The organism is Streptomyces liliiviolaceus (genome assembly GCF_018070025.1).
Lineage (GTDB): Bacteria > Actinomycetota > Actinomycetes > Streptomycetales > Streptomycetaceae > Streptomyces > Streptomyces liliiviolaceus.
Window position 1 is genome coordinate 6,346,338 of sequence record NZ_JAGPYQ010000001.1, and the last position, 922,746, is coordinate 7,269,083.

The 922,746-nt window shown below is 71.6% G+C and carries 669 protein-coding genes, 4 tRNA genes, 6 pseudogenes and 2 riboswitches (2 of these 681 running past the window's edge); of the genes and pseudogenes, 274 read left to right on the forward strand and 405 right to left on the reverse strand.

The window, feature by feature from the left end; all coding sequences use genetic code 11:
• The 5 genes from J8N05_RS27660 to J8N05_RS27680 form a co-directional block, all read right to left on the reverse strand.
• On the reverse strand, positions 1–531 hold the 5' portion of the coding sequence (locus J8N05_RS27660) for a MurR/RpiR family transcriptional regulator (protein ID WP_210887361.1). Its footprint begins 354 nt before the window's first position; only the first 531 of its 885 coding nucleotides appear in the window; its start codon is at positions 529–531; its stop codon lies off the left edge, out of view.
• Positions 532–547: 16 nt separating this feature from the next.
• Entirely contained in the window at positions 548–1,489 is a 942-nt protein-coding gene (locus tag J8N05_RS27665) for an ABC transporter substrate-binding protein (RefSeq protein ID WP_210887364.1), read from the reverse strand.
• A 125-nt stretch (positions 1,490–1,614) separates the two neighbouring features.
• Positions 1,615–2,304, reverse strand: a complete 690-nt coding sequence (locus J8N05_RS27670; RefSeq protein WP_210887367.1) for an ABC transporter permease — start codon at positions 2,302–2,304, stop codon at positions 1,615–1,617.
• Entirely contained in the window at positions 2,301–2,966 is a 666-nt protein-coding gene (locus J8N05_RS27675; protein ID WP_210887370.1) for an ABC transporter permease, read from the reverse strand. Before J8N05_RS27675 ends, J8N05_RS27670 begins: the two co-directional genes overlap by 4 nt.
• Positions 2,963–4,270: an ABC transporter ATP-binding protein gene (locus J8N05_RS27680; protein WP_210887373.1), complete on the reverse strand. Its 1,308-nt coding sequence runs from the start codon at positions 4,268–4,270 to the stop codon at positions 2,963–2,965. Before J8N05_RS27680 ends, J8N05_RS27675 begins: the two co-directional genes overlap by 4 nt.
• Positions 4,271–4,389: 119 nt before the next feature.
• On the opposite strand from J8N05_RS27680, the gene J8N05_RS27685 reads away from it, so the two are divergent.
• From J8N05_RS27685 to J8N05_RS27695, 3 genes are all read left to right on the forward strand, one after another.
• Positions 4,390–5,400: an ornithine cyclodeaminase family protein gene (locus J8N05_RS27685; RefSeq protein ID WP_210887375.1), complete on the forward strand. Its 1,011-nt coding sequence runs from the start codon at positions 4,390–4,392 to the stop codon at positions 5,398–5,400.
• A gap of 89 nt (positions 5,401–5,489) precedes the next feature.
• Entirely contained in the window at positions 5,490–7,019 is a 1,530-nt protein-coding gene (locus tag J8N05_RS27690) for an HAL/PAL/TAL family ammonia-lyase (RefSeq protein ID WP_247706519.1), read from the forward strand.
• Positions 7,016–7,921 carry an amidohydrolase family protein gene (locus J8N05_RS27695; protein ID WP_210887379.1) on the forward strand — a complete coding sequence of 302 codons (906 nt, stop codon included), beginning with the start codon at positions 7,016–7,018 and terminating at the stop codon, positions 7,919–7,921. The genes J8N05_RS27690 and J8N05_RS27695 overlap by 4 nt, the downstream gene beginning before the upstream one ends.
• A 168-nt stretch (positions 7,922–8,089) precedes the next feature.
• On the opposite strand, the gene J8N05_RS27700 is transcribed toward J8N05_RS27695, so the two are convergent.
• From J8N05_RS27700 to J8N05_RS27715, 4 genes are all read right to left on the reverse strand, one after another.
• Complete coding sequence (locus J8N05_RS27700; RefSeq protein WP_210887383.1) at positions 8,090–9,007, reverse strand: YceI family protein; 918 nt, start codon at positions 9,005–9,007, stop codon at positions 8,090–8,092.
• Between the two features lie 177 nt (positions 9,008–9,184).
• Positions 9,185–10,657: a glycoside hydrolase gene (locus J8N05_RS27705; protein WP_210887386.1), complete on the reverse strand. Its 1,473-nt coding sequence runs from the start codon at positions 10,655–10,657 to the stop codon at positions 9,185–9,187.
• Between the two features lie 158 nt (positions 10,658–10,815).
• The gene (locus tag J8N05_RS27710) at positions 10,816–11,871 is read right to left on the reverse strand and encodes a maleylacetate reductase (RefSeq protein WP_210890432.1); all 1,056 of its coding nucleotides are present in this window, start codon (positions 11,869–11,871) and stop codon (positions 10,816–10,818) included.
• A 23-nt stretch (positions 11,872–11,894) separates the two neighbouring features.
• A complete protein-coding gene (locus J8N05_RS27715) occupies positions 11,895–12,770 on the reverse strand; it encodes a dioxygenase family protein (protein ID WP_210887389.1) in 876 nt (291 codons plus the stop codon).
• A gap of 373 nt (positions 12,771–13,143) precedes the next feature.
• Between J8N05_RS27715 and J8N05_RS27720 the strand changes: the two genes are divergently transcribed.
• Positions 13,144–14,970 carry a helix-turn-helix domain-containing protein gene (locus J8N05_RS27720; protein WP_210887392.1) on the forward strand — a complete coding sequence of 609 codons (1,827 nt, stop codon included), beginning with the start codon at positions 13,144–13,146 and terminating at the stop codon, positions 14,968–14,970.
• 205 nt (positions 14,971–15,175) lie between these two features.
• Complete coding sequence (locus J8N05_RS27725) at positions 15,176–15,937, forward strand: AfsR/SARP family transcriptional regulator (RefSeq protein ID WP_210887395.1); 762 nt, start codon at positions 15,176–15,178, stop codon at positions 15,935–15,937.
• An 81-nt stretch (positions 15,938–16,018) separates the two neighbouring features.
• Here the strand turns inward: J8N05_RS27725 and J8N05_RS27730 are convergent, their stop codons facing one another.
• Entirely contained in the window at positions 16,019–17,017 is a 999-nt protein-coding gene (locus J8N05_RS27730; RefSeq protein ID WP_210887398.1) for a DUF2156 domain-containing protein, read from the reverse strand.
• A gap of 199 nt (positions 17,018–17,216) precedes the next feature.
• Here J8N05_RS27730 and J8N05_RS27735 point away from each other — a divergent pair, with 199 nt between their 5' ends.
• The 7 genes from J8N05_RS27735 to J8N05_RS27765 all read left to right on the forward strand — a co-directional run bounded on the left by J8N05_RS27735 (position 17,217) and on the right by J8N05_RS27765 (position 23,857).
• Positions 17,217–18,860: an aldehyde dehydrogenase family protein gene (locus J8N05_RS27735; protein WP_210887401.1), complete on the forward strand. Its 1,644-nt coding sequence runs from the start codon at positions 17,217–17,219 to the stop codon at positions 18,858–18,860.
• Positions 18,861–18,954: 94 nt separating this feature from the next.
• On the forward strand, positions 18,955–20,103 hold the full coding sequence (locus J8N05_RS27740) for an acyl-CoA dehydrogenase family protein (protein ID WP_210887404.1): 1,149 nt from the start codon (positions 18,955–18,957) through the stop codon (positions 20,101–20,103).
• A gap of 13 nt (positions 20,104–20,116) precedes the next feature.
• Positions 20,117–21,376: an aspartate aminotransferase family protein gene (locus tag J8N05_RS27745; protein ID WP_210887407.1), complete on the forward strand. Its 1,260-nt coding sequence runs from the start codon at positions 20,117–20,119 to the stop codon at positions 21,374–21,376.
• Positions 21,377–21,385: 9 nt separating this feature from the next.
• The gene (locus J8N05_RS27750; RefSeq protein ID WP_210887410.1) at positions 21,386–21,883 is read left to right on the forward strand and encodes a type II toxin-antitoxin system RatA family toxin; all 498 of its coding nucleotides are present in this window, start codon (positions 21,386–21,388) and stop codon (positions 21,881–21,883) included.
• Complete coding sequence (locus J8N05_RS27755; RefSeq protein ID WP_247706521.1) at positions 21,883–22,395, forward strand: hypothetical protein; 513 nt, start codon at positions 21,883–21,885, stop codon at positions 22,393–22,395. Before J8N05_RS27750 ends, J8N05_RS27755 begins: the two co-directional genes overlap by 1 nt.
• Positions 22,392–22,895 (forward strand): flavin reductase family protein, encoded by a 504-nt coding sequence (locus J8N05_RS27760; RefSeq protein WP_210887414.1) that lies wholly within the window; start codon positions 22,392–22,394, stop codon positions 22,893–22,895. Before J8N05_RS27755 ends, J8N05_RS27760 begins: the two co-directional genes overlap by 4 nt.
• Positions 22,892–23,857, forward strand: a complete 966-nt coding sequence (locus tag J8N05_RS27765) for a ferritin family protein (RefSeq protein ID WP_210887417.1) — start codon at positions 22,892–22,894, stop codon at positions 23,855–23,857. Before J8N05_RS27760 ends, J8N05_RS27765 begins: the two co-directional genes overlap by 4 nt.
• Before the next feature lie 15 nt (positions 23,858–23,872).
• Here the strand turns inward: J8N05_RS27765 and J8N05_RS27770 are convergent, their stop codons facing one another.
• Genes J8N05_RS27770 through J8N05_RS27780 form a run of 3 tightly spaced genes read right to left on the reverse strand, consistent with a single transcriptional unit; the run spans position 23,873 to position 28,198 of the window.
• Positions 23,873–24,598: an SGNH/GDSL hydrolase family protein gene (locus J8N05_RS27770; RefSeq protein ID WP_210887420.1), complete on the reverse strand. Its 726-nt coding sequence runs from the start codon at positions 24,596–24,598 to the stop codon at positions 23,873–23,875.
• Positions 24,588–26,564: an MmgE/PrpD family protein gene (locus tag J8N05_RS27775; protein ID WP_210887423.1), complete on the reverse strand. Its 1,977-nt coding sequence runs from the start codon at positions 26,562–26,564 to the stop codon at positions 24,588–24,590. The genes J8N05_RS27770 and J8N05_RS27775 overlap by 11 nt, the downstream gene beginning before the upstream one ends.
• Positions 26,561–28,198, reverse strand: a complete 1,638-nt coding sequence (locus J8N05_RS27780) for a DHA2 family efflux MFS transporter permease subunit (RefSeq protein ID WP_210887426.1) — start codon at positions 28,196–28,198, stop codon at positions 26,561–26,563. Before J8N05_RS27780 ends, J8N05_RS27775 begins: the two co-directional genes overlap by 4 nt.
• Positions 28,199–28,320: 122 nt before the next feature.
• Here J8N05_RS27780 and J8N05_RS27785 point away from each other — a divergent pair, with 122 nt between their 5' ends.
• The 4 genes and pseudogenes from J8N05_RS27785 to J8N05_RS27800 all read left to right on the forward strand — a co-directional run.
• The gene (locus J8N05_RS27785) at positions 28,321–28,977 is read left to right on the forward strand and encodes a TetR/AcrR family transcriptional regulator (protein ID WP_210887429.1); all 657 of its coding nucleotides are present in this window, start codon (positions 28,321–28,323) and stop codon (positions 28,975–28,977) included.
• An 84-nt stretch (positions 28,978–29,061) separates the two neighbouring features.
• Positions 29,062–29,151 (forward strand) — tRNA-OTHER (locus tag J8N05_RS27790).
• Positions 29,152–29,240: 89 nt separating this feature from the next.
• On the forward strand, positions 29,241–30,167 hold the full coding sequence (locus J8N05_RS27795; RefSeq protein ID WP_210887432.1) for a diacylglycerol/lipid kinase family protein: 927 nt from the start codon (positions 29,241–29,243) through the stop codon (positions 30,165–30,167).
• Positions 30,168–30,461: 294 nt separating this feature from the next.
• Positions 30,462–31,508 (forward strand): annotated as a pseudogene (locus J8N05_RS27800) (RNA polymerase sigma factor); the annotation flags it as partial.
• A gap of 100 nt (positions 31,509–31,608) precedes the next feature.
• Here J8N05_RS27800 and J8N05_RS27805 read toward each other — a convergent pair.
• The 5 genes from J8N05_RS27805 to J8N05_RS47995 all read right to left on the reverse strand — a co-directional run bounded on the left by J8N05_RS27805 (position 31,609) and on the right by J8N05_RS47995 (position 36,743).
• Positions 31,609–32,736 (reverse strand): LLM class flavin-dependent oxidoreductase, encoded by a 1,128-nt coding sequence (locus J8N05_RS27805; protein WP_210887438.1) that lies wholly within the window; start codon positions 32,734–32,736, stop codon positions 31,609–31,611.
• A gap of 15 nt (positions 32,737–32,751) precedes the next feature.
• The gene (locus J8N05_RS27810) at positions 32,752–33,843 is read right to left on the reverse strand and encodes an LLM class flavin-dependent oxidoreductase (protein WP_210887441.1); all 1,092 of its coding nucleotides are present in this window, start codon (positions 33,841–33,843) and stop codon (positions 32,752–32,754) included.
• Positions 33,840–35,240, reverse strand: a complete 1,401-nt coding sequence (locus J8N05_RS27815) for an NtaA/DmoA family FMN-dependent monooxygenase (RefSeq protein ID WP_210887444.1) — start codon at positions 35,238–35,240, stop codon at positions 33,840–33,842. Before J8N05_RS27815 ends, J8N05_RS27810 begins: the two co-directional genes overlap by 4 nt.
• 19 nt (positions 35,241–35,259) lie before the next feature.
• Positions 35,260–36,543 carry an LLM class flavin-dependent oxidoreductase gene (locus tag J8N05_RS27820; RefSeq protein ID WP_247706522.1) on the reverse strand — a complete coding sequence of 428 codons (1,284 nt, stop codon included), beginning with the start codon at positions 36,541–36,543 and terminating at the stop codon, positions 35,260–35,262.
• A gap of 77 nt (positions 36,544–36,620) precedes the next feature.
• Positions 36,621–36,743, reverse strand: coding sequence for a putative leader peptide (locus J8N05_RS47995; RefSeq protein WP_282108171.1), 123 nt, complete (start codon positions 36,741–36,743; stop codon positions 36,621–36,623).
• A 316-nt stretch (positions 36,744–37,059) separates the two neighbouring features.
• A riboswitch (SAM riboswitch) is annotated at positions 37,060–37,204 on the forward strand.
• A 256-nt stretch (positions 37,205–37,460) separates the two neighbouring features.
• Here J8N05_RS47995 and J8N05_RS27825 point away from each other — a divergent pair.
• On the forward strand, positions 37,461–38,249 hold the full coding sequence (locus J8N05_RS27825; protein WP_210887447.1) for a glutathione S-transferase family protein: 789 nt from the start codon (positions 37,461–37,463) through the stop codon (positions 38,247–38,249).
• Entirely contained in the window at positions 38,250–38,762 is a 513-nt protein-coding gene (locus J8N05_RS27830) for a GNAT family N-acetyltransferase (RefSeq protein ID WP_210887449.1), read from the forward strand.
• An 8-nt stretch (positions 38,763–38,770) separates the two neighbouring features.
• Here the strand turns inward: J8N05_RS27830 and J8N05_RS47580 are convergent, their stop codons facing one another.
• The 13 genes from J8N05_RS47580 to J8N05_RS27895 all read right to left on the reverse strand — a co-directional run bounded on the left by J8N05_RS47580 (position 38,771) and on the right by J8N05_RS27895 (position 54,480).
• Positions 38,771–40,315 carry a C40 family peptidase gene (locus J8N05_RS47580; RefSeq protein ID WP_247706523.1) on the reverse strand — a complete coding sequence of 515 codons (1,545 nt, stop codon included), beginning with the start codon at positions 40,313–40,315 and terminating at the stop codon, positions 38,771–38,773.
• Between the two features lie 396 nt (positions 40,316–40,711).
• Complete coding sequence (locus J8N05_RS27840) at positions 40,712–41,713, reverse strand: sugar kinase (protein WP_210887452.1); 1,002 nt, start codon at positions 41,711–41,713, stop codon at positions 40,712–40,714.
• Positions 41,710–42,636, reverse strand: coding sequence for an SMP-30/gluconolactonase/LRE family protein (locus J8N05_RS27845; protein ID WP_210887455.1), 927 nt, complete (start codon positions 42,634–42,636; stop codon positions 41,710–41,712). The genes J8N05_RS27840 and J8N05_RS27845 overlap by 4 nt, the downstream gene beginning before the upstream one ends.
• A complete protein-coding gene (locus J8N05_RS27850; protein ID WP_210890435.1) occupies positions 42,633–43,265 on the reverse strand; it encodes a bifunctional 4-hydroxy-2-oxoglutarate aldolase/2-dehydro-3-deoxy-phosphogluconate aldolase in 633 nt (210 codons plus the stop codon). The genes J8N05_RS27845 and J8N05_RS27850 overlap by 4 nt, the downstream gene beginning before the upstream one ends.
• A gap of 35 nt (positions 43,266–43,300) precedes the next feature.
• Complete coding sequence (locus J8N05_RS27855) at positions 43,301–44,140, reverse strand: hypothetical protein (protein WP_210887458.1); 840 nt, start codon at positions 44,138–44,140, stop codon at positions 43,301–43,303.
• On the reverse strand, positions 44,137–45,282 hold the full coding sequence (gene dgoD, locus J8N05_RS27860; protein WP_210887460.1) for a galactonate dehydratase: 1,146 nt from the start codon (positions 45,280–45,282) through the stop codon (positions 44,137–44,139). Before dgoD ends, J8N05_RS27855 begins: the two co-directional genes overlap by 4 nt.
• On the reverse strand, positions 45,279–46,061 hold the full coding sequence (locus tag J8N05_RS27865) for a FadR/GntR family transcriptional regulator (protein WP_210887463.1): 783 nt from the start codon (positions 46,059–46,061) through the stop codon (positions 45,279–45,281). The genes dgoD and J8N05_RS27865 overlap by 4 nt, the downstream gene beginning before the upstream one ends.
• Before the next feature lie 58 nt (positions 46,062–46,119).
• Positions 46,120–46,893: an SDR family NAD(P)-dependent oxidoreductase gene (locus J8N05_RS27870; RefSeq protein WP_210887466.1), complete on the reverse strand. Its 774-nt coding sequence runs from the start codon at positions 46,891–46,893 to the stop codon at positions 46,120–46,122.
• A 67-nt stretch (positions 46,894–46,960) separates the two neighbouring features.
• Positions 46,961–49,090 (reverse strand): alpha-galactosidase, encoded by a 2,130-nt coding sequence (locus J8N05_RS27875; protein ID WP_210887469.1) that lies wholly within the window; start codon positions 49,088–49,090, stop codon positions 46,961–46,963.
• Complete coding sequence (locus J8N05_RS27880; RefSeq protein WP_210887472.1) at positions 49,087–49,980, reverse strand: carbohydrate ABC transporter permease; 894 nt, start codon at positions 49,978–49,980, stop codon at positions 49,087–49,089. The genes J8N05_RS27875 and J8N05_RS27880 overlap by 4 nt, the downstream gene beginning before the upstream one ends.
• Positions 49,980–50,924: a carbohydrate ABC transporter permease gene (locus J8N05_RS27885; protein WP_210887475.1), complete on the reverse strand. Its 945-nt coding sequence runs from the start codon at positions 50,922–50,924 to the stop codon at positions 49,980–49,982. Before J8N05_RS27885 ends, J8N05_RS27880 begins: the two co-directional genes overlap by 1 nt.
• A 1-nt stretch (position 50,925) precedes the next feature.
• Positions 50,926–52,212: an ABC transporter substrate-binding protein gene (locus J8N05_RS27890; RefSeq protein WP_210887478.1), complete on the reverse strand. Its 1,287-nt coding sequence runs from the start codon at positions 52,210–52,212 to the stop codon at positions 50,926–50,928.
• A gap of 72 nt (positions 52,213–52,284) precedes the next feature.
• Positions 52,285–54,480: a glycoside hydrolase family 27 protein gene (locus J8N05_RS27895; protein ID WP_210887481.1), complete on the reverse strand. Its 2,196-nt coding sequence runs from the start codon at positions 54,478–54,480 to the stop codon at positions 52,285–52,287.
• Between the two features lie 286 nt (positions 54,481–54,766).
• Between J8N05_RS27895 and J8N05_RS27900 the strand changes: the two genes are divergently transcribed.
• Positions 54,767–58,876 (forward strand): discoidin domain-containing protein, encoded by a 4,110-nt coding sequence (locus tag J8N05_RS27900; protein ID WP_210887484.1) that lies wholly within the window; start codon positions 54,767–54,769, stop codon positions 58,874–58,876.
• Positions 58,877–58,890: 14 nt separating this feature from the next.
• On the opposite strand, the gene J8N05_RS27905 is transcribed toward J8N05_RS27900, so the two are convergent.
• The 3 genes from J8N05_RS27905 to J8N05_RS27915 form a co-directional block, all read right to left on the reverse strand.
• Complete coding sequence (locus tag J8N05_RS27905) at positions 58,891–60,801, reverse strand: LamG-like jellyroll fold domain-containing protein (protein ID WP_210887487.1); 1,911 nt, start codon at positions 60,799–60,801, stop codon at positions 58,891–58,893.
• Positions 60,802–60,942: 141 nt separating this feature from the next.
• Positions 60,943–61,137, reverse strand: coding sequence for an acyl-CoA carboxylase subunit epsilon (locus tag J8N05_RS27910; protein ID WP_210887490.1), 195 nt, complete (start codon positions 61,135–61,137; stop codon positions 60,943–60,945).
• 14 nt (positions 61,138–61,151) lie between these two features.
• Positions 61,152–62,786, reverse strand: coding sequence for an acyl-CoA carboxylase subunit beta (locus J8N05_RS27915; protein ID WP_407699936.1), 1,635 nt, complete (start codon positions 62,784–62,786; stop codon positions 61,152–61,154).
• Between the two features lie 194 nt (positions 62,787–62,980).
• Between J8N05_RS27915 and J8N05_RS27920 the strand changes: the two genes are divergently transcribed.
• Together J8N05_RS27920 and J8N05_RS27925 are read left to right on the forward strand one after the other, a co-directional pair.
• Positions 62,981–63,757: a thioesterase II family protein gene (locus J8N05_RS27920; protein WP_210890437.1), complete on the forward strand. Its 777-nt coding sequence runs from the start codon at positions 62,981–62,983 to the stop codon at positions 63,755–63,757.
• Positions 63,754–69,486, forward strand: a pseudogene (locus J8N05_RS27925) (type I polyketide synthase); the annotation flags it as partial. The gene J8N05_RS27920 and the pseudogene J8N05_RS27925, both read left to right, overlap by 4 nt.
• Here the strand turns inward: J8N05_RS27925 and thiO are convergent.
• The 6 genes from thiO to J8N05_RS27955 all read right to left on the reverse strand — a co-directional run bounded on the left by thiO (position 69,469) and on the right by J8N05_RS27955 (position 87,363).
• Entirely contained in the window at positions 69,469–70,593 is a 1,125-nt protein-coding gene (thiO, locus tag J8N05_RS27930; RefSeq protein ID WP_210887496.1) for a glycine oxidase ThiO, read from the reverse strand. The pseudogene J8N05_RS27925 and the gene thiO overlap by 18 nt on opposite strands.
• 30 nt (positions 70,594–70,623) lie before the next feature.
• Entirely contained in the window at positions 70,624–72,753 is a 2,130-nt protein-coding gene (locus J8N05_RS27935) for a type I polyketide synthase (RefSeq protein ID WP_210887499.1), read from the reverse strand.
• Positions 72,754–72,772: 19 nt separating this feature from the next.
• Positions 72,773–73,348: an FcoT family thioesterase gene (locus J8N05_RS27940; protein WP_247706524.1), complete on the reverse strand. Its 576-nt coding sequence runs from the start codon at positions 73,346–73,348 to the stop codon at positions 72,773–72,775.
• 59 nt (positions 73,349–73,407) lie between these two features.
• A complete protein-coding gene (locus tag J8N05_RS27945; protein WP_407699937.1) occupies positions 73,408–84,675 on the reverse strand; it encodes a type I polyketide synthase in 11,268 nt (3,755 codons plus the stop codon).
• A 37-nt stretch (positions 84,676–84,712) separates the two neighbouring features.
• Positions 84,713–85,576, reverse strand: a complete 864-nt coding sequence (locus J8N05_RS27950) for an SDR family oxidoreductase (RefSeq protein WP_210887506.1) — start codon at positions 85,574–85,576, stop codon at positions 84,713–84,715.
• Positions 85,577–85,752: 176 nt separating this feature from the next.
• On the reverse strand, positions 85,753–87,363 hold the full coding sequence (locus J8N05_RS27955; RefSeq protein WP_247706525.1) for an AMP-binding protein: 1,611 nt from the start codon (positions 87,361–87,363) through the stop codon (positions 85,753–85,755).
• A gap of 206 nt (positions 87,364–87,569) precedes the next feature.
• Between J8N05_RS27955 and J8N05_RS27960 the strand changes: the two genes are divergently transcribed.
• Positions 87,570–88,517 carry an ACP S-malonyltransferase gene (locus J8N05_RS27960; RefSeq protein ID WP_247706526.1) on the forward strand — a complete coding sequence of 316 codons (948 nt, stop codon included), beginning with the start codon at positions 87,570–87,572 and terminating at the stop codon, positions 88,515–88,517.
• 62 nt (positions 88,518–88,579) lie between these two features.
• Here J8N05_RS27960 and J8N05_RS27965 read toward each other — a convergent pair whose 3' ends face one another.
• Positions 88,580–88,828 carry an acyl carrier protein gene (locus tag J8N05_RS27965; RefSeq protein ID WP_210887509.1) on the reverse strand — a complete coding sequence of 83 codons (249 nt, stop codon included), beginning with the start codon at positions 88,826–88,828 and terminating at the stop codon, positions 88,580–88,582.
• A gap of 123 nt (positions 88,829–88,951) precedes the next feature.
• Between J8N05_RS27965 and J8N05_RS27970 the strand changes: the two genes are divergently transcribed.
• Complete coding sequence (locus tag J8N05_RS27970) at positions 88,952–90,592, forward strand: AMP-binding protein (protein ID WP_210887512.1); 1,641 nt, start codon at positions 88,952–88,954, stop codon at positions 90,590–90,592.
• Between the two features lie 66 nt (positions 90,593–90,658).
• Positions 90,659–92,302, forward strand: coding sequence for an MFS transporter (locus tag J8N05_RS27975; RefSeq protein WP_210887515.1), 1,644 nt, complete (start codon positions 90,659–90,661; stop codon positions 92,300–92,302).
• A 226-nt stretch (positions 92,303–92,528) separates the two neighbouring features.
• On the opposite strand, the gene J8N05_RS27980 is transcribed toward J8N05_RS27975, so the two are convergent.
• The 6 genes from J8N05_RS27980 to J8N05_RS28035 all read right to left on the reverse strand — a co-directional run bounded on the left by J8N05_RS27980 (position 92,529) and on the right by J8N05_RS28035 (position 163,332).
• Entirely contained in the window at positions 92,529–98,144 is a 5,616-nt protein-coding gene (locus J8N05_RS27980; protein WP_247706527.1) for a type I polyketide synthase, read from the reverse strand.
• A gap of 10 nt (positions 98,145–98,154) precedes the next feature.
• Entirely contained in the window at positions 98,155–118,905 is a 20,751-nt protein-coding gene (locus tag J8N05_RS47585) for a type I polyketide synthase (protein WP_247706528.1), read from the reverse strand.
• Between the two features lie 40 nt (positions 118,906–118,945).
• Positions 118,946–129,841 (reverse strand): type I polyketide synthase, encoded by a 10,896-nt coding sequence (locus J8N05_RS28020; protein WP_407699938.1) that lies wholly within the window; start codon positions 129,839–129,841, stop codon positions 118,946–118,948.
• Positions 129,742–130,644: a proline iminopeptidase-family hydrolase gene (locus tag J8N05_RS28025; protein ID WP_210887520.1), complete on the reverse strand. Its 903-nt coding sequence runs from the start codon at positions 130,642–130,644 to the stop codon at positions 129,742–129,744. The genes J8N05_RS28020 and J8N05_RS28025 overlap by 100 nt, the downstream gene beginning before the upstream one ends.
• Before the next feature lie 258 nt (positions 130,645–130,902).
• Positions 130,903–147,501, reverse strand: coding sequence for a type I polyketide synthase (locus tag J8N05_RS28030; protein WP_210887523.1), 16,599 nt, complete (start codon positions 147,499–147,501; stop codon positions 130,903–130,905).
• Positions 147,502–147,507: 6 nt separating this feature from the next.
• The gene (locus J8N05_RS28035) at positions 147,508–163,332 is read right to left on the reverse strand and encodes a type I polyketide synthase (RefSeq protein ID WP_210887526.1); all 15,825 of its coding nucleotides are present in this window, start codon (positions 163,330–163,332) and stop codon (positions 147,508–147,510) included.
• Positions 163,333–163,638: 306 nt separating this feature from the next.
• On the opposite strand from J8N05_RS28035, the gene J8N05_RS28040 reads away from it, so the two are divergent.
• Together J8N05_RS28040 and J8N05_RS28045 are read left to right on the forward strand one after the other, a co-directional pair.
• Entirely contained in the window at positions 163,639–166,299 is a 2,661-nt protein-coding gene (locus tag J8N05_RS28040; protein ID WP_210887529.1) for an AAA family ATPase, read from the forward strand.
• 604 nt (positions 166,300–166,903) lie between these two features.
• Entirely contained in the window at positions 166,904–167,932 is a 1,029-nt protein-coding gene (locus J8N05_RS28045; protein ID WP_210887531.1) for a helix-turn-helix transcriptional regulator, read from the forward strand.
• Here J8N05_RS28045 and J8N05_RS28050 read toward each other — a convergent pair.
• Both J8N05_RS28050 and J8N05_RS28055 read right to left on the reverse strand, forming a co-directional pair.
• A complete protein-coding gene (locus tag J8N05_RS28050; protein ID WP_210887533.1) occupies positions 167,886–168,728 on the reverse strand; it encodes a 4'-phosphopantetheinyl transferase family protein in 843 nt (280 codons plus the stop codon). The genes J8N05_RS28045 and J8N05_RS28050 overlap by 47 nt on opposite strands.
• Before the next feature lie 488 nt (positions 168,729–169,216).
• Positions 169,217–169,290: transfer RNA gene (locus tag J8N05_RS28055), tRNA-Pro, on the reverse strand.
• A gap of 100 nt (positions 169,291–169,390) precedes the next feature.
• Here J8N05_RS28055 and J8N05_RS28060 point away from each other — a divergent pair.
• The 3 genes from J8N05_RS28060 (at position 169,391) to J8N05_RS28070 (ending at position 173,063) form a co-directional block, all read left to right on the forward strand.
• Positions 169,391–169,927, forward strand: a complete 537-nt coding sequence (locus J8N05_RS28060) for a DUF309 domain-containing protein (protein WP_210887536.1) — start codon at positions 169,391–169,393, stop codon at positions 169,925–169,927.
• 58 nt (positions 169,928–169,985) lie between these two features.
• A complete protein-coding gene (cobF, locus tag J8N05_RS28065; RefSeq protein WP_210887540.1) occupies positions 169,986–170,840 on the forward strand; it encodes a precorrin-6A synthase (deacetylating) in 855 nt (284 codons plus the stop codon).
• A gap of 72 nt (positions 170,841–170,912) precedes the next feature.
• Complete coding sequence (locus J8N05_RS28070; protein ID WP_210887542.1) at positions 170,913–173,063, forward strand: MDR family MFS transporter; 2,151 nt, start codon at positions 170,913–170,915, stop codon at positions 173,061–173,063.
• 165 nt (positions 173,064–173,228) lie between these two features.
• Here the strand turns inward: J8N05_RS28070 and J8N05_RS28075 are convergent, their stop codons facing one another.
• Together J8N05_RS28075 and J8N05_RS28080 are read right to left on the reverse strand one after the other, a co-directional pair.
• Positions 173,229–175,106 (reverse strand): glycoside hydrolase family 15 protein, encoded by a 1,878-nt coding sequence (locus J8N05_RS28075; protein WP_210887545.1) that lies wholly within the window; start codon positions 175,104–175,106, stop codon positions 173,229–173,231.
• Between the two features lie 99 nt (positions 175,107–175,205).
• Entirely contained in the window at positions 175,206–175,994 is a 789-nt protein-coding gene (locus J8N05_RS28080) for a sulfite exporter TauE/SafE family protein (RefSeq protein WP_210887548.1), read from the reverse strand.
• A gap of 179 nt (positions 175,995–176,173) precedes the next feature.
• Here J8N05_RS28080 and J8N05_RS28085 point away from each other — a divergent pair, with 179 nt between their 5' ends.
• Together J8N05_RS28085 and J8N05_RS28090 are read left to right on the forward strand one after the other, a co-directional pair.
• On the forward strand, positions 176,174–176,980 hold the full coding sequence (locus J8N05_RS28085; protein ID WP_210887551.1) for an alpha/beta hydrolase: 807 nt from the start codon (positions 176,174–176,176) through the stop codon (positions 176,978–176,980).
• 84 nt (positions 176,981–177,064) lie between these two features.
• Positions 177,065–177,415 (forward strand): DUF3140 domain-containing protein, encoded by a 351-nt coding sequence (locus J8N05_RS28090; RefSeq protein WP_210887554.1) that lies wholly within the window; start codon positions 177,065–177,067, stop codon positions 177,413–177,415.
• Positions 177,416–177,436: 21 nt separating this feature from the next.
• Here J8N05_RS28090 and J8N05_RS28095 read toward each other — a convergent pair whose 3' ends face one another.
• The 8 genes from J8N05_RS28095 to J8N05_RS28130 all read right to left on the reverse strand — a co-directional run bounded on the left by J8N05_RS28095 (position 177,437) and on the right by J8N05_RS28130 (position 186,669).
• On the reverse strand, positions 177,437–178,126 hold the full coding sequence (locus J8N05_RS28095) for an SDR family NAD(P)-dependent oxidoreductase (protein WP_210887557.1): 690 nt from the start codon (positions 178,124–178,126) through the stop codon (positions 177,437–177,439).
• Complete coding sequence (locus J8N05_RS28100; protein ID WP_210887560.1) at positions 178,123–179,028, reverse strand: cupin domain-containing protein; 906 nt, start codon at positions 179,026–179,028, stop codon at positions 178,123–178,125. The genes J8N05_RS28095 and J8N05_RS28100 overlap by 4 nt, the downstream gene beginning before the upstream one ends.
• Positions 179,025–180,383, reverse strand: coding sequence for an amidohydrolase family protein (locus J8N05_RS28105; protein ID WP_210887563.1), 1,359 nt, complete (start codon positions 180,381–180,383; stop codon positions 179,025–179,027). Before J8N05_RS28105 ends, J8N05_RS28100 begins: the two co-directional genes overlap by 4 nt.
• Positions 180,384–180,467: 84 nt before the next feature.
• On the reverse strand, positions 180,468–181,448 hold the full coding sequence (locus tag J8N05_RS28110) for an alpha-ketoacid dehydrogenase subunit beta (RefSeq protein ID WP_210887566.1): 981 nt from the start codon (positions 181,446–181,448) through the stop codon (positions 180,468–180,470).
• On the reverse strand, positions 181,436–182,443 hold the full coding sequence (locus J8N05_RS28115; protein WP_210887568.1) for a thiamine pyrophosphate-dependent dehydrogenase E1 component subunit alpha: 1,008 nt from the start codon (positions 182,441–182,443) through the stop codon (positions 181,436–181,438). The genes J8N05_RS28110 and J8N05_RS28115 overlap by 13 nt, the downstream gene beginning before the upstream one ends.
• A complete protein-coding gene (locus tag J8N05_RS28120) occupies positions 182,440–183,780 on the reverse strand; it encodes a M24 family metallopeptidase (RefSeq protein WP_210887572.1) in 1,341 nt (446 codons plus the stop codon). Before J8N05_RS28120 ends, J8N05_RS28115 begins: the two co-directional genes overlap by 4 nt.
• Before the next feature lie 47 nt (positions 183,781–183,827).
• The gene (locus J8N05_RS28125; protein ID WP_210887574.1) at positions 183,828–184,532 is read right to left on the reverse strand and encodes a helix-turn-helix domain-containing protein; all 705 of its coding nucleotides are present in this window, start codon (positions 184,530–184,532) and stop codon (positions 183,828–183,830) included.
• Positions 184,533–184,599: 67 nt separating this feature from the next.
• Entirely contained in the window at positions 184,600–186,669 is a 2,070-nt protein-coding gene (locus tag J8N05_RS28130) for a penicillin acylase family protein (RefSeq protein ID WP_210887577.1), read from the reverse strand.
• Positions 186,670–186,839: 170 nt separating this feature from the next.
• Between J8N05_RS28130 and J8N05_RS28135 the strand changes: the two genes are divergently transcribed.
• The gene (locus tag J8N05_RS28135; protein ID WP_210887580.1) at positions 186,840–187,499 is read left to right on the forward strand and encodes an isochorismatase family protein; all 660 of its coding nucleotides are present in this window, start codon (positions 186,840–186,842) and stop codon (positions 187,497–187,499) included.
• A gap of 83 nt (positions 187,500–187,582) precedes the next feature.
• On the opposite strand, the gene J8N05_RS28140 is transcribed toward J8N05_RS28135, so the two are convergent.
• Genes J8N05_RS28140 through J8N05_RS28155 form a run of 4 tightly spaced genes read right to left on the reverse strand, consistent with a single transcriptional unit; the run spans position 187,583 to position 209,022 of the window.
• A complete protein-coding gene (locus J8N05_RS28140; RefSeq protein WP_210887582.1) occupies positions 187,583–187,813 on the reverse strand; it encodes a hypothetical protein in 231 nt (76 codons plus the stop codon).
• On the reverse strand, positions 187,810–189,384 hold the full coding sequence (locus J8N05_RS28145; RefSeq protein ID WP_210887585.1) for an amidohydrolase: 1,575 nt from the start codon (positions 189,382–189,384) through the stop codon (positions 187,810–187,812). Before J8N05_RS28145 ends, J8N05_RS28140 begins: the two co-directional genes overlap by 4 nt.
• A 9-nt stretch (positions 189,385–189,393) precedes the next feature.
• Positions 189,394–189,618: an MbtH family protein gene (locus J8N05_RS28150; RefSeq protein ID WP_210887588.1), complete on the reverse strand. Its 225-nt coding sequence runs from the start codon at positions 189,616–189,618 to the stop codon at positions 189,394–189,396.
• A gap of 60 nt (positions 189,619–189,678) precedes the next feature.
• The gene (locus J8N05_RS28155) at positions 189,679–209,022 is read right to left on the reverse strand and encodes a non-ribosomal peptide synthetase (protein WP_247706529.1); all 19,344 of its coding nucleotides are present in this window, start codon (positions 209,020–209,022) and stop codon (positions 189,679–189,681) included.
• 188 nt (positions 209,023–209,210) lie between these two features.
• On the opposite strand from J8N05_RS28155, the gene J8N05_RS28160 reads away from it, so the two are divergent.
• From J8N05_RS28160 to J8N05_RS28175, 4 genes are all read left to right on the forward strand, one after another.
• A complete protein-coding gene (locus J8N05_RS28160) occupies positions 209,211–210,233 on the forward strand; it encodes a FecCD family ABC transporter permease (protein WP_383935747.1) in 1,023 nt (340 codons plus the stop codon).
• 101 nt (positions 210,234–210,334) lie between these two features.
• Positions 210,335–211,354, forward strand: coding sequence for a FecCD family ABC transporter permease (locus J8N05_RS28165; protein WP_247706777.1), 1,020 nt, complete (start codon positions 210,335–210,337; stop codon positions 211,352–211,354).
• Positions 211,355–211,358: 4 nt separating this feature from the next.
• On the forward strand, positions 211,359–212,219 hold the full coding sequence (locus J8N05_RS28170) for an ABC transporter ATP-binding protein (protein WP_247706530.1): 861 nt from the start codon (positions 211,359–211,361) through the stop codon (positions 212,217–212,219).
• 196 nt (positions 212,220–212,415) lie between these two features.
• Positions 212,416–213,276 (forward strand): glycoside hydrolase family 16 protein, encoded by an 861-nt coding sequence (locus J8N05_RS28175; RefSeq protein WP_210887600.1) that lies wholly within the window; start codon positions 212,416–212,418, stop codon positions 213,274–213,276.
• Positions 213,277–213,407: 131 nt separating this feature from the next.
• Here the strand turns inward: J8N05_RS28175 and argB are convergent, their stop codons facing one another.
• Together argB and J8N05_RS28185 are read right to left on the reverse strand one after the other, a co-directional pair.
• The gene (gene argB / locus J8N05_RS28180; protein WP_407699981.1) at positions 213,408–214,385 is read right to left on the reverse strand and encodes an acetylglutamate kinase; all 978 of its coding nucleotides are present in this window, start codon (positions 214,383–214,385) and stop codon (positions 213,408–213,410) included.
• Positions 214,386–214,468: 83 nt separating this feature from the next.
• Positions 214,469–215,416 (reverse strand): methionyl-tRNA formyltransferase, encoded by a 948-nt coding sequence (locus J8N05_RS28185; RefSeq protein ID WP_210887603.1) that lies wholly within the window; start codon positions 215,414–215,416, stop codon positions 214,469–214,471.
• A gap of 86 nt (positions 215,417–215,502) precedes the next feature.
• On the opposite strand from J8N05_RS28185, the gene J8N05_RS28190 reads away from it, so the two are divergent.
• The 5 genes from J8N05_RS28190 (at position 215,503) to J8N05_RS28210 (ending at position 222,334) form a co-directional block, all read left to right on the forward strand.
• Positions 215,503–216,855, forward strand: a complete 1,353-nt coding sequence (locus J8N05_RS28190) for a lysine N(6)-hydroxylase/L-ornithine N(5)-oxygenase family protein (RefSeq protein WP_210887605.1) — start codon at positions 215,503–215,505, stop codon at positions 216,853–216,855.
• Between the two features lie 150 nt (positions 216,856–217,005).
• Positions 217,006–218,700 carry an ABC transporter ATP-binding protein gene (locus J8N05_RS28195; protein WP_210887607.1) on the forward strand — a complete coding sequence of 565 codons (1,695 nt, stop codon included), beginning with the start codon at positions 217,006–217,008 and terminating at the stop codon, positions 218,698–218,700.
• A complete protein-coding gene (locus tag J8N05_RS28200; protein ID WP_210887610.1) occupies positions 218,697–220,601 on the forward strand; it encodes an ABC transporter ATP-binding protein in 1,905 nt (634 codons plus the stop codon). Before J8N05_RS28195 ends, J8N05_RS28200 begins: the two co-directional genes overlap by 4 nt.
• Positions 220,601–221,668, forward strand: coding sequence for an iron-siderophore ABC transporter substrate-binding protein (locus tag J8N05_RS28205; protein WP_210887614.1), 1,068 nt, complete (start codon positions 220,601–220,603; stop codon positions 221,666–221,668). Before J8N05_RS28200 ends, J8N05_RS28205 begins: the two co-directional genes overlap by 1 nt.
• Before the next feature lie 138 nt (positions 221,669–221,806).
• On the forward strand, positions 221,807–222,334 hold the full coding sequence (locus J8N05_RS28210) for an NUDIX hydrolase family protein (RefSeq protein WP_210890444.1): 528 nt from the start codon (positions 221,807–221,809) through the stop codon (positions 222,332–222,334).
• A 159-nt stretch (positions 222,335–222,493) separates the two neighbouring features.
• Here the strand turns inward: J8N05_RS28210 and J8N05_RS28215 are convergent, their stop codons facing one another.
• Positions 222,494–223,018, reverse strand: coding sequence for a GbsR/MarR family transcriptional regulator (locus J8N05_RS28215; RefSeq protein ID WP_247706531.1), 525 nt, complete (start codon positions 223,016–223,018; stop codon positions 222,494–222,496).
• A 121-nt stretch (positions 223,019–223,139) separates the two neighbouring features.
• On the opposite strand from J8N05_RS28215, the gene J8N05_RS28220 reads away from it, so the two are divergent.
• The 3 genes from J8N05_RS28220 to J8N05_RS28230 are packed head-to-tail and all read left to right on the forward strand — an operon-like array spanning position 223,140 to position 227,388.
• On the forward strand, positions 223,140–224,705 hold the full coding sequence (locus J8N05_RS28220) for a GMC family oxidoreductase (RefSeq protein WP_210887617.1): 1,566 nt from the start codon (positions 223,140–223,142) through the stop codon (positions 224,703–224,705).
• 59 nt (positions 224,706–224,764) lie between these two features.
• Complete coding sequence (locus J8N05_RS28225; RefSeq protein ID WP_210887619.1) at positions 224,765–226,258, forward strand: aldehyde dehydrogenase family protein; 1,494 nt, start codon at positions 224,765–224,767, stop codon at positions 226,256–226,258.
• Positions 226,255–227,388, forward strand: coding sequence for a M20 family metallopeptidase (locus tag J8N05_RS28230; protein WP_210887622.1), 1,134 nt, complete (start codon positions 226,255–226,257; stop codon positions 227,386–227,388). The genes J8N05_RS28225 and J8N05_RS28230 overlap by 4 nt, the downstream gene beginning before the upstream one ends.
• 185 nt (positions 227,389–227,573) lie before the next feature.
• Here the strand turns inward: J8N05_RS28230 and J8N05_RS28235 are convergent, their stop codons facing one another.
• From J8N05_RS28235 to J8N05_RS28250, 4 genes are all read right to left on the reverse strand, one after another.
• Entirely contained in the window at positions 227,574–228,587 is a 1,014-nt protein-coding gene (locus J8N05_RS28235; protein ID WP_308286891.1) for an STM4015 family protein, read from the reverse strand.
• Positions 228,588–229,077: 490 nt separating this feature from the next.
• A complete protein-coding gene (locus J8N05_RS28240) occupies positions 229,078–229,803 on the reverse strand; it encodes a VOC family protein (RefSeq protein ID WP_210887623.1) in 726 nt (241 codons plus the stop codon).
• Between the two features lie 47 nt (positions 229,804–229,850).
• Complete coding sequence (locus J8N05_RS28245; RefSeq protein ID WP_210887626.1) at positions 229,851–230,453, reverse strand: PadR family transcriptional regulator; 603 nt, start codon at positions 230,451–230,453, stop codon at positions 229,851–229,853.
• A gap of 211 nt (positions 230,454–230,664) precedes the next feature.
• Positions 230,665–230,738 (reverse strand) — tRNA-Pro (locus J8N05_RS28250).
• 152 nt (positions 230,739–230,890) lie between these two features.
• On the opposite strand from J8N05_RS28250, the gene J8N05_RS28255 reads away from it, so the two are divergent.
• Both J8N05_RS28255 and J8N05_RS28260 read left to right on the forward strand, forming a co-directional pair.
• A complete protein-coding gene (locus tag J8N05_RS28255) occupies positions 230,891–231,622 on the forward strand; it encodes a transketolase (RefSeq protein ID WP_407699939.1) in 732 nt (243 codons plus the stop codon).
• A 53-nt stretch (positions 231,623–231,675) separates the two neighbouring features.
• Positions 231,676–232,587, forward strand: a complete 912-nt coding sequence (locus J8N05_RS28260; RefSeq protein ID WP_210887629.1) for a transketolase family protein — start codon at positions 231,676–231,678, stop codon at positions 232,585–232,587.
• Between the two features lie 131 nt (positions 232,588–232,718).
• Here J8N05_RS28260 and J8N05_RS28265 read toward each other — a convergent pair whose 3' ends face one another.
• Positions 232,719–233,078 carry an MmcQ/YjbR family DNA-binding protein gene (locus J8N05_RS28265; protein WP_189772358.1) on the reverse strand — a complete coding sequence of 120 codons (360 nt, stop codon included), beginning with the start codon at positions 233,076–233,078 and terminating at the stop codon, positions 232,719–232,721.
• 227 nt (positions 233,079–233,305) lie between these two features.
• Between J8N05_RS28265 and J8N05_RS28270 the strand changes: the two genes are divergently transcribed.
• A complete protein-coding gene (locus tag J8N05_RS28270; protein WP_210887632.1) occupies positions 233,306–234,619 on the forward strand; it encodes an RICIN domain-containing protein in 1,314 nt (437 codons plus the stop codon).
• Between the two features lie 58 nt (positions 234,620–234,677).
• On the opposite strand, the gene J8N05_RS28275 is transcribed toward J8N05_RS28270, so the two are convergent.
• The 11 genes from J8N05_RS28275 to J8N05_RS28330 form a co-directional block, all read right to left on the reverse strand.
• A complete protein-coding gene (locus tag J8N05_RS28275; protein WP_210887635.1) occupies positions 234,678–235,214 on the reverse strand; it encodes a GNAT family N-acetyltransferase in 537 nt (178 codons plus the stop codon).
• Between the two features lie 5 nt (positions 235,215–235,219).
• Positions 235,220–235,822: a helix-turn-helix domain-containing protein gene (locus J8N05_RS28280; protein ID WP_247706532.1), complete on the reverse strand. Its 603-nt coding sequence runs from the start codon at positions 235,820–235,822 to the stop codon at positions 235,220–235,222.
• Positions 235,823–235,851: 29 nt separating this feature from the next.
• Positions 235,852–236,778: a LysR family transcriptional regulator gene (locus tag J8N05_RS28285; RefSeq protein WP_210887638.1), complete on the reverse strand. Its 927-nt coding sequence runs from the start codon at positions 236,776–236,778 to the stop codon at positions 235,852–235,854.
• A 31-nt stretch (positions 236,779–236,809) separates the two neighbouring features.
• On the reverse strand, positions 236,810–238,012 hold the full coding sequence (locus J8N05_RS28290; protein ID WP_210890449.1) for a glycine C-acetyltransferase: 1,203 nt from the start codon (positions 238,010–238,012) through the stop codon (positions 236,810–236,812).
• Between the two features lie 125 nt (positions 238,013–238,137).
• On the reverse strand, positions 238,138–239,166 hold the full coding sequence (gene tdh, locus J8N05_RS28295) for an L-threonine 3-dehydrogenase (RefSeq protein WP_210890450.1): 1,029 nt from the start codon (positions 239,164–239,166) through the stop codon (positions 238,138–238,140).
• 267 nt (positions 239,167–239,433) lie between these two features.
• Entirely contained in the window at positions 239,434–240,198 is a 765-nt protein-coding gene (locus J8N05_RS47590; protein WP_247706533.1) for a GAF domain-containing protein, read from the reverse strand.
• Positions 240,195–240,794: a GTP-binding protein gene (locus J8N05_RS28310; RefSeq protein WP_107019936.1), complete on the reverse strand. Its 600-nt coding sequence runs from the start codon at positions 240,792–240,794 to the stop codon at positions 240,195–240,197. Before J8N05_RS28310 ends, J8N05_RS47590 begins: the two co-directional genes overlap by 4 nt.
• Positions 240,772–241,143 (reverse strand): DUF742 domain-containing protein, encoded by a 372-nt coding sequence (locus tag J8N05_RS28315; RefSeq protein WP_107019937.1) that lies wholly within the window; start codon positions 241,141–241,143, stop codon positions 240,772–240,774. The genes J8N05_RS28310 and J8N05_RS28315 overlap by 23 nt, the downstream gene beginning before the upstream one ends.
• Positions 241,144–241,145: 2 nt before the next feature.
• Entirely contained in the window at positions 241,146–241,580 is a 435-nt protein-coding gene (locus J8N05_RS28320) for a roadblock/LC7 domain-containing protein (protein WP_189772348.1), read from the reverse strand.
• An 89-nt stretch (positions 241,581–241,669) separates the two neighbouring features.
• Positions 241,670–243,724 carry an ATP-binding protein gene (locus tag J8N05_RS28325; protein ID WP_210887641.1) on the reverse strand — a complete coding sequence of 685 codons (2,055 nt, stop codon included), beginning with the start codon at positions 243,722–243,724 and terminating at the stop codon, positions 241,670–241,672.
• Positions 243,725–244,054: 330 nt separating this feature from the next.
• Positions 244,055–245,374, reverse strand: coding sequence for an MBL fold metallo-hydrolase (locus J8N05_RS28330; RefSeq protein WP_210887644.1), 1,320 nt, complete (start codon positions 245,372–245,374; stop codon positions 244,055–244,057).
• A 328-nt stretch (positions 245,375–245,702) separates the two neighbouring features.
• Between J8N05_RS28330 and J8N05_RS28335 the strand changes: the two genes are divergently transcribed.
• Positions 245,703–246,866: a Glu/Leu/Phe/Val dehydrogenase dimerization domain-containing protein gene (locus tag J8N05_RS28335; protein ID WP_210890451.1), complete on the forward strand. Its 1,164-nt coding sequence runs from the start codon at positions 245,703–245,705 to the stop codon at positions 246,864–246,866.
• A 116-nt stretch (positions 246,867–246,982) separates the two neighbouring features.
• Entirely contained in the window at positions 246,983–247,642 is a 660-nt protein-coding gene (locus J8N05_RS28340) for a TetR/AcrR family transcriptional regulator (protein WP_247706534.1), read from the forward strand.
• 67 nt (positions 247,643–247,709) lie between these two features.
• On the opposite strand, the gene J8N05_RS28345 is transcribed toward J8N05_RS28340, so the two are convergent.
• The 5 genes from J8N05_RS28345 to J8N05_RS28365 all read right to left on the reverse strand — a co-directional run bounded on the left by J8N05_RS28345 (position 247,710) and on the right by J8N05_RS28365 (position 253,070).
• Positions 247,710–248,495: an SGNH/GDSL hydrolase family protein gene (locus tag J8N05_RS28345; RefSeq protein WP_210890452.1), complete on the reverse strand. Its 786-nt coding sequence runs from the start codon at positions 248,493–248,495 to the stop codon at positions 247,710–247,712.
• A gap of 146 nt (positions 248,496–248,641) precedes the next feature.
• Positions 248,642–249,361, reverse strand: coding sequence for a DUF6250 domain-containing protein (locus tag J8N05_RS28350; RefSeq protein ID WP_210887650.1), 720 nt, complete (start codon positions 249,359–249,361; stop codon positions 248,642–248,644).
• 242 nt (positions 249,362–249,603) lie between these two features.
• On the reverse strand, positions 249,604–250,272 hold the full coding sequence (locus J8N05_RS28355; RefSeq protein WP_210887653.1) for an O-methyltransferase: 669 nt from the start codon (positions 250,270–250,272) through the stop codon (positions 249,604–249,606).
• A gap of 260 nt (positions 250,273–250,532) precedes the next feature.
• Positions 250,533–251,426, reverse strand: a complete 894-nt coding sequence (locus J8N05_RS28360; RefSeq protein WP_210887656.1) for an SDR family oxidoreductase — start codon at positions 251,424–251,426, stop codon at positions 250,533–250,535.
• A gap of 141 nt (positions 251,427–251,567) precedes the next feature.
• Positions 251,568–253,070, reverse strand: coding sequence for an MFS transporter (locus tag J8N05_RS28365; protein ID WP_210887658.1), 1,503 nt, complete (start codon positions 253,068–253,070; stop codon positions 251,568–251,570).
• Positions 253,071–253,242: 172 nt separating this feature from the next.
• Between J8N05_RS28365 and J8N05_RS28370 the strand changes: the two genes are divergently transcribed.
• Positions 253,243–253,821, forward strand: coding sequence for a TetR/AcrR family transcriptional regulator (locus tag J8N05_RS28370; protein WP_210887661.1), 579 nt, complete (start codon positions 253,243–253,245; stop codon positions 253,819–253,821).
• Between the two features lie 139 nt (positions 253,822–253,960).
• On the opposite strand, the gene J8N05_RS28375 is transcribed toward J8N05_RS28370, so the two are convergent.
• On the reverse strand, positions 253,961–254,899 hold the full coding sequence (locus J8N05_RS28375) for a M23 family metallopeptidase (protein ID WP_210887664.1): 939 nt from the start codon (positions 254,897–254,899) through the stop codon (positions 253,961–253,963).
• 2 nt (positions 254,900–254,901) lie between these two features.
• Positions 254,902–255,068: riboswitch (cyclic di-AMP (ydaO/yuaA leader) on the reverse strand.
• 295 nt (positions 255,069–255,363) lie between these two features.
• Positions 255,364–257,472, reverse strand: coding sequence for an alpha-galactosidase (locus J8N05_RS28380; protein WP_210890453.1), 2,109 nt, complete (start codon positions 257,470–257,472; stop codon positions 255,364–255,366).
• A 168-nt stretch (positions 257,473–257,640) separates the two neighbouring features.
• Here J8N05_RS28380 and J8N05_RS28385 point away from each other — a divergent pair, with 168 nt between their 5' ends.
• Positions 257,641–258,438, forward strand: a complete 798-nt coding sequence (locus J8N05_RS28385) for a tyrosine-protein phosphatase (RefSeq protein WP_210887667.1) — start codon at positions 257,641–257,643, stop codon at positions 258,436–258,438.
• A 22-nt stretch (positions 258,439–258,460) separates the two neighbouring features.
• On the opposite strand, the gene J8N05_RS28390 is transcribed toward J8N05_RS28385, so the two are convergent.
• From J8N05_RS28390 to J8N05_RS28480, 20 genes are all read right to left on the reverse strand, one after another.
• Positions 258,461–258,586 carry a DUF6126 family protein gene (locus J8N05_RS28390; RefSeq protein ID WP_210887670.1) on the reverse strand — a complete coding sequence of 42 codons (126 nt, stop codon included), beginning with the start codon at positions 258,584–258,586 and terminating at the stop codon, positions 258,461–258,463.
• Positions 258,583–259,188: a helix-turn-helix domain-containing protein gene (locus J8N05_RS28395; protein WP_210887673.1), complete on the reverse strand. Its 606-nt coding sequence runs from the start codon at positions 259,186–259,188 to the stop codon at positions 258,583–258,585. Before J8N05_RS28395 ends, J8N05_RS28390 begins: the two co-directional genes overlap by 4 nt.
• Positions 259,189–259,402: 214 nt before the next feature.
• A complete protein-coding gene (locus J8N05_RS28400; protein ID WP_210887676.1) occupies positions 259,403–260,800 on the reverse strand; it encodes an aspartate aminotransferase family protein in 1,398 nt (465 codons plus the stop codon).
• Positions 260,797–262,770, reverse strand: coding sequence for a 1-deoxy-D-xylulose-5-phosphate synthase (dxs, locus tag J8N05_RS28405; RefSeq protein WP_247706535.1), 1,974 nt, complete (start codon positions 262,768–262,770; stop codon positions 260,797–260,799). Before dxs ends, J8N05_RS28400 begins: the two co-directional genes overlap by 4 nt.
• Positions 262,771–262,799: 29 nt before the next feature.
• Entirely contained in the window at positions 262,800–263,981 is a 1,182-nt protein-coding gene (ispG, locus tag J8N05_RS28410; protein ID WP_210887679.1) for a flavodoxin-dependent (E)-4-hydroxy-3-methylbut-2-enyl-diphosphate synthase, read from the reverse strand.
• A gap of 4 nt (positions 263,982–263,985) precedes the next feature.
• Complete coding sequence (hpnH, locus tag J8N05_RS28415) at positions 263,986–265,008, reverse strand: adenosyl-hopene transferase HpnH (protein WP_189772326.1); 1,023 nt, start codon at positions 265,006–265,008, stop codon at positions 263,986–263,988.
• Between the two features lie 5 nt (positions 265,009–265,013).
• Positions 265,014–265,658, reverse strand: a complete 645-nt coding sequence (locus J8N05_RS28420; RefSeq protein ID WP_210887682.1) for a phosphorylase family protein — start codon at positions 265,656–265,658, stop codon at positions 265,014–265,016.
• Positions 265,658–267,688, reverse strand: coding sequence for a squalene--hopene cyclase (gene shc, locus J8N05_RS28425; protein ID WP_210887685.1), 2,031 nt, complete (start codon positions 267,686–267,688; stop codon positions 265,658–265,660). Before shc ends, J8N05_RS28420 begins: the two co-directional genes overlap by 1 nt.
• Before the next feature lie 110 nt (positions 267,689–267,798).
• A complete protein-coding gene (locus J8N05_RS28430) occupies positions 267,799–268,866 on the reverse strand; it encodes a polyprenyl synthetase family protein (RefSeq protein WP_210887688.1) in 1,068 nt (355 codons plus the stop codon).
• Between the two features lie 59 nt (positions 268,867–268,925).
• A complete protein-coding gene (gene hpnE, locus J8N05_RS28435; RefSeq protein ID WP_210887691.1) occupies positions 268,926–270,350 on the reverse strand; it encodes a hydroxysqualene dehydroxylase HpnE in 1,425 nt (474 codons plus the stop codon).
• A complete protein-coding gene (locus tag J8N05_RS48205; RefSeq protein ID WP_366787885.1) occupies positions 270,347–270,487 on the reverse strand; it encodes a DUF6380 family protein in 141 nt (46 codons plus the stop codon). The genes hpnE and J8N05_RS48205 overlap by 4 nt, the downstream gene beginning before the upstream one ends.
• Complete coding sequence (gene hpnD, locus J8N05_RS28440) at positions 270,487–271,437, reverse strand: presqualene diphosphate synthase HpnD (RefSeq protein WP_210887694.1); 951 nt, start codon at positions 271,435–271,437, stop codon at positions 270,487–270,489. Before hpnD ends, J8N05_RS48205 begins: the two co-directional genes overlap by 1 nt.
• Positions 271,434–272,336: a squalene synthase HpnC gene (hpnC, locus tag J8N05_RS28445; RefSeq protein ID WP_210887697.1), complete on the reverse strand. Its 903-nt coding sequence runs from the start codon at positions 272,334–272,336 to the stop codon at positions 271,434–271,436. Before hpnC ends, hpnD begins: the two co-directional genes overlap by 4 nt.
• A 385-nt stretch (positions 272,337–272,721) precedes the next feature.
• The gene (locus J8N05_RS28450) at positions 272,722–273,501 is read right to left on the reverse strand and encodes an ABC transporter ATP-binding protein (RefSeq protein WP_210887700.1); all 780 of its coding nucleotides are present in this window, start codon (positions 273,499–273,501) and stop codon (positions 272,722–272,724) included.
• Positions 273,494–274,423: an ABC transporter permease gene (locus J8N05_RS28455; protein ID WP_210887704.1), complete on the reverse strand. Its 930-nt coding sequence runs from the start codon at positions 274,421–274,423 to the stop codon at positions 273,494–273,496. Before J8N05_RS28455 ends, J8N05_RS28450 begins: the two co-directional genes overlap by 8 nt.
• 96 nt (positions 274,424–274,519) lie before the next feature.
• A complete protein-coding gene (locus J8N05_RS28460; RefSeq protein WP_210890454.1) occupies positions 274,520–275,374 on the reverse strand; it encodes a glycosyltransferase family 2 protein in 855 nt (284 codons plus the stop codon).
• Between the two features lie 35 nt (positions 275,375–275,409).
• The gene (locus J8N05_RS28465; RefSeq protein ID WP_107019959.1) at positions 275,410–276,189 is read right to left on the reverse strand and encodes a CDP-alcohol phosphatidyltransferase family protein; all 780 of its coding nucleotides are present in this window, start codon (positions 276,187–276,189) and stop codon (positions 275,410–275,412) included.
• On the reverse strand, positions 276,167–277,228 hold the full coding sequence (locus J8N05_RS28470) for an iron-containing alcohol dehydrogenase family protein (RefSeq protein ID WP_210887707.1): 1,062 nt from the start codon (positions 277,226–277,228) through the stop codon (positions 276,167–276,169). Before J8N05_RS28470 ends, J8N05_RS28465 begins: the two co-directional genes overlap by 23 nt.
• Positions 277,216–277,968, reverse strand: coding sequence for a phosphocholine cytidylyltransferase family protein (locus tag J8N05_RS28475; RefSeq protein WP_210887711.1), 753 nt, complete (start codon positions 277,966–277,968; stop codon positions 277,216–277,218). Before J8N05_RS28475 ends, J8N05_RS28470 begins: the two co-directional genes overlap by 13 nt.
• On the reverse strand, positions 277,965–279,776 hold the full coding sequence (locus J8N05_RS28480; RefSeq protein ID WP_210890455.1) for a DUF5941 domain-containing protein: 1,812 nt from the start codon (positions 279,774–279,776) through the stop codon (positions 277,965–277,967). Before J8N05_RS28480 ends, J8N05_RS28475 begins: the two co-directional genes overlap by 4 nt.
• 309 nt (positions 279,777–280,085) lie before the next feature.
• Here J8N05_RS28480 and galE point away from each other — a divergent pair, with 309 nt between their 5' ends.
• A complete protein-coding gene (gene galE / locus J8N05_RS28485; protein ID WP_210887714.1) occupies positions 280,086–281,063 on the forward strand; it encodes a UDP-glucose 4-epimerase GalE in 978 nt (325 codons plus the stop codon).
• A gap of 343 nt (positions 281,064–281,406) precedes the next feature.
• Complete coding sequence (gene idi, locus J8N05_RS28490) at positions 281,407–282,000, forward strand: isopentenyl-diphosphate Delta-isomerase (protein ID WP_210887717.1); 594 nt, start codon at positions 281,407–281,409, stop codon at positions 281,998–282,000.
• A gap of 3 nt (positions 282,001–282,003) precedes the next feature.
• Here the strand turns inward: idi and J8N05_RS28495 are convergent, their stop codons facing one another.
• Positions 282,004–282,513, reverse strand: a complete 510-nt coding sequence (locus J8N05_RS28495) for an ATP-binding protein (RefSeq protein WP_210890456.1) — start codon at positions 282,511–282,513, stop codon at positions 282,004–282,006.
• Positions 282,514–282,757: 244 nt separating this feature from the next.
• On the opposite strand from J8N05_RS28495, the gene J8N05_RS28500 reads away from it, so the two are divergent.
• Entirely contained in the window at positions 282,758–283,525 is a 768-nt protein-coding gene (locus tag J8N05_RS28500; RefSeq protein WP_210887720.1) for an enoyl-CoA hydratase/isomerase family protein, read from the forward strand.
• On the opposite strand, the gene J8N05_RS28505 is transcribed toward J8N05_RS28500, so the two are convergent.
• Together J8N05_RS28505 and J8N05_RS28510 are read right to left on the reverse strand one after the other, a co-directional pair.
• On the reverse strand, positions 283,522–284,157 hold the full coding sequence (locus J8N05_RS28505) for a DJ-1/PfpI family protein (RefSeq protein ID WP_210887723.1): 636 nt from the start codon (positions 284,155–284,157) through the stop codon (positions 283,522–283,524). The two genes, J8N05_RS28500 and J8N05_RS28505, sit on opposite strands and share 4 nt — an antisense overlap.
• Positions 284,158–284,292: 135 nt before the next feature.
• The gene (locus tag J8N05_RS28510; RefSeq protein ID WP_210887727.1) at positions 284,293–285,264 is read right to left on the reverse strand and encodes a GlxA family transcriptional regulator; all 972 of its coding nucleotides are present in this window, start codon (positions 285,262–285,264) and stop codon (positions 284,293–284,295) included.
• A gap of 134 nt (positions 285,265–285,398) precedes the next feature.
• On the opposite strand from J8N05_RS28510, the gene J8N05_RS28515 reads away from it, so the two are divergent.
• Both J8N05_RS28515 and J8N05_RS28520 read left to right on the forward strand, forming a co-directional pair.
• Positions 285,399–286,265 (forward strand): SCO6745 family protein, encoded by an 867-nt coding sequence (locus tag J8N05_RS28515; RefSeq protein WP_210887730.1) that lies wholly within the window; start codon positions 285,399–285,401, stop codon positions 286,263–286,265.
• Positions 286,266–286,397: 132 nt separating this feature from the next.
• Positions 286,398–288,785 (forward strand): Tex family protein, encoded by a 2,388-nt coding sequence (locus tag J8N05_RS28520; RefSeq protein ID WP_210887731.1) that lies wholly within the window; start codon positions 286,398–286,400, stop codon positions 288,783–288,785.
• Positions 288,786–288,953: 168 nt separating this feature from the next.
• Here J8N05_RS28520 and J8N05_RS28525 read toward each other — a convergent pair whose 3' ends face one another.
• Positions 288,954–290,594, reverse strand: a complete 1,641-nt coding sequence (locus J8N05_RS28525; RefSeq protein ID WP_210887734.1) for an ABC-F family ATP-binding cassette domain-containing protein — start codon at positions 290,592–290,594, stop codon at positions 288,954–288,956.
• Positions 290,595–290,683: 89 nt separating this feature from the next.
• The gene (locus J8N05_RS28530) at positions 290,684–291,703 is read right to left on the reverse strand and encodes an oxidoreductase (protein WP_210887736.1); all 1,020 of its coding nucleotides are present in this window, start codon (positions 291,701–291,703) and stop codon (positions 290,684–290,686) included.
• 66 nt (positions 291,704–291,769) lie between these two features.
• On the opposite strand from J8N05_RS28530, the gene J8N05_RS28535 reads away from it, so the two are divergent.
• Positions 291,770–292,738 carry an FAD-dependent oxidoreductase gene (locus tag J8N05_RS28535; protein ID WP_210887739.1) on the forward strand — a complete coding sequence of 323 codons (969 nt, stop codon included), beginning with the start codon at positions 291,770–291,772 and terminating at the stop codon, positions 292,736–292,738.
• Between the two features lie 160 nt (positions 292,739–292,898).
• On the opposite strand, the gene J8N05_RS28540 is transcribed toward J8N05_RS28535, so the two are convergent.
• From J8N05_RS28540 to J8N05_RS28550, 3 genes are all read right to left on the reverse strand, one after another.
• Positions 292,899–294,632 (reverse strand): BCCT family transporter, encoded by a 1,734-nt coding sequence (locus tag J8N05_RS28540; RefSeq protein WP_210887742.1) that lies wholly within the window; start codon positions 294,630–294,632, stop codon positions 292,899–292,901.
• Positions 294,633–294,719: 87 nt separating this feature from the next.
• The gene (locus J8N05_RS28545; protein WP_210887745.1) at positions 294,720–296,003 is read right to left on the reverse strand and encodes a M14 family metallopeptidase; all 1,284 of its coding nucleotides are present in this window, start codon (positions 296,001–296,003) and stop codon (positions 294,720–294,722) included.
• On the reverse strand, positions 296,000–298,012 hold the full coding sequence (locus tag J8N05_RS28550) for a Xaa-Pro dipeptidyl-peptidase (RefSeq protein ID WP_247706536.1): 2,013 nt from the start codon (positions 298,010–298,012) through the stop codon (positions 296,000–296,002). Before J8N05_RS28550 ends, J8N05_RS28545 begins: the two co-directional genes overlap by 4 nt.
• 229 nt (positions 298,013–298,241) lie before the next feature.
• On the opposite strand from J8N05_RS28550, the gene J8N05_RS28555 reads away from it, so the two are divergent.
• Entirely contained in the window at positions 298,242–299,753 is a 1,512-nt protein-coding gene (locus tag J8N05_RS28555) for a M1 family metallopeptidase (protein WP_210887746.1), read from the forward strand.
• Between the two features lie 198 nt (positions 299,754–299,951).
• Here the strand turns inward: J8N05_RS28555 and J8N05_RS28560 are convergent, their stop codons facing one another.
• A complete protein-coding gene (locus J8N05_RS28560; protein WP_210887749.1) occupies positions 299,952–300,338 on the reverse strand; it encodes a hypothetical protein in 387 nt (128 codons plus the stop codon).
• A gap of 158 nt (positions 300,339–300,496) precedes the next feature.
• Between J8N05_RS28560 and J8N05_RS28565 the strand changes: the two genes are divergently transcribed.
• Positions 300,497–301,201, forward strand: coding sequence for a MerR family transcriptional regulator (locus tag J8N05_RS28565; RefSeq protein WP_210887752.1), 705 nt, complete (start codon positions 300,497–300,499; stop codon positions 301,199–301,201).
• A 21-nt stretch (positions 301,202–301,222) separates the two neighbouring features.
• Here the strand turns inward: J8N05_RS28565 and J8N05_RS28570 are convergent, their stop codons facing one another.
• Positions 301,223–301,948 (reverse strand): SDR family NAD(P)-dependent oxidoreductase, encoded by a 726-nt coding sequence (locus J8N05_RS28570; RefSeq protein WP_210887755.1) that lies wholly within the window; start codon positions 301,946–301,948, stop codon positions 301,223–301,225.
• A 191-nt stretch (positions 301,949–302,139) separates the two neighbouring features.
• Here J8N05_RS28570 and J8N05_RS28575 point away from each other — a divergent pair, with 191 nt between their 5' ends.
• The 3 genes from J8N05_RS28575 to J8N05_RS28585 are packed head-to-tail and all read left to right on the forward strand — an operon-like array spanning position 302,140 to position 305,805.
• Positions 302,140–303,207, forward strand: a complete 1,068-nt coding sequence (locus J8N05_RS28575) for an ABC transporter permease (RefSeq protein WP_210887758.1) — start codon at positions 302,140–302,142, stop codon at positions 303,205–303,207.
• Positions 303,204–304,301, forward strand: coding sequence for a sugar ABC transporter substrate-binding protein (locus J8N05_RS28580; protein WP_247706537.1), 1,098 nt, complete (start codon positions 303,204–303,206; stop codon positions 304,299–304,301). The genes J8N05_RS28575 and J8N05_RS28580 overlap by 4 nt, the downstream gene beginning before the upstream one ends.
• 1 nt (position 304,302) lies before the next feature.
• The gene (locus J8N05_RS28585) at positions 304,303–305,805 is read left to right on the forward strand and encodes a sugar ABC transporter ATP-binding protein (protein WP_210887761.1); all 1,503 of its coding nucleotides are present in this window, start codon (positions 304,303–304,305) and stop codon (positions 305,803–305,805) included.
• A gap of 12 nt (positions 305,806–305,817) precedes the next feature.
• Here the strand turns inward: J8N05_RS28585 and J8N05_RS28590 are convergent, their stop codons facing one another.
• The 6 genes from J8N05_RS28590 to J8N05_RS28615 form a co-directional block, all read right to left on the reverse strand.
• A complete protein-coding gene (locus tag J8N05_RS28590; RefSeq protein ID WP_210887764.1) occupies positions 305,818–306,552 on the reverse strand; it encodes an IclR family transcriptional regulator in 735 nt (244 codons plus the stop codon).
• 87 nt (positions 306,553–306,639) lie between these two features.
• The gene (locus J8N05_RS28595) at positions 306,640–308,265 is read right to left on the reverse strand and encodes a thiamine pyrophosphate-binding protein (protein WP_210887767.1); all 1,626 of its coding nucleotides are present in this window, start codon (positions 308,263–308,265) and stop codon (positions 306,640–306,642) included.
• A gap of 261 nt (positions 308,266–308,526) precedes the next feature.
• Positions 308,527–310,734, reverse strand: a complete 2,208-nt coding sequence (locus tag J8N05_RS28600) for a 3-hydroxyacyl-CoA dehydrogenase NAD-binding domain-containing protein (protein ID WP_210887770.1) — start codon at positions 310,732–310,734, stop codon at positions 308,527–308,529.
• 75 nt (positions 310,735–310,809) lie between these two features.
• The gene (locus tag J8N05_RS28605) at positions 310,810–312,024 is read right to left on the reverse strand and encodes an acetyl-CoA C-acetyltransferase (protein ID WP_210887773.1); all 1,215 of its coding nucleotides are present in this window, start codon (positions 312,022–312,024) and stop codon (positions 310,810–310,812) included.
• Positions 312,025–312,064: 40 nt separating this feature from the next.
• Entirely contained in the window at positions 312,065–313,207 is a 1,143-nt protein-coding gene (locus J8N05_RS28610) for an acyl-CoA dehydrogenase family protein (protein ID WP_210887776.1), read from the reverse strand.
• Complete coding sequence (locus tag J8N05_RS28615; protein ID WP_407699940.1) at positions 313,204–314,463, reverse strand: CaiB/BaiF CoA transferase family protein; 1,260 nt, start codon at positions 314,461–314,463, stop codon at positions 313,204–313,206. The genes J8N05_RS28610 and J8N05_RS28615 overlap by 4 nt, the downstream gene beginning before the upstream one ends.
• 206 nt (positions 314,464–314,669) lie before the next feature.
• Between J8N05_RS28615 and J8N05_RS28620 the strand changes: the two genes are divergently transcribed.
• Positions 314,670–315,860: a saccharopine dehydrogenase family protein gene (locus J8N05_RS28620; protein WP_210887781.1), complete on the forward strand. Its 1,191-nt coding sequence runs from the start codon at positions 314,670–314,672 to the stop codon at positions 315,858–315,860.
• A gap of 157 nt (positions 315,861–316,017) precedes the next feature.
• Here J8N05_RS28620 and mmpA read toward each other — a convergent pair whose 3' ends face one another.
• The 3 genes from mmpA to J8N05_RS28635 all read right to left on the reverse strand — a co-directional run bounded on the left by mmpA (position 316,018) and on the right by J8N05_RS28635 (position 318,120).
• Positions 316,018–316,164, reverse strand: a complete 147-nt coding sequence (mmpA, locus tag J8N05_RS28625) for a morphogenic membrane protein MmpA (RefSeq protein WP_210887784.1) — start codon at positions 316,162–316,164, stop codon at positions 316,018–316,020.
• A 74-nt stretch (positions 316,165–316,238) separates the two neighbouring features.
• Complete coding sequence (locus J8N05_RS28630; RefSeq protein WP_210887787.1) at positions 316,239–316,931, reverse strand: endonuclease V; 693 nt, start codon at positions 316,929–316,931, stop codon at positions 316,239–316,241.
• 40 nt (positions 316,932–316,971) lie between these two features.
• Positions 316,972–318,120 (reverse strand): WD40/YVTN/BNR-like repeat-containing protein, encoded by a 1,149-nt coding sequence (locus J8N05_RS28635; protein WP_210887790.1) that lies wholly within the window; start codon positions 318,118–318,120, stop codon positions 316,972–316,974.
• Between the two features lie 222 nt (positions 318,121–318,342).
• On the opposite strand from J8N05_RS28635, the gene ssgD reads away from it, so the two are divergent.
• Complete coding sequence (gene ssgD, locus J8N05_RS28640; RefSeq protein WP_210887792.1) at positions 318,343–318,759, forward strand: spore wall synthesis regulator SsgD; 417 nt, start codon at positions 318,343–318,345, stop codon at positions 318,757–318,759.
• Between the two features lie 160 nt (positions 318,760–318,919).
• Here the strand turns inward: ssgD and J8N05_RS28645 are convergent, their stop codons facing one another.
• Complete coding sequence (locus J8N05_RS28645; protein ID WP_210887795.1) at positions 318,920–319,588, reverse strand: GOLPH3/VPS74 family protein; 669 nt, start codon at positions 319,586–319,588, stop codon at positions 318,920–318,922.
• Positions 319,589–319,936: 348 nt separating this feature from the next.
• On the opposite strand from J8N05_RS28645, the gene J8N05_RS28650 reads away from it, so the two are divergent.
• The 3 genes from J8N05_RS28650 (at position 319,937) to J8N05_RS28660 (ending at position 323,930) form a co-directional block, all read left to right on the forward strand.
• On the forward strand, positions 319,937–321,565 hold the full coding sequence (locus tag J8N05_RS28650; protein ID WP_210887798.1) for an ABC-F family ATP-binding cassette domain-containing protein: 1,629 nt from the start codon (positions 319,937–319,939) through the stop codon (positions 321,563–321,565).
• Between the two features lie 394 nt (positions 321,566–321,959).
• A complete protein-coding gene (gene ddaH, locus J8N05_RS28655; RefSeq protein WP_210887801.1) occupies positions 321,960–322,736 on the forward strand; it encodes a dimethylargininase in 777 nt (258 codons plus the stop codon).
• Between the two features lie 213 nt (positions 322,737–322,949).
• A complete protein-coding gene (locus J8N05_RS28660) occupies positions 322,950–323,930 on the forward strand; it encodes an acyl-ACP desaturase (RefSeq protein WP_210887804.1) in 981 nt (326 codons plus the stop codon).
• A gap of 92 nt (positions 323,931–324,022) precedes the next feature.
• On the opposite strand, the gene J8N05_RS28665 is transcribed toward J8N05_RS28660, so the two are convergent.
• Positions 324,023–327,526: a hypothetical protein gene (locus J8N05_RS28665; RefSeq protein ID WP_210887807.1), complete on the reverse strand. Its 3,504-nt coding sequence runs from the start codon at positions 327,524–327,526 to the stop codon at positions 324,023–324,025.
• Positions 327,527–327,583: 57 nt separating this feature from the next.
• On the reverse strand, positions 327,584–327,841 hold the full coding sequence (locus tag J8N05_RS28670; protein WP_210887811.1) for a WhiB family transcriptional regulator: 258 nt from the start codon (positions 327,839–327,841) through the stop codon (positions 327,584–327,586).
• A gap of 601 nt (positions 327,842–328,442) precedes the next feature.
• On the opposite strand from J8N05_RS28670, the gene J8N05_RS28675 reads away from it, so the two are divergent.
• The 3 genes from J8N05_RS28675 to J8N05_RS28685 all read left to right on the forward strand — a co-directional run bounded on the left by J8N05_RS28675 (position 328,443) and on the right by J8N05_RS28685 (position 332,131).
• Positions 328,443–329,234 (forward strand): VOC family protein, encoded by a 792-nt coding sequence (locus J8N05_RS28675; protein ID WP_210890459.1) that lies wholly within the window; start codon positions 328,443–328,445, stop codon positions 329,232–329,234.
• A gap of 264 nt (positions 329,235–329,498) precedes the next feature.
• Positions 329,499–330,725 (forward strand): glycoside hydrolase family 64 protein, encoded by a 1,227-nt coding sequence (locus J8N05_RS28680; RefSeq protein WP_210887814.1) that lies wholly within the window; start codon positions 329,499–329,501, stop codon positions 330,723–330,725.
• A gap of 374 nt (positions 330,726–331,099) precedes the next feature.
• The gene (locus J8N05_RS28685; protein ID WP_210887817.1) at positions 331,100–332,131 is read left to right on the forward strand and encodes a LacI family DNA-binding transcriptional regulator; all 1,032 of its coding nucleotides are present in this window, start codon (positions 331,100–331,102) and stop codon (positions 332,129–332,131) included.
• 281 nt (positions 332,132–332,412) lie between these two features.
• Here J8N05_RS28685 and J8N05_RS28690 read toward each other — a convergent pair whose 3' ends face one another.
• The gene (locus tag J8N05_RS28690; protein ID WP_210890460.1) at positions 332,413–333,390 is read right to left on the reverse strand and encodes a multicopper oxidase domain-containing protein; all 978 of its coding nucleotides are present in this window, start codon (positions 333,388–333,390) and stop codon (positions 332,413–332,415) included.
• A gap of 365 nt (positions 333,391–333,755) precedes the next feature.
• Here J8N05_RS28690 and J8N05_RS28695 point away from each other — a divergent pair, with 365 nt between their 5' ends.
• Both J8N05_RS28695 and J8N05_RS28700 read left to right on the forward strand, forming a co-directional pair.
• Positions 333,756–336,185, forward strand: coding sequence for a ThuA domain-containing protein (locus tag J8N05_RS28695; RefSeq protein ID WP_247706778.1), 2,430 nt, complete (start codon positions 333,756–333,758; stop codon positions 336,183–336,185).
• Between the two features lie 68 nt (positions 336,186–336,253).
• Complete coding sequence (locus J8N05_RS28700; protein WP_247706779.1) at positions 336,254–338,422, forward strand: OmpL47-type beta-barrel domain-containing protein; 2,169 nt, start codon at positions 336,254–336,256, stop codon at positions 338,420–338,422.
• A gap of 23 nt (positions 338,423–338,445) precedes the next feature.
• Here the strand turns inward: J8N05_RS28700 and ligD (J8N05_RS28705) are convergent, their stop codons facing one another.
• Positions 338,446–339,459 (reverse strand): non-homologous end-joining DNA ligase, encoded by a 1,014-nt coding sequence (gene ligD / locus J8N05_RS28705; RefSeq protein ID WP_210887823.1) that lies wholly within the window; start codon positions 339,457–339,459, stop codon positions 338,446–338,448.
• A gap of 93 nt (positions 339,460–339,552) precedes the next feature.
• Between ligD (J8N05_RS28705) and J8N05_RS28710 the strand changes: the two genes are divergently transcribed.
• Together J8N05_RS28710 and J8N05_RS28715 are read left to right on the forward strand one after the other, a co-directional pair.
• The gene (locus J8N05_RS28710; protein ID WP_210887826.1) at positions 339,553–340,623 is read left to right on the forward strand and encodes an ATP-dependent DNA ligase; all 1,071 of its coding nucleotides are present in this window, start codon (positions 339,553–339,555) and stop codon (positions 340,621–340,623) included.
• Between the two features lie 282 nt (positions 340,624–340,905).
• Positions 340,906–341,889 (forward strand): DUF3048 domain-containing protein, encoded by a 984-nt coding sequence (locus tag J8N05_RS28715; RefSeq protein ID WP_210887829.1) that lies wholly within the window; start codon positions 340,906–340,908, stop codon positions 341,887–341,889.
• 308 nt (positions 341,890–342,197) lie between these two features.
• On the opposite strand, the gene J8N05_RS28720 is transcribed toward J8N05_RS28715, so the two are convergent.
• On the reverse strand, positions 342,198–342,683 hold the full coding sequence (locus J8N05_RS28720; protein WP_210887832.1) for a MarR family winged helix-turn-helix transcriptional regulator: 486 nt from the start codon (positions 342,681–342,683) through the stop codon (positions 342,198–342,200).
• Positions 342,684–342,906: 223 nt separating this feature from the next.
• Here J8N05_RS28720 and J8N05_RS28725 point away from each other — a divergent pair, with 223 nt between their 5' ends.
• The 7 genes from J8N05_RS28725 to pcaDC (J8N05_RS28755) all read left to right on the forward strand — a co-directional run bounded on the left by J8N05_RS28725 (position 342,907) and on the right by pcaDC (J8N05_RS28755) (position 349,455).
• Positions 342,907–343,689, forward strand: coding sequence for a CoA transferase subunit A (locus J8N05_RS28725; RefSeq protein WP_210887835.1), 783 nt, complete (start codon positions 342,907–342,909; stop codon positions 343,687–343,689).
• On the forward strand, positions 343,689–344,360 hold the full coding sequence (locus tag J8N05_RS28730; RefSeq protein ID WP_210887837.1) for a CoA transferase subunit B: 672 nt from the start codon (positions 343,689–343,691) through the stop codon (positions 344,358–344,360). The genes J8N05_RS28725 and J8N05_RS28730 overlap by 1 nt, the downstream gene beginning before the upstream one ends.
• Positions 344,357–345,559 (forward strand): thiolase family protein, encoded by a 1,203-nt coding sequence (locus J8N05_RS28735; RefSeq protein WP_210887840.1) that lies wholly within the window; start codon positions 344,357–344,359, stop codon positions 345,557–345,559. Before J8N05_RS28730 ends, J8N05_RS28735 begins: the two co-directional genes overlap by 4 nt.
• Positions 345,560–345,567: 8 nt before the next feature.
• Positions 345,568–346,338 (forward strand): protocatechuate 3,4-dioxygenase subunit beta, encoded by a 771-nt coding sequence (gene pcaH / locus J8N05_RS28740; RefSeq protein WP_210887843.1) that lies wholly within the window; start codon positions 345,568–345,570, stop codon positions 346,336–346,338.
• A gap of 2 nt (positions 346,339–346,340) precedes the next feature.
• Complete coding sequence (gene pcaG / locus J8N05_RS28745) at positions 346,341–346,922, forward strand: protocatechuate 3,4-dioxygenase subunit alpha (RefSeq protein WP_210887846.1); 582 nt, start codon at positions 346,341–346,343, stop codon at positions 346,920–346,922.
• Between the two features lie 71 nt (positions 346,923–346,993).
• A complete protein-coding gene (gene pcaB, locus J8N05_RS28750; RefSeq protein WP_247706780.1) occupies positions 346,994–348,304 on the forward strand; it encodes a 3-carboxy-cis,cis-muconate cycloisomerase in 1,311 nt (436 codons plus the stop codon).
• Positions 348,301–349,455, forward strand: coding sequence for a bifunctional 3-oxoadipate enol-lactonase/4-carboxymuconolactone decarboxylase PcaDC (gene pcaDC / locus J8N05_RS28755; RefSeq protein WP_247706539.1), 1,155 nt, complete (start codon positions 348,301–348,303; stop codon positions 349,453–349,455). Before pcaB ends, pcaDC (J8N05_RS28755) begins: the two co-directional genes overlap by 4 nt.
• A gap of 857 nt (positions 349,456–350,312) precedes the next feature.
• Here the strand turns inward: pcaDC (J8N05_RS28755) and J8N05_RS28760 are convergent.
• Positions 350,313–352,982 carry an ATP-binding protein gene (locus J8N05_RS28760; protein WP_210887851.1) on the reverse strand — a complete coding sequence of 890 codons (2,670 nt, stop codon included), beginning with the start codon at positions 352,980–352,982 and terminating at the stop codon, positions 350,313–350,315.
• A gap of 231 nt (positions 352,983–353,213) precedes the next feature.
• Between J8N05_RS28760 and J8N05_RS28765 the strand changes: the two genes are divergently transcribed.
• From J8N05_RS28765 to J8N05_RS28775, 3 genes are read left to right on the forward strand one after another with little or no spacing between them, the layout of a single operon-like run.
• The gene (locus J8N05_RS28765; RefSeq protein WP_210887853.1) at positions 353,214–354,611 is read left to right on the forward strand and encodes an MFS transporter; all 1,398 of its coding nucleotides are present in this window, start codon (positions 353,214–353,216) and stop codon (positions 354,609–354,611) included.
• 4 nt (positions 354,612–354,615) lie between these two features.
• Positions 354,616–355,875 (forward strand): anhydro-N-acetylmuramic acid kinase, encoded by a 1,260-nt coding sequence (locus J8N05_RS28770; protein WP_210887856.1) that lies wholly within the window; start codon positions 354,616–354,618, stop codon positions 355,873–355,875.
• A 54-nt stretch (positions 355,876–355,929) separates the two neighbouring features.
• Positions 355,930–356,904 (forward strand): DUF2510 domain-containing protein, encoded by a 975-nt coding sequence (locus J8N05_RS28775; RefSeq protein WP_210887859.1) that lies wholly within the window; start codon positions 355,930–355,932, stop codon positions 356,902–356,904.
• Positions 356,905–357,076: 172 nt separating this feature from the next.
• Here the strand turns inward: J8N05_RS28775 and J8N05_RS28780 are convergent, their stop codons facing one another.
• The gene (locus J8N05_RS28780) at positions 357,077–357,700 is read right to left on the reverse strand and encodes a TetR/AcrR family transcriptional regulator (RefSeq protein WP_210887862.1); all 624 of its coding nucleotides are present in this window, start codon (positions 357,698–357,700) and stop codon (positions 357,077–357,079) included.
• Between the two features lie 192 nt (positions 357,701–357,892).
• Between J8N05_RS28780 and J8N05_RS28785 the strand changes: the two genes are divergently transcribed.
• Positions 357,893–358,762 carry a phosphatase PAP2 family protein gene (locus J8N05_RS28785; RefSeq protein WP_210887865.1) on the forward strand — a complete coding sequence of 290 codons (870 nt, stop codon included), beginning with the start codon at positions 357,893–357,895 and terminating at the stop codon, positions 358,760–358,762.
• Entirely contained in the window at positions 358,759–359,733 is a 975-nt protein-coding gene (locus J8N05_RS28790) for a DMT family transporter (RefSeq protein ID WP_210887869.1), read from the forward strand. The genes J8N05_RS28785 and J8N05_RS28790 overlap by 4 nt, the downstream gene beginning before the upstream one ends.
• An 87-nt stretch (positions 359,734–359,820) precedes the next feature.
• Here J8N05_RS28790 and J8N05_RS28795 read toward each other — a convergent pair whose 3' ends face one another.
• The 6 genes from J8N05_RS28795 to J8N05_RS28820 form a co-directional block, all read right to left on the reverse strand.
• Positions 359,821–360,633 carry a phospholipid scramblase-related protein gene (locus tag J8N05_RS28795; RefSeq protein WP_210887872.1) on the reverse strand — a complete coding sequence of 271 codons (813 nt, stop codon included), beginning with the start codon at positions 360,631–360,633 and terminating at the stop codon, positions 359,821–359,823.
• 92 nt (positions 360,634–360,725) lie between these two features.
• On the reverse strand, positions 360,726–362,777 hold the full coding sequence (locus J8N05_RS28800) for a phosphocholine-specific phospholipase C (protein ID WP_210887875.1): 2,052 nt from the start codon (positions 362,775–362,777) through the stop codon (positions 360,726–360,728).
• A 208-nt stretch (positions 362,778–362,985) separates the two neighbouring features.
• Positions 362,986–365,976, reverse strand: a complete 2,991-nt coding sequence (locus J8N05_RS28805) for an AfsR/SARP family transcriptional regulator (RefSeq protein WP_247706540.1) — start codon at positions 365,974–365,976, stop codon at positions 362,986–362,988.
• A gap of 437 nt (positions 365,977–366,413) precedes the next feature.
• Complete coding sequence (locus J8N05_RS28810; RefSeq protein WP_210887883.1) at positions 366,414–366,944, reverse strand: sigma-70 family RNA polymerase sigma factor; 531 nt, start codon at positions 366,942–366,944, stop codon at positions 366,414–366,416.
• Positions 366,945–367,125: 181 nt separating this feature from the next.
• On the reverse strand, positions 367,126–368,112 hold the full coding sequence (locus J8N05_RS28815) for an SCO0930 family lipoprotein (protein ID WP_247706541.1): 987 nt from the start codon (positions 368,110–368,112) through the stop codon (positions 367,126–367,128).
• Positions 368,113–368,175: 63 nt separating this feature from the next.
• A complete protein-coding gene (locus tag J8N05_RS28820) occupies positions 368,176–369,186 on the reverse strand; it encodes a CHRD domain-containing protein (protein WP_210887885.1) in 1,011 nt (336 codons plus the stop codon).
• A 313-nt stretch (positions 369,187–369,499) separates the two neighbouring features.
• Here J8N05_RS28820 and J8N05_RS28825 point away from each other — a divergent pair, with 313 nt between their 5' ends.
• The 3 genes from J8N05_RS28825 to J8N05_RS28835 are packed head-to-tail and all read left to right on the forward strand — an operon-like array spanning position 369,500 to position 371,702.
• On the forward strand, positions 369,500–370,564 hold the full coding sequence (locus J8N05_RS28825) for an aromatic ring-hydroxylating dioxygenase subunit alpha (RefSeq protein WP_210887888.1): 1,065 nt from the start codon (positions 369,500–369,502) through the stop codon (positions 370,562–370,564).
• Positions 370,561–370,731 (forward strand): hypothetical protein, encoded by a 171-nt coding sequence (locus tag J8N05_RS28830; RefSeq protein ID WP_210887891.1) that lies wholly within the window; start codon positions 370,561–370,563, stop codon positions 370,729–370,731. The genes J8N05_RS28825 and J8N05_RS28830 overlap by 4 nt, the downstream gene beginning before the upstream one ends.
• Positions 370,728–371,702: a PDR/VanB family oxidoreductase gene (locus J8N05_RS28835; RefSeq protein WP_210887893.1), complete on the forward strand. Its 975-nt coding sequence runs from the start codon at positions 370,728–370,730 to the stop codon at positions 371,700–371,702. The genes J8N05_RS28830 and J8N05_RS28835 overlap by 4 nt, the downstream gene beginning before the upstream one ends.
• Here J8N05_RS28835 and J8N05_RS28840 read toward each other — a convergent pair.
• Positions 371,653–372,468 carry an IclR family transcriptional regulator domain-containing protein gene (locus J8N05_RS28840; protein WP_210887896.1) on the reverse strand — a complete coding sequence of 272 codons (816 nt, stop codon included), beginning with the start codon at positions 372,466–372,468 and terminating at the stop codon, positions 371,653–371,655. The genes J8N05_RS28835 and J8N05_RS28840 overlap by 50 nt on opposite strands.
• A gap of 193 nt (positions 372,469–372,661) precedes the next feature.
• Between J8N05_RS28840 and J8N05_RS28845 the strand changes: the two genes are divergently transcribed.
• From J8N05_RS28845 to J8N05_RS28860, 4 genes are read left to right on the forward strand one after another with little or no spacing between them, the layout of a single operon-like run.
• Positions 372,662–373,633, forward strand: coding sequence for an ABC transporter substrate-binding protein (locus J8N05_RS28845; RefSeq protein WP_210887899.1), 972 nt, complete (start codon positions 372,662–372,664; stop codon positions 373,631–373,633).
• Positions 373,630–374,403 carry an ABC transporter permease gene (locus tag J8N05_RS28850; protein WP_210887902.1) on the forward strand — a complete coding sequence of 258 codons (774 nt, stop codon included), beginning with the start codon at positions 373,630–373,632 and terminating at the stop codon, positions 374,401–374,403. The genes J8N05_RS28845 and J8N05_RS28850 overlap by 4 nt, the downstream gene beginning before the upstream one ends.
• 5 nt (positions 374,404–374,408) lie before the next feature.
• Complete coding sequence (locus J8N05_RS28855; protein WP_210890464.1) at positions 374,409–375,188, forward strand: ABC transporter permease; 780 nt, start codon at positions 374,409–374,411, stop codon at positions 375,186–375,188.
• Between the two features lie 20 nt (positions 375,189–375,208).
• Positions 375,209–376,033, forward strand: a complete 825-nt coding sequence (locus J8N05_RS28860) for an ABC transporter ATP-binding protein (protein WP_210887905.1) — start codon at positions 375,209–375,211, stop codon at positions 376,031–376,033.
• Positions 376,034–376,075: 42 nt separating this feature from the next.
• Here J8N05_RS28860 and J8N05_RS28865 read toward each other — a convergent pair whose 3' ends face one another.
• Positions 376,076–376,750, reverse strand: coding sequence for an MmyB family transcriptional regulator (locus J8N05_RS28865; protein ID WP_210887908.1), 675 nt, complete (start codon positions 376,748–376,750; stop codon positions 376,076–376,078).
• Between the two features lie 277 nt (positions 376,751–377,027).
• Between J8N05_RS28865 and J8N05_RS28870 the strand changes: the two genes are divergently transcribed.
• From J8N05_RS28870 to J8N05_RS28880, 3 genes are read left to right on the forward strand one after another with little or no spacing between them, the layout of a single operon-like run.
• Positions 377,028–377,687: a helix-turn-helix domain-containing protein gene (locus J8N05_RS28870; protein ID WP_210887910.1), complete on the forward strand. Its 660-nt coding sequence runs from the start codon at positions 377,028–377,030 to the stop codon at positions 377,685–377,687.
• Positions 377,688–377,719: 32 nt separating this feature from the next.
• Positions 377,720–378,250, forward strand: a complete 531-nt coding sequence (locus tag J8N05_RS28875) for a toxin-antitoxin system, toxin component (RefSeq protein ID WP_210890465.1) — start codon at positions 377,720–377,722, stop codon at positions 378,248–378,250.
• A 15-nt stretch (positions 378,251–378,265) separates the two neighbouring features.
• The gene (locus J8N05_RS28880; RefSeq protein WP_210887913.1) at positions 378,266–379,420 is read left to right on the forward strand and encodes an MAB_1171c family putative transporter; all 1,155 of its coding nucleotides are present in this window, start codon (positions 378,266–378,268) and stop codon (positions 379,418–379,420) included.
• Positions 379,421–379,597: 177 nt separating this feature from the next.
• On the opposite strand, the gene J8N05_RS28885 is transcribed toward J8N05_RS28880, so the two are convergent.
• Entirely contained in the window at positions 379,598–380,641 is a 1,044-nt protein-coding gene (locus J8N05_RS28885; protein ID WP_210887916.1) for an alpha/beta fold hydrolase, read from the reverse strand.
• Positions 380,642–380,857: 216 nt separating this feature from the next.
• Here J8N05_RS28885 and J8N05_RS28890 point away from each other — a divergent pair, with 216 nt between their 5' ends.
• A complete protein-coding gene (locus J8N05_RS28890; RefSeq protein ID WP_210887918.1) occupies positions 380,858–381,085 on the forward strand; it encodes a hypothetical protein in 228 nt (75 codons plus the stop codon).
• Positions 381,086–381,133: 48 nt separating this feature from the next.
• On the opposite strand, the gene J8N05_RS28895 is transcribed toward J8N05_RS28890, so the two are convergent.
• Both J8N05_RS28895 and J8N05_RS28900 read right to left on the reverse strand, forming a co-directional pair.
• Positions 381,134–381,841: a 4'-phosphopantetheinyl transferase family protein gene (locus J8N05_RS28895; protein WP_210887921.1), complete on the reverse strand. Its 708-nt coding sequence runs from the start codon at positions 381,839–381,841 to the stop codon at positions 381,134–381,136.
• Positions 381,789–382,694, reverse strand: coding sequence for a metallophosphoesterase family protein (locus J8N05_RS28900; RefSeq protein ID WP_210887924.1), 906 nt, complete (start codon positions 382,692–382,694; stop codon positions 381,789–381,791). Before J8N05_RS28900 ends, J8N05_RS28895 begins: the two co-directional genes overlap by 53 nt.
• Before the next feature lie 656 nt (positions 382,695–383,350).
• On the opposite strand from J8N05_RS28900, the gene J8N05_RS28905 reads away from it, so the two are divergent.
• On the forward strand, positions 383,351–384,529 hold the full coding sequence (locus tag J8N05_RS28905) for an ATP-grasp domain-containing protein (RefSeq protein WP_210887925.1): 1,179 nt from the start codon (positions 383,351–383,353) through the stop codon (positions 384,527–384,529).
• Positions 384,530–384,606: 77 nt separating this feature from the next.
• On the opposite strand, the gene J8N05_RS28910 is transcribed toward J8N05_RS28905, so the two are convergent.
• The 4 genes from J8N05_RS28910 to J8N05_RS28925 form a co-directional block, all read right to left on the reverse strand.
• Positions 384,607–385,494, reverse strand: coding sequence for a sulfotransferase family protein (locus tag J8N05_RS28910; protein WP_247706542.1), 888 nt, complete (start codon positions 385,492–385,494; stop codon positions 384,607–384,609).
• 197 nt (positions 385,495–385,691) lie between these two features.
• Positions 385,692–388,751, reverse strand: coding sequence for an alpha-mannosidase (locus tag J8N05_RS28915; protein WP_210887928.1), 3,060 nt, complete (start codon positions 388,749–388,751; stop codon positions 385,692–385,694).
• 32 nt (positions 388,752–388,783) lie between these two features.
• A complete protein-coding gene (locus J8N05_RS28920) occupies positions 388,784–390,121 on the reverse strand; it encodes a 6-phospho-beta-glucosidase (RefSeq protein WP_210887931.1) in 1,338 nt (445 codons plus the stop codon).
• Positions 390,122–390,329: 208 nt separating this feature from the next.
• Entirely contained in the window at positions 390,330–391,079 is a 750-nt protein-coding gene (locus tag J8N05_RS28925) for a DeoR/GlpR family DNA-binding transcription regulator (protein ID WP_210887934.1), read from the reverse strand.
• A 148-nt stretch (positions 391,080–391,227) separates the two neighbouring features.
• On the opposite strand from J8N05_RS28925, the gene J8N05_RS28930 reads away from it, so the two are divergent.
• From J8N05_RS28930 to J8N05_RS28955, 6 genes are all read left to right on the forward strand, one after another.
• Positions 391,228–392,301 (forward strand): carbohydrate kinase family protein, encoded by a 1,074-nt coding sequence (locus tag J8N05_RS28930; protein WP_210887937.1) that lies wholly within the window; start codon positions 391,228–391,230, stop codon positions 392,299–392,301.
• 66 nt (positions 392,302–392,367) lie between these two features.
• A complete protein-coding gene (locus J8N05_RS28935) occupies positions 392,368–393,654 on the forward strand; it encodes an extracellular solute-binding protein (protein WP_210887940.1) in 1,287 nt (428 codons plus the stop codon).
• Positions 393,654–394,616, forward strand: coding sequence for a carbohydrate ABC transporter permease (locus J8N05_RS28940; RefSeq protein WP_210887943.1), 963 nt, complete (start codon positions 393,654–393,656; stop codon positions 394,614–394,616). The genes J8N05_RS28935 and J8N05_RS28940 overlap by 1 nt, the downstream gene beginning before the upstream one ends.
• A 14-nt stretch (positions 394,617–394,630) precedes the next feature.
• Entirely contained in the window at positions 394,631–395,530 is a 900-nt protein-coding gene (locus J8N05_RS28945; RefSeq protein ID WP_210887945.1) for a carbohydrate ABC transporter permease, read from the forward strand.
• Positions 395,530–398,454: a glycoside hydrolase family 2 TIM barrel-domain containing protein gene (locus J8N05_RS28950; protein WP_210887948.1), complete on the forward strand. Its 2,925-nt coding sequence runs from the start codon at positions 395,530–395,532 to the stop codon at positions 398,452–398,454. Before J8N05_RS28945 ends, J8N05_RS28950 begins: the two co-directional genes overlap by 1 nt.
• 164 nt (positions 398,455–398,618) lie before the next feature.
• Complete coding sequence (locus J8N05_RS28955; protein ID WP_247706543.1) at positions 398,619–399,446, forward strand: PaaX family transcriptional regulator; 828 nt, start codon at positions 398,619–398,621, stop codon at positions 399,444–399,446.
• A 150-nt stretch (positions 399,447–399,596) separates the two neighbouring features.
• On the opposite strand, the gene menE is transcribed toward J8N05_RS28955, so the two are convergent.
• From menE to J8N05_RS28970, 3 genes are all read right to left on the reverse strand, one after another.
• Positions 399,597–401,114 carry an o-succinylbenzoate--CoA ligase gene (gene menE, locus J8N05_RS28960; RefSeq protein ID WP_210887951.1) on the reverse strand — a complete coding sequence of 506 codons (1,518 nt, stop codon included), beginning with the start codon at positions 401,112–401,114 and terminating at the stop codon, positions 399,597–399,599.
• Between the two features lie 88 nt (positions 401,115–401,202).
• A complete protein-coding gene (locus J8N05_RS28965; protein WP_210890468.1) occupies positions 401,203–402,078 on the reverse strand; it encodes an amidohydrolase family protein in 876 nt (291 codons plus the stop codon).
• Between the two features lie 14 nt (positions 402,079–402,092).
• Complete coding sequence (locus J8N05_RS28970; RefSeq protein WP_282108172.1) at positions 402,093–403,025, reverse strand: SDR family oxidoreductase; 933 nt, start codon at positions 403,023–403,025, stop codon at positions 402,093–402,095.
• A gap of 253 nt (positions 403,026–403,278) precedes the next feature.
• On the opposite strand from J8N05_RS28970, the gene J8N05_RS28975 reads away from it, so the two are divergent.
• From J8N05_RS28975 to J8N05_RS28995, 5 genes are all read left to right on the forward strand, one after another.
• Positions 403,279–403,713, forward strand: coding sequence for a MarR family winged helix-turn-helix transcriptional regulator (locus J8N05_RS28975; protein ID WP_210890470.1), 435 nt, complete (start codon positions 403,279–403,281; stop codon positions 403,711–403,713).
• A gap of 13 nt (positions 403,714–403,726) precedes the next feature.
• Positions 403,727–404,485 carry an IclR family transcriptional regulator gene (locus J8N05_RS28980; RefSeq protein ID WP_210887954.1) on the forward strand — a complete coding sequence of 253 codons (759 nt, stop codon included), beginning with the start codon at positions 403,727–403,729 and terminating at the stop codon, positions 404,483–404,485.
• A 97-nt stretch (positions 404,486–404,582) separates the two neighbouring features.
• A complete protein-coding gene (locus J8N05_RS28985; RefSeq protein ID WP_210887957.1) occupies positions 404,583–405,794 on the forward strand; it encodes a sensor histidine kinase in 1,212 nt (403 codons plus the stop codon).
• Positions 405,791–406,453 (forward strand): response regulator, encoded by a 663-nt coding sequence (locus J8N05_RS28990; protein WP_210887960.1) that lies wholly within the window; start codon positions 405,791–405,793, stop codon positions 406,451–406,453. The genes J8N05_RS28985 and J8N05_RS28990 overlap by 4 nt, the downstream gene beginning before the upstream one ends.
• A 585-nt stretch (positions 406,454–407,038) precedes the next feature.
• Complete coding sequence (locus J8N05_RS28995; RefSeq protein ID WP_210887963.1) at positions 407,039–409,144, forward strand: MMPL family transporter; 2,106 nt, start codon at positions 407,039–407,041, stop codon at positions 409,142–409,144.
• A gap of 75 nt (positions 409,145–409,219) precedes the next feature.
• Here J8N05_RS28995 and J8N05_RS29000 read toward each other — a convergent pair whose 3' ends face one another.
• The 6 genes from J8N05_RS29000 to J8N05_RS29025 all read right to left on the reverse strand — a co-directional run bounded on the left by J8N05_RS29000 (position 409,220) and on the right by J8N05_RS29025 (position 417,847).
• Positions 409,220–410,692 (reverse strand): class I adenylate-forming enzyme family protein, encoded by a 1,473-nt coding sequence (locus J8N05_RS29000; protein WP_210887966.1) that lies wholly within the window; start codon positions 410,690–410,692, stop codon positions 409,220–409,222.
• A complete protein-coding gene (locus tag J8N05_RS29005) occupies positions 410,685–412,229 on the reverse strand; it encodes an NAD(P)-binding domain-containing protein (RefSeq protein ID WP_210887971.1) in 1,545 nt (514 codons plus the stop codon). The genes J8N05_RS29000 and J8N05_RS29005 overlap by 8 nt, the downstream gene beginning before the upstream one ends.
• Positions 412,230–412,404: 175 nt before the next feature.
• Positions 412,405–413,754, reverse strand: a complete 1,350-nt coding sequence (locus J8N05_RS29010; RefSeq protein ID WP_210887974.1) for a cation:proton antiporter — start codon at positions 413,752–413,754, stop codon at positions 412,405–412,407.
• Between the two features lie 18 nt (positions 413,755–413,772).
• The gene (locus J8N05_RS29015; protein ID WP_210887977.1) at positions 413,773–415,173 is read right to left on the reverse strand and encodes a cytochrome P450; all 1,401 of its coding nucleotides are present in this window, start codon (positions 415,171–415,173) and stop codon (positions 413,773–413,775) included.
• Positions 415,170–416,240 (reverse strand): alpha-hydroxy acid oxidase, encoded by a 1,071-nt coding sequence (locus tag J8N05_RS29020; protein WP_210887980.1) that lies wholly within the window; start codon positions 416,238–416,240, stop codon positions 415,170–415,172. The genes J8N05_RS29015 and J8N05_RS29020 overlap by 4 nt, the downstream gene beginning before the upstream one ends.
• A complete protein-coding gene (locus J8N05_RS29025) occupies positions 416,237–417,847 on the reverse strand; it encodes an NAD(P)-binding domain-containing protein (RefSeq protein ID WP_210887985.1) in 1,611 nt (536 codons plus the stop codon). Before J8N05_RS29025 ends, J8N05_RS29020 begins: the two co-directional genes overlap by 4 nt.
• Before the next feature lie 62 nt (positions 417,848–417,909).
• Between J8N05_RS29025 and J8N05_RS29030 the strand changes: the two genes are divergently transcribed.
• Positions 417,910–419,529, forward strand: coding sequence for an aromatic amino acid ammonia-lyase (locus tag J8N05_RS29030; protein ID WP_210887988.1), 1,620 nt, complete (start codon positions 417,910–417,912; stop codon positions 419,527–419,529).
• On the opposite strand, the gene J8N05_RS29035 is transcribed toward J8N05_RS29030, so the two are convergent.
• Positions 419,510–420,733 (reverse strand): sensor histidine kinase, encoded by a 1,224-nt coding sequence (locus tag J8N05_RS29035; RefSeq protein WP_210887991.1) that lies wholly within the window; start codon positions 420,731–420,733, stop codon positions 419,510–419,512. The two genes, J8N05_RS29030 and J8N05_RS29035, sit on opposite strands and share 20 nt — an antisense overlap.
• A gap of 29 nt (positions 420,734–420,762) precedes the next feature.
• Positions 420,763–421,428 carry a response regulator transcription factor gene (locus J8N05_RS29040; protein WP_282108173.1) on the reverse strand — a complete coding sequence of 222 codons (666 nt, stop codon included), beginning with the start codon at positions 421,426–421,428 and terminating at the stop codon, positions 420,763–420,765.
• Positions 421,429–421,786: 358 nt separating this feature from the next.
• Between J8N05_RS29040 and J8N05_RS29045 the strand changes: the two genes are divergently transcribed.
• Complete coding sequence (locus J8N05_RS29045; RefSeq protein ID WP_210887997.1) at positions 421,787–423,061, forward strand: L,D-transpeptidase; 1,275 nt, start codon at positions 421,787–421,789, stop codon at positions 423,059–423,061.
• 183 nt (positions 423,062–423,244) lie between these two features.
• A complete protein-coding gene (locus J8N05_RS29050) occupies positions 423,245–424,627 on the forward strand; it encodes a glycoside hydrolase family 16 protein (protein WP_210888000.1) in 1,383 nt (460 codons plus the stop codon).
• 87 nt (positions 424,628–424,714) lie between these two features.
• Here J8N05_RS29050 and J8N05_RS29055 read toward each other — a convergent pair whose 3' ends face one another.
• The gene (locus J8N05_RS29055) at positions 424,715–425,695 is read right to left on the reverse strand and encodes a helix-turn-helix domain-containing protein (RefSeq protein ID WP_210888003.1); all 981 of its coding nucleotides are present in this window, start codon (positions 425,693–425,695) and stop codon (positions 424,715–424,717) included.
• Between the two features lie 146 nt (positions 425,696–425,841).
• Here J8N05_RS29055 and tkt point away from each other — a divergent pair, with 146 nt between their 5' ends.
• Genes tkt through J8N05_RS29090 form a run of 7 tightly spaced genes read left to right on the forward strand, consistent with a single transcriptional unit; the run spans position 425,842 to position 435,035 of the window.
• Positions 425,842–427,929: a transketolase gene (gene tkt / locus J8N05_RS29060; protein ID WP_210888006.1), complete on the forward strand. Its 2,088-nt coding sequence runs from the start codon at positions 425,842–425,844 to the stop codon at positions 427,927–427,929.
• Between the two features lie 19 nt (positions 427,930–427,948).
• A complete protein-coding gene (tal, locus tag J8N05_RS29065; protein WP_210888009.1) occupies positions 427,949–429,094 on the forward strand; it encodes a transaldolase in 1,146 nt (381 codons plus the stop codon).
• Positions 429,091–430,977, forward strand: a complete 1,887-nt coding sequence (gene zwf, locus J8N05_RS29070; RefSeq protein WP_247706544.1) for a glucose-6-phosphate dehydrogenase — start codon at positions 429,091–429,093, stop codon at positions 430,975–430,977. The genes tal and zwf overlap by 4 nt, the downstream gene beginning before the upstream one ends.
• Positions 430,974–431,906 carry a glucose-6-phosphate dehydrogenase assembly protein OpcA gene (gene opcA / locus J8N05_RS29075; protein WP_210888012.1) on the forward strand — a complete coding sequence of 311 codons (933 nt, stop codon included), beginning with the start codon at positions 430,974–430,976 and terminating at the stop codon, positions 431,904–431,906. The genes zwf and opcA overlap by 4 nt, the downstream gene beginning before the upstream one ends.
• Entirely contained in the window at positions 431,899–433,548 is a 1,650-nt protein-coding gene (gene pgi, locus J8N05_RS29080; protein WP_210888015.1) for a glucose-6-phosphate isomerase, read from the forward strand. Before opcA ends, pgi begins: the two co-directional genes overlap by 8 nt.
• A 15-nt stretch (positions 433,549–433,563) precedes the next feature.
• Entirely contained in the window at positions 433,564–434,442 is an 879-nt protein-coding gene (gene gnd / locus J8N05_RS29085; protein WP_210890471.1) for a phosphogluconate dehydrogenase (NAD(+)-dependent, decarboxylating), read from the forward strand.
• A gap of 5 nt (positions 434,443–434,447) precedes the next feature.
• Positions 434,448–435,035 carry a histidine phosphatase family protein gene (locus tag J8N05_RS29090; RefSeq protein ID WP_210888016.1) on the forward strand — a complete coding sequence of 196 codons (588 nt, stop codon included), beginning with the start codon at positions 434,448–434,450 and terminating at the stop codon, positions 435,033–435,035.
• A gap of 42 nt (positions 435,036–435,077) precedes the next feature.
• Here the strand turns inward: J8N05_RS29090 and J8N05_RS29095 are convergent, their stop codons facing one another.
• The gene (locus J8N05_RS29095; protein ID WP_210888019.1) at positions 435,078–436,376 is read right to left on the reverse strand and encodes a lipase family protein; all 1,299 of its coding nucleotides are present in this window, start codon (positions 436,374–436,376) and stop codon (positions 435,078–435,080) included.
• A 590-nt stretch (positions 436,377–436,966) separates the two neighbouring features.
• Between J8N05_RS29095 and J8N05_RS29100 the strand changes: the two genes are divergently transcribed.
• Together J8N05_RS29100 and J8N05_RS29105 are read left to right on the forward strand one after the other, a co-directional pair.
• Positions 436,967–439,867 (forward strand): peroxidase family protein, encoded by a 2,901-nt coding sequence (locus tag J8N05_RS29100; protein ID WP_210888022.1) that lies wholly within the window; start codon positions 436,967–436,969, stop codon positions 439,865–439,867.
• On the forward strand, positions 439,854–441,233 hold the full coding sequence (locus tag J8N05_RS29105) for a hypothetical protein (RefSeq protein ID WP_210888025.1): 1,380 nt from the start codon (positions 439,854–439,856) through the stop codon (positions 441,231–441,233). The genes J8N05_RS29100 and J8N05_RS29105 overlap by 14 nt, the downstream gene beginning before the upstream one ends.
• A 55-nt stretch (positions 441,234–441,288) precedes the next feature.
• Here J8N05_RS29105 and J8N05_RS29110 read toward each other — a convergent pair whose 3' ends face one another.
• The 3 genes from J8N05_RS29110 to J8N05_RS29120 form a co-directional block, all read right to left on the reverse strand.
• Complete coding sequence (locus J8N05_RS29110) at positions 441,289–442,851, reverse strand: acetolactate synthase large subunit (RefSeq protein ID WP_210888028.1); 1,563 nt, start codon at positions 442,849–442,851, stop codon at positions 441,289–441,291.
• Between the two features lie 130 nt (positions 442,852–442,981).
• Positions 442,982–444,835, reverse strand: coding sequence for a bifunctional sugar phosphate isomerase/epimerase/4-hydroxyphenylpyruvate dioxygenase family protein (locus J8N05_RS29115; RefSeq protein WP_210888030.1), 1,854 nt, complete (start codon positions 444,833–444,835; stop codon positions 442,982–442,984).
• Positions 444,836–445,035: 200 nt separating this feature from the next.
• Positions 445,036–445,914 (reverse strand): shikimate dehydrogenase, encoded by an 879-nt coding sequence (locus J8N05_RS29120; RefSeq protein ID WP_210890472.1) that lies wholly within the window; start codon positions 445,912–445,914, stop codon positions 445,036–445,038.
• A 204-nt stretch (positions 445,915–446,118) separates the two neighbouring features.
• On the opposite strand from J8N05_RS29120, the gene J8N05_RS29125 reads away from it, so the two are divergent.
• Entirely contained in the window at positions 446,119–446,784 is a 666-nt protein-coding gene (locus J8N05_RS29125; protein WP_210888033.1) for a TetR/AcrR family transcriptional regulator, read from the forward strand.
• A gap of 225 nt (positions 446,785–447,009) precedes the next feature.
• A complete protein-coding gene (locus tag J8N05_RS29130; protein WP_210888036.1) occupies positions 447,010–448,365 on the forward strand; it encodes an MFS transporter in 1,356 nt (451 codons plus the stop codon).
• A 150-nt stretch (positions 448,366–448,515) separates the two neighbouring features.
• Here J8N05_RS29130 and J8N05_RS29135 read toward each other — a convergent pair whose 3' ends face one another.
• The 5 genes from J8N05_RS29135 to J8N05_RS29155 form a co-directional block, all read right to left on the reverse strand.
• Entirely contained in the window at positions 448,516–450,375 is a 1,860-nt protein-coding gene (locus J8N05_RS29135) for a hypothetical protein (protein ID WP_210890473.1), read from the reverse strand.
• Between the two features lie 6 nt (positions 450,376–450,381).
• Positions 450,382–451,290, reverse strand: a complete 909-nt coding sequence (locus J8N05_RS29140) for a carbohydrate ABC transporter permease (protein WP_210888039.1) — start codon at positions 451,288–451,290, stop codon at positions 450,382–450,384.
• Between the two features lie 106 nt (positions 451,291–451,396).
• Positions 451,397–452,374 carry a carbohydrate ABC transporter permease gene (locus tag J8N05_RS29145; RefSeq protein WP_210888042.1) on the reverse strand — a complete coding sequence of 326 codons (978 nt, stop codon included), beginning with the start codon at positions 452,372–452,374 and terminating at the stop codon, positions 451,397–451,399.
• 213 nt (positions 452,375–452,587) lie between these two features.
• A complete protein-coding gene (locus J8N05_RS29150; RefSeq protein ID WP_210888044.1) occupies positions 452,588–453,919 on the reverse strand; it encodes an ABC transporter substrate-binding protein in 1,332 nt (443 codons plus the stop codon).
• Positions 453,920–454,294: 375 nt separating this feature from the next.
• Positions 454,295–455,416 carry an ROK family transcriptional regulator gene (locus J8N05_RS29155; RefSeq protein WP_210888047.1) on the reverse strand — a complete coding sequence of 374 codons (1,122 nt, stop codon included), beginning with the start codon at positions 455,414–455,416 and terminating at the stop codon, positions 454,295–454,297.
• Positions 455,417–456,062: 646 nt separating this feature from the next.
• On the opposite strand from J8N05_RS29155, the gene J8N05_RS29160 reads away from it, so the two are divergent.
• Positions 456,063–456,920: an N-acetylglucosamine kinase gene (locus J8N05_RS29160; RefSeq protein WP_407699982.1), complete on the forward strand. Its 858-nt coding sequence runs from the start codon at positions 456,063–456,065 to the stop codon at positions 456,918–456,920.
• A 244-nt stretch (positions 456,921–457,164) separates the two neighbouring features.
• Positions 457,165–459,090, forward strand: coding sequence for a phosphatase PAP2 family protein (locus J8N05_RS29165; RefSeq protein WP_247706545.1), 1,926 nt, complete (start codon positions 457,165–457,167; stop codon positions 459,088–459,090).
• Between the two features lie 489 nt (positions 459,091–459,579).
• Here J8N05_RS29165 and tgmB read toward each other — a convergent pair whose 3' ends face one another.
• On the reverse strand, positions 459,580–460,563 hold the full coding sequence (gene tgmB, locus J8N05_RS29170; RefSeq protein ID WP_210888056.1) for an ATP-grasp ribosomal peptide maturase: 984 nt from the start codon (positions 460,561–460,563) through the stop codon (positions 459,580–459,582).
• Between the two features lie 16 nt (positions 460,564–460,579).
• The gene (tgmA, locus tag J8N05_RS29175; RefSeq protein WP_107016910.1) at positions 460,580–460,771 is read right to left on the reverse strand and encodes a putative ATP-grasp-modified RiPP; all 192 of its coding nucleotides are present in this window, start codon (positions 460,769–460,771) and stop codon (positions 460,580–460,582) included.
• Between the two features lie 500 nt (positions 460,772–461,271).
• On the opposite strand from tgmA, the gene J8N05_RS29180 reads away from it, so the two are divergent.
• Both J8N05_RS29180 and J8N05_RS29185 read left to right on the forward strand, forming a co-directional pair.
• On the forward strand, positions 461,272–462,537 hold the full coding sequence (locus tag J8N05_RS29180; protein ID WP_210888059.1) for a serine hydrolase domain-containing protein: 1,266 nt from the start codon (positions 461,272–461,274) through the stop codon (positions 462,535–462,537).
• Positions 462,538–462,666: 129 nt separating this feature from the next.
• Positions 462,667–463,908 carry a hypothetical protein gene (locus J8N05_RS29185; RefSeq protein ID WP_210888062.1) on the forward strand — a complete coding sequence of 414 codons (1,242 nt, stop codon included), beginning with the start codon at positions 462,667–462,669 and terminating at the stop codon, positions 463,906–463,908.
• A gap of 263 nt (positions 463,909–464,171) precedes the next feature.
• Here J8N05_RS29185 and J8N05_RS29190 read toward each other — a convergent pair whose 3' ends face one another.
• Positions 464,172–466,283: a tetratricopeptide repeat protein gene (locus J8N05_RS29190; protein WP_210888065.1), complete on the reverse strand. Its 2,112-nt coding sequence runs from the start codon at positions 466,281–466,283 to the stop codon at positions 464,172–464,174.
• Positions 466,284–466,522: 239 nt separating this feature from the next.
• On the opposite strand from J8N05_RS29190, the gene J8N05_RS29195 reads away from it, so the two are divergent.
• Positions 466,523–469,693 carry an AfsR/SARP family transcriptional regulator gene (locus J8N05_RS29195; RefSeq protein ID WP_210888068.1) on the forward strand — a complete coding sequence of 1,057 codons (3,171 nt, stop codon included), beginning with the start codon at positions 466,523–466,525 and terminating at the stop codon, positions 469,691–469,693.
• 333 nt (positions 469,694–470,026) lie between these two features.
• Here the strand turns inward: J8N05_RS29195 and J8N05_RS29200 are convergent, their stop codons facing one another.
• From J8N05_RS29200 to ribA, 4 genes are all read right to left on the reverse strand, one after another.
• A complete protein-coding gene (locus tag J8N05_RS29200) occupies positions 470,027–471,214 on the reverse strand; it encodes a saccharopine dehydrogenase family protein (protein ID WP_210888071.1) in 1,188 nt (395 codons plus the stop codon).
• Entirely contained in the window at positions 471,207–472,298 is a 1,092-nt protein-coding gene (locus J8N05_RS29205) for a saccharopine dehydrogenase (protein WP_210888074.1), read from the reverse strand. Before J8N05_RS29205 ends, J8N05_RS29200 begins: the two co-directional genes overlap by 8 nt.
• Positions 472,295–473,440: an NAD(P)/FAD-dependent oxidoreductase gene (locus J8N05_RS29210; protein ID WP_282108196.1), complete on the reverse strand. Its 1,146-nt coding sequence runs from the start codon at positions 473,438–473,440 to the stop codon at positions 472,295–472,297. The genes J8N05_RS29205 and J8N05_RS29210 overlap by 4 nt, the downstream gene beginning before the upstream one ends.
• Positions 473,441–473,573: 133 nt before the next feature.
• On the reverse strand, positions 473,574–474,242 hold the full coding sequence (gene ribA, locus J8N05_RS29215; RefSeq protein WP_210888079.1) for a GTP cyclohydrolase II: 669 nt from the start codon (positions 474,240–474,242) through the stop codon (positions 473,574–473,576).
• A 39-nt stretch (positions 474,243–474,281) separates the two neighbouring features.
• Here ribA and J8N05_RS29220 point away from each other — a divergent pair, with 39 nt between their 5' ends.
• Positions 474,282–475,100, forward strand: coding sequence for a creatininase family protein (locus J8N05_RS29220; protein WP_210888082.1), 819 nt, complete (start codon positions 474,282–474,284; stop codon positions 475,098–475,100).
• Positions 475,101–475,312: 212 nt separating this feature from the next.
• Here J8N05_RS29220 and J8N05_RS29225 read toward each other — a convergent pair.
• The 5 genes and pseudogenes from J8N05_RS29225 to J8N05_RS29245 form a co-directional block, all read right to left on the reverse strand.
• Positions 475,313–476,308: pseudogene (locus J8N05_RS29225) on the reverse strand (lysylphosphatidylglycerol synthase transmembrane domain-containing protein); the annotation flags it as partial.
• Complete coding sequence (locus J8N05_RS29230; RefSeq protein WP_210888085.1) at positions 476,308–477,282, reverse strand: class I SAM-dependent methyltransferase; 975 nt, start codon at positions 477,280–477,282, stop codon at positions 476,308–476,310. The pseudogene J8N05_RS29225 and the gene J8N05_RS29230, both read right to left, overlap by 1 nt.
• Positions 477,279–478,379 carry a glycosyltransferase family 4 protein gene (locus J8N05_RS29235; RefSeq protein ID WP_210890474.1) on the reverse strand — a complete coding sequence of 367 codons (1,101 nt, stop codon included), beginning with the start codon at positions 478,377–478,379 and terminating at the stop codon, positions 477,279–477,281. The genes J8N05_RS29230 and J8N05_RS29235 overlap by 4 nt, the downstream gene beginning before the upstream one ends.
• Positions 478,380–478,402: 23 nt before the next feature.
• Positions 478,403–478,801 carry a 6-pyruvoyl trahydropterin synthase family protein gene (locus J8N05_RS29240; protein ID WP_055513514.1) on the reverse strand — a complete coding sequence of 133 codons (399 nt, stop codon included), beginning with the start codon at positions 478,799–478,801 and terminating at the stop codon, positions 478,403–478,405.
• 290 nt (positions 478,802–479,091) lie between these two features.
• Positions 479,092–480,084, reverse strand: a complete 993-nt coding sequence (locus J8N05_RS29245; protein ID WP_210888088.1) for a zinc-dependent alcohol dehydrogenase — start codon at positions 480,082–480,084, stop codon at positions 479,092–479,094.
• Between the two features lie 144 nt (positions 480,085–480,228).
• Here J8N05_RS29245 and J8N05_RS29250 point away from each other — a divergent pair, with 144 nt between their 5' ends.
• Positions 480,229–481,014 carry a CDP-alcohol phosphatidyltransferase family protein gene (locus tag J8N05_RS29250; protein WP_210888092.1) on the forward strand — a complete coding sequence of 262 codons (786 nt, stop codon included), beginning with the start codon at positions 480,229–480,231 and terminating at the stop codon, positions 481,012–481,014.
• Between the two features lie 413 nt (positions 481,015–481,427).
• Here J8N05_RS29250 and J8N05_RS29255 read toward each other — a convergent pair whose 3' ends face one another.
• On the reverse strand, positions 481,428–482,300 hold the full coding sequence (locus J8N05_RS29255) for an oxidoreductase (protein ID WP_210888094.1): 873 nt from the start codon (positions 482,298–482,300) through the stop codon (positions 481,428–481,430).
• A 153-nt stretch (positions 482,301–482,453) separates the two neighbouring features.
• Here J8N05_RS29255 and J8N05_RS29260 point away from each other — a divergent pair, with 153 nt between their 5' ends.
• Positions 482,454–483,365 (forward strand): helix-turn-helix domain-containing protein, encoded by a 912-nt coding sequence (locus tag J8N05_RS29260; RefSeq protein ID WP_210888097.1) that lies wholly within the window; start codon positions 482,454–482,456, stop codon positions 483,363–483,365.
• 25 nt (positions 483,366–483,390) lie between these two features.
• Here J8N05_RS29260 and J8N05_RS29265 read toward each other — a convergent pair whose 3' ends face one another.
• Positions 483,391–484,878 (reverse strand): MFS transporter, encoded by a 1,488-nt coding sequence (locus J8N05_RS29265; RefSeq protein WP_210888100.1) that lies wholly within the window; start codon positions 484,876–484,878, stop codon positions 483,391–483,393.
• A 356-nt stretch (positions 484,879–485,234) separates the two neighbouring features.
• Between J8N05_RS29265 and J8N05_RS29270 the strand changes: the two genes are divergently transcribed.
• The 3 genes from J8N05_RS29270 (at position 485,235) to J8N05_RS29280 (ending at position 487,945) form a co-directional block, all read left to right on the forward strand.
• Entirely contained in the window at positions 485,235–485,813 is a 579-nt protein-coding gene (locus J8N05_RS29270) for a TetR/AcrR family transcriptional regulator (RefSeq protein ID WP_210888103.1), read from the forward strand.
• Positions 485,814–485,940: 127 nt separating this feature from the next.
• Positions 485,941–487,305, forward strand: coding sequence for a sensor histidine kinase (locus tag J8N05_RS29275; protein WP_210888106.1), 1,365 nt, complete (start codon positions 485,941–485,943; stop codon positions 487,303–487,305).
• Positions 487,274–487,945, forward strand: a complete 672-nt coding sequence (locus tag J8N05_RS29280; protein ID WP_210888109.1) for a response regulator — start codon at positions 487,274–487,276, stop codon at positions 487,943–487,945. Before J8N05_RS29275 ends, J8N05_RS29280 begins: the two co-directional genes overlap by 32 nt.
• Positions 487,946–488,026: 81 nt before the next feature.
• Here J8N05_RS29280 and J8N05_RS29285 read toward each other — a convergent pair whose 3' ends face one another.
• The 3 genes from J8N05_RS29285 to J8N05_RS29295 form a co-directional block, all read right to left on the reverse strand.
• Positions 488,027–488,230 carry a cold-shock protein gene (locus J8N05_RS29285; protein WP_210888112.1) on the reverse strand — a complete coding sequence of 68 codons (204 nt, stop codon included), beginning with the start codon at positions 488,228–488,230 and terminating at the stop codon, positions 488,027–488,029.
• A gap of 129 nt (positions 488,231–488,359) precedes the next feature.
• Entirely contained in the window at positions 488,360–489,535 is a 1,176-nt protein-coding gene (locus tag J8N05_RS29290) for an LCP family protein (RefSeq protein ID WP_210888116.1), read from the reverse strand.
• Positions 489,536–489,580: 45 nt separating this feature from the next.
• Positions 489,581–491,611 (reverse strand): bifunctional polysaccharide deacetylase/glycosyltransferase family 2 protein, encoded by a 2,031-nt coding sequence (locus tag J8N05_RS29295; RefSeq protein WP_407699941.1) that lies wholly within the window; start codon positions 491,609–491,611, stop codon positions 489,581–489,583.
• Positions 491,612–492,022: 411 nt separating this feature from the next.
• Here J8N05_RS29295 and J8N05_RS29300 point away from each other — a divergent pair, with 411 nt between their 5' ends.
• From J8N05_RS29300 to J8N05_RS29325, 6 genes are all read left to right on the forward strand, one after another.
• Positions 492,023–492,751, forward strand: coding sequence for a DUF1684 domain-containing protein (locus tag J8N05_RS29300; RefSeq protein WP_210888118.1), 729 nt, complete (start codon positions 492,023–492,025; stop codon positions 492,749–492,751).
• Between the two features lie 83 nt (positions 492,752–492,834).
• A complete protein-coding gene (locus tag J8N05_RS29305; RefSeq protein WP_210888121.1) occupies positions 492,835–494,364 on the forward strand; it encodes an ABC transporter substrate-binding protein in 1,530 nt (509 codons plus the stop codon).
• Complete coding sequence (locus J8N05_RS29310; RefSeq protein ID WP_210888124.1) at positions 494,364–495,329, forward strand: ABC transporter permease; 966 nt, start codon at positions 494,364–494,366, stop codon at positions 495,327–495,329. The genes J8N05_RS29305 and J8N05_RS29310 overlap by 1 nt, the downstream gene beginning before the upstream one ends.
• Positions 495,326–496,207: an ABC transporter permease gene (locus J8N05_RS29315; protein ID WP_210888128.1), complete on the forward strand. Its 882-nt coding sequence runs from the start codon at positions 495,326–495,328 to the stop codon at positions 496,205–496,207. Before J8N05_RS29310 ends, J8N05_RS29315 begins: the two co-directional genes overlap by 4 nt.
• Positions 496,204–497,016 (forward strand): ATP-binding cassette domain-containing protein, encoded by an 813-nt coding sequence (locus J8N05_RS29320; RefSeq protein ID WP_210888131.1) that lies wholly within the window; start codon positions 496,204–496,206, stop codon positions 497,014–497,016. Before J8N05_RS29315 ends, J8N05_RS29320 begins: the two co-directional genes overlap by 4 nt.
• A complete protein-coding gene (locus J8N05_RS29325) occupies positions 497,013–497,813 on the forward strand; it encodes an ABC transporter ATP-binding protein (RefSeq protein WP_210888134.1) in 801 nt (266 codons plus the stop codon). The genes J8N05_RS29320 and J8N05_RS29325 overlap by 4 nt, the downstream gene beginning before the upstream one ends.
• A 37-nt stretch (positions 497,814–497,850) precedes the next feature.
• Here J8N05_RS29325 and J8N05_RS29330 read toward each other — a convergent pair whose 3' ends face one another.
• The 5 genes from J8N05_RS29330 to J8N05_RS29350 all read right to left on the reverse strand — a co-directional run bounded on the left by J8N05_RS29330 (position 497,851) and on the right by J8N05_RS29350 (position 502,378).
• Complete coding sequence (locus tag J8N05_RS29330) at positions 497,851–499,068, reverse strand: cytochrome P450 (protein ID WP_210888137.1); 1,218 nt, start codon at positions 499,066–499,068, stop codon at positions 497,851–497,853.
• Positions 499,065–499,682 (reverse strand): GTP-binding protein, encoded by a 618-nt coding sequence (locus tag J8N05_RS29335; protein WP_247706547.1) that lies wholly within the window; start codon positions 499,680–499,682, stop codon positions 499,065–499,067. Before J8N05_RS29335 ends, J8N05_RS29330 begins: the two co-directional genes overlap by 4 nt.
• Positions 499,663–500,028 (reverse strand): DUF742 domain-containing protein, encoded by a 366-nt coding sequence (locus J8N05_RS29340; protein ID WP_210888139.1) that lies wholly within the window; start codon positions 500,026–500,028, stop codon positions 499,663–499,665. The genes J8N05_RS29335 and J8N05_RS29340 overlap by 20 nt, the downstream gene beginning before the upstream one ends.
• Entirely contained in the window at positions 500,025–500,432 is a 408-nt protein-coding gene (locus J8N05_RS29345; protein WP_210888142.1) for a roadblock/LC7 domain-containing protein, read from the reverse strand. Before J8N05_RS29345 ends, J8N05_RS29340 begins: the two co-directional genes overlap by 4 nt.
• 92 nt (positions 500,433–500,524) lie before the next feature.
• A complete protein-coding gene (locus J8N05_RS29350) occupies positions 500,525–502,378 on the reverse strand; it encodes a sensor histidine kinase (protein WP_210888145.1) in 1,854 nt (617 codons plus the stop codon).
• 638 nt (positions 502,379–503,016) lie between these two features.
• On the opposite strand from J8N05_RS29350, the gene J8N05_RS29355 reads away from it, so the two are divergent.
• Positions 503,017–505,704, forward strand: coding sequence for a DUF6493 family protein (locus J8N05_RS29355; protein WP_210888148.1), 2,688 nt, complete (start codon positions 503,017–503,019; stop codon positions 505,702–505,704).
• 149 nt (positions 505,705–505,853) lie between these two features.
• On the opposite strand, the gene fusA is transcribed toward J8N05_RS29355, so the two are convergent.
• The 4 genes from fusA to J8N05_RS29375 all read right to left on the reverse strand — a co-directional run bounded on the left by fusA (position 505,854) and on the right by J8N05_RS29375 (position 511,709).
• The gene (gene fusA, locus J8N05_RS29360) at positions 505,854–507,998 is read right to left on the reverse strand and encodes an elongation factor G (RefSeq protein ID WP_210888151.1); all 2,145 of its coding nucleotides are present in this window, start codon (positions 507,996–507,998) and stop codon (positions 505,854–505,856) included.
• A 320-nt stretch (positions 507,999–508,318) separates the two neighbouring features.
• Entirely contained in the window at positions 508,319–509,176 is an 858-nt protein-coding gene (locus J8N05_RS29365) for a DUF429 domain-containing protein (RefSeq protein WP_210888154.1), read from the reverse strand.
• Position 509,177: 1 nt separating this feature from the next.
• Entirely contained in the window at positions 509,178–510,059 is an 882-nt protein-coding gene (locus J8N05_RS29370; protein WP_210888157.1) for an N-formylglutamate amidohydrolase, read from the reverse strand.
• Complete coding sequence (locus tag J8N05_RS29375) at positions 510,060–511,709, reverse strand: serine/threonine-protein kinase (protein ID WP_210888159.1); 1,650 nt, start codon at positions 511,707–511,709, stop codon at positions 510,060–510,062.
• Positions 511,710–512,081: 372 nt separating this feature from the next.
• Between J8N05_RS29375 and J8N05_RS29380 the strand changes: the two genes are divergently transcribed.
• Entirely contained in the window at positions 512,082–512,237 is a 156-nt protein-coding gene (locus J8N05_RS29380) for a hypothetical protein (protein WP_210888162.1), read from the forward strand.
• A gap of 105 nt (positions 512,238–512,342) precedes the next feature.
• The gene (locus tag J8N05_RS29385) at positions 512,343–513,995 is read left to right on the forward strand and encodes an aKG-HExxH-type peptide beta-hydroxylase (RefSeq protein ID WP_210888165.1); all 1,653 of its coding nucleotides are present in this window, start codon (positions 512,343–512,345) and stop codon (positions 513,993–513,995) included.
• Between the two features lie 3 nt (positions 513,996–513,998).
• Here J8N05_RS29385 and J8N05_RS29390 read toward each other — a convergent pair whose 3' ends face one another.
• The 5 genes from J8N05_RS29390 to sucC form a co-directional block, all read right to left on the reverse strand.
• On the reverse strand, positions 513,999–514,697 hold the full coding sequence (locus J8N05_RS29390; protein WP_210888168.1) for a response regulator: 699 nt from the start codon (positions 514,695–514,697) through the stop codon (positions 513,999–514,001).
• A 239-nt stretch (positions 514,698–514,936) separates the two neighbouring features.
• A tRNA-Leu gene (locus J8N05_RS29395) sits at positions 514,937–515,021 on the reverse strand.
• Between the two features lie 193 nt (positions 515,022–515,214).
• Positions 515,215–516,786, reverse strand: a complete 1,572-nt coding sequence (locus J8N05_RS29400; protein ID WP_210888171.1) for an aldehyde dehydrogenase family protein — start codon at positions 516,784–516,786, stop codon at positions 515,215–515,217.
• 268 nt (positions 516,787–517,054) lie between these two features.
• On the reverse strand, positions 517,055–517,948 hold the full coding sequence (sucD, locus tag J8N05_RS29405; protein WP_210888174.1) for a succinate--CoA ligase subunit alpha: 894 nt from the start codon (positions 517,946–517,948) through the stop codon (positions 517,055–517,057).
• An 11-nt stretch (positions 517,949–517,959) separates the two neighbouring features.
• Positions 517,960–519,090: an ADP-forming succinate--CoA ligase subunit beta gene (sucC, locus tag J8N05_RS29410; protein WP_210888177.1), complete on the reverse strand. Its 1,131-nt coding sequence runs from the start codon at positions 519,088–519,090 to the stop codon at positions 517,960–517,962.
• 187 nt (positions 519,091–519,277) lie between these two features.
• Between sucC and J8N05_RS29415 the strand changes: the two genes are divergently transcribed.
• From J8N05_RS29415 to J8N05_RS29430, 4 genes are all read left to right on the forward strand, one after another.
• Positions 519,278–520,963: a thiamine pyrophosphate-binding protein gene (locus tag J8N05_RS29415; RefSeq protein WP_210888182.1), complete on the forward strand. Its 1,686-nt coding sequence runs from the start codon at positions 519,278–519,280 to the stop codon at positions 520,961–520,963.
• Between the two features lie 10 nt (positions 520,964–520,973).
• Positions 520,974–522,248 (forward strand): formyl-CoA transferase, encoded by a 1,275-nt coding sequence (gene frc, locus J8N05_RS29420; protein WP_210888184.1) that lies wholly within the window; start codon positions 520,974–520,976, stop codon positions 522,246–522,248.
• 3 nt (positions 522,249–522,251) lie between these two features.
• Positions 522,252–524,396, forward strand: coding sequence for an acetate--CoA ligase family protein (locus J8N05_RS29425; protein ID WP_210888187.1), 2,145 nt, complete (start codon positions 522,252–522,254; stop codon positions 524,394–524,396).
• Between the two features lie 123 nt (positions 524,397–524,519).
• Complete coding sequence (locus J8N05_RS29430) at positions 524,520–525,908, forward strand: OFA family MFS transporter (RefSeq protein WP_210888190.1); 1,389 nt, start codon at positions 524,520–524,522, stop codon at positions 525,906–525,908.
• 213 nt (positions 525,909–526,121) lie between these two features.
• Here J8N05_RS29430 and J8N05_RS29435 read toward each other — a convergent pair whose 3' ends face one another.
• The 16 genes from J8N05_RS29435 to J8N05_RS29510 form a co-directional block, all read right to left on the reverse strand.
• Positions 526,122–527,297 carry a sugar phosphate isomerase/epimerase family protein gene (locus J8N05_RS29435; protein ID WP_210888193.1) on the reverse strand — a complete coding sequence of 392 codons (1,176 nt, stop codon included), beginning with the start codon at positions 527,295–527,297 and terminating at the stop codon, positions 526,122–526,124.
• A 187-nt stretch (positions 527,298–527,484) separates the two neighbouring features.
• Positions 527,485–528,837, reverse strand: coding sequence for a nucleotide pyrophosphatase/phosphodiesterase family protein (locus J8N05_RS29440; protein ID WP_210890477.1), 1,353 nt, complete (start codon positions 528,835–528,837; stop codon positions 527,485–527,487).
• A gap of 92 nt (positions 528,838–528,929) precedes the next feature.
• Positions 528,930–530,099, reverse strand: a complete 1,170-nt coding sequence (gene eboE / locus J8N05_RS29445) for a metabolite traffic protein EboE (protein WP_210888195.1) — start codon at positions 530,097–530,099, stop codon at positions 528,930–528,932.
• A gap of 3 nt (positions 530,100–530,102) precedes the next feature.
• Positions 530,103–531,032 (reverse strand): TatD family hydrolase, encoded by a 930-nt coding sequence (locus tag J8N05_RS29450; RefSeq protein WP_210888197.1) that lies wholly within the window; start codon positions 531,030–531,032, stop codon positions 530,103–530,105.
• Positions 531,032–531,769 carry an EboA domain-containing protein gene (locus J8N05_RS29455; RefSeq protein ID WP_210888201.1) on the reverse strand — a complete coding sequence of 246 codons (738 nt, stop codon included), beginning with the start codon at positions 531,767–531,769 and terminating at the stop codon, positions 531,032–531,034. Before J8N05_RS29455 ends, J8N05_RS29450 begins: the two co-directional genes overlap by 1 nt.
• Positions 531,766–532,746, reverse strand: a complete 981-nt coding sequence (locus J8N05_RS29460) for a sugar phosphate isomerase/epimerase family protein (protein ID WP_210888205.1) — start codon at positions 532,744–532,746, stop codon at positions 531,766–531,768. The genes J8N05_RS29455 and J8N05_RS29460 overlap by 4 nt, the downstream gene beginning before the upstream one ends.
• Positions 532,743–533,801 (reverse strand): SCO3242 family prenyltransferase, encoded by a 1,059-nt coding sequence (locus tag J8N05_RS29465; protein ID WP_210890478.1) that lies wholly within the window; start codon positions 533,799–533,801, stop codon positions 532,743–532,745. Before J8N05_RS29465 ends, J8N05_RS29460 begins: the two co-directional genes overlap by 4 nt.
• A gap of 326 nt (positions 533,802–534,127) precedes the next feature.
• A complete protein-coding gene (locus J8N05_RS29470; RefSeq protein WP_210888208.1) occupies positions 534,128–535,351 on the reverse strand; it encodes an inositol-3-phosphate synthase in 1,224 nt (407 codons plus the stop codon).
• Between the two features lie 123 nt (positions 535,352–535,474).
• On the reverse strand, positions 535,475–536,869 hold the full coding sequence (locus J8N05_RS29475) for a ThuA domain-containing protein (protein ID WP_210888211.1): 1,395 nt from the start codon (positions 536,867–536,869) through the stop codon (positions 535,475–535,477).
• Positions 536,870–536,912: 43 nt separating this feature from the next.
• Positions 536,913–539,459 carry a PQQ-dependent sugar dehydrogenase gene (locus J8N05_RS29480; protein WP_210888213.1) on the reverse strand — a complete coding sequence of 849 codons (2,547 nt, stop codon included), beginning with the start codon at positions 539,457–539,459 and terminating at the stop codon, positions 536,913–536,915.
• A gap of 92 nt (positions 539,460–539,551) precedes the next feature.
• Complete coding sequence (locus J8N05_RS29485) at positions 539,552–540,556, reverse strand: sugar phosphate isomerase/epimerase family protein (protein WP_210888216.1); 1,005 nt, start codon at positions 540,554–540,556, stop codon at positions 539,552–539,554.
• A gap of 15 nt (positions 540,557–540,571) precedes the next feature.
• Positions 540,572–541,804 carry a Gfo/Idh/MocA family protein gene (locus tag J8N05_RS29490; RefSeq protein WP_210888220.1) on the reverse strand — a complete coding sequence of 411 codons (1,233 nt, stop codon included), beginning with the start codon at positions 541,802–541,804 and terminating at the stop codon, positions 540,572–540,574.
• 154 nt (positions 541,805–541,958) lie between these two features.
• Positions 541,959–542,996: a substrate-binding domain-containing protein gene (locus J8N05_RS29495; RefSeq protein ID WP_210888223.1), complete on the reverse strand. Its 1,038-nt coding sequence runs from the start codon at positions 542,994–542,996 to the stop codon at positions 541,959–541,961.
• A 101-nt stretch (positions 542,997–543,097) separates the two neighbouring features.
• The gene (locus J8N05_RS29500; protein ID WP_210888226.1) at positions 543,098–544,117 is read right to left on the reverse strand and encodes an ABC transporter permease; all 1,020 of its coding nucleotides are present in this window, start codon (positions 544,115–544,117) and stop codon (positions 543,098–543,100) included.
• On the reverse strand, positions 544,114–545,631 hold the full coding sequence (locus tag J8N05_RS29505; RefSeq protein ID WP_210888229.1) for a sugar ABC transporter ATP-binding protein: 1,518 nt from the start codon (positions 545,629–545,631) through the stop codon (positions 544,114–544,116). The genes J8N05_RS29500 and J8N05_RS29505 overlap by 4 nt, the downstream gene beginning before the upstream one ends.
• A 166-nt stretch (positions 545,632–545,797) precedes the next feature.
• Complete coding sequence (locus tag J8N05_RS29510; RefSeq protein WP_107016858.1) at positions 545,798–546,979, reverse strand: ROK family transcriptional regulator; 1,182 nt, start codon at positions 546,977–546,979, stop codon at positions 545,798–545,800.
• Between the two features lie 395 nt (positions 546,980–547,374).
• On the opposite strand from J8N05_RS29510, the gene J8N05_RS29515 reads away from it, so the two are divergent.
• The 3 genes from J8N05_RS29515 (at position 547,375) to J8N05_RS29525 (ending at position 551,670) form a co-directional block, all read left to right on the forward strand.
• The gene (locus J8N05_RS29515) at positions 547,375–548,910 is read left to right on the forward strand and encodes a flavin-containing monooxygenase (RefSeq protein ID WP_210888231.1); all 1,536 of its coding nucleotides are present in this window, start codon (positions 547,375–547,377) and stop codon (positions 548,908–548,910) included.
• A 117-nt stretch (positions 548,911–549,027) separates the two neighbouring features.
• A complete protein-coding gene (locus tag J8N05_RS29520) occupies positions 549,028–549,996 on the forward strand; it encodes an AurF N-oxygenase family protein (RefSeq protein ID WP_210888234.1) in 969 nt (322 codons plus the stop codon).
• 60 nt (positions 549,997–550,056) lie between these two features.
• Positions 550,057–551,670, forward strand: coding sequence for an FAD-dependent oxidoreductase (locus J8N05_RS29525; RefSeq protein WP_210888236.1), 1,614 nt, complete (start codon positions 550,057–550,059; stop codon positions 551,668–551,670).
• Positions 551,671–551,739: 69 nt separating this feature from the next.
• Here J8N05_RS29525 and J8N05_RS29530 read toward each other — a convergent pair whose 3' ends face one another.
• The 5 genes from J8N05_RS29530 to J8N05_RS29550 form a co-directional block, all read right to left on the reverse strand.
• Positions 551,740–552,420, reverse strand: coding sequence for a TetR/AcrR family transcriptional regulator (locus J8N05_RS29530; protein ID WP_210888239.1), 681 nt, complete (start codon positions 552,418–552,420; stop codon positions 551,740–551,742).
• Between the two features lie 75 nt (positions 552,421–552,495).
• Positions 552,496–553,176 carry a GntR family transcriptional regulator gene (locus tag J8N05_RS29535; protein WP_210888242.1) on the reverse strand — a complete coding sequence of 227 codons (681 nt, stop codon included), beginning with the start codon at positions 553,174–553,176 and terminating at the stop codon, positions 552,496–552,498.
• A gap of 150 nt (positions 553,177–553,326) precedes the next feature.
• Positions 553,327–554,265, reverse strand: a complete 939-nt coding sequence (locus tag J8N05_RS29540; protein WP_210888245.1) for a beta-ketoacyl-ACP synthase III — start codon at positions 554,263–554,265, stop codon at positions 553,327–553,329.
• Positions 554,266–554,472: 207 nt separating this feature from the next.
• Entirely contained in the window at positions 554,473–554,634 is a 162-nt protein-coding gene (locus J8N05_RS29545; protein ID WP_210888248.1) for an MFS transporter small subunit, read from the reverse strand.
• Positions 554,621–555,943 (reverse strand): OFA family MFS transporter, encoded by a 1,323-nt coding sequence (locus J8N05_RS29550; protein WP_210888250.1) that lies wholly within the window; start codon positions 555,941–555,943, stop codon positions 554,621–554,623. Before J8N05_RS29550 ends, J8N05_RS29545 begins: the two co-directional genes overlap by 14 nt.
• 341 nt (positions 555,944–556,284) lie before the next feature.
• On the opposite strand from J8N05_RS29550, the gene J8N05_RS29555 reads away from it, so the two are divergent.
• The 9 genes from J8N05_RS29555 (at position 556,285) to J8N05_RS29595 (ending at position 567,635) form a co-directional block, all read left to right on the forward strand.
• A complete protein-coding gene (locus J8N05_RS29555) occupies positions 556,285–557,256 on the forward strand; it encodes a 2-dehydropantoate 2-reductase (RefSeq protein ID WP_210888252.1) in 972 nt (323 codons plus the stop codon).
• A gap of 66 nt (positions 557,257–557,322) precedes the next feature.
• Positions 557,323–559,248: a molybdopterin oxidoreductase family protein gene (locus J8N05_RS29560; protein ID WP_210888254.1), complete on the forward strand. Its 1,926-nt coding sequence runs from the start codon at positions 557,323–557,325 to the stop codon at positions 559,246–559,248.
• Between the two features lie 6 nt (positions 559,249–559,254).
• Positions 559,255–561,078, forward strand: coding sequence for an NAD(P)H-dependent oxidoreductase subunit E (locus J8N05_RS29565; RefSeq protein ID WP_210888256.1), 1,824 nt, complete (start codon positions 559,255–559,257; stop codon positions 561,076–561,078).
• Positions 561,075–561,935, forward strand: coding sequence for a 2Fe-2S iron-sulfur cluster-binding protein (locus J8N05_RS29570; RefSeq protein WP_210888258.1), 861 nt, complete (start codon positions 561,075–561,077; stop codon positions 561,933–561,935). The genes J8N05_RS29565 and J8N05_RS29570 overlap by 4 nt, the downstream gene beginning before the upstream one ends.
• A 7-nt stretch (positions 561,936–561,942) precedes the next feature.
• Positions 561,943–562,806: a formate dehydrogenase accessory sulfurtransferase FdhD gene (fdhD, locus tag J8N05_RS29575; RefSeq protein WP_210888260.1), complete on the forward strand. Its 864-nt coding sequence runs from the start codon at positions 561,943–561,945 to the stop codon at positions 562,804–562,806.
• A 235-nt stretch (positions 562,807–563,041) separates the two neighbouring features.
• Positions 563,042–563,314, forward strand: a complete 273-nt coding sequence (locus J8N05_RS29580) for a hypothetical protein (RefSeq protein ID WP_107016843.1) — start codon at positions 563,042–563,044, stop codon at positions 563,312–563,314.
• The gene (locus J8N05_RS29585) at positions 563,311–564,126 is read left to right on the forward strand and encodes a collagen-like protein (protein WP_247706548.1); all 816 of its coding nucleotides are present in this window, start codon (positions 563,311–563,313) and stop codon (positions 564,124–564,126) included. The genes J8N05_RS29580 and J8N05_RS29585 overlap by 4 nt, the downstream gene beginning before the upstream one ends.
• A 289-nt stretch (positions 564,127–564,415) precedes the next feature.
• On the forward strand, positions 564,416–566,389 hold the full coding sequence (locus J8N05_RS29590) for an exo-alpha-sialidase (RefSeq protein ID WP_210888263.1): 1,974 nt from the start codon (positions 564,416–564,418) through the stop codon (positions 566,387–566,389).
• 10 nt (positions 566,390–566,399) lie between these two features.
• The gene (locus J8N05_RS29595) at positions 566,400–567,635 is read left to right on the forward strand and encodes a DUF4185 domain-containing protein (protein ID WP_210888266.1); all 1,236 of its coding nucleotides are present in this window, start codon (positions 566,400–566,402) and stop codon (positions 567,633–567,635) included.
• Here J8N05_RS29595 and J8N05_RS29600 read toward each other — a convergent pair.
• Positions 567,574–568,635 (reverse strand): bile acid:sodium symporter family protein, encoded by a 1,062-nt coding sequence (locus tag J8N05_RS29600; RefSeq protein WP_247706549.1) that lies wholly within the window; start codon positions 568,633–568,635, stop codon positions 567,574–567,576. The two genes, J8N05_RS29595 and J8N05_RS29600, sit on opposite strands and share 62 nt — an antisense overlap.
• A gap of 169 nt (positions 568,636–568,804) precedes the next feature.
• Between J8N05_RS29600 and J8N05_RS29605 the strand changes: the two genes are divergently transcribed.
• Positions 568,805–569,671, forward strand: a complete 867-nt coding sequence (locus J8N05_RS29605) for a LysR substrate-binding domain-containing protein (RefSeq protein ID WP_210888269.1) — start codon at positions 568,805–568,807, stop codon at positions 569,669–569,671.
• 585 nt (positions 569,672–570,256) lie between these two features.
• Positions 570,257–572,083: an AMP-dependent synthetase/ligase gene (locus J8N05_RS29610; RefSeq protein ID WP_210888271.1), complete on the forward strand. Its 1,827-nt coding sequence runs from the start codon at positions 570,257–570,259 to the stop codon at positions 572,081–572,083.
• A gap of 11 nt (positions 572,084–572,094) precedes the next feature.
• Here the strand turns inward: J8N05_RS29610 and J8N05_RS29615 are convergent, their stop codons facing one another.
• Complete coding sequence (locus tag J8N05_RS29615) at positions 572,095–574,944, reverse strand: AfsR/SARP family transcriptional regulator (RefSeq protein ID WP_210888273.1); 2,850 nt, start codon at positions 574,942–574,944, stop codon at positions 572,095–572,097.
• Between the two features lie 386 nt (positions 574,945–575,330).
• On the opposite strand from J8N05_RS29615, the gene J8N05_RS29620 reads away from it, so the two are divergent.
• On the forward strand, positions 575,331–576,020 hold the full coding sequence (locus J8N05_RS29620) for an IclR family transcriptional regulator (protein ID WP_247706550.1): 690 nt from the start codon (positions 575,331–575,333) through the stop codon (positions 576,018–576,020).
• A gap of 45 nt (positions 576,021–576,065) precedes the next feature.
• Here J8N05_RS29620 and J8N05_RS29625 read toward each other — a convergent pair whose 3' ends face one another.
• Complete coding sequence (locus tag J8N05_RS29625; protein WP_282108174.1) at positions 576,066–576,710, reverse strand: LysE family translocator; 645 nt, start codon at positions 576,708–576,710, stop codon at positions 576,066–576,068.
• A gap of 102 nt (positions 576,711–576,812) precedes the next feature.
• Positions 576,813–578,489 (reverse strand): B12-binding domain-containing radical SAM protein, encoded by a 1,677-nt coding sequence (locus J8N05_RS29630; protein ID WP_210888277.1) that lies wholly within the window; start codon positions 578,487–578,489, stop codon positions 576,813–576,815.
• A gap of 343 nt (positions 578,490–578,832) precedes the next feature.
• Between J8N05_RS29630 and J8N05_RS29635 the strand changes: the two genes are divergently transcribed.
• A complete protein-coding gene (locus tag J8N05_RS29635; protein WP_210890481.1) occupies positions 578,833–579,621 on the forward strand; it encodes an aldo/keto reductase in 789 nt (262 codons plus the stop codon).
• An 83-nt stretch (positions 579,622–579,704) separates the two neighbouring features.
• On the opposite strand, the gene J8N05_RS29640 is transcribed toward J8N05_RS29635, so the two are convergent.
• The 3 genes from J8N05_RS29640 to J8N05_RS29650 form a co-directional block, all read right to left on the reverse strand.
• Positions 579,705–580,406: an SDR family oxidoreductase gene (locus J8N05_RS29640; RefSeq protein ID WP_210888279.1), complete on the reverse strand. Its 702-nt coding sequence runs from the start codon at positions 580,404–580,406 to the stop codon at positions 579,705–579,707.
• Positions 580,407–580,521: 115 nt separating this feature from the next.
• Positions 580,522–581,439, reverse strand: a complete 918-nt coding sequence (locus J8N05_RS29645) for a class I SAM-dependent methyltransferase (protein ID WP_210888282.1) — start codon at positions 581,437–581,439, stop codon at positions 580,522–580,524.
• 160 nt (positions 581,440–581,599) lie between these two features.
• Positions 581,600–583,312: a glycoside hydrolase family 6 protein gene (locus tag J8N05_RS29650; RefSeq protein ID WP_210888285.1), complete on the reverse strand. Its 1,713-nt coding sequence runs from the start codon at positions 583,310–583,312 to the stop codon at positions 581,600–581,602.
• Between the two features lie 448 nt (positions 583,313–583,760).
• Here J8N05_RS29650 and J8N05_RS29655 point away from each other — a divergent pair, with 448 nt between their 5' ends.
• The 3 genes from J8N05_RS29655 to J8N05_RS29665 all read left to right on the forward strand — a co-directional run bounded on the left by J8N05_RS29655 (position 583,761) and on the right by J8N05_RS29665 (position 590,566).
• Positions 583,761–586,673, forward strand: a complete 2,913-nt coding sequence (locus J8N05_RS29655; protein WP_210888287.1) for a glycoside hydrolase family 48 protein — start codon at positions 583,761–583,763, stop codon at positions 586,671–586,673.
• 198 nt (positions 586,674–586,871) lie between these two features.
• A complete protein-coding gene (locus J8N05_RS29660) occupies positions 586,872–589,541 on the forward strand; it encodes a cellulose binding domain-containing protein (protein WP_210888289.1) in 2,670 nt (889 codons plus the stop codon).
• Positions 589,542–589,732: 191 nt separating this feature from the next.
• Complete coding sequence (locus tag J8N05_RS29665) at positions 589,733–590,566, forward strand: PIG-L family deacetylase (RefSeq protein ID WP_210888291.1); 834 nt, start codon at positions 589,733–589,735, stop codon at positions 590,564–590,566.
• A gap of 85 nt (positions 590,567–590,651) precedes the next feature.
• On the opposite strand, the gene J8N05_RS29670 is transcribed toward J8N05_RS29665, so the two are convergent.
• Complete coding sequence (locus J8N05_RS29670; protein WP_210888293.1) at positions 590,652–592,523, reverse strand: rhamnogalacturonan lyase; 1,872 nt, start codon at positions 592,521–592,523, stop codon at positions 590,652–590,654.
• Positions 592,524–592,615: 92 nt separating this feature from the next.
• A complete protein-coding gene (locus J8N05_RS29675) occupies positions 592,616–593,566 on the reverse strand; it encodes a helix-turn-helix transcriptional regulator (RefSeq protein WP_210888294.1) in 951 nt (316 codons plus the stop codon).
• An 89-nt stretch (positions 593,567–593,655) separates the two neighbouring features.
• Between J8N05_RS29675 and J8N05_RS29680 the strand changes: the two genes are divergently transcribed.
• On the forward strand, positions 593,656–594,153 hold the full coding sequence (locus tag J8N05_RS29680) for a hypothetical protein (RefSeq protein WP_210888296.1): 498 nt from the start codon (positions 593,656–593,658) through the stop codon (positions 594,151–594,153).
• A 470-nt stretch (positions 594,154–594,623) separates the two neighbouring features.
• Here the strand turns inward: J8N05_RS29680 and J8N05_RS29685 are convergent, their stop codons facing one another.
• Together J8N05_RS29685 and J8N05_RS29690 are read right to left on the reverse strand one after the other, a co-directional pair.
• Positions 594,624–595,373 carry a class I SAM-dependent methyltransferase gene (locus J8N05_RS29685; protein WP_247706551.1) on the reverse strand — a complete coding sequence of 250 codons (750 nt, stop codon included), beginning with the start codon at positions 595,371–595,373 and terminating at the stop codon, positions 594,624–594,626.
• The gene (locus J8N05_RS29690) at positions 595,370–595,675 is read right to left on the reverse strand and encodes a 4a-hydroxytetrahydrobiopterin dehydratase (protein ID WP_210888298.1); all 306 of its coding nucleotides are present in this window, start codon (positions 595,673–595,675) and stop codon (positions 595,370–595,372) included. The genes J8N05_RS29685 and J8N05_RS29690 overlap by 4 nt, the downstream gene beginning before the upstream one ends.
• A gap of 154 nt (positions 595,676–595,829) precedes the next feature.
• On the opposite strand from J8N05_RS29690, the gene J8N05_RS29695 reads away from it, so the two are divergent.
• Both J8N05_RS29695 and J8N05_RS29700 read left to right on the forward strand, forming a co-directional pair.
• Positions 595,830–596,696 carry a helix-turn-helix domain-containing protein gene (locus tag J8N05_RS29695; RefSeq protein WP_210888301.1) on the forward strand — a complete coding sequence of 289 codons (867 nt, stop codon included), beginning with the start codon at positions 595,830–595,832 and terminating at the stop codon, positions 596,694–596,696.
• A gap of 262 nt (positions 596,697–596,958) precedes the next feature.
• Entirely contained in the window at positions 596,959–597,822 is an 864-nt protein-coding gene (locus J8N05_RS29700) for a helix-turn-helix domain-containing protein (RefSeq protein ID WP_210888304.1), read from the forward strand.
• Positions 597,823–597,936: 114 nt separating this feature from the next.
• Here the strand turns inward: J8N05_RS29700 and dnaK are convergent, their stop codons facing one another.
• The 6 genes from dnaK to J8N05_RS29730 form a co-directional block, all read right to left on the reverse strand.
• Entirely contained in the window at positions 597,937–599,829 is a 1,893-nt protein-coding gene (dnaK, locus tag J8N05_RS29705; protein WP_210888307.1) for a molecular chaperone DnaK, read from the reverse strand.
• Between the two features lie 185 nt (positions 599,830–600,014).
• Positions 600,015–600,440: an OsmC family protein gene (locus J8N05_RS29710; RefSeq protein WP_210888309.1), complete on the reverse strand. Its 426-nt coding sequence runs from the start codon at positions 600,438–600,440 to the stop codon at positions 600,015–600,017.
• Between the two features lie 74 nt (positions 600,441–600,514).
• A complete protein-coding gene (locus J8N05_RS29715; RefSeq protein ID WP_407699983.1) occupies positions 600,515–602,257 on the reverse strand; it encodes a vWA domain-containing protein in 1,743 nt (580 codons plus the stop codon).
• A 62-nt stretch (positions 602,258–602,319) separates the two neighbouring features.
• Positions 602,320–603,381, reverse strand: coding sequence for an ATP-binding protein (locus J8N05_RS29720; protein ID WP_210888313.1), 1,062 nt, complete (start codon positions 603,379–603,381; stop codon positions 602,320–602,322).
• Between the two features lie 437 nt (positions 603,382–603,818).
• Positions 603,819–605,885 carry a phage holin family protein gene (locus tag J8N05_RS29725; protein WP_407699942.1) on the reverse strand — a complete coding sequence of 689 codons (2,067 nt, stop codon included), beginning with the start codon at positions 605,883–605,885 and terminating at the stop codon, positions 603,819–603,821.
• Between the two features lie 294 nt (positions 605,886–606,179).
• Entirely contained in the window at positions 606,180–606,605 is a 426-nt protein-coding gene (locus tag J8N05_RS29730; RefSeq protein ID WP_247706552.1) for a hypothetical protein, read from the reverse strand.
• Positions 606,606–606,689: 84 nt separating this feature from the next.
• Between J8N05_RS29730 and J8N05_RS29735 the strand changes: the two are divergent.
• Both J8N05_RS29735 and J8N05_RS29740 read left to right on the forward strand, forming a co-directional pair.
• Positions 606,690–607,454 (forward strand): annotated as a pseudogene (locus J8N05_RS29735) (MBL fold metallo-hydrolase); the annotation flags it as partial.
• A gap of 71 nt (positions 607,455–607,525) precedes the next feature.
• The gene (locus J8N05_RS29740; RefSeq protein WP_210888320.1) at positions 607,526–608,155 is read left to right on the forward strand and encodes a DedA family protein; all 630 of its coding nucleotides are present in this window, start codon (positions 607,526–607,528) and stop codon (positions 608,153–608,155) included.
• Between the two features lie 474 nt (positions 608,156–608,629).
• Here the strand turns inward: J8N05_RS29740 and J8N05_RS29745 are convergent, their stop codons facing one another.
• From J8N05_RS29745 to J8N05_RS29760, 4 genes are all read right to left on the reverse strand, one after another.
• Positions 608,630–609,676 carry an MBL fold metallo-hydrolase gene (locus J8N05_RS29745; protein ID WP_210888323.1) on the reverse strand — a complete coding sequence of 349 codons (1,047 nt, stop codon included), beginning with the start codon at positions 609,674–609,676 and terminating at the stop codon, positions 608,630–608,632.
• Positions 609,673–610,914: an aminotransferase class I/II-fold pyridoxal phosphate-dependent enzyme gene (locus J8N05_RS29750; protein ID WP_210888325.1), complete on the reverse strand. Its 1,242-nt coding sequence runs from the start codon at positions 610,912–610,914 to the stop codon at positions 609,673–609,675. The genes J8N05_RS29745 and J8N05_RS29750 overlap by 4 nt, the downstream gene beginning before the upstream one ends.
• 174 nt (positions 610,915–611,088) lie before the next feature.
• Positions 611,089–611,871 (reverse strand): hypothetical protein, encoded by a 783-nt coding sequence (locus tag J8N05_RS29755; RefSeq protein WP_247706553.1) that lies wholly within the window; start codon positions 611,869–611,871, stop codon positions 611,089–611,091.
• Positions 611,872–612,077: 206 nt separating this feature from the next.
• The gene (locus tag J8N05_RS29760; RefSeq protein WP_210888327.1) at positions 612,078–612,872 is read right to left on the reverse strand and encodes an RNA polymerase sigma factor SigF; all 795 of its coding nucleotides are present in this window, start codon (positions 612,870–612,872) and stop codon (positions 612,078–612,080) included.
• Between the two features lie 276 nt (positions 612,873–613,148).
• On the opposite strand from J8N05_RS29760, the gene J8N05_RS29765 reads away from it, so the two are divergent.
• Positions 613,149–613,538, forward strand: coding sequence for a DUF2795 domain-containing protein (locus tag J8N05_RS29765; protein ID WP_210888329.1), 390 nt, complete (start codon positions 613,149–613,151; stop codon positions 613,536–613,538).
• A gap of 87 nt (positions 613,539–613,625) precedes the next feature.
• Here the strand turns inward: J8N05_RS29765 and J8N05_RS29770 are convergent, their stop codons facing one another.
• Positions 613,626–615,245, reverse strand: a complete 1,620-nt coding sequence (locus tag J8N05_RS29770; protein ID WP_210888331.1) for an ABC-F family ATP-binding cassette domain-containing protein — start codon at positions 615,243–615,245, stop codon at positions 613,626–613,628.
• 81 nt (positions 615,246–615,326) lie between these two features.
• Between J8N05_RS29770 and J8N05_RS29775 the strand changes: the two genes are divergently transcribed.
• Both J8N05_RS29775 and J8N05_RS29780 read left to right on the forward strand, forming a co-directional pair.
• The gene (locus J8N05_RS29775) at positions 615,327–616,817 is read left to right on the forward strand and encodes a bifunctional phosphatase PAP2/diacylglycerol kinase family protein (protein WP_210888333.1); all 1,491 of its coding nucleotides are present in this window, start codon (positions 615,327–615,329) and stop codon (positions 616,815–616,817) included.
• A gap of 96 nt (positions 616,818–616,913) precedes the next feature.
• On the forward strand, positions 616,914–617,786 hold the full coding sequence (locus J8N05_RS29780; protein WP_210888335.1) for a class I SAM-dependent methyltransferase: 873 nt from the start codon (positions 616,914–616,916) through the stop codon (positions 617,784–617,786).
• 217 nt (positions 617,787–618,003) lie between these two features.
• On the opposite strand, the gene J8N05_RS29785 is transcribed toward J8N05_RS29780, so the two are convergent.
• The 14 genes from J8N05_RS29785 to J8N05_RS29850 form a co-directional block, all read right to left on the reverse strand.
• Positions 618,004–618,321, reverse strand: a complete 318-nt coding sequence (locus tag J8N05_RS29785) for a gas vesicle protein K (protein ID WP_107016964.1) — start codon at positions 618,319–618,321, stop codon at positions 618,004–618,006.
• Positions 618,322–618,347: 26 nt separating this feature from the next.
• A complete protein-coding gene (locus tag J8N05_RS29790; RefSeq protein WP_107016810.1) occupies positions 618,348–618,536 on the reverse strand; it encodes a gas vesicle protein in 189 nt (62 codons plus the stop codon).
• Positions 618,533–619,315: a GvpL/GvpF family gas vesicle protein gene (locus J8N05_RS29795; RefSeq protein ID WP_210888337.1), complete on the reverse strand. Its 783-nt coding sequence runs from the start codon at positions 619,313–619,315 to the stop codon at positions 618,533–618,535. The genes J8N05_RS29790 and J8N05_RS29795 overlap by 4 nt, the downstream gene beginning before the upstream one ends.
• The gene (locus J8N05_RS29800) at positions 619,312–619,671 is read right to left on the reverse strand and encodes a gas vesicle protein (RefSeq protein WP_210888339.1); all 360 of its coding nucleotides are present in this window, start codon (positions 619,669–619,671) and stop codon (positions 619,312–619,314) included. The genes J8N05_RS29795 and J8N05_RS29800 overlap by 4 nt, the downstream gene beginning before the upstream one ends.
• Complete coding sequence (locus J8N05_RS29805; protein ID WP_210888341.1) at positions 619,668–620,843, reverse strand: SRPBCC family protein; 1,176 nt, start codon at positions 620,841–620,843, stop codon at positions 619,668–619,670. The genes J8N05_RS29800 and J8N05_RS29805 overlap by 4 nt, the downstream gene beginning before the upstream one ends.
• Complete coding sequence (locus J8N05_RS29810; protein WP_210888343.1) at positions 620,836–621,588, reverse strand: DNA primase; 753 nt, start codon at positions 621,586–621,588, stop codon at positions 620,836–620,838. The genes J8N05_RS29805 and J8N05_RS29810 overlap by 8 nt, the downstream gene beginning before the upstream one ends.
• On the reverse strand, positions 621,585–621,851 hold the full coding sequence (locus J8N05_RS29815) for a gas vesicle protein GvpG (protein ID WP_210888345.1): 267 nt from the start codon (positions 621,849–621,851) through the stop codon (positions 621,585–621,587). The genes J8N05_RS29810 and J8N05_RS29815 overlap by 4 nt, the downstream gene beginning before the upstream one ends.
• A 37-nt stretch (positions 621,852–621,888) precedes the next feature.
• Complete coding sequence (locus J8N05_RS29820; RefSeq protein WP_210888348.1) at positions 621,889–622,638, reverse strand: GvpL/GvpF family gas vesicle protein; 750 nt, start codon at positions 622,636–622,638, stop codon at positions 621,889–621,891.
• Positions 622,635–623,066 (reverse strand): gas vesicle structural protein GvpA, encoded by a 432-nt coding sequence (locus J8N05_RS29825; RefSeq protein ID WP_210888351.1) that lies wholly within the window; start codon positions 623,064–623,066, stop codon positions 622,635–622,637. The genes J8N05_RS29820 and J8N05_RS29825 overlap by 4 nt, the downstream gene beginning before the upstream one ends.
• Before the next feature lie 116 nt (positions 623,067–623,182).
• Entirely contained in the window at positions 623,183–623,548 is a 366-nt protein-coding gene (locus tag J8N05_RS29830) for a gas vesicle protein GvpO (protein ID WP_210888353.1), read from the reverse strand.
• Positions 623,549–623,607: 59 nt separating this feature from the next.
• Positions 623,608–624,528 carry a non-homologous end-joining DNA ligase gene (gene ligD, locus J8N05_RS29835; protein ID WP_210888355.1) on the reverse strand — a complete coding sequence of 307 codons (921 nt, stop codon included), beginning with the start codon at positions 624,526–624,528 and terminating at the stop codon, positions 623,608–623,610.
• Positions 624,525–626,372, reverse strand: coding sequence for a transketolase (locus J8N05_RS29840; protein WP_210888357.1), 1,848 nt, complete (start codon positions 626,370–626,372; stop codon positions 624,525–624,527). Before J8N05_RS29840 ends, ligD (J8N05_RS29835) begins: the two co-directional genes overlap by 4 nt.
• On the reverse strand, positions 626,369–627,754 hold the full coding sequence (locus J8N05_RS29845; protein WP_210890485.1) for an NAD(P)/FAD-dependent oxidoreductase: 1,386 nt from the start codon (positions 627,752–627,754) through the stop codon (positions 626,369–626,371). The genes J8N05_RS29840 and J8N05_RS29845 overlap by 4 nt, the downstream gene beginning before the upstream one ends.
• A 291-nt stretch (positions 627,755–628,045) precedes the next feature.
• Positions 628,046–628,501, reverse strand: coding sequence for a phage holin family protein (locus J8N05_RS29850; protein ID WP_210888360.1), 456 nt, complete (start codon positions 628,499–628,501; stop codon positions 628,046–628,048).
• A 121-nt stretch (positions 628,502–628,622) separates the two neighbouring features.
• Here J8N05_RS29850 and J8N05_RS29855 point away from each other — a divergent pair, with 121 nt between their 5' ends.
• On the forward strand, positions 628,623–628,976 hold the full coding sequence (locus J8N05_RS29855) for a VOC family protein (RefSeq protein ID WP_210888362.1): 354 nt from the start codon (positions 628,623–628,625) through the stop codon (positions 628,974–628,976).
• Between the two features lie 2 nt (positions 628,977–628,978).
• Here the strand turns inward: J8N05_RS29855 and J8N05_RS29860 are convergent, their stop codons facing one another.
• From J8N05_RS29860 to J8N05_RS29955, 20 genes are all read right to left on the reverse strand, one after another.
• Positions 628,979–630,955: a DUF5107 domain-containing protein gene (locus tag J8N05_RS29860; RefSeq protein WP_210888364.1), complete on the reverse strand. Its 1,977-nt coding sequence runs from the start codon at positions 630,953–630,955 to the stop codon at positions 628,979–628,981.
• 59 nt (positions 630,956–631,014) lie between these two features.
• A complete protein-coding gene (locus tag J8N05_RS29865) occupies positions 631,015–631,914 on the reverse strand; it encodes an arginase family protein (RefSeq protein WP_308286992.1) in 900 nt (299 codons plus the stop codon).
• 5 nt (positions 631,915–631,919) lie between these two features.
• Entirely contained in the window at positions 631,920–632,465 is a 546-nt protein-coding gene (locus tag J8N05_RS29870) for a GNAT family N-acetyltransferase (RefSeq protein WP_210888367.1), read from the reverse strand.
• 331 nt (positions 632,466–632,796) lie between these two features.
• Complete coding sequence (locus J8N05_RS29875) at positions 632,797–633,045, reverse strand: LapA family protein (protein WP_210888369.1); 249 nt, start codon at positions 633,043–633,045, stop codon at positions 632,797–632,799.
• Positions 633,046–633,106: 61 nt separating this feature from the next.
• The gene (locus J8N05_RS29880; protein WP_210888371.1) at positions 633,107–634,051 is read right to left on the reverse strand and encodes a S66 peptidase family protein; all 945 of its coding nucleotides are present in this window, start codon (positions 634,049–634,051) and stop codon (positions 633,107–633,109) included.
• A 7-nt stretch (positions 634,052–634,058) separates the two neighbouring features.
• Positions 634,059–636,071 (reverse strand): prolyl oligopeptidase family serine peptidase, encoded by a 2,013-nt coding sequence (locus J8N05_RS29885; protein ID WP_210888373.1) that lies wholly within the window; start codon positions 636,069–636,071, stop codon positions 634,059–634,061.
• A 53-nt stretch (positions 636,072–636,124) separates the two neighbouring features.
• Positions 636,125–637,459: a M20/M25/M40 family metallo-hydrolase gene (locus tag J8N05_RS29890; protein ID WP_407699943.1), complete on the reverse strand. Its 1,335-nt coding sequence runs from the start codon at positions 637,457–637,459 to the stop codon at positions 636,125–636,127.
• A gap of 1 nt (position 637,460) precedes the next feature.
• Positions 637,461–638,297, reverse strand: coding sequence for a M55 family metallopeptidase (locus J8N05_RS29895; RefSeq protein WP_210888377.1), 837 nt, complete (start codon positions 638,295–638,297; stop codon positions 637,461–637,463).
• Positions 638,298–638,343: 46 nt separating this feature from the next.
• A complete protein-coding gene (locus J8N05_RS29900) occupies positions 638,344–640,155 on the reverse strand; it encodes an immune inhibitor A domain-containing protein (RefSeq protein ID WP_282108175.1) in 1,812 nt (603 codons plus the stop codon).
• Positions 640,156–640,250: 95 nt separating this feature from the next.
• A complete protein-coding gene (locus tag J8N05_RS29905) occupies positions 640,251–640,928 on the reverse strand; it encodes a GntR family transcriptional regulator (protein WP_210888381.1) in 678 nt (225 codons plus the stop codon).
• A 225-nt stretch (positions 640,929–641,153) separates the two neighbouring features.
• Positions 641,154–642,155, reverse strand: a complete 1,002-nt coding sequence (locus tag J8N05_RS29910) for a proline racemase family protein (protein ID WP_210888383.1) — start codon at positions 642,153–642,155, stop codon at positions 641,154–641,156.
• A gap of 36 nt (positions 642,156–642,191) precedes the next feature.
• Positions 642,192–643,109 carry a dihydrodipicolinate synthase family protein gene (locus J8N05_RS29915; RefSeq protein ID WP_210888385.1) on the reverse strand — a complete coding sequence of 306 codons (918 nt, stop codon included), beginning with the start codon at positions 643,107–643,109 and terminating at the stop codon, positions 642,192–642,194.
• A 63-nt stretch (positions 643,110–643,172) separates the two neighbouring features.
• Complete coding sequence (locus tag J8N05_RS48000; protein ID WP_210888389.1) at positions 643,173–644,567, reverse strand: FAD-dependent oxidoreductase; 1,395 nt, start codon at positions 644,565–644,567, stop codon at positions 643,173–643,175.
• Positions 644,560–644,868 (reverse strand): (2Fe-2S)-binding protein, encoded by a 309-nt coding sequence (locus J8N05_RS29925; protein ID WP_210888392.1) that lies wholly within the window; start codon positions 644,866–644,868, stop codon positions 644,560–644,562. Before J8N05_RS29925 ends, J8N05_RS48000 begins: the two co-directional genes overlap by 8 nt.
• On the reverse strand, positions 644,865–646,100 hold the full coding sequence (locus tag J8N05_RS29930) for an NAD(P)/FAD-dependent oxidoreductase (RefSeq protein WP_210888395.1): 1,236 nt from the start codon (positions 646,098–646,100) through the stop codon (positions 644,865–644,867). Before J8N05_RS29930 ends, J8N05_RS29925 begins: the two co-directional genes overlap by 4 nt.
• Before the next feature lie 80 nt (positions 646,101–646,180).
• A complete protein-coding gene (locus J8N05_RS29935; RefSeq protein ID WP_210888398.1) occupies positions 646,181–648,040 on the reverse strand; it encodes a glycoside hydrolase family 76 protein in 1,860 nt (619 codons plus the stop codon).
• Positions 648,041–648,172: 132 nt separating this feature from the next.
• On the reverse strand, positions 648,173–648,901 hold the full coding sequence (locus J8N05_RS29940; RefSeq protein ID WP_210888401.1) for a class I SAM-dependent methyltransferase: 729 nt from the start codon (positions 648,899–648,901) through the stop codon (positions 648,173–648,175).
• 289 nt (positions 648,902–649,190) lie between these two features.
• Positions 649,191–651,635 (reverse strand): ATP-binding SpoIIE family protein phosphatase, encoded by a 2,445-nt coding sequence (locus J8N05_RS29945; protein ID WP_210888403.1) that lies wholly within the window; start codon positions 651,633–651,635, stop codon positions 649,191–649,193.
• Positions 651,636–652,211: 576 nt separating this feature from the next.
• Positions 652,212–654,614 carry an MFS transporter gene (locus J8N05_RS29950; protein WP_210888406.1) on the reverse strand — a complete coding sequence of 801 codons (2,403 nt, stop codon included), beginning with the start codon at positions 654,612–654,614 and terminating at the stop codon, positions 652,212–652,214.
• A gap of 222 nt (positions 654,615–654,836) precedes the next feature.
• Positions 654,837–655,280 (reverse strand): SRPBCC family protein, encoded by a 444-nt coding sequence (locus J8N05_RS29955; RefSeq protein WP_210888409.1) that lies wholly within the window; start codon positions 655,278–655,280, stop codon positions 654,837–654,839.
• Positions 655,281–655,430: 150 nt separating this feature from the next.
• Between J8N05_RS29955 and J8N05_RS29960 the strand changes: the two genes are divergently transcribed.
• From J8N05_RS29960 to J8N05_RS29975, 4 genes are all read left to right on the forward strand, one after another.
• A complete protein-coding gene (locus J8N05_RS29960; RefSeq protein WP_210888412.1) occupies positions 655,431–656,471 on the forward strand; it encodes an Rv2578c family radical SAM protein in 1,041 nt (346 codons plus the stop codon).
• 247 nt (positions 656,472–656,718) lie between these two features.
• The gene (locus J8N05_RS29965) at positions 656,719–658,302 is read left to right on the forward strand and encodes an alpha/beta hydrolase (RefSeq protein WP_210888417.1); all 1,584 of its coding nucleotides are present in this window, start codon (positions 656,719–656,721) and stop codon (positions 658,300–658,302) included.
• 116 nt (positions 658,303–658,418) lie between these two features.
• Positions 658,419–658,817: a RidA family protein gene (locus tag J8N05_RS29970; RefSeq protein WP_210888421.1), complete on the forward strand. Its 399-nt coding sequence runs from the start codon at positions 658,419–658,421 to the stop codon at positions 658,815–658,817.
• A complete protein-coding gene (locus J8N05_RS29975) occupies positions 658,814–659,389 on the forward strand; it encodes a GNAT family N-acetyltransferase (RefSeq protein WP_247706554.1) in 576 nt (191 codons plus the stop codon). The genes J8N05_RS29970 and J8N05_RS29975 overlap by 4 nt, the downstream gene beginning before the upstream one ends.
• Here the strand turns inward: J8N05_RS29975 and J8N05_RS29980 are convergent.
• Positions 659,370–660,368: a PAS domain-containing sensor histidine kinase gene (locus J8N05_RS29980; RefSeq protein WP_210888424.1), complete on the reverse strand. Its 999-nt coding sequence runs from the start codon at positions 660,366–660,368 to the stop codon at positions 659,370–659,372. The two genes, J8N05_RS29975 and J8N05_RS29980, sit on opposite strands and share 20 nt — an antisense overlap.
• Before the next feature lie 499 nt (positions 660,369–660,867).
• Between J8N05_RS29980 and J8N05_RS29985 the strand changes: the two genes are divergently transcribed.
• Positions 660,868–661,497: a response regulator gene (locus J8N05_RS29985; protein ID WP_210888427.1), complete on the forward strand. Its 630-nt coding sequence runs from the start codon at positions 660,868–660,870 to the stop codon at positions 661,495–661,497.
• 571 nt (positions 661,498–662,068) lie between these two features.
• Here the strand turns inward: J8N05_RS29985 and J8N05_RS29990 are convergent.
• Positions 662,069–662,686, reverse strand: coding sequence for an adenylosuccinate lyase (locus tag J8N05_RS29990; protein ID WP_210888430.1), 618 nt, complete (start codon positions 662,684–662,686; stop codon positions 662,069–662,071).
• 443 nt (positions 662,687–663,129) lie between these two features.
• Between J8N05_RS29990 and J8N05_RS29995 the strand changes: the two genes are divergently transcribed.
• The 9 genes from J8N05_RS29995 to pssA all read left to right on the forward strand — a co-directional run bounded on the left by J8N05_RS29995 (position 663,130) and on the right by pssA (position 674,138).
• On the forward strand, positions 663,130–664,944 hold the full coding sequence (locus J8N05_RS29995; RefSeq protein ID WP_210888432.1) for a 3-hydroxyacyl-CoA dehydrogenase family protein: 1,815 nt from the start codon (positions 663,130–663,132) through the stop codon (positions 664,942–664,944).
• Positions 664,945–665,137: 193 nt separating this feature from the next.
• The gene (locus J8N05_RS30000; protein ID WP_247706555.1) at positions 665,138–665,953 is read left to right on the forward strand and encodes a TetR family transcriptional regulator; all 816 of its coding nucleotides are present in this window, start codon (positions 665,138–665,140) and stop codon (positions 665,951–665,953) included.
• A gap of 425 nt (positions 665,954–666,378) precedes the next feature.
• Positions 666,379–667,716, forward strand: coding sequence for a crotonyl-CoA carboxylase/reductase (gene ccrA / locus J8N05_RS30005; RefSeq protein WP_210888435.1), 1,338 nt, complete (start codon positions 666,379–666,381; stop codon positions 667,714–667,716).
• A 9-nt stretch (positions 667,717–667,725) separates the two neighbouring features.
• Positions 667,726–669,774, forward strand: a complete 2,049-nt coding sequence (locus J8N05_RS30010) for a protein meaA (RefSeq protein ID WP_210888438.1) — start codon at positions 667,726–667,728, stop codon at positions 669,772–669,774.
• The gene (locus J8N05_RS30015) at positions 669,771–670,745 is read left to right on the forward strand and encodes an HpcH/HpaI aldolase/citrate lyase family protein (protein ID WP_210888441.1); all 975 of its coding nucleotides are present in this window, start codon (positions 669,771–669,773) and stop codon (positions 670,743–670,745) included. Before J8N05_RS30010 ends, J8N05_RS30015 begins: the two co-directional genes overlap by 4 nt.
• Positions 670,746–670,749: 4 nt before the next feature.
• On the forward strand, positions 670,750–671,262 hold the full coding sequence (locus J8N05_RS30020) for a MaoC family dehydratase (RefSeq protein ID WP_210888444.1): 513 nt from the start codon (positions 670,750–670,752) through the stop codon (positions 671,260–671,262).
• A 2-nt stretch (positions 671,263–671,264) separates the two neighbouring features.
• Positions 671,265–672,470, forward strand: a complete 1,206-nt coding sequence (locus J8N05_RS30025; RefSeq protein WP_210888446.1) for an acyl-CoA dehydrogenase family protein — start codon at positions 671,265–671,267, stop codon at positions 672,468–672,470.
• A gap of 170 nt (positions 672,471–672,640) precedes the next feature.
• The gene (locus J8N05_RS30030) at positions 672,641–673,297 is read left to right on the forward strand and encodes a phosphatidylserine decarboxylase (RefSeq protein WP_210888448.1); all 657 of its coding nucleotides are present in this window, start codon (positions 672,641–672,643) and stop codon (positions 673,295–673,297) included.
• Positions 673,298–673,319: 22 nt separating this feature from the next.
• Entirely contained in the window at positions 673,320–674,138 is an 819-nt protein-coding gene (gene pssA / locus J8N05_RS30035; RefSeq protein ID WP_107016960.1) for a CDP-diacylglycerol--serine O-phosphatidyltransferase, read from the forward strand.
• A gap of 146 nt (positions 674,139–674,284) precedes the next feature.
• On the opposite strand, the gene J8N05_RS30040 is transcribed toward pssA, so the two are convergent.
• Genes J8N05_RS30040 through J8N05_RS30060 form a run of 5 tightly spaced genes read right to left on the reverse strand, consistent with a single transcriptional unit; the run spans position 674,285 to position 679,249 of the window.
• Positions 674,285–675,559, reverse strand: a complete 1,275-nt coding sequence (locus J8N05_RS30040; RefSeq protein WP_210888450.1) for an ABC transporter substrate-binding protein — start codon at positions 675,557–675,559, stop codon at positions 674,285–674,287.
• Entirely contained in the window at positions 675,556–676,659 is a 1,104-nt protein-coding gene (locus J8N05_RS30045) for a branched-chain amino acid ABC transporter permease (protein ID WP_407699984.1), read from the reverse strand. Before J8N05_RS30045 ends, J8N05_RS30040 begins: the two co-directional genes overlap by 4 nt.
• 22 nt (positions 676,660–676,681) lie before the next feature.
• Entirely contained in the window at positions 676,682–677,572 is an 891-nt protein-coding gene (locus tag J8N05_RS30050; RefSeq protein WP_210888455.1) for a branched-chain amino acid ABC transporter permease, read from the reverse strand.
• On the reverse strand, positions 677,569–678,432 hold the full coding sequence (locus tag J8N05_RS30055) for an ABC transporter ATP-binding protein (RefSeq protein WP_247706556.1): 864 nt from the start codon (positions 678,430–678,432) through the stop codon (positions 677,569–677,571). Before J8N05_RS30055 ends, J8N05_RS30050 begins: the two co-directional genes overlap by 4 nt.
• Positions 678,433–678,442: 10 nt before the next feature.
• Positions 678,443–679,249, reverse strand: a complete 807-nt coding sequence (locus J8N05_RS30060; protein ID WP_210888457.1) for an ABC transporter ATP-binding protein — start codon at positions 679,247–679,249, stop codon at positions 678,443–678,445.
• Positions 679,250–679,487: 238 nt separating this feature from the next.
• On the opposite strand from J8N05_RS30060, the gene J8N05_RS30065 reads away from it, so the two are divergent.
• Complete coding sequence (locus J8N05_RS30065) at positions 679,488–680,684, forward strand: PucR family transcriptional regulator (RefSeq protein ID WP_210888461.1); 1,197 nt, start codon at positions 679,488–679,490, stop codon at positions 680,682–680,684.
• A 219-nt stretch (positions 680,685–680,903) separates the two neighbouring features.
• On the opposite strand, the gene J8N05_RS30070 is transcribed toward J8N05_RS30065, so the two are convergent.
• Positions 680,904–682,070, reverse strand: coding sequence for a glycerate kinase (locus J8N05_RS30070; protein ID WP_210888464.1), 1,167 nt, complete (start codon positions 682,068–682,070; stop codon positions 680,904–680,906).
• Between the two features lie 154 nt (positions 682,071–682,224).
• Positions 682,225–682,476: a hypothetical protein gene (locus J8N05_RS30075; protein WP_210888466.1), complete on the reverse strand. Its 252-nt coding sequence runs from the start codon at positions 682,474–682,476 to the stop codon at positions 682,225–682,227.
• 169 nt (positions 682,477–682,645) lie between these two features.
• On the opposite strand from J8N05_RS30075, the gene J8N05_RS30080 reads away from it, so the two are divergent.
• Both J8N05_RS30080 and J8N05_RS47615 read left to right on the forward strand, forming a co-directional pair.
• Entirely contained in the window at positions 682,646–683,137 is a 492-nt protein-coding gene (locus J8N05_RS30080) for an NUDIX domain-containing protein (protein WP_210888469.1), read from the forward strand.
• Between the two features lie 151 nt (positions 683,138–683,288).
• A pseudogene (locus J8N05_RS47615) lies at positions 683,289–683,447 on the forward strand (SIR2 family transcriptional regulator); the annotation flags it as partial.
• A gap of 41 nt (positions 683,448–683,488) precedes the next feature.
• On the opposite strand, the gene J8N05_RS30085 reads toward J8N05_RS47615, so the two are convergent.
• From J8N05_RS30085 to J8N05_RS30130, 10 genes are all read right to left on the reverse strand, one after another.
• Positions 683,489–684,049, reverse strand: a complete 561-nt coding sequence (locus J8N05_RS30085; RefSeq protein WP_210888471.1) for a methylated-DNA--[protein]-cysteine S-methyltransferase — start codon at positions 684,047–684,049, stop codon at positions 683,489–683,491.
• Complete coding sequence (locus tag J8N05_RS30090) at positions 684,046–685,572, reverse strand: AlkA N-terminal domain-containing protein (RefSeq protein ID WP_282108176.1); 1,527 nt, start codon at positions 685,570–685,572, stop codon at positions 684,046–684,048. The genes J8N05_RS30085 and J8N05_RS30090 overlap by 4 nt, the downstream gene beginning before the upstream one ends.
• A gap of 87 nt (positions 685,573–685,659) precedes the next feature.
• Positions 685,660–689,604: a glycoside hydrolase family 2 TIM barrel-domain containing protein gene (locus J8N05_RS30095; protein ID WP_210888474.1), complete on the reverse strand. Its 3,945-nt coding sequence runs from the start codon at positions 689,602–689,604 to the stop codon at positions 685,660–685,662.
• 279 nt (positions 689,605–689,883) lie between these two features.
• Positions 689,884–690,393: an O-acetyl-ADP-ribose deacetylase gene (locus J8N05_RS30100; protein ID WP_210888477.1), complete on the reverse strand. Its 510-nt coding sequence runs from the start codon at positions 690,391–690,393 to the stop codon at positions 689,884–689,886.
• Positions 690,390–691,799 carry a phytoene desaturase family protein gene (locus J8N05_RS30105; RefSeq protein ID WP_210890490.1) on the reverse strand — a complete coding sequence of 470 codons (1,410 nt, stop codon included), beginning with the start codon at positions 691,797–691,799 and terminating at the stop codon, positions 690,390–690,392. The genes J8N05_RS30100 and J8N05_RS30105 overlap by 4 nt, the downstream gene beginning before the upstream one ends.
• A gap of 143 nt (positions 691,800–691,942) precedes the next feature.
• The gene (locus tag J8N05_RS30110) at positions 691,943–692,788 is read right to left on the reverse strand and encodes an inositol monophosphatase family protein (protein WP_210888479.1); all 846 of its coding nucleotides are present in this window, start codon (positions 692,786–692,788) and stop codon (positions 691,943–691,945) included.
• A gap of 137 nt (positions 692,789–692,925) precedes the next feature.
• A complete protein-coding gene (locus tag J8N05_RS30115; RefSeq protein WP_247706557.1) occupies positions 692,926–694,803 on the reverse strand; it encodes a gamma-glutamyltransferase family protein in 1,878 nt (625 codons plus the stop codon).
• Between the two features lie 93 nt (positions 694,804–694,896).
• Complete coding sequence (locus tag J8N05_RS30120; protein ID WP_210888481.1) at positions 694,897–695,553, reverse strand: DUF4232 domain-containing protein; 657 nt, start codon at positions 695,551–695,553, stop codon at positions 694,897–694,899.
• A gap of 35 nt (positions 695,554–695,588) precedes the next feature.
• Positions 695,589–696,257: a response regulator gene (locus J8N05_RS30125; RefSeq protein WP_210888483.1), complete on the reverse strand. Its 669-nt coding sequence runs from the start codon at positions 696,255–696,257 to the stop codon at positions 695,589–695,591.
• Complete coding sequence (locus J8N05_RS30130) at positions 696,254–697,354, reverse strand: sensor histidine kinase (RefSeq protein ID WP_210888485.1); 1,101 nt, start codon at positions 697,352–697,354, stop codon at positions 696,254–696,256. The genes J8N05_RS30125 and J8N05_RS30130 overlap by 4 nt, the downstream gene beginning before the upstream one ends.
• 167 nt (positions 697,355–697,521) lie before the next feature.
• Between J8N05_RS30130 and J8N05_RS30135 the strand changes: the two genes are divergently transcribed.
• Together J8N05_RS30135 and J8N05_RS30140 are read left to right on the forward strand one after the other, a co-directional pair.
• The gene (locus J8N05_RS30135; protein ID WP_210888487.1) at positions 697,522–698,577 is read left to right on the forward strand and encodes a carboxymuconolactone decarboxylase family protein; all 1,056 of its coding nucleotides are present in this window, start codon (positions 697,522–697,524) and stop codon (positions 698,575–698,577) included.
• A 121-nt stretch (positions 698,578–698,698) separates the two neighbouring features.
• Complete coding sequence (locus tag J8N05_RS30140) at positions 698,699–699,361, forward strand: hypothetical protein (protein ID WP_210888489.1); 663 nt, start codon at positions 698,699–698,701, stop codon at positions 699,359–699,361.
• Between the two features lie 38 nt (positions 699,362–699,399).
• Here the strand turns inward: J8N05_RS30140 and J8N05_RS30145 are convergent, their stop codons facing one another.
• The 9 genes from J8N05_RS30145 to ggt all read right to left on the reverse strand — a co-directional run bounded on the left by J8N05_RS30145 (position 699,400) and on the right by ggt (position 712,194).
• A complete protein-coding gene (locus J8N05_RS30145; protein ID WP_210888492.1) occupies positions 699,400–700,968 on the reverse strand; it encodes an NCS1 family nucleobase:cation symporter-1 in 1,569 nt (522 codons plus the stop codon).
• A gap of 169 nt (positions 700,969–701,137) precedes the next feature.
• On the reverse strand, positions 701,138–702,157 hold the full coding sequence (locus J8N05_RS30150) for a TIGR03842 family LLM class F420-dependent oxidoreductase (protein WP_210888495.1): 1,020 nt from the start codon (positions 702,155–702,157) through the stop codon (positions 701,138–701,140).
• A gap of 29 nt (positions 702,158–702,186) precedes the next feature.
• Positions 702,187–703,590 (reverse strand): dihydropyrimidinase, encoded by a 1,404-nt coding sequence (gene hydA, locus J8N05_RS30155; protein ID WP_210888498.1) that lies wholly within the window; start codon positions 703,588–703,590, stop codon positions 702,187–702,189.
• 123 nt (positions 703,591–703,713) lie between these two features.
• Positions 703,714–704,556: a nitrilase-related carbon-nitrogen hydrolase gene (locus J8N05_RS30160; RefSeq protein WP_210888500.1), complete on the reverse strand. Its 843-nt coding sequence runs from the start codon at positions 704,554–704,556 to the stop codon at positions 703,714–703,716.
• 155 nt (positions 704,557–704,711) lie between these two features.
• A complete protein-coding gene (locus J8N05_RS30165; RefSeq protein WP_210888502.1) occupies positions 704,712–706,292 on the reverse strand; it encodes a PucR family transcriptional regulator in 1,581 nt (526 codons plus the stop codon).
• 57 nt (positions 706,293–706,349) lie between these two features.
• On the reverse strand, positions 706,350–707,642 hold the full coding sequence (locus J8N05_RS30170) for an aspartate aminotransferase family protein (RefSeq protein WP_210888504.1): 1,293 nt from the start codon (positions 707,640–707,642) through the stop codon (positions 706,350–706,352).
• Positions 707,639–708,481 carry a nitrilase-related carbon-nitrogen hydrolase gene (locus tag J8N05_RS30175; RefSeq protein WP_210888506.1) on the reverse strand — a complete coding sequence of 281 codons (843 nt, stop codon included), beginning with the start codon at positions 708,479–708,481 and terminating at the stop codon, positions 707,639–707,641. Before J8N05_RS30175 ends, J8N05_RS30170 begins: the two co-directional genes overlap by 4 nt.
• Before the next feature lie 167 nt (positions 708,482–708,648).
• Entirely contained in the window at positions 708,649–710,247 is a 1,599-nt protein-coding gene (locus J8N05_RS30180) for a hypothetical protein (RefSeq protein ID WP_210888508.1), read from the reverse strand.
• Positions 710,248–710,382: 135 nt separating this feature from the next.
• A complete protein-coding gene (gene ggt, locus J8N05_RS30185; RefSeq protein WP_210888510.1) occupies positions 710,383–712,194 on the reverse strand; it encodes a gamma-glutamyltransferase in 1,812 nt (603 codons plus the stop codon).
• Positions 712,195–712,298: 104 nt separating this feature from the next.
• Here ggt and J8N05_RS30190 point away from each other — a divergent pair, with 104 nt between their 5' ends.
• A complete protein-coding gene (locus J8N05_RS30190) occupies positions 712,299–713,057 on the forward strand; it encodes a hypothetical protein (protein ID WP_210888512.1) in 759 nt (252 codons plus the stop codon).
• A gap of 346 nt (positions 713,058–713,403) precedes the next feature.
• Here the strand turns inward: J8N05_RS30190 and J8N05_RS30195 are convergent, their stop codons facing one another.
• Positions 713,404–714,147, reverse strand: a complete 744-nt coding sequence (locus tag J8N05_RS30195) for an amino acid ABC transporter ATP-binding protein (RefSeq protein ID WP_210888514.1) — start codon at positions 714,145–714,147, stop codon at positions 713,404–713,406.
• A 127-nt stretch (positions 714,148–714,274) separates the two neighbouring features.
• Complete coding sequence (locus tag J8N05_RS30200; protein WP_210888516.1) at positions 714,275–714,715, reverse strand: DUF6278 family protein; 441 nt, start codon at positions 714,713–714,715, stop codon at positions 714,275–714,277.
• A 152-nt stretch (positions 714,716–714,867) separates the two neighbouring features.
• Between J8N05_RS30200 and J8N05_RS30205 the strand changes: the two genes are divergently transcribed.
• Positions 714,868–716,685 carry an SGNH/GDSL hydrolase family protein gene (locus J8N05_RS30205; RefSeq protein ID WP_210888518.1) on the forward strand — a complete coding sequence of 606 codons (1,818 nt, stop codon included), beginning with the start codon at positions 714,868–714,870 and terminating at the stop codon, positions 716,683–716,685.
• A gap of 87 nt (positions 716,686–716,772) precedes the next feature.
• Here J8N05_RS30205 and J8N05_RS30210 read toward each other — a convergent pair whose 3' ends face one another.
• From J8N05_RS30210 to J8N05_RS30290, 17 genes are all read right to left on the reverse strand, one after another.
• Positions 716,773–717,552: an exodeoxyribonuclease III gene (locus tag J8N05_RS30210; protein ID WP_210888520.1), complete on the reverse strand. Its 780-nt coding sequence runs from the start codon at positions 717,550–717,552 to the stop codon at positions 716,773–716,775.
• 75 nt (positions 717,553–717,627) lie between these two features.
• Complete coding sequence (locus tag J8N05_RS30215) at positions 717,628–718,263, reverse strand: MBL fold metallo-hydrolase (RefSeq protein WP_210888522.1); 636 nt, start codon at positions 718,261–718,263, stop codon at positions 717,628–717,630.
• 60 nt (positions 718,264–718,323) lie between these two features.
• Positions 718,324–719,622 carry a bifunctional 3-oxoadipate enol-lactonase/4-carboxymuconolactone decarboxylase PcaDC gene (pcaDC, locus tag J8N05_RS30220; protein WP_210888524.1) on the reverse strand — a complete coding sequence of 433 codons (1,299 nt, stop codon included), beginning with the start codon at positions 719,620–719,622 and terminating at the stop codon, positions 718,324–718,326.
• A 149-nt stretch (positions 719,623–719,771) separates the two neighbouring features.
• The gene (locus J8N05_RS30225; protein WP_210888526.1) at positions 719,772–720,467 is read right to left on the reverse strand and encodes an ABC transporter ATP-binding protein; all 696 of its coding nucleotides are present in this window, start codon (positions 720,465–720,467) and stop codon (positions 719,772–719,774) included.
• Positions 720,460–721,371: an ABC transporter ATP-binding protein gene (locus tag J8N05_RS30230; RefSeq protein ID WP_210890492.1), complete on the reverse strand. Its 912-nt coding sequence runs from the start codon at positions 721,369–721,371 to the stop codon at positions 720,460–720,462. The genes J8N05_RS30225 and J8N05_RS30230 overlap by 8 nt, the downstream gene beginning before the upstream one ends.
• A 38-nt stretch (positions 721,372–721,409) precedes the next feature.
• Entirely contained in the window at positions 721,410–722,288 is an 879-nt protein-coding gene (locus J8N05_RS30235) for an ABC transporter permease (protein ID WP_210888528.1), read from the reverse strand.
• A gap of 32 nt (positions 722,289–722,320) precedes the next feature.
• Entirely contained in the window at positions 722,321–723,289 is a 969-nt protein-coding gene (locus J8N05_RS30240) for an ABC transporter permease (RefSeq protein ID WP_210890493.1), read from the reverse strand.
• A gap of 20 nt (positions 723,290–723,309) precedes the next feature.
• A complete protein-coding gene (locus J8N05_RS30245; protein ID WP_210888530.1) occupies positions 723,310–724,911 on the reverse strand; it encodes an ABC transporter substrate-binding protein in 1,602 nt (533 codons plus the stop codon).
• A gap of 201 nt (positions 724,912–725,112) precedes the next feature.
• The gene (locus J8N05_RS30250) at positions 725,113–726,456 is read right to left on the reverse strand and encodes a sulfite oxidase (RefSeq protein WP_210888532.1); all 1,344 of its coding nucleotides are present in this window, start codon (positions 726,454–726,456) and stop codon (positions 725,113–725,115) included.
• Positions 726,457–726,766: 310 nt separating this feature from the next.
• Positions 726,767–729,148 carry an SWIM zinc finger family protein gene (locus J8N05_RS30255; protein WP_247706558.1) on the reverse strand — a complete coding sequence of 794 codons (2,382 nt, stop codon included), beginning with the start codon at positions 729,146–729,148 and terminating at the stop codon, positions 726,767–726,769.
• Positions 729,145–732,039 (reverse strand): DEAD/DEAH box helicase, encoded by a 2,895-nt coding sequence (locus J8N05_RS30260; RefSeq protein ID WP_210888535.1) that lies wholly within the window; start codon positions 732,037–732,039, stop codon positions 729,145–729,147. Before J8N05_RS30260 ends, J8N05_RS30255 begins: the two co-directional genes overlap by 4 nt.
• 128 nt (positions 732,040–732,167) lie before the next feature.
• Positions 732,168–732,749, reverse strand: coding sequence for a sugar kinase (locus tag J8N05_RS30265; RefSeq protein WP_210888537.1), 582 nt, complete (start codon positions 732,747–732,749; stop codon positions 732,168–732,170).
• Positions 732,749–733,933 (reverse strand): ROK family glucokinase, encoded by a 1,185-nt coding sequence (locus tag J8N05_RS30270; RefSeq protein ID WP_210888539.1) that lies wholly within the window; start codon positions 733,931–733,933, stop codon positions 732,749–732,751. Before J8N05_RS30270 ends, J8N05_RS30265 begins: the two co-directional genes overlap by 1 nt.
• Before the next feature lie 259 nt (positions 733,934–734,192).
• On the reverse strand, positions 734,193–735,005 hold the full coding sequence (locus tag J8N05_RS30275) for an ATP-binding cassette domain-containing protein (protein ID WP_210888541.1): 813 nt from the start codon (positions 735,003–735,005) through the stop codon (positions 734,193–734,195).
• On the reverse strand, positions 735,002–736,075 hold the full coding sequence (locus tag J8N05_RS30280) for an ABC transporter permease (protein WP_210888544.1): 1,074 nt from the start codon (positions 736,073–736,075) through the stop codon (positions 735,002–735,004). The genes J8N05_RS30275 and J8N05_RS30280 overlap by 4 nt, the downstream gene beginning before the upstream one ends.
• The gene (locus tag J8N05_RS30285; protein WP_210888546.1) at positions 736,072–737,076 is read right to left on the reverse strand and encodes a sugar ABC transporter substrate-binding protein; all 1,005 of its coding nucleotides are present in this window, start codon (positions 737,074–737,076) and stop codon (positions 736,072–736,074) included. Before J8N05_RS30285 ends, J8N05_RS30280 begins: the two co-directional genes overlap by 4 nt.
• Positions 737,077–737,234: 158 nt before the next feature.
• The gene (locus J8N05_RS30290; RefSeq protein ID WP_210890495.1) at positions 737,235–737,984 is read right to left on the reverse strand and encodes a GntR family transcriptional regulator; all 750 of its coding nucleotides are present in this window, start codon (positions 737,982–737,984) and stop codon (positions 737,235–737,237) included.
• 117 nt (positions 737,985–738,101) lie between these two features.
• Here J8N05_RS30290 and J8N05_RS30295 point away from each other — a divergent pair, with 117 nt between their 5' ends.
• Positions 738,102–739,115: a Gfo/Idh/MocA family protein gene (locus tag J8N05_RS30295; RefSeq protein ID WP_210888547.1), complete on the forward strand. Its 1,014-nt coding sequence runs from the start codon at positions 738,102–738,104 to the stop codon at positions 739,113–739,115.
• 307 nt (positions 739,116–739,422) lie between these two features.
• Here the strand turns inward: J8N05_RS30295 and J8N05_RS30300 are convergent, their stop codons facing one another.
• A complete protein-coding gene (locus J8N05_RS30300) occupies positions 739,423–740,097 on the reverse strand; it encodes a response regulator transcription factor (RefSeq protein ID WP_210888549.1) in 675 nt (224 codons plus the stop codon).
• Between the two features lie 20 nt (positions 740,098–740,117).
• Positions 740,118–741,374, reverse strand: a complete 1,257-nt coding sequence (locus J8N05_RS30305; protein WP_247706559.1) for a sensor histidine kinase — start codon at positions 741,372–741,374, stop codon at positions 740,118–740,120.
• A 178-nt stretch (positions 741,375–741,552) separates the two neighbouring features.
• Between J8N05_RS30305 and J8N05_RS30310 the strand changes: the two genes are divergently transcribed.
• Positions 741,553–741,759: a hypothetical protein gene (locus J8N05_RS30310; protein WP_210888554.1), complete on the forward strand. Its 207-nt coding sequence runs from the start codon at positions 741,553–741,555 to the stop codon at positions 741,757–741,759.
• A gap of 186 nt (positions 741,760–741,945) precedes the next feature.
• Here the strand turns inward: J8N05_RS30310 and alc are convergent, their stop codons facing one another.
• Together alc and allB are read right to left on the reverse strand one after the other, a co-directional pair.
• Positions 741,946–743,073 (reverse strand): allantoicase, encoded by a 1,128-nt coding sequence (alc, locus tag J8N05_RS30315; protein WP_210888556.1) that lies wholly within the window; start codon positions 743,071–743,073, stop codon positions 741,946–741,948.
• 69 nt (positions 743,074–743,142) lie between these two features.
• Positions 743,143–744,492 (reverse strand): allantoinase AllB, encoded by a 1,350-nt coding sequence (gene allB, locus J8N05_RS30320; RefSeq protein WP_210888559.1) that lies wholly within the window; start codon positions 744,490–744,492, stop codon positions 743,143–743,145.
• Positions 744,493–744,769: 277 nt separating this feature from the next.
• Between allB and J8N05_RS30325 the strand changes: the two genes are divergently transcribed.
• Positions 744,770–745,582, forward strand: a complete 813-nt coding sequence (locus J8N05_RS30325; RefSeq protein WP_107016713.1) for an IclR family transcriptional regulator — start codon at positions 744,770–744,772, stop codon at positions 745,580–745,582.
• A gap of 84 nt (positions 745,583–745,666) precedes the next feature.
• Here J8N05_RS30325 and J8N05_RS30330 read toward each other — a convergent pair whose 3' ends face one another.
• Positions 745,667–745,981, reverse strand: coding sequence for a DUF5955 family protein (locus J8N05_RS30330; protein WP_210888562.1), 315 nt, complete (start codon positions 745,979–745,981; stop codon positions 745,667–745,669).
• 194 nt (positions 745,982–746,175) lie between these two features.
• Here J8N05_RS30330 and J8N05_RS30335 point away from each other — a divergent pair, with 194 nt between their 5' ends.
• Entirely contained in the window at positions 746,176–746,778 is a 603-nt protein-coding gene (locus J8N05_RS30335) for a nucleotidyltransferase family protein (RefSeq protein ID WP_210888564.1), read from the forward strand.
• 187 nt (positions 746,779–746,965) lie between these two features.
• The gene (aceB, locus tag J8N05_RS30340; protein WP_210888565.1) at positions 746,966–748,600 is read left to right on the forward strand and encodes a malate synthase A; all 1,635 of its coding nucleotides are present in this window, start codon (positions 746,966–746,968) and stop codon (positions 748,598–748,600) included.
• 20 nt (positions 748,601–748,620) lie between these two features.
• Here aceB and J8N05_RS30345 read toward each other — a convergent pair whose 3' ends face one another.
• From J8N05_RS30345 to J8N05_RS30355, 3 genes are read right to left on the reverse strand one after another with little or no spacing between them, the layout of a single operon-like run.
• Positions 748,621–748,950, reverse strand: a complete 330-nt coding sequence (locus tag J8N05_RS30345; RefSeq protein WP_247706560.1) for a SelT/SelW/SelH family protein — start codon at positions 748,948–748,950, stop codon at positions 748,621–748,623.
• Entirely contained in the window at positions 748,947–749,876 is a 930-nt protein-coding gene (locus tag J8N05_RS30350; RefSeq protein WP_210888567.1) for a HipA family kinase, read from the reverse strand. Before J8N05_RS30350 ends, J8N05_RS30345 begins: the two co-directional genes overlap by 4 nt.
• Positions 749,877–749,931: 55 nt before the next feature.
• A complete protein-coding gene (locus tag J8N05_RS30355) occupies positions 749,932–751,593 on the reverse strand; it encodes an IucA/IucC family protein (protein WP_407699944.1) in 1,662 nt (553 codons plus the stop codon).
• Between the two features lie 65 nt (positions 751,594–751,658).
• Between J8N05_RS30355 and J8N05_RS30360 the strand changes: the two genes are divergently transcribed.
• Genes J8N05_RS30360 through J8N05_RS30370 form a run of 3 tightly spaced genes read left to right on the forward strand, consistent with a single transcriptional unit; the run spans position 751,659 to position 755,392 of the window.
• Positions 751,659–753,299, forward strand: coding sequence for an IucA/IucC family protein (locus J8N05_RS30360; RefSeq protein WP_210888571.1), 1,641 nt, complete (start codon positions 751,659–751,661; stop codon positions 753,297–753,299).
• A gap of 9 nt (positions 753,300–753,308) precedes the next feature.
• Positions 753,309–754,586, forward strand: coding sequence for a VWA domain-containing protein (locus tag J8N05_RS30365; RefSeq protein WP_210888573.1), 1,278 nt, complete (start codon positions 753,309–753,311; stop codon positions 754,584–754,586).
• Positions 754,586–755,392, forward strand: coding sequence for a hypothetical protein (locus J8N05_RS30370; protein ID WP_210888576.1), 807 nt, complete (start codon positions 754,586–754,588; stop codon positions 755,390–755,392). The genes J8N05_RS30365 and J8N05_RS30370 overlap by 1 nt, the downstream gene beginning before the upstream one ends.
• Positions 755,393–755,990: 598 nt before the next feature.
• On the opposite strand, the gene J8N05_RS30375 is transcribed toward J8N05_RS30370, so the two are convergent.
• Positions 755,991–756,629 carry a winged helix-turn-helix transcriptional regulator gene (locus tag J8N05_RS30375; protein ID WP_210888579.1) on the reverse strand — a complete coding sequence of 213 codons (639 nt, stop codon included), beginning with the start codon at positions 756,627–756,629 and terminating at the stop codon, positions 755,991–755,993.
• A gap of 86 nt (positions 756,630–756,715) precedes the next feature.
• Here J8N05_RS30375 and J8N05_RS30380 point away from each other — a divergent pair, with 86 nt between their 5' ends.
• Together J8N05_RS30380 and J8N05_RS30385 are read left to right on the forward strand one after the other, a co-directional pair.
• Positions 756,716–757,924, forward strand: a complete 1,209-nt coding sequence (locus J8N05_RS30380; RefSeq protein ID WP_210888582.1) for a pyridoxal phosphate-dependent aminotransferase — start codon at positions 756,716–756,718, stop codon at positions 757,922–757,924.
• Between the two features lie 68 nt (positions 757,925–757,992).
• Complete coding sequence (locus J8N05_RS30385; protein ID WP_210888586.1) at positions 757,993–758,643, forward strand: hypothetical protein; 651 nt, start codon at positions 757,993–757,995, stop codon at positions 758,641–758,643.
• Between the two features lie 88 nt (positions 758,644–758,731).
• On the opposite strand, the gene J8N05_RS30390 is transcribed toward J8N05_RS30385, so the two are convergent.
• Positions 758,732–759,121: a winged helix-turn-helix transcriptional regulator gene (locus tag J8N05_RS30390; protein WP_210888587.1), complete on the reverse strand. Its 390-nt coding sequence runs from the start codon at positions 759,119–759,121 to the stop codon at positions 758,732–758,734.
• A gap of 102 nt (positions 759,122–759,223) precedes the next feature.
• On the opposite strand from J8N05_RS30390, the gene J8N05_RS30395 reads away from it, so the two are divergent.
• Both J8N05_RS30395 and J8N05_RS30400 read left to right on the forward strand, forming a co-directional pair.
• Entirely contained in the window at positions 759,224–760,720 is a 1,497-nt protein-coding gene (locus J8N05_RS30395; protein ID WP_210888589.1) for an MFS transporter, read from the forward strand.
• Positions 760,721–760,985: 265 nt separating this feature from the next.
• Complete coding sequence (locus tag J8N05_RS30400) at positions 760,986–761,825, forward strand: chitosanase (RefSeq protein ID WP_384280948.1); 840 nt, start codon at positions 760,986–760,988, stop codon at positions 761,823–761,825.
• A 52-nt stretch (positions 761,826–761,877) separates the two neighbouring features.
• Here J8N05_RS30400 and J8N05_RS30405 read toward each other — a convergent pair whose 3' ends face one another.
• From J8N05_RS30405 to J8N05_RS30435, 7 genes are all read right to left on the reverse strand, one after another.
• On the reverse strand, positions 761,878–763,239 hold the full coding sequence (locus J8N05_RS30405; protein WP_210890496.1) for a nucleobase:cation symporter-2 family protein: 1,362 nt from the start codon (positions 763,237–763,239) through the stop codon (positions 761,878–761,880).
• Positions 763,240–763,630: 391 nt separating this feature from the next.
• Positions 763,631–765,010 carry an 8-oxoguanine deaminase gene (locus J8N05_RS30410; protein ID WP_210888593.1) on the reverse strand — a complete coding sequence of 460 codons (1,380 nt, stop codon included), beginning with the start codon at positions 765,008–765,010 and terminating at the stop codon, positions 763,631–763,633.
• Between the two features lie 66 nt (positions 765,011–765,076).
• Complete coding sequence (pucL, locus tag J8N05_RS30415; protein WP_210888595.1) at positions 765,077–766,024, reverse strand: factor-independent urate hydroxylase; 948 nt, start codon at positions 766,022–766,024, stop codon at positions 765,077–765,079.
• 5 nt (positions 766,025–766,029) lie between these two features.
• Positions 766,030–766,494 (reverse strand): hydroxyisourate hydrolase, encoded by a 465-nt coding sequence (locus J8N05_RS30420; RefSeq protein ID WP_210888596.1) that lies wholly within the window; start codon positions 766,492–766,494, stop codon positions 766,030–766,032.
• The gene (uraD, locus tag J8N05_RS30425; RefSeq protein WP_210888598.1) at positions 766,491–767,021 is read right to left on the reverse strand and encodes a 2-oxo-4-hydroxy-4-carboxy-5-ureidoimidazoline decarboxylase; all 531 of its coding nucleotides are present in this window, start codon (positions 767,019–767,021) and stop codon (positions 766,491–766,493) included. The genes J8N05_RS30420 and uraD overlap by 4 nt, the downstream gene beginning before the upstream one ends.
• Positions 767,022–767,208: 187 nt before the next feature.
• On the reverse strand, positions 767,209–767,520 hold the full coding sequence (locus J8N05_RS30430) for a helix-turn-helix domain-containing protein (RefSeq protein WP_210890497.1): 312 nt from the start codon (positions 767,518–767,520) through the stop codon (positions 767,209–767,211).
• Between the two features lie 53 nt (positions 767,521–767,573).
• Complete coding sequence (locus J8N05_RS30435) at positions 767,574–767,825, reverse strand: hypothetical protein (RefSeq protein ID WP_210888600.1); 252 nt, start codon at positions 767,823–767,825, stop codon at positions 767,574–767,576.
• A gap of 277 nt (positions 767,826–768,102) precedes the next feature.
• On the opposite strand from J8N05_RS30435, the gene J8N05_RS30440 reads away from it, so the two are divergent.
• Together J8N05_RS30440 and J8N05_RS30445 are read left to right on the forward strand one after the other, a co-directional pair.
• On the forward strand, positions 768,103–768,969 hold the full coding sequence (locus J8N05_RS30440; RefSeq protein ID WP_210888602.1) for a TIM barrel protein: 867 nt from the start codon (positions 768,103–768,105) through the stop codon (positions 768,967–768,969).
• Between the two features lie 98 nt (positions 768,970–769,067).
• Complete coding sequence (locus J8N05_RS30445; RefSeq protein WP_210888604.1) at positions 769,068–769,982, forward strand: 2-hydroxy-3-oxopropionate reductase; 915 nt, start codon at positions 769,068–769,070, stop codon at positions 769,980–769,982.
• 882 nt (positions 769,983–770,864) lie between these two features.
• On the opposite strand, the gene gcl is transcribed toward J8N05_RS30445, so the two are convergent.
• A complete protein-coding gene (gene gcl / locus J8N05_RS30450) occupies positions 770,865–772,649 on the reverse strand; it encodes a glyoxylate carboligase (RefSeq protein ID WP_210888606.1) in 1,785 nt (594 codons plus the stop codon).
• A gap of 895 nt (positions 772,650–773,544) precedes the next feature.
• On the opposite strand from gcl, the pseudogene J8N05_RS48210 reads away from it, so the two are divergent.
• Together J8N05_RS48210 and J8N05_RS30460 are read left to right on the forward strand one after the other, a co-directional pair.
• Positions 773,545–773,928 (forward strand): annotated as a pseudogene (locus tag J8N05_RS48210) (hypothetical protein); the annotation flags it as partial.
• A gap of 38 nt (positions 773,929–773,966) precedes the next feature.
• Complete coding sequence (locus tag J8N05_RS30460) at positions 773,967–774,494, forward strand: GNAT family N-acetyltransferase (RefSeq protein WP_247706562.1); 528 nt, start codon at positions 773,967–773,969, stop codon at positions 774,492–774,494.
• A 32-nt stretch (positions 774,495–774,526) separates the two neighbouring features.
• Here J8N05_RS30460 and J8N05_RS30465 read toward each other — a convergent pair whose 3' ends face one another.
• The 3 genes from J8N05_RS30465 to J8N05_RS30475 all read right to left on the reverse strand — a co-directional run bounded on the left by J8N05_RS30465 (position 774,527) and on the right by J8N05_RS30475 (position 781,463).
• The gene (locus J8N05_RS30465; RefSeq protein WP_210888610.1) at positions 774,527–777,592 is read right to left on the reverse strand and encodes an NACHT domain-containing protein; all 3,066 of its coding nucleotides are present in this window, start codon (positions 777,590–777,592) and stop codon (positions 774,527–774,529) included.
• A 464-nt stretch (positions 777,593–778,056) separates the two neighbouring features.
• Positions 778,057–779,697, reverse strand: a complete 1,641-nt coding sequence (locus tag J8N05_RS30470) for an AMP-binding protein (RefSeq protein ID WP_210890499.1) — start codon at positions 779,695–779,697, stop codon at positions 778,057–778,059.
• Between the two features lie 20 nt (positions 779,698–779,717).
• Positions 779,718–781,463 carry an AMP-binding protein gene (locus tag J8N05_RS30475; RefSeq protein ID WP_210888612.1) on the reverse strand — a complete coding sequence of 582 codons (1,746 nt, stop codon included), beginning with the start codon at positions 781,461–781,463 and terminating at the stop codon, positions 779,718–779,720.
• 143 nt (positions 781,464–781,606) lie between these two features.
• Between J8N05_RS30475 and J8N05_RS30480 the strand changes: the two genes are divergently transcribed.
• The 3 genes from J8N05_RS30480 (at position 781,607) to J8N05_RS30490 (ending at position 786,588) form a co-directional block, all read left to right on the forward strand.
• Positions 781,607–782,503 carry a helix-turn-helix transcriptional regulator gene (locus tag J8N05_RS30480; RefSeq protein WP_210890500.1) on the forward strand — a complete coding sequence of 299 codons (897 nt, stop codon included), beginning with the start codon at positions 781,607–781,609 and terminating at the stop codon, positions 782,501–782,503.
• A 154-nt stretch (positions 782,504–782,657) separates the two neighbouring features.
• The gene (locus tag J8N05_RS30485; RefSeq protein WP_210888614.1) at positions 782,658–785,525 is read left to right on the forward strand and encodes a helix-turn-helix transcriptional regulator; all 2,868 of its coding nucleotides are present in this window, start codon (positions 782,658–782,660) and stop codon (positions 785,523–785,525) included.
• A 271-nt stretch (positions 785,526–785,796) separates the two neighbouring features.
• Positions 785,797–786,588: a S1 family peptidase gene (locus J8N05_RS30490; protein WP_210888616.1), complete on the forward strand. Its 792-nt coding sequence runs from the start codon at positions 785,797–785,799 to the stop codon at positions 786,586–786,588.
• A gap of 130 nt (positions 786,589–786,718) precedes the next feature.
• On the opposite strand, the gene J8N05_RS30495 is transcribed toward J8N05_RS30490, so the two are convergent.
• Positions 786,719–787,882, reverse strand: a complete 1,164-nt coding sequence (locus tag J8N05_RS30495) for a winged helix DNA-binding domain-containing protein (RefSeq protein WP_210888618.1) — start codon at positions 787,880–787,882, stop codon at positions 786,719–786,721.
• Between the two features lie 159 nt (positions 787,883–788,041).
• Here J8N05_RS30495 and J8N05_RS30500 point away from each other — a divergent pair, with 159 nt between their 5' ends.
• Both J8N05_RS30500 and J8N05_RS30505 read left to right on the forward strand, forming a co-directional pair.
• Positions 788,042–789,214, forward strand: a complete 1,173-nt coding sequence (locus J8N05_RS30500) for a magnesium and cobalt transport protein CorA (RefSeq protein WP_210888619.1) — start codon at positions 788,042–788,044, stop codon at positions 789,212–789,214.
• Between the two features lie 222 nt (positions 789,215–789,436).
• Positions 789,437–789,889, forward strand: a complete 453-nt coding sequence (locus J8N05_RS30505; RefSeq protein WP_210888620.1) for a VOC family protein — start codon at positions 789,437–789,439, stop codon at positions 789,887–789,889.
• Positions 789,890–789,978: 89 nt separating this feature from the next.
• Here the strand turns inward: J8N05_RS30505 and J8N05_RS30510 are convergent, their stop codons facing one another.
• The 4 genes from J8N05_RS30510 to J8N05_RS30525 form a co-directional block, all read right to left on the reverse strand.
• Positions 789,979–790,962: an ABC transporter permease gene (locus tag J8N05_RS30510; protein ID WP_210888621.1), complete on the reverse strand. Its 984-nt coding sequence runs from the start codon at positions 790,960–790,962 to the stop codon at positions 789,979–789,981.
• A complete protein-coding gene (locus tag J8N05_RS30515) occupies positions 790,959–791,846 on the reverse strand; it encodes an ABC transporter ATP-binding protein (protein WP_210890501.1) in 888 nt (295 codons plus the stop codon). The genes J8N05_RS30510 and J8N05_RS30515 overlap by 4 nt, the downstream gene beginning before the upstream one ends.
• A gap of 46 nt (positions 791,847–791,892) precedes the next feature.
• The gene (locus J8N05_RS30520; RefSeq protein WP_210888622.1) at positions 791,893–792,330 is read right to left on the reverse strand and encodes a GntR family transcriptional regulator; all 438 of its coding nucleotides are present in this window, start codon (positions 792,328–792,330) and stop codon (positions 791,893–791,895) included.
• A 201-nt stretch (positions 792,331–792,531) separates the two neighbouring features.
• Entirely contained in the window at positions 792,532–792,996 is a 465-nt protein-coding gene (locus tag J8N05_RS30525) for a hypothetical protein (protein ID WP_210888623.1), read from the reverse strand.
• A 224-nt stretch (positions 792,997–793,220) separates the two neighbouring features.
• On the opposite strand from J8N05_RS30525, the gene J8N05_RS30530 reads away from it, so the two are divergent.
• The 6 genes from J8N05_RS30530 to J8N05_RS30555 all read left to right on the forward strand — a co-directional run bounded on the left by J8N05_RS30530 (position 793,221) and on the right by J8N05_RS30555 (position 800,551).
• On the forward strand, positions 793,221–793,415 hold the full coding sequence (locus tag J8N05_RS30530) for a hypothetical protein (RefSeq protein ID WP_210888624.1): 195 nt from the start codon (positions 793,221–793,223) through the stop codon (positions 793,413–793,415).
• Between the two features lie 102 nt (positions 793,416–793,517).
• Positions 793,518–796,325, forward strand: a complete 2,808-nt coding sequence (lanKC, locus tag J8N05_RS30535; RefSeq protein ID WP_210888625.1) for a class III lanthionine synthetase LanKC — start codon at positions 793,518–793,520, stop codon at positions 796,323–796,325.
• Positions 796,322–797,761, forward strand: coding sequence for an MFS transporter (locus J8N05_RS30540; RefSeq protein WP_210888626.1), 1,440 nt, complete (start codon positions 796,322–796,324; stop codon positions 797,759–797,761). Before lanKC ends, J8N05_RS30540 begins: the two co-directional genes overlap by 4 nt.
• On the forward strand, positions 797,758–798,864 hold the full coding sequence (locus J8N05_RS30545; protein ID WP_210888627.1) for an MsnO8 family LLM class oxidoreductase: 1,107 nt from the start codon (positions 797,758–797,760) through the stop codon (positions 798,862–798,864). Before J8N05_RS30540 ends, J8N05_RS30545 begins: the two co-directional genes overlap by 4 nt.
• Complete coding sequence (locus J8N05_RS30550) at positions 798,861–799,373, forward strand: flavin reductase family protein (RefSeq protein WP_210888628.1); 513 nt, start codon at positions 798,861–798,863, stop codon at positions 799,371–799,373. The genes J8N05_RS30545 and J8N05_RS30550 overlap by 4 nt, the downstream gene beginning before the upstream one ends.
• Positions 799,374–799,408: 35 nt before the next feature.
• Entirely contained in the window at positions 799,409–800,551 is a 1,143-nt protein-coding gene (locus J8N05_RS30555) for an MsnO8 family LLM class oxidoreductase (protein ID WP_210888630.1), read from the forward strand.
• A gap of 198 nt (positions 800,552–800,749) precedes the next feature.
• On the opposite strand, the gene J8N05_RS30560 is transcribed toward J8N05_RS30555, so the two are convergent.
• The 7 genes from J8N05_RS30560 to J8N05_RS30590 form a co-directional block, all read right to left on the reverse strand.
• Positions 800,750–801,328 carry a GAF domain-containing protein gene (locus tag J8N05_RS30560; RefSeq protein WP_210888632.1) on the reverse strand — a complete coding sequence of 193 codons (579 nt, stop codon included), beginning with the start codon at positions 801,326–801,328 and terminating at the stop codon, positions 800,750–800,752.
• Complete coding sequence (locus J8N05_RS30565) at positions 801,325–802,164, reverse strand: S8 family peptidase (protein WP_407699985.1); 840 nt, start codon at positions 802,162–802,164, stop codon at positions 801,325–801,327. Before J8N05_RS30565 ends, J8N05_RS30560 begins: the two co-directional genes overlap by 4 nt.
• Before the next feature lie 6 nt (positions 802,165–802,170).
• On the reverse strand, positions 802,171–805,728 hold the full coding sequence (locus J8N05_RS30570; protein ID WP_210888636.1) for an adenylate/guanylate cyclase domain-containing protein: 3,558 nt from the start codon (positions 805,726–805,728) through the stop codon (positions 802,171–802,173).
• Positions 805,729–805,801: 73 nt separating this feature from the next.
• Positions 805,802–806,044, reverse strand: a complete 243-nt coding sequence (locus J8N05_RS30575; protein ID WP_247706564.1) for an aroma-sacti cluster domain-containing protein — start codon at positions 806,042–806,044, stop codon at positions 805,802–805,804.
• Positions 806,041–806,787, reverse strand: coding sequence for an iron-containing redox enzyme family protein (locus J8N05_RS30580; protein WP_247706565.1), 747 nt, complete (start codon positions 806,785–806,787; stop codon positions 806,041–806,043). Before J8N05_RS30580 ends, J8N05_RS30575 begins: the two co-directional genes overlap by 4 nt.
• Entirely contained in the window at positions 806,784–807,929 is a 1,146-nt protein-coding gene (locus J8N05_RS30585) for a radical SAM protein (protein ID WP_210888639.1), read from the reverse strand. The genes J8N05_RS30580 and J8N05_RS30585 overlap by 4 nt, the downstream gene beginning before the upstream one ends.
• Before the next feature lie 184 nt (positions 807,930–808,113).
• A complete protein-coding gene (locus J8N05_RS30590; RefSeq protein WP_210888641.1) occupies positions 808,114–810,003 on the reverse strand; it encodes an AfsR/SARP family transcriptional regulator in 1,890 nt (629 codons plus the stop codon).
• A 292-nt stretch (positions 810,004–810,295) separates the two neighbouring features.
• Between J8N05_RS30590 and J8N05_RS30595 the strand changes: the two genes are divergently transcribed.
• The 3 genes from J8N05_RS30595 to J8N05_RS30605 all read left to right on the forward strand — a co-directional run bounded on the left by J8N05_RS30595 (position 810,296) and on the right by J8N05_RS30605 (position 812,703).
• Positions 810,296–810,736 carry a helix-turn-helix domain-containing protein gene (locus J8N05_RS30595; RefSeq protein WP_210888643.1) on the forward strand — a complete coding sequence of 147 codons (441 nt, stop codon included), beginning with the start codon at positions 810,296–810,298 and terminating at the stop codon, positions 810,734–810,736.
• 61 nt (positions 810,737–810,797) lie between these two features.
• A complete protein-coding gene (locus J8N05_RS30600) occupies positions 810,798–811,436 on the forward strand; it encodes a ParH-like protein (RefSeq protein ID WP_210888646.1) in 639 nt (212 codons plus the stop codon).
• Entirely contained in the window at positions 811,429–812,703 is a 1,275-nt protein-coding gene (locus J8N05_RS30605; protein ID WP_210888648.1) for an MAB_1171c family putative transporter, read from the forward strand. Before J8N05_RS30600 ends, J8N05_RS30605 begins: the two co-directional genes overlap by 8 nt.
• 210 nt (positions 812,704–812,913) lie before the next feature.
• Here the strand turns inward: J8N05_RS30605 and J8N05_RS30610 are convergent, their stop codons facing one another.
• Positions 812,914–813,774 carry an esterase/lipase family protein gene (locus J8N05_RS30610; protein WP_247706566.1) on the reverse strand — a complete coding sequence of 287 codons (861 nt, stop codon included), beginning with the start codon at positions 813,772–813,774 and terminating at the stop codon, positions 812,914–812,916.
• Positions 813,775–814,057: 283 nt separating this feature from the next.
• Between J8N05_RS30610 and J8N05_RS30615 the strand changes: the two genes are divergently transcribed.
• Genes J8N05_RS30615 through J8N05_RS30625 form a run of 3 tightly spaced genes read left to right on the forward strand, consistent with a single transcriptional unit; the run spans position 814,058 to position 817,112 of the window.
• Complete coding sequence (locus J8N05_RS30615; protein WP_210888649.1) at positions 814,058–815,272, forward strand: sensor histidine kinase; 1,215 nt, start codon at positions 814,058–814,060, stop codon at positions 815,270–815,272.
• Positions 815,269–816,462 carry a hypothetical protein gene (locus J8N05_RS30620; RefSeq protein WP_210888651.1) on the forward strand — a complete coding sequence of 398 codons (1,194 nt, stop codon included), beginning with the start codon at positions 815,269–815,271 and terminating at the stop codon, positions 816,460–816,462. Before J8N05_RS30615 ends, J8N05_RS30620 begins: the two co-directional genes overlap by 4 nt.
• Positions 816,426–817,112, forward strand: a complete 687-nt coding sequence (locus tag J8N05_RS30625) for a response regulator transcription factor (protein WP_210888652.1) — start codon at positions 816,426–816,428, stop codon at positions 817,110–817,112. The genes J8N05_RS30620 and J8N05_RS30625 overlap by 37 nt, the downstream gene beginning before the upstream one ends.
• Before the next feature lie 21 nt (positions 817,113–817,133).
• Here the strand turns inward: J8N05_RS30625 and J8N05_RS30630 are convergent, their stop codons facing one another.
• Positions 817,134–818,042 carry a hypothetical protein gene (locus J8N05_RS30630; protein ID WP_210888653.1) on the reverse strand — a complete coding sequence of 303 codons (909 nt, stop codon included), beginning with the start codon at positions 818,040–818,042 and terminating at the stop codon, positions 817,134–817,136.
• Between the two features lie 261 nt (positions 818,043–818,303).
• Between J8N05_RS30630 and J8N05_RS30635 the strand changes: the two genes are divergently transcribed.
• Together J8N05_RS30635 and J8N05_RS30640 are read left to right on the forward strand one after the other, a co-directional pair.
• Positions 818,304–818,534, forward strand: coding sequence for a hypothetical protein (locus tag J8N05_RS30635; protein WP_210888654.1), 231 nt, complete (start codon positions 818,304–818,306; stop codon positions 818,532–818,534).
• Complete coding sequence (locus J8N05_RS30640) at positions 818,492–819,502, forward strand: DUF4214 domain-containing protein (RefSeq protein ID WP_247706789.1); 1,011 nt, start codon at positions 818,492–818,494, stop codon at positions 819,500–819,502. Before J8N05_RS30635 ends, J8N05_RS30640 begins: the two co-directional genes overlap by 43 nt.
• 116 nt (positions 819,503–819,618) lie before the next feature.
• On the opposite strand, the gene J8N05_RS30645 is transcribed toward J8N05_RS30640, so the two are convergent.
• A complete protein-coding gene (locus J8N05_RS30645) occupies positions 819,619–820,497 on the reverse strand; it encodes an alpha/beta fold hydrolase (RefSeq protein ID WP_210888656.1) in 879 nt (292 codons plus the stop codon).
• A gap of 213 nt (positions 820,498–820,710) precedes the next feature.
• On the opposite strand from J8N05_RS30645, the gene J8N05_RS30650 reads away from it, so the two are divergent.
• Positions 820,711–822,696 carry an AfsR/SARP family transcriptional regulator gene (locus J8N05_RS30650; RefSeq protein WP_210888657.1) on the forward strand — a complete coding sequence of 662 codons (1,986 nt, stop codon included), beginning with the start codon at positions 820,711–820,713 and terminating at the stop codon, positions 822,694–822,696.
• A gap of 123 nt (positions 822,697–822,819) precedes the next feature.
• Here J8N05_RS30650 and J8N05_RS30655 read toward each other — a convergent pair whose 3' ends face one another.
• From J8N05_RS30655 to J8N05_RS30665, 3 genes are read right to left on the reverse strand one after another with little or no spacing between them, the layout of a single operon-like run.
• Entirely contained in the window at positions 822,820–824,274 is a 1,455-nt protein-coding gene (locus J8N05_RS30655; protein ID WP_210888658.1) for a sensor histidine kinase, read from the reverse strand.
• Entirely contained in the window at positions 824,271–824,972 is a 702-nt protein-coding gene (locus J8N05_RS30660; protein WP_210888659.1) for a response regulator transcription factor, read from the reverse strand. Before J8N05_RS30660 ends, J8N05_RS30655 begins: the two co-directional genes overlap by 4 nt.
• Entirely contained in the window at positions 824,969–827,191 is a 2,223-nt protein-coding gene (locus J8N05_RS30665; protein WP_210888660.1) for an MMPL family transporter, read from the reverse strand. The genes J8N05_RS30660 and J8N05_RS30665 overlap by 4 nt, the downstream gene beginning before the upstream one ends.
• A 499-nt stretch (positions 827,192–827,690) precedes the next feature.
• On the opposite strand from J8N05_RS30665, the gene J8N05_RS30670 reads away from it, so the two are divergent.
• Positions 827,691–828,434, forward strand: coding sequence for an LmeA family phospholipid-binding protein (locus J8N05_RS30670; RefSeq protein WP_210888661.1), 744 nt, complete (start codon positions 827,691–827,693; stop codon positions 828,432–828,434).
• Between the two features lie 24 nt (positions 828,435–828,458).
• On the opposite strand, the gene J8N05_RS30675 is transcribed toward J8N05_RS30670, so the two are convergent.
• Positions 828,459–829,133 carry a TMEM175 family protein gene (locus J8N05_RS30675; RefSeq protein ID WP_210888662.1) on the reverse strand — a complete coding sequence of 225 codons (675 nt, stop codon included), beginning with the start codon at positions 829,131–829,133 and terminating at the stop codon, positions 828,459–828,461.
• 177 nt (positions 829,134–829,310) lie between these two features.
• Here J8N05_RS30675 and J8N05_RS30680 point away from each other — a divergent pair, with 177 nt between their 5' ends.
• Both J8N05_RS30680 and J8N05_RS30685 read left to right on the forward strand, forming a co-directional pair.
• The gene (locus J8N05_RS30680) at positions 829,311–829,946 is read left to right on the forward strand and encodes a TetR/AcrR family transcriptional regulator (protein WP_210888663.1); all 636 of its coding nucleotides are present in this window, start codon (positions 829,311–829,313) and stop codon (positions 829,944–829,946) included.
• Between the two features lie 152 nt (positions 829,947–830,098).
• On the forward strand, positions 830,099–831,538 hold the full coding sequence (locus tag J8N05_RS30685) for a hydrolase (RefSeq protein WP_210888664.1): 1,440 nt from the start codon (positions 830,099–830,101) through the stop codon (positions 831,536–831,538).
• A gap of 81 nt (positions 831,539–831,619) precedes the next feature.
• Here the strand turns inward: J8N05_RS30685 and J8N05_RS30690 are convergent, their stop codons facing one another.
• From J8N05_RS30690 to J8N05_RS30715, 6 genes are all read right to left on the reverse strand, one after another.
• Positions 831,620–832,351, reverse strand: a complete 732-nt coding sequence (locus J8N05_RS30690) for a sigma-70 family RNA polymerase sigma factor (RefSeq protein ID WP_407699945.1) — start codon at positions 832,349–832,351, stop codon at positions 831,620–831,622.
• Positions 832,352–832,541: 190 nt separating this feature from the next.
• Positions 832,542–833,261: a hypothetical protein gene (locus J8N05_RS30695; protein ID WP_210888666.1), complete on the reverse strand. Its 720-nt coding sequence runs from the start codon at positions 833,259–833,261 to the stop codon at positions 832,542–832,544.
• 146 nt (positions 833,262–833,407) lie between these two features.
• Entirely contained in the window at positions 833,408–834,040 is a 633-nt protein-coding gene (locus tag J8N05_RS30700; protein ID WP_247706567.1) for a hypothetical protein, read from the reverse strand.
• 32 nt (positions 834,041–834,072) lie between these two features.
• The gene (locus tag J8N05_RS30705) at positions 834,073–834,963 is read right to left on the reverse strand and encodes a carbohydrate ABC transporter permease (RefSeq protein WP_210888667.1); all 891 of its coding nucleotides are present in this window, start codon (positions 834,961–834,963) and stop codon (positions 834,073–834,075) included.
• The gene (locus J8N05_RS30710; protein ID WP_210888668.1) at positions 834,960–835,901 is read right to left on the reverse strand and encodes a carbohydrate ABC transporter permease; all 942 of its coding nucleotides are present in this window, start codon (positions 835,899–835,901) and stop codon (positions 834,960–834,962) included. Before J8N05_RS30710 ends, J8N05_RS30705 begins: the two co-directional genes overlap by 4 nt.
• On the reverse strand, positions 835,898–837,199 hold the full coding sequence (locus tag J8N05_RS30715) for an ABC transporter substrate-binding protein (RefSeq protein ID WP_210888669.1): 1,302 nt from the start codon (positions 837,197–837,199) through the stop codon (positions 835,898–835,900). Before J8N05_RS30715 ends, J8N05_RS30710 begins: the two co-directional genes overlap by 4 nt.
• A 112-nt stretch (positions 837,200–837,311) precedes the next feature.
• Here J8N05_RS30715 and J8N05_RS30720 point away from each other — a divergent pair, with 112 nt between their 5' ends.
• Both J8N05_RS30720 and J8N05_RS30725 read left to right on the forward strand, forming a co-directional pair.
• Positions 837,312–838,718, forward strand: a complete 1,407-nt coding sequence (locus tag J8N05_RS30720; protein ID WP_247706568.1) for a Gfo/Idh/MocA family protein — start codon at positions 837,312–837,314, stop codon at positions 838,716–838,718.
• A 52-nt stretch (positions 838,719–838,770) separates the two neighbouring features.
• Positions 838,771–839,211 carry an SRPBCC family protein gene (locus tag J8N05_RS30725; protein WP_210888671.1) on the forward strand — a complete coding sequence of 147 codons (441 nt, stop codon included), beginning with the start codon at positions 838,771–838,773 and terminating at the stop codon, positions 839,209–839,211.
• A 37-nt stretch (positions 839,212–839,248) separates the two neighbouring features.
• On the opposite strand, the gene J8N05_RS30730 is transcribed toward J8N05_RS30725, so the two are convergent.
• Positions 839,249–839,848, reverse strand: a complete 600-nt coding sequence (locus J8N05_RS30730; RefSeq protein WP_210888672.1) for a TetR/AcrR family transcriptional regulator — start codon at positions 839,846–839,848, stop codon at positions 839,249–839,251.
• Positions 839,849–839,920: 72 nt separating this feature from the next.
• On the opposite strand from J8N05_RS30730, the gene J8N05_RS30735 reads away from it, so the two are divergent.
• On the forward strand, positions 839,921–841,039 hold the full coding sequence (locus tag J8N05_RS30735) for a saccharopine dehydrogenase NADP-binding domain-containing protein (RefSeq protein ID WP_247706569.1): 1,119 nt from the start codon (positions 839,921–839,923) through the stop codon (positions 841,037–841,039).
• Between the two features lie 118 nt (positions 841,040–841,157).
• The gene (locus tag J8N05_RS30740) at positions 841,158–841,817 is read left to right on the forward strand and encodes an ATP-dependent endonuclease (RefSeq protein WP_210888673.1); all 660 of its coding nucleotides are present in this window, start codon (positions 841,158–841,160) and stop codon (positions 841,815–841,817) included.
• A gap of 51 nt (positions 841,818–841,868) precedes the next feature.
• On the opposite strand, the gene J8N05_RS30745 is transcribed toward J8N05_RS30740, so the two are convergent.
• The 5 genes from J8N05_RS30745 to J8N05_RS30765 form a co-directional block, all read right to left on the reverse strand.
• Complete coding sequence (locus tag J8N05_RS30745) at positions 841,869–843,032, reverse strand: XdhC family protein (protein WP_210888675.1); 1,164 nt, start codon at positions 843,030–843,032, stop codon at positions 841,869–841,871.
• A 329-nt stretch (positions 843,033–843,361) separates the two neighbouring features.
• A complete protein-coding gene (locus J8N05_RS30750; RefSeq protein WP_210888678.1) occupies positions 843,362–844,819 on the reverse strand; it encodes an NCS2 family permease in 1,458 nt (485 codons plus the stop codon).
• 272 nt (positions 844,820–845,091) lie between these two features.
• Positions 845,092–847,515: a xanthine dehydrogenase family protein molybdopterin-binding subunit gene (locus J8N05_RS30755; RefSeq protein WP_210888679.1), complete on the reverse strand. Its 2,424-nt coding sequence runs from the start codon at positions 847,513–847,515 to the stop codon at positions 845,092–845,094.
• Positions 847,516–847,517: 2 nt separating this feature from the next.
• Positions 847,518–848,147 (reverse strand): (2Fe-2S)-binding protein, encoded by a 630-nt coding sequence (locus J8N05_RS30760; RefSeq protein ID WP_210888682.1) that lies wholly within the window; start codon positions 848,145–848,147, stop codon positions 847,518–847,520.
• Positions 848,147–849,037 (reverse strand): FAD binding domain-containing protein, encoded by an 891-nt coding sequence (locus J8N05_RS30765; protein WP_210888685.1) that lies wholly within the window; start codon positions 849,035–849,037, stop codon positions 848,147–848,149. The genes J8N05_RS30760 and J8N05_RS30765 overlap by 1 nt, the downstream gene beginning before the upstream one ends.
• A gap of 355 nt (positions 849,038–849,392) precedes the next feature.
• On the opposite strand from J8N05_RS30765, the gene J8N05_RS30770 reads away from it, so the two are divergent.
• Both J8N05_RS30770 and J8N05_RS30775 read left to right on the forward strand, forming a co-directional pair.
• The gene (locus J8N05_RS30770) at positions 849,393–851,135 is read left to right on the forward strand and encodes a PucR family transcriptional regulator (RefSeq protein WP_210888686.1); all 1,743 of its coding nucleotides are present in this window, start codon (positions 849,393–849,395) and stop codon (positions 851,133–851,135) included.
• Between the two features lie 190 nt (positions 851,136–851,325).
• Positions 851,326–852,099 (forward strand): hypothetical protein, encoded by a 774-nt coding sequence (locus tag J8N05_RS30775; RefSeq protein WP_210888688.1) that lies wholly within the window; start codon positions 851,326–851,328, stop codon positions 852,097–852,099.
• A gap of 196 nt (positions 852,100–852,295) precedes the next feature.
• On the opposite strand, the gene J8N05_RS47620 is transcribed toward J8N05_RS30775, so the two are convergent.
• Positions 852,296–853,240 (reverse strand): GntR family transcriptional regulator, encoded by a 945-nt coding sequence (locus J8N05_RS47620; RefSeq protein ID WP_407699986.1) that lies wholly within the window; start codon positions 853,238–853,240, stop codon positions 852,296–852,298.
• Positions 853,241–853,679: 439 nt separating this feature from the next.
• Between J8N05_RS47620 and J8N05_RS30785 the strand changes: the two genes are divergently transcribed.
• Together J8N05_RS30785 and J8N05_RS30790 are read left to right on the forward strand one after the other, a co-directional pair.
• Complete coding sequence (locus J8N05_RS30785) at positions 853,680–854,588, forward strand: (2Fe-2S)-binding protein (protein ID WP_210888692.1); 909 nt, start codon at positions 853,680–853,682, stop codon at positions 854,586–854,588.
• A 321-nt stretch (positions 854,589–854,909) separates the two neighbouring features.
• The gene (locus tag J8N05_RS30790; RefSeq protein ID WP_210888694.1) at positions 854,910–855,941 is read left to right on the forward strand and encodes a DUF2637 domain-containing protein; all 1,032 of its coding nucleotides are present in this window, start codon (positions 854,910–854,912) and stop codon (positions 855,939–855,941) included.
• Positions 855,942–855,993: 52 nt separating this feature from the next.
• On the opposite strand, the gene J8N05_RS30795 is transcribed toward J8N05_RS30790, so the two are convergent.
• The 3 genes from J8N05_RS30795 to J8N05_RS30805 form a co-directional block, all read right to left on the reverse strand.
• Positions 855,994–856,455, reverse strand: a complete 462-nt coding sequence (locus J8N05_RS30795) for an ATP-binding protein (RefSeq protein WP_383945673.1) — start codon at positions 856,453–856,455, stop codon at positions 855,994–855,996.
• A gap of 651 nt (positions 856,456–857,106) precedes the next feature.
• Complete coding sequence (locus J8N05_RS30800; protein ID WP_247706570.1) at positions 857,107–857,649, reverse strand: hypothetical protein; 543 nt, start codon at positions 857,647–857,649, stop codon at positions 857,107–857,109.
• A gap of 107 nt (positions 857,650–857,756) precedes the next feature.
• Positions 857,757–858,401 (reverse strand): hypothetical protein, encoded by a 645-nt coding sequence (locus J8N05_RS30805; RefSeq protein ID WP_210888697.1) that lies wholly within the window; start codon positions 858,399–858,401, stop codon positions 857,757–857,759.
• Between the two features lie 259 nt (positions 858,402–858,660).
• Between J8N05_RS30805 and J8N05_RS30810 the strand changes: the two genes are divergently transcribed.
• The gene (locus J8N05_RS30810; RefSeq protein WP_210888698.1) at positions 858,661–860,079 is read left to right on the forward strand and encodes a helix-turn-helix domain-containing protein; all 1,419 of its coding nucleotides are present in this window, start codon (positions 858,661–858,663) and stop codon (positions 860,077–860,079) included.
• 30 nt (positions 860,080–860,109) lie between these two features.
• On the opposite strand, the gene J8N05_RS30815 is transcribed toward J8N05_RS30810, so the two are convergent.
• A complete protein-coding gene (locus J8N05_RS30815) occupies positions 860,110–861,852 on the reverse strand; it encodes a pyruvate dehydrogenase (RefSeq protein ID WP_210888699.1) in 1,743 nt (580 codons plus the stop codon).
• Positions 861,853–861,955: 103 nt separating this feature from the next.
• A complete protein-coding gene (locus J8N05_RS30820; RefSeq protein WP_210888700.1) occupies positions 861,956–863,788 on the reverse strand; it encodes a protein phosphatase 2C domain-containing protein in 1,833 nt (610 codons plus the stop codon).
• Positions 863,789–864,193: 405 nt separating this feature from the next.
• Here J8N05_RS30820 and J8N05_RS30825 point away from each other — a divergent pair, with 405 nt between their 5' ends.
• On the forward strand, positions 864,194–865,243 hold the full coding sequence (locus tag J8N05_RS30825) for a helix-turn-helix transcriptional regulator (protein ID WP_210888701.1): 1,050 nt from the start codon (positions 864,194–864,196) through the stop codon (positions 865,241–865,243).
• Between the two features lie 36 nt (positions 865,244–865,279).
• Entirely contained in the window at positions 865,280–865,762 is a 483-nt protein-coding gene (locus J8N05_RS30830) for a DUF456 domain-containing protein (protein WP_210888702.1), read from the forward strand.
• 13 nt (positions 865,763–865,775) lie between these two features.
• Here J8N05_RS30830 and J8N05_RS30835 read toward each other — a convergent pair whose 3' ends face one another.
• Complete coding sequence (locus tag J8N05_RS30835; protein ID WP_210888704.1) at positions 865,776–867,035, reverse strand: SGNH/GDSL hydrolase family protein; 1,260 nt, start codon at positions 867,033–867,035, stop codon at positions 865,776–865,778.
• A gap of 113 nt (positions 867,036–867,148) precedes the next feature.
• Between J8N05_RS30835 and J8N05_RS30840 the strand changes: the two genes are divergently transcribed.
• On the forward strand, positions 867,149–867,517 hold the full coding sequence (locus J8N05_RS30840; RefSeq protein WP_210888706.1) for a PPOX class F420-dependent oxidoreductase: 369 nt from the start codon (positions 867,149–867,151) through the stop codon (positions 867,515–867,517).
• 13 nt (positions 867,518–867,530) lie between these two features.
• Here J8N05_RS30840 and J8N05_RS30845 read toward each other — a convergent pair whose 3' ends face one another.
• The 5 genes from J8N05_RS30845 to J8N05_RS30865 form a co-directional block, all read right to left on the reverse strand.
• A complete protein-coding gene (locus J8N05_RS30845; RefSeq protein ID WP_210888707.1) occupies positions 867,531–868,010 on the reverse strand; it encodes a methylated-DNA--[protein]-cysteine S-methyltransferase in 480 nt (159 codons plus the stop codon).
• Positions 868,007–869,392, reverse strand: a complete 1,386-nt coding sequence (locus J8N05_RS30850) for an AlkA N-terminal domain-containing protein (protein ID WP_210890508.1) — start codon at positions 869,390–869,392, stop codon at positions 868,007–868,009. Before J8N05_RS30850 ends, J8N05_RS30845 begins: the two co-directional genes overlap by 4 nt.
• Positions 869,393–869,501: 109 nt before the next feature.
• On the reverse strand, positions 869,502–870,626 hold the full coding sequence (gene rsgA, locus J8N05_RS30855) for a ribosome small subunit-dependent GTPase A (protein ID WP_210888708.1): 1,125 nt from the start codon (positions 870,624–870,626) through the stop codon (positions 869,502–869,504).
• A gap of 291 nt (positions 870,627–870,917) precedes the next feature.
• Positions 870,918–872,438, reverse strand: coding sequence for a cellulose-binding domain-containing protein (locus J8N05_RS30860; protein ID WP_210888709.1), 1,521 nt, complete (start codon positions 872,436–872,438; stop codon positions 870,918–870,920).
• Positions 872,439–872,682: 244 nt separating this feature from the next.
• Positions 872,683–874,038: a radical SAM protein gene (locus tag J8N05_RS30865; protein ID WP_210888710.1), complete on the reverse strand. Its 1,356-nt coding sequence runs from the start codon at positions 874,036–874,038 to the stop codon at positions 872,683–872,685.
• A 288-nt stretch (positions 874,039–874,326) separates the two neighbouring features.
• On the opposite strand from J8N05_RS30865, the gene J8N05_RS30870 reads away from it, so the two are divergent.
• The 11 genes from J8N05_RS30870 (at position 874,327) to J8N05_RS30920 (ending at position 889,432) form a co-directional block, all read left to right on the forward strand.
• Entirely contained in the window at positions 874,327–875,571 is a 1,245-nt protein-coding gene (locus J8N05_RS30870) for a D-arabinono-1,4-lactone oxidase (protein WP_210888711.1), read from the forward strand.
• A gap of 211 nt (positions 875,572–875,782) precedes the next feature.
• Positions 875,783–876,691: a polyphosphate polymerase domain-containing protein gene (locus J8N05_RS30875; protein WP_210888713.1), complete on the forward strand. Its 909-nt coding sequence runs from the start codon at positions 875,783–875,785 to the stop codon at positions 876,689–876,691.
• Positions 876,688–877,365, forward strand: coding sequence for a DUF4956 domain-containing protein (locus J8N05_RS30880; RefSeq protein ID WP_210888714.1), 678 nt, complete (start codon positions 876,688–876,690; stop codon positions 877,363–877,365). Before J8N05_RS30875 ends, J8N05_RS30880 begins: the two co-directional genes overlap by 4 nt.
• On the forward strand, positions 877,365–879,011 hold the full coding sequence (locus J8N05_RS30885; protein ID WP_210888716.1) for a CotH kinase family protein: 1,647 nt from the start codon (positions 877,365–877,367) through the stop codon (positions 879,009–879,011). Before J8N05_RS30880 ends, J8N05_RS30885 begins: the two co-directional genes overlap by 1 nt.
• 215 nt (positions 879,012–879,226) lie before the next feature.
• Positions 879,227–879,979: a response regulator transcription factor gene (locus tag J8N05_RS30890; RefSeq protein ID WP_210888718.1), complete on the forward strand. Its 753-nt coding sequence runs from the start codon at positions 879,227–879,229 to the stop codon at positions 879,977–879,979.
• On the forward strand, positions 879,976–881,607 hold the full coding sequence (locus J8N05_RS30895) for a sensor histidine kinase (protein WP_210888719.1): 1,632 nt from the start codon (positions 879,976–879,978) through the stop codon (positions 881,605–881,607). The genes J8N05_RS30890 and J8N05_RS30895 overlap by 4 nt, the downstream gene beginning before the upstream one ends.
• Before the next feature lie 211 nt (positions 881,608–881,818).
• Positions 881,819–883,057, forward strand: a complete 1,239-nt coding sequence (locus J8N05_RS30900; RefSeq protein ID WP_210888720.1) for an ROK family transcriptional regulator — start codon at positions 881,819–881,821, stop codon at positions 883,055–883,057.
• 269 nt (positions 883,058–883,326) lie between these two features.
• On the forward strand, positions 883,327–884,592 hold the full coding sequence (locus J8N05_RS30905) for an ABC transporter substrate-binding protein (protein WP_210888721.1): 1,266 nt from the start codon (positions 883,327–883,329) through the stop codon (positions 884,590–884,592).
• Between the two features lie 20 nt (positions 884,593–884,612).
• Positions 884,613–885,635, forward strand: a complete 1,023-nt coding sequence (locus J8N05_RS30910; RefSeq protein WP_210888722.1) for a carbohydrate ABC transporter permease — start codon at positions 884,613–884,615, stop codon at positions 885,633–885,635.
• Positions 885,632–886,492, forward strand: coding sequence for a carbohydrate ABC transporter permease (locus tag J8N05_RS30915; protein ID WP_247706572.1), 861 nt, complete (start codon positions 885,632–885,634; stop codon positions 886,490–886,492). Before J8N05_RS30910 ends, J8N05_RS30915 begins: the two co-directional genes overlap by 4 nt.
• 12 nt (positions 886,493–886,504) lie before the next feature.
• Positions 886,505–889,432: a glycoside hydrolase family 2 TIM barrel-domain containing protein gene (locus J8N05_RS30920; RefSeq protein ID WP_210888723.1), complete on the forward strand. Its 2,928-nt coding sequence runs from the start codon at positions 886,505–886,507 to the stop codon at positions 889,430–889,432.
• Here J8N05_RS30920 and J8N05_RS30925 read toward each other — a convergent pair.
• Positions 889,429–890,115 carry a type 1 periplasmic-binding domain-containing protein gene (locus J8N05_RS30925; RefSeq protein ID WP_210888725.1) on the reverse strand — a complete coding sequence of 229 codons (687 nt, stop codon included), beginning with the start codon at positions 890,113–890,115 and terminating at the stop codon, positions 889,429–889,431. The two genes, J8N05_RS30920 and J8N05_RS30925, sit on opposite strands and share 4 nt — an antisense overlap.
• A gap of 181 nt (positions 890,116–890,296) precedes the next feature.
• On the opposite strand from J8N05_RS30925, the gene J8N05_RS30930 reads away from it, so the two are divergent.
• The 3 genes from J8N05_RS30930 (at position 890,297) to J8N05_RS30940 (ending at position 894,903) form a co-directional block, all read left to right on the forward strand.
• Positions 890,297–891,571 (forward strand): HupE/UreJ family protein, encoded by a 1,275-nt coding sequence (locus tag J8N05_RS30930; protein WP_210888727.1) that lies wholly within the window; start codon positions 890,297–890,299, stop codon positions 891,569–891,571.
• A gap of 121 nt (positions 891,572–891,692) precedes the next feature.
• Positions 891,693–893,672 (forward strand): purple acid phosphatase family protein, encoded by a 1,980-nt coding sequence (locus tag J8N05_RS30935; RefSeq protein ID WP_210888729.1) that lies wholly within the window; start codon positions 891,693–891,695, stop codon positions 893,670–893,672.
• Positions 893,673–893,775: 103 nt separating this feature from the next.
• Positions 893,776–894,903, forward strand: coding sequence for a COG1470 family protein (locus J8N05_RS30940; RefSeq protein WP_210888731.1), 1,128 nt, complete (start codon positions 893,776–893,778; stop codon positions 894,901–894,903).
• Position 894,904: 1 nt separating this feature from the next.
• Here the strand turns inward: J8N05_RS30940 and J8N05_RS30945 are convergent, their stop codons facing one another.
• On the reverse strand, positions 894,905–896,380 hold the full coding sequence (locus J8N05_RS30945; protein WP_210888732.1) for a LuxR family transcriptional regulator: 1,476 nt from the start codon (positions 896,378–896,380) through the stop codon (positions 894,905–894,907).
• Positions 896,381–896,651: 271 nt separating this feature from the next.
• Between J8N05_RS30945 and J8N05_RS30950 the strand changes: the two genes are divergently transcribed.
• Positions 896,652–897,317, forward strand: a complete 666-nt coding sequence (locus tag J8N05_RS30950) for a cutinase family protein (RefSeq protein ID WP_210888733.1) — start codon at positions 896,652–896,654, stop codon at positions 897,315–897,317.
• Positions 897,318–897,457: 140 nt separating this feature from the next.
• Here J8N05_RS30950 and J8N05_RS30955 read toward each other — a convergent pair whose 3' ends face one another.
• Positions 897,458–898,117 carry a TetR/AcrR family transcriptional regulator gene (locus J8N05_RS30955; RefSeq protein WP_247706573.1) on the reverse strand — a complete coding sequence of 220 codons (660 nt, stop codon included), beginning with the start codon at positions 898,115–898,117 and terminating at the stop codon, positions 897,458–897,460.
• Positions 898,118–898,346: 229 nt separating this feature from the next.
• Here J8N05_RS30955 and J8N05_RS30960 point away from each other — a divergent pair, with 229 nt between their 5' ends.
• Complete coding sequence (locus J8N05_RS30960; protein WP_210888735.1) at positions 898,347–898,781, forward strand: hypothetical protein; 435 nt, start codon at positions 898,347–898,349, stop codon at positions 898,779–898,781.
• 25 nt (positions 898,782–898,806) lie between these two features.
• Here the strand turns inward: J8N05_RS30960 and J8N05_RS30965 are convergent, their stop codons facing one another.
• Positions 898,807–899,757, reverse strand: a complete 951-nt coding sequence (locus J8N05_RS30965) for an AraC family transcriptional regulator (protein ID WP_210888736.1) — start codon at positions 899,755–899,757, stop codon at positions 898,807–898,809.
• Positions 899,758–900,037: 280 nt separating this feature from the next.
• Complete coding sequence (locus tag J8N05_RS30970; RefSeq protein ID WP_210888737.1) at positions 900,038–900,613, reverse strand: hypothetical protein; 576 nt, start codon at positions 900,611–900,613, stop codon at positions 900,038–900,040.
• 165 nt (positions 900,614–900,778) lie between these two features.
• Here J8N05_RS30970 and J8N05_RS30975 point away from each other — a divergent pair, with 165 nt between their 5' ends.
• Complete coding sequence (locus J8N05_RS30975; protein ID WP_210888739.1) at positions 900,779–902,161, forward strand: PIN-like domain-containing protein; 1,383 nt, start codon at positions 900,779–900,781, stop codon at positions 902,159–902,161.
• 17 nt (positions 902,162–902,178) lie between these two features.
• On the opposite strand, the gene J8N05_RS30980 is transcribed toward J8N05_RS30975, so the two are convergent.
• Positions 902,179–902,685 carry an ATP-binding protein gene (locus J8N05_RS30980; RefSeq protein ID WP_210888740.1) on the reverse strand — a complete coding sequence of 169 codons (507 nt, stop codon included), beginning with the start codon at positions 902,683–902,685 and terminating at the stop codon, positions 902,179–902,181.
• A 113-nt stretch (positions 902,686–902,798) separates the two neighbouring features.
• On the opposite strand from J8N05_RS30980, the gene J8N05_RS30985 reads away from it, so the two are divergent.
• Together J8N05_RS30985 and J8N05_RS30990 are read left to right on the forward strand one after the other, a co-directional pair.
• Positions 902,799–903,626, forward strand: a complete 828-nt coding sequence (locus J8N05_RS30985; RefSeq protein ID WP_210888741.1) for a helix-turn-helix domain-containing protein — start codon at positions 902,799–902,801, stop codon at positions 903,624–903,626.
• Positions 903,623–903,823, forward strand: coding sequence for a DUF397 domain-containing protein (locus J8N05_RS30990; RefSeq protein WP_210888742.1), 201 nt, complete (start codon positions 903,623–903,625; stop codon positions 903,821–903,823). The genes J8N05_RS30985 and J8N05_RS30990 overlap by 4 nt, the downstream gene beginning before the upstream one ends.
• Here the strand turns inward: J8N05_RS30990 and J8N05_RS30995 are convergent.
• Entirely contained in the window at positions 903,798–904,298 is a 501-nt protein-coding gene (locus tag J8N05_RS30995) for a hypothetical protein (RefSeq protein ID WP_210888743.1), read from the reverse strand. The two genes, J8N05_RS30990 and J8N05_RS30995, sit on opposite strands and share 26 nt — an antisense overlap.
• Positions 904,295–906,037: a PHP domain-containing protein gene (locus J8N05_RS31000; protein WP_210888744.1), complete on the reverse strand. Its 1,743-nt coding sequence runs from the start codon at positions 906,035–906,037 to the stop codon at positions 904,295–904,297. The genes J8N05_RS30995 and J8N05_RS31000 overlap by 4 nt, the downstream gene beginning before the upstream one ends.
• Before the next feature lie 214 nt (positions 906,038–906,251).
• On the opposite strand from J8N05_RS31000, the gene J8N05_RS31005 reads away from it, so the two are divergent.
• From J8N05_RS31005 to J8N05_RS31020, 4 genes are all read left to right on the forward strand, one after another.
• Positions 906,252–907,592, forward strand: coding sequence for a jacalin-like lectin (locus J8N05_RS31005; protein ID WP_210888745.1), 1,341 nt, complete (start codon positions 906,252–906,254; stop codon positions 907,590–907,592).
• A gap of 350 nt (positions 907,593–907,942) precedes the next feature.
• Entirely contained in the window at positions 907,943–908,560 is a 618-nt protein-coding gene (locus J8N05_RS31010; protein WP_210888746.1) for a TetR/AcrR family transcriptional regulator, read from the forward strand.
• Positions 908,561–908,611: 51 nt separating this feature from the next.
• Complete coding sequence (locus J8N05_RS31015; protein WP_247706574.1) at positions 908,612–910,015, forward strand: prenyltransferase/squalene oxidase repeat-containing protein; 1,404 nt, start codon at positions 908,612–908,614, stop codon at positions 910,013–910,015.
• A 16-nt stretch (positions 910,016–910,031) separates the two neighbouring features.
• The gene (locus J8N05_RS31020) at positions 910,032–910,784 is read left to right on the forward strand and encodes a hypothetical protein (protein ID WP_210888747.1); all 753 of its coding nucleotides are present in this window, start codon (positions 910,032–910,034) and stop codon (positions 910,782–910,784) included.
• Here the strand turns inward: J8N05_RS31020 and J8N05_RS31025 are convergent.
• The 4 genes from J8N05_RS31025 to J8N05_RS31040 form a co-directional block, all read right to left on the reverse strand.
• On the reverse strand, positions 910,771–911,205 hold the full coding sequence (locus tag J8N05_RS31025; protein ID WP_210888748.1) for an NUDIX hydrolase: 435 nt from the start codon (positions 911,203–911,205) through the stop codon (positions 910,771–910,773). The genes J8N05_RS31020 and J8N05_RS31025 overlap by 14 nt on opposite strands.
• Before the next feature lie 61 nt (positions 911,206–911,266).
• The gene (locus J8N05_RS31030; RefSeq protein ID WP_210888749.1) at positions 911,267–912,124 is read right to left on the reverse strand and encodes an isocitrate lyase/PEP mutase family protein; all 858 of its coding nucleotides are present in this window, start codon (positions 912,122–912,124) and stop codon (positions 911,267–911,269) included.
• A 231-nt stretch (positions 912,125–912,355) separates the two neighbouring features.
• A complete protein-coding gene (locus tag J8N05_RS31035; protein WP_210888750.1) occupies positions 912,356–913,420 on the reverse strand; it encodes a rhamnogalacturonan acetylesterase in 1,065 nt (354 codons plus the stop codon).
• 6 nt (positions 913,421–913,426) lie between these two features.
• Entirely contained in the window at positions 913,427–914,839 is a 1,413-nt protein-coding gene (locus J8N05_RS31040) for an RICIN domain-containing protein (RefSeq protein ID WP_210888751.1), read from the reverse strand.
• Between the two features lie 347 nt (positions 914,840–915,186).
• On the opposite strand from J8N05_RS31040, the gene mmuM reads away from it, so the two are divergent.
• From mmuM to J8N05_RS31055, 3 genes are all read left to right on the forward strand, one after another.
• Positions 915,187–916,176: a homocysteine S-methyltransferase gene (mmuM, locus tag J8N05_RS31045; RefSeq protein ID WP_210888752.1), complete on the forward strand. Its 990-nt coding sequence runs from the start codon at positions 915,187–915,189 to the stop codon at positions 916,174–916,176.
• Between the two features lie 326 nt (positions 916,177–916,502).
• The gene (locus J8N05_RS31050; protein WP_210888753.1) at positions 916,503–919,361 is read left to right on the forward strand and encodes a PQQ-dependent sugar dehydrogenase; all 2,859 of its coding nucleotides are present in this window, start codon (positions 916,503–916,505) and stop codon (positions 919,359–919,361) included.
• Positions 919,362–919,378: 17 nt separating this feature from the next.
• Entirely contained in the window at positions 919,379–921,136 is a 1,758-nt protein-coding gene (locus J8N05_RS31055; protein WP_210888754.1) for a ThuA domain-containing protein, read from the forward strand.
• Between the two features lie 96 nt (positions 921,137–921,232).
• Here the strand turns inward: J8N05_RS31055 and J8N05_RS31060 are convergent, their stop codons facing one another.
• Positions 921,233–921,499, reverse strand: a complete 267-nt coding sequence (locus tag J8N05_RS31060) for a helix-turn-helix domain-containing protein (protein ID WP_210888755.1) — start codon at positions 921,497–921,499, stop codon at positions 921,233–921,235.
• A 94-nt stretch (positions 921,500–921,593) separates the two neighbouring features.
• On the opposite strand from J8N05_RS31060, the gene map reads away from it, so the two are divergent.
• The gene (map, locus tag J8N05_RS31065) at positions 921,594–922,430 is read left to right on the forward strand and encodes a type I methionyl aminopeptidase (protein ID WP_210888756.1); all 837 of its coding nucleotides are present in this window, start codon (positions 921,594–921,596) and stop codon (positions 922,428–922,430) included.
• A 65-nt stretch (positions 922,431–922,495) separates the two neighbouring features.
• On the opposite strand, the gene J8N05_RS31070 is transcribed toward map, so the two are convergent.
• Positions 922,496–922,746, reverse strand: partial view of a carboxylesterase/lipase family protein gene (locus tag J8N05_RS31070; protein WP_210888757.1) — the 3' end only. The gene runs 1,348 nt beyond the window's last position; only the last 251 of its 1,599 coding nucleotides appear in the window; its start codon lies off the right edge, out of view; the stop codon is at positions 922,496–922,498.

The window sequence follows — 922,746 nt, forward strand, 5'->3', positions numbered from 1 at the left end:
GCCCTCGTCGAGCAGGCGCACATCGGGGTGCACCTTCGCGGCGAAGTAGGCGAAGCCGTGCGCCTGGGCGGCGGAGGCACGCAGCCCGAGCACGGGCAGCGGCCGGGAGGCGGCGAGCAGCCGGCCCGCCTCCTCCACCGGCCCGGGGTCGGCCAGCAGCGACGCCAGCTGGAGCAGGTTGTCGACCTCGGCCCGTACCGCCTGCTGGTAGGGGTTGGCCGGCCGTGTGTCCACGGCCGGCCCGACGGGTACGACGTCGCGCAGATGTCTGCGCAGCGCCGGATACCCGTCGAAGCCGAGGGCGACCGCGAACCGGGTCACCGACGGCTGGCTCACCCCGGCCAGCCGGGCCAGCTCCACGCTCGACAGGAACGGCGCGGCGGCCGTCCGGCGGACCAGACAGTGGGCGATACGCCGTTGGGTGGGCGTCAGACGGCGTCCCTCGAAGAGCTGGTGCAGCCGCGTGGGCGTACCCGCTCCGGAGGACGTACCGCCGCCGGTGCCCGTATCCGCTCCGTCCGTCCCGCTCACCCTGTCCCCGTCCGGGTCAGCCCGCGAGACCGGCCGAGGACAGCCACTCCTTCGCGACGTCCGCGGAGTCCTCCTTGTCGTTGCTGATCTTCTTCATCATGTCCAGCAGGTCCTCGGTGGTGAGCTTGGCCGAGATGGCGTTGAGCGCCGACTTGGCCTTGTCGTTCACCGCGGACTTGTAGACGAGGGGCGTGACGTTCTGCGAGGAGAAGAGGTTCTTCGGGTCCTCCAGGACGACCAGCTTGTCCTCGACGATGGCGGGGTCGGTCGTGTACAGGTTGGCGGCCTGCACCTTGTCGTCCTTGAGCAGCTTCAGCAGGGTGCTCTGGGCGCCCGCGTCCAGCGGCTGGAACTTGCCGAACTCGACGCCGTAGACGTCCTTCAGGCCGACCCCGCCCTGGGTGCGGGTCTTGAACTCGGAACCGGCGCCGATGGTCAGGTCCTTGGCGACCGGCTTGAGGTCGGCCAGGGTCTTCAGCTTGTACTTGGCGGCGGTCTCGGCGGTGACCGTGACCGAGTCCTTGTCCTCGGCCGCCGCGGAGTCGAGTATCTCCACCGACTTCGGGAGCTTCTCCTTCAGCTCGGTGTTGATCTCCTCCGTGCCGGTGGCGGTGCTCTTCTTGTCGACCGCCGTGGACAGCAGGGCGCCGTTGTACTCGGGGAAGACGGTGATGCCTCCCTTGACGACCTGGTCGTAGTAGACCTCGCGGGCGCCGATGTCGAACTTGCGGGTCACCTTCAGGCCCTTGTCCTCCAGGGCCTGCGCGTAGATCTCGGCGAGCAGCTGGTTCTCGGGGAAGTTGGCCGAGCCGACGACGATGGCCTTGCCGCCTCCGCTGTCCCCGCTGCTGCCAGTCAGCGGATTGTCGTCGCTGTCGTCACTGCCTCCGCAGGCGGTGAGGGTCAGGGAGAGCGCGGCGACGAGACTGAAGGCAGCGGTGCGGTACGTGGCTTTCATGGGTGTTCCCTTTCTCAGGTACGGCTCGGGTCTCTGGTGGTGCTCGGGTGCGGTCCGCACGCGGTCCGGGTGCGCGTCGGGCCGGTGGGACCGGTCGTTCGAGGGGTTCCGGTGGTTCCGGTGGTTCATGACTTGGCCGCCGCGGGCCGCAGCCCCGGCGAGACGACGGCGCGCCGCAGCGCGGTGAAGGCGGCCTGGACGACGAGCGCCAGCGCCACGACGACGGCGGAGCCGCCGATGACCAGTTGGTAGTCGTTGCGGGAGAGCCCGTCGACGATGTAGCGGCCCAGACCGCCGAGACCGGGGTACGCGGCCACGGTCGCCGTCGCCACCACCTGGATGGCGGCGACGCGCAGGCCGAGCAGGATCAACGGCAGCGCCATCGGCACCTCCACCTTCAGCAGAACCTCCCAGCCGGTCATGCCCATCCCCTTCGCGGCGTCCCGGGCGTCGGGGTCGACACCGCGGACTCCTTCGAAGGTGTTGATGAGGATCGGCGGGACGGCCAGCGCCACCAGGGCGACCAGCACAGGAGCGGTGCTGAGTCCGGCGAGGGTCACCACGAGGACGACCAGGCCGAAGGTGGGGATCGCGCGTGCGAGGTTGGCGACGGTGGCGACGGCGAACGCGCCGCGGCCGGTGTGGCCGACCAGCAGGCCGAACGCCAGCCCGATCAGCGTCGCGAAGAGCAGGGACAGACCGCTGTAGGTCAGGTGCTCCGCGAGCCGGTGCGGGATGCCGTCGTCGCCGTGCCACTGCGCGGACGACGTCAGCCACTCGCCGACGAGCTGGATCTGGTTCAGGAGATCGTTCACGCCTTCGCCCCCTTGCCGCGGGCCCACGGTGTGAGCAGCCGCTGTGTCAGGACGAGCAGGGCGTCGGTGACGAGGGCCAGCAGCATGATCAGTACGGTCGCGGTGATGATCGGGGTCGGGAAGTCGAGCTGGAGGCCCCGGGTGATGTAGTAGCCGAGGCCGCCCTGGCCGATCAGCTGTCCCACGGCGACGAGGCTGATGGAGGAGACCGCGGCGACCCGTACACCGGCGACGACGACGGGCACGGCGATCGGCAGTTCGACCTGGACGACCCGGCGGACGGCGCTGAAGCCCATCGCGGTGGCCGCCTGCCGTACCGGATCGGGCACCGAGGCCAGTCCGTCCACGACGTTGGGGATGAGCACCGACAGCGTGTACAGGGTCAGCGGGATCATGACCGTGCGCTCGGTGAGCCCCGTGTAGCGGACGAAGATCATGAACAGGGCCAGCGACGGGATGGAGTACAGGACGTTGGCCGCGGTCAGGGTGGGCGGGTAGACCCACCGGTAGCGGTGGCAGAGCATGCCGAGCGGCACGGAGATGATCAGTCCGAACAGCACCGGCAGGAGGCCCAGCCGCAGATGGACCCCGGTGTAGTGGGCCAGCTCACCGACGTGGTCGCCGATCCAGACCCACCGTATGAGCGGCTCTCCGTCCCTCATCGGTCCCCACCGCCCGCACTGTCCTTCTCCACCGGGGCGTCGTCGGGACCGCCCGCGGGGACGTCCTCGCCGGCGTCGCTCTTGGTGAGCTTCGTCGCCGAGCCGGCCGGACCGACCGGTGCGGCCTCGTCGACCGCCTCGTCGACCGCGTCCTCGGCCGCCTCTTCGGCCGCTTCCTCGACCGCTTCCTCGGCCGCCGACGCGCTCGCGCGCGCCGAAGCCCCCGCTATCGCGGCCGACAGCTCGTACGCGTCCGCGACCCCCGCGACCGCGCCGTCCGCGTCCACTCCCACCGCGAGGCGGGAGGGGGACAGGAGGGCCGCGTCGAGGGCGGCCCGTGCCGAGTCGCCGGCCAGGGCGAACGTGTGGCCGAGCGGGGCGAGCGTCGCGTCCGCCAGCGTGCCGCCGGGCGGGAGGTCCGCGGTGGCCGCCCAGCCGAGCGGGCGCCGGGCGGCGTCGACGGCGAGCACCCAGGGCTCGCCCAGGGACCGGGCGTCGCCGACGGGAGCGGTCACCGGCAGCACCGGGCCCTCGCGCAGCGGCAGACCGGAGGCCTGGACGAAGGAGAGCCGGCGGATACCGCGGTCCTGTCCGACGAAGTCCGCCACGAAGTCGTCGGCGGGGTGCGCGAGCAACCGCTCCGGGGTGTCGAACTGCGCGAGCTTGCCGCCCGTGCGGAACACCGCGATGTGGTCGCCCAGCTTGATGGCCTCGTCGATGTCGTGGGTGACGAAGACGATCGTCTTGTGCAGCTCCTTCTGCAGCCGCAGGAACTCCGCCTGCAGTTCGCCGCGCACGATGGGGTCGACCGCGCTGAACGGCTCGTCCATGAGCAGTACGGGCGGATCCGCGCCCAGCGCCCTGGCGACCCCGACGCGCTGCTGCTGCCCGCCGGAGAGCTGGTACGGGTAGCGCTTGGCCATCGTGGCCGGCAGCCCCACCAGTTCCAGCAGCTCGGCCGCGCGCGAGCGGGCCTTCTTCTTGCCCCAGCCGAGCAGCAGCGGCACGGTCGCGACGTTGTCCAGGATGGTCCGGTGCGGGAAGAGCCCGGCGTGCTGGATCACGTAACCGATGCCCCTGCGCAGTTCGGGGGCGGCCACCTCCCGGATGTCCTGGCCGCGCAGGCTGACCGTGCCCGCCGACGGCTCCACCATGCGGTTGACCATGCGCAGAGTCGTGGTCTTGCCGCAGCCCGAGGGGCCGACCAGGACCGTGAGGCCGCCCTCGGCCAGCTCCAGGGACAGTGCGTCCACGGCTGTGGTGCCGTTGGGATAGTTTTTGCTCACCGCGTCGAATCTGATCAAAGCTGCCCCTTACCCGACTGCATATCGTCATGCAGAGTTGTTCGTGACTGAATTTCAGTCAATCCCCTTTTGTGAACGGGGCGTTACGTTCGTCCGAAGAAAGTGAGAGGACGCCCGGAATGACCGCTCTTGACCCCGTTTGGTTCACGTTCCTGAACGGTTCCGACATCGAACAGCTGGAACTGAGCGACACCGAAGTACTCGATGCCGTCGAACAGGGACTCCTCGCCCAGGGTCACGGCGAGACGGTTATCGAACCACGGGTGCATCTCACGCCCGACCCCGCCTTCAACGGCCACTTCAACGTCCTGCGTGGTTATGTCGCCCCGCTCGGCATGGCCGGAGTCAAGATCGTGGGCGACTACGTCGACAATTACAAGTCCGGTCTGCCCTCCGAGATGGCCCTGCTGAACCTCTTCGACCCGCGTACGGGCATGCCGCTGGCCGTGCTGGACGCGACCGCGATCACCGAGATGCGCACCGGCGCGCTCACCGCGCTGGGCGCACGGCATCTGGCGAGAAGCGACTCCAAGGTGCTCGGTCACATCGGCGCCCGCGCCACCTCGTACTGGAACGTCCGGCTGCTCGACGCGATCTTCGACCTCGACGAGATCCGCGTCCACTCGCGCCGCCCGGAGAGCCGGGAGGCCTTCGCGAAGCGGCTGGAGGACGACCTCGGCAAGGCCGTGATCGTCACCGACGACTGGAAGTCGTGCGTCGAGGGCGCGGACATCGTGGTGGAGGCGTCCCGGCTGGAGCGGCCCGAGCCCCTGCTCAAGACGGAGTGGATCGCGCCGGGCGCCTTCGTCGTCCCGTACGGGACGATGAGCGCGGTCGAGCTCTCGCTCACCGACGTCATGGACAAGGTCGTCGTCGACGACTGGGGCCAGTGCCGGTCCGGGCCCTTCGGTGCTCTGCGCGCGCACGTCGAGTCGGGCCGGCTCAGCGAGGCGACCCTGCACGGCGAACTGTGCGAGATCGTGACGGGCGACAAGCCCGGCCGGGAACGGTCCGACGAGACGATCCTGTTCTGGCACCGCGGTCTGTCCCTGTCCGACATCGCCCTGGGCGCGGCCATGCTCGCGAAGGCCGGGGAGCGCGGACTCGGACAGAAGCTGCGGTTCTCATGACGGGCCCCTACCCCGCGGAATCCGAAGCAGTGATCGAACCTGCGATCGAAGCGGGGACCGAAGCAGAGACCGGAACAGGGACCGGAACAGTGATCGTCGACGGACGCTCCCTGTCCTGCGCGGACGTGACCGCCGTCGCCCTGCACGGCGCCCGGGTCGTCCTCGCGGACGAGGTGCTCCCCCGGCTGGCGCGCGAGCGCGCGGTGGTCGACGACGTGGTCGACCGCCAGGTGCCGACGTACGGATTGACGACGGGACTCGGCAGCCGTTCGTCGTACGCCCTGCCGCGCGACGAACTCGCGCGGTTCAGCGTGCGTACGGTACGCGGCCGGGCCAACGCGGTCGGGGCCCCACTGCCCGCCTCCGTGGTACGCGCCGCCCTGGTCGCCCGTGTCAACGGTCTGGCGGGCGGCGGCAGCGGGATCAGCCCGCGCATCCTGCCCCTGCTGGTCGCCCTGCTCAACTCCCGCGTCAACCCTCTGGTCCCCGAGGTGGGGTCGATCGGTGCCTCGGACCTGTGCCAGATGGCCCATGTCGGCCTCGTCGTCATCGGCGAGGGCCGCGCCGAACTCTCCGGGGAGGTGCTCGACGGCGCGACCGCCCTGCGCCGGGCCGGGCTGACCCCCGCAGAACTGGGCCCCAAGGACGGGCACGTCCTGTGCAGCGCCAGCCCGCTGGCCGCCGGCCACGGCGCTCTCGTCCTCCAGGAGGCAGCCACCCTCCTGACCCTGGCCCAGGCGGTCACGGCACTCACCTTCGAGGGCTTCCGGGCGAACACCAGCCCCCTGGACGCCCGGGCCCTGGGCCTGCGTCCGGCCCCCGGCCAGTCCCGGGCCGCGGAGCACCTGCTCGCGCTCCTGGCGGGCGGCGACCTCACGGATCCCAAGCACGCCCGCCGGGTCCAGGACCCGATCAGCCTGCGCTGCGCGGCCCAGGTGCACGGAGCGCTGCACTCCGCGCTCGACTTCGCCGGCGCGGCGCTGGATCCCGAGCTGAACGGCTGCGGCGACAACCCGGTGGTCCTGCCCGCCACCGACGGCGTACCCGGCGAGATCCTCTCCTCCGGCAACTTCCACACCCCGGCCCTCGCCCTGGCCTTCGACACCCTCGCCCTGGCGCTGACCCAGACCGCGGCGCTCTCCGCCGAGCGCATGCGGCGGCTGCTCAACCCCGGGCTCAGCGGGCTGCCGGCCAACCTCTCGCCGCACGGCCCGGAACGTTCGGGCTTCGCGCCGCTGGCGAAGACGGCGCAGGCGCTGGTCGCGGAGATCCGTCTCCTGTCGGCCCCGGTGAGCACCGACCCCCGGCACGGCGCGGACGGTGTCGAGGACGACTCGACCAACGCGGCGCTCGGGGCGCGGCGGCTGTCGACCATGCTCGTCCGGCTGCGGCAACTGCTCGCCGTGGAGGCCGTGGCCGCCGCACAGGCGGTGGACCTGGCCGCGCCCGCGACGCTCGGACGGGGTCCCGCCCTCCTCCACCGGGCGATCCGCGAGCTGGTCCCGCCCCTGGACGAGGACCGGCCCTGCGGGGTGGACGTGGACCGCGTGAACGATGACATCCTGGGGTCCGACGAGGTGCGAAACGCCCTGCGTGCCCTGACGGAAGAAGCCTCGTGACCAACGTCGACGTACACCAGCATCTGTGGACCGGCTCGTTCGTCGCGGCCCTGCGGGCGCGCGCCGAGCCGCCGTTCCTGGACGGCTGGACGCTGCACACGGCCGGTGAGCCGCCCTACGAGGTCTCCCCCACCGACCACGACATGGCCCGTCGGACCGAACAGGCGCTTGCAGACGGCTTGGGCAGGGCGCTGATCTCGCTCTCCTCCCCGCTGGGAGTGGAGTGGCTGCCCTCCGCGGAGGCGCGCCCCCTGCTCGACGCGTACCACCGGGACGCGGCGGAGCTGCCCCGCCCGTTCGGCGCGTGGGCCGCTGCCGGGGTCCACGACATCGACGCGAGGACGACGGCCGGCTACCTCGACCAGGGCTTCGCAGGCCTCCAGCTCCCGGCGAACGCCCTCGCCGACGCGGCGGGTTACGAGCGCTGCGCCCCGCTGCTCGACCTGCTGGCGGCCCGGAACCTCCCCCTGTTCATCCACCCGGGCCCGGCCGCGGACATCGATCCGCGGCCGGGGTGGTGGCCGGCGATGGTGCCGTACGTGCAGCAGATGCACGCGGCGTGGTTCGCGTTCCGGGCGTTCGGCAGACCGCGTCATCCACGGCTGCGGGTGTGCTTCGCGCTGCTGGCCGGTCTGGCCCCCCTGCACGGCGAACGCTTCGTGGCCCGCGCCGGGGCGGAGGGCCACAGGGAGAGCGACCCGAACGTGTTCGTGGAGACCTCGTCGTACGGCCCACGCGCGGTGGACTCGATGGTCCGCGCCCTGGGCACCGACGCGATCGTCCAGGGCACGGACCGCCCGTACGCGGACCCCCCGCAAACCCCCGGCTACGGCCTGGGCGGAGCAGCGGCCTACGCCTTCCGCATCACGAACCCCCGCCGCCTACTAACGGGCAAGCCCTGACACCGCCCGCGGGTGGGCGCCCCAAAGGGGCGCGGGGAACTGCGCGGCCGACCACGACGCACCCGCAGGCAATCGGACTGACGCCGCAGGCGTCGCCCTCAAGGGGCGCGGGGAACTGCGCGACCAGCCACAACGCACCCGCAGACGAACAAACGAAGCCAGCGGCAGCTACCCCGGCGGCGTAGGCGTGTCATGCGTCCGATACATCGCCTGAACGTCCAGTTCCAACTGAACCGTCGGCCCGACGACAGCGATCCCCCGGGCCAACATGGAACGCCAGTTCAGCGTGTAGTCCTCCCGGTGCAGCTCCGCCTTCGCGAGCGCCGCACACCGCAACTCCTCGCCGTACCCCCCGTTCACCGTGCCGAGATACGTCGTGTCCAGCCCCACCGACCGGCTCACCCCGTGCATCGTCAGCGAACCGTGCACGGTCCACTTGCTGCCGCCCCGGTACGCGAACCGCGTGCTGTGGAAGTCGATGTGCGGGAACCGCTCGACGTCCAGGAAGTCCCCGGACCGCAGGTGGTCGTCGCGGGTGCGGTTGCCGGTGGTGATGCTCGACGCGTCGATACGGACGTGGAGCCGCGAGTCGGCCATGTCGTCGGCGATCTGGATGCCGCCGTCGAACCGCTCGAAGCGCCCGTGCACATGGGCCATGCCGACATGCTTGGCGATGAACCGGATCGCCGTGTGGGGCGGGTCGAAGAGCCAGGTGCCGGGCGCCGGCAGTTCCAGCCGGCGGGCGGGCTGGAGTGCGATCTGTTCCGCGGGAGCGGCGGGCCCGGCCGGCACGTCGACCGTCTCCTGGTGCGGGTGCAGCCCCTCGGCGGCGATCATCAGGCTGTACCGCCCGGGCGGCAGCGCCGCGAGGAAGTAGCCGTACGGGTCGGTGGTGCCGCGGGCCACGACCCGGTGCGTGTCGAGCGCGGTGACCGTCACGTCGGCCGCGCCCATCGGCTGGCCCACCGGGTCGACGACCTCGCGGCTGATGGCACCCGCGCCGGGCGGGAGAGGGAGCGAGACACCCGTCGCGCCGACACCGGAGCCCCGCTCCCGCCGTCGGCGCCGAAGCAGTGCGAGGGCCATGGTGTTCACCTTTCATCGGCTGCGTCGGAGCCCCGGCGAAACGGCACGCAGCTCATGACCATCCTGGACCCGGACGCACGAAGGCGGGTGTCTCACTTTGAGACACCCGCCTTCCCGGGGCGACGGCACCACCGCCCTGGTCAGTGCGTTCCGGTCAGTGCGTCCGGGCCGGGACCGTCACACGGTGACCCCGTCGATCTCGAAGGTCTGCACCGAGCCCGCGGCGAACGGCACGCTCAGGCTCTTGCCGTTCAGATAGGTGTCCGAGCGGGCGGTGTAGAGGTCGCCGCTGCCGGAGGTGAGCGTGTTCCAGCGCCGTACGAGTCCGCCCGTGCCGCCGGTGACCGCGGAGAAGCGGGACAGGTCGAAGGTGAGTGTCTGCGCCGCGCCGGAGTTGACGGCGACGACGACCAGGCGTTTCTGGGTCGCGTCGTGGGCGGCGACCGCGTAGCCGACCCCGGTGTCGATGATGGTCATGCCGGGCCGGATGTGCCGGCTGAACTGGGCCATCACGTAGTACTTGGTCTGCACGGTCGTCGGCTGCAGCGTGCTCTGGTCGTAGGCGATCATCGCCCAGCCGGTGGAGGGGTCCATCGCCTGCCAGTACACCCAGGCGGTCGGGTGCAGCCAGCGGAAGTCCAGGCACAGGTTGCTCGCCAGGGTGAGGCCGGTGCCGTCGCTGTCCCCGGTCTCGGAGTTCCAGAGCTTCTTGCCCGCCGTCGTGACGACGTCCGTGTAGAGGAGGTCGCGGCGGCCTCCTGAGCCCTGGTAGCCGTGCACGTTGACCTGTCCGACCAGGGCTTTCGTCGACGCGCCGAAGGAGTTCCAGGTCGTACGGGCCAGGTCGTAGCTCGTCTCGTCGGACGCCGAGAGCCGGACGCCGGACAGTCCGCGGGTGTCCAGCTCGCTGCGCAGGTAGGGAAGGACGGCCGCCTGGACGGTGGCGTCCATGTGGCAGCCCTCCTGCGTGCCCGTGGCGGTCCACCAGCTGGACGAGGGCTCGTTGAACGGGTCGACGGTCGCGAAGTTCACGCCCCAGTTGTTCTTCGCGTACAGGGCGACGGCGGCCAGGTGGGAGGCGTGCTGACGGTAGTTCCAGGACTGGAGGTTGTTGCCGCCGCCGGAGGCGCCCGACGGGTTGTGGTTGAGGCACATCCACCACATGGGCGAGTTGGCGAACAGCTCGGAGACCGCGCCCCGTTGGGTCGCCTTGACCAGGGCGGCGCGCTGGTTGGCGTCGGCCGTCCAGTCCCAGGCGGAGGACGTGGGGTCCTCGTTGTTCCAGTCCTGCCAGAAGCCCTCGATCTGCTTGAACGCCGGGATGTTCGGCGAGGCGACCATGCTCTCGCCGCCCACGCTGTTGGGGCTGCACGCGCCCAGGTTGTAGCGGGCGATGTTCAGTCCGAGGCCGGGCAGGGTCCGGCCGCCGTACGCCACGGACTTGGTGGTGAAGAAGATGTCGGCGAAGTCGTCACGTGCGCCGAAGACGTTGGCCCACCAGGCGAGGGAGGTGCCCCAGCCCTCCCAACGCCCGTAGCCGGTGGCGGGGTTGACCGCGATGGTCGCGTCGGCCCGTGCGGTGCCTGTCGCCAGCGCACTGCCCAGCAGCGTGCCGCCCGCCGCCGCCAGCAGCGATCTGCGCTTGATCATGGGGTCTCCTGTCAGGCTCATGCCACAACCTGTTTGAAGAATGGGGCGGCCCCAAACGGTTGTCGAGACGCATGACAGCGCTTTCTCTTTCGATAGCTTGCGGAACCTTGCGGAACCCTGTGGACGCGCGGCCCACAGGGAATCGCCGCAGCCGTAGGTCAGATCAGGGGTGAGGTCGCAGCCGCGCGAGGTGCCCGTCCCGCGAACGCCGCCTCCAGTACGGTCAGCGCGTCCTGCGCCGTGACCGGGCGCGGATTGGCGTACGCCTGCCCCGCGACCAGTTCGGCCGCCCCCTTCAGATCGGCCTCCGTCAGACCGAGCCCGGCGAGGGAACGGGGTGCGCCGAGGTCTCCCGCGAGGGCCCACAGGGCGCGCGGGGCGTCGTCGGTGCCGAGGGCACGGTTCAGCGCCTGTACGGCCGCGGGGGCGGCGGGCGCGTTGAACGCGAGGGCGTACGGGAGGACCACCGTGTGCGTCTCGGCGTGCGGCAGGCCGAACGTGCCGCCCAGCACATGGCAGAGCTTGTGGTGCAGGCCCATGGTGGTCGCGCCCAGACAGGAACCGCAGAGCCAGGCCCCGTAGAGGGCACGGCCGCGGGCCTCCGGGTCCGACGGCTCGGCGGCGATCTCCGGCAGCGCCGAGGTCATCGCCCGTACGCCTTCCTCCGCCATCAGGGCGATCAGGGGCGAGGTGTCGGGGGCGTACAGCGCCTCGACGGCGTGCGCGACGGCGTTGACTCCGCTGGTGACGGAGAGCGGTACGGGCAGGGAGAGGGTGAGGTCGGGGTCGTACACGACGCTGCGCGGGAGGACCGACGGGTCGCGGCCGGTGCGTTTGGCGCCGTGCTCGGTGAGGCCCCAGACGGGGGTCATCTCGGAGCCGGAGTAGGTCGAGGGCACGGCGATCAGCGGGAGGCCGGTGCGCAGCGCGATCGCCTTGCCGAGGCCGATCGACGAGCCGCCGCCGACCGCCACACAGCCGTCGGCGCCGCGCTCCCGCGCCACCTCGACGGCCCGGTCCGCGACCTCGGCCGGGACGTGCATACGGGCCTCGGCGTGCACTCCCGCGCAGAGGTCGCCCAGCGAGTCCGCGACCGCCCCGGCCGTGTCCGCGCCGCGCGCACCGGACACCACGAGCACCCGGCGCAGTCCGAGCCGGTCGACCTCGCCGGCCGTCGCGGTCACCGAGGCGCCGGGCCGGAGGACGACACGCATGGGCTGTGCCTCGTACGAGAAGTTCACGCGGTGCGCTCCGGGGTCAGTACGAGGTCGAAGCGGGCGTGCCTGAAGGGGTTCGGGATGCCGAACTCCCGTGCCAGGGACGGGTCGTCGGTCTCCGCGAAGTCCTGGACGAGACTGCGCTTCACCGCGAAGACGGCGTCCGAGTCGAGGTAGTCGCTGCCCGCCACGAAGATGTGCGTGGTGACCGGGATGTGGCCCTCGGCGCCGGCGATGAAGTGGATGTGCGCCGGGCGGTAGGGGTGACGGCCGGTGGCGCGGAGCAGGTCGCCGACCGGGCCGTCGGTCGGGATGGGGTACGGGCTCGGTACGCAGGTACGGAAGTGGAAGCGGCCCGCCGCGTCGGTGGTGAAGAGGCCGCGGCCGTTGCCCGCGGGCTGGACGCCGGGCTGCTGCACGTCGTAGAAGCCGTGGGCGTCGGCCTGCCACACGTCGAGGGTCGCGCCGGGCAGCGGGGTGCCGTCCTGGGACAGCACGCGGCCACTGACCACGCACGGTTCGCCGCTGCCCACGAGGTCGATGTCCGCGCCGAGTTCGCGGACCGGGGACTCCGTCATGTGGAAGGGGCCGAGGACGGTGGACTCGGTGGCGCCGGGGGCGCGGTCGGCGTTCAGGGTCTCCACGAGCATCGACAGCCCGAGCACGTCGGACAGGAGGATGAACTCCTGTCGGGTGTCGGTGCACGTCTGGCCGGTCGCCGTCAGGAAGCCGATCGCCCGTTCCCACTCCTGCTGGGTGAGCCGGGTCTCGCGGGCGAAGTCGTGCACATGCCGGACGAGCGCGCTCAGCAGCTCGCGCAACCGCGGATCGGTGTCCGCCCCGAGGCTGTGTACGGCCTCGTCGGTGACCGTGTCCCGACCGGCATCGACACTCATGACGACTCCACCCTCTCGCTCCGCGTCCCACGAACCACCAAGTATGGTCCCGCGCCCCGATCCCCCGAGGCAGCCGCGCTCACGAACGCAAACGCCCGCCCCACCCCCACCCCCCAAGGGGCGCGGGGAACTGCGCAACCAGCCACAACGCACCCGCACTGCCCCCACAACCCCGGCCACCCACCCCCCTAAGGGGCGCGGGGAACTGCGCAACCAGCCCCCACGCACCCGCACAAACCCCACAACCCAAACCACCCACCCCCAAGGGGCGCGGGGAACTGCGCGACCAGCCCCCACGCACCCGCACAGACCCCACAGCCCCAAGCCACCCCTCGTTGCCCCTTCAACAACACCCGGTACCGTGGACACCGCCGTGACCACCGCAAACGACTCCCCCGCCCTCACCCCGCTCCGCCACGCACGCGAGCGGTTCCTGACCGGGCTCCCGCTGCCCGACGACGTACCGCCCGAGATCGCCGCCGCCTGGCGCCGCGCCCGCTTCTTCGGCGTACCGCACGACCTCACGGAGCCCACCCGACCCGCACCCCCGGCGGGCTCCGCCCTGCTGACCGCCGCCCGGCCGGTGCTCGAACGGCTGGCGCCCCCGCTCTCCTCCGGGCAGTCGGCCGTGGTCCTCACCGACGAGCGCCTGCGGGTCCTGTGGTCGGGCGGGAACACCCCGCACGACGAGACGTACCCCGACCTGTCCGAGCGCGAGGTCGGGCACAACAGCGCGGCGCTGGCCCTGCGCAGCCGGAGCCGCGCCGAGGTGCACGGCCCCGAGCACTTCCTGGACCTGTGGCAGGACGTGTCGGCTGTGAGCGTTCCGGTGCTGGCGCCTGAGAACGGCCGCGTCCTCGGCACGGTGACCGTCGCGTCGGGCCTGTGCGCCGAGCGTTCGCCGCACCCCGGCGCCGCCCTCGCCGAGGCCACGGCGGCGGCCGTCGAGGCGGAACTCCTGACCCGGTCGCGCACGGCGGAACGCGTACTGCTCGACGCCTACCAGCGGGCCGCCGCCCGGCCGGGCGCGGCGGTCGTGGCACTGGACGGCCGCAACCGCCTGGTCAACGAGACGGCGGCGGGACTGCTGCCACCGTCGGCGCTGGAAGCGCTGGAGGTCCTGGAGCGAAGCACCGCCACGAACCGGCCGCACGGGACGGACGCCGCGCCCGGACCATCCGAGCCGCACACGCCGGACGACCCGCACGGACCACACAGCCCCGCCGGCCCCGCCCCGTACGTCCTGGACCTCCCCGACGCCGCCGGCACCGCGTGCGTCACCCAGGTACGCCACGAGGGCGTCGTCATCGGCGTGGTCGCCGTCGTCGAACCGCCCGTCGGGCCGCCCTCTCGGCCCGCCGGACCGCCCCGCACCGCGCCCGCCGGGCGTTCCGTCCCCTGGCGGCACGCGACGAGCCGCGCGGCGGACCTGGCCCGCTCCCGTGAGCCCCTGCTGCTCACCGGCGAGCGCGGCACCGGAAAGACCTTCCTGGCACGGGAGTTGCTGGCCGCGCACGGCGGACCGGCCCCGCTGGTCGTGGACGCGGCGAAGCAGCCGGCCGCAGCCGCGATCGACGGCTGGGCCGGACCGTCGGCCGACGGCCGGACCGCGGCGCCGGCCCCCGACCGCCCCCTCCTCCTGCGCCACGCCGAAGGACTCGCGCAGACCGACATCGCCTCGCTCGACTCCCTCCTCGAAGCCCACCCGCACGCGCCCCTCCTGGTCACGTACACGCCCGGCACTCCCCCGGGCCCCTGCCTCCAGCGACTGCTGGACGGCCTGGCCGTCCGCTCGGTCACGCTTCCGGCGCTGCGAGAACGCCCGGACGACATCAGGGAGTTGCTGGCGGAACTGACGCCGGGGCCCACGCCGGGCGAGCCGCCCCTGACCTGGACCCTGGACGCGCTGCACGCCCTGGAGCGGCACACCTGGCCCGGCAATGTCACCGAACTCGCCCAGCTGGTAAGGGCGTTGGCCGACGGGCGGCGCATCGTCGGACCCGTGCGACGGGCCGAACTGCCGGACCCTGTCCGGGAAGGACCCCCGGCACGGCCGCTGACCCCGATGGAGCACGCCGAGCGCACCGCCATCCTGGCGGCGCTGCGCAGCCACGGAGGCAACAAGGCGCGTGCGGCGGCGGCACTGGGGATCGCCCGCGCCACGCTGTACCGAAAGCTGCGCGGTTACCGGAACCGCTGACCGCCATACTGACCGCCGCCACCGGGCGGAACCGGAGAACACCATCGCGCCACCGCGAAGGGCACGGGACGCACGGGGCGGAAAAGGCCGATGACACCGCGGACAGTGGGACGCCTCACCTCTGCGACAACCGCATTGCTCCGCCCGAAAGTCGGAATTACCCTTCCCTCACGTGTTCGTACACGCTTGAACCACGGGGGAAAAATTGAAGGTTCGTCTGCTCGGGCCATTAGAACTCACGGATGGCCCCGTCACTCTGCGTCTGCCCGGCGAGAAACTCCGGGCGACTGTGGCCGCACTGGCACTCTCACCCAACAGGCCGGTGTCACGCAGTGATCTGATCGACGAGTTGTGGGGCGAGGATCTCCCGCGCAATGCGGAGAACTCCCTGCACGGTCATGTCGCCCGTCTTCGCCGCATCATTGACACGCACACCGGGAAGGACAATCTGCGTGATCTGATCCGCACATCGAGTTTCGGATACATGCTTTCTTTGCCCGAGAATGACATCGACGCCTCGCTCTTCTGCAATCTGACCCGGCAGGCGGCCACGCTCCACAGGTCCGCGCCCGGACAGGCGATCCCGCTGCTGAACCAGGCGCTCGCGCTGTGGCGGGGCCCGGCCCTGCTGGACACCGGGCAGGGCCTGATCAGCAGGATGGCGTACACCCGGCTCACCGAGACCCGACTGACGGCGTACGAGTATCTCTTCGACGCCGAGCTGCGGCTGGGCCGGCACCGGGAGATCGTCACGGAGCTGCATCCGCTGCACGCGCGCTATCCGCTGCGCGAGCGCTTCTGCGAGCAGCTCATCACCGCGCTGTACCGGTCGGGACGGCAGGCGGAGGCACTCGACGTCTACCACCGCACCCGGCGGCGGCTCGCCGACAACCTGGGTCTTGAGCCGGGGGACGCGTTGCGGGAGCAGTTCGAGAGGGTGCTGCGACGGGAACCGCTGACCGTCTGAGGAACACCCCGCACGGGGCGGTGCCGCCGCCGGGGCCCACCCGGCGACGACACCGCCCCCACCACCGTCGATCGCCGTACGTCACACCGACTTCGTCACCCGCAGCAGCCGCCACACCGCACCCGCCCGGGCCCGCCCGTGGAAGGCGAGGTACTGCGGGAGCACCAGCCCGGGCGCCCATTTCTCCTTGTACGCCAGTTGGCTCGCCGCCGGGTACACCCGCTCCCCGTGGTCGGCGAGGAACCGCAGAAAACGGCCGGTCAGCGCGCTGGCCGCGGCCGTCTCGTGCTCCTCGGACAGCCCGGTGAAGGGCGTGAACCCGAGGTGCAGCCACTGCGCGCCCTCGCTTCGGAACACCTCGATGGCCCGCAGGTTGACGGCCTCCAGGACCCCGGGCGTACTCGACGGCACCCGGCGGGTCAGATCGTGCAGCCACCCGGAGTGCCTGCCGTACGCCGGTGAGTACGAGATGTAGGCGACGGCCTTCCCCTCGATCCGCCCCACGAAGAGCCGCCGTTCGGTCTGCGCAGGTCCGCCGAGCTGTCCGACCAGGAACTCGATCTCCTTCACATGCCGCCCCTTGGCGCGCAGCCAGGGCCGGTCCACGGCCGCCAGTTCGTCGGCGACCTCGTCGAACGGCACCTCGTCCACCTCAAGGCCCGCCCGCCGGGCCCGCGAGATCTTGTTGCGGAGCTTCACGAACCGGGTGCCCTTGAGGGTGAAGTCCGGCAGCGCCAGCGCGTAGGCGCAGCCGATCTGGTTCACGGTGAACCCGGCACGGGCGTAAAGGCCGACGTCCTCGCCCTGCAGTTGTACGGCGACGACCCGCCGGCGCTGTGCGGCGGCGAAATCGAGGAAGGCGGCGAGGAGTCCGGGCCTCTCGCTCTCGGCCGCGAAAGGGCCGCCGAACTGGATCAGATAGCGGCCAGCGCGCCGGAAGACGACCACTCCCGCGCTCCCGGGCCGGGTGAAGTACTCGTTCCCGGTGTTCAGGGCGAGGAACGCGCTGGAATTCTCCGCGTACTCGCCGAGCGCGTACAGAACCCTGTCGAATGTCGCCGTCTCCCGGGTGGTTGACATATCCCGTCCCCCTGTCGTCGCATCGAATCCCCACCCTTGCGCCCCGACCTTCGATCCTCCTGAAACGCCCGTCTCAGTCCGGTGTCAGACCCTTCTCAGCCCCGGCTGGAAGTTTGTGGGAAATCAGCGGGAGATCGATCGGGGGGCCGGTGTGACCGGAATACAGGCGGGGACTCGTGAAGTGCGCGAGGGAAATGAAGTGCGTGAGGGGAACGAGGTGCGGCTGGGTCCCGGCGCGCGGAGCTACGGCTCGTACATCGGGGGGCGCGGTGTCACGGGGGACGACTGGGTGTACGTGGTCGACGCGGCGGCGCTGCTCGACGACGCCTTCTCCAACCTGACGCTCAAGCGGCGCCTCGAACGCGGCCAGGCCCCGGACGGGGAACTGCCGCCCTCGATCGTCGGCCGGGTCGCCAAGGCCGGTCCCGACGAGGTGCGGCTGGCTCTGGAGGCCGCGTCCCGGGCCGCCGTCGAGTGGGCCGCCGTGCCGCTGGAGATCCGGCTCGACCGGGTGTGCACGCTGCTGCACCGCCGGATCACCGAACGCGCCGAGGAGATCGAGGAGATCCTGGTCCAGGAGGGGCATCCGCGGGTGCTCGCCCGCTGGCAGGTCTCGGGGATGCTGGAGTGCTGGGGCCCCGAGTCCGTCGGCTTCTACCACTCGCAGCTGCACCAGGAGTTCCGGCACGGCGTACGGGAGATCTCCGTACGCCGCAGGCCGGACGGTGTGGTCTGTCTGAACCCGCCGCAGAACGCCCCGATGGCCAGCGCCCTGCTCGGGGTGCACGCGATCTTCGCGGGCAACGCCCTGGTCGTCCGCGCCCCGAGGAGCGGACCGCTCGGGGTGATGTACGCGCTGCAGGAGCTGGTGGCCCCGGTGCTGGACGAGGTCGGCGCTCCCCCCGGCACGCTCGGGGTGGTCTGCGGCGACCCCGCTCCCCTGCTGAACGCCTGGCTGGACAGCCCGCTGGTCGACGACATCATGTACTTCGGCAGCAGCGAAGCGGGCATCCGCTTCCAGGACCGGTGCGTGGCCGCGGGCAAGAAGCCGATCCTGGAGCTGGCAGGCAACGACGTGGTGACGGTCTGGAAGGACGCCGATGTCGAGCTGGCCGCCGAGGCGCTGACCGAGGGGTTCTTCGGCTCGGGCCAGCTGTGCATGATCCCCAACCAGGTCGTGGTCCATCCGGACGTCGCCGAGCCGCTGCTGGCCGAACTGGTGCGCCAGGCACGGCTCGTGAAGCCAGGTCGCGCGGGCGACGAGGACGTACTGCTCACACCGGTGCTGCGCAACGAGAAGTTCTTCGACTGCCTGGACGACGCCCTGCTGCAGGGCGCCGAGCTGGTCTGCGGCGGGCACGCGATGCTCGTCGACGGTACGCGCGACCCGGCGGGCATCTTCCTGGAGCCGACCGTCGTCCTCGTCCGCGGACTGACGGACGCCCGGCGCATGACGGCCGTCAGCCAGGAGACCTTCTTCCCGCTGCTGCCCGTGATCGTGGCCGAACCGGACGACGACGAGCGGCTGTTGGAGAAGTTCATCGACTTCGTGAACAGCACCGGCTACGGGCTGCGCAACTCCCTGTGGGCCGCCGACCGCGAGGTGGTCGACCGCTTCGTCGACCGTGTCACCGAGGGCGGCCTGCTCAAGGTCAACGACTCGCACATCGGGTTCCTGCCCTATCTGCCCTCGCACGGCGGTACGGGGCTGACCGGCGGGGTGTTCGGCGAGGCCAACTACCCGGCCCTGCGCACCACGCACGTCCAGGGCGTCAGCGTCTCCCCGGGCGGGATCCGCCCCCGGGACGCGGTCTTCGGCACCGGCGACCGACCGGCGGCCTGATCGCGCCACAGCGCCAACGCGCCAACGCGGCTGCCGCAAAAGCACGCTGACGGTCATTCACCAACACCCAGACATACGACAGTTCGAGGAACCCATGCGTTCGATGGACCACGCCCGGGAGACCTGCGAGGCCTTTCTCCCCGGCCTGCTCGACAAGCTCGACGACATCCCGCTGTCCGAACTGGAAGCGCCGGGCAGCCCCGCTCTCGACCACTTCCGGGCCTGCGGGGGTCCCGGACTGGTGATCCCTGCCAGGTATCACGGCGGCGGAGCCGACCCGCTCCAGGCGCTCGCGGTCGTCCGCGCGGTCGGCGCCCACTCACCGTCCCTCGCGGTCGCCACGACCATGCACCACTTCTCCGTGGCCACCCTGTTCACCCTCGCCGACAGCGTGCAGCGCTCCGGCATGGAGTGGGCCCTGCTCGAAGGCATCGCGGAACAGGGCCTGCTGGTGGCCTCCGGGTTCGCCGAGGGGCGGCCGGGGCAGGGCATCCTCGCCCCGACGGTCCGGGCGAAGGCGGTCGACGGCGGTTATCTGGTCAACGGCAGCAAGAAGCCGTGCAGCCTCTCCGCGTCGATGGACCTGCTGACCGCGAGCGTGGCACTGCCCACGAAGGACGGCGACGGCGGCGGTGAGGGTACGGAGCTCGCGGTGATGCTCCTGCCCCGGGCCAGCGAGGGCATCAGCGTGCACCCCTTCTGGAAGAGCTGGGCGCTGGCCGGGGCGGAGAGCGACGAGGTGCGGCTGACCGACGTCCTCGTGGACGAGCAGCTGCTCATGCGGACGGCCGCCGCCGAACCGGGCCGGCTCGACGAACTGCAGACCACCGGCTTCCTCTGGTTCGAACTGCTCATCTCCGCCTGCTACTCGGGCGCGGCCGGCGCACTGGTCGAGCGTGCCCTCGTACGCGAGCACAGCACGTCGGACCGTGCCGGCCTGGTGACGCGGCTGGAGACGGCCAATCTGCTCCTTGAGGGTGTCGCCCGGATGCTGCGGGACGGCGAGAGCGACGACGAGGCGCTCGGCAAGGCGCTGGTGGCACGGTTCGCGGCGCAGGACGCGCTGGGCGAGGCGGTGCGGCGGGCGGTCGAGATGCTCGGCGGAACGGCCTTCATCTCCTCGTCCGAGGTCGCGTACCTCGCCGCCGTCTCGCACGGGCTCGGCTTCCATCCACCGTCCCGGGCGAGCTTCGCCGCCCCCTATCTGGAGCACGTGGCGGGCAGTCCGCTGCGGCTCGCGTGAGGCGGGGACCATCATGACCGTCGCACCCGCGACGACCGCACGGGAGGAGCTGGGCCGGCTGTACCGCGCCCGGCTGAGCAAGGGCCGGGCCACCCTCGGCGAGATGTTCGGCGGCCATGTGGAGGTCGCCTCGGAGGGCGCCTGGGTGACCACGGCCGACGGCGGCAGGTTCCTCAACTGCGGCGGCTACGGCGTCTTCCTGACCGGCGCCCGGCATCCCACCGTCCTGCGGTACGTGAGCGAGCAGCTGCACTCCCACCCGGTGGCGACCCGGCTCTTCCTGGAGCCGCAGGCCGCCCTCGCCGCGGACGCGCTCGTGGCGGTGGCCCCGCCGGGCCTGGAGCGTGTGCACTTCGCGGGCTCGGGGGCGGAGGCCGTGGAGACCGCGATCAAGGTGGCCCGCACCCGGGGCAGGACCCGGCTGATCGCCATGGAGTCCTGCTACCACGGCAAGACCATGGGGGCGCTGAGCCTGACCGGCAAGGACGTCTTCCAGAACCCGTTCCGGCCGCTGCTGCCCGACGTCACGCATGTGCCGTACGGGGACACCGCCCCGCTCGGGGAGGCACTGGCTGCGGCGCCCGGCGAGGCGTGCGTGTTCGTCGAACCGGTGCAGGGCGAGGCCGGGGTCGTGATCCCGCCGCCCGGCTATCTGCGGGAGGTGCGGCGGCTGTGCGACGCACACGGGGCGCTGCTCGTCCTGGACGAGATCCAGACCGGTATGGGCCGGCTGGGCAGCTGGTGGGGAGCCGACGCCGAGGACGTCCGCCCCGATCTGATGCTGGTCGGCAAGGGGCTGAGCGGCGGGGTGGTCCCCGTGTCGGCGGTGCTCTCGACACCGGAGGCGTTCTCGGTGCTCGACCGCGACCCGTATCTGCACACCTCGACGTTCTCCGGCGCGCCCCTCGCGATGGCCGCCGCGCGCGGGGCCCTCGCGGCGATCCAGGAGGACGAACTGGTCGACCGCGCGCGGGTGCTGGGCGGCGAGATCCTCAACGTGCTGGGGCGGATCGTCCGCGCCCACTACGGGAGCGCGGTACGCGAGGTGCGCGGCCGGGGCCTGCTGCTGGGCGTGGAGTTCGCCGAGCCGGGGCCCGCGGGCGACCTCCTCATCGAGCTGATCGAGCACGGGGTCGTCGCGAACCACTCGCTCAACTCCCATCTGGTCCTGCGGCTGACACCGCCCGCCGTGCTGACCCGCGGCGACCTGGACTTCCTCTACGAAGCGCTCGACCGGGCCTGCCGTGCGCAGTCGGCCCGCTATGGAAGGTGACGTGACGACATGCGAAGCGCTCAACTGACCGTACGGACCGGGGGTGTCGGCGCCGAAGAGGCGTACCGGCGGGTCCGGGACTTCGCCCGCTATCCCGAACTGTCGCCCGTGGTGCGGTCGGTGACGGTCCGTGAAGGTCCGGATGGCGAGGAACACAGCGACTGGGCGGTGCACTTCCGCAACGGCATCCTGCGCTGGACGGAGGCCGACCGGTTCGACGAGGAACGGCTGACGATCGCCTTCCGCCAACTGCACGGCGATTTCGAGGAGTTCACCGGCAGCTGGCGGGTGCGGGTCGGCGCGGACTGCCTGATCGACTTCGCCGCCGAGTTCGACTTCGGGATCCCCAGCCTCGCGGGAATCCTCGACCCGGTGGCCGCGCGGGTGCTCAAGGAGACCATCGCGACCGTCCTGACGGGCCTGTTCCCCGACGCGACGGTGGTCGGCCCCGAGGCGGCCGGCGGGCCCGAGGCGGCCGGCGGGCCCGAACCCGCGGTGGCCGCCTGATGGACGCGCACAACCTCTTCGAGACACCGGTCACCTACCGGCTGATCCGCCTGGAGTACGGGCTCGGTCTCGTCGTCGCCACGGCGTTGTTCCTGGCCCACCTGGACGAGGTGCGATGGCTGCCGGCGCTCGCGCTGTTCGTGTACATCGACCTGATCGGCTACCTGCCGGGGGCGATCGCCCACCGGCGGGCCGGGGGCAGGCGGATCCCGCGGACGTACCACGTCCTCTACAACGTGATGCACAGCCTCGTCACCCAGGGCCTGGTGGCCCTGGCGTGGATCTGGCTGTTCGGCGCGGAGTGGGCGCTGCTGGTGCTGCCGATCCATCTCTTCGGCGACCGGGCGCTGTTCGGGAACTTCCTCAAGCCGTTCGGGCTGCGCTTCGAACCGGAGACGCATCCGGCGTACGAGCGATTTCGCGCCGAGTACGCGGCGCTGTCCCCGGACAGCGTGGACGCGGCCGACGAGGGGCGGCGGCTCGCCGACCGGTTCGACGCGAGGGCGACATGACCGGCACGGGCCTTTTGCGCGAGGGCACGGCGGTGTGGCGGTCCGTGGCCGGGGTGGCCGTCCTGACGTGCGGCCCGGCGCGACAGGCCCACGGCGTCACGGTCAGCACCCTGTGCGTCGCCTCGCTGCACCCGCCCATGGTGTCCGTCGCCCTGCGCCGGGGCAGCAGGGGGCTGGCGACCCTGCTGGGCCCGGGCCGCTTCGCGGTCAACGCGCTGTCCGACGGGCAGGCCCCGCTGGCGCATCGCTTCGCCCGTTCCGACCGGACGGACGGCTGGGACCTGCCGGACACCACCGGCCTGTGGGACGGCCGCTCGGCCTGCGGCGCCCCGCTGCTGCGCGACGCGGTGGGCTGGCTGGAGTGCCGGGTCGAGCGGACCGTGCCGGTCGGCGACCACGAACTGGTGCTGGCCCGTGTCCTGACCTCCCGGGCCGGCACCGGATCACCCCTGCTGAACACCCTGCCCACGAGTGCCACCCACGACAGGAGCAGAGCATGACCGACAGCACCGGCACGACCGCCGTTCCGGCCGAGGCCGACTGGGAGAACGCGCCCTCGCTCGTCGAGGGCGCGATGAGCCTCGAACTGACCGCCGCCGACTGCGATCTGGGGTACTGGCTGAGCGCGGTGCCCCAGGGCACCCTGCGCGGGCGGATCGCCGGACACGCACCGGACGTCGTGCCGCTCGACATCACCCGTGAGCCTGGCCCGCTGAACGCGGCGCTCACCCAGGAGCTGGCCTTCCGCTCGATCGCGGAGGAGAAGGCCACCCGGGCCATCTCGTACCTGGTCGCGCTGGCGCCGTCCCTGGAGACGATGGAGTTCTACGCCACCCAGCTGATCGACGAGGCCCGGCACTCCATGGTGTTCCGCAACCATCTCTCCGCACTCGGGGTCACGGACCTGACCGCCGACGTCGAGCGGCTCGCGGGCGCGGACCGGGACGCGGTCCTCGCCCCGCTGGAGGAACTGGGCCTGCGCGTCCTGCGGGACGAGGGCGACTTCATCGGCGGTGTGGTCGTGCTGACGATCCTCGTCGAGGGCGTGCTGGCGCCGGCCGCCGAGCTGAGCGAACGCAAGTGGCGGATCTTCGACCCGGCGGTCTCGGACATCGAGCGGGGCGCGGGCATCGACGAGATACGCCATCTCACGGTCGGCAGTTCCGTCGCCCGCGAGCATCTCCTCGCCCATCCAGAGGACCGGCCGCGGATCCTGGACCTGATCGTCCGCGGGCGGCGGCTGTGGAGCGAGCTGCCCGTCACCGACATGGTGCTGCGCCGCGAGGCCCTGTTCCAGGAAGGGCTCGACAAGCACGCCGGACTGGTCGGCGACCACGAGATCTGGCCCGGGCGGCGGCTGGTGGACACGACCGTCGAGGAGCGGGTCGGCACGGCACTGCGGTGGTCGGAGGAGATGCAGTCCCGGCGGCTCGCGTACATGGGCCTCCCGGAGGCGGTCTGACACACGCCCCCCGGCTCAGGGCTGGCGGCGCGCGAGGGCCCGTACCACGGCCGCGGCGGCCACCGCGTGCCCTCTGCTGCTGAGCCGGCCCGGCCCCGGCGCCCACAGGGTCCGCGGATCGAGTCCGCGCTGGTGGCGCATCAGGTCGACGTGCTGCGCCGCGTGGTGCAGCGTCACCAGGGCGATGCGCTGCACCAGCCGGAGCTGACGCTCGCGCACGGCGTCCGCCCGGGCGGCGGAGGCGGGGTCCGCCGGTGGTCCGCCCGCCGTGGACCGGTCGAAGGGGCTGATCACGACGGCGTGGCGGTAGGTGGCGCCCCGCAGGGAGTCCAGGATGCGGCTGAGTTCGATCTCGACGGAGTCGAGGTCGAACGCCGCCTGCCGCAACTCGGGGCCGCCGCACGAGATCAGCGCGAGGTCGCCGCGGAAGACGAGGGCGGCCAGCACCTGCCGGGAACGCATCTCGAAGAGGGACAGGTCCTTGCGGCCGCGTGCGGCACGGCAGGCGAGATCGGGGTGCGCCGCCCGGAGCGCGCCGGACACCCGGTCGCTCCAGCTCACCGCACGGTAGCCGGGTACGACGGCGGCCCGCGCCGGACGCGACTCGTACTCCCCCAGGATCACGACCCGGCGCCAGGGCGCGTCCGCGAGGGCGGCGACGGCCTCGCCGGGCCGCAGACAGCGCGGGTCGTCGTCCTCCGTGGGAGGAGTGCGGAACGGAGCGTGCGTGTCATCCGCCATGGACGTTCTCCGCACTCGTCTCCGTACTCTTCTCCACGCTCGTCTCGGCGCTTTTTGCCGCGCTCGTCTCCCCGTTCGTCTCCGCGCTCTTCGCGGCGCGCTCGACGTGGTCGCGGAGTTCCTCGACGACCCGCGACCAGAGGCTTTCGTCGCCCGCGGGCATACGGTCCAGCACGCCGAGCAGATGGGCGGCGTTGCGGCGGACCAGGTCGACGAGCACGTCCCGGGGCGCCGAGGCGAGAACCGCGTCGACGGCCGGCGCCGCCACCTCGGAGAGCACCCCCGAGACCGCCAACGCGCCCGCTTGCAGGGCGAGTTCGGCCAGTACACGGTCGGGGACGGAGTCGGCGGACCCCAGTAGACGCCCGTACGCCCCCTCCAACGCACGGGTGTCCACCGAGATGGTCCGCCGACCCCGCCTGGGGCGCCGCCGTTCGCCCCGGAGGATCTCCGCCTGCGCCTCGTCCGCCGCTCCGGACAGCGCAAGGGAGATCAGTCGTGCGACCCCGCCCGCGTCGAGGTCGGTCAGTTCCGCCACCATGTGCGGGACTTCGGGATGCCCTCCGCTGCGCAGGAACTTCTCGCGGGCCGCTGCCGCGTGCTCCCCGCCGCCCACGGCCCCGACGGCCTGCGCCCGGTGGGCGGTCAGCTCGCGCCCGTCGTGCAGCCGTACGGTCACGCGCGCGCCCAGGCGTTTGGTCGCGAAGCGGAAGTCGGTCTCGGGGGCCAGCCAGGCCGGGGGCAGCAGGTCGGCGGCGCGTTCGTCGGCCGCGCGCACCCAGGCGTCGGCGTGTTCGCCCGCGCGCCGCAGGGCCTGGCCCAGGGGCGCGGTCGACAGGAGCGCGGCCCGGCTCAGCCGCGGGTCGTGGACGGTGCGTACCTTCGCCGCGAGTTTCCAGCGCTCGGGGCGTTCGACGGCGGGGGGCATCAGATCCGCGGGGTCGAGGTCGCCGGTGAGCAGGGCGGTGGCCACGTTGTAGGGCAGGGAGAAGTTGAGTGCGGCGACGCTCGCGTTCGGGCCGATGTGCCGCGCCCGGGAGGCCCGGTCGAGTCCGCTGGTGAGGAGGGACCCTGCGACGACGACCTCGGCGATGTCGTCGGGGGTCGCGCCGGTGGCCCGGAGTTCCGCCGCGCAGTCCACCGCGCAGTCGACGGCGGCGCCGATGTAGGCGCTGCCCGGGTGGACCTTGTAGGAGAGCGTCTCGGTGTGCCAGAGCGTGCCGAAACCGGCCACCGCCTCCTCGGGCAGCGGCACGTCCGCGTACCGGCGCAGGAACCCCTCCGGGTGTTCGAGTACGTCCGCGGGTCCGCGCAGTCCGGCCAGGGCCCCGTCGCAGGCGGCGAGGCCGGTCTGGATCGGCGCCACCGCCGCGAACCCCTTGGCGTCGGTGGACAGGAAGCCGGGGGTGAGGGTCCACGGGGGTACGGAGAAGGCCAGGCCGAGCCCGTTCACCCAGGCGCGGGCGGGTGCGTCGAGGGCTCTCAGCCGGCCGGCGACCGTGCCCGCGAGGTGGGTGTGCGCGGCGGCCTGGCCACGGAAGGGCCCGAGGGTGGCGGCGGCCGTGACCCGGGCGGCGCTCTCGTCGGCGGCCAGGATCGCGGTGAGCAACTGGCGTCCGTCGAGGCGCAGTTGCCGCGCGTACACCACGGGCACGGTCACGCAGGAGTGCGAGAGGTGTCCCGCGTACGCCGTGTCGTCGTGGTCCAGGCAGATCGCGGCCATCGCCAGGGAGACGGCCGCGCGCGCGGGGTCCGGCTGGAGCGGTCCGCCGTACGCGCGGGCGATCCGCCTGCCGAGCGGATGCGCGTAGCCGGTGCGGGCGGCGGCCAGTTGGCTGAGGAGCTGGCTCCTGAGGTGGGCGACGACCCGGTCGGGGGCGTCGTCGAGTTCCAGGTCGCTCGCCCAGTCGGCGAGCCGCCGGATCAGGGTGCGACCGCCGGGGGCGCCGGCGGTTGCGGAGGTCACCGGGCGTGTCCCGTCGTCGCCCCGGTGGGTTCGGCGACCTCGGACGCGGCCGGGGCGTCAGCGGCGACCCGCCCCGCTCCGCGCCCGAGGAGCAGCAGCGCGCAGAGCCCGCCGACGAGTGTGCCGGCCGCCGCGACCTGCATCACCAGGTGCATGCCGTCGACGAAGACGGGTCCCACCGCGTCGAGGACCGGCTGTCGCAGCGCGGGCGGCAGGGCGTCGGTGCGGGACAGGTCGCCGTCGCTGAGCAGCGTGTACGCACGGTCGCGGGCGTCCTGCGGCATGGGCACCCCGGCGAGCGCGCCGGGCAGCGCGTCCCGCAGATGGCGCAGCAGCAGCGCCCCCGCGAGCGCCACCCCGAAGACCGCGCCGACCTGGCGGAACGTGTTGGAGATCCCGGACGCGGTGCCGGCCTGCTCGGGCGGTACGGCCCCGAGCAGGGCGACGGTCGCGGGCGCGCCGGTGAAGGAGACGCCGACACCGAGGAGGGCCAGTGCCCACCAGTAGGCGCCGAAGCCGCTGTCGGCGTCGAGGACGGTGAGGCCGTACAGACCGGCCGCCGAGAGGAGCGAGCCGCCCACGATGGGGGCACGCGGTCCGGTTCTGGCGGCGACGACGCTCGCCGCGAACGAGGCGATCATGATGGGCACGGTCAGCGCCAGGAACCGTAGGCCCGTCTCGATGCTGCTCAGTCCCTGGACGCTCTGCAGATGGAGGGTGAGCAGGAAGATCGCCGCGAACAGGCCGAAGAGACTGAGGAAGTTGACGACTCCCGCGACCGCCACGACCGGCTTGCGGAACAGTTTCAGCGGCAGCATGGGCTCGGTCTGCCGCAGCTCCCACACCACGAAGGCCACGAGTGCCGCTCCCGACGCGGCGAAGGCGCCGACGATGGGCGCGGAGGCCCAGCCCTCGCTGTTGCCCTCGATGAGCGCGTACGCCAGTGAGGCGATCGCGACGACGAACAGCAGCTGGCCCACGAGGTCCAGACGCCGGGCGCGCGGTCCGCGGTTCTCGGTCAGCAGCCGGGCCAGTACGGCGGTGGCCAGCACGCCGATGGGTACGTTGACCCAGAAGATGGACTGCCAGCCGACGGTGTCGACGAGCACTCCGCCGACCAACGGCCCGGCGGACAGGGCGAGTCCGCCGATCCCGGCCCAGATGCCGATGGCCTTCGCGCGGGCGGCCGGTTCGGTGTAGGTCGCCGAGACCAGCGCGAGCGACACCGGGATCATGATGGATCCGCACACGCCCTGGAGTGCCCGCCCGAGCAGCAGGGTCTCCGTCGAGGCGGCCAGCGCGCACAGGACCGAGCTGAGCGTGAAGCCGACCAGACCGCCGAGGAACAGCCGTTTGCGGCCGATGATGTCGCCGACGGTCCCCGAGGTGAGCAGCAGACAGGCGAAGGCGAGGGCGTACGCGTCGACCACCCACTGGAGTCCGGTCAGGTCGGCGTCGAGGTCGCGCTGGATCTCCGGCAGCGCCACGTTCACGATGGTGGCGTCGAGGTAGACCATGAACACGCCGAAACAGACGAAGGACAGGAGCAGGCCCTTCGGGTGGTGCGTGGTCGGGCGGTGCGTGGCCCGCTGGTGCGCGGTCCGCGCACCGGTCGCGCGTGGTGCGTCGCTCATTGCGGGTCCTCACCGTGAGGGGCCGGAGCGGGGCTTGCGTGAGAAGGTAAATGACCGACGGTCAGTCAGTCAACGCGGAATGACCGTCGGTCAGTCGACTCCCTTACAGAAAAGGCGATCTGATGGCACCACCTGTCACACGACGCAAGCGGGTCACCAGGAGTCCCGAGGACCGCAGGGCCGCCCTGGTACGGGGTGCGGCGAAGGTCTTCCGGGAGAAGGGCTTCGAGGCGGCGACGGTCGCCGAGCTGGCGGAGGCGGGCGAGGTCGCCAAGGGCACCTTCTATCTGTACTTCGACTCCAAGGACCAGCTGCTGGGCGCGATCTGGGAGGAGTACGTCGACGGGTTCCTGCAGGCCACCCGGGAGCGGCTGGAGGAGAGCGAGGACTGGTGGCCGACCCTGGACCGACTGCTCCGCGCCCTGGTGGAGCACGCCGTGGAGAACGCGGAACTGCACCGGATCGTCTACGGCTCGGCGAACGCCAAGGCCCTCGACCTGTGCCGGAGTTCGAACCGGCGGGTGGTGGACCTGGTCGGCGACTTCGTCGAACGCGGCGCGCGGGCGGGGGCGTTCGAGGCCTGCGACATCCGCCTGGTGTGCCGGATGCTGTTCTACGCGGCGGACGGCCTCCTCGACGACATGATCAGCCGCGGTGAGGACATCGACCCGGAAGCGGTCGTGACGGCGGTACGGGAGCTGACGCACCGCGGTCTCGGCGGCCCGCCCGTGCCTTCGCCACCGGCGCCCGCCGCCCCCCGACCGCGGACGGGTGGCTGATCTCAGCCCCGTCTCAGCGGCGTCTCAGCGGTCCGCGGCAGCATCGGACTCGTAAAGGTTCCACGGGGTCCACGAGATCCACCGGGAGAGGTGCCCGCAGCGGCCCAACGGGGTGCCGGCGTCAGCCGGTTCGGGTGCAAGCCCACGCAGGTTCGAATCCTGCCCTCTCCGCCAGGACAGTCCCTGCTGCCGTCCCTGCTGCCGTCACAGCTGTGGTCGCAGCTGTCGTCACACTGCCGTCGATCGCGTCGGAGAGTCCGCCGATGAGCGTTCCCAAGTCCGTTCTGATCGTGGCCAATCCGGCCGCCGGGTCGTACTCGGCCGACACCACCGCCGAGGTGCTGCGGCTGGTCCGGGAGGCCGGTCCCGCCGTCGATCTGATCCTGACGCGGCATCCCGGCCACGCCCGCGCACTCGCCAGGGCGGCCACCGGTCCGGGCGGCCCCGACGTACTGGTGTCGCTGGGCGGCGACGGCACCGCGCACGAGCTGATGACGGGCCTGGCCGGCTCCCCCGAGCACCCGGCCCTCCTGGTCCTGCCCGGCGGCAGCGGCAACTCCCTCTACCGCGAGCTGTGGTCGGACCGTCCCTGGCAGCCGGCCCTGGAGGCCGCCCTGTCCGCGCCCCGCGTACGGCAGGTGGACCTGATCCGGGTGGCGGAGACCGGCGGCACCGCACTGCTCGGTGCCTCCACCGGACTCGCGGCGCAGACACTGAACCCTGGCGGGGCCCGCGGGAGCGCGGCACGCGGCCGTGAACGCTACGAGAAGGCGCTGCTCGACGCGCTGCACACCGGGTTCCCGCCCTATCCCGGCCGGGTGACCGTGGACGGCGCCGAGGTCCACTCCGGCGACACGGTCTGCGCCAACGTGGGCGGCGGCCGCTACCGGGCCGGCCGTTTCATGGCCTGCCCGCACTCCGTCCTGGACGACGGCCTCCTCGACGTCTGTGTCGCGGGCACCGCCCTGCCCACCCCCGAACTGCTCCAGCTGGCCCGCGAGGGACGGCATGTGGGCCGTGAGGGCGTGGTCTACGCCCGTGGCCGCCGGATCGTCCTGGAACGTACCGACGGCCGCCCGCTGCTCTTCGAGTACGACGGCGACCTGGTCCGCTCCGGCGACGCCACGCGGTACACGCTGGACGTCGCACCCCGGGCCCTGCGGGTGCTGGCGCCGGCAGCGGCGGCCTGAGAACGGGGCCACCCGCCCTGCCGGGGCCACCGCCGCGGGCGGTCGCCGCCACCCACCCCGAGATGCCGCTCTCCTCCTGCGGGCCGGTGACGGAGACCGTGCACTAGTACGCAGAAACTCTCGAAAAGCAACCACGCAGCTCACGTGATGTTTCTCACCCGCAATTTGCAGTAATTCTCGGCCGTCTCCGACCGCTCGGGCGGGTGTACCTTTATGAGCGGAAAGCGGAATGACGAGAATGCGGGGTTTACGAGGGCCCAGAGGTCCTGGTTCACGTTGGTTGACATTGCTTGAGTGTGCACGGGGACCGAGACCCGGGAAGAGATGCTGAGCGCGATGGAGACAGACCACCAGGAACAGCGGGCCCTTGCGCCGGCTCCCGACGACGAGTCCGACGCGCCCGAGCCCGTACTCACGTCCGACGGCGCCTCCGTCGACCAGGTGCGCGACTACCTGAAGGTGATCAGCCGCGTCCGGCTCCTCACCGCCGCGCAGGAGGTGGATCTCGCCAGACGGATCGAGGCGGGCCTGTTCGCCCAGCGCAAGCTCGACGAGGAGCGCGGTCTCGACCCCTTGTTCCGGCAGGAGCTGACCGCGGTCGCCGAGGACGGGCTGCGGGCGAAGTCGCACCTCACCGAGGCGAACCTCCGGCTGGTGGTGTCCATAGCCAAGCGCTACACGCGCCGCGGGCTCAACTTCCTGGACCTGATCCAGGAGGGCAACACGGGCCTGATCCGGGCCGTCGAGAAGTTCGACTACGTCAAGGGATTCAAGTTCTCGACCTACGCGACCTGGTGGATCCGGCAGGCGATTTCCCGGGCGCTGGCCGATCAGAGCCGCACCATCCGCATTCCGGTCCACGCGGTGGAAGCGATCAACAAAGTGGCCAGACTTCGTCGGGAATTGCTGCAGGAACTGGGTGTCGAGCCCACGGTGGAGCAGATCGCGGAGAAATTGGATCTCCCCGTTTCGAAGATCGTGGAACTCGACACCTACATCAAGGAACCCGTCTCGCTGCATATGCCCCTGGGCGAGGAGGGCGGCACCGAACTCGGAGATGTGATCGAGGACAGCGAAAGCGTCTCCCCCTTCGACGCGGTGTCGTTCCGGCTCCTCAGGGACACCATCCAGACCGTCCTCTCCGCCATGACTCCGCGCGAGGCAGGCATCATCACCCTCCGTTACGGACTGCTGGACGGCCAGGCGAAGACCTTGGAGGAGATCGGCCAGGTCTACGGGGTCACGCGTGAGCGCATCCGGCAGATCGAGTCCAAGACGATGTCGAAGCTGCGCCACCCCTCCCGCTCGCAGGCGCTGCAGGACTACGTGGGTCTGGGCTGAGCCCCGCCGGGCCGCCGGTCCGGATGGCCGCCCGACTCGTCCGCGGCGGAGCTTTCCGCTCCTGCGCGGGCGAGCCGGGCGCCCCCTCACCCCGACCCCGTCACCTCCGTCGCCACTCCTGCGCCAGCAGCTCGTACGAGCGGACGCGGTCGGCGTGGTCGTGGGTGATGGTGGTGATCAGCAGCTCGTCGGCGCCGGTGGCCTCCCCCAGTTGTTCGAGTTGGCCCGCGACCCGGCTCGGCGAGCCGACGAACTGGGTGTCGACACGGTCCTGGACCAGCGCCCGGTCCGCTTCGGTCCACACGTGGGCGCGGGCCTCGTCGGGGGTGGGGAAAGGGATCGCGCCCTCGGCCGTGCGGATGCTGCGGACCCAGGGACCGTATCCGGCGGCCAGTTCACGGGCGCTCTCGTCGTCCTCGGCGACCACGACGTCGGCCGAGACGCTCACATACGGCTTGTCGAGCACGTCGGAGGGCCGGAACGCGGCCCGGTAGGCCTCCACCGCCTCCAGTACGGTCCCGGGGCTGACGTGGTAGTTCGCCGCGAACCGCAGTCCGCCCCGGCCCGCGACCTCGGCGCTCTCGCCCCCGCTGCTGCCCAGGATCCACACCTGGAGGTCGGCGCCCTCGCCCGGGACGGCATGAGCCTCGATGCCGTCCGCCGACCGGTAGGTGCCGGCCAGCAGCGCGAGGATGTCGTCGATCTGCTCGCCGTACTCCTGCGACTCGGCGTTCGGCTGCTTGAGCAGTTTCAGCTGGAGGGCCACGCGGGGCGAGCCGAGCAGGTGCGCGAAGGAGAACTTCGGCGGGATCGGCAGGCCGTTGGGGGCCCGGCCGTCCACGACGGGGGTCGCGTCCGGCAGCGGCTCGACGGGTCCGCCGGGCGGCCGGCCGCCGGAGCGGCCGAGACCCAGGTCGAGGCGCCCGGGATGCAGCGCGTCGATCAGCCCGAACTCCTCCACCGTGGACAGGGCGGTGCGGTGGCCCAGTTGTACGGCTCCGGAGCCGAGCCGGATCGACGAGGTCGCGGAGGCGGTGAGGGCGAGCACGACCGCCGGGGAGGTGCCCGCGACTCCGGGGTTGAGGTGGTGCTCGGCGAACCAGTAGCGGGCGTAGCCGAGTTGTTCGGCCCGCCGGGCCAGGTCGATGGAGTTGCGCAGCGCCTCGGCCGCGGTGGAGCCGGACGACACCGGGACCAGGTCGAGGACGCCGAGGGGGATGTCTGACATGGGTACGGGTTCTCCTCAGCGGTCGGCGGCGACGGGTACCGGCGTGGGTCCGGCCTGCACCGGGCCCCAGGGGAACGGCGGGTCGGGGATCTCGCGGCGCAGCACCGGGGCGACGGCCGACTGGAAGAGGGCAAGCGAGTCGCGGTGCTGAGTGTCCGTCAGACCACCCGCGTCCGCGTGGAGATGGAGAACTGTGTGGCCGAACTGCTCGTGGTAGCCGTGCACTTTCTCGATGATCTGCTGCGGGCTGCCGACGAGTGCAGAACTGCGCTCCACGAAGTCCTCCAGGGTGGGGAAGACCGGTTCCAGGCCGAGCCGCTTCTGGAACGCCAACTGCCCCTCGAACACGGGCCGGTAGGCGCTGATCGCCTCCTGTGACGTACGGGCCGCGTAGTAGCCGGCCGTCCCGGCGCCGACGGCGATACGGGCCGGGTCGTGGCCGTGGAACTCCCAGCGTTCGCGGTAGTACCGGATCAACTCGGCGTACGGCTCGATCGGGTTGGAGACGTTCGCCGAGAAGAGCGGGTCGCCGTAGCGGGCGGCGAGGTCGACGGACTCCTTGCTCGTGGCGCTGCCGTGCCAGACGCGGATGGGCTGCTGGAGCGGTCTGGGCCACACCTCGGCGTCCACCAGTTCCGGGCGGAAACGGGTCGCGGCAGTCACCTTGTCCTGCCGCCAGAGCGTGCGGAACACCTCGTAGCTCTCGGCGTTGCGGTCCCACTGGTCCTCGGGCGTGACGTGGAACAGGTCGCGCTGGGCGGCCCCGTTGCCCTTGCCGATGATCAGTTCGAGGCGACCGCCGGACAGGTGGTCCAGGGTCGCGTAGTCCTCGTACGCGCGGACCGGGTCGAGGAGGCTGAGGGTCGTCACCGCCGTGAACAGGCGGATGCGGGAGGTGAGGGCGGCGATGTGGCTGAGGACGACGGGCGGCGAGGAGGAGATGAAGGGGCGCTCGTGCCGCTCCCCCACGCCGAAGCCGTCGAAGCCCAGCTCCTCGGCCAGCAGGGCGTTGTCGAGGACCTCGCGGAAGCGGTCGCCGGTGGATTTCCGGATGCCGGTCACCGGATCCGGCGCGTGCACGATCAGGGTGATCGCCAGGAACTTCACGAGGCGACCGCCCGCTCGCCGTGCGCCGCGGAGCCGGACCGGGCGGCGGGCCGGTCGAGACCCAGGTGGTCGCGCAGGGTCGTGCCCTCGTACTCCGTGCGGAAGACGCCGCGCTCCTGGAGCAGCGGGACGACCGTGTCGGCGAAGGCGTCGAGGCCGCCGGGGGTGATGTGCGGGACGAGGATGAAGCCGTCGCTGGCGTCGGCCTGCACGAACTCGTCGATGGTGCGCGCGACCGTCTCGGCCGAGCCGACGAAGGCCTGGCGGTTGCCGGTCTCGATGACCAGGTCGCGGATGGACCACTTGTTGGCGGCGGCCAGCTCGCGCCACTCACGGGCGGTGGCGAGCGGGTCGCGGTACATGCGCACCTGGGCCCGGCCGCGGGCGAGCGTGTGCTCACCGAGGTCGGGATCGATGTCGGGCAGCGGCCCGTCCGGGTCGTACGCGGACAGGTCGCGGTTCCAGACGAACTCCAGGTGCTTGAGCGCGGTCGCCCCGCTGACCTGCTGCCGGCGCACCTCGCGGGCCAGTTCGGCGGCGTCGGCGTCCGTGTCGCCGAGGACGAAGGTCGCGGCGGGCAGGATGAGCAGCTGGTCGTGGGTGCGGCCGTGGCGGGCCAGGCGGCCCTTGACGTCCGCGTAGAAGGCCTGGCCCTCCTTGAGGGTGGCGTACCGGCTGAAGATCGCGTCGGCTCCGGCGGCGGCGAACTCGCGGCCCTCCTCGGAGTCGCCCGCCTGGAAGATCACCGGGCGGCCCTGCGGGGAGACGGGCACGTTGAACTGGCCCTCGATGTCGAAGTGCTGTCCCTGGTGGACGAAGGCTCCGGCCTTGGCGTCGCTCAGGAAGGTGCCGGTCGCCGGGTCGGCGACGATCTCGTCGCCGTGCCAGGAGTCGAAGAGTTCGTTCGCGGTGGCCAGGAACTCCTTGGCGCGGGAGTAGCGCTCGTCCTGCGGGAGGAAGCCGCCGCGGCGGAAGTTCTCGCCGGTGAAGGCGTCCCAGGACGTGACGACGTTCCAGGCGGCGCGGCCGTCGGAGAGGTGGTCGAGGCTCGCGAACTGCCGTGCCACCTCGTAGGGCTCGTTGAAGGTGGAGTTGATGGTGCCGGTGAGGCCGAGGCGTTCGGTGACGGCGGCCAGCGCGGACAGGATCGTGAAGGTGTCGGGCCGTCCGACGACGTCCAGATCGTAGATCTTGCCGCCCTGTTCGCGCAGGCGCAGGCCCTCGGCGAGGAACAGGAAGTCGAACTTGGCGCGTTCGGCGGTACGCGCGAAGTGGGCGAAGGAGCTGAACTCGATGTGGCTGCCCGCCTGGGGGTCGCTCCACACGGTGGTGTTGTTGACGCCGGGGAAGTGGGCCGCGAGGTGGATCTGCTTGAGGGGCTTGCGGGGCTCGCTCATGTTCGTGGGTCCTTCCGGCTCAGGCGGTGGTGACGGCGTCGGCGGCTGCGTCGGCCGCTACGGCTGCGGCTGCGGCGTAGCGGTTGGCCGGGCGGGCGAGCCCGAGCAGTCCGCGCAGGGTGTCGGCCTCGTACGCGTGCCGGAAGACGCCCCGGCGCTGGAGTTCGGGGACCAGGCCCCGGGTGATCGCGGGGAGGTCGTGTCCCGCGACGGCGGGGCGCAGCCGGAAGCCGGTCAGCCCGGCCTCGCCCAATTCCTGCAGCAGGTCGGCCAGTTGGGACGGGGTGCCGGTGAAGATCCGGGCGTCGCTGGTGTACGGGTACCCCGCGAGGGTGTCGAGCCGCTCCTTGCGGGCCGCGGCCTCGGCGGGGTCGTCGTCCAGGAACACGACCAGGTCACCGAAGAGGTGCAGGGGCTCGCCCGCCCGCCCGGCCGCGTCCTGTTCGGCGCGTACCGAGGCGACGATCGCCCTGGCCTGCCCGGCGTCGTGCGGGGTGACGAACCCGAGGTCGGCGCTGCGGCCCAGCAGCCGGAACGGCGCGCCGGTCACGCTCTCGTGGGCGAGCGCCCCGACGGGCGGCTGGCCCTGCGGGGGCCTGGGCGTGATCGAGGGCCCCTTGACGCTGAAGTGCGCGCCCTCGAAGTCGATGTAGTGCAGCTTCTCCCGGTCGACGAAGCGGCCGGTGGCGACGTCCCGGATCTCCGCGCCGTCCTCCCAGCTGTCCCACAGCCGCCGCACCGCTTCGACGTAGTCGGCCGCCTCGTCGAAGAGGTCGACCGTCAACTCCTGTACGGCGGGGCTCTCCAGGTCCTCGATACGGAACGACGGGACCGTACGGCGGCCGAAGTGCGCGGCCTCGTTGCGGCGGGCCGACACCTGGATCCGTACGCCGCCACGGCCGGTGCTCACATAGTCCAGCGTGGCGATGGCCTTCGATATGTGGAAGGGCTCTGTGTGGGTGGCCACCACGGTCGGCAGCAGACCTATGTGGCTGGTCAGCGGGGCGACCCGGGCGGCGATGAGGACGGCGTCGAGCCGGCCGCGGACCTGGTCGGTGCGTCCGTCGGGCTCGGTGAAGTGCGTGGACTGGAGGCCGAGGGCGTCCTCGATGGTCACGAAGTCGAGCAGACCGCGCTCGGCCTCGGTGACGAGGTCCGTCCAGTAGCCGGCGGTGAGCAGGTCCCGGGGGCGGGCCACCGGTTCGCGCCACGCGGCGGGATGCCAGCCGGCTCCGTCGAGCGCGACGGCGAGGTGCAGGGCGGAGGAGGAAGAGGGCAGGGCAGAAGAAGGTACTGACGACACGACGGGGGTGCCTTCCTGATCGACCGTGGAGGAAGCCGGCCCTCACTGCGCGGAGGGCGGGGCCGCGGAGGTACGGGTCAGGGACGACAGAGCGCGCCGGCGACGCGCAGGAGGTCGATGTGCTGCCGCGAGTACAGGCGTACGCGGCGGCGCGGGGTGAGCGTGGGGACGCGGAGGCGGGGCACGGGGCGTGGTCCCACGTGCGTCACCTCCGTTCTGCGGCTCGGCTTCCGGTCGACGCTCACAACAGTACGGGTGTTCCTTTTCTTCCGGCAGTACGGGATTTATCTCGGCGGTTCCTTGGGCGGTCGGTGCGTTGTCGTGTGCGGGTTCGGTGGGGGCTGGCCGCGCAGTTCCCCGCGCCCCTGAAGGCGGGGCTTCGCCCTCGCCCCTCTAGGGGCGCGGGGAACTGCGCGCTCAGCCCCCACCGAACCCGCACAGGCCACTGCCCACGTACTGAGACGTCGTCTCGGCATCTTGACGACACTCACTCAGCGCACAGACACTTGCGGGGACGGTCACGATTGTCAGCGCCCGTCGGACGGGGTCCCCCGTCCGTGCGGTCATCGGCCCCGGCCCGCTGACAGGCAACCCTTCCACCGCGACGGGGTGCCCCGGGTGACGACCGGGTTCCGCCGGTGCGGCGGGACAAGCGTGGTCTCGCCTCGCGCGAGCCCCGACCGGGACGGGTGGGAATTGCCCAGGAACGGCTTGACGAGGCGACTGCACATCGATCTGTTGCGCGTCTCCAGCGCTTACTAGTCCGCCGCCGGTCCACCCGGCCCCTCAGGTCCGCCCGATCCGGACCTGCCGGACCCGTGGGACCTGCCGGACGTGCACGACACAGCGCAGTCACTCCGTTTCGCCACTGGTGCCCACAAGGCGGCCAGGGCTTCCGCGATTCCCTCTGGAGAGCCATGCCCGAGACAGTTTCCCGCGGTTCGAGCACAGGTACCTTCGCCACGGCCGCCCGTACGGCCGTCACCGGCGCACCCGCCTGCGGCACGGTCCCACCGAGCGCGACCGCACGTCCGCACCGCTTCCGCGGCCGCATAGGCGTCGGCCTCGCCGGCGGCTTCTACCCGGCGCCGCACCGCTATCAGCTGTATCTGTCCGAAGGCTGTCAGCGTTCGCTGCGCGTCTCGATCACCCTCGCCCTGCTGGGACTTGAGAGCTCGACGGCCACCACCGTGCTGACCCGCCCCGCCGAGACGCCCGACGCCTTCGCCTCGCTGCGCCGGGCCTACGAGGCGACCTGGCACCACTACGACGGCCCGCTCACCGCGCCCGCGCTGTGCGACCGGTGGAGCGGACGTGTCGTCAGCAACCACACGCCCGACATCCTGCGCGACCTCACCGACCTCGCCGGTCTCCGGGACGACGAGGGGCCCGGCCTGCCCGCGCTGCGGCCCCCGGCCCTCGCCGCGGAGATCGACGCCCTGCGTGAGCTCCTCGCCCGGGACGTCACACCGGCCTCCCCGGCACACGCCCGGGCGGCGACCCTGACCCTGCTCGACCACCAACTGGCCGTCGGACCGTACGTGTTGGGGGATGCGATCACGGCTGCGGACGTGGATCTCTGGGTGGCGCTCACACACCTCGACCCGGCCGACGACGCCCTGTCCGCGTACCTCCACCTGGACCGGTACGTCCGGCGGCTCGGCCGGCACCCGGCCTTCCTCGACGGCGGGCGAACGGGCCGCTAGGTGGAGACGCACGCCGACCGGCGGGTGGCGGCGGTCCGGTGGGTGACCGAGGAGTGGGACGCCCCGGCACCGGCCCGGCTGCGGGAGCAGATGTCCGCCGAACTGGCCCCGCGCTACGCGCCGGTCGAACACCGGCGCGTCCGTGCGCCGCAGCCCGCGGCCGAGGAGATCGTCGTCACCTGGGTCGCCTACGCCGAGGGCGTGCCGGTGGCCACCGCCTCGCTGCGCAGGCTGCCCGACCGGCACGAGGTGAAGCGGGTGTTCGTGCACGCCGGCCACCGCGGCCGGGGTCTGGCGCGCGCGGCCCTCGCGGCGGTGGAGTCGACCGCGCTGGCCCTCGGCGTCGACCGGCTGTGGCTGCAGACGGGCGCGCTCCAGCCGGAGGCCCGGTCGCTCTACGCGCGGGAGGGCTGGCAGGAGGTGCGGCCGTACGCCCCGTACGACCGCAATCCGTTCAGTGTCTGCTTCACCAAGGCGCTCATGGAGCCGGCGGAGACGCCGCGGTCACGCTGAGCCCTGGTTCAGGCGGGGCGGATCACGCTGTGGATCGCCGCCTCGCCGGCCCAGTAGATCGACTCCTCGCGGATGGCGACACCCGGGCTCGGCGCGTGGATCATCATGCCGTTGCCGGTGGCGATGCCGACGTGTCCGACCTGGCCGCTGAAGAGGACCAGGTCGCCGGGCCTGATGTCCGACACGGGGACCATCGTGCCGGCGGTCGCCTGGTCCGGGACGGAACGCGGGAGCGCGACTCCGGCGACCTTCCAGGCGGCCTGCGTGAGGCTGGAGCAGTCGTACGAGCCCGGTCCCATCGAACCCCATACGCACGGCTTGCCGATCTGGGCGCGTGCGAAGTCGACGGCCCTGGCGCCCTGTCCGCCGTACCCGGGGTCGGGCGCGGCATAGACGGGCGTGCCATGGGCGGGCGTCGCATAGGCGGGAGCAGGAGCGGGAGCAGGGGCGGGTGCGGGGGCGCCGTATCCGGGGTTGGCCGCGGCCTGCATGTCGAGGGCGACTCCCGTGGCGATGGGCGTGCTGGCGTCGACGTACATGCTCGTGTCGCTCTGCCGGCCACTGGCGTACGGGGCTCCGGCGTACTGGTCGACCCCGGGGTACACGCCGTTGCCGATGCTCTGGTCGGCGGCGACACCCGCTCCCGTGCCGGGTATGCCGGGGTACATGGCCGTACCGGCGTACATGTCGGTGCCCGCGCGCATGTCCGTGCCGATGGCCGGCTGCTGCCAGGCGTCCGCGCCGGTCGCGGCCGCCCGGTGGTTCTGCGTCTGGGCCGCGGGGCCCCAGGCGCCCTCGACCGCCTGGAAGGGCTGCAGTTCCGCGACGGGTGCGGGGCGCCGGGCCGCGTGTCCGGCCAGCAGGTCGCGGGCCTGTCCGAGCTTGCGCTGGTTGCGCTGCTTCGAGGTCCGCAGCGTCGTCTGCGACGGTCCGCCGGACGGCCCGGACAAGGTCCTGTCGGCCGCCTGGCGCTGGGCCGGAACGGCCGGCAGCGCGGCGGCGGGTCCCGCGGTCAGCTCGGCGACGGGCCTCGCGGTCAGTTCCGCGACGGGTCCGGCGCCACCTCCGGCACCGGGGCCGGCGCTCGGACCGGCGGTCAGCTCCAGGACGGGCTTGCCGGAACCCTCACGCTCTCCGCGCCCCTCACCGCCACCGCCGCTCGGACGACCGCCCGAGTCGGCGGGCCGGGACCCGGCGGAACCCCGGTCCGGCATCCTGTCGGGCGGCAGCACCGCCGGGAAGACGGGGCCGAGCTGCGAGCGGCCCACGTCGAACCACTTCTTCGCGACGTCCGGCAGCGGGGCGGCGGCATCGGTGGCTCCGCCCCGGCCGCCTCCGCCCCCGGACGCCGGCCTGGCGTCGCGGGTGGCGGTGCTCATCGCGCGGGTGACGTTGATGTTGCCCGTGGCGTTCTCGACCCGGTCGTAGAGATTGGTGATCCGCTGCTGAACTTCCTCGCGGCTGGGTTCGTCGCTCCGCTGGGCGGGAATGCCCGCGGAGGCGAACTGGTCCACGGAAGCGGGGGCCGCCTTCACGAGGGCGGAGCGGGACATGCCGGGGAGGCCGGTGCCTCCGGGGCGCTGCGTTCGTTCCGGCGCGATGGGAGACGACTCCTTCCGTGCACCGCCTGCCGGGTCGACCTTCGGCTTCGGGCGGACAGTTCCGACGTCCGTGCCCTACGGCCCCTGCCTGCTGCGCAGTTGGGCCGATTCACCCTGAAAGTCGACTGGACCTCCGGCTCCGGCCGCCACGGGGGCCGGTCGGATTCGGCGGAGACCGCGCGACCCGGCGAGGTTCACCGGAGCCAGTCGTACGGCCTAGCCGTCAACTTAGCCAACTTGTGTGTCTCGCGTGAAGATTGAAGTGCGAAGTGTCCGATATGTAAATGTGACCTTCGTCGTACCCGAAGGTGACCTTGAGGCCTTGACCACCTCACCGCGACCGGTCCGTCACTCGCGGTTCACCCGGGCCCAGTCGGACGCGGGGAGTCCGAGGAGTTCCTCGATCCTGGCCTTGTCGGGCAACGGGCCATGATCGCCGGTCACTTGGAGTGCCGAACCGGCGGTGATGTGTCCGAGCCGCAGCGCGCGTTCCATGCCGTCGCCCCGCAGCAGACCTGTCAGGAACCCTGCGGCGAAGGCGTCTCCGGCGCCGACGGGCTCCACCACGTCCGTGCGCAGAGCGGGCACGGTCCAGGAGCCTTCGTCGCCGAAGACCGTGGCCGACCGGCCGCCGTCCTTGACGACGAGGAGGCGCGGACGCGGCAACAGCCGCCGTACGCCGTCCGGTTCGAGGCCGGCGTCCCACAGGTCCTGTGCCTCGTCGAGGCCCACGAGGACGAGGTCGGCGCGGTCGGCCAGTTCGCGCAGTACGGGCGCGGCCGTGCCGGGCGGCCACAGCGCCCGGCGGTGGTTGACGTCGAAGCTGACGGCGTACGGGCGTTCGTCCGGCGGGGTGGCGAGGGCTTCCTCGACCAGGCTCCGGCAGGACGGGGACAGGGCCGGGGTGATCCCGGTGAGGTGGAGGACGGAGGCGGACCGTAGTCTGTCGTCCTCCAGCATCTCGGGGCCCAGGGCCGAGGCCGCCGAGCCGCCGCGGTAGTAGTGGACGCGGGTACCGGTGGCGGCGGGCTCCTTCACGAGCAGGCCCGTGGGCCGGGCCGGGTCGTGCCGCACTCCCCCGACGTCGACACCGGCGGCGCCGACCGCGGCACGCACCCGCCGGCCCAGCGCGTCGTCGCCGAGCGCCGAGAGCCAGGAGACGGGGACACCCAGATCGGCCAGGTACATCGCCACGTTCGACTCGGCCCCCGCCACCGACACCCGCAGGTCCTCGGCGCTCTCCAGGGACTCGGCCGGGGCGGGAGCCAGCGCGGCCATGGTCTCCCCGACGCAGACCACCGGTCCTTCGCGGGGCCGCCAGACGGCGCGGGGTGCGGACGCGCTGCTCATGCCGTCTCCTTCCGGGGCGAGTCGGGGCCACGGCGGTCACGGGTGTGGTGCCGGTAGGTGTCCGCCGGTCTCCCGGGTACGTCGACCCGGGCCGTGAACACGGCGCCGTCGTACGGGCCGGGCGCGGCGAGTCCCACCCGGGCGCTGGTGACGTACAGCAGGTCCTCCCGCAGGCACACTCCGGCGGGTTGCCGTGCGGGCAGCCGCAGGGTGCGGTCGAGGCGGCCGTCCGCCAGATACCGGCGTACGGTGCCGGTGCCCCACACCGCGATCCACACCGCGCCCTCGGCGTCCACGACCATGCCGTCGGGGCTGCCGTCGTCGACGGTGACGTACACCTCCGGGGCGCCGAGGTCGCCGGTGGCGGGGTCGACGGGATGACGCCGGACGACTCCGCGGGCGCTGTCGGCCAGGTACATGGTGCGGCCGTCGGCCGTGAAGGCGGGCCCGTTCGGCACGGTGATGCCGTCGAGGACGCGGGCCACCGTGCCGTCGTGGTCGACGCGGTAGAGGGAGCCGGCGCCGTCGTCGGCCTCGTGGGCCATGCTGCCCGCCCAGAAGCGGCCGGCGGGGTCGGCGGTCCCGTCGTTCATGCGCATGGGCCGTGCCGCGTCCGCCTCGGGCCGGGCCAGCCAACTCGGCGGAGCGTCCGGGGTGAGCAGGCAGATGCCGGTTCCCGCGGCGGCGATCCAGGTGCCGGGTGCGTCGGCGACGGGGGCCACCGCGCCCAAGGGGACTGGTAGACGGGCCAGATGACTGAAGGGTTCGGCGGGACGGTCCGTGGCGGTGAGCAGGCGGCCCGCGAGGATGTCCACGAGCACGATGCCGTGATCGGCCGTCCAGCGGATGCCTTCGCCGAGTTCCAGACGGTCGGGGCCGAGGACATCCGCCCCCGCCGGGGCTTCGGCTTCGGGGTGGGTCACGCCCCACCTTCGTTCGCCACCGCGAGGAACGCCCGCGCGCGGTCCCGCAGCGCGGTCAGGCTGCCGCCGTCGGCCGCGTCCCCGACCAGCGGTGAACCTACCCCGACGGCGGTCGCCCCGGCCGCCAGATACGCGCGGGCGGCGGCCCCGTCGACCCCGCCCACCGGCACGAACAGCTCGTGCGGGAACGGGCCGCGCAGGGCCTTGAGGTAGGCGGGGCCGCCGGCCTGGGCGGCGGGGAAGATCTTCAGGGCGGCGGCGCCGAGGGTCCGCGCGGCCAGGATCTCGGTCGGGGTCATCACCCCGGCCAGGACCGGCAGTCCCCGTTCGCGTGCAGCGGTGACGCCGTCCCCGAGCGCGGGGGTGACGGCGAAGTCCGCACCGGCCTCCTGGGCGGCGCGGGCGTCGTCGGCGGTCAGGACCGTACCGGCGCCGAGGGGGCGGTCGGGGCCGAGCGCCTCACGGGCCCGCCCGATGACCGACAGGGCGTCCTTACCGCTGAGGGACACCTCGATCAGCTCGACCCCCTCCTCGGCCAGGGCCAGCACGGTGCGCAGCGCCGCCTCCGGGTCGTCGCCGCGCACGATCGCGACCAGGCGGTGGGCGGTGAGGGCCGCTCGAAGATCCAGCAGGTCCATGCAGACTCCTTGTGCAACGGGTCGGTTCAGGTGCAGCGGCAGTGCGTGGTGAGCGTCAGCCGCCATCGCACCTCGCCGGAGGCGGGTACCCGGGCCGCGTCGCCGGGACCCGCCTCGGCGAGGTCGAAAACACGGCCGAGCATGGGCTCGACGCCTGTGCTGCGGTACGGGCGCCCGGTGGGGAAGCCGCCCAGGTTGCGCCAGAGGGCGACGGACGTGGGCTGTCCGTCGGCCTCCAGGGCCAGGGACAGCCGGTCCCGGCCGTCGTGGACACAGCAGCCGGGGGCGTCCACGACGGCACCGACCGCGGTGCCGTCGTCCGGACCGAACCGGTCCAGAGGCAGTCCGCGGGGGACGGGCCAGTCCCCCTCCACCCACGCGGCGCCCTCGGGCCACAGCTGCGTCAACAGCGGGGCCGCCTCGGGGAAGAGCCGGGTCCGCGCGCCGTCGCCGATGCGCACGCTCGCCCCCTCGGAGAGATCGAGCAGGGCGTGAGCGGCCCACACGAAGCGGAAGCCCGGGTCGGCCGTCAGCACGTAGTCGGCCTCCGCTCCGTCGAGGGTGCCGCGGATCGTGCGTCCGAGCGTGAACCGCTCGCAGCGGACGACGTACCGGTCGTCACCCCGCGCCGGGGCCGGGACCCGAGTCCAAGGGCGGGACCACGCCTCCCCGTGGTCCGGCCCGCCCCGGATCGTGGGGACGCATTCCTCCAGGCCGCCCGCGTCCACGAACGCGTCGCCGGGTGCGACCCCCGCCCGCTCGGGGGCCACGCGGTGCCACAGCCACTCCCGGCCGGCAGCCGTGCGCAGGGAGGTCCAACGGCCGCCGTGGGTCGGGTCGGTGGCCACTTCGAGCGGCACGCTCACCACTCCGCGAAGGAGCCGTCGGCATGTCGCCACACCGGGTTGCGCCAGGCGTGTCCGGACCGGTCGGCGGCGCGGACGGCGGCCTCGTCGACGGTGACGCCCAGACCGGGGGCGTCACCCCGCGAGGCGTGCCCGTCGACGAACCGGAACGGCTCGGTGTCCACCAGGTACGACAGCAGGTCGGCGTCCTTGTTGTAGTGGATGCCCCGACTCTGCTCCTGGATGAGGAAGTTGGGGGTGGCGAAGGCGACCTGGAGGCTGGCCGCCAGGGCGATCGGGCCGAGCGGGCAGTGCGGGGCGAGCTGCGCGCCGTGGGTCTCGGCGAGCGAGGCGATGCGGTGCACCTCCGAGATGCCCCCGGCGTGGGACAGATCCGGCTGGGCGACCGCGATGCCCGCGGTGAGTACGGGCAGGAAGTCGGCGCGCCCGTAGAGGCGTTCACCGGTGGCGAGCGGGATCGGGGTCGCGGCGACGAGGCCGGCCAGCAGGTGACCGTGCTCGGGCACTACGGGCTCCTCGACGAACAGCGGGTGCAGCGGCCCCAGTTCGGACAGGACCCGGCGTGCGCCCGCCGCCGTGAAACGGCCGTGGAAGTCGACGGCGACATCCCGGTCGGGGCCCAGTGCCTCGCGGGCGGCGGCCACCCGGCCCACGATCGCGGCGGTCTCGGCGGGCGTGGGGATCGGCGAGGTGGCCCCGGCGCCGTTCATCTTCACCGCCGTGAAGCCCGCCTCGACCTGCGCGGCTATCTGCTCGGTCAGCTCGGCGGGTTCGTCGCCGCCGACCCAGGCGTAGACGCGGACGCGGTCCCGCACCGGGCCGCCCAGCAGGGCGTGCACCGGAGCCCCGTACGTCTTGCCGGCGATGTCCCACAGGGCCTGGTCGAGCCCGGCGACGGCACTGGAGAGCACCGGGCCGCCGCGGTAGAAGCCGCCCTTGGACAGCACCTGCCAGTGATCCTGGATGCGCAACGGGTCCTGGCCGACGAGGTGTTCGGCCAGCACGTCGACGGCGGCGCGCACGACCTCGGCCCGCCCCTCGACGACCGGTTCGCCCCAGCCGACCACACCCTCGTCGGTCTCGATACGGCAGAAGAGCCAGCGGGGCGGGACGAGGAAGGTCTCGATACGGGTGATCTTCACTGGGAGCGGGAGCCTTCCGTCGCGTCGGGCACATGGCTGTCACGGGCGTCACCGGTGCCACCGGTGTCATCGGTGTCGCTGAGGCGGTCCAGGTCGCGGCCCGCCTGGTCGAGCAGGGCCCGCATCGCGGTCTCGGCGGCCCGTGGGTCCCGGTCGCGTACGGCGTCCAGGACCGCCCGGTGCGCCGGGACCGGGTCCTCGCTGTGCGGGGCGCTGTGCACGATGCGGTCGCGGTGGGCCAGCCCGGACTCGATCACCATCTCCATGCGTTCGAGGAGTTCGTTGTGGGTGGCGGCCAGCAGTGCCCGGTGGAAGGCGAGGTCGGCCTCCACGGCGTGGGCGGCGTCGCCACCGCCCTCCCCCATCGCGCCGAGCGCGCCGTCCAGGGCCGCCAGGTCGGCGTCGGTGCGCCGGTCGGCGGCCAGCCGCACCGCGGCCGGTTCGATGATGGCGCGCACCTCGGCGAGATTTCGCAGCAGCGCCTCGTCGGCCTCGGAGGTACGGCCGCCCTCGAACTGCCAGCGCAGTACGTCGACATCGAGGAGGTTCCACTCGGCACGGGTACGGACGAACGTGCCGCGTTTCTGGCGGGCGTCGACCATCCCCTTGGCGGCGAGCACCTTGAGGGACTCGCGCAGGGCGGTGAGGCTCACGTCCAGCTCGCTCTGCAGCGCCACCAGGTCCAGCGTGGCCCCCTCGGGGATCTCGCCGCCCAGGATGCGGCGGGCGAGGACTTCCACGGTCTGGCCGTGCACGCCGCGGCGGGCATAGGGCGTCATTGTCGTACGGCCTTTCTCTGCGAAGGAGGCGTATGCGTGTGAGGGTGCGCTGTCGTGGTCATGCGGAGGCCTTGACGACGCTCCAGCCGCCGTCCACCACCAGGCTCGTCCCGGTGATGTACGAGGCCTCGTCGGCGCCGAGGAAGGCGATGGCCGCGGCCACCTCCTGCGGTGAGCCGAAGCGGCGCGCGGCCGTTTCGGCGATGCTGCGTTCCCGGTCCTCGGGCGTGACCCCGTTCCAGGCGGCGGTCAGGATCGGGCCGGGCACGACGGCGTTGACGCGCACCTCGGGCCCGTACTCGACGGCGAGCTGCGAGCACAGGGACAGCAGGGCGCCCTTGGAGGCCGCGTACGCGGGGTGGCCCGGAATGCCCCGGTGCGCGTGGACGGACGAGGTCAGGACCACCGCTCCCCGGCGTTCCCGCAGGTCGGGGAGGAGGGCCCGGAAGCCGAGGAAGGCGCCGGTGGTGTTGACGGCGAGCTGGCGCTGCCACGAGTCGAGGGACATCTCATGCGCGGGCGTCACCTCGACGGTGTAGGCGTTGCTGACGAGGACGTCCACGGGTCCGAAGGCGTGGGCGGCGGCCACGATCCGGGTCCAGTCGTCCTCGGCGGCGACGTCGGCCCGTACGAACCGTGCGTGGCCGCCCGCCTTCGTGATGCGCGCGGCGACTCTCTCGCCGCGGTCCTCGGCGAGGTCGGCGAGGACGACGGCGGCCCCCTCCTCGGCGAGGCGTTCGGCCGTGGCGGCTCCGATGCCGGAGGCCGCGCCGGTGACGACGGCCGTGCGGCCGGCGAAGCGGGCGCCGGGCGGTCGTGCGGGCTGCTCCATCGTGGGGTTCGACTCCTTCGTGTGCGAGGGACGGCCGTCCGTCCCGAAAACATATGCCGGACCGCTGTCACCGCCGCAGCACCACCAGCTCGGCGTCGTGGCCGTCGCCCCAGGTGAAGGGCAGACCGTAGTGCAGCAGATGTGCTCCGCTGTACGTCCTGTCCGATCCGGCGTCGCTGTAACGCGCAGCCGGGTCGAGACCGCGCAGTCTCAGCCGGTCGGGGCGGCCTGGCAGCAGCGGAGCCCCGTCGAGACGTCCGGTGGCGAGGGCCGCGACGACCGTGCGCCCGGTTCGCGGATCGTCGTACTGCACCCCGTAGGTGGGGTCGTCGGGGGTGCCGAGGAGGTGGACCTCACCGTGGTGGACGACCTCGCGTACGTCCTTGTAGCGGGCGATCCACCGGGCGGCCTCGGCCCGTTCCTGTGGTGTCCAGGCGCGCAGGTCGGCGCCGATGCCGAGGACTCCGCACATGGCGTTGACGAACCGGAAGGCGAGGCTGCGCGGGCGCGGGTCGAGGATTCCGGGGGCGTCGGTGACCCAGGAACTCATGACGTGCGGGGCGTGGGCGTGCAGGAAGCCGTACTGGACGGACAGCCGGTCCAGCGGGGCGGTGTTGTCGCTGGGCCACACCACGTCGGTGCGCGCGACGGTCGCGTGCTCGATGCGTGCGCCGCCGCCCGCGCAGCCCTCGACCGTGACGTCCGGGTGGGTGGCGCGCAGGTGGTCCAGCACGCGCAGGTATCCGGCGACGTGCTCGGCGTCCAGGTCGAGCCGGGCGTCGTGCGGGGTGCCCGGCCGGCCGCGTTCGGTGGGCGGCCGGTTCATGTCCCACTTGAGGTAGCTGATGTCGTACGCGGTCAGCAGCCGGTCGAGCGTGCCGATGACGAAGTCCTGGACGTCGGTGCGGCCCAGGTCGAGGAGCAGTTGGTTGCGGACCAGGCGGGCGGGGCGGTCCTCGATCCGGTAGGCCCACTCGGGGTGTTCGGCGTACAGGCGGCTGCCGGGGCTGACGGCCTCGGGCTCCACCCACAGGCCGAAGTCGAGGCCCAGCCCCCGGATGTCGTCGACGAACCGGCCGAAGCCCTGCGGGAAGGCCGCCGGGTCCGGGTACCAGTCGCCGAGGCCCCCGGTGTCGTCGGTGCGGCCGGTGAACCAGCCGTCGTCGACGACGAACAGTTCCGCTCCGATGTCGGCGGCGACCTTCGCCAGTTCCAGTTGCCCGGCCGCGTCGACGTCGAAGCCGGTGGCCTCCCAGGAGTTGTAGAGGACCTTGCGGGACCGGTGCAGCCGCTCGCCGGAGAGCCGGCGTTCGTAGCGGTGCCAGACCCGGGAGAGCCCGTCGAGGCCGTCCGGGCTGAACGCGCAGGCCAGGCGTGGGGTGGTGAGGGTTTCGCCGGGCGCCAGGAACACCGCGCCCTCGTGCGGGACCCGCCCGGCGCGGACGCGGACGAGACCGCCCGGTTCGGCCTCCGCGGTGATGTGCCAGTTGCCGGACCATTCGAGGGCGATGCCGTACGCGGCGCCTCCTCCTGCGGCTGTCCCGTCCGCGCCGTCCTGCACCGCGAGCCAGGGCGCGTACGCGTGTCCGGGCACGCCCTGGAGGCTGCCCATGGTGAACGTGCCGCGCGGCAGGTCGAGTCGGGTGCGCTGGAACTCCTGCGACCACTGGCCGGCGAGGTACGTCAGCCGGGCGGCGCCGGTGACGGGGATGTTCACGGCGGCCGAGTCGAGCCGTTCCAGGCGCAGTTCACCGGTGCCCGCGGTCAGTTCGGTCCAGCGCAGGATCACGTCCGTGCCCGGCACCACCTCGTAGCAGAGGACCGTACGCAGGCCGAGGACACGGTCGGTGAAGGCGAGCCGCAGGCTGCCGTCCCCTTCTCCTTCCTCCGCCCCGTCGAACTCCCACCAGGTGCCCCGCTCCCCGCCCGGCCGCCCGGCGATCAGCTCGCTTCCGGTGAACGGCCGCAGCCCGTACGGCAGATACTCGGCCGGTGCCGCGTCCGCGGGCGTGATGAAGTGCGTGCGCCGCGACCAGTCGAGGGCGGACGGGCCGTCCTCGACGCCGGTCGGGCCCCAGGCCTCCAGTTCGGCCCAGGGGCCGTCCGGGGACAGCCGCACGGTGTAGCTGGTGTGTTCGGCGCGCAGGGTCCAGCGCCGGGCCGTCGCCGCCTGTTCCCTCCCCGTTCCCGCGGTCACTTCACCGCTCCCAGGTTGAGGCCGGCGACGAAGTGCCGCTGGAAGCGCAGGAACACGATCACCGTGGGCGCCGCCGCGATGACGGATCCGGCGGCGATGACGTTCCACATGGACACGTACTGCCCCTGGAGTCCGATGAGGGCGGCCGTGATGGGCATCTTGGTGTCGCTGCGCAGGACGGTGATCGCCCACAGCAGGTCGTTGAAGATCCAGGTGAACGACAGTGCGCTGAGGGCCGCGAGGGCGGGGCGGGTCAGCGGCAGGATGATCCGCCAGAAGATCTGCCAGGGCCCGGCGCCGTCGACGACCGCCGCCTGCTGGATCTCCGGCGGGATCGACCGCATGAACCCGTGCAGGACGAAGACGTAGAAGCCGACACCGAAGCCGATCTGTACGCCGACGAGTGCGGGCAGCGTGTCGTAGATCCCCAGCAGTTCGCTCAGCTTGGAGACGGGGATGAGCAGGATCTGCGGCGGGAGCAGGTTGCCGCCGAGCATGAGCAGCAGCAGGGAGCGGCGGAACGGCAGGTCGTAGCGGCTGAGTCCGAACGCGGCCATGGCGGCCAGCGCGAGCGTCACCAGGACGGCCGGCACGGTGACCAGCAGACTGTTGATCAGGGCGCGCTGCTGGCCGCCGTCGTTCCAGGCCTGGCCGAAGTTGCCGAGGGTGAAGGAGCGCGGCCAACTGCCCAGGCCGTGCGCGGCGATGTCGTCGAAGGACCGCAGGCTGGTCACCAGGACCAGCGCGATGGGCAGCAGCCACAGGACGGCCAGGGTGCCCGCGCCGAGATGGAACCCGGCGGTCGCGGCCCGTCTGCGGCGCAGCGCGGTGGCGGAGGCCGAATGAGTGGAGGAAGCGGACGCTGTCGAGGGGGCTGACGGGGCGGACATCAGTCGGCCTCCCGGAACGCGCGGACGAGATAGGAGCAGATGACGCCGAAGGCCAGCACGAAGATGACGACGGCGAGGGCGGACCCGTAACCGAGGCGCAGGGACTGGAAGGCGGTGGAGTACATGTACGTGCTCAGCAGTTCCGAGGAGTGGTAGGGGCCGCCCCGGGTCAGCGACCACACGACGTCGAAGGAGCGCAGTGAGTCGATGACGATGACGGACAGGACGACGGCGTTGACACTGCGCAGCTGGGGCAGGGTGACGTGCCGCAGCCGCTGCCAGGCACCGGCGCCGTCGACCTTGGCGGCCTCGTACAGGGCCGGGTCGATGCCCTTGAGACCGGCGACGTACAGGACCATCACGTAACCGATCTGGCGCCAGAGCGCGGGGACCATCACGGCGTACAGGGCGGTGTCCTGGTCGGCGAGCCAGGCGTGGCGCAGGTTGCCGAGGCCGACCGATTCGAGGAGCTGGTTGAGGACTCCGTCGGGCTGGTAGATCGCCTGCCACACCAGTGCGGTGGCGACCAGGGAGAAGACGACGGGCAGGAACAGGGCGGCGCGGTAGAAGCCGACGCCGCGCCGTTCCTGCTGGAGCACGAGTGCGGCGGCGAGGCCCAGGACGGCGGACAGGCCGCCGAAGAGGAGGAGCCAGAGCACGGTGTGGCCGGTCGCGTCGAGGAAGACGTCGTCGTGGGCCATCTCGCGGAAGTTGTCCAGGCCGACGAACGTCGGTGCGGAGACGCCGTCCCAGCTGGTGAGGGCGAGGTAGAAGCCCTGGAGCGCCGGCCAGAACACCCACAGCGCCTCGGCGAGCAGCGGGACGAGGACGAACGCGAGGACCAGCGGGGGTGTGCGGCGCGGGCCCCGGTTCCGTCTGCCCCGGGGCGGCGGTGGGGCGGGCGCCTCGCGGTCGGGGGCGGTCAGGACGGCCGTGTCGGGCATGTCAGGCGTTCCAGATCTTCGCGGCGTCGCGCTGCCAGTCGGTGAGGATGGAGCCGATCTGCTTCGGTTTGGCGATGAACTTGGTCAGCGCGTTGTCGGCGGTGGGCTGGAGGGCGTCGCTGGAGTCCCGGTTGAAGAACTGGGTGATCTCGGCGGCCTGTTCGATGTGCGCCCGGCCCTTCTTCACCAGGGCGGTGCCCGCGTCCTTGGCGTCGGGGTTGCACGGCAGGACCGTGCCGGACGAGCCCTTGATGTAGATCTCCTGGGCCTCGGCGGTGGCCAGGTAGCGCATCAGGTCGACGACCTGGTCGTGGCGGCCGGTGCGGGCGCTGGCGAAGTAGCCGTCCGTGGGCGCTTCCTCGGCGAGCGGGACCTTCGGGTCGATGACGGGGAAGCGGAAGAAGTCGATGTCGTCGAGGGCGTCCTTGGGTGCGGCGTCCGCGAAGAAGGTGCCGATGAGCATCATGCCGCTGCGGCCGCTCAGCAGGGAGGTCGTGGCGTCCTGGAAGGCGACCGCGGTGCCGTTCGGGTCGAAGTAGGGCAGCAGTTCCTGCCAGCGGTCGAAGACCTTGCGGACCTCGGGGTCGTCGAACCGGTGTTTCCCGGCGAGGAGTTCACGGTGGTAGTCGGCGCCGTTGATGCGGATGTCGAGGTAGTCGAACCAGGCCGAGGCGACCCAGGCCGTGTTGCCGCCCGCGCCCAGGCCTATGGGGTCGATGCCCTTGCTCTTGAGCTTGTCGCACAGGTCGAGGAAGTCGTCCCAGCTCTTGGGCTCGCTCACGCCCCACTTGGCGAAGTTCGACTTGCGGTAGAACATGCCCCACCAGTAGTAGGTGGTCGGCACGAAGACCTTCTTGCCCGCGGCCGAGGTGCACAGGCTGTTCAGGGCCTTGGAGTAGCCCTTGAGGTCGGGCGAGGACCAGACCTCGCCGAGGTCGAGCAGCAGGTCCTTCTTGGCGTACGCGTCCGCCACCGACCCGGGGTACCAGGTGTAGACGTCCGGCGGGTTGGCGGAGGTGAGGTAGGTCGGCAGCTGGGTGCGGAAGGTCTCGGCGGCGACGGTGTTGAGGCTGGCTTTCCCCGACCCCTTCTTGGCGTACGCGGCGACGACGTCCTGCATCGCGGCCTTCGCCTGTGGGGCGGAGAGGTTGGACTGGAGGGTCACCGAGCCCTCGGACGAGCTCTTGCCGGAGGAGGTGGAGGTGACACAGCCGCTGAGCAGCGCAGCCGTCCCGGCGGCGCCGGCACCGGCGAGGAACCGGCGTCTGCTGGTCTGGTGGTTCGTCATGGAGGCTCCCTGTGGATCCGCGCTGATCCAGATTTGCGTGACGCTCACGCCACGTCAAGAATAATTACTAATTTATTTGGACTGGGTGAACGACGTCAGGTGGACGCGACCGTCGACGCCCCGGTACACCGCGTGCACCGTGACCGTGCCGTCGGAGCCGGCCGGACCGGCCACCGCTCCCAGCGAGCCCTCGAACGCGGCGCTCGGGAACTCGTCCCGCTTCGTCCAGCCCTGCCAGGCCCCGTCCTCGTGACGCCGCTGCCAGAGCGTGTAGTCGGCGGCGCGCGCGTACAGCACGACGCTGTTCCCGGCCGTGACGAGGGTCGGGCTGCCGCTGACGGTTCCGCCGAGCGAGGTCCACGGCGTCCACTCCCCCGCCGCCGTCCGGGTGCGCGTCCACACGTCGTCGGCGGCGGTGCGCACGGCCACGTGGAGCTGCCCGCCCGAGTCGACGACGGCCGACGGCCGCCCGTACGTCGGCCGGTCGCCGGGTGCGCCGAGCGAGGTCCAGCCGGTCGACGGGCCGCGCTGTACGACCTCCCCGTCCGTGCCGCGGGCGGCCAGCGTCCAGTGGCCGGGGTCGGTGAACGCCACCGTCGGCGCGTCGGTCACCCGGCCGCCCAGGCTCTGCCACGCGCCCCAGCGCCCGTCGGCGAAGATCCGCCGGTGGACGCGGGAGTCGGTACCGCGTACGAAGACGTCGATCCGGCCGCCGGCCGAGGCGTACGCGGCGGGCTGTCCCAGGATCCGGCCTCCCGTGGGACCGCCGAGGTCGCGGGTCCGGCCCCGTCCGTCGCCGTCGGAGGTGGTGGTGTGCTGGACGAGCGAGCCGTGCGGTCCGCGCAGGAACGTGGTGAGCGTGTCGCCGTCGCGCACCACGGCCGGGCTCGCCGAGGCCTTCTGGCCGAGGCTCGTTCCGGGCAGGTCGTCGGCGCCGGTCAGCTTCAGGAACGCGGTGCCGTGCGCGGGGACTTCGACCGTGTACGTGCCGCTGTGGGCGCCCCGGTCCGCACGGGCCCGCAGGTCGCGGACGTCCACCGCCCCGCCGAGCCCGACGTCGGAGAAGCGGACCGTGCGCTCGGCGGGCTCGTCGGAGCGGTTGAGCAGCACGACCGCGCGACGGCCCTCGCCCTGGAGGACCTTGCTGTAGACGTCACCCACGGAGTCGCTGGCCACCCGCACGCCCTGGACGGCCAGCGGGTCCTGGTCGACGGCGACGATCTCCGGGTTGCGCAGCGTCTTCAGCATCGAGGGCGACAACGTACGCGGATCGGAGCCCAGGACGAGCGGCGAGGCCATCTCGGCCCACATCACGAACTGCGTGGTCGACTCCTCCTCCGTCAGCTCCAGCGAGCCGTCGCTCATGCGCCGCGTGGGGATGAGGTAGTCGGGGTCGTTGTAGTGGCCTGGCCCCTGCGCCTCGGGGTGCCAGGCGTTGGCGTCCATGTTGCGCAGCACGTTGGGCCACTGGCCGGGGCTCGGGGTGCCCCACGCGATGTCCGTACCCGTGCGCCACGAGTCGGCGATCGTCGGAGCGTAGGCGTACGAGTTGTGTGCGTCCTGCTCGGGTGTGTGCGGTACGCCCCAGTCGTCGGTGAGCGGGTTGCAGAGGTTGAGCAGCATCCTGCGGCCCGACTTGGCGACCGCGTCGCTGAACTCCTTGAACGCCGGGCCCGGATCGAGCTTCGCCCCGATCCCGCACAGGAAGTCGACCTTGACCGCGTCGATCTTCCAGCCGGCGAACTGCCGTGCGTCCTCCTCGTAATGCCCCCTGCTGCCGAGTCCGCAGCTCTTGCCGCCGTCGTAGGCGCCCGCGTCGGTGTAGATGCCCGCTTTCAGACCCCGCTTGTGCAGGTACGAGACCAGCGCCGGGATGCCGGAGGGGAAGCGGTCCGGGTGGGCGACCAGGTTCCCCTGCGCGTCGCGCGGGTTGTCGGCCTGCCAGCCGCCGTCGAGCCACACGACGTCGTAGCCGCTGTCGCGCAGACCGCTGCTGACCAGCTTGTCGGCGACGGAGCGCACTTCGCTCTCGGTGGGTGCGCCCAGGCCGTAGTAGGTGTTCCAGCCCATGTAGGGCGTGGGCGCGAGGCCGCTGTCGTAGTACTCGGGCGCGCCCTGGTCGAGGCCGGTCCCGGCCCCGGCCCTGCCGGTGCCGGCCGTGGCCGCGGGGGCCGCGGTCACCGCCAGGACCGTGGCGATCGCGGCCGTGGTGGCGCGGCGGGTCAGTCTCCGAGCCGCGGGTGTGCGGACCTGCGGGTGTGAAATCACTTGCCTCTCCCGATGGTTGGGAAGCACGAAAGCGCTGGGAAGCACGAGGGCGTGACGTGGGCCGCGCGGTGGCGGCGGAGCCGTCGGCGTCACGGCGAAGACTGTGGCCCGCGGCCGGAAACCCTGTCAATATTAATTCCTAATTTAATAGAAAGAGGGATCGGGTCTGTCGCAGGGGTTGACAGCGGAACCCTCGGGTCCCAGCCTTTGGCAACGTTGTCAGTGCCTCTCGCGCGCCGTGTCGGGTCCGGCCCGCGCCGCTGTCTTCCGATGGGACATCACGCTCATGACAGATCAGTCGAGTTCGCCGCGTCAGCTCTCGCGGCGATCCGTCGTCACCACGGGATCCACCCTGCTGGCAGGGTTCGGCCTGGGCGCCCTGGCTCCCCTGCCGGCTGCCGCCGCGGGCGGCAAGGGGGCTGCCGGGTCCGCGCCGCCCGCCGAACTCGCCCTGCACCGCCCGGTCACCGTCTCCTCCACGGCCTACGCGGCCACGCCGGGCTCCTTCGTGGTGGACCGGCTCACCTCGCAGGGCGTCCGGGGCAGCGGCTGGCGGGCCGGGGCGGGCGACCCGCAGTGGATCTCGGTCGATCTGCAGGCCCGCTGCGAGGTCACCCGGATCCGGCTCACCTTCGAGGGCGACGCGAACGACCCGGTGTTCACGCCTCCCACCACGGGAAATCCGGCCAGTGGCACCACGGGCGAGGAGATCCAGTCGAGTCATGCGGTCGACTTCGTCGTCGAGACGTCGACCGATCACACGTCCTGGACCAGCGTGTACCGCACGACGGCGGGCACCGGCGGTGTGGTGGACATCGAGCTCCCCCGCGCGGTTCCGGCGCGCTGGGTGCGGATGACCTCGCGCAGGCGCTCCAGCCCTCTTCCCCTCGGCCTGAACGGCTTCGAGGTGCACGGCAGTGCCGAGGGGCACCGGCCGCCGGCCACCGGCTGGACCGACTGGGGCACCCGCACCGGGCCCGCGCCGAAGCTGACCGTGGCCGGCGACGGCACCGTGCCGGTGGAGTCGGGCTGGCGGCTCACCCTCGACGACTGGGCGGACGGCGAGGGCGACAGCGGGAAGGGCGAGGAAGGCGGCGGGAAGGGCGGGGACGGCAAGGAGCTGTCGAAGACGTCCGTCGACACCAGCCGCTGGCTGCCCGCCACCGTGCCCGGCACGGTACTGGCCTCACTCGTGGACCAGGGCAAGCTGCCCGATCCCGTGGCAGGGCTCAACAACCTGCACATCCCCGAAGCCCTGTCCCGGCACTCGTGGTGGTACAAGCGGGACTTCGAGCTGCCGCGCGGCCTGCGCACCGGACCCGGCCGCCGGATCTGGCTGGAGTTCGACGGCGTCAACCACACGGCCGACATCTGGTTCAACGGCCACCGCGTGGGCGAGCTGACCTACCCCTTCGCCCGCTCGGCCCACGACGTGACCGAACTGCTCGCCGCGGGCGGCGGGGCCAACGGGCTCGCGGTGCGGATCACGCCGATGCCGGTGCCCGGCAGCCCCGGCGACAAGGGCCCCGCGGATGAGGCCTGGGTGGACGCGGGCGCCAACCAGATGAACCTCAACTCGCCCACCTACTTGGCCGCTTCGGGCTGGGACTGGATGCCCGCGGTACGCGACCGGGCCGCGGGCATCTGGAACCACGTCCGGCTGAGATCCACCGGCCAGGTCGTGATCGGCGACCCCCGGGTGGACACCGTGCTGCCGAAGCTGCCGGACCTGTCGGTGGCCGAGCTGACGATCGTCGTCCCGGTCCGCAACGCCGACACCGCCGACCACCGCACGACGGTCTCCGCGTCCTTCGACGACGTACGGATCAGCAAGGTCGTCACCGTCCCGGCGGGCAGGAGCGTCGACGTCACGTTCACCCCGGACGCCTACGGCCGGCTGCGGGTGCGGGACCCAAAGCTGTGGTGGCCGAACGGGCTCGGGGACCCCGCCCTACACGAGCTGACCCTCACCGCGTCGGTCGACGGCACCAAGAGCGACCGCCGCACCATCCGCTTCGGAATCCGCCGATTCGGTTACGAGTTCGAGGTGCCGCTGCCGTTCACGTCCACCGGCGACGCGTACACCCAGTCCGTGGCCTTCGACCGGCGCGAGGCCAGATACGTACGCGTGAAGTGCCTTACGCGCGCGACCGGTTGGGGCAGTTCGTTGTGGGCGCTGTCCGTGTTCGACAGTGAGCGGGGCTCGACCGACCTCGCGCTGCACGCACCGGCCGAGGCGTCGAGCGAGGACGGCGGCGACCGTGGTCCGGCCAACGCGACCGACGGCGATCCGGGCACCCGCTGGTCGTCGGCCTACGAGGACGACCAGTGGATCCGCGTCGACCTGGGCTCGCCGCAGTCGTTCGACCGGGTCGACCTGACGTGGGAGCAGGCGTACGCGAAGACCTTCGTCGTCCAGGTCTCCTCCGACGACGACACCTGGATCGATGTCACGTCGGTGGACAACGGCGCGATCCCCCTGCCCTTCAACAACGGCGACGCCAGTCTCCGGGTCGAGGACTTCGCGCCGCGCACCGCCCGCCATGTCCGGATCGCCTGCGGGGTGCGCAACACGAGCTGGGGCAACTCCCTGTGGTCGCTGGGCGTCATCGACAGCGCCGAGCCCGGCACCGATCTCGCCCTGCGGCGGACGGCGACCGCGTCCACCGAGGAGTCCGACCACCCGGCCGCGAACGCCACCGACGGCGACCCGGGAACGCGCTGGTCGTCGGCGTACGAGGACCAGCAGTGGATCCAGGTCGACCTCGGTTCCGCGAAGCGGTTCGACCGGGTGGCGATCGTGTGGGAGTCCGCCTACCCGAAGACGTACGTCGTCCAGGTGTCCGACGACGGGGACACCTGGACCGATGTGAAGTCCGTGTCCAACACCCCCGATCCGCTGAAGATCAGTGTGAACGGCGTCCGGGTGCTGGCCCGGGGCGGCAACTGGGGCTGGGACGAACTGCTGCGCCGGATGCCGCCGGAGCGGATGGACGCGGCGGTGCGGATGCACCGCGACATGAACTTCACGATGATCCGCAACTGGGTCGGCACCTGCGACCGGGAGGAGTTCTTCGCCGCCTGCGACGAGCACGGCATCCTGGTGTGGAACGACTTCCCGAACGCCTGGGGCATGGACCCGCCGGACCACGAGGCCTTCGACTCGATCGCGCGGGACACCGTGCTGCGCTACCGGATCCATCCGAGCGTGGTCGTCTGGTGCGGGGCCAACGAGGGCAACCCGCCCGCCGCCGTCGACCGGGGCATGCGCGCCGCCGTGGAGGAGCAGGCGCCCGGCCTGCTCTACCAGAACAACTCGGCCGGCGGGATCGTCACCGGCGGCGGCCCCTACGGCTGGGTCGAGCCGGACAAGTACTTCGACCCGGCCACGTACGGCAGCAAGGACTTCGGTTTCCACACCGAGATCGGCATGCCCGTCGTCTCCACCGCCGCCAGCATGCGGAACCTGACGGGCGACGAGCCCGAGTGGCCGATACGCGGCGCCTGGTACCACCACGACTGGAGCGAGCGCGGGAATCAGGCGCCGCAGAACTACAAGGCCGCCGTCGAGGCCCGGCTCGGGACGGCCACGGACCTGGACGACTTCGCCCGCAAGGCCCAGTTCGTCAACTACGAGAACACCCGCGCCATGTTCGAGGCGTGGAACGCGAACCTGTGGGACAACGCCGGCGGCTTGATGCTGTGGATGTCGCATCCGGCGTGGCACAGCACCGTCTGGCAGACCTACGACTACGACTTCGACGTCAACGGCACTTACTTCGGGGCGCGTTCGGCCTGCGAGCCGCTGCATGTCCAGGCCGACCCGAAGGGGCAGGTCATCGCGGTCAACCACACGCGCAAGGAGCTGCGGGGGGCCGTCGTCTCGGCGCGGCTGCTCGATCTGTCGGGCAGGCAGCTCGGCAGGGGCAGGAGCGCCCGGCTGGACGTGGCACCGGCCGCGACCGGCAAGGCGTTCACCGTCGGCTGGAGCGACGACCTGCCCGAACTCCACCTGCTGCGGCTGACGTTGGAGGACGGCGACGGCCGTGAGCTGTCGCGGAACACCTACTGGCGCTACCGCACCCCGGCCGCCATGCGGGCCCTGACCCGGGCGCCGCGCGCCAAGGTGTCCACGAAGGTCACCCGCGTGTCCCGGTCCGGAGCCCGGCACGAACTGACCGCCACCGTACGCGATCAGGGGTCGGCCGTCGCCGCCATGGTCCGGCTGTCGCTGCTGGACGGGAGGACGGGGCATCGCGTCCTGCCGACCCTCTACAGCGACAACTACCTGTGGCTGCTGCCCGGCGAGTCCCGGACGGTCACACTGTCGTGGCCCGCCCGGGCCCTCGCCGCCTCGCACCGGCCGCTCCTGACGGCGGAGGCGTTCAACTCGTAGCGTGGGAAGGCCGGTCAGGCGTACGGCGTGAGGAACTCGTGCGCTGACAGCGCCCTGTTCACGATGCGCGTGTCGCCCATCCAGCCGTAGAAGCCCTGCCCGAAGCTCTCGTCGAACTGGGTGGCTCCGAGGACGAAGGGCTTGCCGAGGGTGGCGATGCCGGTGGACGGCTGCGAAGGATTGCGGGCGATCTTCGAGCCGTCCACGTACATCACCGTGCGGCGGCCGTCGTTGACGAGGGCGATGTGTATCCAGCGGCCCACCGGCACCGCGTGGCTCCACGACGTGGGGTCGGCGTCCTGGCGCTGCGGATAGACCACGAACTGGAGGAACCGCTCGGGTGACAGGTTGAGGCTGCAGGTCGGTTCCAGCGGGGACCAGCCCGTGGTCTTGCCCGCGTCGCCGTTGCGGCCCTCCCAGCTGAGGATGCCCATCCAGGAGTGGTCGCCCTCGAAGGGCTCGGGCAGCCTGACGAAGGTCTCGATGGTGTAGCCGCGCAGGAACTTCTCGCTGTTCAGGGCGGCCCGGGCGGCGGTCGTCAGGATCGCGCCGCGGTCCGGGCTCTTGCCGCCGTCGAAGCGGAGGCTGGCGTGCGCGGGCTGGCCGGGGTGGTGGTCGGCGGACCAGGTGAGCGCGTCGGAGCCGCCGGCGGCCAGCCGGCTCACGGTCAGGTCGTTGCCGTTGCCGGTGAGGTCGCGCACGACGGCGCCGTTCGCGACGGGCTTGCCCGCGGTGCCGCCCGCCGAGGTCCCGGCGGCGTCGAAGCGCCAGTACGCGACCGTGCCGCGCGGCATCACCGCGGAGGCGGGCCGCGGCTTCGGCACGGCGACCGGGGCGAAGCCCTTGAACCGTTCGTCGAAGTCGATGTCCAGGCTGAACCGGTCGGCGTCACCGGTCAGTTCGATGGTCTCGGCTTCCAGCGGCGACCGCTTCTCCGGGTCCCTGGCGAGGAGCCACGGTGAGAAGGTCTCGACGTCGACGACCCCGCGGGCCAGGTCGAAGCCGTACGTACGGATCATGCCGGCGCCGCCGTAGTAGCGGTCCTGGTAGTTGGTGATGTGGACGTGGACATCGTTGTCGGAGTCGTTGCGCAGGACCGTGCGGCCCGGCGGCCAGTAGTGGCCGCCCAGCGCCAGGAAGATCTGGTCGTTGCCGCGGACGAGGCCGTCCCACAGGCGCTCGCCGTTGTCCGACAGCTGCGCCTTGCCGTCGTCGTCGGCCCAGGCGATGTCATGGGTGGTGAGGACGGCGGGCAGCGTGGGGTGCGCGTCGAGGACGCCCTGCGCCCAGGTCAGTCCCTTGTCCGAGATCCGCCAGTCGAGGGCGAGGACGAGCCAGGACCGGTCCGCGGCCTTGAGCACGTGGTACGTGTTGTAGCCGTCGGGCGAGGCGCCGCGGTAGGTCGGCATGGACTTGTAGCGGGCGGGCCCGAAGGCGGCGAGGTACGCGGAGTCGCCGCGCTGGTCGTCGCCGGAGTCGATGTCGTGGTTGCCCGCCAGGACGCTGTAGGGCACCTTGCCGTGGATGGTCCGGAAGGTGTCGGCGGCGCGTTCGATCTCGTCCTCGGTGCCGTGCTCGGTGACATCGCCGAGGTGCGTCATGAAGGCGATGTTCGCCTCGCCGCGCTCGGCGACCAGATGACGGAAGGCCTCCCGCAGCGGGGCGGGGTCGGCGCTGTCGGCGTCGAAGAGGTACTGCGTGTCGGGCAGGACGGCCAGCACGAACCGCGGGCTCACGGGGTCGAAAGGGCCGCCGTGGGCGGTGGAGGTGTGGGCGGAGGCGGTGGCGCCGGCGGGGGCCGGGCCGGGGGCGGCCTGCGCGGACGCCTCGAAGGCGGCGACACCGGCGCCGGCCACGGGCAGGGCTGCCGCGACGCGCAGCAGCGCGCGTCTGTGCAGGGGGTTCTGGGGTTCTGCCGCAGTCATGGACACTCCGTAGGACAGGACCGGACGGCACCGGTCGGCAGCCCGTACGCTCCTCACCCGCCACAGCCGGGCGGTGGCGGGGAGTTGAACGTTCGCCGCCCGCCGTCCGGACGTTTGGCGGAGGTCGGCGTCCGGCGGAGGTCAGCGCGAGGTCCAGGCCCGGGGTGTCCGGTAGACCCGCGTCTGCGCCCAGCGGGGGCTCCCGGCCGTGCGGGTCGGCTCCTCGGGCCCGGTGCGGTCGGCGCGGCCGTGCACCACGGCGAGCACGGCCGCCACCTCCTCGTCGGTGGGCGCTCCGCGGACGAACGTCAGCAGGGGGATGTCGGGTGTGTCCATGGTCTTCTCCGCCGTCACATCGGAAGGTTGCCGTGTTTGCGGGAGGGGAGCCGCGCGTCCTTGGAGCGCAGCATCGCCAGCGCGTCCACCAGGACGGCGCGGGTTTCGGCGGGGTCGATCACGTCGTCGACGAGCCCGCGCTGCGCCGCGTAGTAGGGGTGCATGAGCTCCTGCCGGTACTCCTTGATCCGCTGGGCCCGGACCGCCTCGGGGTCGGGGGCGGCCGCGATCTCACGCCGGAACACCACGTTCGCCGCGCCCTCGGCGCCCATCACGGCGATCTCGTTGGTCGGCCAGGCGAACGACAGGTCGGCGCCGATGGACCGTGAGTCCATCACGATGTAGGCGCCGCCGTAGGCCTTGCGCAGGATCACCTGGATGCGCGGGACGGTCGCGTTGCAGTACGCGTAGAGCAGTTTCGCGCCGTGCCGGATGATGCCGTCGTGTTCCTGGTCCGTGCCCGGGAGGAAGCCGGGGACGTCGACCAGGGTCACCAGCGGAATACTGAAGGCGTCGCAGGTCTGCACGAATCGCGCCGCTTTTTCCGAGGCGTGGATGTCGAGTACTCCGGCCATGGCCGCGGGCTGGTTCCCGACTATTCCGACGACATGCCCCTCGAAGCGCGCGAATGCGCAGATGATGTTGGTGGCCCAGCGGGAATGCATCTCGAAGAATTCACCGTGATCGACGATCTCCTCGATCACGGCACGCATGTCGTACGACCTTTTCGGGTCCGGTGGAACGATGTCGAGGAGCGCTTCGGAACGCCGTTCCGGCGGGTCGTCCGCGACAACGACCGGCGGCAGCTCGCGGTTGTTGGACGGGAGCAGGGAAAGCAGATACCGGACCTCTTCGAGGCATTCCCTCTCGCTGTCGCAGACATGGGTGGCGGCTCCGGAGACCGAACCGTGCACCTGTGCGCCGCCGAGTTGCTCGTGGGTGACGTCCTCGCCCGTGACCGCCTTCACCACGTCCGGTCCTGTGATGTACATCTGTGAGGTGTCGCGGACCATGAACACGAAGTCGGTGAGCGCCGGGGCGTAGGTGGCGCCTCCGGCGCACGGCCCGAGGATCACGCTGATCTGCGGGATGACGCCCGACGCGCGGACGATCCGGCGGAAGATCCCGCCGTAGCCGGCGAGCGCGGTGACGCCCTCCTGGATGCGGGCGCCGGCGCCGTCGTTCAGGCTGACCAGGGGTGCGCCCGCCGCCTCGGCCAGGTCCATCACCTTGTGGATCTTCTCCGCGTGGGCCTCGCCGAGGGAGCCGCCGAAGATGCGGAAGTCATGGGCGTAGACGAACACGGTCCGGCCGGCCACCTCGCCCCAGCCGGTGACCACACCATCGGTCGACGGGCGCCGGTCCTGGAGGCCGAACCCGGTGGCGCGGTGCCTGCGCAACTGCTCGATCTCACGGAAGGTGCCCGGGTCGAAGAGCAGGTCCAGCCGCTCACGGACCGTCAGTTTGCCCCGGGCGTGCTGCTGTTCGGTCGCACGGGGCGAAGGACCCTGCTCGGCCCGTGCCCGGACCTGGAGCAGCTCGGCGACGCCCGAGCGCATGTCGGGCGGCTCCTCGTCCGCCCCGGCGGCCGGGCCGGGAACGTCCGTCGTGCCCTTCACGTCCGCCGCTTCCCCCGCGACCATGGTCATACAGTTTCTCCTCGCCGGTTACCGAGGCCGAATGCGGCCAGGAAAAGATCCGGACGGCTTCAAGGTCTCCCAGCCTTCGATGCCGGTTCAAGAACTCCCGGCTTTCTTAGGGGAGGTTAGGGGTTGGGTTGAATTCCCGGTGACGGCATCATGATCGAATGCCCGCTCCTCAGCCCGCAGGAGAGATGAACGCCATGACGCACTCGCTCGTCGACACCAACGCATGGGTCCGGCGCTTCCGGCCGGCCCCGGACGCCGGAGCCCGTCTGGTGTGTTTTCCGCACGCCGGTGGCGCGGCGAGCTTCTATTTCCCCGTGGCCCGGACACTGCATCCGCGGGTGGATGTGCTCGCCGTGCAGTATCCGGGACGCCAGGAACGCCGTTCGGAAAAACCTTTCACCGACATCGGGACCCTGGCGGACCTGAGTTTCGCGGCGCTGCGGCCCGTGCTCACGGAGCGGCCCGTCCTGTTCGGGCACAGCATGGGAGCCGTCGTCGCGTTCGAGGTGGCCCGGCGGATGGAGCGCGAGGGCGGTGTCCCGCCCGCCGCACTGGTGGTGTCGGGACGGCGGGCGCCCTCGCGTCACCGGGAGGAGTCGGTCCATCTGCGCTCCGACGAGGGCGTGATCGCCGAACTGAAACTGCTGAACGGCACCGACAACTCCCTGCTGGACGACGAGGAGTTGCTGCGGATGTTCCTGCCGGCGCTGCGCGCCGACTACCGCGCCGTCGAGACCTACACGTACGTGCCCGGTCCCGCGCTCGGCTGCCCGGTCACCGTGTTCACCGGCGACCGGGATCCGCAGGTGACGATGGACGAGGCGCTGGCGTGGCGGGAGCACACCACCGGGCCGTTCGATCTGGAGGTCTTCGAGGGCGGCCACTTCTACCTCAGTTCCGATCCCGCCACGACCCTGGACCGGCTGGAGTCGGTGCTGCGCGCGCACGGCTCGGGTCCCGCGGCGTCATGACCGCCGAGGAGGGCGGGCCGATCGCGATCGTCGGCCTGGCGTGCAGGCTCCCCGGGGCGCCTTCACCGGCCGCGTTCTGGACGCTGTTGCGGGACGGCGCGAGCGCGATCACCGAGGTCCCGGACGGCCGCTGGGACCCCGCCGCCCCGGGGCTGGACCGGCCCGGCCTGCGTCACGGCGGTTTCCTCGACGACATCGACGGGTTCGACGCCGGCTTCTTCGGGATCTCGCCGCGCGAGGCCACGACGACCGACCCCCAGCAGCGGCTCATGCTGGAGCTGGCCTGGGAGGCGCTGGAGGACGCCGGGATCGTACCGGCGGAGTTGCGGGAGAGCCGTACGGCGGTGTTCGTCGGTGCGATGGCGGGCGACTTCGCCGGCCTCGTCCAGGATCCCCTCGACGTCACCCGGCACACCCTCACCGGTGTCCAGCGCGGCATCATCGCCAACCGCGTGTCCTACACGCTGGGGCTGCGCGGTCCGAGCATGACGGTGGACGCCGCGCAGGCGTCCGCGCTGGTCGCAGTGCATCTGGCGGCCGAGGCTCTGCGCAGCGGCCAGGCGGAGTGCGCGCTCGCCGGCGGGGTGAACCTCAACCTCGTCCCCGGGAGCGCCGCCGCGGTCGCCGGGTTCGGCGGGCTGTCCCCCGACGGCCGCTGCTTCACCTTCGACGCGCGGGCCAACGGCTATGTGCGGGGCGAGGGGGGCGGAGCTGTCCTGCTCAAGCCGCTGGCGCGGGCGCTGGCCGACGGCGACCGTGTGTACGCGGTGATCCGGGGCAGCGCCGTCAACAACGACGGCGCCACCGACGGGCTGACCGTGCCGAGTCCCGCCGCCCAGTCCGAGGTGATCCGGCTGGCCTGCCGTCGGGCGGGCGTGGCCCCCGAGGCGCTCCAGTACGTCGAACTGCACGGCACCGGCACCCGGGTGGGTGATCCGCTGGAAGCGGCGGGCATCGCGGGCGCGCTCGGCGACGCCGCGTCCCGGGCGCCGGTGCACGTCGGGTCGGCCAAGACGAACGTGGGCCACCTGGAGGGGGCGGCGGGCATCGTCGGCCTGCTCAAGGCGGTGCTGAGTGTGGCGCACGAGGAGATCCCCGCCAGCCTCAACTTCGAGACGCCCTCTCCCGGGATCGATCTGGACCGGCTGGGGCTGCGCGTGCGGCGCGAGCGCGGTCCGTGGCCGCGGCCCGGCGAGCCGCTGCTGGCCGGGGTGAGTTCGTTCGGGATAGGCGGGACGAACTGTCATGTCGTGCTGGGTGCCGCCCCGCACGCGCCGGCGGACGCCGTGCGGGCCGAGCCCGACACCCGTCCCGTCCTGTGGCCCCTGTCCGGCCGGACGGCCGGTGCCCTGCGCGCGCAGGCCGCGCGGCTCAGGGAGCAGTTGGCGGGCGGGTCGTGGTCCCCCGGCGATGTCGGCTGGTCGCTGGCCACCGGCCGCACGCACTTCGAGCACCGCGCGGCCGTCCTCGGCACCGGCACGGAAGCACTCCTGGACGGTCTGGACGCCGTCGCCACCGGCCGTGACGCGCCTGGTGTGTTCAGGGCGACGGCCGGTGGTCCCGGCGATGTCGTGCTGGTCTTCCCGGGCGGCAGTCCGGTGGAGACCGGAACCGTGCGCGAACTCATGTCCCTGTCAGCGGCGTTCCGCTCGGCGGTCGACGTCTGTGCCACCGCGCTCGACACCCGCACCGGCTGGTCCCTGACGGACGTCCTGGACGGGGCCCGGGGGGCGCCGCGGCCGGACCGCGACGATGTCGCCGGGCCGGTCCGGTTCGCGGTCGCCGTCGCGCTCGCCCGGCTGTGGGAGTCCCTGGGGATTCGCCCTCGGGCCGTCGTGGGCGACGCCGAGGGGGAGGTCGCCGCCGCGTATGTCGCCGGGGTGCTGACCGTCGAGGACGCCGCCCGGATCGTCACGGCCCACGCGCACGGCACGGCTCCCGGCCCGGTCACGCCCCGGCCGTCCACGATCGCGTTCCACTCGTCCGTCACCGGCGGCGTCCTGGACACGGCCGCTCTCGGCACCGCCCACTGGTCGTGCGGCCCCGGATCGTCCTCGCGGACCGACGACGCGCTCCGTGCGCTGGCCAGGACCGGGTACCGCACGTTCCTTGAGGTGAGCCCGCGGCCCGGGTGCGGCGCGGACGACCGGCGGACACTGCTGGACGGTGACGCCCCCGCGACCGTCGTCCCTGCGCCGCGGCCCGGCGAGTCGATGCGGGCCTCGCTCCTCGAAGCTGTCGCCGCACTGCATGTGCGCGGCCAAACGGTGTCCTGGCCAGAGGTGTTCGCCGCGCACAGCCCCCGGCGGGTGCCCCTTCCCACCTACGCCTTCCAACGGGAACGGCACTGGCCGTCGCGGGAGCGGCCCGCGCCCGCCGAGCCGCCGGCCGAGGAACGGCGGGGGGATCTGCTGGACCTGGTCCGGGCCCACGCGGCCGCCGTCCTCGGGCACGCCGACGCGGAGGCGGTCGACGCCGGGAAGACGTTCAAGGACCTCGGCGTCGACTCGATGCTGGCGGTCGAGCTGAGCGAACGGCTCGCCGCCGCGACCGGTCTCCCGGTCCCCGCCACCATCGTCTACGACCACCCCACACCCGCCGGGCTCGCCGTCCACCTCACGGAGCAGCGGGGAACGGGCGAGAGCTCCGGCAGCCTGCCCTTGGCGGCGACGGCGGACGGCGACCCGATCGCGATCGTGGCGATGGGCTGCCGCTACCCCGGCGGCGTCGGCTCCCCGGGCGAGCTGTGGGACCTGGTGGCCGCGGGGACCGACGCCAGCTCCGACTTCCCCGCCGACCGCGACTGGGACCTCGACGCCCTGTACGACCCCGAACCCGGCACCCCCGGCCGGACCTATGTGCGGCGCGGCGGCTTCCTCGACGGGGCCGACGGGTTCGACGCGGCGTTCTTCGGGATCAGTCCCCGGGAGGCGACCTCGATGGACCCGCAGCAGCGGGTGCTGCTGGAGGTCGCCTGGGAGACGCTGGAACGGGCCGGGATCGACCCGGGCACCCTGCGCGGCAGCGGCACCGGCGTGTTCGTGGGCGCCACGGCGCAGGAGTACGGGCCCCGGCTCCAGGACTCCTCCGAGGGCCTCGGCGGTTATCTGCTCACCGGCGGCTCACCGAGCCTGACCTCCGGGCGCATCGCCTTCACCCTGGGCCTTGAGGGGCCGGCGGTGACGATCGACACGGCCTGCTCGTCCTCGCTCGTCGCACTGCACCAGGCGGCGCAGTCGCTGCGGCAGGGCGAGTGCTCGCTGGCCCTCGCGGGCGGCGTCGCCGTGATGGCCTCCCCCGGTATGTTCGTGGAGTTCAGCCAGCAGCGCGGGCTGGCTCCCGACGGCCGGTGCAAGCCCTTCTCGGCCGCCGCGGACGGCACCGCCTGGAGCGAGGGCGCGGGACTGCTGCTGCTGGAACGGCTGTCGGACGCCGAACGAAACGGCCGTCCGGTGCTCGCGGTGCTGCGCGGCAGCGCGGTCAACCAGGACGGCGCGAGCAACGGGCTGACCGCGCCCAGCGGTCCGGCCCAGCAGCGGGTGATCCGGCAGGCGCTCGCCGCCGCCCGGCTGGACGCCGCCGACGTGGACGCGGTCGAGGCGCACGGCACCGGCACCGCGCTCGGCGACCCGATCGAGGCGCAGGCCCTCATCGCGACGTACGGGCAGGACCGGGAACGGCCGCTGTGGCTGGGGTCGCTGAAGTCCAACATCGGGCACGCGCAGGCCGCCGCCGGGGTGGGCGGCGTCATCAAGATGGTGCTGGCGATGCGGCACGGCCTGCTCCCCCGCACCCTGCACGCCGGCACGCCGTCCCCGCACGTCGACTGGTCGCGGGGGAAGGTCGCCCTGCTCGACCGGGCGACGCCGTGGCCGGAGACCGGGCGGGCGCGCAGGACGGCGGTCTCCTCGTTCGGCATCTCGGGCACCAACGCGCACGTGGTCCTCGAACAGGCTCCGGTACGCCCGCAGACATCTCGAACGGGCACGGCGCCGCTGCCGTGGCCGCTGTCGGCCAGGTCCGAGGAGGCGCTGCGCGCCCATGCGGCACGGCTCCATCGCTTCATCGGCGCGCGGCCCGGTCTGGACGCGGCCGACATCGGCTACACGCTCGCCGCGGGCCGCGCCGCGTTCGACCACCGGGCGACGGTGTTCGGCGAGAGCCGCGACGAACTGCTCGCCGGGCTGCGGGCCCTGGCCGACGGCCGCCCGTCCGAGCCGGCCGACGAGTCCGTGGGCGAGGCGGCGGGCGGCGGGACACCCGCCTTCCTGCTCACCGGCCAGGGCTCCCAGCGTCCGGGCATGGGCCGTGAACTGTACGAGACGTACCCGGCGTTCGCGGAGGCGTTCGACCAGGTCTGCGCACACATCGACCCCCATCTGGAACGTCCTCTCAGGAACGTGGTGTTCGCCGCGCCCGGCACACCCGAGGCGGCGGCCCTGCACCGGACGCAGTACACCCAGCCGGGACTGTTCGCGCTCCAGGTCGCCCTGTTCCGACTGCTGGAATCACTGGACGTCACACCCAGCCGGCTGCTCGGCCACTCGCTCGGCGAGGTGAGCGCGGCCCATCTCGCCGGGGTGTTCACGCTGTCCGACGCCTGCGTCCTCGTCGCGGCGCGGGCCCGCCTCATGCAGGAGGCACCAGCGGGCGGCGCGATGGTCTCGGTCCAGGCCGGTGAGGACGAGGTGGCCGCCTCGCTGCCGGACGGCGTATCGGTAGCGGCGGTGAACGGGCCGACGGCCACCGTCGTCTCAGGCGACGAGGACGCGGTCCTCGCCGTCGCCGCCCACTGGGAGGAACACGGCGTCAGGACGAAGCGGCTGACGGTCAGTCATGCCTTCCACTCCGCCCACATGGACGGGATGCTGGAGGAGTTCCGGCGCATCGCCGAGACGCTCACGTTCCGGCCGCCGGCGATCCCGGTCGTGTCCAACCTCACCGGCGCGGTCGCCGGACCCGAGATCGCGACAGCCGACTACTGGGTCCGGCACGTCCGCGGGGCCGTCCGGTTCGGACAGGGCGTGCAGACCCTGCGGGCCGAGGGCGTACGCACCTGTCTGGAGCTCGGGCCCAGCGGGGTGCTCTCCGCCCTGGCGCGGACCGTGCCGGCCGGGCCCGGGTCGGCCGACGCTGCCGTTCCGGTCCTGCTCCCGCTGCTGCGCCCGGGCCGCTCCGAGGCCCATACGCTCACCGCCGCCCTCGCCCGGGCCCGCGCGAGCGGGGTCAACTGGGGCGCCGCCGGGGACGTACGGATGGTGGAGCTGCCGACCTATCCGTTCGAGCGGCAGCGGTACTGGCTGCGGGCCCCTGCCCCGGCGGGCAGCGCGGCCGGACTCGGGCTCGACGACGCGGGGCACACACTGCTGTCGACCGCGACCGAACTGCCCGACGGCGGGCACCTGTTCACCGGCCGGATCTCGCTCGCGGCCCAGCCGTGGCTGGCCGACCACACGATCCTCGGCACGGTGCTGCTGCCCGGTACGGCTCTGGTGGAACTGGCGATGCACGCGGCGGGCGCGACCGGCTGCGACGAGATCGAGGAGCTGGTGCTGCACACCCCGGTCACGTTCGCCCAGGACGGCGCGGTCCTGCTGCAGCTGCTGGTCGGCGCGGCGGACGGGACGGGCCGGCGAACCGTCGTCGTCCGCTCACGCGGCCAGGACGAACCCGCGTGGACGCGCAACGCGGAGGGGACGCTCGCGGGCGCCCTAGCCGGCGCCGCCGCCGTCCCCGCGTACGGGTGAGAACGGCCGGGCGGCCTCGGGGAGTTCACCGCCGGACAGCACCGCGGCGAGCGCGTCCGCGGTCACCGCGCACAGCTGCACCCCGATGCGGAAGTGCCCGGTGGCCAGCAGCAGGTCCGGGACGGACGTGGCGCCGATCAGCGGACGGTCGTCCGGCGAGCCGGGCCGCAGCGCGGCGCTCACCTCGGCGAACGCCAGACCGGTGACCTCGGGCAGGACCGCGCGGGCCTTGCCGAGCAGTTCGGCGAGGCCGCCCGCGGTGACGGTCGTGTCGTAGCCGAGCTCCTCGTAGGTCGCGCCCACGACCAGTTCGCCGTCGGCGCGCGGCACCAGGTACACCGCGGAGCCGCCGACCAGGCCCCGGGTGGTGCGGTGGAGGAACGGCCCGTCGGAGCGCAGGCGCAGGATCTGGCCCTTGACCGGCCGGATCTGCGGGACGACACCGGGCGGCAGGCCGCCGAGCAGATGGGTCCAGCAGCCGGCCGCGAGGACGGTACGGTCGCCGGTCACGGTGCCGCCGCCGGCGAGCCGTACGCCGGTGGCGCGGCCCTCGATCAGCACATCGGTGACCCGGTCGGTGACGAGCGTGCCGCCGAGCCGCTCGATCGCGGCCAGCAGCGCCGCGGTCAGCCGCCGGGGGTCGACCGCCCCGTCGTCGGGGGCGAGGAGACCGCCGCGCACCGACGGGGCGAACCGCGGTTCGTACGCGCGGCACTCCTCGGCGGTGAGGGCCTCGGTCCTGATGCCGTGCGCCTTGTGGAAACGGTGCGCGCGGTCGAGGTCCGCGACGGCCACCGTGTCGAGGGCGACGTCCAGGACGCCGTCGCGGCGGTGTCCGGTGGACCGGCCGGACACCTCCTCCAGTTCGGCGACGAACGAGGGATAGCGGTCGCGGGAGGCCAGGTACAGACGCCGGAGGGGTTCGTCGTCGTAGAGCTGTTCGTTGGCGGGCGGGAGCATGCCCGCCGACGCGTACGACGCCCGGCTCGCGGGCTCGGGGTCCACGACGGTGACGGCCAGTCCCTGGGCGAGCGCCCGCCACGCCGTGGCGAGGCCGATCACTCCGCCGCCGACGATCACTATGTGCATGTCCGGTCCCTTCGTCGGGTGGACGGCCCGTCAGGCGAGCCGCCGCGCGAGATGCCCGGCCAGTTCGGCGGGGCTCGGGTGGTCGAAGGACAGGGTGACCGGCAGGCGCAGTCCGGTCGCGGTCGCCAGCCGACGGTTCAGTTCCAGGTTGGTGAGCGAGTCCAGGCCGATCTCACGGAACTCCAGGCCGGGGTCCACCCCGTCGGGGGCCTGGTGGCCGAGGACGGCGGCGACCTCCGCGCGCACGAACTCCAGGACGGCGGCATCGCGTTCGGCCGCGGGCAGTCCCGCGAGCCGCTCGCGCAGCGCCTCGGCCTCGGCGGGCCGCCCGGCCGGGGTCCCGCCGGACGCGGGGGCGGCCAGGTCCCGGAGCAGTTCGGGAAGGGAGCCGGCGCCTTGGCGCAGCGCCTCGTCGTCCAGCCGCAGGGGGGCGAGCGCGGGCTCCGTCCGGGAGACCGCCGCGTCCAGCAGGGCCAGCCCCTGGGCGGCGGTGAGGGGCGCGAGGCCGTTGCGGCGCATCCGGGCGAGGTCGGCGGTGCCGAGTTCCGCGCCCATGCCGTCCGCCCACAGGCCCCAGGCGAGCGAGACACCGGGGAGACCGATGGCGCGGCGGCGGTGCGCGAGGGCGTCCAGGAAGGTGTTGGCGGCGGCGTAGGCGGCCTGTCCCGCGCTGCCGATCAGCCCGGACACCGACGAGAACAGGATCAGGTCGCAGCGGGTCAGCTCGTGCAGGTTCAGCGCCGCGTTGATCTTGGGGCGCAGTACGCGTTCGACCTTGCGCGGGGTGAGTTCGGCGACGGTGCCGTCGTCGACGGCGCCCGCGGCGTGCACGACGGTGGTGAGCGGATGCCGGTCGGGCACGCTCGCCAGGACGCGCTCCAGGGCCGCGCGGTCGGCCGCGTCGCAGGCCACGACCCGTACATCCGCTCCCAGTTCCGTCAGTTCCGCCACCAGGTCGCCGGCCCCCGGGGTGGCGGGGCCCCGGCGGCCGAGCAGCATGAGGCGGCGGACACCGTGGCGGCGTACGAGGTGACGGGCCACCAGGGCGCCCAGGGCGCCGAGCCCGCCGGTGACCAGGACGGTCCCCCCGGTGTCGGGGCGGCGACCGGGGGTCCCGGCCGGGCAGCGGGCCAGGCGCGGACGCGACAGGCCGCCGTCGCGGACGGCGAACTGGGGCTCCCCGGCCTCCACGCCGGACACCAGGGCGGCGCCGAAGGACTCGACGTCGTCCACGTCCACCAGGTGGAATCTGCCGGGGTGTTCGGACTGGGCGGCGCGCACCAGGCCCCACACGGCGGCCCCGGCGAGATCGGGCACGTCCTCCCCGGTACGCGCCGCGACGGCACCCCGGGTGACGAGGACCAGGCGGGCGTCGCCGAGCCGTTCGTCGTCGAGCCACTCCTGCACCAGGACGAGCGCCCGCTGTGTCGCGGCACGCGCCTCGGCGCTCTCGTCGGTGCAGGAGACCACGACGACGTGTGGAACGGTGTCGCCGTCGCGCAGACCGGCGTCCAGGTCGCGCAGCGAGGGGTAGCTGCCGGGCTGCCGGCCGGCGGCCTTCAGGGCGCCGGTCACACCGAGGTGGTCGGTGCCGAGGAAGGCCCAGTCGGCTGCCGTCGCGGTGTCGTCGGACGGCACCCGCACGGTGTTCCAGGTGACGCGCAGGAGGGTGCCGCCCTGGCCCTCGTGGTCGAGCTGCTCGGCGGTGACCGGGCGGAACGCGAGCGAGCGGACCGCGGCGACCTCCCGCCCCTCGGTGTCGGTGAGGGTCAGCGACACCGCGTCGTCCCCGTTCGGCGCCAGACGCAGCCGGACGTCGCGGGCGCCGGAGTTCCGTATCCGCACCCCGCGCCAGATGAACGGCAGCAGCAGGGCGTCCCGGCGGTCCCCGGACGGCAGCAGCGCTCCGTGCAGGGCGCCGTCGAAGAGGGCGGGGTGCAGCAGGTAGGAGGAGGCGGCGCCGGTCGCGCCGTCCAGCGTGATGTCGGCGAAGACCTCCTCGCCCCGCCGCCAGGCCGCGCGCAGCCCGCGGAACGCGGGACCGTACTGGTATCCGCGTTCGGCGAGCAGGGTGTACAGGTCGTCGGTGCGCACCGGGACGGCCCCGGCGGGCGGCCAGGGTCCGGCTGCGGAGGGGACGTGGTCGGCCGGGTCGTTCATCGCATCTCCCGCGTGCTGGTCAGGGACCGCTCTGCGGCGGATTGAGGATCGCGACGGTGACCTCGCCGTGGCTGTCGCCGCCCAGGTCGTCCCAGTAACGGCACTTGGTGCGGATCACCACGAGGGCGTCGCGGATGTCGCTGCCGTCCCACTCGGCGACGTCGGCTATCTCGATCTCGCCGTGGAACAGCCGGGCGCCCATCTGCCGGCGGAACGTGCTGCGGAAGTCGGTGATGAGGATGTCGCCGAGCTGGCGGGCCCAGAAGTCGTCCATCGTCCAGCGCGCGAAGGGTTCCAGCACGCTCTCCCGGACGGATTTCGCGATGAGGTAATAGAACATCTGGTTGTAACAGATGTTGAACTCGACCGAGTTGAAGTGTCCGGTGTCGTCGATGTAGCACGACTCGGGGATCTGGAAGGTGCAGGCGGCGCGGACCCTGTGCTGGCCGTCGGGGCCGCCGTCCACGCCGACCACGGCCGTCTTCAGGTATTCGCAGTTCTTCGCCCGGTAGGGGCGCAGCACCTGGGCCAGCAGATCCTCGTCGGTGGGGTGGCGCACCCCCGGGTCGGCCGTGCGGTCCATCGTTTCCGCCATTGCCGGTCTCTCCCTCTCCAGGTCGTTCCGTGCGGGGTGTTCCGTGCGGGGCGTGTTGCTCAGGTCGGTGTCGTGCGGCGGGCGGCCCGGAGCAGGTCCTCGACGCCCATGCCCCTGATCTCCTCGGCCCGGTCGTCGTGGTGGTCCGGCGCCGGCCGGGGCGGCGGGGTGGTCCCGGATTCCGGCGGGCCGGTCTCCGTGAGCCGCAGCAGGGTGTCCAGCAGCCCGGACTCGCGCAGCCGGGCGAGCGGGATGGTGGCGAGTGCCGACCGGACCGAGTCCTCGTCCGGGGCGGGCCGTGCCCCCTCGGGGAGCAGTTCGGACAGCAGGAACCCCGCCAGTGCGGCGGGGGTGGGGTGGTCGAAGGTGAGGGTCGCGGACAGCCGCAGCCCGGACGCGGCACCGAGCCGGTTGCGGAGTTCGATCGAGGCGAGCGAGTCGAGTCCGAGCGCCGTGAACGGGGCCCCGGGGTCGATGGCGGAGGGATCGTCGTGCCGGACGGCCGCGACCTCGGCGCGGACCAGGTCGAGCAACAGCGACCGCCGCTCGTCGTCGCCCGCGAGAGCGGCGAGCCGCTGTTCGAGGGAGGGTCCCGCGGCGGCGGGACGGGCGTGTCCCGCCGCCGCGGGAGGTACGAGGCCGCGCAGCAGCGCCGGCAGGTCGTCACGGGCGGCCCGCAGTGCCGCCGTGTCGAGCCGGATCGGCACCGGCAGTGTCTCGCGGGCCGCCAGCGCGTCGTCGAACAGCGCCAGCCCCTCGGCCGGTGACAGGGGCGGGACTCCCGAGGCGCGGACGCGTCCGCGGTCGGCCTCGCCGAGGCGCCCGCCCATCCCGGCGCTCTCGTCCCACAGCCCCCATGCGAGGGATGCCGCGGGCAGGCCGAGCGAGCGACGGTGTACGGCGAGTGCGTCCAGGAAGGTGTTGGCGGCGGCGTAGTTGCCCTGGCCGGCGCCCATCATCAGGCCGCTGACCGAGGAGAACAGCACGAACGCCGACAGGTCCGCCTCCCGCGTCAGTTCGTGCAGGTGCCAGGCGGCGTCGGCCTTGGCGCGCAGTACGCCGTCCAGCCGGGCCGGGGTCAGCGAGCCGACGAGTCCGTCGTCCAGGACGCCCGCCAGGTGCAGCACCGCGGTGAGGGGCCGGTCCGCCGGGATCGCGGTCAGGAGGGCGGCCAGCGCTTCGCGGTCGGCGGTGTCGCAGGCTGCCACCTCGATCTCGGCGCCCAGCCCGGTCAGTTCGGCGGCCAGGGCGGTGGCGCCCGGCGCCGCCGGGCCTCGGCGTCCGGCCAGCAGCAGGTGCCGGACGCCGTGTTCGACGACCAGGTGGCGGGCGAGGTGGCCGCCGAGCCCGCCGGTCCCGCCGGTGATCAGGACGGTGCCGTCGGGGTTCCAGACCGTCGGGGCCGTGGGTCCGGCGGCCTTCACCAGCCGGGGCACCAGAACCCTGCCGTCGCGTACCGCGATCTCGGGTTCGGTGACGGGCAGCGGCGGTGCCGTGCGTCCGGCGCCGTCCAGGTCCAGCAGGACGAACCGGCCGGGGTTCTCCGTCTGCGCGGCCCGGACCAGGCCCCATACCGGTGCCTGCCGTACATCGATGCGGCCGTCGCCGGTGTCCACCCCGCCTGCGGCGCCCTGGGCGCCGCCGGTCACGACGGCCAGCCGGGAGTCGGCGAACCGCTCGTCGGCGAGCCAGCCCCGCAGGACCTCCAGGACCGCGGTCGTGGTCGCGCGCACACCGAGGGGGACGTCACCGTCGTCGGAGGGCACCGGGCAGGGGAACAGCACGAGTGGGGGCACGGGTGCCGTCGCGTCCGCCAACGCGGTGAGATCGGCGTACCGGGGTGCGTCGTCGCACCAGGGGGCGAGCGGTCCGATCCGGCCGGTGCCCACGACGGCGAGCCGGTCGGCGGTCCCGGCGGGGCCGGGCGGCAGTGGGGTCCAGCCGACGCGGAACAGCGGGCCGCGCCGGGTGTTCGTGAGGCGGTCCGCCGACAGGGGCCGGGTGACAAGGGACTTCACGGTCGCCACCGGTCGGCCGGAGGCGTCGGCGAGCAGGATCGACATGCCGCCGCCGTCCGTGGCCCGGCGGCTGAGCACGCGTACGGCGGACGCGCCCGCGGTGTGCAGCGTCACGCCTTCCCAGGAGAAGGGGACGCTCGTCGCGCCGTCGTCGTCCAGGGCGTCCGCGTGCAGCGCCGCGTCCAGCAGGGCGGGATGCAGACCGAACCGCGCCGCGTCGTCGCGGGCCGTGTCCGGCAGGGCGATGTCGGCGAAGACCTCGTCGCCGCGGCGCCACGCGGCCCGCAGGCCCCGGAAGGCCGGGCCGTAGCCGTACCCGCGGGCCGCGAGCAGTTCGTAGGCGTCGGTGACGTCCAGGGGGTCGGCCCCGGCGGGCGGCCAGACGGTGAGGTCGAAGGCCGGCTCCTCGGCTTCGGCCCCCAGTACACCGGTGGCGTGCCGGGTCCAGGGCAGGCCGGGCTCGCCCTCGGGGCGCGAGTGGACGGCGACCGTGCGGGCGCGGGTGCCGTCCGGCTCGTCCACGCCGACCCTCAGGGCCACGGCGCCCCGGTCGGGCAGCACGAGCGGTGCCTCCAGCGTGAGTTCGGTGAGCGTGCCGCAGCCGACGTGGGCGCCCGCCGTGAGGACCAGGTCCACGAAGGCGGTCCCGGGCAGCAGCACCGAGCCCAGCACGGCGTGGTCGGCCGGCCAGGCCTGGACGTCCGCCGACAGACGGCCGGTGAGGACGACCCGGCCCGAGCCCGGGGTGTCCAGCGCGGCGCGCAGGATCGGATGGTCGACCGGCTCCAGCCCGGCGAGGCCGGCGTCGCCGGGGGCGGGATCACCCGCGTCGAGCCAGAAGCGGCGCCGCTGGAACGCGTACGTCGGGAGGTCGATCGAGGTGTCACGGGGCCGCCCCGCGAAGAAGGCGTCCCAATCCACGTGCGCGCCTCGGGCGTGGGCGGCGGCCACACCGGACACGAGCTCGTGCTCCTCGGGCCGGTCGCGGCGCAGCAGCGGTACGAACGCGATGCCGCTGCCACTGTTGCTGTTGCTGTTGCTGTTGCTGTTGCTGTTGCTGTCTGAGTCGACGCACTCCCTGCCCATCGCCGACAGGACCGCGTCGGGGCCGGTCTCGACGAACGTGGTCACGCCGAGGTCCGACAGGAACCGGACACCGTCGGCGAACCGGACCGGTGCCCGGACGTGGCGCACCCAGTGGTCGGCCGAGCCCTGGTCGGTGATACCGCCGGTCAGGTTGGACACGACCGGGATGTGCGGACGGTGGTAGGTGAGGGTCTCGGCGACGCGGCGGAAGTCGTCCAGCATCGGTTCCATCAGCGGGGAGTGGAACGCGTGGGAGACCCGGAGGCGGGTGGTCCGCACACCGTCGGCGGCGAGCCGGGCGGCCGTGTCGAGCACCGCGTCCGTCTCGCCCGAGATCACCACCGAGGAGGGGCCGTTGACCGCCGCGATCGCCACGGCGTCGTTCAGCAGGGGTGCGACCTCGGCCTCGGCGGCCCGGACCGCGACCATGGCCCCGGTGCGCGGCAGTGCCTGCATCAGCCGGCCGCGCGCCGCGACCAGCGTCGTGGCGTCCGGCAGCGACAGCACGCCCGCGACGTGCGCCGCCGCGATCTCGCCGATCGAGTGACCGAGCAGGTAGTCGGGCCGCACGCCCCAGGATTCCAGCAGCCGGAACAGCGCGACCTCTACCGCGAAGAGTCCAGCCTGCGTCCAGACGGTCTCGTCGAGCAGCCGGGGTCCGTCCCCCCGTACGGGTACGTCGAGTTCGGGTCCGTCGAATTCGAGTTCGTCCCGTACGGGTTCGGCCCACAGCACCTCGCGCAGGGGGCGTTCCAGGTGCTTGTCCAGCAGGGCGGTGACCGCGTCGAACGCCTCGGCGAACGCGGCGAACCGCTCGTACAACTCCCTTCCCATGCCGGGCCGTTGCGCGCCCTGTCCGGTGAACAGGAAGGCGAGGCCGCCGCCGACCGCCGGTCCCGGGAGCACGCCGGGCGGCGGGTCCTGCGCGAGAAGGGCGTCCAGTTCGCGTGCCAGGTCCTCGTGGCCGGAGCCGACGAGGACCGCGCGGTGGTCCAGGGCGGCTCGGGAGGTCGCCAGTGCGTGGCCGACGGCGGCCGGGTCCCGGGTACCGAGGTCGTCCAGTCGCTCACGCAGCCGGACGGCCTGGGCCCGCAGGGCCTCCGGTGTGCTGCCCGCGAGCACCCACGGGACCGTACCGCCCGTGGCGGGCGCGGGTCCGGGGTCCGGCTGCGGGGTGGGCTCGGCCGCTTCGATGATGACGTGCGCGTTCGTGCCACTGATCCCGAACGAGGAGATCCCCGCCCGCCGCGGACGACCCTCCACCTCCGGCCACTCCCGCGCCTCCGTCAGCAACTCCACCCGCCCCGCCGACCAGTCCACCTGCGGAGAAGGCGCGTCCACATGCAACGTACGCGGCAGCACACCGTGCTCCATCGCCTTGACCATCTTGATGATCCCCGCGACACCCGCCGCCGCCTGCGCATGCCCGATGTTCGACTTCACCGACCCCAACCACAACGGGCTGTCCTGCGGACGGTCCTGCCCGTACGTCGCCAAGAGCGCCTGCGCCTCGATCGGATCCCCCAGCGTCGTCCCCGTACCGTGCCCCTCGACCACATCCACCTGGCCCGACGACACCTGCGCACTCGCCAACGCCTGCACGATGACCCGCTGCTGCGACGGACCGTTCGGAGCCGTCAACCCGTTCGACGCACCATCCTGATTCACCGCCGAACCACGCACCACCGCCAACACCGGATGACCACGGCGCCGAGCATCCGACAACCGCTCCACCAACAACACCCCGACACCCTCACCCCACCCCGTACCATCCGCCGCAGCCGCATACGACCGACACCGACCATCACGCGACAAACCACGCTGGAGACTGAAGTCCACGAACGTGTCAGGGGTGGCCATCACGGTCACGCCGCCAGCCAGTGCCAGGGAGCACTCGCCGCGCCGCAGCGACTGCATGGCCCAGTGCAGGGCCACCAGCGAGGACGAGCACGCGGTGTCCACGCTCACCGCAGGGCCTTCCAGGCCGAGCGTGTAGGCGACGCGTCCGGTGGCGACGCTGCTCGCGCTGCCGTTGCCGAGGTAGCCGGCAAGGTCCTCGGGCACCTTCGCCAGCCGGGTCGCCCAGTCGTGGTACATGATCCCGGCGAACACACCGGTCGTGGTGCCGCGTACCGACAGCGGATCGATGCCGGCGCGTTCCAGCGCCTCCCACGACGTCTCCAGCAGCAGCCGCTGCTGCGGATCCATCGCAAGGGCCTCGCGGGGGCTGATCCCGAAGAGGCCGGCGTCGAAGTCGGCGGCGTCGTGCAGGAATCCGCCCTCGCGGATGTAGCTCTTGCCCGGCCTGCCCGGCTCGGGGTCGTAGAGGTCCGCCACGTGCCAGCCGCGGTCCTCGGGGAAGGCCGAGACACCGTCCCGGCCCTCGGCCACCAGCCGCCACAGGTCCTCCGGGGACTCCACGCCTCCGGGGTAGCGGCAGGCCATCGCGACGATCGCGATCGGGTCGTCCCCGGAACCGGGATCGGAGCCCGAGCCGGTGATCGCGGCGGGCTGCGGTACGGCAGGGGTCGTACGTGTGCCGGACGCCCTGGCCCGGACGTGGGCGGCGAGAGCGGCGGGGTTCGGGTAGTCGAAGACCAGGGTCGACGGCAGCCTCAGACCGGTCGCCGCGTTGAGCCCGTTGCGCAGCTCCACCGCGGCCAGCGAGTCGAAGCCGATCTCGCTGAAGGCCCGGCGCGGCTCGATCGCGTCCGCGCCGTCGTGCCCGAGCACCTGGGCGACCCGGGTGCGGACCAGATCCAGGACGACGCGGTCGCGTTCGGCTTCGGGCAGCGCGGCCAGTCGGGCCGTGAGGGACGCTCCGCCCGCGGACGGGGCGCTCGCGGAGGCGGTGCGGCGCAGCGGGCCGCGGACCAGGCCGCGCAGGACCGACGGTACGCCGTCGGTGCGGTCCCGCAGCGCGGCGGCGTCCACCCTGACGGGGACCGCCACGGCCTGCCCCGCGGTCAGGGCCAGGTCGAACAGGGCGAGGTTCTCGGCGGGCGTGAGGGCGACCAGGCCGGAGCGGCCCGCCCGGCGCAGGGCGGCCTCGTCGAGCCGGGCGCCCATGCCGTCTCCGGACCACAGCCCCCAGGCCAGTGATGTCGCGGGCAGACCGGCGGCACGGCGGTGTTCGGCGAGCGCGTCGAGGAAGACGTTCGCGGCGGCGTAGTTGCCCTGTCCGGGGCCGTCCATGATGCCCGCCACGGAGGAGTACAGCACGAACGCCGACAGGTTCAGGTCCCGGGTCAGCTCGTGGAGGTGCCAGGCCGCGTCCGCCTTGGGACGCAGCACCTCGTCGATCCGCTCGGGGGTGAGTGAGCCGATCAGGCCGTCGGCGACCACGCCCGCGGTGTGCACGACGCCCGACAGGGGGTGTTCCGCGGGGATCGTGGCCAGCAGGGCCGTCAGCGCCTGCCGGTCCGAGGCGTCGCAGGCGGCCACGGTGACGGAGGCGCCGAGTTCCGTCAGTTCCGCGGCGAGGTCGGCGGCACCGGGCGCGTCCGTGCCCCGGCGGCCGGCCAGCAGCAGGTGCCGGACGCCGTGTTCGACGACCAGGTGGCGGGCGAGGTGGCCGCCGAGTCCGCCGGTGCCTCCGGTGATGAGCACCGTGCCCGTGGAGTCCCAGGGAGTGTCGGGAGCGGTGTCGGGGGCGGGGACCTCGGCCAGGCGGGGGACGAGGACCGTGTCGCCGCGGACCGCGACCTGAGGTTCGCCGGTGGCCAGCGCTCCGCGCAGCCCTTGCGCGGTGTCGGCGCCCGCGCCGGCTCCGGTGGGGGTGCCTGTGCCTGTGCCTGAGCCTGTGTCGGCGTCTGTGCCTGTGCCTGTGCCTGTGTCGGCGTCTGTCCCGGTGCCTGCTCCTGTGCCTGCGCCGAGGTCCGCGAGGACGAACCGGCCGGGCTGCTCGGCCTGGGCCGAGCGGGTCAGGCCCCACAGGGGGGCGCTGCCGGGATCGGGGGTCTCCCCCGGTCCTGCGGCCACCGCGCCCCTGGTGACGATCACCAGCCGGGAGGAGGCCAGTTGCTCCTCGGCCTGCCAGCGCTGGAGCAGATCGAGGAGGCGGTGGGTCGCGGCCCGCGCGGCGCGGTGGGGTTCGCCCCGCGTCGGCGGGAACGGGACCAGCACCGCTTCGGGCACGGCCGCGCCGGACGCGATGGCCGTGCGCAGGGCGTCTAGGTCGGCGTGCACCGTGGCGTCCGGTCCGAACTCCTCCGTGCCGAGCGCGGCCCAGCCGCTTCGCGCCGGAGCCGTGTGCGCGGGCGCGGGTTCCCAGCGCAGCCGGAGCAGCGACGGACTCGGCGCCGTACCGGTGAGGCCTTCGACGGGGACGGGGCGTTCCACGATGGAGGCCACCGACGCGACGGGGGCGCCGGAGGTGTCGGTGATCTCCAGGGACACCCCTTCGGGGCCCGCCGGGGAGATCCGTACACGCAGGTCCGTGGCGCCGGAGGCGTGCAGGGTGACACCGGTCCAGACGAACGGGAGCCAGACCTCCTCGCTCCCCCGGACGCGGTCCCCCACGAGGTCGGCAGGGCGCAGTGCCGAGTCCAGGAGCGCCGGGTGCAGTCCGTACCGTCCGGCCCGGGTGCGGGCCTCCTCGGGCAGCCGGACGTCGGCGAACACCTCGGCCCCGCGGCGCCACGCCGCGCGCAGGTTCCGGAACATGGGGCCGAACCCGTAGGCGGGGCCCGCCTGGTTCAGCAAGTCCACGTCGACGGGCTCGGCGTCCGGCGGGGGCCACTGGGCCGTGGCGGGCATCGGCGGCGTCGGGTCCGCGGGGTCGGGCGGTGCCAGGACCGCGCTCGCGTGCCGTGTCCAGGGTCCGTCGCCCTCCGGACGGGCGTGGACGTCGGCGGAGCGGCGGCCCGAGGCGTCGGGCCGGCCGACGACGACCTGCACGTTCACGCCGCCCTCGGCCGGCAGTGCCAGCGGCACCTCCAGCGTGAGTTCCTCCACGGTGGCGCAGCCGACCTCGTCGCCGGCCCGGATCACCATGTCGACGAACGCGGTTCCCGGCAGCAGTACGGTGCCGGCGATGACGTGGTCGGCGAGCCAGGGCTGGGAGCGCACCGAAAGCCGTCCGGACAGCACTGTCCCGCCGGTGTCCGCGAGGCCGATCGCCGTGTCCAGCAGCGGATGGCCGGTGCCGTCCCGTCCCGCCGGCGCCGGGGTGTCGTCCAGCCAGTAGCGGCGCCGCTGGAACGGGTAGGTCGGCAGGTCCACGCGCCGTGTGCCGCGTCCGGCGAAGAAGTCCTCCCAGTTCACGGCGGTGCCCCGGGTGTGGGCGAGGGCCACCGCCGTGACCAGTTCGCGTTCCTCCGGCCGCCCGGCCCGCAGAGCGGGCACGAAAGCCGCGTCGGTGTCGTCGCCGAGGCAGTCGGGGCCCATCGACGACAGCACGGCGTCGGGGCCGAGTTCGAGGAACGTGGTGACGCCCTCGGACTCCATCCAGCGGACGCCGTCGTGGAACCGGACCGCCTCGCGGACGTGCCGCACCCAGTAGTCGGCGTCGGGTACGACAGGCCGTCCCGTCAGGTTCGACACGATCGGGATCCGCGGCGGTTCGTGGTCCATGACCTGGGCGATACGCCGGAACTCCTTGAGCATCGGTTCCATGAGCGGCGAGTGGAAGGCGTGCGAGACCCGCAGCCGTCGGGTCCTGCGCCCTTCTGCGGCGAAGCGGTCCGCGATCAGCGTCACCGCGTCCTCGTCGCCGGACACCACGACGGACGCGGGTCCGTTCACGGCGGCGATCCCGGCGTTGCCGGTGAGGCGCGGCAGGACGTCCTCCTCGGAGGCGCCCAGCGCGACCATGGCGCCGCCCCGCGGCAGTTCCTGCATGAGGCGGCCGCGGGCGGCGACGAGCAGTGCGGCGTCCTCCAGGGACAGCGCGCCGGCCACATGGGCCGCGGTGAGTTCGCCGACCGAGTGGCCGGCGACGTGGTCGGGGACGATGCCCCAGGACTCCACGAGCCGGAACAGCGCCACCTCGACCGCGAACAGGCCGGGCTGGGCGTAGGCGGTCTGCTGGAGGAGTGCGGCGCGGGCCGGGTCGGTGGCGAACAGTACGTCGAGCAGCGGCAGGTCGAGCTGTACGTCCAGATGGGCGGCGGCCTCGTCCAGGGCCTGCGCGAACACCGGGAACGTGTCGTACAACTGCCTGCCCATGTCGGGGCGTTGGCTGCCCTGGCCGGTGAACAGGATCGCGGTACGGGGGTCGGTGACCGGGCCGAGGGACGGCGGTCCGCCGTCGGCGAGGGCGGTCAGGGCACGCAGCGCCTCCTCGCGGTCGGTGGCGACGACTGCCGCGCGGTGGCCGAGGGCGGCCCGGGTCGTGGCCGCGGAGTACGCGACGTCGGCCAGGGACGGGGCGTCGGGCGCGTCCAGCAGCGACCTCAGCCGCTCCGCCTGGGCGCGCAGGGCGGGTTCGCCGCGCGCCGACAGCACGAGGGGTGTCACCCGGGCGGCGACGGGCTCGGCCTTCACCCCGTCGGGGCGGTGGGCGTCGGGGGTGCCGGGATCGAGGGCGTCGGGCGCGGGTGCCTGTTCGATGATCACGTGGGCGTTGGTGCCGCTCGCGCCGAACGAGGAGACACCCGCGCGGCGCGGCTCCTCGCCCGACTCCCACGGCACCGGACCGGTCAGCAGCCGTACGGTGCCCGCCGACCAGTCGACGTGCGGGGACGGGGTGTCCACGTGCAGCGTCGGCGGCAGAGTTCCGTGCCGCATCGCCATGATCATCTTTATCAGTCCGGCGGCCCCGGCGGCGGCGCCCGTGTGCCCGATGTTCGATTTGACCGATCCGAGCCACAGGGGCCGGTCGGCCGTGTGGTGGCGCCCGTAGGCGGCGATCAGGGCACGTGCCTCGATCGGGTCGCCGAGGCGGGTGCCGGTGCCGTGCGCCTCGACGGCGTCGACCTGCCCCGCGGTCACCCCCGCGTCGGCCAGCGCGCGGTGGACGACCCGCTGCTGCGCGAGCCCGTTCGGCGCGGTCAGGCCGTTGCTCGCGCCGTCCTGGTTGATCGCGCTGCCGCGCACCACCGCGAGCACGGGGTGCCCGGCGCGGCGCGCGTCCGACAGCCGCGCCAGGACGAACACGCCGGAGCCCTCGGCGAAGCCGGTGCCGTCCGCGGCGGCGGCGAAGGCCTTGCAGCGGCCGTCCGGGGCGAGGCCACGCTGCCTGCTGAACATGGTGAACGTCCCGGGGCTCGACATCACCGTCACACCGCCGGCCAGGGCGAGTTCGCACTCGCCGCCGCGCAGCGACCGCACCGCCAGGTGCAGCGCGGTGAGCGACCCCGAGCAGGCGGTGTCCACGGTCAGCGTCGGCCCCTCAAGCCCGAGGGTGTAGGCGACGCGGCCGGACACCACGCTGGGCAGGTTGCCGAGCATCAGGTGCCCGTCCAGGCCGTCGGGCGCCTGATGGGTCTTCGGGCCGTACTCGTGCGGCTCCACGCCGATGAACACGCCCGCCTCGGTGCCGCGCAGCCGGACGGGGTCGATGCCGGCCCGTTCCAGCGCCTCCCAGCAGGTTTCCAGCAGCAGCCGCTGCTGCGGGTCCATCGCCAGGGCCTCCTTGGGGCTGATGCCGAAGAAGGCCGCGTCGAAGTCGGCGGCGGCGTCGAGGAATCCGCCCTGCCGGACGTAGCTGGTACGGGGGACGTCCGGGTCGGGGTCGTAGAGGGCGTCCAGGTCCCAGCCCCGGTCGGCCGGGAAGCCGGAGATCACATGGGTGCCGTCCGCGACGAGCCGCCACAGGTCCTCGGGCGAGGCCACGCCGCCCGGGAAGCGGCACCCGATCCCGATGACGGCGATCGGCTCGTCGGCGTCGCCGGCCGGCCGCGCCGGGGCGGCCGGCCGCGCGGCGGGGAGCCCCAGTGCCTCGGCGCGCAGGTACTCGGCCAGTTCGACCGGGCTCGGGTAATCGAATCCGATGGTCACCGGCAGGGGGAGACCGGTCGCCGCCGTCAGCTTGGAATGCAATTCGACCAGGCCGAGGGAATCGATTCCGATATCCCGGAAGGGCCGTTCCGCGTCGATTCTCTCCGACGCATGCGAATCGGCCCTCCGCAGTACGGCGAGCGTTTGTGCACGCACCAGTTCGAGCAGCAGGTGAAGCTGCTCCGAGGCCGATCCGGCGGCCGTCAGGGCGGCGAATTCCCCGCCGTCCCGGCCACCGGTTTCACCGAATTCACTCATGCGCGCACTCCACGATCGTGACACCGTTCGCCGACGTCTTCCACGGCCCCGTGACGCGGGGTCAGGCCGCCTTCCAGGCCTGTGCCGTCTCCTCGGCGAACTCGGTGAAGGAGCGCGGCGGACGACCGAGCAGCTTGGTGACGGCCTCGATGTCCTCGGCCGCGGCGACGTAGCCGTTGTGGTCGTAGTGCTCGTACATCAGCCACAGGTCGCGGGCGAGGTGCTGCGGCATCATCTGGTTGAGGATCAGCGAGCAGGACTCCAGGTCACCGCCGACATAGGCGATCTCGACGCCGAGCACGCGCTTCCAGGTGTCGGTGACGAACTGCCCGGTGACGGGCTCGGGGCCGGTGACGGTGTACGTGCGGCCCTCGTGGCCGGGCGAGGTGAGGACGACGGCGGCCACCTCGGCGACATCGCGGACGTCCACCCGGGACACGCCGATCTCGCCGAGCGGGATGCCGTACACGCCCATGAGCAGCATGTCCTTGGCCCCGATGTCGTTCTGCATCAGCTCGCTGCGGCGCAGGATCGTGTAGGGGACGCCGGACGCCTTGAGCGCCTTCTCCACGGCGACCTTCACACCGCAGTGCGGCGGGGTGAACAGGTTCTCCAGGTCCTGGATGGAGACGTACACCACGTGTCCGACGCCGCTGCGCCTGGCGGCGTCCACCGCGAGGAGCCCCTGGTAGGTCTCGGCCTCGCCGACGGGCAGGTTGAGGAACACCGCGTCGGCGGCGGCGAACTCCTCCAGCAGCAGCTTGTGGTCCAGCAGGTCGCCGACGACTCCGCGTACGCCCTCGGGGAGCGCCTCGGCGTTCTCGGCGCTGCGGGTCAGCACCGAGACCTCGACGTCACGGGACCGCAGCTCGCTCACCAGAGCCGTCCCCACGACGCCCGTTCCAGCAGTGACGAAAACCTTCATCTCATTTCTCCGTGTCTTGTCCGCGTTCGGAAATGGGAAATGTGGCATCACAGTCGGCCACGGGAAAGAGCGAGGCATGCCCCGCGAAGCCAAGTGGCGGGAATACGGCGGGAATTGGTTGAGCCAATGCACCGTTCGCGCCGAACGCTACCCGGGGGCCCGACGGCCACCAACCCTTATCGGCCCCTAAAGGACGGCGGGGTGGTGAGCCGCGCGGCCAGCACCGCCCTGTCGACTTTGCCGTTCTCGGTGACGGGCAGTTCCTCCAGGACCTGGAGTTCCTGCGGGACCATGTAGTCGGGCAGCGCCTCCGCGCAGTGGGCGCGCAGTTCCCTGCGGCCGGGCTCGGGGATGCCGCGTTCCATGACGGCGAAGGCGCACAGCACCGGGTCGGCCCCGGAGCCCGGCACCACCATGGCCACCGCGTCGGCGATGCCGGGGAAGTCCATGAGCCGGCGCCGTACCTCGGCGAGTTCGACGCGGTTGCCGCGGATCTGGACCTGCGAGTCGGCGCGGGAGCGGAAGTACATCGCCCCGTCCGGCCCCTGGTGCGCCAGATCGCCGGTGCGGAACACGATCTGGCCCGAGGCCGGGTTCAGCGGGTCGGGCACGAGCGCCGCCCGCGTGGCGTCGGGGTCGTTCCAGTAGCCGCTGAACAGCGAGGGGCCGCGGAGGTACATCTCCCCGACGACACCGGGACGGGTGACCGGCCGGCCGCGTTCGTCGGCGAGCATCAGCTCGGCCCCCGGATGAGCGAAGCCGATCGACAGCCGTTCCAGATCCTCGGGCAGGGGGTTCGGCACGTCGGTGAACGAGCACGCCATCGACTCGGTGGCGCCGTAGCAGTTGATGATCCGCGTCGACGGCGACAGGGCCTGGAAACGGCGCAGTTCGGCCAGCGGGAACTCCTCGCCGCAGAAGAGCACTCCCCGCAGGCCGAGTTCGGCCAGCGCGTCCGGTTCGGTGCGCAGCACGGGCCGCCAGATCGACGGCACCCCGTGCACATGGGTCGCGCCCGCGTCACGGAGGAAGCCGAGGAACCGCCGCGGCCAGCGCAGCCGGTCGCGGGGCACCGCGACCACGGTCGCCCCGGCGCCGAGCGCCATGCCGATGTCGAGCAGGGAGAAGTCGAACTGGAGCGGTGACGTGGTGGCGACGCGGTCGTCCGGTGCGATGAGGCCGAGCCCGAGGACCGCGCGGAAGAAAGCGGTGTTGGCCCGGTGGCTCATGACGACGCCCTTGGGGCGGCCGGTCGTGCCGGAGGTGAAGATGATGTACGCCGGGTCCGTGGGGACGACTTCGCGCCGGTGCCGGATCCTGGGCTGCGGAGCACGTCCGACGGTCAGCCCGTCGGGGCCGAACCGGGCGGTGCCGACCTCGGGCGGGATGCCGTCGCGGCCCCCGCGCTCGGTCTGCAGGTACAGGGCGGGGCGCGCGCTGTCGATGATCGACAGCAGCCGTTTGGTCGGGGTCTCGGGGCTCACCGGCACGAACGGCAGGCCGAGCAGGCAGCAGGCCAGGTACAGCGCGATCGCCGACGCCGAGGTGTCGGACTCCAGGACCACCCGGTCTCCGACGTCCAGGCCCAGGTCGGCGAGCGCGTCCTCGTAGGTCTCGACCCGTTCCCGCAACTGCGCGTAGCTGGTCGTCGCGACACCGTCGCCGGTGTCCGCGAGCTCGATCACGGCGGGTTTGTCGGGCGTGGCCTCGCAGGCTCCCATCAGGTAGCGATAAAGGTTGTCGACCGTGTTCCGTACACGGGCCGGCCGTTTTTTGTTCACACTCATCCGGGCCACCTCTACTGGCGAGCAAAGCGCGCGAATCGGCGATTTAGAGGCTTCCCTACCATGGCGCGATCGGGCCGTACAAGGCGCGCCGGACAGCAGCCCCTCGCTTAGGGGGTATTAGGGGTACTGCCGATGCGGGGGTGACGTGCAGACTTGGGAATCCACCCTACCAACGGCAGTTCCTACATTCGAGGAGAGAAAGACATATGGATACCGGCCTCCGTACGGAAGCCGCGATGATCTTTCCCGCAATCAGTCCGGCGAGTTTCTCGAATGTCGGGAAGTTCATGCTCATGAATCCGGCCGCCCGCCGCCTTTCGGCCGAGGCGGACGAGGTGCTCGGATACTCACTCCTCGACCGCTTCCGTGCCGCCGAAGGCGATTACGAGGAATCCGCACGGATAGCGTTCCTGGTGAACTGTCTGGCCATGGCGGAATGGGCGACCGGGACACTCGGGGCGAAACCGGTGGTCTACGCCGGGCCGAGCTTCGGCGGGACGCCCGCCGCGGTGCACTCGGGCGCGCTCGACTTCTCCGAGGCGGTGCGGCTGACCGCCCTGACGGGCCGGCGCATCGAGGAGTACTTCACGCGTGAGTACCGCGACGTGGTCACCCAGTCGTTCGCCCGCACCCCCGAGGACCGGCTGGCGGAGCTGCTGAGCGAGCTGGACGACCGGGGCGACTGGTACGACGTCTCCTGCTACGTCGACCACGACTTCTACATGCTCTCGGTGCGTGAGCACCGCCTGGGCTGGCTGAACGAGCGGCTGCGCGCGCTGGGCGGGCTGCCCCTGTCCACGATGCGCCCGCCCATGCACTCCAGCGCCTTCCGCGCCCTTCGCCAGACGCTGGAGAGCGAGGTGTACGCGGACGCCGACTTCGGCGACCCGGCGCTTCCGGTGGTGTCGGACCACGACGGTTCGCTGCTGCGGTCGGGCGGGGAGCTGCGCACGCTGCTGCTGGACGCGGCGGTGCGGCCGGTGCGGTGGCCGGTCGTGATGCGGACCCTGCGGGACCTCGGCGTCGGCACGCTCCATGTGTGCGGCCCCGACAATCTGTGGGGGCGGGTGCGGTGCGTGACCGACCATTTCGAGGTCGTGGCACTCAAACCGGAGGTGGCCATGCGGCCGCGCCGCCGGGACGTCGCCGTATGATCATCGCGAAGGTCGCCGATGAAAAAGGCGCACGCATCCCGTCGGCGTTACGGACGGGTATTTCAGGCGGCCGTTTCCCGCATCCGGGAGAGGGTCGACCACAGCGTGCCGGGCGTGGCGAAGTTGGCCATGTCGAGCGCATCGTCCACGAACCGCACCTGGAACGTGCTCTCCAGCGACGCCAGCAGTTCGACCGCGCCCATGGAATCCAGGCCGAAATCACGCAGACTGCTGTCCCCGGCCAGCGAGTCGCCTGCCGAGAGAAAAGGCAGCCGTTGCCGCAGAATCTCCTCGAACCGAGAATCCCACATATTCACTCCTGAAGGCGTCGGGCCATTATTTCGGGCCGCGGAAATGACGTGTTCCGTGGACCACGCTAAGCAGCCGCCCGCGTGGCGGACAACCCTTATCAACCCCTTTCCACGGATGACGGAATGACTGAGATTCCCGAGCACGCGCTCCACGCGCGATTCCTGCGCGGCCTGGCCGCCTCCCCCGGACGTCCCGCGTTCCGGACCGACGACGGGACCATGACCTACGAGACCCTGCACGAGCAGGCACTCGCGTGGGCGGGCGCGCTGCTGGCCTCGCCGGCGGGACCGCCCCGGGCTGTCGGCGTACTGGCCGAGAAGGGCCGGACGTCATGCGCCGGGCTGCTCGCGGCGCTGTACGCCGGTGCGGCCGTCGTACCGCTCGCTCCCGACTTTCCCCCGGTGCGCACCCGGCGGATGCTGGCGGCGGCCGGGGTCTCGGCGGTGGTCGCCGACCGGGCCGGGCTGGCCGCGCTGGAGGCGGCCGACCAGGCTGCGCCCGACCGGGATACGGCCGACCCGGATGCGGTCGGCCCGGATGCGGTCGGCTCGGATGCGGTCGGCTCGGATGCGGTCGGCTCGGACGTGCCGGTGCTGACGAGCGATCCCGGGGCCGCGGGCCGGTTCCCGGCCCTCCCGGTCCGTGCGCGAGACGCCCTGAGCGCACCGCGCCCGGTCGCGCCCGGCGACCTCGCCTACATGCTCTTCACCTCGGGTTCGACCGGCCGCCCCAAGGGTGTGCCGATCACGCACGCGAGCACGCACCACTACTTCTCCCTGCTGGACGCCCGCTACGACTTCGGCCCCGAGGACGTCTTCTCACAGACCTTCGGACTGAACTTCGACTGCGCGATGTTCGACCTGTTCTGCGCGTGGGGAGCCGGCGCGAGCGTCCATACGGTGCCCGTGCGCGCTTACACCGATCTGCCCGCGTTCGTCGCCGAGCGCGGGATGAGCGTGTGGTTCTCCACGCCCAGCGCCGTCGCCCTCGTCCGGCGGATGGGAGGCCTGACGCCCGCGGCGATGCCGTCACTGCGCTGGAGCCTGTTCGCCGGTGAGGCGCTGCGCTGCGCGGACGCCGCCGACTGGCAGGACGCCGCGGCCCGTTCGATCGTGGAGAACCTGTACGGCCCCACCGAACTCACCGTCACCGTCACCGGTCACCGCTGGTCGCCTCGGCTCTCCCCCGCCCTCGGGGTGAACGGCCAGGTACCCATCGGGACGTTGCACGCGGGTCACGACCAGCTGCTGCTCGGCCCCGACGGGGCTCCTGCCGGACCTGCCGGAACCGAGGGCGAACTGTGCGTCACCGGACCGCAGATGACCGCCGGCTACCTGGACCCCGCGGACGACGAGGGCCGCTTCCTCCGGTACGGGGGCCGGACCTGGTACCGCACCGGTGACCGCGTCCGCCGGCTGGCGGACGGTCAACTGGTCTACCTCGGCAGGCTGGACGCCCAGGTACAGGTCCAGGGCTGGCGGGTCGAACTCGCCGAGGTCGACGACGCCGTCCGCGCGTGCGCCGGAGTCGAGGACGCGGTGACCGTGACCCGCCCCGCGGGCGGCGGCGGACTGGAACTGGTGGTGTTCTACACCGGCGTCCCCGCCTCCCCCGTCGTCCTCGCCGGGCAGCTGCGGCGGGTGCTCCCCGAAGGGATGCTGCCGCGGGCGTTCCGTCACGTCGAGTCCTTCCCGCTCAACGCCAACCGGAAGATCGACCGGTCCCGGCTCGCGGCGACGGCCGGCACACCCGGCGGGCCCTGAACGCACCACACCGGGCCGCCCGGAGCGGCCCGGCTCCGACCGACCATGTCTCCCGACGGAGGATCAATGTCCACCACCGCATCACCCCAGCTGGCCGGGCGGCGAGAGTGGGTGGGGCTCGCCGTCCTGGTCCTGGCCAATCTGCTCATCTCGATGGACATCTCGGTCCTCTACCTCGCCGTCCCGTTCATCACCGCGTCGCTGGAGCCGAGCAGTGTCCAGCAGCTGTGGATCCTCGACATCTACGGGTTCCTGCTCGCCGGTCTGCTGATCACGATGGGCGTCCTCGGGGACCGGTTCGGACGCCGCCGGCTGCTGATGATCGGCGCCGCGCTGTTCGGCACCGCGTCGGTCGCCGCCGCCTACGCGGGCAGCGCCGAGACCCTCATCGGCACCCGCGCGCTGCTCGGCGTGGCGGGCGCGATCCTCGCGCCGTCCACGCTGGCGCTCATCCGCAACATGTTCCAGGACGTCGCCCAGCGACGTACCGCGATCGCGATCTGGACGGCCGGGTTCGCCGGCGGCGCCGCGCTCGGGCCGCTGGTGTCCGGGGTACTGCTGGACCACTTCTGGTGGGGCTCGGTGTTCCTGATCAACGTCCCGGCGATGGTGCTGCTGCTGGCACTCGCGCCGGCGCTGATCCCCGAGTACCGCGATCCGCGGCCCGGCGGGTTCGACCTGCTGAGCGCGGTGCTGTCGCTCGGCGCCGTGCTCCCGGTGATCTACGGGATCAAGTCGCTGGCGCAGGACGGTGTGAGCGCGGTCGCGGTGGCGGCCCTGCTCGCCGGACCGGTGATCGGCGCGGCGTTCGTCCAGCGGCAGCGGACGGTGCGCGATCCCCTGATCGACCTGAACCTGTTTCGCGTACGTGCCTTCTCGGCACCGATGGCCGTGAACGTGGTGGCGTTCTTCGCACTGGTCGGATTCGCACTGTTCTCCACGCAGTGGCTGCAACTCGTGCGCGGCATGGGCCCGTTGGAGGCCGCGCTGTGGTCGCTGCCCGCACCGGTGGCGGTGGCCTTCGCCACCACGATCGCCACCGGCGTCGCCCGCACGGTGCGTCCGGTGTACATCGTGTCCACCGGGCTGCTGATCACGGCCGTCGGGTTCCTCGTGCTGACCCAGGTCGGGGTGCACTCCCACCTCGCGGTCCTGGTCGGCGGTGTCGTCGGGGTCGCCGTCGGGCTCGGGGTCGCGCTGACGCTGACCGCCGACATGATCCTCGGCGCGGCTCCGCCGGAGCGCGCCGGAGCGGCGTCCGCTCTGTCGGAGACCGCCAACCAGCTCGGCGCCGCGCTGGGCGTCGCGATCCTGGGGAGCATCGGCGCCGCGATCTACCGGACCGATGTGCGGGACACCGTGCCGTCCGGAATGCCGCCGGAGGCGCTGCACGCCGCTCGCGAGACGCTGGGCGGAGCGTCCGAGGTCGCCCAGCAACTCCCGGAGCCCGCACGGTCCGGGCTGCTGGACGGGGCCCGGGAGGCGTTCGTCCACGGCCTGAATCTCAACGCCGCGATCGCCGCCGCCGTGATGGTGGCCGCCGCCACGGCGGCCACGCTGCTGCTGCGCCGCCAGCCGGTGGCCCCGGCTGCCTCGGCCGCACCCGACGCGCCACTCCGCGCACCGAGTGACACGCTCCTCGACGAACCGAGCGGGGCGCCCCTCGACCAGCCGCTCGACGAGAGCGTGCCGGGGTCCGCCGGGGGCTGACCCCGGGCGGGGTACGGGCGGGGTACGGGCGGGGTACGGCCCAGATCCGGGCCGTACCCCATCCGCGTGCGGTCCGGCCCCGGGCGACCGGGCCCGGACCCCACCTCGGCACGGGCCGGCCCCGAGCGCGGCGCGTCACACGACGCGCCGCTCGACACCCGCGTGCCGGGGTCGCCCGTGGGCTGGCCCCGGGCCGGAGCCGGCCTGGGGCAGGGGCGGATTCGGGTCAGGCCGGGGTTTCCAGTTCGTCGTCCAGGATGGCGAACATCTCCTTCGCCGACACCGTCGCGAGGCTCGCCCCGGTGGCGGTGCCGGTCTGAGAGGGGGCGGCCCAGGCCGCGGTGAGGGCGCGCAGCCGGGCGGTGATCCTGGCGCGCTCGGCCTCGTCCGGCTCGGCTGCCTCCAGGGCCAGTTCCAGGTTCCGCAGTTCGGTGTCCAGTGCGGGCCCGGTCTCTTCCTCCGGAGCCAGTTCGGTCAGCAGCAGTTCGGCGACCGCGCGGGACGTCGGATGGTCGAAGACGAGCGAGGTGGGCAGCCGGAGGCCGGTGACGGCGTTGAGGGCGTTGCGCAGTTGGACCGCGGTGAGCGAGCTGAAGCCCAGCTCGGTGAACGCCCGGTCAGGCTCGATGGAAGCGCCCTCGTCGTGGCCGAGTACGGCGGCGACCTGACCGCGGACGACCTCCAGCAGGAAGCGGTCCCGGTCGGGACCGGTCCGGCCGGCGAGTCGCAGCGTCGGCGGGGCGGCCCCTCCGTTGCGGGCGGTCCGCCGGGCCGGGACCCTGACCAGGCCGTGCAGCATGGCCGGCAGCGCCGCGGATCCGGCGTGGGAGCGCAGGACGCCGATGTCGAACCGGACGGGCAGCAGGACGCTCCCGCCGTGCTCCAGGGCCCGGTCGAACAGCGCCAGCCCTTCGGCGGTGGACAGCGCCGGTATCCCGGAGCGTTCGTGCCGCCGGGTGTCCTCGCCGAGCCGCTCGGCCATCCCGGCCTCGGCCCACGGGCCCCACGCCAGCGACACCGCCGGCAGGCGCCGGCCGCGCCGGTGTTCGGCGAGCGCGTCCAGGTAGGCGTTCGCCATCGCGTAGTTGCCCTGTCCGGGGGCGCCGAGGGTGCCGGAGACGGACGAGAACAGTACGAATGCCGTCAGGTCCTGCTCGCGGGTCAGTTCGTGCAGGTTCCAGGCCGCGTCCACCTTGGGTCGCAGGACGGCGGCCACGCGCTCGGGGGTCAGGGCGGAGATCACCCCGTCGTCCAGGACACCCGCGGCGTGGACGACACCGGTGAGCACGCGTCCGTCCAGCAGGGCGGCCGCGGCCCGTCGGTCGGCCAGGTCGCACGCGGTGATCTCGACGCGCGCGCCCAGTGCGGTGAGTTCCTCTCTCAGTTCCGCCGCGCCGGGTGCGTCGATGCCGCGCCTGCTGGTCAGCAGCAGCCGCCGGACTCCGTGCGCGGACACCAGGTGCCGGGCGATCAGGGTGCCCAGACCGCCCGTCCCCCCGGTGATCAGTACGGTGCCGTCGGGGTTCCAGGGCCCGGGAACCGCGGGTGTCCGGCCCGCGCCGGTCAACCGGGGGATCCACGGTTCGCCCGCGCGCAGCGCGACCTGGGGTTCGGTCAGGGAGGCCGCCGCGGGCAGGGCTCGCGCCGACTCGGGGGTGCCGTCGGTGTCGAGCAGGACGAACCGGTCGGGGTGTTCGGCCTGGGCGACGCGGACGAGGCCCCACAGGGCGGCTGCGCCGAGGTCCGCGATGCGTTCGTGGGGCGCCGCGGCGACCGCGCCCCCGGTCACCAGGACCAGCCGGGACGCGGCGAACCGGTCGTCGGCGAGCCACGCCTGGATCAACTCCAGCATGCGGCGCGAGACGGCGTGCACGTCTTCGGGCGTACGGGCGAGGCCCCCGCTGTCGGTGCCACCGGCAGCGGGGGCCTCGCGGACGTCTCGGACAGACGGCGCGACCAGGACCACCTCGGGTACGTCCGTCTCGGCGAGGGCCGCCAGGTCCGCGAAGACGGGGATCCCGTCGGCCTGACCGAGCCCGTCCGCGACGACGCCGACGGCGGCGCAGGTCGCGCGCGGCGCTTCGAGGGGCGTGCGCGTCCAGCCGACCCGGAACAGCGAGTCGTGCCATGCGCCCCCCGCGGAGGTCAGCCGCTCGGCGGAGACGGCGGTCGTCGTCACGGCGCCGGACAGCACCGGCCGGCCGGTCTCGTCGGCGAGTCGCAGGGTACGTCCACTGCCGGCGGCCGGAGAGATCCGTACCCGCAAGGCCCTGGCGCCCGTCGTGTGCAGGCTCACCCCGCTCCAGCCGGTCGCCATCACCGCCTCGGTTCCGCCGGTCCGGCCGGTTCCCTCGTCGAGGAAGGCGATGTGGGTGGCGGCGTCCAGCAGCGCCGGGTGGATGCCGAACCCGGCCGCCCCGGTGGAGCCGCTCTCGGGGAGTTCGACCTCCGCGAAGAGTTCCCCGTCGCGCCGCCATGCCGCGCGCAGCCCCTGGAACACCGGCCCGTAGCCGTGGCCCCGGACGAGCAGCTTCTCGTACGCGTCGTCGATGTCGACGGGGTCGGCGGCGCGCGGCGGCCACTCGGCCAGGTCGAACGCGGCGCTCTCCTGGTCCGGGGAGAGCAGGCCGGAGGCGTTGTGCGTCCACGGCAGGTCCGCGGGAGCGTCCGCGGGCCGGGAGTGGACGTCGACCTGCCGGGTGCCGGCCTCCTCCGGGCCGACCGCCACCTGGAGCGAGAGGGCGCCACGTGCCGGGACCACCAGCGGTTCGTGGACGGTGAGTTCGGCGATCGTCCCGCAGCCGACCTCGTCGGCGGCCCGCATGAGCAGGTCCACGTACGCGGCGCCCGGCAGCGGCGTGCTGCCGAGCAGGTCGTGGTCCGCCAGCCATGGCTGGGTGCCGAGCGCCAGCCGTCCGGTGAGGACGGCACCGCCGGAGCCGGGCAGGGCGAGGACGGCGCCGAGCAGCGGATGCCCGGCGGGTTCCAGCCCCGCGGTGCCGACGTCGTCGACGCGGCCCGTGGCGGCGCCCGTCGCGTCGGGCCAGTACCGCTTGCGCTGGAACGCGTACGTCGGCAGGTCCACCCGCCGGGCGCCGCGTCCGGCGAACACGGCGTTCCAGTCGACCCGGGCGCCGGCGACGTGGAGCCGGCCGATCGCGGTCAACAAGGCGGCGGGCTCGGGGTGTTCGCGGCGCAGCGCCGGTACGGCGAGTGCCGCGGTGTCCTGGGCGCGGTCCAGGATGTCCTCGGTCAGCGCGGTGAGTACGCCGTCGGGGCCCAGTTCCACGAACCGGGTGACGCCCTCGGCCCGCAGGCGGGCGACGCCGTCGGCGAAGCGGACCGCCTCGCGGACGTGCCGTACCCAGTGGTCGGGCGAGCCGAGGTCGCCCGCCGTGGTGCCGGTCATGGTGGAGACGGCGGGGATGGCGGGTTCCGCGTAGGTGAGCCCTTCGGCGACGCGGCGGAACTCCTCCAGCATCGGTTCCATCAGTGGCGAGTGGAACGCGTGCGACACCTTCAGCCGGGTCGTCCTGCGGCCCAGGGCGGCGAAGTGCGCGGTGATGCGGTCCACTTGGTCCGCCGCGCCGGAGACGACGACCGAACCGGGGCCGTTGACCGCCGCGACCGCCACGTCGGCCGCTCCGAGGACGGGTACGGCCTCGTCCTCGGTCGCCTCGACGGCGGCCATCGCCCCGCCCGCCGGGAGTGCCTGCATCAGACGTCCGCGCGCGGCGACGAGCGTGGCGGCGTCCTGGAGCGACCACACCCCGGCGACGTACGCGGCCGCCAGTTCGCCGATGGAGTGGCCCGCGACGAAGTCGGGCACCATGCCCCAGGATTCGAGGAGCCGGTGGAGCGCGACCTCCACGGCGAACAGCCCCGTCTGGGTGTGGACGGTCTGGTCCAGCGGTCCGTCCTCGGACCAGATCACACCCTTGAGCGGCTGGTCGAGATGCCGGTCCAGCTCGGCGCACACCGCGTCGAGCGCTTCGGCGAACACCGGGAACTCCTCGTACAGTTCGCGGCCCATGCCGGGGCGCTGGGCGCCCTGGCCCGAGAACAGGAAGGCCGTCGGGCCGCCGCCCGCGGAGCCGACGAGCACGCCGGGGTGCGGCTCGCCGTCGGCGACGGCGGCCAGCCCGCGCAGTCCTTCCTCCGTGTCGCCCGCCAGCACGACGGCACGGTGCTGAAGGGCGGCCCGGCCGGTCGCCAGTGAGTAGCCGACGTCGAGCACGTCGGCCGGTCCGCCGCTCGACACCTGTGCCAGTGCGCGCCCGGCCTGGGCACGCAGTGCGGCGGGGTCCCGTCCGGACACCGGCCATGGCACGGGGAACCGGGCCGAACGGTTCGCGGGGACTTCGGGTGCCCCGTCCTCGGGGACCGCGTGTGCCTCGTCCGCGAGGGCTACGGGTGTCCCGTCCGCGGGGATTTCGGGTGCCCCGTCCGCGGGCTCGTCCGGCGCCTGCTCGATGATCATGTGGGCGTTGGTTCCGCTGACTCCGAAGGAGGAGACGCCCGCCCGGCGCGGCCGACCGCTGTCGGGCCACGGGATCGCCTCGGTCAGCAGGCGTACGGCGCCCTCGGACCAGTCGACGTGCGACGAGGGCTCCGTCACGTGCAGCGTCCTCGGCAGCAGTCCGTGGCGCAGCGCCATCACCATCTTGATGACACCGCCGACACCCGCGGCGGCCTGCGCGTGCCCGATGTTCGACTTGACGGACCCCAGCCACAGCGGGCGCTCTTCGGGCCGGTCCTGACCGTACGTGGCCAGCAGCGCCTGTGCCTCGATCGGGTCGCCCAGCGTCGTCCCCGTACCGTGCCCCTCGACGGCGTCGACGTCGGCGGCGGACAGCCGTGACTCGGCGAGGGCCTGGCGGATGAGTCGCTGCTGCGAGGGCCCGTTGGGCGCGGTCAGGCCGTTGGACGCGCCGTCCTGGTTGATCGCCGAACCCCGGACGACCGCCAGTACCGGGTGGCCGTTGCGGCGGGCGTCCGACAGCCGTTCCAGGAGCAGGATTCCGGCGCCCTCGGACCAGCCGGTGCCGTCGGCGGTGTCGGAGAACGCCTTGCAGCGCCCGTCGGGTGCCAGTCCGCGCTGACGGCTGAACGCGATGAACGGCGCGGGCAGCGACATGATCAGAACGCCGCCGGCGAGCGCGAGGTCGCACTCGCGCCGCCGCAGTGCCTGCGCGGCCAGATGCAGCGCGACCAGCGACGACGAGCACGCGGTGTCGACGGTCAGCGCGGGGCCCTCAAGGCCGAGTGTGTAGGAGATCCGGCCGGAGATGACGGAGGCCGCGTTGGCCGTGCTCAGATACGCCTCCTCCGCCTCGGGCATGGCGTCGAGCGCGTACGCGTAGTCCTGGCCGCCGGAGCCGACGAAGACGCCGACCTGTTTCTCGCGCAGGCCCGACGGGTCGATGCCCGCGCGTTCGCAGGCCTCCCAGGAGAGTTCCAGCGCGATCCGCTGCTGCGGGTCCATGGTGAGGGCCTCGCGCGGGGAGATCCCGAAGAAGGCGGCGTCGAACTCGCCCGCGTCGTGGACGAAGCCGCCCTCGCGGACGTAACTGGTGTGCGGCCGGTCGGGGTCGCTGTCGAACAGCTGCCCGGTGTCCCAGCCGCGGTCCTCGGGGAACGCCCCGATCGCGTCGGTCTCCTTCTCGACCAGCCGCCACAGGTCCTCCGGGGAGCGGACCCCGCCCGGGTAGCGGCAGCTCATCGCGACGACGGCGACCGGCTCCCGCTCCTGGGTCTGGACCTCCTGCAAGCGCTGACGGGTCTGGTGCAGTTCAGCGGTCACCCGCTTGAGGTAGCCGAGAAGCTTCTCGTCGTTCGCCATTGCGCCTCCGTCAGGCCATGCCAAGGTCTTTGTCGATGAAGTCGAAGATGTCGTCGGCCGTCGCGTTCTCCAGCCGGTCGGCGACGGCGGTGCCGTCCTGCGCGCCGAGGGATTCGTTGAGCGTCGCCAGCAGTGTCTGGAGCCGCTCGGTGAGCCGGGTGCGTTCGATCTCCTCCGGCGGGAGCCCGGCGACGGCCGCCTCCAGGCGGTCCAGCTCCGCGGTGACGGGCACCTCGACGGCGCCCTCCGGACGCATGAGGGACTGCAGGTACGTGGCGAGCGCCGCCGGTGAGGCGTGGTCGAAGGCCACCGTGGCGGGCAGCTTCCGGCCCAGGGCCGCGCTCAGCCGGGTCCGTAGTTCCACGGCGGCCACCGAGTCGAAGCCGAGTTCCTTGAACGCGCGTGACGGGTCGAGTTCGGCGCTGTCGTCGTAGCCGAGGAGCACCGCCACGTGGGTGTGCACCAGGTCGAGCAGGGCCCGGCCGCGTTCCGCGCCGGTCATCGCGGCGAGCCCGGCCGCGAACGCCGGCTCGTCGGACTCCTCCTCGTCCTCGCCGCCCGCGAGGGCCGCACGGACCTCGGGGAGGTCGTCCAGCAGCGGTCGGGGCCGCGCGAGGGTGTAGGCGCCGGCGAAGCGGGTCCAGTCGATGTCGGCCACCACGAGGGTGCCGTCGTCGTGGTCGAGCGCCTTCTGGAGCGCGGCGATCGCGAGCCGCGGCTCCATCGCGTTCAGTCCGATCCGCCGGGTCGCGGCGCCGGTCTCGGCGTCGATCATCCCGGCGTCCCACGCTCCCCAGGCGACGGCGGTCGCGGTACGTCCCCGGGTGCGGCGCCGGTGCGCGAGCGCGTCCAGGTAGGCGTTGGCGGCGGCGTAGGCGGACTGGCCCGCGCCGCCCCAGGCGGCGGATCCGGACGAGAACAGCACGAAGGCGTCCAGCGGGCGGTCGGCGAGCAGTTCGTCCAGGTGTGCCGCTCCGGCTGTCTTGGCGCGTCCGACGGCGGCGAACTCCGCCGGTGTGAGGTCTTCCAGGGGCGCGTCGATGCCGAGCACACCGGCGGCGTGCATGACCGCCGTCAGCTCTCCCGGCACGGAGTCGAGCAGCGCGCCGAGGGCGTCCCGGTCGGCGACGTCGCAGGCCGCGACGGTCACCCGGGCGCCCAGTGCGGTCAGTTCGGCCGTCAGTTCCGTGACGCCGTCGGCCGCCGGGCCGCGACGGCTGGTGAGGACGAGGTGCTCGGCGCCGTTGCCCGCGAGCCATCGGGCCACGTGGGCGCCGATCCCGCCGGTGCCGCCGGTGACCAGGACCGTCCCGCGCGGCCGCCAGCGCCGTTCGGCGAGCGTGTCGCCGAGCGCGGCGCGCACCATGCGGCGGGCCGCGGTCCTGGCGGGGCGGATCGCGATCTGGTCCCCGTACGCGCCACCTAGAACGGCGCACAGGCGGCGGAGGGTGTCCGGGGCGGGGGCGGCGGCGTCCGGGCCGGGGGCGGTGTCCGCGCCCCTACCCGCGCCTGCGCCTCCACCCGCGTCTGCGTCTGCGTCTGCGTCTGCGTCTGCGGGAAGGTCGATCATGCCGCCCCAGGTGTCGGGGCGTTCCAGGCCGAGCACCGTGCCGAGGCCCCAGAGCGACGCCTGTGCCGGATCGGCCGACTCGCCCGCGCCGTCCACGGCGACGGCGCCCCGGGTGACGCACCACAGCGGGGCCGTGAGCCCAGCGTCACCGTGTGCCTGCGCCAGCGCGATCGTGGCGACGGCCCCCCGGGTGAGGGTCGGATGGGCGGGGTGCGGCCGGGTGTCGAACGCGAGCAGCGACAGCACGCCGCCGTCGGCCGTCCCGGCACGCAACCGCTCGGCGAGCGCGGCCCGGTCGTCCCCGTCGGTCTGCAACGACACGACGTGCGCGCCCTGTCCCGCGAGCCCGTCGGTGACCGCGGCGACCGTACCGGCCGCGAGCCCGGACGGGATCACGACGAGCCAGGTACCGGTGAGCGGGGTGCCGGGCCGCTCGGCCTGCGGCTTCCACACGATCCGGTAGCGCCAGGAGTCCATGGTGGCGTCCTCGCGGTGCCGTCGCCGCCAGGTGGACAGGGCGGGGACGATGTCCCCCAGTGCTTCGGGGGCGAGGTCGAGACGGTCCGCCAGGGAGGACAGGTCCTCGCGTTCCACCGCGTCCCAGAACGCGGCGTCGGCGGGGTCGGCCCCCGGGGCGGCGGCGATGGCGTCGGTCCAGTGCCGGCGGCGTTGGAAGGCGTAGGTGGGCAGTTCGACGCGTCGGGTCCGGAGCCCTTCGAAGGCGGCGCTCCAGTCGACGTGCACCCCGCCCGCCCATGCCTCGGCGACCGAGGCGAGGAGCCGTCGCGCACCGCCCTCGCCCCGGCGGAGCGTTCCGACGGTCACGGCGGCGGTGCCGTGGGCCTCCATGGTCTCGCCCAGGCCGACCAGCAGACCGGGATGGGGACTGGACTCCACGAACGCGGTGAAACCATCGTCCAGCAGGGCACGCGTGGCCTGCTCGAAACGGACGGTCTGCCGCAGGTTGGCATACCAATACCCGGCATCGAGGGCGACCGTGTCGAGCAGCCCACCCGTCACGGTCGAACAGAACGCCACCCTCGACGAACGCGGCGACAGACCCTCCAACTCGGCCAGGATCCGGTCGCGAAGCCCCTCGACGAACATCGAGTGCGAGGCGTAATCGACAGGGATGAGCCGAACCCGCACACCCTGCCCCTCCAACGTCGCCCTGAGCTCCCTCAACGCACCCACCTCACCGGACACAACCACCGACGCGGGACCGTTCACCACAGCCAGTTCCACACGGCCCTCCCACCCGGCCAGCACCTCGCCGACGGCTTGGGCGGACAGGCCCACCGACAGCATGCCGCCCTGCCCGGCCAGGTCCTCCGCGATGATCCGGCTCCGAACCGCCACCACACGAGCACCGTCCTCCAAAGACAACGCACCCGCCACACACGCAGCCGCGATCTCACCCTGCGAATGACCCACCACAGCAGCCGGCTCCACCCCGAAACCACGCCACACCTCAGCCAACGACACCATCACCGCCCACAAAACCGGCTGAACCACATCCACCCGCTCCAACAACCCACCATCACCCCGCAGAACCCCCAACAGATCCCACTCCACGAACGCCCCCAACGCCCCGGCACACTCCTCCATCCGAGCAGCGAACACCGGCGAGGAATCCAGAAGCTCGACCGCCATACCCACCCACTGCGAACCCTGCCCGGGGAAGACGAACACCGGCGGCCGGTCGTCTCCCGCGGCCACGCCCCGTACGAGGTTCCCGTCCGCGGTGTCGGTGGCGAGCGCGTCCAGAGCGGCCAGGCCCGCGTCACGGTCCTCGGTCGACACCACCGCGCGGTGGTCGAACACCGACCGGGAGGTCGCCAGCGAGTACCCCACGTCGACCGCGGACAGGTCCGTCCCGGCCCGGACGAACGCGGCCAGCCGTTCCGCCTGGCCGCGCAGCCCCTCGGCGGACTTGCCGGAGAGCACCCATGGCACAGGGCCGGGCATGGGGACGGGTACGGGTACGGGTACGGGTACGACTTCACCGAACTCGGCGCCGACGGGCGCGGGTTCACCGGATTCGGTTTCGACGGCCGTAAGGCCATCGAACTCGGTTTCGACGGCCATAAGGCCACCGGAGTCGGTCGGCTCGGACCAAGTGGCGTCCGGGGACTGGACATTCAGGCTCTGGGTATCCGAGGCCCGGGCGTCCGGAGCCTGCTCCACGATGACGTGCGCGTTGGTTCCGCTGATGCCGAACGAGGAAATCCCCGCCCGTCGCGGATGACCGTTCCGTGGCCATTCACGGGCCTCGGTCAGCAGCTCCACCCGTCCGGCCGACCAGTCGACGTGCGGGGTCGGCTCATCCACGTGCAGCGTTCGGGGCAGGACGCCGTGCCGCATCGCCTGGACCATCTTGATGATTCCGGCGACTCCGGCCGCGGCCTGCGCGTGTCCCATGTTCGATTTGATGGATCCCAGCCACAGCGGGCTGTCCTGCGGACGGTCCTGCCCGTACGTCGCCAGGAGGGCCTGCGCCTCGATCGGGTCGCCGAGCGTCGTCCCCGTACCGTGTGCTTCCACGGCGTCGACCTGGTCGGACGACAGGCGGGCGTTGGCGAGGGCCTGCCGGATCACGCGCTGTTGGGACGGCCCGTTGGGCGCGGTCAGGCCATTGGAGGCGCCGTCCTGGTTCACGGCGGAGCCCCGCACCACCGCCAGCACCGGATGGCCGTTGCGCCGGGCGTCCGACAACCGCTCCACGAGGAGCATGCCGACACCTTCGGCCCAGCCGGTGCCGTCCGCGGACGCCGAGAACGACTTGCTGCGGCCGTCCGCGGCGAGGCCCCGTTGCCGGTTGAACTCCACGAACATGCCGGGCGTGGCCATCACCGTCACGCCGCCGGCCAGTGCCAGGGAGCATTCGCCTGAGCGCAGTGCCTGTGCGGCCAGGTGCAGGGCCACCAGCGAGGACGAGCACGCGGTGTCGATGCTCACCGCCGGCCCTTCCAGGCCGAACACGTAGGAGACCCGGCCGGAGGCGAGGCTCCCTCCGTTGGTACTGGCGGCATCCACGTCCAGCGCGTAGTCGTGGTACATGAGTCCGGTGAAGACCCCGGTCCGGCTGCCGCGCATGGTGTGCGGATCGATCCCCGCCCGCTCGAACGCCTCCCAGGACGCCTCCAACAGCAACCGCTGCTGCGGATCGGTGTCCGCCGCCTCCCTCGGCGAAATGGCGAAGAAATCAGCATCGAACTCCGCAGCGTCGTAAAGGAATCCACCCTCCCGCGCCACGGTCTTGCCCGGTTTCCCCGGCTCGGGATGATAAATACCCTCGACGTCCCAGCCCCGGTCCACCGGAAACGCCGACACCGCGTCGACACCGTCCGCCACCAGCCGCCACAGATCGTCGGGCGACGCCACCCCACCCGGATAACGGCACGCCATCCCCACGATCACCACCGGATCGTCGTCCACCGGCACGACGACCGGGATCTCCGCGGCCGAGCCCGCCGCGACACCGCCCCTCTCACCCCACAGCTCGGCGTCGAGGTAGGTCGCCACAGCTCGCGCCGTCGGATGGTCGAAGACCAGCGTCGCCGGAAGCGCCAGACCCGTCTCGGCCCGCAACCCGTTCCGCAACTCCACCGCCGACAGCGAATCGAAGCCCAACTCCTTGAAGGCCCGATCCGCCTCCACGGCCTTCGGCGAGGCATGACCGAGCACCGCCGCCACCTGGGTCTGCACCAACTCCACCAGGAGGGCGAGGCGTTCGGCCCGGTCAAGTCCGGTGAGCCGCCGGGGCAGCTCCCGGCTTCCCGGCGCCTCGGCCCGGGCGCGGACGGCGCGGACGGCACGGCGGGTGCCGCCGGTCAGGCCGCGCAGCAGGGCAGGAACATCGTCGCCCCGGGCCCGCAGTACGGCTCGGTCCAGGTGCACCGGGACGACCGCCGCGTCCTTCGCGGACACTGCGGCATCGAACAGGGCGAGCGCCGCGTCGGCCGGTATCGCGGGCATTCCCAGGCGGCGCAGCCGGTCGGCGTCCGCTTCGGTGAGGTCACCGGCCATCCCCGTGTCGACGTCCCAGAGGCCGAACGCCAACGACGTCCCCACCAACCCCTCACCACGCCGATACGCAGCCAACGCATCCAAAAACACATTCGCCGCCGCATAACCACCCTGCCCCGCCGCCAGCAACGACCCACCCACCGACGAGAACAACACAAACGCCGACAACTCCATGTCCCGCGTCAACTCATGCAAAAACCAAGCCCCATCAGCCTTCGCACCCAACACCCCATCCACCCGACCCACAGACAACGAACCCACCAACCCGTTGTCCACCACACCCGCCGCATGCACCACACCCGACAACACACGACCCGCAACCAACGCCGCCACCGCACCCCGATCGGCAACATCACACGCCACCGCCTCGACCTCAGCGCCGAGCCCGGTCAGTTCCGCACACAGCTCCCGGGCTCCAGGAGCCTGCGCTCCCCGACGACCCACCAGGACGAGACGACGAACCCCGTGCTCGACCACCAAGTGCCGCGCCACGAGGCTGCCCAACGCACCGAACGCACCCGTCACCAACACCGACCCCGAACCACCCCACACCGACGACACCACCGGCTCCACCCCGACCAGTCGCGGCACGTGGATCTCTCCGGCGCGGATCGCCGCCTCGGGTTCACCCGAGGCGGCCACGGCGGTCAGGGCGGTGGACGGCACGGGCCCGCCGTCCAGGTCCACCAGGACGAACCGGCCGGGGTTCTCCGCCTGGGCGGCCCGGACCAGGCCCCAAGCGGGCGCCTGCGCAAGTTGTCCGGCGTCGCCCGCCGTCGTGGCCCCGTGGGTGACCACCACGAGGCGGGACGCGGCGAACCGCTCGTCGGCCAGCCATCCCTGCACGACGTCCAGCACCTGATGCGTCACGGTCCGGACGCCCGCGGGGACGTCGACGTCACCAGCCCCGTCGCCGTCCCCGGACGGGCACGCCCACACCACGGCTTCGGGGCAGCCGACCTCGGCCAGCTGGGCCAGGTCCGCGAACGCGGGCACGGTGTCGTCCAGACCGCAGCGGTCGAAGCCCAGTACCGCCGCCCGCATGTCGGGCCGCACGGTCATGTCGGGCGCGGGAGTCCAGGCCACGGTGAAGAGCGAGCCGTCCTGGCCGCCCCGCGCGGTCAGCTGCTCGGGCGACATGGGCCGCGAGACGAGCGACTCCACGGTGAGCACGAGCTGTCCCGTCTCGTCGGTGGCCGTTAGTTCCATCGCGGTGCCGCCCAGCGGCGACACCCTGACATGGAGCACCGGGGCACCCGCCGCATGCAGGTTCACTCCGCTCCACTCGAACGGGAGAAGGGCCTCCTCGCCGTCGTCGAGCAGGATGACGTGCAGGGCGGCGTCGAGCAGCGCCGGATGGATCCCGTACGCGCCTGCCTCGGCGCGCTCGTCCTCCGGCAACGCGACCTCGGCGTACAGGTCGTCCCCGGCCCGCCATGCTGCGCGCAGCCCGCAGAACGTCGGCCCGTACCCGAAGCCCCGCTCGGCGAGACGGTCGTACACGCCGTCCAGGTCGATCGGGGTCGCCCCGGCGGGCGGCCACTGCTCGGGAATCACCGGCGTCCGGTGGTCCGGATCGTCGGAAGGCCGCTGTCCGGTGCCCGGGGCCAACATGCCTTCGGCGTGCCGGGTCCATACTTCCTGGCCGGTGGTGGTGCTGTTGCCGTCGTCGTGCCGGGAGTGAACGCTCACCGTGCGGCGTCCCAGCTCGTCGGGCTCGCCCACGGCCACATGGAGCGCGACTCCGTGCTCGGGCAGGACGAGCGGTGCTTCCAGGGTGAGTTGCTCCAGTACGTCGCAGCCGACCTGGTCCCCGGCCCGTACGGCCAGTTCCACGAAGGCGGTACCCGGCAGCAGTACCGAACCGAACACCTCGTGGTCGGCCAGCCACGGCTGGTCCCCGGCCGACAGCCTGCCGGTCAGCGCCACACCGTCGGAGCCGGGGAGGCCGACCACGGCGCCGAGCAGCGGATGCTCGGCGGGACCGAGCCCCACGGCAGCGGGGCCGTCGCCCGCCGGGGCGTCCACCAGCCAGTACCGGTCCCGCTGGAAGGCATAGGTGGGCAGTTCGACCAGCCGAGCGCCCCGCCCGGCGAACATCGCATGCCAGTCGACAACGGCTCCCGCGCTGTGGAGCTGTCCGAGCGCCGTGAGCAGGGCGATCGGCTCGGGCTGGTTCGTACGCGACACCGGCACGAACGCGAGAGGTACGGACAGTTCGTCGTCCAGGCAGTGCTGGGCCATCGCGGCGAGGACGGCGTCGGGGCCCAGTTCGACGAAGCGGGTCACGCCGGCAGAGCGCAGGTGGGTCACACCGTCGGCGAACCGGACCGCCTCGCGGACGTGCCGGACCCAGTAGTCGGCCGAGTCGAGGCCTTCCGCCGGACCGCCCGTCACGTTGGAGACGATCGGGATGGCGGGCACGCTGTACGTGACGCTCTCGGCGACTTCGCGGAAGGCGTCGAGCATCGGGTCCATGAGCGGGGAGTGGAAGGCGTGCGAGACCCGCAGACGATTCGTCTTACGCCCCAGCGCACTGAAGTGGGCCTCCACCGTGCTGACTTGAGCCTCGGCACCGGACACCACGACCGACGTCGGACCGTTGACCGCCGCGATCGCCACCTCCGCGCCATCCAGCAACGGGGCGACCTCGTCCTCGGAAGCCTGGATGGCCGCCATCGCCCCACCCGGGGGCAACGCCTGCATCAACCGACCCCGCGCAGCCACCAACCGCGCCGCATCGCCGAGCGAGAACACCCCGGCCACGTGTGCAGCGGAAAGCTCACCGATCGAATGACCCGCCAGGAAGTCAGGACGTACACCCCATGCTTCGAGCAGCCGGAACAGCGCCACCTCGACGGCGAACAGCCCCGCCTGCGTGAACACCGTCTGCCCGAGCAGTTCCGGCTCGGACCACATCACCTCGCGCACCGAACGGTCCAGGTGCGGATCCAGAGCGGCACACACCTCGTCCAGCGCCGCCGAGAACACTGGGAACGACGCGTACAACTGCCGCCCCATACCGACCCGTTGCGCCCCCTGCCCCGAGAAGAGAAACGCCGTCGCGCCCTCCGTTCGGCCCTGGCCGGCGTGGTTGTGGTCGCCTGTGGCCAGCCTGGCGAGTCCGGCGAGGAGTTCGGCGTGGTCCTCGCCGACCACCACGGCGCGGTGTTCCAGCGCGGCTCGTGAGGTGGCCAGGGAGAAGCCCACGTCGACCGGGTCCAGTTCCGGTTGTTCCTGAAGGAATTGGAGCAGCCGGGCGGCCTGGGCCGTCGTCCCGTCCCGGTCGCGTCCGGAGAGCGGCCAGGCCACCGGCGCCGTCCCGGTCGGCCGTTCGTCGCCCTCGGCCGGAGCCGAAACCGGAACCGGAACACGAGCCGGTGCCGGTGCCGGTGCCGGTGCCGGTGCCGGTGCCGGTGCCGGTGCCGCTTCGATGATGACGTGGGCGTTGGTGCCGCTGATCCCGAACGAGGAGATCCCCGCCCGCCGCGGACGACCCTCCGCCTCCGGCCACTCGCGCGCCTCCGTCAGCAGCTCGACCTCGCCCACGGTCCAGTCCACGTGAGGGGTCGGCTCGTCCACGTGCAGGGTCCGGGGCAGGACGCCGTGGTCCATGGCCTTGACCATCTTGATGATGCCCGCCACACCGGCCGCCGCCTGCGTATGACCGATGTTCGACTTGATCGACCCCAGCCACAACGGACTGCCCTCCGGACGATCCTGCCCATACGTGGCCAGCAACGCCTGCGCCTCGATCGGATCGCCCAGTGTCGTGCCCGTACCGTGCGCCTCCACCGCGTCCACGTCCGCGGCACTCAGGCCTGCTGTGGCCAACGCCTGCCGGATGACGCGCTGTTGGGACGGCCCGTTCGGCGCCGTCAGCCCATTCGAAGCACCGTCCTGGTTGACCGCCGTACCCCGCACCACCGCCAGGACCGGGTGACCGTTGGCCCGCGCGTCCGACAGCCGCTCCACCAGCAGCATGCCCGCGCCCTCGCCCCAGGACGTCCCGTCGGCTCCGGCGGCGAACGACTTCGCCCGCCCGTCGCGCGCAAGACCCCGCTGTCGACTGAACTCGACGAAGGTCTCGGGGGTCGCCATCACCGCGACACCGCCCGCGAGCGCCAAGGAGCATTCGCCCGAGCGGAGTGCCTGTATCGCGAGGTGCAGGGCCACCAGCGACGACGAGCACGCGGTGTCGACGGTGACCGCCGGGCCCTCCAGGCCGAGCGTGTACGAGATACGGCCCGACGCGACCGAGCCGGTGTTACTGCTCGACGCGTAGTCGTGGTACATCGCCCCGGCGAACACACCCGTCCGGCTTCCGCTCAGGGACGAGGGGTCGATCCCGGCCCGTTCCAGGGCTTCCCACGACGTCTCCAGCAGCAGCCGCTGCTGGGGGTCCATTGCCAGGGCCTCACGCGGCGAGATCCCGAAGAAGGCCGCGTCGAACTCGGCCGCTTCGTGCAGGAACCCGCCGGCGTCGACGTAACTGGTGTCCTGGCGGACGCCCTCGGGGTCGTAGAGGCGTCCGAGGTCCCAGCCGCGGTCCCGGGGGAACCCGGACACCGCGTCCACGCCGCCGGCCACCAAGCGCCACAGGTCGTCCGGCGACGCGACACCGCCCGGGAAACGGCAGGCCATCCCTACGATCGCGATCGGCTCGTCGTCCCGGGCGACGACCTGAAGCGGGATGTCCTCGACGTTGCCCGTCAGCGCGTCCTGGAGGTGGCGGGCGAGGACGATCGGCGTCGGGTAGTCGAAGACAAGCGTGGGCGACAGGCGCAGTCCGGTCGCCTCGTTGAGCGCGTTGCGGAACTCCACCGCCGACAGTGAGTCGAAGCCGAGTTCGCCGAAGGCGCGGGCGGGATCGATCGCCGAGGGACCCGGATGCCCGAGGACGGCCGCGGCGCTGCCGCGCACGATCTCCAGCAGCAGGGCCTCCCGCTCGTTGTCGGACAGGCCGGCCAGCTGCCGTCCGAGGTCCGAGGTGCCGCCGGTTCCGCCGGTTCCGCCGCCGGCGATCCGGCGTGCCGGGCGCCGGACCAGACCGCGCAGCAGATGCGGCACTTCGCCGCCGGCGGCGCCGAGTGCCTTGAGGTCCAGGCTCATCGGGACGAGCACGGCCTCGTCGACCGTGGTGGCCGTGTCGAGGAGTGCGAGTCCTTGTTCCGCGGACAGGGCCTTCAGGCCGGTACGGGCGAGGCGGCGGAGGTCGGCGTCGTCGACCTGTCCTGCCATCCCTCCGCTCCACAGTCCCCAGGCGAGCGACTGGGCGGGCAGGCCGTGCGCCCGGCGGTGTGCGGCCAGGGCGTCCAGGAACCCGTTCGCCGCCGCGTAGTTGCCCTGGCCGGGCGAGCCGAGTACACCGGCCGCCGAGGAGAACAGGACGAACGCCGAGAGGTCCATGTCCCGGGTCAGCTCGTGCAGATGCCAGGCCGCGTCCACCTTCGGGCGCAGCACCGCGTCCACCCGATCCGGCGTCAACGACGAGATCACCCCGTCGTCCAGTACGCCCGCGACATGCACCACACCCGACAGCACACGGCCCGCGACCAGTTCCGCCACCGCGTCCCGATCGGCGACGTCACAGGCCACGGCCTCGACCTCGGCGCCGAGTCCGGTCAGTTCCGCGCACAGCTCCGGGCCTCCGGGGGCCTGTGATCCCCGACGCCCCACCAACACCAGACGCCGCACACCGTGCCCCACCACCAAGTGCCGTGCCACCACGCCACCCAGCGCACCGAACGCACCCGTCACCAGGACAGCACCGTCACTGGAGAACACCGTCGGAGAAGCGTCCCGAGCCTCCACCGCCGCCCGCGCCAGCCGGGGAGCATGAACGACACTCGCGCGTATGACCAGTTGGGGCTCGCCCAGGGCAACGGCCGCCACCGCGTCGGCAGGGCCGGCATCCGCGTCGAGGTCGACCAGAACGATCCGCCCGGGATTCTCCGACTGCGCCGACCGCACCAGACCCCACACCGCCGCACCCGCGAGGTCGATGACATCCTCACCCGTCGAGGAGACCGCGCCATGGGTGGCGACGACCAACGTCGCGTCGGCGAACCGCTCCTCCGCCGGCCACGACTTCACGACGTCGAGGGCGCGTCCGACACTCGCGCGTACGGCGGTCGCGTCACCGGGCGGAAGCTCCAGCAGGACGACGGCTGGTACGGGGGCGGGTACGGGGGCGTCGGAGATCAACGTGTCCCAGTGCGCCCAGGACGGCCGGTCGGCGACGGGCCGGGGATCGAGCGGGGACCAGACGACATGGAACAGCGACTCATGGAACGCGGCTCGGACCGCGGCCAGTTGGGCGGCGGACGTCTGGCGCAGCGTCAGCGAGTCCACCGACGCCACCGGGCGGCCCGCCAGGTCCGCGAGCTGGAGGGACACGCTCGCCGTACCGGTCCGGGTCAGCCGGGCGCGCAGCAACGTGGCGCCGGAGGCGAACAGCTCCACCCCCGACCAGGCGAACGGCAGAGCTGTGCCCTGGTCGTCGTCGCCCGCCGCGATCGCGTGCAGGGCGGCGTCCAGGAGTGCCGGGTGCAGTCCGAAGCCGTCCACCGCCTCGGAGTCGGGGAGCGCGACCTCGGCGAACACCTCGTCGCCGCGCCGCCACACCGCACGCAGCCCCCGGAAGGCCGGCCCGTACTCCAGCCCCGCCTCCGCCAGGTCGTCGTACAGCCCGGTGACGTCCACCGCGGTCGCCTCGGTCGGCGGCCACTGCTCAAGCGCGAAGGCCGGTGCGGCACCCGCCGCCGACGCATGGCCCGAGACGTGGCCCGGCACATGACCATCTGAGACATGCCCCGAGGCATGGCGGATCCAGGGCGCGTCGATGTCGGCGCGTGAGTGGACGGCGACCGTACGCCCCGTGACCCGGTCCGTCGACCCGTCCGTGTCCCCGACCACGACCTGTACCGCGATCGATCCGTCGGCCGGAAGCACGAGAGGTGCTTCCAGGGTCAGCTCGTCCAGCGTTCCGCAGCCGACCTGGTCGCCGGCCCGGATCGCCAGTTCCATGAGCCCGCTGCCCGGGAACACGACGGTGCCGAACACCTCGTGATCGCGCAGCCACGGCTGGTCGTGGACCGACAGCCGGCCCGTCAGCACGACACCGTCCGAGTCGGGCGAGGAGATGACCGCCCCCAGCAGCGGGTGGCCCGATGCCTCCAGCCCCGCGGAGGCGAGGTCACCGCCATCGATCGCCGAGCCGGCCCACGCCTCGCGCCAGTAGCTGCGCACGTCGAGCCAGTACGGCTCGCGCTGGAAGGCGTAGGTGGGGAGGTCGACCCGCCGGGCACCACGACCGTGGAACAACTTGGCCCGGTCGACAGGTACACCGGCCGCGTGCAGCCGGCCGGCCGCCGTCAGCAGCGTCCTTGACTCGTCCTGCTCCCGCCGCAGCGTCGGCACCACCAGCACACCGTCGTCCACCACGGCCGCCACCATCGCGGACAGGACGCCGTCGGGGCCCAGTTCCACGAAGCGGGTGACACCCTCGTCGTGCAGGGTCCGGACGCCGTCGGCGAAGCGGACGGCCTGACGCACGTGCCCGACCCAGTAGTCGGCAGACCCCAGGTCCTCCGCCCACGCGCCCGTGACATTCGAGACGACCGGCACCGCGGGACTGCCGTAGGTGATGCTCTCCGCGACTTCGCGGAAGGCGTCGAGCATCGGGTCCATGAGCGGGGAGTGGAAGGCGTGCGAGACCCGTAGTCGGTTCGTCTTGCGTCCGAGAGAGGTGAAGTGGGCGACGACCTGGACGACTTCGGACTCCGTACCGGACACCACGACCGACGTCGGACCGTTGACCGCCGCGATCGCCACCTCCCCGTCGACCAGCAGCGGGTCGACTTCTCCCTCGGTGGCCTGGATCGCGGCCATCGCCCCACCCGACGGCAACGCCTGCATCAACCGACCCCGCGCAGCCACCAACCGCGCCGCGTCGCCGAGCGAGAACACCCCCGCCACATGCGCGGCGGCAAGCTCACCGATCGAATGACCCGCCAGGAAATCAGGCCGCACACCCCACGACTCCAGCAACCGGAACAACGCCACCTCGACCGCGAACAACCCCGCCTGCGCGAACACCGTCTGCCCGAGCAACTCAGGCTCCGACCACACCACCTCACGCACCGAACGGTCCAAGAGCGGATCCAGAGCAGCACACACCTCGTCCAACGCCGCCGCGAACACCGGGAACGACTCGTACAACTCCCTCCCCATACCGACCCGTTGCGCCCCCTGCCCCGAGAGCAGGAACGCCGTCGCACCCGGCGTCGCCGTATCGCGTACCACGCCTGGCCGTAGTTCCCCGGCGGCGATGGCCGCGAGGCCGTCGAGTGCCGCCTCTCGGTCGTCCGGGAGCATCACCGCGCGGTGTTCCATGGCGGGTCGGGAGGTCGCCAGAGAGAACGCGATGTCGGCGGGGGCCACTTCCGGGTGAGCCGCGAGGTAGGACCTCAGCTTCCCGGCCTGGCCGCGCAGTCCCTCGGCGGACCGGCCCGACAGCATCCAGGGGAGGGCGTCTGCCGGTGCCTCCTCGATCGAGGGCGGATCGGTCGGCGTCGGGACCTGCTCGATGATGACGTGGGCGTTGGTGCCGCTGATCCCGAACGAGGAGATCCCCGCCCGCCGCGGATGGCCGTTCAGCGGCCACTCGCGCGCCTCGGTCAGCAACTCGACATCCCCCGAGGCCCAGTCCACTTCCGGGGTCGGTGCGTCCACGTGCAGGGTGCGCGGCAGGACACCGTGCTCCATCGCCTTGACCATCTTGATGATGCCCGCGACACCGGCCGCCGCCTGGGTGTGGCCCATGTTCGACTTGATGGACCCGAGCCACAGCGGGCGCTCTTCAGGACGGTCCTGGCCGTACGTCGCGAGGAGGGCCTGTGCCTCGATGGGGTCGCCCAGCGTGGTGCCGGTGCCGTGTGCCTCCACCGCGTCCACATCGCCGGTGCCGAGACCCGCGTTGGCGAGGGCCTGACGGATCACGCGGCGCTGCGAGGGGCCGTTGGGCGCGGTCAGTCCGTTCGACGCGCCGTCCTGGTTGGTGGCGGTGCCCCGGACGATCGCCAGGACGGGGTGACCGTTGCGGCGGGCGTCCGACAGCCGCTCCACCAGGAGCATGCCCGCGCCCTCGCTCCAGCCGGTGCCGTCGGCGGACGCGGCGAACGATTTGCTCCGGCCGTCGGCCGCGAGACCGCGCTGTTTGCTGAACTCCACGAACGCTTCGGGGGTGGCCATGACCGCGACGCCGCCGGCCAGTGCCAGCGTGCACTCCCCCGAGCGGAGGGCCTGGGCGGCCCAGTGGAGTGCCACCAGTGAGGACGAGCACGCGGTGTCGACGGTGACCGCCGGGCCCTCGAAGCCGAAGGTGTAGGCCACCCGGCCGGAGGCGATCGCGCCCGTGCTGCTGTTCGCCGCGTAGTCGTGGTACATCATTCCGGCGAACACTCCGGTCGCGCTGCCGCGCAGTGCGGCGGGGTCGATGCCGGCGCGTTCCAGCGCCTCCCACGACGTCTCCAGCAGCAACCGCTGCTGCGGATCCATCGTCAACGCCTCGTTCGGACTGATCCCGAAGAACTCCGCGTCAAAACCGGCCGCGTCATACAGAAAACCACCGGAGTTCACATAACTGGTGTTCGGCCGCTCACCCGTCGGATCGAACAACTCCGCGACATCCCAGCCACGGTCCGACGGGAACTCCGACACCACGTCCACCCCACCGGCCACCACCCGCCACAGATCCTCGGGAGAAGCCACCCCACCCGGATAACGGCACGCCATCCCGATGATCGCGATCGGCTCGGCGTCGGCGGCGACGGACGCGACGGCGCCGAGGCCGTCGTCGACGGAGCCGGACACCTCGCTCAGCAGATACCGGGCGAGCACGTCCGGTGTCGGGTAGTCGAAGACCAGCGTCGCGGGCAGCCGCAGGCCGGTCGCCTCCCCCAGTCCGTTGCGCAGTTCGACCGCCGACAGCGAGTCCACGCCGAGGTCGCGGAACGCGCGCTCGGGGTCGATCGCCGCCGGACCGGTGTGCCCGAGGACGACGGCCGCCTGGGTACGGACCATGCCGAGCAGGACGTCGTGCCACTCCGACTCGGGCCGGGCCGCCAACTGCCTGCGCAGGGAACCCGTGTCCGCGCGGGCGCCCGTGGCCGAGCGCCGGATCCTCGGTACGAGCCCCTGGAACAGACGGGGCACCTCGCCGGTCCCGGCGGCGGCCAGCACCCTGGGATCGAGGCGGATGGGGACCAGCGCGGCCGTGCCGAGCGCGACCGCGGTGTCCAGGAGCGCGAGGCCCTGGTCGGCGGAGAGCCCTTCCACGCCGGACCGGGCCATCCGCTGGGCATCGGAACCGGCGAGCCCTCCCGCCATGCCACCCACACCCGCCGACCACGGTCCCCACGCCAGTGACAGACCCGGCAGTCCACCCGCACGGCGATGTTCCGCCAGGCCGTCCAGATACGCGTTGGCCGCCGCGTAACTCCCCTGGCCCGATGTCCCCAGCACACCGGCGGCCGACGAGAACAGCACGAACGCCGACAGATCCAGGTGCCGGGTCAGCTCGTGCAGATGCCAGGCCGCGTCCACCTTCGGGCGCAGCACCGCGTCCACCCGCTCCGGCGTCAACGACGAGATCACCCCGTCGTCCAGTACGCCCGCGACATGCACCACACCCGACAGCTCGCGGTCCGCGACCAGTTCCGCCACCGCGTCCCGATCGGCGACGTCACAGGCCACGGCCTCGACCTCGGCGCCGAGTCCGGTCAGTTCCGCGCACAGCTCCGGGGCTCCGGGGGCCTGCGCTCCCCGACGTCCGACCAGGACGAGACGCCGCACACCGTGCTCGACCACGAGGTGCCGCGCCACGAGGCTGCCCAGCGCACCGAACGCACCCGTCACCAGCACCGCCCCGGCGCTGACACCGGCATCGGGATCGGTGCCGGGGCCGGGGCCGTCGTCGGCATGGGAGAACAGTGAGGCCGGCTCCTCGTGCGCCTCCCCCACCTCAACGGCGACGCGGGCCAGGCGGGACACGTGCACGACGCCGTCGCGGATCGCCACCTGCGGCTCGCCGAGGGCGGCTGCCGCCACCGCCTCGGCCGGGCCGGTGTCCGCGTCGAGGTCGGCCAGCACGAACCGGCCGGGATTCTCCGACTGCGCCGACCGCACCAGACCCCACACCGCCGCACCCGCGAGATCCGTGACGTCCTCGCCCTTCGAGGACACCGCACCACGCGTGGCCACGATCAGCGTCGCGTCGGCGAACCGTTCTTCGGCCTGCCAGGACCGTACGGCGTCCAGAACCCGGTGCACGGCCGACCGGACGGAGGCGGGGTCCGTGCCGGCGGGGGACGGCAGCACCACAACCGCGGGGACCTCGTCGTCGGGTCCCAGGTCGTCCCACACGGCCCAGCCGTTCGCGGCTTCGGAGCGTGCCGCGGCATCGGAGAGCGCTGCCGGAACCGGCGACCAGTCCACGCGGAACAGCGACTCGTGGAACACCGACCGGGCGGCCGAGAGCTGGTCGGCGGAGATCTCCCGCAGCGCCAGCGACTCCACCGTGGCCACGGCGCGTCCCGAGGCGTCCGCGACCTGGAGAGAGACCGCTCCGCTGTCCGACGGGACGACGCGGACGCGCAGCGCTCCGGCGCCGGAGGCGAACAGTTCGACGCCCGACCACGCGAACGGCAGCACCACCCCGTCACCGACCGCACCACTCAACGCCACCGCATGCAGACCCGCGTCCAGCAACGCCGGATGCAACCCGAACCCGTCCCCCTCCACCTGCTCAGGAAGAGCAACCTCCGCGAACACCTCCTCACCACGCCGCCACGCCGCCCTCAACCCGCGGAACACCGGCCCGTACTCCAGACCGGATTCCACAAGTCCGCCGTAGAATCCGTCCAGCTCGACGGGGGTGGCACCCAGGGGCGGCCACTGCTCCAGGTCGCGGCCGTCGTGCGCGCCGGGCGTCAGCGTTCCGGCGGCGTGCTGCGTCCACACCGACATGCCTTCGTCGCGGGAGTGGACGCTGACCCGGCGGGCCCCCAGGGCGTCCGCCTCTCCCACCACGACCTGTACCTGGACGCCGCCGCGCTGCGGCAGGGCGAGCGGTGTCCGGAGGGTCAGCTCTTCGATACGTCCGCAGCCGACCTGGTCACCGGCGCGGATCGCCAGCTCGACGAAGCCCGTTCCGGGGAAGAGCACGACACCGCCGACGACATGGTCGGCGAGCCACGGCTGGGAGCCCACCGACAGCCGGCCGGTGAGCACCACCTTGCCGGAGTCGGCCAGGGCGATCGTCGCGCCGAGCAGCGGGTGGCCCGTGCGGTCCAGGCCGGCGGAGGCCACATCGACGGTCTCGCCGGATGCCTCCAGCCAGTAACGCCGGTGCTGGAACGCGTACGTGGGCAGGTCCACGTGCCGTGGGCCGCGTCCGGTTCCCGTTCCCGTGCCGATTCCGGTTCCGGATCCGGTTGCGGTTGCGGTTGCGGTGAAGACCGCGTGCCAGTCCGGCCCGGCACCGTTCACGTGGAGCTGTGCGACGGCGGTGAACAGCGTGGCGACCTCGGCCTCGCTCCCCCGCAAGGCGGGGACGACGAGGGTCGCGGCGGGCGGTTCGTCCAGGCAGTTACGGGTCATCGCGGCCAGCACGCCGTCGGGGCCCAGTTCCACGAAGCGGGTCACGCCGGCAGAGCGCAGGTGGGTCACACCGTCGGCGAACCGCACCGCCTCGCGCACGTGCCGGACCCAGTAGTCGGCCGAGTCGAGGTCTTCCGCCGGACCGCCGGTCACATTGGAGACGATCGGGATGCCGGGCGGGCTGTACGTGACGCTCTCGGCCACCTCACGGAAGGCGTCGAGCATCGGGTCCATGAGCGGGGAGTGGAAGGCGTGCGAGACCCGCAGACGACTCGCCTTACGCCCCAACGCACTGAAGTGAGCTTCCATCGCCGCGACTTGAGCCTCGGCACCGGACACCACCACCGACGTCGGACCGTTCACCGCCGCGATCGCCACCTCCGCGCCATCCAGCAGCGGAGCGACCTCGTCCTCGGAAGCCTGGACAGCAACCATCGCCCCACCCGACGGCAACGCCTGCATCAACCGACCCCGCGCAGCCACCAACCGCGCCGCATCCCCGAGCGAAAACACCCCCGCTACATGCGCCGCCGCCAACTCACCGATCGAATGACCCGCCAGGAAATCAGGACGTACACCCCACGACTCCAGCAGCCGGAACAGCGCCACCTCGACCGCGAACAACCCCGCCTGCGTGAACACCGTCCGATCCAGCAGATCGGCATGCGACCAGATCACCTCACGCAGCGACCGATCCAGATGGAGGTCAAGGGCAGCACACACCTCGTCGAACGCCGCCGCGAACACCGGGAACGACTCGTACAACTCCCGGCCCATACCGACCCGTTGCGCCCCCTGCCCCGAGAACAGGAACGCCGTCGCAGCAGGCGTGCTGCGGACGGAGCCTCGTGCGACGCCGGTGTCGGACTCGTCGGACGCCAGTGCGGCGAGCCCTCGGAGCAGGTCCTCTCGCTCGTGGCCGACGACGGCGGCGCGGTGTTCGAGTGCGGCCCGCGATGTCGCCAGGGAGAAGCCGACGTCCGCCGGGTTCAGCTCCGGCCGCTCCTCGGCGAAGGCGAGCAGGCGTACGGCCTGTGCGGCCAGCCCCTCACGGCTGCGGGCGGACAGCACCCACGGCACGACCGAGGTCCGTACGGCCTGCGCGTCGTCGTCCGATCCGGGATCGGTCCCGGCCTCTTCGGCTGGTGAGGTGGGCTCGGCCGCTTCGATGATGACGTGCGCGTTGGTGCCGCTGATCCCGAACGAGGAGATCCCCGCCCGCCGCGGACGACCCTCCACCTCCGGCCACTCCCGCGCCTCCGTCAGCAACTCCACCCGCCCCGCCGACCAGTCCACCTGCGGAGAAGGCGCGTCCACATGCAACGTACGCGGCAGCACACCGTGCTCCATCGCCTTGACCATCTTGATGATCCCCGCGACACCCGCCGCCGCCTGCGCATGCCCGATGTTCGACTTCACCGACCCCAACCACAACGGGCTGTCCTGCGGACGGTCCTGCCCATACGTCGCCAGCAACGCCTGCGCCTCGATCGGATCCCCCAGCGTCGTCCCCGTACCATGCCCCTCGACCACATCCACCTGGCCCGACGACACCTGCGCACTCGCCAACGCCTGCACGATGACCCGCTGCTGCGACGGACCGTTCGGAGCCGTCAACCCGTTCGACGCACCATCCTGATTCACCGCCGAACCACGCACCACCGCCAACACCGGATGACCACGGCGCCGAGCATCCGACAACCGCTCCACCAACAACACCCCGACACCCTCACCCCACCCCGTACCATCCGCCGCAGCCGCATACGACCGACACCGACCATCACGCGACAAACCACGCTGCTGGCTGAACTCGACGAAGGTCTCCGGGGTGGCCATGACCGCGGCGCCGCCCGCGAGTGCCAGGGAGCATTCGCCCGAGCGGAGCGACTGCGCCGCGAGATGCAGCGCGACGAGCGAGGAGGAGCAGGCCGTGTCGACGGTGACCGCCGGGCCCTCCAGGCCCAGTGCGTACGACACCCGTCCCGAGGCGATGGCGCCGGTGTTCGTGTTGGCCACATAGTCGTGGTAGACGAGGCCGGCGAACACTCCGGTCGCGCTTCCCGCCAAGGAGCCGGGGTCGATGCCGGCGCGTTCCAGCGCCTCCCACGACGTCTCCAGCAGCAACCGCTGCTGCGGATCCATCGTCAACGCCTCGTTCGGACTGATCCCGAAGAACTCCGCGTCAAAACCGGCCGCGTCATGCAGAAAACCACCGGAGTTCACATAACTGGTGTTCGGCCGCTCACCCGTCGGATCGAACAACTCCGCGACATCCCAGCCACGGTCCGACGGGAACTCCGACACCACGTCCACCCCACCGGCCACCACCCGCCACAGATCCTCGGGAGAAGCCACCCCACCCGGATAACGGCACGCCATCCCGATGATCGCGATCGGCTCGCGCTCCCGGTCCTCCATGTCGCGCAGGCGCCGCCGGGTCTGCTGCAGTTCGGTCGTGGCGCGCTTGAGGTAGCCGCGCAGTTTCTCGTCGTTCGCCATCGGACGTGAGCCAATCTCGCAGGAAGACGCGAATCAGGTGTCAGGAGATGCCGAGTTCGTTGTCCAGGGCCTCGAACAGTTCGTTGTCGGTGGCCCATTCGGGGTCGCTGGTCGTTTCCGTCTCGGCGGGCCGGTCGTGTCCGTCCCGCCAGGACCGCAGAAGCGCTTCGAGTCGCGCGGTGATCCGGGAGCGTGCGCCGTCGACCGCCGGGGTCAGCGCCGACGACGTGAGCGCGGCTTCGAGCCGTTCGATCTCCGTGAGGAGGGGCCGCGCCGGGTCGTCCTCCCTGGGACCGGCCGTGGTGCCGATCTCCTTGGCCACCGCGCGGGCGGTGGGATGGTCGAACAGCAGCGTGGCGGGCAACCTCAGGCCCGTCGCGGCGTTGAGGGTGTTGCGCAACTCCAGGGCGGTGAGCGAGTCGAAGCCGAGCTCGCGGAACGCCCGGTCCGGCTCCACGTCACTCGCGGAGTCGCGGCGCAGGACCGTGGCCACTCGTTCCCGTACCAGGTCGAGGAGCAGTTCGTCGCGTTCGGGTGCGGCCAGACCGGCGAGCCTGCGGGCTAGTGCCTCGCCACCGTCGGACCGTGCCCGTACGGTCCGGCGCGAGGCGCCCCCGAACAGGCCGTGCAGCTTGCGGGGCAGTTCGTCGGGGTTCGCGCGGGCGGCGTACTCGTTCAGCTTGATCGGGACGAGTATCGGCTCGTCCACGGTCGCGGCGGTGTCGAACAGTTCCAGTCCCACGGCGGCGGACATCCCGACGATGCCTATGTGGTCCATCCGCAGCCGGTCGACCTCGCTGAGCTGCGCGGTCATCTCGCTGGCGTCGGCCCACAGACTCCACGCCAGGGACTGGGCGGCGAGTCCGGCGGCGCGACGGTGGGCGGCCAGCCCGTCCAGGAAGGTGTTCGCCGCCGCGTAGTTCGCCTGACCGCCGTTGCCGAAGACGCCGGAGTCGGACGAGAACAGCACGAACGCCGACAGGTCCAGGTGGCGGGTGAGCTCGTGCAGATGGAACGCCGCGTCCACCTTCGGGCGCATCACCGCGTCGATCCGTTCCGGGGTCAGCGACTCGATGACACCGTCGTCGAGGACACCCGCCGCGTGCACGACACCGACGAGCGGGTGCGCGGGGTCGATTCCCGTGAGCATCCCGGCGACGGAGTCCTTGTCGGAGACGTCGCAGGCGGCGATGGTGACGGTCGCGCCGAGGGCCGTCAGCTCGTCGTGGAGCTCGGCGGCGCCGGCGCCCGCCATGCCGCGGCGGCCTGCCAGCAGCAGATGGCCGACTCCATGGGCGGTCACCAGGTGGCGGGCCACGTGCCGGCCCATCATGCCCATCGCTCCCGTGATCAGCACGGTGCCTTCAGGGCCGAAGGCGGTGCCTTTGTGGTCGGTGGCGGAAGCGGGGCGGGCGGGTTCGGGCCGCTCGGGCACCGGCACCCGGGCCAGCCGTGCCCGGTAGGTCACACCCGCGCGGACGGCGAGTTCCGGCTCGTCCGTCGCGACGACCGCCGCAACGAGTGCGGCGCTGTCGGCGGGCTCGTCCACGTCGGCCAGGACGATGGCGCCGGGGTGTTCCAGCTGGGCCGCCCTGATGAGGCCCCAGACCGCGGCGCCCGCGAGGTCCGTCACGTCCTCGCCGTGCAGGGACACGGCACCGCGCGTCACGACCAGGAGCCGGGAGGCGAAGAGCCGCTCGTCGGCCATCCAGTCCTGAAGGACGCGCAGTGTCCGTCGGGTGGTGCTGTGGACGCTCTCGGCGTCGTCGCCGGGTTCCGGTGACACCACGAGGATGCCGGGGACTCCGTCCGGGAGGTCGCCGGCGTCGCCGATGTCCTCCCAGGGCAGCCAGGACACCTCGTCCGCGGCAGTCGCGGCGACCGGGGCAGCCGGCTTCCAGTCCATGCGGAACAGCGAGTCCAGGAACCCGTCGGGGCCGGCTCCGGCGTCGAGTTGGGCGGGTGACACCTGGCTCGATGTGAGCGACCGCGCCGACAGGACGGGCCTGCCCGTCTCGTCGGCCGCGAGCAGGGACACGCTGTCCTGCTCCGTGCGCACCAGTCGGACGCGGAGGGATGTGGCGCCCGCGGCGTGCAGGACGACACGGTTCCACGCGGTCGGCAGCCTCGGCCCGCTTCGGTTCTCGCCCTGGTCGCTCTCGTCGCCCTGATCGACCTGGTCGACCTGGTCGTCATGGTCATGGTCATGGTCGTACGACGCCTGAAGGTGGGTCGCCGCGTCGAGGAGCGCCGGATGGAGCCCGAAGTAGTCGTCGCTCTCCTCGGTCAGGGCGACCTCGGCGAACAGTTCACCGCCCCGGCGCCAGGCAGCCCGCAGCCCCTGGAAGGCAGGTCCGTAGTCATGGCCGAGTTCCGCGAGCCGGTCGTAGAGGCCGTCGACGTCCATCGGATCCGCGCCCGCGGGCGGCCACGCGGTGAGGTCGAAGTCGGGGTCCGGGGCACCGGAGCCGAGGACACCGGTGGCGTTCCGGGTCCAGGGCCCGCCGTCGCGGCGGGAGTGGATCGTCAACGACCGCTCCCCCGACTCGCCTGGTTCGGCGACCACGACCTGGACGTCGACACCGCCGTTCGCGGGCAGGGTCAGCGTCCCGTCGATGGCCAGGTCCTCCAGGACGTCGCATCCCACCTGGTCCCCGGCACGGATCGCCAGTTCCACGAAGCCCGAGGCGGGGAACACGACGGTGCCGAGCACCTGGTGTCCAGCCAGCCATGGCTGGGTGTCGGTCGACAGTCTGCCCGTCAGGACCAGGCCGTCCGAGTCGGGCGAGACGACCACGGCACCGAGCAGAGGATGCCGGGCGGCCACCTGTCCGAGGCCCGACGCGTCACCGGAGACCGCCTGGGTGTCCAGCCAGTGCCGCTTGCGCTGGAAGGCGTAGGTGGGCAGCTCCACACGGCGGGCACCGCGTCCGGCGAACACTCCGCGCCAGTCGACGAAGGCACCGGTCGTATGCAGTCGGGCGACGGCGGCGAACAGTGCGGGCGGCTCGGCCCGGTCCTTGCGCATTACGGGGACGGTGAGCACCTCGTCCGGGTCGCGCAGACAGGCCTGAGCCATCGCGGTCAGTACGCCGTCGGGCCCCAGCTCCACGAACCGGGTGACACCCTCGGACTCCAAGTGCCTTACGGTGTCGACGAATCGAACCGCATCACGGACGTGCCGCACCCAATGATCCGCCGAACCCAGCGCTTCCGCGTCGACAACCACGCCGCCGAGATGGGACACCACGGGTATAGAGGCTTTGCCGTAGGTGACACTCTCGGCGACCTCACGGAAAGCCTCCAGCATGGGATCCATGAGAGGCGAGTGGAACGCGTGGGAGACACGCAGACGGGTCGTCCGACGGCCCAACTCCGCAAAGTACTGCGTGATACGGGCGACTTCGGCATCGACACCGGAAACGACCACCGCATCCGGACCGTTCACCGCCGCGACATCGACCAAAGCCAGGTCAAGCAGCGGGACGACCTCGTCCTCGGAAGCCTGGACGGCAGCCATCGCCCCACCCGACGGCAACGCCTGCATCAACCGACCCCGCGCAGCCACCAACCGCGCCGCATCGCCCAGCGAGAACACCCCCGCCACATGCGCCGCCGCCAACTCACCGATCGAATGACCCGCCAGAAAGTCAGGACGCACACCCCACGCTTCGAGCAGCCGGAACAACGCCACCTCGACCGCGAACAACCCCGCCTGCGCGAACACCGTCCGCCCGAGCAACTCCGACTCGGACCACACCACCTCACGCACAGGCCGATCAAGATGCAGGTCCAAGGCGGCACACACCTCGTCGAACGCGGTCGCGAACACCGGGAAGGACGCGTACAACTCCCCTCCCATACCGACCCGTTGCGCCCCCTGCCCCGAGAACAGGAACGCCGTCGCGCCGGTGGAGGCGACGCCGTGGACCACGTCGGGGCCGGGCTCGTCGGCGGCGATCGAGGCCAGGCCGTCGAGAGCGGTGGCCCTGTCCTCCGCGAGCACCACCGCGCGCCGCTCCAGCGCGGTGCGCGAGGTCGCCAGGGAGAGACCGACATCGAACAGGTCGTCCTCGGGGCGGGCCAGCAGATGGGTGTGCAACCGCTGCGCCTGGCTCCGCAGTGCCTCGGCTGTCCTGGCGGAGACCATCCACGGAACCACACCCGAATCGGTGTGGTCGGCGGGCCCTTCCGGTTCGGCGGGGACCTCGGCCTGTTCCATGTCGGGCTGCTCGATGATGACGTGGGCGTTGGTCCCGCTGATCCCGAACGAGGAGACCCCCGCCCGCCGCGGACGACCCTCCGCCTCCGGCCACTCACGCGCCTCCGTCAGCAACTCCACCCGCCCCGCCGACCAGTCCACCTGCGAGGACGGAGCGTCCACATGCAACGTGCGCGGCAGAACCCCATGACGCATCGCCTGGACCATCTTGATGATTCCGGCGACACCGGCCGCCGCCTGCGCGTGCCCCATGTTCGATTTGATGGATCCCAGCCACAGCGGGCTGTCCTGCGGACGGTCCTGCCCGTACGTCGCCAGGAGGGCCTGCGCCTCGATCGGGTCGCCGAGCGTCGTCCCTGTACCGTGTGCTTCCACGGCGTCGACCTGGTCGGACGACAGGCGGGCGTTGGCGAGGGCCTGCCGGATCACGCGCTGTTGGGACGGCCCGTTGGGCGCGGTCAGGCCATTGGAGGCGCCGTCCTGGTTCACGGCGGAGCCCCGCACCACCGCCAGCACCGGATGGCCGTTGCGCCGGGCGTCCGACAACCGCTCCACCAGCAGGACGCCCACCCCCTCGGCCCAGCCCGCACCGTCGGCGGCGTCCGAGAACGACTTGCAGCGGCCGTCCCGTGCCAGGCCCCGCTGTCGGCTGAACTCGACGAACATGTTCGGCGTACTCATCACGGTCACGCCGCCGGCCAGTGCCAGGGAGCATTCACCTGAGCGCAGTGCCTGTGCCGCCAGGTGCAGGGCCACCAGCGACGACGAGCACGCGGTGTCGACGGTTACGGCCGGCCCTTCCAAGCCGAATACGTACGAGACCCGGCCGGAGACCAGACTTCCGCCGCTGGTGCTGGCGGTGTCGGCCCGGAATCCGTAGTCGTGGTACATGAGTCCGGTGAAGACCCCGGTCCGGCTGCCGCGCATGGTGTGCGGATCGATCCCCGCCCGCTCGAACGCCTCCCAGGACGCCTCCAACAGCAACCGCTGCTGCGGATCGGTGTCCGCCGCCTCCCTCGGCGAAATGGCGAAGAAATCAGCATCGAACTCCGCAGCGTCGTAAAGGAAACCACCCTCCCGCGCCACCGTCTTGCCCGGCTTCCCCGGCTCGGGATGATAAATACCCTCGACATCCCAGCCCCGGTCCACCGGAAACGCCGACACCGCGTCGACACCCTCCGCCACCAGCCGCCACAGATCCTCGGGCGACGCCACACCACCCGGATAACGGCACGCCATCCCCACGATCACCACCGGATCGTCGTCCACCGGCACGACGACCTCGATCTCCGCGGCCGAGCCCGCCGCGACACCGCCCCTCTCACCCCACAACTCGGCGTCGAGATAGGTCGCCACGGCTCGCGCCGTCGGATGGTCGAAAACCAGCGTCGCCGGAAGCGCCAGCCCCGTCTCGGCCCGCAACCCGTTCCGCAACTCCACCGCCGACAGCGAATCGAAACCCAACTCCTTGAAGGCCCGATCCGCCTCCACGGCCTTCGGCGAGGCATGACCGAGCACCGCCGCCACCTGGGTCCGTACGAGTGTGAGGAGGGTGGTGGCCCGCTCCTCAGCGGTCGATCCGGTCAGGCGTATGCGCAGGGAGTTCTCCGTCCGGGCGCGGACGGCACGGCGGGTGCCGCCGGTCAGGCCGCGCAGCAGAGCCGGTACGTCGTCGCCGCGGGCCCGCAACGCCGCCCTGTCCAGGCGGAGCGGCATGAGCACGGCGTCGTCCGTACGCAGCGCGGCATCGAACAGTTCCAGGCCCTTGTCGGCCGGTATCGCGGGCATGCCCAGGCGGGCCAGCCGCTCCGCATCGGCCGGGTCCACGCCCGTGTCGACGTCCCAGAGGCCGAACGCCAACGACGTCCCCACCAACCCCTCACCACGCCGATACGCAGCCAACGCATCCAAAAACACATTCGCCGCCGCATAACCACCCTGCCCCGCCGCCAGCAACGACCCACCCACCGACGAGAACAACACAAACGCCGACAACCCCATATCCCGCGTCAACTCATGCAAAAACCAAGCCCCATCAGCCTTCGCACCCAACACCCCACCCACCCGACCCGCAGACAACGAACCCACCAACCCGTTGTCCACCACACCCGCCGCATGCACCACACCCGACAACACACGACCCGCAACCAACGCCGCCACCGCATCCCGATCGGCGACGTCACACGCCACCGCCTCGACCTCGGCGCCGAGCCCGGTCAGTTCCGCACACAGCTCCGGGCCTCCGGGGGCCCGCGATCCCCGACGCCCGACCAGGACGAGACGCCGCACACCGTGCCCCACCACCAAGTGCCGCGCCACGAGGCTGCCCAACGCACCGAACGCACCCGTCACCAACACCGACCCCGAACCACCCCACACCGACGACACCACCGGCTCCACCTCGACCAGTCGCGGCACGCGTGATGTGTCGATCTCGGTGAGCCGAGGTATCCGCAACTCGCCCTCTCGCAAGGCCGCTTCGGGCTCGCCCGACAGAATCGCCGCGGGCAGGATGTCGAGTGAGGCGTCCCGGCCGTCCACGTCGACGAGGACGAAGCGCCCGGGGTTCTCCGCCTGGGCCGCGCGCAGCAGCCCTTGGACCGGTGCCTGGACCAGCGTGGGCCCATGGGTGACCACCGCCAGGCGGGAGGCGGCGAACCGTTCGTCGGCCAGCCATCCCTGCACGACGTCCAGTGCCTTGTGGGTCAGCGTGCGGACGGCCGCCGGGACGTCCCCGGTGTCCGTGGGAAGCGACCACAGCACGACGTCGGGGACCTGCGCCCCGCCCAGCGCGGTCAGGTCCGCGTACGCGGGCACGTCGGCCGGCAGTCCGGCCCGGTCGCGGTCCCGGTCGGTGCCGAGCACCGCCCAGCGGGCGGTGGCGGACCCGTTCAGCGGAGACCCGTTCACCGGTCGCGAGGTCCACTCCGTCCGCAGCAGTACGTCGCTCGGTCCGCCGCCCGCGTGGCCGGTCAGGTCGGACGCCACCGGCCGGGAGGCCAGCGACTCGACGGTGAGGACCGGATGTCCGCTCTCGTCGGTCACGGTCATGCTCGTGGGCCCGTCGCCCTGCCCCAGCCTGGTGTGCACTCGGATCGCGGACGCGCCGGAGGCATGCAGGGTCACGCCGGTCCACTCGAAGGGGAGCAGTGTCCTGCCGCCCCGCCGGTCCGTGTCGAGCAGTTCGGCGTGCATGCCGGCGTCGAGCAGTGCCGGGTGGAGACCGAACAGTGCCGCGTCGGCCCGCGCCTCATCGGGCAGGACGGCCTCGGTGTACAGGTCGTCCCCGTGCCGCCACGCCGCCCGCAGCCCCTGGAACACGGGTCCGTAGGCGTAGCCCTCGTCGCGGAGGCGTTCGTATGCCTCGGCCAGATCCACCGGAGCGGCGTCCGCGGGCGGCCAGGTGCCGAGGTCGGACGGGGGCGACGAGGCCGGGGAGCCGGTGCCGACCGTGCCGTCGGCGTGCCGTGTCCAGTCCTCGCCGGAGGGGGTGTCCTCGCGCCTGGAGTGGACACTCACCCTGCGGTCGCCGGACGCGTCGGCCGCGCCGACCACGACCCGTACGGCGACACCGCAGTGCTCAGGCAGCACCAGGGGTGCACCGAGTGTCAGCTCGCGCAGGACGTCGCAGCCGGCCTCGTCACCGGCCCGGATCGCCAGTTCGACGAACGCGCTGCCCGGCAGCAGTACGGTGCCCCGCACTTCGTGATCGGCCAGCCACGGCCGGGTGGCCGTCGACAGGCGGCCCGTCAGCACCACGCCACCGGAGTCCGGTGTCGTCACTACGGCGCCGAGGAGCGGGTGGTCCGCCGGGTCGATCCCGACGGAGGAGACATCGGAGTCCTGGGCGGTGGAGTCGAGCCAGTACGTCTCGTGCCGGAACGCGTAGGTGGGCAGTTCGACCGGTCGCGCGTCCCGGTCCGCGAACACGGCCCGCCAGTCGACGGATACGCCCGCGGTGTGCAGCTGCCCCACCGCGAGGAGGAGTGTCTCGGGCTCGGGGCGGTCCTTCCGCTGCGTCGCCACCAGGACACCGGCGCCGGTGGGGGTGCCGGTACCGCCGTCGGCCTCAGCCTCGGGCTGTACGCACTGCCGCGCCATCGCGGTCAGGACGCCGTCGGGCCCCAGCTCCACGAACCGGGTGACACCCTCGGACTCCAAGTGCCCTACGGTGTCGGCGAATCGGACCGCCTCACGGACGTGCCGCACCCAATGGTCCGCCGAACCCAACGCTTCCGCGTCGACAACCGCACCGCCGAGATGGGACACCACAGGTATGGAGGCTTTGCCGTAGGTGACACTCTCGGCGACCTCACGGAAAGCCTCCAGCATGGGATCCATGAGGGGCGAGTGGAACGCGTGGGAGACACGCAGACGAGTCGTCCGACGGCCCAGTTCCGTGAAGTGCTTCGTGATACGGGCGACTTCGGCATCGACACCGGAAACGACCACCGCATCCGGACCGTTCACCGCCGCGATATCAGCCAAGGCCAGGTCAAGCAGCGGGACGACCTCGTCCTCGGAAGCCTGGACGGCAGCCATCGCCCCACCCGACGGCAACGCCTGCATCAACCGACCCCGCGCAGCCACCAACCTGGCCGCATCGCCGAGCGAGAACACCCCGGCCACGTGTGCAGCGGAAAGCTCACCGATCGAATGACCCGCCAGGAAATCAGGACGCACACCCCATTCTTCGAGCAGCCGGAACAACGCCACCTCGACCGCGAACAACCCCGCCTGCGCGAACACCGTCCGCCCGAGCAACTCCGACTCGGACCACACCACCTCACGCACAGGCCGATCAAGATGCAGGTCCAAGGCGGCACACACCTCGTCGAACGCGGTCGCAAACACCGGGAAGGACGCGTACAACTCCCTTCCCATACCGACCCGTTGCGCCCCCTGCCCCGAGAACAGGAACGCCGTCCGGCCGGAGCCCGCGACCCCACTGACAGCGCTGGCGCCGGAGGCCCCCTCGGCCAATGTGCGCAGGCCGGCGAGCAGGTCGTCGCGGTTCCGGCCGACCACCACCGCGCGGTGTTCGAAGAGCGCGCGTGACGTCGCCAGTGAGAACCCGATGTCGGTGGGGCGCAGCAGCGGACGGTCCGTTACGAAGTCCCGGAGCCGCGCGGCCTGAGCGGGCAGCCCTTCCCTGCTCCGCGCGGACAGCACCCACGGCACCGTGCCCGAGCCCGAGTCGGAGCCCGAGTTGGACGGCCGGTCGTCCAGGTCGTCCAAGGCACCCGGTACGTCCCGCTGCTCTGCCGGACCCTGCTCGATGATGACGTGGGCGTTGGTCCCGCTGATCCCGAACGAGGAGATCCCCGCCCGCCGCGGACGACCCTCCACCTCCGGCCACTCACGCGCCTCCGTCAGCAACTCCACCCGCCCCGCCGACCAGTCCACCTGCGAGGACGGAGCATCCACATGCAACGTGCGCGGCAGAACCCCATGACGCATCGCCTGCACCATCTTGATCACCCCGGCCACACCGGCCGCCGCCTGCGCATGCCCCATGTTCGACTTCACGGACCCCAACCACAGCGGCGGCCCGTCCACCCGGTCCTGGCCGTACGTCGCCAAGAGCGCCTGCGCCTCGATCGGATCACCCAGCGTCGTCCCCGTACCATGCGCCTCCACCGCGTCCACATCCGCAGTGCCAAGACCGGCAGTGGCCAACGCCTGCCGGATCACCCGCTGTTGAGACGGCCCGTTCGGCGCGGTCAGGCCGTTCGAGGCGCCGTCCTGATTGACCGCCGTGCCCCGCACCACCGCCAGCACCGGATGGCCGTTGCGGCGGGCGTCCGACAGCCGCTCCAGAAGCAGCATCCCTGCGCCCTCGCCCCAGCCCGTGCCGTCGGCGGCGGCCGAGAACGCCTTGACGCGGCCGTCGGGGGCGAGTCCGCGCTGTTCGCTGAAGTCGACGAACGTCTCAGGGGTCGCCATCACGGTCACGCCACCGGCCAGTGCCAGCGAGCATTCCTGGGACCTGAGCGACCGTATCGCCAGATGCAGGGCCACCAGTGAGGAGGAACAGGCGGTGTCGACGGTGACCGCGGGGCCCTCAAGGCCCAGTGTGTAGGCGACCCTGCCCGAGACGATGCTTCCGTTGCTGGAGCTGGTGCCGTAGTCGTGGTACATCACACCGGCGAACACGCCCGTGCGGCCTCCGCGCAGGGAGGCGGGGTCGATGCCGGCGCGCTCCAGGGCCTCCCACGACGTCTCCAGCAGCAGCCGCTGCTGGGGGTCCATGGCCAGGGCCTCACGCGGCGAGATCCCGAAGAAGGCCGCGTCGAACCCGGCCGCGTCGAGCAGGAATCCGCCCTCACGCACATAGCTCCTGCCGGGCGTGCCGGGCTCGGGGTCGTAGAGGCGCCCGGTGTCCCAGCCACGGTCGGCGGGGAAGCCGGACACGGCGTCCGTGCCCTCGGCGACGAGCCGCCACAGGTCGTCGGGGGACGTGACACCGCCGGGGTAGCGGCAGGCCATGCCCACGATCGCCACCGGTTCGGTGGCGGCGGCCTCCAGGCGTCCGTTGTTCTGGCGGAGCCGTTCGTTCTCCAGCAGCGAGTCGCGGAGCGCCTCGATGATCTCCTCGGCGGACGCGTCCACGTTCAGCCTCCGAACTCGTTGAGGAAGTCGGCCATCACCCGTGTGAAGTGTTCGGGCTCTTCCAGGTGGGGCAGGTGGCTCGACTCCTCGAAGACCTCCCACCGGACGTCGGGGATCAGTTCGGCGAACGGCCGCACCGTCGCGGGCGTCGCCTCGTCGTGCCGGCCCGAGATCAGGAGTGTCGGCACCTCGATGTCGGCGACGCAGTCCTCCACCGACCAGTCCCGCAGGGTCCCGGTGACATGGAACTCGCTCGGGCCGTTCATGGTGCGGTAGACGGTGGGGTCGTTCTGGATCTCCATGAGGGTCGCCACGAAGTCGCGCGGCCACGGCCGGAGCCTGCACACGTGCCTGTTGTAGAAGACCGTCATGGCCTGGAGGTACTGCTCGCTGTCGGTGTCTCCCGCGGCCTCGTGGCGGGCCAGTGTCTCGTCGACCCCGGGCGGCAGCAGTTCCCGCAGGACTTTCATTTCCTGGCGCCACAGAACATAGGAGGCGGGGGAATTGGCGATGACCAGTGCCCGTAGGCCCGGCGGCTGCGCCGAGGCGTGTTTCGCGGAGAGTATGCCGCCCCAGGACTGGCCGAACAGTACGTAGTCCTCGGCGATTCCGAGCCTGTTCAGCAGGTTGTCGAGTTCGTCGAGGAACAGGTCCACGGTCCAGAATTCCGGGCCCCGTCCGGGAAGGTGGGTGGAGCCGCCGTTTCCGATCTGGTCGTAGTGCACGACCGGCCGCCCCAGCTCGGCGAGCGAGGCGAGAGAGCGCAGGTAGTCGTGGGTGCTGCCCGGCCCGCCGTGGACGACCACCAGGGGCGGCCCGCCGGCGCGCAGGTCGCCCGTGACGCGATACCAGGTCTCGTACGCGCCGAATGGCACGCTTCCCTTGGCATGGGGAGCCAACGACACCTCAATCACCCCGTTCGACTGGTCTCACGTGCACGCCGTCCATTGCCCGCCGCGGCCGGTCGACAGGCCGCGGCGGTCATCACGACACTAGTTAGGGAACAGCTCCGGGAACTCCCCTGAAGTGGCCCGGCCACCCCCTATGTCCAGGGGGCGGAACCGGTGTTCTCCGCAGGTGCGGATCAGGGGTTCACCGCAGGGGTGGGGCAGGGTTCACCCAGGGGTGGATCAGGGGTTCATCGCAGGGGTGGACCACGGGGTTCACCGCATCGAGGCGATCCACTCGTCGACGATCCGCGCGGTGGTCTCGGCGTCCTCCTGTACGAGGGAGAAGTGGTCCCCCGGAGCCGTCCTGAGGGTCTGGGTGGCGTTCCACGGCGCGGCCAGCCACCGGTCGCCGCCGGGTTCGCCGCCGGGGCCGGTGATGAACGACTCGGCGGCCTGGACGAACAGGACGGGCGCGCGGAGTGCGCCGGGGGTGAAGTCGAGCAGGAGGTTGGCGTACAGGCCCATCGCGGAGAGCCGTGCGCTGCCGAAGCGCCCGAACGTCGGCTCCATCTCCAGCAGATTCAGGGCGAGCGACTCCTGGCCGACGGTCATGGCCTCGTCGCGGACCTGGAAGCTGTCCAGCAGGACGATCCCTTCGGGGCCGGCGTCCGCCGCCTCCAGGTGGCTCGCGACCGCGTGGGCGACCAGGCCTCCGGAGGAGTAGCCGAGCAGGACGTACGGGTCCCCTTCCGCGGCCTGTGCCACGCTGTCGGCGATCACTTCGGTGACGGCGTCGAGCGACCGGGGAAGGCTCTCCCCCGCCGCGAACCCGGGCAGCGGCAGCGCCGTGACGTGCCGGGTGCCGTGCAGGTGCGTGACGAGCCGGGCGTGCTGGTGGACGCCGCCGACCGCCATGGGCGTGGAGACGCAGATCAGGCGGGGTCGTATGGGCCCGTCCGCGAGGACCACCGGCCGCGGTGGGCTCGGCAGGTCGGCGATTCCGGTGAACCTCGGCCGGATGTCGGCGACCGCGCCGAGGAGGACGAACCCCTGGGTGACGTTCCCCGCTCGTACGGCCGCGCGGAACAGGTCGCTGAGGGTGTCGCCGTCGGTGTCCGCGGTGGGCTCGCCGTCCGTGACCGCCGCCGGGCCGTCGAGGTCGGCCGCCAGGCGTTGTTGGACATGGCGGGCCAGCTCGGCGGGGTTCTTGGAGTCGAAGACGGCCATCGCGGGCAGGCGCAGGCCGGTCGCGGCGTTGAGTCCGTTGCGCAGTTCCATCGCCGTGAGGGAGTCGAAGCCCGCCTCCAGGAAGTCCCGGTCCGGGTCGACGGCCTCGGGGCCGCTGTGGCCGAGGACTCCGGCGGCGCAGGTCAGCACCAGCGTCCGCAGTTCCTGGGCCCGTTCGTCCTCCGAGAGGCCGGCGAGTCGCGCGCGGAGCGCGCCCGAGTCCGCGCGGCCCGCCGTGGCGGTGCGCCGGAAGCGCGGTATCAGGTCCCGCAGCAGCGGCGGCAGGTCGTCGCCGGCGGTGGCCAGGGCCCTGAGGTTCAGCCGGATCGGTACGAGCGCCGCCGCGTCGAGACGTGCGGCGGTGTCGAGGAGCCCGAGCCCTTCCTCGGCGGAGAGCGCTTCGACGCCGGAACGGCCCACGCGCTGACGGTCGTTGTCGTCGAGCCGGCCCGCCATGCCGCTGTCGCTCGCGCCCCACAGTCCCCAGGCCAGGGACCGGGCGGGCAGGTCGTGGGCGCGGCGGTGTGCGGCCAGGGCGTCCAGGAAAGCGTTCGCCGCCGCGTAGTTGCCCTGTCCCGGAGTGCCCAGCACACCGGCCGCCGAGGAGAACAGGACGAACGCCGACAGGTCCATGTGCCGGGTCAGCTCGTGCAGATACCAGGCGGCGTCGGCCTTCGGGCGGAAGACGGTGTCCACGCTCTCGGGGGTGAGGGAGGAGATCGTTCCGTCGTCGAGCACCCCTGCCGCGTGCACGACGGCGCTCAGGTCCCGGTCGGCCAGGAGTCCTGCGAGGGCGTCGCGGTCGCCCACGTCGCAGGCGGCCACCTCCACGCGCGCTCCGAGTCCCGACAGTTCTGCGCACAGTTCGGCCGCGCCGGGGGTCGCCTCTCCGCGCCTGCCCACGAGGAGCAGGTTCCGTACGCCGCGTTCGGCGACCAGGTGCCGGGTCACGACGACGCCGAGCGCACCGAGCGCACCGGTCACCAGGACGGGGCCCTCGCCCGTGAACTCGGTGAACTCGACTGCCGGCAGCGCGAGTTCGGCGGGTTCCGCGGGCACCTTCGCCAGGCGGGCCGCCCGGAGCACGCCGTCGCGCAGGGCGACCTGTGGCTCGTCCGACGACGCCAGGGCCGGGAGCACGCTCGTGACGGCCGAGGGATCGGTCAGGTCGGCGAGGACGATCCGGCCCGGGTCCTCGGACTGTGCCGAGCGCACGAGTCCCCAGACGGCCGAGCCCGCGAGATCGGTGACGTCCTCGCCGTCCACGCACACCGCGCCCGAGGTGACGACCACGAGGCGGGCGCCCGCGAACCGGTCGGCGGCGAGCCAGGACCGTACGGCGTCGAGCACCTGGTGCACGGCCTTGCGGGCCGGTTCGGCGCCCGCCGCCACCCCGGTGGCGGGCAGCACGACCAGTTCGGGTACGGGGGTCTCGGCCCGCAGGTCGTCCCAGGCGATCCAGTCCGGGGTCCGCCCGGCACGCGGGGCCGGGAGCGGTGTCCACTCCAGACGGAACAGCGACTCGTGGAAGGGTGATCCGGCCGCGGCGGACAGCTGGGCCGGGGTCATCTCCCGCAGGGCCAGCGACTCGACCGCCACGATCGGGTTCCCGGCCGTGTCCGCGGCCTGGATCGACACCACTGCGCTGCCGGTCGGGGTGACCCGGACGCGCAGGGCCGTGGCGCCGGAGGCGAACAGTTCGACGCCCGACCACGCGAACGGCAGCACCACCCCGTCACCGACCGCACCACTCAACGCCACCGCATGCAGACCCGCGTCCAGCAACGCCGGATGCAACCCGAACCCGTCCCCCTCCACCTGCTCAGGAAGAGCGACCTCCGCGAACACCTCCTCACCACGCCGCCACGCCGCCCTCAACCCGCGGAACACCGGCCCGTACTCCAGACCGACGTCGGCCAGTGCGTCGTACAGTCCGGTGACGTCGATCTCGGTGGCGCCGGGCGGGGGCCACTGTTCGAGTCCGGGGTCCGTGGCCGTGCCGGCCGGGGCCAGTGTGCCGAGCGCGTGCCGGGTCCACGGCCCGTCCGTGTCCGCGCGGGTGTGGATGGTCACGGGCCGTCCGCCGTCCGGGCCGTCGGAGGCGCCGACGACCACTTGTACGGAGACACCGCCGTCGGCGGGGAGCACCAGCGGCGCCTCCAGTGCCAGTTCCTCGACCCGGCCGCAGCCGACCTGGTCCCCGGCCCGTACGGCCAGTTCCACGAAGCCCGTTCCGGGGAACAGTGTCACGCCGGACACGGCGTGGTCGCCGAGCCACGGCTGGGTGCCCACGGACAGCCGGCCGGTGAGTGTCACGCCGTCCGCCCCGGGGGCCACGGACGGGACGACCGCGCCGAGCAGCGGATGGCCGGGGGCGTCCAGGCCGAGGGAGGTGACATCGCCCGCGCCCGCGCTCTGGTCGGCCCAGTAGCGGCGGCGCTGGAAGGCGTAGGTGGGCAGTTCGGCCCGCCCGGCCCCGTGTCCGTCGAAGGCGGTGTGCCAGTCGACGTCCACACCGCCGGTGAACACCTCGGCGAGCGAGGTGAGGAACCGTTCCGTGCCGCCCTCGCCGCGGCGCAGCGAGCCGGCCGTCACTCCGCTCACGCCCGCCGACTCCATGGTCTCGCCCAGGCCGACCAGCAGACCGGGATGGGGACTGGACTCCACGAACGCGGTGAAACCATCGTCCAGCAGGGCACGCGTGGCCTGCTCGAAACGGACGGTCTGCCGCAGGTTGGCATACCAGTACCCGGCATCGAGGGCGACCGTGTCGAGCAGCCCACCCGTCACGGTCGAACAGAACGCCACCCTCGACGAACGCGGCGACAGACCCTCCAACTCGGCCAGGATCCGGTCACGGAGCCCCTCGACGAACATCGAGTGCGAGGCGTAATCGACAGGGATGAGCCGAACCCGCACACCCCGCCCCTCCAACATCGCCCTGAGCTCCCTCAACGCACCCACCTCACCGGACACAACCACCGACGCGGGACCGTTCACCACAGCCAGCTCCACACGGCCCTCCCACCCGGCAAGCACCTCGCCGACAGCCTGGGCCGACAGGCCCACCGACAGCATGCCGCCCTGCCCGGCCAGGTCCTCCGCGATGATCCGGCTCCGCACCGCCACCACACGAGCACCGTCCTCCAAAGACAACGCACCCGCCACACACGCAGCCGCGATCTCACCCTGCGAATGACCCACCACAGCAGCCGGCTCCACCCCGAAACCACGCCACACCTCAGCCAACGACACCATCACCGCCCACAACACCGGCTGAACCACATCCACCCGCTCCAACAACCCACCATCACCCCGCAGAACCCCCAACAGATCCCACTCCACAAACGCCCCCAACGCCCCGGCACACTCCTCCATCCGAGCAACGAACACCGACGAGGAATCCAGAAGCTCGACCGCCATACCCACCCACTGCGAACCCTGCCCGGGGAAGACGAACACCGGTGCGGCGCCGCCGCGGCCGGAGCCGTGCAGCACGCCGGGGTGCGCGGCGCCGGTGGCCAGCGCGTCCAGTCCCTCCAGCGCGGTCGCCCGGTCCGCCGCGAGCACGACCGCGCGATGGTCGAACGCCGTCCTCGTCGTGGCCAGCGACAGCCCCACATCGGCGATGCCGACGGTGTCGTCCGCCCGGACGAAGGCGGCCAGCCGCTCGGCCTGGGCGCGTACGGCTTCGGCGCTGCGGCCCGTCACCACCCAGGGGAGGGTGCCGGTGCGGGGCCGGTCGGCGGGTGCGGAGGTGTCGTCCGTCCCGTTCGGGGCGGGTGGCTGTTCGAGGATCACGTGGGCGTTGGTGCCGCTTATCCCGAAGGAGGAGACCGCCGACCGGCGGGGACGACCGTTGCGCGGCCACTCCCGGGCCTTCGTCAGCAGTTCCACCCGTCCGGCCGACCAGTCGACGTGCGGGGTCGGCTCGTCCACGTGCAGCGTTCGGGGCATCACCCCGTGCCGCATCGCCTGCACCATTTTGATGATGCCCGCGACACCGGCCGCCGCCTGGGTGTGGCCCAGGTTCGACTTGACGGACCCCAGCCACAGCGGGCTGTCCTGCGGACGGTCCTGCCCGTACGTCGCCAGGAGGGCCTGCGCCTCGATCGGGTCGCCGAGCCGGGTGCCGGTGCCGTGCGCCTCCACCGCGTCCACGTCCGCCGTGCCCAGGCCGGCGTTGGCGAGGGCCTGACGGATCACGCGGCGCTGCGAGGGGCCGTTGGGCGCGGTCAGGCCGTTCGAGGCACCGTCCTGGTTGGTCGCGGTGCCCCGGACGATCGCCAGGACGGGGTGGCCGTTGGCGCGGGCGTCCGACAACCGCTCCACCAGGAGCATGCCGACGCCCTCGCCCCAGCCCGTGCCGTCGGCGGACGCGGCGAACGACTTGCTGCGGCCGTCCGCCGCGAGTCCGCGCTGACGGCTGAACTCCACGAACGTCCCCGAGGTCGCCATCACCGTCACACCGCCCGCGAGAGCGAGGGTGCACTCGCCGGTCCGCAGCGCCTGCGCGGCCAGGTGCAGGGCCACCAGGGACGACGAGCACGCCGTGTCCACCGTGACGGCCGGCCCTTCCAGGCCGAGCGTGTAGGAGACCCGCCCGGAGGCGACACTGCCGCCGCTGGCCCCGCCTCCGTAGTCGTGGTACATCACTCCGGCGAACACGCCGGTCGCGCTGCCGCGCAGGGAACCAGGCGCGATTCCGGCACTCTCGAACGCCTCCCACGAGGTCTCCAGCAGCAGCCGGTGCTGCGGGTCGGTCTCCAGTGCCTCCCTCGGTGAGATCCCGAAGAACTCGGCGTCGAAGTCGGCCGCGTCGTACAGGAAACCGCCCTCCCGCGCGATGCACTTGCCCGGCTTGCCGGGCTCGGGGTCGTAGAGGCCGTCGACGTCCCAGCCCCGGTCGCGGGGGAACTCCGCCACCGCGTCCACGCCGTCGGCGACGAGCCGCCACAGATCGTCGGGGGACGCGACCCCGCCGGGGAACCGGCAGGCCATGCCCACGATCGCGATCGGTTCGTCGACGCGCGCCTGGGCCCTGACCGGGGCCGCGGTCTCGCCGGCGCCGAGGAGTTCGCCCATGAGGTGCCGGGCCACCGCGTCGGAACTGGGGTGGTCGAAGACGAGGGTGGCGGGCAGCCGCAGGCCGGTGGCGGCGCCGAGAAGGTTCCGCAGTTCCACTGCCGACAGGGAGCTGAACCCGAGTTCGGTGAAGGCGCGGGCGGGTTCGATGGAACGGGCGTCCTCGTGGCCGAGGACCGCGGCGACGTGTGTACGTACCAGGTCGAGCAGCGCGCGGTCGCGTTCCGCCTCGGGCAGCGCGTCCAGCCGGCGCCGCAGTGATGCCGCGCCACCGGACCGGGCCGCCCGGCGTGCAGGGGGTTTGACCAGGCCGTGCAGGACGGGCGGGACGGCGCCGGACGCCGCGAAGGACCGCAGTACGCCGAGGTCGAGCCGGACGGGTACGAGTTCCGCCGTCCCGGCGGACAGCGCCCGGTCGAACAGCGCGAGCCCTTCGGCGACCGTCAGGGGCGGCGTCCCGGAGCGCCGGAGCCGCTCGGTGTCGGCGTCGGCGAGTGTGCCCGCCATGCCCTCCACCCCGGCCCATGGACCCCAGGCCAGGGAGACCGACGGCAGGCCGAGCGCGTGCCGGTGGGCGGCGAGGGCGTCCTGGAAGGCGTTCGCCATCGCGTAGCCGGCCTGTCCGGCACCGCCCAGGGTGCCCGCGACCGAGGAGAACAGCACGAACGCCGACAGGTCCATGTGCCGGGTCAGCTCATGCAGATACCAGGCCGCGTGGGCCTTCGGAGTGAGCACGGTGTCCAGTCGGTCGGGTGTGAGCGAGGTCAGCACTCCGTCGTCCAGCACACCGGCCGTGTGCACGATGCCCGTCAGCGGGTGCTCGACGCCAGCGAGGAGAGCGGCGACGGCGTCCCGGTCGCCGACGTCACAGGCGGCGACCGTGACCTCGGCGCCGAGTCCGGCCAACTCCGTACGCAGTTCGCGGGCGCCGGGGGCGTCGATGCCCCGGCGGCTGGTCAGCAGCAGGTGCCGTACGCCGTGTTCGCGCACCAGGTGCCGGGCCACCAGCGAACCGAGGCCGCCCGTACCGCCGGTGATCAGTACGGTCCCGGCCGGGTCGAACGTCAGGGTGTCCGTACCGCCGACCGTCCTGTCCGCGCCTCCGGCTGTCCTGACCAGCCGGGGGACGCGCACCTCGGTGCCGCGTACGGCGAGTTCGGGTTCGCCGTGGACCGCGAGGGCGGCCGGCGACGGAACCGCGCCACTTCCCGCCTCCAGGTCCAGATGCGCACGGGGATGCGGATCGGGGTGGGGATCCAGGTCTACCAGGACGAAGCGGTCGGGGTGTTCCGTCCGGGCGGTACGGATCAGGCCGCGCACGGCCGCGGCCGCGAGATCGCCCGGCCGCTCGCCGTCGGCGGTGACAGCCGCGCCACGGGTGACCACCACCAGCCGTGCGGCTTCCAGCCGTTCGTCGGCCAGCCACTCCTGGACGACGCGCAACGTCTCGTGCGCGACCGCGCGCACACCTGCCGGGACGTCGTCGACGACCGACGGGCAGGCCCACACGACGACGTCCGGAACCTGCTCCTGGGCGAGCGCGGCCAGATCCGCGTACGCCGGGACGTCCTGGGGCAGGCCGCAGCGGTCTGTTCCCAGCACGGCCGCGGTCGGCATGGCGGCGGGCTCGCCGGTCGGCAGGGTCGACCAGGCGACGGTGAACAGTGAGTCGTCCGGGCCGTCCTGGGCGCCCGGGACGGAGAGTTGGCCGGGCTCCACCGGTCGCGAGACCAGGGAGTCCACCGACAGGACAGCCTGTCCGGTCTCGTCGGTCACCAGCAGGCTCACCCCGGCGGCGCCGGCACGGCGGACGCGCACGCGTGCCACCGGTGCTCCGGCGGCGTGCAGCCGTACCCCGCTCCATTCGAACGGCAGGACGGCCCCGCGGCCCTCGCCGACTCCCCCGTCGTCGCCCTCGTCGCTTCCCCCGTCGAGGAGGATCGCGTGCAGCGCGGCGTCCAGAAGGGCCGGGTGGATGCCGTACTCGGCAGCCTCGGCCCGGTCGTGCTCGGGCAGCGCGATCTCGGCGAACAGGTCGTCACCGCGCCGCCACGCGGCACGCAGCCCCTGGAACGCCGGGCCGTAGCCGAACCCGCGGTCGGCAAGGGTCTCGTAACCGCTCGTCAGATCCAGGGCGGACGCGTTCTCGGGGGGCCAGACGGCGAGGTCGTCCTCGAATGCCGCACCGCCCGGAGAACCGCCCGAGGAGCCGTTCAAAGAGCCGTTCGAAGAGCCGACCGGGGAACCGTCCGTGGAAAGGAGCCCGCTCGCGTGCCGCGTCCACGGGACGTCGGGCGAGGCGTCGTCGGGGCGGGCGTAGACGCCGACGCGACGGGCGCCGTCGTCGTCCAGAGCACCGACCGTGACCTGGACGTCGACACCGCCGTGCGCGGGCAGCACGAGCGGCGCTTCGAGGGTGAGCTGCTGAAGTACGTCGCAGCCGACCTGGTCCCCGGCCCGTACGGCCAGTTCCACGAAGGCGGTACCCGGTAGCAGGAGCGCCCCGAACACCTCGTGGTCGGCCAGCCACGGCAGGGTGCCGGTCGACACCCTGCCGGTCAGCACCACGCCGTCGTCCTCCGGGGACGCCACGGCGGCACGGAGGAACGGGTGCTCGGCGGCGGTCTGGCCGAGCCCCGCCACATCGCCCCCGCCCGTGGGGGTGTCGAGCCAGTAGTCCTGCCGCTGGAAGGCGTACGTGGGCAGTTCGACCAGGCGGGCGCCCCGTCCGGCGAACACGGTCTGCCAGTCCACCGGGACCCCGTGCGCATGCAGCAGACCGACGGCCGCCCTCAGCTCCCGTTCCTCGGAACGGTCCCGGCGGAGGACCGGCACGACGACCTCCACGGTGTCGTCCACGGCCTCGTCCGTGACCTGCCCTTGGACCAGGGCGGCCAGGACTGCGTCGGGGCCCAGTTCCACGAAGCGGGTCACGCCGGCAGAGCGCAGGTGGGTCACACCGTCGGCGAACCGGACCGTCTCGCGGACGTGCCGGACCCAGTAGTCGGCCGAGTCGAGGTCTTCCGCCGGACCGCCGGTCACATTGGAGACGATCGGGATGGCGGGCGGGCTGTAGGTGACGTTCTCGGCCACCTCACGGAAGGCGTCGAGCATCGGGTCCATGAGCGGGGAGTGGAAGGCGTGCGAGACCCGCAGGCGACTCGTCTTACGGCCCAGCTCACTGAAGTGGGCTTCTACGGTGGCTACTTGGGCGTCCGTACCGGAGACCACGACCGACGTCGGACCGTTGACCGCCGCGATCGCCACCTCCCCGTCATCCAGCAGCGCGGTGACCTCGTCCTCGGAAGCCTGGACGGCAGCCATCGCCCCACCCGACGGCAACGCCTGCATCAAACGGCCCCGCGCAGCCACCAACCTGGCCGCATCCCCGAGCGAGAACACCCCCGCCACATGCGCCGCCGCCAACTCACCGATCGAATGACCCGCCAGATAGTCAGGACGCACACCCCACGACTCCAGCAGCCGGAACAACGCCACCTCGACCGCGAACAACCCCGCCTGCGCGAACACCGTCTGCCCGAGCAACTCAGGCTCCGACCAAACCACCTCACGGACCGGCCGATCGAAATGCAGGTCCAAGGCGGCACACACCTCGTCGAAAGCGGTCGCGAACGCCGGGAACGACTCGTACAACTCCCGCCCCATACCGACCCGTTGCGCCCCCTGCCCCGAGAACAAGAAGGCCGTACGCCCCGCGGAGACCGCACCCTGCACGACACCGGAGCGCGGCTCGTCGGACGCGATGGCGGCCAACCCGCGAAGCCCGGAGGTCCGGTCGTCGGCCACCACCACGGCACGGTGCTCCCACGCCGTGCGCGAGGTCGCCAGCGACAACCCGACGTCGAGGGGAAGCAGTTCCGGCCGGTCCTCCACGTACGCACGCAGCTTCTCGGCCTGGGCCCGAAGCGCGTCGGCCGACTTGCCCGAGAGGATCCACTCCACTGGGGCAGGAGCCGGGCGATCCTGGCAATTGGTACCAACGGGTGCGGACGCGGGCGTGAGCGCGGGTGCCTCTGCTGGTGCCGCTTCGATGATGACGTGGGCATTGGTGCCGCTGATCCCGAACGAGGAGATCCCCGCCCGCCGCGGACGACCGTTCTGCGTCCACTCACGGGCCTCGGTCAGCAACTCCACGTCGCCGGAGGCCCAGTCCACCTCCGGCGTCGGAGCATCCACATGCAGCGTGCGCGGCAGGACGCCGTGGTCCATGGCCTTGACCATCTTGATGATGCCCGCCACACCGGCCGCCGCCTGCGTATGACCGATGTTCGACTTGATCGACCCCAGCCACAACGGACTGCCCTCCGGACGATCCTGCCCATACGTGGCCAGCAACGCCTGCGCCTCGATCGGATCACCCAATGTCGTGCCGGTGCCGTGCGCCTCCACCGCGTCCACGTCCGCGGTGCTCAAGCCTGCTGTGGCCAACGCCTGCCGGATGACACGGCGTTGGGACGGACCGTTCGGCGCCGTCAGCCCATTCGAAGCACCGTCCTGGTTGACCGCCGTACCCCGCACCACCGCCAGCACCGGATGACCGTTCGCGCGGGCGTCCGACAGCCGCTCCACCAGCAGCATCCCCGCACCCTCACCCCACGAAGTGCCATCCGCCGCAGCAGCGAACGACTTCGCCCGCCCATCGGGAGCCAACCCCCGCTGACGACTGAACTCGACAAAGGTCTCCGGCGTAGCCATCACCGCGACCCCGCCGGCCAACGCCAGCGCACACTCGCCCGACCGCAACGCCTGCACCGCGAGATGCAATGCCACCAGCGAGGAGGAGCAGGCGGTGTCGACGGTGACCGCCGGACCCTCAAGACCCAGCGTGTACGAGATCCGGCCCGAGGCGACCGAACCCGTACTGCTGTTGTAGGCGTAGTCGTGGTACATCATCCCGGCGAACACGCCCGTCGAACTGCCCCGCAACGACGACGGATCAATACCCGCCCGCTCCAACGCCTCCCACGACACCTCCAACAGCAACCGCTGCTGCGGATCCATCAACCACGCCTCATTCGGACTGATCCCGAAGAACCCGGGATCGAACCCCGCGGCATCATGCAGAAACCCACCCCGGTCCACATAACTCTTGCCCGGACGACCGGGCTCAGGGTCGAACAGTCCCGCCAGATCCCAGCCCCGCTCGGTGGGGAGGCCGGAGACACCGTCGACGCCGTCCGCGACCAGCTGCCACAGGTCGTCCGGCGAGACGACGCCGCCGGGGTAGCGGCAGGCCATGCCCACAATGGCGATCGGCTCGTCGTCGACCGGCGTCCGCAGAGCGAGGGCAGGCCCGGTGGACGGCTCCGAGCCAAGGATCTCGCCAAGCAGGTGGTCGGACAGCACCAGCGGCGTCGGGTAGTCGAAGACAAGCGTCGCCGGCAGCCGCAGGCCCGTCGCCCGGTTCAACCGGTTGCGCAGTTCGACCGCGGACAGCGAATCGATGCCGAGGTCACGGAACGCGCGCCCACCATCGACGTCCTGCGGGCCGGTGAACCCCAGGACGTGCGCGGTCTGGGCGCGGATGGTCTCCAGGAGGGCCGGTCGGCGCTCCCCCTCGGGCAGCGCGGTGAGCCGCCGGCGCAATGCCACCGCCTCGTGCGTACCCGCTGCGGCCGTCCTGCGTCGGCGTCCGGGCACCAGGCCGCGCAGGATGTGCGGCAGTTCGTCGCCGGCCCCGGCGAGTTCGTTCGTGGCCAGCCCGATCGGGACGAGCAGCGGCTCGGGCGTCCGGACGGCGGTGTCGAACAGGGCGAGACCTTGGTCGGCGGAGAGTCCCTCCACCCCGGACCGGGCCATCCGCTGTACATCGGAACCGGCGAGCCCGCCCGCCATGCCCTCGGCGTCTGTGGCCCAGGGGCCCCAGGCGAGCGACTGGGCGGGCAGGCCGCTGGCCCGCCGATGCACGGCCAGCGCATCCACATAAGCATTGGCCGCCGCGTAATTGCCCTGCCCAGGAGCACCCAGCACACCCGCAGCCGACGAGAACAACACAAACGCCGACAGATCCAGGTGCCGGGTCAGCTCATGCAGATGCCAGGCCGCGTCCACCTTCGGGCGCAGCACCGCGTCCACCCGATCCGGCGTCAACGACGAGACCACCCCGTCGTCCAACACCCCAGCAACATGCACCACACCCGACAGCACACGGCCCGCGACCAACGCCGCCACCGCATCACGGTCCGACACATCACAGGCCACCGCCTCGACCTCGGCACCCAGGCCGGTCAGTTCCGCGCACAACTCCGGGCCTCCGGGGGCCTGCGCTCCCCGACGCCCGACCAGGACGAGACGCCGCACACCGTGCTCGACCACGAGATGCCGCGCCACGAGGCTGCCCAACGCACCGAACGCACCTGTCACCAGCACAGCGCCCGTGTCACTGCTGAAGACGGGGGTCGCGGTCGCCTCGCCGTTCCGGTCCGCCAGGTCCTCCGGAGGGGAGACCCTGGCCAGTCGCGGGACGTGAACGCCACCGTCGCGGATCACCATCTGGGGCTCGTCCAACGCTGTCGCGTCACCGATCACACGGGCCAAGTCAGCGGGCGTGCCCGTGTCCGTGTCCACGAGGAGAATGCGGCCCGGCTCTTCCGACTGGGCCGAACGCATCAGGCCCCACACCGCCGCACCCGCGAGGTCCGCGATGTCCTCGCCGTCCAGCGCGACCGCACGACTGGTCACCACGGCCAGCCGGGACCCGGCGAACCTGCTCCCGGCCAACCAGGCCTGTACGACCTCGACCGTACGGAGCACAGCTGCACGCACCTCGCCACCGTCCGCACCGCCGTCTCCGTCCCCACCGGTGACCGGCAGCACCACGACGTCAGGTACCTCGGACGTGTCGACCAGGTCGTCCCACAGCGCCCAGGACACCTCGGGAGCCGAACCGGACACGGTCAGGCTCGGAATCGCGGCCGGGGCCGGGGTCCACGCCACCCTGTACAGCGAGTCATGAGGCGTCGGCGCGACGGCGGTGAGCTGCCCGGCCGACAACGGGCGCGAGACCAGGGAGTCCACGGTCAGCACCGGACTTCCCGCATCGTCGGTCAGCCGCAGTGCCAACCCGTCCGAGCCCGTCGGCGTGAGCCGCGCCCGTACGGCCGAAGCCCCCGAGGCGAACAGTCGTACGCCGGTCCATGCGAACGGGAGGACCATCTCGTTCCCGGCATGGTCGTCCCGGGTCACGAGAGAGGTGTGCAGAACGGCGTCGAGCAGCGCGGGGTGCATCCCGAACGCGGCTGCCTCCTCCAGCGCGTGCTCCTCGTCCTGCGGCAGGGCTATGTCGGCGAACAGTTCGTCGCCTCGCCGCCACACCGCCCGCAGTCCTTGGAAGAGCGGTCCGTAGTCGTAGCCGACAGCGGCAAGTTCCTCATAGGCACCGTCCACCGGAACCGCGGTCGCGCCCGGCGGCGGCCAGGCCTCCAGGTCGGCCGACGGTTCCCCGGCCTCGTCGCCGAGGACGCCGGTGGCGTGGCGGACCCACACCTGGTCGGTGGCGTCGGCCTGGGAGTAGACACCGATCACCCGTCGGCCGGTCTCGTCGGGGGCCTCCACCACGGCCTGCACGGCGACACCGCCGTACTCGGGCAGCACCAGTGGCGCCTGGAGCGTCAGCTCCTCCACCACGGGGCAATCCGCGTGATCACCGGCGTGGATCGCCAGTTCCAGCAGGGCGGTGCCCGGCACGACCACGCCGCCCAGCATGCGGTGATCGCTGAGCCAGGGATGGGAGTCGGTCGACAGCCGACCGGTCAGTACGAGCACGCCGGAGCCGGGCAGGCCCGTGACCGCGCCGAGCAGCGGATGGTCGACCGGTCGGAGGCCCAGCGAGGTCGCGTCGCCGGTGGCCGAGGCGTCGAGCAGCCAGAACCGGTCGCGCTGGAAGGCGTAGGTGGGCAGGTCCACCCGTACAGCGCCGCGGTTGTCGAACAGGGCCTCCCAGTTCACCGGCCCCCCGTTGGCGTACAGCGTGCCGAACGCGGTGAGCAGCGTGGCGGTCTCGGGCCGCTGGGCGACCAGAGTGGGTACGGCCACCGTGTCGTCGGAGTCCTCCAGGCACGCCTGTGCCATCGCGGTCAGGACGCCGTCGGGACCCAGTTCCAGAAAGCGGGTCACGCCCTCGTCACGCAGGACTTGGATGCCGTCCGCGAACCGGACCGTCTCACGGACGTGCCGGACCCAGTAGTCGGCCGAGTCGAGGTCTTCCGCCGGACCGCCCGTCACGTTGGAGACGATCGGGATGGCGGGCGCGCTGTATGTGATGCCCTCGGCGACTTCGCGGAAGGCGTCGAGCATCGGGTCCATGAGCGGCGAATGGAAGGCGTGCGAGACGCGCAGACGGCTCGTCTTACGGCCCAGCTCACTGAAGTGGGCTTCTACGGTGGCTACTTGGGCGTCCGTACCGGACACCACGACCGACGTCGGACCGTTCACCGCCGCGATCGCCACCTCCCCGTCATCCAGTAGCGCGGCGACCTCGTCCTCGGAGGCCTGGATGGCCGCCATCGCCCCACCCGACGGCAACGCCTGCATCAACCGACCCCGCGCAGCCACCAACCGCGCCGCATCCCCGAGCGAAAACACCCCCGCCACATGCGCCGCCGCCAACTCACCGATCGAATGACCCGCCAGGAAATCAGGACGTACACCCCACGACTCCAGCAGCCGGAACAGCGCCACCTCGACCGCGAACAACCCCGCCTGCGCGAACACCGTCTGCCCGAGCAACCCCGGCTCCGACCAAACCACCTCACGCACAGGCCGATCGAAATGCAGGTCCAAGGCAGCGCACACCTCGTCGAACGCAGCCGCGAACACCGGGAAGGACCCGTACAACTCCCGCCCCATACCGACCCGTTGCGACCCCTGCCCCGAGAACAGGAACGCCGTACGGCCGGAACTCGTCACTCCCCGCACTACTCCGCGACCAGGCACGCCCCCGGCCAACTCGTCCAGCCTGGAGAGCAGTTCGTCGCGGTCACGGCCGGTCACCACGGCGCGGTGTTCCAGGTGTGCGCGTGAAGTCGCCAGGGAGAAGCCGATGTGCTGCGGCGCGAGGTGTCCTTCGGCCCTGACGAACGCGGCCAGTCGTTCCGCCTGGGCGCGTACCCCTGCTTCGCCCCGTGCGGAGATCGGCCAGGGGACGACCTCCAGCGGTGCTCCGGGCTCCCCGCCGGGTTCCGCCTCGACGGGCGGTGCCGCTTCGACGATCACATGGGCGTTGGTACCGCTGATCCCGAAGGAGGAGACGCCCGCCCGTCGCGGACGGCCTTCGGCCTCGGGCCACTCCCGGGCCTCCGTCAGCAACTCCACGTCGCCGGAAGCCCAGTCCACGTGAGGGGTGGGCTCGTCCACGTGCAGGGTCCGTGGAAGGACGCCGTGCTCCATGGCCTTGACCATCTTGATGATGCCCGCCACACCGGCCGCCGCCTGCGTATGACCGATGTTCGACTTGATCGACCCGAGCCAGAGGGGGCGCCCTTCGGGGCGGTCCTGCCCATACGTTGCCAGCAGCGCCTGCGCCTCGATCGGATCGCCCAGCGTCGTCCCCGTACCGTGCGCCTCCACCGCGTCCACCTGGTCCGACGACACACGCGCGTTGGCGAGGGCCTGGCGGATCACGCGGCGTTGGGACGGGCCGTTGGGCGCGGTGAGACCGTTCGACGCGCCGTCCTGGTTCACGGCGGAGCCACGGACAACAGCCAGCACGGGATGACCGTTGGCGCGGGCGTCCGACAGCCGCTCCACCAGCAGCATCCCCGCACCCTCACCCCACGAGGTGCCATCCGCCCCGGCCGCGAACGACTTCGCCCGCCCGTCGGGAGCCAACCCCCGCTGCCGGCTGAACTCGACGAAGACATCAGGGGTCGCCATCACCGCGACCCCGCCGACCAGCGCAAGGGAGCATTCACCGGAACGGAGCGCCTGCACCGCCAGATGCAGGGCCACCAGCGACGACGAGCACGCCGTGTCGACGGTGACCGCCGGACCCTCAAGACCCAGCGTGTACGAGATCCGGCCCGAGGCGACCGAACCCGTACTGCTGTTGTAGGCGTAGTCGTGATACATCATCCCGGCGAACACGCCCGTCGAACTGCCCCGCAACGACGACGGATCGATCCCCGCCCGCTCCAACGCCTCCCACGACACCTCCAACAGCAACCGCTGCTGCGGATCCATCAACCACGCCTCATTCGGACTGATCCCGAAGAACCCGGGATCGAACCCCGCGGCATCATGCAGAAACCCACCCCGGTCCACATAACTCTTGCCCGGACGACCGGGCTCAAGGTCGAACAGTCCCGCCAGGTCCCAGCCCCGGTCGACGGGGAAGCCGGAAAGCCCCTCCGCCTCCTCGGTGACCAGGGTCCAGAGGTCTTCCGGTGACTGGACCCCACCCGGGTAGCGGCAGGCCATCGCGACGATGGCTATCGGTTCGCGCAGGTCCGAGGTGAGCCGGCGATGCTGCGCGCGCAGCCGTTCGGTCTCCTTGAGTGATGTCCTGAGTGCCTGGAGGAGTTTCTCGTCGGAATTGGGCATCGTCGTTCACTCTTCCCGCGTCGTGTCATCGAGACCGGCGCCTTCGAGCGCCAGGGTGATCAGGCTTTCCGCGTCCATCACGTCGATGGAGAGTTCGTCGGAAGGGCCGACGGCCGGAGCCGGTTCCCGCTCCTGGGCGCCGGCGAGTTCGAGCAGGCTGTCCATCAGGCCCGCCTCGCGCAGCCGGTTCAGGGGAATGGTCCGCAGGATCCGCCGGATCGTGTCCTCACCGGCATCGGTCCCGGCCGAGTCGGGCGCCAGCTCCGCCGCAATGTGGGCGGCGAGGGCGCGGGCGTTGGGATAGTCGAACACCAGCGTCGGCGACAGACGCAGTCCGGTGGCCGAGTTGAGGCTGTTGCGCAGTTCGACCGCGCTGAGGGAGTCGAAGCCGAGGTCGCTGAAGGCCCGCTCCGGCTCGATCGCACGGTGGTCGCCATGTCCGAGGACGGCGGCGGCGTGGCTGCGGACCACTTCCAGCAGCATCTCGTCGCGTTCGTCCGGCGGCACACCGTCCAGCCGTCGCGCGAGCGCCACGGCGGAGCCCGCCCCGGCGTCGACGGTCCGCCGGGACATCCTGCCCACCAGGCCCCTGAACAGGTGGGGAAGGTCTCCGCCAGCGGCGGCAAGGGCCTTGAGGTCGAGCCGTACGGGCAGCAGGGCCGCCTCGTCCAACGTGCTCACGGTGTCGAACAGGGCGAGGCCCTGGTCAGCGGAGAACCCCTCCACCCCGGACCGGGCGATCCGTTTGGCGTCGGCATGGTCCAGCCGGGCAGCCATGCCTCCGGAGTCCGTGGCCCAGGGACCCCAGGCGAGCGACTGGGCGGGCAGACCGCTGGCCCGCCGATGCACGGCCAGCGCATCCACATAAGCATTGGCCGCCGCGTAATTCCCCTGCCCCGGAGCACCCAGCACACCCGCAGCCGACGAGAACAACACGAACGCCGACAGACCCATGTCCCGAGTCAGCTCATGCAAATACCAGGCCGCATCCACCTTCGGACGCAACACCGCATCCACCCGCCCCGGCGTCAACGACGAGACCACCCCGTCGTCCAACACCCCGGCACCATGCACCACACCCGACAACACACGGCCCGCAACCAACGCCGCCACCGCATCCCGATCGGCAACGTCACACGCCACCGCCTCGACCTCGACGCCGAGTCCGGTCAGTTCCGCACACAGCTCCGGGCCTCCGGGAGCCTGCGCTCCCCGACGACCCACCAGGACGAGACGACGAACCCCGTGCTCGACCACGAGATGCCGCGCCACGAGGCTGCCCAACGCACCGAACGCCCCCGTCACCAGCACCGCCCCTGCGCTGGAGAACACCGTCGGAGAAGCGTCCCGAGCCTCCACCGCCACCCGCGCCAACCGGGGGGCGTGCACGACACCTTCGCGAATGGCCACCTGCGGCTCGCCCGAAGCGGCTGCCGCCGTCACGTCAGCACGGCCGGTGTCCACGTCGAAATCGGCCAGCACGAACCGGCCGGGATTCTCCGACTGCGCCGACCGCACCAGACCCCACACCGCCGCACCCGCGAGGTCGGTGACATCCTCGTCGCCCACGGACACCGCGCCCGAGGTCACGATCAGCAGTCGGGACGCCGCGTAACGGTCCTCGGCCAGCCAGGCCTGTACGACCGCGAGCACCTCGTGGGTGGCCTCCCGAGCGGCGGTGGCGTCCGGCCCGCCAGCGACCGGGAACACCACGACGTCCGGGACCGTGTCATCGGGTTTCAGCGTGTCCCACCGCGCCCAGACCGGTTCGTCGGCCCGGGTCACCGTGGTCGGCGCCCACTCCACCTTGAACAGCGATTCGTGGAGCTGGTGCGGTCCGGCGGCGGACGGCAAACGGTCCGGTGCGATCTGCCGCAGCGCCAGTGACTCGACGGATGCCACCGGCCGCCCGGACAGGTCCGTCACCCGGAACGACCGCGTGCCGGTCCCCGCCGGGGCCACGTGCACCCGCAGCGCCCTGGCGCCGGAGGCGAACAGTTCCACGCCCGACCAGGAGAACGGCAGGGCGACACCCTCACCGGTCGTCCCGTCGACCGCCAACGCGTGCAGAGCGGCGTCCAGGAGTGCCGGGTGCAGTCCGAAGCCGTCCACCGCCTCCGTGTCGGGAAGGGCGACCTCCGCGAACACCTCCTCGCCCTGCCGCCATGCCGCCCGCAGCCCCCGGAAGACCGGCCCGTACTCCAGACCCGCCTCGGCCAACCCGTCGTAGAGACTGCCCAGTTCAACCGGTACGGCGTCCACCGGCGGCCACTGCCGCAGATCGAAAGCCGCGTCCGTGCCATCCATGCCGTCGGTGCCATCCGTGCCGTCGTCGGAGAGGGTGCCCAGTGCGTGGCGCGTCCATGGGGCGTCGCCGTCCGTACGGGAGTACACCGACACCGGCCGCGTCTCAGGCCCGTCGATCGCGTCATCAGCCGTGCCTTCAGCGCCGGCGACACTCGTAGCGCCGACAGCCCCGACGACGACCTGGACGAAGGCATGGCCGTCGGCGGGCAGGACGAGCGGAGCCTCCAGGGTCAGTTCCTCAAGTCGGCCACAGCCCAGTTGGTCTCCGGCGCGGATCGCCAGCTCCACGAAGCCCGTGCCCGGGAACAGGGTGACTCCGCCCACCGTGTGATGGGCCAGCCAGGGGTGCGTGTGGACCGACAGACGGCCCGTCAGCACGACACCGCCCGAATCGGGTGACGAGACGACCGCGCTCAGGAGCGGATGTTCGGCCGCCCCGAGTCCCATCGAGAGGGCGTCTCCGCCGATCTGCGAATCCACCAGCCAGTACTTCTGGCGTTGGAACGCGTAGGTGGGCAGGTCCACCCGCCGGACACCACGCCCGTCGAACACCCTGCCCCAGTCGACCGCGACCCCACCGGCGTGCATCGCCCCGGCCGCGGTCAACAACGTCGCTGACTCGCCATACTCCCGGCGCAGCGTCGACACGACCAGTACGCCGGCCGCGGCATCGTCCACCACGGTCCGCGTCATCGCGGTCAGGACGCCGTCGGGGCCCAGCTCCACGAAGCGGGTGACCCCCTCGTCCCGCAGCGCCTGGACGCCGTCCGCGAACCGGACAGCATGCCGTACATGCCGCACCCAGTAGTCGGCGCCCGCGATCTCCGCCGCCTTGGCGGCATGGCCTGTCAGCGTGGAGACGATCGGGATGGCGGGCGCGCTGTACGTGACGCTCTCGGCCACCTCACGGAAGTCGTTCAGCATCGGGTCCATGAGCGGCGAATGGAAGGCGTGCGAGACCCGCAGACGACTCGTCCTACGCCCCAACGCACTGAAGTGGGCCTCCACCGCAGCGACTTGAGCCTCGGCGCCCGACACCACCACCGATGTCGGGCCGTTGACCGCCGCGATCGCCACCTCCGCGCCATCCAGCAACGGGGCGACCTCGTCCTCGGAAGCCTGGACGGCCGCCATCGCCCCACCCGACGGCAACGCCTGCATCAAACGGCCCCGCGCAGCCACCAACCGCGCCGCATCCCCGAGCGAGAACACCCCCGCCACATGAGCGGCGGCAAGCTCACCGATCGAATGACCCGCCAGGAAGTCAGGCCGCACACCCCATGCTTCGAGCAGCCGGAACAACGCCACCTCGACCGCGAACAGACCCGCCTGCGCGAACACCGTCCGATCCAGCAGATCGGCATGCGACCAGATCACCTCACGCAGTGACCGATCCAGATGGAGGTCAAGGGCAGCGCACACCTCGTCGAACGCGGTCGCGAACACCGGGAAGGACCCGTACAACTCCTCCCCCATACCGACCCGTTGCGCCCCCTGCCCCGAGAACAAGAATGCCGTCCGGCCGGAGTTCGCCGTTCCCCGCACCACTCCGCGACCAGGGACATCCCCAGCCAACTCGTCGAGCCCGGACAGCAGGTCAGCGCGGTCCCGGCCGACCAGCGCAGCACGGTGGTCCATGGCTGGGCGCGACGTGGCCAGGGAGAACGCCACATCGGCGGCGTCCAGCTCGGGGTGAGCCGTGAGATACGACCGCAGTTTCTCCGCCTGCCCCCGCAGTCCATCGACGGACCTAGCGGAAAGCACCCAGGGAACGAGCGGGAGTTCGCCCGCAGACGACTCCTCGTGCTCGGCCTCCGCTTCGACGGGCGCCGCTTCGATGATGACGTGGGCGTTGGTGCCGCTGATCCCGAACGAGGAGATCCCCGCCCGCCGCGGACGACCGTTCTGCGGCCACTCACGCGCCTCCGTCAGCAACTCCACAGCCCCCGAAGCCCAGTCCACCTCCGGCGTCGGAGCATCCACGTGCAGCGTGCGCGGCAGAACACCGTGGTCCATGGCCTTGACCATCTTGATGATGCCCGCCACACCGGCCGCCGCCTGCGTATGACCGATGTTCGACTTGATCGACCCCAGCCACAACGGACGACCCTCCGGACGATCCTGCCCATACGTGGCCAGCAACGCCTGCGCCTCGATCGGATCACCCAATGTCGTGCCGGTGCCGTGCGCCTCCACCGCGTCCACATCCGCGGCGCTCAAGCCTGCTGTGGCCAACGCCTGCCGGATGACACGGCGTTGGGACGGACCGTTCGGCGCCGTCAGCCCATTCGAAGCACCGTCCTGGTTCACGGCGGAGCCACGGACGACAGCCAGCACCGGATGACCGTTCGCGCGGGCGTCCGCCAGCCGCTCCACCAGCAGCATCCCCGCACCCTCACCCCACGAGGTGCCATCCGCCGCAGCCGCGAACGACTTCGCCCGCCCATCGGGGGCCAACCCCCGCTGACGACTGAACTCGACAAAGGTCTCCGGGGTAGCCATCACCGTCACACCGCCGGCCAGCGCCAGTGAGCACTCCCCCGACCGCAACGCCTGTATGGCCCAGTGCAGGGCGACGAGCGACGACGAGCACGCGGTGTCCACGGTGACCGCCGGACCCTCAAGACCCAGCGTGTACGAGATCCGCCCCGACGCCACCGAACCCGTACTGCTGTTGTGGGCGTAGTCGTGGTACATCATCCCGGCGAAGACACCCGTCGAACTCCCCCGCAACGACGACGGATCAATACCCGCCCGCTCCAACGCCTCCCACGACACCTCCAACAGCAACCGCTGCTGCGGATCCATCAACCACGCCTCATTCGGACTGATCCCGAAGAACCCGGGATCGAACCCCGCGGCGTCGTAGAGGAACCCGCCCTCATTCACGTAACTGGTGTGGGGCCGTGCCCCTTCGGGGTCGTGGAGCCGGTCGGTGTTCCAGCCGCGGTCGGCGGGGAAGCCCGCCACCCCGTCGGCCCCGCGCGCGACCAGGTCCCAGAGGTCTTCCGGCGAGACGACGCCGCCGGGGTAGCGGCAGGCCATGCCCACGATGGCGATCGGGTCGTCGTCGACCGGGGCCCTGACGGCGGTGGTCTGCCCGTGGGCGGGCGCGAAGCCCATGATCTCGTCCACCAGGTGCTGTGCCAGGGTCAGCGGCGTCGGGTGGTCGAACACCAGCGTCGCCGGCAGCCGGAGCCCCGTCACTTGGTTCAGCCGGTTGCGCTGCTCGACGGCCGACAGCGAGTCAAAGCCGAGGTCGCGGAAGGCCCGTTCCGGCTCGACCCGGCCCGGGTCGTCGTATCCCAGCACCGATGCGGCCTGGACGCGGACGGTGTCCAGCATCATCGGTACCCGCTCGGCAGCGGGCAGCGCGGCGAGACGGACCCGCAGGGCCGCCGCCGAGCCGCCTCCCGCCTCCGCGGTGCGGCGCGAGCGTCCCGCCAGGGCGCGCAGCACGTGCGGGAGCGCGTCGCCCGCGGCGGCCAGGGACCCGGTCTCCAGGCCTATCGGGATGAGCAGGGCATCGGTGGTCCGCAGGCTCGCGTCGAAGAGCCCGAGTCCCTGTTCGACGGTCAGCGCGCGGACCCCGGACCGGCCCATCCGCTGGGTGTCGCCGCCGTCCAGCCGGCCGGACATACCCGTCCCGGTTCCCCACAGGCCCCAGGCCAGCGACCGTCCCGGCAGCCCGTGGGCTCGCCGGTGGGCGATCAGGCCGTCCAGGTACGCGTTCGCCGCCGCGTAGTTGGCCTGCCCCGGCGCGCCCATCACGCCGGCCGCGGAGGAGAACAGCACGAACGCCGACAGCTCCATGTCGCGGGTCAGTTCGTGCAGGTGCCGGGCGCCCAGGGCCTTGGGGGCGAGCACCGCGCGCATCCGCTCGGGAGTCAGGGACGCGATCACTCCGTCGTCCAGGAGCCCGGCCGCGTGGACCACGGCGGTGAGGTCACGATCGTCCAGCAGTGCGGCCACCGCTGCACGGTCGGCCACGTCGCACGCCACCACCTCGACCTCGGCACCCAGTCGGCCCAGTTCGGTGCACAGTTCTGCCGCGCCCGGCGCCTGCCCTCCCCTGCGGCTGGTCAGCAGCAGGTTCCGTACCCCGTGGACCGTCACCAGGTGCCGGGCCACCAGGGCTCCCAGCGCGCCGGTGCCACCGGTGATCAGGACGGTCCCCGTACCGAACGCCGGTTCCGGGTCGCCCGAGTCCGCCGGGACGACCGCCCGTGTCATCCGTGGTACGTGACCGGCTCCGGCCCGGATCACCATTTGGGGCTCGTCGACGGCGACGACCTTGGCGACCACACCCGCGAGGTCGCCCGGCTCGTCCACGTCGGCGAGCAGGAAGCGGCCGGGATCCTCCGACTGGGCGGACCGGACCAGCCCCCATATCGCCGCGCCGGTCAGGCATTTCACGTCTTCGTCCGCGAGCGCCACGGCTCCCGAGGTGACGAACAGGAGCCGCGAGGACGCGTACCGCTCCCCCGCCGACCACGTCTGAAGGGCGGTAAGCACCCGGTTCACCCCGTCGACGAGGTCGCCGTCCGTGACGGGCAGGACGACGACTTCCGGTACGCCGGACACGTCGACCGTGTCGGAAATCGGCTCCCACAGTCCCCAGGGGACCTCTCCCCTCTCCTCCTCCGGTGTCGACGAGGTCTCCTCCACCGGTGTCGCCGAGGGCCACTCCAGACGGTACAGGGAGTCGTGCGATGTCGGTGCGGAGACCGCCAGTCGCTCCGGCGAGACCGGGCGCGACAGCAGGGAGTCGACGGACAGCACCGGCTGCCCGTCCTCGCCGGCGAGCCGCAGGGAGACCCCGTCGGCTCCGGCCGGTGCCAGCCGCGCCCGGACGAACCGTGCGCCGGAGGCGAACAGCCGCACCCCGTTCCACGCGAACGGCAGCACCGCCTCGTCCTGGTCCGTCGTCCCGTCCCCGGCGACCAGGGCCGTGTGCAGGACCGCGTCCAGGAGCGCGGGGTGCACACCGAATCGGCCTGCCTCACCCCAACCGTCCTCGGGCAGGGCGACCTCCGCGAAGAGTTCGTGCCCACGCCGCCACACCGCCCGCAGCCCCTGGAACAGCGGTCCGTAGTCGTAGCCCACGGCGGCCAGCCGTTCGTACGAGCCGTCCAGCGGGAGCGCCGAGGCGCCCTCCGGCGGCCACACCGTCAGACCGAAGTCGTCGGCTGAGACACGTGCGGGGGCAGGTCCATCGACTGTCAGTATGCCGGTGGCGTGCCGGGTCCAGGGGGCGTCGGGCGCGCTCTCGCTCGGCCGCGAATGGATCCCGACCGGCCTGCGGCCCGCCTCGTCCCCCTCGTCCACCACGACCTGCACGGTGACACCGCCGTGCTCGGGCAGGACCAGCGGAGCCTGGAGAGTGAGTTCCTCCAGCGTTCCGCTGCCCAGGTGGTCCCCGGCGCGGATCGCGAGCTCGACGAGCCCGCTGCCGGGGAACAGGATGCCGCCCAGCACCCGGTGGTCGGCCAGCCAGGGCCGGGTGCCGACCGACAGTCGGCCGGTGAGCACCGCACCACCCGAGTCCGGCAGGGTCACGACCGCGCTCAGCAGGGGGTGGTCGGCGGGCAGGAGTCCCGCGCCGGACAGGTCGCCCGACTCGGTCGCCCCCTCCACCCAGTACCGCTGCCGCTGGAACGCGTAGGTCGGCAACTCCACTGCTGCGGGCGGGTTCTCGCCCTGGATCGCCCGCCAGGACACGGGCACACCACGCACATGGAGCTGCCCGACCGCGGCGACCATGGTGACGCTCTCGGGTCGGCCGGACCGCAGGACCGCCGTCGCGGTGACGTCGCCGCTCGTTTCCTCCAGGGCGGCTTGGGTCATCGCGGTCAGGACACCGTCCGGCCCCAGTTCCAGGAAGCGGGTCACACCCGCGGCCCGCAGCGTCCGCACACCTTCGTAGAAGCGCACCGCTTGCCGCACGTGCCGGACCCAGTAGTCGGCCGAGTCGAGGTCTTCCGCCGGACCGCCCGTCACGTTGGAGACGATCGGGATGGCGGGCGCGCTGTACGTGATGCCCTCGGCGACTTCGCGGAAGGCGTCGAGCATCGGGTCCATGAGCGGGGAGTGGAAGGCGTGCGAGACCCGCAGACGGCTCGTCTTACGGCCCAGCGCCTTGAAGTGGGCTTCGACGGAGGCTACTTGGGCGTCCAGACCGGACACCACGACCGACGTCGGACCGTTGACCGCCGCGATCGCCACCTCCCCGTCATCCAGCAGCGCGGTGACCTCGTCCTCGGAGGCCTGAACGGCAGCCATCGCCCCACCCGACGGCAACGCCTGCATCAAACGGCCCCGCGCAGCCACCAACCGCGCCGCATCGCCGAGCGAGAACACCCCCGCCACATGCGCCGCCGCCAACTCACCGATCGAATGACCCGCCAGGAAATCAGGACGCACACCCCACGACTCCAGCAGCCGGAACAGCGCCACCTCGACCGCGAACAACCCCGCCTGCGCGAACACCGTCCGCCCGAGCAACTCAGACTCCGACCACACCACCTCACGCAGCGACCGATCGAAATGCAGGTCCAAGGCAGCGCACACCTCGTCGAACGCGGTCGCGAACACCGGGAAGGACCCGTACAACTCCTCCCCCATCCCCACCCGTTGCGCCCCCTGCCCCGAGAACAGGAACGCCGTACGGCCGGACGCCGCGACCCCGCGTGCCGTCCCCGGGCCGGGGGTGTCGTCGATCAGCGAGTTCAGGCCCGACAGCAGTTCGTCGCGGTCGCGGCCGACCACGACCGCGCGGTGTTCCAGGAGCGCCCGCGTCGTCGTCAGTGCATGGCCCACACCCGCCGGGTCCAGGTCAGGCCGGGACAGCACATGGGTGCGCAGCCGCTCCGCCTGCCCGAGCAGGCCGTGCCCGTCCCGCCCGGAGATCACCCACGAGAGGACCGGGAGCGGATTCGGTGCCGTTTCCCCGGCCTCTGCGGGGGCGGGTTCCGGTGCCGCCTCGACGATCACGTGGGCGTTGGTGCCGCTGACACCGAACGAGGAGATACCGGCGCGGCGCGGGCGGCCGTACTCCTCCCATCGCCGTGCTTCGGTCAGCAGTTCCACCTCGCCCGACGTCCAGTCCACCTCCGGGGTCGGCTCGTCGATGTGCAGCGTGCGGGGCAGGACGCCGTGGTTCATGGCCTCGACCATCTTGATGATGGCGGCTATTCCGGCGGCGGCCTGGGTGTGTCCGATGTTCGACTTGATGGACCCGAGCCAGAGGGGGCGCCCTTCGGGGCGGTCCTGTCCGTACGTGGCCAGGAGGGCCTGCGCCTCGATCGGGTCGCCCAGCGTGGTGCCGGTGCCGTGTGCCTCCACCGCGTCCACGTCGGCCGGTGTCAGCCCGGCGTTCGCCAACGCCTGCCGGATGACGCGGCGTTGGGAGGGACCGTTCGGCGCGGTCAGCCCGTTGGACGCGCCGTCCTGGTTGACCGCGGTGCCCCGGACGACGGCCAGCACCGGGTGTCCGTTCGCGCGGGCGTCCGACAGCCGCTCGACCAGGAGCATGCCCGCGCCCTCGGCCCAGGACGTTCCGTCGGCCGAGGCGGCGAACGACTTGGCGCGCCCGTCGCGCGCGAGTCCGCGCTGCTCGCTGAACTCCACGAAGACATCGGGGGCCGCCATCACCGCGACCCCGCCGGCCAGTGCGAGGGAGCATTCGCCCGAGCGGAGCGCCTGCACCGCGAGGTGCAGGGCGACCAGCGACGACGAGCACGCGGTGTCGACGGTGACCGCCGGGCCCTCCAGTCCGAACGTGTAGGAGATGCGGCCGGAGGCGACCGAGCCCGTATTGCTGTTGTTCGCGTAGTCGTGGTACATCATCCCGGCGAACACGCCCGTCCGGCTGCCCCGCAGGGTCGTGGGGTCCATCCCGGCGCGTTCGACGGCCTCCCAGGAGACCTCCAGCAGCAGCCGCTGCTGCGGGTCCATCCAGCGGGCCTCGTTCGGGCTGATCCCGAAGAACCCGGGATCGAAGTCGGCGGCGTCGTGCAGGAACCCGCCCTGGTCGACGTAGCTGGTGCCCGGGCGGGAGCCCTCGGGGTCGTAGAGGCGCCGGATGTTCCAGCCCCGGTCCGAGGGGAAGGGCGTGATGCCGTCGATCCCGTCCGCCACCAGGTCCCACAGCTGGTCCGGTGTGGTGACTCCGCCCGGGTAGCGGCAGGCCATCCCCACGATCGCGATGGGGTCGTCGTCGGCGGGAGTGCGTACCGCGACCGGTGCGGCGCCCGCCGTCTCGCCCGAGCCGGAGATCTCGTCCGTCAGGTAACGGGCCAGCGCGGTCGGCGTCGGGTGGTCGAACACCAGGGTGGCGGGCAGCCGAAGTCCGGTGACCTGGTTCAGGCGTCCGCGCAGCTCCACGGCGGACAGGGAGTCGAAGCCGAGTTCGCGGAAGGCGCGCTCGGTGTCGATCGCGTCCTGGTCGTCGAAGCCGAGCACCGCTGCCGCCTGGGCGCGGACGATCTCCAGGACCGCCGTGCGTCGGTCGTCCTCGGGCAGCGGCGCGAGGCGGTCGCGCAGTATCCCGGCGGCGGCCGGTCCGGACGCGGCACGGCGGCGTGCGCGGTCGCCGCCCAAGCCCCGCAGGAGGTGCGGCACTTCGCCGGAGGCGTCGGCCGGTGCGGCGGGATCCAGGGCGATCGGGACGAGGAGTGGTTCCGGCCGGACGGTGGCTGCGTCGAAGAGGGCCAGGCCCTGCTCGACTGTGAGGGCGTGCACGCCGGAACGTGCCATCCGGCGGACGTCGCCGTGGTCCAGCCCGCCGGCCATGCCGGTGCCCGTGGCCCACAGGCCCCATGCCAGGGACCGCCCCGCCAGGCCTTGCGCGTGCCGGTGCTGGACCAGGCCGTCCAGGAACGCGTTCGCCGCCGCGTAGTTGCCCTGTCCGGGCGAGCCGAGCACGCCCGCGGCGGAGGAGAACACGATGAACGCCGACAGGTCCATGTCGCGGGTCAGTTCGTGCAGATGCCGGGCGCCCAGGGCCTTGGGTGCCAGAACGGCGTCGAGCCGTTGCGGGGTCAGGGACGCGACCACGCCGTCGTCGAGGATGCCGGCCGCGTGGACGACCGCGGTCAGGGTGCGGCCGGCCAGCAGTGCGGCCAGGGCCGGCCGGTCGCCGACGTCGCAGGCGGCCACCTCCACGTGCGCGCCCAGTTCGGCGAGGTCGGCCATGAGCTGTCCGGTGCCCGGGGCGTCCTCGCCGCGTCGGCTCGTCAGCAGCAGGTTCCGTACCCCGTGGGCCGTCACCAGATGCCGGGCCAGCAGGGCTCCCAGGCCGCCGGTCCCACCGGTGATCAGCACGGTGCCCGTGCCGAACGGCTCGTCCGGGCCGGGTACGGGAGGGCCCGGTACGCGCGCCAGCCGGGGGACGTGAGCCGTCCCGGCGCGTACGGCGGTCTGGGGTTCGCCCAGTGCCAGCGGGACGAGATCGGCGAGATCGTCGGGGGTGTCGGTGTCCACCAGTGCGATCCGGTCGGGGTCCTCGGACTGCGCCGAGCGGACCAGGCCCCAGACGGCGGCCGCCGCGAGATCGGTGACGTCCTCGCCGTCCACCGACACCGCGCCCGAGGTGACGACCAGCAGCCGGGATGCCGCGTACCGCTCCCCGGCCGTCCAGGTCTGCAGTGCGGCAAGCACTTCGTGGGTGACGGCGCGTGTCTCGTCGGCCTGTACCGCTTCGGCCTGTACCTCTTCGGTCCGTACCTTGTCGGTCCGTATTGCGCCGACCCGTACCTCGTCGGTCCGTATTGCGCCGGGCAGGACCCCGTCGCTCCTGACCGGCAGGACGACGACGTCGGGGACCGTGTCGCCGACCTCGTCCCACACCGCCCAGCTCGGAGCGCCGGAGGCCGTGGGGAGTGCGGCGGGAGACCAGTCCAGCCGGTACAGGGAGTCCGTGGAGGCCGGCGTGGCACCCGCGAGGCGCTCGGGCGACACCGGGCGGGACACCAGGGAGTCGACCGACGCGACGGGCCGCCCGGCGCCGTCGGCGATCCGCAGCGCCACACCGTCCGGGCCGGCCGGGCTCAGCCGGGCGCGGACCACCGGCGCCCCCGCCGCGAACAGCCGCACCCCGTTCCAGGCGAAGGGCAGGACGAGGTCGTCGCCCGCGTCCCCGGAGACCGCGCTCGTGTGCAGGACGGCGTCCAGCAGCGCCGGATGCAGCCCGAAGCGGGCGGCGTCGTCCCAGGCGTCGTCGGGCAGGGCTGCCTCGGCGAAGAGGTCGTCGCCGCGCCGCCACACCGCGCGCAGCCCCTGGAACAGGCGCCCGTAGCCGTAGCCGGTCCCGGCGAGCCGTTCGTACGCGTCGTCCACCGGGATCGCGGTCGCGCCGGGCGGCGGCCAGGCGGTGAGGTCGAAGGCCGGTGCGGTCGTGCCGGGGGTGAGGGTGCCGCCCGCGTGCCGGACCCACACCTCGTCGCCCGCCGTGCCGCTCGACCGGGAGTAGATCCCGACCGGGCGCCGGCCGGTGTCGTCCGCGTTCTCCACCACGACCTGGACGGTGACGCCGTCGTGGTCGGGCAGGACCAGCGGCGCGTGCAGGGTCAGTTCCTCGACCGTGCCGCAGCCGACGCGGTCGCCCGCCCGGACCGCCAGTTCGACGAACGCGGTCCCGGGGAACAGCACGGCTCCCGCGACCATGTGGTCGGCGAGCCACGGCTGGGTGCCCGGGGACACGCGACCCGTCAGGACGGCCCCACCCCCGTCCGGCAGGGTCACCGCGGCTCCCAGGAGCGGGTGTTCGACGGGCTGGAGACCGGCCGAGGCGACGTCCCCGGCGGTGCCGGCGTTCTCCAGCCAGTAGCGGCGGCGTTGGAACGCGTAGGTCGGCAGGTCGACCCGGGAGGCGCTGCCCAGCAGCGGCCTCCAGTCGACGGCGTGGCCGTGCACGTGCAGATGGCCGATTGCGGTGAGCAGTTCGGTGGCCTCGGGCCTGTCCCGGCGCAGGGTGGGGACGGTGAGGGCGGTGTTCCCCGCGGCGTCGAGGCAGGCTTCGGTCATGGCGGTGAGAACGCCGTCCGGGCCCAGTTCCACGAATCGGCCGACACCCGCCGCACGCAGCGTCCGGATTCCGTCCTGGAATCGGACGGTCCGGCGGATATGGCGGGTCCAGTATTCCGGCGACTCCAGTTCTTCGGCCGTTCGGCCGGTGACGTTCGAAATGACGGGGATCGACGGAGGGGAATAGGAAAGCCCCGCCGCGATCTCCTGGAATTCGGCGAGCATCGGTTCCATCAGGGGCGAGTGGAAGGCGTGCGACACCCGCAGTCTGCTGGTCTTGTGTCCGAGTCCCTCGAAGTGCCCGGTGATGCGGTGCACCGCTTCCTCGGTGCCGGAGACGACGACCGAGTTCGGCCCGTTGACCGCCGCGATGTCGACGTCGGCTCCGGCGCCGAGTTGTGCGCGGACCTCGTCCTCGGTGGCCTGGACGGCGGACATCGCGCCGCCGGCCGGGAGCGCCTGCATCAGCCGTCCGCGGGCCGCGACGAGCCTGGCCGCGTCCGCCAGGGAGAGCACCCCGGCCACATGGGCGGCGGCCAGTTCGCCGATCGAGTGGCCCGCGACGTAGTCGGGAACGACGCCTGCCGCTTCCAGCAGGCGGAACAGTGCCACCTCGACCGCGAAGAGTCCGGCCTGTGTGTAGGACGTCCGGTCCAGCAGTCCGGGTCCGGACCTGACGACCTGGGCCAGTGGCCGGTCGAGGTGGGGGGCGAACTCGGCGCAGACGGCGTCGAAGGCGTCCGCGAACACGGGGAACGCGGCGTGCAGTTCCTGTCCCATGCCGGTCCGCTGCGAGCCCTGGCCGCTGAACAGGAACGCGGTCGGCTCCCCGGCCGCGGCGACACCGCGCAGTACGCGTCCCCGCCCGTCGAGCGGTTGACCGGTCGGGTCGGCCAACTCATCAAGTCCGGCGAGTAGTTCGGCGCGGTCCCGTCCGACGACGACCGTCCGGTGCTCCAGCGCGGCGCGGCCGGTCGCCAGCGAGTACGCCACGTCGTGGAGGTCCAGTCCGGGGTGCGTACGAAGGTGGGTGCGCAGTCGGCCGGCCTGGCCGCGCAGACCGGTGTCGTCGCGCGCCGAGAGCGTCAGGGGCATGGCCGGGGGCCGGTGCGGCGACCGCTCACCGGTGTCGGGGGCGGACGGTGGCCCGGCGGCGTCCGGGGCCTGTTCGAGGATGACGTGGGCGTTGGTGCCGCTGATCCCGAAGGAGGAGACCCCCGCCCGGCGCGGACGATCCGTCCGCGGCCATTCGCGCTTCTCGGTGAGCAGCCGGACACCGCCCGGTGACCAGTCCACATGGGGGGTCGGCGCGTCCACGTGCAGCGTCCTGGGCATGACACCGTGCCGTAGCGCCTGGACGGTCTTGATGATCCCGGCGACACCGGCGGCGGCCTGCGCGTGACCGATGTTCGACTTGACCGACCCCAGCCACAGGGGCCGTTCCTCCGCGCGGTCGCGCCCGTAGGTCGCCAGCAGGGCCTGGGCCTCGATCGGGTCGCCGAGGACGGTGCCGGTGCCGTGCGCCTCCACGAGGTCCACGTCGTGCGTGCTCAGCCCGGCGCCGGCCAGGGCCTGCTCGATCACCCTGCGCTGCGAGGGGCCGTTCGGCGCGGTCAGCCCGTTGGAGGCGCCGTCCTGGTTCACCGCCGAGCCGCGTACCACCGCCAGGACCGGGTGGCCGTTGGCGCGGGCATCCGACAGCCGCTCGACCAGCAGCATTCCGGCGCCCTCGCCCCACCCCGTGCCGTCCGCGGCGGACGCGAACGCCTTGACGCGGCCGTCGGGGGCGAGTCCGCGCTGACGGCTGAACTCGATGAACGTCTCGGGTGTCGCCATCACGGTCACGCCGCCGGCCAGCGCCAGCGAGCACTCCCCGGACCGCAGGGAGCGCATCGCCCAGTGCAGCGCCACCAGCGACGACGAGCAGGCCGTGTCCACCGTCACCGCCGGCCCCTCCAGGCCCAGGGTGTAGGAGATGCGTCCCGAAGCGATCGCTCCGGTACTGCTGTTGAACGCGTAGTCGTGGTAGTTGACGCCGGCGAAGACACCGGTGCGGCTTCCCCGGTAGACGGACGGGTCGATGCCCGCCCGTTCGAACGCCTCCCACGAGATCTCCAGGAGCAGCCGCTGCTGGGGGTCCATCGTCAGCGCCTCGTTCGGCCCGATGCCGAAGAAGGCCGGGTCGAAGTCCCCCGCCTCGTGCAGGAAGCCGCCCCGGTCGACGTAACTCTTGCCAGGGCGGCCGGGTTCGGGGTCGAAGAGGTTCGCCACGTCCCAGCCGCGGTCCCGCGGGAGGCCGGAGAGTCCGTCCCGTTCCGCCGCGACCAGGTCCCACAGTTCCTCGGGCGAGGCGACACCGCCGGGAAAGCGGCACGCCATCCCCACGACGGCGACGGGTTCGCGCTCCCGCTCCTCGATCTCGGTGATACGGCGTCGCGCGTCGCGCAAATCCGTAGTCGTCCGCTTGAGATAGTCGAGGAGTTTTTCCTCAGTGCTCATCTCGGCCACCCCGCGCTTAATCGACCAGCTTTGGCGTCCACCATGGATCCGCACTCGAACGGCAATCGAAACGGACGCTAGCGAGCGGCCTCAGGGGCTCACCACCCTTACCCGCCCCTACCCCTGCGCGCGCTCCCCGCGGTCGCGGGTCCGGCCCGTGAAGATCTCCATGGCGTCGGGGCCGAGACTTCATGCAGTGCAACTTTCGGCCAGCGGACTCCCCGCTTCCCCGCCCTGCCCCGTCCATAGACTCACGCCGGGCAAGAGGAACAAATGTTCATACAGTTCACACGGAACGGGGCCGCTGTGAGGCTGATAGATCGCACCAAGGAACTGGCTGTGCTGGACTCGGCGCGTGCCGAGGCGTTGTCCGGGCGGACCCGGACGGTACTCATCGAGGGCGCGGCGGGCTGCGGCAAGAGCGCACTGCTCGCCGCTGTGGCCGAACGCGCCGCCACCCAGGCCGTGGTCCTGCACGCGGAGGGCACGGAGTCGGAGAGCAGGCAGCCGATGGGGCTGCTTCGTCAACTGCTGGACAACGTCACGGCCGACGGGCGGCCTCAGCTGCCCGACCCGGACGAGGGGCCGCCACGCCCCGAGTCGATGCGGGAGTTCTGCACGTGGCTGCACGGCTTCGCCGCGGCCGACCCGGTCGTGTGCTCCATCGACGATCTGCACCACGCCGACGAACTGTCACTTCAGTACCTGCGGTACTTCATCCGTCATGTGCGCTCCGCGCGCATCCTTCTCGTGGCGGCGGCCACGCCGCAGCACGGGAGCGCCGACCCGTCGCTGCAGTCCGAACTGCTGCGCAGTCCCGCCTCCCGGTACGTACGGCTGCGCAGACTCAGTCGTCTGGGCGTCGCCAAGATGCTCGACGCCGATCCGGAGCTGTCCCGGCACCACGGCCTGGTGGAGGATCTGCACAACATCAGCGGCGGCAATCCGCTGCTGGTGCGCGCCCTGCTGGAGGACTGCCGTGCCGCGTGGCCCGACACCGCCGAACCGCGCGCGCTGCGGCCGATGACCGGGGGGCTGTTCGCGCACGCCGTGGACACCTGTCTGCGCCGTAGCGGTCGCGCCGCCCGCGAGGTGGCCGCCGCCTTCACCGTCCTGGGCGGTCTCGGTACCCCCGAGCGGTCCGCGGAACTGCTCGGCATCAGCGTGTCGGCCGCGGCGCGCGGCATAGCGGCGCTCACCTCCGCCGGCATTCTCGACGGATGCGGTTTTCGGCACCCGGCGGCCCGCGCGGCCGTCCTCGACGACTTCACCTCGGCGGAGCAGGCGCGGCTGCACCGCCGGGTCGCCCGGCTGCTGCACGACACGGAACCGCACTCGACCGCGGTGACAGGGCATCTGCTCGCCTCCGCGCAGGCGGACATCCCCTGGTCCGAGACGCCGTGGGCGACGGACATGCTGCGCGACCACGCCGAGCGGCTGCTCGCCCGGGACGAACCGAGGCCCGCGGCGGCGGCGCTGCGACTGGCGTACGAGGCATGCTCCGACGAGCGGATCCGGATCGACATCACCACCCGCCTGTCCACCGTGCTGTGGCGCTTCGATCCGAGGAGGGCCGAGAGCCTTCTCTCCTCCTGCCTCGACACCGCGAGGAGCGGCACGCTGACGGGTCCGCAGCTGGGGTCGGTCGCCCATGTGCTGGCCTGCCAGGGCCGGGTGGCCGAGGCCGCCGGTATCAACGACCGGATCGCCGAGTCCGCGAACCGGACGGGTGACACGAGTCTCCAGCTCCCGGAGCTGCCGGGCAGCCGGGTGCTCACCTCGTACTGGGACGTGCCGGACGCGGCGGACCGCAGCGCGGGTACGGCGGCGGAGCGGGTGCTGGAGCAGTCGGTCCTCACCGACACGACTCTGCACGCGCTCCATCAGGCGGTGCGCGCCCTCGCCCATTCCGCGCAGCCGGAGCGGGCCGCCCACTGGAGCCAGAGCCTGGCCGAGGAGGCCGAACGTCGCGAGGCTCCGGGCTGGCAGGCGCTGTTCACCACCCTCCACGCGGAGGTACTGCTGCGGCTCGGCGATCTGCGGGGGGCCGAACTGCAGGCCTCCGCCGCACTGGACGTCCTGCCGGCACCGGCGTCGGGCGCCTTCGCCTCGGCACCCACCGCGGTGCTCGTCCGGGCACACACCATGACCGGACGTTTCGCCGCGGCGGCCGACCGGCTGAACCGGCCCGCCGATGACCAGCTGTTCGACAGCATCCACGGCCCGGGCCATCTGCGCGCACGGGGGCTGTACCACCTGGCCACCGATCAGTTCCACCTGGCGCTGGGCGACTTCATCGAGGCCGGCCGGCTGCTGAAGCGCTGGCAGCTGGACAGGCCCGTCGTGCTGCCCTGGCGCACGGACGCGGCCGAGGCGCTGCTGCGGCTCGGTGAGGTGCAGCAGGCGGAGCGCCTCGTACAGCGTCAGCTCGCCTCGCCCGACGCCCGCCATCCGTGGGTACGCGGGATCTCCCTGCGGACGCACGCGAAGACCGTGCCCCAGGAGGAGCGCCCCGCGCTGCTAGGTCAGGCCGTCGAGGAGTTGCGGCGGTCCGGGGACCGGGTCGAGCTGGCGCGGGCGCTCGGCGAGCTGGGCCGGGCCCTGCAGTCGGTCGGCGAGGCCACCCGGGCCAACACGATGACCCGGCGCGCCTGGAACCTCGCGCACATCTGCGGGGCCAAGCCCCTGTGCGAGGAGACGATCCCCGGCAGGGCGTCCAGGGACCTCACTCGTGAGCGGACCCTGATCCCGGCGACCACCGCGGTCGACTCGAAGCTCAGCAGTTCCGAGCAGCGGGTCGCCGCGCTCGCGGCACAGGGCTATACGAATCGTGAGATCTCGCTGCGGCTGTACATCACCGTGAGCACGGTGGAGCAGCATCTCACCAAGGTCTATCGGAAACTCAAGATCAGTCGGCGGCAGGATCTTCCCGTGGATCTCCAACTGGCTTCCGCGCAAGGGTCCTGAGAACCTCATCCGTCCGGGCGGGAGACCGTCGCGGGTTTCCAGGGTTCCTTTGCCTTGGCACAGGTGACAATCGAGTTCGCAATTCGTGTCGGCCAAGCGCGGAGGCTTTTTGCACTCGGTCATTCATTACTGTCGCAATAGGTGGTGAACACCTCGTGTTCGGCGCGGCGCCCCGGCCGGGGCGCCGCGCACGCCGTGTCCGGGGCGCCGGGCCGGGCACAGCAGTGGCCCCTCCCCGGGCAAGGGGAGGGGCCACCGACATGTGCGTCAACTACGTGCGCGCGGCCAGCCGTTGTCGTCGGACGGGCCGTGGAGCCTACCCTCCGCGCCCGCGTTCCGCCTCTCCGGACCCACTGCCGCGGGAGCGGATCCCGTCGGCGGTTCGCCCGAAATGGCGCCTCTCATCATGAAGAGCCCCATGCATCCCCCATTGGTGATGATTTGGTTTCTGCAGCGGAGAAGCGTCGTGCGTCGTCATCGCTTCCCGACCCCCCTTCGAGTGACCAGATCCAGGATGCCCGACTCCGGCGCTCCCCCCAAGTCCACTCCACTGGCGTAAAGTTGCATGGCAACAACTGAAGTCAGCACGGGGGAGAAGGACTGCATGGGAGGAATCAACGGCTCCACACCGGAGTTCGCCGAACTCGACCACTCAAGCGCCAACGCATATCGACATGCAATTCGGCGCGGTCAGTTCGTGCGAGAAGAAATAGCCGATGAATTAAAGGTGTCCAGCACGGAAGTGTCCCGGATCGAGGACGTACTGCGCCATCTGCGGCTGCTTCAGCCGCTGCCCGGCGACCCTGACCGGCTGGCTCCCGTGAGCCCGGACGCCGCCGCCGCGGAGCTGCTGGGCTCCTCCGAGTGGCAGATACGCGAACTGCAACAGGCGGTCAACGAAGTCCGCACCCGGATGCTTTCCCTGATGCCGACCTATTTCGAGGGTCGCCGCCAGCGCAATCAGATGGAAGCCTTCGACCTCATCACGGACGTCGACACCATTCGCGCGCTCCTCGACGAGCATCTGCTCCGCGCCCGCGCCGAAATGTTGACTGTTCAACCTGGAGGAGCCCGCCCGCCCGAAGTTCTCGACACCGTCCGGAATTCAAATGTCGCCGCACTGGACCGGGGTGTCCGAATGCGCACCCTCTACCAGCACACGGCCCGCAGCGATCTGGTCACCAGCGCCTATGTCTCCGAAGTCACCGCCAAGGGCGCCGAGATACGCACCACCGACGAACTCATCGACAGACTGATCATCTACGACCGCGAAGTCGCCTTCCTGCCCGAGCAGAACCTGCCCGACCCCGGGCGCGGCGCGGTGATCATAAGAGAGCCCAACCTGGTCGCCTTCATGTGCTCGGTGTTCGATCACATGTGGCAGGGCGCTCTCCCCTTCCAGCCCGGCACCAGCGCACCCGAGCCGCTCGCCGACGAGGTCAAGGCGTCGATCCTGCGGCTCATGGCCAACGGCTACAAGGACGAGATGGTGGCCCGGCGGCTGGGTATGTCCGTACGCACCTGCCGTCGGCACATCGCCGAGATCACCGAGGAACTGAAGGCCACCAGCCGCTTCCAGGCCGGGGTCAACGCCACGCTGTCCGGGCTGGTCCAGCCCACTTCGGGGGACTAGCCCCCTCGCGGGCGAGAGCCGTCCGCGAACCGTCGAAGCCCGCGTCGTACACGGCTGCGCCCACGCAGTAGCCGTTGGGCAGCAGGAAGGTACGGAACGCCCACTCCGCACCGGTACCGGGCGTTCCGTCGGGCCTGTGCACCTGCGTGGGCCTGCCGTCGGGGCCGAACCCGAACTCCGTGAACCGGAGTCGCCGCTCGGCCCCGATGGCCTTGCCGTAGGCCTCTTTGAGTGTTCGCAGCCGGACGAGCGTCGGATTGCGTTCCGCCTCCGGCAGATTGGCGAGCGAGATCAGCTCGTACGGCGTGCACACGTGCGTGCTCGCCCCCGGGCCGGACAGCTGCCGGTCGGCACGCTGCGAGTCCACGCCGATCAGGCCGGTGGTGGTCAGTCCCACCAGCAGCCGGTCCTCGGCGTGGCTCAGACTGATGTCCATCTGGTCGCAGCCGCGCAGATACGGGCGTCCGGCCGGCCCGTAGCCGAGTTCCAGGTCCTCGGGGTCACCGCACGGCATCACGCCCGCCGCATGTTTCAGCAGCAGGCGGCCGGCGACGTGCCGGATCCGGGTCTCGGGGCGGGCGAGGTCGAGATGGCGGGACCAGTCGCGGCCCAGCAGACGGCGCATCTCCGGGACGTCCTCGGGCTCGGGGCACCAGTCGGCCAGCCGTGTATGCACCAGGGCGGTCCCGCACTGCCGGAGGTCCCGTACGACCCGCTCCCAGCCGTCGTCGCGGTCCAGGACCTCGACGGGTTCACGGAGCGGGGGACCCACGGTCGAGTCGCCCGGAAGTGTCATAACGCGTCCCAGGAACACACCCAGCCCGCGCAGTCGCCCCGTACCGAACACGAGTGCCTGCCCAACACCGTCTCCCGCCTCACGACAGGGCACCCTCTCCGGACAACGAGGGCACCGCCTACCCTATGAAGCCCGCACGTGCGTCAAACCCCTTATGAGACCAGTCAATGCCCCTGTGGCACAAGAAGAGGATCCTCGCGAGCGGCCGAATTACCGATTCCGCGAACCAGCGCCCACTGGCGTTCCTGCCGCCTCCGCAAAAAATCCTCAACCATTGAATCAATCTCCGGAGCATCGGAGCACTGATCAGTGAAGCATGGGCCCGCTCACCCAAGAGGACGGCACAACACCGCACTTAATGCCGTGCAAGTTGTGGCCAAGAGCACGAACATCTCGGCCGTGAACAGCGCACTCGACAGCGCAATCCGGAATGCGGCCCACGCGAAAAGGGCCCCGCAGGCTCTCGCCTGCGAAGACCCTTCGCATCGTCGGGACGACAGGATTTGAACCTGCGACCCCTTGACCCCCAGTCAAGTGCGCTACCAAGCTGCGCCACGTCCCGATGCGTCTCGCGGTGGTGAACCGCGTGATCGCGCGAACAGAACCTTACCGCACACAGAGGTGTGCCTCGAAGACGGCGAGTGAGGGGGGACAATCGGTGCATGAGCAACACCTCTGGCCACACCTCTGACGGCGCTTCCGGCGACAGGCGGGACCGGGACACGGAGGGCCGGGCACGCAACGCCCGGCCCCGGGACGGGCTCGGGCGGCCCCTGCCGTACGGGGTGGACGGTGTGGAGCGGCAGCCCGAGGGGGTGGTGCGCGCCCCCGAGGACACCGTCACCGAGGCCCAGGAGCTGCTGGCGGCGGGGAAGCCGTTCCACGCGCACGAGGTCTTCGAGGACGCCTGGAAGTCGGGCCCCGACGAGGAGCGCGCACTGTGGCGGGGCCTCGCCCAGCTCGCGGTGGGGCTCACGCACTCGGCGCGGGGGAACGTGACGGGCGGGGCCCGGCTGCTGCGGCGGGGGGCCGGGGCGGTCGAGGAGTGGGGTACGGCTTCCGGCAACCCGCGGCCGTACGGGCTCGCGTTGGCCGAACTCGCCTCCTGGGCGCGCGAGTTGGCGGGGGTCGTGGAGCGGGACGAAGCCGCCGTGGAGGCGTCGGTGTGGGCGCCGCGATTGCGCGGCGGCGACACGTAGGCCGCTTGCCGTCGGGTGGGGTGACCGGGGCCGTGACGCCGTGGGGCAGACTCGGGGCGTGCGAAGGATTCATGTCATCGGCATCGGCGCGGGCGACCCCGACCAGCTGACCCTCCAGGCGGTCAAGGCGCTGAGGGACACCGAGGTGTTCTTCATCCTGGACAAGGGCGAGGTGAAAGCGGACCTCGTGCGGCTGCGCCGTGACATTCTCGGCGCGCATCTGCCGGAGGGGACGTACCGGACGGTCGAGGCGCGCGATCCCGAGCGCGACCGTACGGCCGAGGGCGCGGGCTACTCCCCCGCCGTCGGGGAGTGGCGCAGCGCCCGTGCCGGTGTCATCGAGCGGCTGATCGCCGAGGAACTGGGCGAGGACGGGACCGGGGCGTTCCTCGTCTGGGGCGACCCCTCGCTGTACGACAGCACGCTGGGCGTCCTGGAGGAGATCCTGGAGCGGGGTGCCGTGGCCTTCGCGTACGACGTCGTGCCGGGCATCAGCAGCGTGTCGTCCCTCGCCGCGCGTCACCGCACCGGGCTCAACCGGGTGGCGCGTCCCGTGCAGATCACCACGGGCCGGCGGCTCGCCGAGGGCCTTCCCGAGGGTGTCGACGACGTGGTCGTCATGCTGGACGCCCATCAGACGTTCCAGCGGTACGCCGACAGCGGCGAGGACATCGACATCTACTGGGGCGCCTATCTGGGCACCCCGGACGAGATCCTCGCCTCCGGCCCCCTGGCGGAGACGGCTCCCCGTATCGTCGCGCTGCGTGCGGAGGCCCGCGCGCGCAAGGGCTGGATCATGGACACGTATCTGCTGCGCAGGCGGCGTCCCGGGGATGACGGCGGTCCCGGGGATGACGGCACTCCCGGCGACAAGGGCGGTCCCGGAGACGAGTGTGGCCCCGGGTCCGGCTGACCCAGGACCCCGTCCCTCCCTCCCTTCCTCCCTCGCGGCAAGCGGCCCGCACCCCCATGCGGACGGCCCCGCATGCACACCCCACCGGCCGGTGTGAAGCTGACCGGTGTGACGACCATCGACACCGCCGGACCCGCCGCCGGACCGCCCGCCGCCGAGGCGCCCGCCACGCAGCCGCCCGTGCTGGACAAGCGGCGCCGCAACGTCGTCTTCGTGACGATCATGCTGGGCATGCTGCTGGCCGCGCTGGACCAGACGATCGTGGGCACCGCCCTGCCCACGATCGTGTCGGACCTCGGCGGCGCTGAGCACATGTCGTGGGTGGTCACCAGCTATCTGCTGGCGGAGACCGTCGCCACGGTCCTCGTCGGCAAGTTCGGTGACCTGTTCGGCCGCAAACTCGTCTTCCAGGCGTCGGCGATCATCTTCATCACCGGCTCGTTCCTGTGCGGCCTCTCCTCGAACATGCTCCTGCTGATCTCCTGGCGGGCCATGCAGGGCATCGGCGCGGGCGGTCTGATGGTCACCGCGATGGCCCTGATCGCCGACGTGATCCCGCTGCGGGAGCGCGGTAAGTACCAGGGTGCGATCGGCGCGGTGTTCGGTGTCGCCACCGTGATCGGGCCCCTGCTCGGCGGCCTCTTCACCGACCATCTGACCTGGCGCTGGGCGTTCTACGTCAACGTCCCCATCGCGATCCTCGTCGTGGTCGCCGCGGCCCGCACGATCCCGGTGGTGAAGTCGCCGTCCCAGCCGGTGATCGACTATCTCGGCATCGCGCTGGTGGCGATCGGCGCCAGCGCCCTGATCCTGGCGACGAGCTGGGGCGGCAACGAGTACGCCTGGGGTTCCCCCACCATCATCGGTCTCTTCGCCGGCGGTGTCGTCGCCCTCGCGGGCTTCTGCCGGGTGGAGACCCGCGCGGCCGAACCCATGCTGCCGATGCGCCTGTTCGGCAACCCCGTCTTCACGGTCTGCTCGATCCTCAGCTTCATCGTGGGCTTCGCGATGCTCGGCGCGATGACGTTCCTGCCGACGTATCTGCAGTACGTGGACGGCGACTCGGCGACGATCTCCGGCGTACGCACGCTGCCCATGGTCGTCGGGCTGCTCATCGCGTCGGTGTTCAGCGGCAACGTGATCAGCAAGACCGGCCACTACCGGCTCTTCCCCATCGTCGGCTCGCTGGTGATGGGCCTCGGGCTCTATCTGCTCTCCCTGATGAACAGCGGCACCAGCACCTGGCTCTCCTCGCTCTACATGTTCGTGCTCGGGGCGGGGATCGGGCTGTGCATGCAGGTCCTCACCATCGCCGTGCAGAACACCGTCGAGTACACCGACCTGGGCACCGCGACGTCCGGCGTCACCTTCTTCCGTACGCTCGGCAGTTCCTTCGGGACCGCGGTCTTCGGCACGATCTACGCCAACACGCTGAAGCCGAACCTGGCGGACGGGATCGCCGAGGCGGCCCGGACGAGCGGGACCGATCCCGGGACGCTCACCAAGGCGGCGACCAGCCCGGAGGGGCTGCACGATCTGCCGTCGGCGACCGCCGCGCCTCTCGTCCAGGCGTACGCGGAAACGCTGCAGACCGTCTTCCTGTGGACCGTGCCGGTGGCGGCGCTCGGCTTCCTGGTCTCCCTGTTCCTCAAGCAGGTGCAGCTGCGCGACAGCGCGCGCATGGGGTCCACCGACATGGGCGAGGGGTTCGCGACACCGTCGGCGGCCGACAACCGGCAGCGGCTGGAGGCCACGGTCGGGAAGATCCTCGGCGGTACCAAGTCCGACGAGCTGCGCCGGATCGTCATCGGGGCGGACACCCGGCTGGACATCGCGGGAGCCTGGGCCGTCATGCAGGTCGAGATGTTCACCCGGATGGTCGGTCATGCGAATCTGTCGCTGATCGCCGCGCGTCGGCGGGTGCCGCCGGAAGTGCTGGTGCCCGTGTTCCAGCGGATGGTGGACGAGGGGTACCTCACTCATGAGGGGAACCTCTTCTCCCATACCGAGGCCGGGGCCCGCGAGGCGGGTGTCATCGGTGAGGCGTGGGGGCGCTGGCTTTCCGACCGCGTCGAGCAGGACCTCGGTCGTCCCTCGGGGGCGGAGCTTCGGGTCGCCGTCGACAGCATCGCGAAGCGGTTGCTGGTCGAGGACCTGACGGACGGGGCGTCGGCGGGGCAGGGGCCCAGGGCCCTCGCCACGGCCCCGGCCCCGGCCCCGTAAGGGGCGCGGGGAACTGCGCGGCCCGCCCCCACGCAGCCGCAGTCGAGAACCGGACCGGACCTGCCCCTGCACCTCGTACGCCCACTGCGAGTGCGTCGTGGCTGGCCGCGCAGTTCCCCGCGCCCCTTAGGGGGCTGCCCCTTACGGGGCGCAGCCCTAGGGGGCTCAGCCCAGGGCGCGGTCCAGGTTGAAGGCCGCGCTGATCAGCGCCAGATGGGTGAAGGCCTGGGGGAAGTTGCCCTGTTGTTCACCGGTGTGGCTGATCTCCTCCGCGTACAGGCCGAGGTGGTTGGCGTAGGTGAGCATCTTCTCGAAGGCCAGGCGTGCCTCGTCGAGCCGGCCGGCCCGGGTCATCGCCTCGACGTACCAGAAGGAGCAGATCGAGAACGTGCCCTCCTCGCCGCGCAGGCCGTCGGGGCTCACCTTCGGGTCGTAGCGGTAGACCAGCGAGTCGGAGACCAGGTCCTCGGTGAGTGCGTCGAGCGTGGAGAGCCACTTCGGGTCCGTCGGCGAGATGAACTTGGCCAGCGGCATCATCAGCACCGCCGCGTCCAGCACGTCGTCGTCCTCGTGCTGGACGAAGGCCTTGCGCGCCGGTGACCAGCAGCGGTCCATGATCCGCCGGTAGATCGTGTCGCGGGCGCCGCGCCAGCGCGGGAGGTCCGCGGGCAGGCCCCTGCGGTTCGCCAGCCTGATCGCCCGCTCGATCGCCACCCAGCACATGAGCCGGGAGTAGAGGAAGTTCTTACGGCCGCCGCGGGTCTCCCAGACACCCTCGTCGGGCTGGTCCCAGTGGTCGCAGACCCACTCGACCAGGGCGCAGATGTCGTCCCACTGGTCGCTGGAGATCGGCTGGGCCCACTTGTCGTAGAGGTAGACCGAGTCGATGAGGGCGCCGTAGATGTCGAGCTGGAGCTGGTCGGCCGCCGCGTTGCCGATCCGGACGGGGGCGGAGCCCTGGTACCCCTCCAGGTGGCCGAGCTCCTCCTCGTGCAGGTCGGTGCGCCCGTCGATGCCGTACATGATCTGCAGCGGGCCCGCGGGGCGGCCGTCGCCGGGGCTGATGTGCCTGGCCGTGAACGCCATGAACGACTTGGCCTCGCTGGTGAACCCCAGGCGCAGGAGCGCGTACACGCAGAACGCCGCGTCGCGCACCCACACGTACCGGTAGTCCCAGTTGCGTTCGCCGCCGATCTGCTCGGGCAGGCTGGTCGTCGCGGCGGCCACGATCGCCCCGGTCGGCGCGTAGGTGAGCAGTTTGAGGGTCAGCGCGGAGCGGTGCACCATCTCGCGCCACCGGCCGCGGTACTGGGAGGCGGTCAGCCAGTTCCGCCAGAACGCCACGGTGGCGCCGAACAGCTTCTCCGCCTCGGCGCGCGGGCAGCCACGGGGCTCTATGTCACCGCTGACCTGGTCGAGGGCGAAGACCGCGGACTCGCCCTCGTGGAGTTTGAAGTCCGCCGTCGCGTCGAGTCCGTCGCAGGCGAGCGGCTCGGTGGAGGTCAGGGCGAGCGACAGGTTCTTGGACTCGAAGACCACCATGTCGTCGTGGATCCGGGCGGTGTGCGGCTGCGCCGCGTAGTCGAAGCGGGGTGCCACGCGCGCGTGGAAGGGGACCGAGCCGCGTACGCACAGCACGCGGCGGATCAGCCGGTGCCGGTCCGCCTCCGTCCCGCCGCCGTCGCTGTGCCCGTCGCCGTCGCCCTCGACCGGCATGAAGTCCTGGATCTCGCCGACGCCGTCCTCCGTGAAGAAGCGGGTGAGCAGGACGTTGGTGTCCGGGAAGTAGAACTGCTTGGTCCTGGCCGGGACGGCGGCCGCCAGCTCGAAGGAGCCGCCCTTGTCCGCGTCGAGGATCGAGGCGAAGACGCTGGGGGCGTCGAAGGAGGGGCAGCAGTACCAGTCGATGGTGCCGTTGGTGCCTACCAGGGCGACGCTGCGCAGGTCGCCGATGAGGCCGTGGTCGGCGATGGGGAGGTAGTGGCCGTGGTCTTGGCCGTGGCCTGATGTCGGTGGGTCCTGGTGCGTGGATGCCTCGGACATGGGCTCAGGGTAGACGTTCCACTGGGGGGATTGTCGGTTTTCTGCGGGTCCGATGTGGCTGATCGCGCAGTTCCCCGCGCCCCTGAAAAACGGCGCTGTTCAGCGCAACAGCAGTTGCAGGCCGCCCAGGATCGTCGCCGCGATCACCAGGCGTTCGAACAGGCGTTGGTTGATGCGGTCCACCGCCCATTTGCCGATCAGGGCACCCGGGAGGACGAACGCCGCGAGCGCCGCGTCCAGGAGCAGGGAGTGGCCGTCGATCAGGCCGAGGCCGACGCTGAAGGGGACCTTGGAGACGTTGACGATCAGGAAGAAGAAGGCGGAGGTGCCCAGGAAGCCGAGCTTGCGGAAGCCCGCGGAGAGGAGATACATCGACATCACCGGGCCGCCCGCGTTGGCGACCATCGTGGTGAAACCGCCCATCACCCCGTACGAGCGGGCCTTGATCCGGCCGGTCCGCGTGGCCACCGAGTCGGGCTCCTCGTCCGTCTCCGCGCCCCCGGCCTCGGCCTTCCGGCGGCGCCACACGGTGACCCCGGCCATGAACAGCAGGATCGCCCCGATCGACGTACGCACCATCGCGTCGTCGGCCCACACCAGGAACACCGTGCCGACGACCACGCCCGCGGCGACCGCGGGGAACAGCTTCCACAGGGTCGGCCAGTGCGCGTGCCGCCGGTAGGTGAGGACGGCGAGCACGTCCCCGACGATCAGGATGGGCAGCAGCACCCCCGTGGACGCCCTGGCCGGCAGGACCGCCGCGAAGATCGCGAGGCTGACGGTGTTGGCCCCGCTCACGGCGGTCTTGGAGAAGCCGACGAGCAGAGCCGCGGCGGCGAGCGCGGCGAACTCCCAGGCAGTGATGTTCCAGAGCGTCATCGTGTTCATGCGGGGACCGATGCTATGCCCACCTATCCGGCCCTGTCAGGGGCGTCTCGACAGGTGACCCCCGGCGGGGATCTCCGACAGGTGTCCCCTGCCACCGCCATCGGCCGGGCGCCCTGGACCGCCTTCCCACCCTTTGCGAAGATCGCCCTCGAACCTTCGCCGACGCCGATGGAGGACCCATGGCCGACTCCCGCGAACACACCCTCACGGGCACCCGGAGCAGCATCACGGCACGCGAATGGCCACGGGAACGACCGCGGTACGTGGCGCTGCTGGTCCATGGGTACGGCGAGCACATCGGCCGTTACGAGTACGTCGCCGACGTGCTGCACGGGCATGGCGCGGCGGTGTTCGGCCCCGACCACCTGGGGCACGGGAAGTCCGGCGGCGAGCGCGTGCTGATCGAGGACTTCGAGGACGTGGTGAGCGACGTCCACGCGGTGGAGCTGCTGGCCCGGGACACGTACCCGGGTGTGCCGGTCGTGCTGATCGGCCACTCGATGGGCGGCCTGATCGCGGCGCGGTACGCCCAGCGGTACGGGGACGGGCTGGCCGGGCTCGTCCTGTCGGGGCCGGTGATCGGGAGCTGGGGGCCGCTGCATCAGCTGCTCGCGCTCGATCCGCTGCCCGAGGTCCCCATCGACCCGACGGCGCTCTCGCGCGATCCGGCGGTGGGACGGGCGTACGCGGCGGACCCCCTCGTGTGGCACGGTCCGTTCAAGCGGCCCACGCTGGAGGCCTTCGTCCGCACCCTGGACACCATCTCCAAGAGCGGTGACGTGGGGACTCTCCCACTGCTGTGGCTGCACGGGGACGACGACCGGATCGTGCCCCTGGCCGCCAGCCGGGTCGGTGTCGAGGAGCTGCGCGGCACCGAGTGGGACGAGCGGGTGTACCCGGGCGCCCAGCACGAGGTGTTCAACGAGACGGTCAAGGACACGGTGCTGGCCGATGTGACACGTTTCGTGGACGACATGCTTGCGTGAAACCGCTCCTTCCGGGCAGGCAGGCAGCACACGAAGGCTACGGACAAGAAGCCGACGAGAAGCTCCGGACGAAAGGGACACCCGATGGCCGACGCCCTCGAACTCGACGCGTTGTGGGCCGAGTTCCACCGCGTGGTGAACATGACCTCACAGGAGCTGGCCGCCTGGCTCCAGGTGAACGAGGCGTCCGAGGAGTCCGTGGCGCCGCCCGAACACGCGGGCGCCCCGACCGGCGAGCATGTGCTGGCCATTCTCCAGAAACGGCGTATCGATCTCACCGAGGACGATCTCGACGTGATGTACGAGGTCGTGGACACCGTCACCGCGGAGACCGGTCCCGAGCGCGCGTCGGAGCAGGCGTCGGAGGCCGAGGAGACCCGGCGCCGCCATCGGCTGATGACCCTGGGCCACGATCCGAGCCGGCCGCAGCTGTGAGGGTGCGGCCGGCGCGGTTTTTCAGCGCAGGGTCCACCCGCCGTCCACCGCGAGGTCGACGCCGTTGACCGCCGTGTTGCGGAGCAGGAAGTCCACCGCGTCCACGACGTCCCGCATCCGCGCGAGCCGTCCCGTGGGTGTCTGCGCACGGTAGCCCTCCAGCATGTCGGCGGGCTTGTCCGCCCAGAACGGGCTGTCGCCGACGATCCCCGGGTGGACGGCGTTGACGCGGATCGGGGCGAGTTCCAGGGCGAGCGTGCGCACCAGGCCGGTGACGCCCGCGTTCACCGTCGCGACGGTGGTGGCGCCAGGATAGGGCCGTTCCTTGGCCTGTCCGCCGAAGACCACGACGGCGCTCTCCTCGGTCATCCGCGGCAGCAGTGTGTGGACGACCTCGGTGTAGCCGACGAGTTTGAGGGTCACGAGGTGCAGCGCGGCCTCGACGTCGTACTCGGTGACGGTGTTCCGGTCGCGCGAGATTCCGGCGAGCACCAGATGGTCGACGTGCTCGACACCGGCCAGCGCGGGGGCGATCTCCTGCGGCCTGGAGAGGTCGAGGGCCAGCCCGCGCGCGCCGATCTCCTTGGCCCTCGTGCCGGCCCGGTGGGCGTCGCGTCCGGTGAGGACGACGTCGTCACCGCGTTCCACGCGGGCACGGGCGATCGCGAGACCGATACCGGCCGTACCTCCGACCACGACGACACCACTCACGACTCCGCCTCCCTTGCCTCCAGTACGTCCCGCAGGTGGTCCCAGTCGCGCGCGAACCGGTACGAGTGGCGCGACGGCGGCTGCGGTGCCTGGGTCTCCAGCCAACGCACCGGTCCCGTACCGGCGTTGCTGAAGCCGTGGACGCAACCGGCGCCCGCCCAGGCGGCGTCGCCCACTCCCAGCCGGTACCGCTCGCCGTCGAAGGTGGCGTCGACCACGCCCTCGACGATCAGATACGTCTCCTCGAAGGGGTGGTCGTGGGCGCCCGCGACGCCGTCGGCCGCGTACTGGACCATGAACATCGTCGAGGCGACCGCGCCCAGATCGGCGTCCACCATCATCTTCACCGTGATCCCGCTGTAGACGAGCAGCGCGGTGCGCATGCTGGCCGACACCGACAGGAGGTCCTGGGACTGTTTTCCCGGGTCCATCTGGGCGGGCTCGAAGTGGCCGAAGGAGCGGGTGCGCGGGTCGCGTACGTCGATGCGGACCGGCTCGCGGACGGGCAGGGCGGGCACCACCCGGGTGTCGTGCCCGTAGCGGGCCCTCGGTACCGGCGCGAGCATGTCCGCCCAGCGCGCGACGGTGTCCCCGCCGCCGCGCCAGGCGTGCGGGACCCCCGTCGGCAGCAGCCCGTAGTCACCTTCTTCGAGGAGGTACGAGCCCTCGGGCGTATCGAGGATCACGGTCCCCGACAGCAGATGGAAGGACTCCTCGTACGAGTGGACGTGGGCTCCGACCGTCCCGTCCGGCGCCAGTTCGCACACTCCGAAGCCCGTGTGTACGGAGCCGTCCTCCTCGCCCACCACCGACCACCGGGTGAATCCCCTTGTGTAGTCGCGCAGTTGGATTGGGGCGGCGAAGGTGGCGTCCGCCGCCCGCCGGATCACGTGGTGTGTCATGCCTGCTGCTTCCCACGCGCCTCGGCCGCTTCGGCGAGGCGGTCGCGGGACTCCTCGACCAGGCGCCGCGCCCGCCCGACGTCGGCGAGGAGCCTGCCGTCGCGCTTGTGGACGACGCCGTCGACGATGACCGTCTCGACGTTGGAGACGTCCGCGCTCAGTGTCACGGCGGCCACCGGGTCGATGAGCGGCGCGATGTTGAGTGCCGTCGCGTCGATCGCCACGACGTCGGCGCGCTTGCCCGGGGTCAGCGAGCCGGTCCGGTCTTCGAGCCCTGCGACGTGCGCGCCGTTGACGGTCGCGATCTCCAGCATCCGACGTGCCGTCAACATGTTTTCGGGGACGGGACTGTCGGCCTGCCAGCACTCTGCGTTCACGCGGGCCCGCTCGGCGCCGAAGGCGGCGCGGATCTGGGTGAACATGTCGCCGGGCACGGTGGTGACGACGTCGATGCTCAGAGAGGGCCGCAGGCCGTGCTCGATGGCCTTCATCACGGGCGGCCAGCCGTGCCCCATCTGTGTCTCCACCTGCGGGGCGATGGAGACGGTGCCGCCGCTGTCGGCGACCATCCGCCACTCCTCCTCGCTGAAGTAGCAGCAGTGGACATAGGTGGTGTCGGGGCCGAGGAGACCGAGGCCGTGGAGTTGCTTGACCATGCCGAAGCGGCCCGCGAGCCGTCCCATGCCGGCGTGGACGGTGAGGGGGATGCCCAGTTCGCGGGCGAGGTGCCATTCGGCCTCGACGACGTCGTTGATGCAGAAGCCGGGGCCGCGGGTGGCGAGGCCCATCGTCAACAGACCCTCGTCGGAGGAGAAGTGGCGTTCGCGGACCCTGCGTACGTCGTCGCCGGGTATCGCGATCTTGCTCTCGTACCAGTAGTCGGCGAGCGAGGTGTTGGCGCTGCCGTACGCGTACTGGGCGCGGATGCCGGCCTCGGTGAGGGCCTGGACCGCCGCGTCGGGGTGTTCGGGTGTGTTGTTGATGTGGGACCAGTCGACGAGGGTCGTGATGCCGGCGTTCAGGCACTCCAGCGAGCCCGCCAGGTTGCCCGCGTACACGTCCTCGGGGCGGTAGACGGGCGCGTAGGTGTCCAGGACCTCGACGAAGTAGTCGTCGAGGGTGGCGTCGGGCGCGCAGCCGCGGATGGGGGCTTCCCAGGTGTGCCGGTGGGTGTCGACGAAGCCGGGCAGGACGATGCGGCCCGTCATGTCGAGCACGTCCGCGTCCGCGTCGATTTCGTGTGCGACCGCGGCGATCCTGCCGTCCTCGATCAGGACGTCACCGCCGGGCAGGTCCCCGATGGCGGGGTCCATCGAGAGCACGTGGCCCGAGCGCAGCAGCATTCGGTTGGTCATCGCCCTACTCGCCTCTCTCCATGCCGAGTTCCATGCGGGGTTCCATGCCGGGTTCCGAGTCGGGTGAGCCGTCCGGGGCCCGGTTCAGTACGCGCTGAGGTCGCGGACCGTCGCCACGACCTTGTCGACGGTCGGGATGACCTCTGCTTCGAGCACGTCCGCGAACGGCAGCGGCACGCAGGCGGCGGCGACCCTGCGCACGGGTGCGTCGAGGAGGCCGAAGCCCTCGTCGGCGACGATCGACACGAGGGTGCCGCCCCAGCCGCCCTGGTAGGGGTTCTCCTCGACGGTCACGAGCCGTGAGGTCTTCGCGAGGGAGCCGAGGACGGTCATCGCGTCGAGGGGGACGAGGCAGCGTAGGTCGACGACCTCCGCGTCGATGCCCTCCTCGGCCAACCGCTCGGCGGCGGCCAGCGCCAGGGGCACCATCGAGGCGAGGGCCACGAGCGTGACGTCGTCGCCCTCGCGCAGGACGGCCGCCTGTCCCAGTTCGACGACGTGGTCCGGTGGCGCGGGCGGCCCCTTGGTGGCGAGCAGTCCCTTGTGCTCGAAGAAGACCACGGGGTCGTCGCTGCGGATCGCGGCGGCCATCATGCCGATCACGTCGGCGGGCGTGGCCGGGGCCGCGATCTTCAGTCCGGGGACGGTCAGCGCCCAGTTCTCGGTGGCCTGGGAGTGCTGTGCGCCGAAGCCGAGGCCGCCGCCGTTGGCCGTGCGCACCACGAGCGGGACGGTCACCTGACCGCCTGTCATGTAGCGGACCTTGGGGATCTCGTTGGCGAGGTAGTCCCAGCAGCAGGCGAGGAAGTCCGAGAACATGATCTCCGCGACGGGCCGCATCCCGGTCATCGCGGCGCCCATCGCCGCCCCGACGATGGCCTGCTCGGAGATCGGCGTGTCCCACACCCGCCCGGAACCGAACTCCTCGTGCAGCCCGGCCGTCGTCTTGAACACCCCGCCCGCCGCGCCGATGTCCTCCCCCAGGCACACCACCGCCGGATCGCGCCGCATCTCCCGCGCGATGCCCTCGGCGACGGCCTGCCGGTAGGTGATCACGTCCGCCATCGCGCACCTCCGTCGGCCCATACGTCGGTCAGCGCGTCCCGGGGATCGGGCGCGGGCGCGTTCTTCGCGGCCTCGACCGCCGCCTGTACGACGGCCTCGGCGCGCCCGTCCGCGGCGGCGACCGTCCCGGCCGGCACCCCGAGTTCGGCGAGCCGGCCGCGTGCCAGGTCGAGCGGGTCGTGCTTGAGCCAGCGCTCCACCTCCTCGGCCGGGCGGTAGGTCGCGGGGTCCGCGCGGCTGTGGCCGAAGTGCCGGTAGGTCTGCGCCTCAAGGAGGCCGGGCCCGTCCCCCGCCCGGGCCCGGCCCGCCAGCCGGTCCACCGCCTCCCGTACGGCGACCACGTCGTTGCCGTCGACGATCTCTCCGGGGATGCCGTAGGCGGGCGCCCGGTCGGCCGCGGGGTGGGCCACGGCGGTCACGTCGGCGATCGGGGTGTACTCCATGTAGAGGTTGTTCTCGCAGACGAACAGCACGGGCAGCTTCCATACGGCGGCCAGGTTGAGGGCCTCGTGGAAGGCGCCGATGTTGGTGGCCCCGTCGCCGAAGAAGGCCACGGCGATCTGCCCGGTCCCTCTCAGCCGGGCCGACCAGGCGGCGCCCACCGCCATGGGGAGATGGGCGCCGACGATCGCGTACGAGCCGAGCATGTTGCCCGACGCCTTGGTGAGGTGCATCGAGCCGCCCTTGGCGCCGCACAGGCCGCTCGCCCGGCTCATCAGTTCGGCGAGGCACTCCTCGGGGGTCGCGCCGCGGGCCAGGGCGTGGTGGTGGCCGCGGTAGGTGGCGAACACGTAGTCGTCGTCGCGCAGGGCCGCGCTCGCGCCGACCGCGACGGCCTCGTGTCCGGCGGCGAGGTGGGTGGTGCCCTTGACGAGGCCGGACAGGAACAGGTCGTGGGCGGCCTTCTCCGTACGCCGGATCACGGCCATCTCCTCGTAGAGGGCGAGGAGTTCGGCGGTGTCCGATACGTCCGCGGTCCTCGGGGCGGCGGTCATCGTCCGCCCCTGCCCTCGCGGGTGTTCAGATGGGACTGGGACTCGCGGCGGGTGTTCAGTTCGCCGCCGACGGTCCAGTACTTGCGGCCCGCGACGAGAAGTTCCTCCGCCGGGAACTTGGTGATCACCTCGCACCCGTCGGCGGTGACGACGACCTCTTCCTCGATGCGGGCCGCCGACCAGCCGTCCGCCGCCGGCCAGTACGTCTCCAGCGCGAACACCATCCCCTCTTCGAGGACTTCGGGATGGTCGAGCGAGACGAGGCGGCTGAAGATGGGCTTCTCCCAGATGGACAGACCCACTCCGTGCCCGTACTGCAGGGCGAACGCGGCGGTCTCGTCGGGGAAGCCGAACTCCTCGGCCCGGGGCCAGACTTCGACGATGTCGGCGGTGGTGGCGCCCGGCCGGACCAGCGCGATCGCCTCGTCCATGTAGGCGCGGCAGCGGATGTACGCGTCGCGCTGCGCGGGTGAGGCGCTGCCGACGGCGAACGTGCGGTAGTAGCAGGTGCGGTAGCCGAGGTGGCTGTGCAGGATGTCGAAGAAGGCGGGGTCCCCGGGGCGGATCAGCCGGTCGCTGTAGACGTGCGGATGCGGTGAACAGCGTTCCCCGGAGATCGCGTTGACGCCTTCGACGTACTCGCTGCCCAGGTCGTAGAGGACTTTGGAGACGAGGCCCACGCACTCGTTCTCGCGCACGCCCGGCCGCAGATGGGCGTACAGCTCCTCGTAGGCGGCGTCGACCATCGAGCAGGCCTGGGTGAGCAGGGAGATCTCGTCCGGTGTCTTGACCCTGCGGGCCTCCAGGAAGACCTGCTGGCCGTCGACGACGTCGATGCCCTGCTCCTTGAGGGCGTGCAGGACGGGCATCTCGGCGAGGTCGACCCCCAACGGTTCGTCCGCCAGGCCGTGTTCGCGCAGTTCGGCGGCCACTTTCGCCGCGACGTCGACGCCGATCCCGGCGTCCGGGTGGAAGGCGCCGCGCAGGGTGGAGATGCCCGCGCGGGCGCCGGTGGGCGGGCCGTCCTCCTTGCCGTCGCCGTGGTCGAGCCACGGGTTGTACAGCTGGTGGTGGCGGGCGGCGGAGCCGAAGTCCCAGACGACCGGTTCGCCGCCGCGGACGAGGAGCGCGAAGCGGATCAGCTTGTCCATCGCCCAGGTGCCGATGTGGGTGGACGACATGTAGCGGATGTTGGCGAAGTCGAAGCTCAGCAGGGCGCCCAACTCGCTGCGGTTCAGGGCCGTGTGGAGCCGCTGCAACCGTTCCGTGCGGAGCCGGTCGAGGTCGATGCGCTGTTCCCAGTCGACGGCGTTCGGTCCGTAGGTGCGGATTGCCATGACGACCACCACCCTCATCCGGAGTGAACGACCGTCCGCGAGAAGTGTCAAGGCATACTGAACACGAACCAGACACCCACGGCCGGTTCGTCGCCGTCGTTGCGGTAGCGGTGCGGGGTCGTCGACTCGAAGCTGACCGCGTCGCCGGGGCGGATCACGTACTCGTCGAAGCCGAGGGTGAGGACCAGTTCGCCGGAGGTCAGGTAGCCGTACTCGGTTCCGGCGTGCCGCATCAGACCGCCCGTGCCGGAGGAGGCTCCGCCGGGGCGGTAGGTCACGAGCAGGAAGTCGACGTCCGCTCCCGGCACCCGGCCGAGGCGCTCCCACACGACACCCGAGTCCAGCTCAAGCACCTCCCGTTCACCGCCGCTGACCAGCGGGCCGATCCTGCGCCGGGGGTTGGCGGCGAAGGCGGCGAGCGCGTGCAGGACGGTGCCTCCGCCGGGCGGCGCGCCCACCGGGACGGGGAGGGGCGCGGGGACGGGCGCCGAGGCGGAGGCGAGCGGCGGGGCGGGGGCGGGCGCCGGGGCCGGATCGTCCTCGGCGTCGAAGAGCGACTCCACCGGGATGGCGAGCGCGGTCGTGATCGCGTACAAGGTGCTCACCGACGGCTGGCTCTTGCCGGTCTCTATCTGCGAGACGAGGCTGGCGGACACCCCGATCTCCCGGGCCAGCGCGCGCAGGCTCATTCCTCGTGCCGTGCGCGCCCGGCGGATGCGCGCGCCGACCGGCGGCACCACGACAGGGGGCACGGGCGACTCCTCTCCAGGGCGACGGGTCGCGCGTCGGGCGTTCACCTTCATTGAACAGTACGCGCCCTCAGTCGTCGTCGGGTTCCTCGACGAGCTGGGCGAAGTCGGTGATGACGGGGGCTAGTTCGCCGTGCAGCCAGAGAGGGAGCTGGTCCCGGTGATGGGTGTCGCCCGGTGTGCCGTGGGCGCCCAGGGGGACGACCCAGAGACTGTTGTCGCGGTCGGCGAGATCCCATACGTACCGGGCGGAGGGGCCCCGGGAGCTGAGGTCGGTGACGCCGGGGGTGCTCGACGTGGCCAGTACGCAGTCGTGGTCGCCGCCGAGGCCGGGCCAGGGCTCGCCCTCGGGGGCCGGGAGGAGGCGGACGGGCGCGAACCGGTGCAGTTCACCCCAGGTGACGGCCTCCGCGCCGGCGACCTCCTCCAGCGCGGCCCGTACGACCGCCGGCCGGTCCAGTCCCGGGAGCAGTGCGGTGGCCAGCAGGTTCTCCAGCGCGAAGGCGACCTTCCCGGTGAGGTGCAGCCAGGGCTCGAACACCACGGGGTACGCCGACCGCAGCGCTCCGAGTCCGGCCAGTTCCGGGGTGTCGGCGATCCGGCGTACGACGGCGGAGCGCAGCCGGGCGTAGTCCGCGGCGGCGAAGCCGTCGGCGTCCATGTGCCGGTCCCAGGACAGCAGCCGTCCCCTCAGCCGCGCCGCCTCGGGTCCGAGTCCGTCGAGCCGCTCGACGAGTCCCAACAGGGGTGCGGCCGCCGCGAGATGGGTGTCCATGTGGATGGCGGCCATGCCCCGGGGTGTCCACTCCCGTGACCTCCGCAGCAGGGCGGCGATGCGGTCGGCGCGGTACGGCGGGGCGAACTCCGCGCCGAGCGGGGCGGCGAGGCCCCGTTCGTTCGCCATCACCGCGATGCCGTCGACCTCGGCGCGCGGGGTGTCGTGGCGGCCCTGCCAGTCGTGGCCGGTCCGCCAGGCGGGCACGATCCGCAGCCGGTTGTCCCGGTGGCGGGTGGGCACGTATCCGGCGACGCGGTGCAGCAGACCGCCGGAGGTGTCCGCCGCGTGGACGACATTCACCGGTTCGATCCAGCGGTCGAGGGCCCGGTCCAGGTCCGCGACCGTGCGGGAGCGCAGGAGGGCCGGGAGCACGTCGAAGCCCAGTTCCTCGGTGACGCGGGGCGGGTAGCGGAGGCTGATGCCTCCGAGGGGCCCGTCGGCCTCGGGGTCGTCCAGGACGACCGGGCCACGTTCCGTCTCGATCACGTCGATCTGGACCGGGTCGCCTCCCGCGACCTGGACGGTCTCGCGGTGGTGGGTGGCTGGCCGCCAGCCCGAGGGGCCCAGCGCCTCGATGCCGCCGTCCGCGCCGTCGTCCGTCCGGCGCAGCCGCTCCCGGTAGAGGTCGTGGTAGTCGGACATGGCGTTGGTGATGGCCCAGGCGACGGTCCCGGTGTGGCCGAAGTGGGCGATGCCGGGAACGCCGGGGACGGCGAACCCCACGACGTCGTACTCCGGGCACGAGAGGTGGATCTGCTGGTAGAAGCCGGGGTTCTGGATGAAGCGGTGCGGGTCCCCCGCGATCAGCGGGAACCCGGAGGCGGTGCGGTCGCCCGAGACCGTCCAGCCGTTGGAGCCCGCGGTACCGGGGTCGTCCGTGGCGAACAACTCCATCGCCTCGTCGCCGAGTTGGCGGGCCACTTCCTCGCGCCACAGCTTGGTCGGGAATCCCGCGAAGAGGATGTGGTGGGTGAGCCACACCGCGAGAGGTGTCCAGTTGTTCCAGGGTTCCGGGGTGAGTCCCGTGGCCGTGAATTCGGGTGCGCTCGCAGCCGCGCGTGTCAGTCCGGCATTCACTCCCTCGACGTAGGCGCGCACCCAGGCTGCCGTCTCCTCCTCCAGCGCGTCGAAGCAGCGCCGGGCCGTGTCGTCGAGCCGGGCCCGGCGGGCGAAGCGGTCCCAGGGGACGGCACCCTCGCCGAGGAAGGAGGCGGTGGTGCCCTGGGAGCGGTGGCGTTCCAGCTCCAACTGCCAGGCGCGGTCGCGTGCCGCGTTCCGCCCCTGGGCGAAGGCCAGCCGCAGCGGATCGGCGGCCCGGAGATGCGGGATGCCCCACGCGTCCCGGTACGTACTGCCGGCCATGGTCCGGTCCCCCTCGCACTCGAAGTTCCTGCTCGAATTTCCTGGTCGAATTTCCTGGTCCCGGGCTCAATCGGAGGCCTGACACTCCACCCCTCATCAAGTTAGCTTAGGCTAAGCTAACTTTCTCTGAGAGGGCTCGGGTGTCCACGCCACCAGGGAGGAGTCCGCCCATGGCCTTGCCCGTCATCAACTCCTATGCCATGCCCGATCGTTCAGCGGTTCCCGCGTCCGGTCCGGCCTGGACGATCGATCCGGCGCGGGCCGCGCTGCTCGTCCACGACATGCAGAACCACTTCGTCCAGGCGTTCCCGCCGGACTGCTCACCCGTCGTGGAACTGATCGACAACATCGCCACCCTGCGCGAACTGGCGGGCACCCTCGGCATGCCGATCGTCTTCAGCGCCGAACCGGCCGAGCAGCGTCCCGGCCAGCGCGGTCTGATGCGCGACATCTGGGGCCCCGGCATCGGCCCGGAGCCCGACGGGGACGCGGCGGTCGTGGCGTCGCTCAGGCCCCGGGCGGGCGAACACCTGATGGTCAACGTCCGCCACAACGCGTTCCTGCGCAGCCATCTCGGCAGGTTGCTGCGGTCCGAGGGACGCGATCAGCTGATCCTCTGCGGCGTACGGGCGCATCTTGGCATCCTGCTCACGGCCGCGGACGCCTTCATGCACGACATCCAGCCGTTCGTGGTGGCCGACGCCGTGGCCGACTACTCCGCCGAGGACCACTCCATGGCCCTGCGATGGATCGCGCGGACCGGCGTCGTCTGCACGACGAACCAGCTGATCCGTCACCTGCTGCACGGCAAGGCGGCACAGAGCATGTGACGGACGCCCGAAGTGACGGACGCCCGGAGGGACAGGCCCCGAAATGACGGACCGTCACCCGCGCGTCCGCCGCGGCGAGTGGCTCACGCGCAAGGGCGTCCCGGATACTCGTCGCTCTCCGGTACGCCCGCCGCACGCATCCTGCGCACGACCTCGCCCCGCACCGGCCCGTCGTCGATGTCCACCGGACCGTTGGTGTCCCGGTCGAAGACGAGGACGTCCCCCGCGGTGTCCCAGAGCACCCACCTGCGCGGGTACGCGGGCGCCTGCCACAGATGGGCGTACGTCTCCACGCTGTCGATGCGCGTCCTCACAGTGCGCCTCCCTCGGTCTCGCGGCCGTCGACGAACGTCGCGACCACGTCGATGTCACCGATGCGCGAGACGTCGACGCCCGTGGGGTCGTCGCCCAGGACGACCAGGTCCGCGCTCCTGCCCGGTGTGAGGCTGCCCGCGCGGTCCTCCCAGTGGCAGGCGAAGGCGCCGGCCACGGTGTAGGCGCGCAGTGCCTCGTCGACGGTGATGCCCTCGTCCGGGCCGATGACCTGCCCCGACGTGGAGGCCCGCTCGACCATGAACTGGATCGCCCTGAGCGGCGATCCATCCGCGACGGGCCGGTCCGAACTGCCGACCAGCGTGATGCCGTGGTCGAGGAAACCCCGTCCACGGTACAGCCAGGGTGCCCGCTCCTTCCCCATGACGGCCGCGTAGTCGTCGCCGAAGTACCGCAGGAAGTTCGGCTGGACCACGGCGGTCACACCCAGCCCCGCGAGGCGCTCCAGCTGGTCCGGCCGGATGAGGCCCGCGTGCTCGATGCGGTGCCGGGCGCCGGGCCTCGGGCGCAGGCGCTGCGCCCGCTCCAGCGCGTCGAGGGCCACGTCGGCCGCCCGGTCGCCGATGGCGTGGACGGCCAGCTGCCAGCCCGCGAGATGTCCGTCGACGATCGTGTCGGCGAGCGACTCGGCGTCCTCCTGCAACTGGCCCGTGTGGTCGAGTCCTTCGTAGGGGCGGCTGAGGGCGGCGGTACGGGCCATCATGCCGCCGTCGGTGTAGATCTTCAGCGCGCCGACGGAGAGCCGGTCGCCGCCGAAGCCCGTGCGCAGACCGAGGTCGAGGGCGCGGGGAATGCCGTCGTCGTGGTGCGCGTCGACGGGCCGCAGCCGGTCCGCGGACACCATGAGCTGGACGCGCAGGGGCAGTTTGCCCTGCTCCGAGGCCAGTTGGTACGCGCCCAGCTCGACGGGGCTGTGCCCGAACAGGGCGCCCCCGATGCCCGCCTCGGCGCAGCCGGTGATGCCTTCGGCCAGGCAGCCGCGCGCCGCGACTCCGATGGCGTCGGCCAACTCCTGCTGGGAGTACGGCAGTCGCAGGGCCCGCGCGGCCCCCATGGCTCCCTCGGCGAGAAAGCCGTCCCCGTCGGCGAGTTCGGCGGGCAGCAGGTCAAGGACGGCGGTGTTGACCATGCAGCCGTGGCCGGAGACGTGCATCAGGAACACCTTGCGCCCGGCGCTGACCGTGTCGAGTTCGGCGGCGGTCAGATGGCGGCCGAGACCCCGCTGGTCGTACCCCGCGAGGTCGGTCCAGCCCCCTTCAGGTGTGCGTGCCACCGCCTCCGCCACCGCGGCCAGTACGTCCTCGACCGACCGGCACGGTGCGATGCTCGGCGTGCCGGCCTTGAAGCCGGTCCAGGCCAGATGGACATGGCTGTCGATGAATCCGGGCAGCACGGTGGCGCCCTGGAGGTCGACCTCCCTGCGGGCGGGCAGGGCGGCCACCTCCTCGTCCAGGCCCACGATCCGGCCCTGCCAGATGCCCAGTTCGCGGGCGACGGGACGGTCCGGGTCCATGGTGAGGATGCGGGCGTTGGTGAGTCGTGTGGAGAGCATCGGCGCGGCTCAGCCGGCCTGGTCCGCCGCCGTCCGCTCCACCAGGCTCTTGGGCCGCATGTCCGTCCAGTTCACCTCGATGTGGTCCAGGCACTCCTGGCGGGGAGCGGGGCCGTGCGCGACGGTCCAGCCGGCCGGCACGTCCACGAAGTCGGGCCACAGGCTGTACTGGCCCTCGTCGTTGACGAGCACGGAGTAGGTGCCTTCGGGGTTCTCGAACGGGTTGGTGCTCATGGGGTCCTCCGACTCGCTTGGTTTCGCTGGGGGTTGATGGGGGGGGTGGCAGGGATGGGACTAGTCGCCGGCCGTCCCGGTCGCGCGGTCCGCCGCGCGGGCGACCAGTGCCCTGAGCGCCCGGAACCAGGTCTCCGCCAGGTCGCGGACCGCGTCCTCGTCCAGGACCGCCTCCGGCCAGGACCAGTGGGCGGCCAGCACGGGGCCGTCGGCGCGGTCCTCGGTCACCACGTTGATGCCCAGCGCGTGCCCTTCGCGCATACCGGGCTCGGGACCGATGTCGGAGACGTCCTCCTCGGGGGCGTACGACCAGTCCGTCTCCTCGGGGATGCCGAAGCGGCCGAGGTAGTTGAACTCGATCGGCGGTGCCTCGAAGCCGGCGAGCACCGGTGCCGTACGGGGGTTGAGGTGGCGGAGCATGCCGTAGCCGACGCCGTTCGCGGGCAGTGAGGCGAGGTGCCGGCGGGTCCGGTCCAGTGCCTCCTCGACGGCCGGGCCGCCCTCCAGGGCCGCGTCCAGGTCGACGGGACCGGGGTCCAGGAGGACGGGGAAGATGCTGGTGAACCAGCCGACCGTGCGGGACAGGTCGACGTCCCCTGCCACCTCCTCGTCGCGGCCGTGGCTCTCCAGGTCGACCAGGACCGGTCCCCCGGCGCCGCCGTCGTGCCGTCGCCGCCAGTCGGCCACGGCGAGCGCCAGGCCGGTCAGCAGGACGTCGTTGACGTTCGCGGTGAAGGCGGAGGGCACGGCTGACAGCAGCGGGCCAGTGTGCTCGGCGGGCAGCCGCAGCTCAAGGCGCCGTACGGTGCCGGTCGTGTCGCGGACCGGGTCCAGCGGGCTCTTCAGCGGCAGGGGCGCGGCGCCTTCCAACACGCTGGTCCAGAAGGGCAGTTCCTCCTCGCGGGCCGGGTCCTGGGCCAGTTCTTCGAGCGTGCGCGCCCAGGTACGGAAGGACGTGTCGACGGGCGGCAGCTCGGCGGGGCGGCCCGCCTCGACCGCCCGCCAGGCGGTCTCCATGTCCGGCAGGAGGATGCGCCACGACACACCGTCGGTCACGAGGTGGTGGGCCATCAGGAGGAGCCTGCCGGGCTCGTCGCCCGCGTCGAACCAGACCGCCTTCACCATGGTTCCGGCGTCGGGGGCCAGGGTCGCGCGGGCGGTGTGGGCGCCCTGCGCCACCGCCGTCCGCAGTGCTTCGGCGTCCAGGCCGGTGACGTCGATCCGCTCGATCCAGGTTCCAGGGTCCACGGAGTCCTTGGGCGGGACGGCGATGCTCCAGGTGCCGCCGGTGCCGACCTCGCGGTAGCCGTCCTCGCCGTTGCCGGCCTCGCCGTCGGCGGTCGTGCGTCGGCTGACGGTCAGTGGGGGCTGGTCGCGCAGTTCCCCGCGCCCCTCACGGGGCGCCTGCGGCGCGCCCTGCTCGCGGCCGTCCTCACCCGCGCGGCCGTCGACGCCCGCGCCGTCACGAACCAGCGTGGCGCGCAGCATCGCGTGGCGGTCGGCGAGTGCTCGTAGTACGGCCGTGAGCTTTTGGCGGTCCAGGGTGGCGGGGGTGCGGACCAGGGCCGACTGGTGGTAGCCCTGGAACGGGCCGCCGAGTTCGCGCAGCCAGTGCATGACCGGGGTGAGCGGCACGATGCCGGTGCCGTCGTCGGCGGGGCGGGCGTCGGCGGCTCCGGTGGTGGTCGCCACCTCGGCGAGTCCGGCGACCGTACGGTGCCGGAGCACCAGGCGCGGAGTGATCCGCACGTCGGCCGCGCGGGCCCTGCTGACGAGTTGCATCGCCATGATGCTGTCGCCGCCGAGGGTGAAGAAGTCGTCGTCGACGCCGACCTCGGCCAGCCCCAGCACCTCGGCGAACACCGTGCACAGGGTCTTCTCCAGCTCGGTCCCGGGCGCGCGCCCGGTGGAGAGCGCGGAGAAGTCCGGGGCGGGCAGGGCGGCCCGGTCCAGCTTGCCGTTTGCGAGCTTAGGCAGCCGGTCCAGGAGGACCACGGCGGCCGGGACCATGTGGTCGGGCAGCTGTCCGCCGACGTGGGCGCGCAGCCGTCCCGGGTCGGGGAGCGCCCCGGCCGCGGGGACCACGTACGCCACGAGCAGTTTCCGCGCCTCCTCCTGACGGACCGTCACCACGCCCTGTGCTACGTCCGGATGAGTGGTGAGGACGGATTCGATCTCGCCGGGTTCGATGCGGAAGCCGCGGATCTTGACCTGGTCGTCGGCGCGGCCCAGGTAGTCGAGGTGTCCGTCGGCGGTCCAGCGGGCCAGGTCGCCGGTGCGGTAGAGGCGGGAGCCGGGGTCGCCGCCGAAGGGGTTGGCGACGAAGCGTTCGGCCGTCAGGGCGGGCCGGCCGAGGTAGCCTCGGGCGAGGCCGCCACCGGCCAGGTACAGCTCGCCCGTCACACCGGGCGGGACTGGCTGCAGGCGGTCGTCGAGGACGTACGCGCTGGTGCCCGCGACCGGGCGGCCGACGAGCGGGCGGTCGCTGTCGCGCACCCGGGCCACGAGCGCGTCGACGGTGGATTCGGTGGGCCCGTAGAGGTTGAACGCCTCGGTGCCGTTCAGGTGTCCGAGCCGCTCCCAGAGCGCGCCCGGTACGGCTTCGCCGCCGACGCCGACGACCGCGAGGGGGCTGCTGCCGTCCTCGCGTACGAGGCCGGTCTCGGCCATCTGCGCGAAGAACGACGGGGTGACCTCCAGGAAGTCGAAGCCGTGCTCGACGACGGCCGCGGCGAGGAGGTCCGGGTCGCGGCGGGTCTCGTCGGAGACGACGTGGACGCAGTGCCCGTCGAGGAGCCACAACTGGGGCTGCCAGGAGGCGTCGAAGGAGAACGCCCAGGCGTGTCCGGCGCGCAGATGCCGTCGGCCGGTGATCGCCTTCGCGGGCTCGTACAGCGTCTCGCGGTGGCTGTGGAAGAGGTTGCCGACCGTCTCGTGGGTGATGACGACGCCCTTGGGGCGGCCGGTGGAGCCGGAGGTGTAGATGACGTACGCCGGACTGCGCGGGGTCAGCGCCGCGACGCGGTCCGTGTCCGTGAGGTCGGTCGCGGGCTGGGCGGCGATCAGTTCGGCGGTCGCCTCGGCGTCGAGTTCCAGGACCGGCGGGCCGTCCGTGGGGAGCAGCGGTGCGATCTGTCGTGTGGTGAGCGTCAGGACCGGGCGGGCGTCGGCGAGGGTGTCGGTCAGGTGGGCGCTCGGGGCGTCCGGGTCGAGCGGCAGGTAGGCGGCGCCCGCCTTGTGCACGGCGAGGATGGCCAGCAGGGTGCGGGCGGTGCGGGGCAGGGCCAGTGCGACGAGCCGCTCCGGTCCCGCTCCCTGGGCGACGAGCAGCCGGGCGAGACGGTTCGCCTTGGCGTTGAGCTGGGCGAACGTCAGCTTGATGCCGTCGGAGGCGACAGCGGGTGCGTCCGGTGAGAGCGCGGCCTGCCGTTCGAAGAGGGCCGGGACGGTGGTCGGTCCGGCGAGCAGGGGCCGGGCGTTCCACTCGGTGAGGATGCGCCGGCGTTCCGCGTCGCCGAGGATGTCGATCCGGCTGATCGGGGTGTCGGGGGCGGTGACCACGGCCCGCAGCAGCCGCACGAGCCGTTCGGCGATCGCCTCGGCGGTCGCGTGGTCGAAGAGGTCGGTGCTGTATTCCAAGACGCCGTCGACACCGCCCGCACCTGTGCTGTCGTCTCCGCCGCGTTCCACGAAGTCGAAGGAGAGGTCGAACTTGGCGCCGGTCGCGCCGGCTTCCTCCCGCCGGGCGTCGAGGCCGGTGAGGAAGTCCCCCTCGCCGCCCGCCGCGAGGTACACGACCATGACCTGGAACAGCGGGTGCCGGGACAGCGAGCGGGCGGGGCTGAGCACGTCCACCACCCGCTCGAACGGCACGTCCTGGTGGTCGAAGGCGGCCAGGTCGGTCTCCCGGACACGGCCGAGCAGTTCGCGGAACGCGGGGTCGCCGGAGGTGTCGGTGCGCAGCACCAGGGTGTTGAGGAAGAACCCGACCAGGTCCTCCAGCGCCTCCTCGGAACGCCCGGCGATCGGGCTGCCGAGCGGGATGTCCGTGCCGGCGCCGAGCCTCGTCAGCAGAGCGGCCACGGCCGCCTGGACGATCATGAACATGCTGACGTTGCCGGCCCGGGCCAGCTCGCGCAGTCCCGCCGCCAGCTCCGGGTCCAGGGCCATGTCGACCACGCCACCGCGGTAGCTGGCCTCCAGCGGGCGGGGCCGGTCGACGGGCAGCGCCAGCTCCTCGGGCAGCCCCTCCAACGTGCGCTTCCAGAAGCCGAGTTGGCGGGCCGCCAGGCTCCGCGCGTCCTTCTCGTCGCCGAGGACCGCACGCTGCCACAGGCTGTAGTCGGCGTACTGGACGGGCAGTGGCGCCCACTCGGGCGTACGGCCCGCCGCGCGTGCCGCGTAGGCGGCGGCCAGGTCGCGGGTGAGGGGCCGGTCCGACCACTCGTCGCCCGCGATGTGGTGGAGCAGGAGCAGCAGGACGTGCTCGTCCTCGCCGGTACGGAAGAGGTGCACGCGCAGCGGCGCTTCCCGGTCCAGCTCGAAGCCGTACCCGACGGCCTCGGCCAGCCGCCCCGCCAGCTCCTCCTCGCCGGCCACGGAGGCGGTCCGCACGCCGATCCCGGCCCGCTCCGGCTCAAGGATCAGCTGGTACGCCCGCCCGTCCTCCTCGGGGAAGACGGTGCGCAGCGGCTCGTGGCGGTCCACCAGGTCGTCGACCGCGAGCCGCAGCGCGTCGGCGTCGAGCGCCCCGGAGAGCCGCCAGACCAGCGGAATGTTGTACGTGGGACTCGGGCCCTCCACCCGGTACAGGACCCACAGCCGCTGCTGGGCGAAGGAGAGCGGCAGCCGTTCCGGCCGGTCCGCCGGGGCGAGCACGGGCAGGTCGGTCCCGGCCTCGTCGCGGAGCGCCTCCGCGAGCCGGGCGGCCGTCGGGGCGTCGAAGACCGTGCGCAGGGAGGCCTCGGCGCCGAGCACCGCCCGGACGCGGGCGGCGAGCCGCATGGCCACGAGGGAGTGGCCGCCGAGGGCGAAGAAGTCGTCGTGGACACCGACGTGTTCCAGGCCCAGGACCTCGGCGAACAGCCCGCAGAGGATCTCCTCGCGCGGGGTGCGCGGCAGGGACGCGGTGGTCCCGGCGGCGAAGTCGGGCGCGGGCAGCGCCCTGCGGTCGAGCTTGCCGTTGGGGGTCAGCGGCAGGGCCTCCAGAGTCATGAAAGCCGCGGGGACCATGTGCTCGGGCAGCTGGGCGGCGGCGTGCCTGCGCAGAGCGGCGGAGACATCAACGGAAAAGTCTGTGTCACGCCCCGCCGCCGGGACGACGTACGCCACGAGTCGCTGGCCGTGCGGGACGACCACGGCCTGGGCGACGGTGTCGTGGCGTCCGAGGACGGACTCGATCTCGCCGAGTTCGATACGGAAGCCACGGATCTTGACCTGGTCGTCGGTGCGGCCCAGGTACTCGACCGTGCCGTCGGACGTCCAGCGGGCGAGGTCGCCCGTGCGGTACATGCGTTCGCCGGGCCCGCCATACGGGTCGGCGACGAACCGCTCGGCGGTCAGAGCGGCGCGGTCGAGATAGCCGCGGGCCAGCTGGGCACCGGCGAGGTACAGCTCCCCCGCCACCCCCGGCGGCACCGGCCGCAGCGCGGCGTCCAGGACGTACACGCGGGTGTTCCACACCGGCCGTCCGATGGGCACCGAGGTGGCGCCCGGGTGCACCTGGACGGCGGTGACGTCGACGGAGGCCTCGGTCGGCCCGTACAGGTTGTGCAGCTCGGTGGAGGCGAGCGTCCGGTGGAAGCGGTGCGCGAGCGGGGCGGGCAGTGCCTCGCCGCTGCACATCACCTTGCGCAGGCCCGCGCATCCCGCGGCGGCCGGTTCCTCCAGGAACAGCTGGAGCATCGAGGGCACGAAGTGCGCGACGGTGACGTCCTGCCGCTGGATCAGCTCGGCGAGGTAGCGGGGGTCCTTGTGCCCGTCGGGCCTGGCGACCACCAGGGCTGCCCCGGCGATCAGCGGCCAGAAGAACTCCCACACGGACACGTCGAAGCTGGACGGGGTCTTCTGGAGCACCCGATCCGCACCGGTCAGTCCGTACGCGTCCTGCATCCACAGCAGGCGGTTGACGATGCCCGACTGCGGTACGACCACGCCCTTGGGACGCCCCGTGGAACCGGAGGTGTAGATGACGTAGGCGGGGCTCGACGGGTCGTACGTGTCGGGAAGGGCGCCCTCGGGCCCCTCGGGCAGGCTGTCGCGGATCACGCACACCGGGCGGGCGTCCTCCAGCATGAACGCGAGGCGCTCCTGCGGGTAGTCGGCGTCCAGCGGCAGATAGGCGCCGCCCGCGCGGTGCACCGCGAGGAGGGCGACGACGAGGTCCACCGAGCGCGGCAGCGCGACGGCCACGGTGCCCTCGGGGCCCACGCCCAAACCGGCCAGTACCCGTGCGGTGTGTACCACGCGTGCGTCCAACTCGGCGTACGTCAGCCGCTGTTCACCGAAGACCAGCGCGAGCGCGTCGGGCGTGCGGGCGGCCTGGGCGCGGAACAGCTCGGGGAGGGTGGTGGGGACCGTGACCTGGGTCGTGTCGTTCCAGTCCGCGAGGACGAGCGCCCGCTCCTGCGGCGTCAGCACCTCCACCTCGCGCACCGGCAGGTCCGGCGCCTCGGCGACCTGTCCCAGCAGTCCGACCAGGCGACCTGCGAGGCGTTCCGCGGTCGTCCCGTCACACAGGTCGGTCGCGTGGTCGAGCAGGAGGACCAGCCGGTCCTGCTCGTCCACGAAGGTGAAGTGCAGGTCGAACTTTGCCCGGCCGGTGTCCATGTCGGACCACTCGGTGGGCAGACCCAGCAGGTCGGGGTCGCCGCCGGGGCGGTAGTGGTAGCCGAGCATCACCTGGAACAGCGGATTGCGGCCCGCCACGCGCGGCGGGTTGACGGCCTCCACGACCCGGTCGAAGGGCAGGTCCTGGTGCTCGAAGGCGGCGAGCGCCGACTCGCGGACTCGGCCAATCAGTTGACGGAACGTCAGGTCATTGCCGGACAGGTCGGTACGGAGGACCAGCGTGTTGACGAAGAAGCCGACCAGCTCGTCCAGGCCGCTGTCCGTGCGGCCCGCGATGGGCGCGCCGAGCGGGATGTCGTCGCCCGCGCCCAGCCGGTGCAGCAGGGTCGCCGTGGCCGCCTGAAGGAGCATGAACATGCTGGTGCCGGTCTCGCCGGACAGCTCGCGCAGGGTGCGGCCGACCTCGGCGGGCACCTCGTGGCGGACCTTGCCGCCGAGTCCGGTGGGCTCGGCGGGACGCGGCCGGTCCAGGGGCAGCGCCAGCTCCTCGGGGAGGTCGCGCAACGCCTCGGTCCAGTAGCCGAGTTGCTCGTCGCCGACCTGGGCGAGCAGCTGCTCCTGCCACAGCGTGTAGTCGGCGTACTGCACCGGCAGCGGCGTCCAGCCGGGCTCCCCACCCGCGACCCGGGCCGCGTACGCGGTGTTCAGGTCGGACAGGAACGGCCGGTCGGACCATTCGTCGGTGGTGATGTGGTGCAGGACGACGGCCACCACATGGTCGGCCGGACCGACCCTGAACACCTCGCAGCGCAGCGGGAGTTCGCGGGCCAGGTCGAAGGGACGGCGCTGCGCCGACTCGATCAGCCCGTCCAGCTCCTGCTCGGCGCAGTCCGTGACGGTGAGGCCGGGCGCGGCCTCGATGGCCGGGACGACGACCTGGTACGGCTCTCCGTCGTGCTCGTGGAACACCGTGCGCAGCGCCTCGTGCCGGCCCGCCACATCGCTGAGCGCGGACCGCAGCGCGTCGAGATCGAGCTCCCCGCGCAGCCGGAAGACCAGCGGGAAGTTGTACGCGACGCCGCTGCCGGTGATCCGTTCGACCAGCCACAGCCGTCGCTGGGCCGGCGAGAGCGGGACGCGGTCGGGGCGTACGGCGGGGGCGACGGCCGGCCGGGCGGGGCGCCCGGTGTCGGCCCGTGCGGCGAGCAGTTCGGGTGTCGGCGCCTCGAAGAGGTCGCGGATCGCCAGCTCGGCGCCCAGTTCCGTGCGGGCCCGGCTGATCAGCCGGGTGGCGAGCAGCGAGTGGCCGCCGAGGTCGAAGAAGCCGTCCTCCGCGCCGACCTCGGGCAGGCCGAGCACCTCGGCGAAGAGGCGGCAGAGCACCTCTTCCTGCGGGGTGCGCGGACCGCGGCCGGTGCCGAGGGCGACCGCGGGTTCGGCGTCGGGCAGGGCGCGCTGGTCCAGCTTGCCGTTGTCGTTCATGGGCAGCCGGTCGAGGGTCACGAAGGCGGCCGGGACCATGTACTCGGGCAGCTGCTGCTTGAGGTCGTCGCGCAGCCGCCGGACGAGGCTGTTCGCGCCGCGCGCCGCGGTGGGTTCGTTGGCGTACGGGGCCTCTCCGCCACCCGGGAGGTAGAGCCCGGCGGTACGCCCGGGGCCGGCGGAGCCGGAGTCAGTGCCGGAGTCGGTGTCGGTGTCGGTGTCGGTGTCGGTGTCGGTGTCGGTGTCGGTGTCGGGGACGAACACGGCGTCGTACGTGCCGGGTTCGCGGGACCAGGTCGTCAGGACGTGGCAGCCCAGCCGCGTGCCGAGGTCGTGCAGCGTCTCGGGGTCCACTCCCCCGGCGGCGCCCACGCGGGCGTCGGGTACGCCGGTGAACCGCAGCGGGGTGACCGCGCGGACGAGGTCCGCCAGATCCAGGTCGGCGGTGAAGCCGACCGACGGCACGCGCTCCAGGGCGAGGTCCGCCTCACCGGCGTACAGGACGGCGTCGTAGCGGTGGCGGGTCAGTTCGTTGTGGTGGCGGGCGCGCTTGGTGCGCAGGTCGACGCGGTGGCCGAGGGTGGTGAAGTAGTCGGGGTCGACGAGGAGTTCCTTCTCCAGGCGCAGCCCGCGCTCGACGGCACGCTCAAGGCCCTCCCCCGTGATCCCCTGGGTCCTGGCCTGCTGGATCTCCGTCTGGAAGGTCCGGGCGAGGCGCAGGTTGCGGACGTCTCCGACGAACAGGGCGCCGCCCGGCGCGAGGAGCCGCATCGCTCCCTCGATGACCGAGGTCAGATAGTCGATGCTCGGGAAGTACTGGATGACGGAGTTGATGACGATCGTGTCGAAGTACCCGTCGGCGGGCAGGCCGGTCAGGTCGTCGGCGGGCTGGGCGCGCAGGGTGACGCGTGCGGCCAGTTCCGGGTCCTGCGCCAGCTCCTCGCCGATCTTGCGGATGACGGGGGCGGCGAAGTCGGTCGCCCAGTAGGCCTCGGCCTCGGGTGCGAGCTTCGACAGCAGCAGGCCGGAGCCGACGCCGATCTCCAGGACGCGGCGCGGTCGCAGTGAGCGGATCCGGGCGACGGTGGCCTCGCGCCACTCCCGCATCTCCTCGAAGGGGATGGGCCGCCCGTCGTACGAGGAGTCCCAGCCCGCGTAGTCCTCGGTGAAGACGGCGGTGCTGATCTCCTCGTACTCGTCGGAGTAGATCTCCTGCCACTCGCCGACCTGCTCGCGTTCGGCGCCGTCGCGGTCGTCGCCGGTGAGCGGGGCGGGGACGACATAGCCGACGAGCCGTTCGTCGCGGACGACCACGGCGGCGTGCGCGACCTGGGGGTGCCGGGAGAGCGCGGCCTCGATCTCGCCCAGCTCGACACGGTAGCCGCGGATCTTGACCTGGTCGTCGGTGCGGCCGAGGAAGTCGAGGTTGCCGTCGGGGTTGCGGCGTACGAGGTCGCCGGTGCGGTACATGCGCTCGCCGGGCTCACCGAAGGGGTCGGCGACGAACCGCTCGGCGGTCAGGCCCGGCCGCTCCAGATAACCGCGGGCCAGACCGATGCCCGCGATGTACAGCTCGCCGGGCACGCCCTCGGGCACCGGGCGCAGCCAGGCGTCCAGGATGTGGGCGCGGGTTCCGCGGATCGGACGGCCGACGGTCGGGGTGGCGCTGTCGAGGGTGCCGCCGCCGAGGGTGTTGATGGTGTACTCGGTCGGCCCGTAGAGGTTGTAGCCGTAGGTGCCCTCGGTGTCGCGGAGCCGGTTCCACACGGTCTCGGACACGGCCTCGCCGCCGAGCAGCACGAGCGGCGGACGGTGGCCCTCCAACAGGCCCTGCTCGATGAGGAGATGCGCGTAGGTGGGCGTCACGTTGATGACGTCGACGCGGTGGGTCTCGCAGTACGCGACCAGGGCCTCGGCGTCGCGCCGCAGCTCCTCGTCGCAGATGTGCACCTCATGTCCCTCGACGAGCCACAGCAGCTCCTCCCAGGACATGTCGAAAGCGAACGACACGGTGTGCGCGATGCGCAGTCCGCGCCCGCCCGCCGAGGCGATGGCCGGTTCGAAGATCTCCCGCTGGTGGTTGAGCTGCATGTTGGTCAGCCCGCGGTAGGGCGTGACGACACCCTTGGGCCGGCCGGTGGACCCGGACGTGTAGATGACGTACGCCGGGTGCTCCAGGCTGAAGTACTGACGCTCCAGGTCGGCCGGGTAGGAGGCCAGTTCGGCGGTCACCGACGGGTCGTCCAGGAGGGCGCGCGGGGTGTCGGCCGCCGCCAGCCGTTCCGAGACGGCGGCGTTGGACAGGAGCAGCGTGGGCCGGGCGTCCTGGAGCATCGCCACGAGCCGGTCGTCCGGATAGTCCAGCTCCAGGGGGAGGTACGCGGCGCCCGTGCGCAGGACGGCGAAGAGCGCGACGACCATGTCGAGGGAGCGGGGCAGTCCGAGCGCGACGACCCGCTCGGGCGCGGCGCCCCGGTCGATCAGCAGTCGGGCCATGCAGTTGATACGGGCGTCGAGCTGGGCGTAGGTGAGGGTCTGGTCGCCGAAGACGAGGGCGGTGGTGTCGGGCGTGGCCAGGGCCTGTGCCGCGAGCAGGTCGGCGATGGTGTCCTCGGGGTCGGGGACCCGCCCCTCGGCCCGTTCGCGCTCCAGTTGCCGCCGCTCGGACGGCAGTTGTGCGTCGAGTCGTCCGACGGGGGCTTCGAGGTCGTCGGTGAGCCGTGCCACGAGCAGGGTGAACCGGTCGAGCAGATCCTGCGCCTGGGGCCGCGCGATGACGTCGGCCCGGTGGGTCAGGGTGACCTGGATGCTGCGGCCCGGGGTGACGACCAGGTTGACGGGATAGTGCGTGGCGTCGACGTTGGCGACGGCGGTGGCGCCGTGCTGGTCGCTCAGTTCGGCGAGCCGCTCCTCGGTGTCGCTGTTGCGCAGCACGAAGAGGGTGTCGAAGAGCCGCCGGTGCCCGGTCTCGGCCTGCAGCACGCCGAGGCCCAGATACTCGTACGGCATGACGGCCAGCCGCTCGTCCTGGACGCGGCGCAGCAGGGCGAGCACGGGTTCGGCCGGGTCGTAGGCGATACGGGCGGGGACGGTGTTGAGGAACATGCCGATGACGTTCTCGATCTCCGGCACCTCGCTCGGCCGGCCCGCGACGGTGGTACCGAAGACGACGTCACCGCGGCCGGTCGCGCTCGCCAGGGTCAGTCCCCAGGCGGCGTTGAGCACGGTGTTGAGGGTCAGTCCGTGGTGGCGGCCGATGTCGCGCAGCCGGGTCCCGACCTCGTCCGGGACGAGGGCGTCGAGGCTCTCCGGGATGTCCGGCTCCAGGCCCTGGTCGGCGGCGGCGAGCAGGGTGGGCTCGTCGAGTCCGGCCAGCGCGGTACGCCAGGCGGCGGTGGCGACGGCCGTGTCCTGGACCTCAAGCCAGGTCAGATAGTCGCGGTACGAGCCGGGGGCGGCCAGGGCACTCGGGTCGCCGCCGGACTCGTACAGGGCGAAGAGCTGGTCGAGGAAGAGCCAGGCGGACCAGCCGTCCCACAGGAGCAGGTGGCGGCCGACGACCAGGCGGTCACCGCGCTCCTCGCCGAGGCGGACGACGAGGATGCGGAAGAGCAGCGGGCGGGTCAGATCGAAGCGGCGGGAGCGTTCGGCCTCGGTCAACTCCCGCAGCCGGACGTCCTGTTCGGCGACGGGCAGACCGGAGAGGTCGACCTCTTCGAGGGGGATCTCGGGGTCGCGGACGATGAACTGCACCGGCTGGCGCAGCCCTTCGCTGGTGAACCCGGCGCGCAGGCTGGGAGTGCGGTCCAGCAGCACCCGTACGGCGGTGCGCAGACGGTCCGTGTCGAGCGGGACGGCGATGTCGAAGGACTCGTGGACGGTGTAGACGTCCAGGGTGCCGGCGTCGTACGTGGAGTGGAAGAACAGGCCTTCCTGGAGCGGGGCGAGCGGCCAGATGTCGTCCACGGGGCCGGGGCTGAGCCGGTGGACGCGCTCGGTCTCCTCCGCGGTGAGGGCGAAGTCGGAGCGCAGGGCGCGCGTCTCGGCGACCGGGGTGGCCGCGGCGGCCAGGGCGAGCGGGGTGCGGTGCTCGAAGACGTCACGGGGGTTCAGGTCCAGGCCCGCCCGGCGGGCACGGCTGGAGACGCCGATCGAGGTGATGCTGTCGCCGCCGAGCATGAAGAAGTCGTCGTCGATGCCGACCTCGTCGAGCTTCAGCACCGCGGCGAAGATGCCGGTCAGCGCGGCCTCCCGCTCGTCGCGGGGTGCGCGCGCCTCGGCCCGTACCGTCTGCGGGGCGGGCAGCGCGGCGCGGTCGAGCTTGCCGCTGGGGGTGAGCGGGAGTGCGTCCAGGACGACGTAGGCGCCGGGGACCATGGGGGCGGGCAGGGTGTCGGCGAGGGCCGCCTGGAGTGCGGCGGGCTCGGGGTGCGCGTCGCGGGCGGGGACCACGTACGCGACGAGTGCGCCGGCGCCGCTGTCCGTGGAGATGACGGTGACGGCGGCCTGGGCGACGGACGCCTGCCGGGCCAACGCGGCCTCGATCTCGCCCAGTTCGACGCGGTTGCCGCGGATCTTGACCTGGCGGTCCGTGCGGCCCAGGTACTCCACGACGCCGTCGGCGCGACGGCGTACGAGGTCGCCGGTGCGGTACATCCGCTCGCCGGGCCCGCCGTACGGGTCGGCGACGAACCGCTCGGCGGTCAGACCGGGCCGGGCGTGATAGCCGCGGGCCAGTTGGACGCCGGTCAGGTACAGCTCGCCGGGCACCCCCGGGGGCACCGGCCGCAGGCAGGTGTCCAGGACGCGCAGGCCGGTGTTCCACACGGGCCGTCCGATGGGCACGGTGGTGCCCGGCGCGCCGTCGTACGTGTGGTGGGTGACGTCGACGGCGGCCTCGGTGGGGCCGTACAGGTTGTGCAGCGGCACCCCGGTGAGGGCCAGCCAGCGGGCCGACGCGGCGGTGGGCAGGGCCTCGCCGCTGCTGAAGACACGCCGGAGGGAGGTGGCCCAGGCGGGATATCCGGCGGCCTCCCCCGGCTGCGCGGAGGACGGTTCGAAGGACTGCAGGAACGCTTCGAGCATCGACGGCACGAAGTGCAGGGTGGTGACGGCCTGTTCGCGGATCAGCTCGGCGAGATACGCGGGGTCGCGGTGGCCGTCCGGGCGGGCGAGTACGACCGTGGCGCCCTCGCACAGCGCCCAGAAGAACTCCCAGACGCTGACGTCGAAGCTGGCCGGGGTCTTCTGCAGCACCCGGTCGTCGGCGGCCAGCCCGTACGCGCCCTGCATCCAGGCCAGCCGGTTGACGATCGCGCGATGGGTGACGACGACACCCTTGGGCAGGCCGGTGGAGCCGGAGGTGTAGATCAGGTACGCGGGGTCGTCGGGGCGTGCCTCGACGACGGTGGCGACTTCCGGCTGCCCGGTGGCTGCCGGCCGTTCGGTGGCTTCCGGCTGCTCGGTGGCCGGCAGCGCGTCGGTCGGGGCGTCCACCAGGAGGTGGGCGAGGCCCGGGACCTCGGGCAGCCGGTGGACGGTGCCGGAGGTGGTGACGACGGTCGTCGCTCCGGAGTCGGTGAGCATGTGGGTCACCCGGTCGGCGGGGTAGTCCATGTCGACGGGCAGATAGGCGGCCCCGGACTTGAGCACACCGAGCAGGGCGACCATGAGTTCGGCGGAGCGCGGAACGGCCACCGCGACGACGGTGCCGGGCCCGACACCTCCCGCACGGAGCCTGCCCGCCAAGTCCCGCGCACGGGAGTCGAGTTCCGCGTACGTGAGGGTCTCGTCCTCGTACACGACCGCCGTGGCGGCCGGGGTGCGGGCGACCTGGGCCGCGAAGGCGGCGGCGAGGGTGGTGCCGGGCACCTCGCGGCGTTCGCCGGCCGGGTGGGCGCTGGACAGCTCCGCCGCCGACAGCAGTTCCAGGGCGGCGGCCGGCTGCCCGGGGTCCGCCGCCAGGGCGTGCAGGATGCGGGTGAGGCGGTCGGCGATTCGGCGTACGGCGTCGGCGTCGAGCCGCTGGGCGTGGTGCTTCAGACGCAGGTCCAGGCGGCGGCCCGGCTTCACGATCAGGGCGAGCGGATAGTGGACGGCGTCGTGGAACTCGTGACCGGTGACCCGGATACGGCCGGAGGGGTCGGCGAGGCCGGTGGCGGCCGGGTAGTTCTCGAAGACGACGAGGGTGTCGAACAGTTCACCGCTGCCCGCGAGACCGGCGACCCGCTGGATCTCGGCGAGCCCGAGGTGCTGGTGGTCGAGGAGCGCGGCCTGCTCGTCCTGGAGGCGGCCGAGGAGACCGGCGAGGGTGTCCGAGGGCTCCCAACGGAAGCGGGTGGGCAGGGTGTTGATGAACAGCCCGACCATGGACTCGATGCCCTCGACCTCGGCGTCCCGGCCGGAGACGGTGGTGCCGAACACCACGTCCTGGCGGGCGGTCAACCGTCCGATCAGCAGACCCCAGGCGCTCTGGACGACCGTCCCCAGGGTGACGCCCAGCTCGCGGGCGCGGGCCGACAGCCGGGCGGTGACCTGCTCGGACAGCTCGACCCGGACCTGCGCGGGCGTGATGGGCGTGCCGTCGGCGGGCGTCTCGACGAGACGGGTGGGCTCCTCGATCCCGGCAAGCGCGTCGCGCCAGGTCTCGCGGGCGGCGTCCCGGTCGGCGGCGGCGAGCGTGCGCAGGTAGGTGCGGTACGGGGCGACCTCGGGGAGCGGGGCCGGGTTGTCGCCGTAGGAGGCGAGCAGTTCGCGGTGCAGGACGGGCAACGACCAGCCGTCGGCGACACTGTGATGGAACGTCAGCAGCAGACGCGCGCGGTCCTCGCCGAGCCTGATGAAGGCGCAGCGCAGCAGGGGTGGGCGGGCGAGGTCGAAGCGGCGGGCGCGCTCCTCGGCGGCGACGGCGTCGGCGCGTGCTTCGGCTACGCGCGGCTGCGCCGACAGGTCCACCTCGTGCCAGGGCAGTTCCATGCCCTCGGCGATGATCTGCACGGGGCGTCCGTCGGCGAGCGGGCGGAAGCAGGCCCGCAGCGGGGCGTGCCGGTCGAGGACGCGCTGGGCGGCCTCGCGCAGTGCCCCGGCGTCGACGGGGCCGGACAGTTCGAGGGCCTGCTGGACCACGTACGCGTCGTGGTCGGCGCCGTCGACGAGGGCGTGGAAGTAGAAGCCCTCCTGGAGAGGGCTCAGGGGCAGCAGTTCCTGCACGGCGACGGGGTACTCGCCCTGGATCTCGGCGAGTTCGGAATCGGTGAGCCGTACGAGCGGGGGCTCCTCGGCCGCGGCACCCGTGCCGGTCACCGCGTCGGCGCGCACGTCGGCGGCCTCCGCGAGGGCCGCGACCGTCCGGTGCCGGAAGACATCGCGGGAGCTGAGCCGGAGTCCGGCCCTGCGGGCGTGTATGAGCAGCTGGATGGCGGTGATGCTGTCGCCGCCGAGGGCGAAGAAGTCGTCGTCGATGGTCGCCGACCGCAGGCCGAGCACCTCGGCGTAGGCCGCGCACAGCACCTCCTCACGGGCGTCGCGCGGCGGCCGGCCGGAGCTGAGGGCCCCGTAGTCCGGCACGGGAAGCGCGGCGCCGTCGAGCTTGCCGCTGGGCGTGACCGGGAGGCGGTCCAGGGGGACGACGGCGGACGGGACCATGTACTCCGGCAGCTGCTCGGATGCGTACGAACGCAGCGCCTTCATCAGGGAGTTCACGTCACGGAAGGGTGCCGGGCGGTTGGCGTGCGGGGCGGTTCCGGACGGACGGTACAGCCTGGCCGAAGTCGCGGGCAGGCTGTCACCGGGGCCGAAGACGACGTCGAGGCTGCCGTCGTCGGCGACCCCGTTCCAGGTGACGACGGCCCGCAGACCGTGCCGGGCGGCGAGGGCGTGGAGGGCCTCCGGGTCCGGCGCGTCGGCGGGGGACGCGGCACGGCTGCTGTCGTCGAGCGCGGACAGCGCGGCCAGGTCCTCGGCGAGCCGGGCGTTGGGCAGACCGGTGACGCGGAGGGGGCGTGTGGGTTCTGCGGGCGTTGCCGTGCGGCGGCCGACGAGCAGAGCGTCCAAGGCGTCCAGGGCGTCGCCGTTGCCGCCGGCCACGTCGGCCCAGGCGATCTCGTCGCCTGTGGCCGCGGTGGGCCGGACGGTACCGGCACCCACGACAAGGTCGGTTGAAAGGGCACCGTCGCTATCAGCTCGGTCGCGCAGTTCCCCGCGCCCCTCAGGGGCGGGGAGTTCTCCGCGGCCCTGAGGGGCGGGTCCGCCGTCGGTCCGTGTCGGCGTCAGCACCACGTCGTAGCGGTACCGCGTCAGCTCGTTGTGGTGATCGCCGCGCTTGACCCGGATGTCGACGTCGAAGCCGTCGAGGGCCGCGAAGTAGTCGGGGTCCAGAAGGAGTTCGCCCTCCCAGGCGAGCGACCGCTCCACGGCGGCCCGCAGTGCCTGCTTGTCCCCCGGGTCGGCCGCGCGGCGCGTCTCGACCGCGGCGCGCAGGACGCGCAGCAGCCGGGCGTTGCGCACGTCACCGATGAACAGCCGTCCCCCGGGGGCCAGCAGCTCGGCGGCGGCGCCGATGACGTCCGTGAGGTAGTCGGCGCCGGGGAAGTACTGGGCGACGGAGTTGAGGACGATGGTGTCGAAGTGGGCCCGGGGCAGCCCTGAGGTGTCGTGCGCGGGCCGGGCGCTCAGGTGCACCCGGTCGGCCAGCTCCGGCACCTGGTCCACCTGGGCGCGCAGGGCCCGTACCGCCTCCTCGGAGAGGTCGGTGCCCCAGTACTCCTCGCAGCCGGGGGCGATCCTGGAGAGGATCAGGCCGCTTCCGACGCCGATCTCCAGCACGCGGCGCGGCGCCAGTTCCTGGATACGGGCGAGCGTCGCCTCGCGCCACTCGCGCATCTCCGCGACGGGGATGGGCAGCCCGTCGTACATGCTGTTCCAGCCGGCGAAGTTCTCCCGGAAGCCCGCGGACACGCCGACGCCCGGCCCCGCCGAGCCGTCCCGTGTGCCCTCCGATCCCGCCGCCGCGTAGAGCAGTTCGTGCAGGTCCTTCCACTCCTGGACCTGTTCGCCGAAGTCCCGGTCGGCGTCCAGTGAGGGCACCACGTAGGCGGCGAGCCTGCGGTCGCCGGGGCGGTCCTCGCGGACCAGGACCGCGGCCTGCTCCACGGCCGGGTGGGCGCGCAGCACGGACTCGATCTCGCCGGGTTCGATCCGGAAGCCGCGGATCTTCACCTGTGCGTCGGCGCGGCCCAGGAACTCCAGCCGGCCGTCGGCCTTCCAGCGCACCAGGTCGCCGGTGCGGTACAGCCGTTCGCCGGGCGGGCCGAACGGGTCGGCGACGAACCGCTCGGCCGTCAGGTCGGGCCGGCCGAGGTAGCCGCGGGCGAGACCGGCTCCGCCGAGGTAGAGCTCTCCCGGGACACCGGCCGGTACGGGCTGGAGCCGGGCGTCGAGCACGTAGGCGCGGGTGCCGGGGTCGGGGACGCCGATCGGCACGATGGTGCCGGCTGGGGTGTCGGGGTCGCACAGGCCGAGGGTGGAGTTGGTGGTCGCCTCGGTGGGTCCGTAGGCGTTGAACATCATCCGGCCGCGCGCGTATCGGCCGACCAGCTCGGGCGAGACCCGTTCGGTGCCCGCGAGCAGGGTGGCGGGCGGCAGTTCGACGTCCTCGGGCATCGCGGCGAGGAGCGCCGGCGGGAGGATCATGAAGGTGATGCCGTTGGCGTGGGCGTAGTCGGCGAGCGGGGCGCCGGGCACTCTCAACTCGGCTGGTACGACGACGAGTCGGCCACCGGAGAGCAGTCCGAGGCACAGATCCCAGAACGCCACGTCGAAGCTCGGCGAGGCGAACTGGAGGACGCGGCTGTGCGGTCCGATGCCGAACCGCTCGCTCTGTGTGGCGACCAGCTTGGCGACGCCCGCGTGGGAGAGCACCACACCCTTGGGCCGGCCGGTGGAGCCGGAGGTGTAGATGACGTAGGCGGCGTTCCCGACGGAGAGGGAACGGGCCGGATCGCTCGACTGATGCTCCGTCAACTCCCGTACGGCGTCCGGTGCGTCCAGCACCAGGACGTCCATGCCCTCGCACGGCGGGATGTCCGCCGCGACCTCGGCGGTGGTGAGCAGGCAGGCGGGCCGGGCGTCGGCCAGCATGTAGGAGATGCGGTCGGCCGGATAGTCGGTGTCGACCGGCAGATAGGCGGCGCCGGACTTCAGTACGGCGACCTCGGCGACGATCAGTTCGGCCGAGCGGGGCACCGCGAGGGCCACCACGCGCTCGGGTCCGGCGCCGCGCGCGACGAGGGCGTGGGCGAGCCGGTTGGCCCGTTCGTCCAGTTCCGCGTAGGTGAGCCGGATATCCTCGAAGACCAGCGCGATCTCGTCGGGCCGCTGCCGCACCTGGTCGGCGAACATCTCCGGCCAGGTCCGCAGGGGGACGTCGTGCTCGGTGTCGTTCCACTCCTCCAGGACGCGGTGCCGTTCCTCGGCGTCCAGCAGGTCCAGTTCGCCGACCGGGGTGTACGGGCGGGCGATCGCGTCGGCCAGCAGGGTGGCGTAGTGGCCGGCGGTCCGCAGGGCGGTCCCGTCGCGGAACAGGTCCGGCCGGTAGGTGACGCGGACGTCACCGTCGCGGACTTCGAGCGCGAGGTCGAGCGAGCCCTGGGACTCGACTCCTCCCTCCGCCGCAAAGGCCATGCCGGTCCCGAACGCCGTGCCGGTCCCGAACGCCGTGTCCGTCCCGAACGCCGTGTTGAACAGCAGTCCGCCGCCCCGGGTCGGCTCCGGCCTCAACTGGGCTACCAGCGCGCCCGGTTCGACGCGGTGGGTCTCGGCCTCCTCGCACGCCTCGCGGACGCGCCCGACCAGCTCGGAGAACCCGGTTCCGCCGTCGAGCGTCACCCGGACCGGCAGTCCCCCGTACCCGACGGTGAGGTCGCGCGCGCCGCCGTAGCGGTGCAGCAGCGCCACGAACGCGGACAGGAGGGTGACCTCGTCGGCCGTCGCGTCCAGCGTGCGGCTGATCGTGCGCGGCGCGCCGCCGGACCTGAGCGGATACGGGAAGTCGACCGGGAGGACCGCCTCCTGAGGGAGGGGGTCGAGCCGTCGACGCCAGTACGCCGTCGCGTCAACCTCGTCGACACCGGACACACGCGATTCGAAACCGGACACAGCTGACCGTGCCTCCAGAGTGTGCGGAACCGGCTCAGCCGGAGGACCGCAGGTCATACTAAGGTAAGGATTACCTAACCAAAAGGCCCAGTCTCGGCGGACCACGTGATCCCCACTACGATTAAGGCCTGCCTAACCTAAGGGAGCTGGCCGTTGGAGACCGCAAGGTGACGGGCAAGAGAGTGCGCCCTGTCCTTCTCGTGACACTGCTGGGTACCGTCCTGGCCGTCCTGTGTCTGCTGTCACTGGCGCTCGGCGCGGCCAACATCCCGCCGGACCAGGTGATCTCGGCTCTGTTCGGCGACGCGCCGAGCCGGTTCGTGGACAACGTCGTCTGGTCGGCGCGCATCCCGCGCACCGCGCTCGGCCTCACCGCGGGCGCGGCCCTCGGGCTGGCCGGGGCACTGATGCAGGCCCTGACCCGCAATCCGCTCGCCGACCCCGGAGTACTGGGGGTCAGCGCGGGCGCCGCCTTCGCCATCGTGCTCGCCGTCGGCGTGCTCGGTATCAACTCCCTGTACGGATATGTGTGGTTCGCGTTCGGCGGGGCGCTGATCGCCACGGTGGCCGTCTATCTCCTGGGCGGCCTCGGGCGGTCCGGGATGACCCCGGTGAAGCTGGCGCTCGCGGGCATCGCCGTCACCTCGATGCTGTGGTCGTTCACCCAGGCCATCGTGCTCACGGACGTGGACGCGCTCAACAAGTACCGCTTCTGGTCGGCCGGTTCACTCGCGGAGGCGGACAACGGCATGGTGTGGCGGGTCCTGCCCTTCCTCGCCCTCGGCGCGTTTCTGGCGCTGGCCTGCGCCCCGGCCCTCAACAGCCTGGCCCTCGGCGACGACGTGGCGGCCTCCCTCGGCCGGCGCCTCGGCCTGGTCCGGCTGGCGGGCGTCGCGGCGATCACCCTGCTGACGGGGGCCGCGGTCGCCGTCATCGGCCCCGTCGTCTTCCTCGGCCTGGTGGTCCCCCATGTGGCCCGCGTGCTCGCCCAGTCGGCGGGCATCGGCCCCGACCAGCGCTGGCTGCTGCCCCTGTCGGCGGTCCTCGCCCCCATCCTGCTGCTCGCCGCGGACATCCTCGGACGCCTCGTGGCACGGCCCACCGAGATCCAGGCGGGGGTGCTGGTCGCCTTCATCGGCGGTCCGTTCTTCATCGCCATGGTCCGTCGGCGCAATCTCGCGGAGGTGTGACCGTGCCGCATCAGAAGTCCGCCCCCACCTCCCCTTCCACCCTCAAGTCCCCCGTCGACACGCCCCGTTCGGCCGGAACCGTCCACCACCGCACCTTCCGGCTGGCGCTCCCGCCCGTCTCCGGTGTCTTCCGCCCCCGCCTCGTGGCCCTGTGCGTGATGCTCACCGCGGGCACCTTCGTCCTGTTCTGCTGGGGCCTGACCACCGGCGACTACCCGATCGGCTTCACCGACGTCGTACGGGCCCTGGTGGGCTCCGGCGACCCCGGCACCGTCCTCGTGGTGGAGGAACTGCGGCTGCCCCGCGCCCTGGTGGGACTGCTCGCCGGGATCGCCTTCGGGGTCTCCGGCGCGCTGTTCCAGACCATGACCCGCAACCCGCTGGCCAGCCCCGACATGATCGGCCTCACCCAGGGCGCGGGCACCGCGGTCGTCGCGGGCATCGTGCTCGGCTGGGACGGCGGACTGGGCACCCAGGCGCTCGGCCTGCTCGGCGCCCTGGTCACCGCCCTGACCGTCTACGCACTGGCCTGGCGGCGCGGCACCACCGGCTACCGGATCATCCTGGTCGGCATCGGCGTGGCCTGGATCTGCACGAGCGCCACCGACTACCTCGTGGCCAAGGGCGGACGTTTCCAGGCGCAGGCCGCGCTGGGCTGGCTGGTCGGCAACCTCAACGGCCGCACCTGGGGGCAGGTGGGCCCGCTCGCGATCGCGCTGGCCGTGCTGCTCCCGACGGCCCTGCTGCTCGGCCGGCTGCTGCGCACGCTCCAGCTCGGTGACGACGTGGCCACCGGGCTCGGTACGCGCGTACAGCCCGTACGCCTCGCCATCCTGCTCACCGGGGTCGGTCTGATCGCCTTCGCCACCGCGTCCGCGGGGCCCGTGGCGTTCGTGGCACTGGCCGCCCCGCAGATCGCACAGCGGCTGGCCGGCACGGCCTGGCCACCCACCGTCGCCTCGGGACTGACCGGGGCACTGGTCGTCCTGGGCGGCGACCTCATCGCCCGTACGCTCGTCCCCGGCACGGAACTGCCGGTCGGCATCGTCACCGGTGTGCTCGGCGCGCCGGTCCTGCTCTGGCTGCTCGTCCGCGCCAACCGCGCGGGCTCAGGAGGTTGATTCCATGTCGGCTGAACCCCTGTCGACCCCCGACCCCGATCCCGACCTGCGGGCGAGCGGTCTGCGGCTGGCGTACGACAACAGGCTGGTCGTCGACGGCCTCGACCTGGCGGTCCCGCCCGGCCGGATCACGGCCATCGTCGGCGCCAACGCGTGCGGCAAGTCGACCCTGTTGCGGGCGCTCGCCCGGCTGCTGGCCCCCAAGGAAGGGGCCGTCCACCTCGACGGCCGGGCGCTGCAGTCCATCCCCAGCAGGGAGCTGGCCCAGCGGCTCGGCATCCTGCCGCAGAGCCCGGTCGCGCCCGAGGGCCTGACCGTCATCGACCTGGTCAACCGGGGGCGTTCACCGCACCAGACCTGGTGGCGGCAGTGGTCGAAGACGGACGAGCAGGCCGTGCACCGGGCGCTGGCCGCGACCAACATGACGGACCTCGCCGACCGGCCCGTCGACGAACTCTCCGGCGGTCAGCGGCAGCGCGCCTGGATCGCCATGGCGGTCGCCCAGGGCACCCCCGTCCTGCTCCTGGACGAGCCGACGACGTATCTCGACCTGGCCCACCAGATCGACGTCCTCGACCTGGTCACGGACCTCAACCGCCGGGAGAACCGTACGGTCGTGATGGTCCTCCACGACCTCAACCAGGCCTGCCGGTACGCCGATCACGTCGTCGCCATGAAGTCCGGGAAGATCGTCGCCGAGGGCAGCCCGGCGGAGGTCATCACCGCCGAGACGGTCGAGCACGTCTTCGACCTGACCTGCCGCATCACGATGGACCCGGTCAGTCACACCCCCCTGGTCATCCCGATGGGCCGCCACCACGGGGGCCCGTCCCTGGAGACGGCGACGGTAAAGGCGGCCGACTAGAGCCTCGCGGGCGGGACTTGTGTGCGTCGTATGACCGAACGGTGACCGTAAGAGGCAGATGAGGCTGGGGGGACGGCAGGTCCGTACCTATGTCTTGACACTGATCTCGTTCACTTCTTAGAACGAGAGGCGAAGCATTTCCCCCCACCTCAGTGGGCGCGCCCCCGCACGGGGACGCCCTACGGAAGGGAGAGTCGTGGCTTCCCCACGTCTGCTCCGCAAATGCCTTCTCGCAGCACTGCCCGCCGCCCTCGTCGCGGCCGCGTCCGTCGCCCCCGCCGCCCACGCGGACCCCACTCCGCGGGCGGCCCAGGCCGTGACGTTCTCCGACACCTTCGACGGGGCCGCCGGCTCCGGTGTCGACCAGGGCAAGTGGCAGGTCGAGACCGGCGACAACGTCAACAACCACGAGCGGCAGTACTACACGGCGGGCAACAACAACGCGAAGCTCGACGGCCAGGGCCACCTGGTCATCGAGGCCCGCCGCGAGAACCCGGCCAACTACCAGTGCTGGTACGGGTCGTGCGAGTACACCTCGTCCCGGCTCAACACCTCCGGCAAGTTCACCGCGACGTACGGGCACGTCGAGGCCCGGATGAAGATCCCGCGCGGCCAGGGCATCTGGCCCGCGTTCTGGATGCTCGGCCAGGACATCGGTGACGTCGGCTGGCCCAACTCGGGCGAGATCGACATCATGGAGAACGTGGGCTTCGAGCCAGGAACCGTGCACGGCACCCTGCACGGCCCCGGCTACTCCGGTTCGGGCGGCATAGGCGCCGGCTACTCGCTGCCGAACGGTGAGGCGTTCGCGGACGCCTTCCACACCTTCGCGGTGGACTGGGCGCCCAACAAGATCACCTGGTCCGTGGACGGCGCCGTCTACCAGACCCGCACCCCGGCCGACCTGAACGGCAACACCTGGGTCTTCGACAAGCCGTTCTTCCTGATCCTCAACCTCGCGGTCGGCGGCTACTGGCCCGGCGACCCCGACGGTTCGACCAGCTTCCCGCAGCAACTGGTCGTCGACGAGGTGAAGGTGACGACCAGCGACGGCTGACGGGGCCGCCGGCGACACCCTGTGAAGCGTGGCCGCCGGAACGCGTTCAAGACCCGAACACGTGGTGCCCGGCCGGGATCGCCTCCCGGCCGGGCACCACGCGCGTGTCAGACCATCAGACCATCGGACCGTCACACCACCGGAGCCGGAGCCGGAGCCGCTGCGCGCGCCACCGACGCCGAGGGCACAGGGACCACGGAAGCCACAGGGGTCACAGAGGCCACGGTGGGCACGGAGGCCGTCGGGTCCGGCACGACCGTCGTGCCGGACCCCGCGCCGCCGACCAGTCCGTCGAGCAGGGCGTGCGGGGCACGGCCGTCGAGCACCCGGGCCACCCCCACCCCGCCCCGCACGGCCCGCAGACACGCCTCCATCTTCGGCCCCATCCCGCCGGCCAACCCCGGCAGCGCCCGCTCCAGTTCCGCCGCCCCGATCCGGTCGACGACCCGCTCGCTCGCCGGCCAGTCGGCGTACAGCCCCGGCACATCGGTGAGGACGACGAGGACCCGCGTCCCCAGCGCGGCGGCCAGCGCGCCCGCCGCCGTGTCCGCGTTGACGTTGTAGACCTGCCCGTCCTCGCCCCGGCCCACGGAGGAGACCACCGGGATGTGGCCGCCCTCCAGCAGCAGCCGTACGACGGCGGTGTCGACCCGGGCCACATCGCCGACCAGGCCGATGTCGACGCTCTCACCGGCCACTTGGGCGTACCGCTTGACGGCGGTGAGGGTGTGCCCGTCCTCGCCGCTGAGGCCCACCGCGTGCGGCCCGTGCTCGTTCAGCAGTCCGACCAGGTCCTTCTGGACCTTGCCGGACAGCACCATCCGTACGACCTCCATGGTCTCGGGGGTGGTGACCCTGAGCCCGTCGAGGAAGTCGGACTTGAGCCCGAGCCGGTCCAGGTGGGCGGCGATCTGCGGGCCCCCGCCGTGCACGACGACGGGCCGGACGCCCGCCCGGTACAGGGTGAGGACGTCCTGCGCGAAGGCCCGCCGGAGCGTGTCGTCGGTCATCGCGTGGCCGCCGTACTTGACGACGACCGTGTGCCCGCGCAGGGGCTCCAGCGCCGCAAGCCGCTCGGCGAGACCGGCGGACGCGGCAGCGCCGGTCACCGCGTCCGCGGCAGCACCGGCCGTCACGACCCCGTCCGTCACCGCCCCGTCGGCCACCGTCGCGCCGGTCACCGCGGTGGCGCTCACGGGCGACCCGTGAGATAGCCGCCCATCGTGCGGAAGTAGTCCGTCGCCGCGTGCTCCGCGCCGTCCTCGGTGCGGACCCGCTTGACGACCAGCCCGCGCAGCCGCCCGTTCCTCGCCTCCGTACCGGCGACGATGACGATCCCGTCGCCCTCGCGGATGAAGATCCGGCCAGGGGTTCCGCCGTAACGACCCTCCGAGACCGCGGACTCCACGATCCGGATCCGCTGCCCGCGGTGGTGGGTGAACGCGTTCGGGTACGGGTCGCACTGGGCCCGTACCAGCCGCTCGATGTCCTCGGCCGGCCAGGTCCAGTCGATCCGGCTGTCCTCCAGGGACCGCTTGTGGAAGAAGCTGGCCCGGCTGCGGTCCTGCGGTATCCACTGCGCGCGGCCCGAGGCGATGAGATCGAGCGACTCGTTCACGACCGGGCCAATCAGGTCGACCGTGCGGTGGAACAGGTCGGCGACGGTGTCGGTCGCGCCGACCGGCACCGCGCGCTGCAACAGCACGTCGCCGGCGTCGAGTTCGGCGTTCATCCGGTGCGCGGTGACACCGACCTCCCGCTCGCCGTTGATCAGCGCCCAGATCAGCGGGGAGAAGCCCGCGTAGGCCGGGAGCAGCGAGTCGTGGATGTTGAGCGTGCCGTGGGGCGGCAGGTCGAAGACCTCCGGGGGCAGCACGGTGCGCCAGTTGTTGGCGACGATCAGGTCCGGCTCCGCGTCCTTGAGCGCGGCGAGGAGCTCGGGGTCGTCGGGCCGGTTGCGCAGCAGCACCGGTACGCCGTGCTTCTCGGCCAGATCGGCCACCGAGTCGTCCCAGATCTTCTCGTACACGTGGTCGCTCTTGGGGTGGGTCACGGCCAGGACCACCTCGTGGTCGGAGTCCAACAGAGCCTGGAGGGTGCGATGCCCCCAGGTCTGGTAGCCGAACATGACGACCCGCATAGTCGATCCTCTCCTAGGACACACCATTGCAAGGTAAGGCTAACCTTATTTAACATCAGTGGCGCCTAGGGGAAGGAAAAGTTGCGGTGAACGCACTGCACGACGAACCGGACGCCGTCCTTGACGTGCTCGGTATAGGGTTTGGGCCGTCAAATCTCGCACTGGCCATTGCGGTTGAGGAACACAACGCCCAAGCCGCTCCGGAGAACCGGATCCGCGCGGGATTCCTGGAGCGTCAGCCGTCGTTCGGCTGGCACCGGGGCATGCTCATCGAAGACGCCACGATGCAGGTGTCCTTTCTCAAGGACCTGGTCACCATGCGCAACCCGACCAGCGACTTCAGCTTCCTGTGTTTCCTGCGGGAGCGGGGCAGGATGGTGGACTTCCTCAACGCCAAGACGCTGTTCCCCCTGCGGATCGAGTTCCACGAGTACTTCGAGTGGGCCGCCGCCCGGGTGGCGCACCTCGTCGACTACTCGGACGAGGTCGTCTCCGTCGATCCGGTGACCGGCCCCGACGGGGAGGTCCGCTGGCTGGACGTCATCAGCCGCGTGCCCGGCGAGCCGGGCCGGACCGTCACCCGGCGGGCCCGGAACATCTCGGTGGCCGTCGGCCTTGAGCCGCATCTGCCGCCGGAGACGGCCCTGTCGGACCGCATCTGGCACAACAGCGAACTCGTGCCGCGCGTGCGGGAGCTGAACGCCTCCGGTGACGGCGGCTCGGTGGGCCGTGTCCTGGTGCTCGGCGCGGGCCAGAGCGGCGCCGAGGCGCTCGACTACCTGCACCGTTCCTTCCCCGAGGCGGAGATCTGCGCGATCTTCGCCAAGTACGGGTACACGCCCGCCGACGACAGCCCGTTCGCCAACCGGATCTTCGACCCGGAGGCCGTGGACGTCTACTTCCGGTCCACGCCGGAGGTGAAACAGTCCCTGGTCGACTACCACCGCAGCACCAACTACTCGGTGGTCGACATGGACCTCATCGAGTCGCTGTACGCGACGATGTACCGCGAGAAGGTCCAGGGCCGTGAGCGGCTGCAACTGCGCAACGTGTCCCGCATCCGGGACGTCCGCAGCCTCGACGACCATCTGGAGGTCACCGTCGAGTACCTCCCCACCGGGGAACGGGAGGTGATCTCCGCGGACCTGCTGGTCCACGCGACGGGCTACCGTCCCAGAGACCTCGACACCCTGCTGGGCAGAACCGCGAAACTCTGCCTGCGGGACGACAAGGACGCCGTACGCGTCGGCCGCGACCACCGTGTCGAGCTGACCCCCGACGTCACGGCGGGCATCTATCTGCAGGGCGCCACCGAGCACACGCACGGCCTCACCTCGACCCTGCTGTCCACCACGGCGGTACGGTCCGGCGAGATCCTGGAGTCCCTGATCGCCCACCGCGCAGGCGACTTGGCGGATTCGGCGATACCGGCGGCCTGAGCGGCCCGTCCGGCGCGGGTGCGACACCGGCACCCACCCCCACACCCGCGCCGGGCTCCCGCACACACGCCCGCCCTGGGCAATGCCATGGTCAGCAACTTAGAGTAGCCTCACCTAAGTTTTCTTCGTCCGATCCCGGAGGGGTTGCGGGTGAGTCCTACAAATCCGTCAGGACGCGACGTCCTGCGGGAGTCGGTCAGGGAGCAACGCCGGGACGTCGGTCTGGGCGCACTGCTCGCCTCCGGACACCAGGTCGGCGAAGCCCTGGTCCCGGTGCTGATCGGCGTGGTGATCGACCGGGCCGTCACCGGCTCCGACACCGGCGCCCTCCTCCTGTGGCTCGGCGTGCTCGCCGTGGTCTATGTCGGGCTGGCCCTGTCCTTCCGCTTCGGCGCCTGGGCCGGCGACCGGTCCGCGGTCCGGGCCGAACACTCCCTGCGCATCTCCCTCGTACGACGCGTACTGCACCCCGGCGGCGGCGCCGAGGACGGGCGGCTGCCCGGAGCGCTCGCCAACATCGCGACGGAGGACGCCAAGCGGGTCGGCGGCGTCAACACGGCCGTGATGTACGGGATCGCGTCCCTGGCCGGCATCCTCACCTGTGCCGTCGTCCTGCTGCGCACGTCGGTCCTGCTCGGTCTGGTCGTCCTGCTCGGCACTCCCGTGCTGCTGTGGCTGGGGCATCTGCTGAGCAAGCCGCTGGAGACCCGCAGCGAGGCCGAGCAGGAGCGCGCGGCGCACGCGTCCGCCGTCGCCGCCGACCTGGTGGCGGGCCTCAGGATCCTCAAGGGCATCGGCGGTGAGTCGGCGGCCATCGACCGGTACCGCACCACCAGCCGCGACTCGCTGGCGGCCACGCTCAAGGCGGCCCGCGCACAGGCGTTCCAGAGTGGCATGGTGCTCTCCCTGACCGGCTGCCTGATCGCCCTGGTCGCCCTGGTGGGCGGACGGCTGGCGGCCGAAGGGACCATCAGCCTGGGCCAGTTGGTGTCGGCGGTCGGGCTCGCGCTCTTCCTCGTCGGCCCCCTCGAAGTACTCGCCTGGGTCAACGCCGAACTCGCCCAGGGCCGCGCCTCGGCCGGCCGGGTCGGGGAGGTCCTGGCCACCCCGCACGGCGTCACCGCCGGTGACCTGAGCCTGCCGTCGGAGGTGCGCGGCGCACTGCGACTGGCCGGCGTCAGCCACGGCGGACTGCGCGAGGTGGACCTGGACATCGCGCCCGGCGAACTGCTCGGCGTGGTCGCCACCGACCCCGCCCACGCGACCGATCTGCTGCGCTGCCTTGCCCGGCGGGCGGACCCCGACTCGGGCACGGTGGAACTGGACGGCGTGTCCCTGCGGGACCTGGATCCGGCCGAGATGCGTACGGCCCTGCTGGTCGCCGAGCACGACGCGGACCTCTTCGAAGGCACCGTCCGCGACAACGTGACGGCCTCCGCTCCCGCGTCCGGCGATCCCGAACCGGCCATGACGGCGGCCGGAGTGGACCAGGTCGCGCAGACCCTGCCCGACGGCGAGGACACCGCGGTCAGCGAACGCGGCCGCTCGCTCTCCGGCGGACAGCGCCAACGGGTCGCGCTGGCCCGCGCGTTGGCCGCCGACCGTGCCGTCCTGGTGGTCCACGATCCGACCACGGCGGTCGACGCCGTGACCGAGGCGGGTATCGCGACCGGTCTGCGCGAGGTCCGCAAGGGCCGCACCACGGTCCTGGTGACCACCAGCCCCGCCCTGCTCGCCGTGACCGACCGGGTGGTGCTGCTCGACGGCGGCCGGGTCGCCGACACGGCCCCGCACGCCGACCTGATCACCCGTCATGAGACCTACCGAGCGGCGGTTCTGGCATGAGTGACACCGCCGTCGAACCGGGCGGAACCACCATCTCCGGCCGGGAGTTGCTGCCCACCGCGACCCAGGCCCGTACCCGCGCGGCCGTACGCGAACTCGTGCGCCCGCACCGCCGACTGGCGCTCGGCGGGTTCGCCATGATGGTCGTGGCCACCGCGGTCGGGCTGCTGGTCCAGCCGCTGCTCGGCCGCATCGTGGACCTGGTCGCCGACCACCGCCCGCCGGGGAGCATCACCCAGCCGGTCGTCCTGCTGGTGCTCGTCGCCCTCGCCCAGGGCGCGGCCACCGTGCTGGGCCTGGCACTGGTGGCCCGGCTCGGCGAGACCGTCCTCGCGCAGCTGCGCGAGCGGTTCGTCGAGAAGGCCCTGCGGCTGCCCCTGGAACAGGTGGAGAAGGCGGGGGCGGGCGACCTCACCGCACGGGTCACCCGCGACGTCTCGGTGGTGGGCGAGGCGGTGCGCTCCGCCCTGCCCGAACTGGCCCGCTCGCTGCTGGCCATCGTGCTGACGCTGGCCGCGATGGCCGCGCTGGACTGGCGGTTCTTCCTCGCGGCCCTCGTCGCGGTGCCCGTCCAGGCCTCCACCGCCCGCTGGTACGTGCGCAACGCCGTGCCCCTCTACGCCGAGCAGCGGATCGCCACCGGTTCCCAGCAGCAGCAGTTGCTGGACACCATCGCGGGCGCCGGAACCGTACGGGCGTTCCGTCTTGAGGAGGAGCACACCGCGCGGGTGACCCGGCGTTCGTCGGCGGCGGTCGAGCTGACCCTGCGCGGCGTCCGGCTGGTGCTGAACTTCTACAACCGGCTGCACGTGGCGGAGTACGCCGGGCTCGCGGCGGTCCTCGTCACCGGGTTCCTGCTGGTGCGCGGCGGCTCGGTGTCCATCGGCACGGCCACGGCCGCCGCGCTCTACTTCCACAGTCTGTTCTCGCCGGTCAACCAGGCGCTCGTCCTCCTCGACGACGCGCAGTCGGCGACCGCCGCGCTCGCCCGCCTGGTCGGGGTCGCCGACCAGCCCTCACCCGAGCCGCGGCTCTCCCCCGAGCCGCAGCCGTCCGCGGGCCACGAGCCACGGGCCACGGACGCGCACGGCACGGTCACCGTGACGGGCATCGACCACGCGTACGAGCCGGGCCGCCCCGTCCTGCACGGTGTGGACCTCACCCTCCGGGCGGGTGAGCGGGTGGCCCTGGTCGGCGTGAGCGGCGCGGGCAAGACCACCCTCGCCAAACTCATCGCGGGCGTGCACCGTCCGACGTCCGGCTCGGTACGCGTGGCGACCGGCGACGGCGAGCCCCGCGAGGGCCTGCCCGTTGCGCTGGTCACCCAGGAGACGCATGTCTTCGCCGGACCGCTCGCGGACGACCTGCGGCTCGCACGGGCCGGCGCCACCGACGACGAACTGCGTACGGCACTGGCCACGGTGGACGCCCTCGACTGGGCCGGGGCGCTCCCCGACGGCCTGGACACGGTCGTCGGCGACGGCGGGCACCGCCTGACCTCCGCGCAGGTCCAGCAACTCGCCCTGGCCCGCCTGGTACTGGCCGATCCCCCGGTGGCCGTACTGGACGAGGCCACCGCCGAGGCGGGCAGCACCGGCGCCCGGCTCCTGGAGCAGGCGGCCGACCGGGCGGTCGAGGGCCGTACGGCGCTGATCGTCGCGCACCGCCTCACCCAGGCCGCCACCGCGGACCGGATCGTCGTCATGGACGGCGGCCGGATCGTGGAGAACGGCACCCATGACGAGCTGTGCGCCGCGGCCGGCCCCTACGCCTCCCTGTGGGCGGCGTGGTCCGGCACCCGCGCCACGGCCGACCTGACCCCCACGCACCACCCCAGCCCTCACAGCACCACCAGCCACGTCACCACCAGCCCTGACACCACCACCGTGAAGGACCACTGATGCCCGGCTCTTCCAGAGGCGCACGCCTTGTCGCGACGCTCGCCTCCGCACTCCTCCTGTTCGGCACCGCGGCGGCCTGCGGCTCCGACGACGACTCCGGCTCGGACGCGGCGGGCGCGGACAAGTCCGCGTCCGCGAACAGCGCCTTCCCGGTGACCCTGGCCCACAAGTACGGCAGCACCACCGTCAAGTCCGAGCCGAAGCGGATCGTCACGGTCGGGCTGACCGACCAGGACGCCGTACTCGCCCTCGGCAAGGTGCCCGTCGGCACCACCGAGTGGCTCGGCGGCTACAAGGGCGCCATCGGCCCCTGGGCCACCGACAAACTGGGCAGCGGGAAGACCCCGACCGTGCTGAAGGACACCGGCACGGGCCCGCAGACGGAGAAGATCGCCGCGCTGAACCCCGACCTGATCCTCGCGGTCTACGGCGGCCTCACCAAGGACCAGTACACGACCCTGTCGAAGTTCGCCCCGGTCGTGGCGCAGCCGAAGCAGTACAACGACTTCGGTGTGCCGTGGCAGCAGCAGACCGAGATCATCGGCAAGGCGCTCGGGCAGGAGTCCGCGGCGAAGGACCTCGTGAAGGGCGTCGAGTCCGACTTCGCGACCGCCGCCAAGGACAATCCGAAGTTCGCCGAGTCCACCGGCGTGATGGCGACGCCGTACGAGGGCATCTTCGTCTTCGGCAGCCAGGACTCGCGCTCGCGGGTCCTGACCGACCTCGGTTTCAAACTGCCGACCGACCTCGACAAGGTCATCGGTGACAAGTTCGGTGCCAACATCAGCAAGGAGCGCACCGACCTGCTGAACACCGACGCCGCCGTCTGGATCGTCGGGGACACGGCCAAGGACGAGGCCAAGCTCCACAAGAACGCGCTCTACGGCGACCTGGACGTGGTGAAGCAGGGCCGCGAGGTCTTCGTCGAGGAGACCAGCGACTACGGCAACTCCGTGTCGTTCGTCTCGGTGCTGAGCCTGCCCTACATGCTGGAGCGTCTGGTGCCGCAGCTGGCCGCGGCCGTCGACGGCGACACCGCCACGAAGGTGACCGAACCGACCTCTTGAGAGTGACCTCGCGACTACAGCGGGGCCCAGCGGACAGAAGGTCCGGGGCCACGGATCGTCCGTGGCCCCGGACCACGCTGTGTCGGGCGACACGCTCGCGACACCAGAGGCTGAAAGTATGATCAACCAATGTCTGACATGACCGAAACCACGCCCGGCTGGCTGCCCCACGACGAGCTGGAGCAGGCACGCGCCCGTATGCCGATCCTGTACGTCGAGGCCGTGCCGGTACGCGTCGACGACAGCGGCGAAGTGACCAGCATCGGACTGCTGCTCCGCATGGGATCGGGCGGGGCGGTCAGCCGCGCGCTCGTCTCCGGCCGGGTGCTGCACCACGAACGGGTCAGGGACGCCCTGCTGCGCCACCTGGAGAAGGATCTCGGGCCGGTCGCGCTGCCCAGGATCCCCGCCTCGCTGCAGCCCTTCACCGTCGCCGAGTACTTCCCGACGCTTGGGGACACGCCGTTCCACGACCCCCGCCAGCACGCGGTGTCGCTCGCCTACATCGTGCCGGTGACCGGTGACTGCCGTCCCCGCCAGGACGCCCTCGACCTGGTCTGGTTCAGCCCCCAGGAGGCGTCCTCCGCCATGGTCCTCAACGAGATGCCGGGCGGCCACGGCGCCCTGCTCAAGCAGGCCCTCGCGCACATGGGCGCCCTGTCCTGAAAAGGACGCGCGGATCGCTGTTCGGCGACCCGGCGTCCCCTCGGACCGTGGGAGTGGACGTCGGCGTGGGAGCGGGCGCCGGTGTGGGAGCAGGCGTCGGTGCGGGCGTGGGTGTCCCCGAGAACGGGCGCGGGCCGACCCCTTGCCGGTCCGCTCCCCTCAACCCGCGTGCAGCCGCTGGTATTCACCCAGCAGGCGGGTCAACTCCCGCACCATGAAGGCGTAGTAGGTGTGCATGTCCCGCAGCCGCGCCTGCTGCGCCTCCGGCATGTCCGCCCCCCGCTCCCGCGCGGTCCGCGCGAGCTCGAACAGCTGCTGGGTCTGGTCGAGTTGATGCTGGAGGCAGCCGCTCCACGCGTCGTCGCGCCATACGTAACCGGCCTGGCGCACGCCGGGCACCTTGACCCGTTCGACCGTGCCGTTCGTGATGAGCAGGCGGGTCATCTCCGACACCGAGCCCTTGCTGGCGCCCAGGGCCTCCTGCAGCTCCGGCATCGTCATGGGGTCCGGGCTGAGCATCAACACGCCCCCCAGCCGTCCGGCCATCGGCGGCCACCCCATCGCACGTCCGATCCGCTGCCCGAAGTCCTCGACCAGCAGCTCGTCCACCCCGGCCGGGCTCTCGCCCTCCCCGGCCGGACTCCCCGCGCGCATGGCCGAACCGTCGTCGGCGGCTGGCGACACCGATCCTCCCGTACGGAAAAAAATGAAAATTCATTCTTGACTGAACTTTCCTGATACGTCAGATTACCAGCATCCACGCAGGAGTCACCGGCGCGGGACGCTCCCGTATCAAGGAGTCCAGATGGCAGAACATGATCGCGATCTGATCGTCGTCGGCGCGGGGTCCGCCGGTGCGGTGCTCGCAGCCCGCGCCGCCGCCCGCGGCCGGCGGGTCCTCCTGCTGGAGGCCGGCCCCGACCACCGCTCGGCGCAGCTGCCGGAACCGTGGCGCTCGCCCAATCCCGTGGTGGCCCTGATGGACCCCGCGGCCTCGGAACATCTCGTGTGGACCGGCCTGAACTCCTCGCGCACCGAGAAGCAGCAACAGGCCCCGTACTGGCGCGGCCGTGGGATGGGCGGCAGTTCGTCCGTGAACGGCCAGATCGCGATCCGGCCGCCGATGGAGGACTTCGAGGAGTGGGCCCGGCTCGGGTGTACCGGCTGGGCGCCGGAGGACGTGCTGCCGTACTTCTCGATGCTGGAGGACGACGAGGAGTACGGGGACCGGCCGTACCACGGCCGGGGCGGACCGACCCCGATCCACCGGACCCCGAGGAGCGCCTGGGGAGGCGTCGACCGGGCCCTGGCCGACTCGGCGCTCGCGGCGGGGTACGGCTGGGCGCCCGACGTCAACGCCCCCGGCGCCACCGGAGTCTCGCCCTACCCGATCAACTCCCGTGACGCGCGCCGCGTGACCGTCAACGACGGCTACCTCGAACCCGCACGCGAACTGCCCGGCCTCACCGTCCGCGGCGACGCGCTCGTGGACTCCGTCGTCTTCGAGAACGACCGCGCGATCGGCGTCCGGGTGGTGATCGACGGGGCGATCGTCACGGAGTACGCGGACGAGGTGATCCTCAGCGCGGGAGTGATCCACTCCCCGGCGATCCTGCTGCGCTCGGGCATCGGCCCCGCCGCCCGGCTGCGGGCGCTGGGCATCGACGTCCGCCAGGACCTGCCGGTCGGTGTCGGTATGCAGGACCACGCGATGACGGTGCTCTCCCTGCCGTTGCGGGCCGAAGCCGCCATCAAGTCACCGCACGACCGGCACACCAACGTCTGCGTGCGCTGGTCCAGCACCTCGGGTACGCACTCCGACGACCTCATGTTCGTCTCGCTCAACCAGAACGTGCTGGCCATGGCCACGGCGAACGCCGAGTCGCACTCCGGTGGCTTCGGTGTCTGGCTGAACCGCACCCACTCGCGCGGCGAACTGACCCTGGTCTCCACCGACCCTTCGGCACACCCGTACGTCGCCCAGCGGATGCTCTCCGACGAGCGCGACCTCGCCCCGATGCGGGAGGGCGTGCGGGCCCTCGTCGAACTGAGCGGCCGTGCCGAGACAGCCGCAGTCCTGGGCGGTTCGGTCGCGGAAGCCAACCGTCCGCTGTTCGAGGCCCTCGCGCACGACGGCGACCTCGACGACCACCTGCTGTCCACCGTCATCGACGCCCAGCACGGCACGAGCACCTGCCTGATGGGCGCTCCCGGAGCCGCCGACACGGTCGTCGACCCGGCGTGCCGGGTCCAGGGGGTACGGGGCCTGCGGGTCGTGGACGCCTCGGTCTTCCCCGCCGTGCCCCGGGCCAACACCAATCTCGCCGCCATCATGACCGGCGAACTCATGGCCGCCCGGCTCGACGCCTGATCCGCTCCCTCACCGCGACACCTCGACCCACCCCGTACCGAAGAGAGACGGCCACCCTCATGGAAACCCTTCAGCACTACATCGGCGGCCGGTGGGCGGAGCCGGCCGGCGAGGACGTCGTCGCCGTGGTCAACCCCGCCACCGAGGAGACCTTCGCGCAGTTCCGCGCGGGCGGCGCCGACGACGTCGACCGCGCCGTGGCCGGGGCGGTCGCGGCGCAGCCCGGCTGGGCCGCGCTCACCGTGGCCCGGCGGGTGGAACTGATCCACGCCTGGGCCGACACGATCGCCGCGCACGCCGCGGAACTCGCCGAACTGGAATGCCGGGAGATGGGCAAGCCGGTCGGCATCGGGCAGTCCTTCATCGCGGGTGCCGTGGCCGGGCTGAAGGCAGCAGCGGACCAGGCGCTCACCTACCCGTTCACCGAAACGGTGACGGGTACGGACGCGGGAGCAGCGGATGCGGGTACGGGTCCGGCGGGCGGGCGGACCGACATCGTCCGCCACCCGCTCGGCGTCACCACCGTGATCACCCCGTGGAACTTCCCCGTCGTCATGGTCCTCGGCGCGCTGGGCCCGCTGCTCGCCGCCGGGAACACCGTCGTGGTCAAGCCCTCCGAGCGGTCCCCGGTCTCCACGGTGCGGCTGTTCGAGCTGGCCGCCGCCACCGGGCTGCCCCCGGGCGTACTGAGCCTGGTCCTCGGCGACGCCCGCACCGGCGCTGCGCTGACGGAACACGAGGACGTACAACTCGTCCACTTCACCGGGTCGGTCGGCGCGGGCCGTGCCGTGGGAACGGCGACCGGTCGGCGGCTGAGCCGCAGTGTGCTCGAACTCGGCGGCAAGGACCCCGTCGTGATCGACGCCGGAGTCGATCCGGTGACCACCGCGCAGGCCGTCGCGTTCGGCGCGTTCATCAACACCGGCCAGATCTGCACCTCCATGGAGCGGATCTACGTCCATGAGCGGATCGCGGACGAGTTCGTCGAGGCGCTCGTCGCCGCCGCGGGCACCTTCGCCGTCGGCGACGGTCTCGACCCCGCCACGATGCTCGGCCCCCTGGTGGACGGACGGCAGCGCGACACCGTACGCCGTCATGTCGAGGACGCCGTCCGCAAGGGCGCCACCGTGCGCGCGGGCGGAGCCGTGCCGGACCGTCCCGGCTACTTCTACCCGGCGACCGTGCTCACCGGGGTCGACGACACCATGCTCGTGATGACCGAGGAGACGTTCGGTCCGGTCGCGCCCGTCACCGTCGTGCCCAGCTTCGAGGAGGGCCTGGCCCGCGCGGCGGACTCCCGCTACGGCCTCGCCGCCACCGTCTACACCGACGACCCCGACCACATCTCGGCCGCCGCGCGACTGCCCGTCGGTGTCGTGTGGGTCAACCAGTGGCAGGGCGGCGGCCCCGAGCGGCTGTACGAGCCCGCCCGCGACAGCGGTATGGGAGCCACCGGGGCCCGTGCCGCCTACGACGCGGCGACCCGGCCCGCCGCCGTGCACATCGCGGCGACCGTCCCGGCGGCCGCAACCGCTCCGGCGGCCGACCGGTGACCACCGCCAAGGAGGCCGCGGCACGGCACGTCCGTGCCGCGGCGGACGACCTGATCGCCCTCTCCCACCGGATCCACGCCCACCCCGAGTTGGCCTTCGAGGAGTACCTCGCCAGCCGCTGGGTCGCCGACGCCCTCGGCGACGCGGGGTTCGAGGTCGAGCACGGATACTGCGGGCTGCCCACCGCCGTGCGGGCGACGGTCGGCAGCGGGCCGACGCACATCGCGATCTGCGCGGAGTACGACGCGCTGCCCGACATCGGCCACGCCTGCGGCCACAACGTCATCGCCGCGGCGGCCGTCGGCGCCGGTATCGCACTCGCCCCCCTGGCGGACGAACTCGGCCTGACCGTACGGGTGCTCGGCACCCCCGCCGAGGAAGGCGGCGGCGGCAAGGTGCTGATGCTGGAACAGGGCGCCTTCGACGGCGTGCACGCGGCCATGATGGTCCATCCGGCCGCGGTCGAGATGGCGGCGATGCCCGGCCTGGCCGTCACCCAGTTCGACGTGGCCTACCAGGGCAGGGCGGCCCACGCCGGCGCCTATCCCGAGCTGGGCGTCAACGCGGCGGACGCCATGACCGTCGCCCAGGTGGCCGTCGGGCTGCTGCGCCAGCACACCACCGCCTCCGACCGCGTCCACGGCATCGTCACCCGGGCCGGCTCCGCCGCGAACATCGTCCCCGACGCCAGCCAGGGCCGCTGGATCGTACGCAGCGACAGCCTGGACGCGCTGCGGCCGTTGTCCGAGCGGGTGCGCCGCTGCTTCGAGGCGGGCGCGCTGGCCACCGGCTGCGAGCTGACCACCACACCGGTCGGCCCCGACTACGCCGACCTGCGGCCGGACCGGGACCTGCTGGACCTGTGGGTCGCCAACGCGACGGCACTGGGCCGCCGCTTCCCCGACCTGCCGGCCGGTGTCACCGGCGCCGCCACCGACATGGGCAACGTCTCCCACGTCGTACCCACCATCCACCCCATGCTCGGCCTCGACTGCGCGCCCGCGGTCAACCACCAGCCGGAGTTCACCGCCGCGTGCCGCACCCAGAAGGCGGACCGGGCCGTGCTCGACGGGGCGACCGGCATGGCCTGGACGGCCATCGATGTCGCCCTAGCGGCTCAGCGCCCCTGAGAGCAGCCCCGAAGTCCTGAACCACGGTTCTGACCGGAGGAGGCATGTAGCCGGTGGAGGCCAGGGCCAGCCGACGGCTGTAATCGCCGCTGGGTTGCGGCTCGTGAGGAACAGATGCCGGTTCGCGGCGCACGGCCATTCCCCAAGGACGGTCTCTGCCAGCAGCACGCGCCTGTGGGGGAAAGTCATTCTCCGACCGCTACGTATCGGCCCGAGCCCTCTCCGATCTCCTCCCGCTCATCCAGGTTGACCACCACCCCGGCCGGTTCCAGTGCTCCGCGTATGCGCTGCATCATGGGCTCGGAGAGATAGTGGCGGTGCAGATCCAGTTCCTTGAGGTGCGTCAGGGGCTGGCCACCGAGGAGCGCGGTGGCACCGGTGTCACTCAGGGTGCCGAGGCCCAGGTGCAGCGCGGTGAGGCGAGCGACGACGGGAGCGCCGGCCACCGCGGCGGCGATCTCGTCCTGCATGTAACTGTTCTGCAGTCCGAGGCGCCGCAGGGCAGGCAGCCGGTCACCGTCGAGGATGGGGGACAGGTCGGCGAGGGTCGTGGTGCAGCCGTAGAACTCCTCACCCAGCCACAGGTCCAGGTGCTCCAAGGCGGGCAGGTCGCTGGCGGCCACGGCGCGCGCCACCTCGCCGGGCAGACCGCCGTTCTCCAGCCGCAGGATGCGCAGGTGCTCGTGCCGCAACGGTGTCAACCGCAGGCCCGAGCCTTCTTCATCAGCCGCCATGCCTACGGTTGAGCCGCGCACCCCAAGTTCTCTGAGACGGGGGAATGCGTTGAGAATTGGCGTCACATCACCCTGAACTATCCAGGACATCTCGGATTCTTCGGGTGTGAGATCGGCGAGGTACAACGCCTTGAGGCCGGTGAGCCGGTCCGCAGCGGCAATGAGCTCGCTCACCGCCCGATCAGGGGGGCCTTCCGAGGAGTAGGCACCGCCACCAAGGACCAAAGCCTGTACCCGCGCAAGGTCTACCGTCTTGAGGAAGCGGTCCCATTGCCCCTCGTAAGTCCCATCGGGTACGGCTTCGCTCCAGATTTCACTCGCCTCATAGTCGGCGCTACAGATGCGCCATGCGACATCCTCCGCCGCAGGCATCGGCCCATCCCCCTCCCCCGGAGCCGGGAACTGGTGGACGGGAAGACCGTGCAGCGCCGTTAAGTGATCCATATACATAATCAATCCGTTCACAGGCGAAGTCCACGCCGATTGATCATCGGGGTCAGCCAGTCCGTAGACGGCCCCCTCGCGGCGAGTGAGGGCGAGGATACTCGGAAACCGCGCAGGCCAAGGAAGCGCCCGCCGCCTCGGTTGTGCGCCAGGTTCCGCGGCTCCGACTGTCACTGGGACTCTTCAAATCTGACGGGTGGCCTGGTCGATCTCGGGTGGGCCGACGAAGGACTGGCCGGCGATGGCGGCCTTGCGGAAGATACGCCACCAGCCTTTCTGGAGGTTTCCAGTCGCCGTGGAAGCGGGGTCACCACCCGGCCGGCGGTCTGCGCTCCCATGCCTTGTCAGCCGGCATCCGCGAGGATCTCCATGAACGGGCCGCCGGCCAGGAGTTGGACCAGGTCCGGCTCCCAGACCTGGGTGAAGATCGGCTCACGCGCCTCAGCCGCCATCGCGCAGAGCGCAACGAGGCACCTGGGCACCGAGCCACGGCCTACCGTGCACGAGGTCGTCAGGGCGCGAGTCCGACGACGGCTTCCAGGTCTTCGAGACCGGCCAAGTGCGCGGCGAGTTCACTGCGTTCGGCTTTGGTGAGGGGGACGGCGCGGGCACGGGTGAGGGCATCGACCGCGGAGGTGGTGTCATCGACGCGGATGGCGAGTTCGGCGCGGTAGGCCAACGCCTCGACCAGGTCGGCGGCCGGTGCGCCATCCTGCTCCCGGGCCAGCGTGGCGTCCAGGATCTTCGCCGCCTGCCGAGTGTCGCCCTTGGAGTCGCCGAGCACGACGGCGTTCTCCAGCGCCTTGGCCAGTTTGCCGACCGCGGGCGCACCGTTGCCGCTGGTGCCCGGCGACGGGAAGATGCGGATCCAGTTCCCGCCGGGGTCGATGACCGTGAACCCGGACTGGTGGTCGGCGTTCTTGCGTTTCCGCGGGCGGGTCATCCGCGGGATCCCGGAGACCAGGAGCTTGCCGTGGACCGCGCGCATGCCTGCGGCGAACGCCTCGAAGAGCTGCTGGGTGTCGGGCACGATGACCACACAACTGCCGTAGGAGTCCTCGGGCTTGAAGCCTGGCATGCCGAAGAACTGCAGTTGGAGGTCTTCTCGCTGCAGGCCCGCGCACGGGTTCGGGCGGACCTGGTAGTAGGTCCGGGTGAAGCCGAGCATGGTGTAGAACTCGACGATCTCGTCGATGGACCCGCACGGAAGCAGCGGGACGGTTATCTCGTGGGCCATGGCATTGCTCCGTCTCGAAGGGAAGGTTTCGCCGATGCCCGCGGCTGCTACTCGGCCGGCTGTGCGGGGTGGCGGCTGGGGGAACCGGGCTCACCGGCCATGCTGAAATCGCCCTCTTCCAGGCGGTGGATCAGCCGCCGGGTCCACTGGGCGCCGGTATCGGCGGTCGCCAGCCACAGTGAGATGACCTCGCCCACCGGGCCCCAGGTGTCCAGCTCCGTGTCCGCGGGCAGGTGTGCGGTGATGCCGGTGCGCCAGTCGCGCATCGCGTCGGCTCGGGTGCGCAGGATCTGCAGGGCCTGCCCCCGGGGCAGGTCCTCGATGAGGCCCACCGCGGCACACAGGACGTCCAGCCTCGGTTCGCGGTCGGCCAGGGCCCGGCCCAGGAGGCTGAGGTACTCCCGCTCACCCTTTTCCGTCAGCTCGTATTCGATTCTCGGCGGGCCCCCGGCGACCGAGGGGTCCGCATCGAACGTCGCATCCAGCAGGCCCTGTCCGGCCATGCTCTTGAGCGCGTGATACACCGAACCCGATGCGGCGGTGGACCACTCATGCGCGCTCCAGGCCTCCAGATCCGCGCGGATCTGATAGCCGTGTGCGCGACCGCGCCTGCGCAGCGCTCCCAGGACCAGAAGTCGTAGCGGCTTCATCCAAGCCCTTCCACCTGAGTAGCCAAATTTGGCTACTGCGGGAAACGTACTCCACCTCGGGCGCATTAGCCAAATTTGTTTACTCTAAGTCGTGCGCCGCCGTTGGCCGTGCACGAGCCTGTGAGCACCCATACAGCGCCAGCCCCCGACAACGACCGAGGGCCGGTTTCGGATGCCTCCGAAACCGGCCCTCATCTGCGACTGTCTCCAGTCGGGACGACAGGATTTGAACCTGCGACCCCTTGACCCCCAGTCAAGTGCGCTACCAAGCTGCGCCACGTCCCGATGCCCGCGATGACCTGGGGTTTCCCCTGGCCGGACGGACATCGAAACTCTACCGCACTCGGGTCGGTGGTCGCGCACTCCTTTTGTCCCGCCGCCGTCGCGCACGGCCACCGCTTGACCTCAACCTTGCCTGAGGTTGCACGATCGTCTCCATGACGACGACAACGACGGAACACCGGCAGGAGTACGGCCACGGGGACCGGTACGACCGGTACGAGGCGCTGACCGGCCTGATGGAGCTGATGAGCGGGGACGAGAAGCACGGACCGGCGGCGACGTCCACACTCGACGCGCTCTGGGTCCTCTACGACCGGGTGCTGCGCGTCGGCCCCGACCGGGCGGACGACCCCGGACGGGACAGGTTCCTGCTGTCCAAGGGGCACGGACCGATGGCCTACTACGCGGTGCTCGCCGCCAAGGGATTCGTCCCGGTCGACTGGCTTCCGGGCTTCGGCTCGTACGACTCTCCGCTCGGCCACCATCCCGACCGTGTGCTCGTGCCCGGCGCCGAGATCGGCAGTGGTTCGCTCGGGCACGGGCTGCCGATCGCCGTCGGCACGGCGCTGGGACTGCGGGCCCAGGGACTCCACGACCCGCGCGTATGGGTGCTCGTCGGGGACGCCGAACTGGACGAGGGCAGCAACCACGAGGCCATCGCCTACGCGGGCCCCGCCGGACTCGACCGCCTGCACACCGTCGTGATCGACAACTCCTCCGCCAGCTGGGCCAGGCCCGGCGGGATCGCGGCGCGGTTCGAGGCCGCCGGCTGGTCCGCGGCGACCGTCGACGGGCGGGACCACGAGGCCCTGTACGCCGCCTTCACGGCACCGCACCCGGGGCTCCCGCGCGTGATCGTCGCCCAGGTCGAACCGAAGGACAGCTGAGGCCGGCCACCGAGGCCCCCTCGCCCCCGTCTTCTCCACCGAAAGGCTTCCCCATGGACACCATGCGTGATCGGTTCGCCCCCGTCGTGTCACGGCTGCTCGACGAGGATCCGCGCGTCGCCGTCGTCCTCGCCGAGATCGGCATGGCCGATTTCGAGGAGGTCCGGCGCCGGCATCCGGACCGGGTGATCAACGTCGGCATCCGCGAGCAGCTGCTGGTCGGCGCGGGCGCGGGACTGGCGCTGACCGGGCTGCGGCCCGTGGTGCACACCTTCGCCAGCTTCCTCGTGGAGCGGCCCTTCGAGCAGATCAAGCTGGATCTCGGCCACCAGGGCCTGGGCGCGGTGCTGGTCAGCGCGGCCGCGTCCTTCGACTGGCCGGCGGGCGGCTACACCCATATGTCCCCCGGCGACGTCGCCGTCCTCGACACCCTGGACGGCTGGACCGTGCATGTGCCGGGGCATCCGGACGAGGCCGAGACGCTGCTGCGGCACGCCGTCGCGGCGGACGACGACAAGATGTACGTACGGCTGTCCACGCAGTCGAACGACCGGGCTCTGCCCGTCGACGGCACTCGGTTCCTTACCGTCCGTGAAGGGCGGGCCGGTGTGGTCGTCGCGGTCGGTCCGCTGCTCGGCCCGGTGCTGGCAGCGACCGAAGGACTCGACGTCACCGTGCTGTACGCGACGACCGTGCGGCCCTTCGACGCGGTCACGCTGCGCCACGCCACCGAAGGGGCGAGCCCCGATGTGGTCCTGGTCGAGCCGTATCTCGCCGGTACGTCGGTCTCCGCCGTGAACGACGCCCTCGTGGACGTCCCGCACCGGGTGCTCGGCCTCGGCGTGGGCCGCCGGGAGCTGCGCCGCTACGGCCTCGTCGAGGAGCATGTGGCCGCGCACGGGCTGGACGCGAGGTCCCTGCGGGAGCGGATCGACGGATTCCTGGGGGTACGGGCGCGAGTCTGACCGCGCGCGCGAGCCTGACGTCTGACCGCGCGCGAGTCTGACGCGCGCGCCGGTCCCGAGCCCCGCCAGCCCGGAGCCGCGCCGGTCCGGAGCCGCCCTGACCCGCTCGCCTCCGGACCGGCCGCCCCTCCTCAGCCGTCCGCCACGACCCCCAGCTCCGGATAGGAGTCCAGCAGCCGGGTCGGTGCCGCCTGCCGCCAGGAGTCCGCGAGGATGTCCCGCAACTCGTCCGCGTCCTCGACGGCGGCCAGGCGCACACGCACCCACGCGGACCCGGCCTCGTGGGCGGCGACCCAGAACTTCTCGGGTTCGGCCAGGACCAGTTCGTCGCGCTCCGTCTTCGGACAGCGCACGGCCATGGAGGTCTCCTCCTCGGGCAGGGTGACGAACATCTTCCCCGCCACCCTGAAGGTGGGCATGCTCCAGGCGATCTTCTCCACGGTGTCCGGCAGAGAGAGACAGATTCGGCGTACGTCATCGGCATCCTGCATGGAACGCACCGTAACCAATGGCACTGACAAGACCGTCCGCCTGGGCCCGAAGGCGCCGCAACCCAGGCCTGAGCTCCGGTAATTCACCGCCTGGACGACAGCCTCCGACACCACACCAACTACTCTGGCCCCAGCCGTACGACCCGCGCCCCCGCATCCCGGGTCGTGCCCCGCCCCACAACGGTTTCCTCTCTTCCCGTTGGCCCAGAGGAAAGGTATGGAAGTACATGTCCGACCAGCAGCAGGCATCGGGAGAATCCTCCACCCGCGCAGCGGAGACCGGCACTCCCGACGCCGACGCCGTCGCGGCCCAGCTCTCCGGCGCCGGCGCCTCGAAGCCCCCGACCGCCTCCACGTCCGAGGGCACCGACGCGGGAAAGGCAGCCGCGAGCGAACCGGAGGCCGGCGCCGACCCCGCGCCCTCCTCCACCCCCTCTGCCCCTGACGCCGACGCCGACGCCGAGAAGGCCGGGAGCGGCCCCGCGAAGGCCGGCAAGCCCGAGGCGGAGGCCGGAGCCAAGGGCGAAGCCGGAGCCAAGGCCGAACCCGAAGCCGAAGCCAAAACCGGTGAGAACGCGCAAGGCGCCACCGGGAGTTCCGAAGGCGAGGCGGCGAGCGGGAGCGGTACGCAGGCGGTCTCCGCCGCGGCCACCCGGGAGCAGCACGAGGCCGTCGCGATCGCCGCCATCGGCAAGAACACGGCTGTCTCCACCCGGAGCGCGGTCGGCACGCCCCGTAAGCCGGTGCTCGCCGGTGCCGCGCTGGCGGGCGCCATCCTCATCGCCGTACCGCTGCTGATCACGGTGACGGACAGGGACGAGGAGAGGAAGAACGTCGACAACACGGCCTCCGACACCGTCCTGAACGAGGCGGGCGGGCCGGCCGGCGTCTTCGAGACCCAGACCCCCTCCCCCTCGGAGTCCGAGCCGGAGAAGAAGAAGGAGAAGAAGGCGGCGCCCGTGGCCGCGCCGCCGGTCGCGGAGGAGGCCGCCGCACCCGCCCCGAAGCCGAGCCCTTCGCCGAGCAAGAAGAAGGCCGCCACGAAGAAGGCGCCGAGCACGTTGCCGGCCGTCATGACCAGGGTGCTCATCAAGAACAACACCAACGGCACCTGCGTGGACATCCCCGGCTTCAGCAGCGGCAGGGCGGACGGGCCGGTGACGCACGCGACGTGCAACAGCAACACCGACGACAACCAGCTGTGGAACGTCGAGAAGCGGTACGACAAGGCCGGACCCGGCGGAGTACCGCTCTTCCAGATCCGCAACGTCATGGACAGCATGTGCCTGGACCTGCCCGGCTACAAGGGCGTCGGAGGTGCCACCAAGGTCACGGAGTTCCCGTGCAACGGCACCACGAACGACAACCAGTTGTGGTGGCTGGACAAGCAGTCCGACGGCAGGTTCTGGATACGCAACGCCGCCAGCAACAACCAGTGCCTGGACTCCTACGCGAACGACGACTCCACGCGCGACCTGATCATCTGGCCCTGCGCCCCGGAGGGCCAGAACAACCACGAGTGGATCTTCACCCGTTCGTGACCGGACCGTTCATGACCCGACCGCTCGTGACCGGATCATTCATGAGCGGCCCGCGGGCTCATTCGGCAGGGACCGGCACGTACTTGTAGTAGATCGTGGTCGGGCGCAACTCGCCCGTCGGCGTCCTCGCGTAGTCGGGGATGACGCCCGACCTGGTCCACCCGGCCGACCGGTAGAGCGACTCGGCCGGGCTGTCGGTCTCGGTGTCGAGGTGGAGCAGGGTCAGGCCCGCCTCGGCTGCCGCGCGTTCGGCCGCGGCGAGCAGCGAGCGCCCGAGGCCGCTCCCCCGCGCCTCCCGGTGCACCATCAGCTTCGCCACCTCGGCCCGGTGACGGCTGTTGGGCTTGTCCGCGAGGACGAGGCTCACCGTGCCCACGATCCTGCCATCCAGGTACGCGGCCCACACGGCGAGGGAGCCGGACGTGAGCGCGTCCGCCCGCCCTCGCCACCAGTCGACGGCCGTGGCGCGGTCGAGCGGGGCGAGGAAGCCGATCGAGGCGCCGCCGTCGACCGTGTCGGTCAGCAGCTCCGCCAACTCGTCCACATTGGACTGCAGTTGATGGGCCGTCAGCCGTACGCAGGTCACGGCGGCCATGGCGGTCACGGCAGGACCACCGCCAGCGCGTAGCGCGCGTCCCGCGGTCCGGGGCACCGGAACCGCGTGGGCCCCCACACCCGCAACCGCAGACAGTCCCCGGGGTCGAGCCGGTGTTCGGCGTCCTGGACCGTGATGTCCAGCCGTCCGTCGAGGACCCAGATGTGCTGTTCCAGGCCGGGTACGGGCGGCCGGTCGTAGGCGATGTCGGCGCCCGCGGTGAGTCGTCCCTCGACGAGTTCGCCGCGCAGCCCCGCGTGCGGCGGGGACACCGAGCGGCGTACGAACCCGGCGGCCCGGTCCTCCCATACGGCCTGGTCGGCGGCCCGTACCAGCGGGACCGGTGCGACCTCGGCCTCGACCTCGCTGAGGAGCTGCGACATGGTGCGGCCGTGGACGGCGCACAGGCGGTTCAGGAGCGAGGCCGTGGGGCTGGTCTCGGCGCGCTCGGCGCGTGACAGGGTCGAGCGGCTCACCCCGCTGCGCTCCGCCAACTCACCGAGCGACCAGCCCCGTTCGGCCCGCAGCTCGGCCAGCCGGGCGCCGAGCCGCACATCCACGGGGTCCGGCCGGTCGCCTTCGGGGGCGACACCTTCGTCTCGTCTCACATCCGGAATGATATCCCAGATTCGGGACGCTATCCCAGATGCGGGACGCCGGGTGCCTCTTCCGCCACCTCAGCCAGCGCTTCCAGCACCGGCAGGATCAGCGGGTGGGCCTCGGCTCCCCGGCGTACCGCGGCGAAGACCCGGCGGGTGGGGGCGACGCCGTCGACGGGGCGCACGACCACTCCCGCGAGGTCCATCCCCCGCAGGGCCGAGCGCGGCACGAGGGCGACGCCCGCGTCCGCCGACGCCAGCGCGACCACCGCCCGGAAGTCGTCCGAGGAGTGTTCGAGCCGGGGCTGGAAACCGGCGTGCTCGCAGGCCAGGACCACCACGTCGTGGCAGGGGTTCCCGGGGTACGGACCGATCCACGGATCCTTGGCCAGCTCGGCGAGCGGCACCTCCGTACGGTCGGCGAGGCGGTGGGTCTGGGGCACGACGGCGTCGAACGGTTCGGCGTACAGCGGGATGTGCGCGAGACGCGGGTCGTCGGCGTCCGGGGCGCCCCGGTACTCGACCGCGACCGCGACGTCCACCTGGCGGTCGAGCACCATCGGCAGGCTGGCGTCGCCCTCGGCGTCCTGGACGCGCAGCAGGATGCCGGGCGCCGTGCGGGCGAGGCGGGCCAGGGCGGGCGCGACGACGAGGCCGATGCCGGTCGCGAAGGAGGCGACACTGACCGTGCCGGCCGAACCCGAGCTGTACGCGGCCAGCTCCGCCTCGGCCCGCTCCAGCTGCGCGAGGACGGCGTTGGTGTGGCCGAGCAGGATCTCACCGGCCGGGGTCAGCCGTACGCCCCGGGCGCCGCGCTCCACCAGACGGTGTCCCGTCTCCTGCTCCAGGGCGGTCAGCTGCTGGGACACCGCGGAGGGCGTGAGGTAGAGCGCGGCGGCGGCCGCCGTCACCGTCCGGTGGTCCGCCACCGCCCGGAGAATGTGGAGCCGCCGCGCTTCGATCATGCGGCAGATTCTCTCAGCACTTCGGGGAGGGTCAGGCGGCGTCCCCCGCCAGCTGGGCACGGGCCGCCACGAAGGCGTCCACCGCGCGGTTCACGTCCTCGGTGGAGTGCGCGGCGGACAGCTGGACGCGGATGCGCGCCTTGTCCTGCGGGACCACGGGGTACGAGAAGCCGATCACGTACACCCCGCGTTCGAGCAGCAGCTCCGCCATCCGGCCGGCGACGGTCGCGTCCCCGATCATCACCGGGGCGATGGCGTGGTCGCCGGGGAGGATGTCGAAGCCCTCCTCGGCCATCCGGGAGCGGAACAGCGCGGTGTTCGCGGCGAGCCGCTCGCGCAGGTCGTCGGCCGCCTCCAGCAGGTCGAGGACCTTGAGCGAGGCGGCGGCGATCACCGGGGCCAGGGTGTTCGAGAAGAGGTACGGGCGCGACCGCTGGCGCAGCAGCGCGACGATCTCGGCGCGGGCGGCGACGTAACCGCCGGACGCGCCGCCGAGGGCCTTGCCGAGGGTGCCCGTGATGATGTCGACGCGGTCCATGACGCCGTGCAGTTCGGGGGTGCCCCGGCCGCCGGGACCGACGAAGCCGACGGCGTGCGAGTCGTCGACCATGACCATCGCGTCGTAGCGGTCGGCGAGGTCGCAGATCTCGCGCAGCGGGGCCACGTACCCGTCCATGGAGAAGACGCCGTCGGTGACGATCAGCCTGCGGCGGGCGCCCGCGGCCTCCTTCAGCTGCTGCTCCAGGTCGGCGAGGTCGCGGTTCGCGTAGCGGAACCGGCGGGCTTTGGAGAGCCGGATGCCGTCGATGATCGACGCGTGGTTGAGGGCGTCGGAGATCACCGCGTCCTCCGCGCCGAGCAGGGTCTCGAACACCCCGCCGTTGGCGTCGAAGCACGACGAGTAGAGGATGGTGTCCTCCTGGCCGAGGAACGCGGACAGCCGCCCCTCCAGCTCCTTGTGCACCTCCTGCGTACCGCAGATGAAGCGCACGGACGCCATGCCGTAGCCCCAGCGGTCGAGCGCGTCGTGGGCGGCGGCGACGACCTCCGGGTGGTCGGCGAGACCGAGGTAGTTGTTGGCACAGAAGTTGAGGACCTCACCGGGGCGGCCGCCCGAGGTGACGGTCACGGTGGCGGACTGCGGGGTGCCGATGACGCGCTCGGGCTTGTGCAGGCCCGCGGCGCGGATCTCGTCGAGGGTGGTGCGGAGGTCGTCGCGTACGGAGTCGAACATCATCAGTCCTTACGGGGTCCGGAGTCCTTGGGGAGTCCAGGTGGGTCCAGGTCCTTGGGGGGCCGTGTCCTTGGCGGGTCCAGGTCCTTTGCGAGGGAGGCCAGGTCCTTACAGAGTCCAGGTCCTTACAGGGTCCAGTCGAGGATGACCTTGCCGCCGCGACCGCTCGCGGCGTCCTCGAAGGCCGCCTCGAAGTCGCGATGGCCGTAGCGGCCGGTGATGACCGGCGCGAGGTCGAGGCCGCCTTCGAGGAGGACCGACATCGCGTACCAGGTCTCGAACATCTCGCGGCCGTAGATGCCCTTGATCGTGATCATGGAGGTGACGATCCGGGACCAGTCGACGGCGAACTCCTCGGACGGCAGCCCGAGCATGGCGATCTTTCCGCCGTGCGTCATGTTGGCGAGCATGTCCCGCATCGCGACCGGGTTGCCGGACATCTCCAGGCCCACGTCGAACCCCTCGCGCAGGCCGAGGGCTCGCTGTCCTTCGGCGCTGCCCGACCCGGCGACGTTCAGCGCGAGGCTGACACCGATCTTGCGGGCCAGCTCAAGGCGGTCCTCGCTGACATCCGTGACCACGACGTGCCGAGCACCCGCGTGCTTGGCGACGGCGGCGGCCATCAGCCCGATGGGGCCCGCCCCGGTGATCAGCACGTCCTCCCCCACCAGCGGGAACGACAGCGCGGTGTGCACGGCGTTGCCGAACGGGTCGAAGATCGCCGCGATGTCGAGGTCGACGGGGACGCGGTGCACCCAGACGTTGGACGCGGGCAGCGCCACGTACTCGGCGAACGCGCCGTCGCGGCCGACCCCGAGGCCCACCGTCGCACGGCACAGATGGCGCCGGCCGGCCTGGCAGTTGCGGCACTTCCCGCAGACCAGGTGGCCCTCGCCGCTGACCCGGTCGCCCACCGCGATCTCGCCGACGTCACGGCCCGTCTCCACGACCTCCCCGACGAACTCGTGGCCGAGCACGAGCGGCGCCTGGATCGTCTGCTGCGCCCAGCCGTCCCAGTTGCGGATGTGCAGGTCGGTGCCGCAGATCCCGGTCCGCAGGACCCTGATCAGCACATCGCCGGGGCCGACGACCGGCTCCGGTACGTCCATGAGCCGCAGCCCGGGCTCCGCCTTCTCCTTGACCAGCGCCTTCAACGGGGCTCCCGTGCGTGAGGTCCCGGATCCAGGCATGCCGAAGGACACCCGCACCGGGGAGAGGAGTGGATTCGAGCAGCAATCTGCCGTACATCGGCACCCCGGGTCCATCGAGGTTTTCTTAACCTCTGCCGCAGCTTTCCTTCACACCGTCGGCCTTCCATTGACCTTTCGGCGGCCACCGCCGGCCGTATCCCTCTTCGGAGAACAGGCGCATGACGTCACGGATGGGCGCGGGCGTACGCGTGACTGCGGGCCGGGTCCCGGTCAGGGACCGCCCTCCCTCAACTCGATCTGCTCGACCAGTTCCGCCGCCATCGCCTTGATGGTGTCCAGGCCGGACCTCCCCCACGGCCTGGGCTCGACATCGGTGACGCACACCGTGCCGAGCGCGATACCCGTACGGTCGAGCAGAGGGGCACCCAGGTAGGAGCGGATGCCGTACTCATCGACGACCGGATTGCCCGCGAAGCGTGGGTAGTCGCGGACGTCCTCCAGGACCAGCGCCTTGTGGCGGACCACCACATGGGGGCAGAACCCATAGTCGCGGGCCATATGGCGGCCGGGACCGATGGAGGGCGGGGCCGAGCGGCTGAGGTCGGCGTCGCCGCGGATCGTGTCACCGCCACCGCCACCGCCGCTGCCGCTGCCGCTGCCGCTGCCGCTGCCACGGTCGCTGCTGATGCCGGTGCCGGTGCCGGTGGCCATGGCGTCGTGACGGGTGTCGGGGAGCGGGGCATGCGGGGCCCGGGCGTGTGAGGGCTGAACATGTGAGGCCTGGACATGTGAGGGCTGAACATGTGGGGGCTGAACATGCAGGCCCGCGAAGAACTGGCGTTCCTCGCCGACGAAGTTGACCATCGCGTACGGCGCCCCGGCCAGCTCGGCCAGCCGCCGCGCGAACGCGTCGAGGGCCGGTTCCGCGCGCTCCCCCAGGCCCAGCGCCCGCAGCCGGCACGTCCGGGCTGGTGCCTCCTTGTCCTCGGGCGTGAGCAGCAGCCGACCGGCCGGACGCGACGGGTCGTAGCTCATGTGTGTGCTCCGTGGCTCGGGGCGCGCGTGGGTGCGTGGGCGAGCAGATGGCGGACCAGGGTGAGCAGGGTCTGCACTCCCGAACTGGAGATCCGCGCGTCGCAGCGGACGACCGGCACGCCCGGGTCGAGGTCGATGGCCGCGCGCACCTCCTCCGGGTCGTAGCGGAAGCCGCCGTCGAACTCGTTGACGGCGACGATGAAGCCGAGACCGCGCTGTTCGAAGAAGTCCACGGCGGCGAAGCAGTCCTCCAGGCGGCGGGTGTCGGCGAGGACGACCGCGCCGAGCGCGCCTTCGGAGAGCTCGTCCCACATGAACCAGAACCGTTCCTGTCCGGGCGTGCCGAACAGGTACAGCACATGTTCCGCGTCGAGGGTGATGCGCCCGAAGTCCATCGCGACGGTCGTCTCGACCTTGTTCTCGATGCCGTCGAGGTTGTCGGTCGCGGCGCTGACCGTGGTCAGCAGTTCCTCCGTGCTGAGCGGCGCGATCTCGCTCACCGCGCCGACGAAGGTGGTCTTGCCCACCCCGAAGCCTCCCGCCACCAGGATCTTCAACGCGGTGGGGAAAGGGTCAGAGCTGTCGTCGTAGTCCATCGAGCACTGCCTCCAGAAGAGACCGGTCAGTGGGGTTGTGGTGGAACGTCGGGGGCTTCATGGACAGCGCCCCGCAGTCGACGAGGTCGGAGAGCAACACCTTGGTCACTGCTGCCGGCAGCTTCAGATGCGCGGCGACCTCGGCCACCGAGACGGGGTCCCGGCACAGTTCGAGCGCCTGGGCGTGCTCGGGGCCGAGATAGCCGAGGGGGGTGACGCCGGTGGCCATCACCTGGGACAGGAGGTCGAGCGCGGTGCTCGGCCGGGTCCTGCCGTTGCTCACCTGGTAGGGCCGCACCAGGCGGCCGGCCGCGCCGTCGAGCCAGGGACCGTCGCCGGCCGCGGCCACGTTCAAGGCCTCATCGCCGACGGTTCGACACTGTGCTGCCGCGGCGCGGTCATCAGGTACGGGCGGACGCTCTTGACCAGCATCGCCATCTCGTAGCCGAGTACGGCCGCGTCCGCGTCGCGCCCGGCCAGCACGGCCAGACAGGTGCCGGAACCCGCGGTGGACACGAACAGCAGCGTGGAGTCCAGTTCGACGACGACCTGGCGCACGTCGCCGCCGTCGCCGAACCGGACGCCCGCGCTGCGTCCGAGGGAGTAGAGCCCGGAGGCCAGGGCGGCCATGTGGTCGGCGCTGTCGGGATCGAGTCCGTGCACCGACTTCACGAGGCCGTCGCAGGAGAGCAGCACCGCGCTCCTGGTGTGCGGTACGCGCTGTACGAGGCCGCTCATCAGCCAGTCGAGATCGGATGCATGGCCGGTCGGCGCATCGCTCGCCATGGGGGATCGACTCCTTGTAATACGAAGGTCTTCGGGAGCGGAGGTGTGGGTGGGGGTGGAGGTGGGAGGGGAAGCGGGGGCTGCGTGGTTCATCCGGCTGGTGCGCTCCCGTCGTGCCGGGCGGACTCCATGGGGGCAGGCTCCATCGGCGTCGGCTCCATGGACGTCGGCTCCACGTGGGCGGAACCCATATGGGCCGGATCCATGTGGGCTTGACCCATGTGGACCTGGCCCATGGAATCCATCTCCCTGCACCGGGCCTCGGCGAGTCCGATGCCACGCTGGAACGCCGCCATCAGACCGGGATCGTGTCCCACCAGGAACTCGGACTCCTGCCGGGGCGCGGGCCCGCCGCGCAGTTCGGGCACGAGGTGCTCCTGGGCCCGCCGCCTGGGCAGTTGGGGCCTGCTCATGCTGCCGCGCACCACGCCGTTGCGCGGGGTGGGCGGCGCGACCGTGTTCTCGGCGACGGCCTGCCTGTCGTCGGGCCGGATCCCGGGAACGGCCTCCGCGGGGTTGGCCCTGGTCTCGTCCCCCCGCACCGGAAGGGGGGCGGGAACGGCGGTCCAGGCCTCGTGCACCGAAGTCCCATGAGCCGGGGTCGCATGCGTTGCAGGCCCATGTGTTGCAGATCCATGTGGTGCAGGGCCATGTGGTGCCGGCCCATGTGTGGGCACCCCATGGGCCGGAGTCCCATATGCCGACCGCTCATGGGCCGGGGTCGCATGTGTGGGGACCCCGTGTGCAGGACGCCCATGTGCCGGAACCCCATGGACCGCAGCCCCATGGACAGGGGACCCATGCGCAGGCGTGCCCTGGGCCGGGCCCCCCACGTCGGCGGGAGCGCCTTGTGCCACCGCACCCCGTGCCGAAGGCCCGTTCGCCGACCCGTTCACCCCGGTCGGCGCCGCCGTCAGCGCCCCGGTCCGCGATCCGTCCTCGTCCCCCAGCAGAGCCTGCGGCACCACCAGTACGGCCTGTACACCGCCGTAGATGTTGGTCTGCAGCCGGACGGCGATGCCGTGCCGGCGGGCGAGCTGGGAGACCACGAACAGCCCGATCCGGCCGTCCTGGAGCAGACTCGCCACGTTCACCTGGTCCGGGTCGGCGAGCAGCGCGTTCATCTTGTGCTGTTCGGCCAGCGGCATGCCGAGCCCGCGGTCCTCGACCTCGACGGCGAGCCCGGACGTGACCACGTTGGCCCGCAGCAGCACCTGGGTGTGCGGCGCCGAGAACACCGTGGCGTTCTCGACGAGTTCGGCGAGCAGATGGATCACGTCGGCCACGGCGTGCCCGCGCACGGTCCCGTCGATGGGCGGTACGAGCTTGACCCGTGAGTACTGCTCGACCTCCGCGGTCGCGGAGCGCAGTACCTCGGTCATGGAGACCGGGTTGCTCCACTGCCGGCGTGAGACGGCACCGCCGAGGACCGCGAGGTTCTCGGCGTGGCGGCGGATGCGGGTGGCGAGGTGATCGACGTGGAAGAGGCCCTTGAGCAGGTCCGGGTCCTCGATCTCGTTCTCCAGCTCGTCGAGGATCGAGATCTCGCGGTGGACGAGGGACTGGAGCCGCCGGGCCAGATTGACGAAGACCTCGACCTTCTGCTCGCTGCCCGCGTGGCTGGACAGCTGGGCGGCCTGGACGACCGCGCCGATCGCCCCGTCGTGCGCGGCCGCCAGGTCCTCGGCGAGCAGGTCGAAGTCGTCGGCGTCCGCGGCGGGCCGGCCGCGCGGCCGGCGGGCGGGCGGTCCGTCCCCGCGGCGCAGTGTCTCGACGAGGGCGAGCAGATCGGCCTGGCCCCGGGCGCTGATGCGGCGCAGCGTTCCGACGCGGTCGCGCACGGACCGGGCGGCCCGGTCGGCGGCCACGGTGGCGATCACGATGCCCGCGAGAGCGACCGCGAGGGCTCCGGAGAGCACGATCCACAGGGTGAGACCGGGACGTGCGCCGGTCGTGCGGACGGTGAAGAGCACGGCGGCGCTCGCGCTGAGCGCCACCGCGAGGGGCGGCAGGATCGCGAGGCGGAGCAGTTGGGGGCGTATGTGGGTCTCGGGCAGCGCGGGGGTGGTGCGGGCGACCGGTCGCCCGTGCCGCCCGCCCTCGCGGCGGTCTGCGCGTGCGGCCGGTGCGCGAAGGTGAGACATCTACGTCCTCGTACTGGTGTGGCGGGGCTGTGGGGGTCCCCCGGTCGAGAGAGCCGAAGAAATAGGCCCTCTGTCGCTCAGCGGCCACTCACAGTAGTCGCCACCGCATCATGTGCGGTGGGCAGTTGACAAAGTCCGACGGCTGACGTCCCGCTCTGGTATGAGCGTTCGTACGACAGACCGATAACACCCTCGAACACGCGCTTCCGTGTCGTGCTGAACTGATCAGACCTGGTCAGAAGCGGTCAACGAAAAACGGCGAGGGCCGAGGAGCAGTTCGCTCCTCGGCCCTCGCCCGATGCTCGATGACCGCCTTCGGGCAGTCTCAGATCATCCGGTCGGCACCGATTCCGGGTCCCCGGTGTCCGCCGCCTTGTCACGCGGAGTGTCACGCCCCGCCTTCTCGACGACGCTCCCCTCGACGACGGCCTCCTCGGTGACCGTCTCCCCGACGGCCTCCTCGGTGGCCTTCTCCCCGACAGCCACCTTTTCGGTGACCGTCTTCTCGGTGACCGTCTTCTCGACGGCGGGCCAGCCGCCCTTCGGCACCAGGGCCACACCCCGCCACCAGAGCTCGGACGGAACGGCCTCCGCCGTGGGCTCGAAGGGCTCGCCCGGACGGGGCAGCGCGGCCCGGGCGCCGACCGCGTGGGCGGCGCTGACGGTGCCCTCGCCCGGCTCGGCCCACGGGTGCCCCGCGAGGTTGAACGTGGCCCAGTGGATCGGCATCATCACGCCGGTGGGCCGGTCGCCCTGGAGGTCGAGGTGGGCGCGCATACCCTCCTCGGGCGTCATGTGGATGTCAGGCCAGAAGTCGCTGTAGGCGCCGATCTGGATCATCGTGGCGTCGAAGGGCCCGTACTCGCTGCCGATGTCCTTGAAGCCCGTGAAGTAGCCGGTGTCGCCGCTGTGGTAGATCCGGTGCTCGTCACCGGCGACCACCCAGGAGGCCCAGAGGGTGTGCTGCGTGTTGCGCAGGCCGCGGCCGCAGAAATGCCGGGCGGGCGTGGCGGTGAGGGAGATCCCGCCGACCTTGGTCGTCTCGTGCCAGTCCAGCTCGCGCAGCCGGTCCGCCGGGACGCCCCAGTGCTCCAGATGGGCGCCGACGCCGAGGGGCACCGCGAACAGCGTGCCCGTGTCCGCCAGGGCCTTGATCGTGGGCAGGTCGAGGTGGTCGTAGTGGTCGTGGGAGATGACGACCACGTCGACCGGGCCGAGCGCCGCCAGCGGCACGGGCACCGGATGCAGCCGCTTGGGCCCGGCGAAGGCGAACGGGGAGCACCTCTCGCCCCAGACGGGGTCGAAGAGCACCCGGTGTCCGTCGATCTCCGCGAGCACGCTGGAGTGACCCATCCACGTCAGCCGCAGCCCCGAGGCCGGCGGCGCCGCGAGGTCGGCGAGGGTCGTGGCGTGCACCGGCACGACGCCCGCCGGGGACCGCAGGACGCGCTCCTCCTTGCGGAAGTAGGACTTCGCGAACTCGCGCATGGCGCCGTCCGGGCGAGGGGCGCCCTCGGGATTGCGGAACACGCCGTCCGCGTAGTTCGGAGATCTGCGGATGCGCTCCATGCGCTCACCACTCGGATCCACGCCGAACGCGGCGGGGCGCAGAGCACGGAGCCCGGAACTCAGGGAACGGGAGCCGGTCACGGCACCTCCAGTGGGTCGGTCTGAATATCCATTATGGTCGCCGCCTCTGACAGCGCCGGGTCGGGCGCGTGACAGGGCGGTGTCCGTGCCGAGCACGGCGAGGACCACCCCGTACCCCATCACTCACACCGAAGATCCGTTCAGCACGTCGACAGACACGATTGACAGATTTGCCCAGCACTTTCGATACTGACCGATCATTCAGTAGCAAGGGTGCAGGACCGGCACCGGGACGCAGTGTGCGCCCGGCTTCCAGCCGGTGAAACGTTCCGAAGCCGATCCCTGTTCCCGAGGAGCCCCTGTGAACGACCCGGACAGCACCCCCTTGATGTCGCTCACCTGGACCGACCACGTCACGGGCCGTCAGGGGCACCTGGTCGTGGACCGTCTGGTACGCGGCGTCTCCAGCGGCGGGCTGCGGATGCGGGCGGGGTGCACGCTGGCCGAGGTCACGGGCCTGGCGCGGGGAATGACCATGAAGGAGGCGCTGCACTACAACCCCGAGGGCCGTTACATCCCGCTGGGCGGCGCCAAGGGGGGCATCGACTGCGATCCCCGGGACCCGGAGGCGTACGGCCTGCTCGTGCGCTATCTGCGGGCCATGCGCCCGTACATCGAGCATCACTGGACCACGGGCGAGGATCTCGGCCTCACCCAGGATCTCGTCGACCGGGCCGCTGCGGAGGCGGGCCTCGTGTCCTCGATCCAGGCGGTGTACCCACTGCTCGACGACGAGGAGGCGGCACGCCGGCGGCTGGCGGACGCGTTCGCGGTCGAGGTGGACGGCATCGGCCTGGACGAGCTGGTCGGCGGCTGCGGGGTGGCCGAGTCGGTGCTGGCGGCGCTGGACCGGGCCGAGGTGGCGTACGCGGGCACCCGGGTCGCCGTACAGGGCCTGGGGACCATGGGCGGGGCCACGGCCCGGTTCCTCACGCGCGCGGGGCTGCGTGTCGTGGCGGTCGCCGACGTGAAGGGCACGATCGTCAACGCCGAGGGGCTGGACGTCGACGCGCTGCTGGCCGCGCGGGACACGTACGGCACGGTCGACCGTTCGGCCCTGCGCCCCGCCGACCGTGAACTGCCCGGTGACGCCTGGCTGTCGGCGGGGGCCGACGTACTGGTGCCGGCCGCGGTCTCGTACGCCGTCGACACCGTCAACCAGGAGCGGATCACGGCCCGTTGGATCGTCGAGGCGGCCAACATGCCCGTCCTACCTGAGGCGGAGGAGCTGCTCGCCCAGCGCGGGGTCACCGTCCTGCCGGACGTCGTGGTCAACTCCGGTACCAACGCCTGGTGGTGGTGGACGCTGTTCGGCGACATCGGGGCCGACGCGCAGGAGGCGTTCGCGTACACGCGCCGCTCGATGCGCGCCCTGATCGACCGGACGCTCGCCCGCGCGGAGACCGACGGCTCGACACCGCGGGCGGCCGCGCACGCCATCGTCGCGGACCGCCTGCCGGAGATCGGGGACCGCTTCGGCTGGTACCGCTGAAGCCCTCCCGGCCCCGGCGCCCGCAACGGCCCCCGACGCGGCCGGTATCCGCCCCTCCGGCCGCGTCGTCCCCGGCCACGCAATAGGGTTGTCCGGTGGCGAGAGTGCGGTTGGGTGTGGCGGAGCGACGACAGGAGTTGTTGCGGGCCGCCATCGGGCAGATCGAGGAGCGCGGTGTGTCCGCGGTGCGGATCGCCGATGTGGCGAACGCGCTCGGCGTGAGCAACGCCCTGGTGCTCTATCACTTCTCCACGAAGGAGAAACTGGTCGCCGCCGCGTTCACGTACGCCGCCCAGGACGACCTCGCCCATCTGCGCAAGCTGCTCGGCCGCCGGACTACGGCCCTGCGGCGACTGCGGGCCGCGGTGCGCTGGTACGCGCCGACCGGACAGGCGAAGGGCTGGCGGCTGTGGATCGAGGGCTGGGCGGTGGCCCTGCGCGAGCCCGCGCTGCGGGACGTCACCCGCGATCTGGACCGGCAGTGGAAGGCCGCGCTCACCGAGGTCATCGCCGAGGGCGTGGCCGCGGGCGAGTTCCGGTGCCCGGACCCGACGGCCACGGCGCTGCGCCTGACCGCCCTGCTGGACGGGCTGGCCGTGCAGATGACGGCGTACCCGGGCGCGGTCTCGCGCGCCCGCACCCAGCAGTGGGTGGACGAGGCACTGGCCCGGGAACTGGGGCTCGACCGCGTCGAGCCCCAGACCGTCGAGCCCCAGACCGACGGACCCCGGACGGCAGAACCCCAGAAGGCCGAACCCCAGACTCCGGATGCCTGAGGCAACCATCTCTCAGGCGTTCAGGCACTCAGGCGCTCACAACGTCGACGTCCGGCCATCCGGACGTTCAGGCCACCGCCTCTATCCACGACTTGATGTCGTGCGGAGACAGGCTTCCCTTCGCCTCCACGCGGTCGCCCGAGGACTCCCCGCGCAGCCGCCGGCCGATCCACGGCACCAGATACTCGCGCGCCCAGTGGATGTTGTCGCGCCGCACCTCCAGCGTGCCGCGCGGCGGCAGTACGGGCCAGGGCTGGTCCGGGTCCGCGGGCACCTCAAGACCGAGCACCTGTCCGGCGCGCAGGGCGACCCGGGTGTGCCCCTCGGGCGAGAGATGGAGCCGGTCGCCGTCCCAGGCCCGCCGGTCCTGGATGGTCTTGAGGGACCACAGGTCGAGCACCGGACAGTTGTACCGGTCCGCGATGGCCCGCAGATGGAGGTTGTACGTGGCGATCTTGCCCCGCATGTGCCGGAGCACGGGTACGCCACGGGTGTCGAAGCCGGTGGTCACGAGGACCGTGCCGACGGCCGACGTGAGGTCGGCGACGGCACGCTCGTAGCGCTCCGCGACCTCGTCGGGATCGGTGCCCGGCCGGATGATGTCGTTGCCGCCCGCGCAGAAGGAGACCAGGTCCGGCGCGAGCTCCCTGGCCCGGCTCAACTGGTGCTCGACGATCTGGTCGAGCAGCTTCCCGCGAACCGCGAGGTTGGTGTAATCGAAGTCGCCCTCGGGCCGTCGGTCCGCGAGCAGTACCGCGAACCGGTCCGCCCAGCCGACGAACGCCCCGTCCGGGCCAGGGTCGCCGACGCCCTCGGTGAAGCTGTCCCCCACCGCCACGTACGACCCGATCACTGATCTGTTGTCGTCTTTCGAATCGTCTGCCACGTCGGCCCATGATTCACCTTGGGGTGTGACCTACGCGACCGTAGGAAGGGGTTGACGCCCGGTGAGATAAGCCACTCGTCAAGTATTGGTCAATCCCGGAATAAGGGGCGCGTTCACCGGCGTTGCCGCAGCTCCCGGACCTGGAAGTCCTCGATCGCGAAGTGGCTCCAGGTGGTCCGGAAGGCGAAGTGCCCACGCGTGTACGGCTCCGGGTCGGTGTGGTCGAAGACGAGCCGTCCGTTGTTCCACCACCGGACCGTGGACCCGTCCGACACGATCCGGACCCGGTGGGGGCGGTTGGCCGTGAGCAGGGGCTCGGTGTAGTCGAGGACCAGCGGCCGTACGCCCGCCTCACCGACGTACCGGCGCAGCCTGGTCGTGGTGTTGGAGTTGGCCCCGTACCCGACGTAGTACGTCCTGAGGTGGTCGTACTCGGCGAGCGCGCCGCCGCGGGGCGTGGCGAAGAGGTCGTGGGGCGAACGCGCGTCCGTGGCGTTCCAGAAGTTGTTGAGGTCGGAGACGCGGTCGTTGGCGCCGCCCGCGGAGACCGGTGTGGCGGTGTACTCGATGACGTACGGCCCCCTCAGCGCATGCCGGAACCAGACCGTCGCGCCGCTGGGCACGTCGATGTCCAGGACGCCCCGGGAGGCGGTGACGCTGCCGCCGTCCTGCAGTTCGGTGACCCACTGGCCGAGCCCGTGGCGGAAGTCATCCCGGGCGATGACCCGGCCGCGCCCGTGGCGGTCCGCGGCGCCCGCCTGCCGTCCGGGCCCGAGCGCGGCGAGACCGGCACCCGCGGCCAGCGCTCCGAACGCTCTGCGTGTGGTCGTCATGCGGGCTTCCTCCGGGGGTCGGGGGCGTCGGGGACGGGTCGATCCACCGCCAGAAAGCGCTTGCGGGAATCGCTGATCACTCTGCCGCGCCCGACGCCCCGTGTCGATGCTGCGGATGTTTCAACCCCGTGTCGTACGCATCCGGCTGCCGCCGCCGTCCGCGGGGAGCCCGGACGGCGGCGGCAGCCGCCTCGGCCGGAATCCGGTCGGCGGAATCCGGCCGGAATCCGCTCGGAGTCCGGTCAGAGACGGCAGCTGATTTCGAGGCCGTCCTCAACGGGGAACGTGACGCTGTGGTAGCCGTTGGCCGTGTCGCGCACATGGTCGAGGTACGGGCCGAGGTCGGGAAGATCCACGTCGTCGGCGACGACGAGGGTGCCGGGCGCGATGTGCGACTCAAGGAGCCGTAGGACGGGCAGGCAGAGGTCCTTCCACCCGTCCAGGAACAGGAAGTCGACCGGCTGCGTGAGTTCGGCGAGCGTCCGCAGGGCGTCCCCCTCCAGCACGGTGATCACGTCGTCGAGACCGGTGGCGGCGAAGGTCTCGCGGGCCGCCGCCGCCTTGGTCCGGCTCATCTCCGTGGTGACGACCCGGCCTGTGCCGTTGTCCCGGACGGCGGCGGCCAGGTGGAGTGTGGAGATGCCGTACGAGGTGCCGAACTCGACGACGGTGGCCGGCCTGGTCGCGCGGACGAGGTTGTAGAGGAGCCTGCCGCCGTCGGCGGAGACCGGCATATAGATCTCCTGCGCCATGTCGGCGAGCTCCTGCGCCGTCCGCGTCCCCCGGTCGTCGCGGGGCCGGTCGCTCCTCAGCCGCGACACGGTTTCGTCGTCACGGGCGGCGGCTTCGAACATGCGGGTCAGGGCGGCGGAGACACGTGGTTCCGCGAGGGTGTACGGAGGTGTGGGCATGACACTGACTCCTTCGGGCGGTGCTGATGTGCAGGTCGGGTGGGGTGGGTTCGGGACGGGCCCCCGCGCCGTCAGGCACAGTTCCCCGCGCCCCCAGGCACCTAGGGGCGCGGGGAACTGCGCAAAGGGGGGCGAGGGGGCGCAGCCCCCATGCGTGGACGGGAACGGGTAGGGGCGGCGGGGGCGAGGCCGCGCAAGCGCCCGCACAGCCGTCAGGCCACGTAGCCGTCAGGCCGTGAAGCCGTCAGGCCGCGTACCCCTCAGGCCGTGTACGCGCCCGCCTCGATGTCCGCGAGCAGCGACGGCCCGGTGGGCTCCCAGGACAGAAGCCGCCTGCTCACATCGCTGGACGCGGTCATGGTGGTGGCGAAGAAGCGGCCGACGAACCCGAAATGGGGTCCGGTGTCCCCCGGGGTGACGGAGTCGACGGGCAGGCCGAGGCTGCGACCGATCGCCTCGGCGATGGCCTTGGTGGTGACGGCCTCCTCGGCGACGGCGTGCAGCCGCGTCCCCGCGGGTGCCTGCTCCATGCCGAGGCGGATGAGCCGGGCCGCGTCGTCGCGGTGCACCGCCGACCAGGCCGCGGAGCCGTCGCCGACGTACCCGGAGACTCCCTTCTCGCGGGCGGCCGCGGTGAGGAAGTTGACGAACCCCCAGTCGCCGTGGCCGTGGACGCTCGGCGCGAACCGCGTGATGACGGTCCGTACGCCCTGGGCCACGTAGTCCAGGGCGAGGTTCTCGCTGCCGCCCCGGTTGGAGTCCGGGCCGATGGCGGGAGAGACGTCGTCCTCGGTGGCGGGCCGCCCTTCGACGAGGCCGGAGAGAGGCGCGGCGACCACGAACGGGCGGTCGCTCCCGGCGAGGGCGTCGCCGAGGGCCCGGACCGCGACGCGTTCGGAACGGTCGGACTCGGCGGGGTTGCCCCAGTCGTGCTTGTTGGCCATGTGGATGACCGCGTCCGCCTGGTCGGCGCCCCGCCGCAGCGAGTCGAGATCGTCCAGGTCGCCGCGGACGACGCCGACGCCCTTGGCCGCGAGGGCCTGCTCGGCCCGGTCGGTCCGCGCCAGGCCGATGACCTGGTGGCCCGCGGAGATGAGCTCGTCGACCACGGCGGAGCCGATCCAGCCGGTCGCTCCGGTGACGAATGCACGCATGGGCGTGACCTCCTTCGCCCTGAAAAGGGCAGGTGAGAACAGCAGATGAAGGGTGGAGTCGGGTGTGAGTGTGGGTGGGAGTGGCCTGAGCACGGCTCCGACGCCGTGTCAGGTGGTCTGTGGTGCCCCGCTGTCCAGCTGTTACCGCGAGACAGGTGGCACAGGAGCGGCCCGGTGGGCGCGGCGGCTGCCGACGACGACGAGGGCCCCGGCGAGGAGCACGACGAGGGCCGCGACGCGCAGCGCGGTGTCGGCGCCGTGGACGAACGCCTCGGTGACGCCGGTGCGGTCGGCCGGGCTCAGCGTGAGCGCCTCCTGCACCGTGCGGGGAACCGGTACGTGCCGGCCAAGGTCGGCGGGCAGGTGGTGGGTGAATCCGGCCGTGAGGACGGTGCCGACGACGGCCACGCCCAGGGCGCTGCCCAGTTCACGGGTCGCGGACTGCAGCCCTCCCGCGATGCCCGCCCGCTCCACGGGCAGGGCCGAGGCGATCTGTGCGGTCAGACAGGGCGCGGCCAGCATGATGCCGAGCCCGATGACGAACAGACCGGCCGCGTACACGGGGTAGGCCATGGTCGAGGCGTACGAGAGGCCGAGCAGACCGGCGCCGGTCAGCGCGAAGGCCGCGGCGAGTGTCGCGGGGGTGCCGATGCGGCGGATGAGCCCGGGTACGTGACGGGTGCCCAGCAGGAGCGGGACGGTCAGCGGGATGATCCCGAGCCCCGCCTGCAGGACGGAGAAGCCACGTCCGTACTGAAGGAGTGAGGCGTTGACGTAGAAGAGCCCGAAGTTGCCGAAGAACGTGACGGTCATACCGAGGGCGGCGGCGCCGAGTGCCGGGCTGCGGAACAGGCGCGGGTCGAGCATGGGACGGGGGACGCGCAGTTCGACCTGTACCCAGCACAGACCCAGCAGAACGCCGCAGGCGAAGGCGGTGAGCACGACCGTGCTGCCCCAGCCCTGTTCCGGCCCCTCGATGATTCCGGTCAGCAGTGCCACGACGGCCGCCACGAACAGCAGCGTGCCGGGCAGGTCGAGGGTGCGCTCGGAGCGGGCGCTGCGCGGTGCGGTCCGAGCCGTCCACGCCAGGCAGCAGAGCGCTATGAGGGCGACCGACAGGAACAGCGTGCGCCAGGAGCCCGTACTCAGCACCGCGCCGCCTCCGACGTTGCCGACGACGCCGCCGATGCCGGAGGCCGCCGCCCAGACGGCCAGCGCGTGGGGGCGCCGCTCGGGGGCGGTGGCGTGCAGGAGGACGCCGACGCAGTTCGGCAGGACGCAGGCGGCGCCGAGGCCCGTGACGGCGCGCCCGATCAGCATGATCGGCACGTTCGGCGCCACGGCCGACACGACGGCGCCGAACGCGACCGTGCCGAGCCCCGCCATGAGGACACCCTTGCGGCCGTACTTGTCGCCGGCCGCACCGGCGGGAATGACCAGGCAGGCGAAGACCACGACATAGGCGTCGACGATCCACAGCAGGTTCGACGAGGTCGGTCGCAGTGAACTCGCGGCCAGCTGCGGCACCGCCAGGTTGATCGCGGCGACGAATCCGACGACCAGGGCGGTGCACACGCTCACGCAGGCGAGCACGGGCCCGGACCGCCGCGCCGGGCGGCGGGTGGCTTCGAGGGTGGACGTCATGGCTCTCGATTCCTTCTGGGATCACGGAACACGAAGCACGGCCGGACACCGCCCGGCGGACCGGGCAGCCCCTCCCGGGACAGGGCGAGGCAAGGCGGGCACTCATTTCCGAGTCACCGTGCACCGTAAAGGTAACACATACGAGACACTGTGCCTCGTATAGAGTTGCCGCATGGTGGATGGAAGCGGCCGCGGACGGCCCCGCAGTGAGAGCGCACGGGCCGCCGTGCTGCACGCCGTCGACGACCTGCTGGTGGAGGTGGGGTACGCGGCCCTGACGATGAAGGGCATCGCCGAGCGGGCGGGCGTGGGCCGGCAGACCGTGTACCGCTGGTGGTCGAACAAGGCGGAGGTGCTCTACGAGGCCAGCGCCATCGACGCCCGGCAGGAACTGTCCGTGCCCCGCAGCGGTGATCCCCGCAAGGACGTCAAGGCCTATCTCGACGCCCTCGTGGCCTTCCTGGCCCACTCGGACGCGGGTGCGGCCTACCGTGCCCTCATGGGCGAGGCCCAGCACGACGCGGAGGTCGCCGCGCTGCTCGCGTCCCGCGACATCCTCGGGGAGAGCGCCGCGGAGGTCGTGGAGGCGGCGCGGAAGCCGAGCGGCACCGCCCTCTCGCTCGAACAGGCGACCGCACTGCTGATCGGCCCGCCCTTCTTCCACATCCTGACCGGGCGCAGCGCGGACGGCCTCGACACCGAGCAGCTCACGGATCAGTTCGTGCGCACCCTGAACGATCCGGGGGCCTGAGACGCCCCCGTCCCTGTCGGCCGTCCGGCCCGGGACATGCCGAAGGCCGGACCCCGGGGATCACCGGGTCCGGCCTTCGGAGATGCACATCGGTCGACACCCGCAGGCGTCAGACCGTGTCAGTTGACGTCGGACGGCGTCAGACGGAGACGCCCTTGGCGCGCAGGTACGCCAGCGGGTCCACGTCCGAGCCGTAGTCCGGGGTGGTGCGGATCTCGAAGTGCAGGTGCGGGCCGGTGACGTTGCCCGTGGCACCCGAGAGGCCGACCTGCTGTCCGCCGGTCACGGTCTGGCCGGCCGAGACGGAGAGGGAGGACAGGTGGGCGTACTGGGCGTAGTGGCCGTCGGCGAGCTGGATGACGACCTGGTTGCCGTACGCGCCGCCCCATCCGGCGGAGACGACCGTGCCCGCGCCGACGGACTTGAGCGCGGTACCGGTGGGCACCACGAAGTCGACACCGGTGTGGTAGCCGCTGGACCACATGCTGCCCGACATCTTGTACGAGGTGCCGATGGACGCCCCCGAGACCGGCAGCGTGAAGCCGGTGGCCGTCGAGGTGTCCGCCGCCTTGGACGCCGTGGTCGTCTTCTTGGCCGCGGGCTTGTCGGCGGCCTTGCCGGACGACTTGGAGGCGGTGGAGTCGGAGCTCGACGCCGTGGCCTTGCCGCCGAGGGCGAGCTTCAGGCCCGGGTGGATGAGGGACGGGTCGCCGCCGATGGACGTGCGGTTGTCCGAGTACAGCTTCTTCCAGCCACCGCTGACGTCCTGCGTGTCGGCGATCTTCGACAGGGAGTCGCCCGAACGCACGGAGTACGTCCTGGTCGTGACCTTCTTCGCGTCCGCCTTCGCCCCGGCCTGCTTCTCGGCGGTCGGAGCGGCGGCGGCGGAGTTGCTCGCGACGGTCGAGACGTTCGCGGCGCCCGCCACGGAGTCGGCGGCGGACTGCGGGGTCGCGGCGTGCGCTCCGGTGGCGCCGAGCAGCGGGAGGGCGAGAGCCGCGCCCCCGGTGCCGGCCACGGCCATGGAACGGGAGAAACGCGGGGACTTGGGACGGCGGTGCTTACCCTTCGCGGGCATGACGAATTCCTCTCCGGCGCCTGCGAGGTGAGCTGTCGGGTGCGAGCTGGAGATGCCCGGCCGCGCTTTCGCACGACTTAACCCCAAGCCGTTCCGGAGACCGGAACAGGCGTACTACCTGTGGGTCCCCCGCTCCTGCCACATACGGGTGAGTGTGCGGATTCCGGGCGGCGGCAGGATTGGGCGTCCGTCCGGATTGGAGGTGAACGTAAGCGACATGAAGAGGCGGGAACAAGCTTGAGGGTTTCCTGTGTGCCCCGTTTTCTTGATCCTCGACCGAATTACCGGTCACCCTGTGTGAATGCGGGCCGTCCCTCGTTTATCAAAGCCCTGAAAACAAAGCGGACTTACGTGAGCATGGCGACAGCGGAACGTCACGGATATGACGCTGCTCACCCAGGACCGCTCCAGGAGCCTTCACTCCGGCGCGAGTTGGAACGAAGGCTCCATTACGGACACAACAGTCAGATGCGACGCAGGCGGATAACTGCGGCATCGAGATCCCCGCGCAGCCCCGTCCGCAGCCCGTGATGCAACAGCACCGCACCCCGATGGACTTCGCCCGTTTCGAGGCATTCGTACGATGCCGACGGATCGAGTCCCCGCAGCCTCACCGGCAGGGCGGGCTCGCCGTAGTGCTGGGCCTGGAGCCAGGCGAGGAGGACGACCTCGCCGTCACGGACGTACTGGACGGCGCTGAGTCCGCCCTGCGGCGCCCGCAGCCGATGGAGCTCACCGCGCTGCACGACGGGCCTGATCTCCTTGTAGAGCTCCACCCAGGTCCGCGCCTCGGCCAGTTCCTCCCCGGTCCAGCGGGTGAGGTCGCCGCCGACGCCGAGCACCCCGGCCATCGCGCTCACGAACCGGAAGCGCAGCGAGCTGACACGTCCGTTGAGCTGGGTGTTCGGGCTGTCGGTGACCCAGGCGGCCATGGCCCGCGCGGGATGCACCTGACTGAAGCCGTGCTGGATGGCGAGCCGGTCGAGCGGGTCCGTGTTGTCGGAGGTCCACACCTGGTCCGTACGCGCCATGATCCCGAGGTCGATCCGGCCGCCGCCGCCCGAGCAGGACTCGAAGGCGACGCCCGGGTGGGCCGCCCGCAGCCGGTCCAACAGCTTGTACAGGGCGTGCACATGGTCCACCCACAGCCGCTGCGGATAGGCCTCGCCGGGCCAGCCCGCATCCGTGAAGGCGCGGTTGAAGTCCCACTTCACGTAGTCGATCGGCGCACTGGAGAGCAGCGCGTCGAGCTGTTCCCACAGGTATTCCTGGACGTCCTCGCGGGCGAGGTTGAGCACGAGCTGATTGCGCAGTTCCGTCCGTTTCCGTCCCGGCTGGAACTGCACCCAGTCCGGGTGCGCGCGGTACAGCTCGCTGTCGGGGTTGACCATCTCGGGCTCGACCCAGATGCCGAACTGCATCCCGAGCCCGTGCACGTGGTCGCCGAGCGGCTTCAGCCCGCCCGGGAAGCGGTCCGGGTTGACCGTCCAGTCGCCGAGGCCGGCCCGGTCGCTGGTGCGCGCCCCGAACCAGCCGTCGTCGACCACGAACAGCTCGACACCGGCCTCGGCGGCCCGGCGGGCGAGCGCCCGCTGCTGCTCCTCGGAGATGTCGAACTCCGTGGCCTCCCAGGAGTTGTAGAGCACGGGCCGGTCCTGCTCCGCGTCCGGGATCACGTACGCGCGCTGGTACGCGTGCCAGGCGCGGCTCGCCCCGCCGAAGCCGCCGTCGCTCCACAGCCCCGCGAAGACGGGGGTGACGAAGGTCTCCCCCGGCTCCAGCCGCAGCAGGCCCGAGTCGTCGTACCCGGCCCCGCCGGTGATCTGCACGCGCGCGTCGGGCAGTTGGGCCACCGCGATCCGCCAGGTACCCGACCAGGCGAGCGCGCAGCCGTAGACCTCGCCCAGCTCCTCGGTCGCCGTACCGTCCGCGTCCAGGGCGACCCACGGCAGATGCTGGTGCCCGGTGTGTCCGCGCCGGCTGCCGATGATCTTCTCGCCGTACGTGAGCTCGGAACGCACGAGCCGGGACTCGGCCGCCCACCGTCCGTGCAGCTGGGACAGCCGCCACCCGTCGCGCTGCGGCAGTGTCCAGGTCGCGGAGTCGGCGCGCAGCACCTCCAGGGCGGGCCCCTCGTTGGCGAGGGTCACCCAGCGCTCGACGACGTCGGTGCCGGCCCGCATCCGGTAGTGCAGCGTGATGCCGAGCCCGGAGTCGGAGAACCGCAGCCGCAGCTCGTCATCGCCGGCTCCTCCTGCCGCCTCTCCGCCGGCGGTCTCGTACCCCTCGAAGCGCCATTCGGTGCCGCGCCTCTCGGGTGTGCGCACGGAGAGGGCGGGCCGTACGAAGCGGGGGCCGCCCTCGACCGGGTACTCCTCGTGGCCGTCCAGGGTCGCCTCGAACGCCCAGTACTCGGGACCCGGGCCCGCGGCGAGCGCTTCGACGTCGGCGAGCGCGATCCTCGGGCCCCAGTGCAGATGCAGCAGCTCGTCCTCGTCACCGAGCCGCAGGCCGTAACTGCTCGTGGGCCCCGAAAGGAGCCACGTACGGCCGTCTGCGCCGATCTCTACCATCAAGCCCTCACATATTCGAACAGGCACGCTCAAGCCCCAACATCATCAGGTCCGACCTGCCCTTCGGGCAACGCCTGTGGACAACTCATTGGCCCACGAACCGATGTCGTATCGTCGGATACGCACCTCGCCGACGAGCCGCGTCGGTGGCCGAGGGGAGGAGCCCCCGTGACGCAGCAGGTCCCGTCGACCGAGCCCGAGCTGACCGGCGTACGCAACTTCCGCGACGTGGGCGGCCTGCCGACGGTGGACGGCCGGCGGGTGGCGTACGGGCGGCTGTTCCGCAGCGGCCACCTCGCGCACGCGACGCCGTCGGACGCGGCGTTCCTCGCCTCACTGGGCCTGCACACGATCTTCGACTTCCGCAACGCGGCCGACCAGAAGCTGGAGGGCGCAGACGTCGAGCTGCCCGGGGTGCGCAATGTGAACCTGCCGCTGACGGACCCCGCCGACGGCGCCGAGTTCTGGAAGATGGTCCGCGACGGGAATCTGGACGAGCTGCGTGAGCTGCTCTCGGACGGCCGGGCGGCGAACCGCATGATCGCCTCCTACCGCACGATCATCAAGCAGCGCACGGCCGAGCACCGGCAGGTGCTGCACGCGCTGGCCGAGGACAGTGTCCCGGCGCTGATGCACTGCGCGGCGGGCAAGGACCGGGCCGGTCTCTCCGTCGCGGTGACGCTCCTCGCCGTGGGCGTCGAGCGCGAGGCCATCGTGGCGGACTACCTGGAGTCGAACGCGGCGCACCGCCGCTACAAGGTGCACCGCAGCAGTTCCGCCTCCGCCGCGTACACCCCCGAGGTGATGGAGCTGCTCAGCCCGCTCTTCGACGCACGCGCGGAGTACCTGGCGGCGGCGTTCGACACGATCGAGGAGACCTGGGGCGGCGTCGACGCGTACCTGGAGCAGGCGCTCGGCGTGACCCCGGAGATACGGGAGCGGCTGCGGCAGCGGTTCCTCGACTGACCGGAGCCGCGGCCCCGGTCCGCTACTGGTTGCTGGCCCCGAGCGTGAACAGCAGGTAGATGAACGCGGCGAAGACGTGGCCGACCGCCACGTAGATGATGAGCCGTACCCACAGCGCGCGCGGGAACTTCTCCTCGATGTCCTTCATGAGGGTTCTCCTGGGGTCGTCGTAGGTCCGAGGCACAGCGCGGCCGTCGGACTCTGCAGCAGGGTGTGTACGAAGAGGAGTTCGGCCCCGTCCCGGTCCGCGGCGGCGATCCGGTGCGGGGTCAGCGAGTCGAAGTGGGCGCTGTCGCCGGGTTCGAGGACGTGCGCGGTGTCCCCGAGACGCAGGCGCAGCCGTCCCTGGAGGACGTACAGCCACTCCTCGCCGGGGTGGACCCGCACGATGTCGCCCTGCGCTCCGTAGGGGACGTGCACGCGCAGGGACTGCATGCCGCGTCCGGCGGCGCCCGCCTGCCAGTACGTCCAGCCGCCGGCCTTCGTGGGCTCCATGTCGGCGGAGCGCACGACGGCGTCCCGCTCGGTGACCGTCTCGCCGAGCAGGTCGGAGACGGTGGTGCCGTAGATGCGGGCGAGGGCGAGCAGCATGGGCAGCGAGGGCTGGCGCCCGCCGGTCTCCAGCCGGGAGAGATGCGCGGGGGAGAGTCCGGCCGCGGCCGCCGCGGACTCCAGGGTGAGGGCGGCGCGGCGGCGCAGGGCGCGTAGCTGGGGGGCGACGGTGGGGTGCGTACCCTTGTCAGGGTTCATGTGCCCATTGAGCCGCAACGTTGCCTCAGAGGCAAATAACTTGCCCCAGAGGCAAAAGGTGCGGGCCGGTGGGGGCTGGTCGCGCAGTTCCCCGCGCCCCTAAAAGCCAAAAGACTGCGCAGTTCCCCGCGCCCCCATCAGGGGCGCGGGGAACTGCGCGAACGGCCCCCACCGGGCCGCAGGGGTCCCGCTACGACAGGGCCCGCGGCAGCGCCTAGCGGTTCGCCACCGCCTGTTTCACCAGCGTCTTGCCGAAGTCCCACATCAGCCCACCCCCACTGTGCGCGTCATCCATCACGGCGGTGAACGCGTCCACGAACCGGTCGACGTCCCGCTCACCGATCACCAGCGGCGGAATCAGCTTGATCACCTCCAGGTGGTCGCCGGAGACCTGCGTCAGGATCCGATGCCGCTGGAGCAGCGGCACGACCACCATCTGCGCGAACAACCCCTTGCGCGCGGCCTGCAGCATCGCCCACCGGCTGCGCAGCTTCAGCGAGGTGGGCCGGCCGAACTCGATGCCGATCATCAGCCCGCGCCCGCGTACGTCGCTCAGCAGCTCGTACCGGTCCACGAGCGCCGTGAGCCGGGACTTCAGCCGCTCCCCCGTGGCGCGGGCGTTCGCCACGATCTGCTCGTTCTCCATGACGGACAGCACGGCGAGACCGGCCGCCATGGCCTGCGCGTTGGACCCGAAGCTCGCGGAGTGCACGAGGACCCGGTCCATGGACGAGTAGACCTTCTTGAAGATCCAGTCCTTGCCGAGCGTGGCGCTCACGGGCACGTAACCGCCCGACAGCGCCTTCGCCACACAGACCAGGTCCGGTTCGACGCCGTCCTCGTGCTGGTAGGCGTAGAAGTCCCCGGTCCGGCCGAGCCCGGTCTGCACCTCGTCCGCGATGAGCAGCGCCTTGTGCTTGTGCAGCAGCTCCTGGGCGTCGCGCAGATAGCCGGGCGGCGACTCGTGCACGCCCTTGCCCTGGATCGGTTCGACGATCAGCGCGGCGACGTCGCCCTTCTTGAGCTCCGCCGCCAGGGCGTCGAGGTCGCCGAGCGGGACCGCCGTGTCGGGCAGCAGCGGGGCGAAGCCGTCCCGGAAGCCGTCCTCGCCGTTGACGGACAGGGAGCCGGTGGTCAGGCCGTGGAAGGCGTGCGCGCAGTACAGGACGCGCGGTCGGCCGGTGGCGTACCGGGCGAACTTCAGCGCGGTCTCGACGGCCTCCGTTCCGCTGTTGCCGAAGAACACCCGGTCCAGGTGCGGGCTGTGCGTCAGCAGCTGCTCCGCCAGCAGTCCGGGCAGGGGCTGGCAGTCGAAGCGGGTGAGGTCGGCGAGCTGGGCGTCGAGGACGTCGTGCAGTGCCTTGCGGACGACGGGGTGGTGGCGGCCGAGGCCCATCACCCCGAACCCGGCGAGCATGTCCAGGTAGTCGTTGTCGTCCGCGTCCCAGAAGTGGGCGCCCTCGGCCCGCTCGTAGACCTTGTCGAAGCCGATGGTGCGCAGCATGCGCGGCAGCTGGTGGTTCAGGTACTTGCCGTGCAGCTCGTAGCGCTCGCCTCCACGCCCGGCGAGGAGGCTGCCGAGGTCGAACTCCTGGGACTTGCTGGTGGTCATTCCGGCTTCTCCTTGGACACACGCGTCTTCACGGCCGGCCCACCGCCGGCACCCTGCTTCCCGGCCCCCCGCTTCTTGGCCGCCCCGGGCACCCCGTCGGCCTCCCGGAGCGCCAGGCTCGCGCTGATGCGGCCCGCGATCTCGACGGGGGTCAGCCCGATGTCGGCCAGTACTTCTCCCCGTTTGGCGTGCGCGAGGAACTGTTCGGGGATGCCGAACCGCCGTACCGGCACGTCGACCTCTGCGTCACCGAGGGCGAGAGCGACCGCCGCGCCCACCCCGGCGGCCCTGCTGTTGTCCTCGACGACCGCGACGAGCCGGTGCCCGGCGGCGAGACCGGGCAGCGCGGGGTCGACGGGCTTGACCCAGCGCGGGTCCACCACCGTGCAGCCGATGCCCCGGGCCTCCAGCAGCTCGGCCGCGTGCAGGCACACCGGTGCCATCACGCCGACGGCGACGAGCAGCACGTCGGACCGCTCGCCCCGGTGCAGCACGTCCACTCCCCCGACCCGGTCGACCGCCGGGACCTCGGGCCCCACCGACTCCTTGGGGAAGCGGATCAGCGTGGGCGCGTCGTCGACGGCGACGGCCTCGCGCAGCTGGGCCCGGAGCTGGTCGGCGTCGCGCGGCGCGGCGATCCTGAGTCCGGGCACGACCTGGAGGATCGACATGTCCCACATGCCGTTGTGGGAGGCACCGTCGACCCCGGTGACCCCGGCGCGGTCCAGCACGAACGTCACGCCGCAGCGGTGCAGCGCGACATCCATGAGGAGCTGGTCGAAGGCCCGGTTGAGGAAGGTCGCGTACACGGCGACGACCGGATGCAGTCCGCCGGTCGCGAGGCCGGCCGCGGAGACCGCGGCGTGCTGCTCGGCGATGCCGACGTCCCACACCCGGTCGGGGAACCTCTCGGCGAACTTCGCGAGGCCCACGGGGTGCAGCATGGCCGCCGTGATCGCCACGACGTCCTCGCGTTCCTCGCCGATGCGCACGATCTCGTCGCCGAACACCGAGGTCCAGGACGGGCCGTTGGAGGGGGCGAGCGGCTCGCAGGTGAGCGGGTCCATCACGCCGACCGTGTGGAAACGGTCCTCCTCGTGCGCGAGCGCGGGCTCGTACCCGCGTCCCTTCTCGGTCAGACAGTGGATGAGTACGGGCCCGTGGAAGCGTTTCGCACGCCGCAGCGCCGACTCGACCGCGCCCGTGTCGTGTCCGTCGATCGGCCCGACGTACTTCAGCCCGAGGTCCTCGAACATGCCCTGCGGGGCGAACGCGTCCTTGAAGCCCTTCTTCGCGCCGTGCAGCGACTCGTAGAGCGTGCCGCCGACGACGGGGGTGCGCAGCAGGACGTCCTTGCCCCAGGCCAGGACCTTCTCGTAGCTGTCGGTGGTGCGCAGGGTCGCCAGGTGGTTGGCGAGTCCGCCGATGGTCGGCGAGTACGAGCGTTCGTTGTCGTTGACGACGATGATCAGTGGGCGGTCCTTGGCGGCGGCGATGTTGTTCAGCGCCTCCCAGGCCATGCCGCCGGTGAGCGCGCCGTCGCCGATGACCGCGACGACGTGCCCCTTCTCCCCCTGCACCTGGCGGGCCTTGGCGAGGCCGTCGGCCCAGCCGAGCGCGGTGGACGCGTGGCTGTTCTCGATGATGTCGTGCTCGGACTCCTCGCGGGAGGGGTAGCCGGAGAGGCCGCCCTTGCCGCGCAGCTTGGAGAAGTCCTGACGCCCGGTCAGCAGCTTGTGCACATAGCTCTGGTGGCCGGTGTCCCACAGGATGCGGTCGGTCGGCGACTCGAAGACCCGGTGGAGCGCGATGGACAGTTCCACCACCCCCAGGTTGGGTCCCAGGTGCCCGCCGGTCCTGGCGACCGCGTGCACCAGGAACTCCCGGATTTCCTCGGCCACTTGGCCTATCTCGGTCTCGGACAGCGCCTTCAGGTCGCGTGGTCCCCGGATGGTCTCCAGAATCGTCACGCTCGGCCCCCTCTCGGTCCGTGCTGCAGCTAACTCGCGGTGGCGGCGGGTTGCCCCGGCACCGTGACCTCCGGCTCGCCCGATGCGACGCCGTCCGCCTCCATCTGCTCGGCGATCTTCATCGCCTCGTCGATGAGGGTCTCCACGATCTTCGACTCGGGGACGGTCCTGATGACCTCGCCCCTGACGAAGATCTGTCCCTTGCCGTTGCCGGAGGCGACCCCCAGGTCCGCCTCGCGTGCCTCTCCAGGCCCGTTGACGACGCAGCCCATGACCGCGACGCGCAGGGGCACTTCCATGCCCTCCAGGCCGGCCGTGACCTCGTCGGCGAGCTTGTAGACGTCGACCTGGGCCCGCCCGCAGGACGGGCAGGACACGATCTCCAGGCGGCGCTCCCGAAGCCCCAGCGACTCCAGGATCTGGATGCCGACCTTGCACTCCTCGGCGGGCGGGGCGCTCAGGGACACCCGGATGGTGTCGCCGATGCCCTCGGCGAGCAGCGCCCCGAAGGCGACCGCGGACTTGATGGTGCCCTGGAAGGCGGGGCCCGCCTCGGTCACGCCGAGGTGCAGCGGATAGTCGCACTGCGCCGCCAGCTGCCGGTAGGCGTTGACCATCACGACCGGGTCGTTGTGCTTGACCGAGATCTTGATGTCCCGCAGGCCGTGCTCCTCGAAGAGGGACGCCTCCCACAGCGCCGACTCGACCAGTGCCTCGGGCGTGGCCTTCCCGTACTTCTGGAGGAGGCGCCGGTCCAGCGAGCCGGCGTTGACCCCGATCCGGATCGGCGTGCCGTGGTCGACGGCGGCCCGCGCGATCTCCTTCACCTTGTCGTCGAACTGCTTGATGTTGCCGGGGTTGACCCGGACCGCCGCGCAGCCCGCCTCGATCGCGGCGAACACGTACTTCGGCTGGAAGTGGATGTCCGCGATCACCGGGATCTGCGACTTGCGCGCGATGGTGGCCAGCGCGTCCGCGTCGTCCTGCGTGGGGCAGGCGACGCGGACGATCTGGCAGCCGGACGCGGTGAGTTCGGCGATCTGCTGCAGGGTGGCGCCGATGTCCGACGTACGCGTGGTCGTCATCGACTGCACCGAGACGGGCGCGCCGCCCCCGACCGCCACCGGTCCGACCTGGATCCGCCGTGAGACACGGCGTTCCGCGATCGGCCGGACCGGCACCTCGGGGAGGCCCAAGGAGATGGCGGTCATCACGTCACCCGCGGTTTCCCGAGACGGTCTCGCGGGCGGCCCGCAGCGACTCCTTGAGCGAGCCCATGGTGGCCATGACCGCCGTCGGCTCGTAACCGCAGTGCGCCATGCAGTTGGCGCACCGCGGGTCCTTGCCGCGGCCGTACGCGTCCCAGTCGGTCTTCTCGATGAGGTCCTTGTACGTCGTGACGTACCCGTCGCTCATCAGATAGCAGGGCTTCTGCCAGCCGAACAGCGAGTAGTTGGGGATCGCCCACGCCGTGCAGGGGAAGTCGACCTTGCCCTCCAGGAAGTCCAGGAAGAGCGGGGAGTGGTTGAGCCGCCAGCGCAGCCGGTTGCCGCCGGCGAATGCTTTCTTGAACAGCTCCCGGGTCTGCTCCACGCCCAGGAAGTGCTCCTGGTCGGGCGCCTTCTCGTAGGCGTAGGCGGGCGAGATCATCATCTCGTCCACCTTCAGGTCGTCATTGAGGTAGTTCAGTACCTCGATGATCGTCTGCGGGGTGTCGGTGTTGAAGAACGTCGAGTTGGTGGTCACCCGGAAGCCGCGCCGCTTGGCCTCCTTGATGGCCGCGACCGCCTCGTCGAACACGCCCTCCTTGGCGACGGACTCGTCGTGCCGCTCGCGCAGACCGTCGATGTGCACGGCGAACGCGAAGTACGGCGAGGGCGTGAACTTGTCCATCTTCTTGCGCAGCAGCATGGCATTGGTGCACAGGAAGATGTACTTCTTCCTCGCCACCAACTGCCGCACGATCTCGTCGATATGAGGGTGCATCAGGGGTTCGCCGCCGGCGATGGAGACCATCGGCGCACCCGATTCGAGCACCGCCCCCACGGCCTGCGCCACCGGCATGCGCTGCTTGAGCACGCCGGCCGGATGCTGGATCTTGCCGCAGCCCTCGCACGCGAGATTGCAGGCGTACAGCGGTTCCAGTTCGACGATCAGCGGAAACTTATCCCGCTTGCGGAGTTTCTGTTCCATGAGATACGTCGCGACCTTGATGGTCTGGCGAAGCGGCATGGCCATCTGGCTCACCTCCTGGGGAGCAGCAAGGAACGGTGCCATTCATAGAAAACAGGAAGAACGGCACGAAGAACACGGAAGGCTGATATTCCACCGCGTACCGTGCCGATCCGGACGAGTTCATGTTCCGGGGCGTCCACGACCACCCGTACGGCGGCAACCGGGCGCCCGCCCGCGTGGACCGCACTGCGGAGCGTCGCCGCCGACTCCATGTCGACCCCGATCGCCCCGGTCGCGTACAGCTCCGCCCGTTCGGGACCGCGGACCACGTGATCGGAACCGGCGAGCGGTCCCGTGTGGACGGCGCGCCCGGGCACGGCACGCCGCAGTTCCCCGACGAGCAGCCCGGTGCCCACGCACGGCGTGCTGCCGTGCGCGTCCCGGGTCTCCTCGGCGACGACCAGGTCTCCCGGATGCATACCGGGCGCGAGCCCGGCGCAGAAGCCCGTGGCCAGGACGGCCGCCCCGCGCATCTCGGGACCGGCCAGCACCTTGCCGACCGCCCGCTCGGCGGCGGCCGGACCCATGCCCGTACGCAGCACGGTGACCGGTCCGTCGGCGCCGCCCCGGTCGCCGCCCGTGCGCAGGGCGAACCGCTCGATGCCCAGCGCGCAGGCGATCAGCAGCGGGGCGGTGTCCGGTGTCGCGCTCATCAGCTGGCCCTGCCGAAAGCGCTCTGGGAGCCGCTGTGCAGGTCGGCGAACGGTTCGCCGTTGACGTACCGGCCCAGTGCGGTGAGTGGGAACACCTGCCGGTAGAGGTGGTAGTTGATGGAGAAGTCCCACGGGAACCCGGTGCCGGTGAAGTACGGCTCGTCCCAGGAGCCGTCCGCCAGCTGGGTCTGCGCGAGCCAGGCGATCCCGCGCTCGACGGCCTTGGACTCCCGCTCCCCGGCCGCGAGCAGCGCCAGCAGCGCCCACGCGGTCTGGGAGGCGGTCGACTCGCCCCGCCCGCTCCACTCGGCGACGTCGTGGTAGGAACGCAGGTCCTCGCCCCAGCCCCCGTCGTCGTTCTGCACGGTCTCCAGCCAGGCCACCGCCCGCCGGATCGCGGGATGCGAGCCGGGCAGTCCGGCGGCGACCAGCGCGGGCACCACCGACCCCGTGCCGTATACGTAGTTGACGCCCCAGCGGCCGAACCAGGAGCCGTTCGCCTCCTGTTCGGCGAGCAGCCACTCGACGCCCCGGCGGGTGCGCGGATCGTGGGCCAGGCCCTCCACCGCGAGCATCTCCACGACGTGCGCGGTGACGTCGGCGGACGGCGGGTCGATGACCTCGCCGAAGTCGCAGAACGGCAGCCGGTTGGGGAAGGGGCTGGTGTTGTCGACGTCGAAGGCGCCCCACGCGCCGTTCTTCGACTGCATGCCGAGGTTCCAGCGCACGCCCCGCCCGATGGCCTTCTCCACCCGCTCCGGGTCGTGGTGCCTGACCCGGCGCAGCGCGAGGACCACTTCGGCGGTGTCGTCGATGTCGGGGTAGTTGTCGTTGTGGAACTCGAACGCCCAGCCGCCGGGCGGCAGTTGTGGCCGTTTGACCGCCCAGTCGCCGGGGCGGACGATCTCCTCCCCGAGCATCCAGTCCGCCGCCCGCACCATCTGCGGGTGGTCGGCGGGCACGCCCGCGTCGGCGAGCGCGATGGTCGCCAGGCAGGTGTCCCACACCGGTGACTGACAGGCCTCGATCATCCGGGCCCCGTCCTCGCGCCACACGGCGAAGCGGTCCAGGGAGGCGAGTCCCTCCCGCATCACGGGGTGTTGGAGGTCGTAGCCGAGCAGGTAGAGCGCGATGACCGAGTAGACGGCGGGCGGCTGGATGCCGCCCCAGCACCCGTCGTTCTCCTGGCGCTCGATGATCCAGCGGGCGGCGGTGTTCATCGCGGCCCGGCGCAGTCTGCGCGGCGCGACCTTGCGGTAGGCGTGCAGGGCCCGGTCGAGCCGCTGGAACGCGCCGTCCCAACTCGCCACCGGGGCGAAGGGTTTGACCGGATTGGGGTTGCCGGGGTCGGTGTGCAGTTCGTCCAGCGCGAAGGGCGCCGGACGGACCGGGCGCTTCGCGGAGACGACGGTGAGCGGCACGATGGTCTGCCGGGCCCAGCAGCCGAAGTCGTAGATGTTGAGCGGCATCCACTTCGGGAACCAGATGAGTTCCGGGGGAAGTTCGGGGAGGTCGTCCCACTTCCACCAGCCGAACAGGGCGAGCCAGATCCGGGTGAAGACCCGGGCCGACGCGATACCGCCCCGCTCCCGGATCCAGGCGGACGCCCGCGCCATGTGCGGATCGTCCGGCAGGTCACCGGCCAGCCGCAGCGCCACGTACGCCTCGATGGTGGTGGACAGTTCGCCCGGTCCGCCGTAGAAGGAGGCCCAGGTGCCGTCCTCGCGCTGCTCGCCGCGGATGAACAGCCCGGCGGCCCGGGTGGTCTTCTCGTCGTCGATGCCCAGGAACTGACGGAGCAGCAGGTCTTCGGCGTCCATGGTGACGTTGGTCTCCAGGTCGCCCTTCCACCAGCCCTCGGCGTCCTGCGTGGTGAGCAGGAAGTCGGTGGCACGCTGTATCGCGTGCGTGGCGGTCTCTCGGATATCGGCTGTCCCGGCCGCCGCGGGAGTCGATTCTGTCCGGATGTCGCTGGCCGAGGCTGCCCGGGGCGGGAGGGCTCCGGTGCTTCCGTCGGTCGTCGCTGTCATGGCTTCCCCTTCGTGCAGTGGCATGTCTCTGCTGGGTCCGCCGTCGGCCGGTGCTCGTTCTTCCGCAGCACCGGCCGGCGACTACGCGAGGGCTATTCGACCGATAGTGATCATCTCTTTCGTACGACGACGAAGTCGGCGAGCTCCACGAACTGAGCCCGCACCCGGTCCGGCATGTCGATCGTGTCGAGGGCCTCGACGGCGACGGTGTGCTGGCGGCGCGCCTCCTGGGCGGTCCACTCGCGGCCGCCCGCCTCCTCGATGAGCGCGGCGCGCACGGCGAACTCCTCCTCGGAGAAGTTCTCGAAGTCGCTGCTCTTGGCGTCCGCGGCGAGCAGTTCGCCGAGGCGCTCGGAGGCCGGGCCGCCGGCCGCGAGCGCGGCCACGACGGGCAGGGACTTCTTGCGCTGGCGCAGGTCGCTCCAGGTCTGCTTGCCGGTGGACACCGGGTCGCCCCAGATGCCGAGGAGGTCGTCGACGGCCTGGAAGGCGAGGCCGAGGTGGTAGCCGTACTTCTCCAGCGTGTCCGCCGTGCGCTCGTCGGCGCCGCCGAGGACCGCGCCGATGGAGCAGGCGCAGGCGAGCAGGGCGCCGGTCTTGTTGCCCTCCATCTCCAGGCACTCCTCGACGCTGACGCGGTCGCGGTGCTCGTAGGAGATGTCCTGGGCCTGGCCGTCGATCAGCGCGCGGGTGGCGGTGGTCAGCCGGCGGGTGGCGCGGCCCGCCTCGACCGTGCCGAGTTCCAGGAGCAGTTCGTTGGCCAGCGCGAACAGGGCGTCGCCGACGAGGATCGCCTGGGCGGGGCCGTGCACCTTCCAGACGGTGTCGCGGTGGCGGCGCTGCTCGTCGCCGTCCATCAGGTCGTCGTGCAGGAGGGAGAAGTTGTGCACCAGCTCGACGGCGACCGCGCCCGGCACACCCACCTCGGGGGCGGCGCCGGCCGCCTCGGCGGACAGCACGGCCAGAGCGGGACGTACGGCCTTGCCGCCGTCGCCCTCGGCGGGGTTGCCCTCGGCGTCGATCCAGCCGAAGTGGTAGGCGGCGACGGTGTCCATGGGGGGTGCGAGGCGGTCGATGGCCGCCCGCAGTACAGGTGAGGCCAGGGTCCGGCCGCGCTCCAGGAGCGCGGTCACGTCCACCGCGTCGGCAGCCTTCGATGCCGGGGGCACAGTGGGCACAGTCTCTCCTCTATTTGCGATACGGGGGGTGCGGGAGCCAGCCGCGCTCTGCTGGAGCGTCACGCCGCCTCCTCGAAGAGCTCGAAGAGGTGGTCGCGTGGCCGGCCCAGGGCGTCGAGTGCGGCGTCGGCCGCGCTCACTCCGCTGCGGACCGCACTCTCCATGGTCGCGGGCCACCCTGTGGCGGTCCACGCGCCGGCCAGGTACAGGCCGGATGCCTTGGTGCGGGCGCCTGGCCGCAGCCGTCCGACGCCGGGGGTCGGGGCGAACGTCGCCGTGCGCTCCCGGGTCACGAAGAAGTCCCGGACCTCCGCGTCCCTGGTGTGCGGCAGCAGCCGCTCCAGTTCCGGCAGGTACTTCTCGCGCAGCGCCGCGACCGGTGCGTCGATCTCGTCCTGCGCGGCCGACTGGGAGAGCGCGAGGTACTGGCCGTCGGTGAGCCCGGACGCCTCGGTGCGGTCGAAGACCCACTGCACCGGGGAGCCGAGCGCGGCGAAGAACGGCCGGTTGAGCACCTTGCGGTCGTACACGACGTGGATGTTGAGGATCGGCGCCGTCCCGATCTCCAGCAGCCGCTCCGGGGCGTCGAGCGCGCCCTCGGGCAGCAGATCGTGGGCCTCGCGCTGGGGTACGGCGAGGACGACCGTCTCGGCGTCGAGCGTCTCGCCGGGAACCGATACGCTCCAACGCCCGTTCTCGTGTTGGGAGATGGAGGTGACTCGTGTACGGACCTCGGTACGGACTCCCGCGGAGTCGAGCGCCTTGCGGGCCAGCCGGTCGTGCAGTTCACCCAGCGGGACGCGCGCCCAGCCGATGTCGGCGGCGCCCGGGTCGGACAGCAGACCGGTCTTGAACACCATCGCGGCGAGCCCGAGCGAGGCGTCGCCGGCCACCGCGTTGAGGGTGGCGACCCCCACCAGGTCCCACAGTGCCTCGATGGCCCGGTCGGACTGACCGTGCGCGGTCAGCCAGCCGCCGAAGTTCTGCGCGTCGAGCGCGGGATCGGCGAGGTCGAGTCCCTTGAGCGCCAGAGCGGCACGGCCGACCCTGGCGCGCTCGGCGAGCGAGAGATGCGGATAGGTCGCGAGGCTGCGCGCCAGATGCAGCGGGACGGGCAGCGCCGTTCGGCCGATTCTGCCGAGCCGTCGTCCGGCCGGTGCCTCCGCGTCGAGGACGGGCACGTCCAGACGGTCCTGGAGCGGCGCGAGCGCGGCTCCTTCGACCCGGTCGAGGAACCAGCGGTACGCCGTGCAGCAGCGCAGATACACATGCTGGCCGTTGTCCACGGTGAGTCCGTCGCGCTGGAAGGAGAAGGCGAGCCCGCCGAGGCGTGGCCTGCCTTCGAGCAGCGTGACACGGACTCCCGCGTCGGCCAGCGCGAGCGCCGCGGTCGTCCCCGCGAGCCCCCCGCCGACCACTACGGCCGTCGTGGGGCGTCCCGGGGAGCCGGCATCGGGCCCCTCGTCCTGCGTGGTGTCGTTCATCGTGCACCTTCCCCCGCGGCCTCGCCGTGCCGGTGGAGCGGGGCACGGGCGGCCGATGCAGTCAGGGACGCCGTCCCCGGCCGGAGGGTTGCGCGCCGTTTCCAGGTACTTGCGTCATCTTGGCCCGGAGTGTCCATCAAGCGCGCCTCCTGACGGTTCGGCGCGAGACGTGCCGGGCGTCGAGGCCGGAGAGGCCGCGCACGGCGACGTACGCCTTCTCGCGGCCGGGGAGCGAGACCCGGCCGCGCAGGACGGCCTCCGGTTCGCGCTCGATGCGGTCCAGGAGGCGGCGGTAGATACCGGCCATCGCGGCGACGCAGGCGCCGCTGCGGCGGTCCAGCATGGGCAGCAGCCGGTAGCCCTCCGCGAAGAGCGCGCGGGCGCGGCGCACCTCGAAGTGCACGAGGCCCGCGAAGTCGGAGCCCTCCGGTGCGCGCGGCCCCTCGAACCCGGCGGAGCAGCCGAACTTCGCGAGGTCGTCGGCGGGCAGATACGTCCGCCCGTTCTCGGCGTCCTCGCGAACGTCCCTGAGGATGTTGGTGAGTTGCAGCGCGAGCCCGAGTGTGTCCGCGTACTCCGGCGCCCGCTCGGCGCCGCGCGCCCCCGGTTCCGTGCCGAAGACGCCGAGCGAGAGCCGGCCGATGGCTCCGGCGACGCAGCGGCAGTAGACCTTCAGGTCGTCCCAGGTCTCGTACGTCTCGCCGCGGACGTCCATGAGCACGCCGTCGATGAGTTCGTCGAGGCCGTCGAGCGGGACCGGGAAGTGGTCCGCCGTGTGCCGCAGGGCGACGGCGACCGGATCGGTGTCGTCCTCGTCGACCGAGCGGTCGCGGATCCGGCCGAGCAGCGCCCGGGTCTCCTCCAGCCGCTTCGCCTTGACCTCGGGGGCGAGCACGCCGTCACCGATGTCGTCGACGCGCCGTGAGAACGCGTACAGGGCCGACATGGCCCGTCGCTTGGGCGTCGGCAGCAGCCGGATGCCGTACGCGAAATTCCGGGCCTGCTGCCCGGTGACCGCCTCGCAGTAGCCGTAAGCGGCGAGTACCGGTGCGGACATGTGTGGTTCCGACTCCACGGTCCGGATCACCCCTCTCCTCGCAGAGTCACTCCCACCTCGCGCAGCAACTGGATCTTGCCGGGCTTCGGCGGGCCGGGAAGTACGTCGTATTCGGCGGCGGCGATCGCCCGGATCGCCGCCCTTCCTCCTGCCACGAACCCCGCGAGCAGCAGCTTCAGCCTGCCGTGGACGCTACCCACGAGGGGGGTGCCTTCATTCAGGAGGTTCCGGGCGCGTTCTGCTTCGTATGCAACCAGTGCGCGCGCCGATGCGCCTGCCGTGGGCGTGGCGAGATCCGCCTCCTGGACGTGAAAGCGCTTCATGTCCTCGGCGGGAAGGTAGATGCGGTCGCGGCCGAGGTCCTCGGCGACGTCCTGGAGGTGTTCGACGATCTGCAGGGCGGTGCAGACCGCGTCGGAGAGGCGGATCCGCTCGGGGGTCGAGGTGCCGGTGACGGACAGGACGAGGCGGCCGACCGGGTTCGCGGACAGTTCGCAGTAGGCGAGGAGGTCGTCGTAGGTCTCGTACCGCTTGACGAGCTGGTCCTGGCGGTTCGCGGCGATCAGGCCGAGGAAGGGCTCGGGGGTCAGGCCGGTGCGGCGGACCGTGGGCTGCAGGCGGCGCAGGAGCGGGTGGCCCGGGGTCGAGTCGAAGACCTTGTGCAGGTCGGCCTCGAAGGCGTCCAGCAGGACGAGCCGGTCCTTCGCCTCTTCGGGGGACACGCCCAGGAGGCGGGCGTCCGCGCCGCCGGGGGCCAGGTCGCCGTCGCCGATGTCGTCGACGAGCCGGGCGAAGCCGTAGACGGCCATGAGGTCGGCCCGCCATGCCTTGGGCAGGAAGAACGGCGCCACGGGAAAGTTCTCGTCCGCGGCCTTGTCCAGGGTGCTGCGCTCCGGGTCACCGGCGTGTGCCGTTCCGGCCGGCGTCATCGCCTGCCGCCCGGGCCGCGGACGGCACACGCACGGACGGCACACGCGCAGCGGAGCTGGAGAGTTTCCGTAGCCATCGCCGTCACATCTCCCGTTCTACACTGCTGACCCAATGGTGACTATTTCGGACACGCCGCCCGGCCGTCCGCGCGGCAGACCCTATGCCGGGTGTCGCGCAGTATCGCCCTACTTGCCGCGAATCAGCACCGGTACAGCTTACGTTGTACAACCGGTCGTGCTCCGCCGGGGTGTCCTGCACATCACAAGAACACACCGATTGGCGTCAAGATTCCTACGGGCGACCGGAGTTGGCGTTTCCTTTGCAGACGCAGGGCCCCGCCGAACCGTTCCGGCGGGGCCCTGCGTGGTTCTTCTACGACCCGGGCTACTTGCCCGTGAACTTCTCGTACTCCTTGAGGACCTCGTCGGTCGGTCCGTCCAGGCGCAGCTCGCCGCGTTCCAGCCACAGGACGCGGTCGCACGTGTCACGGATGGACTTGTTGTTGTGGCTGACGAGGAACACCGTGCCGGCCTCCTTGCGGAGCTCCCGGATCCGGGCCTCGGAGCGCTTCTGGAACTTGCGGTCGCCGGTCGCCAGGGCCTCGTCGATCATGAGGACGTCGTGGTCCTTGGCGGCGGCGATGGAGAAGCGCAGCCGGGCCGCCATGCCGGAGGAGTAGGTGCGCATGGGCAGGGTGATGAAGTCGCCCTTCTCGTTGATGCCCGAGAAGTCGACGATGCTCTGGTAGCGCTCCCTGATCTGCTCGCGGGACATCCCCATGGCGAGTCCGCCGAGGATGACGTTCCGCTCGCCCGTGAGGTCGTTCATCAGGGCCGCGTTGACGCCGAGGAGCGAGGGCTGGCCGTCGGTGTAGACGTGGCCCTTCTCCGCGGGGAGCAGTCCCGCGATGGCCCGCAGCAGGGTGGACTTGCCGGAGCCGTTGGATCCGATGAGGCCGATGGCCTCGCCGCGGTAGGACTTGAAGGAGACACCGCGCACGGCGTGCACCTTGCGCACGCCCCGCTCCTCGCCGCGCCGGAGTATGCGGCTGAGGGCGGAGGTGGCGCTGCCCTTGCCGGTCTTGGCGCCGTTGACGCGGTAGACGATGTGCAGCTCGTCCGCGATGACGGTCGGGATCTGGGTCCTGTCGGTCTGCTCAGCCACGGCCGTAACGCTCCTCAGCCTTCCAGAAGTACACGAAACCGCCGACGGCGACGAGGACGGCCCAGCCGCCCGCGACCGCCCACACGTGCGGCGGCAGGTTCTCGGAGCCGTAGCCGTCGATGAGCGCGAAGCGCATCAGGTCCATGTAGATGGCGGCCGGGTTCCACTGGAGGATGTCGGCGATCCACTTCGGGTGCTCGTCGAGCATCACGGGGATCGAGAACATGACACCGGATGCGTACATCCACGTACGCATCACGAACGGCATGAGCTGGGCCAGGTCCGGGGTCTTGGCGCCCATCCTGGCCATGATCATCGCGAGACCGGTGTTGAAGAGGAACTGCAGCACCAGGATCGGGACGATCAGCAGCCAGGACAGCTGGGGGTAGCTGCCGAAGCCGACCGCCACGACGAACAGCACGATCATCGAGAAGAGCAGCTGCTGGAGCTGCTGCAGCGAGAACGAGATCGGCAGCGCGGCGCGCGGGAAGTGCAGCGCCCGCACGAGTCCGAGGTTCCCGGAGATCGCGCGCACGCCCGCCATCACCGAGCTCTGGGTGAAGGTGAAGACGAAGACGCCCGTCACCAGGAACGGGATGTAGACCTCCCGGTCCATGCCGCGGTCGGCCTTCAGGATCAGGCCGAAGATCAGGAAGTACACGGCCGCGTTCAGCAGCGGTGTGGCCACCTGCCACAGCTGGCCGAGCTTGGCCTGGCTGTACTGGGCGGTGAGCTTCGCCTGCGAGAAGGCGAGGATGAAGTGACGCCGTCCCCAGAGCTGACGGACGTACTCGACGAGTCCGGGCCGGGCGCCGCTGACGGCCAGTCCGTACTTGGCGGCGAGGTCCGCCGCGGAGAGCCCTTCATCGGGGGACGGGGGGGCGCTCACCGCGACGCCGCCGTCATGCGTTGTCTCACTCACAGGGAAACTTTCGTCCTCAAGGTGCGCGGCCTGGTAGGGCGTAGGCCAAAGACAGGGACCGGGGTACGGCCCGAATGCTCTCAGATATCGAGCGTCTCAGATGACGGGTGGTCGGCCCAGACGGGTCAGGCGCCATACCGTACGCCACTTCATGGGGCGCCGGGGGCCGCACGGGCTGGTCCAGCCCTCCTTGAAACCGCCGAACCAGGCCTTCAGGGCCGGGCGCGAGGGGCGACGGGCGAGCGTGAGCAGCATCCAGACGCCGAGGTACACGGGGACCAGCGGCGCGGGCAGGTTGCGACGGGCGAGCCAGACGCGGTTGCGGGCGACCATCCGGTGGTAGACCGCGTGCCGCGAGGGTGCGGTCGTGGGGTGGTTGAGCACCATGTCCGAGCGGTAGTCGATCATCCAGCCCGCGTCGAGGGCCCGCCAGGCGAGATCGGTCTCCTCGTGGGCGTAGAAGAACTCCTCGGGGAGTCCGCCGACCTCGGCGAGCACCTTCGTACGGACGGCGTTGGCGCCGCCGAGGAAGGTGGTGACGCGGGAGTCGCGCATCGGGTCGGAGGCGCGCAGCCGGGGCACGTGGCGGCGCTGGGTGACGCCGGTCTCCGGGTCCGCGATACGGAAGCTGATGATGCCCAGTTCCGCATCGGCCGCGAAGGCCTGCCGGCACAGTTCGGCGGTGTCGTGGCGGGCCAGGAGCCCGTCGTCGTCCAGGAAGAGCAGGACGTCCACGTCGGTGCCGCCGGGGCCGAACGCCTCGATGCCGACGTTGCGGCCGCCGGGGATGCCGAGGTTCTCCGGCAGCTCGACCGTGCGGACACCGGGTATGGACCCGGTGACGTCCGGGACGGGCGAGCCGTTGCCGACCACGACCACCTCGACCGGGTCGCCGTCCTGCTTGGCGACCGAGTCGAGGAGGGCGCGGAGTTCGTCGGGGCGGTTGCCCATGGTGATGATCACCGCGCCGACCTTCGTGGCCGTGCTCACTTCAGCCTGCTCGAAGCGAGGATGGACACCAGGTGCAGCACGGTCTGGAGCATCGCGATGCCGGCCAGGACCGCGACACCGAGCCGCGAGAAGAACAGGTCGTCCCGGACCGTGTCCAGGACCGCGAGGACCAGGATCAGCAGCGAGGCCTCGATGCCGAGGACGAGCCGGTGGAACTTGAGCGCGCCCGCGGCCCGGCGGGCCAGCGCCATGCCGGAGGAGCGCGGCTCGGACGCCGACTCCTGGACCGGTGCCTTGCCGGTCTGGTGGCGGGCGACCCCGACGAGGTCGGTCTCGGACTTGATCAGGACCGCGCCGAGGGCGGCCAGGGTGCCGAGGAACGCCCACAGCCAGTCGATGCGTCCGGTGCCCCACAGGTCCGCCGCGCGCAGGCCGAAGCCGACCAGGACCGCGGCGTCGCACAGGTAGGCGGCGACGCGGTCGACGTACACCCCGGTCATCGAGTACTGCTTGCGCCAGCGGGCGATCTCGCCGTCGACGCAGTCGAACAGCAGGTACAGCTGGACCATCAGTACGCCGAGCAGGGCGCCCGGGATGCCCGGCACCAGCAGGGCCGGGGCGGCGAGCACGCCGAAGACGGTCATCACGTAGGTCAGCTGGTTGGGCGTGACCTTGGTGTTCACCAGGTGCCGGTCGATGCGCAGCGAGATCTCGCGCATGTAGAGCCGGCCTCCCCAGTGCTCGCCGCTCCGCCGGTCCTTGACACCCGGGGGGTGCACGACCGGGCGGAGCTCAGCTACCGATGGCTTTTGCATAGTCGGCGTATGCGTCCCTGATCTGGTCGGTGGAGAGGTCGAGGTGTTCGAGGATCGTGTAGCGGCCCGGCCTGGTCGACGGAGCGAACTCCACGACCTGGACGAACTCCTCCGGGGTGAAGCCGATCTCCTCCGGCAGCACGGGCAGCCCGTGGCGCCGCAGGACCTCGGCCATGTACGCCGACTCCTCGCGGGCCCCGCGCAGATGCATCGCGAAGGCCGCGCCCAGACCGCACTGCTCGCCGTGGCTGGCGGCGCGCTTGGGAAAGAGCAGGTCGAAACCGTGGTTGATCTCGTGGCAGGCGCCGGACGCCGGACGGGAGTCGCCCGCGACCGACATGGAGATACCGGTGAGAACCAGGCCCTCGGCGAGCACCTGGAGGAAGCCGTCGTCGCCGACGCCGCCCGGGTGCCGCAGCACGGCCTCGCCGGCCTGGCGGGCCATCGCGGCGGCGAGGCCGTCGATCTGCTCGCCCTTCTCCCGGTTGGCCAGCTCCCAGTCCGCGATCGCGGAGATGTTGGACAGGGCGTCGCCGATGCCGGAGCGCACGAAGCGGACCGGGGCCTCACGGATCACGTCGAGGTCGATGACCACGGCGATCGGGTTCGGCACACCGTACGAGCCGCGGCCCGCGTCGTTGTCGAGGGTCGCGACCGGGGAGCACAAACCGTCGTGCGAGAGGTTCGTCGCGACGGCGACCAGCGGAAGGCCGATCCGGGCCGCGGCGAACTTCGCACAGTCGATGATCTTGCCGCCGCCGAGGCCCACGACCGCGTCGTAGCGCCCCTTCTTCATGGCGTCGCCGAGCTTGATCGCCTCGTCCAGGGTGCCGCCGCCGACCTCGAACCAGTCGGCGCCCGGCATCGCCGGGGTCAGCCGCTCGCGCAGCTTGGCGCCCGAGCCGCCGCTGATGGCGACGGCCAGCTTGCCGGAGTGCGAGATGCGCTGGTCGGCGAGGACCGCGGAGAGGTCGTCCAGGGCACCCGGACGGATGTCGACGACGACCGGCGAGGGGATGAGCCTCGTCAGTACTGGCACGCGATCACGCGTCCCTTGGCGAGGTCCTCGTGGTTGTCGATCTCGACCCACTTGACGTCGCCGATGGGGGCCACGTCGATCCGGAAGCCGCGGTTCACGAGCTCCTGGTAGCCGTGCTCGTAGAACTGCTGCGGGTCCGTCTCGAAGACCGTCTTGAGGGCGTCGGCCAGCTCGTCGGCGGCGTCGCCCTCGATGAGGGTCACGCCGATGTACTCACCGGTCGCCTCGGCGGGGTCCATCAGCTTGGTGATCTTCGTCATGCCGCCCTCGGGCCCGACGACGACCTTCATCTCCTCGTCGGCGAGGGACTTCACCGTGTCGAGGGCGAGGATGATCTTCTTGCCGTCGCCGCGGGCGGCGAGCAGGGTCTTCTCGACGGAGACCGGGTGCACGGTGTCGCCGTTGGCGAGGATCACCGAGTGCTTGATCGCGTCACGGCCGCACCACAGGGAGTAGGCGTTGTTCCACTCCTCGGCCTTGTCGTTGTCGATCAGCGTGATCTTGACGCCGTACTTCTGCTCCAGCGCCTCGCGGCGCTCATAGACGGCTTCCTTGCGGTAACCGACGATGATCGCGACCTCGGTCAGGCCGATCTCGGCGAAGTTGCCGAGGGTGAGGTCGAGCACCGTGATGCTGTCCTCGTCGCCTTCGGGTCCCACCGGCACCAGAGCCTTGGGCAGGGTGTCGGTGTAGGGGCGCAGACGCCGTCCGGCGCCGGCAGCCAGCACGAGGCCGATCATGCGGGTTCTCCTTCATCGTGTACGGCGGGTGCGCCGCGCCTGTGGGCGGTCACCCAGTAGCGGATGCTCTCGAAGAGCACCACCAGAGCCACGGCCACGGCGAGAGCCGTGAGCGCGACCTTGAAATCTTCTGCGGCGAGCAGCGCGGCCAGGACGGTGACCAGCAGCGTCCTGCCTTCGTGCCCGCCGATCGCCCGCACCAGCCAGTGCGGCGGCGCGCCGGCGTTGCCGCGGATGCGGTACACCGTGTCGTAGTGATGGTAGGCGACGGCCGCCACCAGCCCGAAAGCTGCCGGAAGGGCGCCGTTCACGTCGGCTTTGGCCGCGAGGATCAGGACGGTGCCGTATTCGGCGGCGCGCAGCAGCGGCGGGACCAGCCAGTCCAGGGCCCCCTTGAGGGGCTGCGCCACGGCCGCACCCGAGGTGAGGACGTACAGCGCGGCGGCGAGGACGGGCCACCAGCTGCCGTAGCCGGCGGTCCAGGCCGCGGCGACGAGGATCGCGGCGCCCGGCAGCGCGATCAGCAGACGCGAGCCGGCCGGCGGTCGGGCGGGCAGCTTGCGCAGCGCGGAGGCGCACACCTCGGCGAGCGGGCCCGAGTCCGTGAGATCCGCCAGCGCCCGCAGGGCCCGGTCACTGCGCTGCGCCTTGCGGGTCAGGGAGCGCAGCACCCGGCCCGCGGTGGTGTAGCACGCGGCGAACGCGCAGCCGATCAGCAGGACGTAGAAGGTGATGCGGGGCGTCGTGAGCGCAGTAAGTACCGCGATCATCGCCCAGCGCTCGCCGATGGGCAGGACGATCATGCGGCGCAGCCAGACCGTCCAGCCGACGCTGTCGAGCTTGCCCGAAAGAGCCGCGGTGGGGCTGGTGTTGGCCGCCGCGCTGTCGACGTTCGCCTCGTTGAAGGAGAAGTCCACGACGTGCCGGCAGGTCTGCAGGACCATCGCGGCGAGGGCCAGCGCCCAGACGTCGTCGCCGCCCCGGGCCGCGCCGAGGGCGAGGCCCGCGTAGTAGGCGTACTCCTTGGCGCGGTCGAAGGTCGCGTCGAGCCAGGCTCCGAGCGTGGAGTACTGCAGGGAGTAGCGGGCGAGCTGGCCGTCCGTGCAGTCGAGGACGAAGGAGAAGAGGAGGAGCAGCCCCGCGGCGACGAACCCGGCCCGGGTGCCCGTCGCCGCGCAGCCGGCCGCGATCAGCGCGGTGATCAGCGAGGCGGTGGTGACCTGGTTCGGGGTCATCCCGCGGCGGGCGCACCAGCGGGCGATGTAGCGGGAGTACGGGCTGATGCAGTACGTGGTGAAGAAGCCGTCGCGGGACTTCACGGCCGTACGCAGCCGGATCGCCTCGTCGTCCACGGAGGCGACGGACTGCCGGGCCTCGTTGCGGGCCTGCGGGTCCCTCGGTACCTCGGCGACGAGTTCGCCCAGTTCGGGGCGGTGCAGATCGGTGTCGAGGGCCTCCGCGACACGGTCGGCGACGATGCCGACCACCACGGAGCCGTTCGACGCCTCCGCGGACGCGGTGTGCAGCGCGCGGGCCAGTGCCGGACGCGCCGCGGACCTGGCGGTGACGGCACCGGGGATCGCGGCGGCGTCGAAGCGGGGGTCGGTCAGGCCGAGCCGCAGCGCGTGGACGTGCCCCACGAAGCGGGCGTCGACGACGGCCACCCGCTGGTCCGCGGGGACGGCGGCGAGGAGCGTCTCGGCGTCGGCCGCGTCGGTGGCGGCCCGCACGTCGAAGCCGAGGGACCGCAGATCGCCTTCGAGCGACGACCCGGGGACCGGCTGACCGGTGAGGATGGCGGTCGACAGGACGAACTCACTCCTCTGGGTTCCGGCGTGCACGACGCCGGGCAGGTGCGTGGTGGGGGTGCGCCCTGGGACGGCCGGGCGGCATGTCGGCAGAGGCTATCGGATGATGGGAAGCGGCCGTTCACCGCCCGTTCACGGTCCGATCAACACGTTCTGATCGGTACGTCCTCGGCGATCATCATCGTGGATTCGGGCCCCGGCCCACAAACCACGGCCCATTCCGACGCAATTCAGGGCACGGCTCCCACGTCGTAGGTACGGAGCACATGTGCGTTCCGACCGGAGCGGACCGGCATAGGGTGGGCGTCCATGACATGGCTGATCACAGGTGGGGCTGGATACATCGGGGCGCATGTGGCGCGCGCCATGGCCGAGGCCGGGGAGCGCGTGCTCGCGCTCGACGATCTCTCGGCCGGGGTTCCCGCGCGGCTGCCCGAGGGCATTCCGCTCGTGCAGGGCTCGTCTCTGGACGGGGAGTTGCTCAAGCGGGTCTTCGCCGAGCACGCGGTGACGGGTGTGGTGCACCTGGCCGCGCGCAAGCAGGTCGGTGAGTCCGTGGCCCAGCCCACGCGCTACTACCAGGAGAACCTCGGCGGGCTCGCCACGCTCCTGGAGGCGGTCGCCGGGGCGGGTGTGCGGCGGTTCGTCTTCTCCTCCTCCGCGGCCGTGTACGGCAACCCGGATGTGGACCTCATCACGGAGGACACCCCGTGTGCCCCGATGAGCCCCTACGGCGAGACGAAGCTCGCGGGCGAATGGCTGGTGCGGGCCGCGGGCCGCGCCCACGGCATCGACACCGTGTGCCTGCGCTACTTCAACGTGGCGGGCGCCGTCGTCCCCGGGCTGGCGGACACCGGTGTCTTCAACGTGGTCCCGATGGTCTTCGACCGGCTCACCCGCGACGAGGCTCCCCGGATCTTCGGCGACGACTATCCGACGCCGGACGGCACCTGCGTACGCGACTACATCCATGTCGCCGATCTCGCCGAGGCGCATCTCGCGGCGGCCCGCCGGCTGACCTCCTCCGACGCCTCAGGCGGTGCGGGCGATCTGACGGTGAACATCGGCCGCGGCGAGGGCGTCTCGGTGCGCGAACTGGTGACGCTCATCGGCGAGGTCACCGGCGACACCCGTGAGGTGCTCGTCGAGCCGCGCCGCCCGGGTGACGCGCCGCGCGCGGTCGCCTCGGCCGCGCTGGCCGCCGAGGAACTGCGCTGGACCGCGCGGCGCGGGGTGCGCGAGATGGTCGAGTCGGCATGGCAGGGCTGGCAGCTGCATCACGCGTGACGATCCGGCGTACGCATGACGATCCGGCGTACGTCCGGTGGTGGAGGCGCCGCGCACGGGTGCGGGCAGGCCGGCGGGCGCGGGGCGCCCGATCCGGCGCTACGGCGTTCGAACCGGCCACCCCCTGCGGGTGAAAGGGCGAATACTCCCGTTCTGGACGGTTCTGTGCCGGTAGCGGCGGGAACGATGAGGTGTCCGGCCCCTTTCGCCGTCCGGCCGGTACCGGGCGCGATGTCCGGTTCGGCCGCGCGGCGGAACCGGACGTGCGGGACCCCGCGTGGTGCCGGGAGTGCCGGTTCGGTACGGCAGACTTGGGGCTTGAAGACCGATGCGAAGGACGGGTATGCCGATCACTCCTGCCACCGCGACGCACAGTTCGTCGAACGGCAACGCTGAAGCCATCTTGCTCGAACTGGTCGATGAGGACGGCACCACGATCGGCACGGCGGAGAAGCTCACGGCCCATCAGCCGCCCGGGCAGCTGCACCGGGCGTTCTCCGTCTTCCTCTTCGACGAGCGGGGGCGGCTGCTGCTGCAGCAGCGGGCACTGGGCAAGTACCACTCCCCCGGTGTCTGGTCCAACACGTGCTGTGGCCACCCCTACCCCGGCGAGGCGCCCTTCGCGGCGGCCGCGCGGCGGACGTTCGAGGAGCTGGGGGTCTCTCCGTCGCTCCTCGCCGAGGCGGGCACGGTCCGCTACAACCACCCGGACCCGGACTCGGGACTGGTGGAGCAGGAGTTCAACCATCTGTTCGTCGGGATGGTGCAGTCGGCTCTGCGACCCGACCCCGAGGAGGTCGGGTCGACGGTCTTCGTGAGTGCGGGCGAGCTGGCCGAGCGGCATGCGAAGGACCCGTTCTCGGCGTGGTTCATGACCGTGCTGGACTCGGCCCGGCCGGCGATCAGGGAACTGACGGGCGACTCCGCGGGCTGGTGACCCTCAGACCGCCCGGGCGACGGTGAGGGGCAGTGCGGACCAGATCACCTTGCCCCCCGTCGCCGTGTGCTCCACGTCGCACACCCCGCCCGCCTCGCGGGTGATCTCGCGCACGAGGAGGAGGCCGCGGCCACCGGTCTGGCCGTGGTCGGCCTCCAGGGCCGTGGGACGGTAGGGGTGGTTGTCCTCGACGGAGACCCGTACCCACTCGGCTCCGACGGCGACCTCGACGCCGAGCATCGGGGAGAGCAGGGCCGCGTGCCGTACCGCGTTGGTCACCAGCTCGGAGACGATCAGGAGCAGTCCCTCGACGACGTCGTCGGAGACCGGTACGCCCTGGCGGGCCAGCAGGTCGCGGACGGCGTGCCGTGCCTGCGGTACGGAGGAGTCGACGGCGGGAGCGGTGAACCGCCAGACTCCCTCGTACGGCAATGGGCCGGGCGGTCTCTCCTCGGGGGGCGCCTCCCCTCCGCCTTCAGGACGTGGGCCGGGCCCCCGCCCCTGGTCGTCCATCGTCAGGTCGCCGCCCTTGCGCTCGATTGTCACCACACGTCGAGTGTTGATAACGCGCTGGTCCGTACCGGACGACTGAACAGAAGTCAGCGAGTATCGACGTTTTCTGATCGCCGACGCGTGTCACCGGCAGTTGTGTGACCGATCCTGTCCATCCTGTGCCGGATCGGGAACTCTTCGGGTTGTACGGGTTTGGCTCGGCCCGAGACCGATCACGAAGCCCCCGACCACGTAGCATCCGCCCATGGATCCGCAGCTGTCGCACGGCGTCGCCGACGGGGTCGCCACCGTCGTCATCCACCACCCCGCCAAGCGCAACGCCATGACGGCGGACATGTGGCGGGCGCTGCCGCCCCTGCTCGACGCCCTGGCCGACGACCCGGCCGTACGCGTGCTCGTGCTCACCGGCGAGGGCGGGACGTTCTGCGCCGGGGCCGACATCTCCTCGCTGCGGGGTTCCGCCGGGGAGGCGCAGGGCCTCGCCGTGCGCGCGGAGGACGCGCTCGCCGCGTTCCCCAAACCGACGCTCGCCGCCGTACGCGGCTACTGCGTGGGCGGCGGGTGTCAGCTCGCCGCGGCGTGCGATCTGCGGTTCACGGACGAGCGGGCCTCGTTCGGGATCACTCCGGCGAAGCTGGGGATCGTCTACCCGGCCTCCTCCACACGGCGGTTGGTTTCCCTGGTGGGGCCCGCTACCGCCAAGTACCTGCTGTTCTCCGGCGAGTTGGTCGACGCGGAGCGGGCGCTGCGCACCGGTCTGGTGGACGAGGTGCTGCCCGACGGCGAACTGGACGGGCGCGTCGCGGAGTTCGCCCGGATCCTCGTGTCCCGCTCACAGCTGACGCAGGCGGCGGCGAAGGAGTTCGCCGACGGCCGCACCGACCGGGACGGGTACTGGGCGCGGCAGGCGCGCGAGGGGGACGACACCGCGGAGGGGGTCGCCGCGTTCCTGGAACGCCGGCCTCCGGAGTTCACCTGGACCGCGTCGGCGCCTGGAAAGGTCGGCCGCTAGGAGAGGATGAAGCGGCTGCCCGAGCGGAGCTGTTCGACCAGGTGGGCGGGTGCCTTCTGCGGGGAGCCCGCGTCGTAGGGCGGCTGAGGGTCGTACTCCACCGCCAGCTGCACCGTCTGCGCGTGCTCGTCCCCTGCGATCCTGCCGAGCAGGGTGAGGCCCATGTCGATGCCGGACGAGACGCCGGCGGCCGTCACGTACTTGCCGTCGGTCACGACCCGCTCCCCCGTCGGCTCGGCGCCGAAGCGCTTCAGGTGGTCGAGGGCCAGCCAGTGGGAGGTCGCGCGGCGGCCCCGGAGCAGTCCGGCCGCGGCCAGCAGGAGTGAGCCCGTGCACACGGACGTCGTCCAGGTGCTGGTGGTGTCGGCCGTGCGCAGCCAGTCGAGGAGCGCCTCGTTCTCCATCTGCGGGGTCTGTCCGGGGCCTCCCGCGACCACCACGATGTCCGGGTGCGGGACCTCGGCGAGGGCCTGGTCGGCCGTGATGGCGAGGTTGCCGGTGTCCGTGCGGACGGGGCCGCGGTGCTCGGCGACGAAGACGGTTTCCGCGTCGGGGAGGCGGCCGAGGGTCTCGTAGGGGCCTACCGCGTCCAGGGCCGTGAAGCGGTCGAAGATGACGATGGCGATCTGCATGGGATGCCCTTCGTTCGTGCGGGTTTTTTTGAGGCGAGAGAGAGGGGGCTGAGGTAGCGAGTGACGTGCGGGTTCGGTGGGGGCTTGTCGCGCAGTTCCCCGCGCCCCTGAAGGGCGCCCCCGAGAGGCGACCCCCTACGGGGCGCTGGTCAGTGGGTGGAAGCGGCGGCGGTACTCCGTCGGGGGTGTGCCCAGGGTTTTCATGAAGGCTCTGCGCATCGCCTCCGGGGTGCCGTAGCCGCTGGATCTCGCGATCTCCTCGACGCCGTCCGTGGTGTCCTCCAGGAGGCGGCGGGCGTGTTCGAGGCGGACCGAGTCGACGTACCGGCCGGGAGTCGTGCCCGTCTCGGCCTGGAAGGCGCGGGCGAAGTGGCGGGGCGACAGCCGGGCGCGGGCCGCGAGCCGCTCCACGCACAGGTCGTCGCCGGGGTGCTCGGTGATCCACTGCTGGACGTCCCGCAGGGGCGCCCGCCGGGCCGTCTGGGCGGACAGCTGGGCGCTGAACTGGGCCTGGTTGCCGGGACGCCTGAGGAACACCACCAGGTGGCGGGCCACGGCGAGCGCCGCCTCCCGGCCGACGTCCTCCTCGACGAGCGCGAGGGCGAGGTCGATACCGGCGGTGACCCCGGCCGAGGTGGCGACCCTGCCGTCGCGTACGTAGATCGGGTCGGGGTCCACCTCGACGGCCGGGTGGTCGCGGGCCAGGCGCTCGCAGTACGCCCAGTGGGTCGTCACCCGGTGGCCGTCCAACAGGCCCGCCTCGGCGAGCAGGATCGCCCCGGTGCAGACGGAGACCAGCCGGTCGGCGCGCGGACCGTGCTCACGCAGCCAGTCGAGCACGCGCGGATCGGGGCCGCGTGAGCCCCGCCCGCCCGGGACGATCAGGGTGTGCGGCGCGGGGGCGTCGACGAGCGCGTGGTCCGGGACCAGGGTCAGCCCGCTGGAGGTGCGCACCGGCCAGCCGTCCAGGGAGGCCGTGTGGATGCGGTACGTCTCCCCGGGCGCGCCGGCCTGGAGGTCCGCGCCCGCGAAGACCTCCACGGGGCCCGTGACGTCGAGGCTCTGGACGCCGTCGAAGAGGACGAGGAGGACGGTTCTGTGCGCCATGTGCCCGATTCTTCGCCGGTGCCCGGATGGCCGCAATGACGAGTAGCCCACCTTTTCTGCCATGCGCGTGCCGACAGGGCCGGATGGGTGCCCCACCATTCCCCGCGTACCAACCAGTCGGTAACGTGCGAGGCATGACGACAGCCCTGCCGGTGCGTGCCGGACGCCGATGCCACAACGTCCTCAACCCGCTGCACTCGTGCCAGTACTTCTCACCCGAGCTGGGCACGGAGCTGGCCGCGGTCGGGGTGACGGACCGCAGCGCCGCCTACTTCGCGGCGCGTGCCGCGGCCATGGGGGCGGTGGGCGCGGGCACCGTCACGGCGACGTTCTACAACTTCCGCCACGAACTGGTGGCGCGGCACGTGCCCGAGGTGTGGGGCATCGCCTCACCGGAGGTGGTGCTCGCGGCACGCCTGCGTGTCGCGGACCGCCTGCTCCGACGGCTGCTCGGGGACGAGGTGATCGCCTCCAAGGAGGTCGCCGAGGCGGCGCAGCTCGCCCTGCGCGCCACGGAGGCGTGCACCAGGACCGCGCGCCCCCTGTACGCCGCCCACGCCGACCTGCCGGTGCCCGACGAGCCGCACCTCGCGCTCTGGCACGCCGCCACACTGCTGCGCGAGCACCGCGGCGACGGGCACCTCGCGGTGCTGCTCGGCGCGGAACTCGACCCCGTGGAGGCGCTGGTGAGCCACACCGCCACCGGCAAGGGCATGGCACGGAAGTGGGTCCTGTCCTCCCGCGGCTGGCACCGTGAGGACTGGGAGGCGGCCCAGGGGCGGCTGCGGGAGCGGGGACTGCTCACCGCCGAGGGCGAGTTGACCGAGGCCGGTGTCGCCCTGCGCAAGGAGATCGAGGCGAGCACGGACCGCCTGGACTCGGCACCTTACGAACATCTGGGCGCCGCAGGTGTCGAGCGCCTGACGGAGCTGGGTACGGGGCTGACGACGAAGGCGCTGGCCGCCGGCGCCTTCCCCGAGAGCGCGTTCGGCAAGGGCTGAACCCCACCGGCCGGCCGTCTCCTCGCACATCTCCTCGTACGCCGGGCGCGTCCGGCCGCCCTTGATCCCCCGTTGTCGGTGCCACCTGCCACAATTGCCGCGCAACCTCAGTCAAGAAGGCGGTACGGGATCGTGACGACACCCCTCGTAGGGTCCATCGAAGGCAGGATCGCCGAGGAACTCGGCGTACGGGAGCGGCAGGTCAAGGCGGCCGTCGACTTGCTCGACGGCGGCTCGACGGTGCCCTTCATCGCCCGCTACCGCAAGGAAGCGACCGAGATGCTCGACGACGAGCAGCTGCGCACGCTCGAAGAGCGGCTGCGCTATCTCCGGGAGCTGGAGGAGCGGCGCTCGGCGATCCTCGACTCGGTGCGCGAGCAGGGCAAGCTCACCGACGAGCTGGCGGCCCGGATCCAGGGCGCGGAGACCAAGGCGCGGCTGGAGGACATCTACCTGCCGTTCAAGCCGAAGCGGCGCACGAAGGCGCAGATCGCCCGTGAGGCGGGCCTGGAGCCGCTCGCCGAGGGACTTCTCGGGGACCCGTCCGTCGATCCGGTCGCCGCGGCCACGGCCTTCGTCGACGCCGACAAGGGCGTCGCCGACCCGCAGGCCGCCCTGGACGGCGCCCGCTCGATCCTCACCGAGCGCTTCTCCGAGGACGCCGACCTGATCGGCGAGCTGCGCGAGCGCATGTGGGTGCGCGGCCAGCTGGCAGCCAAGGTCAAGGACGGCAAGGAGGAGGCGGGCGCCAAGTTCGCCGACTACTTCGACTTCAGCGAGCCCTTCAAGGCCCTGCCCTCGCACCGCGTTCTCGCCATGCTGCGCGGTGAGAAGGAGGACGTCCTCGACCTCGTCCTGGAGCCCGAGGAGCCCTCCGAGCAGCCCGGCCCGTCCTCGTACGAGGGGATCGTCGCGCAGCGCTTCGGGATCGCCGAGCGCGGCCGGCCGGGCGACAAGTGGCTGACGGACACGGTCCGCTGGGCCTGGCGCACCCGGCTGCTCGTCCACCTCGGCATCGACCTGAGGCTGCGCCTGCGCACGGCCGCCGAGGACGAGGCGGTCAATGTCTTCGCGACGAACCTGCGTGACCTGCTGCTGGCCGCCCCGGCGGGCACGCGCTCGACGCTGGGGCTCGACCCGGGGTTCCGTACGGGGGTGAAGGTGGCCGTGGTCGACGCGACCGGCAAGGCCGTCGCCACGGACGTCATCCACCCGCACGTCCCGGCGAACCGGTGGGACGAGGCCATCGCCAAGCTCGCCCGCCTCGCCAAGGAGCACGCGGTCGAGCTGATCGCCATCGGCAACGGCACGGCGTCCCGCGAGACGGACAAGCTCGCCGGTGAGCTGATCGCCAAGCACCCGGAGCTGAAGCTCACCAAGGTGATGGTGTCCGAGGCGGGGGCGTCCGTGTACTCGGCGTCGGCGTTCGCCTCCCAGGAGCTGCCCGGCATGGACGTGTCGCTGCGCGGCGCCGTCTCCATCGCACGGCGGCTGCAGGACCCGCTGGCCGAGCTGGTGAAGATCGACCCGAAGTCGATCGGTGTCGGCCAGTACCAGCACGACCTGTCCGAGGTGAAGCTCTCGCGCTCCCTCGACGCGGTCGTCGAGGACTGTGTGAACGGCGTCGGCGTGGACGTGAACACGGCGTCCACTCCCCTGCTCACCCGGGTCTCCGGCATCACCTCCGGGCTCGCCGAGAACATCGTGGCGCACCGCGACGCGAACGGCCCGTTCACCTCACGCACCGCGTTGAAGAAGGTCGCCAGGCTCGGCCCCAAGGCGTACGAGCAGTGCGCGGGCTTCCTGCGGATCCGCGGCGGCGACGACCCGCTGGACGCGTCGAGCGTGCACCCCGAGGCGTACCCCGTGGTCCGCCGGATGGTGAAGACGGCGGGGAGCGGGGTGGGCTCGCTGATCGGCAACACGGGGGCGCTGCGCTCGCTGCGGCCGGACGACTTCGTGGACGAGAAGTTCGGTCTGCCGACGGTGACGGACATCCTGCGGGAGCTGGAGAAGCCGGGGCGCGACCCGCGGCCCGCCTTCAAGACGGCGACCTTCAAGGACGGGGTCGAGAAGATCGCCGACCTGGAGCCGGGGATGGTGCTGGAGGGGGTCGTCACGAACGTGGCGGCGTTCGGGGCGTTCGTGGATGTCGGTGTCCACCAGGACGGGCTCGTGCACGTCTCCGCGATGTCGAAGACCTTCGTGAAGGATCCCCGGGACGTCGTGAAGTCCGGGGACATCGTGAAGGTGAAGGTGCTTGAGGTCGACATTCCGCGCAAGCGGATCTCGTTGACCCTGCGGTTGGACGACGATGCGTCGGCGGCTGCGCAGGAGGGTGGCTCCGGGCGTCCTCAGCGCGGTGGCGGGCGGCCGCCTCAGCAGCGGGGCCGTTCCGGCGGAGGGAAGGGCGGGGGTTCGCGTCAGGCTGCCGCGCCCGCGCCCGGGAACAGTGCGATGGCTGACGCCTTGCGGCGGGCGGGGCTCGCGGACCCGAAGGGTCGGAACGGGCGGGGCTGAGTTCTGGGCTGCCGGGCCCGGTCTCTCCGGTTCCACCGGAGGGGCGGGCCCGGACCGTTGTGACGTGCGGGTCCGGTGGGGGCCGGCCGCGCAGTTCCCCGCGCCCCTAAAAACGGGGCTGCGCCCCTGTTTTCGCCCTTGAGGGGCGCGGGTCTGTCGGTGGAACGCTCAGCGTTCCGTCACCTTGCCCGCGGCCACCTCCAGGCGGCGGGTCGTGTGGACCGCGTCCAGCATGCGGCGGTCGTGGGTCACCAGGAGCAGCGTGCCCTCGTAGGAGTCGAGGGCCGATTCCAGTTGCTCGATCGCCGGAAGGTCCAGGTGGTTGGTCGGCTCGTCGAGGACCAGGAGGTTCACGCCCCGGCCCTGGAGCAGGGCCAGGGCCGAGCGGGTGCGTTCGCCCGGTGAGAGGCTGGCGGCCGGGCGCAGGACGTGGTCCGCCTTGAGGCCGAACTTGGCCAGGAGCGTACGGACCTCGGCCGGCTCGGTGTCGGGGACGGCCGCGCAGAACGCGTCGAGCAGCGCCTCCGTCCCGTGGAAGAGCTTGCGGGCCTGGTCGACCTCGCCGACGATCACGCCCGAGCCGAGCGTGGCGTGCCCCGAGTCCAGGGGTACGCGGCCGAGCAGGGCGCCGAGCAGCGTGGACTTGCCCGCGCCGTTCGCGCCGGTGACGGCCACCCGGTCCGCCCAGTCGATCTGGAGCGTGGCCGGGCCGAAGGTGAAGTCGCCGCGCCGGACCTCGGCGTCGCGCAGGGTGGCGACCACGGAGCCCGACCGCGGGGCCGCCGCGATCTCCATCCGCAGCTCCCACTCCTTGCGCGGCTCCTCCACCACGTCGAGCCGCTCGATCATGCGCTGGGTCTGCCGGGCCTTCGCGGCCTGCTTCTCGCTGGCCTCGCTGCGGAACTTGCGGCCGATCTTGTCGTTGTCGTTGTTCGCCTTGCGCCGGGCGTTCTTGACGCCCTTGTCCATCCAGGAGCGCTGCATCTGGGCGCGGCCCTCCAGGGCGGAGCGCTTGTCGGCGTACTCCTCGTAGCCTTCGCGCGCGTGCCGGCGGGCCACGTCCCGCTCTTCCAGATAGGCCTCGTAGCCGCCGCCGTACAGGGTGATCTGCTGCTGGGCCAGGTCGAGTTCGAGGACCTTGGTGACCGTGCGGGTGAGGAACTCGCGGTCGTGGCTGACGACGACCGTGCCCGCGCGCAGCCCGGAGACGAAGCGTTCGAGGCGCTCCAGACCGTCCAGGTCGAGGTCGTTGGTCGGCTCGTCGAGCAGGAAGACGTCGTAGCGGGACAGGAGCAGCGAGGCGAGTCCGGCGCGGGCCGCCTGGCCGCCGGAGAGCGAGGTCATCGGCTGGTCCAGGCCGACGGCGAGGCCGAGCGAGTCGGCGACCTCCTCGGCCCGCTCGTCGAGGTCGGCGCCGCCCAGCGCGAGCCACCGCTCCAGGCTGTCCGCGTACGCGTCGTCCGCGCCCGGTGCCCCGTCGACGAGTGCCTGTGTGGCCTCGTCCATGACCCGCTGGGCCTCGGCCACGCCGGTGCGGCGCGCCAGGAACTCCCGTACGGACTCGCCGGGCCTGCGGTCCGGCTCCTGGGGCAGATGGCCGACGGCCGCGGCGGGCGGGGAGAGCCGCAGCTCGCCCTCGTCGGGCTTGTCGAGACCGGCGAGCATCCGGAGCAGGGTGGACTTGCCCGCGCCGTTGGCACCGACGAGACCGATCACGTCGCCGGGCGCGACGACGAGGTCGAGTTCGGCGAAGAGGGTGCGGTCGCCGTGGCCGGCGGCGAGGTTCTTGGCGACGAGAGTGGCAGTCATCAGGAGGCCGATCCTAATCGCCGGGCCCGCGCGCCCGCGCCAGGGTTTCGCGCACGCGGGCGCCCGGCCCGGGTGCCCGGCGCGGGCCGTCAGCGGGCCATCGCCTCCACCAGGACGCTCCCGGACGTCCGCGCCACGATGAAGGACTCCCCTCTGGTCGCCCTCGTGTCCAGCGGAAGCCGGTGGCGGCCCGCCTCCAGGACGCCGTCGAACACCTCGTGCATATGGGTGCGGTAGAGGCGGTCCAGCCGGTACGCGGTCAGCCGGACCCGGCAGGGAGAGGTGACCTCGATGCCCGCCTCGCCGTCGGCGGCGACCAGCCGTGTCAGCCGGCGCTGTTCGCGGGGGCTGCGGTCCAGGGCGTTCTCTATCTGCGCGACCAGGAGCGGGACGATCGGGGCCAGCCCCTCGACGTACGCGACGTCGACGCCCGCCTGCGCGAAGGAGTGCCGGACGTCGGCGCGTTCCTGCTCGGTGACGGCCCGGCCGAAGGCGACGGCGCCGTAGGTGCGCAGTTCGTCAGCGGGTACGCCGGTGGCGTCCCGCGTGATGTCGGCGCCGATGCCGATGATCCGCAGGGCGGCGGCGAGCTTGGCCAGGACGGCGGCCCGGGCGCCGATGAGCAGGACCCGGCGGCGCTCCGCCCCGGCCCCCGCGAGCAGGGAGCCCAGGGCGGCACGGTACTGGTCGCCGTGGAAGAGGAAGGGGCCGATGCCGTGATAGCCGTTCCGTTCCAGATCGGGGTGTTCGTCGGTCTGCCAGGCGAAGTCGCGCCAGACGACGTCGTCGCCGTGCCGGTCGATCACGGCGGTCACGGCACCGCAGGCGAGGTCCTCGCACTCCGGGCAGCCGTAGATGACGTACCGGCCGCCCTCCAGCGGAGGGTCGGCTTCCAGCAGCAGGCTCTGCACCTGGGCCATGAAGATCGCGGGTGGTACGTCGGAGGCGAGGGGGGACACGGCGTCGAGGTCGGACAGCTGGTACAGCAGCGGGCGCCCGTCGACGATGAAGTCGACGAAGTCCCGGTGCGCTTGGTAGTCACCGTTGGCCAGTACTCCACCGGCACGCATCGCCGGTGCCAGGCCGAAGGTCGCGTACTCGGCAGACATGCTGTGAGTATTCCCGGACTGGGCCAACTCTGAGCACGGCATGACATATTCCGCTAACGTCCCCGCGTGGCGGAAGATCGAAGCGGTGACGTGATCGTGGTCGGCAGCGGGGTCATAGGACTCACGACGGCCCTTGTCCTTGCCGAGAGCGGCAGACGCGTACGGATCTGGACGCGGGAGCCCGCCGAGCGGACCACCTCGGCGGTTGCGGGCGCGCTGTGGTGGCCGTACGCCATCGAGCCGCAGGACCTCGCGCGGACCTGGGCCCTGCGCTCACTGTCCGTGTACGAGGAGTTGGCGGCGCGGCCCGACGAGACGGGCGTACGCATGGTCGAGGGCGTCATGGGCGAGGCGCGCCTTGACGAGCAGGGGCCGTGGGCCGCGGCCCGGCTGCCGGGGCTGCGGGCGTCCACGGCCGAGGAGTACGCGGGCTCGGGGCTGTGGGCGGAGCTGCCGCTGATCGACATGCCGGTGCATCTGGCGTGGCTGCGCGCGCGGTTCCTGCGGGCGGGCGGTGTGGTCGAGTCACGCGTGGTGACGGACCTCGCCGAGGCCCGGGCGCAGGCGCGGGTCGTCGTCAACTGCACGGGGCTCGGTGCGCGGGAGTTGCTCGGTGACACGGCGGTGCGGCCCGTGCGGGGGCAGTTGGTGATCGTGGAGAACCCGGGGATCCGGACGTGGCTGGTGTCCACGGACGCGGTGGCCGGGACGACCACGTATCTCTTCCCGCAGCCGGGGCGGCTGGTTCTCGGCGGGACCACGGACGACGGGGAGTGGTCCCTGGAGCCGGATCCCGCGGTGGCCGCGGAGATCGTCGCGCGCTGTGCGGTGCTCCGGCCGGAGGTGGCGGGGGCGCGGGTGTTGGGGCATCGGGTGGGGGTGCGGCCGGTGCGGTCCGCTGTGCGGCTTGAACGTGACGCGTTGGGCGGCGGCGCGGCGGGGGGTGGGGTGTTGGTGCACAACTACGGGCACGGCGGGGCCGGGGTGACGGTGGCCTGGGGCTGCGCGGAGGTTGTGCTGGGGCTGGTTGATTAGGCGCGGGCCCGCTGTGGCTGAGGTCGCGCAGTTCCCCGCGCCCCCAAAAAGCAAAAGACTGCGCAGTTCCCCGCGCCCCCAGGTACCTGGGGGCGCGGGGAACTGCGCAGCCTCAGCCGCTATGTGGCCGCGGCCGACACACGACCGCCGCGGGGCGCGGCTACGTGTGGTCGTGGCCCAGCGGGTCGCCCTCCGTTTCCGTGCCGGCGCCCGGGCCGACCCGGATCTCGAAGTCGCCGTCGTACTTCTTGTGGCCCTCGATCACGGCCAGTTCGACCGCCTCGGAGCCCATCTCGTTGCGGACGATGACCGGGTCCCGCCGCAGATCCCGCATGAGGGCGATACACATGCCGATCATCACGAGGACGAAGGGCGCGGCGGCCAGGATCGTGAGGTTCTGCAGGCCGGTCAGCGCATCCCCGTCACCACTGCCGACGAGCAGCATGATCGCGGCCACCGCCCCGGTCACCACACCCCAGAAGACCACGACGAACCGGCCGGGTTCGAGGGCGCCCTTCTGGGAGAGCGTGCCCATGACGATGGACGCGGCGTCGGCGCCCGAGACGAAGAAGATGCCGACGAGGATCATCACGAGCAGGCTGGTGGCCGTCGCGATGGGGAACTCCTGGAGGACACCGAAGAGCTGGCCCTCGGGGGTCGTCTTCCCGGCGAGCGCGCCGCCCTCCTTCAGCTTCATCGCCGTACCGCCGAAGATCGCGAACCAGACCAGGCTGACCGTGCTGGGCACGAGGATGACGCCGCCGACGAACTGCCGGATGGTGCGGCCACGGCTGATGCGGGCGATGAACATGCCGACGAAGGGCGTCCAGGAGATCCACCACGCCCAGTAGAAGACGGTCCAGCTGCCGAGCCAGTCGGCGACGCCCTTGCCGCCGCTGGCCTCGGTGCGGCCGGCGAGCTGGGGCAGGTCACCGAGGTAGGAGAAGATCGACGTGGGCAGCAGGTCGAGCACGATGATCGTGGGGCCCGCGACGAACACGAAGACCGCGAGCACCAGGGCCAGCACCATGTTGGTGTTGGACAGCCACTGGATGCCCTTCTCCACACCGGAGACGGCCGAGGCGACGAACGCCACGGTCAGCACGGCGATGATCGAGACGAGCAGTCCGTTGCTCACCTTGTCCATCCAGTCCAGCTCGGTGAAGCCGGAGCCGATCTGGAGGGCGCCGAGGCCCAGCGAGGCCGCCGATCCGAAGACGGTGGCGATGATGGCGAGGATGTCGATCGCCCGGCCGGCCGAGCCGTTCGCGTGCTTCTCGCCGATGAGCGGGGTGAAGACGGCGCTGATGGTCTGGCGCCGGCGTTTGCGGTAGGTGCTGTAGGCGATGGCGAGGCCGACCACCGCGTAGATCGCCCACGGGTGCAGGGTCCAGTGGAAGAGGGTGGTGGCCATCGCCGTCTCCATGCGTTCCGCGGAGTCGGCGGGAGTGGTGCCCGGCGGGGGTGTCGTGTAGTGCGAGAGCGGCTCGCTCACGCCGTAGAACATCAGTCCGATGCCCATGCCGGCGCTGAACATCATCGCCACCCAGGAGACGGTGCGGAACTCGGGCTCCTCGCCCTCCGCACCGAGGTGGATCCGTCCGTAGCGGCTGATCGCGAGCCACAGCGCGAAGACCACGAAACAGGAGGCGGCGAGCATGAACGCCCAGCCGCCGTTGTGGATCAGGCCATTGAGCATTGTCGTGGAGGCGTCCTCCAGGGAGTCGGTGGCCGTCGCTCCCCAGATCACGAACGCCACGGTGAGTGCGGCGGTGACGCCGAACACCACCCAGTCCGTACGGGGGCGGGATTCCCGGCCCTCTTGGGCGTCCGGGCCGCCGGGGACGGCCGCCGGTTCGTCCCGGCCTCCCCTGTCCTTCAGATCTTCGGTCATCGGCGGCACCTTCCCCGGAAAGCGTTCGGCACACATTCCTGATCGTGTGCCTACGACCTACCACAGGTGCCGCCGATCCCAACCGCCTCAGCAGCGGGTGTCGGGTTCCGCAACCGTCAGGTGGTACGGCGCACGCTCGTCCAGCAGCAACGGGACGAGGGCGCGCAGGGACTGACGCAGTGGTACGCGGGCCCCGGCACCGTCGGAGTCCTGTCGCGCCGTGACGCCGTGCAGGGCCAGCTCGTCCTTGACGTCCGCGTACTGGTCCGCCGTCAGCCGGTAGGCGCAGGGCGGGTCCGCGATGGTCTCGGACGGTTCGGCCGGGTCGTTGTCGGCGCCGCCCGTGTAGACGGGTCCGGTGTCCCGGTAGCCGGCCAGCCGGGCCGCCGACGTGGCCGCCCCGATCCGGCCGCGCCGTTCGTCGGTGAAGTCGAACAGGCCTCCCAGCGCTGCCAGTTGGGAGTGAACTCGGCGTCGGTTGTTGAGTGCCTCGTCGGCCTTCTCTGCCTCCGTGAGGGGGTCGACGCGGCTTTCGATGAGCAGTCCGACGCCGTGTTTGACGCCGGACATGTTCCGCAGGATCCGCTCCTGCCCGTCACCGGCCACCTGCCGGATCGGGTCGCCGGTCGCCGGGTCGGTCCAGATGCCGTACGTCCCGGTCGAGTGGCCGGCGCGCTGCGCGGCGGGCCGTACGTACGTCTGCGAGAGGGTCTGTGCCTCGTCGTGCACGGCCGGGTCGGTGTTGAGGTTGCGCGGCCAGAGGTCGAAGAGGTCCTTGTCGTAGTAGGGCGGTGTGGCTCCGTACTCGTGCAGGTCGTAGACCACGTCCGGCCGCCGGTCGCGGACGACGGCGGCCATCGCGCGCGCCTCGGCCGTCTGCAGGGCGAGGTGGTCGCGGTTGATGTCGACGCCGTCGCTGTTGCCGCGGGTGTCGGCGGCCCGGCCGTCCGGGTTGGCGGTGGGCACGACGAGCAGCGTGGTGCGGTCGAGGAATCGTCGGGTGCCCGCGTCCTTCGCGTACGCGAGGTCGCGGACGGTGGTGAGGCAGGCCTCGCGGCCCGACGGTTCGTCGCCGTGCTGGCTGCAGACGAGCAGCACGGTGGTGGCGGCGTGCGGGTTTCCGACGCGTACGAGCTGGACGGGCCGGTTCTGTTTCGTGGTGCCGATCCGGCTGAGCGAGACCCGCCCGCTCGCCCGGTCGACGGCGGTGAGGAAGGTCTGCTCCTCGGGCTGGGTGGTCCAGCGTGCTCCGGCGGTCCGCTCGAATCCGGTGCGGGGCGGGCCCTCGGCCGCGTGGGCGGGCGCCGTGAGAAGGGGGACGGTGAGTGCCGCCGCCGTCAGGGCCAGGGCCGCGGTCCTACGGACTGTCATCGGTCACCGCCTCCAAGAACGTCTCCAGGAACGTCTCCGAGGACGCCTGTGGGAACGTCTCCGGGAACGCGGTGGGTGGCGCGGGGTTCGCCGACCCCGTCGAGGATCGCGTCGGGCGTGATGTACGAGGATCCCGAGGTGGCGCGGGCGAAGGCGGCGGCTCCTCCGACGAGCGGCACGGCGGCCGACGTACGGGACAGGTCGAGCGTGAGCGTCGGGGTGGTCGACGGCGGGTCGATGAGGCCCTGGTCGGTGCCGGCGACGATCAGCGCGAGGCGGTGGCCCTTGGGGACGACGTGGTCGCTCGCGTGCAGGTCGAGCGTGATGGTGTACGCCTTGCCCGGGGTGAGAGGCTCGCCCTTCGTGGCGGAGGAGTGGTTGCCGAGGTCGGCCCAGCCGCGGCTGAACACCGTGTACTCGACGTCGGTCGTCCTGGCCGCGGTCTCCCTGAAGCAGGAGCTGTCGCCCGTGGTGCTCGGCCCCCAGCAGGTGCGCTCGGTGAGTGTCGTGATGCCCTCGCCGGAGGCGGAGTAGTCACGGATCGTGTCGGGGCCGAGGTCGACGAGGACCGCGGACAGATGGGCGCTCGTGGTGGTGGGCGTGGCGGTGACGGTGACCTTGGAGGAGCCGGAGAGACGGACGTCACGGGTGAGCGGCCGAGTGGTGAAGCCGGCCTTGGCGGACGTGGAGCGGTCGATCTCGGCGGCCCAGTCGGTCTCGTCCTGGCCCGGGTCGTCGGTGAAGGTCTCGGTGCCCGATCCGGGACGCGGTCCGAGGGTGCCGACGCCCGGCTGCTCGCCCTTGCCGGGGCGCAGTTTCACGGTGTCGGTGCCACGCGGCGGCCAGACGGCGGAGGTGGCCCACTGGTCGGGGGCGCGCTCGATGTCGGCCATCGGCTCGTCGTCGATGCCGTTGTCGTAGCCGAGGAGTTCGTGGTCGAACCAGCGGTGCAGGGTGTCGGCCCAGGCCGCGCGGCGGAAGTCGAAGGGGTCGACGTGGCCGGTCTGGGACAGCCAGATCTTGCGGTCGACGCCGTTCTTCGCGAGGCCGTCCCACCACTGGCCGAAGTGCTTCGGGCGGACGTTGAGGTCCTGCATGCCGTGGATGACGAACACGCTGGCGTCCACCTTGCGGACGTCCTTCACGTAGTCGCGCTCGGTCCAGAACCGCGTCCAGTCGCCGGTGCGTGGGGCCCCTTCCACGATCTTCTGCTGGACGGCGGCGCATCTGGCGCGGGCGTCGGGGCTCTCGACGTAGTCGGACAGCCATTCGGGGCCGGAGTCGTAGAGGGGGGCGCCCTTGGCGAAGTAGTAGTCGTACCAGGAGGAGATGGCCGCGATCGGGACGATCGTCTCCAGGCCCTCGACCCCGGTGGCGGCGACTCCGTTGGCGATGGTGCCGTCGTAGCTCTTGCCGATCATGCCTGTTCTGCCGTTGGTCCAGCCGGCCTTGGCCTTCGTGTCCCCCGTACGGGAGGTGTAGCCCTTGCCGCGGCCGTTCAGCCAGTCGACGACGGCCTTCGCGGACTGGACGTCGGAGCGGCCTCCGACGTCCACGCAGCCGTCGGAGCGGTTGGTGCCGGCGAGGTCGACGGCGACGAAGGCGTAGCCGCGCGGTACGAAGTAGTTGTCGTAGTACAGCGGCATCTGGACGACGTCGCCGTCGGCGTCGTACGTCTTGCGCTGGCTCTCGTTGCCCCGGCCGCAGCAGGAGTAGTACGGGCTGGCGTCCATGATCACGGGTACCTTGCGGCCCTGCTGGGCGGGCTCGCTCGGGCGGACGATGTCGACGGCGACGCGGTCGGTCCTCCCGTCGCCGTCGCCGTCGAGTCCGGTGTCCACCCAGACGGACTCACGGACGGCGTTGTCGTACGAGTAGACGGGGGTGCTCTCCCGCGGAGCGCTGTGGGCGACGGCCGGGGTGAGGAGCGTGGCCATCAGGGCGGCGGTGGCCGCTGTCGCGAGCGATCTCCAGGTGATGAGGCGCATGTAGCGCGCAGGTGTCCGCATGCGCGGAAGGTACTCCGGTCAACTCCTGTGCAAAAGGGGGCCGATTGGGGTGTCGGCCTGCTATTCGGGTGTGGCTCGAAAGGTGCGTCGGGCTGAATCTCGTGTGTCGGCGGCACACATGTCGGCCGAATGGCGATCGTGTGACAGGAGCGGCCATGGACACGGGTGGGCCCACAGCGCGTGAATAGGCTCCGGACAGACTTCATGCCCCCACGACTTGGAGCTCCACGTGCATCGCAGACTCATCGCCCCGGGCGCGCTCGCGGCCTCCCTCCTGCTGGCGATCCCGGCGTCCGCCGCGAGCTACTCGCCCGGGGCGCCGGGCATCGGCGACCCCTACTACCCGGCGTACGGCAACGGCGGGTACGACGTGTCCCACTACGACCTCCGGCTCACGTACCAGCCGGCGACGGACCGGCTGGAGGGCACGGCGACCCTGCTGGCGAGGACCACCCAGGATCTCTCCCGCCTGAATCTGGACTTCCTGCTCGATGTGAGCGAGGTGCGGGTCAACGGCGCCAAGGCGTCGTTCACGACCTCGGGCGAGCACGAGCTGGAGGTCACGCCGAAGAACCCGCTGCCCGCCGGTACGGACGTCACGGTCGTGGTGCGCTACAGCGGGGTGCCGTCCACGAAGACGGCGTACGGGTTCACCAGTTGGCACCGCACCCCGGACGGCGGGGTGGGTGCGAACGAGCCCGAGGCGGCCTGGTGGTGGTTCCCCAGCAACGACCATCCGCTGGACAAGGCCACGTACGACGTGTCGGTCGCCGTTCCGGACGGGTCCCAGGCGATCTCCAACGGCACGCTGCAGTCGACGAGTTCGCGGGCGGGCTGGACGCGCTACAGCTGGCGGTCCAACAAGCCGCAGGCCACGTACCTCGCCACGCTGGCGGTCGGGAAGTTCGACGTCACCACGGGGACCTCGGAGAGCGGCATCCCGATCGTCAACGCGTACAGCAAGGACCTGGGCGACAACTACGGGGCCGCGCGGGCGAGCATCGAGCGGACCGGGGAGGTCGCGGACTGGCTGGCCGAGTACTTCGGGCCGTACCCGTTCAATTCTTTGGGTGGATACGTCCCCAACACGACCACCGGGTACGCGCTGGAGACGCAGACCCGGCCGTTCTACAGCCCGCGGCAGTTCGCGAGCGGGACGAACGTGTCCGTGGTCGTCCATGAGCTGGCCCACCAGTGGTACGGCGACTCCGTGTCCGTCGCCGGGTGGAAGGACATCTGGATCAACGAGGGCTTCGCGCGGTACGCGCAGTGGCTGTGGTCGGAGCACGAGGGCGAGGGGACGGCGCAGGAGATCGCGGACTACGTGTACGCGTCACGGGCCGCGGAGGATCCGTTCTGGACGGTCAGGCCCGGGGACCCGGGGCCGGAGAACCAGTTCCACATCGCGGTGTACGACCGCGGGGCGCTGGCCCTGCAGGCGCTGCGGAACGAGGTCGGGGACGAGGCGTTCTTCGCCATTCTCAAGGGCTGGCCGCAGCGGTACGCGTACGGCAACGCGACGGTCGGTGACTTCGTGGCGTACGCCGAGTCGGTGTCGGGGCAGCCGCTCTCTGAGCTGTTCGACACGTGGCTGTACCAGGCGTCCAAGCCGGCAGTGCCCGCCGCGCGGGCCGCTTCCATCGCGCCGGGGGCCGCGGATGCGCCGGGGGCGGAGAAGGCGCCGGTGCGGCCGAAGTCCTGGAAGAAGATCGCCGCGACCAATTCCGTGCACGATCACTGAGGACGGCGGCCGGGAGGGGGGCTTGTCCCGGTGGGGCCGTGCGGGTTGTGGGGTGGCTGGGCGCGCAGTTCCCCGCGCCCCTTACGGGCGCGGCTCCGCCGGGGCAGGCCAGAGGGTCCGAACTTGGTGACGGTGGGGCCGTGCGGGGCGGACGGTGGCTGAGCGCGCCGTTCCCCGCGCCCCTAACGGGGCTGAAGCCTAGGCCGGTGGGGCCGTGCGGGGCGGACCGTGGCTGGGCGCGCCGTTCCCCGCGCCCCTTGCGGGGCGCGGGCCGTCCGCTGCCAGGTTCGAGGCCAGTTCCGAGACGGCTATGACGAGCTGGGTCTCGGCGGCGGCGCAGTGGGCCGCCCGGCGGGCCCGGCCCTCGGCCAGGATGGCGTCGCGGGCGCGGTGGCCCTCGGCACGGGTGGCCGCGAGCGCGGCGGCCTCCTCCTCCGGCGCCCGCGGGGCGGCCACGGCCTCGTCGCCCGCCTCCTCGCGTATCTCCACACCCGCGTCGCCCGTCTGTCGTATCCGGGCCAGTACCCGGCGGTAGAACAGAACGGCGACGACGAACAGCGGCAACGCCACGGGGACCATGGCCATGGCTTACCCGATCATGCGCGCGCAGCAACGTACATCTGCGCCACTATTGACCGGAAATCACCGTTTGGCGAACTCCGGGCTCTCTTTCACAACCCAGGTGAGACAGCAATACTGTTTCACCGCGTCCGGTGACGGGCGTCGTACGTGAAGGAGCAGGCATGGCGACGGACACCGGGGAGCCGACGCTCACCGTCGACGAGCTGGCCGCGCGGGCGGGTGTGACGGTGCGGACGGTGCGCTTCTACAGCACCAAGGGGCTGTTGCCGCCGCCCGTGATCGGGCCGCGTCGCGTGGGGCACTACAGCCAGGAGCATCTGGCGCGGCTCGCGCTCATCGAGGAGCTGCAGCAGCAGGGGATGACCCTGGCCGGGATCGAGCGCTATCTGCAGCAGTTGCCGGACGGGCTCACCGCCCAGGACCTGGCCATCCACCGGGCCGTGGTGGCCTCCTGGGCGCCCGACGCGGCGGAGGAGGTGAGCCGGGCGGAGCTGGAGCGCCGGGCGGGGCGGTCGCTCGGCGCGGAGGACCTGGAGCGGCTCGCCGCGATGGGTGTGCTGAGGGAGACGGCGGCACCAGAGACGTACCGGGTGGATCTCGGACTGCTGCGGCTCGGTGTCCAGCTGCTCGACGTACCGATGGCGCACGAGACGATCCTCGCCGCGCGCACTGTCATGGTGAAGCACACGCGCGCCGCGGCCCACGAACTCTCCGCGCTGTTCCGGGACGAGGTGTCCGAGCACGAGGACGTCGAGGCCGTGCGGGACCTGTCGGCGCACATGCAACCGCTGGTGGTGCAGGCTCTGCTGACGACCTTTCAGCGTTCACTGAACGAGGAGGTCCGGGAATGGCTCAGAAACTCCTGAGGCTTCAGAACTCCTGAGGCTTCACAAGTAGGCCGAACCGCCTGCCACGTTGAGGGTCTGGCCGGTTAGGAACCCGCTGCCCTCGTCGACCACGTACAGCAGCGTGGAGACGAGGTCGCACGGCTCCTGGGTCCTGGGGACGGCTTGTTGGGCGCGAACTTGCTCGAACCCGCCGTCCGCGCCGACCGTGCGCGCGGCGGTCTCCGTGCGGACCATGCTCGGCGCGATCGCGTTGACGGTGATGTCGTACGGCCCGAGCGCCGAGGCGAGCGCACGGGTGAAACCGATCAGTCCGGCCTTCGAGGCGGTGTACGCCACCATCGTGGGCGGCGCGGTGAGCACGGCGGCCGAGGCGATGTTCACGATGCGGCCCCAGCCCGCCGCCTTCAGATACGGCAGTACGGCGCGGGTCATCAGGAACGGCGCCTCCAGGTTGACGCGCATCACCCGCCGCCACTCCTCGGGCGTGATCTCCTCGAAGTCCGACTCGGGGTAGACCCCCGCGTTGTTGACCAGGACGTGCAGGGTGCCGAACTGTTCCAGCACCTGCTCCAGGGCCGCGCCGATCTGCGTCTCGTCCGTGACGTCGGCGACCAGCTCCACATAGTCCAGGATGCGGTCGGCCGTCTCCCGCTGCGGAACCAGGTCGAGTCCCGCGACCCGGTAGCCGCGCCCCGCGAGTGCGACGGCGAACTCCTGCCCGAGGCCCTGTGCCGCGCCGGTCACCAGGGCGGTACGCGTCTCCATGCGGTGAGTGTGATGAGCCGTCAGGCGGGCGGCAAGGGTGCGTTTCCGGTCTGCGGAACGGTCCGCAGGCCCGGCGGACGGCGACGGGCCCGGGCGCTGTTCCATTCGCCGGAACGGCCGTGTTGCCGCATACGCCCCGCGGGCCGACGCTGCGGGCGGACCCAGCCGCCAGCGTTCCGGAGCCGTGCCCGATGACCGATACCGACCGTGCCGTGGACGACGCCGAGCGCGCCCGCGAACAGGGCGCAGGAGCGAAGCGGTTCGGGCTGCCCTCGGCCGGATCGTGGACCGCCCGGCTCTCCCCCCGGTGGCTCCCCGACGAACTCGGCGTGCTGGTCGTCCTCGCGCTGCTCGTCGCCGGCATCGGCATCCCGTACCCCGACTTCCTCGACAGCGGCAACCTGCTCACCACCGCGCACAACTCCGTCTACATCTCGCTGATGGCGTGCGGCATGGTCTTCGCGCTCGCCATGCGCGAGGTCGACCTGTCCGTCGGCGGCAGTTACGCGATGTGCCTGGTCGTCGGCGCGCTGCTGGTACGGGAAGGGGTGGAGCCCTGGCTGGCGGTCCCGGTGATGCTGCTCACCGGCACCGCGCTGGGCGTCTTCAACGCGCTGGTCACCACCCTGCTGGCGCTGCCCTCGTTCATCGTCACGCTCGGCACCCTGATGCTGTTCCGGGGCATCGGGCTCGCGCTCGCCGACGGCAAGCAGATCACCGACCTGCCGCTGGACGACTCGTTCTTCACGCTCGCGGGCGGGGACCTGGGCGGCGTGCCGTTCGCGCTGTGGGTGCTGCTCGCGGTGACGGCCGTCCTGACCGTGGTGCTCGCCCGTACCCGTTTCGGGTCCCGGGTGCGGGCCATCGGGTCCAATCCCGACGCGGCCACGTTCAGCGGAATCCCCGTCGTGCGTACGCGCGTTCAGGCCCTCGCGCTGTCCGGGCTCACCACGGCCTGCGCGTCGGTGCTGGCACTCGCGTACTACGGCGCCGGGGACCCGACGCTGGGCCAGGGGTACGAGTTGCAGGCCATCGCCGCGTGCATCATCGGCGGCACACCCCTGGCCGGCGGACGCGGCTCGGTCGTCGGGGCGGTGGCCGGCGCGCTGATCCTGTCCGTCGTCGCGTCCGGCCTCGTCTTCTTCGAAGTACCCATCAACTGGACGTCGTTCGCGACCGGCGCGGTGATCCTCGTCGCGGTCGCGGCGGACAGCGCCCTGCGCCGCAGAGGACGCCGCCGAGAAAACCGCAGACAGTGACGTCACCGCTCCTGGAGGCCCTGATGCACCCCCGATTCCGTACCCTGTCCGGCGCCCTCGGCGCGCTGGTGCTCCTCTGTGCCACCGGATGCGGCAACGACGACGACTCCGGAGGCGGGGGCGGCGGGAAGCTCGACATGGGCATCGCGGTGGCCAACATCAGTCTCAACTTCGCGCACGAGATGGTGCTCGGCGCGGAGAGCGCCGCCGACCACGCGGGCGACGTGAACTTCAAGGCCGTCGGGCCGCCCAACACGGACGGTCCGGCCGAGGTCCAGCTCTTCCAGAACCTCACCGCCGTCGCGAAGGACGGCATCGTCCTGGAGAACCTGGACCCGCCGATCTTCACCCGGCCCGCCGCCCGCGCCGTCGACCAGGGGATTCCGCTCGTCGCCCTGGACACCTCCCCCACCGAGGGCAGCAAGATCACGTTCTATGTCGGCAACGACAACTACGCGCTCGGCGAGCTGATGGCCCAGGAGGCGCTGAAGCGGCTGGGCGACGACCCGAAGGGCGAGATCGTCGTCGGGGTGCCCAATCCGGGGACTCCGGTGCTCGACAACCGGGCGAAGGGCATCGCCGACACGTTCAAGAAGGAGGCGCCGGGCGTGAAGGTGCTCGGCCCCTTCCAGACGTACAGCGATCCCGGTCAGAACCACAGTTCCTGGGCCTCGCAGGTCGCCGCGCACCCCAAGGCGCTCGCCTTCCTGGGGGTCGGGGACGCCGACAGCTACAACCTCGCGAAGATCAAGAAGGAGAAGGGCGGGAAGTGGCTGACGGCCGGGTTCGACGTCGACCCCAAGACCCTCGACGCGGTGAAGGACGGCTCGAACTTCGTCACCATCGACCCGCAGCACTTCCTCAAGGGCTATCTCTCCACGGCGATCCTGATCGAGTCCGTGCGCGAGAAGGACGGCAAGCTGCCCGACGGCTGGTTCCTGTCCCCCGGCGGTGTCGTGGACTCCTCCAACATCGCCGAGGTCACCGCGCGGCAGAAGTCCCCGAAGGCCGCGTACGACTGGTACAAGCCGGTGATCGACAAGCTGCTCGGCGACCAGGAGGCACAGCTCAAGCCGTTGAAGGACGCGCGCTGAGATGAGCCACGAGGACATGCTGGACGCGCGGTCGCTCGTCATGTCGTACGGCGGGGTGAAGGCCCTGGACGGGGCGGACATCCGGCTGCGGGGCGGCGAGGTGCACGCGCTGGTCGGGGAGAACGGGGCGGGTAAGTCGACCCTCGTACGGATCCTGTCGGGGACCCTGGCGCCGGACGGGGGGTCGGTGCGGCTCGCCGACCGGGCCAGGGAGGGCGGGATCGCCGTCGTCTCCCAGGAGTTGAGCCTCTTTCCCGATCTGACCGTCCGGGAGAACCTCTTCCCCCACCGCCCGCCGCGCCGCTTCGGACTGCTCGACCGGGGCGCGATGGACCGTGCGGCCCGGCCCGTCCTCGCCGAACTGGGACTCGACGTCGACCCCGGCGCCCTGCTCGGTGAACTGCCGCTCGCCGATCAGCAGTTGACGGAGATCGCCCGCGCGCTGCTGCGCCGGCCGCGCGTCCTGGTCCTCGACGAGCCCACCTCCGCGCTGCCGGCCGCCGCCGTGGACCGCCTCGAACAGGTCCTGCGCACCCTCACGGAGCGGGGCATCGCGATCCTGTACGTCACCCACTTCCTGGAGGAGGTGATGCGCTTCGCCCACCGCGTGACGGTCCTGCGGGACGGCCGGGTCACCCTGGCCGGTGTGCGGGGCGAGGAGATCGGCGTACCGGACCTGGTGAAGGCGATGCTGGGCGCCGCGCCACCGCTGCCGGTACGCCGCGAACGCGCCCCGGCCGACGAGTCGCCGCTGGTCGTGCTCTCCGAGGTGTGCGTCCCGGGGCGGCTGACGGACGTCACGTTCACCGTGCGCGCGGGCGAGGTGGTGGGCGTGGCGGGACTTCAGGGGGCGGGCCATCTCGACGCGTTGGCGGTGGTGTGCGGGCGTTCGTCCATCTCGGCGGGCCGGGTCGGTGTCGGCGACCGGGGGCTTCCGCGCTCCTTGCGCGACGCGATCCGGGCGGGGGTGGCCTTCGTGCCGAGCGACCGGAAACGGTTCGGGCTGATGACCGACCGTACGGTGTGGGAGAACACCACGTCGGTGAGCTGGCTGGCGCTCGGCCGGGGCGGCGTCATGCCGTCGCGCGCCGAACTCGTCCGCCGGACTGCCGACTTGACCGGGCGATTACGTCTGCGGGGCGGCCCGCACGACGTGGTGGCCCGGCTGTCGGGCGGCAACCAGCAGAAGGTCGTCTTCGCCAAATGGCTGGCCACCGACCCGCGCATCGTCGTCCTCGACGATCCGACGCGCGGGGTGGACGTGGGGGTGCGGGCCGAGATGCACGCGATCGTCGGCGAGTTGGCGGCGGGCGGTGCGGCCGTCCTGGTCGCGTCGACCGACCTGGCCGAACTGACGGAGGTCTGCGACCGCGTCCTGGTCTTCGTGCGGGGGCGGATCACCGCGGAGGTGAGCGGCGGGCGGCTCACGGAGCACGAGCTGGCGGCGGCGATGCAGTCGGGGGCGGACGTGCGGAGCAACGGGCCGGGCAGTCGACGGACATGATCCCCGCGTACGTCACGCGGACAGTTCTCGGGTCAGGGCGCGGGCCGCCGCGCACACCCGGGCGCCGACGCGGTCCACGTCGAGGCGGCGGGTGCCGCCGGTCACGGAGAGGGCGGCGACGGGGCGGGCGTCCCGGGCGTAGACCGGGGCCGCCACGGCCGACACGCCGACCTCGGCCTCCTCCAGATTGACGCCGAAGCCACGGGCCCGGGTGCGTGCGAGGTCGCGGGCGAGCTGTCCCGGCAGGACCAGGGAGCGGGGGGTGAGGCGTGCCAGGGACGGGCCGGGCGGCCGGGGGTCGTGGGCCAGGAAGACCTTCCCCGTGGCGGTGCAGTGGGCGGGCAGCCGGCCCCCGGTGCGCGAGAAGATCGGCGTGGCGCGGCGGCCGGTGAATTTCTCCAGGAAGAGCGTGTCGGGTCCGTCGGGGACGGCGAGGTGCACGTTCTCGCCCGTCGCCTCGTACAGGTCGCCGAGGAACGGCAGGGCCACGTCACGCAGTTCACGCGCGGACGGCGCCGACTGGCCGAGGACGAAGAGCGTGAGCCCGATGCGGTAGCGGCCGTCCGGGGCGCGTTCCATGAGCCCCAACTGAACCAGTTCGGCCAGCAGTCGGTGCGCGGTCGGCTTGGGCAGACCCGTGCGCAGCGACAGCTCGGCCAGGCTCTGCGAGCCCTCCGACTCACCGCAGGCGCGCAGCAGCGCGGCACCGCGCGCGAGCACCGACTTCGGCACCTGACCGTCCGTCATGGACCGATGGTCGGGCCCCGGCAGGCGGGTGACAAGGTGCGGGTCCCTGTGAGTCGCCCCGAGTCGTCGGCGACGCGCCCGCTCCCGCTAGCGCAGAGGCACGTCGACGAGCATCGGTCGCGTCAACTCAGCCGCCCCCGCGACGAGTTCGCGGAGCTGGTCCGCGCTGCCCGCCCGTACGGCGTCGACTCCGAAGAACCGGGCCGCCTGGGTGAAGTCGAGCCGCCCCAGCTCGGTGCCGGGGCAGGTCCCGGTGCCGCCTCTGGCCTCATAGGTGTCCTGGAGGGTGCGGTAGGCGCCGTTGCCCATCACCACGAACAGCACGGGAGCCGCGTACCGTGCCGCGCTCCACAGTCCCTGGAGGCCGAAGAGGGTGCAGCCGTCGCCGAGGACGGCGACAACGGGCCGGCCCGGTTCGGCCAGGGCCCGCCCGACCGCCGCGCCGATCCCCCAGCCGAGACCGCCGCCGACGGTGTGCGTATAGCTGCCGGGCCGGTCGAGGTGGACGAGTCTGCGGAGCAGCAGGCCCACCGTGATGGCCTCTTCGACGACGGCCGTGCCGGGCGGCAGTCCGCGCGCCACGGCGTGGGCGGCGGCCCAGGGCGCCAGGGGTGCCGGGGAGTACGCGGCGCGCGCGGCGGCCTCCGTACGGCCGCGTTCGGCCGTGTGGCGGTCGCCGACGCGCAGCACTCTGCCCTTCGCGGTGTGCGCGGGAATACGTTCGGGCAGCAGTTCGACGAGCCGGTCCAGGGACGGCCCGAGTGCGCCCACGAGGCCGTGGTCGGCGGGGAAGTTGCGGCCGATCTCGTCCGGGTCCGAGTCGAGCTGGACGACGGTGATCCCGGGCGGCAGCGCGGGACCCGGGGTGTAGTGATGCGGAGTGAAGGCGTGCGCTCCCACGAGGAAGAGGGTGTCGTACGGGTCCAGCGCCGCCCGGATCGCGTCGTGGCGCGGCGGCAGCATCCCCGCGTACAGGGGGTGGGTGGTCGGGAAGTTCAGGAAGTCCGCCATCGGCTGGTGGTGCACGGGTGCCCCGCAGGCCTCGGCGGTGCGCACGAGCGCGGCCATGGCGTCCTCGCGGCCCACGCCGTCCCCCGCGACGATCACGGGCCGCGCTGCGCCGCCGAGCAGGACGGCGGCCCGGTCGAGTCCACCGGCCGGCGCGGGTCTGGGGGCCGGCGTACGAGCGGGGACGTCGACCTCGGTGTCCTCCGCGAGCAGGTCCATGGGTACGGACACGAGAACGGGCCCGGCGGGCGGCCTGGCGGCGAGCGCGAAGGCGCGGCGCAGCGCGAGCGGCAGGTCGCGGGCGTGCTGGATGTCGTACGCGGCTTTCACGGCCGGTGCGGAGAGCGCGACGAGGTCGGCGCTGAGCATGGGGTCCTGCTGGAGGTGGCGGCGGTCCTGCTGGCCGGCCATCACCACGAGCGGGGTGCGTGAGCGGCGGGCGTTGAGCAGGCCGATCAGTCCGTTGGCGAGGCCGGCCGCGATGTGCAGGCTGACGAAGGCGGTCCTGCCGGTGGCGCGGGCGTAGCCGTCGGCCATGGAGACGACCGCGCCCTCGTGGACACCGAGGACGTACTCGGGTGCCTGCTCGGCGTCCGCGAGGGCTGCCAGGAACGGCAGTTCGGTGGTGCCGGGGTTGCCGAAGACGCGGTCCACGCCCTCGCCGCGCAGGATGTCGAGCAGGGCGGGGGCGGGGCGGCGACCCATCGTTGGCTCCTCGTGGGGACGGGGACCGGTCGCCCGTCAGCGTCGGTGCTCCGCCCCACCGGGGCAAGGGGGACGTACCACTCAGCGGTACCGGGTGGTCCGGCGTTGTCGTCTGCGGCGCCGTCGTGGCTGGTCGCGCAGTTCCCCGCGCCCCTAAAAACGGGGCTGCGCCCCTGTTTTTCCGCCCTTGAGGGCGCGGGGAACTGCGCGACCGGCCCCCACCGGCCCGCGGACGACGACGCACCCCAGAAAAAGGCCCCGTCAGCGGTCGCTGAACCGCTCCCCCTTCGCCGCCTTCTCCACCAGCAGCGCGGGCGGCGCGAACCGCTCCCCGTACCGCTCGGCCAGCTCCCGCGCGCGGGCCACGAACGCGGGCAGCCCCGGAGCAGCCGCCCCGCCGACACCCTCGTAACCGTTGATGTACTGCAGGACGCCACCCGTCCAGCCGGGGAAGCCGATGCCGAAGATGGAACCGATGTTGGCGTCGGCGACCGAGGTCAGGACTCCCTCCTCCAGGAGGCGGACGGTGTCCAGCGCCTCGGAGAAGAGCATGCGCTCCTGCATGTCCCGGAAGGGGATCTCCGCGCCCGGGCGGGTGAAGTGCTCCCGCAGTCCGGGCCACAGCGCCGCCCGCTTGCCGTCCGCCCCGTACTCGTAGAAGCCCGCGCCGCCGCTGCGCCCGGTGCGGCCGAACTCGTCGACCATGCGGTCGACGACGACGTCGGAGGGGTGCGCCGTCCACGTGCCGCCCGCCTCCTCGACGGCCCGCTTCGACTCGGCGCGGATCTTGCGGGGCAGGGTGAGCGTCAGCTCGTCCATCAGGGAGAGGACCTTGGCCGGGTAGCCGGCCTGGGCGGCGGCCTGTTCGACGGAGGCGGGCTCGATGCCCTCGCCGACCATCGCCACGCCCTCGTTGATGAAGTGCCCGATGACGCGGGAGGTGAAGAAGCCGCGTGAGTCGTTGACGACGATCGGGGTCTTCCTGATCTGCCGTACGAGGTCGAAGGCGCGTGCCAGGGCCTCGTCACCGGTGCGCTCGCCCTTGATGATCTCGACGAGGGGCATCTTGTCGACGGGCGAGAAGAAGTGCAGTCCCACGAAGTCGGTCTGCCGCTCGACGCCCTCGGCGAGCGCGGTGATCGGCAGGGTCGAGGTGTTGGAGCAGAGCAGCGCGTCCGGTTCGACGAGGTGCTGGATCTCCTGGAACACCTTGTGCTTGAGCGCCGGGTCCTCGAAGACGGCCTCGATGACGGCGTCGCAGCCCGCCACGTCCTGCGGGTCCGCGGTGGGCGTGATGCGGGCGAGCAGCGCGTCGGCCTTCTCCTGGCTCGTACGGCCGCGGGAGACGGCCTTGGCGCAGAGCTTCTCGGAGTAGGCCTTGCCCTTGGCGGCGGCCTCGGCGGAGACGTCCTTGAGGACGACGTCGATACCGGCGCGGGCGCACGAGTAGGCGATGCCGGCGCCCATCATCCCGGCGCCGAGGACGGCGACCCTGCGGACCTGGCGGGGTTCGACGCCCTGGGGGCGGTTGGCGCCGGAGTTGACGGCCTGGAGGTCGAAGAAGAAGGCCTGGATCATGTTCTTGGAGGTCTGGCCCGCGGCCAGTTCCACGAAGTAGCGCGCCTCGATGACCTGCGCGGTCTCGAAGTCGACCTGGGAGCCCTCGACGGCCGCCGCGAGGATGTTGCGCGGCGCCGGGTAGGGCGCGCCGCCCGTCTGCTTGCGCAGGTTGGCCGGGAAGGCGGGCAGGTTCGCGGCGAACTTCGGGTTGGAGGGGGTGCCGCCCGGGATGCGGTAGCCGGGCTTGTCCCAGGGCTGGCTCGACTCGGGGTTGGCGTCGATGAAGGAGCGGGCCCTGGCCAGCATGTCCTCCTGGGTGTCCGCCACTTCGTGGACGAGGCCGTTCTCCAGGGCGCGCCGCGGGCTGTACTGGGTGCCCTGGAGGAGCACCTTGAGGAGGGCGTCGGCGATACCGAGGAGGCGTACGGTCCTGACGACGCCGCCGCCTCCGGGCAGCAGGCCGAGCGTCACCTCGGGGCAGCCGATCTTGGAGCCGGGCGCGTCGAGGGCGACGCGGTGGTGGCAGGCCAGGGCGATCTCGAAGCCGCCGCCCAGGGCCGCACCGTTCATGGCGGCGACGACGGGCTTGCCGAGAGTCTCGATGCGGCGCAGGTCGCGCTTGATGGCGAGGCCGCCGTCGAGGAGCTGCTGGGCGGTCTCTGGGGTGACCCGGATGAGGTCGCGCAGGTCGCCGCCCGCGAAGAAGGTCTTCTTGGCGGAGGTGAAGACGATGCCGCGGATGGCCGCGGGGTCGGCCTGGACCTCGGCCTCCAGGCGGTCGGCGATCGCGGTGAGGGACGCGCGGAACGCCTGGTTCATGGTGTTCGCGGACTGGCTGGGATCGTCGAGGACCAGGGTGACGACACCGGTGTCGTCCTGTTCCCAGCGGATGGTGGTGCTCTCGGTCATGAGGGTTTTCTCCGTTGAAGTCCGGGGGCCACTGAAGTCCCGGGGGCCGCTGACGTCCCGGGTGCCGCTGGGGAGTTACAGGCGCTCGACGATCGTCGCGATGCCCATGCCGCCGCCCACGCAGAGCGTGGCGAGGCCGAACCGCTTGTCCTGGCGCTCCAGTTCGTCGACGAGCGTGCCGAGGATCATCGCCCCGGTCGCGCCGAGCGGGTGGCCCAGCGCGATCGCACCGCCGTTGACGTTGACCTTGTCCAGGGACAGGCCCATGTCCCGGGCGAACCGCAGGACGACCGCCGCGAAGGCCTCGTTGATCTCGACGAGGTCGATGTCGTCGATGGTCAGCCCGGCCTTGGCGAGTGCCTTGCGGGTGGCGGGCGCGGGCCCGGTGAGCATGATGGTCGGCTCGGAGCCGGAGACGGCCGCGGAGACGATCCGCGCGCGCGGGGTGATCCCGTACCGCTCGCCGACCTCCTTGGAGCCGACGGCGACGAGCGAGGCGCCGTCCACGATCCCGGAGGAGTTGCCGGCGTGGTGGACGTGGTCGATCTTCTCCACCCAGTGGTACTTCTGCAGCGCCACGGCGTCGAAGCCGCCGAGGTCGCCGATGTCCGCGAACGACGGCTTCAGCCTGCCCAGCGAGTCGGCGGTGGTGCCGGGGCGCGGGTGCTCGTCGTGGTCGAGGACGACGAGTCCGTTGCGGTCCTTCACGGGTACGACGGACCTGCCGAAGCGGCCGTCCTTCGCGGCCTCGGCGGCGCGCTCCTGGGACAGCGCCGCGTACTCGTCGACATCGCGCCGGGAGAATCCCTCGATGGTGGCGATGAGGTCGGCGCCGATGCCCTGGGGTACGAAGTCGGTGGCGATGTTGGTCATCGGGTCGGCGAACCAGGCGCCGCCGTCGGAAGCCATCGGCACCCGGGACATCGACTCGACGCCGCCCGCGAGGACGAGGTCCTCCCAGCCCGAACGGACCTTCATCGCCGCCAGGTTGACGGCCTCCAGGCCCGACGCGCAGAAGCGGTTCTCCTGGACGCCGGCCACGGTGTCGGGCAGTCCGGCGGCGATGGCCGAGATCCGGGCGATGTCGGAGCCCTGGTCGCCGACCGGCCCGACGACACCGAGCACGATGTCGTCGATGGCAGCCGGGTCGAGTCCGGGGAAGCGGGCCCGGATCTCGTGGATGAGTCCGACGACCAGGTCGACGGGCTTGGTGCCGTGCAGGGCACCGTTCGCCTTGCCGCGTCCGCGCGGGGTGCGGATCGCGTCGTACACGTACGCTTCGGTGGTCACTCGTGAGCCTTTCAGGAGGAGCCCGGGGGCACCGGGCGGGTCAGCCGAGCAGGGAACGGCCGATGATCTCCTTCATGATCTCGGTCGTCCCGCCGTAGATGGTCTGGATGCGGCCGTCGGTGAAGGCCTTCGCTACGCGGTACTCCGTCATGTAGCCGTAGCCGCCGTGCAGTTGCAGGCAGCGGTCCGCGACGCGTTTCTGCAGTTCGGTGGCCCACCACTTGGCCATCGAGGCGTGCACGGCGTCGAGTTCGCCGGCCGTGTGGTCGACGACGCAGCGGTCGATGAAGGTGCGGGTGACGGCGCACTCGGTGGCCATCTCCGCTATCTCGAAGCGGATGTGCTGGAGCCTCGCCAGGGGCCGTCCGAAGGCCTCGCGCTCCTTGACGTACTCGGTGGTGATCTCCAGCAGGTGTTCGGCGGCGGCGATCCCGGCGACGGCGATCCCCATGCGCTCCTGCGCGAGGTTCGTCATCAGGTGCACGAAGGCGCCGTTCAGCTCGCCGAGCAGGTTCTCCTTCGGGACGCGTACGTCGTTGAAGAACAGCTCCGCGGTGTCCTGGGCCTTCTGGCCGATCTTGTCGAGGTTGCGGCCCCGCTCGAAGCCCTCGGTGCCGCGCTCGACGACGAGCAGGGAGAGGCCCTTGGCGCCTCCCTCGGGGGTCGTCTTGGCGACGACGATCACGAGGTCGGCCAGGATGCCGTTCGAGATGAACGTCTTGGAGCCGTTGAGCAGCCAGTGGTCGCCCCGGTCCTCGGCGTGCGTCCTGATGCCCTGGAGGTCGGAACCGGCGCCGGGCTCGGTCATGGCGATGGCGGTGATCAGCGAGCCGTCGCAGAACCCGGGCAGCCAGCGCCGCTTCTGCTCCTCGGTGCCGAGCCCCGTCAGATAGGGCCCGATGATGTCGTTGTGCAGCCCGAGGGCGAGCCCGGCGGCTCCCGCGCGGGTGAACTCCTCGGCGAGCGCCGCGCTGTAGCGGAAGTCGGCGTCGCCGCCGCCCCCGTACTCCTCGGGGACGGCGAGACCCAGCAGTCCCTGCCGGCCGGCCGCGAGCCAGGCCTCGCGCGAGACGATGCCGTCCTTCTCCCACTGCTCGTAGTGCGGCAGCACCTCCTTCGCGAGGAAGGTGCGGACGGTCTCGCGGAACGCCTCGTGCTCGGGCGTGAAGATCTGCCGCTTCATTCGGGGGTGCCCTTCGGTTCGGGAGCGCCCGTCGGCTGCGGGGTGCCCTTCGGTGCGGTCGGTTCGGGAATGCCTTCCAGGAGGCCCGGTACGTCCCAGTCGCGGGCCACCTCGGCGGTGCCGGTGCCCGGCAGGGCGGGCTCGCCGCGGACGGCGGTGGGGGTGGCGGAGAAGCGGGGTGCGGGGGCGGGCTGGGTGATGCCGCCGTGGTCGGTGAAGGTGCCACGGGCCGCGAGATGCGGATGGTGCGGCGCCTCGCGCAGCGACAGCACGGGCGCCACGCACGCGTCGGAGCCCTCGAAGACCGCCGCCCACTCGTCGCGCGTACGGGTCCTGAAGCGGGCCGCGACCGCCTCGCGCAGCTCGCCCCAGCGGGCCAGGTCCTTGCGCGCGGAGGCGTGGTCCCCGAGGCCGAGCAGGTCGGTGAACTCCTCGTAGAACTGCCTCTCCAGCGCGCCGACCGCCATGTACCGCCCGTCGGCCGTCTCGTACGTGCCGTAGTACGGGCAGCCGCCGTCGAGGAGGTTCGCGCCGCGCCGGTCCTGCCAGCCGCCCGCGGCCAGCATGCCGTGGATCATCGAGGAGAGGTGGGCCGTGCCGTCCACGATCGCCGCGTCCACGACCTGGCCCGAGCCGGTCGCGCGCGCGTGGTGGAGCGCGGCCAGGACGCCCACGACGAGGTACAGGGAGCCGCCCGCGTAGTCCCCGAGGAGGTTCGCGGGGACGGCCGGCGGCTCGTCGGGGGCGCCGATCATGCCGAGGGTGCCGGTCAGCGCGATGTACGCGATGTCGTGCCCGGCGCGCGGGGCGAGCGGTCCGTCCTGGCCCCAGCCGGTCATCCGTCCGTAGACGAGGCCCGGATTGCGGGCGTGGCAGGCCTCGGGGCCGATGCCGAGGCGCTCGGCGACCCCCGGCCGGAAGCCCTCGACGAGGATGTCGGCGCGCTCGACGAGGGCGAGGACCCGCTCGGCGCCGTCGGCCGCCTTCAGGTCGACGATCACCGAGCGCTTGTTGCGGTTGGTGACGTCGTGGGCGGGGTCGATCGCGAGGGACCCGCCGCCCGGCCGGTCCACGCGGACGACGTCCGCGCCCAGGTCGGCCAGGAGCATGGCGGCAAACGGGCCGGGCCCGATGCCCGCCAACTCGACCACGCGCACCCCGGACAGCGGACCGTGCCCCGCCGCTCCCGCTCCCGTTTCCGTACCCGATTCCGCTCCCGTGGTGTCCGCCGATTCCGCCCCTGCCGCCGCCGTCATCAAGCCCCCAGCACTGTGACACAACTGATGTAACATCAGTGATGTTAAGAACGCGTTCCACTTCGCACAAGCCCCCGGCGAGCAAGCGCTCAGTCAATTCTGGAAGCCCTGGCCGGTTCCCGCGACGGGGCCCTGATCCGTCCGCTCCCGTCGCACGCTAGCCTCGGCCCCCGACATCGGCGCGGGCTGAACGGCTGAGAGGTGCCATGAGCAGGCAGGACAGGACCGGGCGCGCGTACGACATCGTGCTCTTCGGAGCCACGGGATTCGTCGGAGGGCTCACCGCGGAGTACCTCGCCGCGCATGCCCCCGAAGGGCTGCGCTGGGCGATCGCGGCCCGCGACACCGCGAAACTGGAACGGCTGCGGGACCGCCTCACGGAAATCGACCCGGCGTGCGCGGAGCTGCCCGTGCTACGGGCCGACGTCACCGATCCGGTCTCCCTGCGGGAACTCGCGGAGCACGCGCGCGTGGTGGCCACGACCGTCGGCCCCTACGTGGAGTACGGCGAGGGCCTGGTCGCCGCCTGCGCGGACGCCGGCACCGACTATCTGGACCTGTGCGGAGAGCCCGAGTTCGTCGACCTCATGTACGTGCGGCACGACGCACGCGCGCGGGAGACCGGCGCCCGGCTGGTGCACGCCGCCGGATTCGACTCGATCCCCCACGACCTGGGCGCCTGGTTCACCGTGCGACAGCTCCCCGAAGGGGTACCGCTGACCGTGGACGGCTTCGTGCGCGTCGAGGCGATGTTCTCGGGCGGCACCTTCGCGTCGGCCCTCAACCAGTTCTCCCGCGGGCGGCACATCCTCGCCGCCGCGCGCGACCGCAAGCGGCACGAGCCGCGCCTGGTCGGACGCCGGGCGTACGTTCCCGCGAGCGCCCCGCGCTACGCGAAGGAACTCGGCGCGTGGGCACTGCCGCTGCCCACCATCGACGCGCAGATCGTGCAGCGGTCCGCGCGGGCGCTGGAACGGTACGGGCCCGACTTCCGCTACCGCCACTACGCCGCAGTCGAGACGCTGCCGTCGGCCGTGGGCGGGGTGGCCGGAGCCGGGGCCGTCTTCGCGGCGGCGCAGGTGCCGCCTGTGCGGCGCTGGCTGTCGGGCCGGTTCAAGCCGGGCGAGGGGCCGAGCGAGGAGAAGCGGGCCGCCAGCTGGTTCTCGGTGCGGTTCGTCGGCGAGGGCGGTGGGAAGCGGGTCTTCACCGAGGTGGCCGGCGGGGATCCCGGCTACGGGGACACTGTGAAGATGCTGGGCGAGTCCGCGTTGTGTCTCGCGTTCGACGAGCTGCCCCACACGTCGGGGCAGGTGACGACCGCCGTCGCCATGGGGGATTCGCTGATCGAGCGGTTGCGGGGGGCGGGGATCACTTTTCGGGTTGCGGCCGTTCGGTGACGCGGTGACGCTGCGCTGGCTAGGGCCGTGGGGGTGTTGCTGTTGCTCGGAGGGGTGATGCCCGGAGGGCTGGTGCGGGTTGAGTGTGGCTGGGGGCGCAGTTCCCCGCGCCCCTAAAGGCACTGGGCCCTTGCTGCCACAGGAGTGCGCGGAGTGGTCAGAAGGGCCATTCCACGAGCGTGTAGATCATTCCGGCTGTCCAGGCCACGCCTGCCAGTACCGCGAGGGCCAGGCCGGCCATCACGGCCCGCTCGACGGGCTGGGTGGGGCCTGCGGCGGGCTCGGGGGCACGGTGTGTCGTCATGGGCCAAGCTTGTCGATCATGGCGGGCCGCGACATCCGTACACGTACTCAGAACACGTACTCAGGCCGTCGCGCTCAGGCCGTCGTCGTCTTCAGGGCCCGGCGGCACAGCGCGTCCGCGTGGCGGGTCGTCTCCGGGAGGCGGAAGCGCGGTGCGAGGTGGAGGGTGTGGGCGCAGGCGTTCTCCAGCGTCACCCGGTGGCCGACCGAGACGAACACCGGCTTGATCCCCGCCTGGGTGCGCAGCGCCCGGCCGACCTCCTCCTCGCCCGCGAGCAGCGGGGAGGACGAACCGCGCGGGGCGCCCGGCTCCTCGTGGGCGAACGTGAACGGGTTCTTGGCGACGCCGATCGTCGGGAAGCCGGTGAGGACGCCGAGGTGGCTCGCCAGGCCGAAACGGCGGGGATGCGCGAGCCCGTAGCCGTCGCAGACCACCAGACCCGGCGCGCACGGCAGCGCTTCGAGGGCCGCCATGACCGCGGGGAGCTCACGGAAGGCGAGCAGCCCGGGGACGTACGGGAAGGACACCTGGCCGACGGCCGTGGACTCCGCGACAACGTCCAGGGTCGCCGCGTCGAGCACGACGGCCGCGGCCACGACGACATCGCGCTCGTCGTCGTAGGCCACGTCGACGCCGGTCACCCGGCCGGTGCCCGGCGGCGGGCCGGGTTCGTCGAGGACCACCCGCCCCCGCAACTCGTCCTGCGCGGCCCGGGCCCGCTCTTCGGTGGCGGGCCAGCCCGCGGGGATGCGTACGGTCGTCGTCATGGTGCCGAGAGCCTAGGGCAACGCCTGGAGCGCCGGAGCGTCAGCGTTCCAGGCGGGCCACCCGGCCCTTCCCTCCGGAGGCCCAGCAGGACCGGTCCGGGGTGCAGTCCACGGTGTCGTACGAGCCGGTGTCCAGCGTGCGCCAGGTGCGCCCGCCGTCCGTCGTGAGGTCGGTGCCCGTGGGGCCGACCGCGAGGGCGGAGGTGGGGCTGTGCGGGAGCCAGGTGACGCCCGAGCGGTAGGCCGGCGGCGGTGCGGCGGCCGTCGTCCAGGTGCGGCCCCCGTTCCCGCTGACGGCCGCCGCCTTCGGTGAGGCCTGGTCGGCGCGGTAGTCGCCGCCGACCGCGATGCCGTGCGTCCGGTCGCGGAAGGCGAGGGCGAAGACTCCGCGGGCCGGGTCGCCCGCCGGGATCGGGGTGTCGGTGGCGGTCCAGGTGCGGCCGCGGTCGGCGGAGTGCAGCACACGCGCGCGTTCCGCCCCGCCCGTGGCGAGCCAGACGTCCCGCGGGCCCGAACCGACCAGGCACTGCCCACTGGCGGCGAAGCCCGCCTCGCCCTCCTGTGCGGCCGGCATGCCGTCGGCGGGCAGCACCTTCCAGGAGCGGCCGCCGTCACCGGTCGACAGGATGCGGAACTTCCCGTCCACGGGGTCGCTCATCGCCAGGCCGTGGCGCGCGTCGAAGAAGGTCACGCAGTCGTAGAAGGCCTTGGCGTCGGTGTTGCGGAAGGACTCGGTCCAGTTCGCGCCGCCGTCCTCGGTGCGCAGGATCCTGGACGCCTCGCCCTCGCCGATGGCCAGCACCACGGCACGCCTGCCGTCGAAGGCCTCGACGTCGCGGAACTCCAACTCGGCGGCTCCGGGCGGCGAGACGTTCCGCCAGTTCGCGCCGCCGTCCGTGGTGCGCAGCACGGTGCCCTTGGAACCCGCGAGCCAGGCCGTGTTCCGGCTGACGGCGGCCAGGCCGCGGAACCGCGCGTCCGTGCCGCTGTCCTTCAGCTCCCAGTGCGGCTTCCGGTGCGGCTCCCCGTGCGTCGGTTTTGCGCCACTCGGCCCCTGATCGGCGGTTCCGTCCGCCTGCGCCGACCCCGTGAGCGCGGCCGCGAACGCCGCTCCGCACACCCCCACGGCCAACAGGCGCCTTGTGAATCCCTTGTTACTCGTGCGTCGCGTCTTGCCCAAGCCCCTCATGGCGGGCGAAGCTAGCCCACTCCCCCGATCACGTCCAGATGCCCCGGGAGGCATCAGCGGTCACTCAGGAAATCAACGATCACTCCCGTGATTGAAGGCGGTGACGGAGGTCACTAGGACTTCATGCGTTTTCGCAGGCACGGATTGGCCGGTTCCGACGTCCTTACAAGTGCCCGGCTCATCCGTCCGCAGTTCGTCCGCACGTCACAAGGGAGCAAGGCGTTGTCCACCGTTATCGAGCAGCCCGTAGAGGCCCGCCTCGTCGCCGCCGCGCCGCGGATGCCGAGCATTCCCGCGACGCTCAGCTACGACCCCCACGATCCCTTCGCGGTCCGCATGTCCTTCCCGGCCCCGTCCACGCTCGAAGGGGTGGAGGTGTGCTGGACCTTCGCCCGCGAGCTGCTCGCCTCGGGCCTGGAGGAGGAGGTCGGCCACGGCGACGTGCGCGTGCGGCCGTACGGGTACGACCGCATCGTCCTGGAGTTCCACGCTCCGGAGGGCACCGCCGTGATCCACGTGCGCGCCGGCGAGCTGCGGCACTTCCTGGCGAGTTCGACGGCGCTGGTGCCCGTCGGTCTTGAACACCTGCACCAGAACCTGGACCACGACCTCGCCGAACTGCTGCGCGACTCCTTCTGAGCGAGCCCCGGTGAGCGACGCCTCCTGGGCAACTCCTGCCGAGCAACTCTTACCGGGTCGGCGGCGCGTCCGCTGAACCGGTCGTACGTTCCCGTGTTCCGCAGCTCCCGCGCGGCACGGCGGACGACGCTGACCGCTGCCCGCTCCGGGCCCGACGCCCTCAGTCCCCCGGCACCCCGGGTGCCGCCATCGTCACGGACACCGCCGACCGCACCTCCTGGACCGCCTGCCGCAGCACCGGAGTCGCCGTCCCGCTGCGCTCGGTCAGCGCCGCGATCCGCTCCTCGTACTTCCGCCGTTCCCTGCCCGACACCAGCGTGCGCAGTTCGGCCGCGGCGGCGAGGGCGACGAGCGCCGCGTCCCGCTCGGACACCTCGTGCACGGGCAGCGGACCCTCCAGCACCTGCCGGGCCTCCGCGCGCAGCCCCTCCGCGACGGCGACACGGGCGATCTCGTACTCCACGGACGGGAAGACGCCGAGCACCCGGGTCTTCTCGGCACGCAGATATCCGTCCGCCGCGAGCTGCGCCTGTACGGCGTCCAGCGTGATGCGGGCCCGCAGGCCGATCCAGGTCTTCCACTTGTGCGGCCGGGACTCCTCGATGAGTTCCAGAAGCCCGTCGAGAACCGGGTCCCCCGTCCTGCCGTCCGGGTCGGTGGGCGTGGCGACACCGTCAGCGTCGGCCAGCAGTCCGCGCTGTGCCAGCTCGGTGAGGGCGCCGGCCCGGACCAGGTGCGGGAGCTGGGAGGAGCTGGTGACCTTGAGCTTCGAGGTGTCCCAGGCGAGCAGACAGAGACGGGCTGGCAGCGAGAGCGGGCCGATGGGCACGGGGTCTCCTTCGGGCGGTCGGGGGCGGAGGGATCGGGGTCGGGGGCGAGGGTGAGGTCGGGAGCGTTTTAATTCGTTGACAGCCGCTGGGGCGCCTCCTACGGTGTAAAGCGGTCCTGTTGTCGCCGAATGGAGAAGGACGTTGCTCGTCTGAGGTCTTGAGACACCGCGTCACACACCTGTCCGTGTGTGCGCAGCGTGCGACCTCGGCTCAGAGCCGTCCCGCGGAACAGGGCTTTTCCCGTGCTCCGCGATTCCCCGAAGGATTGTGTCCTTCCGGCCGTCGTCGCCGCCTCCCGGTGTCTCGATACGTGTCGCCCTGACCGCATCCAGCACTGCGAGGCCTGTATGTCCAGTACCCCCACTTCCATCACCTGCACCTCCCTCTCCTTCGCCTGGCCCGACGGCACACCCGTCTTCGAGGACCTCCAGGTGGCCTTCGGACCCGGCAGGACCGGGCTCGTCGGCGTCAACGGATCGGGGAAGTCCACGCTCCTGAAGCTGATCTCGGGAGAAATCGTCCCCGCCGAGGGCACCGTCCGCGTCGCCGGCGAGGTCGGCCGCCTGCCCCAGAACGTCACCCTCGACACCGGGCTGCGGGTCGACGAGGTGCTGGACATCGCGGCCAAACGGGCCGCGCTGCACGCCATCGAGTCGGGGGACGTGTCCGAGGAGCACTTCGAGGTCGTGGGCGACGACTGGGACGTCGAGGAGCGCGCCGTGGCGACGCTCGGCGAACTCGGCCTCGGCCACATCGGTCTCGACCGCACCATCGGCGAGGTCTCGGGCGGCGAGTCGGTCCTGCTGCGCCTGGCCGCGCTGCTGCTGCGCCGGCCCGACGTGCTCCTCCTCGACGAGCCCACCAACAACCTCGACCTGTACGCGCGCCGACGGCTGTACGCGGCCGTCGAGGGCTACTCCGGGGTCATGGTCGTGGTCAGCCACGACCGTGAACTCCTCGACCTGGTCGACCAGATCGCCGATCTGCGCTCCGGCGAGGTCACCTGGTACGGCGGCAACTACTCGGCGTACGAGGAGGCTCTCGCCACCGAACAGGAGGCCGCCGAACGGATGGTGCGCGTCGCCGAGTCCGACCTGAAGAAGCAGAAGCGCGAACTGGCGGACGCGCAGGTCAAGTTGGCCCGTCGCAAGCGGTACGGGCAGAAGATGTTCGAGCAGAAGCGCGAGCCGAAGATCGTGATGGGGGCACGGAAGCGCGCGGCCCAGGAGTCCGCGGGCAAGCACCGCATCATGCACGAGGAGAAGCTCGCCGAGGCGAAGGAACGGCTCGACGACGCCGTGGAGGCCGTGCGGGACGACGACGAGATCCGCGTCGACCTGCCGTACACGGCCGTGCCGCCGGGCCGTAACGTCCTCACGCTCCTGGATCTGGAGCTGGCGTACAGGGCGAGTGCGGGCTCCTTCGATCTGCGCGGGCCCGAGCGGGTCGCGCTGATCGGGCGCAACGGGGCCGGCAAGACGACCCTGCTGCGGACCATCGCCGGGGAGCTGGCGCCCGTCTCCGGGGAGGCGCTGGCCCATGTGCCGCTGCGGTTCCTGCCACAGCGTCTCGACGTCCTCGACGACGAGCTGACCGTCGCCGAGAACGTGGCCCGGTTCTCGCCGGGCGCCACCAACAACCGGGTACGGGCGCGGCTGGCCCGCTTCCTGTTCCGGGGCGGGCGGGCCGATCAGCGGGCGGCGACGCTCTCCGGCGGCGAGCGGTTCCGGGCGGCCCTGGCCGCGCTGATGCTCGCCGAGCCCGCGCCGCAGCTCCTGATGCTCGACGAGCCGACGAACAACCTCGACATGGCGAGCGTGCGGCAGCTCACCACCGCGCTGGAGTCGTACGAGGGGGCGCTGATCGTGGCCAGCCACGATGTGCCGTTCCTGGAGTCGATCGGGATCACGCGGTGGTTGCTGCTGGACGGCACGCTGACGGAGACGTCGCCCGAGGCGGTGGCGCAGCCCAGCTGAAGGGCGCGGGGGGCGCTCAGGGCAAAAGCAGGGGCGCAGCCCCGCTTTTGAGGGGCGCGGGGAACTGCGCGGCCCGCCCCCACCGGGCCGCACGGAACTCACGACCGGTTTTTTCCCCGGGGGCGGGGGGGCGTCGCCCGTGGTTCGTTGCGTGCGGGTGCGTGGGGGCTGGCCGCGCAGTTCCCCGCGCCCCTTACGGGGCCGTCGTCGGGTGCGGGTGTGCGGGGGTTGCTCGCGCCGTTCCCCGCGCCCCCTACGGGGCCGTCGTCGAGTGCGGGTGCGTGGGGGTGGGCCGCGCCGTTCCTCGCGCCCCTTACGGGGCTGGGGCTGTTGTGGCGCAGGGCGGGGCTGCATGATGTGCGGGACAACACCCTGCCGAGACGGAGACCCGCACGTGCCCAGCCAGAAGGCTCTCATCCGCCGTCCCAGCCCCCGCCTGGCCGAAGGTCTCGTCACGCACCTGGAGCGCACGCCGGTCGACCTCGATCTGGCGCTCGTCCAGTGGGAGGCGTACGCGGGCGCACTGCGTACGCACGGCTGGGAGACCGTCGAGGCGGAACCCGCCGACGACTGCCCGGACTCGGTGTTCGTGGAGGACGCGGTCGTCGTCTTCCGCAACGTGGCGCTGATCGGCCGCCCGGGCGCGGAGTCCCGGCGCGGCGAGACCGCCGGCGTCGAGGAGGCCGTGGCCCGGCTCGGCTGCTCGGTGAACTGGGTGTGGGAGCCGGGCACGCTCGACGGTGGCGACGTCCTGAAGGTCGGCGACACGATCTACGTGGGCCAGGGCGGGCGTACCAACGGAGCCGGCATCCAGCAGCTGCGGGCCACGTTCGAGCCGCTCGGCGCCCGGGTCGTCGCCGTGCCGGTCAGCAAGGTGCTGCACCTGAAGTCGGCCGTCACGGCGCTGCCGGACGGCACGATCATCGGGTACGAGCCGCTGGTGGACACGCCGTCTCTGTTCCCGCGCTTCCTGGCGGTGCCGGAGGAGGGCGGCTCGCACGTCGTCCTGCTGGGCGGCGGAAAGCTGCTGATGGCGGCGAGCGCGCCGAAGACCGCCGATCTGCTCGCCGGGCTCGGTCTCGAACCCGTCCTCGTCGACATCAGCGAGTTCGAGAAGCTCGAAGGCTGTGTGACGTGCCTCTCGGTCCGGCTGCGGGAGCTGTACGTCTGAGACCCGGGAGGGCCGCACATACGGCCCCGGGACCTGCGCATCCGCCGGACGGGTGGCCTCCGTGTGCCTGCCGAATCGATCTTCCCGGAGATCATCGCTGATCAGGGCTCTTTACAGCGGGCTTAACCTACGGCACCGTAACCTACGGATACGTAGCCTACGATGCCGTAGGTTTGTACCACCGCTCAGCACATACGTCCCCCTGGAGCCCCCGTGACGATCACTTCTCCCCATCTCGGCAGCCCGTCCTCCGACTGGACCGACGCCCGGCTGCTGTTCGCTCTGGAAGAAGTGGTGGAGACCGAACTCAACCGGCATCTGAAGGTCGCGAAGGACTGGATGCCGCACGAGTACGTGCCCTGGTCCGACGCCCGCAACTTCCCCGGCATCTTCGAGGACGGCGAGGCCTGGGACAAGGAGCAGTCCAAGGTCACCGAGCTCGGCCGTATCGCGCTCGTCGTGAACCTCCTGACCGAGGACAACCTGCCCAGCTACCACCACGAGATCGCCTCCCTCTTCGGCCGCGACGGCGCCTGGGGCACCTGGGTGCACCGCTGGACCGCCGAGGAGGGCCGCCACGGCATCGTGATGCGCGACTACCTGCTCGCGTCGCGCGCCGTGGACCCCGACAAGCTCGAAGCGTTCCGTATGCAGCACATGAGCGAGGGCTTCGAGTCGGACAACCGGCACTCGATGCTGCACTCCGTCGCGTACGTCGCCTTCCAGGAGCTCGCGACCCGCGTCTCGCACCGCAACACCGGCCACCAGTCGGGCGACCCCGTCTGCGACCGCATGCTGGCGCGCATCGCGACCGACGAGAACCTCCACATGGTCTTCTACCGCAACCTCCTCAAGGCCGCGTTCGAGCTGGCCCCCGACCTCACCATGCAGGCCGTGCGGGACGTCATCGTCCAGTTCCGGATGCCCGGACACGGCATGCCCGGCTTCGAGCGCGCCGCCGCGCAGATGGCCATCGGCGAGGTCTACAACATGCGGATCCACCACGACGACGTCCTGATGCCGGTTCTGCGTCACCTCAAGGTCCTCCAGATCGACGGCCTGGGCCCCGAGGGCCTCAAGGCGCAGGAGGAGCTCGGCCTGTACATGGGCGGCCTGGACGCCGAGGCCGCCAAGTTCGACGAGAAGCTCGCGGCCCGCAAGGCCCGTATGGCGGCCCGCGCCGCCGCGGTGTGATCCGCTCCGCAGCCGTGCAGCCGTGTGATCCGTCGCGCGGCGGATGACCCGATGCCCCGGTCCCGGCTCGTGTGCCGAGGCCGGGGCATCTCTCACTCGTACGCCGTCGTCCGGGCCAGCGCCGCGTCGCGGACGTCGGCCACCGGGTGGCGGCGCAGTGCTCTGAGCCGGTCCCGCCACGGCTGCCGCCAGTCCGTGCGGGTGCCGAGGGCGACCGTGAGCGCCGCGGCGAGCAGTCCCTCGCCGTGACCGCCGTGCGCGGTGAGCCGTCGGACGGTGCCGAGGAGGGTCTCGGCGTCGCCCTCGTGCGTACCGTGCTCCAGCCGTTCGGTGAGTTCGGCGGCGGTCGCTGCCGCGAGCGCCGGCCGTCCTTCCGTCAGCGCGGCCAGCCGGAACAGGGCCGCGTCCACGTGCTCCGCCGCCGCGTCCAGGTCGAGGTGGGCCACCGTGATCGCGGCGGCCTGCGGTACGAATCCGTCGTACCGGGCCAGCAGTCCGGCGGCGCCGAGGGCTGTCGCGCGGACGGGCCCGGCGTCGGCTCCGGCCTGCTGCGCCAGGCATACGACGAGATGGTCGACGCGCTGCCGGGCGGGCCGGTCCCTTAGAGGTTCGGCGTCAGCGCCGGCGCCGGTATCGGTGTCCATGCCGGTATCCGTATCCATGCCGGGATCGGTGGGAGGTTCACCTCCGGCGCCGCCGGACTCGTACACATGGTCCGGTACATGGTCCGGGTTCCTCGCCCCGCCTGTCGCTTCCACCTCCACCTCCGCCTCCGCCAGCGCCCGCAGGGCATCCCGTACTCCCTTCGCTCCCCCGTCCGAACCGGTCGCCGCGATCACCAGACCGTGGGCGGCGGCCCGCCAGCTCGTGCGGTTCGTCAGGTCCGCCGTGGCGGCGGCCAGGACGGCGGGTGCGTCGGGGCACCAGGGCGCCCAGCGGGCCAGGGCGCCGTAGGCGAGGACGGCGGTCGGCGGGTCGTCGGTCGTGGAGACGTCGCGGACGAGCCGGGCGTACCGCTCGCGGTGCCGTTCCGGCAGGTCGAGGGGTGCGACGCGCAGCACGGCGGCGCGGAGAACGGGTTCGGCTCCGGCGGCGTCGTGCAGCAGCGTCCACACCGGTTCCTGGGCGAGCAGCGAGCCCGCGAAGGCGACACACGCGGCCCGGACGTCGAGGTGGGTGCCCGGCCGCCGGTACGCCTCGGTGAGCAGGCGCGCGGCCACCGGGGCCGGGAGCCGGGCCGCGGCGAGGCGGGCGGCCTCCTTGCGGCTGGTCACCTTGGTGTCCGGTGCGGACAGCACGTCCCGCAGCCGGTCCACGAGCAGGGAGGGCGCCACGTGCCGGGACACCCGGGTGGCCGCGTACACGGCGACACGGGCCCGGTCGTCGCCGACGTGCGCGAGCAGTTCGGGGAGCGTGTCACCGGGCCGGTCGGTGTGGGCGAGCGCGCCGAGCGCGGCCTCCGCGAGCACGGTGTTCCGCGAGCCGGTCCAGCGGCGGGCGACCTCGGTGCCCTGTCCCGGTACACGCGCCGCCTGCTCGACGGCGGCGGCCCTGGCATGCGCGGGGAGCGCCTCGTCGGCAGCCGACGCGTCCAACTTCCGTACCAAAGCGTCCTGTTGACGCGGCAGCCAGCGTCGTACGTCAGGTCCCACGGATACGGTCCACGCGGCGCCCCTGGTGAGGAAGCGCCCGTACGGCGGGGTGTCCGCGAGGAGTACGTCGAGGAGGTCGGTACGGCGGCGGGTGAGCACGGCCAGGACGGGCCGGAGCGTCCCCGTCGAGGGGTCGAGGGCGAGGACGCGCGCGGCTCTCTCGTCCCGGGTGGCGGGCGGTTCCAACCACAGCGCGACGGCGGAGCGGACGGTCGTGTCGTTGCCGAACCGGATGGCCTGCCACAGGAGTTCCTGCAGATCGGTCATTCCGGCGGCGCGCCGCCCCACGGCCCGGGCCAGCGCGAAGGCCAGGCCGTAGTCGGCCTTCTCCGCCCCGGCCTCGATCCACGGCCGCAGCGCCTCGTACACCTGGTGCTCCTGCCCCCGGCGCAGCGTCGCGTCGAGCCGGCCGAGGTCGGCGCCGCCGGTGTTGCCGGAGATCCGTACGAGGGTGCGCAGGGCCCAGTTGACCAACTCCCTTGAGCCGCCCGCCGCGTGCTCGCGGAGCACGGAGACGGCGAGCCCGCTGAGCTTGCGCCGGCTCCCCGGCGAGGAGTCCCGGGCGTCGACGGCGTCGGCGACGATCCTGTCGAGGTGCGGCCCGGCCTCCTCGGTCAGCAGGGCGGGCGGGATACGGGACAGCGCCCACAGGGCCGGCTGCCGTACCGGGTCCTGCTCGTTGCGGAGCCGGGTGGACTCCTCCAGTACGTGGAGGACGGCGGCGGGGTCGGCGGAGCGGGCGGCGTTGTCGATGAGCAACGGCCAGGCCACTGCGCGGTCTTCGGCGGCGGGCCGACGGGTCGCCTCGACGAGCCGCTCGCGCACCTGGGCGACCGGCAGATAGGACTCGGCGAGCAGGACGGTGTGCCAGGTCGCTCCGCTCTCGCGGGCTGCGGCGGCCGTCCGGCGCGCCTCTTCCGCGACACAACTGCGCGGCAGGGCATCGAGGATGAAGGTGTCGACGACGGCGCCCCTGCCTCCCGGGCCCCGGTCGGCCATCACATCGGTGTAGAAGGCGTACCGGTGAGCTGGTGGAAGTGCCGCCAGCAGGACGGCGAGGTCGCCGTGGTCGGCCAACACCGAGCCCAGCGCGACGAGTTCCTCGCTCTGCGATCCCGCTGCCCTTGCCAGTCCACGCAGCAGCGGACGACTGCGCACGGCACCGGCCGAGGCGTTGTCGCCGACGAGGAGCAGCCGGAGCACCCGTTCCGGAGCGACGGCCGCGAACGCGCCCAGCTGGTCGTGGAGTTGATACGGGAGCCCGGTGGATGCGAAGCGCTCGACCAGGTCCAGCGCACGCAGCGGCCGCAGGGGCACGGTGGCCGTCACGGCCCGCGCGTACCGTCGCCACCAGGTGTCACGCAGTGACGCGGGCAGTGCGGCCAGCTCGCCCTCCACCGCGTCCAGCAGGATCTCCGGATGCCGTCTGCCGAGCGATGCCCAGCTCCGCACGGCGTGGAAGAGCGAGGGCAGGAGCCGGGCGACCGTGCCGGGTGAGCAGCCGGGCAGCAGACGTGCCGCCTCCGCGTCGCCCCATTCGTCGCGCAGCGGGTCGACGAGCCGGTCCGCCAGCGCGGTGCGCCGGCCCGAGACCACGGCCCGCAGCAGGTCCCGGCGTATCGCCTCGGGCGCGTCGGCCAGCGCCGACTCGTAGGCGGAGTCGGGGACCCGGAGGCTGTCGGCCACCCGCAGCGCGTGTCCGCGCACGAAGGAGTCCGGGTCGGCGAGGCGCGCGCCGACCCACCCGGCGTCCCGGCCGACGGCCGCCGCGACGACGGCGAGCCCGCGCCCGTAGGACCCGCGAGTCTCCAGCTCGTCCAACAGCGGACGCGCCTCCCCCACCTCCCGCACCCTTGAGGCGAGTTCACGCATACGCAGGGGGTACGGGAGCGGATCGAGGGCGTTCAGCAGGCTCTCGGCCTGCTGCCGCGGGGTGTGGACCATGCGGTGGATTGTGCCTGCCGGGAGCCGTGACGCGCTCGGAATTCCCGATGCGCCCGGCTACAGGCTCTGGTGCTGGGCGCGTCGGAGACTGAGGCGCTCCTTCTCGGAGAGGCCTCCCCAGACGCCGAAGCGTTCGTCGTGGTTGAGCGCGTATTCGAGGCACGCGGAGCGCATCTCGCACATTCCGCAGATCTGCTTCGCCTCACGCACCGAGCTGCCCGGCTCGGGAAAGAAGAAGTCGGAGCCGGTCTGGGCGCACAGTGCCTGTTCCTGCCAGGAGAGGTCGGGCGCGGCGGCGGTGGTGTCATTGTGCATGCCGGGATCGTGTCGCGGCTCGAAAAACGTTCGATCAACACGGGCTCAACGCACACCCGCGCGCCACGCCCACGCCCACCCGAAACCGGCACGGACCGCCAGGCCCGGCCACACAAGGCCCGCAAACGCGACGGACCCGATGATGCTCCCGACAGAGACCAGAAGCACACCGGCGCGCACCGGAATCCACAACGGATCCACTCCGCCGGCAGCAACCACCGCAACCGCCCGAACCGACGGATAGCTGCCCACGCCACTGGGCCGCGGCCCGTCAGGGGCGCGGGGAACTGCGCGGCGGGAGCCGCAACGGCTTCACTCCGACTGCAGCAACCGCCGAACCGACGGATGGCTGCTCTCACCCCGGGGCCGCGCCCCGTCAGGGGCGCGGGGAACTGCGCGGCCCGCCCCCGCCGGGCCGCGGGTGAACGACGACCTCAGGCACGGGGTGTGGGGCCCGCCCCCACCCGGTCCCGCCCTCGACGACGCAGGCGGTTACCGAAAATGCCCCGGACCGCGGCAGCGGATCGCTCCGGCGGCGATTGTCAGTGGGCGGTGCAAGACTCGGCAGTGCAGGCAACGGGACCCCTCAGAGGAGGGCATGATGCTCACCACCCGTTTCGTCACGGGCGCCCCGAACTGGCTCGACCTCGGCACCCCCGACATCGACGGCGCCACTTCCTTCTACAGAGCTCTCTTCGGCTGGGACTTCCAGTCGGCGGGACCCGATTCCGGCGGTTACGGCTTCTTCCAGACGGCCGGGAAGACCGCGGCGGGCGGTATGCAGACCACCCCCGAGCAGGGCCCGCCGTCATGGACCGTTTATTTCCAGAGCCCGGACGCCGACGCGACGGCCAAGGCGGTCGAGCAGGCCGGGGGCGGCGTGCTGGTGCCGCCCGACGACGTCATGGACAAGGGACGCATGGCCATCCTCGCCGACAGGGCGGGCGTCCCCTTCGGCCTCTGGCAGCCCGCCGCACTCCCCGGCCTCGACGTGGCCGGTGAGCGGGGCTCCCTGTGCTGGGTCGAGCTGTACACACCGGACGTCGCCGCAGCAGCCGCGTTCTACCACTCCGTACTGGGCATGGAGACCTCGGCCATGCCCTTCCCCGGTGGCGTCTACACCTGCGTCAACCCCGCGGAGGGCGGCGAGGACGCCATGTTCGGCGGTGTCGTCCCCCTGGCCGACGACCCGGCGGAGCAGGAGGCGGGGGCGTACTGGCTGCCCTATTTCGAGGTCGAGGACACGGACGCCGTGCTCGCGAAGGCCCGAGAGCTGGGCGGCACGGTCCGGATGCCCGCCACCTCCCTGGAGGGCGTCGGCCGGATCGGCAAGCTCGCCGACCCGTACGGGGCACGCTTCGCGGTGATCAAGAGCGAACCGGCCACGGGCTGACGCTCGCCGAGCGACGACGGTCGCGTGATCGGCCGGAGGCAGTCGACTCCCTCCGGCCGACCCGCCCGCCCTCCCGCCCCCACCGGACCGTGCCGGACCCCATCCGACGTGCCGTCAACTTCTGAAGGCAGGAACTTTTCGAGAGCGCTCTCAGACATAACCCTTGACGCTTCAACTCCCCCTGGGAACAGTGGTGCCCCGCAGGAGGCCGATGCCCCATACATCGGCCCGCTCCTGCCTCCCCCCACGCCCCAGGAGACCCCCTTGATCTCACGCAGGAAGTTTCTGACCGGAACCGCGGCCGTCACCGCCGCCGCGGGCTACCCCGTCTGGGGGAGCGCTCTCAGCTCGACGGCCGCGGCGGCTCCCGCGACCTGTGAACTCGCCCTCAAGAACAACTCGCTGCCGGGTACGGTCCGCGCGTACGTCACCGGCCACGAGCAGTCGACGGGCGACTGGCTCCTCCTGCGCGCGGACGGCAGTGTCTACCGGCCGACCTCCCCGTCGGCGCCCCAGACGCCACTGCCCGTCGACTGCGCCATCCCCCTGGGTGCCGCCGGCTCGGCCGCCAAAGTACTGACGCTGCCTCAGATGTACGGCGCGCGCGTCTACTTCGTACGGGACGACACACTCGACTTCTATCTCAACCCGGGCCCTTCCCTGGTCGAGCCCGCGTTCGCCACGGCCGCCGACCCGAACTACGGCAGGACGTGGTCGTTCTGCGAATTCACGTTCAACACCGATCAGCTGTACGCCAACATCAGCTACGTCGACCTGGTCACCGCGCTGCCGATCGGTCTGACCCTGGAGGGCGACGCCACGCACACGGTGGCCCCGCTGCCCGACGGCGCCGTCGACCGGATCGCGGCGGACCTCACGGCGCAGGCCGCCAAGGACGGCCAGCCCTGGGACAAGCTGGTGACCCGGGGCGGTGACGGCTCCGTACTGCGGGTGGTCTCGCCGCAGAACCTGATGGCGCCGTACTTCGACCGGCCCGCCGAGATGCCGTTCCGCGACCTGTGGACCGGCTACATCGACCAGGTCTGGGACAAGTACCGCTCCACCGACCTGGGGATCGACCTCCAGGGCGGCCGGGGCGTACTCACCGGCCGGGTCAGCGGCGACACGCTCACCTTCGCCGGTGGGCACACCTTCAGCAAGCCCACGTCGAAGGACATCTTCACCTGCAACCACGGGCCGTTCACCAACAACCCGGGCGACTCCGACGACAAGAAGGCCATCCTCGCCCGGCTCGCCGCCGGCTTCAACCGCTCGATCATGCTCACCCATCCGACCCAGCCGAACGGCACGACCACGTCCGACTACTACACGGACGCGGTCACCAACCACTGGGCCCGCGTCGTCCACGCCAACTCCCCCATCGGATACGCGTTCCCCTACGACGACGTACGCCCCGACGGCCAGCCCGACGTCTCGGGCGCGGCCCACGACGGCAACCCGCGACGTTTCACGGTGTCGGTGGGCGCGTAACGCCCGCCGGGGCGCGGGGGTGTCGGGGCGGGCCCCGTCCGGCTTTCGACTGCGGGCACGCGGGCGCGGGCCGCGCAGTTCCCCGCGCCCCTGACGGGGCTCGGCCGGTTTTTAGGGGCGCGGGGAACTGCGCGGCCAGCCACGACGCACCCGCACCCGACGGCGGACCGGCTTTAGGGGCGCGGGGAACTGCGCGGCCAGCCACAGCGGACCCTCAGTCGACGACGGTCCGGCCTTCGGGGGCGCGGGGAACTGCGCAATCACCCACGACGCACCCGCACCAAAAGGCCGCCTCGGCCAAAAGGGAGCGCTCTCAGCAATGAAGCGAACCCCGGCTATCCTGATCGGCAACCGCCGCCCTGAGGAGCCCCGAGGTGACCGACCAGTCGACGCAGCCACGCCCCACGCTGGAGGCAGTGGCCGCCCGGGCGGGAGTCTCCCGAGCCACCGTGTCCCGTGTCGTCAACGGCGGAGAAGGCGTCCGTGAACCCCTCGTCGAACGCGTCAGGCGCGCCGTCGAGGAACTCGGTTACGTCCCCAACCAGGCGGCCCGCAGCCTCGTGACCCGACGCCACGACGCCGTCGCCGTGGTCATCGCCGAACCGGAGACCCGTGTCTTCGCGGACCCCTTCTTCGCGCTCCAGCTCCGCGGCATCAGCAAGGAGCTGACCGCGCACGACTCGCAACTCGTCCTGCTGCTCACCGAGGGCCGCGACGACCACGCCCGCGTGGCGCGCTATCTCGCCGGCGGCCACGTCGACGGCGCGCTCGTCTTCTCGCTGCACCTCGACGACCCGCTGCCCAGCCTGATCCACGGCGTGCCGACCGTGTACGGCGGGCGCCCCGGCTGGAGCGACGGTTCACGCGGCGTGGTCTACGTCGACTGCGACAACAGGGGCGGCGCCCGTGAGGCCGTCCGGCATCTCGTCGGACTCGGCCGCACGCGCGTCGCGCACATCACCGGCGCCCTCGACCAGACCTCGGCGGTCGACCGGCTCGACGGGTTCCGTGACGTCATGGTGGACGTCGATCCGCGGCTGATCGTGGAGAGCGACTTCACCCCGGGCGGCGGTGAGCACGCCATGCGGGAACTTCTTGAACGGTGCCCCGACGTGGACGCGGTGTTCGCGGCGAACGACCTCATGGCGGTCGGCGCGATGCGGGCGCTGCGCGAGCGGGGACGGCGGGTGCCCGAGGATGTCGCCGTGATCGGGTTCGACGACATGCTGCCGTTCACCGAGCAGGCCGATCCGCCGCTTACGACTGTCCGGCAGGACATCGAGGAGATGGGGCGGTTGATGGCGCGGTTGTTGTTGCGGGGGCTGGACCGGAGCGGGGCCGCTGCCGCGGGGGCGCCGTCGAGTGTCGTGCTGCCGACGACGCTGGTACGCCGAGTCTCCGCGTAGCCGCTCCGCGGGGTGCGTGTTCGGGTGCGGGTCCACCGTGGCCGGTCGTGCAGTTCCCCGCGCCCCTGAACACGGGCCCGTCGCCGGGTGCGAGTGCGTCGCGGTGCCGACCCCAGCCCCATCAGGGGCGCGGGGAACTGCGCGGCCCACCCCCACTCAGCCGCAGCCAAAACCCGACGGGGCCTGCCCCGAACCCCCGGTGGGCCCACTGCGGGTCCGCCGTGGCTGATCGCGCAGTTCCCCGCGCCCCTCAGGGCGCGGGGCGCTGCACGCCCCGCCGCTCAGTGTTCGTGAGGCTCGTACCCCGGAATCGTGCCGTCCGTCTTCTTGACCAGGAACAGGCCCGCCATTCCCATGTCGGAGTGGCTCTGGACGTGGCAGTGGTACATCCACGCGCCCGCTCCGACGCCCTCCCCCGCGATGACCTGGAAGCCGAACGAGTCCGCGGGGCCCACGATCAGGTTGTCGACCACGCGGCTGGGGTCGTCCGGTCCGGTCAGCAGGCCGGTGCGGTTGTCCGCCCAGCGGTGACCGTGCACATGGAACGTGTGGTAGTACTCGCCGTGCGTGATCGAGACGAACTCGACCCGGTCCCCCACCGTGGCCTCGAAGTTGGGGCTGTCGTGCCCCGGCCTGTTGTTGATCGTCATGTCGTTGAAGACGATGGTGTGGGTCTTGTCGGGGAGGATGTCACCCTCGCGGCGCACGATCACCGGCCCGTACAGGCCCTTGCGGATGCCGCCCGTACCGTGCTCGGTGCCGACGACATGGTCGTGGTAGTGCCAGTAGCCCGCGCTGCCCGCCCGCCAGGTTCCGTCCTTGCGGCGGCCGGGGGCATGGGTGCGCCAGGTGTACGTACGGGTGTCGCCCGGCTCGACATGCGACTTGCTCAGTTTCGTGCCGTCGCTGGAGACCTCGTAGTCCAGGCCGTGGACGTGCAGGCTCGCCGCCACGTCCAGCGTGTTCTCGACGTCGATGTACGCGGTGTCGCCCTCGTTGAGCTCGATCAGCGGCCCGGGGATCGTGGCCGCGCCCTTCTCGAACCCGTAGCCCAGCTGACCGTCGGCGAGCTTCTCGATGTACAGCTTGATGCGTCTGACCTCGCCGCCCGCGGGGGCGGTACGGAGCGCGGTGCTCGCTCTCGCCGCGCTGTCCGCGGACGTCGCGTCCTTCGCGGCGACGAGCGACAACGATGTCGCGACCGTGGCGACGGCGGCCCCGCCCATCATCATCCGACGGCTGAACCCACGCCTGTCCATCGCGTCCGTGGTGGTCATGTCGTCCGTGGTGCCCATGCCGAACTCTCCCAACCTGCAACGCGGTCAACGGAATTGACGGGACTGGCGGGTGCGGTCGCGAATCCGGGAGGGGAGTCGACCGAACCGAGTGACAGAGACGAACTGGTGAGACGGTAGTGGCATCGCCTTCGTTTATCCACACTCAGGACAAAGTTTGTTGGATACCGGTCATACCTATTGGCGAGTTCCGCGAAAAGGTCTAGCTTCCATGGCGCTGTTGCTGTGACCGAGGAGGATGGGGTGACCACATGCGGCCCACACCGCATCAAACGCCACTGACCGTACGGACGTTGGGCAGAGCAAGACGGAGAGGCTGGGCAGCCGCACTGGCTGCCGGAGTCGTCGCCGCCGGTGTCCTCTCGGGGCCGGCCGCGAGCGCGCGCCCCGCACCCGAGCCGCCCCTGACAACGATGTCGATCAAGTCGCCCCCCGGCGGCTCCGATGTACGCGTGCTGATCTACCACGGGTCCGCGGCCGGCGGCGACGAGTCGCCCGTCGTCAACGCCGGTATCGAGGCGATCGAGGACATCGGCCAGAGCGGCCCCGCGGCCGGGCGCTTCAAGGTGACGGCCACGGACGACGCCTCCGTCTTCACCGACGAGACGGAACTCGGCCTCTACAACGCCGTCGTCTTCCTGACCGGCGGCGGTGACATCCTCGATCCGGAGCAGGAGGCGGGTCTGGAGTCGTACATGGAGGCCGGCGGCGGCTTCCTCGGCATCCACGACGCGGCCCGCGCCGAGCCGTACTCGGACTGGTTCACCGGACTCGTCGGCGCCCGTCCGGCCGCGAACAGCCCGACGAACGTACAGCGGGCGACCGTCGAGGTCGGTGACCGTCAGCATCCGGCCACCAAGGATCTGCCGCTGCAGTGGAAGCGCCCCGACCAGTGGCTGAACTGGACCAAGAACCCGTCCGGCGACGTGCACACGGTGGCCCGCGTCCGCGAGTCGACGTACACGCCGGGCACGAGCGCCAACGGCGCCGACCACCCCGTGTCCTGGTGCCGTGACTACGACGGCGGCCGGTCCTTCTACACCGGCATGGGCGGTACGGAGTCCTCGTACGACGAGACGGAGTTCCGCTCGCATCTGCGCGGGGCGCTCGCCTGGACGACCCGGATCTCGCAGGCCGACTGCAAGGCCACGATCAACGCCAACTACAAGGCGGAGCGGCTGACCCAGCCCAACCAGCCGGGCCAGAACGACCAGATCGGCGAGCCGCACGGCCTGGTGACCGCGCCCGACGGCCGCGTGTTCTACATCGGCCGCGGCGGCGCCGACTCGTCGCAGCCGGTCATCACGGACTGGAACAACCCGGACGTCGGCAAGGGCAAGGGCGAGATCCACGTCTACGACCCGAAGACCAAGAAGGTCACGCTGGCCGGCACGCTCAACGTCTTCGGCAACAAGGGCGGCGGCGACGAGCTGATCAAGGTCGAGGAGGGCCTGCTCGGCATCGAGCTGGACCCCCGGTTCGAGGACAACGGCTGGGTGTACCTGCACTACACCCCGCACTCGCGGATCGACCGTGACAAGCAGATGGCCGAGCGGTACGTCTCCCGCTTCACGTACAACTCGAACACCGCCAAGCTGGATCTGAACAGCGAGAAGGTCCTGCTCAAGTGGCCGGTCCAGATCCACAGCTGCTGCCACTCGGGCGGCGGTCTGGCCTGGGACTCCAAGAGCAACCTGTACATCGCCACCGGTGACAACAACTCCAGCGGCTTCAGCGACGGTTACTCGGGCAACAACCCGCAGCCGAACTACAAGGGCGTCTCCTTCGCCGACGCGCGCCGCACGGCGGGCAACACCAACAACCTCAACGGCAAGATCCTGCGCATCCACCCGGAGCAGGACGGCACGTACACGCTGCCCGAGGGGAACCTCTTCACGGGCAAGGAAACCGCCGAGGGCGGCGGCAAGACGCGTGGCGAGATCTATGTGATGGGCGTCCGCAACCCGGCGCGCATCTCGATCGACAAGAAGACCGACACGCTGTACGCGGGCTGGGTCGGCCCGGACGCGGGGTCGCCGTCGACGACCTGGGGTCCGGCGAAGTACGACACGTTCGCCGCGATCACCAAGCCGGGCAACCACGGCTGGCCGTACTGCATGGGCAACAAGCAGCCCTACCGGGACCGCAACCTGCCCGATCCGACGAAGCCGCTGGGCTGGTACGACTGCAACGCGCCGAAGAACGAGTCCCCGAACAACGACGGTCTCGTGAACCTGCCGCCGGTCACGTCGAACACCATCTGGTACTCGCCCCAGGGCGGCGGCCCGGACTACCCGCGGGACGCCAACGGCATCCCGTCGTACAAGACCGCGGAGCAGAAGTTCCTGCTGCCGTGGCTCAAGGGCGGCGGCCAGGCCGCCATGGACGGACCGGTCTACCGGTACGACGGCACGCTGGCGAACGCCGCCAAGTGGCCCTCGTACTGGGACGGCAAGTGGTTCGTGGGCGACTTCTACGACGCCGACCAGCCGCGGCACGCCGTGCTGCTCGACCCGAAGACGGCCGGACAGGGCGGCATCCCGGTGCACGCCGAGTCCCTGAAGAAGATCATCCCCATCGGCAACGACGGCATCAAGAACCTCATGGACTGGAAGTTCGGCCCGGACGGCACGCTGTACGTCCTCGACTACGGCCGCGGCTTCTTCACCTCGGACTCCAAGTCCGCGCTGTGGCAGGTGACGTACAAGGGCGGCGGCCCCACTCCCGCCGCCTCTCAGCTCGCCAGGGAGGCGCAGTGACGCGCGTGAGAAACATCGGCAGGCGAAGAACTGGACGGCTGTGGACGGCACTTGCCGCCGCGCTGCTGATGGTGCTGGGGCTCGCCTCCACCTCGGCGACCGGCCAGACCGACAACACCCCGTCCCGGGCGGGCGCCGCGGCGCAGACGCTCACCTGGACGGCCGGTGACGACATCACCAAGTACGCGTCCGCGCCCACGACGGCGGTCGCGGGCCCGACGACGATCGTCTTCGAGAACAGCGAGGCGACCGGCAACACCATGGGCATGCCGCACACGTTGACGTTCGACGTGTCGGACCCGGAGTACCAGAACGACGTCCCGCTGAACATCCTGGCCAACCCGAACGACGACCAGGGCGGCAAGCACACCGCCGAGGTGACGCTCTCACCCGGCCGCTACCGCTACTTCTGCACGATCCCCGGCCACGGCCAGATGCAAGGCATCCTGGTGGTCACCGAGGGCACCGGCGAGGACACCACCGCGCCGGAGACCGCGGCCGAGGTCACCGGCACGAAGAACGCGGACGGCGCGTACGTCGGTTCGGCGACCGTGGCGCTCAGCGCGACGGACACGGGCGGTTCGGGCGTCGAGCGCATCGAGTACGCCATCGGTGACGAGGGCGCCTGGCAGCCGTACACCACGCCTGTCGTGGTCGACCAGGTCGGCGCCCAGAAGGTCCGCTACCGGGCGATCGACAAGGCCGGGAACACGTCCGCGGAGAAGGCGGAGCAGTTCACGGTGGTGGCCCCGCCGACGGACGACACGACCGCGCCGGACACCTCGGCGACGGTGACGGGTGAGAAGAACGCGCAGGGCGAGTACGTCTCCATGGCGACCGTCACGGTGACGGCCTCCGACACCGGTTCCGGCGTCAACACCATCGAGTACGCGCTCGGTGACGCCGGTGCCTGGCAGGCGTACACCGCTCCGGTGATGGTCCACGAGGTCGGCGCGCACAAGGTGCGGTTCCGGGCGACGGACAAGGCGGGCAACGTGGCCGCCGAGAAGTCGGTGTCGTTCACCGTCGTCGCGCCGCCGGTCGAGGACACCACTCCCCCGGTGACCGGTGTGAGCGTCGAGGGCACGAAGAACTCCTCCGGTGCGTACATCAACAGCGCCAAGGTGACGGTGACCGCGACCGACGCGCACGGCGGCTCCGGGGTGGACAAGATCGAGTACTCGCTCGACGGCGGCCCCTACCTCGCGTACACCGCTCCCGTGGTGGTCGACCGCGTGGGCGCGCACTCGGTGGTCTACCGGGCCAGCGACAAGGCGGGCAACACCTCGGACGCCCGTACGGTGAGCTTCACGGTCACCCCGGGCGGCGGGGTGCCGGCGCCCAACTGCGCCGAGTACGACGAGCGGTTGACCGTCATCGTCGGCACGGTCGACTCGGGTGTGCCGAACCGGATCACCAACAGCCGGTGCCGCATCAACGAGTTGATCGAGGACGAGAAGGAGTGGACGTCCCACGCGCTGTTCCTCAAGCACGTGACGGCGGTCCTCAAGACCCTCCTCAAGGACGGCGTGATCGTCCAGCGCGAGTACGACCTGATCGACGCGGCGGCCGACGAGTCGGGCATCGGCGATCCCGGCCAGACCGAGGGCTACCGCACGATCATGGACGGTACGCAGGACACCTTCGGCAAGTGGCAGCACGTGGGCGGCGGTTCGTTCGGCCTGAACGGCGACGGCACCATCACGTCGGGCACGACGCGCGACGGCCTGGGCATGCTGTGGTTCCCCGAGCGCAAGTACGGGGACTTCTCGCTGAAGCTCCAGTGGCGTGACGACGCGCCGGGCACGGGCAACGCCAACTCCGGTGTGTTCGTCCGGTTCCCGCAGGTCCACAACCACCCGGAGGAGTCCCGGCCGGAGTGGGTCGCCATCAAGTACGGGCACGAGATCCAGGAGTTCGACAGCCCCACCGGCGACATGTACAAGACCGGTTCGGTCTACGGCTTCGACCGGGTGGGCCTGGCCGGTGCCGGTGTCACCCAGAAGGGCACCTGGAACGACTACGAGATCCGCGTGGTGGACCAGCACTACTCGATCTACCGCAACGGCGTGCTGATCAACGAGTTCGACAACATCGGCGGTCAGGACTTCACCCCGCCCCGCTCGGACGACCCGGGCACGGACGGGCGGCGGTTCGCCTCCGGCTACATCGGACTCCAGGTGCACGGCACGACGGACGTGGTGTCGTACCGGGACGTCAGGATCAAGGAGCTGTGACACCCGACTAGTCAACTGCTAGATCAGTTCTCCTTCTTGGCCCTGCTCGGCTGTACCCGCTTCGGCTCGCCCGGCATCTTCGGGTACTCGGGCGGGTACGGCAGATCGCCCAGCCCGTGGTCGCGTTCGTCACGGGAGGCGAGTTCGAGCAGGGCTTCGAGGGAGTAGGCGTGTTCGTCCATGTCCGCGTGCACATCGCCGAGTTCGGCGAAGCGCGCGGGCATGGTCGCGAGATCGAAGTCCCGGGGCACGGCCTCACCGACCTCGTCCCAGGTGAGGGGCGCCGACACCGGCGCGTGCGGCCGGGGGCGTACCGAATAGGCGGAGGCGATCGTGCGGTCGCGGGCCGTCTGGTTGTAGTCGACGAAGATCTTCTCGCCCCGCTCCTCCTTCCACCAGGCCGTGGTCACCTGGTCCGGCATCCGGCGCTCCAGCTCACGTCCGACGGCGATCGCGGCCCGGCGGACCTGGGTGAACGTCCAGCGCGGCTCGATCGGCACGAAGACGTGCAGTCCCCGGCCGCCGGAGGTCTTGGGGAAGCCGCGCAGCTCCCCGTACTCGTGCAGCACCTCGCGCAGCTCATGGGCGGCGCGCACCGCGTCGGCGTAGTCCGTGCCCGGTTGCGGGTCGAGGTCGATGCGCAGTTCGTCCGGCCGGTCGACGTCGTCCCGGCGTACGGGCCAGGGGTGGAAGGTGAGCGTGCCGAACTGGGCGGCCCACAGGACGGCGGCGACCTCGGTGGGGCACATCTCGTCGGCGCTGCGGCCGCTGGGGAAGGCGATGTGCGCGGTGGGGATCCAGTCGGGCATGTTCTTGGGCGCCCGCTTCTGGAAGAAGGACTCGCCGCCGACGCCCTCGGGGTAGCGCTCCAGGGTCGTGGGCCGGTTCCGCAGCGCGCGCAGGATGCCGGGGCCGACCGCGAGGTAGTACCGGGCGAGGTCCAGCTTCGTGAAGCCGCGCTCCGGGAAGAAGACCCTGTCCGGGCTGGACAGCCGTACCGTCCTGCCCGCCGCCTCCAGCTCCACCGCATCCGCCATGCGAGCCACGGTAGGCGTACCGCGTACACCTCGCATATCAGGAGCCGCATCACATGTCGGGCGATTATTCGCGTATCACCGCAGAATCGGTGTATGGATCTGCCGGTGATGCCGCCCGTGAAGCCCATGCTCGCCAAGTCCGCGGCGCGGATTCCGCCGGGCATGCACTACGAGGCGAAGTGGGACGGGTTCCGGGCGATCGTCTTCCGTGACGGGGACGAGGTCGAGATCGGCAGCCGTAACACGAAGTCCCTGGTCAGGTACTTCCCCGAGCTGGTGGAGGCGCTGCGGGAACGGTTGCCGGAGCGCTGCGTGGTGGACGGCGAGATCGTGGTCGCGCGGGGTGGACGGCTCGACTTCGACGCGCTCTCCGAGCGCATCCATCCGGCGGCCTCCCGGGTGAAGACCCTCTCGGAGCGCCGGCCCGCGTCGTTCGTGGCGTTCGACCTGCTCGCGCTGGCCGACGAGTCGCTGCTGGACGCCCCCCTCTCCGAGAGGCGGGCCCTGCTGGAGACCGCGCTGTCCGGCAGCACGGCTCCCGTGCACCTGGCGCCGGCGACGACGGACATCGAGGTGGCGCGGCAGTGGTTCGAGCAGTATGAGGGGGCCGGGCTCGACGGAGTGGTCGCGAAACCGCTCACCCTGCGCTACGGGCAGGACGAACGCCTGATGTTCAAGATCAAGCACGAGCGCACGGCGGACGTGGTGGTGGCGGGCTACCGGCTCCACAAGAGCGGGCCCGTCGTCGGCTCGCTGCTGCTCGGCCTGTACGACGACGAGGGCACGTTGCAGCACGTCGGGGTCTGCGCGGCCTTCACGATGAAGCGGCGCGAGGAGCTGATCGGGGAGCTGGCCCCGCTGCTCATGGAGTCGCCCGCCGGGCATCCGTGGGCGGCCTGGGCCAAGGAGTCGGCGCACGAGTCGGCGCGGCTGCCGGGCGCGCCCAGCCGCTGGACGGGCAAGAAGGACCTGTCCTGGATTCCGCTGCGGCCGGAACTGGTGTGCGAGGTGGCGTACGAGCACATGGAGAACGGCGCGCGCTTCCGGCACATGGCGCGCTTCCGCCGCTGGCGCCCGGACCGTACGCCGGAGAGCTGTACGTACGCCCAGCTGGAGGAGCCGGTCGGTTACGACCTCGCGGACATTCTGGGACCGCGGGGCTGAATCGGCCCGGACGTATTTCCGCCGCCCAACGCCCTTGCGCGGCAGCCCTGTTGGGTACGTCTCCCGCGTACGACCCTCGCCCTGCGGTACGGCACCGCCGGTTGGACCGCCGCGCCCTCCCGACCGCTCCCGTGACCCGCTCGGACCAGCGCACGCCTTCGATCTTGGCTCATTGGGTACGTATTCGTTGAACCTATAACCCGACAAACGACGAAACGGGGCACGGTGGCCACGGTACGCAGGAGACGAACGGGGCGGACGGGGCGTTCGAGGCGCTCGGCCATGACGACGACACTGCTGGTCACCCTGCTGGCGGGTGCCGCGGCGACGGCCTGCACGCGCGCTGAGCCGCTCGACGACAAGCAGCGCGGAAACATGCCGCCCCGCACGGGCAGCACGGGCAGCACGGAGGGCGCGCAGGGCACCGGCGCCCCGGCGAGTCCGGCGCCGCGGGCCGCCTCCCCGCTCGTCGTGAAGATCGACAACGTGCCCGGCGCCCGCCCGCAGACCGGACTGGACGCCGCCGACGTCGTGTACGCCGAGCAGGTCGAGGGCGGTCTCAGTCGGCTGATGGCGGTGTACGCGACCCGCCTGCCGAAGGCGATCGGGCCGGTGCGCAGTGCGCGCGAGTCGGATCTGGAACTGCTGCGCCAGTTCCACAAGCCGACCCTCGCCTTCTCGGGGGCCCAGAAGAAGCTGCTGCCGCTGATCGACAGCGCGCCGCTGCAGACCGCCCTGCCGGAGGAGAAGACGAGCGCGTACTACCGGGGCACGGACAAGCCCCAGCCGCACAACCTCTATCTGCGGCCCCAGCGGCTGCTGACGGGCACGCCGGGGGCCGACGCGCTGACGACGGGCTTCCGGTACGGGGCCGCGCCCGCGGGAGGTACCGCCGAGAGCGCGCGTACGGTCCGCTTCCCGCAGGCCCGTTTCACCTTCGACTGGTCGCGGGACCAGCGGCGCTGGCTGGTGTCGATGGACGGGACGCCGACGGTGACGACCGGTGGGAAGCGGGTGGGCGCGTCGACGGTCGTCGTGCAGTACGTGAACATCCGTGAATCCCGGTACCACGACTACCTCGGGAACGTCACGCCCTACACGGAGACGGTGGGGTCGGGGACGGCGAAGGTGCTGCGTGACGGGAAGGCGTTCGATGCGGCGTGGGCGCGGCCGCTCGCGACGGGTGGGACGGAGTTCACCACCCCCTCCGGCGCGCCGATGAACTTCGCGAAGGGTCAGGTGTGGGTGGTGTTCGCCCGAGCGTGACGGACCGCTGCGCGGCGGCCTGGCGTACGACCGTCACCTGCGGGCCCGGTGGGGGCTGGCCGCGCAGTTCCCCGCGCCCCTAAAAGACTGCGCCGTTCCCCGCGCCCCTGACGGGGCGCCCGTCAGGGGCGCGGGGAACTGCGCGGGTGACCCCCACCGAACCCGCAGACAAAAACCGGCCCGTCTTTGGGGGCGCGGGGAACGGCGCGATCAGCCCCCGCCGGGCCGCAGACGAAGACCGGCCGGTTTTTAGGGGCGCGGGGAACTGCGCAGTCTTTTAGGCCGGTCACGACCGCACCCGCGCCGCGTCACGGCGCACGGCTGACAACCGGCTCCCCCGCCCCACCCGGGGCAACCGGATTGCGCAACCCCTCCGCCGCGTCGGACACCCGCTGGATCAGGTCGAAGAAGAGCGCCTGCTCCTCCCCGGACAGCGGCGCGAGGAACACCTGGTTCATCCGAGCCGTCCGCACCGTCAGCTTGCGATGCACCCGCACCCCGTCGTCCGTGAGACGCAGCAGCGACCGCCGCCCGTCCTGCGGATCACGGACCTTGTCCAGCAGACCGCGCCGCCCGAGCCGGCTGATGACCTCGGCGATGGTGGACCGGTCGAGCCCCACCCGCTCCCCCACCGTGCGCTGATCGAGCCCCGGCTCGGCGACGAGCGCGTTCAGGACCGCGAACTGGGGCGAGGTGATCTCCTCGGAGACCATCGTGTTCCACAGCAGGTAGTGCGCCTGCTGCAGCCGCCGGGCCAGATGCCCGGGGTGGGTGGAGAGATCCACCGCGGCCATGAGCGCTCCTTGTGCCACGAGAGTCGGCATTCGTTGGTGCACTGAACAATAGCGGGCCATCAGTCCGCTGTCTCTTTTCCATGAGCAGACCCTTGGCTTGGTTTTCATGGGAGGTCTTGACGGTTGACGGTCACAATGGCAGCGTGTTCGAAACCTCGAAGAAATACTCAGTGCCCTGACTAATCAGGGTTGCGGGACGCTCGGGAGAGATGGGGCTTCGCAGATGGACAAGGTGGTCTCCACAGCCGCCGGGGCTGTGGCCGACGTACCCGACGGCGCGACACTCGCCGTCGGCGGTTTCGGCCTCAGCGGTGTGCCGAACGTGACGATCCAGGCGCTGTACGAGCGCGGGGTCACCGGCCTGGGCGTGGTGTCCAACAACTGCGGGGCGATGGAGTCCGGCCTGGCGGTCCTGCTGGCGGCGGGCCGCATCGCCCGCGTCACCGGCTCGTACATCGGGGCGAACAAGGAGTTCGCGCGGCAGTACCTGGGCGGGGAGCTGGAGGTCGAGATGATCCCGCAGGGCACCCTGGCCGAGCGGCTGCGGGCCGGCGGCGCCGGGATTCCCGCGTTCTACACACCGGCCGGTGTGGGCACGCAGGTCGCCGACGGCGGACTGCCCTGGCGTTACGACGGCGAGGGCGGCGTCGCGCTGGCCTCCCCGCCGAAGGAGGTACGGGACTTCGACGGCACCCCGCACGTGCTGGAGCGCGGCATCCGCACCGACTTCGCGCTGGTGCGGGCCGCGAAGGGCGACCGGCACGGGAACCTCGTCTTCAACAAGTCCTCCCGCAACTTCAACCCTCTCGCCGCGATGGCCGGGCGCGTGACGATCGCCGAGGTGGAGGAGCTGGTGGAGCCCGGCGAGATCGATCCGGACGCGGTGCATCTGCCGGGCATCTTCGTGCAGCGGGTCGTCGCGCTCACCCCGGCGCAGGCGGCGGACAAGAAGATCGAACAGCGCACGGTCTCCGCGCCCGCGCCACGAGGGACGGTGAACGGCTGATGGCCTGGACGCGTGAACAGATGGCCGCGCGGGCCGCGCGCGAACTGCGGGACGGTCAGTACGTGAATCTCGGCATCGGGCTGCCGACGCTGATCCCCAACCACCTCCCGCCGGGCGTGGAGGTGGTCCTGGAGTCGGAGAACGGCATCCTGGGCACCGGCCCGTACCCGACCGAGGAGCAGGTCGACCCGGATCTGATCAACGCGGGCAAGGAGACCGTCACGGTCCTGCCCGGCGCCTCCTACTTCGACTCGGCGCTGTCGTTCGGGATGATCCGCGGCGGGCACATCGATGTCGCGGTCCTCGGCGCGATGCAGGTCTCGGCGGGCGGCGACCTGGCGAACTGGGCCGTGCCCGGCAAGATGATCACCGGGATCGGCGGGGCCATGGACCTGGTGCACGGCGCCCGTACGGTGATCGTGGTGATGACCCACACCGCCAAGGACGGGTCGCCGAAGGTCCTCGACACGTGCACGCTGCCGCTGACCGGCAAAGCCTGTGTCGACCGTGTGATCACCGACCTGGGTGTCCTGGACGTCACGGACGAGGCCCTGGTACTCGTCGAGACGGCGCCCGGTGTCACGGTCGACGAGGTCGTGGCGAAGACTGCCGCCAAGGTTCGTATCGCCGAAGAGCTCGTCGAGGAGCTCACCGAGGAGAAGCAGCCGTGAAGGACGTCTACATCGTCGACGCCGTCCGTACCCCGTTCGGCAAGTACAACGGAAGCCTCGCCGCCGTCCGCCCGGACGACCTGGCGGCCCATGCCCTGCGTGAACTCCTCGCCCGTACACCGGACCTGGACCCCGCCCGGATCGACGACGTGTACTTCGGCAACGCGAACGGCGCCGGCGAGGAGAACCGCAACGTCGCCCGCATGGCCTCGCTGCTCGCGGGTCTGCCCACCTCCGTGCCGGGCGTGAGCGTCAACCGGCTGTGCGCCTCCGGTCTTGAGGCCGTCATCCAGGCCGCCCGCGCCATCGCGCTCGGCGACGCCTCGATCGCCCTCGCCGGCGGTGTCGAGTCGATGACCCGCGCCCCCTATGTCCTGCCGAAGAGCGACCGGCCCTTCCCCGCCGGGCACACCGAGCTGTACTCCACGACGCTCGGCTGGCGCATGGTCAACCCGAGGATGGACCCGCAGTGGACCATCCCGCTCGGCGAGTCCGCCGAACTCATCGCCGACAAGCACAAGATCAGCCGTGAGCAGCAGGACGAGTTCGCCCTCGCCAGTCACCACAAGGCCGCCGCCGCCCAGGCCGCGGGCCTGTTCGACGGCGAGATCGCGCCGGTCTCCGTTCCGCAGCGCAAGGGCGACCCGCTGTCCTTCGCCGCCGACGAATGCGTACGCGCCGACGCCTCCCTCCCGGCGATGGCCAGGCTCAAGCCTTCGTTCCGGACCGACGGCGGCACGGTCACCGCGGGCAACGCCTCCCCCCTCAACGACGGCGCGGCGGCCCTGCTGCTCGTCGACGAGGAAGGCCTCGCCGCCACCGGCCGCGAACCCCTCGCCCGGGTGTCCGCGTCCGGCGTCTCCGCGCTCGACCCCGACTACTTCGGCCTCGCGCCGGTGGAAGCCGTCAACCGCGCACTCGCCAGGGCGGGCAAGACATTTGACGACCTGTCAACTCTCGAACTCAACGAGGCCTTCGCCGCGCAGGTGCTGGGCTGTGTCGCCGAGTGGCCCGAGTTCGACCCGGCCGTCCTCAACCCGCAGGGCGGGGCCATCGCCCTGGGCCACCCCCTCGGCGCCTCCGGTGCCCGCCTGGCCGGGACCGTCGCCCACCAACTGGCGCGCAAGGGCTCGGGAGTCGGCGTCGCCACCCTCTGCATCGGCGTCGGCCAGGGCCTCGCCCTCGTACTGGAGCGTTAGGAACCCTCATGGCTCTCTCCCAGTCGGACATCGACATAGAGATCAAGGACCAGCAGGACGCGTACGACAAGGCGGTCGCCGGTGGCGCCCCGGTCCTCCACCATCCGCGGCGCGACTACGCCCCGTACCGCAGCTCCCTGTTGCGCCATCCGAAACAGCCGCTGGTCGCCGTGAGCGGGGGCGATCCGGAGACCGTCGAGCTGTCGGGGCCGGTGTTCGGCGTCACCGACATCACCGAGCACGACAGCGATCTGACCATCCATCACCGCGGTGAGCCGATCGGTGAGCGGATGACCGTCTCGGGACGGCTGCTCGACCGTGACGGCCGCCCCGTACGCGGCCAGCTCGTCGAGATATGGCAGGCCAACGCCGCCGGCCGGTACGCCCATCTGCGCGAGCAGCACCCGGCGCCGCTCGACCCCAACTTCACCGGTGTGGGACGGACCCTGACGGACGATCAGGGCCGGTACTCGTTCACCACGATCAAGCCGGGCCCCTACCCGTGGGGCAACCACACCAACGCGTGGCGGCCCGCGCACATCCATTTCTCCGTCTTCGGGACGGCGTTCACCCAGCGGCTCGTGACCCAGATGTACTTCCCGAGCGACCCGCTGTTCCGGTACGACCCGATACTCCGGTCGGTGACGGACACGGCGGCCCGCGAGCGGCTGGTGGCCACCTACGACCACGACCTGTCGAAGCCCGAGTTCTCGATGGGCTACGCCTGGGACATCGTCCTCGACGGTCCGTCCGCCACCTGGATCGAGGAAGGCCGTTGAGCATGGCCGAGCGACCGCTCCCCACCCCGTCCCACACCATCGGCCCGTTCTACGGGCACGCGCTCCCCTTCCCCGACGGCGCCCGGATCGCCCCCCAGGGCCACCCGGACGCGATCAGCCTGCACGGTCACGTGTACGACGGCGCGGGCAACCCGGTCCCCGACGCGCTGCTCGACTTCTGGCAGGCCGCGCCCGACGGCTCCCTGACGGGCGCCCCGGGCTCCATGCGCCGCGATCCGTCGACCGGCGGCTTCCTCGGCCGCAACGGCGTCGACTTCACGGGGTACGGGCGGGTGCCCACGGACGCCGACGGGCACTACGCGCTCCACACGCTGCCGCCGGGCAACGCCGGGCTGCCGTACATCAGCGTGTGCGTGTTCGCGCGCGGGCTGACGCACCACCTCTTCACACGCGCCTACCTCGCCGACGGCCCTGACCCGCTGCTCGACTCGCTGCCGGACGAGCGGCGCGCCACGCTGGTCGCGACCGAGGGGGCGAACGGGATGAAGGGTGCGAAGGGGGCGTACCGTTTCGACATCCGTCTTCAGGGCGAAGGCGAAACGGTCTTCCTGGAGTTTCAGTGACAGCGGTCGAACCTGAAGAACCCGGTGAGCGTGGGCGGCCCGTCGGGCCTGTCGGATCCGCCTGCCTCGACGTGGGGCTTCTCGCGCCCGGGCGGGTCGGGTCCGCCGCCGAGGTCGCGACGGGCGACGCCGCGTTCCTTCGGGCGCTGCTCGACGCGGAGACCGCACTCACACGGGCTCAGGCCTCGCTGGGCCTCGCCCCGGCCGCCGCGGGCGACGCCGTCACCGCCGCCGCCGACGCGGCGCGTTTCGACGTCCACGCGCTCGCGCTGCGCGCGCGGGCCGGCGGCAACCCGGTGATCCCGCTCGTCGCCGACCTGGGCGCGGCGGTCGGCGACGAGCACTCCCCGTACGTCCACCGGGGCGCGACCAGCCAGGACATCATGGACACGGCCGCGATGCTGGTGGCTGTACGGACGCTCGACGTGGTCCTCGCCGACCTCGACCGTACGGAGCGCGCGCTGGCCCGTCTCGCGCGCGACCACCGGGACACGGTCATGCCGGGACGCACGCTCACCCAGCACGCCGTCCCCACCACCTTCGGTCTGAAGGCGGCGGGGTGGCGGTCGCTGGTGCTGGACGCCCGGGACCGCGTGCGGCTCGTACGGGACGGGCTGCCGGTGCAACTCGGCGGTGCGGCGGGCACGTTGGCGGCCTTCGGCGTGTACGGCGCCTCGGACACGGGTGCACTCGTGGAGGCGTACGCCCGTGAACTGGGCCTCTTCGCGCCGGTGTTGCCGTGGCACACCCTCCGGACACCGGTCGCCGACCTCGCGGGCGCCCTCGCCTTCACCGCGGGTGCCCTCGGCAAGACGGCCGTGGATGTCCTGACCCTCTCCCGAACGGAGATCCGGGAGCTGAGCGAGGGCACGGGCGGCGGGTCCTCCGCCATGCCGCACAAGGCGAATCCGGTGCGCGCCACGCTGATCGCGGCGGCGGCCCGGCGGGCGCCGCAGCTCGCGGCGACGCTGTACGGGGCCATGGCGGCCGAGGACGAACGGCCCGCTGGGGCCTGGCACGCCGAGTGGGAGCCGCTGCGCGATCTGCTCCGCCTGGTGGGCGGGGCGGCGCGGGACGCGGCGGAGCTGACCGAGGGGCTTCAGGTCCACGCGGACACGATGCGGGCTCACTTGGACCTCACGCACGGTCTGATCGTCTCCGAGCGGCTGTCGGCCGAGCTCGCGCCGGTGCTGGGGCGGGGCCGTGCCAAGGAAGTGCTCACCCGGGTGGCCCGGCGGGCCGGCGTCGAGGGTCTGCCACTGGTGGAACTCCTCTCGGCGGAGCCCGAGTTGAAGGACCTCGACCTGGTGGCCCTCACCGACCCCACCCAGTACACGGGTTCCGCGGGAGCCCTCACCGATCGTGCTCTGGAGCGACGTTGACCAGTCGGACCGACCAAGCCGCCTCGCCCGAGGCCCCGTTGCTGCACCATCGCGTCGAGGGTGCCGTCTCCGCTCCCCCGCTGTTCCTCGGCCCCTCCCTCGGGACGTCGTTGGCCCTGTGGGACAAGGTCGCGCCCGAACTCTCCGTCGCCCACCGGGTGGTGCGGTGGGACCTGCCGGGGCACGGCGGTTCGTCCGCGTCGCTGATCGGTCCGGGGGCGACCGTCGGCGATCTCGCCGCGCTGGTGCTGGCGCTCGCCGACTCGCTCGGCATCGACCGGTTCTCGTACGCCGGGGTCTCGCTCGGCGGTGCGGTGGGGCTGCATCTCGCGGTGCACCACCCCGAGCGGGTGGAGAGGCTCGCCGTGATCTGTTCCTCGGCGCACTTCAGCGGTTCGAAACCGTGGGAGGAGCGGGCCGCGCTCGTACGGGCCGAGGGGCTGGCCGGGCTGGCCGAGGGCGCCGACGCGCGGTGGTTCACGCCCGGGTTCACCGTCCCCGAGCTGGTCGAGGACCATCGGACGGCCGACCCGGACGGGTACGCGGCGTGCTGTGACGCGCTGGCGGCGTTCGACATCCGTGAGCGGTTGTCGCGGATCGGCGCACCGACGCTGCTCGTCGCCGGGCGCGAGGATCCGGCGACGCCGCCGGCGCATCTGCGGGAGATCGCGGACGCGGTGCGCGGGGCCGGGCTCGTGGAGATCCCCGGTGCGTCGCATCTCGCGCCCGCGGAGCGGCCGGAGGCCGTGCTCACCGCGTTGCGCGCGCACTTCGACGGTGACGCGGGGCGGGGGATGGCGGTGCGGCGGCAGGTCCTCGGTGACGAGCACGTGGACCGGGCGCAGGCGCGGCAGTCCGCGTTCACGGCGCGGTTCCAGGACTTCATCTCGCGGTACGCGTGGGGTGAGGTGTGGACGGACGAGACGCTGTCACGGCGTGAGCGCAGCATGATCACGATGACCGCGCTCGTCGCGCACGGGCACTATGACGAGTTGGCGATGCATGTGCGGGCTGCTCGGCGTAACGGGCTTACGCCGGAGGAGATCGGGGCGGTGTTGCTTCAGACGGCGGTGTACTGCGGCGTACCTGCGGCGAACTCGGCGTTCGCAGTGGCCCAGGGGGTCCTCGCCGAGGAGGGTCTAGCCCCGTAAGGGGCGCGCGCAGACGGGCTGCCGGCCCCAGCCCCGTCAGGGGCGCGGGGAACTGCGCGGCCCGCCCCCACTCGGCCGCAGCCAAAAACCGACGGGACCTGCCCCAACACCCCGCACGCGGCCTGCGGGCCCGTCGTGGCCGGTCGCGCAGTTCCCCGCGCCCCTCACGGGGCCCGCGCCATGCACGCCGGGTGCAGGTGCGTGGGGGCTGAGCGCGCCGTTCCCCGCGCCCCTAACCGGGCCCGGTGCAGGTGCGTGGGGAGCACGCCTCGCCGATGCCTGCGGGGCCCAGCCCCATCAGGGGCGCGGGGAACTGCGCGGCCCGCCCCCACACAGCCGCAGCCGAAAACCCGACGGGTCCAGCCCCAACACCCCGCACGCGGCCTGCGGGCCGTCGTGGCCGGTCGCGCAGTTCCCCGCGCCCCCTACGGGGCCCGGTGCAGGTGCGTGGGGAGCACGCCTCGGCGATGCCTGCGGGGCCCAGCCCCGTCAGGGGCGCGGGGAACTGCGCGGCCCGCCCCCACTCGGCCGCAGCCGAATCCCCGACGGGTCCTGCCCCAACACCCCGCACGCGGCCTGCGGGCCGTCGTGGCCGGTCGCGCAGTTCCCCGCGCCCCTTACGGGGCCCGCGCCATGCACGCCGGGTGCAGGTGCGTGGGGGCTGAGCGCGCCGTTCCCCGCGCCCCTAACCGGGCCCCGTGCAGGCGGGCTGCCAGCCCCAGCCCCGTCAGGGGCGCGGGGAACTGCGCGACCCGCCCCCACTCGGCCGCAGCCAAAAACCGGACGGGTCCTGCCCCCAACACGCCGCACGCCGCCTGCGGGCACATCGTGGCCGGTCGCGCAGTTCCCCGCGCCCTCTACGGGGCCCCCGGGCCCAGTGCTTCGCGGGCTCGGGTTACCAAGCCGTCCGCTCCGCAGGATTGTGCCAGGGTCAGGCCTCGGTTGATTTCTGTGCGGGAGCGGGACGCGATGCCGTATTCGACGCGGGCCGCGGCGTGCTCGTACGCGCAGGGGGACGCTTCGAGGTACGTGACCGCCTGGGCGTACAGCGCGACCGACCGCTGGCCGGTCTCCAGCGCGGCGGCGCACCGCAGCGCCTCCCCGATGGCCGTGTCGGTCCCGAAGCGCTCCGCCTGGACACGGGCGTCCGCGGCCACCTCGGCCGCCCGGCGCGGGTCCTCGACGGCGAGGGCCCGGGCGAGGTCGCCCGCCCAGGGAGCCATGACCGTGTTGTGGCCGCCGCGGGCCTCGGCCATCTTCTCCGCGGTCTCCAGCTCGTTCACGCCCTCCTCGACACGACCGGTGGCGATGAGCAGCCGGCCCCGTATCGAGTGGGTGTCCGGCAGGACGATCGTGGACGGGTGCGGCGGCTCGAACGAGTACCGTTCGGCGATCTCCTCGGCCTCGACGACATGCCCGCGGGCGAGCAGCGTGTCGATGAGCATGCACGCCGCGGACCAGTGCATGGGCAGTCCACGGCCCACCCGGTCCGCGAGCCGCAGCGCCTCGCGCAGTGACTCGTCCGCTTCCTTGAGCCGTCCCCGCCTGCGGAGCACATATCCGCCGAAGGCGTGCGAGAGGGCCAGATGGCCACCGCTCCAGCCGGCGGACTCGTACGACCGCCGGGCCTCCGTGAAGAGGCTCTCGGCGCGGTCGAGCCGGTCCGCGTACGTGTAGGAGATGCCGAGCATCATCAGGAGCTCGAAGCTCCACTCGGTGTCGGTCCAGCCGAGGCCGGGTGCGAGGCGGCTGTTGACGAGCGAGCGGTCGCAGAGTTCGGCGACCTCCTCCGCGTTCTCCCCGCGGGTCATGGCGTCGAAGGCCCGCAGGATGAGCAGCGCGCGCTCGGAGTTGTCGCGGCCGGTGAGCGGTTTGACCAGCTGGGCGAGTCGGCGGGAGCGGCCGGGCGCGTCCTCCTCGCCGGCGTGGATGCCCTCCCACATGTAGTGCACGGCCTGCAGCCGCATCCGCGCGGGACCCGGTTCGAGCCGCTCGGCCTCCGCGTCGACGACCGCGACGGCCTCCTCCAGCTGGTCGTTGTGGACGAGCGCCGAGGACAGCCGGCAGACCGCGTCGACCCGCAGGTCCGCCTCCAGGCCGTGCACGGTGAGCGCCTGGCGCAGATGGCCGATGGTGGTCGCGGGCGAGGTCAGGAGCGTGGCGCAGCCCAGTTCGTAGAGCACGCGCGCGTGGACCTCGGGGAGCGGCGGTTCCAGCAGGGCGCGCTCCAGGCACCGGCGGGCCGCGTCCGGGGCGCCGACGGCGAGGTGTTCACCGGCGGCCTCGCGCATCTGCTCGACGAGTTCGGGGTCGTCGTCCGGATGCACCTCCAGGAGGTGGCGGGAGGCCGCGGCGGCGCCGAGGCCCGACGCGGTGACGACCGCGGCGGCCACGCCGTGCATCGCGGTGCGCAGCGCGTCCGGGATCGAGCGGTAGACGGCGGTGGCGATCAGCGGATGGACGAACTCCAGCTCCCCGTCCGCCAGTTGGCCGGGGGTCCGGTCGGCCTCGGTGAGGATGCGGGCCACGCTCAGCCGCACGGCACAGCGCTCGGCGTCCTCCCGCTGCATTCCGGCCAGTTCGGCCGCGAGGTCCACGGAGATCTGCGTACCGAGGATGGCGGCGGCCCAGGCGAACTTCGTGGCGTCGACGCCGAGCCCTTCCAGCCGGTCGACCAGTCCTCGGCCGCGCGCCGCGCGGTTCAGCACGCGCAGTTCGGCGGCCGAGTCCTCCACGGGTTCCAGTTCGCTGTCCTGGACCTTGGCGAGCAGTTCCACGCTCTCGTAGGGGTTCCCGCCGGTGACCGCCCAGACCTCGCGGCAGAACGGGGCGTCGGCGTGCGCGCCGAGGGTGGCGCGGGTGAGTCCGGCCGTGGCCTCCGGGGTCAGCGCGCGCAGGCTGGGCAGCGGGCGGGACAGCGCGCCGAGCGTGTCGAGGTGGCGGGCGCTCTCGCCGGTGGCGTCCCCGGGGCGGCGGGCCACCACGACGAGGACGGGCAGATCGTCGAGGCGCTCGGCGAAGGCCGCCAGCCAGTGCAGGGTCTCCTGGTCGGCCCAGTGGGCGTCGTCGATGAGCAGCACCAGGGGCCACTCGCGCCGGGCGAGCCTGCGCACGGCGGCGACCAGTCCGTCGCACACGCCCTGCGGGTCCGCCTGGCGTGCGCCCGGTTCGGCTATGCCCAGTGCGGGTCCGGCTATGTCGTACCAGTCGCCGAAGTACTCGCGCGCCTCGTCGGGCATCAGTGCCACGAGCGCGGGCTGGAGCAACTGCCGGACGACGTTGAACGGAACGGACGTGATGGTCTCGCCGCCGCGGGCCGACCAGACCGTGCAGCGGCCCTCCGCGAGGACGCGGACCTGGTTGAGCAATGCCGTCTTGCCGATGCCCGCGTCACCGGTGAACACCAGCAGGCTGCCTGCGGCGGAGCCGGCGCACAGGGCGTCGACGGCCTCCGTGACCGCGGCGAGTTCCGCGTCGCGCTCCCAGAGCGGTGCCGAGGCGGCCGCACCCGGCCGTACCTCCGTCATCCCGCTACCTCCCCAGGTCGGCCCAACGACGTGCAGACTTCGAGCCTAGTCCTCCGGAAGGCGCGATGGAGCGTGGTCGGAACACCTGTTGCCGTCAGGGGTGACTGCCGGGTAAGGGAGTCGACGGACCTGCGCGCCGACCGGCGTGGGTGAAAGTCATTGACTGTCAGCAACCGCAAACTGAAACCAACTTTCGGCATCGTCGGCACACCCCAGTACGGGAGGAACGGTATGGATGCCCCGGCGCACGGCTCTGGCCCGCCCACCGACCGGCCGGAGCGTTCCCGAAGAGCGCTGGTCGCGGGGTCGGTCGGCAACTTCATCGAGTGGTACGAGTTCGGTGTCTACGGCTATTTCGCGACGGTCGTCGCGGCCCGGTTCTTCACCCCGGAGGGCGGCTCGGAGGCCGAGGCCCTGGTGAGGACGTACGCGTCGTTCGCGCTCGCGTTCTTCTTCCGGCCCGTCGGCGCCGCGCTCTTCGGCCGGCTCGGCGACCGTGTCGGCCGCCGCCCCGTGCTGATCCTGGTCATCGTCCTCATGACGGCCGCCACGACCCTGATCGGCGTACTGCCCACGTACGCCACGGCGGGCGCCCTCGCCCCCTGGCTGCTCACCCTCCTGCGGGTGGTCCAAGGGCTGTCCGCGGGTGGGGAGTTCGGCGGAGCGGTGTCGGTGATGACGGAGTTCGCACCGCCGGGCAGACGGGGGCTGTACGGGGCGTGGCAGTCCTTCACGGTGGCGCTGGGGCTGCTGGGCGGGGCGGGGGCCGCGGCGCTCCTCGCGACCGTGCTCACCGGGGCACAGCTGAACTCCTGGGGCTGGCGGCTGCCGTTCCTGCTGACGCTGCCGATGGGGCTCGGGGCGCTGTGGCTGCGCCTGCGCCTCGACGAGACACCGTCTTTCCAAGCCCTCCGGACACAGACACAAGCACAGGAACAGGCACAGGAGCAGGCACAGGCACACCAGGCCCGCCAAGCCCTTCCAGCACCCCCGGCGCGCGAGGTGGCGAAGGCGATCGCGCTGGGCGCCGGGCGTGTCATGGGCTGGGCCGCCGCCGGATACACCTTCCTCGTCGTACTCCCCTCCTATCTGCAGAGCTCCCTGAACGCCACCTTCCAGCAGGCCCTGGTGGCCACGGTCCTCGCCAACCTGGGCTTCGCGGCCACGATCATCCCGGCGGGCCTGCTGAGCGACCGGATCGGCAGGCGGCCGGTGATGCTCACGGGCGCGCTGCTGGTCACCGTGCTGGCGGTCCCGCTGCTCAACCTCCTTCAGGACGGCGGTACTTCGACCGGCCTCAAGGGCGCCGCCGTGTTCGTCGCGGGGGCGATCGTGGGCCTGATGGCGGGCCCGGGACCGGCGATGCTCTCGGAGATGTTCCCGACGAGCGTGCGGTACACGGGCCTGGGACTCGCCTACGCCCTGTCCAATGCCGTGTTCTCCGGGTGTGCGGGGCTCATCATCACCAAGACGATCGAGCGGACGGGCAGCGTGGACATCCCGGCGTACTACGCGGCGGCCACCTGCGCGGTGAGCGCACTGGCACTCCTGACACTCCGTGAGACGCGGACGGACGCCGGGGCCGAGCACGTACAGGAACAGAAGAGGCAGGCGGAGAAGGAGAGTTGAGCAGATGCGGGTGATCGGTCTGATGTCCGGCACGTCGTACGACGCCATCGACGCGGCGGCGGCCGATCTGCACCTCGACGGATCGGACCTGGTGCTGAGACCGCTGGGGACGGTGACCGAGGCGTACGACCCCGGTCTGCGCGAGGCCCTCGCGGCGGCGCTGCCCCCGGCGGCCACCACCCTCGCCGAGGTGTGCCGGCTGGACACCCTCATCGGGCAGGCCTTCGCCGCCGCGGCGGTCCGCGCCCAGCACGAACTGTGCGACGGGCGGGCCGAGTTGATCGCCTCGCACGGCCAGACCGTCTTCCACTGGACCGACGAGGGGCAGGTGCGGGGCACCCTTCAGATCGGGCAGCCCGCCTGGATCGCGGAGGCGACCGGGCTGCCCGTGGTCGCCGACTTCCGGCCCCGCGACATCGCCGCGGGCGGCCAGGGCGCGCCCCTGGTCAGCCTGGTCGACCTGATGTGGCTGCGCGGCAGGCCGGGCACGCCGGTCGCGCTGAACCTCGGCGGCATCGCCAACGTCACCGCGCCCGACGGCACCGCGTTCGACGCGGGCCCCGCGGGCGCGCTGATCGACGCGGCGGTACGCCGTGCCACCGGCCGCGCCTTCGACGCCGACGGGGAGCTGGCGGCCCGCGGCATCGTGCACGAGCCGCTGCTGCGGCGCCTGCTCGACGAGCCGTACTACGCGCGGCCCGCGCCGAAGACGACCGGCAAGGAGCTGTTCCACGAGGGCTATCTGCTCGCGGCGCTCGCGGACTGCGCCCCGTCGGCCGACGAGGACGTGACCCTGACCGACGAGGACGTGATCGCGACCCTCACCCGGCTCACCGCCCGGACGGTGGCGGACGCCGTCCGCGGCCTGGGCGCCACCGGGCCCTCGGTCGCCTCCAGGTCCCCGCACGCCCCCGGGCCCCCGCACGCCCCCGACGGCCGACACGTCACGGACGGCCCACACGTCACCGAAGTGATCGCCTCGGGCGGCGGGACCCGCAATCCCGTCCTCATGGCGATGCTCGGCGAGGAACTGGCGGGAGTGCCGCTGCGCCTCTCCGACGGTCTCGGTCTGCCCGCGGCGGCCAAGGAGGCGTACGCCTTCGCCGTGCTCGGGTTCCTGACGGCGCACGGGCTGCCGGGCACCGATCCGCGGAGCACCGGCGCCCGGCACGCCGGCGTGCTCGGCTCGCTCACTCCGGGGCGCAGCGGTTTCCCGCGGATCCGCGCAGGCGCGGAACGGCCGGTGCGCCTGGTGCTGAAGTGACCTGAAACGGGGTCCTCTCATACGGCTTTCACCCACACCTCATACGGTGGGCACATGACGCAGGCGACTCCCCCCGGCTGGTATCCCGACCCCGGGCAGACAAGTGACGGTCCCGCCACGCAACGCTGGTGGGACGGCAGTACATGGACGGACCAGACCCGCCCCGCGGAGTCGGCCGCCGCATGGGGACCTCCGGCGTACCCGCCGGGCACCCCGTACGGAGCCCCGTACGGGGGCGCGAAGCCGGGCGGGCCCCGGCGCGGAGTGCGTACGGCGATAGCCGTGGCCGCCGCCATCGCGGTCCTCGCGGGCATAGGCGGCGGTGTGTACGCGCTGACGGCCGACGACAGCTCCGACAGCACCGAGCAGAGCAACGCCCAGCCGACGCCGTCGCTGCCGGGCGGTCCGCAGGGCCAGGACGGCGGTGGCCAGGGCGGTCCCGGCGGCCAGGACGGCGGCGAGAGCGGGGTCCCGCAACCGCAGCAGTCCGAGGACGGCTTCGCCGCCGACCCGGTCAACGGCATCAGCCTCCCCGTGCCCGACGACTGGAGCGGCTCGACCATCCAGGTGGGCGCCCAGGTGACGTCCAAGGACTCCTACAAGTGCCCGGGCGACGCCTCGGCGACCTGCACGCGCGGCGGCGCCTACTCCGCGCCCGCGCTCGCCCTGGAGCTCAAGGCCACCACCGTGGAGGCCGCGGCCAAGGAGGACATCTCCAAGAACGCCGAGGAGTCCTACGGCGGCAAGAGCTACGGCGAGATCACCTCGCACGAGGAGCTCTCCTCGAAGGCCGTCACCGTGGCGGGCCAGAAGGGCTACGCGGTCCGCTGGAAGGTCATCACGAGCAAGGGCGCCGACGGCTACGTCGAGTCGCTGGTCTTCCCGGCGCCCGCCAACGCCAAGCAGCTCGTCGTCGTGCGCTTCGGCATCGACGTCGGCGCGGACGCGCCCAAGCAGTCCGTGATCGACGACATCACCAAGGGCATCAAGGAGTCCGCGGGCGGCGGCGGCAACGGCCAGGACGTCTAGGACGTCTAGGACACAACCCCGGTCACACGTGCCGGCACACCGGTCGGCCGGGTGGAGCGCCTCTCCGCTCAAGAGGAACCCCACCCGGCCGGGGGGTGCGCGCCGCCCCCGTCCCCACGGTGCGGCGCGATCAGGTCACCGTCCAGTCATCCCTTGGACGGCGGCCTGAGTTCTAAGGGGGGTCGGCGAGCCCCAGGGCGGGCAGCAGCGCCACTTCCACGAAGCGCAGCAGATACTCCGCGTCCGCGGGCCGCCCTTCGAGGATGAGTCTGACCCTGAGCACACCGAGCAGCTGCGCGGGAACGAACTCCAGCACCGGATGGTCGGCGGTGACCTCTCCCCGCTCGACCGCGCGCCGGATCATCGCCCGCAGCGCCTCCAGTTCGGGTTCCACGAGGGCGTCGCGCAGCGCGCGCTTCAGTTCCGGGTCCTGCATCACGGACTGGCCGAGCGCCTGCAGCAGCCTGGTGTCCTCGTCGGACCGCTCGCCCGCCGTGCGGGCGACGGCGCGCAGATCGCCGGCGAGCGAGCCGGTGTCGATCCCGATGAACTTGGGGCAGTGGTTGGCGCGCAGCGCGGCTGCCACGAACTGCGGCTTGGTCTTCCACTGACGGTAGAGCGTGGACTTGCTGCACCGGGTGCTGGCGGCCACCCCCTCCATGGTCAGCGCGTCGTAGCCGCACTCGCGGACCTGGTCGAGCACGGCGTCGAAGAACTCCTGCTCACGCTCCGGCGTGATCTTGGAGCGGCGCGAGGCGGCGACCGTCTCCGGTCCCTCCGCTGCCTGCGACGTCATGGCTCTTCTCCTCACTCGTCCCCGGGTCCGGCCCGGCACCTATCGATACGCCAGTGTACCGGAACGGCTTCGTATCGGTACACTGGCGTATCGATGAGCCTTGGACAGGACCCACCCCTGTGTCGAGTGGATCCCCTCCTGGGCTCACCACGCATCAGCATCGTTGAGACCGTCAAGCAAAGGGGCCGGGGGATGGAACTCCCAACCGAGCCTGCACAGAAGGGATCCGCGGCGATACCGCGGCCACCCCTCGTCCGTGAGGTCCTGCTCGTCGCGGGACTCTTCCTCGTCTACAAACTCGGCCGGCAGCTGGCCACCGGACACACCGCCGAGGCCTTCGACAACGCCCGTCGCGTCTGGGACCTGGAGCGGTTCCTGCACCTGCCCGGCGAAGGCTCCGTACAGTCCGCCGTGCTGCACGGCGACACCCTCGTGCACCTCGTCAACACCTATTACGCGACAGTGCACTTCCCCGCCACGGCGGCCTTCCTGGTGTGGCTGTACCTGCGCCGCCCGGGGCACTACGTGTGGGCCCGCCGGGTGCTCGCCGCGGTCACCGCCGCCGCCCTGGTGGTGCATCTCACATTCCCGCTCGCACCCCCGCGGATGCTCGCCGCGACGGGCCTCGTGGACACCGGCCAGGTGTACGGGCCCACGGTGTACGGCGCCTCCCCCGAGACCGACTCCCTCTCGAACCAGTTCGCGGCGATGCCGTCGCTGCACTTCGGCTGGGCCCTGATGGTCGCGATCGGCCTGATCGCCGCGACCCGCTCCCGGTGGCGGTGGCTGTGGCTGCTGCACCCGCTGCTGACCCTGCTGGTGATCGTCGGGACGGCGAACCACTACTGGCTGGACGCGATCGTGGCCGCCGCCCTCCTCGGTATCGTCCTCGCCGTCGTCCGCCCGCCCCGCAGGGCCGTGGCCGCCGCCGGGTCCGGCGGGAAGAGCGAGGCCGCCGAGGACACAGGGGACGCCGGCCGCCCCGTACCGCATGCGTCCGGTGGGCAGGACGCCGCCGGCCGCGTACCGGAAGTGCCCGACCTCGTGGGAGCGCGGCGATGAGCGCGACCCTTCTCGCCGTCGTCCTGTCGCTGTTCTCCGCCGTCGCCTACGCGGGCGCCGCGGTGGCACAGGAGAGGCTGGCCGCCCGGAGCACGGACTCCGGAGTACTGCGTCTGCTGGGCCGCGGTGCCTGGTGGTGGTCGGTGGGTCTCAACGCCGGGGCCGCGCTGCTGCACGTGGCCGCCCTGAAGTACGGCACCCTCACCCTCGTCCAGCCGCTCGGCGCGCTCACGCTCGTCGCGGCGGTCCCGCTGGGCGCGCGGCTCGCGGGCCGGCGGGTCACCCCGGTCGAGTGGCGCGGTACGGCGCTGACGCTGATCGGGCTCTCGGCGGTGCTCGTGACGGCGTCCGGGCCCGCGCCCGACGACGTGCTGAGCCTTCCGCAGGCGCTGGCCGTGACGGGGGCCACCGCGACCCTCATCGGTGTCCTGGCCCGGCCCGGCGCCCGGCCCGGACTCCGGCACGCGTCCGCGTCCGGCTTCGCCTCGGGGGTCGCCTCGGCGCTCACCCAGACCGTCACGGTCGCCGCCACCGACCGCACGGGTCCGCTGTTCAGCGGGCAGGTGATCGTGGTGGCCCTGCTGGTCGCGGCCTTCGCCGCGGGCGGCCTGCTGCTGTCGCAGACCGCCTACAAGGGCGGGCTGGGCGCGCCGCTCGCCGTGGTGACGCTCGCCAATCCGATCGCCGCCGTGGTCATCGGTCTGACGCTGCTCGGCGAGCAGTTGCAGGGCGGGGTGGCGGGGCTGCTTCTCGCCGGGGCCGGGGGCGCGGTCGCGGCCTGGGGTGTGGTGACGCTGTCGCGTTCCACTCGGGACGCGGTGCCCGCCCCGGCACCGGCGCCGGTGTCTCCGGTGGTGGAGCAGGAGCAGCATCCGGTGGCCGCGGTCCTCGCGCTGGAGCCCGACTCGGCGGCGTACGAACCCTCGATGCTGCCGCGACAGCCGAAGCCGGGGCATCTCACCTCGCTGTGACGCCCCCCGCGCGGGCAGCGGACACAGGAAGGGCGACCACGGATGTCCGTGGTCGCCCTTCGTCCGTTAACCGGGCCGGACCGGCGGTCACCCGAACCCGCGCGAGTCCTGCTTGAGCGCCGTGTCGACCGTCAGCGCCGTCGCGATCACGAGGCTCAGCAGCGGCTCGGGCAGCTGGAAGTGGATCTGCAGGACGTAGTTGTCCGCGGTGGTGAACATCGTCTTCGCGAGGCCTTCCCAGGTCTTGGTGATCCGGGCGACCTCGGTGTCGGAGTGGTCGACGATCGCGAAGTTCCACGCGCGCCAGTTCTCGGCCTTGATCGCGCCGATCTGCTGCCCGTCGACCTTGATCGCGAAGTTGATCTTCCCGAACATGTTCTGCTGGGCGATCTCGCCGACCGGCGTACCGTCCGCACGGGCCACGAGCACCCGGGACTTCAGGAACTTGCGCGGCCGGGTCAGCAGCAGCTGCGGCCGGCCGTACGCGTCACGGATCTCCAGCTTGTGCGTCATGAACTGGTCGAGGCTGGAGACGAAGCGCAGCACCTTCTTCAGCGCGCTCTGGCCGACCTGGACGACCGAGCCGAGCTGGTTGCCCTGCTGGTCCATGACCTTGTACTCGTTGGTCAGCTCGATCAGCTTGGCCTTCTGGTTCACCACCAGGACCGGCTCGGTGAACAGGGTTCCGCTGCCGGCCGCGTTCGGCGCGACACCGGCCTGCTGCTGCACCTGCTTCTGTACGCGCGGGTCGGCGCCCGCCGGCGGCTGCTGCGCCTGGCCCTGCCCCTGGCCCTGATCGGTGTGCTCGGTCCACTGGGTTCCGTCCCAGTACCGCAGGGTCTGGGGCGCACCCTGCGGATCCGGATACCAGCCTGCAACTGTGTTCGAATGCGTGGTCACCGGGGCACACTATCCCGACCCCGCAGGTACATGACCAGTCCGGTCCCCTGTGACCATTGCGGTCCAGGGGGACCAGAGCGGTCGATGTGCCCCTACACCGACGCGATCGCCGGGTCGCTGACGCCCGCCCGGCCGTTCTCGACATGCCCGGCGAAGCGGCGCAGGAACGAGGCGTCCGCGTCGGAGACGACGGTGAGGTCGTACCAGCGCCTGCTCTCCCGCAGATCCACGGTGTGCTTCACGGTCGCGCCGGGCCGCACCTTGAAGGACCGGGGCCTGCCGCCGTAGCCGTCGGTGAGCTTCAGGTTCACCGTGCGGGCGCCCTTGTTGGTGAGGGTCAGCTCGATGTCGTCCCCGTCGTGGCGGGCGGTGACCTCGGGTCCGGCGGTCGTGCCGGGCCCCTTGAAGACGCGCACGAAGCCGTTGGGCCCGTGCACGGTCAGGTCGTACGAGCCGCCCGAGTACGCGGAGTTCCAGGTGTCGAAGACGCTCTTGCCGGCCTCGGTGGTGTACGTCCAGGGGCCGTCGGTACGGCTCCCGGAGGTCACGTGGAAGGAGGCGCCGGCCTTCTTGCCCGAGGCGAAGGTCAGCGTGAACTTCCCGGCCTTCGCGTCCGCCGAGCCATCGATCCAGGGCGCGTACCGCAGGGGGCGGGCGGGCCGCAGACCGCGCTCCTGCCGGGGCAGCTTCGGATCGGCCGGCGGGGTCGGCTTGTAGTCCGGGTGCCGGTCCTTGTCCTGCGGCTCGTACGCGTCGGTGTCCGGGAGCCGGGCCGGCTCGCTGTCCTTGCGGGAGAAGTCGAACGCGGCGGTCAGGTCGCCGCAGACGGCCCGGCGCCAGGGCGAGATGTTGGGCTCCTCGACCCCGAAGCGGCGCTCCAGGAACCGGACGATCGAGGTGTGGTCGAGGGTCTCGGAGCAGACGTAACCGCCCTTGCTCCAGGGCGAGACGACGAGCATCGGCACGCGCGGGCCGAGACCGTAGGGGCCCGCGACGTACTTCGAGCTGCCCGGGAAGAGGTCCGGGCCGACGTCGACCGTCGACTTTCCGCGGTCGGCGGAGGCCGGCGGCAGCGGCGGCACGAGGTGGTCGAAGAAGCCGTCGTTCTCGTCGTACGTGATGAACAGGGCCGTCTTCGCCCAGACCTTCGGGTCGGCGGTGAGCGCCTCCAGGACCTGCGAGATGTACCAGGCGCCGTAGTTGGAGGGCCAGTTGGAGTGCTCGGAGAACGCCTCGGGGGCGGCGATCCAGGAGACCTGCGGCAGCCTGCCGCCCACGACGTCGGCGCGCAGCTGGTCGAAGTAGCCCTCGCCCTTGCGGGCGTCGGTGCCGGTGCGGGCCTTGTCGTACAGCGGGTCGCCGGCCTTGGCGCCCCGGTACTTGTTGAAGTAGAGGAGCGAGTTGTCGCCGTAGTTGCCGCGGTAGGCGTCCGGGATCCAGCCCCAGGAACCGGCCGCGTCCAGGCCGTCGCCGATGTCCTGGTAGACCTTCCAGGAGATCCCGGCCTCCTCCAGGCGCTCGGGGTAGGTCGTCCAGTCGTAGCCCAGCTCGTCGTTGCCGAGGACCGGGCCGCCGCCCTTGCCGTCGTTGCCGGTGAAGCCCGTCCACATGTAGTAGCGGTTCGGGTCGGTGGAGCCGATGAACGAGCAGTGGTACGCGTCGCAGACCGTGAAGGTGTCGGCGAGCGCGTAGTGGAACGGGATGTCCTCACGCGTCAGGTACGCCATGGTCGTGGCACCCTTCGCGGGGACCCACTTGTCGTACTTGCCGCCGTTGTAGGCGGCGTGCCCGTCGGGCCAGCTGTGCGGCAGGCCCTCCAGGAACTGCATACCGAGGTCGTCGGCCTCCGGGTGGAAGGGCAGGAGGTCCTTGGTGCCGTCCGACTGGTGCCAGACGGACTTGCCGTTGTCGAGCGCGACCGGATGCGGGTCGCCGAAACCGCGGACACCCCTGAGCGCACCGAAGTAGTGATCGAAGGAACGGTTCTCCTGCATGAGGACGACGACGTGCTCGACATCCTCGATGGTGCCGCGGTGGTAGCCCGCGGGGATCGAGGCGGCCTTGGCGATGCTCTCCGACAGCGCGGTGAACGCCGCGGTGCCGCCCGCGAGTTGCAGGAAACGGCGCCGATTCACTTCGGTCATGACTGGGTGACCTCTCGTCCTGACGTGTACGGGTGCGACTGACGGACGGACCTGCGCATGCCGGAACCTGCGCTCTCGGAGTGTTCCAAGAGCAACAAACGTCAGGGAAGGGGCGCGTGGCGTCTGTGTGAAAGACGGCGGTACGGGAGGTGCGGGTGCCCTATCGCGGGCACGGAGCCCAAAGTGGTGGGGGCCGGTCGGCCCGTGCTCAGATGTTGATGGTGACCGGCCCGCTCCTTGAGGGAACCTCGTCGTGTTCCTCCAGCAGCTCGCGCAGCCTGTCGGCCTCGGCGTGGCCGAGGACGTCGAGTATCGCGAGCGCCTCGTTCCACGCCCGGCGGGCCTCCTGAGGGGACGTGACGGCGAGTGCTTCACCCCGGTGGACGAGGGTGTCGGCGACCAGCGAGGCGTCGTTGAGGGCGCGGTAGTGGGTGAGCGCGTGGTCGAAGGCCTCCAGCGCCTCGTCCTGCTGTCCGAGGCGGTGATGGGCGACGCCCATGGTGTCCCAGGCCGCCGCCTCGATGTTCCTGTTCCCGGACCGGTGCGCGATACGGACCGCGCGGCGGCAGTCCCCCAGCGCCTCCTCGTACTCGTGCAGGAGCAGGCGGGTCCAGGCCACCTCGTTGGTGACGCTCGCGATGCCGACGTAGGCCCGCGTGCTCGTGTACAGGGAACAGGCGATCTTGTACTGCGCCAGGGCCTCGCGGTGGTCCTGCCGGACGTTCGCCAGGAACGCCAGATACCGGTGGGTCAGTGCCGTGAAGGGGACGTCTCCCATGTCGGTGAACAGTTCCAACGCCCGTTCCAGGTGCGCGGCTCCCCGCGCGTGGTCGTTCGTCCGGACGTGGGCGAAGCCGAGCACACGGTGCATGTGGGCCTCGCCCAGGGTCTCCCCGAGCCGCTGCGCGCCGGCGAGTGCCGTGGTGTGCAGCTCGATCTGCTCCTCACGCCGTCCTCGCCGGTCGAGGACGAGTTCCAGGGTCGCCGCCATGCGCCAGGCGTGCGCGCCCGTGCCGTGACCGCTGTCCCGGGTGATCACCGCCTCCAGCGCCGGCATCTCCCGCACGAGCCACTTCGCCGCGCGGTCCGTGTCGGTGAACGACAGGACCTGCGTGCCGGGGGCGGCGTCGGGCAGCGGGAGGGGTTCGCGGTGCGTGTACAGCTGGGTGGCCGCGCCGCGCGCGCTGTGCAGGTAGTGGTCGAAGAGCCGGCGGCGGGCGTCCTCACGGGCTTCGGACGGGTCCTCGGCCAGGGAGAGCTCCTGGCTGAAGGTCCGCAGCAGTTCGTGCGAGCCGTAGAGACCGGGCGCGGGCTCGGTCCACAGGCTGGCCCGGGTGAGTTCGGACAGCACGGGCCGTGTCTGTGCCGTCGTCAGCCCCGCGAGGCTCGCCACGGCCTGCACGGAGACGCCGTGGGGCGGACACATCCACAGCAGCCGGAACAGCCCGGCCGCTTCCGGGGTCAGCGTGCGGTACGACCAGGAGAAGACCGACCGGGTGTCGGTGGCCGGGTCCCCGACGGCGAAGACGCCGAGGTCGTCGCGGCTCTCCGCCAGTTCCGCGGCGATGTCCGCGAGCGGCGCGGACGGGTGGTCCTCCGCACGGGCGCACACGATCGCCAGGGCGAGGGGCAGCCGGCCGCACTGCTCGGCGATGCCGAGCGCCGCCTGCCGGTCGGCGGCGACGCGCGCCGCGCCCAGCCGCTTCGCCATGAACTCGATGGATTCGGTGACCGTCAGGATGTCCAGGCGCAGGGAACGCGCTCCGTTGGAGGCGACGAGTCCGTGCAGCTGCTCCCGGCTGGTGATCACCGTGACGCACGTCGGTGTCCCCGGCAGGAGAGGACGTACCTGTTCGGCGCTGCGGGCGTTGTCCAGGACCACCAGCACGCGCCGTCCGGCCAGCATGCTGCGGTACAGGGCGGACTGGCCGTCGAGGCTCGGCGGGATGTCCTCGGCCGGTACGCCGAGTGCTTCCAGGAAGTAGCAGATCGCGGTCGACGGGGTGAGCGCGACTCCCGCCGGGTCGTAGCCGCGCAGGTTGACGTAGAGCTGTCCGTCGGGAAAGTGGTGGGTGTTGCGGTGGGCCCAGTGCAGGGCGAGCGTGGTCTTTCCCACGCCCGGCGCGCCGCCGATCGCGCTGATGACGACGGCGGCCGGGGTGCCGCCGTCGGTCGGCAGCAGGTCGCGCATCCAGTCGAGTTCGGCCCTCCTGCCGGTGAACGCGTGCAGGTCCGCGGGGAGTTGGGCGGGGCGCACCCCGGGGGTCGTCCCCGGGCCTGCGCCCGGACCCGCCTGCGGACCCGCGCCCGGACCAGCCACCGGACCAGCCCCCCGACTCGCCTCCGGGGAGAACGCGGCGCGGGTGTCCGCGGCCCGTGTGTCGCCGGAACGGGACGTCCTCGCCGGCGCGACGGTGCCGCGCAGCACGCGGATCTGGGCCTCGCGCAGTTCGGGACCGGGATCGACACCCAGCTCGCTCGTGAGCCGGGACCGGACGACCTGGTAGTGGTCCAGGGCCTGGGCCGCCATCCCCTCGGCGGCGAGGACGAGGATGAGCCGCGCCTGGAGACACTCGTTCAGCGGGTCGCTCTCGGCCGCCTGTCTGACCAGCGGGAGCATCCTGGACGTGTCGCCCGCGGCCAGCGCCGCGTCGGCGGCGTCCCTGGCCGCGTGCAGATACTCGGCGTCGACTCCGGCGAAGACCGTGTGGGAATGCGCCGTGCGGGGAAGCCCTTCCGCGGTCCGTCCCAGCCACAGGGAGAGCGCCCGGACGTACAGACCGGTGGCTTCCGCGGGCCGCCCCGCGGCCGAGGCGGCCCGCGCCGCGTCCCGCAGTCTGCGGAACCTCAGCAGGTCCAGTGCCTCGTCCTCGGTGTTCAGCCGGTAGCCGCCGGCCTCGCTCACCAGGACACGGGCCTCGGTCCTGCGGGTCAGCTCCGGTTCGAGCAGTCTCCTCAGTGCACCGATGTGCCGGTGGACGACGTTGACCGCGTGCTCCGGCGGATCCTCGTCCCATAAGGCGTCGACTATCCGGTGCAGGCGGACCGGCCGGTCCGCCTGCACCAGAAGCAGCGCCAGCAACGACCGCTGCTTGGGCGGTCCCAGGCTGAGTTCCGTCGCGTGCCGCCAGGCCCTGAGAGGCCCGAGCACCGAGAAGCGCAGTGCTGCGTCCGCCGTGGACTCGTTCTCGGGGCTCACTTCTGGTTCTCCCTGCATCTGGTCGTCCGGTGGGTACGTCGGCCCGGCCGAGGGCGCGAAGTGCGCCGCTCATGCGCAGGTACGGAGCAAGATCCTGAAGTCCTCATCCGGTTGCCGCCCCGTGGCACGGCGGCGACGGACCGGAGACACTCCGTACGTGATCCCGACATCCGTACGTGATCCCGGCATCGGGCGGCCTCCCCGACACCGTGGGCCGCCGGCGGGCGACCGCGCCCCACACTCTGCGGGACCCGGCCGGGTGGACACCGGACCCGGCCATTTGCGGCCAGTCGAGAAGAAAACGCGCTCGGCGGTCAAGTCCGGCTCTCCGTGGGCCCACACGCCGAAGGGCCCCACTCGGACGAGTGGGGCCCTTCGGTATGCATGAGTGTGTATCAGTATGTGCACGTATCAACGTGTGTTCGGGGACGGCGGGGTCAGTGCCCCGCGGACGCGCACCGGTTGCGCAGAGCGCGCAGTGCCAGGTGACGACGTGACCTCACCGTGCCCGACGGCACGTCCAGGATGCGTGCGGTCTCCTCCACGCTGCATCCGTAGATGTAGAGGTAGACGAGCACCTTCCGATGGTCCGCCGAGACGCCCCGCAGCAGGGAAACGGCCTCCATGGACGCGTGTGCCGGTTCGGTGTGGTCCTCCTGCGCCGGGTCCCCGCTCTCGGTGGTCACCGTCTCGTACCGGGCGTAGGCACTTCGTGACCGGTCGATGATCAGGTTCCGCGCGACCTTGAACAGCCAGCCGCGTACGGACCCTTCCCGGCTGAGGAGTCTGTCGGCGTGACTCCACGCCTTGACGAACGTCTCCTGGACGATGTCCTCGGCGAGATGGTGGTCCGAGAGCAGTCTGTTCGCGTAGGCGAGGAGTGCGTCCCTGTGCTGCTCCACCAGGCCGTCCACGGGGTCGGGAGCCGGGGAGGTCGTCGATGGAGCGATGCCCGCGAGTAGCGTCATGGTGGCTTGTTCCTGGTTCTGTGTCGCACCGGTGCTGCGTCCGGACAGGCGGGGGACTGTCCGGACGCGGAAGCACACGGGGAGGGATCTGGTTTCGGGACCGACCGTAGGCAGGGGCCAGTGCCGAAAGAGTGACGAGCGGGCCACCACGGTCGTCACTTTCCACCGGCGTCCCGCGCCCTCACCCCTTCGCCGCGGGCACGGTCCTTCCGCGGTCGCTCCGGGGGATGTCCGCCTTGATCGCGAACCACACCCCTCCCACGCCCTGCCCGTTGGTGTCCCCGGGCTTCTTGTCGCCCTTGAAGGTGTACGCGGGCCAGCAGTTGAAGGACTCCTGCCGGCCGCCGCCCGGAGTGGTGAACGGGAACAGGACCTCGGGGTCGAGCCCCGCGGCCTTCGCGTCCGCCGCCGTGACGGGCTCGCTGGGTGTCCACTTCTCCAGGCACTTCGCGTCACAGGCCGTCTTCATCGGCCAGGGCGTGTCCTTCGTGAACAGGTACAGCGTCCGGCCGTTCCCGTCCTGCAGCACCCGGCCGAGCCCCGGGCTGTTCAGGACGCCCAGGGCGGGCCGCTCGGTGCCCGCTCTCGTGCCGTCCGGAGCCGCGGCGTACCAGGTGTCCTTGATGCCCTGCCCGGCCGTGTCACCCTTTTTGCCGGGAGCGTAGGTGTAGAGCGGCTTGCCGGCGATGGTCAGCTGCTCGACCCCGTCGGCACGGGTGATCGAGCCCAGCAGTTCCTGCGCCACCCCCTGGGCGGCCGCCGGTTCCCGCGCGGGCACGGGCAGCCAGGTCTTCGCGCACGCGTCCGTGCAACTCGACCTGCCGGGACGGCTTTCGTCCGCCCTGGAGACGTACACGGTGCTGCCCTTCGAGTCGACCACGACGGAGCCGAGTTCCGCGTCCCGGCGGACCGAGACGCCCTCGGAGCTCAGGGGCACCGCCGACTCCTCGACCACCTCCAGTTCGAACTTCCCCGCCTTCTGCGCCCCGGCCCGCGCATCCTCCTCGCCGGGCCGGTCGGCGCCGCAGGCGGACAGGGCCAGGGCGAGCGCCACGGCCCCCGCGGCGAAAGCGGTCCTCCGGTGGGTCGGGTGTCGGTGCTGGTTCCCGTGATCGTGCTGGTTCCCGTGCCGGTGCATGGCGTCGTGCGTGTGGCTGTACGTGTTCATGCCCTTCCTCTCTTCTTCCTCTCTTCGTCCGCGTGCGGCACACCCTCCGGAGGTGCCGGGGTGCTACTGGGTGGCGAGGAAGAGGTAGTCGGCGGTGTAGGGCACCTTGGCCGTGGGGTGGGCACCGGCGTCGCAGGTGCCGGCCGGGGCCACCCCGCCCTCGGTGTTGAGCCGCAGGACGGTCCGCGTCTTGGCCAGGAGCCCCTTGTCCGCACCCGTCTGCGTCGCCTTCAGGATGAGCTCGGGGATGTTGCCCTCGCCGTTGTCGAACTTGTTGAGGACGCTGCCGGTGACGGAGGAGCCGTCGGGCGCGATCCACTGCGGGGGCCCCGTGGGACCGGGCTTGGCGAAGCTGTGGTCGATGTCGCCCTGGAGGGTGGCTTCGACGTTGTCCTGGGTGAACGCGAAGGTACCGTCGGGCTGCTTGGTGCAGGCATAGACCTGGGACCCCTTGACGACCCCGCGCAGGGCCGAGTCCCGGATCGTGGCCGGCAGATCGACACGGCCGGGGAGGGCGAACGCCTGGCCGCGGACGGCGCCACCGGGGAACTCGCCGGTGTGCAGGTTGAAGTAGAACTTCTCGGGGTGGGCCTTGATGTCCCGCAGCAGCGCGGCGTCCTTCACCTTCACGGTGCCGTAGACGTGCTTGCTGCCGTCCTTGAGCTTCTCGGTGAAGAACGGGACCTTCACATCGCCGTTGACTCCCCGCCCGCCCTGGTGCAGGTGCGCCAGGGTCGGGGTGTCCGTACCGCTCCACGCCAGCGCGAAGGACACGTCCTGGCCCTGGACGCGCATGAGCGCCACGGCGCGGCCGTCCTTGTCACCGACCGCCGGCTTGCCCTCCACCGGCACCTCGTTGTCGCCGGTGAGGACCGAGGCGAAGAACGTGGCCCCGGCCGCGTCCTTGCCGTAGCGGCCGATCGCCCCCGCGGCCTGCGCGGAGTCCGCCGACGCGTGCCCGCCCGCCGACGCGTGGGCCCCGCCCGCGTCGATGTCGTCGCCGTTGCAGGCGGTCAGCATCAGGGCGCCGGTCATCGCGGATGTGGCGATCAGTGCGAAACGCTTGCTGTTCATGAGGTTCTGCCTCCCCGTGGATGTCACCGCGGGTGGGTCCGCGGTCCGACACCTGAGACACGGGATACTCCTGCGCCCAGGGTCACCCGGTGACAGTCCTGAGACGTTCCCGGAACCGGCCGAGGCCAATGCGACAGCCGCCGGCTCCTCCCCGGACTCCGGCCGAGGACGGTCCGAGCAGGTCCTCCACGCCTCCACGCCTCCACGCCTCCACGCCTCCACGTCGGACCTTCCGTGAGACGGAAGAGGTATTGCGCCCCGGTGGCACCCTTCCGGACGATGTCGCCATCGGCCACCGACGGGAGCAGCAAAGATGCCGCACACCACCGCCTTCGCCAGGAACCAGTGGTACGTAGCCGCCTACGCCCATGAGGTCGGGCGGGAGTTGCTCGGGCGGACCGTGCTCGGTGAGCCGCTCGTCCTCTACCGGACCGAGGACGACGGCCGGCCCGTCGCCCTGCACGACCGGTGTGTGCACCGCCGCTATCCGCTGTCCGCCAGCGGGCTCGACGGCGACCGGATCGTCTGCGGGTACCACGGGTTCACGTACGACACGACGGGTGCGTGCGTGTACGTGCCCGGGCAGAAACGGGTCCCCCGCACCGCCCGCGTCGCCGCCTACCCGGTGGTCGAGCAGGACGCCCTGATCTGGGTGTGGATCGGCGACCCCGCCCTCGCCGACCCGGAGGTCATACCGCGGGCCAGGCATCTCGACTCCCCCGGCTGGGTCACCGTCAGCGGGATGGAGCCGATCGACGCCGACTACGGGCTCCTCGTCGACAACCTCCTCGACCTGTCCCACGAGACGTATCTGCACGGCGGTTACATCGGCACCCCCGAGGTCGCCGAGACGCCCATCACCACCGAGGTGGACGAGGGCGCGGGGATCGTGCGGGTCAGCCGGCGCATGGACGACGCCGCATGTCCGCCCTTCTATGCGAAGTCGACCGGTATCAGCGGGCGGATCACCCGCTGGCAGGACATCGAGTACCACGCGCCCTGTCTGTATCTGCTGCACAGCCGGATCGCGCCGGTCGGGGTCGTGCCCGAACCGGACGGCAGCGACCCGAACGGCTTCCACACCGAGATCACGTACGCCATCACCCCGTCCGCCGACGGCGAGGTGTACGACTTCTGGATGGTCTCGCGCGACTGGGCGACCGACGACGCCGAGGTCACCGAGTTCCTGCGGGCCAACAACCACACGGTCGTGATGCAGGACGTCGACGCGCTCAACCTGCTGCAGCGGACGCTCGGTTCCGAGCGGAGCGGCTACCAGGAGCTGAGCATCAACATCGACACCGGCGGTCTGGCCGCCCGCCGTATCCTCGCCCGGCTGGTCGAGGAGGGCGACAAGCCGGTGGAGAAGGTCCTGTGACGAGCCCCACCGGTGAGGTCTACCGCATCGACTGGCTGCCGGGCACCGACGTGCTCCACGGCACCTGCCACTGCGGGGCCGAGCACACCGCCGAGGACCCGGTCGCGATGTGGGAGTGGATGCTCGGCCATCCCGAGGGACACCTGCCTGAGGGGCACCGCTCATGAGCTCGTACGAAGCCTACGAAGCCGAACTCGTCGTAGGCACACGGGACTTGGTCGCCGACGGCGTGCTCGCCCTCACCCTTCGCCATCCGCTCGGCGAGGAGTTGCCCGGCTGGGAACCGGGCGCCCACATCGACGTGATCCTGGGACCGGGTCTGGAGCGGCAGTACTCCCTGTGCGGCAATCCGGCCGACCGGCACGAGTGGCGCGTCGCGGTGCTGCGGGAGCCCGGGGGACGCGGCGGATCCGCCCATGTGCACGAGCAGTTGGAGGCGGGCGGCAAGGTCCGCGTACGCGGTCCGCGCAACCATTTCGCTCTCCTGCCGTCCCCTCGCTACCTCTTCGTCGCGGGCGGCATCGGCATCACCCCGATCCTGCCGATGCTGGCCGCGGCCGAGGCGGCGGGCGCCGACTGGACCCTGCTGTACGGCGGGCGGACCCGTGACTCCATGGCCTTCACCAAGGAGTTGCGGCCCTACGGAGGCCGCGTGCGTGTCGTTCCGCAGGACGAGTACGGGCTGCTCGATCTCGCCGGGGCGCTCGGCGGGACCCCGCAGCCGGACACGCTCGTCTACTGCTGCGGTCCCGGTCCGCTGCTGGACGCCGTGGAGGAGCGGTGCGCGGGGTGGCCGAGCGGCACCCTGCACGTCGAGCGCTTCCAGCCCAGGATCCCAGAAGTGACAGCTAATCAGGAGCCGCCCGCTGAAGCCGAGTTCGAGGTAGTCCTGGAGCGGTCGGGGCGTACCCTCACCGTGCCCGCCGACGCCACCGTGCTCGACACCGTTCGCGCGGCGGGTGTCGAGGTGCTCTACTCCTGCACCGAGGGCACCTGCGGGACCTGTGAGACGGACGTCCTCGACGGCACGCCCGACCACCGGGACTCGGTGCTCACGGACGAGGAGCGGGCGGCCGGCGAGACCATGCTCATCTGTGTGTCCCGGTGCCTCGGGAAGCGCCTCGTGCTCGACCTGTGATCCGCAGGTCCGCCTCGATCCGGGCGACCGTGGCCAGCAGATGGGGCAGCAGGTCACGGCGTACGGACTCCACCGAGTTGCGGCTGGCGTGCACGGGGATGTTGACGGCCGCCACCACCTCGCCGTCCCGGTCGCGCACCGGGACGGCGACCGAGCGCAGTCCCTCCTCCAGTTCCTGGTCGACGATCGCGTACCCCTGGCGGCGTACCCGGCGCAGTTCGGTGCGCAGCAGTTCGGCCGAGACGATCGTGCGGGCGGTCAGGGGGCTGAGGTCCGCGCGGGACAGCCGGGTGTCGATCTCCTCGTCGGGCAGCTGCGCGAGCAGCACCCGCCCCACCGAGGTGACCTGGGCCGGAAAGCGGCTGCCGACGGTGATGGTCGCGGTCATGATGCGGTGCGTGGGCACGCGGGCGACGTACACGATGTCGTCGCCGTCGAGGACGCACAGGGACGACGACTCCCTTATCTGCGCGACGAGTTGCTCCAGATGCGGCTCGGCGATCTCCGGCAGGGTGAAACTGGACAGGTAGGAGTATCCGAGTTCCAGGACGCGCGGGGTGAGCCGGAACATCCTGCCGTCCGTCTCCACGTATCCCAGGTCGAAGAGGGTCAGCAGGAAGCGGCGGGCCGCCGCGCGGGTCAGGTCGCTGACCCGCGCCACCTCGCTGAGCGTCAGCTCCGGGTGGTCGGCGTCGAAGGCGCGGATGACCGCGAGGCCGCGCTCGAAGGAACGGACGAAATGCGGTTCGCGATCTCCAGCAGGCATCGTCGCCTCCACGGGACGCACGGGGGTGCGCTCTGCGCACGCTAAAAGCACAGATCGGCAACTGTCAACGACCGTGCGTGTCAAGGGCATTGACCTGTTCCCGGGCCAGGTTCTACGTTCCCGCTGAGCACTTCTGTGCGGCCTGCGCACAGCCTGTCGAAGAACTGTCCCGATCGTTTCAGTAGGGGGAGTGATGCGTCGTCTGCTCATCGGTCTCGTGACCGGCGCCCTGTTCGTCGCCGCGACGGCCTGCGGTTCGTCCGACTCCTCCGGGTCGGACGACAAGGACAAGGCGTCCGGCGGTACCACCACGGTCAAGGTCGGCGTCATCCCCATCATCGACGTCGCCCCGCTGTACCTGGGCCAGAAGAAGGGCTTCTACAGCGAGCGGGGCATCGAGCTGTCCCTGACGAGCGCGCAGGGCGGTGCGGCGATCGTGCCCGGCGTGGTCTCGGGCCAGTTCGACTTCGGCTTCAGCAACATGACCTCCCTGCTGGTCGCCCAGTCGAAGAACGTACCGGTCAAGGCCGTGGTGAACGGGGTCGCGTCCACCGGCAAGCAGGGTGCCGACTTCGCGGAGCTGGCCGTGAAGAAGGGCAGCCCCCTCAAGTCCGCCAAGGACGTGGAGGGCAAGAAGGTCGCGGCCAACACGCTCAACAACATCTGTGACACCTCGACCAGGGAGTCGGTCCGCAAGGACGGCGGCGACCCGTCCAAGGTGAAGTTCGTGGAGATGCCCTTCGACCAGATGCCGGCCGCGCTCGAAGGCGGCCAGGTGGACGCGGCCTGTGTCGTGGAACCCGCGCTCGCGAGCATCAAGGCCCAGGGCGGCACCTCCATCGCCTCGCTCTTCGTGGACGTGTCCCCCGACCTGACCGTGGCCATGTTCTTCTCCTCGCAGAACTACGTGCAGAAGAACCCGGAGATGGTGAAGAAGTTCGAGGCGGCGACCGTCGAGTCCCTGGAGTACGCGGACAAGCACCCGGCGGAGGTCCGCGACATCATCACCACGTACACGAAGATCCCGAAGCCGCTGGTGGAGTCGCTGGTCCTGCCGCGGTGGCCCGCCGAGCCGGACCGTCGTTCCATCGAGAGGCTGGCCGAACTGGGGCAGCAGGACGGCCTGTTCGAGAAGGAGCCGGACCTGGACAAGCTCCTTCCGTGAGGGGCGCCAACGCCCTGCTGGGCGCCTGCGGGCTCGCGGCCTTCCTCGCCTTCGGCGAGGCGGTGCCGCGGCTCGGCCTGGTCGACGAGGAGTACTTCCCGCCGACCAGCCGCATCGCCGACGCGCTCGCCGGCGAGCTGTCCGACGACGCGTTCTGGACCGCGCTCGGGGACACGCTCACCGGCTGGGCGATCGGGCTCGTGATCGCGGTGGGCGCGGGCATCGTCGCGGGCGTCCTGATCTCGGTCACGCCGTACCTCCGTGAGGCGACCGCCTCGACGATCGAGTTCCTGCGCCCGATCCCGTCGGTGGCGCTGATCCCGCTGGCCGTGCTGCTGTACGGCACCGAACTGCGCTCGGTGCTCCTGCTGGTCGTCTACGCGTCGTTCTGGCAGGTCCTCGTGCAGGTCATGTACGGCGTCCAGGACGTGGACCCGGTCGCCGAGGAGACCGCCCGCTCGTACGGCCTCGGTACCTGGGCGCGGGTCCGCCACGTCCTGTGGCCCACGGCCCTCCCGTACGTCATGACGGGGGTGCGGCTGGCCGCCGCGGTGGCGCTGATCCTCGCCGTGACGGCCGAACTCGTCATCGGGGCACCGGGGCTGGGGGCGCGGATCGCCGTCGCGCAGACCTCGCAGGCGGTGCCGGAGATGTACGCGCTGGTGGTGGTCACCGGTCTGCTGGGGCTGCTCATCAACGTGGGTGCGCGGACCGTCGAGCGTCGGGCGCTGGCCTGGCACCAGTCCGTACGCGGGGAGGTGGCGGTGTGAACGGCCTGGAACGTGTCCTGCTGCGGCTGGTCCTCGTCGTGGCGCTGCCCACGCTCCTCGTCGTGGCGTGGTGGTACGCGTCGGACGGCAGCACGGACGTCTACTGGCCGCCGCTGCGCACCATCCTCAGCACGTTCCCCGACGTCTGGACCGGCGAGCGGCTGCGCGAGGACGTCCTGCCCAGTGTGCTGCGGCTGAGCGCCGGTTACGCGTGCGCGGCCGTCGCGGGCGTGGCGCTGGGCACGGTGATCGGCTCGTACCGCCGGGTGCGGGCGGTGTGCGAGCCGGTGCTCGAATTCCTGCGGGCGGTGCCGCCGCCCGTGCTCGTCCCGGTCATCATGCTGTTCGCGGGCATCGGCGACACGATGAAGGTCGTGGTGATCGCGAGCGGCTGTGTCTGGCCGATCCTGCTGAACACCGTCGAGGGCGTACGGGCGGTCGACCCGGTGATGTCCGAGACGGCCCGCTCCTACGGCATCACGGGCGTGGCGCGGCTGCGGTACCTGGTGCTGCCCGCGGCGAGCCCGCAGATCTTCGCGGGGCTGCGCCAGGCCCTGTCCATCGGCATCATCCTGATGGTCATCAGCGAGATGTTCGCCGCCAGCAACGGGCTCGGCTTCACCATCGTCCAGTTCCAGCGCGGCTTCGCCATCCCCGACATGTGGACCGGGATCCTGCTGCTGGGGCTGCTCGGGTTCGTCCTGTCGGTCGTCTTCCGGCTGGTCGAGCGTCGTGCGCTGGGCTGGTACCACGGTGCGCGCGACGCTTCCCGGCGGTCGTCGTGAACCTCGCGAAAGGGCGGTCCATGCTCGACGTACGCGGCCTGAAGAAGGTCTACGAGGGATCGGGCCGGCGGGTGGAGGCGGTGCGCGACCTCACCTTCACCGTGGACGCCGGTGAACTGGTCTGCCTGGTCGGGCCGTCCGGCTGCGGCAAGACGACCCTGCTGAAGTGCGTGGGCGGCCTGCTCACCCCCACGGCCGGTGAGGTGCTGGTCGGGGGCCGCCGGGTGACCGGACCGCCGCCGGACATGGCGGTCGTCTTCCAGGAGTACGGGCGCAGCCTGTTCCCCTGGATGAGGGTGCGCGAGAACGTCGAACTACCGCTCAAACAGAAGAGGTTGACGGCCGCCAGGCGGCGCGAGCTGGTCGCCGACGCACTCGCCTCCGTCGGTCTCCTGGACGCGGCGGGCGCGTACCCGTGGCAGCTGTCCGGCGGTATGCAGCAGCGGGTGGCGATCGCCCGCGCGCTGGCGTACGAGCCCCAGGTCCTGTTGATGGACGAGCCGTTCGCGGCGGTGGACGCCCAGACCCGGGCCGATCTGGAGGATCTGGTCCGCGGGCTGTGGCGGCAGCGGGGCATCACGATCCTGTTCGTGACGCACGACATCGACGAGGCCGTCTATCTCGGTGAGCGGGTGCTGATCCTGTCCTCCTCCCCGACCGTCGTGCGGGAGCAGCTGAAGGTCGATCTCCCCGCCGACCGGGACCAGTTGCACACCCGGGTGGCGCCGCGCTTCGCCGAACTGCGCACCCATGTGTACGAGCAGATCCAGGCGGCCAAACGCGGCACCCCGTTCACCGACCGGCTGGTGAAGGACCTGACCGACACACCTCCGCCCCCGTCGTAGGGCGGCGCGCGCACGTGTCACCGGCGGTCGACGAGGGGTGCCTCACGTCTCGGTCGCGGGCACCACGCTGAGATGGCCGGCCGCGCGCCGCCCGCGGCCGGGTCTGGTCCGGCGCTTCGCCGGTGCCGGGCGGCGGGCCTCGCGCAGGACCAGTGTCAGCCGTGTGTACCCCATGTCGTGCAGGGTCTTGGGGGTCTCTCCGACGATCCGGCAGGTGCTCCCCCACCGCGGATCGGGGTGCAGCAGCGGCCGTACCGCGCCGTCGTGCTCGACCGCGTGCGGGCCCACCGAGCGGATCCAGTGGGGCAGGCCGTGCCGGTAGGCGGCGTCCATGATCGGGTCCTGGGCGATGTCCCGCAGGATCGACTGGAGTCCGTGGTCGTGGCCGTGCCGCTCCACGGCGGCGGCGAAGTGCGCCAGCATCGGCAGGCACCAGCTCGACTCGTGCTCGGCGAGGACCGTGCCCGCGTCCGGGTGGAACAGGACGAACCGGAGGAAGTTGTCGCCGGGCATGGCGGTGGGGTGCGGGCCGACCGCGCGGAAAAGTGTCTCGAACGCGTCGTTGGCGAGGACGACGTCCCAGCGGTGGTCGACGACGACGGACGGAAAGGTGACGGCGTCCAGAAGTGCTGCGTAGTCCTGGAGGTACGCCTGGGCCTCAAGACTGTCGGGGACGGGCCGCGGCTGCGGCCGGGGCCCTCCTGCCTGGTATGCCATCGGGAGGTCCACCCCTCTTGCCTATGCGGGCTTCACGCGGCGTCGTGATCCTGCTACCCCGGCCGGAGCGGTGTCAACTATCGTGGCATTTGGCGCCCGTTGACGGCTGAATCCCGCCACAGTTGTGGCGAGACCTGGATGCGAGTTCGACCAAAGGGCTACTCTCCGGTCTTCGGGCAGTTCACGCTGCACAACACGGATCCCCACAGGGACTTCACGTCCGAGGGCTCCGGTTCCCCCACAGCGGTCGGTCGATTGAGACGTAGGAGAACTGTCGGTGACGGATGGCTTCGAGGTTCCGGGCGCCACGGCGACGGGTCTGCTGCCGGCCGTCGTGGCCCGAGTCGCCGCTCTGGCGGACCGGCTCGGCGCACCGCACAGCGAGGTGTTCGACGTCCGCCGGCTGTCCGCCGCGTCGGGTGTCCCCGAGGTCGTGGTGGTGTCCCTGCTGAACGGCCGGTCGGCGGGCGAGCCCGATCTCCAGGCCCGGTTCCTGCAGCGCCTTGACCTGCTGCGCCGCACCCGCCTGAAGCCCAACGGCCGCCGGTACACGCAGCAGGAGATCGCCGACGGCGCGGGCATGTCGCGTCAGCAGGCGGGCGCGCTCATCAACGGCGACCGGCGCCCCACGATGGAGCACTGCGACGCCATCCAGCGTTTCTTCCGCGTCCACGCCGGTTTCCTGTCCGCCGAGGACCCCGAGGCGCTCGCCGGGGCCCTGCAGCGCACCGAGCAGGATCTCCTCCAGCGGCTCGCCGACCGGGAGCGGCAGGCGGACCCGGCGACCGCGGACGATCCGCTGGAGCGGCTGCTGCAGGACCACGGGGTCCGCGGCATCGCCTGGCGGGCCGCGCAGCTGCCCACCGACCAGCACCGGGACAAGGTCGCCGAGTGGCTGGACATGCTCCTGGAGAGCGTCAAGCGGCCCGAGTCGTGATCCGGGGGACCTCCGTGGGCGTCGGAAGGGAGATGCGCCGCCTGTGCGGCGAGCTGGTCGACGAACTGTCGCTCCCGGCACCCGCGGAACCCGGGGAGCTGTACGCGGCGCTGTGCGGGGCCATGAGCAGCAGGCGGGGCCGCCCGGTCCGCTTCCGTACGGCCCCCTTCCCGCCGGGCACCGCCAGCGGGCTCTGGCTCGACATGGCGGACTGGGACCTCGTGGTCGTCGAGGAGCGCACCGCGCCCGACCATCAGCTGGTGATTCTCGGCCACGAGCTGTGGCACATGAGCGCGGGCCACCGCGGCCACCATGTCGAGGGCGCGGCCGTCGCCGCCCGGCTGCTGTCGGACGACGCCGATCTGCGGGCGACGGTCCGCAAGGTGGCGGCGCGTACCCGCTTCGACCTGGCCGACGAGAAGGACGCCGAGAGCTTCGGGCTGCTGCTGGCGAGCAGGTGCCGGGGGTGGCTGGCCGGTCCGGGGTCGCGCGGGCCCGTACGGCGCGAGGGTCTCGCGGGCCGCATCGAGGCGTCCCTGGGCTACCGCGGGCCGCAGGACTGAGAGCGCCGGCACACCGTGGACGGGTCCAGCTACTACCTGCCCGCCGTCGCCATGGCGGCCGTCCTGGCCGTCAAGTCCCCCTCTCTGCGGCGCTCCTGGCGCGATCCGCTGCTGCGGTCGGTGTGCTGGCTGCTGGCGCTGACGGGGCTGGTGTTCTTCTTCGCGGCGCCGCCGACCATCGCCGAGGTCAACGACCTCGTCGGCGTCACGAACGTCTCCGCGCCGCTCGTCTACTGTCTGCTGAGCGCGTTCAGCGCGGCCTGTCTGGTGCTGATCGTCAACTGGCGCGGCGGCCCGCCCGAACTGACCCGGCGGACGTCCCGGCGCTGGATCACCGGGTACGGCGTCGTGATCGTGGCGCTGGTCGTGCTGTTCGCCCTCGGTGACACCCCGGTCGAGCGGCTGCGGGACTTCGACACGTACTACGCCGACGAGCCCTTCGTCCGCGAGATGATCGTGCTCTATCTGGGCGCGCTGGCCGTGGCGGGCGTCGCGATGAACGTGATGTGCGGTCGCTGGGCCCTCCAGGTCCACGGCCGGCTGCGGGCCGGGCTGCTGATCATCGTGGCGGGCTATGTGTGCAACATCGCTTATCTGACCGCCAAGTTCACCGCGGTGGTGACGCGCTGGAACGGCGGGAACCTCGACCACCTCAGCACCGACGTGGCTCCGGTGCTGGCCTCGGCCGGGGCGCAGATCAGCGCGGTCGGCTTCTGTCTCCCGCTGGCCTGCCAGCGCGCCGGCGACACCTGGTCGACGTGGTGCACGTACCGCCGTCTGGGGCCGTTGTGGCGGGAACTGGCACCGGTCTCGCCGTACGCGGGCCGCACGGCCCGGATGTCCTGGTGGTCCCCGGCCGAACTCCAGGTCACGCAGCGGGAGTCGGACATCCACGACGGCCTGCTCAGCCTGCACCCGTACTTCGACACCGGGTTACGGGCCCGTGTGCACGCCGAGGCCCTCGCGACGGGCTCGGACCCCGCCCAGGCCCGCGCGGAGGCGGACGCGGCGATGGTGGCGGCGGCGGTACGGGCCCGGACCGCCGACCCGGAGGGCACACGCACCGAACCGACGGAGCCGACCGAGGCACCGCGCGACCTGGTCCGCATGTCCCAGGCCCTGCACCACTCCCCCGTGGTCGAGGCCACCCGCAACGAGGCCCACCGCTGAAGGGGGCACGACCCTTCCTCGAAGAGGACGCACCCTCTTCGCCGCGCGCCCCCTCCTCGAAAGCGGCGCAGCCCTTTCGAGGGGCGCGGGGAACTGCGCGACCGGCCACGACGCACCCGCAGCCGACACTCGACGCACGAACCCCCGACCCCCCGCCCCCGCCCCCGCCCCCGGGCATCAGGTCGCGCTGCGCTCACTCGCCGCCCGCAACTCCCGCTCCAGCGCACGACTGCGCGCCGTGTCCGCCCGCCCCGCCGCGGTCCCGGGCCGCCCGGCCCGCAGCAGCGCACTCCACCGCTCGCGACTCCAGTCGGCGGGACTCGTCCCCTCGACGAACTCCTGCACGAGCGCGAGAAACCGCACGGGGTCCGTGTGGAACGGAAAGTGCCCGGCGCCCTCGAAGATCTCCAGCCGGCTCCCCGGCATCGCCTCGTGCGCCCCGTGGGCGTGCCGTACGGGCACCACGCCGTCGCGGTCGCCCCACACGAGCATCGTGGGCATGCCCTCGGTGAGGTAGCAGCGGTCGAGCATGGTCACCACCTGGCCGCGCCAGTCGACGACCGCCCGCAGGGTGCGGATGAACGCGCTGCGCGAGGTCGCGTCGGGCAGCGCATCCACGAGGGTGAGCAACTCGGGCGCGTCCTGCCCGAGATCGGTGTCGAGCAGCCGCATCAGCTGTACGAACAGCCGGGCCTGGAACGCCATGCCGGGCAGCTGCAGCGCGGACAGCGCGAGCTGGGCCCCGGGCAGGGACACCGCCCGCAGTACGGGGTTGACCTCACGGCCCACGCCTCCCGCGCCGACCAGGATCAGCCGCTCGGTGCGCTCGGGGAACTGGTAGGCGAACTGCATCGCGACACCGCCGCCGAACGAGTGCCCGACGAGCGTGGCCCGTTCGACGCCGAGCGTGGCGAGCAGATCGCGCAGGCCGTTGGCGTAGGCGGCCACGGAGTAGTCGGCCCGGGGCTTGTCCGAGGCGCCGTGGCCCAGCAGGTCGGGTGCGATCACCGTATGGGTGCGGGCCAGACCGGGGATGAGGCCGGCCCAGGTCGCCGAGGAGTCGCCGATGCCGTGGATCAGGACGAGGGCCGGTCCCTCACCGGTCATGCGGTAGGCGCGGCGGTAGCCGTGCACGACGCGGTGGCGCAGCCGCAGTTCGCCGTCGGCCACCGGCCGCAGCCGCAGGGCCCCGCGCGGGCGCCGTCGTGGGGTGTCGGCCACCGGCTCGTCTCCCCTCTCCGGGCCTGCATTCCAGCGTAAGCCCGTTGTCCGACAAGGGGTTTCCGTGAGGTTTCCCCTCGGCTAACCGGGCGAACGAACACGCACGGAAAGGGCATTGTCAGTGGCGGACGGCAAGCTGGACCCAGCGCCACCGCTGTGCGGCGGCGCGCGCAGGACCGAAGAGCGGAAGCCGAGCCGAACCGGGAGAGCCGTCCGATGCCGACAGCCGTACTGACCGATCACGAACGCACCGCCGTGCAGGCCTATCTGCGCCTGCTCCAGACCGTACGAGCAGCGATGGACACCCCGTCCGGTTCGGGGCGGCCGGTCGTCGTGCCGCCCTCGGCCCTCGCGGAGGCGGAGCGCGCACTGGCCGCGGCGGGCCTTGAGGGCAACGAGGAGGCGTTCTTCCGCCTGCTGCACACCTGGTGCCCGGAGGTCTGATGAACCACCGTCAGCCTTCGGGCCGCCCGTCGCCGGGCGGAGCCGCGCTCAGTCCTGCCCGTGCGGCACGGTCACCGAGGTCGCCACGAGTCCCCGGCCCACCGTCCAGCGTCCTTCGAAGCGGCCGATGCGACGGCCGTCCACCACCGGTCCGGGTACGAGGAGTCCGGCGCTCAGGCCGCCGGACGTGGTGTGTCCGGGATCCATGAAGACCTCGATGTCGGCCTCCGAGAAGTCGAGCCATTTCCCGGTGAGGGGGAACCACGCCTTGTAGACCGACTCCTTGGCGCTGAACAGGAGCCGGTCCCAGTGGATCTGCGGATGCTCTCCGGCGAGCTCGTCCAGCCGCCGGACCTCGTCGGGCAGCGCCACCGAGGGCAGCACGTCGGCGGGCAGCGGCAGATGGGGCTCCGCGTCGATGCCGAGGGAGGCCAGGTCGCTCGCCCGGGCCAGCGCGGCGGCGGCGTAGCCCTCGCAGTGCGTCATGCTGCCGATCAGCCCGGCGGGCCACCGCGGGGCTCCCCGGTCGCCGCTGACGACGGCCTGCGGGGGCACGCCGAGCTTCTCCATGGCACGTCTGGCGCACCCGCGGACCACGGTGAACTCACGGCGCCGCTTCTCGACGGCGCGCGCGATCAGCGCCTCTTCCTCGGGATACAGCTCGGGGTACGGCGTCGGGGCGCCGGTGCCCTCGGCGTGGTCGTCAGCGTGCGCCTCCACGGCCACGACCGACTCCGGGAGCAGTTCCTCGATCACCGGATCCGACCTCCATCGGCAGAATACGGCGCAGTGTGCCCGGCGGTTCCGGGCGCTTGCGCCACTCGCGGGGGTAACCCACGGACACCTCTTCGAAGCGGACGCCGTCGAGCCAGGTGGTGCGGGGAATGTGCAGGTGGCCGTAGACCATGACGGCCACGCGGTGGGTGCGGTGCCAGTCCGCGGTGAGCCGGGTGCCGCACCACATGGCGAACTCCGGGTACCAGAGGACTTCCGTGGGGTGCCGGTCCAGCGGGTAGTGGTTCACGAGCACCGTGGGCAGCCCGTCGGGGATCTCCGCGAGTCTGCGTTCGGTCTCGGCCACCCGGGCCCGGCACCAGGCCTCACGGCTGGGGTACGGGTCGGGGTGCAGCACGTGCTCGTCGGTGCAGACGATGCCGGTGCCGTGGGCGTACGCGAGGCCCTCTTCCTTGGTCGCACAGCCCGCGGGCAGGAACGAGTAGTCGTAGAGGAGGAAGAGCGGGGCCACCACGACCGGTCCGTCGGGGCCCTCCCACACGGGGTAGGGGTCCTCGGGGGTGATCACGCCCAGCTCGCGGCAGAGCCGCACGAGGTATTCGTAGCGGGCCACTCCGCGCAGGGTGACGGTGTCCTTCGGGTGGGTCCACAGTTCGTGGTTGCCCGGTGCCCAGATCACCTTCCGGAAGCGCCGGCTGAGCGTTTCGAGGGCCCAGCGGATGTCGGCCACCGTCTCCGCGACGTCGCCGGCCACGAGGAGCCAGTCGTCGTCGGTCTCGGGGCGCATCTCCTCGACGAGGGCCCGGTTCTCGGCGTATCCGATGTGCAGGTCGCTGATGGCCAGCAGCCGGCCCTGACGGTCAGCCGTCGTCACCCTCGCCCCCTCCCCGTGCCGGGACGCCTCACGGCCGCCCGGATGGGAACACAAGAACACACACGCACGGCGCGGTACAAGAGCGACCGCGTGCGGGGTTCGGACCCGGACACCGAGGCGCCGGGTGCCCGGTCGGGGCACCGGCCCGACCGCGCTCCGCCACGCGACTCGGCACGCCCTCCCGGGCGCCGCCCGAGCGGCCCGCACGCTGCGCACGGCCCGGGGCACGCACCCTCGCCCACCGGCGGGCCGCACACCGCCCCTCCACCCGATCGGGCCTCTGGCCGCGTCTCGCCGACGGGCAGGCCCGCCGGTGCGCCGATCAGTCGATTGGCCGATCCGACCATCCGACGGCGGTGATCTGGAGCACCGGCCGCCGGCCGGGCGCACCTCGTGGCGACCGCTCGGCGCCGGCCGGGCGCAGGGCCTCTGACCTGCCGCGCGAGCCCCGGCGGGCCCGTCGGGCGGAGCCGTGCGGTGGACGCGGCGGGTGATTCCGTAACACGCCCGTAGCAGCAGCACTGCTCAGGAACCCCTATGATCGGCCATACACAACCGCGAACTCCCGTTTTCGAACGGCGGTTTTGTGTACCCACTAAACCTCTTGCCGAGCACGGCCTGATTTGACGTGCCCGCAAACCTGAAAGGCGGCCTGCATGGTCTCTCGCGTACGCGTCTGGCTCAACCGCACGTACGCGGAGAACGTGTTCTTCATGGATCAGCTGCGGCGAAATCCGTGTGGCCGCGCGGTCGAGATCCACGCCACCCACGGTGACCCCGACTCCCCGATCCTGGCCGCCGCCGACATCGCCGCGATGGAGCCGGAGGGGCTGTCCCCGGCCGCCTACGTCGAGTACGCGCTCGACCAGTGCGTCCGGAACTCGATCGACGTGTTCGTGCCCGTCCTGCACCAGACCGCCCTGGCCGAGCACCGCGAGGAGTTCGCCGCGGTCGGCACCGCGCTGCTCGCGCCGCCCGCCGAGGCCGTGCACACCTTCCAGGACAAGGTCGTCGCGTACGAGGCCGTCGAGAAGCTCGGTGTGCCGGTGCCCCCGTGGTCGCGGGTCCGCACCGCCGAGGAGCTGATCGCCGCGGTCGACGCACTGGAGGCCGCCGGTCACAAGGCGTGCTTCAAGCCCGCCTCCGGAGCCGGTGGCGTCGGCTTCCGCATCATCACGCGCACCCCGTTCTCGCTCCTGCACCTGAGCGGCTTCCCCAGCCCGTACATGCCGCTGGATCTGGTCGTCCAGGCGCTGCGGCAGGCGGACGGGCCCGTGGACTGGCTCGTCATGCCCCTTCTGGGCGAGCCCGAGGTGTCCGTGGACTGCCTCACCGGCCCGGACGGACGGGTCCGGATGGCGGTGGGCCGTACGAAGAACGGGCGGCGGCGCGGCTTCACGCTCGACCCGTCGTTCATCGAGCCCGCGCGGACCCTCGCGGAGGGCTTCGGGCTGCACTACCTGACGAACATCCAGTTCCGGATGCTCGGTGACGAGCCGGTCCTCATGGACGTCAACACGCGCCCGGCGGGCGGTCTGCACCAGCTCTCGCAGTGCGGGATCAACGCGCCGTGGGCCGCCGTGCGCCTCGCGCTCGGCGAGGAGCCGGGCGATGTCGTCCCGCCGTTCCTCGGCTCGGACTACGCGGTGGTGTCCGGGCCGCGCGCGGTGCGTCCCGTGTCGGCGCCGGAGCAGCACGCGGACCTGGACCTGCCCGCCCACGTGCCGGCGCCGGACGCCGTCTCGGAGGCGCAGCCGGCCCATGCGCCCCACTCGGCCAAGGCGAGTCGTACGGCTCAGGCCGCGCAGTCCTCGGACAGGCCCTTGACCGTCTGATCGGTCCGCAGCACCTCACCGTCGACCTGGACGCGGATCCGCGACCGGCCCTGCCCCGGCGGCACGGTGGTGCCCCGTCAGTCGATCGGATACCCCCACGCCTTGGCCAACTCGTCCAGTTGTGGGGGTAGTTCGACTTTCGGGTCGGCCGGTCGGGCCGGCTGGATGCGGCCCGACCTGATGGTGGGACTCCAGTCGCCGAGCTGCGGCCGGAACGTGCCGTGGTCCTTCTTCCCGTAGTCGAGCATCGCGCTCTCCCAGGGCACGTCAAGGTAGTCGCACAGTCCGCGCGTGGTCCGCTCGGGATCGGCGGTGAGGTCCTCGTACGTCATCACATGGGCGTCGAGCGTGCGGCGGGCCTCGTCGAGCCGTACGCCGTAGTCGAGGACCTCGGCGCGGATCTGCTCGGGGTCGGGGTCGGTGCGGCGGTCGGTGAGGGAGGCGACCACGGCACCGGGGTGGCGCAGCAGCACGATGTAGCGGGCGTTGGGCCAACATCGGTGCAGGCGCGGCCAGATGAGGGTGTTGGGCGGGGTCTTGTCGACGATGATCTGCTTGCCGGAGCGGGCCAGTTCCAGGTGCATCACCCGGTCCCACAGCGTGTGCTCCAGCTCCTCCTTGTCCAGCTCCAGCGCCCGCATGGCGTCGGCGGTGAAGTCGCGGGAGAGATGGACGTGCAGGGTGCGCAGATGCATCTCGTGCGGGGCGCGGATGCTGCTGTGGCTGTTCAGCAGGACCCGCAGGAGGGTCGAGCCCGAGCGGACGCAGGACAGGACGAAGACCGGCGAGTCCACCAGCCGCGGGGCGCGGGGCGCCACATAGCCGTCCCCGGCGCGGGAGCCCTCGGTGTCGCGGGGCGCGGGCACGGCGTCGAGGCCGCGGCGCGGCGGGCTCACCGCCTGGGCCATCAGTCTGCCGCGGCGCCTCAGGCCCTTGCCGATCGCGGACATGCGCGGGTCTCGCACGGTGACACCTTTCTCTCGTACTGCCCTCATCACAGGGGCGCCGAGCGAACCGCAGGTGTCGTGCAGGGAACGGGGACGGGTCACGGCGGGCCGCGCACCCACCGCGAACCCACCGTGACCGGCCCTGACCAGCTCTCTTACCGCTTCCTTAATTGTTCATGGGAAACGGGGTCACCGCTTCCGCATGAACGTGTCCCTCACTTCCCCACGGCCAGGCGCAGTGTCTGGATCTCGAAGGGGCGCAGGGTGACGGGCACGCCGTTCCCGTCCGTGTCCGCCGTCGACAGCGGGCGCTCCAGGAGGTCGGTGATCTCGGCGCCGGCCAGCGGGAAGCTCGTGCGCAGGGTGCCCTGCGCCCGGCCGCCGCGGGACTCGTAGAGGCGTACGACGACATCGCCCGAGGCGTCGTCGGCGAGCTTCACGGCCTCGATGGTGACGCCCTCCCCTTCGACGGAGACGACCGGTTCGGGGGTGCCCGCCGAGTCCGCCACCCGCAGCGGCAGGTTGAGGGAGTAGCCCTCGGCGACCGCGTCCTCGATGGTCGCGCCGGGCAGCAGCGCGTAGGTGAAGTGGTGCCTGCCCTGGTCGGCCGCCGGGTCCGGGATGCGCGGGGCGCGGACCAGGCTGAGCCGGACCGTGGTCGTCGTACCGCCGTCCTCACGGACCGTGCGGGAGACGTCGTGGCCGTAGGTGGAGTCGTTGATGACCGCGACGCCGTAGCCGGGTTCGCCTAGGTGGACCCAGCGGTGGCCGGAGACCTCGAAGCGGGCCGACTCCCAGGTGGTGTTGGTGTGCGTGGGCCGCTGGATGTGGCCGAAGGCGATCTCGGCGGACGAGTGCGCCGCCCGGATGTCCACCGGGAAGCCCGCTTTGAGGAACTTCTCGGCCTCGTGCCAGTCGATGTCCGTCTCGAAGTCGATCCGGGGGCTGCCGGCGCGCAGGCTGATCGTCTGCGTGATGCGCGAGCCGTTGCCGAAGGAGCGCTCCACGCGGATCGCCCCGAGCAGCGGGTCGTCCTCGACGACCGTCACGTACTCGGCGTCCAGCAGGTCCGTGTAGCGGTTCTTGTAGTGCTTGTCGACGTCCCAGGCGTCCCAGTAGTTGGGGAGGTCGGTGTGGAGGCGGAGCAGGTTGCCCTTGTCCGCGAGGACCTCACGGCCGCCGGCGCGCAGATCGCGTACGGAGGACAGGGTGCCGTCCTCGGCGATCTCGACGCGGACCAGGCCGTTGTCGAGGACGCGGCCGGTGACGGTCACGGGGTGCGGCACCTCCCCGGAGCCGGAGCCGCTGCCGAGGGGCGCGCTGCCGTTCGCCGGGACGACCGTGTGGGCCAGGGCGCCGTCGGCGGTCCGTACGACCTCCCGGCGTTCGACGGGGCTCGTGTTGAAGACGCGGGGGTCGCCCGCGCCGAGCGCGGTGACGGCCTCGGCGGTCAGTGCCTCGACCTCCTCGGCGACGCGCGCGTACTCGGCCTCCGCCTCGCGGTGCACCCAGGCGATCGAGGAGCCCGGCAGGATGTCGTGGAACTGGTGGAGCAGGACCGTCTTCCAGAGCCGGTCCAGCTTCTCGTGCGGGTAGGCGTAGCCGGGCGCGTGCAGCGCGGCCGTCGTGGCCCACAGCTCGGCCTCGCGGAGCTTGTGCTCGCTGCGGCGGTTGCCCTGCTTGGTGCGGGCCTGCGAGGTGTAGGTGGCCCGGTGCAGCTCCAGGTACAGCTCGCCGACCCAGACCGGGGCGTCGGGGTACTCCGCGCGGGCCTTGGCGAAGAAGTCGTCGGGGTGCTCGACGACGACCTTGGGCGAGCCCTCCAGGTCGGCGAGCCGGCGCGCCCGCTCCATGATCTCGCGGGTGGGGCCGCCGCCCCCGTCGCCCCAGCCGAAGGGGGCCAGCGAGCGGGTGCCGACACCCTTCTCCTGGTAGTTGTTGGTGGCGCGGGCCATCTCCTCGCCGCTGAAGCGGGCGTTGTAGGTGTCGACGGGCGGGAAGTGGGTGAAGATCCGCGTGCCGTCGATGCCCTCCCACCAGAAGGTGTGGTGCGGGAACTTGTTGGTCTGGTTCCAGGAGATCTTCTGGGTCAGGAACCACTCGTTGCCGGCCAGCTTGGCGAGCTGCGGGTAGGACGCGGTGTAGCCGAAGGAGTCCGGCAGCCACACGCCCTTGGTCTCGACGCCGAAGTGCTCGATGAAGAACCGCTTGCCGTGGACGAACTGGCGGGCGACGGCCTCGCCGCCGGGCAGGTTGCCGTCGGCCTCCACCCACATGCCGCCGACCGGCGCCCACTGGCCCTTCTTGACGGACTCCTGGATGCGGGCCCAGACCTTCGGGTAGTTGTCGCGCACCCACTCGTACTGCTGGGCCTGCGAGCAGGCGAAGATGAAGTCCTCGTACTCGTCGGCCAGCGAGGTGACGTTCGAGAAGGTGCGGGACGTCTTGCGCTTGGTCTCGCGGATCGGCCAGAGCCAGGCGGAATCGATGTGCGCGTGGCCGACGCCGGAGACGATGTGGGCGCTGGCGTTGGCAGGCCTGGCCAGCGCGGGCTTCAGCGCGGCCCGTACGTCGGCGGCCGAGCCGGCGACGTCGTCGAGGTCCAGCAGATCCAGGGCCCGGTCCAGGGCATGGGTGATCTCGTGCCGGCGGGGGTCGTGCTCGCCCAGCTCCAGCATCAGCTCGCGCAGGACCTGGATGTCGAGGTCGAGGTGCCAGACCTCCTCGTCGAGGACGGCGATGTCCGCGCGCCGGAAGGTGTAGAGCGGCTTGTCGCCCGCGGTGCGGACGTCGCCCATCGGCGTGACCTTGGAGAAGTCGTCGGCGAGGATGTCCGGGTTGGAGGCCGCCTCGACCAGGTAGTCGATCTCCTCGCCGCCGACGGCGGGGTTGGCGATCGCCACGTACTGGTTGAGCGGGTTGACCGCCTTCAGCGGGGTGCCGTCGGTGAGGTGGACGAGTGCTTCGGCCTGGTTGCCGGGCCAGTCGCCGACGAAGCCGAGGTCGATGACCGCCTCGACGCGCCGCCCCGCCCACTCGGCGGGCACCCGCCCGCGCATCCGGAACCAGGTCGTCCCCCAGGGCGGCCCCCAGGGGGTGCCCATCTCGAAGGGCGTGTACGGGGCGGACGCGGCCTCCTCGAAGGGGACGGGCTCCCCCGGGGCCTGCCATGCCTCGATCTCGAAGGGCACGGCGGCGGCGTAGATCGCGGCCTTGATGCGCTGGTCGTGGAGGCGCTGGACGCGCTCCTCGATTCGCCGGCGTTCGTCGTGCATGAAAGTCTCCAGGTAACGAGCGGGGAAAGCGCTTACTTGAGGTAGGCGAGACCAGGATGGACCGCGGTGTACCCGTCCACCAGGTTGCGGGCCACATTCACCGAGTCGACCAGCGGATGGAGCGCGAAGGCCTTCACGGCCGTGGCGCGCGATCCCGACCCGGCGGCGGCCAGCACCTCCCGCTCCACGGCCTTCACCGCGCACACCAGACCGGTGGCGTGGCCGGGCAGCGGGGCGACCGCGACCGGGTGCGCGCCGTTGGCGTCGACGAGGCAGGGCACCTCGATGACGGCGTCCGCGTCGAGCGCCGCGAGGGTGCCCTGGTTGCGGACGTTGAGGATGAGCGTGGTCCGCTCGTCACGGGCGATGGCCCGCATCAGGGCGAGCGCCACCTTCTCGTAGCCGCCGGAGAGGTCGTCGGCGTCGCGCTCGCCCGCCCCGGCCGTCTCCCGGTTCTCGGACATGTACGTGGCCTCGCGCTCGGCCCTCGTACGGTCCCAGGCGGTGAGAGCGGCACTGTCCGGACGGCTCATCTCCTCGTAGAAGTGGGCCTGCTGGTCGCGCAGGAACGCGCCGCGGGTCTTCTCGGCCTGGCTGTAGGCGCGGACGGCCTCGCGGTTGAAGTAGTAGTAGTGCAGATACTCGTTCGGGATGGCGCCGAGCGACTGGAGCCAGTCGGTGCCGAAGAGCTTGCCCTCCTCGAAGGAGCCGAGCAGGTCGGTGTCCGCGAGCAGCCGCGGGAGTTCGTCGCGGCCTGCGACATGGAGTCCGCGGACCCAGCCGAGGTGGTTGAGGCCGACGTAGTCGATCCAGGCCTCGCGCGGGTTCGCGCCCAGCACCCGGGCGATGCGGCGGCCGAGGCCGACCGGGGAGTCGCAGATGCCGATGACGCGGTCGCCGAGGTGGCGGGACATGGCCTCGGTGACCAGGCCCGCCGGGTTGGTGAAGTTGATCAGCCAGGCGTCGGGCGCGAGGCGGGCGACGCGCCGGGCGATGTCGACGGCCACGGGCACCGTGCGCAGGCCGTAGGCGATGCCGCCGGCGCCGACGGTCTCCTGGCCGAGGACGCCCTGGTCGAGGGCGACCCGCTCGTCGGCGGCGCGGCCTTCGAGACCGCCGACGCGGATCGCGGAGAAGATGAAGTCGGCGCCGCGCAGCGCCTCGTCGAGATCCGTGGTGGCGGTCACGGACGGCGCGTCCGGGTGCGCCGCCGCCTGCTCGGCGAGGACCCGGGCGACGGCCGAGAGCCGTCCCTGGTCCAGGTCGTGCAGGACGACGTCGGTGACGCGGCCCTCGCCGCGGTCGCCCAGGAGCGCCCCGTACACGAGCGGCACGCGGAATCCGCCGCCGCCCAGAATCGTCAGCTTCACGCAACTGCCCTTTCGCTGTTCCTCGGGGTCATCAGGGTCGACGGGGCCGGCAGCGCGACCGGAGCGGCCGGTGCCGGCAGGGCCACTGGTGTCGCAGGGGCCGCCAGGGCCACCGGTGCCACAGGGGCCGCCGGTGCCGTCGCGGTCCCGGAGCCCGCCGTCGGGTTCCCGCGCACGCCGGGGGTCGTCGACCCCTCGCGTGCGCCGCTCACGTGAGCACCACGCGTACGCCCGCCTCTTCCAGGGCGGCCCGCGTCCCGGCGTCCGCCGGTGCGTTGGTCACCACGACGTCCAGGTCCTCTGGCCCGCAGACCTTCGCCATCCCCGTCCCCGGGAACTTGGCGCGGTCGGCGAGCAGGACGACCCGGTCGGCCGCCTTGATCATGGCGCGCTTCACCGGCACCTCGACGACGGTCGTGTCCATCACCTGCCCTCCCGGCCGTACCCCGCTCGTTCCCAGGAACAGCCAGTCCGCATGCAGCTGGCGCAGATTGTCCTCGGTGAGGAAGCCGACCAGGGAGCGGTACTCGCGGCGGACCATGCCGCCGAGCAGCACCAGCTCGATGGCCTCGTCGTCCACCAGCTCCTCGTAGACCACGAGGTTGCTGGTGATCACGGTGATCCGGCGGCCGTGCAGCTGCCGGGCCAGCCGGTAGGCGGTGGTGCCGATGTCGAGCAGCACGGACTGGCCGTCCTCGACGAGGGCCGCCGCACGCGCCGCTATGGCGTCCTTCTCGGCCACGCGCACCTCGGCGACCTCGGCGAAGGGCTGGTCGCCCTCCTCGGCGACCGCCCCGCCGTGCACCCGGGTGAGCAGGCCCTCCTCCTCCAGCTTGAGCAGGTCGCGCCGGACGGTGGCGGGGCTCACGCCGAGCTGCTCCGAGAGGTCGGTCACGGCCGCGGGGCCGCCGGAGCGCAGGGCCCGCAGGATGAGTTGATGTCGTCTCTCTGCCAGCACGAGCTGAACAATAGTCGTCATCGCCCATCATTTCTATGCTCTGTTCTGCTCAACTCTTGCCAAATGTGCCGGAGGCGCGCACGATCCTGTCCACCGAAACACGATTCGGTGCACCGAAAATGAAGAGTTTTGACGAGAGGATGCGCTCGTGGGTGAGACACGGCCCGACGCGCGGCCCGATGTGCTGCTGACCGGGCTGCTCTTCTACGACCTCGTCCTGACCGGTCTGGGCAAGCCGCCGACCCCCGGCGAGGAGATCTGGACCGACGGGATGGGCACGAGCCCGGGCGGCATCGCCAACCTGGCCGTGGCCGCGGCCCGTTACGGCCTCAGGACCTCGCTGGCCACCGTGTTCGGCGACGACTACTACGGCGCGTACAGCCGTGGGATCCTCGCCGGCCAGGAGCACATCGACCTCTCGCTCTCCCGTACGGCGGACGGCTGGCACACCCCGGTCACCGTCTCGATCGCGTACGGCCACGACCGGGCCCTGGTCACCCACGGCCAGGAGCCCCCGTACTCGCAGGACGCGCTGATGGGCGACCCGCCCGCCGCGCGCACGGCCCTCGTGCACATCGAGGCCGAACCCCGCGACTGGATCGCCAAGGCCGCCGCGAACGGCACGAAGATCTACGCGGACGTCGGCTGGGACCCCACCCAGCAGTGGTCCTCGGCTCTCCTCGACCAGCTCGCCCTGTGCCACGCCTTCGTCCCGAACGACACCGAGGCGATGGCGTACACCCGCACCGACACCGCGGCCGACGCGCTCTCCAGGCTCTCCGAGCTGGTGCCGGTGGCCGTGGTCACCCGCGGCCGGGACGGCGCGATCGCCGTCGACCAGACCACGGGCGAGCACGCCGACGTGCCCGCCCTCGCCACCGACGTCCTGGACGCGACGGGTGCCGGGGACGTCTTCGGCGCGAGCTTCGTCGCGGCCTCGCTGGAAGGCTGGCCCCTGGAGGAGCGGCTGCGCTTCGCGGTGCTGGCCGCCGGACTCTCCGTACAGCGGCACAGCGGGGCGCTCGCCGCGCCCGGCTGGTACGGCATCCACCAGTGGTGGCGCTCCCTCAAGAATCCCGAACTGCGGCGCGCGTACGGCTTCCTGACGGACCGTATGCCCGTCGATCCCGGCCCTCCGGTTCCCCACGCCCCGGTGACTCCACCTGCCCCCACGGCACTCCCGATCTCCCCCGACGCATCTCCCGCGACGCATCCCTTCTGATGCCTGGCTCACCGATGCGTCTCTCCTGATGCGAAGACCGAACACATCCGAAAGGCGGTGGGAGCTGTGCGGCTCTCACGAAGGGGCCTGCTCCGCGCGGGACTGGCCGGTACGGCCGCGACCGCGCTCGGCGGCCTGGCGTCCGGCTGCGCCGTACCGACCGGCTCGACGGGCCGGAACATGGTGCTCTGGTACTGGAGCGGCGGCCTGAGCGACACCGTCGTCAAGAAGGCCAAGGCCCGTTACGACAGCGCCGTGGACCTGGACGCGATCCAGATCGGCGGCTACTACCGCTCCAAGCTCATCACCACGATGACCGGCCAGGCCCATGTCCCCGACATCGCGGGGCTCAAGGGCGAGGACATGGCGTCGTACCTGCCGAACGCCGACCAGTTCGTGGACCTGCGCACACTCGGCGCGGAGAAGCTCAAGAGCCAGTACCTGGACTGGAAGTGGCAGCAGGGCGTGGCCCCCGACGGCAGCCTCGTCGGCTTCCCCATCGACGTGGGACCCGTCGTGCAGTACTACCAGCCGGCCGTCTACGAGAAGGCCGGGCTCGCGTACGAACCGGACGACGTCTCCAAGGAGATGGGCACCTGGGACCAGTTCTTCGCGGCGGGCGAGCAGCTCAAGAAGCGGGTGCGCGGGGCGTTCATCCTGACCGACATCACCAGCGTCTTCGAGATGTCGATCGGACAGGGCACCCAGCGGTTCGTCGACGAGGACAAGCACTTCATCGGCGACCAGGAACATGTGCGGGTCTGCTGGGACCGTGCCGTGGAGGCCAAGCGGCGCGGCCTCGCGTCGAGCATCGTGACCGGCACGCCCGACTCGATCTCGGCCACCGAGAGCGGCGAGCTGCCCAGCCAGCTCAACGCCTCGTGGGCCGCGGGCGACCTCAAGCTCCAGTACCCGAAGACCAAGGGCAGATGGCGGGTCGCGAACTGTCCCGGTGGCCCCTCGAACGTCGGCGGCTCGTTCCTCGCGATCACCAAGGCCTGCCGTGAACCCGAGAAGGCCTTCGAGATCATCACCTGGCTGCTCAACGCGGACAACCAGGCCCAGGGCTTCATGGACGCGGGACTCTTCCCCTCGACCCCCGCCTCGTACGAGCTGAAGAAGCTGCGGGAGAACGACCCGTTCTTCGGCGACCAGATCACGATGGACGTGTACGGGCCGGCCGCGGAGAAGATCCCGGTCGCCTTCAACAGCCCGTACGACGTGGCGCTCGGGCAGCCGATCAGGGACGAGATCAAGAACGTCGGCGTCCTCGGCAAGAACCCCGAGAAAGCCTGGAAGGACGCCATGAGCAAGTGCCGGCGTATCGCCGACCATCTGGGGGTGAGCTACTGATGGCTACCGCCCCCCTGGTCGAGAAGCCCCCGGCGCCCGTCGCCGAGCCGCCCGCGGCCCACCCCAAGAAGGGCATCCTGAGCTACTGGCGGCTGTACGCCGCGATCTCGCCCTTCTATCTCCTCTTCCTCGCCTTCGGTCTGATCCCGGTCGGCTTCTCGCTCTATCTGTCGTTCCACCGGTGGGACGGCCTCGGCTCGATGGAGTACGCGGGCCTGTCGCAGTACCGCTATCTGCTGAGCGACACCGACTTCTGGAGCTCGATCGGCAACACGCTGATCATCTGGGCGCTGGCCACCTTCCCCATGATCTTCCTCGCGATGATCACGGCCGTGATGCTCAACTCGGCGGTCCGCTTCAAGAACGTCTACCGCTTCGCGTACTTCCTGCCCAACGTCACCTCGGTGGTCGCCGTCGCGATCATCTTCGGCTCGGTCTTCTCCACCAACTTCGGCCTGGTGAACGCCCTGTTGCAGGCGGTCGGACTCGACCAGATCGCCTGGCTGAACACCCCGTGGGGCATCAAGGTCGCCATCGCCACCCTGATGACCTGGCAGTGGACCGGCTACAACGCGATCATCTTCCTCGCCGGACTCCAGACGATCCCCGGCGAGCTGTACGAGGCGGCGCGGATGGACGGCGCCGGACCCGTGCAGACCTTCTTCCGGATCACGCTCCCGCTGATGCGGCCCGTGCTGCTGTTCGTGCTCGTCATCTCGACCGTCACCGGACTGCAGAGCTTCTCCGAACCGCAGGTGCTGCTGCAGTCCACCGCCAACGAGTCCACGTTCTCCGGCGGTCCCGACCACGCCGGCCGGACGATGGTCCTCTACTTCTTCCAGCAGACCTTCGACAACAACGACTTCGGTTACGGCGCGGCCGTGGCCTGGGGCATCTTCCTCGTCGTCGTCATCTTCTCGATCGTCAACTGGCGCCTGGTGCAGCGCCGGGGCGAGGACTAGGGAGGCCCGTCACCATGGCTGTCACCACACAGACCGAGCCCGCCCCCACCGAGCCGCCCCGTACCGAGCCCGCCAAGGGCACGCGCATCCGGGGCACCCAGCGCAGAGGCATCGCGCTGCACGTCTCCCTGCTGTTCGGGGTGCTGCTCTCCGCGTTCCCGTTCTACTGGGCCGTGATCATGTCGACGCACACGTCGACGGAGATCTTCTCCTACCCGCCGAAGCTGCTGCCCGGCTCGCACTTCGGCGACAACCTGAGCAAGCTGTTCGACAGCATCGACTTCTTCGGGTCGATGTTCAACTCGCTGCTCGTCGCCGTCTCCGTGACGTTCCTCGTGCTGTTCTTCGACTCGCTGGCCGCCTTCGTCTTCGCCAAGTTCAGCTTTCCCGGCCGCCGGACGCTGTTCGCGATGATGATGGCGATCTTCATGGTGCCCGCGCAGCTCGCGGCCATCCCGCAGTTCGTGATCATGGCGAAGCTGGGCTGGATCGGCTCGATGACCTCGCTGATCGTGCCAGCCGCCGCGAACGCCTTCGGCATCTTCTGGATGCGGCAGTACATGAAGAGCGCCATCCACGACGAACTGTTGGACGCCTCGAAGATCGACGGGGCGAGCTTCCTGCGCCAGTACTGGCACGTGGCCCTGCCCGTGGTCCGCCCCGGGCTCGCCTTCCTCGGCATCTTCACGTTCATGGGCCAGTGGAACGACTACGCCTGGCCGCTGATCGCCCTCACCAACCCGGACAACGTGACCCTCCAGGTCGCCCTGTCCCAGCTCAACGGCGTCCATGGCACCACGGACTACGGAATGGTCATGACGGGTGCCGTCCTGGCCCTGATCCCCCTGCTGATCGTCTTCGCGATCGGCGCCAAGCAGATCATCGCCGACCTCGGAAAGGGAGCGATCCGCTGATGGGACGCGATCACCTGCTCTCGCTGCGGCCCTGGGAGTCCCCCGAGACGACCTCCTGGCAGCGGCTGCCGATGAACGCGGTGGACCGGCGCTCCGGCGCGCTGTCCCTGGACGGCTCCTGGCACTTCCAGCTGCTGCCCTCACCGACCGGCGCGTCGGGCGAGTGGACCCTCGCCGACGTGCCGGGCGTGTGGACCATGCAGAGCCCCCACGACCTGCCCCAGTACACGAACGTCCAAATGCCGTTCGGCGACGTCCCGCCGCACACCCCCGCCGCGAACCCGACGGGCGTCTACGAGCGGTCCGTGGACATCCCCGCCGAGTGGGCGGGCCGCCGGATCGTCCTCCAGGTCGGCGCGGCCGAGAGCGTGCTGCTCGTCCATGTGAACGGCCGGCAGGTCGGCATCTCCAAGGACTCCCACCTGGCGGCCGAGTTCGACCTCACGGCCGTCGTGCGCCCCGGGGATCCGGCGACCGTACGGTTCACCGTCGTCAAGTGGTCCGACGCCTCGCACATCGAGGACCAGGACCAGTGGTGGCACGCGGGCATCACCCGCTCGGTGCTGCTGTACACCACCGACCCGCTGCACCTCGCGGACGTGACCGTGCGCGCTCCCCGGGACGGGCGGCTGCGGGTCGACTGCACCGTGCGCGACACGGCGGGACCGCTGCCCGAGGGCTGGTACGTCACCGCGGCCCTGGACGGCCAACTCCTCTCCCAGGACACGGAGTTCGACCGCCTCAACGCCGAGGACATGCGGGTGTCCGACTTCTACGGCGAGGCACGGCTGCGGACCGTCGTCCGGGACGTCCGCCCCTGGACCGCGGAGACACCCGAGCTGTACGAACTGGCCGTGCGGCTGCACCGCTCCGACGGTTCGATCGCCGACAGCTCGCACCACCGGGTCGGGTTCCGGGACGTCGAGATCGTCGGCCGGGACCTGCTGGTCAACGGTGAGCGCGTCTTCATCCGGGGCGCCAACCGGCACGACTTCCACCCGCTGACCGGCCGCACGGTCACCGCGGACGACATGCGCGCCGACCTCGTCGTCCTCAAGCGGTTCGGCTTCAACGCGGTGCGCACCTCCCACTACCCGAACGACCCGACGCTGTACGACCTCGCCGACGAGCTGGGTCTGTACGTGGTGGACGAGGCGAACATCGAGTCGCACGACCACGCCCACGAGATCGCCGACGACCCCCGCTATCTGCCCGCGTTCGTGGACCGCGTCTCCCGCATGGTCCTGCGGGACAAGAACCACCCCTCGATCATCGTCTGGTCACTGGGCAACGAGTCCGACTACGGCGCCAACCACGACGCGGCGGCGGGCTGGGTACGGCGCCACGACCCGACCCGGCCGATCCAGTACGAGGGAGCAGCCAAGATCGACTGGACGGACGAGAAGCTCGCCTCCGACATCGCCTGCCCCATGTACGCGCCCATCGAGGACTGCGTCGCGCACGCCCTGTCCGGCAGGCAGACCAAGCCGCTCATCCAGTGCGAGTACTCGCACGCCATGGGCAACAGCAACGGAACGCTCGCCGACACCTGGGCCGCCATCGAGTCCACCCCGGGTCTTCAGGGCGGCTTCATCTGGGAGTTCTGGGACCACGGCATCCTCCAGCGGGTGAACGACGGACGACCGGCCGGCCGAGGCGGCGTGGGCCTGTACGACAACGGTGTCACCGCCCCCGGCCACCGCTGGGCGTACGGCGGCGACTTCGGCGAGGCGATCCACGACGGGGCCTTCATCGCGGACGGCGTGGTGTTCCCCGACCGCACCCCCAAGCCCGTGATGTACGAGCACCGGGAGATCGCGGGCCCGGTCCGGCTGACGTACGACGAAGGGGTCCTCCGGATCCACAACCGGCAGCACTTCCGGGGCCTTGAGTGGCTGGCGGCCGAGTGGCTGCTCGTGGGCGCCGACGGTACGACGCTGCGCGCGCCGGCCTCGCTGCCGGAGGTGGAGCCGGGCGGGTCGACGCAGGTGCCGCTGCCCTTCCCGCCGCCCGAGCCCTCCGCCGGCGAGACCTGGCTGACCCTGCGGGTGACGACCGCCGACGACGAGGCGTGGGCGCCGCTCGGCACGGAGGTGTGTGTGCCGCAGGTCCGGCTGGCCGCCGCGGCCACCGACACGCCCCCGGAGCCCGCGACCGGACCGGCCGTCACGCTGGACGCGGACGCGCTGCTGGTGCACCCGCTGCTGACGTCCGCGCCGCGGCTCTCGCTCTGGCGGGCGCCCACCGACAACGACGAGCTGGGCGGCATGGCGGCCCGCTGGCACGACTGGGGCCTCGACGCGCTCGTACGCAAGGTCGTGGACGTACGCGAGGAGGGCTCCCGGGTCGTCGTGCTCAGTGAGTACGCGACCGGGGCCGGGCCCGTCCGCCACGAGCAGGTGTTCACCCCGGTCACCGGCGGCATCCGGGTCGAGGAGTCGGCCGAACTCCCGGCGGGGCTGGACGACGCGGCCAGGGTCGGCACGGTCTTCGAGACGGTCCCCGGCCTCGACGTCCTGGACTGGTACGGGCAGGGCCCCTGGGAGTCCTACCCGGACCGCAGCACGGGCGCGCCCGTGGGACACCACTCGCTACCGGTGGACGAGTTGTTCACTCCCTACCTGCGCCCGCAGGAGAGCGGCGGGCGGCACGGGGTGCGGCGGTTCACGCTGTCGGCGCCGGACGCCACGGGGCTCGCCGTGGAACTGGGGGCGCCGGGGCAGGTCTCCGTCAACCGCTACCGGGCCGAGGACCTGGCCGCCGCCACGCACCACGACGAGCTGGTACCGCGACCGGGCTGTGTCGTGCACCTCGACGCGGCGCACCGGGGGCTCGGCACGGCGTCGTGCGGGCCGGACACCTCGGCCGGGTATCTCGTGGCGCCGGGGACGCATCGGTGGGAGTGGACGCTGCGGGTGCTCTGACCGTCCGGAACCGGCGGGGCAGCGGAACCGGCGGAGGTTAGGCGCGTTCGTTTTCGGGTGCGGGTGCGGGTGCGTGGGGGCTGGTCGCGGAGTTCCCCGCGCCCCTTGGGGGCTGCGCCCCCTGAAAGGCGAAAGACGGTGATCGGCGGGCGTACCGTGGGTGGGTGACCAGTGACGAGGCGTTGCGGCCCCAGTCCCTCATGTTGTCCTTTCTCGGTGACCAGGTGCTCGGTCGGGATGTCTGTGTGTACTCGGGGAGTGTCATCGACGTCTTCGGGCGAGCGGGGGTCGGCGAGCACGCGACCCGGTCCACCCTGACGCGCATGGTCGGCCGCGATCTGCTGCGGCGGCAGCGCGAGGGGCGCCGGATGTACTTCGGACTGACCGAGCGCTCGGAGGCCGTGCTGCGGGACGGTGAGCAGCGGATCTGGGAGCAGGGGGCCGTCAACCGCCGGTGGGACGGCACCTGGACCCTGCTCGGCTTCTCACTGCCCGAGTCCTGGCAGCGCCAACGGCACGACCTGCGGGCCCAGTTGACGTGGAACGGCTTCGGCCCGCTGTTCGGCGGGCTGTGGATCGCGCCGGGCGAGACCGATGTCTCCGGACTCGTCGCCGAACTCGGTCTGTCCGCCCATGTGAAGATCTTCCGCGCCCACGCGGACGCCGGCATGGACATCGGCGCGATGATCGAGGAGACCTGGGAACTGGACGAACTCGCCACGCGCTACCGGGCGTTCGTGGACCGCTGGCAGCGCTGGGAGACCGTCGACCCCGAGGCCGACGAGGCCCTCGCGCTGCGACTGCGCCTGTCGACGCAGTGGCTGCAGGTCGTCCGCCGCGACCCGCGCCTGCCGGTCGGACACCTCCCGGACGACTGGCCCGCCGACCAGGCCGAAAAGACGTTCCGAACGGTGTACACCCGCCTGACCCCCCTGGCCCAGCAGTCGGCGGACCACCTCTTGGACCTGGTCCCGGTGAGACCGCCCGTCTAGGGGCGCGGGGAACGGCGCAATCCTTTCGTCTTCAGGGGCGCGGGGAACTGCGCGACCAGCCACGACGGACCCGCACCCGACCACGCACCGGACACCCCCGTCACACATGGGGTCACACATAGAACTGGGACAAACTCTCCATGTGGACCCCTAGTGAGAATCGGCCCCGTACCGCAGGCGGACCCGGGATTTGAGCAGCTTGCCGGAGGCGGTCCGTGGCAGTTCGTCCGCGAGCACCACCGACCTCGGGATCTTGTACTTGGCGAGGTGCCCGGTGAGGGACGCGAGGACCTCGTCGGGGTCCAGCTCGACGCCCTCGCGCGCGACGACGACCGCGCGCGGCACCTCGCCCCAGGTCTCGTCGGGCACGCCGATGACCGCGCACTCGGCGATACCGGGGTGGGCGAGGAGCCGGTCCTCTATCTCGGCGGGATAGATGTTCTCGCCGCCCGAGATGATCATGTCCTTGATGCGGTCGACGACGGTCACATAGCCGTCCTCGTCGATCCGGGCGGCGTCCCCGCTGCGGAACCAGCCGTCGCTGAACACGGCCGCGGTCTCCTCGGGCAACCCCCAGTAACCGGGCATGACATGGGGCCCGCGTACGACGATCTCGCCGGTCTCCCCGACGTCGGCGAGGTCGGCCGGGGCGAGGCCGGGCCGTACGACGCGTACGTCGCTGAAGAAGTGCGGTACGCCCGCCGAGCCCGCCTTGGTCACCGCGTGCTCGGCGTCCAGGAAGAGCGCTCCCGGTGAGGCCTCGGTCATGCCGTAGCCCTGGAGGAAGGTGAGGCCCCGCTCCTGGTAGGCGGCGATGAGCGGGGTCGGCACGGGTGAGCCGCCACAGCTGAGCATGCGCAGCGAGGACAGGTCGGCGTCGGCCCAGCCCGGCTGGCGGGCCACCTGCTCGAACATGGTGGGCACGCCGAACATGAAGGTGATCCGGTGCCGTTCGATCAGATCGAGGGTGGTCGCCGGGTCGAACGCCTCGACCAGGACACAGGTACCACCCTTGAGGAGGACGGGGAGGGTGAGCATGTTGAGCCCGGCCGTGTGGAACAACGGGGCCGACACCAGGGCGCGTTCGTCCGCGATCAGGTCCTGGTCGACGAGGACGTTGACGGCGTTCCACGTCAGATTGCCGTGGGTGAGCATCGCGCCCTTGGGGCGGCCCGTCGTCCCCGAGGTGTACATGATGACGCAGGTGTCGTCGGCGGTGACGGGTTCGTCGATCGCCTCGTCGGCGGCCGAGGCGAGCAACTGGTCGTAGGCGGCGCCCACTTCGACGTACGTACGCACGTCGCAGGTGCCCGGCAGGCCGGCGATCAGCTCTTCGGACGCCGGTCCGTGCACGAGGGCCTTCGCGCCGGAGTCTTCGAGCTGGTAGGCGATCTCGGGCCCGGCGAGACGGGTGTTGAGCGGGACGAAGACCGCGCCGAGCGTGCCGGCCGCGAACAGCGTCTCCAGGTAGGAGGGGTGGTTCGGGCCGAGGTAGGCGATCCGGTCGCCGCGCCGCACCCCGCGGGCGCGCAGGGCGTGGGCGAGGCGGGTGGTGCGCTCGTACAGGCCGCCGTACGTGAGTGTCGTGCCGTGGTGGATCAGGGCGGTGCGGTGCGGGGTCTTGCGGGCCCGGCGGGCGGGCCACGACCCCAGTCCCTCGTTGCGCATGCCATACCCCTTACGGCTCGGTGTGTGCGGTCATGGCTCGGTGTGTGCTCATGGCCCGATGAGGCCGGTCATGGCCCGATGAGGCGGGTCATGGCTTGGTGAGGCCGAGCAGCCGGGCCGCGTTCTCCTTGAGGATCTTCGACCGGACCTCGTCCTTGACGGGCAGTTTCGCGAAGTCGGCGAGCCAGCGGTCCGGCGTGAGGACCGGGTAGTCGGAGCCGAACAGGACCTTGTCCTTGAGGAGGGTGTTCGCGTACTGCACGAGCTGCGGCGGGAAGTACTTCGGCGACCAGCCGGACAGGTCGATGTGGACGCCCGGCTTGTGCGTGGCGACCGCGAGGGCCTCGTCCTGCCAGGGGAAGGACGGATGCGCCAGGATGATCTTCAGGTGCGGGAAGTCGGCAGCCACGTCGTCGACGTGCAGCGGGTTGGAGTACTTGAGGCGGATGCCTCCCCCGCCGGGCACGCCCGCGCCGATGCCGGTCTGGCCGGTGTGGAAGAGGGCGATGGCGCCGCTCTCCTCGATGACCTCGTACAACTCGTACGCCACGGAACGGTCGTTGGGGAAGAAGCCCTGGATGCTCGGGTGGAACTTGAAGCCCTTCACCCCGTACTCCTCGACCAGTCGGCGGGCCCGCTTCACTCCCGCCCTGCCGCGGAAGGGGTCGATGGAGGCGAACGGGATCAGGACGTCGGGGTTGGCGGCGGCGGCCTCGGCGACCTCCTCGTTCGGGACGGGTTCGGTGCCGGTCGCGGACTCGGCGTCGACCGTGAAGATCACGGCGGCCATCCTCCGCTCCCGGTAGTACGCGGCCGTCTCCTCCAGCGTCGGCTTCCGCTTGCCCTCCACCTTGAAGTAGGCGCTGGAGGCCGCGTGCAGGTCGTCGTCGAGCGAGGAGGTGCCTTTGGAGGAGACCTCGGCGTGGGTGTGGACGTCGATGGCGACCAGGTCGTCGACGTTCATCGTCACCGGAAGGGTCATGACGCCTCAGCGGCCTTGGGCGCGGCGGCGGGCGCGGGGATGCCGACCGTCTGCGGTTCGGCGCCGACGGTGGTGTGCCAGACGTCGGCGAGCGCTCCGGGGGTCCAGCCGCCGTCGGCGTACGCGGCGCTGATCTCCTGGGGGTGGGACCACAGGGTGACCTTGTCGCCGCCGATGCCGATGGCCTGGCCGGCCACTCCGCGGGCGGCGTCGGAGGCCAGGAACGGGACGAGGGCCGCGCAGTCCTCGGGGGTGCCGAAGCCCTCGCCCTTGCGCAGGAAGTCGGGGAGCGGTTCGCCCTGTTTCATGGCCTCGATGTAGGGGGCGAAGGCCGGGATGGTCTCGGTCATCGCGGTCGCGGCCACCGGCACGATCGCGTTGACGGTGATGCCCGCGCGGCCCAGCTCCATCGACCAGGTACGGGCCATGGCGGCGATACCGGCCTTGGCCGCCGCGTAGTTGGTCTGGCCGAAGTTGCCGCGCTGCCCGGCCGGCGAGCCGACGAGGATCAGCGTGCCCCCGTCACCCTGCTCCCGCATGCGTACGGCGGCGGCGCGGGCGCAGGTGAAGGTGCCCTTCAGATGGGTGGTGAGCACCGCGTCGAAGTCGTCGTCGGTCATCTTCCACAGGACCTTGTCGCGCAGGATGCCCGCGTTGGTGACCAGGACGTCGAGGCGGCCGAACTCCGCGACCGCGCGGCCCACCAGGCAGTCCGCGGCCTCGGCGGTGCCGACCGCGACCACCTCGGCCACGGCGGTGCCGCCCGCGCCGGTGATCGCCTCGACGGCCTGTTCGGCGACCTCCTCGTCCACGTCGTTGACGACCACGGAGGCGCCGGCGGCGGCGAGGGCGTGCGCGTAGGCCAGGCCGAGGCCGCGGCCGGAGCCCGTGACCACGGCGACCTTGCCGCTGAGATCGATGCTGGACACGAGGGATCCCTTCAGGGCGATGGCGGCGATCGAGGTGATGGAGGCGATGGCGCGACGAGATCGAAGCTAAGGACAATGATTGTTGACGTCAATAGTTGTTGCGGTCAGATCGGTGCGCCATGCTGGTCCCGTACGGACGCAGTACCGAGCCCCTCGCGGGGTCACGACCAGGGAGCCCGCCATCGCCCGCCAGCCGCATGTCACCGACGCCCCGCCCACGGATGCCGCGCCGATCGACGCCCAGGAACCGTGGATGCGCGGACTGCACGCGGACACCGGTTATCTGCTGTACCGGATGGGCCTGCGCTCGGGGCAGATGTTCAACTCGTTCCTCCAGGAGTCGGGGCTGCGGCTGCGGCACTACGCGCTGCTGCGTTTCCTGGCCACCTCCGAGGGCGCGCTCCAGCGGGAGCTGAGTTCGCGGCTCGGCTACGACCCGAGCGCGATCGTCGGCCTGGTCGACGACCTGGAGAAGCTCGGGTTCGCCGAACGCCGCCCCTCCCCCGACGACCGCCGCAGCCGGATCGTCGTACTGACCGGGGACGGGCGTGCCTTCCTGCGCGACACCGACGAGGCGGGGCTGCGGGTGACGGACGGCCTGCTCGGGCCGCTCGACCCCGCCGAGCGGGAGATCCTGCACACGCTGCTGCGACGCGTCGCCGAGACCGAGCTCGACTCCGGCGCGTAGAACGGCGCGGGCCATGACCTCCCTGTCCGCGCCCGACCGGCTGCTGGCCGTGCTCGCCGCCTTCGACCACGACCACCCGGCGCTCTCCCTCACGGACATCAGCCGCCGGGCCGGGCTCTCCCTCACCACCGCGCACCGGCTCGTGGGGGCGCTCAGCGACTGGGGCGCCCTGGAACGCGACGCGGACGGGATCTACCACGTGGGTCTGCGGCTGTGGGAGCTGGCCGCGCTCTCCCCGCGCGGGCTCGCGCTGCGGCAGATCGCACTGCCGTATCTGGAGGACCTCTACGAAGCCACGCACGAGAACGTGCAGTTGGCCGTGCGCGACGGCTTCGAGGTCGTCTACATCGAGTGGATCTCGGGCCGTTCGGCCGTCGGTGTGAAGATCCAGGTGGGCGCGCGCTGGCCGCTGCACGCGACCGGTGTGGGCCTCGCGCTGCTCGCCCACTGCGAACCGGCGTTCCAGGAGGCGTACTGCGGCCGGCCGCTCGCCGCCTTCACGCCGCACACCCTCACCGATCCGGCCGACCTGCGCCGCGCACTCGCCGAAGTCCGGCGCTTCGGAGTGGCGGTGAGTGTCCGTCAGATTACCGAGGACGCGCTGTCGGTGGCCGCTCCGGTACGCGGTCCGGGCGGCCCGGTGGCCGCGGCGGTCTCGGTCGTGGTGCCCGAACACGACACGCACACACCGGCGTTGATCCCCGCGGTACGGCTCGCCGCGCGCGGGATCTCCCGGGCGCTGGGATGGCAGCCGGAGCCGTCGGGAGGGTGAGAGTCGGTGGGAGCCGATCGATATCCCTCTCACCGGTGAGGACGCGGCCCCGGCCCCGCGCCGATACTGGCACGGCCCCGTCCCCGAGGAGCCGCCCATGCCCGCCTCGTCCGCCTCCCCCTGGATCAGCCCCGCCGTCGCCCGCCTGCGCACGGCCAACCCGTACGTCGTCGACATCGCGCTCGCCGTGCTCGTCCTGTTCGCCGCGTCGCTGCAGTGGATGTTTCCCGACGAGGGCGACGACCGCCTGACCTGGCAGGGGTTCCTGCTGGGTGTCGGTACGGCGCTGCCGCTGGTGTGGCGGCGCCGGGCACCGTTCCTCGCGGCCTGCGGGGTCTCGGTGTTCACCCCCGCCATGGCCGTCTACCACGCGCCGCCGCCGGACATCATGTACGCCGGCCTGGTCGTCCTCTACACCATGGCCGCGGTCGGTGTGCCCTGGCAGCGGCGGTTCATGCTGGTCGGGTGGCTGGCCGGGGTCTCGCTGACCATGACGCACAAGGAGGACGCGCAACCCTTCGAGTACGCCTTCCAGTTGCTGAGCTGTGTCAGCGCCTACGGCTTCGGGGTGCTGTCCCGTCTCCAGCGGGCCTACACGGCGGCGCTGGAGGACCGGGCCCGCCGCCTGGAGCGCGAACGGGCCGCCGACACCGCGCGGGCCGCCGCCAGGGAACGGGCCAGTATCGCCCGGGACATGCACGACGTCCTGGCCCACGCGGTGAGCCTGATGGTGGTGCAGGCCGAGGCCGGGCCCGTGGTCGTGCGCAGCGATCCCGAGCGCGCGGAAGGGGCGTTCGACGCCATCGCCGGTGCCGGGCGCGACGCGATGGTCCAGCTGCGGCGGATCCTCGGCGTCCTCAAGGAGGAACCCCTGAACGGCAGTTCGGACCGGCTGCCGCAGCCCGGGGTCGCGGCCCTCACCGGTCTGGTCCGACAGGTCGGCGACACGACCGGCCTGCGGGTCGAGCTCCGGCGCACCGGGGAGCCGCGCCCGCTGCACCGGGACACCGAGGTCGCCGCGTACCGCGTGGTCCAGGAAGCCCTGACCAACACCGTCAAGCACGCGTACGCTTCCTGCGCGCGGGTCGAACTGGAGTGGACGGAGACCGAGTTGACGCTCACGGTGACGGACGACGGGCGGGGCCCGGCGGACCCCGCCCCGGGCGGGGGCGGGCACGGGCTGATCGGGATTCGTGAGCGGGCCGCCGCCTGCGGGGGCACCGCCCGTACGGAGCCCGGCCGTGACGGTGGTTTCCGCGTCGTCGTACGCCTGCCCGTGGCGGGCGACCGGCAGGTGGCGCCGGGGTGAGCATCCGGGTGGTGGTCGCCGACGACCAGGAGCTGGTCCGCAGCGGCTTCAGCATGATCCTGGAGGCGCAGCCCGACATCGACGTCGTGGCGGAGGCGGGGGACGGCGTGGCGGCGGTGGCCGCCGTGCAGCGGCACACGCCGGACGTGCTGCTGCTCGACATCCGGATGCCGCGGATGGACGGGCTGGAGGCGGCGAGGCTGGTGTGCGCGCAGTCCGCGTGCCGGGTGGTCATGCTGACGACGTTCGACCTCGACGAGTACGTGTACGAGGCGTTGTACGCGGGGGCGAGCGGGTTCCTGCTCAAGGATGTGCGGCGGGACGACCTGGTGCACGCGGTGCGGGTGGTGGCGGCGGGGGACTCGTTGCTCGCGCCGTCGGTGACGCGGCGGCTGGTCGCCGACATCATCCAGCGGCGGCGGGCGGGGAGCGCGCCCTCGTCCGCGCGGCTCGATGTCCTCACGGCGCGTGAGGAGGAGACGTTGCGGCTGCTGGCTCGGGGGTTGTCCAACGCGGAGATCGCTCGGACGTTGTTCGTGAGCGAGCACACGGTGAAGACGCACGTCAGCAATGTGCTCAGCAAGTTGGGGCTGCGGGATCGGGTCCAGGCGGTCATCTGCGCGTACGAGTCGGGAGTGGTGACCCCCGGCTCGAACTGACCTGCTCCCCGACGCACTCCACCTGCGGGCCGGTGGGGGCGTGTCGCGCAGTTCCCCGCGCCCCTGAAAGGCAGGGGCTCAGGCCGACTGCATCCTGCGGGCCGGTGGGGGCGGGCCGCGCCGTTCCCCGCGCCCCTGGGAAGCGGGGGCTTGGGACGTCTGCATCCTGCGGGCCGGTGGGGGCGGGCCGCGCCGTTCCCCGCGCCCCTGGAAGGCGGGGGCTCAGGCCGACTGTTTCCTGTGGGCCGGTGGGGGTTGGCCGCGCCGTTCCCCGCGGCCATGGGAGGCGGGGGCTTGGGTCGTCTGCGTCCTGCGGGCCGTCGTGGGCTGAGCGCGCCGTTCCCCGCGCCCCTTGGAAGCGGGGGCGCAGCCCCGTCTTTCAGGGGCGCGGGGAACTGCGCGAACGGCCCCCACCGGCCCGCAGGAGTGGTCCGGGCCAGAACTCCCCCGTGCGGCGGAGGCGCGGGCGCGTTCTCGCCCGTGCGAGGGAGTCGTCGAAACCCCTCGTCCCGGCGATCCGCCGACCCACCGCCCGAGGCGAACCTGAGGCGACCAGATACCCGCCAACCCGCCGGGAGGCACCCCGTGCTCAACAGGATCGCCAGGGCGTCGACACGCCGGCCACTGACCGTGATCGGCCTCTGGCTGCTGTTCCTGCTGCTCGGCTTCGGCCTCGGCACAGGCGTCTTCGCCCGCCTCAGCGACTCCGTACCGGACGTCCCCGGCACCGAGTCGGACCGCGCGTCGGAGTACCTCGACGGCATCGACCCGGCCGGCGAGTCGATCACCGCGGTGGTCGCGGGAAAGGCCGTCTCGGACAACGCACTGCGCACCCAGGTGGAAGCCGCCGTCACCGACCTCCGCGGCATCGCGAACATCGCCGCCGTACCGGATCCGTACACCACGCGGGGCCTCCTGGCGGAGGACGGCCGGGCACTCGTCATCCCGGTCACCCTGAAGGGCGGTCTCGACGACGACGCCGAGGAACAGGTCCTGGACGCCGCCAGTGACCGTATCCACCAGATCAGGGCACCCGACGTCCACGTGAGCGGCGGCCCCCTGCTCGGGCAGCAGCTCGGCGAACGGGCCCAGCAGGACGTGGCCCGCGCGGAGATCATCTCCCTGCCCGTGGTCCTCGTCCTGCTGCTCCTGATCTTCGGCGGCTTCCGCGCCGCCGGGCTGCCCCTGGTGGTCGCGGTCAGCGGCGTCGCGGGCGCGTTCCTGGCCCTGTTCGGCTTCAGCCAGTTCACCGACATCTCCGTGTACGCGATCCAGGTGACCACGATGCTCGGCCTCGGACTCGCCGTGGACTACGCCCTGTTGATGGTGGTCCGCTTCCGCGAGGAACGCCGGAGCACCGACGACGTCGTGGAGGCCGTGCACCGCACGGTGGCCGGCGCCGGACGCACGGTCCTGTTCTCCGGTCTGACCGTGGCCGTCAGCCTCACCGGTCTGCTGGTCTTCCCCAGCATCTTCCTGCGCAGCATGGGCTTCGCCGTGGCCGCCGTGGTGGTCATCGACATGCTGGCCGCGCTCACCCTGCTCCCCGCCCTGCTGGCCCGCTTCGGCGGAAAGATCGCCCCCGCCAGGGACAAGCCGGCCGAGGAGGAGGGCCGGGTCTTCGCCCGGCTGGCCCGGTTCGCCACCGGCCGCCCGGTCGTCGTCACCGTCGCCTCCGTCGCCGCCCTGCTCGTCCTGGCCCTGCCCGCCACCGGTATGAAGATCAATATCGGGGACGCCCAGCAGTTGCCGACGAGCACGGAGGCACGCCGACTGGACGACACCATCGGGGCCCACTTCCCTCCGGGCACCGGCGTCTCGAAGGTGACCGTGGTCCTGGAACCGGGCACCGACACCGCGACGGCCGAGCGGATCAGGGCGCTCTCCCCCGGCACCGGGTCGCGTGAACTGCCGGGCGGCACCACGGTGCTGAGCATGCAGCCCAGCGGCAGCGCGGACGGGAAGGCGGCGACCGACCTCGTCCAGCGGGTACGGGAGGTGCGCGGCGACGAGCCCGTACAGGTCACCGGTGTCGCGGCCCGGCTCGTGGACTTCCGGGCGATGCTCGGCGACCGGGCACCCTGGGCCGCCGTCACCGTCCTCGCCGGGATCTTCCTCCTGCTCTTCGCGTTCACCGGCTCGGTCCTGATCCCGCTGCGCACGATCTTCACGACCCTGCTCAGCCTGGGCGCCGCGCTGGGTGTGGTGGTCTGGGTGTTCCAGGACGGGCATCTGGCCTCGGCGCTGGGCTCGCAGGAACTCGGCGCGCTGAGCCTGACGGCACCCCCGCTGATCATCGCGATCGCCTTCGGACTGGCCATGGACTACGAGTTGTTCATCCTGGCCCGGATGCGCGAGACCTGGCTGCGCACGGGGGACGCGCAGGACGCGGTCGTCACCGGTCTGCGCCGCTCCGGCCGGGTCGTGAGCTGTGCGGCGCTGCTGCTCGCGGTCGTCTTCGGCGCCTTCATGACGGGAGGCTTCGCCCCCATCCTGCAGATCGGCCTCGGTCTGACGCTCGCCGTGCTGATCGACGCGACGCTCGTCCGGATGCTGCTCGTCCCGGCGACGATGGCGCTGCTGGGCCGGCGCGCCTGGTGGGCGCCGAAGCGTCTGCGCCGGGCGCATGACCGTTTCGGCCTGCACGAGGAGGCTCCGCCCGCCGCACCCGAACTCACCAAGCAGCACTGAGACAGCGGCAGTCGTCGGCCCCGGTTCCTCCCGGACCGGGGCCCTCGCCATGGCCTGGCCCGGCCCCCAAGGCGGCTATCCCCCGGCGATCAGCCGTCTCTTGTCCGGCTTCCCCGCGGGCGTGACCGGTACCTCCCCGATGAGGTTCAGGCGGGTCGGCGCGCTCGCCTCCTCCAGGTGTGCCGTCACCCACGCGCGCAGTTCGGGCAGCTCCGGGAGGTGTCCCTCGGCGGGTACGACGAAGGCGTGGACCGCTTCGCCGGTGTCGTCGTCGGGGACGCCGACGACGTACGCCTCGGCCACCGAGGGATGGGTGGCGAGCAGTCGTTCGACGGGGCCGGCGTAGTAGAGGTTGGCGTTGACGATGATCACGTCGCGGGTCCTGCCCGTGAGCCACAGCCGGCCCTCCGGGTCGAGCCGGCCGAGGTCGCGGGTGCGGACCCAGCCGTCGGTGAACACCTCGGCGGTGAGGGCGGGTTCGCGCCAGTAGCCGACGCTCTGTCCCGGGGTCCGGACGAAGAGTTCGCCGTCGGTGCCGGGCGGGACGGGGCGGCCCGAGGCGTCCCGGATCTCCAGGTCGACGGGCGGCACGCCCAGCGAACCCGGCTCGTCCTCGGGGGTGGCCATGGAGATCATGCCGGTCTCGGTCTGGCCGTATCCGTGGAAGACGACCGGGCCGAGTACGTCGGAGGCCTCACGGAGTCGGCCCGGCTCCAGTGGGGAGCCTGACACCATCAGGGCGCGCAGGCTGGTGAGGTCGGCGGGTGACGTGCGCTGGCCTGCCGTGAGTTTCCGCAGGCGGGCCACGGTGATGACGCTCGCGGTGGCGCGGTGGCGCTCGATACCGTCGCGGAGATCCGGCTGTCCGGCGGTCACCAGGGTGCCGCCGGCGGCGAGGGTGAGGAGTCCGTACTCCATCATCACCTGGCTGGCCAGGGTGCCGAACACCAGGAAGCGGTCCAGCCGTGCGGCGAGCGCGCGGACGGCGGGCGGCCAGGCCTGCGGTCGGAGCGCCCAGGCCGCGGTCATCGCCGCATAGGTCTGCGCGCACGCCTTCGGGACGCCGGTGCTGCCGCTGGTGTGGATGAGCCGGGCGATGTCCTCCGGCCGGGCCAAGGGTCGTGGACGGAGGCCGTCGTCCGGTGCCGACAGCAGGTCGTCCAGGGCGAGGACCTTCCCCGGCCGGTCCGTGTTTGTGCTTGTGTCCGTGTCCGCGTCCGTGCCGGCCGTCCGGTCGGTGACCGTGAAGTCGGTGTCAGCGAGCAGGTGTTGTCGCTGACGTGGCGTCAGGCCGGGTCGTACGCCCACGACACGGGCGCCGACGGCGTGCGCCGCGACGATCGCGGCGAACGCCTCCGGGCTCACGCCGAGCAGCAGGGCGACTTCGTCACCGGGGCCGATGCCGTGCGCGCGCAGCCCGTTGGTCGCGCGCCGTACCGTTGCGAGCAGTTCGGCCGCGGTGACGACCCGGTCGGCGTGCTCGAACACCGGACGGCGGCCCGCCGTTTCGAGGAGGTCGAGGAGCCGGCCGGGGAACTGCTCAGTCAAGGCAGGCCTTCACGAACGCCGCGAGCGGCTGGTGGTGGACCGCCGGGATGTCCCACTCGTTCTCCAGGTTCTCCGCCAGATGGTGGGTGGCGCTCAGGACACCGTCGCGGTAGTGGCGTACGACGGGGTGGAGATAGCTGGAGTCCATCGCGTGCTCGACGTCGTTCTCGGTCACGCGCGGGACGGTGACGTCGAACGGGTCGACGCCGTCGTGGTCGGCCCCGTACTCCAGGTCGACGACGAACCGGTGTGCGGCGGGTCCGAGGCCGCCGTCGGCGGCGTACGCGAGCGGGACCTCCTCCTGGTAGGTGGCCCGGTCGGCGTCCACGGTGATCACGTCGCCGAGGACTCCGAACTGCTGCCACAGGGCGGAGGAGCGGTTGACGCGGGCTACGACGGCGTCGGCGATCGCGTCCGGTGCCGCGGTGAGCGACCGGGCAGGCCAGGGCTCGTCGTGGTGGCGGGTACCGAGGATGCGGTACAGGGCGCGCACCCCGTAGCGGAAGCCGTGGACGAAGCCGCTGGTGCCCCTCTTGAAGTCGCGCTGCTGGGTGAGCGTGCCGGCGAAGTGGAGGTCTGGTACGTTCACCGACTCGTAGGCGGAGTTCTGTTCGGGGAAGCGCCCGTCGATGACGAGGGCGGGACGGCAGGTCTCGTCGAAGGCGTCGGCGTCGAAGCGGAATCCGGCGCACAGGATGATCCGGTCGTAGAGCAGTTCGCGCAGCCGTTCCGTGGTGCGGGCATAGCGGAAGGTGACGTGGAACCTGCCGTCGGACGTCTTCTCGATGTTCTCCACGGTTCCGTCCAGGACGGCGTTCTGCGACTTGAGCTGGTAGCTGTCCAGGAAGTTGTTGTTCACCGCGCGCAGATGCCCGACGAAGTGGGTCTTCCACGCCATCTTGAGGGAGTGCGGGCCTGCCACGTGGATGACCGCGGCCTTCGTCATGAGGCCCTCGGCGGTCTCGAAGGCGGAGTTGCCCTTGCCGACGACGAGCACCCGTTGGTTGACGAGGGAGGCCGGGTCGGGGTCGAACTCGTCGTACCGCTCGGCGAGTTCGATGCCGGGGATGGCCGGCTCGTTGAGGCGGGAGACGCCGGTCGCCACGACGAGCCGCCGTGCCTGCCAGTCCTGGCCTGCGGCGTCGCGGAGCGTGAACACGCCGTCCGCGCGGGAGACCCGGACGACGTCCGTGCCGTACTCGACCCGGACGCCGGTACGGTCGGCGAAGTCGGCCAGGTAGCGTACGAAATCGTCGGCTCGGGGGAAGTACTCCTCGCTGTACCGGGTGAACAGCAGGTCCGGGTCGCCGCTGAGGAGCGAGTTCCAGTCCATCCGGAGGTTGAGTTCGGGGTCGGTGTAGCCGGTGTTCACCTTGTTGATCGATATCAGCTGTCGATGTCGGGGGAACCTGGTGAAGAACGTGCCGGGCCCCTCTCCCCGCTCCAGGACGAGGTAGTCCCGTCCGTCACGTTCCAGGAGAGCGGCGAGCTGAAGTCCGGCCGGTCCGGCCCCGATGATCAGGTAATCGCGCACCATGGGCGGGACGTTAGTGCCGCCAGATCAGAAGGCTCTGAGATTGCCGGCCGACGACTGCCGACTGTCGGCTGTCGGCTGCCGGTTGCCGGTTGCCGGTTGCCGGTTGCCGACTGTCGGCTGCCGGCCGTCGCGGCCCGGGCCGCGGCGGATCAGGCGTGCACGGGCCCGCCGCGGATCAGGCGTGCACGGACCCCGCCCCGGTCGAGGTCGAGGAGGGGGCCTCCGTGTCGGCGGTCTTCTCCGTCGGGGACATACGGCGTTCGATGTGCTCGGGCAGGGCCAGCCGGTACAGCGGCACGGCACCCGCGGTGGTGAGCACCGCGACCAGGACGAGCATGGAGAAGACGTTCTTGTTGATCATGCCTTGGGCGAGGCCGATGTTGATGAAGATCAGGATCATCAGGCCGCGGGCGTTCATCAGGGCGCCCACCGCCCACGACTCACGCCGGCTGAAACCGATGCCGCGCATGGCGAGGGCGCACCCGATGTACTTGCCGGTGAACCCGGCCGCGAGGATCAGCAGGAACATGCCGAACATGGCCCAGCCGGTGACTCCGCCCAGTTCGGTGTTGAGGCCGGAGAAGGTGAAGAAGACGGGCAGGAGCAGCACGCAGACGAGGTCCATCATGCGGCTGTGCAGAGCCTGGCGGAAAGCCTCGTTCCTGGGCATGGCCAGTCCGGCGACGAAGCCTCCGAAGACCGAGTAGATGCCGATCCAATCGGTGAACCAGCCGGCGAGCAGCACGATGCCGACGACGAGGTACATCTGGTCGAAGCCGAACAGGCCGGTGCGCTCGACCCGTTCGCCCATCGGACGCAGCAGCCGCGCCACGACGGTGAGCATCACGACGGTGAAGAGGACGGTGAGGCCGATGGTCCGCAGGGCGTGCGGCAGTCCGGCGCCGGTGTGCATGGCGGACAGCACGGCGAGGAAGCACCAGGCCGCGGCGTCGTCGACGGAGGCGCCCAGGAGGGTCATGCGGCCGAGCGGCGAGTTCTCCAGTCCGCGTTCGTAGAGGATGCGGGCGAGCATCGGGAAGGCGGTGATGGACAGGGCGCCGCCGAGGAAGAGGGCGAACTCGAAGGAGGAGACGTCGGGTTCGGAGAGGCGGTCGTGGAGGAGATAGCCCGTCGCGGCGCCGAGCAGCAGCGAGGGGACGATGCCGGACACGGCCAGCACGGCCGCGTTCTTGGTGTCCTTCCTGCCGTTTCCCGCCGTGCGGTCGAGGCCGACGCCGACCAGGAACATGAAGAGGGTCAGGCCGAGGGTGCTCAGCACGTACAGGATGGGTTTCACCTCTGGGGTGAAGACGGCTTTCTGGGCCTCGGGGAAGAGGGCGCCGAACAGCGTGGGGCCCAGCAGGACGCCGGCCACCATCTCGCCGAGCACGCGTGGCTGCTTCACCCACAGGGCGAGACGGCCGCAGACGGCGGACGCGGCGAGGATGATCACGATGGCGGGCAGGACGCGCAGGACGAGTTCGAGGTTCTTGTCGGTGGTGGCTGCCAGGAAGGTCGTGGACACGGCGGGCTCCTGTGGTCGTCAGCGACGTGCGGGGACGTGCGGCGAGGGCCCGGGACCACGGCCTCGGTCGGCCGGGCAGCCGCCGGGCGGATGCTCTTCGAAGTAGCGGCCCGCGAGTCGCTGCCGGCGGGCGTGCAGCACCATGACCGTGCCCAGGACCAGTTGCCGGACGCCGCGGGTGACGTCCTCCACCGCGTTCCGCGTCCGCACATAGCGGCGCAGGGCGTCGAGTCGGCGTGGCTGGGGAGACAGGTCACGGGGGATGAGCAGACAGGGGGCGCGGTGCGGGATCGACCGGGTGTGCGGGGCGGTCGAGTCCAGCCGGAACCGGCGCAGCACCTCCCGTACCGCGGCGCGCAGCACCAGCGGGGACAGCCGCCAGGCCGGGCAGGGCCGGTTCGCCGCCACGCCGTACGGGATGTGGTGGGCGTCCTTGACGGAGAGGGCGGCCCAGCGGTCCGGGTCGAACGCGTCGGGCCGGTCGTAGCCGGTGGCGTGGTAGCCGGGGTAGCTGAAACAGACCACGGTGCCGGGCGGCAGCACGGTGTCCTCGTCGAGCGGGATCTCGCCGGTGGTGATGCGGTGCGCGATGCCGAACAGCGGGTACAGCCGCATCGTCTCGTCGAGCACCCGCGTCAAGTACCGGTCGTCCTCGGTGTCGTCCAGGACGCGCCGCTGCACCTCGGGGTGGCGGGCCAGCGCGAGCAGGACGTGCGCGGTCGCCTCCGACAGCTGCACGACGGCCGTGTTGAACATCGTTCCTTGCAGGTAGTGCACCTGCTCCGCCGCCGACAGCGTCTTCGGCAGCGGGTACGGCACCTCGCCGGCCGCGACTTTCGCGCTCAGGTACTCCGTCAGCCGGGCCCGGCGCCTCGGATGGCGCAGCCCGGTGCATTTCAGCGCGCTGACCACGTCGTCGGCGTGTGCGGTGATCAGGTCCCGGGCGCGGGGCGGGCACGGCTCCTTGAACACCAGCTCGTAGCAGAACTCGGCCCAGGCGGGCATCACCAGGTCCCGCAGGCGTATGAGGCTGATGCGCCCGTCCGGGACCGTGTCCAGGGTCCGGGCGACGGCGCGCGTGGCCGCCGCCGTGAGGTCGTCCGAGGTTCCGGCCAGCATCCGCCGGGTCGTGGCGGCCACGTCCTCGTACCGCTCACCGGGTTCCAGGTGTTCCTGGTGCACCTCGGGGCCCGGGGACAGCCAGTACCAGAACAGATCGGACAGGCCCGCCCCGGCGCTGCGCCCGTTCGCCGCCGGGTGCGCGTAGACGCGTTCGAACACCTCCGGCCCGTGGACGGCGCTGGGCAGGGTCACCGCGCGGTCGCCGTTGGCCCTCTCGAAGATGCGGCCGCGCAGTGCCACCACCCCGCGCGGCAGCCACCAGGTGTCCGCCGTGGCCGGCTTCGTGCCGCCTCTCACCGTGTCTCTCCCCTGCGGACGACCATGTCCTTCGTCAGATCGGCGTTGCGGCGCCCTCCGCACAGCGCGAGCGTGTGGTCGTACTCGTCGCGCAGTGTCGCCAGCACCGCGCGGACCCCGGCCTCTCCCTCGGCGGCCAGGCCCCACATCACGGGGCGTCCCACGCCGACGGCCGTCGCGCCCAGTGCCAGCGCGACGGCGATGTCGCTGCCACGGCGCACCCCGCCGTCCATCAGCACGGGGGTCCTGCCCGCGACGGCGTCGACGACCGCCGGCAGGCAGTCCAGGGCGGCCGGGACGGCGTCGCACTGACGGCCCCCGTGGTTGGAGACGATCACCCCGCTCGCGCCGTGCCCGAGGGCCAGCCGCGCGTCCGCCGGGTGCAGGATTCCCTTGACCAGTACGGGGAGCGCTGTCATGCGCGCCAGCTCGGCGAAGTCCCGCCAGGTCGGTGCCGCCGACATGGGGATGTCCGTGAGGGTGCCGGGCGGGGCGCCGGGCAGATCGCGCATGTTCTCCGCGGCGTGGCCCGGCGGCAGATCGGTGAAGCCGTTGCGCAGATCCCTGGTGTGCCGGCCGAACACCGCCGAGTCGACGGTGACCACCAGGGCCGTGCAGCCCGCCTGTTCGGCGCGCCGCACGAGCGCTTCGGTGACCTCCCGGCGGGGGTGCAGGTACAGCTGGAACCACACCGCCGGGTCCGGGGCCGCCTCGCGGGCCGCGGCGACGACGGCGTCGACGGCCGTGGTGGCGGCCGTACCCGTCACCAGGACGGCTCCTTCGGCCGCGGCGGCACGGGCCGTGGCGCGCTCGCCGTCCGGATGCATCAGCCGGTGGAAGGCGGTGGGCGCGACGAACACCGGCGCGGCCCGCCGGGCACCCGGCAGCCGGACGGTGGTGTCCCGTGTCTCGCTGCCGCACAGGATCCGGGGCAGCAGCAGATACCGGTCGAAGGCCGACTCGTTGGCGGACAGGACGCGTTCCTCGTCCGCCCCGCCCGCCACGTAGTCGTAGTGGACGGGGTCCAGCGTCTTGCGTGCCGCGTCGTGCAGCGCGCGCAGGGTCACGGTGTCACCGGGGCGACGGCGGCGAGGCGGTCGGCGAGGAACGCGAGCAGGGGCGCGCGGTGGAACTCCTCACTGTCCCACTCGTTCTCCAGGTTCTCCGTCATGTGGTGCTCGGCGACGAACGCACCGGCCCGGTACCAGCGGACGACCGGATGCAGGTACCGGCCGTCCAGACCGCCCGTGTCCTGCTGCGACTTGCGCGCCGCGGTGACGTCGAAGGGGTCCACCCGGTCGTGGTCGGCCCCGTACTCCAGGGTGATCACCGCGTGGGCGTCCACCTGCCCGAAGTCTCCCGCGCGTACGGCGCCGGGCACATGGCGGACCGGTACCTCCTCCGCGTAGCGCAGGGTGCCGTCCGGGTCGACGAGCAGCAGGTCGCCCAGGACGGCGAACTGCTGCCACAGCGCCGAGGACCGGTTGACGCGGGCGACGACCGCGTCGGCGGCCCGCTCGGCGGTCTCGCCCAGCTCCGTCACCGGCCAGGCCTCGCCGTGGTGGCGGGTACGCAGCACGCGGTGCAGGGCGCGGACCGCGTAGCGGAAACCGTGGATGAAGCCGGTGGTGGACTTCTTGAAGTCGGGGCCCTGTGTCAGTGTCCCGGCGAAGTACAGGCCGGGCACGTTGGTCGACTCCCCGACCGGGGTGAGGGCGGGGAAGCGTCCGTCGACGATCAGTTCGGGGACAGAGCCGGCGTCGAAGATCGAGGCGTCGAAGCGGAATCCGGTGGCGACGATCACCCGGTCGTAGTGGAGGTCCTTGACCACCTCGTCGACCCGCTCGAAGGACACCGGCACGCAGAAGCCGTCCGCCTCCCGGCGGATCTCCAGCACCCGGCCGTCGAGGAGCGCGTTCTGCGACTTGAGCTGATAGCTGTCGAGGAAGTTGTTGTTCACCGCGCGCAGATGACCCACGTAGTGCGACTTCCACGCCAGCCGCAGGGAACCCGATCCGACGAGGTGGATGACCGCCGCGCTCTCCATCAGGCTGTCGGCCGTCTCGAACGCGGAGTTGCCCCGCCCGATGATCAGTACGCGCTGATCGGTGAAGGAGTCCGGGTCCGGGTCGAACGTGTCGTAGCGCTCGGCCAGTTCGACGCCCGGCACGGTCGGCAGGTTCGGCTGGGAGACTCCGGTGGCGACCACGACCCGCCTGGCGCGCCACACCGTGCCGGTGTGATCGGTGACGGCGAATCCCCCGTCGCCACCATCCTGCCCGTCTCCACCGCCGTCACCGCCGTCACGGGAGATCCGCGTCACCGTGGTGTCGTACCGCACGCGCACCCCGGTCCGGGCCGCGTAGTCCGACAAGTAGCGGACCAGGTCGTCGGCCGCCGGGAAATAGCGCGGGCTGTACCGGGTGAAGAGCAGCTCCGGATCGTCGCTCAGCAGGGAGTTCCAGTCCATGCGCAGCCGTAGCTCGGGATCGTCGTAGCCGGTGTGCACCTTGTTGATCGAGATCAGTTGGCGATGCCGGGGAAAGCGTGTGAAGAACGCGCCCGGAACGCTGCCGCGCTCCAGGACGACGTAGTCCGCACCGTCACGCTCCAGGGAGGCGGCGAGCTGTAGTCCCGCGGGCCCCGCTCCGATGATCAGGTAGTCGTGCGCCATGGCCCGGAAGCTATCCACCGGATTTCAGAGCGCTCTGAGATTCCCCGCCTAGCTTCTCGGGTGTGCTCACCACCCTGGACACCGTCTCGCTGACCGGGCCGCTGGACTCCGCGGTCCTGCGCCGCGCGGCCGCGCCGCTCACCGTCACGGTCGACGACGTGACCCGTGCGCGCATCGACCACAGCCGGCGGCTCTTCCGCGATCTGCTGCACGGCGACGGGGACAGCCGAATCTACGGCGCCACCACGGGTTTCGGCGCGCTCGTCGGCTATGCCGGCCGTGCCGACGAGGCCGACCAGTGCGACAACACCCTGGCCCATCTCGGCGCGGGCCAGGGCCCGGACCTGCCGCCGGCGATCGTACGCGCGGCCCTGCTGCTGCGCGCCCGGTCCCTCGCGCAGGGGCTGTCCGGTGTGTCCGCCGAGGTCGTCGAACGGCTCACCGCCCTGTTCGCCACGACGTTCACCCCCGCCGTCCCGCGCTACGGCTCGGTGGGGGCGAGCGGCGACCTGATCCCGCTCGCCTATGCCACTCAGGCGCTGCGGGGCCGCGGACACGCCTATCTGGACGGCCGCCGCATGCCGGCCGCCGAGGCCCTGACCACCGCAGGTCTGCGCCCGCTGGCCCTCGACGGCCGGGACGCGCTCGCCCTGGTCAACGGCACCTCCGTCACCACCGCCGCCACGGCGCTGGCCCTAGACGGCGTCCGCGCCGCTCACCGCGCGCTGGCCACACTCACCTGTCTGCTGGCCGACCTCCTCGGCTGCGACCCCGGCTTCCTCGACGAGGATCTGCTGCGCGCCTACGGGCACCCCGGCGCGGTCCACGTCGGCGCCCGCATGCGGCACACCCTCACCGGCGTGACACCGTCCGGGACCCGGCCCCTTCAGGAGCCGTACAGCATCCGCTGTGCCCCGCAGCTGCTCGGCGCCGCGGAGGACGCCCTGCGGTACGTCGACGGCGTGGTCGCCGCGGATCTCGGCGGCGTCAGTGACAACCCGCTGTTCTTCCCCGCCGACCGGGGGACGGGGAAGGACACGGGGGCGGCCGGGGGAACGGACAGGGGGACGGACAGGGGCGCGGACGCAGGACAGGTCACCGGGCCGGGAGAAGGCGCCCGGCCGGGAGCAGGCGCCGGGCCGGGAAAGGTGGTGCACGGCGGGAACTTCTTCGGGCAGCCCGCCGCCTTCGCCGCCGACCTGTTGGCGTCCGTCACCGCCCAGCTGGGCAATCTGGCCGAGCGCCAGCTCGACCTGCTGGTGGATCCGGCGCGCAACGGCGGGCTGCCGCCGATGCTCGCCACGGCGCCGGGCCGGGAGCACGGACTGCAGGGCGTGCAGCTGGCCACCACCTCGCTCGTCGCCGAGATCCGCCGCGCGGCGACACCGGCCGGGATGCAGAGCCTGCCGACCAACCTCCACAACCAGGACGTCGTCCCGTTCGGCACCCAGGCCGCCCTGCGCTCCTACGACATGGCGGAGCTGCTCGGCCTGCTGTGCGGGTCCCTCGCCGTCGGGCTGCGCCAGGCCGTGCACGTCGGGGCGCGCCGCCCCACCGCGCCCGGGTGCGGCGAACTGCTCGACGCCCTCGTCGCAACGGTTCCGGCGGTCGAGCGGGACCGGCCGCTGGACGCCGACGTCCGGGCCGCGGCCCGGCTGCTCCTCACCACCGACCTGCCGTGACCGCGGGCGCCGGATCCGGGACGCCCGACGAGGCGCACTCCGGCAGCCGGATCGTGAACCGCGCGCCACGCCCCGGGCGGCCGGTGGCGGCCACCGTGCCGCCGTGATGGGCGATGACCTCCCGCAGCAGCGCGAGTCCCAGACCGTACTGTCCGCCCGCGTCGCCCCGGTGGAACCTCTCGAACAGCCGCTCCGCCTCGGCGGGATCGAAGCCGGACCCGGTGTCGGTGACGGTGAGCTGCACCGTCCCGTCGGCCTGCGCGAGGTCCACCTCGATCCGCCCGCCCGCCGGGGTGTGTCCGATCGCGTTCACCAGCAGCTCGCCGACCGCGCGGCGCAGCGCGGACTCGATGCCGTCGACGCACAGCGGATACGACGGACCGTTCACGACCACCGTGAGGCCGCTGTCGCGTGTGCGGTCCGACTCCTCGGCGACCACCGACCGGGCCAGCGTCACCAGTTCGACATGGCGGTGCTCCGACCGCCGCGCCGGGTCCGCCGCGAGGCTCGCGGACAGCAGCAGGTCGTCCAGGACCTCGCCGAGGCGGCCGACCGAACCGACCAGCCGGGCCAGTCCGTCCCGGTGCCGGGCCGGCAGATCGTCGGCGACCGCCTGCCGGGCCAGCACCTGCGCCCGCGTGTACACCTGGGTGATCGGGGTGCGCAGCTCGTGGCTGGCGTCCGCGACGAACCGGCGCTGCCGGGTGAGGGCGTCGGCCAGCGGGGCCACCGCCCGGCGCCCCAGGACGGCACCGGTCGCGGTCGCGGCAAGCAGTCCCACGACCTCGGCGACGCCCAGCGCCGACCACAGGTACCTCCGGTCGGCGAGCTGGAAACGCAGGTCGAACACCGCCTGCACCAGCTCGCCGTCCGCCCTGACCTGCGTCCGCACGAGGTAGACCGTGCCGTTGCGCCGTACGGTGCGTTCCACGGCCTCCCGGGTCCGCAGCGCCCGGTCCATGTCGGCGCGCACCGGGAAGCCGTCCGGGCTGTTCGCGAGCGGGATCGCGCCCGGTGTGTACAGCCAGGTGCAGACCGGGGGGCTCGACAGGTCGCCGCGCGACGCGCCGTAGCGCAGCTCCCGCCGGACCTGCTCGTCCTGCGCGTGGGTCATGACCGTGTGGGCCACGCCGCCGACGAGCGTGATCAGCAGGGTGATGGTGGCGCCGGTGATCACCGAGATCCGCAGGCGTGCCCGGCGCACCGCCGCCCATTCCCCGTACGCCGACGCCCTCACAGCGCCCCCAGGCGGTAGCCCAGGCCACGGACCGTGCGCACCACCTGCCGGCCGAGTTTGCGGCGCAGGTAGTAGACGTAGGTGTCGACGATGGAGGTCGCGGGCGTCTCGTGGAAGACGGCCCGGCGCAGCTCCGCCCGCGAGTACACGGTTGCGGGGCGGGAGGCCAGCACCCACAGCAGTTCGAACTCCCGCGCGGCGAGGGCGATCCGCTCGCCGTCGGCCAGTTCCACCTCGCGCCGGCTGACGTGCAGGTGCCCCGAGCCGATCCTCAGCACGTCGGCCACATCGAGTGCCCGGCGGCACAGAGCCCGTAATCGGGCGCTGAACTCGTCCAGCTCGAAGGGCTTGACCAGGTAGTCGTCGGCACCCGCGTCCAGGCCGTCGACCCGGTCGTGGACCGTGCCCATCGCGGTCAGCAGCATGACCGGTGTACGGACCGCGCGAGAGCGCAGCCGGCCCAGCAGGTCGAGGCCGTCGAGCACGGGCAGGCGCCGGTCGACGACGAGCACGTCGTACTGCCGGGCGAGGCCGAGGTGCAGGCCGCGCTGACCGTCCGTCGCCACGTCGACCGCGTATCCCTCGTCCCGCAACACCTCGGAGAGCATCGTGCCCAACTCCTGGTCGTCCTCGACCAGGAGCAGCCGCCAAGGGTCTTGCACACGCTCTTGCGCCACCGTCCCATTCCCCTCGCCCCGGTGCCCGTCAACGCCTCTGCGTGACACGCGAGTTCCGTGTACGGGAAGGCGCGGCCGAACGAGGATTCGATCGGCACGATCAAGCTAGCGCGTGGCCCCTCGGAAGGCGCTCGGGAGAAAGGATCCGTTTTCTGTTCACACCCGCTGCGCAAGCGTTCACCGACCCGCGCCCGGCAGCCCAGGAGCCACAGCGAACCAGCGGCTCAGCGGCGCGGCTGCTCCTCACAGGAATCTCAGCCGGGACCCCACCCGTTCACAGCACGAACCCAGACAAGAGGAGCAGGCTGCACCCACACCAGTGGTCACCTCAGGAAGGCATCTCGTGGGCGTCTCGCACCTATCCGACGGGCCGGAGCCATGGTCCCGGCGGGGCGTTCTCGCCGTGCTCGCAGCCGTACCGGCCGCCGTGCTCACGGGCTGCGGCTCCCGGGCCGACGCCTCGGACGCGACCTCCGGCAGCACCCCCGCGGCCTCCACGGCCGCCTCCACCGCCACCGCTTCCGCCTCCGCCACGGCGAAGGCCCCCACTCTCACCCTCACCCCCGCCGACGGCAGCCGGAACGCCGACTTCACCAGCCCGGTCAAGGTCACCGCCTCCTCCGGCACGCTCTCCCACGTGCGGGTCACGGCCTCCGACGGCGCCGCCCTCGCCGGGTCCTTCGACGAGTCCCGTACGACGTGGACCTCCGACCGGAACCCGTACTCCGGCACCGCGTACACGGTCACGGCCGCGGTCGCAGCCGGGGCCGGGACCCAGGACGCCACCGAGCAGGCCCTCTCCTTCACCACCAGGACGCCCGCGAACACCTTCGTCGGGCGGTTCACCCCCGAGGCGGGGTCCACCTCCGGCGTCGGCATGCCCGTGTCCGTCACCTTCACGCACGCCGTGACGGACCGCGCCGCCGTCGAGAAGGCGATCACGGTGACCGCGGACCCGCAGGTCGAGGTCGTGGGGCACTGGTTCAGCGACACCCGGCTCGACTTCCGGCCCGAGGAGTACTGGGCGGCGGGCACGAAGATCACCCTCGCCCTGCGGCTGAAGGACGTCGAGGGCGCGTCCGGTGTCTACGGCACCCAGTCCAAGGACGTCACCTTCCACATCGGCCGCGAGCAGATCAGTACGGTCGACCTGGCGGCGAAGACGATGACGGTACGGCGGGACGGGCGGACCCTCGCCACGTACCCCGTGTCGGGCGGGGACGCCGAGCACACCACCTGGTCCGGGATCATGGTGATCAGCGAGCGGTTCGAGAAGACACGGATGGAGTCGTCCACGGTCGGGCTCGGCGACGAGTACGACATCGGCGACGTGCCGCACGCACAGCGCCTGACGACCTCGGGCACGTTCATCCACGGCAACTACTGGGCGTCGTCGTCCGTCTTCGGCGACAGCAACACCACGCACGGCTGCATCGGGCTGCGCGACGCCAAGGGCGGGGGCGACACCGCCGAGCCCGGCCACGCCTTCTACAAGAGCTCCATGCTCGGAGACGTGGTCGTGGTGGAGAACTCGGGCGAGGACACGGTGGATCCGGCGAACGGCCTCAACGGCTGGAACATGTCGTGGGCCAACTGGCGTGCGGGAAGCGCTTTCTGACGTCCCGTCCGATCCGCCCCTTCTTCATGGAGTGAACTCCCCGGCCCGCCGTGGGCAATCTCTGCTTTACCTCTTGACGCCCGGAGTGCCGAAGAGCACATTGGCCGCGCAGCTGTGATGAGAGCGCTCTCAAAGCTCTCGAAAAGCATCCGCGCACCCCCACTCCGTACCTAAGAGGCACCCATGAGGGAAACTTCCGGCACACCTGCAAGACCCGGCCGAATACGGCGCTCGGTCATCGCGCTCGTCGGCGTACTGAGCCTGGCGGCGGCCGGGGCCTCGGCGGCACAGGCCGACGCGCCCACGCCGCCCAGCGGCTGGACCCAGGTCTTCGTCGACGACTTCAACGGCACGGCCGGCACCGGCGTCAACACCGCGAACTGGCAGTACTCGACCGGCCACGGCTACCCGGGCGGCCCCACCAACTGGGGCACCGGCGAGATCGAGAACATGACGTCCAGCACCAACAACGTGGCGCTGGACGGGGCCGGGAACCTCCGGATCACCCCGCGGCGCGACGCCTCGGGCAACTGGACCTCGGGCCGTATCGAGACCAACCGCACCGACTTCCAGCCGCCCGCCGGGGGCAAGCTGCGCGTCCAGTCCCGTATCCAGATGCCCAATGTCACGGGCACGGCCGCCCGCGGGTACTGGCCGGCGTTCTGGATGCTGGGCGCGCCCTACCGCGGCAACTACCAGAACTGGCCGGCCGTCGGCGAGCTGGACATCATGGAGAACGTCCAGGGCCTCAACACCGTGTGGTCCACGATGCACTGCGGCACCAACCCGGGCGGCCCGTGCAACGAGACGACCGGCATCGGCGGCTCGACCGCCTGTCCCGGCACGACCTGCCAGGCGGGCTTCCACACCTACGGCCTGGAGTGGGACCGCTCTACGAGCGTGGAGGAGATCCGCTTCTACGTCGACGGCGTCAACTACCACACCGTACGGGCCAACCAGGTCGACGCGACGACCTGGGCGAACGCCACGAACCACGGGTACTTCATCATCCTGAACGTGGCGATGGGCGGCGGCTTCGTGGACGCCTTCGGCGGTGGCCCGGACGGTGCCACGGTGCCGGGCAACCCGATGGTCGTGGACTACGTGCAGGTGCTCACCTCAGGCGGCGGCACCACCCCTCCGCCGACCGGCAACCGCGACGCGTACAGCGCGATCCAGGCCGAGTCGTTCGACGGCCAGAGCGGCACGATCACCGAGACCACCACCGACTCGGGCGGCGGCCAGAACATCGGCGCGCTCGCCAACGGCGACTGGGTGCAGTACAAGGGCGTCAACTTCGGCTCCACGGCGGCCAAGCAGTTCGTCGCCCGGGTCGCGAGCGGCGCGGGCAACGCCGTCAGCGGTCTGGTGGAGGTCCGCCTCGACAGCCGTACGAGCACGCCCGTCGGCAGCTTCGCGCTGGCCAACACCGGTGGCTGGCAGAGCTGGCGGACCGTACCCGCGAACATCAGCAACGTCACCGGCACACACGACGTCTATCTGACCTTCACGAGCGGCCAGCCGGCGGACTTCGTGAACGTGAACTGGTTCAACTTCGGTCACTGAGGCCGTAGTCACGGCAGTCAGGCACCGGTGGAGGGGCGGCCCGGTCGGGCCGCCCCTCCACCGGCGTCTCCGCGTGACCCCGGCGTCTCAGCGCAGCTCCGCCCGGAACGCCACCGGTGTCGTGCCCGTGTGCTGGGTGAAGAACTTGGAGAAGTTGGCCGCGTCCGGGAAGCCCACGACGGCGCCGATGCGGCCGATCGGCATGTCCGTGTGGGCCAGCAGGCGCTTGGCCTCCAGGACGACCCGTTTGTCGATGAAGCCCTTGGGGGTCTCGCCGGTGGCGGCGCGGACCGCGCGGACGAGGGTGCGCCGGGAGTAGCCGAGGGCGTCGGCGTAGGCGCTGACGCTGTGGTTGGTGACGAAGCCCTTCTCGACGGCCTCGCGGAAGCGGGTGAAGGTGCTGTCCGCCCGCGCGTGGGCCGCGTCGGCGGCACCGGCCGCCAGATGGGCCAGGCGCAGCAGGAACGCGGTCAGGGTGTGCCGCAGCACGGCGGTGTGCAGGCTGAGCGGCAGGGTGCGCGTGTCGACGTACTCGCGTTCCAGCTGGGCGAGGGAGTTCTCCAGTCCGGTGAGCTGGTCGCGGTCGGGGCGCAGCAGCGGGGGCAGGTCGTAGCGGTAGAGGCCGGTCGCCTCGACGGTGGCGCGGGGCAGGAAGCCCGGCTGCATGATCAGGGCGGTGCCGCGGTAGTCCGCCGCCGAGGAGAAGCGGTGCACCTGACCGGGCCGGATCCACAGGATCTCGCCGTCCCCGGCCTCGTACTCGTCGAAGTCGATCATGTGGCGGACGGGGCCGCCCCGGAAGAACAGGACCACGTGGAAGTCGATGCGGTGGACGCGCTCGATCTGTTCACCCGAATGCCAGCTGCGGCCTGCTTCCATCGGGCCCACCTGCATGCCTACGCCGAGGACGCTGAGGTCGACGGGGAAGGGAAAGGTCTTGATCCCGGTCCGGCCGCCGTCATGTCCGCTCTCACGTCCATCCTCGTGCCCGACTTCGTACCCGCCCTCGTACCCGTCTTCGTGTCCGCCCTTGAATCCGTCCTCGAATTGGGTGTTTGTGTCCGCCATGTCCTTCTCTTACCGGCTCGGTCCCGCGATCGTTGTCCCACTTTCACCAAAGGCTGACACAGGGGTACCTTCCCCAGAAAAAGTCTGACTTTTAAGGTTGAAGGCATCAGAGCAGTTATCGGGCTTCCGGTGAGGATTTGTTGAAGATGAGCGCGCAGACACCTGACAGCTTGGAGTGGACCGACCTGGACCGCCGAGCCGTCGACACTGCCAGGCTGCTTGCGGCGGACGCCGTGCAGAAGGTCGGCAACGGCCACCCCGGCACCGCGATGAGTCTGGCCCCGGCCGCGTACACCCTCTTTCAGAAGGTGATGCGTCACGACCCCGCCGACCCGGAGTGGACCGGCCGCGACCGCTTCGTCCTCTCCCCCGGCCACACCTCGCTGACGCTCTACACCCAGCTCTTCCTCTCCGGCTACGAGCTGGAGCTGGACGACCTGAAGGCGTTCCGCACCCATGGCTCGAAGACGCCGGGACACCCCGAGTACGGCCACACGGCCGGGGTTGAGACCACCACGGGCCCGCTGGGCCAGGGCGTGGCCAACGCGGTGGGCATGGCGATGGCCGCCCGCTACGAGCGCGGCCTCTTCGACCCGGACGCCCCCGAGGGCGAGTCCCCCTTCGACCACACCGTCTGGGGCATCGTCTCCGACGGCGACCTGGAGGAGGGCATCTCCGCCGAGGCGTCCTCCCTCGCCGGCCACCAGAAGCTCGGCAACCTCGTCTTCCTCTACGACGACAACCACATCTCGATCGAGGGCGACACCGCCACGGCCTTCTCCGAGGACGTGCTGAAGCGGTACGAGGCCTACGGCTGGCACGTCCAGCGCGTCGAGCCCTCGACGGACGGCGACTCGGCCGGCGACATCGACGTACCCGCGCTGTACGAGGCCCTGACCGCCGCCAGGAACGAGACCGGGCGGCCCTCGATCATCGCGATGCGCACGATCATCGCCTGGCCCGCCCCGAACGCGCGGAACACCGAGGCCTCGCACGGCTCGGCGCTCGGCGCGGAGGAGATCGCGGCCACCAAGCGCCTCCTGGGCTTCGACCCCGAGCGGTCCTTCGAGGTGTCGGACGAGGTCCTGGACCACGCCCGTCGCGCCCTCGACCGCGGCGCCGAGGCCCACGCCGCCTGGAACAAGCAGCTCGCCGAGTGGCGCACCGCGCGGCCCGAGCAGGCGAAGCTCTTCGACCGGATCGTGGCCGGCCAGCTGCCCGAGGGCTGGGAGAACGCGCTCCCGGTGTTCGAGACCGGCACGTCCGTGGCGACCCGCGCGGCCTCCGGCAAGGTCCTCCAGGCCCTCGGCGGTGTGCTGCCCGAACTGTGGGGCGGCTCCGCCGACCTCGCGGGCTCCAACAACACCACCATCGACAAGACGTCGTCGTTCCTCCCGGCGGGCAACCCGCTCCCCGAGGCCGACCCGTACGGCCGCACGATCCACTTCGGTATCCGCGAGCACTCCATGGCGGCGGAGATGAACGGCATCGCGCTGCACGGCAACACCCGTATCTACGGCGGCACCTTCCTGGTGTTCTCCGACTACATGCGCAACGCCGTCCGCCTGTCCGCCCTGATGCAGCTCCCCGTCACCTACGTGTGGACGCACGACTCCATCGGTCTCGGCGAGGACGGCCCGACCCACCAGCCGGTCGAGCACCTGGCCTCGCTGCGCGCCATCCCCGGGCTGAACATCGTGCGCCCGGCCGACGCCAACGAGACCGCGATCGCCTGGGCCGAGATCACCCGGCGGCACGCGGTGAACCCGGCCCCGCACGGCCTGGCCCTCACCCGTCAGGGTGTACCGACCTACGAGGCCAACACCGACGCGGCCAGGGGCGGCTACGTTCTGCGCGACTCCTCCACCGAGGTGCCCGACGCGATCCTCATCGCGACCGGCTCCGAGGTGCAGCTCGCCGTGGCGGCACGCGAGCAGCTGGAAGCCGAGGGAGTGGGCACCCGCGTGGTGTCGATGCCGTCCGTGGAGTGGTTCGAGGAGCAGTCCGCCGAGTACCGGGAGAGTGTCCTGCCGACAGCCGTGAAGGCCCGTGTGGCGGTCGAGGCGGGCATCGGTCTCACCTGGTACCGGTACGTCGGTGACGCCGGACGCATCGTCTCCCTGGAGCACTTCGGCGCCTCCGCCGACGCCAAGGTCCTGTTCGCCGAGTACGGCTTCACCGCCGAGAACGTCGCCGCGTCCGCGCGGGAATCCGTCGCCGCCGCCCGCGGTTGATCCCACTGCACGAAGGAAGATGATCACTGTGACCCAGACCATCACCACCGCTGAACCCCTCAGGGCCCTTTCCGGCGAAGGCGTCTCCATCTGGCTCGACGACCTGTCCCGCAAGCGCATCACATCGGGCAATCTCGCCGAACTCGTCGAGACGCGGCACGTCGTCGGCGTCACCACCAACCCCTCCATCTTCCAGGCCGCGATCGGCTCCGGCGAGGGCTACGAGGAGCAGCTCGCCGACCTCGCCGCGCGCCGCGTCACGGTCGACGAGGCCGTACGGATGATGACGACCGCCGACGTCCGCGCCGCCGCCGACATACTGCGGCCCGTCCACGACGCGACCGGCGGCCGGGACGGCCGGGTCTCCATCGAGGTCGACCCGCGCCTCGCCCACGACACGAAGGCGACGGTCGCCGAGGCCAAGCAGCTCTTCTGGCTGGTCGACCGCCCGAACGTCATGATCAAGATCCCGGCGACCACGGCCGGACTGCCCGCGATCACCGAGGTCATCGGCCTCGGGATCAGCGTCAACGTCACGCTGATCTTCTCGCTGGAGCGCTACCGCGAGGTCATGGACGCCTACCTGGCCGGCCTGGAGAAGGCGCAGGCCAAGGGCCTGGACCTCGCCACCATCCACTCCGTGGCCTCCTTCTTCGTCTCCCGCGTCGACAGCGAGATCGACAAGCGGCTGACGCAGGTGGGCACGGACGAGGCCCTCGCGCTCAAGGGCAAGGCGGCGCTCGCCAACGCACGGCTCGCGTACGAGGCGTACGAGCAGGTCTTCGACGGTGAGCGCTGGAACGCGCTCGGTGGCGCCCGCGCCAACAAGCAGCGTCCGCTGTGGGCCTCGACCGGCGTCAAGGACCCGTCCTACAAGGACACGCTGTACGTCGACGAGCTGGTCGCGCCCGGCACGGTCAACACGATGCCCGAGGGCACGCTGAACGCCACCGCCGACCACGGCGAGATCCGCGGCGACACGGTGAGCGGCGGTTACGCCCAGGCCCGCGCGGACCTGGACGCCGTCGAGAAGCAGGGCATCTCGTACGACGAGGTCGTCGGACAGCTGGAGACCGAGGGCGTCGCGAAGTTCGCGGTGGCCTGGGACGAGCTGCTGGACGCGGTCACGGTCTCGCTGAACAGCAAGGGAGTTGACGGCGAATGAGCAAGAACCCTCCCGAGGGAGCCGCGTCGGAGACGGCCGGTACGGCACCGGGCGCGTCCGCCTCCGCCGCCCCGACGGCCAAGGCCAAGCGGGCCGCGACCACGAAGAAGGCCGCGGGCGCCAAGGAGAGCGCAGGCGCCACCAAGACCGCCGGCGCCGCGAAGACCGCTGGCGCCAAGAAGACTGCGGGTGCCACGAAGGCCTCGGGCACCAAGAAGACCGCGGCAGCCGCGAAGACCGCCGGTGCCAAGAAGGCCGCGCCGCGTCGTGCGAAGGCCGTCGCTGCCACCGCCGTGGCCGCCGACCCGGCCGCCGCCGATCTCGCGCCGCGGTCGCTCGCCGAGGTGCTGGAGCAGGGCGACGGGTGGGTCAATCCCCTCCGTGACCCCCAGGACCGCCGACTGCCGAAGATCGCCGGGCCCTCCGGTCTCGTCATCTTCGGGGTGACCGGCGACCTGTCGCGCAAGAAGCTCATGCCGGCCGTCTACGATCTGGCCAACCGCGGCCTGCTGCCGCCGGGCTTCTCGCTCGTCGGCTTCGCGCGGCGCGACTGGGAGGACGAGGACTTCGCCCAGATCGTGCACGACTCGGTCCGCGACCACGCGCGCACCGAGTTCCGCGAGGAGGTCTGGCAGCAGCTCGCCGAGGGCATGCGGTTCATCCCGGGCGACTTCGACGACGACCAGGCGTTCGAGCAACTGCGTGCCGCCGTCGACGAGTTGGACAAGTCCCGGGGTACGAGCGGCAACTACGCCTTCTACCTCTCCGTACCGCCGAAGTTCTTCCCCAAGGTCGTCAAGCAGCTCAAGAAGCACGGCCTGGCCGAGGCGCCCGCGGGCTCCTGGCGGCGCGGGGTGATCGAGAAGCCGTTCGGCCGTGACCTGAAGAGCGCGCGCGAGCTGAACCGCGTGGTGCACGAGGTGTTCGACCCGGAGCAGGTGTTCCGGATCGACCACTACCTCGGCAAGGAGACCGTCCAGAACATCCTGGCGCTCCGCTTCGCCAATCAGATGTACGAGCCCATCTGGAACCGGTCGTACGTGGACCACGTACAGATCACGATGGCCGAGGACATCGGCATCGGAGGCCGTGCGGGCTACTACGACGGCATCGGGTCCGCCCGTGACGTCATCCAGAACCACCTCCTCCAGCTGATGGCGCTCACCGCGATGGAGGAGCCCATCGCCTTCGACGCCGACTCGCTGCTCACCGAGAAGCTCAAGGTCCTCAAGTCCGTGAAGCTGCCGGAGAACCTGGGCGAGCACACGGTCCGCGGCCAGTACGCGGCGGGCTGGCAGGGCGGCGAGAAGGTGCGCGGCTACCTCGACGAGGACGGCATCGATCCCGGGTCGACGACCGACACGTACGCGGCCGTCAAGCTGGAGGTCGACAACCGCCGCTGGGCGGGCGTCCCCTTCTACCTGCGCACCGGCAAGCGGCTGGGCCGGCGCGTCACCGAGATCGCGGTCGTCTTCCAGCGCGCCCCGCACTCCCCCTTCGACTCCACCGCCACCGAGGAACTGGGTGCCAACGCGATCGTCATCCGCGTCCAGCCGGACGAGGGCATGACGGTGCGCTTCGGATCGAAGGTGCCGGGTACGTCGATGGAGATCCGGGACGTGTCGATGGACTTCGCGTACGGCGAGTCGTTCACGGAGTCCAGCCCGGAGGCGTACGAACGCCTGATCCTGGATGTACTGCTCGGAGACGCCAACCTCTTCCCCCGCCACCAGGAGGTGGAAGAGTCCTGGAAGATCCTCGACCCGATCGAGGGCTACTGGGACACGCACGGCAAACCCGCGCAGTACGCCTCGGGCACCTGGGGTCCCGGGGAAGCCGACGAGATGCTCGCACGAGACGGACGGAGCTGGCGCAGGCCATGAAGATCGACCTGACCGACACCACGGCAAGCAAGATCAACAAGGCCCTCGTGCAGGGTCGCCGCGCCATCGGCACGCCAGCCGTGGGCATGGTCCTGACGATGGTCATCGTGACGGACGAGGAGAACGCCTACGACTCGATCAAGGCGGCCGAGGAGGCCTCGCACGAGCACCCCTCGCGCACCCTGGTCGTCATCAAGCGGCACGCCCGCACCCCGCGCGACCGCACGAACTCCCATCTCGACGCCGAGGTACGGGTCGGCGCGGACGCCGGCACCGGCGAGACGGTCATCCTGCGCATGTACGGCGAGGTGTCCGACCACGCCGACTCGGTGGTCCTGCCCCTGCTGCTCCCGGACGCGCCCGTCGTCGTCTGGTGGCCGGTGGACGCGCCGAAGATCCCGGTCAAGGACCCGCTGGGCGCCCTCGCGCAGCGCCGGATCACCGACATGTACGCCGTGGAGACCCCGCTGGACGCCCTGGAGGCGCGTGCCGCCGCGTACGCGCCGGGCGACACGGACCTCGCCTGGACCCGGCTGACGCCGTGGCGTTCCATGCTCGCCGCCGCTCTCGACCAGGCCCGCACGAAGATCGTCTCGGCCGCCGTCGAGAGCGAGGCCGAGAACCCGAGCGCCGAACTGCTCGCGCGCTGGCTGGAGGCCCGTCTCCAGGTCACGGTCGACCGGGTCGTCACCGCGGGGCCCGTGGTCACCGCCGTGAAGCTCGGCACCGAGAACGGCGAGATCGTCATCGACCGCCCCGAGGGCCCGCTCGCGACGCTGTCCCTGCCGGGCCAGCCCTCGCGCACCCTCGCACTGAAGGTCCGCAGCACGTCCGAGCTGATCGCCGAGGAACTGCGGCGGCTCGACGCGGACGAGATGTACGCCGTCGCCCTGCGCGGGGACGACGCCCAGAGGGAGAGCCGTGTCTGACTCACCGAAGCTCACCCGCCGCCCGGAGTGGACCGCTCTGGAGGACCACCGGGCCGGGCCGTTCCTGCACGCGCATCTGCGTGAGCTGTTCGCGACGGACCCGGAGCGCGCCGAGCGCTACACCGTGCGCGTGGGCGATCTGCACATCGACTACTCGAAGCACCTGATCACCGACGAGACGCTCGCGCTGCTCCAGGAACTCGCCACCGCCACCGATGTGTTCGGCCTGCGGGACGCGATGTTCAGGGGCGAGCGGATCAACACGACGGAGGACCGGGCGGTCCTGCACACCGCGCTGCGCGCCCCGCGCGACGCGGTCGTGGAGGTCGACGGCGAGAACGTCGTGCCGAAGGTGCACGCCGTGCTCGACCGGATGGCCGGCTTCGCCGACCAGGTCCGCTCCGGCAAGTGGACCGGCCACACCGGCAGCCGCATCCGCACTGTCGTCAACATCGGCATCGGCGGCTCCGACCTGGGCCCGGCGATGGCGTACGACGCGCTGCGCGCCTTCACCGACCGGGATCTGACGGTCCGGTTCGTGTCGAACGTCGACGGGGCCGACCTGCACGAGGCCGTCCGCGACCTCGACCCGGCCGAGACGCTGTTCATCGTCGCCTCGAAGACCTTCACCACCATCGAGACGATCACCAACGCGACCTCGGCGCGGTCCTGGTTGCTCGCCGGACTCGGCGGTGAACCGGCCGCCGTGGCCAAGCACTTCGTGGCGCTGTCGACGAACGCGGAGAAGGTCGCCGACTTCGGCATCGACACCGCGAACATGTTCGAGTTCTGGGACTGGGTCGGCGGACGGTACTCGTTCGACTCCGCCATCGGCCTGTCCCTGATGATCGCGATCGGCCCGGACCGCTTCCGGGAACTGCTCGACGGCTTCCACCTCGTCGACGAGCACTTCCGCACGGCCCCCGCCGAGTCCAACGCCCCCTTGCTGCTCGGCCTGTTGGGCGTCTGGTACGGCAACTTCTTCGACGCGCAGTCGCACGCGGTGCTGCCGTACTCGCACTACCTGTCCAAGTTCACGGCGTACCTGCAGCAGCTCGACATGGAGTCCAACGGCAAGTCCGTGGACCGCGACGGGCACCCCGTGGAGTGGCAGACGGGCCCGGTCGTCTGGGGCACGCCCGGCACCAACGGGCAGCACGCGTACTACCAGTTGATCCACCAGGGCACGAAGACGATCCCGGCCGACCTGATCGGCTTCGTCAACCCGGTCGCCGAACTCGGCGGCGAACTCGCGGCCCAGCACGACCTGTTGATGGCGAACCTCTTCGCCCAGGGCCAGGCGCTCGCCTTCGGCAAGACGCCGGAGGAGGTGCGGGCGGAGGGCGTCGCCGAGGAACTGGTGGCGCACAAGACGTTCAGGGGCAACCACCCGACGACCACGGTCCTCGCGCGCGAACTGACCCCCTCGGTCCTCGGCCAGCTCATCGCCCTCTACGAGCACAAGGTGTTCGTGCAGGGCGCCATCTGGCACATCGACTCCTTCGACCAGTGGGGCGTCGAGCTCGGCAAGGTCCTCGCCAAGCGCGTCGAACCCGCCCTCACCGAGGGCGCCGCCGTCCCCGGCCTCGACTCCTCCACCAGCGCCCTCGTGGCCACGTACCGCACTCTCCGGAAGAAGTGAACTGACATGACTGCGATGCAGCTCGGTCTCATCGGGCTCGGCAAGATGGGCGGCAACATGCGCGAGCGCATCCGCCGCGCGGGCCACACCGTCATCGGCTACGACCGCAACCCGGAGCTCGCCGACGTGAGCAGCCTGGCCGAACTGGTGGGCAAGCTCGAAGGCCCGCGCGTGGTGTGGGTGATGGTTCCCGCCGGTGCCGCGACCCAGGGCGTCATCGACGAACTCGGGGACCTCCTTGAACCCGGTGACGTGGTCGTGGACGGCGGCAACTCGCGCTGGACGGACGACGAGAAGCACTCCGAGGAGCTGGCGGCCAAGGGCATCGGCTTCGTCGACGCCGGCGTCTCGGGCGGTGTCTGGGGCCTGCAGAACGGCTACGCGCTGATGGTCGGCGGCGACGCCGAGCACATCGCCAAGGTCCAGCCGGTCTTCGACGCCCTCAAGCCCGAGGGCGACGCCGGGTTCGTGCACGCGGGCAAGGTCGGCGCCGGGCACTTCTCCAAGATGGTCCACAACGGCATCGAGTACGCCATGATGCAGGCCTACGCCGAGGGCTGGGAACTCCTCCAGGCCGTCGACTCGGTCACCGATGTGCGCGAGGTCTTCCGGTCCTGGCAGGAGGGCACGGTCATCCGTTCCTGGCTGCTGGACCTGGCGGTCAACGCGCTGGACGAGGACGAGCACCTGGAGCGGCTGCGCGGCTTCGCGCAGGACTCCGGCGAGGGCCGCTGGACCGTCGAGGCGGCCATCGACAACGCGGTACCGCTGCCCGCGATCACCGCGTCGCTGTTCGCCCGCTTCGCGTCCCGGCAGGACGACTCGCCGCAGATGAAGATGATCGCGGCACTGCGCAACCAGTTCGGCGGCCACGCCGTCGAGTCCGCGAAGTAGGAGTCATGGGCGACCTTCTCCTCGTCAGACACGGCGAGACCGAGTGGAGCAGGTCAGGACAGCACACCAGCTGGACCGACCTGCCCCTCACCCCCCACGGCGAGGAACAGGCGAAGTCCCTCGTCCCGCTCTTCGCCGGGCGGTCCTGCGCCCTCGTGCTCACCAGTCCGCTCCAGCGCGCGATACGGACCGCGGAGCTGGCGGGACTGACCGGGGCCGTCGTCGACCCCGATCTGCACGAGTGGAACTACGGGGCGTACGAGGGCATCAAGACCGTCGACATCCACAAGACCCGTCCCGACTGGTACCTGTGGAACGACGGGGTGCCGCCCGGCCCGGACGGGCACACCGGCGAGTCGCCCGTCGAGGTGGGCGAGCGGGCCGACCGGGTGCTCGCCCACGCGGCGAAGGCGCTCGACGAGGGTGATGTGGTCCTGGTGGCCCACTCGCACTTCCTGCGCGTCCTGACCGCGCGCCGGCTCGGACTGCCCGCTTCTGACGGGCGGCTGTTCCGGCTGGACACGGCCACGGTGAGCCGGCTCTCGCTGGAGCACGGCCGGCCCGTCCTCGCGGAGTGGAACGCCAAGCCGTAGGCGGTTTCCCCGGATCGCGATCGCTGGGCACCCCGGCCCGGGCTACAGGACGTCTCCGAACTCGCTCAACACCCCTGGTGGAGCGAGGGCGTTGACGTAGTGGCCCGGGCCGTGGTCGTCGAAGGAGTACTTGAACGGGATCGTCCGGGTCAGTGCCAGCCGGGTGGCCAGGAACGCCAGCGGCGCCACCACGGCCAGCCCGGCGAGGGAGTCCATCTGCGGGTAGTGCAGGCCCGGTTCGGCGCTCTCCTGCCAGCCCTCGCTCCGTACCCGCAGCAGGGGTCGCACGGAGCGCCGGAGCGATTCGGCGGTACGAACCGTCAACTCCCCCGCGCGGGCCGCTGGTTGCCGAAGCGGGTTGCTGATCAGGGTCCGCAGCAGTTCGCCCGGCAGGGTCACCGCCTCCAGCGCCGAGTCCGCGGCGAAGGCCAGGGCCGTGTCCATCAACCCGCGCGACCTGCGGTAGTGGAACTCCCGGCCGAACGGCGCGTACGGTCCGACCGGACGGGGCGGCAGGGCCGGTACGACGTCACGGTCGAAGATGTAACGGAGCATCCGCTCACGCAGGGGCCGGGTGCCGTACGGACCGGCGGCCTCCTCGCAGGCCCGTGCGAAGTCGGGTCCGCCGACCATGGGCTGCCCGAAGGTGTAGACGGCCCTCAGCTTGTCGGCGATGCGGCGGTAGCGGGGCTCCATCGTGAGCATCACCCCCATCAGCGCGGCCATCGCACCGCCGAGGCTGTGGCCGGTGATGTAGAGCGCCTCCAGGCCGTGGCCGCGGGTGCCCGTCTCGCCCGGGACCACGGACTCGCCGCGCAGGGCGCGGTCCAGGGCCTCGATGACCAGGTAGCGGGTGGCGCGGACGTTCCGGTAGAAGCCGGCGTGGACCTCGTGGCGCCGGCCGTCCAGCTCGACGTCGAGCGTCTCGGGCCGGACGTCCGCGTCCGTGAGGATGCTGATGACATCCTCGGGCTGGGTGCCGCGGTAGCACAGGACGGCGATCCTGCGGTCGCGGTCCTGGATCAGGTACGCGGCCGACGCGATGTGCATGGCGTCCACGCGCTGCTCGAACACCTGGCAGTCGTTCTCCTCCAGGCCGAGGCGCGTCATGATCATGGCGACGGTGGCGGGGTCCGCGCGCTGGGCGAATCCGGCGTACGCGTAGGCGGCGCAGGTCGCCATGGTGTGCGGGACGACTCCGTCGGGGTCGGGGTGGTCCTTGTCCTCCGCCAGCCGTTCCACGAGGTCCGGGTAGACCGGGAAGCCGGGCTGGTCGGGGGTGGGTTTGAGGGGGCGCAGTTCGGCGAAGCGCGGGCCTTTGGCGTGACGGTCGTTGGGCATACGCGCCCTCCCCTCACCGTCCGCCGAGCACACCACCGTTGCCGTGGCCCGTCAATATGGCTGCGGGCCGGGGGTGCTCGCACCCCTTGGGGGGTGAGGCCTGGCCTTCAACTCCACCTGCGGCCGGGTGAGGGTGGCCCGCGCAGTTCCTCGCGCCCCTAGGGGGTGGGGCCTGGGCCCGGACTTCATCTGCGGGCCGGTGGAGCCTGAGCGCGCAGTTCCTCGCGCCCCTTCAGGGGCAAAGGCTGGGGCGCAGCCCCGCTTTTGAGGGGCGCGGGGAACTGCGCGAACGGCCCCCGCCGGGCCGCAGACGGCGAACGCGCCCGTCCGTGCCGGCGCAAGCGCAGGGCGAGAGTCCCGGCCACCCCCGCCCCCACCGGCTGTGGCTGCTGTGGGGCCGGGGCCTCGCGGGGCGGGCGGGTGGCGGGCGCAGAGGCCCCGCGGCGGCCTGACGTGGGCCGATACGTCGCACCGACGGCCACCGCCAGGGACCGCGCATCGGCGGGAACCACCGCTGCCCCCCACCCCGCCCCGCCGGTAGCGTGCTGCCCCCGTCCCGTACGCACGCATCCGTACGAAGGAAACGACCGATGGCCGATACCGGGCAGTACGATCAGCGGTACGAACACTACGAAGGCGGAAGCCCCGAGGCGGAACGGCTGGTTTTCGATCGGCTGGCCCGGGAGCTGATGGACGTACAGGTCAAGAACCGCCGGGCCGCCGGCGGCGGAACGGCCCGCGCCATCCACGCCAAGGCCCCGCTCGGCGTGGAGAACGCCCGGCTCCGCTTCCACGACGACCTCCCCGCCGCCCTGCGCGTCGGCTTCGCCCGCCCCGGCGCCGACTACCCGGTGACCCTGCGGCTGTCGAACGCGAGCGGCATCCGCCAGGGCGACGGCACCCCCGACCTGCGCGGCGCGGCCCTGCGCGTACGGGTGTCGGACGAGGAGAGCCACGATCTGCTCGCCACCAGCTACCCCGTGTCGCACGCCCGCGACGCCCGCGAGTTCGTGGCCTTCGCCAAGGCGATGGCGGGCGCCCGCAACCCGCTCCAGAAGGCGTTCGGGCTCCTGGTGAAGCTTCCGCTCGCGGTCGGGTTCGAGACCGCCACCCGCATGCGGCGCAATGTCCAGGCAGCCACCCGACAGGCCGTCACCTCCCTTGCCACGCAGACCTATTGGAGCCGAGGCGCGATGCTCTGGGGCGAGGCGGGACCCGTGCGCTATCTGCTGCGCCCGGCCGCCGGAACCCCGCCGGCTCCGCCGCCCGACCGCCGCGACCCCGACTTCCTGCACCACGAGCTGGCCCGCCGGCTCGCCTCGGCCGACGTCTCCTTCGAGCTGTGCGTGCAGCGGTACGTGGACGAGTTGCGCACCCCGGTCGAGGACACCTCGGTGGAGTGGAAGGACGCCGTCTCGCCGCCGATCGCGGTGGCCCGGCTCACCGTACCCGGCCAGGATCTGGACGAGGCCGAGGCGCGGGCGGCGGCCCGGCGGGTGGAGGACCTGGTCTTCAACCCCTGGTACACCACCGACGAGTTCCGTCCGCTCGGCAATCTCAACCGGGCCCGCAAGGCCGCGTACCAGGCGAGCGGCGCGCACCGGCTCGGGCTGCGTTTCGTCACCGAGGAGCCGCTGCGCAACCGGATCCTCGGCCGGCCCGTCGGCGCCGCCCTGACCCGGCTGAACCGGTATGTGCCCTGGCACCGGCTGCCGTTGCAGCTGAGCCTGCTCAACCTGGTGTTCCTGCGGAAGGTGCTGCGCCGGTTCAACCTCATCGACTCCGAGGTGCGCGAGGCCCCGCCCAGGGCCCAGCCCGTACCGCGGCCGATCGAGGAGCGGCTGCGTACCGAGCGCTCGTACGACGGGTCGTACAACGATCTGTCCGAGCCGCGGATGGGCGCGGTGGGCGCGGCCTTCGGGCGGAACCTGAAACCGGACTACCGGCCCGACCAGTTCGACACGCCCAACCCGGTCACGGTCAGCCGTCAGCTGCTGCGGCGGGACAGCTTCCTGCCCGCGACCTCGCTCAATGTGCTGGCGGCGGCCTGGATCCAGTTCCAGGTGCACGACTGGGTCAACCACCGGCGGTACCCGGCCGGCGGCCCGTCCGTCGAGGTGCCGCTGCCGCCCGGCAGCGACCCCTGGCACAACACGCCGGGCGGGTCGGCGGAGAACGTGATGCGGTTCACCGACAACGAGGGGCTGGCCCAGCCGGGAAACCGCCCGCCGATCCTGTTCGGGAACATGGCCTCGCACTGGTGGGACGGCTCCGAGGTGTACGGCGGCGACGAGGAGACCGCCCGCTTCCTGCGCGAGCCCGACGGCGGCGCCAAACTCCGCCTGGAGGACGGCCACCTGCCGGGCGCGCAGAACGGCATTCCGCTCACCGGGTTCAACGAGAGCTGGTGGATGGGCCTCAGCGCGATGCACACCCTGTTCGCGCGGGAGCACAACGCGGTCTGTGACGCGCTGCGCGCCGAGTATCCGTCGATGAACGAGGAGCGGGTCTACCACACGGCCCGGCTGGTGGTCTCGGCGCTCATCGCGAAGATACACACGGTGGAGTGGACCCCGGCGATCCTCGCCACCAAGGCCATCGACATCGGGCTGAAGACCAACTGGCAGGGCCCGCCGAAGAACTGGCTGAACCAGCTGGGACTGTGGCTGCTGGAGGCGCACTCGCTCAAGGGCATCCCGCAGACCATGCCGGACCACCACGGGACGCCGTACTCACTGACCGAGGACTTCGTCACGGTGTACCGCATGCATCCGCTGGTCCCCGACGACTTCGAGCTGCGCGAGCACCACTTCGGGCACCGGCTGGAGACGGTCGGGTTCATGGACATCCAGGGCGGCGCGGCCGAGTCGCAGATCCGCAAGACGGGACTGGCGAACGCGCTGTACTCGTTCGGGATCGCCCACCCCGGCGCGATCACCCTGCACAACTACCCGCAGGCGCTGCAGCGGTTCGAGCGGGACGGCGAGGTCATCGACCTGTCGGTGGTGGACCTCGTACGGACCCGGCGGCGGGGTGTGCCGCGCTACAACGACTTCCGCGAGGGTCTGCACAAGAAGCGCATCCGGTCCTTCGAGGAGCTGACGCAGAGCACCGAGTCGCTGGCGCGGCTCAAGGAGGTGTACCGCTCGGTCGACGAGATCGACACCGTGGTGGGCCTGTTCGCCGAGAACCCGCCGACGGGCTTCGGCTTCAGCGACACGGCCTTCCGCATCTTCATCCTGATGGCGACCCGACGTCTGCAGAGCGACCGCTTCCTGACCGTCGACTACCGGCCCGAGGTCTACACCCCGCTCGGTATCGACTGGGTCGAGAAGGGCGGCATGGACTCCGTGATCCTGCGGCACTGCCCGGAGCTGGCGGCGCTGCTGCCGCGCGACGCGAGCGCCTTCGCGCCCTGGCGGGCGATCCGCCCGACGGACGACGGCGACGCCGACGGCCACGACCGCGGAGGCAACGGTGAGCCGGGCTGAGCACCGCTCCGGACACCCGGGGCTCGACGATCTGCTGGCGCGGCCTCTCCTGGAGACCCTGTGGCGCCGCCGCACCCACCGGGTCAGCCGGGGCGCGTCGGTGCCGGCCGGGTCCATGAGCCACCGCTCCACGCACTCCCCGCAGCCCCTGTCGGAGCTGGAGGAGGCGGTGCTGATCGCGCTGACCGGCGCCACCGGGCTGACCATGCCGGACCGGCCCTTCGACGATCCGCGGGACGGCAAGCCCATCATGGCCAAGCCCAATCTCACGATGGCGGGCCGGACCGCGGGCAGCCCGGACAACGCTCAGGGCACCCACTTCTTCATGATCAACGACTCGGGCACGTACTACCTGCGCAAGCTGGAGCCCGCCCCGCACGAGCCCTTCGACGCCGCCACGCTGGTCGCGAGGGCCCACCGGGCCAAGGTGCGGATCCTGGACCACCGCCTCGACGTCGCCGAGGGGATGCGCGACTTCCCGGCGTACCTCGACTCGAACCGGTTCCTGTCCAACCTGCCCGGCACGACGCTGTTCCTGCCGGTGGTCGACCTGTCCCACCAGTACGTCAACGCCCTGATGTACCTGCTCACGCAGCCTGACGGGGCCCGCCCGACCTTCGTCGACGACCGCAACCTCTACCGCCCCGCCGGGGTACGCAAGTGGGTGCGCAACGGCTTCCTGAACGGCGACCTGAAGCTGCCGCTGGGCGCGCTCGGCCCGATGCGCACCCAGATCGAGGCGGACCTGCTCCTGCAGAACCTGATGCTCACCGCCGAGGCGATGGGCCTCGGCGCCTGGATCCACGCCTCGATCAACCCGCAGATCGCCCTGGGCGACCCGAAGTTCTCGAAGGCGTACGGCAGGATGCTCGGTTTCACCTTCGTCACCCCGCGCTGGCGGCTCGCCGACGTGTGGCGCTGGCACGTACCGCTGCCCAGGTACGCGAACCTGCGCTCGCACCCGGTGGGTCTCACCTCCCCCGACGGCGAGCCCCTGATCGAGGCCGCCTGCCCGCCCGCGCACCCCTCGATGTCGGCGGCCGTGGACGCGGTCATCGAGGCCAAGTTCGGGCCCGGCGGCACGTACACGGACAAGGAGGTCTTCACCCGGATCTACAAGGAGGACTACGGGCAGCGCTATCTCGCCGAGGCCAGTGAGTACGAGTCACGGGTCGTGGACTGCGCCCGTGACGTGTGCGAGTACATCATCGGGACGCACCGGCGGTTCCCGGCCCACACGGACGCCATCCATGTCCCGGGGGTCTGGCTGCAGGCGCACCACGTCGAGGAGGAGTACTACGACCGCTTCTTCGTGAACGGTCTGACGCCGGCGCACCGCGAGCACACCGGCGTCTGGGACGACTGAGTCCACTGCGGCACGAGGTCGGGGACAGGGACGGAGACGGGGACGGGGACGGGGTTCAGGCCAGCGGTGGTACGACGCACTCGACGAGACAGGGACCGGGCTCCTCCAGGGCCCGGTCCAGCAGGACGGTGAACTGCTCCGCGGTCACGGCCCGTTCGGCGGGTACGCCCATGCCGCGGGCCAGGGCCACGAAGTCCAGGTCGGGACGGGACAGGTCGAGGAGATCGTTGGCCCGGGGGCCCGCGGCGGTCGCGCCGACGGACTGGAGCTCCAGGTTGAGGACCGAATAGGCGCGGTTGTCGAAGAGCACGACGGTGACGTCGAGCTGCTCGCGGGCCATGGTCCACAGTGCCTGAAGGGTGTACATGGCACTGCCGTCCGCCTCCAGGGCGAGCACGGGCCGGTCGGGCGCGGCGAGCGCGGCACCGACGGCCGCGGGCAGGCCCTGCCCGATCGCTCCGCCGGTGAGGGTGAGCCAGTCGTGGGGCGGGGCGCCCGCCGTCGCGGCGGGCAGCCAGATGCCCGAGGTGTTCGCCTCGTCGACGACGACCGCGTGTTCCGGGAGCAGTGCGCCGATCGCCGCGGCGGCGCTCTCACCGGTCAGGGCGCCGGTGGGCCGCTCGGGCCGCAGGGGCGCCTGCGGTACGGGGGTCACGTCGCTCTTCACCAGCTCCGCGAGGGCTTCGAGTGCGGCTGTCACGTCCTCGGTTCCGGTGGCCGCCGACAGCACCCGGCACCCGTCGGGGACGATCCGGCCGTTCTGCCCCGGGTACGCGAAGAACGTCACCGGCTCGGCCGCTCCGGCGAGCAACAGCAGGCGTGTGCCCGCCAGTTGGGCGGAGGCGTCCGCCTCCCGGTAGGCGAGGCGCCCGACCGTGGGCAGTCCCGCGCCGCGTTCGAGGCGGGCCGGGAAGGTCTCGCACAGCAGCCGGGCGCCGGTCGCGGCGGCGATCCGGGCGGCGGCGCGCAGCCCGCGGCCGTGCGTGGCCGCACCGCCGAGGAGCAGCGCGGCGGGCTCGGTGGAGCGCAGCATCCCGGCCGCCTCCTCGACGGCCGCCGCGGACACGGCTCCGGGGCGGGGCCCGGTCCGTACCGGTGGCCGGCCGGACTTGCCCGCCTCCGTCCAGGACACGTCGGCGGGCACCAGCAGGGTCGCCACCGAGCCGGGCGGCCCGTACGCGGCGGCGACGGCCTCGGCCGCGTCGCTCGCGAGGTCGGTGGCGCGATACGTACGCCGGGTCCAGCCGGAGACCGTACGGGCGAGGGACCCGATGTCGGACTCCAGGGGCGCGTCGAGCCGTTTGTGGTGCAGGGCGTGGTCGCCGACGACGTTCACGACGGGGGTGCCGGCGCGGCGGGCGTTGTGCAGATTGGCCAGGCCGTTGGCGAGTCCGGGGCCCAGGTGCAGGAGCGTCGAGGCGGGTTTGCCCGCCATGCGCCCGTAGCCGTCGGCCGCGCCCGTGGCCACGCCTTCGAAGAGGCAGAGCACTCCGCGCAGGCCCGGTACGTCGTCCAGGGCGGCCACGAAGTGCATCTCGGAGGTGCCGGGGTTGGCGAAACACACGTCGACGCCCGCGTCCACGAGGCCTTCCACGAGGGTCTGCGCTCCGTTCGGCATGACGGTCCGCCTCCGCTGCTCGTGCCTGTCAGGGGGTGCGCCTGCCAGTCTCACCAGCTTCGGAACGGGGCGTCAGTCAAAATTCCGGACATCCGGACCGCCGGGGAGCCTTGTGACCGACCACCGCGGCTCAGCGCACGGGCCTGCGTACGTGCTGCGCCGCCAGCCGCACCGGGGCGTTCTGGGCGCCGTAGCCGCGGTAGCCCGCGTCGCGCTGGACCAGTTCGAAGAAGACCCGGCCGACCGTCTCCGTATAACAGTGGCGGAAGGCGCCGTCCGCGTCGCGGTCGTAGAGGATGCCGAGTTCGCGGAAGGTCTCCAGCTCGCCGTCGGCGAACTCGTACCTGGCCGCGAGGTCGTCGTAGTAGTTGGCGGGGATCGTCAGCAGCCGGCCGCCCGTGGCACGGAAGCGGCGGGCCGCCGTCACGAGGTCGTCGGTGGCGAGCGCGATGTGCTGGGCCCGGTCGCCGTCGTCGGCGCTCGGGGCCGGCCCGACACCGAGGGCGATACGGACGCTGCCGTCGGCGTTGGTGACGGCCCGGCTGCGCAGCAGCCCGTACGGATCGGCGACGTCCACGCTGTCCAGGGCGCCGAGCCCCAGGACACTGCGGTGGAAGAGGGCGGCCTCGTCGAACTGGTGCCAGGGCTGGGTGAGGGCGAGGTGGTCGATGCGGTGGAGGCCACCGGCGGTCCCGGATGCCGGGGGTTCGACCAGCGCTCCTGGCTCTGCGGGCTCTGTGTGCTCTGCGGGCTCTGCGGGGACGAAGTCGGTTGTCCAGTCGGGCAGTCCGGGGCGGCCGGTGGCGCAGAAGAAGAGTTCCGTGCCGTCGGGTGCGGCGACGGCGTCCAGGGGCACGTCCTCGGGGGTGCGGCGGCGCGGCAGCACGGGGGCGAGCAGCGACTCGGCGCGCTCGGCAGCGCCCGCCGGGTCCGGTGACTCCAGCCCGACGGCGGCGAGTTGCGTCCCGTCGCGGCGGGCGCCCGGACCGGTGTTGAGCAGCACGCGGGCCTCGCCCTGCTGCCACAGGTCGACCGGTTTGCCGCGGTGCCGGGCGGTCCGGGTGAAGCCGAGTGCTTCGAGGAGTTCGGAGACCGGTTCGACGTCGGGGCTGACCAGTTCGGCGAAGGCGATACCGGTCGGCACGACGGGCGCGGGCGGCGCGGTGAGACCGACGCTCTCCTGCAGCACGAGGAGCGAGCGCCGCGCGTCGACGGCGGTCGGCCCGGCCTCGGCCTGCCGGAAGACGTCGTTGAAGACTTCGAGGGAGAGCGGCCCCTGATAGCCGGCCTTGATCACCTGCCGGAGGAGCCCGGCGACGTCGAAGCCGCCCTGGCCGGGGAAGCAGCGGTAGTGGCGGCTCCACTGCAACACGTCCATCGCCATAAGGGGCGCGTCGGCCAGTTGCAGGAAGAAGATCTTCTCGCCGGGGATCTCCGCGATCCCTTCGAGATCCCCGGGATCGGTGGTGCGGGCGAGGATGTGGAAACTGTCCAGGCAGGTGCCGAGCGCCGGATGGTCGGCGGCTTCGACGATGCGCCAGGCGTGGTCGTACGTGCTGACGTGGCGGCCCCACGCCAGCGCCTCGTAGGCGACGCGGATGCCGTGGCCGTCGGCGAGTTCGGCGAGGCGGCGCAGGTGGAAGGCGGCGAGGGCGTCGTCGTCGACGGCGAGCGGCGAGACGCTGGAGCACACCAGGACGGTGTCGGCGCCGAGCCGCTCCATGAGCCGGAACTTGTGCTCGGCGCGGCGCAGATTGCGCCGGAACTCGTCCGGCGGCACGGCCTCGATGTCACGCATCGGCTGGTAGAGATCGATGCTCAGTCCGAGATCGGCACAGCGCGCCCTGATCTCCTCCGGTGCGAGAGGACTGGCCAGCAGATCGTTCTCGAAGACCTCGACCCCGTCGAACCCGGCCCGGGCAGCGGCGGTGAGCTTCTCGGTGAGGGCTCCACTGAGACACACGGTTGCGATGGACGTACGCACGTCGATCCCTTTCCACTCGCACTTCACAACACGGAGGGGGCTGCGCCCCGGGCCCCGTAAGGGGCGCGGGGAACTACGCGCTCAGCCCCCACGGACCCGCAGTCGGCATACGGCGTGCCGGGGCAGGACCTGTCGCGTCAGGGCCCGTCCCGTTTCGACCGCGGACGCGTGGGGGCGGGCCGCGCAGTTCCCCGCGCCCCTTACGGGGCCCGCAAAGCTCCGGCCCCGGCCAGCTCGGAGATGTCCATCAACATCCGGGGCGCATCCGCCTCCCTCCCCGTGAACAGCCGAAACGCGTCCGCGGCCTGGAAAACGGCCATCCCCCCACCATCGAGCACCGCACACCCCGTCCCCCGCGCCACGCGCAACAGCTCGGTCTCCAGCGGCCGGTAGACCACCTCTGCCACCCACAACCCCGGCCGCAGCAACTCGGAGGCGAACGGCAGCCCGGGATGCGCGGCCATCCCCATGGGCGTGGCGTGCACGACTCCGTCGGCCCCGGCGAGCAGCGCGGGCAACCGCTCCGGGCCGCCGGCGTCCACCCGCCCCGTCCCGAACTGCCGGTTGAGCTGAGCGGCCAGCGCCCCGGCCCGGTCCGGCAGCGCGTCGACCACGGTGACGGACCCCGCCCCGAGCGTCAGCAGGGCGTGCGCGACGGCGGCCCCCGCACCCCCCGCGCCCAGCTGGACCACCCGCTCCAGCCGAGCGTCGGGCAGCCCGCGCGCGAAGCTGGCCGCGAACCCGGTGACATCCGTGTTGTGCCCGATGGCGCGCCCGCCGTCGAAGACGACGGTGTTCACCGCGCCGAGCGCCTCGGCCTGCGGGGAGAGCGCGTCCAGGTGCTCGATGACGAGCTGCTTGCAGGGGTGGGTGATGTTCAGCCCGTCGAAACCGAGGTCGCGGGCCGCGCGTACCAGGTCGCCCACGGCCTCCGGCGCGACACCGAGCGCGTCGATGTCGATGAGCCGGTACAGATAGCGCAGGCCCTGCCGGTCGGCCTCCCGCTCGTGCAGGGCCGGGCTGAGCGACGGGCCGATGCCCGCGCCGATCAGTCCGACGAGATACGAGTCCTTGACCACGGCGACCACGACGGACCTCCCGAGCAGCTCACTAATGTACGAACCAGTACGTTAGCTATACCAGCATCCCGCGGTCACGGAAAGGCCTGCCGGACACCCGGAGCCGCGCGCCGCCGCCTGCTTCTAGAATCGCGGGGCACCGGCCCCGAGCCCGGGAGCGCCCGTACGAGCCCGACCGAACCGGAAAGAACCCGAAGGAACCCGATGACCAGCGTCGAAGAACCGGCAAGGCCGAACGGACGCATCCGTGACGCCGTCCGCACGAGGGCCGAGATCCTCGACGTGGCGACCCAGGAGTTCGCCCGGGCCGGCTACGACGGGGCCAGGGTCGACGAGATCGCCGCCCGCACCCGCACCACGAAGCGGATGATCTATTACTACTTCGGCGGCAAGGAGCAGCTGTTCACCGCCGTGCTGGAGCGGTCGTACGGCGTGATCCGCGAGGCGGAGCAGGGGCTCGACGTCGAACATCTGGACCCGGTCGCGGCCATCAGGCGGCTGGCGGAGCTGACCTTCGACCACCACGAGGCGCACCCGGACTTCATCCGCCTGGTCAGCATCGAGAACATCCACGGGGCCGCGCACATCGCGGGCTCCGAGAAGCTCGGCAGGATCGGCTCGCCCGCGCTCGACGTGATCCGCCGCATCCTGGAGTCGGGTCGGGAGTCGGGCCTGTTCACGGCCGACGTCGACGCCGTGGACCTGCACGCGATGATCAGCTCGTTCTGCTTCTTCCGGGTCGCCAACCGGCACACCTTCGGCGCCCTGTTCGGCCGCGACCTGGTCGACCCCGCACAGCGTGAGCACTACCGAAGCATGCTCGGCGACATGGTCATCGCCTATCTGACGGCGGACCGCACGGCCGGCTGAGTATCGGCAAGATCCTTCGGCACGACCTCTTGACACCCGGGAAACGTCAGCGCAACATCCGTAGCCAAGCGCTACTAACTACCCAGTGGGTTAATTAGCCGGGCAGCACCCGGCACGGCCGTCCCACCACCCCAGGGATCCGCCGCTTCTCCCCCGCCCGCTTCGCCGACGCCCCTCCTCCCGCTCACTCCGCTTACGTTGGAGTTCCCCCGAAGGAGCACCGCCGTGTCCGTCCCCGCAGCACCCCTCGACGCGCCACCGGGCCAGCCCAGGAAGGCCGCGACAGCCGCCTGGATCGGCAGCGCGCTGGAGTACTACGACTTCTTCATCTACGGCAGCGCGGCAGCGCTGATCTTCCCGGAGGTGTTCTTCGACGAGTCCGACCCGGCCACGGCGACCCTGCTGTCGCTGGCCACGTTCGGGGTCGCGTACGCGGCCCGCCCGGTCGGGGCCCTGTTCCTCGGGCACTTCGGCGACAAGGTCGGCCGCAAGAAGATCATGGTCTTCACGCTGATCCTGATGGGCCTGTCGACGTTCCTCATCGGCTGTCTGCCCACGCGCGACCAGGTCGGCACACTGGCGCCGGTCCTGCTGGTCCTGTGCCGGATCCTGCAGGGCATCTCGGCCGCCGGGGAGCAGGCCAGCGCCAACTCCATGTCGCTGGAACACGCGCCACCGGACAAACGCGGCTTCTTCACCAGCTTCACGCTCAGCGGCACCCAGGGCGGCCAGCTGCTCGCCACGCTGGTGTTCATCCCGGTCGCCGCGATGCCCGAGGACCAGTTGCTCGCCTGGGGCTGGCGCATCCCGTTCTGGATGAGCATCGCGGTCGCCGTCGTGGGGTACGTGATCCGGCGCACCCTCCAGGAGACGCCGACCTTCACGCAGCAGGCCGCCACCGAGGGCGTCGCGAAGATGCCCCTGGCCGTGCTGATGCGCGAGCACTGGGCGGACGTCCTGCGGGTGGTGGCGGCGGCCCTGGTCGCCTCGGTCAGCACGATCTTCACGGTGTGGGCGCTGGCGTACGCGACCAGTGACGCGGTCGGCATGGACCGCACGTCGATGCTGTGGGTGGGCGCGCTGGCCAACCTGGTCGCGCTCGGCGCGATCCCGCTGTGGGCCACCCTGTCCGACCGCATCGGCCGCCGCCCGGTCTTCCTGATCGGCGCCGCGGGCAGCGGCGTCATGATGTTCCTCTACCTGTGGGCCATCTCCACCGGCTCCTACCCGCTGGTCCTGGTCCTCGGCATCGTCACCTTCGGTGTCGTCTACAGCGCCGCGAACGGTGTCTGGCCGTCCTTCTACGGCGAGATGTTCTCCACCCGTGTCCGCCTGTCGGGCATGGCCATCGGCACGCAGATCGGCTTCGCGATAGCCGGTTTCGCGGTGACGTTCGCCGCGCAGATCGCGGGCCCGGACGGAGACGACTGGCTGTCGGTGGCCCTGTTCACGGCCGCGCTGTGCGTCCCCCCGGTGATCGCCGCACTGACGGCCCGAGAGACCCACAAGATCCCGACGGACCAACTGGGCGAGCGCACGGATCAGAAGTCACCGGACATCCTCACCCCGTCGGGCGTCTGAGACCCGCCGGTAACACTTCAGCCCGTCCGGCGTTTGAGGACCGGGGGTTCGGGGGCTGGCCCCCGAGTCAGTGACGGGACGGGTAGGGGCGGCGGGGGCGAAAACCCCTCGCCAGCCCCACCCAGCCCCTCCCCCGTCACCCCCGTCAGCTCAACTCCCCCCGGAGGTCAACGTGAGCCCAGGCTCCCCATAGGCATCCGCCGCCCCCAACACAGCGGTGAACACCCCCGCCCGCACCACGAGCCCCTCCCCCTCCCCCCACTCACACACCACACCCAACGGCTCCGCAGCCACAGCCCCGTACCGCACGGCGAACACATCGAGCCCCTCGGGCGAGTCCGCCGAGACCCCCACTTCCAGCGCACTGGTCGCCCGCACATGCCGCCACCCGGCGTCAGGGTCCCCGTACCCCCGAGGATCGGCGGCCAGCTCGAACGCGACCTGCTGCTGCGTGAGTTCGCTCCGCGCATCGAAGGTGTCCGCACCACCGCGCTGCGGATGGGTGAGCCGCAGCTCCCCGACCGCCGCGACGAGCGGAAGGTCGGCCACCCGCCGGAACCGGTCGCCGTCGGCGGTGACGTACGGCATCCCCGCGAGCAGATACCGCTCCCCGCCGAGCCGTTCGACGATGACGGTCATCCACAGCCGCGTCCCGTCCGTGACGTACAACGACCGTACGTGGCGCAGCACATGGTCCCGCCCGACGACGGGCTTGGTCACGAGCTTGGCGGCGAGCCCACCGGCACGATGGTCCGCGACCCGCACCGCGCCCATCGGACGGCACAGCAGGAAACCGTCCGAGGCGAGGCCGACGACGGGCCCGAAACCGTGCTGCCGGTTGACGGCGGCCGCGATGAGCGCCGTACCGCCGGCCTCGATCACCGAGGGGGTCATCCGGTCGTCGAACGACACCGTGACCGTGCCGGAGCGCAGTTGATGGCAGGCGGGTGCCGTGCTCGGGGCGCGGTGCCAGCCCGGGGTGTCCTGGATCTGCCAGACGAGCATGAACGCGAAGTGCCCGTCGACGCCTCCGTCGGCGCCGACCGCGTGCCGGCCCCAGCGCGAGTCCCCGGCGTAACGGCCGATGTCCGCGCCGATACGGCGCCCGAAGTACCGCAGCCCGAGCACCGACTCGAAGGCGGAGTGCTGCTCGCTGTAGCGCGGGCCGCCGATGTCGAAGCCGCTCCCGCAGACCCGCGCGTCGATGTACCGGGCGAGCGTGTCGCCGTCCTGGGCGAAGACCTCCTCGCCGCTGACCCGGTGGGCCTGGGCGAGGAAGGACAGGGAGATGGGCCCGTAGTTGTTGTCGTACGCGCCCCCGTGCTCGGGAGGCAGCGCCGCACCCCGGTCCCGTACGCGCCGGGCCCGGATCTCTTCCAGATACAGCCGCAGGGCCCGCTCGCGAACCGCCCCGCCCTCCTCGGGCGGAAGATGGCGGGCGAGCATCAGCCCGCCGACGACACAGCCGATGGCCTGGTTCGCGGCGTCCTGCGGGTTGAAGACCGTGGCCTCGGTCAGCCAGCGCCAGTAACCTCCTGCCACGCCGAGGAGTTCGCGGTACTGCTCGTCGTCGACGAGCCCGCCGGAGGACGCGTCGAGGACGTTGACGGCCTGGAGCAGCGCCCACACCGTGCTCGGCCAGTCCCCGATGGGATGCGCGCCGGGCTCCAGCACGTAACGGGCGTACGGGAGACCGGAGTCGCGTGCCGTCAGGTTCGGGTAGCCGGGGTTGTCCTCGGTGAAGACGCGCTCGCGCAGATGGAAGCCGAGGCTGCGGCGCACGGCCTCCGGCAGGCGCGGGTCCTTGGTGCGCTGCCAGGCGAGCGCGAGCAGGGAGGTGATGCCGAGCGAGGTGTCGCCGACGTCCTCGCCCGCGGCCGGGTTCTCAAGGTTGCCCTCGGGGGTGAGACGGGCCAGGGCCGTCGCCGTGACGCCGGTCAGGACGGCGTCGTACGCGGCCGGGTCGTCCGCGAGGTCGTGCAGCGGGCCGCGCTGGTGGAGGAGGTGCACGTGCATCTAGCCCTTCATACCGGAGGTGGCCAGGCCTTCCACGAGCCGCTTCTGGAAGATCAGGAAGCAGATGAGGGTGGGCAGCAGAGCGAGCGTCGACATGGCGAACATCGCGCCGTACGAGGAGCCGCTCGTCTGGTCCAGGAACAGGGTCAGGCCGAGGGGGACGGTGAACTTGTCGTTCTGCTGGAGGTAGACGAGCTGGTGCAGGAAATCGTCGTACGTCCAGATGAAGGTGAAGATCGTGGTGGTGATCAGCGCCGGTTTCATCAGGGGCAGGATGATCTTCCAGTAGATCTGGAAGGGGTTGGCGCCGTCCATCATGGCCGCCTGGTCCAGCTCGCGCGGGATGGACCGGATGAACTGGACCATGAGGAAGATGAAGAAGGCGTCCACCGCGAGGAACTTCGGCACGATCAGCGGCAGGAACGTGTTGATCCAGGTCAGGTTGTAGAAGATCGTGTACTGCGGGATCAGCACGGCCTGGGTGGGCAGCATCAGCGTGCCGAGCATGAGGCCGAACCAGATCTTCTTGCCGCGGAACTCGAAGCGCGCGAAGGCGTAGGCGGCCAGCGAGCAGGAGATGACGTTCCCGATCACCGCGCCGATCGTGACGATCAGCGAGTTGGTGATGTAGAGGGAGAAGGAGTTGCCGGAGCCGCTCCAGCCCTCGGAGTAGTTCTCGGGGCGCAGCGAGCCGGGGACGAGCCCCGGCTGGGTGAAGATCTCCGTGTCGGGCTTCAGCGAGCTGCTCAGCATCCACAGCAGCGGATAGAGCATGACGATCGCCACGCCGATGAGCACGGTGTGGAGGAAGACGCGGCGCGATCCGGTGGCCGAACGCAGCTTCCGCAGCGGCTGCTTCGGGTTCCGCGGCGCCGGCTTCGAGGGCCGGGTCGGGGTGATGGCGGACATGGGATGGAAGGCTCCTCGCTCGGACGTCGGTCCGTCGTCGGTCGGACGTCGACCGCCGGTCGTCGTCGGACGTCAGTCGTCATCGGTCGTCATCGGTCATCGGTCGTCAGTCGTCGTAGTGGACCCAGTAGCGGCTGGCGATGAAGTTGACCGCCGTGAACCCGGCGATGACCAGGAACAGCACCCAGGCGAGCGCCGAGGCGTATCCCATCTGGAGGTCGGTGAAGCCCTTCTTGTACAGGTAGAGGCTGTACAGCATGGTCGAGTTGAGGGGTCCGCCGGAGCCGTTGCTGATGACGAAGGCGGGGGTGAACGTCTTGAACGCGTCGATGATCTGCAGGACCACGTTGAAGAAGACGATCGGCGTCAGCAGCGGCAGGGTGATCCGGAAGAACCGCGTGACGGGTGTGACGCCGTCGATCGCGGCCGCCTCGTACACGTCCTTGGGCAGTTGCTTGAGGCCGGCGAGGAAGATGACCATCGGGGTGCCGAACTGCCAGACAGCCAGCAGGATCAGCGTGTAGATCGCGGTGTCGGGGCTGGAGATCCAGTCCTGGCCCTCGATGCCGAACCAGGCGAGGAAGTCGTTGAAGAGGCCGTCGCCGCCGAAGACCTGCCGCCACACGATGGCGATGGCCACCGCGCCGCCGAGCAGGGACGGCAGATAGAAGGCGGCCCGGTACAGACCGATGCCCCGCAGATCGCGGTTGAGCAGCATCGCCACACCCAGGGCGAGGGCCAGCTTCAGCGGCACCGAGACGACGACGTACAGCAGCGTGGCGTGCACCGAGTCCCAGAAGACCGGGTCCTGGGTGAACATCTTGTCGTAGTTGTCCACCCCGACCCACCGCGCGGGCGTCAGCAGGTCGAAGTCGGTGAAGGACAGATACAGCGAGGCCAGCATCGGATAGACCGTCAGCCCGAACAGGCCGATGAACCAGGGGGCCAGGAAGGCGTACGGCCACCAGCCGCCGCCCCGCCGTCTGGCGAGGCGGCGGCGCATACGGTCACGCTCCCGCTGGTCGGACGGGGTCGCAGGAGCAGCCTGCTCCTCGACGACCTCGCCACTCTTCGCAACGGTCATGCTCATCTCTCCCTGACCCTCTCCCGGTCTTCCAGTACTGCGAAGCAACTCGGCCGGCAGCAGCGCCCTCTTGGGGGCGCGGGGAACGGCGCAGTCTTTAGGGGCGCGGGGAACTGCGCGATCAGCCACAGCGGACCCGCAGCTCCAAGCGGCCCACCCCAAGCGGCCCACCCCAAGCGACCCACCCCGAGCGACCCACCCCGAGCGGCAGCGCTACCCCTCAAGAATCCCCGCGGACTGATCGAAGAACGCCCCGAGCTGCGCCTTGATCGACTTCTTCCCGAACGCCACCGCCAGGTTCGACTGGAACAACAGATCCCAGATCTGGTCGGCCCCCTGCGGCGGAGGCGCGGGCGCCGCGAGCGCATCGCTCGCCTTCCCGACCCGCTGCGCGATGTAGTCCGCGTTGGCCATGTTCAGCTTGTCCGTCTCGGTCAGCCCCGAGGCGATCAGCCCCCGCGCCTTCTCCGTCGGCGGAATCCCCCGCAGCAGCTGCATGTCCTTGATCGCGGTCTCGTCCTGCGCGAAGTACGACATGATCTTCACCGAGTCGGCGACCTTCTTGCTGGCCTTCGTCGCGCTCAGCAGCACACCGCCGTTGACGAAGTTGCCCTCGCGGGCCCCCGAGAAGTCGCCCTGCGGGGTGGGCAGGAAGTCGAGCTGCGCGTCGGTGATGGAACCGCCCGCGCCGTAGACACCGGAGTCGAAGGTGAACAGCGCCTTGCCGATGACGACCGCGTTCTTGGTGAGGTCGTTGTGCGCGGCGGAAGTGATCGCCGGCGGCGGCGAGGCGTTGGCCTTGCGCATCTCCGCCCAGTACTCCCACCACTCCTGGAGGGTGTCCGCGGTGAAGCCGAGCTTCTTGCCGTCCTCGGTGAAGAAGGTCTCGCCCTTCTCCCGCGCGAAGACCTCGAAGCACTGGAGGGTGGAGCCACCGCCGTCGTCGACACCGTAGATCTTGCCGCCGCTCTTCTTGTGGACGTCGGTGCCGATCTTCTTCAGGTCGGCCCAGGTCCATTCGCGGTCGGGCAGCTCCAGGCCGAGCTTCTCAAGACCGGTGCGGTTGACGGTGAGCTGGTTGACGCCGATGCCGGACGGCACGCCGTAGAGCTTGCCGTCGACGGTGCCCGCGGCGAGGAGCGTCTTGGAGAAACCGGTGAGGTCCAGGCTCTTGCCGACGTACGAGTCGATCGGGGCGAGGACACCCTTGCGGGCGTACTGGGCGACCAGCGCGGTGTCCATCTGCAGCAGGTCGGGGGCGCTGCCGCCGGCGATGTTGGTGTTGAACTTGTCGAAGTACCCGTCGTAGCCGGAGTAGGTCGGCCGGATCTTGATCTTCGGGTTCTTCTTCTGGAAGGCGGCGAGCACCTTCTTGTAGGCCGCGTGCCGGTCGTCGCTGCCCCACCAGATCATGGTCAGGTCGCTGCTGGTGCTGCCGGCGCCGGTGCCTCCGCTGCAGGCGCTCAGCGAGGTTCCGAGCGCTCCGGCGACCGCGATGCCGCTCGCGGAGCGGAACAGGGTTCTGCGCGAGATCTGGTGACCCACCGGGTCCTCCTGAAGGTGCGTAACGGATCCCCTGGCCGTCGAGCGGCTCGGGTCTTTGTCCCTGGGGTGAGGCCTTCCGGCGTGCGGCCTCGCCCGGCCGCATCGCTCTGACGAGTGGGGGTCCCCGGTCCGGGGCCCGTCGTCACATCCGCGTGGTCCGCCGGGAGAGCGGGCGGGTCGGCGCCCGGGTGGGGCGCCTCCCGGCCGAAGGCTCGGGGAGGGGATGGGGCGACAGGCCTTTGAGGCCGCAACCGCACGAGCGCGCCCTCGCACGGCTGCCGTACGTCGTGTACGGCGGGACGCCTCACCCAGGGCCGGGTCCCGCCGGCCATGGAAAGCGCTTGTCCGGACATTGGCAGACCCGCGGCTGACCCGTCAATGCTTGACCCGCACCCCACCGGTCACGGTTTCGATTCCATGGGCCACCGCGAGGCGGCTCGCACCCGCCACGGTGCCGCTGTCGCCGACCATGCTGCTGACCACCTCGGTGGGCCAGCTGAGCCGCGCCAACTCGTCCCGTACACCGGGCAGGAGCTGCGGAAACGCGCCGATCGCGCCACCCAGCACGATCAGCCCCGGGTCCAGCACGGCGACCACCGCTGCGGCCAGCCGGCCGATGTCGGCGGCGTGGTGGCCGACCACGGCACGGGCGGTGGAGTGCCCCTCCTCGGCGAGGGCGAAGAGCCGCTCGGGAGTACGGGGACAGGGGCCGTCGGCGCCGTGCCAGGCCTCCTCGGCCCGGCGCAGGAGCGAACGGGAACCCATCCGCTCCTCCAGGGCCTCCCGGCGCGGTGCACGGCCGTCGTCCCACGGGTAGGGCAGTCGGGCCAGTTCGCCCGCGGCGCCGTTCGCGCCGCGCAGCACCCGGCCGCCGATGACGATGCCGAGGCCGATCCCCACACCGATCCGCAGATAGCCGAACGAGTCACGGTCGCGGGCGGCGCCCTGGTGCAGTTCGGCGAGCGCCGCGCAGTTGACGTTGTTCTCCAGGTGGACGGGGACCTCCGGCGGCAGCGCGACCGCCATGGCGTCGAAGGCGGGGCCCGCCTTCTCGGTCGCGGGGCGCATACCGGTGCCGTCCCGGTCCCGTGCGGTGACGTCTCCGACGGCCACGACGACGGCGCGCAGCGGGGCTCCGGCGGGCAGGGCGGCGAGGGCCGCGCGGACCGTGTCGGCGGAGTCCGCCCGCGGTCCGGTGCCCCGGGCGAGCAGGGTGCCGTCCAGGGCGCAGCCGCGTACCTGTGTGTGGGTGGGGCCGAGATCGACGGCGAGCACGGCGCCCGCGGCCGGGCCCAGGCCGTAGACGGCGGCGGATCGGCCGGTGCCGCCGGAGGCGGTGCCGGAGCAGGCGGCCAGCCCGGCGCCCTCCAGCTCGGCCACGGCGGTGGAGACGGTCGGTTTGGACAGACCCGCGCCGGCCGCCAGCTGGGGGCGGGTGGCGGTGCCCGACGCGGCCAGCACGGCGAACACCGCGCGGGCGCTCTCGCTCAGGTTCATGCTCTCCCTCAGGTCATGCCGTGGCGGTCCGCCGCTCGGGTCCGTCCGGCCCTCGTCGCAACCGTTGTACGGCATGGGTTCCGCAACCCTTGACGCACCCTACTTCGTTAGTTAACTTCCTAACGAACTCGTGCGGTACTCGCCTGCCGCACTCCCCCGAAGCCCGTCCCGGGGCTTCCCTAGACCGTGTCCGCAACGTCCCGCCGTTCGCCCGGAGGGCGGGTCCCGCGGTGTCCGACGCGTGCCCTCGGCACGCCGGGCGGAGCCCCTTGTACGGGACGTACTCGGGTCTTCGCCCGGTGCGGCGAGTGGGTCCCCCCAACCGAAACCGGGGGAGCTTGCCAGGCGTCGCGGGGCGGGGGCACCTCCCTGCCGAAAGCCGGGGCAGGGACTTCGCGGACGCGGCCCGGCCGCTGTTCGCAGGCACGGTTCGCCCGCCGTCCGCTTCGCCTGCGCGCACCGCGTACTCACGGTGTCGCGCTTCGACGAAAGAGACTCCGTGCCGGACTTCACGCCTGTCGCCGTCGGTATCGACGTGGGCGGCACCAAGACACATGTGCGCGCGCGAGCCGGGGGCTACGGGCCCGAGCCCGGCTCCGGGTCCGGCTCCGCGGCTGACCCTGGGGCCGAGCCTGCCGCTGTCTCCGTGGCTGCCTCTCCGGTTGCCTCTGCGGCTGTCGCGGGCACGGTTGCCGATCACGTGCGCGAGAGCACGGGATGGCGACCGCACGATCCGGCGTCCGCCGCCGCCTGGCTGGCCGCGCTGATCGACGACGTACTGCCCCGGGGCACCCGCCCGGCGGCGGTGGCCGTCGGCGGGCACGCCTGTGAGACACCCCGCCAGTGCGAGGAGATCCGCTCCGCTCTCCACGCGCTGTTGCGGGTGCCCTGCCGTGTGGTCGGCGACGCCGAACTCCTCGTCCCCGCGGCGGGTCTGGCCGAGGGCGTCGGCCTCGTCGCCGGCACCGGCTCGGTCGCGGTGGGGCACCTGCCCGACGGCGCCGGGATCCAGGTGGGCGGCTGGGGCGCGGTGCTCGGCGACGAGGGCGGGTCGGCCGGTCTCGTGCGTGAGGCCGCGCGGGCCCTGTGGGCGTCCCATGACCGCGGTGAGCCGCCGGACGTCCTCGCGGACCGGCTGACCGCCGCGTTCGGGGTGCCCGAAGTACCCGCGCTGGGCGCGGCGTTGGAGAGCGCGACCGATGTCTCCGCGGAGTGGGGACGCCATGCCCCCAGTGTGTTCGCGGCGGCCGAGGAAGGCTCGTCGCTCGCCCGCGCGGTGATCGCCGAGGGCGGCCGGGCGCTGGCGCGGCTCGTCGTACTGCTCGCCGGACGCGGAGTCCCCGTGGACGACGTGGTGGTGGCGGGCGGGGCGGTCCTGGGCCGCCCGGTGCTGTACGAGGCGTTCACCGCCGCGCTCGCCGAGGCGTTGCCGTCGGCACGGCCGAGGCCGCTGCGGGTGCCGCCGGTGGAGGGGGCCGTGGCGCTGGCCAGGGCTCTCCTGTGAGGCGCGGCGCGCTGGCCGCCCCCGCCGTGACCGGCAAGGCCGCATTCGTCCCGACCGTCCCGATCATCCCGACCGTCATGACTTCAGCACGACCTTCGACACGAACTTCAGCACGATCAGAAGGAGAGGCATTTCCATGCCCGGTGCGCACCCCCGTCCCCCTCGCGGTAGAGCCGATATCGGTACCGATGCCGATGCCGATGCAGGTACCGATGCCGCTGCCACTGCCGGTATCGACCGGCGCGTGTTCCTGCGGGGCTCCGTGGGTGTCTCGGCCGGACTGATCGCGGCCCCCGCGGTCGTGGCCTGGCCCGCCACCGCGTCGGCATCGACCCTGACGGCACCGACCGCCACGGCCACCACGGCTGCCCCAGCCGCCACCGCGGCGACGAACGCGTCCGCCGCCTTCGTGGACGCGTACACCACGAACGTCCTCGGCAACCTCACGTCCGAGACCAACGCGGCCGTGCACATCCTCGACGGCTTCGCGCGCGTCTGGAAGACGGGCGCGGCCTGGGACACCGGCACCCCGCTGATGCCCGAGGTCCTGCGCGCCAACATGCGCTACTGCGCCCGCGTCACCCGGCGCCGCACCGACGCCGAGGCGCGCACCGCCTTCGTCCACGACCGCCAGCACCAGAGTTACGCGGTGATCGCCGGCCTCGGCCCGCTCGCCGACCTCTACCGGAGCGGGGCGAAGGCCGTCACCGGCATCACCTCGGCGCCGGACGGCATTCCGGCGGGCCGGATCAACGACACGCTCCCCGCCGACGCGCCCGCGGGCTCCGCGCTGGGCGCCGGTTCGCACAGCTCGGACCTCGGCAAGGTCGCGGAGCTGGTCGACACGGTGCGGGGGCCGTTCGCGTCGAGCAACCCGTCCAAACTCGCCTACCAGTACCCGCGTCCGTGGCGCATGACCGAGGGCAGCCGGATCGTCGCCACGGGCGCGAACGACGAACTGGGCTTCCCCGTCTACGAGTCCGACGTCGTGGTCGTCCCCCAACTGCTGCGGCAGCGTGGCACCGACCCGGCCGACGACGGGGGTTTCACCAGCGGCCACACGAACGCCTTCTACCTCGCGGCCCTGTCCCTGGCGTACGCGGTCCCGGAGCGGTTCCAGGAGTTGGTGGCCCGTGCCTCCGAACTCGCCCACACCCGCGTCGTGTCGGGCATGCACTCCACCGTCGACGTGGTGGGCGGCCGGGTCCTCGCGACGGCTCTCGCGGCGGCGGCGCTCGCCGATCCCGCGAACGCCGGCCTGAAGGCGGCGGCGCGGGCCCAGGCCGCGGCGTACTTCCAGGAGCGGACCGGTTCGACCGCGGACACCCTCTACGCCTACGCGCATGCGGCGGGCCCGGACACCGACCCGTACGCGGACCGTGCCGCCAACCGGGCTGCTGTCGAACCCCGGTTGACGTACGTGCTGCCCAAGCGGGCCGCGCACGGCGCGCACGACCGCATGAGCGTGCCGAAGGGCGCCGAGGTGCTGCTGGAGACGCGGCTGCCCTATCTCTCCGCGGCCCAGCGGCGCGAGGTGCTGCGGACGACCGCGCTGCCCGCCGGATACGTCCTGCTGGACGGCTTCGAGAAGTGGGGGCGGCTGAACCTCTTCGCCGCCGCCGACGGGTACGGGGCCTTCGACGCCGACGCGCACGTCACGCTGGACGCCGCCGCGGGGGGCTTCGGCGCCGCCGACACCTGGCGCAACGACATCGGCGGCCGGGGCGGGCTCGTCAAGCGCGGCAGCGGAACGTTGTGCCTGGCCGGCGACAACGCGTACACCGGCGGGACCGCGCTGGAGGAAGGCGTCCTCGCGACCGCCTCGGCGTCGGCGCTGGGACACGGTGACGTACGGGTCGGGGGCGGGACCCTGCGGGTGGCTTCGCCGCTGCGGGTGCGGGGTGCGTACGCCCAGGCGTCCGGTACGACGCTGGAGGTGACACTCACGGGTTCCGGGGCACCGGCGCTCACGGTGGACCGCCGTGTGCTGCTCGACCGGGGCGGCCGTCTCGTCGTCCACCTCGCCGGTTCGTACCGGCCGCGCCGGGGCACGACCCTTCCCGTGATCGAGACGCGGTCGCTGCGCGGGCGTTTCGCCGAGGTGGTGGTGAACGGCGCCCACACGAAGCCGGTCTTCACATCCCGGGGCCTGTCAATCCACATCCCATGACGCCGACCGCGGCCCGGCGGGGGCCGTTCGCCACGCCCCTTGTGCTTCGTCTACGGCTCGGTGGGGGCTGATCGCGCAGTTCCCCGCGCCCCTTGCGATTCGTCTGCGGCCTGGTCGAGGCCGTTCGCGCCGTTCCCCGCGCCCCTTGTGCTTCGTCTGCGACCCGGTGGGAGCTGGTCGCGCAGTTCCCCGCGCCCCTTAAGGGGCAAAAGCAGGGGCGCAGCCCTGTTTTTGAGGGGCGCGGGGAACGGCGCGGCCCACCCCCACCGCCCCGCACGGGCCCCCTTAGGGGCGCGGGGAACTGCGCGGCTCACCCCCACCGCCCGCAGCCGGAGTCGAACGTCAGCCCCCTTTAGGGGCGCGGGGAACTGCGCGAACGGCCCCCACCGGCCCGCAGCCGAAAGCTCTTCCGCAGACACCCCAAAGGGGCGCGGGGAACGGCGCGACGGACCCGCACAGACCCGCAGCCGAGACCGCCCCCGGAACGGCTCAGTGCCCCTCCATCGCCCAAGCCCGGACCCCGTCAGCCCGCGGCACCGCAGCCGCACCCAGCCACCCCGCCACAGCGGCAGCGATCGGCTGACCCGACTCGATCTGCACGAACCCGAACTGCCCCGACTGATTGCACTCCAGGAACCACCACATCCCCTCGGCATCCTCGGCGAAGTCGAACGCTCCGAAGGCCAGCCCGGCCTCCCGGAGATACGTGGTGACGCCCGCCGCGACGGACGACGGCGTGTCCACCGGCTGCCACAGCGCCTCCGAGGGCGCGAACCGGACGTCCACCTCGTCGGGGTCGGCGTCCGGCGCGACCGCCTTGCGCGCGGCGAACATCCGCTCGCCGACGCAGGTGAGCCTGATGTCCGCCCGTTTGGCCACCCGCCGTTGCAGCAGAGTGGGCCCGAACGCGACGGCCGCGAAGTCGGTGTCGGGTGCCACCCGGCTGGTGGGCACCGCCCTGGGCGGTTCCTGCGGATGCGCGCCCGACACGGGCTTGACCACGAGATCCGGGAAGCGGTCCGCGAAGTCCCGGGCCGCCTGCGGGAACGTCGTGATCAACGTGGCGGGTACGGGCAGACCGCAGCGCTGCGCCAGGGACAGCTGCCAGGGCTTGTGACGGGCCCGGCGGGCCGCGTCGGGGTGGTTCATCCAGCGTGCGTCGGTGGAGCGCAGCATGCCGTAGAGCGCCTGCCCGGACTCCTCGGTCAGCCAGTCGGAGGGCTCGGCGGCATGGGAGGCGGCCGCACCGGGCCTGCGGATCCAGACGGACCGCAGACCGCCCATGCTCACCAGCCTGCCGCCGGCGGACAGATGCCCGCGAAAGGTGCCGCGCACGTACTCTCCGGACAGGGCCACCGGACCGGGAAGATCGGCGGGATCGAGGCGGACGACCGGGACGGCGCCCCTGTCGAGCTCCGCCACCACCATGTCCGCGGTCACATCCTGTTCGCACGTCAGGATCAGAACCGTCATCGTCGGGGGTCCGAAATCAGTCGTCGAAGTGGGTCTTTGAGCCCGCTGTGGAAGTCGTGGACCCCAACTCCCGCAACACGGCGTAGTCATGCGCGGCCAGCCGCCCGTCGGGAAACACATTCAATTGCAGTCTGGAGTCATAGGCATACGGAGCGCTGACCTCCAACTGCTGGGCCGGACGGGCGTAGTTGAGCGCGAACGGTCGCATCGGTTCTCCTTGCTCGGTGCGGATCCGACCAAGCGGATCGTGACGCTCCGGCGTCACGTTACCTGGCGGGTCCACAGGGCTTCCACGGAGATATACGAATCGAACTGGAGAATGGTTGCCTCACGCTGCGTAGTCATCGGACGGGTACGGTCCGTGACGTGATCCAGCCGCGCCGATCGTCCGTGCACGGGGCAGCCATTCACCTCTGGAGACGCAGGTCGAAGAGTTACGGATCCGAGGTGGAGCCGCAGTTCAGCGCACTGACGCACACGTTCCTCCGCCGCGCGCCCCGCACGCCGGTGTGGTGTCCCGGGACCGGTGATGCCTGGGCGCACCGGTCCACGAGCCCTCGTACGGGTCCGGCCGCGGCCGTGAATTTCATTCGGAGGACACCCCCCACACAGCTACTCTCGTAGCGCTTCCCGATCTCCACGCCTCATCGCCGACCGCTCGCCGATATCCCTTTTCCGCCGCTTTCAGACCGTCAACCGGAGGCAGACATGGACCAGTTGCAGCAAGAAGTGGATCCGGCGGAAGTCGGTCTGGACCCGGCGGCCCTGGACCGTCTCGACCGGTTCTACGCCCGTCGCGTGAACGACGGTCTCCTTCCCGGGTACCTCGTTTCCGTGAGTCGTCACGGACGTGTCGCGCATCTCACGTCGTACGGCCTGCGCGACCGGGAGGCCGGCCTCCCCGTCACCGCCGACACGGTGTGGCGGCTCTACTCGATGACCAAGCCGGTGGCGTCCGTCGCCGCGCTGATGCTCCACGAGGAGGGCCTGCTCGGCCTCGACGATCCGGTCTCCCGCCATCTGCCGTCCTTCGCGGACCTCCGGGTCTACGAGAGCGGCACGGGAGACAACCTCAGGACCCGCCCGGCCGACGGCCCGCTCCTGGTCAGGCATCTGCTGACGCACACCGCGGGCATGACCATCGGCGCCTACCGCACCCACCCCGTGGACGCCCTCTACCGGGCCGCGGGGGTCGAGATCCAGGCACCGGAGGGCGCGGATCTCGCCGAGGCGTGCGAGCTGTACGCGAGCCTGCCCCTGCAGTTCGAGCCGGGGACCCAGTGGAACTACTCGGTCGCGACCAATGTGGTCGGCCGCCTCATCGAGGTGGTGACGGGCCGTCCGCTGGACGCGTTCCTCGCCGAACGGGTCTTCGCGCCCCTGGGGATGACCGACACGGGCTTCCACGTCTCGGGGGAGCAGGCCGACCGACTGGCGGTCCTCTACCAGGAGAACCCGGAACCCCCGGAGGGACAGGAAGGAGAGGAAGGGCAGGAGGGACGGGCCGCCGGGATCACCCCGCTCCCCGGCCCGCCCGTGCACGAGCGCCCACGGCTGCTCTCGTGCAGCAGCGGCCTCGTGGGAACGGCCGGCGACTACCACCGCTTCATGGAGTTCCTCCGCCGACGCGGCGAACTCGACGGCGTACGGCTCCTCTCCCCCGACACCGTGGACACCATGACGACGAACCAACTCCCCGCCGACCTGCACGCCTTCGGCAGCAGGCCGATCCACGGGCAGCCGGACAACGCGGGCCTCGGCTTCGGCCTCGGCGTCTCGGTCGTGGTGGACGCGGACCGCACACCGTCCCCGGAGAGCGAGGGCTCGTACGGCTGGAGCGGCGCGGGCGGCACGACCTTCTGGGTCGACCCCCGCAACGACCTGACCGTCCAGTTCATGACCCAGGTCCGCCCCGCGGCAACGCTGTCCTTCCACGAACTGAAGAGTTTCGTGCACGAGGCCCTCGAAGGCTGACAGTCCCGTGCCCCTCCTCCGTGCCCCGGCCTCGCGGGCAAGGTTTCTGCAAGCGTCCGGCAAGGACACCGTCCGGCCGGGCGGGCAGGACGTCCCCGACGAAATCGGCTGTACGACACGGGGGATGTCATGTCGGCATTCAGTACGTCCACGGGGGCCGGAAGGCTCCCGGTCCGTCAGTGGCTCACACTGACCGGACGCAAGACCGTCCTGGTGGTCGCGCACACCGTGACCTACGGAAAGCGGCTCCTCGACGTGGTCTCGTTGCTGGAGTCGGACCTGCGGGTCCAGGTGGTGTTCACGGTCCCGCCGCACGAACTGGGCGACGGGGCCGCCAGGTTCCTGCGGCAGTCGGGAAGCGTGGTGCTGCCGTGGGAAGAGGCGGTACGCATCGACTTCGACCTGGCCCTCGCGGCCGGACCGCGTGCCATGGAGGAGGTGCGCGCCCAGGTGGTGCTCCTGCCGCACGGGGCGAACTTCCTCAAGCGTCTCGTCGGAGCCACGGACTCCCGGACTGCTGACTCCCAAGTGCTCGGCCTCAGACGGGAGGACGTGCTGCTCGGCGGGAAACCCCCGGCGGCTGTGGTCCTCGCACACGAGAACGACCTCGGTGAACTGGCCAGGACCTGCCCGGAGGCGCTCGGGGCGGCCCACGTGGTGGGGGATCCCGTACGCGACCGTATCGTGGCCGCTCTCCCCGGACGGGACGTCTACCGTCGTGCCCTGGGACTCGACGACGAACGGGAACTCGTCGCCGTGACCTCGACCTGGGGTCCCGGTTCGGCCTTCGCCCGTTTCGAGTCGCTGCTTCCCCGGCTGATGGACCAGACGCGCGACAGCACGCGGCGGCTCGCCGTGCTCGTCCATCCCAATGTGTGGTCGGGGCACGGCTCCCGGCAGGTCCGGGCCTGGCTCGCCTCCTGGACGACACGGGGCATGGGGGTCGTGCCGCCGGACATGGACTGGCGGTCGGTGCTGTGTGCGTCGGACCTGATCATCGGCGACCACGGCTCGGTGACGCTGTACGGGACACTGACCCGGGCACCCATTCTCCTCGCGGCGACCCCGGACGAGGAGATCAACCCGGCCTCGCCCGCCGCGGAACTGGCGATGCTGGCACCGGCGCTCTCGCCGTTCCACCCGTTGTCCGAACAGTTCGCCTACGCCACCGCCGAGTACCACAGACCGGCGTACGAGGCCGTCGCCGCGCGGATCACCTCCGAACCGGGGCGGTTCAACCGGAACATGCGGGCGCTGCTCTACCGGCTGCTCGGTCTGGGACAGCCCGCGCACGATCCGGTGATCCCGCTCCTCCCCGTACCGGATCGGCGCCAGGTCTGGTCCGGCACCGGGGTGGAGGTACCGGCATGAGGGTCGTACGGCCGGGCTACCTGTGGTCGGCGGGCTGCCTGGCCGCCGATGTCGACCGGGCCGGAAGCCGCAAGGACCTCGCGGACCTCCTCCGGGGCCACCGGCCGAGGCGGGATGTCACGGACGCGGCGCAGGAGGCGGCGGAGTTGCTGACCACGTATCCGGGGTGTGCGCTGGTCCTGCTCCCGCTCGTCGACGGTGGCTGGGTGGCGGCCGGGCGACGGAGCGGCCGTTCGCCGAACCGGTTCTTCCTGTACCGGTGTTCACCCGGGCGGGAGACCTGCGAGGCGTTCCCTGAGCCGACGGGCGTCCTCGACACCGATCGGTGCGCACAGGTCGAGGGAACGCCAGTAGTGGTCGCGGGCGACGTCCGTACGGCCGCTGTCCTGTGCCGTCTGCCCGAGCATCTCCAGGGTGCGGGCCTGCCAGTGGACCGACCCGGAGCGCTCGAACGTTCCTAGCGCATCCATCAGTTGGGTGGTACCGGATTCGTAAGCCCCGGCACAGGCGCGTGCGCGGCCCAGGAAGGCCAGCGCACGCGCGGTGTCATGGGGGTCCGGTACAGCCGCGAGCGTGGTGTGGGCATGCTCGAAATGCCTGACGGCGAGAAGGGGTTCGCCGTCGGCGAGCGCGATCTCGCCGAGCACGATCCGGGCCAGGCCGGTCCCGCGCGCGTAACCCGTCTCCTCCCACAGGGCGATGGCCCGATCGAGGTACGGGACCGCCTGCACGAGTCGACCCGCCTCGTAGTGGGCGGCGCCGATACCGAGAAGGGCCTGGCCCTCGTCCCTGCGGTCACCGGCCAGCCGTGCGGCCTCGCATGACGCGCCGTACCAGTCGATCGCCTCGTCGATGCGCCGGGCGGCGCTCAGGCCGATGGCACCGGAGTTGAGCATCTGGCGTTCGGCCGCGGCATGGTCGGCGAGCCGGGCGGCGGCGAGCCCTCGCTCGTGCGCCTCGATCCACAGGTCGTAGTAGCGCAATTTGAGGAACAGCGGCCACATGGCGTCGGCACACTGCCATACGAGGGTGTGCCAGCCGTACGCCCCCGCCGTGCGCAGCACGGTCATGAGGTTCACCCGGTGCCGGTCCAGCCAGCGCAGCGCGCCGCTCTCGTCCGTGAACGGCGTCGGCAGGTAGGGCTGATGGACGTGGTCCCGGTCCAGGGTGAACTGGGCGGGAGTGATCAGTTTCTCGGCCTCCGTGGCCGTGGCGAGATACCAGTCGGCCACCCGGCGCACCGCGTCGAGCGCCTCGGCCTCCGTGCCTCGCTGCCGGGCGTGCAGTCGGACGAGGTCGTGGAACGTGTATGTGTCCGCCCCCGGGTCCTGCAGCAGGTTGGCCTCGACGAGGACATCGAGGAGTTCGTCCGCCTCCTGGAGCGTGTGTCCGCCGGCCGCGGCGGCGATCGCGCCGTCCAGTTCGGGCAGGGGCAGGTGCCCCAGCCGCCGGTAGAGCCGGGCCGCCGAGGCCGGCAGAACCTCGTACGAGTCGTCGAGCGCTCCGCGCACCGCTGTCTCTCCGTCCACCTTGAGCACGGCCAGTCGGTCGGCGGGCCGCGCCAGCGCGTCGGCCAGGGCGCCCAGGGGCTGGCGGGGGCGCGCGGCCAGCCGGGCCGAGGCCACACAGACGGCCAGGGGCAGTCCGGCGCACAGGGCCACCACGCGGCGGGCGGCGGCCGGGTCGTCGTCCACCCGGTCCCGGCCGATGGTCCGGGTCAGCAGTGCCTCCGCGGCATGCGGCGGCAGTACGTCGAGCGAGTGGAAGACCGCCCCGTCCATGCGCAGTCCGGTCAGTCGCCGGCGGCTTGTGACCACGACGAGGCTGTGCTGCGAACCCGGCAGCAAGGGGCGCGCCTGTGCCGCGGTGCAGACGTTGTCGAGCATGACGACCAGTCGCAGGCCGGAGGTGAGCGAACGCCACAGCGCGGTCTGTTCGGCGAGGTCGGCGGGTACCGGACCGGGATACAAGGCACGCAGGAACCGGCCGAGGATCTCGCTCGGCGACGCCGCGTCCTCAAGGGTGTGGCCTCGCAGGTCCGCGTAGAAGTGGCCGTCGGGAAAGTCGGCGTCGTCACAGGCCCGGAGCCATCTGGTGACCAGCGAGGTCTTGCCCACCCCGGCGGTACCCGTCACCACGAGCAGGCCGGCACTGTTCGCGGACAGTTCCCGCAGGGAGGCCAGATCGCTCTCACGGTCGGTGAAGTGTCGCGGAACGGGCAGCAGTTGACGGGGAACAGGGACGTCGGGCGGCGGCTGGTACACATGGAGACCCCCGTGCACCTCACCTGCCTGGACGGTGACTCCCGTCAGTCGCGCCGAGCCGCCGATGCGGTTGCTGACGCTCTTGCGGCTGCTGTCGCCGTGACCGGTCATGCGCGCCCCCGTGGTCGAATCCGAGCACACACGCGGCACGGGCGTGTGCCGTTCGCAGGGATCGAGAGATGCCCTACCCGCCACGGACACCCGATAAGAACCCGATCAGGTCCTGATAAGGACAAGGATCCGGCCGAGAGTTCGATACGCCTGGTGTGCCCGATGCCCCGGTGTCATTCTGTGCAGTCCAACAGTTCGATCCATAGTTCAATACCGGGTGCCGGCGAGAGGAAACGCTGGTGGAGATCCATGTGCTCGGGCCCGTCGGCCTCGTCCTCCACGAGCGCCGGATCGGTCTCGGCTCCGACAAGGCTAGGCTCGCCCTGGCCGCTTTGGCACTGGAGGTCGGTCGTCCCGTCCCGCTGGACACGCTGGTCGACCGTCTGTGGGACGACCCGCCGTCCCGGGCCCGGGAGAACGTGCACACGTACATCTCCAGGATCCGGCGGACGATCCGCACGGCGGCCGCCGCCGCGCCGGAGCTGAGGGCCCCGTCCATCGACCACCGCACCCACACGTACACCCTGGTCGCCGACCGGGACTCGGTCGACTGGCACCGGTACCGTCGCCTCGCCGAACGGGCCGGGGTGGTCTCCGCCGAGGGCGACGACGTACGGGCCGCAGGGCTCATGCGGGAGGCCGAGTGCATGTGGCAGGAGCCGCTCGCGGGCCTGCCCGGACTGTGGCCCGAACGCGTCCGCACGAGTCTGGCGGAGCACAGGCGAGGGATCGTCGCCACCCGGATCGCCGTGGAACTGCGGCTGGGCCGGTTCACGGAGATGGCGGGCGAGCTGTCGTCCCTCGTGGAGCAGTACCCGTCGGACGAGACGCTGGCGGGCCAGTTGATGACCGCACACTACGGCAGCGGACGGCACGCGGAAGCACTTCTCCTCTACCAGCGGGTCCGCAGGATTCTGAGCGCCGACTTCGGCACTGATCCGGGTGAGGAACTCGTCCGGATCCACCAGCACATCCTCGGCAGGGCGCCGGTACGGGAACTCACAGGACAGACCGCCCCCGAACCGGCCGTCCGCGCGGCAGAACCGCGGGCCGGCTTCCGCCGGGTGACGGGACATCTCCCCCGGCAGACCGCGCTCATCGGCCGCCACGAGGAGATGGGGCGGATCCGCGCGGCCATGGACACAGCTTCTGAACACGGCTCGGTCGTCACACTGGAGTCCATCTCCGGCATGGCGGGGGTCGGAAAGTCCGCGCTGGCCATGGGCGCGGCCGACAAGCTGGGCGACCGCTTCCCGGACCACCTGTATCTCAACCTCAGGGCCCACGCCGCGGGGCAGGAACCGCTCGAACCGGCGGACGCGCTCGCCACCCTGTTACGCATGCTCGACGTGCCCCCGCAGTCCATTCCCACGGATGTCGACGAACGGGCCGCCCTCTGGCGCAAGGCCCTGGGGCACCGACGGGCTCTGATCATTCTCGACGATGCGGCGGGGCCCGAACAGGTCCGGCCCCTGCTGCCGGGCGCGGCCGAGTGCTTCACCCTCGTCACGAGCCGTCGCCGGCTGGTCGGGCTGCCGGGCGGCCGGGCGCTGGCCCTGGACGTACTGCCGCCGGATGACGCGGTCGAACTGTTCCGCGAGTTCGCGGGGCTCCGAGCCACCGACGACGGGGACGATACCGGGGACATCGCCGAGATCGTGAGGCTCTGCGGATACCTGCCGCTCGCGATAGAGATCGCCGCCAACCGGCTGAGCGCACACCCTTCCTGGAACCTCGCCGTGCTGGGCGAACGGCTCTCGCGCTCCGACGGGCGCCTCGCCGAGATCCGCGACGGATATTCCGAGATAACTCGCGCGTTCGAGGTCTCGTACCAGACGCTCACGGCGGAGGAACAGTCGACCTTCCGGCTACTCAGTCTGCACGTGGGGCCGGAGTTCGGCCTGTCCGCGGCGGCCGCGCTGCTCGGGCGTACGGTCACCGGCACGGAACGGCTCCTTGAGTCGCTGCTCCAGTGCCACCTGTTGCTGGAACCAGTCCCGAACCGCTTCCAGTTCCACGACCTCCTGGGCGAGTACGCGCACCTGCTGTGTGCCGGCCAGGACCCGGAGGAACAACGCGAAGCCGCCCGGCAGCGACTGGCGGGCCACTACCTCCGTACCGCCGACCACTGCGACCGCCTACTGTATCCACGGCGCATCCGGCTGGAGGCGGCGGAATTCACCGCCGGGACGTCCGACTCAACTCCCCTGGACCCCACGGCGTGCGTACGGGGCCACGCCCCGGCGGACGCCTCGGAGGCCCTTGCCTGGTTCGTGGCCGAGCGGGTCAACCTCCTGGGCGTCGAGGAGTACCTCAGGACACACGACCCCCGGTCGCAGGCCGCCCTCCTCAGCCATGTCCTGGCGGGTTTTCTGGACAGCGAGTGCTACTGGACGGACTCCGTCCGGCTGCACGGCGCGGCGGCCGAGTTCTGGAGCGGGAACGTGGACCGAAGCGGAGGCGACGGCCCGGGCCGGGGCCGGCACGAGGCCGGGCTGTGCCGGGCCCTTCTCGACCTCGCGACCGCCTACATGGCGACCAGTCTGTACGCGCATGCCGAGCGGGCGGCGACGGACGCCCTGCGGCTCGCCAGGGTCGTGCACGACGCCGACGCGGAGGCGGAGGCCTTGCGTGAACTGGGCATCCTGTACTGGCACATGAGCCAGTACGAGCGGGCGCTGGACTTCCACAAGCAGTCGCTGGCGCTGTGTGCGCGGACCGGCGACCAGTGGCGGCTCGCGCGCTGCCGGAACAACATAGCGATATGCCTGCTCTACTTCGGTGAGCATGACGCCTCCATGACGTACGTCCAGAACGCGATCAGCGGGTTCCGCGCGGCGGACGACCCTCGGATGCTGGCCAAGACCATGAACAACCTCGGGACCCTGTATCTCCACATGGGCGATCCGGAACTGGCACGTCAGACGATGGAGCAGGCCCTCAGGATCGCGGAGCGCGCGGGCAACCGGTCGGACAGGGCGACCCTGCAAATCAATCTCGCGGAGATCCTCGCCTCGTCGGGGGATCCTCACACCGCGCTCGCGATGTACCGCACCGCGCTGCCGATCTTCCGCAAGCTGGCCGACCGGAAGAACGAAGCGATCACGCTCACGCGTCTCGGCGATGTCTACCACCACGTGTCCCAGACGGAACACGCCGTCACCCACCTCCAGCAGGCACTAGCGCTCTCCCGGAGCATCGGCGCGACGCTGGAGGAGATCCAAGCCGAACGCCTCCTCGGCAAGTGCGAGTTCGCGCTCGGCCACGTGGATGTCGCCGTGCGCCACCTTGAGTCGGCGCGTGACTCGGCACGACGGATCCACGCGCCCGAGGAGGAGGGTCTGGCGGAGGCGGCCCTGGCGGAGATCCACCGCAAGCGATCAGAACCGAACGCGATCGATCGGGATTGACTCGTTGCAATTGCATACACCCTGATGGCACTCGGAAGGCTGCAAGCAGATTACACGCGTCAACATGCAGGTTTGGATGCAGAGTTGTAAGGAAGGTGATAGATATTTGCCGTGACTGAAACTCCCACCTCGCGAGGTACTGTGCTTCTCATCATCACAGCAGCAGTCATTGCACTGCTCTCCCTCCCGACGGTTGCTTATGCAATGCCTTCCGGGCCGTCCCTCCAGCTTGCGGGTGCGGACTCCTGCATACCCACGAAGGCCGCCGCGAGCCGGTCCGAGGCCGCCTGACCCACCCCCAGGGGGCGGCACCCGCCGCCCCCGCCATCGCCCTCAGTCGCCCACCCGGAGCGTGAACTCGATCCCCTCACCCGCCAGTTGCGCCAGCCACTCCTCCGAGCGTTCCGGGGTCTCCGCCGCGCGGTTCAGGCCCGGTGGCAGGGTGCCTCGCAGGATCGCCCCTACGCCGACCGCCAGCATCCCTGAGACGCAGCGTGCCATCGCGCTCTCCTGTGCCTCCCCCTCCAGGTCCAGGAGGTAGCGACCCGACCACCTGTGGCCCGATCCGCCCCTCACCTCAAACGTCACCGCGAGGACCACCCGGTCGCGGTCGGCGTCCGTGGTCGGGTAGCGGGCGGCCAGGTCGCGGGCCAGGTCGGCGATCGACCGGTCGTCTCCGCCGACGAGTTGGGTGAATACCGGCTGCCACGCCTCCGACCAGCCGGCGAGGCGCAAGGTGCCGCGTACGAACGTCTGCGGTTTCCAGGCCGGTGGCAGCCCGTACTGCCCGACGAACGGGACGCTGTCGCGGTTCGGGTAGACCTCGAAGGTCTCCCCGTCCACCTCATGGGGCCGGGTGGCCTCCCAGGGGCGCGGGGCTGTCGTCTCGGCGCCCGCCTCGATGTAACGGGCGGGCGAGCGCAGGGCGCCCAGGACACCTGCCGGTGCCCAGCTGAAGCGGTATCTGAAGTCGTTCGGGACGGCGGGGACCCCTCCGCAGTACGAGGTGAGGCTCACCTCGGCCGCGGTGTCCGCGCCGATCTCCGCCCGGGCGCGGGCGATGAGGTCGTGCGCGAAGAGGTGGTCGATGCCGGGGTCGAGGCCCGCCTCGGTGAGGACGACCACCCCGGCGGCCGTGGCCGCCGGGACCTGGTCCAGTACGGCGTCGGAGACATAGCTGGAGCAGGCGAAGTGCGCGCGGCCCGCCACACAGGCGGCGAGCAGTCCCGTGTGCTCGGGGGCGGGCAGCATGGAGACCACCACGTCCCCGGGGGCCAGTTCGGCGGTGAGGGCCTCCAGGGTGTACGCCCGGGGCTCTGCGCGACCGGCGAGGCCGAGCGCCGCCAGGGCCCGCCCGGCCCGCTCCTCGGTGCGATGCCACAGCCGTACGCGGTCGGCCGCCCCGCAGAGCGCGGCGAGCCCGCTGCCGGTGGACAGGCCCGCGCCGATCCAGTGGACGGTCCCGGAGGGTGGGACGAGGGCGGGGCCGGATGCAGGCCCGGGCGCGGCGGTCTCAGGCATCGCCCGGCCCGCCGTCCCGTACGCCGAGTTCGCGGCACGCCTGCGTGAACCGGTCCAGGCAGCGGCCCCACTCCCCGCCCACCCCGAACTCCAGGAGCAGCGGTGTCAGCGCCGCCGAGAAGTCCGTGCTCGCCTCCTCGGGCAGCAGGGACGGCAGGTTGTCGATGGCGATGAGGTCGAGGGCGGGCCGTTCGTGCAGACGGCGTACGGGGTCCGCCCAGTCGGTGACCGTGTCGTAGACCGGCAGGACGTTGTACGGGGAGCCGACGTCGCAGGTCACGTCGCACACCGTGCGCAGACTGCGGTCCGGCTCGGCCAGGTCCTTGTCGGTGAGGAACGGGGTGGAGGGGCCGGTGGTGAGCACCGTGTTCACCATCAACTCGTGGGCCAGCAGGGCCGGTCGGTCCAGCGCGCGGGTCTCCTGGAGGTCCCAGCAGGTCGGTTCGAGGCCCGCCTCGGCGAGCGCCGCCCGTGCTCCGCGTCCGGAGCGGCCCAGCGCGCCGATCACCAGCGAGGCGAACCGTTCGTCGCCGGGGGCCGGGTGGAGTCCGTCGTCCAGTTCCTTCTTCGACAGGGGCCGCAGCGGAGCCGTCAGCCCGCCCCGGTGGTGCAGGACCGCGAGGGCGGCACCCACATAGCCCGCCCAGTAGCCGAACGCGGCGAGCCTGCGCCCGTCCTCGTCCACCAGGTACTCCAGGTCGAACAGGGTTCCGCCGCCCGCGGCGAAGCGGCGCAGCAGCGCCCCGGCGCCCGGCTGCGCCTTGTACGCGTGCCCGAAGAAGATGTGCCGGTGCCGCAACGCCGCCGCCTCGTCGGGGGACTCCCCCGGCCCGTCGGGTGCCTCCGGCAGTTCCTTGAGGCCGACGATCACCGCGTCCGCCGGGGCCACGGTCCAGGAGCCCGCCTCGACGACCCGGCAGCCGGCCGCCTCGTACGCCTCGATGGGGAAGACCCGCTGCGGGGACTCCTCGACGGTGAGCGTCACGCCGGCCCCGACGAGGCGCCGGGCGTCGGGCGGCACGACCGGGGTGCGCCGCTCGGTCGTACGGGTCTCGTGGCGCAGCCACAGGTGGAGCTCGGTCATACGAGGTTGACCTCCGGTCTCGGGGCGTCGGCGGCGAACCGGTCGGCCCGCAGCGGGGTGATGTCGACGAACGGATCCTGCCCCAGGTAGAGATCGCGGACCACCTCTCCGACGGCGGGTCCCTGAAGGAAGCCGTGCCCGGAGAACCCGGTCGCGTACAGGAAGCGGGAGACCTGGGCGGCCTCGCCGATCAGGGCGTTGTGGTCCGGGGTGATCTCGTACAGGCCCGCCCAGCCGCCCGTCCTGCGTACGTCGAGCAGGGTGGGGGCGCGGCGTTCCATGGCCTCGTAGAGGCGGGGGATCCAGCGGTCGTGCGTCTCGGTGGCGAAGCCGGGCCGCTCGTCGGGGTCGGACATGCCGACGAGGAGGCCGGGGCCCTCGGTGTGGAAGTACAGGCTGCTGGTGAAGTCGATGGTCATGGGGAGGTCGGGCGGGAGGTCCGGGATCGGTTCGGTGACGGCTATCTGGCGGCGCAGCGGCTCCACCGGCAGGTCCACACCCGCCATCGCCCCGACGGCCCGGGACCAGGCGCCGGCCGCGCAGACGACGGTGGACGTGGCGATGCGGCCCCGCCGGGTGACGACGGCCGTGATGTCGTCGCCGCGTGTCTCGATGCCGGTGACCTCGCAGTGGCGGACGATCGTCGCGCCGTGGCGGCGGGCGGTGTCCGCGTAGCCGTGCACCACGGCCTCGGGTGTGCAGTGGCCGTCGTCCGGGGAGAAGGCGGCGGCCAGCAGTCCGTCGGTGGTGATCAGCGGGGCGAGGCGGCGGGCCTCGGCCGGGTCGGTCATCCGGCTGGGCACGCCGAGAGCGTTCTGCAGCCGGACCCCGGCCTCGAACGCCTCGACCTCCCCGGGCGTCGACAGCAGGAACAGATAGCCGACGCGGCGCAGTCCGATGTCGTGGCCCGTGTCCTCCTCGAAGCGGGCGAACGCCTCCAGGCTGCGGGCGCCGAGCTGGATGTTGAGCTCGTCGGAGAACTGCGCGCGGACGCCTCCCGCGGCGCGCGCGGTGGACCCGGAGGCCAGTTCGTCGCGCTCGACCAGCACCACGTCGGGCACACCGGCCCGCGCCAGGTGACAGGCGATGCTCGTGCCCATCACCCCGCCGCCGATGACGACGACTCCCGCGCGCCCCGGCACGGCGGTCACGGACGGACCGTTCTGAGGTCTGAGGTCATCCCCCATCCCTTCCCCGGTCCGCGCCGGTGTCACCACATCCGGCGCGGCGGGCGGACGGTCCGGGGAGGGCGGTCCGCCGGGGCGGCCGGGCGGGTCAGACCCGGTGGCCCACCACCGCGTCCAGGTGCGGCAGGTCGTGGTCCAGGCGCTCGCGCTTGGTGCGCAGGTAGGTGATGTTGTCGTCGCAGGGCGGGATCAGCAGCGGCACCTGGGCGTCGACCCGGATGCCGTTGCGGACCAACGCCTCCCGCTTGCGCGGGTTGTTGGACATCAGCCGCACCGAGCGGACACCGAGGTCGTGCAGGATGTCCGCGCCCACGCCGTAGTCACGGGCGTCCACGGGCAGGCCGAGCGCGAGGTTCGCCTCCACCGTGTCGAGGCCCTCCGACTGGAGCTTCATCGCCTGGAGCTTGGCCAGCAGTCCGATACCGCGGCCCTCGTGCCCCCGGAGGTAGATCAGGACACCGCGGCCCTCCGCGGCGATCTCCCTCAGCGCGGTGGTGAGTTGCGGGCCGCACTCGCAGTGCCGGGACCCGAACGCGTCCCCGGTCAGGCACTCGGAGTGCAGCCGGGTGAGTATTCCCTCGCCCCGGGCGCCCCGTATGTCGCCGTACACCAGGGCCACTTGTTCGTCTCCGCGGGTACGGTCCAGGTAGCCGACGGCCTCGAAATCGCCGTACACAGTGGGCAGCGGAGAACTCACGACCCGCTCGACGCCTGCGGACTGGGATTTCCCGGCGAGTACGCCATCTATTTCTGTCATGATTCTGGTTCCTAAGCAGAGACGAAAGGTCGCGAGAACATGGTCGATTCGGACGGTTCGGAAACACGGTTCACGGCGTCAGGGCCCTTGCCGGCGGACACCACGGAGGATGTGCGCACGCGAGGCGCCGGCGTTGCCCGGCAGGTCGCCGTGCTCCCCGTCGGCAGCTTCGAGCAGCACGGCCGGTATCTTCCGCTGTCGACCGACACGCTCGTGGCGTGTGCCATCGCCCGGGAGGTCGCTGCCGCATTCCCCGTTCATCTCCTTCCTCCGGTGACGATCTCCTGCTCCCACGAACACGCGGCCTGGCCGGGAACGGTGAGCATTTCCTCCGTGACACTCCATGCGATGGTGCGGGACATAGCCGATTCACTGCGGCGGTCGGGCGTGGACACGCTCGTACTGATCAATGGTCATGGCGGCAATTACGTGTTGGGCAATGTCGTTCAGGAATCCACCGCCACCGGTGCTCGAATGGCTCTGTTCCCGGCGGTCGAGGACTGGGAAACGGCGCGGGAGGCGGCCGGGGTGGAGACCTCGTTGCTCACCGATATGCATGCGGGGGAAATCGAGACCTCCATTCTGCTGCACACCGATCCCGAATACCTCAGGCCCGGTTACGAGACCTCCGACTTCGTCGCCGACGACCGCAGGCATCTGCTCTCCCTCGGTATGTCGGCCTATACCAGGTCCGGTGTCATCGGCCGCCCTTCGAGGGCGTCCGCCGAGAAGGGGAAGGAACTTCTCGCCTCGCTCGCCGACTCCTTCGGAGCGTACTTCTCCCTACTGACATCCGACTCCGACGTACCGCCGGTTCCGCTCGCACCGCACGTACCGCCGGCCGTCGATCCGTCCTGAGCGCCCCCGTTCCCGTCGGCGCGGGCCGGCAGCGGCTCTCCGGACGAACGCGGCCGCGCGTCCTGGTCCGCGGCGCCGGCCGCCGCCCCGCGGCTCTCGCGCGGGCCGCGCAGTCCCACGTACCAGCGCCCCACGAGGACGGCGACGCCGGGCAGGCTCGCGGCGAAGCTGAGGACGCCGTAGACGACGGCGACGGTCAGGCCCTGGGTCGCGCCCAGGCCCGCGGCGCCGAACGCCCAGGCGGTGACGCCCTCCCGTGGCCCCCAGCCGCCGACGTTCAGCGGCAGTCCCATGGCGATCAGGGCCAGCAGCGCCAGGGGCACCAACTCGGCGGCGGGCGCGGCCGATCCGACCGCGCGGGCCGCGAGCAGGAACATCAGGACGTGCCCCGCGAGGACCACGACGGACGAGATCGCCACGCCGGGCCAGCTCCCCCGCGACAGCAGCGCCCCGCGGGCCTCGGTGAGCGCGCCCCGCACGGCCCGGAAGCGGCGGGAGGCGCGCGGCGCCCTGCCCCTGCCGCGGACGGCGCCGACGGTGACGACCCCGCACACCGAGACGACCGCCAGCAGCGCGACCAGGTGCCGGGTCTCGGACAGCACGGGCGAGGGCTGGGTGAGCAGGACGGCCACGCCGACCGCGGCCAGGACGGCCTGTCCCGCGACGCGTTCGAGGACGACCGCGCGCACTCCGCGTCCGACGTCCCCGGCGCTCTGCCCGTGCCGTACCGCCCGGTGCACGTCCCCGAGGACGCCGCCGGGCAGGGCCGCGTTGAGGAACAGCGCGCGGTAGTAGTCGGCGACGGCCGCGCCCAGCGGCAGTTCGAGGCGCATGCCCCGGGCCACCACGCACCAGCGCCAGGCGCTGAACACCGTGGTGAGCACGCCGATGCCGAGCGCCGCGAGGAGGGTGACCCCGTCGATGCGGCGCAGGCCGTCCAGGAAGACTCCGGTACCCAGCCGCCAGGTCAGCACCGTGAGGATGACGACGCCGGCGATCGTGCCGAAGTGGGTGCGCAGGAACCGGACGCCGGAGCGGGCGCCGCCCGTCCGGCCGCCGCGCGGACGCCCGGCGGCTTCGCCGGGTTCCGCGTCGGTGTGGGTCCGCTCCGTCGCCTCGTCCGGGTCGCCGTCGCGGACCGCCGCCGACAGCTCTTCGTCCGGGGTGGCCGGGGACCGTTCCTGGCGCGTCACGGTTCCCGCGCCCATCACACGCCTCCGGCCGGCCGGGCCAGCGCGAGCAGATCGCTGTGGTGGACCACCACGGTCAGCTCCCCCGCCTCGCAGGCCGCGAGACGTTCACGCAGATACGTCTCTGCGCGGGCGGCCAGTTCGGGCCGCTGCTCGACGGCCGCGCCGACCCAGCCGCGCAGCCACTCCGCGGTCAGCGCGGACTCGTCCCGGCCGAGGCGCCAGGCGCTGGGGTGCACCCGTACCGTCGCGCCGTGCCCCGAGAAGGCGTCGCAGGCCGCGCTGATCGCGTCCGGGCCGAGCAGGCCCCCGCGCCGCTGGTGCTCGTTGAACGCGTCGGCGATCTCGGCGTCCAGCGGGTCGGCCGGGGTGAGTTCGACCCGGCCCGCCACCGAGAGGGTGAGGAGGGCGGGGCAGCCGGCTCCGGCGCAGGCCGCGGCCAGTGCCTCGATCTCGCCGGCGTTGAGGACGTCGAGGAGGGCGGAGGCCGTCACCAGCGAGGCCCCGGCCAGGGCGTCGGCGGTCAGCCGGCCGACGTCGCCGCGCTGGGTCTCCACCGTCACCCGGCTGCCGTCGGCGGCCGAACGGGGCGAGCCGACGGCCGCGAAGTGCAGCAGGTACGGGTCCCGGTCGTGCAGCACCCAGTGCTGGGGGCCGTCGAGCCGGGGCGCGAGCCAGCGTCCCATGGAGCCGGTGCCGCAGCCGAGGTCGTGGATGACGAACCCGCCCGCCCGTCCCGGCAGGTTCGCGAGCCGGATCCGCAGCGGATCGAGCAGCTCGGACGACCGGGCCGCGGCGTCGACGCCCTCCCGCAGCTGCAGCCACTCGGGCGCGTAGCGGGTGGTGTCGTCGGTGGCCTCACCGCGGGTACGGTCGCCCAGCCGAATCGTTCCTGTGTCCCGTACGCGCTCCCCCGCCCCCGGGCCCTCCGCCGGCGCCGTGCTCGTACTGACGCCCGTACTCGTACTCGTACTTGTGCTGGTGCCGCTCATGCCGCCCCCCTCCTTGCCTCGCTCTTCAGTCGCCCCATGACACCCGACAGACTCCGGGCCGTCGCGGCCCAGCCGCCGAGGGACGCCCGGCGGGCCCGCGCGGCGGCCTTGAGGCGTCGGCGTACGTCGGCCTCGCCGAACCAGCCGCGCAGTTCCGCGGCGAGCGCCGCGGGGTTCTCCGGCGGGACAAGCAGACCGGGCACCCCGCCGTCGGGCGCGCGCCCGACCGCCTCGGGAAGACCGCCGACGTCCGTGGCCAGTACGGGGATTCCGCGGGCCAGCGCCTCGGTGACGGCCATGCCGTACGTCTCGGCGTACGAGGTGAGGACCATCAGGTCGGCGGAGGCGTAGCTGGCGTCGAGCGCGGCACCGGACCTGGGTCCGGCGAGGTGCAGCCGATCGCCGAGGCCGTGCTGCTCGATCAGGGCGCGCAGCCCGGCCACGTACTCGGGGTCGTGGTCGAGGCCGCCCACGAGGTCACAGGTCCAGGGCAGATCGGTGACGGTGGCGAGGGCCTCGATGAGCCGGTGCTGTCCCTTGCGCGGGGTGACCGAGGCGACGCACAGCAGCCGCGAGACGCCGTCGGTGCCGGGGGCCAGGGGCGCGATGTCGGCGCCGGGGGTGGCGACATGGACGCGGTCGGGCGCGAGGCCGTGGTGGGCGACGAGTCTGCGGGCCGCCCACTCGCTGGTGGCCACGACGGCCGGCACCGCACGCAGGGTGTGGCGCTCGCGGGCGTCCAGGTCGGCGGCCACCTCGGGCGTGAGCCCGGTCTCGTCGCCGAGCGGCAGGTGGACGAGGACGACCAGCCGCAGCCGTTCGGCCTCCGGGATGATGATCTCGGGGACCGCGCAGGCGACGATCCCGTCGAGCAGGACGACCGTGCCGTCGGCCAGCTCCGCGAGGGTGCGGGCCAGTTCGTCGCGGGCCGCCGCCTGGGGCCGGGGCCAGCTGCCGTCGATCGCGTGCTTGTGCACCTGCCAGCCGAAGCCGGGCAGATCGAGGCTGACGCGGGCGTCGTAGACGTTGCCGCCGCTCGGCATGGTCGAGTCGTTGACTCCGCCCGGCATCACGAAGTGCATGGCGCGCAGGGACATGGGGATGATGTCGGCGTATGAGCTCACAGGGCACGCTCGTAACTCGCCCAGGCGATGTGCGACTCGTGCAGGGTGACCGTGATGCCGGCCAGTCCGCGGGCTCCTTCGCCCAGTGCTCCCTTTTCCACCCGCTCGGCGAGGCGGTCGGCGACGACCTTCGCCAGGAACTCCGTGGAGGTGTTCGTGTCGGCGAACACCGGCTCGTTGTCGAGGTTCCGGTAGTTCATCTCGGCCACCACCTCCCCGAGTTCCCTGGTGGCCAGTCCGATGTCGACGACGATGTTGTCGTCGTCCAGCTCGGCGCGGCGGAACGTGGCGTCCACGAGGAACGTCGCTCCGTGCAGTCGCTGCGCGGGTCCGAAGACCTCTCCGCGGAAGCTGTGGGCGATCATCAGGTGATCGCGGACGGTGATGCTGAACAACGGACGACCCTCCAGGTGCGGTGCGTCTGACCCCTCTGCCGGGGCGTGCCGTGTAGTACGGCCGGTCCGTTCTCCGTGTTCAGAGGGTTCGGGTCGGAGTTTCGGACGCGTTCACCGGGACAGGGGTGTCAGTTGGGCGCGTGGTGCGAACTTGATTACCGGCGTGGGGTTTTGGCTACTCGGTGTGCGGATGTGACCGCTTGCGAGCGGAGTTCGGACGTCGGTCCCGGTTCAGGACGAGGTCGCACTCGGATCTACGTCGTCGTCCTCGGGGCTCCGTAGATCCGCGTCTAGGTCGTCCCCGGGGCCGCGTCGTACCGCACGAGGTGGCACATCGCGGTCGTCTCGCCCGTGCTGAGCCCGGCCATGGCCTCGGGCAGGTCCTCGAAGGCGCACTCGCCCGTGATCAGGGTGTCGAAGGCGGGATCGGCGAGGAGTTCCAGGGAGAGGGCGAGCCGGTCGGCGTAGGTGCGGCGGGCGCTCCTGGCGGGCGAGACGGAGCCGACCTGGCTGCTGCGGATGGTGAGACGGCGGGAGTGGAACGCCTCACCGAGCGGCAGGGTGACCTTGCGGTCGCCGTACCAGCTCAGTTCGAGGACCGTGCCCTCCGGGGCGAGGAGTTCGAGCGCGCGGGAGAGCCCGGCCTCGGTGGCGCTCGCGTGGACGACGAGGTCGCGGTCGCCCGCGGCGTCCTGCGGGAGCGCGAACTCGATCCCCAGTGCCTGGGCGATCTCCGCGCGTGCCGGGTTCGCGTCGACCAACTGGACGCGGGCGGCGGGGTACCGGGCCAGCAGCGCTGCGACGCTCGCGCCGACCATGCCCGCGCCGACGACGGAGATCCGGTCGCCGATCAGGGGGGCCGCGTCCCAGAGGGCGTTGACGGCGGTCTCCACGGTGCCGGCCAGTACGGCGCGTGAGGCGGGCACGTTCTCCGGCACGGGGGTGACCGCGCTCGCGGGGACGACGTACCGGCTCTGGTGCGGATAGAGACAGAAGACGGTCCGTCCGAGGAGTTCGGCGGGCCCCTCCTCCACAGTGCCGACGTTCAGGTAGCCGTACTTGACGGGCCCGGGGAAGTCGCCCTCCTGGAAGGGCGCGCGCATGGCTGCGTACTGGCTCTGAGGGACCCCTCCGCGGAAGACGAGCGTCTCCGTGCCGCGGCTCACCCCGGAGAAGAGGGTGCGCACCACGACCTCGCCCTCGGCGGGTTCCGGCAGGTGGGTGTCCCGGAGTTCGCCACGGCCGGGAGTGCTGAGCCAGAAGGCGCGGGCGGAGCGGTCCATTCGGCATCCTCCTGAGTGATTCATGTGAATCGGCTGAGCGGACGGGCTGAACGATCGGGCGACGAGCCACGTACCGACCTTTGCGAAGCCGCGCACAAGGTACGCGGCAATGATCGACTCTGTCACCTGGCCGGAGGATGTGCGGTGGCCCTGAACAACACGTACGACGCGAGGCTCTTGCAGCAGGAGACGGCCGTGGGAGCGGGCGTGCAACTGCTGTTGCTGAGCGTGCTCGGCACGGCGATCGGCCTGGGCCCCGCGGGCTGGCTCACCGGGCTGGCGTTCGGACTCGCGACCTGGGCGGTGCTCTCACGCGCCCTGCACCGCACACGGCCCCGCTCCTTCGGAGCCGCCAACCGTGTGACGCTCGGCCGGGCGACCCTGGTCGGCGGGGTGACCGCCCTGGTCGCCGACTCCTTCCAGAGCCCGCCGCCGGTCACGGTCCTGGTGGCGCTCACCGCGATGGCCCTGATCCTCGACGCGGTCGACGGCAAGGTCGCCCGGCGCACCGGCTCCTCCACGGCGCTGGGGGCGCGCTTCGACATGGAGGTCGACGCGTTCCTCATCCTGGTGCTCAGCGTGTACGTCTCCACGACGGTCGGGGCGTGGGCCCTGCTGATCGGCGGCATGCGGTACGCGTTCGTGGCGGCCGCGAGGTTCCTGCCCTGGCTGAACAACGCGCTTCCGCCGAGCACCGCGCGCAAGACGGTGGCCGCGCTGCAGGGTGTGCTGCTGCTCCTCGCGGGCGCGGGCATCCTCCCGTACGCCCTGACGTTCGGCGTCGTCGCCCTCGCCCTGGCCCTGCTGACCTGGTCGTTCGGCCGTGACATCGGCTGGCTGTGGCGCACGCGGGGCCCTGCCGGGCGCGAGGTCACCCCGCCCGCCGAGCCGAACCGCGTCCGCGAGACGGCGACGGTGGGGGCGCCGTAGCCACGTGAGGGGCGCGGGGAACTGCGCGCTCGGCCGGATGCGGCCCGCGGTCGGCGTACGTCGTCGACCGCGGGTCGCACGTGGCTGGTCGCGCAGTTCCCCGCGCCCCTCAGGTGGGAATCCCCAAGCCGCCCTGCCCCGTTCGACGAGCCCCGTAAGGGGCGCGAGGAACTGCGCGGCCAACCCCCACGAACCCGCAGCCGACACACGACGCCGACCGCGGGTCGCACGTGGCCGAGCAGCCGATTCGGCAAGCCCCGTCAGGGGCGCGAGGAACTGCGCGGCCAAGCCCCACCGGCCCGCAGACAACGCACTACGTCGGCTGCGGGTCGCACGTGGCTGAGCGCGCAGTTCCTCGCGCCCCTCAGGCAGTCACCCGGCACCGATCAGCGTGCCGCGCAGGTGGGAATCCCTCAAGCGATCTTGTTCAGTTCGGTGATCTCCTTGTCCGGGAGGACCAGGTCCGCCGCCGCGATGTTCTCGCGGAGGTGCGTGCGTGACGACGTGCCCGGGATCAGAACGATCGACGGGGAGCGCTGGAGCAGCCAGGCCAGGGCGACCTGTTGCGGTGACGCGTCCAGACGCGTGGCGACGTCCGTCAGGATCGACGACTGGAGCGGAGTGAAGCCGCCCAGCGGGAAGAACGGCGCGAACGCGATCCCCTCCGCCGCGCACCGCTCGACGAGCGCGTCGTCCTGGCGGTTGGCCAGGTTGTAGAGGTTCTGCACGGTGACGACCGGCGCGATGGCCTGCGCCTCGGTCAGCTGGGCGCCGGACACCGAGCTGACGCCCAGATGCCGGATCAGCCCCTGCTCCCGCAGCTCCGCCAGCGCCCCGAACTGCTCGCTCAGCGGCTCCTCGTCCGTGCCCTCGGCGGAGCCGACCCGCAGGTTCACCACGTCGAGCGCCTCCACGCCGAGCCGCTGGATGTTCTCGCGGACCTGGGCCTTGAGGTCCTCGGGCTCCCGCGCGAAGATCCACGCGCCGTCGTCGCCGCGTCGGGCGCCGACCTTGGTGACGATGTGCAGCTCGTCGGCGTAGGGGTGCAGGGCCTCCTTGATGATCTCGTTGACCACGTACGGCCCGTAGAAGTCGCTGGTGTCGATGTGGGTGATGCCCCGCTCGACGGCCTCCCGCAGCACCGCGACGGCCTCGTCCCGGTCCTTGGGCGGCCCGAACGCGTTGGGGCCCGCCAGCTGCATGGCCCCGTACCCCATGCGGGTGAGGGTCAGGCCGTCGGCCGGGGTGAGGGTGCCGCCGGAGAGTGTGCCGGTCGCGTCCGTCATGGTGTGCCTCTCGCTGTGTCGCCTTCTTCGTCGCTTGCTCCTCGACGCTTGCTCCTCGACTCTGCGCGGGGCCGGAGACGGACGGCAGTACCCCGCTGTTCCTGGGAGTGACAGGGACAGTCACCCGCGCCGGGGCGGAACTACGGTGGAGGTATGAACGGCACGAACGCCCTCGGAGAGTTCCTGCGCGCCCGCCGGGCCCTGGTCCGGCCACAGGACGCGGGTATCCGCGGCGGCGGCCTGCGGCGCGTCCCGGGCCTGCGCCGCGAGGAGGTCGCGATGCTCTCCGGCATCAGCGCCGACTACTACCTGCGCCTGGAGCAGGGCCGCGACCGCAATCCGTCGCTCCAGGTCCTCGAAGCCCTGGCCGACGTCCTGCATCTGGACGCCGACGCCACGGCACATCTGATCGGTCTGGCCCAGGTCAGGCCGTCGCAGGCGCACAGGGCGGGTTCCGCCGACGTCCGCGGACGCGGGGCCGCGCGCAGGCCCGAGACCGTGCCGCGCGACATCCTGCAGCTCATGGACGCCTGGCCGAACAACCCCGCCTACGTCGAGAACAAGTTCACCGACGTGCTGGCCTCCAACGCGCTGGCCAGGGCCCTGTCCCCGAACCACGCCCCCGGCAGCAACATCATGCGGGCCGTCCTACTCGACGAGAGCGAACGGGAGCTGCGGCGGGACTGGGACCAGCTGACCGAGGCGGGGATCGCCGCGCTGCGGGCCAATGTGGGGCCCGACGTCGACGACCCCCGTCTGGTGGAACTCGTGGGCGAGCTGTCCGTACGCAGCGAGCGCTTCCGGCAGCTGTGGGGCCGCCACGACGTGCACCCCAAGCAGTCACGTGTCCTGCGGCTGCGGCACCCGAAGGTCGGCGACTTCGAGCTGTACGCCAGCAAGCTGGGCATCGTCGGGGCGGACGGCCTGGTTCTGAAGGTCTTCCAGGCCGCGCCGGGCAGCCGGGACGCCGAGCTTCTCGCCATATTGGGGAGCTTGGCGGCGTCCGGCGAGGCGGACCGGGACCCGGCCGGCTCCGAGAGCCGCCGGGCCGTCGAGGACCAGTGACATCAGCCGCGTACGACCGGTGACGTCAGTTGCGTACAGCGGGGGCGATCGTCTCCTGGTTCGTCCGCGCCAGGTCGAGCTCCACGCCCTGGTCCGTGTCCGGGCCCTGGTCGCCGGTGGCCCGGGGCGCGCCCGCGATCCGGCGTACGTGCTGGACCGGGACGAGCAGCGCCGCGAGTGCCGCGGCCAGGAGCAGCAGTGCCAGCAGGGTGAACCCGTGGGTGTAGCCGGAGGCCTCCGGCAGACCCGAGGGCTGCAGATGGCCGGTGACCAGGACGCTGGTGACCGCGGCGCCGATGGACCCGCCGATGGTGCGGATGTTGGCGTTCATCCCGGTCGCGGCGCCGGTCTGCTCGGCCGGGACGCTGCCGACGATGAGGTTGGCCATCGAGGCGAACGCGAGGCCGATGCCGAGGCCGAACACGCCTGACACGACGGCCACCTGCCACTGCTCGTCGTGCCACAGGGCGAGGAATCCGCAGGCCACGGCACCGAGCGCGGCACCGGTCGTGAGCAGCTTCTTGGCTCCCACGACGGGTTCCAGCCGGCCGCTCAGGATGCCCGAGAAGAACATGGCGACCAGCATCGGCAGCAGGAGCAGTCCGGACGCGGTGACGCTCGCGCCGAACCCGTACCCGGCGGAGCTGGGCGTCTGGACGAACGCGGGCAGGAAGGACCAGATCGAGTACATGCCCGCGCCGAACAGCAGCGCGGCGGTGTTCGTGGTCCACACGGCGGGCAGCCGCATGACCTTCAGGTCGATCAGCGGCGAGCGGGAGCGCGCCTCGGCGAGCAGCCACAGGACGAAGAGGACGACCGCGGCGGCGAAGAGTCCGATCACCCTGCCCGAGCCCCAGCCCCACTGCGTCGCCTGGCTGAGCGGCAGGAGCAGTGCCACCAGCCACGCCGACAGCAGGATCGCGCCGAGCCAGTTCACGCGGCCCTCGGCACGCCTGGGCGACTCGGGGACGTACCGGACGGCGATGAGGACGGTCACCGCGACGACGCCGACGGGCAGCCAGAACAGCCACCGGTAGTCGAGTGCGCTCACGATGGGACCGGCCGCGACGATGCCGACACCACCGCCCGCGGCGATCACGGCGGACAGGTTGCTGATGCTGGGGCTCACCCGGGCCGGGGCGAACTCGTCGCGGATGATGCCGAAGGACAGCGGGAAGAGCGCGCCGCCTATGCCCTGGACGACCCGGGCGACGATCAGTACCCCGATGTTCGGGGCGAGCGCGGCGATCAGGCAGCCGATCATCACCGTCACCAGGACGGCGACCAGGGTGCGCTTCTTGCCGATGAGGTCGCCGATCCGGCCGAGGATCGGTGTGAAGACCGAGGCGGACAGCAGGTACGCCGTCATCACCCAGGTCGCGGTGGACTGCGAGGTGTGCAGTTCGTGCTGGACGGTCGGCAGGGCCGGCGCGATCAGCGACTGCAGCATGGAGAAGACGCCCGCACCGGTCGCGAGGACCGCGAAGGTGAGGCGGGTGGACTTGCGGGGCATGGAAAGCCTCTCCGAACTGGTGGCGGCCCGGGTCCTGTCGTCACGTTCGCGTCGTCCGCGCATGCCGGAGCGGCGCGGGACGCGGCGGTGGTCGTGGGACGGGCCCCCTGTTCGAGCGCGGCCGGTAGCGGCAGCCGGGAGCAGGGGAAGGTCGCGGAAGGTGTCAGGGAGTGTCTGGGGGCGGGCGGTGCGCTCGGCACGGGGCCCGGACGAGGACGGGGGTACGTCGTGCCGGTGGCGCGTGCGGCCGCACGTGTCCCCGGTGGACGCACCCCGCACTGCTAAAGTGGAGGTACCCCTCCACTGTAGCGGAGGCCTACCTCCGCTTCAACCTCGTCCCGCCCGGGAGGCAGCCAGTGACCGCCCAGTCGTTCCCCGTCAGCGAGATCGTCGCGACCCGGCGGCCCCACCGGAAGGACGCGGCGCGCAACTACGACGCGCTGCTCACCGCCGCCCGTGAGGCCTTCGCCGAACAGGGCGCCGAAGCCTCCCTGGAGGACATCGCCCGTCGCGCGGGCGTCGGCATCGGCACGCTGTACCGCAACTTCCCCACCCGCAGACACCTCTTCGAGAGCCTGTACGCGGACGAGGTCAACTCGCTGTGCGAGGTCGCCGACGAGGTCGCGGACCTGGAGCCGTGGGAGGCGCTGAGGGCCTGGCTGGACCGGTTCGCCGGCTACATGGTGACCAAGCGGGCCGTGCGCGAGGCCCTGAACGACGAGTCGGCGATCTTCGCCGCCTGCCGCGAGTCCATGTACGCGGCCGGCACCCCGCTGTTCGAGCGGGCCCAGCGGGCCGGGGAGGCCCGCACCGACATGACCTTCGTCGATCTGCTGCGCATGGTCGCGGGCATCACCGCGACGACCTTCGACGACGACACCCAGCGCGACCGGGTGATGTCCATCGCCCTGGACGGCGTACGCGTCACCCACTGACATGCCCGCCCAGGGGCCCCGGCGGGCCCTCCTCCCTGCGGAGGATGCCTTCACGGAGGAGGCGGCCGGAAACCGTTCCTCCCCTGGCCAGAGGGGCGGCCGCGGCGATCCGTCTACCGTGGGTGGCATGACCCTGATGGACTCGTTCGCCGGACGGCGCGTACCCCCGGCCGTCACGGACGCGGGTCTGGCCCTGCTCTTCACCGCGGGCGCGCTCGTCCCGCTCGTGCCGATGCCGGCGGACGTGCCCGCACTGCGCACCCCGGACGCCCTGTTCTTCGTACTCGCCCTGCTGTCCGGTCTGCCGCTGGCCGTGCACCGGCGGTTCCCCCTGCCGGTGCTGCTGGTCATGACGGCGGCGGTGGCCGCGCTCCAGGCACGGCACTACATCCCGCACCTGTCGGGTCCGCAGGGCACCTCCATCGGACCCTCCTACATGGGAGTGGCCACGGCCGTCCTCCTGACCGCCCGGCGGGGCGCGCCCAGGACGGCCACCCTGGTGGTGGCCGCGGTCATCCCGGCCGCGGCCGTCACGGAGGCGGTCCTCGCCCCGGACGGGCACCGCATCGCCACCCTGCTGGCGGACGCCGTGCTGCTGGTCGGGGCCTGGGCGCTCGGCCGGCTGACCAGGGCGCGCGCCGCCATCCGCGACCAGGCGCTGCAACGGGCCGCCGCGCTGGAGCGCGCGCAGGAGGCCAACGCGCGCGCCGCCGTCATGGAGGAGCGGACCCGGATCGCCCGCGAACTGCACGACATCGTCGCGCACAACGTCAGCCTGATGGTCGTCCAGACGATCGCCGCCGACCGGATCCAGGACCGCGACGGCGACAAGGCCCACGAGCTGCACGGCACGATCGAGGAGACCGGCCGGGCGACCGTCACCGAACTGCGCCGACTCCTCGACGTACTGCGCACGGAGGACGAGGCGGACGCCGATCCGAGCAGGGAGCCGCCGCAGCCCACCGTGGAGGCGCTGCCCGCGCTGGTGGACGCGGTGCGCGCGGCGGGCCTCACCGTGGACTTCACCACGACCGGGACGCCCGCCGAACTGCCGGCGGGCTCGCAGCTGACCGTCTACCGCGTCGTGCAGGAGGGACTCACCAACACGCTCAAGCACGCGGGCCGCACACACGCCGAACTGACCGTCGCCTGGGAGGGCAGGCACCGGCGGCTGACCGTCCGGCTCTGCGACGACGGGCCCCGGCCGGGCGAGGGGACGCCACCGCGCCCCGCCGGCCTGCCCGACGGGCCCGGTCACGGACTGCTCGGCATGCGGGAACGCATCGGTGCCGTGGGCGGTTCGCTGCACACCGGCCCGCGTCCGGGCGGCGGCTACTGCGTGCACGCGGTCGTACCGCTGCCGCCACCGTCACCGACGCCGTCACCGGCACAGGCCGAAGCACCGGCACCGGACGATCTCTCATTCGACATCGCAGGGCACTACGAAGGGCATCCCCCGCATGCAAGCCATCCGCGTCCTGCTGGTCGATGACCAGCCCATGATCCGGACGGGATTCCGGCTCATCCTCGAAGCGGAACCGGACATCACGGTCGTCGGCGAGGCCGCCGACGGCGTCGCCGCCGTCGAGAGCGCCCTGTCGCTGTCCCCGGACATCGTCCTGATGGACATCCGGATGCCGGTCATGGACGGCGTCGAGGCCACCCGCCGTATCGCGGAGACGGGGTCACCGAGCCGGGTGGTCATCCTGACCACGTTCGACCTGGACGCACACGTGGTGGACGCGCTGCGCGCCGGGGCCAGCGCCTTCCTCGTCAAGGACGGGCCGGCCGACTCGCTCGTCGGCGCCATCCGTACCGTGGCCGCCGGTGACGCCGTGCTCTCGCCCCGGGTCACCCACCGGCTGCTCGACCGCTTCGCCCATCTCGGCGCGCCCGCCACCCCGGACGTACCGTCGCGACTCGGCGCGCTCACCAGCCGTGAGCTCGATGTCCTGCGGGCCCTGACCCGTGGACTGTCCAACGCGGAGATCGCGCTGGAACTGGGCGTGGGAGAGACGACGGTCAAGACGCACGTCGCGCACATCCTGGAGAAGTACGGGCTCCGCGACCGGGTGCAGGCCGTCATCCTGGCGTACGACTGCGGACTGGTGGTGCCGCGCAGCCCCCGGTGAGGGGTGCGGGCAGAAGGAAGCCCCGGGGCGGACTCCCGTACGGGGTCCGCCCCGGGGCGGGGCCTGTTCAGGCTCGGTTCCTCAGAGGGCGCGGACCTGGTCCGCCTGCATCCCCTTGGGACCCTGGCTGGCCGTGAACTCCACCTTCTGGTTCTCCTCAAGGGAGCGGAAGCCGTGGGAGTCGATGGCCGAGTGGTGCACGAAGATGTCGTCGCCGCCCTCGTCGGGGGCGATGAAGCCGAAGCCCTTCTCCGCGTTGAACCACTTCACTGTTCCAAGCGCCATGTGATGTCTCCTTCGAGTCGGATGCTGGTGGCCAGCTGTCGAAGAAAACCGTCGAAAACGTTTCGCAGACTTCAACCACAACCACTCCGCACAACGTCCGGTGTGCCGGTTATGTTCCCGACGGGCGGGTCACTTCTCCTGCGGGAGCGTCACCGGGCGGTCGTTCCTCAGCTCGGTGAACAGGGTGCGGGCGCGGCGGTCGTCCCACTGCACGGCGCTGCCCTTGGAGGTGGCGAGGGCCGGGTCGGAGACGGGCACGTTGAGCTGCCGGCCGCCGCCCGCCGTGACGCCCCGCATCGCGCGGAACAGTGTCATGAGGTCCCGCAGGCCCGTGTCCCTGTCGACCACCAGCGTGTCCAGGCCGGCGTCGAGGGTCGGGAAGGACCTGGCGGGGTTGAGGAGGGTGCCGGGGGTGACCGCCTTCTCGGCGAGGGCGGTCAGGAACTTCTGCTGGTTGCGGGTACGGCCCAGGTCGCCCTGGGCCTCCTGCTTGCGCTGCCGGACGAACGCCAGCGCCTCGGAGCCGTCCAGGGTCTGGCAGCCCTTGCGCAGATCGGCGCCCGAGTTGGGGTCCTTGACGTCCCGGTCCAGGCACATGTCCACTCCGCCGACCGCGTCCACCACGCCGACGAAGCCCGCGAAGCCGATCTCCGCGTAGTGGTCGACGTGCAGCCCGGTGTTGCTCTCCACGGCCCGTACGAGCAGGTCGGGGCCGCCGAGGGAGAACGCGGCGTTGAGCTTGTTCGGCTCGGCGCGGTAGCTGCGGCCGGTCTCCGGGCGGACGTACGCCGGGACGGTCACCCACGAGTCGCGCGGCAGGCTCAGCATGGTGGTGCCGTTGGCGCCGGTGTGCAGCAGGATCATCGAGTCCGTGCGGCGGCCCTCGGCCGAGCCGGTGCGCAGGTCCTTCCTGGCCTGCTCGGACAGGCCCGCCCGGCTGTCGGAGCCCACGATCAGGTAGTTGGTGCCCTTGCCGGCCGGCGCGCGGTCCGGGAGGGCGCCGAGGTCGACCTCCTGGTCCAGTTCGGTGTCGGCCCACACATAGGTGCCGGCGGAGGACGCGACCAGCGCGGCGAGCAGCAGGACCGTCAGCCGCACGACCCTGCGGCGCCGGGTGGGGCGGGGTCTCGGGGACCGGCCGGTCGCGCTCCGCCGGGGCCGGCTCCCGTCGTCCGCATGCCCCTCGTGCGTACGGCCCGGGGTGGCCGGTGAGGGCATGCCGGGCAGTGGTGCCGTACGGGTCGAGGCCGGGGCGCCGTTGCCGCGCCCCGACCACGCCGCCCCGTGGCCGGTCCCGTCGTTCATCCGCCTGTCCAGTCCTTCGACTCCTGGGGTCACCCCGTCGCGGGGTCATCGCATGGGCACGCTCTTATACGGCGCGGGGTCGCCGATCTGTTCAGCGGCGGTGCCGGAACGCTTCATGATCTGCCATCGCAGCCGGCTGCCGAGGAGCACCGCGACCACGGACTGGATGACGACGAGGTACATCAGCTGCCGGTAGACGACGAGTTGGAAAGGCATCCACCACAGGGTCCGTACACGCTCCCCGTCGAGCCGCAACGCGTAACCGGCGCACAGCAGTTGGACGCCCATGAAGGCGAACCACACCGTGGCCGAGGCGAGCGGGTCGAGGAACAGCACGCCGTACAGGGCGAACACGTCGATGACCGGTGCGAGGAGCGGGAGCGCGACCTGGAAGATCGCGAGGTAGGTGAGTCCGCGCCGGCCGAAGCGCCCGGCCACGCCCGTCTCCAGGACGGCGCCGCGGTGCTTCCACATGGCCTGGATCGTGCCGAAGCACCAGCGGTAGCGCTGGCGCCACAACTGCCGCAGTGAGGTGGGCACTTCGGTCCAGGCGACGGCGGACTCCTCGTAGAGGACGCGCCAGCCGGCCCGCCACAGGGCCATCGTGAGGTCGGTGTCCTCGGCGAGGGTGTCGTCGCTGACCCCGCCGACTCCCGTCAGCGCGTCCCGGCGGAAGGCCCCGATGGCGCCGGGCACGGTGGTCATGCACTCCAGCACCTCGAACATCCGGCGGTCGAGGTTGAAGCCGAAGCAGTACTCCAGGTGCTGCCACTTGGCGAGCAGCCCCCGCCGGTTGCCGACCTTGGTGTTGCCGCTGACCGCGCCGACGGCCGGGTGCGCGAGCGGCTGGACGAGGTGGTGGACGGCGTCCGGTTCGAAGACGGTGTCGGCGTCGACCATGACGAGGATGTCGTGACTGGCGTACTCCAGGCCGGTGTTGAGGGCGGCGGCCTTGCCCCCGTTGGCCTTGCGGATCACCAGGACCCGCGCGTCCCCGACACCTTCGGCGAGTTCGGCCGTACGGTCCGTCGAGCCGTCGTCGATCACGACGATCTGCAGCCGGGGGTAGTCGGAGGCGAGCAGGGAGCGGAGGGTGGCCTCGATGCCGGCCTCCTCGTTGTAGGCGGGGACGAGCACGGTGACCGGTTCCGTCACCTCCCGCAGCCAGGGCGCGCCGGGCCGGGAGCGTTCGAGCCGGCGGACATGGGCGCGGGCGAAGTGGACGAGCAGGATCAGCCGCAGCACGCCGAGCGCCCCGGCCGCACCGAGTGTCCAGGTCATCGCCTGCGAGAACGCGCGTCCCAGCCAGGCGGTCCGGATCAGGGCCGTACCGCTCCAGCGCTCGACGGCCGACACCTGTGCGTACGGCGTGAGTCGGGCCCCGGCCGAGACGGTGGTGAAGCGGTCGACCCCGGGGTCGCGGAGCAGCTTCTCGGTCTCCCGGTACGCGGTCGCCGTCTGGCTGAACTGGCGGACCATGCCCTGGGCGGGCCTGCGGGACGCCCTGTCGGCGGCGACCAGCACATAGCCCTGGGCGGTGGCGCGCCGGGCCGCCGCCCATTCACGGCCGCACAGGGTGTCGGGCGAGGTGGTCCGCGGCATCCGCAGCAGGTTGGTGCGCAGGGCTGCCGTGCCCGCCAACACGCTCTGCGTCAGGTCGAGTTCGGCGGAGAAGCGAAGGGATGATGTCTCCCCGAGGACGGCTCCGGTGTAGGTGTTGGAGCCGATCTCGTGGCCCTCGGCGCGGATCCGCCGTACGAGGTCCGGGTGGCGGGCCGCCTGAGACCCCAGGAGGAAGAAGGTGGCGCGGGCCCTGTGCTTCTTCAGCAGGTCGAGCAGGCGCGGGGTCCAGACGGGGTCGGGGCCGCCGTCGAAGGTGAGCGCGACGGTGCGGGCGGGCATCGAGGCACTCTGGACGCCGTTCTGGTTGATGCCGATGACCGGGCCGCCGCGGGCGACGGCGTCGGGTACGGGCGAGGTGCAGGCGGACCGGGTGTCGGCGGCGTCGACCTCGTGGTCGGTCCAGCCCTCGAAGAGGAGGGCGGCGAACATCGCGGGCAGGACGAGTATCAGCAACAGCCAGTGCCCTCGCGGATCGCGGGACTGTTTGTGCCGAGCCCTCACCGAGCGCCGCCCCTCCCTCCGGCCGCTCTTCTGCCCTCCCCCGCGTCGGTGGCCGATGCGCCGGAAGGGGTCTGCCGCCACTGACTGGCGGGGCCGGAGTCACGCACGGGGCTACGCATGGGGCGGGAGTCTAGCCACAGCCCGGCGACGGCACGGGGCCATTGCCGAGCCTCACAGGAAGAGGGGAATCCGGTTGGCCACTGAGATGTGAGACCAAGGATCCCGTATCGTGAGACGCATGTTTGACATTAGGTGACCTTATGAACGATAAAGGACATGCTTTGACCATGTATTAACGGTCCGTGTTCGCCGTCCAGCGGCGTTCCCGGATCGCCGCTGCCCTCCTAGCCGAATGAGCCCGCCGTGTCCCAGTCCACCGCCTCCCCGGCCTCCGTCGACCCCGGGGAGGAGTGGCAGGCCTGGCGTGCCGAGCGCCACCGCTCGCTCACCTCGCCGACCGGGAACCTCGCCCTCGTCGAGACCCGCTGGCTGCCCGCGGGCGAGGAGCCCGACGCCGACGCGGTCCGCGCCGGGCAGCCCGACAGCGTGACGGTCACCACGCTCCGGCGCACCGACCTCGTCACCGGCGAACCCGAGCACGGCCTGCGCCTGTGGGACGCGCGGTCGCCCGCCATCCGGCACTTCGACGGCGTCAGCGCCTTCCCGTACGACCCGGCGTGGGTCCTGGAAGCGACGTACACCCCCGTGCCCGGCGCCCGGCGCGTCGCGTTCGAGCATCTGCGGGACAACGGCGGCACCCGTGAGCTGGTCGTCCCGGGCGACATCACGCTCACCGTCGACGGCCGCGAGTACACCCTCAGCGCCTTCGACGACGACGGCACGCTGCTCCTCGTCTTCGGCGACCCGACCAACGGGGACACCACCTACGGCGCCGGCCGTTTCCTGTTCGTACGGCGTACCGAGGACGACAACCGGGTGATCCTCGACTTCAACCGGGCCTTCGTGCCGCCCTGCGGGTTCTCCGATCAGTACAACTGTCCGATGCCGCCGCGACAGAACCGCTTCCACCCGGCCGTCGAGGCCGGCGAGAAGCTTCCCCTCTTCCGCGACGGCTTCCCGGCTCAGCACTGATCGCCCCTCCACACTGAAACCCGCAGCACCGCGCGGCCCCCGGCAGCACCCCGCGGCACCTCGTAGCGAAGGCACCTGAACCCATGAGCAAGAACCGCACGACCAGAGCGTCCCTCTACGGCACCGCCACCGTGGCCACCCTCGCCCTCGGCCTCACCGCCTGCGGCGGCGGCTCGGGCGGCGGCAGCGCCTCGTCCGGCACCTGGGACAAGAGCGCCACCGTGAACATCGGCTCGCTCTACGAGCCGCAGAACCTCGACAACACCGCGGGCGGCGGCCAGGGCGTCACCGAGGCCCTGAACGGCAACGTCTACGAGGGTCTGTTCAAGCTCACGGACGACGGCAAGGTCGAGAAGCTCCTCGCGCAGAACCACGAGGTCAGCAAGGACGGCCTGACCTACACCTTCACCCTGCGCGACGGTGTGAAGTTCCACAGCGGCAAGGAACTGACCAGCGCGGACGTCAAGTACAGCCTGGAGAAGGTGATCGCGGACGACTCGCAGTCCGCCCGCAAGAGCAACCTCGAAATCGTCAAGGACATCGCCACCCCCGACGCGAAGACCGTCAAGGTCACCCTGTCGAAGAAGTCGATCTCCTTCGTCTACAACCTCTCCTACGTCTGGATCATCAACTCCGAGGCCAAGGACCTCAAGACGACCGAGGACGGCACCGGCCCGTACAAGCTCGCCAAGTGGACCCGCGGCTCCGCGCTGAGCCTCGACCGCTTCGCCGGCTACTGGGGCGACGCCGCCGCCAACAAGAAGGTCGTCTTCCACTACTACAAGGACGCCTCCGCGCTGAACAACGCGCTGCTGACCAACGCCGTCGACGTGGTCACCAGCGAGCAGTCGCCCGACGCCCTGGAGCAGTTCAAGAGCAACAAGAACTACAAGGTCAACGACGGCGACTCCACCACCAAGCTGCTCCTCGCCTTCAACGACAAGGCCAAGCCGTTCACGGACGTCAAGGTCCGCCAGGCCGTCTCCGCCGCCATCGACGACAAGAAGCTCCTCGAATCCGTGTGGGGCGGCTACGGCAAGCTCATCGGCTCGATGGTGCCGCCGACCGACCCCTGGTACGAGGACCTCACCGACGTCAACGCCTACGACGTCACCAAGGCGAAGAAGCTGCTCTCGGAGGCCGGCTACGCCAAGGGCTTCTCCTTCACCCTCGACACGCCGAACTACGACCCGCACCCCACGGCCGCGACCTTCATCAAGTCGCAGCTCGCCAAGGTCGGCATCACCGTCAAGATCAACACGATCACGCCGGACGAGTGGTACACGAAGGTCTACAAGAACCGCGACTTCACCGCCACGCTCCAGGAACACGTCAACGACCGCGACCTGGTCTGGTACGGCAACCCCGACTTCTACTGGGGCTACGACGACAAGCAGGTCACCCAGTGGGTCGAGCAGGCCGAGGAGGCCTCCACGACCGAGGAGCAGACCGAGCTGCTGAAGAAGGTCAACCGGAAGACGGCCGAGGACGCGGCCAGCGACTGGCTCTACCTCTACCCGCAGATCGTCGTCGCCAGCAGCAAGCTCTCCGGCTACCCGGTCAACGGCCTGAACTCGCAGTTCTACGCCTACGACATCAAGAAGAAGGGCTGATGGGGCGCTATCTCCTGCGCCGCCTCGCGTTCCTCCTGGTGTCGCTGGCCCTGGCGAGCGTGGTGCTCTTCGTACTGCTGCGCCTGCTCCCCGGCGACCCGGCCAACGCGCTCACCTCGGTGGGCGCGAGCCCGGAACAGATCGCCGCGGCCCGCCACTCCATCGGCTCCGACCGTCCGCTGCCCGAACAGTTCACCCACTGGCTCGGGCAGCTGACGAGCGGCGACCTCGGCACGTCCTTCGTCAGCTCGCTGCCGGTCGGCCCCGAGGTCAGCGCCCGGCTGAACGTCACCGTCCCGCTGACCCTGGCCGCGTTCGTGCTGGCCGTCGTCATCGCCGTACCGGTCGGCTTCGTGGCCGCGTACAAGCGCCACACCTGGTACGGGGCGGTGCTCAGCGGGATCTCCCAGCTGGGCATCGCCGTGCCGGTGTTCTGGCTCGGCATGATCCTCATCGCCGTGTTCGCGCTGAACGCGGGCTGGCTCCCGTCGGGCGGCTTCCCGCAGGACGGCTGGGACGCGCCCGCCGAAGCCGTCCGCTCCCTGGTCCTGCCGGTGGTCACCATCGCGCTCGTGATGGGCGCCTCCCTGATCCGGTACGTCCGCTCCGCCACCCTCGACGTCCTCGGCAGCGACTATCTGCGGACCGCCCGGGCCCTCGGCGCGTCCTTCCCGCGGGCCATGTGGCGGCACGGGCTGCGCAACGCCTCCGTCCCCGTGATCTCCATCCTCGGCATCGAACTCGCCTCGACGCTGCTCGGCGCGGTCGTCGTGGAGTCGGTGTATGCGCTGCCGGGCCTCGGTTCGCTGCTCGCCACCGGGATCGCCCAGCACGACTACCCGGTCGTCCAGGGTGTCCTGTTCGTCTCGACCCTCGCCGTGCTCCTGATCGGCTTCGCCGCCGACCTGGTCCAGCGGATCATCGATCCGCGGCTGCGCGGACGGCTCTCCGGAGGTGCCCGATGACCCTGCCGGCCGCCCCGCTCAAGGAGACGGAGCCCGCGGAGTCGGCGACGCCGGTCTCCCGCCGCCGCCGTTCCGCCACGCTGTTCGCGGGCTGCTCGCTGACGGCCCTGATCGTGCTGCTCGCCCTCGTCTCGCTCGTCTGGCTGCCCTACGACACCGACGACACCTCCGGCGGCCGGCTCGCGGGCCCCGGCGACGGGCACCTGCTCGGCACGGACAAGCTGGGCCGGGACCTGCTCACCCAGCTGATGACCGGCGCCCGTATCGCCGTGCAGGCGGGTCTCGGCTCGGTCGCCATCGCCGCGCTCGTCGGGGTCACCCTCGGGGTGCTCGCCGCGTTCGCGCAGGGGTGGCTCGACGACACCCTCGCCGCGTTCCTCGACATCCTCATCGCCTTCCCGACGCTGCTGCTCGCGATGCTCGTCGTGGCCGCCCGCTCGGCCACCCTCGGCTCCGCGATCCTCGCCATCGGTCTGGCGCAGAGCGCGGTGGTCGCCCGGCTCGTGCGGATCCTCGTCAAGCGGGTCCTGGCGCGGGACTACATCACCGCCGCCCGGACCTCGGGCACCTCCTGGCCGCGTACGGTCGCCGCGCACATCCTGCCGAACATCTGGCCCACCCTCGTGGTCAACCTGGCCCTGCAGTTCGGCCTCGCCGTGCTCGCCGAGGCCGGACTGTCCTACCTCGGCCTCGGCGCCCCGCCGCCCAACGCCTCCTGGGGCCGCATGCTCCAGGAGGCACAGGCCACCTTCACCACGGCACCCGCGGGCGCGCTGGCCCCCGGCATCCTGCTGGTCGTGCTCGTCGTCGGCGTCAACCTCGTCGCCGACGGACTGCGCGACACCCTCGACCCGGCCACGAGAAGGAGGCGGACATGACCTCCCCCGGCACCCTCCTGGACGTACGCGGCCTGACCGTGCGCACCGACGACGGGCGCACCCTCGTCGACGACCTCTCCTTCACCGTCGGCAGCGGCGAACGGCTCGGTCTGATCGGCGAGTCCGGTTCCGGCAAGTCCCTGACCACGCTCGCCCTGCTCGGTCTGCTGCCCGACGGCATGACCGCCACCGGCAGCGTCGAACTGGCAGGCACCCAGATCGTCGGCGCCCCCGAGAAGCGTCTGACCGCCGTCCGCGGCCGGGACGCGGCCGTGGTCTTCCAGGAGCCCCTGACCGCTCTCGACCCGCTGATGCGGATGGGCCGCCAGATCGCCGAGCCGCTGGCCCGCAGGACCGGCCTCAAGGGCCGGGAGCTGCGCACCGCCGTCACCGAGGCGCTCGTACGGGTAAGGCTGCCCGAACCCGACCGGATCGCCCGCGCCTTCCCGCACGAGATCTCCGGCGGCCAGCGCCAGCGCGTCGCCCTCGCCATGGCACTGGCCTGCGAACCGGCTCTGCTGATCGCCGACGAACCCACCACCGCGCTCGACGTGTCCGTGCAGGCGGAGATGCTGGAACTGCTCGACACCCTCGTCCGCGAACGCGAGATGGCCGTGCTGTTCGTCAGCCACGACCTCGCGGTGGTCGCGAAGGTGACCGACCGGGTGCTGGTGCTGAAGGACGGACGGGCCGTCGAGGAGGGCCCCGTCCTGGACGTCGTCACCGCGCCGAAGGCCGAGTACACCCGGGCGCTGGTCGCAGGCGCCCGGAAACTGGAGTCCGCCCTGGACCTGAGGAGCCCGCGATGACCCCCGAGCCGAAGCCGACGGACGGGGCGCGGACGGCACCCGTACTGGAGCTCACGGACGTGGCCGTACGCTATCGGGGCGCCGCCGCCGACGTCGTACAGGGCGTGTCCCTGGCCGTCGAGCCGGGGCAGTCGCTGGCCCTCGTGGGTGAGTCCGGCGCCGGGAAGACGACCCTGCTGCGGCTCCTGCTGGGACTGGCCCGTCCCACCGCCGGGACCGTCCGCTTCGACGGTGAGCCGCTCGCCCCGCGCGACCGGCGGCAGATGCGCCGCTTCCGGCGGGGCGTCCAGTGCGTGTTCCAGGACCCGTACTCCTCGCTCGACCCCAGCCGCCGCGTCGCCGCGATCGTCGCGGAGCCGCTGCGCTCCCTGGGGCTCGACTCCCGGGCGACCGCCGCGCCGAAGGTGGCCGCCGCGCTGGAGCGGGTCGGTCTTCCGGCGGACGCGGCCTCCCGCTATCCGCACGAGTTCTCCGGCGGCCAGCGTCAGCGCATCGCCATCGCCCGCGCCATCGTGTGCGACCCGCGCGTGCTGCTCGCCGACGAACCCGTCAGCGCCCTCGACGTCACCACCCGGGTCAAGGTCGTCGACCTGCTGGCCGAGCTGAAGGAGGAACGACGGCTGACCCTCGTCATGGTCTCCCACGACCTGTCGGTCGTCGCCTCCCTGTGCGAGCGCACGGCGGTACTGGAGAGCGGCCGGCTCGTCGAACAGGGCGCCACCGACCAGGTGTTGGGCGACCCGGCCCACCCGTACACCCGACGCCTGATCGACAGCGTGCCGCGGCTGCCGGTCTGAGCGGGCCGCACGAGCGGCCGCCGCACGACGGTCCCGGTCAGGCGCCCGTGCCGCCCAGGGCGGGTGTCGGGGCGAACCGCACGGGCAGTGCGGTGAGGCCGCGCAGCCACGGTGACTGACGGCGCTTCAGGGACTCCGCCGGCACGGCGAGGTCGATGTCGGGCAGCCGGTCGAGGACAACCTCGATCCCCGTCCGCGCGATGACCTCCGCCACCTCCTGTGCGGGGAAGGGACAGCGGTGTTCACCGTGACTGAAGGAGAAGTGCGCGTTGTTGCCGCCCGTCAGAGCGGTGTGGTCGGCGCGGATGTGCGGGTCCGAGTTGGCGGCCTGGAGTCCGAGGAGCAGCAGGTCGCCGGTGTTGATGCGGACGCCGCCGAGGTGGGTGTCGCGGGTGGCGTAGCGGCCGGGCATGTTCTGGGTCGGGGTGTCCTCCCACAGGACCTCGTTCATGGCCTCGGTGACACTGCTCCGGCCCCCGAAGAGGGAAGCCGCGAAACGGGCGTCGGTGAGCATGAGGTGGAGGGAGTTGCCGATCCAGTCGGCGGTGGGCTGATGGCCCGCCGACAGCAGGATCATGATGTCCTGGACGATCTCCTCGTCGCTGAACCCGCTCCGGTCGGCCAGGATCCGGGAGGCGACGTCGTCGCCGGGCTCGACGCGCTTCTCGGCCACCAACTGCTGGGCGGCGGTGTACAGATGCTGCTCGCCCGCCAGCGCCCGGTCCCCCGCGTCGATCATGTCGGTGAGGGAGGCGACCAGTGCCGTGGCCTTGGTGTCGTTCCAGCCGTAGATACGGGCCAGGACGCGGGCCGGGAGCAGCTTGGCGTACTGGCCGATCAGATCGCCGCTGCCGGCGGCGCAGAAGGAGTCGATCAGCTCGTCGGCGAACTGCTCGGCGTGCGCCCGCAGTTCGGAGGGGTCGACGCCGTCCAGGGCGTTGCTCAGCATCGCCGAGCGGGTGCGGTGCCGTTCGCCGACGGTGTAGAGGATGGACGGCTGCTTGCGCCCGATGACCGGTGCAAGGGGCCAGTCCTCGGGAATGTTGTCCCACTGGTTCCACAGCTCGGAGTCCCGGCTGAAGAGGCCCGGGTCGCTGGTGACCTGGTGCAGTTCACGGTAGCCGAGCACCAGCCAGGCGGGGATGTCTCCGTCGAGGAGGACCGGTGCCACCGGGCCGTGCTTGCGCCGCATCTGCCGGTACAGCTCGGCCGGTTCCTCGTGCGAGAGCGGACCGCGCAGGGGGATGGGACTCACACCAGCTCCTGAGGCGAGTTGCGGACATGGTCGGAGTGCAGTCGGTGGACGTACTCGACCAGGGTGATCAGGACCTGCTTGCTGGACTCGCGCGAACGGGCGTCGCAGCCGATCAGGGGGACGTGCTCGTCCAGGTCGAGTGCCTGGCGGATCCGCTCGGGAGAGTGCGCGGGCCCGCCGAAGTCGTTGCAGGCGACGACGAACGGGGTGCCGTGCTTCTCCAGGCGGTCGATCGCGTACCAGGAGTCGTCGATGCGCCGGGTGTCGACGAGGACGACCGCTCCCAGGGTCCCGGAGAAGAGGCGGTCCCACAGGAACCAGAAGCGCTGCTGGCCGGGCGCCCCGAACAGGTAGAGCACATTGCGGGCGTCGAGGGTGATGCGGCCGAAGTCGAAGGCGACGGTGGTCGCGGTCTTGGCGCCGACGCCGGTGAGATCGTCGACGTCCGCTCCCGCCTGCGTCATCGTCTCCTCGGTGTTCAGCGGGCGGATCTCGCTGACCGAGCGCACCAGGGTGGTCTTGCCCACTCCGAAGCCGCCCACGACCACGATCTTCAGTGCGTTGTCGGCGGATGCGCTCAGGGGAGCGCTCGCTCTAGAGATTTCGGAGTCCAACGAGCACCTGCTCCAGGATGTCGAGGTCGGGTAGTAGGGCCTGCTGCCGACGGGGGTGACGGGCGCTGACACGGCCCGCGGCCAGGAGGTCGGACAGCAGGATCTTGGTGATGCCGACCGGCAGCCGCAGTTCGGCGGCGATCTCCACGACCGCGGTGGGGCGTTCGGTCATCCGCAGGATCGCCGCGTGCTCGGACTGCATGCCGGGCACGGGGTCGCACTCGGCGATGACGAGGGTCACCAGGTCCAGAGGGCTGTCCGCGCCGACCCGGCTGCGCCCCGAGGTCAGGGTGTAGAACCGGTCGGGGGAGTCGTCCCTGCCCGGCCTGCCGGCGTACGCGGTCATGAGGCCCGGGGCGGGGCCGTCAGGTGTTCGCCGAGCTGCTCGATCAGCTCGCTCATGTTGTGTCCGATGAGGCCCGCGTCGGCGTCCTCGTCCGTGACGACGGCCAGATGCGCGCCCTGACCCGCCTCGACGATGAACAGCACTCCGCCGTAGAACTCGGCCATGGCCGTACGGACGCCGCCGGTGCCGTCGCCGAACTCCACCGACGCGCCGTGCGACAGGGACTGGATGCCGGCGGCTATCGCGGCGAGCTGGTCGGCCTGGTCCGCGGAGAGCTCCGGGGTGCGGCACAGTTTCAGGCCGTCACGGGAGAGCACGAGCGCGTGCCGTGCGCCCGGGGTGCGCTTGAGCAGGCCCTCGATGAGCCACGTGAGTTTGTCGTCGGCGGTCGTCGTGCCGGTCATGAGGTGGTGTCGCCTTCCGGGTGAGACTGCGGGGGGATGATCTCGGATCTCGGGCGGGGAGGGTGCGTCCAGGCGGAGGGGCCGGGGGTGCCTCAGCCGCTCTGGGGGGCGGGTGGGGACTGGCCGGTGGCGGGTGCGGTGCCGGTGCCGGACTGTTGGTCCGCTGTGCCTGCCCCGGTCGTCCCGGGCTGCTCGGAAGCGGCGGGAACCCCGCGCACGGCTTGGCGGAAGCTGCCGAAGCGGGCGGCGCGTACCTGTACGTCCACGGCGGACGGCGCGGTGTGCGGTGTGGTGGAGCGCGCCGCCACACGCGCCCGCTCGGCCTCGGCCTCGGCGAGGGTCCGTCCGCGGCGGCGCCGGGGCAGATCCTCCACGGGCTCCTCCACGGATTCCTCCGCACCGGCGGCCGGGGCAGGGGTGCCGGAGGCGGCAGGCGCGGCAGGGGTGCCGGAGGGGGCAGGCGCGGCAGGGGTGCCGGAGGGGGCAGGCGTGGCTGAGGTGGCGTATGCGTGCGCGGGGGCGGAATCGAGGTCCCGGCCGGGCCCGGGAGCCCGTGCCGCGTCGGCGCCCTTGTCCGGGGCGGGCGCCACGGACCCACCGTGGCGCCGCGGCAGTTCCGGGGCAGCGGGCGCGGTCGTGGTGCCCGCGGTGGCAGACGGCTTCCGGGCGGCCGGCACCTCCGGGGTGCGGTCGGCCGGCGGGGTCGAGGTGCCCTGGACGACGAGGATGTCCTGCGGGACGAGCAGCAGAACGCCGGTGCCGCCGCGGGCCGAGGGCCGGAAGGAGATCTTGAGGCCGTACCGGTGGGCGAGCCTGCCGACGACGGCGAGGCCCAGCCGGGTGCCGGTGAGACCGCCGAGTTCGCTGCCCCGGCCGGTGACCGCCTCCTCGGCACGGCGCAGTTGCAGGTCGCTCATGACCAGGCCGCTGTCCTCGACGGAGACGATGACACCGGCCGGCACCTCCTCCACGTAGACGTGCACCTCGGCGGTCGGCGGGGAGAAGTTCGCGGCGTTGTCGAGCAGTTCGGCCAGCGCGTGCATCACGGCCTCGGCGGCGTGCCCGGCGACGGCGGCCTGGCTGGCGGAGTGGACCCGGACCCGCTGGTAGCTGCCGATGCGGCCCATGGCGCCACGCAGGATGGACTCCATGCCGATCGGCCGCGCCCAGCGTCGGCCCGAGCGGGCCCCGGTCAGCACCGCGAGGGAGTCCGCGAGCCGGCCGGCCTGCGCGGTGCGATGGTCGAGGTGGAGGAGGTCGGCGAGGACGTCCTCGTCGGAGTGCCGCTCCTCCATGGCCCGCAGGTCCGCGAGCATCGCGGTGGCCACGGCCTGCATGCGCCCCGCCGCGTTGGCGGTGGCGGAGACGGCGGCGGTGCGCGAGGCGTTCGCCTCCCGCAGCCGCACCGTGAGCTGCGTGTTCTCCTCGGCGAGCCGGGCACGCTCCGTGCTGTGCTCCCGGGCGACCCGGTCGCGCTCGGCAGTCAGCGAGTCGGTCAGCCGGGCGTGCTCCGCGCCCTGCTCCTGGACGATGCGGGCGCGTTCGGCGGCGAGCGAGTCGGTCAGCCGGGCATGTTCCTGGGCCAGTTCCGCCGTCAGGCGGGCCCGCTCCCGCTCCAGCTCACCCGTCAGCCGCACGCGTTCGAGACGCGTGTCCTCGGTCAGCCGGACACGTTCCTGGAGCATCCGGCCGACGTCCTGGGTCAGCGTCTCCAGCCGCCGGCGCATCGTCCGGCCGGAGAGGACGGCGTACACGGCCACGACGACGGCCGCGCACAACAGGAGGCCCGCCGCGCTGCCGCCCAGCGCGAGCGGCAGGCGCACGCCGGCCGGCGCGTTGACGACCGCGCCCGCGACCGCGAGCCCGGCCAGTACCGCCGTGAGTACGAAAGCCGTCAGCAGGCCTCGGATGGCGGGCCGTTCGCCCGGGTGCGTGGGGGAAGTCATCGCTCGTTTCCTCGGTCGGTTCCGAGGGCGTTCACCGTGATCTCGGATGGCCTTCGGGTCGGTTCCTTGGGACAAGTCCCTGCAGCGGGTTGCCAGTAGTTTTTCGGCTCACTACGGACAGGTGTGAGCCTTCACCTCTGCGCATCTGGCGGTCACTATATGGGACTTTACGATCATCATGAAAAGGTCTTGGCCTTACTTCTCACATCTACACACACGTGTAACCAACGCGAAAAGGTCCGACGTGAGTGGAGAGGCCCGAGGTCCGAGGTGGCCGAAAGAGGTTCGTCCCGTCAGGAACACCGCCGGGAACACCGCCCTGAACACCGAGAGCATCCCGGCCGGGCGACAAGCCGGCGCCGGTGAACCCAGGCGCTCAAGAGGGCGCGCACTGGTTGCCTCTTGAACGCTTTCTTCGTCCTGCCGGTGTCCGGCCCTAGCGTGTGCACGTGACCCAACTCCCCTTTCACGTAACGGACTTGAGCCCATCGACCGGACACGCGCACTCGGCCGGAGCCCCTCTCGTCCTGCGGAGCGCAGCCCCAGACGGTGAGGCAGACGCAGACGCAGAGACAAAGACAGAAACAGCGGCAGCGGCAGCGGCAGCGGCGGACGATGGAAAGGGCGAAGGCGGCACGATGAGACTGGTCGAACTCGTGGAGGCCGGCGACCTCGCCGGAGTGGTCCGGGAGCTGGGTGCCCTGTCGCCGGAGGAGCGCGGTGCGTGCGCGGCGGGGCTCAAGGCCCACCGCGGGACGGCCTCCCGACGTGAGAACACCCCGGAGGCCAAGGCAGCCCTGTTCGCCGCCGAACTGGGCTGCCAGGTCACCCCCGCGGCCGCGGCGGCCTGGCTCCTGACCTACCGGTACTTCAAGGTGGGCACCTGGACGGTGGACGTCCTGGACCTGTACCCCGTGGGCTGGCGCGCCGAGCTGGCCGCACGGCTCGGCGAGAGCGCGACGGCCTCGGACACGGTGTACACGATCACCGAACACCTCGTCCACGACACCGGCTGCCCGCTGCCGGCCTCCCGGAAGTTCGTCCTGGCCTGGCTCTCCAACCGCGCGAACGACCGGGAACGGCCCGCGCGGGTACTGGGCGGGGTACCGGGTGGCGACCTCCTGGAGCGGCTGCGCGCGGACGCCTTCACCCCGAAGCTCGTCCCACTGGCCGTGGAGAGACCGGGGCGTGTCGTCTTCGGCCGTCCGGGGTGGCTGCTGGAAGCTCTCGTCACCCTCACCGCCGAGGGTTTCGCCGACCGTGACGAGCTGGTCGACAACCTCTTCGCCGACATGGTCGGCGATCCGCCGGGAGGAGCCCGGGCGGCGGCCCTGCTGGAGGCGCTCGCGCTCACCCCGGCCGAACACGCCCGGGTGGCCCCCGCACGCACCGCGCTGGCCGGGCGGCTGCTGGGACGCCTGCCGGCCGACGGCACCCGCGGGGAGACCGCTCCCCACCTGGACTTCCTGCGGGCCCTGAACTGCACACCGGCCGAGAACGCTCTCCTCGTACGGGACCATCTGGCGCTGCTCGATGGGTCGTTGGCGGTGGCCGCCTACGCCCAGGAGATCCTGACCGGCCTGGACGAGGCGGGGCTGCTGGAGCCCGACGCACTCACCGAGGCGTGCGAACGGGTCCTGCTCCGCCCCGAGAAGACGCTGGTCCGTACCCAACTGACCTGGCTCGACCGCGCGATCCGACGGGACCCGGCGCTCGCGGAAAGGCTGCTCGTCGACATGGCCGTCGCCTTCGGGCACCGGGAGCTGGCGTTGCAGGAGCGCGCGCTGGATCTGACGGCTCGCCATGTCGAGGCTGCCGGGGAGTCGGTGCTGCCCCGGTTGCGGGCGGCCGCGGAACTGCTCAGCCCAGGGCTCGCGGCACGAGCCGGCGAACTGTTCGGCGCGCAGGAGGACTTGGGTGGCGCGCCAGAGGTCGCCGTCACCGGGGCGTACGCGGACACGCTGCCTCCCGTGCCGGTCCCGAGCCCGGTGCCGGGGCCCGTCCCGACAGCCACCGAGGTCGCGCAGGAGGTGGCGGCGGTCGTCGCGGGCGACCAGGACGTGGCGGCCTTCGAACGCGCCCTCGACGGACTGGTCCGCCACGCCCATGTGGACCGGACCGCACTGTCCGAGGCGCTGGAGCCGGTCATGCGCATCCTGCCGAAGGACGCCCACGACTGGGTGCAGGCGGACCTCTACGACGTGGCGGCCGCGGTGCGGGGCGACAAACCGAGGTCACGCGTCGGCCTGCTGCACCGGGTCGTCCACCTCGGCCGGACCCGCCCGAGCAGCAGTTTCTCCCTGGCCGGTTCGCTGCTCGCCGCGCGGCTGGCCGAGGCGATGGAGATCATCGAGTCCGGCACACAGCCGTTCCTGCTGGCCGTGCCGACCCTCTCCACCGGCGCGCTGGACGCCGCCGTCCTGCTGGCACGTATCTCCGCGCTCGACGCGCTCGGTATCGACCCCGCGCCGGTCGACCTGGCCCAGGCCCTGCTGCGGGTCACCCCGACGGCGGACGGCGAGGTGCTCCGCGCGGCCGGGTCGCTCGACTCCCCCGCCGGCCGGCGGCTGGCGCACTGGCTGCGCGAGGGCGGGCTCCCGCACCAGGACTCGGAACCGAAGGGCTGGCCCCACTGCGAGCCGCCGAAGCCCGCCTCGCAGGGCTGGTGGACACCCGCGCGCCCCGGGGCGGCCATCGACCCCGAGTTCCCGTTGGCCGCGGCGGCGCTGGTCGGACCGTACGTCGGCAACAACGGCCTCGCCGACCCGATCCGGCCCTTCTGGGTGGCCCAGTTGCCGCACCACCGCGAGGAGTTGATGGCACGCGACTACTTCGAGCCGCGCTCGTCCCAGACAGGGTGGCCGCGCGTCCTGCCGCTCGTCGCGGAGTCAGGCGGTCCGGCGGGTTGGTCGGTGCACCTGGCCGTGGCCTTCGGGCTGATCTGGCGCCTGGACACCATCGCGGTGGTGGACGCCCTGCTGGTCCTGGCCGCGCGGGAGCAACTGGACGGCGGGCTGCTCGGCCGGCAGCTGGAGGCGTTACTGAACGACGGGTGGCCCGGCGCGAACCGGGCGGCCGAGTCGCTGCGGACCGCCGCCGACACGAGTGCGTACGCGACCGTGTGGTCCGTCCTGGCGGCCGCCCTGCCCGGTCTGCTGCGGGGCACCCCGGTCCGGGGCGTGGGCGACCTGCTGGCACTCGCGGTGGAATGCGTGTCGCGCTGCGGCGCGAGGGGCTCGATCGCCGAGGTCACGGCGATCGCCGACCGCAAGGGGTCGAGCCAGCTGGTGAGGAACGCGCGGTTGCTACGGGATGCACTGCGCTGACCCGGGCCGGTGAACGGCGGGCCCGCCCGGGCGAGGGCGATGGGACGGGGTCTGTCGACCCCGCCCCAACGCCCCGAACGGCGGCTCCGGAGGCCCGGAACCCCGGCACTTGAGCGCGGCCCCGGGCCCCGCTCCGGGACCCGTCCGGACTACCGGGGCGCCGGTCCCCGCGGCACCGACGTCGGCGCCGGGGCGTACCCCGTGGGTCGGGTGGTGAAAACCCCCCGGCCCTGCGTGCGGCTTCGCAACCGCGTCGCGTAGCCGAACAGTTCGGCCAGCGGCACGGTGGCGGTGACGACCGCCGCACCCGCCCGCGCGGCCGAGCCGGTGACCCGGCCGCGCCGCGCCGCCAGGTCGCCCAGGACTCCGCCCACGGCCTCGTCGGGAGCGGTGACCGTGACCTCGACCACCGGTTCCAGCACCGCCATCGCGCACGCCCGCAACGCCTCACGCAGGGCGAACCGTCCGGCCGTCCGGAACGCCATCTCCGACGAGTCCTTCGTATGGGTCGCCCCGTCCCGTAGGACGACCCGCAACCCGGTCACGGGATGCCCGCCGAGCGGACCTTCGCCCAGCGCGTCCCGGCAACCGGCCTCGACGGCCCGTACGTACTCCTGCGGCACCCGACCGCCGACGACGGTCGACCGGAACTCGAACCCGGTCGCGCTGCCTCCGTCCTCCCGGTCGGCGTCGCCTTCCAACGGCTCCACGTCCAGTACGACATGGGCGAACTGGCCCGCCCCGCCGTCCTGTTTGACATGCCGAAAGACGAGGCCTGCGACCCCGCGAACGACGGTCTCCCGGTAGGCCACCCTCGGCCGGCCGACCCGGACGTCCAGCCCCTGGGCGCGGCGGATCTTCTCCACCGCCACCTCCAGATGCAGTTCGCCCATGCCGGACAGCACGGTCTGCCCGGTCTCGTCGTCGGTCCGCACCACCAGCGACGGATCCTCCTCCACGAGCCGTGCCAGCGCCGCCACCAGTCGGTCCGTGTCCGTGCTCGTCCGGGCCTCGACCGCCACCGACACGACGGGCTCGGCGGTGACCGGCGCTTCGAGGAGCAGCGGGGCCCCGGGCGCGCACAGGGTCGATCCCGCGCGGGCGGACTTCAGTCCGACCACGGCGACGATGTCCCCGGCCACGGCCCGGTCCAGCTGGGCGTGCCGGTCGGCCTGGACGCGCAGGATCCGGCCGATCCGTTCGGTGCGCGTCGCGTTCGCGTCCCGCACGGCCACCACTTCTCCCTTCCGGATCGTCCCCGAGTACAGCCGCAGATAGGTCAGCCGCCCGGTGGCGGTGGAGTGCACCTTGAACGCCAGGGCCGCGAACGGCGCGTCCGGATCGGCGGCCCGCACCTGCTCGCCACCGTCCAGCGTGCCCCGTACGGCGGGCACGTCCGACGGCGAGGGCAGATACGCGACCACGGCGTCCAGCAGCGGCTCGATGCCCCGGTTGCGGTAGGCCGAGCCGCAGAGCACGACCACACCGTCACCCGTACGGGTCAGGTCGCGCAGCGCGCCCGCGAGGGTCCGCGCGGAGAGGCCGGCCGGCGTACAGAACTCCTCCAGTGCGCCCGGATGCAGCTCCGCGACGGCCTCCTCCAGCAGCCGTCGCCGCCGCCCCGCCTCCTCCGACAGACCTTCGGGTACGGGCCCTTCCTCGACCCCGCCGGTCCCTGCGGCGCCCTCGGCCTCCTCGGCCCAGACCAACGCCCGCATCCGCACCAGGTCGACGACTCCGCGGAACCCGTCCTCCGAGCCGATGGGCAACTGCACGACCAGCGGCGCCGGATGCAGCCGTTCCCGGATGGACGCGACCGCCGAGTCGAGGTCGGCCCCGGCCCGGTCCAGCTTGTTGACGAACGCGATCCGCGGCACACCGAACCGGTCGGCCTGCCGCCACACCGACTCGCTCTGCGGCTCGACCCCCGCGACGGCGTCGAACACCGCGACCGCCCCGTCCAGTACGCGCAGCGAACGTACGACCTCGTCGGAGAAGTCGACGTGCCCCGGAGTGTCGATCAGGTTGACGCGATGCCCATCCCAGTCACAGCTGACGGCGGCGGCGAAGATGGTGATCCCGCGGTCGCGCTCCTGGGGGTCGAAGTCGGTGACGGTCGTCCCGTCATGCACCTCACCACGCTTGTGCGTGGTCCCGGTGACATACAGGATCCGCTCGGTGACGGTGGTCTTGCCCGCGTCGACATGGGCGAGGATGCCGAGATTGCGGACGGCGTCCAGCGGGGCGGCGGGATGAGAGAAGCGACGGTCATGAAGATGGAGTTCGGTACGCACGGCCCAAGGCCTTCCAGGACTACTGATCCGGATGGGGTCGGCGCGATTCCCGTACGAGGCGTCAGGTGACCTGTGAGCCTGCGACAGAGCGTGCTCAGGTCAGGGGCAGACGTTCGGAACGGGCATCCGGTGCGGGCCGCGCAGCCCGCACCGGCTCCGCGAAGACACGAGGATCACCTCGTACCGCGACAGAGGAACGACGACAGCGGTGCGGTACCGCATGGCCGGGCTCCTCTCAAGGGTCACGGGGCGCGGCGCGGTGGTGCGCGGCGCGTGTTGTGGGGCGAGTGTAGGAAACCGAACCGCCGTGGCGCACCGGGTTATTCGCGCCCGCCCTCCATGGCGGCCCCGGGCTCCCCGTCCCGCCGCTGCTCCGCGCGGGCCGGAGCGATGATCGTGGGGGCGTACCCCTGCGGGGCGGGGCTGTCCGCGCCGAGCACCTGGCAGCGGGTGAGCCCGTGCCGCGACCACAGGGCGGCCGTCCACGCGCAGAGCAGCGCGTCGACGAGGTCCTCCCGGTGCTTGTAGTCGGCCGCCCGCTGAGGTGAGGGCTCCTCGGTCAGCCGGCGGGAGACCGGATGCGAGGCGAGCAGAAGGGGCGGGTCGGCGGTGGCGAGGCCCGCCACCCGGCCGATCAACTCGTCGCACGCCTGCGCCCGCACCTCCCGCCAGTCGGCCGACGGTACGCGCGCCGGGCGGCGTTTGTACGTGGGGCGCTCCAGGTCGTAACCCAGCTCGGCCGCTCCGACGAGGGTGGTGTACGGGTAGCACTCGGACAGGACGAGGCCGCTGGTCGGCGGGCCCTGTCTGCCGTCGTCGTAGGACCAGCCCGCCTTCCGGAGCCGTTCCAGCAGGAGCACACCGGCCTGGCGAGGAGAGCCCAGGTTGGTGCTGTTCGCGCTCACCTTCCAGCGGCCGTACCGTTGGCCCACCTCCCGCTCGCACACCCGCTGGCCCGCCGGATTGTCGACGACGAGCGGCGCGTCGACGAAGACCAGGGTCGATCCGTCGACGGCCGCCCCGGCCAGCCACTCCGTCGTCTCGTCGAGGCCGCGGGTCCAGCCGCAGTCGAGGACCGCGCCGGAGCGGTCGACGGCGGCCACACCGGTCTCGTTGGGCCTGCGGGTCCCGCCGTTCGCCCAGGCCAGGTCGATGCCGATGAACCGCTCGATCGCCACCTCAGGCCTCGGGCATCGCGGTGACCGTCTCGACCAGTTCCGCCAGTGCGGCCGCCACCCGGGCGAGGCCGGGCCCCGCCGGACCGCCCGGCTCGGTCATGTAGACGTCCCGGCGGATCTCGATCATCAGGGCGGTGACCCGCCGGTCGGTGCCGTAGTACTTCAGCGGTACGTACGTGCCGGCGAAGGGGCTGTTGATGCCCGTACCGCCGAAGCCGGTGAACGCCTTCTCCGCGCTGGTGAGGAGGTCGGGCGGTGTGTGGAAGGCGTCGGTTCCGAGGCAGACGGGTGGGCGGGGGCCGTCGCCGTGGAGTTCGTACGGCAGCCGGTCCGTGGGATAGGAGTGCACGTCGACGATCACGGCTCGCCCGGCCGCTGCCAGCCGCTGTGTCACGGCGTCGGTCATGGCGGCGGCGTACGGGTGGAAGTAGCTTTCCAGGAGCGGCTGTTCGGCCGACGCGCCCGGGTGACCGAGGCGGTCCGGGTCGTCGTCCGCTCGGTCCGGGGTGTCGTCCGGTCGGTCCAGGGTGTCGTCCGGTCGGAGCGGTTCGCCGTGCGTGGTGCGGGTGTAGACGGCTCCCATGCCCACCGCCCGCATCTCCTCCCGTTCGTCCGGGAAGCGTTCGGGGTCCACGACCAGCCGGGACAACCCGTTGACGAACCGCCAGGGCGCGACCGCGCACCGGGCGGCGGCCTCCGCGGCGATCCGCGCGGTATGGGAGTCGGTGATGTGGTCCAACTCCCGTTGCAGCGCTTCGTCGTTGAGGACGATGCCGCTTCGCGCGTCCGCGGGGACGGTCCGTGAGGAGTGCGGTACGTGCAGGATCACCGGTGAGGCGGGGGCGCCGGGTACAAGGCTGTACGGAGCCGAAGTACCGGTCATCTAGGCGCCCTTGGCCACGGTCACCGTCACCGAGAGGTCGCCGGAGTTGTCCGAGACGCAGCCGTTGCCGCCGTCGTTTTCGCCGTCGTTGATGCGCAGTTCGAGCGTGCCCCCGGCCGCCGCCTCGAAGGTCCACTGCTTACCCACGATATGGCTCTCCTCGCCCTCCCCGGCCTCGGTGAAACGCCCGAGGAGCGCGCCGAAGGGAGCCGAGTCGTTGACCTTGCAGTCCGCCGCGGCGAAGTCGAGCGACCTGTCGGTCTCGGCGTCGTAGCCGTCCGGTCCTGTCAGTGGCATCTCGGGGTCGTCCACGGTCCACTGGCCCGATGTGAAGCGGACGGTGACCGTGTCGCCGGACTGGATGGGTGTGTCGGTGACCCGCTGCCAGCCCTCGGCGGCATGGACCACCGACTCGTTGACGACGGGGGTCGCCGGCAGGGGCGTACCGGCCGGCAGGGAGATACCGGCCTCGCTGCCCGGCTCCTTGCCCTCCGACGCGTCGGCCTGGGCAGACCGTTCGAACGGCGGCACCCCGGCGAGGAAGAGGCCGAGGCCGGTCCCCGCGAAGACGAGGGCGACCGAGGCGACGACCAGGCCCATGACCCGTCTGTCACGCCGGCTCTCGTCCCTGCGCATCAACGCGGACGCGGTCGCGGCGTCGTACCGCGAAGTGGGTGCCGCGTGGTCCGTCCACGGGACGTGCTGACGGGTCCGGGTCTCCGCCTCCGCGAGGGAGACCCCGGCCGGGATCGCGATCCGGACGGTGGCCGACGGCAGCGACCTCGGGTCCGCAGCGAGCCCTTCGGCGGCGTGCCTCAGGGCGGTCGTCGCGTCGGGGATGGAGGGCCGCTCCTCGGGCGCCTTGCGCAGCAGCGCCTCGACGGCCGGGAGCAGCGGGCCCAACCGCGCGGGCAGATTGGGCTGTTCGTACGCGACGGCGTGCAGGGTGGCCGCGTGCGCGGGGCGCCGGAAGGGGGACGCTCCGGTGGCGGCGGTGACGAGTGTCGCGGCCAGCGACCACAGGTCCGAAGCGGGCCCGACCTGACCGCCGTTGACGCGTTCGGGCGCCATGTACTCGACGGAGCCCGCGAATTCGCCCGAGTTGGTGAGCGCCTCGCCGTCGTCGACGACGGCGATGCCGAAGTCCGTCAGGACCGCGCTGCCGTCACGGCGCAGCAGGACGTTGGCCGGTTTGACGTCCCGGTGCAGGGCTCCGGCGGCGTGCACGGCGTCGAGCGCGCCGAGCAGTTGAGCACCCAGTTCGGCGACTTTCGTGGGCTCCAACGGGCCGTTCCGTGCGATGAGTTGAGCGAGCGAGGGGCCGTCGATGAGTTCCATGACGATCCACAGCCGGTCCTCGTACTCGACGAGGTCGTGGACTCCGACCACATGCGGGTGCGGCACCCTGGCCACCACCCGCGCCTCCCGTACCGCACGGCGCAGCCACACGCGGCGGTCCTCGTCGCCCTGGGTGAAGACGTGCAATTCCTTGGCCGCGACATCCCGCGCGAGCAGTTGGTCGTGGGCCCGCCAGACGGTGCCCATGCCGCCCCGGCCGAGTTGGTCGGTCAGCCGGTACCGACCCGCGATCAGACGCCCGGCACCCCGTGCCGCATGCGCCGCACCCTGCTGATCATCACTGCCGGACAACACGCCCGCCTCACGCCCCTCCCGACGGCTTCCTCGCCACCGGCCCCATGTATCACTCGAACACCGGCGAGCATAGCGGTGGGAACCGACGTCGGAACGACGGCTCGGAGAAGTGGGCCGCGGGGCGGCCGGACCGGACCCGGACCGCGTCGCGGGGGCGGAACCACAAGGCCACCGGGCGTGTCGCACCCACCACACTGCGGTGCTGGGAACAGGGCGCGACATGGGTCCCATCAGCCTTCTTTTACCGCTATCCACGACACGTCTACGGGACAGGTTCCGGGACAACGCTCCTCTCGGTGTGGGACGTGCGGTAGCGGAAGATGATGTTCCTGGTGGGGTGATCCCTCGCCGGGAACATTCCGTCCGCACATGACCGAAGGGACTGAAGACATGCTGGTGGACCTCATCGAGACCCCCGAGCTGGCTCCGCAGACGTACCTCGACGACGAGTCGCCGCTGGTGGCCGTCGACGCACCGGAGGAGCGCGCCTGGCTCCCGTCGTACCAGGCGGTCCGCGCCGCCTGACGTTCGACGCGTTCGGTCGGCACCGGATCCGTGGCGGGTCCGGTGCCGGTCGTCCCAGGTTCCACGTCCGTCATCTCGCCCGCGCCCCCGAAGGACGGTCCGTCGTTGTCCTCCTCGCTCTCCGCCGCCCAGCCGGCCGCACCCTCCACCGACCGGCCGGGTTCGCCGGCCCCCGCCGGACCGGTCGCCGGTGAACCGAGCGCCTCCGGACCGGTCGCTTCCGGACCGGTCGCCGACCGGGTGGCGCAGGCCGACACCCTGCTCTGTGCCGATCGGCAGTTCGGCGACTCCCCGGCCATCGGTGAACGCAACCTCGCCCGGTTCCGGCTGGGCCTCACGATGCTGGCGCGGCATGACGGCGAGGCCGCGGACGTGCTGCGGGAGACGGCCGCCGCGTCCGACGAACGTCTGCGACCCCTGCTGTACGACCCCGTGCTGCGCAACTGCTTCGAGGTCGACCTCGCGCTCCTGGACAGCGACCGCTTCGAACACAGCTCGTTCGGGGCGTACGTACGCGGCCACCTGGCCACCGGTGCGGCGGCGGACGCCCCTGCCACCACGGACGCGGCGCCCTCCGCAGGTTCCCTCGCAGGTCCGTCCGCGGGTCCCTCCGAAGCCCTCATGCGTCCGCACCGGCCCGCCTGGCCGGCTCTCGGGGACACCTGGGTGCTGGCCGAACCCGCACCACGGGGTGACGCGCAGAAGCTGCTGGCCGAGCGCCTCATGGAGCTGTACCGGGACGCGCTCGGCGACGGCCGGGCAGCGGGCCCCGTCGATCCGACGGACACGACGCTCGCCGTCCTGCGGGAGGGCGCGGAACTCCTCGCCACGCTGCTGCCCGCCGCCGGAGCCGGTGTGCTCGGGCACGTCAGCGTGGTCGGCTTCACCAGCCGGGAGAGCGAGGAAGGTCCCCTGCAGTCCATGTCGGGCGGCGACCCGCTCCCCTCGACCGTGCTGCTCGCGCCGGAACGCTGCACGTCTCCGTGGCTCGCGGCGGAGAGCCTGTTGCACGAGGGCGCCCACCTGAAGCTCTTCGACGCGCTCCGTGCGGGTTCCGTGGTCAGGAACGCCACCGAGCAGGTCCCCATCCCGTGGCGGATCGGCTCCTGGACGGTCATCCGGGTGTTCGTCGCCCTCCACTTCTACGTGCACCTGCTGGTCTTCCGGGCCGCGGCCGACGCGGCGGGCGAAGAGGTCCGTGAGCGGTTCGGTCCGCCCCCGCCCGCCGAGGACCTCGACGAGCCGAGCCCGGGTACCCCCGCCGCCCTGAACGGCGAGTACCGCACCAGTGCGGAGAGGGCCCGCTATCTCGCCGAATGCGTACTGTCGCTGCCGGACGAGGCCCTCACCGAGCACGGGCACCGGTTCGCCCGCTGGCTCCTCACCGCGCTGCGTCTGGTGGACGAGGACGCGCCGCAGCCGCGTGAGCGGGCGGCGACGACTCGGCCCGCCGAACCGGGGCCTTCTCAGCAGGACGGCCCCACGGGCGCCCTGCGGCGCGTCACGCCGGTGGACGCGTGCGCCCTGCCCGGCCTCGGGCAACTGGTCGTCAGCCCTGCGCGGTCGGCCCGGATGCACTGGCTGAACGCGCGCTCCTGGACCGTCTACTCCTTGTGCGACGGACGTGACCTCGGCTCGCTGCACACGGCCTACGCGCGGGCGGCGGGTCTCACGCCCGGTTCGGAGGAGGTCGGCCGGCAGGTCGGCGACAGTCTGCGCCTGCTCGTGACTTCCGGCCTGGTCAGCCAGGACGGGTGACACCTACGCACCCGCGGAGCCCGTGTCCGGATAGGCCGTCTCCAGTCCGGTCAGCCGGGCGGACACGATGGCCTCCAGCCGGTTCGACACGTTGATCTTCGGCAGGATGGCGGAGACGTAGTTGCGTACGGTCTTCTCCGATATGAACAGCTCCTGGGCTATCCGACGGTTTCCGTGGCCCAGGGAGACCAGTCGCAGCACTTCCCGTTCCCGGTTCGTGAGGGCCGGGAACGGGAGCGGTTCGTCGGCCTCCGCCAGACGCTTCAGCAGGGCGAAGAGCTCGCTGCCGGGCCGGGGGCCCAACGTCACGTACCCGCGTCGCACGGCTCGTACGGTACGCAGCAGGTCCGCCGTCTCCGTGTTCTTGAGCAGGTAGCCCGTGGCCCCTGCCATCAGCGCGGTCAGCAGCAACTTGTCGTCGTCGTGGTCCGGGGAGACCATGGCGACCAGCTGCGGGGGCGGGCTCTGCCGGCGCAGCTGCTGAAGCAGCCCGATTCCGGCGTGGGCCGGCAGGTCGAGGTCGACGAGGACCACGTCGGGCTTCTCCTCCCGGACCGCCCGGACGCCGGCGTGCGGATCGTGGGTCCCCGCGACAACGCCGATCCCGCCGTCCTCAAGCGCGGAACGCAAGCCGCTCAGGACCAGGGGAATGCTCTCTATCAACACCACTGACGTACCGGCGTCGTGGACCTCTTCGGCCATTCTCGTTCTTCCTCACACCCGGACTGGCGTGAGGCGTTACGGAGCGCTACCTCACGCCGTCATGATCAGCGTCCGGTTGCAGCGTAGAACTCCGCTAGCACGACGGGCTGTTGCGCCGCGACGGCAGCTGTGAGGACTCCGGGAAATCACTCGGTCCGGCAGGCGGGCCGTGGAGGCGGCATACGAAAAGGGCCACGACCCTCAGGTCGTAGCCCTCATCCGCGTACCGCTGTAGTGAGTGTCCGAGGGGGGACTTGAACCCCCACGCCCGATAAAGGGCACTAGCACCTCAAGCTAGCGCGTCTGCCATTCCGCCACCCGGACCAGGTGTCTGCCGCCTGGACGGGGGTGTTCCCCGCGGCGACATGGACAACAATACCAAGCTTTCGGAGTGGCTTTCACCTGCGTTTCCGCGCCCCGGCGGGGTGCCGCTCGGGGCGCGGACGACGCTCTACGGCCTCACTCTGAGTGATCGAAAAGCTACGGGCCGGGTGGAGGTGGTCACGACATCAGCGGGTCACGGCATCAGGTGGTAGTCCGGGAAGTTCCCCGGCAGCCGCTCCCCCGCCGGCCCGTGCGTGACCGCGCGCACCAGCAGTTCGCCGCCCACGAACGCGCCGCGCCAGGACGCGCCGAAGCCGCCGAACAGCTCGTCGCGGTCGCCCCGGGAGCGCGGTTTCCCGTGGCCGACCTTGAAGGCCCGGATCTGCGGGGCCAGCCGCTCGTACGTGACCTCGTCGTCGGTGGACAGGGTCGCGACCAGCGCGCCGTTCGACGCGTTCATCGCGGCCAGCAGTTCCGCCTCCGTGTCGACCAGGACGATCGTGTCGACCGGACCGAAGGGTTCCGCGTGGTGGAGCGGGGAGGAGGGGGGCGGATTCAGGATCGTGACCGGCTGGACGTACGCCGAGGTGTCCTGGCCGGGCAGGAAGCGGGCGTCGGTGAGCTTGCCGCGGTGCAGGGGGACGGCGCCGCGGTCGATGGCCTCGGCGACCTGGTCGTGCAGTTCCTTCGCCTTGGCCGCGTTGATCACCGGCCCGAAGTCCAGGCGCGGGTACGGGTCGTCGGGGTGCTCGACGGCCAGCGGGTGACCGACGCGGAGGGTGTCGACCGCCGGGAGGTACGCCGCGAGGAACTCGTCGAACAGCTCACGCTGGACGACGAAGCGCGGATAGGCCGTGCAGCGCTGCTTGCCGTAGTCGAAGAGCTTCGGAATGACGGCCGTCAGCGCGTCCCAGTCGGTGTGGTTCCAGATGCCCCAGGTGTTCAGTCCCTCCTGTTCGAGTACGTGTCGCTTGCCCAGGTCGGCGACGGCCGTGGCCACCGCGGCGCCCGTGTCCCGGCCGCCGACGAAGGAGACGCAGCCGATCTCGGGCGCGCGCACGAGCGCCTGGGACAGTTCGCCTCCGCTGCCGCTGACGAGGGTGACGGGTATCCCCTCGCGGGCGGCGAGCGCGCAGGCCAGGGTGAGGCATGCGACGCCGCCGTCGGTCGGGGTCTTGGCGATGACCGCGTTGCCCGCCAGTGCCTGTACCAGCATTGCGTGAACGAGCACGCTCATCGGGTAGTTCCAGCTCGCGATGTTGGACACGGGTCCGTCCAGCGGGGTCCGGTCCGCGAGCATGGGTTCGATTCCGTCGACGTACCAGCGCACGCCGTCGATGGCGCGGTCGACGTCGGCCTGCGCGAGCCGCCAGGGCTTGCCGATCTCCCAGACGAGGAGGAGGGCGAGCAGCTCCCGGTGCTGGGTGAGGGCGTCGAGGGTGGCCGCGACGCGCGCCCGGCGTTCTTCGAGGGGTACGTGACGCCAGGCGCGGTGGTGGTCGAGGGCGGCGCGGACGGCCTGGTGGGCCGTGGCTCCGTCCAGTCGCGGCGGGCCGGCGATGGGGCTGCCGTCGACGGGGCTGGTGGCGGGCAGTGCCCGGCCGTCCGCCTGCCAGGCGGCGCCCCAGAGGTTGCGGACGCGGTCGTCCTGGAAGGCCTCGGGTGCCACGGCGAGACAGCGCTGCCAGGCGTCGGTCCAGGAGGTGTGGGATTTGAGGGTGAGGGTGGGCGGGGGCGTGGGGTCGGGTGTGAGGGTGGGTGCCATTCGGTTGCTCCGCTCTCGGTGCACAGTCGGGGGCGGTCGTTCATGGCTGGTCCATGGCTGGTCGGCTGGCCCATGGCTGGTCCCGCGTGCGCGGGCACCGGCGGTGCGTGCTCGGCACGGGGACGGTAGGCGTCGTACGTTGATCGTCATGCGTCGTACGTTGATCGTCATGCGTCGCGCATCGCGCATCGCGCGGGAACTTCGTACCGGTGACGCTAGCGACGCGTCACGGCGTCCGTAAGTGACGCCAGGTCAACTATGAGTGACATCACGTTCCGCTTCGAGATGCTTCGAGGCGGGCCAGTACCAGCCGGGCCGTCTCGGTCGGGGTGTCGCCCACCTGGACGCCGGCCGCTTCCAGGGCCTCCTTCTTCGCCCGGGCCGTGCCGGAGGAGCCGGACACGATGGCGCCGGCGTGACCCATCGTCTTGCCCTCGGGAGCGGTGAAGCCGGCGATGTAGCCGACGACGGGTTTGGTGACGTGGTCGCGGACGTACGCGGCCGCGCGTTCCTCGGCGTCGCCGCCGATCTCCCCGATGAGGACGATGAGTTCGGTGTCGGGGTCGTCCTGGAAGGCGGCGAGGCAGTCGATGTGGGTGGTGCCGACGACGGGGTCGCCGCCGATGCCGACACAGGTGGAGAAGCCGATGTCCCGCAGCTCGTACATGAGTTGGTAGGTGAGCGTGCCGGACTTGGAGACCAGGCCGATACGGCCGGGCTTGGTGATGTCGGCGGGGATGATGCCCGCGTTGGCCTGGCCGGGGGTGATCAGACCGGGGCAGTTGGGGCCGACGATCCGGGTCCCCTTCTCCTTCGCATACGTCGTGAAGGCGACCGAGTCGTGGACCGGGATGCCCTCCGTGATGACGACGGCGAGGCCGATGCCGGCGTCGGCCGCCTCGACGACCGCCGCTTTGGCGAAGGCCGGCGGGACGAAGACGATGCTGACGTCGGCGCCGGTCGCCTCGATGCCTTCGCGTACGGAGCCGAAGACGGGGACGGCGCGGTCGTCGAAGTCGACGCTGCGGCCGGCCTTGCGCGGGTTGACGCCGCCGACGACGTCGGTTCCCGCGGCGAGCATGCGCCGGGTGTGCTTCATGCCCTCGCCGCCGGTCATTCCCTGGACGAGGACCTTGCTCTCTTTGGTGAGGTAGATGGCCATGTCCCGCTCCTTCAGGCTGCGTTGGCGAGTTGGGCGGCGCGGCGCGCGGCGCCGTCCATGGTGGTGGCCTGCTGGACCAGGGGGTGCGCGCGGCCGTCGAGGATCGCTCGGCCCCGTACGGCGTTGTTGCCGTCGAGGCGGACGACCAGTGGTTTGGTCAAGTGGACGGTTTCCAGGGCCTGCACGATGCCGTCGGCTACCGCGTCGCAGGCGGTGATGCCGCCGAAGACGTTGACGAAGACCGACTTGACGGCCGGGTCGGAGAGGATGACGGAGAGGCCGTCGGCCATGATCTGGGCGGAGGCGCCGCCGCCGATGTCGAGGAAGTTGGCGGGGCGGGCGCCGCAGCCCGCGACCACGTCGAGGGTAGACATGACGAGGCCCGCGCCGTTTCCGATGATGCCGACCTCGCCGTCCAGCTTCACGTAGTTGAGGCCCTTGGCCGCGGCGGCCGCCTCCAGCGGATCGTCGTGCGCTGCTTCCTGGCCGCCCCAACGCGACTGCCGGAAGCGCGCGTTGTCGTCGAGGGTGACCTTTCCGTCGAGGGCGAGGATCTGCCCCTGCGCGGTACGGACGAGGGGGTTGACCTCGACGAGGACGGCGTCCTCGCGGACGAGTACGTCCCAGAGCCTGACCAGGACGTCGACGGTCTGCGGCGGCAGACCCGCGGCCTCGGCGATCTCGGCGGCCTTCGCCGAGGTGACGCCCTCGGCCGGGTCGACGTGGATCCGCGCCACCGCGTCGGGGCGGGTGGCGGCGACCTCCTCGATGTCTATGCCGCCCTCGGCCGAGGCGATCGCGAGGAACCGGCCGGCCGCGCGGTCGAGTACGTAACTGACGTAGAACTCGGCCTCGATGTCGACCGGTTGGGCCAGCATCACCTTGCCGACCGTGTGGCCCTTGATGTCCATACCAAGGATCTGGCGTGCCGTCAGTTCGGTGGCGGCCGGGTCGGCGGCAAGTTTCACGCCGCCCGCCTTGCCCCGTCCACCGGTCTTCACCTGCGCCTTCACGACGACGCGGCCGCCGAGCCTGCGGGCGATCTCGCGTGCCTCCTTGGGCGAGTCGGTGACCTCCGCCCTCGGCACCAAGATGCCGTGTTCTTCGAAGAGTTCCCTTGCCTGGTGCTCGAACAGGTCCATCTCGGCTCCCTCTTAAAAGTGCCGCACGCCCCCTGGACACCACCCACCGGATGCGGGATAACAAGCTTCATACAGTATTCGTCGACTGTATGCAATGTACCGCGACGGCATCCACGAACAGTGCGCGCACCCCGTATGAGCTGCGTTTCCGCGCGCCCAATCCCCTACGAAGGGACAGGACTTCGCCATGCCCGACGACAACAGCCAGAACCTCATCTCCGGTGGGCACCTGGTCGCCAAGGCACTCAAAGCGGAGGGTGTGGAGGTCATCTACACCCTCTGTGGCGGCCACATCATCGATATCTACGACGGCTGCGTCGACGAAGGCATCGAGGTTGTCGACGTACGCCACGAGCAGGTCGCCGCCCACGCCGCCGACGGTTACGCACGCATCACCGGCAAGCCCGGCTGCGCCGTCGTCACCGCCGGCCCCGGCACGACCGACGCCGTGACGGGCGTCGCCAACGCCTTCCGCGCGGAGTCCCCCATGCTGCTGATCGGCGGTCAGGGGGCCCACACCCAGCACAAGATGGGGTCCCTGCAGGACCTGCCGCACGTCGACATGATGACGCCGATCACCAAGTTCGCCGCGACCGTGCCGGACACCGCGCGGGCCGCCGACATGGTGTCCATGGCGTTCCGCGAGTGCTACCACGGGGCGCCCGGACCCTCCTTCCTGGAGATCCCGCGCGATGTCCTGGACGCCAAGGTGCCGGTGGAGAAGGCCCGGGTGCCCGCCGCCGGGCAGTACCGGGCCTCGACCCGCTCGGCCGGTGACCCCGAGGCCGTCGAGAAGCTCGCCGACCTCCTCGTGCACGCCGAGAAGCCGGCGATCCTGCTGGGCAGCCAGGTGTGGACGACCCGGGGCACCGAGTCCGCCATCGACCTCGTACGCACCCTCAACATCCCCGCCTACATGAACGGCGCCGGACGCGGCACGCTGCCGCCGGGAGACCCGCACCACTTCCAGCTCTCCCGCAGGTACGCCTTCTCCAACGCCGACGTCATCGTCATCGTCGGTACGCCCTTCGACTTCCGCATGGGCTACGGCAAGCGGCTGTCGCAGGACGCGACCGTCGTGCAGATCGACCTCGACTACCGGACCGTCGGCAAGAACCGGGACATCGACCTCGGCATCGTCGGGGACCCGGGGCTCGTCCTGAAGTCGGTCGCGGAGGCCGCCTCCGGGCGCCTCAACGGAGGCGCGTCGAAGCGCAAGGAATGGCTCGACGAACTGCGCGCCGCCGAGCAGACCGCCATCGAGAAGCGGCTGCCGAGCCTGAAGTCCGACGCCTCGCCGATCCACCCGTACCGGCTGGTCAGCGAGATCAACGACTTCCTGACCGAGGACTCCATCTACATCGGGGACGGCGGCGACATCGTCACCTTCTCCGGGCAGGTCGTGCAGCCCAAGTCACCCGGGCACTGGATGGACCCGGGCCCGCTCGGCACGCTCGGCGTCGGCATCCCCTTCGTGCTGGCCGCCAAGAAGGCGCGGCCCGACAAGGAGGTCGTCGCCCTCTTCGGGGACGGCGCGTTCTCCCTCACCGGCTGGGACTTCGAGACCCTCGTCCGCTACGACCTCCCCTTCGTCGGCATCGTCGGCAACAACTCCTCCATGAACCAGATCCGCTACGGCCAGGCCGCCAAGTACGGCCTGGAGCGCGAGCGCGTCGGCAACACCCTCGGCGACGTCCACTACGACAAGTTCGCCCAGATGCTGGGCGGTTACGGCGAGGAGGTCCGCGACCCCGCCGACATCGGCCCCGCCCTGCGGCGCGCCCGCGAGTCGGGCAAGCCGTCACTCATCAACGTCTGGGTCGACCCGGACGCGTACGCCCCCGGAACCATGAACCAGACGATGTACAAGTGAGGTGGAACCGTTGACCACAACGACAGCGACGACGCCCACGGCTACGCCGGCGGCCTCGGCCAAGGCCCTCCAAGGCGTCCGTGTCCTCGACATGACGCACGTCCAGTCCGGTCCCTCCGCCACCCAGCTGCTCGCCTGGCTCGGCGCGGACGTCGTCAAACTGGAGGCGCCGACCGGAGACATCACGCGCAAGCAGCTGCGCGACCTCCCCGACGTCGACTCCCTCTACTTCACGATGCTCAACTGCAACAAGCGGAGCATCACTCTCAACACCAAGACCGAGCGCGGCAAGGAGATCCTCACCGAGCTGATCCGGCGCTCGGACGTCATGGTCGAGAACTTCGGACCGGGCGCGGTCGACCGCATGGGCTTCACCTGGGACCGTATCCAGGAGATCAATCCGCGGATCGTCTATGCCTCCATCAAGGGGTTCGGGGACGGCCCGTACACCAACTTCAAGGCGTACGAGGTCGTCGCCCAGGCCATGGGCGGGTCGATGTCGACCACCGGTTTCGAGGACGGGCCGCCGCTGGCGACGGGAGCCCAGATCGGTGACTCGGGCACGGGCATCCACGCGGTGGCCGCGATCCTCGCCGCCCTGTTCCAGCGGGAGAACACGGGGCGCGGGCAGCGGGTGAACGTGGCCATGCAGCACGCGGTACTGAATCTGTGCCGGGTGAAACTGCGGGACCAGCAGCGCCTCGGGCATGGGCCGCTGGCCGAATATCCCAACGACGACTTCGGCGACGAAGTTCCCAGGTCCGGAAACGCGTCCGGCGGCGGCCAGCCCGGCTGGGCCGTCAAGTGCGCGCCGGGCGGTCCCAACGACTACGTGTACGTCATCGTGCAGCCCGTCGGCTGGAAGCCGCTCTCCGAGCTGATCGGGCGGCCCGAGCTGGCGGACGACCCCGAGTGGGCGACCCCGGAGGCCCGCCTGCCGCAGCTCACCAAGATGTTCCAGCTGATCGAGGAGTGGTCGTCCACGCTCCCCAAGTGGCAGGTGCTGGAGAAGCTCAACGCCCACAACATCCCGTGCGGCCCGATCCTCTCCACCAAGGAGATCATCGAGGACGAGTCGCTGGTCGCCAACGAGATGGTCGTGACGGTGCCGCACCCCGAGCGGGGCGACTTCGTGACCGTGGGCAGCCCCCTCAAGCTCTCCGACTCCCCCGTGGACGTGACCAGTTCGCCGCTGCTCGGCGAGCACAACGAAGAGGTGTACGTCGGCGAGCTCGGGCTCGGCGACGAGGAGCTGCGCCTGCTCAAGTCGAACGGAGTGATCTGATTGATGGCCGAAGACCGGGTGCTGAGGGTACGCAGGCTCCTCGACGCCGTGCGGGCCTCAGGACGGACGGCGCTGACCGCCCCCGAGGGCAAGGTGGTCGCCGACGCGTACGCGATCGCCGTTCCGGGTGAGGAGCTGGCGACCGACGTCGACGAGGCGGTCGCGTACGCGGCGCGCTTCGGCGGTCCCGTCGTGATGAAGATCGTGTCTCCGGACATCCTCCACAAGACCGACGCGGGCGGCGTGATCGTCGGCGTGGAGGGCGCGGCGGACGTACGCGCCGCCTTCCACAAGATCGTCGAGAGCGCCCGGGCGTACGACGCGCAGGCCCGCATCGAGGGCGTGCAGGTGCAGGAACTGCTGCCCCAGGGGCAGGAGGTGATCGTCGGCGCGGTGACCGATCCGACGTTCGGGAAGGTCGTGGCGTTCGGGCTCGGCGGTGTGCTGGTCGAGGTCCTGAAGGACGTCACGTTCCGGCTGGCGCCCGTCGACGCGGACGAGGCGCTGTCGATGCTGGACTCGATCCGGGCCGCGGAGATTCTGCGCGGGGTGCGGGGCGCACCGGCGGTGGACCGGTGGGCGGTCGCCGAGCAGATCCGCCGGGTCTCCGAACTGGTCTCGGACTTCCCCGAGATCGCGGAGGTGGACCTGAACCCGGTGATCGCCACCCCGGAGGGCGCGATGGCCGCCGACATCCGGGTCATCCTCGCCGAGTCGGTGCCCAAGCCCCGCCGCACCTACGGCCGCGACGAGATCCTCACCTCGATGCGCCGGTTGATGCAACCGTCGTCGGTGGCCGTGATCGGCGCCTCCAACGAACAGGGCAAGATCGGCAATTCGGTCATGCGCAACCTCATCGACGGCGGTTTCTCCGGGGAGATCCATCCGGTGAACCCCCGGGCCGATGACATTCTCGGCCGCAAGGCGTACAAGAGTGTCACCGACGTTCCCGGTGAGGTGGATGTGGCGGTCTTCGCCATCCCGGCCAAGTTCGTGGCCTCGGCCCTGGAGGAGGTGGGACGCAAGGGGATCCCCAACGCCGTACTGATCCCCTCCGGCTTCGCGGAGACCGGTGAGCAGGGACTCCAGGACGACATCGTCGCCATCGGCGAGCGGTACGGCGTGCGGCTCCTCGGGCCGAACATCTACGGCTACTACTCGACGTGGCAGGACCTGTGCGCCACGTTCTGCACACCGTACGACGTGAAGGGCGGTGTCGCGCTCACCTCGCAGTCCGGTGGCATAGGGATGGCCATTCTGGGCTTCGCACGCACCACGAAGACGGGTGTTTCCGCGATCGTGGGGCTCGGCAACAAGTCGGACCTCGACGAGGACGACCTGCTGACCTGGTTCGGCGAAGACCCCAACACCAAGTGCATCGCCATGCACCTGGAGGACCTCAAGGACGGGCGGGCCTTCGTGGAGGCCGCGCGGGCGACCGTCCACAAGAAGCCGGTGGTCGTCCTGAAGGCGGGCCGTACGGCGGCCGGGGCGAAGGCCGCGGGCTCGCACACGGGCGCCCTCGCGGGCGACGACGCCGTGTACGAGGACATCCTGAAGCAGGCCGGTGTCATCAGGGCGCCCGGCCTGAACGAAATGCTGGAGTACGCGCGCGCGTTGCCGGTGCTGCCCACTCCTCGGGGCGACAACATCGTGATCATCACGGGCGCCGGCGGCAGTGGCGTACTGCTGTCCGACGCGGTGACCGACAACGGCCTCTCCCTCATGGAGATCCCGCCGGACCTGGACGCGTCCTTCAGGAAGTTCATCCCGCCCTTCGGGGCCGCAGGCAACCCGGTGGACATCACGGGCGGCGAGCCGCCGTCGACGTACGAGGCGACGATCAGGCTCGGTCTGGAGGACCCGCGGATCCATTCGCTGGTCCTCGGCTACTGGCACACCATCGTGACCCCTCCCATGGTCTTCGCCGAGCTCACCGCGCGCGTGGTGGCCGAATTCAGGGAGCGCGGGATCGAGAAGCCCGTCGTGGCGTCGCTCGCGGGCGACGTCGAGGTCGAGGAGGCCTGCCAGTACCTCTACGAACACGGGGTCGTGGCCTACCCGTACACGACCGAGAAGCCGGTGGCGGTGCTCGGTGCGAAGTACCGCTGGGCGCGGGCCGCGGGGCTGTTGGGGGGCGGTTCATGACCTGACCCGGTGCAGGGGCGGGCCGACGGTGCGCGTCGGCCCGCCCCGGGACCCGTGCGCACACGAAAGGCATTGGACAGGGGGCGCTGGCCAGATCTTTCGACGCAAGGGGTGCTACGAGACATGACAACCACCGACATCACGACACCCGTCCCCTACAGGGAGGTGACGGACCGCAACGGCCGCCTTTACCGGATCGGCGAGACCGACCGGGACATCATGGGGCGACCACGCTGGACCATGGTGCTCTTCCCCTGGATGGGCATGCTCGGCATCAGCTCCTCGGAGTACGCGTTCACCTCCGCCGAGGACACCCTGCACGAGGCCCACCTGTGGAACAGTGGGCACATCTTCTGGCTGATGGGCGTCTGGATCTTCTTCCAGGCGGCCGTGGCCTTCCCGGCCGGCCAGCTGCGCGAGAGCGGACGGCTCCCCGCGCGGTACGCCATGATGCTCGGCGCGTGCGGCACACTCCTGGGCTATCTCTCCCTGGCGTTCGCACCGCATGTGATCGTGGCCTACATAGGCTTCGGCATGTTCAGCGGCATCGGCGCCGGACTTGTCTACGCGACCTGCGTGAACATGGTCGGCAAGTGGTATCCGGAGCGCAAGGGCGGCAAGACCGGCATGGTCAACGGCGGTTTCGCCTACGGTTCCGTGCCCTTCGTGTTCCTGTTCACCTCGTACATGGACCTGTCCAACTACGAGACGGTGCTGGTCTTCGTGGGCGCGATCTGCTGCACGGTCGTCGCGGTCGCCGGCTGGTTCTTCAAGGACCCGCCGAAGAACTGGTGGCCCGCGCACGTGGACCCGCTGAAGACCTCGACCGACCCGCGGGTCGTCCGGGCGCTGGCGAAGAACCCGCCGGCGGTCAAGCAGTACACACCGCGCGAGGCGGCCAGGACGCCCGTGCTGTGGATGATGTGGTTCTGCCTGCTGTGCACGGCCGGCATCAACATCTTCGGTATCGCCATGCAGGTCCCCTTCGGGAAGGAGATGGGGTTCGCCGGCGGCATCGTGGCCACCGCCATGTCTCTCAAGGCCATCGTGAACGGCACCGGGCGGGGTGTCATCGGCTGGATCTCCGACCGCTACGGACGCCGGAACACACTGGTCATCGTGTGTATCGTGCTCGGCTGCTCGCAGTTCGGCGTGTTCTTCTCCGGGAACATCGGCTCGATGCCGTTCTTCCTGGTCTGCTCGATGATCTCCGGCTTCGGCGGCGGCGCGATCTTCCCGCTGTTCGCGGCGATGACCGCGGACTACTTCGGTGAGAACAACAACGCCTCCAACTACGGCATGGTCTACAGCTCCAAGCTCATCTCCGGTCTCGTCGGCTCCGGTGTGGGAGCCGTCGTCGTGAGCGCCTGGGGCTACGGAGGCGCCTTCGCGCTGGCCGGCAGCATCGGCCTCGGCTCCGCGGTCCTGGCGCTCTTCCTCCGGGCTCCCGGCCGGCCCAGCGCCAAGAGCGTCGTACCCAACCCACACCCTATAGGTGAGGAGATGGCCTGACCGGTGTTCCCCACGCCGCATCCGTCCCCGACGTCCTGGAACCCCAAGATCCGCTTCGGTCCTTGAGAACGACGGCGGTCCTCCCCACGACAGTGTGTGGGAAGGACCGCCTGTTGTACGTCCGGGGTGCGTGCGGGGTGCGTACGGAGTGCGTGCGCGACGCTCGCAGGACGCGTGCGGGGGTACGTGCCGGAGGGGGGCGCCCCGCCCGGGTCAGCGCTTCTTGGAGCGTAGGGCCGCCAGGTTGTCGTAACTGATCTTGGCCTCGCGCAGCGACTGCGCGGGGTCGGTGGCACTGGGCGAGTTGTCGTCCTCGACCATCGGGTTGTGGTAGTTCCGCTCGCCGACCCGCGAGAAGAACGTGGTGTAGTCGATGACTCCTGTTCCGAAGGGCACCATGTCGTAGCCCATGCCGTTGGTGGTGCTCACGACACCGTCCTTGGCGTGGAACAGCGGGTAGCGCTTGTTGTGACGGGAGACGAGTCCCGCCGGGTCGAAGACCTGCTCACGGGTGGAGCCGTCGTGGGCGGTGTAGGTGTGGAACTTGTACTGGGCCACGTGCGCCCAGAAGATGTCCATCTCCAGCCAGACCAGCTTCGGGTCGGTGACCTTCAGGAAGTACTCCAGCTTGCGGATGCCGGAGCTGCGGGTGGGCCGACCCTGTGCGTCCAGCGGGCCCCCGTCGAGGAGGAAGCCGTACGCCGCGTCGTGGTTGTGCGTGTACAGCTTGATGCCCTCGCGGCGGGCGATCTTGCCCAGCGCGTTCCACTTCTCCCCCGCCACGTCCCAGTCGGCCCGGTACGAGCTGCCGGTGGGGTCGCCACCGGTGCCCATGTGGTCCATGCCGAGGATGTTGGCGATCTCCAGGTGCTTCTTGAAGGTGTCCAGATCGGCGCTGGTCAGCGGCCAGGAGGGCGGTATGAATCCGTGGTTGCCCTGGGCGCGCAGCCCGTAGTCGTCGAGCCAGGAACGCAGCAGCCGGGCGCCCGCGACGGACTCCAGGCTGGCGCCGCCCGGCGCGTTGGCGTGCTGGTTGTAGCCGGCGAACTCCACCTGGCGGTATCCGTGACGGGACAGCTGCTTGAAGACCTCACGGAAGCCGGAGGGCAGGTCCGAGGCGAGCGGGTCGCGGGCCGTGGCGTCCCGGACGGTGTAGAGGATGATGCCGCGCTTGCCCGGCGGGACGAGAACGTGACCGCGGCCGTGACCGTGGTCGTGGCCGTGGCCTCTGCCCCGGTCCTGAGCAAGGGCGGGTGAGGCTCCCAGCACCGGGGCGGCGACCGCCCCGGCGGCGACGGCGGTGCAGGTGCTGAGGAAGCGGCGGCGGTTGACGCCGAGCGTGCGACGCAGGGCGTCGCCGGATCCGGATTCGTCGTTGAACGCGGTCACGGTGTCTCTCTTTCGGTTGGTGCACGACCGTGTACGGCCGTGTGCGGGATCGGCGTCCGGCTGGGACGGTAAGCCTCTGGCCAGGGGAAATGGCGAGGGGCACGAGAGTTGTCCACAGGCCGGGCACGGTGTCGGTGCCGTGTGTTTCACTTTTCGTGTTCGCCCGTCCGGTCGGTCCCGGGTGCTGTCACCCGAGGCCGGCCAGGTCGAGCAGCAGGGATTTCACATCGGTGGCCGCGACGCGGTCGCCGACAGCGCGGGGGGTGGAGCAGATGATGAGCGGACCTTCGTCGTCGCTCAGGGGGAGGCGGCCGTGGCTGCCTCGAATAGGTGAGGGATCGAGGGGCACGACCGCCATGCGGTAGCGCATGCCGAGCTTCTTGCGGGCCAGCGCGCCCGCGGCCTTGACCTTGACGTACGGGTCGAGCGGATCCATGAAGAGCTCGACCGGGTCGTAGCCGGGTTTGCGATGGATCTCGACGAGCTGCGCGAAGTCGGGCGCGCGGGCGTCGTCGAGCCAGTAGTAGTACGTGAACCAGGCGTCCGGCTCCGCGACGGCGACCAGCTCGCCGGAGCGGGGATGGTCGAGGTGATGGGTCTTCTTGCCCTCGTCGTCGAGGAGTTGCTCGACGCCGGGCAGGTCGGCGAGCGCAGCCTTGACGGCTTCCATGTCCTCGGGACGGCGCACGTAGACATGGGCGATCTGGTGGTCGGCGACGGCGAAGGCCCGTGAGGTCATCGGGTCGAGGTACTCCATGCCGTCCTGGGTGTGCACCTCAAGCAGTCCGGCGCGGCGCAGTGCGCGGTTGATGTCGACGGGGCGGTCCGCGCGGGTGATGCCGTACTCGGACAGGGCGACGACGGTACGGCCTTCCGCGCGGGCGTCGTCGAGCAGCGGGGCCATGGCCGTGTCCAGGTCGGCGGCCGCTTTCAGGGAGCGCGGGTCGTCTGGGCCGAAGCGCTGCAGGTCGTAGTCGAGATGAGGGAGGTAGCAGAGGGTCAGGTCCGGCCGGCGGGTGGCGATGACGTGACGGGTGGCGTCGATGATCCACTGGCTGGAGACGAGGTCGGCGCCGGGGCCCCAGAAGTGGAAGAGCGGGAACGTGCCGAATTTCTCGGTGAGTTCGTCGTGCAGGGCCGGGGGCCGGGTGTAGCAGTCGGGTTCCTTGCGGCCGTCGGCGTAGTAGACCGGACGGGGGGTGATGGTGATGTCGGTGTCGGCGCCCATGGCGTACCACCAGCAGATGTTGGCGACCGTGTAGTCGGGGTGGACGCGCCGGGCGGCGTCCCAGATCTTGTCCCCGGACACCAGGCCGTTGTGCTGGCGCCACAGCAGGACGTCGCCGAGGTCGCGGAAGTACCAGCCGTTGCCGACGATGCCGTGCTCGGAGGGGTGGGTGCCGGTCAGGAACGTGGACTGGGCGGCGCAGGTGACGGCGGGCAGGACGGTCCCGAGGTGGGCCCTGGAGCCGGCCTGAGCCAGGGACTTGAGGTGGGGCATGTGATCGAGGAGCCGGGGGGTGAGGCCGACGACGTCCAGGACGAGGAGAGGAGTGGGGGAAGAAGGGCCGGCGGTGGTGGCCGGGTCGACCGGGTGCTGGGCTCGGGGTTCGGCCGGGGTTTCGGGGTTGCTCACGGCAGTTCCTTCAGGCCGAGGTCCGTCACCAGGTCGCGGGCGAGGGTGAGTTCGGCGGCGATGCCGTCGGCGAGCTGGGCCCGTGCGCGGGGGCGCAGTTCCGGCGGGAGCGCCTGCCAGGTGTAGGTCTCGACCTCAAGGTGACGGGTGAGCGGCTGCGGGCCGCCGACCAGCCGGGTCAGCGTGTCCTTGAGTACGGGCAGCGTGGAGGTGAGAGGTGCGGCGGGAGCCGCGTGCAGCGGCACGTGGAAGTGGGCGCGCCATGGGGAGGCGTCGGGCAGCGCGTCCTGCTTGATGGCCTCGCCGAGGTCGTCGGTGCCGCGGAGCCCGGCGGCGGTGAGGGTGCGGGTCTGGTGCAGGAAGCGGGGTTCGTCGAAGGCGGCGAGGGCCTCGCGGACTTCGGGGAGGTGGGGGTGTTCGGCGTGCAGGGCGGCCGACAGCTGGGACTTGACGACGGGGACGCCGGCGGCGGCCAGCCGGTCCAGGGCGGTGTGCGGATCTTCGAAGGAGGTGGCGAGGTGGCAGGTGTCGACGCAGATGCCGATGCGGTCCCGGCCGATGGCCGCGAGCGGGGCGATGGCGTCGGCCGTGGTCTCGACGGTGCAGCCCGGTTCCGGTTCCAGGCCGATGCGGATGGATCGGCCGGTCAGTTCCTCCAGCGCGTCGAGGCGTTCGGCGAGCGTGCGCAGGGCGGTGTGGGCCAGGGCGGCGCGGTCGTCGTCGTACACGGTGCGCCAGGCGAGCGGCAGGGTGGAGATGGTGCCCTCGGTGACGTCGTCGGGGAGGAGTCCGGCGAGCAGGCGGGCGAGGGCCGTCGTGTGGTCGAGGCGTTCGGGGTCGGCCCAGTCCGGCTTGTAGACACGGTACTTGACCTCCTCGGCGCCGAATCCCTCATAGGGGAAGCCGTTGAGGGTGACGACTTCGAGGCCCCGGCTGTCGAGTTCCGTGCGCAGGCCGCGCAGGGCGGACGGGTCGGTGACGAGGGCGCGGGCGGCGTCCTTGGCGAGCCACAGGCCGATGCCGAGCCGGTCGCGGCCGAGCCGCTTGCGCACAGGTTCGCAGTGGTCGCGGAGCTGGGCGCGGACCCCGGCGAGGGTTTCGGCGGGGTGGACGTTGGTGCAGTAGGCGAGGTGGACGGTGGAGCCGTCGGGGTGCCGGAAGCGCATCGGTCACGCCTCCGTGGTCACGGTCGCGGGCCCGGCCCCGGTCTCGGCCCCGGCCCCGGTCCCGGTCTCGGTTTCCGGAGTGGTTTTCGGGACTCCTCGGAGGATGGAGTTGCCCTCGTGGGTGGCGTCCGTGTCGGCGAGGTCGAGGTCGAGGCGCCCGCTGAGGCCGTAGAAGGCGACGGGGTTGCGCCACAGCACCTGGTCGACGTCGTGCTCGGTGAACCCGGCCTTCAGCAGGGCGTCGGCGACCTTGCGGGTCTTCAGCGGATCGCTCTTGCCCCAGTCGGCCGCGGAGTTGACCAGCACCTTCTCCGGTCCGTACTCCTGGAGGACCGCGACCATCCGTTCCTCGTCCATCTTGGTGTCCGGATAGACGGAGAAGCCGAGCCAGCAGCCGCCGTCCTTGGCCTCCTTGACCGTCGTCTCGTTGAGGTGGTCGATCAGGACGTGGTCCGCGGGCAGTGCGGACTCCCGAACCACGTCGAGGGTGCGGCGCAGTCCCGCGAGCTTGTCGCGGTGGGGCGTGTGGACCAGCGCGGGCAGCGCGTACTCGGCGGCGAGCTGGAGCTGTGCGGCCAGCGCGGTGTCCTCGGCGGGCGTCATCGAGTCGTACCCGATCTCGCCGACGGCCACCACGTGGTCCTTGACGAGATACCGGGGCAGTTCGTCGAGGACGGGCACGCAGCGCGGGTCGTTGGCCTCCTTGGGGTTCAGGGCGATCGTGCAGTGGTGGGCGATGCCGTACTGGGCCGCCCGGAAGGGCTCCCAGCCGAGGAGGGCGTCGAAGTAGTCGAAGAAGGAGGCGGGTGAGGTGCGTGGCTGCCCCAGCCAGAAGGCGGGTTCGACGACGGCACGGACGCCGGCGTCGTGCATGGCCTCGTAGTCGTCGGTGGTCCGTGACGTCATGTGGATGTGGGGGTCGAAGATGCGCATCAGGACTCCTTGCCTTCGGTGCCGTGCACGCCGTCGGGGGAGGTCGGATCCCCTGGCGCGTCGGTTCCGGTGGGGGTGGCCGGGTGCCCGGTGAGGGCCAGGACGCGGTGCAGATCGTGGGGGACGGGGCGGTCGGCGGCGGTGCGTTCGGCGGCGTAGTCGCCGAGCATGCGGGCGAGTTCGGCGTCGCCGCGGGCCCGGTCGGGAAGGTCGGCCACGGCGTCCACGGGCACGCCGGTGAACAGGCACTTCAGGACGGCGTGCCGCCAGTTGTGGGCGTCCAGGTGCCGGGCGGCGTAGGGGCCGACGGCCGCGGCCACCAGCCGGGTGTCATTGGTGCGCAGGGCGTCCTCGACGACCGGCAGGGCCTCGGGTCCGGTCACGAGGTGGGGCAGGGCCTCCAGGACGGCCCGGCGTTCGTCGGCGGTGCCCTGGCGGTAGACGCGGGCGAGGGTGGGGGCGTCGGCCCGGGCCGCGTACAGGAGCAGCACGCGGGCCGCTTCCGCGTACTCGGGTCCGCAGCGTCGGCCCGCCTCGGCGATCCTCAGCTCCCACACGGAGACGGGGCCATGGGTGCCCGGATGGGCGGCCGCCTCGTCGAGGGCCCGGTCGAGCCAGGCCCGGGCGGCGCCGCCGAGGAGGGAGTTCAGGCGGGCGTGCAGCGTGGTGAGGGCGGGCGGGGCCTTCGCCGGGAGGGTGGTGTCGGCGGCGCCGGGGGCGTCGTGGAGGTCGTTCACGAGGTTCTCCCTTCGAGGACGCCCTCGGCGGCCGGCCGGGGGTGGTCGGGGATGCCCCGGGGGACGGAGGACGAGGCCGCGTTTCGGAGGAACGGGAGGGACTGCTGGGCGAACTGAGGGCCGGCGTGGGAGTGGCGGGGCAGTTCGACGGAGACCAGGCCCTGGTAGCCCACGGCGGCGAGGGCTTCGAGTACGGGCGGGAAGTCGATCTCGCCGTCGCCGAACGGGAGGTGTTCGTGGACGCCGCGGCGCATGTCCTCGATCTGGACGTGCTTCAGCCAGGGCCCGGCGGCGCGTACGCAGTCGGCGGGTGACTGCGGTTCGAGGCACTGGCAGTGGCCGATGTCGAGGGTGAGTCCGAGGGCGTCCGGACTGCCGAGCGTGGTGCGCAGACGGTGGAAGTCGTCGAGGGTGGCGAGGAGGTGACCGGGTTCCGGTTCGACGGCCAGCGGGATTCCGGCGTCGGTGGCCACGTCGAGGACGGGGGTGAGTGCTTCGGCAAGGCGCTTCCAGGCGGTGTCCTCGGCGATCGCGCCGGACTCCTCCTTCGGGAGGACGCCGCTGAAGCAGTGCACCGCGTGGGCGCCGAGGTCGCCGGCGATCCGGACGGCACGGACGAGGAGGTCGACGCGTCGGGCCCGCTGGTCCGGGTCGGGGTCGAGCAGGGACGGGCCGTGCTTGCGCCTGGGGTCGAGCACATAGCGGGCGCCGGTCTCCAGGGTGACGCCCAGGCCGAGTTCGTCCAGTCTGCGGGCGATCCCCTGGGTGCGGGCGGCGAGGCCGGGAGCGAACGGGTCGAGGTGCATGTGGTCGAGAGTCAGGCCCACGCCGTCGTAGCCGAGGTCGGCGAGAAGGGAGAGGGCGTCGTCCAGGCGCAGGTCGGTCAGACCGTTGGTGCCGTAGGAGAAGCGGAGGGGGTGGGGGGCGGGCCGGGCAGCGGGGTCGGGGCTCGGCGGAGGGGTCGGCGCAGGGGTCATGTCACGCTCACCTTTCGGCTGAACCTGCGGGCGGCCGGGGCGAGGGCCGCTGTCAGCAGGGCCATGACGGGGGCTCCGGAGCGGGCGGCGAGGGCCGCCTGGAGCGGGATCATGGCTCGGATTCCGCCGCCGACGGCTCTCTGTGTCAGTGGGGGTGACGGGTTGAGGGCCGCGTGGAGGAGGGGGCGGGCGGAGGTCACGGCGTAGAGGGTGGTGAGTGCGCCGCTCAGGGTGGCGATGTCCAGGGTCACTCGCCTGGGGCGGGGAGGGGGGTGCCAGAGGCTGGGAGCGGTCGGCCCGTGCTCCGGTGGTCGGCCGTTCGCCTGGGTGACGCTCGTCAGGTCGTCGCGCGCCCGGGCGTCGTACGAGTCGTACGCCAGGTGCCCACCCGTCCGGTCAGCGCGTGACAGGTCGCCGCCCGTCCGGTCGTCGTGTGACAGGTCGCCGCCCGCTCGGTCGGCGCGGGTCAGGGACCAGGTCAGGGCTGTCGTCGTGGCCAGGGCGGTGAGCGGGGCCCAGGGGGAGCCGCCCTGGGTCTCGTGGCGGGAGACCGTGGTGACGGCCAGGGTGTGTGTGGCCAGGGTCAGGGCGGACGGCACCGCCTTGCGGGTGTCGCCGCCCGAGGCCACTCCGCCGAGGAGGAGGTCCAGGCCCCGGGCCGCGGCCATCGCCAGGGGGCCGGCGGGTGTGCGCTTGAGGACCAGGTCGTACGACCAGACCGTGGCCGCCAGGGCGCTGGCGACCGCGAGCGGGCGGCGTCCCGCGCGGGACGCGAGAGCCAGGCCCGCCAGGGTCAGGCCCCCGGCTGCCGCGAGGGCGGCGGCCGGCTTCACCCGGCCGGAGGGCAGCGGGCGGTGCGGGCGGTCGACGGCGTCCTCGGCGCGGTCGGCCCAGTCGTTGAGGGCCATACCGGCCTCGTACAGGCAGAGGGAGGAACCGATGGCGAGCAGGGTTCGGGGGTTCGGGCGGACCCCTGCGGCGGCGGCGCCCGCGAGTGCGTCGCCGGGGACCGTGAACAGGGCGGGCAGGCGCAGGAGTTCCACCCAGGCGCGCAGTCCCGCACCCGCCGCGCGCGGCCTCGGCCTCGACCGCTGCCCCGGCCGCTGCCCCGACTTCGCGTCCCACTCAGCCGGCTCCCGTGCCGGCGCAGCAGCGGCAGGCTGGTGCGGTGCCCCCGCGACGGCGACAGCGACAGCGACGGCTTCGGGCTGCCGTGGTGTCCTGGTGCCGGAGCGGTTCGGTGTCCCCGGCCCGGCGGCCCATCCGAGCCGCTCCCGCCAGCCGGACACACCCCCTGCCCCGGACGCTCCCCGTACCCCGGACGCACCACTGGCCCCGGACGCCGCACCCCGTCCGGGTCGTATCAGCCCGCGCAGGCCGGTCATCGGGGCTCCCCCGATGTCCCTTGCGGGGCCCCTTGCGGGGCCATGCCGTCCGGGGTCGCATGGTCCGCCACGGCCACCCCCGGCCCCGGCGGTAGCGCGAGGCCGCGCAGGCGTTCGGCGAATCCGATCAGGTGGGCGTACTGCTCGCCCAGGGCCGCAGGGCCCTCTCCCACCGGGTCCTTGAAGTAGAAGCCGAGTTCGGCGAGCGGGCCCGAGACGCCCAGTTCGTGGGCGCGGGCGACCAGGCGGGCCAGGTCCAGGATCAGCGGGGCGGCGAGGGAGGAGTCGCAGCCCTGCCAGGTCGTCTGGAGGACCATCCGGGTGCCGAGGAAGCCGTCGAAGGCGATGTGGTCCCAGGCGGTCTTCCAGTCGCCGAGGGACGGTACGTCGTCGATGTGGGTCTCGCCCTCGGGGACCGAGCCGAGGGTGTCGGCGAGGGCGCGTTCCTTGCCGGCGTTCTTGGCGGCCGCGGCGGCCGGGTCGGCGAGGGCCGCGCCGTCGCCGCCGCCCAGCAGGTTCGTACCGGACCAGGCGCGGACGGCCAGGGCGCGCTGCGCGAACATCGGGCCGAGGACGGACCGCAGCAGGGTCTGGCCCGTCTTGCCGTCGCGACCGGCGTACGGCAGTCCCGACGAGGCCGCCGCCGGTGCGAGGCGCGGGTGGTGCAGGCCGGCGGACGGGGTGAAGTTGACGTACGGGCAGCCGGCCCGCAGTGCGGCGGCGGCGTACAGGGAGCTGGCGGGGAGGGTGTCGCCCTCGGGGACGGGTTCCGTGGAGGACACGTTCACGACGACGGTTCTGGCGAGTCCGCCGCGGTGGGCGAAGTCGCGGATGTCCTGGGCGAGGGCCTCGATCAGTTCGTCCTCGGTCCGTGTGTCGCCGGGGAGCGGGCCGCCGATCCTGATCTCCCGGTCGGCGGCGGCCAGTTCGGCGGCGACGGCGGAGGGAAGGTCGTGGGGCAGGACACCCCCCGCGGCGAGGGACTCGGCGCGTTTCGGGAGGGGGCAGTCGACGACGTCGTGGCCGCCGAAGACGAGCGAGGGCAGGGAGGGCAGGCCCGCCTCGTGGAAGGCGCCGGTCTCGGTGACCATGCCGGTCGGTGGATGGAGCCCGGCCGTGACGGCCGCGCAGCCCGCGACAGCGGTCGTGGCGACGGAGCCTCGCGCTCCGATCAGCCACACTCCGACCCGAGAAGGGGAAACAGACGGTTCGGCGGACATGGGCAGCCTCCCTCTCAAACGCGAACTCAGCGCGAACGCAACGCGGAAAAGCCGGTGCCGGAGGGTGGAGGTGGAGAGGTCGAGACGGCGGGCGGGGGTCCGGCGTCCCCCGCCCGCCGCCGCTCAATCGCCGTGCGCGGCGGTTCGCGCCGATCGCACCGGCAGCTGTTTGATCCGGACGTCGCGGAACGACACCCGGTCCTCGGCACCGTGGTTCTGGATGCCGACGTGACCGTCCCGCAGGCTCCGCGCCGGATCGGTGTTGGTGTAGTCGTTGATCTTCACGCCGTTGAGCCAGACGCGGAGTCGTTCGCCCTCCACGCGGATCTCGTACGTGTTCCACTCCCCCGGCGGGTTCAGCGCACGGTCGCGCTTCTTGATGTCGGCGGACTGGAAGCTGTACACGGCCCCGGTGGTGCGGTCGGGGGCGTCGGTCGCGTCGATCTGGATCTCGTACCCGTTGTCGACGGCCGACCACGGGTCGTCGGAGGCCGGGAAGCCCACGAAGACACCGGAGTTGTCGTCGCCGGAGGCACTCGCCATTCTCCAGTCGAGTTTCAGCGAGTACGAGGTGAACTCGGAGGCGCCGTACCAGAGCATGCCCAGGCCGCCGGACGACGTGAGTGTCCCGTCGTCCGAGAGCGAGAACGAACCCGGTCCCGCCTGCTTCCAGGCGGCCAGTGACTCGGCACTCCCGTCGAAGAGCGGCGTGTAGCCCTTCTCCGGACGGCAGTCGGCCTGGGTGTCGCCGACGGCCCAGCGGATGCCGCCCAGCAGATGCTGCCGGAAGGCGGGATCGGCGTACGACTCCTTGGTGTGGCCGCTGCCCGTGTAGAAGGAACGGCCGCCCCGGTACTCCTGGCACCAGGCGATCGGATGGTCGCCGCTCATCGTGCCGCCGGTGTACGACGACTCGTCGAGCGAGGCCAGTACATGGGCCCGGTCGCGCGGGTTGGAGCGGTAGTTGTACCACTCGTCCGTGCGGTTCCAGGACTCCCCGAGGTGCGAGGTGGCCGGGTGAGCCCGGTCCTCGACCTCGACGCGGGCGGGCTGGATCGCCGGGTGCGACTGGAAGTAGGCGCCGGCGAGGCCGCCGTAGAACTCCCAGTCGTACTCGGTGTCGGCGGCGGCGTGGATGCCCACGTAACCGCCGCCCTGCCCGATGTACCGCTCGAACGCCTTCTGCTGCCCGTCGGTGAGGACGTCACCGGTCGTGGAGAGGAACACCACGGCGTCGTACCGGGCGAGGTTCCGCGCGGAGAAGGCGCGCGAGTCCTCGGTGGCGTCGACCGCGAAGCCGTGGTCGGCTCCGAGTGCCTTCACCGCGGCGATGCCCTCGGGGATGGAGTCGTGCCGGAACCCGGCGGTCTCGGAGAACACCAGGACCCGCTCCCGGTCCGGGTGCCCCTTCGGCCCGTCCTGGCCGTTCGGCCCCTTCGACGCCGCCGGCCCCGACACACACCCGATGAGCAGGGCGGCGCCGGCCACCGCGGTCACGGTACGGCCAGTTGCTCGCATGAAAGACCTCCCTCAGCGAATCAGCGAATGAGCGGATCGGCGGTCAGCGGGTCGTGAAGGTGAAGTCGTCCACGTCGTACAGGGCCCCGGTGCCGCGTCCCTTGAAGACGAGGTAGAGCGTGGTCGTGCCGCGTGGTGCCTTGGACAGGGAGGCGGTGACGTCCTGGAAGGTCTCCCAGCCGCCGGTCACCGGGACGGTCGCGCTGCCCAGGAGGCGTCCGGTGGGCGAGCCCGCGCGGACTTCGAGCTTGCCGCCCGTGCCCGCGGAGGAGACGCGTGCCGTGAGCTTGGTGGCGTTGCTCAGGACGTACGGCTCGAAGGAGATCCAGTCCTTGTTGTGGATGTCGCCGACGGTCTTCGCGCCGTGCGCGCCGGCCCGCTCCGTGATCGTCACGCCCTCGGACTTGCCGAAGTGCTCGGCCTGGCGGTGCTTGGGCTGGACGACGGACTGGTCGTGCGTGGTGAGCGCCTGCTGACCGCCGCCTCCGCCGTCGGTGTACTCCGCGTCGAAGACACCGAAGATGTTGGCGTCCTCGTCGTGGCCGCCGTCGGCGCTGGTCTGGATGGTGCCGGAGCAGCCGTTGGCCGAGGTCACCGGGTGGCCGTGGCTGTCGTGGCCGAGGACGAAGGTGACCTTCACCTTGGCGCAGTCGATGGTGCCGTCCTCGGGGTCGGTCACCTTCACCTTGAAGGGCACCGCGTCACCGAAGGCGAACAGCTGGCCGTCCTCGGGGAGTTGGAGGGTCACCTTGGGGGCGGTGTTGCCGACGACGATCTGCACGCTGGAGCTGCCGGTGCGGCCGTCGGGGTCCTTCGCCGTCAGGGTCGCGGTGTAGGTGCCGTTCGTCTTGTACTTGTGAGTCGGGTTGGCCGAGGTGGACGTGCCGCCGTCGCCGAAGTCCCAGCTGTACGTGAGGGTGTCGCCGTCGGCGTCCGTGGAGCCGGCCGAGGAGAACGTGACCTTCAGGGGCGCCTGTCCGGACTGCTTGTCGGCCGTGGCCTGGGCGACGGGCGAGTGGCCGTCCGTGGCGTTCTCGATGCGGTACAGGGCGGAGTTCTCGTCGCCGCCGAACCAGGACACGCCGTAGTCGAGGACGTACAGCGCGCCGTCCGGGCCGAAGGCCATGTCCATGACCTGGGTACCGGTCCACGGCACGTCGTTGATGGACTGCACGGTGCCGTCGCCGTCCGAGGAGATCCGCTTGATCCAGCGGCGGCCGAACTCACCGGCGAAGAAGTCGCCGTCGTAGGCCTCGGGGAACTTGACCGGCGAGTCGAGGGAGGGGTCGAAGTGGTAGACCGGTCCGCCCATCGGGGACTCGGAGCCGGTGCCGAACTCGGGCACGGAACCGCCGTCGTAGGGGATCCAGGCGGCCTGGGCCGGGGGCAGGTCGGTGAGACCTGTGTTGTTCGGCGAGGTGTTCTTGGGCGCGGCGCAGTCGAAGGCGGCGCCCGAGGTCTTCGTGGCGAAGTCGTAGTCGACGTAGGCGTCGTTGTCGCCGGTGCAGTACGGCCAGCCGAAGTTGCCGGGCTCGGTCACGCGGGCGAACTCGACCTGTCCGGCGGGGCCGCGCGCGGGGTCGGCGGCACCGGCGTCGGGGCCGTAGTCACCGACGTAGAGGATGCCGGTCTCCTTGTCGACGCTGAAGCGGAACGGGTTGCGGAAGCCCATCGCGTAGATCTCGGGCCGCGTCTTGTCCGTGCCGGGCGCGAAGAGGTTGCCGTCGGGGATCGCGTACGAGCCGTCGGCGTTCACCTTGACGCGCAGGATCTTGCCGCGCAGGTCGTTGGTGTTGCCGGAGGTGCGCTGGGCGTCGAAGACGGGGTTGCGGTCGGCGCGCTCGTCGATGGGCGCGTAGCCGTCCGACTGGAACGGGTTGGAGTCGTCGCCGGTCGACAGGTAGAGGTTGCCGTCCGCGTCGAAGTCGATGTCGCCGCCGACGTGGCAGCAGATGCCGCGGGTCGCGGGGACGTCGAGGATCTTCTTCTCGCTGGCGTTGTCGAGGGTGCCGTCGGCGTTCAGGACGAAGCGCGAGAGGCGGTTGACGCCGTCGAAGGGCGCGAAGTCGGCCGCGGTGCCCGTCTCGGGGGCGTCGCCCGCCGGGGTGTCGAGCGGCGGGGCGTAGTAGAGGTAGATGAAGCGGTTGTCGGCGAAGCCGGGGTCGACGCCGACGCCCTGCAGGCCTTCCTCGTCGTGCGAGTAGACGTCGAGCTTGCCCGCCAGTTCGGTGTTGCCGGCGCTGTCGGTGAGCCGCAGCTCTCCGTCGCGCGAGGTGTGCAGGACCGAGCGGTCCGGGAGGACGGCCAGCGACATGGGCTCGCCCGTCTCGGCTTCGCCCTTGGCGAGGGTGACCTGCTGGAAGTCCTCGGCGGCGACCGGCGCGGCGGGCGCCGCGCCCGGGTCCGCGGTGGCCGCGCCGGCCGGGGGTGTGGCGAGGGTGAGTGAGGCACCGGCGAGGAGTGCGCCGGTGAGCAGGGCCAGCGCCTTGCGGAACCGTATCTTCGGGCGGCCTCTGTGACGGTCGCCCGCGTGGCTGTCGGCTCTGTGACTGCCGGTTCTGTCGGTGCTGGTGGGGTCGTTCGCGTGCACGGGTGCCTCCAGAATGGGGCTGGTGGTTCCTGCGGGTGCGATACGCCGGGGTGCGCCGTCACCCCGGAGAGAGAACTCTGCGAGGGGGGTGGCTAGTCGTTGCCGCCGAATGCCGCGTCGAAGGACGCGGTGGGCGGTTCGAAGTCGAAGGCCTTCAGCCGGGTGAGTGCCTCGGGTGCGCCCTGGAGGCGGTCCATGCCCGCGTCCTCCCACTCGACCGAGATCGGTCCCGTGTAGTCGATGGAGCGCAGCATCCGGAAGACGTCCTCCCAGGGCACGTCGCCGTGGCCCGCGGACACGAAGTCCCAGCCGCGGCGGGGATCGCCCCACGGGAGGTGCGAGCCGAGACGGCCGTTGCGGCCGTCGAGGCGCTTGCGCGCCTCCTTGCAGTCGACGTGGTAGATCCGGTCGCGGAAGTCGTAGAGGAAGCCGACCGGGTCGAGGTCCTGCCAGACGAAGTGCGACGGGTCGAAGTTCAGCCCGAAGGCCGGCCGGTGGTCGACGGCCTTGAGCGCCTCCTTGGTCGTCCAGTAGTCGTACGCGATCTCGCTGGGGTGGACCTCGTGGGCGAACCGCACGCCCTCGTTGTCGAAGACGTCGAGGATGGGGTTCCAGCGGTCGGCGAAGTCCTCGTAGCCGCGCTCGATCATCGACTCGGGGGCCGGCGGGAACATCGCGACCAGGTGCCAGATCGCGGAGCCGGTGAAGCCGATGACGGTGTCGACGCCGAAGGCCGCGGCGGCCCGTGCGGTGTCGGCGATCTCGGCCGCCGCCCGCTGCCGTACGCCCTCGGCCTCGCCGTCGCCCCAGATGCGGGCGGGCAGGATCGCCTGGTGGCGTTCGTCGATGATGGCGTCGCAGACGGCCTGGCCGACCAGGTGGTTGGAGATGGCCCAGCACTTGAGGCCGTACTTGTCGAGCAGTTCCCGCCGCGAGTCCAGGTACCCGGGGTCCGTGAGAGCCTTGTCGACCTCGAAGTGGTCGCCCCAGCAGGCGAGTTCGAGTCCGTCGTAGCCGAAGTCGCGGGCGAGGCGGCAGACCTCTTCGAGCGGCAGATCGGCCCACTGGCCGGTGAAGAGCGTGAAGGTGCGCGGCATCGGGACTTGCCCTCCTCAGCTGGCTATGGGGGTGAAGACGGAGTTCTTCTCGGCGCTCTCCTCGACCGCCGCGAGCACGCGCTGCACCTGCAGCCCGTCGGCGAAGGACGGCAGTGGCCGGCCGCCCTGCGCGATCGTGTGGACCAGGTCGCGGGCCTGGTGCACGAAGGTGTGCTCGTAGCCCAGACCGTGGCCCGGCGGCCACCAGGCCTCCAGGTACGGGTGGTCGGGTTCGGTGACGAGGATGCGGCGGAAGCCCGCGTGCGTGGCCGGCTCCGTGCCGTCGTGGTACGAGAGTTCGTTGAGGCGCTCCAGGTCGAAGGCCAACGAACCGCTCTCGCCGTTGAGTTCGATGCGCAGGGAGTTCTTGCGGCCGGTCGCGAACCGGGTGGCCTCGAAGGACGCGAGGGCTCCGGAGGCGAACCGTCCGGTGAACAGGGCGGCGTCGTCGACCGTGACGGGCCCGAGTTCGCCGCCGCCGGCCGCCGAGAGGCCGCTGGACGACCCGGAGAGCAGCGGCCGCTCCCGTACGAACGTCTCGGTGAGCGCGGACACCCCGATCACCGGCTCGCCCGCCAGGTACTGCGCGAGGTCGACGATGTGGGCGCCCAGGTCGCCGAGCGCGCCCGAGCCCGCCGACTCCCTGCGCAGCCGCCAGGTCAGCGGGAACTCCCGGTCCACCAGCCAGTCCTGAAGGTACGTCACCCGTACGTGCCGCAGTGCGCCGATGCGGCCCTCGGCGACCATCTTCCTGGCCAGTGCCGTCGCGGGCACCCGGCGGTAGTTGAAGCCGACCATCGCCACCTGGCCGCGTTCCGCGGCGGCCTCCGCGGCGGCGGTCATCGCCTCGGCCTCCTCGACCGTGTTGGCGAGGGGCTTCTCGCACAGCACGTGCTTGCCCGCGGCGAGCGCGGCGATGGCGATCTCGGCGTGGCTGTCGCCGGGGGTGCAGACATCCACGAGGTCGACGTCGTCGCGGGCGATCAGGGCCCGCCAGTCGGTCTCGGCGGCGGCCCAGCCGAGCCGGTCGGCCGCCGTTCTCACGGCTGCCGCGTCACGGCCGCAGACGGCGGCGAGGACGGGCCGGAGCGGGAGGTCGAAGACGCGGTCCGCGGTGCGCCAGCCCTGGGAGTGGGCGGCGCCCATGAACGCGTATCCGACCATGCCGACGCCCAGCGGGCGTCTGCCCGCCCGTGCCCCGGCTTGCGCCCCGGCCTGTTCCTCGTCAGGCTGCTGCGGCTGTCCCATCGGGAGGTCCTCCTCTTCGTCATGGCGCGGTGGGGGTATAGGGCGCCCGCCGGGTTGCGGTGGTTCGGAGGCTGCGGGATCGCTGTGGCCGGTCGCGCAGTTCCCCGCGCCCCTCAAGGGCGCCCCTGGCGGGCGCCCTCGACGAGGCCGGGCTCTACTTGAACCCCGTGGGCAGGTACGTCTTGACGTTCTCCTTGTCCACGACGGCCGAGTAGAGCGTCAGGGACGAGGGGATCTCGAACTCCGCGAGGCCGCTGATGCCCTTGCCCTGGCCGAGCGCGCGGGCCAGGTCGATCGCGGACGCGGCCATGGTGGGCGGGTACAGGACGGTCGCCTTGAGGACGCTGTTGTCCGACTCGATGGCCTGCATGGCGGACAGCGCGCCCGCTCCGCCGACCATCAGGAAGTCGTCGCGGCCGGCCTGCTCGATGGCGCGCAGGGCGCCGACGCCCTGGTCGTCGTCGTGGTTCCACAGCGCGTCGAAGCTCGACTGGGCCTGCAGCAGCTGGGACATCTTGGCCTGTCCCGACTCGACGGTGAACTCGGCGGCCTGGCGGGCCACCTTCTTGATGTTCGGGTAGTTCTTGAGGGCCGCGTCGAAGCCTGCCGTGCGCTGCTTGGTGAGTTCCAGGTTGTCGAGTCCGGCCAGCTCGATGACCTTGGCGTTCTTCTTGTCCTTGAGCTTCTCGCCGATGTAGTGACCGGCGTTGAGACCCATGCCGAAGTTGTCGCCGCCGATGTAACTGCGGTACGCCTGCGGGGAGTTGAAGATGCGGTCGAGGTTGACCACCGGGATGCCGGCCCGCATGGCCTTGAGGCCGACCTGGGTGAGGGCCTTGCCGTCGGCGGGCAGGATGACCAGGACGTCGACCTTCTTGTTGATCAGCGTCTCTATCTGGCCGATCTGGGCCGCGGTGTCGTTGGAGCCCTCGGTGATCTCCAGCGTCACGTCCTCGTACTTCTTGGCGCGGCTCTTCGCGTTGTCGTTGATCGCGTTGAGCCAGCCGTGGTCGGCCTGCGGGCCGGCGAAGCCGATGGTGACCTGCTTGCCCTTCTTGTCATCGGCGGCGGGCTGGTCGTTGGAGGCCGGCTCGTCGTCGGATTCGTTGCTGGTGCAACCGGCGAGGAGGACACCGGCCGAGACGGCGGCGGTGCCGAAGAGCAGTCCTCTGCGGCTCGTGAGCTCTGGCATGGCGGTGGTCCCTTTCCTCAAGGCGAGTCCCTCGGGTCGTGCGGGGCGGTGCTGTGCGGGGTGCTTCGCGTACTGCTGCACGTACTGCTTCATGTGCGGCTCTACGTGGTGTTCGCGGTGCGGCGCTGGACGAGTACGGCGGCGACGATGATCGCGCCCTTGGCGATCTGCTGGACGTCGCTCTGCAGGTTGTTCAGAGCGAAGATGTTGGTGATCGTGGTGAAGATCAGGACCCCGAGCACCGAGCCGACGATGGTGCCGCGTCCCCCCGTGAGCAGCGTGCCGCCGATGATCGCGGCGGCGATCGCGTCGAGCTCGTACAGGTTGCCGTTGGTGTTCTGGCCCGAGCCGGACAGGATGATCAGCATGAAGGCCGCGATGCCGCAGCACAGTCCGGAGAGCAGATAGAGGTAGAGGCGCTGGCGGCGTACGTCGATACCGGCGAGCCGGGTCGCCTCCGCGTTGCCGCCGACGGCCACCGTGCGCCGGCCGAAGGTGGTGCGGTTGAGCACGAGCCAGCCGATGATCGTCACGACCGCGAACATCAGGACCAGTGGCGGGACGCCGAGGATGTAGGAGTCCCGCTCGCCGAGATCGAGGATGCCGTCGATGGTGACGACCTGGGTGTTGCCGTCGGTGATCTGCAGGGCGAGGCCGCGGGCCGAGGCGAGCATGGCGAGGGTCGCGATGAACGGCACCATGGCGCCGTACGCGATCAGTACCCCGTTCACGAGGCCGCAGCCGACACCGACGAGCACCGCCGTGAAGAGGACCCCCGTGAAGCCGAAGTCCTGGGTGGCGACGGTGGTCGCCCAGACCGAGGCGAGGGCCACGATCGCGCCGACGGACAGGTCGATGCCGCCGGAGATGATGACGAAGGTCATCCCGACGGTGACGACACCGATCACCGAGGCCTGGGTGAGGACGAGTTGGAGGTTGCGGGTGTCGAGGAACTCGTCGGGCTTGGTGATGCCTCCGATGAGGATCAGGACGGCGAGCACACCGAGCAGTGACAGGGTGCGGACGTCGGCGCGGGCCACGACCGCCCGCCAGGGGCTGCGCTCCGCCTGCGATGACAGCTTCGGGGTGTCGTCCCGGGGCGGGGACACGGGCTGCGTCATGACGCCGGGCTTCCTTCCATGACGAGGTCGAGTACGCGGTGTTCGTCGAGCTCCTGGGCGGGCGCCCGGTGGACGACCCGGCCTTCTCGGAGCACCAGGACGCGGTCGGCGAGGCCGAGGACCTCGGGTACTTCACTGGAGACCATGAGCACGGCCAGGCCTTCGTCGGCGAGGCGGCGGATGACGGCGTACAGCTCGGCGCGGGCGCCGACGTCGACGCCGCGGGTGGGTTCGTCGAGCAGCAGGACCCGGCAGCCGCGCAGCAGCCAGCGGGCGAGTACCGCCTTCTGCTGGTTGCCGCCGGAGAGGGTGCGGATGAGGGCGGACGGGTTGTCGGGGCGCAGCGACAGTTCGCGGGTCGCCTTGCGCGCCGCGTCCCGTTCGGCGTTCCGGTCCAGCCAACCGCCGTAACTGAAGCGGGATATGGAGGACACGGAGACGTTCCGGGTGACGGACTCCAGCATCAGCAGGGCCTGCGCCTTGCGTTCCTCGGGGGCGAGCCCGAGTCCGGCGGCGACGGCGGCCCGGACACTTCCCGGCTTCAACTGCTTGCCCTGTACGCGCACTTGTCCGGTACTGGGCTTCCGGGCGCCGTAGATGGTCTCCAGGATCTCGGAGCGGCCGGAGCCGACGAGTCCCGCGAGGCCGACGATCTCGCCGGGCCGCAGCGTGAGGTCGAGCGACTCGAACTCGCCCTGCCGGGACAGTCCTTGGACTTCGAGCACCGGCTCGGGCAGGTCCTGGTGCCCCGGGCGCGGCGGGAAGACGTACTCGACGTTCCGGCCGGTCATCAGCGCGACGACCTCACGGGTCGGCGTCGACTTCGCGGGCAGTCCGTTCGCCACCGCGCGGCCGTCCTTGAGGACGGTGACCCGGTCGCCGATGCGGCGGATCTCCTCCAGCCGGTGCGAGATGTAGACGACGGCGACGCCCTCGGCGGTGAGGTCCCCGACGATGCGGAAGAGGTTGTCGACCTCGTCCGGGTCCAGGGCCGCGGACGGTTCGTCCATCACGATGAGGCGTACGTCGTGGGAGAGCGCCCGGGCCATGGAGACGATCTGCTGGTGGGCGGCGGACAGTTCGCCGACGAGCCGGCCCGGATCGATCTCGGGGTGACCGAGTCGCTTGAGGAGAGCGGCCGTCGAGGCCCGCGCGTCCTTGCCGCGTACGACGAATCCGGCGGAGGTCGGTTCATGGCCGAGGTAGACGTTCTCGGCCACCGACAGGCCCTCCACCAGGTCGAGTTCCTGGTAGATGGTGGCGATACCGAGGCGCATGGCGGCGATCGGCGAGCGCAGGGTGACCTGCTCGCCGCGCCAGCCGATCGCGCCGTCGTCCGGCTGGTGGGCGCCGGCCAGGACCTTGATGAGCGTGGACTTTCCGGCGCCGTTCTGGCCGAGCAGGCAGTGCACTTCACCGGTCAGGACGTCGAGGTCGACGCCGTCGAGGGCCCGGACACCGGGGAACGACTTGGTGATGCCGGACATCGTGAGAAGGGGTGGTTCTGGTGCCATGACGGTTCCCCTCGGCATGTGGGCCGGTTTCAGGGCAGGGCGGAGTGAGGCAGGGCGAAGCCAGGGTGGTGGCGGCTCGGAAGGAAAGCGGCTCGGGAAGAGGTGATTTCCGGTTACGGGGTCGGCTCAGACAGAAGTGGCGTGTACGCGGCTCTGGAAGCGGGTGTTACGCGGGTGAGAACAGGTGGTCGCTGATGAGACGGGCCGCGCCGATGACTCCGGCGGTGGGGCCCAACTCGCCCAGGACGATGGGTAGGTTGCCGGTCGCGAGGGGCAGCGACTGGCGGTAGACCTGGGTGCGGATCGCGGCGAGCAGGGTGTGGCCGAGGCCGGTCACTCCGCCGCCGATGACCACCAGGCCCGGGTTGAAGAAGCTGACGAGTCCGGCGATGACCTGGCCGGTGCGGGTACCGCCCTCGCGGATCAGATCGAGCGCGGTGGCGTCCCCCGCGGCAGCGGCGGCGGCGACGTCGATGGCGCTCAGGGCGCCCGCCGCCTCCAGTCGTGCCGCGAGTTCCTGGGAAAGCCCCTGGTGGGCGGCGTCCGTGGCGTCGCGTGCCAGGGCCGCTCCGCTGAAGTGGGCCTCCAGGCAGCCCCGGTTGCCGCACGCGCACGGGCGGCCGTCCGGTACGGCCTGGATGTGGCCGATGTCGCCCGCGCTGCCCGTCGTACCGCGGTAGACCTCACCGCCGACGACGATCCCGCAGCCGATACCGGTACCGATCTTGACGCAGAGGAAGTCGCCCACGGAGCGGGCCACGCCCGCGTGCTGCTCCCCCATCGCCATCAGGTTCACGTCGTTGTCGACCATGACGGGGCAGCCGAGGTCCTGACTCAGCGCCTCGCGGACGGGGAATCCGTCCCAGCCCGGCATGATCGGCGGGGCGACCGGGACACCTTCGGGGAAGCGAACCGGACCGGGTACCCCGATGCCGGCGCCGTCGAACCCCTCGGCGAGTCCCGATGCCTTCAACTTCGCTGCCATGGACAGGACTTGCTCGAAGACCGCGACCGGGCCCTCGCGTACGTCCATGGGCTGGTTGATGTGTCCCAGCACCTCCAGCTCCGCGTTGGTGACGGCGACGTCTATCGACGTGGCCCCGATGTCGACGCCCAGGAAGCGCAGCGCCGGAGCGAGCCGGATGTTGTGGGACCTGCGGCCGCCGCGGGAGGCGGCGAGTCCGTCGGCCACCACGAGGCCGGTCTCCAGGAGCCGTTCGACCTCCACGGCCAGCTTGGACCGGGAGAGATCGACCTGGTCCCCCAGCTGCGCCCGCGAGTTGGGGCCGCCGTCACGCAGCAGTCTGAGCAGCCGCGCCTGGTGGGCGTTCCCGGGTCGCGCTGTCATACGTCTCACGAGCCCCTCCCCGCCTCATCGGCACCGCCGTCGTTGTCTTTCGAGGGGAACGTAGCAGTGGCTGCCGGGGGTGGGAAGAAGTTGCGCAGGAATTACCTACTACTTTTTCCACTGAGTGGACAAAGAAGCGTGCGCCGGTGGCGCGCGGGGCAGTTCGGGCTCCGCCCGGGGGTGGTTTTTGGCCGCGGGTGCGTCGTGGCTGGTCGCGCAGTTCCCCGCGCCCCTGACGGGGTGCAGACCGGTGCGAATCGACCGCCTTCGAGGCCATTGCTGTGATCTACGACACGTTACCGGGGGTATCTGAAACACCGTGTCGCAGGTAAGTTGCGATGGGCGCGCTGAAGCCCAGCCACGTTTCTGAGTAGCCGTCAGTGAGGATCCCTGCGATGGAGCAGCAGCACGTCGACGTCCTGGTCATCGGCGCCGGTATCTCCGGTGTCAGTGCCGCATGCCACGTACTGCGTGACATTCCGGGCGCTTCGCTCGTCGTCCTGGAACGCCGGGCCCGCGTCGGTGGCACCTGGGACCTCTTCCGGTATCCCGGTGTCCGCTCCGACTCCGACATGCACACCTTCGGATTCGGCTTCCGCCCCTGGCACGACGCGCGCATCCTCGCCGACGGCGCGCAGATCCGGCGGTACGTCGAGGACACCGCGGCCCACGACGGCGTACTGGAGCGCATCCGTTTCCGCCGCCGGGCGATCGGCGCCGACTTCTCGCACGCCACCGGCCGCTGGACCGTCGAGGTCGAGGACGAGAGCACCGGCGAGCGCGAGTCGTACAGCGCGGGCTACGTCATCGGATCGACCGGCTACTACGACTACGACACCCCCTATCGGCCGCGGTTCCCCGGCGAGGCGGAGTACCGGGGCACCCTGGTCCATCCACAGCAGTGGCCGCAGGACCTGGACCACACCGGGCGGCGCGTGGTCGTCATCGGTTCGGGGGCCACCGCCATCACCCTGCTGCCCGCGATGGCCGACGACGCGGCGCACGTCACCATGCTGCAGCGCTCCCCCACGTACGTCCTCGGGCTGCCCGAGATCGACCCGCTGACCCGCGTCCTTCAGCTGCTGCGCGCCCCGGCGCGGCTGACGCACAGGATCGCCCGCGCCCGCAACATCGCCCTGCAGCGCGGGAGTTACGCCTTCTGCCGCAAGTACCCCCGCCTCGCCCGCAGGATTCTCCTCGGGCTGGTAAGGGCCCGGGCCGGCAAGGACGTCGACATGCGCCACTTCAGCCCGGCGTACAAGCCCTGGGACCAGCGGCTGTGCGTCGTCCCCGGCGGCGACCTGTTCAAGGTGCTCAAGAGCAAGAAGGCGTCGATCGCCACCGGCCACATCGACACCTTCACCGCCGACGGCATCCGGCTGACGTCCGGCGAGGAGCTGAAGGCCGACATCGTCGTCACGGCCACGGGGCTGAACGTCCGCCTCCTGGGCGGCATGGCGCTCACCGTCGACGGCCGCCCGGTGGACGTCAGGAACCGCGTCCTCTACAAGGCGGTCCTGCTGGAGGGCGTCCCCAACATGTCCCTCGTCATCGGCTACACCAACGCCTCCTGGACCCTGAAGGCGGACCTGGCGGCCGACTACACCGCCCGGCTCATCACGTACATGCGGCGCCACGGGCACGACATCGCCACCCCGGTGGCCTCCGACGGTGACCGCTCGGCGGCCTCCGTCATGGGCGAGGCGCTGACCTCCGGTTACATCACCCGCGCCGACGAGGTCATGCCGCGCCAGGGCACCCGCGCCCCGTGGCGGCTGTGGAACAACTACTACCGCGACCGCGCCATGCTCCGGGACGCCCCCATCGAGGACGGCCCGCTGCACTTCGCCCGGGCGGGGGCACCGGCCGCCGCCCGCACGTCCGCCACAGACGCCGCAGCCGACGCCCAGGACGCCCCGCGCGTCGCCTGACCGTCCGACCCGCACCCGCACCACGAGCCCCAGCCCCGTACGACCGCAGAGCAACGCACCGGCCCGCGCACCCGCCTCCTCCCCCCATGGCGGCCGAGCAGACAACCGAGGACGAAGATGACCACGCACCTGACCAGGAAGCTCTACGACGAGCGCCTGCGGACCCTGTCCGAGGGCTCCGTGAACGTCAACTTCAACGCCTTCGTCGACATCAAGTGGAACGACCCCGAGTTCGCCGTGGACCTCGACGACCCGCGCTGGGTGCTCACCAGCGCGGACGCCCTGGGCGCCCACCCCTGGTACCAGGAGCAGTCGCTCGAAGCGCGGATCCGGATCGGGATCTGGCGCTGGGCGGTCATCGCGAAGGTCGGCATGCAGTTCGAGAACCTGCTCATGCGCGGAGCCCTGGACTACATCTACCAACTGGACAACCGGGACGAGGAGTTCAGGTATCTCACCCACGAGATCACCGAGGAGACCCACCACACCCAGATGTTCCAGGAGTTGGTCAACCGCACGGGCGTGGACACCGCGGGCGGCAGGCGCTGGTTCCGGCAGCTGAGCCGGGTCCTGCCGCTGGCCGGTTCCCTCTACCCCGAGGCGTTCTTCACCGGCATCCTGGCCGGCGAGGAGCCCATCGACCATCTGCAGAAGGGCGCCCTGCGCAGCGGGGAGCCGGTGCACCCCCTCCCGCAGCGGATCATGCAGATCCACATCGCCGAGGAGGCCCGGCACATCTCCTTCGCCCATGAGTTCCTGCGCCTGCGTGTCCCGCGCTTCGGCAAGGTCCGCCGCGGCGCCCTGTCGCTCCTCTTCCCGCTGATCATGCGGACGCTGTGCGACGTCATCATGATCCCCGACCGGAGGTCCGCCGCGCAGGTCGGCATCCCGGCCTGGGTGGTCAAGGACGTCTTCTGGAAGTCCGAGGCCGGGCAGCGGATGCTCCACGACCTCTTCTCCGACGTACGGATGCTCGCGCAGGACATCGGCCTGATGAACAAGGTGTCCCGGCCGCTGTGGAGGGCCCTGCGCATCGACGGCCGCCCGGCGCGCTTCCGCGGTGAGCCCGCCCTGCACACCGACTGAGCCGCCACCAGCCGCGCGTCAGCCGCGCATCGTCCTTTCCCGAACGGAGACCAGCCCGCCGTGCCGTACGTCGTCACCCGATCCTGCTGCGCCGACGCCTCCTGCGTGCTGGCCTGCCCGGTCAACTGCATCCACCCCGCGCCGGGCGAACCCGGTTTCGCGACGGCCGAGATGCTGTACGTCGATCCGCTCACCTGCGTGGACTGCGGTGCCTGCACGACCGCCTGCCCGGTGGACGCGCTCAAACCCCATACGGCCCTCGGCGGCGCCGAGTTGCCGTTCCTGGAACTGAACGCCACCTACTACAAGGAGAATCCGCACGCCGACCGCGCACCCATGTACGTCGTGCCCCGGCGACGCGCGCTTCCGGCGGGCGAGTTGTCCGTCGCCGTCGTCGGTGCGGGCCCCGCCGGTCTCTTCGCCGCCGACGAACTGCTGCGCCACCCCGGGGTGCGCGTCACGGTCCACGACCGCCTCCCGACGCCGTACGGTCTCGCGCGGGCCGGTGTGGCGCCGGACCACCAGGACACCAAGCAGGTCACCCGGCTCTTCCGGACCATCGAGTCCCAGCCGGGTTTCAGCTACCGCCTCGGCGTCGAGGTCGGCACCCACCTCACCCACGGCGATCTCCTGCGCGAGCACCACGCGGTGATCTACGCCGTCGGCGCCGCGACCGACAAACGGCTCGGCATCGAGGGCGAGGACCTGCCGGGCAGCGCCTCCGCGACGGACTTCGTCGCCTGGTACAACGGCCACCCCGACCGCGCGCACGACGAGTACGACCTGGACACCGAGCGGGCCGTCGTCATCGGCAACGGCAACGTCGCCCTCGACGTCGCCCGCATCCTCACCGCCGACCCCGATGCGCTGGCCCGTACCGACATCTCCGACCGCGCGCTCGCCGCGCTCCGGGGCAGCAAGATCCGTGAGGTCGTCCTTCTGGGCCGGCGCGGCCCCGCCCAGGCGGCGTTCACCCTGCCCGAGCTCCTGGCCCTCTCCGCCCTCAAGGACGTGGACGTCGTCGTCGAGGGCTGGCCGGAGGACCTGGACCCCTCCGCCACCGACAAGACCCGGCTCCTGTCGCAGCTCGCCGCCCGGACGCCGGTCGAGGGCCGCCGCCGTATCGTGCTGCGCTTCCTGACCGGTCCGGTGCGGATCACCGGGGACACCTCCGTCCGGGCCCTGGAGGTCACCGCCACCTCGCTGCACACGGACGAGGACGGCACCGTACGCGCTCTGCCCACCGGCGACACCCGGACCCTGGAGACCGGCCTCGTCCTGCGTTCGGTCGGCTACCGCGCCCGGCCCGTCCCCGGCCTGCCCTTCGACGAGGACACCGCGACCGTCCCCCACGAGGGCGGCAGGGTCGGCGTCGGCGTCTATGTCGCGGGCTGGATCAAGCGCGGGCCCACCGGTTTCATAGGGACGAACAAGACCTGCGCCCACGAGACGGTGGAGTCCCTCCTGGACGACTTCGCCGCCGGTCGCCTGGCACAGGCGGTACGCGGCGGTGTCGGTACGACGACGGACGCGCTGGGAGTGGACGCCTGGCACGCGATAGACCGTGCGGAACGGGCGGCGGGCGAGGCCCAGGGCCGCCCGCGCGTGAAGTTCACGGACACCGAGTCGTTGCACCGGGCCGCGCAGGCCGTCCCGGCCGCCGCACGCGGCTGATACCCACGCCGACACCCACGAGGCCCGGGGCGGAGTGCTCAAGCCCTCCGCCGATCCGGCTGAAAACGCCTACAGATCCGCCACGCGCTGCTGCGGCGACAGCTCCACGCCCAGGCTCCGCAGTGTCGCGTCCAGCACCGCCCAGACCGAACGGCACAGCATCTCGCGCAGTTCCTCCTCTGACAGCTCGCGCTGCTCGTCGCGCACCCACTGGTTGACGGAGGTGTCCACGAAGCCCACGATGCCGATCGCCACCGAACGGATCGGCACCTCGGGCACCCCGAGCGCCTTCAGCACGTCCCCGAACCGCTCGCTGAGCATCTGCGCGATGGCCGCCTTGGTGTCCGCGACCAGCGATCCGTCGCCCATGGCGTGCTCCCCGACGCCCATGTAGGCGTACAGGCGCGGGTGTTGGGCCACCCAGTCCAGATGCGCGCCCACCACGCGCCGCACGGACTCCTCGATCGTCCCGTCGAAGGTGAGGGTGGGCTCGATCCCCCGCATGAACGACTCCACCACCCGCCGGCGGATCAACTCCTCCAGCGTGGCGCGGTCCTTGAAGTGGCGGTAGAGCACCGACCGCGGCAGCCCCACGCGCTCCGCCAGCCGCTGCAGTTTGAAGCGCGTGCCCTCGTCCTCGATGAGGGCCACCGCCGCGTCCACCAGGTCGAGCTGTCGCTGCGCCTTGTGGTCGTCCCAGCGGGTGGAGCGCCCGTCGGTCTGCGGCTCGCCGCCGGTTCTGTCAGCCATCTCGCCACACTATCGACGTCCCGGCGAAGGCACGGACACGACGAACCACTACTGGTCACGCGGGCGGGCGTGCCCCTACTGGTCACGCGGGCGTGCGTGGTAGGTCCTGCGGGTGTGTTCCGTGTGGGTGCGCATGACCTCGGTCGCGCGCTGTTCGTCGCGGGCCGCGATCGCGGCGATGAGGTCGCGGTGCTCGATCCAGGACTGCTGCCCGCGCTGCCGGGCGACCGGGGTGTAGTACCAGCGCACGCGCCGGTCGACCTGCGCGGCCAGTTCGGCGAGGACCGTGTTCCCGGCGAGGTCCATGACCTTGGCGTGGAAGCGGGCGTTCGTCGCGACCGCGGCGTCGACGTCGTCGGCGGCCACGGCCGCCTCGCCCTCGGCGCACAGCTCCTCCAGGTCGGCGATGCCTGAGGTGCCCGTGTTGGCCGCCGCGAGCCGGGCGGCCTCGGCCTCCAACAGGGTGCGTACGGTGAGGAGTTGGTCCGCCTCCGCCTCGGTCGGCTCGTGCACGAACGCGCCCTGGGCGGGCCGCAGGTCGACCCACCCTTCCGTGTTCAGCCGCTGGAGCGCCTCGCGCACGGGCTGCCGGGAGACGCCGAGGTGCCCGGCCAGTTCACTCTCGACCAGGTGCTGACCGGGCTGGAGGGCGCGTGTCGTGATCAGTTCGAGCAGGGCCTCGTAGACGCGGTCCCTGAGCGGACCCGGCCGTTCGAGCTTCGGCACGGACCCCTGCGGCAGTCCGGTCGACAACATCGCGGTCCCCCTCCTGGGCAGTGGCGGCGTGTGCGCTGACGGCACGGCAGCCTGAAAGCCAGTATCAATTGTCTTTCGTCTACAGTCTACGGCGCACAATGGCCAGGCCGAGGGGGAGTTGGCCTCGTCACACTCTGTCGAACCCGCAGGTCACGGGCAGTGGATGACCTGACCCGCGTACGAGAGATTGCCGCCGAAGCCGAAGAGGAGGACGCGGTCGCCGGTGGAGATCTCGCCGCGTTCGACGAGCTTCGACAGGGCCATCGGGATGCTGGCGGCCGAGGTGTTGCCGGACTCGACGACATCGCGGGCGATGACGGCGTTCACGGCGCCGATCTTCCCGGCGAGGGGCTCGATGATCCGCAGGTTCGCCTGGTGCAGCACGACCGCGGCGAGGTCCTCGGGGGTGACTCCGGCGCGCTCGCAGGCCTTGCGGGCGATGGCCGGCAGCTTCGTGGTGGCCCACCGGTAGACGCTCTGGCCCTCCTGGGCGAACCGCGCGGGGGTGCCCTCGATGCGTACCGCGTGTCCCATCTCGGGCACCGAGCCCCAGAGCACCGGTCCGATGGCGGACTCCTCGGCGGCCTCGACGACGGCGGCGCCCGCCCCGTCCCCGACGAGGACGCAGGTCGTGCGGTCCGTCCAGTCGGTGACCTCGGACATCTTGTCGGCGCCGATCACCAGGACGCGGCTGGCGCCCCCGGCCCGTACGGCGTGGTCGGCGGTGGCGAGCGCGTGCGTGAAGCCGGCGCACACCACGTTCAGGTCCATGACGGCCGGTGACGGGATGCCGAGGCGGGCGGCGACCCGGGCGGCCATGTTCGGTGACCGGTCGACGGCGGTGGAGGTGGCCACCAGGACGAGGTCGATGTCCTCGGGGGTGAGGCCGGCTGCGGCCAGGGCCTTGGCGGCGGCGTGCGCGGCCAGCTCGTCGACCGGTTCGTCGGGTCCGGCGATGTGGCGGGTACGGATGCCCACCCGGCTCGTGATCCACTCGTCGCTGGTGTCGACCAGCTCCGCCAGGTCCTCGTTGGTGAGAACCCTGGCGGGCTGGTAATGGCCGACGGCGGTGATGCGTGAGCCGTTCATGGGCGGTCCCTTGCTTGCCGGGGTAACGGGACTCACCAGTCTGATCAGGTACTCACGGGTACGCGGGCACGTAAAGTCACAGGATTGCCGCGCCACCCTTGTCGGCTTCCGTCAGACCCTCGGACGCCCGAACACCCCTCCAGCGGACGTTCGGGTACCTATCCCATGATCACGCCCGGCGGCCCGCCCGGGAAGGCGGGCGGGTGCCTATCCTGTGAACAACTGGGTCGCTTTCTGTACGAGCTCGTACAGACCATAGGCCAGCGGCGCTCCCACCCAGACCCAGGCGAAGACGATCAGCGGGCGGCGGTCGGGGACCGGGCCGTCCGCCGCGGCGCCGTCGGGCGGACTGCTGTCACTCGTGGACATCGGCGGCCTCCTTCTGGTTCTGGGCGGGGACGTGATGGCGGGCGTCCACGGGCCGGACCAGCTCGTTCGCGACGAACCCGACCACGAGCAGCCCGATCATGATGACCAGTGACAGTCCGTAGAGGGACGCTCCGGATTTGCCTGCCTCCTCCTGCCGGTCCGCGATCCAGTTGACGATCAGCGGTCCGAGGACCCCGGCGGTGGACCAGGCGGTGAGCAGCCGCCCGTGGATCGCGCCGACCTGGTAGGTCCCGAAGAGGTCCTTCAGATAGGCGGGGACGGTCGCGAAGCCGCCTCCGTAGAAGGAGAGGATCACCAGCGCGGCGATGATGAAGACGGGCTTGGAGGAGTCCCCGACCCACGCGATGAGCGCGTACATCAGCGCGCCGACGCCCAGGTAGACGCGGTAGATGTTCTTGCGCCCGATCAGGTCGGACGTGGAGGACCAGCCGATGCGGCCCGCCATGTTCGCGGCCGAGAGCAGCGCGACGAAACCGGCCGCCGCCGACACCGAGACGGGGGTCGAGGTGTCCGCGAAGAAGTCCGTGATCATCGGCGCGGCCTTCTCCAGGATGCCGATGCCCGCGGTCACGTTCATGCAGAGCACGATCCACAGCAACCAGAACTGCGGGGTGCGCACGGCGCTGTTCGCGGAGACCTGTACGCCCTCCAGCGGGGCCGGGGTGCCGTCGGCCGCGGTCTTCGCGGGGCGCGGCACGCGCACGAGCAGCACACCGAGCGACATGAAGACGGCGTACGTCAGTCCGTGCACGAGGAAGGCGAGCGCGATGCCGGAGCTGTCGGAGCCGAAGGACTCCAGCATCTGCGCGGACCACGGCGAGGCGATCAGCGCGCCGCCGCCGAAGCCCATGATGGCGATGCCGGTGGCCATGCCGGGCCGGTCCGGGAACCACTTGATGAGCGTGGAGACGGGCGAGATGTAGCCGATGCCGAGGCCGATGCCGCCGACGAAGCCGTAGCCGAACACGATCAGCCAGTACTGCTCGGTGGCGGCGCCGAGGGCGGAGAGCAGGAAGCCCGACGAGAAGCAGATCAGGGCGACCGTCATCGCCCAGCGCGGCCCGTTGCGCTCCACGAGCGTGCCGCCGAACGCGGCGGACAGGCCGAGCATCACGATGCCGAGCTGGAAGGGCAGGGCGCTCTGGGTGCCGCTGAGGTCCAGCGCGGACTCCAGGGAGGGCTTGAACACGGACCAGGCGTAGGCCTGTCCGATGGAGAGGTGGACCGACAGGGCCGCGGGCGGGACCAGCCAGCGGCTCCAGCCCGGTGGGGCTACAGGGGGACTCATGATCCCGGACGATAGGAAGCGGTTGTTCAGTTGGGAAGTCGCTCCACCCGAACTGGTCGACCGTATGCGGTGAACGGTATGCGGGGTGCGGTGAACGGTCGGTTTCGGCCGACGAACGGAATTTCCGGCCGAACTCCGTGTCTCTACCAAGGGTGTTCGTGAGGCGACCCTCAGCGAGCCCTTGAGCCGACTCCAACCCGCGCGGGTACCCACGAACGCCGCGTGCCAGGTGCTGCGCGAACCCTTGCTGCCCCAACTCCCATACTGTAGACAATATTCAGTCGACATGGTTCACGCTGTTCAGCGTCTCCTCGGTACCCTCGACCGAACGGAGCCCCCCAGTGAAAGTGGCAGTTCTCGGCGCCGGTGCGATCGGCGCCTACGTCGGAGCCGCGCTGCATCGCGCGGGTGCCGATGTGCACCTCATCGCCCGTGGACCGCATCTCGCGGCCATGAGGCAGCACGGAGTGCGAGTGCTCAGCCCGCGCGGTGACTTCACCGCCCGGGCCCACGCCACCGACGACCCGGCCGAGGTCGGCCCGGTCGACTTCGTCCTCCTCGGCCTGAAGGCCAACTCGTACGCGGCGTGCGGGCCGCTCATCGAGCCCCTGCTCCACGACTCGACCGCGGTGATCGCCGCGCAGAACGGCATTCCCTGGTGGTACTTCCACCGGCACGGCGGCCCGCACGACGGCCACCGCGTCGAGAGCGTGGACCCCGGCGGCGCGGTCAGTGCGGTGATCGCGCCCTCCCGGGCCATCGGCTGTGTCGTCTACGCGGCCACCGAACTGGCGGGCCCCGGAGTGGTCCGCCATCTCGAAGGCACCCGGTTCTCCATCGGCGAGCCCGACCGTACGGTCTCGGTGCGCTGCACGGAGTTCGGCGAGGCCATGGTGACCGGCGGGCTCAAGTGCCCGGTGGAGCCGGACCTGCGCAACGACATCTGGCTCAAGCTGCTCGGCAACATCTCCTTCAACCCCATCAGCGCCCTGGCCCGGGCCACCATGCGGCAGATGTGCCTGCACGGCGGCACCCGCCGGGTCATCGAGATCATGATGACCGAGACGCTCGCGGTCGCCGAGGCACTGGGCTGCCGGGTGGGCGTCTCCATCGAGCGGCGCCTCGCCGGCGCGGAGCGGGTCGGCGACCACCGCACCTCCACGCTCCAGGACCTGGAGCGCGGCAAACCGCTCGAACTCGACGTGCTGCTCGCCGCCGTCGTCGAACTGGCGGAGATCACCGACGTGCCGGTGCCCACGCTCCGCACCGTCCACGCCATCTCGGACCTGCTCGCCCTGAGGACCGCCGCATGAGGCGGCCCGCGCGGAAGCCGAGGAGCCACGCATGAGGAGCCCCCGCCAGAACCCGAGGACCGCCGTATGAGGAAGCGCGACCGAACTCCCAAGGTGTACAACCGACTTCAGTACCCCATGGTCCGTGACTCCCGCGACGAACCCTTCCGCAGGGCGAGCTGGGACGAGGCCCTGGACCGGGCCGCCCGGGGCCTGGGCGCGGCGCGCGACGCGTTCGGCATGTTCTCCTGCGCCCGCGCGACCAACGAGATGAACTACGTGGCGCAGAAGTTCGCCCGCGTGGTCATGGGCACCAACAACGTCGACTCCTGCAACCGCACCTGCCACGCGCCCAGCGTGGCGGGCCTGTCGGCGGCCTTCGGCTCGGGCGGCGGCACCTCCTCGTACGCCGAGGTCGAGCACACCGACCTGGTCGTCATGTGGGGCTCCAACGCCCGTTTCGCACACCCGATCTTCTTCCAGCACGTCCTGAAGGGCATCAGGAACGGCGCCCGGATGTACGCGGTCGACCCGCGCCGCACCTCCACGGCGGAGTGGGCCGAGAGCTGGCTCGGACTGAACGTGGGCACGGACATCCCGATGGCCCACGCGATCGGCCGCGAGATCATCCGGGCGGGCCTCGCGAACGACGCGTTCATCGCGCGGGCCACCACCGGTTTCGAGGAGTACAAGCAGCTCGTCGAGCCGTGGACGCTGTCGCTCGCGGAGAAGGTGACGGGCGTACCGGCCGCGGCGATACGGGAGTTGGCGCACGCCTACGCCCGTGCCGAGCGCGCCCAGCTGTGCTGGACGCTCGGCATCACCGAGCACCACAACGGCACGGACAACGTCCGGGCGCTCATCAATCTGTCGCTCCTGACCGGGCACGTGGGCCGCTTCGGTTCCGGGTTGCAGCCCCTGCGCGGACAGAACAACGTGCAGGGCGGCGGTGACATGGGCGCCATCCCCAACCGGCTGCCTGGGTTCCAGGACATCCTGGACCCGGACACCCGGCTGAAGTTCGAGTCGGCGTGGGACACCGTCATCCAGCCGCACTACGGGATGAACCTGACGGAGATGTTCGAGGCCATGGAGGAGGGCTCGCTCAAGGCCGTCTACTGCATCGGGGAGAACCCGGCGCAGTCGGAGGCCGACAGCGAGCAGGCGGTACGCCGGATGAAGGCCCTGGACTTCCTCGTCGTCCAGGACATCTTCCTCACGAAGACCGCCGAGCTGGCGGACGTGATCCTGCCCGCGACGGCCGGCTGGGCCGAGACCGAGGGCACGACCACCAACAGCGAGCGGCGGGTCCAGCGGGTGCGGCGGGCGGTCGTCCCGCCCGGCGAGGCCCGCGAGGACATCGACATCCTCTGCGACCTCGCCTCCCGCATGGGCCACGAGTGGAAGTACGAGGACTCCGAGGCGGTGTGGGACGAGCTGCGCTCGGTGTCCCCGGACCACTACGGGATGACGTACGAGCGGCTGGAGGAGCATCAGGGCATCCAGTGGCCCTGCCCGCGGACCGACCGGCTCGAACCGACCTATCTGCACGGCAGGTTGTGGGAGTCCGACCCGGCGGCGCGGGGCCGGCTCGCGCCCTTCGGGCTCGTGCAGCACGATCCGCCCGTCGATCTGACGGACGAGCAATTTCCCATCCGGCTGACCACCGGGCGGCGGCTCGACTCGTACAACACCGGGGTGCAGAGCGGCGGTTTCGCCTCGCCGATGCGGCGGGGCGAGTTCGTCGAGCTGTGCCCGGAGGACGCGGAGCGCTACGGCGTGGTGGTCGGCGAGCAGGTCCAGGTCTCCTCGCGGCGCGGGTCGGTGGTGGCCCCGGTGTGGGTCGACACCGCGCTGCGGCCCGGGCTCGCGTTCATGACCATGCACTTTCCCGACGAGGTGGACACCAACCAGCTGACGATCGAGGCCAATTGCCCGATCGCGGGGACGGCGGAGTTCAAGGCGTCGGCGATCCGGATCGAAAAACTGCCGGTCGCTACTCAAGTGAGGTGATGTCAAGTGGACCTGCACTTCGGTGACAGCAAACCGACGGACGAGGAACAGGCGGCGATCGACACGCTGCTCGGCCCTCCGGAGTCTTCGTGGGAGGGCGCCGACCGGTCGGACGCCGACCTCAGGTGGGCACGCGGCGGGCGAGCGGCCCGGGACCGTCGTGACCTGCTGTTGCCGGGGCTGCACGCCGTCCACGACCGGATCGGCTGGATCAGCGAGGGCGCCCTCGACTACCTGTGCCGGCGGCTCACCGTGCCGCCGGCGGAGGCCTACGGGGTCGCCACCTTCTACGCGATGTTCTCGGTGAAGCCGCGCCCGGCGACGGTCCTGCACGTGTGCACGGACCTGGCGTGCGCGGCGGCGGGCGCATCGGAGCTGTGCGCCGAGGTCGAGGCCCGCCTCGGCCCGGGCAGCGGCGTCAGCGTCGAGCGCAGCCCCTGCCTCGGCCTGTGCGAACGCGCCCCGGCCGCGCTCGCGGTCAAGGCCGGCGACCCGGTGCGTACGGCCGTGTCGGCGCCCACCACCGTCGAGCGGGCCGTGCTGGCGGCGAGCTCGCCCGACTCGGCGCCCGAGGAGCCGGCCGCCGCGCTGGCGGTCCCGCAGGCCGGGGACCCCTCGCTGACGCTGCTCGGCCGGGTCGGCGTGGTCGATCCGGCGTCGCTCGACGACTACCGGGCGCACGGCGGATACACGGCCCTGCGGCAGGCCTTCGCGATCGGCCCCGCCGGGGTCATCCGCGAGGTCACCGACGCGGGCCTGGTCGGGCGCGGCGGCGCCGCCTTCCCCACCGGCCGCAAATGGCAGGCCACGGCGTCCCAGCCCGACCATCCGCACTACCTCGTCTGCAACGCCGACGAATCCGAGCCGGGCACCTTCAAGGACCGCGTGGTCATGGAGGGCGACCCGTACTCCCTCGTGGAGGCGATGACGATCGCGGCGTACGCGGTCGGCGCGCACAAGGGCTATCTCTATCTGCGCGGCGAGTACCCGCGGGCCCTGCGCCGCATGGAGCACGCCATCGGGCAGGCACGCGCGCGCGGGCTGCTCGGGGACGACGTCCTCGGCCAGGGGTACGCCTTCGACATCGAGATCCGGCGCGGCGCGGGCGCCTACATCTGCGGTGAGGAGACCGCCCTCTTCAACTCCATCGAGGGGTACCGGGGCGAACCGCGGTCGAAGCCGCCCTTCCCCGTGGAGAAGGGTCTGTTCGGCAAGCCGACCGCCGAGAACAACGTCGAGACGCTGGTCAACGTCCTGCCGATCCTCACCATGGGCGCCCCGGCGTACGCGGCGATCGGCACCGGCACCTCCACCGGGCCGAAGCTGTTCTGCGTGTCCGGCAGCGTGGACCGGCCCGGCATCTACGAGCTGCCGTTCGGCGCCACGCTCGGCGAGCTGCTGGAACTGGCGGGCGTACGCGAGCGGCTGCGCGCGGTGCTCCTCGGCGGTGCGGCCGGCGGCTTCGTACGGCCCGACGAGCTGGACATCCCGCTCACCTTCGAGGGCACCCGGGCGGCCGGCACGACGCTCGGCTCCGGGGTGGTGCTGGCCTTCGACGACACCGTGCCGCTGCCGCGGCTGCTGCTGCGGATCGCCGAGTTCTTCCGCGACGAGTCGTGCGGGCAGTGCGTGCCGTGCCGGGTCGGGACCGTGCGCCAGGAGGAGGCCCTGCACCGCATCGTCGAGCGGACCGGAGCCGACGCGGCGGCCGACATCACGCTGCTGCGTGAGGTGGGCCGGGCCATGAAGGACGCCTCGATCTGCGGTCTGGGACAGACCGCGTGGAACGCCGTGGAATCCGCCATCGACCGCCTGGGGGCGTACGAATGACCGTGACATCGCTGGGGATCCCCCGCCGTCTGCTGGAGTTCCGGATCGACGGGGAGTCCGTACGGGCGCCGGAGGGCTCGACGATCCTCGACGCCTGCCGGTCGGCGGGCAAGGACGTGCCGACCCTGTGCCAGGGCGACACCCTCACCCCCAAGAACGCCTGCCGGGTCTGCGTCGTCGAGGTCGAGGGCGCCCGCACCCTCGTCCCGGCCTGTTCCCGCAAGGCGGAGGCGGGCATGGAGGTGCGCACGGACACCGAGCGGGCCAGACACAGCCGCAAGGTCGTCCTTGAGCTGCTCGCGTCCTCCGTGGACCTGTCGACCACACCGGAGGTCGCCGGCTGGCTGAAGGAGTACGAGGCCAAGCCCGACCGGTTCGGCCCCGACGCGGCCTGCGTCGACGAGCAGCCGAGGATCGACAACGACCTCTACGTCCGCGACTACGACAAGTGCATCCTCTGCTACAAGTGCGTGGACGCCTGCGGGGACCAGTGGCAGAACACCTTCGCCATCTCGGTCGTCGGCCGCGGTTTCGACGCCCGGATCGCCGTGGAGCACGACGGCCCGCTCACCGACTCGGCCTGCGTGTACTGCGGCAACTGCATCGAGGTGTGCCCGACGGGTGCGCTTTCGTTCAAATCGGAGTTCGACATGCGCGCGGCGGGTACGTGGGACGAGTCGGCGCAGACCGGGACGACCACGGTGTGCGCCTACTGCGGAGTGGGCTGCAACCTCACCCTGCACGTACAGGACAATGAGATCGTCAAGGTCACCTCACCGCACGACAACCCGGTGACCCACGGCAACCTCTGCATCAAGGGCCGCTTCGGCTACCAGCACGTACAGAACCGGGACTGATCAGGACATGGGACGAGTCACGGAACGACGCAAGGTGATCCGCATCCGCGACGGGGTGGTCTCCGCCCGTCCGGACACGCTCGTCGCCGAGGAACCACTGGAGATCCGCCTCAACGGAAAACCCCTCGCGATCACGATGCGCACCCCGGGCGACGACTTCGCGCTCGCGGCGGGCTTCCTGGTCAGCGAGGGGGTGCTGGGCGCGGCGGACGAACTGCAGAACATCGTCTACTGCGCCGGCGCCACCGTGGACGGCTCGAACACCTACAACATCGTCGACGTCCGGACGGCGCCCGGCGTCGTCATCCCCGACATCACGCTCGAACGCAACGTGTACACGACGTCGTCCTGCGGGCTGTGCGGCAAGGCCAGCCTGGACGCGGTCCGCACGACGGCCCGCTGGACGATCGACGACACGCACGGCGACACGGCTCCCCCGGTACGGCTCGGGCCCGAACTGCTCGCGAGCCTCCCCGACCGGCTGCGCGCGGCGCAGCGCGTGTTCGACCGGACCGGGGGCCTGCACGCGGCGGCCCTGTTCACCGAGGACGGCGAGCTGGTCGACATCCGGGAGGACGTGGGCCGGCACAACGCGGTCGACAAGCTGGTCGGCCGCGCCCTGCAGAACGGCTCACTGCCGCTCTCCCGCACGGTCCTGCTGGTCTCGGGACGCGCCTCCTTCGAGCTGGCCCAGAAGGCGGTGATGGCGGGCATCCCGGTGCTCGCCGCGGTCTCGGCGCCGTCGTCGCTCGCGGTCGACCTGGCCGCCGAGTCCAATCTGACCCTCGTCGGTTTCCTGCGGGGCACCTCCATGAACGTGTACGCGGGCGAGCACCGCATCGCTCTGCAGGCCGCGGCCGCCCAGGGCTGACCGGTCTCCCCGCTGCACGGCGGCGGGGCCCCGATCCGGCGGGGAGCGCCCCCTGCGCCGGAGGGGCCCCGCCTCACCCCCACAGAGCGGTGGTACGCGCCGATCTGACGCTCCATCAGCACTCATCCGGAGGTACCGCCGCGCCCCGCGCGTACCCCGTCGGCCCCCGTCTCGTTTTCCTGACGACCTCGAACGGGCCGCCATACGGCCCGTCGTCCGGGTAGGAGGCGGTTACTTGGATGCCGGCACGACCCTGTTCGGCTCGTTACTTGCCTGCGTGGGCGTGCTCGGCGCGGCCCTCGTGGCGTATATGGGAAAGCGGGGCGAGAACGCCCTGAACGGATTTTCGAGCCTGACCGAGAAACTGCAGTCCGAGCGCGACCGGCTGGAACGGCAGATCGCCGAACGCGACTCGCGCATCGACGAGTTGGCGACGATGCACGTCGCCGACCAGTCGGAGATCGCTCGCCTCCGTCTCGACATCGACCGACTCGGAGGGGCACCGTGAGCAGGTTCCAACGGGTGCTCGCCGTGCGCTGGCGCAGCATGTTCCTCGTCTGTGTGCTGATCGCGCTCAGCGGTGTCGCGGTGATCCTGTGGGCGCGGATCGACGCCGGTGACCGCAGGGCCGACGAGCTGCGCGCCGAGTCGGACCGGCGCGGTGACGCCGTGTCGACGCTGGCGCAGGACGTACGCGCGCTGCGCGCCCAGGTGGAGGCCGGCGGCGGCACTCCCGCGGCCCCCGACCCCTCCGACGCGGTGGACGACCTGCTCGACCGGGTGCGGGTGCCCACCGCGGCACACGGCCGGCCGGGTGCCAAGGGCGAGCGCGGCGCGACCGGGGCGGGCGGTGCGGCGGGTGCCGGTGGCAAGCCGGGCCCCGGCGGGGAGCGCGGGGAGAGCGGATCGCGCGGCGAACCCGGGCCGCCGGGCCCGTCCGGTTCGCCGGGCCCCTCGGGAGAGCCCGGCGCGCAGGGCCCTCCGGGGACCGACGGCGCGGACGGCGCCAACGGCGCGAACGGGAACAACGGCGCCGACGGGGCCGGAGGACCTGCGGGGCCGCCCGGCCCCGACGGCGCGCAGGGCTACCAGGGCACCAGAGGGGACACCGGGCCCCGGGGGGAGAAGGGCGACAAGGGCGAGAAGGGCGACCCCGGTCCCGCCTGCCCGGACGGCTACAGCCTCCAGGCGCCCGCGAACGACCCCGACGCGCTGATCTGCCGGAAGGCCGCGGCGCAGGCCCCGCCCGCCGACCCGTCGGGGATCCTCCTGCTGCCACCGCTGCTCCTGCGGCGCAGACGACGGAACGTCAGGGCCTAGACAGGCACGAGGACTTGCCCACGGGCGACGCCCGCCCGCACACCGGCACCGGTGTGCGGGAAGTTCTCGCGCCACGGCCGTGCGCGCTTCTTGTGAGGTGCCTGGGAGCCCAGTAGCGTCTGTGGCGCGCAGTCAGGACGTGGGATGTCCAGATGTTCGGATGTCCAGATGTCCGGGTGCATGAGACCCCTGAGTCCCAAGAGACGCACGAGTCACTAGAGACGCACGAGTCGCCAGAGACACACGAGTCGCCAGAGACGCAGCAGACGCATGAAGGGCAGGTCGCACCATGCCGTCAAGTCTTCGCGCACGCCTCCGAACCCCCCGTACGGCCAGACCGTGGAGGACCGCCGTCACAGGCGCTCTGACGGCGGTCCTCACCCTCACCGCGCTGCTCGGGCTGCCGGGCACCGGACACGCCGGGACCGCCGCCGCACCCGGCGCCGCCACCGAAGCCGCCACCGAAGCCGCCGCCGAGGCAACCTCCGAAGCCGCCGCGTTCGAGCAGCAGGTGCTCTTCAAGGCCTCCCAGGACCCCGGCTACGCCTGCTTCCGGATCCCGGCCGTCGTGCGGACGACGAAGGGCACCCTGCTGGCGTTCGCCGAGGGCCGGGTGAACGACTGCAGCGACGCCGGTGACATAGACATCGTGCTCAAGCGCTCCACCGACGGCGGCCGCACCTGGGGCCCGCTGCAGGTCATCAACGAGGGCGCGGGCGACACACACGGCAACCCCGCCCCGATGGTGGACCGGAAGACCGGCCGGATCGTCCTGGCCGAGACGTACAACACGGGCCGTACCGACGGCGGCAACTGCGCCGTCCCGTGCGACCGCACCCCGCACCTGCAGCACAGCGACGACGACGGGCTCACCTGGTCCGAGCCCCGCGACCTCAGCGACGAGATCCTGCCCGCGCACTGGAACTCCTGGTACGCGACCGGGCCGGTGCACGGCATCCAGCTGACCCGCGGCAAGCACGTGGGCCGGCTCGTCTTCGCCGTCAACACCGAGACGTGGGACGGCAGCCGCGTCTCCGCCAACCACGCGGCGCTCATCGTCAGCGACGACGGCGGCGACCACTGGCGGATCGGCGCCACGGACTCGTGGCCGATCGCGGCCGACGGCACGTTCCGGCAGAAGCCGTCCGAGATGACCGTCACCGAGCGCGCCGACGGCACGGTCCTGGTCAGCGGGCGCGAGCAGGACGGCACCGATCTCGGCCACCGCACCCAGGCGTTCAGCACCGACGGCGGCTCCAGCTTCACCTCGCACTTCAAGGCGCTGCCCGACCTCTACACACCACAGGTCCAGGGCTCAACGCTGCGCATGGGCGACCGCATCCTGCTCGCCTGCCCCGGCGACCCGGACCGCCGCCGCACGATGATGATCCGCTCCTCGTACGACAGCGGCCGCACCTGGGACAGCGTCGACCGCGGCACGGTCGTCACGACGGACTGGTCCGGCTACTCCGACCTGGTCGGCATCGGGGCCGACACGGCGGGCCTGCTGTACGAGGGCGGCGCCGTGGACGCCCGCGACGAGATCCGCTTCGCACGGTTCACCGAGGACTGGCTGACCCCGCGCCGGGGCCCGGACCCGACCACCCCCGATCTGGCTCCCCGCGCACCCGGCGCGGCGGTCCTCGGCGGTGCGGCGGGAACGGACGGGGTGTTCGGCGGCGCCCTCGCCTTCGACGGCACCGACGACGCCGTACGCCTGCCCTACCGGAGCCAACTACCGCTCGGGAACAAGGACTTCACCGCCTCGCTGTGGTTCCGCTACACGGCCACCACGGGCGAGCAGCCGTTCCTGTGGATGGGCGGGGTCGGCACCACTCAGCCGCAGGTGTGGCTGCGCGGGGAGCCCGCGAACGGCCGGGTCCAGGGCCTGATCACGGCCCGGGACGGCGCGAGCGCCCCCCGCTCGGCGTCCGTGCGCACCACCGGCGCGTACAACGACGGGCAGTGGCACCATCTGGCGCTGCGCCGGGGCGCGGGACAGCTGACGCTGTTCATCGACGGGACCGTGGCCGGCACGGCGGCGGACGTACCGGGATCGGTGAGCCGGAACTCGCCGTTCGGGGTGCACGTCGGCCAGAAGCTGGACAGCCGCGCCCACCTGACCGGCGCGATCGACGACGTCCGGGTCTACGACCGCGCCCTGAGCGACGACGAACTGGCCGGCGTACGCACCGGCAACACGGCGGTGACCGGGAACCCGGTCCTGTGGCTGCCCATGGACCGCGTGGCAGCCAGCCACTAACGTCCCGTGGGTGCCCGAGGACACACGAGCACGACAGCGCACGGGGACCGGGCTGGGGCTGCTCCTGGCCCTGGTCCTCGGGGCGGTGCTGCTCACCGCCCTCCCCGAGGACGACGACGGGGACACCGCCTGCACGGCCCGCAAGGTCACCTCGTGGGCCGCGGACACCAATGTCACGCAGGAGTTCGCGCGGTACGGGGACGACGCCTCGCGGGCCGACGACTGGACCGGCGGCGACGGTACGCACTCGGTGCGGCTGCCGGACGGACGGGTGCTCTGGCTGTTCTCGGACACCTACCTCGGCCAGGTGTACCGACCGCCGAACCCGGCGGGCGAGTCCTACGCCTGGCGGGACACGACCGCGCCGCTGGTGCGCAACTCGGCGGTGGTCATGAAGGACGGGCGCCTGCAACGCACCCTGCCCGCCCCCCTGTTCGCGGACCCGGCGCCCGGCCAGTGGCGCTGGCCGGTGGCCGCGCGCGTCGAACCCCGTTCCCCCGGCTCGTCCGAGCAGGTCGTACGGGTCGTGCTGTGGACCCGTACGACCGGCGCGTACCCGTGGGTCTACGGGGTGCCGACCGCGACCGAGGTCGCCACGCTGTCGCTGCCCGGTCTGCGGCTCGAAGGCATCACGCAGGTCCTCGACCAGCGGCAGGTCCGGGATCCGGCGCGGCGGGTGCTGTTCGGCACGACCGCGCTGACCCACGACGAGGACTGGACGTACGTGTTCGGCGGAGACGACGCGCGGGCCGCCGCCCGGCCCGTGTCGCACGCGTACGTCGCGCGCGTGCCCCGGGGGCGGCTCGCGGACCCGGATGCCTGGCGGTACTGGGACGGCGAACGATGGACCATCCCCTCCCACATGGAACCGGTACTGGGCGACGGCGGGAGCAAGGGGGTGGGCAGCGCGTTCACCGTGGCCCGCGACGGGGGGACGTACGTCCTGTTCACGATGGCGGCGGGCACCGAGGGACTGACGACCGTCACCTCGTACTGGGCGTGCTCCCCCACCGGGCCCTGGCACGGGCCCGGCAAGGGCTTCAGCCCGCCGTTGCCGGAGCGGGGGGCGGGCGTGGCGGCGTACAACCCGCAGGTCCATCCGGCGATCGGCGGGGGCGGGCTCGTGCTGAGCTACGACGTCAACTGGCTGGACGCGAACGGCGGGGCGACGGCGCAGGCCAACCTCAGCCGGAACGTGTCCCTGTACCGACCGAGATTCGTGACCCTGCGGCTGGGTCCTGGCTGAGGGGCTGCTCCGACTGCGGTTCCGGGTCGGCCTCCGGGTCGCGGGAGCGGCGCTTGGCGATGACCGCGCAGACCATGAGCTGCATCTGGTGGAAGAGCATCAGCGGCAGCACGGCCAGCGAGGCGTGGGCGCCGAAGAGCACGCTCGCCATGGGCAGTCCGGACGCCAGCGACTTCTTCGAGCCGGCGAACTGGACGGCGATCCGGTCGCCGCGGTCGAACCCGAGGGCCTTGGACCCGTACCAGGTCACCGCCAGCATCACCGCGAGCAGGACGACCTCGACGGCGAGCAGCCCGCCCAGGCGCAGCGGGCTGACCTGGTGCCAGATGCCCTGCACCATGCCCTCGCTGAAGGCGGTGTAGACGACCAGCAGGATCGAGCCGCGGTCCACGTAGCCGAGGATCTTCTTGTGGCGTGCGACGAAGCCGCCGATCCAGCGGCGCAGGAGCTGCCCTGCCAGGAAGGGCACGAGCAGTTGCAGCACGATCTTCAGGAGCGAGTCCGCGGAGAACCCGCCTCCCGTGCCGCCGAGGAGCGCCGCGGCAAGCAGCGGGGTGAGCACGATGCCCACGAGGGAGGAGAAGGAGCCCGCGCAGATGGCGGCGGGCACGTTGCCGCGCGCCATGGAGGTGAAGGCGATGGACGACTGGACCGTCGAGGGGACGAGGGTCAGGAAGAGCAGCCCGGTGTAGAGGTCGTGGCTCAGGAGCACCGGCTCCAGGCCGCGGGCGGCCAGGCCGAGCAGTGGGAACAGGACGAACGTGCAGGCCAGGACCGTGAGGTGCAGCCGCCAGTGCCGTACGCCGTCCATCGCCTCGCGGGTGGACAGCCGTGCCCCGTAGAGGAAGAAGAGGAAGGCGATCGCCGCGGTGGAGGCGCCGGAGGCGACCTCGGCGCCGGTCCCCCGGGCGGGCAGCAGGGCGGCGAGCCCCACCGTCCCGAGCAGCAGCAGGATGTACGGGTCTATCGGCAGCCAGGACGGCCACTTCAGGCGTTTCACGGTGCTCCGATGGTGCGGGGGTCTTGTGTCACCGGTGTCGCCGGCTCTTGTCGGCGTTTCCCGGACGGGGCGAGCCCTCTCCATCGTCCTCCTCCGGCCCTTGATCGGGAATCCGGTACACCGATCTGACTGTCATCACGAAACGCGATGACGCGCTAGCCTGGGGCCCGTGTACGACCCCTCGCAGCTGCGTACCTTCCTCGCCGTGGCCCAAACGCTGAGCTTCACGCAGGCGGCCCGGCGGCTCGGGCTGCGCCAGTCCACGGTCAGCCAGCATGTGCGCCGCCTGGAGGGCACCGCCGGGCGGCAGCTGTTCACCCGGGACACCCATTCCGTGGAGCTGACGGAGGACGGCGAGGCGATGCTCGGGTTCGCGCGCCGGATCCTGGAGGCGCACGAGCAGGCGGCGGCGTTCTTCGGCGGCACGCGGCTGCGCGGGCGGCTGCGGTTCGGCGCCTCGGAGGACTTCGTCCTGACCCGGCTGACCGAGATCCTGGAAGGGTTCCGCCATGACCATCCCGAGGTCGACCTGGAGCTGACGGTGGAGCTCTCGGGCACGCTGCACGAGCAGCTGGCCGACGGGCGGCTCGACCTGGTGCTGGCCAAGCGGCGCCCCGAGGACCCGCGCGGCGAGCTGGTCTGGCACGACCGCATGGTCTGGATCGGCGGGGAGCGGCTGCGGCTGGATCCCGACCGTCCGGTCCCGCTGATCGTGTACCCACCGCCGGGGATCAGCCGGGCGCTGGCCCTGGAGGCGCTGGAGCGCCAGGGCCGGTCCTGGCGCGTCGCGTGCACGAGCGGGAGCCTGAACGGCCTCATCGCGGCGGCGCGCGCGGGTCTCGGCGTGATGGCCCACACGCGCGGTCTGATCCCGCCGGGTCTGGTGCGCGTGCCCGACCGCGCGGGTCTGCCGGAACTCGGCGAGGTGGATTTCGTCCTGCTGCACGGCAGACGCCACACGGCGTCCCGCGGCGCGGCGGACGCCCTGGCGTCCGCGATCCTGACCTCCCCGGACCGCCTCCACCGGGCCCCGTAAGGGGCGCGGTGAAGCACGCGGGCGGCCCCCGCCCCAAAGGGGCGCGGGGAACGGCGCGGCCCGCCCCCACCGAACCCGCAGCCGACATCGACGCACGCCCCCACCCCCCTTAGGGGCGCGGGGAACTGCGCGGCCAACCCCCACCGAACCCGCAGCTCAATCCGGCCACCGCCGGGCCCCGTAAGGGTTCGGACACGTCTGCGGGCCGGTGGGGGCTCGTCGCGCAGTTCCCCGCGCCCCTAAGGGGCGACTGGCGTCCGGAGGGAATCTGCGGGTCCGGTGGGGGCCGGCCGCGCCGTTCCCCGCGCCCCTTACGGGGCGGGGGTCGCCCGCGTGCCTCCCCACGCCCTGCAAGGCGCCACGCGCGCCCACCCCCCGGTAAGCGCCCCGTACAGATTCCGTGGAGATTACGGAACCGAAACTTACGGAAGAGTAAGGATTCTGTCCCGGCCTCCCCCCTTGTGGCCGGATTTCAGGGGTTGACCAGCATGTACGTCACCCCCCACCCCCCTCCGCCACCCCTCCCGCGGCAGCGTTACGTGGGGTAGCTTTCACGGCCTGCGGAGCACCTTCAAGGAGCGGGGATTGAGCGAGTTCACCAACCCTCCCCTGGCGTCGGCACCGCCGGTGGGCGGCCTGGCCGATGCCGTGTTCGAGTATGCCCAGGAGGACCCCCTCTACATCGCGCTCGGCCGCAAGGACGAGCAGGGCAGATGGCGGGACGTCACGTCCGCCGAGTTCCGTGACGAGGTCCTGGCGCTCGCCAAGGGCCTCCTGGCCCACGGCATCCGCTTCGGCGACCGCGTCGCGATCATGTCCCGTACGCGCTACGAGTGGACCCTCTTCGACTACGCGCTGTGGTCGATCGGCGCGCAGGTCGTCCCGATCTATCCCACCTCGTCGGCCGAGCAGGTCTTCTGGATGCTGCACGACGCCCAGGTGTCGGCGGCCATGGTGGAGCACGAGGACCACGCGATGACGATCGCCACAGTCATCGACCGCCTGCCGACCCTGCACAAACTGTGGCAGCTCGACGCGGGCGCGGTGCAGGAGCTGTACGAGGCCGGCGGCCACATCGACGACGAGGTGGTGCACCGGCACCGCCGCGCGGTCACCCCGGAGTCGACGGCGACGATCATCTACACGTCCGGCACCACCGGCCGCCCCAAGGGCTGCGTCCTGTCCCACGCCAACTTCATGTTCGAGACGGACACGGCGATCGGACGCTGGGAGCCGCTCTTCCATTCCAAGCGCGGCGACGAGGCGGCCACCCTGCTGTTCCTGCCGCTCGCGCACGTCTTCGGGCGGATGGTCCAGGTCGCCGCGGTCCGGGGGAAGGTCAAGTTCGGCCATCAGCCGCAGCTGAACGCGGCGGCCCTGCTGCCGGATCTCGCCGCGTTCCAGCCGACGTTCTTCCTCGCGGTGCCGTACATCTTCGAGAAGGTCTTCAACGCGGCCCGCCGCAAGGCCGAGAAGGAGGGCAAGGGCGGCCCGTTCGAGAAGGCGGTCGAGGTCGCGGTGCGCTACGCGGACGCGGTCGAGGCGAAGGCCTGGGACATCGGCCCCGGCCCGTCGACGGCCCTGCGCATGCAGCACCAGCTCTTCGACAAACTCGTCTACTCCAAGATCCGTAACGCGATGGGCGGACGCGTGCGGCACGCGATGTCCGGGGGCTCCGCGATGGACCGCCGCCTCGGCCTGTTCTTCGCGGGCGCCGGCGTGCAGATCTACGAGGGGTACGGGCTCACCGAGTCCACGGCCGCGGCGACCGCCAACCCGCCCGAGCGCACCCGGTACGGGACCGTCGGCCAGCCCATCCCCGGCACGACCGTGCACATCGCGGACGACGGCGAGATCTGGCTGCACGGCGACAACGTCTTCCAGGGCTACCTCAACGACCCGAAGGCCACCGACGCGGCCCTGCACGACGGCTGGCTGGCCACCGGTGACATCGGCGCGCTCGACGAGGACGGCTACCTGACCATCACCGGGCGCAAGAAGGAGATCCTGGTGACCTCCGGCGGCAAGAGCGTGTCGCCGGGCGTCCTGGAGGAGCGGGTGCGCGACCATCCGCTGGTCGCGCAGTGCATCGTCGTCGGCAACGACCGGCCGTACATCGCGGCGCTGGTCACGCTCGACGGGGAGGCCGTCGACCACTGGCTGCAGATGCGGGGCAAGTCCCCCCTCACCCCGGCCCAGTTGGTGCGGGACCCCGACCTGGAGACCGAGGTGCGGCGGGCCGTGGTCGCCGCGAACACCCTGGTCTCCCAGGCCGAGTCGATCCGTACGTTCCGGATACTGGCCCACCAGTTCACCGAGGAACACGGTCTGCTGACCCCGTCCCTGAAACTGAAGCGCAAGGCGATCGAGAACGCGTACGCGACAGAGGTGGAGGCCCTGTACCGCGCGTAGCGCCACCCCGGTCAGTCGCGCTCCGGGAGCGCGGAGTCGGCCGGATCCTTGTCCAGATGGTCCAGGAGTCTGGCCCGCAGCGGTTCGGCGTCGTGATGGCCGAGCTCCTCGAAGAGTTCCAGGGACCGGCTCCAGTTGGTGCGGGCGGCGTCACGGTTCCGGGCGGCGTGGTGGGTGTCACCGAGGTGGGCGAGGATGTCCGCCTCGTAGTAGCGGTCCCCCAACTCGTGGAAGAGCACCGCGGCCTGGTGATAGCAGGCGGCGGCCTCGTCGTACTGGCCCAGATGGTGATGGGCGTAGCCGAGGGTGTCCCAGGTGTGGGCCTCGCCGTAGATGTGGCCGGTTCCCTCCCCCAGGGCGAGCGCCTGCCTGCCGTGGGCGATGGCCTCCTCGTAGCGGCCGAGACCGGCCTGGCCCCAGCCGACGTTGTTCAGGGCCACGGCCTGCCAGGCGAGGTCGCCCGCGGCACCGAACAGTTTCACCGCCTGCCGCGAGTGGTCCAGCGCCTCGGTGTGCAGCCCCCGCCGGGTCGCGACCCGGCCGAGCGCGAGCCGGGTGTGCGCCTCGCCCCCGAGGTCGCCCAGATCCCGGTACAGCTGCACGGCGTGTTCGAGGTGCACCCGGGCCTCGGCCTGCCGGCCCAGCGACGAGGCGGCGTTGCCGAGGTTGCGCCGGGCGCACGCCAGCGCCGCCGGGTCGGCCAGCCGACGGGCCGCGTACAGCGCCGTCGTATGGGTGGTGGTCCACTCCGACCACAGCACCCTGCGCTGGTGGAAGGTGGCCAGCGCCGCCGCCAGTTGCCAGACGTGCGCGTCGAAGCCGACCGCGAGGGCCAGGTGAACGGCGGCGAGCAGAACGGGGTGTTCGGCGGTGAACCAGGCCATGGCGGCCGCACGGTCGGCCAGTCGCTCGGGAGTGACCCGCGGCTGGGCCGGGGAGGGAAGGATCCGGTCGGCCGGCGGTCCGAGCAGGCGTTGTGCCTCCAGCGCGGTGTGCAGGTAGTGGTCGAGCATCCGGTGCGTCGCGTGACGGCGGTCCTCGTCCTCGGCATGCGCCAGTTCCCCGGCGTAGGCGCGGAGCAGATCGTGGAAGGAGTACCGGCCCGGAACGGTTTCGGCGAGCAGATGGGTTCGCGTCAGTTCGGCCAGCAGCGCCCTGGCCCGCGCGGGTGTCTCACCGGCCAGGCTCGCCGCGGCCGGCGCCGTCACATCGGGCCCGGGATGCAGCCCGAGCAGCCGGAAGAGCCGGGCGGCGGCCGGGCCGAGAGCGTCGTAGGACCGGGAGAAGACGGTCCGTACCCGGCTGGCCGGGTCACCTCCGTCGAGTGCGTCCAGGCGGCCGGTGGCATCTCCCAGTTCACCGGCGAGCGCGGCGAGCGGAAGGTTCGGCTGGGCGGCGGCACGGGCGGCCACGACCGCCAGCGCCAGCGGCAGGCCCGCGCACCGGGACGCGATGTCGGCGACGGCGGCGGGCTCCGTCGCCGTGCGGGAGACACCGAGCCGGTCGATCAGCAGGGACCTGGCCTCGGCGGGGGTGAGCACGTCGAGGGTGAGCAGATGGGCGCTCTCGGCGGCGGCCAGGCTGGTGAGCCGGTTGCGGCTGGTGATCAGCGCGAGGCAGCCGGGCGCGCCGGGAAGCAACGGCCGTACCTGTTCGGCGTCCCGGGCGTTGTCCAGCACCACCAGCACCCGCCGGTCGGCCAGCAGACTCCGGTAGAGGGCCGCCTGTGCTTCCAGACCCACGGGGATCCTGGTCGGCGCCACGTCGAAGGCGTCCAGGAATCCGCGCAGCACCTCTGCCGGGTCCCGTAGCGAGCCACTCGGATCGAAGCCCCGCAGGTTCACATACAGCTGTCCGTCGGGAAAATGCCCGCGTACCCGGTGCCCCCAGTGCACGGCCAGCGTGGTCTTGCCCACCCCGGCCGTGCCCGACACCGCCGAGATCACCACAGGGGCCGACACTCGCTCCGGGCCGAGGAACGTGTCCAGGCGCGACAGTTCCTCCCGTCGGCCGGTGAAGCCGCGTGTCCCGACGGGGAGTTGCGCGGGTACCACGCCTCGCCGTGGACCGGTGGGGGGCGACGGGGCCGGTTTCACCGGCGGCGAGGGGTCCAGTGCCTGGCCCCGGAGGATGAGCTGGTGCACGTCCTGCAGCGCGGCTCCGGGATCCGTCCCCAGTTCCTCCGACAGCCGCCGCCGCACGGAGGCGTAGCACTTCAGTGCCTCGGCGCCCCGCCCGGCAGCGTGCAACGCCCGCATCAACGCCTCGGCCAGCGGCTCCACCAGGGGCTGCTCGCCGAGGAGCGTGGAGAGCGGGCCGATCGCGGCGGCCGGTTCGCCCAGACGCGCCTGGACCCGAGCCCATTCGACGGTCGCGTCCACCTGCTCCCGGCGCCACGCCTCCCGCGTCCGCTCCGCCCACGGGCCGCCCAGTCCGCCGAGCGGCTCACCGAGCCACAGAGCGCGGGCCTCGCTCAGCAGCGACGCCTTCGAGGCGTCCGGCAGCCGGGCCGCCCGCGCCCGGTGCACCAGGTGCCGGAAGCGGTGCACGTCGACCTGCTCCCGGTCCGCCTCCAGAAGGTATCCGCCGGACCGGCGCAGCAACCGCAGCCGCTCACCCGGGACGTCGGCGGTCCGCTCGCAGATCTGACGCAGCCGGGCGATGTGCGAGTAGAGCGAGCGCCGGGCCCCTTCCGGCGGGCCCGTTCCCCAGACCCGCTTGATCACGACGTCGGCCGACACGGGCCGCCCGGTGTCCACCGCCAGTGCCGCGAACACAGCGCGCCGTTGCGGGGGACCCACGTCGATCGTCCGCCCCGGCAGGGCCAGTTCGACGGATCCGAGTAATCGCACCTGAAGCATATGGGCCCCCCGCCCCCGGGATGCTCCGCGTCGCGGAAGCCTGCCCTCGCCCTGCGGCGGGCGGCAGCCGCATCGACGAGGCCGACAACCTATCGACAACATTCTGGCCCAGGCAGGGCTCCCACCATGGCAGTGCAGGGCGAAGGACGGTCAGGGGGCACGTCGCACGGGGGCGTGGGGACACAGGGGACACGGGGGACACAGGGGGGACCATGCGGGAGAACGGCGGATCCATCCGGGCGGGCACCGACGACGAGCCCGGCGTGAACGGGAACACCGGCCGGCGGCCTCGGAGGGCCGACCCGCCGGAGTCCGGCCGACACCGGCCCCGGAGGGCGGACCGACCGGTTCCGGAACGCACCGGGACCCGTACCGCGGGACGGAGCGTGCTGGAGGGTGCGTTCGAGTTGCTGACCGCGATGGAACGCACCCGGGGAGCGGGGCTGACCCGGCTGTCCTCGGAGAGCGGGCTGCCGAAGGCCACGGCGCACCGGTTGCTGGAACAGCTGATCGGCCTGGGCGCGGTGGAGCGGTCCGCGGACGGGTACCGGATCGGCTCGCGGATGTTCCAGCTCGGGAACCGGTGGCAGCCGCACCCGGGACTGCGTGCCACCGCGGCCGAGCCCGCCCGCCGGCTGGCCGCGGTCACCGGCGCGGCCGTGGGCATCGCGGTGCTGCGCCACGACCAGACCCTCGTCCTGGACTGGGCGTCCGGGGAGACCGGGGCGTACACGGCCTTGCGGAGCCGGTCGGCCTGGCCGTGGTACACCGCCGCCGGCAAGGTGCTCGCCGCGTCGCCGGAGTACCGCTTCCCGCCCAGCTCCGTGCCCGCGTCATGGCCGCGGGAGGGGCGGGCGATCCGGGAGAGCGGTGTCGCGGTCGACCAGGGGATCCTGACGCCCGGAGTGTGCTCCGTCGCGGCGTCGCTGTACGACGCGAGCGGTACGCCGGTGGCCGCGCTGTTCGCCGCGACCGCCCCCGCGCACCGGCCGGAGCGGCTCGCCGATGCCGTACGACGGACCAGCACGGCGATCAGCGCGCGCCTCGGCCGTGGCCGTCTCCGGCCGGCCGGCTGATCGCCGGACCGGCCGGAGGGGGCCACGCCCCGACAGCGAGGCCGCTCAGGCCGGGGGCTCCGGCTGCGACTGGTCCATCACCAGCAGCAGGGCGAGCACCCCGAGTGCGGATCCCGTGGCGTACCGCTGTACCCGCAGCCAGACGGGCCGTGCGACGAGGAACTCCGACAGAGCCCCCGCGGCCATGATGATGACCAGGTTCGCGGCCACGCTGACGACGATCTGGATGCCGCCGAAGGCGAAACCCTGGAGCAGGACGTCGCCCGCCCGGGGATCGACGAACTGCGGGATCAGCGAGAGGTACAACAGGGCGATCTTGGGGTTGAGGAGGTTCGTGACCAGCCCCATGACGAACAGCCGCCGGGTCGAGACGTCCGCCGTCTCGCGCGGCGCGAAGACGGATGCCCCGTCCGACCTGAACGCCTGCCAGGCCAGCCACCCCAGATAGACGGCGCCCGCGATCTTGAAGGACGTGTACATCACGGGGACGGTCCGCAGCACGGTCAGCAGACCGAGGTTCGTCACCACCACGAAGACCAGGGCACCTGCGGCGACCCCGCCCAGCGACACCACTCCGGCGCGGCGCCCCTGGGCGATGCTCCGCGACACCATGTACATCATGTTCGGTCCGGGAGTCGCCACGAGGCCCAGGGAAATCACCGCCACGCTGATCCCGTCGCCCACGTTCACCGCGGATGCTCCCCGGCAGGTGACGTCCTCTTCTTCCTTTTGTTCTCTTCCATCGATCCCCCGTGTTTCTCCGCTTTCCGCTTTCCGCGCTCCGTGTCCGGGTCAGAGCCGCGCGCAGATGTCGTCGAGCAGTCGCCGCTCGATCGCCTCGTCCTCGTCGACCCCGCCGAGCATGTAACCGCCGAACTTCATGTGTCCGCTCTCCTGGCCGAGGGCGATCACACCCCGGCCGACATCGGCGATCGCGGCCTCCACGTCGGCGAGTTCGACCTCCGTGTTCGTCCGGACGTACAGCTCGGTCAGGCGCCTGGCCGGAATGATCTCGCCATGTGCGGCACGCACCTCGGGGTGTGCGTGGAAGCTCTCCCAGTACATGCGCGAGCCGGGTATCACACCGGGTGCCGCCACCGAGACGGTGGTGATGGTGCCCCGGTAGGTCTCCGCGAGGGAGAGCCAGGAGTCCACCTCTTCGCGGAGTTGTTTCCGCGTGGTGCCGGGCAGTCCGAGAATTCCCGAGACATAGATCTTGTAGTCCAGTTCGCTGGCGAGTTCCAGCGCCTCAAGAACCCGGTCGGGGCCCTTGTTTATCCCTTTGGAGTCGCCCTTCAGCAGCTTCGGGTCGAATGCCTCCAGGCCGACGTTCCACGTGCGGACGAATCCCTGGCACAACTTGGCCGACTGGAGGAACTCGAAGACCAGGCCGTAGGCGAGGAGGAACCGCTGGTCACGGAGAACAGGTGAAGCGGCGCAGCGTTCGGCGAGTTCGTCGAGGTAACCGATGTCGCCCGACCACTGCGCCCGGGAGAAGCCCAGAGTGGAGTCCCCGGCGGCGTAGACATTGGCGCCGAGACCGCCGACCACTTCTTCGAGTGCCGGAATGATCGAGTCCATGCGGGCGAACTTCGGAGTGAGCCCTTGGATCGAGCAGTGTTTGCAGCGGCGCCCCGGGCGTTTCCCCCATGTGCAACCGGCGTCCAGCGGCAGGGTGACCATGCGTTTGAGGTCGTAGTGATGGGCGTACCAGACATCGAAGGCCTTGTCGTAGTACCGCTCAAGCTGGTCCTCGATGAGCGTGTAGTCGGGGAGGATGCGGCGGTCGAGCGGATAGGTGGGGGCGGACTGATTGACGACCCGCGAGTTCTCGCGATAGGCGAGGGAAGGGACGCGTTTCAGGTCCAGTTGCCCACGTAACGCGTACAGGAGACCGAGCATGGTGAACGGGCCGTTGTTCCCGGTGCTGATGAAATCGACGAGGCGGTGGCCGTAATGGCCGGTGAGAATCTCCTGATGGAGGATTCCCGCATGATCGTTGCCGAACACGATCACCGCCGCGGGATTCACCCGCTTGATCTCGGCGGCGACGACGAAGGCCCACAGCGCGGTGGAGGTGTAGACGGTGAACGCCGCCACGTCCGGGGGGTCGGCCGCGATGGCGGCGCGTACGTCCTCCCAGTCGACATGGCTCAGGTCGAGGTAGGTCCAGGAGAGGTCGGGCAGGAACCGCTGCTGGTAGGTGATCATCTCGACCAGGCCGGAATGCGGGTAGACCGTGCCCTCGTTCTGGTACCGCTCCTGGCCGTCCACCCCGTCGACGAGGGCCCCGCCGCCCGAGTGGCCGCCCCGGTGGGCCGAGGTGAGGGGCAGAGCGATGTACCACACCGACCGGGCGGCGGAGGCCGGACGGCGTCCGGAGCCGGCACCGCCGGGTGGCGGGAACTCCCACTGGAACCGACCATCGATGCCGACGACCTCTTCCACCGGCTCCAAGCCCATCTCCATGACGTCTCCCACCGCAGTCGGCACCAAGGAGCCCCAGCGTCGCCACCCGCCCGGACCGTGTCACGCGCCGTTCCGCTGAGCGGACCGGCGTCGGGAGGGCTCCCCGCGAGGCGTGATCGCCCCGAGGCGAGGTGGCCTCCGCCCGGGGCGGGGGACACCGCTTCGGCGTCCGAACGGTACTTTCCGGCCAATTTTCCGCAGGGTCTCCCTTTCGACCGGCGAACGCACGGGACAGGAATGCACGACAGCCCGTGATCGTTCACGATGGAGTACCACCCGACGACGTAAGGATCGAAAGCTCGTGAGCAAGGTCCCCCCGATCACCCTGAACAACGGCGTCGAGATGCCCCAGCTGGGCTTCGGTGTCTGGCAGGTGCCGGACGACGAGGCCGAGCGAGCCGTCGCCACCGCGCTGGAGGCCGGGTACCGCAGCATCGACACCGCCGCGATCTACGGCAACGAAGAGGGCACCGGCAAGGGCCTCGCCTCCTCCGGCATCGCCCGCGAGGACCTCTTCGTCACCACCAAGCTCTGGAACGGCGAACAGGGTTACGACTCGACGCTGCGCGCCTTCGACGAGTCCCTGGAGAAGCTCGGTCTCGACTACGTGGACCTGTACCTCATCCACTGGCCGATGCCGGACCGGGGCAAGTACGTCGACACGTACAAGGCCTTCGAGAAGCTGCAGGCCGACGGGCGCGCCAAGTCCATCGGTGTCTCCAACTTCCACCCGGAGTACCTGGAGAAGCTGCTCGACGCGACGTCCGTCGTGCCGGTCCTCAACCAGGTCGAACTGCACCCGCACCTTCAGCAGTCCGCCTTGCGCGAGTTCCACGCCGAGCACGGCATCGCCACCGAGGCCTGGTCCCCGCTCGGCCAGGGCAAGGGCCTCCTGGAGGTCCCGGCCATCGTGGCCATCGCCCGCAAGCACGACCGTACGCCCGCCCAGGTCGTCCTGCGCTGGCACCTCCAGCTGGGCAATGTGGTGATCCCCAAGTCCGTGACACCGTCCCGGATCAAGGAGAACATCGACGTCTTCGGCTTCACGCTCGACGCCGAGGACATCGCCGCGATCACCGCCCTCGACGAGGGCCGCCGCCTGGGTTCCGACCCGGCGACGGTCAACGACTGAGCGCGCGGCAGCATGACCGGACGATGGAGCCGCCGCCCGGTCGGGCGGCGGCTCCATCGGTGTCCGCCAGGGGTTCGCCCGGCTCAGACCGGCTGACCGATCGGCCGTACGACCACGGTGTTGACGTCGACCCCGGCAGGCCGGCGGATCGCCCAGACGACCGACTCCGCGAGCTGGTCCGAGGTGAGCAGATGGCCGGGCGGCAGGCTGCCGTAGCTGTCCCAGAACGGGGTCTCCACCCGTCCCGGGGAGATCAGTGTCACTCCCACCCCGTACTCGGTGACCTGCCGGCGGGTGTTCTCGGCGAGGCCGGTCACGGCCCACTTCGTCGCCCCGTAGATGTTGCCGGGCGAGTGGACGTGCCCCGCCACGCTGCCGACGAGCACGATCCGGCCGCGGGTCTCCTTCAGCTGCTCGATCGACGCCCGGACGAGCAGCGCGGGTCCGAGCACATTGGTCAGCACCATGTCCCGCCAGCCGGCCGGATCACCCTCGGCGACGGTGTCGTGCGTGGCGTACCCGGCGTTGGCGACGACGGTGTCGAGGCGTCCGAACTTCTCCACCGTCGCCGCGACCGCGGCCCGCACCTGGTCGTAGTCGGCCGCGTCGCCCTGGACCGTCAACAGCCCATCCGGTGTGCCGAGTTGCTCCGCGAATCCGCGCAGCCGCTCCTCCCCGCGGCCCGTCACGGTCACCCGGTGTCCGGCGTCGAGCAGGTGGCGGGCGACCGCCGCCCCGATTCCACTGCCGCCGCCGGTGATGAGTGCGACCGGTGAACCTGTCATGTGATCCCCCAAGACGTGTGCGACCACGCCGTGTCCGGCGAGGTGCCCGGAGTCCACCACTTGGAGCACACTCGATGTCAACACCGGCCGAACGGGACATGGTTATGGGGGCGGATTACGGCTTCACCCCCACGTACACCGTCAGTGCCGTGAGCACGAACACGTCCGGCCGGTGGTGCACGCTCGCCTTGTTCTCCGGGTCGAGGAGCCGGTCGAGGGTGGCGCGGTCGTCGGCGTCGAGGGCTTCGGCGAGGCCGTCGCGGCGGTGGCCGAGGGAGGTGGCGACGAACGCGCGGGCCTCGTCGGAGGCGGGGGCGGGGAGGTCGAGCAGGAAGGTACGGGTCGCGGTGTGGCGCAGGCCCACCGCGGAGAGCAGGGCCGGCCAGTCCTCGACGTCCTCCACGACGGCACCGGGCAGCTCGGCCCGCATCCGGGCGAACCACTCCTGCTCGATCGCGTCCATCCGGGCCTGCAGTCCGGGGCGGCCGATGCCGAAGTCGCGCGGGAGATAGCGCGAGGGCAGGCCGCCTTCCAGGAGCGCGAGGGTGCCGCCCGGTGCGAGCCGGTCGGCGAAGCCCGCGAGGGCGCCCCGCTGGTCGCCGACGTGGTGCAGGGACCTGCTCGCCCAGAGCAGGTCGGCCGGGTACTCCAGATCGCCGAGCCCGTCGCCCAGCTCCGCCCGCAGTGTGCCGAAGCGGTCGGCGATGCCCCGCCGGGCGGCGCGTTCGCGGGCCCGCTCCAGAAGGGGTTCCTCCCCGTCCACCGCGACGACCCGGGCGCCGGGGAAGGTGTCGGCGAGCAGACAGGAGATGACACCGGGTCCGCTGCCCGCGTCCACGATCAGCTCGGGGTCCGGCCGCATCTCGCGCAGCCAGCTCGCCGCCTGCGTGTAGAGCGGACCGAACAGCTCGGCCTCCTGCTCCAGCATGGGAAGCATCTCGGCGAAGTCGATGTGGGTGTCGCCGTGGCTGTGGCCATGAGCATGACCGTGGCCGTGATCGTTGCCGTCGTGCTGTTCGTGACCGTGCGCCATGGCTGCGAGCCTTTCGTTCGGGATGCGTCCAGCCTGCTCCCGCCTCCCGAAAACAGCCACTCACCTTGCCGAAACAGCAACGGTCCCCCGCACCCCCATGAGGGGCGCGGGGAACGGCGCAATCTTTTGATCTTTCAGGTGACCGAGCAGAAAGCGCAGGTCACAGAGCGGGATACGCGTTCTTCATGAGCTCCTGGAACTGCGCCGAGAACCAGTGCCCCGACAGCGGCGCGTTCGCCAGCGACCCCGACATGTTGTTGTTGTTCCGCGGGTTGCCGGTGTACGTCGGGTCGCACATGCGGTCGAAGCCCTTGCCCTCGTCGTTCGGGATGGCGGTGCTCGACCCGTCCGACTCGCCCGGAGGCTTCATCCAGACGTACGCGTCGATCCCGGTCGCCGGCGCCGCCTGCGGCCGCTCGCCGAGGCCCGCACCGGACTGGTTGCACCAGTTGCCGAGGTGGATGCGCCGGTCGTAGCGGCCACCGTCGATGTACGTGTCCACGGTGGTCGTCGGCCCGGCGGCGGTGGGCCGTGCCGTGCCGCCCCAGCCGTTGCGGGAGGTGTCGATCAGCATGCCGATGCCGGACGGGAAGCCGATCGAGACCAGCTGGGCGCGCATGGCCTGCGCGTACGACTGCTCGTCGACGTAACGGTTCCAGTCGATCCACTTCGACAGACGTACCGACGTGCCGTTCACCGAGTCGTTGATCGTGAAGTGGTCCTCCTTCGTGGCGCTGTAGTTGGCCGTGTTCACGATGAAGCCGTGCACGTCGGCGACGGTCGCGCCCTCGGCGGAGGCGGCCTCCTTGAAGAGCGCCGCGGAGGGTGCGAAGTTGTCGTCCCAGCCGAGCCAGCCGTGGTGTCCGGCGTCGATGTAGTTGTAGACGTTGGGCACGTCGCCGAGCTTGTTCAGCGCGTAGCCGACGCCCTTCTGGTAGTTGCCGTTCGCCTTCATCGTGTCGCAGTTGGCCGTGGCGGTGGCCCGCGGCGAGACGTTGGTGACGAGGTTCGGCAGCGAGTCGATCTCGACGGTGGTGACGATGCGCAGACCCGCGTACTTGGTGTCGGCGAGGATCGCCGCGATCGGGTCGATGTACTGGGTCTTGTACTTGTCGATCTCCGTCGGGCCCAGCTCTCCGTTGGACGCCAGGGCGGCGCAGTCACGGCCGGGCAGGTTGTAGATGACCAGCTGGACGACCAGCTGGTCCGAGCCCTTCTGGGCCAGCGCGGCGTCCAGGTGGGCACGCAGGCCCATGCCGCCGTTCACACCGTTGATCGCGGCGATCCGGTCGAGCCACACACCGGTCGGCTGGTTGGCGATACGGCTGCCGCCGGTCTCCGCGGTGGCCTTCGCCTTCCACTCCGGGTTCACGTACACCTTGGCGCCGGCGTACGGGTTGTCCACGCGGCTGCCCGTGCCGGGATCGGTCGGGTCCGTGGGATCCGTGCCGCCGTCGTCGACGTTGCAGGTCACCCCGTCGAGGGTGAAGGTGGTGGGCAGCGCGTTGGTGCCGCTGTAGGTGCCGTTGAAGCCGAAGCTGACCGAACTCCCGGTACCCAGCGTGCCGTTGTAGCTCTCGTTCGCGGCGGTGACCGCGGTGCCGCTCTGGCTGAACTTGGCGTTCCAGCCGCTGGTGACCTTCTGGTTGCCGGCGTACGACCACTTCACGGCCCAACTGGACTTGGCCGCGCTGTTGTTGGTGACCGTCACCGCCGTGGTGAAGCCGGTGTCCCACTGGTTCTGCACCTTGTACTCGACGGTGCAGGGGACGGCGGCCGCGCCGACGTCCGGGGGTATCGCCGCGACGGCGGCGCCCGCGGTCCCGGCGACCAGCGCCAGCGCCGCGAGAAGTGCAGTTCTGGTACGGCTCATGTGCGGGGTGTCCTATTCGTCGAGGGCGCGCGGAAGCCCGCGGCCCGATGCCGAACGACGTGGTGGTGCCGTCGTGAGGAGTTCGGAGCCCGGAGCACGTCGAAGCACGTCACGGCGCGGCCGATGAAGGAGTGCACCCGCGCCGACCGCTCAAGGCCGGCCACCGGAAAAAGTGAACGCGGGGGTGGTGCATGAGCGACTCCTTGCAGTGCGGTCGCGTCGTGACGGACGCGTCGACTGGTGGAACCGCTCCCACTGGTGCGGACGAAGGTAGCGCCAAGTGTTGGTAAACGACAGAGGAGTTGCACTCTTGATCTATCGAATCATTTCGACTCTTCAAGCACCTTGACCCCTTGCACCCCTCTCTCCAATATGGGAGCGCTCCCACTGGTTCAAGGCTTGTTGCTCCTCCCCCCCATCTCCGAGCCGCAAGGAGAGGAACCAGAACATGGCACCCAGACGCAGACGCCGTGCGCGGCGGATGTGGACAGCCGTGGTGGCGGCCCTCGCGCTCCCGCTGACCATGCTCACCACCGGTACAACTCCTGCACAGGCGGCGGCCGTTCAGTGCAGCGTCGACTACAGGACGAACGACTGGGGCTCCGGTTTCACCGCCGAGCTCACCCTCACCAACCGCGGCACGGAGGCGATCAGCGGCTGGACCCTGACGTACGGCTACACCGGCAACCAGCAGCTGAGCAGCGGCTGGAGCGGCACCTGGTCGCAGTCCGGGAAGACCGTCACCGCGACGAACGCGTCCTGGAACGGGACCATCGCGGTCGGGGCTGCCGTCACGACCGGCGCCCAGTTCACCTACAGCGGCACCAACACCGCGCCCACCTCCTTCGCCATCAACGGCACGACCTGCGCCGGCGCCCATCAGCCGCCGATCACGGTGCTGACCAGCCCCGCGGCGGGTGCCGTGTACTCCCAGGGGACGGCGGTCCCGCTCGCCGCGACGGCCGCGGCGGCGGACGGCGCCACGATCAGCAAGGTCGAGTTCTACGACGACACGACCCTGCTGGGCACCGACACCAGCTCGCCGTACTCGCTCTCGGCCACGGGATTGACCGTGGGCAGTCATTCGTTGCTGGCGAAGGCGTACGACAGTCTGGGCGCCTCCGCCGAGTCAACTCCGGTGGGCATCACGGTCGCCTCGGGTCCCGCGGTGGTGGTCTCACCGACCCAACTCGGCGTCCAGCAGGGCAAGACGGGCACGTACGACGTCAAGCTCTCGACCCAGCCCTCGGCGAACGTGACCGTGTCGACCGCTCGCGCGAGCGGCAACACGGGGCTGTCCGTCACCGGCGGGGCGTCGCTGACCTTCACCCCGTCGAACTGGGCCACGGCCCAGAAGGTGACCGTCACCGCCAATGCCACGGGCACCGGCTCGGCCGTCTTCGACTCGACGGCCACCGGGCACGCCAAGGCGTCGGTGACCGTCACCCAGCTCGCCGCGTCGAAGGAGTACGACGCCCGCTTCCTGGACCTCTACGGGAAGATCACCAACCCGGCGAACGGCTACTTCTCGCCGGAGGGCATCCCGTACCACTCGGTGGAGACCCTGATCGTCGAGGCGCCCGACCACGGGCATGAGACGACGTCCGAGGCGTACAGCTATCTGCTGTGGCTGCAGGCCATGTACGGCAAGGTCACGGGCGACTGGTCGAAGTTCAACGGCGCCTGGGACATCATGGAGAAGTTCATGATCCCCACGCACGCCGACCAGCCGACCAACTCGTTCTACAACGCCTCGAAGCCGGCGACGTACGCACCCGAGCTGGACACGCCGAACGAGTACCCGGCGCAGCTCGACTCGGGGATCTCGGTCGGCCCGGACCCGATCGCGGCGGAGCTGAAGAGCGCGTACGGCACGGACGACGTGTACGGCATGCACTGGCTGCAGGACGTGGACAACGTCTACGGGTACGGCAACTCGCCGGGCAAGTGCGAGGCGGGCCCGGCCGACACCGGCCCCTCGTACATCAACACCTTCCAGCGCGGTGCGCAGGAGTCGGTGTGGGAGACGGTGCCGCAGCCGACCTGCGACGCCTTCAAGTACGGCGGTACGAACGGGTACTTGGACCTGTTCACCAAGGACGCCTCGTACGCCAAGCAGTGGAAGTTCACCAACGCCCCCGACGCCGACGCGCGGGCCGTGCAGGCCGCGTACTGGGCGGACATCTGGGCCGAGGCGCAGGGCAAGGGCGCGGACGTGTCCGCGACCGTCGGCAAGGCGGCGAAGATGGGTGACTATCTCCGCTACTCGATGTACGACAAGTACTTCAAGAAGATCGGCAACTGTGTGGGTCCGTCGACCTGCCCGGCGGGCACCGGCAAGGACGCCTCGCACTACCTGCTGAACTGGTACTACGCGTGGGGCGGCGCGACCGACGCCTCGGCGGGCTGGGCCTGGCGCATCGGCTCCAGCCACACCCACGGCGGCTACCAGAACCCCCTCGCGGCGTACGCGCTCAGCTCGTACGCCGACCTGAAGCCCAAGTCGGCGACAGGGCAGGCGGACTGGGCCAAGTCCCTGGGCCGGCAACTGGAGTTCTACCGGTGGCTGCAGTCCAGCGAGGGAGCCATCGCGGGCGGCGCCACCAACAGCTGGCAGGGCCGCTACGCGACACCGCCCTCCGGGACGCCGACCTTCTACGGCATGTACTACGACGAGAAGCCCGTCTACCACGACCCGCCGTCCAACCAGTGGTTCGGCTTCCAGGCGTGGTCGATGGAGCGGGTCGCCGAGTACTACCAGCAGACGGGCAACGCGGACGCGAAGACCGTCCTCGACAAGTGGGTCGACTGGGCGCTGGCCAACACCACGGTCAACCCTGACGGCACCTTCCGGATCCCGAGCACGCTCCAGTGGTCGGGCAAGCCGGACACCTGGAACGCGTCGAGTCCCGGTGCCAACACGGGACTTCATGTCACCGTCGCCGACTACACGAACGACGTCGGGGTGGCGGCCGCGTACGCCAAGACCCTGACGTACTACGCGGACCGGTCCGGTGACACCGAGGCGAAGACCACGGCGAAGGCGCTGCTCGACGGCATGTGGGCGAACAACCAGGACGCGCTGGGTGTCGCGGTGCCGGAGACGCGGGCCGACTACAACCGGTTCGACGACTCGGTGTACGTGCCGAGCGGGTGGAGCGGCACGATGCCGAACGGGGACGCCGTGAACTCGTCGTCGACGTTCGACTCGATCCGGTCGTTCTACGAGGACGATCCGGCTTGGTCGAAGATCGAGGCGTATCTGGCCGGCGGGGCCGCGCCCTCTTTCACGTATCACCGGTTCTGGGCCCAGGCGGATATCGCCCTCGCCATGGGCTCTTACGCGGAGCTTCTCGAATAAGCCCCGCAGTTCGCTCCGCGGGAAGGTCGGTACGTCGGCTGCGGCTTGTCCGTGGCTGGTCGCGCAGTTCCCCGCGCCCCTAAAAGAGACGGGGCTCGGGGCGTGACACAACGTGCCGTGGGCGGTCCCCAACCGCACTGGGGGCCGCCCGGCCTTTCACGTCTCCCCCACCTCCCCCCACGCAAGGAGAGGGTCACCGTGCGAAGAACCCCCGTCCTGACCGCTGTGCTCGGGCTCGCCGCCGGGCTGCTCGCCGGTGCGCCTCCCGCGCTCGCCGCGCAGCCCGTCGAGAAGGGTTCGGCGGTGTCCATCGCCGCCGACACCTATACCTGGAAGAACGCCCGTATCGACGGGGGCGGCTTCGTCCCCGGGATCGTGTTCAACCGGTCCGAGAAGAATCTCGCGTACGCCCGCACCGACATCGGCGGCGCCTATCGCTGGCAGGAGGCGTCGAAGAGCTGGACGCCGCTGCTCGACTCGGTCGGCTGGGACCGGTGGGGGCACACCGGAGTCGTGAGCCTCGCCTCCGACCCGGTGGCGCCCAGCAAGGTGTACGCTGCCGTCGGCACGTACACGAACAGCTGGGACCCGGGGAACGGGGCCGTGCTCAGGTCCTCCGACCGGGGCGCGACCTGGCTGAAGGCCGATCTGCCGTTCAAGCTGGGCGGGAACATGCCCGGACGCGGCATGGGTGAGCGGCTCGCCGTCGACCCCCACAGGAACAGCGTGCTGTACCTGGGCGCGCCGAGCGGCAAGGGGCTGTGGCGATCCACCGACTCCGGGGCCTCCTGGTCGCAGGTGACGAACTTCCCGAACGTCGGCAACTACGTCCAGGACGCGACCGACACCAGCGGGTACGCCTCCGACAACCAGGGCATCGCCTGGGTCACCTTCGACGAGTCGAGCAGCACCGGCACCGACGCCACCAAGAACATCTACGTCGGGGTCGCCGACAAGGACAACGCCGTCTACCGCTCGACCGACGCGGGCGCGACCTGGTCCCGGATCGCCGGACAGCCCACCGGCTACCTGGCCCACAAGGGCGTCCTGGACGCGACGAACGGCTATCTCTATCTCGCGTACAGCGACAAGGGCGGGCCGTACGACGGCGGCAAGGGCCGGATCTGGCGGTACACGACGGCGACCGGCGCCTGGACGGACATCAGCCCGGTCGCGGAGGCCGACACCTACTACGGCTTCAGCGGCCTGACCGTCGACCGGCAGAAGCCGGGCACGGTGATGGCGACCGCGTACAGCTCGTGGTGGCCCGACACCCAGATCTTCCGCTCCACCGACAGCGGCGGGACCTGGACGAAGGCGTGGGACTACACGTCGTACCCCAACCGCTCGAACCGCTTCACCATGGACGTGTCGTCCTCGCCCTGGCTGACCTGGGGCGCCAATCCGTCGCCGCCCGAGCAGACGCCCAAACTGGGCTGGATGACCGAGGCGTTGGAGATCGATCCGTTCAACTCGGCCCGGATGATGTACGGGACGGGCGCGACGATCTACGGGACCGAGAACCTGGGCCAGTGGGACAGCGGCGGCCAGTTCACCGTCAAGCCGATGGTGCAGGGGCTGGAGGAGACGGCCGTGAACGACCTGGCCGCTCCCCCGTCCGGCGGCGCCCAACTCCTCAGCGCCCTGGGTGACATCGGCGGCTTCCGGCACACGGACCTCACCAAAGTTCCCTCGATGATGTTCACCTCACCGAACTTCACCAGCACGACGAGCCTCGACTTCGCGGAGTCCAACCCGGGCATCGTGGTGCGGGCGGGCAACCTGGACTCCGGTCCGCACGTGGCGTTCTCGACGGACAACGGCGCCAACTGGTTCGCCGGCACGGACCCTTCGGGGGTGAGCGGCGGCGGCACGGTCGCCTCGGCCTCGGACGGCAGCCGGTTCGTGTGGAGCCCGGCGGGCGCGGGCGTGCACTACGCGACCGGGTTCGGTACGTCGTGGACGGCGTCGAGCGGCATCCCGGCCGACGCGGTCGTGGAGTCCGACCGGGTCGATCCGAAGACGTTCTACGGCTTCAAGTCCGGCAAGTTCTATGTGAGTTCGGACGGCGGCGCGACCTTCACCGCCTCCTCCGCGACCGGACTGCCGAGCGGCGACAGCGTACGGTTCAAGGCGCTGCCCGGGGTGAAGGGTGACGTCTGGCTGGCGGGCGGGGCGAGCGACGGCGCGTACGGGCTGTGGCACTCCACGGACTCCGGCGCGACCTTCACCAAGCTGTCGAACGTCGAGCAGGCGGACACCATCGGCTTCGGCAAGGCGGCGACCGGGGCCTCGTACCAGACGCTCTACACCAGCGCGAAGATCGGCGGTGTGCGGGGCATCTTCCGCTCCACGGACAAGGGCGCCACCTGGACCCGTATCAACGACGACGCCCATCAGTGGGGCTGGACGGGCGCCGCCATCACCGGCGATCCGCGCGTCTACGGGCGCGTGTACGTGTCGACGAACGGGCGCGGTGTGATCTACGGCGACTCGTCCGACGCTGGCGGCGGGGGCGGGGGCGGCGGTACGGATCCGACGCCGACCGGGGCCTGCGCGGTCACATACAAGATCACCAACCAGTGGTCGGGCGGCTTCCAGGCGGACGTGCAGCTCGCCAACACCGGCACGACCGCGTGGACCGGGTGGTCGCTCGGCTGGTCCTTCGCCGACGGGCAGAGCGTCACCCAGGCGTGGAACGCGGAGTCGACCCAATCCGGAGCGGCCGTCACAACGAAGAACGTGAGCTGGAACGCGAACGTGGCGGCCGGTTCGTCCGTGGCTTTCGGCTTCACGGGCAGCTGGTCGGGATCGAACACCAAGCCGACGGCGTTCAAGCTCGGTGACCAGTCCTGCTCGGTGACCTGACCCCCGGGCGGGACGAACGGGAGGGCGCGGACCCCACGCGGTCCGCGCCCTCCTTGTGCTGCCGTGCCTCGAAGGCCGGGCGGCCGTGCCGGGAACAGGCGGTGCGGTCGACACTGTTGCATCGACCGAGGCACCGGCGTGACCCGCCCCTGCCTCGGACCAGGATGCAACTCTGCAGAAGGATCTTTTTCATGACCGACCGGCCCTTGACGATCATGGCTGTGCACGCCCACCCCGACGACGAGGCCACCAGCACCGGCGGGATCCTCGCGCAGTATGCGGCGGAAGGAATCCGCACGGTACTCGTGACCTGTACCGACGGCGGTTGCGGAGACGGGCCGGGAGGTGTCAAGCCGGGCGATCCCGGACACGACCCGGCGGCGGTCGTCGCGATGCGCCGGCAGGAGCTTCTGGCGAGCTGCGACGTCCTGAAGATCAGCGATCTGGAGACGCTGGACTACGCCGACTCCGGAATGATGGGCTGGCCGAGCAACGACGCCCCCGGATCCTTCTGGCAGACCCCCGTGGAGGAGGGCGCGGCCCGGCTCGCGGACCTCATGCGGCACTACCGGCCCGATGTGGTCGTCACCTACGACGAGAACGGCTTCTACGGCCACCCCGACCACATCCAGGCCCACCGCATCACGATGGCGGCGCTGGAGCTGACCGAGCTGACGCCGAAGGTGTACTGGACCACGATGCCCCGCTCGACGATGCAGCGGTTCGGCGAGATCATGCGCGAGTTCCACCCGGACATGCCGGAGCCGGATCCCGCCCAGGTCGCCGAGATGGCCAAGATCGGCCTCCCCGACGACGAGATCACCACATGGGTGGACACCACCGCGTTCAGCGGCCAGAAGTTCGACTCGCTGGCCGCGCACGCCAGCCAGGGCGAGAACATCTTCTTCCTCAAGATGGGCAAGGAGAGGTTCGGCGAGTTCATGGGCATGGAGACCTTCGTGCGCGTGAAGGACACCACCGGCGCGGCCCTGCCGGAGAAGGACCTGTTCGCCGGACTGCGCTGATCACCGGTGGAGGGGCGGCCGTCCCACTGGCCGGGGTGGCCGCCCCTCTCCTGTCTCCGGAACCCGTTTCAGCAGGTCACGGCGGTCACGGCGTGTACACCGTCGGTCGTGGTGCCGTCGGCATGCCGTTGCCGATGAAGAAGCTGGGGTGCGGGGGCTGGTTGTAGGCGGTGTTCTGCCAGGCGATGCCCGTGCGGTACATCGTGTCGTGGAGCAGGGTCGTGATCTTCGTGGTGGTTTCCGTCGGGGTCGAGTAGATGCGCAGGGCCGTGTTGTCGCTCGTCGCCCAGACGACCTCCTCGCGCCAGTCGCCGAAGAGGTCGCCGGAGAGGGCCGGCGTCGCCTTGGTGCCGTTGTTGGAGTGGACGGAGGCGCCGGTCAGCAGGCGGGTGTCGGACGAGGTGCCGTACTTGTCGATGTGGGTGCCGTCGAGGAGTTCGCGCGTGGTGTCGCCGTCCCACCAGGACAGGAAGTTGACGGAGGACGGCTCGCGGCCCTTGGTGGCGCCGGCCTCGTCCCGGATGTTGGTGTCGGAGGCGGACCACACCTCGGCGCCGTCGTTGCCCGCGTAGATGTCCCCGGCCACTCCCCTGCCGTTGTCGCAGCAGGCGGCGAGCTGCCAGCGGATCGCGCCGTTCGCCGGGTTGATGTACAGCTCGGCGGGCTGTGAAGCGGATTCGGAGACCTTGAAGTATTCGAGGCCCGAGGTCCCCGGGTCGAGGTCGCCCAGATGCTGGGCGTCGCCGTGCCCGGTCTTCGTCGTCCACAGGCCGTTGCCGTTGTCGTCGACGGCCATCGCCCCGTAGACGATCTCGTCCTTGCCGTCGTTGTCGACGTCCCCGACCGACAGGCTGTGCGAGCCCTGGCCGTCGTAGCCCTTGCCGGTGTTGGTCGACGAGTTGGTGTCGAAGGTCCAGCGGCGGGTGAACGCGCCGCCCCGCCAGTCCCAGGCCGCGATCACCGAGCGCGTGTAGTAGCCGCGCGCCATGATGAGCGAGGGCCGGGCGCCGTCGAGATAGGCGGTGCCCGCGAGGAAGCGGTCCACGCGGTTGCCGTACGAGTCGCCCCACGACGAGACCGTGCCGCGCGCCGGGACGTAGTCCACCGTCCCCATCGCCTTGCCGGTCTGGCCATTGAACATGGTCAGGTACTCGGGCCCGGAGAGGACGTATCCGCTGGAGTTGCGGTAGTCGGCGGAAGAACTGCCGATGACCGCGCCCGTTCCGTCGACCGTCGCGTCGGCGGTCTTCGCGGCCACCTCGGCCTTGCCGTCGCCGTCGTAGTCGTACACCTGGAACTGGGTGTAGTGCGCGCCCGAGCGGATGTTCCGGCCGAGGTCGACGCGCCACAGCCGGGTGCCGTCGAGCTTGATCCCGTCGATGATCGTGTTGCCGGTGTAGCCGGACTGGGAGTTGTCCTTGGCGTTGGTGGGCTGCCACTTCAGGACGAAGTCGAGCGCGCCGTCGCCGTCGAGGTCGCCGACCGAGGCGTCGTTGGCCTCGTAGGTGTACGCGACACCGTCGGGGGTGGTGCCGCCGGCGGGCGGGCTGATCGGTACGTCCTTGTAGCCGGTGCGGAACTGGATCGCGTGCACGGAGTCGGCCTGCTCGACACCTCCCACGATCGCGCGGACCGTGTAGTCGGCCTGGGCGGGTCCGGCGGAGTGGAAGTAGTTCGTCGAGCCGGTGATCGGGGTCGAGTTGACCTTCGTACCCGCCCGGTAGACGTTGAACGACACGTCGTTCGGGTCGGTGCCGAGCCAGCGCCAGCTGACCAGGTTGCCCGCGTCGGTGTGGACGCTGACGACACCCCGGTCGAGCTTCTCGACCTGGCGGGCCGTCGCGGCCTCGGCGGGTGTGGCGGTGAGCGTGGTGAGTCCGGCGGCGGCGAGGGCGCCGGCAAGCACGGTGGAGAGGAGGAGACGGGTCCTGCTGCGTCTGCGATGCGGGTGCTGCACGGTGGGGTACCTCCCTGGGAGGGGGCAGACGGGTTCTGTCACCTCAGTTGCCGCTGGGGGCAGGGGGGTTGCCGTGATTCGGTAAGCGCTCTCTACGTGTAGGTGTGGGCGAGCGCGGCGACCGTCGCCGCGATGCGTTCGCGCAGTTCGGGCGGTGCCAGCACCTCCACACCCGTGCCGAGCCGCAGGAACTCGGCGTGGGCGTGCTCGACGGACTCGATGGGGACGGTGGCCCGGGTCCAACCCCCCTCGTCCGGTACGCCGTTGACGCGCACGGCGTCACCCGCCGGGCCGGAGAGGCGGGTGCCGGGGGCGAGCCTGACCACCGCCTCCGCCCGGTGCAGCCGGTCATGGAAGTCACGCTGGTACGCGGCCCAGTACGCGCCGAGGTCGAACGCGTCGGGACGGCTGAACTCCTCGTCCCCAGCGACGAGTTCGAGGATCTGGTCGACCCGGAACGTACGCGGTCCCGGGCCCGCGACGACGTACCAGCGGCCCGCCTTGAGGACCAGGCCGTACGGTTCCAGGCGGCGCCGTACGTCGGTCGGCTCGCGCCAGCGGCGGTACAGGACGTGCAGGACCCTGCTGTTCCAGACGGCGTCGGCGACGGCGGGCAGGTACAGAGCGGCTCCGTCGCCGGTGCCCGCGTACCAGCCCGGCGCGTCCAGGTGGAAGCGGCCGCTGACGCGGTCGGCGTGCTCGCGCAGCTCGCTCGGCAGTGCGGCACGTACCTTGAGCTGGGCGGCGGCCAGCAGCGGGCCGAGTCCCAGCTCGGCGGCCGGGCCCGGGGCACCCGCGAGGAACAGGGCCTCGGCCTCGCCCGCGGTGAGGCCGGTCAGCCGGGTGCGGTAGCCGTCGAGGAGCCGGTAGCCGCCCGCGTGACCCGCGTCGCCGTACAGCGGGACACCGGCCTCGCTCAGCGCCTCGACGTCCCGGTAGACCGTGCGCACCGAGACCTCCAGCTCCTCCGCGAGGGCGGCGGCGGTCATCCGGCCCCTGGTCTGGAGCAGCAGGAGGATCGAGACGAGGCGGGCCGACTTCATCGCCCCAGAATGGCAGGCACCGCCGACACCGCACCGGCGGACACTCCACTGACAGAAGGTGTCAGTGAAGCGGCCCTAGCGTCCCCTCCATGACCTTCGCGGAGAAACTGCTGACCGTGCCGCCGCCCATCGAGGTGGCGGGCCGGTGGATCAAGCGCTACCACGTCACGGCCGACCCGGCGGGCATCGCGCCCGAGGTGGAGGAGGCGGCGTACGCGATGCTGCCGAAGCTGCTTCCGGAGGCGGACGGTACGCCGCCCGCCACGTTCGTCGTGCTGCACCGGGGCGGTGACGACGGCGCCTACCTCAACGCGTACAGCTGGGTGTGGGACAACGTCCTGCACTTCGGGGGCGCCACGGCGGGGCAGCCCGTGCTCGGTTGTCCGGACCGCGACCCGACACACTTCATCACGCTGGACCGGCCGTGGATCGGCTGCGTCTGGGAATTGCCGCCGGTGCTGCACGAACGTGATGCGTGGGTGCGGCATGTGCTTGCGCCTTCCGTACCCGACCTCGACGGCTATCTGGCCGATCGGCTGCGCGGGGGGACGACGGGGGGTCGGGGGGTCGGCTTGCCCGCGGCTTAGGGGGCGCGGGGAACTGCGCGGCCAACCCCCGACAGCCCGCGGCCGACACCCGGACCCGAGCCCCCACCCCCTAGGGGCGCGAGGAACTGCGCGAGCAACCCCCGACAGCCCGCGGCCGACACTCGGACCCGAAGCCCCACCCCCTAGGGGCGCGGGGAACTGCGCGAGCAACCCCCACCCACCCGCAGTCGACACCCGGGCCCGGAGAGCCACCCTCTTAGGGGCGCGGCGCAGGTGCCGACCGCAGGCCGTGGGGGGCGCTCGCGCAGGGGGTGGGGGCGTCCCCCCGATGGCGACTGCGGGTGGGTGGGGGTTGGCCGCGCAGTTCCCCGCGCCCCTAGGGGGGTGGGGGTCGGGCCTGGAAGTCGGCTGCAGGACGTCCCGGGTTGCTCGCGCCGTTCCTCGCGCCCCCAGGGGGTGGGGGTCGGGCCTGGATGTCGAGCGCGGGACGGCCCGGGTTGCTCGCGCCCCTACAAGGGTGGTCCCGGGTTTTGGAATGCTCGGAGTTTGAAGTGGGGTTCCGGGCGGGGGACTTGCTGGTTCGGGAGTTGTTCCAGGCGGGATGCCAGCTGTTCGGTGAGGGACATGCCTGGCGTCAGCAACGTGTACCAGCCCCGGCGCACGTCGGCAGCCGCCTGGCGCGGGGTCCGCCCCTGACCGCGGCCACGAAAGCCCGCCCGGCCCGCCGGCAGGAGCCCGTGCCGACCCGCGTACGACGCCACGAGGTCCGCGCGGTCCCGGGCCGCGCGGCGGGGACGCGGCGCCATCACGGTGTCGATGTCGCTGCCCACGTCGTGCGAGGCCGCCTTGTCGACGGTCGTGACGAGGACGCCGCCGGGCCGCAGCACCCGGGCCGCCTCGGCGACGACCAGTTCGGCGTCGTCCAGGAGGTGCAGCAGCCAGATCGCCGAGACGGCGTCGAACGAGGCGTCGGGGAAGGGCAGTCGGCGGGCGTCGGCGAGTACGACACGGCCCGGCACCCGCTCCGCGGCCCGGCTCAGCATGCCGTACGCGGCGTCGGCGCCCGTCACGTCGAGGCCGGCCGCCAGGAGGCGGCGGGTCACGGTACCGGTGCCGCAGGCGACGTCCAGGAGAGTGCGGGTTCCGTCGGGCAGCAGCCCGAGGACGGCGTCGGCGGCCGCCTCGGCACGGGGTTCGCCGCCCCGCAGCGCGTCGTACCGCTCGGCCTCCTCGTCGTAGTCGAAGACCAGCGTGCTCACCGCGCGCCGTGCCCGGTGCTCAGCTCCTCGACCCGGCCGGCCAGCGCGAAGTCCTTCTCGGTGACGGCGCCGCCCACGCTGTGCGTGTTCACGGTGAGCAGGACGGTGTCGTAGCCGAGCGTGAGGTCCGAGTGGTGGTCCTGTTCGTCCTGCACCTGGGCGATGTGGACGACCAGGGCGGCCGCGGCGAAGTGCGAGTCCAGCCGGTAGGTACGGGAGATTCTCTCTCCGTCCAGGGACCAGCCGGGCAGTTCCGCGAGCCGGTCCTCGATCTCCTTCTGCGACAACGGTTCCAGGGGCATGACCGCGCTCCTTCCATGGCGTCCGGATCTCCTCAGCCTGCCACAGTCCCGCTCCCCCGTCCCTGGTCAGGCGGGTCCCGGCGGGCAGCGAGGTCGGCATTCGGCCTCCTGGCCGGGCGTCGCCCCGTGCGGGCGTGTCGACTACGGTCGGGGCATGACCAGCGCCGCGTACACCTCCGGGTCCGTAAGCGTGTCCACCGGTGCGCGGGGCGGCGCCTCCGCCGCCGAGGGAGTCGGTCCGCTGCTGCGCGGCTGGCGGGAGCAGCGCCGGGTGAGTCAGCTGGAGCTGGCGCTACGGGCGGGGTCGTCGGCGCGGCACATCAGCTTCATCGAGACGGGCCGCTCCCGGCCGAGCGAGGAGATGGTGCTGCGGCTCGCCGAGCACCTGGACGTACCGGTGCGGGACCGCAACTCCCTTCTGCTGGCGGCCGGTTACGCGCCCCGCTATCCGGAGACCCCGCTGGACGATCCGGCGCTGGACGCGCTGCGGGAGGGGGTGGAGCGGCTGATCCGGGGCTACGAGCCCTATCCGGCGCTGGTCGTGGACGCCACGTACGACGTGGTCGCCGCCAACCAGGGCATCCTGATGCTGCTGGGCGGCGTCCCCGAGAAGCTGCTCGCCCCGCCGCTGAACGCGATGCGGCTGACCCTGCACCCGGAGGGACTGGCGCCCAGGATCCGCAATCTGCGCGAGTGGCGCGGACATCTGCTGGCCCAGATGGAACGGGACATCGCCCTGCGCCGCTCACAGCCGTTGCGCGCGCTGTACGAGGAGGTCGCCGCCTATCCGGCTCCGCCCGCCGCCCCTCACGACGCCCCGCTCGACGAGGAGTCCGCCGAGCCCGTCCCCTACTTCGCGCTGCCGCTGCGGATCGAGCACGAGGGGCGGGTGCTGTCCTTCATCTCGTCCATCTCCACGTTCAACACACCGATGGATGTGACGGTCGCCGAGCTGGCGATCGAGACGCTGCTTCCCGCCGACCCGGCGACGGGGAAGTATCTGCACTCGCTGATGTCGTGACGCCTTTTCAGGCCGCGGGTCGTCGGTCCTTCTGGCGGGCCGGTGGGGGCTGGTCGCGCAGTTCCCCGCGCCCCCCAAAACGGGGCTGCGCCCCTGCTTTTCGCCCTTCAGGGGCGCGGGGAACTGCGCGCCAAGCCCCCACCGGCCACACCGCCGGTACGACCCCCATGCCGACACACCGGGCAGGATGAGGGGATCCGGTGAGGCTTTCGCGGGAACGTGGCACACTTCTCGCCATGTTCGGGGCTCGGGGAGGCGCAGCGTGAGTGAGAGGCGGCCCGCCCCGACCGTGGGGCAGGTGGTACTGGGCAGACGGCTCCAGGAGCTGCGTGAGGCGTCCGGTCTGAAGCGGGACGAGGCCGCGCGGATCCTGCGGGTGGCGCCCGCGACCGTCCGGCGGATGGAGATGGCCGAGGTCGCGCTGAAGATCCCGTACGTCCAGGTGCTCCTGTCGACGTACGGCGTGGGCGACGAGGAGACGGCGTCCTTCGTGCGGCTGGTCGAGGAGGCGAACGAGCCCGGCTGGTGGCAGCGCTACCACGACGTCCTGCCGGACTGGTTCAGCCTGTACGTGAGCCTGGAGGGCGCCGCCTCGATCATCCGGTCGTACGAGCCGCACTTCGTGCCGGGGCTGCTGCAGACCGAGGACTACGCCCGGGCCGTCCTGGAGGCGGGCACGGTCGGGCAGACGGGGACCGAGGAGATCGAACGCCATGTGTCCCTGCGGATGGCGCGGCAGAAGCTGCTCACGGGGGAACGTCCGCCGCATCTGTGGGTGATCATGGAGGAAACGGTCCTGCAGCGGCCGGTCAGCATCCGTTCCGAGGTGATGGCCGACCAGCTGGACCATCTCCTCGCGGCCGTCGAGAACGACCACATCACGCTGCAGATCGCCGAGTTCTCGGCGGGGCCCCATCCGGGGACGTACGCGCCCTTCGTGCTGTTCCGGTTCGCGGAGCCGGAGTTGCCGGACATGGTGTACACGGAGTATCTGACCGGGGCGCTGTACCTGGACTCCCGCAAGGAAGTGGCCGCGCATCTGGAGGTGCTCGACCATATGGCCACGGGGGTGGCCTCCGCCCGGCGGACCAGGGAGATGATTCTGGCGCGCCGGGCGGATTTTTGAGGGTGCGCTTTGCCCGCCCGGGGGGGCTTGGGGGCTTGTTTTTCGGCTGACGGTCGTCCTGGGCTGAGCGCGCAGTTCCCCGCGCCCCTAGGTAGTGGGGCTGAGCCCTGGCTGTCAGGTCGGGGTGTCCTTCTTTTCTGTGTTCTTGGGGTCCTCGTCGACTATTTCCGCGTCCACCACCGTCTCCTCGTCCGGTGGGGTGGGCTGTTCCGTGCCGGGCGGCTGGTCCTGTGGGGGTGACTGCTGGGCCTGGGCGTACATGGCCTGGCCCATCTTCTGACTGACGGTGGCCAGTTTCTCGGCGCCGGTGCGCAGGGTGTTCGTGTCGGTGCCGTCCCGGTCGTTCAGGAGCGTCTGGAGCTCGGCGATCGCGGCCTCGACCTCCGTCTTGATGTCCGCCGGGATCCGCTCCTCGTTGTCGCGGATGAACTTCTCTGTCTGGTAGACGAGTTGCTCGGCCTGGTTGCGGGTCTCGGCGGCCTCGCGGCGCCTGCGGTCCTCGTCGGCGTACTGCTCGGCCTCGCGCATCATGCGGTCGATGTCGTCCTTGGCGAGCGCGGAACCACCCGTGACGGTCATCTTCTGCTCGCGGCCGGTGGCGAGGTCCTTCGCCGAGACATGCATGATTCCGTTGGCGTCGATGTCGAAGGCGACCTCGATCTGCGGCAGCCCGCGCGGCGAGGGCGGCAGCCCGGTGAGGTCGAAGACGCCCAGTTTCTTGTTGTAGGCGGCGATGTCGCGTTCGCCCTGGAAGACCTGGATGCCGACGGACGGCTGGTTGTCCGTGGCGGTGGTGAAGATCTCCGAACGCCGGGTGGGAATGGTCGTGTTGCGTTCGATGAGCTTGGTCATGATGCCGCCCTTGGTCTCGATGCCGAGGGACAGCGGGGTGACGTCGAGGAGGAGGACGTCCTTCACGTCGCCGCGGATGACGCCCGCCTGGAGCGCCGCGCCGAGCGCCACGACCTCGTCCGGGTTGACGCCCTTGTGCGGGTCCTTGCCGGTGAGTTCCTTGACCACCTCGGTCACCGCGGGCATCCGGGTGGAGCCGCCGACGAGGATGACGTGGTCGACCGCGGAGAGCTTCACCCCGGCGTCCTTGACCGCCTGGTGGAAGGGCGCCTTGCAGCGTTCGAGCAAGTCGGCCGTCAGCTCCTGGAACTGAGCGCGCGTCAGCTTCTCGTCGAGGTGCAGCGGGCCGTCGCCGGTCGCGGTGATGTAGGGCAGGTTGACGGTCGTCTCGGTGGACGAGGACAGCTCGATCTTGGCCTTCTCCGCGCCCTCCCGCAGCCGCTGGAGCGCCATCTTGTCCTGGGCGAGGTCGATGCCGTACTGGCCCTTGAAGCGTTTGACGAGGTGCTCGACGACCCGCTGGTCCCAGTCGTCGCCGCCCAGTTGGGTGTCCCCGTTGGTGGCCTTGACCTCGATGACCCCGTCGCCGATCTCCAGGAGGGACACGTCGAACGTGCCGCCGCCCAGGTCGAAGACGAGGACGGTCTGCTCCTCACCGCGGTCCAGTCCGTACGCCAGCGCCGCGGCCGTCGGCTCGTTGATGATCCGCAGCACGCTCAGGCCCGCGATCTCGCCGGCCTCCTTGGTGGCCTGGCGCTGGGTGTCGTCGAAGTAGGCGGGCACGGTGATCACGGCTTCCGTGACGTCCTCGCCGAGATACGCCTCGGCGTCCCGCTTCAGTTTCTGCAGCACGCGCGCGGAGAGTTCCTGCGCGCGGTAGCGGGTGCCGTCGATCGTGCCGCCGTCGCTGCCGGGGAACCGCCAACCCGGGTCCCCCATATGGCGTTTGACGGAGCGCGCGGTGCGCTCGATGTTCGTCACGGCCTGCCGTTTGGCGACCTCCCCGACGAGCACCTCACCGTTCTTGGCGAACGCCACCACCGAGGGGGTGGTGCGCGCGCCCTCCGCGTTGGCGACGACCGTGGGCTCACCCCCTTCCAGTACGGCGACCACCGAGTTCGTGGTACCGAGGTCGATCCCGACCGCACGTGCCATGTCCGTCCCCTTCCGCCCAGGTCTTGCCGCGTTCCATCACCGCGTTCCATCACAAAACTTGAGTGCGATGCTGTCAATGGGGCAAGTACCCCGGACCTGGCCGGACATGACGATGCCGCGCCCCCTCGCACGGGGCGCGGCATCGTCTCAAGCGCGGTGTGCCGGTGTTCCGGAACGGCTGGGTGTCAGGCGAGCTTCGCCGTCAGCGTGATCGTCGTGCCCGTCAGCGCCTGGCTGACCGGGCAGTTCTTCTTGGCGTCCTCGGCGGCGGCGACGAAGCCGTTCTCGTCGAGGCCCGGCACGGTGCCCTCCACGGTGAGGTGGATGCCCGTGATGCCCTCACCCGGCTGGAACGTGACGTCCGCGGAGGTGGTGAGCTTGGTGGGCGGGGTGCCGGCGCCGGCGAGGCCGTGCGAGAGCGCCATGGAGAAGCAGCTGGAGTGGGCGGCGGCGATCAGCTCCTCCGGGCTGGTCTTGCCGTTCGCCTTCTCGGAGCGCGACGGCCACGACACCGGCTGCTCGCCGATGCCGGAGGAGTCGAAGGTGACGACGCCGTTGCCCTCAAGCAGGTTGCCTTCCCAGACGGTGTGTGCGGAGCGCGTTGTTGCCACGATGATTCCCTTTCGACGAGGTCCCGGTTCCGGGTCCGTGGCACCATCCGATCACACTCGGGTCACCGTCGGGCTCAGCGCACGCGAAAGACCGGTCCCCGCGCGGTGAACGGCAGGGACGCGCCCTGCGGAATCAGATAGGCGTGCTCGCGGCGGACCCGCAGCACATCGCACCAGCCGTCGGTGATGACCAGGACCGGGGCACCCGGCGGGAAGTCCTTCGCCCGGTGCAGGAGGTCGACACCCGGCTGCAGGATCGTGCCGCCCCGGCCGTGGACGCGTACCCGCCCGGCGATCTCCGTGACCGGGACGAAGCCCGCGTCGTGCGGTGCCGCGTCGCAGAACACGACCCGCGCCGCCGGTACGTCCCTGGCCTCGGCGTACGAGGCGATCGCACCCAGTGCCTTGCCGAGCAGGGTGCGGTCCATGGAACCGGAGGTGTCGAGGACCACGCCGAAGGTGCAGCGGGAGATCTCCTCGGGCGGGAAGTACCGTCCGGCGCGCGGGATGTCCGGGGTGGCGGCCTGTCGGCGGGACGGACGGGCGTAGGTGCGCAGCGGCTCGGGGCGCGGCACGAACTCGTCGAACCAGCGCGCCAGTTGAGCGTCCCACGGCAGCGGCGGATGGCTGAGCGCGCGGATGTCCTCGACGAGCCCGCCGGGCAGGTAGCCGCGCTCCTGCCGCTCGTGCAGGTCGAGGCCGCGGGCGAGGCCGCGGCGGTAGAACTCGTCGAGGTCGACGTAGTCGCGGGGCGAGCCGAGAGGGCCACCGAGAATGTCTCCGACGCCCTTGCCGCGCAGGGTGGCGAGGCGCCGGTGGCGGCGCAGGTCGGTGGCGAGCCGGTCGTAGACCTCCTCGGCGGACAGGTCCTTCACCTCCTGGTCGTACAGCAGCCCTTCGGGCGCCACGCCGACCTGCATCTCGGTCAGCCAGGAGTTGATGACGTAGTCGCAGGCGACGTTGAAGAGGTACGGGTCGCGGACGCCGCAGCGGTCGCCGTGGCGCAGCGCGGCGTGCAGCATCTCGTGGGCGAGGACGAACCGCCATTCCTCGTCGTCGAACTGCCGCAGCGGGTTGATGTAGATCTCGGCGGCCTCCGGGTCGACGGCGGCGACGGAGATGCCGTGCGCGTGGGCGAGTTCGGCGTCCGCGACGATCGTGATGCCGGCCGCGATGCCGCCGAGCAGGGGGTAGGAGGACACGAACCAGCTCAGGGCCCGCTCCCACGGCTGGCGCGGGGTGATGCCGCCGCGCATCGAGTCGCGCCGGCCGCCCGCCATGTCCATCGCGGCGGACACCGTGCGCGTCAGGGCGTGGGCGAAGGCGAGCTGCCAGTCCGGCGCGGAACCTCCCCGCCAGGTGTCCCACGGCACGAGCAGCTGGTCCGGCTCGTCACCGGCCGTACCGCAGCGCTCGTACACCGCGGGGATGCCCGCGCCGTCGCGGCGCCAGCGCGCGGCGAGCTGCTCCTCGTCCCCGTCGGGGTACGACATCGGCAGGTCGGCGGGGGTCAGGCCGATGGGGAAGCCGAGCAGGAAGCGGTTGACGACGACGCAGCGGGCGGCGAGGTCGAAGCGGTCGGGCTGCTCCCGCACGGTCCTGTGCGCCGGTACGTGTCCGAAGCCGAGGTGGAGGGCGGCGTGCGCGACCGCCCAGGCCCACTCGACGGGCCGGGCGCGGCGCTTGGGGTGGACGTGCAGCACGCCGTCGGAGTCGACGCGGACGAGCCCGTCGCGGGGCGACTCCTCGCAGTCCTCCTGGCGGCAGACGCTGAAGCCGATGGCGGCGAGGGCGCGGTTGCTCCGCACGAGCCGCATCCCCTCGGCGAACGCCTCGGCGGCCGGGTCCTTCTTGGGCTCCGCCTGCTTGCCCGTACGGGTCACCGGCGGGCCTCCACCAGCCGGGGCATGTCGCGGGCCGCCTCCACCAGGAACCAGGCGGGCAGTACGGGGTTGCCGTCCTCGTCCGAGGCGATGACGCTCTGGGCCACCTCCACGGAGATCTCGGCGAGCTGCACGAGCAGCGACTTCGCGCGGTACGCGGTCTGCCGGCCGTTCGCCGAGGCGTGCTCCTTGCTGGTGGGCAGCTCCTTGACGAGCCGTCCCCGGAACGACTCGGCGAGGTAGTACAGCAGGTCGCGGTCCTCGACGCGGTTCGGCCAGCGGGCCTCTCCCTTGAGGATCGCCTCGATGCCGAAACGGCTGCGGACGATCTTCACATAGCCGCAGAAGGCGACCGCGTGCGCGGGTGTCAGGGTGCCGTGCGCGATGACCTTGAGCGTCGGCTCGTCGAGGGTCGGGCCGAAGGAACGCAGGGCGTCGGAGAGCATGTGCCAGGAGCGGGGCGTGGAGAACGGCTCCTCGGTCTTCGGCGGCTTCGACCACAGGTGGTCGGGGCGGTCGGTGAGGTGGTCGAGCACCCACGGGTGGATGTCGTTGGTCGCCGCCCACACCAGCCAGTCCTTCGCCGAGACCTCCAGGTGGACGTGCGTGAGGCGGTTGACCAGGGCGGACGCGATGGGGCGGGCGAGGGCGTTGTCCGTCGAGCGGTTGCCCGCGCCGATCACGATCGAGCCCGCGGGCAGCTCGTAGTCGCCGATGCGGCGGTCCAGGATCAGCGAGTAGAAGGCCTTCTGGACGTCCGGGGTCGCCGCGTTCAGCTCGTCCAGGAACAGGCAGTACGGCTCGTCGCGGGCGATCGCCTGCGGCGGGCAGAAGACGGAACGGCCGTCCCGGATCTGCGGTACGCCGATCAGGTCCTCCGGGGCCAGCTGCGTACCCAGCAGGCTCACGCACTCCAGTCCCAGCGACTCGGCGAACTCCCTGACCAGGGAGGACTTTCCGATGCCGGGGGCGCCCCAGAGGAACACGGGTCGCACGGTCGCGAGACCGAGCAGTAGTTCCGGTACACGGGCGGGAGTGACGGTGACGGCTGCCTGCACGCGGGCTCCTGGGGGTTGGGGGGCGGGGATTCGGCCACGCCCAGTGTGCGTGGCCCTGCCCCTCCCCCGCAGCCCATTTTCCCCGGCGGGGAGGGCAGGCCGGTCGCCCACCTGCGGGCACGTCGTGGCTGGCCGCGCAGTTCCCCGCGCCCCTGAAAGACGGGGCTGCGCCCCTGTCTTTCCCCCTAGGCCGCCACCCCAGCCCCGCAAGGGGCGCGGGGAACGGCGCGACCAGCCCCCACCGACCCGCACCCAACCGTCCGCGCCAGGCTCACACCCCTAAGGGGCGCGGGGAACGGCGCGATCAACCCCCACCGGCCCGCAGCCGACCGTCCGCGCCAGGCTCACACCCCTAAGGGGCGCGGGGAACTGCGCAACGAGCCCCGCCGACCCGCAGCCGAAGCAGCCTCACCCGCGCGGGCGCACAAGCGCACCCGTCACGCCGAGCGTGAGTCGTCGAGCGGCGCGCCGTCACCCACCGGCACCTGCGGACCGTCGTCCTCCCGCAACCACCGCCGCAGCACCCGGTGCACCTGCTCGGCGCCGACCAGCTCCTCCCCCGCCCCCACCGGAGGTGAAAGCGTGAGCGGCGACATCAGGAAGGGCCGCCCCTGGGCCCCGCCCAACCCCCCGTGCGACCCGATCTGCTCCTCGAACGCGAGAACCTCGCCGTCCTCGGGGTCGTACCAGGAGTTCACCATGATGTCCGCGACATGCGGGAACGCGTGCGTACGGCGTACCGCGTCGGCCGCCCCCACCCCGAAGTCCGCGAGCGGCCCCGGGCCGTCGTCCAGCTCGTCCAGCGGAATCGCCGCGCCGTGCGCGCCGAGCACGAGCCCGCCGTGCTCCTCGCTGCGCACGAGCACGAACCCGATCCCGGGATGGTTCGCGAGCGTGGTCAGCAGCGCGGGATGCCGCGCGTCGATCTCCTCCCGGCTCATCCGGTGCGGCACGTCCGGGAAGGACACGAGCCCCAGGTTCCCGGACGCCAGCACGATGGGTTCCGACGGCGGCAGGGTCGGCCGGAACTGCTCGCCGCCCTCCTCCACGGGCCTGCGCAGCGCGGCCAGCACCGCCGCCCTGGCCTCGGCGCCGCTGTGCGTACGCCGGGCCTTGCGCGGCACGGGCAGCCCGCAGCCGGCCCGGACCAGCTCGCCGAGACCGAGGCCGTAACGGGCGTGGAAGGTCTCCCCCGGGCTCTGGCCGTGGTCGGAGAGCAGGACCACGCGGTACGCCCGCGGCGCGTGCTCGGCGACCTGCTCGATCAGGGCCAGCGAGCGGTCGAGCCGCTGCAGGACCTTCTCCGCGTCCCGGCTGCGCGGCCCGGAATGGTGCGCGACCTCGTCGTACGCGACCAGGTCCGCGTAGACCGAGGCGCGTCCGGCGAACATGTCCCCGATGACCGCCGCGACGACGACGTCCCGCTCGATGACGGTCGCGAAGGCGCGGATGAACGGGTAGAGCCCGCCGCGGCCGACCCGGGGCCGCTGCTTCCGCAGCCGGGCCCGGGTGGACTCGCCGATCTCACGGCCTACGTCGGCGACGAAGGACAGCGCGGTACGGACCGCGTTGGCGGGGTCGGAGAAGTACGCGAAGTAGCCCGCCCGGGAACGGTTCGCCCTGCCTCGCCTCGCGGCCACGGAGAGCACCAGGGCCAGTTGCTCGGCGCCCCCGCTGAAGAGGTTGCCGCGGCTCGCTCCGTCCAGGGTGAGCAGACCGCCGTCACCGGTGTGCTCGATGGCCCGGCGCTGGAGTTCGGCGGCGCTGGTGGGCCGGTTGCAGACCATGATCTCCCGGGTGTCCTTCTCGTACCAGCGGAAGGCGGGGATGTCGTGGTTGGAGCCGTGCAGGATGCCGAGCTGGCTGGCGCCGGTCTGGCTGGACCAGTCGGTGCGCCAGGGCGCGAGCCGGTGGGTGGTACGGGCTCCCGGGCCCTCACCGAGCCAGGCGGCCACGGTGGGCATGAGACCGCGTCCGATCGCGTCCACGAGCACGTCGTGACCGACTCCGTCGAGTTGGAGGAAGACCGTGCCGGGCGCCGACTGGGCGCCGGGCGGCGGCGCCTGTCCGCGGCGGCGGTCGGACAGCCGGTACAGCCTGCGCCGGTAGGCGTCGTCGTCCCGCACGGCCAGCGCGCCGCCGGTGGCCGAGGCGACCGCGGACATCACCGCGGCGACGACCACGGCGGTCTCCGGGGCGGCCTCGCTCTGCCCCGAGGGGTCCAGGCGCAGGGCCAGCAGCAGGAGCGAGCCGTTCAGGAAGAAGACGAGTACGCCGAGGACGAGGGCGGGGACGAGGAGCAGGGCCCGTACGAGGAGGGGCCACACGACGGAGGAGAGCACGCCGAACGCTCCGGCGCCCAGGGCGGCGGTGACGGCGATGCTGGTGGCGCTGTCACCGTCGGCCGACTGGAGCCTGAAGTCCGGCAGGATCCCGGCGAGCACGAGCATGGTGACCGTGGAGACCGCCCACACGGCGACGCTCCGCCAGACCGCGCTCGCCACCCTCCGCCATCGTTCTTTCCCCACGTCACGCCTGCCTCACATCCGCGCCCGCCCTCCTGCTGACGGACCAGAGCCCAACCCTGCCATACCGCCCACGACGGACCCCGTGGACGCCCTTCAGGGACGCGACCCGGTCTTTCAAGGGGCGCGGGGAACGGCGCAACAGGCCTGCGCGATCAGCCCCGTCTTTTCAGGGGCGCGGGGAACTGCGCGACAAGCCCCCACCGGACCGGCACCCACCCACGAACGCCCAGCACCCCGCATCGGCCCGGGGCCGGCCCTCGCCCGGAGCGATCAACGACCGTCGTACCCGGCCGTCGGCATCGACAGCCGCCGATGCACCCGCGCCTTCATCTGCGCGTCGTACGCGGGCTCCGCGTGCCCGACCGTCTCGACCCGCACCCCCCGCCTCGCGCACTCCGCGGTGAACGCGTCCACGGAGGCGAGCGCCCGCTCCAGAACCCGGCGGCTGGGCGCGACGAACAGATCCACGAGGCCGGCCTCGGCGTCCTCCCAGAGCGCGCAGTGGTCGGACCGCAGCCCCCGCAGGAGCAGCTCCCGCGTGACCACGTAACCGCGCTCGGCCGCCCAGTGCGCGCACATGGCGTGCTGGCTGCGCGAGTCCACCAGGAAGGGGTCCGCGTCCAGCTCCTCCAACGGCGTCAGGCTGGCGATCGTCGTCACGCGGAGCATGCCGGAGGTACGGCGTGTGTCTCCCATGGCGTCCCCCTCACCTCCGGGTTTCGTCGCCGACCCTACTCCTGCCCGTAGGCTCGGGGGGAGTCGCGTGAGGGAGGCAAAGGAGTGCCGGTGGAGATCACTTGGTGGGGTCACGCCACCTGCACGGTAGAGGACTCGGGAGTACGCGTGCTCACGGACCCGCTCTTCGCGCGCCGGCTCGCGCATCTGCGCAGGCGCCGGGGCGTGCCACCGCCCGCCGAGGCGGCGGTGGCGGATGTGACGCTCATCTCTCATCTGCACGCCGACCATCTGCACGTACCGTCGCTGTCCCGGCTCGCACCCGGCACCCGGCTCCTGGTGCCGCGCGGTGCCCGGCGCGCGGTGCCCGGACTGCGCAGGCTCGGGGAACTGGACCTCACCGAGGTGGCGCCCGGCGACCGGGTCCAGGTCGGTGACCTGCTCGTACGGGTCGTCTCCGCTCGGCACGACGGGCGGCGGCTGCCGGTCGGGCCGCATCGCGCGCCCGCCCTCGGCTATGTGATCGAGGGCGAGTCCCGGACGTACTTCGCCGGGGACACCGCGCTGTTCGAGTCGATGGCCGAGGAGGTCGGGCCGGTCGACGTGGCGCTGCTGCCGGTCGGCGGGTGGGGGCCGTATCTGGGCGAGGGGCACCTGGACGCGGGCCGGGCGGCCGACGCGCTGGCCCTGCTGCGGCCCGGCAGCGCTGTGCCGGTGCACTACGGCACGTACTGGCCCATCGGGATGGATTCCGTGCGCCCCCATGAATTCCATGCACCGGGCGCCGAGTTCGTGCGCCTGGCCGCCGAGCGTGCGCCCGGCGTGACCGTGCACCGGCTCTACCAGGGGGAAAGTGTGCGACCCAAGATCGTGGGGTACCGGTCCTCTCCTGGGGACGCACCGGCCGGTCGGGGCGACGACGAGCGGGAGGGCGGAACCCGGTGAGACCTGTGCTCGCCGTCGCGGTCACGACCGTGCCGACTGTGGCCACTCAGCAGGCGATCGGTTATCCGTCGCTGTTCCTGCTGGTGCTGATCGGTGCGCTGGTGCCGGTCATTCCCACGGGGGCGCTGGTGAGTTCGGCGGCCGTGGTGGCCGTCCACCAGGCGGCGCCCTTCTCGATGCTGCTGGTCTTCCTGGTGTCGGCGCTGGCCGCGTTCCTCGGGGACATGGCGCTGTACTGGCTCGGGCGCCGTGGCATGAAGTCGAAGAACGGTTCGCGCTGGCTCGCGGCGATCCGCGACCGCGCGCCCGAGGACCGGCTGGCCCAGGCGCAGGGGAAGCTCGCCGACCACGGGGTCGCGGTGCTGGTGCTGTCCCGGCTGGTGCCCGCGGGGCGCATCCCGGTGATGCTCGCCTGTCTGATGGCGAAGTGGCCGATGCGCCGGTTCGCCCACGGCAACGCGCCGGCGTGCCTCGCGTGGGCCGCGACGTACCAGCTCATCGGGGTGCTGGGCGGGTCCCTGTTCAAGGAACCGTGGGAGGGCGTGCTGGCGGCGGTGCTCCTGACGGTGCTCGTCAGCGTGACCCCGACGCTGTGGCGCCGCCTCCGCAGCGCGACCGCCCGCTAGGGCGCCCCGCCAGGGGCGCGACGACCGGCGCGATCCGCCCCCACCGGGCCCGCGGCGCCCACCCGCCAGCACCCCCTGCTGAGACCGTCCTACACCTGCGGCCCGGTGGGGGCGTGCCGCGCCGATCCCCGCGCCCCTCACGGGGCCCGCAGCCCACAAGCCACCCGACGGGACCGTCCTGCACCCGCGGGTCCGCCGTGGCTGAGCGCGCCGTTCCCCGCGCCCCTAACGGGGCCCGGCCGCACGCGGAGGCCCCGCCCCGCCCCTCAGGGGCGCGGGGAACTGCGCGGCCCGCCCCCACCGGCCCGCAGCGGACAGACAACCGCAAGCCAACCCCCTTGGGTCCGTCGTGGCTAGGCGCGCCATTCCCCGCGCCCCTCAAGGGGCCCGTTAGGGGCGCGGGGAACTGCGCGGCCCGCCCCCGCCCGCCCGCAGGGGACACGCAGCCGCAAGCTTCTCCCCGGTGGGAGACCGTCACGGCAGGATGCGGGAGGCTCCTACCGGGAGGTCCCACAGGGTTTCCCGGGGCAGGCCCGCCGCCTCCCAGGCCGCACGGACGCGCGTGAGCGGTTCCAGGACGGGCTCGGCCGACAGGACGAAGGTCGCCCAGTGCATCGGAGCCATCCGAAGCGCACCGAGGTCCTGGACCGCCCGCACCGCGTCCTCCGGATCGCAGTGCACATCGCTGAGCCACCACCGGGGGTCGTACGCACCGATCGGCAGCAGCGCCAGGTCGATGCCGGGATAACGCGCCCCGATCCGGGCGAACCAGTGCCCGTACCCCGTGTCCCCCGCGAAGTACACCCGTCTGCCGTCGGACGCGGTCAGCACCCAGCCGCCCCACAGCGTGCGGCACGTGTCGTGGAGGCTGCGCTTGGACCAGTGGTGGGCCGGCACGAAGTCCAGGCGGACACCGCGGAGTTCGGCCGCCTCCCACCAGTCCAGCTCCGTCACCCGCGTGAAGCGCCGGCGCCGGAACCAGCGCCCCAGTCCCGCCGGGACGAACACCGGGGTGTCCCGCGGGAGCCGGCGCAGGGTCGGCGCGTCCAGGTGGTCGTAGTGGTTGTGGGAGATGACGACCGCGTCCACCCGCGGCAGCGCGCTCCAGGGCACGCCGACGGGGGTGATCCGGGCGGGAGTTCCGAGGATCTTGCGGGACCAGACCGGGTCGGTGAGCACCGTGAGGCCACCGATCCGGACCACCCAACTGGCGTGCCCCGCCCAGGAGACGGCGACCGTGTCGGAGTCGATCCGGGGCAACGGCTCGGGCGCGTACGGCAGTCGGGGAATGTCGGCGAGCCCCTCCGGCCCCGGCCGCAGCGCCCCCTCGCGCGCGAACCGCGCGAAACCGCTGAGGCCCGGCAGCGGTGCGGTGAGCCGCCCGGCGAAGGACCGGGGCCAGACGCGCCGTTCACCGAGCGGCCGCGGCTCCGCGAGCGGCCCTGCGACATCGGGCGGGGTGGAGGTCGTCGTGGTCGTGGAGGTCGTGGTGGTCGTGGCCGACTCGGACTGCTGCGTCATCGAGGGGACTCCCGTCGCCGAGCGTCATCGTCGTCGCGGAGATCGCCGAAGGTCGATCCCAGCAGACTCAACCTGCTTTTCACATGGGGTAGTTCCAGGGGTTCCGGTGACACAAGAGACGCCATGCGCTCGTCGTCGGTTGTGCCGAGGAACGGCCCGGTGGACAGCCGTACGCGCAGGGCGCCGAGGTCGTCCCCGAAGCGGTGTCCGCCGGGCGCCGGCATGTCCAGCCGGACACTGAGGAAGTCCTCCAGTTCCTGCGCGTCACCGACCCCGAGCGCACCGAGCGCGGACCGCAGCGGACCGAGGTCGGCGTACAGATGGCGTCCCGCCCGGGGCGGCCGGACGAGGGCGCCCGCCGCGGTGAGCGCCCGGTGCGCGGCGGCGGCGACGCTCGCGTGCAGCCGTACGGACACGGCGAGGCGGCGTGTGATCTCGTCGGGTTCGCCGAGCGCGTACGCGGCGGCTGAGGCGACCGGCGCGGCGATCCGGGCGTCGAGGGCGGTGAGGACGTCGAGGACGCGGTCGCGCAGCAGGGTACCGGTGTCGTTGCCCGGGAAGCGGGCGATCGCGGCGGGCCAGCCGGCCGGGAGGAACGGGCCGCCGAGGTCGGCCAAGACCGTGACCCGGTCCGGCAGCATCTCGGCGGGGCCGATCAGCACGGAGTCCTGCGGCTCGTGCAGCGTGTCGCGCCAGGTCTCGTCGCTGACGATGTGCAGGCCCTCGCCCACGGCGGCCTCGATGGTCTCGTGGACCAGCTCGGGCGGCGCGACGGTCGCGGCGGGATCGTCGGCCACGGACAGGACGAGAAGCCGCGGATCGCCGCCCTCGGCACGCACCCGGCGCACGGTCTCCAGAAGGGCGTACGGGTCCGGGACGCCACCGCACTCGGCGGGCGTGCCCACGGGGAAGACGGACGCGCCGAGCAGCCGGGCCTGCGGCGTCCACCAGGCGGCGCAGGGGCGGGGCACCAGCACGTCACCGCCGAGTGCCGCGGTCAGCGCGAGGAGCAGGGCGGGGGCGCCGGGCGCCGCGACGGTCCGGTCGTGGTCGGTGGGCAGACCGCGCCGGGTCCAGTAGCCGCGGGCCGCGTCCAGGAGCGCGGCGCCCCCGCCGGTCGGTTCGGTGTGCGTGCCGGTCGCGGCGGCGACGAGTCCGGGTGGCGGCGGGAGGCCGTGACCGGGGAGGGGTGGGCCGTAACGGACAGGTCCGTGGCCTTCCGGTTCGGTCCGCCGCATCCGTCCACCTCCGCGCAGTGCTCCCTGGACCCGTCGGACCGGGACCGGATTCCCACGGTGCCGGTCGTGCTTCCGGGATCCCCATACCCAGTGATCCGCTTCACCAACTCAGCCGTTCGGCGCAGCCGTTCATGTCGGCCGCCCCTCGTCGGCCGTGCGTCTCAGCCGTGCGTCTCAGCCGTCCACGGACGAGTCCCGGTGGCGCAGCCTGTGGGCCGCGGCGCCGAGCGCGCCCACGATGAGGACACCGCCGGACACCAGGGCGGCCGTGGACTCGTTGAAGGTGCCGCCCTCACCGGCGTGCACCCCGTGCGGGACCCCGGTGCCGTGGGAGTCACCGTGCGATGTCCCGTGGGAGCCGTCGGCGGAGACCGTGAAGGACGCGCTCCACTCCTTGCCCTCCCCGCCGGGTGCCGCGGGACAGACGCCCTCGGCCCGCCACTCGGAGGACGCGCGGCCGCCGCCCTCCTCGAAGTCCGCGGTGGGTGCGATACGGGCGGTGCCGCTGTAGGTGAGGTCGCCGCCCCGCGGTCCCTCCTTGCCCGCGGGGTCGTCCCGGCCACCCAGGCCGTCGACGCCCTCGGGCTCCTCGGCGACGGCCGGCGGACCCACGTCGTCCGGGCCCACGTCGCCCGGACCCACCGGATCCTCGACGCCCAGGCCCGCCGGATCGTCCGTCCCGGCAGGGTCATCCTCGCGTCCGGAGTGCCCGGTCCTGTGCAGTTGCACGGTCCCGTGCTCGAAGGCCTCGGAGGTGGCGTCGATGGTTTCGGGCGGGTGCCCGCCGGTCGACGCGCAGGTGACGGAGACGGTGACGCTGCCGCCGGGGGCCACCGTGCGCGGGCTGACCTCGGCCCCCGGGTTCGCGGACGCGGACGCGGCCGACGCGGCGGCGCCGAGTACGAGCGTGGTGAAGGCGGTGGCGGACAGTGCGCGGGCGGTACGGCTCAGCGGCATGGGTCGGTCTCCTTCGGCCGTCGGCGGGGACCCCCACGCCCGGGTACGGCGGCGGAGGCGGGGCACGACCGGCATGCCCCGCGATCCATCAGAGCCCGCCCCCGCCCGGGGCGCGCGCGGCCGGACACCATTCGTGCCACGCGGACGCCCGAGCGGGTGAAACGGCACGCGACCGTGCCGTCGGCGTCAGAGGAGTGCCGGGGGCGTCACGCGCCGTCCTGCATGACCTGGTCCCGCAGGCGGTCGCAGCAGCGGCTGATCAGCCGGGAGACATGCATCTGGGAGATGCCGAGCTGTTCGGCGATACGGCTCTGGGTCATGTCGTTGAAGAAGCGCATGTAGAGGATGGCCCGTTCGCGTTCGGACAGGGCCTCCAGCCGCGGCTTGACCGACTCGCGGTCGATCACGATGTCGAGGGCCGGGTCGGCGGAGCCGAGCGCGTCGCTCAGGGAGTAGCCGTCCTCGCTGCCCGGCAGTTCGGCGTCCAGGGAGAGCGCCGTGAAGCTCTCCAGGGCCTCCAGACCGGCGCGTACGTCGTCCTCGCTCATCTGGGCGTGCTCGGCGATCTCCTCGATCGTGGGCTGCCGGCCGGAGATGGTCTGGGACAGCTCCTGGCGCGCGAAGCGGACGCGGTTACGCAGGTCCTGGACCCGGCGCGGTACGTGCAGGGTCCACATGTGGTCACGGAAGTGACGCTTTATCTCCCCGGTGACGGTCGGCACGGCGTAGCTCTCGAAGGCGTTGCCGCGGTCGGGGTCGTAGCGGTCGACGGCCTTGACCAGACCGAGTGCCGCGACCTGCCGCAGGTCCTCGAAGTTCTCGCCGCGGCTGCGGAACCGGCCGGCCAGCCGCTCCGCCATGGGCAGCCAGGCTTCGATGATCTGGTCGCGGAGCGTGTCGCGCAGCCGGCCGGGGGGCAACGAGGCGAGTTTGCGGAAGTCCGCCGCGGTGTCGGGGGCGTCGTCGTGGGGATGGTGCCTGGCGCTCGCGTGAGTGCGCATGATTGCTGCAACTCCCTTGAGGGGTGCTCTGGTTGGACGACGGTCAACCGTGAGAGCGCACCCTGAGCCGGACGGGCACACCCGTGGGGCGGGAAGCGACTCCCACGGACGTGCCTCCTGTCCGAAGCACTGAGTGTCCGCCTGCCCCGGGTTTCACCGGGCAAACACACGGATGCCAGGACGGTTCGACGCCGGTTCGCACGACGATCCGCGAATCTCGTGTTGATGTTCGGGGCTCGGGTACGCGGGGGTCACCCCGAACATCTGGAGGGACTCATGGAGCGAGGCAGCAACCGCCTCAGCGCCCACCGGGACGAGGAGATGAAGCACGAACTGCAGGGTCTGCTGAGGTCGGGCCATCCGACCCGGGCGGAGGAGTGGCACGACCCGGAGCCGGTCGCGGACGACGATCCGACGGTTGCCGGAGGCCCGGTGCGGCCGGGCGCGGGCAGTACGACCGTGGCGGCCGTGCGCCTCGAACTGGCGCGGAGTCTGGGCCGTACGTCGTTCCCCGCGGGGCCTCGGGAGCTGGTCGGGGTGCTGCGTGAGCAGTACGCGCCGGACACGCTGGTCGAGCCGGTGGAACGGCTGCCGTCGGATGCGCGCTACGCCAACGCCCAGGAACTGGCCGAGGCGGTCGTCCGTTCCGCGGCACCGGACGCCTGACCGCCAAAGATTGCGCAGTTCCCCGCGCCCCTTTTCAGGGGCGCGGGGAACTGCGCAATCTTTTAGGGCTTTCAGGGGTGCGAAGCGCTACCGCGACCGCTCGACCCGGCGTTCGTCCCAGACCGGCTCCGTCGTCTCCCGTACACGCCCGTCGCTGCCGAACACCAGATATCGGTCGAACGCGCGAGCGAACCACCGGTCGTGGGTGACGGCCAGGACCGTCCCCTGGTAGGCCTCAAGCCCTTCCTGGAGCGCCTCCGCGGACTCCAGGTCGAGGTTGTCCGTCGGCTCGTCGAGGAGCAGGGCCGTGGACCCCTCCAGTTCGAGCAGGAGGATCTGGAAGCGGGCCTGCTGCCCACCGGACAGCCGGTCGAACCGCTGCTCCGCCTGCGCCGTCAGCTCGTACCGCCGCAGCCGGGACATCGCCGCGCCCCGGTCCTGGGCGTGCTCGCTCCACAGGATGTCGAGCAGGGCGCGCCCCTGCAGTTCGGGGTGCGCGTGCGTCTGGGCGAAGTGGCCGGCCACGACCCGCGCGCCGAGCTTCCACTCCCCCGTGTGCGCCACGTCGCCGCCCGCCAGCAGCCGCAGGAAGTGCGACTTGCCCGAGCCGTTCGAGCCGAGGACGGCGACCCGTTCGCCGTAGAAGACCTCCAGGTCGAAGGGTTTCATCAGCCCGGTCAGTTCGAGCCCCTTGCAGGTCACGGCCCGTACACCGGTGCGTCCGCCGTGCAGGCGCATCGTGATGTCCTGCTCGCGCGGCGGCTCCGGCGGCGGCCCGGCCTCCTCGAACTTGCGCAGCCTGGTCTGCGCGGCCTGGTAGCGGGAGGCCAGCTCGTGGCTGATGGAGGCGGCCTGGCGCAGGTTCAGTACGAGCTTCTTCAGCTGGGCGTGCTTCTCGTCCCAGCGCCGCCGCAGCTCCTCGAAGCGCGCGAACCGCTCACGACGGGCCTCGTGGTACGTGGCGAAGCCGCCGCCGTGCACCCAGGCGTCGGCGCCGGCCGGTCCCGGCTCCACGCTGACGATCTTCTCGGCGGAACGGGCGAGCAGTTCCCGGTCGTGGGAGACGAACAGGACCGTCTTACGGGTCTCCCGCAGCTTCTCCTCCAGCCAGCGCTTGCCGGGCACGTCGAGGTAGTTGTCCGGCTCGTCGAGGAGCAGCACCTCGTCGGAGCCGCGCAGCAGCGCCTCCAGCACGAGCCGCTTCTGCTCACCGCCCGACAGGGTCCGTACCTCGCGGAACTGCGCCTTGTCGTACGGGACGCCGAGCGCGGCCGTGGTGCAGATGTCCCAGAGCGTCTCGGCCTCGTACCCCTGGACCTCGGCCCAGTCGGAGAGCGCCTGCGCATACTGGAGCTGGGCGGCCTCGTCGTCGACCGTCATGATGCCGTGCTCGGCGCGGTCCACGGCCTGCGCGGCCTCGCGGATACGGGGCTGGGCCACCGACACGAGCAGGTCGCGCACGGTCGACTCGTCCCGTACGGAGCCCACGAACTGGCGCATCACCCCGAGTCCGCCGCTCACCGTGACGGTGCCGCCGTGCGGCTTCAGCTCGCCCGAGATCAGGCGGAGCAGTGTCGTCTTCCCGGCGCCGTTGGGCCCCACGAGCGCCACAGCGGCCCCTTCGCCCACCCGGAAGGAGACGTCGCCGAGCAGCGCCCTCCCGTCGGGAAGGTAGTACTCCAGGTGCGCGGCTTCGAGATGTCCCATGGTCGCGCATTGTCCGGGGCGGACGGGCGGCGGGGCAAACCGATATGCGCGCCGAAGGCCCGGTGGGGTAGACGATGGAGCATGACCGTTGAAGTAGACCTCACCGCCGCCGGAGCCGGCCATACCCTGCTCGACCGGCTGATGGCCCTCGACACCCGCCTGTTCGAGGCGGTCGCGACCCGGCACTGGCCGGGCGCCGACCCGCTGCTGCCGAAGCTGAGCCGCAGCGCGAACCACGGGGTGCTGTGGTTCGGCGCGGCGGCGGCCCTCGCGGCGACCCGCTCGCCCCGCGCGCGCCGCGCGGCCGTGCGCGGGATCGCCTCGCTGGCCCTGGCGTCGGCCACGATCAACACGGTGGGCAAGCGTTCGGTGCGCCGTCCGCGACCCCGGCTGGACGCCGTGCCGGTGATGCGGCAGCTGAAGCGGCAGCCGATCACCACGTCCTTCCCCTCGGGGCACTCGGCGTCGGCGGCGGCCTTCGCGACGGGTGTCGCGCTGGAGTCCGGGCCGCTCGGCGCGGTGGTGGCCCCGGTGGCCGCCGCGGTCGCCCTGTCCCGGATCTACACGGGTGCGCACTTCCCGAGCGACGTGCTCGCCGGGGCGGCGTTCGGAGTGGGTTCCGCCTTCGTCGCGCGTGCCCTGGTGCCGACGCGTGACCAGTTGCCGCCCCCCGGGCGTCCGCGCGCGGACGTGCCCGCCCTTCAGGACGGGGAGGGTCTGGTGCTCGTGGTCAACACCTCGGCGGGCACCGCGGACCGGATGCGTGCCATCGGGGACGCCCTGCCGCTCGCCGAGGTCGTGGAGTGCGAACCGGAGTATCTGCGGGCCGAGTTGGAGAAGGCCGCGGCCCGCGCCGAGGTGCTGGGGGTGTGCGGCGGCGACGGCACGATCAACGCGGCCGCCACGGTCGCCCTGCGCCACGGCCTGCCGCTCGCCGTGCTGCCGGGCGGCACGCTCAACCACTTCTCCAAGGACCTGGGCGTGGAGGACGTACGGGGCCTGAGCCGCGCCCTGGCCGAGGGTGACGCCGTACGGGTGGACGTGGGCCGGTACTCGGCCGGTGACCAGGAGGGCTACTTCCTCAACAACTGCAGCCTGGGCGTGTATCCGGAGCTGGTGCGCGAGCGGGACCACTGGTCGAAGCGGATCGGCGGCTGGCCGGCCGGGGTGGTCGCCACCCTGCGTGTCGTGCGCGCGGGCCGGCACCCGCTGCGGACCGATTTCGACGGCAAGGAGCGCCCGCTGTGGCTGCTGTTCGCCGGCAACGGCACCTATCACCGGATGGGGCCGATCCCGGCCCGCCGTTACGACCTCGCGGACGGTCTCCTCGATGTACGGGTCGTGCACGGCGGCCGTTTCCCGGCGGTACGCCTGCTGGCCGCGGCCGTGGCCGGACCGCTGACCCGGTCCCCCGTGCACGCGGCGCTGCGCGTCGGCGGCCTCCGTGTGCAGGGCGTCGAACCGGGCACGCTGCTGGCCTTCGACGGCGAAGTCAGGCCGGTGGAGGGCGATGTGACGATCCAGAAGCTCCCGGAGGCACTGACGGTCTACCGCCCGAGCGGTCCGCGCTGACCAGTTGTCAGTCCACATGACAAGACGGGGGTCTCACACTTCGACATGGCGACGTAGCGTGCCAGGTACTCACGTACCGAGTGAACGGATGCCGCCATGTCGAAGGTGCCGAAAGAGACCGCCGTGTACACGCACGGCCACCACGAGTCCGTGCTGCGCTCGCACACCTGGCGTACGGCCGCCAACTCGGCGGCCTATCTCCTCGGCTCGCTCAAGCCGCACATGCGGATCCTGGACATCGGCTGCGGGCCCGGCACCATCACCGCGGATCTCGCCGGACTCGTCCCGGACGGGCATGTCACCGGTGTCGACCACGCGCCGGGCATCCTGGACCGGGCGCGCGCCACAGCGGCCGAACGGGGCCTGGAGAACGTCGACTTCGCCGTCGCGGACGTCCATGCGCTGGAGTATCCGGACGACAGTTTCTGTGTCGTGCACGCCCATCAGGTGCTGCAGCATGTGGGGGATCCGGTGCAGGCGCTGCGGGAGATGTACCGGGTCACGAAGCCGGGCGGCTTCATCGCCGTCCGGGACTCCGACTACGCGGCGATGACCTGGTATCCGCTGTCGCCGGGTCTGGACGACTGGCTCGACCTGTACCGGCGGGTGGCGCGCGCGAACGGGGGTGAGCCGGATGCCGGGCGGCGCCTGAAGTCGTGGGCGCTGGCGGCCGGCTTCCGCGCGGAGGACATCACGGCGTCGGCGGGGACGTGGTGCTACTCGACGGCGTCGGAGCGGGCGTGGTGGAGCGGGCTGTGGGCGGACCGTACGGTGGCGTCCGCGTATGCGGCGCTTGCGGTGGAGGGGGGTCATGCGGAGGTGGGTCGGCTGGAGGGGATCGCTTCCGCGTGGCGGGAGTGGGGCGCGCGGGAGGACGCGTGGTTCGCGGTCCTCCACGGCGAACTCCTGTCCCGCAAACGGGCGACGCGCCTGAGCGTCGAGTCCCACGTGCGGCCCGGCGGGGCCTGACCGCGCAGTTCCCCGCGCCCCTGAAGACAAAAGACTGCGCCGTTCCCCGCGCCCCTCATTGTGCGGTCCGGTGGGGGTGGGCCGCGCAGTTCCCCGCGCCCCTTAGGGGCGAAAAGCTGGGGCGCAGCCCCGTTTTTCAGGGGCGCGGGGAACTGCGCGAGCAACCCCCACCGGCCCGCAGATTCCCTGAGCGCGCGGGGCCAGCCCCTAGCCGGTACTAGTCCCGAGGAAGCAGCGGGCCCAAGGGGCCGAGGTCCAGGTTCAGGTCCTCGGGGCGGAGCCCGTAGCGGTCTCGGAGTTCCGCCATCCGGTCGTCCAGAAGCATCAGCGTCAGCCCGATCCGCTCCTCCTGATCCTCGGACAGATCCCCCGTGTCGAACCGCCGAACGGCCTGCCGTTCCATCAACTGCCGCAGCAACTCGACCACGGTCAGCACCAGCTTGATCAGGTCCCGCTCCACCGTGTCCGGTTCGAGGTCGAGACGGCTCCGCCCGGCCTCCCTGCCCGCCCCGGTGCCGAGGACCGCGTCGTCCACCACCCTCCGAAGTGCCTCTCCACCGCTCACAGCATCTCCTCCCACGGCGCGGGAACGTTCTCGTTCACCGAGCTGATGAGCGCGTTCAGATCGATCCGTACGAGATCGACGTCCGCGATCCGCAGGGTCAGGTCGCCGGTGATGACGACCCCGCCCGCGAGCAGCCGGTCGAGGAGGTCGACGAGGGCGACCTCCCGGCGTTCCACGACGGTCACGCGTCCTCCCCGCTGAACGAGTAGGCGGCCCACGGACCGGTCAGCTCGACGCGCAGCCCCGGCGCGTCGTCCTTCGTACGGTCGACCAGTTCCACGAACGCCTCGGATTCCGTCCGCGGCACCAGATAGGCGGCGTTCAGGATGTTCCGGCCGGGCGCCCGGGACAGCGCCGAGTTCTGCGGGGCGTGGATCCGGGTGTCCTCCGCGTACCCGGACAGGGACTCGTGGAGCCGGCGCGAGAACTCCTCGGCCCGCTCCCACTTCTCCTCGCTCTCCTTGCGCTGGTTGCGCCGCTGCCGCAGATAGTCGCGCCCCGAGCCCGCCGCCCGGCCGGGAGAGGAGGCCGCTTTCCCGGACGTGTCCTTGGAGTCGGGGGCCTCCGTGGGTTCCGAGTACACCTTCACCCCCCACTCGACCCGCCCGTCGAGCCGGCCGAGGGTGCGCCGGAACGTGTCCGCGCGCTCCTCCAGCATCGACCGGACGCCGCTGTCGTCCAGGAACACCGTGGCGAGCCGGAGCGGCAGCGGCGAGGTGACGCCGGTGAGCGCGTCGATCACGTTCTGGTGGGCCCGCGCGGTCGCGCCGAGCCAGTCCAGGTCCTCCAGGTGGGCCCGCAGCGGCCCCTCCGCGAAGTCCTCCTCGGGCACCTGGCCGACGACGGCGACCAGGTCGCCGTGGACCAGCTGCTTGGGCGGCACGCCGGCCACCCCTGTCAGCTGCGCCGGCAGGGGTGTACCGAAGGGGCGGCAGACGGCGTACACGTAACGCAGACCACTCATTCCTTGGCTTCCTTCTTCGCGGGTGCGCGCCTGCGCGCGGGCACTTCGGCGCGCGCTTCCTCCAGTTCGGCCACATGGGCCCGCAACTCCGCGTTCTCCCGGGCGAGTTCGTCACGGCCGGCGCGGGAGGACAGCTGCGGATCGGTCTCCCACCAGTCGATGCCCATCTCCTTCGCCTTGTCGACGGAGGCGACGATGAGCCGCAGCTTGATGGTGAGGAGTTCGATGTCGAGCAGGTTGATACGGATGTCACCCGCGATGACGATGCCCTTGTCGAGGACCCGTTCGAGGATGTCCGCGAGGTTGGCGCCGCCGCCGTTCCCGTACGGGTCGGGCAGGCGCTGAGCCGTGGTCATCGACGGCCCCTGGCACCGGCGGGCTCACGCTCGCGCTCGTCCGCCTCCTCCACCGCTTCCTCGTCCTCAGGGATCTCCTCGTCCTCGTACTCGGCCTCCGGCGCGTCCTCCTCCTCGTAGGCCTCGTCGTCCTCCGGGACCTCTTCGTCCTCGTACTCGGCCTCGGGGGCGTCCTCGTCCTCGTAGCCCTCCTCGTCCTCCGGGACCTCCTCGTCGGTCGAGTCGGTCGAGGCCTCCGCGTCCTCGGAACCGTCCTCGGAGCCCTCCTCGGGAGCGTCCTCGGAGTTCTGCTCGGCTTCCTCCTCCTCCGCGACCGCGTCCTCATGGCTCGTGACGACCTCGCCGTCGCGGATCTCACCGCGCCAGCCGTCGTCCGCCTCGCCCTTGATGGAGATGAACCGGGCGAAGTGCTTGAGGTCGAGGCGTGCCCTGCGGCCCTGGGCGCGCCAGATGTTGCCGGTCTTCTCGAACAGCCCCTTGGGGTAGTACTCGATGACCAGCAGCACGCGGGTGAGGTTCTCGGCGAGCGAGTGGAAGGTGACGACACCCTTCGTGGTGCCCTTGGCGCCCTCGGACGTCCAGCTGATCCGCTGGTCCGCCACCTGTTCGGTGGTGTGCGCCTTCCAGCTGCGGTTGGACCAGAAGATCTTCATCTGCCAGTCGGACGTCGTGTCGTCGGCGCGGTTCGCGCTCTTGACGCCCCGGGCGAAGTTGCTGAAGTCCTGGTACTGGGTCCACTGGTCGTAGGCCGTGCGCAGCGGCACGCCGACGTCGATGAACTCCATGATGACGGTGGGCTTCTTGCCGGCGCCGCCCTTGCGCTTGCCGCCCTTGCCGCCGGTCAGGTTCTTGAAGGCGCCGACCACGCTGTCCTTGGCCTTGCCCGCGCCGAGTTCCAGCGCGGTGCGCATCGGCCCCTTGCCGTCGGCGAGCTTGCGGCCGCCGTCGAGGGCGAGCTTGGCGAAGCCGGGGCTGTCGCCGGAGGCGATGTCGTTGAGCTTGCCCGTCGTCTGGCCGAGCTTGGTCCCGACGCCGACCAGCGCCCGCTGGACCTGGGCGGCCAGGTACGCCTGGGCCTCGTCCTTCAGCCGGTCGACGGCCTCGCTCTGTGCGAGGGAGGTCAGCGGGTTGCTCTTGGCCTGCTTGGTCGCGGACCCGAGGGTGTCAGTCATCGTCGCCGCCTCCCCTCGTCGTACGGGCCCGGGTGGTGCGGCGCGTGGCGGACTTCGCCGCGGCCGTCTTCCTGCCCGGGGCCTTCTTCGCGGTCCTGGCCGCCGTCTTCTTCGCCGGAGCCTCGTTGCCGGGGCTGCGCTTCTGGGCGGCCTTCTTCGCGGGCGCCTTCGCGGTCTTCTTCGCGGGAGCCCGCTTGCGCGGCCGCGGCTTCTCGTCGTCCCCGGCCGCCTTGTCGTCCGTGTCGCGGGTGTCACGGCCGGAGTCGTCCGAGTCCGGGTCGTCGTCGTGCTCGTACTCGTCGTCGTCGTATTCGACGTCGTCGTACTCGTCGTCCGGTTCCTCGTCCCGCTTGCGGCGCTTCTTGCCGCCGACGCCTGGCACGTCCGGGACCGCGTCCGGGACCGCGTCCGGGACCGCGTCCGGGACGACGCCCGCGAGCTGGTCCTGCACCTGGCTGGTCCGCCCGTGCAGCCGGTCGGCGAGGCCGGTGATCTGGCGCTCGACGAGTGCTCCGGTGGCGGCCTTGCCCACACCACGCAGGTCCCCGCGCAGCTGGTCACCGATCTCCTTGAACTGCGGGTTGTTCTGCAGTTGCGTGGAGACCAGGTCCGCGAGCGCCCGCGGGCTGAGGTGCATCCGCTTGCCCGCCACCATGGTGCCCACGGCGAAGGCCAGCTTCATCTTCTTCGTACGTCCGAGGACGTATCCGGCCCCTACGGCGAGGCCAAGCCCTAGTCGGTTCATCGTGTAGTCCCGTGGTTGCCTGTTCCGGTGCTCCTGGTCATGGCTATCTCCAGCCTGTCGAGGAGCTCGTCCTCCATGCGGTCGAACTCCGCTTCGTCGATCTCGCCGGCCTCCAGGCGTTCCTCAAGGCTGCCGAGTTCGGCGCGGACCGCCGCCGGGTCGTAGTACTGGCGCTCGGCCTCGTTCACCACCTGTTCCATGGCCCAGAGGCTGCCGCGCACGGGGGCGAACGGCAGCATCAGGACCTCTCCGATCAGCCCCATGTCATCAACTCCTGTGTCCAGACGTTCAGTTGGTCGTTCAGTTGCTCGCCTGCGCGGGCTCGGAAGGGCCCGGCTCGACGAAGCTGTAGGGGGGCAGCGGCCCGTGGACCCGCAGATCGAGGTGCGGGTGCGCCTTGCGGACCTCTTCGACGGCGCCGATGAACGTCTCGGCCGTGTCGCGGTCCACCAGGAAGGACAGGTTGGCCAGCCAGCCGGTGGACTCGGGGCCCACGCTGACGGAGGCGGCGACCGGTTCCAGCGCCTGCTGGATCTCGGCGGCGTCCTCGACCTCGCGGTTCTTCACCGCGGCGACCACCATCTCGCCGAGCCGCAGCTTCTCGTCGTAATTGCCGCCGCCCGCACTGCGGTTGGCCTCGGTGAGGGCCCTGACGTCCGGGTTCTCGGACATCACGCGGTGCAGTACGGCCTCTTCGTCGTGCGTGGCCTTGACGTTGTACTCGACCTTGCCCGCGAGCGCGTCGAGGCGCTCCTTGAAGTGCTCGGCGCGCTCGGCGAGGACACCGGCCACGGCCGCGTCGTCCGTCGAGACGCTGCCGAAGCGCATGGGCAGCACCGGGCCGCCCGCGCCCGCCTCGGCGAGCACGTTCTGGTGGGCGAGCAGGTCCCTGCGCTTGGGCCGCAGCCCCTCGGGCGCGTCACTGACGACCGCGGCGAGGTCGCCCTCCTTGATGACGCGCACCGGCAGCGCCGGCTCACCGACGCCTTCGGTGCCGTCCGGGAGCGAGGGCAGCGAACTGGACGTGATGCCGTAGACGTACGTGCTCACTCCTGCTCCTCCTTGCGGCGCGAGGCGGCGGTCTTACGGGTCCGCGGCCTCGACTCGGACTGGCTCTGGCTCTCCTCGCGGGACTGCTTGAACGCGTCCGAGATGGTCTCGGCGGCGCCGGACAGGGCCCCCTTGGACTTGCCCTTGGCACCGGACTCGGTGATCGAGCCGACCAGGTCGGGCAGGCCGGGGTCGCGCTTGTTTCCGGCTTCGAGGTCGAGGCGGTTGCACGCCTCGGCGAAGCGCAGATAGGTGTCGACGCTCGCTATGACGACCCGGATGTCGATCTTGAGGATCTCGATGCCGACGAGGGAGACCCGGATGAAGGCATCGATGACGAGCCCCCGGTCGAGAACGAGTTCGAGGACGTCGTAGAGGCCGCTGGAGCCGCCTCCACCACCGGTTTGCTGTGCCGGGACTACGGTCATACCGACCGGCCCTCCTTGTCTGTAGGGGTGTGTGCGATCTTGTGTGCGATCTGTCGGGGTGTGCGCGATCCGTGGGGGTGCGTGCGCCGTCGGGTGTGCGGGCAGGGAACGGGCGGCTACCGGCCGCCGGGCCTGCGGGAGTCGGCCCGGCCGCGTTCGTAGCGGCGGACGCGCCGGTAGCCGGTGAGTTCGCCGCGCGGGTCGAGGGTCACCTCGTAGCTCGCGAGCAGACTCATCGTGTCGGGGACCCGGACCAGTTCCAGGACCTCGATCTCCAACGACCAGCCGTCGTCGGTGCGTTCGAAGGACGACACCGACTCGGCCTCCATGCCGGTCAGTTCGGCGAGCTGGCCGCGCGCCTGGCGCAGCACGTCCATGGGACCCAGCTCGTCGTCGTCCGCCGCGCTCCTCTGCCTGCCCTTGGACGAGTTCGACGCACTCTGTGAACTCTGTGAATCTGATGTGTTGGATGTGTTCGACATGGCCACCTCGAACACCGAGTGACCGGCCGTCCGTTGACCAAACCTGCGAGTGTCGGCTCTCAGCCGCGCAGGGCGTTCAGGCGGCGCCTGGCGGGAGCGAGTGCGCGCCCGCTGCGCAGCAGCCCTGACCAGGGGTTCGTGCGGGCCTGGTCGACGGCGTCGGCGATCGTCCAGCGGCGCGGGCCGAGTTCGGCGTCTTCGAGCTGGTCCCAGGCGACGGGCACGGCGACCGGGGCACCGGGCCTGGCGCGGACGGTGAAGGGGGCGACGGTGGTCTGGGCGTAGGCGTTGCGCTGGATGTCCAGATACAGCCGGTCGCCGCGGTCCTTCTTGCGGGCCTCGGTGGTGAGCCGGTCGGGATGCGCCTCGGTGAGGGTGTCGGCGACGTCCTTGGCGAAGGTGTGCACCTCGTCGAAGCCGTGCCGCCCGTCGAGGGGGACGACGATGTGCAGTCCGCGTGAGCCGGTGGTCATCAGGGCGGACGGCAGCCGGAGCTGGTCGAGGAGCTCGCCGAGCAGCCGGGCGGTGTCGCGTACCGGCTCGAAGTCGTCGGTCGCGGGGTCCAGGTCGAAGACCAGCCGGTCCGGCCGGTCGGCCGTGCCGTCGGAGGAGACCTTGGCGAGCCATCGGTGCAGGGTCAGGGCGGCCTGGTCGGCGAGGTAGACGAGGGTCGCGGTGTCCTCGCACACGGGGTGCAGGACCGTACCGCCCTCCTTGGGCACCTCGACGCGGCGGATCCAGTCCGGATAGTGGTCCTGGACGTTCTTCTGCATGAACTTCTGCCCGTCGAGCCCGTCCGGGTACCGCTCAAGCATCAGGGGCCGCCCCCGCAGGTGCGGCAGCATGAACGGGGCGATCTCCCGGTAGTACGCGACGACGTCCGCCTTGGTGTACTCCTTCGCCCCTCCGGTGGCGGGGAACATCACCTTGTCCGGCCGGTGCACCTCGACGGTCCGCCGGCCGGCGCGTACGGCGGTCATCGCACCACCGCGTTCTCGACCAGCAGTTTCACCGCGGCCACGATGGACTCGGCGTCGATGCCCGCCGCGTGCAGCTGCTCCGCGGGAGTGGCCGAACCGGGCATGTCCCGTACCGCGAGACGGACCAGCCGCGGAGTGGGACGGCCGTCGAGGAAGGCGTCGAGGACCGCGTCGCCGATGCCGCCCTCCGGGTGATGGTCCTCGACGGTGACCAGGCAGCCGGTCTCCTCGGCCGCCTCGCGCAGGGTCTCGCGGTCGACGGGCTTGACGGAGTACAGGTCGACGACCCGCACGGCGATGCCGTCGGCGGCGAGCGCGTCCGCGGCCTGCAGCGCCTCGTGCACGGTCACCCCGGCGGCGACGACGGTCAGCCGGTCGTCCGTGGAGCGCCGGAGCACCTTGCTGCCGCCGACGGGGAACTCCTCGCCGGGCCCGTACAGGACGGGCATGGCACCGCGGGAGGTCCGCAGGTAGCGGATGCCGTCGAGGTCCGCCATGGTGGCGACGAGTGCGGCCGTCTGGTTGGCGTCGCAGGGGTACAGCACGGTCGAGCCGTGCACCGCGCGGAGCATGGCCAGGTCCTCGACGCCCATCTGCGAGGGTCCGTCCTCGCCGATCGCGACGCCCGCGTGCGAGCCGACGAGGTTGATGCCCACGCCGCTGACAGCCGCCATCCGGACGAAGTCGTGGGCGCGGGTGAGGAACGCGGCGAAGCTGGAGGCGAACGGCACCCAGCCGCGGGTGGCGAGCCCGACGGCCGCCCCGACGAGCTGCTGCTCGGCGATGTAGCACTCGAAGAACCGCTCGGGGTGTTCCTTGGCGAAGAACTCGGCGCGGGTGGAGTCGCTCACCTCTCCGTCGAGGGCGACGACATCCGCGCGCGAGGAGCCGAGCGCGGCGAGCGCCTGGCCGTAGGCGTCGCGGGTGGCGGCCTCGTCCCCCTTCTCCCAGCGGGGCAGGTCCAGGTGACCGGCCCGTACCGCGTGCAGCATCCGGGCGACCTGCGGCTGCGGTACCTCGACGCGCAGGTCCCGTACCCCGCCCAGTTCCTCGATCGCCTCGTCGGCGTCGGGCAGCGGCTTGCCGTGCAGGCCCTCGCGGTCCTGCACGGAGGCGACGCCCTTGCCCTTGAGGGTGCGGGCCAGGATCACGGTCGGCTGTCCCGTCGTGGACACGGCCTCGCCGTACGCCCGCTCGACGGCCTCGACGTCATGGCCGTCGATCTCGACGGTGTGCCAGCCGAAGGCCCGGAAGCGGCGGGCGTACGCGTCGAGGTCGTGGCCGTGCCGGGTGGGGCCGCGCTGGCCGAGCCGGTTGACGTCCACGATCGCGGTGAGGTTGTCGAGCCCTTCGTACGACGCGTGCTCGGCGGCCTCCCAGATCGAGCCCTCGGCCAGTTCGCTGTCGCCGCACAGCACCCATACGCGGTAGCCCACCCGGTCGAGCCGCTTGCCCGACAGGGCGATGCCCACGCCGACGGGCAGGCCCTGGCCCAGCGATCCGGTGGCGGTCTCCACCCACGGGAGCCGGCGCGGTGTCGGATGCCCTTCGAGACGGCTGTCCAGAGTGCGGAAGGTCAGCAGTTCGGCGTCGTCGATGGCCCTGGCCGCCTTGTACGCGGCGTACAGCAGCGGTGAGGCGTGCCCCTTGGAGAGGACGAACCGGTCGTTGCCCGGATGGGAGGGCCGCTCGAAGTCGTAGCGCAGCCGCCGGGCGAGCAGGACCGCCATCAGGTCGGCGGCGGACATCGAGGAGGTGGGGTGCCCGGAGCCCGCCGCGGCGGCCGCGCGCACGCTGTCGACGCGCAGCTGCTGGCCGAGTTCGATGAGTTCGGGGGTGTTCATGGTGTTCCTTCCACAGGTGGTTGCGCAGGGGGTCCGGGCTGAGAGGGGCCGGGCGCGGGGTGGCCGGGTCGGCCCGGTACGCGGGCCGTTTCGGGCGAGGCGGTGTCCAGCGGTACCGACCAGGACCGGACGAGGCCGAGCTGTACGCCCTGGCGTGGCAGTACGGCGTCCAGGAGCCAGTCGGCGGCGACCCGGACGCGGTTGCCCGGCATCGCGGCCAGGTGGTAGCCGCGGGTGACGGCGCCCGCGGCCGGTCCGGAGAGCGGGATGCCGTACGGGTTGGCGGCGGCCTTCACACCGCCGAGGTCGACGACGAAGCCCAGGTCGCGGTGGCGGTAGGGGCGGGGGTCGCCGATGCCGAGGGAGGCCGCGACATTGCGTCCCGCCGTCCTGCCCTGCCGCCAGGCGTGCTGGGCGGTCGTCGGGGTGTACCCGCCCGGTTTCTCCAGGTCGGGTACGGCAGCCGCGTCGCCGCAGGCGAACACCTCGGGGCGGCCGGGCACCTGGAGGGTCGGTCCGACGAGCAGCCGGCCCTGTTCCATGGCCAGCCCGAGCCCCTCGGCCAGCGGGTCGGGCCGTACGCCGACGCACCAGACCAGGGTCCGGGTGCGGACGAGGTCGCCGTCGCTGAGCAGGACCCCGTCCCGGGTGGCCTCCTTCACGGACGTGCCGGTACGGATCTCGACGCCTCGTTGCCGCAGGACGCGGTCGGCGGTCCGCGAGAGCCGCTCGTCCAGCTCCGGCAGCACGCGCGGCGCGATGTCGACCAGCGTCCAGCGCGGCCACAGGCCCGTGCGGTGCGGCTGCCCGCGCACCAGGGCGTCGGTGAACAACTGCCCGTGCGCGGCCACCTCGGTGCCGGTGTAGCCCGCGCCGACGACCACGAACGTGCACCGGGCGGCCGCGGTCGCGGGGTCGTCGTCGGCGGAGGCGAGTTCCACCTGGCGGGTCACGTGGTCGCGCAGGTACAGCGCCTCGGGCAGTCCCCGGAAGCCGTGCGCGTGCTCGGCCACACCGGGGATCGGCAGCAGTTTGTTGACGCTGCCGGCGGCGAGGACGAGCCGGTCGTAGGAGAGCGTGCCCGTGTCGCCCTCGGGGCCGGTGTAGCGGACGGTGCGCGCGTCGAGGTCGATGCCGTCGGCCTCGCCGAGCACGAGGCGTACCCGGGGCAGGGTGCCGGTCAGCGAGACGGTGACGCGGCGCGGTTCCAGGACCCCGGCGGCCACCTGGGGCAGCAGGGGCAGATAGAGGAAGTAGTCCGTCGGGTTGAGCAGCACGACGTCCAGCGGGCCGGACCTGCCCCGGGCCGGCGCGGAGAGCGTCTGTGCCGCCCGGTATCCGGCGAAGCCCGCTCCGACGATCACGACGCGGGGCCGGGTCATCGGTGGGCTCATGGGTCGCCTCCGGCGGAATCGCTCAAACGGGGCTTTCCGCGTCCCCCTGGCCCGGATGCCCAAACGTCGGGCTCCCGGGGTTCCGGTCGCCGTGCGGGACGGGCGCGGTTTCTTCGACTCCTACCGACTTCTATCGCAGGACGGCGGCCTCCGCAGCTCCAGAAGTGGACTTCGTGACGCGCCGGACGGGTACGCCGGCACGACGCACGCGAACGACGAAGACCGGGGCCACGTCGTTGTGGCCCCGGTCGGCAAGGGGGTTTCGGGCCGCGCCGCGGCTCACCGGGCCCGGGTGTCCGGTACGGCGTTGCTGGGGGCGACCGGCGGCATCGGGGGCACGGCGGGGCCGTCGGCCGGCGTCCCCGGAGCCGTACCGGCGGGGGCACCGGTCACGGCGCCTTCGCCGGGCATCTGAGCGGTGCCGCCCGGCGTGGGCCGGGGCGCCGACGGCCGCGCCGCGTTGCGCAGCACGTAGGCCAGCGCGCCGAGCACGGCGGCGGTGATCAGCGCGGCGGCCCAGTCGGGCAGGCCGATCGCGAGGGCGAGACCGACCGTGAGCGCGAGGGCCGCGCCCGCGTACAGGGCGACGGCACCGGACGCGGCGTACATCGCGGCCGTCCGGCGCTGCTTGCGGGTCTGTTCCCGCAGCTCCTCGCGTACGGCGTCGCGGGCCACCTGCGCCAGCTCGTCGGCCAGATGCTTGTCCAGATGTTCCATGTGATCGATGCGGTCCATGCGCTCCGGGTACCCGCGGCCCCCGGCGCGTAACGCCCGCCCGCCCGCGGCGAGCACGCCCCGGCACGGGATCCGTACGAAACGATCTCCTTCGCGGCCGACCCCAACTAGGCTCGTGCGCATGGACATTCTGGGAGCCACGCTGCGCATCTGCGTCGACGACCTGGAGGCTGCGGTCCCCTTCTACGAGAGACTGGCGGGCGGACCGGCGCAGCGCTTCGAGCGCGGCGGGGTCTCCGTCGCCGCCGTCGGCTGCTTCTTGTTGATGAGCGGCCCCGAGGCGGAGCTGGACGTGCTCCGCAAGGTCTCGGCGACCATCGCGGTCAAGGACGTCGACGAGGCCCACCGGGTGCTCACCGAGTCGGGCGCGCACGTCGTCGCGGGCCCGGTGGCGACCCCCGCGGGCCGCAACCTGATCGCGCTGCACCCGGACGGCTACATCTACGAGTACGCGGACCGCCGCACGTCACCGTAGGGTCAGCCGCCGTCGTCGGTGCCGGGTGGGCGCATCCGGAAGTCGTAGCGTTCCGGCAGGGGTTCGTCGCAGATCCGGGACCACAGGTCCCCGATCGCCTCGGCCCCCTCGCGCAGGTCGGCCACCTCGAACCCGGCGTCGAAGACGGCACGCGCCGCGCCCTGGTCGCCCTCCGCGAGCAGCAACCGCGCCTCGATCAGCCGGAACCGGCCGCGTTCGCGGGTCGCCGGGAGCAGTCGTTCCCACACGGACCGCGCGTCCGCGGTGCGCCCCGCGGCGAGCAGCGCGCCGATCGCCTCGCGTCCGAGCGCGGCGGTGGCCGCCGTCCAGGTCTCGCCGTCGTCGCGCCGCTCCTGGCACAGGTCGTCGAAGGCGTCCGCGTACCGGTCGGCGGCCCGTTCACGGTTGCCGGCCTCCTGGTCGGCCACGGCGAGGCAGCGGAGCAACGGCCAGAGCGAGGGGGCGAGTTCGAGGCCCCTCTCCCAGCTGCGCACGGCCTGGGCCCGGTCGCCGGCGTGCCACTGGGCGACCCCGAGGTGGTACTCGGCGAGCGGCTCCGCGGGGGCCGTCTCCAGCATGTCCCGCCAGTGCGGGGCGACCAGCGTCTCGCCGGGCGGCCCGACCCGGCGGGGCTCGGGGAAGGAACCGGAGCCGAGCAGTTCGGCCCAGGGCCGCTGAGCGTCCCCGAGCGTGGACTCGTCGAAGGGCGTGCCGGGCAACTTGTGGGCGGCGCGCAGGACTTCAAGGGCACCCCAGCCGGAGCCGACCGCGAGCACCTCCGCGGGTTCGGTGTCGGCGGACGCCAGCCAGTGCGCGTACGCCGTCTCGAACTCCGCGCGCGGCAGGCGCTGTTGGAGCCCGGACTCGACCTCGGAGCGGGCGGCGGCCCAGTCGTCGCCGTGCACGAGCCGTGTGTCGGCGTCGATCGGCCCGTACGCCTCCAGCCAGCTCACCTCGCTCTCCGCGTCGAGGCGAACGTGTTCCAACTGGGTGCGGGCGAGCCCCGCCTGGATCTCGCAGTAGCCGTCGGTGCCGGGTTCGGTGAGCCATTCCTGCCAGCGGCGCCCACCGGTGCCGGTGCCCCACACGAAGAGTTTGCGTCCGCGCAGCACGTCGGTGGACGTCTGCACCAGCCCCCGCCCGGCGTCGTCCAGGGCGGCGATCCAGCGCCGCCGCCCGTCGGGCACCTCGTAGAAGTAGTCGGCCGGATACCCGCCGCGCCGCGGGTACGTCCGGTCGACGCCCTCGTGCACCGGGACGGGTACGCGGCGCAGCCGTCGCTCGTACCCGAAGTGCCAGGCCTCCTCCGCCGGCGCGAGGACCCTGCGCGCCTCCGGGACCGCGGTGTTGGACCACCAGTACAGCGGCGCGGCCCGCTCGTGCGGATTGCGGACGCGTACGCCGACGTACAGGAAGTCGGAGCCCTCCGGCAGCCACAGGTCGACCTGGAAGGGCAGGTCGCGCAGCCGCTCCCACTCCCACAGGCGCAGCATGGGCGTGCCGTCGGGTGCGGTGACCCGGGCCGCGTGCAGCGGTGCGCAGGCGAGGGTGGAGTGGCCGGTGGCGCCGATGTTCCACTCGATGCCGCCGGAGAACCAGGCGCCGTTGAGCGCGAAGTCGGCGGGCTGCAACACCGGGTTGCGGTAGAGGAGTTCGCGGTCGGACGGCTTGTGGAAGAGGGAGACGACTCGGCCGCCGAAGCCGGGCAGCACGGTCGCGCGCAGCCGGTCGTTCTCCAGGACGATCGTGTCGACCTCGCGGGGCGTACGGCTTCTCCCGTACCCGTCCCGGACGCGCTCGGGCAGGAGGCTGCGCAGTGGCTCGTACGCGATCTGCCGGGCCATGCCGCGGGGCAGGCCCGCGCGTTCCCGCTCGTCCACGTGGTGCGTCTCGTCGAGCGGGCGCAGTGGGGGCAGGGGGTTGGCGGGGCCGGGTTCGGCGACCGGAAGCGTCAGTACGTCACGTCGGATGGTCGTCACATGACCATGGAACAGGCTGGACGACGTGCCGACCAGAGGCCCTCCCGGTCAGGATCCGGTCAGGATTGCGCAAAGGCGGCGACGACGATGTCGGCCAGGAGGGCACCGGCGGTTCCGTCGGGGTCCAGGTCGGGGTCGTAGATGGTGACGTTGAAACCGGCGCACTGCGGGGAGGTCACCAACGGCCGCAGCAGCGCGGTCAGTTCGTCGGGCAGCAGCCCACCGGCGTCGGGGCTGTCGACGGCCGGCATCACGGAGGGGTCGAGCACATCGGCGTCGAGGTGCACCCAGAAGCCGTCCAGATCCGGTACGTCGAAGGCCTCGGCGGTGGCCCGCGCGAGGGCGTCGGCGCCCCACTCGCGGATGTCGCCGACGGTCACCGTGGGGATCTTCAGCGCGGCCAGCTCGGCCCGGTCGTCCTCGAACTCGTCCCGGATGCCGAAGAACCGGATGTCCTCGTCCCGCAAATAGGGCTTCAGCCCCTCCAGGTCGGTGAGGTCGTCCTGCCCGCGGCCGGTGGCGAGGGCGACCTCCTCGCCGCCCGCGGCGCCGATCCGGTCGGAGTTGCCCGGGTGGCGGAAGTCGTGCGAGGCGTCCACCGCGGCGAGGCCGTAGCGACCGATGCGGCGCAGTGCGAGGGAGGCGCCGAGCTGGATGGAGCAGTCGCCGCCGAGGACGACGGGCAGCTCCCCGGCCCGTACGTGCCGCTCGATGCGGTCGGCGAGGGTACGGGTGTATCGGGCGAGCGCGGCGGCGTTGAAGACGCCGTCGCCCTCCTGCCAGTCGCCCCGGTCGTAGCGCGGCGGGACGACCACACCGCCCTCCAGGGCGTTCAGCCGCCGCACGATCCGCTGCTCGCGCAGGGCGCCGGCGAGCTTGTAGCAGCCGGGGACCGTGCCGGGGGCGGGCGGCCGGAGGCCGAGGTTGGAGGGTGCGTCCAGGACGACGAGATTCCTCAGGGCACTCATGTTCGAATCATATCGGCGGTGATGGCCCACCGCTCATGGTCGCGCCAGGCTCCGTCGATGAACAGGAAGTCCGGCGAGTACCCCTCCAGGCGGAACCCGCAGCGGCGGGCCAGCGCGATGGAGGCGGTGTTGTCCGGCTGGACGTTGATCTCCAGCCGGTGCAGTCCGAGCGTGTCGAACGCGTACCGCACGACGAGGTCGAGCCCTTCGCTCATCAGCCCGCGTCCGGCGGCGTGCGCGAAGGCCCCGTATCCGAGGGCGCCGCACAGAAAGGCACCCTCGACGATGTTGTTGATGTTGATGAACCCGGCGATCCCTCCCCCGTCCTTCTCGCAGACGAAGAACCCGGCCTTGCTCGGATCGTCGATGAGCCGCCCGGCGTACGAGGTGTAGGCGGCGGCGGTTCCGGGCGGGAAGAGCCACGGCTGATGCAGGGCCTTGCTCTCCCGCACGCGGGCGGTGAACTCGGGGCCGTCCTCGTGACTGAACAGACGTATGCCCACGTGGGGGCCTTCGGCGAGGTACGCGGTGCTGCCGGACATGCCGCCACGGTACGCCTGCGGCGGGCTTGTTGCGGGGCGGGGCGGGGCTGCGGCCGGTGGGCATCTGCGGGCGCGCCGTGGCTGGCCGCGCAGTTCCCCGCGCCCCTAAAGACAGGGGGCCCGGCCTCCAAGGGGCGCGGGGAACGGCGCAATCTTTTGCCCTTTAGGGGCGCGGGGAACGGCGCAGCCTTTTGCCCTTTAGGGGCGCGAGGAACTGCGCGAGCAACCCCCACCGACCCGCAGATCCCACGAACGCGCGGCCCCCAGGGGCGCGGGGAACGGCGCGGCTCGCCCCCACCAGGCCGCAGTCGAACAACCGGCCCGCGGGACGCTACCCGCGGCGGCGTACGAAGAACGCCCCGCACAGCGCCCCGATCACCGCCGTGGCGAGCAGCGCCATCCACAACGGCATCGTGACCTCGGGAATCAGCAGCCGGATCTTCGTCGCCCGGGTGTTCTCGAAGATGAAGACCAGCCCGAGCACGGCCAGCGCGACGACCGCCACCCGCCCGGGCGTCAGCAGACTCCCCCTGCCGGCCCCCGCGCCACCACCACCGTTCTGCGAACTCTTCGGGTTCATGCGACCAGGATGGGCTCGGAGGAAAGGCCACGCACGGTGAGCGGTCCCTCCGGGTGAGACGTCAGGTCAGCGCCGGCACGTCCAGCGTCAGAACCCCCGCCCCCGAACGCGCGTCCAGCTCCGCCCGCACCCCGAAAGGAACCGTCAGCGCCCCCTCCCCGTGCCCGAACCCGAACTCCTCGGCGATCGGCACCCCGAGCCCGCCGAGCCGGTCGAGAAGCAGCTCCCGCACCCGCTCGTACGGGCCGCACCGGTCCCAGGAGCCGAGCAGAATTCCCGCGACGCCGTCGAACCAGCCGGCCCGCAGGAGCTGCGTGAGGTACCGGTCGAGCCGGTACACCTCCTCGCCCACGTCCTCCAGACACACCAGCCCGCCGCCCGCGGAGGGCCGGGCGTGCGGTGTCCCCAGCTCGGAGGCGAGCAGGCTCAGACAGCCGCCGAGCAGGACACCGGTGGCCCGCCCCGGGACCAGGACCTGCCCGGCCGACCGGATCGTCCGCACGGACTCCGGCGTGAAGAGAGTCGCCCGGAGATGGTCCTGGGCGCGGGCGTTCTTGACGAAGTCGATGCCCGCGGCCATCGGACCGTGCAGGGTCACGAGGCCCAGCCGCATCGCGAACGCCTCGTGGAGAGCCGTGATGTCACTGAAGCCGATCAGCGCCTTGGGCCCCGCGGCCCGCAGCGCGTCCCAGTCGAGCAGGTCGGCCATGCGCTGCACGCCGTAACCCCCGCGCGCGCAGAACACCGCGGCCACCGACGGGTCGCACCAGGCGGCCCGGAAGTCGGCCGCCCGGTCGGCGTCCGTGCCCGCCAGGTAGCCGAACGTGCCGTGCCGGTCCAGGACATGGGGCCCCACGACGGGGTCGAGGTCCCAGCCGCGCAGGATGTCGAGCCCGGCCTGGAGCCGTTCCTCCGGCACGGGCCCGCTCGGCGCGACGACGGCGACCCGCACGCCGGCTACCAGCCGCGGCGGCCTGACGAGCTCTTTCGGCGGTCGGCCGTTCAACGGTCGGTCACTTGACGAGCTCCAGTGCGGGAACGCCGGGCGGTTTGAGGCCGAACACCTGGGCGTACAGGGAGAGTTCGGCCTCCAGGGCTCGCACCATCGTGTCGGTGCGGCGGAACCCGTGGCCCTCGCCCTCGAAGGTGATGTAGGCATGCGGCACGGACCGCGCCCGCTCCTCCAGCCGGGCCAGGAACCGCTCGCACTGCGCCGGTGGGCAGATGACGTCGTCGAGACCCTGGAGGAGCAAGAAGGGCGCGGTGACCTTGTCGGCGTGCTCCGTGGGCGAGCGTTCCGCGTACCGCGCGGGCACCTCGGCGCGCGGCCCGATCAGGCTCTCCAGGTACTGGGACTCGAAGTCATGTGTCTCGTCCACACCCCAGCCGACCAGGTCGAGGACGGGGTAGAGGATCGTCCCGCACGCGTACACGTCGGTGGCGACCAGCGAGGCGGCGGCGGTCCAGCCGCCCGCGCTGCCGCCCCGGACGGCCAGCCGGTCACGGTCGGCGGTGCCCTCCTCGGCGAGGGCGAGGGCGACGGCCGCGCAGTCCTCGACGTCCACGACACCCCACTGCTCGCGCAGCCGGTTGCGGTACTCGCGCCCGTACCCGGTGGAGCCGCCGTAGTTGACCTCGGCGACCCCGATGCCGCGCGAGGTGAAGTAGGCGATCTGCAGGTCGAGGACGAGCGGGGAGCGGCCGGTGGGTCCACCATGTGCCCAGACCACATAGGGCGGGAGCACATCTCCGGGGGCCACATGGCCGGGGTGGTGGGGCGGGTAGATATGTGCGTGGATCTCCCGCCCGGCGGGCCCGGCGAACGTACGGATCTGCGGTTCCGGGTAGTAGGCGGGGTCCACCGGGTCGTTGTGCCGGGCTCCCACGACCCGGGCCCGGCCGGTGCGGGCGTCCAATTCGACGACCTCGTACGCGCTGCGCGGGCTGGCGGCGACGGTGACGACGCGGCTTCCGTCGACGGCGAGGGTCGGCTCGTACTCGCTCCAGGGCCCGGCCGCGTCGACGACCTCGCCGCTCTCCGGGTCGAGGATGCCGAGCGCGGTGGCGCCCCGGCCGTGCACGACGGCGATCAGGCCGCTGTCCAGCGGCGCGAACCAGCGGCGGCCGACCGTCCACAGCGGGCCGCCGAACTCCTGCTCGCGGGTGCACAGGGGAAAGGGCGGCTCGCCGTCCCCGTCGGTGCCGTCGCCGGAGTCCCGGTAGAGGTTCCACCAGCCGGTGCGGTCGCTGGAGTACAGGAGGGAGCCGTCACGGCCCCAGTCGGCCTGGGCGATCGCCTCGTCGGGGCCGCCGGCGACCGTCCTGGGCTCGCCCAGGGACCCGTCGGGGCCGACCTCGGCCACCAGCAGCTCGGTGCCGTCCCACGGCATCCGCGGATGGTCCCAGGCCAGCCAGGCCGCGCGCCGCCCGTCGGGGGAGAGCCGCGGCCCGGTGACGAACCGGTGCCGGTCGTCGGTGAGTTCACGCACCGCGGTCCGGTCCTCGGCGGCCGAGCCGTCCAGCGGCACCGCGGCGACGAGCCGCCGCACATCGCTGGGCCCGTCGCCGGTGAACTCCTCCAGTACGCACCAGACCTCGCCGAGTTCCGGGCGCACCTGCGGGTCCACCCAGCGCAGTCCGCCGCCGGTGGCGGACACGGGGGTGAGGGGGCGCGGGCCGCTCGCGGGGTCGGCTGGCTCGTACACGTACAGCCGCTGGTCGGGGAAGTTCACGAACACGACCAGCGGGCCGTCCTCGCCGACCGTGCCGGTCCAGGGCTGTCCGCCGTACTCCATGACGCGGCTGCGGACGTTCCACGGGGCGGGCAGCACCGACTCCTCCGTGCCGTCGGCGAGGCGGCGCACCAGGGTGCGGCGCCCGCCCTCGGCGGGCCGGGGCTCGGTCCACCACGCCTCGTCGCCGACGAAACCGACGAAGTCGGGGTGCCCGTCGTGCGCGGCGGCGAGCGCCGCGTCGATGGGCGAGGGCCAGGAACCGTAGGCCAGCGTCTGCACTGTGTCCCCCATTTTCTTCTTCGTCCCTCTGTCTCTTTTTCCGTTTTCCCTGGGGCCGTCTCTTCCTAGGCCGTGCGCAGGAAGCGGTCGAGTACCCGGACTCCGAAATGCAGTGCCTCCACGGGCACCCGTTCGTCGACCCCGTGGAAGAGGGCCTGGTAGTCGAAGCCCGGCGGGAGCTTGAGCGGCGCGAACCCGTAGCCGGTGATGCCGAGGCGGGAGAACTGCTTGGCGTCCGTGCCGCCCGACATGCAGTACGGCACTACGTTCCCCTCGGGCGCGAACTCCTCCACGGCCGACCGCATCCGGGCGTACGTCGTCGAGTCCAGCGGCGCCTGCAGGGCGACCTCGCGGTGGACGAACTCCCACTCGACGTCCGGCCCGGTGAGCCGGTCGAGAGTGGCCCGGAACTCGTCCTCCGTACCGGCCAGGAAGCGTCCGTCGACGTGGGCGACGGCCTCCCCCGGGATCACGTTGACCTTGTAGCCGGCGTCCAGCATGGTCGGGTTGGCGCTGTTGCGGACCGTCGCCTCGACGAGGGAGGCGGCGGGACCGAGCTTCTCCAGCAGCCGGTCGACCCCGTCGGGGTCGTCGAGGGCGGATTCGACGCCGTACAGCGCGGCGAGTTCGGTGAGTGCCGCGCGGACCGTCGGGGTGAGCCGTACGGGCCACTCGTGGTCGCCGATCCGCGCGATCGCGGCGGCGAGCCGGGTCACCGCGTTGGACCGGTTCACCTTGGAGCCGTGGCCCGCCCGGCCGCGTGCGGTGAGCTTCAGCCAGCCGGTGCCGCGCTCGCCCGCCGCGAGCGGGTACAGCTGCCGTCCGGCGCCGTCGTGGAAGGTGAACGCCCCGGACTCGCTGATGCCCTCGGTACAGCCCGCGAAGAGCCCGGCGTGCCGGTCGGCGAGGAAGCCCGAGCCGTCCTCGGCGCTCGCCTCCTCGTCCGCGGTGAACGCGATCACCAGGTCGCGGCGGGGGCGTACGCCTGCGCGCGCCCACTGCCGGACGACGGCGAGGATCATCGCGTCCATGTTCTTCATGTCGACCGCGCCGCGTCCCCAGACGACCCCGTCGCGGACCTCGCCGGAGAACGGGTGGACGCTCCAGTCCTCCGCCTGCGCGGGGACGACGTCCAGGTGACCGTGGACGAGCAGGGCGTCGGCGGACGGGTCGGTGCCCTCCAGGCGTGCGACGACGTTCGTACGCCCCTTGGTGCGCTCCAGGAGGGTCGGCTCCAGGCCCGCCTCGGCGAGCAGGGCGGCGGCGTACTCGGCGGCCGGCCGCTCCTGGCAGTCGCCGCCACCGCGGTTGGTGGTGTCGATGCGGATCAGGTCGGAGGTGAACCGGACGACCTCGTCCAGGGCCTGCCCGTCGACGGCCGTCTGCTCTATCACGCTCATGTCAGCCATAGTTCTCCTCCACGGCAGCCGAGACGATCGTGGTGACCGCCTTGAAGGTCCGGATGCCCTCGTACATCGTGGCGCTGGTGTATGCCACCTTGCGTTCCCCGGTCCGCTCGACGCCCGGGACGACGGTGGCCGACAGGGCCAGGTGCTCGGCGTCGAACTCCAGGGCCACCGTGAAGGGGCCCGCCCGGTGGGGCTCGTGCCGCACCGCGAGGCGTGCCGCCTCCTTGGCCGCCGACCGGATGTCCGCCGCCGTACGGGCCGGGGTGCGGCACACGGCCGCGTACCGCGAGACATGGTCCTTGACGGCGACCTTCAGGGCCTCGGGCGCGTAGCCGAGCGCGTCCTCGCAGGCCACGTCGTCGCCGGTGACCAGCACGACGGGGACTCCGTACTCGGCGACGACGTGCGCGTTGAGCAGGCCCTCGCTGGCGCGCTCGTCGTTCACCCACACGCCGGTGATCGAGTTGGCGAGGTAGGTGTGGGCGAGGACGCCCTCCATGCCGGCGCCCGCGTGGTAGCCGACGAAGGCGATGCCGTCGACGTCGCCGTGCTGCACGCCCTCGACCATGGAGAGCGATTTGTGCCGCCCGGTGAGCATCTCGGCCCGTTCGTCCAGTTGCTCCAGGAGCAGATTGCGCATGGTCGAGTGGGCCTCGTTGATGAGGACCTCGTCGGCGCCGCCGTCGAAGAAGCCGAGGACCGCGGCGTTGACGTCCGAGGTGAACATCGAACGGCACCGCTCCCACTCGGGTGCGCCCGGCTCCACGTCGGCCGGCCAGGTCACCCCGGTGGCGCCCTCCATGTCGGCACTGATGAGGATCTTTACCATGCTCCAGTTGTATCGCAGTCGCGATGCGCTCCACAGGCCCGGGCGGTCAGCCGGTCGAACCGACCGAAACCTTCACTCGGCCGTCGGCATGTTCCTCGTCCACGGTGATGGTGGTGCCGGAGTCGGCGTCATGGCTGGACGCGTAGGGCGCGGCGTCGTAGTGGTGGACCCCCTTGAGGTCGTCGAAGACCGGGACGGCGGGCCGGGCCGGGATCACCGTGCGCACTCCGCCCTGGTGGAAGACGAGCGGCGAGGTGGGCCGCAGCCCGAAGGGCGCGTCGTACGACTGGAGGCGTCCCCTGATCACGGCGCCGGAGGCGGCCCGGGCGGGTTCGGCGTGGGCGTCGATCGGCAGGATGCGGCCGTAACCGCCGTTCGCCCGGGTCTTGTTGTCGCGGTACTTGGTGTTCCAGTACCAGATGAGCACACCGCTCTCGTAGTGCAGCCGCTCCTTGAACCGGGGCTTTCCGGGCGCCCAACCCCACTGGAAGGGACATGACTTGAGGAACCTGTCCTCCCCCACGTACTGCCTGTTCTCGACGATGTAGTAGCGGGCGTTGCCGTCCGCGTCGGCCGGCAGGTTGACCAGAAGGGCCTCCGGGCCGGCGGTCGACGAGGGCACGGACAGCGGGTTGAGCGTGACGGTGGAGGAGGCACCGGCCTTGACGGTCACATGGTCGAGCCAGCCGAGCCGGAGCCGGGCCCAGGCGCCCAAGTCGGCGGGATGGGCGGCGAGTTCGCTGTCCTCCGAGAGGAGCGAACCCTGCGCCATGACCGACCAGAAGCCGGTGGAGTTCTCGGCGCCCGATGTGTCGTACAGGTCGGGCAGGCCGAGGTCGTGCCCGTACTCGTGGGCCAGGGTGCCGAGGCCCCGGTTCTCGTTCGTCATCGTGTAGTCGTCGACCCAGATCCCGGAGTCGCCGACCTCGCTGCCCCCGTCCTTGCTCCCGCCCGCCGGGCCCAGTTTGTCGGCGCCGGTCTGCAGATGGCTGACGGTGCCGCGGTGGGAGCCGATGGCGTCGGAGCCGTTGACACCACCGCCGTTGACCTGCGACTCCCCCGCGAACATCAGCATCACACGGTCGAGATAGCCGTCGGGTTCGTCGAAGTTCCCGTCCCGGTCGTGGTCGTGACGGTCCCAAGTGTCGTACGTGGACAGGTATTTCCGCAGTGAGGCGACGGTCCGGCCGCTGGCGCGCTGGTCCTCGTACCACTGGTCGAGCCCGTCGGTGACGAGCTGCTGGTTGCAGTAGTACGTCGAGATCGGCCTGCCCTGCTTCTTGCAGGTGTCGGTGCCGTAGTGCGCGAGGGGCCGGCCCACGCGCGTCCAGTCGTGGACGGTACCGGTGATGGTGTAGGCGCCACTGGACTGCCGCTGGTAGTAGGCCTTGAGAGTGTCCCCGGACCCGCCCTTGCCACTGGTCGCGCCACCGGCCGTGCCGAAGATCTGCCGCTGGTAGTAGGCGGGACTGTAGTCGGCGGTCCAGACGGTGGAGTTGTCCGTGGAACGGTCGGGTCTCGGGATCCGATTGTGCGAGTAGTCGACGAACTCGACGGGCAGCACGAAGATCTTGTCTTGAGCGCTGGTTGCCAGGTGCGGGCGCGTGGTGGCAGGCGTGCGGGGCGGCACGGGCGCGCGCTTCGTCGGGTGCGGGTCCGCTGTGGCCGGCCGCGCAGTTCCCCGCGCCCCCAAAAGACTGCGCAGTTCCCCGCGCCCCTCTTTTAGGGGCGCGGGGAACTGCGCAACGGGGGTTCGGGGGCGGAGCCCCCATGCCTGTGCCGCGGCGTCGGGGGCCGGGGCGGACAGCGCCACGGCCGCAGCCGCGGCCACCACCCCTCCACGCCTCCACCCACTCATGTGCGTCCTCCTCGCGCCGCCGGTCCAGAGCCGCACTCAGGAGAGCATGAGGAAGCACACGGTCCGCGCTGCCGGACAGCGTGTCGCCGTCACGGTCACTCCGCCGCCCACAACCCCCGTACATGCCCGAGATGCCGCGTCATGACCGCACGTACCGCCCCCTCGTCGCGGGCGACCAGCGCGTCGAGGATCTCCAGGTGCTCCTCGGCGGAGGCCTCCAGCCGCCCCGCCTCGACGAGGGCGTGCAGTCCGTACAGCCGGGAGCGCTTGCGGAGGTCGCCGACGACCTCGACGAGGTGCTCGTTGCCCGCGAGAGCGAGCAGCCCGAGGTGAAAGCGGACGTCGGCCTCGACGTACGCGATGAGGTCACCGGCCGCCGCGGCCGTGACGATCTCCTGCGCGACGGGCCGCAGCGCCGCCAGGTCCGCGGGGGCCGCGGAGACGGCGAGGCCCACGGTGGTGGGGATCTCGATCAGTGAGCGGATGTGCGTGTACTCGTCCAGCTGCTTCTCGGACACGGCGGTGACCCGGAACCCCTTGTTGGGCACGGTGTCGACGAGCCCCTCCTTGGCGAGGTCGAGCAGCGCCTCCCGCACGGGGGTGGCGGACACCCCGAACCGGGCGGCGAGAGCGGGCGCGGAGTGCACCTCACCGGGCCGCAGCTCCCCCGCGATGAGAGCAGCCCGCAAAGCATCCGCGACCCGCTCCCGATAACTGGGCTTCTTACCCCCCACAGCGGGAAGGGCAGGGCCGCCGACACGCTGGGCAACCATGGACGATCTCCTAGGGTTTCAGGTACTTCAGATACTTCAGGGGCGCGGGGAACGGCGCGGTCTTTCGCTGCTGGCTTTTAGGGGCGCGGGGAACGGCGCAATCTTTAAGCCGCACGGCCCCACGCGGGGACGCACCGCACCCCCTCAGGGGCGCGGGGAACTGCGCAATCCTTGAGCCGCACCGGCCAACCCACCGGACCACCCCCCAACCCCCAACCCCCCGGCCTACAACACAAACCCCGCCGGAAACGGATCCTCAGGATCAAGAAGATACTGAGCGGTCCCGGTGACCCACGCCCGCCCCGTGAAGCTGGGCAACACAGCCGCCACCCCACCCACCGTGGTGACCCCGTGCAACCGCCCACTGAACCGCGTCCCGATGAACGACTCGTTCAAGAACTCGGTCTCCAGCCCCAGTTCCCCCCGCGCGTACAGCTGCGCCATCCGCGCACTCGTCCCCGTCCCGCACGGCGACCGGTCGAACCACCCCGGATGAATCGCCATCGCGTGGCGCGAATGCCGGGCCGTCGACCCGGGCGCGACCAGGTGCACATGATGACAGCCCCTGATGCTGGAATCCTCCGGATGAACCGGCTCCCCCTCGGCATTGATGGCATCCATCAACGAAAGCCCCGCGGCGAGGATGTCGTCCTTACGAGCCCGGTCGAAAGGCAGCCCGAACTCGTCGAGCGAGAGAATCGCGTAGAAGTTCCCGCCGTACGCGAGGTCGTACGTCACCGTCCGCCCGTCCGCGAGCTCGATCTTCCGGTCGAGGGCGACGGCGAAGGACGGCACGTTCCAGAGCGTGACGGACCGCGCCGCCCCGTCCCGCACCGCGACCTCGGCGACGACGAGCCCGGCGGGCGTGTCGAGCCGGATGGTCGTGACCGGCTCGACGACCTCGACCATGCCGGTCTCCACGAGTACGGTCGCGACCCCGATCGTCCCGTGCCCGCACATCGGGAGATAGCCCGACACCTCGATGTAGATGACGCCGAAGTCGCAGTCGGGCCGGGTGGACGGCTGCAGGATCGCGCCGCTCATCGCCGAGTGACCGCGGGGTTCGTTCATCAGCAACTGCTTGATGTCGTCGCGGTGTTCACGGAAGTACAGCCGCCGCTCGTTCATCGTCGCGCCGGGAATCGTGCCGATACCACCGGTGATCACCCGGGTCGGCATGCCCTCGGTGTGCGAATCGACGGCGTGCAGGACGAGTTTGCTGCGCATGAACTGCCTCCCTCTCTCCCTTGCTCCTTCTCCCCCTCAGACGAGCCCGGCCGCCACGGCCTTCTCCGTGGCGGCGCGGACGGCGGCCTCCTGGTCGGCCCGCAACGGCACGCGCGGCGGACGCACCGGCCCGCCGTACCGGCCGACGATGTCCATCGACAGCTTGATCGCCTGGACGAACTCGACCTGGGAGTCCCAGCGCAGCAGCGGATGGAGTTGCCGGTAGAGGGGCAGCGCGGTGTCGAGGTCGCCCCGGACGGCGGCGCGGTACAGCTCGACGGACGCGGCGGGCAGTGCGTTCGGATAGCCGGCGACCCAGCCCTTGGCCCCGGCGACGGCCAGCTCCAGCAGTACATCGTCGGCCCCGATCAACAGGTCTAGATCCGGGGCGAGTTCAGCGATGCGATAGGCGCGCCGCACATCGCCGGAGAACTCCTTGACGCCGTGGATGTACCCCTCGCCGTGCAGCTCGGCAAGCAGTTCGGGCACCAGGTCGACCTTGGTGTCGATCGGGTTGTTGTACGCCACGATCGGCAGGCCGGCCTTCGCGACCTCCGCGTAGTGGGCGAGCACCGAGCGCTCGTCGGCCCGGTACGCGTTCGGGGGCAGCAGCATCACGGAGGCGCAGCCCGCGTCGCGCGCCTGCTCGGCCCAGCGCCGGGCCTCGGCGGAGCCGTAGGCGGCGACGCCGGGCATGACGCGCGAGCCGCCGATCGCCGCCACGGCCGTCTCCACGACCTTGGCGCGCTCCTCGGGGGTCAGCACCTGGTACTCACCGAGCGAGCCGTTCGGTACGACACCGTCGCAGCCGTTCGCGACGAGCCACGCGCAGTGGTCGGCGTACGCGTCGTGGTCGACGGAGAGGTCGTCCCTGAGCGGAAGGGCGGTGGCGACGAGGACGCCGCGCCAGGGACGGCCGGAGGTCTGGTCGGTCGTGTCAATCGTGTCGGTCATGAGGGTTCCCGTCCGATCCTTGAAGTCATTCCGGTCCTTGAAGTCATGGGGCATGAGGGTGGGTCACGAGGCTTCATCGGGCTCGCGCGCCAGCACCCCGAGGGGCACCGGCCGCGCGAAGGGCCGCCGTGCCGGTGTCGGCGGGCACCCCGCGAGACCCGCCACCGCGGCACCGCACATCCGGCCCTGGCACCAGCCCATCCCGGCCCGGGTCAGCAGTTTCACGGTTCGTACGTCTCCGGCGCCGAGTTCGTCGACGGCTTCCCGAATCGCGGCGGCGGGCACCTCCTCGCAACGGCACACGAGGGTGTCGTCGCCGACCCGCTCCACCCAACGGTCGGGCGGCGTGCAGACGTTGTCGACGGCAGTGAAGAACTCCCGCAGCCCGGCGCGCGCCTTGGCGGCCGAGGCGTACGAACCGGGCTCGGGCGCACGGGAGTCGAGCCGCGCCGCGATGGACAGGCCCGCGATCCGGCCCTCGGCCAGCGAGAGCGCGGCGCCGCCGATCCCGGTGGTCTCACCGGCGGCCCAGACGCCCGGCACGTCGGTGCGCTGTTCGTCGTCCACGGCGACGTTCACCCCGTCGAGGCGGCAGCCGAGCGTCTCGGCGAGGTCGGTGTGCGGCAGCATGCCGTGTCCCACGGCGAGGCTGTCGCAGGGAACGCGCCGTTCGCTGCCCGCCCTGACCCGTCCGTCGGCGTCGAGCGCTGCCACGGTGACGGCTTCGAGGCGGTCGGTCCCGTGCGCCGCGACGACGGCGTGACGGACGTGGACCTTGACCCGGTACCGCGCCAACTCGGCTGCGTAGCGCGCGCCTTCGGCGAGCTTGTCCGGATGGGCGGCGAGGACCCGCGCATGCCGTACGAAGTCCTTGGGGTCGGCGGATTCCACGAGGGCGGCCACCTTCGCCCCGGCCGCGGCCAGTCCGACGGCCACGGGCATCAGCAGCGGCCCGGTACCGGCGACCACGACGGTACGGCCTGGCAGCACGAGTCCGCTCTTCAGCATGGCCTGCGCCCCGCCCGCGGTGACGACTCCGGGGAGGGTCCAGCCGGGGAACGGCAGCACCTTCTCGTAGCCGCCGGTCGCGAGGAGCACGGCGTCGGCCCGGACGACGACGGACTCCTCCTGCTCAGGACCGAGCAGGGCGTGCACGGCGAAGGAGGCGGACTCCCGCTCCACGCACCACACATGATGTTCCGTCAGGTGCCTGATCCGCCCCGCCCCGACCTGTGCCGCCAGTCCGTCGCGGAGTCGTTCCCAGGTGCGCCACTGGTGGTGCAGGGCGCCGGGGCGGCGGGCACCGAGTCCGGCGGCGGGCTGCCGGTAGAACTGGCCGCCGGCGTCCGGGGCGGCGTCGATCAGGGTCACCGCCACACCACGCGCGGCGGCCGCGAGGGCGGCGACGAGCCCGGCGGGTCCGGCGCCGATCACCGCGAGGCGGGGTCGTTCACTCATGCCGTCCGGTCCCTTCCTGGGTGCGGATCACGTCACCCGGCTCCGCCCGTACCAGGCAGGCCCGTTGGTTGGGGCGCCCGTTGACGGTCAGCAGACAGTCGAAGCACACTCCGATCCCGCAGAAGACGCCGCGCGGCTCACCGCTGCTCCGGGTCGTGCGCCAGGACATGACGCCCGCGGACCACAGGGCGGCGGCGATCGTCTGACCGGGGAGAACGGTCAGCTCCCGCTCGTCGAACGTCACGGTGAACGGCGGTTCGGGCCGCGCCCGGACCAGCCTCAGCGGAGTACGCGGCGTCACGAGCGGAACTCCTCGGGATCGGGAGCGGGTGCGGGATCAGTTACGGGTCCGGTTACGGGATCGAGATCGGAACCGGAATCGGGGAAACGGTCGGGGCGGAACGGCGCGAGATCCAGGTCGGGTGTCCTGCCCGTCAGCACCTGCGCGATCAAGTGGCCGGTACCGGTGGCGAGTCCGATGCCCGCGCCCTCGTGCCCGCACGCGTGGAAGAGGCCGGGCACCCGCGCGTCGGGCCCGACGGCGGGCAGGTGGTCGGGCATGTACGGACGGAAGCCGAGATAGGCGCGCATGGCCCGCACCTCCGTCAGGAAGGGGAACAGCCGGGTCGCGCCGGCCGCCAGTTCCCGGGTGACGGGCAGCGAGAAGGAGCGGTCGAAGCCGACCCGTTCCCGGCTGGCGCCAATCAGTACGGGGCCGGCCGCCGTTCCCTCGACCACCGGGGAGGTCTGCAGCGCCGCCGAGTCGCTGGCCACGTCGGCCACGTAGTCCGCCGCGTACACCTTGTGGCGCACCCGGCGCGGCAGGGGTTCGGTGACGAGGACGAAGCCGCGCCGGGGCAGTACGGGCAGGGACACCCCGGCTAGCGCGGCCAGTTCCCCGCCCCAGGTCCCGGCCGCGTTGACGACCGCGGGCGCGTGGATGTCGCCGTGCGAGGTACGGACACCGCGCACCGCCCCCGACGCCGTGCGCAGCACGTCCGTGACCGTCCGGCCGGTCCGCAGCGAGGCACCGGCCGTCCGGGCGAGCCGGACGAGTCGGGCCGCCGCGAGCGTCGGCATCACCTGGGCGTCCTGCGGGTAGAGCACGCCGCCCGCGAGGCCGTGCGCCAAGTACGGCTCGTGGTCGTGGAGTTGGTCCGGGCCGACGGAATCGGCCCGGACCCCGGCCGAGCGCTGTGCGACAGCCAGCTTCTCCAGCGCCGCCAGACCCTCGGGCGTGGAGGCGACGACGAGTCCGCCCTTGGCCTCGTACTCGACGGACTCGCCCACGCCGGGCTCGGCGGCGAGGTCGGCCCACAATCTCCCCGAGAGCAGGGCGAGTTCGAGTTCGGGGCCGGGTTCCTTGTCGGAGACGAGGAGGTTGCCCTCGCCGGAGCCGGTGGTGCCGCCCGCCACCGGACCTCGGTCCACCAGGACGACACTCAGCCCCGCCCGAGCCGCGTACAGGGCGGTCGCCGCCCCTACCATTCCGGCCCCGACGACCACGACATCGCAGGTCAGCGAGTTGCTCACCTCAGTAATATGTCACATACCTCTGTCCGTGCACACCCCCCTTCGCAGCGCTCCCCATCTCACCCCCGCAGCCCGCGCCCTCAGCCCGCCAGTCGTCCGGCGGCCGTCAGCGCCTCCAGGGCGCTCGCCTGGGTGCGCCAGTCCGAGACGTTGGGCGCCGCCCCCGACCAGCGCTGACCGAGGCGGTTGAGCGCGTCCCGGTCGGCCGTCCAGACGGAGTCGGCCTGCTTGGTGACATACGCCTTGTACGCGGTCGAGCCCGTGGCGTCCGCGAGGTCGGCGAGATGCCGTACGAAGATGCCCTTGAACTGCTTCTGGTTGTCGTCGCAGGAGGCCGTGCCGATGTCGCAGGACTCGGTCAGTACGCCGCCCCGGGTCAGCGCCGTCGAGGAGATCGCGGTGTCGGCCAGCCGCTTGGCCGTGTCCAGGTACCGGGTGCTCCCCGTCGAACGCCACAGCTGTGTGAAGGCGCCGATGGCGAGTCCCTGGTTGTAACTCCACACGGTCTGGCCGTTGTTGGCGCAGCCCGAGGTGATCCCGTCGTTGACGAGACCCGAGGAGTTGATCATCCCGCTGGCGAGGTACCAGTCCGCGGCCGTGGTCGCGCGGGCGCCCCACACCGTGTCACCGCTGATCCGCTGGTGCAGCGAGGTGGTGAGCCACAGATAGAGCCCGTTGGTCACGGCGTTCTTGTAGGTGCGCTCCCGGTCCCACCACACACCGCCGCCGCAGGTGCCGGTGTCCCAGTACTGGTGGACGTAGTTCGTGATGGTGACCGCTTCCTCCAGATAGCGCCGGTCACCCGTGTAGTCGTACGCCGTCAGCCAGGCCACCGCCCACCAGCCCGCGTCGTCGATGGCCCGGCTGATGAAGTGCCCCTCGATCGGGTCCGAGCTGCGCCCGCCTGCCGGGAAGACGCCCCGGTTCTGCTCGTAGGTGCGGGCGATCGCCCAGTCGTAGTCGTGCCGCCCGCTCTGCTCGGCGAACTCGACGACCGTCGTGAGCGCGACGGCGGAGTTCCACCAACTGCTGCGCCACCAGCCCTCATCGGTCCGGTACGAGGCCATCAGCGCGTCCGCCGCCCCGCGTGCCCGGGTCGGTGCGGGCCTGGCCCAGGCCGTGCAGCTGCCCTCCTGGTGGGCGGCCTCGCGACCGCAGGCGCGGACCGCCCCGCCGTACAGCAGGCCGCGCGGGTCCCGGGTGGCGAACAGGGCGGTCCTGGTGGAGGTGGCCCCGGAGGACACGCTCGTACGGCCGAGGGAGGAGCCCTCGGGATGGCTCGCTCCGCCGTCCCAGGAGCGGTCCAGCCATATCTCGTCGCCCGCGCCACCTCCCACGATGACGCCCCAGGCCGTACCGCCGCGCTGGTCGACGTGCAGGCTGATGGTGCGGCCGAAGAGTGTGGTGGCGGGCACCGGGGTGTCGTCGCCGGCCGCCGTGGCGGGGTCGGCGCCGTCGCAGGCCGTGCCGTCGCACACCTTCGGGTACACCCAGTCGGTGCAGGTCACCCCGGCGGCGTCGCCGCAGGCGCGGATCCAGCCGCGCCGGTGCGCGACGGGGTCGGTGATGTTGTACATGAGGGTGCGGGTGCCGGTCCATGAACCCGGGACGCTCGCCTTGCCGAGCAGACCGTCCCAGGTGGCGCCCCGGTCCCAGGAACGGTCCAGCCAGACCGCGTCGCCCACGACGCCGTTGTCGATGCTCGCCCAGGCCGCGCTGTCCGGGTCGGAGACGTGCAGCCGCAGGGTTCTGCCGTTGATGGTCCTGTTCGGTACCGGGAACGTGTCCTGCTGCGCCTTGGAGGGGTCGAGCGTGTCGCACACCAGGGCGCAGACCGGTGTCGCGGCATGGGCGGGGGCGGGCGGAAGAGCGATCAGACCGGTCAGGGCCAGGAACAGGGCCAGGAGTCCGCCGACGAGGGGGTGGTGGCGTGCCGCCATGACGTATCGCCTCTCTGGGGAAGCCGTGCGCGGAAGGGCAGCGGCGGCCTGCCGGGGAACCGCCGTTTAGATCGTGCCCATGTCAAACGACCCCTACGACCGAACTTCCCTGAGACTTGGAACGACTTCCGGTCACCCTCGGCCGGGCCCCACGACCATCCACAGGGAGGGCAGCTCGATCCGCGAGCCGTCGGCCCGGAACTCCATGGTGACGAGCGGCAGTTCCCCGCTCGCCACCACCACGAGACCGGCCGCCCGCAGATACTCCGGGACGGCGGCGTCGGCCACCTCTCCGGGCGCGATGCCGTGCCGCAGGACGGGCGCGAGTTTCGCGGGCGGCCCCCCGGGGCTCCGGGCGAGGTCGCGCAGCATGCCGCCGGCCGCCTCGGTCAGTTCGACGAGGAAGGCGCGGCCCCGGTCACCGACGAGCGTGGCCAGACCGTCGACGAGCGACTGCCGGTCGGCGGGCTCGCACTGGTGCAGGACACCCCGCATGTAGACGTTGGCGTCGCCGATCTCGGCGTGCAGCGTCTCGGCCTCGGCGCGCTCCGCCGCGTCGACCATCCGGTAGTGGGCCTGTCCCGCCGGGTCCGCGAGCCGGGCGTGGTCGAGGGCCGCGGCCGACAGATCGGCGCCGATGACCCGCGGATAGCGGTCGGCGAGGAACCGCGTCTGGGTGCCGTTGCCGCAGCCGAGGTCCACGAGGGGCAGTCCGGGGGCGGTCAAGTGCGGCTCGAACAGGCCGAGATGGACGCCCACGGTGAGCGCGGGCTCGGCGTCCCAGAAGACGCCTCCCCGGTCGGCGGGAGCCTCCCGCCAGAATCCCTCCCAGGCCTCCCTGTACCGAGTAGTCACGCTCATGCCAGCTCCCCAGGAAAAGTGACGGGCAGTCCGGTCTACCGCGCCGGGCGCACAGCGACAAGAACAGGGCGCACACCTTCACGGCTCATTCGCTCCCACATGCGCCCCGAAGGGGCGCGGGGAACGGCGCGACCAGCCCCCACCGACCCGCAGAGTCACCTCTACGCTTGCAGCCGACCGGCCAACACCAGCGCTGCGCCCACAGGGCGCCCCAAAGGGGGCGCGGGGAACTGCGCGACCAGCCCCCACCGACCCGCAGACTCATCCCCGCGCCGCCAAAGCGCAGCGCTCAGCGCCGCGGCAACGTCAGTTCGAACCACACCGTCTTGCCGGAGCCGGTCCGACTCGTCCCCCACTCACGCGCCAACGTGCTCACGACCCGCATCCCGCGCCCGAACTCGTCGAGCCGCCCCGCGCTGAGCAACGTGGGCAGGGTGTGATCGTCGTCGTCCACCTCGCACAGCAGGGTCTCGCCCCGGACCAGCCGGAGGTCGATGGGCCGGCTGTGGGAGTGCCGTACGGCATTGGTGACCAGCTCGCTCACCAGCAGCTCGGCGGTGTCGGCGACGGAACCGAGACCCCACACATGGAGTTGCTCACGGACCGCCGCACGCGCCCGGCCGGCCTCCCGGGGATCGTGCCCGATCCGCCACTGCGCGACGTCCTCGGGCTCGATGCCGTTGAGCCGGGCCATCAGGAGCGCCACGTCGTCCTTGCGGCCACCGCGGGTGTTGAGCGCCCGGATGATGGTGTCGCAGGCGTCGTCCATGGAGGCGGCCGGATGGGCCGCGGACTCGCAGAGCGTGGCGAGGCCGACGCCGATGTCCTCGCCGCGCACCTCGACCAGGCCGTCGGTGCACATCACGAGCCGGTCGCCGGGCGCCACCCGCACGCGTACGGACTCGAAGGGCACCCCGCCGACTCCGATGGGCGCGCCGGTCGGCAGTTCCAGCAGATCGCTGCGGCCGTTCTCGGCGCGGACCAGCACGGGCGGGATGTGCCCCGCGTTGGCGATCTCCAGCTCGCTCGCGATGGGGTCGTAGATCGCGTACAGGCAGGTCGCGAGGTAGTGCTCGCCGAGTCGCTGCGCCAGGTCGTCGAGGTTGCGCAGGAGTTGGGCGGGTGGCAGGTCGAGGGCCGCCATGGTCTGGACGGCGGTCCGTAACTGCCCCATCATCGCCGCCGAGTTGAGCCCGTGGCCCATGACGTCCCCGACGACGAGCGCGGTGCGCGAGCCGGGCAGCTTCACCGAATCGAACCAGTCGCCGCCGACCCGCCCGAGCAGCGTGCCCGGCAGATAGCGGGTCGCGATGTCACAGCCGGACATCCGCGGGGCGATGTGCGGCAGCATGCTGTCCTGGAGGGTCTCGGCGACACTCTCCTGGTACGTGTACATGCGGGCGTTGTCGAGCACGAGCCCGGCACGCGCGGCGAGTTCGGCGCCGGTGACGCGGTCCATGTCGTTGAACTCGACGCGCTCCGGGTGCCGCAGAAGGATCATGAAGCCGAGGACGACGTTACGGGCCTTGAGGGGCACGACCAGCATGGAGCGGCCGGTGATGAGGGGCCGGATGTCGCGCTTCTCGAACTGCGCGGCGATCATGTGGCCCATCTGCTCGCTGATGCGGGGCACGAGGACGGGTTCGCCGGTGGTCATGCACTGGAAGAACGGGGTGTGCGCGGGAAACGGCATGGCCTCGCCGACCGGCACGACGTCGTCCCAGCGGCCCGGTTCGTCCGTGTGCTCCAGCGCGACCCGGTGCCACATGGTGGTCGTGTCGGGCACGCCGTCGGAGAAGCCCTCACCGGCGACGACCTGTTCGCGCAGATACGTCCCGGCCACGTCGGTGAAGCGCGGGACGACGGCCCGGCTGACCTCGACGATGGTGCGGGACAGGTCGAGCGAGGTGCCGATGCGTCCGCTGACCTCGTTCAGGAACTCCAGCCGCTCCCGTACGGCCACGAACTCCAGGTCCTCGGCCTCGTCCTCGGCGTCCTGCGGCAGGGGTTCGCCCGACAGGGCCGCGGCGGCGGCCCGCTGTCGGCGCTCCTTGCGCTCGGTGCGGCGCGGGACACCCCAGTCGGGGGTGACGGGGACGCGGTCGTTCTGGCTGAACTCCAGGACGGGGTAGCCCAGTTCGAGGACCTGGGAGACGATACGGGCGCTTTCGCCCACGCTCATGCTCGGCAGGATCTCGGGCAGTCTGCGTGCCAGGTCCTCGGCGCCGGGGAAGTCGGTGTGCAGCGCGAACCCGGGCGCGATGCGCTCGACGGCGGCGCCGGCGCCGGCCGCGTCGGCGTCCTCGGGACGCAGTGCGCCCGCGTCGGCGGCGAGGACCAGCAGGCGCTCGGCCCCCGGGCCCACCAGTGGATACGCCCACCACAGGACGTCGATCCGGTCGCTGTCCGCGGCCGTCAGCCGTGCGCGGCCCGCGGCCGGGTAGAACAGCCGTCCGTCCAGGGAGGATTCGAGGTCGGGGCCGAGTCCGTCGTACGCGGCGTACGCGCCGAAGGGGGCGGCCTCGTCGTCCTCGGGCAGCGCGCCGGAGACCGGGAGCAGGTCGGCGACGGGGCGGCCCACGGCTTCTTCCCTCGCGGTGCCGAAGAGGCGGCGGGCGCCGCGGCTCCAGTGCGAGACCAGTCCTTCGCGGTCCACGACGACCACGGCCAGCGGAATCCGCCCTGCCGCGGCGACCCCGTGCGGAGGGTCGGCCCTCTCGGTGCCACGGTCCATGGCTCAGGCCCTCTCTCCCACGGTCCGCAAGATCTGTGCCACCACTCCCACCACGGTACGTCCGCGTCCGACGGCGATGTGCGCCATTCCCCGAATTCCCTCCGGCGCACACCGCCCCCGCAGGCCCGCACCCAATAGACCCGCCGAGCCCCCCACCGCCCAGGGGCGCGGGGAACTCCGCGACCAGCCCCCACCGCCCCGCACCCGACAAACTCGCCGAGCCCCCACCACCCCAGGGGCGCGGGGAACGGCGCGGCCAGCCCCCACGGGCGTGCAGCCGACGCACTGCCCAAGCCCCCCAAGGGGCGCGGGGAACGGCGCAATCTTTCGGCTGCGGACCGGTGGGGGCTGGCCGCGCAGTTCCCCGCGCCCCTAGGTAGGTGGGGGCTCAGGTAGACCGTCGACCGCAGGCCGGTGGGGGCCGGTCGCGCAGTTCCCCGCGCCCCTAGGTGAGTGGGGGCTGGCCACGCCGTTCCCCGTGCCCCTGAGTGGGTGGGGGGCTCAGGCAGACCGTCGGTCGCAGGCCGGTGGGGGCCGGTCGCGCCGTTCCCCGCGCCCCCAAAGAAGGGCGCGCCCTCAGTCGTCCTCGTGGCCCAGTTGCAGGTCGCGTTCCGTGCGTCCGCCCCCCGCCACCTGGAGAACCGTGGCCACCGGCGGGTACCCCGCCGCGATCACCGTGTACTCGCCCGACGAGAGGTCGATGAACCGGAACGCCCCGTCACCCCCGGTGGTCAACGTGTCCACCACGTTCCCCGCCGCGTCGAGCAGCGTCACCCGCGCGTCCTCGACCGGCCGCCCCCCACTGGCCCGCACGGTCCCCCGCAGCACCGCCCCGCCCGCGAGCTCGACGTCCTGCCGGGTCTCGCGCGCGGCCTGCACGCTGACCGGCAGCGCGGCCGGGCGGAAGGCCGGAGCGCTCCCGGCCAGCGTGTACTCCCCCGCCACCAGCTCCGTGATGACATAGCCGCCCTCGCGCCCGCTGCGCGTCGCGGCGACGACCTCCCCGTGCACGTTGGTGAGCGTGACGGTCGCGTCCCGCACGGGCGTCCCGTCCGCCGTGACGACGCTCCCGGCCAGCCGCCCCGCCCCGCCGAGGACCACGTCCAGTTCCACGGGCCGTTCGCCGACGGTGACGCTGACCGCCTGCGGCTGATGCCCGCCGGCCGCGGCGATCAGGACGTACGACCCCGATCCGGGCGTCGACAGCGCGTACCGGCCGTCCTCGCCGCTCGCACCCCGCCCGATCTGCTGCCCCGCGACATCGATGAGGGTGAGCGCGGCACGCGGCACGACCGTGCCGTCGGGGTGCTGCACGGTGCCGCAGACGGGGATCCCGGCGGCGTACGACGAACGGGCGCCGGGCAGCGGGGTGTTGGCCGGCGCGGCGGTCTCGGGGGCTGCGGTGGGGGTGTGGTGGGACACCAGGGGTTTCTCCTTGAGGAAGAAGGCGACGAGCAGGCCCAGGACGAGCACCGGCACGAGGTAGAGGAAGATCCGCGGCATCGCGTCGGTGTACGCCGCGATGTAGCCGTCGCGCAGTGCGGCGGGCAGCGCGTGGACGAGTTGCGGAGTGATGGACTCGGGGTCGGGCACGCCGGCCCCGGCGGGCAGCCGGTCGGCGAGGGAGTCGGCGAGCCGGTTCGCGAAGAGCGTGCCGAAGACCGCCGCGCCGACGCTGCCGCCGATCTGCCGGAAGTAGTTGTTGGCGCTGGTCGCGGTACCGAGGTCGTGCGGGTGGACGGAGTTCTGCACGGCGAGGATCAGCACGGGCATGACCAGGCCGATCCCGGCGCCGAGCAGGGCCATCCACACGCTGTAGTGCAGCCGGGGCGTGTCGGCTTCGAGCCGTGAGAGCAGCCCCATGCCGAGGACCGACAGGGCGCCGCCGAGGATCGGATAGATCTTGTAGCGGCCGCTGCGGCTGATGAGGTGGCCCGAGACGATCGAGGCGCCGACGATGCCGCCCATCATGGGGAGCATGAGCAGGCCGGACTCGGTGGCGCTGGCGCCGTCGACCATCTGCAGGTACGTGGGCAGATAGCTGGCCGCGCCGAAGAGGGCGACGCCGACGATCACCCCCACGAGGGCGGTGATGTTGAAGACGCCGTCGCGGAACAGCCGTAGCGGGATGAGGGGTTCGGCCGCGCGGTGCTCGGCGACGAGGAAGAGCACGGTCGAGGCGACGGCTCCCGCGGCGAGCCCCAGGACGACCCGCGAGCCCCACGCGTACTCCGTGCCGCCCCAACTGGTCAGCAGGACGAGGCAGGTGGAGGCGGCGGCGAGCAACAGGGCGCCCAGGACGTCCAGTCGGGGCCTGGCGGTGGGCTTCGGCAGTTCGAGGACGACGGCCACGACGGCGAGCGTGACCAGGCCGAAGGGGACATTGATGTAGAAGCACCAGCGCCAGGAGAGATGGTCGGTGAAGTAGCCGCCGAGCAACGGGCCCGCGACGGAGGCGAGTCCGAACGCGGCGCCGATCATCCCCATGAAGCGGGCCCGCTCCCGGGCCGGCACGACGTCCGCGATGATGGCCTGTACACCGATCATGAGGCCGCCGGCGCCGACGCCCTGGAGGGCCCGGAAGGCGATCAACTGGTCCATCGTGCGCGACCATCCGGCCAGCGCGGAGCCGATGACGAAGACGACGATGGCGAACTGGAAGACGCCCTTGCGGCCGTACAGATCGCCGAACTTGCCGTAGACGGGCAGTCCCACGGTCGACGTGAGCAGATACGCGGTGATCGCCCAGGACATCTTGTCCAGGCCGTGCAGCTCTCCGACGATCTTCGGGAGCGCGGTGGCGACGATCATCTGCTCCAGCGCCGCGAGGAGCAGCGCGAGCATGAGCGCGAAGAAGACCAGGCGTACACGGCGCGGGCTCAGTGTCTCCAACTGTGGGAGATCGGGCGGCGCTTGGGGTGTGTCGGGGGCCGGAGAGGAAACGTCCCGTCCGCTCTCCACCAGAGCCGTTCCGCCCACGTGCTGCTCCCCTCGTCGCGCCTGCGGGGCCCATTTCTCGCATTGTGCGACATCTGGGAGCAAGCGCGACGAGTCGCCCTGGGACGGGCTCCGGCGGACGTATTCGCCGGTCGGAGCCCTACGGCGTACAACTGGGCGCGTACGGAAAACCACTCGAAACGGTGAGCGTGAAAATCGCCCGAGTCGGCGGGGCCCAGGAAGGCGGGGAGTCGCCGCAGGGGGCTACTTCTCCACCTCGGCGGCGAGCTTCGCCAGCACCTCGTCGTAGATGCGGCCGAGGCCCTTGGGCGCGAAGGTCCGCTCGAAGAACCCGCCGATGCCGCCGGCTCCGTCCCACACGGTGGTGACGACGACACGCGACCTGCCCTCGCCGGCCGGGGTGACCCGCCAGGTGGTGACCATCGAGGAGTTGCGGTCCTTCTCGACGAGTTCGCCGTCGGTGGGCTCGCTCACGTCGAGCAGGCAGTCGCGGATGCGCTTGCTGGTGGCCTGGAGCTTCCAGTGGACGACGGTTCCCTCGCCGTCACCGCCCTCCCGGACCTCGTACTCGCTGAAGTGCTCGCTCAGGAGCTTCGAACGCGTGCCGTTGTAGTCGGCCAGCGCGTCGAACACGTCGTCCGGCTGACCCGTCACGACTCGCTCGGTGGTGGCCTCGACCTGCGCCATTGCGTTCCTCCAGCACTCGGGATCTCGGGCGTCAGCGCTCAGCCAACCATCAGGCGGCCGAGCCGCCCAAATCGGGGTCCGCAACGACGGGGTCGCACGATCAAGGGAACATGTGTTCTATTCTGTGGTCAGTGCTATCGAGGAGGCGTCATGCGGTGGGAGAACCTCGCAGTGGAGTCCGGCGGGAATCCATCGGCCAAGCCCACGAACCCCGCGCTGTTCGGCGCGGAGACGGTGACCACCCGGACGTTCGACACGCCCGAGTTCCGTGGGATCACCTTCCACGAGATCCGGGCCAGGTCGATCGTCAACCGCGTACCGGGGGCCTCGCGCATGCCCTTCGAGTGGACGGTCAACCCCTACCGGGGGTGCACGCACGCGTGTGTCTACTGTTTCGCCCGCAAGACCCACAGTTATCTGGACCTCGACACCGGTCTCGGCTTCGACAGCCAGATCGTGGTGAAGGTGAACGCCCCGGAGGTGCTGCGGCGCCAGCTCGGCTCACGGCGCTGGCTCGGTGACCACATCGCGATGGGCACCAACGTGGACTGCTACCAGCGCGCCGAGGGCCGCTACCGGCTGATGCCCGGCATCATCGCGGCCCTGCGCGACCACGCGAACCCCTTCTCCATCCTCACGAAGGGCACGCTGATCCTGCGCGACCTGGACCTCCTGAAGCAGGCGGCGGCCGTCACCGAGGTGGGGATCTCCGTCTCCGTGGGCTTCACCGACCTCGACCTGTGGCGGACCGTGGAGCCGGGCACGCCCGCCCCGGAGCGCCGCCTGGACGTCGTCCGCACCCTGAGCGCGCACGGCATCGACTGCGGGGTCCTGATGGCCCCCGTGATCCCCTTCCTCGGCGACGACCCCAACCAACTGCGCGCGACCGTACGGGCGATCGCCGCGTCCGGCGCGACCTCGGTGACCCCGCTCGTGCTGCATCTGCGGCCCGGGGCACGTGAGTGGTTCATGGGCTGGCTGGGACACCACCACCCGCACCTGGTGCGCCGGTACGAGCGGCTGTACGCCGAGGGCGCGTACGCCCCGAAGTGGTACCAGCGGCGGATCACCCGGCAGGTGCACGAGCTGGCCGAGGAGTACGGGATAGGCCCCACGCGCGCGGGGATGCCCCGCAGGATCCCGGTGCCCGAACCGGTCGCTCCGGGACCCACCCAGCTCACCCTTCTGTGACCGGCGCTCCTCACCCACCTGCACCGACATCCCCACCGCACCGGCACCACCAGCCCTCACACACCGGCACAGCCGGCCCTCACACACCGCCCGGCACCCCTTGCCCGGCATCCGGCCGTAAACCGCGGCCCAATGGGGTCAACTCTCGGCAGAAGCGGTCCTTCCGGGCGCCCGCCCCGGGACGATACGGCCAGGGCCGTGAGGTGCACGGCCCCCTGTCCGGTACATCGATGTGAGGCGATTCATTGTGAACCGACGCGCAGCCGCTCTGTGCGGTGCCGCCGCCGTGGTTGCCGGAATGATCACCGCGGTCCCGGCCGGCGCGAGCCCGGCCCCCGCGGGCCCCGCCGTCCCGGCGGCCGGGCCCACCTGGAAGAAGTGCGGCACCAAGAACTACCCGACGCTCCAGTGCGCGTCCCTGAAGGTGCCCCTCGACCACACGAACCCGCAGGGCCGGAAGATCACGCTCGCGCTGTCCCGGGTCCCGCACACCTCCAAGAAGGCCTATCAGGGCCCCCTGCTGGTGAACCCGGGCGGTCCCGGCGGCAGCGGTCTGACCCTCGCCGGATTCGTCGCCGCCTCGCTGCCGAAGAACGTGGCGGCCCAGTACGACGTCATCGGCTTCGACCCGCGCGGGGTCGGCGCGAGCCGGCCCGCCCTGAACTGCCGGCCGGGGCACTTCAAGCCGGTGCGCCCCGACTCGCTGCCGACGACGCCCGCTCTCGAAGAGGCCAACCTAGACCGCGTCGAGGCCTTCGCGAAGGCCTGCGCGACCAAGTACGGGGACCTGCTGCCGTACATCGACACGGTGAGCGCGGTCCAGGACATGGACGCGATCCGCGGCGCCCTGGGCGCCAGGAAGATCAACTACTTCGGGTACTCGTACGGCACCTACCTGGGCGCCGTCTACGCCAAGCTCCACCCCGGGCGGGTACGGCGCATGGTGCTGGACTCCGTCGTCGATCCCACCGGCGTCTGGTACGACGACAACATCGCCCAGGACTACGCGTTCAACTCCCGCCACCGGGCCTTCATGGCCTGGGTCGCCAAGCACGACGCCACGTACGGGCTGGGCACCGATCCGGAGCGGATCGAGGCGGCCTGGTACGCGATGCGGGCGGCGCTGGCGAAGAAGCCCGCGGACGGGACGGTCGGCGCCTCGGAGCTGGAGGACACCTTCTCCCCCGGCGCCTACTTCAACGGCTACTGGCCGTATCTCGCCGACGCGTTCGCGGCCTACGTGAAGACGAAGAACGACGATCCGCTGGTCGAGGCGTACGAGAACTTCGGTGCCGTCGACACCGCGGGCGACAACGGCTACAGCGTCTACACCTCGGTGCAGTGCCGTGACGCGGGCTGGCCGCGCGACTGGGACGAGTGGCGCCACGACAACTGGAACGTGTACAAGAAGGCGCCCTTCATGACCTGGAGCAACGCCTGGTACAACGCCCCGTGCGCGTTCTGGCCCACCGACTCGGCCGAGCCCGTGGACGTCTCCAACGACGCGGTGCCGCCGGTGCTGCTGTTCCAGGCGACGGACGACGCGGCCACCCCGTACGAGGGCGGTGTCACGGTCCATCACCTGCTGGGCGGCTCCAGCCTGGTGGTCGAGGAGGGCGGCGGCAACCACGGTGTCACGCTGAGCGGGAACACCTGCCTGGACAAGCACCTGACCGCCTATCTGACCGACGGCCGGGTGCCGCGCGGGAACGGCGAGGCCGACGCGGTGTGCCCGAAGCTGCCCGACCCCAAGCCGCTGACCGCGAAGGCGGGCACGGGCACGGCCTCGCGCGGCGCGACCCTGCACGGCCTGATCGGCTTCCGGGGCTAGCAGCGACCGACCGGGGCCGGTCCCTGCCGACCGGCCCCGTCCGGGCTGATCGGGGCCGGTCGGGCTGATCGGGGCCGGTCGGGGGCGTTGTCAGTGCCGTGGTGCAGGATTGATCCATGACCGGACCGATCCGCATCACCGCCCCCGACGGCGTCGCCCCCGCCGCCGCGTACGCGCACGTCGTCATGGGCACGGGCCGCTTCGTCGCGGTCTCGGGCCAGTTGGCGCTCGACGAGGCCGGAGACGTGGTCGGCGAGGGCGATCCGGCGGCGCAGGCCCGTCAGGTCTTCGAGAACCTGCGGCGCTGCCTCGCCGCGGCCGGCACCGGCTTCGACGACGTGGTCAAACTGACCTACTTCGTCACGGACATGGCCCACATGCCGGCCATCCGCGCGGCCCGGGCCGAGCACATCCCGCAGGACCGCCTCCCGGCCGCCTCCGCCGTCCAGGTCGCCGCCCTCGTCCGCCCGGAGTTCCTGATGGAGATAGAGGCGTTCGCGATACTGCCCGGATGAGCCGCACCCATACCCCGCCGCACATCCGCGAGATGACCCTGTCCGACTGTCCCCGCGTGGCGGAGATCCGGATACGCGGCTGGCAGAGCGCGTACAAAGGGCTGATGCCCCAGGCGTACCTCGACGGGCTCGACGTGGCGGTCGAACTCCCGCGTCGGCGGGCCCACTTCGAGCAGGCGGGACCGGGCGTGGTGAACCTCGTCGCGGAGTCGGCCGGTCAGGTCGTCGGCTGGGCCTGCCACGGGCCCTACCGCGGCGGGGAACCACGTGCTCAGGAGGCCGGGGGTGCCGGGGACGCCGAGCTGTACGCGATCTACGTCGACCCCGGCCGGACCGGGGGCGGGGTGGGCCGCGCCCTGTTGCGGGCGTCGGTCGAGCGGTGCGCCGCCGCGGGGCACGACCGGATGCTGCTCTGGGTCCTCCGGGAGAACGCGGGCGCGCGCCGCTTCTACGAACGGGCCGGTTTCACGGCGGACGGCACCGAGGAGCCGTACGAGGTCGAGGGCGTCGAGGTGCCGGAGGTGCGGTACGCCCGGCCGCTGGAGGGCCGCGTCACCCCTTGGGAAGGCTGACGCAGAAGACCGCGCCGTTCGGCCGGCCAGGTTCGTACCAGGCGTCGCCGCCGTTGGCCCGGGCCAGGCTGCGGGCGATCCACAGGCCGAGGCCGGTGCCCTCGGTGGCCGCCGCGGTGGCGGGGTCGCGGCGGTAGCGCTCGAAGAGGTGCGGAACGAACGACTCCGGCACACCGGGGCCATGGTCCGCGACCCGGAGCTCGATGCGCCCGCCGGCTTCCCGTGCGGTGATCTCGACGGGATCCCGGCCGTACGCGAGCGCGTTCTCCAGGTAGTTGCCGAAGATCTCGGCGAAGCCCACGCGGTCGACCCGTGCCACCAGCCGGGCCGGCACGGCGAGTCTCAGTCCGTCGCGGGCGCCGCCCGACTCGGCGAACTGGTCCAGCAGGAAACCCAACACCTGCACCGGCTCCGGCACACCCTGCTGACCGGCGCCGTCGAGCCGCGCGGCGGTGAGGAGTTTGCGGACCAGCGCCTGCAGGCGGGCCGTGCGTTCGGCGATCCGCTCGACCACCTCCGCGCGCCGCTCGTCGGCCAGTCCGGGCGGCGGCTCCCTGAGCACGTGCACCAGGGCGCCCAGGGCGGCCAGCGGGTTGTGCAGCTGGTGCGCGGCGACCGCGACGACCACGCTCTGGTGCTCCAGCGCGGCCTGGAGCACATGGTCGGCCTGCTGCCGTCGGGTCCCGTCGCGCAGGGTGGCCACGTACAGCCGCCGGCCGTCGAACCGGGCGAGGGCCACCGTCATCTCGACGACCTTGTTGCGGCCGTTCGGCAGGACCAGCGTGACCTCGGTGGACTCCCCGTCGTCGAGCGGAAAGCCGAACACGGAGCCGATCAGTTCGTCGGCCGGCCGCTCCAGCAGCGCCGCCGCGGCCGGGTTGCACGCTCCCACGCATCCGTCGGCGTCGACCGCGACGATGCCGTCGGGCGCGGCCAGCGTCATGGCCGCGTACAGCTCCTGACGCCCGTCGTCAGCCATCGCGCTCGTCCCCGCGCCCCCTTCGCCGCCCCAGTGGTCCGTCCGGCGAACCGGTGCCTCTCATGTCCCCCCGCTTCCTTCCGCCGGGCACCCGGCGGTGAGGCCGAGAGACCCCTTTCACCGGCCGCCCGTCGCGGCTTCCCCACAGCGTCGACGCCCCCCGTCCGCAAACGGTCGGACGGACGGTACGCACAGCACATCAGGCGCGCGTCGGCCGACGCGGCGGGGCTCGCCCCGTCGGCCCGGACAGGTGCGGTACGAGGAACGCGCAGGTCTCCTTCCGGTGCCCCCCTGCCACCTGCCGCCTGACCGGCCGCAGACCGACCACCCCGCGCGTTCCTCTTCAACTCTCTACCGCGCGACGGGTGTTGGGCCAGACATGGGAGGCATATTCCCGGCTACGGCCGGGACCCGCCGGGGGCCTTCAGCACTACGCTCGAAAGCGCATCGCCACCACCGGCCCGGGGAGAGCCGGCCATCCGGAGGGGGAGGATCCGGGATGATCCGCGTGCTCGTGGTCGAGGACCAGCGCGCGCTGGCCGACGCCCTGGCCATCGCCATCGGAGCACAGCCGGACCTGGACTGCGGCGACGCGGTGGGTACGGTCGACGAGGCGTTGCGGGAGGCGGCCCGTCGGCCCCCCTCCGTGGTGCTGATGGACATCCATCTGCCGGGCACGGACGGTATCGAGGGCACACGGCTGCTGAAGAAGGTCCATCCCTCGGCCCGGGTGGTGGTCCTGACCGCGGACGCGACCCCCGACCAGCTCGCGCGGGCGGTGACGGCGGGCGCCTCGGCGTTCCTCGCCAAGCACAGCCCCTTCGGGGACATCCTCACCGCGATCCGCACGACGGCCACCGGCAAGCTGCTCGTGGAGGAGTCGACCCTGGCGGCCCGGCTGCCGCCGCGGCAGCGCAACGGGGCCGGGCTGACCCGCCGCGAGCACGAGGTGCTGGTCCTGCTCGCCCAGGGACACGGCCTCAAGGCGATCGCGGACCGGCTCGTCCTCAGCCGGCACACGGTACGCGGGCATGTGAAGAGCGTCCTGGTGAAGCTGCGCGCGCACAGTCAGCTGGAGGCGGTGGTGACGGCCACCCGGCTGGGGATCCTGCCGCGCGAGATGCCGTAGAAGGGTGAATCGGCCCATCTGAGGGGGCCGTTCGCCCCGCCTGGGGGATTTCCGGCGGGACGCCCGTCGCTTATGGTGCGAAATGTGCGACCTCCCACGGCAACGGTACGAGCCGATCGACCGCTGCCGGGCGACTTCCCGAATCCCATGTCGCACCCAGCCGGGCGGTCGCACGACCGGGGCCGCCGGGGCGCAGGACCCGGGCCACATGCGCGGAGATGACGGCAGTTCGGATCCCGCGAAGTTCGTCCACCTGCCGGTCGCCCGTCTCCCGCCGGGCGAACCCCCGGCGACCCCTCCACCCCGCCAGGGACGCGGGGAACTGCGCGGCCCACCCCCACCGACCCGCACCCCACAAACCACCCCGCCCAGGACCGTCCTGAACCCGCAGGTCCATCGTGGCTGGCCGCGCAGTGCCCCGCGCCCTGACGGGGCCACAGGCCTCCAGCAGACCGCCGCGGAAGCCCTCCCAGGGGCCGCCACGCCCGTCAGGGGCGCGGGGAACTGCGCGGCCAACCCCCACCGGCCCGCAGCCACAAACAGCCCCCAAACGCACCCCACCCCCACCCCGCTAACTCCGCCCCCGCGGAACCGGCGGAACAGGCGGAACCCTCTGAGCCGGCAGCCGCCGCAACGCATCGGCCGCAGCCCCCGCCAACTCCGGATGCACCAGCGCCTCGTTCAGCACGGGCCGGGCCCGCTCGTCCCCCAGCACCCCCAGCCCCTCCACACACGCGAGAGCGACCCGCCGATACGGATCGTGCGGCCGGAACCGCCGCGCCAGGGTGGTGATCAGCGCGGGCACGGACTCGGGCGCCCGCAGTTCCACCAGGAGCCGCACCGGATGAAGGGCGTAGGCGACGCGCAACTCGTTGGTGGCGAGGGCCGCCGCCGCCCGGGCGGTACGCGGATCCGCCAGCCGGGCCATGGCGTAGGCGGCGGAGGCGCACCGCTGCGGATCCCGGTGGTTGAGCAGCAGGACGAGCGCCTCGAAGGCCCGTCTGTCGCCGGCGACACCGAGCCGGAACGCGGCCAGTTCCCGCGCCCAGAGCGGCTGTTCGGGAGCGATGAGGACGGCGGCCAGCTCGTCGAGATCGCCGGTCGCCGCCAGTCGTTCGTACGTGAAGGACGCCATCGTGCCCGCCTCCTGCCGTAAGCGCTGGGTGAGCGATCGCAACTCTTCGTCCATGATGCAGAGACTATCGGCGACACAGGTCACATGGACCGGCCAGGAAGGCGGGCTGGCGCGCTCGTTACTCACCGGTTAAGCTCAATCGAGCGAGTTACCCACTCGTGGATCTGCCCGTGGTGGCCTGGTGACGCAGCCCCCGCGGGAACACCCTCGCACCCCCGTGGTCGTGAGGGAGCTGGTCGGTTCGGTACTTCAGGTACCTCAGTTCGACATGACGGCACGGCTCCGGGACAGGGCCTGTCGGTTCTCCTCAGCGTTTCTCACCGTTTCGCGGGTTCCGTGCACCACACCCGCGGCCGGCACCGGGCGTGTGCGCTTCGCAGCCCGGCACCACCCCGCAGGCATCACGCGCACGCACTCCGTGCGCCCTCCGCACTCCGTGCGCCCGTCGGCGTATCCGCGTGCGTCCCTCAGTCGTCACTCATTCCTGGAGTCCCGCGATGGCCACTCCCCTGTCCGACCCCTCGTTGTCCTCCGTGTCCCTCCTGCGGACCGTCGCCGTCGTCGGCCTCGGCACGATGGGCACCGGTATCGCCGAGATCCTCGCCCGGGCCGGCCGCGAGGTCGTCGGCATCGACATCAGCGAGGCCGCCGCGGCGCAGGCCGCCGCCGCGCTGGAGTCCTCGACCGCCCGTGCCGTGCAGCGCGGGCGCCTCACCGAGCAGGAACGCGACGACACCCTCGCCCGCTTCCGCACCTTCAGCGATCTGCGGGCCGCGGCCGACGCCGATCTGGTGATCGAGGTGGCCCCGGAGTCGTACGAGATCAAGCACCAGATCTTCCGGGAGCTGGACGGTGTCGTGCGGCCGGGGACGATCCTGGCGACCGGTACGAACGCCCTGTCGGTCACGCGTCTCGCCGCCGACTCGGCCCACCCCGAACGGGTCCTGGGTCTGCACTTCTTCAACCCCGCGCCCGCGATGAAGCTCGTCGAGGTCGTCTCGTCCGTGCTGACCGCGCCGGGCGCCGTGGCCGCCGTCACCGACCTCGCCCTCGAACTCGGCAAGGAGCCCGTCGCGGTCGGCGACCGCCCCGGCTTCGTCGCCGACGGCCTGCTCTTCGGCTACCTCAACCAGGCCGCCGCGATGTACGAGGCCAGGTACGCGAGCCGCGAGGACGTCGACGCCGCGATGCGGCTGGGCTGCGGCCTGCCGATGGGCCCGCTCGCCCTGCTCGACCTGATCGGCGTGGACACCGCGCGTACGGTCCTGGAGGCGATGTACGCGGAGTCGCACGACCGGCTGCACGCGCCGGCGCCGATCCTCAAGCAGCTCAGCCAGGCGGGCCTGACCGGCCGCAAGTCGGGGCGCGGCTTCTACACGTACGACGCCCCGGGCGGCGCGACCGTCGTCCCGGACGCGCTGACGCCGTCCGCCGCGGGCTCCGGGGCGACGGGCCGGACCGTCCGCTCGGTCGGCGTCGCGGGGTCCGGAACGATGGCCTCCGGTATCGCGGAGGTCTTCGCGAAGGCCGGGTACGACGTCGTCCTCGCCGCCCGCACCGAGGAGAAGGCGGAGACCGCGAAGGCCCGTATCGGCAAGTCGCTCGCGCGCTCCGTCGACAAGGGCCGCATGACGGCCGAGGCGGCCGCGCAGACGCTCGGGCGCATCACCCCGGCGGGTTCGTACGAGGCCTTCGCCGAGGTCGATCTGGCGCTGGAGGCCGTCGCCGAGGACCTGGAGATCAAGCAGCAGCTCTTCGCGGTGTTCGACAAGGTCTGCAAGCCGGGCGCGATCCTGGCCACGACGACGTCCTCGCTGCCGGTCGTCGCCTGCGCCCGGGCCACCTCGCGGCCGCAGGACGTGATCGGCATGCACTTCTTCAACCCGGCGCCCGCGATGAAGCTGGTCGAGGTCGTGCGGACGGTCCTGACGGCGGACGACGTGCACACCACGGTCCGCGAGCTGTGCGCGAAGGTCCGCAAGCATCCGGTGGACTGCGGCGACCGGGCGGGTTTCATCGTGAACGCGCTCCTCTTCCCGTACCTGAACAACGCGATCAAGATGGTCGAGGAGCACTACGCGACGCTCGACGACATCGACGCCGCGATGAAGCTCGGCGGCGGCTACCCGATGGGGCCGTTCGAGCTCCTCGACGTGGTCGGTCTTGATGTCTCGCTGGCCATCGAGAAGGTGCTGCACCGCGAGTTCCGCGACCCGGGTCTCGCTCCGGCGCCGCTCCTGGAGCACCTGGTGGCCGCGGGCTGCCTCGGCCGCAAGACGGGCCGCGGCTTCCGCGAATATGCGCGGCGCTGAGCCGCCGCGCGACGACGGGCCCGGGGACCGGCCCGGCATGCCCGCCTCCGGGCCAGGGGACCGGCCCGGAGGCGGTCGTGCGGACTGGGGCGGGCTGCTCGACCCCGCCGGCGCCACCGCCGGGGCGGCGGACCCCGGCGGGGAAAGACCCGGTCGGGAGCGCTCCGGCGCGTACATGCAGTACGTTCGGGGCATGTCCCAGCCCGCCAAGTCCTCCCGTACACCAGCCACGTCCGACGCGCCGGAGAGCGCCGCGGGCGGTCGCGCCGCGGCGCAACGGCTCAAGATGCGCCGGGAGCTGGCGGCCGCCGCGATGGAGCTCTTCGCGACGAAGGGGTACGAGGCGACGACGGTCGACGAGATCGCGGCCGCGGCCGGGGTGGCCCGGCGCACCTTCTTCCGGCACTTCCGGTCCAAGGAAGAGGCGATCTTCCCGGACCACGACGACACCCTGATCCGGGCCGAGGCGGTGCTCAACGCCGCGCCGGCGCACGAGCATCCGCTGGACACGGTGTGCCGCGGGATCAAGGAAGTCATGCAGATGTACGCGGCCCGCCCGGAGATCTCGGTCTCGCGCTACAAGCTCACACGCGAGGTGCCGACCCTGCGCGAGGCGGAGATCGCCTCCGTGGCCCGGTACGAGCGGCTGTTCACCCGCTATCTGCTGGGGCACTTCGACGAGCACGCCCACGACGACGACGCCAACGACGACCCGCTGCTCGCGGAGGTCGCCGCGTCGGCCGTGGTCACCGCGCACAACCACGTGCTGCGGCGATGGCTGCGGGCGGGCGCCCAGGGCGATGTCGAGGCGCAGCTGGACCACGCCTTCTCGATCGTCAGGAAGACCTTCGGCACGGGCATAGGCGCCGGCCGGGACACCGCCGCGCACGCGGCGCCCGTGTCCACCGCGTCGGTGGAGGGCGAGGTGCTGGTGACCGTCGCCCGCGTGGACGCTCCGCTGCACCAGGTGATGCGGACCATCGAGCAGGCGCTGAAGGAACGGTCGTAGAGCCCTCCCTCACACAACCGCGACTTCGTCGCTCGTCCTCGAACGCCGGACGGGCTGGATATGGGCGCTCCCTTTCCCAGGGGGCGCCCTTTTCTGATCGATCATCGCTCATCTGTGACGGGCAGATGACAACTGAGAGAAATTGTTGGCACTCGGTGCCTTGCTAGATGACACGCAGTGTCATACGTTGAAGGTGTCCGGGCGGCCGGCGTGCAGAGATCCTTCGTACGCCGGCTGTCCCCGCAAGCCAAGGCCTGCGAGCCCGGACGCCTGCGTCACAGGCAACCTTCCGCGCCACAAAGCGCTGCCGAGCACCACCCCTCTGCCGAACCGACGGCATGCCTCACCAGCAGCTACCCACCCCGACGTAACCCTCAGCGCTCCCCCTCGGACGCTCTCGGACGCTCATCGCCGGAGGCAACACCGTGAAGGAAATCCTGGACGCGATCCAGTCGCAGACCGCCACGTCCGCCGACTTCGCCGCGCTACCGCTCCCCGAGTCCTACCGCGCGATCACCGTGCACAAGGACGAGACGGAGATGTTCGCCGGGCTCACCACCCGCGACAAGGACCCGCGCAAGTCGATCCACCTGGACGACGTGCCGGTGCCGGAGCTCGGCCCCGGCGAGGCCCTGGTGGCCGTGATGGCCTCCTCGGTCAACTACAACTCCGTGTGGACCTCGATCTTCGAGCCGGTCTCCACCTTCAGCTTCCTGGAGCGCTACGGCAGGCTCAGCGAGCTGACCAGGCGCCACGACCTGCCGTACCACATCATCGGCTCCGACCTCGCGGGCGTCGTGCTGCGCACCGGTCCGGGCGTGAACGCCTGGCACCCCGGTGACGAGGTCGTCGCGCACTGCCTGTCCGTCGAGCTGGAGTCCAGCGACGGGCACAACGACACCATGCTCGACCCCGAGCAGCGCATCTGGGGCTTCGAGACCAACTTCGGCGGCCTCGCCGAGATCGCGCTCGTCAAGTCCAACCAGCTGATGCCCAAGCCCGACCACCTCAGCTGGGAGGAGGCCGCCGCGCCCGGCCTGGTCAACTCCACCGCGTACCGGCAGCTGGTCTCCCGCAACGGCGCCGGGATGAAGCAGGGCGACAACGTCCTCATCTGGGGCGCGAGCGGCGGCCTCGGCAGCTACGCCACGCAGTTCGCGCTCGCCGGCGGCGCCAACCCCATCTGCGTGGTCAGCAGCCCGCAGAAGGCGGACATCTGCCGGGCGATGGGCGCCGAGGCGATCATCGACCGCAACGCGGAGGACTACAGGTTCTGGAAGGACGAGAACCACCAGGACCCGAAGGAGTGGAAGCGCTTCGGCAAGCGCATCCGCGAACTCACCGGCGGCGAGGACGTCGACATCGTCTTCGAGCACCCGGGCCGCGAGACCTTCGGCGCCTCCGTGTACGTCACCCGCAAGGGCGGCACGATCGTCACCTGCGCCTCCACCTCGGGCTACCAGCACGAGTACGACAACCGCTACCTGTGGATGTCCCTGAAGCGGATCATCGGCTCGCACTTCGCCAACTACCGCGAGTCCTGGGAGGCCAACCGGCTCATCGCGAAGGGCAAGATCCACCCGACGCTGTCCAAGGTGTACTCGCTGGAGGAGACCGGGCAGGCCGCGTACGACGTGCACCGCAACCTCCACCAGGGCAAGGTCGGGGTCCTGGCGCTGGCGCCCACCGAAGGTCTCGGGGTGCGTGACCACGACAAGCGCGCCCAGCACGTCGACGCCATCAACCGCTTCCGGAACATCTGAGGTCCGAAGATGACAGAGCGCCAGACGCCACAGGAGCGGAACGAACGGGACCGGCCGTGGCTCATGCGGACCTACGCCGGTCACTCCACCGCGGAGGCGTCCAACGAGCTGTACCGGCGCAACCTCGCCAAGGGGCAGACGGGTCTGTCGGTCGCGTTCGACCTGCCGACCCAGACCGGGTACGACCCCGACCACATCCTCGCCCGCGGCGAGGTCGGCCGGGTCGGCGTGCCGGTCTCGCACCTCGGTGACATGCGCAGGCTGTTCCAGGACATCCCCCTGGAGCAGATGAACACCTCGATGACCATCAACGCCACCGCCATGTGGCTGCTGGCGCTCTACCAGGTCGTCGCCGAGGAGCAGGGCGTCGACATCACCACGCTCCAGGGGACGACCCAGAACGACATCGTGAAGGAGTACCTGTCGCGGGGCACGCACGTGTTCCCGCCGGTGCCCTCCCTCCGTCTGACGACGGACATGATCTGCTACACGGTCAACAACATCCCCAAGTGGAACCCGATCAACATCTGCAGCTACCACCTGCAGGAGGCGGGAGCCACCCCGGTCCAGGAGATCGCGTACGCGATGTCCACCGCGATCGCCGTCCTCGACGCGGTGTTCGCGTCCGGGCAGATCCGCGAGGACCAGAAGGGGGACGTCGTCGCGCGCATCTCCTTCTTCGTGAACGCGGGCGTCCGGTTCGTCGAGGAGATGTGCAAGATGCGGGCGTTCGGCCGCATCTGGGACCGCATCACCCGCGAGCGGTACGGCATCGAGAACCCCAAGCACCGCCGCTTCCGGTACGGGGTCCAGGTCAACTCGCTCGGCCTGACCGAGGCCCAGCCGGAGAACAACATCCAGCGGATCGTGCTGGAGATGCTGGCCGTCACCCTCTCGAAGGACGCACGCGCGCGTGCCGTCCAACTCCCCGCCTGGAACGAGGCGCTGGGCCTGCCCCGCCCCTGGGACCAGCAGTGGTCGCTGCGCATGCAGCAGGTCCTCGCCTACGAGAGCGACCTGCTGGAGTACGCGGACATCTTCGACGGCTCGCACGTCGTCGAGGCGAAGGTCGCCCAGCTGGTCGAGGACTCGTTCGCCGAGATCGAGCGGATCGAGGAGATGGGCGGCGCGATGGCGGCCGTGGAGTCGGGCTATCTGAAGTCGCAGCTCGTCTCCTCGCACGCCGAGCGCCGGGCCCGTATCGAGTCCGGCGACGAGAAGATCGTCGGCGTCAACATCTTCGAGTCGACCGAGCCCAACCCGCTCACGGCCGATCTGGACGCCGCGATCCAGACGGTCGACCCGGCGGTCGAGGCCCGGGTGGCCGCGGCCCTCCAGGAGTGGCGCGACACCCGCTACCAGCCGCCGTTCAACCACCCGCGGCCCTGCAAGGCGCTGGACGGGCTGAAGGAGGCCGCGGCGGGCACCGGCAACCTCATGGCGGCCACCCTGGATTGTGCCCGCGCCGGGGTCACGACCGGTGAGTGGGCCGGCGCCCTGCGCGAGGTGTTCGGCGAGTTCCGCGCCCCCACCGGGGTGTCGTCCGCGCCCGTCGCGGTGACCGCCGAGGAGGGCACCGCGATGGCGGCGGTCCGCCGCAAGGTGGAGCTGACCGCGAAGGACCTGGGCGTCGGCAAACTCCGCTTCCTGGTGGGCAAGCCGGGCCTGGACGGGCACTCGAACGGCGCCGAGCAGATCGCCGTACGGGCCCGCGACGCCGGCTTCGAGGTGGTCTACCAGGGCATCCGGCTCACCCCCGAGGAGATCGTGACCGCGGCCGTCGCCGAGGACGTCCACGGCGTGGGCCTGTCCATCCTGTCGGGCTCGCACGCCCAGCTGGTGCCCGACGTGCTGGAACGGCTGCGCGAGGCGGGCGCGGCCGACATCCCGGTGATCGCCGGCGGGATCATCCCGAACGCCGACGCCGAGCTGCTGAGGGCCGCGGGAGTGGCCGCGGTCTTCACCCCGAAGGACTTCGACATCACGGGAATCATCGGCCGTATCGTCGACGAGATCCGGAAAGCGAACAAGCTCGACCCTCTGGAGGTCCCCGCATGACCAGCCCTGTTCCCCAGGTCAACCGTTTGCGCCCGCGGCGCTCCTGCCTGGCCGTGCCCGGTTCGAACCCCCGCTTCCTGGAGAAGGCCCAGGGCCTGCCCGCCGACCAGGTCTTCCTCGACCTGGAGGACGCGTGCGCGCCGCTGGCCAAGCCGGAGGCGCGGCACACCATCGTCAAGTTCCTCAACGAGGGCGACTGGACGGGCAAGACGCGGGTCGTGCGCGTGAACGACTGGACGACCGAGTGGACGTACCGCGACGTCGTGACGGTCGTCGAGGGCGCGGGGACCAACCTCGACTGCATCATGCTGCCGAAGGTGCAGGACGCCCAGCAGGTGGTCGCCCTGGACCTGCTCCTGACGCAGATCGAGAAGACCATGGGCTTCGAGGTCGGCAGGATCGGCATCGAGGCGCAGATCGAGAACGCGCAGGGCCTGAACAACGTCAACGAGATCGCGACGGCCTCCCAGCGCGTCGAGACGATCATCTTCGGCCCGGCCGACTTCATGGCGTCGATCAACATGAAGTCGCTGGTCGTGGGCGAGCAGCCGCCCGGCTACCCGGCGGACGCCTACCACTACATCCTGATGAAGATCCTGATGGCCGCCCGCGCCAACAACCTCCAGGCGATCGACGGCCCCTACCTGCAGATCCGCAACGTGGACGGCTACCGCGAGGTCGCCCGCCGCGCCGCCGCCCTCGGCTTCGACGGCAAGTGGGTGCTGCACCCGGGCCAGGTCGAGGCCTCGAACGAGATCTTCTCGCCGTCGCAGGAGGACTTCGACCACGCCGAGCTGATCCTGGACGCGTACGAGTACTACACGTCCGAGGCGGGCGGCAAGAAGGGCTCCGCGATGATCGGCGACGAGATGATCGACGAGGCGAGCCGCAAGATGGCCCTGGTCATCTCCGGCAAGGGCCGCGCCGCGGGCATGGAACGCACGTCCAAGTTCGAAGCACCGGAGGCCTGAGCACATGCAATTCGGGCGAACCTTCGAAGAGTTCGAGGTCGGGGCGGTCTACAAGCACTGGCCCGGGAAGACCGTCACCGAGTACGACGACCACCTCTTCTGTCTGCTCACGATGAACCACCATCCGCTCCACATGGACGCCAACTACGCGGAGAACACCACCGACTTCAAGAAGAACGTGGTGGTCGGGAACTACATCTACTCCCTGCTGCTCGGCATGTCCGTCCCCGACGTGTCGGGCAAGGCGATCGCCAACCTGGAGGTCGAGTCGCTCAAGCACGTCGCGCCGACCTTCCACGGCGACACGATCTACGGCGAGACCACGGTCCTCGACAAGACGCCCTCCCGGTCGAAGAACGACCGCGGGATCGTGTACGTCGAGACGAAGGGCTACAAGCAGGACGGCACGCTGGTCTGCGTGTTCCGCCGCAAGGTGATGGTCCCCACCGAGACGTACATCAAGGAGCGCGGCGGCGAACAGCCCGGCCGGCCCCAGCTCAAGGAGCAGGAGAAGTAGCCATGGCGCGACTCGCCCAGACCGCCGGCCTGACCGACATCCAGCGGGAGATCCTGTCGACCGTACGGGACTTCGTTGACAAGGAGATCATCCCGGTCGCGACCGAGCTGGAGCACCGCGACGAGTACCCGCAGCAGATCGTCGACGGCCTCAAGGAGTTGGGCCTCTTCGGCCTGATGATCCCCGAGGAGTACGGGGGCCTGGGTGAGTCGCTCCTCACCTACGCGCTGTGCGTGGAGGAGATCGCGCGCGGCTGGATGTCGGTGTCCGGCATCATCAACACCCACTTCATCGTGGCCTACATGCTCAAGCAGCACGGCACGCAGGAGCAGAAGGAGTACTTCCTCCCGCGCATGGCGGCGGGCGAGGTGCGCGGCGCGTTCTCCATGTCCGAGCCGGCGCTCGGCTCCGACGTGTCGGCCATCACGTCGAAGGCGGTGAAGGACGGCGAGGAATATGTCCTGAACGGGCAGAAGATGTGGCTCACGAACGGCGGTACGTCGACTCTCGTGGCCGTTCTCGTGAAGAGTGACGAAGGCCACCCCGAGGGCACCGCGCCCCACAGGTCGATGACGACCTTCCTCGTCGAGAAGGAGCCCGGTTTCGGTGAGGTCCGCCCCGGCCTGACCATCCCCGGGAAGATCGACAAGATGGGCTACAAGGGGGTCGACACCACCGAGCTGATCATGGATGGCCTGCGCATTCCGGCCAATCGGGTCCTCGGCGGCGCCACCGGCCGAGGTTTTTATCAGATGATGGACGGCGTCGAAGTGGGCCGCGTCAACGTGGCCGCGCGTGGTTGCGGTGTCGCTCAGCGTGCGTTTGAGCTGGGCGTTTCCTATGCCCAGCAGCGCCACACCTTCGGCAAGCAGATCGCTCAGCATCAGGCGATCCAGTTCAAACTGGCCGAGATGGCTACCAAGGTCGAGGCCGCCCATGCGATGATGGTCAATGCGGCGCGCAAAAAGGACTCCGGGGAGCGAAACGACCTCGAAGCAGGGATGGCGAAGTACCTCGCCTCCGAATACTGCAAGGAGGTCGTGGAAGATGCCTTCCGGATCCACGGCGGCTACGGCTTCTCAAAGGAGTACGAGATCGAGCGCCTCTACCGCGAGGCCCCGATGCTGCTCATCGGTGAAGGTACCGCCGAGATCCAGAAAATGATCATCGGACGCAGGCTGCTCGAAGAGTATCGGCTGCAGGGTTAGATATACCGATTCGGGGTGTTTTCATCGAGAAGAAGATCACACCCCGTCAGCACTCTTCGGACACCGACTCGGCTTCCTGGCTTACCCAGTTGTGGCCCGCGACCGGTACGATCCCGGGAAAGCCGCCGTCCCCAGTCACAGCGCGGCATCATCCGCTACGAAGGTCATCCATGCCCCACAGCCAAACCTCTGCACCACGCGACAGCCTGGCCGGCGTACGTCTTGCGCGCGGAGCATCGCCGTGGCTCCTCCCGACCGTCGCCACCGCAGCCCTCAGCCTGGTACGCGCGCGCAAGTCCGGCGCCGCCAAGGCTGTGGCCGTACCCGCCACCGCTCTCGCGGCGGGCATGCTGTGGTTCTTCCGCGACCCCGAGCGCGAGATCACCCAGGGCCGGGTCATCTCGCCCGCCGACGGTGTGGTGCAGAGCATCATGCCGTGGAAGGACGGGCGCACCCGCGTCGCGATCTTCATGAGCCCGCTGAACGTCCACGTCAACCGCGCGCCTCTCTCCGGCACGGTGACGTCGGTCGAGCACATCCCCGGCGGCTTCGTTCCGGCTTTCAACAAGGAGAGCGAGAACAACGAGCGCGTTGTCTGGCACTTCGACACCGAGCTCGGCGACATCGAGATGATTCAGATCGCCGGTGCGGTCGCGCGGCGCATCGTGCCGTACGTCCCGCAGGGCACGAAGGTCGAGCAGGGCGAGCGGATCGGCCTGATCCGCTTCGGGTCGCGCGTCGACATCTACCTCCCCGAGGGCGTGGAGGTCGACGTGGAGGTCGGTCAGAAGACCGTGGCGGGGGTGACTCGCATTGACCGTGATTGATCCCGAGACGCAGACCGGCTGGGTGCCGGAGGCCGACGAGCTGGACGACGAGGAGGAGATGCCCCTCTCTCTCCGCCTCTCGATAGCGGACACGCTCACGCTCGGTAACGCCACGTGCGGCTTCATGGCGGTGTACTTCACCACCACCGGCATCCTCATCCCGCACCTCACGGGCAGCCAGGAGACCGGCATGGCGCGGCACAGCGCCGCCACGGCCGTGATCCTGATGCTCTGCGCGGCGGTCTTCGACCTGTTCGACGGTCTGGTCGCCCGCAAGCTGCGCTCGTCCCCGATGGGCGCGGAGCTGGACAACCTCTCGGACCTGATCAGCTTCGGTCTGGCACCGGCGTACTTCGTGCTCGTGTACGGCATGGTCGCCGACGACGCGCACCAGCGGGTCGCGGCGGTGGGCGGGATCGTGGTCCTGCTGGCGGTCGTGCTGCGGCTGGCGAGGTTCTCGTGCGTCACCGTCAAGGACGGCACCTTCCAGGGCATGCCGTCGCCGTTCGGCGCGCTGACGGTCGTCTCGATCGTGCTGCTTGAGCTGCCGTTCGTCGCCACGCTCATGGCGATCATCGGTACGGCGTGGCTGATGGTGAGCCGGGTCGAGTACCCGAAGCCGCGGGGGCGTCTCGCGGTGGCGATGCTTTCCTGGATCGTGCTCAGCATGGCGCTGCTGGCGGCCTGGGCGTTCGACGCGCCGGGTGGGCAGCTGCTGCTGCAGACGGGGTGTGCGCTGCAGCTCGTCATGGGGGCGGTCATTCCGCTCTTCGCCACGGCTCGGAGGGTCAATAACTTCCGCGGTAATCGGCGGGAGGCCCGGGCGGCGCAGCTGCCCTAGCGGGCGGCGCGTGATGTGACGTCGAAGGGCCCCGAACCTTTATGGTTCGGGGCCCTTCGTGTGGAGTGACGTCGGGTGCGGGTGCGTGGGGGCCGGTCGCGCAGTTCCCCGCGCCCCTGAAGGGCCCTGCGGGCCCCCAGGGGCCCCTACGCGCTCGGGGTGTATGCCTCCGCCACCGTCGACGCCGATGGCTGCTGGACCACCTTCATGCCGCCCGTCGACGACTTGTCGGGCTGGAGGATGACGCTCTCCTTGGAGGAGGGGGCCTTGGGGTCGGTGAAGTTCTGGGGGATGCCGAAGCCCGTGTCCAGGGCGTCGATGGTGAGCAGGGCCTTGTCCACGCCCTCACGGGTCAGGTCCTTGGACGCGCAGGCCTTCTTCAGTGCCTCGCCGAACGCGGCGGCGGCCGTCCAGCCGGCGACCACACCGTTGTCCAGGGAGTCCTTGGGATACGCCTTCTGGTAGTCGGCGACCAGCTTCTTCGCGCCCGGGGTGTCCGCGCCGATGGGCAGCGAGGGCGAGGCCACCCAGTAGTTCTTCGCCAGGGCCGGACCGGCCTGGGTGGCCAGCAGCTGCGGGGCGAAGGCCGAGTTGTTGCCGATGATCGGGACGTTGAAGCCGCCCGCCGCCGCGACACCGACCAGGGAGGCCGCCTGGCGGGGGCCCGCGCTGAGCACGACCGCCTTGACGCCGGCCTTCTTCAGGGCGGCGACCTGCGCGGTCATGTCGTTGTCGGTCGGCTTGATCTTCTGCTCGACGACGGTGAGCCCGGCCTCCTTCGCGATGTGCTTGGAGCCGGCCAGCGCGCTCTCGCCGTAGTCGCCCTCGAAGTAGACGTGCCCGAGCTTGTCGCCCTTCTTGAGGCCCTTCTCCTTCATCAGGAAGTCGACGGCGTTGATCGTCTCGATGTCGTACGTGGAGCCGATGACCCGGATGTACGGGCTGCCGAGCAGGGCGGACGACCAGGCCTGCGGCAGGACCAGGCCCTTGTCCTGGCCGTCGATGCGCGGCTTGGCGGCGGCGACGAACGGCGAGCCGATGAACTGGGCGAAGCCGAGCACCTTGGGCGCCAGCTCGGTGTACGCGGAGACGGCCTTCTGCGGGTCGTAGCCGTGGTCGCGGACGGTCAGCTCGACCTTGTAGCCGCACACGCCCCCGTCGGCGTTCAGCTGCTTCACATAGAGCTGCTGCGCCTGGGTGACGCTCTTGCCGAGGGTCGCGTAGACCCCCGTCATGTCGGTGAGGGCGCCCAGCGAGATGGTCTTGCCGGAGATGCCCTCGCCGGTCTTCACCTCTCCCGCGGCGGTGTCGCCCTTCTTGTCGTCGTCCTTGGCCTTGGAGCTGCAGCCGGACAGCAGCAGCAGCGCCGCGATCGCACCGGCGGCCACCCTGGTCGTGCGGGCCGTGTTCAACGTGCTCATCGTTCCTCCCCTGGATCGGTCCTGAAGCGTCGTCCGGCGGCCACCCTGACCAGGCCGCCGGGAAGGAAGAGCACCACCACGACAATGGCGGCGCCGTAGAGGTACCGGGATGCCTCCCCGGGTGCGATCCCGCCCGTACCGGGGGCGGAGACCAGGGGCAGCGCATCGCTGTAGCGGGTCAGCAGCTGCGGCAGCACGGAGACGAACACCGCGCCGATCACCGCCCCCGAGACCGAGCCGAGCCCGCCGATGACGATCATGGCGAGGTATTCGAGCGACAGCGTGATGCCGAAGTAGTCCGGCACCGTCCGCTGGAAGACCAGGGCGAGCAGGACGCCCGCGAGGCCCGCGTACATCGAGGACAGGACGAAGACGGCGGCCCGGTAGCGGGCCACGGGGACGCCCATGACGCCGGCCGCGATGCGGTGGTCGCGGATCGCGTTCATGGCGCGTCCGGGGCGCCCGCGCAGCACCCCGCGGGCGAAGAGCGCACCGCCGAGGAGCAGTACGAGGGCCGCGTACCAGAGCTTCTCCGCGGAGCCGAACGGGACGTTCGCGACGAGGAGTTCACTGTCGTCGAAGGTCAGCCCGAACAGGCTCAGGGGCGGTACGTCACGGCCGTTGAAGCCGCCGGTGAGGTCCTTGGCGTTGAACAGCACGTGCTGGCCGATGAAGATCAGCGCGAGCGTGGCGATGCCCAGGTAGGCGCCGCGCAGGCGTCCCGCGATGGGGCTGAAGACGCCGCCCGCCAGGCCCGCGACCAGGACGGCGAGGACGGCCGCGAGCCAGGTCGGCAGGCCCAGACCGGTGAGCCCGTCACCACCGTCCGCGGCGAACACGCAGTAGCCGTACGCGCCGACCGCGAGGAAGAAGGCGTGTCCCATGGAGAGCTGGCCGGTGGAGCCGGTGAGCAGGTTGAGCCCGATCGCGCCGATCGCCGCGGCCATCGCGAACAAGCCCGCCTGGAGCCAGAAGCGGTCCAGGTAGAAGGGCAGGGCGAGCAAAAGGAGGGCGCCGGCGGCCCAGGCGTACGTACGGGCGCGGCCGGGGAGCCGCAGGGGGCTGCGGGCGGGGGTCCCGGATGCGGGTGCTTCGGACACGGGTGCTTCGGAGACGGGTGTCTCAGACACGGGCCAGCTCCTTCGTGCCGAACAGCCCGGCGGGCCGGATGAGCAGGATCACGGTCATCACCAGGTAGGGGGCGACATCGCCCAACCCTCGTCCCAGGAACGACAGTTCGCTCTGGTAGCCGGTCGCGAGGGATTCCGTGACGCCGACGATGAGACCGCCGACGAGTGCTCCGGTGGTGGAGTCGAGGCCGCCGAGGATCGCGGCGGGGAAGGCCTTGAGGGCGGCGAGCGAGGTGGCCCGCTCCAGGCCCGGCGTGGGGAAGACGGTCAGGAAGAGGGCGGCCACGGCGGCGAGCCCGCCCGCGACCGCCCAGGCGCCGAGCGACACCCGTCCGAGCCGCACGCCCATCAGCGCGGCCGTCTCCGTGCTCTCGGCGGCTGCCCGCATGGCCACTCCCCAGGAGGTGTACCGGAAGGTGAGCAGGAAGGCCGTGATGAGCAGGCCCGCGGTGACGAAGGCGGCGATGCGCGTGTGGGCCAGCGAGATGGAGCCGATGGTAAGGACGTCGTCGCCCCACGGGTCGCCGAGCGGCAGCACGTCGGTGCCGATCCGGCGGGTGAGTTCCGTGGTGAGCAGGATGTCCACACCGATGGTGACGATGGCGAGGACGCTGTGGTCGGAGCCCCGGTAGCGGCGCATCACGAAGAACTCGACGGCCGCCCCGACCAGCGCCGCCCCGGCGATCCCGGCCAGCAGTGCGGGCCAGAAGCCGATGTCGTCGTGGAGGACCGCGGTGATGTACCCGCCGGCCAGCAGCAGGGACGCGTGGGCGAAGTTGACGACCTCGGTGGCCCGGAAGATGACCACGAAGCCCAGCGCGATGAGGGCGTAGACCGACCCCATCGAGAGCCCGTTGAGGAGGAGTTCGGCGAAGGTGCTCACGACGTGGTCTCCTCTTTCCCGGTGCGCCCGGCCCCTTCGGGTTCCTCGGAGCGCTCCCCCAGATAGGCGCGTACGACCGCCGGATCGTTCTGTACGTCGGCGGGGGCGCCGTCCGCGATGCGGCGCCCGAAGTCGAGTACGGTCACCGCGTCGGCGAGCCGCATCACCACCCCCATGTCGTGTTCCACCAGGACGATCGAGATGCCGAGGCTGTCGCGGACCCCCGCGATCACGGCGGAGGTGCGGATCCGCTCGTCGGCGGTCATGCCCGCGACCGGCTCGTCCAGGAGCAGCAGCCGGGGCTCCATGCACAGGGCGCGGGCGAGTTCGGCGAGCTTCTGCTGCCCGTACGGCAGTGAGCCCGCCGGACGGCCGAGACAGGACGAGATGCCGACGAACTCGGCTATCTCACGGACGCGTTCACGGTGACGGCGCTCCTCTCGGGCCGCCGCGGGCAGTTTCAGGCCCGCGGCGAGGAAGCCGGTGCGGGTCAGCCGGTGGCGGCCCAGCAGGAGGCTGTCCTCGACGGTGGCGAGCGGCGGCAGGGCGAGGTTCTGGAAGATGCGGGCGACGCCCAGATCGGCGATGCGGTGCGGAGGCATGCCGGTCAGTTCGTGCTCGCCGAAGCGGACGCTGCCGGAGGTGGCGCGGTAGACGCCGGACAGCACGTTGAAGCAGGTGGACTTGCCGGCTCCGTTGGGGCCGATGAGGGCGTGGACGGTGCCGGGGCGGACGGTGAAGTCCACGGCGTCCAGGGCGGTCAGACCGGCGAAGCGCACAGTCAGGTCCCGTACCTGAAGCGGTGGTACATCCGTGTCGGAGCCGGGTGAAGTGGGCTGCGGTGGCGCGTCGTTCGTCATGGTGAGGTGCTCACCCCTTCCATCGGGTCAGCGCCGGGTGCGAGGCGCGGGCCCGCTCGGCGTCGGCCGCCGCGTCCTCGTCGACCACGCCCAGGTAGCGGCGGCGCACCTCGTCGGAGGCGGCCAGTTCGTCGGCGGGCCCCGCCAGGGTGACCTCGCCGACCTCCAGGACGTATGCGCGGGTGGCCAGGCGCAGGGCCAGGGCGGCGTTCTGCTCGACGAGCAGGATCGAGGTGCCCTGGGTGTTGATCTCCCGTACCGTCTCGGCGATCCGCGCCGCCATCAACGGGGCCAGCCCCAGGGACGGTTCGTCCAGGAGCAGCATCCTCGGGGCGGCCATCAGGGCGCGGCCGACCGCGAGCATCTGCTGTTCCCCGCCGGACAGCAGACCGGCGTGCTGCTGGGCGCGGTCGGCGAGGACGGGGAACAGTTCGTGGACGCGGCGCAGGGCGGCGGCCCGCGCGGCGCGGCCACCCGTGGCACCGAGCGCCCCGGCGCGCAGATTGTCGGCGACGGTCATCCGGGCGAACACCCGCCGTCCTTCCGGGATCTGGGAGATCCCGGCGACCACCACCCGGTCCGGCGCGAGACCGTCCAGTCGGCGGCCGTCGAACTCGACCGTGCCGCCGGTGACCGCCCCGCCGTGGAAGGACAGGGTCCGGCAGATGGCCCGCAGGAGGGTCGTCTTGCCCGCGCCGTTGCCGCCGAGGACCGTGACCACGGCTCCCTCGGGCACCTCCAGGGACACCTGGCGCAGTGCTCGTACGGGCCCGTACCCGACCGACAGGTCCCGTACGGCCAGCCCCGACCCACTCATGGCATTCCCCCTGTCATCGCGGTCATCGCGCTCCTGCTCGCCTCGCACCCGGCGTGTTCACGTCCGGTGTGTTCGCGTCCGGTGTGGCGCTCACCACAGCACCGGCAGGGGCGTCCGTCCACGGGGCGCGAGCGAATCGCTGCGGGTGACCAGCGGGTGCGGGCGGGCGTTGTGCGCGCGCACAACACCGCGTGTCAGGGGCCTGTGCGGGGTGGCGCACAGGTGGCATCCTCCGGCCATGGGAGCCCGCAGAAGGCGTACCGGTCATGACTGGAAGCTGCTCGCCGAGTCCTGCACGGCGCTGCTGGAGCGGCTGCCGGAGCTGGTCGACGAGCACATGCGGCAACTGGCCGAACACTCCCCCGTCTACGGGGAGTTCCTGCCGTACGACCAGCAGTGGCGGGAGGCCCAGGACGCGATGCGGATCGGGATCGAGACGATCTCCGCGCCCCGGGACTCGCCCCGCCGCGATCTGGAGTACGCGGAGGACGCGGGCCGGCGCCGGGCCCAGCAGGGCCTGCCGCTGGAGCTGCTGGTGCACGCGTACCGCTCCGCGGGCTATCTGGTGTGGGACGCGCTGCTGGAGGCGGCGACCGGCAGGGAACCGGAGCGTCTCGGGGTGCTGATGCGGTCGGCGACCATGGTGTGGTCCGCGGTGGACGCGCAGGCCGCGGCGGCGACGGAGGCGTACCTGGCGACCGAGATGGAGCTGCGGCGGCGTACCGACGAACGGCTCCAGGCGCTGCTCGACGCGCTCCTTGAGGGCCAGGAGGCGCCCGGTCTCGCGGCGCGCGCCGCCGCCGGTCTGGACCTTCCCGAGCGGGGTCCGTACGCGGTGGTCGTGCTGCGCTCGGAGCGGCGCGAGCCGTTGCGGCGGCCCGTGGAGGAGGCGGGGCTGCGGTTCGTCTGGCGGATGCGGGCCGACTGCGAGGTGGGGGTGGTGGCCCTCGGGCCCGGGCAGGGGCTCGACGGGGTCGCCCGGGCGCTCGACGGGCGCTGCTCCGGTCCCGGCGGGATCAGTCCCGTGGTCGCCGGGCTCGCCGAGCTGGGGCGGGCGCGGCGGCTCGCGGAGCTGGCGCTGCGTACGTGTGCGCCGGACGCGAGTGCCGTCGTGCGGCTCGATCAGCGGATGCCCACGGCGCTCGTCGTCAGCCAGCCGGAGTTGGCGTCGCGGCTGGTGGCGGACGTGTTCGGTGCCCTGCTGGAACTCGAACCGCCTGATCGGGCCGTGCTGTTGGAGACGCTTGACGCGTGGCTGAGTTGTGAGGGGTCTGCCGGGCGGGCGGCTGGGCGGCTGTACTGCCACCGGAACACTGTCTTCAACCGCCTGCGCCGGCTGGAACAGCTGACTTCGCGGTCGTTGGCGCGACCGCGGGATCTGATCGAGATGACGTTGGCGTTGGATGCGTATCGGTTGGCGGGGGTTGGGGGGTAGGGGGTGGTGTTTTCGCCCCCGCCGCCCCTACCCGTTCCCGTCCACGCATGGGGGCTGCGCCCCCTCGCCCCCTTTGTCCTCAAACGCCGGACGGGCTGAAGATATCCGCCGGTCCGGCGGCACTTCAGCCCGTCCGGCGTTTGAGGACCGGGGGTTCGGGGGCAGCGCCCCCGAGTCGTTGACGGGAACGGGTAGGGGCGGCGGGGGCGAGAGAACCCCTCAGGTCAGGAAGTCCTGGGCGATCTGTTCGGCTACCTGTTCCAGGATCGGGCCCGCGTCCGCGATGCATCGGCCCACATCCGGCTCCACATCCGTGAGCGGATACACCCGCCGAATCCCGGCCCGCCCCAACGCCTCCGGAGCGAGCGCCAACCGCCCGCACACGGCGATGACCTCCTTGCCCGCGGCCCGCGCAGCCGCCGCGACCCCCGCGGGAGCCTTCCCGTGGAGGGTCTGCTCGTCCAGCGACCCCTCCCCCGTGATGACGAGCGTCGCCCGCGAAAGGGCCGGCCCGAACCCCAGCACGTCCAGCATGACCTCGATACCGGGCCGGAAACTCGCCCCGAGCCCCACCAGGGCCCCGTACCCGATACCCCCCGCGGCCCCCGCCCCGGGCGCCACCGCGTACTCCGCGGCCCTGCTCCCGATCGACTTCTCCAGGATCGCGGCGAAGTGGGCGAGCCCCGCGTCGAGCACCGCGACATCGTCCGGGGAGGCGCCCTTCTGCGGCCCGTACACCGCCGGCGCGCCCTTCGGCCCGGTCAGCGGATTGTCCACGTCGCTCGCGAGGACCACGTCGACGCCGGCGAGCCGGGGGTCGAGACCGGTCAGGTCGGCCGTGGCGAGTTCCCCGAGGGAACCGCCCCCGGGCGGTACGGGCTCGCCGTTCTCGTCGAGGAACCGGGCCCCGAGCGCCGCCAGCATCCCGGCCCCGCCGTCGGTGGTCGCGCTGCCGCCGACGCCGAAGACGATCGTCCGCGCGCCGGCGTCGAGCGCGGCCCGCAGCAGTTCCCCGGACCCGTACGTGGACGCCGTGAGCGGCGCGAAGGTCCCGGCGGGCAGCCGCTGCAGCCCGCTGGCCTCGGCCATCTCCACGACCGCGGTCCCGTCGCGCAGGGCGAACGCGGCGGTGACCTCGTCACCGAGCGGCCCCGCGACCCGTACCTCGTGGCGTTCGAAACCCGCGGCGACCGCCGCGGCGACCGTGCCGTCGCCGCCGTCGGCCACGGGGAGCGACTCGACCTCTACCCGGGGCGCGATCCGGTGCAGCCCCGCGGTGACCCGCTCGGCCACCTGCACGGCCGTGAGCGAGCCCTTGAACTTGTCCGCGGCGACGAGTACGCGCTGGATCTGGTCACCGGTCCGGTTCACTGCAGCGTCAGCCACCTTGTGTTCCCCTTGCTCCTCGGGCCTTGCGCATGTCAAGGCAGTCGCGCCGCTGCGACCATAACCGCAGGAGGGGGCCGCTGCCCAGGGCGGTTCTCAGGACCCGGACAGCGGCCGGACAGGCTTCGCCGGACGGCGGCCGGACGGCGGCGGGTCAGCCGGCGTCGGTGCCGCGGGAGTCGTAGAGCTGGTGCGTCAGCGTTCCCTTGTGCCCGAACGGGATGCTGATGTGCTCCAGCACATCCTCCAGCAGATCGAGGTCCCCGGTCCGCACGCCGACGTCCCCGGTGGTGACCAGGGGCTCGGCGGGAGCGGCCTGGGCGACGGCGGCACCGGGGCCGGACAGGACGGCGGCGACCGCGGCGGCACCGGCCGCGAGGACCGTCGTACGACTCAACGACTTCATGGGACTCCCAACGCGCAATACGAATAAAACCCGACGACCTTCTCATGTGGCGCGGTGCCGTACGTATGCAAAACAGCCGAGACCGAGAGGAATTCGACAGACCGGGTGTAAGCCCTCCACGCGTTGACGATCTTGCGGAGTCTCCCGTCGATCTCGCTACGCTGGCCCGATGACCACCCCTGACTACGCCACGTACATCGCGGGCCTGCCCCGCGTGCTCGTCGGCGCCGCCGCCCTCTTCCGTGACGCCGAGGGCCGTGTGCTGCTCGTCGAGCCCAACTACCGTGCGGGCTGGGCGTTGCCGGGCGGGACCGTGGAGTCGGACGACGGGGAGACGCCTAGGCAGGGGGCCCACCGGGAGACCCTGGAGGAGATCGGCCTGGACCTGGAGATCGGCAGGCTGCTCGCGGTGGACTGGGTGCCCGGTACGGAGCGTCCCCCGATCGTGGCGTACCTGTACGACGGTGGAGTCCTGGTGGAGGAGCAGTTCAAGTCGATCCGCCTCCAGGAGTCGGAGCTGCTGTCCTGGCGGCTGGTCCCGCGCGAGGAGCTCACGGAGTACATGCCTGGCTCCCTGGGCCGCCGCGTGGTCGCCGCGCTCGACGTCCTCGCGGAGGGAACGGGAGCGGCGGAACTGGAGAACGGCGACCGGGTAGCCTGACGCGCCCCGGCATTCGCATACGCGTAAGCAGTAAGCAGTAAGCCCAGAGGCCCGTATATCCGTTCACCCCGCACCGCCCGCCGCCCTACGCTCGCCCCATGAGCAAGCCTCTCGTCGCCGTCCTCAGTGGTGCGGGCGTGTCCACCGATTCCAGCCCGCGGCGGGGCTCGCCGGGGTCGCCGCGGACCACGGGGCCCGCCTCGTCATCGTCAACGCCGAGCCGACCCCGTACGACGACCGGGCCGACGAGGTGATCCGCGAGCCGATCGGCACGAGCCTGCCCGCGCTGCTGCGCAGCCTGGGCGGCTGAGCGCCTCAGCACGGGCCGGTGGCCACATCTGCCCCAGCGGCTCAGAAGAGGGCCAGGTGCCCTTCTCGGCCCTCTCGACCCTCTCCCTGCGCTCCCGGCTCTCCCCGCTCGAAGTCCAGCAGTCGCTGCTTGCGTTCCAGGCCGCCTCCGTAGCCCGTCAGGCTGCCGTCGGCGCCCACCACGCGATGGCAGGGCACGATGATCCCCAGCGGGTTCTTGCCGTTGGCGAGGCCCACCGCCCGTGACGCGTTCGGATTGCCGAGGGCGTCCGCGAGTTGACCGTACGAACGGGTCTCGCCGTACGGGATCCTGCGGAGCTCCGCCCAGACGGAACGCTGGAACGGGGTTCCTTGGAGGTGCAGTTGGATGGAGAAGTCCTTCAACTCACCCGCGAAGTAGGCCCGTAGCTCCTCCGTCGCCTCGGCGAACGGCGGGTCGTCCGGGGCGCCGAGGGCGCCGAAGCTCTCCTCGGGCGGACGGTGGCGCTGGTCGGTCATGTAGAGCCCGGAGAGGACTCCGCCGGTGGCGACCAGCGTGAGCGGGCCGTACGGGCTGTCGACGACGGTGTGCTGCTTCGTGTTCTGCTCGGTCTGCTGTTTCACTGCGTGTCCTTCGGTGTGTGAGCCGTCTGTCCGGGGAGGAAGTTGACCGGGTGCGAGCCCGTCGCCCACAGGTACTGGACGGCGTACGCGCGCCAGGGCCGCCAGTCCGCGGCCCGTGCCGTCAGCGCGGCGGGAGTGGCCGGCAGGCCCAAGTCCCTTGCCGCGTAACGGATTCCGAGGTCGGTCACCGGGAAGGCGTCGGGGTCGCCGAGGGCGCGCATGGCGATGACCTCCACGGTCCAGGGTCCGAAGCCGGGCAGGGCGAGCAGCCGGGCCCTGGTCTCCGTCCAGTCGCCCTCGACGCCCAGGTTCAGGGTGCCGTCGGCCAGCTGTCCCACGAGTGTGGTGAGGGTGGTGCGGCGGGTGGCCGGCATGGCGAGCGCTTCGGGGTCGAGTGCCGCCAGGGCCTCGACGGACGGGAAGAGGTGGGTGAGACCGCCCTCGGGGTCGTCGACCGCTTCACCGTGCGCGGTGACCAGGCGTCCCGCGTGCGTACGGGCGGCGGCGGTGGACACCTGCTGCCCCAGCACGGCCCGGACGGCGAACTCGGCCTCGTCGACCGTACGGGGCACCCGGCGGCCCGGCGCCTTGTCGACGAGCGGCGCCAGCACCGGATCCGTACGCAACTGGTCGTCGACCGCGACCGGGTCGGCGTCCAGGTCGAGCATGCGGCGGCAGCGGCTGATGGCGACGGTCAGGTCGCGCAGGTCGCTGAGGGTGAGCCGGCAGCCGACGTGGTCGGGCTTCGGAGTGAGGGCGACGACCCCGTGGCCGTACGGCAGACGCAGGGTGCGCCGGTACGCGCCGTCGCGCCACTCCTCCACCCCGGGTACGGCGGTGGCGGCGAGGTGGCCGAAGAGGTTGTCGGGGTTGAGCGGCGCCCGGAAGGGGAGCCGGAGCGCCAACACCCCTGGAGTACCGGGCGAGTTGGCGCGGTCGGCACGATTCTTGGGTGCCCTGGTGCGCAGCTCGCTCGGGGCGAGGGCGAAGACCTCACGGACCGTGTCGTTGAAGGTGCGGACGGAGGAGAAGCCCGCCGCGAAGGCGATCTCGGCCATCGGGAGCGGTGTCGTCTCGATGAGCAGGCGTGCGGTCTGGGCGCGCTGGGCGCGGGCCAGGGCGAGCGGGCCCGCGCCCAGTTCGGCGAGGAGCTGGCGTTCGATCTGCCGGGTGCTGTAGCCGAGGCGGGTCGCGAGTCCCGGCACGCCCTCGCGGTCCACGGTCCCGTCACCGATGAGGCGCATCGCGCGGGCCACGAGGTCGGCGCGCTGGTTCCACTCGGGTGAGCCGGGGCTCGTGTCGGGGCGGCAGCGTTTGCACGCCCGGAATCCGGCCTGCTGGCAGGCGGCGGCGCTCGGGTAGAAGGTCATGTTCTCCGGCTTCGGAGGCACGACGGGGCAGCTGGGTCGGCAGTAGATCCGCGTGGTCAGGACGGCGGTGAAGAACCATCCGTCGAAGCGGGCATCCTTCGACTGGACGGCGCGCACACAGCGCTCGGTCTCGGCGTGCATCCCTTTCTGCATGCCCCCAGCATCGCCCTCGGTCAGGGCGATGGCTGGCGGGAATGCGACATCTGCCTCAGCCCGGCTCCCTCCCCCGGGCGCCGGGGCTCACTCCTCGGCCGTGGGTCGCCGGGAGGCCGCCGTCGCCCTGTCGACGTCGGTCAGGGGGCGCAGCCGGTAGGTGTAGGAGTAGTCCCGGTCGGCGAAGAGTTTGTACTCGTCGTGGGTGTGCGCGCCCCAGCTGTTGTCGCCGCCGATACCCATCTGCCGGTGGTTGACGCGCAGGACGACCTCGTCCCGAGGGGTCAGCTGGTAGTCGTGGCGCGTGCCCACGGACAGGTCCTCGGGGGTGAAGTGCGAGGCGTTGACCTCGATGAGCGGTTCGCCCGAGACGAGCAGTCCGGTGCCGTCGCGACCGGTGAGGGCGGCCCAGCGGACGTCGGTCCTGTTGCCGTTCTCCTGGGGGCGGATGTAGGGCGTCCACTGCCCGGAGACGGTCCCCGAGTACAGCCCCACGTCGGTGCCGTCGTTGCGGTCCCAGTGGTTCTCCTCGGGGCCGCGGCCGTAGTAGTGCAGCTGCTCCAGCCGGCCCGGCAGGAACAGCAGGGTGCCCACCTCCGGGATGTAGGGCAGGTTCGCCGCACCCGGGTGCAGGGTGTTGTCGACCTTGATCTCACCGTTGCCGAAGACGGTGTAGGTGGTGGTGTACGCGGATTCGGTGCTGGTGGGCAAGGTGCCGGTGACCTTGATCCGGACGGCCCGGTCGCGCAGGGTGTCCACGCCGACGTCCGTCACCTTGCGCAGGGTCCCGGCGTCGCGCCAGGTCTGGTTGCGGACGTGCTGGCCGTTGCCCCGGTCGTTGTCGGTCGGTGCCCGCCAGAAGTTCGGCACGGGCCCGGAGGTGAGGAGCCGGGCGCCCCGGGCCTCGTACGAGGTGATGACTCCGGTCCTCTTGTCGACGGTCACGGAGAAGCCGTCGCCCCTGACCGTGACGGACCGCTCGCCGTCCTGGTGGCGCAGGGCGGGTACGCGGGTCAGGGGCACGGGTCGCACCGCGGGGCTGTCGGCGTCGACCGGCAGTTGCTGGGCGGCCACCTCGAAGCCGGCCTTCGCCCACTTGGTGCGTTCCCTGGTGGTGAAGGACAGCCGCAGGAAGTACTCCGTGCCGGGTTCGGGGTCCGCCGGCAGCCTGACGGGGACGGTGATGTCCTTGGTGCTGAGTGGGGGCACGTCCAGTTGGGCGCGGCTCAGCTGTCCGCGCCGGACGATCCGGCCGTCGGCGACGAGTGTCCAACTGCCGTCGAAGTCACGGAGGTTGGTGAACAGGTACTCGTTGGTGAGGGTGACCGCGGCTCCGGCGGCTGCGGCGGTGAGGGTTTTCCCGGAGGGTGCGGCGTTGATCGCCTGGTAGATCCGCTTGACCTCCGCGGCCTTGCCGGTGTGTCCGCGGTCGGCGGTGACGATGCCGTCCGCGACGAAGGCCCCGTCGTTCGGGTGGTCGCCCCAGTCGCCGCCGTACGCGAAGAAGCTGCGGCCCTCAGGGCGGTTCCCCGGTCGTTTCTCCGTCACCTTCACGGTGGCCGCGTCGAACCAGAACCGCACTCCGTCGTCGCCGGGTCCGCGTCCGTCCGAGGCGAGTTCGGCCGCGGACAGCGCGCGGGCGTAGACGCGTGCCCGCCGGATCGTGCCGCTGAACTCACGGGTGGGGTTGTCGACGTCCGTGGCGAGGGAGAGCGGCGCGGTGTTGACGGCGGGCCGCCGGGTGGTGGTGCGGGTGGCCCTGACCGTGCCGTCGACGTGCAGGGTCAGGGTGCCCGCGGTCGCGTCGAAGACGCCCGCGATGTGGTGTTCCCGGCCGGTCCAGTCGTCCGGGAGGGCCCAGGTGGCGGCGATCCACTGGCCGTCGCCGTGGATGAAGAACTCCAGGTTCCCGCCGCTCTGCTTGAGGGCGTACTGGGTGTCGCCCTTGGCGATGAGCGGCTGGTGGTAGCCGGTCACCTGCGGGGTGACCCAGGCCTCCAGCGTCAGGGAGCCGGTGAGGTCGAGTCCGGGGTCGCGGGCGAAGACGGTGCTGCCGGACAGGCCCTTCTTCCGGTCGAAGGTCGCGGCGGCGGCCTGGATCTCGCCGCGCACCGCACCCGGTCCGGTCTCCGTGAAGAGGGTGCGCGTGGGGATCGGCGTGGTCAGGGACTGGTCGACGAAGTCCCAGATCCAGCCGCCCTGCAACACGTCGTGGCGGCGGATGAGATCCCAGTACTTCTTGAGGTTGCCGGTCGAGTTCCCCATCGAGTGCGCGTACTCGATCATGACGTACGGACGGGTGTCGGAGGTGTCCTCGGCGCGGGCCTCGACGCGTGCGGGGCTGTCGTACATCTCCGAGCGGATGTCGCTGACGGCGGGCCGGTCGTCGCCCTCGTACTGGATGACCCGGGTCGTGTCGTACGAACGGATCCAGTCGTGCATGGCGACGAAGGTGCTGCCGCCGCCGGCCTCGTTGCCCAGCGACCAGATGACGACGGAGGCGTGGTTCTTGTCGCGGTGGACCATGTTCCGGGCGCGGGCCACACAGGCCCTGCTCCAGTCGGGGTGGTCGCCCGGATACTCGTCGCGGATTCCGTGGGTCTCCAGGTTGGTCTCGTCCACCAGGTACAGGCCGTACTCGTCGGCCAGTTCGTACCAGTGGACGTTGTTCGGGTAGTGCGAGGTGCGGACGGTGTTGATGTTGGTCCGCTTGATGATCTCGATGTCCCTGACCAGGTCCGCGCGGGTGAGCGCGGTGCCGCGGTCGGGGTGCATCTCGTGCCGGTTGGTGCCCCGCAGGGAGACGGGCCGGCCGTTGATCCGCATCAGCCCGTCCTTCAGCGCGAACTCGCGCAGCCCGACCCGGTGCGAGAGCGTCTCGACGACCTTGCCCGCCGGATCGCGCAGCCGCAGCACGGCCGTGTACAGGTACGGGTCCTCGGCCGACCACAGCTTCGGCGCGGGCACGGCTCTGGCGGCCTGTACGGTCACGTCCTCGCCGGCCGGGGCCGAGCCGAGGTCCACGGTCTGGTGCAGCGGGCGGGGCCAGACGGCGTGGCCGCGCGCGTCGTGGAGCTGGGTCTCGACGGAGTACGAGCCCGCGCCGCCCTCGCCCTCCGTACGGCCGCCGTAGTCGCGCACGCTCGCGGTGACCGACAGTTCGGCGGCCCGGTAGCCGTCGCTCAGCGGGGTGTCCAGCTTGAAGTCGCGCAGGTGCACGGCCGGGGTGGAGTAGAGGTGGACCGAGCGGAAGATGCCGCTCAGCCGGATCATGTCCTGGTCCTCCAGCCAGTCGCCGTCGGAGTAGCGGTACACCTCCACCGCGATCTGGTTGGTGCCGGGCTTCAGGTGCTCGGTGATGTCGTACTCGGCGGGGGTGTAGGAGTCCTCGTGGTAGCCGACCAGTTGTCCGTTGATCCACACGTAGTGGGCGGACTTGACCCCTTCGAAGTGCAGGAACGTCCGTCGCCCCGACCAGCCCTTCGGGACGGTGAAGGTGCGTCTGTACTGGCCCACCGGGTTGTAGCGGGTCGGGGCGGCCGGTGGCTGCGGCTCCTCGCCCAGACCGTTGGGGCCCCAGTAGGGGTACGTGATGTTGATGTAGATCGGGAAGTCGTAGCCGTGCACCTGCCAGACGGAGGGGACGGGGATGGTGTCCCAGGAGCTGTCGTCGACGTCGGTGAGGTGGAAGTCGGGGTCCCGGTCGTCGGGGCGGTCGACGTAGGCGAACTTCCACTTCCCGTCGAGGCTCATCCGGTACGGCGAGCGGGTGCGGTCGCCGTCCAGCGCCTGGGCGACGTCCGCGTACGGGGTCAGGGTGGTGTGCGGCGGCTCGGTGCCGACCTGGAAGACGTCGATGGCGCCGTTCCACTCCGGGGAGGCGTCCGCGGCGGTGGGCCGGTCGGCCGCGTGGACCGCGGAGGCGGACGAGGGGAGGGCGAGCGCGCCGAGGACGACGGCCCCTCCCTCAAGAAGTCGGCGACGGCTGACGGGAGTCGTGTGCGGAGGCAGGTGCGGGCGCGGGTGCGGCATGGCGGGGCCCTTCCTCGGTACGACAGTGGGGTGCGCGAACTGAGGGGCGTAATGCGACTACTGGGCACAAAGGCATGTGGTGAGCCACAGAAACCCTAGAACCCGAACACAACAGCGGCAATGACCCTGTCGAACTCTGTGTGTTTCTGAGGGCTGTGTCGCGCGGGTGCCCGTCCGGGAGCCGCGGGTGTCCGTCCGGGAGCCGGGAGTGCCCGTCCGGGAGCCGGGGGGTGCCCGTCCGGGAGCCGGGGGGTGCCCGCCGGGGCTCCCGCGGTCCGGTCAGCCGACCCGCGCCGCGAACGCCTCGTACGCCGGCTCGTCGAAGAGGACGAACCTGACCTCGGTCACCGCTGTCTCCGTGTCCCGCACGGCCTCGACCGCGACACGCGCCGCGTCCTCCATCGGCCAGCCGAAGATGCCCGCGGAGATGGCCGGGAACGCGACGGTCCGCGCGCCCAGCTCGTCGGCCACCCGCAGGGATTCCCGGTAGCAGGAGGCCAGCAGCTCGGACCTGTCCTCGCTGCCGCTGAAGACGGGCCCGACGGTGTGGATCACCCAGCGCGCGTCGAGCCGCCCGGCGGTGGTGGCGACGGCCTGTCCGGTGCGCAGGCCCTTGCCATAGTGCGAGGCGCGCAGCTTTCGGCACTCGGCCAGGATCTCGGGGCCGCCGCGCCGGTGGATGGCGCCGTCCACGCCTCCGCCGCCCAGCAGCGAGGAGTTCGCCGCGTTCACGATGGCGTCCACGCTCTGCAGGGTGATGTCGCCCCGGACGAGTTCGATACCTGTCATGTCCGGCGCAGCCTCTTCCATACGGCCTTCGCCGCGTTGTGCCCCGACATGCCGTGCACACCGGGACCCGGCGGGGTCGCCGAGGAGCAGATGAACACCGCCGGGTGCGGGGTGTTGTACGGGAACGCCGACAGCGTGGGCCGCAGCAGCAGTTGCAGGCCGGAGGCCGCGCCGCAGCCGATGTCACCGCCCACGTAGTTGGCGTTGCGGGCGGCCAGTTCGGGCGGGCCCGCCGTGGCACGGGCGAGGACCCGGTCGCGGAAGCCGGGTGCGAACCGCTCCAGCTGGCGCTCGATCGTCTCGGTGAGGTCTCCGGTCCAGCCGCTCGGAACGTGCGCGTAGGCCCAGAACACATGCTTTCCGGCCGGTGCGCGGGACGGGTCGACGACACTGGGCTGCACGGTGATCAGGAACGGCGCGTCGGGGGCGCGCCCCTCCCGGGAGGCGGCGCGCAGGGCGGCCCCGATCTCCTTGCGGTCCGCGCCGACCTGCACCGTGCCGGCCGTGCGGGCCTCCTTCGCGGTCCACGGCACCGGTCCGTCGAGCGCGTAGTCGATCTTGAAGACGCCCGCCCCGTACCGGTACCGGTCGTAGTGGTTCCCGAAGCCCGCGATCCGGCTCAGTGCGGTGGGCGAGGTGTCGAAGACGTAGGCGCGCGCAGGCGGCAGGTCGTCGAGCCGCTTGACCTCGTAGTCGGTGTGGACGGCGCCGCCCAGGTCCTTGAGGTACGCGGTGAGCGCGTCGGAGATCGACTGGGAGCCGCCCCGGGCTACGGGCCAGCCCCTGGCGTGCGCGGCCAGTGCGAAGACGAGGCCGACGGCGCCGGTGGCGACACCTCCCAGCGGCGACATGACGTGGGCGACGAGCCCGGCGAACAGCGCCTTGGCCCGCTCGTCGCGGAACCTGCGCATCAGCCAGGTCGAGGGCGGCAGTCCGGCCAGCCCGAAGCGGGCGAGGGTGACCGGGTCCCGGGGCAGCGCGCTGAGCGGCAGGGACATGAAGTCCTGTACGAGGGTGTCCCACCGGTGGGTGAAGGGCTCCACCAGCCTGCGGTACGTGCCCGCGTCCCGGGGTCCGAACGAGGCGGCCGTCTCGGCCACCGACCGCGACAGCACGGCCGCCGTGCCGTCCAGGAAGGGGTGCGCCATGGGCAGTTCGGGCTGCAGCCACTCCAGTCCGTACCGCCCCAGCGGCATCGCGCGGAAGGCGGGTGAGTTGACTCCCAGGGGGTGCGCGGCCGAGCACGGGTCGTGCCGGAAGCCGGGCAGGGTCAGCTCCTCGGTGCGGGCACCTCCCCCGACGGTGTCGCGCGCCTCGAAGACGGCCACGGAGAAGCCGCGACGGGCCAGCTCCACGGCAGCCGTCAGTCCGTTCGGCCCCGCACCCACCACGACGGCATCGAGCATCGACGGCACCTTCGGACTCCTTTGTCAGCCGATGGCCACTGACGGTCAGGATAAGCCGGGCCTCCGACAGCGCCCCTGCCAGCCCCTCGCCGACCCGTCATCCGGCCCTGATCGGCCCTGCGCAGGCACCGTTCAGGCGCTGCTCAGGCGCCGCCCGACAGCAGGTCGAGGACCCGGCGGGCCGTGGCCGCGTCCCGCGCCGCCGTGAACGGAAGGGTGTTGCCGCCGGTTATGCGGAACGGCTCCCCCGCGAGGGTCAGGTGCGTGCCGCCCGCCTCCTCGACGAGCAGCAGGCCCGCCGCGTGGTCCCAGGCGGCCTCCCAGCTGAACGCGACGGCGTCCAACTCGCCGCGCGCGATGGCCAGGTACTCCAGTCCGGCGGAGCCGCAGGGGCGCGGGCTCACGCCCTCCGTGCGCAGGCCGAGCAGCGCCCGCTTCTGGTCGTCCGTCGTGTAGTCCGGGTGGGACGTGGCGACTTCGAGGTCACGGCCGGGGTCCGGCGCGCCCGCCAGGAGGCGTTCGCCGTCGAGCAGGGCGCCCCGGCCCCGTACGGCCACGGCGAGTTGGTCGCGGGCCGGGGCGTACGTCCAGGACGCCAGCACGACGCCGTGCCGGGCGAGCGCGACCAGGGTGCAGAAGCCGGTGTCGCCGTGGACGAACTGGCGGGTGCCGTCGACGGGGTCGACGATCCAGACGGGCGCCTCGCCCTGCAGCGCCTCGTACGTCGCCGGATTCGCGTGGACCGCTTCCTCGCCGACCACGACCGAGCCGGGCAGCAGCTTGCCGAGCACCTCGGTGAGGTACTGCTCGGCCTTGCGGTCGGCGTCCGTGACGAGGTCGTGCGGGCCGCTCTTCTGGTCGATCTCGTGTGCCGCGAGCTGCCGGAAGCGCGGCATGATCTCGGTGGCGGCCGCCTCGCGGACGGCCCGTTCGACGTCGGCGGTGCGGTGTGCGAGAAACTCGTCGATGGTTTCCATGTGTTCGATCATGCCTCCATGAGAGCACGCGCCACTGACAATCCCCGCCCGGTGGGTGCATCACGGGTGGAATCGGCATGAACAACGAGTGCGCCGAGGCCGGCGCCTGCTTCGGTGACCGACACCCGCCTCAGCCGTCGGCACCGACATCAGCGGCCGACCGCGTACCCCTGCATGCCGCGCGGGTTCGCGGCCGCCGACAGGATGCCGGTCCGCGGGTCCCGGGCGACCGCGCACAGCCGCCCCTCGGACCAGGCGTCGCCGACCTGGACGTCATGGCCCCGGCGGCGCAGCTCGGCGACGACCTCGGGGTCCGTGCGGGACTCGACCGTCACGCTGCCGGGGCGCATCCCGCGCGGGTAGAAGGAGCCGGGGAAGCTGTCGTTGTGCCAGTTGGGGGCGTCGATCGCGCCCTGGAGGTCGGGGCCGCCGCGCACTTCCGGGCGCAGGGCGACGGCCAGGAAGAAGTGCAGCTGCCACTGGTCCTGCTGGTCGCCGCCGGGCGTGCCGAAGGCCATGACGGGGACGCCGTCCCGCAGGGCGAGCGACGGGGTGAGCGTCGTGCGCGGACGGCGGCCCGGGGTCAGGGAGTTGGGCAGTCCCTCGTCCAGCCAGGCCATCTGGAGCCGGGTGCCGAGCGGGAAGCCCAGCTCGGGCACGACCGGGTTGGACTGCAGCCAGCCGCCGCTGGGCGTGGCCGCGACCATGTTGCCCCAGCGGTCGACGATGTCGAGGTGGCAGGTGTCGCCCCGGGTGCCGCCGTCCGCCGAGACGTCCGGCTCGCCGGGCACGGGAGACGTCGGCGGCTTGGCCACGGTCGGCTCGCCCGCGCCCGGCGTCGCGAGCGCGTCGAAGCCGGCCTCCCCCAGGGCTCCCGAGGCGGCCACGCGCGCGTGGTGGCTGAGCAGCGGCGTCCGGCCGCCGGGGCTCCCGGGCCGCAGCTCGTACGAGGCCTTCTCCCCGACCAGCGCCCGCCGTCCGGCGTTGTACTCCGGTGACAGCAGTTCCGCCGGAGGCACCTCGCCCGCGTCCCCGTACCAGGCCTCCCGGTCGGCCATCGCGAGCTTGCAGCCCTCGATCAGCAGGTGCGTGTACGCGGCGGAGCCGTACCGGGGCAGTTCGGGCGGCAGCAGGGCCAGCTGCTGGAGGAGGACCGGCCCCTGGCTCCAGGGCCCCGCCTTGCACAGCGTCCAGCCCCGCCAGTCGTAGGTGGCCGGAGCTTCGTAGGATGCGGACCAGGAGGCCAGGTCGGCCGCGGTGAGCGTGCCGGAGTGCCGCTCGCCGCTGGTGTCCCGGGTGGGCCGGCCGGACTGCCGTACCAGTGCCTCGGCGATGAAGCCCTCGCGCCAGATCCGCCGCGCGGCCTCGATCTGCGCGATACGGGGGTCGCCCTCCTGAGCCTCGCCGTGCCGGGCCCCGACCTCCTCGGCGGACTCCGCGAGGAGCCGCTGCCAGGTCGCGGCCAGCGCGGGATTGCGGAACAGCTCGCCGGGCCGCGGGGGCTCCCCGCCCGGCAGGTACACCTCGGCGGACGAGGTCCACTCGGTCTCGAAGAGCTCCCGCACGGTCTCCACGGTCTGGCCGACGCGCTCCACGGGCGCGTGCCCGTCCCGCGCGTACCCGACGGCGTACTTCAGGACGTCCGCCAGGGGCTTCGTGCCGTGGTCGCGCAGCAGCAGCATCCACGCGTCGAAGGCGCCGGGCACGGCCGCCGCGAGGGGTCCGGTGCCGGGGACGAGGTCCAGCCCCAGACCCCGGTAGTGGGCGATGGTGGCCCCGGCCGGTGCCACGCCCTGACCGCACAGGACCCGTACCTCGCCGCCCGCCGGGGCGAGGATGATCGGGACCTCACCGGCGGGCCCGTTGAGGTGCGGCTCGACCACGTGCAGCACGAAACCCGCGGCGACGGCGGCGTCGTACGCGTTGCCGCCGTCCTCCAGCACGGCCATCGCCGACTGCGAGGCGAGCCAGTGCGTGGAGGACACCATTCCGAAGGTGCCCTGGAGCGTGGGTCGGGTCGTGAACACGGGGAACTCCTCACTGGGGGACGGGCCTGCGGACCGCGCGGCAGGTTCCGGACTGCGGGCCAAGGACGTCCGGCGATGGTACGCAGGCTGCCGCTACGGGCGCTTGGAGGGCCGCCAGGCCGTCGTCCCCAGGACGTTCTCCGGGCCGATGTCGAGCGGGTACGGCGGCCGTACGGTCACGGTGTCGTCGCCCTTCTCCGGAGCGACGCGCAGGTACACGCCGCTGGTGTTGTTCATCCGCCAGTACAGGGCCGTGTGCGCCGACTCCCCGGGGGCGAGCGTCAGCGGCCGGGGGCCGGGGTCCTCCGGAGCCATGGACACCTGGTCCGTGCCCTCGACGGTCTTCACGCCGGGGAACGGGTCGCCCGATCCGTCCAGGACGGTGATGGCCGGATAGCCGTTCAACTCGTACGGTTCGTCACCGCAGTTGGTGACGTCGAGGCCCATCGCGCGCAGTCCCATCGCCGCGTCGCCCTGGTCGGCCGCGAAGCGCAGACCGGAGGCGGGGCAGCCCTCCGTCTGCAGGCCGGGGACGGTCGGAGAGGGTGTCGGGGCGGGCTCGGAGGCCACGGGCGTGGGCGAGGGCGGCACCACCGCGAGGGACGGTGTCGGCGTGGGTCTGCGTTCGGGGTTGCTCTCCCGGTCCAGTTCGGCGGAGAGCCCGCACCCGCTCGCCCCCAGCACCGGCGTCAGCACCAACAGGCAGACGAGGGCGGCACGGCGGAACGGCCCGGTACGTGTCGTGATCACCCGCCGATCATCACACGAGTCCTCGGCGGAGGCCCTCACTCCGCCCGTCCGCGTGCGGTGACCAGCCCCGACTCGTAGGCGAACACGACCAGTTGGGCGCGGTCGCGGGCGCCCAGTTTGGTCATCGCGCGGCTGACATGGGTCTTTGCGGTGAAGGGGCTGATGACCATGTGGGCGGCGATCTCCTCGTTGGTGAGGCCGCGGGCGGCGAGCGCGGTGACCTCGCGCTCCCGGCGGGTCAGGCACTCCAGGCCCGGCGCCTTCGCCCGGTCCGGCGGCCGGGACACGAACTCCCCGATCAGGGTGCGGGTGACGGACGGCGACAGCAGGGCCTCGCCGCGCGTGACGACCTCGATGGCCTGGAGCAGATCGGCGGGTTCGGTGTCCTTGAGGAGGAAGCCGCTGGCACCGGCCCGCAGCGCCTCGAAGACGTACTCGTCGAGGCCGTAGTTGGTCAGCATCACCACGCGCACACCGGACAGCCGTGGGTCGGCGGCGATGCGGCGGGTCGCCTCGATGCCCGTCATCACCGGCATCTGCACGTCGACGAGGGCGATGTCCGGCACGTGCTCGCGCACCAGCGCCACGCCCTGCTCGCCGTCGGCCGCCTCGCCGACCACCTCGATGCCCTCCTCGGCGTCCAAGAGGGCCCGGAACCCGGCCCGCATGAGCGCCTGGTCGTCGACGAGCGCGACCCGGATCACGCGTGTTCCAGCGGCAGTCCGGCCCGCACCGAGAAGCCGCCCTCTTCGCGCGGGGCGGCGTGCAGGGCGCCGCCCAGCGCCGTGACGCGTTCGCGCATACCGGTGAGCCCGATGCCCTCGACGGGCGGGCAGGACGGTTCGGCGGTTCCGTCGTCGTCGACGCGTATCGTCAATTCCCCCTCTCCGTAGTCGAGTCGCACGGCGATCTTGGCGGGTCCCGCGTGTCGGGCGGCGTTCGTGAGGGCTTCCTGGACGATGCGGTACGCGGCGCGGTCCACGGTCGCCGCCAGCGGGCGCTCGCGGCCCGTCACGGTCAGGTCGACGGCGAGGCCCGCCGCGCGGGCCCGCTCCACGAGCAGCGCCGGCGTGCCGGTCGGCTCGTCCGTGCGCAGGATGTCCAGCGTGGCGCGCAGTTCGCGCATGGCCTCCCCGCCGGCCTCCTGGATCGCGAGCAGGGCGGGAGGTATCTCCTCGCCGCGCTTGCGCGCGAGATGGACGGCGACACCCGCCTGGAGTTTGACGATGGAGATGCTGTGGGTGAGGGAGTCGTGCAACTCCCTTGCTATGCGCAGGCGTTCCTCCCCCGCGCGGCGCAGGGCCGCCTCCTCGCGGGTGCGCTCGGCCTCCAGGGCGCGCTGCTCGGTCTGGCGCAGATAGGCCTGCCAGTTGCGGCCCGCGAGGCCGCTGACCACGGCGCACAGGAACCAGCCCGTGAGCAGCACGGTTCGCTCGACGGTGCCGTGCGTGACCGGGCCCGCCGCGAGATACGCGCCGAGGAACACGGCGCCCGCCGCCGCTCCGACGGCCCGGTGTCCCGCCTGGGCGGCGATGTGGACGGCGGCCACCACGGGCAGGGCGGCCACCGGCCCCGGCTGCGCGTGCAGCGCGTGGGCGCTCAGGGCCGCCGTGGTCACGGCGAGCACCACCCGGGGTGCCTTCCGGTACGCGGCCAGCGCGAGCGAGCCGGCCACGATCAGCGCGAGGTCGAGCGCGGTGGTGTCCTGGTCGAGGGCCGCCGCGGACACGGTGACGGCGCCGATCACGACGGCGAGTGCCACGTCGGCGAGCCGCTTGAGGAGTGCCTGGTCCGCGCTCATGTCCGTACCGTAGACCGGTGCACGGACAGCGGCGTCAGCCCTGTGGACAACTCCCGCACTACTCCCTGCGCAGTAGTGGGAGGTGCCGGGCGGTCGGGCCGGCGCACCGCGGACTGCCTCCGGCCGTACGACGCGTGGGGGCAGGCCGGCGGGCCAGGGTTCTCCCCATGACCACAGCCTTCCTGACCGCGCCGTTCACGACCGCGCCCTTCCGCCACACCGAGCCCCTGCCGCCCAGGTCCGCCACCGGCCGCACCGCGGAGGTGTACCGGCAGCTCGCGGAGGACTTCGGTATCGAGAGCGCCTCCACCTTCGTCGTCCTGTCCTCCTCGCCGGACCTGATGGCCGCCGCCTGGGCGCTGATGCGGGAGTCGCTGCTCGCGGGCGAGGGCAGCCGCACCGGAAAGGAGCTGGCGGCGTTCGGGGTGTCCCGGGCCAACAAGTGCCCGTTCTGCGTGGACGCGCACACCCTCCTGCTGCACGCCACCGGCGACCACGCCCTCGCGGAGCGCCTGGCCCGCGGCAAGGCCCCGGAGAAGGAGGTCCAGGCACGCATGGTCGCCTGGGGCGAGGCGACCCGGGTCCCGGGCAGCCCGGACCTCACCCCGCTGCCCTTCTTCGCCCGGCACACCGCCGCGTACGTGGGCACCGCCCTGTCCTTCCACTTCATCAACCGGATCGTCTCGGCCCTGCTGACCGAGAACCTGCTGCCGGGCAACGTCCAGCGGTTCAGGTCGGTCCGCAGCCTCGTCGGCCGTTCCGTGGCGAGGACCGTGCGCCGGCGCCTCGTCCCGGGCACGAGCCTCGCCCTCCTCGACGGCGACGCGGGCCCCGGTCCCGCCTGGGCGGCCGGCACGACGGTCGGCCCGGCCTACGCGGCACTGCGGGCCGCGGCCATGGCGGGCTCCTCACTGCTGACCGAGGCCGACCAGAACCTCGTACGGGACACGGTCGCGGTCTGGGACGGGACGCATCAGCCGGTGGTCTGGGACGCGCTGCCGGGACGCGCGGACCGGCCCGGGGCGCGGCTGGCTCTGCTGGCGGCGCTGGCTCCGTACCGGATCACCGACGAGGACGTGGCCGCCTGGAAGAAGCCGCCGTACACGGACCACTGCCTGGTCGGGCTGATCGCGTACGGGGCGTTCACCGCCGTGGACCGTATCGAGCGCGCGCTGCCCCTTCAGGCCGCGGTGGGCGACTCCGTGGACCGGGTGACGCAGTAAGTACTGTCACCGCTCGGACACGGGCGGGCACGGAGCGAGTTCGCACTTCCGCCCCACAGCCACCCGTGTGACACTGGCGTCCCGTCCGCAGTGCGGACCCCTCCGCACCGTCCCCCACGAAATGTGCGCCGTGCGATCTCTTCCTCTCGCTCTCACCGCGCGTCTGGCGCCGGTCGTCGTGCTCGCCACGGCGGGCTGGGCGCTGTCGTCCGGGCCGCTCGCCGCGCCTGCGGCCACGGAGAAGAAGGCCGCCCCCGACGGCGAGAGATCCCCGTCTGCGCCCGCGACCGCCGCGGCGGTCCGCACCTACCGCGACTCCCCCGCGCCCTGCGAGGGCATCACGAAGAAGACGGTGACCGCGCTGGTGCCCGGTGCCAAGACGGCCGGCAAGGAGATCCCCTCGACCGACGAGTCGCTGCGCCGCACCTGTTCCTGGAACGCGCTCAAGTCGTTCGACTACCGCTGGCTGGACATCTCGTACGAGATCAAGAAATCGGACGAGAGCGCCCTCGCCGCGTACAAGCAGCGCACCACGGAGAAGAGCGGCGGCGGTGAGGTGCCCGGCGTCGGCGACGAGGCCTACTCCGTGGTGAACCTCACCACCGACGACAAGCAGCAGACGCGCGAGGGCATGGTGATCGTCCGCGCGTCCAACGCCCTGGTGGTCGTCACGTACAACGGCAGCAACTTCGAGACGAAGAAGGCGCCCGCCACGGACGAGATCAACAAGGGCGCCATCAAGGCCGCCAAGGAGGGGATGGCCGCGCTGGAGGCCGCCCAGTAGCGGGCGGCTCCCGGCGCGGCCTGCCTGCCTGCCTGCCGTCAGGTGACCTTGCGCACGGCCTCCGCCCGTTCGGCCCGTGCCACGGGTGCCATCAGGGCGACGTACAGGACGAGCGACGAGGCGACGCCGACCGCCCAGCCGTAGTCCGCGAGCGGCTTGAGGAACGGGATGAGTCCGTCGACGGGGAACGGGCCGAGCTTCGCGCCCTTCTCGTCGACGTTCGAGTACGAGCCGCCGACGGCCAGGACACCGCCGATCACGAAGGCCAGCACCGCCCGCCAGTTCCAGCCGTTCGTGTACCAGTAGCGTCCGCCGGGCGTGTAGAGGTCCGCGAGGTGCAGGACCGTACGGCGCACGATCCAGTAGTCGGCGATCAGGATGCCCGCGACCGTGCCGAGCAGCCCGCCGACCACACCGAGCCAGGTGAAGATGTAGAACTCCGGGGTGGAGATCAGCTTCCACGGGAAGATCAGGATGCCGATGACACCCGTGATCAGCGCTCCGGTACGGAAGTTGATGAACTTCGGCGCCAGGTTGGACAGGTCGTACGCCGGTGAGACCACGTTCGCCGCGATGTTCACGGAGATCGTGGCGATCAGCACGATGAAGAGCGCGAAGAGCAGGCCGAAGGCGCTGTCCGTCTTGGCGGCGAGGGCGACCGGGTCCCAGATGGGCTCTCCGTAGACGGCCTCCGAGCCTGAGGTGACCAGCACGGCGAGGATCGCGAAGAGCGTCATCGTCGTCGGCAGGCCCAGGCTCTGCCCCCAGGTCTGCGCCTTCTGGCTGGCGCCGAAGCGGGTGAAGTCGGGGATGTTCAGGGACAGCGTCGCCCAGAAGCCGATCATGCCCATCAGCGCCGGGAAGAAGACCGTCCAGAAGTCGGGGCCCCAGCCGAGCTTCGAGGGCTGGTCGAGCAGCGCGCCGAAGCCGTCGGCCTTGACGGCGATCCAGATCAACAGCACGAACGCGCCGACGATCACGACGGGCGCGGCCCAGTTCTCGAAGCGCCGCAGGAAGTCCATACCGCGGTAGATGATCGCGATCTGCACGGCCCAGAAGAGCAGGAAGCACAGCCACAGCGGCCAGGGGTTGCCGGCGATCCGGCTGGCCTTCTCCCACTCCCCGCCGGTCAGCTTGGAGCCGAGGGCGAAGATGCCGCTGCCGCCGATCCAGGTCTGGATGCCGAACCAGCCGCAGGCCACGGCCGCCCGGATCAGCGCCGGGACGTTGGCCCCGCGCAGCCCGAAGGAGGCCCGGGCCAGTACGGGGAAGGGGATGCCGTACTTGGGTCCGGCGTGCCCGGTGGCCAGCATCGGCAGCAGAACGATGACGTTGGCCAGGGCGATCGTGAAGACGGCCTGCTTCCAGTCCATCCCGAGGGCGACCAGACCGGAGGCCAGGGTCCAGCTGGGAATGCAGTGCGCCATGGAGATCCACAGCGCCGCGAAGTTGTACGTCGTCCACTTGCGCTCGGCGACCGGGACGGGACGCAGGTCCTCGTTGGCGAAGGGACTGCTCTCGGGGAAGGCTCCGGGGCTGAGTTCGATCCGCCCCTCGGTGTCGGCGGACTGGGGTATCGGTGGCCCTGTGGGGACGGTTTCGGTCATGAGCAGGCCAATCAATGAGGTGGGACGGGAAAGGCCGTGCGGGTGGAGTTCTCTGGGCGCCGTCAACAGTCGACTGCGCCGGGCGACCGTCAACCGTCGACGGCGCGGGCGACCGTCAATGGCTGACCGCGAAGGATGACCGTCAACTGTTGACGGCGGAGGGTGACCGTCAACTGTTGACTGCGGGGATGACCGTCGATCCGTACGCTTCGATGACCTCCTCCTGCGCGTCGTGCATGTCGTACAGGGCGAACTGGTCGACGCCCAGCTCCCGCAGGGCGTTCAGCTTCGCGATGTGCTGCTCGGCGGTGCCGATCAGACAGAACCGGTCGACGATCTCGTCCGGCACGAACTGCGTGTCGGGGTTTCCGCTGCGCCCGTGGTGGGAGTAGTCGTAGCCCTCGCGGGACTTGATGTAGTCGGTGAGTTCGTCGGGGACGGCGGCCGAGTGCTCGCCGTACTTGGAGACCAGGTCGGCGACGTGGTTGCCGACCATGCCGCCGAACCAGCGGCACTGCTCCCGCGCGTGGGCGAGCGCCTCGGGAGAGTCGTCCGCGGTGACGTACGCGGGCGCGGCCACACAGATCTTCACGTCGGCCGGGTCGCGTCCGGCCTCGGCCGCCGCCGTCCGCACCGCCTTGACCATGTACTCGGTGAGATACAGGTCGGCGAGCTGGAGGATGAAACCGTCCGCCTCCTCGCCGGTCATCTTCAGGGCCTTGGGCCCGTACGCGGCCATCCAGACGGGGAGTTCGGCGCCCGGCTTGATCCACGGGAATCTGATCACCGTGCCGCCGAGGTCGGCCTCGTCGCCGCGCCCCAGCGCCCGGATGACCTTCATGGCCTCGCTGATCCGCGCGAGGGTGTTGGGCTTGCGGCCGGCCACCCGCATCGCCGAGTCGCCGCGGCCGATCCCGCAGACCGTGCGGTTGCCGAACATGTCGTTGAGCGTGGCGAAGGTCGAGGCGGTGACCTCCCAGGTGCGGGTGCCCGGGTTCGTCACCATCGGGCCGACCTTCAGCTTCGTGGTGTTGGACAGGATCTGGCTGTAGATGACGAACGGCTCCTGCCAGAGCACGGCGGAGTCGAAGGTCCAGCCGTACGTGAAGCCGTTGCGCTCGGCCCGCTTCATCAGGCTGATGACACGGGAGGCAGGTGGGTCTGTCTGCAGGACGAGTCCGAAGTCCATGGCGCCACTCCTGGTCGCTCGGAGAAGGTTCAGAGGAGGTACTGGCAGGTGGAGCGGGGGGTGTAACTGCCGTGCCCGGCGCGGCCGGTGAACTTCCGGTCGGTGATGACGTCCTCGCCGCGCGAGAGGACCGTCTCGACGCGGCCGGTGGTGCGCCTGCCCTCGTACGCCGAGTAGTCGACGTTCATGTGGTGGGTCTCGGCGGACATGATCTGCTCGGCGTGCGGGTCGTAGACGACGACGTCCGCGTCGGCGCCCGGCGCGATCGTCCCCTTCTTCGGGTACAGGCCGAACATCCGGGCCGGGGTCGCGCAGGCGATCTCGATCCAGCGGCGGCGCGAGATGTGCCCGTCGACCACGGCCTGGTGCAGCAGGTCCATCCGGTTCTCGACGCCCGGCAGACCGTTGGGGATCTTCGAGAAGTCGCCCCGGCCCAGCTCCTTCTGGCCCACGAAGCAGAAGGGGCAGTGGTCGGTGGAGACGACCTGGAGGTCGTTGGTGCGCAGGCCGCGCCAGAGGGCGGCCTGGTGCTCCTTGGGCCGCAGCGGGGTCGAGCACACGTACTTCGCGCCCTCGAAGTCCGGCTCCGCGAGGTTGTCCGTCGACAGGAACAGGTACTGCGGACAGGTCTCGCCGAAGACGTTCAGGCCCTCGTCGCGGGCCCGCGCCAGCTCGGCGACGGCCTCCGTGGCCGAGACGTGCACGACGTACAGCGGGGCGCCGGCCACCTGGGCGAGCTTGATGGCGCGGTGCGTGGCCTCGGCCTCCAGGAGGGCCTTGCGGACCTCACCGTGGTAGCGGGGGTCGGTCTCGCCCCGGGCGAGCGCCTGCTCCACGAGCACGTCGATCGCGATGCCGTTCTCGGCGTGCATCATGATCAGGCCGCCGTTCTCGGCGGAGCGCTGCATGGCGCGCAGGATCTGGCCGTCGTCGCTGTAGAAGACGCCGGGGTAGGCCATGAACTGCTTGAAGGAGGTGACGCCCTCCTCGACCAGCAGGTCCATCTCCTTGAGGGTGTCCTGGTTGACGTCGGAGACGATCATGTGGAAGCCGTAGTCGATGGCGCACTTGCCGTCGGCCTTGGCGTTCCAGGCGTCGAGGCCCTCGCGCAGGGAGCGGCCGACGCTCTGGACCGCGAAGTCGATGATCGTGGTCGTGCCGCCCCAGGCGGCGGCGCGGGTGCCGGTCTCGAAGGTGTCGGAGGCGAAGGTGCCGCCGAAGGGCAGCTCCATGTGGGTGTGGGCGTCGACTCCGCCCGGGATGACGTACTTGCCGGTGGCGTCGATGGTCCGCTCGGCGGTCCAGGCCTCGGCGGCGGGGGTGCCGGTCGCGGCGATCGCGGCGATGCGGGTGTCCTCGATGAGGACGTCCGCGTGCAGTTCGTCTGATGCGGTGATCACCAGGCCGCCGCGGATGACTGTACGAGTACTCATGTGTTCCTCTCCTGTCTGTCCCGACGGGGACCCCCGGGGTGGGGCAGTCGACACAGTGCGGGTCGCGTGTGGCTGGTCGCGCAGTTCCCCGCGCCCCTTACGGGGCCCCGGCCGGGGAGACCTTTACGGGGCCGTCAGGGGCTCGTACGCGTCCGGGCGGCGGTCGCGGTAGAACTGCCAGCGGTCCCGGACCGTGCGGAGTTTCTCCATGTCCAGGTCGCGGACGACGAGTTCGGGCTCCTTGTCGCTCGCCACCTCTCCGACGAACTGGGCTTCCGGGTCCACGAAGTACGAGGTGCCGTAGAAGTCGTTGGAGCCCAGTTCCTCCACGCCCACGCGGTTGATGGCGCCCACGAAGTACTCGTTGGCGACGGCCGCGGCCGGCTGCTCCAGCTGCCAGAGGTAGGCGGACAGGCCGCGCGAGGTGGCCGACGGGTTGAAGACGATCTCGGCCCCGGCCAGCCCGAGGGCACGCCAGCCCTCCGGGAAGTGCCGGTCGTAGCAGATGTAGACGCCGACCTTGCCGACCGCGGTGTCGAAGACCGGCCAACCGCTGTTGCCGGGACGGAAGTAGAACTTCTCCCAGAAGCCCTCGACCTGCGGGATGTGGTGCTTGCGGTACTTGCCGAGGTACGAGCCGTCGGCGTCGATCACCGCCGAGGTGTTGTAGAGGACGCCGGGCTGCTCCTCCTCGTACATCGGCAGGACGAGGACGATGCCCGACTCCGCGGCCAGGGACTGGAATCGGCGGACGATGGGGCCCTCGGGGATCTGCTCGGCGTACTCGTAGAACGCCTTGTCCTGAACCTGGCAGAAGTACGGGCCGTAGAACAGCTCCTGGAAGCAGAGGACTTGGGCGCCCTGCGCGGCGGCGTCGCGGACCGCCTGCTCGTGGACCTGGATCATCGATTCCTTGTCGCCCGTCCATGCGGTCTGGAAGACGGCGGCGCGGATCACTCTGCTCATCGGGACCTCCGGTCGCTGGGTGTGTCGCGAGCTTAGGAAGCCGTGAAGGGGACTTTGAGTTGCAGCGTGTCACGTCTGCGGGCGTGTGGCGTTCCACGGTGTCACCCTTGCGAAGGCCCATGTTTCACCACCGTTTTCCCAGGTCGTTCCATGTTTCAGCGTTGTTGCGCGTCGTGCGCGAGGAGGGCGATGTGGATGGAGGCGGCCTGTTCGAAGTCGTCGAGGTCGACCCCGAGCCGCGCCTCTATGGACTCAAGGCGCCGGTACAGCGCGGGCCGCGAGACATGGTGGAGCTGCGCGGTGCGCGACTTGTTGCGGCCGGTGGCCAGATACGTCCGCAGCACCGGCAGCAGCTCCGCCTCCGCGTCGGCGCCGCACAGCAGCCCGTCCAACTCCCTTTCCGCGAAGGACTGGACGTGCGGGTCGTCGCGCAACAGCCGTACCAGGCCGCGCAGATGTACGTCCCTCAGCCGCACCACGGCCGGCAGGTCCAGGTCGGCCGGGTTCTCGGCGACCGAGTCGGCCACGTGCCGGGCCTCGCGCAGACCGGCGGGCACGTCGTCCCAGCCGGTGCGCGCGTCCGCGGCGGCGACGACGGCCGCGGACTCCCGTTCGCCCGGGGCACCGCCGCCCGGTTCCGTACGCAGCCGGGTGGCGAAGTGCGCGGCGAGGGCTTCGGCGTCCTGGTCCCTGGCGAGGCTCAGCAGGACGGCGGTGACCCCGTCGGCCAGTTCGGCGACGAGCCCGGGAAGGCCCAACAGCCGGAGTACGCGGGCGAGTTCGGCCGCGCCCACGCCTCGTACGGCCAGGGGCACGAACGTCCGCCGGTTGACCGGCAGTCCGGCCGCGCGGGCCCGGGGCAGCAGCTGCCGGGCCGGTACGGCTCCCGAGACGAGGTCGGTGAGCAGGCTCTGCGCGGACTGCTCCTCCCAGGAGTGCGCGGAGCCGCCGAGCATCCGGTGCAGGACGAGTGCCTCGGCCGCGCGGTCGGCCAGGAGCCGCCCGGTGGCGGTGTCGCCGCGGTAGCCGCAGAGCACGATGCGGCCCCACCGCTCACCGCGTCCGCCCAGTTCGGCGCGGACCCAGCCGTCGCCCTCGCTGCCGCCCGCCTGCCGGGCGATGCGCTCCCAGTCGCGCAGCACGTCGTCGACGGCGGACCGCTCCCCCGCCGTGGCGAGGACCCGGTGGGCGAGGTTGGTGACGACCACCGGGCAGGCGCTGTGGCCGGCGATCTCGTCGAGCAGCCGTTGCAGCGGGGCGCCCGTCGTGATGAGGCCGGTGAGCGCGGTGCGTACCGCCTCCGAGAGGCTGACGGCGGCGAACTTCCGCCGTACGAGCCGGGACTGGACCTCTTCGGTGAGTTCGGCGAAGGGGAACGGGCGGTGCAGGACCACCATCGGCAGCCCGCACCGCTCGGCGGCCCGGCGCATCACCTCGGGCGGCGCGGGAAAGGCCCGGCCGAGTCCGAGGACGACGGCCGAGGCCTCCGCGCGGTGCAGGGAGCGGATGTACTCGGCCTGCGCCTCCCGGTCGCCCGCGAGCAGCACACCGGTGGTGAGGACCATCTCGCCGCCGCTGAGCATCACCCCGACGTCGGCGGCCTCGGCGACATGCACCCAGCGCACGGGCCGGTCGAGCTGGCCCGCGCCCGCCACCACCTCGGGCTCCCCGGCGAGCACCCGCTCCAGGGCGAGGATCTGCCGGACCGACAGGGCGGGTTCCGAGGCGGTCGTCATCAGGGCGAACCTTCAATCTCGCGGTGCCGAACACTCCTCGGAGCCGGTTGCCGCCACTCAGGGCCGCAGAGCGCTCCGCAGGGCGCGCTCCAGCATCGCGGCGCCCTCCTCGGCCTCCGCGACGGTGAGGGACAGGGGCGGGGCGATCCGCAGGACGCTGGTGCTGTGCCCGCCGCCCTTGCCGATCAGCAGGCCTTCCTCGCGGGCCGCTTCGAGCACGGCCGCCGCCGCGTCCGGATCGGCCTCGTCGGTGCCGGGTTTGACCAGTTCGACGCCGATCATGAGCCCGCGGCCCCTGACCTCCCGTACGCCCGGATGCTGCTCGGCGACGGCCCGCAGCCGCTCGATGAGCAGTCCGCCGACCCTGCGGGCGTTGCCCTGGAGGTCGTGTTCCAGGAGGTGGGTGAGGTTGGCGAGGCCCGCGGCCATGGTGACCTGGGTGCCGCCGAAGGTGGAGATGGAGTTGGAGTCGAGGCAGTTCATGATCTCGGCGCGGGCGACGACGCCGCCGATGGACATGCCGTTGCCGATGCCCTTGGCGAAGGTGAGGATGTCGGGCGGGCCGTGCTGTCCGTGGGCCTGCCAGCCCCAGAAGTGGTCGCCGGTCCGGCCCCAGCCGGTCTGCACCTCGTCGGCGATCCACAGGATGCCGCGCGCGGCGAGGACCTCGCGGAACGCCGCGTACAGGCCGTCCGGCGGTGAGGTGAAGCCGCCGACGCCCTGGACGGGTTCGGCGATCAGGGCCGCGGGTGCGCGCACGTGTCCGAGCAGGTCCTCCAGGTCGGCGACACAGGCCGCGACGAAGGCGTCGTCGTCGAGATCGGCGTACGGGCCGCGGGTGCGGACGCCGCCGTGCACGTACAGCGTCTGGAGGGGTGACAGGCTCGTCGGTGACCAGCCCTTGTTGCCGGTGATGCCGACCGCGCTGAACGAACGCCCGTGGTAGCTGTTGCGCATCGCCAGGATCTGGTTGCTGCGGCGGTACGCGGTGGCCAGGAGCAGCGCGGTGTCGTTGGCCTCGGTGCCCGAGGTGGTGAAGAAGACGCGCGCGTCCGGGATGCCCGACAGCGTGGCGATCCGCTCGGCCAGGTCGACCATCGGCCGGTTGAGGTAGAGCGTGGAGGAGTGGTTGATGCGCCCGGCCTGCTCGCTGACGGCCTTCGTGACCTCGGGCAGGGCGTGCGCGGTCATCGTGGTGAGGATGCCGCCGAAGAAGTCGAGGTACTTGGTGCCGGCCGCGTCCCAGACGTGGCGGCCCTCGCCGTGGGTGATCTCCATCGGGTTCGCGTAGTAGAGGGCGAGCCAGTCAGGCAGGACGGCCCGGTGGCGACCCAGCAGGTCCTCGGTCACGGCTGCACCAGCCCTTCGTACGCGTCGGGGCGGCGGTCCCGGTAGAACGCCCACTGCTGCCGGACCTCCTCGATCAGGTCGAGGTCGAGGTCGCGGACGACGAGTTCCTCGCTCTTGTCGCTCGCGGGCTCGCCGACGAACTGCCCGCGCGGGTCGACGAAGTACGACGTCCCGTAGAAGTCGTTGTCCCCGTACTCCTCCTGGCCGACCCGGTTGATCGCGGCGACGAAGTACTCGTTGGCGACGGCGGCGGCCGGCTGTTCCAGCTGCCACAGGTGGGCGGACAGCCCGCGGGAGGTCGCCGACGGGTTGTAGACGAGCTGGGCGCCGTTCAGGCCGAGCTGGCGCCAGCCCTCCGGGAAGTGGCGGTCGTAGCAGATGTAGACGCCGACCTTGCCGACCGCGGTGTCGAAGACGGGCCAGCCGAGGTTGCCCGGTTTGAAGTAGTACTTCTCCCAGAAGCCCTTGACCTGGGGGATGTGGTGCTTGCGGTACTTGCCGAGGTACGTGCCGTCGGCGTCGATGACCGCGGCGGTGTTGAAGTAGAAGCCGGACTGTTCGACCTCGAAGACCGGGACCACGACGACCATGCCGGTCTCGCGGGCGAGTTCCCGCATCCGGGTGACGGTCGGGCCGTCCGGGACGGGTTCCGCCCAGCGGTAGTGCTCGGGTTCCTGGACCTGGCAGAAGTAGGGGGCGTTGAAGACTTCCTGGAATCCGATGATCTTCGCGCCCTGACGGGCCGCCTCGCGGGCGTGCTCCTCGTGCTTGGCGACCATGGATGCGGTGTCGCCGGTCCAGGTGGCCTGGACCAGAGCGGCGCGTACGACGTTGGCCATGAGCTGCTCCTTCGACGTGACGTCAGAGAGCTTCTACGCCCGTAGACACGGGGCGTAGAGCCCTGAAAGTAAGCCTCGGCGCTGCCCTGGGCAAGACCATCGTCGTTAACCGGCGGAGTCGATCATGTTTCACACCCCGGTGGGTGAGTGGGACGGCGTCCGACGCCTCAGGCCGTGTAGCCGGCGACGCGCAGGGCGTGGATCAGATCCCAGTAGCGCTGTTCCGAGACGTCGCGCGCCGCATCCAGCAGGAGCGGGGCGAGGAACTGCGGGTCGGCGTCGATGCTGCGGGCGGCTTCCTCCGGGGTGCGGACGCGGACGTACGCGTCCAGCAGGGCGCGGACCTCGCGGTGCCGCCCCTCCTCGACGAGGCCCAGGACCGCCTCGCCTATCTCGGGGGCGGGGCGTGCGACGCCCTGCCGCAGCATCTGCCGGCCGTCGGCGGTGCGTCCGGCGGCCACCAGCGCGTCGGCCGCGGCGACCAGCCGGTCGGCGGGCAGCGAGACCGCCTCCCAGAGGAGGGAGGCCCAGTCGGCGTCGAGTCCGGCACGGTGCAGTTCGGCGGCGAGGAGCGGGAAGCGGGCGGCGGGCCAGTGGGCGGCCTCGACCAGTACGGCGTGCGCCTCGCCGGTACGGCCTTCGCCCCGCAGCCGGACCAGCGCCGCGACGGTCTCGACGGTGGCCCGCCGTGCCTCGTCGTCCAAGGCCTCACGCCACGGCGCCCGCTGCCCAGCGTCCTCGGCGGCACCTCCCGCGAACCGGGCGCCGCGGGGGCTGCGGTCCGCGGGCTGCGGCACGGGGGTCACGGGGCCGTTCGCGCCGCGTTGCGCACCCGCACGTGGGCCTGGGCCCGCACCCGTGCCTGTGCCCGCGTCCGGGTCCGGGTCCGTGTTCGCGTCCGTCATGCCGGCGAAGCGGGCGCTGCCGCGGGCGCCGCCCCGGAGGCGTCGCTTGGAGCGTTGCCTGGGCGCCGGGGCTTCGGGAGGGACGGGGTGCTCGGCGGCTCCGGACGCTTCAGGAGCTTCATGCACGTCGTGCGCTTCAGACGCGTCAGACGCTTCGTGCGTTTCAGGCGCGTCGGGATGGGCCGCCGCGTCCTGCTGTGCCGCCCGGTCCGCGGAGGCGTCGCGCCAGAGGCCGGACCAGTCGTCCTCGTCGGGCGCCGAACGCTGTGCGCCCGGGCGCGGGGCGGCTGCCCGGGCCGCCGTTCGGCCGGGGTCACGGCCGTCGTTGCCGCTCCGGGCGCGCCCGCCCACCGTCCGCCGGTCCAACTCGTCGATACGGGAACGGATTTCGGCACAACGGGCGGTCGCACGTTCGTGGTCGTCGCGGGCCCAGGCGAGATCGAGACGGAGGGAGTCGCCCTCCTCCTGGGTGGTGGCCGCGGGGAGCGAACGCCCCAGTTCCGAGAGCCGTTCGGCGGCGTAACGCTGTTCGCGCAGCATGACGTCGAGCCGGTCGCCGAGAGCGTCACGACCGCCGGGCCGCGCGTCGTACGCGGCGAGGGAGGCGGCGTGCAGGGCCCGGGCCCGCTCGGTCTCCTGAGCCGCGGCCCGGTCGCCGTACTCGGCGCCCAGGTCCTGGAGGATGGCCTCCACGACGTCCCAGGGCGGCACTTCCCAGCCGTCCAGGCAGGCCCGCATACCGTCGGGGTCGCGCTGCCAGAACACCCCGCACCAGCCGCCGCCCTGATCGAGCCGGGACAGCAGGCCGGTGAGGTAGTGCGCGAACTCCCGTACTTGGTCCGGGAGTTGTTCCACTGTCATTGCGTTCACCCCACGCCGGACCGGAGTACTCCAATATGGCAGAAAACACCATCCGTGTTACGGAAGCGCTACGACGAGTTTTCGACCTGGACGCAGAGTGCGGTTACCACCCCGGAACGTGAGGTGAGAGTGGCCCTACGGCGCCGGCCGCACCACCATCGCCGAGCCGCCGCCCCTGCGTACGGTCTCCGCGGCTGCCAGCCACTTGCCGTTCGGGAGGCGTTGGACGCCCGTCGCCGCGCCGATCTCCGGGTTCTGCCGGAAACCGTGGCCGATGCCCTCCAGTTCGGTCCTCAACGGACTGTTCCACAGGCCCGGTTCGAGCTCGGTGGTCGTCTGGTTGCGCTGGCTGGCCCGCGGGGCGGCGATCGCGTCGACGAGCGGCAGGCCCCGGTCGAGGAAGCCCGTCAGCGTCTGCAGCACGGTCGTGACGATGGTCGCGCCACCGGGCGAGCCCAGTGCCACCACCGGCTTCGCGTGCCGGTCCAGGACGATCGTCGGCGAGATCGACGAGCGCGGACGCTTGCCGGGCCCGGGCAGGTTCGGATCGTGTACGGCCGGGCTCGCCGGGGCGAAGGAGAAGTCGGTCAGCTCGTTGTTGAGGAGGAACCCGCGGTCCGGGACGGTGATCCCGCTGCCGCCGGTCTGCTCGATGGTGAGCGTGTAGGCGACGACGTTGCCCCATTTGTCGGCCGCCGTCAGATGGGTCGTGTTCTCGCCCTCGTACGTCGTCGGCGCGGCCTTGCCCCCGGTCTCGCACGCCGCCGGGTCGCGCGGGTCACCCGGCGCCAGCGGGCTCGTGAGCACCGCGTCGTCCTTGATCAGGCACTCGCGCGAGTCGGCGAACCGCTGCGACAGCAGTTCCTTCGTCGGTACGTCCTCGAAGGCGGGGTCGCCCACCCAGCGGCCCCGGTCCGCGAAGGCGATCCGGCTCGCCTCGATGTACCGGTGCAGGTACTGGACGTCGGAGGCCTTCGAAAGGTCGGTGTTCTCAAGGATGTTGAGCGCCTCACCGACCGTGGTGCCACCGGAGGAGGAGGGCGCGATGGAGTAGACACCCAGACCGCGGTACGAGGTCTTCGTGGGCGCCTGCCGCTTCGCCCGGTACTTCGCCAGGTCCTTCAGCGTCAGGTCGCCCGGGCGGGCGTTGTATCCCGAAGCGGGGTCCACCGGCGGCTCGTTGACGGTGTCGACGATGTCCTCGGCCAGTTCGCCGCGGTAGAGGGCGCCCACCCCCTTGCGGCCCAACTCCTGGTACGTACGGGCCAGGTCGGGGTTCTTGAACGTCGAGCCGACCACCGGCAGCGCGCCGCCCGGCAGGAACAGGTCGGCCGTGTCGGGGAAGTTCCGGAACCGCGCCTCGTTGGACTCGGTCTGCGAGCGGAACGTGGCGTCGACGGTGAACCCGTCCCGCGCCAGCCGCTCCGCGGGCTCCAGCAGCGGCCCGAGCCGTTTGCTGCCCCAACTGTCCAGCGCCGTCTGCCAGGTGGCCGGAGTGCCGGGCGTGCCCACGCCCAGGCCGCTGGTCACCGCGTCGGCGAACGGGATCGGCTGGCCGTTCTCCAGGAAGAGCCCCGAGTCGGCCGTCAGGGGCGCCGTCTCGCGCCCGTCGATCGTGTGCACCGTACGGGACTTGGCGTCGTAGTAGACGAAGTAGCCGCCTCCGCCGATGCCCGACGAGTACGGCTCGGTGACGCCGAGGGCCGCCGCCGTGGCGACGGCCGCGTCGACCGCGTTGCCGCCCTTGCGGAGGATCTCCACACCAGCCGCCGAGGCGTCCGCGTCGACGCTCGCGACGGCTCCGCCGTATCCGACGGCCACCGGCACCTTCCCGGCCGGGCCCGACCCGTTCCCCGCGGTCCCCGCGGAGGGCGGTGCCGCCCCCACCGACACCACAGCGGCCGACACCGCCAGCACAGCAAGTCTCCGCGCGACCGAGCGCCCCATCAGTACCTCCAGTCAGCGATTCCCCGCGCAGCGTAACTTCCGCAGCATGGCCGCGTCAGGTGCCTCTCGAACACGGATGCGCTTGCCCGCTAACATGCGCGCCCATGACTGACGACGTGCGCAACATCGTCCTCGGAGTGATCGCGGCGGGCCTCAGCGCCTCGCTGGGCTGGCTCGCCCGGACCTACCTGTGGAAGCGCAAGCTCCGCCGCAAGCAGGCCTTCTTCGGGCTGCCCGACCACTCCGAGTCGCTGCTCGTGGTCAACCGCGACGCCGGCAGTCCCGATCTGGCGGTGCACCGCTACGACGTGTTCGCGCTCCTGGAGCTGTCCGCGCTCATCAAGGACTGCAACGCGCACGCCGACGTGATCACCCAGGACGCGGCCCGGCAGGGCTTCGGGGAGCGCACGGAGTTCTGTGTCGGCGGCCCGGGGTCCAACCGCCGCATGGCCGCCCATATGCAGGCCATGCTGCCGGGTGTGCGCGTGAACGTCGATCCGGAGCCGGGTCCGGACCGTCTGGCGTTCCAGATAGGCAGCGAGCGCCACCGTATGCAGCCCGGGGTGGCCGAGTACGTCCTGCTCGCGCGGCTCACCGCCGGGCAGCCGGGCCTCGGCAGGCCCGTGTTCCTCTTCTGCGGGCAGCGCGCGATCACCAACCAGGCGGCGACCCGCTATCTGGCCCGCAACCACGAGCGGCTGTACCGCAAGCACGGCGACAGCTCCTTCGCGCTGCTTCTGAAGGTCGTGAACTCCCAGGCGTACGGGCCGGATGTCGTCGAGCTGGTCGCGGACGTCACCCGCGCCGCGCAGACCCCCCTGCCCGAGGGCGCCACCCGGACCACCCATCGTGCCGGGCAGTAGGGCGGTGGCGAGGGGAGCACAACCCGACCGGCGCAGCTGACCTTCTTCTCACCAGCGGCCGACGTACGTGTCGGTCCCGCTGCGTGAGCAGTGATCCCCGGCTGCCGCCGGACGGGCCATTGCCCCTCGCTACCGCGTGCCCGGCAGCAGCGTCCCTGGGTCGGCCGAGGCGCCTTCGACAGCCTCTGTCACCGCGGGGATGAACGACAAAGCGTAGTCGAGACCGGGCGTGGCCCGTCCCCCGGCATGGCGGAAGTCCTCACCGGCACCGAAGCGCGGAACCGATGTCGGTTCAGGGCGTACACGTGCCGCACGTGCCGTACGGGTCATGATCACGCTCCCCCGCTCAGTGTGTGAGGATCTTGGAGAGAAAATCCTTGGCACGGTCGCTGCGTGGGTCGGTGAAGAACTCCTCGGGTGTGCGGTCCTCGACGATGCGGCCGTCGGCCATGAAGACGACCCGATCGGCCGCCGAACGCGCGAAGCCCATCTCGTGGGTGACGACGACCATCGTCATCCCGTCGCGCGCGAGCTGTTGCATGACCTCCAGAACCTCGTTGATCATCTCCGGGTCGAGCGCCGAGGTCGGCTCGTCGAACAGGAGCGCCTTGGGATCCATCGCGAGGGCGCGGGCGATGGCCACGCGCTGCTGCTGACCGCCGGAGAGCTGTGCCGGGTACTTCGGCGCCTGCGAGGCGAGTCCCACACGGTCGAGGAGTTCGAGCGAGCGCTTGTCGGCCTCACCCTTCTTGCGGCCGCGTACCTTCGTCTGCGCCAGTGAGACGTTCTGCAGGACCGTCTTGTGCGCGAAGAGGTTGAAGGACTGGAAGACCATCCCGATCTCGGCGCGGAGTCTCGCGAGTTCCCTGCCCTCCTCGGCCAGCGGCTGCCCGTCCAGCCTGATCTCACCCGATCCGATGGGCTCCAGACGGTTGATCGCCCTGCAGAGGGTCGACTTGCCCGACCCCGAGGGGCCGATGACCACGACCACCTCCCCCTTGCCCACGGTGAGGTTGATGTCCTGCAGGACGTGCAGCTCCCCGAAGTACTTGTTGACGTGACGCAGCTCGATCAACGGATCGACGGCCATGCTCAGCCCTACCCACTCTCAGCAGTGTCGCGATTGCGGCAAACTATCCAGACGAGGATGGACTTAATACACGACACGCACTTTTCGGGCATTAGCCGTATTTACTCCGCCGGTACAGGCCAGAGTTTCACGCTTCCGCAACCTCGGCGTACAGCTGCGAGAGTTCGGGGACACCGCTGGCCGCCCATTCGCGACCCGATACGACCACGTCGATCTCCCGGCCCGACACCAGCCGCACCACCGGCTGACCGTTGGGCCACACCTCCCAGAGCGCGCCGGGCACCGTCCGCACGATGACCGTGCCGAGGTAGAGGCCGGCGTCGTTGCCGAGCCAGGGCAGGCTCTCCTCGTCGTCGCGCCAGCGGGGCAGCAGCTGGTCGAGCGCCTCCAACGAGGCGACGGTGTCGTCCAGTTCGATCCCCGCCTGATGGGCCTGGGAGCGGAGCAGTTCGCATTCGGAGAGAAGTTCGGCCACCCCCTCGTGGTCGCTCTCGCTGTCGGAGAAGACCGCGACCCCGTGGGCGGGGCCTCGCTTCTTGCGCCAGTTACCCAGGAAAGGGATGTTCATACACCCAGCCTTTCATCCATATCGCCCACCGCACCACAGGGCGCGCGGAACCCCTGTTCCCAGGGAGTTCGCGCGCAGTTCGCGCCTGCCTCATTGACGGGTCCTCGTCGTCTCCTTAGCTTCACGGTGCATCCTGAGCGGGAGGAGTCGGTGTGCGCCGACGCGTGTGGAGTACCACCGTTGCGCTGACGCTGCTGTCGGTGCTGACGGCCGCGGTTCCGGCGACGGCCGCGGTCCCGGCGGCAGGCGCGGCCATCGCGACGGCCGCGCCGCAGGTTGGGGAGCGGCCGCTGCCCCTGGAGCGGCTCTTCGACAACACGGCCGTGAGCGACGACACGCGGCCCGCCGGGGCGGACTTCGACGGCTCGGGCCGTTCCCTGTCGGCGCAGGACCTGACCGCCGCCGGCTGGACACCGGGACGCACACTGACGGTCCAGGGCGCCCGGCTGACCTGGCCCCGCCGCGCCCCGGACCGGCCCGACAACGTACGCGCGGACGGCCAGTCCGTACGGGTACGCGGCCACGGTGACGCGCTCGCCTTCCTGGTCGCGGGCACGGGCGGCGAGGAGGAGAGCGGCACGGGCGTGGTGCGCTACCTCGACGGGACCAGCTCCTCGTACCGGCTCGGCGCGGCGGACTGGCGCGGCGGCCCGCTCGCCACCAAGGCCGTGGCCCTCCCCCACGTCAACACCCCGGACGGTCAACTCGCCGAGAAGGCACGGCTGTACGTGGTGACCGTGCCGCTCGCCCGAGGGCGCGCGGTGGACTCCGTGGAGCTGCCGGACAACGACGACCTGCATGTGTTCGCCCTGTCTGTACGCTCCGACAGCCCCGGCTGGACGGGGAGTTGGGCCGCGTCGACGTCCGGCTACCCGGCCGTCGGGCCGTGGACGGACCGGACCCTGCGTCTGGTGGTGCACACCTCGGCGGGCGGGCCACGGGTACGGATCCGGCTCGACAACACCTTCGCCGCCGCGCCCGTACGGATCGGGAGCGCGACGGTCGCCGTGCAGGAGTCCGGGGCGAGCCCGCGCGGCGTACCCGTGCCGCTGTCCTTCGGGGGCGCCGCAGGTACCGAAATCCCCGCGGGGGCGCAGGCGTTCAGCGATCCGCTGGGCTTCGACGTGCCCGCGGACGGCAATCTCCTGGTGAGCTTCCATCTGCCGTCAACGGTGGCGGCGGCGCCCGTGCACAGCCTGGCCGTACAGCAGTCGTACGTCAGCGAGCCCGGCGACCACGCCGGAGACACCGCCCCGGACGCGTACACCTCGACGATCCTCAACTGGCCGCTGCTGACCGGTGTCGACGTGGGGGACGGGCCGGGCGGTGGGCCGGGGTCCGTGGTGGTGCTCGGGGACTCCATCACCGACGGTGAGAAGTCGACGCGGGACGCGAACCGGCGCTGGCCCGATCTGCTGGCCGACCGGCTCCGGGAGCAGGATGTGGTGCCGCACTATGGGGTGCTCAACCAGGGGATCTCGGCGAACCGTGTGGTCACGGACCGGTACGTCGGTGACGGTGTCTCCACCGACACGGGCGGGGTGAGCGCGCTGCACCGCCTCGACCGGGACGTCCTCGCGCAGACGTCGGCGCGTACGGTCGTCGTCTTCCAGGGGATCAACGACGTCCGCTGGGGTGCGAGTGCCGAGCAGGTCGTGGAAGGGCTGCGGGAGATCGCCGAGCGGGCGCGCGGGCGGGGGCTGCGGGTGCTGGCGGCGACGATCGTGCCCTGTGCGGGGGAGGCTCGGTGCACCGCCGATGTCGACGCCCGGCGGAGCGCCGTGAACCGGTGGATCCGGTCCGGGGCGTCCGATGCCGGGTTCGACGGGGTGCTCGACTTCGATGCGGTGTTGCGGGATCCGGGGGATCCTGCGCGGCTTCTTCCTGTCTATGACAGTGGAGACCATCTGCATCCTGGCGATGCGGGGCTTGCTGCGCTGGCTTCGTCCGTGGATCTGGGGTTGTTGTAGGCGGGGGTCTTCTGGGGCCGGCCAGGTTGTGGGTCGGGTGCGGGTCGGATGTGGCTGGGCGCGCCGTTCCCCGCGCCCCTTACGGGGCTATACGTCCAGGTCCACTACCACCGGGGCGTGGTCCGAGGCGCCCTTGCCCTTGCGTTCCTCTCGGTCCACGTACGAGTCGGTCACCGCCTTGGTGAAGGGGGTGTTGCCGTAGACCAGGTCGATGCGCATGCCGCGGTTCTTGGGGAAGCCGAGCTGGCGGTAGTCCCAGTACGTGAACGGGTGGTCGTACTTCAAGGGGCGCGGGACCACGTCCGTCAGGCCCGTGCCGCGCAGGGCGGTGAGCGCGGCGCGCTCGGGCTCCGTGACGTGCGTGGAGCCCTCGAAGACGGTCCGGTCGAAGACGTCGTCGTCCGTCGGAGCCACGTTGTAGTCGCCCATCACCGCGAACGGGCGGCTGCCGGCCGCGTCGCCCGCGACGGCCGCCTTCAGGGCCTCGAACCACTGGAGCTTGTACGCGTAGTGCGGGTGGTCCACCTCGCGGCCGTTCGGCACGTAGACCGACCAGACGCGGACCGGACCGCAGGTCGCGGAGACCGCCCGGGGCTCCTCGACGCCCTCGTAGCCGGGGTCGCCGGGCAGGCCCCGCACGATGTCCTCCAGGCCCACCCGGGACACCACCGCCACGCCGTTCCACCGCCCGGTCGCGTTCACCGCCGACTCGTAGCCCAGCTCGCGCAGCTCCTCGGTGGGGAACTGCTCGGCGGTGGTCTTCGTCTCCTGGATGCACAGCACGTCCGTGCCGCTGCTCTCCAGCCAGGCCAGCAGCCTCGGGAGACGGGCGGTGATCGAGTTCACGTTCCAGGTGGCGATACGCATGCCCCACAACCTACCGGGCGCCTCTGACAGTCAGCGGCCGGGCGCTCGGAGACCGGGCGGTCGGCGGTCGGTCGCTCAGATGTCCGCGGTCTCGCCCGGGGCCAGCCGCAGGTGCTCGGAGCCGCCCAGAGTGCCGATCTGGCGGTCGTAGGCGGGGCGCGCGAGGTCCGTCAGCAGGGCGTCGTGGATGTCGTACGCGCGCTGCGGCTTGACCTCCCTGACGTAGTCGATGACCTCGGAGATCTTGCTCCAGGGGGCCTGGACGGGCAGGAGCAGCGTCTCGACCGGGTGGTCGGGGAGGGTGAGTGCGTCGCCCGGGTGGAAGACGCGTCCGCCGTCGACGAGGTAGCCGACGTTCGTGATGCGCGGGATGTCCGGGTGGATCACGGCGTGCAGTTCGCCGTGGACCTGTACGTCGAAGCCCGCGGCGGTGAACGTGTCGCCGTGCCCGACGGTGTGCACCCGGCCCGGGAACGCGGCCGAGAGCTGGTCGGCGACCGACTTCAGGGTCCAGATCTCCGCCTGCGGGTTGGCTTCGAGACCGGCCCGCAGGTGTCCCTCGCTGAAGTGGTCGGGGTGCTCGTGCGTGACGAGGATCGCGTCCGCGCCGACCGCGGCGTCCTCCTCGGTGAAGACCCCGGGATCGATGACGAGTGTGCGGCCGTCCTTCTCCAGGCGGACGCAGGCATGCGACTTCTTTGTGAACTTCATGCCTTCCATCCTGCCTCCGCCCGTCGGCGCGGGCCCACCCGAGGGGCCCTTTCCCGCCGCTCACTCCTGCGGGGTGGTCTCCTCGCGGATGACCTGCTGGGCCACCTTGAAGGCGCTGTTCGCGGCCGGTACGCCGCAATAGACGGCCGCCTGGAGGAGCACTTCCTTGATCTCGACGGGGGTGAGCCCGTTGCGGAGGGCGGCCCTGGTGTGGAAGGCCAGCTCGTCGAGGTGGCCGCCCGCGACCAGTGCGGTGAGGGTCACACAGCTGCGCGAGCGCCGGTCGAGGCCCGGCCGGTCCCAGATCTCGCCCCACGCGTAGCGCGTGATGAACTCCTGGAAGTCCCCGGAGAACTCGTCGGCCTGGGCCAGCGCCCGGTCCACATGGGCGTCCCCGAGCACCTCACGGCGGACCTTGATGCCCGCGTCGTACGGATCGGCCCTGCCCATCAGCGCCTCGGGCTGCGGGGCCGGGGCGATCTCGGCGACGGGTGACGCCTGCTGCGGCACGGAGAGCACGGGGCTCGCCTGGGGGACCACGACCGACATCTGCCCGGTGGACGAGTCGTAGGCGGGCTGCTGCCAGGCCGTGGAGAAATGCCGTACGAGGAGGTCGGTGACCGCGGCGGGCTGCTCGACGGGGACCAGGTGGGAGGCGCCGGGCACGACCGCGAGACGGGCGTCCGGTATCCCGGCGACCAGGGTGCGGGCCTCGGCGGGGCCGGTCACCTGGTCGTCCGAACCGACCAAAACGAGCGTGGGCACACCGATGCGGCCGAGGTCGGCGCGGATGTCGAACGCGGCGATCGCCTCGCAGGCGGCGATGTAGCAGCCCGGGTCGGTGGTGCGCACCATCTGTACGGCCCACTCGGTGATCGCGGGCTGTGCCGCGGCGAACCCGGTGGTGAACCAGCGCTCGGGGGACGACCGCGCGATGGGGTCGAGGCCGTTCGACCGGACGATCACCCCGCGCTGGCGGAACTCGTCGGCCGTGCCGAACCGCGGGGAGGCCGCGATCAGCGTGAGCGAGGCAAGGCGCTCGGGGCGGCGCAGCGCCAGCTCGGCCCCCACGGCTCCGCCGAGCGCGCAGCCCGCGTAGCCGAACCGCTGGACGCCGAGCCCGTCGAGGGTGGCGAGCAGCCGTTCGGCCAGCTCGGTGACCGAACCGGTCGGGTGCGCGGGCGCGCCGCCGTGACCGGGCAGGTCGAAGCGGAAGACCCGCCACTGCTTGGCCAGCTCCGGGACCTGCCGGTCCCACATGTGCCAGGTGGTGCCCAGTGAGGGACCCAAGATCAGGACAGGTGCGTCTTCCGGCCCGTCAAAGCGGTATTGAAGGGTGTTGGTCTGTGCGTCGCTCACCCGACTCACGCTCCCACATCTCACGATTTCTCACGCACTTGGGTCGGATCCCCATGCAAGGCGTCCCACGTTGTGGCAGCCTCGCGAAGATCCTCCGCACGGGCCTTCACATGTCGCCGAGTGGCAGGGGACGCCGGCCGCACCGCGCGTCATCGTACAGATGGACCCTGGGAATCCTCAGGGGCTCGTGGTGGCTGCGGGGTCTCCCAGTGGACCGTGCGACGGCACCAGCGGTTCAGGAGGGTGCGGTCGTGGCCGACGGCGAGGAGGCCCGCGCCGGTGGTGGACCGGTAGGCCTCCACCACGGCGACCAGTGCGGCGCCGGTGGAGGCGTCGAGCATGGCGGTCATCTCGTCGCAGATCAGCCAGCGGGGGCGCAGGACGAGGGCGCGGGCCAGACAGGCGCGTTGCAGCTGGCCGTCGCTGACCTCGTGCGGGCGGCGGGTCAGCAGGTCGGGGGTCAGGCCCACGCTCGTGGCCAACTCCGCCACCCGGTCCGGTACTTCGCTGCGGCGGCCGGTGGCGTGCAGGGGTTCGGCGATGAGGTGGGCGAGGCGCAGCCGGGGGTCCGCGGCGAGTCTGGGCTGCTGGAGGACGACGCCGAAGGCGGTGCGCTGTTCGCGTGGGGCACGGTGGCGCCAGCGGCGTACGGGTTCGCCGTCGAGGAGCAGGGTGCCGGAGTCGGGGCGGTGCAGCAGGGCGGCGACGCGGGCGAGGGTGGATTTGCCGCAGCCGCTGGGGCCGAGGAGTCCGACGGCTTCGCCGGGCTCGACGGTCAGGGAGAAGTCCCGTACGACGGGGGCGTGTTGGGCGTATCCAGCGGTGATGGCCCGTAGTTCAAGCATGGCTGTCCTCCGGTACGTACGGGTGGTGGCAGGCGACCGCGGCCGTCATCGGCGGCCGGGTGGCGCAGGTGTCGGCGGCCCGGTCGCAGCGGGCGGCGAAGGCGCAGCCGTCGGGGAGGTTGCCGAGTTCGGGGGGCATGCCGGGGATGGGGGTGAAGGCGCGGTCGGGCAGGGCTTGCAGGAGGCCGCGGCTGTAGGGGTGGCGGGGGCCGGGGGCGCCGAAGAAGGCTTCCGCGTCGGCGAGTTCGACGATGCGGCCCGCGTACATGACCGCCACGCGGTCGGCGATGCGCTCGGCCGCCGCGAGGTCGTGGGTGATGACCAGGAGGGCCCGGCCGGCGGTGTCCACGTGGCGGCGCAGTTCGTCGACGGTGTGGTCCACGAGGTCGCGGTCGAGTCCGGTGGTCGGTTCGTCGGCGAGCAGCAGTGGCGCGTCGCCGACGAGGGCGAGGGCGGTGGCGGCGCGCTGGGCGAGACCGCCGGAGAGTTCGTGCGGGTGGCGGTCGAGGTGGTCCGCGGGGAACGCGGCACGCGCGGCGGCGGCCTCGGCGGCGGAGCGCAGGGCCACCCGGCCGCGGACGCCCTTCAACTGGGCGACGGTCTCCTCCAGTTGGGAGCGGATGGTGCGGACCGGGGTCAGGTGGGCGGCCGGGCTCTGCGGTACGAGGCCGATCCGGCGGCCTCGGACCGTACGGGCCAGGGTGCGTTCGTCGGCCGCGAGCAGGTCGAGGTCCCCGAGGCGGGCCTCGCCCGCGGCCCGGGCGTTGGCGGGGAGCAGGCCGAGGAGGGCGGAGACGAGGACGGACTTGCCGCAGCCGCTCTCGCCGATCAGGGCCAGGCACTCCCCCGCCGCCACGTCGAAGCGCGCGTCGGTGACGGCGGCGACCCGGCGCCCGCCCGGCATGAGGAAGCGCACCGACAGGCCTCGTACGGACAGCACGGTCACAGCGTCAGCTCCGATCGGCGGCGTGGGTTGATCCGCTCCCGCCAGGCTCCGGCGAGGCCGGCGAGGGCGAGGGTGGGGACGATGAGGAACAGGCCGGGGAAGAGGGTCGGCCACCACTGTCCGGCGAGCAGCGAGCCGCGGGCGTTCTGGATGAGGTTGCCGAGGCTCGCCAGGTGCGAGGGCAGGCCGAGGCCCAGGAAGGACAGGGCGGACTCGTGCCACATGGCGTGCGGCACCATGAGTACGGCGGCGAGCGCGGCCTGGGGCAGCACGGCGGGCAGCAGATGGCGTACGGCGATCCGCAGTCTCGACGCGCCGCCGGAGAGCGCCGCGTCGATGTAGGGGCGGGAGCGCAGGGACAGTACCTCGGCGCGGACGATCCGGGCGGTCGACAGCCAGTGGGTGAGGCCGACCGAGACCACCACGGGCCAGACGCCGGGGCGGAACATGGCGACGATGAAGATGCCGAGCAGCAGGTGCGGGACGGACGAGAAGGTGTCGACCAGCCGCATGATGCCCCGGTCGGCCCAGCCGCCCAGTGCTCCGGCCGTGGCGCCGACGGCCGTTCCGACGACGGTCGCCGTCAGGGCCGCCGTCACGCCGACGAGCAGGGAGACGCGCAGGCCGTGGACACAGCGCAGCAGCAGGTCGCGGCCCACGTCGTCGGTCCCGAACGGGTGCGCCCAGGACGGTGGTTGGAGTTTCGCAGCCAAGTCGACGGCCTGCTGGTCGAGTTGGACGAGAGGCGGTACGAGCAGGACCGCGAGGACCGTCGCGGCGACGAGCGCCACGGAAACGCGTACCCCGAGGGCGCGGGTGGAGCGGTGGCGGGTGCCGTACGAGCGCCACTTCGGCTCGACTGCCGTCTCAGCCATGGGAGTCGGCTCCGGTCAGGAGAGTCGCGGGGTCACATTTCACTGAGTTCCACCCTCGTGTCGAAGAGTCCGTAGAGCAGGTCCGCGAGCAGGTTGCCGGCCAGGACGGCGACAGTGGCCAGCGCGGTGAGGGCGGCGAGGAGCGGGAAGTCGACGGCGGTGGCCGCCTCCACCGTGGCCGCCGCGATGCCCGGCCAGCTGAAGACGCTCTCCACCAACAGGGCGCCGGTGATGAGTTCGGGCAGCCGGGAGCCGATCAGGGTGAGGACCGGGAGCAGTCCGGAGCGCAGGGCGTGGCCGAGCAGGACGGTGTGTTCGCTCAGGCCCCGGGCACGGGCGCCGCGTACCGGGTCCTCCGCCAGGGCGTCGGCGACACCCTGGCGGACGTACAGGGTGAACCAGGGGAGTTGGGAGACCGCGAGGACTCCGGCGGGCAGCACGAGGTGGCTCGCCACCTGGGCGGCGGTGACCTGTTCGCTGGCGGTGTCGGTCAGGCCGCCCGCCGGCAGGAGGTCCAGCCGCAGGGCGAACAGCCAGATGGCGAGCAGGGCGGTCCAGAACACCGGGGCGGCCGAGAGGACGTAGGCGAGCGAGGTGACCGTGCGGTCGAGCCATCCGCCCTGGCGACGGGCGGCGAGCACTCCGAGCAGTGTGCCCGCCAGGACGGCCGCGGCGAACGCGACCGCGCACAACAGCGTGGACCACACGAGGCGTTCGCCGATCACCTCGGCCACCGGTTGGCGCATCACGCTGGACTGTCCGAGGTCGCCGGTGAGCGCGGAGGTCAGCCAGTCCCACCAGCGTTCGGCGAAGGGCCGGTCCGCACCGAGGTTGGTCCGCAGGCGGTCCAGGGTCTCCCGGTCGGCGCCGAGGGCGGCGGTGCCCGCGTAGGCCCGTACCGGGTCGAAGGGGGAGGCGGCGGCGATCGCGAACATGGCGAAGGTGACGACCAGCAGGACCGGGGCGGCGAACAGGGAGCGTCGCCCGGCCAGCCGGGCCATGGCTCCCCAGGGCGGTCGGCTCACCGCCCGGGCCGCCAGTCCTCGATGTTCCACCAGGGGCCGCCGGCGAATCCGTGCTCGTGCGGCTCCAGTTGCGTGGTCAGGCCCTGCCAGCGGCCGGCGAGGACGTAGACGTGGTCGATGTGGGTGAGGAAGGTGGAGCCGGGGTCCTTCACCAACTCCCGCTGGAGCGTGTCGTACGCCGTTCTGCGCGTCGCCCCGTCCTGGCTGCGGCGGCCGGTGTCGAGGGCCTCGTCCACGGCCGGGTTGTCGTAGTGGCCCATGTTGTTGAAGCCGTTCCCGGCCAGCGAGGAGTGCAGGAGCGTGTAGAGGCCGAAGTCGGGGTCGCCGGTGCTGCCGCCGCCGGCGAGGACCGCGTCGTCCTTCATCCGCGGCTCGATGACCTCCCAGGTGGCGCTCTCGGCCTTCACCTCGATACCGGCCTTCTTGGCGTCGGAGGCGTAGGCGAGGGCGTGGTCCTGGCGGACCTTGTCGCCGGAGGGGTAGAGGAGGGTGAAGGCGGCCCGCCGGCCGTTCCTGGTACGGACGCCGTCCGTGCCGGTCCGCCAGCCCGCCCGGTCCAGGATCCGGTCGGCCCCGTCCAGGTCCTGGGAGCGTTCGATGCCCTTCGCGAACCACGGGTCGTCGACGGGCAGCGGTCCGTACGCCGGGCGGCCCGCGCCGTCGAGGATCCCGGCCACCATGGCCTCGCGGTCCACGGCGGCGTCCAGGGCCCGGCGGATCGCCCGGTCGCCGGTGACCTCGTTCCCGGTGGGCAGGGTGACGGCGCGGAAGTCGTAGGACCTGGCCTCGTAGGTCCTGACGTCCTGGGACTTCCCGCCGCTGTCGTTCCTGTGGGCGGCGGCGAGGTCGGGCGGGAGGATCGCGCCGTCCAGGTCGCCGGAGCGCAGCCGGGTGGCGCGTACGTCGTCGTCCTCGACGACGGCCATGGTGACCGTCTTCACCTTCGGCGCCCCGCCCCAGTACCGGGGGTTGGCCTTGAGGACGAGCTTCTCGCCCTTGCTCCAGGCGGAGAGGACGTACGGGCCGGTGCCGATCGGCTCGGTGTTGAAGGAGCCGGTGTTGGGGTCCTGGCCGCCGGCCACGTGCTCGGGGACGACGGGCAGGACCGTGCGGCCCGCGAAGGGCGCGTAGGGGTACTTGAGCGTGAAGACGACCTTGTCGTCGCCGTCCGCCCGCACCTCCTTGACGGCGTCCAGCTCGCTGCGGGAGCTGTTGTTGGTCCTCTTGTCGAGGACGGTCTCGTACGTGAAGACCACGTCGGCGGCGGTGAGCGGCTCGCCGTCGCTGAACTCGACCCCGTCGCGCAGGGTGTACGTGTAGGTCAGGCCGTCGTCGCCGACCTCGGGCAGTGCCTTCGCCAGCGCGGGCCCGAGCTTGAGGTCGGCGTCCCGGGCGAGCAGGCCGTCGAAGATCTTGGAGTTGCCGTCCTTGCCGTAGCCGAGCAGAGGGCTGAGGGTGTCCGGCTCCGAGGCCACCCCGATCACCACCGAGTCGGCCGACCCGCCACCGCCGGGCCCGTCACCGGGCGCCGAGCACGCGGCGGCCCCGCAGACCATCGCCGTGGCGACGACTGTGCCGCGTATCCATCGGGTCGTCATGAACCCACCCCTTGTTGCCGTCATGATGCTCTTGCACATCACATGCAACAGGGGGATACCCAAGCCGATCGCACATCAGTCCACGACGTGCTCCGCCGGTGACCGGCCATGGGATGTGCCCGGGAGGGCGCCCGGCGGCGGGCGCGGAACGCGGGCCGCTTGTGCACGCCGTACCGCAGACACGTTCACCCTGGACGCGGGTCACATGGCCTGGACCGGATGACGGACGACCGCGTCGAAGAGATAGCCCTGGGTGTTGTGGACGGTGGTCTCCGGCTGCGTGCGGCCCGTGGTGTCGGTCGCACGGGCCAGGAGCGTGTACGTCCCCGGGGCCGCCGGACGCCAGTCGGCGGACCAGCGGACCCAGTCGGCGCGGCGCGGGGCGTCGTGCAGCCGGGCGCGCCGCCAGCTCGAACCGCCGTCGGTGCTCACCTCGACACGTGCCACGGCGCCCGCGCCCGACCAGGAGCGGCCGGTGAGACGGTGTTCGGCGGCGGCCTCCAGGCTTGCGTTCCACGGGAGTTCGAAGGCGGACTTCAGCGTCTGGCGGGTGAGCGGGGCGCTGCCTCCCGCCGGGTACGCGTCGCCGAACAGCCGGTAGAAGTCCGTGTTCCACGGGGAGTACAGCGGCTGGGCGGAGACCTCGATGTCACCGACCCACTTGATCGACGCGATCCCGATCCAGGACGGCACGAGGACCCGTACGGGACCGCCGTGGTCCGGCGGGAGCGGCTCGCCGTTCATCTCGTACGCGAGCAGCACGTCGTCCAGGGCCTTCGACAGGGGCAGCGGGCGGCGGACGCGGCCGAGGTTCGTGCCGTCCGCCGTGACGTAGTCGGCGTCCAGGCCGCGGGGCATGACGTCCACGGCGCCGCGGCTCAGCCCGGCGCGGCGCAGCACCTCGGCGAGCCGTACCCCGCGCCAGCGGGCCACGCCGACCGCGCCCAGCGTCCACGCCGTGCCGGACACGGTCTGGCCCTGCTGTGTCGTGAAGAAGCTGCGGCCGTTGCCCGCGCACTCCACGAACGCGCTGCGGGTGGTGGCGGGCAGGCGCTTGAGGTCGTCGAGCGTGAACTCGGCGGACCCGCCGCCCACGAGGCCGTCCCCCCGGACGGTGACACTCCAGGCGTTCGCGTCCAGGACAGGGGTGGCGGTGTGGTTGCGGACGAAGAAGCGGTCCGTGGGGGTGTGGTGGCCGGTGCCCGCCAGTGCCTCGAACCTGGTCTCCGCGTTCGTACCGCGGGCGGTGAACCAGGCGTCGGGAAGGGGTTTGACTATCCCGGGGACCGCGGCGGCCGTCGCGCGGTCGGTGGTCGCGGTGGCTGTTCGGGGCGCTGTTCCGGTGGCGGTCGCGGAAGCGGCCAGGGCCGGTGCGGCGAAACCGGTGGTGGCGGCGGTGGCTGTGCCGGCCAGTCCGGCGGCGGCCAGCAGACGCAGCATGTCGCGCCGCTCGATGCCGTCGGCCCGGGCTTCGCCCGTGAGCCACTGACGGAGTCTGCGACGGTCGTAGACGGACTCGTCGCTGTACGTACTGGTACGGGACATGGGTGGGCTCCTGCCTGTCGGAGGTTCACGGGCACGGGTGGGGCGGGGGTGGGGTGGTCGCGGGCCGGCGGGTGCGGCGGGGCGCGCCGGGCCTACAGACCTGCGGGTGAGAGTGGGCCGCAGGGAGAGGAGTGCGGCCGGGAGCGCGCGTACGGGCTCGGTGAGGATCAACAACAGCCGTGCGGCGTACGCACGCTGAACCGCGGGGCAGGGCGGCGCCGGCTGAGGATCATGGGCGCCATGGTACGAGGCCGCGCGCCGGCTCGCCGGTGAATCGCGGGAGTCGTGCGCGCTCGGGAGTCGTACGCGCTCAGACGTCGGTCGGCGAGCCCAGGCCGGTGAGGGCGCCGACCGGATCCAGGTCGGGGGTGCCGCGGGGCCACCAGTCGTCATGGCCCGGTTCCGACTCGTACGCGTACCAGAGGCCGTCGTGGCCCAGGCGGAGCTGTATGTGGCCGTGGGGGTGGGTGAGGTGGTTGTGCCAGGGCCGGAAGGCGGGGAAGTCGGCCGCGAGGAGGAGGGGGCGGGCCCGGTCGAAACGGCCCGCCGGAGGGTCCCAGGCCTCTTCCAGGACGGCGAGCCCTTCGAGCCCGCCCTGACGCCACGCGGCGACCGCGCGGGCCAGGTCTCCCGGGGTGCGCCGCGCGGCGGTGGCCAGGTCCGCGTAGAGGGCGCGGGTGGTGGCGGTGAGGCCGGAACCCGGGCGGGTGGCGGCGAGCCGGACGGCGTCCTGCCAGAGTGTCAGTTCGGCGAGGGGGTCGCGGCCGGTGGTGAGCAGGGCGTGCGCGCGTGCGGCCGCGTCCGTGGCCAACTGGTCCAGCGCGAACGGGTCGGGCCCGCCGGGCGAGGCCGGGTAGGCCGGGGGCTGTTCGGGATGCGCGGGCGGCGGCAGCGGGGCGGGCAGGGCCGCCAGAACGCGGCGCTCGACCGCCTCGCGGGCCGGGACCCCGGAAAGCGCCGGTTCCTCGGCGGCGCGGGCCGAGCGGGCGGCCAGGGTGGCGTTGCGGCGGGACAGTTCGTCCAGCAGTTCGCGCTCGCCCCGGCCGCGCAGCAGGAGGAGGACGAACGGGTCTTCGTCCAGCAGTCGCGCGGTCTGGTAGCAGAGGGCGGCCGCGTGCTTGCAGGGGTGGCCGGAGTCGGGGCAGCTGCAGCGCGGGACGAGGTCGCCGGGGCCGGGGAGCAGTTGCACCCCGCAGTCGGCGAGTGCCTGGGGCAGCTCCTTGTCGAGCAACGCGGCGATGTGGGCCGGGCGTTCGGCGGCGGTGTCGAGGAAACGCTCCCAGTCGTCGTCCGAGAGCGTACGCATCCGGATCTGGACGCGGTACGGCCGCGGACGGCTCCCGTGCACGTAGGCGAGCACGAGCCCCGGCGTGACCGTGACGGCGTCGACGTGCCCCTCCCCCGCGTACGCCTTCCCCCGCCCGAGCCGGGCCGCGTCGAGCGCCATCTCCTCCAGCGCGGTGACCCACGCGTTCCCCCACCACGTCTCGGCGAATCCGCCGCCCTCAGGCCGCGCCCGCGCCGGTGGCGGGAACGTACGCCGCAGCTCACCGTCCCGGGCGGGAGCGGCCATGGAACGACCGGCCGCCGGGGCGCTGCGCTGTGCGGGGGCCGGGGTTTCGCCGGGGGTGGGCTCAGCATGGGGATGGGAGTGGGGGTGGGCATGGGGATGGGAGTGGGGGTGGGCATGGGAATGGGCGGCTTCGGAGGCGGGGGGTTCGGTGTCGGCACCGGTGCCGGCCACGGCATCTGCGTCGGCGTGCGTGCGCGCGGAGCCCGGCCCGGTGTCGGACTCGTCCGCCCGCTCCTCCCTCTCCAGCCGGGACGACAGATCGAGGCTGTTGCCCAGCATCTCGGCCAGTTCCCGGACATGGGCCGCCGCCTCGCGGCTGGGACCGGTGGGACGGGTCGGACGTGAGCCGGGAGCGATGGCCGCGGCGCCCCCGCGCCGCTTCCGGGACGCCCCGACTCCCTTGTCCTGCGCGGCCGTTCGCTCCCGCTCGGCCTGAACGCGCGCGGCACGCAACGCCTCCCGGGCCACGTCGCCGGGACGCGAGGTCTCGGAGGCGGCGTCGGGCCGGTCGGCCGCGGGCGGCGCGGAGGCCTCGTCGGGTGGCCCCGCCACCGTCACGTCAGGGACCCTCGTGGATGCCCCCGCCTCCGTAGCGTCTGAGCCCCGCGCGGGCGCCCCCGTCGCCGTCGCGTCGGAAGCCGGGCGCGAGCCACGCGCATCCGGCTGTACGCCGCCCTCGGAGCCCGGTGCTCCTCCCCCGCCGTCGGTCCCGTCCGCGCTGTCACCGCTGTGACGGCCCACGGCTCGGCGGAGTGCCGCGCGGGCGGCGTCGCCCGGGCGGGGCCCGGCTGCCGCGGTCCCCTCGGGGGCCCGGCGCCGCGGCTCCACAGCTGCCGAGGGTGTTATCGAGGCCGGACCAGTACCCGGCGGCGCCTGTGGAGCCGTGGAGGACTCCCCCGAACCCGAACCCGAACCCGAACCCGAGTCCGCGTTCGCCTCGGCCCGGCGAGCTTCCCGCAGGGCCCGTCGGGCCGCGTCGGCAGGACGCGTCCCCTCGGCCGCCGGGCGGGAGCCGTGCGCCGAGGACGCCACGTCGTCGTGGTCGTGGACGTCGGCGTCGAAGTCGGCTTGAGGCGTCCCGTCGCCGTCCGTACCCGGCTGTTCCGTCGGAGACATCATGTGGACCTCCGCAGTGACACCAGATCGGACAGGTCGCGATCGGTCAGTTCCGTCAGGGATGCCTCGCCGGAGCCGAGGATCGCGTCCGCCAGGGCCCGCTTGGAGGCGAGCATGTCGGCGATACGGTCCTCGACGGTGCCCTCGGTGATGAGGCGGTGCACCTGGACGGGCTGGGTCTGGCCGATGCGGTAGGCGCGGTCGGTGGCCTGTTCCTCGACGGCAGGGTTCCACCAGCGGTCGAAGTGGATGACATGCCCCGCGCGCGTGAGGTTGAGACCGGTACCGGCCGCCTTCAGCGACAGGATCAGGATCGGCGTCGCCCCGCTCTGGAACCGGTCCACCATGTGTTCGCGCTCCGGCACCGGCGTACCGCCGTGGAGCAGTTCGACGGGGACCGCGCGCGCCGTGAGGTGGTTCGTGATCAGCCGGGCCATTCCCACGTACTGGGTGAAGACGAGGGCCGAGCCGTCCTCGGCGAGCAGCGTGTCCAACAGCTCGTCGAGCAGGGCCAGTTTGCCGGAGCGGGCGGCCTGGCGAGCGGCTCCCGAGCCGCTGGGCAGGCCGTCCGGCTCCTCCTTCAGATACAGCCCCGGGTGGTCGCAGATCTGCTTGAGCGCGGTGAGGAGCTTCAGGACGAGGCCTCGTCTGGCGATGCCCTGGGTGGTCTCGATGGCGAGCATCGACTCGCGGACCACGGCCTCGTACAGGGAGGCCTGTTCGCGGCTGAGGGGGACGGGGTGGTCCGTCTCCGTCTTGGGCGGCAGTTCGGGGACGATGCCCGGGTCGGACTTCTTGCGCCGCAGGAGGAAGGGCCGGATCAGCCGGGCGAGGCGGGCCACGGCCTCCTCGTCCTCGCCGTTCTCCACGGCGCGCGCGTGCCGGGCGCGGAAGGACTTCAGCGGGCCGAGGAGTCCCGGGGTCGTCCAGTCGAGCAGGGCCCACAGCTCGGAGAGGTTGTTCTCCACCGGTGTGCCGCTCAGGGCGACCCTGGCCGGTGCGGAGATCGTCCGCAGGGCCTTGGCCGTCGCCGAGTACGGGTTCTTGACGTGCTGGGCCTCGTCCGCGACGACCATGCCCCAGGTCTGCTCGGCGAGCCTCGGCGCCGTCGAGCGCATCGTCCCGTAGGTGGTCAGGACGAAGCCTCCGGCCAGGTCCGCCAGGGAGCGGTCCGGTCCGTGGAAGCGGCGCACGGGCACGCCGGGGGCGAACCGTTCGATCTCCCGCTGCCAGTTGCCGAGCAGCGAGGCGGGGCAGATCACGAGGGTCGGCTCGGTGCGCGCCCGCTTCAGATGGAGGGCGATGACGGTGATGGTCTTGCCGAGTCCCATGTCGTCGGCGAGGCAGCCGCCGAGGCCGAGCGAGGTCATGAGGTCGAGCCAGGCCAGCCCGCGCAGTTGGTAGTCGCGGAGGGTCGCCTTCAGCCCGGGAGGCGGTTCGGCGGGCCGCAGTCCGGCGGTGAGGCGGTCGCGCAGCGCGGCGAGCGCTCCGACGGGCACCGCCTCGACGCTCTCCCCGTCGACCTCCACGCTGCCGCTGAGCGCCGCGGAGAGGGCGTCCACCGGGTCGAGCAGGCCCAGTTCGCGCTTGCGGGCCTTGCGGACCAGGGCCGGGTCGACGAGCACCCACTGGTCCCGCAGCCGGACGACGGGGCGGTGCGCCTCAGCGAGGGCGTCCATCTCCGCCTCGCTGAGCGGGTCGCCGCCCAGGGCCAGCTGCCAGCGGAACTGGAGCAGTTCCTCGCTCTCGAAGAAACCCGTCCCGTCCGTGGCCGAGCCCGGCGCGGGGCGGACGACCGCGGCCGCGCTCAGGTCCTGGGCGAGGTCGCGCGGCCAGTGCACGGCGACCCCGGCCGCGCCGAGGCGGGTGGCCGCCACGCCGAGCAGGTCCGACAGCTCGTCCTCGGACAGGGCCAGTACGTCCGGCACGTCCTGTCCGGACAGCCGGTCCAGGGGCGGCCAGACGCGGGCCGCGCGGCGCACCGCCAGGGCCGCGTCGACCCGGGCGCGCGGGCCGAACGTGGCGTCCGCGGTGCCCGCCCACAGGGCCGCCGCGTCGACGACGAGGGTGGGGTCGGCGAGGCTGTGCACCTGGACGACGGCCGCGCCCGCCCGCCGCGCGTCCTCGCTGTCGTCGAAGAGCTCGTACGCGGACAGGTCGAGGCGCAGGGAGATGCGCACCCCGGCGTCCATGCCGGCGGCGACCTCCGCCGCCCAGTCCTGGGCGCCGGGCAGCCGCTGGGCCCCGCTCGCCGCGAAGGGCCTGCCCGCCGCGTAGGGAGCGGCCGGGGTGCGGGGCAGGGCGTCGGCGACCGCGTCCAGGAAGGCGCGTGTCAGCGCTTCCGGCTCGGGCAGCCTGAGCGGGCCGCCGCCCGGCAGCGGGACGGCGTGTCCCTCGTACGGGAGGGCCGCGGCGATCGCCCTGAGGTGGGCGATGTCGTCCGGGTCCAGCGGGCCCGCACGCCATGCGTCGAACCCGTCGGGTGTCAGACCGGGCAGCAGTCTGCCGCGCGCGACGAGCCGCAGCGCGTGCAGGGCGGCGGCCCCCCAGCAGGCCGTGGCGGGATGGGCGGCGGGGTCGCGCCTGGCGCGCACCAGGAGCGGCAGGGCCTCGGTGACCGGCAGGGTCAGGGCGGGGACCGTGTGCCGTCGTGTCCCCGTACCGTGCCGTCGTACGACCGTGAGCTCGGTGTCCGGTGTGGGGAGCGGGAGGTCGCCGTCCGGGTCCCAGAAGGCCATCCGTCCGCCGCGGGGCAGCGCGGCGGGCAGGAACACCGCGGCCAGCCGGAGGGGCACCTCGGCCTTCGGTCCGGCGCCGGGGCCGGCCTCGGCACGCGGCTCCGCCGTGCTCGTCCCCTCACCCGTCCCCGTGCTCGTACGCGTCCCCGCACCCATGCTCCCGGCCACCTCCCTCGCCTGCTCCCGTCCCGGTCGGATCGATCGTCTTCGACTCTACGGGCCGGGTCTGACAACGCGGCCCGTCGGCCGGAAGGGGCGGGGGGTGAGACGTGGTCGGGGCGTGGTCAGGGTGTCGTTCTGGAGACCACGTAGACCATGGGATGGCCGGGCTTCGCCCAGTCCACGACGATGTGGTGGGAGGGCGTCGGGTTCTTCCGCGCGTGGTTCAGGCCCGACCAGGGGCCGGGGCCGGTGAACTCCCAGCCGACGACACGCCGGTCGCGTGCGCTGATGACGATGTCGTCCTTCTCCAGCGCGTCGAGGCTGGTCCCGATGGTCTTGAGGAACTTCTCCAGGCCCTCGTCGCTGGTGAGGAACTGGACGTAGAGACGGCTGGTCTTCCAGTTGTTCGTCTCGTAGTACGCGACCTCGGCCGAGTAGCCCGGGATGGGCACCTGGTACAGGCGGCGCTGGACCCGGGAGGGCCAGCCCGGGGTGAGCCCGGTCGCCGAGTACTTCGCCTCCTTGTCCTTGCCGCTGTCACGGCTCTGGTTGGCGGAGATCACCAGATAGCCGGCCGGGACACCGATGAGCAGCACGATGATCAGCAGGGTCAGGGCGCGGCGGCGGATCCGGTGGCCCGGCTGCTCGGGCGGGCGCGGCGGCTCGTCCGGAGGTGAGGCCTGGCGCGGCAGCGAGGCCGTCATCACAGCGTCTCCTGCGCCTCGCGGCGCGACTCGGCGTACCGCTCGTAGCGCTCGTACCGTTCGACGCGGCGGCGGTTGGCGCGCCGGAAGCGGCGGGCCACCAGGCGGGCCAGGTCCGCGGCGCCGACCATGCCGGCCTCGGGGCCGAGCTGGGCGCGGGCGATCCGGGCCTCGGGGCGGTAGCCGCGGCCGGTCAGATGGCGGCGGAAAGCGTCGCGCGCGGGGCCGATCAGCAGGTCGTCGGCCGCGCTGACGCCGCCGCCGATCACGAAGCAGGAGGGGTCGAGGGCGGCCGCGAGGTTCGCGATGCCGACGCCCAGCCACTGGCCGATGTCCTGGAGCAGTTCGATGCACATCGCGTCGCCCTCGCGGGCCAGCTCGGTGATCATCGGGCCGGTGATCTCGGCGATGTTGCCCTTGACGTGCTCGATGATGCCGTAGGCCACCGGAGAGTCGGCGGCGGCGAGTTCGCGGGCCTCGCGGACCAGGGCGTTGCCGGAACTGTACTGCTCCCAGCAGCCGCGGTTGCCGCACGGGCAGCGGTGGCCGCCGGGGACGACCTGCATATGGCCGAACTCGCCCGCCACACCGAACTTGCCGCGCTTGACCTGCCCGTCCTCCAGGATGGCGCCGCCGATGCCGGTGCCGAGGGTGATCATGACGAGGTGGTCCTCACCGCGGCCCGCGCCGAAGCGCCACTCCGCCCAGGCGGCGGCGTTCGCGTCGTTGTCCACCAGGACGGGGACGGCGAGGCGGCCCGCGAGGCGGTCCCGCAGGGGTTCGTTGCGCCACGAGAGGTGGGGTGCGAACAGGACCCGGTTGCGCTCCGCGTCGACCCAGCCGGCCGCGCCGATGCCGACCGCGTGCACGTCGTGGCGGTCGGAGAGGTCCAGGACCAGTTCCAGGATGGTGTCCTCGACGACCTTGGGACTCTTGGACTTGTCGGGGGTCTCGGTGCGGACCTTCTCCAGGATGTTGCCGTCCGCGTCCACGACGCCCGCCATCACCTTCGTGCCGCCGATGTCGATGCCGACGGTGGGGACGCGCGGTGCCGTCAGGTGGGAACGGCGCTCGCGCGTGCCCACGGTGCGCAGGGCGGTGGCACGGCGGGAGCCGATGGGGGCGCCCGCGGCTCTGGCGGAGCCGAGCGCCCTGGGCAGGGCGAGGTCGCGGTAGGTGCTCATCGCGCCGATTCTGCCCCACGTGGGGGTTTGGCCGCACGGCGGCGTCCCTCGCGGTGCTTCGGGGCGCCCCGGGCAGCCCGGGCCGTCCGTCGTCCGCAGGCTCGTCGTGGCTGGTCGCGCAGTTCCCCGCGCCCCTGAAAGAAGCCGTGGCCGGGCGAGCCCACGCGGCGGCCGCACACCGGCACAGCCCCCGCGCCCCTGAAAGCCGTGGCTGGGCGCGGCCACACGGCGGAGCCGCGCATCGGCACGGCCCCGCCCCCTACGGGGCACTGCCCTCCAGTTCGTGGCGGAGGTCGTCCAGTTCCGTGCCGCCCGCCATCTGGCGGGTCAGTTCGTCCAGGGTGATTTCTTCTCGGGTGTGGTTGCCGACCATCGTGCCGCGCTTGAGGAGGACGAAGCGGTTGCCGACGAGGTACGCGTGGTGGGGGTTGTGGGTGATCAGAACAACACCCAGGCCGGCGTCACGTGCGGCGGCCACATATTTGAGGACCACACCGGACTGTTTGACGCCCAGTGCCGCGGTGGGCTCGTCGAGGACGAGGACCTTCGCGCCGAAGTGGACGGCCCGGGCGATCGCCACGCACTGGCGCTCGCCGCCCGAGAGGGTGCCGATGGGCTGGTCGACGTCGCGCAGGTCGATGCCCATGCGCAGGAGTTCCGCGTGGGTCGTACGGCGCATGAAATCGACGTCCAGGCGCTTGAAGGGGCCGGATCCCCTGCGCGGCTCGGAGCCGAGGAAGAAGTTGCGCCAGACCGGCATCAGAGGGACGACCGCGAGGTCCTGGTAGACCGTGGCGATACCGCGGTCCAGGGCCTCCCGCGGGGACGCCGGACGGGCGTCCTCGCCCTCGATGCGGAAGGTGCCCGCGTCATGCTGGTGGAGCCCGGCGATGATCTTGATCAGGGTCGACTTGCCGGCGCCGTTGTCGCCGAGGACGCAGGTGATCTCCCCCGCGTGGACCTCCAGCGAGACGCCCTCCAGGGCGCGGATGTTGCCGTAGTACTTACTGACGTCGTCGAGCTCGACCAGGGGCGTGCGCCCGGCGGACGTCGTCGTGGCGGGCTGTGTCATGCCGTGGCCTCCGCGCGCTTGCGGACCCAGGCGTTCAGCAGGGTCGCGAGGAGCAGCATCGCTCCCAGGAAGAACTTGAACCAGTCGGGATTCCACTCGGCGAACACGATGCCCTTGTCGGTCATGCCGAAGATCAGCGCGCCGACCGCCGAGCCGATGGCGGAGCCGTACCCGCCGGTGATCAGGCAGCCGCCGATGACGGCCGCGATGATGTACGTCAGCTCCTTGCCGACGCCCTCTCCCGACTGCACGGCGTCGAACGAGAACAGCAGGTGCTGTCCGGCGATCCAGGCGGCGAAGGACACCCCCATGTAGAGGCCGATTTTGGTCGCGGCGACGGGCACGCCCACCGCGCGGGCCGCTTCCTTTCCGCCACCGACGGCGAAGATCCAGTTGCCGACGCGGGTGCGCAGCAGGATCCAGGAGGCGAGGGCCACCAGGCCGATCCACCACAGGATGGTGACCTTGAAGTCGACTCCGCCGACGGTCAGGACCGACGCGAAGAGGACCTTGGCGGAGGCGAAGCCCTCCATGTCGGCGATCGTCTTGGTCGAGACGGTGCCGCTGATCAGCTTGGTGAAGCCGAGGTTCATCCCGGTCAGCATGAGGAAGGTGCCGAGCGTGATGATGAAGCTGGGCAGCTCGGTGCGGGTGAGCATGAAGCCGTTGAAGAAGCCGATCGCGAGGGTGACCAGGAGCGAGACCCCGACGCCCACCCAGACGTTCGCGGTCATCTGGTAGCTGAACATCGACGAGATCAGCGCGGACGACGTCACCATGACGCCGGCGGACAGGTCGAACTCGCCGCCGATCATCAGCAGGGCGACGGGCACCGCCATGATGCCGATCGTGGAGGCCGCGTACAGCACGGTGGCCAGCCCCGCGGCCCGTACGAAACCGTCCGCGATCAGCGCGAAGAACAGGAAGACGGCGAGCGCGCCGACCACCGAGCCCAGCTCGGGCCGGCCGAGCAGCCTGCGCAGCGGCGAGGTCCGCAGCAGCCGGTCGTCCGCGGTGGAGCCCGTGGGGGGCGTGGGAGACACGGGAGGCGTGGGGATCGTCGCGGTCATCGGGTGCCCCGGTCCGCGTAGCTCTCCAGCTCTGCGGCCTGGTCCTTGGTGATGATCTGCGGGCCGGTGAGGACGGGCCGCCCGCCGCCGAGCGTGTCGGCGTTGTACCGGTAGAGCCAGAGCAGGTCCACGGCCTCGTAGCCCTGGAGGTAGGGCTGCTGGTCGACGGCGAAGCCGAGGGTGCCGTCCTTGAGCGAGGCGGCGACCTTGGCGTTGAGGTCGAAGGTGTCGATCTCGGCCTTGCTGCCCGCGTCCTCCTTGGCCTTGACCGCGGTGGCCGCGTAGGGCGCGCCGAGGGTGACGACGGCGTCGACCGAGGAGTCGGCCTGGAGCTTGGCTCCGATGGAGGACTGGACGGCCGACATGTCGGTGCCCTCCACGTAGATGTTCCGTACGGTGCCGTCGAAGGTCTTCCTCACGCCCGCGCAGCGCTGCTCGTGGCCGACATTGCCCTGTTCGTGGAGGACGCAGAGGGCCGTTTTCCGGCCACGCTCGTTCAGCTCCTCCCCGACGGCCTCGCCGGCGATCGTCTCGTCCTGGCCGACGTGGGTGAGCGCGCCGAACTCCTTGGACTTCTCGGATCCCGAGTTCACGGTGATCACGGGGATGCCGGCCTTCACGGCGCGCGCGACCGCGCTCTTCATGGCGTCGGGCTTGGCGAGGGTGACGACGATGCCGTCGACGCCCTTGTCCACGGCGGCGTCCACGAGCTGCGCCTGCTGCTGTCCCTCGTCGTCGTGGGAGTACAGGAACTTGATGTTGTCCTTGTCGGCGGCCTGCTGGGCGCCGTTCTGGACGATGTCCCAGAAGGTGTCGCCGTCACCCGAGTGGGTGATCATCGCGACGGTCCAGCGGGGGGTGCTCACCGCGCCCCCGCCCTGGGCCGACGCCGCTTTGCGGGCGTCCTCGGCGCGCTTGCCGCCGGTGCTGCTGCACCCGGCCAGGGATGCGCCCAGCGCCCCTGCCACCGCGATGCTGACCCAGGTCCGAAACCGTGCCACGAGGCCGTGCCCTTCTTGATGTCCGATACATGAAACAACCAAGTATCGGATACGGAGGGAAGGATTCCGGACAGCGGGGCCGTCGACACCGCCACGCGGGCCGCGCGGGAGTGCGTGGAGTCGTACCAGCTCAGGGGCGCACGTGGGTTCAGGGCGGGTCAGGGGCGTACGAGCAGCTGGAACTCGAAGGAGTAGCGCGAGGCGCGGTAGGTGTGGGAGCCGAACTCGACGGCGCGGCCCGTGTCGTCGAAGGTGGTGCGCTGCATGGTGAGCAGCGGGGCGCCGGCGGCCTCGTCTAGGCGCCCGGCCTCCACGGCGGTGGCGGCCCGGGCACCGACGGACTGGCGGGCGCTGTGCAGCGTGATGCCCGCGACGCGCATCAGCCGGTACAGACCGGTGGCCTCCAGCTGCGCGCTGTCGAGGTCGAGGAGGCCGGGCGGCAGGTGGTTGCAGAGGTACGCCATCGGGTCGCCGTGGGCGAGCCGCAGCCGCTCCACCCGGTGCACGTCGCTGCCCTCCGCCACCGACAGGGCCGCCGCCACCTCAGCCGTCGCCGGGACGACGGTGTTGACGAGGACGCGGGTCGCGGGCCGCTGGCCGGCCGCCTCCAGGTCGTCGTAGAGGCTGCTGAGTTCCAGGGGGCGCTTGACCTGGCTGTGGACGACCTGGGTGCCGACACCCCGACGGCGTACGAGGAGGCCCTTGTCCACCAGGGACTGGATGGCCTGGCGGACCGTGGGCCGGGACAGACCGAGGCGTCCGGCGAGCTCGATCTCGTTGCCCAGCAGGCTGCCCGGGGTCAGGGCACCGCGCTCGATCGCCGCTTCGAGTTGCTGGGCCAGCTGGAAGTACAGCGGGACCGGGCTGTTCCGGTCGACGCTGAGCTGGAGCGGCGTGGTCGGGTCCACATCTGGTTTGGGCACGGGCCCGAGCGTAGCTCCGGTGCATGTTGACGGGAAGTTCTGAGGTTCGATTGTCCGGACAAAGAGTTGACAGGGTGTAGGGTTCGCCCTCAACTTTGTCGCATGCGCATCGGACTCATCGGGACGGGTCGTATCGGTACATTTCATGCGACCGCCCTCAGCCGCCACCGCGAGGTGGGCGGCTCCCTCATCGTCACGGACGCGGATCCCGCACGAGCACGCCGGCTCGCGGACCGCTTAGGTGCCACCGCGGCACCCGGCGTGGACGAGATCTTCACCTGGGGGGTGGACGCCGTGGTCATCACCGCGGCCACCTCGGCACACGGCGAACTGATCGGTCGGGCAGCCCGCGCCGGACTGCCCGTGTTCTGCGAGAAGCCCATCGCCCTCGACCTGACGGGTACGCTCACGGCCATCGCGGAGGTGGAGGCCGCCGGAACGATCCTGCAGATGGGTTTCCAGCGGCGCTTCGACTCGGGGTACGCGGCCGCGCGGGAGGTGGTGCGGTCGGGGCAGCTCGGCCGGCTGCACACCGTGCGCGCGATGACCTCCGACCAGTCGCCGCCGCCGGTCGAGCATCTGCCGCTCTCCGGCGGGCTGTACCGGGACACGCTCGTGCACGACTTCGACATGCTGCGGTGGGTCACCGGGCGTGAGATCACCGAGGTCTACGCGATGGGGTCGGACGCCGGGCCGTCGATGTTCCGCGAGGCGGGTGACATCGACACGGCGGCGGCCGTCCTCACGCTGGACGACGGGACGCTCGCGACGGCCACGGCGACGCGGCTGAACGGGGCGGGGTACGACGTCCGCATGGAGCTGGCCGGGGAGCTGGACCAGATCGGGGTCGGGCTCGACGACCGTACGCCGATCGCCTCCACGGAGCCGGCGGGGCCGCCGGCGGCCACCAAGCCGTGGACGGGGTTCCTTGAGCGGTTCGGGCCCGCGTACGAGGCGGAGCTGCACGCGTTCGTGGAGGTCGTGCGGGGGGAGCGGGCTAATCCGTGCGACGGGCGTGAGGCGTTGCATGCGTTGCGGGTTGCGGAGGCGTGCGAGTTGTCTCGGCGGGGGCGCCGGTCTGTTCCGCTGTCGGAGATTCCGGGCGGCCGGGACTGACGGATTGACTGGCCGTCGGCTGCAGGTCCCCTCCCCGGGGGGGGTGCGTGGTCGGCTGCGGCGCCGTCGTGGCTGGTCGCGCAGTTCCCCGCGCCCCTGAAAAGCGGGGCTGCGCCCCAGCTTTTAGCCTTTGGGGGGCGCGAGGAACTACGCGGCCGATCCCCACCGGCCCGGTCTTTTAAGGGGCACGGGGAACTGCGCGATCAGCCCCCACCGGGCCGCGGACGACGAACCGGCCGGCGCACCTCAGGGGCGCGGGGAACTGCGCGGCCAGCCCCCGCCGGGACGCACGTCGTGGCGGGACGCGTCAGTGAGGGTCGTCGTCCTCCAAGAGGCCCGCGTCGTACGTCAGCAGCGCGATCTGGACGCGGTTGTTGAGGTCCAGCTTCGCGAGGATCCGGGAGACGTGGGTCTTGACCGTGGCCACGCTCATGAACAGCCCCGCCGCGATCTCCGCGTTGGAACGCCCCCGCCCCACCGCCACGGCGACCTCACGTTCACGGTCGTTGAGCACGGCGACCCGCGTACGCGCACCAGTACGCCGCCTGTCGGGCCCCGCCCCCGCCGCCTGTTCCATCAACTGCCGTGTCACGGCGGGCGACAGCACGGGGTCACCCGCCGCGACCCGGCGCACCGCGTGCAGGATCTCCGCGGGCGGAGTGTCCTTGAGGACGAAGCCGGCCGCACCCGCCCGCAGCGCCCGCAGCACCTGTTCGTCCGCGTGGAAGGTGGTGAGGACGATGACCTGGGGAGCCTCCTCGCGACCCCGGAGCCGTTCCGTGGCGACGAGCCCGTCCACCGTCGGCATCCTGATGTCCATGAGGACGACATCGGGGCGCGTACGGTCGACGAGCGCCTCGACCTCGCTGCCGTCGGCGCCCTCCCCCACGATCTCCAGGTCGTCGGCGCCGCCCAGCATGAAGGAGAGGCCGGCTCTGACCAGCGGGTCGTCGTCGACGAGGAGGAGACGGATCGGATTCATGCGCCCACCGTAGTGATCCGTCATCCCCAGGGCAGCCACGCGTGCACCAGGAAGCCGCCGTCCCCTTCGGGGCCGTGTTCCAGGTGCCCGCCCGCGAGTACGGCCCGCTCGGTGAGACCGATGAGCCCCTGCCCGGAGCCCGGGACATGAGGAACGTCGCCGGGCGGCGGCGGATTGCGTACGGAGACGGTGAGACCGGTGCCCGGGGCGCCGGCCACGGTGATCGTGACCTCCGCGCCCGGGGCGTGCTTACGGGCGTTGGTCAGGCACTCCTGGGCGATCCGGTACGTGGTGCGGCCCACCGAGGCGGGGACGGCCGCCGCGTCGGCGACCCGGTTGTCGAGCGTGACCTTCATGTCGGCGTCACGGCTCTCGGAGACCAGCCCCTCCAGTGCGCCGAACGTCGGCTGCGGCCGCCCGGACTCGTCGGCGTCGTCCCCGGAGGCCCGGAGCACCCCGATGATCTCGCGCAGGTCCTGCAGGGCCTCGTGCGCGCTCTCACGGATCACACCGGAGGCCCGCGCGACCTCCGCCCGGGGGGCGTCCGGCCGGATCTCCAGCGCTCCGGCGTGCACGCTGAGCAGGGTCAGCCGATGGGCGAGGACGTCGTGCATCTCGCGCGCGATCGCCTCCCGGGCCAGCCGCTGGGCCTGCTCGGCGCGCAGCGCCGCCTCGGTCTCGGCCCGCCGCGCCCGGTCGCGCAGACTCAGCATCAGCTGCCGCTTGGAGCGCGCGAGCATGCCCCAGCCGACCACCGCGCCGGTCAGCAGCACGCCGAGACCGACGACCACCAGGTACGGAAGCTCGGAGTCGGGACGCCACCAGGAGAAGAAGGGGAGCAGCAGGAGCTGCGCGCCGCCCGTCCAGGCGACGTACTTGAAGGGGCGGTGCACGGCGAGCGTGAACAGGGCGACCAGTCCCGCGCCGCCCGCGGTGTTGGAGATGAAGCAGACCGGCACCATCGCGACGGCGAGGCCGACCGGCCAGCGCCGCCTGAGCCAGACGGCCGCGCAGGCGACCGCGCCGAGCAACTGGTCGACGACCTCCAGGGCGTACGGGATGTTCGGGTCGCCGTCCGCCTGGTCCGCGCCGAGCAGGCCCACCCCGACGGCGATCAGGAAGCAGGCGAAGTCGACGGCCCAGTCCCGCGCGGTGCGCCGGGGGCGGCCCTTGCGGTCGGTGTTCTCCGGGTCCAGCTCCGAGGTGACGGCCGACGGCAGAAACCACCGGCGCACCGGAGGGTTCGGGGGCTTCGGCAGCGGCGCGATATCACTCACAATCGGCAATCTACGCATCGATGCCCGCCGGTGCCGCCCCGGTCGCCCGGTCCGCTACCAAAGTCGGGGACACGTCAGACTTTCGGCGCGCTCCCCCGTACCGTTCCGGGACTTCCGCCGTGCGCGGCGCGACCCGTGGCCGATGCGTCCGCCGGGTCCGCGGGGCGAGCATCCTCGTATGAAGCAGGTTCTGGAGTTCCTCGGTGTGCTCGCCCTCCTGCAGGGCGGGGTCGGCCTGATCCACGAGTTCACCGGCCGGCTGCGCGGCTGGGGCCTCGTACAGCGGCTCGACTTCCTCGACGGCCGTGAGATCTACGGGAGTGTCGCGCTGCTCGTGCTGTCGTTCGCGCTGTTCGCGGCGGCCGAGAGCCAGAAGTCCGGCTGAGGGGGTCCCGTCCCCCGGGGGGGTGTTGGCAGCGGGTCACTGCATGGGGGCTGCGCCCCTCGCCCCGTATCGCGCTGCGCGCTCGTCCTCAAACGCCGGACGGGCTGAAAGGCAGCCGACGGGCCGAGATACCCGGGGGCGCGGGGAACTGCGCGGTCCTTCGGGCCAGCCCCCGTGGACGGCTCCCTATCCGCCAAGCTCCTGGTGGCGGGCAGCCAACCCCGTCGCCCCCTCCTCCGTCAGCGCCCCGAACAGCCGCAGGCGCGAGATCCCGCCGTCCGGGTAGATGTCCACGCGCGCGTGCGTGCCGACGGCCGGGGCGGGGAGGACGAAGCGGTGGTTCGTGTCGGGCTGGAGGCGGGTCCGGGGCAGGGCCTCCCGCCAGTCCCCGTCCGCGCCGTCGCGGACCGAGACGGACGCCCAGCCCGCCGAGTTGCCCTTCAGATAGGCCGTGTCGATCTCGATCGCCCGGATCTCGGACCGTGCGACGAGCTGGTAGCGGATCCAGTCGTGGCCCCGGTCGCGCCGCCGCCGCGTCTCCCAGCCGTCGTCCATCTTGTGGGAACGGCCCGGCTGGATGGTGTTGGTGGGCGACGAGTAGAAGCGGTTGGAGGCGTCCTCGACGTGGCCGCCGTTCTCCAGGGCGACCACGTCGAAGCTGCCGAGGGCGGAAAGCCACCGCGGGTCAGGTACGACCTCGCCGTACACGCGGAGGCGCGCGATGCCGCCGTCCGGGTGCTGGTTGACGCGGAGGTGCGTGATGAGCTGTCCGGCGTCGACGGCGAACCCGTTGGCCGCGTGGCCGCCGACCTCCGTACGGGGTACGAGAGTTGTCCACTTGACGTCGGCCGCGAGGAGGTCCTCGGGGGACGGCGAGCCGGGTACCGAGGTCCCTTCGACGGACACCGCCTGCGGGTAGTTGCCGCGGAAGTGGGCGGTGTCGACGACGATCCCGTGCACGACTCCAGGGGCGCCGAGGCGTACCAGCGCCCAGTCGTGGTCGTCGGCCGTGGGCCACGGATGCTCGGCGGAGGCACCGCGCCTGCGGCGGGTCTCCCAGCCGTCCATGACCTTGCCCTTGTGTCCGAAGTGCTCGGGGTCGAACTCGGCCGGCCGGGGCAGCAGCAGGTTCTCGCGGTGGGCGAAGAACTCGTCGTTGGCGGCGACGACCGCGGCGCCGAGCTGCCGGTCCGCGAGGTTGGCGTACCGGGTGAAGGGGAAGTCGGCGGTGCGGTGGTCCGCGTACGGGTCACCGCCTCCGTAGGGCTTCGCGTCGCCGGTGAAACGAGCCGGAGAGGGCTGCTGCTCGGTCACGTGATCAGGTCTTCCTTTCGGGGTCGGCCGCCGCTCGGTGCGGGGCGGTTGGTGGACTTCGGTGGGTGACTACCTCCGGCGGGCCAGGAGTTGACCGGTCGGGTCGGCGAACTCGCCGTCGGATTGCACGCGTTCGCCGCGCAGCCAGGTGGAGCGCACCACGCCGTACAGGGTCCGGCCCGCGTACGCGGTGACACGGTTGCGGTGCTGGAGCGCCGCCGGGTCGACGGTGAACGTCTCGTCGGGCGCGAGGACCGCGAAGTCGGCGTCGCGGCCCGCCTCGATGGCACCCTTGCGGTCGTCGAGGCCGACCAGTTCCGCCGTGCCCGAGGACATCCAGCGGACCACGTCCTCCAGGGTGTGCCCGCGCCTGCGGGCCTCCGTCCAGACGGCCGCCAGGCTGAGCTGGAGGCCGGAGATGCCGCCCCACGCGGTCGCGAAGTCGTCGGTCTTCAGGTCGGCCGTGGACGGCGAGTGGTCGGTGACCACGCAGTCGATCGTGCCGTCGGCCAGCGCCTGCCACAGGAGGTCCTGGTTGGCGGCCTCGCGGATGGGCGGACAGCACTTGAACTCGCTGGCCCCGTCCGGGACTTCCTCGGCGGTGAGCGTCAGATAGTGCGGACAGGTCTCCGCCGTGACCCGTACGCCCTCGCGCTTGGCGGCGGCTATCAGCGGGAGCGCGTCGCTGGACGACAGGTGCAGGACGTGGACGCGCGCGTCGAGGCGCCCGGCCTGGGCGATGAGGTTCGCGATGGCGGTGTCCTCGGCGTCGCGCGGTCGCGAGGCCAGGAAGTCGGCGTACTTGCGACCGCTCCGCTGCGGGGCCGCGGCCAGGTGGTGGGGGTCCTCGGCGTGGACGATCAGCAGTCCGCCGAATCCGGCGATCTCCGCGAGGGACTGGGCGAGTTGGTCCTGGTCCAGCTCGGGGAACTCGTCGACCCCGGAGGGCGACAGGAACGCCTTGAAACCGAAGACGCCCGCGTCGTGCAGCGGCCGCAGATCCTTGACGTTGTCGGGCAGGGCGCCGCCCCAGAACCCGATGTCGATATGCGCCTTGGTGCGGGCGACGTCCTTCTTCGTACGGAGGTGGTCGACCGTCGTGGTCGGCGGAAGGGAGTTGAGGGGCATGTCGACCAGGGTCGTGATGCCGCCCGCCGCCGCGGCGCGCGTGGCGGTCCAGAAGCCCTCCCACTTAGTGCGGCCCGGATCGTTGACGTGGACGTGGGTGTCGACGAGCCCGGGCAGCAGGACGTCGTCGCCGAAGTCCTCCAGCCTGGCCCCGGCGGGCACCTCGGCGTCGTGCGCGAGCACGGCCGTGATCCTTCCCGCGGAGACGGCGACCGAGGCCGCGCGCGTCCCTTCCGGAGTGATGACGCGCGTCGAGCGCAGGACCAGTTCGACCAAGCCGTCGTCGGACACCGGGACCCCTTTCCATACCGGACTCCATACCGGACGTCTCCTGCAGCCGTTAACTTCCGCGTAACAGAATTCAACGTTCTGTTGAAGGAGTCTTCACTCCGCACCCCATGCCGTCAAGGGCCGGCTTCGCCCCCGCCCCGCACACGGCAGCCACTGGACGTTTCCACACAGCGGAAATACACTTCCACCCAGCAGAACTTAATCACACGCAGCCGTGCAGTCAACCAACTGCCGGGTAGGCTTCCCACCTGCCTGCCCGTCTGAAAGGACCGCGCCCGTGCCGACGTCCAGCGCCAGCGACGCCTCCGCCGAGGTCGCCACCAAGCCGGCTGCCGCCGGCGGTGGCGTCCAGTCCCTAGAGCGCGCCTTCGACCTGCTGGAGCGGATGGCGGACGCGGGCGGCGAGGTCGGACTGAGCGAGCTGTCCGCGAGCAGCGGGCTGCCGCTGCCCACCATCCACCGCCTGATGCGCACGCTCGTGGTCTGCGGTTATGTACGTCAGCAGACCAATCGGCGCTATGCGCTCGGCCCGCGCCTGATCCGGCTCGGCGAGTCGGCGTCCCGGCTGCTCGGCACCTGGGCCCGCCCCTATCTGGCCCGCCTGGTCGAGGAGACCGGCGAGACGGCGAACATGGCACTGCTCGACGGCGACGAGATCGTGTACGTGGCCCAGGTGCCGTCGAAGCACTCGATGCGGATGTTCACCGAGGTGGGCCGCCGGGTGCTGCCGCACTCCACCGGCGTCGGCAAGGCCCTGCTGGCCCACGTCCCGGCCGACGAGGTGCGCGCGCTGCTGTCCCGTACGGGCATGCCCGCCGCGACGGACAAGACCATCACGACACCGGACGGATTCCTGAGCGCGCTCGAAGAGGTGCGCCGCGCCGGTTACGCGGTGGACGACAACGAGCAGGAGATCGGGGTCCGCTGTCTCGCGGTCTCCGTGCCCAACTCCCCCACGGCCGCGGCGATTTCGATCTCCGGACCGGCCGGCCGTGTCACGGAGACGGCCACCGAACGGATCGTGCCCGTGCTGCAGCAGGTCGCGGTGGAGCTGTCGGAGGCACTGGCGAACTCGGGCCCCGCGGCCTGAGAGATCACCTGGACCCGGCGACGCGGGCGGACCCCACGACGCGAGCCCGACCAGCCTGCCCGACCAGCCCGCCCCGCGCGGGAGTCACCGGCGCGGCGGCCCCCCGAAGAGCTCGACCGCGCTGCGTACCGCGGCGAGCCCGGTGGCCAGCGCGCTGACCGAGCCGATGGAACCGGCGACCAGCAGGAGCGAGCGGCGCAGGCGCGGGATCTCGGGGAGACCGCTGACGGCCATCGCGGCGAGCGCCGCGAGTTCGTCCTCCGCGATGCCCCGGTCGGGGAACTCGGCCGGGAGCGCGGCGAGTTCGCGGCGCAGCCTGGACACGGCGGCCCGCAGCTCCGCCACTCTCGGATCATCGTCGCTGCCGGCCACTGACCTCTGCCCCAAGCTCCGCAACACAGCTCTCCCCCTGGCACGCCGCCCGCCGCCCGGCGCACGGCCTGTTCTCTCCCGCCCGACCGCCCCGAGGCGTTGGTCGGGCGCCGGGGACGCGGGCAAGTAAACGCCACCCGGTGCGCCGTGCGCCACCGCGCGGACCGAAATTCAGCGTCCGGACATCCTGATCCCGCCCGCGCGTCAGGTATGCAGGAGGAATGACGGACAACGACGGCCAGGTGGCCGGACTCCTGCTCGCCGCGGGCGGCGGCCGGCGCCTCGGCGGACGGCCCAAGGCGCTCCTCGAACACCGCGGGCGCCTCCTGGTGGAGTACGCGGCCCAGGTACTGCGCGAGGCCGGCTGCACCCGCGTCCATGTGGTCCTCGGGGCGCGGGCCGACGCCGTGCGGGAGCGGGCCGACCTCGCCGGGTGCGTACTGGTGGACAACCCCGAGTGGGAGGAGGGCATGGGGTCCTCGCTGCGGGCCGGGCTGGAGTCCCTGCGGGGTACGGGGGTCCGGGCCGCCCTGGTGTCCCTGGTCGACCAGCCGGGCATCGGGCCGGAGGCGACGGCCCGGCTGCTGGCCGCCCACCGCTCCCCCGCGACGCTCGCCGCGGCCTCGTACGAGGGGAAGCGCGGCCACCCCGTCCTGCTCGGCGCCGACCACTGGGCGGGGATCGCTGCGACTGCGACCGGCGACCAGGGGGCACGCGCGTATCTGAAGGCGCACGCGGACGCGATCGCTCTCGTCGAGTGCGCGGACGTGGCGCGGCCCTACGACATCGACACGGCGGCGGACCTCGCCCGGTACCTACAGTGAGCGAGGTGGCACCGAGCGCCACCTTGTCTCGATCCGGAGAGTCTCGACGTCAACAAAACATTGAACTTCCACCATGAGGAAACTAGTATCCACTGATCAGAAGCGCCCGGCCCCTCGACGGGCGTTCACCGCCGCAACCCGGTCGACTGGCACCCGGTGCCACGTTCGCTGAAGGAAGTGACAGCTCATGTCCGCACCAGCGCCGTCCCCGCTGGCCATCGTCGACGCCGAGCCCCTGCCCCGGCAGGAGGAGGTCCTGACCGACGCGGCCCTCGCCTTCGTCGCCGAGTTGCACCGGCGGTTCACGCCCAGGCGTGACGAGCTCCTGGCCCGGCGCGGTGAGCGCCGCGCCGAGATCGCCCGTACCTCCACGCTCGACTTCCTCCCGGAGACGGCCGCCGTCCGCGCGGACGACTCCTGGCGGGTGGCCCCCTCGCCCGAGGCCCTGAACGACCGCCGGGTGGAGATCACCGGTCCCACCGACCGCAAGATGACCATCAACGCGCTCAACTCGGGCGCCAAGGTGTGGCTCGCGGACTTCGAGGACGCCTCCGCGCCGACCTGGGAGAACGTGATCCTCGGCCAGGTCAACCTGATCGACGCCTACACCCGCTCCATCGACTTCACGGACGAGCGCACCGGCAAGTCGTACGCGCTGAAGGCGCCGGAGGAACTGGCGACGGTCGTGACGCGCCCGCGCGGCTGGCACCTGGACGAGCGCCATCTCGTCGACGCCGACGGCACCCCGGTCCCGGGCGCGCTCGTCGACTTCGGCCTGTACTTCTTCCACAACGCGCAGCGGCTCATCGACCTCGGCAAGGGCCCGTACTTCTATCTCCCGAAGACGGAGTCGTATCTGGAGGCCCGCCTCTGGAACGAGGTGTTCGTCTTCGCGCAGGACCACGTCGGCATCCCGCAGGGCACCGTCCGCGCGACCGTCCTGATCGAGACGATCACGGCCGCGTACGAGATGGAGGAGATCCTCTACGAACTGCGCGACCACGCCTCGGGGTTGAACGCGGGCCGCTGGGACTACCTCTTCTCCATCGTGAAGAACTTCCGTGACGGCGGGCGGAAGTTCGTCCTGCCGGACCGCAACGCGGTCACGATGACGGCCCCGTTCATGCGCGCCTACACCGAACTGCTCGTGCGCACCTGCCACAAGCGCGGGGCGCACGCGATCGGCGGCATGGCCGCGTTCATCCCCTCGCGGCGCGACGAGGAGGTCAACAAGGTCGCCTTCGAGAAGGTCAAGGCTGACAAGGACCGGGAGGCCGGCGACGGCTTCGACGGGTCGTGGGTGGCCCACCCGGACCTCGTGCCGATCGCGATGGCGTCCTTCGACGCCGTGCTCGGCGACCGGCCGAACCAGAAGGAGCGGCTGCGCGAGGAGGTCGACGTGAAGGCGGCCGACCTGATCGCCGTCGACTCGCTCGACGCCAGTCCCACGTACGACGGGCTGGTCAACGCCGTGCAGGTCGGCATCCGTTACATCGAGGCGTGGCTGCGCGGGCTCGGTGCCGTCGCCATCTTCAACCTGATGGAGGACGCGGCCACCGCGGAGATCTCACGCTCGCAGATCTGGCAGTGGATCAACGCGGGCGTGGAGTTCGAGCACGCCGGGGAGTCCGTGAAGGCGACGCCCGAACTGGCCCGTGAGATCGCGGCGCGCGAACTGGCGGACATCCGCGCCGAGATCGGCGAGGAGGCCTTCGCGGCCGGGCGCTGGCAGCAGGCGCACGACCTGCTGCTGACGGTCGCGCTCGACGAGGACTACGCGGACTTCCTGACGCTGCCCGCGTACGAGCAGCTGACCGGCTGAGCGCCGGCCAAAGCCAGGTACTACCGCTCCGAGTGGCCCAGGGACTTCTCCGGGGCCACTCGGTCGCGTACCAGGCGCTTCACGGCCGTCGGCTCGGGGAAGCCCTGCTCGCGGCGGTCCCAGACCACCTCGTCGTCGACGCGTACGACGAAGACACCGCCGGTGCCGGGCTTGAGCGCCAGCTCGGTCAGCTCCTGCTCGAAGGTGGTGAGCAGTTCCTGGGCGAGCCAGGAGGCGCGGGGCAGCCAGCGGCACTGGGTGCAGTACTCGATCTGCACGCGGTGCGGCTGCCCGGCCGTGACGGCGGGCGCGGCGGCGGGTGTGACGGCGGGTGTGTCGTCCGTGGTCATCCGAGGTGTACCGACCAATCCTGTTGCGCCGCCGGTTTGCCGTGCAGGTCGGGGACCCGCTTGAGCCAGTCCGGCCGGCCCTGCTGCGTCTTCGCGGCCCGGCGGGCGTCCTCGTCCGCGAGCTGTTCCCGGGTGGGGAAGTCGGTGGGGAGCCAGGCCGCGGAGGCCCTGACCCGGGCGAGGAGATAGCCGACGTACGCCTCGCGGACCTCGTCGGGCGTCGCGAAACCGGGCTCGTCGGCGAGCCAGGCGTCGGGCACCTCGGCCGTGATCGCGCGCAGCAGTTCCTCCGTCACCCGCGGCGCGAGTTCGGCGTCCGCCGCGCGGGTGTCGGGGGTGTGGCCGCCGAGCGCGTGCTGCCGGAAGTCGTACGCCTTCTCCGGGTCCGACTTCTCCGGGGCCGACGCGTCCCAGCGGTGGTGGAAGACCAGCGCGGCCCCGTGGTCGATCAGCCACAGCTTCGGGGGCGCGACACCGAGCGTGGGCCAGATCATGAGGTTCGAGCTGTGTCTCGTGCGGTCCACGTTGACCGTGAGGGCGTCCAGCCAGACGATCCGGCCCGCCTCCAGCGGATCGACGTCGAAGGCCTGCGCGACCTCGGGGGTGAAGTCCCGCGCACCCGACAGATAGTCCATGCCGAGGTTGAGTCCGGCGCTGGCCCGCAGCAGGTCCTGGACCTCCTGGTGCGGTTCGTCCGCGGCGATCGCCGGATCGAAGTGCACCAGCACCAGCTCGGGGAAGCGCAGGCTCAGGGCGCGCGCCAGCTCCCCCACGATGATCTCGGCGACCAGCGCCTTCCGGCCCTGTGCCGAGCCGGTGAACTTCACGACGTACGTCCCCAGGTCGTCGGCCTCGACGACTCCGGGCACGGAACCGCCCGCCCGCAGCGGGGTCACGTATCGGTCGGCGGTCACTTGGCGCAGCACACCCGCCACTGTAATTCAGCCGCCCGGGATGTCTGCCGGGCGCCCGCGGTGCCGGTCAGGCGTCCGGCGCGCGCAGGGGGTTCGGGACCGGCCGGTAGCGTGCCGCGGCGCCGTCCGCCCCGGTCCAGCGCAGCAGCAGGTTCGTCTTGCCGGGCAGGGTCGGGGCACGGAGGAGGTCCGTCACCTCGGGCAGCTCCGGGGCGTACCGCGCCAGCTCCCGGCGCGCGGGCTGCCACGGGTCCAGCCGCGGATACCGCTCGCGCAGGGCGTCCGCGATCTCCAGCAGGTTGTTCACGACGAGGCAGTACACCAGCCGCTCCCACCCGGCCGCCCGGGTCACGTCCGGCAGCAGCTTCACGCCCTCGGCATCCCGGAACAGCGCCTGCACGGGGGTACCGTCCGCGTCCACGGCCACCACCGTGTTCTGCAGATGCGCTTCGAGTACGACCCCGTGCCGGGCGAACAACTCCATTACGGGCGGGACGACTTGGCGCAGATACGCGGTCCACCAGGCAGCCGGATCGGCGAGGGTGTCCAGAGGGTTTCCGTCGAAGCCGGCCAGGTCGGCCGTGCCCGGTGGGTCGTACGGGCCTCCCCCGCCCTCCGTCAGCGCGGCCGCCAGCAGCGGAGTCGCACCGGGGGTCACATGCCCGCCCAGACCGTCACGCACAAGAACGGCCAGTTCCTCGAAGGCGAAGTCCGCGGTGCGGTAGCCGCGGTCGCTCAGCCAGGCCGCGCCGCCGGAAAGCGTGCGGAAGGCCTCCGTCACGGCGGCGTCCGTACGCCGGAGCGCGAGGAGGTCGTGCCGCCACAGGCGCCGGATGTCGTTGGTGATGCGGACGTCGAGGCTGAACTTCACGAAGAGGTCGGCGTCCGGGGCGTACAGGGTGCGGATGGCCGCCGTGGGCCAGGCAGACCACGGTGCGGTCCCGAGGTGCACGAGGCGGCCGTCGGCGAACGCCTCGCGGATCTCCGGGCTGCCGCCGACGAGGTCGAGCTGCCACGGGTGGGCCGGGAGCAGCCGGTAGCCGTCGGGGGCTTCGCCGAGGGCGTCCAGGGCGCTCGTGTCGCCGTCCTGCACGCAGACGTCCTCGCGCAGGCCGAGGAGCACCGGCGGGAAGTCGGCGTACGCCTCGGGGGCGTACGGGAGCCAGCCGGTGACCGGGCCGCCGCCGCGCGCCTTGGGGGCGGGATGGTGGGGATGCCCGGTGATCAGGGACTGCTCGGAGCGGCGGTACGGGTCCGGCGGCGGGGCCACGCCCTGTCGGGCCGCCAGGATCGCCGCCACCGCGTCCCGGCTGTCGGTCATCTCGGCGGGCAGCTCGGAGTTGGGCAGGCCGGTGTGCAGGCGCAGTTCCTCGGCGGCGAGCTTGACCAGTTCGGGGTGGCCGAGCCGACGCCAGGTGCCGTCGTCGAACAGCTCCGAGTCGCGGGGCCGGCGCCCGTCGCGCACCCGCAGGAGCCGCTCACCGGCGGGCAGCCGGTACACGCGACGGGCGACGGGCGCGTGCTCCGGGCCCGACGCGGGCGCGGGCGCGGTCTCTGGCTCGTGCTCCGGCTCCGGCTCCGGCTGTGGCTGTGGCTCTGGCTCTGGCGCGCCGATCTCCCGGAGCAGGCAGTTGAGCAGCGGTGCCGCCGCGATCACGTCGGCCGCTTCGGCGACGCCGTCGGTGGCCCGCGCGGAGGGCGTGGAGGGGGTGGGGGACATGGGCTGCATGGGTGGCACGGGGGGCATGTGATCGACGCGATCCGTTCGTTGCATACGGTGCACTTGCGCTGAGTATGTCCGGATGTCCCGCGGCGTACCCGGCCGGACGGCGTCCCCTCACCCTAGGAGCCCCTGTGCATCCTCCCCGCACCCCGGCCGAGACCGAGACCGCTCTCGCCGCCGAGCTGCGCACGGTACGCCCCGACCTGCTCTCCCCGTACGCGGCCGAACTCCCCGGAGCCCGGTCGGCCGTGCTGACCCGGCTGTGGCGCGGGCTAGCCCTTGAGCCGCTGCCGTGGGTCACGCGCCGCGAGGCCGGGCACGACGGTCTGACGCTCCGGCTGGCCGACGGCCGCCGACTGCACGGACCGCGCCCGGACGCGTACGCGACGGCCCCGACCGTCACGGAGGTCGAGCTGGACGGGACGGCGTACGACCATCCGGCCGCGCTGATGACGGCGCTCGGACTCCCGCACGGCCTGCCTTTCGCGGCCGAACTCGCCGACAGTGTCGCCTCGTTGGCGCTGTCACGCGCCAACCAGCCTCTTTCGAGGAGTCCTTCGGCCGGTCCGTCGGCCGGTCCGTCGGAGGCTCCGCGAACGCTCTGGGAGTGGGAGCAGCGCGTCGTGGACGGGCATCCCTTCCACCCCAACTGCCGTTCCCGGCCCGGGTTCTCGGTGGCCGAGCAGCTGGCGTACGCCCCCGAGCACCGGCCGGTGGTGCGGCTGGGCCTGGTCGCCGTACGGGAGGAGGACTGCCGGTCGACGGGCGAGTGGCCCTACCGGGAGGCGGGGCGGCTGCTGATCCCCGTCCATCCGTGGCAGGCCCGGCATGTGCTGAAGGACGAGAAACCCGTCGGGGGCGAGATGGCCGCGCACCCCCTGATGTCGCTGCGCACCCTCGCGGTGCCGGGCGGACCGCACGTCAAGACCGCGCTCAGCGCCCGGCTGACCTCCTCCGTGCGGGACATCTCGGTGTACTCGATCACGTCGGCGGCGACCGTGTCGGCGTTCATGGAGTCGATGGCCGGGCGCCTGGACGGGCTGCTGCACATCACCCGGACCCTGGGCGCGGTCACCGCCGGCTCCGCCGATCTGGCGGCCGTCTCACGGGAGTCCCCCGAGCTGTACGCGGGGCCGGGCGAGCAGGTCGTGCCGGTCGCCGCCCTCGCCGCGAGCGGGCTGCCCCGGTCCCCGCGCCGCCTCGCGGAGTTCAGCCGGCTGGCGCTCACCGTGGGGCTGCGGCTGCTCGACCTCGGTGTCGCCCTGGAGGCGCACGGCCAGAACCTCCTCGTGGTGCTCTCCCCCGCCGGTGACCCGGTGCGGCTCGTCTACCGCGATCTGGCGGACATCCGGATCAGCCCGGCCCGGCTGGCCCGTCACGGCATCCCGGTCCCCGACCTGACGGGCCGTATCGTCACGGACGACGAGTCCGTCCTGCGCAGCAAGCTCTTCGGCTCTCTCGTCGCGGGCACGCTGGCGGCGACGGCCGGTTCGACGCAGGCGCTGCGCGAGGCGCTGTCCACGGCGGTACGCGATCTGCCGCGCACCCCGGATCTCGCGGCGCTGCTCGAAGAGCCGCTGCCCGCAAAGGCGTTGACACTTATGAGGCTGTCGCCGGAGCGGCCCGGCGACATCTGGGCCCGGCTGCCCAACCCGCTCGCCGACCCCCTCGCCGACCCGCTCGTTTTGAAGCGCGGCGCCTTTGATCAATAGGATCCGTCGATGATCACAAGACAACGGCTGGCGGCGGGCGCCTGCGCCCTGCTCGCCGCCCTGGCGGCCGGGATCGCACTCCCGCCCGACGCCGTCGCCGACGAGCCCTCGGGGACCGCCGCGCCGAAGGTGAACCTGCTTCTCGACGTCAGCGGCTCCATGCGGGCACGGGACATCGACGGCCAGTCCCGGATGGCGGCCGCGAAGCAGGCCTTCAACGAGGTCCTCGACGCGACCCCCGAAGAGGTCGAGCTGGGCATACGCACACTCGGCGCCAACTACCGCGGCGACGACCGCAAGACAGGCTGCAAGGACACCGAACAGCTCTACCCCGTCGGGCCGTTGGACCGTACCGAGGCGAAGACGGCGGTCGCGACCCTGTCGCCCACCGGGTGGACCCCGATCGGCCCCGCGCTCCTCAAGGCCGCCGACGACCTCGAAGGCGGTGAGGGCTCCCGCCGTATCGTCCTCATCAGCGACGGCGAGGACACCTGCGCCCCGCTGGACCCGTGCGAGGTGGCGCGCGAGATCGCCGCCAAGGGGATCGGCCTCACCATCGACACGCTCGGTCTGGTGCCGAACACCAAACTGCGGCAGCAGCTGAGCTGCATCGCGGAGGCGACCGGCGGAACGTACACGTCGGTCGAGCACACCGACGAACTCACCGACAAGGTCAACCAGTTGGTGGACCGTGCGGCCGATCCGGTGGTGACGCCGGTCGCCGTCGAGGGCGCCGACTCGTGCGCGAAGGCACCCGAGGTCAAGTCGGGGCTGTACACCGACCGTGAGGAGTTCGGGCAGCACCGCTGGTACCGCGTGGACCTGCCGGCCGGCTCCGAACTGCGCGCCTCGGTGAGCGTCGCGGCCGACCGCCAGGTCAACCGGGACTACGGGGTGTCGCTGCGGGCGGTCACCACGAACGGCCGTGAGATCGTGCGCGGCGAGACCACCGGCACCGGGCGGACCGACGTCATGTCGGCCGGTCTGCGCTATCCCAAGGCGGAGAGCGACGACTCCGACGACGACTCCGGGTCCGCGACCGAGGTCGTGTGCCTCCAGGTCGCCAACTCCTTCTCGGCGGCCTCCGGGGTGAAGACCACGCCCGGTCTGCCGCTGGAACTGACCATCGACGTCGTGGACGGGCCCGACGCGTCGAGCGACGTGGCCTCCTTCGGCCTCGGCCGCGGCTGGTGGCTGCTCGGCGCACTGGTGCTCACCGGCTTCCTCGCGGGTGTGCTGTGGGGTTGGGTCTCGCGCTGGCGGGTCGCGGTCTGGAGGACCAACTGATGCGTGCGAAGCTTTTGTTGCGGGCGGCGAGTGCGGGGCTGCTGCTGCTCGGGGTCGCGGCGGTTCCCGCGGTGGCCGACTCCTCCCCCTCCGCGAGCCCGTCGGACGACTCCGACGCGCCCACCTCTGCGGGGACGTCCTTCCGTACGGCGGCCGAGGTCGACCAGGGGCAGCGGGCGACCGCCGGCGCGTCCACGGGCGACTACCTGTACTGGTCGTTCCCCGCCGACGCGGGACAGCGGCCGACGGTGAAGGCGAAGGTGAAACTGCCGGGCTCGCACGCTTCCGCGACCTGGCAGATCGACGTGTACGACGGGCTGCGGCGGCGTCAGGCGTGCCAGTACGGGGCGCAGACGCGGACGGCGGCGCAGGACGCGGGGGCGGTGGAGCTGTCCTGCACGCTGCGTACGGTGCGGGCGTGGTCGGAGCCTTGGGCCGACGATCCGCTGCCGGGTACGTACTACATCCGGCTGACCACGGTCGGGCTGACGGCCGCCGATCTCGGGCTGCCGGTGACCACCGAGGTGCGGGTCGACTCCAAGGACATCGGTGGGGCGGCGGCGGTCGACGGCGCGCTGTCCGAGCCGCTGGTTCCCGGGGTCGCGGTGAAGTCCGAGGCCGAGTCGGGCGACGAGGAGTCCGACTCGCCCGCGGCCGTGCTGTCCAGCATCGAGCCGGATGACGGGTGGGCCTCCGGGTGGTGGTCCGACCGGTGGGTGTGGACGGGCGTCGGGGGTGTGCTGGCCGCTCTCGCGGGGATCGGGGGGTATGCGCTGACGCGCGGAACGGGGCGGCCGCGGCCGTAGCCTTTCCCTGAGGGGCCGGCCCGTGGGTTGCCGCCCGCGGGCCCGCGGCGGCTGGCCGCGCCCCTTCGAGGGCGTGTGTGCATCGTTGGGCGCGGGTGCGTCGTGGTTGGCCGCGCCGTTCCCCGCGCCCCTTCGAGGGCGTCCGTGCATCGTCCAGTGCAGGTGCATCGTGGCTTGTCGCGCAGTTCCCCGCGCCCCTGAACGGGCGGGCCCGTGCGTTGTCGGGTGCGGGTGCGTCGTGGTTGGCCGCGCCGTTCCCCGCGCCCCTTCGGGGGCGTGTGTGCGTCGTTGAGTGCGGGTGCGTCGTGGTCGGTCGCGCCGTTCCCCGCGCCCCTTCGAGGGCGTCCGTGCGTCGTCGGGTGCGGGTGCGTCGTGGCTTGTCGCGCAGTTCCTCGCGCCCCTGAGGGGGCCCGGCCAGGGCCACCCAAGGGGCGCGGGGAACTGCGCAGTCTTTTGTCTTTAGGGGCGCGGGGAACTGCGCGGCCAGCCACAGCGCGCCCGCAGCCGGCAACGGCCCCAGGCCCCGTCCCACCCAGGGGCGCGGGGAACTGCGCGGTCGGCCACAGCGGGCTCGCAGGTGATGACGCACCCGGGTGGGTCAAGGCTCGCGCAGTGCCTTGGCCAGAGGGCCCTCGCCCGAGACCGCCACCCGGTGCGTGCGTATCGCTTCCGCGAGTGTCAGGTCGCCCCGGCCCAGCAACATGCATGTCTCCGTGTCCAGCGCGAGCCGGGCGTCCGGCGCAGAGGGCGCGGGCCCCTCCCCGTAGACCGGCCCCTCCCCGGCCCCGGCCCCGGCACGGACGTAGAACTCGCCCTCGTCCAGGCGCACTTGGACAACCCCCTCCCCGAACCCCTCCAGTGCCCGCAACAACGGCAGCGCGAACCAGTGCGCCCGCACCGCGTCCGTGGCCCGCCGTTCCGCCAACAGCGGCGCCCCCCACTCCCCGAGCGCCTGCAGCACGGGCAGCAACTCCCGCCCACGGCCGGTGAGTTCGTACACGTACACCGCCCCCGGCGGCGGCATCCGCCGGCGCGTCGTCAGACCGTCCCGCTCCATGTCCTTGAGCCGGGACGCCAGCACGTCCGTGCTCACCCCGGGCAGGTCGGCGTGCAGGTCGGTGTAGCGGCGCGGCCCGGCCAGCAGCTCGCGGACGATCAGGAGGGTCCAGCGGTCACCGACGGCGTCGAGCGCCCGGGCAGCGGAACAGTACTGGTCGTAGCTTCGGCGAGGTGACATGCGACGCAGTCTAGACAACTTGTTGGACTTTCCAAGCGTGAACTTGGTAAAACCAAGCAACACCACAACCTGGAGGTGCGCACCGCATGGAGTTCCGGCAGTCGAGCAAGCTCAGCGAGGTCTGTTACGAGATCCGGGGCCCGGTCATCGAGCACGCGAACGCCCTGGAGGAGGCAGGCCACAGCGTGCTGCGCCTCAATACGGGCAACCCCGCGGCCTTCGGCTTCGAGGCCCCGCCGGAGATCCTCCAGGACATGATCCGGATGCTCCCGCAGGCACACGGCTACACGGACTCGCGCGGCGTCCTGTCGGCCCGCCGCGCCGTGGCGCAGCGCTACCAGGAACGCGGGCTCGAAGTCGACGTGGACGACGTCTTCCTGGGCAACGGCGTCTCCGAGCTCGTCTCGATGGCCGTCCAGGCCCTTCTGGAGGACGGCGACGAAGTCCTCATCCCCGCCCCGGACTTCCCGCTCTGGACGGCGGTGACGACCCTCGCGGGCGGCAAGGCCGTGCACTACCTGTGCGACGAACAGGCCGACTGGTACCCGGACCTCGACGACATGGCGTCGAAGATCACGGACCGCACGAAGGCCGTCGTCATCATCAACCCGAACAACCCCACCGGCGCGGTCTACCCGAAGGAGATCATCGAGGGCATCCTCGACCTGGCCCGCCGGAACGGCCTGATGGTGTTCGCGGACGAGATCTACGACCAGATCCTGTACGACGACGCCGTGCACCACACGGCCGCCGCGCTCGCCCCCGACCTGGTGGTCCTCACCTTCTGCGGCCTGTCGAAGACGTACCGCGTGGCGGGTTTCCGCTCCGGCTGGCTGGTGGTGACGGGGCCGCGCCAGCACGCGAAGAGCTATCTGGAGGGCCTGACCATGCTGGCCTCCATGCGGCTGTGCGCCAACGCCCCGGCCCAGTACGCCATCCAGGCCGCGCTCGGCGGCCGGCAGTCCATCCATGAACTCACCGCACCCGGCGGCCGGTTGCGCGAACAGCGCGACATCGCGTGGGAGAAGCTGAACGAGATCCCGGGCGTCTCCTGTGTGAAACCGAAGGGCGCCCTGTACGCGTTCGCGCGGCTCGACCCCTCGGTCCACAAGATCCACGACGACGAGAAGTTCGTCCTCGACCTGCTGCTGCGCGAGAAGATCCAGGTGGTCCAGGGCACCGGATTCAACTGGCCCCGCCCCGACCACTTCCGCATCCTCACCCTCCCGTACGCCGACGACCTGGACGCGGCGATCAGCAGGATCGGCCGGTTCCTGAGCGGCTACCGGCAGTAGAGGGGGATGTCAGACCCAGGTCGTAGCCTTCGTCTTCGAAGAGTTCCGCCCTGGGGAAGGAGCATCCCGTGACCCGACCGCCGACCGCCGCGCAGCGGCGCGTCATCGACGCCGCCGATCCTGTGAGCGGGCGCCTGAGGGGTACGGAGAGCCAGCTCGCGGCGCTGGTGCGGCACGGGCTGGCCTTCCGGCACCCCCGCCCGCCGCACGACCACTTCCTCACACCGGCCGGGCACCGGATACGCGAGGAGCCGGCCACCGCGGTGGCGGCACCCGCCGGGACCTCCGTACCCGCCGGTTCGGCCTCGGGCGTGTTCGCCGCGCGGGTGGGCGGCGAGGAGGCCGCCGACGCCGGACCGTCGCGCCCGCGTGAGGTGCGCAGCGCCTGGCAGGGGCTGTTGGAACTGCGCCGGATGACCAACACGGGCGGCGTCACGGACCGGCCGTGCGCGTGGGAGCGTACGCATCTGGTGCAGGCCGCCGCCCTCGCACTGGAGGCGGCGGGACTGCGCCCGGCGGGCGCGGGCCCGGAGTCGGGCACCGCGGGCTACCGGGTGCGGGCGACGCCTCAGCCGGAGGCCGTCGCCGTGCGCGAGCCGGACGCGGCGGCGCTGAGACAGTGCGCGGCGACGCTGGAGAAGGCCGGATGGCAGACGAGCGAGCACACGGAGCCGCGCACGGGGACGCGCTACCTGCTGGCCTCGCCCCGCCGGACGTGACGACCCCGACAGCCCCGCACCGCACCGACGCCCGGCTGTTCGGCCTCTGACACCGGCTCGTCACCGAAGCCCCGCGACCTCGACCGGGTCACTCCGGCGGGCGGCGGGCGTCGTACGCGGCGCGTGACTCGGCGATCGTGACGCGGTGCCGTTCCGCCCAGTCGGTCAGCCCCAGCAGCGAGGCGTGCAACTCGTGTGCCACCGGCGTGAGTTCGTACTCGACCTTCGGCGGGACCGTCGGGTGGACGGTGCGGGTGAGGAGTCCGTCGCGCTCCAGATTGCGCAGGGTCAGCGTGAGCATGCGGCGGCTGATGCCCTCGATACTGCGCTCCAGCTCGGTGAAGCGGATCGGCCCGTGCGCGGCGGCCACGATGATCAGAACGCTCCATTTCCCGGCGACCCTGTCAAGAACCTCGCGGACGGGGCACGCGTGCGCGTTCACGACCTGCGAGGTAACACGGGTGTTCCCCTGGGACATCCGAGTGCCTCCTTACGGCCGGTCTTCACAGTCACACACGATGTCCTCCGTTACAAGTCGTGCACCTATGGAATATCCAGCACTCATACGGAGGCCGTGACCATGTCGTCCCGGATCGGAGCCCGCACGACGGGGCTCACCCAAGGCAGTCCGGACCCCGCGCGGCCAGCGCGGACGTACTCCCGTCGAGCATCCCTCATCGTGCTGTGCGGGGGCGCGCTGATGACGATCCTCGACGGAAACGTCGTGACCGTGGCGATGCCCGCGATCCAGAGCGATCTCGGCTTCTCGTCCGCGGGGCTCGCCTGGATCGTGAACGCGTATCTGATCCCCTTCGGCGGTCTGCTGCTGCTCGCGGGACGGCTCGGCGACCTGGTGGGACGCCGGCGGATGTTCGCCGCGGGACTCGCCCTGTTCACCGTGGCGTCCGTGCTGTGCGGGGTCGCCACCGGCCAGGGCGCGCTGATCGCGGCACGGGCACTGCAGGGCGTCGGCGGGGCGATGACCTCGGCGGTCGTACTGGGGATGCTGATCGCGCTCTTCCCCGAACCGCGTGAACAGGCCGGGGCCATCGCGGTGTTCAGCGCGGTCGGGGCGGCGGGCGGCGCGCTGGGCACGTTCCTCGGCGGGGCCCTCACCCAGGCGCTCAACTGGCACTGGATCTTCCTGATCAACCTGCCGATCGGGATCGCGGCCTGGATCGCCGCGCTGCGCGTCCTCGCTCCCGACCGCGGCGCGGGGCTCGGCAGGGGCGCCGACTATCCCGGGGCCGCGCTGGTCACGGGCGCGCTGATGCTCACGGTCTACGCGATCGTCGGCGCCGGGGAGCGGCCGGTCGGCGGCACGCTGGTCCTGGCCGCGGTCTCGCTCGCGCTCTTCGCGGGTTTCACCCTGCGGCAGGCACGGGCCGCGCGTCCGCTGCTGCGGCTGAGGCTGTTCCGCTCACGGCTGCTGACCGGCGCCAACGGTGTGCAGATCCTGATGGTCGCGACGATGTTCGGCTTCCAGTACATCGGGGCGCTCTACATCCAACGGGTGCTGGGATACGGCGAGTTGCGGACGGGGCTGGCGTTCCTGCCCGCGCCCGTGCTGATCGGGGTGCTGATGCTGGGCCTGTCGGCGCGGACGATCGGCCGCTTCGGGGCGTACCGGGTGCTGCTCGCCGGGCTCGCGCTGATCGTGTCCGGGATGGGCCTGATGAGCCGGATACCGGTGTCCGGGTCGTACGTGGTCGATGTGCTGCCTCCGATGCTGTTGCTCGCGACGGGGTTCGCTGCCGCGATGCCCGCGGTGACGGGGCTCGCCATGGCGGGGGTGGCGGAGGAGGATGCCGGGCTTGCGTCCGGGCTCTTCAACACCACGCAGGTGGTGGGGAGTTCGTTGGGGCTGGCGGTGCTGACGACGCTTGCGGCGGGGCGTACGGAGCGGCTCCTGGCGGGTGGGGAGGTGTTCGCGGTGGCGACCGCTGACGGGTATCGGTTGGCGTTCGCCGTTGCGGCGGGGATCGCCGGGGTGGGGTTGGTGGTCGCTGCGGTGGTCCTGCGGCCGTCGGCTCGGGATTCCCTCGCCCCCGCCGCCCCTACCCGTTCCCGTCACTGACTCGGGGGCTCCGCCCCCGAACCCCCGGTCCTCAAGCGCCGGACGGGCTGAAGGATTCGCGGACCGTCCGCGACTCTCCAGCCCGTCCGGCGTTTGAGGACGAGCGCGAAGCGCGATCAGGGGGCGAGGGGCGCAGCCCCAGGTTGGGAAGGGAAAGGGCGGCGGGGGCGAGAAAACGCTTGACGGGTATACGTCACTCTCAATCTCTGGTAGGAAACTTTCCTAACAGTACGGAAGAGCGACTCCCACCCCCACTGGAGGTCCCGTGCACACCCCCCACACCCCCATGAGCTCCTCCCGTCGCACCATCCTCGCGATGATCGGAGCAACCCTGGTGGCAGGCCCAGCCCTCACCGGCACCCCCGCGAGCGCCACGAGCGCCGTGAACACCGCCGCCCCCGGCCTCGACGACCCGGCGAAGAAGGAGATCGCCATGAAGCTGGTCTCCAGCGCGGAGAACTCCTCGCTGGACTGGAAGGCGCAGTACCAGTACATCGAGGACATCGGCGACGGCCGCGGCTACACCGCGGGCATCATCGGGTTCTGCTCGGGCACGCACGACATGCTCGACCTGGTCGAGCTGTACACCCAGCGCAAGCCGGGGAACCCGCTGGCCGGTTACCTGCCCGCGCTGCGCCGCGTCGACGGCTCCGACTCGCACGAGGGACTGGACCCCGGTTACCCGGACGCCTGGCGCCGGGCGGCCCAGGACCAGGCGTTCAAGCAGGCCCAGAACGACGAGCGGGACCGCGTCTACTTCAACCCGGCGGTCCAGCGCGGCAAGGCGGACGGCATCGGCACGCTCGGCCAGTTCACGTACTACGACGCCATCGTCATGCACGGCAACGGCGGCGACAGTACGAGCTTCGGCAGCATCCGCAACCGGGCGCTGGGCCGGGCCAAGCCCCCGGCCCAGGGCGGCGACGAGGTCACGTACCTCAACGCCTTCCTCGACGCCCGCGTGTGGGCGATGAAGCAGGAGGAGGCCCACTCGGACACCAGCCGCGTGGACACCGCCCAGCGGGTCTTCCTCCGGAACCGGAACCTGAACCTGAACCCGCCGCTGGACTGGCAGGTCTACGGGGACAGCTTCCACATCGGCTGAGGAGCCCGAGGGACCTGAGGAACCGGGCCGGTGGCCGTTCGCTCGTGCACCGTCAGCGAGCGGTCACCGGTTCAGGACCCGCACTCGTCCCCGCCCCCGAAGCCGAACCCGGCCCCGGCTCCATCGGCGCCGTCACCTCGTCGCACTCCCGGCTCCCGCCCAGGTGGTTGAAGACCAGGTTCAGGGCCACGGCCGCCACGCATCCGGTCGAGATCCCCGAGTCCAGGATGATCTTCGCGGTCTCCGGGAACGCGTGGTAGAACTCCGGCGCGGTGATCGGGATGATGCCGACGGCCAGCGAGACGGCCACGATCAGAACGTTGTTGTCCTTCTCCAGGCCCGCCTTGACGAGGGTCTGGATACCGCTCGCGGCGACCGAGCCGAACAGCACCACGCCCGCCCCGCCGAGCACGGGCCGCGGGACCACGGCTATCAGCGACGCGGCCATGGGGCACAGGCCCATCAGGACGAGGAACCCGCCGCCGGTGGCGACGACGTACCGGCTGCGGATGCGGGTCATCGCGACCAGCCCGATGTTCTGGGCGAAGGCGCTGCACATGAAGCCGTTGAACAGCGGGCTGACGGCCGAGCCCAGGGTGTCGGCGCGCAGACCCGCCGCGATGGTCCTCTCATCGGCGGGCCGGCCGACTATCTCCCCCAACGCCAGCATGTCCGCGGTCGATTCGGTCATCGAGACGACCATCACCACGCACAGCGAGACGATCGCCGCGAGCTGGAACTGCGGGGCTCCGAAGTGGAACGGCGTCGGGAAGCCGACGACCGCCGCGTCGGCCACCGGCGCGAAGTCGGTGACACCGAACGGGATCGCGACGAGCGTGCCGGCGACCAGGCCGAGCAGTACGGCGATCTGCTTGACGAAGCCACGGGTGAAGCGGCGCAGCAGCAGGACGATGAGAAGGGTCGCGCCCGCCAGGCCCAGGTTGGTGGTCGAGCCGTAGTCGTGCGCGGCCGGATCGGGTCCCTGGGCCCAGCCGAAGGCGACCGGCATCAGGGATATGCCGATGAGGGTGATGACCGTGCCGGTGACCACGGGCGGGAAGAAGCGGACCGCCTTGCTGAAGAACGGGGCGGCGAGGAAGCCCAGGACACCCGCCACGACGACCGCGCCGAAGATGACCGGCAGGGCATCGCGTTTGTCGTCGGTGGAGTTGACGACCGCGATCATCGGGGCGACTCCGGCGAAGGTGACGCCGTTGACGAAGGGCAGCCGGGCGCCGATCTTCCAGATGCCGAGGGTCTGCAGGAAGGTGGCGAGTCCCGCGGTGAACAGACAGGCGCCGGTGAGGAAGGTCAGTTCGGTCGCGGTCAGGCCCACGGCCGCGCCGACGATCAGGGGTGGGGCGACCACTCCCGCGTACATGGCGGCCACGTGCTGCAGGCCGCTGGTCGCCATCTTCAGGGCGGGGAGTTTCTCGTCGACCGGGTGTTTCTCCGGGCCAGTTGCGCTTACGTCCGTACTGCTGGGCAGGTGCTGGGCAGCCACGGCGGCTCCTCCGGTCGGGTACACGTCGGCGTTGACGTGGGTGTCAGGGAGGTCTTTTTTCGGGCGGGACTTTCGGGCAGGACTTTCTGGCGGGACGGCGCCCGTCACGGAGGGGGCGTGGCGGGGGCAGGAGGACGGAAGGACACCGTTCCGGGGCGCGGGCAGTTCGTGCGCGCGCCCCGGAGACGGTCGCCGCGGACCCCGTTCGGGTCGGCGGCCACCGGCCGAGGGCCGTCCCCCTCGGCCGGAGATCTTGGCGGGGAGGCTTCCGATGGAACAGAGCCGTCGGAAGCCCTCCGGGTCAGGCCTGCGCGGCGATCCGCGCGAGGCGCCGGGCCTCGTCCCGTGTGGAGCGGGCGATGGCGTCCTCGTCGACGTGCAGCAGCCGGCCGTTCTCGACGATCTGTTCACCGTTCACGAAGGAGGCGGTGACCGGTGCCGCGGCGCCGAGGACGAGTGCGGTGACCGGGTCGGCGATGGACGCGTGGGCCAGGGTGTCCAGCTTCCACAGCACCAGGTCGGCGAGCTTGCCCGGCTCCAGGGAGCCGATCTCCGGTGCGCGGCCCAGGACTTGGGCGCCACCGTACGTACCGAGGCGCAGTGCCTGACGGGCGTTCAGGGCGGCCTCGCGGTGGGCGCCGAGGCGGTTGATGAGCAGCGCGTTGCGCAGTTCGGTGTGCAGTTCGCCGGATTCGTTGGACGCCGTGCCGTCGACGCCGAGGCCGACGGGGACGCCGGCCGCGAGCATGTCGGGCACCCGCGCGATCCCGGCCGCCAGCCGGGCGTTGGAGGAGGGGCAGTGGGCCACTCCTGTCTTCGTACGGGCGAAGGCGGCGATGTCGGAGTCGTTCATGTGGACGCAGTGGGCCATCCACACGTCGTCGCCGAGCCAGCCGGTCGACTCGAAGTAGTCGGTCGGGCCCATGCCGAACAGTTCCTTGCAGAACTGCTCCTCCTCGACCGTCTCCGAGCCGTGGGTGTGCAGCCGTACGCCTTTGCGGCGGGCCAACTCGGCGCCCTGGCGCATGAGTTCGGTCGACACGGAGAAGGGCGAGCAGGGTGCGACGGCCACCTGGGTCATGGCGCCGAAGGACGCGTCGTGGTGTTCGTCGACGGTCGCCTCGGTGGCGGCGAGAGCGCCTTCGAGGGTCTCGACGGCGAAGTCCGGCGGCAGTCCGCCGTCCTTCTCGCTGCGGTCCATGGACCCGCGGGCCAGGGTGAAGCGGACGCCCGTCTCGCGTGCGGCACGGATGATCGAACCGGACAGGTCGCCCGAGCCCTTGGGGAACACGTAGTGGTGGTCCATGGCGGTGGTGACTCCGCCGCGGGCCATCATGCCGAGGGAGCCCTGGGCCGCCGCGTACGTCATGCGCTCGTCGATGCGCGCCCAGGTCGGGTAGAGGGCGACGAGCCAGTCGAAGAGGTTGTGGTCCGTGGCGAGGCCGCGGGTGATCCACTGGTAGAAGTGGTGGTGGGTGTTGACCAGGCCCGGGGTGACGAGGTGGCCGGTCGCGTCGATCCGGCGTACGACGTTCTCCAGCCCTTCGGGGGCCTTGCCCGCGCCGAGCGACTCGATGCGGTCGCCCGCGAGGACCAGGTGGCCCGACGTGTACTCGGTGTCGTCGGCGTCCACGGTCGCGATCGAACAGTTCTCGATGACGATCCGCCGGTCTGCTGCCATGGTTCGTCCTTCTGCCGTGCCGAAAAGGGGTGCTGGTAGGGGGAGTTGCTCACCGGGGCGGATGCGTCAGAGAGTGCTGAGGTCCACCGGGATGAGCGCCTCGCAGCCGTCCCGCAGGATCGTCGCCTCGATCAGGCCGTACGGCCGGTCGGCGGCGAAGTACACCTCGTTGTCGTTCTTGAGGCCGAACGGCTCCAGGTCGACGAGGAAGTGGTGCTTGTTCGGCAGGGAGAAGCGGACCTCGTCGATCTCGTCGCGGTTCTCGATGATCCGCGCGCCCATCTGGTACAGGGTCTGCTGCAGCGACAGGGAGTACGTCTGCGCGAAGGCCTGGAGCATGTGCCCGCGCACCTGTGCGTAGGACTCCTCCCAGTCGGGCATCGGCTGCTCGTCGTCGGTCCACTCGAACCGCCAGCGCCCGGACACCTCGGTGGCGAGGATACGGTCGTACGCCTCTTTCAGCGTCGTGTACTCGTCCTTGACGTACCCCCAGAATTCGGAGTTCGTCGAGTTCAGTACGACCAGGTCCTTGAGGCCGGATATGACCTGCCACGACGAGCCGTCGTACGTGATCTGCGTGACGCGGGTCTCCTGGTTCTTGCGGGCGAAGGAGTGCCCGCCCTCCTCGGCGCCGGCGGACGGCGAGTCCGCCGGCGAGGTGCCGATCCGCTCCCAGGAGTACTCCTCTATACGGATCCGGGCGGTCTTGATCGGCTCCTGCGAGGTCACGAAGTGCCGGGCGAGGTGGATGCCGAACTGCTCGGCGGACTCGATGCCGTGCTCCTTGGCGAAGGCGTACACCGTGTTCTTGGTGGTGTCCGTCGGCAGGACGTTCGCGTTGGAGCCCGAGTAGTGGACCTCCTCCATGTCACCGCTGAGGGCGACGGAGACGTTCAGGTCCTTGATGTGGTGGGTGGCGCCGTCGCGGGTGATCCTGACGACGCGGTTCTCGGCCTTGCCGTACTGGTTCTGCGCCAGGACAGCCGGACGGGCGGAACGGGGCTGGGTGGTCATGTCTGCTAGCTCCCTCGGTAAACGGAGTAGCCGAACGGGTTGAGCAGCAGCGGTACGTGATAGTGCTCCCCCGGGCTGACGGCGAAGGTGATCGCCACCTCGGGGAAGAACACCGGTGCGGCACCGCTGTCCCGGTTCGCGGGGGCGTCCTGCTGCGCCTCGGCCTGGTTCTTCACGGGCTTGTTCCCGGGCTCGCTCTCGGGCTCGCTCGCGGGCTTGTGCTCGAAGTACTCCTCGACGGCGAAGTCGAGGCGTACGTGTGTGGTGCCCTCCGGCAGGGCCGGCAGGTCCTTGCACCGGCCGTCCGCGTCGGTCGCGGAGCCACCGAGCGCCTGCCACCGGGCGTCACGACCGCCACGGGCCGCGAGACGGACGGCGACCCGCGCGGCGGGACGGCCGACGCTGGTGTCCAGGATGTGCGTGGACACGGAAGCGACGGCGGCGACGGCAGCGGTGGTCTCGGTGGTCATGCGGAGGCGTCCTCTTCGACGAGTGGGGCGAGCCGGATGCGGTTGATCCTGCCCAGTTCGGTGCGCACGATCTCGCGCTCCTGTGCGGGCGTGTTGCCGATGCGCTCCTTGAGCGCGTCACGCATCTGTTCGCCGGTGAGGCCGGTCGCGCAGATCAGGAAGACATGGCCGAACCTCTCCTGGTACTCCAGGTTCAGTTCGAGCATCTCCGCCTTGAGTTCGTCGGAGGCGCCGGCCATTCCGCGCTGTTCGCGGGAGGAGGTCGGGTCGCCCGGCTTCGGGCGGCCGATCGGCGGGTGGCCGGCCATCGCCTCCGCCAGGTCGGCGTCGGTCAGGTCGGCCATGGCGGCGTCGCTCTGGGCGAAGAGGTCGTCCCCGGTGGCGTACGGGCGGCCGGTGAGCAGCGTGTGCGCCCAGGCCGTCGAGGCGCACAGCTCGTGGAGGGCGGCGCGGGCCGCGGGTTCCTCCAGGGTGTTGAACCGGGCGAGGCCGCCGGGTGTCGTCGTACTCGAAGTACTCGAAGTCACGGGAAGCCTCCGTGGCCTTGTGCTGGACGGGCTGCGGTCAGCTAACGCCCTCGGAAACACCACGTCAACACTTTGTTGAAAAAACCAGGTAACGATGACGGCCTCCGCCCGGGCGCCCCGATCCCGGGCCGACCACCGTTCTCCCTGCTCAGGCGTCCCGCCCAGGTTCCCTGCTCAGACGTCCCGCTCAGGCGTCCTTCTCGCGGTTGAGGTAGTTGTAGACGGTGAACCGTGAGACGCCGAGCGCGCCCGCGACGGTTTCCACGCCGTGCCGTACGGAGAAGGCTCCGCGCGCCTCAAGTATCCGTACGACCTCCTGCTTGGCCTTGCGGTCCAGTTCGGCCAGCGGCCTGCCGCGCTTGCGCTCCAGGGCGGCCAGGATGTGGTCCAGCGAGTCGGCGAGCTGCGGCAGGCGGACGGCCACGACGTCCACGCCCTCCCAGGAGAGCACCACGTCGTCGGGCCCCGCCTGGTCGGCGGGGAGCATCTCGGCACCCATGGCGTCGACCAGCGGCTTGACGGCCGACACGAAGGGGTCGTCCGCGGACCGGGTCACCGGCCCTCCTCCCCGATCACGTTGAGCTGCAGCGAGACCCGGGTGGCACCCGCGTCCAGGGCCTTGCGCAGCAGCGCGTCGACCGCGGTGAGCACCGAGTCCGCCCCGCCCTCGGCGGTGTTGCCGAACGGGCCGACGTCGACAGAGTCCAGTTCGGCCGCCTCGATGACCTCGCGGGCGACCACCGCGTGCGGCGGCGCCTCGTCGAGGTCGAAGGGTTCGGTGGTGAACTCCACTCGCAATCGCACTGTGCCCCCATGGCATCGCTCGGGTCCGTGTCTGCGACGGCCCAGGCCCGGCCGACCAGAAGGCGACCCTAGCCCACCCGGAATCCATCTCCCGGCCGCCGAACGGCACCCGGGCCGCACCACGGACGCGCGCGCTTTTCCCGTCGGGCCCCCTTGACAAGGTTCCTCCACGAAGGCAGCCTTTCCATGAAGCAGAAAAGAACTTCCGCAATACGGAACTACCGATACGGGCCCGGCCACCGGGACCTACTCGTCACGGAAGGGAGCGCCGACCCCCATGCCCGGTTTCTCGATGGATGCGGCCGCAGAGCAGCGCTTCAACGTCAACCTGTCGATCCTCTTCACCGAGCTGCCGCTCCTGGAGCGCCCCGCGGCCGCCGCCGCGGCGGGCTTCACCGCGGTCGAGCTCTGGTGGCCCTGGACCGACACCCCCACCCCCGATCGCGCGGAGCTCGACGCGCTGAAGAAGGCGATCGAGGACGCGGGCGTCCAGCTCACGGGCCTCAACTTCTACGCCGGGCAGCTGCCGGGCCCGGACCGGGGCGCGCTGTCGATCCCGGGCGGGGAGTCCGAGCGGTTCCGCGCGAACATCGACGTGGCCGCGGAGTTCGCGCGGTCGCTGGGCTGCACGGCTCTCAACGCCCTGTACGGCAACCGCGTCGAGGGCGTCGACCCGGCCGAGCAGGACGAACTCGCCCTGGAGAACCTCGTACTGGCGGCCCGCGCGGCCGACCGCGTCGGCGCGGTCCTGCTGATCGAGACGCTCAACAAGCCGGAGTCGCCGCTCTATCCGCTGGTGAGCGCCGAGGCCGGGATCGCCGTCGTCGACAGGGTGAACGAGGCGACGGGGCTGGGCAACGCCCGCTTCCTGATGGACCTCTACCACCTGTCCATGAACGGCGAGGACCTGCCGTCGGTGATCGAGCGGTACGCCGCCAGGACCGGCCATGTCCAGATCGCCGACAACCCGGGACGCGGCGCACCCGGCACCGGCTCGCTCCCGCTGGCCGAACTGCTCGGCCTGCTGCGCAAGCAGGGGTACGAGGGCTGGGTCGGCCTGGAGTACAAGCCGGGTGACCGGCCGAGCGCCGACTCCTTCGACTGGCTCCCCCGCGGGGCCCGCGCCGCCCGCGTCACCCGATGAGCGGCAAGTCACCGACACAGCAGGGCAGTTGACGCGGCACAGCAGTTGACACAGCAGAGCAGTTGACGCAGCACAGTGTGCAGAGAGGCACCCTCACCATGAGCAATCTCGCCGACAGTTCCCACGCGTCCCGTCCGACGATCGCCTGGATCGGCCTCGGCATCATGGGCTCCCCCATGTCGGAGAACCTGATCAAGGCCGGCTACGACGTCACCGGGTTCACCCTGGAGCAGGACAAGCTGGAGCGGCTGACCGCGGCGGGCGGCACCGCGGCGGCCTCGATAGCCGAGGCCGTACGGGACGCCGACGTCGTGATCACGATGGTGCCCGCCTCCCCGCAGGTCGAGGCCATCGCGTACGGGCCCGACGGCATCCTGGAGAACGCGCGGTCCGGGGCCCTCCTCATCGACATGTCCTCCATCACCCCGCGGACCTCCGTGGACCTCGCCGAGGCGGCCGGGACCAAGGGCATCCGGGTCCTGGACGCCCCGGTCTCCGGCGGCGAGGCGGGCGCGGTCGAGGCCGTGCTGTCCATCATGGTCGGCGGCGAGCAGGCCGACTTCGACCAGGCCGAGCCGATCTTCGAGGCGCTGGGCAGGACCATCGTGCTGTGCGGTCCGCACGGCTCCGGCCAGACCGTGAAGGCCGCGAACCAGCTGATCGTCGCCGTGAACATCCAGGCGTGCGCCGAGGCCGTGGTCTTCCTGGAGAAGTCGGGTGTCGACCTGAAGGCGGCCCTGGACGTGCTGAACGGCGGCCTCGCCGGGTCGACCGTTCTGACCCGCAAGAAGGACAACTTCCTGAACCGCGACTTCAAGCCGGGGTTCCGGATCGACCTGCACCACAAGGACATGGGCATCGTCACGGACGCCGCCCGCACGGTCGGTGCCGCGCTGCCCGTCGGCGCCGTGGTCGCCCAGCTCGTCGCGTCCCTGCGCGCCCAGGGCGACGGCGGCCTGGACCACTCCGCGCTGCTGCGCGCGGTGGAGCGCCTCTCCGGCGAGCGGGTCTGACCGCCCGCCCCCACAGACCCGGGCGGCGCCGGCGCTGACACCTGTCCTGTCGCGCCCAAGCGGCGGCGCCGCCCGGTACCAACAACTCATGAGCTGCGCCTGGGGTCTGACGGGAGGTCAGGCACCGGGCGCACCGCCCGCGAGGACCGTGGACCCGGATGAGGGGTAGTCCACGCGACGAGCGGGCAGGGCGAGGGCCGCGGCGGTGTGCACGCCAGTGCGGTGGTGAAGGTCCCGGGTCCCCTTCTCGACATGAGGGAAGGGAAGCCCGGAACCGTCGCACCGCCGCGGTCCCGGCCGAGAACCGAGGACCGGCCGAGAGCACAAGGCCGGCTGAGAGCCCCGACGACGAAGAGCGCCGGGTACGGAGAGTCCCGTACCCGGCGCTCTTCGTCGTCCGTACGCCGGTGGGCGTACAGCGGTGGGCGTACGCCCGCTACGGAACCCTCAAATCAACCTCTGAACATGCCCCTTGAGGCTTCAACTCACCGTGCGGTTGGGCACATTCTCAGCACATGGGGCCCGCCGGCACGGGGGCGGCGGGCCCCCTACGGAGTACACCGCGGGCTGGTCCTGAAACGGGGGTGGGACGCATGGGCAGCCGGTTGAGGTGTCGGCACGAGCCGTTCGCGGCGCTGTCGCGGAGCGGGCCGCCTGCCGCGGTGACGGTCGCCCCGCTCGGGGCGAGGCACGGGGGAAAGCACGGGGGCGCCGGGTTCGGCTCGGGTCGCGGCGGGGGCGGCCGGGGCTGAGCACGGCGCGAGGCCCCGTCCTGACGACTCAGGACGGGGCCTCGGCTTGTCGGAGAGAGCTTGCCGGGAAGGGCTTGTCGGGGCGGGCTTGTCGGGGCGGGTCAGACCTTCAGGGTTCTGACCTTCAGGTTCAGACCTTCAGGGTTTTGATGGACGTGGGCGCGTGACCCGGCTCGGTGGCGATCTCCTCGAACTCCACGACGTTGCTTATGTCGTTGGTCGTCGACATCGAGATGTTGGTGACACGTTCCAGGATCGCCTCGACGACCACCGGCACCTGGAACTCGGCGGCCAGCTTCTTCGCCTGCTCGAAGGCGGCGCCCAGCTCGCCCGGGTCGGTCACCCGGATCGCCTTGCAGCCGAGCCCCTCGACGACCTTGACGTGGTCGACCCCGTACACACCCAGCTCGGGCGAGTTGATGTTCTCAAACTCCAGGTTGACCTGGAAGTCGATGTCGAACCCGCGCTGCGCCTGCCGGATGAGGCCCAGGTAGGCGTTGTTCACCAGCACATGGACGTACGGGATACGGTGCTGGGCCCCGACGGCCAGCTCCTCGATCATGAACTGGAAGTCGTAGTCGCCGGAGAGCGCGACCACCTGTGCGCCGGGATCGGCCTTGGCGACGCCGAGCGCGGCAGGGACGGTCCAGCCGAGGGGGCCCGCCTGACCGCAGTTGATCCAGTGCCGGGGCCGGTAGACGTGCAGCATCTGCGCGCCGGCGATCTGGGAGAGGCCGATGGTGGTGACGTACCGCGTCTCGGGGCCGAAGGCCTTGTTCATCTCCTCGTAGACGCGCTGCGGCTTGATGGGGATGTCGTCGAAGTGCGTACGCCGCTGGAGGGACGCCTTCTTCTCCTGGGCGGCCTCGGCCCACCCGGACCGGTCCGGCAGCCCGCCCTCGGCCTTCAACTCCCGTGCCACCGCCACGAACAGCTCCAGCGCGGCCTTCGCGTCGGACGCGATGCCGAAGTCCGGGGCGAAGATCTTGCCGATCTGGGTGGGTTCGATGTCGACGTGCACGAACGTCCGTCCGGCCGTGTAGACGTCGAGTTTGCCGGTGTGGCGGTTGGCCCAGCGGTTGCCGATGCCGAGGACGAAGTCGGACTCCAGGAAGGTGGCGTTGCCGTAGCGGTGCGAGGTCTGGAGGCCCACCATGCCGGCGTTCAGCTCGTGGTCGTCGGGGAGGATGCCCCAGCCCATGAGGGTGGGGACGACCGGAACTCCGGTCAACTCCGCGAACTCCACGAGCAGTTCGCAGGCGTCGGCGTTGATGATGCCGCCGCCCGCGACGATCAGCGGCCGCTCGGACTCGTTCAGCAGCGCGATCGCCTTCTCGACCTGGGCACGGGTCGCCGCGGGCCGGTAGACCGGCAGCGGCTCGTACGTCTCCGGGTCGAACTCGATCTCGGTGAGCTGGACGTCGATGGGCAGGTCGATGAGGACCGGGCCCGGACGGGCCGAGCGCATCAGATGGAAGGCCTGCTGGAAGACGCCCGGGACCTGGGCGGCCTCCAGCACGGTGACCGCCATCTTGGCGACCGGCCTGGCGATCGACGCGATGTCGACGGCCTGGAAGTCCTCCTTGTGGATCACGGCGGTCGGGGCCTGGCCCGTGACGCACAGGATCGGGATGGAGTCGCCGGTCGCGGAGTACAGACCGGTGATCATGTCGGTGCCGGCGGGTCCTGACGTCCCGATGCAGACGCCGATGTTGCCGGGCGCGGTGCGGGTGTAGCCCTCCGCCATGTGGGCGGCACCCTCGACATGGCGGGCCAGGGTGTGGCCGATGCCGCCGGAGGCCTTGAGCGCCGCGTAGAAGGGGTTGATCGCCGCGCCCGGGACACCGAACGCGTCGGTGACGCCCTCGCGCTTGAGGATTTCGACTGCCGCGCGGGCAGCGGTCATACGGGCCATTGCGTACTCCTGCTTCGGCTGCCGGATTCGGGCTCCCGTCGCGCCCCGCGGAGAGCTTCAAATTCCGTATTACGGAAACTAACTTCTACTATCTGGAAGCAATGTAGGTGGGCGGCCGGAGGGCGTCAAGGGCGCGAGGCAGGCCCGCGTGCGCGGTCAATCACGGGGCGTCCGATCGATTCCCTGCCGGAGGACGACGTTCCGGAGGACGATGGAGAAGCAGCTCCCCTGCGGTTCGGTGTCACGTGTTCTGGAGAGAGTCATGGCCGAGAGCGTGCCGGTGACATGTCCGGCCTGTCGGCGCGAGCATGTCTATGCGGCGCCGACGTACCCGTGCGCGTGCGGTGCGCCGGTCACTCCCGCGCTGGACTCGGGGGCGGCCCCCGAGTCCATCACCCACCACACCTGGGACGAGGGCTGGGTGACGATCCCCTGCGGCACCTGCGGACGCGCGGACCAGTGGCCCCGACCGGAACTCGGCTGCCCGTGCGGGACGGTGCTGCGGGTACCGGTGGCGGGGTCCGGGCCGGCCACCACCGGCCTCGCCCACGCCGACCCCGCTGGCCCCGACCCCGACCCCGACCCCGACCCCGACCCCGACCCCGACGGGACGGGACTCGACGGAGCCGACGCGTGTACGGGGTTCGCCGACGAGGCACGTGCCTCCGGCGCGGAGGACCCGGACGGCTCGGACGGACCCATCCAGCCGGGTGACCCGGGCAGCCCGGATGGCGAGGGCAGCGAGGGTGGCCAGGGCAGCGAGGGTTCCGGCAGTGGCGTGCCCCCGGAAGCCGCGCCCGGAGGGGCGGCGCGGGGGCCGGGCGGGAAGCCGCGGGCACGCCCCCAGCGGCTGCCCGCCGCCGTCTCGCTTCCCCTCCCCCGTACGGAACCGGCACCCCGCCCCGCGTTCCAGCCGGTGACCATCCGGACGGCCCGGGACGCGGTGACCGCCGCCGCGCTGTATCTGCGCTGGCTCGGGTACCGGGACATACGGCGGGCCGACCAGCGGCCACCCTCCGGCATAGGGCTCGCGGCCCGCGGGATGGTCGCCCTGGTCGACCCGACCGTGCGCCCGGCCTCCCTGCGGGACGTGGAGTGCCTGTGGCTGACGGCGATGACGGAGTCGTCCGGCTGCGTCTACTTCTCGCTGGCCGGTTACGAGAAGGACGCCCGCGCCCGCGCCGACTCGCTGGGCGTCCCCCTGTTCGTACTGGACCTCACCGGCACCCCGCAGCCGGCGAACAGCCTCGCCGACGACCTCGTCGCGACCGGCGCGTGATCGCACCAACTCGCCGAAGCAGTCGCATACTTGACCCCATGACCGTCAGAGCGGCCACTTCCGCCGACCTCCCGCTGCTCCAGGACATCGAACGTGCCGCGGGCGAGCCCTTCCGTATCTTCGGCATGCCGGAGATCGCCGACGACGAGCCGCCCGCGCTCGACGTCCTGGAGCGTTTCCGCAAGGCGGGCCACGCCTGGGTCGCCGAGGACGCCACGGGCCGGCTCGTCGCGTACCTGATCGGTGAGCCCCTGGACGGCGCCTTCCACATCGAGCAGGTCTCCGTCCACCCGGACGCCGCGCACCAGGGCGTGGGCCGGACCCTGATCGCGTACGCCGCCGAGCGCGCGCTGGAGCAGGGGCTGACCGGACTCACGCTCACCACCTTCGCCGAGGTCCCCTGGAACGCGCCCTACTACGAGCGGCTCGGCTTCCGTGTCCTGCCGGACGCCGACCTCACCCCGGGGCTGCGGAGAGTCCTCGCCGGGGAGGCCGAGCAGGGCCTCGACCGCCGCCCCCGGGTGTGCATGTATCTGCCGATGGAGCAGCCGGGGCGGCACGCCTAGAGGTGCCGCCCCGTCCCGAGTGCGGACACCCCCTAGGACGTGCGGTGGTGGATGTCGAAGCCCTCGTCCATGTCCGGGGCGTCGGGCGGGCCCGGGAGCCTCCTGGATCCCGGGGACCGGGCCGCCACCACGTCCGCCGTCGGTCCGGTGGCGAGCTGTGCCTGTAACCGCAGGTGGCGGAACTCGAACCCCGCCCCCGACTGGCGCAGCACGCCCCGCTGGTGTGCCTCGTCCAGGAACGCCATCAGCCGCCACGGCAGTTGACCGGTCGCCGCCAGCCAGCTGCGCGCGACCAGGAAACGGCCCCAGGCGCTCAACGCCAGCGCCGCCGTGCCCAGCGGCAGCCACAGTTGCGTACCCAGGTGCACCAGGCCGCCCCAGTCGCCGGGCGTCGCCACGACGGGCACACAGACGAGGGCCACGAGCAGGGCGACCATCCCGCCCCGGGTCAGGGACGCGGTCCGGTCGGTGCGCAGCGAGAGACCGGGGCTCGCCGCGCGCATCAGGTCCGAGGGCACACTGAGCGCGCGGTAGACCCCGCACACACAGCCGCCCACCACTCCGATCAGCAGGCCCGAGACCAGGATCTGGGGCAGATCGCGGGCCACCACGCCCGCCGCGGGTCCCTGGGTCAGCCAGTCCCGGCCCGCGTCCGGCAGGACCGACCGCAGGTTCGTCGGATGGACCGCCGTCGTGCCGGGGCCGGCGCCCGGGGTGATGAGCGCGACGACGTCACCGTGCCGCGATTCGAAGACCGTCCGCCGTGACACGAAGTCCACGCAGCGGCGCCCGGGCAGCAGGGGCATCGTGCAGTTCGGCGGCCGGGTCCTCCCGGCGAAGGCCACCGGGCGGGCGCCGTCCCCGGGCAGCAGCAGACCGCCCCGCAGGGTCCGTTCCGTGACGGCGCTGCGCACTCCGGCCCGTTCGGAGAAGTACCAGCCGTCGATCTCCCGGTCCCTCAGGTCCGCCGCCGTGCGGGACTTGAGCGCGGTCACGCCCACCGCCGCGAACCCGCCCGCCGTGCAGGAGGCGACCCCGATCAGCATCGCCGCGGCGGTGCCCCGGACCGCGCCCGTCACGAACCGGCGGGCGATCCGCCCGGCACGCGGGGTGTGCGCCCCGTCCTGGCCGCCCCGGTTCGTCGCGCTCGCCATCAGGGCGGTGCCCGCCGCCGCGCAGGTGGTGCCGAGCAGCACGGTCCACGGGTTGCCTTCCCGGCCCAGCAGGGCCACGCCCGCCGTGACGGTTCCGGCCGCCGCCAGCCCAGCCCCGCCCAGCCGGGCCGCCACCCGGCTCATGGCCCCGCTCCAGGGCAGCCCGAGCGGGATCGGCCGGCGGGAGAGCCCCGCGATGCCGAGGAACAGGGTGAACAGCTGCGAGAACAGGAATCCGCCGAGCAGATCCGGCATCCAGCCGTCGCTGACCCCGCCGAAGCGGAACCCGAAGCGCAGATCGTCGAAGTACGCGTACCCCGCCCACATCAGCGCGCTCACCCCGGTGGTGACCAGCGCCTGCCGTCGCCGGAAGCCGCGGTCAGGACCAGGTGTCCCCGGTCGTCCCCGCCGCCCGGACGGCAGCAGGTAGCGGACCCCGAACGCGAACCCCAGGGTCTGGCCGACGAGCAGGGCGACCAGGGACAGCACGTCCTCAAGTCCGGCCAGGTCGTCGACCGCGCGGGCCAGGGTGACCGGCAGCAGGAACAAGGACAGCACGGCGAGGGCCAGCAGGCCCGGCGCGTACAGGGCGAGGGTCCGCGGCACCAGCGACTCCAGCTCCCACCAGGCCAGCCGGCCCGTGCCACGGCGGTGCAGCCCGCGGGCCAGCACGGTGAGCCGGCGGGTGGCGTCGGCGGCGGCCCGCGGCCCGGCGTCCGCGAACGCGGCCGGTACGAACGCCTCCAGGAGGTGCCCCTCGACCGCCGCCACCGTGGGGAAGCGCCGTGGGTCGAGCAGCGGCGCGGGGTCGCGGGAGGTGTCGCCGTAGACGGTGCGGGCCAGGGCGACCATCAGCGGTGTGGTGAGTGCCTGGGCCAGCGGCAGGTCGGGCCGCTCCGCCAGTTTCCGCAGCACCGGCGTCCACACGGTGTGCGGGACGCCGTCCGCCGTCACGCGCAACGGCCGCGCCGAACGCTCCAGATGCACCCCGGCCCGTACGAGGTCCAGGGGCCGCAGCTCCACCACCTCGGCCCCGGTGAGTACGTCGCCCTCCTCCACCGCGGCGGCCCAGGCGTCGCCGCGGCTGGTCAGCAGCAAGGGTGCGCCCGGATCGAGTTCGGCGTTGATCCGGCGTACGGCCGTCGCGCGGGCGGCGCGGGGCAGTTCGTCGAAGCCGTCGAGGACCGGTGCCACCAGGCCCATGTCGACCAGGACGCGGGCCAGGGTGCGCCGGTCGTCGGCCTGCGCGGCCAGCGGCCGGTAGTCGGCGGCGAGCCGGACCGCGAGCCAGTCGCGCAGCGACGCGCGCAGGGGGTCCCACGAGGCGAGCGGGAAGATCACCGGGACCGGTCCGCCCTCCTCGCGGGCCGCGAGGCGGTCGAGGACGTACCGCATGGCCAGCACGCTCTTGCCCGATCCGGGCTCGCCCAGGACCACGACGCGCGGGCCCGGCGGTGCGGCGGCCGGATCCGGGGCGGCCGGATCGGGGGTGCCCGGCTGCGGGGTGCCCGGATCCGGGGTGCCCGGGGTGACGCCGCCCGCGCGGGGGCGGGGCAGCACCGTGCCGGGCGGGATGTTGTACGGATGGTCGGCCAGGCGGCGGTCCGCGAGGGTCCAGTCCACCTCCAGCGGCGCGGGGTCCTGGAGGCGCCGCAGCCGTGCCTCGGCGGCCCACTGCTCCCGTACGGCCTCCGCGAGCGCCTCGACGGCCCGGCGCCGGTGAGCGCCGTCGCCGTCCGGGCGCGCGGTGGTGTCGCCGCGCAGTACGTCGGCCATCAGCGCGGCGACCGACATGAAGGCGCCGAGGGCCGTCAGCAGGACGCCGGCGGTGGCGGAGTCCTGCCACCAGAAGCGCAGGATCGCGGCCAGTGCCGCGAGTGCCACCGCGCATACGGCGAACCACATGCGTCTGCGCGCCTGCGCACTGTGCAGTCCGACTCGCATCCCCACCGCTCCCCCACCGCTGCCCCGCCGAACGTCGCGGTCGCGCGACCGCCGGAGTGACCCGTTTTAGTCCTCATCGCGTCGGCGAATTGGCTGTTCGAGACACGTGTGAGTGAGCGCGTGGGGGTGTTCGGGGGGCGGGTAGGAGCGTGGGGCACCGTCCGGTGCAGGGGTCAGGGGCATAGGCGGTGGGCATGGGCGGCGGCCCCGGCCCCTCTCCCAGGGGTGGGGGCGTTGGGGGTGGGGGTGTTGTGGGCGGGGTGTTGCGGGTGCGGGTTCGCTGTGGCTGGTCGCGCAGTTCCCCGCGCCCCTCAGGGGGCAGGGGGCTGCGTGGGTTTGTGCGTGCGGGAGCGTCGTGGCTGGTCGCGCCGTTCCTCGCGCCCCTTAGGGGGTGGGGGCTGCGTGGGTTTGTGCGTGCGGGAGCGTCGTGGTTGCTCGCGCCGTTCCTCGCGCCCCTTACGGGGCTAGTCCTGAGGGGTGTACTGCTCGCGGAGTTCGATCTTGCGTACCTTTCCCGAGACCGTCATCGGGAACGCGTCCATGATGCGCAGGCGGGTGGGTGCCTTGTAGTGGGCCAGGCGGTTCTCGCAGAAGGCGCGCAGTTCCGCCAGGGTCGGCGGATCGGCGGGGTCGCGTGGGATGACGCAGGCCAGTACCTCCTCGCCGTACCGCTCGTGCGCCACGCCGACCACCTGTACGTCGGCGATCTTCGGGTGCGCGTACAGGAACTCCTCGATCTCGCGCGGGTAGATGTTCTCGCCGCCCCGGATGATCATGTCCTTGATCCGGCCGACGATCTGTACGTATCCGTCGTCGAGCATCACCGCCAGGTCCCCGGTGTGCATCCAGCGCCCCGCGTCGACGGCCTCGGCGGTCTCCTCGGGCTCCTCCCAGTAACCGAGCATCACGCTGTAGCCCCGGGTGCACAGCTCGCCCGCGGAGCCCCGCGGCAGTGTCACGCCGGTCGCCGGGTCGACCACCTTGACCTCGATGTGCGGCAGGACGCGCCCGACCGTGCCGGTGCGGTGCTCCAGGTCGTCGTCCCGGCGCGTCTGGAGGGACACGGGCGAGGTCTCGGTCATGCCGTAGCAGATGGAGACCTCCGCCATGTGCATCTCGGAGACCACCCGTTTCATCACCTCCACCGGACAGGGCGAGCCCGCCATGATGCCGGTCCGCAGGGAGGAGAGGTCGTACTGCGCGAACTCCGGGAGGTTCAGCTCCGCGATGAACATCGTCGGTACGCCGTACAGCGAGGTGCAGTACTCCTCCTGCACCGCCCGGAGCGTCGCCGCGGGCTCGAAGGACGGCGCCGGAATGACGATGCACGCGCCGTGCGAGGTGGCCGCGAGGTTGCCCATCACCATGCCGAAGCAGTGATAGAAGGGCACCGGCACGCAGATACGGTCCCGTTCGGTGTAGGCGATCGACTCCCCCACGAAATAGCCGTTGTTGAGGATGTTGTGGTGGGAGAGGGTCGCGCCCTTGGGGAACCCGGTCGTGCCCGAGGTGTACTGGATGTTGATCGGGTCGTCGCAGGACAACTCCCGTGCGAGGAGGGGGAGTTGTTCATGGAGTTCCGGGGTGGCGCGGTCGAGCAGCGCGTCCCAGGTCGGGTCCCCGATGTACACGGTTTCCCGCAACTCCGGGCACGCGCCGCGCACTTGGCCGACCATCGCCCGGTAGTCGCTCGTCTTGTGGCTGAGCGAGGCGAACAGCAGTGAGATGCCCGCCTGCTTGAGGACGTACTCGACCTCGTGGGTGCGGTAGGCGGGGTTGATGTTCACCATGACCGCGCCGATGCGGGCGGTGGCGTACTGGACGAGCATCCATTCGGGGCAGTTGACCGCCCAGATGCCCACCCGGTCGCCCTTGGCCACGCCGCTCGCGAGCAGCGCGCACGCCAGCCGGTCGACGTCCGCGGCGAACCGGGCGTACGTCCAGCGCCGTCCCGAGGGCAGGTCGACGAGCACCTCGCGGTCCGGCCAACGGCTCACCGCCCGTTCGAGGTCGGCCCCGATCGTGTCCCCGAGCAGTCCGGTGCCGCTCACCCCGTGCGCGTACGACAGCTGCGTGGGCGTCCGTTCGGTCGTCGGGGCAGTCATCGGGGCGGTCGTCGGATCGGTCATCGGAAGTCCTCCTCGCGGTACTCGGCGTCGGAACCCGCCGCCGTGGCCTCGCGCAGCTCGATGCGCCGGATCTTCCCGGACACCGTCTTGGGCAGCTCGCCGAACTCCAGCCTGCGGATGCGCTTGTACGGGGCGAGGACCGTGCGCGAGTGCTCGAAGAGCACCTTCGCGGTGTCGGGGCCCGGCTCCCAGCCCTCCGCCGGCACGATGTACGCCTTGGGGACCGCGAGCCGCAGGTCGTCCGGCGCGGGCACGACGGCGGCCTCGGCGACGGCCTCGTGCTCCAGGAGCGCGCTCTCCAGCTCGAAGGGGCTGATCTTGTAGTCACTTGCCTTGAAAACGTCGTCCGACCGTCCCACATAAGTGACATAGCCGTCGGCGTCGCGCGAGCCGACGTCACCGGTGCGGTAGTAGCCGTCCGCCATCGCCTCGGCCGTGCGGTCGGGGTCGCCGTGGTAGCCGGTCATGACGCCCACCGGCCGCACGGACAGGTCGAGTGCGATCTCGCCCTCGGCCGCGCCCGGGGCGCCGGTCACCGGGTCGAGCAGTTCGACGCGGTAGCCGGGGCTCGGCCGTCCCATCGACCCCGTCTTCAGTGTCTGACCTGGGCTGTTGGACACCTGGACGGCCGTCTCGGTCTGCCCGAAGCCGTCCCTGATCGTGACGCCCCAGGCCCTGCGCACCTGCTCGATGACCTCGGGGTTGAGCGGTTCACCGGCGGCGACGACCTCGCGCGGGGGCGTCCGCAGCCGGCTCAGGTCGGCCTGGATGAGCATGCGCCACACGGTGGGCGGCGCGCAGAACGTCGTCACCCCGACCCGCTCGATCTCCGCCATCAGCCGGCCCGGGTCGAAGCGCGTGTAGTTGTGGATGAAGACGGTCGCCTCCGCGTTCCAGGGGGCGAAGAGGTTCGACCAGGCGTGCTTGGCCCAGCCGGGCGAGGCGATGTTCAGATGCACGTCACCGGGCTTGAGGCCGATCCAGTACATGGTCGCGAGGTGGCCGACCGGGTACGAGACATGGGTGTGCTCGACGAGTTTGGGGCGGGCGGTGGTGCCCGACGTGAAGTACAGCATCAGAGGGTCGTCGGCCCGGGTGGGGCCGTCCGGCGTGAACGGCTCGAAGGCGCGCGCATGGACCTCGTCGTAGGCGTGCCAGCCCGCACGTCCAGCACCGTGGGCTCCCACCGCCTCCACAGCCCCGACCGCTCCCACCGCGATACGTGTGTAGTCGCCGGGCACCTCGTCGAACTTGGCCGTGTCCTCGGCGCGCACGACGACGTGCCGGACACGGCCCCGTTCGACCCGGTCGCGCAGGTCGGCCGGGCCCAGCAGCGGGGTGGCGGGGATGACCACGGCACGCAGTTTCATCGCGGCCAGCGCGGTCTCCCACAGCTCGGCCTGGTTGCCGAGCATGACCAGGATGCGGTCACCGGCGCGGACCCCCAGCTCGCGCAGCCAGCCGGCGGCCCGGTCGGAGCGCATGGACAGCTCGGCGAAGGACAGCTCGATCTCGCAGCCGTCCTCCTCGACGATGTGCAGCGCGGTCCGGTAGTTGCCGGCCGCGATGACGTCGAACCAGTCGAGTGCCCAGTTGAAGTACTCGGGACGGGGCCAGGAGAAACCCTCGTAGGCCGTGCTGTAGTCCTCGCGGTGCGCCAGCAGGAAGTCCCGCGCCGCGCGGAAGCTCTCCGTGGGCTCCGTGGGCGTGGAGTGGGCCGGCGTCGTCGGCGGCGTCGTCATCAGTCCTCCTCGGTCCCGGACCATTGCCGGGTGGCTCTCCCCCATCGTGTAATCCGTGATGCGGGTCTCACTACCCCCGGACGGGGGGTCCGTGACGGTGAAGGGACGAGCACGTGGCAACTGGCGGCGCCGATGCGGTGGAGATGCGCGGCGCGCTGATGCGGCTGCGGCGGGAGACGGGGCTCGCCGTCGCCTTCGGCGGGCTGGTCGAACCGGGCCGCGCGCAGGTCCGCATCAGCGAGCTGAACGGCACGACGACGGCCGCGCTGAGCGCGCTCGCGGTGTCCTCGGGCAACGGGCTCGGCGGGAAGGCGGTCGCTCTCGTCCGGCCGTGCGCGGTGACGGACTACTCCTCGTCCCGGCGGATCAGCCACGAGTACGACGTCGCGGTCGCCGCGGAGGGGCTGCGCTCCGTCCTCGCGGTCCCCGTCGTCGTACGCCGCCGGGTGCGCGGTGTCCTGTACGGCGCCCTGCGCTCGGCCCAGCCCCTGGGCGACCGCACGCTGTCCGCGGCGGTGGAGGCCGCCCGGGACATGGAGCAGTCACTGGCCGTACGCGACGAGGCGTACGGCCTGCTGGCGGCGGCGCGGGAGCCCGGGGTGCCCTGGGGGCCGCAGAGGAACCCGGGGGCGCAGGGGGCGGAAGGCGTGGCCTGGGAGCGGCTCCGGGAGGCGCACGGTGCGCTGCGCGCGCTGGCCCCGCGGGTCATGGACCCGGCGCTGCGGGCCGAGCTGCTCTCGGTCTGCGAGACGCTGGCGGCCTCGCCGGGACGGGCACGGCCGTCCGGACCGGCGCAGCCGCCGGGCCCGGACCGGTCGGCGGGATCGCTCCGGACAGCGGAGCAGATCCGGCTCACCCCGCGTGAGCTGGACGTTCTCAGCTGTGTGGCCGTCGGTACGACCAACGCGGGGGCCGGGGAGCGGCTGGGGCTGCGCGCGGAGACCGTGAAGGCGTATCTGCGGTCGGCGATGCGCAAGCTGGGGGCCCATACGCGGCTGGAGGCCGTGGTGGCGGCGCGGCGGGCGGGGCTGCTGCCGTGAAGGTCCGTACCACTCCGTGTGTTTCATACATGTGCGGGTGCCATGAAATCCCGTATACCGAATCTCTGTTATTTCCCTCACGGTCGAACCCCCCGAAATTCAGGGGCTCTTTGCATAAGATTGTTCCGGACACGACTTGAGGGGAGCGGTGCGCGTGCGACGGGATTTCGAAGAGCCTGTCAGACCCCGTTCCGACCAGGTCATCGGGCGGGAGGAGCTGCTCGGACGAGCACGCGGCCAGCTCTCCCGAGGGGGCAGCCTCCTCTTGCACGGTCCGCCCGGAATAGGAAAGTCGACCGTCCTGCGGGCAATCACTGCGGAATACGCCGAATCGGCCCGGACTGTGTTGCGCTGCTCCGCCACCGAGTCCGAATCGCATCTCCCGTTCCTGGCACTGGTCGATCTGCTCGGTCTGGTCGCCGACGAGGTCGCCGACGCACTGCCCGCCCCGCAGCAGGCCGCGCTCGAAGCGGCCCTCACCGGGCGCGCGGAATCGTCCCTGCACCAGGACGGCCTGGCGCTGCGGCTCGCCGTCCTCTCGGTGTTGCGCGCCCTGGCGGCCAAGGGGCCCGTCCTCCTCGTCGCCGACGATCTGCAGTGGCTGGACGCGCCCAGCGCCGAGCTGCTCGCCTTCGCCGCCCGGCGCCTCGGCGGTATGCCGGTGCGGATGCTCGGCGCGGTGCGCACCGGAACGGAACCGAAGGAGCAGGAGCACGACCCGTATCTACGCGCGTATCCGCCGGAGACGCTGGCCCTGCGGCTGACCCCGCTGTCCCGGCCGCAGACCTCCGAGCTGCTGACCGCCCGCGGATACACCGGGCTGCGCCGCTCGACCCAGCGGGACATCCATCACACCAGCGGCGGCAACCCGCTCTTCGCGCTGGAGATCGGCCGGGCCCTCGCCGAGAGTCCGACGCCGCCCCGGCCCGGCGAGCCGCTGCCGGTGCCGACCTCGCTGCGCGCCCTCGTGCTCAGCCGTCTGGAACTGCTGTCCGCCGAGGCCCGGCAGACGCTCCTGGTGGCGAGCGCCGGAGCCCGCCCCACCCAGTCGCTGCTGGAGTCCGCGGGCCGTCCGGACGCGGAGGCCGAGATCGCGCTGGCCGCCTCCCTCGGACTGGTGGCGGCCCAGGGTCCGGACGGCAACGGCCCGGACGGGCAGGAGGGCGCCGTGCGGTTCGCGCACCCCCTCGTCTCGGCCGCGCTGTACGCCCAGGCGACACCCCAGGAACGGCGGGCCGCCCATGCCGCCCTGTCGACGGCCGCCTCCGAGCCGATCGAGCGGGCCCGGCATCTCGCGCTGGCCACCACCGGCACCGACGAACAGGTCGCCGAACGGCTCTCCGAGGCCGCCGCCCTGGCCCGGGACCGCGGCGCGCCCTCGGTGGCGGCCCAGCTCGGACTGCTCGCCGCCCGGCACACCCCGGCCGGCAGCCGCGTCGGCGCCGACGAGCGGCGGCTGCGGTCCGCCGAGGACGCGCTGACCTCCGGCGAGATCGACCTCGCCCGCGAGGTGGCCCGAGACGTCCTGGAACGCGCGACGGACCCGGCCGTCCGGGTCCGCGCCTGGATGGTCGTGATCGACGCGGCCGGGCAGGCGATGGCCGACGTCGAAGCGGTGTTCCCGCAGGCCCTCGCGGACGCGGGCGAGGACCCGCGGCTGCTGGCGCTGGTCCGCTACCAACTGGCGTGGCGGGCGCTCCTCGTGGAGGGCGCGATGGACAAGGGCCGCGAGGAGGCCGCCCGCGCGGCGCGGCTGGCGGCCACCGCGGGCGACCGGAGCACCGAACTGCTGGCCCTGTCCTTCCAGGCCCAGATGGAGACCCTGATGGGGCACCCCGCGGCCCCGGCGACCCTGGAGAAGGCCCTCGCGGAACCGCAGGACCTGCGGGTGGCCGTCGACCACAACGGAGCCGGCGCCACCCGCTTCCGCTGGCTGATCATGAGCGACCAGCTCACGGACGCCCGGGTCTCGATCACCCGGCTGCTCGGCGAGGTGCGCAGGCGCGGCATCGTCGAGAGCGAGGTGCACTTCCTGCGCGGGCTCGCGGAGACCGAACTGCGTTCCGGGCACTGCGGCCGGGCGCTCGACCTCGCCCACGAGAGTCTGCGGCTCGCCCGGGACACCGGGATCGGCGAGGCCGCGGGCAACATGTTCACCTCGCTCGCCGAGGCCGCGGGCGGCGATGTGCACCGGGCACTGGTCCTGGCCGGGGACGCGGTGCGGCGGGCCGAGGACGACGGCGACCTGATCTACCTCTCGCGGGCCCTGGGCGCGCTCGGGCACGCCCAGCTGGTGGCCGGGGACGCGGCCGGCACGGTCCGCTCGCTGCGCCGGGCCCGGGAGTCGGAACAGCGGCTCGGCATCTCCGATCCGGCGCGGGGCCGCTGGCACGGCGACCTCGCCGAGGCACTGGTCCTGGTCGGCGAACCGGCGGAGGCGCAGGACGTCATCACCGCCACGCGCGAGCACGCGGTACGGCTGCGGCGGGCGAGCGTGCTGGCCGTGCTGGACCGGGCCGAGGCGTTGGTGAAGGCCGCGACCGGGCGACACGAGGCGGCGGCACAGCAGTTGACGTCTGCTCAGGACCGGCTGGCGCAACTGGGCTACGGACTCGAAGAGGCCCGGGCCGCGTTCGCGCTGGCACGGCTGCGCGCGGAGCAGTCGGGGCGGGGCTCGTACGACGAGGCGGCGCGGCTGTTCCGGCGCTGCCGGGCGATGCCGTGGCTGCGCCAGCTGGACGCGGTCGCCGCGGCCGACTCCGCCCCCGCCGCGGCCTCCCCCGGCGTCTCCGCCCCGGCCGCCCCCGAGTCGGTGCTGCCGCATCTCGACCGGCTGGCCTCGACGGAACGCCAGGTCGCGGCGCTGGTCCTGGAGGGCGCCACGAACCGCGAGATCGCCGCGCGCCTGTTCATCAGCGTGAAGACGGTCGAGGCCACGCTGACCCGCGTCTACCGAAAGCTGGGCATCCGCTCACGGGTGGACATCGTGCGCTTGGCTGCGGGGCAGCACCGGGGGGAGTGAGCTCGCCGCGCAACTTTTCAGGGGCGCGGGGAACGGCGCAATCTTTTGGCTTTTAGGGGCGCGGGGAACGGCGCGGCCGGCCCCCACCGGGCCCGCAGTCGGCACACAACGCCCGGCCCGGGGCGAACGTGACCGAGGGTTATCCCTCGGTCACCGCCCGAGGGAGTTCCCTCATTGGGAACACCCCCGCCCCACTCCTACCGTTGACCCACCCCGCAGGCCGACGCACCACCCCACAGTGCACCCCCCACCGGCACTCCTGAGGAGATCCATGTTCGGGCTCACCTTTGCCAAGAAGGCCGCCGCCGTCACCGCGGCCGTCGCCGCCGCCGCGACCACCTGTCTTCTCGGCGCGACCACCGCAAGTGCCGCCCCCGCCCCCATCGTCGGCGGCACGACGACCACGGCCGCCACGTACCCGTACGTCATGCAGATCACCACCGCCTCGCAGAGCCAGTTCTGCGGCGGCACCCTGGTGTCGGCCACCAAGGTCGTCACCGCAGCCCACTGCATGGTCGGCGAGACCACGAGCAGCGTCCGCGTGGTCGGCGGCCGTACGTACCGCAACGGCACCGACGGCACTGTCGCCCGGGTCAGCAAGATATGGATCAACCCCAGCTACACGGACGCCGAGGAGGGTGACGACGTCGCCGTCCTGACCCTGTCGACGTCGATGCCGTACACGCCGATCAGCTACGTCTCCGCGTCGGAGACCAGCCTGTACACGGCCGGCACCACGGCCCGCATCCTCGGCTGGGGCACCACCAGTTCGGGCGGCTCGTCCTCCAACCAGCTGCGCACGGCCACGGTCCCGACCGTGTCCAACTCGACCTGCTCGTCGGCGTACGGCTCCTCGTACATCTCCTCCGACATGGTCTGCGCGGGCTACACCTCCGGCGGCGTGGACACCTGCCAGGGCGACAGCGGCGGCCCGCTCATCATCGGCGGCAAGCTCGCCGGCATCACCTCGTGGGGCTACGGCTGCGCGGACGCGGGCTACCCGGGCGTCTACACCCGCCTGACCACGTTCTCCAGCCTGGTGACCACGCAGGTCAACTCCTAGCCGAGGGATCGGCCCCGAATACTCCCTGAGGTCAACTCAGGTAGAGCCAGGGGGCGTTGCGGGCCTCCACGAGCGGCCCGCAACGCCTCCTATCCACATGTCCGGCGCCTCCCCCGGGCACCCGCCGCCGTCAGCCTCGTACAACGGTCCCGAACCGAATGTCGTACGAGGCCGAGGCCGAGGGCGAAGCCGAGACCGATGACGGCGACGGCGACTGCGGCGATCCGCTCAGCACGGTCAGCAGCCGCGCCGCCTCCCCCGTCACCTCGGCGCGCTGCCGGTCCGTGAGCGTGCCGAAGGGTTCGACGGTAAGCACGGCCCGTCCACCGGTCTCCTCCAGCCGCCACACGCCCGCCAGGAACCCGTCGACGAGCAGCGTCGGGTAGGCCTGATTGCCCCGCCAGGTACGGCCCTTGTAGTCGGCGGACACCACCCGGGAGCGGTCGGCGTGCGAGAGGAGCAGGTTGTCGAACTCGGGCAGCAGACGCGCGGGGGCCGGTGTGTCGGCGTCCGGGCGGGGCGCGTCCGGCAGGTCGAAGAGCTCGACGCCGTGCTCGTCGGCGAAGGTGACCAGCTGCGGCCGCAGCCGTTCGAAGGCCTCGCGCAGCCGGGTCAGTCCGGCCCAGGTCTGCATGTCCTTGACGGAGGCGGGCCCGAAGGCGGCGAGGTAGCGCAGGACGGTGGCGTCGGGTGCGGGAGCCGGTTCGGACGGCCTGCCGAGCCAGTGCTCGGCGGTGGTGAGCGCGACCTGGCCGCTGCGTCCCCACAGTCCGCGCGGGGTGACCTGGACGAGCGGCAGCCGACAGCGGGCGGCGATCGCGAGGGCCGCCGGATCGGCGTCCGGCCACTCGACGAGCAGCGCCTCCCGCAACTGCTTCATCGTGCGCGGTTCGGACTCGACGAGCTCCCGGCCGATAGCGGCGAGCCGGTCGAGGTCGACCCCGGCGAGCCCTTTGCGAAAACCGTACAACTCCCTTTCCCGGGCGGCCTGTACGAGCGGCCGCAGCGTCAGGCAGTCGTCCGCGGTGTGGGTATGGATGGTGGACCGCATCGTCACGATGCGGACGGCCTCCCGCGCTTCCATGGCGGCGGACAGCTCCTCCGGCGTGAAGCCCTCCAGGCGGGCGGCGAGCGCGTGGTACGGAGGCTTCACGTTCTGCGCCTGGAGGCCGACGAGGTGTTCGACGGCGTCCTTCGCGGACAGGGTGGCCCGGCGCAGGAGCAACTGCCGGGCGAGGGTCGCACGGTTCAGCTCGCGGACGCTCAGCACGGGAGCGGTCGAGGTCTTCGTCATGTCCGGCACGCTACCGGCCCCTGCGGACACCTTCTGTCCGCAATCGTGCCGGGAATCGTGCCGAGCCGCTGCGGCCGGGTGACCCGTATATCCTGCCGGTGATCGACAAGACGCACGACGGAACAGGCGTGCGACACGTACGACACGGAGGCAGCCGCGATGCCGGAGCGCCGAGCCCGCCCCGTACCCACCGGCAAGGGCAACCGGAAGCCGATCTGGCGACGCGCCGCGGCTCCGGCCACCGAGGCCCCCACGGACCCTCCGGCGCCCGGCCCCGCCGCGGCCGACGCGAAGACGGACGCGGTGGAGCCCGACAGCGTCGTACAGGCGGCGCTCTACCGCGACGGTGTGCGGGTCGCGAACCCCGCCACCCTCGCGGAGACCTTCCGTGAGCTGCGCGAGCAGCCGGACGACATGGCGTGGATCGGGCTCGCCCGTCCCACGGAGGAGGAGATCCTGTCCCTGGCGGCCGAGTTCGACCTTCATCCGCTCGCCGTCGAGGACGCGATGGAGGCCCATCAGCGGCCGAAGCTGGAACGGTACGGGGACACGCTGTTCGTCGTCCTGCGCGCGGCCCGCTACCTCGACGCGTCCGAGGAGGTCGACTTCGGCGAACTGCACGTGTTCCTCGGCCCCGACTTCCTCATCACGGTCCGGCACGGCGCCGCCCCCGACCTCTCCGCCGTACGACGCCGCATGGAGGAGACCCCGGAACTCCTGAGCCTCGGCCCCGAGGCGGTGCTCTACGCCATCCTCGACGCGGTGGTGGACGGTTACGCACCGGTCGTCTCCGGCGTCCAGAACGACATCGACGAGATCGAGACCGAGGTCTTCGGCGGCGACCCCTGGGTCTCGCGCCGCATCTACGAACTCTCCCGCGAGATGGTCGAGTTCCAGCGCGCCACCCGCCCCCTGGTCGGCATGCTGCACGGCCTGATGGCGGGCTTCGCCAAGTACGGCACCGACGACGAACTCCAGCGCTACCTCCGCGACGTCGCCGACCACGTCACCCACACCAGCGAGCGCGTGGACGGCTTCCGCCAGGCCCTCACGGACATCCTCACGGTCAACGCCACCCTGGTCACCCAGCAACAGAACGCGGAGATGCGGGCGTTGGCGGAGGCGGGCTTCGAACAGAACGAGGAGATCAAGAAGATCTCCTCATGGGCCGCCATCCTCTTCGCCCCGACCCTCGTCGGCACGATCTACGGCATGAACTTCGAGCACATGCCTGAGCTGGGCTGGAACCTCGGATACCCCTTCGCGATCGGCTTGATGGGGGTTGTCTGCGGCAGCTTGTACGTGATTTTCAAGCGCCGCGACTGGCTCTAGAGGCGGGCCGTCGCACCTGGCCAGTACCCCGCGCACGCACCGCGATGGATCAGACCAGAGGTGGATGCCCCTGGACCAAAGTCGAACATGTCGTCCGGCTTTCGGCCCATGGTGGCTTCGTCCGTCGGTCCGACGCACGGGCTGCGCCGTACGTGCAGAGTTGGGCAGATGCCGAGCGAACCGGACACGCCGTCGTGTCATGAGTCCGATCAGGAGATCGTCATGTCTGTTTCCCTTCCTCCGCTGCTGCACGTGGGCATCGTGGTGGCGGACCTCGACCGTGCCGCCGCCGACTATGAACGACGGTGGTCCGTCGCCGTGGAAAGGGTGATGGATCTCCACTTCCCCACGGCCAGGTTCCACGGACACGAGGTCTCCTGCTCGGCCCGCTACGGCTTCCTCAGCACCGGCGCCTCGGAGATCGAACTGATCCAGCCGCTCTCCGGGCGCTCTCCGTACACGGAGTTCCTGGAGACGAACGGAGAGGGTGTCCACCACTTGGCCTACGTCGTGGGGAGCATCGACCAACACCTCGACGCGTTGCGCGAGACAGGCGAGGAGCCACGCGTTTCCTTCGACGCGGCAATCGCCGATCAGACCCGCTTCGTCTATCTGGACGGCCTGGCGCACGGGCCGGTCGTGGAGCTGATAGAGAGTGACCTTCTGGGCAGTTGAGCCGGCATGCCTCCTGGCGGGCGACGCGATACGGAGGACTCGTACCGCATCGCCTGCGAAGGGGCAGTGGCCGTCGCTCGCGGTGGGTCTCAGGTGAGGCGCTTGCGGCCCCAGAAGAAGAGGAACACCGTGACGGCGGCCGTCAGGGCCAGCAGGATGGACGCGCCGAGCCACTGCATGCCGTTCATCTGGGAGATCGGCAGGTAGTCGACCGACCAGCCCACGACGTCGGCCTTCCGCAGGCACGCCTCTTGTGCCTGCGCTGTCTGCGCGTCCGCACAAGTGCCCCAGCCGAGGAGCTTCCCGTCGCCGGTGAGGTACGGGGGCTGCCCGTCCATCTGGTACGCGCCTGTGGGCAACGCCTGGATCGCGGCTTCCGTCATGACGCCGTTGCTCGTCGTGGCCGTGACGACGTTGCCGAGCGACAGCAGGAAGTGGGACCAGACGAGCTGGACGAGCACGGTGAACCCGAGGGTGACCACCATGGCGATCAGCGTGCGGCGCAGCACCACGCCGATCGCCACCCCGCCGAAGACGCAGAAGAGGGCGAGGGCGACGGGCACGGGTCCCGTGTTGTTGAAGGTGGATTCGGAGGTCCACTCATAGGCCGTGACCTCGGACTTGTAGAGGTTCCACCACCAGCCGAACGCGGCCGACAGCGCGACCGTGCTCACCACGACCACCAGCGCGGTCAGGGCCAGTTTCGTGGTCAGCCAGCGGGTACGGTCCACGGACTGGGTGACGACCAGCTTGGCGGTGCCGTTCTCCAGGTCGCCGGCGAACAGCGGGGCACCGAGCAGGACACCGAGCAGGATCGGCATCAGCCGCAGTCCCGTGGACACGGAGGCGTAGCCGCTGACGTGCAGCTGGGAGCGCTGGAAGACGATGAACGCCACGGCGAGCGCGCAGGCGCCGAGGACGGTCCAGAACACGGCCCGGTGCTGGCGCCAGGCCAGCCACCACATGCCCTTGAGGAGCTGGGGAAGTTGGCCCGAGCCCGTGGTGCCCCTGCTGCCCGTGCTGCCCGTGGCCTCGGACCCGGTCGTCGTCGGGGTGCCGGCGAGAGAGCTCATGCTGCCACCGTCCGGGTGGTGTACGCCTGGTCCTGGACCTGGGCGGTGGGGGTGATCAGAGGGGGTGCGTCGGGTGAGCGGAGATAGGCGAGCAGGAGCTCTTCCAAGCTCGGGCTGTCCGTCTCCCCGGGGCCGGCGACCGGCCCCTCCGGGCGGATCAGAGCGGTGAACTGCCGTCCGCTGATACGGGACTCGACGAGGGAGTGGTGTGCGAGGGAGGCGGGCAGACCCTCGCCCTCCGTGGCACCGGTGACCATGGTGTGCACCGACAGCAGCTCGTCCACGTCACCTGCGAGGCGTACCGAGCCGCCGGAGAGGACGACGAGGTAGTCGCACAGGTTCTCCAGTTCGGCCAGGACGTGGGTGGACATCAGGACGGTGGTGCCGCGCTCGGCAGCGTCGGCGAGGACGGTCCCCATCAGTTCCTTACGCGCGACCGGGTCGAGGTCCGACATCGGCTCGTCGAGCAGCAGCAGATCGGGGCGCTTGCCGAGCGCGAGGGCCAGGGCGACGCGGGTGCGCTGGCCGCCGGAGAGGGTGCTGATCTTCGCGTCGAAGGACACATCGCCCGCTCGGACGATGTCCTCGGCGGCGCGCTGGTCCCAGCCCGGATTCAGTTCCCGCCCCAGCCGCAGGGTCTCCGCCACGGTGAACCGGCGGAACAGGGGCCTCTCCTGGGCGAGGAACGCGGTGCGCCCCGGGTCCACCGGCCCCGGGGCCGCGCCGAACAGGCCTAGTGTGCCCTGCGTCGGCTCCAGAACGCGGGCCGCGATGCTCAACAGCGTGGTCTTGCCCGCCCCGTTGGGACCGACCAGACCGCAGATCCGTCCTGCCGGGAGCCGGAAGGAACAGTCCTTCAGCGCCCATCCCCGCCGGTGGCGCATCCCCAGACCGTGCGCCTCAAGCGCCGGCTCCCCCGTGTGCGTACCGTCACTCACCCGTGCTCCTCGTCGTCGTGGCCGTCGTCGCCGTACCGGTGGCGTACTGCTTCTCCATGGCCGACGCGACCAGCGCGGCCACGTCCTCCTGCTCCAGGCCCGCCTCGGCCGCCCGGGACACCCACGCCACCAGCTCCCCGTACAGCGGTGAGTCGATGCCCGCCGAGGGGCGGGCCAGCGTGCGGCGTACGAACGTGCCCTTGCCGGGGCGCGGTTCGACCAGGCCCTCACGCTCCAGCTCGTGGTACGCCTTGAGGGTGGTGTTCGGGTTGACCGCGCTGACCTCGGCGACCTCCTTGGCGGTCGGCAGCCGGTCGCCCGGCACCAGTACGCCCAGCCGCAGGGCCTGCTTGGTCTGCTGCACGATCTGCTGGAAGGCAGGGACTCCGTTCCGCCTGTCGATGCGGAACTCCATGACTACCACCACCATTCCACTACTTGATTAGTGGAATGATGATGGAGGAGTGCGCGGGTGGTTGTCAACGGTCGCCGGAGGGGCTTCCCGGGCAGGATTTCGGCCGCCGGACGTACTCGGGATTCGCTCTCCCGCAGGACGGGCGGCAACCCCCGCGCCCGCCGGGACGGACGGCCGGCGAGGGGGCTCACGCAGGTGTGGGCGGTGCCGCTCCGGTCAGCCGCTGGACGCCGCGGCGGCCGCGTCCTGGCGCTGCTGCAACGACAGGACCACCAGGCCCGCGAAGACCTGAAGAGGCAGCGGCACATCGGTGAGGTCGGCCATCAGCCCGCTGCCGAACCGGCCGCGCCGGAATTCACCGAGGACGCTCTTGCCTCGGATCAACTGCCGCTTTCCACGCAGGGCCGACGGGCGGGTCAGCTCGTACTCGGCCTCCCCGTCGGTGATGTGCCACCGCCTGCCGGACCGGTGCGCCTCGGCCCGGACCGGCCCTCCCGTTTCTCCCGCGAGCATGTGGAAGGAGCGTCCCCAGTTGGAGGAGCGCAGTTCGAAGACCTCGCCCGCCAGCTCGACATGACCGCCCGACCTCCAGGTGCGGGCGGACCATCGCGCGACCGGCACGCCCTCCGAGAAGACCTGGTAGGCGCGTCCGAAGGCACGTTCCCGTTTGATCTCAAGCATGAAGCACTCCCTGGCCGACGGAGGGGACAGACCCTGAACAAGCACCCGTCGCCTTCCCTCGGGAAGCCCGTCGATGCCCGCCGGGGCCGGGCCACGGGGCCGTTCCCGGGCTCACATACCACTTGCATACCGGTGGTTCACCGATCCCCAATTGGCCGCGCCTAGCTTCGGTGGGGCCGGTCGGCGATCGCCGGACGGCCCGTGAAACCCATCGGAGGACCACCATGGCCGAGGACATCGAACCCACCCCCGAAGAGGTCGTCGAGGACGCGCAGTCCCAGGAGGAGCCGGAGGTCGAGGCGCACTCCGCGGAGGCGGTCCTGGGCCTGCAGGGCATCGAGGACGCGTCGCAGACCGGGGTCATCGACGACCCGGCGGCGGGCAGCTGCAGTTCCTGCGCCGGCTCGCTCTGCTCGTGACGCACCCCCAGTAGTACGGCGCCGGCCGGGCCGTGGTGGACCACCGGCCCGGCCGGCGGTCGAGCCCGGTAGCCGGACGCGGACGAGAAAGGACCCGTAGGCATGCAGCTCCCCTGGAACACGATGCTGCGTTACCTGAGGTATGACCCCCGTTGGTTCGAGGACCCCGTCCGCCGCCAGCCCGGCAGCGCCCATCTGACCGAGTTCCGTGCGGCGATGCCGGTGGACTGGCGGCTGCGGCGCCACGGACACTGGCTCGTCGCGGACCCGCCCGGCGCGCCCGAACTCGGCCAGGGCTGGAAACTCCACGTCTCCGCCACCTCGCGGACCAGCGCCGAGACCCTGCGCCGCAGCCTGCCCGTGCTGCGCGACGCGGGCGTGCGCTTCAAGTTCCTGATCGACCCCGCCGAGGTGCGCGAGCTGAACAGCAAGTCCTTCTCCCGCACGGCCAGCGGCAAGTTCATCACCGTGTACCCGCCCGACGTCACGTCCTTCCACGACGTCGCCCGCGCGCTCACCGGCGCGCTGCGGGGCTGCGAGGGCCCCTACGTCCTGTCGGACCGCCGCTACCCGGGCTCCCGCGTCGTCTCGTACCGCTACGGCGGATTCACCACCAGGTTCCGGCTCCAGCCCCTGGGCGTACGGGAGTTGCTGATCGAGTCGCCCGACGGGGCCCTCGTCCGCGACACCCGCACCCCGTACTGGTCCATGCCGGAGTGGACCACGGATCCCGTGACCGGCGAGGGCCCGCCCCCCGCCGGGACCCCGCAGGTAGCCGAGACCTCGCAGGAAGCCGCGACCCCGCAGGAGGCCGGGACCCCGCAGGAACCGGACACGCCGGCGGCGAAGCGCGTACTGAACGGCCGGTACGAGATCGAGGGCGCCATCGCCTTCAGCAACCGCGGCGGCATCTACCGCGCGGTGGACACCGTCACCGGCGCCGACGTCGTGCTGCGCGAGGCCCGCCCCGGCGTGGAGGTCGGGCCCGACGGCCTCGACGCGGTCGTACTGCTGCGCCATGAGTACGACCTGCTGACGGAACTGGCCGACAGCGGGTTCTTCGTCCGCCCCCTCGACTTCTTCCGGCAGTGGGAGCACTCCTACCTCGTCGAGGAATGGGTGGGGGACAGCCATCTGGGGCTGATCGTCACCACCGAGAACCCCGTGTTCGAGCTCGACCTGTCGCCCGAGCGGCTGACCGCCTACTACCAGCGCCTGCAGCGGGTGTGGCTGCAGCTCGCCGACGCCATCGCGCTCTGCCACGAGCGCGGCATCGTCCTCGGCGACCTGTCCCCCACCAACGTCATGGTCACACCGGACGATCGCGTCCGCGTCATCGACCTGGAGTCCGCCTTCCACGAGGGCGGCGCCCCCGGAGCGGGACTCATGACCCCGGGAATGGTCACCCGGCGCGCCCTGGCCGCCAGGCACGGCGACCGCCGCACCGACTACTACGCGCTCGGCGGCCTGATGCTGGCGACCCTGATCGCCTGCCAGCAGAACGACATGGTCGACCACGCACTCCCGCTGGGCCTGATGGCCGAGGTGGCCCGGGACCTCGACCTGCCCGCCGAACTCACCTCCCTGATCAGCGACCTCTACAGCGAGGACGAGGAGCTGCCCGACCCGGCCGTGCTCCGCCGGCGGATGGCCGAGCTGCCGTTCGACACCGCCTGGCGCCGGCCGCCGCCGCTCGCCCACCGGCTGCGGCCCGAACCGGAACGCAGCGCCGACCTGCACGAGCGGATCACCGAAGTGCTCGACGGCGTCGTCGACTACATGAAGGGGACCGCGACCGTCGAACGCGAGGACCGGCTCCTGCCCGCCGACGTCCTGGTCTTCGAGACCAACCCGCTGTCCCTAGCCCACGGCGCGCACGGCGGCCTGTACGCGATGCACACCCTGGGCCACGAGATTCCCGACGCCCTTCTCTCCTGGACCCTGCGCCGGCCGACCGACCACTCCGCGCTGCCCCCCGGCCTCTACTACGGCTCGGCCGGTGTGGCCTGGTCGCTGTCCGCGCTGGGCCACCGGGACCAGGCGGTCCGGCTGCTGCGCGAGGCCGGCGGGCATCCGCTGCTGCACGCCGAGCCCGGCGTGCTGACCGGTGCGGCGGGCCACGGCATGGCCTGTCTGCGGTTGTGGCGCGACCACGGGGAGCAGGAGTTCCTCGACCGCGCCGTCGCGATCGGCGACCGCCTGACGGCGGAGGCCCGCTGGGAGGACGGCCGGGCGCACTGGCCCGACTCGGCCGACCGGGTCCCGGTCGGCTACGGCTACGGCGCGTCCGGCGTCGCCATGTTCCTGCTCGCCCTGCACGGGGCCACCGGCGACGGACGGCTGCTCGACCTCGGCCTCGCGGCGCTGGAGTTCGACCTCTCCCACCCCATCCACTCGACCAGCGGAGTGCTGTCCTTCCCGTCGTACGCACAGAGCGAGGGCCCGCGGGTACGGCGCCACTACTGGGACGCGGGCACGGCCGGCGTGCTGACCACCCTGCTGCGCTACTGGGACGTCACCGGCGAGGACCGGCTGCGCAAGGAGGTGGACCGCGTCCTCCCCGACGTCCGCCGCAAGTACACCGGTCTCCCCCAGCTCTTCCACGGCATCAGCGGCCTGGGCAACACACTCCTGGACGCGTACGAGTTCCTCGGCGACCCGGAACTCCTCGGCGACGCGCAGCGGGCGGCGGAGGCGGTGCTCCGCCACACCCTGCGGCGCCCCGAGGGCGTCGTCTTCCCCGGAGAGCAGTCGCTGCGGGAATCCTGCGACCTCGCGACCGGCTCGGCGGGCGTGGCCCTGTTCCTCGACCGGGTCCGGCACGCCGCCCCGGGACGGCGCACCAACCGGAACTTCCTCCTCGACGACCTGCTGACCGGCGTGCGACCCGCCCCGCAGGACGGCTCGTGACCACCGAGGCCGTGCGGGCGGACGGGGGGCGGACCTCGGTGCTGCGCCACAACCGGCGGTTCCGGCTGCTGTGGGTGGGGCAGACGCTGTCGGGCTTCGGCTCCTCGATGGCCGGAGTGGCGCTGCCGCTCGTCCTGCTGGCCGGGGGGCATCCCCCCACCTCCGTGGCCGCGGTGACCACGGTGGTGGCCGTCACCGGCCTGCTGGTCCGCATCCCGGCCGGGATACTGAGCGATCACCATGACCAGCGCAGGCTCATGATCGCCTGCGACCTCGTCCGCCTCGCGGTCTCCGCGGCCGTGGCCCTGTTCCTGCTCGCGGGGCCCCTGCCGATGTGGCTCGCGATCGTCGCGGTCATCGTCTCCGCGAGCGCCATGGAGGTGTTCAAGCCGTCGCAGTTCCAGCTGATCCGGCGCGTCGTCAGCAGCGAGCAGATCCCCGTCGCGGTGTCACTGAACCAGGCCCGCGCCTACGGGGTGTCGATGGCGGGCCCCGCGGCGGGCGGACTGCTCATCGGGGTGTACCCCGCGCTGCCCTTCGCGGTCGACGCGGTCACCTTCCTGGCGTCGGCGCTCTGCGTCGCCGCCATGGTGCCGCGCAAACGGGCGGCGACCGCGCCGCCCAAGAACCCCGCGGTACCGGAACCGTCCGTGGTACCGGAACCCTCCGTGGTACCGGAATCCTCCGTGGCACCGGAACGATCCGCGATACCGGAACGATCCGTGGTCCCGCCTGCGCCGCCTGCCTCGACCGCGCCGCCCGGTCCGGAGCCGGTGCGGCAGGCGCCGGCGCCGGCGCCGGCGGCAGGGTTCCGGGACCGGCTGACCATCGGCTTCCGGCACCTGGCGCACGACCCGTTCCTGCGCCGCTCCACCGTCTTCTTCAGCGGTATGACCGTGGTCTTCAGCATGTTCGGCTCCGCCCTCATGCTCGGAGTGGGCGACCGGCCCGGTGGAGCCGCGGCCGTCGGCTACGCGTTCAGCAGCGCGGCCCTGGCGGGGCTGCTGGGCTCGCTCGCCGCCCCCTCGCTCCAGCGCAGACTGCCACTGCCGGTCCTCGTCGCCTCCGGACCGGCGGCCGCCGGCGCGCTCCTGACGCTCGCGTGGCTCAGCGGGAGCACCCTCGCGTTCGTCGCCGCGTTCTCCGCGATGTCCCTGCTGGTCCCGGCGATCAACGCGGCCGTCGTCTCCGTCATGGCCACCTCGGTCCCCCAGGAGATCCTCGGCCGCGTCACCACCGCCAACGACTTCGTCGTCCAACTGCTCCAGCCCTGCGCGCCGCTGGCCGCCGCGCTGCTGCTGACCGCCTACTCGCTGCCGGTGACCGCCCTCGTCCTGGCGGTCTCCTACCTGGTGCTCGCGCTCCTGGCCTTCACCCTGCCGACGCCGACTCCCGCCCCCATCGCTCCCCAAGAGCCCACCCGGAGTGACGTATGACCACGACCTCCCCGCGCGTGCCGCGGTCCGCGGACCCCGACGAGTCCACGGACCCCGCCGGACCGTCCCTGCCGCTCTCCGCGCTGGAACGGGGCGGCCATGCGGCCGGGACGACCGCCGAGCAGGCGGTCCGGGACGTGGTGGACACGGCCAGGACCGCGGAGGCGCACGGCTACCGGCGCTTCTGGGTCGCCGAGCACCACGCCGTGCGTACGGGCGTCAGCAGCTCCCCCGCCGTACTGATCGCGCACATCGCGGCGCGGACCGAGCGCATCAGGGTGGGGTCGGGCGGGGTGATGCTGCCCAACCACCCGCCGTACACGGTCGCCGAGCAGTTCGCCACCCTGCAGACCCTCCACCCCGGGCGCGTCGACCTGGGCATCGGCCGCCCTTCCGACGGCAGCACCGAAGCCCACCGGCTGCTGGAGGCGGCCCTGCGGCGCGCTCCCGGGGCCGGTACCGGGTTCCCCGCCCAGATCGACGAACTGCTGGGCGTCCTGTTCGGCAGGGGCCCGGACCGCAACCGCTACCACTCCCTGCCGCTGACACCGCGTCCCGCCACCCCGCCCGAGGTCCACGTCCTGGGCGCGGGCACGACCAGCGCCCGCCTCGCCGGGGAACGCGGACTGCCCTTCGTCTACGGCCACCACCTCAGCCGCGCCGTCTGCCGCCCGGAGGCCGTGGAGGGCTACCGGGCGGCGTTCCGGCCGGACCCGGACCACCCCGGGCAGGACGGCACCCGGCCCCACCTCGCCGTCTCGGTCCATGTGGTGTGCGCCGAGACCGACGAGCTGGCCGAGTCGCTGGCCCTGCGGACCGCCGCCCACGTGGCCGCGCGCTCCGGCGACGCCGCGCCCCTGGGCCCGTCGTCCCCCGCCCGGGAGGACCACCTGGCCCGCCGGACCCTCGACGAGTACCAGGTGGTGCACGGCGCCCCCGCGAAGGTCGCGGCCGAACTGGCGGCGCTGGCCGCCCGGTTCGCCGCGGACGAGCTGATGATCGCGCCCTTCGAACTCACCGGGCAGGCGCGCGCCCGTACGCTGCGCCTCACGGCACGGGTCCGCGTGGCACCACCGGCCCACCGGGCGGCGGCCCGCCGATGAGGAACACCCCGTCCCTCGCACCGGGCACCGCCACCGCCACCCGGGACACCCTGCGCGCGGTGCTCGGGCAGTTCGCGACCGGCGTGACCGTGGTCAGCGCCGGGCGGGACCTCCCTCAGGGGATGACGGCGAACTCCTACACCTCGGTCTCGCTCGACCCCCCGCTCGTCCTGGTCTGCGTGGCCCGCACCGCGGCCCTGCACACGACCGTGCTCGCGGAGCGGCACTTCGCGGTCTCCATCCTCCGCTCCGGCCAGGACCACGTGGCCCGGTACTTCGCGGACCGCCACCGGCCGCGGGGACCCGGCGCGTTCGAGACGGTCGACGCGTTCACCGGGCGCGTCACCGGGGCGCCGCTGCTCACGGGCGCGCTGGCCTGGCTGGAGTGCTCCCTGGCCGCCGTGTACGACGGCGGGGACCACTCCATCCTGCTCGGCGAGGTACGCGACCTCGCCCGCGGCACCCCTGGCGAGCCCCTGACGTACTTCGCGGGAGCCTTCCGGCCGTGACCCGACCCCGTCCACCCCACACCCCGGAGCGAAGCATGAGCGTGGCCGAACCGATGACCGAGGACGCGGACGCTCCGGACCCGACCGTCCCGCCCGCCCTGCCCGTCCCGACCGTCCCGACCGTCCCGCCCGTGCCCCGGTCCGTGCTCGAACTCGGGGGCCGCCTCCCGGAGACCGGGGCCGAGCTGTCCTTCCAGGACATGGTGGACACCGCGGAGACGGCCGACGCGTACGGATACGCGCGCTTCTGGGTCGCCGAGCACCACTCCTCGCACCGGACCGCGAGCGGTGCACCCGGCGTGCTGATCGCGCACATCGCGGCGCGGACCGAACGGATCCGGGTGGGGTCGGGCGGGGTCATGCTGCCCAACCACCCGCCCCTGACGGTCGCCGAGCAGTTCGCCACCCTCCAGGCGCTGCACCCCGGGAGGATCGACCTCGGCCTCGGCCGGTCCGTGGCCGGGCCCGTTCGGCTGGACGGACTCATGGAGGCGGCGCTGCGGCGTGATCCGCTCGGTGCGGCCGGGTTCCCGGAGCGGATCGACGAACTCCTGGGCTTCCTGCTGGACCATGGGCCGGAGCGGCACCGTTTCCACGCGCTGCCGCTGACGCCCCGTCCGGCGAGCCCGCCCGAGGTCCACGTCCTGGGCGCCGGGGAGGGGAGCGCGCTGATCGCCGCGGAGCGGGGGCTGCCGTTCGCCTACGGCCATCATCTGGGCCGGTCCAAGTGCCGGCCGGCGGCGACGGCCCACTACCGCTCCGCCTTCCGGGCGGCACGGGCGGGCGGGCGGCCGTACCTCGTCGTCTCGGTCAACGTGGTCTGCGCGGAGACCGACGAGGAGGCCGAGGAGCTGGCCCTCGACGCCTCGGCGCGGCTGGGCGGCCCGTACCGGGAGGCCGCCGCGGACACCACGCTGTCCCCGGCCCGGGCCCTCCAGGTGGCCCGCCGGACCCTGGACGAGAACCAGGTGGTCCTCGGCGCGCCGGCGAAGGTGAACGCCGAACTGGACGCGCTGGCCCGCCGGTCGGGGGCGGACGAGCTGATGCTGGTGCCGTACGAACTCACCGGCGCCGCCCGCTGCCGCACGCTGCGCCTGGCGGCGGCCGCCCGGCACACGCCCCCGCGGGAACCGGGCCGACGGCCGACCACGGCCCCGGACCGACGGCTCACCCACTGAACCGACGGCTCACCCACTGAGGGGGCCGCCGGTACGAGCCTGCACGGGCCCGTACCCACCCCGCAGAGGACTGCGCCACCTCCGGCCGCGCCCTCCACGGGGCCGCCCCCTTCACGGGCCCGCGCCGCCCTCCCCACCGGGCGGCCCCCGGTGATCCGTCGGCGGCCGTCGACGACCCGGCGGCAGCCCGGCGGACATTTACGTGGACGTTCCCAGCAGGCGGCGGAGGTCCTCCGCCATGCGCAGGGCCGCCGCGAGGTCCTCGCCGCGGAGGTCCGGTCCCGGTGCCCGCCGTCGGCGGTCGAGCACCACCCGCAGGGCGAAGGCCGCCTGCCGGGCGAACAGCGCCAGCAGGTCCAGCTCGTCGAGGCTGGACCGGGACTGGGGAGCCGGGTCCAGGACCTCCAGCACGCCGAGGATCCGGTCCTCGTGGGTCAGCGGGGCCGCCATCAGGGCGTCGGGCACGTACTCCGTGGACTCGGCGAACGCCCGGTCGAAGTCGGAGCGGTGCGACAGGTCGTCCACGATGACGGGCTCGCCGGACATCACCACCCAGCCGGCGACACCGCTCTTCGCGGGGAAACGCCGGCCCACCAGTACGTCCTCACCCTCGCCGGAGACCGCCTGGAAGACCAGTTCGTGCCGCGCTTCGTCCAGCAGGAACACCGAGCTGGCGGCGGCACCGAAGATGGCGCGCGCCACGTCGACCACGGACCGCAGGAGTTCCTGCGAGAGCAGGTCGTTCGCCGCGTCGGTCTCAGCGTTGTCGTCGTTCACGAAGCACCCCTCATGCCGGTGTGTACGTTGGCCGCGGAAAGATAGAGCGCGTTCTTGAGCTGAAAGCTCGTCAGTCTGCGGTGGCGGGACAGGACACGGGCGCACAGCCCCGTGATGTACGGCGTCGCGAAACTGTTGCCCGTCGTACGGATCGTCGTGCCGCCGAGCCAGGCGACCTGGACGTTCTGGCCCGGGGCGAAGAACTCCACCGGCGGACTGGGGTTGTAGAGGTGCAGGTCGGGGTCGTCCTCCGCGTGGCTGCCCACGGAGATCACCGACGCGAACCGCCAGGGGAAGCTCTCCACCGTGGAGTTGTGGGCGGAGGCGACGATGACGGTCCGGCGGAAGTACGCCTCGTCGGCGAGGGCACGCAGTTCCTCGACGAACCGTGCCCGGGTCGTGGACAGACTCAGGTTGATCACGTCGAAACCCTCGTGGATCGCCCACCTGAGGCCCGCCAGCAGGACCTCCCCGGTCCCGCCGAACGTCCTGCCGAGCACCTGCACGCTGTAGAGCTCGCATTCCGGCGCGGTCCTGCGGATGATGCCCGCGCAGGCCGTGCCGTGACCGCAGCTGTCCGTGGCCTCGGTCTCCGTGACGCCGATCCCGTGCTCGTCCTTCGTCACGGCCCAGGCGCCGTCGACCCGGCCGACCAGCGGATGGCCGGCCTCCACACCGGAGTCCACGACACACACGCGGACACCGCGTCCGCGGGCGTCCTCCCCCTCCCGTGCCGACCCGGGGCGCTCCTCGTCGGCGGTGACCCCGATGTCCTCGGGTCGCCTGCCGCGCAGGCTCCACACCAGTTCGGGGCGGCGCTGCGCCGTCTGTGCCATGTCCATTCAAGGGCCCTTCGGTGTCCGGTCGGGGAGAGGAGCCGTACCGGGGCGGGAGCCGCCGCCGGTGCGCGCGGGAGCGGTGTCGAGGGCGGCGCGGGCCGCCGCGGCCCGGCGCGCACCGGGCAGATGCCCCTTCGACTCGAAGCAGGCAACGGCTCGTTCCGCCGCCGCGCGCGCCTGCGCCGCCCGGCCCGTCCGCCGTACGACCTCGGACCGGTCGAGCCAGGCGATCGCCCTGACGACCGGCGAGTCGGTGCCGACGGCGTGGCGCACGGCACGTTCGGAGAGCGCGACGGCGTCCGCGGGCCGGCCCTCGGCCACGGCGATGCGGGCCAGCAGTCCGTCGAGGTCGGCTGCGTCGGAGCGGGCCGGTGACGCCGAGGCGGGTGACACCGGGTCGGGCGAGGCCGCGCCCGGACCATCAAGACCACCCGGGCCACCCGGGCTGTCCGGGCTGTCCGGACCGTCCGGACCGTCCGGACCCTCCGGACCGGTGGTCGCGGTCAGGCGGGCCACCGCCTCGTCGACTCTGCCCGCGTCCAGCAGCAGCCGCGCCGACTCCCGGTGCAGCGCGGCCAGCAGTCCGTCGGCCCTGAGCGCGTGCGCGGCGGCGGTGCCCTCGTCGAGCAGTTCCAGGGCGTGCCACTCGTCGCCCGCGAGGGCCTCCACGGTGGCGTGGAACAGCGGCAGCACCACCGCCCCCTCGGCGTAGCCCAGGCCGTCCACGAGTCGTCGTACGCGGGTGAGACAGGTGTGCGCGTCCTGCCACCGTTCCCCGAGCGCGTACAGCACCGCCAGCGGGCAGTTGAGCGTCAGTCTGACCGTCGGCCGCTGTTCGCCGTGCTCGGCGAGCAGCTTCCGCGCGCGGGCCGTCGCCCCGGGCACGGGTTCGGGACCACGCCACAGGGAGATGCCCATGGCTCCCAGCGCCAGGGCCCGCTCGGGCTCGGCGCCCGAACGCCGTGCGTGCTCAAGACCGCGGCTCAGGAGGAGGTCGGCGGCCTCGTGCCGCCCCTCGAACTGGCGCTCCTGTGCGAGCCGGACGGCTGCTCTGGCCTGGCCGAGTTCGTCGCCGGCCCGTTCGAAGACCTCCATGGTCCGCTGGGCGACCTCCCCGGGGGTGCCGCCCGCGAGGTCCGCGGACACCACGGAGAGCGCGAGCCGCGCGTGCGCGGTCTCGACGGTGTACGCGCTCTCGACGGCGTACGCGCTCTCGACGGTGTGCGGGGCCGGCGCGGTCAGGACGTCCCGCAGCAGGGAGCACCCCTCGTCCGTGCGACCGGTGGCCAGGCAGACCTCGCCGAGTCCGCGGGTGGCGGCGATCCGGTCGGGCTCGCCGTCCCGGGCCAGCGCGAGGGCCCGGCGCAGGAGGCCGTCCGCCCAGGCGAGGTCGGAGCGGGCGAGAGCTCGGGTGCCGCTCTCGACCAGGCAGTGGGCGGCGGCGCGCCGCAGCGCTTCGGTACGGGGTCCGGTGATGCCCAGTTCGGCCCGGTAGCGGTGGGCGTGCTCCAGGTGGCCGGCCATCGCCGCGCCCGCCTCCACCGTACGGTCCTGTGTCGTACGGCCCTCCGTCGCACGGTCCTCCGTGCGGTCCTCGCCGCTCACGACCGCGTCCGGCGACCGGGCGGCGAGCTGTGCGGCGAGGTGCTCGTGCCGCTCGGCCCGGGCGCGCTTGGCCATGGAGTGGTAGGTGACCTCATGGAGGAGACCGCTGCTGAACCGGAGCACGGGCGTCTCCCGTCCGCTTCCGTCCGGGGCGTCCGGCACGTCCGCCGTGTCCACGAGCCGGTGCCCGCGCAGGCGCACGAGCGCGGCCTCGACGCCGCCGCGCAGGGACGGCACGGCGTCACCGCCCGCCGGGGCACCGGCCAGGACGTCGGCGGGCACGCCGTCCTGGTCGCGCTCGGCCAGCGCGGCCACGTCGGCCGCGGTGAACTCCCGCCCCACCACGGCCGCGAGGTCCAAAGTGGTGCCCTCGGCCCGGCCGAGCGCACCGATCCGCGCGCCGAGCAGGGCCTGCAGGGTGGTCGGCAGCCCGTCGGCGCCCCGGGCCCGGTAGCCGGACCCGTGTTCCACGACGGCCGCGACCAGGTGCTCCAGGTGGAGCGGGTTGCCGCCCGCCGCCTCCAGCACGTGCGCGGGTACGCCGGACCCGGCCGCGGTGTCCTCGGCGACGGCCGCGCCGAAACCGTGCGCGCCCACCTCCATGAGGGTCTCCGCGACGGTCGCGGCCTCATCGGCGGTCAGGCCGGGCAGGGGCAGCGATCTGGTGGCCCGCCCGGTCGACGCCCAGTCCGAGCGGCGGTCCAGGAGGTCCGGACGGGCCAGGCAGACGAACAGCACGGGCGAGGCGGTCAGGTCCCCGGCCAGTGTGCCCAGGACGTCGAGCAGCACGTCCGAGGCCCACTGGCAGTCGTCCACCACGAGCACGACCGGCCGTCTGCGGGCGAGCGCGGCCAGCAGGTCGCCGGCCGCGGCACAGGTGTCGTCGACCGAGGGATTCGGCGTGCCGTCCTCCAGCAGACCACCGGCCAGCAGCGCGAGCGCCTGCCTGATCTCGTCGCGCTCGTCGGTGTCCCCCTCGGCTCCGGCCGGATCCCGTAGGTCGGGGAAGTGCCGCAGCACCTCCCGCACCGCGTCCGCCAGCGGTGCGAGGCTTCCGTGCTCACCGTAGGGACGGCAGCGGCCCGAGCCCTGGGCGCAGGCGGGACCCGTGTCCCTGAGCCACTCGTGGACCAGGCGCGTCTTGCCCATGCCCGCCTCGCCGTGCACGACGAGGACGTTCGGTGCGTCGTACCGCCCGGTCACGTCCCTCAATGCCTCCCGCAGCACGCCGAGTTCGGCCGTCCTGCCGACGAGGGGCACGTCGAAACGGCGCGAGAGCCGCGGGTCGTCCTCGGCGACGGCGAGCAGCCGGTACGCGGTCACCGGTGCCGTCTTCCCCTTGAGCCGCAGCGGGCCGACCGGCTCGGAGCGGGCGCTGGGGCCGGCCGCCCGCCGGGTCTCGGGGCCGATCAGGACCTCCCCCTCGGCGGCGTGCTGTTCCAGCCGGGCGGCGACGTTGACCGTCTCCCCGGAGACCAGGGCCTGCCGGGTGGACACGTCGGTGCTCGTGACGGCGGGTCCGGTGTTGACGCCGATCCGCACGGCCAGCCGGATGCCCAGGGTGGGGTGCAGTTCGTTCTCGTTGAGGTCGTGTACCGCGTCGAGCATCGCGAGCGCCGCGGACAGCGCCCGCCGGGCGTCGTCCTCGTGGGTGACGGGCACCCCGAAGACGGCCATGACGGCGTCCCCGATGAACTTCTCGACCGTGCCCCCGCACTCCTCCAGCGGTGCCCGCATCCGGTCGAAGTACCGGAGGACGACCGTGCGCAGGGTCTCCGGGTCCAGTACTCCGGAGAGCGCGGTGGAGCCGACCAGATCGCAGAAGACGACGGTCACGATCTTGCGTTCCTCGGCGGGGGCGGTGGCCGCCGTGCCCGCGCGGCCGACGGGCACGCCGCAGGACGGGCAGAAGCGTGCTCCTGACGGCATCGCGTGGTCGCAGGCCGCACACCGCATGGCTGACTCCTCCTGGCTGGCGGTTCTCGGACGGTCGGCGCGGGGTGCGCGGGGCCGCACGGGCGCCCCGGCGTCAGAACAGCGCTCCGCCGGCGATCTCGCTGTGCGCCTGCACCTCGGGGCCCGCCTCGTCGAGCCGTTCCTTGAGGTCGAGGACGAGTTCGAGCTCCTCCGCGCTCAGGTCCCGCAGCACCTGGCGCTGTTCGTCGGTCAGTGCGGCGAGTCCGAAGCCGTGGATCTCCAGGGCGCGGAGCGTGTCGTCCCCGCGGTCGCCGGGACCGCCGGCCGCCACGGGTTCTTCCAGGTGTTCGCTCATGACGGGTGCGTTCCTCCCGGGCGGCGGTGGATCGGGCGTGGTTCCCCTGCGATCCGGGCGAACAGCCCGATGAGGCCGTCCACGGTGTGCAGGGCGCTCGTGGTGACGGCCCGCCGCAGGGCGGGTGTCAGCGGAAGGGCGTCGAGCAGCTCGAAGAGGTCGGCGGTGTGTCCGTCGTCCAGCTCGGCGTGTGCGCGCACGGTGCGCAGCGAGGCCTCGGGGACGCCCGAAGCGGCGAGGTGGTCGGCGAGCCGGGGAGCGGGGGCGTTGCTCTCCAGTACGGCGATGTACCCGAGCAGGGCGACCGGGTGGTGGTGCTCGATCCAGTAGTACTGGGCCCCCACGAAACGGGCGGTCGACGGCGGCGGCTGCTCACCCGCGAGCGCCGCCGCGGTGTCGCCGAGCGCGGCGAGATCGGTCAGCAGCCAGTCGTCGTGGCCGCGTTCCTCCTCGGCGTGGACCCGGAGGTAGCGCTCCAGCGGCGCGGCGACCGGATCGTACGGGCGGAGCGCGGCGCAGAGCGTGGCCGCGCGTTCCATGAGCGGGACCGAGGCCCGGATCACGCCGTGCATCACCGCGAGGTACGTCGCGTAGCGCGGGCCGAGTCCGGTGGGCCGCCACAGTGCGGCGGTGGCCGCCCGCACCATCGGCTCGGTGAGCGCGAGCCGCGCCCGGAGGCCGGCGGAGGCACTCACCGCAGCGTTCATCACGGTGTTCGTCGCGGTGTCCATCGCGGTGTTCATCGCGGTGTTCCGGGCAGGGCGACCAGGTCCTCGTACCCGGCCGTGCCGTGTCGGCGTACGAAGGACACCGGGCCGGCCTCCCGCTGCCGCTGCGTCACGTGGAGGTCGAGCAGCGCACCCGCCGGGCCGCCGGCCAGCCGGTCCGCGGCGGCGAGGACTTCGGGGTGCTCGCCCAGAGAGCGGCACCCGTCGCAGTACCCCGGCCGCGGACCGGCACCGGCCGCCGTGCCGTAGCGGGCGGTCATGTGGCCCGGCCCCACCGTCCTGATCATCCGCAGGGCGGGCGCCGAACGTACGCGTCGGCTCACGGAGGTCCAGTCGCTCCCGTCGAGGTGGCCGACCGTCAGATGGGCGGGGGCCGGCCGGCGGTCGACCGTGTGCTGGTTGCAGCAGGCCAGGATGGTGCCGTCGGCCGCCACGACCGGCCAGGCGGCCATCGAGCAGGGCCGCACCCGGCCGGGGTCGGTGTCGACGTCAGGGTCGGGGTCGGGAACGGCTCTCGCGGCGGCCCAGGAGGCGGCGCGTCCCACCGGGCGCAGCGAGTTGACCAGCATGGGGACACGGTCGCCGAACGTGCGGCGGATGTCGGTGGTCACGTCCGCGAGGTAGGGGTCCCGCGGCCCGTCGCCCACGACGTGGAAGCTGCAGGCGATCCCCCGGTCGAGGACCTGCCGCACCACCGAGAAGGCGCGGGCGCGGGGGACCTCGCGTTCGTGGAAGGCGTCGATGCTCACCGAGAAGTGGTCGAGCCTGCCGATCGCCCGCATGACGGCGGGCGGGATCACGGCGCGGTCCGGCCCGCCGGGTCCGGATCCGGGGCGGTTTCCGCCGCCGCGGGCGGCGAACCAGGCACCGGTGAGCAGGGCGACCCGGGTGCCGGCGGCGCGCGCCCGGCCGGCCAGCTCGGCGGTGAGGTCGCTGCGCAGCAGTGGTTCGCCGCCGGTCAGCATCAGGACCTCGGGGCGGTCGGTGGCCTCGAAGGAACCGACGAACCTCAGGAGCCGGGCGGCGTCCGGCTCGGGTGAGGCCATGGTCGAGGTGGTGGAGCAGTGCGCGCAGTGCAGCGGGCAGCGCCCGGTGACGGTGACCAGCAGGCCCGCGGACGGGACCGGGCGAAGGGACATCAGCTCGGCGAGTTGCATGGCGTGCTCACCCTCCGTCCGTGGGGTCGGCGTCCGTCCGTGGAGTCGTTGTCCGTCTGTGGGGTCGGCCCCTGTCTCTGGGGTCGGCCTCCTCCGAAGCGTCGGACAGGACGGTTCGGGACGCGGACCGAAGCGGTTGGGATCCGGTAAAGGCCCAGGTGGCGGCGGAGCCCGGCGGGGAGGGTCAGGCGGGTATCCGGGTGACCGGCGGCTGTCGCAGGGCGGCCTGTTCACGGGCGAACACCCGGATGAGCCGCGGCAGTTCGTACCGTGCGGCATGGGCGGTGATCTCGCTGTCCGGCGCGAGGAGCACACCGGAGTCCATCAGGGACTCCAGCCTGCGGAGCACCTCGTGCTGTCCGCGGCCGAGCCGGGCCGCCGCCTGGGCGAGGGTGAAGGGGCCCTCGGGGAGGCCGGACAGTTCGCACAGCGCCGAGCGGTCCGCCGGGGACAGGTCCTGCCAGCCGCTCGCCAGCCGTGGCCGTACGTCCATGTCTCCTGCGACGAGTTCGTCGAGCACCGTCCGGCTGTCCGCCAGCCGCCGGGCGTACTCGTCCAGCGGCAGATGGCGTCGTACGGCGAGTTTCAGACCGCACACGCGTACCGCCAGGGGCAGCATCCCGGTGGCGGTGACGATGTGCGCCGCGGCCTCCCGGCCGGCGCCGAGCCGGGCGGGGCCGACGATCCTGCCGAGCAGTTCCAGGCACTCCGCGGTGTCGAACGCCGTCGCCTCCAGCCGGTGCGCCGGGGTCAGGCCGGCCAGCGGGGTCCGCGCGGTGACCAGGACCGCGCTGGCACCGGTGTCGGGCACGAGCGGTCGCACACACGATTCGTCGGCGCAGCCGTCCAGCACGACCAGGACCTTCCGCCCGGCGAGCCAGCCGCGCCAGGCTGCCGCCGTGCGGTCCGGCTCCGGAGTGCTGACGGTCCGCGCGGTGGACGGCGTGGGCGACCCCATGAGTTCGGCCAGTTCGGCCAGTACCGAAACGGTCGGCCGGGCCCGGCCCGCCGTGTCCCGCATCCGGATCAGCACCCTGCCGTCCGGGAACGCGTCGGCGAGCCGGTGCGCCGCGTGGACCGCCAGCGCGGTCTTGCCGGTCCCGGCCGGCCCGGTCACCACCGCCAGCCGCGGGCCCGCGTCGCCCCGGGCCAGGAGGGCGAGCAGGGTGCGCAACTGCTCCCGGCGGCCGGTGAAGTCGGGCAGGTCGGGCGGCAGCAGGGTGGCCGGCCGCCGGTCCGGCCGGGGTACGTGCCGGGTGCCGGCCGGGCCGAACACGCCGCCGGTGGCGCCGCCCCCGCCCGAGAGCATCGACCGGTAGAGCGTCTGGAGTGCCGGACTCGGCTGCAACCCGTATTCGGCGGCGAGGAGTTGGCGCAGACCCTCGTAGGCGGCGAGGGTCTCGGTCTGGCGTCCCTGGTCGAAGAGGGCGTTCATCTGGGCGGCTCGCAGCCGTTCGCGCTCGGGGTGCTCCTCGACGAGTTCGCCGATGGTCTCGGCCACCTCGTAGGAGTTGCCCAGCCGCAGTTCGGTCTCGGCCCAGCTCTCGTACGCCTGCAGACAGCGGCCGTCGAGCCGGTCGGCCTCGCACCGCAGTGCCGGTGAGGACCGCAGGTCGTGCAGTGCGGGGCCGCGCCACAGACCGAGCGCCTCGCGCAGCATGCCGGAGGCCTGGGCGAGATCGTTCTGGTACGTGGCCTCGCGGGCGGCGCGGACCAGGCGCTGGAAGCGCAGGGCGTCGAGCTCGTCGTCGTCCACCCGCAGCAGGTAGCCGCCCGCCTGGTGGACGAGCCGGTCACCGGCGCCGACCGAGTCCAGGAGCCGGCGCAGGGCCGACACGTACACCTGGATGTTCTTCCGGGCCGTCCGGGGCGGCTCGCCGTCCCACAGCGTGTCGGTCAGCAGGTCGAGCGGGACGGGGGTGCGGGGGCGGCACAGCAGCATGGCCAGGAGCAGCCGCTGTTTGAGCGGTCCGAGTGCGAGGGGGAGGACGTGTCCGCCGGCCGCGTCCGCCGCGTGTGCGGACAACGGTCCGAGGACGGAGAACCGCAAGCCGGTGCACGGTGGTTCGCCCATATCCGGTCCACCCTTCGGTCATGAGCTGAGATGAATGTATCAAGACGCTGACATATACCAGATGCTCTGGGCACGGGTAAACGGTGAGTATGCACCTCGCTCCCCATGGTGATCACCCGACGAAGGTCGCACCCAACTGCCACCAGGAGAACGCAAGTTGTCGCCCGCGTTTCGCCACGGTTTCCCGGAATGCCTTCGTCTTCGGTCTGTCCGGCGACGAGGGGCGTCAGCTAGGATGAACGGCGCGTACGGTCGGCCCACCGGGGCGGCGCCGAAGGGCGGAAGGCACGTGATGGACGAGAGCGAACCCGCGTCGACACCGTCGGACTCGATGCTGGCGGACCGCATCGACGCGCTGTTCCGGGTCGTGCGGCGGCCCAACCGCGAGCAGTACAGCCACGAGGAGGTCGCCCGCGCCTGTCGTGAGGCGACGGGAGAGAGCTTCTCCGCCACCTATCTGTGGCAACTGCGGACGGGGCGGCGCGGAAATCCCACCAAGCGCCATCTCGAAGCCCTCGCCAAGTTCTTCGACGTACCCGTCGTCTACTTCTTCGACGACGAGCAGGGCGACGTCATCGCGAAACAGCTGGAACTGCTCGACGCGCTGCGCGACGCCGAGGTGCGCAGCGTGGCGCTGCGCGCGGTCAACCTCTCGCCCGAGGGCATGGGCACGATCAGCGACATGATCGACGTCATCGCCCGCCGCGAGAACGCGGGCGGCGCCGGACCGTAACCGGCGCATGGGCTCAGGAGCGGTGGACTCGCGAGTTCCGGCGGCGGCGAGAGGACAGCGTGTGCGTAGTGACCGGCGGGGGCGGCAGCGGCGGCTGTGTCGGCGCATCGTCGACGGGCTCGACCTGCCCACTCCCTTCGACGCGACCGAGTTCATCGGTGCGCTCGCGCGGATGCGCGGCCGGCCCATCGAACTGATGCCGGTCCGCTCCAAGTCGGACATCCCGTGCGGAGTGCTGATCACCACCGACCGCGCCGACTACATCGTCTATGCCGCCGACACCACGCCGCTGCACCAGCAGCACATCCTGCTGCACGAGGCGGCACACGTCATCTGCGGCCACTACGAGACGGCACCCGCCTCGTCGGCCGCCGCCCGGATCCTGCTGCCCGACTTACCCCCGGCACTGGTGCGGCGCGTCCTCAGCCGCAGCGTGTACACCGAACCGCAGGAGCAGGAGGCCGAACTGGTCGCCTCCCTCATCCTGACCCGTGCGGCGCACCTCGCCCGGACGGGACCCACCGGGCCCGAGTGGCCGCGGCTGCACACCCTGTTCGGACGGAGCGGGAACCAGGAGCCCGCCGGGGACGACCGGCCCGCCGACGGCCCGGACGGCCCGGACGGCCCGGACAGCCCGGACAGCCCGGACAGCCCGGACAGCGCGAGCATGACGGATGTGACGGACGGCGCCGATGGCTGACCTGGGCAGTCTCGTCGCCGCCGCGCTCTTCCTGTCCTTCGCCCTCTACCGTGCGCTGATCATCTGGCGGGGCTCCGACCCCGCCCAGCGGTACATCGCCGGTTTCGCCGGCTGCATGGGGGCCGCGATGCTCTTCAGGGCCCCCGTCGTGATGTCCGCCCTGCGGGACCTGGCACCGCTGGACACCGTCGTCATGCTGGTCACCCACGAACTCAAGAGCTTCGCGCACGTCCTGCTGCTGCTGGTGGGGCTCTCGCTCAGGCCCGCCGGCCCCGACCGCGGAGCACAGAGACGGCAGCTCCGGCTCGCGGCGGCGGTCCTGGTGACCGGAGCCGCCGTCCTGCTCATGGCGGGCGTCAGGGCCGAGAGCGGGCTGGCGACCGCCCCGCCGGACCGCCGGTGGTTCCTCGCCGTGTACAACGTGCTCTTCGCCGCGTACGGCACCTGGTGCCTGCTCGTCCTGACCCGTGAACTCGTCCGGCAGACCCGGCAGGTGGCCGCGGGACCGATGCGCACGGGACTACGGCTGATGACGTTCGCCGCGCTCCTCGGCATCGTATGGACCCTGTGGGTGCTGACGTACGTGCCCATGAACCTGACCCAGGGACTCCACACGGCCAGCGAGGACGCGGTGTGCAGTGTGCTGGGCGCCGTCACCGCCGCCCTCGCCACCGGCGGGGCCACCGCGACCTGGTGGGCGAGCGCGTCCGGCGGGCCCCTCGCCGCGCCCGGCCGCTGGCTGTCCGCGTACCGCAGACACCGGGCCCTGGAACCGCTGTGGTCGGCGCTGCGCACCGAACTGCCGCAGATAGCGCTCGATCCCGCCGCCCCTCGCCGCCCGGTGCTGTGGCGTGCGGAGTTCGACCTCTACCGGCGGGTCATAGAGATCCGCGACGGGCACCTGGCCCTGCGTCCGTACTTCCCCGCCGACGCCACCGGCCGGGCGGCGCCCGACGGGACCTACGGGACGGCCGTCGGCCCCACCGGTCCTGTCGGTCCTGTCGGTCCCGGTGAGCGTTCGGCGGAGGTCCGCGCCGTCGTGGAGGCCGCCACCATCGCCGCCGCCCTGGAGGGCAAACGGGCCGGGCGGGCCCCGGCCGGCGTGCACTCCTCCAGCCCCGTGTCGCAGCAGATAGCGGGCACCGTCGCCGCCGAGGTGGCATGGCTCCTCCTGGTCACCGCCGCCTTCGTGTCCTCTCCCGAGGTCGCCGCGGCGCGCGTCCGGGCCCGCACGGACGCCATCGGGCTCCAGGACGGACCGCGGTGACGGTGAACACGGACAGGCCGCGGACAGGCCATCAGGCGGTCCGTGACCGGCGATACCTGGCGCCCCGTGGCCGCACGAGGCCCCGGCGTTCCTGCCGGGGTGCGTGCATTTCTTGCTCGCCCCCGCCACCCGCGCTCGGGATTCACGACGGCAGATCAATGCGGCCGCCCCTGAGGGGACGGCCGCATTTCTATCGCGAGGGAACGGAGATCACATCGAGGAGAGAAGCACCGACAGGCGCGCCTGTTCCACGGGAGAGACACGCTTGGACCAGGCGCTCCAATTGGGGTGCTTGATCCTGCTCTTGTGCCTTCCGGTGTGGACGGTCTTCAGCTCGTTGTGACCGATTCCGGCCTGGTACTGGACCTCGTGCTTCGCGATGCCGGCGATACCGGACGCCTCGGAGACGACTCCGTCGTTGTACGACGACACGGTGGTCCAGTCGGTGGTCCAGCCGGTTCGCCTGTTGGACTTCGGCATGGCCGTCCCGAGGCTCTTGAGGAACGCGCTCCTCGGCTTCATCTCCTTGCACTGCGCGAAGATCCCGCTGCACGCGTAGCCCGCCTTGGTTCCGCCGTGCGGGGTGCCGAGGGTGACGACGTCCTCGATGTAGAGCTTCTTCGGGAAGCCCGGGGTGCCCTTGCTGCTGTGGTAGAGGGCGGCACGGACGATGAGACCGCCCATGGAGTGGGCGACGACGTCGACCTTCTCGTTCTTGCTGGAGTAGTTGTCGGCGACGTAGTTCGCGAACACCTTGGCCACGGTGTTGAGGGACTTGTTGCGGGTGCCGTTCTTGTACCTGTACGAGCAGTTCTTGTCACCCTTGTAGTAACCGAAGGTGAGCAGGTTGCCCTTCCAGTTCTTGTTCTTGAAATGCTTCCGGGCGGACGAGAAGTACTTGGCGCAGTCGTGCTTTCCGGTCGGCGCGAACCCGTGAACGAAGATGACCCGGTTGCGCGATCCGTCCGAGTGGCTCGGCGCCGCGCCCGCCGGCATCACCGTGAGCATGGTGAAGGCGAGTGCCAGCACCGCGGAAAGAAACAGCGTGAGCCGCTTCAATGACCTCTGCATGTGAATTCCCCGTGATGTGTGGTGAGTTGCTTTTGCTGAACTCTTGGTCTGAAATTAAGGGACCGCCCGGAGAAATACATGTCACGCGAACGCGTGACAGCGCCGCCGTCCCCGCAGCCGGCCCCGCGCCCGCCCCTGCTCCTCCATGCCCCACTCCCCCACGCCTCTCCGCCTCTTCGCCTCCGCGCCTCCGCGTCTCTTCGCCTCTGTCGTGCGCGGTCGCGTTCGTCTACGCTGACGGACCGATCTCATCCGTATGCGGGGAAAACGCGGGGGAAGCACTGTGAGCAACGGGGCGAATCCCCTTGCCTTTCTCGGCGGAAGCGGGAATCCCCACGGTGGAAGCGTCGCTACGACGCAAGGGCCCGCCCAGCTCCAACTCCGGCGCCGGTTCGCGCGCCTGGCCGCTGTCCTGCGTGCGGCCGGTGCCCTCGGCGCGGCCCTGGTCGCCGTGGTCGGCTTCGCACCGCCCGCCCGGTCGGTGTGGGTGGCCGTCGCGGTCGTCGGACTGCTGTTGTGGAGCGGCCTGTTCACCGTTCTGACACTGAGGCCGCATCCTCGTACCTGGCTCTACGCCGGTGACACCGTCATCGTCGTGGCGCTCTGCCTGGCGCAGGGCGGCCTGGTCCCGGCCGAGGTCCTGCAAGCCAGTGCGGGCTCCGGATGGATCGACATGGTCGCCCGCACCGGAGTGCTCATCGCCCAGTTCACGCTGCGCCTGCCGCTGGCGGCGGCCTCGACGATCGCCATCGCGACGGCCCACGCGGTGGGCGCCGGCCTACGGGACGCCTCCGTGGTGCTGGTGCTCCAGGGGCTGCTCGCCGCCGCCGTCGTGGCCCTGCTGCGACGCGGAGCGCGAAGGGCGGACCTCGCGCTGTCCGAGGAGGCGTCCGCCCGCGCGGCGGAACGTGCCCGGTCCGCCGCCCGCAGCGACGAGTTGGACCAGCAGCGACTGCTGCACGACACCGTGCTCGCCACGCTCACCATGGTGGGCACCGGCAGCATCACCCGTGGCTCCGCCGCGCTGCCGCAACGGGCCGCGGCCGACCTGGCCGTCATCGAGGGCCTCCAGGCGCACCCCGACACGGCACGCGCCGTGGCACGCGGCCCGGCACCACTGGATGTCGCGCTGCGTACCGTCGTACTGACGCGGCACGTCGGCCTGCCCGCGTTGGACGTCGAGTTCGACGTGCCGCCGCTGGACCTGCCCCACGAGGTCGTGGAGGCCCTCGCGCACGGCGCCGCCGAGGCCCTGGCCAACGTGTCCCGGCACGCGGGCACCCGCGCCGCCCGGGTCGCGGCCCGACGCGTCGGGGAAGGGGGCGTCGCCGTCGAAGTACGCGACAGCGGACGCGGGTTCGACCCCGCGGCCGTTCCCGCCCACCGGCGCGGTCTGCGCGAATCGGTGCAGGGCAGGATGACCGCCGTGGGCGGCAGCGCCCGTGTCACGTCCTCCCCCGGCTCCGGCACACGCGTCGTGCTGAGGTGGGAACCATGACTGCCGACGCGGTCGAAAACGTCACCGCGGACGTCACCGAAGCCGCCGCTGCGAACGCCGTCGGGACTGCCGTCGAGGATGTCGTCGAGGGCGTGGTCGCCACCCGCTTCGGCAAGGTCGTCGACATCGGGCTGGTCGCGATCGTCGGCGTCTGGCACCTGGGTCTGGACTCCGTGCGGGTGCTCAGGAATTGGTCGGTGTACGAGCCGCCGGCCGTCGCCGCGGGCGCCTGGCTGGCCCTCACGCTCGTCCAGACGATCGGTTCCGTCCTGCTGCTGCGTTCCGCGCTCGGCGCGCGCACCGCGCGGATCCTCGCGGGGGCGGCGCTGCTCACCGGCGTCGCCGCCGCCACCGCCTACCCGCCGGGCGGGGCGATCGGCGACGTGGGCTGGGCGTGGAACACCGTGGGCTGGTTCGGCATGCTGCTCCTGATGCAGCGCCCGCTGTGGGAACTGATCACCCTGCTCGTTGCCAACACGGCCGTCACGGTGGGTTTCCTGGCCGCCGACGGCGCACTCGACCACGTCACCCTCTCCCGTCTGCTGGCCTCGGTGTACGTCACCGCCGGTATCCAGCTGACCTTCGCCTATCTGGTGAGGCAGCTCGACGACGGTGCGCGGGAGGCCACCGAGACCGCCGCCGCGCAGGCGGAGCACCTGGCCCGGGCCACGGCCGACGAGACGGTGCACACCGAGCGCCGGCGCCGCTACGCGTACCTGCGCATCAGGGTGGAACCGTTGCTGCGAGGTCTCGCCGAAGGCCGCCTGGACCCGGGAGACACCGTCGTACGCCGCCGCGCGGCCGTCGAGGCGGCCCGCCTGCGCAGGCTGTTCGTGGAGACGGACGACACCCCGCACCCGCTCCTGCACGAGCTGCGGGCCTGCGCCGACGTCGCCGAGCGGCGTGGTGTACGCGTCTCCCTGCTGAGCTACGGCGAACTGCCCGACCTGCCCCCGACCGTCCGCCGCGAACTGGCGGAGGGGACCCTGCTGGTCCTGGCGACCGCCGCCACCCGGGCGCGGTTGACCGTGGTGACCACACCCGAGGAGGTCGCGGTGAGCGTGGTGGCCGACGCGCCCGCTGAGACACGTGTGGAACCGCCGGGCCTTCTCACCACCTCCTCCATGTACGACCAGGAGGAGGAGCAGCTGTGGTGGGAAACCCGGTGGCCGTTACGTCCGGCTCCCTGAGCGTCGCCGTCGTCGACGACCACCCCGTCGTCATCGAAGGCATCCAGGCCTGGCTGTCCCAGGAGCCGCGGATCTCGGTACGGCACACCGGCGAAGCCGTGGATGTGCGGCCCGGTGCCGTGGACGTCCTCATTCTCGATCTGAACCTGCACGGCCGCCTCGTCGTCGACGACATCGCCACGCTGGCCGCGGCGGGTCAACGGGTCATCGCCTTCTCGCAGTTCACCGAGCAGCGGGTGGTCCTCGAATCGCTGGAGGCCGGCGCGTGCGAGTTCGTCGCGAAGAACGAGGGCCGGGCGCACCTCGTGAACGCGGTGCTGGCGGCGGCGGGCGACCGGCCCTACGTCACCCCGACCGCCGCCGGGGTCCTCGTCGGCGACCGCGGCGCGAGCCGGCCCCGTCTCTCCTCCCAGGAACGTACGGCTCTCCTGTGGTGGTTCCAGTCCATGTCGAAGGCCTCCGTGGCCCGGCGCATGGGCGTCTCGGTCCACACGGTGGACATCTACATCCGCCGGGCGAGGGTCAAGTACGCCCAGGTCGGCAGAACCGCCCCGACCAAGGCCGACATGCTGGCCCGGGCCATCGAGGACGGCCTGGTGACCCCCGACGACATCACGGGCTACGAATCGGCGGCCTTCAACGAGCACTGAACCCGACGACGCGAGGCCGTGCTACGTCGCCTCGGCCACAGCCTCACGCAGGCGCCGGGATCGCAGATAGCCGCAGGACGCATGGTTGTTCGGCGAGGGATTGTCCATCGCGATGTCGGCGATCACCTTCGCCCCGGTCCTGAAGTCGTCGGCCAGGGTGGTGTCCAGGGTGACGAGGTCGAGCGGGTCGGCGAAGTTCGTCCACAGCCGTACCGGGACGGGAACCTTCAGAGGCCGCGTGATGACGTCCTGGATCTCGGTGTAACCCAGTGGCGAACCCAGCGTGATGAACAGGGGGACCTCCTTCCGAGCAGATCCGGCCTCGCTCAGCACGTCATAGGCGACGACAGTGCCCAGACTGTGGCTGATCACCACAACGGGTCCGTCCACGGCGCCGAGGGCCCTGCGTAGCCGGTCCCTGATCGTGTCCCGGGCGCCGGTGAAGAAGTACCCGTTGGCATCCGGGATGAGGTGACTCAGAAGTTGGCGCAGCAGAAGGCGACGCAGCGGGGCGGGCAACGGCAGCAGCGTGGCGACGCCAGCAGCCGGGCGGGCGACCGCGGTCGGGGCGAAGCCGGTCGTGCTCGCGGCGCGGGCTGCCATGCTGATGGTCAGGGCGAGGGCGAATTCCTGCCCATCCGGTGTCATCTTGCCGAACGTCTCGCGAACCTGGGTGTCTTCGACGAGTGCGGTATCGGCGAACGCGTCGGACACGAGCGCCCCCAACGCACCGCCCGTGCCGCACGCGTCGGCCGCGATCGCGGCCGGGTGGTCGTGCAGCAGGTCGGCGTAGTAGACCATCCGAGTCCGCTCACCCATGTCCCGCTCGAACAAGTCCTCGTCCCAGGCACGCTTGAGGTCGTCCTCCGGCGGCTTATTGCCGGCACCATGCACATAGAGGAACGTCGCCGAGTCCGCGTCGATTTCCATAGCGGAATCCCCCTCCTTTTTTCCTCCGCGGAGCGCGGTCGCAGGGAGCGTCCCTCTCCGTCGAGTTCCAGTCAACCCGCCATTAAGCGTAGAGAAGACCGACGGGACGCGCGTTCGAAAACTCTTGATTCCTGCGGAAGCAAGAAATGAATCTTGACCAAAAGTGAGAGGCGGGATTCCTGCTCCCCGGGGCTGGCCAACGCGCTGCCCCCGCAGGATGCTGCGAAATCCGGAGGCGTGAGCCAGAGACAGGTGATCACCATGCCCGACGACAAACGTGCGCTCGATTATCTGCGGCAGTTCGGCTATCTCCCGGTCGAAGCGGCCCTCGGCTCCCCTCAGGGCCCGGCGGCCGTGCGGGCCTGCCAGGCCATGGCCTTGCTGCCGGCTGCAGGGACGCTGGACACCGAAACGGTCCCGACCTGGATTCAGGGCGTCAACGCAGCCTTATATCGACGGCCTGGGATCGGTGGGCATCGGTGGTTCCGCTGATATTCCGTGAGACCGACGGGGAGCCCAACGTCGAAATCCTCTTCGGTGCGCGTCAGCACGGCGATGCTTTCCCGTTCGACGGACCCGGAGGTGTCCTCGCGCACGCGTTCTTCCCGCCACCGAATGCCGGAACGCTGGCCGGAGACGCGCATTTCGACGAGGACGAGACCTGGCAGGAGGGATTCACCGGCAATGGCTTCGACCTACTGACGGTCATGGTGCACGAATTCGGTCACTCGCTGGGGCTGGATCACACCTCGGTGCCCGGTTCGACGATGAACCCCTTCTATCCGACACCGTCGGTCCCCGCCGCGGACGACCGCGCGGGGATCCGCGCGGTCTACCGGCGCCACATCTGGGTGGCGTCGCTCTACCGCGATGTGCTCGGGCGCCGCTTCGACGACAACGGTCTCGACGGCTGGGTCCGCAGCCTGTTCTCAGGTGCCGGTCCCCAGGATGTGGCCCGCGGATTCTGCTACTCGCAGGAGTACTCCGGACAGATCGCCACCGAGTTGTACTTCGCTCTGCTGGACCGGGCACCTGACGACGCGGGCCTGGTCGGCTGGCGCGGCCAGTTGCAGCAGGGCATGGGACGCCAGTCGGCCGTCGTCGCGTTCCTCGACAGTGCCGAGTACCGGGCCAAGTACCCGGCGGACGACGCGTTCATCGATTCCCTCTACCGCCGCCTGCTCGGCCGTCCGCCGGACGCCGGAGGCCTCGACTTCTGGCGTCGGCGCATGCAGGACGGCATGCCGCGCTTCGAGGTCGCACGTGGCTTCGTACTGTCCGAGGAGTACTGCCGCAACCACAGCCGGGATCTCTACCAGCGCTACCTGCGCCGACAGCCGGATGCCGCGGGATGGCGGGACTGGACCGACCAGCTGATGCGCGGACTCAACCAGCAGGACGCCCTGATCGGATTCGTCGCGTCACCGGAGTACCAGACCGCCGTCGAAGGCTGGTGGTAGGCGAACAGCTTCTGCTTGTCTGCTTACGCCTGCCTGCTTCTGCGTGTCTGCTTCTGAGGTCGCTGCGCACGGTCCGGACCGCGCCGGTACGCGGGGCAAGGGCCGGCACCCGGTGATCAGCGGGCGATCAGGTCGCGCAGGGCCTTGGCGATCGTTTCGGGGGCTTCCTCGGCCATGAAGTGGCCGCAGGAGACCGTGGAGTGGTCCAGGTCCTCGGCCCAGGCACCCCACAGGGCGGCCGCCTCGTAGCCGAGGGCGGCGCCCCAGTCCTGCTGGAGGACGGAGAGCGGCATCGTGAGCTTGCGGCCCGCGGCGCGGTCGTCCCGGTCGTGCTCGATGTCGATGCCCGCGGAGGCGCGGTAGTCGGCGACGATGGACGGCACGGCGTTGCGGCTTGCGTCGAGGTAGACCTGCCGGACGGCCGGGGGAATGGCCTTGGGGTCCTTGGTCCAGATGTCCAGGAAGTAGGAGAAGAACGCGTCCGAACTGTTCTGGATCATCTGCTCGGCCAGGCCGGGCGGCTGCGCCATCAGGTAGAGGTGGAAGCCCACCGCCGCCTGCACCCCGCGCAGCGCCTCCCACATGTCCAGCGTCGGCAGCACGTCCAGGCAGGCCAGGTGGGTGACGGCGTCGGGGTGCTCCATGCCGGCCCGGAAGGCGACGAGCGCGCCCCGGTCGTGCCCCGCGAGCGCGAACCGCTCGTGTCCCAGCGCACGGGCCACGGCCACGGTGTCCGCCGCCATGGTCCGCTTGGAGTAGACGTCCGGACCGGTCTCGGCGGGCTTGTCGCTGTCGCCGTATCCGCGCAGGTCGGGACAGATCACGGTGTGGTCGGCGGCCAGGTCCTCGGCCACGTGCCGCCACATCAGGTGGGTCTCGGGGAAGCCGTGCAGCAGCACGACGGGGCTGCCGGAGCCGCCCACGGCGACGTTCAGTTCCACGCCGTCGGCGACCGCCACCCGCTGGTAGTCGAATCCGGGGATGCTCTGAGTCATGGCTGACGCGCCCTTTCAGGTCATGGTGTACGTGCCGGTGCGAGGTGCGCTCCGGGCGATGACCCAAGACTGGGCGCCGCGAATCAGCAGCCGATGAACGTCCGCGCCCTCGGATCGAGCGGCCGTGATCCCCGCCGGCGCCGGTGTGCCGGGCCACCAGGCCGACGCTTGTAAGTTGGCCAGGTAGTCGAGACGAGAACGGACGACAGAGCGGTGCGCGTGACATTCGGAGTGCTGGGAGCGGTGACGGCCTGGGACGAGACAGGCCGGGCGCTTGTCCTGAAGGGGCCGCGTCACCGTGCCTTCCTCGCCAGGCTGCTCGTGGCACAACGCCAGGTGGTCCCGGTGGCCCGGCTGGTGGAGGACATGTGGACGGAGCCGCCGGCCAACGCGGTGGGCACGGTGCGCACCTTCGTCGGCGACCTGCGGCGGGGTCTGGAACCGGATCGCCCTCCGCGCACCCCCTCGCAACTCCTGGTGACCGAGGGCTCCGGGTACGCCCTGCGCGTCCCCAAGGACGACGTGGACGCATGGCGGTTCGAGAGGTCCATGAACAACCTCGGTGACGCACGCCCCGCCCGCGTCCTGGAGGTGCTGGACGAGGCCCTGAACTGGTGGCGTGGCCCCGCCTTCGCCGACTTCGGCGACGAACGCTGGCTGCGCTCCACCCGGTCACGGCTGACCGAACTGCGGCTGCACGCGGTCGAACGACGTGCCGAGGCCATGATCGCCCTGGGCAACCCGGCCGACGCCGTACCCGCTCTCGACGCACACGTGACCGACCATCCGTGGCGGGAGGACGCCTGGCGGATGCTGGCACTGGCGCTGTACCGGTCGGGACGGCAGGCCGACGCCCTGTCGGTACTGCGCCGGGCCCGCAGCATGCTGCGCGAACACCTGGGCATGGACCCCGGGCCCCGGCTGCGGCGTCTGGAGGAGGACATCCTCCGGCAGGCGGACCACCTCGATCCCGGCACGGCGGACACCACCGTCAACCAGGTGTGGGAACAGGCGACAGCCTCCTACGACGGCGCGCTGGGCAGCAGCGCCCGCACCCGGCTGGAGTCCACCGTCGGCCTGATGCGGGACCTCGCGGTCACGGGCGGCGGCGGTCTGGAGGCGGCACGCCGTCACCGGGTCAGCGCGGTGGCCGCAGCGGAGCAGCTGGACGACCCGGTGCTGACGGCGCGGGTGATCGGCATCTACGACGTTCCGGCGATCTGGCCGCGCGCCGACGATCCCGAGCAGTCACGCTGGCTCGTGGCCGCCGCGGAACGCACCCTGCGCTCCCTGGCCGAGGACACCCAGGACGCCGCACGCTGCCGACTGCTGTCGACCATCGCGGTCGAGTCACGTGGCACCCTGCCCGCGGACACGGCCGCGTCCGGCCCCCTGGCCCGTCCACTGCAGGCGGCCGGGCAGGCCGAGGAGATGGCACGGCGTCTTGAGGACCCCTCCCTGCTGGCGTTCGCGCTGAACGGGGTCTTCATGCAGTCCTTCCGCCGCGCCGGCCTCGCGGCCCGGCGGGACGCGATCGGCACCGAGATCACCACTCTCGCCGCGGCCCACGGCCTGGTCCACTACGAAGTGCTCGGTCATCTCATCCGCATCCAGTCGCGCTGCGCCCTGGCGGACCTGACCGCCGCCGACCGCCACGCCGCCGCGGTCGACGAACTCGCCGCCCGCCACGAACTGCCCCTGGTGTCCGTCTTCACCGACTGGTTCCGGGCACTGCGCACCGCCACGACCGGTTCCCTCGCCGCCGCCGAGGAGGCGTACGAGCAGGCCGCCCGGTCCCTGCGGGGTGCCGGCATGCCCGGACTGGAGAACGGGCTGCTGCCCCTCGCGCAACTGTGTCTGCGCCTGACGCACGGCGTGGCACCGCACGAGGAGCCGGGCACCGACTGGGGCCCGTACGAGCCGTGGGTACGCCCCGTACTGCTCGTGGAGGCCGGACAAACCGACGCCGCCGCCTCAGCCCTGCGCGGCATTCCCTCCCCTGCACGTGACCTGATGTTCGAGGCGCTGTGGTGTCTGGTGGCACGCGCCGCGGTAGCCGTGGGAGACCGTGACGTGCTGGCGCGAGCGCGGACTCAACTGGCTCCGGCCGCGGCGGAGGTGGCGGGCGCCGGGAGCGGCCTGATCACCCTGGGGCCCGTGGCGGACTGTCTGACGGCCATCGAGACCGCGCTGCGCTGAGGTCCGGACGGTCCGACAGGCGATCGACCCGGCGCTCCACGAGGACTTCCGCACCCTTCAGAACGCGTCCGACGATTCCTGACCCGTGAGTCGTCCATCCGTCCCGGGGCGCGGCGGGGCCGCTCACAAGGTGCCGTCCGGCACGGGCGGCCGGTCCTGGGGCGACGGCAGTGGGAGAGCGACCGTGACGGTGGTTCCGCCCCCGGGCGGTGAGGTGACCTCCACAGTTCCGTGATGGGCGTGCACCACGGCCTGGACGATCGACAGTCCCAGGCCCGATCCGCCGCGGGCCCCGCTACGGCTGGCCTCGGCCCGCCAGAACCGGTCGAACACCCGGCGCAGATCCTGCGGGGCGATCCCCGGACCGTCATCGCTCACTCGCACGACGGCCGTGCCGTGCGCCTCGTGGAGGGAGACGTCGATCGTGGTGCCGGCCGGGTTGTGCTGGATCGCGTTGCCGATCAGGTTGTTGAGGATCTGCTGCAGTCGGGGACCGTCCCCGGTCACCTGGACGAGGGCGGGGGCGTGCAGACGAACGGTGCGATCGGGGGCGACGACCCGGGCGTCCTCCACCACGTCGGCGGCGAGCCGTCGCAGGTCCACGTGGTCGGACTCCAGGGGGCGGCCGGCGTCCAGACGTGCGAGCAGGGAGAGTTCCTCGACGAGCAGCCGCATGCGGCCGACCTCGCCGTCCACCCGCTCCAGTGCCCGGTCCAGGTCGGCGGGGTCGGTCAGGCCGCCCTGGTGGTACAGGTCGAGCCATCCGGAGATGGTCGACAGCGGGGTACGCAGTTCGTGCGACGCGTCGGCCGCGAAGCTTCTGATGTTGTCCTCCGCGCGGGTCTGGACGTCGAAGGCGTCGTTGACCGCGACGGCGAGGCGGTCGGTCTCGCTGCGCCTGCCGTAGGTGGGCAGCCGTTCCTGGCGGGCCCCGGAGGCGATCGCGCCGGCGGCGTCCGCCATCCGCTTCAGCGGCCGCAGGCCGAACTCCAGTATCAGCAGCGCGGTGACGGAAGCTGCGACGAGAGTGACGGCCACGCTGGCCGACTGGCGGGAGATGAAGTCGGTGACGGTCACCCGGTCGACGTCCGTACGAACGGTCAGGATGACGGCGGACGCCTGCACCACTCCCGTCGGTGTGATGACGGTCAGGCCGGTGGTCGGGATGCGCCGGACGATCAGGTCCGGCACGGTCGGGTGGTCCTCGACCGTCACGACCTGGTCCAGCCGGCCGGCGGTCAGGTCGTTGATCTCGTCGGGCACACCGTCACCGGCCTGCTCGGCGACCTCACCGTCCGGGCCGATGACGGTGATGCCCAGGACCGGGGCGACCAGGGCGGCGATCTGGCCGCTGCGCACCGTCCGCGGCCCTTGGGCGAGTGTCTCGTGGATGCGGTCCCCGGCGTCTCTCAGGGCGTTCTCGGCCCGGTGTTCCAGGTAGGCGCGCAGCGTCAGGGCACTGGCGATCGAGTTGCCGATGAGTCCGGCGGCCAGCAGCACGAGGACACCGACCAGGATCCGGGCGCGGATGGTGACCGGCCGGGGCGGGCGCGGTACGGCGCGGCGGGGCCGCTTCACGTGGCGCTGCGGCGCAGGCTGTATCCGATGCCGCGAACCGTGTGGATCAGGGGTTCGCGGCCGTGGTCGAGTTTGCGGCGCAGATTCGACACGAAGCGCTCCACGACACCGGAGTCACCGCCGAAGTCGTACTGCCAGACGGCCTCCAGGATCTGGGAGCGGGTCATGACGTGGTCGGGGTGGGAGAGCAGGTAGTGCAGAAGCCGGTACTCGGTGGGCGACAGGTCGATGCTCTCACCGCCGCGGTGGACGGTGTGGCGCCGGTCGTCGAGTGCGAGGTCGGCGTAGCGGAGAACGCCGTCGTCCACCGCGGGGCCGAGGTTGCCGCGCGCACGGCGGACCAGGGCCTGCAGACGGGCGCCGACCTCGACGACGCTGAAGGGCTTGGTCACGTAGTCGTCGCCACCGAGCCTCAGTCCCCGGACACGGTCCTCCACGGCGTCCCTGGCGGTCAGGAACAGCACGGGTGCGGTGACGCCCCGCGCGCGGATCAACTGCAGGACGTCGAAGCCGTTCCCGCCCGGCAGCCCCACGTCCAGGACGATGACGTCCGGGATGTCACGGGCCAGGCTCGTGAGGGCCTGCGGCACGTCTTCGGCGAAGCGGACGTCGAATCCCGCGAAACGAAGGGCCGAGTCCATCAGATCGCGGATGTTGGCGTCGTCCTCGACGACCAGGACCGTGTCCGGGGAGTTCATGAAGAGATGTCCTGCTCGGTCTTGGTGGGCGTCGCCGGTGCGGGCGCCGGTGCGGATCGGTCCAGGCGTGCCCCCTCAACATCCAGGTCGGGCAGCCACTTGTCCAGTCGCGCCGGCAGCCACCACGCGGCACGGCCGAGCAGCGCCATGACGGCCGGCACCAGGGTCAGCCGGACGAGGAACGCGTCCAGGGCGACACCCACCGCCAGCGCGAGGGCGATCGGCATGAGAGCGGGATCCTGTTCGAGCAGGAAGCTCGCGAACACCACCACCATGATCAGGGCGGCGGCGGTCACCACCCGCGCGGCACGGCGGGCACCGCCGACGATCGCCCCACGGGGATCCCCGGTCCGTACGTACTCCTCGCGCACGGCGGAGACCAGGAAGACCTCGTAGTCCATGGCCAGGCCGAACAGGATGGCCATCACGACGATCGGAACGAAACTGGAGACCGGCCCGGTGGACGGCACACCGAGTGCCGCGGCGAGCCATCCCCACTGGAAGACGGCGACGATCACACCGAACGAGGCGCCGACCGACAGGAGGAATCCGGCGGTCGCCTTGAGGGGGACGGCGACGGAGCGGAAAGCGGCCAGCAACAGCAGGAGGGACAGTCCGACGACGACAAGGGCGAACGGCAGCAGGGCGGCGCTGAGCTTCTCGGAGACCTCGATGCTGACGGCCGTGCGACCGGTGACGGCGATGTCGCTGCCGCTCTCCTCGGCCAAAGGCGCGACGCGGTCCTGCAGGTCGGTGACCAGTCGGCCGGTCTCCGCGTCACGGGGCCCGGTGGAGGGGACGACCTGCACACGGGCCACGGCGCCGTCCTCGGAGTACTCGACGGGCGCGGTACGCGCGATGCCGTCGACCTCGCCCAACTCGTCGGCGACCTCCTCGGCGGTGCTCCTCAGGGTCCCGGACGGCGCGTCGCTCACCAGGACCACCAGGGGGCCGTTCGCTCCGGGGCCGAATGCCTCGGCGACCTTGTCGTACGTCTGCCGCACCGCGCTCGACGTCGGTTCGCTGCCCTCGTCGGGCAGGGCCAGCTGGAGCTGAGTGGCGGGAACGGTGAGCGCGCCCATGGCCAGGGTGACGGTCACGACCGTGCGCCAGGGGTGGCGCACGACGGCTGCGACCCAGCGGGCTCCCGCCGGGGGCCTGGTACCGGATCCGCTGTCGTGCCGCGTCCTGCGCGCCGTACGTGAGCCGGGCTTGGGACGCAGCCGCTCGCCCGCCGCTGTCAGCAGGGCAGGCAGGAGGAACAGGGAGAGGGCCACCGCGACGGCCACGGCCACGGCGGCGCCGAGCCCCATCGTGGTGAGCGCGGGAACGCCCGTGACGGTCAGACCGACCAGCGCGATGATCACGGTCAGTCCGGCGAAGCACACCGCGCTGCCGGCGGTGGCGGTCGCGCGGGCGGCCGCCTCCCGTACGGTGCGGCCCGCCAGCAGTTCGGAGCGGTGGCGCGCCAGGATGAACAGGGCGTAGTCGATACCGACTGCCAGCCCCAGCATGATCGAGAGGGTCGGTGCCTTCTCGTAGATGTCGAACACCGAGGCCAGCGCCGTCAGGGCGGCCACGCTCGTGCCCACGGTGAGCAGGGCTGTGATCAGCGGCAGGCCGGCGCTCAGCAGCGAACCGAAGGTGACGGCCAGCACCACGAGGGCCACCAGTACGCCGAGTGCCTCGCCCGGACCGACCGGCGGTCCGGTCTCCTTGAAGGCGTCACCGCCGAAGAGGACTTCGAGACCCGCGGCGCGGCTGCTGTCGGCCGTGTCCTCCAGGGCGTCGAGATCGGCCTCGGGAACGTCCTCGTGCTCCGCGGCGGAGAACCGGACCTGGGCCACCGCCGTACGCCCGTCCGGTGACACCGTCCCGGCCTTCACCGGATCCGAGACCGAGGTGACCCCCGGCACGGTGGCAGCGGCGGTCAACGACTCCCGCATCGCCCCCGCCGTGGCCGGGTCCTCGAACGAGGCGCCCTCAGGCGCCTCGAAGACGATGTCGGCACTGCGGCGGTCGGACGAGGGGAAGTGGCGGTCCATCTCGGTGAGGGCGCTCTGGGCCCGTGAGCCGGGGATCTCCGTCTCCGAGGTGAACGTGCCCGCGAAGCCCACACTCAGCGCGACCGTCGCGGCCACCACCAGCAGCCATACGGCAAGGACCGCACGGCGTCGGCGCGCGGCGAACAGCCCCCATCGATGCAGCAGTACAGCCATGGTCATCACTCATTCCGGTCAGGATCGGCAACTGGGCCTCATACGAGCCGCGGAACCTGACGGAACACCCACGCTGTACCTGACGGTTTCCTGACGGCCGGGGCCCGAGCGCGGGAAGCTGCGCTTTGCCTGACGGTTTCCTGACGGTTCGTGGCAGCGGGCCGATTCAGCTACCCACAGGCCGGTGGACCGCCCTAACGTCGTCCGTGTGCCGTGAACCCCACAGGCCCTCCCCCGTCTCGCCGACCTTCCCACTCTCACGGGCACCGCTGTGTCAGCGCCCGCCCGGTCAAGGAGCAGGGCCGGACTCCGGGTCGAGCCTCGAAGGAATCTCGAAGGAACAAGGAACACGGAGAACATGAAGACAACGCGAACACCGCAGGCGGCGGTGCCGACCGCCTCACCCGGTGCGACGGCCGTCCCGGCGCCGGCCGCGGCGGCCGGTCGTCTGCGCTCGTCCGCCGAAGGCGACGTCGGCCCAGGACGAGGACGGCGATCGATGAGTACTCGGCTCTCGTCGGCCTGGCTCCGACGCCGGCGCCGCGTCGCCGTGGGGCTGGTGACCATGCTGGTGGTCGGCGCCGGGGTGAGCGAGGCAGTCGTCCGGCACGCGCTGGCCGCACGGGTGGCCAGCGCTCTCGACGGCAGACTCGGCTCCGAACCCGAGGTGTCGTTCGGTTCACGTCCGGTACTGCTCGCCGCCTTCGACGAAACACTCTCCTCGATGACGGTCTCGGGACGCACCGACGCTGCCGGCTACACCGACGTACCGGTCACAGCCCGGCTGTCCGACGTCACCGTCGACCGGGCTCGGCACACCACCACCGTGTCCGGCTCCCATGTCACCGCCGACGTCTCCACCGAGGCCATGACGCGGCGCATGGCTTCAGGTGACGGCATGGACGCCGCCATGATCTCCGGCATCACCACCAACCCCACAGCGGGAACCCTGGATCTGACCGTCCAGGGCGGCCTGGCCACGATCCGGGTCACGCCCACCGTGGCCGACGGCAAGCTGGAACTGTCGGTGACCGGCGGCGAAGTACTCGGCTCCCCCGCCCCACCGGCTCTGCTGGACCGCGTACAGACGGCTGTCGACGCCCGGCCCACGCAGGACGGTCCGGAGCCACAGGGCGGGGCCGCCGCGCTCGGCCTCCGGCTGGCAGAGGTGACCGTCACGGACGATGGCCTACGGGCCGGTCTCTCCGGTGGCAGGGCCGAACTCGAACGCACGGGGACCTGACCGACGGATCAGTGTGCCCGTGTCTCAGGCCTCGCCGGCGGGTTTGCGGGGAGTCAGGCGGCGGACGAGGGCCAGCGCGGGACCGTCGACGAGCAGCAGGGCCAGCGGCCAGAATCCCAGTCCGGGGGCGGCCAGGACGAGCAGGAGGGCCACCGCCAGACAGGCGGCGTTGCCCATCACCTGCTCGACGACCTCTCTGCTGGGAGCCGTCTGCCGGGTGCCGGTCCGGTGCAGGGAGAGGGCCATGGCGGCGAGCGTGACGCTGGAGGCGAACAGAACGGCGACGTAGAGCGCGAGGACGAAGGGCTCGTCACCGTAGGTGCTGATCATCTCCACCGGGAACGGCAGGACGACGATGCACATCAGCCACAGCACGTTGATCTGTGCGATGCGGCGGCTCACTTTCTCCGTACGCGCGAACACCTCGTGGTGAACCGTCCAGATGCGCCAGATGACGACGAAGCTCAGCAGGAAGCTGCTGATGGACGCCATGTGGTGGGTGACGACCTCGGCGGCGCTGTCGCCGTCCTCCATGGCGTCGGGCACGAGGTCGACGAGCGGGATCGCCAGCAACGTGATGGCGATCGCCACCACGGCGTCGCTGAAGTACGTCAGCCGGTGCGCGGGCAGAGAGGAGCGTACGGCGGCTTCCGCCGTGGTGTCGCCGTCGTGGTACCTGGCGCGGGGATTGGCGTGCATGGTGATCGTTTCCCTGAGACGGAGGGGTAGGGCTGCGGACGTGACCGCTAGGACAGTGGCGATGGCGATGACCCGGTGGCGCGGTCAGGGACGTCGGCGCGCAGAGCATTCTCAGTTTTTAACTAAGTTAAAAACTGGTTGCAGAGAGAGTGGATCAGCTGAGGTAAGTTGTCAAGCATGGTCAAAGGGCTGAGCCGTGAAGGCATCGTGACCGCGGCCCTGAAGGTGCTCGACACCCAGGGCATCGACGGGGTGACGGTGCGCGCGGTGGCGGCCCAACTAGGGGTCAAGGCACCCGCGCTGTACTACTACGTGCACAACAAGCAGGACCTGCTGGACGAGATGGGCACCGAGATCCAGCGCCGCGTCGTGACCGCGCTCCGGGGCCACGTGGCCACCGGCGACTGGCTCGACGACCTCACCGCCTACGCGGGTGCGCTGCGCGCCGAGTACCTGGAACACCGCGACGGCGCCCGCACCTTCAGCGGCACACTGATCACCGACCCGGACGTCCTCAAGGCGCAGGAACCCTGGCTGCGGCGCTGGGTCGCCGCCGGCGTCCCGCCCGCCGCCGCTTTCGACGCCACCGAGACGGTCACCGCCTTCGTCGTCGGCTTCGTCATCGAGGAGCAGGAGCGGCTGCAGTCCTCCGCCGACCCCTCGCGCTACTCACCCCAGGAGCGCGACCGGCGGCTCGGCCCCGAGGTCCCCCTCGTCGCCGCGTCCGGACACGCCCGCGACAACAACCAGACACGCTTCGAACGCCAACTCAAAACCGTGATCACAGGAATCGACCGACAGCTCGACTCTTGAGCGGCGGTCCGGAGCGCTGCGTACACGACGAGGTCACAACGGCCTGCGGACGAGGCGGTCCCGTGTGGGGGCAGTCGGGTGCGTCTCCGAGGGCAGCCGTCGTGCCCTGCCGCCTCCTGACCGGGTGCCCGCGGTGCGACTAGCGTCCGAGAGTGAGCCTTTGGACTTCTCTGGAACCCGCCTCCGCGACCGTGGACCCGGGTGACAGTACGACCGTGCGACTGCGTCTGCGCAACACAGGTGATGTGGTGGACGAGTACCGCTTCGAGGCGGTCGGTCCGCTGGCGCCGTGGGCCAGAGTCGAGCCGCAGGTGCTGCGGCTCTATCCGGGGACGACCGGCTCGGTGGATGTGACGTTCTCGCCGCCGCGAACGCCGGATGCGACGGCGGGCCCGAATCCGTACGCGGTCCGGGTCACGCCGACCGAGCATCCTGACGCGACGACCGTTCCCGAGGGGAATCTGACGATCACTCCGTTCACGGAGGTGCGGGCGGAGTTGGTGCCGCCGACCGTGAAGGGGCGTTTCCGGGGGCGGCCGAAGCTGGCCGTGGACAACCTCGGCAATACGAAGCTGACGGCGTCGGTGAGCGGTAGCGACAACGGGGACCAGCTCTCGTACGACGTCCATCCGTCGAACGTGCAGATCGAGCCGGGCCGTGCCGCGTTCGTGAAGACGACGCTCAAGCCGCGCCAGATCATCTGGTTCGGGTCGAAGGAGTCCCGGCCCTACACACTGGCTGTCCAGCGGTCGGGGGTGGATCCGCTGGGTGTGGAAGGGACGTACGTCCAGAAGGGGTTCCTGCCGCGCTGGCTCGCCACCTTCCTCGGCATCTTCATGGCACTCGCCATCACCTTCGTGATGCTCTGGATCGCCTACAAGCCCAGCGTCCGCAGCACCGCCACGGAGAAGATCGAGGAAGCCGGCGTCAGCACCCTGGCACCCTCCCTCTCACCGACCCCCGAAGCGCCGAAGGCCCCGCCCTCCGTCCCCACGACACCCCCGGCCGCGACCGAGACGCAGAAGCCGGGCGGAGCGGGAGCCGGGGGCGGGGGCGGGGGCGGCGGTTCCGGGGACGAGGAGACCAAGCCCCCGGAGCGGACCGCGGCGACCGCCGTCCAGAAACTCGCCGCCCAGGACCCGACCGGACGGCACATCTGCTACCGGGTCTACGTGTCCGGCAAGGGCTGGACCGACGCCGTGTGCGACGGCGCGACGGCCGGCACCGTGGGCGAGGAGACGCCGCTCAAGGCCGTCAACATCGCCGTGTCGGGGACCAAGGGCACAAGCAGCGCCGCCTTCGTCCACAACCCGGACTCCACCAACGGTGAGGGGCACTTCCCCGACCCGTGGTCAGGCGCCGCCGACGGTATCGACAACTACGTCGGCAGCACCAAGAAGGACGCCCCGAACATGCTGGGGTTCACCATCAACGTCGGAGGCGGCAGCAGCAGCGTCTGCCAGGCCGCCCACGTCCACAACGACGCCTGGCTCGGCCTGGAATGCGACGATCCCAAGTCCGGGTTCGACTTCACCTACGCCGGCACCCACAACAACGACCTCTGGCTCGAAGCGATCAGGCTCGCTGTGTGAACCAGGGGGAAGGGGTGCCGGTGACTTGCGCCGGCACCCCTTCCGTCGGCTTTCTCAGCCCCTTCTGCCTCGTCAGCCCCGTCAGGCAGCCAGGGCCGCGGGTGTGGGTGCGGGTGCGGTGGTGAGGGGGTCGGGGTCGGCCAGCAGGTCCATGAGCGTGGCCCGGGCTCTGGCCACCCGGGAGCGGACCGTTCCCACGGGGCAGTCGCTGAGCGCGGCCGCCTCCGCGTAGGGCAGCCCCATCAACTGCGTGAGAACGAACGCCTCACGACGCTCGTCCGGCAGCGCGGCCAGCAGATCGAGGAGTACGACCCCGTCGTCGAAGCCGGGCAGGCCGCGCGGCTGGGCCCGTTCGACCGCCAGCCGCCAGTCCGGTACGTCGGACAGGCGCGGCCGGGCGGCGGCGTACCGGAGGCTGTCGACCACGGCGCGGCGCGCGATGGCCAACAGCCAGGTCCGGGCCGAGCAGCGGCCCTCGAATCTGTGCAGGCTGCCGAGCGCCCGCAGGAACGTGTCCTGGGCCAGGTCGTCGGCGGCCTGGGGGTCGGCGGAGAGGTACGCGACATAGCGCACGACGTCACGGTGCAGGGCGCGCACGAAGCGGTCGACCGCGTCCGGGTCGCCGCCCCGGGCGGCCAGCGCCCAGGCGGTTATCGACTCGTCGGCGGAGGCCGCGGTCTCACCACCACTGCCGTCTCTGTCGCTTCCGATGCTTGCGTCGCCGTTGCCGCTTGCGCCGCTCGCGCCGCTTCTGTCGCTTGCGTCGCCGTTGTTGCTTCCGCCGTGTGGGACGGGCGGGGCAGGAGTGATCACCAGGTGTCCTTCTCGGGTCATCCGTGATCCGGACCGGCGGCGCGTGCGCATGGTGCGTACGTATGGCGCGTACGCATGCTGCGTTCGCGTGGCGCGCTCGCGCGTCGGTCCGGCGTGGGGGTACGGCCGTACGCGGAGGTACGGCCGACGCCCGAGGCGCGCAGGGCGACGCCTCGGGGATCCGGCTGTCTCAACTGGCAGCGGATCCCACGGGCGGACCCCGAGAAGTGATGGCGTGGACGAGAAGGAGCCGCCGTGGCGAACGGTCGGAGGAACCACAGCGGGCGCGGACACGCGGGCGGTGCGGGGGCGTGGGCAGCGCGAGCAGCAGCCGCAGGGGTGCGACGAGCCGTCCGGCGACCGCGCGCAGGATGCGGAAGGCGGCGCGTTCGCCGTACGCCAGCCACAACCCGCACAGCAGCGCGGCCAACAGGTGGGCGGCGAGCATGCCGAGCGAGGACGTTCCGTCCATGGCGTGCGCCGACTGACTCATGGCATCGGAGCCCATGTGGCCCGCACCCATGTGCCCGGCGCCCATGTGGTCCACAGCCATGTGGCCGGAACCCATGTGCCCCATCGACGACATGGACCCCATGTCTGTAGCCGACATGTGCGCCGCACCCGTCCCCGGGCCGGAGGCCACCGACCCCGCCGTCATCGACCCCGCGAGCGAGAACGACCAGTGGAGCAGTCCCTGGGTGACGACCACCACCGACACGATCAGGGGGAGTCCGCGCTCCCGGTCGGCCAGGCACCAGCCCGCGCCGCCCGTCGCCACGGTCCCGGCGGCCATCGTCCACCAGGCCACCGGGGCACCGGACATGAGCACGTGGCCGAGGGCGGCGAGCAGCACGCAGACGACCGCGAACACCGCGGCCCGTACCGTGCGCACACCCCACCCAGCAGTCATGACGGGCCTCATCCTCGCATTCGTCGCGCGTGCGTCGTGGTGAGGTACGGGAATTGCCCCCGTCCCACCCTCAACACACGGCGCGTGATCCAGAACACAGGGCGGGCCCGGAACTTCACCCGCGTCCGAACCGACGTCCGCGCGAACTAGGCGTCACACGTGGCCCTCCCCCGCGTCGGCATCCGTACGTCCACCGCCGTCAGCGCCATCGCCAGGGGGCCCGGTGCAAGGAACGCCAGCGGCAGCAGCATCCACGCGCACATCACGGCCGCCGCGAGGGCGAGCAGGACGAGGCCGCTGCCGCCCGCGTCCCTGACGGAGTCGCGGGCGGCGCCCGCCACCGCCGCCCGCCAGTCGGTGAGCGACTCGGGGCGCCCGCAGGCACGCAGGCCGACGACAGCCGCGTACCCGCCGAGGGCCGCGGCGACGACGGCGAACAGCGGTCCGCCGGGCAGTCCGGCGCGGGCCAGGGCCAGGTCCGCCCAGAGCAGCAGGACTCCGGTCAGGGCCAGCGTCCCGGCCGCGAGGTCGCCGGGGCGCAGCCGGCGCCGCAGGGCCGTCAAGTAGCGTCCCGCCGTGGCCGGCCGGTCCTCGCGGGCGCCGCGCAGGACCGCGCACGCCGTGGACAGCGCGGCGGGCAGGGTGACGACCGGCAGCGACGCGAGGGCCGTGCACACGCCCACGCTCAGCACGTCCGCGAACAGCGTCATACGCGGCCCGAAGATCTCACCCGTCTCCCGGGCCTGCCCACCGCTCATGATCCCTCGACTCCCACTCATGCCTCGGCTCCCGCCCGTACCTCGGCTCCCGCTCATCCCTTGATCCCGGAGTTCGCCATGCCCTCGACCAGGAACCGCTGGAAGGCGAGGAAGAACAGCACGATCGGCAGCAGGGCGATCACCGACATCGCGAACATCGGGCCGAAGGCCGAGGTGCTCGACGCGTCCACGAACGACCGCAGGGCCAGCGTGAGCGTGAACTTCTCCGGTGAGAAGAGGTAGATCAGCTGGGTGAAGAAGTCGTTCCAGGTCCAGATGAAGGTGAAGATCGCCGTGGTGATGAGGGCGGGCCGGGTCAGCGGCAGGATGACGAGGAAGAAGCTGCGGAACGGCCCGCAGCCGTCGATCCGCGCCGCCTCCTCCAGTTCGCGCGGCAGCCCCCGCATGAACTGCACGATGAGGAAGACGAAGAACGCCTCCGTGGCGAGGAACTTGGGCAGGATCAGCGGCCAGTAGGTGTTCACCATGCCGAGCTGGTTGAAGATGATGTACTGCGGGATCAGCACGGCGTGGTGCGGCAGCATGATCGTCGCGATCATGAAGGCGAACAGCGGCCCGCGGAAGCGGAACCGCAGCCGGGCGAAGGCGTACGCGGCCAGGGAGCAGCTGAGTACGTTGCCGACGACCGCGCCGCCCGCGATGAGCAGCGAGTTGCCGAGCAGCCGCCACACGGAGACGTCGTTCACGCCGTCGAGGGCGGTCGAGTAGTTGGACCATTCCAGGCTGCCGGGCAGCAGGTCGAGGCTGGCGATCACCTCGTCGGCGGGCTTGAGCGAGGTCGCGAGCAGCCAGGCCAGCGGGTACAGCATGACGATGAGCGCGGCCAGGGCGCCGAGGTGCAGGGCGATGCGGCGCCCGGCGATCGGCTTGCGTGCAGAAGAAGCCGTAGCGGCAGTACTGGTGGTGCTGGTCGAGGTGGTCATCGGTCCCCCTCGGACGCGTAGAAGACCCAGGTGCGGGACGTGCGGAACAGCACCGCCGTGACGGCGCCGATGACGATCAGCAGGACCCAGGCCATCGCGGAGGCGTAGCCCATGTGGGAGGCGACGAAGCCGCGGTCGTAGAGGTAGAGGGTGTAGAAGAGCGTCGAGTCGGCGGGGCCGCCCTTGCCGCCGCTCACCGCGAAGGCGGGGGTGAAGACCTGGAACGCCTGGATGGTCTGGAGCACCAGGTTGAAGAAGATCACCGGGGAGAGCATGGGCACGGTGATGGACAGGAACTGCCTCCACCGGCTCGCCCCGTCCACGGACGCCGCCTCGTACAACTCGGTGGGGATCTGCTGGAGTCCGGCGAGGAAGATGACCATCGGAGCGCCGAACTGCCACACGGTGAGCAGGGCGACGGCGAACAGCGCCCAGCCGGGCCGGTTGACCCAGCCGCCGGTGCCGAGCAGGTTGTCGACCGTGCCGCCGTCGTTGAACAGCGCCCGCCACACCAACGCGATGGACATGGAGGCGCCGAGCAGGGAGGGCGCGTAGAACGCCGAGCGGTAGAAACCCCGGCCGCGTCGCATGGACTTGAGGCCGAGCGCGACGACGAGCGCGAGGCCGAGTTGGAGGGGTACGGCGATCACGACGTAGGTGAGGGTCGCGCCGACCGAACGCCAGTAGCGCGGGTCCTCGGTGAACATCTGCGTGTAGTTGCGCAGGCCCACCCAGTGGGGCGGGTTGAACAAGTCGTAGTCGGTGAAGGAGAGATAGAGCGACACGGCCATCGGGAGCAGGGTCAGCACGGCGGCGCCGAGCACCCACGGGGAGAGGAACACCCAGGCGGCGCCCTCGCGTCGACGTCCACCGGGCCGCTTCACGGGAACGGTCTTCGCGGCGGGGGTGGTCACGGGAGTGTCGGTGGTGGTGGTCATGACCTCAGCTCCGCCTTCGCCTCGGTGACGTAGTCCTCGGCCGCCTCGCGGGGCGACATCCGCTCGTACGACACCTGGTCGTAGTCCCGCTGGAAGGTGGTCTGCAGCGCGCTGTCCCCCGAAGGCGGGGCCTGCGGCGGGGCGTCGAGGTCTCCTTCCAGGGACGCCTGGTAGTCGTAGACCGTCTTGTCGAAGTCCTTGAGTCCGGGGGCGATCGACTCGCGGAGCGACTCGTTGACGGGGATGCCGCGGGTGGCGCCGAGGATCTTGGCGGCGTCCGGGTCGTTCAGCATGAAGTCGACGAGTTGTACGGACTCCTTCGGGTGGCCCGTGTCGGCGGCGACGCCCATGAACATCGAGGGCTTGAAGTACTGGCCCGGGGTGCCGTCCTCGCCGGACGGCATCGGCGCGAGGGTGACCCCGTCCGGTACGAGCGCGACGAACCCGCTGGAGGGCGCGTCCCAGTTGCTGTCGGAGATGGCCTTGCCGCGCCCGAGCGGGGTGTTCTCGACCGTGCCGTCGAGCTGGGTGGTCTGCTCGGCGGGCGAGACGGCACCCTCCCTGCGGAGCTTGTCGGCGAAGGTCCACCAGCGGGTCAGGTCGTCGACGGTGAAGCCGAGCCGGCGGTCCTCGGTGTAGAGGCTCTTGCCCCGGCCGCGCAGCCAGACCTCGAAGGCGTCCTCGCTCTGCCCGGGGTCGGTGGCGCCGGGCCTGCCGGTCCGTTCGGCCAACTCCCGCATGGCATCCGCCCATTCGCTCCAGGTCCAGCCCTCGCGCGGCAGGGCGACCCCGGACTTCTTCCACTGTGCGGTGTCGTACACGACGGTCTCCGTGCCGCGGGCCTGCGGGATCGCGTACTGCTTGCCGTCCACCTTCCCGGTGGCGAGGAGGCCCGCGTCGAACTCGCCGGTGTCCAGCGCGGAGCGCTGCTCGGCGAAGTCCAGCAGTACGCCGCCGGAGGCGTACTGGTCGATCATGCGGTAGTCGAGCTGCATGGCGTCGGGGGCGTCGCCGCCCGCCGCCTGGGTGGCCAGCTTCTGCTTGTAGGCGTCGTAACCGGAGAACGACGTCTGGACCTCGATCCGCGGATGCTTCTTCTCGAAGAGGTCGACGGCCTCCTGGGTTCTGGCCGCCCGGTCCGGGTTGCCCCACCAGGTGTAGCGCAGGACCACCTTGCCGCCGTCGCCGCCCGCCCCGTCCGGCCCGGAGCAGCCGGCGAGGAGCGAGCAGGACACCAGCACCGCCGTGGCCGCCGCGATGCGCGGCCGCCAGGACTTCCTTGTCCTGTTTCCGGGCATGAGTGGGTCACCTCATTCGTTAGAAAGCGCTTCCACCCCCTGTCCGACGACCCTAGGGATGGTCCTGATGTCAGAACAAGCCCCCTGCACGGACCCTCACACCGACCCGGACGTGGACCCTCGCACGGCCCCGGACGTGGCGGCCCGGACGGATTCCGCTTCGCGGCGCCGCTGTGCCGTGGTGGGCCTGGGCGCCCGCGCCCGACTGTTCACCGAGGCGCTGGCCGGACCGTACGCGGACCGCATCGACCTCGTCGGGTTCTGCGACGTCAACGCGCACCGGATGGCGGTCCACAACGGCTGGCTCACGGCCGACCACCCCGGCCGCGAACCCGTACCGGCGTACGCGGCCGAGGACTTCGACCTGATGCTGCGGCGCGAGCGGGTGGATCTCGTGGTCGTGTGCAGCGTGGACCGCACCCACGACGACTACATCGTGCGCGCCCTGGACGCGGGCTGCGACGTGGTCACCGAGAAGCCGATGACGACCGACGCCGACCGCGCCCGCCGTGTCCTGGCGGCCCGGCAGCGCTCCGGCCGCGAGGTGCGGGTGGCCTTCAACTACCGCTACAACCCGGTGCATTCGGCCGTACGGGAACTCATCGCGGCCGGGGAGATCGGCGAGGTCGGCTCGGTGCACTTCGAGTGGCTGCTCGATCTGCGGCACGGCGCGGACTACTTCCGCCGCTGGCACCGCGACAAGGCCGATTCCGGCGGCCTGATGGTCCACAAGTCGACGCACCACTTCGACCTGGTGAACTGGTGGCTGGGCACCGAACCGGAGACCGTCTTCGCCCAGGGCGGCCTCTTCTTCTACGGCGACGAGGCGGGCGGACGCCGGGGGCTGGCCAGGCCCTACACCCGCGCGCACGGCTCCCCCGCCGCCCAGGGCGACCCCTTCGCCGTACATCTGGCGGACTCGCCCGTGCTCAGCGCGCTGTACCTGGACGCCGAGGGCGAGGACGGCTACCACCGCGACCAGAACGTGTTCGGGCCCGGCGTGAGCATCGAGGACGACATGGCGGTCCTCGTGCGGTACGCGTCCGGGGCGTCCCTGACCTACCACCTCACGGCGTACGCCCCCTGGGAGGGCTACCGCGTCGCGTTCAACGGCAGCGAGGGCCGGCTCGAACTGCTCGTCGAGGAGTCGACGTGGTCGCGCCCCGAGGCACGTGACGACGCGGGCGCCGAAGCGCACACCGGCGTACGGGCCGAGGGCGCGAGCGCGGTCCTGCACGGCGCCGAGGTGGACGACGAGGCCGGCCGCACCGAACTGCTCCTGCGCCGCCACTGGGAACGGCCGCGCGAGGTGAAGGTGCCGACCGGCGAGGGCGGCCACGGCGGCGGCGACGTACGGATGCTCCAGGACCTCTTCGGCCCCCAGCGCACCACCCCGGACCCGCTGGGCCGGGCGGCGGACGCGCACGACGGGGCGAAGTCGCTGGTGACGGGGCTGGCGGCGAACGAGTCGTTCGTGACGGGGGCGCCGGTGCGGGTGCGGGACCTGCTGGATGTCTGAGGCGGTCGCGACAACGGCGTGTTTGTCGCGGCCGTGTGCATACGATCCGGGAATGGCTCTCTTTCATGTGCGGCGGGACACCACTCTGGACGCCGACGAGGCATGGCGGCGGCTCACCGCGTGGGAGCGGCATGCCGATGTGGTGCCGTTGACGCGGGTCCGGGTCGTCACGTTGCCGCCGCGCGGGGCGGGCACGGTGTTCGTGGCGCGTACCGGGGTGGGGCCGGTGGCGTTCGACGACCGTATGGAGGTCGTCGTCTGGCGGCCGCCCCACGACCGCACGCCTGGGCTGTGCCGGCTCGTCAAGCGCGGCAGCCCGGTCGTCGGGTGGGCCGAGATCGAGGTACGGCCGGCGGTGGACGGCGGGTCGCAGGTGCTGTGGCGGGAGGAGTTGGGGGTGCGAGGGGTGCCTCGCTTCTTCGACCCCGTACTGGGGCGGGCGGGCCGGTGGATGTTCGGACGGGCGGTGGATCAGTTGCTGTCCCGCCCCTGAGAGCGGAGTCCGCCGACCGCCTGTGACCTGTCGGGCCTCAGGCGGGAGTCTCCTCGCCCAGGAGTTTCAGCGCCTCCCCCGCCACCACCTCCAGCATCGCCTCCGGGTCCGTCGCCCGGGCGAGGAGCATGCCTCCCTCGCACAGGGCCCCGAAGACGAGCTGGCAGCGGGCCGTCAGGGCGGCGTCGGGTGTGCCGCCGGCCTCGCGTACCGCGTGTTCCATGGCCTCGCGCAGGACGCGCAGGGCGTGCTCGTACTCGATCTCGCGCACCGTCTCCCAGCCGAGGACGGACGGGCCGTCGAGGAGGACGACACGCTGGAAGCCCGGGTCCAGGCAGTGTTCGAGGAACGTGCGGGCGCCCGCGCGGAGCGCCGCGCGCGGGTCGGGCGCGGCGGCCCCGGCCCGGAACAGCGCTTCCGCCAGCAGCTCCTGATGGCGTACGAAGACGGCGTGGAACAGGGCCGTCTTACCGCCCGGGAAGTGGTGGTACGCGGCCCCTTTGGTGACCCCCGCCTTGGCCGCGACGGCGTCGAGAGGCGCACCCGCGAAGCCGAGACTGCCGAACAACTCCGTCGCGGCGTCGATCAGTTGGGACGTGGTCGCGCCGGATCGTTCGGCCTGGGTCCGTCGGACCATCCGGCTCATCAACTCCCTTGACAGGCATACCGAGGGTACGTAACTTAGCCGATCCGATTACATACTCTCGGTATGGAAGTGAGCCTCGCCATGACGGCACAGGCAACACCGTCACCGACACCGGCAACGGCAACGGCAACCTCTTCGACAACGGCAGGAAAAGCGCCCCTCTTCGCGGTCTACGGCGCCAACGGGCACACCGGAAGGGTCGTCACCGCCGAACTGCTCGCCCGGCGGCAGCACGTGATCCTCGCCGGGCGCGACGAGCGGGCCCTGCACGCGGTCGCCACCGAACTCGCGACTCCGGATCTCGTAAGCGTCCTGCACGCACCCCTCGACGACCGCCCCGCCCTGCGCGCGCTCGCCGAGACCGCCGACGTGATCATCCACTGCGCGGGGCCGTTCACCACGACCGGGGAACCGGTCGCCACCGCGGCGGCGGAGACCGGCACGGCGTACGTGGACCACGCGATCGAGCCGCACCATGTGAAGTACCTCTTCGACTCCCTCCAGGCCACCGCCCAGCGCACCGGAGCGGTCCTCGTCCCGCAGATGAGCTTCTACGGCGGACTGGGCGACCTGCTGGCCGCGGCGGCAGCGGCGGGACTGCCCGACGTGGACAAGGTGACGGTCGGTTACGCAGTCACGGGCTGGCGCATGACGCAGGGCGCGGTGAACACCGCGAACCTGCTGATCGGTGAGATCGACCGCGTCGGATTCGTGGACGGGGCGCAGCGGGTGGGGCCCGTGGAGATCCGCAACGCGGTCTTCCCGTTCCCGCCGCCCGTCGGACCGCGTACGACGATCGTGCCGTTCCCGTCGGGCGAGGTCGTCACGGTTCCGCGCCACGTTCCGGCCCGGGCCGTGGAGGTCCAGCTGACCGCCTCCACTTTCGAGGAGGAGCAGATCTTCACCAGCGTGGACGTGGGTCCGCAGGAGCGCGCGAAGACCGAGTTCACTGTCGCGGTCCAGGTCACCGGGGCCTCCGGTGGGGGCCGCAACGCCCATGTCCGGGGCCGGGACATCTGGCGGGCCGGGGCGGTCGTCTCGGTCGAGGCCGCACTGCGGCTGGCGGGCGGGGAGGGGCCGGAGAAGACGGGTGTGCTGGCCCCCGCGGAGGCTTTCGCGGCGCCGGAGTTCCTGCGCGCGCTCGCCGGGTCGGGCACCTTCGCCCTCACCTTGCCCGGCTGACGGTCACCGGGGCCCCTTCCCGATGCGCGTTCCGCGCAGGCCGCCCGCCCGGCTCCGGCGGCGCGCCATGGCAAAAGTCTGTGGAACGAGTCCGCTCGGAGTTGCGAGACTGGGACCCATGAACGACATGGGGCGGTTCCGTCAGGCAGTCGTCCGGTGGGCGGCCGGCGGCGCGGGGGCGGCGGAAGCGGGTGCGAGCGCGCGGGAGGCGGCGTCCGGCGGCGGGCTGCGTACGGTCGTGCTCGTCGAGGGAGGCAGCGACCAGGTCGCCGTCGAGGCGCTGGCCGCCCGGCACGGCCGGGACCTCGGCGAGGAGGGCGTCTCGGTGGTGCCGCTCGGGGGCGCGATGAGCGTCGGGAGGTTCGTGGACCTGTGCGGGCCGCAGGGGCTCGACGTGCGGCTCGCCGGACTGTGCGACGCGGCCGAGGAGAGGTTCTTCCGGCGGGCGCTTGAGCGGGCCGGGATCGGGTCCGGCCTGACGGCCGACGGGCTGGAGTCGCTCGGGTTCTTTCTGTGCCACGCGGACCTGGAGGACGAACTGATCCGCTCCCTGGGCGCCGACGTCATCCAGCAAGTGGTCGAGGAACAGGGCGAGTTGCGCGCGTTCCGCACGCTGCAGAACCAGCCCGCGCAGCGGGGGTGGACCGTGGAGCAGCACCTCCACCGCTTCATGGGCACCCACGCCGGCCGCAAGGCCCAGTACGCGCAGGAACTCGTCGCGAGCCTGGACCTCGACCGGACGCCGCCTCCGCTGGAACGGCTGCTCGCCCACGTCTGACACGCCCCCGTCCGACACGCCCCCGTCCGGCACGCCCTGTCGGCCGGGGTGTCAGGCCACCGCCCCGACCCGTCGCATCGGGGACCGCGGCTGCGACCGCGACACGTCGTGGTGGATCGGCGTGTGCGCCCCGGTGAGCGACACCCCGCTCCCGCCCCTGCGGTTCGCGACGATCTCCGAGGCGATGGACAGGGCCGTCTCCTCGGGCGTACGGGCGCCGAGGTCGAGGCCGATGGGCGACCGGAGCCTGGCCAACTCCCCCTCGCTCACGCCTACTTCGCGGAGCCGTTCGTTGCGGTCGAGGTGGGTGCGGCGGGAGCCCATCGCCCCCACGTACGCGACCGGCAGCCGCAGCGCGAGCGCGAGGAGCGGTACGTCGAACTTGGCGTCGTGGGTCAGGACGCACAGGACCGTGCGCGCGTCGACCTCCGTGCGTTCCAGGTAGGTGTGCGGCCACTCGACGACGATCTCGTCCGCCTCCGGGAAACGTGCGGCCGTCGCGAAGACGGGGCGCGCGTCGCAGACCGTCACGCGGTAGTCGAGGAACTTGCCGATGCGGACCAGGGCCGAGGCGAAGTCGATCGCCCCGAAGACGATCATCCGGGGCGGCGGGACCGAGGACTCGATCAGCACGGTGAGCGGTGCGCCGCAGCGGGAGCCCTGCTCGCCGAGTTCCAGGGTGCCGGTGCGGCCCGCGTCCAGGAAGGCGCGCGCCTCCTGCGCGACGGTGCGGTCCAGTTCGGGGTGCGCGCCGAAGCCGCCCTCGTACGGGGCGTCGGGGTGCACGAGGAGGGCGCGGCCCTGTAGTTCCGGCGGGCCGGAGACGATGCGGGCCAGTGCCGCGGCCTTTCCTTCGGCGGCTGCGGTGAGGGCCGAGGTGAGCACCTCTCGGAGGGGTGAGGAGGTGTGGACCGGGGTCACCAGGATGTCGATGACGCCGCCGCAGGTCAGGCCTACGGCGAAGGCGTCGTCGTCGCTGTATCCGAAGCGTTCTAGTGCCGGTTGCCCGTCGTGCAGTGCCTGTTGGCACAGGTCGTAGACGGCGCCCTCCACGCAGCCGCCGGAGACCGAGCCGATCGCCGTGCCGGCGGCGTCCACGGCGAGGGCTGCGCCGGGGTGTCTCGGTGCGCTTCCGCCTACGGCGACGACGGTGGCCACGGCGAAGTCGCGGCCTTCCCCGGCCCACCGCTGCAGGTCTTCGGCAATGTCCAGCATGTCCCGGTCTCCTTTTCCCTGCGGGTGCGTCGTGGCTGGCCGCGCAGTTCCTCGCGCCCCTGAACGTGCGGCTCCGGTGGGGGTTGCTCGCGCAGTTCCCCGCGCCCCTCAAGGGGCGACGGTGAGCGCCTGTTCACCAGTGCGGCCAGTGGTGCCCCGGCCGACGGCTTCTCGTCGGCTGCGCGTGCGTCGTGGCCGGGCGCGCAGTTCCCCGCGCCCCTTGCGGGGCGGGGGTGCGCCCCGGGTTTTGGTTTTTAGGGGCGCGGGGAACTGCGCGGCCAGCCCCCACCGGGCCGCAGGTTGCATTACCGCGCACCCCGGCGGAGCGTCTAGTGGATGCCCATCCAGCTTTCTATCGGGCTCAGGGCGAAGAAGATCAGGAAGATCGTCGTCAAGCCCCACATGAAGGCGCCCACCTCCCGTGCCCTGCCCTGCGCGATCTTGATGGCGACGTAACTGATGACTCCAGCCGCGACCCCCGCCGTGATGGAGTACGTGAACGGCATGATCACGACCGTCAGGAAGACCGGGATCGCCGTCGCGCGGTCGGCCCAGTCCACATGGCGCGCGTTCATCATCATCATGGCGCCGATGACGACCAGGGCCGCCGCCGCGACCTCCCCGGGGACGATCGCCGTCAGCGGGGTGAAGAAGAGGCAGGCCGCGAAGAACAGCCCCGTGACCACGGAGGACAGCCCGGTGCGCGCACCCTCGCCGACCCCCGTCGCCGACTCCACGAACACCGTCTGGCCGGACGCACCCGCGACCCCACCGATCGCACCGCCCGCCCCGTCGATGAACAGCGCCTTGGACAGACCCGGCATCCGGCCCTTGTCGTCGGCGAGCCCCGCCTCGGCGCCGACACCGATGATCGTGGCCATCGCGTCGAAGAACCCGGCGAGCACGAGCGTGAAGACGATCATTCCGACCGTCATCGCGCCGACCTCGCCCCAGCCGCCGAACTCGACGTCACCGAAGATCGAGAAGTCGGGCATCGACACCGCGCTGCCGTGCAGTTCGGGCGCGCCGCTGGACCACTGCTTCGGGTCGATCACATCGAGGGCGTTGAGGACCACGGCAAGTACCGTGCCGCCCACGATGCCGATCAGGATCGCACCGGGGATGCCGCGCGCCTGCAACATGAAGATGGCCAGCAGCGTGACGGCGAACAACAGCACCGGCCAGCCCGCCAGTTCGCCCGTCGCGCCGAGCGAGACCGGGGTGGCCTTGCCCTGGTGGACGAAGCCCGCCTTCACCAGGCCGATGAGCGCGATGAACAGCCCGATGCCCATGGTGATCGCGTGTTTCAGCGCCAGCGGGATCGCGTTCATGATCATCTCGCGTAGCCCGGTGACCACGAGCAGCATGATCACCACGCCGTACATCACGCACATGCCCATCGCCTGCGGCCAGGTCATCTGGGGCGCGACCTGCGAGGACAGGACGCCCGAGACGGACAGTCCCGCGGCGAGGGCCAGCGGCACCTTGCCGAAGAAGCCCATCAGCAGCGTGGTGAAGGCCGCGGCGAACGCCGTCGCGGTGATCAGGGCCTGCCGGCCGAGCGTGTCCCCCGCCACGTCCTTGCCGGACAGGATCAGGGGGTTGAGGAGGAGGATGTACGCCATCGCCATGAAGGTCGTGACGCCGCCGCGCGTCTCACGCGCGAGCGTGCTTCCCCGCAGGGAAATGTGGAAGTAGCGGTCGAGCCAGGACCGGCCGGCCGGGACGCGGGTTCCTTCACCCGCGTCGTCGGCGGTGGTCCTGGGCTCCAGCGACTGCTGGGTCATGGTGCCTTCTCCCAAGGTTCATAGGGGCACCCGCGCCTTGCTCTCTGCTTGCGCGGGTTTTGGGAAGGTGCACGACCCGGGGGACGGCCCGAGACGAGACGCGGTGCTGTACTTCGGTGCGGTAACGGGTGCCGTTGATCGAACGGGTGCCCGGTACCGGGGTGGCCGTCGCTGTGCCCACCCGTCCCGCCCTTGCGGAACGCCTGCCCACAGCGACGGCGGGTGCCTGCCCGGAGCGGCGGCGGAACGCGCGCCCACGAGCGTCGGGCGGACTACGCCGTGTTCGTCAGGTGTTCCGGGCGGACCGGTGTCCTGTTGAGTTCCAGGCCCGTCGCGTTGCGGATCGCCGCAAGGACGGCCGGGGTGGACGACAGGGTCGGGGCCTCGCCGATGCCGCGGAGCCCGTACGGCGCGTGGTCGTCGGCGAGTTCGAGCACGTCGACGGGGATGGTCGGCGTGTCGAGGATCGTGGGGATGAGGTAGTCGGTGAAGGACGGGTTCCTGACCTTCGCCGTGACGGGGTCGACGATGATCTCCTCCATCACCGCGATGCCCAGGCCCTGGGTCGTACCGCCCTGGATCTGGCCGAGGACGGACAGCGGGTTGAGCGCCTTGCCGACATCCTGCGCGCAGGCCAGTTCGATGACCTTCACCAGGCCGAGTTCGGTGTCCACCTCGACGACCGCGCGGTGGGCGGCGAACGAGTACTGGACGTGGCCGTTGCCCTGTCCGGTACGCAGGTCGAAAGCCTCGGTCGGCCGGTGCCGCCACTCCTCCTCGACCTCGACGGCCTCGTCTTCGAGGACGTCGGCCAGATCGGCCAGGACCTCGCCGCCGTCGGTGACGACCTTGCCGCCCTCCAGGAGGAGTTCGGCGCTCGCCCAGGCCGGGTGGTACGTACCGAGCTTGCGGCGGCCGATCTCCAGGACCTTCTCGCGGACCAGCTCGCACGCGTTCTTCACGGCGCCGCCGGTGACGTACGTCTGGCGGGACGCCGAGGTCGAACCGGCCGAGCCCACCTGTGTGTCCGCCGGCTGGATCGTCACCTGGGCGACGCCCAGCTCGGTGCGGGCGATCTGCGCGTGGACGGTGACCCCGCCCTGGCCGACCTCCGCCATGGCGGTGTGGACGGTCGCGACGGGTTCGCCGCCGACGACCTCCATACGGACCTTTGCGGTCGAGTAGTCGTCGAAGCCCTCGGAGAAGCCGACGTTCTTGATGCCGACCGCGTAGCCGACACCCCGTACGACGCCTTCGCCGTGGGTGGTGTTGGAGAGGCCGCCGGGGAGCTGGCGGACGTCCGCCGCCTCGCCGGCCGCGAGCCACTGCTGCTCCGGCGGCATGGGCATCGCCTTGACGCGGCGCAGGAGTTCGGCGACCGGGGCGGGCGAGTCGACGGGCTGGCCGGTGGGCATCAGCGTGCCCTGGGACATCGCGTTGAGCTGCCGGAACTCGACCCGGTCGATGCCCACCGCGTCGGCGAGCTTGTCCATCTGCGCCTCGTAGGCGAAGCACGCCTGGACCGCGCCGAAGCCGCGCATGGCGCCGCAGGGCGGGTTGTTGGAGTAGAGGGCGATGGCCTCGATGTCGACGTCTTCGAGGACGTACGGGCCGACCGCCAGGGATGCGGCGTTGCCGACGACCGCCGGGGACGCGGAGGCGTACGCGCCGCCGTCCAGGACGATCCGGCACTTCATGTGGGTCAGCTTCCCGTCCTTCGTCGCCCCGTGCTCGTAGTGGAGCTTCGCGGGATGGCGGTGGACGTGGCCGAAGAAGGACTCGAAGCGGTTGTAGACGATCTTGACCGGTTTGCCGGTGCGGAGCGCCAGCAGACAGGCGTGGATCTGCATGGACAGGTCCTCGCGGCCTCCGAAGGCGCCGCCGACGCCGGACAGCGTCATCCGCACCTTGTCCTCGGGCAGTCCGAGGACCGGGGCGATCTGGCGCAGGTCGGAGTGCAGCCACTGGGTGGCGACGTACAGGTCGACGCCGCCGTCCTCGGCCGGTACGGCGAGGCCCGACTCGGGGCCCAGGAACGCCTGGTCCTGCATGCCGAAGGTGTACTCGCCCTCGACGATGTGATCGGCTCGCCGCCGGGCCGCCTCGACGTCGCCGCGGACGATCGGCTGGCGGTGGACGATGTTCGGGTGGGAGACGTGCCCGATGTGGTGGTCTCCGCGGCCCTCGTGGATCAGCGGGGCGTCCGGCGCGGTGGCCGAGGCCTCGTCCGTGACGACCGGCAGCTCCTTGTACTCCACCTTGATCTTGGCGGCGGCGCGGCGGGCGGTCTCGGGGTGGTCGGCGGCCACGATCGCGACGGGCTCGCCGTGGTGGCGTACGCGGCCGTGGGCCAGTACCGGGGTGTCCTGGATCTCCAGGCCGTAGTTCTTCACGGCGGTCGGCAGGTCGTCGTACGTCAGGACCGCGTAGACGCCGGGCGTCGCGAGGGCCTCGCCGGTGTCGATGGAGAGGATCTCGGCGTGCGCGACCGTGGAGCGCAGGATCTGGCCCCAGAGCATGTCCTCGTGCCACATGTCGGAGGAGTACGCGAACTCGCCGGTGACCTTGAGGGTGCCGTCCGGGCGGAGCGTGGACTCGCCGATGCCGCCCTTGGTCCGCGAACCCTGGGTGACCTTCGTGGGCGTACCGACGGGAGCGGTGGCGCGGGCCCCGTCGGCGGTGGTGTCGGTAGCCATCGTCAGACCGCCTCTCCCTGACGGGCGGCCGCCAGGCGGACCGCGTCCATGATCTTCTCGTAGCCGGTGCAGCGGCAGAGGTTGCCCGAGAGCGCCTCGCGGATGTCCGCGTCGGTCGGGGTCGGGTTGCGCTCCAGCATCTCGTCGGCCGCGACCAGCAGGCCGGGGGTGCAGAAGCCGCACTGGACGGCTCCGGCGTCGATGAACGCCTGCTGGATGGGGGCCAGTTCGGCGCCCTCGCCGGTCTGCGAGTCGGAGGGCCGCGCCTGCCAGCGCTTGGCCGCGTCCAGCGGCGTACCGCAGGCACCGGGGGTTCCGGAGCCTTCGTGGGCCCCGGAACCTTCGTGGGCCCCTGAGGCGCAGCCGCCGTGTTCCGCGCGCTGCTTGGCGAAGTCCGCGAGGCCCTCGACCGTGACGACGTCCCGGCCCTCGACCTGCCCGGCCGCGACCAGACACGAACACACCGGAACGTTGTCGAGGCGGACCGTGCAGGAGCCGCACTCGCCCTGCTCGCAGGCGTTCTTCGAGCCCGGCAGGCCCATCCGTTCCCGCAGTACGTACAGCAGGGACTCGCCCTCCCACACGTCGTCGGCTTCCTGCGGACGGCCGTTGACCGTGAAACTGACGCGCATTACGCGACTCCCTCCGTGCGGGCGGCGGTGCCGCGGTACGACTCCCAGGTCCAGGTCAGTGTGCGGCGGGCCATGATGCCCACCGCGTGGCGGCGGTAGCTCGCGGTGCCCCGGACGTCGTCGATGGGGTTGCAGGCGCCGGCGCACAGCTCGGCGAACTGCCTGGCCACCGACGGGGTGATGATCCTGCCGTTGTCCCAGAAGCCGCCCTCTTCGAGCGCCGCGTTCAGGAATTCCTCCGCCGCCTTGGCCCGTACGGGGGTGGGCGCGGCCGAACCGATGCCGGTGCGGACCGTGCGGGTGGCGGGGTGCAGGGCGAGGCCGAAGGCGCACACCGCGATCACCATGGCGTTGCGGGTGCCGACCTTGGAGTACTGCTGGGGGCCGTCCGCCTTCTTGATGTGGACGGCGCGGATCAGCTCGTCGGGGGCGAGCGCGTTGCGCTTCACCCCGGTGTAGAAGTCGTCGATCGGGATCAGCCGCGAGCCCCGTACGGACTCGGCCTCGACCTCGGCGCCCGCCGCGAGGAGGGCGGGGTGGGCGTCACCGGCCGGGGAGGCGGTGCCGAGGTTGCCGCCGACCCCGCCGCGGTTGCGGATCTGCGGGGAGGCCACGGTGTGGGAGGCCAGGGCCAGGCCGGGCAGCTCGCCGCGGAGGTTGTCCATGATCGCCGTGTACGGGACCGAGGCGCCCAGGCGGACCGACTCCTCGCCGACCTCCCAGTCGCCCAGCTCACCGATGCGGTTCAGGTCCAGCAGGTACTCGGGCCGGCGGTGGTCGAAGTTGATCTCGACCATCACGTCGGTGCCACCCGCAATCGGCACAGCTGTGGGGTGCGCTGCCTTCGCGGCGAGCGCCTCCTCCCAGCTGGCGGGGCGAAGGAAGTCCATGACCGGCTCTCTTCTTCGTCTCGTGGAGGGTGCTGATCAAGCCAGATCGTGTGCGGCGGCCCGGGCTCGTTCATGAGGTGTTCACGTGGATGGGAGCCAGTACACAGCGCGTTCCTCCAACGGGGTCAGTCACCGAAACCATGAAGGAGTTGGCTGGCCAGGGCGCGCATCTTGTAGATTCGTATGAACGGAGGTCATCAGTAACCTCTTGGCTTTCCCTGGGAAACGTCGGACGCAGCCCGCTGCGCGCCGGTCACCGGCCGGAACGAGTCCTCCTCTCTCCCCCTCATCGGTTCGACCCCCTCCATCGGTTCCCCATCCATCGTAATTTTCGAGACAGAACGGCGGCGACGAGATGCGGCTGCGCGCACTGCTGGACACGGACGCGCTGGGCCTGCGGCTGCTCGGCGGCCAGGACGAGCTGGACCGCACGGTGCGTGGCGTGATGACCACGGACCTGCGGGACCCCAGCCGCTATCTGTCGGGCGGCGAGCTGGTCCTCACCGGTCTTGCCTGGCGCCGCGGCCCGGCCGACTCCGAGCCCTTCGTACGGCTCCTCGCGGGCGCCGGGGTCACGGCACTGGCCGCGGGCGAGGCCGAGCTGGGCGCGGTCCCGGACGATCTGGTGACGGCCTGCGCGCAGCACCGGCTGCCGCTGTTCGCCGTGAACGAGTCGGTGGCCTTCGCGACGATCACCGAGCACGTCGTACGGCAGGTGTCGGGCGAGCGCGCCGGTGATCTGGCGGCCGTGGTGGACCGGCACCGCCGGATGATGACCTCCGGCCCGGCGGGCGGCGGCCCGGACGTGGTCCTGGACCTGCTCGGCTCCGACCTGGACCTGCGGGCCTGGGTGCTCTCCCCCGCCGGGCGCCTCATCGCGGGCTCGCGGCTCGCGGAGAGCGAGCTGCCCGCGGGGGTGTGCGCCGCGCTGGCCGGTGAGCACCTTGCGGCGGTCCGCTCGGGCCGGCGCGGCCCGCACCGGGTGGCGGTGGGCCCGGCCACGTACTCCCTGTTCCCGGTCCGCGGCGGCGGACGCGGTACGGCGGCGGCGCGCGACGTGCGCGAGACGGTGCTGTCGGAGTGGCTGCTCGCGGTCGAGGCGGACGCCGGGGACTGGCCGGAGGAGCGGCTGGACCTGCTGGAGGGCGTGACGCAGCTGATCGCCGTGGAACGGGACCGCCGGGACGCGGCGCGCACCGTGCGGCGCAGGCTCGCGCAGGAGGTGCTGGAGCTGGTGCAGACCGGCGCCGCGCCCGGTGAGATCGCGGCACGGCTGCGGGTCGCGGCGCCCGTGCTGCTGCCGGGGCTGGGCGCGGCCCCGCACTGGCAGGTCGTGGTCGCCCGCGTCGAGTGGGACGAGGCGGGGGGCGGGCCCGCGGGTTTCCCCGCCGAGTCCGCCGTCGGGGGAAGACGCACCGAGGCGCCCGCGGGAGGTCTGGCGGGCGGTCCGGTGGCGCAGGCGCTGCTGGAGGAGATCCTGGTCGACCCGCGGTCGTCGGGGCCCGAGCCCTCGGACCGGATCGCGGTCGCCCACACGGGTGACGAGGCCGTGGCGCTCGTCCCGCTGCCGGCCGTCTCCTCGGAGCACGACGGCTCGGAGACGGGCCTGCTCGCCGACGCGATCCTGGAGGCTGTACGGGAGCCGCTGTCGGCCGGGCTCGACGGCGACGGGCGGCTCACACTGGGTGTCAGCGCGGCCGTGCACTCGGCGGAGGGGCTGCGCGGCGCCCTGGAGGAGGCCCGGCACGCGCGCCGGGTGGCCGCGGCCAGGCCCGGGCGGGTGTGCGCGGCGGGCCACCAGGAGCTGGCGTCGCACGTCCTGCTGCTGCCCTTCGTGCCGGACGACGTGCGCCGCGCCTTCACGGCCCGGCTGCTGGACCCGCTGCGCGAGTACGACCGCCGGCACCGCGCCGAGCTGATCCCGACGCTGGAGGCGTTCCTCGACTGCGACGGGTCCTGGACGCGCTGTGCGGCCCGGCTGCATCTGCACGTCAACACGCTGCGCTATCGGGTCGGGCGTATCGAGCAGTTGACGGGCCGAGATCTTTCCCGCCTTGAGGACAAGCTGGACTTCTTCCTCGCGCTGCGGATGAGCTGAGGTCACGGCGTCGCGGACGGCACGGTCCCCGTCGCCAGGACGCGGCTGGGAGCCCGGAACGGTCACCAAGTCTCTTCTCCGCCCCACGACTTTGTGAAATCCTTCACCCACCCCCTTGGCCGGGCGCGCTGATTCGTGCTGAGATGCCGCCACCACTCAACAGCTCAATGGCGTGCTCGGGGAGGGCAACGTGGCGCATCCCGCCATGTCTGGTTACGGAACGACTGCAGGGGACGATCCACTCCAGACCGCGGTATGGCGGCTGCGCTCGCGCGCCTGCTGGGCCGACGCGGCCGCTCTCCTGGAACCACACACGGCATCGGCGGCCCTCCAGAGAGCCGCACTCCTCGTCGAACGCTGTCTCTACACCGAGCAGGGCTGGGCGGAGGCGGAGGACGCGCTGCGTACGGCGGAGGCGCTGGCCCAGAGCGACGACGAGCGGGGCGCGGCGGCGTGCGAGCGCGGGCAGCTCGCGTACGCGTCCACGCTGCTCGCGGTCCGCGACCGCGCCGACGAGGCGCGCGCCGCGCTCGGCCGGGCGGCGGCTCTGATCGCGCCGGGCGCCAAGGGGCGGGCGCTGCTGGACTTCCGGCGCGGGCTGCTCGCCGAGAACCTGGCGCACTCGCCGCAGTCCGCGCGCGCCGCCTACCGCCGGGCCCACGCGGGCGCCACCGCGCACGACGACCCGCTGCTGCTGTCCTTCACCTGGCGCCACCTCGCCGGACTCGCGCTGCGCGAGGGCGAGTTGGCGGAGGCCCGGCACGGCTTCGCCGAATCCCTGCGCATCCGCGAGGAGTTGGGCTATCTGGTCGGTACGGCTCCGGCGCTGGCGTCCCTGGCCGACGCGGAGACCGAACCGGAGGCATCCCGCCTCCGGGCGGAGGCGGGCCGCCTGTTCAAACTCCTGGGCGGCGTCCCGACCTGGCTGGCGGGCCAGCTCACACCCCCGGCGGCCACGGCATGACGCCCACGACGACCTCCCTCTAGAGGCACAGGGCGGCTGGGGACCACGCAGCCCCAACCGCCCTTCGCGGCGGGGCTTTCAGAAGCGTGGGGTGCCGTCCGGCCGTGTTCGTCTGCGGGTCCGGTGGGGGCTGGTCGCGCAGTTCCCCGCGCCCCTAAAAGCAGCCGGTCTGCGTGTCCCGCCCCCGGGGCACCGGTCACGCGCCAGGGAAATGGCCCCGTATCAAGGCCTGGGCCCCCGCAACGTCCCCGGCGGACAGCGCATCGAGAAGGGCGGTGTGCTGAACCGCATCGGCGAGAAGATCCCCCCGCACCCGCCGAGCGGCCACCCCGGCCATCGGCCACTGCGCACGCCGATGCAGATCATCCGCGAGCTGCACCAGCTGCCGGTTGCCCGACAGCGCGAGGACCGCCGCGTGAAAGACACGGTCGGACTCGGCATAGCCCGCGAGATCCCCGGTGGCCGCCACGGCCACGGTCGTGTCGGCGAGCGGCCGCAGCTCCGCCCAGCAGGGGGCCGCCACCGTACGGGTCAGCCGCAGCATCACCGGCATCTCGACGAGGGCCCGGATCTCGGCCAGCTCGGCCAGCTCCCGGGCCCCGCGCCGGATGACGCGGAAGCCGCGGTTGGGCACGACCTCGACCGCGCCCTCGTTCGCGAGCTGCTGCATGGCCTCGCGCACGGGCGTCGCCGACACACCGAAGCGTTCACCGAGCGCGGGGGCGGAGTAGACCTCACCGGGGGCGAGGTCACCGGCGACGAGGGCGGACCGCAACGCGTCGAGCACCTGCCCGCGGACGGACAACCGCTGGATCACGGGCCGAGGAGCCGCGACGGCGAAGACGGGCCCGGAGACGGGACCGACAGAGGCGGTACGGGCATCGGGCACCCGCCGCCCCGACGGCGTACCGCGTCCCCCGGCAGCACCTGGCCCGTCCAGGCCTTCCGGGGCTTCGACAGCACCGGGGGCAACAGGGGCACCAGGGGCCTCTGGCGCCCCTAACGACGCCGGGGCACGCCCGGGACCACCCGGTGCGTCCGGGCCCTCGGAAGCACCGGAAGGCGCAGTCGCCGCTTCGCAGGATTCCGGGGCGCGGCCGGGAGCGCCCGTGGCGGTCCGGCGGCTCTCCGCCCCGGGCACGGCGGTCGACGCGTCGCGCGTGACCCGCGGCTGGGGGAGCGGCGTCTCGCTGTGGGTGTGCTCACCGCGGACCGCGTGCGCGACGGGGGCGATGGGAGCGGCGGGAGCCGCCACGCCGGAGCCGCCCCGAGCGACCCCACGCTGCCGCACGCCGCCACCGCTGCCGCTGCTGCCGCCGCCACGGCTCTCCGCCCGTGCCTGCTGCGGAACCCGCGGAACAGCCCCCTTCGAACCCGCCTCCGCGGGACGCGTCTCCGTAGGGCGCGTGTCCGTCGGACGGTCGTCCTCCATGGGAGCCTCCTCCGGGCCGGCGCCGGCGTTGGGTGTGCGGGTGGGAATGTCGGGTGGGTCCGTCGTGACCCCGACAGAACAGGGTAAACCTCGACCCTATCGGGTAAGGTAAGCCTTACCTGTCGAAGATCGAGAAACGGGGTCCCGCATGTCCGCTCCCGCCCCGGCCGCGACGGCGCCCGTGACCACCGGCGGCGCGCACCCGGCCCACTCGGTCCTCACCGAGGCGTACACGCGGATGACCGAGGTGTTCCCGGCGCTGGGTGTGACGGAGCTCGCCCCGGGCGAACCGGCTCCGACGGGCGACGGGCGGGTCGGTGTCGCGAGGCTCGCGGAGGCGGGGCCCGAGTTCGAGTCCTTCCTCGCGTGGGACGACGAGCAGGTGCTGGCCGACCACGGCCGCCGGGCACGCCCGGACGTCGTCGCCAGCTTCGGTCTGCACCGGTACGCCTGGCCGGCCTGTCTGCTGATCACGGTTCCGTGGTTCGTACTGCGCCGCGTCCCCCGTTTCCCCGTACAGGACGTCACCTTCCAGCGCATGCCCGGCCGTATCGCGGTGCGCGTCGGCGCGTTCGCCTGTCTGCCGGACGACCCGGCGGCGGCACTGCCCGGCGCCCGTGTCGTCCCGGACGAAGAGGCCCTGCGCGCCGAGGTGCGGGCGTCCGTCGCCGAGCACCTGGAGCCGGTCCTGACCGGTTTCGGCCCGCGCATGCGGCGCCGGGGCCGCGCCCTGTGGGCCATGGCGACCGACGAGGTCGTCGAGAGCCTCCATTACGTCGCCGGTCTGCTCGGCGAGCAGGAGCGTGCGACGCGGGAGCTGGAGCAACTGTTCCCCCGCACCACCAAGCCGTACGTCGGCACGGCCGGCTTCCGCGAGGTGACCGGTTCGAACGGCGAGTGCCTGCCCACCCGGGACCGGGCCAGCTGCTGCTTCTACTACACCCTCGACGCCGAGGACACCTGCGCCAACTGCCCCCGGAACTCCGAGGCCGTACGCATCGCGAAGCTGACGGCGGAAGCGACCCAGGCTGCGGAAGCGGCCCCGGCGGCGGCCTGAGGCCCGCGCAAGATCACCTTCCGCGTCCAGTAAGATCAACTCGGCCTGACACCGGGTTCTTTGCCGTAAACACGGGCACCGAGGTCACGGCTGGTTCACAATATCCTCACTTGGCGCAGGAACTTTCCGTGGAACCACCCGTACGGGTAATCTAACTCGAACTCAACTCCCGCTCCTCAAGCGGCAGTTCGAGGAGAATGCCGCCCACGCGCATCCCCTTGCACTCTCTTGGCGGCCTCTTGCCCCGAAACCCCCTGAGGACCCGCGGGATTGGGCCACTATGACGGGCGTTACGCCCTATCCCAATGCAAGGGACCCCAGATGAGACTGACCGACATATCGCTGAACTGGCTGCTACCCGGCGCCGTGCTGCTCCTGGGCCTGCTGGCGGCGGTTGCGGTGCTCGCGCGTGGCAAGCGCGCCGGGGAGAAGACCCAGACCGAAGACTCCTGGGAGCGCTCGGAAGAACGCCGCAGACGCAAGGAGGCCATCTACGGCACCGCCTCCTACGTCCTGCTGTTCTGCTGCGCCGCGGTCGCCGCCGCCCTCTCCTTCCACGGCCTGGTCGGCTTCGGCGAGCAGAATCTGAACCTGTCCGGCGGCTGGCAGTACCTGGTGCCGTTCGGCCTGGACGGCGCGGCCATGTTCTGCTCCGTGCTCGCGGTGCGCGAGGCCAGCCACGGTGACGCGGCGCTCGGCTCCCGCATACTCGTGTGGACGTTCGCGGCCGCCGCCGCCTGGTTCAACTGGGTGCACGCCCCCCGGGGCCTCGACCACGCGGGTGCCCCGCACTTCTTCGCCGGCATGTCCCTGTCGGCCGCCGTCCTGTTCGACCGCGCGCTGAAGCAGACCCGTCGCGCCGCTCTGCGTGAGCAGGGCCTGGTGCCCCGGCCGCTGCCCCAGATCCGGATCGTACGGTGGCTGCGCGCCCCTCGTGAGACGTACGGCGCCTGGTCGCTGATGCTCCTTGAGAACGTGCGCAGCCTGGACGAGGCGGTCGAGGAAGTACGCGAGGACAAGCGGGAGAAGGAGCAGAACCGCCTTCGCCGGCGCGACCAGGAGAAGCTGGACCGTGCCCGGATCAAGGCGATCACCCGCGGCCACCGCGGCGCGCTCGGCCGGGGCGGCCGTCAGGCGGAACTCCAGTCGGCCCAAACGGCCACCCAGGTCACCTCGGAGCCTGCCATATCAACGCCGGAACTACCTTCCCGCGCCCGACCCTCGTTGCAGCCGGTCCGGCGAAGCGGGGACTCGGGGACGGTCGATCTCACCGCGGAGGACGACACAATGGCCCTCCCTCGACTCGATTCCCTTGAGCGCAAGCTGAAGGACCTGGAGCAGCAGTTCGGCTGAGCACGACCCGGGGCTTCTCAACGGCTCCGACTCTGGATGGGGGCGCGGCAGCTCATGCCGCGCCCCCATCCAGTTCGAACCACACCGCCTTCCCCACCCCGTGCATCCGTACGCCCCATGAGTCGGCGAGCGACTGCACCAGGATCAGGCCCCTGCCGTGCGTGCCCTCGTCCGGGTTCGGTATCCGCAGCCTCGGCCTGCGTGCCTCGAAGTCCCTTACCTCCACCCGCAGTCCGCGCGGGCCGATCGTCGCCGTGAACAGCGCCTCCTGATCGGTGTGGACGAGCGCGTTGGTCACGATCTCGCTGGTGAGCAGTTCCGCCGTCTCGGACCTGCCGGGCCTCCCCCAGTGGGCGAGCAGTTCCCGCAGCGCCCTGCGGACCTCGGGCACGGCCCGCAGGTCGCAGCGCCGGAGCCTGCGCCTGAGGTGCGACAGGCCTTCCTGAAGACCTTGCTGTTCGAACGCGATCTCCGCCGTGTTCGCCGTGTCCTCCACGGTCGTGGCCGAATTCACCGTCTCCGCCGAGAAGGCCCCGGATAAAACGGGACCGCCTCGTCGCGCATACCTCTCCATGACCCCCGCCGCTCTCGGTACCCCTCCTGCTCGAACACGTTCACGGAATGCATGCCCCGCCAGGAAACCAGGCAGTCATGTCGATTCTTCAATTACTCGCTGGACGTGGGTCGTTGACGAAAGTTCAACGCAGGCCGGCCGATGACGGATCACACCCGCGAAGCCTCCGGAAAGGCCCCGCGGACGACGAGAGGTGGTGGACGCGGCGAGCATGTCGGGCCCCGGCGGGCGCGAGCCGCACGACCGATCGCGTACGCCCCCTCCCGGACGACCGGCGAACGCACTGGTGACATGGGGGGACTCCGGCCGCACGGCGGACGGTCCACGGCGGGCGGGCCGCCGGACGTGGCGACGCCGCCCCGCCCGCGGCGGCCCGCGCCGGTCGCGGCCCGGGCGGGAGCGACGGGCCAAGTGCGGGAGGCGGCACCGTCCAGCCGCCGCACCGGGCAGCGATGTACCGGACGGGCGCACACCGCTTCGCGCCGATGTCCCCGGCCGGCGTTGACGGTCGTCGGCGCTCGGCCCATCTGCCGACAGCAACCTCCCGCACCGGCCGTACGCGAGTCGGCCGTACGCGGCCGTCGCTTTCGCCTACTTGCCGCCGATTCCCTCGTCCCCGATGTGGATGATCTCGTGGTCACGGTTCATGTCGACGACGAGCTCGGTCGTGGTCCTGTCCCCCCAGGTCATCGTCACGACCGCTTCGGAGTGGTCCGCCTTGCCATTGTCGGTGACCGTCCACTTCGCCGGCACGTTCTGGGCCCGCAGGACGCCGTCCGCGTGGTTCGCGTCCTCCCAGGCCTCGATCTCCTTGAGATAGTCGGCGTCCACGTAGTACTTCCGCAGCTCGGTGACCAGGTTCCCGCCCTCGCCCGGGCCGCTCTGCGCGTCGATGTACGCGCCGTAGAAGTCGGCGATCCGGCTCACCGAGCTCGACGGCTGCCCGCTGATCGAGCGGAACGCGGCGGTCCCCGCCGTCGGCCCGGCCGAGGTCGCCTCGGCCGACGCCGTGATCGCGAGCGGCAGGGCGGTCGCGGCGACGAGGCCGGCGATCAGCGCGGCACGGCGTCCCCGCCTGTGTGTGGTGGCCCCGGTGGCGCTGCCGCTGTTGCTGCCGGCGTTGTTGCTGTTCATCGGTCTGTGTTCCCCGTTTTCGTGGTCACGGTGCTCATCGGTCATGTTCGATTGGGGCCGCCCTCTCGACCCCCGTCGCGTGAGGGCGGCCCCGGCTCGGGTGGCGGTCAGTAGAGCTTGTCGACCGCGGTGGTCGTCGTCTTCCTGAAGGCCTTCACGGGCGCGTCGGAGAAGTCGCCCATCTGCCCCCACTTGACGACGGTGACGGCCCGGCCGTCCCGGCCGACCGAGTAGAGGTTGATGTCGGTGGCGCCCCAGGAGGTGTTCGTGTGCATCCCGTAGACGTGGGCGCCCTCTTCGACCGGCAGCGTGCCGTAGTCCTTCAGGGTGGCCTCGACCTCGGGATCGGCCTGCTCCGCCTTGGCCGCGCAGGCCTTGATCTCCTTGTTCAGCCGCTTGGCGAGGGCAGCCGCCTTCGTGTTGCTGCCGACGACGATGGTCAGCTGCTGGGCGTTGGTCTCCAGGTCGGTACGGAAGTCCCGGTACGAGGAGTCGTAGCCCGGCAGCGCGTCCTCAAGGCAGAACAGCAGCTCGTCGGGAACACCGGGCGTGACCTTGCCCGCCGTCCAGGCGGACGAGGGGTGCGGCGGCAGCTGGGCGGCCGACAGGAACTTGGGCGTACCGCTCGACGTCACCTGGACGGGTGCCGAGGTGTTCACGACGGCACCGGCCGGGCCGGCGAGTGCCGTACCGACGGCGAGGGCCGCGGCGGCGAGTGCGGTGATCGCCACGCCTCGGGTGCGCTTGCTCATTGGATGTCCCCCTGGGTCTGAATGCCTGCACGATCCGTGTGCAGGGCCGATCCGTGTGCATGGCGAATCGCCTGCACAAGTGATGGGTGGTGTCGCGAAGGCCCGTCGTGGGCTGCCGTCGGCTGGTCGGTCCGGCGGCGGTCGGTGCGACACCAGAAGCATCAGCCGTCACTCGGGGCGTGCGCAACAGGCGACGCCGTTTCCGCCACGGTGGAACCATCCCATCCCTTCTGACGTGCAGGTATATGGAGTGCCTGGGATGCTCGTCCCGGGCCGGGACAGGCCCCTCGGCCGGGGCGACGACCAGTACGGGGGAACGGTGTCGACTCGGGACGAGGACGTCGAGGAGTTCGCGGCACTGCTGAGACGTCTGAAGGCGCGGACGGACCGCAGTTACGGCGCCCTGGCTCGCCGGGTGAACATGAACACCTCGACGCTGCACCGCTACTGCGCCGGTGACGCGGTGCCGCTCGACTTCGCCCCTGTGGAGCGGTTCGCCGCACTGTGCGGGGCGACGCCGGAGGAACGGCTCGAACTGCACCGCCGGTGGATCCTGGCGGTCGCGGCCCGGCAGCGGCCACGTACCCCCGGCACGTCGGAGGACCCGACCCCGACCCCGACCCCGACCCCGACCCCGACGGAGAACGACGGACCGCAGTCGGACGAGGCGGACGACGCCGTCCCCGCCACCGCCACCGGCGCCAGCGCCGGAGCCGGAGTCGCCGCCACCCCGCACCCCCGCCCCGCCTGGTACCGACGGCGGATCACCGTCACCGTCGCGGCGGCGTCCGCGCTGCTTCTCACGCTGGGCAGCCTGTCGGCCCTCTCCGGCGACCGGTCGGCCGACGACGCCTCCGGAACCGTCCGCCCGTCCCCCACGCCGACCGTCTCGGACACCCGCCACCGCCCGTCGACGAGCCCGTCCCCGAGCGGGAGCAGCGCCTCGCCCTCGGCCGGCGCCACGGGCAAGGCGTCCAGGTCCCCCGGTGGCGGAGCGCCTTCGAGTACGAAGGGCACGAAGGGCAAGCAGCAGCCCAACGGCGGCGGAACCGTCTCCTCGCCCCTCACCTGGACCGCGAACTCACAGGCCTGGAAGCTCGGCTGCGGCCACGACTACGTCATCCGCAAGGACCCCGGGCAGGTCCCGCCACCGCCGGCCCCGCAGGACGCCGGGACCTGGGCGGCCACCCAGGGCGCGGTGCACGGCCGGGAGACCGACGTGGAGATCTCGGTGCAGGGCCGGTCCTCCACCGCCGTCGTCCTGACGGATCTGCGGGTCCGGGTGGTCGGCCGTACCGCCCCCGATCCCGGCACCGTGTACGCCATGGACCAGGGCTGCGGCGGCTCGATCACCCCGCGCTCCTTCGCCGTCGACCTGGACAAGGACCGCCCGATCGCCCGCGCGGTGCCCGGCAACGACACCGGCACGCCGATCCCGGCCGTGCGCATGCCCTACCGGGTGTCGGCCTCGGACCCGGAGGTCCTGCTGGTCACCGCGCAGACGGAGACCTGCGGCTGCGACTGGTACCTGGAGCTGGACTGGTCCTCCGAGGGACGCACCGGCACGGTCCGCATCGACGACCACGGCCGTCCGTTCCGTACGAGCGCCATCAAGGGTCTGCCGCGCTACTGGTACGGAACGGAAGGGTCGGAGCGCAAGTGGGTCCCCGCCGACTGACGGCCCCGGCCGGGACCGGTCACAGGCCCCTTACGGCCGGGGCACGTTACGGAGGTTCGAGCGGGCCATCTGCGCCATGCGGCCCACTCCCCCGTCAAGGACGATCTTGGACGCCGACAGGGCGAAGCCGGTGACCATCTCCTTGCTGATCTTCGGCGGGATGGACAGGGCGTTCGGGTCGGTGACGACGTCGATGAGGGCGGGGCCCTTGTGCCTGAAGGCGTCCTTCAGGGCGCCCGCCAGTTCCTTGGGCTTCTCGACGCGTACGCCGTAGGCACCGCAGGCCCGGGCGACGGCGGCGAAGTCGGGGTTCTTGTTGCTCGTCCCGTACGCCGGAAGACCGCCGACCATCATCTCCAGCTCGACCATGCCCAGCGAGGAGTTGTTGAAGAGGACGACCTTCACCGGCAGGTCGTACTGGACGAGGGTGAGGAAGTCGCCCATCAGCATGGAGAATCCGCCGTCGCCCGACATCGAGACGACCTGGCGGCCACGGTCGGTGAACTGGGCGCCGATGGCCTGCGGCAGGGCGTTCGCCATGGAGCCGTGCGAGAAGGAACCGATGATGCGGCGGCGGCCGTTGGGGGTGACGTAGCGGGCCGCCCACACGTTGCACATACCGGTGTCGACGGTGAACACGGCGTCGTCGTCGGCGAGTTCGTCGAGGACCGAGGCCACGTACTCCGGGTGGATCGGGACGTGCTTGTCGACCTTGCGCGTGTAGGCCTTGACCACTCCGTCGAGCGCCGCCGAGTGTTTCTTGAGCATCTTGTCGAGGAAGCGGCGGTTGGTCTTGGGGCTCACCCTCGGGGTGAGACAGCGCAGGGTCTCCTTCACATCGCCCCACACCGCGAGATCCAGCTTCGAACGACGACCGAGCCGTTCGGGCCGTACGTCGACCTGGGCGATCTTGACGTCGTCGGGCAGGAAGGCGTTGTACGGGAAGTCGGTGCCCAGCAGGATCAGCAGGTCGCACTCGTGGGTGGCCTCGTAGGCGGCGCCGTACCCTAGGAGCCCGCTCATGCCGACGTCGTACGGGTTGTCGTACTGGATCCACTCCTTGCCGCGCAGGGCGTGCCCGACCGGGGACTTGATCTTCTCGGCGAACTCCATGACCTCGGCGTGCGCGCCCGCCGTGCCGCTGCCGCAGAAGAGCGTGACCCTGTCGGCCTCGTCGATCATCGCGGCGAGCTTGTCGATCTCGGTGTCGCCCGGGCGCACGGTGGGCCGGGAGGTGACGAGGGCGGTCTCGGCGGCCTTGTCCGGTGCGGGCTGGTCGGCGATGTCGCCCGGCAGTGTCACCACGCTCACACCGCCCTGGCCGACCGCGTGCTGGATGGCGGTCTGCAGCAGACGGGGCATCTGCTGCGGATTGGAGATCATCTCGCTGTAGTGACTGCACTCGCGGAACAGCTGGTCGGGGTGGGTCTCCTGGAAGAAGCCGAGGCCGATCTCGCTGGAGGGGATGTGCGAGGCAAGGGCGAGCACGGGGGCCATGGAGCGGTGGGCGTCGTACAGGCCGTTGATGAGGTGCAGGTTTCCCGGGCCGCAGGAGCCCGCGCAGGCGGCGAGACCGCCGGTGATCTGGGCCTCGGCGCCCGCCGCGAACGCCGCCGTCTCCTCGTGCCGGACGTGGATCCAGTCGATGGCGGAGTTGCGCCGGATCGCGTCGACGACCGGGTTGAGGCTGTCGCCGACGACTCCGTACAGGCGTTTGACGCCGGCCCGGACCAGGATGTCGATGAACTGCTCGGCGACGTTCTGCTTGGCCATGAGTCACACGCCCTTTGCTGTCGATCGCTGACGACCGCCGACGACCGTCGTCGTTCGCTGTCACGGGATCCCCTCAGGTCCCATCTGTTCACAGCGGGCGCGGTTACGCCTCCCAAACGGCGGCGGCCGTCCGATCGTCCGCGTACCCCTTGACCCGGACCGTGCTGTCCGCGAGGAACGCGGCGACGCCGGGCGGCTCGCTGCCCGCCCAGCGGGAGGTGAGGTGTTCGACCAGGCCCGGCTCGCCGCGCAGGGGTTCGGCGAGGCCGCCGCTGCACAGCAGGAGCGTGTCGCCCGGGCGGGCGACGGAGGCACGGAAGCGGAAGGGGTCGCGGGGCGGCGGTTCCGGCGCCGGTTCGTACGGGCTCGGGGGTGTCGTGATGCCCAGGTCCATGGTGAGACGGTCGCCGTCGGGCGTCTCGTGGGGCGCGTTGCGGGGCGCGTCGTGCGGTGTCTCGTGGGGCGCCCCGTGGGGCAGCGATCCGAAGCCGACGACGGCCTCGCCCGTGGCGTCCGCGACGCGCGGTTCGATGTCCTGCCACTCGCCGTCCCGCAGGCGGAACAGGCCGCCCGCCCCGACGCCGAAGAAGACGCGTGTACGGCACTCGGGGTCGGCGGGCAGGAGCAGGCAGCGCAGGCTCGCGGTGTACTCCTCGGGCTCGACGCCCCGCTCGACCGCGGTGGCCCGCAGTCTGCCGAGGCTGCGGTCGGTGAGGCGGTGCAGGCCCGACTTCAGGTCGCCGCGCCTCGCTGCCCTGATGTCCTCGGCCAGCCGGGCGTGGCTGCGGCCCACGGCCCTGCCGATCCACTCGCAGGCCTCGGCGGCGGCGCGGTGGGCGTCCGGGGTGGCGCGGGCGCCGGTCGCCATGGCGACCAGGACGAGTGCGTCGTCGCCGGTGCCGAAGCGGGCGGTGAGCAGGGAGTCCCTGCGCGGCTCGCCCCGGAACCGGGCGGAGTCCCCGCGCACGGACACGGCACGCAGGGTGTACGTGCCGTACGACGCGCCGTCCAGGACGGTGTCGGCCACGAGGTCGTCGAGGTCGTCCGGGTCGGCGGGCGGGAGCGCGGTGGGTTCGGCGTCGTAGGTGGGCGGGCCGGAGCCGACGTGGTCGAGGGGGGTGGGGGTTTCGGGCACGCGGAGGCTGGGCCGGTCGCGTTGGTCGCCCTGGTCGCCCAGGTCGCTCTGGTCGGACGGCTTGTCGGTGGGGATGTCGAGGAGGGTGTCGGGGCGGGTGGGTGGGGTGCCGACGGTGGGTGGGGGGCTGATGGCCGGTGGGCCGCCGGGGGGTTGGGGCCATGGGGCGGGACCCTTGCCGGGGTCCGCCGCGTGCGCCTCCGCGGCGGGCGGGGGGACTTCCGTGGACATGGCCTGGCCCTGGTCCTGGCCCTGTTGGAAGGTGGTCGGGCCCGGCGGGGCTGCCGGAGGGGCCTCCCAGGGGGCGCGCTGGCGGCGCAGTCCGCTGCGCCACAGGGGGTCGGACTGGGGGTCTCCGGCCTCGGCGGGGGTGCGTGGGTCCGCGGCGGGGCGGCTTTCCGCCGTGGGGGTGTTGGGGGGCCACCAGGGTGGGGGCGTACCGCCCGGTTGTGTGTCGGGTGCGGGTCGTGGGGGCTGGTCGCGCAGTTCCCCGCGCCCCTTAGGGGGCTCGGGTGCGTGGCCGCTGTTCGGGCCCGCGGGGCCTTCAGTGGGCGTACCGGCAGGTTGTGTGTCGGGTGCCGGTCGTGGGGGTTGGCCGCGCCGTTCCCCGCGCCCCTCACAGGGCGGTGGGACTGCGGGGTCCTGGGTGGGCTGTGTGCCCAGTGTGTCTGTCGCCGAGGCGAAGCGGTCGTCCAGGGAGTCCGGGGCGGGTGCCGGGCCGGTGTCCCCCGTCGAGTCGTCGTACAGCTGTCCCCACCAGTCGTCCTGCTGACCGGTCGGCCTCTCCCCCTGCTGGCTCATGCCCGTAATTGTCCACCGCTGAGGCCGGATGAAAACGGGGCATCGGGAAAAACCAGCGATACGGGACCGCCGGGCAGTCCCACCCCCCACGGGAGAACCACCCGGCGGCGCCTGTATGACCGGATCCCTCACGGAACCGGCCGTTCCGGCCCCGAGTGTGACCTGCTCACCTGAGACCGAGCTGTGTGCACCGGACGGGTTCCACCCGTTGTCCGGTTCATCCGTCGGAGTCCCGTCGTCCCGGGCATTGGCCGGTCCTCGCCGGTGCACGCCGGGGCCGGTGCCCCGTACCGTCCAGGCGCCACCTTGGCAGAGAGACGGACGGTACGGGGATGATGTGCGGAGGCGGTTTTACGCCGTGGCCGTTTTCCGCCACGGCCGGTGTTCGGGGAGGGGCGGCGCCGCATGCTCGGAGCGACAGGTCTGGCAGCACTGGGGCTGGACGACACACACGAGTCGGCGTACCGGGCCCTGGTGTCCGTGGGCGCCGCCGACGTGCCCGATCTCGCGCGGCGGCTCACGCTCGGCGAGTACGACACCGAACGCGCGCTGCGCAGGCTGGAGCGGCACGGGCTGGCCGCCCAGTCGTCGGCGCGCTCCGGCCGCTGGGTCGCCGCGCCGCCCGGCGTCGCGCTCGGCGCGCTGCTCACCCAGCGGCGCCACGAGCTGGACCAGGCCGAGCTGACGGCGGCGCTGCTCGCCGAGGAGTACCGCGCGCAGGCCACCGAACCCGCCGCCGTCGACCTGGTGGAGGTGGTGACCGGCGCCGCCGCGGTCGCCCAGCGCTTCCTGCAGCTCCAGCTCGGCGCGACCGACGAGGTGTGCGCCCTGGTCACCGGCAACCCCGTCGTCGTCTCCGGGACGGACAACGACGCGGAGGAGCAGGCCGCCGACCGGGGCGTCCGCTACCGCGTGGTCGTCGAACGGTCGGTCCTGCACCTGCCGGGCGGCATCGCCGAACTGTCCGCGGCCCTCGGCCGTGACGAGCGCGTACGGGTCGTGGACGAGGTGCCGACCAAACTGGTGATCGTCGACCGGGCCCTCGCCATGGTGCCGCTGACCTCGCAGGCCCTGGAGCCCGCCGCGCTCGTCGTCCACGCCAGCGGGCTGCTCGAATCGCTGTCGGGTCTGTTCGAGTCGGTGTGGCGGGACGCACTGCCCCTGCGCCTCGGCATCCCCGGCACGCCCGGCGCGCCCGCCACCGTCGTCGAGGAGGAGCGGGACGGGCCGGACGGCACCGACCTGGAGATCCTCTCCCTGCTCCTCGCCGGGCTGACCGACGCGAGCGTCGCCAAACAGCTCGACCTGGGGCTGCGGACCGTACAGCGCCGGGTGAAGCGGCTGATGGAGCTGACAGGGGTGACGACCCGCCTCCAGCTCGGCTGGCACACGTACGAGAAGGGCTGGGTGGCCCGGGGCGAGGAGGGCAGGACCGCGGCATCAGCACCGGACTGACCTGCGCGTTCCCCCGTCCTGGGGCACCCTGGGCAGATGGGAGCGTGGGAACTCCTGCTGGTCGGTGTGGTGCTGCTGCTCGGCCTGAGCGGGGTGCTGGTGCCCGGCGCGCCGGGGTCGTGGCTCGTGTGGGCCGCTGTCCTGTGGTGGGCGTTCGAGGAACCGCGGGCGCTCTCCTGGGGTGTGCTCGTGGGCGCCACCGCCGCTCTCCTGATCGTCCAGGTGATCCGCTGGTGGCTGCCGCCGCGTACGCTGCGGGCGAGCGGCGCCACCCCCCGAATGGCGGTGTACGCGGGCGTCGGCGCGCTCCTCGGTTTCTTCCTGGTGCCGGTGCTCGGCGCGATACCGGGCTGCCTCGGCGGCGTCTACCTCGCCGAACGGCTGCGGCTCGGGAGCCACGGGGACGCGATGACGTCCGTACGCGGGGTGATGCGCCGGGGCGGGACGAGCGTGCTGGTGGAGCTGTTCGCCTGTCTGCTGATCGCGGGGGCATGGCTGGGAGCCGTCGTCTGGGGCTGACCGGGTCACCGGGTCACCGGGAGAGGTCGGTGAGGTCGACGCTGTCGGCCAGTGCGCGCATGCCCGCGTCGTTGAAGTGGAGATGGTCCCCGGGGTCGTAGGCGGCCCGCATCCGGTCCGGCCGGGACGGGTCGCGGACCACGGCGTCGAAGTCGGCGACCGCGTCGAACAGCCCGCCGGCGCGGATGAGCTGGTTGACCGACCGGCGTACGCGCTCGCGGGCCGCCGTGTGGCTGCCGTGGCCGCCGAACGGGGTGATGGTGGCGCCGACGACCCGGATCCCGCGGGCGTGGGCGCGCCGGACGATCTCGCGGTACGCGGCGCCGAGGGCGGCCGGGTCGGTCTGGTTAGGCGCGCTCTTGATGTCGTTGACGCCCTCCATCACGATCAGCGTGCGCACCCCGGTGCGGGAGAGCACATCGGCGTCGAGGCGGGCCAGCGCGCTGGGCCCGCGCCCTTCGAGCAGCAGCCGGTTGCCGGCGACGCCCGCGTTCAGCACACCCTGCCGCCGGTCGGCCGGCAGGGCGCGGAGCCGTTCGGCGAGCCGGTCGGGCCAGCGGCGGTTGGCGCTCGGTGTCGAGCCGGAGCCGTCGGTGAGGGAGTCGCCGAGCGCGACCACGCTCCCGGGGGCCTGCGGACGCAGTACGTCGACGCCGGTCACGTAGTACCAGGAGGTGGTCGTGGCCTTGTAGGCCGCGCCGCTCGTCTCCGTCGCGCGATTGCCGTCAAGGGCGAGGAAGTTGGTCTGGAGCGCGTCGCGGTGGTAGGTCGCGGGGCCCGAGTCGCCGGGGGTGTGGAGGGTGACGAGGAGGTTCGTGGCGGCGGGGACGTTCAGGGTGAGGGGATCGCTGACGACGTCCCGGCCGGCCGGCACGGTGATCTTCTTCCGGCCGCCGAAGGTGAGGGTGCGCATGGTGCCGGAGAGGGCCTGCGGGCTTTTGGGCGCGTTCGCCCGCTGTCGGGCGAGAGTGGCGGCGCCGAGCACCAGCGGCAGGGTGCCGAGCCGGTTGGAGACGCGTACGCGCACGGCCGTACCGCCGACGCTCGTACGGACGACGTTGCGGATCGAGGCGCCGGGGAGCGGGGCCGCGGTGCCGGAGGCAGCGGCCTCCCAGGTGCCGGTCCAGTGCGCGGCGGCGGCCCGCGCGCCGGTGCGGTCGGGGGTGGCCGGGGGCCCGCCGTGGGCCGCGGCCGTGCCCAGCAGCGTGAGCGCCAGCGCGCCGGCGACGGCGGTCAGGGCCCGGCAGGCGTCTCTTCGTCCGACCTCGACCATGCGTTCCTGCCTTCCACCGACGGAGCCCGAATGGGGCCCGCGGGGTACAGGTGCCGGGGGCCCGGGGACAGGATCCGGTGCGGAGGGCGGGAAAACCGTGTTTGGCTGCTGACATGACCGCATTCAGTGAAGCCGAACGGGTGTACCTGAAGTCCCAGCGGCTGGGCCGCCTCGCCACCGTCGATCAGCACGGCCAGCCGCAGGCGAACCCCGTCGGCTTCTTTCCGCAGGACGACGGGACGATCCTCATCGGCGGCTATGCCATGGGAAGCACCAAGAAGTGGCGCAACCTCCAGAAGAATCCGAAGGTCGGTCTCGTCGTCGACGACATCGTCAGCCTCCGGCCCTGGAAGGTGCGCGGGGTGGACATCCGTGGGGACGCCGAACTCCTGACCGGGCCGCACGAGTTGGGCCCGCACTTCAGCGAGGAGCTGATCCGCGTCCATCCCCGCCGGATCCACAGCTGGGGTCTGGAGGAGTGATCGGCGATCGGTCTCAGCGGCCTTCGAGGGTGAGGAGCCGGACCTTGCGTTCCAGCCCGCCCGCGTATCCGGTGAGGGAGCCGTCGGCGCCGATCACGCGATGGCACGGGCGGACGATCAGCAGCGGGTTGGCGCCGATCGCTCCGCCGACGGCCCGCACGGCGACGCGCGAGGCCCCGATGCGCGCGGCGATCTCGCCGTACGTGGTGGTCTCGCCGTAGGGGACGGAGTCGAGGGCGTCCCAGACCTTCTCGCGGAACTCGGTGCCGCTGGTCCGCGACGGCAGCCGGAATTCTTTTAGTTCACCGGCGAAGTAGGCGGCGAGCTGCCGCTCGGCCTCCGTGAAGAGTTCCGGCGCGTGCCGCCAGTCGGGGCCGACCGTGCGGCCGCCCTTCTGGCCGGGCACGGACAGGGAGGTCAGCGCTCCGGACTCGTCGGCGGTGAGCAGGAGTTCACCGACGGGGCTGTCGAGGGAGGTGTGGTACGTGGTCATTTGTCTTCGCTTCCCGGCTGCCGCGCAGCCGCTTCGAGGTGCCGCAGGGCGTAGGAGCGCCACGGCCGCCAGGTGTCGGGGACGGGTACGCCGGGCGGGCCCACGTCGGGGTCGCCGAGCGCACGGGTACGGATGACGGCCACGGCGTGGGCGTCGAGGCCGGGCAGGGCTTCCAGGGCGGCCCGCGCCGCCTGCCGGTCGGCGCCCGGGTCGAGCCGCAGACCGCCGTCCGCGAGGGCCGCGGCGAGGGCGCCCAGCGGGCCGCTCGCCCCCACCAGGGAGGCGGGCTCGGGAAAGACGTGCGTGAGCGTCCCGCAGGGCGACTCCAGCGCCTTCCCGTACGCCCGCACGAGCCGCTCGGCCTCGCGGGGTCCGACGAGCGCGCGGACGGCCAGTTCCTCCGGGTCGGCGGCGCCGGGCGAGCGCAGTCCCGGCCTGGCGGCGACCAGCGGGGCGAGCCGCGGGTCCGTGCCGAGCCGCTCGTCCACGGCGTACGGGTCGGCGTCGAGGTCGAAGAGGCGGCGCAGCCGCTGCACGGCGGTGGTGAGGTCGCGCAGGTCGGTGAGGCGCAGCCGGGCGTCGAGCCAGCCGCTGCTGTGGGCGGACGCGTCCGACAGCCGCTCCCCGACGGCGACGACGCCCGTCCCGTACGGCAGTCGCAGGGTCCGCCGGTAGGTGCGGGACCCGGGGTCGCCCGTCACCTCCTCGACGCCCGGTACGGCCTCGGCGCCGAGCAGGTCGAAGACGGCGGCGGCCTGGTACGGGCCGCGGTGGGCGAGGCGCAGCGGGACACCGGCGGAGGGGGTGGCCGGGCGTGTGCCACCGCGGTGCGCGGCGGTGCGCAGCCCCGTCGGGGTGGACGCGTACACGGTCCGGATCGTGTCGTTGAACTGGCGCACGCTCGCGAAGCCGGCCGCGAAGGCGATCTCGGTGACGGGCAGCTCCGTGGTCTGTAGGAGCACCCGTGCGGTGTGGGCCCGCTGGGCGCGGGCGAGGGCCACGGGTCCCGCGCCGAGTTCGGCGGTGAGCTGCCGCTGCACCTGGCGGGCGCTGTAGCCGAGGCGGACGGCGAGCCCGGCGACGCCCTCGCGGTCGACGACTCCGTCGCCGATCATCCGCATCGCGCGGCCCACGACGTCGGCGCGTACGTTCCACTCGGCGGACCCGGGCGCGGCGTCGGGACGGCACCGGCGGCAGGCCCGGAACCCCGAGCCCTGCGCGGCGGCGGCCGTGGCGTAGTACCGCACGTTCTGCCGCTTGGGCGTCACCGCGGGACAGCTGGGCCTGCAGTAGATGCCCGTCGTCCGCACGGCGAAGAAGAACGCCCCGTCGAACCGGGCGTCCCGGCTGCGTACGGCTCCGTATCCGGTCTCCTCGTCGATCACCCTTCCAGTCTGCGCCCGCGCCGATCTGCGGGCTGGCGGATTTCGGACGCCGCGTTTCCGGCACCCGGTGTGCGGGGGCGGGCGGGTCCGCCCACCCCCGCGCACCTCACTGCCAGGCCCGGTTCCCGCGCTTGGCCTCCATCGCGGCCCGGCCCTCGGCGCCCCGGCGCTTCCACTCCCGCCGCAGTTCGTTGCGCAGGCGCGCGTCGGTCTTGGCCACGATCCGCTGGTTCTCGCGCAGGAGCTTGCGGTAGCTGTCGAGCCGCCGCTCGGGCAGCACCCCGGATTCGAGCGCTTCCAGCACCGCGCACCCGGGTTCGGCCACGTGCGCGCAGTCGAGGAACCGGCAGCCCCGGGCCAGCTCCTCGATCTCCGAGAACACCTGCCCGACACCGCTGCCGGCGTCGAAGAGCCCGACCCCGCGCAGGCCGGGGGTGTCGATCAGGACGCCACCGCCCGGCAGCACCAGCAGGTTCCGGGTCGTGGTGGTGTGCCGGCCCTTGCCGTCGACGTCACGGGCCGCCCGGACGTCCATGACGTCCTCTCCGAGCAGGGCGTTGGCGAGCGTCGACTTGCCCGCTCCGGACTGGCCGAGCAGCACGGACGTGCCGCCGGACACGACGGCGCCGAGCACGTCGAGCCCGTCGCCGTCCGTGGAGCTGACCGCCAGCACCTGCACGCCCGGAGCCGCGGTCTCCACGTCCTGCACGAGGTAGGCGAGGCCCACCGGGTCCGGCACGAGGTCGGCCTTGGTCAGCACGACCAGTGGCTGGGCCCCGGACTCCCAGGCCAGCGCCAGGAACCGCTCGATCCGGCCGAGGTCCAGCTCCACCGCAAGGGACACCGCGATGATCGCGAAGTCCACGTTGGCGGCGAGGATCTGCCCCTCCGACCGCTTGGACGAGGTCGACCGCACGAAGGCGGTACGCCGCGGCAGATACGTCTGTACGTAGCGGGGGTCCCCGCCGGGGTCGACGACGGCCCAGTCCCCGGTGCAGATGACGCGGAGCGGATCGTGCGGCGTCACGAACTCGGTGTCGACCCGCACGGGCCCGTCGGCGGTGACGACATCGCACTGACCGCGGTCGACCCGCACGACCCGCCCGGGCACGAGCCCGCGCTCACCGTGGGGCGCGAACGCGGCGGCCCACTCGTCGTCCCAGCCGTAGGGCACGAGGGGGTGAGCCGAAGAAGAAGAAGAAGAAGGAGAAGACAGGAACGAGGAGGACAAGGGGTGACCCTTCGAAGGGTGGCCCCGGCCGCGCGCACTCGGGCGCGGAGAAGGAGGGTGTCAGCCGGTGACCACAGAGGTGGATTCGATGTACTTCCGGATGCGGGCAGCGCCCTTCGCCAAGACAGCCATCGTTCACACCTCCCTGATCACATCGGTACGACACCGGCGGCACGGTACGGCCGCCGCTCGGACAAGGTGACCCTAGCCCGCTCGTGCGGCGGGGCCAACCGGTTTTTCCGACCCGGTCGGCCCCGCTGCTCGGCTCGGCTCAACCCAGCCCCGTACGCCTCAGCTGGAGTGCGTGCAACTGCGGCCGTTCAACGTGAAGTCGACCGGTGCCGAGTTCCCGTCGCGCCATGACGCGAGGAAGCCCACGGCGAGTGAGCCGCCCGCGGCGACGGACTTGTTGTAGTCGGCGGCGCTCGCCGTCACGCGGGAGCCCTTCTGGTCGAAGCTGCCGTCCCACATCTGCGTCATCTTCTGGCCGTCGCGGAAGGTCCAGCCGACGCGCCAGGTGTCCAGGGCGTAGTCGGACTTCACGGTGACGGTGGCCTGGAACCCGTCCGGCCACTCGCTGACCAGGTCGTACCGGGCGTGGCAGACGGCGGGCTCGCTGGGGTTGGGCACGACGTCGTCCTCCTCGGCGGAGGAAGAGGAGTCGCCCTGGGCCTCCTTCTCCGACTTCGAGCCCGCACCGGCGCCCTCCCCGGCGCTGGACTTCGGCGTCTTCGGGGAGACCGTGGACGATGTCGACTCGCCCACCGAACCGGAGCCGGACGGCAGGCCGTCGAACGAGGGCACCTGCTCCCCCACGGGCTGCCGGCCCGCCGACTCCGCGGCGGTCTCGGTGCCGTCGTCCCCCGAGCCGAAGGGCACCAGGGTCACGACGAGTGCGAGGAGCGAGACGCCGGCGGCCACGGCCAGCAGCCCGGCGCGTCCGATCCGGGGCCGGCCGCCGCTGTCCTTCATCCAGGCGGCGGCTTCCTCCGTGTCGTCGGCGGCGCTGCGGCTGAGCCCCGACTCGACGGCCCTGCGCCGCCGTTCGAGGTAGGCGAGGCCGCCCCAGCCGATGACTCCGCCCGCGAGCGCGGACGGCAGGCCGCCCCCGCTGTGCTTGAGACAGGCGGCGGCCTCCGCGCACTCGACGCAGCGGGCCAGGTGCCGTGACAGGTCGTCCGGCACCTCGGCGGCGGGCGAGCGGGTGACCGCGTCGAGCAGCCGGGCGTAACTGCGGCACTCCTCGGAGAGCGGGGTGTCGAGGTGGTTGCGGTGGCAGCGGTCGCGGAACACACCGCGCACCTGCTGCAGTTCCTCGGTGACGCCTGCCGGATCGAGGCCGAGCCGGCGGGCCACCGCGGCCGTCGGCATGGCCTCGACCTCGGTCAGCCACAGGAGCGCGGCGTCCGGTTCCTGCATGTCCCGCAGCCCGCGCAGGGCGAGTGGCCGGTGCAGGGGCGGGCCGGAGAAGCGTTCGGCCTGCTCGGAGTTGAGCCACAGCCGGAGTTCGGGTACGAGTCGGTCACCGATCCCCTGGGCCTCCCAGGCGATGGTCGTCTGTCGTACGGCGGTCAGGAGGAGCGGTATGCGGGGCAGCCTGGGCGCGCGCGCCCGGCGTCCGAAGCTTTTGCCGCCGGTCTCGGCCTCCGCGGCACGCGCTTCACGTATGCCGCGGGAGAAGGCCTCTGAGGCCAGGGGGCGTGCGTCGGCGGAGCCGCCGGTGCAGAGGTCGGCGTAGGAAAGAACCGCGTCCCAGCACTCCGAGAACAAGGTTGCCTCGGCGGCGTCCTGAGGGGTCGGCAGGTCTGGCATGGGTGGGGGTTTCACCTGCATCCAGAAGGGGGCTCAAGTGGGGTCAACTCACCCGTTTAATACGGGAGTTGAAGGGGACGTCTCGCGAAGGGCAGAGTTTTTCACGGTTCCTGCACAACTGACAAGCGGCACCGCCAAATCCGGTTACCGCCGGTCGCGCGCCCCACCAGGCCCGTAGGCCTCGGACGTACGTCCCCCTCAGCCCCTCGCTCCGCCCTTCGCCCCCTGTCGGCCGCCCCGCCCCTCAGGCCACGGGCACCTCGTCCGTGCCCGCTTCCCTCTCCTTGCCCACCGGCGCGTTCGCCGGGAGGCTGTCCATGAAGGAGCTGACCGAGAACACCGCGTTGCCCGGTCCGGGCGGGCCGTATCCGGGCGGCGAGGAGAGCCCGAAGTCGTCCATCGTCGACCGGTAGGCCTCCAGCAGCCGGATGTGGTACTCCAGCGGCGCGCCGTTCGGATTGGCCTTGCCCAGCGGTGTCGTCGGCTCCGGGCACCAGGTGGTGAAGCGGGGCGTGATGCCCTGCGACATGAAGAACCGCAGCCCCTCCGTCGTGGACGCGATCGCCTCGTCGACCGTCTTGAACCCGAAGGGCTCGGCCATCTCCACGCCCGCGACGAAGTTGGGGATGACATTGCGCGCGCCGAAGACCTCCGCGGAGTCGAGGATGCGCTTGTGCCACTCGTCGCGGCCGACGTAGCGCTCCTTGCCCGGGCAGTACATCTTGAACAGGTACTCGTCCCACACCTCGTAGTTGGGGTGGTAGATCTGCACGCCGTAGTCCTTGAACCGCTGCACGTCGTCGCGGGGCAGCGCCTGGGCGACGACCTTGCCGATCCACCGCCCGGGGAAGTGCTCCTCGATGGCCTTGGCGTACATGCCGTAGAAGTCGGCCTCGTCGCGGCCCTGCAGCTTGGAGGTGATCGCGCCGCCGGTCAGCGTGTACGCGGTGGACGTCTTCGCCGTGTCGTACCGGTCGATGATCTCCAGCGCCTCAAGGACCTCGTCGACGTCCTTCACCCCGGTGTACGGGCGGCCCGCCGCCTTCTGCTGGCGCCAGTTGTGGTTGATGTCGCAGTACTGGCACTCCTCCTTGGCGCCGAAGTACTGGCAGACGCGGAAGACCGTCAGATAGATCAGGTAGCCCCACTGGATCGTCGGGGCCACCTCCATGACGGACTTCCCGTTGGAGAGCTTGTGCCGGTAGTACTCCGGCATCGGCGGCACCCCGACGTCCGAGATCCGCTTCCCGTCGAGGTACAGCCCGAGCATGCCGTCGGGGCCGGCGGCGACGCGGTAGGGCGAGGACGGGTTCACGCGGACGGACACGACGGTGCGGCGCAGGTCGTACGGGCCGCCGGTGAGGATGATCTCCTCAGGCGGGCGGCGCAGGGCGGCTTCGCCCAGCTCGGGAAGGGTGCCGTGGTCGAAGGAGAAGATGAAGTAGGACTTCGGTTTGACGTCCCCGCCCTCGTTGTCGCTGAGCGCGGAGTCGTCGAAGGCCACGCCTCCGCGGAGCAGGTCTTCCTTGAAGACCGCCTCTCGCGGTACGTGCGGGAACCTTTCCATCAGATCCTCGACCAGCGCGGTTCGGCTGCCCATCCCGTCCTCCTCGCGTGCGGTGTTCGACTCCTCACGGTATGCCCCGCCTCCGGGGCCGCCTGTGCCGGGGCCCCTGAAGGGCGGGGCTGCGCCCCGGGGCCCTTTCGTCTGCGGGCCGGTGGGGGCTGGCCGCGCAGTTCCCCGCGCCCCTGAAAAACGGGGCTGCGCCCCTGCCTTTCATCTTTTGGGGGCGCGGGGAACTGCGCGGGTGACCCCCACCGGCCCGCAGACGACATCGCAGGTCACGGAGAGGTAGGTTCCAGGGAGGACTTTTGGGAAGGGTGAGGGATGGCTGAGGTTCTGAGGAACTGGGCGGGGAACATCACGTACTCCGCCAAGGAGCTGAAGCGTCCACACTCGCTGGACACCCTCCGCGCCCTGATCGCCCGCAGCGCCCACGCCCGAGTGCTCGGCAGTGGACACTCCTTCAACCTGATCGCCGACCCGGGCCCCGAGGGCGTCCTGCTCTCCCTGACCGCCCTCCCCCCGTCGATCGACGTGGACACGGCGACCCGTACGGTCCGGGTGGCCGGCGGCGTCCGCTACGCGGAACTCGCCCGGACGGTCCACGAGCACGGCCTAGCCCTGCCCAACATGGCCTCCCTGCCGCACATCTCCGTGGCGGGCTCGGTGGCCACCGGCACCCACGGTTCGGGCAACGCGAACGGCTCGCTGGCCTCCCCGGTACGGGAGGTCGAGCTGGTCCTCGCCGACGGGTCGGTCCTGGCCGTCGGCCGCGACGACCCCCGTTTCGACGGCGCCGTGACCTCCCTGGGCGCCCTCGGGGTCGTCACCGCGCTCACCCTCGACCTGGAGCCGGACTTCGAGGTCGCCCAGCACGTCTTCGGCCGGCTGCCACTGGCCGGGCTGGACTTCGAGACGGTGTCGGCGTCGGCGTACAGCGTGAGTCTGTTCACCGACTGGCGGCGGTCGGGGTTCGTACAGGCGTGGGTGAAGCGGCGTACGGACGTGCCGTGGGACGGCTTCCCGTGGGCCGAGCCCGCCGCCGAGGCGATGCATCCGGTGCCGGGGATGCCCGCCGTGAACTGCACCCAGCAGTTCGGCGTGCCCGGACCGTGGCACGAGCGGCTGCCGCACTTCCGTCCCGAGTTCACCCCGAGCAGCGGCGCCGAGCTCCAGTCGGAGTACCTGCTCCCGCGCTCGTACGCCGTCGAGGCGCTGCACGCCGTCGACGCGATCCGTGAGGCGGTCGCGCCGGTGCTGCAGATCTGCGAGGTGCGCACGGTCGCCGCCGACAGCCAGTGGCTGAGTCCGGCGTACGGGCGGGACACCGTGGCGTTCCACTTCACCTGGGTCGAGGACACGGCGGCCGTGCTGCCCGTGGTGCGGCGGCTGGAGGAGGCGCTCGCGCCGTTCGACGCGCGTCCGCACTGGGGCAAGGTGTTCACGGCGGAGCCCTCGGACCTGCGGGGGCGCTATCCGCGGATGGCCGACTTCGAGGCCCTGGTCGCGGACCTCGACCCGACCGGCACGTTCCGGAACGACTTCGTGGGCGCGCTGCTCGGCACCTGAGCCCCTGGCCATAAGTGGGTTGGCCGTGAGCGGTCTGGCCGTGAGCGGCGCGGTGCCGCTCCCGCAGCGAAGTGTCCCGTTTGCCTCCTGTTCACCTTCACGTCCCCCTTAAGACTCCTGAAATCAACCCGTGATTCTCATGGGCTCCTCATTCGCCGTTGGTTGCGTGTGCCAGGCCGGTCGGTCCGCAACGTACGAATGAGGGAGGCGCATGGTGTTCCTGTCGAAGGCTTCCGCCGCGCAGGAGAGGGACCAGGAGAGCGAAGACCCGTTGCACGTGGCCAGTCGGCTGCACGCGTTCAACCGGTTCGAGCTGAAGTATCTGGTCCCGGTCGACCAGGCGGCGGAGATCCGCGACGAGCTGGCCGAGCGGATGGACCGCGATCTGCACAGCCCGATCGGCGGGTACGGCGTGTGGAGCCTCTACTACGACACCCCGCAGCTCCGCTTCTACTGGGAGAAGATCGAGGGCCTGAAGTTCCGGCGCAAGCTGCGCATCCGGCACTACGGCGATCTCGACGGGGTCACCGACGAGGCGCCGGTCTGCGTGGAGATCAAGCAGCGCGTCAACCGGGTCACGCAGAAGCGCCGCATCACCCTTCCCTACGGCGTGGCACGGCGGCTGTGCGACGGCCGGGAGACGGTGGAGCACTCGCCGCGGGAGAGCGCCTTCGTCCAGGAGGTCCTCGACCTGGTCGTACGGCTCGACCTGAAGCCCACCGCGATCACCGGCTACCAGCGTGAGGCCCTGGTCGGGCGGAACGCCGACACCGGACTGCGCGTCACCTTCGACCGCCGCATCCGCGGCCGGGACCGCGACTTCCACTTCGGCGTCCCGACCCCGGAGAACCGGTTCACGATCCCGCCGCACATGTCGGTCATGGAGATCAAGGTCAACGAGCGCACCCCCCACTGGATCACCGACCTGGCCGCCCGGCGCAACCTCAACCTCGTACGCATCTCGAAGTACGTGCAGTCCGTCGAGGCGTTCGGGCTGGCCCCGCGGTCGGTCTTCCACGTCAACGAGGCGGACTACCCCCCGCCCACCCCCACCGAAGAACAGCCGCTGGAGCAGCGGCCGGCGCAGCCCGATGCGTCGTTGAAGGCAGGAGCACTGTGAACTTCGAACTGCAGGAACTCAGCGGCACGTTCAGCGTGGCCGACGTCGTGGCGGCGATGGCGCTGTCCTTCGTCCTGTCCACGCTGATCGGCTACGTGTACCGGTACACGCACCGCAATGTCTCCTACAGCCAGTCCTACGTACAGACCCTGGTCATCGTGGGCATGATCGTCGCCCTGATCATGCTGGTCGTCGGCTCGAACCTGGCCCGCGCGTTCTCCCTGGTCGGCGCCCTGTCCGTGGTCCGCTTCCGCAACGCGGTCAAGGAGACCAGGGACGTCGGCTTCATCTTCCTCGCCATGGCCATCGGCATGGCCTGCGGCGCCCGCTTCTACACCCTGGCCGCGGTCGGCGCCGTCGTGATCTGCACCGTCATCCTGGTGATGTTCAAGTTCAACTGGTTCGCGCTGAACGTGCAGCGGCAGGTCGTCAAGGTCCAGGTCCCGGCCGGTGAGGACTACACCCCGCAGATCCGTGACGTGCTGATCAAGTACACCAGCGAGTTCGAGCTGGTCAGCACGGAGACGATCCGCGGCGGCGCGCTGAGCGAGATCTTCTACACCGTCCGGCTGAAGAAGGGCGCCGAGCCCGGCGACCTGGTCGCCGCCCTCCAGGAGCGTACGTCCGGCCAGCGGGTCACCGTACTGACCGGCTACGACACGACGGACCTGTGATGAGCGGCGAGACCAGCCTGCGGCGCGAGCGGCGGTTGAAGGACCGGGTGCCCGTACGGCTGCGCCATCACTGGAAGCCGGCCGCCGCGCTGGGCGTCGGGCTCGCCACCATGGTCTGTTTTTTCGGCGACGCACGGATCTCCCCGTACGTCACCTCGTCCTCGCGGGTCGAGGCCGACGCGATCACCGACGACGTACGGGGCACGGTGGACCTGTACGACACGACGGTGCCGCACTCGCTCCAACTCACCTATCAGCAGACCGACTTCACCAAGATGATGAAGGAGTTCGAGGAGGACGGCACCAAGGACTACATCGAGGCCGACCTCGTGATCGACGGCGTCTACCTCAACGACGTCGGGATCCGTCTCAAGGGCAACTCCACCCTGTCGTCCCTGCGCGGCAACAGTGGGAACAGGGGCGGGCCCGGTGGCGGCCGGGACCTGCCCGATGCCGCGCAGGGCGCCGGTGGCCGGGACCGTGGCCAGGACCAACAGGCGGGCGGCGGTCCCGGCGCAACCGGGGGCGGAGACGGTGGCGGTGGCGGTGGCGGTGGCGGTGGCATGGTGCAGTTCGACCTCTCCGCGAAGAAGCCCGAGGAACTGCCCCTGCTCGTCAAGATCGACGAGTACGTCGAGGGGCGGGCCTACCAGGGCGAGCGCGAGATCTCGCTGCGTCCCGGCAGCAACGGCCAGGTCCCACTGAACGAGGCACTGTCGCTGTCGCTGACCGACAGCAGCGGGCAGAAGGCCGAGCGGTACGCCTTCACCGAGCTGAAGGTGAACAACCGGCCCGCCGCCACCCGCCTCATGGTCGAGGCACCCGACACCGACTACGCCGACGACATCGCCGACGGCAACGGAGTGCTCTACAAGGCCCGGGCGGGCAGCAGCTTCGACTACGTCGGCGACGACCCCAGCGAGTACGAGAGCTCCTTCAAGCAGCTCAACAAGAAGGGCAGCCAGGATCTCGAACCGGTGATGAAGCTCATCAAGTGGGTCGACGGCGCCTCGGACGAGGAGTTCGCCCGCGACCTCGGCACGTACGTCGACGTCGACTCGCTGGCCGAGTACGTCGCCTCGCAGAACCTGCTGCTGAACTTCGACGACATGGCCGGGCCGGGCAAGAACTACCTGCTCCGGTACGACCTGGACAGCAAGAAGTTCTCCGTCCTCGGCTGGGACTACAACCTCACCTTCAGCGGCGACGCGGCATCCGGGCCGGACGACTCGATCAGCATGGGCGGTGGCGGCATGCCGGGCGGCACCGCGCCGTCCGGCGCACCGGAAGGGATGCCTGAGGGGATGCCTGAGGGGATGCCTGAGGGGATGCCCGGTCAGGAGGACGGCGCGGGGAACGGTGGGGCCGGCGACGGCGGCCGGGGCGGCGGCATGTCGGGACACGTCCTGAAGACCAAGTTCCTGGACTCCGACGCCTTCGACGCCGTCTACAAGAAGACGTACCGGGAGCTGTACGAGAAGTTCTTCGGCTCGGGTACGGCGGCGAAGGAGCTGAAGGTCATCGCGGAACAGGCACGTTCCGCAGGAGCCGACTCCAAGGAGCTGGACACCGCCGTGGCCGAGCTCACGACGACCGTCACCGACCGCACCGAGGCCCTGGCCGAGGACAAGGCGGTGACCGGCTGAGAACCGGCTGAGAACTCCGGTTCGCGTCCGGCCCGAGAACCCCGGCATCCCGGGCCGCCCTTTCCCCGAGGGCGCCGCCCGGGGTGCCGGTCCGGCCTTGCCCGGCAGCCACCGGAATCCTTCCGGACGCCACAGGTTTCCCGTCTACCATCGCGCCGCACGTCCAGGACCCGCCTCGCCGCGGCTCCGCCCGCCCGTGACCCGAGGTGCCGACCGTGATCGACCAGCCCAGCCTCACGCGTACGCCCGCCGCCGGGCACACCGTCCTGGTCGTGGAGGACGACGCCAGCATCCGTACCCTGCTCACCTCCGCGCTCAGCGCGGCGGGGTACGCCGTGGCGAGCGCGGCCAGCGGGCAGGAGGCCATGTTCCAGGCCGGCAGCCGGCGGCCCGGTCTGATCGTTCTCGATGTGATGCTGCCCGACACCGACGGCTTCCAGCTCACGCGTGATCTGCGCGCCCAGGGCGTGTACACGCCGGTGCTGTTCCTGACCGCCCGGACCGGCGTCGAGGACCGCATCATCGGCCTCAGCTCCGGCGGCGACGACTACGTCACCAAGCCCTTCCACATCCAGGAGGTGCTGCTGCGGGTGCGCGCCATCCTGCGCCGCAGCAACGCCCCCGCCTCCACCACCGGCACCCAGCCGCCCCTGCGCTACGCCGATCTCAGCCTGGACGAGAACACGCGGGAAGTGAGACGCGCCGACCGGCTGCTCAAGCTCTCGCCGACCGAGTTCCGGCTCCTGGCCTGTCTGCTGGCGCATCCCGAGCGCGTCCTGGAGAAGCCGGAGATCCTTCAGCAGGTCTGGCGCTACGACTTCTCCGGCGACACCCGGATCGTCGACACCTACGTCAAGAATCTGCGCCGCAAGATCGACCGCGACGCGCCACCGCTGATCCACACGGTGCGCGGGGTCGGCTACTGCCTGCGGCTGCCGCGCGACGAGCCGAACCCGGCCGCGCGATGAAACGCCCGCGCTTGCCGGGGCCACGTTCTCGGAACCCCCGCCTTCCACGCCCCCGCTTCCCACGCCCCCGCTCCCTGCGCGGCCGTCTCGTCCTGATCGCGGGGCTGCTGGCCACCAGCGCCGTCCTGCTGTGCCAGTTCGCCGGTCTGACCGTCCTGCGCGGCTGGCTCACCGACCAGGTCGACGACCGGCTCGGCCACTTCCGGCCCCCCGACCGGGTGTACTCGGACATCGCCGCGGACCGGGCGCTGCCACCGCCGGACTCGGACAGCACGCTGCCCTCGGACTACCGCGTCTACTTCTACGACGAGGACGGCAGCCTGCTGCGCGACTCCCTGGGCAGCGGCGCCGACCCGGGTCCCCTTCTCCCGCGGCGGGCGGCCGATCTGCACCTGCCCTCCGGGCGGCCGACCACGGTCCCGGCCGAGGACGGTTCGTCCGGGTCCGGCTGGCGCGTGATCTCCCATGCGGGGCCCGACCGGATGCGTACCGTCGTCGCCCTGCCGCTGGACACCGTGGACGGGGCCACCGCCAAACTCCTGTGGCTCAGCCTCGGGCTCGGCCTCACCGTCGCCGTCGGGGTCGTCGTCCTGGGCAACGGCGCCGTCCGGCTGGGGCTGCGCCCGCTCACCCGCGTCGAGCGCACCGCCCAGCACATCACCGAGGGTGCCCTGGAACTCAACGTGCCCGTGGCGGACCCGGACACCGAGGTCGGCCGGCTCGGCCTGGCCCTCAACACCATGCTGGACCGTCTGCGTACCGCCCTGCACCGCAAGGAGGCCTCCGAACGGCGGCTGCGCCACTTCATGGCGGACGCGGGGCATGAACTGCGTACGCCGCTGACCGCGATCCAGGGGTTCGCCGAACTGCTCCTCGACGAACCCGGCATGTCCGGCCGGCGGCGGCGGGAGGCGCACACCCTGATCGCCCACAACGCCGACCGGATGAGCCGTCTCGTGGACGACCTCTTCCTCCTCGCCACGCTCGGCGACACGCCCGCGGCGCACCGCGAGCCCGTCGATCTCCTGTCCCTGGCGGCCGACGCCATCGCCACCACCGCGATACGCCATCCGCGGCGGCCCATCACCCTGGAACCCCTCACGACGCACCCCGCCGATCCCGGACGCGGCCTCGACATCGTCGAAACCCCCGGCGACCCCCACCAGCTCGCGCAGGTGGTGGGCAATCTGCTGGCCAACGCCTGCACCCACACCGAGGACGACAGCCCCGTCCATGTGAGGGTCGGCGCCACCCGCGCCCACAGCGAGGGAAGGCTGGGCAGCGGCCGGTCGCTGCGGCCCGGCGCACCCGTCTGCGTCGTCGAGGTCGCCGACCACGGCCCCGGGATCAGACCCGACGAGGCCGACCGGGTCTTCGACCGCTTCTACCGAGCGACACCGCTCGGCCGCCCCGCCCCGGCCGGTCTCGACGCGGACATCGGCCCAGGCCCCGGCACAGGCCCGGAGACAGGCCCCGAACCCGGCAGCGGTCTGGGACTCGCCATCGCGGCCGCCATCGCCGCCGCGCACGGCGGACGCCTGGAACTGGACAACCGCCCCGGCGAAGGCTGCACCTTCCGCCTGCTCCTGCCCGAATCGACGACCGGGCCGCAGGACGACCACGGGTGAGAACGCCGTCCGCCAGGACCGTCCGCCCGGACGGTCCACCCGGACCGCGCGCGACCGCCAGGGACTTTGTAAAGCCCCTTTCCTAAGGGCTTGTCGAAAGGGCCCGGCGGTCATAGCCTTGCGCGGCGCCGGGGCCGTCGGGTTCCGCCGTGTCCCGGCGTGGGCCGGCCCTGGAGGCCGCGGGGTGGAGGGATCGAGGGGGCACGTTCTGGTGAAGCGCACTTCACGCGACATCCGCACCGCGAACCGTTACGGGGTGCTGCGCCAGATCATCGCCCACTCCCCCACCTCCCGGCAGGAGCTGGCCGCCGCGACCGGGCTGAGCATCGCCACGGTCGCCACGCTCGTCGGTGAGCTGCTCGATCTCGGGATGCTCACCGAGGTCGGCTTCGAGGACTCCGCGGGTGGCCGCCCGCGGGGACTCGTCGCCGTCAACGCGTCCGGGGGCGCGCTCATCGGCGTCGACATCGCGGAGACGTACGTCCGTGTCGAGCTGTTCGATCTCGCGCTGGACGTACTGGCCCGCGCCGACGAGGACATGCGCCCCGGGGAGATCCGCCCGGAACAGGTCGTCGGGCATGTCGCCTCGGCCGTCGGCTCGGTGGTCGCGCAGGCCGGGATCGAGGGCGCGCGCGTCCTCGGGGTGGGCGTCAGCGTGCCGGGGCAGGTGGACCGCGCGGCCGGCGTCTCGGAGTACGCGCCGAACTGGGACTGGCACGACGTGCCGCTGCTGGACCTGCTCGCCGAGCACATCGCGTACCCCCTCTATCTGGACAATCCGCTGCGCGCCTGCGCGGTCGCCGAGCTGTGGTTCGGGGCGGCGCGCGGGCGCGGGGACGCCGTGGTGGTGAACCTCGGTACGGGTGTCGGCGCCGGGCTCGTCCTGGGCGGCGGGCTCCACCGCGGTGTCAGCAACAGCGCGGGCGAGTGGGGCCACACCACCCTCGTACTGGACGGGCGGCCGTGCCACTGCGGCAACCACGGATGCGTGGAGACGTACGTCGGGGCGCCCGGCATCATGCTGAACCTGCGGGAGTCGAGCCCCGACAGCCCGCTGCTGCACCCCGACGACCAGACGGCCACGATCGACGCGCTCGCCCGCGCGGTCGCCGAGCGGGACCCGGTGGCCGTCGAGGTGGTCAGGGAGACCGCGCGCTGTCTCGGCGCCGCCATCGCCGACCTGGTGAACCTCCTCAACCCCGAGGTGGTCGTGCTGAGCAGCTGGGTCGCGGCCACGCTCGGTGAGCCGCTGCTGCGGGAGGTGCGCGAGGCCGTGGCCCGGCGGGCGCTGAAACGGCCGCTGGCCTGCACCGAGATCGTGCTCTCCCCGATTCCCACGGATCCGGTCTGCCTGGGCGCGGCGACGTTCGCGCTCGAAGGGACGCTCACCTCGGCGGCGGGCACGAGGCCCCCGAAGCCCGCGAGGAGCCGTACCGCACCGACGCCGTGACGGCCGTGTGCAGCTGCAACGGCGTTATGGATCCGGCCGGTCCGGACGGTGGGGAACAGCGGCACCGCGGCCATTGATGCATGGCCTGCACACCTTTGCGTCCGGCATTCCGGACGCGGCACAACGCTTCGAACAGGCTTCGTCCAACCCCTTGCCGAAGCATTAGCCGAAGGTTAACGTCCCGCACCCCACAGCGATTTCGAGCCGCAGCCGTAGGGGGATCACCGCCGTGCTCGGATCACAGCCGGACAAGAGACAAGGACGTCACCATGTCGGCATTGAGCAGCAGCAACTGGGATCGTCGTGCCGTTCTGCGGGCCGCCGCGGGCCTCGCCGCCCTCGGCCCGCTGGCCGCCTGCGGCGGCAACACCGGCCGTGAGGGCGGCGGCAGTTCGGGCAAGAGCCTCGTGCAGTACTTCCACGCGTACGGCGAGGCCGGTACGCAGGAGGCGATCAAGCGGTACGCCAAGGCCTACGACGAGGCCCGGGTGACCACCCAGTGGATCACCGGCACCAACTTCGAGAGCAAGCTGTTCTCGTCGCTGCTCACCGACAACGCCCCGGACGTCTTCGAGTTCCACCCCCAGCTCCAGCTGATCAAGAGCGGTCAGGTGGCGCCGCTGGACGACATCCTCGCCCCGGTCAAGGACGACTTCAATCCGGCGGACATCAAGTCCCACACGGTCGACGGCAAGGTCTACGGCGTCCGGATGATCGACGACCCGCAGTTCTTCTTCTACCGCAAGTCGCTGCTGCAGAAGGCCGGCATCGGCGTCCCGCAGACGCTGGACGAACTCGCCGAGGCCGCCGGCAAGCTGACCACCGACAAGGTCAAGGGCCTGTTCCTCGGCAACAACATGACGTCGACGAACTACGCCCTGGTGTGGGCGGCCGGCGCCGACCAGCTGAACGACAAGAACGAGATCGCGTACCACACCGACGAGGTGGCCGCGGCGCTGAAGACGTACCGCAGGATGTTCACCAGCGGGCATCTGCTCCTGGACGCGCCCGCCGACTACTGGGACCCCTCGGCCCTGGTCCAGGGGCTCACCGCGATCCAGTGGTGCGGTATGTGGGCCATGCCCGTGATGCAGAAGTCCCTCGGCGACGACCTCGGTATCTTCCCCTTCCCGTCGGCGGCCTCCGGCGCCGAACCTGCTGTCTACAACGGCGGTTGGTCGATGTTCGTGAACGCCAAGGGCAAGAACGTGGACCTGGCGAAGGAGTACGTGAAGTGGCTCTGGATCGACCAGAAGAAGTACCAGGAGGACTGGGCGCTCAGCTACGGCTTCCACATACCGCCGCGTAAGTCGCTCGCCGCGTCCGCCACCAAGCTCAAGTCGGGGCTGCCCGCCGAGGGCGTCAAGCTCTTCACCGACTACGGGCGCTTCGACAACATCTCCTGGACCCAGGCGATGATCACGGCGCTGGAGGAAGTGGTCGCCAACTCGGTCCGCAAGGGCATGGACCCGGAGAAGGCCCTCGACGCGGCGGACGTGAAGGTCAACCGCGAACTCAAGAAGCTGTTCGGATAGGCCGGCGGACGGGCAGCGCCATGTCGACCACCCCCGCGGCTCCGAACACCCCGACCACGCCGACCACGCCGACCGCTCCGGCACGTGACGCCGACCGGCCCGCCTCCGCCGAAGGCCCGGGGCCCGGGCCGGGAGCCGGACGGTCGCGCAAGGGCGTGCGGGGCAGCACGCTCAGCTTCTGGATCTTCACGGGCCCGTTCCTCGTCGGCCTGGTGATCTTCGTCTACATCCCCATCGGGTGGAGCGCCTGGCTCAGCTTCTTCGAGGCGCGCTACACGGTCACCCCCGACAAGTTCATCGGCCTCGACAACTACCGGCTGATGCTGACGAACGGCGACTTCACCGGTTCGCTCGTCACCTTCACCGTCTTCGCCGCGATCATCGTGCCGGTCACCTGGGCCCTGTCGCTGGGCCTGGCCCTGATGGTGCACCGGCTGCGCTTCATGAAGGCGTTCTTCCGGTCGGTCTTCTTCCTGCCGACGGCGTGCAGTTTCGTCGCCGCCTCGCTGATCTGGAAGATGTCCCTCTTCAGCGGGGTCCGCTTCGGCATGATGAACACGGTCCTCGGCTGGTTCGGCGTCGAGAACATCGCCTGGCTGGCCAACCCGAATCCGCCCTGGTACTGGCTGGTCATCGTGACCGTCCGCCTGTGGCTCCAGGCCGGTTTCTACATGATCCTGTTCCTGGCGGCCCTGCAGAACATCCCGCCCGTGCTCTACGAGGCCGCCGCGATCGACGGCGCCAGGCCCGGCTGGCAGACCTTCCGCCACATCACGCTGCCCCAGCTGCGGGCCACCTCGACGGCCGTGATCCTGCTGCTGCTCGTGGCCGCGTACCAGGCGTTCGACGAATTCTTCAATCTGCTGGCCAAGACGACCTGGGGCCGTCCGCCGCTCGTCGAGCTGTACTACACGGCTCTGGGCGAGGACCAGGACTACGGCGCCGGCAGCGCGGGCGCGGTCATCCTGACCCTGCTGATCTGCATGGTGACCCTGCTCCAGGGCAGGTTCCTGGGCTTCGGAAAGGGGGAGGACTCCAGGTGACGACCGTCATCCCGAACCGCAAGGGCGGCCGACGGGGCGTACTCGGCTCCGCGGGACTCTACTTCGCCACCGCCGTCTGCGCCCTGCTCTTCCTCGTCCCCTTCTACCTCATCGTCCGCAACGCCCTGTCCACGGACGCCGAGATCACCGGCGAGAACTGGCAGTGGTTCCCCACCGACATCCAGTGGGGCAATGTCACCGAACTGTTCGACGACCCCACGGTCCCGTTCGGCCGCTCCCTCGGCAACTCGGCGGTCGTCGGCATCCTGCACACCCTCGGCACGCTGCTGGTCTGCTCGCTCGCGGGCTACGGCCTCGCCCGGATCCCGTACCGGCACGCGAACAAGATCTTCTACGCGGTCCTGGTGACCCTGATGGTGCCGGCCGCCGTCACCTTCGTACCGAGCTTCGTGCTCGTCTCGTCGCTCGGCTGGGTGTCGAGTATGCAAGGTCTCATCGTTCCGGGGCTGTTCAGTGGTTTCACCTGCTTCCTGTTCCGGCAGTACTTCCTGGGGTTCCCCAAAGAACTGGAGGAGGCGGCGCGCGTGGACGGGCTCGGGTACTGGGGTGCGTACTGGCGCATCGTCGTGCCCAACTCGCTGAACTTCTTCGCCGCGATCGCGACCATCACCTTCATCAGCGGCTGGAACGCCTTCCTGTGGCCCCTGGTCATCGGCCAGGACCAGGAGGCGTGGACCGTGCAGGTCGCGCTCTCCTCGTACATGACGAATCAGACGGTCAACTTCCATCTGATCTTCATGGCCACCGCAGTGTCCATCCTGCCCCTGGTGCTCGTGTTCCTGTTCCTCCAGCGCTGGCTGGTGCAGGGAGTCGCGCAGACCGGCATCAAGGGCTGACCTAGGAGAACGATGTCTGTCCGCACCACCTCGTCCCCGTCCCCCGAGTTCTCGTACGTCGAGGACGTCTCGCCCGGGAGCGGCGCGCTGCCGCCCCGGGCGTGGTACGCGTCCTCCGACGCCGCCTCCCTCTCGCTGAACGGCAGTTGGCGGTTCCGCCTGTCCGCGACGGCCGACGCCGAGGACGACTCCTTCGCCGGGCGGGGGTACGACTGCGGGGACTGGGCGGAGGTGGCGGTACCCGGGCACTGGGTCCTCCAGGGCGACGGGGCCTTCGGCGCGCCGATCTACACCAACCATCTCTACCCCTTTCCGGTGGACCCGCCGAGGGTGCCGACGCGGAACCCGACCGGTGACCATCTGCGCCACTTCGACCTGCCGGACGACTGGCCCGACGTCGCGGACGCGAAGGGGGCCGCCGGGGGCGCGGTCCTGCGGTTCGACGGGGTCGAGTCCTGCGCCCGGGTGTGGCTGAACGGCACGGACATCGGGGAGTTCAAGGGGTCGCGGCTGCCGCACGAGTTCACGGTCGGGCATCTGCTGAAGCCCACCGGGAACGTGCTCGCCGTGCGGGTCCACCAGTGGTCGGCGGGCTCGTACCTGGAGGACCAGGACCAGTGGTGGCTGCCGGGCATCTTCCGGGACGTCACCCTGCTGCACCGGCCGGCGGGCAGCGCGCTCGACTTCTTCGTGCACGCGTCGTACGACCATCGCGAGGGCACCGGCACCCTGCGCGTGGACTCCGACGTCGACGGCCGGATCCTCGTGCCGGGCCTGGACATCGATGTCGAGACCGGCCAGGCCATCACCGTGCCGGTGCGGCCGTGGACGGCGGAGACGCCGTACCTGTACGACGCCACGCTGGTCACGCCCGGGGAGCGGGTCCCGCTGCGGATCGGTTTCCGTACGGTCGTGCTGGAGGACGGCCTGATCAAGGTCAACGGCCGGGCGATCCTCTTCCGGGGCGTGAACCGGCACGAGTGGCATCCGGAGCACGGTCGCGCGCTGGACCTGGAGACCATGCGCGAGGACGTGCTGCTGATGAAGCGGCACAACGTGAACGCCGTACGCACCTCGCACTACCCGCCCCACCCGGCGTTCCTCGACCTGTGCGACGAGTACGGGCTGTGGGTCGTCGACGAGTGCGACCTGGAGACCCACGGGTTCACCGAACAGGCCTGGCGCGACAACCCGGTGGACGACGACCGCTGGACCCCGGCGCTCCTGGACCGGGCGGCCCGGATGGTCGAGCGCGACAAGAACCACCCCTCGATCGTCATGTGGTCCCTCGGCAACGAGGCGGGCACCGGTCGTGGCCTCACCGCCATGGCCGAGTGGATCCGCGGCCGGGACGGCTCGCGGCTCATCCACTACGAGGGCGACTGGAACTGCCGTGACACGGACGTGTACTCACGGATGTACGCGGACCACGCGGAGGTCGACCGGATCGGGCGGGGCCAGGACGGCGGTCCTGCCAAGCGCCGTCAACTCCCCTTCATCCAGTGCGAGTACGCGCATGCCATGGGCAACGGACCGGGCGGACTCGCCGACTACCAGCGGCTGTTCGAGGCGCACGAGCGGATCCAGGGCGGCTTCGTCTGGGAGTGGATCGACCACGGCGTCGAGGACGAGCGGTACGGCTTCGCGTACGGCGGTGACTTCGGCGAGGAACTGCACGACGGGAACTTCGTCTGCGACGGGCTGGTCTTCCCGGACCGCACACCCTCCCCGGGGCTCCTGGAGTACAAGAAGGTCGTCGAGCCGGTCCGCATGGAGGGCGACGGCGTCGACGGTGTGGTCCGGATCGCCAACAGGCACGACTTCGCGGACCTGTCGGCGCTGGCCTTCGAGTGGTCGTACGAGGTCGACGGCGAGACGGTGGGGACGGGCGTCCTGACCGTGCCCGCGCTCGCACCGGGCGACAGTGCCGATGTGAAGCTGCCCGAGCCCCCGGTGGACGTGCGCCAGACGGAGACCAGGTGGACGGTCCGGGCGGTGCTCGCCGGGGACACGGCCTGGGGACCGAAGGGGCATGTGGTGGCGTGGGTCCAACTGTGGCGCGCGCCACGGCAGTTGATCGGGGTCACGGCCCGCAGGCGCCCCGTCCTCGACGGCCGGGGGCGCATCACGCTCGGACCGGCCGTGTTCGCCGCCCGCACCGGTGAGCCGGCGACCGTCGGCGGGATCGACGTCATCGGCCTGAAGCTGGACGCGTGGCGGGCGCCGACCGACAACGACGAGGGCGCGCCCTGGCAGCCGGACATCCGCCACGGCGTGCTGTGGCGCAAGCTCGGCCTGCACCGGATGCAACACCGCCTGGACGCGGTGGAGTTGTCGGACGACGCCCTGACGGTGCGGACCCGGGTGGCGCCGGCCGCGTCGGACCTGGCTCTGCGCACGGTCTACCGGTGGACCTCCGACGGGACGAGGCTGAAGCTGGCCGTGTCGGTGACGCCGGAGGGCGACTGGCAGGTGCCGCTGCCACGCCTCGGCGTCCGCCTCGGGCTGACGGCGGCCGACCGGGTGAGGTGGCACGGCGGCGGCCCGGGTGAGGGCTACCCGGACACCGACTCGGCTTCCATGTTGGGCCGTTGGGAGTCGTCGGTGGACGATCTGCAGACGCCGTACGTCCGCCCGCAGGAGAACGGCGCGCGCGCCGACGTCCGCTGGGCGGAGATCGGCCGGGGGCCCGACTTCCCGGCCCTGCGCGTCGAGGGCGGGCTGCCGTTCTGGTTCACGGCCCGCCGCTGGACCAGCGAGCAGCTTGACGCGGCCCGGCACCTGACGGACCTGACGCCAGGCGACACGGTGTGGGTCAACCTCGACCACGGCCAGCAGGGCATCGGCTCCCAGTCGTGCGGGCCTGGCCCGCTGCCGCGGTATCAACTGGCGGTAGGGCCGACCGAGTTCTCGTTCGTGTTCTCCGAGATCAACAGCTAGAAGTCGTCCACCCAGACCACGATCCCCGTCCAGCCCGAGAGGACCGCGGCCGTGCCCGCGCGGACCGCCGCCGCGCAGCGGGCCGCGGTGAACGACGCAGGATCGTAGGTCGAGGACATGCCGAGCCCCTCGCCGCGGAACGAGGCTCCGGACCAGTCGACGGCGGTCACGTTGTGGGTGGGCTCGGCCAGTTCCGCGCCCACCACCAGGAACTGCTGGGAGAGATGGTTCGGGGTGACCGTCGCCAGCGCGTCGATCAGGTCGTTGCCCGCGCTCACGACGAGGTCGGGGCCCATCTCGATGGCCCTGTCGACGGCGGGGACCAGGTCGGAGGCCTCGGTCACGGTCTCGGTGCGCAGGTCCACCCGCTCGCGCTCGGCCCACTCCCGCACCGCCTTCACCAGGGCTTTCGTCGGCCGGTCGGCGCCCGCCGTCAGCAGGACCACGCGGTAGCCGTCGGAGGGCCGGACCGCGGACCATGAACCGGGCCGCGGGGTGACGGTCGCCTCCGGCGCGGGCGAGACGGACGGGTCGACGAACCCCGCGCCGAGCGCGCCGACGGCGGAGGGCCGCGGGTGCGGCCGCGACCAGTCGTCGCCGTCGCCGCCGCATCCGGTGGCGAGGGCGGCGACCGCGACCGCGGACGAGGCCAGTGCGGCGGCGGTCAGGAGCGGGCGGCGCAAGTCGATCGTCCTCCGTGACAGGGCGTGACAGGGGCGGGTACGTCGACATCCTGCGCCCCCTCCGACCAGCATCTCCATCCGCGCGGGCTTGATCGATCAGGTGTTCCCCCACGGTTCGCCGAACGGCCCCCATCGGTTCACCCCGGACCAGGACGGTGCACGGGCAACCACAAGGAGCCCCATGTCACACCCTGTTCGCCGCCCCCTGGCCGTTCTCGCCGTGGCGGTGTTCCTCGTCCTGCTCGGCCTCGCCGGGCCCGCCTCCGCGCACGGCTTCACCTCGACCGTGTACGTCCATGTCACCGAGAGCGGTGGCGGAGGCAGTGCCGGTGCCGGTGCCGGTACTGGCGCCGACCGGCTTCGCACCGAGCTGAAGCTTGAGTACGACCTCCTGGTGGTGTCCGCCGCCGACGCCGGGCACGACGACCCGCTCTTCCGCGCCGGGACCGAGGCGTTCGAGGCCGGGGACACCGAGGCGCAGGCCGCGGCGCTGAACGCCCACCATGCGACGGTCGTCGACTACGTCACCGGGCGTCTCGCCGTCACCGCGGCCGGCGACGCCTGCCGGCCCGCCCAGGCCGGCGGCTTCCGCATGGGCCGGGAGGAGGGCGTGCCCTACGCCCTGCTGACCCTCGACTGGACCTGCGCGGCGGCGGGCGACAGCCATGTCACCGTCGACCACGAGATCCGCAGCGGCCTCTTCCCGGACGCCGAGGAGTACGTCAAGGGCACCAAGACCATCGCCACGTACGACGTCGCCGGTCGCAGCGGCAGCGCGGCGCTCGACGCCGCCCATCCGTCGTTCTCCCTCGGCCAGTCCTGGACCGAGCGGTTCTGGGAGTTCTTCCGGCTGGGCGCCGAACACCTGCTGACCGGCATCGACCACATCCTGTTCCTGCTGGCGCTGATCGCCGGATCGCGGCGACCGCGCGAGATCGTGCTGGCCGCCACCAGCTTCACGCTGGCCCACTCGGTGACGTTCCTGCTGGCCGCGCTCGGCCTGGTGGACGTGCCGGGGAGCGTCGTGGAACCCGTCATCGCGCTGTCCATCGCGGTCGTCGCAGGCTGGCACCTGTGGCGCATCCGGCAGCGCGGAGTACACGTCACCGACCTGGCGGTGGACCCGGACGGCGGCCGCGGCGGCCACTTCGCGCTGGACCGCGCCGGGTGGACGCGGCTGGGTGTCGTGTTCTGCTTCGGGCTGGTCCACGGCCTGGGCTTCGCCGGCGCGCTCGGGATCGACGCGGCCTGGTCCTGGACCCTGCTGTGGTCGCTGCTCGTCTTCAACGTCGGCATCGAGGCCGTGCAGTTGGCGATCATCGCCGTGGTCTTCCCGCTCCTGCTCCTCCTGCGGCGCCGTTCCCGCCGGGCGGGGCTGTGGGCGACCGGCACGATCTCCGCCGGTGTCGCCGCCATGGGGTTGATCTGGTTCGTACAGCGCACGTTCGGCCTGTGACCTGGATGTTCAGCAGACCCCGCATCCACATTTATGCGGGGTTTACCTGGCACCGAAAGCTTGACGATCTCCACTGCGTGCACACCGCACGCACACAGCAGAACAGAAGAAACGACACGTCATGAGAACAAAGCTCTTCGCAGCGGCCGGCAGGCCGATGCGACGCCGCGTGGCGGGCACCGCCGTCGCGGCCTCCGTGGGCCTGATCCTGACCCTCGGCGGTGGCGGACTCACGACCCCCGCGGTCGCCGCCGACTCCGCCACCCTCACCGGCATCGTCCTCGGTGTCGGCGCCAACGAGACCCAGCGCACCGTCAGCTGGTACTCCTCGGCCGACACCGCGCAGAAGATCCAGCTGGCCCCCACCGCCCTGCTCAGCGCCGGTGAGTTCCCCGCCGACGCCGCCACGTTCGACGCCCTGGGCGGCGCGAACATCTCCACCAGCGGCGGCTACAACCGCCACGCCACCATCACCGGCCTCAAGGAGAACACCGCGTACTCCTACCGTGTCGGCAGTGCGGGCAACTGGTCGGCCGCGTACGCGTTCCGCACGCAGGACTTCGAGGGCGAGTACGACTTCCTCTTCCTCGGCGACCCGCAGATCGGCTCCTCCGGCGACACCGCCAAGGACCAGGCGGGCTGGCAGGACACCCTCGACGTGGCCACCGCGGCCAACAAGGACGCCGAACTCCTCGTCTCCGGCGGCGACCAGGTCGAGAGCGCGAACAACGAGTCCCAGTGGAACGCGTTCCTCGCCCCCGACCAGCTGCGCCAGGTGCCGTTCGCGGCCACCATCGGCAACCACGACGTCGGCGGCAAGGCGTACGAGCAGCACTTCTCCACGCCGAACACGGACCGGTCGGGCGCGTACTACTCGAACGGCAACCCCGCCTCCAACACCTCGGGCGGCGACTACTGGTACATCTACAAGGATGTGCTGTTCATCGACCTGAACAGCAACAGCTACGCCACCTCGCAGGGGGGCGGCGGCGACGAGGCGCACACCAAGTACGTCACGGACGTCATCAACCAGCACGGCTCCGAGGCCAAGTGGAAGGTGCTCGTCTACCACCACTCGATCTACTCCCCCGCCTCGCACGCCAAGGACGGCGACAACAAGGCGCGGCGCGTGGACTTCCCGACCACGTTCTCCAAGCTGGGCGTGGACATCGTGCTCCAGGGCCACGACCACAGCTATTCGCGCAGCTATCTCATCAAGAACGGTGAGAAGGCCGACAAGGACGAGCAGCCCGGCGCGGCCGACGTCTACCCGGGCCCCGGCGGCGTCCTGTACGTGACCGCCAACTCGGCCTCGGGCTCGAAGTACTACGACATCACCAAGCCCGACAGCAGCGGCACCAGCGGTGCGGGCAACGGCGCCGACCCGCTGAACCCGGACAGCTACTGGTACAACTCGGTCCAGAACCAGGAGCACGTCCGCAGCTACGTCAAGGTGCAGGTCCGCAACGAGAAGCTCGTCGTGGAGAACATCCGCAGCGGCACCTGCGCGGCCCCCAACTCCGAGGTGGAGCACGGCGACTGGTGCAACAACACCACCGCCGACCAGCCCGTCGGCTCGATCGTCGACAAGGTGAGCGTCCACCCGTACAACGGTGACGGCCAGTCCCTCCAGGTCGACGTGCCGAACGCGGCTCCGGGCGAGTTCGGCTGGACCATCGACGGCTACAACGGTCTGGTGGACCTGGGTACCGCCAAGGAGGAGAACGGCGACCACTTCACCGCCTCCGGCAAGATCAACCCGATCCTCGTCACGGACTCCCGCCGTTCGCTCTCCCCGTGGTCGGTGTCGGCCGACGTGAGCGACTTCAAGGACGCCGAGAAGACCTTCCCGGGCTCGTACCTGGGCTGGTCGCCGTACATCCTCGACCAGGGCGCGGGCGCCAAGGCCGGTGCCTCCGTGGCCTCGGGCTGGGACGACCAGGGCAAGGGTCTGTCCGTCTCGCGCGGCCTCGGCTCGGCCGACCAGGGCCACGCCCGCGGCAAGGCGAGGCTGGGCGCCGACCTGGACCTCAAGATCCCGGACAGCGTCCAGAAGGGCGGCTACCGCGCCACCCTGACGATCACCGCGCTGAGCAGCTGATCACCCCCGCTTGACCAGCTCCGTCCGCGGGGCAGGCGGTCGACGCACCGCCCGGCCGTCTGCCCCGCCCCTTCCAGCACCACCCGAGCCCGGAGAGCCCGCCATGCACCTGTCCCCGACCCCCCGCCGTACGCCGTCCGCCGACCCGCGCCGGGTCATCCTGCGTCACGCGGTCCTCGTACTGCTGGCGGCTCTCGCGTTCGCCGTCACGTCCGCCGGTCCCGCCCGGGCGGCCGACGGCGACGTGACCTGGACGGTCCGCACGGCGGCGAACGGGTACGGGGACGACCGGTCCAGCTTCAGTTACGGCGTCAACCCCGGCAGCCGGGTCGAGGACGCCATGGTCGTCGCCAACCGCGGCAAGGACACGCTCACGCTGGCGCTGTACACGGCGGACGGCTACACCACCGAGAAGGGCCAACTCGACCTCCTCACACGGGAGAAGAAGTCGGTCGGCATCGGCGCCTGGGTCCGCGCCACCAAGGCCACTGTGCGCATCGCGCCGGGCAGGACGGCCGAGATCCCCTTCACCGTCGCCGTCCCGCGTGACGCCACCCCCGGTGACTACGTGGGCGGCATCCTCACCTCGCTCAAGCAGTCCGACGACACCGAGGGCATCGCCGTCGACCGGCGCCTCGGCATCCGGATCAAGCTGCGGGTCAGCGGCGCGCTGAAGCCCACGCTGGCCGTGGAGGACCTGCACGTGGACTACCACGGCACGGCCAACCCCTTCGGGCAGGGCGACGCGACGGTCACGTACACGCTCCACAACACGGGCAACGCGCTGCTCTCCGCCGCGCAGAAGGTCACCCTGACAGGCCCGTTCGGCACGCTGGAGACCCGGGCCGGGAAGATCGCCGCCGCGCCGGAACTGCTGCCCGGGGAGCGCTGGAAGGTCACGGTGCCGGTCCACGACGTGACCCCCGCGCTCCGCCTCACCGCGAAGGCAACGGTGACCCCGGCCCTGACCGACGCGGCCGGCTCGACGACCTCGCTCAAGCCGGTGGAGGCCACGACGACGGGCTGGGCGCTGCCCTGGACCCTGCTCCTGCTGATCGCCGCCGTATTGGCCGCGGCGACGGCCACGTACTTCCTGCGCCGCCGCGCGGACACCCGCCGCAAGGAGCGCGAGGACGCGCGGGTACGCGACGCGGTGGAACAGGCGCTGCAGGACCGCGCCCAGGGCACCCAGGGCGCTCAGGACACTGAGGACACCCACGCCGCCCGCTGACTCAGAAGTGCCCTGGTTGTTCCGCCCCGAGAAGCCTGGTGAGGGCACCCCGGGAGCGCACTCCGAGCTGGGTGAAGACGTTCCGCAGGTGGTACTCGACCGTGCGCGTGCTGATCGAGAGCTTCTGGGCCACTTCTCGATTGGTCGCGCCCTCCGCCACGGAACGGGCTATGCGCAGTTGCTGAGGGGTGAGCAGACCGAGGGAACCGGTTTCGGGCGCGGTGGTGAGTGTGTCCCCCGCCGCCCGCAGTTCCCCGCGGGCGTGCCCGGCCCACACGTCCGCGCCGCACTGCTCGAACCCCAGTACGGCAGCGCGCAGTTGGGACCTCGCTTCCACGGGGCGGCGCCTGCGGCGCAACCACATCCCGTGGGCGAGCTGGGTCCGGGCGTGCTCGTAGGGGCCGTTGACCTTGTCGTGTTCCGCGAGTGCCGCGGTGAACAGTTCCTCGGCCCGCCCGTCGCTCGACACGAGGGCCCGGCATCGCGCCAGCAACGCCGGTGCCTGTGGATCGGCTCCCATGGCCGCCCACACGGCGTACCGGTCGATCAGGCCCGCCGGGTCGACGTCATGGCCGGCGAGCACGGCGGACTCGACATAGCAGGGGACCACCATCGCCCAGAGGCCGAAGTGACCCTGCCGTGGGCCGCTTCGGACGAGGGGGGCCAGGCGGGCGGCGGCATGCTCCGCGTCGCCGTGCCCGAGGTCGGCGCGGGCCTGCGCCCATTCGGCGAGTGTGCTCGTCTGGCTGAGTCCGTGCGCGTGGGCGGTGCGCAGCGCGGCCTGGGCGTGCGTGGCGACGGTGGCGGGCCCGCCCGCGATCGACGCGGCCAGCGCGAGTACGGCCGACAGTCCGGCCACCACGTTGCGCTGCCCGCCCCGGCCGGCCGCTTCCAGACCGGCCTCGGCGTGCACGCGGGCCTGGTGGTAGCTGCCTTCACGCAGTTCGGCGTAGGCGAGGTGCTCAAGGACGCGGGGTACGAGTGCCGTCGATCCCGCGGCGCGGGCGGTGGCCAGGGCGATGCCGAGCACTCGGCGTGTCGTCGGGAGGTCGCCCAGCATGAGGGCGATCGTGCCGGCCGACATCAGGCCGGGTGCGTCGGTCCGGGCCGTCAGGACTTCGAGCACGGGACGGAGCAGCGCGTTGGCACGGCGGAACTCCCCGTCCACCACGCAGCGCATGCCGTCGCGGTAGTCGCACCAGAGGGCGTCGGCGGGGTCCTGGTCGGCCGCTTCGTGCCGTGCGGCGCTCTGCGGACCGGCGGGGGCGCACAGCGCGTCGAGGGCTCTGCGGTATCCGTCGCGGTCGCCGCCCGCCCAGGCCGCGAGCGTGGCGTGTACGCAAGCCGTGCGTGATCGGGCCGGGTCGGTCGTACGCGAGGCGGTGGCGGCGAGGAGGAGCAGGTTGTAGGCGTCGGTGACCGGACCGTCGTGCAACAGCAGGAGGCCTTGCGTCAACTCGACGCTTACACCGCTCATGTGCATCACCGTTCCCTGCGGCACCACTGTTCCCTGTGGCCCCACTGTGCCGAGCGTAACGAGCGACGGACGTGCTCGGGCGCGATTCCCCCTATTGCCGACCGGCCGTCCAGCAGGGCCCCACCGGTGGGCGACAGGTGGGCGACCGGTGATTCCACCGATGCGTACGGGACGCCGGGCTTTCTACGTTGCTGGTGCGCTCGACGAACGGATCAGTGGAGACGGACCCGTGGAGAGCGCTCGTACCACCGCTCAGGAAAGAGGTACCGCCATGTCTCATCGCGCATCACGTCGCAAGCTGACGATCGTGTCCGTCGGCGTCGCCGGCGCTCTCGGTGCCGCCGGACTCACCCTGCTGCCCTCGATGGCCTCCGCCGCCCCGTGCTCCGACGTCGAGGTGGTCTTCGCCCGCGGCAGCGGCGAGGCTCCCGGGCTCGGCATCGTGGGAGCGCCGCTGGTGAGGGACATCAAGAGCGGACTGCCGGGCAAGTCGGTCACCTCTCACGCCGTCGACTACGCGGCGAACTTCTCACAGACCAGCGCGGGGCCCGGCGCCTCCGCCATGACGGACCACGTCAGGTCCACCGCGGCGAACTGCCCCGACACCTCGTTCGTCCTCGGCGGCTACTCGCAGGGCGCCAGCGTCACCGACATCGCCCTCGGCATCCGTACGACGCTGGGCACCGGCCGGACCATCCCCACCGATCTCGCGCCCCGGGTGAAGGCCGTCGTGGTCTTCGGCAACCCGCTTCAGCTGTCGGGCAGGACGATCAACACGGCGAGCGGGCTCTACGGCGCGAAGGCCAAGGAGTTCTGCAACACCGGCGACCCGGTGTGCGGCAACGGGCGCAGCACCGCGGCGCATCTCAGGTACCACGTCAACGGCAGCGTGCAGACGGGGGCGCGTTTCGCCGTCGACAGGATCGAAGCGGGCTGAGCCGCGTCCGACGACACGGCGGCGCAACGGCTCGGGCCGGGCCTCCACGGGGGAAGCCCGGCCCGGACCGTCGCGCCCCCCGTGTCGTCGGGTGTCGTCGGGTCCGTCGTGCCGTCGTGGTATCCGTCGTGCCGTCGGCCTCAGTCGCCCAGTGCCCGTGCCGCCCGCATCCGGTCCGACCCGGGTGGGCCCGCGGGCAGCGGGAGTTCGGTTTCGGGGGTGGGCAGGGTGTAGAGGGCGTACAGGCGGCGGCGGATCTGTTCCGTCGGGTACTGGGCTCCGTAGACGGCGGTCTTGAAGATGACGCCCTCCAGGACGCTGCGCAGCAGGACCTCCTCCACGGCCGGGTCCTCGGCCCCGCGTGCGGCGAACAGGTCCCGCAGCCCGTCCTCCAGCGCCACCACCCGCTCCTCCGCGCGCGCCTCGGCCGCCGCGAACAGGGGGTGGGTCGCCGGGTTGATCACCAGGCTGAGGGTGATCCGCTGCACCGGGACCGTCGCGGCCGCCAGGACCAGGACCCCGTCGATGATGGCGGCCAGCCGCTCGTCGGGCGTGCCGGTCACGTCCGCGAGCGCGGAGACGCCGTCGAGGTAGCGGTCGAGCAGTTCGTCGACCAGGTTCTGCTTGCCGGGGAAGTAGTACGTGAGCAGCCCGCGCGAGACACCCGCCCGCGCGGTGATGTCCGAGATGGTGGCGTCGTGGTAGCCCTTCTCGGCGAAGACCTCCAGGGCCGCCACGAGAATCCTCTCCCGCGACTGCGCCCTCAACTCCTCGTTGGCCTCCGCCGACCGTGGCGACACGTGCCACCCCACTCCCGCTCGTCCCTGGTCCCGCGCCGGGCTGGTCGGGCCCGGCAGGACCATTGTCGCCGGTGCGCACCGAAACCCCGTCGGCGGCCGGGCGGTGACAAGAACTGCCCTTCCGAGCGCGGCAGTTGAGGAACACCAGGATTGGAATTTTTTGGTTGGCTAGCTGTACAGTCAACGCCGGTTCCCGTAGTCCGGTACTGAACGAGGAGTGCGCACAGTGGTGAGCAAGGAACAACTCAAGGCGGAGATCCACGCGGCCTTCGACGCGGCCGTACCCGACGGCGCGGCATACACCAAGGTCTACGCCTCGGACATGAAGGAGCGGAACTTCATCGTCTACCGCAGCACCACGGTCTACAACTACGCCGTCGGCTTCAGACCGGGCAGCACCGAACTCGTCATAGTCCCGGTCGACGAGAGCAACGGCCGCGTCACGGCGGGCACGCCGGTCACCATCTCCGACGCGAACCGGGGCGCCACGAAGAAGCGCGACCTTCAGGGCCGCTTCCGTATCGCGACGACGGACGGACAGAAGTTCCGCCTGTCCGTCATCCCGTCGGTCCCGAAGATCACCGCGGGCTTCTACCAGCTGCCGGTGGACCAGAAGGCCGAGTACGAGGCCTTCCAGGAGGTCAGGAGTCTTATCTGCGCCTAGCCCCGGAGTTGATGCAGTTGCCGGGTCAGCGGTCCCGGCGCAGCTCCCGGGCCGTTCGGCCGTAGTGGGTCTTGAGGCCGCGGGCCAGATGGCGGGGGTCGTGGATGCCCCAGCGGGCGGCCACCGCGGCCGTCGTGCGACTGTCGTGGGCCGGGTCGAGGAGATCGCGGCGTACGCGGCCGAGGCGTTCGGCGCGGAGCCAGGCCACGAACGGGGTTCCGGAGCGGCCGAACAGGCGGTGCAGTTGGCGGCCCGAGATCCCGTGAGCCGCCGCGACCGATTCGACGCACAGGGACGGGTCGGAGATGTTCGCCAGGGCGTAGACCCGGATGCGGTCGACGAGTTCGGTGGCCATGTCCGCCCGGCCCGGCGCCGTCCCGGTGAAGGCCGCGATCAGCAGGGACACCAGGGCGTCGCCCACGTGGGCCTGCGCGGGACCGGCCAGTTCGTCGAGGTGGGTGCCGAGTCCGCGCAGGAACCCGGAGAACACCGCCTGCGCACCGCTGTCGGCGGGCAGCCGCCGGCCCGCCCGGCCGGCCACCGCCGTTGCGTGCGGCCCCAGTTCGGCACGCGAGATACCGACCGCCATCACGTCACAGCCGTCCGGGGCGGCCAGCCGGTAGGGGCGCGTCATATCGAGGACGACGAAGTCGCCCCGGTGGGCATGGGACCGGGTGCCGCCCTGGTCCACCGCTGCGGGCTCCGGCGACCCGTGCAGGGTGATCTTCAGCAGTTCGGGGTCCGTGGACGAGATCGCCCGGGCCGACCGCCGGACCAGATGCGCCGAGCCCCGGACCCGCGCCACCGCCGCGCGCCCGACCGCCGCCGCGTCGATGTCCGCCCGGAACGCCTTCCCGTGCCCCTCGGCGCCTGGACCCGCAACGGCTGTCACGGCCAGCGGGGCGAGAACCGTCGACGCGGCGGTCTGCAACTCGCCGACACTGGCCTGGTGTACGTGTAAAGCGCCACCGTTCATGGGGCAGCTCCCTGTTGGCCGGGCATGTAACGGTATATCGACCGGTGTACCCGGAAGTCACTTGGTACACGGGGCGCGAAGAGGCGACGGCCCCGGCGGGAAGTGGAGACTCCACACGCCCCCTCCCCCCTACTTTCTTCTCGGGGGAGCGACGTCGGCTGGAACCCTCACCACAGTTCCAGCCGACTGCTCGCCGCCGGAGCCCGCCCCGTCGCGAGGCGCAACGCGTCACCTGGCACACCGCACCCGCGGGGCAACCGACACTGAGGCCACCCTCGCTTCACCTGGCAAGCCAAGCCAGCGTGTCCTCGTTCTCAGCGGCTGTTCGGTACGGCTTTCCGACGTTCAGAGTGGCAACGTCCCGGAGAGACTGCACACGATGGGGACAAGGGAGCACGGCGGTCCCGACACTGCCTTGCCATACCGTGCCTTGCGCGAATACCGACCCGTCGAGAGCAGACATGACGAATGCGGGATGGCCGTATCGGCTTCCCGTGACACCGGACGCACAACCGGCCCCCATCACGTCCCAGTCATCCAGCAGTTCGACAAGCCCCCAGACCCCCTCCATGTCCGTATGGTCAACCGCGTCGGGGTGCGGCACGCCGATGGAGAGCAGGAACTGGCGCTCGACAGAAAGCAACCCGCACTCCACTGCCAAGTCGAACCAGCCGGCGTTCGCCTTCGAGACCAGAGCGGGATCGTCCAGCGCGACAGTCCGGTCCAGCCGGCCCTCGTCAGGGCGACAGGACGTGACCATCCCCGCGACATAGGGAGGTATGCCCGTCCCACGCCTGAATTCAAGAAATCGCATACCGCAGTTCTTCATTGCCTGCGTCAGGTTCTCAGCGTTCATGACCCTTCCCCACCAGCTCTGACGGTCGTCGATCGGCAGACGACACCGAGGTGTCGGAACCGCCTCTGTCTCCTCGGTCGCACTGGCCCCATCCGGTCCTAGACTTTCCCCCGCGCACCCAGCCGGGGAGGGCTGATGTGCCGGGCGATTCCAGAGGAGCGTTCCATGGCAGCAGCGCACACCACGTCCGACCAGCCGCAAGCCCGGGGCATTTTCGACTGCGACGAGGCTCATCGCACCCCACTCCGCTCCGACTACAAGCGGATCTTCGATTCCGGTCTGGTCGTGCTTGACACCAATGTGCTGCTCAACCTCTACCGCTCGAACGAGAGCACCCGCCGGGACACCCTTGCCGCCCTCGCCAGACTTCGCGAGCGCCTGTGGATTCCACACCAGGTCCTCACGGAGTTCTGGCGTAACCGCGAGTCGCCCGCCATACGCCATCACCACGCGACCAGGGCCAATGAGGCGAGCGCCGGGCTCGACAAGGCCGTCAACGCGGCACGGACAGTAGTGACCACATGGCTGACCGCCGTCCAACTCAAGGACAACGAAGAGGCTGTAGAGCAGACTGCCCGAGACCTGACCGAGCTCACCGAAGCAGCCGGCAGCCTCAAGAAGTTCATCCGGGCACAGGCCGAGTGCGACGCACTCAAGGAGACTGCCACCACTCACACCGACCCAGTGCTCAACGCTCTCGAACCGCTTCTGCACGGCCGAATCGGCGAGCCGCTGCCGCCGGACGTATACGACAAGGCCGTGAAAGAAGCGCAGGAGCGCGCCGACGAGGGGATACCGCCGGGGCACGAGGACTTCCGCACCAAGGAACCCGAGCTGGCTGCCGGGGACTACCTCGTGTGGGTGCAGCTCATGGCGGAAGCCAGGCAACGCGGGTGCGACGTTCTACTGGTCACCGGGGATGTGAAGAAGGACTGGTGGACCAACCGCGGATACGACATCCCGCCTCGCCCCCGCGCCGAACTCCTCAAGGAGCTGCGGGAGCAGGCCGGGGTGGTGCTCTACATGCTCACTCCGAGCGAACTGCTCCGCTGGGCCAAAGAACTCCTCGAACTGAACGTCGACGACGGCTCGGTCCGCGACCTGGAGCAACTGGGCGAGGTATCGGCCGACGAAGCCTCCGAAGGCGAAGCCTGGACGGCGGAGTCGCTGGCGGCGTTCATGGACGAGCTGATGAGGCGCTACCCATCCCGAGTCAAAGCAATCGTTGCAGCTGCAGCAAACGGCGGGTTCGTGGACCGGGAGACTGTGTACGAGCTTGCCAGTTACGACGAGACACGCAAGCTCCGCGGCTTCACCCAACCGATCGGCACCCTGTCGAGGGATCTGCAAGCGACAGGTGTGCTGACAGGAGGGGAGCCGTTCCTACTCACCACGGTCTACGGCCACTCCACCGACCCTTCCTGGGCGAAGGGATTCCGCATTCCCAACGGGGTGATTCCCCTGCTTCGGAGCAAGTACGAGGGGGGCGACCTGTGGCAGACCCGACACGGCGGAGAAGCCGGTAGCGAACCTTCCGACAAGGTCTGACAGGCGGTGTGACGCGCTCATGCATCCAGCACCGCGCCAGGGCCGTGCTCAGGCCGGGCCGCTGCCATTCTGGCGCTCGGCACCCTGATCTCCGCCCACACGCTTTTGTACGTCCCTCCCGTGCACAGGGCCGTCCCCCACCGCTCGGCCAGCGCGTCGACCAGGAGCAGGCCGCGTCCGCCCTCGTCCTCCTCGTCGGGGCCGGGCGACTCCCGCAGCACGGGGAGCCGTTCGGTCAGGCCGTCGGCCACTTCCACGCGTACGGTGTCCTCGTCGGCCCGCATCAGCAGCCGTACGCGGAAGTCGCGGCCCTTGACCCGGCCGTGCGTCACCGCGTTGGCCGCCAGCTCGGCGACGACCAGGGTGACGGATTCGCTCGCCTCGCTGTCGTACGCGTAACCCCACACGTCCATCCGGTTCGCGACCAGTCGGCGGGCGAGCCGGGCCCCTCGCGGCGAGCAACTGAAGAGCTGGGTGAACGTACTTACCGTGACGGGGACTTGGACCCCGATTCGTCCTTGCATGGGTCAAAGGTCCCGGGCGGCCCGGCCGTCGACCAGCATCGACACTCGTACGGTGCACCCCGTACGAGTTCACTCTGTGGACAGTCGGAGTGACTTTCCGTGACCATGGCGTCATGACCAACAGCACGGCGAACGAGCCCGAACCGTCGGACAGTTTGAAGACGTTCGGTCTGGTCCACAAGGCCTTCCGCAAGCGGGCGGGGCTCACGCAGGAGGAGTTCGCACCGCTCGTGCGGTACCAGCCGGGGACGGTGGCGTCGATCGAGCAGGGGAGACGGCTGCCGCCGAGGGTGTACGTCGAGCGCGCGGAGGAGGTGTCGGATGCGTTCGGAGTGCTCCGGGCGGCAGCGAAGTATGCGACGCGGCAGCCGGGTTTGGCTTCTTGGTTCCGCAGATGGGCGGACCTGGAGGAGCAGGCGATCAGCCTGTACACGTTTGAGAATCGGCTGGTGCCGGGGCTTCTTCAGACGGTGGCGTACGCGCGCACGTTGTTCAACGCGCGGGTGCCTGTCCTCACCGACGCGCAGATCGAGGCCCAGTTGACCGCCCGAGCGGAGCGCCAGCGCCTCCTTACCGAGCGGCCCAACACCGGGTACAACTTCATCATCGACGAGCAGGTCATCAAGCGTGGGACCGGCGGTCGGGAGGTCACGTTGGAACTGGTCAGCCACCTACTGGCAGTCAGCGAACTGCGCAACGTCGAACTGCAACTGCTGCCTGTGACCTGCAGCGTCCACGCCGGTCTCGACGGCCCCATCCGGCTGTCCGAAACACCCGAGAACGAATGGTTCGGCTACTGCGAGGGCCAGCGAACCGGCCAGTTCATCGCCGACCCCGAATCGATCAGTGTCCTCCACATGCGCTATGCGAAACTGCGTTCACAGGCTCTCACTCCGGACGATTCCCGGAGCCTGCTGCAGCGGACGCTAGGAGCGCTATGAGCATCACTGAACTGACCTGGTTCAAGAGCAGCTACAGCGGAAGCGATGGTGACGACTGCGTCGAAGTCGCCGTCTGCGCTGCCGCCACCATCCACGTCCGTGACTCCAAGAACGCCCGCGGGCCGCAGCTCGCCCTCTCCCCCGCCGCCTGGGGCACTTTCATCCAGCGGGTCAGTGGTCCGCGCAGCACGGCGTAGGGTCCGGGACCTCGAACGGGACCAGCACCCCGCCCACGGCCGGTTGCAGGGTCAGGACCAGTTCGCCGTCCTGCCACTGCGGGCGTACGTGGTCCCGGGTCACCACCTGCTGCGAAGGCGGCGGCTCACCGGGGGCGCCCAACACCACCACCCTGCCGATCGCGGAACGCGTCAGCAACTCCGCGATCGTCAGCGTGCTGGTCAGTTCGGTCGACCCCGGGTAGACGACGGCCCGGCCCACCTCGTCGGGTGCGCCGGCCGTCACCTCGTACCCCGCGGCCGACAAGAGTCGCGCGGTGTCCTCCGAGGCCGTCGTGAACGACAGGACCACCCTCGGTCGCTCCCCGCGTACCAGGTGCGTGCAGCCGAACGTGCCCTCGGGCAGGGCAAGTTCGGCTGCCAGCGCCAGCAGCAGGTGATCGGCCGCACGCAGCTCGCGTACGTCGGCGTCGACCGTGCAGGTGTGTGGAGTCACGCGGGGAGGACCCAGACCGGGTTCGAGTAGAACCACAGGTCCTTCCACGGGTCCGCGTCACCGACGACGTCGATGGCGGGACCGGCGGGGTCGACGGCCGCACCGCGCGCGCCGACCGCGGACCGGTTGCCGTCCGAGCCGCGCAGGCGCAGGTACAGCGGGCGGTCGACGCGACCGAGGGTGTACGTGATCCGGACCGTGCCGGTGGTCTTGTTGACCTCGTACGACTTGACGACCTTCGTGGTCGGCGCGACGAGCGTGTCCTTGTCGGCGGCGGGGCCGGTGACATCGCCCTGGATGACGTCGACGCGGGCCAACTTCGGGATGAAGCCCGCCCAGTTGGCGTCCTGGGCGAGTGCGATGTCCACGGTCAGCGTGACGTTCGTGCCCTTCTTGACGTGCAGCGCGCCGCCGAGGGTCGCCCAGCGGCTGCCGCCGGAGACGCGGACGTCGAGGCCGCTGATGAGCTGGCCGTGGTCGACCCAGACCCGTCCGGCGCGAATGCCGTCCATGACAGCCGCGTACGAGAAGTCCTCGGCGCCAACGTGGGTCCTGCTGTACTGGCCCGGCCAGTAGTCGCCCTGGGTGACGTCGATCTGGCCGTTGTAGACGGGGTCGCCGTAGCGGCCGTCGGTGTTGAAGTCGCCGCCACCGCGCGCCGCCGTGTCCGCGTACACCTGGTGGGAGTCGGAGTTGGCGCTGATCCACCAGGCCTTGCCCTCGGCGAGCAGGCTGTCCCAGAGGCCGCCGACCGTGGCGGTCATCCAGTCGAAGCCGCCCCAGGTGCGGTAGCTCTCCGCCGGGTAGCCGGGGAACGAGTTGGCGCTCGGGTTGTTGTCGTAGATGCCGCGCGCCCGGCCCATGCCGAGCGGGGCGGGCAGGCCGGCGGCCTGGTGGCCGGGGGCGCCCTCGAAGCCGACGGCTATCTGGTGCTTCGGGGAGGTCGCGTCACGCCAGGCGCGGATCTCGTGCGGGGAGTCGACACCGCGACGCGCCGGGTGGTTGGCGAGCATCAGCGCGTCCTTGACCTTGCGGCGCTGGACCTGCTCGCCGAGGAACGCGAGACCCGCGACGGCGAGCGCCTCGTTGGCGGGCGTCGAGTCGGAGGCGTTCTTCACGCTGCCGTCGTAGTCCGTCTCGAACTGCTTGAGGACGGAGACCTCGTTCTTGCCGGGGTGCACGAAGACCGTGCCGTGCTCGGCGCCGGGGATGTTCCATTCGAGGCCCTGGAAGACGAGGGTGTCCTCGTGCGCCGCACGGGCGGCCTTGATGTCCGGGTTGACCTTGTCGACGCCGATCTTGGCGTGCGCCACGCTGCCGTGGTCGGTGATGACCAGCCAGTCCATGCCGTGTCTGGCACCCTGCCTGACCTGGTCGGCGACCCGGTACTTGCCGTCGCTGCTGTACTGCGTGTGGATGTGGTGGTCACCGGCCAGCCAGAGGAAGCCGTTGCCCTTGCGGCGACTGGAGGAGGTGTGCGCACCGGCCGACGACTGCGCGGCAGCCGTCCCGCTCGCGGCCGCGCCGAACGCTCCCACCGTGGCCAGACCCGCGCCCAGCAGGCCCGCGCGGCGGAGCATGGAACGGCGCGACTGCTGCTCGGGGGTCAGGGCCTCGTCGGGTACGGAGGTGTCGAAGGCGGCGGGGAGCGTGGCACTGCCGTGGTCGTGGCCGTGCCCATGGTCGTGGTCGTGACCGTGGTGGTGATGCCCATGCCCGTGACTGTGTCCGTGCCCCATGTCGGCCTCCTGTGTCCGGCGCCGCCGGTGCGGTCGCGCGCTATGGAGACTCGATGCGAAACATGAACACCGGACGACATGGGAGTGAGCTGCGGGCGACTCCGGCACGGCGGCTCGCCTCTGCCGTCACCGTTCCCCCAACTGTCCTTGTAGACCAGACTAGTTGACTTCTCCGCTCCTCCGTTTTCTCTGTTGCCTGGAGGCATCCCCCACCATGAGAAGACTCATCGGCACCCTGCTCGCCGGCGCGCTGGCCGTCGCCGGGCTCACCACGGCCGCCACAGCCGCTCCCGCTCCTGCCCCCGCGGCTGCCGCCGCCCCCTCCTCCGGCACCTTCAACGTCCTCACGTACAACGTCGCGGGTCTCCCCGACGGGCTCAGCTCCGGCAACCCGGCGACGAACACCCCACTGCTCGCTCCCCGGCTGGGCGCGTACGACATCGTGAACGTCCAGGAGGACTTCAACTACCACGCGGCGCTGTACGCGGGCGACGACCACCCGTACCGTACGGCGACCAGTGGTGGTGTGCCCTTCGGTGACGGGCTGAACACCCTCTCGGACTACGCCTTCGAGGACTTCGAGCGGGTGCAGTGGGGGGCGTGCACGGGCACCAACTGCCTTACGCCGAAGGGGTTCTCGCTGGCCCGGGTGCGGCTCGCGGAGGGCGTCTTCGTCGACCTCTACAACGTGCACACGAACGCGGACGACACCGACGACGCCCTTGCTGCCCGGCGCGCCAACATCGAGCAGCTGTCGGACTTCGTCCAGGCCAACTCGGCCGGTAACGCGGTCATCGTCATGGGTGACACCAACACCCGTTACACCCGCTCGGGCGACAACATCCGTACCCTCGCGAGCGAGAACGGGCTGACCGACGCGTGGGTCCAGCTGGTGCGGGGCGGGAGCGCGCCCGCGCAGGGCAGTGACGCGCTCGTGTGCCCGACGACTGCGCCGACCAACTCCTGCGAGGTGGTCGACAAGATCCTCTACCGGGGCAGCAACCTGGTGAACCTCTCCGGGACCCGCTACAACAACGAGTGGGCGAAGTTCCTGGACTCGGCCGGGGGCAACCTCTCCGACCACTTCCCCCACACGGTCGACTTCTCGTGGACCCTTCCGGCCAAGCTCCGGGCGAGCGACTTCTTCGGCGGGCCGCACGGTACGGCGTTCAACGACGCGGACGACCTGCCGGGCGCGCCCTCGCCTCGTACGCTCACCCTGCGGGGTGGGGCGCGGCTGGACGCGGTGTCGCTCGCGCTCGACGGGGGTACGTCGGTGACGCACGGGGGTACGGGCGGTACGGGCGTCTCCCTCGCCCTCGCCGCCGGTGAGCACCTCACCTCGGTGAAGCTCACGCAGGGGCAGAAGGACGGTCGGACTCGGGTCTTCTCGGCGTCCTTCACCACGGACAAGTCCCGTACGGTGTCGGCCGGATCAGCCACGTCTGATGCGGTGACGTTCACGGCTCCGGCCGGGTGGCAGATCGCCGGCTTCACGGGCCGATCGGGCACGGAGATCGACAAACTGGGCGTCGTGTACGCCCCGCTCAACTGACACCGGCCCTTGCCGCGCCTGCGGGCCGGACGGGGCTGACCCAAAAGACTGCGCAGTTCCCCGCGCCCCTTAATGCCGGGCCGTTTGTCGCCTGCGGGCCCGGCGGGGGCTAGCCCAAAAGATTGCGCAGTTCCCCGCGCCCCTAAGTACCTGGGGGCGAGCGTCAAGAATTGCGCAGTTCCCCGCGCCCCTAGGCGCCTAGGGGCGCGGGGAACTGCGCGAAGGGGGGCGAGGGGGCGTAGCCCCCATGCGTGGACGGGGATGGGTAGGGGCGGCGGGGGCGGAATCCGTGCGAGGGGTGATCGCTACTCTTGAGGGCCTCTGCCCAAGACAGAAAGGGGCCCCCGAGAATGGCCCGTGCCGGACTCACCACCGCCCGGGTCGTCACCGCCGCCGCCGACCTCGCCGACGAAGCCGGCTACGAGCACGTCACCCTCTCCGCCCTGGCCAGAAAGTTCGGCGTCAAGGACGCGAGCCTGTACTCGCACGTCAAGAACCTGCACGACCTGCGCACCCGCATGGCCCTCCTCGCAGGCGCCGAGATGATCGACCGCATCGCCGACGCCGTGGCCGGCCGCGCCGGCAAGGACGCCCTGGCCGCCTTCGCCGACGCCTACCGCGAGTACGCCCTGGAGCACCCCGGCCGCTACGCGGCCACGCAGATCCGTATCGACCAGAGCCTCGCCGCCACCTCCCCCGCCTTCGTCCGCACCGCCGAGGTCACCCACGGAATGCTGCGCGCGTACGGCCTCGAAGAGCCCGACCTCACCGACGCGGTACGCCTGTTGCGCAGTACCTTCCACGGTTACTGCGCCCTGGAGGCCACCGGGGCCTTCGGCGCCTCCAGGGACGTACGGGCGTCGTGGGACCGGGCCGTCGAAGCCCTGCACGTCACGCTGGAGCACTGGCCGCGCGAACAACCAGCCGCGTCCCCGGCGCCAACCCCACACGTCCCGCCCACCACTTAGACTGGACGCTTCGCAAGTGCCACGTGCCGCCTTGGGGGGAGGAAGCGGACCTTGTCCCAACCGCAGCTCCGTCGCGGCCCGTTGAGACCGGATCCCGAGCCGCACATACCGCACGGGCCGCGCCCCGCCCGGCTCGTCCGCCGGCTGGGCGGACTCGGCGCCGCCGCCGCGGGCTACGCGGTGTTCCAGTCCCTGGTGGGTGTCCTGCCGGACAACATCGGTGGCCAGACCGCGCGTTACGCCATCGCCGTGGTCAGCGGACTCGGCACGGCCCTCGCGGCCTGGCTCTCCGCGGCCCTGCTCCGGGCCAGGAGTGACAACAACTCACCAGTTCCGAGCGGCCAGTTGATCGCCCCCGGGTCGGACCTTTCGGGCCCCGGCCCGCTGCCCGACCTCTTCTCCACCGCGTACGGCACGCTCGCCGAACAGATCTGCGTGGTCGACGACCCCGTACGCGGACGCCTCACCGGCTGGCCGCACTCCCTCGGCGAGAGCGGCCCCGGCCGGCCCACCTCCATGGGCACCGCGTACGGACTGCACATCATGCTCGACCTGGGGATGCCCGAGGGGCGGGTCGGCGCGGGCGACCTGATCGACACCTTGTGGCGGCTGCGCCTGCCGGACGGCGGCTGGTCGGCGCGTACACAGGGCTCCCAGGCCCGCCCGGAGGTGACCGCCCTGGTGCTGGGCGCACTGGCCCGGGCCGGAGCCTCACGGGAGCGGCTCGCCGAGGAGGTGGCGCACTGCGAGACGCGCTTCACCCACGAACTCGACCGCACCGGGCGCGAGTTGACGCACGTCCTGACGACCGTGATGCGCGGCCTGCTGCGTGCGGCGCCCGACTCCGCGGTGCTGCCCCTGCTGCGTGACTCGCTCGTCGAGGGCGCGGTCACCGATCCGCGCCGTGGGCATCACCGCTGCTGGGGATACCGGCTCGCGCCCCTGCACGGGCCGCCGTCCCCGCTGCACACGGCCCAGGCGGTGGTCGCCCTGGACCGCGCGGCCCGCGTCCTGGGCAGTGAGAGCGTCAACGCACGCGCCGCCCGCGAGGACGGTGTGCGCTGGCTGCTGGCCTGCCCGGACGCGCCGCACGACGCCTGCCTGGACCTGTCCAACCTCCGCGAGGACGTACGCAGGCCGCGCGTGGACGATCCGACCCACCACGAGGTCCTGAACGTACGGCACTTCACGGCCTCCTGGATCGTCCGCGCCCTGCTCACCCCCGGCGCCCTCGACGTCGCGCGCGAGGACGGCCTGGAGGACGAGTGGCGCGAGCGGCTGAACGGCGCGGCGAGCGCCGTGTACGCCGGGCAGAGCGACGGCATATGGACCTGGGTGCGCGACGACACCAACGAACTGCGCCGCCCCATGTGGATGACCTATCAAGGCCTTTCGGCACTGCGGGCGCATGCCGTATGGATGTATCAACCGCTGATCCAGCAAGCGAACGGCTGAGCCGGGAGGAACGTGCATGGGTGGCCGACAGGTCCTGGCGGCACGGCAACTGCTGACCGAGACACTGGACGGCGAACTGCCGGAACACGAACGGATGGCGGCGGCCCGCTCGGTGGTGGCCGAACTCGGCTCCCCCGAGCGCCTGTTGGAGCTGATCGCCGAACTCGCCTCCGGTGAGGGCGATCCGCCCGGCTGCGCCCGGCTCTCGTACCGCCATGTCCTCGGCTTCGACAAGCTCCTGCTCATCGACGACGGCCCACGTCACATGCTGCGCGCCCATCTGTGGCATCCGGGGCGCGGCGCGATCGGCAAGGAGGACATCCACAACCACCGTTCCCCGCTCGCCTCCTCCGTCGTACGGGGGCGGCTGGCGATGGAGCTGTACGCGCCGCGCGGTGACGTCCGCGGCGCCGACACCACGATCGATGGCGGGATCGAGGCGGACCGCTATCAGGAGTCGCTGGCGGACGGTTCGGCCGACTGGCTGCTGGAGCCCGCGGGTCCGGCCCGGCTGCGGCTGACCCAGGTCGCGGAGTACGCGGCGGGCAGCAGCTACGCCCTGCCCGCGCACACCCTGCACCGGGCGTGGTGCGACACGGCCGAGCCGACGGTGACGCTCTTCCTGGAGACGGGGAACGAACGGCGGCGGCACACCGACGTGTTCACGGCGGCGGGGCCCCACCCGGGGACCGTACCGAAGGTGCCGTTGGACGTGGACGACTATCTGGGCGAGCTCGACGCGCTGGCGGAGCTGCTCAGAAGTTCGTGAGGGCCTGACGCACGATGTCGGCGTTGTACTCGTCGATGTCGACGGTGTGCAGCTCGTCCGGGCTCAGCCAGCGGTGATCCTGGTCCGGCTCAGGGAGGGTGATGTGCCGGGAGAGCGGCCTGACCAGGAAATTGTCCTGCCAGTTCTTGGTCTCCTGCCCGCGGTACTCGCTCATGAAGGACGATTCGCCGACCTTCCGGACGACCTCGCCGAGCAGCCCGGTCTCCTCCTTGAGCTCCCGCAGCACCCCGTCCTCGGGGCTTTCGCCGGGCTCCAGCTTCCCGCAGGGGACGCCCCACACCCGGGGCAGGAACCGCTCGGTCTCGCTGCGGCGCACCAGCAGGACGAGGCCCTCGCGCATCACGACGGCCGCGGCCAGTCGCTTTCCACCCGTGCTGCCCGTACTACCGGGGATGTCCATGATTCCTGGGTCCCTCGCCGGTCGGAGTCCACAGAGCTTCATACCCACGAAAGCATCAACGCTACCAGGAAGCCCCCTCGGACGGGGTGGCTCCGGGCCGATCGGGACCCCCCGGACGAACCAGCGCCTGCACCTCGTCGTAGGTCGGCGCGGGTCCCTCGACGGGCAGCCCCGCCCTGATCAGCGCGGCCGTCTCCAGGGCCGTCCCCAGGGCCCGCCGGTAGAGGAGGGACCCGAGGCTGACCCGGCGAACACCCAGCTCGGCGAGGGCCGGGAGGGGCGGCCCCTGGGGTGAGTAGAGGATGTTGAGGGGTACGTCGACGGCTTCGACCAGGCCGGCGATCCGGGCCGGGTCGCTGAGCCCGGGGACGAACACACCGTCCGCGCCCGCCAGTTGATAGGCATCGAGGCGACGGATCGTCTCGCGTCCGAGTGCGAACCCTCTTCCGTCACCGTCGCCGTCGCCGTCGTCCAGCCAGTGGGTGTCCGTGCGGGCGTTGACGAAGAGCCCCGGCACGGCGGCCTTCACCGCGCCGATCTTCGCCGCGTGGAGTTCGGCGGGGGCAAGGGTGCCGTCGGGGCGGCCGTCCTCCAGGTTGATGCCGACCGCGCCCACGGCGGCGAGTTCGCGGGCCGTCCCGGCGACCTCGGCCGGGTCGTCGCTGAACCCGCCCTCGGCGTCGACCGAGAGGAGGAAGGGGCCCTGGCCCAGCGCCAGGGCCAACGCCAGCGTCGCGTCCCGGGTCGCCGCCGAACCGTCGGGCAGGCCCGCGGCGGCGGCGACCCCCAGACTGGTCGTGCCGATCGCCGCGAACCCCTGCCCGGCCAGGGCCGCCGCCGAGGCGTGGTCCCAGGCGTTGGGGAGAAGCAGCGGGGCGCCGGCGTCGGGGTGGTGCAGTGCGGCGAAGGTGGAAGCCATGACACCACGCTAGGACCGGAACGCTTCGGCCCCGGCCGAACCGTTCGGGCCTTCGCGCCCGGGCGAACCGTTCGGGCCGTTCGGGCCTTCGCGCCCGGGCGAACCGTTCGGGCCTTCGCGCAGAGCCCCGGTCGAACCGTCCCTGGGGCCGGGCGTGTACATCCGTGGGGCGACCCACGGATGTACACCTGAGACGCCCCGGTTCCGGTCGGGACGCCCCAGGCGTCAAGCTCACCTCACAAGACGCTCGGACACCAGGCCCTGGGCAAGGAGTTCGTCGCGGACGAGTCCGGCGTACGCCGTCGCGCCCCGTGCCGAGGTGTGGGTGTTGTCGCGCTTCTCGTCGTAGAGGTACAGCGCCTTGGAACCCTCGACGCCCAACGACTCCACCAGGGCCTTTGTCCTGGTCGTGAGGTCGATGAGGGGGACTTCGTGGGCCGCGGCGACCGAGCGGGTGACGGCCGGGTGGTCGACCCCGAGGCCGTTCACCAGCAAGGCTGTGCCGTTGTTCAGTGTGCCGTCGCTGTTGAACCAGCGACGGACGATGGGAGTGACCAGAACCGGACGGCCACCCTTTTCCCGTACGCCCGCGACGAGCGTTTCGAGATTCGCGCGGTACGTCGGCTCGTCCGTCTGCTTGTCGTTGTGGGCCAGCTGGACGAGGACCAGATCGCCCTTGCGAATGAGCGGCTGCACGGTCGCGAAGAGCCGCGGGTCCGCCAGGTAGGTGACCGTGCTCTCCCCGGAATCGGCGTAGTTGGCGACGGAGACGCCCCTGCGGAGGTACTGCGGGAGTTGCTGGCCCCAGCCGGAGTAGGGGTCGCCTGGCTGGTCGCAGACCGTGGAGTCGCCGACGAGGAAGATCTGCCGGGTGTGCCGGCCGGCCGCCGGGGTGACACGGATGTCGGCGAGCGCGGGCGCCGAGCCGCCGACGACCAGGTCGAGTCCTGCGGTGCCGTCGGGTCCGGTGGGCTCGCCCTCGGGGGTACGGACGTTCACGGTGAAGCCGCGGGTCACGGGCTCGCCCGCCCCGGTGGGCGTCTCGGCGAGCAGGGTGCGCCGGGTCTCACCGCTGATGGCGGTACTGGCCGCCTCCGCACCACCGAGCCGCACCCGTACGTCGTAGGTGCCGGGCGGCACATCGAAGTGGCAGGCGCCGTCGGTGCAGTTCTCCAGCCCCGGCCCCGGCCCCAGCCCTGGCCCCGGCTGCTGCGTCCGCGCGTGCGCCGGGGTGACGGACAGGGCCGCGGCGAGGGTCAGCGCAGCCAGCAGGGTGATCGACAGACGTTTCGCCACGACCCCTCAACTCCCCCTGGTCCACTGCTGGTTCGTCGCCCCGTTGCAGGTGTACGTGATGAGCGCGGCGGAGTCCGCGGTGGACGCGCCGTTGACGTCCAGGCACTCGCCGGTGGCGCGGGACTTGATGTTCACGTAGGAGCCGGTCGTGGTGAGCGACCACTGCTGGGTGGTGGCCGAACCACTGCAGTTCTCCTGCGTGACGGTGCTCGCGTTCTCCTGCACGCACAGGGAGCTGCCCCGCACGGCCAGCTGGTAGTAACCGCTGCCGACCGACTTGAACCAGTACTTCTGGTTGGTGCCGCCGTTGCAGGTGTACTGCTTGATCTGGGCACCGGCCCACAGCGACTGACTGGTCACGTCGGCGCACTTGGAGGAGTGCCGGGCGATGAGCGAGTTGTACGTGGCGCTCGTCCCGGTGACGGTCCCGGCGGCCGTGTCGACGGTGATCTCCGGCGACCAGGACATGGACATCGTGGTCGAGCTGGGGAAGCTCAACGGCAGCCAGACGTAACGGGAGTCGTTGACCGTACCGCCGAAGGAGTTGCCCCAGCGGTCGCCCATGTAGAGGTACGAGGTGCCCGAACTCCCCTGCACGGGCAGGACGAAGGCGGTCTGCGAGTTGTACATCGTCGAGTCGCCGACGTTCGCCATCGCGGTCCAGGGGCCCGAGAGCGAGGTCGCCGTCGCGTACTGCTGCTGGTTGGCGCTCCAGCCCGTCGCCCCCGAAGTCAGCATGAAATAGACGCCGTTGCGCTTGAAGAGGGCCGGGGCCTCGCGGTGGCCGCCGTGCCAGGGGTCGGCGACCAGGCCGGCGATACCGGTGTAGTCGGCGGTCAGCCGATAGATCTGCAGGTCGTAGTTCTCACGGGCGGCCGAGACCATGTATCCCGCGCCGTCCGTGTCGACGAAGACCGTGATGTCACGGGACATGTGCGTGCCGAGGGGGCGGAAGCTGCCCTGCCAGGTGTAGGTGCCGTCGACCGTGTCCGACACGGCGACCGCGGCGCGGGCCTCGCCGTAGTCGACGCCGTTCTCCTTGTGCATCCACATCACGAACTTGCCGGTGGACGCGTTGTACATGACCTTGGGCCGCTCGATGTTCGCGGTCGCCAGTTCCGAGTTGCTCGACTGGGTCAGGACGTGGTTGCGGAACTCCCAGTTCTTCAGGTCCGTGGAGCGGTAGGCGTCCACGTACCGGAAGGTGTTGTCGGAGTTCCGGTTCTCCCCGAACCAGTAGTAGTACGAGCCGACCTTGACGACTCCGCCGCCGTGGGCGTGCACGGGGCTGCCGTTGGTGTCGGTGAACTGCGTGCCGTTCGCGACGGTCTGGGCGGCGGCCTGGGCCGGGCCCGCGGTGCCGAGGGCACCGGCGAGAGCCAGACAGAGGACGAGGAGTACGGCGTACAGGCGTCTCATCTCGGACACGCTCCTTCGGGGGATGGCGGTCTCGGGGTGGGGGGACACAAAAGCGAACAGAAGCGTTCGGCATTTCGCACAACATCTGTCATCCCGAACGCCGAAAAGGTAAGGGCGTGTTACGGGCAGGTCAACGGGTCGGGAGGGATCCGGAGGAACCTCTGCCGGAATCGACGCCGGATGCGGTGACGACCGCACCACCCTGGAGAACCTCCTGAACTGGCCGGACCTGAGTCGAGCGTGGCGGAGCGCGACAAGGTGGCTGCCGCCCCGGACGCCACCGGTCGCACCGATCTTCGGGTTGTGTGCGCGTGCCTCGCGTTCGGGGATTCGGTTAGCGTCGATGCATGACCAGCGACAGCTCCCCCGGCGCAGCGGACCGTTCCCTCGTCGATGTCCTTGTCGGCGGTGGTGGAACCGTCGTTCTCGATGGCGGTCTGTCCAATCAGCTGCGGGCCGGCGGGCACGATCTGAGTGACGAGTTGTGGTCGGCTCGGCTGCTCATGGAGCAGCCCGAGGCGATCACTGAGGCGCACCTCGCGTACTTCGAGGCCGGTGCGGATGTCGCGATCACTTCCAGTTATCAGGCGACCTTCGAGGGCTTCGCGCGGCGTGGTGTCTCCCGCGAGCGGGCGGGCGAACTGCTTGCGCTGAGTGTCGGACTCGCGCGGGAAGCCGCCCGGCGGGCCGGGGCGAAGGGCGTGCGCGGGCCGTTGTGGGTGGCGGCGTCCGTGGGGCCGTACGGGGCGATGCTCGCGGACGGGTCCGAGTACCGGGGGCGGTACGGGCTGAGCGTGGGTGAGCTGGAGCGTTTCCACCGGCCCCGGGTGGAGGTGCTGGCCGAGGCCCGCCCCGATGTCCTGGCCCTGGAGACCGTGCCCGACGTCGACGAGGCCCGGGCTCTGGTGCGGGCGGTGCGCGGACTCGGGGTGCCCTCGTGGCTGTCGTACAGCGTCGCCGGTGGGCGGACGCGGGCCGGGCAGTCGCTGGAGGAGGCGTTCGCGGTGGCCGCCGACGCCGACGAGGTGATCGCGGTCGGCGTCAACTGCTGCGCTCCCGAGGACGTGGACGCGGCGGTGGCGACCGCCGTGCGGGTCACCGGGAAGCCGGTCGTCGTCTATCCGAACAGTGGGGAGACCTGGGATGCGGGGGTGCGGGGGTGGAGCGGGCGCTCCACGTTCTCGCCGGAGCGGGTTGTGGGGTGGGAGCGGGCGGGGGCGCGGTTGATCGGCGGGTGTTGCCGAGTGGGGCCGGGGGCGGTTTCCAGGATCGCCCAGGCGTTGAGGGCGGGGCCCGCCTCTGGGCAGGGCTCCGCCCCGGGTGGGGTGGAGCTGTAGTCGCGGGTCTGCGGGCCGGTGGGGGCTGGTCGCGCAGTTCCCCGCGCCCCTTACGGGGCTCTGGTGGACGTCGGCGCAGCCCGGCGCCCCTTGCAGGGGCCCTGCCGGGCCCCTCGGTTCCGTCACTTTGTCCTCGGTGGGGAAAAAGTGTTGGGAAGTTGTGCTCGATGGGTTACGGGCGTCGACAAAGGTCGCTAACTTCCTTGAAATGAACCGGTCATAGCGCTCGCTGCGACCGGTCACGACGGCGCGACGGCGCGCGCCTGTGCACCGCTTGGCAGTCCGGTCAGGGCTGTCGTCATCCCACCCCACCATGGGAGACCTCTGTGCGCACGAAACCGATCGGACACAGACGTGTCCGTCATCTGCTGACCGCCGCGGCCGTCGCCGTCGGCTGTCTGCTGCCCATCTCCCCGGCCGCCGCGCACCCCGCGCGATCCGCGGATCCGGCCGACGGACCAAAAGCCGCCGCCGTCGAGTTCCAGCAGGTCACGCTCGCCAAGGGCGTGGCCGAGACGGGCGAGCCCATGACCCTGGCGGTGCTGCCGGACCGCTCGGTCCTGCACACCTCCCGGGACGGCACGCTCCGTCTGACGAACGCGGCCGGAACCACCTCCGTCGCAGGCAAGTTGGACGTCTACAGCCATGATGAGGAAGGGCTGCAGGGTGTCGCCGTGGACCCCGGCTTCACCTCCAACCGGCTGATCTACCTGTACTACGCGCCCACGCTCAGCACGCCCTCCGGCGACGCCCCCTCCGACGGCAGCGCCGCCGACTTCGCCCCCTTCGACGGGGTCAACCGGCTGTCGCGGTTCGTTCTGAAGACCGACGGCACCCTCGATCTCGCCAGCGAGAAGAAGATCCTCGACGTGCCGGCCTCCCGCGGTCTGTGCTGCCACGTCGGCGGCGACATCGACTTCGACGCGGCGGGAAACCTGTATCTGTCCACCGGCGACGACACCAACCCGTTCGCCTCGGACAGCTACACCCCCATCGACGAACGCCCCACCCGCAACCCGGCCTTCGACGCGCAGCGTTCCGCGGGCAACACCAACGACCTGCGCGGCAAGGTCCTGCGGATCAAGGTCAACGCGGACGGGTCGTACTCGATACCGAGCGGCAACCTCTTCCCCTCCGGAACCGCGAAGACCCGCCCGGAGATCTACGCGATGGGCTTCCGCAACCCCTTCCGGATGAGCGTCGACAAGGCCACCGGCATCGTCTACCTCGGTGACTACGGCCCCGACGCGGGCACCGCCAGCCCCACGCGCGGCCCCGGCGGGCAGGTGGAGTTCAACCGGATCACCAAGGCGGGCAACTTCGGCTGGCCGTACTGCACCGGCAAGAACGACGCCTACATCGACTACAACTTCGCCACCGGCGCCTCCGGCTCCGCCTTCAACTGCGCGGCGCCCACGAACAATTCACCCCACAACACCGGTCTGACCAGCCTGCCCGCGGCCCAGCCCGCCTGGATCCCGTACGACGGCGCGTCCGTCCCGGAGTTCGGCAACGGCTCGGAGTCCCCGATGGGCGGCCCGGTCTACCGTTACGACGCCGGCTCCACCTCCGAGGTGAAGTTCCCGCAGGAGTACGACGGCGACTTCTTCGCCGGTGAGTTCGGCCGCCGCTGGATCAAGCGCATCGAGTCCGGCACCGACGGCACCGTGCAGTCCATCAACTCCGTGCCCTGGACCGGCACCCAGGTGATGGACATGGCCTTCGGCCCCGACGGCGCCCTGTACGTCCTCGACTACGGCACCGGCTACTTCAACGGTGACGCGAACTCCGCGCTGTACCGCATCGAGCATGTCACGGGCGGGCTCGCCCCGACCGCGCAGGCGAAGGCGAACGTCACCTCGGGCACGTCACCGCTGGCCGTCACGTTCTCCTCGGCCGGCAGCACCGACCCGGACGGCGACGCCCTGGGCTACGCCTGGAACTTCGGCGACGGCTCCACCTCGACCGCCGCCAACCCCTCCCACACCTACACGACCAACGGCCAGTACACGGCCACGCTGACGGTCACGGACAGCACCGGCAAATCCGGCAGCGCCTCCGTGCAGATCACGGTGGGGAACACCGCGCCCACGGTGAAACTGGACCTGCCCCTGGACGGCAGCATCCACGACTTCGGCGACGCCATCCCGTTCAAGGTGACGGTGACGGACCCCGAGGACGGCACGATCGACTGCTCGAAGGTGAAGGTCACCTTCATCGTCGGACACGACAGCCACGGCCATCCGCAGACCTCGGCCACCGGCTGCACGGGGACGCTGCAGACCCTGGCGGACGGCGAGCACGATCCCAACGCGAACATCTTCGGTGTGCTCGACGCCGAGTACACCGACAAGGGCGCCGGCGGCCAGCCCGCGCTGACCGCGCACGACCAGCACGTCGTCCAGCCCAGCCACCGGCAGGGCGAGCACTACGGCGACTCCTCGGGCGTCGACGTCGTCTCCCACGCCCCCGCGCACGGCGGCAAGACCGTCGGCAACATCGAGAACAACGACTGGATCTCCTTCAAGCCGTACGCCCTCGGCAACGCGACGCGGTTCACCGCCCGGGTCTCCTCGGCGGGCGCGGGCGGCACCATCGAGGTCCGCGCCGGTTCCACGACCGGCACCCTGCTCGGCACGGCGACCGTGCCGGTGACCGGCGGCTGGGAGACCTTCCAGGACGTGACGGCCGCGCTGAGCAACCAGCCGACCGGCTCCACCTCCCTCTACCTCGTCTTCAAGGGCGGCAGCGGCGCGCTCTTCGACGTGGACGAGTTCTCCTTCACCACCTCCGGCGGCGCCGCCCGCACGGGTGAGGTGAAGGGCGTGGGCGGCAAGTGCCTGGACATCGACAACGCCCAGACCGCCGACGGCACCAAGGTCCAGATCTGGACCTGCAACACATCGGCCGCCCAGAAATGGACCGTCGCAGCGGACGGCACGTTGAAGGCGCTCGGCAAGTGCCTGGACGTGAGCGGCGGAGGCAACGCCGACGGTACGAAGATCCAGCTCTGGACCTGCAACGGCAGCGCCGCCCAGGTCTGGGCCGCCCAGTCCGACGGCACCGTCCGCAACCCGCAGTCCGGCAAGTGCCTCGACGCGTCCGGCGGCACCTGGAACGACGGAACCGCCGTCCACCTGTGGACCTGCCACGCCCAAGCCAACCAGAAATGGACCCTGCCGTAGGAGGGAGGAGACCGACCATGCGTACTTACCTCAAAGCTGCCCTCGGCCTGTTCGCCGGTGCCGCACTCTGTCTGACCCCGCAGGCGGCCGCGCTGCCCGGCGCGGCGAGCCCGTCCGTCACCGCCGAGGCACCGCCGCTCGCGGCGGCCGACCCCGCGTACAAGATCCTCGTCTTCTCCAAGACGGCGGGTTTCCGTCACGACTCGATCGACGAGGGCATCGAGGCCCTGCGCGGCCTCGGCGGCGCGAACAACTTCACCGTGGACGCGACAGAGGACGCCGGGACCTTTACGACCGGCAACCTCGCCCAGTACAAGAGCGTCGTCTTCCTGTCGACGACGGGTGACGTGCTGAACGCCGCCCAGCAGACGGCCTTCGAGAGCTACGTCCAGGGCGGCGGCGGATACGTCGGCATCCACGCCGCCGCCGACACCGAGTACGACTGGCCCTTCTACGAGGGTCTGGCGGGCGCGCTCTTCCACTCGCATCCGGCGATCCAGTCCGCCACGGTCAAGGTGGAGGACCGGGCGCACGACGCCACCGCCCACCTGGGCAGCACGTGGCAGCGCACGGACGAGTGGTACAACTACCGCACCAATCCCCGTACCACCGCCCGTGTCCTGGCCTCGCTCGACGAGTCCAGCTACTCGGGCGGGAACATGTCGGGCGACCATCCGATCGCCTGGTGCAAGGACTACCAGGGCGGCCGGGCCTTCTACACGGGCGGCGGACACACCGCCGAGTCGTACGCCGATCCCGCCTTCCGGCGCCACCTCCTCGGGGGTGTCCGCTGGGCCTCCGGGATGACCGACGCGGACTGCCGCCCGGAGACCGGCTACACGTCCCTGTTCGACGGCTCGTCCACCACCGGCTGGAAGCAGGCCGGTCCGGGGCAGTTCAGCCTCGCGGACGGCACCCTCACCTCCGTGGGCGGCATGGGGCTGTTCTGGTACAACGCCCAGGAGTTCACCGGGGACTACTCCCTCAAGCTCGACTGGAAGATGGCCGGGGACGACAACTCCGGGATCTTCATCGGCTTCCCGGCCTCCGACGACCCGTGGTCGGCGGTGAACAACGGCTACGAGATCCAGATCGACGCGACCGACTCGGCGGACCGCACGACGGGTTCCGTGTACGGCTTCAAGTCCGCCGACCTCGCCGCGCGGGACGCGGCACTGAACCCGCCGGGCGAGTGGAACACGTACGAACTGCGGGTCACCGGCGAGCGGTTGGAGATCTTCCTCAACGGGCGGAAGATCAACGACTTCACCAACACCGATCCCGTACGGAGTCTGCGGCAGGGGCACATCGGACTGCAGAACCACGGCGACGGTGACGACGTGTCGTTCCGCAACATCCGGGTCAAGCGCGACGGCGGGCAGCAGCCCGGGCCCCGTACGGGTGAGGTGAAGGGCGTCAACGGCAAGTGCCTGGACATCGACAACGCCCAGACCGCCGACGGCACCAAGGTCCAGATCTGGACCTGCAACACCTCCGCCGCCCAGAAATGGACCGTCGCAGCCGACGGCACGTTCAAGGCGCTCGGCAAGTGCCTGGACGTGAGCGGCGGAGGCAACGCCGACGGTACGAAGATCCAGCTCTGGACCTGCAACGGTTCGGGCGCCCAGACCTGGGCCGCCCAGTCCGACGGCACCGTCCGCAACCCGCAGTCCGGCAAGTGCATGGATGCCTCGGGAGGCACCTGGAACGACGGGACCGCCGTCCACCTGTGGACCTGCCACACCAACGCCAACCAGAAGTGGACCCTGCCCTGACCGCACCTGACTCGACCCGGCGCATCTGAGGTCTTCGCCCCGCTCACCGCTGTGAGCGGGGCGAAGGCGTACCCGGGAGGGGAAAGGATCAGGCGATCAGGAGGCCGCGCTCAGCGCGGGGTCGGTGCGCCAGACGCTGGCGAGCTCCGGAAGAGGCACGCCCAGTACCTCACTGAGCCGGACGATCGTGCCGAACGCGGGCGTCGGCATGCGGCCGGTCTCGATCTTGCGCAGGGTCTCGGGCGAGATCTCCGCCGCCGCGGCGACTTCGGCGGGGCTGCGTCCGGCCCGCGCGGAGCGCAGGGCCGCTCCGAGACGACGGCCCGCCTCGATCTGTTCTGGGGCGAGCGGATGGCGGACCATCCGCACATGCTAGAGGCGGTGGCGTCCGGCGGGCAACCGCCCCACCCTCTGGTATAAATATACCGGTCGGCCGCCCCGGGAATCGAGGAACGCAGTGATCGAGCACAAGTCTCCCGCAGACATCGAGCGTATGCACACCACCGGACGGTTCCTGGGTCAGGTGCTGGGCGAACTCGGTGACCTCGCGGCGGTCGGGGTGAACCTGATGGATCTGGAGCACCACGCCCGCCGCCGGATCAAGGAGCGCGGCGCGGAGTCCTGCTACTGGGACTACGAGCCCTCGTTCGGCAAGGGCCCGTTCCGCAACGTGGTGTGCCTCTCGGTCAACGACGCCGTGCTGCACGGGCTGCCGCACAGCTACAAGCTGCGCGACGGGGATCTGCTGACCATGGACATGGCCGTGACCGTCGACGGCTGGGCCGCCGACTCGGCCCTCTCCGTCGTCGTCGGCACCCCGGCCGCGGAGGACCTGCGGCTGATCGAGGCCACCGAGGTCGCCCTGGAGGCCGCGATCGAGGTCGCGCTGCCGGGCAACCGGCTCGGTGACATCTCGGCGGCCATCGGCGGGGTCGCCAAGGAGTACGGCTACCCGGTCAACCTCGAATTCGGCGGCCACGGCATCGGCCGCACGATGCACGAGGAGCTGCACATCCCCAACGACGGCCGCCCCGGCCGCGGCTGGAAGCTGCGCCCCGGGCTGACGATCGCGATCGAGCCCTGGTTCGCCGCGGGCACCGACAAGATCGTGTACGACCCCGACGGCTGGACGATCCGCTCGGCGGACGGCTCGCGCACCGCCCACTCCGAGCACACGGTCGCCATCACCGAGAGCGGCCCGCTGGTCCTGACCCGCCGCCCGGAGAGCACCAAGGGCACCGCGAGCGCCAAGGGCCGGGAGTCCCGGCGGAAGTCGGCGACGACCGAGCGCTGACGCGGTCCCGGCCCGAGCAGCTTGTGCGGCTGCGGGCGGGACGGGGTGCGGGTTGCGGGCTGTCGTCAGATCCTCCGCATCGCGCCCGGCCTGCGCAGTCGCCCCACCACCGTCCTCGATGCCGCACCCGGCTCGCGTGACGCCGGGTCGCGCTCGATCCCGGTGGGCGCCGCGGGCCCCGTCTCCCACAGGGCCATCTCCCGGTCCCGGGGCCCCCGTACGATCTCGGGCCCGCCCGACCCGAAGACCCGTACGGGGTGCGTGTCGTCCCAGGCGGGCCAGCCCGGGTCGCCCGTGACGGCGAACCGCACCCAGG

What these genes read in the sequence shown, in the direction of transcription:
- J8N05_RS27665 (WP_210887364.1), bottom strand. Translation starts at nt 1,489, where the DNA reads ATGAAAGCCACGTACCGCACCGCTGCCTTCAGTCTCGTCGCCGCGCTC.
- J8N05_RS27675 (WP_210887370.1), bottom strand. Translation starts at nt 2,966, where the DNA reads ATGAGGGACGGAGAGCCGCTCATACGGTGGGTCTGGATCGGCGACCAC.
- J8N05_RS27685 (WP_210887375.1), top strand. Translation starts at nt 4,390, where the DNA reads ATGACCGCTCTTGACCCCGTTTGGTTCACGTTCCTGAACGGTTCCGAC.
- J8N05_RS27700 (WP_210887383.1), bottom strand. Translation starts at nt 9,007, where the DNA reads ATGGCCCTCGCACTGCTTCGGCGCCGACGGCGGGAGCGGGGCTCCGGT.
- J8N05_RS27705 (WP_210887386.1), bottom strand. Translation starts at nt 10,657, where the DNA reads ATGATCAAGCGCAGATCGCTGCTGGCGGCGGCGGGCGGCACGCTGCTG.
- J8N05_RS27710 (WP_210890432.1), bottom strand. Translation starts at nt 11,871, where the DNA reads ATGCGTGTCGTCCTCCGGCCCGGCGCCTCGGTGACCGCGACGGCCGGC.
- J8N05_RS27715 (WP_210887389.1), bottom strand. Translation starts at nt 12,770, where the DNA reads ATGAGTGTCGATGCCGGTCGGGACACGGTCACCGACGAGGCCGTACAC.
- J8N05_RS27730 (WP_210887398.1), bottom strand. Translation starts at nt 17,017, where the DNA reads ATGTCAACCACCCGGGAGACGGCGACATTCGACAGGGTTCTGTACGCG.
- J8N05_RS27740 (WP_210887404.1), top strand. Translation starts at nt 18,955, where the DNA reads ATGCGTTCGATGGACCACGCCCGGGAGACCTGCGAGGCCTTTCTCCCC.
- J8N05_RS27745 (WP_210887407.1), top strand. Translation starts at nt 20,117, where the DNA reads ATGACCGTCGCACCCGCGACGACCGCACGGGAGGAGCTGGGCCGGCTG.
- J8N05_RS27750 (WP_210887410.1), top strand. Translation starts at nt 21,386, where the DNA reads ATGCGAAGCGCTCAACTGACCGTACGGACCGGGGGTGTCGGCGCCGAA.
- J8N05_RS27755 (WP_247706521.1), top strand. Translation starts at nt 21,883, where the DNA reads ATGGACGCGCACAACCTCTTCGAGACACCGGTCACCTACCGGCTGATC.
- J8N05_RS27760 (WP_210887414.1), top strand. Translation starts at nt 22,392, where the DNA reads ATGACCGGCACGGGCCTTTTGCGCGAGGGCACGGCGGTGTGGCGGTCC.
- J8N05_RS27765 (WP_210887417.1), top strand. Translation starts at nt 22,892, where the DNA reads ATGACCGACAGCACCGGCACGACCGCCGTTCCGGCCGAGGCCGACTGG.
- J8N05_RS27770 (WP_210887420.1), bottom strand. Translation starts at nt 24,598, where the DNA reads ATGGCGGATGACACGCACGCTCCGTTCCGCACTCCTCCCACGGAGGAC.
- J8N05_RS27780 (WP_210887426.1), bottom strand. Translation starts at nt 28,198, where the DNA reads ATGAGCGACGCACCACGCGCGACCGGTGCGCGGACCGCGCACCAGCGG.
- J8N05_RS27785 (WP_210887429.1), top strand. Translation starts at nt 28,321, where the DNA reads ATGGCACCACCTGTCACACGACGCAAGCGGGTCACCAGGAGTCCCGAG.
- J8N05_RS27795 (WP_210887432.1), top strand. Translation starts at nt 29,241, where the DNA reads ATGAGCGTTCCCAAGTCCGTTCTGATCGTGGCCAATCCGGCCGCCGGG.
- J8N05_RS27805 (WP_210887438.1), bottom strand. Translation starts at nt 32,736, where the DNA reads ATGTCAGACATCCCCCTCGGCGTCCTCGACCTGGTCCCGGTGTCGTCC.
- J8N05_RS27815 (WP_210887444.1), bottom strand. Translation starts at nt 35,240, where the DNA reads ATGAGCGAGCCCCGCAAGCCCCTCAAGCAGATCCACCTCGCGGCCCAC.
- J8N05_RS27825 (WP_210887447.1), top strand. Translation starts at nt 37,461, where the DNA reads ATGCCCGAGACAGTTTCCCGCGGTTCGAGCACAGGTACCTTCGCCACG.
- J8N05_RS47580 (WP_247706523.1), bottom strand. Translation starts at nt 40,315, where the DNA reads ATGTCCCGCTCCGCCCTCGTGAAGGCGGCCCCCGCTTCCGTGGACCAG.
- J8N05_RS27840 (WP_210887452.1), bottom strand. Translation starts at nt 41,713, where the DNA reads ATGAGCAGCGCGTCCGCACCCCGCGCCGTCTGGCGGCCCCGCGAAGGA.
- J8N05_RS27865 (WP_210887463.1), bottom strand. Translation starts at nt 46,061, where the DNA reads ATGACGCCCTATGCCCGCCGCGGCGTGCACGGCCAGACCGTGGAAGTC.
- J8N05_RS27870 (WP_210887466.1), bottom strand. Translation starts at nt 46,893, where the DNA reads ATGGAGCAGCCCGCACGACCGCCCGGCGCCCGCTTCGCCGGCCGCACG.
- J8N05_RS27880 (WP_210887472.1), bottom strand. Translation starts at nt 49,980, where the DNA reads ATGTCCGCCCCGTCAGCCCCCTCGACAGCGTCCGCTTCCTCCACTCAT.
- J8N05_RS27885 (WP_210887475.1), bottom strand. Translation starts at nt 50,924, where the DNA reads ATGCCCGACACGGCCGTCCTGACCGCCCCCGACCGCGAGGCGCCCGCC.
- J8N05_RS27890 (WP_210887478.1), bottom strand. Translation starts at nt 52,212, where the DNA reads ATGACGAACCACCAGACCAGCAGACGCCGGTTCCTCGCCGGTGCCGGC.
- J8N05_RS27900 (WP_210887484.1), top strand. Translation starts at nt 54,767, where the DNA reads ATGACAGATCAGTCGAGTTCGCCGCGTCAGCTCTCGCGGCGATCCGTC.
- J8N05_RS27905 (WP_210887487.1), bottom strand. Translation starts at nt 60,801, where the DNA reads ATGACTGCGGCAGAACCCCAGAACCCCCTGCACAGACGCGCGCTGCTG.
- J8N05_RS27910 (WP_210887490.1), bottom strand. Translation starts at nt 61,137, where the DNA reads ATGGACACACCCGACATCCCCCTGCTGACGTTCGTCCGCGGAGCGCCC.
- J8N05_RS27915 (WP_407699936.1), bottom strand. Translation starts at nt 62,786, where the DNA reads ATGACCATGGTCGCGGGGGAAGCGGCGGACGTGAAGGGCACGACGGAC.
- J8N05_RS27920 (WP_210890437.1), top strand. Translation starts at nt 62,981, where the DNA reads ATGACGCACTCGCTCGTCGACACCAACGCATGGGTCCGGCGCTTCCGG.
- thiO (WP_210887496.1), bottom strand. Translation starts at nt 70,593, where the DNA reads ATGCACATAGTGATCGTCGGCGGCGGAGTGATCGGCCTCGCCACGGCG.
- J8N05_RS27935 (WP_210887499.1), bottom strand. Translation starts at nt 72,753, where the DNA reads ATGAACGACCCGGCCGACCACGTCCCCTCCGCAGCCGGACCCTGGCCG.
- J8N05_RS27940 (WP_247706524.1), bottom strand. Translation starts at nt 73,348, where the DNA reads ATGGCGGAAACGATGGACCGCACGGCCGACCCGGGGGTGCGCCACCCC.
- J8N05_RS27950 (WP_210887506.1), bottom strand. Translation starts at nt 85,576, where the DNA reads ATGAAGGTTTTCGTCACTGCTGGAACGGGCGTCGTGGGGACGGCTCTG.
- J8N05_RS27955 (WP_247706525.1), bottom strand. Translation starts at nt 87,363, where the DNA reads ATGAGTGTGAACAAAAAACGGCCGGCCCGTGTACGGAACACGGTCGAC.
- J8N05_RS27960 (WP_247706526.1), top strand. Translation starts at nt 87,570, where the DNA reads ATGGATACCGGCCTCCGTACGGAAGCCGCGATGATCTTTCCCGCAATC.
- J8N05_RS27965 (WP_210887509.1), bottom strand. Translation starts at nt 88,828, where the DNA reads ATGTGGGATTCTCGGTTCGAGGAGATTCTGCGGCAACGGCTGCCTTTT.
- J8N05_RS27970 (WP_210887512.1), top strand. Translation starts at nt 88,952, where the DNA reads ATGACTGAGATTCCCGAGCACGCGCTCCACGCGCGATTCCTGCGCGGC.
- J8N05_RS27975 (WP_210887515.1), top strand. Translation starts at nt 90,659, where the DNA reads ATGTCCACCACCGCATCACCCCAGCTGGCCGGGCGGCGAGAGTGGGTG.
- J8N05_RS27980 (WP_247706527.1), bottom strand. Translation starts at nt 98,144, where the DNA reads ATGGCGAACGACGAGAAGCTTCTCGGCTACCTCAAGCGGGTGACCGCT.
- J8N05_RS47585 (WP_247706528.1), bottom strand. Translation starts at nt 118,905, where the DNA reads ATGGCGAACGACGAGAAACTGCGCGGCTACCTCAAGCGCGCCACGACC.
- J8N05_RS28030 (WP_210887523.1), bottom strand. Translation starts at nt 147,501, where the DNA reads ATGCCCAATTCCGACGAGAAACTCCTCCAGGCACTCAGGACATCACTC.
- J8N05_RS28035 (WP_210887526.1), bottom strand. Translation starts at nt 163,332, where the DNA reads ATGAGCACTGAGGAAAAACTCCTCGACTATCTCAAGCGGACGACTACG.
- J8N05_RS28045 (WP_210887531.1), top strand. Translation starts at nt 166,904, where the DNA reads ATGGGAGGAATCAACGGCTCCACACCGGAGTTCGCCGAACTCGACCAC.
- J8N05_RS28050 (WP_210887533.1), bottom strand. Translation starts at nt 168,728, where the DNA reads ATGACACTTCCGGGCGACTCGACCGTGGGTCCCCCGCTCCGTGAACCC.
- J8N05_RS28060 (WP_210887536.1), top strand. Translation starts at nt 169,391, where the DNA reads ATGAGCAACACCTCTGGCCACACCTCTGACGGCGCTTCCGGCGACAGG.
- J8N05_RS28070 (WP_210887542.1), top strand. Translation starts at nt 170,913, where the DNA reads ATGCACACCCCACCGGCCGGTGTGAAGCTGACCGGTGTGACGACCATC.
- J8N05_RS28075 (WP_210887545.1), bottom strand. Translation starts at nt 175,106, where the DNA reads ATGTCCGAGGCATCCACGCACCAGGACCCACCGACATCAGGCCACGGC.
- J8N05_RS28080 (WP_210887548.1), bottom strand. Translation starts at nt 175,994, where the DNA reads ATGAACACGATGACGCTCTGGAACATCACTGCCTGGGAGTTCGCCGCG.
- J8N05_RS28085 (WP_210887551.1), top strand. Translation starts at nt 176,174, where the DNA reads ATGGCCGACTCCCGCGAACACACCCTCACGGGCACCCGGAGCAGCATC.
- J8N05_RS28090 (WP_210887554.1), top strand. Translation starts at nt 177,065, where the DNA reads ATGGCCGACGCCCTCGAACTCGACGCGTTGTGGGCCGAGTTCCACCGC.
- J8N05_RS28100 (WP_210887560.1), bottom strand. Translation starts at nt 179,028, where the DNA reads ATGACACACCACGTGATCCGGCGGGCGGCGGACGCCACCTTCGCCGCC.
- J8N05_RS28105 (WP_210887563.1), bottom strand. Translation starts at nt 180,383, where the DNA reads ATGACCAACCGAATGCTGCTGCGCTCGGGCCACGTGCTCTCGATGGAC.
- J8N05_RS28110 (WP_210887566.1), bottom strand. Translation starts at nt 181,448, where the DNA reads ATGGCGGACGTGATCACCTACCGGCAGGCCGTCGCCGAGGGCATCGCG.
- J8N05_RS28115 (WP_210887568.1), bottom strand. Translation starts at nt 182,443, where the DNA reads ATGACCGCCGCCCCGAGGACCGCGGACGTATCGGACACCGCCGAACTC.
- J8N05_RS28120 (WP_210887572.1), bottom strand. Translation starts at nt 183,780, where the DNA reads ATGGCAATCCGCACCTACGGACCGAACGCCGTCGACTGGGAACAGCGC.
- J8N05_RS28130 (WP_210887577.1), bottom strand. Translation starts at nt 186,669, where the DNA reads ATGGCCGGCAGTACGTACCGGGACGCGTGGGGCATCCCGCATCTCCGG.
- J8N05_RS28135 (WP_210887580.1), top strand. Translation starts at nt 186,840, where the DNA reads ATGGCCTTGCCCGTCATCAACTCCTATGCCATGCCCGATCGTTCAGCG.
- J8N05_RS28145 (WP_210887585.1), bottom strand. Translation starts at nt 189,384, where the DNA reads ATGCTCTCCACACGACTCACCAACGCCCGCATCCTCACCATGGACCCG.
- J8N05_RS28150 (WP_210887588.1), bottom strand. Translation starts at nt 189,618, where the DNA reads ATGAGCACCAACCCGTTCGAGAACCCCGAAGGCACCTACTCCGTGCTC.
- J8N05_RS28170 (WP_247706530.1), top strand. Translation starts at nt 211,359, where the DNA reads ATGTCGGCTGAACCCCTGTCGACCCCCGACCCCGATCCCGACCTGCGG.
- J8N05_RS28185 (WP_210887603.1), bottom strand. Translation starts at nt 215,416, where the DNA reads ATGCGGGTCGTCATGTTCGGCTACCAGACCTGGGGGCATCGCACCCTC.
- J8N05_RS28200 (WP_210887610.1), top strand. Translation starts at nt 218,697, where the DNA reads ATGAGTGACACCGCCGTCGAACCGGGCGGAACCACCATCTCCGGCCGG.
- J8N05_RS28205 (WP_210887614.1), top strand. Translation starts at nt 220,601, where the DNA reads ATGCCCGGCTCTTCCAGAGGCGCACGCCTTGTCGCGACGCTCGCCTCC.
- J8N05_RS28210 (WP_210890444.1), top strand. Translation starts at nt 221,807, where the DNA reads ATGACCGAAACCACGCCCGGCTGGCTGCCCCACGACGAGCTGGAGCAG.
- J8N05_RS28220 (WP_210887617.1), top strand. Translation starts at nt 223,140, where the DNA reads ATGGCAGAACATGATCGCGATCTGATCGTCGTCGGCGCGGGGTCCGCC.
- J8N05_RS28225 (WP_210887619.1), top strand. Translation starts at nt 224,765, where the DNA reads ATGGAAACCCTTCAGCACTACATCGGCGGCCGGTGGGCGGAGCCGGCC.
- J8N05_RS28240 (WP_210887623.1), bottom strand. Translation starts at nt 229,803, where the DNA reads ATGGCCCACGAGATAACCGTCCCGCTGCTTCCGTGCGGGTCCATCGAC.
- J8N05_RS28245 (WP_210887626.1), bottom strand. Translation starts at nt 230,453, where the DNA reads ATGAAGCCGCTACGACTTCTGGTCCTGGGAGCGCTGCGCAGGCGCGGT.
- J8N05_RS28255 (WP_407699939.1), top strand. Translation starts at nt 230,891, where the DNA reads ATGACGACGACAACGACGGAACACCGGCAGGAGTACGGCCACGGGGAC.
- J8N05_RS28260 (WP_210887629.1), top strand. Translation starts at nt 231,676, where the DNA reads ATGGACACCATGCGTGATCGGTTCGCCCCCGTCGTGTCACGGCTGCTC.
- J8N05_RS28265 (WP_189772358.1), bottom strand. Translation starts at nt 233,078, where the DNA reads ATGCAGGATGCCGATGACGTACGCCGAATCTGTCTCTCTCTGCCGGAC.
- J8N05_RS28270 (WP_210887632.1), top strand. Translation starts at nt 233,306, where the DNA reads ATGTCCGACCAGCAGCAGGCATCGGGAGAATCCTCCACCCGCGCAGCG.
- J8N05_RS28275 (WP_210887635.1), bottom strand. Translation starts at nt 235,214, where the DNA reads ATGGCCGCCGTGACCTGCGTACGGCTGACGGCCCATCAACTGCAGTCC.
- J8N05_RS28285 (WP_210887638.1), bottom strand. Translation starts at nt 236,778, where the DNA reads ATGATCGAAGCGCGGCGGCTCCACATTCTCCGGGCGGTGGCGGACCAC.
- J8N05_RS28290 (WP_210890449.1), bottom strand. Translation starts at nt 238,012, where the DNA reads ATGTTCGACTCCGTACGCGACGACCTCCGCACCACCCTCGACGAGATC.
- J8N05_RS47590 (WP_247706533.1), bottom strand. Translation starts at nt 240,198, where the DNA reads ATGAGCTACGACCCGTCGCGTCCGGCCGGTCGGCTGCTGCTCACGCCC.
- J8N05_RS28310 (WP_107019936.1), bottom strand. Translation starts at nt 240,794, where the DNA reads ATGGACTACGACGACAGCTCTGACCCTTTCCCCACCGCGTTGAAGATC.
- J8N05_RS28320 (WP_189772348.1), bottom strand. Translation starts at nt 241,580, where the DNA reads ATGGCGAGCGATGCGCCGACCGGCCATGCATCCGATCTCGACTGGCTG.
- J8N05_RS28325 (WP_210887641.1), bottom strand. Translation starts at nt 243,724, where the DNA reads ATGTCTCACCTTCGCGCACCGGCCGCACGCGCAGACCGCCGCGAGGGC.
- J8N05_RS28335 (WP_210890451.1), top strand. Translation starts at nt 245,703, where the DNA reads ATGTCGCTCACCTGGACCGACCACGTCACGGGCCGTCAGGGGCACCTG.
- J8N05_RS28350 (WP_210887650.1), bottom strand. Translation starts at nt 249,361, where the DNA reads ATGACGACCACACGCAGAGCGTTCGGAGCGCTGGCCGCGGGTGCCGGT.
- J8N05_RS28355 (WP_210887653.1), bottom strand. Translation starts at nt 250,272, where the DNA reads ATGCCCACACCTCCGTACACCCTCGCGGAACCACGTGTCTCCGCCGCC.
- J8N05_RS28360 (WP_210887656.1), bottom strand. Translation starts at nt 251,426, where the DNA reads ATGCGTGCATTCGTCACCGGAGCGACCGGCTGGATCGGCTCCGCCGTG.
- J8N05_RS28365 (WP_210887658.1), bottom strand. Translation starts at nt 253,070, where the DNA reads ATGACGTCCACCCTCGAAGCCACCCGCCGCCCGGCGCGGCGGTCCGGG.
- J8N05_RS28370 (WP_210887661.1), top strand. Translation starts at nt 253,243, where the DNA reads ATGGTGGATGGAAGCGGCCGCGGACGGCCCCGCAGTGAGAGCGCACGG.
- J8N05_RS28375 (WP_210887664.1), bottom strand. Translation starts at nt 254,899, where the DNA reads ATGCCCGCGAAGGGTAAGCACCGCCGTCCCAAGTCCCCGCGTTTCTCC.
- J8N05_RS28380 (WP_210890453.1), bottom strand. Translation starts at nt 257,472, where the DNA reads ATGGTAGAGATCGGCGCAGACGGCCGTACGTGGCTCCTTTCGGGGCCC.
- J8N05_RS28390 (WP_210887670.1), bottom strand. Translation starts at nt 258,586, where the DNA reads ATGAAGGACATCGAGGAGAAGTTCCCGCGCGCGCTGTGGGTACGGCTC.
- J8N05_RS28395 (WP_210887673.1), bottom strand. Translation starts at nt 259,188, where the DNA reads ATGAACCCTGACAAGGGTACGCACCCCACCGTCGCCCCCCAGCTACGC.
- J8N05_RS28400 (WP_210887676.1), bottom strand. Translation starts at nt 260,800, where the DNA reads ATGACCACCAGCAAGTCCCAGGAGTTCGACCTCGGCAGCCTCCTCGCC.
- ispG (WP_210887679.1), bottom strand. Translation starts at nt 263,981, where the DNA reads ATGACCGCCATCTCCTTGGGCCTCCCCGAGGTGCCGGTCCGGCCGATC.
- hpnH (WP_189772326.1), bottom strand. Translation starts at nt 265,008, where the DNA reads ATGGCCATGCCGCTTCGCCAGACCATCAAGGTCGCGACGTATCTCATG.
- J8N05_RS28420 (WP_210887682.1), bottom strand. Translation starts at nt 265,658, where the DNA reads ATGAGCGCGACACCGGACACCGCCCCGCTGCTGATCGCCTGCGCGCTG.
- shc (WP_210887685.1), bottom strand. Translation starts at nt 267,688, where the DNA reads ATGACAGCGACGACCGACGGAAGCACCGGAGCCCTCCCGCCCCGGGCA.
- hpnE (WP_210887691.1), bottom strand. Translation starts at nt 270,350, where the DNA reads ATGAACGACACCACGCAGGACGAGGGGCCCGATGCCGGCTCCCCGGGA.
- J8N05_RS48205 (WP_366787885.1), bottom strand. Translation starts at nt 270,487, where the DNA reads ATGGACACTCCGGGCCAAGATGACGCAAGTACCTGGAAACGGCGCGCA.
- hpnC (WP_210887697.1), bottom strand. Translation starts at nt 272,336, where the DNA reads ATGACGCCGGCCGGAACGGCACACGCCGGTGACCCGGAGCGCAGCACC.
- J8N05_RS28460 (WP_210890454.1), bottom strand. Translation starts at nt 275,374, where the DNA reads ATGGGCAACCGCCCCGACGAACTCCGCGCCCTCCTCGACTCGGTCGCC.
- J8N05_RS28465 (WP_107019959.1), bottom strand. Translation starts at nt 276,189, where the DNA reads ATGCAAAAGCCATCGGTAGCTGAGCTCCGCCCGGTCGTGCACCCCCCG.
- J8N05_RS28475 (WP_210887711.1), bottom strand. Translation starts at nt 277,968, where the DNA reads ATGATCGGCCTCGTGCTGGCTGCCGGCGCCGGACGGCGTCTGCGCCCC.
- galE (WP_210887714.1), top strand. Translation starts at nt 280,086, where the DNA reads ATGACATGGCTGATCACAGGTGGGGCTGGATACATCGGGGCGCATGTG.
- idi (WP_210887717.1), top strand. Translation starts at nt 281,407, where the DNA reads ATGCCGATCACTCCTGCCACCGCGACGCACAGTTCGTCGAACGGCAAC.
- J8N05_RS28495 (WP_210890456.1), bottom strand. Translation starts at nt 282,513, where the DNA reads ATGGACGACCAGGGGCGGGGGCCCGGCCCACGTCCTGAAGGCGGAGGG.
- J8N05_RS28500 (WP_210887720.1), top strand. Translation starts at nt 282,758, where the DNA reads ATGGATCCGCAGCTGTCGCACGGCGTCGCCGACGGGGTCGCCACCGTC.
- J8N05_RS28505 (WP_210887723.1), bottom strand. Translation starts at nt 284,157, where the DNA reads ATGCAGATCGCCATCGTCATCTTCGACCGCTTCACGGCCCTGGACGCG.
- J8N05_RS28510 (WP_210887727.1), bottom strand. Translation starts at nt 285,264, where the DNA reads ATGGCGCACAGAACCGTCCTCCTCGTCCTCTTCGACGGCGTCCAGAGC.
- J8N05_RS28515 (WP_210887730.1), top strand. Translation starts at nt 285,399, where the DNA reads ATGACGACAGCCCTGCCGGTGCGTGCCGGACGCCGATGCCACAACGTC.
- J8N05_RS28525 (WP_210887734.1), bottom strand. Translation starts at nt 290,594, where the DNA reads ATGACTGCCACTCTCGTCGCCAAGAACCTCGCCGCCGGCCACGGCGAC.
- J8N05_RS28530 (WP_210887736.1), bottom strand. Translation starts at nt 291,703, where the DNA reads ATGTCTGCCGAGTACGCGACCTTCGGCCTGGCACCGGCGATGCGTGCC.
- J8N05_RS28540 (WP_210887742.1), bottom strand. Translation starts at nt 294,632, where the DNA reads ATGACCGAAGATCTGAAGGACAGGGGAGGCCGGGACGAACCGGCGGCC.
- J8N05_RS28545 (WP_210887745.1), bottom strand. Translation starts at nt 296,003, where the DNA reads ATGACAGTCCGTAGGACCGCGGCCCTGGCCCTGACGGCGGCGGCACTC.
- J8N05_RS28550 (WP_247706536.1), bottom strand. Translation starts at nt 298,012, where the DNA reads ATGCGGACACCTGCGCGCTACATGCGCCTCATCACCTGGAGATCGCTC.
- J8N05_RS28560 (WP_210887749.1), bottom strand. Translation starts at nt 300,338, where the DNA reads ATGGCCATGGTCCCCGTGGCGTTGCCGCTGTTCGTCGTCGCCGTTCTG.
- J8N05_RS28565 (WP_210887752.1), top strand. Translation starts at nt 300,497, where the DNA reads ATGGCGACGGACACCGGGGAGCCGACGCTCACCGTCGACGAGCTGGCC.
- J8N05_RS28570 (WP_210887755.1), bottom strand. Translation starts at nt 301,948, where the DNA reads ATGGAGACGCGTACCGCCCTGGTGACCGGCGCGGCACAGGGCCTCGGG.
- J8N05_RS28575 (WP_210887758.1), top strand. Translation starts at nt 302,140, where the DNA reads ATGACCGATACCGACCGTGCCGTGGACGACGCCGAGCGCGCCCGCGAA.
- J8N05_RS28585 (WP_210887761.1), top strand. Translation starts at nt 304,303, where the DNA reads ATGAGCCACGAGGACATGCTGGACGCGCGGTCGCTCGTCATGTCGTAC.
- J8N05_RS28590 (WP_210887764.1), bottom strand. Translation starts at nt 306,552, where the DNA reads ATGACGGACGGTCAGGTGCCGAAGTCGGTGCTCGCGCGCGGTGCCGCG.
- J8N05_RS28595 (WP_210887767.1), bottom strand. Translation starts at nt 308,265, where the DNA reads ATGGGTCGCCGCCCCGCCCCCGCCCTGCTCGACATCCTGCGCGGCGAG.
- J8N05_RS28600 (WP_210887770.1), bottom strand. Translation starts at nt 310,734, where the DNA reads ATGACCGAGAGCACCACCATCCGCTGGGAACAGGACGACACCGGTGTC.
- J8N05_RS28610 (WP_210887776.1), bottom strand. Translation starts at nt 313,207, where the DNA reads ATGAAGCGGCAGATCTTCACGCCCGAGCACGAGGCGTTCCGCGAGACC.
- J8N05_RS28615 (WP_407699940.1), bottom strand. Translation starts at nt 314,463, where the DNA reads ATGACGGCGGCGGCAGGGGCGGAATCGGCGGACACCACGGGAGCGGAA.
- J8N05_RS28620 (WP_210887781.1), top strand. Translation starts at nt 314,670, where the DNA reads ATGAGCAGGCAGGACAGGACCGGGCGCGCGTACGACATCGTGCTCTTC.
- mmpA (WP_210887784.1), bottom strand. Translation starts at nt 316,164, where the DNA reads ATGACGACACACCGTGCCCCCGAGCCCGCCGCAGGCCCCACCCAGCCC.
- J8N05_RS28630 (WP_210887787.1), bottom strand. Translation starts at nt 316,931, where the DNA reads ATGACGACGACCGTACGCATCCCCGCGGGCTGGCCCGCCACCGAAGAG.
- J8N05_RS28635 (WP_210887790.1), bottom strand. Translation starts at nt 318,120, where the DNA reads ATGAGGGGCTTGGGCAAGACGCGACGCACGAGTAACAAGGGATTCACA.
- J8N05_RS28650 (WP_210887798.1), top strand. Translation starts at nt 319,937, where the DNA reads ATGTCCAGTACCCCCACTTCCATCACCTGCACCTCCCTCTCCTTCGCC.
- J8N05_RS28665 (WP_210887807.1), bottom strand. Translation starts at nt 327,526, where the DNA reads ATGGTCCACACCCCGCGGCAGCAGGCCGAGAGCCTGCTGAACGCCCTC.
- J8N05_RS28670 (WP_210887811.1), bottom strand. Translation starts at nt 327,841, where the DNA reads ATGCACAATGACACCACCGCCGCCGCGCCCGACCTCTCCTGGCAGGAA.
- J8N05_RS28675 (WP_210890459.1), top strand. Translation starts at nt 328,443, where the DNA reads ATGCTCACCACCCGTTTCGTCACGGGCGCCCCGAACTGGCTCGACCTC.
- J8N05_RS28690 (WP_210890460.1), bottom strand. Translation starts at nt 333,390, where the DNA reads ATGGACAGGCGTGGGTTCAGCCGTCGGATGATGATGGGCGGGGCCGCC.
- J8N05_RS28700 (WP_247706779.1), top strand. Translation starts at nt 336,254, where the DNA reads ATGGTGCTGGGGCTCGCCTCCACCTCGGCGACCGGCCAGACCGACAAC.
- ligD (WP_210887823.1), bottom strand. Translation starts at nt 339,459, where the DNA reads ATGGCGGATGCGGTGGAGCTGGAGGCGGCGGGCAGGACGGTACGGCTG.
- J8N05_RS28710 (WP_210887826.1), top strand. Translation starts at nt 339,553, where the DNA reads ATGGATCTGCCGGTGATGCCGCCCGTGAAGCCCATGCTCGCCAAGTCC.
- J8N05_RS28715 (WP_210887829.1), top strand. Translation starts at nt 340,906, where the DNA reads ATGACGACGACACTGCTGGTCACCCTGCTGGCGGGTGCCGCGGCGACG.
- J8N05_RS28720 (WP_210887832.1), bottom strand. Translation starts at nt 342,683, where the DNA reads ATGGCCGCGGTGGATCTCTCCACCCACCCCGGGCATCTGGCCCGGCGG.
- J8N05_RS28725 (WP_210887835.1), top strand. Translation starts at nt 342,907, where the DNA reads ATGGACAAGGTGGTCTCCACAGCCGCCGGGGCTGTGGCCGACGTACCC.
- J8N05_RS28730 (WP_210887837.1), top strand. Translation starts at nt 343,689, where the DNA reads ATGGCCTGGACGCGTGAACAGATGGCCGCGCGGGCCGCGCGCGAACTG.
- pcaH (WP_210887843.1), top strand. Translation starts at nt 345,568, where the DNA reads ATGGCTCTCTCCCAGTCGGACATCGACATAGAGATCAAGGACCAGCAG.
- pcaG (WP_210887846.1), top strand. Translation starts at nt 346,341, where the DNA reads ATGGCCGAGCGACCGCTCCCCACCCCGTCCCACACCATCGGCCCGTTC.
- J8N05_RS28760 (WP_210887851.1), bottom strand. Translation starts at nt 352,982, where the DNA reads ATGACGGAGGTACGGCCGGGTGCGGCCGCCTCGGCACCGCTCTGGGAG.
- J8N05_RS28765 (WP_210887853.1), top strand. Translation starts at nt 353,214, where the DNA reads ATGGATGCCCCGGCGCACGGCTCTGGCCCGCCCACCGACCGGCCGGAG.
- J8N05_RS28770 (WP_210887856.1), top strand. Translation starts at nt 354,616, where the DNA reads ATGCGGGTGATCGGTCTGATGTCCGGCACGTCGTACGACGCCATCGAC.
- J8N05_RS28775 (WP_210887859.1), top strand. Translation starts at nt 355,930, where the DNA reads ATGACGCAGGCGACTCCCCCCGGCTGGTATCCCGACCCCGGGCAGACA.
- J8N05_RS28780 (WP_210887862.1), bottom strand. Translation starts at nt 357,700, where the DNA reads ATGACGTCGCAGGCAGCGGAGGGACCGGAGACGGTCGCCGCCTCGCGC.
- J8N05_RS28785 (WP_210887865.1), top strand. Translation starts at nt 357,893, where the DNA reads ATGGAACTCCCAACCGAGCCTGCACAGAAGGGATCCGCGGCGATACCG.
- J8N05_RS28790 (WP_210887869.1), top strand. Translation starts at nt 358,759, where the DNA reads ATGAGCGCGACCCTTCTCGCCGTCGTCCTGTCGCTGTTCTCCGCCGTC.
- J8N05_RS28800 (WP_210887875.1), bottom strand. Translation starts at nt 362,777, where the DNA reads ATGACCGAAGTGAATCGGCGCCGTTTCCTGCAACTCGCGGGCGGCACC.
- J8N05_RS28810 (WP_210887883.1), bottom strand. Translation starts at nt 366,944, where the DNA reads ATGACGCTACTCGCGGGCATCGCTCCATCGACGACCTCCCCGGCTCCC.
- J8N05_RS28815 (WP_247706541.1), bottom strand. Translation starts at nt 368,112, where the DNA reads ATGAACACGTACAGCCACACGCACGACGCCATGCACCGGCACGGGAAC.
- J8N05_RS28820 (WP_210887885.1), bottom strand. Translation starts at nt 369,186, where the DNA reads ATGAACAGCAAGCGTTTCGCACTGATCGCCACATCCGCGATGACCGGC.
- J8N05_RS28825 (WP_210887888.1), top strand. Translation starts at nt 369,500, where the DNA reads ATGCCGCACACCACCGCCTTCGCCAGGAACCAGTGGTACGTAGCCGCC.
- J8N05_RS28835 (WP_210887893.1), top strand. Translation starts at nt 370,728, where the DNA reads ATGAGCTCGTACGAAGCCTACGAAGCCGAACTCGTCGTAGGCACACGG.
- J8N05_RS28840 (WP_210887896.1), bottom strand. Translation starts at nt 372,468, where the DNA reads ATGCCTGCTGGAGATCGCGAACCGCATTTCGTCCGTTCCTTCGAGCGC.
- J8N05_RS28845 (WP_210887899.1), top strand. Translation starts at nt 372,662, where the DNA reads ATGCGTCGTCTGCTCATCGGTCTCGTGACCGGCGCCCTGTTCGTCGCC.
- J8N05_RS28860 (WP_210887905.1), top strand. Translation starts at nt 375,209, where the DNA reads ATGCTCGACGTACGCGGCCTGAAGAAGGTCTACGAGGGATCGGGCCGG.
- J8N05_RS28865 (WP_210887908.1), bottom strand. Translation starts at nt 376,750, where the DNA reads ATGGCATACCAGGCAGGAGGGCCCCGGCCGCAGCCGCGGCCCGTCCCC.
- J8N05_RS28875 (WP_210890465.1), top strand. Translation starts at nt 377,720, where the DNA reads ATGCGCCGCCTGTGCGGCGAGCTGGTCGACGAACTGTCGCTCCCGGCA.
- J8N05_RS28890 (WP_210887918.1), top strand. Translation starts at nt 380,858, where the DNA reads ATGCCGACAGCCGTACTGACCGATCACGAACGCACCGCCGTGCAGGCC.
- J8N05_RS28905 (WP_210887925.1), top strand. Translation starts at nt 383,351, where the DNA reads ATGGTCTCTCGCGTACGCGTCTGGCTCAACCGCACGTACGCGGAGAAC.
- J8N05_RS28915 (WP_210887928.1), bottom strand. Translation starts at nt 388,751, where the DNA reads ATGCACGACGAACGCCGGCGAATCGAGGAGCGCGTCCAGCGCCTCCAC.
- J8N05_RS28940 (WP_210887943.1), top strand. Translation starts at nt 393,654, where the DNA reads ATGGCTACCGCCCCCCTGGTCGAGAAGCCCCCGGCGCCCGTCGCCGAG.
- J8N05_RS28945 (WP_210887945.1), top strand. Translation starts at nt 394,631, where the DNA reads ATGGCTGTCACCACACAGACCGAGCCCGCCCCCACCGAGCCGCCCCGT.
- J8N05_RS28950 (WP_210887948.1), top strand. Translation starts at nt 395,530, where the DNA reads ATGGGACGCGATCACCTGCTCTCGCTGCGGCCCTGGGAGTCCCCCGAG.
- menE (WP_210887951.1), bottom strand. Translation starts at nt 401,114, where the DNA reads ATGCGCAACGAGGGACTGGGGTCGTGGCCCGCCCGCCGGGCCCGCAAG.
- J8N05_RS28965 (WP_210890468.1), bottom strand. Translation starts at nt 402,078, where the DNA reads ATGAACGTCGACGACCTGGTCGCCATCGACGTCCACACCCACGCCGAG.
- J8N05_RS28975 (WP_210890470.1), top strand. Translation starts at nt 403,279, where the DNA reads ATGCGCGGACTGCACGCGGACACCGGTTATCTGCTGTACCGGATGGGC.
- J8N05_RS28980 (WP_210887954.1), top strand. Translation starts at nt 403,727, where the DNA reads ATGACCTCCCTGTCCGCGCCCGACCGGCTGCTGGCCGTGCTCGCCGCC.
- J8N05_RS28985 (WP_210887957.1), top strand. Translation starts at nt 404,583, where the DNA reads ATGCCCGCCTCGTCCGCCTCCCCCTGGATCAGCCCCGCCGTCGCCCGC.
- J8N05_RS29005 (WP_210887971.1), bottom strand. Translation starts at nt 412,229, where the DNA reads ATGGTGCGCGATTACCTGATCATCGGGGCCGGACCGGCCGGACTTCAG.
- J8N05_RS29025 (WP_210887985.1), bottom strand. Translation starts at nt 417,847, where the DNA reads ATGGCGCACGACTACCTGATCATCGGAGCGGGGCCCGCGGGACTACAG.
- J8N05_RS29050 (WP_210888000.1), top strand. Translation starts at nt 423,245, where the DNA reads ATGAGGGAAACTTCCGGCACACCTGCAAGACCCGGCCGAATACGGCGC.
- J8N05_RS29055 (WP_210888003.1), bottom strand. Translation starts at nt 425,695, where the DNA reads ATGGCGGACACAAACACCCAATTCGAGGACGGATTCAAGGGCGGACAC.
- tkt (WP_210888006.1), top strand. Translation starts at nt 425,842, where the DNA reads ATGAGCGCGCAGACACCTGACAGCTTGGAGTGGACCGACCTGGACCGC.
- tal (WP_210888009.1), top strand. Translation starts at nt 427,949, where the DNA reads ATGATCACTGTGACCCAGACCATCACCACCGCTGAACCCCTCAGGGCC.
- zwf (WP_247706544.1), top strand. Translation starts at nt 429,091, where the DNA reads ATGAGCAAGAACCCTCCCGAGGGAGCCGCGTCGGAGACGGCCGGTACG.
- opcA (WP_210888012.1), top strand. Translation starts at nt 430,974, where the DNA reads ATGAAGATCGACCTGACCGACACCACGGCAAGCAAGATCAACAAGGCC.
- gnd (WP_210890471.1), top strand. Translation starts at nt 433,564, where the DNA reads ATGCAGCTCGGTCTCATCGGGCTCGGCAAGATGGGCGGCAACATGCGC.
- J8N05_RS29090 (WP_210888016.1), top strand. Translation starts at nt 434,448, where the DNA reads ATGGGCGACCTTCTCCTCGTCAGACACGGCGAGACCGAGTGGAGCAGG.
- J8N05_RS29095 (WP_210888019.1), bottom strand. Translation starts at nt 436,376, where the DNA reads ATGCCCAACGACCGTCACGCCAAAGGCCCGCGCTTCGCCGAACTGCGC.
- J8N05_RS29100 (WP_210888022.1), top strand. Translation starts at nt 436,967, where the DNA reads ATGGCCGATACCGGGCAGTACGATCAGCGGTACGAACACTACGAAGGC.
- J8N05_RS29110 (WP_210888028.1), bottom strand. Translation starts at nt 442,851, where the DNA reads ATGCCGAACGGAGCGCAGACCCTCGTGGAAGGCCTCGTGGACGCGGGC.
- J8N05_RS29125 (WP_210888033.1), top strand. Translation starts at nt 446,119, where the DNA reads ATGACCAGCGTCGAAGAACCGGCAAGGCCGAACGGACGCATCCGTGAC.
- J8N05_RS29140 (WP_210888039.1), bottom strand. Translation starts at nt 451,290, where the DNA reads ATGTCCGCCATCACCCCGACCCGGCCCTCGAAGCCGGCGCCGCGGAAC.
- J8N05_RS29145 (WP_210888042.1), bottom strand. Translation starts at nt 452,374, where the DNA reads ATGACCGTTGCGAAGAGTGGCGAGGTCGTCGAGGAGCAGGCTGCTCCT.
- J8N05_RS29155 (WP_210888047.1), bottom strand. Translation starts at nt 455,416, where the DNA reads ATGAACCTGAGCGAGAGCGCCCGCGCGGTGTTCGCCGTGCTGGCCGCG.
- tgmB (WP_210888056.1), bottom strand. Translation starts at nt 460,563, where the DNA reads ATGACGGTTCTGATCCTGACGTGCGAACAGGATGTGACCGCGGACATG.
- tgmA (WP_107016910.1), bottom strand. Translation starts at nt 460,771, where the DNA reads ATGCGACCGTTCGCGCTCAACTACGCCCGTCCGGCCCAGCAGTTGGAG.
- J8N05_RS29180 (WP_210888059.1), top strand. Translation starts at nt 461,272, where the DNA reads ATGGACCAGTTGCAGCAAGAAGTGGATCCGGCGGAAGTCGGTCTGGAC.
- J8N05_RS29185 (WP_210888062.1), top strand. Translation starts at nt 462,667, where the DNA reads ATGTCGGCATTCAGTACGTCCACGGGGGCCGGAAGGCTCCCGGTCCGT.
- J8N05_RS29190 (WP_210888065.1), bottom strand. Translation starts at nt 466,283, where the DNA reads ATGACCGGTCACGGCGACAGCAGCCGCAAGAGCGTCAGCAACCGCATC.
- J8N05_RS29200 (WP_210888071.1), bottom strand. Translation starts at nt 471,214, where the DNA reads ATGCCTGAGACCGCCGCGCCCGGGCCTGCATCCGGCCCCGCCCTCGTC.
- J8N05_RS29205 (WP_210888074.1), bottom strand. Translation starts at nt 472,298, where the DNA reads ATGACCGAGCTCCACCTGTGGCTGCGCCACGAGACCCGTACGACCGAG.
- ribA (WP_210888079.1), bottom strand. Translation starts at nt 474,242, where the DNA reads ATGACAGAAATAGATGGCGTACTCGCCGGGAAATCCCAGTCCGCAGGC.
- J8N05_RS29220 (WP_210888082.1), top strand. Translation starts at nt 474,282, where the DNA reads ATGGTCGATTCGGACGGTTCGGAAACACGGTTCACGGCGTCAGGGCCC.
- J8N05_RS29230 (WP_210888085.1), bottom strand. Translation starts at nt 477,282, where the DNA reads ATGAGCGGCACCAGCACAAGTACGAGTACGAGTACGGGCGTCAGTACG.
- J8N05_RS29235 (WP_210890474.1), bottom strand. Translation starts at nt 478,379, where the DNA reads ATGTCCCTGCGCGCCATGCACTTCGTGATGCCGGGCGGAGTCAACGAC.
- J8N05_RS29245 (WP_210888088.1), bottom strand. Translation starts at nt 480,084, where the DNA reads ATGGACCGCTCCGCCCGCGCCTTCTGGCTCAGCACTCCCGGCCGTGGC.
- J8N05_RS29255 (WP_210888094.1), bottom strand. Translation starts at nt 482,300, where the DNA reads ATGACGGACGCGACCGGCACACTCTCCGGCGGCACCCTCACCCCGGCC.
- J8N05_RS29260 (WP_210888097.1), top strand. Translation starts at nt 482,454, where the DNA reads ATGAACGGCACGAACGCCCTCGGAGAGTTCCTGCGCGCCCGCCGGGCC.
- J8N05_RS29265 (WP_210888100.1), bottom strand. Translation starts at nt 484,878, where the DNA reads ATGCCCCGCAAGTCCACCCGCCTCACCTTCGCGGTCCTCGCGACCGGT.
- J8N05_RS29275 (WP_210888106.1), top strand. Translation starts at nt 485,941, where the DNA reads ATGACCCTGATGGACTCGTTCGCCGGACGGCGCGTACCCCCGGCCGTC.
- J8N05_RS29280 (WP_210888109.1), top strand. Translation starts at nt 487,274, where the DNA reads ATGCAAGCCATCCGCGTCCTGCTGGTCGATGACCAGCCCATGATCCGG.
- J8N05_RS29285 (WP_210888112.1), bottom strand. Translation starts at nt 488,230, where the DNA reads ATGGCGCTTGGAACAGTGAAGTGGTTCAACGCGGAGAAGGGCTTCGGC.
- J8N05_RS29290 (WP_210888116.1), bottom strand. Translation starts at nt 489,535, where the DNA reads ATGAACGACGGGACCGGCCACGGGGCGGCGTGGTCGGGGCGCGGCAAC.
- J8N05_RS29305 (WP_210888121.1), top strand. Translation starts at nt 492,835, where the DNA reads ATGAGCAAGAACCGCACGACCAGAGCGTCCCTCTACGGCACCGCCACC.
- J8N05_RS29310 (WP_210888124.1), top strand. Translation starts at nt 494,364, where the DNA reads ATGGGGCGCTATCTCCTGCGCCGCCTCGCGTTCCTCCTGGTGTCGCTG.
- J8N05_RS29315 (WP_210888128.1), top strand. Translation starts at nt 495,326, where the DNA reads ATGACCCTGCCGGCCGCCCCGCTCAAGGAGACGGAGCCCGCGGAGTCG.
- J8N05_RS29320 (WP_210888131.1), top strand. Translation starts at nt 496,204, where the DNA reads ATGACCTCCCCCGGCACCCTCCTGGACGTACGCGGCCTGACCGTGCGC.
- J8N05_RS29325 (WP_210888134.1), top strand. Translation starts at nt 497,013, where the DNA reads ATGACCCCCGAGCCGAAGCCGACGGACGGGGCGCGGACGGCACCCGTA.
- J8N05_RS29340 (WP_210888139.1), bottom strand. Translation starts at nt 500,028, where the DNA reads ATGACCGCGTACGCCGGCAGGCCGGGCAGGGACGACTCCCCCGACCGG.
- J8N05_RS29345 (WP_210888142.1), bottom strand. Translation starts at nt 500,432, where the DNA reads ATGACCGGCACGACGACCGCCGACGACAAACTCACGTGGCTCATCGAG.
- J8N05_RS29350 (WP_210888145.1), bottom strand. Translation starts at nt 502,378, where the DNA reads ATGACTTCCCCCACGCACCCGGGCGAACGGCCCGCCATCCGAGGCCTG.
- J8N05_RS29355 (WP_210888148.1), top strand. Translation starts at nt 503,017, where the DNA reads ATGAGACTGGTCGAACTCGTGGAGGCCGGCGACCTCGCCGGAGTGGTC.
- J8N05_RS29370 (WP_210888157.1), bottom strand. Translation starts at nt 510,059, where the DNA reads ATGACCGGTACTTCGGCTCCGTACAGCCTTGTACCCGGCGCCCCCGCC.
- J8N05_RS29380 (WP_210888162.1), top strand. Translation starts at nt 512,082, where the DNA reads ATGACCGAAGGGACTGAAGACATGCTGGTGGACCTCATCGAGACCCCC.
- J8N05_RS29390 (WP_210888168.1), bottom strand. Translation starts at nt 514,697, where the DNA reads ATGGCCGAAGAGGTCCACGACGCCGGTACGTCAGTGGTGTTGATAGAG.
- J8N05_RS29400 (WP_210888171.1), bottom strand. Translation starts at nt 516,786, where the DNA reads ATGGCACCCACCCTCACACCCGACCCCACGCCCCCGCCCACCCTCACC.
- sucD (WP_210888174.1), bottom strand. Translation starts at nt 517,948, where the DNA reads ATGGCCATCTACCTCACCAAAGAGAGCAAGGTCCTCGTCCAGGGAATG.
- sucC (WP_210888177.1), bottom strand. Translation starts at nt 519,090, where the DNA reads ATGGACCTGTTCGAGCACCAGGCAAGGGAACTCTTCGAAGAACACGGC.
- J8N05_RS29415 (WP_210888182.1), top strand. Translation starts at nt 519,278, where the DNA reads ATGCCCGACGACAACAGCCAGAACCTCATCTCCGGTGGGCACCTGGTC.
- J8N05_RS29425 (WP_210888187.1), top strand. Translation starts at nt 522,252, where the DNA reads ATGGCCGAAGACCGGGTGCTGAGGGTACGCAGGCTCCTCGACGCCGTG.
- J8N05_RS29430 (WP_210888190.1), top strand. Translation starts at nt 524,520, where the DNA reads ATGACAACCACCGACATCACGACACCCGTCCCCTACAGGGAGGTGACG.
- eboE (WP_210888195.1), bottom strand. Translation starts at nt 530,099, where the DNA reads ATGCGCTTCCGGCACCCCGACGGCTCCACCGTCCACCTCGCCTACTGC.
- J8N05_RS29450 (WP_210888197.1), bottom strand. Translation starts at nt 531,032, where the DNA reads ATGCGCATCTTCGACCCCCACATCCACATGACGTCACGGACCACCGAC.
- J8N05_RS29460 (WP_210888205.1), bottom strand. Translation starts at nt 532,746, where the DNA reads ATGACCCCTGCGCCGACCCCTCCGCCGAGCCCCGACCCCGCTGCCCGG.
- J8N05_RS29470 (WP_210888208.1), bottom strand. Translation starts at nt 535,351, where the DNA reads ATGTCCGCCGAACCGTCTGTTTCCCCTTCTCGGGTCGGAGTGTGGCTG.
- J8N05_RS29475 (WP_210888211.1), bottom strand. Translation starts at nt 536,869, where the DNA reads ATGCGAGCAACTGGCCGTACCGTGACCGCGGTGGCCGGCGCCGCCCTG.
- J8N05_RS29485 (WP_210888216.1), bottom strand. Translation starts at nt 540,556, where the DNA reads ATGCCGCGCACCTTCACGCTCTTCACCGGCCAGTGGGCCGATCTGCCG.
- J8N05_RS29490 (WP_210888220.1), bottom strand. Translation starts at nt 541,804, where the DNA reads ATGGGACAGCCGCAGCAGCCTGACGAGGAACAGGCCGGGGCGCAAGCC.
- J8N05_RS29495 (WP_210888223.1), bottom strand. Translation starts at nt 542,996, where the DNA reads ATGCCAGAGCTCACGAGCCGCAGAGGACTGCTCTTCGGCACCGCCGCC.
- J8N05_RS29500 (WP_210888226.1), bottom strand. Translation starts at nt 544,117, where the DNA reads ATGACGCAGCCCGTGTCCCCGCCCCGGGACGACACCCCGAAGCTGTCA.
- J8N05_RS29505 (WP_210888229.1), bottom strand. Translation starts at nt 545,631, where the DNA reads ATGGCACCAGAACCACCCCTTCTCACGATGTCCGGCATCACCAAGTCG.
- J8N05_RS29510 (WP_107016858.1), bottom strand. Translation starts at nt 546,979, where the DNA reads ATGACAGCGCGACCCGGGAACGCCCACCAGGCGCGGCTGCTCAGACTG.
- J8N05_RS29515 (WP_210888231.1), top strand. Translation starts at nt 547,375, where the DNA reads ATGGAGCAGCAGCACGTCGACGTCCTGGTCATCGGCGCCGGTATCTCC.
- J8N05_RS29520 (WP_210888234.1), top strand. Translation starts at nt 549,028, where the DNA reads ATGACCACGCACCTGACCAGGAAGCTCTACGACGAGCGCCTGCGGACC.
- J8N05_RS29530 (WP_210888239.1), bottom strand. Translation starts at nt 552,420, where the DNA reads ATGGCTGACAGAACCGGCGGCGAGCCGCAGACCGACGGGCGCTCCACC.
- J8N05_RS29535 (WP_210888242.1), bottom strand. Translation starts at nt 553,176, where the DNA reads ATGTTGTCGACCGGACTGCCGCAGGGGTCCGTGCCGAAGCTCGAACGG.
- J8N05_RS29540 (WP_210888245.1), bottom strand. Translation starts at nt 554,265, where the DNA reads ATGAACGGCTCACGCATCACCGCCGTCGGCCATTACCAGCCCGCCAGG.
- J8N05_RS29545 (WP_210888248.1), bottom strand. Translation starts at nt 554,634, where the DNA reads ATGTCCACGAGTGACAGCAGTCCGCCCGACGGCGCCGCGGCGGACGGC.
- J8N05_RS29550 (WP_210888250.1), bottom strand. Translation starts at nt 555,943, where the DNA reads ATGAGTCCCCCTGTAGCCCCACCGGGCTGGAGCCGCTGGCTGGTCCCG.
- J8N05_RS29560 (WP_210888254.1), top strand. Translation starts at nt 557,323, where the DNA reads ATGAGGAAGCGCGACCGAACTCCCAAGGTGTACAACCGACTTCAGTAC.
- J8N05_RS29570 (WP_210888258.1), top strand. Translation starts at nt 561,075, where the DNA reads ATGACCGTGACATCGCTGGGGATCCCCCGCCGTCTGCTGGAGTTCCGG.
- fdhD (WP_210888260.1), top strand. Translation starts at nt 561,943, where the DNA reads ATGGGACGAGTCACGGAACGACGCAAGGTGATCCGCATCCGCGACGGG.
- J8N05_RS29590 (WP_210888263.1), top strand. Translation starts at nt 564,416, where the DNA reads ATGCCGTCAAGTCTTCGCGCACGCCTCCGAACCCCCCGTACGGCCAGA.
- J8N05_RS29615 (WP_210888273.1), bottom strand. Translation starts at nt 574,944, where the DNA reads ATGCTTCAGGTGCGATTACTCGGATCCGTCGAACTGGCCCTGCCGGGG.
- J8N05_RS29630 (WP_210888277.1), bottom strand. Translation starts at nt 578,489, where the DNA reads ATGGAGATGGGCTTGGAGCCGGTGGAAGAGGTCGTCGGCATCGATGGT.
- J8N05_RS29635 (WP_210890481.1), top strand. Translation starts at nt 578,833, where the DNA reads ATGCCCCAGCTGGGCTTCGGTGTCTGGCAGGTGCCGGACGACGAGGCC.
- J8N05_RS29640 (WP_210888279.1), bottom strand. Translation starts at nt 580,406, where the DNA reads ATGACAGGTTCACCGGTCGCACTCATCACCGGCGGCGGCAGTGGAATC.
- J8N05_RS29645 (WP_210888282.1), bottom strand. Translation starts at nt 581,439, where the DNA reads ATGGCGCACGGTCACGAACAGCACGACGGCAACGATCACGGCCACGGT.
- J8N05_RS29650 (WP_210888285.1), bottom strand. Translation starts at nt 583,312, where the DNA reads ATGAGCCGTACCAGAACTGCACTTCTCGCGGCGCTGGCGCTGGTCGCC.
- J8N05_RS29655 (WP_210888287.1), top strand. Translation starts at nt 583,761, where the DNA reads ATGGCACCCAGACGCAGACGCCGTGCGCGGCGGATGTGGACAGCCGTG.
- J8N05_RS29665 (WP_210888291.1), top strand. Translation starts at nt 589,733, where the DNA reads ATGACCGACCGGCCCTTGACGATCATGGCTGTGCACGCCCACCCCGAC.
- J8N05_RS29675 (WP_210888294.1), bottom strand. Translation starts at nt 593,566, where the DNA reads ATGAAGTCGGCCCGCCTCGTCTCGATCCTCCTGCTGCTCCAGACCAGG.
- J8N05_RS29680 (WP_210888296.1), top strand. Translation starts at nt 593,656, where the DNA reads ATGACCTTCGCGGAGAAACTGCTGACCGTGCCGCCGCCCATCGAGGTG.
- J8N05_RS29690 (WP_210888298.1), bottom strand. Translation starts at nt 595,675, where the DNA reads ATGCCCCTGGAACCGTTGTCGCAGAAGGAGATCGAGGACCGGCTCGCG.
- J8N05_RS29695 (WP_210888301.1), top strand. Translation starts at nt 595,830, where the DNA reads ATGACCAGCGCCGCGTACACCTCCGGGTCCGTAAGCGTGTCCACCGGT.
- dnaK (WP_210888307.1), bottom strand. Translation starts at nt 599,829, where the DNA reads ATGGCACGTGCGGTCGGGATCGACCTCGGTACCACGAACTCGGTGGTC.
- J8N05_RS29715 (WP_407699983.1), bottom strand. Translation starts at nt 602,257, where the DNA reads ATGCGGCTCGTGCGGAGCAACCGCGCCCTCGCCGCCATCGGCTTCAGC.
- J8N05_RS29730 (WP_247706552.1), bottom strand. Translation starts at nt 606,605, where the DNA reads ATGGGAGACACACGCCGTACCTCCGGCATGCTCCGCGTGACGACGATC.
- J8N05_RS29745 (WP_210888323.1), bottom strand. Translation starts at nt 609,676, where the DNA reads ATGACGCAGCAGTCCGAGTCGGCCACGACCACCACGACCTCCACGACC.
- J8N05_RS29750 (WP_210888325.1), bottom strand. Translation starts at nt 610,914, where the DNA reads ATGCGGCGGACCGAACCGGAAGGCCACGGACCTGTCCGTTACGGCCCA.
- J8N05_RS29755 (WP_247706553.1), bottom strand. Translation starts at nt 611,871, where the DNA reads ATGCCGCTGAGCCGTACCGCCCGCGCACTGTCCGCCACCGCCTTCACC.
- J8N05_RS29760 (WP_210888327.1), bottom strand. Translation starts at nt 612,872, where the DNA reads ATGCGCACTCACGCGAGCGCCAGGCACCATCCCCACGACGACGCCCCC.
- J8N05_RS29765 (WP_210888329.1), top strand. Translation starts at nt 613,149, where the DNA reads ATGGAGCGAGGCAGCAACCGCCTCAGCGCCCACCGGGACGAGGAGATG.
- J8N05_RS29770 (WP_210888331.1), bottom strand. Translation starts at nt 615,245, where the DNA reads ATGGGACATCTCGAAGCCGCGCACCTGGAGTACTACCTTCCCGACGGG.
- J8N05_RS29775 (WP_210888333.1), top strand. Translation starts at nt 615,327, where the DNA reads ATGACCGTTGAAGTAGACCTCACCGCCGCCGGAGCCGGCCATACCCTG.
- J8N05_RS29780 (WP_210888335.1), top strand. Translation starts at nt 616,914, where the DNA reads ATGTCGAAGGTGCCGAAAGAGACCGCCGTGTACACGCACGGCCACCAC.
- J8N05_RS29795 (WP_210888337.1), bottom strand. Translation starts at nt 619,315, where the DNA reads ATGAGTGGTCTGCGTTACGTGTACGCCGTCTGCCGCCCCTTCGGTACA.
- J8N05_RS29800 (WP_210888339.1), bottom strand. Translation starts at nt 619,671, where the DNA reads ATGACCACGGCTCAGCGCCTGCCCGACCCGTACGGGAACGGCGGCGGC.
- J8N05_RS29805 (WP_210888341.1), bottom strand. Translation starts at nt 620,843, where the DNA reads ATGACTGACACCCTCGGGTCCGCGACCAAGCAGGCCAAGAGCAACCCG.
- J8N05_RS29810 (WP_210888343.1), bottom strand. Translation starts at nt 621,588, where the DNA reads ATGAACCGACTAGGGCTTGGCCTCGCCGTAGGGGCCGGATACGTCCTC.
- J8N05_RS29815 (WP_210888345.1), bottom strand. Translation starts at nt 621,851, where the DNA reads ATGGGGCTGATCGGAGAGGTCCTGATGCTGCCGTTCGCCCCCGTGCGC.
- J8N05_RS29825 (WP_210888351.1), bottom strand. Translation starts at nt 623,066, where the DNA reads ATGACCGTAGTCCCGGCACAGCAAACCGGTGGTGGAGGCGGCTCCAGC.
- J8N05_RS29830 (WP_210888353.1), bottom strand. Translation starts at nt 623,548, where the DNA reads ATGTCGAACACATCCAACACATCAGATTCACAGAGTTCACAGAGTGCG.
- ligD (WP_210888355.1), bottom strand. Translation starts at nt 624,528, where the DNA reads ATGACCGCCGTACGCGCCGGCCGGCGGACCGTCGAGGTGCACCGGCCG.
- J8N05_RS29840 (WP_210888357.1), bottom strand. Translation starts at nt 626,372, where the DNA reads ATGAACACCCCCGAACTCATCGAACTCGGCCAGCAGCTGCGCGTCGAC.
- J8N05_RS29845 (WP_210890485.1), bottom strand. Translation starts at nt 627,754, where the DNA reads ATGACCCGGCCCCGCGTCGTGATCGTCGGAGCGGGCTTCGCCGGATAC.
- J8N05_RS29850 (WP_210888360.1), bottom strand. Translation starts at nt 628,501, where the DNA reads ATGGACCGCATCGATCACATGGAACATCTGGACAAGCATCTGGCCGAC.
- J8N05_RS29855 (WP_210888362.1), top strand. Translation starts at nt 628,623, where the DNA reads ATGGACATTCTGGGAGCCACGCTGCGCATCTGCGTCGACGACCTGGAG.
- J8N05_RS29870 (WP_210888367.1), bottom strand. Translation starts at nt 632,465, where the DNA reads ATGTCCGGCAGCACCGCGTACCTCGCCGAAGGCCCCCACGTGGGCATA.
- J8N05_RS29875 (WP_210888369.1), bottom strand. Translation starts at nt 633,045, where the DNA reads ATGAACCCGAAGAGTTCGCAGAACGGTGGTGGTGGCGCGGGGGCCGGC.
- J8N05_RS29885 (WP_210888373.1), bottom strand. Translation starts at nt 636,071, where the DNA reads ATGGGGGACACAGTGCAGACGCTGGCCTACGGTTCCTGGCCCTCGCCC.
- J8N05_RS29890 (WP_407699943.1), bottom strand. Translation starts at nt 637,459, where the DNA reads ATGAGCGTGATAGAGCAGACGGCCGTCGACGGGCAGGCCCTGGACGAG.
- J8N05_RS29895 (WP_210888377.1), bottom strand. Translation starts at nt 638,297, where the DNA reads ATGGTAAAGATCCTCATCAGTGCCGACATGGAGGGCGCCACCGGGGTG.
- J8N05_RS29900 (WP_282108175.1), bottom strand. Translation starts at nt 640,155, where the DNA reads ATGAGTGGGTGGAGGCGTGGAGGGGTGGTGGCCGCGGCTGCGGCCGTG.
- J8N05_RS29905 (WP_210888381.1), bottom strand. Translation starts at nt 640,928, where the DNA reads ATGGTTGCCCAGCGTGTCGGCGGCCCTGCCCTTCCCGCTGTGGGGGGT.
- J8N05_RS29910 (WP_210888383.1), bottom strand. Translation starts at nt 642,155, where the DNA reads ATGCGCAGCAAACTCGTCCTGCACGCCGTCGATTCGCACACCGAGGGC.
- J8N05_RS29915 (WP_210888385.1), bottom strand. Translation starts at nt 643,109, where the DNA reads ATGACCGACACGATTGACACGACCGACCAGACCTCCGGCCGTCCCTGG.
- J8N05_RS48000 (WP_210888389.1), bottom strand. Translation starts at nt 644,567, where the DNA reads ATGAGTGAACGACCCCGCCTCGCGGTGATCGGCGCCGGACCCGCCGGG.
- J8N05_RS29935 (WP_210888398.1), bottom strand. Translation starts at nt 648,040, where the DNA reads ATGGCGGCACGCCACCACCCCCTCGTCGGCGGACTCCTGGCCCTGTTC.
- J8N05_RS29940 (WP_210888401.1), bottom strand. Translation starts at nt 648,901, where the DNA reads ATGAGCGTGACTACTCGGTACAGGGAGGCCTGGGAGGGATTCTGGCGG.
- J8N05_RS29945 (WP_210888403.1), bottom strand. Translation starts at nt 651,635, where the DNA reads ATGGACCGTGGCACCGAGAGGGCCGACCCTCCGCACGGGGTCGCCGCG.
- J8N05_RS29955 (WP_210888409.1), bottom strand. Translation starts at nt 655,280, where the DNA reads ATGGCGCAGGTCGAGGCCACCACCGAGCGAGTCGTGACGGGTCAGCCG.
- J8N05_RS29960 (WP_210888412.1), top strand. Translation starts at nt 655,431, where the DNA reads ATGCGGTGGGAGAACCTCGCAGTGGAGTCCGGCGGGAATCCATCGGCC.
- J8N05_RS29970 (WP_210888421.1), top strand. Translation starts at nt 658,419, where the DNA reads ATGACCGGACCGATCCGCATCACCGCCCCCGACGGCGTCGCCCCCGCC.
- J8N05_RS29975 (WP_247706554.1), top strand. Translation starts at nt 658,814, where the DNA reads ATGAGCCGCACCCATACCCCGCCGCACATCCGCGAGATGACCCTGTCC.
- J8N05_RS29980 (WP_210888424.1), bottom strand. Translation starts at nt 660,368, where the DNA reads ATGGCTGACGACGGGCGTCAGGAGCTGTACGCGGCCATGACGCTGGCC.
- J8N05_RS29985 (WP_210888427.1), top strand. Translation starts at nt 660,868, where the DNA reads ATGATCCGCGTGCTCGTGGTCGAGGACCAGCGCGCGCTGGCCGACGCC.
- J8N05_RS29990 (WP_210888430.1), bottom strand. Translation starts at nt 662,686, where the DNA reads ATGGACGAAGAGTTGCGATCGCTCACCCAGCGCTTACGGCAGGAGGCG.
- J8N05_RS29995 (WP_210888432.1), top strand. Translation starts at nt 663,130, where the DNA reads ATGGCCACTCCCCTGTCCGACCCCTCGTTGTCCTCCGTGTCCCTCCTG.
- J8N05_RS30000 (WP_247706555.1), top strand. Translation starts at nt 665,138, where the DNA reads ATGTCCCAGCCCGCCAAGTCCTCCCGTACACCAGCCACGTCCGACGCG.
- J8N05_RS30010 (WP_210888438.1), top strand. Translation starts at nt 667,726, where the DNA reads ATGACAGAGCGCCAGACGCCACAGGAGCGGAACGAACGGGACCGGCCG.
- J8N05_RS30015 (WP_210888441.1), top strand. Translation starts at nt 669,771, where the DNA reads ATGACCAGCCCTGTTCCCCAGGTCAACCGTTTGCGCCCGCGGCGCTCC.
- J8N05_RS30020 (WP_210888444.1), top strand. Translation starts at nt 670,750, where the DNA reads ATGCAATTCGGGCGAACCTTCGAAGAGTTCGAGGTCGGGGCGGTCTAC.
- J8N05_RS30025 (WP_210888446.1), top strand. Translation starts at nt 671,265, where the DNA reads ATGGCGCGACTCGCCCAGACCGCCGGCCTGACCGACATCCAGCGGGAG.
- J8N05_RS30030 (WP_210888448.1), top strand. Translation starts at nt 672,641, where the DNA reads ATGCCCCACAGCCAAACCTCTGCACCACGCGACAGCCTGGCCGGCGTA.
- J8N05_RS30040 (WP_210888450.1), bottom strand. Translation starts at nt 675,559, where the DNA reads ATGAGCACGTTGAACACGGCCCGCACGACCAGGGTGGCCGCCGGTGCG.
- J8N05_RS30055 (WP_247706556.1), bottom strand. Translation starts at nt 678,432, where the DNA reads ATGACGAACGACGCGCCACCGCAGCCCACTTCACCCGGCTCCGACACG.
- J8N05_RS30060 (WP_210888457.1), bottom strand. Translation starts at nt 679,249, where the DNA reads ATGAGTGGGTCGGGGCTGGCCGTACGGGACCTGTCGGTCGGGTACGGG.
- J8N05_RS30065 (WP_210888461.1), top strand. Translation starts at nt 679,488, where the DNA reads ATGGGAGCCCGCAGAAGGCGTACCGGTCATGACTGGAAGCTGCTCGCC.
- J8N05_RS30075 (WP_210888466.1), bottom strand. Translation starts at nt 682,476, where the DNA reads ATGAAGTCGTTGAGTCGTACGACGGTCCTCGCGGCCGGTGCCGCCGCG.
- J8N05_RS30080 (WP_210888469.1), top strand. Translation starts at nt 682,646, where the DNA reads ATGACCACCCCTGACTACGCCACGTACATCGCGGGCCTGCCCCGCGTG.
- J8N05_RS30090 (WP_282108176.1), bottom strand. Translation starts at nt 685,572, where the DNA reads ATGCAGAAAGGGATGCACGCCGAGACCGAGCGCTGTGTGCGCGCCGTC.
- J8N05_RS30095 (WP_210888474.1), bottom strand. Translation starts at nt 689,604, where the DNA reads ATGCCGCACCCGCGCCCGCACCTGCCTCCGCACACGACTCCCGTCAGC.
- J8N05_RS30100 (WP_210888477.1), bottom strand. Translation starts at nt 690,393, where the DNA reads ATGACAGGTATCGAACTCGTCCGGGGCGACATCACCCTGCAGAGCGTG.
- J8N05_RS30105 (WP_210890490.1), bottom strand. Translation starts at nt 691,799, where the DNA reads ATGCTCGATGCCGTCGTGGTGGGTGCGGGGCCGAACGGACTGACGGCT.
- J8N05_RS30110 (WP_210888479.1), bottom strand. Translation starts at nt 692,788, where the DNA reads ATGATCGAACACATGGAAACCATCGACGAGTTTCTCGCACACCGCACC.
- J8N05_RS30130 (WP_210888485.1), bottom strand. Translation starts at nt 697,354, where the DNA reads ATGAGCGCGGACCAGGCACTCCTCAAGCGGCTCGCCGACGTGGCACTC.
- J8N05_RS30135 (WP_210888487.1), top strand. Translation starts at nt 697,522, where the DNA reads ATGACCACAGCCTTCCTGACCGCGCCGTTCACGACCGCGCCCTTCCGC.
- J8N05_RS30140 (WP_210888489.1), top strand. Translation starts at nt 698,699, where the DNA reads ATGTGCGCCGTGCGATCTCTTCCTCTCGCTCTCACCGCGCGTCTGGCG.
- J8N05_RS30145 (WP_210888492.1), bottom strand. Translation starts at nt 700,968, where the DNA reads ATGACCGAAACCGTCCCCACAGGGCCACCGATACCCCAGTCCGCCGAC.
- J8N05_RS30150 (WP_210888495.1), bottom strand. Translation starts at nt 702,157, where the DNA reads ATGGACTTCGGACTCGTCCTGCAGACAGACCCACCTGCCTCCCGTGTC.
- hydA (WP_210888498.1), bottom strand. Translation starts at nt 703,590, where the DNA reads ATGAGTACTCGTACAGTCATCCGCGGCGGCCTGGTGATCACCGCATCA.
- J8N05_RS30160 (WP_210888500.1), bottom strand. Translation starts at nt 704,556, where the DNA reads ATGAGCAGAGTGATCCGCGCCGCCGTCTTCCAGACCGCATGGACGGGC.
- J8N05_RS30165 (WP_210888502.1), bottom strand. Translation starts at nt 706,292, where the DNA reads ATGACGACCGCCTCGGAACCCGCCCTGTCGGTCCGGCAGATCCTCGCC.
- J8N05_RS30175 (WP_210888506.1), bottom strand. Translation starts at nt 708,481, where the DNA reads ATGGCCAACGTCGTACGCGCCGCTCTGGTCCAGGCCACCTGGACCGGC.
- J8N05_RS30180 (WP_210888508.1), bottom strand. Translation starts at nt 710,247, where the DNA reads ATGACAGTGGAACAACTCCCGGACCAAGTACGGGAGTTCGCGCACTAC.
- ggt (WP_210888510.1), bottom strand. Translation starts at nt 712,194, where the DNA reads ATGGGGCGCTCGGTCGCGCGGAGACTTGCTGTGCTGGCGGTGTCGGCC.
- J8N05_RS30190 (WP_210888512.1), top strand. Translation starts at nt 712,299, where the DNA reads ATGACTGACGACGTGCGCAACATCGTCCTCGGAGTGATCGCGGCGGGC.
- J8N05_RS30195 (WP_210888514.1), bottom strand. Translation starts at nt 714,147, where the DNA reads ATGGCCGTCGATCCGTTGATCGAGCTGCGTCACGTCAACAAGTACTTC.
- J8N05_RS30200 (WP_210888516.1), bottom strand. Translation starts at nt 714,715, where the DNA reads ATGAACATCCCTTTCCTGGGTAACTGGCGCAAGAAGCGAGGCCCCGCC.
- J8N05_RS30210 (WP_210888520.1), bottom strand. Translation starts at nt 717,552, where the DNA reads ATGCGTATCGCCACCTGGAACGTGAACTCGATCACCGCCCGTCTCCCG.
- J8N05_RS30215 (WP_210888522.1), bottom strand. Translation starts at nt 718,263, where the DNA reads ATGAAGTTCACAAAGAAGTCGCATGCCTGCGTCCGCCTGGAGAAGGAC.
- J8N05_RS30225 (WP_210888526.1), bottom strand. Translation starts at nt 720,467, where the DNA reads ATGCTTGAACTACGGGCCATCACCGCTGGATACGCCCAACACGCCCCC.
- J8N05_RS30230 (WP_210890492.1), bottom strand. Translation starts at nt 721,371, where the DNA reads ATGCCGGGCGGGCGCCGGGTCGCCGCCGTCACCGACGCGCGCTTCGAC.
- J8N05_RS30235 (WP_210888528.1), bottom strand. Translation starts at nt 722,288, where the DNA reads ATGGCTGAGACGGCAGTCGAGCCGAAGTGGCGCTCGTACGGCACCCGC.
- J8N05_RS30240 (WP_210890493.1), bottom strand. Translation starts at nt 723,289, where the DNA reads ATGGCCCGGCTGGCCGGGCGACGCTCCCTGTTCGCCGCCCCGGTCCTG.
- J8N05_RS30245 (WP_210888530.1), bottom strand. Translation starts at nt 724,911, where the DNA reads ATGACGACCCGATGGATACGCGGCACAGTCGTCGCCACGGCGATGGTC.
- J8N05_RS30250 (WP_210888532.1), bottom strand. Translation starts at nt 726,456, where the DNA reads ATGTCCCGTACCAGTACGTACAGCGACGAGTCCGTCTACGACCGTCGC.
- J8N05_RS30255 (WP_247706558.1), bottom strand. Translation starts at nt 729,148, where the DNA reads ATGATGTCTCCGACGGAACAGCCGGGTACGGACGGCGACGGGACGCCT.
- J8N05_RS30260 (WP_210888535.1), bottom strand. Translation starts at nt 732,039, where the DNA reads ATGGGTGCGGGGACGCGTACGAGCACGGGGACGGGTGAGGGGACGAGC.
- J8N05_RS30265 (WP_210888537.1), bottom strand. Translation starts at nt 732,749, where the DNA reads ATGACGGCCTCGCTGCCGCGCCAGGCCTCACCTCCGGACGAGCCGCCG.
- J8N05_RS30270 (WP_210888539.1), bottom strand. Translation starts at nt 733,933, where the DNA reads ATGAGCACCTACCGCGACCTCGCCCTGCCCAGGGCGCTCGGCTCCGCC.
- J8N05_RS30275 (WP_210888541.1), bottom strand. Translation starts at nt 735,005, where the DNA reads ATGACACAGCCCGCCACGACGACGTCCGCCGGGCGCACGCCCCTGGTC.
- J8N05_RS30280 (WP_210888544.1), bottom strand. Translation starts at nt 736,075, where the DNA reads ATGACCGCGACGATCCCCACGCCTCCCGTGTCTCCCACGCCCCCCACG.
- J8N05_RS30295 (WP_210888547.1), top strand. Translation starts at nt 738,102, where the DNA reads ATGCGCATCGGACTCATCGGGACGGGTCGTATCGGTACATTTCATGCG.
- J8N05_RS30300 (WP_210888549.1), bottom strand. Translation starts at nt 740,097, where the DNA reads ATGAATCCGATCCGTCTCCTCCTCGTCGACGACGACCCGCTGGTCAGA.
- J8N05_RS30310 (WP_210888554.1), top strand. Translation starts at nt 741,553, where the DNA reads ATGAAGCAGGTTCTGGAGTTCCTCGGTGTGCTCGCCCTCCTGCAGGGC.
- J8N05_RS30335 (WP_210888564.1), top strand. Translation starts at nt 746,176, where the DNA reads ATGACGGACAACGACGGCCAGGTGGCCGGACTCCTGCTCGCCGCGGGC.
- aceB (WP_210888565.1), top strand. Translation starts at nt 746,966, where the DNA reads ATGTCCGCACCAGCGCCGTCCCCGCTGGCCATCGTCGACGCCGAGCCC.
- J8N05_RS30345 (WP_247706560.1), bottom strand. Translation starts at nt 748,950, where the DNA reads ATGACCACGGACGACACACCCGCCGTCACACCCGCCGCCGCGCCCGCC.
- J8N05_RS30355 (WP_407699944.1), bottom strand. Translation starts at nt 751,593, where the DNA reads ATGCAGCCCATGTCCCCCACCCCCTCCACGCCCTCCGCGCGGGCCACC.
- J8N05_RS30360 (WP_210888571.1), top strand. Translation starts at nt 751,659, where the DNA reads ATGTCCGGATGTCCCGCGGCGTACCCGGCCGGACGGCGTCCCCTCACC.
- J8N05_RS30365 (WP_210888573.1), top strand. Translation starts at nt 753,309, where the DNA reads ATGATCACAAGACAACGGCTGGCGGCGGGCGCCTGCGCCCTGCTCGCC.
- J8N05_RS30370 (WP_210888576.1), top strand. Translation starts at nt 754,586, where the DNA reads ATGCGTGCGAAGCTTTTGTTGCGGGCGGCGAGTGCGGGGCTGCTGCTG.
- J8N05_RS30375 (WP_210888579.1), bottom strand. Translation starts at nt 756,629, where the DNA reads ATGTCACCTCGCCGAAGCTACGACCAGTACTGTTCCGCTGCCCGGGCG.
- J8N05_RS30380 (WP_210888582.1), top strand. Translation starts at nt 756,716, where the DNA reads ATGGAGTTCCGGCAGTCGAGCAAGCTCAGCGAGGTCTGTTACGAGATC.
- J8N05_RS30390 (WP_210888587.1), bottom strand. Translation starts at nt 759,121, where the DNA reads ATGTCCCAGGGGAACACCCGTGTTACCTCGCAGGTCGTGAACGCGCAC.
- J8N05_RS30395 (WP_210888589.1), top strand. Translation starts at nt 759,224, where the DNA reads ATGTCGTCCCGGATCGGAGCCCGCACGACGGGGCTCACCCAAGGCAGT.
- J8N05_RS30405 (WP_210890496.1), bottom strand. Translation starts at nt 763,239, where the DNA reads ATGGCGACCAGCGGCCTGCAGCACGTGGCCGCCATGTACGCGGGAGTG.
- J8N05_RS30410 (WP_210888593.1), bottom strand. Translation starts at nt 765,010, where the DNA reads ATGGCAGCAGACCGGCGGATCGTCATCGAGAACTGTTCGATCGCGACC.
- pucL (WP_210888595.1), bottom strand. Translation starts at nt 766,024, where the DNA reads ATGACCACCCAGCCCCGTTCCGCCCGTCCGGCTGTCCTGGCGCAGAAC.
- J8N05_RS30420 (WP_210888596.1), bottom strand. Translation starts at nt 766,494, where the DNA reads ATGACCACCGAGACCACCGCTGCCGTCGCCGCCGTCGCTTCCGTGTCC.
- J8N05_RS30430 (WP_210890497.1), bottom strand. Translation starts at nt 767,520, where the DNA reads ATGGGTGCCGAGATGCTCCCCGCCGACCAGGCGGGGCCCGACGACGTG.
- J8N05_RS30440 (WP_210888602.1), top strand. Translation starts at nt 768,103, where the DNA reads ATGCCCGGTTTCTCGATGGATGCGGCCGCAGAGCAGCGCTTCAACGTC.
- J8N05_RS30445 (WP_210888604.1), top strand. Translation starts at nt 769,068, where the DNA reads ATGAGCAATCTCGCCGACAGTTCCCACGCGTCCCGTCCGACGATCGCC.
- gcl (WP_210888606.1), bottom strand. Translation starts at nt 772,649, where the DNA reads ATGGCCCGTATGACCGCTGCCCGCGCGGCAGTCGAAATCCTCAAGCGC.
- J8N05_RS30460 (WP_247706562.1), top strand. Translation starts at nt 773,967, where the DNA reads ATGACCGTCAGAGCGGCCACTTCCGCCGACCTCCCGCTGCTCCAGGAC.
- J8N05_RS30465 (WP_210888610.1), bottom strand. Translation starts at nt 777,592, where the DNA reads ATGCGAGTCGGACTGCACAGTGCGCAGGCGCGCAGACGCATGTGGTTC.
- J8N05_RS30470 (WP_210890499.1), bottom strand. Translation starts at nt 779,697, where the DNA reads ATGACTGCCCCGACGACCGAACGGACGCCCACGCAGCTGTCGTACGCG.
- J8N05_RS30475 (WP_210888612.1), bottom strand. Translation starts at nt 781,463, where the DNA reads ATGACGACGCCGCCGACGACGCCGGCCCACTCCACGCCCACGGAGCCC.
- J8N05_RS30480 (WP_210890500.1), top strand. Translation starts at nt 781,607, where the DNA reads ATGCGCGGCGCGCTGATGCGGCTGCGGCGGGAGACGGGGCTCGCCGTC.
- J8N05_RS30490 (WP_210888616.1), top strand. Translation starts at nt 785,797, where the DNA reads ATGTTCGGGCTCACCTTTGCCAAGAAGGCCGCCGCCGTCACCGCGGCC.
- J8N05_RS30495 (WP_210888618.1), bottom strand. Translation starts at nt 787,882, where the DNA reads ATGACGAAGACCTCGACCGCTCCCGTGCTGAGCGTCCGCGAGCTGAAC.
- J8N05_RS30500 (WP_210888619.1), top strand. Translation starts at nt 788,042, where the DNA reads ATGCCGGAGCGCCGAGCCCGCCCCGTACCCACCGGCAAGGGCAACCGG.
- J8N05_RS30505 (WP_210888620.1), top strand. Translation starts at nt 789,437, where the DNA reads ATGTCTGTTTCCCTTCCTCCGCTGCTGCACGTGGGCATCGTGGTGGCG.
- J8N05_RS30510 (WP_210888621.1), bottom strand. Translation starts at nt 790,962, where the DNA reads ATGAGCTCTCTCGCCGGCACCCCGACGACGACCGGGTCCGAGGCCACG.
- J8N05_RS30515 (WP_210890501.1), bottom strand. Translation starts at nt 791,846, where the DNA reads ATGCGCCACCGGCGGGGATGGGCGCTGAAGGACTGTTCCTTCCGGCTC.
- J8N05_RS30520 (WP_210888622.1), bottom strand. Translation starts at nt 792,330, where the DNA reads ATGGTGGTGGTAGTCATGGAGTTCCGCATCGACAGGCGGAACGGAGTC.
- J8N05_RS30525 (WP_210888623.1), bottom strand. Translation starts at nt 792,996, where the DNA reads ATGCTTGAGATCAAACGGGAACGTGCCTTCGGACGCGCCTACCAGGTC.
- J8N05_RS30530 (WP_210888624.1), top strand. Translation starts at nt 793,221, where the DNA reads ATGGCCGAGGACATCGAACCCACCCCCGAAGAGGTCGTCGAGGACGCG.
- lanKC (WP_210888625.1), top strand. Translation starts at nt 793,518, where the DNA reads ATGCAGCTCCCCTGGAACACGATGCTGCGTTACCTGAGGTATGACCCC.
- J8N05_RS30545 (WP_210888627.1), top strand. Translation starts at nt 797,758, where the DNA reads ATGACCACGACCTCCCCGCGCGTGCCGCGGTCCGCGGACCCCGACGAG.
- J8N05_RS30550 (WP_210888628.1), top strand. Translation starts at nt 798,861, where the DNA reads ATGAGGAACACCCCGTCCCTCGCACCGGGCACCGCCACCGCCACCCGG.
- J8N05_RS30555 (WP_210888630.1), top strand. Translation starts at nt 799,409, where the DNA reads ATGAGCGTGGCCGAACCGATGACCGAGGACGCGGACGCTCCGGACCCG.
- J8N05_RS30565 (WP_407699985.1), bottom strand. Translation starts at nt 802,164, where the DNA reads ATGGCACAGACGGCGCAGCGCCGCCCCGAACTGGTGTGGAGCCTGCGC.
- J8N05_RS30570 (WP_210888636.1), bottom strand. Translation starts at nt 805,728, where the DNA reads ATGCGGTGTGCGGCCTGCGACCACGCGATGCCGTCAGGAGCACGCTTC.
- J8N05_RS30575 (WP_247706564.1), bottom strand. Translation starts at nt 806,044, where the DNA reads ATGAGCGAACACCTGGAAGAACCCGTGGCGGCCGGCGGTCCCGGCGAC.
- J8N05_RS30580 (WP_247706565.1), bottom strand. Translation starts at nt 806,787, where the DNA reads ATGAACACCGCGATGGACACCGCGACGAACACCGTGATGAACGCTGCG.
- J8N05_RS30585 (WP_210888639.1), bottom strand. Translation starts at nt 807,929, where the DNA reads ATGCAACTCGCCGAGCTGATGTCCCTTCGCCCGGTCCCGTCCGCGGGC.
- J8N05_RS30590 (WP_210888641.1), bottom strand. Translation starts at nt 810,003, where the DNA reads ATGGGCGAACCACCGTGCACCGGCTTGCGGTTCTCCGTCCTCGGACCG.
- J8N05_RS30595 (WP_210888643.1), top strand. Translation starts at nt 810,296, where the DNA reads ATGGACGAGAGCGAACCCGCGTCGACACCGTCGGACTCGATGCTGGCG.
- J8N05_RS30605 (WP_210888648.1), top strand. Translation starts at nt 811,429, where the DNA reads ATGGCTGACCTGGGCAGTCTCGTCGCCGCCGCGCTCTTCCTGTCCTTC.
- J8N05_RS30610 (WP_247706566.1), bottom strand. Translation starts at nt 813,774, where the DNA reads ATGCAGAGGTCATTGAAGCGGCTCACGCTGTTTCTTTCCGCGGTGCTG.
- J8N05_RS30620 (WP_210888651.1), top strand. Translation starts at nt 815,269, where the DNA reads ATGACTGCCGACGCGGTCGAAAACGTCACCGCGGACGTCACCGAAGCC.
- J8N05_RS30630 (WP_210888653.1), bottom strand. Translation starts at nt 818,042, where the DNA reads ATGGAAATCGACGCGGACTCGGCGACGTTCCTCTATGTGCATGGTGCC.
- J8N05_RS30635 (WP_210888654.1), top strand. Translation starts at nt 818,304, where the DNA reads ATGCCCGACGACAAACGTGCGCTCGATTATCTGCGGCAGTTCGGCTAT.
- J8N05_RS30645 (WP_210888656.1), bottom strand. Translation starts at nt 820,497, where the DNA reads ATGACTCAGAGCATCCCCGGATTCGACTACCAGCGGGTGGCGGTCGCC.
- J8N05_RS30660 (WP_210888659.1), bottom strand. Translation starts at nt 824,972, where the DNA reads ATGAACTCCCCGGACACGGTCCTGGTCGTCGAGGACGACGCCAACATC.
- J8N05_RS30665 (WP_210888660.1), bottom strand. Translation starts at nt 827,191, where the DNA reads ATGGCTGTACTGCTGCATCGATGGGGGCTGTTCGCCGCGCGCCGACGC.
- J8N05_RS30670 (WP_210888661.1), top strand. Translation starts at nt 827,691, where the DNA reads ATGAGTACTCGGCTCTCGTCGGCCTGGCTCCGACGCCGGCGCCGCGTC.
- J8N05_RS30675 (WP_210888662.1), bottom strand. Translation starts at nt 829,133, where the DNA reads ATGCACGCCAATCCCCGCGCCAGGTACCACGACGGCGACACCACGGCG.
- J8N05_RS30680 (WP_210888663.1), top strand. Translation starts at nt 829,311, where the DNA reads ATGGTCAAAGGGCTGAGCCGTGAAGGCATCGTGACCGCGGCCCTGAAG.
- J8N05_RS30695 (WP_210888666.1), bottom strand. Translation starts at nt 833,261, where the DNA reads ATGACTGCTGGGTGGGGTGTGCGCACGGTACGGGCCGCGGTGTTCGCG.
- J8N05_RS30700 (WP_247706567.1), bottom strand. Translation starts at nt 834,040, where the DNA reads ATGAGTGGGAGTCGAGGGATCATGAGCGGTGGGCAGGCCCGGGAGACG.
- J8N05_RS30705 (WP_210888667.1), bottom strand. Translation starts at nt 834,963, where the DNA reads ATGACCACCTCGACCAGCACCACCAGTACTGCCGCTACGGCTTCTTCT.
- J8N05_RS30710 (WP_210888668.1), bottom strand. Translation starts at nt 835,901, where the DNA reads ATGACCACCACCACCGACACTCCCGTGACCACCCCCGCCGCGAAGACC.
- J8N05_RS30715 (WP_210888669.1), bottom strand. Translation starts at nt 837,199, where the DNA reads ATGCCCGGAAACAGGACAAGGAAGTCCTGGCGGCCGCGCATCGCGGCG.
- J8N05_RS30725 (WP_210888671.1), top strand. Translation starts at nt 838,771, where the DNA reads ATGGCTCTCTTTCATGTGCGGCGGGACACCACTCTGGACGCCGACGAG.
- J8N05_RS30730 (WP_210888672.1), bottom strand. Translation starts at nt 839,848, where the DNA reads ATGGTCCGACGGACCCAGGCCGAACGATCCGGCGCGACCACGTCCCAA.
- J8N05_RS30735 (WP_247706569.1), top strand. Translation starts at nt 839,921, where the DNA reads ATGGAAGTGAGCCTCGCCATGACGGCACAGGCAACACCGTCACCGACA.
- J8N05_RS30740 (WP_210888673.1), top strand. Translation starts at nt 841,158, where the DNA reads ATGAACGACATGGGGCGGTTCCGTCAGGCAGTCGTCCGGTGGGCGGCC.
- J8N05_RS30745 (WP_210888675.1), bottom strand. Translation starts at nt 843,032, where the DNA reads ATGCTGGACATTGCCGAAGACCTGCAGCGGTGGGCCGGGGAAGGCCGC.
- J8N05_RS30750 (WP_210888678.1), bottom strand. Translation starts at nt 844,819, where the DNA reads ATGACCCAGCAGTCGCTGGAGCCCAGGACCACCGCCGACGACGCGGGT.
- J8N05_RS30755 (WP_210888679.1), bottom strand. Translation starts at nt 847,515, where the DNA reads ATGGCTACCGACACCACCGCCGACGGGGCCCGCGCCACCGCTCCCGTC.
- J8N05_RS30760 (WP_210888682.1), bottom strand. Translation starts at nt 848,147, where the DNA reads ATGCGCGTCAGTTTCACGGTCAACGGCCGTCCGCAGGAAGCCGACGAC.
- J8N05_RS30765 (WP_210888685.1), bottom strand. Translation starts at nt 849,037, where the DNA reads ATGGACTTCCTTCGCCCCGCCAGCTGGGAGGAGGCGCTCGCCGCGAAG.
- J8N05_RS30770 (WP_210888686.1), top strand. Translation starts at nt 849,393, where the DNA reads ATGCGGCTGCGCGCACTGCTGGACACGGACGCGCTGGGCCTGCGGCTG.
- J8N05_RS30785 (WP_210888692.1), top strand. Translation starts at nt 853,680, where the DNA reads ATGTCCGCTCCCGCCCCGGCCGCGACGGCGCCCGTGACCACCGGCGGC.
- J8N05_RS30790 (WP_210888694.1), top strand. Translation starts at nt 854,910, where the DNA reads ATGAGACTGACCGACATATCGCTGAACTGGCTGCTACCCGGCGCCGTG.
- J8N05_RS30800 (WP_247706570.1), bottom strand. Translation starts at nt 857,649, where the DNA reads ATGAACAGCAACAACGCCGGCAGCAACAGCGGCAGCGCCACCGGGGCC.
- J8N05_RS30805 (WP_210888697.1), bottom strand. Translation starts at nt 858,401, where the DNA reads ATGAGCAAGCGCACCCGAGGCGTGGCGATCACCGCACTCGCCGCCGCG.
- J8N05_RS30810 (WP_210888698.1), top strand. Translation starts at nt 858,661, where the DNA reads ATGCTCGTCCCGGGCCGGGACAGGCCCCTCGGCCGGGGCGACGACCAG.
- J8N05_RS30815 (WP_210888699.1), bottom strand. Translation starts at nt 861,852, where the DNA reads ATGGCCAAGCAGAACGTCGCCGAGCAGTTCATCGACATCCTGGTCCGG.
- J8N05_RS30820 (WP_210888700.1), bottom strand. Translation starts at nt 863,788, where the DNA reads ATGAGCCAGCAGGGGGAGAGGCCGACCGGTCAGCAGGACGACTGGTGG.
- J8N05_RS30825 (WP_210888701.1), top strand. Translation starts at nt 864,194, where the DNA reads ATGCTCGGAGCGACAGGTCTGGCAGCACTGGGGCTGGACGACACACAC.
- J8N05_RS30830 (WP_210888702.1), top strand. Translation starts at nt 865,280, where the DNA reads ATGGGAGCGTGGGAACTCCTGCTGGTCGGTGTGGTGCTGCTGCTCGGC.
- J8N05_RS30835 (WP_210888704.1), bottom strand. Translation starts at nt 867,035, where the DNA reads ATGGTCGAGGTCGGACGAAGAGACGCCTGCCGGGCCCTGACCGCCGTC.
- J8N05_RS30840 (WP_210888706.1), top strand. Translation starts at nt 867,149, where the DNA reads ATGACCGCATTCAGTGAAGCCGAACGGGTGTACCTGAAGTCCCAGCGG.
- J8N05_RS30845 (WP_210888707.1), bottom strand. Translation starts at nt 868,010, where the DNA reads ATGACCACGTACCACACCTCCCTCGACAGCCCCGTCGGTGAACTCCTG.
- J8N05_RS30860 (WP_210888709.1), bottom strand. Translation starts at nt 872,438, where the DNA reads ATGCCAGACCTGCCGACCCCTCAGGACGCCGCCGAGGCAACCTTGTTC.
- J8N05_RS30865 (WP_210888710.1), bottom strand. Translation starts at nt 874,038, where the DNA reads ATGGGCAGCCGAACCGCGCTGGTCGAGGATCTGATGGAAAGGTTCCCG.
- J8N05_RS30870 (WP_210888711.1), top strand. Translation starts at nt 874,327, where the DNA reads ATGGCTGAGGTTCTGAGGAACTGGGCGGGGAACATCACGTACTCCGCC.
- J8N05_RS30875 (WP_210888713.1), top strand. Translation starts at nt 875,783, where the DNA reads ATGGTGTTCCTGTCGAAGGCTTCCGCCGCGCAGGAGAGGGACCAGGAG.
- J8N05_RS30885 (WP_210888716.1), top strand. Translation starts at nt 877,365, where the DNA reads ATGAGCGGCGAGACCAGCCTGCGGCGCGAGCGGCGGTTGAAGGACCGG.
- J8N05_RS30895 (WP_210888719.1), top strand. Translation starts at nt 879,976, where the DNA reads ATGAAACGCCCGCGCTTGCCGGGGCCACGTTCTCGGAACCCCCGCCTT.
- J8N05_RS30905 (WP_210888721.1), top strand. Translation starts at nt 883,327, where the DNA reads ATGTCGGCATTGAGCAGCAGCAACTGGGATCGTCGTGCCGTTCTGCGG.
- J8N05_RS30910 (WP_210888722.1), top strand. Translation starts at nt 884,613, where the DNA reads ATGTCGACCACCCCCGCGGCTCCGAACACCCCGACCACGCCGACCACG.
- J8N05_RS30920 (WP_210888723.1), top strand. Translation starts at nt 886,505, where the DNA reads ATGTCTGTCCGCACCACCTCGTCCCCGTCCCCCGAGTTCTCGTACGTC.
- J8N05_RS30930 (WP_210888727.1), top strand. Translation starts at nt 890,297, where the DNA reads ATGTCACACCCTGTTCGCCGCCCCCTGGCCGTTCTCGCCGTGGCGGTG.
- J8N05_RS30935 (WP_210888729.1), top strand. Translation starts at nt 891,693, where the DNA reads ATGAGAACAAAGCTCTTCGCAGCGGCCGGCAGGCCGATGCGACGCCGC.
- J8N05_RS30940 (WP_210888731.1), top strand. Translation starts at nt 893,776, where the DNA reads ATGCACCTGTCCCCGACCCCCCGCCGTACGCCGTCCGCCGACCCGCGC.
- J8N05_RS30945 (WP_210888732.1), bottom strand. Translation starts at nt 896,380, where the DNA reads ATGAGCGGTGTAAGCGTCGAGTTGACGCAAGGCCTCCTGCTGTTGCAC.
- J8N05_RS30950 (WP_210888733.1), top strand. Translation starts at nt 896,652, where the DNA reads ATGTCTCATCGCGCATCACGTCGCAAGCTGACGATCGTGTCCGTCGGC.
- J8N05_RS30965 (WP_210888736.1), bottom strand. Translation starts at nt 899,757, where the DNA reads ATGAACGGTGGCGCTTTACACGTACACCAGGCCAGTGTCGGCGAGTTG.
- J8N05_RS30970 (WP_210888737.1), bottom strand. Translation starts at nt 900,613, where the DNA reads ATGAACGCTGAGAACCTGACGCAGGCAATGAAGAACTGCGGTATGCGA.
- J8N05_RS30975 (WP_210888739.1), top strand. Translation starts at nt 900,779, where the DNA reads ATGGCAGCAGCGCACACCACGTCCGACCAGCCGCAAGCCCGGGGCATT.
- J8N05_RS30980 (WP_210888740.1), bottom strand. Translation starts at nt 902,685, where the DNA reads ATGCAAGGACGAATCGGGGTCCAAGTCCCCGTCACGGTAAGTACGTTC.
- J8N05_RS30985 (WP_210888741.1), top strand. Translation starts at nt 902,799, where the DNA reads ATGACCAACAGCACGGCGAACGAGCCCGAACCGTCGGACAGTTTGAAG.
- J8N05_RS30990 (WP_210888742.1), top strand. Translation starts at nt 903,623, where the DNA reads ATGAGCATCACTGAACTGACCTGGTTCAAGAGCAGCTACAGCGGAAGC.
- J8N05_RS31000 (WP_210888744.1), bottom strand. Translation starts at nt 906,037, where the DNA reads ATGGGGCACGGACACAGTCACGGGCATGGGCATCACCACCACGGTCAC.
- J8N05_RS31005 (WP_210888745.1), top strand. Translation starts at nt 906,252, where the DNA reads ATGAGAAGACTCATCGGCACCCTGCTCGCCGGCGCGCTGGCCGTCGCC.
- J8N05_RS31010 (WP_210888746.1), top strand. Translation starts at nt 907,943, where the DNA reads ATGGCCCGTGCCGGACTCACCACCGCCCGGGTCGTCACCGCCGCCGCC.
- J8N05_RS31020 (WP_210888747.1), top strand. Translation starts at nt 910,032, where the DNA reads ATGGGTGGCCGACAGGTCCTGGCGGCACGGCAACTGCTGACCGAGACA.
- J8N05_RS31025 (WP_210888748.1), bottom strand. Translation starts at nt 911,205, where the DNA reads ATGGACATCCCCGGTAGTACGGGCAGCACGGGTGGAAAGCGACTGGCC.
- J8N05_RS31030 (WP_210888749.1), bottom strand. Translation starts at nt 912,124, where the DNA reads ATGGCTTCCACCTTCGCCGCACTGCACCACCCCGACGCCGGCGCCCCG.
- J8N05_RS31040 (WP_210888751.1), bottom strand. Translation starts at nt 914,839, where the DNA reads ATGAGACGCCTGTACGCCGTACTCCTCGTCCTCTGTCTGGCTCTCGCC.
- mmuM (WP_210888752.1), top strand. Translation starts at nt 915,187, where the DNA reads ATGACCAGCGACAGCTCCCCCGGCGCAGCGGACCGTTCCCTCGTCGAT.
- J8N05_RS31055 (WP_210888754.1), top strand. Translation starts at nt 919,379, where the DNA reads ATGCGTACTTACCTCAAAGCTGCCCTCGGCCTGTTCGCCGGTGCCGCA.
- J8N05_RS31060 (WP_210888755.1), bottom strand. Translation starts at nt 921,499, where the DNA reads ATGGTCCGCCATCCGCTCGCCCCAGAACAGATCGAGGCGGGCCGTCGT.